624 protein-coding genes, 23 tRNA genes, 3 rRNA genes, 7 pseudogenes and 1 riboswitch are annotated in these 731,456 nt (G+C 62.1%); of the genes and pseudogenes, 374 read left to right on the forward strand and 283 right to left on the reverse strand.

What is annotated here, in order from left to right:
• Nucleotides 1-165 precede the first annotated feature (165 nt).
• Nucleotides 166-1,641 (forward strand): helicase HerA-like domain-containing protein, encoded by a 1,476-nt coding sequence (locus tag JOE27_RS21455; RefSeq protein ID WP_204919850.1) that lies wholly within the window; start codon nucleotides 166-168, stop codon nucleotides 1,639-1,641.
• A gap of 207 nt (nucleotides 1,642-1,848) precedes the next feature.
• On the opposite strand, the gene JOE27_RS21460 is transcribed toward JOE27_RS21455, so the two are convergent.
• Entirely contained in the window at nucleotides 1,849-3,321 is a 1,473-nt protein-coding gene (locus JOE27_RS21460) for an inorganic phosphate transporter (protein WP_046784907.1), read from the reverse strand.
• A gap of 317 nt (nucleotides 3,322-3,638) precedes the next feature.
• Entirely contained in the window at nucleotides 3,639-3,839 is a 201-nt protein-coding gene (locus JOE27_RS21465; RefSeq protein WP_012312935.1) for a hypothetical protein, read from the reverse strand.
• A gap of 467 nt (nucleotides 3,840-4,306) precedes the next feature.
• Between JOE27_RS21465 and pcaR the strand changes: the two genes are divergently transcribed.
• The 7 genes from pcaR (at nucleotide 4,307) to pcaC (ending at nucleotide 12,329) form a co-directional block, all read left to right on the forward strand.
• Nucleotides 4,307-5,182 (forward strand): pca regulon transcriptional regulator PcaR, encoded by an 876-nt coding sequence (gene pcaR, locus JOE27_RS21470; RefSeq protein WP_012312936.1) that lies wholly within the window; start codon nucleotides 4,307-4,309, stop codon nucleotides 5,180-5,182.
• A 325-nt stretch (nucleotides 5,183-5,507) separates the two neighbouring features.
• Nucleotides 5,508-6,851: an MFS transporter gene (locus JOE27_RS21475; RefSeq protein ID WP_204919853.1), complete on the forward strand. Its 1,344-nt coding sequence runs from the start codon at nucleotides 5,508-5,510 to the stop codon at nucleotides 6,849-6,851.
• A gap of 220 nt (nucleotides 6,852-7,071) precedes the next feature.
• Nucleotides 7,072-8,277 carry a 3-oxoadipyl-CoA thiolase gene (pcaF, locus tag JOE27_RS21480; protein ID WP_172655279.1) on the forward strand — a complete coding sequence of 402 codons (1,206 nt, stop codon included), beginning with the start codon at nucleotides 7,072-7,074 and terminating at the stop codon, nucleotides 8,275-8,277.
• A 188-nt stretch (nucleotides 8,278-8,465) separates the two neighbouring features.
• Nucleotides 8,466-9,755 carry an MFS family transporter gene (locus tag JOE27_RS21485; protein ID WP_012312939.1) on the forward strand — a complete coding sequence of 430 codons (1,290 nt, stop codon included), beginning with the start codon at nucleotides 8,466-8,468 and terminating at the stop codon, nucleotides 9,753-9,755.
• A 9-nt stretch (nucleotides 9,756-9,764) separates the two neighbouring features.
• Nucleotides 9,765-11,117, forward strand: a complete 1,353-nt coding sequence (locus tag JOE27_RS21490) for a 3-carboxy-cis,cis-muconate cycloisomerase (protein WP_115273672.1) — start codon at nucleotides 9,765-9,767, stop codon at nucleotides 11,115-11,117.
• 11 nt (nucleotides 11,118-11,128) lie between these two features.
• Complete coding sequence (gene pcaD / locus JOE27_RS21495; RefSeq protein WP_115273673.1) at nucleotides 11,129-11,920, forward strand: 3-oxoadipate enol-lactonase; 792 nt, start codon at nucleotides 11,129-11,131, stop codon at nucleotides 11,918-11,920.
• Nucleotides 11,921-11,930: 10 nt separating this feature from the next.
• Nucleotides 11,931-12,329 (forward strand): 4-carboxymuconolactone decarboxylase, encoded by a 399-nt coding sequence (pcaC, locus tag JOE27_RS21500; RefSeq protein WP_115273674.1) that lies wholly within the window; start codon nucleotides 11,931-11,933, stop codon nucleotides 12,327-12,329.
• Nucleotides 12,330-12,453: 124 nt separating this feature from the next.
• Here pcaC and JOE27_RS21505 read toward each other — a convergent pair whose 3' ends face one another.
• The 5 genes from JOE27_RS21505 to ttgA all read right to left on the reverse strand — a co-directional run bounded on the left by JOE27_RS21505 (nucleotide 12,454) and on the right by ttgA (nucleotide 20,393).
• Nucleotides 12,454-12,966, reverse strand: a complete 513-nt coding sequence (locus tag JOE27_RS21505) for an Mpo1-like protein (RefSeq protein WP_046784915.1) — start codon at nucleotides 12,964-12,966, stop codon at nucleotides 12,454-12,456.
• A gap of 155 nt (nucleotides 12,967-13,121) precedes the next feature.
• Complete coding sequence (locus JOE27_RS21510; RefSeq protein ID WP_115273675.1) at nucleotides 13,122-14,375, reverse strand: OprD family porin; 1,254 nt, start codon at nucleotides 14,373-14,375, stop codon at nucleotides 13,122-13,124.
• 256 nt (nucleotides 14,376-14,631) lie between these two features.
• A complete protein-coding gene (locus tag JOE27_RS21515; protein ID WP_046784917.1) occupies nucleotides 14,632-16,086 on the reverse strand; it encodes an AdeC/AdeK/OprM family multidrug efflux complex outer membrane factor in 1,455 nt (484 codons plus the stop codon).
• Nucleotides 16,083-19,235 (reverse strand): multidrug efflux RND transporter permease subunit TtgB, encoded by a 3,153-nt coding sequence (ttgB, locus tag JOE27_RS21520; protein ID WP_046784918.1) that lies wholly within the window; start codon nucleotides 19,233-19,235, stop codon nucleotides 16,083-16,085. Before ttgB ends, JOE27_RS21515 begins: the two co-directional genes overlap by 4 nt.
• A gap of 3 nt (nucleotides 19,236-19,238) precedes the next feature.
• Nucleotides 19,239-20,393, reverse strand: coding sequence for a toluene efflux RND transporter periplasmic adaptor subunit TtgA (ttgA, locus tag JOE27_RS21525; protein ID WP_012312947.1), 1,155 nt, complete (start codon nucleotides 20,391-20,393; stop codon nucleotides 19,239-19,241).
• A 255-nt stretch (nucleotides 20,394-20,648) separates the two neighbouring features.
• Here ttgA and ttgR point away from each other — a divergent pair, with 255 nt between their 5' ends.
• Nucleotides 20,649-21,281, forward strand: coding sequence for an efflux transport transcriptional regulator TtgR (gene ttgR, locus JOE27_RS21530; RefSeq protein ID WP_046784920.1), 633 nt, complete (start codon nucleotides 20,649-20,651; stop codon nucleotides 21,279-21,281).
• 71 nt (nucleotides 21,282-21,352) lie between these two features.
• Here the strand turns inward: ttgR and JOE27_RS21535 are convergent, their stop codons facing one another.
• Nucleotides 21,353-22,804, reverse strand: a complete 1,452-nt coding sequence (locus tag JOE27_RS21535) for an MDR family MFS transporter (protein ID WP_204919855.1) — start codon at nucleotides 22,802-22,804, stop codon at nucleotides 21,353-21,355.
• A 383-nt stretch (nucleotides 22,805-23,187) separates the two neighbouring features.
• Between JOE27_RS21535 and JOE27_RS21540 the strand changes: the two genes are divergently transcribed.
• Complete coding sequence (locus JOE27_RS21540) at nucleotides 23,188-24,057, forward strand: oxaloacetate decarboxylase (protein WP_046784922.1); 870 nt, start codon at nucleotides 23,188-23,190, stop codon at nucleotides 24,055-24,057.
• Between the two features lie 20 nt (nucleotides 24,058-24,077).
• On the opposite strand, the gene JOE27_RS21545 is transcribed toward JOE27_RS21540, so the two are convergent.
• The gene (locus JOE27_RS21545; protein ID WP_168216568.1) at nucleotides 24,078-24,218 is read right to left on the reverse strand and encodes a hypothetical protein; all 141 of its coding nucleotides are present in this window, start codon (nucleotides 24,216-24,218) and stop codon (nucleotides 24,078-24,080) included.
• Nucleotides 24,219-24,344: 126 nt separating this feature from the next.
• Nucleotides 24,345-25,253, reverse strand: a complete 909-nt coding sequence (locus JOE27_RS21550) for a LysR family transcriptional regulator (protein WP_115273676.1) — start codon at nucleotides 25,251-25,253, stop codon at nucleotides 24,345-24,347.
• A 104-nt stretch (nucleotides 25,254-25,357) separates the two neighbouring features.
• On the opposite strand from JOE27_RS21550, the gene JOE27_RS21555 reads away from it, so the two are divergent.
• Together JOE27_RS21555 and JOE27_RS21560 are read left to right on the forward strand one after the other, a co-directional pair.
• Entirely contained in the window at nucleotides 25,358-26,233 is an 876-nt protein-coding gene (locus JOE27_RS21555; RefSeq protein WP_115273677.1) for an MBL fold metallo-hydrolase, read from the forward strand.
• Nucleotides 26,234-26,260: 27 nt separating this feature from the next.
• Nucleotides 26,261-26,875, forward strand: coding sequence for an NAD(P)-dependent oxidoreductase (locus JOE27_RS21560; protein WP_115273678.1), 615 nt, complete (start codon nucleotides 26,261-26,263; stop codon nucleotides 26,873-26,875).
• On the opposite strand, the gene JOE27_RS21565 is transcribed toward JOE27_RS21560, so the two are convergent.
• Complete coding sequence (locus JOE27_RS21565) at nucleotides 26,869-27,747, reverse strand: LysR substrate-binding domain-containing protein (protein WP_119688340.1); 879 nt, start codon at nucleotides 27,745-27,747, stop codon at nucleotides 26,869-26,871. The two genes, JOE27_RS21560 and JOE27_RS21565, sit on opposite strands and share 7 nt — an antisense overlap.
• Nucleotides 27,748-27,860: 113 nt before the next feature.
• Here JOE27_RS21565 and JOE27_RS21570 point away from each other — a divergent pair, with 113 nt between their 5' ends.
• Nucleotides 27,861-29,498 (forward strand): 5-guanidino-2-oxopentanoate decarboxylase, encoded by a 1,638-nt coding sequence (locus JOE27_RS21570; protein ID WP_125924253.1) that lies wholly within the window; start codon nucleotides 27,861-27,863, stop codon nucleotides 29,496-29,498.
• 12 nt (nucleotides 29,499-29,510) lie between these two features.
• Here JOE27_RS21570 and JOE27_RS21575 read toward each other — a convergent pair whose 3' ends face one another.
• On the reverse strand, nucleotides 29,511-30,431 hold the full coding sequence (locus JOE27_RS21575) for an AraC family transcriptional regulator (protein ID WP_039604874.1): 921 nt from the start codon (nucleotides 30,429-30,431) through the stop codon (nucleotides 29,511-29,513).
• Between the two features lie 202 nt (nucleotides 30,432-30,633).
• Here JOE27_RS21575 and JOE27_RS21580 point away from each other — a divergent pair, with 202 nt between their 5' ends.
• Both JOE27_RS21580 and JOE27_RS21585 read left to right on the forward strand, forming a co-directional pair.
• Entirely contained in the window at nucleotides 30,634-30,927 is a 294-nt protein-coding gene (locus JOE27_RS21580; RefSeq protein WP_012312958.1) for an antibiotic biosynthesis monooxygenase family protein, read from the forward strand.
• A 56-nt stretch (nucleotides 30,928-30,983) separates the two neighbouring features.
• Complete coding sequence (locus tag JOE27_RS21585) at nucleotides 30,984-31,217, forward strand: hypothetical protein (protein ID WP_115275480.1); 234 nt, start codon at nucleotides 30,984-30,986, stop codon at nucleotides 31,215-31,217.
• On the opposite strand, the gene JOE27_RS21590 is transcribed toward JOE27_RS21585, so the two are convergent.
• The 6 genes from JOE27_RS21590 to bglX all read right to left on the reverse strand — a co-directional run bounded on the left by JOE27_RS21590 (nucleotide 31,218) and on the right by bglX (nucleotide 39,672).
• Nucleotides 31,218-31,823 carry a flavin reductase family protein gene (locus JOE27_RS21590; protein WP_125924252.1) on the reverse strand — a complete coding sequence of 202 codons (606 nt, stop codon included), beginning with the start codon at nucleotides 31,821-31,823 and terminating at the stop codon, nucleotides 31,218-31,220.
• Between the two features lie 116 nt (nucleotides 31,824-31,939).
• Complete coding sequence (locus JOE27_RS21595) at nucleotides 31,940-32,227, reverse strand: hypothetical protein (protein WP_115273681.1); 288 nt, start codon at nucleotides 32,225-32,227, stop codon at nucleotides 31,940-31,942.
• Between the two features lie 388 nt (nucleotides 32,228-32,615).
• Nucleotides 32,616-33,935, reverse strand: a complete 1,320-nt coding sequence (locus JOE27_RS21600) for an MFS transporter (RefSeq protein ID WP_046784965.1) — start codon at nucleotides 33,933-33,935, stop codon at nucleotides 32,616-32,618.
• A 277-nt stretch (nucleotides 33,936-34,212) separates the two neighbouring features.
• The gene (locus JOE27_RS21605; protein ID WP_046784929.1) at nucleotides 34,213-35,547 is read right to left on the reverse strand and encodes a sigma-54 dependent transcriptional regulator; all 1,335 of its coding nucleotides are present in this window, start codon (nucleotides 35,545-35,547) and stop codon (nucleotides 34,213-34,215) included.
• Nucleotides 35,541-37,298 carry an ATP-binding protein gene (locus tag JOE27_RS21610; RefSeq protein WP_204919857.1) on the reverse strand — a complete coding sequence of 586 codons (1,758 nt, stop codon included), beginning with the start codon at nucleotides 37,296-37,298 and terminating at the stop codon, nucleotides 35,541-35,543. Before JOE27_RS21610 ends, JOE27_RS21605 begins: the two co-directional genes overlap by 7 nt.
• Nucleotides 37,299-37,380: 82 nt before the next feature.
• Nucleotides 37,381-39,672, reverse strand: coding sequence for a beta-glucosidase BglX (gene bglX / locus JOE27_RS21615; protein WP_125924249.1), 2,292 nt, complete (start codon nucleotides 39,670-39,672; stop codon nucleotides 37,381-37,383).
• 186 nt (nucleotides 39,673-39,858) lie between these two features.
• Between bglX and JOE27_RS21620 the strand changes: the two genes are divergently transcribed.
• Nucleotides 39,859-40,476: a membrane protein gene (locus tag JOE27_RS21620; RefSeq protein ID WP_046784931.1), complete on the forward strand. Its 618-nt coding sequence runs from the start codon at nucleotides 39,859-39,861 to the stop codon at nucleotides 40,474-40,476.
• Between the two features lie 99 nt (nucleotides 40,477-40,575).
• The gene (locus JOE27_RS21625) at nucleotides 40,576-41,805 is read left to right on the forward strand and encodes an SAM-dependent methyltransferase (protein ID WP_119689123.1); all 1,230 of its coding nucleotides are present in this window, start codon (nucleotides 40,576-40,578) and stop codon (nucleotides 41,803-41,805) included.
• A gap of 31 nt (nucleotides 41,806-41,836) precedes the next feature.
• On the opposite strand, the gene JOE27_RS21630 is transcribed toward JOE27_RS21625, so the two are convergent.
• Nucleotides 41,837-42,850, reverse strand: coding sequence for a DUF4917 family protein (locus tag JOE27_RS21630; protein WP_046784932.1), 1,014 nt, complete (start codon nucleotides 42,848-42,850; stop codon nucleotides 41,837-41,839).
• Nucleotides 42,851-42,984: 134 nt separating this feature from the next.
• Between JOE27_RS21630 and JOE27_RS21635 the strand changes: the two genes are divergently transcribed.
• On the forward strand, nucleotides 42,985-44,031 hold the full coding sequence (locus JOE27_RS21635; protein WP_239539558.1) for a glycerophosphodiester phosphodiesterase: 1,047 nt from the start codon (nucleotides 42,985-42,987) through the stop codon (nucleotides 44,029-44,031).
• Nucleotides 44,032-44,123: 92 nt separating this feature from the next.
• Here JOE27_RS21635 and JOE27_RS21640 read toward each other — a convergent pair.
• The 4 genes from JOE27_RS21640 to JOE27_RS21655 form a co-directional block, all read right to left on the reverse strand.
• Nucleotides 44,124-44,197, reverse strand: a tRNA-Gly gene (locus JOE27_RS21640).
• A gap of 119 nt (nucleotides 44,198-44,316) precedes the next feature.
• Nucleotides 44,317-45,207, reverse strand: coding sequence for an alpha/beta hydrolase (locus JOE27_RS21645; protein ID WP_046784933.1), 891 nt, complete (start codon nucleotides 45,205-45,207; stop codon nucleotides 44,317-44,319).
• A 344-nt stretch (nucleotides 45,208-45,551) separates the two neighbouring features.
• Complete coding sequence (locus tag JOE27_RS21650; protein WP_204919861.1) at nucleotides 45,552-46,244, reverse strand: pseudouridine synthase; 693 nt, start codon at nucleotides 46,242-46,244, stop codon at nucleotides 45,552-45,554.
• Nucleotides 46,245-46,278: 34 nt separating this feature from the next.
• Nucleotides 46,279-46,509 carry a cysteine-rich CWC family protein gene (locus JOE27_RS21655; protein ID WP_204919863.1) on the reverse strand — a complete coding sequence of 77 codons (231 nt, stop codon included), beginning with the start codon at nucleotides 46,507-46,509 and terminating at the stop codon, nucleotides 46,279-46,281.
• A 246-nt stretch (nucleotides 46,510-46,755) separates the two neighbouring features.
• Here JOE27_RS21655 and JOE27_RS21660 point away from each other — a divergent pair, with 246 nt between their 5' ends.
• A complete protein-coding gene (locus tag JOE27_RS21660) occupies nucleotides 46,756-47,196 on the forward strand; it encodes a hypothetical protein (protein WP_204919866.1) in 441 nt (146 codons plus the stop codon).
• A 31-nt stretch (nucleotides 47,197-47,227) separates the two neighbouring features.
• Here the strand turns inward: JOE27_RS21660 and JOE27_RS21665 are convergent, their stop codons facing one another.
• Entirely contained in the window at nucleotides 47,228-48,334 is a 1,107-nt protein-coding gene (locus JOE27_RS21665; protein WP_204919867.1) for an enoyl-CoA hydratase/isomerase family protein, read from the reverse strand.
• A 126-nt stretch (nucleotides 48,335-48,460) separates the two neighbouring features.
• Between JOE27_RS21665 and ung the strand changes: the two genes are divergently transcribed.
• Nucleotides 48,461-49,153: a uracil-DNA glycosylase gene (gene ung / locus JOE27_RS21670; protein ID WP_046784937.1), complete on the forward strand. Its 693-nt coding sequence runs from the start codon at nucleotides 48,461-48,463 to the stop codon at nucleotides 49,151-49,153.
• A gap of 52 nt (nucleotides 49,154-49,205) precedes the next feature.
• Here ung and JOE27_RS21675 read toward each other — a convergent pair whose 3' ends face one another.
• From JOE27_RS21675 to JOE27_RS21695, 5 genes are all read right to left on the reverse strand, one after another.
• Nucleotides 49,206-50,237, reverse strand: coding sequence for an AbrB family transcriptional regulator (locus tag JOE27_RS21675; RefSeq protein WP_119688347.1), 1,032 nt, complete (start codon nucleotides 50,235-50,237; stop codon nucleotides 49,206-49,208).
• Nucleotides 50,230-51,744 (reverse strand): tripartite tricarboxylate transporter permease, encoded by a 1,515-nt coding sequence (locus JOE27_RS21680; RefSeq protein WP_012312977.1) that lies wholly within the window; start codon nucleotides 51,742-51,744, stop codon nucleotides 50,230-50,232. Before JOE27_RS21680 ends, JOE27_RS21675 begins: the two co-directional genes overlap by 8 nt.
• A 3-nt stretch (nucleotides 51,745-51,747) precedes the next feature.
• The gene (locus JOE27_RS21685; RefSeq protein ID WP_204919869.1) at nucleotides 51,748-52,206 is read right to left on the reverse strand and encodes a tripartite tricarboxylate transporter TctB family protein; all 459 of its coding nucleotides are present in this window, start codon (nucleotides 52,204-52,206) and stop codon (nucleotides 51,748-51,750) included.
• Between the two features lie 130 nt (nucleotides 52,207-52,336).
• Complete coding sequence (locus JOE27_RS21690) at nucleotides 52,337-53,317, reverse strand: tripartite tricarboxylate transporter substrate binding protein (protein ID WP_012312979.1); 981 nt, start codon at nucleotides 53,315-53,317, stop codon at nucleotides 52,337-52,339.
• A 31-nt stretch (nucleotides 53,318-53,348) separates the two neighbouring features.
• Nucleotides 53,349-54,638 (reverse strand): OprD family porin, encoded by a 1,290-nt coding sequence (locus JOE27_RS21695; RefSeq protein WP_161872334.1) that lies wholly within the window; start codon nucleotides 54,636-54,638, stop codon nucleotides 53,349-53,351.
• A 200-nt stretch (nucleotides 54,639-54,838) separates the two neighbouring features.
• Here JOE27_RS21695 and JOE27_RS21700 point away from each other — a divergent pair, with 200 nt between their 5' ends.
• Nucleotides 54,839-55,510 carry a response regulator gene (locus JOE27_RS21700; RefSeq protein WP_012312981.1) on the forward strand — a complete coding sequence of 224 codons (672 nt, stop codon included), beginning with the start codon at nucleotides 54,839-54,841 and terminating at the stop codon, nucleotides 55,508-55,510.
• A complete protein-coding gene (locus JOE27_RS21705; RefSeq protein ID WP_046784942.1) occupies nucleotides 55,503-56,882 on the forward strand; it encodes a sensor histidine kinase in 1,380 nt (459 codons plus the stop codon). Before JOE27_RS21700 ends, JOE27_RS21705 begins: the two co-directional genes overlap by 8 nt.
• A 40-nt stretch (nucleotides 56,883-56,922) precedes the next feature.
• On the opposite strand, the gene JOE27_RS21710 is transcribed toward JOE27_RS21705, so the two are convergent.
• Together JOE27_RS21710 and JOE27_RS21715 are read right to left on the reverse strand one after the other, a co-directional pair.
• Nucleotides 56,923-57,729: an HDOD domain-containing protein gene (locus JOE27_RS21710; RefSeq protein WP_046784943.1), complete on the reverse strand. Its 807-nt coding sequence runs from the start codon at nucleotides 57,727-57,729 to the stop codon at nucleotides 56,923-56,925.
• A 31-nt stretch (nucleotides 57,730-57,760) separates the two neighbouring features.
• Nucleotides 57,761-58,702 carry a folate-binding protein YgfZ gene (locus JOE27_RS21715; protein WP_204919871.1) on the reverse strand — a complete coding sequence of 314 codons (942 nt, stop codon included), beginning with the start codon at nucleotides 58,700-58,702 and terminating at the stop codon, nucleotides 57,761-57,763.
• A gap of 133 nt (nucleotides 58,703-58,835) precedes the next feature.
• Between JOE27_RS21715 and JOE27_RS21720 the strand changes: the two genes are divergently transcribed.
• Together JOE27_RS21720 and JOE27_RS21725 are read left to right on the forward strand one after the other, a co-directional pair.
• Nucleotides 58,836-59,090 (forward strand): succinate dehydrogenase assembly factor 2, encoded by a 255-nt coding sequence (locus JOE27_RS21720; RefSeq protein WP_008094993.1) that lies wholly within the window; start codon nucleotides 58,836-58,838, stop codon nucleotides 59,088-59,090.
• Nucleotides 59,074-59,532 (forward strand): protein YgfX, encoded by a 459-nt coding sequence (locus JOE27_RS21725; protein ID WP_115273693.1) that lies wholly within the window; start codon nucleotides 59,074-59,076, stop codon nucleotides 59,530-59,532. Before JOE27_RS21720 ends, JOE27_RS21725 begins: the two co-directional genes overlap by 17 nt.
• Nucleotides 59,533-59,583: 51 nt before the next feature.
• Here the strand turns inward: JOE27_RS21725 and nadB are convergent, their stop codons facing one another.
• Nucleotides 59,584-61,188 (reverse strand): L-aspartate oxidase, encoded by a 1,605-nt coding sequence (nadB, locus tag JOE27_RS21730; RefSeq protein WP_115273694.1) that lies wholly within the window; start codon nucleotides 61,186-61,188, stop codon nucleotides 59,584-59,586.
• A gap of 435 nt (nucleotides 61,189-61,623) precedes the next feature.
• Between nadB and rpoE the strand changes: the two genes are divergently transcribed.
• The 10 genes from rpoE to pdxJ all read left to right on the forward strand — a co-directional run bounded on the left by rpoE (nucleotide 61,624) and on the right by pdxJ (nucleotide 71,530).
• Nucleotides 61,624-62,205, forward strand: coding sequence for an RNA polymerase sigma factor RpoE (gene rpoE, locus JOE27_RS21735; protein ID WP_003252049.1), 582 nt, complete (start codon nucleotides 61,624-61,626; stop codon nucleotides 62,203-62,205).
• Between the two features lie 31 nt (nucleotides 62,206-62,236).
• Complete coding sequence (locus JOE27_RS21740; protein ID WP_115273695.1) at nucleotides 62,237-62,827, forward strand: RseA family anti-sigma factor; 591 nt, start codon at nucleotides 62,237-62,239, stop codon at nucleotides 62,825-62,827.
• Nucleotides 62,828-62,839: 12 nt separating this feature from the next.
• On the forward strand, nucleotides 62,840-63,805 hold the full coding sequence (locus tag JOE27_RS21745) for a MucB/RseB C-terminal domain-containing protein (RefSeq protein ID WP_115273696.1): 966 nt from the start codon (nucleotides 62,840-62,842) through the stop codon (nucleotides 63,803-63,805).
• 176 nt (nucleotides 63,806-63,981) lie between these two features.
• On the forward strand, nucleotides 63,982-65,421 hold the full coding sequence (locus JOE27_RS21750; protein ID WP_046787796.1) for a DegQ family serine endoprotease: 1,440 nt from the start codon (nucleotides 63,982-63,984) through the stop codon (nucleotides 65,419-65,421).
• Nucleotides 65,422-65,603: 182 nt separating this feature from the next.
• Nucleotides 65,604-67,403, forward strand: coding sequence for a translation elongation factor 4 (gene lepA / locus JOE27_RS21755; protein WP_046787795.1), 1,800 nt, complete (start codon nucleotides 65,604-65,606; stop codon nucleotides 67,401-67,403).
• A 5-nt stretch (nucleotides 67,404-67,408) separates the two neighbouring features.
• Entirely contained in the window at nucleotides 67,409-68,263 is an 855-nt protein-coding gene (gene lepB / locus JOE27_RS21760) for a signal peptidase I (protein WP_012312991.1), read from the forward strand.
• A 161-nt stretch (nucleotides 68,264-68,424) separates the two neighbouring features.
• A complete protein-coding gene (rnc, locus tag JOE27_RS21765; RefSeq protein ID WP_012312992.1) occupies nucleotides 68,425-69,114 on the forward strand; it encodes a ribonuclease III in 690 nt (229 codons plus the stop codon).
• Nucleotides 69,107-70,009, forward strand: coding sequence for a GTPase Era (gene era, locus JOE27_RS21770; RefSeq protein ID WP_046787792.1), 903 nt, complete (start codon nucleotides 69,107-69,109; stop codon nucleotides 70,007-70,009). The genes rnc and era overlap by 8 nt, the downstream gene beginning before the upstream one ends.
• 53 nt (nucleotides 70,010-70,062) lie before the next feature.
• Nucleotides 70,063-70,746 (forward strand): DNA repair protein RecO, encoded by a 684-nt coding sequence (recO, locus tag JOE27_RS21775; protein ID WP_012312994.1) that lies wholly within the window; start codon nucleotides 70,063-70,065, stop codon nucleotides 70,744-70,746.
• A gap of 43 nt (nucleotides 70,747-70,789) precedes the next feature.
• A complete protein-coding gene (gene pdxJ / locus JOE27_RS21780) occupies nucleotides 70,790-71,530 on the forward strand; it encodes a pyridoxine 5'-phosphate synthase (protein WP_204919873.1) in 741 nt (246 codons plus the stop codon).
• Between the two features lie 147 nt (nucleotides 71,531-71,677).
• Here pdxJ and cmoB read toward each other — a convergent pair whose 3' ends face one another.
• From cmoB to JOE27_RS21815, 7 genes are all read right to left on the reverse strand, one after another.
• A complete protein-coding gene (gene cmoB, locus JOE27_RS21785; protein ID WP_204919875.1) occupies nucleotides 71,678-72,634 on the reverse strand; it encodes a tRNA 5-methoxyuridine(34)/uridine 5-oxyacetic acid(34) synthase CmoB in 957 nt (318 codons plus the stop codon).
• Nucleotides 72,631-73,374, reverse strand: coding sequence for a carboxy-S-adenosyl-L-methionine synthase CmoA (gene cmoA / locus JOE27_RS21790; protein ID WP_046787789.1), 744 nt, complete (start codon nucleotides 73,372-73,374; stop codon nucleotides 72,631-72,633). Before cmoA ends, cmoB begins: the two co-directional genes overlap by 4 nt.
• 89 nt (nucleotides 73,375-73,463) lie before the next feature.
• On the reverse strand, nucleotides 73,464-73,856 hold the full coding sequence (locus tag JOE27_RS21795) for a protease inhibitor I42 family protein (protein ID WP_046787788.1): 393 nt from the start codon (nucleotides 73,854-73,856) through the stop codon (nucleotides 73,464-73,466).
• Between the two features lie 108 nt (nucleotides 73,857-73,964).
• Nucleotides 73,965-76,385 carry an endopeptidase La gene (gene lon, locus JOE27_RS21800; protein ID WP_046787787.1) on the reverse strand — a complete coding sequence of 807 codons (2,421 nt, stop codon included), beginning with the start codon at nucleotides 76,383-76,385 and terminating at the stop codon, nucleotides 73,965-73,967.
• Nucleotides 76,386-76,519: 134 nt separating this feature from the next.
• Complete coding sequence (locus tag JOE27_RS21805) at nucleotides 76,520-78,931, reverse strand: glucose/quinate/shikimate family membrane-bound PQQ-dependent dehydrogenase (protein WP_115273701.1); 2,412 nt, start codon at nucleotides 78,929-78,931, stop codon at nucleotides 76,520-76,522.
• A 28-nt stretch (nucleotides 78,932-78,959) separates the two neighbouring features.
• Complete coding sequence (locus tag JOE27_RS21810; RefSeq protein WP_119688354.1) at nucleotides 78,960-80,306, reverse strand: carbohydrate porin; 1,347 nt, start codon at nucleotides 80,304-80,306, stop codon at nucleotides 78,960-78,962.
• 215 nt (nucleotides 80,307-80,521) lie between these two features.
• Complete coding sequence (locus tag JOE27_RS21815) at nucleotides 80,522-82,567, reverse strand: TonB-dependent receptor (RefSeq protein WP_204919877.1); 2,046 nt, start codon at nucleotides 82,565-82,567, stop codon at nucleotides 80,522-80,524.
• A 169-nt stretch (nucleotides 82,568-82,736) separates the two neighbouring features.
• Here JOE27_RS21815 and JOE27_RS21820 point away from each other — a divergent pair, with 169 nt between their 5' ends.
• Nucleotides 82,737-82,958: a VF530 family protein gene (locus JOE27_RS21820; protein WP_046787783.1), complete on the forward strand. Its 222-nt coding sequence runs from the start codon at nucleotides 82,737-82,739 to the stop codon at nucleotides 82,956-82,958.
• 1 nt (nucleotide 82,959) lies between these two features.
• Entirely contained in the window at nucleotides 82,960-83,640 is a 681-nt protein-coding gene (locus tag JOE27_RS21825) for a Pr6Pr family membrane protein (RefSeq protein ID WP_115273704.1), read from the forward strand.
• A 9-nt stretch (nucleotides 83,641-83,649) separates the two neighbouring features.
• Here the strand turns inward: JOE27_RS21825 and JOE27_RS21830 are convergent, their stop codons facing one another.
• The 3 genes from JOE27_RS21830 to JOE27_RS21840 all read right to left on the reverse strand — a co-directional run bounded on the left by JOE27_RS21830 (nucleotide 83,650) and on the right by JOE27_RS21840 (nucleotide 88,173).
• On the reverse strand, nucleotides 83,650-84,408 hold the full coding sequence (locus JOE27_RS21830) for a siderophore-interacting protein (protein ID WP_204919879.1): 759 nt from the start codon (nucleotides 84,406-84,408) through the stop codon (nucleotides 83,650-83,652).
• Nucleotides 84,401-84,946, reverse strand: a complete 546-nt coding sequence (locus JOE27_RS21835; RefSeq protein WP_039603315.1) for a PadR family transcriptional regulator — start codon at nucleotides 84,944-84,946, stop codon at nucleotides 84,401-84,403. Before JOE27_RS21835 ends, JOE27_RS21830 begins: the two co-directional genes overlap by 8 nt.
• Nucleotides 84,947-85,035: 89 nt before the next feature.
• Nucleotides 85,036-88,173, reverse strand: a complete 3,138-nt coding sequence (locus JOE27_RS21840) for a transglycosylase domain-containing protein (protein WP_204919881.1) — start codon at nucleotides 88,171-88,173, stop codon at nucleotides 85,036-85,038.
• Between the two features lie 393 nt (nucleotides 88,174-88,566).
• Between JOE27_RS21840 and JOE27_RS21845 the strand changes: the two genes are divergently transcribed.
• On the forward strand, nucleotides 88,567-89,985 hold the full coding sequence (locus JOE27_RS21845; protein WP_115273707.1) for an amino acid permease: 1,419 nt from the start codon (nucleotides 88,567-88,569) through the stop codon (nucleotides 89,983-89,985).
• Between the two features lie 99 nt (nucleotides 89,986-90,084).
• Here the strand turns inward: JOE27_RS21845 and JOE27_RS21850 are convergent, their stop codons facing one another.
• Nucleotides 90,085-91,704 (reverse strand): FMN-binding glutamate synthase family protein, encoded by a 1,620-nt coding sequence (locus tag JOE27_RS21850; RefSeq protein ID WP_046787779.1) that lies wholly within the window; start codon nucleotides 91,702-91,704, stop codon nucleotides 90,085-90,087.
• A gap of 101 nt (nucleotides 91,705-91,805) precedes the next feature.
• Nucleotides 91,806-96,080, reverse strand: a complete 4,275-nt coding sequence (locus JOE27_RS21855) for a DEAD/DEAH box helicase (protein WP_204919883.1) — start codon at nucleotides 96,078-96,080, stop codon at nucleotides 91,806-91,808.
• A 115-nt stretch (nucleotides 96,081-96,195) separates the two neighbouring features.
• On the opposite strand from JOE27_RS21855, the gene JOE27_RS21860 reads away from it, so the two are divergent.
• Nucleotides 96,196-96,609: an NUDIX domain-containing protein gene (locus JOE27_RS21860; RefSeq protein ID WP_125924231.1), complete on the forward strand. Its 414-nt coding sequence runs from the start codon at nucleotides 96,196-96,198 to the stop codon at nucleotides 96,607-96,609.
• Here JOE27_RS21860 and metR read toward each other — a convergent pair.
• Nucleotides 96,593-97,510, reverse strand: a complete 918-nt coding sequence (metR, locus tag JOE27_RS21865) for a transcriptional regulator MetR (RefSeq protein ID WP_012313012.1) — start codon at nucleotides 97,508-97,510, stop codon at nucleotides 96,593-96,595. The genes JOE27_RS21860 and metR overlap by 17 nt on opposite strands.
• Before the next feature lie 196 nt (nucleotides 97,511-97,706).
• On the opposite strand from metR, the gene JOE27_RS21870 reads away from it, so the two are divergent.
• The gene (locus JOE27_RS21870) at nucleotides 97,707-98,702 is read left to right on the forward strand and encodes an alpha/beta hydrolase (RefSeq protein WP_119688358.1); all 996 of its coding nucleotides are present in this window, start codon (nucleotides 97,707-97,709) and stop codon (nucleotides 98,700-98,702) included.
• Nucleotides 98,703-98,732: 30 nt separating this feature from the next.
• Here JOE27_RS21870 and JOE27_RS21875 read toward each other — a convergent pair whose 3' ends face one another.
• The 6 genes from JOE27_RS21875 to JOE27_RS21900 all read right to left on the reverse strand — a co-directional run bounded on the left by JOE27_RS21875 (nucleotide 98,733) and on the right by JOE27_RS21900 (nucleotide 105,241).
• Nucleotides 98,733-100,061 (reverse strand): sigma-54 dependent transcriptional regulator, encoded by a 1,329-nt coding sequence (locus JOE27_RS21875; RefSeq protein WP_046787775.1) that lies wholly within the window; start codon nucleotides 100,059-100,061, stop codon nucleotides 98,733-98,735.
• Nucleotides 100,058-101,962 (reverse strand): ATP-binding protein, encoded by a 1,905-nt coding sequence (locus JOE27_RS21880; protein ID WP_174142055.1) that lies wholly within the window; start codon nucleotides 101,960-101,962, stop codon nucleotides 100,058-100,060. The genes JOE27_RS21875 and JOE27_RS21880 overlap by 4 nt, the downstream gene beginning before the upstream one ends.
• A gap of 69 nt (nucleotides 101,963-102,031) precedes the next feature.
• Nucleotides 102,032-102,766, reverse strand: a complete 735-nt coding sequence (locus JOE27_RS21885; protein ID WP_174142054.1) for an amino acid ABC transporter ATP-binding protein — start codon at nucleotides 102,764-102,766, stop codon at nucleotides 102,032-102,034.
• The gene (locus tag JOE27_RS21890; RefSeq protein ID WP_012313017.1) at nucleotides 102,763-103,434 is read right to left on the reverse strand and encodes an ABC transporter permease subunit; all 672 of its coding nucleotides are present in this window, start codon (nucleotides 103,432-103,434) and stop codon (nucleotides 102,763-102,765) included. Before JOE27_RS21890 ends, JOE27_RS21885 begins: the two co-directional genes overlap by 4 nt.
• Entirely contained in the window at nucleotides 103,435-104,181 is a 747-nt protein-coding gene (locus JOE27_RS21895; RefSeq protein WP_046787772.1) for an amino acid ABC transporter permease, read from the reverse strand.
• Nucleotides 104,182-104,323: 142 nt separating this feature from the next.
• Entirely contained in the window at nucleotides 104,324-105,241 is a 918-nt protein-coding gene (locus tag JOE27_RS21900; protein WP_115273713.1) for a glutamate/aspartate ABC transporter substrate-binding protein, read from the reverse strand.
• Between the two features lie 341 nt (nucleotides 105,242-105,582).
• On the opposite strand from JOE27_RS21900, the gene JOE27_RS21905 reads away from it, so the two are divergent.
• Entirely contained in the window at nucleotides 105,583-109,707 is a 4,125-nt protein-coding gene (locus tag JOE27_RS21905; protein ID WP_204919885.1) for an NEL-type E3 ubiquitin ligase domain-containing protein, read from the forward strand.
• Between the two features lie 36 nt (nucleotides 109,708-109,743).
• Here JOE27_RS21905 and glpD read toward each other — a convergent pair whose 3' ends face one another.
• The 4 genes from glpD to JOE27_RS21925 form a co-directional block, all read right to left on the reverse strand.
• On the reverse strand, nucleotides 109,744-111,273 hold the full coding sequence (glpD, locus tag JOE27_RS21910; RefSeq protein WP_204919887.1) for a glycerol-3-phosphate dehydrogenase: 1,530 nt from the start codon (nucleotides 111,271-111,273) through the stop codon (nucleotides 109,744-109,746).
• Between the two features lie 173 nt (nucleotides 111,274-111,446).
• Nucleotides 111,447-112,202, reverse strand: a complete 756-nt coding sequence (glpR, locus tag JOE27_RS21915) for a DNA-binding transcriptional repressor GlpR (RefSeq protein WP_115273715.1) — start codon at nucleotides 112,200-112,202, stop codon at nucleotides 111,447-111,449.
• A gap of 113 nt (nucleotides 112,203-112,315) precedes the next feature.
• Nucleotides 112,316-113,815 carry a glycerol kinase GlpK gene (gene glpK, locus JOE27_RS21920; protein ID WP_046787768.1) on the reverse strand — a complete coding sequence of 500 codons (1,500 nt, stop codon included), beginning with the start codon at nucleotides 113,813-113,815 and terminating at the stop codon, nucleotides 112,316-112,318.
• A gap of 41 nt (nucleotides 113,816-113,856) precedes the next feature.
• Nucleotides 113,857-114,708, reverse strand: a complete 852-nt coding sequence (locus JOE27_RS21925; RefSeq protein ID WP_046787767.1) for an MIP/aquaporin family protein — start codon at nucleotides 114,706-114,708, stop codon at nucleotides 113,857-113,859.
• Nucleotides 114,709-115,008: 300 nt separating this feature from the next.
• Between JOE27_RS21925 and ybaK the strand changes: the two genes are divergently transcribed.
• Nucleotides 115,009-115,479, forward strand: coding sequence for a Cys-tRNA(Pro) deacylase (gene ybaK, locus JOE27_RS21930; protein WP_046787766.1), 471 nt, complete (start codon nucleotides 115,009-115,011; stop codon nucleotides 115,477-115,479).
• A 38-nt stretch (nucleotides 115,480-115,517) separates the two neighbouring features.
• Here the strand turns inward: ybaK and JOE27_RS21935 are convergent, their stop codons facing one another.
• Together JOE27_RS21935 and argF are read right to left on the reverse strand one after the other, a co-directional pair.
• Nucleotides 115,518-116,627, reverse strand: coding sequence for an ABC transporter ATP-binding protein (locus JOE27_RS21935; protein WP_046787765.1), 1,110 nt, complete (start codon nucleotides 116,625-116,627; stop codon nucleotides 115,518-115,520).
• The gene (argF, locus tag JOE27_RS21940; protein ID WP_046787764.1) at nucleotides 116,624-117,544 is read right to left on the reverse strand and encodes an ornithine carbamoyltransferase; all 921 of its coding nucleotides are present in this window, start codon (nucleotides 117,542-117,544) and stop codon (nucleotides 116,624-116,626) included. Before argF ends, JOE27_RS21935 begins: the two co-directional genes overlap by 4 nt.
• Before the next feature lie 362 nt (nucleotides 117,545-117,906).
• Between argF and JOE27_RS21945 the strand changes: the two genes are divergently transcribed.
• A complete protein-coding gene (locus tag JOE27_RS21945; protein WP_204919889.1) occupies nucleotides 117,907-120,015 on the forward strand; it encodes a molybdopterin oxidoreductase family protein in 2,109 nt (702 codons plus the stop codon).
• 91 nt (nucleotides 120,016-120,106) lie between these two features.
• The gene (gene grxD / locus JOE27_RS21950) at nucleotides 120,107-120,442 is read left to right on the forward strand and encodes a Grx4 family monothiol glutaredoxin (protein ID WP_012313029.1); all 336 of its coding nucleotides are present in this window, start codon (nucleotides 120,107-120,109) and stop codon (nucleotides 120,440-120,442) included.
• Nucleotides 120,443-120,499: 57 nt separating this feature from the next.
• On the opposite strand, the gene bfr is transcribed toward grxD, so the two are convergent.
• Both bfr and JOE27_RS21960 read right to left on the reverse strand, forming a co-directional pair.
• A complete protein-coding gene (bfr, locus tag JOE27_RS21955) occupies nucleotides 120,500-120,973 on the reverse strand; it encodes a bacterioferritin (protein WP_046787762.1) in 474 nt (157 codons plus the stop codon).
• 200 nt (nucleotides 120,974-121,173) lie between these two features.
• Nucleotides 121,174-121,395 carry a bacterioferritin-associated ferredoxin gene (locus JOE27_RS21960; protein WP_039601808.1) on the reverse strand — a complete coding sequence of 74 codons (222 nt, stop codon included), beginning with the start codon at nucleotides 121,393-121,395 and terminating at the stop codon, nucleotides 121,174-121,176.
• A gap of 213 nt (nucleotides 121,396-121,608) precedes the next feature.
• Between JOE27_RS21960 and JOE27_RS21965 the strand changes: the two genes are divergently transcribed.
• Nucleotides 121,609-122,211 carry a peroxiredoxin gene (locus JOE27_RS21965; protein WP_012273884.1) on the forward strand — a complete coding sequence of 201 codons (603 nt, stop codon included), beginning with the start codon at nucleotides 121,609-121,611 and terminating at the stop codon, nucleotides 122,209-122,211.
• 123 nt (nucleotides 122,212-122,334) lie between these two features.
• On the opposite strand, the gene rnt is transcribed toward JOE27_RS21965, so the two are convergent.
• Both rnt and pyrC read right to left on the reverse strand, forming a co-directional pair.
• Nucleotides 122,335-123,009, reverse strand: coding sequence for a ribonuclease T (gene rnt / locus JOE27_RS21970; RefSeq protein ID WP_046787761.1), 675 nt, complete (start codon nucleotides 123,007-123,009; stop codon nucleotides 122,335-122,337).
• The gene (pyrC, locus tag JOE27_RS21975) at nucleotides 123,006-124,052 is read right to left on the reverse strand and encodes a dihydroorotase (RefSeq protein WP_204919891.1); all 1,047 of its coding nucleotides are present in this window, start codon (nucleotides 124,050-124,052) and stop codon (nucleotides 123,006-123,008) included. Before pyrC ends, rnt begins: the two co-directional genes overlap by 4 nt.
• 130 nt (nucleotides 124,053-124,182) lie before the next feature.
• On the opposite strand from pyrC, the gene JOE27_RS21980 reads away from it, so the two are divergent.
• Together JOE27_RS21980 and JOE27_RS21985 are read left to right on the forward strand one after the other, a co-directional pair.
• The gene (locus tag JOE27_RS21980; protein WP_046787759.1) at nucleotides 124,183-125,157 is read left to right on the forward strand and encodes an OmpA family protein; all 975 of its coding nucleotides are present in this window, start codon (nucleotides 124,183-124,185) and stop codon (nucleotides 125,155-125,157) included.
• A gap of 127 nt (nucleotides 125,158-125,284) precedes the next feature.
• Nucleotides 125,285-126,502, forward strand: a complete 1,218-nt coding sequence (locus JOE27_RS21985; protein ID WP_046787758.1) for an argininosuccinate synthase — start codon at nucleotides 125,285-125,287, stop codon at nucleotides 126,500-126,502.
• A 295-nt stretch (nucleotides 126,503-126,797) separates the two neighbouring features.
• Here JOE27_RS21985 and JOE27_RS21990 read toward each other — a convergent pair whose 3' ends face one another.
• Nucleotides 126,798-127,256: a hypothetical protein gene (locus tag JOE27_RS21990; protein WP_115273718.1), complete on the reverse strand. Its 459-nt coding sequence runs from the start codon at nucleotides 127,254-127,256 to the stop codon at nucleotides 126,798-126,800.
• Nucleotides 127,257-127,618: 362 nt separating this feature from the next.
• Here JOE27_RS21990 and JOE27_RS21995 point away from each other — a divergent pair, with 362 nt between their 5' ends.
• Nucleotides 127,619-128,245 (forward strand): response regulator transcription factor, encoded by a 627-nt coding sequence (locus JOE27_RS21995; protein WP_046787756.1) that lies wholly within the window; start codon nucleotides 127,619-127,621, stop codon nucleotides 128,243-128,245.
• A gap of 45 nt (nucleotides 128,246-128,290) precedes the next feature.
• Here the strand turns inward: JOE27_RS21995 and JOE27_RS22000 are convergent, their stop codons facing one another.
• From JOE27_RS22000 to metG, 7 genes are all read right to left on the reverse strand, one after another.
• A complete protein-coding gene (locus tag JOE27_RS22000; protein WP_046787755.1) occupies nucleotides 128,291-128,467 on the reverse strand; it encodes a hypothetical protein in 177 nt (58 codons plus the stop codon).
• Nucleotides 128,468-128,571: 104 nt separating this feature from the next.
• On the reverse strand, nucleotides 128,572-129,210 hold the full coding sequence (gene nth / locus JOE27_RS22005; RefSeq protein WP_046787754.1) for an endonuclease III: 639 nt from the start codon (nucleotides 129,208-129,210) through the stop codon (nucleotides 128,572-128,574).
• A gap of 4 nt (nucleotides 129,211-129,214) precedes the next feature.
• Entirely contained in the window at nucleotides 129,215-129,739 is a 525-nt protein-coding gene (locus JOE27_RS22010; protein WP_046787753.1) for an Rnf-Nqr domain containing protein, read from the reverse strand.
• Entirely contained in the window at nucleotides 129,732-130,334 is a 603-nt protein-coding gene (locus tag JOE27_RS22015) for an RnfABCDGE type electron transport complex subunit G (protein WP_046787752.1), read from the reverse strand. Before JOE27_RS22015 ends, JOE27_RS22010 begins: the two co-directional genes overlap by 8 nt.
• Complete coding sequence (locus tag JOE27_RS22020) at nucleotides 130,331-131,302, reverse strand: RnfABCDGE type electron transport complex subunit D (protein ID WP_204919899.1); 972 nt, start codon at nucleotides 131,300-131,302, stop codon at nucleotides 130,331-130,333. Before JOE27_RS22020 ends, JOE27_RS22015 begins: the two co-directional genes overlap by 4 nt.
• An 8-nt stretch (nucleotides 131,303-131,310) precedes the next feature.
• Nucleotides 131,311-131,859 carry an Rnf-Nqr domain containing protein gene (locus tag JOE27_RS22025; protein ID WP_119688365.1) on the reverse strand — a complete coding sequence of 183 codons (549 nt, stop codon included), beginning with the start codon at nucleotides 131,857-131,859 and terminating at the stop codon, nucleotides 131,311-131,313.
• A 93-nt stretch (nucleotides 131,860-131,952) separates the two neighbouring features.
• Nucleotides 131,953-133,998, reverse strand: coding sequence for a methionine--tRNA ligase (metG, locus tag JOE27_RS22030; protein WP_115273722.1), 2,046 nt, complete (start codon nucleotides 133,996-133,998; stop codon nucleotides 131,953-131,955).
• A 156-nt stretch (nucleotides 133,999-134,154) separates the two neighbouring features.
• On the opposite strand from metG, the gene apbC reads away from it, so the two are divergent.
• Nucleotides 134,155-135,249 carry an iron-sulfur cluster carrier protein ApbC gene (apbC, locus tag JOE27_RS22035; protein WP_115273723.1) on the forward strand — a complete coding sequence of 365 codons (1,095 nt, stop codon included), beginning with the start codon at nucleotides 134,155-134,157 and terminating at the stop codon, nucleotides 135,247-135,249.
• Between the two features lie 200 nt (nucleotides 135,250-135,449).
• Here the strand turns inward: apbC and JOE27_RS22040 are convergent, their stop codons facing one another.
• Nucleotides 135,450-135,659: a cold-shock protein gene (locus JOE27_RS22040; RefSeq protein ID WP_012273869.1), complete on the reverse strand. Its 210-nt coding sequence runs from the start codon at nucleotides 135,657-135,659 to the stop codon at nucleotides 135,450-135,452.
• A gap of 330 nt (nucleotides 135,660-135,989) precedes the next feature.
• On the opposite strand from JOE27_RS22040, the gene dcd reads away from it, so the two are divergent.
• Nucleotides 135,990-136,556: a dCTP deaminase gene (gene dcd, locus JOE27_RS22045; RefSeq protein ID WP_012313046.1), complete on the forward strand. Its 567-nt coding sequence runs from the start codon at nucleotides 135,990-135,992 to the stop codon at nucleotides 136,554-136,556.
• 98 nt (nucleotides 136,557-136,654) lie between these two features.
• Nucleotides 136,655-136,882: a hypothetical protein gene (locus tag JOE27_RS22050; RefSeq protein ID WP_046787747.1), complete on the forward strand. Its 228-nt coding sequence runs from the start codon at nucleotides 136,655-136,657 to the stop codon at nucleotides 136,880-136,882.
• A 13-nt stretch (nucleotides 136,883-136,895) separates the two neighbouring features.
• On the opposite strand, the gene pdeM is transcribed toward JOE27_RS22050, so the two are convergent.
• From pdeM to JOE27_RS22105, 11 genes are all read right to left on the reverse strand, one after another.
• Nucleotides 136,896-137,555 carry a ligase-associated DNA damage response endonuclease PdeM gene (gene pdeM, locus JOE27_RS22055; protein WP_204919907.1) on the reverse strand — a complete coding sequence of 220 codons (660 nt, stop codon included), beginning with the start codon at nucleotides 137,553-137,555 and terminating at the stop codon, nucleotides 136,896-136,898.
• Entirely contained in the window at nucleotides 137,552-140,005 is a 2,454-nt protein-coding gene (locus JOE27_RS22060) for a ligase-associated DNA damage response DEXH box helicase (protein ID WP_174142049.1), read from the reverse strand. Before JOE27_RS22060 ends, pdeM begins: the two co-directional genes overlap by 4 nt.
• Before the next feature lie 68 nt (nucleotides 140,006-140,073).
• A complete protein-coding gene (locus JOE27_RS22065) occupies nucleotides 140,074-141,189 on the reverse strand; it encodes a succinylglutamate desuccinylase/aspartoacylase family protein (protein WP_046787744.1) in 1,116 nt (371 codons plus the stop codon).
• Nucleotides 141,190-141,286: 97 nt separating this feature from the next.
• On the reverse strand, nucleotides 141,287-142,948 hold the full coding sequence (locus JOE27_RS22070; protein ID WP_204919909.1) for an ATP-dependent DNA ligase: 1,662 nt from the start codon (nucleotides 142,946-142,948) through the stop codon (nucleotides 141,287-141,289).
• Entirely contained in the window at nucleotides 142,945-143,961 is a 1,017-nt protein-coding gene (locus JOE27_RS22075) for a ligase-associated DNA damage response exonuclease (RefSeq protein WP_115273727.1), read from the reverse strand. Before JOE27_RS22075 ends, JOE27_RS22070 begins: the two co-directional genes overlap by 4 nt.
• Nucleotides 143,962-144,067: 106 nt before the next feature.
• Nucleotides 144,068-144,406 carry a hypothetical protein gene (locus JOE27_RS22080; protein ID WP_115273728.1) on the reverse strand — a complete coding sequence of 113 codons (339 nt, stop codon included), beginning with the start codon at nucleotides 144,404-144,406 and terminating at the stop codon, nucleotides 144,068-144,070.
• 108 nt (nucleotides 144,407-144,514) lie between these two features.
• Nucleotides 144,515-146,956, reverse strand: a complete 2,442-nt coding sequence (locus tag JOE27_RS22085; RefSeq protein WP_115273729.1) for a penicillin acylase family protein — start codon at nucleotides 146,954-146,956, stop codon at nucleotides 144,515-144,517.
• 173 nt (nucleotides 146,957-147,129) lie between these two features.
• Nucleotides 147,130-147,333: an SEC-C metal-binding domain-containing protein gene (locus tag JOE27_RS22090; protein WP_012313055.1), complete on the reverse strand. Its 204-nt coding sequence runs from the start codon at nucleotides 147,331-147,333 to the stop codon at nucleotides 147,130-147,132.
• A 7-nt stretch (nucleotides 147,334-147,340) separates the two neighbouring features.
• Entirely contained in the window at nucleotides 147,341-147,817 is a 477-nt protein-coding gene (locus JOE27_RS22095; RefSeq protein ID WP_119688369.1) for an LEA type 2 family protein, read from the reverse strand.
• A 2-nt stretch (nucleotides 147,818-147,819) separates the two neighbouring features.
• Entirely contained in the window at nucleotides 147,820-148,296 is a 477-nt protein-coding gene (locus JOE27_RS22100) for a YchJ family protein (protein WP_046787738.1), read from the reverse strand.
• Nucleotides 148,297-148,299: 3 nt separating this feature from the next.
• Complete coding sequence (locus JOE27_RS22105) at nucleotides 148,300-148,794, reverse strand: DUF6231 family protein (RefSeq protein ID WP_046787737.1); 495 nt, start codon at nucleotides 148,792-148,794, stop codon at nucleotides 148,300-148,302.
• A 158-nt stretch (nucleotides 148,795-148,952) separates the two neighbouring features.
• Between JOE27_RS22105 and JOE27_RS22110 the strand changes: the two genes are divergently transcribed.
• The 3 genes from JOE27_RS22110 to JOE27_RS22120 all read left to right on the forward strand — a co-directional run bounded on the left by JOE27_RS22110 (nucleotide 148,953) and on the right by JOE27_RS22120 (nucleotide 150,741).
• A complete protein-coding gene (locus JOE27_RS22110; RefSeq protein ID WP_177010162.1) occupies nucleotides 148,953-149,645 on the forward strand; it encodes an OmpA family protein in 693 nt (230 codons plus the stop codon).
• 87 nt (nucleotides 149,646-149,732) lie between these two features.
• Nucleotides 149,733-150,446: an OmpA family protein gene (locus JOE27_RS22115; RefSeq protein ID WP_046787736.1), complete on the forward strand. Its 714-nt coding sequence runs from the start codon at nucleotides 149,733-149,735 to the stop codon at nucleotides 150,444-150,446.
• Between the two features lie 19 nt (nucleotides 150,447-150,465).
• Nucleotides 150,466-150,741, forward strand: a complete 276-nt coding sequence (locus tag JOE27_RS22120; RefSeq protein WP_012313061.1) for a DUF1145 domain-containing protein — start codon at nucleotides 150,466-150,468, stop codon at nucleotides 150,739-150,741.
• A gap of 16 nt (nucleotides 150,742-150,757) precedes the next feature.
• Here the strand turns inward: JOE27_RS22120 and JOE27_RS22125 are convergent, their stop codons facing one another.
• Nucleotides 150,758-151,222, reverse strand: coding sequence for a CopD family protein (locus JOE27_RS22125; RefSeq protein ID WP_046787735.1), 465 nt, complete (start codon nucleotides 151,220-151,222; stop codon nucleotides 150,758-150,760).
• 98 nt (nucleotides 151,223-151,320) lie between these two features.
• Here JOE27_RS22125 and dinG point away from each other — a divergent pair, with 98 nt between their 5' ends.
• The 6 genes from dinG (at nucleotide 151,321) to JOE27_RS22155 (ending at nucleotide 159,482) form a co-directional block, all read left to right on the forward strand.
• Nucleotides 151,321-153,465 (forward strand): ATP-dependent DNA helicase DinG, encoded by a 2,145-nt coding sequence (dinG, locus tag JOE27_RS22130; protein WP_115273732.1) that lies wholly within the window; start codon nucleotides 151,321-151,323, stop codon nucleotides 153,463-153,465.
• An 81-nt stretch (nucleotides 153,466-153,546) separates the two neighbouring features.
• Nucleotides 153,547-155,814 carry a beta-galactosidase gene (locus JOE27_RS22135; RefSeq protein WP_204919911.1) on the forward strand — a complete coding sequence of 756 codons (2,268 nt, stop codon included), beginning with the start codon at nucleotides 153,547-153,549 and terminating at the stop codon, nucleotides 155,812-155,814.
• A gap of 107 nt (nucleotides 155,815-155,921) precedes the next feature.
• A complete protein-coding gene (locus JOE27_RS22140) occupies nucleotides 155,922-157,067 on the forward strand; it encodes a serine hydrolase domain-containing protein (protein WP_046787732.1) in 1,146 nt (381 codons plus the stop codon).
• Nucleotides 157,068-157,166: 99 nt separating this feature from the next.
• A complete protein-coding gene (locus JOE27_RS22145; RefSeq protein ID WP_174142046.1) occupies nucleotides 157,167-158,150 on the forward strand; it encodes an OmpA family protein in 984 nt (327 codons plus the stop codon).
• Between the two features lie 19 nt (nucleotides 158,151-158,169).
• Nucleotides 158,170-158,817 (forward strand): pyridoxamine 5'-phosphate oxidase, encoded by a 648-nt coding sequence (gene pdxH, locus JOE27_RS22150; RefSeq protein ID WP_046787730.1) that lies wholly within the window; start codon nucleotides 158,170-158,172, stop codon nucleotides 158,815-158,817.
• A gap of 200 nt (nucleotides 158,818-159,017) precedes the next feature.
• Complete coding sequence (locus tag JOE27_RS22155; protein WP_012313068.1) at nucleotides 159,018-159,482, forward strand: glycine zipper 2TM domain-containing protein; 465 nt, start codon at nucleotides 159,018-159,020, stop codon at nucleotides 159,480-159,482.
• Between the two features lie 77 nt (nucleotides 159,483-159,559).
• On the opposite strand, the gene JOE27_RS22160 is transcribed toward JOE27_RS22155, so the two are convergent.
• From JOE27_RS22160 to JOE27_RS22190, 7 genes are all read right to left on the reverse strand, one after another.
• The gene (locus JOE27_RS22160) at nucleotides 159,560-161,167 is read right to left on the reverse strand and encodes an NAD(P)/FAD-dependent oxidoreductase (RefSeq protein WP_115273735.1); all 1,608 of its coding nucleotides are present in this window, start codon (nucleotides 161,165-161,167) and stop codon (nucleotides 159,560-159,562) included.
• 103 nt (nucleotides 161,168-161,270) lie between these two features.
• Complete coding sequence (locus JOE27_RS22165; RefSeq protein ID WP_115273736.1) at nucleotides 161,271-161,945, reverse strand: hypothetical protein; 675 nt, start codon at nucleotides 161,943-161,945, stop codon at nucleotides 161,271-161,273.
• Between the two features lie 223 nt (nucleotides 161,946-162,168).
• A complete protein-coding gene (locus JOE27_RS22170; protein ID WP_046787727.1) occupies nucleotides 162,169-162,870 on the reverse strand; it encodes an ATP-binding cassette domain-containing protein in 702 nt (233 codons plus the stop codon).
• On the reverse strand, nucleotides 162,871-163,638 hold the full coding sequence (gene livG / locus JOE27_RS22175; protein WP_039604710.1) for a high-affinity branched-chain amino acid ABC transporter ATP-binding protein LivG: 768 nt from the start codon (nucleotides 163,636-163,638) through the stop codon (nucleotides 162,871-162,873).
• A complete protein-coding gene (locus JOE27_RS22180) occupies nucleotides 163,635-164,891 on the reverse strand; it encodes a high-affinity branched-chain amino acid ABC transporter permease LivM (protein WP_012313073.1) in 1,257 nt (418 codons plus the stop codon). Before JOE27_RS22180 ends, livG begins: the two co-directional genes overlap by 4 nt.
• Nucleotides 164,888-165,811, reverse strand: a complete 924-nt coding sequence (gene livH, locus JOE27_RS22185; protein ID WP_008097482.1) for a high-affinity branched-chain amino acid ABC transporter permease LivH — start codon at nucleotides 165,809-165,811, stop codon at nucleotides 164,888-164,890. Before livH ends, JOE27_RS22180 begins: the two co-directional genes overlap by 4 nt.
• Nucleotides 165,812-165,997: 186 nt before the next feature.
• Nucleotides 165,998-167,113: a branched-chain amino acid ABC transporter substrate-binding protein gene (locus tag JOE27_RS22190; protein ID WP_012313074.1), complete on the reverse strand. Its 1,116-nt coding sequence runs from the start codon at nucleotides 167,111-167,113 to the stop codon at nucleotides 165,998-166,000.
• A 359-nt stretch (nucleotides 167,114-167,472) separates the two neighbouring features.
• Between JOE27_RS22190 and JOE27_RS22195 the strand changes: the two genes are divergently transcribed.
• A complete protein-coding gene (locus tag JOE27_RS22195) occupies nucleotides 167,473-167,787 on the forward strand; it encodes a DUF2288 domain-containing protein (RefSeq protein ID WP_046787726.1) in 315 nt (104 codons plus the stop codon).
• A gap of 160 nt (nucleotides 167,788-167,947) precedes the next feature.
• Nucleotides 167,948-168,835 (forward strand): NAD(P)-dependent oxidoreductase, encoded by an 888-nt coding sequence (locus JOE27_RS22200; protein WP_196997594.1) that lies wholly within the window; start codon nucleotides 167,948-167,950, stop codon nucleotides 168,833-168,835.
• Here JOE27_RS22200 and JOE27_RS22205 read toward each other — a convergent pair.
• Both JOE27_RS22205 and rapA read right to left on the reverse strand, forming a co-directional pair.
• On the reverse strand, nucleotides 168,735-170,999 hold the full coding sequence (locus JOE27_RS22205) for an EAL domain-containing protein (protein WP_174142043.1): 2,265 nt from the start codon (nucleotides 170,997-170,999) through the stop codon (nucleotides 168,735-168,737). The genes JOE27_RS22200 and JOE27_RS22205 overlap by 101 nt on opposite strands.
• A 201-nt stretch (nucleotides 171,000-171,200) precedes the next feature.
• Nucleotides 171,201-174,047: an RNA polymerase-associated protein RapA gene (gene rapA / locus JOE27_RS22210; protein WP_012313078.1), complete on the reverse strand. Its 2,847-nt coding sequence runs from the start codon at nucleotides 174,045-174,047 to the stop codon at nucleotides 171,201-171,203.
• A gap of 130 nt (nucleotides 174,048-174,177) precedes the next feature.
• Here rapA and JOE27_RS22215 point away from each other — a divergent pair, with 130 nt between their 5' ends.
• From JOE27_RS22215 to JOE27_RS22240, 7 genes are all read left to right on the forward strand, one after another.
• The gene (locus tag JOE27_RS22215) at nucleotides 174,178-174,873 is read left to right on the forward strand and encodes a hypothetical protein (protein WP_204920652.1); all 696 of its coding nucleotides are present in this window, start codon (nucleotides 174,178-174,180) and stop codon (nucleotides 174,871-174,873) included.
• Nucleotides 174,874-174,981: 108 nt separating this feature from the next.
• Complete coding sequence (locus tag JOE27_RS22220; protein WP_046787722.1) at nucleotides 174,982-175,311, forward strand: hypothetical protein; 330 nt, start codon at nucleotides 174,982-174,984, stop codon at nucleotides 175,309-175,311.
• Nucleotides 175,312-175,389: 78 nt separating this feature from the next.
• A complete protein-coding gene (locus JOE27_RS22225) occupies nucleotides 175,390-175,551 on the forward strand; it encodes a hypothetical protein (RefSeq protein WP_174142042.1) in 162 nt (53 codons plus the stop codon).
• Nucleotides 175,552-175,686: 135 nt separating this feature from the next.
• The gene (ccoM, locus tag JOE27_RS24950; RefSeq protein WP_008097462.1) at nucleotides 175,687-175,803 is read left to right on the forward strand and encodes a cytochrome c oxidase subunit CcoM; all 117 of its coding nucleotides are present in this window, start codon (nucleotides 175,687-175,689) and stop codon (nucleotides 175,801-175,803) included.
• 180 nt (nucleotides 175,804-175,983) lie between these two features.
• Nucleotides 175,984-177,972 (forward strand): FUSC family protein, encoded by a 1,989-nt coding sequence (locus JOE27_RS22230; protein WP_204919913.1) that lies wholly within the window; start codon nucleotides 175,984-175,986, stop codon nucleotides 177,970-177,972.
• On the forward strand, nucleotides 177,959-178,165 hold the full coding sequence (locus tag JOE27_RS22235) for a DUF1656 domain-containing protein (RefSeq protein ID WP_119688376.1): 207 nt from the start codon (nucleotides 177,959-177,961) through the stop codon (nucleotides 178,163-178,165). The genes JOE27_RS22230 and JOE27_RS22235 overlap by 14 nt, the downstream gene beginning before the upstream one ends.
• 11 nt (nucleotides 178,166-178,176) lie before the next feature.
• Entirely contained in the window at nucleotides 178,177-179,043 is an 867-nt protein-coding gene (locus JOE27_RS22240) for an HlyD family secretion protein (protein ID WP_204919915.1), read from the forward strand.
• A 13-nt stretch (nucleotides 179,044-179,056) separates the two neighbouring features.
• Here the strand turns inward: JOE27_RS22240 and JOE27_RS22245 are convergent, their stop codons facing one another.
• Nucleotides 179,057-180,274, reverse strand: a complete 1,218-nt coding sequence (locus JOE27_RS22245) for a GAF domain-containing sensor histidine kinase (RefSeq protein WP_125924206.1) — start codon at nucleotides 180,272-180,274, stop codon at nucleotides 179,057-179,059.
• 184 nt (nucleotides 180,275-180,458) lie between these two features.
• Between JOE27_RS22245 and JOE27_RS22250 the strand changes: the two genes are divergently transcribed.
• Nucleotides 180,459-180,782, forward strand: coding sequence for a DUF2025 family protein (locus JOE27_RS22250; RefSeq protein WP_196997598.1), 324 nt, complete (start codon nucleotides 180,459-180,461; stop codon nucleotides 180,780-180,782).
• Between the two features lie 14 nt (nucleotides 180,783-180,796).
• Here the strand turns inward: JOE27_RS22250 and JOE27_RS22255 are convergent, their stop codons facing one another.
• Both JOE27_RS22255 and JOE27_RS22260 read right to left on the reverse strand, forming a co-directional pair.
• Nucleotides 180,797-181,882 carry a diguanylate cyclase gene (locus JOE27_RS22255; RefSeq protein WP_204919917.1) on the reverse strand — a complete coding sequence of 362 codons (1,086 nt, stop codon included), beginning with the start codon at nucleotides 181,880-181,882 and terminating at the stop codon, nucleotides 180,797-180,799.
• A gap of 222 nt (nucleotides 181,883-182,104) precedes the next feature.
• Nucleotides 182,105-183,001: a formate/nitrite transporter family protein gene (locus JOE27_RS22260; protein WP_204919920.1), complete on the reverse strand. Its 897-nt coding sequence runs from the start codon at nucleotides 182,999-183,001 to the stop codon at nucleotides 182,105-182,107.
• Nucleotides 183,002-183,457: 456 nt separating this feature from the next.
• Here JOE27_RS22260 and JOE27_RS22265 point away from each other — a divergent pair.
• The 11 genes and pseudogenes from JOE27_RS22265 to JOE27_RS22315 all read left to right on the forward strand — a co-directional run bounded on the left by JOE27_RS22265 (nucleotide 183,458) and on the right by JOE27_RS22315 (nucleotide 198,380).
• Nucleotides 183,458-184,994, forward strand: a 16S ribosomal RNA gene (locus JOE27_RS22265).
• 318 nt (nucleotides 184,995-185,312) lie between these two features.
• Nucleotides 185,313-188,204: ribosomal RNA gene (locus tag JOE27_RS22270) — 23S ribosomal RNA — on the forward strand.
• A 131-nt stretch (nucleotides 188,205-188,335) separates the two neighbouring features.
• Nucleotides 188,336-188,451: ribosomal RNA gene (rrf, locus tag JOE27_RS22275) — 5S ribosomal RNA — on the forward strand.
• The 16S, 23S and 5S rRNA genes sit together here, the layout of an rRNA operon.
• A 282-nt stretch (nucleotides 188,452-188,733) precedes the next feature.
• On the forward strand, nucleotides 188,734-190,377 hold the full coding sequence (locus JOE27_RS22280; RefSeq protein ID WP_039604766.1) for an acetolactate synthase large subunit: 1,644 nt from the start codon (nucleotides 188,734-188,736) through the stop codon (nucleotides 190,375-190,377).
• A 506-nt stretch (nucleotides 190,378-190,883) separates the two neighbouring features.
• Nucleotides 190,884-191,779, forward strand: a pseudogene (locus tag JOE27_RS22285) (nitrilase family protein).
• A 10-nt stretch (nucleotides 191,780-191,789) separates the two neighbouring features.
• Nucleotides 191,790-192,944 (forward strand): hypothetical protein, encoded by a 1,155-nt coding sequence (locus tag JOE27_RS22290; RefSeq protein WP_115273013.1) that lies wholly within the window; start codon nucleotides 191,790-191,792, stop codon nucleotides 192,942-192,944.
• Nucleotides 192,941-193,930 (forward strand): asparaginase, encoded by a 990-nt coding sequence (locus JOE27_RS22295; RefSeq protein WP_204919923.1) that lies wholly within the window; start codon nucleotides 192,941-192,943, stop codon nucleotides 193,928-193,930. Before JOE27_RS22290 ends, JOE27_RS22295 begins: the two co-directional genes overlap by 4 nt.
• 91 nt (nucleotides 193,931-194,021) lie before the next feature.
• Nucleotides 194,022-194,576 (forward strand): UPF0149 family protein, encoded by a 555-nt coding sequence (locus JOE27_RS22300; RefSeq protein WP_119688380.1) that lies wholly within the window; start codon nucleotides 194,022-194,024, stop codon nucleotides 194,574-194,576.
• A 174-nt stretch (nucleotides 194,577-194,750) separates the two neighbouring features.
• Entirely contained in the window at nucleotides 194,751-195,374 is a 624-nt protein-coding gene (locus tag JOE27_RS22305) for a glutathione S-transferase (protein ID WP_161872278.1), read from the forward strand.
• A 27-nt stretch (nucleotides 195,375-195,401) separates the two neighbouring features.
• Nucleotides 195,402-197,432: a pyridoxamine 5'-phosphate oxidase family protein gene (locus JOE27_RS22310; RefSeq protein WP_204919925.1), complete on the forward strand. Its 2,031-nt coding sequence runs from the start codon at nucleotides 195,402-195,404 to the stop codon at nucleotides 197,430-197,432.
• A gap of 51 nt (nucleotides 197,433-197,483) precedes the next feature.
• Nucleotides 197,484-198,380 carry a LysR family transcriptional regulator gene (locus tag JOE27_RS22315; protein WP_204919927.1) on the forward strand — a complete coding sequence of 299 codons (897 nt, stop codon included), beginning with the start codon at nucleotides 197,484-197,486 and terminating at the stop codon, nucleotides 198,378-198,380.
• Nucleotides 198,381-198,382: 2 nt separating this feature from the next.
• On the opposite strand, the gene JOE27_RS22320 is transcribed toward JOE27_RS22315, so the two are convergent.
• From JOE27_RS22320 to JOE27_RS22355, 8 genes are all read right to left on the reverse strand, one after another.
• A complete protein-coding gene (locus JOE27_RS22320; protein WP_204919929.1) occupies nucleotides 198,383-199,300 on the reverse strand; it encodes an aldose 1-epimerase in 918 nt (305 codons plus the stop codon).
• A gap of 24 nt (nucleotides 199,301-199,324) precedes the next feature.
• Nucleotides 199,325-200,245 carry a DMT family transporter gene (locus JOE27_RS22325; RefSeq protein ID WP_115273008.1) on the reverse strand — a complete coding sequence of 307 codons (921 nt, stop codon included), beginning with the start codon at nucleotides 200,243-200,245 and terminating at the stop codon, nucleotides 199,325-199,327.
• 159 nt (nucleotides 200,246-200,404) lie between these two features.
• On the reverse strand, nucleotides 200,405-201,685 hold the full coding sequence (locus tag JOE27_RS22330) for a TRAP transporter large permease (RefSeq protein WP_204919931.1): 1,281 nt from the start codon (nucleotides 201,683-201,685) through the stop codon (nucleotides 200,405-200,407).
• A complete protein-coding gene (locus tag JOE27_RS22335; protein WP_115273007.1) occupies nucleotides 201,686-202,213 on the reverse strand; it encodes a TRAP transporter small permease in 528 nt (175 codons plus the stop codon).
• Between the two features lie 68 nt (nucleotides 202,214-202,281).
• On the reverse strand, nucleotides 202,282-203,253 hold the full coding sequence (locus JOE27_RS22340) for a TRAP transporter substrate-binding protein (RefSeq protein ID WP_012313102.1): 972 nt from the start codon (nucleotides 203,251-203,253) through the stop codon (nucleotides 202,282-202,284).
• A 65-nt stretch (nucleotides 203,254-203,318) separates the two neighbouring features.
• Entirely contained in the window at nucleotides 203,319-204,197 is an 879-nt protein-coding gene (locus tag JOE27_RS22345; protein ID WP_204919933.1) for an SMP-30/gluconolactonase/LRE family protein, read from the reverse strand.
• A gap of 26 nt (nucleotides 204,198-204,223) precedes the next feature.
• Entirely contained in the window at nucleotides 204,224-205,030 is an 807-nt protein-coding gene (locus JOE27_RS22350; RefSeq protein WP_125925141.1) for an NAD(P)-dependent oxidoreductase, read from the reverse strand.
• 282 nt (nucleotides 205,031-205,312) lie between these two features.
• Nucleotides 205,313-206,551 carry an OprD family porin gene (locus JOE27_RS22355; protein ID WP_115273005.1) on the reverse strand — a complete coding sequence of 413 codons (1,239 nt, stop codon included), beginning with the start codon at nucleotides 206,549-206,551 and terminating at the stop codon, nucleotides 205,313-205,315.
• 619 nt (nucleotides 206,552-207,170) lie between these two features.
• Here JOE27_RS22355 and JOE27_RS22360 point away from each other — a divergent pair.
• Nucleotides 207,171-208,019 (forward strand): hypothetical protein, encoded by an 849-nt coding sequence (locus tag JOE27_RS22360; RefSeq protein ID WP_204919935.1) that lies wholly within the window; start codon nucleotides 207,171-207,173, stop codon nucleotides 208,017-208,019.
• A 234-nt stretch (nucleotides 208,020-208,253) separates the two neighbouring features.
• On the opposite strand, the gene JOE27_RS22365 is transcribed toward JOE27_RS22360, so the two are convergent.
• From JOE27_RS22365 to JOE27_RS22375, 3 genes are all read right to left on the reverse strand, one after another.
• Nucleotides 208,254-209,474 (reverse strand): type II toxin-antitoxin system HipA family toxin, encoded by a 1,221-nt coding sequence (locus JOE27_RS22365; RefSeq protein ID WP_119688387.1) that lies wholly within the window; start codon nucleotides 209,472-209,474, stop codon nucleotides 208,254-208,256.
• Entirely contained in the window at nucleotides 209,474-209,776 is a 303-nt protein-coding gene (locus JOE27_RS22370) for a helix-turn-helix domain-containing protein (protein ID WP_119688388.1), read from the reverse strand. The genes JOE27_RS22365 and JOE27_RS22370 overlap by 1 nt, the downstream gene beginning before the upstream one ends.
• Before the next feature lie 288 nt (nucleotides 209,777-210,064).
• Nucleotides 210,065-210,601 (reverse strand): Bro-N domain-containing protein, encoded by a 537-nt coding sequence (locus JOE27_RS22375; RefSeq protein WP_119688389.1) that lies wholly within the window; start codon nucleotides 210,599-210,601, stop codon nucleotides 210,065-210,067.
• 893 nt (nucleotides 210,602-211,494) lie between these two features.
• Between JOE27_RS22375 and JOE27_RS22385 the strand changes: the two genes are divergently transcribed.
• Nucleotides 211,495-212,511 carry an IS30 family transposase gene (locus tag JOE27_RS22385; RefSeq protein ID WP_204919939.1) on the forward strand — a complete coding sequence of 339 codons (1,017 nt, stop codon included), beginning with the start codon at nucleotides 211,495-211,497 and terminating at the stop codon, nucleotides 212,509-212,511.
• Between the two features lie 298 nt (nucleotides 212,512-212,809).
• Here the strand turns inward: JOE27_RS22385 and JOE27_RS22390 are convergent, their stop codons facing one another.
• Both JOE27_RS22390 and JOE27_RS22395 read right to left on the reverse strand, forming a co-directional pair.
• Nucleotides 212,810-214,060 (reverse strand): ribonucleotide-diphosphate reductase subunit beta, encoded by a 1,251-nt coding sequence (locus JOE27_RS22390; RefSeq protein WP_012313106.1) that lies wholly within the window; start codon nucleotides 214,058-214,060, stop codon nucleotides 212,810-212,812.
• A 578-nt stretch (nucleotides 214,061-214,638) separates the two neighbouring features.
• A complete protein-coding gene (locus JOE27_RS22395) occupies nucleotides 214,639-217,518 on the reverse strand; it encodes a ribonucleoside-diphosphate reductase subunit alpha (protein WP_046787472.1) in 2,880 nt (959 codons plus the stop codon).
• Between the two features lie 680 nt (nucleotides 217,519-218,198).
• Between JOE27_RS22395 and JOE27_RS22400 the strand changes: the two genes are divergently transcribed.
• Nucleotides 218,199-218,897 carry a response regulator transcription factor gene (locus JOE27_RS22400; protein WP_039604244.1) on the forward strand — a complete coding sequence of 233 codons (699 nt, stop codon included), beginning with the start codon at nucleotides 218,199-218,201 and terminating at the stop codon, nucleotides 218,895-218,897.
• A complete protein-coding gene (locus JOE27_RS22405) occupies nucleotides 218,894-220,501 on the forward strand; it encodes an ATP-binding protein (protein ID WP_119688393.1) in 1,608 nt (535 codons plus the stop codon). Before JOE27_RS22400 ends, JOE27_RS22405 begins: the two co-directional genes overlap by 4 nt.
• 3 nt (nucleotides 220,502-220,504) lie before the next feature.
• Here the strand turns inward: JOE27_RS22405 and JOE27_RS22410 are convergent, their stop codons facing one another.
• Together JOE27_RS22410 and JOE27_RS22415 are read right to left on the reverse strand one after the other, a co-directional pair.
• Nucleotides 220,505-221,206 carry a 4'-phosphopantetheinyl transferase superfamily protein gene (locus JOE27_RS22410; protein ID WP_115272992.1) on the reverse strand — a complete coding sequence of 234 codons (702 nt, stop codon included), beginning with the start codon at nucleotides 221,204-221,206 and terminating at the stop codon, nucleotides 220,505-220,507.
• Nucleotides 221,207-221,270: 64 nt separating this feature from the next.
• On the reverse strand, nucleotides 221,271-222,062 hold the full coding sequence (locus JOE27_RS22415) for a dienelactone hydrolase family protein (RefSeq protein ID WP_115272991.1): 792 nt from the start codon (nucleotides 222,060-222,062) through the stop codon (nucleotides 221,271-221,273).
• A gap of 129 nt (nucleotides 222,063-222,191) precedes the next feature.
• Between JOE27_RS22415 and JOE27_RS22420 the strand changes: the two genes are divergently transcribed.
• The 4 genes from JOE27_RS22420 to JOE27_RS22435 all read left to right on the forward strand — a co-directional run bounded on the left by JOE27_RS22420 (nucleotide 222,192) and on the right by JOE27_RS22435 (nucleotide 226,613).
• Nucleotides 222,192-222,797: an outer membrane beta-barrel protein gene (locus tag JOE27_RS22420; RefSeq protein ID WP_204919941.1), complete on the forward strand. Its 606-nt coding sequence runs from the start codon at nucleotides 222,192-222,194 to the stop codon at nucleotides 222,795-222,797.
• Between the two features lie 149 nt (nucleotides 222,798-222,946).
• Entirely contained in the window at nucleotides 222,947-223,624 is a 678-nt protein-coding gene (locus JOE27_RS22425; protein WP_046787467.1) for a response regulator, read from the forward strand.
• On the forward strand, nucleotides 223,621-224,967 hold the full coding sequence (locus tag JOE27_RS22430; RefSeq protein WP_115272989.1) for an ATP-binding protein: 1,347 nt from the start codon (nucleotides 223,621-223,623) through the stop codon (nucleotides 224,965-224,967). Before JOE27_RS22425 ends, JOE27_RS22430 begins: the two co-directional genes overlap by 4 nt.
• A gap of 323 nt (nucleotides 224,968-225,290) precedes the next feature.
• Nucleotides 225,291-226,613 carry a dicarboxylate/amino acid:cation symporter gene (locus JOE27_RS22435; protein ID WP_046787465.1) on the forward strand — a complete coding sequence of 441 codons (1,323 nt, stop codon included), beginning with the start codon at nucleotides 225,291-225,293 and terminating at the stop codon, nucleotides 226,611-226,613.
• A gap of 72 nt (nucleotides 226,614-226,685) precedes the next feature.
• Here the strand turns inward: JOE27_RS22435 and JOE27_RS22440 are convergent, their stop codons facing one another.
• Both JOE27_RS22440 and JOE27_RS22445 read right to left on the reverse strand, forming a co-directional pair.
• A complete protein-coding gene (locus JOE27_RS22440) occupies nucleotides 226,686-227,180 on the reverse strand; it encodes a SprT family zinc-dependent metalloprotease (RefSeq protein WP_012313116.1) in 495 nt (164 codons plus the stop codon).
• A 140-nt stretch (nucleotides 227,181-227,320) separates the two neighbouring features.
• Complete coding sequence (locus JOE27_RS22445; protein WP_012313117.1) at nucleotides 227,321-227,920, reverse strand: Yip1 family protein; 600 nt, start codon at nucleotides 227,918-227,920, stop codon at nucleotides 227,321-227,323.
• A 262-nt stretch (nucleotides 227,921-228,182) separates the two neighbouring features.
• Here JOE27_RS22445 and ttcA point away from each other — a divergent pair, with 262 nt between their 5' ends.
• Both ttcA and JOE27_RS22455 read left to right on the forward strand, forming a co-directional pair.
• Entirely contained in the window at nucleotides 228,183-229,007 is an 825-nt protein-coding gene (gene ttcA, locus JOE27_RS22450) for a tRNA 2-thiocytidine(32) synthetase TtcA (RefSeq protein WP_119688396.1), read from the forward strand.
• Between the two features lie 4 nt (nucleotides 229,008-229,011).
• A complete protein-coding gene (locus JOE27_RS22455; protein WP_046787462.1) occupies nucleotides 229,012-229,683 on the forward strand; it encodes a DNA-3-methyladenine glycosylase I in 672 nt (223 codons plus the stop codon).
• Between the two features lie 32 nt (nucleotides 229,684-229,715).
• On the opposite strand, the gene JOE27_RS22460 is transcribed toward JOE27_RS22455, so the two are convergent.
• From JOE27_RS22460 to arsC, 3 genes are read right to left on the reverse strand one after another with little or no spacing between them, the layout of a single operon-like run.
• The gene (locus JOE27_RS22460; protein WP_046787461.1) at nucleotides 229,716-230,129 is read right to left on the reverse strand and encodes a DUF2069 domain-containing protein; all 414 of its coding nucleotides are present in this window, start codon (nucleotides 230,127-230,129) and stop codon (nucleotides 229,716-229,718) included.
• Nucleotides 230,122-230,727 (reverse strand): NAD(P)H:quinone oxidoreductase, encoded by a 606-nt coding sequence (gene wrbA, locus JOE27_RS22465; protein WP_115272987.1) that lies wholly within the window; start codon nucleotides 230,725-230,727, stop codon nucleotides 230,122-230,124. The genes JOE27_RS22460 and wrbA overlap by 8 nt, the downstream gene beginning before the upstream one ends.
• Entirely contained in the window at nucleotides 230,724-231,077 is a 354-nt protein-coding gene (gene arsC, locus JOE27_RS22470) for an arsenate reductase (glutaredoxin) (RefSeq protein WP_161871763.1), read from the reverse strand. Before arsC ends, wrbA begins: the two co-directional genes overlap by 4 nt.
• Nucleotides 231,078-231,162: 85 nt before the next feature.
• Here arsC and JOE27_RS22475 point away from each other — a divergent pair, with 85 nt between their 5' ends.
• Nucleotides 231,163-231,627 (forward strand): TlpA disulfide reductase family protein, encoded by a 465-nt coding sequence (locus JOE27_RS22475; protein WP_046787458.1) that lies wholly within the window; start codon nucleotides 231,163-231,165, stop codon nucleotides 231,625-231,627.
• A 76-nt stretch (nucleotides 231,628-231,703) separates the two neighbouring features.
• Here the strand turns inward: JOE27_RS22475 and JOE27_RS22480 are convergent, their stop codons facing one another.
• From JOE27_RS22480 to JOE27_RS22495, 4 genes are all read right to left on the reverse strand, one after another.
• The gene (locus JOE27_RS22480; protein WP_046787457.1) at nucleotides 231,704-232,108 is read right to left on the reverse strand and encodes an META domain-containing protein; all 405 of its coding nucleotides are present in this window, start codon (nucleotides 232,106-232,108) and stop codon (nucleotides 231,704-231,706) included.
• A complete protein-coding gene (locus tag JOE27_RS22485; protein ID WP_039602107.1) occupies nucleotides 232,105-232,542 on the reverse strand; it encodes a hypothetical protein in 438 nt (145 codons plus the stop codon). Before JOE27_RS22485 ends, JOE27_RS22480 begins: the two co-directional genes overlap by 4 nt.
• Nucleotides 232,543-232,573: 31 nt before the next feature.
• The gene (locus JOE27_RS22490) at nucleotides 232,574-233,563 is read right to left on the reverse strand and encodes a 2-hydroxyacid dehydrogenase (RefSeq protein ID WP_204919968.1); all 990 of its coding nucleotides are present in this window, start codon (nucleotides 233,561-233,563) and stop codon (nucleotides 232,574-232,576) included.
• Between the two features lie 108 nt (nucleotides 233,564-233,671).
• A complete protein-coding gene (locus tag JOE27_RS22495) occupies nucleotides 233,672-236,431 on the reverse strand; it encodes a response regulator (protein WP_115272983.1) in 2,760 nt (919 codons plus the stop codon).
• A 194-nt stretch (nucleotides 236,432-236,625) separates the two neighbouring features.
• Between JOE27_RS22495 and JOE27_RS22500 the strand changes: the two genes are divergently transcribed.
• The 7 genes from JOE27_RS22500 (at nucleotide 236,626) to JOE27_RS22530 (ending at nucleotide 244,910) form a co-directional block, all read left to right on the forward strand.
• Nucleotides 236,626-237,342: a response regulator transcription factor gene (locus tag JOE27_RS22500; protein WP_115275445.1), complete on the forward strand. Its 717-nt coding sequence runs from the start codon at nucleotides 236,626-236,628 to the stop codon at nucleotides 237,340-237,342.
• A 3-nt stretch (nucleotides 237,343-237,345) separates the two neighbouring features.
• Nucleotides 237,346-238,737: a sensor histidine kinase gene (locus JOE27_RS22505; protein ID WP_204919970.1), complete on the forward strand. Its 1,392-nt coding sequence runs from the start codon at nucleotides 237,346-237,348 to the stop codon at nucleotides 238,735-238,737.
• Between the two features lie 117 nt (nucleotides 238,738-238,854).
• Nucleotides 238,855-239,754 (forward strand): cysteine synthase CysM, encoded by a 900-nt coding sequence (gene cysM, locus JOE27_RS22510; protein WP_039602020.1) that lies wholly within the window; start codon nucleotides 238,855-238,857, stop codon nucleotides 239,752-239,754.
• On the forward strand, nucleotides 239,755-241,113 hold the full coding sequence (gene rlmD, locus JOE27_RS22515; RefSeq protein ID WP_046787453.1) for a 23S rRNA (uracil(1939)-C(5))-methyltransferase RlmD: 1,359 nt from the start codon (nucleotides 239,755-239,757) through the stop codon (nucleotides 241,111-241,113).
• Nucleotides 241,114-241,208: 95 nt separating this feature from the next.
• Nucleotides 241,209-243,449: a GTP diphosphokinase gene (gene relA, locus JOE27_RS22520; protein WP_046787452.1), complete on the forward strand. Its 2,241-nt coding sequence runs from the start codon at nucleotides 241,209-241,211 to the stop codon at nucleotides 243,447-243,449.
• Between the two features lie 61 nt (nucleotides 243,450-243,510).
• Nucleotides 243,511-244,344 carry a nucleoside triphosphate pyrophosphohydrolase gene (gene mazG, locus JOE27_RS22525; protein WP_012313133.1) on the forward strand — a complete coding sequence of 278 codons (834 nt, stop codon included), beginning with the start codon at nucleotides 243,511-243,513 and terminating at the stop codon, nucleotides 244,342-244,344.
• A 26-nt stretch (nucleotides 244,345-244,370) separates the two neighbouring features.
• Nucleotides 244,371-244,910, forward strand: coding sequence for a DUF2058 domain-containing protein (locus JOE27_RS22530; RefSeq protein ID WP_012313134.1), 540 nt, complete (start codon nucleotides 244,371-244,373; stop codon nucleotides 244,908-244,910).
• Nucleotides 244,911-245,083: 173 nt separating this feature from the next.
• On the opposite strand, the gene JOE27_RS22535 is transcribed toward JOE27_RS22530, so the two are convergent.
• The 4 genes from JOE27_RS22535 to purM all read right to left on the reverse strand — a co-directional run bounded on the left by JOE27_RS22535 (nucleotide 245,084) and on the right by purM (nucleotide 247,862).
• Complete coding sequence (locus tag JOE27_RS22535) at nucleotides 245,084-245,266, reverse strand: hypothetical protein (RefSeq protein ID WP_119688400.1); 183 nt, start codon at nucleotides 245,264-245,266, stop codon at nucleotides 245,084-245,086.
• 165 nt (nucleotides 245,267-245,431) lie between these two features.
• The gene (locus JOE27_RS22540; RefSeq protein WP_204920003.1) at nucleotides 245,432-246,142 is read right to left on the reverse strand and encodes a DUF3108 domain-containing protein; all 711 of its coding nucleotides are present in this window, start codon (nucleotides 246,140-246,142) and stop codon (nucleotides 245,432-245,434) included.
• 8 nt (nucleotides 246,143-246,150) lie between these two features.
• The gene (gene purN / locus JOE27_RS22545) at nucleotides 246,151-246,804 is read right to left on the reverse strand and encodes a phosphoribosylglycinamide formyltransferase (protein ID WP_046787450.1); all 654 of its coding nucleotides are present in this window, start codon (nucleotides 246,802-246,804) and stop codon (nucleotides 246,151-246,153) included.
• Nucleotides 246,804-247,862 carry a phosphoribosylformylglycinamidine cyclo-ligase gene (purM, locus tag JOE27_RS22550; protein WP_012313138.1) on the reverse strand — a complete coding sequence of 353 codons (1,059 nt, stop codon included), beginning with the start codon at nucleotides 247,860-247,862 and terminating at the stop codon, nucleotides 246,804-246,806. The genes purN and purM overlap by 1 nt, the downstream gene beginning before the upstream one ends.
• Nucleotides 247,863-248,181: 319 nt before the next feature.
• Between purM and JOE27_RS22555 the strand changes: the two genes are divergently transcribed.
• The 19 genes from JOE27_RS22555 (at nucleotide 248,182) to JOE27_RS22640 (ending at nucleotide 264,305) form a co-directional block, all read left to right on the forward strand.
• Nucleotides 248,182-249,255: a DUF2066 domain-containing protein gene (locus tag JOE27_RS22555; protein ID WP_204920008.1), complete on the forward strand. Its 1,074-nt coding sequence runs from the start codon at nucleotides 248,182-248,184 to the stop codon at nucleotides 249,253-249,255.
• A 12-nt stretch (nucleotides 249,256-249,267) separates the two neighbouring features.
• A complete protein-coding gene (locus tag JOE27_RS22560; RefSeq protein WP_119688403.1) occupies nucleotides 249,268-250,341 on the forward strand; it encodes an AI-2E family transporter in 1,074 nt (357 codons plus the stop codon).
• A gap of 132 nt (nucleotides 250,342-250,473) precedes the next feature.
• Nucleotides 250,474-251,181: a DnaA regulatory inactivator Hda gene (hda, locus tag JOE27_RS22565; protein ID WP_039601502.1), complete on the forward strand. Its 708-nt coding sequence runs from the start codon at nucleotides 250,474-250,476 to the stop codon at nucleotides 251,179-251,181.
• A gap of 126 nt (nucleotides 251,182-251,307) precedes the next feature.
• A complete protein-coding gene (locus JOE27_RS22570; protein WP_046787447.1) occupies nucleotides 251,308-251,952 on the forward strand; it encodes a C40 family peptidase in 645 nt (214 codons plus the stop codon).
• A 136-nt stretch (nucleotides 251,953-252,088) separates the two neighbouring features.
• Complete coding sequence (locus JOE27_RS22575) at nucleotides 252,089-252,622, forward strand: C40 family peptidase (RefSeq protein WP_046787446.1); 534 nt, start codon at nucleotides 252,089-252,091, stop codon at nucleotides 252,620-252,622.
• 125 nt (nucleotides 252,623-252,747) lie between these two features.
• Nucleotides 252,748-252,968: riboswitch (cobalamin riboswitch) on the forward strand.
• Nucleotides 252,969-253,086: 118 nt separating this feature from the next.
• A complete protein-coding gene (gene cobO, locus JOE27_RS22580) occupies nucleotides 253,087-253,698 on the forward strand; it encodes a cob(I)yrinic acid a,c-diamide adenosyltransferase (protein WP_012313146.1) in 612 nt (203 codons plus the stop codon).
• A complete protein-coding gene (locus JOE27_RS22585; protein WP_046787445.1) occupies nucleotides 253,695-254,990 on the forward strand; it encodes a cobyrinate a,c-diamide synthase in 1,296 nt (431 codons plus the stop codon). Before cobO ends, JOE27_RS22585 begins: the two co-directional genes overlap by 4 nt.
• The gene (gene bluB, locus JOE27_RS22590; RefSeq protein ID WP_204920021.1) at nucleotides 254,987-255,637 is read left to right on the forward strand and encodes a 5,6-dimethylbenzimidazole synthase; all 651 of its coding nucleotides are present in this window, start codon (nucleotides 254,987-254,989) and stop codon (nucleotides 255,635-255,637) included. The genes JOE27_RS22585 and bluB overlap by 4 nt, the downstream gene beginning before the upstream one ends.
• Nucleotides 255,634-256,542 (forward strand): adenosylcobinamide-phosphate synthase CbiB, encoded by a 909-nt coding sequence (cbiB, locus tag JOE27_RS22595; protein ID WP_115272975.1) that lies wholly within the window; start codon nucleotides 255,634-255,636, stop codon nucleotides 256,540-256,542. The genes bluB and cbiB overlap by 4 nt, the downstream gene beginning before the upstream one ends.
• Nucleotides 256,535-257,527 carry a threonine-phosphate decarboxylase CobD gene (gene cobD / locus JOE27_RS22600; protein ID WP_174142126.1) on the forward strand — a complete coding sequence of 331 codons (993 nt, stop codon included), beginning with the start codon at nucleotides 256,535-256,537 and terminating at the stop codon, nucleotides 257,525-257,527. Before cbiB ends, cobD begins: the two co-directional genes overlap by 8 nt.
• On the forward strand, nucleotides 257,524-258,978 hold the full coding sequence (locus JOE27_RS22605; protein WP_204920037.1) for a cobyric acid synthase: 1,455 nt from the start codon (nucleotides 257,524-257,526) through the stop codon (nucleotides 258,976-258,978). The genes cobD and JOE27_RS22605 overlap by 4 nt, the downstream gene beginning before the upstream one ends.
• A 1-nt stretch (nucleotide 258,979) precedes the next feature.
• Nucleotides 258,980-259,501: a bifunctional adenosylcobinamide kinase/adenosylcobinamide-phosphate guanylyltransferase gene (gene cobU, locus JOE27_RS22610; protein WP_046787440.1), complete on the forward strand. Its 522-nt coding sequence runs from the start codon at nucleotides 258,980-258,982 to the stop codon at nucleotides 259,499-259,501.
• Complete coding sequence (gene cobT / locus JOE27_RS22615) at nucleotides 259,498-260,553, forward strand: nicotinate-nucleotide--dimethylbenzimidazole phosphoribosyltransferase (RefSeq protein ID WP_115272972.1); 1,056 nt, start codon at nucleotides 259,498-259,500, stop codon at nucleotides 260,551-260,553. Before cobU ends, cobT begins: the two co-directional genes overlap by 4 nt.
• Nucleotides 260,550-261,119, forward strand: coding sequence for an alpha-ribazole phosphatase family protein (gene cobC / locus JOE27_RS22620; protein ID WP_046787438.1), 570 nt, complete (start codon nucleotides 260,550-260,552; stop codon nucleotides 261,117-261,119). The genes cobT and cobC overlap by 4 nt, the downstream gene beginning before the upstream one ends.
• Before the next feature lies 1 nt (nucleotide 261,120).
• Nucleotides 261,121-261,855 carry an adenosylcobinamide-GDP ribazoletransferase gene (locus JOE27_RS22625; protein WP_119688407.1) on the forward strand — a complete coding sequence of 245 codons (735 nt, stop codon included), beginning with the start codon at nucleotides 261,121-261,123 and terminating at the stop codon, nucleotides 261,853-261,855.
• Nucleotides 261,856-261,918: 63 nt separating this feature from the next.
• Entirely contained in the window at nucleotides 261,919-262,323 is a 405-nt protein-coding gene (locus JOE27_RS22630) for a MarR family winged helix-turn-helix transcriptional regulator (protein WP_119688408.1), read from the forward strand.
• A 62-nt stretch (nucleotides 262,324-262,385) separates the two neighbouring features.
• Nucleotides 262,386-263,588 carry an MFS transporter gene (locus JOE27_RS22635; protein ID WP_046787435.1) on the forward strand — a complete coding sequence of 401 codons (1,203 nt, stop codon included), beginning with the start codon at nucleotides 262,386-262,388 and terminating at the stop codon, nucleotides 263,586-263,588.
• The gene (locus JOE27_RS24955) at nucleotides 263,585-263,707 is read left to right on the forward strand and encodes a hypothetical protein (protein WP_256658459.1); all 123 of its coding nucleotides are present in this window, start codon (nucleotides 263,585-263,587) and stop codon (nucleotides 263,705-263,707) included. The genes JOE27_RS22635 and JOE27_RS24955 overlap by 4 nt, the downstream gene beginning before the upstream one ends.
• A 46-nt stretch (nucleotides 263,708-263,753) precedes the next feature.
• Nucleotides 263,754-264,305, forward strand: coding sequence for a glutathione peroxidase (locus JOE27_RS22640; RefSeq protein ID WP_046787434.1), 552 nt, complete (start codon nucleotides 263,754-263,756; stop codon nucleotides 264,303-264,305).
• A 197-nt stretch (nucleotides 264,306-264,502) separates the two neighbouring features.
• On the opposite strand, the gene JOE27_RS22645 is transcribed toward JOE27_RS22640, so the two are convergent.
• The 3 genes from JOE27_RS22645 to JOE27_RS22655 all read right to left on the reverse strand — a co-directional run bounded on the left by JOE27_RS22645 (nucleotide 264,503) and on the right by JOE27_RS22655 (nucleotide 266,870).
• Nucleotides 264,503-265,768, reverse strand: a complete 1,266-nt coding sequence (locus tag JOE27_RS22645; RefSeq protein WP_115272967.1) for an outer membrane protein transport protein — start codon at nucleotides 265,766-265,768, stop codon at nucleotides 264,503-264,505.
• A 146-nt stretch (nucleotides 265,769-265,914) separates the two neighbouring features.
• Nucleotides 265,915-266,397: a hypothetical protein gene (locus tag JOE27_RS22650; protein WP_012313161.1), complete on the reverse strand. Its 483-nt coding sequence runs from the start codon at nucleotides 266,395-266,397 to the stop codon at nucleotides 265,915-265,917.
• A gap of 248 nt (nucleotides 266,398-266,645) precedes the next feature.
• On the reverse strand, nucleotides 266,646-266,870 hold the full coding sequence (locus JOE27_RS22655; RefSeq protein ID WP_012313162.1) for a hypothetical protein: 225 nt from the start codon (nucleotides 266,868-266,870) through the stop codon (nucleotides 266,646-266,648).
• A 953-nt stretch (nucleotides 266,871-267,823) separates the two neighbouring features.
• Here JOE27_RS22655 and JOE27_RS22660 point away from each other — a divergent pair.
• Nucleotides 267,824-268,168 (forward strand): annotated as a pseudogene (locus JOE27_RS22660) (sel1 repeat family protein); the annotation flags it as partial.
• A gap of 170 nt (nucleotides 268,169-268,338) precedes the next feature.
• Nucleotides 268,339-269,712: a DNA recombination protein RmuC gene (gene rmuC / locus JOE27_RS22665; protein ID WP_204920653.1), complete on the forward strand. Its 1,374-nt coding sequence runs from the start codon at nucleotides 268,339-268,341 to the stop codon at nucleotides 269,710-269,712.
• On the opposite strand, the gene JOE27_RS22670 is transcribed toward rmuC, so the two are convergent.
• Nucleotides 269,684-273,160 carry a hybrid sensor histidine kinase/response regulator gene (locus tag JOE27_RS22670; protein ID WP_204920069.1) on the reverse strand — a complete coding sequence of 1,159 codons (3,477 nt, stop codon included), beginning with the start codon at nucleotides 273,158-273,160 and terminating at the stop codon, nucleotides 269,684-269,686. The two genes, rmuC and JOE27_RS22670, sit on opposite strands and share 29 nt — an antisense overlap.
• Nucleotides 273,161-273,314: 154 nt before the next feature.
• Nucleotides 273,315-274,052 (reverse strand): GntR family transcriptional regulator, encoded by a 738-nt coding sequence (locus JOE27_RS22675; RefSeq protein WP_204920095.1) that lies wholly within the window; start codon nucleotides 274,050-274,052, stop codon nucleotides 273,315-273,317.
• Between the two features lie 166 nt (nucleotides 274,053-274,218).
• Between JOE27_RS22675 and JOE27_RS22680 the strand changes: the two genes are divergently transcribed.
• Together JOE27_RS22680 and JOE27_RS22685 are read left to right on the forward strand one after the other, a co-directional pair.
• The gene (locus JOE27_RS22680) at nucleotides 274,219-275,052 is read left to right on the forward strand and encodes an amidohydrolase family protein (RefSeq protein ID WP_119688415.1); all 834 of its coding nucleotides are present in this window, start codon (nucleotides 274,219-274,221) and stop codon (nucleotides 275,050-275,052) included.
• A gap of 32 nt (nucleotides 275,053-275,084) precedes the next feature.
• The gene (locus JOE27_RS22685; RefSeq protein ID WP_046787427.1) at nucleotides 275,085-276,386 is read left to right on the forward strand and encodes an SLC13 family permease; all 1,302 of its coding nucleotides are present in this window, start codon (nucleotides 275,085-275,087) and stop codon (nucleotides 276,384-276,386) included.
• A 65-nt stretch (nucleotides 276,387-276,451) separates the two neighbouring features.
• On the opposite strand, the gene JOE27_RS22690 is transcribed toward JOE27_RS22685, so the two are convergent.
• Nucleotides 276,452-278,371, reverse strand: a complete 1,920-nt coding sequence (locus JOE27_RS22690) for a methyl-accepting chemotaxis protein (protein WP_204920103.1) — start codon at nucleotides 278,369-278,371, stop codon at nucleotides 276,452-276,454.
• A gap of 267 nt (nucleotides 278,372-278,638) precedes the next feature.
• Here JOE27_RS22690 and JOE27_RS22695 point away from each other — a divergent pair, with 267 nt between their 5' ends.
• Complete coding sequence (locus tag JOE27_RS22695) at nucleotides 278,639-280,516, forward strand: 1-acyl-sn-glycerol-3-phosphate acyltransferase (RefSeq protein ID WP_046787425.1); 1,878 nt, start codon at nucleotides 278,639-278,641, stop codon at nucleotides 280,514-280,516.
• 10 nt (nucleotides 280,517-280,526) lie between these two features.
• Here the strand turns inward: JOE27_RS22695 and sugE are convergent, their stop codons facing one another.
• Together sugE and rdgC are read right to left on the reverse strand one after the other, a co-directional pair.
• Nucleotides 280,527-280,844 (reverse strand): quaternary ammonium compound efflux SMR transporter SugE, encoded by a 318-nt coding sequence (gene sugE, locus JOE27_RS22700; protein WP_012313171.1) that lies wholly within the window; start codon nucleotides 280,842-280,844, stop codon nucleotides 280,527-280,529.
• 186 nt (nucleotides 280,845-281,030) lie between these two features.
• Complete coding sequence (gene rdgC, locus JOE27_RS22705; RefSeq protein WP_046787424.1) at nucleotides 281,031-281,951, reverse strand: recombination-associated protein RdgC; 921 nt, start codon at nucleotides 281,949-281,951, stop codon at nucleotides 281,031-281,033.
• Nucleotides 281,952-282,166: 215 nt separating this feature from the next.
• Between rdgC and JOE27_RS22710 the strand changes: the two genes are divergently transcribed.
• The 4 genes from JOE27_RS22710 to JOE27_RS22725 all read left to right on the forward strand — a co-directional run bounded on the left by JOE27_RS22710 (nucleotide 282,167) and on the right by JOE27_RS22725 (nucleotide 282,668).
• Nucleotides 282,167-282,242 (forward strand) — tRNA-Val (locus tag JOE27_RS22710).
• A gap of 13 nt (nucleotides 282,243-282,255) precedes the next feature.
• Nucleotides 282,256-282,332, forward strand: a tRNA-Asp gene (locus tag JOE27_RS22715).
• 170 nt (nucleotides 282,333-282,502) lie between these two features.
• Nucleotides 282,503-282,578 (forward strand) — tRNA-Val (locus tag JOE27_RS22720).
• A gap of 13 nt (nucleotides 282,579-282,591) precedes the next feature.
• Nucleotides 282,592-282,668: transfer RNA gene (locus JOE27_RS22725), tRNA-Asp, on the forward strand.
• A 64-nt stretch (nucleotides 282,669-282,732) separates the two neighbouring features.
• On the opposite strand, the gene JOE27_RS22730 is transcribed toward JOE27_RS22725, so the two are convergent.
• Nucleotides 282,733-283,970 (reverse strand): IS3 family transposase gene (locus JOE27_RS22730; protein ID WP_125924402.1). Its coding sequence is split into 2 segments (ribosomal slippage): nucleotides 282,733-283,622 and nucleotides 283,622-283,970, totalling 1,239 coding nucleotides; the frame shifts between segments, so codons are not numbered across the junction.
• Between the two features lie 109 nt (nucleotides 283,971-284,079).
• Nucleotides 284,080-284,856 carry a type I methionyl aminopeptidase gene (gene map, locus JOE27_RS22735; RefSeq protein WP_161871212.1) on the reverse strand — a complete coding sequence of 259 codons (777 nt, stop codon included), beginning with the start codon at nucleotides 284,854-284,856 and terminating at the stop codon, nucleotides 284,080-284,082.
• A 334-nt stretch (nucleotides 284,857-285,190) separates the two neighbouring features.
• Here map and JOE27_RS22740 point away from each other — a divergent pair, with 334 nt between their 5' ends.
• The 4 genes from JOE27_RS22740 (at nucleotide 285,191) to pcaQ (ending at nucleotide 293,658) form a co-directional block, all read left to right on the forward strand.
• Entirely contained in the window at nucleotides 285,191-288,964 is a 3,774-nt protein-coding gene (locus JOE27_RS22740) for a bifunctional nitrate reductase/sulfite reductase flavoprotein subunit alpha (RefSeq protein ID WP_204920129.1), read from the forward strand.
• Nucleotides 288,965-289,266: 302 nt separating this feature from the next.
• Nucleotides 289,267-291,819: a nitrite reductase large subunit NirB gene (nirB, locus tag JOE27_RS22745; RefSeq protein ID WP_115272958.1), complete on the forward strand. Its 2,553-nt coding sequence runs from the start codon at nucleotides 289,267-289,269 to the stop codon at nucleotides 291,817-291,819.
• The gene (gene nirD, locus JOE27_RS22750) at nucleotides 291,819-292,181 is read left to right on the forward strand and encodes a nitrite reductase small subunit NirD (protein WP_046787420.1); all 363 of its coding nucleotides are present in this window, start codon (nucleotides 291,819-291,821) and stop codon (nucleotides 292,179-292,181) included. The genes nirB and nirD overlap by 1 nt, the downstream gene beginning before the upstream one ends.
• Before the next feature lie 544 nt (nucleotides 292,182-292,725).
• Nucleotides 292,726-293,658 carry a pca operon transcription factor PcaQ gene (pcaQ, locus tag JOE27_RS22755; RefSeq protein ID WP_046787419.1) on the forward strand — a complete coding sequence of 311 codons (933 nt, stop codon included), beginning with the start codon at nucleotides 292,726-292,728 and terminating at the stop codon, nucleotides 293,656-293,658.
• Nucleotides 293,659-293,721: 63 nt separating this feature from the next.
• Here pcaQ and JOE27_RS22760 read toward each other — a convergent pair whose 3' ends face one another.
• Complete coding sequence (locus tag JOE27_RS22760; protein WP_204920130.1) at nucleotides 293,722-295,044, reverse strand: hypothetical protein; 1,323 nt, start codon at nucleotides 295,042-295,044, stop codon at nucleotides 293,722-293,724.
• 361 nt (nucleotides 295,045-295,405) lie between these two features.
• On the opposite strand from JOE27_RS22760, the gene JOE27_RS22765 reads away from it, so the two are divergent.
• From JOE27_RS22765 to JOE27_RS22780, 4 genes are all read left to right on the forward strand, one after another.
• Entirely contained in the window at nucleotides 295,406-296,170 is a 765-nt protein-coding gene (locus tag JOE27_RS22765; protein ID WP_012313179.1) for an FKBP-type peptidyl-prolyl cis-trans isomerase, read from the forward strand.
• A 279-nt stretch (nucleotides 296,171-296,449) separates the two neighbouring features.
• Entirely contained in the window at nucleotides 296,450-296,890 is a 441-nt protein-coding gene (locus JOE27_RS22770; RefSeq protein ID WP_012313180.1) for a YkvA family protein, read from the forward strand.
• 100 nt (nucleotides 296,891-296,990) lie between these two features.
• Nucleotides 296,991-297,329: a helix-turn-helix transcriptional regulator gene (locus tag JOE27_RS22775; RefSeq protein WP_204920132.1), complete on the forward strand. Its 339-nt coding sequence runs from the start codon at nucleotides 296,991-296,993 to the stop codon at nucleotides 297,327-297,329.
• Complete coding sequence (locus JOE27_RS22780) at nucleotides 297,326-297,694, forward strand: hypothetical protein (RefSeq protein WP_012313182.1); 369 nt, start codon at nucleotides 297,326-297,328, stop codon at nucleotides 297,692-297,694. Before JOE27_RS22775 ends, JOE27_RS22780 begins: the two co-directional genes overlap by 4 nt.
• 111 nt (nucleotides 297,695-297,805) lie before the next feature.
• Here the strand turns inward: JOE27_RS22780 and JOE27_RS22785 are convergent, their stop codons facing one another.
• A complete protein-coding gene (locus JOE27_RS22785; RefSeq protein ID WP_012313183.1) occupies nucleotides 297,806-299,887 on the reverse strand; it encodes a carboxy terminal-processing peptidase in 2,082 nt (693 codons plus the stop codon).
• Nucleotides 299,888-300,029: 142 nt separating this feature from the next.
• Between JOE27_RS22785 and JOE27_RS22790 the strand changes: the two genes are divergently transcribed.
• A complete protein-coding gene (locus tag JOE27_RS22790; RefSeq protein WP_204920134.1) occupies nucleotides 300,030-300,992 on the forward strand; it encodes an NAD(P)H-quinone oxidoreductase in 963 nt (320 codons plus the stop codon).
• 100 nt (nucleotides 300,993-301,092) lie between these two features.
• On the opposite strand, the gene JOE27_RS22795 is transcribed toward JOE27_RS22790, so the two are convergent.
• From JOE27_RS22795 to JOE27_RS22820, 6 genes are all read right to left on the reverse strand, one after another.
• Complete coding sequence (locus tag JOE27_RS22795; protein WP_204920136.1) at nucleotides 301,093-301,746, reverse strand: HAD family hydrolase; 654 nt, start codon at nucleotides 301,744-301,746, stop codon at nucleotides 301,093-301,095.
• Nucleotides 301,747-301,759: 13 nt separating this feature from the next.
• On the reverse strand, nucleotides 301,760-302,749 hold the full coding sequence (locus JOE27_RS22800; protein WP_046787415.1) for an ABC transporter ATP-binding protein: 990 nt from the start codon (nucleotides 302,747-302,749) through the stop codon (nucleotides 301,760-301,762).
• Between the two features lies 1 nt (nucleotide 302,750).
• Complete coding sequence (locus tag JOE27_RS22805; protein ID WP_046787414.1) at nucleotides 302,751-303,557, reverse strand: ABC transporter permease; 807 nt, start codon at nucleotides 303,555-303,557, stop codon at nucleotides 302,751-302,753.
• Nucleotides 303,547-304,386 carry an ABC transporter permease subunit gene (locus JOE27_RS22810; RefSeq protein ID WP_039602573.1) on the reverse strand — a complete coding sequence of 280 codons (840 nt, stop codon included), beginning with the start codon at nucleotides 304,384-304,386 and terminating at the stop codon, nucleotides 303,547-303,549. The genes JOE27_RS22805 and JOE27_RS22810 overlap by 11 nt, the downstream gene beginning before the upstream one ends.
• Nucleotides 304,383-305,189, reverse strand: coding sequence for an alkaline phosphatase family protein (locus JOE27_RS22815; protein WP_046787413.1), 807 nt, complete (start codon nucleotides 305,187-305,189; stop codon nucleotides 304,383-304,385). Before JOE27_RS22815 ends, JOE27_RS22810 begins: the two co-directional genes overlap by 4 nt.
• A gap of 109 nt (nucleotides 305,190-305,298) precedes the next feature.
• Nucleotides 305,299-306,363 (reverse strand): ABC transporter substrate-binding protein, encoded by a 1,065-nt coding sequence (locus JOE27_RS22820; protein ID WP_046787412.1) that lies wholly within the window; start codon nucleotides 306,361-306,363, stop codon nucleotides 305,299-305,301.
• A 341-nt stretch (nucleotides 306,364-306,704) separates the two neighbouring features.
• Between JOE27_RS22820 and JOE27_RS22825 the strand changes: the two genes are divergently transcribed.
• The gene (locus JOE27_RS22825; RefSeq protein WP_046787411.1) at nucleotides 306,705-307,418 is read left to right on the forward strand and encodes a UTRA domain-containing protein; all 714 of its coding nucleotides are present in this window, start codon (nucleotides 306,705-306,707) and stop codon (nucleotides 307,416-307,418) included.
• 18 nt (nucleotides 307,419-307,436) lie between these two features.
• Here the strand turns inward: JOE27_RS22825 and JOE27_RS22830 are convergent, their stop codons facing one another.
• On the reverse strand, nucleotides 307,437-309,593 hold the full coding sequence (locus tag JOE27_RS22830; RefSeq protein WP_125924314.1) for a mechanosensitive ion channel domain-containing protein: 2,157 nt from the start codon (nucleotides 309,591-309,593) through the stop codon (nucleotides 307,437-307,439).
• 44 nt (nucleotides 309,594-309,637) lie between these two features.
• Nucleotides 309,638-309,805: a hypothetical protein gene (locus tag JOE27_RS22835; RefSeq protein WP_012313193.1), complete on the reverse strand. Its 168-nt coding sequence runs from the start codon at nucleotides 309,803-309,805 to the stop codon at nucleotides 309,638-309,640.
• A 214-nt stretch (nucleotides 309,806-310,019) separates the two neighbouring features.
• Between JOE27_RS22835 and JOE27_RS22840 the strand changes: the two genes are divergently transcribed.
• Entirely contained in the window at nucleotides 310,020-310,451 is a 432-nt protein-coding gene (locus JOE27_RS22840; protein ID WP_148708292.1) for a hypothetical protein, read from the forward strand.
• 52 nt (nucleotides 310,452-310,503) lie between these two features.
• Nucleotides 310,504-311,241, forward strand: coding sequence for a hypothetical protein (locus JOE27_RS22845; protein WP_115272954.1), 738 nt, complete (start codon nucleotides 310,504-310,506; stop codon nucleotides 311,239-311,241).
• A gap of 44 nt (nucleotides 311,242-311,285) precedes the next feature.
• Here JOE27_RS22845 and JOE27_RS22850 read toward each other — a convergent pair whose 3' ends face one another.
• The 5 genes from JOE27_RS22850 to minC form a co-directional block, all read right to left on the reverse strand.
• The gene (locus JOE27_RS22850; protein WP_039603106.1) at nucleotides 311,286-312,575 is read right to left on the reverse strand and encodes a M18 family aminopeptidase; all 1,290 of its coding nucleotides are present in this window, start codon (nucleotides 312,573-312,575) and stop codon (nucleotides 311,286-311,288) included.
• Between the two features lie 123 nt (nucleotides 312,576-312,698).
• A complete protein-coding gene (locus tag JOE27_RS22855; RefSeq protein WP_012313196.1) occupies nucleotides 312,699-313,334 on the reverse strand; it encodes an RluA family pseudouridine synthase in 636 nt (211 codons plus the stop codon).
• A 141-nt stretch (nucleotides 313,335-313,475) separates the two neighbouring features.
• Complete coding sequence (gene minE / locus JOE27_RS22860) at nucleotides 313,476-313,730, reverse strand: cell division topological specificity factor MinE (RefSeq protein ID WP_043206650.1); 255 nt, start codon at nucleotides 313,728-313,730, stop codon at nucleotides 313,476-313,478.
• Between the two features lie 3 nt (nucleotides 313,731-313,733).
• On the reverse strand, nucleotides 313,734-314,546 hold the full coding sequence (gene minD, locus JOE27_RS22865) for a septum site-determining protein MinD (RefSeq protein ID WP_115272953.1): 813 nt from the start codon (nucleotides 314,544-314,546) through the stop codon (nucleotides 313,734-313,736).
• 100 nt (nucleotides 314,547-314,646) lie between these two features.
• On the reverse strand, nucleotides 314,647-315,399 hold the full coding sequence (gene minC / locus JOE27_RS22870; protein ID WP_204920138.1) for a septum site-determining protein MinC: 753 nt from the start codon (nucleotides 315,397-315,399) through the stop codon (nucleotides 314,647-314,649).
• A 111-nt stretch (nucleotides 315,400-315,510) separates the two neighbouring features.
• On the opposite strand from minC, the gene JOE27_RS22875 reads away from it, so the two are divergent.
• Together JOE27_RS22875 and JOE27_RS22880 are read left to right on the forward strand one after the other, a co-directional pair.
• Nucleotides 315,511-316,446, forward strand: coding sequence for a lipid A biosynthesis lauroyl acyltransferase (locus tag JOE27_RS22875; RefSeq protein ID WP_046787407.1), 936 nt, complete (start codon nucleotides 315,511-315,513; stop codon nucleotides 316,444-316,446).
• A 66-nt stretch (nucleotides 316,447-316,512) separates the two neighbouring features.
• Nucleotides 316,513-317,661 carry a patatin-like phospholipase family protein gene (locus JOE27_RS22880; RefSeq protein ID WP_204920141.1) on the forward strand — a complete coding sequence of 383 codons (1,149 nt, stop codon included), beginning with the start codon at nucleotides 316,513-316,515 and terminating at the stop codon, nucleotides 317,659-317,661.
• A gap of 153 nt (nucleotides 317,662-317,814) precedes the next feature.
• Here the strand turns inward: JOE27_RS22880 and JOE27_RS22885 are convergent, their stop codons facing one another.
• Together JOE27_RS22885 and JOE27_RS22890 are read right to left on the reverse strand one after the other, a co-directional pair.
• The gene (locus JOE27_RS22885; protein ID WP_115272951.1) at nucleotides 317,815-318,639 is read right to left on the reverse strand and encodes a VacJ family lipoprotein; all 825 of its coding nucleotides are present in this window, start codon (nucleotides 318,637-318,639) and stop codon (nucleotides 317,815-317,817) included.
• Nucleotides 318,632-319,930 (reverse strand): serine/threonine protein kinase, encoded by a 1,299-nt coding sequence (locus tag JOE27_RS22890; protein ID WP_039603299.1) that lies wholly within the window; start codon nucleotides 319,928-319,930, stop codon nucleotides 318,632-318,634. Before JOE27_RS22890 ends, JOE27_RS22885 begins: the two co-directional genes overlap by 8 nt.
• A 194-nt stretch (nucleotides 319,931-320,124) precedes the next feature.
• On the opposite strand from JOE27_RS22890, the gene JOE27_RS22895 reads away from it, so the two are divergent.
• Nucleotides 320,125-320,493: a hypothetical protein gene (locus JOE27_RS22895; protein ID WP_204920143.1), complete on the forward strand. Its 369-nt coding sequence runs from the start codon at nucleotides 320,125-320,127 to the stop codon at nucleotides 320,491-320,493.
• A gap of 39 nt (nucleotides 320,494-320,532) precedes the next feature.
• Here JOE27_RS22895 and JOE27_RS22900 read toward each other — a convergent pair whose 3' ends face one another.
• Nucleotides 320,533-322,098: a beta (1-6) glucans synthase gene (locus JOE27_RS22900; protein WP_174142143.1), complete on the reverse strand. Its 1,566-nt coding sequence runs from the start codon at nucleotides 322,096-322,098 to the stop codon at nucleotides 320,533-320,535.
• A gap of 197 nt (nucleotides 322,099-322,295) precedes the next feature.
• On the opposite strand from JOE27_RS22900, the gene JOE27_RS22905 reads away from it, so the two are divergent.
• The 9 genes and pseudogenes from JOE27_RS22905 to JOE27_RS24925 all read left to right on the forward strand — a co-directional run.
• Nucleotides 322,296-323,156 (forward strand): glycine betaine ABC transporter substrate-binding protein, encoded by an 861-nt coding sequence (locus JOE27_RS22905; protein WP_046787404.1) that lies wholly within the window; start codon nucleotides 322,296-322,298, stop codon nucleotides 323,154-323,156.
• 244 nt (nucleotides 323,157-323,400) lie between these two features.
• Nucleotides 323,401-323,712 (forward strand): DUF485 domain-containing protein, encoded by a 312-nt coding sequence (locus JOE27_RS22910; protein ID WP_039604303.1) that lies wholly within the window; start codon nucleotides 323,401-323,403, stop codon nucleotides 323,710-323,712.
• A complete protein-coding gene (locus JOE27_RS22915; RefSeq protein WP_046787403.1) occupies nucleotides 323,709-325,373 on the forward strand; it encodes a cation acetate symporter in 1,665 nt (554 codons plus the stop codon). Before JOE27_RS22910 ends, JOE27_RS22915 begins: the two co-directional genes overlap by 4 nt.
• 193 nt (nucleotides 325,374-325,566) lie before the next feature.
• Nucleotides 325,567-326,046 carry a CS1 type fimbrial major subunit gene (locus JOE27_RS22920; RefSeq protein ID WP_046787402.1) on the forward strand — a complete coding sequence of 160 codons (480 nt, stop codon included), beginning with the start codon at nucleotides 325,567-325,569 and terminating at the stop codon, nucleotides 326,044-326,046.
• A 136-nt stretch (nucleotides 326,047-326,182) separates the two neighbouring features.
• The gene (locus JOE27_RS22925; RefSeq protein ID WP_204920654.1) at nucleotides 326,183-328,603 is read left to right on the forward strand and encodes a CS1-pili formation C-terminal domain-containing protein; all 2,421 of its coding nucleotides are present in this window, start codon (nucleotides 326,183-326,185) and stop codon (nucleotides 328,601-328,603) included.
• A gap of 87 nt (nucleotides 328,604-328,690) precedes the next feature.
• The gene (locus JOE27_RS22930) at nucleotides 328,691-329,425 is read left to right on the forward strand and encodes a molecular chaperone (protein WP_115272947.1); all 735 of its coding nucleotides are present in this window, start codon (nucleotides 328,691-328,693) and stop codon (nucleotides 329,423-329,425) included.
• Nucleotides 329,426-329,430: 5 nt separating this feature from the next.
• Complete coding sequence (locus JOE27_RS22935) at nucleotides 329,431-330,612, forward strand: hypothetical protein (protein ID WP_204920152.1); 1,182 nt, start codon at nucleotides 329,431-329,433, stop codon at nucleotides 330,610-330,612.
• Nucleotides 330,613-330,640: 28 nt separating this feature from the next.
• Nucleotides 330,641-331,267, forward strand: a complete 627-nt coding sequence (locus tag JOE27_RS22940; RefSeq protein WP_204920178.1) for a response regulator transcription factor — start codon at nucleotides 330,641-330,643, stop codon at nucleotides 331,265-331,267.
• A 177-nt stretch (nucleotides 331,268-331,444) separates the two neighbouring features.
• Nucleotides 331,445-334,357: pseudogene (locus tag JOE27_RS24925) on the forward strand (transporter substrate-binding domain-containing protein); the annotation flags it as partial.
• Nucleotides 334,358-334,441: 84 nt separating this feature from the next.
• On the opposite strand, the gene JOE27_RS22945 reads toward JOE27_RS24925, so the two are convergent.
• The gene (locus JOE27_RS22945) at nucleotides 334,442-334,594 is read right to left on the reverse strand and encodes a DUF3309 family protein (protein WP_003252624.1); all 153 of its coding nucleotides are present in this window, start codon (nucleotides 334,592-334,594) and stop codon (nucleotides 334,442-334,444) included.
• A gap of 206 nt (nucleotides 334,595-334,800) precedes the next feature.
• On the opposite strand from JOE27_RS22945, the gene JOE27_RS22950 reads away from it, so the two are divergent.
• Together JOE27_RS22950 and csrA are read left to right on the forward strand one after the other, a co-directional pair.
• A complete protein-coding gene (locus JOE27_RS22950) occupies nucleotides 334,801-335,616 on the forward strand; it encodes an SDR family oxidoreductase (RefSeq protein ID WP_119688435.1) in 816 nt (271 codons plus the stop codon).
• 120 nt (nucleotides 335,617-335,736) lie between these two features.
• Nucleotides 335,737-335,925 carry a carbon storage regulator CsrA gene (csrA, locus tag JOE27_RS22955; protein WP_039603188.1) on the forward strand — a complete coding sequence of 63 codons (189 nt, stop codon included), beginning with the start codon at nucleotides 335,737-335,739 and terminating at the stop codon, nucleotides 335,923-335,925.
• Nucleotides 335,926-335,979: 54 nt separating this feature from the next.
• Here the strand turns inward: csrA and JOE27_RS22960 are convergent, their stop codons facing one another.
• From JOE27_RS22960 to mnmC, 5 genes are all read right to left on the reverse strand, one after another.
• Nucleotides 335,980-336,207, reverse strand: a complete 228-nt coding sequence (locus JOE27_RS22960) for a YheU family protein (protein WP_039603187.1) — start codon at nucleotides 336,205-336,207, stop codon at nucleotides 335,980-335,982.
• Between the two features lie 61 nt (nucleotides 336,208-336,268).
• Nucleotides 336,269-337,453: an osmoprotectant NAGGN system M42 family peptidase gene (locus tag JOE27_RS22965; protein ID WP_046787396.1), complete on the reverse strand. Its 1,185-nt coding sequence runs from the start codon at nucleotides 337,451-337,453 to the stop codon at nucleotides 336,269-336,271.
• A gap of 149 nt (nucleotides 337,454-337,602) precedes the next feature.
• Nucleotides 337,603-339,348: an N-acetylglutaminylglutamine synthetase gene (gene ngg / locus JOE27_RS22970; protein WP_046787395.1), complete on the reverse strand. Its 1,746-nt coding sequence runs from the start codon at nucleotides 339,346-339,348 to the stop codon at nucleotides 337,603-337,605.
• A gap of 3 nt (nucleotides 339,349-339,351) precedes the next feature.
• On the reverse strand, nucleotides 339,352-341,139 hold the full coding sequence (locus JOE27_RS22975; RefSeq protein ID WP_046787394.1) for an N-acetylglutaminylglutamine amidotransferase: 1,788 nt from the start codon (nucleotides 341,137-341,139) through the stop codon (nucleotides 339,352-339,354).
• A 216-nt stretch (nucleotides 341,140-341,355) separates the two neighbouring features.
• A complete protein-coding gene (gene mnmC, locus JOE27_RS22980; RefSeq protein ID WP_204920180.1) occupies nucleotides 341,356-343,329 on the reverse strand; it encodes a bifunctional tRNA (5-methylaminomethyl-2-thiouridine)(34)-methyltransferase MnmD/FAD-dependent 5-carboxymethylaminomethyl-2-thiouridine(34) oxidoreductase MnmC in 1,974 nt (657 codons plus the stop codon).
• A gap of 163 nt (nucleotides 343,330-343,492) precedes the next feature.
• Here mnmC and pap point away from each other — a divergent pair, with 163 nt between their 5' ends.
• Both pap and JOE27_RS22990 read left to right on the forward strand, forming a co-directional pair.
• The gene (pap, locus tag JOE27_RS22985; protein ID WP_046787392.1) at nucleotides 343,493-344,986 is read left to right on the forward strand and encodes a polyphosphate:AMP phosphotransferase; all 1,494 of its coding nucleotides are present in this window, start codon (nucleotides 343,493-343,495) and stop codon (nucleotides 344,984-344,986) included.
• A gap of 119 nt (nucleotides 344,987-345,105) precedes the next feature.
• Nucleotides 345,106-346,068 (forward strand): DMT family transporter, encoded by a 963-nt coding sequence (locus JOE27_RS22990; protein WP_161872983.1) that lies wholly within the window; start codon nucleotides 345,106-345,108, stop codon nucleotides 346,066-346,068.
• A 97-nt stretch (nucleotides 346,069-346,165) separates the two neighbouring features.
• Here JOE27_RS22990 and JOE27_RS22995 read toward each other — a convergent pair whose 3' ends face one another.
• On the reverse strand, nucleotides 346,166-347,560 hold the full coding sequence (locus JOE27_RS22995) for a class II fumarate hydratase (RefSeq protein ID WP_119688439.1): 1,395 nt from the start codon (nucleotides 347,558-347,560) through the stop codon (nucleotides 346,166-346,168).
• 155 nt (nucleotides 347,561-347,715) lie between these two features.
• Between JOE27_RS22995 and JOE27_RS23000 the strand changes: the two genes are divergently transcribed.
• The 7 genes from JOE27_RS23000 to JOE27_RS23030 all read left to right on the forward strand — a co-directional run bounded on the left by JOE27_RS23000 (nucleotide 347,716) and on the right by JOE27_RS23030 (nucleotide 355,543).
• Complete coding sequence (locus JOE27_RS23000) at nucleotides 347,716-348,237, forward strand: DUF2059 domain-containing protein (RefSeq protein WP_115272938.1); 522 nt, start codon at nucleotides 347,716-347,718, stop codon at nucleotides 348,235-348,237.
• 10 nt (nucleotides 348,238-348,247) lie between these two features.
• The gene (locus JOE27_RS23005; RefSeq protein WP_012313276.1) at nucleotides 348,248-348,547 is read left to right on the forward strand and encodes a BolA family protein; all 300 of its coding nucleotides are present in this window, start codon (nucleotides 348,248-348,250) and stop codon (nucleotides 348,545-348,547) included.
• A gap of 203 nt (nucleotides 348,548-348,750) precedes the next feature.
• Nucleotides 348,751-349,683 carry a rhodanese-related sulfurtransferase gene (locus tag JOE27_RS23010; RefSeq protein ID WP_046787387.1) on the forward strand — a complete coding sequence of 311 codons (933 nt, stop codon included), beginning with the start codon at nucleotides 348,751-348,753 and terminating at the stop codon, nucleotides 349,681-349,683.
• A gap of 4 nt (nucleotides 349,684-349,687) precedes the next feature.
• Nucleotides 349,688-350,320: a DsbA family protein gene (locus JOE27_RS23015; protein ID WP_204920188.1), complete on the forward strand. Its 633-nt coding sequence runs from the start codon at nucleotides 349,688-349,690 to the stop codon at nucleotides 350,318-350,320.
• On the forward strand, nucleotides 350,313-352,145 hold the full coding sequence (locus JOE27_RS23020; RefSeq protein ID WP_046787386.1) for an ABC transporter ATP-binding protein: 1,833 nt from the start codon (nucleotides 350,313-350,315) through the stop codon (nucleotides 352,143-352,145). The genes JOE27_RS23015 and JOE27_RS23020 overlap by 8 nt, the downstream gene beginning before the upstream one ends.
• 116 nt (nucleotides 352,146-352,261) lie before the next feature.
• On the forward strand, nucleotides 352,262-354,718 hold the full coding sequence (locus JOE27_RS23025) for an EAL domain-containing protein (RefSeq protein WP_204920242.1): 2,457 nt from the start codon (nucleotides 352,262-352,264) through the stop codon (nucleotides 354,716-354,718).
• Between the two features lie 39 nt (nucleotides 354,719-354,757).
• Nucleotides 354,758-355,543, forward strand: coding sequence for an iron-containing redox enzyme family protein (locus JOE27_RS23030; RefSeq protein WP_046787384.1), 786 nt, complete (start codon nucleotides 354,758-354,760; stop codon nucleotides 355,541-355,543).
• Between the two features lie 140 nt (nucleotides 355,544-355,683).
• Here JOE27_RS23030 and JOE27_RS23035 read toward each other — a convergent pair.
• Nucleotides 355,684-355,842 (reverse strand): annotated as a pseudogene (locus JOE27_RS23035) (YciK family oxidoreductase); the annotation flags it as partial.
• A 15-nt stretch (nucleotides 355,843-355,857) separates the two neighbouring features.
• Here JOE27_RS23035 and JOE27_RS23040 point away from each other — a divergent pair.
• Nucleotides 355,858-356,109, forward strand: a pseudogene (locus tag JOE27_RS23040) (TenA family transcriptional regulator); the annotation flags it as partial.
• Between the two features lie 266 nt (nucleotides 356,110-356,375).
• Here the strand turns inward: JOE27_RS23040 and JOE27_RS23045 are convergent.
• From JOE27_RS23045 to ubiG, 3 genes are read right to left on the reverse strand one after another with little or no spacing between them, the layout of a single operon-like run.
• A complete protein-coding gene (locus tag JOE27_RS23045; protein WP_046787383.1) occupies nucleotides 356,376-357,116 on the reverse strand; it encodes a YciK family oxidoreductase in 741 nt (246 codons plus the stop codon).
• Nucleotides 357,117-357,159: 43 nt separating this feature from the next.
• Nucleotides 357,160-357,831 carry an N-acetylmuramic acid 6-phosphate phosphatase MupP gene (gene mupP, locus JOE27_RS23050; RefSeq protein ID WP_012313283.1) on the reverse strand — a complete coding sequence of 224 codons (672 nt, stop codon included), beginning with the start codon at nucleotides 357,829-357,831 and terminating at the stop codon, nucleotides 357,160-357,162.
• Nucleotides 357,832-357,833: 2 nt separating this feature from the next.
• Nucleotides 357,834-358,532 carry a bifunctional 2-polyprenyl-6-hydroxyphenol methylase/3-demethylubiquinol 3-O-methyltransferase UbiG gene (ubiG, locus tag JOE27_RS23055; RefSeq protein WP_046787382.1) on the reverse strand — a complete coding sequence of 233 codons (699 nt, stop codon included), beginning with the start codon at nucleotides 358,530-358,532 and terminating at the stop codon, nucleotides 357,834-357,836.
• A 110-nt stretch (nucleotides 358,533-358,642) separates the two neighbouring features.
• Between ubiG and mtnA the strand changes: the two genes are divergently transcribed.
• The 25 genes from mtnA (at nucleotide 358,643) to JOE27_RS23180 (ending at nucleotide 392,104) form a co-directional block, all read left to right on the forward strand.
• Nucleotides 358,643-359,719, forward strand: a complete 1,077-nt coding sequence (gene mtnA, locus JOE27_RS23060) for an S-methyl-5-thioribose-1-phosphate isomerase (RefSeq protein ID WP_204920243.1) — start codon at nucleotides 358,643-358,645, stop codon at nucleotides 359,717-359,719.
• Between the two features lie 314 nt (nucleotides 359,720-360,033).
• The gene (gyrA, locus tag JOE27_RS23065; protein WP_046787381.1) at nucleotides 360,034-362,805 is read left to right on the forward strand and encodes a DNA gyrase subunit A; all 2,772 of its coding nucleotides are present in this window, start codon (nucleotides 360,034-360,036) and stop codon (nucleotides 362,803-362,805) included.
• A gap of 252 nt (nucleotides 362,806-363,057) precedes the next feature.
• A complete protein-coding gene (serC, locus tag JOE27_RS23070; RefSeq protein WP_039604670.1) occupies nucleotides 363,058-364,143 on the forward strand; it encodes a 3-phosphoserine/phosphohydroxythreonine transaminase in 1,086 nt (361 codons plus the stop codon).
• Nucleotides 364,143-365,237, forward strand: coding sequence for a prephenate dehydratase (gene pheA / locus JOE27_RS23075; protein WP_039604669.1), 1,095 nt, complete (start codon nucleotides 364,143-364,145; stop codon nucleotides 365,235-365,237). The genes serC and pheA overlap by 1 nt, the downstream gene beginning before the upstream one ends.
• Nucleotides 365,238-365,491: 254 nt before the next feature.
• A complete protein-coding gene (locus JOE27_RS23080) occupies nucleotides 365,492-367,732 on the forward strand; it encodes a bifunctional prephenate dehydrogenase/3-phosphoshikimate 1-carboxyvinyltransferase (protein ID WP_174142153.1) in 2,241 nt (746 codons plus the stop codon).
• Nucleotides 367,729-368,415, forward strand: a complete 687-nt coding sequence (cmk, locus tag JOE27_RS23085; protein ID WP_046787379.1) for a (d)CMP kinase — start codon at nucleotides 367,729-367,731, stop codon at nucleotides 368,413-368,415. The genes JOE27_RS23080 and cmk overlap by 4 nt, the downstream gene beginning before the upstream one ends.
• A gap of 123 nt (nucleotides 368,416-368,538) precedes the next feature.
• Entirely contained in the window at nucleotides 368,539-370,215 is a 1,677-nt protein-coding gene (gene rpsA / locus JOE27_RS23090; RefSeq protein ID WP_012313291.1) for a 30S ribosomal protein S1, read from the forward strand.
• A 695-nt stretch (nucleotides 370,216-370,910) separates the two neighbouring features.
• A complete protein-coding gene (gene ihfB, locus JOE27_RS23095; protein ID WP_012313292.1) occupies nucleotides 370,911-371,207 on the forward strand; it encodes an integration host factor subunit beta in 297 nt (98 codons plus the stop codon).
• A 20-nt stretch (nucleotides 371,208-371,227) separates the two neighbouring features.
• A complete protein-coding gene (locus JOE27_RS23100) occupies nucleotides 371,228-371,491 on the forward strand; it encodes a lipopolysaccharide assembly protein LapA domain-containing protein (RefSeq protein WP_039601301.1) in 264 nt (87 codons plus the stop codon).
• 103 nt (nucleotides 371,492-371,594) lie between these two features.
• On the forward strand, nucleotides 371,595-373,022 hold the full coding sequence (locus tag JOE27_RS23105; RefSeq protein ID WP_204920252.1) for an MBL fold metallo-hydrolase: 1,428 nt from the start codon (nucleotides 371,595-371,597) through the stop codon (nucleotides 373,020-373,022).
• A 210-nt stretch (nucleotides 373,023-373,232) separates the two neighbouring features.
• Nucleotides 373,233-374,282 (forward strand): Wzz/FepE/Etk N-terminal domain-containing protein, encoded by a 1,050-nt coding sequence (locus JOE27_RS23110; protein ID WP_125924330.1) that lies wholly within the window; start codon nucleotides 373,233-373,235, stop codon nucleotides 374,280-374,282.
• Between the two features lie 164 nt (nucleotides 374,283-374,446).
• Nucleotides 374,447-375,850, forward strand: a complete 1,404-nt coding sequence (locus JOE27_RS23115; RefSeq protein WP_239539362.1) for a Wzz/FepE/Etk N-terminal domain-containing protein — start codon at nucleotides 374,447-374,449, stop codon at nucleotides 375,848-375,850.
• 239 nt (nucleotides 375,851-376,089) lie between these two features.
• Nucleotides 376,090-377,313, forward strand: a complete 1,224-nt coding sequence (locus tag JOE27_RS23120; protein ID WP_348632632.1) for an oligosaccharide flippase family protein — start codon at nucleotides 376,090-376,092, stop codon at nucleotides 377,311-377,313.
• 5 nt (nucleotides 377,314-377,318) lie between these two features.
• Nucleotides 377,319-379,205 carry an asparagine synthase (glutamine-hydrolyzing) gene (asnB, locus tag JOE27_RS23125; protein ID WP_204920268.1) on the forward strand — a complete coding sequence of 629 codons (1,887 nt, stop codon included), beginning with the start codon at nucleotides 377,319-377,321 and terminating at the stop codon, nucleotides 379,203-379,205.
• A gap of 138 nt (nucleotides 379,206-379,343) precedes the next feature.
• Nucleotides 379,344-380,576 carry a hypothetical protein gene (locus tag JOE27_RS23130; RefSeq protein WP_204920272.1) on the forward strand — a complete coding sequence of 411 codons (1,233 nt, stop codon included), beginning with the start codon at nucleotides 379,344-379,346 and terminating at the stop codon, nucleotides 380,574-380,576.
• A gap of 7 nt (nucleotides 380,577-380,583) precedes the next feature.
• Complete coding sequence (locus JOE27_RS23135; RefSeq protein WP_125924334.1) at nucleotides 380,584-381,687, forward strand: glycosyltransferase family 4 protein; 1,104 nt, start codon at nucleotides 380,584-380,586, stop codon at nucleotides 381,685-381,687.
• Nucleotides 381,688-381,926: 239 nt separating this feature from the next.
• Nucleotides 381,927-383,249 (forward strand): UDP-glucose/GDP-mannose dehydrogenase family protein, encoded by a 1,323-nt coding sequence (locus tag JOE27_RS23140; protein WP_204920276.1) that lies wholly within the window; start codon nucleotides 381,927-381,929, stop codon nucleotides 383,247-383,249.
• 25 nt (nucleotides 383,250-383,274) lie between these two features.
• Nucleotides 383,275-384,330 (forward strand): Gfo/Idh/MocA family oxidoreductase, encoded by a 1,056-nt coding sequence (locus tag JOE27_RS23145; protein ID WP_125924336.1) that lies wholly within the window; start codon nucleotides 383,275-383,277, stop codon nucleotides 384,328-384,330.
• Complete coding sequence (locus tag JOE27_RS23150) at nucleotides 384,331-384,789, forward strand: acyltransferase (protein ID WP_125924337.1); 459 nt, start codon at nucleotides 384,331-384,333, stop codon at nucleotides 384,787-384,789.
• Between the two features lie 5 nt (nucleotides 384,790-384,794).
• Nucleotides 384,795-385,922 (forward strand): DegT/DnrJ/EryC1/StrS family aminotransferase, encoded by a 1,128-nt coding sequence (locus JOE27_RS23155; RefSeq protein ID WP_204920298.1) that lies wholly within the window; start codon nucleotides 384,795-384,797, stop codon nucleotides 385,920-385,922.
• A gap of 270 nt (nucleotides 385,923-386,192) precedes the next feature.
• Nucleotides 386,193-387,473: a glycosyltransferase gene (locus JOE27_RS23160; RefSeq protein ID WP_158621138.1), complete on the forward strand. Its 1,281-nt coding sequence runs from the start codon at nucleotides 386,193-386,195 to the stop codon at nucleotides 387,471-387,473.
• 17 nt (nucleotides 387,474-387,490) lie between these two features.
• On the forward strand, nucleotides 387,491-388,087 hold the full coding sequence (locus JOE27_RS23165; protein ID WP_204920300.1) for a sugar transferase: 597 nt from the start codon (nucleotides 387,491-387,493) through the stop codon (nucleotides 388,085-388,087).
• The gene (locus tag JOE27_RS23170; protein WP_125924341.1) at nucleotides 388,084-388,704 is read left to right on the forward strand and encodes an acetyltransferase; all 621 of its coding nucleotides are present in this window, start codon (nucleotides 388,084-388,086) and stop codon (nucleotides 388,702-388,704) included. Before JOE27_RS23165 ends, JOE27_RS23170 begins: the two co-directional genes overlap by 4 nt.
• An 82-nt stretch (nucleotides 388,705-388,786) precedes the next feature.
• Nucleotides 388,787-389,965, forward strand: a complete 1,179-nt coding sequence (locus JOE27_RS23175; protein ID WP_125924342.1) for a DegT/DnrJ/EryC1/StrS aminotransferase family protein — start codon at nucleotides 388,787-388,789, stop codon at nucleotides 389,963-389,965.
• A gap of 141 nt (nucleotides 389,966-390,106) precedes the next feature.
• The gene (locus JOE27_RS23180) at nucleotides 390,107-392,104 is read left to right on the forward strand and encodes a nucleoside-diphosphate sugar epimerase/dehydratase (protein ID WP_204920302.1); all 1,998 of its coding nucleotides are present in this window, start codon (nucleotides 390,107-390,109) and stop codon (nucleotides 392,102-392,104) included.
• An 82-nt stretch (nucleotides 392,105-392,186) separates the two neighbouring features.
• On the opposite strand, the gene JOE27_RS23185 is transcribed toward JOE27_RS23180, so the two are convergent.
• Nucleotides 392,187-392,768: a hypothetical protein gene (locus JOE27_RS23185; RefSeq protein WP_204920304.1), complete on the reverse strand. Its 582-nt coding sequence runs from the start codon at nucleotides 392,766-392,768 to the stop codon at nucleotides 392,187-392,189.
• A 180-nt stretch (nucleotides 392,769-392,948) separates the two neighbouring features.
• Between JOE27_RS23185 and rfbB the strand changes: the two genes are divergently transcribed.
• The 3 genes from rfbB to JOE27_RS23200 all read left to right on the forward strand — a co-directional run bounded on the left by rfbB (nucleotide 392,949) and on the right by JOE27_RS23200 (nucleotide 395,515).
• The gene (gene rfbB, locus JOE27_RS23190) at nucleotides 392,949-394,019 is read left to right on the forward strand and encodes a dTDP-glucose 4,6-dehydratase (protein ID WP_204920306.1); all 1,071 of its coding nucleotides are present in this window, start codon (nucleotides 392,949-392,951) and stop codon (nucleotides 394,017-394,019) included.
• Between the two features lie 95 nt (nucleotides 394,020-394,114).
• Nucleotides 394,115-394,996 (forward strand): glucose-1-phosphate thymidylyltransferase RfbA, encoded by an 882-nt coding sequence (rfbA, locus tag JOE27_RS23195; protein WP_204920655.1) that lies wholly within the window; start codon nucleotides 394,115-394,117, stop codon nucleotides 394,994-394,996.
• 186 nt (nucleotides 394,997-395,182) lie between these two features.
• Nucleotides 395,183-395,515: a ComEA family DNA-binding protein gene (locus JOE27_RS23200; protein ID WP_204920308.1), complete on the forward strand. Its 333-nt coding sequence runs from the start codon at nucleotides 395,183-395,185 to the stop codon at nucleotides 395,513-395,515.
• Between the two features lie 51 nt (nucleotides 395,516-395,566).
• On the opposite strand, the gene JOE27_RS23205 is transcribed toward JOE27_RS23200, so the two are convergent.
• Nucleotides 395,567-395,734 carry a DUF2897 family protein gene (locus JOE27_RS23205; RefSeq protein WP_012313328.1) on the reverse strand — a complete coding sequence of 56 codons (168 nt, stop codon included), beginning with the start codon at nucleotides 395,732-395,734 and terminating at the stop codon, nucleotides 395,567-395,569.
• 180 nt (nucleotides 395,735-395,914) lie between these two features.
• Here JOE27_RS23205 and pyrF point away from each other — a divergent pair, with 180 nt between their 5' ends.
• Nucleotides 395,915-396,616 carry an orotidine-5'-phosphate decarboxylase gene (gene pyrF / locus JOE27_RS23210; RefSeq protein ID WP_125924348.1) on the forward strand — a complete coding sequence of 234 codons (702 nt, stop codon included), beginning with the start codon at nucleotides 395,915-395,917 and terminating at the stop codon, nucleotides 396,614-396,616.
• A 123-nt stretch (nucleotides 396,617-396,739) separates the two neighbouring features.
• Entirely contained in the window at nucleotides 396,740-397,936 is a 1,197-nt protein-coding gene (locus tag JOE27_RS23215) for an O-antigen ligase family protein (RefSeq protein ID WP_204920337.1), read from the forward strand.
• Here JOE27_RS23215 and JOE27_RS23220 read toward each other — a convergent pair.
• Entirely contained in the window at nucleotides 397,933-398,823 is an 891-nt protein-coding gene (locus JOE27_RS23220; protein ID WP_125924350.1) for a glycosyltransferase, read from the reverse strand. The two genes, JOE27_RS23215 and JOE27_RS23220, sit on opposite strands and share 4 nt — an antisense overlap.
• Nucleotides 398,824-399,306: 483 nt before the next feature.
• On the opposite strand from JOE27_RS23220, the gene JOE27_RS23225 reads away from it, so the two are divergent.
• Together JOE27_RS23225 and JOE27_RS23230 are read left to right on the forward strand one after the other, a co-directional pair.
• Nucleotides 399,307-399,588, forward strand: coding sequence for a hypothetical protein (locus JOE27_RS23225; protein ID WP_012313332.1), 282 nt, complete (start codon nucleotides 399,307-399,309; stop codon nucleotides 399,586-399,588).
• Between the two features lie 13 nt (nucleotides 399,589-399,601).
• Complete coding sequence (locus tag JOE27_RS23230) at nucleotides 399,602-399,865, forward strand: DUF3077 domain-containing protein (protein ID WP_204920339.1); 264 nt, start codon at nucleotides 399,602-399,604, stop codon at nucleotides 399,863-399,865.
• Between the two features lie 131 nt (nucleotides 399,866-399,996).
• On the opposite strand, the gene kdsA is transcribed toward JOE27_RS23230, so the two are convergent.
• From kdsA to JOE27_RS23245, 3 genes are all read right to left on the reverse strand, one after another.
• Nucleotides 399,997-400,839 carry a 3-deoxy-8-phosphooctulonate synthase gene (gene kdsA / locus JOE27_RS23235; protein ID WP_012313334.1) on the reverse strand — a complete coding sequence of 281 codons (843 nt, stop codon included), beginning with the start codon at nucleotides 400,837-400,839 and terminating at the stop codon, nucleotides 399,997-399,999.
• A gap of 36 nt (nucleotides 400,840-400,875) precedes the next feature.
• Nucleotides 400,876-401,715 (reverse strand): lipopolysaccharide kinase InaA family protein, encoded by an 840-nt coding sequence (locus JOE27_RS23240; RefSeq protein WP_204920341.1) that lies wholly within the window; start codon nucleotides 401,713-401,715, stop codon nucleotides 400,876-400,878.
• Nucleotides 401,716-401,851: 136 nt separating this feature from the next.
• A complete protein-coding gene (locus tag JOE27_RS23245) occupies nucleotides 401,852-402,853 on the reverse strand; it encodes an NADP-dependent oxidoreductase (RefSeq protein ID WP_204920343.1) in 1,002 nt (333 codons plus the stop codon).
• 337 nt (nucleotides 402,854-403,190) lie between these two features.
• On the opposite strand from JOE27_RS23245, the gene JOE27_RS23250 reads away from it, so the two are divergent.
• The 3 genes from JOE27_RS23250 (at nucleotide 403,191) to JOE27_RS23260 (ending at nucleotide 406,539) form a co-directional block, all read left to right on the forward strand.
• A complete protein-coding gene (locus JOE27_RS23250; RefSeq protein ID WP_046786626.1) occupies nucleotides 403,191-403,952 on the forward strand; it encodes an SDR family oxidoreductase in 762 nt (253 codons plus the stop codon).
• 122 nt (nucleotides 403,953-404,074) lie between these two features.
• Entirely contained in the window at nucleotides 404,075-404,356 is a 282-nt protein-coding gene (locus JOE27_RS23255; RefSeq protein WP_204920345.1) for a hypothetical protein, read from the forward strand.
• Between the two features lie 242 nt (nucleotides 404,357-404,598).
• Nucleotides 404,599-406,539: a methyl-accepting chemotaxis protein gene (locus tag JOE27_RS23260; RefSeq protein ID WP_204920347.1), complete on the forward strand. Its 1,941-nt coding sequence runs from the start codon at nucleotides 404,599-404,601 to the stop codon at nucleotides 406,537-406,539.
• A 123-nt stretch (nucleotides 406,540-406,662) separates the two neighbouring features.
• Here the strand turns inward: JOE27_RS23260 and JOE27_RS23265 are convergent, their stop codons facing one another.
• The gene (locus JOE27_RS23265; protein WP_046786624.1) at nucleotides 406,663-407,853 is read right to left on the reverse strand and encodes a benzoate/H(+) symporter BenE family transporter; all 1,191 of its coding nucleotides are present in this window, start codon (nucleotides 407,851-407,853) and stop codon (nucleotides 406,663-406,665) included.
• 144 nt (nucleotides 407,854-407,997) lie between these two features.
• Here JOE27_RS23265 and JOE27_RS23270 point away from each other — a divergent pair, with 144 nt between their 5' ends.
• Entirely contained in the window at nucleotides 407,998-408,600 is a 603-nt protein-coding gene (locus tag JOE27_RS23270) for a glutathione S-transferase family protein (protein ID WP_204920349.1), read from the forward strand.
• A 556-nt stretch (nucleotides 408,601-409,156) separates the two neighbouring features.
• On the opposite strand, the gene JOE27_RS23275 is transcribed toward JOE27_RS23270, so the two are convergent.
• The 7 genes from JOE27_RS23275 to JOE27_RS23305 all read right to left on the reverse strand — a co-directional run bounded on the left by JOE27_RS23275 (nucleotide 409,157) and on the right by JOE27_RS23305 (nucleotide 413,002).
• Nucleotides 409,157-409,546, reverse strand: coding sequence for a hypothetical protein (locus JOE27_RS23275; protein WP_204920351.1), 390 nt, complete (start codon nucleotides 409,544-409,546; stop codon nucleotides 409,157-409,159).
• Nucleotides 409,546-410,274: a hypothetical protein gene (locus JOE27_RS23280; protein WP_204920353.1), complete on the reverse strand. Its 729-nt coding sequence runs from the start codon at nucleotides 410,272-410,274 to the stop codon at nucleotides 409,546-409,548. Before JOE27_RS23280 ends, JOE27_RS23275 begins: the two co-directional genes overlap by 1 nt.
• A 25-nt stretch (nucleotides 410,275-410,299) precedes the next feature.
• Nucleotides 410,300-410,671, reverse strand: a complete 372-nt coding sequence (locus JOE27_RS23285; RefSeq protein ID WP_115272898.1) for a glutaredoxin — start codon at nucleotides 410,669-410,671, stop codon at nucleotides 410,300-410,302.
• A 57-nt stretch (nucleotides 410,672-410,728) separates the two neighbouring features.
• Nucleotides 410,729-411,274: a GTP cyclohydrolase I FolE gene (gene folE / locus JOE27_RS23290; protein ID WP_012313343.1), complete on the reverse strand. Its 546-nt coding sequence runs from the start codon at nucleotides 411,272-411,274 to the stop codon at nucleotides 410,729-410,731.
• Between the two features lie 70 nt (nucleotides 411,275-411,344).
• Nucleotides 411,345-411,905 carry a Smr/MutS family protein gene (locus JOE27_RS23295; RefSeq protein WP_046786622.1) on the reverse strand — a complete coding sequence of 187 codons (561 nt, stop codon included), beginning with the start codon at nucleotides 411,903-411,905 and terminating at the stop codon, nucleotides 411,345-411,347.
• Between the two features lie 96 nt (nucleotides 411,906-412,001).
• Entirely contained in the window at nucleotides 412,002-412,322 is a 321-nt protein-coding gene (locus JOE27_RS23300) for a hypothetical protein (protein ID WP_046786621.1), read from the reverse strand.
• Between the two features lie 89 nt (nucleotides 412,323-412,411).
• Nucleotides 412,412-413,002 carry a cysteine hydrolase family protein gene (locus JOE27_RS23305; protein ID WP_012313346.1) on the reverse strand — a complete coding sequence of 197 codons (591 nt, stop codon included), beginning with the start codon at nucleotides 413,000-413,002 and terminating at the stop codon, nucleotides 412,412-412,414.
• Between the two features lie 179 nt (nucleotides 413,003-413,181).
• Between JOE27_RS23305 and prmB the strand changes: the two genes are divergently transcribed.
• On the forward strand, nucleotides 413,182-414,090 hold the full coding sequence (gene prmB, locus JOE27_RS23310; protein WP_046786619.1) for a 50S ribosomal protein L3 N(5)-glutamine methyltransferase: 909 nt from the start codon (nucleotides 413,182-413,184) through the stop codon (nucleotides 414,088-414,090).
• Nucleotides 414,091-414,172: 82 nt separating this feature from the next.
• On the opposite strand, the gene JOE27_RS23315 is transcribed toward prmB, so the two are convergent.
• Entirely contained in the window at nucleotides 414,173-414,961 is a 789-nt protein-coding gene (locus JOE27_RS23315; protein ID WP_174142633.1) for a hypothetical protein, read from the reverse strand.
• A gap of 81 nt (nucleotides 414,962-415,042) precedes the next feature.
• Nucleotides 415,043-416,005, reverse strand: a complete 963-nt coding sequence (locus JOE27_RS23320; RefSeq protein WP_115272895.1) for an alpha/beta fold hydrolase — start codon at nucleotides 416,003-416,005, stop codon at nucleotides 415,043-415,045.
• Nucleotides 416,006-416,146: 141 nt separating this feature from the next.
• Here JOE27_RS23320 and aroC point away from each other — a divergent pair, with 141 nt between their 5' ends.
• From aroC to JOE27_RS23335, 3 genes are all read left to right on the forward strand, one after another.
• Nucleotides 416,147-417,238, forward strand: a complete 1,092-nt coding sequence (gene aroC / locus JOE27_RS23325; RefSeq protein ID WP_046786616.1) for a chorismate synthase — start codon at nucleotides 416,147-416,149, stop codon at nucleotides 417,236-417,238.
• A 146-nt stretch (nucleotides 417,239-417,384) separates the two neighbouring features.
• Nucleotides 417,385-418,542 carry an MFS transporter gene (locus JOE27_RS23330; RefSeq protein WP_204920656.1) on the forward strand — a complete coding sequence of 386 codons (1,158 nt, stop codon included), beginning with the start codon at nucleotides 417,385-417,387 and terminating at the stop codon, nucleotides 418,540-418,542.
• The gene (locus JOE27_RS23335; RefSeq protein WP_174142632.1) at nucleotides 418,542-419,078 is read left to right on the forward strand and encodes an oxidase; all 537 of its coding nucleotides are present in this window, start codon (nucleotides 418,542-418,544) and stop codon (nucleotides 419,076-419,078) included. Before JOE27_RS23330 ends, JOE27_RS23335 begins: the two co-directional genes overlap by 1 nt.
• 117 nt (nucleotides 419,079-419,195) lie before the next feature.
• Here the strand turns inward: JOE27_RS23335 and JOE27_RS23340 are convergent, their stop codons facing one another.
• The gene (locus JOE27_RS23340; protein ID WP_012313353.1) at nucleotides 419,196-419,468 is read right to left on the reverse strand and encodes a DUF3509 domain-containing protein; all 273 of its coding nucleotides are present in this window, start codon (nucleotides 419,466-419,468) and stop codon (nucleotides 419,196-419,198) included.
• 268 nt (nucleotides 419,469-419,736) lie between these two features.
• On the opposite strand from JOE27_RS23340, the gene JOE27_RS23345 reads away from it, so the two are divergent.
• Both JOE27_RS23345 and JOE27_RS23350 read left to right on the forward strand, forming a co-directional pair.
• Nucleotides 419,737-420,261 carry an ankyrin repeat domain-containing protein gene (locus JOE27_RS23345; protein WP_039604157.1) on the forward strand — a complete coding sequence of 175 codons (525 nt, stop codon included), beginning with the start codon at nucleotides 419,737-419,739 and terminating at the stop codon, nucleotides 420,259-420,261.
• Nucleotides 420,262-420,320: 59 nt separating this feature from the next.
• Complete coding sequence (locus JOE27_RS23350; RefSeq protein ID WP_204920355.1) at nucleotides 420,321-420,851, forward strand: hypothetical protein; 531 nt, start codon at nucleotides 420,321-420,323, stop codon at nucleotides 420,849-420,851.
• Nucleotides 420,852-423,131: 2,280 nt separating this feature from the next.
• On the opposite strand, the gene JOE27_RS23355 is transcribed toward JOE27_RS23350, so the two are convergent.
• The gene (locus tag JOE27_RS23355; protein WP_161871668.1) at nucleotides 423,132-424,070 is read right to left on the reverse strand and encodes a ZIP family metal transporter; all 939 of its coding nucleotides are present in this window, start codon (nucleotides 424,068-424,070) and stop codon (nucleotides 423,132-423,134) included.
• Nucleotides 424,071-424,196: 126 nt separating this feature from the next.
• Here JOE27_RS23355 and JOE27_RS23360 point away from each other — a divergent pair, with 126 nt between their 5' ends.
• The 4 genes from JOE27_RS23360 (at nucleotide 424,197) to JOE27_RS23375 (ending at nucleotide 427,524) form a co-directional block, all read left to right on the forward strand.
• A complete protein-coding gene (locus JOE27_RS23360) occupies nucleotides 424,197-424,391 on the forward strand; it encodes a PLD nuclease N-terminal domain-containing protein (protein ID WP_204920357.1) in 195 nt (64 codons plus the stop codon).
• A gap of 148 nt (nucleotides 424,392-424,539) precedes the next feature.
• Complete coding sequence (locus JOE27_RS23365) at nucleotides 424,540-426,612, forward strand: LTA synthase family protein (RefSeq protein WP_115272888.1); 2,073 nt, start codon at nucleotides 424,540-424,542, stop codon at nucleotides 426,610-426,612.
• Nucleotides 426,613-426,779: 167 nt separating this feature from the next.
• Nucleotides 426,780-427,016 carry a hypothetical protein gene (locus tag JOE27_RS23370; RefSeq protein WP_115272887.1) on the forward strand — a complete coding sequence of 79 codons (237 nt, stop codon included), beginning with the start codon at nucleotides 426,780-426,782 and terminating at the stop codon, nucleotides 427,014-427,016.
• Nucleotides 427,017-427,191: 175 nt separating this feature from the next.
• Complete coding sequence (locus tag JOE27_RS23375; RefSeq protein ID WP_115272886.1) at nucleotides 427,192-427,524, forward strand: ribonuclease E inhibitor RraB; 333 nt, start codon at nucleotides 427,192-427,194, stop codon at nucleotides 427,522-427,524.
• A gap of 58 nt (nucleotides 427,525-427,582) precedes the next feature.
• Here JOE27_RS23375 and JOE27_RS23380 read toward each other — a convergent pair whose 3' ends face one another.
• A complete protein-coding gene (locus JOE27_RS23380; protein WP_115275442.1) occupies nucleotides 427,583-428,383 on the reverse strand; it encodes a cytochrome c in 801 nt (266 codons plus the stop codon).
• 526 nt (nucleotides 428,384-428,909) lie between these two features.
• Here JOE27_RS23380 and JOE27_RS23385 point away from each other — a divergent pair.
• The gene (locus tag JOE27_RS23385; RefSeq protein ID WP_012313363.1) at nucleotides 428,910-429,644 is read left to right on the forward strand and encodes an amidotransferase; all 735 of its coding nucleotides are present in this window, start codon (nucleotides 428,910-428,912) and stop codon (nucleotides 429,642-429,644) included.
• Nucleotides 429,645-429,676: 32 nt separating this feature from the next.
• Here the strand turns inward: JOE27_RS23385 and JOE27_RS23390 are convergent, their stop codons facing one another.
• From JOE27_RS23390 to JOE27_RS23400, 3 genes are all read right to left on the reverse strand, one after another.
• A complete protein-coding gene (locus JOE27_RS23390) occupies nucleotides 429,677-430,648 on the reverse strand; it encodes a magnesium and cobalt transport protein CorA (RefSeq protein WP_012313364.1) in 972 nt (323 codons plus the stop codon).
• A gap of 63 nt (nucleotides 430,649-430,711) precedes the next feature.
• Complete coding sequence (locus JOE27_RS23395; RefSeq protein ID WP_046786609.1) at nucleotides 430,712-431,431, reverse strand: lysophospholipid acyltransferase family protein; 720 nt, start codon at nucleotides 431,429-431,431, stop codon at nucleotides 430,712-430,714.
• Nucleotides 431,432-431,548: 117 nt separating this feature from the next.
• Nucleotides 431,549-432,238: a crotonase/enoyl-CoA hydratase family protein gene (locus tag JOE27_RS23400; protein ID WP_046786608.1), complete on the reverse strand. Its 690-nt coding sequence runs from the start codon at nucleotides 432,236-432,238 to the stop codon at nucleotides 431,549-431,551.
• Nucleotides 432,239-432,528: 290 nt separating this feature from the next.
• Between JOE27_RS23400 and JOE27_RS23405 the strand changes: the two genes are divergently transcribed.
• Nucleotides 432,529-432,618, forward strand: a tRNA-Ser gene (locus JOE27_RS23405).
• A 49-nt stretch (nucleotides 432,619-432,667) separates the two neighbouring features.
• Here JOE27_RS23405 and JOE27_RS23410 read toward each other — a convergent pair.
• From JOE27_RS23410 to JOE27_RS23450, 9 genes are all read right to left on the reverse strand, one after another.
• Nucleotides 432,668-433,573, reverse strand: coding sequence for a DUF1932 domain-containing protein (locus tag JOE27_RS23410; RefSeq protein WP_115272884.1), 906 nt, complete (start codon nucleotides 433,571-433,573; stop codon nucleotides 432,668-432,670).
• A 76-nt stretch (nucleotides 433,574-433,649) separates the two neighbouring features.
• Nucleotides 433,650-434,876: an OprD family porin gene (locus tag JOE27_RS23415; RefSeq protein ID WP_204920359.1), complete on the reverse strand. Its 1,227-nt coding sequence runs from the start codon at nucleotides 434,874-434,876 to the stop codon at nucleotides 433,650-433,652.
• Nucleotides 434,877-434,945: 69 nt separating this feature from the next.
• Nucleotides 434,946-436,262 carry a dicarboxylate/amino acid:cation symporter gene (locus tag JOE27_RS23420; RefSeq protein WP_012313369.1) on the reverse strand — a complete coding sequence of 439 codons (1,317 nt, stop codon included), beginning with the start codon at nucleotides 436,260-436,262 and terminating at the stop codon, nucleotides 434,946-434,948.
• Between the two features lie 52 nt (nucleotides 436,263-436,314).
• Nucleotides 436,315-437,178, reverse strand: a complete 864-nt coding sequence (locus JOE27_RS23425; protein WP_119688490.1) for an amidohydrolase family protein — start codon at nucleotides 437,176-437,178, stop codon at nucleotides 436,315-436,317.
• 81 nt (nucleotides 437,179-437,259) lie between these two features.
• Nucleotides 437,260-438,168, reverse strand: coding sequence for a LysR family transcriptional regulator (locus tag JOE27_RS23430; protein WP_204920361.1), 909 nt, complete (start codon nucleotides 438,166-438,168; stop codon nucleotides 437,260-437,262).
• 149 nt (nucleotides 438,169-438,317) lie between these two features.
• Nucleotides 438,318-440,456 carry a TonB-dependent siderophore receptor gene (locus JOE27_RS23435; RefSeq protein ID WP_204920363.1) on the reverse strand — a complete coding sequence of 713 codons (2,139 nt, stop codon included), beginning with the start codon at nucleotides 440,454-440,456 and terminating at the stop codon, nucleotides 438,318-438,320.
• 123 nt (nucleotides 440,457-440,579) lie between these two features.
• Complete coding sequence (locus tag JOE27_RS23440; protein ID WP_046786606.1) at nucleotides 440,580-440,960, reverse strand: hypothetical protein; 381 nt, start codon at nucleotides 440,958-440,960, stop codon at nucleotides 440,580-440,582.
• Nucleotides 440,961-441,055: 95 nt separating this feature from the next.
• A complete protein-coding gene (locus tag JOE27_RS23445) occupies nucleotides 441,056-442,249 on the reverse strand; it encodes an MFS transporter (protein WP_115275580.1) in 1,194 nt (397 codons plus the stop codon).
• 80 nt (nucleotides 442,250-442,329) lie between these two features.
• A complete protein-coding gene (locus JOE27_RS23450) occupies nucleotides 442,330-443,079 on the reverse strand; it encodes a 3-oxoacyl-ACP reductase family protein (RefSeq protein WP_119688492.1) in 750 nt (249 codons plus the stop codon).
• Between the two features lie 117 nt (nucleotides 443,080-443,196).
• Between JOE27_RS23450 and JOE27_RS23455 the strand changes: the two genes are divergently transcribed.
• Nucleotides 443,197-444,132, forward strand: a complete 936-nt coding sequence (locus tag JOE27_RS23455) for a LysR family transcriptional regulator (RefSeq protein ID WP_115275582.1) — start codon at nucleotides 443,197-443,199, stop codon at nucleotides 444,130-444,132.
• A gap of 329 nt (nucleotides 444,133-444,461) precedes the next feature.
• Here the strand turns inward: JOE27_RS23455 and JOE27_RS23460 are convergent, their stop codons facing one another.
• Together JOE27_RS23460 and JOE27_RS23465 are read right to left on the reverse strand one after the other, a co-directional pair.
• On the reverse strand, nucleotides 444,462-444,932 hold the full coding sequence (locus tag JOE27_RS23460; RefSeq protein WP_204920365.1) for a GreA/GreB family elongation factor: 471 nt from the start codon (nucleotides 444,930-444,932) through the stop codon (nucleotides 444,462-444,464).
• A 2-nt stretch (nucleotides 444,933-444,934) separates the two neighbouring features.
• Nucleotides 444,935-445,327 (reverse strand): hypothetical protein, encoded by a 393-nt coding sequence (locus JOE27_RS23465; RefSeq protein ID WP_115275584.1) that lies wholly within the window; start codon nucleotides 445,325-445,327, stop codon nucleotides 444,935-444,937.
• A 130-nt stretch (nucleotides 445,328-445,457) separates the two neighbouring features.
• Between JOE27_RS23465 and earP the strand changes: the two genes are divergently transcribed.
• Together earP and efp are read left to right on the forward strand one after the other, a co-directional pair.
• Nucleotides 445,458-446,591, forward strand: a complete 1,134-nt coding sequence (earP, locus tag JOE27_RS23470; protein WP_204920367.1) for an elongation factor P maturation arginine rhamnosyltransferase EarP — start codon at nucleotides 445,458-445,460, stop codon at nucleotides 446,589-446,591.
• Nucleotides 446,592-446,639: 48 nt separating this feature from the next.
• Nucleotides 446,640-447,209, forward strand: a complete 570-nt coding sequence (gene efp, locus JOE27_RS23475; protein ID WP_012271109.1) for an elongation factor P — start codon at nucleotides 446,640-446,642, stop codon at nucleotides 447,207-447,209.
• A 58-nt stretch (nucleotides 447,210-447,267) separates the two neighbouring features.
• Here the strand turns inward: efp and JOE27_RS23480 are convergent, their stop codons facing one another.
• From JOE27_RS23480 to JOE27_RS23490, 3 genes are all read right to left on the reverse strand, one after another.
• Complete coding sequence (locus JOE27_RS23480; protein WP_039605055.1) at nucleotides 447,268-447,696, reverse strand: organic hydroperoxide resistance protein; 429 nt, start codon at nucleotides 447,694-447,696, stop codon at nucleotides 447,268-447,270.
• Nucleotides 447,697-447,839: 143 nt separating this feature from the next.
• Nucleotides 447,840-448,295 (reverse strand): MarR family transcriptional regulator, encoded by a 456-nt coding sequence (locus JOE27_RS23485; RefSeq protein WP_046786599.1) that lies wholly within the window; start codon nucleotides 448,293-448,295, stop codon nucleotides 447,840-447,842.
• Nucleotides 448,296-448,350: 55 nt separating this feature from the next.
• A complete protein-coding gene (locus JOE27_RS23490) occupies nucleotides 448,351-449,307 on the reverse strand; it encodes a LysR family transcriptional regulator (protein ID WP_046786598.1) in 957 nt (318 codons plus the stop codon).
• A gap of 113 nt (nucleotides 449,308-449,420) precedes the next feature.
• On the opposite strand from JOE27_RS23490, the gene JOE27_RS23495 reads away from it, so the two are divergent.
• Nucleotides 449,421-450,170, forward strand: coding sequence for a sulfite exporter TauE/SafE family protein (locus tag JOE27_RS23495; RefSeq protein WP_204920657.1), 750 nt, complete (start codon nucleotides 449,421-449,423; stop codon nucleotides 450,168-450,170).
• Nucleotides 450,171-450,192: 22 nt separating this feature from the next.
• Here the strand turns inward: JOE27_RS23495 and JOE27_RS23500 are convergent, their stop codons facing one another.
• Nucleotides 450,193-451,044, reverse strand: a complete 852-nt coding sequence (locus tag JOE27_RS23500; RefSeq protein ID WP_046786596.1) for a LysR substrate-binding domain-containing protein — start codon at nucleotides 451,042-451,044, stop codon at nucleotides 450,193-450,195.
• Between the two features lie 96 nt (nucleotides 451,045-451,140).
• On the opposite strand from JOE27_RS23500, the gene JOE27_RS23505 reads away from it, so the two are divergent.
• The gene (locus tag JOE27_RS23505; RefSeq protein WP_115275588.1) at nucleotides 451,141-451,359 is read left to right on the forward strand and encodes a DUF1127 domain-containing protein; all 219 of its coding nucleotides are present in this window, start codon (nucleotides 451,141-451,143) and stop codon (nucleotides 451,357-451,359) included.
• A gap of 74 nt (nucleotides 451,360-451,433) precedes the next feature.
• Here JOE27_RS23505 and JOE27_RS23510 read toward each other — a convergent pair whose 3' ends face one another.
• Nucleotides 451,434-452,780 carry a 3-deoxy-7-phosphoheptulonate synthase class II gene (locus JOE27_RS23510; protein ID WP_039603334.1) on the reverse strand — a complete coding sequence of 449 codons (1,347 nt, stop codon included), beginning with the start codon at nucleotides 452,778-452,780 and terminating at the stop codon, nucleotides 451,434-451,436.
• Nucleotides 452,781-452,898: 118 nt separating this feature from the next.
• On the opposite strand from JOE27_RS23510, the gene JOE27_RS23515 reads away from it, so the two are divergent.
• Nucleotides 452,899-453,654 carry a spermidine synthase gene (locus JOE27_RS23515; RefSeq protein ID WP_161872952.1) on the forward strand — a complete coding sequence of 252 codons (756 nt, stop codon included), beginning with the start codon at nucleotides 452,899-452,901 and terminating at the stop codon, nucleotides 453,652-453,654.
• A gap of 434 nt (nucleotides 453,655-454,088) precedes the next feature.
• Nucleotides 454,089-455,802 (forward strand): annotated as a pseudogene (locus tag JOE27_RS23520) (DEAD/DEAH box helicase).
• Nucleotides 455,803-455,912: 110 nt separating this feature from the next.
• On the opposite strand, the gene JOE27_RS23525 reads toward JOE27_RS23520, so the two are convergent.
• Nucleotides 455,913-456,680 carry a class III extradiol ring-cleavage dioxygenase gene (locus tag JOE27_RS23525; protein ID WP_204920369.1) on the reverse strand — a complete coding sequence of 256 codons (768 nt, stop codon included), beginning with the start codon at nucleotides 456,678-456,680 and terminating at the stop codon, nucleotides 455,913-455,915.
• Between the two features lie 101 nt (nucleotides 456,681-456,781).
• On the opposite strand from JOE27_RS23525, the gene JOE27_RS23530 reads away from it, so the two are divergent.
• The gene (locus JOE27_RS23530) at nucleotides 456,782-457,429 is read left to right on the forward strand and encodes a thiopurine S-methyltransferase (protein ID WP_174141837.1); all 648 of its coding nucleotides are present in this window, start codon (nucleotides 456,782-456,784) and stop codon (nucleotides 457,427-457,429) included.
• A gap of 140 nt (nucleotides 457,430-457,569) precedes the next feature.
• Here the strand turns inward: JOE27_RS23530 and htpX are convergent, their stop codons facing one another.
• Entirely contained in the window at nucleotides 457,570-458,457 is an 888-nt protein-coding gene (gene htpX / locus JOE27_RS23535; protein WP_115275592.1) for a protease HtpX, read from the reverse strand.
• 291 nt (nucleotides 458,458-458,748) lie between these two features.
• Entirely contained in the window at nucleotides 458,749-459,960 is a 1,212-nt protein-coding gene (locus JOE27_RS23540) for a pyridoxal phosphate-dependent aminotransferase (RefSeq protein WP_060508805.1), read from the reverse strand.
• A 168-nt stretch (nucleotides 459,961-460,128) separates the two neighbouring features.
• Here JOE27_RS23540 and msrB point away from each other — a divergent pair, with 168 nt between their 5' ends.
• The gene (msrB, locus tag JOE27_RS23545) at nucleotides 460,129-460,530 is read left to right on the forward strand and encodes a peptide-methionine (R)-S-oxide reductase MsrB (RefSeq protein WP_204920378.1); all 402 of its coding nucleotides are present in this window, start codon (nucleotides 460,129-460,131) and stop codon (nucleotides 460,528-460,530) included.
• Between the two features lie 2 nt (nucleotides 460,531-460,532).
• On the forward strand, nucleotides 460,533-461,021 hold the full coding sequence (locus JOE27_RS23550; protein ID WP_115275593.1) for a glutathione peroxidase: 489 nt from the start codon (nucleotides 460,533-460,535) through the stop codon (nucleotides 461,019-461,021).
• On the opposite strand, the gene JOE27_RS23555 is transcribed toward JOE27_RS23550, so the two are convergent.
• Entirely contained in the window at nucleotides 461,011-463,368 is a 2,358-nt protein-coding gene (locus JOE27_RS23555; RefSeq protein ID WP_204920380.1) for a response regulator, read from the reverse strand. The genes JOE27_RS23550 and JOE27_RS23555 overlap by 11 nt on opposite strands.
• Before the next feature lie 76 nt (nucleotides 463,369-463,444).
• Between JOE27_RS23555 and JOE27_RS23560 the strand changes: the two genes are divergently transcribed.
• Both JOE27_RS23560 and JOE27_RS23565 read left to right on the forward strand, forming a co-directional pair.
• Nucleotides 463,445-464,332, forward strand: a complete 888-nt coding sequence (locus tag JOE27_RS23560) for an ATP-binding protein (RefSeq protein WP_046786587.1) — start codon at nucleotides 463,445-463,447, stop codon at nucleotides 464,330-464,332.
• A complete protein-coding gene (locus JOE27_RS23565) occupies nucleotides 464,333-464,815 on the forward strand; it encodes a GAF domain-containing protein (protein WP_046786586.1) in 483 nt (160 codons plus the stop codon).
• A 132-nt stretch (nucleotides 464,816-464,947) separates the two neighbouring features.
• Here the strand turns inward: JOE27_RS23565 and JOE27_RS23570 are convergent, their stop codons facing one another.
• The gene (locus JOE27_RS23570; RefSeq protein ID WP_046786585.1) at nucleotides 464,948-465,715 is read right to left on the reverse strand and encodes a hypothetical protein; all 768 of its coding nucleotides are present in this window, start codon (nucleotides 465,713-465,715) and stop codon (nucleotides 464,948-464,950) included.
• Between the two features lie 318 nt (nucleotides 465,716-466,033).
• Here JOE27_RS23570 and JOE27_RS23575 point away from each other — a divergent pair.
• From JOE27_RS23575 to JOE27_RS23595, 5 genes are all read left to right on the forward strand, one after another.
• A tRNA-Glu gene (locus JOE27_RS23575) sits at nucleotides 466,034-466,109 on the forward strand.
• A 2-nt stretch (nucleotides 466,110-466,111) separates the two neighbouring features.
• Nucleotides 466,112-466,187: transfer RNA gene (locus tag JOE27_RS23580), tRNA-Gly, on the forward strand.
• Between the two features lie 91 nt (nucleotides 466,188-466,278).
• A tRNA-Glu gene (locus tag JOE27_RS23585) sits at nucleotides 466,279-466,354 on the forward strand.
• A 3-nt stretch (nucleotides 466,355-466,357) separates the two neighbouring features.
• Nucleotides 466,358-466,433, forward strand: a tRNA-Gly gene (locus tag JOE27_RS23590).
• An 85-nt stretch (nucleotides 466,434-466,518) separates the two neighbouring features.
• Nucleotides 466,519-466,594 (forward strand) — tRNA-Gly (locus tag JOE27_RS23595).
• A 107-nt stretch (nucleotides 466,595-466,701) separates the two neighbouring features.
• Here JOE27_RS23595 and JOE27_RS23600 read toward each other — a convergent pair.
• The 4 genes from JOE27_RS23600 to JOE27_RS23615 all read right to left on the reverse strand — a co-directional run bounded on the left by JOE27_RS23600 (nucleotide 466,702) and on the right by JOE27_RS23615 (nucleotide 476,170).
• The gene (locus JOE27_RS23600; protein ID WP_204920382.1) at nucleotides 466,702-467,784 is read right to left on the reverse strand and encodes a fimbrial protein; all 1,083 of its coding nucleotides are present in this window, start codon (nucleotides 467,782-467,784) and stop codon (nucleotides 466,702-466,704) included.
• A complete protein-coding gene (locus JOE27_RS23605) occupies nucleotides 467,781-470,360 on the reverse strand; it encodes a fimbria/pilus outer membrane usher protein (RefSeq protein WP_196997687.1) in 2,580 nt (859 codons plus the stop codon). Before JOE27_RS23605 ends, JOE27_RS23600 begins: the two co-directional genes overlap by 4 nt.
• Nucleotides 470,361-470,617: 257 nt before the next feature.
• Entirely contained in the window at nucleotides 470,618-475,708 is a 5,091-nt protein-coding gene (locus JOE27_RS23610; protein ID WP_115275598.1) for an RHS repeat-associated core domain-containing protein, read from the reverse strand.
• A gap of 27 nt (nucleotides 475,709-475,735) precedes the next feature.
• Nucleotides 475,736-476,170, reverse strand: a complete 435-nt coding sequence (locus tag JOE27_RS23615; RefSeq protein WP_115275599.1) for a hypothetical protein — start codon at nucleotides 476,168-476,170, stop codon at nucleotides 475,736-475,738.
• A gap of 303 nt (nucleotides 476,171-476,473) precedes the next feature.
• On the opposite strand from JOE27_RS23615, the gene JOE27_RS23620 reads away from it, so the two are divergent.
• From JOE27_RS23620 to JOE27_RS23650, 7 genes are all read left to right on the forward strand, one after another.
• Nucleotides 476,474-478,270, forward strand: a complete 1,797-nt coding sequence (locus JOE27_RS23620; protein ID WP_115275600.1) for a hypothetical protein — start codon at nucleotides 476,474-476,476, stop codon at nucleotides 478,268-478,270.
• A gap of 170 nt (nucleotides 478,271-478,440) precedes the next feature.
• Nucleotides 478,441-480,939, forward strand: a complete 2,499-nt coding sequence (locus JOE27_RS23625; RefSeq protein ID WP_204920383.1) for a hypothetical protein — start codon at nucleotides 478,441-478,443, stop codon at nucleotides 480,937-480,939.
• A 2-nt stretch (nucleotides 480,940-480,941) separates the two neighbouring features.
• Nucleotides 480,942-483,758, forward strand: coding sequence for a hypothetical protein (locus tag JOE27_RS23630; RefSeq protein WP_115275602.1), 2,817 nt, complete (start codon nucleotides 480,942-480,944; stop codon nucleotides 483,756-483,758).
• 58 nt (nucleotides 483,759-483,816) lie between these two features.
• Nucleotides 483,817-487,533: an RHS repeat protein gene (locus JOE27_RS23635; protein WP_174141831.1), complete on the forward strand. Its 3,717-nt coding sequence runs from the start codon at nucleotides 483,817-483,819 to the stop codon at nucleotides 487,531-487,533.
• A 273-nt stretch (nucleotides 487,534-487,806) separates the two neighbouring features.
• The gene (locus tag JOE27_RS23640) at nucleotides 487,807-489,807 is read left to right on the forward strand and encodes a hypothetical protein (RefSeq protein ID WP_115275604.1); all 2,001 of its coding nucleotides are present in this window, start codon (nucleotides 487,807-487,809) and stop codon (nucleotides 489,805-489,807) included.
• 170 nt (nucleotides 489,808-489,977) lie between these two features.
• Nucleotides 489,978-492,170 carry an autotransporter outer membrane beta-barrel domain-containing protein gene (locus tag JOE27_RS23645; protein WP_204920417.1) on the forward strand — a complete coding sequence of 731 codons (2,193 nt, stop codon included), beginning with the start codon at nucleotides 489,978-489,980 and terminating at the stop codon, nucleotides 492,168-492,170.
• Nucleotides 492,171-492,236: 66 nt separating this feature from the next.
• Nucleotides 492,237-493,700, forward strand: coding sequence for a hypothetical protein (locus JOE27_RS23650; RefSeq protein ID WP_196997696.1), 1,464 nt, complete (start codon nucleotides 492,237-492,239; stop codon nucleotides 493,698-493,700).
• Nucleotides 493,701-493,714: 14 nt separating this feature from the next.
• Here the strand turns inward: JOE27_RS23650 and JOE27_RS23655 are convergent, their stop codons facing one another.
• The 3 genes from JOE27_RS23655 to JOE27_RS23665 all read right to left on the reverse strand — a co-directional run bounded on the left by JOE27_RS23655 (nucleotide 493,715) and on the right by JOE27_RS23665 (nucleotide 495,678).
• On the reverse strand, nucleotides 493,715-494,497 hold the full coding sequence (locus tag JOE27_RS23655; protein WP_256658452.1) for a molecular chaperone: 783 nt from the start codon (nucleotides 494,495-494,497) through the stop codon (nucleotides 493,715-493,717).
• A gap of 12 nt (nucleotides 494,498-494,509) precedes the next feature.
• Complete coding sequence (locus JOE27_RS23660) at nucleotides 494,510-495,049, reverse strand: fimbrial protein (protein ID WP_115275608.1); 540 nt, start codon at nucleotides 495,047-495,049, stop codon at nucleotides 494,510-494,512.
• A 218-nt stretch (nucleotides 495,050-495,267) separates the two neighbouring features.
• The gene (locus JOE27_RS23665; protein ID WP_204920423.1) at nucleotides 495,268-495,678 is read right to left on the reverse strand and encodes a PA2817 family protein; all 411 of its coding nucleotides are present in this window, start codon (nucleotides 495,676-495,678) and stop codon (nucleotides 495,268-495,270) included.
• Nucleotides 495,679-495,889: 211 nt separating this feature from the next.
• Between JOE27_RS23665 and JOE27_RS23670 the strand changes: the two genes are divergently transcribed.
• A complete protein-coding gene (locus JOE27_RS23670) occupies nucleotides 495,890-497,419 on the forward strand; it encodes a hypothetical protein (RefSeq protein WP_119688511.1) in 1,530 nt (509 codons plus the stop codon).
• Between the two features lie 60 nt (nucleotides 497,420-497,479).
• Here JOE27_RS23670 and JOE27_RS23675 read toward each other — a convergent pair whose 3' ends face one another.
• Complete coding sequence (locus JOE27_RS23675) at nucleotides 497,480-499,927, reverse strand: acyl-CoA dehydrogenase (protein WP_174141827.1); 2,448 nt, start codon at nucleotides 499,925-499,927, stop codon at nucleotides 497,480-497,482.
• 199 nt (nucleotides 499,928-500,126) lie between these two features.
• Here JOE27_RS23675 and JOE27_RS23680 point away from each other — a divergent pair, with 199 nt between their 5' ends.
• From JOE27_RS23680 to JOE27_RS23690, 3 genes are all read left to right on the forward strand, one after another.
• Complete coding sequence (locus tag JOE27_RS23680; RefSeq protein WP_046786572.1) at nucleotides 500,127-500,750, forward strand: glutathione S-transferase; 624 nt, start codon at nucleotides 500,127-500,129, stop codon at nucleotides 500,748-500,750.
• 132 nt (nucleotides 500,751-500,882) lie between these two features.
• Nucleotides 500,883-501,815 carry an ABC transporter ATP-binding protein gene (locus JOE27_RS23685; protein WP_039601023.1) on the forward strand — a complete coding sequence of 311 codons (933 nt, stop codon included), beginning with the start codon at nucleotides 500,883-500,885 and terminating at the stop codon, nucleotides 501,813-501,815.
• Nucleotides 501,812-502,591: an ABC transporter permease gene (locus JOE27_RS23690; protein WP_012313417.1), complete on the forward strand. Its 780-nt coding sequence runs from the start codon at nucleotides 501,812-501,814 to the stop codon at nucleotides 502,589-502,591. Before JOE27_RS23685 ends, JOE27_RS23690 begins: the two co-directional genes overlap by 4 nt.
• On the opposite strand, the gene JOE27_RS23695 is transcribed toward JOE27_RS23690, so the two are convergent.
• On the reverse strand, nucleotides 502,475-503,101 hold the full coding sequence (locus JOE27_RS23695; protein WP_119688512.1) for a DUF2062 domain-containing protein: 627 nt from the start codon (nucleotides 503,099-503,101) through the stop codon (nucleotides 502,475-502,477). The two genes, JOE27_RS23690 and JOE27_RS23695, sit on opposite strands and share 117 nt — an antisense overlap.
• 141 nt (nucleotides 503,102-503,242) lie before the next feature.
• On the opposite strand from JOE27_RS23695, the gene JOE27_RS23700 reads away from it, so the two are divergent.
• From JOE27_RS23700 to murB, 8 genes are all read left to right on the forward strand, one after another.
• Nucleotides 503,243-505,456, forward strand: a complete 2,214-nt coding sequence (locus JOE27_RS23700; RefSeq protein WP_204920451.1) for a DNA internalization-related competence protein ComEC/Rec2 — start codon at nucleotides 503,243-503,245, stop codon at nucleotides 505,454-505,456.
• Nucleotides 505,457-505,567: 111 nt separating this feature from the next.
• Entirely contained in the window at nucleotides 505,568-506,203 is a 636-nt protein-coding gene (locus JOE27_RS23705; RefSeq protein ID WP_039601022.1) for a MotA/TolQ/ExbB proton channel family protein, read from the forward strand.
• Complete coding sequence (locus JOE27_RS23710) at nucleotides 506,200-506,634, forward strand: biopolymer transporter ExbD (protein ID WP_012313421.1); 435 nt, start codon at nucleotides 506,200-506,202, stop codon at nucleotides 506,632-506,634. The genes JOE27_RS23705 and JOE27_RS23710 overlap by 4 nt, the downstream gene beginning before the upstream one ends.
• Complete coding sequence (lpxK, locus tag JOE27_RS23715) at nucleotides 506,634-507,644, forward strand: tetraacyldisaccharide 4'-kinase (RefSeq protein WP_204920455.1); 1,011 nt, start codon at nucleotides 506,634-506,636, stop codon at nucleotides 507,642-507,644. The genes JOE27_RS23710 and lpxK overlap by 1 nt, the downstream gene beginning before the upstream one ends.
• Nucleotides 507,645-507,688: 44 nt before the next feature.
• Complete coding sequence (locus JOE27_RS23720; protein ID WP_003247142.1) at nucleotides 507,689-507,874, forward strand: Trm112 family protein; 186 nt, start codon at nucleotides 507,689-507,691, stop codon at nucleotides 507,872-507,874.
• Nucleotides 507,871-508,635, forward strand: a complete 765-nt coding sequence (gene kdsB, locus JOE27_RS23725) for a 3-deoxy-manno-octulosonate cytidylyltransferase (protein ID WP_046786568.1) — start codon at nucleotides 507,871-507,873, stop codon at nucleotides 508,633-508,635. Before JOE27_RS23720 ends, kdsB begins: the two co-directional genes overlap by 4 nt.
• Entirely contained in the window at nucleotides 508,635-509,099 is a 465-nt protein-coding gene (locus tag JOE27_RS23730) for a low molecular weight protein-tyrosine-phosphatase (protein ID WP_115275614.1), read from the forward strand. The genes kdsB and JOE27_RS23730 overlap by 1 nt, the downstream gene beginning before the upstream one ends.
• The gene (gene murB / locus JOE27_RS23735; protein ID WP_115275615.1) at nucleotides 509,096-510,115 is read left to right on the forward strand and encodes a UDP-N-acetylmuramate dehydrogenase; all 1,020 of its coding nucleotides are present in this window, start codon (nucleotides 509,096-509,098) and stop codon (nucleotides 510,113-510,115) included. The genes JOE27_RS23730 and murB overlap by 4 nt, the downstream gene beginning before the upstream one ends.
• A gap of 81 nt (nucleotides 510,116-510,196) precedes the next feature.
• Here murB and rne read toward each other — a convergent pair whose 3' ends face one another.
• Nucleotides 510,197-513,433, reverse strand: coding sequence for a ribonuclease E (gene rne, locus JOE27_RS23740; protein WP_204920466.1), 3,237 nt, complete (start codon nucleotides 513,431-513,433; stop codon nucleotides 510,197-510,199).
• An 811-nt stretch (nucleotides 513,434-514,244) separates the two neighbouring features.
• On the opposite strand from rne, the gene rluC reads away from it, so the two are divergent.
• From rluC to JOE27_RS23755, 3 genes are read left to right on the forward strand one after another with little or no spacing between them, the layout of a single operon-like run.
• Complete coding sequence (gene rluC, locus JOE27_RS23745) at nucleotides 514,245-515,201, forward strand: 23S rRNA pseudouridine(955/2504/2580) synthase RluC (RefSeq protein WP_115275617.1); 957 nt, start codon at nucleotides 514,245-514,247, stop codon at nucleotides 515,199-515,201.
• A gap of 3 nt (nucleotides 515,202-515,204) precedes the next feature.
• Nucleotides 515,205-515,885 (forward strand): HAD family hydrolase, encoded by a 681-nt coding sequence (locus JOE27_RS23750; RefSeq protein ID WP_046786563.1) that lies wholly within the window; start codon nucleotides 515,205-515,207, stop codon nucleotides 515,883-515,885.
• A 2-nt stretch (nucleotides 515,886-515,887) separates the two neighbouring features.
• Nucleotides 515,888-516,913 (forward strand): S49 family peptidase, encoded by a 1,026-nt coding sequence (locus JOE27_RS23755; RefSeq protein ID WP_046786562.1) that lies wholly within the window; start codon nucleotides 515,888-515,890, stop codon nucleotides 516,911-516,913.
• A 78-nt stretch (nucleotides 516,914-516,991) separates the two neighbouring features.
• Here the strand turns inward: JOE27_RS23755 and JOE27_RS23760 are convergent, their stop codons facing one another.
• Nucleotides 516,992-517,570: a nucleoside triphosphate pyrophosphatase gene (locus tag JOE27_RS23760; protein WP_115275619.1), complete on the reverse strand. Its 579-nt coding sequence runs from the start codon at nucleotides 517,568-517,570 to the stop codon at nucleotides 516,992-516,994.
• A gap of 96 nt (nucleotides 517,571-517,666) precedes the next feature.
• Between JOE27_RS23760 and JOE27_RS23765 the strand changes: the two genes are divergently transcribed.
• From JOE27_RS23765 to JOE27_RS23820, 12 genes are all read left to right on the forward strand, one after another.
• Nucleotides 517,667-518,194 carry a YceD family protein gene (locus tag JOE27_RS23765; RefSeq protein WP_012313431.1) on the forward strand — a complete coding sequence of 176 codons (528 nt, stop codon included), beginning with the start codon at nucleotides 517,667-517,669 and terminating at the stop codon, nucleotides 518,192-518,194.
• Between the two features lie 13 nt (nucleotides 518,195-518,207).
• Nucleotides 518,208-518,390, forward strand: a complete 183-nt coding sequence (gene rpmF, locus JOE27_RS23770; RefSeq protein WP_010223221.1) for a 50S ribosomal protein L32 — start codon at nucleotides 518,208-518,210, stop codon at nucleotides 518,388-518,390.
• A 3-nt stretch (nucleotides 518,391-518,393) separates the two neighbouring features.
• Nucleotides 518,394-519,404 (forward strand): phosphate acyltransferase PlsX, encoded by a 1,011-nt coding sequence (plsX, locus tag JOE27_RS23775; RefSeq protein WP_080952128.1) that lies wholly within the window; start codon nucleotides 518,394-518,396, stop codon nucleotides 519,402-519,404.
• Nucleotides 519,405-519,531: 127 nt separating this feature from the next.
• Nucleotides 519,532-520,470: an ACP S-malonyltransferase gene (gene fabD / locus JOE27_RS23780; RefSeq protein ID WP_046786559.1), complete on the forward strand. Its 939-nt coding sequence runs from the start codon at nucleotides 519,532-519,534 to the stop codon at nucleotides 520,468-520,470.
• Between the two features lie 16 nt (nucleotides 520,471-520,486).
• Nucleotides 520,487-521,227: a 3-oxoacyl-ACP reductase FabG gene (gene fabG, locus JOE27_RS23785; protein WP_008096412.1), complete on the forward strand. Its 741-nt coding sequence runs from the start codon at nucleotides 520,487-520,489 to the stop codon at nucleotides 521,225-521,227.
• Between the two features lie 203 nt (nucleotides 521,228-521,430).
• Nucleotides 521,431-521,667: an acyl carrier protein gene (gene acpP, locus JOE27_RS23790; RefSeq protein WP_039603098.1), complete on the forward strand. Its 237-nt coding sequence runs from the start codon at nucleotides 521,431-521,433 to the stop codon at nucleotides 521,665-521,667.
• A 174-nt stretch (nucleotides 521,668-521,841) separates the two neighbouring features.
• Nucleotides 521,842-523,086, forward strand: a complete 1,245-nt coding sequence (fabF, locus tag JOE27_RS23795; protein ID WP_046786557.1) for a beta-ketoacyl-ACP synthase II — start codon at nucleotides 521,842-521,844, stop codon at nucleotides 523,084-523,086.
• The gene (gene pabC / locus JOE27_RS23800; RefSeq protein WP_204920468.1) at nucleotides 523,086-523,901 is read left to right on the forward strand and encodes an aminodeoxychorismate lyase; all 816 of its coding nucleotides are present in this window, start codon (nucleotides 523,086-523,088) and stop codon (nucleotides 523,899-523,901) included. The genes fabF and pabC overlap by 1 nt, the downstream gene beginning before the upstream one ends.
• Before the next feature lie 4 nt (nucleotides 523,902-523,905).
• Nucleotides 523,906-525,036: an endolytic transglycosylase MltG gene (mltG, locus tag JOE27_RS23805; protein WP_046786555.1), complete on the forward strand. Its 1,131-nt coding sequence runs from the start codon at nucleotides 523,906-523,908 to the stop codon at nucleotides 525,034-525,036.
• Between the two features lie 9 nt (nucleotides 525,037-525,045).
• The gene (gene tmk / locus JOE27_RS23810) at nucleotides 525,046-525,678 is read left to right on the forward strand and encodes a dTMP kinase (RefSeq protein WP_046786554.1); all 633 of its coding nucleotides are present in this window, start codon (nucleotides 525,046-525,048) and stop codon (nucleotides 525,676-525,678) included.
• Entirely contained in the window at nucleotides 525,671-526,657 is a 987-nt protein-coding gene (locus tag JOE27_RS23815) for a DNA polymerase III subunit delta' (protein ID WP_115275623.1), read from the forward strand. The genes tmk and JOE27_RS23815 overlap by 8 nt, the downstream gene beginning before the upstream one ends.
• 29 nt (nucleotides 526,658-526,686) lie before the next feature.
• Nucleotides 526,687-527,469: a TatD family hydrolase gene (locus JOE27_RS23820; RefSeq protein ID WP_204920470.1), complete on the forward strand. Its 783-nt coding sequence runs from the start codon at nucleotides 526,687-526,689 to the stop codon at nucleotides 527,467-527,469.
• A 273-nt stretch (nucleotides 527,470-527,742) separates the two neighbouring features.
• On the opposite strand, the gene JOE27_RS23825 is transcribed toward JOE27_RS23820, so the two are convergent.
• Nucleotides 527,743-528,876 carry an aminotransferase class V-fold PLP-dependent enzyme gene (locus JOE27_RS23825; protein ID WP_204920472.1) on the reverse strand — a complete coding sequence of 378 codons (1,134 nt, stop codon included), beginning with the start codon at nucleotides 528,874-528,876 and terminating at the stop codon, nucleotides 527,743-527,745.
• Between the two features lie 71 nt (nucleotides 528,877-528,947).
• Between JOE27_RS23825 and JOE27_RS23830 the strand changes: the two genes are divergently transcribed.
• From JOE27_RS23830 to JOE27_RS23845, 4 genes are all read left to right on the forward strand, one after another.
• Nucleotides 528,948-529,583: a TetR/AcrR family transcriptional regulator gene (locus JOE27_RS23830; protein ID WP_046786550.1), complete on the forward strand. Its 636-nt coding sequence runs from the start codon at nucleotides 528,948-528,950 to the stop codon at nucleotides 529,581-529,583.
• A gap of 107 nt (nucleotides 529,584-529,690) precedes the next feature.
• Entirely contained in the window at nucleotides 529,691-530,659 is a 969-nt protein-coding gene (locus JOE27_RS23835; RefSeq protein ID WP_204920474.1) for a radical SAM protein, read from the forward strand.
• 65 nt (nucleotides 530,660-530,724) lie between these two features.
• Nucleotides 530,725-531,330 carry a DUF4823 domain-containing protein gene (locus JOE27_RS23840; RefSeq protein WP_012313444.1) on the forward strand — a complete coding sequence of 202 codons (606 nt, stop codon included), beginning with the start codon at nucleotides 530,725-530,727 and terminating at the stop codon, nucleotides 531,328-531,330.
• A 10-nt stretch (nucleotides 531,331-531,340) separates the two neighbouring features.
• Entirely contained in the window at nucleotides 531,341-531,901 is a 561-nt protein-coding gene (locus JOE27_RS23845; protein ID WP_174141820.1) for a DUF1285 domain-containing protein, read from the forward strand.
• 61 nt (nucleotides 531,902-531,962) lie between these two features.
• On the opposite strand, the gene JOE27_RS23850 is transcribed toward JOE27_RS23845, so the two are convergent.
• Nucleotides 531,963-532,038, reverse strand: a tRNA-Asn gene (locus tag JOE27_RS23850).
• A gap of 74 nt (nucleotides 532,039-532,112) precedes the next feature.
• A complete protein-coding gene (locus JOE27_RS23855; RefSeq protein ID WP_204920476.1) occupies nucleotides 532,113-533,309 on the reverse strand; it encodes an amino acid aminotransferase in 1,197 nt (398 codons plus the stop codon).
• Between the two features lie 287 nt (nucleotides 533,310-533,596).
• Here JOE27_RS23855 and uvrB point away from each other — a divergent pair, with 287 nt between their 5' ends.
• The 13 genes from uvrB to JOE27_RS23920 all read left to right on the forward strand — a co-directional run bounded on the left by uvrB (nucleotide 533,597) and on the right by JOE27_RS23920 (nucleotide 541,874).
• Nucleotides 533,597-535,612 (forward strand): excinuclease ABC subunit UvrB, encoded by a 2,016-nt coding sequence (gene uvrB, locus JOE27_RS23860; protein WP_204920478.1) that lies wholly within the window; start codon nucleotides 533,597-533,599, stop codon nucleotides 535,610-535,612.
• 146 nt (nucleotides 535,613-535,758) lie between these two features.
• Nucleotides 535,759-537,240, forward strand: a complete 1,482-nt coding sequence (gene gltX, locus JOE27_RS23865) for a glutamate--tRNA ligase (RefSeq protein WP_119688524.1) — start codon at nucleotides 535,759-535,761, stop codon at nucleotides 537,238-537,240.
• Between the two features lie 246 nt (nucleotides 537,241-537,486).
• Nucleotides 537,487-537,562, forward strand: a tRNA-Ala gene (locus JOE27_RS23870).
• A 72-nt stretch (nucleotides 537,563-537,634) separates the two neighbouring features.
• Nucleotides 537,635-537,710 (forward strand) — tRNA-Glu (locus tag JOE27_RS23875).
• Between the two features lie 52 nt (nucleotides 537,711-537,762).
• Nucleotides 537,763-537,838: transfer RNA gene (locus JOE27_RS23880), tRNA-Ala, on the forward strand.
• Nucleotides 537,839-537,880: 42 nt separating this feature from the next.
• Nucleotides 537,881-537,956 (forward strand) — tRNA-Glu (locus JOE27_RS23885).
• Nucleotides 537,957-538,020: 64 nt separating this feature from the next.
• Nucleotides 538,021-538,096, forward strand: a tRNA-Ala gene (locus JOE27_RS23890).
• A gap of 42 nt (nucleotides 538,097-538,138) precedes the next feature.
• Nucleotides 538,139-538,214, forward strand: a tRNA-Glu gene (locus JOE27_RS23895).
• 169 nt (nucleotides 538,215-538,383) lie between these two features.
• Complete coding sequence (locus JOE27_RS23900) at nucleotides 538,384-538,923, forward strand: TetR/AcrR family transcriptional regulator (RefSeq protein WP_115275628.1); 540 nt, start codon at nucleotides 538,384-538,386, stop codon at nucleotides 538,921-538,923.
• Nucleotides 538,924-538,946: 23 nt separating this feature from the next.
• Nucleotides 538,947-539,780 carry an alpha/beta fold hydrolase gene (locus tag JOE27_RS23905; protein ID WP_119688525.1) on the forward strand — a complete coding sequence of 278 codons (834 nt, stop codon included), beginning with the start codon at nucleotides 538,947-538,949 and terminating at the stop codon, nucleotides 539,778-539,780.
• A gap of 43 nt (nucleotides 539,781-539,823) precedes the next feature.
• Nucleotides 539,824-540,258, forward strand: coding sequence for a thioesterase family protein (locus JOE27_RS23910; protein WP_046786542.1), 435 nt, complete (start codon nucleotides 539,824-539,826; stop codon nucleotides 540,256-540,258).
• Nucleotides 540,259-540,309: 51 nt separating this feature from the next.
• The gene (locus JOE27_RS23915) at nucleotides 540,310-541,281 is read left to right on the forward strand and encodes a tRNA-dihydrouridine synthase (RefSeq protein ID WP_046786541.1); all 972 of its coding nucleotides are present in this window, start codon (nucleotides 540,310-540,312) and stop codon (nucleotides 541,279-541,281) included.
• 149 nt (nucleotides 541,282-541,430) lie between these two features.
• Nucleotides 541,431-541,874: an Hsp20 family protein gene (locus tag JOE27_RS23920; RefSeq protein ID WP_012313453.1), complete on the forward strand. Its 444-nt coding sequence runs from the start codon at nucleotides 541,431-541,433 to the stop codon at nucleotides 541,872-541,874.
• A gap of 119 nt (nucleotides 541,875-541,993) precedes the next feature.
• On the opposite strand, the gene JOE27_RS23925 is transcribed toward JOE27_RS23920, so the two are convergent.
• Both JOE27_RS23925 and JOE27_RS23930 read right to left on the reverse strand, forming a co-directional pair.
• Complete coding sequence (locus JOE27_RS23925) at nucleotides 541,994-545,290, reverse strand: PAS domain S-box protein (protein ID WP_115275631.1); 3,297 nt, start codon at nucleotides 545,288-545,290, stop codon at nucleotides 541,994-541,996.
• Nucleotides 545,291-545,351: 61 nt separating this feature from the next.
• A complete protein-coding gene (locus tag JOE27_RS23930) occupies nucleotides 545,352-546,230 on the reverse strand; it encodes a LysR family transcriptional regulator (RefSeq protein WP_012313455.1) in 879 nt (292 codons plus the stop codon).
• Between the two features lie 130 nt (nucleotides 546,231-546,360).
• Between JOE27_RS23930 and leuC the strand changes: the two genes are divergently transcribed.
• The 21 genes from leuC to JOE27_RS24035 all read left to right on the forward strand — a co-directional run bounded on the left by leuC (nucleotide 546,361) and on the right by JOE27_RS24035 (nucleotide 566,368).
• The gene (gene leuC, locus JOE27_RS23935; RefSeq protein WP_115275632.1) at nucleotides 546,361-547,794 is read left to right on the forward strand and encodes a 3-isopropylmalate dehydratase large subunit; all 1,434 of its coding nucleotides are present in this window, start codon (nucleotides 546,361-546,363) and stop codon (nucleotides 547,792-547,794) included.
• Nucleotides 547,791-548,435, forward strand: coding sequence for a 3-isopropylmalate dehydratase small subunit (leuD, locus tag JOE27_RS23940; RefSeq protein ID WP_046786537.1), 645 nt, complete (start codon nucleotides 547,791-547,793; stop codon nucleotides 548,433-548,435). Before leuC ends, leuD begins: the two co-directional genes overlap by 4 nt.
• Before the next feature lie 138 nt (nucleotides 548,436-548,573).
• On the forward strand, nucleotides 548,574-549,338 hold the full coding sequence (locus tag JOE27_RS23945) for a class I SAM-dependent methyltransferase (protein WP_115275633.1): 765 nt from the start codon (nucleotides 548,574-548,576) through the stop codon (nucleotides 549,336-549,338).
• A 54-nt stretch (nucleotides 549,339-549,392) separates the two neighbouring features.
• Nucleotides 549,393-550,475 carry a 3-isopropylmalate dehydrogenase gene (leuB, locus tag JOE27_RS23950; protein ID WP_204920480.1) on the forward strand — a complete coding sequence of 361 codons (1,083 nt, stop codon included), beginning with the start codon at nucleotides 549,393-549,395 and terminating at the stop codon, nucleotides 550,473-550,475.
• A gap of 63 nt (nucleotides 550,476-550,538) precedes the next feature.
• Entirely contained in the window at nucleotides 550,539-551,651 is a 1,113-nt protein-coding gene (asd, locus tag JOE27_RS23955) for an aspartate-semialdehyde dehydrogenase (protein ID WP_046786534.1), read from the forward strand.
• Nucleotides 551,652-551,793: 142 nt separating this feature from the next.
• Nucleotides 551,794-552,798 carry an aspartate-semialdehyde dehydrogenase gene (locus JOE27_RS23960; RefSeq protein ID WP_115275635.1) on the forward strand — a complete coding sequence of 335 codons (1,005 nt, stop codon included), beginning with the start codon at nucleotides 551,794-551,796 and terminating at the stop codon, nucleotides 552,796-552,798.
• A gap of 70 nt (nucleotides 552,799-552,868) precedes the next feature.
• Complete coding sequence (locus JOE27_RS23965; RefSeq protein ID WP_204920482.1) at nucleotides 552,869-555,547, forward strand: FimV/HubP family polar landmark protein; 2,679 nt, start codon at nucleotides 552,869-552,871, stop codon at nucleotides 555,545-555,547.
• Between the two features lie 98 nt (nucleotides 555,548-555,645).
• Nucleotides 555,646-556,500, forward strand: coding sequence for a tRNA pseudouridine(38-40) synthase TruA (gene truA, locus JOE27_RS23970; RefSeq protein WP_046786531.1), 855 nt, complete (start codon nucleotides 555,646-555,648; stop codon nucleotides 556,498-556,500).
• 60 nt (nucleotides 556,501-556,560) lie between these two features.
• Nucleotides 556,561-557,181: a phosphoribosylanthranilate isomerase gene (locus JOE27_RS23975; RefSeq protein WP_204920484.1), complete on the forward strand. Its 621-nt coding sequence runs from the start codon at nucleotides 556,561-556,563 to the stop codon at nucleotides 557,179-557,181.
• A 223-nt stretch (nucleotides 557,182-557,404) separates the two neighbouring features.
• On the forward strand, nucleotides 557,405-558,298 hold the full coding sequence (gene accD / locus JOE27_RS23980) for an acetyl-CoA carboxylase, carboxyltransferase subunit beta (protein ID WP_012313465.1): 894 nt from the start codon (nucleotides 557,405-557,407) through the stop codon (nucleotides 558,296-558,298).
• The gene (gene folC, locus JOE27_RS23985) at nucleotides 558,298-559,584 is read left to right on the forward strand and encodes a bifunctional tetrahydrofolate synthase/dihydrofolate synthase (protein ID WP_046786530.1); all 1,287 of its coding nucleotides are present in this window, start codon (nucleotides 558,298-558,300) and stop codon (nucleotides 559,582-559,584) included. The genes accD and folC overlap by 1 nt, the downstream gene beginning before the upstream one ends.
• Nucleotides 559,585-559,588: 4 nt before the next feature.
• On the forward strand, nucleotides 559,589-560,248 hold the full coding sequence (locus JOE27_RS23990) for an SPOR domain-containing protein (RefSeq protein WP_115275640.1): 660 nt from the start codon (nucleotides 559,589-559,591) through the stop codon (nucleotides 560,246-560,248).
• 117 nt (nucleotides 560,249-560,365) lie between these two features.
• Nucleotides 560,366-560,923, forward strand: coding sequence for a CvpA family protein (locus tag JOE27_RS23995; RefSeq protein ID WP_012313468.1), 558 nt, complete (start codon nucleotides 560,366-560,368; stop codon nucleotides 560,921-560,923).
• A 42-nt stretch (nucleotides 560,924-560,965) separates the two neighbouring features.
• The gene (gene purF, locus JOE27_RS24000) at nucleotides 560,966-562,471 is read left to right on the forward strand and encodes an amidophosphoribosyltransferase (protein WP_046786528.1); all 1,506 of its coding nucleotides are present in this window, start codon (nucleotides 560,966-560,968) and stop codon (nucleotides 562,469-562,471) included.
• A 16-nt stretch (nucleotides 562,472-562,487) separates the two neighbouring features.
• Nucleotides 562,488-563,699: an O-succinylhomoserine sulfhydrylase gene (locus JOE27_RS24005; protein WP_039603172.1), complete on the forward strand. Its 1,212-nt coding sequence runs from the start codon at nucleotides 562,488-562,490 to the stop codon at nucleotides 563,697-563,699.
• Nucleotides 563,696-564,469: an SDR family oxidoreductase gene (locus tag JOE27_RS24010; protein WP_046786527.1), complete on the forward strand. Its 774-nt coding sequence runs from the start codon at nucleotides 563,696-563,698 to the stop codon at nucleotides 564,467-564,469. The genes JOE27_RS24005 and JOE27_RS24010 overlap by 4 nt, the downstream gene beginning before the upstream one ends.
• A 220-nt stretch (nucleotides 564,470-564,689) precedes the next feature.
• A tRNA-Val gene (locus tag JOE27_RS24015) sits at nucleotides 564,690-564,765 on the forward strand.
• An 80-nt stretch (nucleotides 564,766-564,845) separates the two neighbouring features.
• Nucleotides 564,846-564,922, forward strand: a tRNA-Asp gene (locus tag JOE27_RS24020).
• Between the two features lie 101 nt (nucleotides 564,923-565,023).
• Nucleotides 565,024-565,100, forward strand: a tRNA-Asp gene (locus JOE27_RS24025).
• A gap of 139 nt (nucleotides 565,101-565,239) precedes the next feature.
• Nucleotides 565,240-565,316 (forward strand) — tRNA-Asp (locus tag JOE27_RS24030).
• Nucleotides 565,317-565,504: 188 nt separating this feature from the next.
• Nucleotides 565,505-566,368, forward strand: a complete 864-nt coding sequence (locus tag JOE27_RS24035) for a DUF2242 domain-containing protein (RefSeq protein ID WP_204920486.1) — start codon at nucleotides 565,505-565,507, stop codon at nucleotides 566,366-566,368.
• Nucleotides 566,369-566,588: 220 nt separating this feature from the next.
• Here JOE27_RS24035 and JOE27_RS24040 read toward each other — a convergent pair whose 3' ends face one another.
• The 3 genes from JOE27_RS24040 to JOE27_RS24050 all read right to left on the reverse strand — a co-directional run bounded on the left by JOE27_RS24040 (nucleotide 566,589) and on the right by JOE27_RS24050 (nucleotide 570,217).
• Nucleotides 566,589-567,674 (reverse strand): AraC family transcriptional regulator, encoded by a 1,086-nt coding sequence (locus JOE27_RS24040; RefSeq protein ID WP_204920488.1) that lies wholly within the window; start codon nucleotides 567,672-567,674, stop codon nucleotides 566,589-566,591.
• 4 nt (nucleotides 567,675-567,678) lie between these two features.
• Nucleotides 567,679-568,797 (reverse strand): nitrilase-related carbon-nitrogen hydrolase, encoded by a 1,119-nt coding sequence (locus JOE27_RS24045; protein ID WP_046786699.1) that lies wholly within the window; start codon nucleotides 568,795-568,797, stop codon nucleotides 567,679-567,681.
• Nucleotides 568,798-568,900: 103 nt separating this feature from the next.
• Nucleotides 568,901-570,217: a chloride channel protein gene (locus tag JOE27_RS24050; RefSeq protein WP_231386142.1), complete on the reverse strand. Its 1,317-nt coding sequence runs from the start codon at nucleotides 570,215-570,217 to the stop codon at nucleotides 568,901-568,903.
• 299 nt (nucleotides 570,218-570,516) lie between these two features.
• Here JOE27_RS24050 and betT point away from each other — a divergent pair, with 299 nt between their 5' ends.
• Nucleotides 570,517-572,490 (forward strand): choline BCCT transporter BetT, encoded by a 1,974-nt coding sequence (gene betT, locus JOE27_RS24055; RefSeq protein WP_115275644.1) that lies wholly within the window; start codon nucleotides 570,517-570,519, stop codon nucleotides 572,488-572,490.
• A gap of 29 nt (nucleotides 572,491-572,519) precedes the next feature.
• Here betT and JOE27_RS24060 read toward each other — a convergent pair whose 3' ends face one another.
• From JOE27_RS24060 to JOE27_RS24075, 4 genes are all read right to left on the reverse strand, one after another.
• Nucleotides 572,520-572,936 carry a DUF1850 domain-containing protein gene (locus tag JOE27_RS24060; protein ID WP_046786522.1) on the reverse strand — a complete coding sequence of 139 codons (417 nt, stop codon included), beginning with the start codon at nucleotides 572,934-572,936 and terminating at the stop codon, nucleotides 572,520-572,522.
• Nucleotides 572,933-574,960, reverse strand: a complete 2,028-nt coding sequence (locus JOE27_RS24065) for a TRAP transporter permease (RefSeq protein WP_204920490.1) — start codon at nucleotides 574,958-574,960, stop codon at nucleotides 572,933-572,935. The genes JOE27_RS24060 and JOE27_RS24065 overlap by 4 nt, the downstream gene beginning before the upstream one ends.
• 30 nt (nucleotides 574,961-574,990) lie before the next feature.
• Nucleotides 574,991-575,941, reverse strand: a complete 951-nt coding sequence (locus JOE27_RS24070; protein ID WP_204920492.1) for a TAXI family TRAP transporter solute-binding subunit — start codon at nucleotides 575,939-575,941, stop codon at nucleotides 574,991-574,993.
• Nucleotides 575,942-576,046: 105 nt separating this feature from the next.
• Nucleotides 576,047-577,501, reverse strand: a complete 1,455-nt coding sequence (locus JOE27_RS24075; RefSeq protein WP_115275646.1) for a TrkH family potassium uptake protein — start codon at nucleotides 577,499-577,501, stop codon at nucleotides 576,047-576,049.
• Nucleotides 577,502-577,749: 248 nt separating this feature from the next.
• On the opposite strand from JOE27_RS24075, the gene JOE27_RS24080 reads away from it, so the two are divergent.
• Both JOE27_RS24080 and JOE27_RS24085 read left to right on the forward strand, forming a co-directional pair.
• Nucleotides 577,750-579,786, forward strand: coding sequence for an NADPH-dependent 2,4-dienoyl-CoA reductase (locus JOE27_RS24080; protein ID WP_204920494.1), 2,037 nt, complete (start codon nucleotides 577,750-577,752; stop codon nucleotides 579,784-579,786).
• A gap of 71 nt (nucleotides 579,787-579,857) precedes the next feature.
• Nucleotides 579,858-580,757 carry a pyridoxal-phosphate dependent enzyme gene (locus JOE27_RS24085; RefSeq protein WP_119688544.1) on the forward strand — a complete coding sequence of 300 codons (900 nt, stop codon included), beginning with the start codon at nucleotides 579,858-579,860 and terminating at the stop codon, nucleotides 580,755-580,757.
• Here JOE27_RS24085 and JOE27_RS24090 read toward each other — a convergent pair.
• Together JOE27_RS24090 and JOE27_RS24095 are read right to left on the reverse strand one after the other, a co-directional pair.
• The gene (locus JOE27_RS24090; RefSeq protein WP_119688545.1) at nucleotides 580,748-581,293 is read right to left on the reverse strand and encodes a cytochrome b; all 546 of its coding nucleotides are present in this window, start codon (nucleotides 581,291-581,293) and stop codon (nucleotides 580,748-580,750) included. The genes JOE27_RS24085 and JOE27_RS24090 overlap by 10 nt on opposite strands.
• Before the next feature lie 138 nt (nucleotides 581,294-581,431).
• Nucleotides 581,432-582,460: a DUF1853 family protein gene (locus JOE27_RS24095; RefSeq protein ID WP_237859589.1), complete on the reverse strand. Its 1,029-nt coding sequence runs from the start codon at nucleotides 582,458-582,460 to the stop codon at nucleotides 581,432-581,434.
• On the opposite strand from JOE27_RS24095, the gene JOE27_RS24100 reads away from it, so the two are divergent.
• The 10 genes from JOE27_RS24100 (at nucleotide 582,459) to JOE27_RS24145 (ending at nucleotide 594,153) form a co-directional block, all read left to right on the forward strand.
• Nucleotides 582,459-583,349: an NAD(+) kinase gene (locus JOE27_RS24100; RefSeq protein ID WP_012313480.1), complete on the forward strand. Its 891-nt coding sequence runs from the start codon at nucleotides 582,459-582,461 to the stop codon at nucleotides 583,347-583,349. The genes JOE27_RS24095 and JOE27_RS24100 overlap by 2 nt on opposite strands.
• The gene (locus tag JOE27_RS24105) at nucleotides 583,349-584,320 is read left to right on the forward strand and encodes a metallophosphoesterase (RefSeq protein WP_046786515.1); all 972 of its coding nucleotides are present in this window, start codon (nucleotides 583,349-583,351) and stop codon (nucleotides 584,318-584,320) included. Before JOE27_RS24100 ends, JOE27_RS24105 begins: the two co-directional genes overlap by 1 nt.
• On the forward strand, nucleotides 584,317-585,195 hold the full coding sequence (locus tag JOE27_RS24110) for a rhomboid family intramembrane serine protease (protein ID WP_204920496.1): 879 nt from the start codon (nucleotides 584,317-584,319) through the stop codon (nucleotides 585,193-585,195). The genes JOE27_RS24105 and JOE27_RS24110 overlap by 4 nt, the downstream gene beginning before the upstream one ends.
• A gap of 13 nt (nucleotides 585,196-585,208) precedes the next feature.
• Nucleotides 585,209-585,469, forward strand: coding sequence for a DUF1315 family protein (locus tag JOE27_RS24115; RefSeq protein WP_012313483.1), 261 nt, complete (start codon nucleotides 585,209-585,211; stop codon nucleotides 585,467-585,469).
• Nucleotides 585,466-586,296, forward strand: coding sequence for a DUF2797 domain-containing protein (locus tag JOE27_RS24120; protein ID WP_204920522.1), 831 nt, complete (start codon nucleotides 585,466-585,468; stop codon nucleotides 586,294-586,296). The genes JOE27_RS24115 and JOE27_RS24120 overlap by 4 nt, the downstream gene beginning before the upstream one ends.
• 13 nt (nucleotides 586,297-586,309) lie before the next feature.
• Nucleotides 586,310-588,967, forward strand: coding sequence for an aminopeptidase N (gene pepN, locus JOE27_RS24125; protein WP_115275651.1), 2,658 nt, complete (start codon nucleotides 586,310-586,312; stop codon nucleotides 588,965-588,967).
• Nucleotides 588,968-589,214: 247 nt separating this feature from the next.
• Nucleotides 589,215-590,255, forward strand: coding sequence for a YCF48-related protein (locus tag JOE27_RS24130; protein ID WP_204920524.1), 1,041 nt, complete (start codon nucleotides 589,215-589,217; stop codon nucleotides 590,253-590,255).
• A gap of 17 nt (nucleotides 590,256-590,272) precedes the next feature.
• Complete coding sequence (locus JOE27_RS24135) at nucleotides 590,273-592,648, forward strand: RND family transporter (protein ID WP_119689133.1); 2,376 nt, start codon at nucleotides 590,273-590,275, stop codon at nucleotides 592,646-592,648.
• Nucleotides 592,649-592,766: 118 nt separating this feature from the next.
• Nucleotides 592,767-593,057: a DUF5629 family protein gene (locus tag JOE27_RS24140; protein ID WP_115275578.1), complete on the forward strand. Its 291-nt coding sequence runs from the start codon at nucleotides 592,767-592,769 to the stop codon at nucleotides 593,055-593,057.
• Entirely contained in the window at nucleotides 593,023-594,153 is a 1,131-nt protein-coding gene (locus JOE27_RS24145; RefSeq protein WP_204920526.1) for a lactonase family protein, read from the forward strand. The genes JOE27_RS24140 and JOE27_RS24145 overlap by 35 nt, the downstream gene beginning before the upstream one ends.
• 7 nt (nucleotides 594,154-594,160) lie before the next feature.
• On the opposite strand, the gene JOE27_RS24150 is transcribed toward JOE27_RS24145, so the two are convergent.
• Genes JOE27_RS24150 through JOE27_RS24160 form a run of 3 tightly spaced genes read right to left on the reverse strand, consistent with a single transcriptional unit; the run spans nucleotide 594,161 to nucleotide 599,633 of the window.
• Entirely contained in the window at nucleotides 594,161-594,757 is a 597-nt protein-coding gene (locus tag JOE27_RS24150; protein ID WP_204920658.1) for a glutathione S-transferase, read from the reverse strand.
• Nucleotides 594,754-598,398, reverse strand: a complete 3,645-nt coding sequence (locus tag JOE27_RS24155) for an AAA family ATPase (protein WP_204920528.1) — start codon at nucleotides 598,396-598,398, stop codon at nucleotides 594,754-594,756. Before JOE27_RS24155 ends, JOE27_RS24150 begins: the two co-directional genes overlap by 4 nt.
• Entirely contained in the window at nucleotides 598,395-599,633 is a 1,239-nt protein-coding gene (locus JOE27_RS24160; RefSeq protein WP_115275439.1) for an exonuclease SbcCD subunit D C-terminal domain-containing protein, read from the reverse strand. The genes JOE27_RS24155 and JOE27_RS24160 overlap by 4 nt, the downstream gene beginning before the upstream one ends.
• A gap of 307 nt (nucleotides 599,634-599,940) precedes the next feature.
• On the opposite strand from JOE27_RS24160, the gene JOE27_RS24165 reads away from it, so the two are divergent.
• Nucleotides 599,941-600,372 carry a DUF2628 domain-containing protein gene (locus JOE27_RS24165; RefSeq protein ID WP_046786507.1) on the forward strand — a complete coding sequence of 144 codons (432 nt, stop codon included), beginning with the start codon at nucleotides 599,941-599,943 and terminating at the stop codon, nucleotides 600,370-600,372.
• 85 nt (nucleotides 600,373-600,457) lie between these two features.
• On the opposite strand, the gene JOE27_RS24170 is transcribed toward JOE27_RS24165, so the two are convergent.
• The 6 genes from JOE27_RS24170 to JOE27_RS24195 are packed head-to-tail and all read right to left on the reverse strand — an operon-like array spanning nucleotide 600,458 to nucleotide 607,263.
• Nucleotides 600,458-602,083, reverse strand: a complete 1,626-nt coding sequence (locus JOE27_RS24170) for a BatD family protein (protein ID WP_119688549.1) — start codon at nucleotides 602,081-602,083, stop codon at nucleotides 600,458-600,460.
• Nucleotides 602,080-603,798 (reverse strand): tetratricopeptide repeat protein, encoded by a 1,719-nt coding sequence (locus tag JOE27_RS24175; protein WP_119688550.1) that lies wholly within the window; start codon nucleotides 603,796-603,798, stop codon nucleotides 602,080-602,082. Before JOE27_RS24175 ends, JOE27_RS24170 begins: the two co-directional genes overlap by 4 nt.
• A complete protein-coding gene (locus JOE27_RS24180; RefSeq protein ID WP_115275435.1) occupies nucleotides 603,795-604,871 on the reverse strand; it encodes a VWA domain-containing protein in 1,077 nt (358 codons plus the stop codon). Before JOE27_RS24180 ends, JOE27_RS24175 begins: the two co-directional genes overlap by 4 nt.
• Complete coding sequence (locus tag JOE27_RS24185) at nucleotides 604,864-605,358, reverse strand: DUF4381 domain-containing protein (RefSeq protein ID WP_115275434.1); 495 nt, start codon at nucleotides 605,356-605,358, stop codon at nucleotides 604,864-604,866. Before JOE27_RS24185 ends, JOE27_RS24180 begins: the two co-directional genes overlap by 8 nt.
• Nucleotides 605,355-606,299 carry a DUF58 domain-containing protein gene (locus tag JOE27_RS24190; RefSeq protein WP_046786502.1) on the reverse strand — a complete coding sequence of 315 codons (945 nt, stop codon included), beginning with the start codon at nucleotides 606,297-606,299 and terminating at the stop codon, nucleotides 605,355-605,357. Before JOE27_RS24190 ends, JOE27_RS24185 begins: the two co-directional genes overlap by 4 nt.
• A 4-nt stretch (nucleotides 606,300-606,303) precedes the next feature.
• The gene (locus JOE27_RS24195) at nucleotides 606,304-607,263 is read right to left on the reverse strand and encodes a MoxR family ATPase (protein ID WP_012313500.1); all 960 of its coding nucleotides are present in this window, start codon (nucleotides 607,261-607,263) and stop codon (nucleotides 606,304-606,306) included.
• Nucleotides 607,264-607,482: 219 nt separating this feature from the next.
• On the opposite strand from JOE27_RS24195, the gene JOE27_RS24200 reads away from it, so the two are divergent.
• Nucleotides 607,483-608,790 (forward strand): DUF2235 domain-containing protein, encoded by a 1,308-nt coding sequence (locus JOE27_RS24200; RefSeq protein WP_174141797.1) that lies wholly within the window; start codon nucleotides 607,483-607,485, stop codon nucleotides 608,788-608,790.
• A gap of 48 nt (nucleotides 608,791-608,838) precedes the next feature.
• Here the strand turns inward: JOE27_RS24200 and JOE27_RS24205 are convergent, their stop codons facing one another.
• The 4 genes from JOE27_RS24205 to JOE27_RS24220 all read right to left on the reverse strand — a co-directional run bounded on the left by JOE27_RS24205 (nucleotide 608,839) and on the right by JOE27_RS24220 (nucleotide 612,741).
• Nucleotides 608,839-610,167 carry an MFS transporter gene (locus JOE27_RS24205; protein ID WP_012313502.1) on the reverse strand — a complete coding sequence of 443 codons (1,329 nt, stop codon included), beginning with the start codon at nucleotides 610,165-610,167 and terminating at the stop codon, nucleotides 608,839-608,841.
• A 44-nt stretch (nucleotides 610,168-610,211) separates the two neighbouring features.
• On the reverse strand, nucleotides 610,212-611,405 hold the full coding sequence (gene lhgO, locus JOE27_RS24210; protein ID WP_115275431.1) for an L-2-hydroxyglutarate oxidase: 1,194 nt from the start codon (nucleotides 611,403-611,405) through the stop codon (nucleotides 610,212-610,214).
• Between the two features lie 104 nt (nucleotides 611,406-611,509).
• A complete protein-coding gene (locus JOE27_RS24215) occupies nucleotides 611,510-612,220 on the reverse strand; it encodes a FadR/GntR family transcriptional regulator (RefSeq protein WP_012313504.1) in 711 nt (236 codons plus the stop codon).
• 167 nt (nucleotides 612,221-612,387) lie between these two features.
• On the reverse strand, nucleotides 612,388-612,741 hold the full coding sequence (locus JOE27_RS24220) for a hypothetical protein (RefSeq protein ID WP_012313505.1): 354 nt from the start codon (nucleotides 612,739-612,741) through the stop codon (nucleotides 612,388-612,390).
• 249 nt (nucleotides 612,742-612,990) lie between these two features.
• Between JOE27_RS24220 and JOE27_RS24225 the strand changes: the two genes are divergently transcribed.
• Nucleotides 612,991-617,856, forward strand: coding sequence for an NAD-glutamate dehydrogenase (locus tag JOE27_RS24225; RefSeq protein ID WP_204920565.1), 4,866 nt, complete (start codon nucleotides 612,991-612,993; stop codon nucleotides 617,854-617,856).
• 210 nt (nucleotides 617,857-618,066) lie between these two features.
• On the opposite strand, the gene JOE27_RS24230 is transcribed toward JOE27_RS24225, so the two are convergent.
• Nucleotides 618,067-618,885 carry a pyruvate, water dikinase regulatory protein gene (locus tag JOE27_RS24230; RefSeq protein ID WP_012313507.1) on the reverse strand — a complete coding sequence of 273 codons (819 nt, stop codon included), beginning with the start codon at nucleotides 618,883-618,885 and terminating at the stop codon, nucleotides 618,067-618,069.
• Nucleotides 618,886-619,060: 175 nt separating this feature from the next.
• Between JOE27_RS24230 and ppsA the strand changes: the two genes are divergently transcribed.
• The 8 genes from ppsA to JOE27_RS24270 all read left to right on the forward strand — a co-directional run bounded on the left by ppsA (nucleotide 619,061) and on the right by JOE27_RS24270 (nucleotide 627,215).
• On the forward strand, nucleotides 619,061-621,436 hold the full coding sequence (gene ppsA / locus JOE27_RS24235) for a phosphoenolpyruvate synthase (protein WP_012313508.1): 2,376 nt from the start codon (nucleotides 619,061-619,063) through the stop codon (nucleotides 621,434-621,436).
• A 101-nt stretch (nucleotides 621,437-621,537) separates the two neighbouring features.
• On the forward strand, nucleotides 621,538-622,530 hold the full coding sequence (locus JOE27_RS24240; RefSeq protein WP_223255122.1) for an alpha/beta fold hydrolase: 993 nt from the start codon (nucleotides 621,538-621,540) through the stop codon (nucleotides 622,528-622,530).
• Between the two features lie 139 nt (nucleotides 622,531-622,669).
• Nucleotides 622,670-623,161 carry a ribonuclease E activity regulator RraA gene (gene rraA, locus JOE27_RS24245; RefSeq protein WP_204920567.1) on the forward strand — a complete coding sequence of 164 codons (492 nt, stop codon included), beginning with the start codon at nucleotides 622,670-622,672 and terminating at the stop codon, nucleotides 623,159-623,161.
• Between the two features lie 27 nt (nucleotides 623,162-623,188).
• A complete protein-coding gene (locus JOE27_RS24250; RefSeq protein WP_046786497.1) occupies nucleotides 623,189-624,184 on the forward strand; it encodes a zinc transporter ZntB in 996 nt (331 codons plus the stop codon).
• Between the two features lie 112 nt (nucleotides 624,185-624,296).
• Nucleotides 624,297-624,560 carry a CrfX protein gene (locus JOE27_RS24255; protein ID WP_115275429.1) on the forward strand — a complete coding sequence of 88 codons (264 nt, stop codon included), beginning with the start codon at nucleotides 624,297-624,299 and terminating at the stop codon, nucleotides 624,558-624,560.
• Nucleotides 624,561-624,562: 2 nt separating this feature from the next.
• Complete coding sequence (locus tag JOE27_RS24260) at nucleotides 624,563-625,387, forward strand: mechanosensitive ion channel domain-containing protein (RefSeq protein WP_012313513.1); 825 nt, start codon at nucleotides 624,563-624,565, stop codon at nucleotides 625,385-625,387.
• A gap of 113 nt (nucleotides 625,388-625,500) precedes the next feature.
• Entirely contained in the window at nucleotides 625,501-626,067 is a 567-nt protein-coding gene (gene sigX / locus JOE27_RS24265; protein WP_039603739.1) for an RNA polymerase sigma factor SigX, read from the forward strand.
• Nucleotides 626,068-626,177: 110 nt separating this feature from the next.
• The gene (locus tag JOE27_RS24270; protein WP_039603738.1) at nucleotides 626,178-627,215 is read left to right on the forward strand and encodes an OmpA family protein; all 1,038 of its coding nucleotides are present in this window, start codon (nucleotides 626,178-626,180) and stop codon (nucleotides 627,213-627,215) included.
• A 97-nt stretch (nucleotides 627,216-627,312) separates the two neighbouring features.
• On the opposite strand, the gene cobA is transcribed toward JOE27_RS24270, so the two are convergent.
• The 5 genes from cobA to JOE27_RS24295 form a co-directional block, all read right to left on the reverse strand.
• Nucleotides 627,313-628,053 (reverse strand): uroporphyrinogen-III C-methyltransferase, encoded by a 741-nt coding sequence (cobA, locus tag JOE27_RS24275; RefSeq protein WP_204920569.1) that lies wholly within the window; start codon nucleotides 628,051-628,053, stop codon nucleotides 627,313-627,315.
• Nucleotides 628,054-628,080: 27 nt separating this feature from the next.
• Entirely contained in the window at nucleotides 628,081-629,748 is a 1,668-nt protein-coding gene (locus JOE27_RS24280) for a bifunctional protein-serine/threonine kinase/phosphatase (protein WP_119688552.1), read from the reverse strand.
• A gap of 9 nt (nucleotides 629,749-629,757) precedes the next feature.
• Complete coding sequence (locus tag JOE27_RS24285; RefSeq protein WP_046786493.1) at nucleotides 629,758-630,969, reverse strand: nitrate/nitrite transporter; 1,212 nt, start codon at nucleotides 630,967-630,969, stop codon at nucleotides 629,758-629,760.
• Between the two features lie 165 nt (nucleotides 630,970-631,134).
• Nucleotides 631,135-631,710 (reverse strand): ANTAR domain-containing protein, encoded by a 576-nt coding sequence (locus JOE27_RS24290; protein ID WP_039602393.1) that lies wholly within the window; start codon nucleotides 631,708-631,710, stop codon nucleotides 631,135-631,137.
• A gap of 11 nt (nucleotides 631,711-631,721) precedes the next feature.
• Complete coding sequence (locus JOE27_RS24295) at nucleotides 631,722-632,924, reverse strand: CmpA/NrtA family ABC transporter substrate-binding protein (protein ID WP_115275427.1); 1,203 nt, start codon at nucleotides 632,922-632,924, stop codon at nucleotides 631,722-631,724.
• Nucleotides 632,925-633,052: 128 nt separating this feature from the next.
• Here JOE27_RS24295 and JOE27_RS24300 point away from each other — a divergent pair, with 128 nt between their 5' ends.
• Nucleotides 633,053-634,078 (forward strand): quinone-dependent dihydroorotate dehydrogenase, encoded by a 1,026-nt coding sequence (locus JOE27_RS24300; protein WP_115275426.1) that lies wholly within the window; start codon nucleotides 633,053-633,055, stop codon nucleotides 634,076-634,078.
• 98 nt (nucleotides 634,079-634,176) lie between these two features.
• On the opposite strand, the gene JOE27_RS24305 is transcribed toward JOE27_RS24300, so the two are convergent.
• Complete coding sequence (locus JOE27_RS24305) at nucleotides 634,177-634,392, reverse strand: ribosome modulation factor (protein ID WP_003248687.1); 216 nt, start codon at nucleotides 634,390-634,392, stop codon at nucleotides 634,177-634,179.
• 562 nt (nucleotides 634,393-634,954) lie between these two features.
• On the opposite strand from JOE27_RS24305, the gene rlmKL reads away from it, so the two are divergent.
• Together rlmKL and JOE27_RS24315 are read left to right on the forward strand one after the other, a co-directional pair.
• Nucleotides 634,955-637,147, forward strand: coding sequence for a bifunctional 23S rRNA (guanine(2069)-N(7))-methyltransferase RlmK/23S rRNA (guanine(2445)-N(2))-methyltransferase RlmL (gene rlmKL / locus JOE27_RS24310; RefSeq protein WP_046786490.1), 2,193 nt, complete (start codon nucleotides 634,955-634,957; stop codon nucleotides 637,145-637,147).
• 94 nt (nucleotides 637,148-637,241) lie between these two features.
• Nucleotides 637,242-639,632, forward strand: coding sequence for a diguanylate cyclase (locus tag JOE27_RS24315; RefSeq protein ID WP_161871933.1), 2,391 nt, complete (start codon nucleotides 637,242-637,244; stop codon nucleotides 639,630-639,632).
• 63 nt (nucleotides 639,633-639,695) lie between these two features.
• Here JOE27_RS24315 and dacB read toward each other — a convergent pair whose 3' ends face one another.
• Entirely contained in the window at nucleotides 639,696-641,159 is a 1,464-nt protein-coding gene (gene dacB / locus JOE27_RS24320; protein ID WP_046786488.1) for a D-alanyl-D-alanine carboxypeptidase/D-alanyl-D-alanine-endopeptidase, read from the reverse strand.
• A 187-nt stretch (nucleotides 641,160-641,346) separates the two neighbouring features.
• Here dacB and JOE27_RS24325 point away from each other — a divergent pair, with 187 nt between their 5' ends.
• Nucleotides 641,347-641,691, forward strand: a complete 345-nt coding sequence (locus JOE27_RS24325; RefSeq protein WP_012313525.1) for a YggL family protein — start codon at nucleotides 641,347-641,349, stop codon at nucleotides 641,689-641,691.
• A 39-nt stretch (nucleotides 641,692-641,730) separates the two neighbouring features.
• Here the strand turns inward: JOE27_RS24325 and JOE27_RS24330 are convergent, their stop codons facing one another.
• The 6 genes from JOE27_RS24330 to JOE27_RS24355 all read right to left on the reverse strand — a co-directional run bounded on the left by JOE27_RS24330 (nucleotide 641,731) and on the right by JOE27_RS24355 (nucleotide 648,760).
• A complete protein-coding gene (locus tag JOE27_RS24330) occupies nucleotides 641,731-645,333 on the reverse strand; it encodes a transporter substrate-binding domain-containing protein (RefSeq protein ID WP_115275424.1) in 3,603 nt (1,200 codons plus the stop codon).
• 8 nt (nucleotides 645,334-645,341) lie between these two features.
• Nucleotides 645,342-645,962 (reverse strand): response regulator transcription factor, encoded by a 621-nt coding sequence (locus JOE27_RS24335; protein WP_046786486.1) that lies wholly within the window; start codon nucleotides 645,960-645,962, stop codon nucleotides 645,342-645,344.
• A 279-nt stretch (nucleotides 645,963-646,241) separates the two neighbouring features.
• A complete protein-coding gene (locus JOE27_RS24340; RefSeq protein WP_046786485.1) occupies nucleotides 646,242-647,573 on the reverse strand; it encodes a deoxyguanosinetriphosphate triphosphohydrolase in 1,332 nt (443 codons plus the stop codon).
• Nucleotides 647,574-647,735: 162 nt separating this feature from the next.
• Nucleotides 647,736-648,065: a hypothetical protein gene (locus JOE27_RS24345; protein ID WP_046786484.1), complete on the reverse strand. Its 330-nt coding sequence runs from the start codon at nucleotides 648,063-648,065 to the stop codon at nucleotides 647,736-647,738.
• Nucleotides 648,062-648,436 (reverse strand): phage holin family protein, encoded by a 375-nt coding sequence (locus JOE27_RS24350; RefSeq protein ID WP_115275423.1) that lies wholly within the window; start codon nucleotides 648,434-648,436, stop codon nucleotides 648,062-648,064. The genes JOE27_RS24345 and JOE27_RS24350 overlap by 4 nt, the downstream gene beginning before the upstream one ends.
• Before the next feature lie 9 nt (nucleotides 648,437-648,445).
• Nucleotides 648,446-648,760: a YqjD family protein gene (locus JOE27_RS24355; RefSeq protein WP_012313531.1), complete on the reverse strand. Its 315-nt coding sequence runs from the start codon at nucleotides 648,758-648,760 to the stop codon at nucleotides 648,446-648,448.
• A 313-nt stretch (nucleotides 648,761-649,073) separates the two neighbouring features.
• On the opposite strand from JOE27_RS24355, the gene JOE27_RS24360 reads away from it, so the two are divergent.
• The 5 genes from JOE27_RS24360 (at nucleotide 649,074) to JOE27_RS24380 (ending at nucleotide 652,448) form a co-directional block, all read left to right on the forward strand.
• Entirely contained in the window at nucleotides 649,074-650,282 is a 1,209-nt protein-coding gene (locus JOE27_RS24360; protein WP_174141792.1) for an ammonium transporter, read from the forward strand.
• A gap of 74 nt (nucleotides 650,283-650,356) precedes the next feature.
• Nucleotides 650,357-650,596 carry a glutaredoxin family protein gene (locus JOE27_RS24365; protein ID WP_039603811.1) on the forward strand — a complete coding sequence of 80 codons (240 nt, stop codon included), beginning with the start codon at nucleotides 650,357-650,359 and terminating at the stop codon, nucleotides 650,594-650,596.
• A gap of 104 nt (nucleotides 650,597-650,700) precedes the next feature.
• Nucleotides 650,701-651,132 (forward strand): D-Ala-D-Ala carboxypeptidase family metallohydrolase, encoded by a 432-nt coding sequence (locus tag JOE27_RS24370; RefSeq protein WP_115275421.1) that lies wholly within the window; start codon nucleotides 650,701-650,703, stop codon nucleotides 651,130-651,132.
• Between the two features lie 71 nt (nucleotides 651,133-651,203).
• Nucleotides 651,204-651,512 carry a hypothetical protein gene (locus JOE27_RS24375; protein WP_039603809.1) on the forward strand — a complete coding sequence of 103 codons (309 nt, stop codon included), beginning with the start codon at nucleotides 651,204-651,206 and terminating at the stop codon, nucleotides 651,510-651,512.
• A 51-nt stretch (nucleotides 651,513-651,563) separates the two neighbouring features.
• Nucleotides 651,564-652,448, forward strand: coding sequence for a pseudouridine synthase (locus JOE27_RS24380; protein WP_204920571.1), 885 nt, complete (start codon nucleotides 651,564-651,566; stop codon nucleotides 652,446-652,448).
• Nucleotides 652,449-652,488: 40 nt separating this feature from the next.
• Here JOE27_RS24380 and JOE27_RS24385 read toward each other — a convergent pair whose 3' ends face one another.
• Nucleotides 652,489-654,054, reverse strand: a complete 1,566-nt coding sequence (locus tag JOE27_RS24385) for a PAS domain-containing methyl-accepting chemotaxis protein (RefSeq protein WP_161871930.1) — start codon at nucleotides 654,052-654,054, stop codon at nucleotides 652,489-652,491.
• Between the two features lie 260 nt (nucleotides 654,055-654,314).
• The gene (gene acnA / locus JOE27_RS24390) at nucleotides 654,315-657,056 is read right to left on the reverse strand and encodes an aconitate hydratase AcnA (protein WP_115275419.1); all 2,742 of its coding nucleotides are present in this window, start codon (nucleotides 657,054-657,056) and stop codon (nucleotides 654,315-654,317) included.
• Nucleotides 657,057-657,279: 223 nt separating this feature from the next.
• On the opposite strand from acnA, the gene rlmM reads away from it, so the two are divergent.
• The 3 genes from rlmM to pdxB all read left to right on the forward strand — a co-directional run bounded on the left by rlmM (nucleotide 657,280) and on the right by pdxB (nucleotide 660,741).
• Entirely contained in the window at nucleotides 657,280-658,347 is a 1,068-nt protein-coding gene (gene rlmM / locus JOE27_RS24395; RefSeq protein WP_046786477.1) for a 23S rRNA (cytidine(2498)-2'-O)-methyltransferase RlmM, read from the forward strand.
• A 948-nt stretch (nucleotides 658,348-659,295) separates the two neighbouring features.
• Nucleotides 659,296-659,538: a sulfurtransferase TusA gene (gene tusA / locus JOE27_RS24400; protein ID WP_012313540.1), complete on the forward strand. Its 243-nt coding sequence runs from the start codon at nucleotides 659,296-659,298 to the stop codon at nucleotides 659,536-659,538.
• 60 nt (nucleotides 659,539-659,598) lie between these two features.
• A complete protein-coding gene (pdxB, locus tag JOE27_RS24405; protein WP_046786476.1) occupies nucleotides 659,599-660,741 on the forward strand; it encodes a 4-phosphoerythronate dehydrogenase PdxB in 1,143 nt (380 codons plus the stop codon).
• Nucleotides 660,742-660,809: 68 nt separating this feature from the next.
• Here the strand turns inward: pdxB and JOE27_RS24410 are convergent, their stop codons facing one another.
• The gene (locus JOE27_RS24410; RefSeq protein WP_187306333.1) at nucleotides 660,810-660,983 is read right to left on the reverse strand and encodes a PA1571 family protein; all 174 of its coding nucleotides are present in this window, start codon (nucleotides 660,981-660,983) and stop codon (nucleotides 660,810-660,812) included.
• A gap of 203 nt (nucleotides 660,984-661,186) precedes the next feature.
• Between JOE27_RS24410 and JOE27_RS24415 the strand changes: the two genes are divergently transcribed.
• Both JOE27_RS24415 and JOE27_RS24420 read left to right on the forward strand, forming a co-directional pair.
• Nucleotides 661,187-662,950 (forward strand): ABC transporter transmembrane domain-containing protein, encoded by a 1,764-nt coding sequence (locus JOE27_RS24415; RefSeq protein WP_115275418.1) that lies wholly within the window; start codon nucleotides 661,187-661,189, stop codon nucleotides 662,948-662,950.
• A 190-nt stretch (nucleotides 662,951-663,140) separates the two neighbouring features.
• Nucleotides 663,141-664,757, forward strand: a complete 1,617-nt coding sequence (locus JOE27_RS24420) for a methyl-accepting chemotaxis protein (RefSeq protein WP_174141785.1) — start codon at nucleotides 663,141-663,143, stop codon at nucleotides 664,755-664,757.
• 53 nt (nucleotides 664,758-664,810) lie between these two features.
• Here JOE27_RS24420 and JOE27_RS24425 read toward each other — a convergent pair.
• Both JOE27_RS24425 and JOE27_RS24430 read right to left on the reverse strand, forming a co-directional pair.
• A tRNA-Pro gene (locus JOE27_RS24425) sits at nucleotides 664,811-664,887 on the reverse strand.
• Between the two features lie 82 nt (nucleotides 664,888-664,969).
• Nucleotides 664,970-665,191 carry a YgdI/YgdR family lipoprotein gene (locus tag JOE27_RS24430; protein ID WP_046786473.1) on the reverse strand — a complete coding sequence of 74 codons (222 nt, stop codon included), beginning with the start codon at nucleotides 665,189-665,191 and terminating at the stop codon, nucleotides 664,970-664,972.
• Nucleotides 665,192-665,367: 176 nt separating this feature from the next.
• Here JOE27_RS24430 and moaB point away from each other — a divergent pair, with 176 nt between their 5' ends.
• Nucleotides 665,368-665,907, forward strand: coding sequence for a molybdenum cofactor biosynthesis protein B (moaB, locus tag JOE27_RS24435; RefSeq protein WP_039604205.1), 540 nt, complete (start codon nucleotides 665,368-665,370; stop codon nucleotides 665,905-665,907).
• Nucleotides 665,891-667,117, forward strand: coding sequence for a gephyrin-like molybdotransferase Glp (glp, locus tag JOE27_RS24440; RefSeq protein ID WP_204920583.1), 1,227 nt, complete (start codon nucleotides 665,891-665,893; stop codon nucleotides 667,115-667,117). Before moaB ends, glp begins: the two co-directional genes overlap by 17 nt.
• Here glp and JOE27_RS24445 read toward each other — a convergent pair.
• Nucleotides 667,106-668,353, reverse strand: coding sequence for a glycosyltransferase family 4 protein (locus JOE27_RS24445; RefSeq protein ID WP_204920585.1), 1,248 nt, complete (start codon nucleotides 668,351-668,353; stop codon nucleotides 667,106-667,108). The genes glp and JOE27_RS24445 overlap by 12 nt on opposite strands.
• Before the next feature lie 453 nt (nucleotides 668,354-668,806).
• On the opposite strand from JOE27_RS24445, the gene yegS reads away from it, so the two are divergent.
• Entirely contained in the window at nucleotides 668,807-669,691 is an 885-nt protein-coding gene (yegS, locus tag JOE27_RS24450; RefSeq protein ID WP_046786471.1) for a lipid kinase YegS, read from the forward strand.
• Here yegS and JOE27_RS24455 read toward each other — a convergent pair.
• From JOE27_RS24455 to JOE27_RS24465, 3 genes are all read right to left on the reverse strand, one after another.
• Nucleotides 669,675-670,334: a response regulator transcription factor gene (locus JOE27_RS24455; protein ID WP_046786470.1), complete on the reverse strand. Its 660-nt coding sequence runs from the start codon at nucleotides 670,332-670,334 to the stop codon at nucleotides 669,675-669,677. The two genes, yegS and JOE27_RS24455, sit on opposite strands and share 17 nt — an antisense overlap.
• The gene (locus tag JOE27_RS24460; RefSeq protein ID WP_046786469.1) at nucleotides 670,331-671,221 is read right to left on the reverse strand and encodes a sensor histidine kinase; all 891 of its coding nucleotides are present in this window, start codon (nucleotides 671,219-671,221) and stop codon (nucleotides 670,331-670,333) included. Before JOE27_RS24460 ends, JOE27_RS24455 begins: the two co-directional genes overlap by 4 nt.
• Before the next feature lie 461 nt (nucleotides 671,222-671,682).
• Nucleotides 671,683-672,108: a hypothetical protein gene (locus JOE27_RS24465; RefSeq protein ID WP_046786694.1), complete on the reverse strand. Its 426-nt coding sequence runs from the start codon at nucleotides 672,106-672,108 to the stop codon at nucleotides 671,683-671,685.
• A 354-nt stretch (nucleotides 672,109-672,462) separates the two neighbouring features.
• On the opposite strand from JOE27_RS24465, the gene JOE27_RS24470 reads away from it, so the two are divergent.
• Both JOE27_RS24470 and JOE27_RS24475 read left to right on the forward strand, forming a co-directional pair.
• A complete protein-coding gene (locus tag JOE27_RS24470) occupies nucleotides 672,463-673,398 on the forward strand; it encodes a chemotaxis protein CheV (protein ID WP_204920587.1) in 936 nt (311 codons plus the stop codon).
• 55 nt (nucleotides 673,399-673,453) lie between these two features.
• Nucleotides 673,454-674,257: an MOSC domain-containing protein gene (locus JOE27_RS24475; RefSeq protein WP_115275413.1), complete on the forward strand. Its 804-nt coding sequence runs from the start codon at nucleotides 673,454-673,456 to the stop codon at nucleotides 674,255-674,257.
• Between the two features lie 54 nt (nucleotides 674,258-674,311).
• Here JOE27_RS24475 and JOE27_RS24480 read toward each other — a convergent pair whose 3' ends face one another.
• Complete coding sequence (locus JOE27_RS24480; RefSeq protein WP_046786466.1) at nucleotides 674,312-676,240, reverse strand: transglycosylase SLT domain-containing protein; 1,929 nt, start codon at nucleotides 676,238-676,240, stop codon at nucleotides 674,312-674,314.
• A gap of 221 nt (nucleotides 676,241-676,461) precedes the next feature.
• On the opposite strand from JOE27_RS24480, the gene JOE27_RS24485 reads away from it, so the two are divergent.
• On the forward strand, nucleotides 676,462-678,390 hold the full coding sequence (locus JOE27_RS24485) for an ATP-binding cassette domain-containing protein (protein ID WP_046786465.1): 1,929 nt from the start codon (nucleotides 676,462-676,464) through the stop codon (nucleotides 678,388-678,390).
• Between the two features lie 88 nt (nucleotides 678,391-678,478).
• On the opposite strand, the gene JOE27_RS24490 is transcribed toward JOE27_RS24485, so the two are convergent.
• Nucleotides 678,479-678,919 (reverse strand): universal stress protein, encoded by a 441-nt coding sequence (locus tag JOE27_RS24490; protein ID WP_012313557.1) that lies wholly within the window; start codon nucleotides 678,917-678,919, stop codon nucleotides 678,479-678,481.
• A 108-nt stretch (nucleotides 678,920-679,027) separates the two neighbouring features.
• Here JOE27_RS24490 and JOE27_RS24495 point away from each other — a divergent pair, with 108 nt between their 5' ends.
• From JOE27_RS24495 to JOE27_RS24525, 7 genes are all read left to right on the forward strand, one after another.
• On the forward strand, nucleotides 679,028-679,465 hold the full coding sequence (locus JOE27_RS24495) for a hypothetical protein (protein WP_204920589.1): 438 nt from the start codon (nucleotides 679,028-679,030) through the stop codon (nucleotides 679,463-679,465).
• Nucleotides 679,466-679,951: 486 nt separating this feature from the next.
• Nucleotides 679,952-682,099 carry a fatty acid oxidation complex subunit alpha FadB gene (gene fadB, locus JOE27_RS24500; RefSeq protein WP_204920590.1) on the forward strand — a complete coding sequence of 716 codons (2,148 nt, stop codon included), beginning with the start codon at nucleotides 679,952-679,954 and terminating at the stop codon, nucleotides 682,097-682,099.
• 40 nt (nucleotides 682,100-682,139) lie between these two features.
• A complete protein-coding gene (gene fadA, locus JOE27_RS24505) occupies nucleotides 682,140-683,315 on the forward strand; it encodes an acetyl-CoA C-acyltransferase FadA (RefSeq protein WP_204920591.1) in 1,176 nt (391 codons plus the stop codon).
• A gap of 80 nt (nucleotides 683,316-683,395) precedes the next feature.
• Nucleotides 683,396-683,647: a DUF1653 domain-containing protein gene (locus JOE27_RS24510; RefSeq protein WP_115275412.1), complete on the forward strand. Its 252-nt coding sequence runs from the start codon at nucleotides 683,396-683,398 to the stop codon at nucleotides 683,645-683,647.
• A 100-nt stretch (nucleotides 683,648-683,747) separates the two neighbouring features.
• On the forward strand, nucleotides 683,748-686,357 hold the full coding sequence (topA, locus tag JOE27_RS24515) for a type I DNA topoisomerase (RefSeq protein ID WP_046786461.1): 2,610 nt from the start codon (nucleotides 683,748-683,750) through the stop codon (nucleotides 686,355-686,357).
• 115 nt (nucleotides 686,358-686,472) lie between these two features.
• On the forward strand, nucleotides 686,473-686,988 hold the full coding sequence (locus tag JOE27_RS24520) for a DUF6586 family protein (RefSeq protein WP_115275411.1): 516 nt from the start codon (nucleotides 686,473-686,475) through the stop codon (nucleotides 686,986-686,988).
• A gap of 50 nt (nucleotides 686,989-687,038) precedes the next feature.
• Entirely contained in the window at nucleotides 687,039-687,272 is a 234-nt protein-coding gene (locus JOE27_RS24525; RefSeq protein ID WP_003248777.1) for a hypothetical protein, read from the forward strand.
• A 38-nt stretch (nucleotides 687,273-687,310) separates the two neighbouring features.
• Here the strand turns inward: JOE27_RS24525 and sulA are convergent, their stop codons facing one another.
• Together sulA and lexA are read right to left on the reverse strand one after the other, a co-directional pair.
• Complete coding sequence (gene sulA / locus JOE27_RS24530; RefSeq protein ID WP_012313563.1) at nucleotides 687,311-687,787, reverse strand: SOS-induced cell division inhibitor SulA; 477 nt, start codon at nucleotides 687,785-687,787, stop codon at nucleotides 687,311-687,313.
• Between the two features lie 13 nt (nucleotides 687,788-687,800).
• A complete protein-coding gene (lexA, locus tag JOE27_RS24535; RefSeq protein WP_012313564.1) occupies nucleotides 687,801-688,409 on the reverse strand; it encodes a transcriptional repressor LexA in 609 nt (202 codons plus the stop codon).
• A gap of 220 nt (nucleotides 688,410-688,629) precedes the next feature.
• On the opposite strand from lexA, the gene JOE27_RS24540 reads away from it, so the two are divergent.
• The 3 genes from JOE27_RS24540 to nagZ are packed head-to-tail and all read left to right on the forward strand — an operon-like array spanning nucleotide 688,630 to nucleotide 690,923.
• Complete coding sequence (locus JOE27_RS24540) at nucleotides 688,630-689,337, forward strand: TetR/AcrR family transcriptional regulator (protein ID WP_046786458.1); 708 nt, start codon at nucleotides 688,630-688,632, stop codon at nucleotides 689,335-689,337.
• A gap of 40 nt (nucleotides 689,338-689,377) precedes the next feature.
• The gene (locus JOE27_RS24545) at nucleotides 689,378-689,899 is read left to right on the forward strand and encodes a L,D-transpeptidase (protein ID WP_115275409.1); all 522 of its coding nucleotides are present in this window, start codon (nucleotides 689,378-689,380) and stop codon (nucleotides 689,897-689,899) included.
• 25 nt (nucleotides 689,900-689,924) lie between these two features.
• Complete coding sequence (nagZ, locus tag JOE27_RS24550) at nucleotides 689,925-690,923, forward strand: beta-N-acetylhexosaminidase (protein ID WP_172655271.1); 999 nt, start codon at nucleotides 689,925-689,927, stop codon at nucleotides 690,921-690,923.
• 88 nt (nucleotides 690,924-691,011) lie between these two features.
• Here the strand turns inward: nagZ and JOE27_RS24555 are convergent, their stop codons facing one another.
• Genes JOE27_RS24555 through mfd form a run of 3 tightly spaced genes read right to left on the reverse strand, consistent with a single transcriptional unit; the run spans nucleotide 691,012 to nucleotide 698,371 of the window.
• On the reverse strand, nucleotides 691,012-694,338 hold the full coding sequence (locus JOE27_RS24555; RefSeq protein WP_174141779.1) for a DEAD/DEAH box helicase: 3,327 nt from the start codon (nucleotides 694,336-694,338) through the stop codon (nucleotides 691,012-691,014).
• Between the two features lies 1 nt (nucleotide 694,339).
• Nucleotides 694,340-694,912, reverse strand: coding sequence for a CsiV family protein (locus tag JOE27_RS24560; RefSeq protein WP_046786455.1), 573 nt, complete (start codon nucleotides 694,910-694,912; stop codon nucleotides 694,340-694,342).
• A gap of 9 nt (nucleotides 694,913-694,921) precedes the next feature.
• Nucleotides 694,922-698,371: a transcription-repair coupling factor gene (gene mfd, locus JOE27_RS24565; protein WP_204920592.1), complete on the reverse strand. Its 3,450-nt coding sequence runs from the start codon at nucleotides 698,369-698,371 to the stop codon at nucleotides 694,922-694,924.
• Nucleotides 698,372-698,539: 168 nt separating this feature from the next.
• Here mfd and JOE27_RS24570 point away from each other — a divergent pair, with 168 nt between their 5' ends.
• From JOE27_RS24570 to sthA, 3 genes are all read left to right on the forward strand, one after another.
• Entirely contained in the window at nucleotides 698,540-700,003 is a 1,464-nt protein-coding gene (locus tag JOE27_RS24570) for a glyceraldehyde-3-phosphate dehydrogenase (RefSeq protein WP_012313571.1), read from the forward strand.
• Nucleotides 700,004-700,227: 224 nt separating this feature from the next.
• Nucleotides 700,228-701,226: an FAD:protein FMN transferase gene (locus JOE27_RS24575; protein ID WP_204920593.1), complete on the forward strand. Its 999-nt coding sequence runs from the start codon at nucleotides 700,228-700,230 to the stop codon at nucleotides 701,224-701,226.
• Between the two features lie 204 nt (nucleotides 701,227-701,430).
• Complete coding sequence (sthA, locus tag JOE27_RS24580) at nucleotides 701,431-702,825, forward strand: Si-specific NAD(P)(+) transhydrogenase (RefSeq protein WP_012313573.1); 1,395 nt, start codon at nucleotides 701,431-701,433, stop codon at nucleotides 702,823-702,825.
• A gap of 48 nt (nucleotides 702,826-702,873) precedes the next feature.
• On the opposite strand, the gene JOE27_RS24585 is transcribed toward sthA, so the two are convergent.
• Both JOE27_RS24585 and JOE27_RS24590 read right to left on the reverse strand, forming a co-directional pair.
• Complete coding sequence (locus tag JOE27_RS24585) at nucleotides 702,874-703,590, reverse strand: glycerophosphodiester phosphodiesterase (protein ID WP_046786451.1); 717 nt, start codon at nucleotides 703,588-703,590, stop codon at nucleotides 702,874-702,876.
• Between the two features lie 31 nt (nucleotides 703,591-703,621).
• Nucleotides 703,622-704,206 carry a PilZ domain-containing protein gene (locus tag JOE27_RS24590; protein ID WP_115275403.1) on the reverse strand — a complete coding sequence of 195 codons (585 nt, stop codon included), beginning with the start codon at nucleotides 704,204-704,206 and terminating at the stop codon, nucleotides 703,622-703,624.
• A 93-nt stretch (nucleotides 704,207-704,299) separates the two neighbouring features.
• Between JOE27_RS24590 and JOE27_RS24595 the strand changes: the two genes are divergently transcribed.
• Genes JOE27_RS24595 through JOE27_RS24605 form a run of 3 tightly spaced genes read left to right on the forward strand, consistent with a single transcriptional unit; the run spans nucleotide 704,300 to nucleotide 707,539 of the window.
• Nucleotides 704,300-705,550 carry a lipoprotein-releasing ABC transporter permease subunit gene (locus JOE27_RS24595; protein WP_115275402.1) on the forward strand — a complete coding sequence of 417 codons (1,251 nt, stop codon included), beginning with the start codon at nucleotides 704,300-704,302 and terminating at the stop codon, nucleotides 705,548-705,550.
• Between the two features lie 7 nt (nucleotides 705,551-705,557).
• On the forward strand, nucleotides 705,558-706,241 hold the full coding sequence (gene lolD, locus JOE27_RS24600) for a lipoprotein-releasing ABC transporter ATP-binding protein LolD (protein WP_172655298.1): 684 nt from the start codon (nucleotides 705,558-705,560) through the stop codon (nucleotides 706,239-706,241).
• Between the two features lie 56 nt (nucleotides 706,242-706,297).
• On the forward strand, nucleotides 706,298-707,539 hold the full coding sequence (locus JOE27_RS24605; protein WP_204920594.1) for a lipoprotein-releasing ABC transporter permease subunit: 1,242 nt from the start codon (nucleotides 706,298-706,300) through the stop codon (nucleotides 707,537-707,539).
• Nucleotides 707,540-707,665: 126 nt separating this feature from the next.
• Here the strand turns inward: JOE27_RS24605 and JOE27_RS24610 are convergent, their stop codons facing one another.
• Together JOE27_RS24610 and cinR are read right to left on the reverse strand one after the other, a co-directional pair.
• Complete coding sequence (locus JOE27_RS24610; RefSeq protein ID WP_281069930.1) at nucleotides 707,666-709,003, reverse strand: heavy metal sensor histidine kinase; 1,338 nt, start codon at nucleotides 709,001-709,003, stop codon at nucleotides 707,666-707,668.
• On the reverse strand, nucleotides 709,003-709,683 hold the full coding sequence (gene cinR / locus JOE27_RS24615; RefSeq protein ID WP_115275399.1) for a two-component system response regulator CinR: 681 nt from the start codon (nucleotides 709,681-709,683) through the stop codon (nucleotides 709,003-709,005). Before cinR ends, JOE27_RS24610 begins: the two co-directional genes overlap by 1 nt.
• 153 nt (nucleotides 709,684-709,836) lie before the next feature.
• Here cinR and JOE27_RS24620 point away from each other — a divergent pair, with 153 nt between their 5' ends.
• Both JOE27_RS24620 and queF read left to right on the forward strand, forming a co-directional pair.
• Entirely contained in the window at nucleotides 709,837-710,340 is a 504-nt protein-coding gene (locus JOE27_RS24620; protein WP_204920595.1) for a cupredoxin family protein, read from the forward strand.
• Between the two features lie 68 nt (nucleotides 710,341-710,408).
• Entirely contained in the window at nucleotides 710,409-711,239 is an 831-nt protein-coding gene (gene queF / locus JOE27_RS24625; RefSeq protein WP_119688581.1) for an NADPH-dependent 7-cyano-7-deazaguanine reductase QueF, read from the forward strand.
• Nucleotides 711,240-711,344: 105 nt separating this feature from the next.
• Here queF and JOE27_RS24630 read toward each other — a convergent pair whose 3' ends face one another.
• Entirely contained in the window at nucleotides 711,345-711,608 is a 264-nt protein-coding gene (locus JOE27_RS24630; RefSeq protein WP_012313583.1) for a DUF4404 family protein, read from the reverse strand.
• 123 nt (nucleotides 711,609-711,731) lie between these two features.
• A complete protein-coding gene (locus tag JOE27_RS24635) occupies nucleotides 711,732-712,295 on the reverse strand; it encodes a hypothetical protein (protein ID WP_046786445.1) in 564 nt (187 codons plus the stop codon).
• A 188-nt stretch (nucleotides 712,296-712,483) separates the two neighbouring features.
• Here JOE27_RS24635 and JOE27_RS24640 point away from each other — a divergent pair, with 188 nt between their 5' ends.
• Nucleotides 712,484-713,191: a VacJ family lipoprotein gene (locus JOE27_RS24640; RefSeq protein ID WP_012313585.1), complete on the forward strand. Its 708-nt coding sequence runs from the start codon at nucleotides 712,484-712,486 to the stop codon at nucleotides 713,189-713,191.
• Nucleotides 713,192-713,242: 51 nt separating this feature from the next.
• Here the strand turns inward: JOE27_RS24640 and JOE27_RS24645 are convergent, their stop codons facing one another.
• Complete coding sequence (locus tag JOE27_RS24645; protein WP_046786444.1) at nucleotides 713,243-713,542, reverse strand: PilZ domain-containing protein; 300 nt, start codon at nucleotides 713,540-713,542, stop codon at nucleotides 713,243-713,245.
• A gap of 269 nt (nucleotides 713,543-713,811) precedes the next feature.
• On the opposite strand from JOE27_RS24645, the gene rssB reads away from it, so the two are divergent.
• Complete coding sequence (gene rssB, locus JOE27_RS24650) at nucleotides 713,812-714,996, forward strand: two-component system response regulator RssB (protein WP_204920659.1); 1,185 nt, start codon at nucleotides 713,812-713,814, stop codon at nucleotides 714,994-714,996.
• Entirely contained in the window at nucleotides 714,993-715,475 is a 483-nt protein-coding gene (gene rssC, locus JOE27_RS24655) for an anti-sigma factor antagonist RssC (RefSeq protein ID WP_039602918.1), read from the forward strand. Before rssB ends, rssC begins: the two co-directional genes overlap by 4 nt.
• A 67-nt stretch (nucleotides 715,476-715,542) precedes the next feature.
• Here the strand turns inward: rssC and JOE27_RS24660 are convergent, their stop codons facing one another.
• The 3 genes from JOE27_RS24660 to dusA form a co-directional block, all read right to left on the reverse strand.
• Nucleotides 715,543-717,402, reverse strand: coding sequence for an alkaline phosphatase D family protein (locus JOE27_RS24660; protein ID WP_204920596.1), 1,860 nt, complete (start codon nucleotides 717,400-717,402; stop codon nucleotides 715,543-715,545).
• 143 nt (nucleotides 717,403-717,545) lie between these two features.
• Nucleotides 717,546-718,472: a transaldolase gene (gene tal / locus JOE27_RS24665; RefSeq protein WP_046787893.1), complete on the reverse strand. Its 927-nt coding sequence runs from the start codon at nucleotides 718,470-718,472 to the stop codon at nucleotides 717,546-717,548.
• A 248-nt stretch (nucleotides 718,473-718,720) separates the two neighbouring features.
• Complete coding sequence (dusA, locus tag JOE27_RS24670) at nucleotides 718,721-719,728, reverse strand: tRNA dihydrouridine(20/20a) synthase DusA (protein ID WP_046787894.1); 1,008 nt, start codon at nucleotides 719,726-719,728, stop codon at nucleotides 718,721-718,723.
• Nucleotides 719,729-720,286: 558 nt separating this feature from the next.
• On the opposite strand from dusA, the gene JOE27_RS24675 reads away from it, so the two are divergent.
• The 9 genes from JOE27_RS24675 to JOE27_RS24715 all read left to right on the forward strand — a co-directional run bounded on the left by JOE27_RS24675 (nucleotide 720,287) and on the right by JOE27_RS24715 (nucleotide 730,570).
• The gene (locus tag JOE27_RS24675) at nucleotides 720,287-720,886 is read left to right on the forward strand and encodes a DUF2491 family protein (RefSeq protein WP_115275395.1); all 600 of its coding nucleotides are present in this window, start codon (nucleotides 720,287-720,289) and stop codon (nucleotides 720,884-720,886) included.
• A gap of 12 nt (nucleotides 720,887-720,898) precedes the next feature.
• Entirely contained in the window at nucleotides 720,899-721,324 is a 426-nt protein-coding gene (locus tag JOE27_RS24680) for a DUF350 domain-containing protein (RefSeq protein WP_115275394.1), read from the forward strand.
• 26 nt (nucleotides 721,325-721,350) lie between these two features.
• Nucleotides 721,351-722,052 carry a DUF1190 domain-containing protein gene (locus JOE27_RS24685; protein ID WP_177433142.1) on the forward strand — a complete coding sequence of 234 codons (702 nt, stop codon included), beginning with the start codon at nucleotides 721,351-721,353 and terminating at the stop codon, nucleotides 722,050-722,052.
• Between the two features lie 2 nt (nucleotides 722,053-722,054).
• Entirely contained in the window at nucleotides 722,055-723,212 is a 1,158-nt protein-coding gene (locus tag JOE27_RS24690) for a glutathionylspermidine synthase family protein (RefSeq protein ID WP_204920597.1), read from the forward strand.
• 235 nt (nucleotides 723,213-723,447) lie between these two features.
• Nucleotides 723,448-723,930, forward strand: a complete 483-nt coding sequence (locus tag JOE27_RS24695) for a formate dehydrogenase subunit gamma (RefSeq protein ID WP_046787901.1) — start codon at nucleotides 723,448-723,450, stop codon at nucleotides 723,928-723,930.
• Nucleotides 723,924-725,483: a formate dehydrogenase beta subunit gene (locus JOE27_RS24700; RefSeq protein WP_204920598.1), complete on the forward strand. Its 1,560-nt coding sequence runs from the start codon at nucleotides 723,924-723,926 to the stop codon at nucleotides 725,481-725,483. The genes JOE27_RS24695 and JOE27_RS24700 overlap by 7 nt, the downstream gene beginning before the upstream one ends.
• On the forward strand, nucleotides 725,480-728,359 hold the full coding sequence (gene fdhF / locus JOE27_RS24705; protein WP_115275390.1) for a formate dehydrogenase subunit alpha: 2,880 nt from the start codon (nucleotides 725,480-725,482) through the stop codon (nucleotides 728,357-728,359). Before JOE27_RS24700 ends, fdhF begins: the two co-directional genes overlap by 4 nt.
• Complete coding sequence (locus JOE27_RS24710; RefSeq protein ID WP_046787904.1) at nucleotides 728,356-728,559, forward strand: formate dehydrogenase subunit delta; 204 nt, start codon at nucleotides 728,356-728,358, stop codon at nucleotides 728,557-728,559. Before fdhF ends, JOE27_RS24710 begins: the two co-directional genes overlap by 4 nt.
• A 193-nt stretch (nucleotides 728,560-728,752) precedes the next feature.
• On the forward strand, nucleotides 728,753-730,570 hold the full coding sequence (locus tag JOE27_RS24715; protein ID WP_115275389.1) for an ABC transporter ATP-binding protein/permease: 1,818 nt from the start codon (nucleotides 728,753-728,755) through the stop codon (nucleotides 730,568-730,570).
• A 16-nt stretch (nucleotides 730,571-730,586) separates the two neighbouring features.
• On the opposite strand, the gene JOE27_RS24720 is transcribed toward JOE27_RS24715, so the two are convergent.
• A complete protein-coding gene (locus JOE27_RS24720) occupies nucleotides 730,587-731,276 on the reverse strand; it encodes an SOS response-associated peptidase family protein (protein ID WP_115275388.1) in 690 nt (229 codons plus the stop codon).
• Nucleotides 731,277-731,347: 71 nt separating this feature from the next.
• Between JOE27_RS24720 and JOE27_RS24930 the strand changes: the two are divergent.
• Nucleotides 731,348-731,456: pseudogene (locus JOE27_RS24930) on the forward strand (peptidase S24); the annotation flags it as partial.

Below are 731,456 nucleotides of genomic sequence, written 5' to 3' on the forward strand. Positions count from 1 at the left end.
GGCGTGATCGGTTCCGCTAAGGTTTTTATCGGGCGTTCGCACGAGTACCGCTTAAAACAGTGCAACATCCCGAAAGTCCTTTCAGGGGTGTTCTGTCTTCAAAGGCGAATATCATCCAGAGCTATCGGCTGGTGGGTGGGCAAGCTTGAGCAGAGGATTAAAAAGATGTCGGAAACTTCGACCATAGTTTTAGGTGCCGGCCCGGATGGCCAGCCTGTGCATCAAGCCATGCGCCTGGCTAACCGCCATGGGCTGGTCGCCGGTGCCACCGGTACCGGCAAGACCGTAACCTTGCAGCACCTGGCGGAAATATTCAGTGATGCTGGCGTGGCAGTGTTCGCTGCCGATGTCAAAGGAGACCTGTGCGGTGTCGGTGCGGCTGGAGCGCCCCAGGGCAAGGTGGCCGAGCGCATCGCCGGCATGCCCTGGTTGGGGTACAAGGCGCAGGCCTATCCGCTGAGCCTATGGGATATCGCCGGTCAGTCCGGCCACCCGCTGCGCACCACTCTTAGTGAGATGGGGCCGCTGTTGCTTGGCAATCTGCTAGAGCTGACCGACAGCCAGCAGGCTGCGTTGTATGCCGCATTCAAGGTGGCCGACCGTGACGGGTTGCTGCTGCTCGACCTCAAGGACCTCAAGGCGCTGCTGGCCCACCTTAAAGACAATCCCCAGTTGCTGGGCGAAGACAGTGCGCTGATGACCACGGCCTCGACCCAGGCATTGTTGCGGCGTTTGGCAACGCTGGAGCAACAGGGTGCCGAGGCGCTGTTCGGTGAGCCGGCATTGCAACTTGAGGACCTGTTGCGCACGGACGCTGATGGTCGTGGGCGAATTCATCTGCTCGATGCCAGCCGGTTGGTGCATGAGGCCCCGAAGGTATACGCCACCTTCCTGCTGTGGCTGCTGGCCGAGCTGTTCGAGCAATTGCCGGAGCGAGGCGACGCCGACAAGCCGGTGCTTGCGCTGTTTTTCGATGAAGCGCATCTACTGTTCAATGGCACCCCGAAAGCCCTGCAGGATCGCTTGGAACAGGTGGTTCGGCTGATTCGCTCCAAGGGCGTGGGGGTGTTCTTTGTCACCCAGTCGCCGGGCGATCTGCCCGACAGCGTGCTGGCCCAACTGGGGTTGCGCATCCAGCATGGGCTGCGGGCCTTTACCGCCAAGGAGCAGAAATCGCTGCGGGCCGTGGCAGACGGCTTTCGCCCGAACCCGGCATTCGACACTCTGGCAGTGCTGACCGAGCTGGGGATTGGCGAGGCTCTGGTGGGTACGCTTGAAGAAAGGGGCACTCCGGCGATGGTTCAGCGGGTGCTGATTGCGCCGCCGCAATCGCGAATCGGGCCGTTGGGTGTGGCCGAGCGTAGTGCGCTGATAGCAGGGTCACCGTTGGCGGGGCGCTATGACAAGCCTATTGACCGGGAGTCGGCGTACGAAATGCTGGCCCGGCGCAAAGGCGAGCCGGTAGAGCCCGTGCCGGCGCCCAAGGCGGATGATGACAGCCTGGTCGACAAGGCCGGGGATTTCTTGCAGAGCGCGGCGGGGCAGGCGATCAAGTCGGCGGTGCGTCAGGCGGCCAACCAGTTGGGGCGCCAGCTGGTGCGGGGGTTGATGGGGTCATTGCTCGGGGGCAAGAAGCGTTAGCACTGGCAATGCTGGCCTCTGTGCAATAAAAGTCGCCTTGACGGCTAGTGTCAGTCAGTTGGCGTTATCAGGGCTGCTACGCAGCCCATCGCCGGCAAGCCGGCTCCCACAGGTACAGCGCAGACCTCAAGAGCTGCGAGGTCTCTGTGGGAGCCGGCTTGCCGGCGATGGGCCGCAAAGCGGCCCTTTTCACTGCGCCGCTATGGTTCAGCCCATCACCTTGGACGCCAGCCAGAACAGGCCAGCCGCCAGGCCCATCGTCGCCGGCAGGGTCAATACCCAGGCCAGCAGGATGGTTTTTACTGTGCCGCCTTGCAGGCCGCTCTTGTTGGCAACCATGGTGCCGGCCACGCCGGACGACAGCACGTGGGTAGTCGAAACCGGCAGGGCGAATACGTTGGCCATGCCGATGGCGCATGCTGCGGTGATCTGCGCCGACATGCCCTGGGCATAGGTCATGCCCTGTTTGCCGATCTTCTCGCCTACGGTCAGTACCACGCGTTTCCAGCCGACCATGGTGCCCAGGCCCAGAGCCAGGGCGACGGCGACGATTACCCAGAACGGGGCGTATTCGGTGGTGGCGGTGAGGTCCTTGCGCAACTTGTCGAGGTCGGCCTTTTCACGCGCATCCAGTCCCGGCAGCTTGCCGACCTTCTTCGCCGTGTCATCCAGGCACAGCAGGTAGCGGCGCACTTCCACGCGCTTGTCGGCTTCCAGGGCACGGTAATCGGTCACGCCCTGCAGCGAGGATTGCAATGCTGCGATGGTGGGCTCGGTCTGCTGCGGGTTGCAACTGAACTGCTCCGGGAGGTCGCTGGCCTGTGCCTTGCCCAGTGCCAGGAACTCGCCCAGGGTGGCGGCATTGCGCTGGTAGAACTGGCTCAGGTGCATCGTCGCGTCGCGGGTGCGCTCGATCTGGTAGGTAGTGCTGTTCAGGTCGAGCACGAACTTGGCCGGAACAATGCCGATCAGTACCAGCATGATCAGGCCGATGCCTTTCTGGCCATCGTTGGAGCCGTGTACGAAGCTCACGCCCATTGCCGAAATCACCAACACCAAGCGGTTCCAGAAGGGTGGGTGCTTCTTGTCGTCGAGCTTGCGGCGCTGTTCTGGCGTCTTGTGCATCTTCGACAGCGGGCGCCACCATTTCAGGCCGAGCAGCAACAGCGCAGCTACAGCGAAGCCGGCCATGGGCGAAATGACCAGTGACATGGCGATATCGATCGCCTTCTGCCAGTTGACGCCGTCACCCAAGGGAATGTCGCTGATCAGGGCATTGGCCAAGCCAACGCCAAGGATCGAACCGATCAAGGTGTGCGAGCTCGAGGCCGGGATGCCGAAATACCAGGTACCCAGGTTCCAGGTGATGGCCGCAGCCAGCAACGAGAAGACCATGGCCAGGCCATGCCCGGTGTTCACATTGATCAGCAACTCGACCGGCAGCAGGTGAACGATGGCGTAAGCCACCCCGACACCGCCCAGCAGAACGCCAAGGAAGTTGAACACCCCGGAGAAGAACACGGCCAGGTGTGGTGGCATGGCTTTGGTATAGATGACGGTGGCTACCGCGTTGGCGGTGTCATGAAAGCCATTGATGAACTCGAATGCGAGCACGAAGGTCAGGGCGAGCAGCAGGCTCACCAATACCCAGGCATCCAGTCCGCTGAATAAATCGATCATGAAGGTTGTCTGGCGGTCATTTGGGGGGCGGGATTATGCCAGAAAACCTTGGCAATCGATGCACCCGCAGCTGACCGATGGCAGTCTTTTGATCGACTTCCAAACGTTGTCTTCCACGGAGTAATGCGTAGAAGGTTTCGCTAAAAATCACAAAAAACGCCGAATTTCGCCGTATTCCTGTAAACGGGAATGGCCATTCATGATTAAAACGACTGTATGAAATTTGTGTAATTCCATTTCATACTCGGCCTGTCGGTAACGATCGGTCCCGCGAGCGCCGCCCTCGACCGCCAGTGCAATTGCCCGCGGCAAACGGCTCAGGTGTCTTCGTTGCGCAACTCTTTCTCCATCTTTTCCAGTTCCTGGTTGAAGGCCTGATCCTGGACCGTGGCCCGTTTGCGCCAAGGTTTGCGCTCCGGTTCCGGTTGAGCGGCGTAAGTGGTGACTTCACCACCGTAAACTTCCTTGTAACGTTCAGCCTGGCGCTCCAGTTCCGCGCGCAGTTCATCTTTCGTCACAGTAGTACCTGAATGTAAAAAGTGGCCGGTAGTGCGTGCACGTGCACGTTGCCCATGCACAGGGCGTGCTGGTCGTCGGATAAGGGTCAGGCCGTAAGTGCCTTGCCCGAATGCGGATCCGGGCCAGCCGACTGGATTATAGCAATCGATAAAACGCCAGACAGTGTTATTTACCCAGCCCTTACAACCGTCGTTCAAGTTGCGGGTAATGGCTGCTTGTGCAAAGTTTGAACGGCCGGCGCTTGGAAAGTTCGCTGCTGTTCAGATACCAGGCTGGGAAATAAAAACGGCCTCGCACAAAGGCGAGGCCGTTGCCTGGGGACTTCTACGGTGGGTACCTGACCAGTCTCTCCAAAGAAGCCACAAGTGGCAGAAGAAAGGTATAAGCAAACGTGTCAGCGGTCAATTGCGATTATCGGCCGTTTGTTCGATAATCGCACGAAGCAGCGATTTTTTTGAGGTGAGCGATGAGTGACGAAATCCCGGCCAACGAATCTGCCAGCCCGGAGTCGGTACGCCCGAGCGCTCCTGCCTTGGCACCGCCGATCGTGGCCTCGCCAGCCAAGCGTATTCAGGCATTTACTGGTGACCCGGACTTCATGACCTCGCTGGCGCGGGGCCTTGCCGTAATCCAGGCATTTCAGGAGCGCAAGCGCCATCTGACCATCGCTCAGATCAGCCACCGCACCGAGATCCCACGAGCGGCGGTGCGTCGTTGCCTGCATACGCTGATCAAGCTCGGCTACGCCACGACCGACGGGCGTACCTATTCGCTGCTGCCCAAGGTGCTGACCCTCGGCCATGCCTACCTTTCGTCGACGCCCCTGGCGATGTCGGCCCAGCCCTATCTGGACCGCATCAGCGATCAATTGCACGAGGCTGCCAACATGGCCACCCTCGAAGGCGACGATATTCTTTATATAGCCCGCTCGGCCACTGTGGAGCGGTTGATATCGGTCGATCTGTCAGTCGGTGGGCGGCTGCCGGCCTACTGCACGTCGATGGGGCGCATTCTGTTGGCAGCGATGGACGACACCAGCTTGCGCGAGTACCTCGACCGCGCCGACCTCAAGGCCCGCACCAGCCGTACCTTGCATGATCCGGAGTCGCTGTTCGCTTGTATTCAGCAGGTGCGTGAGCAGGGCTGGTGCGTAGTCGACCAGGAACTGGAGCAGGGGCTGCGCTCGATTGCTGTGCCGATCTATGATGCTTCCGGGCAGGTACTTGCGGCGTTGAATGTCAGTACCCATGTGGGGCGTGTGAGCCGAAGCGAGCTGGAACAGCGGTTCTTACCGATCCTGCTGGCATCCAGTCGCGATCTTTGCCATCAGTTGTTTGGCTGAAACACGTACAGCCCGTCGTGCCGCTGTGCACTGTTATCGAACATGCCAACCGTTTCCTGTTCGATAAACGCACAGTGTCGCTCTGGACGAATTGCGCGCCCTCCATTGGCTGATTAATGTCTCTCGCAGCGGTCGGCTGTGCCGACCGAACAAGAAAAACACAAGAGGCGCACACCATGACCACTGTCACTTTGCTGCTGCGGCCGCACCCGCACGCAGTTCCGTTGTATCCAGGCTGAATCAGGCCGCATTTCATCGACTTTGAACCCTGTACCGGTTGCCCTTGTGCAGTGGCTCGACTGTGCCCAATTTCTGGATAACAACAATGAACAAGCCACAATCTGTCGGGAACTGCCTCGACGTTCAATCATTCATCAATGAACAACCGCTGTCGCGCTATCAATGGCGCGTGGTGATCCTTTGCTTCCTGATTGTCTTCCTCGATGGTCTGGATACTGCGGCCATGGGGTTTATCGCTCCGGCATTGTCCCAGGAATGGGGCATCGACCGCGCCAGCCTTGGCCCGGTGATGAGCGCCGCGTTGATCGGGATGGTGTTCGGTGCCTTGGGTTCAGGGCCGCTGGCCGACCGCTTTGGCCGTAAGGTCGTGCTGGTAGGTGCGGTATTGGTGTTCGGTGGTTTCAGCCTGGCCTCGGCCTACGCCAGCAACGTCGACCAGTTGCTGATGCTGCGCTTTCTGACCGGCCTCGGGCTGGGTGCCGGCATGCCCAATGCCACCACGCTGCTTTCCGAATACACCCCGGAGCGCCTCAAGTCGCTGTTGGTGACCAGCATGTTCTGCGGTTTCAACCTGGGCATGGCTGGTGGTGGGTTCATTTCCGCGAAGATGATCCCGACCTACGGCTGGCATAGCCTGTTGGTAGTGGGCGGCGTGCTGCCGCTGCTGCTGGTTGTGGTGCTGATGGTCTGGCTGCCTGAGTCGGCACGCTTTCTGGTTGTACGCAACCGCGGTACCGACAAGGTGCGCAAGACCCTGGCGCCGATTGCACCGGCCGTCGTTGCGCAGGCAGCCAGCTTCAGTGTGCCGGAACAGAAGGCTGTGGCCGCGCGCAACGTGTTCGCAGTGATCTTCTCCGGCACCTATGGCCTGGGCACGATGCTGCTGTGGCTGACCTACTTCATGGGCCTGGTCATCGTCTACCTGCTGACCAGCTGGCTGCCGACGCTGATGCGTGACAGCGGCGCAAGCATGGAGCAGGCCGCGTTCATCGGTGCGCTGTTCCAGTTCGGTGGCGTACTCAGTGCCGTGGCAGTAGGCTGGGCCATGGACCGTTACAACCCGCACAAGGTCATCGGTATCTTCTACTTGCTGGCGGGCGTGTTCGCTTATGCGGTAGGGCAGAGCCTGGGCAACATTACCTTGCTTGCCACTCTGGTGCTGGTAGCCGGGATGTGTGTGAACGGCGCGCAATCGGCCATGCCTTCGCTGGCGGCGCGGTTCTATCCGACCCAAGCGCGTGCCACCGGTGTTTCCTGGATGCTCGGCATCGGCCGCTTTGGCGCGATCCTCGGCGCCTGGAGTGGTGCGACCCTGCTTGGCCTGGGCTGGAACTTCGAGCAGGTGCTGACGGCATTGCTGGTGCCAGCTGCGCTGGCCACGGTAGGCGTGATCGTCAAAGGCCTGGTTAGCCACGCCGACGCGACCTGAACCTGCGCTGACGGGCCGCGTTGCGGCCCCTTGGGAGAGGGATGGCTGGGCGACAATATGTTCGATAAACGCACGGATAGTCGATTATCGGATTGTCAGCGACCCGCCACTCTCCTTAATCTGAGCCCAGCGTAGCACCCTGAACCGAGGTCGACCTGGGTGCGCTGCGTGACTTTGAAACCCGCACCGCCGAGGCCCATGGCCCACTGGCAGGAGAAGCTTGATGCGCGACGTATTTATCTGTGACGCTATTCGCACCCCCATCGGCCGCTTCGGCGGCGCCTTGGCCGGCGTGCGTGCCGATGATCTGGCCGCTGTACCGCTCAAGGCGCTGATCGAGCGTAACCCGGGTGTGCAGTGGGATCAGGTCGACGAAGTGTTTTTTGGCTGTGCCAACCAGGCCGGTGAAGATAACCGCAACGTGGCACGCATGGCCCTGCTGCTGGCGGGCCTGCCCGAGAGTATCCCGGGTGTGACCCTGAACCGCCTGTGCGCCTCGGGTATGGACGCCATCGGTACTGCATTCCGTGCCATCGCCAGCGGCGAGATGGAGCTGGCCATTGCCGGCGGCGTCGAGTCCATGTCGCGCGCGCCGTTTGTCATGGGCAAAGCCGAAAGCGCTTACTCGCGCAACATGAAGCTTGAAGACACGACCATCGGCTGGCGCTTCATCAACCCGCTGATGAAGAGCCAGTACGGTGTGGACTCCATGCCTGAAACCGCTGATAACGTCGCAGACGATTACCAGGTTTCGCGTGCCGACCAGGATGCCTTCGCCCTTCGCAGCCAGCAGAAGGCCGCCGCAGCCCAGGCTGCCGGCTTCTTCGCCGAAGAAATCGTGCCTGTGCGTATTGCCCACAAGAAGGGCGAAACCATCGTCGAGCGCGATGAGCATCTGCGCCCGGAAACCACCCTTGAGGCACTGACCAAGCTCAAACCGGTCAACGGCCCGGATAAGACGGTCACCGCTGGCAATGCCTCGGGCGTGAACGACGGTGCTGCTGCACTGATCCTGGCCTCGGCTGAAGCGGTGAAGAAGCACGGCCTGACCCCGCGTGCCCGTGTTCTGGGGATGGCCAGCGGCGGTGTCGCACCACGGGTAATGGGCATTGGCCCGGTACCGGCGGTGCGCAAGCTGACCGAGCGCCTGGGTGTGGCCATGAGCGATTTCGATGTGATCGAGCTCAACGAAGCGTTTGCCAGCCAAGGCCTGGCGGTGCTGCGTGAGCTGGGCGTGGCCGATGATGCGCCGCAGGTGAACCCCAACGGCGGTGCAATTGCCCTGGGCCACCCGCTGGGCATGAGTGGTGCGCGCCTGGTGCTGACCGCACTGCACCAACTGGAGAAGAGCGGCGGGCGCAAGGGCTTGGCGACCATGTGTGTCGGTGTTGGCCAAGGTCTGGCGTTGGCCATCGAGCGGGTTTGACCTGTTCCGGCCTTTTCGCGGGACAAGCCCGTTCTCACAGGGGACCACGCCTCTCTTGTGGGCGCGGGCTTGGCCCGCGAAAAGGCCGGACTTATGCGACACAAGGCCAATAGCCAGCCCGGAAGCGGAACGAGTGTGTTACTAAGTGTGTCTAGACCTACTTAGCACACTCCAGGAGTAAAGCCGTCATGACCTCAACCTACTACACCGGTGAAGAGCGCAGTAAGCGCATCTTCGCCATCGTCGGTGCCTCTTCAGGCAACCTGGTGGAATGGTTCGACTTCTATGTCTACGCCTTCTGTGCAATCTATTTTGCGCCGGCCTTCTTCCCCTCTGACGACCCCACTGTTCAGTTGCTCAATACCGCGGGCGTGTTTGCCGCTGGCTTCCTGATGCGGCCAATCGGTGGCTGGATCTTCGGTCGCCTGGCGGACCGCCATGGCCGCAAGAATTCCCTGATGATCTCGGTGCTGATGATGTGCTTCGGCTCCTTGATGATTGCCTGTTTACCCACCTACTCGAGCATTGGCACCTGGGCCCCGGCGCTGCTGTTGCTGGCCCGTTTGATCCAGGGCCTGTCGGTAGGCGGTGAGTACGGCACTACCGCGACCTACATGAGTGAAGTAGCGCTGCGCGGCCAGCGCGGCTTCTTTGCTTCCTTCCAGTACGTGACGCTGATCGGTGGCCAACTGCTTGCCGTGCTGGTGGTGGTGATCCTTCAACAATTGCTGACTGAAGACGAACTGCGCGCCTGGGGCTGGCGCATTCCGTTCGTGGTCGGTTCCATTGCTGCGCTGATCTCGCTGATGCTGCGCCGCTCGCTGCACGAGACCAGCAGCGCCGAAACCCGCAAGGACAAGGACGCTGGCTCCATCAAAGGCCTGTTCCGCAACCACACGGCAGCCTTCATCACCGTGCTCGGCTATACCGCCGGTGGCTCGCTGATCTTCTATACCTTCACTACGTACATGCAGAAGTACCTGGTCAACACTGCGGGCATGACCGCGAAGAACGCCAGCTTCGTGATGACCGGCGCCTTGTTCCTGTACATGGTGATGCAGCCGTTCTTCGGCATGCTCTCCGACCGTATCGGCCGACGTAACTCGATGCTGCTGTTCGGTGCCTTGGGGACGCTGTTCACCGTGCCGTTGCTGATGGCGCTAAAGACCGTCAGTAGCCCGTTCATGGCCTTCGTACTGGTGACCCTGGCACTGTGCATCGTCAGTTTCTACACCTCGATCAGTGGCCTGGTGAAGGCCGAGATGTTCCCGCCGCAGGTGCGTGCGCTTGGTGTAGGCCTGGCTTACGCGGTAGCCAACGCAATGTTCGGCGGCTCGGCCGAGTATGTGGCCCTGGGCTTGAAAAGCCTGGGTATGGAGAACACCTTTTACTGGTACGTGACGGCGATGATGGCAATCGCGTTCCTGTTCAGCCTGCGCCTGCCGAAACAGGCGGCGTACCTGCACCATGATGATTAAGGACGTTGCATGAGCAACCTACTGTTCGACGCCTATTTCACCGCCCCGGCCATGCGCGAGATCTTTTCTGACCGCGGCCGTCTGCAGGGCATGCTCGATTTCGAAGCTGCCCTGGCCCGTGCCGAGGCTGCTGCCGGCCTGGTGCCGCACAGCGCGGTGGCGGCCATCGAGGCGGCCTGCCAGGCCGAGCGCTTTGACGTTCGCGCGCTCGCCGATGCCATTGCCACGGCAGGCAACTCGGCAATCCCGCTGGTCAAGGCGCTGGGCAAGGTGATCGCCAGTGGTGTTCCCGAGGCCGAACGCTATGTGCACTTGGGCGCCACCAGCCAGGATGCGATGGATACCGGGCTGGTGCTGCAGTTGCGTGATGCACTGGCGCTGATCGAGGCTGACCTCGCCACGCTGGCCGAAACCTTGTCGCGCCAGGCCCTGCTGCACGCCGACACACCGCTGGTGGGGCGTACCTGGCTGCAGCACGCCACCCCGGTGACCCTGGGCATGAAGCTGGCCGGCATACTGGGCGCCGTTACGCGCCACCGTCAACGGCTGCAGGAGCTGCGTCCGCGCTTGTTGGTACTGCAGTTCGGTGGCGCCTCCGGCAGCTTGGCGGCCTTGGGCAGCAAAGCACTGCCGGTCGCCGAGGGCCTGGCCGCACAGTTGAAACTGACCTTGCCCGAGCAACCCTGGCACACCCAGCGCGATCGCCTGGTGGAATTCGCCTCGGTGCTGGGCCTTATTGCCGGTAGCCTGGGCAAGCTGGGCCGCGATGTCAGCCTGCTGATGCAGACCGAGGCGGGCGAGGTGTTCGAGCCTTCCGCGCCTGGCAAGGGTGGGTCGTCGACCATGCCGCACAAGCGCAACCCGGTGGGCGCTGCAGTGCTGATCGGTGCCGCCACCCGGGTGCCGGGGCTGCTATCGACGCTTTACGCAGCCATGCCCCAGGAGCACGAGCGCAGCCTCGGCCTGTGGCATGCCGAGTGGGAAACATTGCCGGAGATCTGCTGCCTGGTTTCAGGCGCCTTGCGTCAGGCCCAGGTGATCGTCGAAGGCATGGAGGTGGACGCCGAGCGCATGCGCCGCAACCTCGACCTGACCCAAGGCCTGGTGCTGGCCGAGGCGGTGAGCATCGTCCTGGCCCAACGCCTTGGCCGCGACCGCGCCCATCACTTGCTCGAGCAATGCTGCCAGCGCGCCGTGGCCGAACAGCGCCATTTGCGCGCTGTGTTGGGCGACGAGCCGCAGGTGACCGCCGAACTGACTGAACAAGAGCTAGACCGTCTGCTCGACCCTGCCCATTACCTTGGCCAGGCCCGCGTCTGGGTGGCGCGCGCTGTGGCTGAACATCAACGATTCACTGCCTGAAGGAGACCGCTGTGGCGCATTTGCAACTGGCCGATGGCGTACTGAACTATCGACTCGATGGCCCGGACGATGCCCCGGTGCTGGTGCTGTCCAACTCCCTGGGGACTGACCTGGGCATGTGGGACAGTCAGATTCCGCTGTGGAGTGAGCACTTGCGTGTACTGCGTTACGACACTCGCGGTCACGGCGCTTCGCTGGTCACCGATGGCCCATACAGCATCGAGCAACTGGGCGGCGATGTGCTGGCGCTGCTCGATGCACTGGATATCCGGCATGCCCACTTCGTCGGCTTGTCCATGGGTGGCCTGATCGGCCAGTGGCTGGGTATCAATGCGGGCGAGCGTCTGCACAGCCTGACCCTGTGCAATACCGCGGCCAAGATCGCCAATGACGAAGTGTGGAATACCCGCATCGACATGGTGCTAAAAGGCGGCCAGCAAGCCATGGCCGACCTGCGCGACGCCTCGATCGCTCGCTGGTTCACCCCCGCGTTTGCCCAGGCCCAACCTGAGCAGGCGCAGCGCATCTGCCAGATGCTCGCGCAGACCTCTCCACAGGGCTACGCCGCCAACTGCGCGGCAGTACGCGACGCCGATTACCGTGAGCAACTCGGCCGTATCCAGGTGCCTACGTTGGTCGTTGCCGGTACCGAGGACGTGGTGACCACGCCGGAACATGGCCGCTTCATGCAGGCCGCGATCATCGGTGCCACCTATGCCGAATTCCCGGCAGCGCACCTTTCCAATGTCGAGATCGGCGAGGCGTTCAGCCTTCGCGTGCTTGACTTCCTGCTGGCTCGCTGAGGAATCTGCCATGGATGAGAAACAACGTTACGACGCCGGCATGCAAGTACGCCGCACAGTACTCGGCGATGCCCACGTGGATCGCAGCCTGGAGAAACTCAACGACTTCAATGGCGAGTTCCAGGAAATGATCACTCGCCATGCCTGGGGTGATATCTGGACCCGCCCAGGCCTGCCACGGCACACGCGTAGCCTGATCACCATCGCCATGCTGATCGGCATGAACCGCAACGATGAACTCAAGCTGCACCTGCGCGCGGCGGCCAACAACGGCGTGACCCGTGAAGAGATCAAGGAAGTGCTGATGCAGAGCGCTATCTACTGTGGTATTCCGGCAGCCAATGCCACCTTCCACCTGGCAGAATCGGTGTGGGATGAGTTAGGTGTAGAGTCTCGTCAACAGTCGTGAAGCTCACGCACCTGTAGGAGCGGCCTTGTGTCGCGAAAGGGCTGCGAAGCGGCCCCAGGATGGTTGCAGCGTCGCTGAAATTGATGGGGCCGCTTCGCGGCCCTTTCGCGACACAAGGCCGCTCCTACGCAGAGCGCAGCGCCACCGGCCCGGCATTGGCCTCAACTGCATGCTTGAGCGCCGGGCACATTCCCAGCATGAACGCCGCCTCCGCCACCACGAACAGCGGCCCGATGATCAGCCCGCTGATATCGTCGACGAACGCCGGCTTGCGGCCTTCGTAGTAATGCCCGACGAACTGGATGATCCAGCCCACCACAAATGCCCCTGCCCCAGCACTGAGCCACAGCGCGGTGCTTTGCAGCGCCAGTGCCTGGCCAACCCACAGGCACAGCCCCAGCAGCAAGCCCATCACCAGCCCGAAACGCAGGTCCAGGCGCAGGTAGAACCACACCGACGCTGCCGCTGCCACAAGGGCAGGGGACAGCCAGATCCCGGCGACGTCCCAGCCCGGGCGCGACAGCAGGATGGTCACGGCCAGCACGATCAGCGGAATGCCGACGAAGTGGGTAGCGATATTGCGTGGGTCGCGGTGGTAGCTGGCGTATTGGCTCAGGTGTTCAACGAGGTTTTTCATTGTTGTTCCTCCCTGGGTGGCCTGTTTGCATGGTGTAGCCTGTGCCGCACTGTTGGCGGGCACAGGCCACTCATACTGCTCAGGATAGCCTGTGGCGCACCACTATCATCAGCTTAGCGAATGGTGGCAGTGCGCATGGCTGATGGCCGGTGAGATCACAACAGGTTCAACGGATAACTCACGATCAAGCGGTTCTCATCGAACGCGTTGGTGCTGAAGTCCCTGCGCATGGTCGAGTTGCGCCATTTCACCGAAAGGTCCTTGAATGACCCCGACTGCACCACGTAGGCCAGTTCGGTTTCCCGCGCCCATTCCTTGCCGTCGTCGATGCTGCCAGAGGTGACATTGTCACCCTTGATGTAGCGGTTCATCAGGGTCAGGCCGGGGATACCGACGGTGACGAAGTTGAAGTCATGGCGCACCTGCCAGGAACGTTCCTTGGCATTGTCGAAGCTGGAGTTGTAGCTGTCGTTGGCCAGGGTGCCGCCGCTGGTGCCGTTGACCCGCAACCAGGCATCGTCGCCACTGACTTTCTGCAGGCCGACGTAGAAGGTGTTGCCCTTGTAGCGTGCCGAGAGCATGGCCGAGGCCGTGCGGTTGTCGAGCTGGCCTGCGCGTTCGGCCCCGTCTTCTTTGCCGATGAAATAGCCGAGGTTGGCGCCCAGGGTCCATTCGCTCAGCGGCTGGCTATGCACCAGGTTGATGTATTGCTGACGGTAGATGTCCTTGAGCTGGGCATCCCACAGGCCGATCATCGTGCGCTTGTCGTTGAAGGTATATTCGCCACCGCCGAAGTTGAAACGATCGGAGGTGAACGCCGCCCGCCCATTGAGCGACATGTCTTCCATGCTGGCGTCGTTGCGCGGGCTGTTGGCGCGGAACTGACCCGCGTACAGGGTCAGGCCCTCGATTTCTTTCGAGGTGAGCTGGCCGCCGCGGAAGGTCTGCGGCAGCGAGCGGCCGTCATCCGAGCGCAGAATCGGCAGCACTGGCATCCATTCGCCTACTTTCAGTTCGGTCTGCGACAGCTTGGCTTTCAGTGCAACGCCCAGGCGGCCGAAGTCGTCGGCGGGCCGGCCGTCATCGTGGACCGGTAGCAGGTTGGTATTGGTGGTGCCCTTACCGCCGTCGAGCTTGACCGAATACATGCCCAGTACATCCACGCCGAAACCTACGACGCCCTGGGTGAAGCCGGAGCGGGCATCGAGGATGAAGCTTTGCGTCCATTCCTCTCCCTTGGCTTGGGAGTGAGCCGGGTCGACAAAGTTGCGGTTGATGTAGAAGTTGCGCAGGTTGAGGGTGGCCTTGGCGTCCTCCATGAAACCGCCTTCGGCGGCCAATGCGGGGAGGGCACAGGACATGGCCAACAGGCCGGGCAGCAGCTGGCGTGCGGGGTGCGAAATGCTCATCTGTCGTGGATCTCTTGTTTTTATTGGCGAACCGGTGCGCTGCAGAGTGCAGCCTGCAGGGCGGGTCTTTTTGTCAAATTGGCAACGTGTTGCTGGAGAGGATGGTGCGGGGAGGGCAGCAGTGAGGCAATTCGTCGCAAGCGGAAGCGGGCGATAATCGAACGGAATGTTCCAGTTGGTTAATTATTTGTCAGGCAGCGTTGTGCGCAACAAAAAACCCACCGCGAGGGGTGGGTTTTTGTGTTTACCTGAACAGTCAGCTCTTCGGTGTTGCCGCCGATGCCTGCTGATTGGCCTGCCCGGTCTGCTCGTACCAGCCACCGCCGAGCGCTTTGTACAGGTTGACCTCGCTGGTCAGCTGCGACAGGCGATCGGTGATCAGCGACTGCTGTGCACTGAACAGGTTGCGCTGGGCGTCGAGGAAGGTCAGGTTGCTGTCGATACCGATGCGGTAACGGCGTTCGGCCAGGCGGTAGTAATCCTGGTTCGCCTGCACCAGGTCACGTTGCGCCTGCAACTGCTCTTCGAAGGTCTTGCGTGCCGCCAGGCCATCGGAGACTTCCTGGAAGGCGGTCTGGATGGTCTTTTCATACTTGGCGACGTTGATGTCCTTCTGGATCTTCGAGTAGTCCAGGCTCGCCTTCAGACTGCCGGCGTTGAAGATCGGCAGGTTGATCTGCGGCTGGAACAGCCAGGTCCCCGAACCACCTTTGAACAGCCCGTCCATGTCCGGGCTCAGGGTGCCGGCGTTGGCGGTCAGGCTGATGCTCGGGAAGAACGCTGCTCGCGCTGCGCCAATGTTGGCGTTGGCGGCCTTGAGCAGGTGCTCGGCTTCCTGGATGTCCGGGCGGCGCTGGAGGATGTCCGACGGCAGGCCAGCCGGCACTTCCGCCAGCTGGTCGGCATCGAGCTCCAGCGGCTTGGGCAGGTTGGCCGGGATGCCGGTACCCACCAGCACGGCCAGGCTGTTGAGGTCCTGGGCGACAAGGCGCTGATACTGCGAATACTTGACCCGTGCCCCTTCCACGGCGGTGCGCGCCTGGCTGAGGTCGAGCGCCGAAGCTACACCGACTTCGTTGCTGCGGCGGGTCAGGTTGTAGCTTTCCTCGTAGGTCTTGAGCGTCTCTTCGGTCAGCTTGAACAGTGCCTGGTCGGCCTGCCAGGTGTAGTAGGCGTTGGCCACGCTGGCCACCAGGGCGATCTGCGTGGAGCGACGCGCCTGCTCACTGGACAGGTAGGTTTCCAGGGCCTGCTCGGTCAGGCTGCGTACGCGGCCGAACAGGTCCAGCTCGTAGGCGCTGACGCCCAGCGTGGCCGAGTACTGGCTGGTGATGTTGGCCTCACCGGTTGTCGACAGGTCCGCCGGGACGCGCTGGCGGCTGCCGCTGCCGGTGGCTGAAACCGCCGGGAACAGGTCGGCGCGCTGGATGCGGTACTGCGCGCGGTAGGCGTCGAGGTTCAGTGCCGCCACGCGCAGGTCACGGTTGTTCACCAGCGAAGTCTGGATCAACTGCTGCAGTGCCGGGTCGTGGAAGAACTGGCGCCAGCCCTGTTCGGCGGCGGCCACGTCGGCCGACTCGGTCGGCGAGTACGCAGGGCCTTGCGGCCACTGCGCTGCCACCGGTGCTTCCGGCGTCTGGTAATCAGGGATCAGCGAGCAGCCGCCGAGAATGAAAGCGGTTACCGCCAGGGACAACAAAGACTTGGTCATTGCCCAGCCTCATAACGTGGAGTTTCAGGGGTGGCGTCCTGTTCCGGCTTTTTGCTGCCGAACAGCGACGACACTGCGACGAAGAACAGCGGTACCCAGAAGATGGCCAGCACGGTCGCACTGATCATGCCGCCGATTACCCCGGTACCGATGGCATGCTGGCTGCCCGCGCCAGCGCCGCTGGAAATGGTCAACGGTACCACGCCGAGGATGAATGCCAGCGAGGTCATGATGATCGGGCGCAGACGCATGCGGCATGCCTCGATCGCTGCGTCATACAGGCTCTTGCCTTGTTCGTGCAGTTCCTTGGCGAATTCCACGATCAGGATCGCGTTCTTCGCCGCCAGGCCGATGGTGGTCAACAGGCCTACCAGGAAGTACACGTCATTGGACAGGCCGCGCAGGCTGGTGGCGATCAGCGCACCGATGATGCCCAGTGGAACGACCAGCACGACGGCGATCGGGATCGACCAGCTTTCATACAGTGCTGCCAGGCACAGGAACACGAACAGGACCGAGAGGGCGAACAGTGCCGGCATCTGCGAGCCGGAGAGCTTTTCCTCGTAGGACATGCCGGTCCAGGAGTAGCCGATGCCGTCCGGCAGTTCGCCAGCGATCCGCTCCACCTCAGCCATGGCTTCACCGGTACTGTAGCCTGGTGCCGGTGCACCGAGAATCTCCATTGCCTCAACGCCGTTGTAGCGCGACAGCTTGGGCGAACCGTAGGTCCATTCACCGGTGGCGAAGGAGGAGAACGGTACCATCTCGCCTGCACCGTTGCGCACGTACCACTTCTGCAGGTCTTCCGGGCTCATCCGGGCGTTTGGTTCACCCTGGATGTACACCTTCTTGACCCGGCCGCGGTCGATGAAGTCGTTGACGTAGCTGGCACCCAAGGCAATCGACAGGGTGTTGTTGATGTCGGAGATGGTCACGCCCAGGGCGCTGGCACGTTCGTCATCAATGGTCAGCTGGTACTGCGGCTCGTCGTTCAGGCCGTTCGGACGCACGGCGCTGAGCACCTTGCTCTGGGCAGCCTTGGCCAGGAACTGGTTGCGCGCTTCCATGAGTTTCGCATGGCCGACGCCACCACGATCCTGCAGGAATACGTCGAAGCCGGTGGCGTTACCCAACTCCAGTACCGCAGGCGGAGCAAAGGCGAACACCATCGCATCACGGAAGCTGAAGAAGTGCTGCTGGGCACGCTCGGCCAGGCCGAACACGCTGTTCTCCTTGGAGCGTTCGTCCCACGGCTTGAGCATGATGAACGCCATGCCCGAGCTTTGCCCGCGACCGGCGAAGTTGAAGCCGTTGACGGTGAACACCGACGACACGGTATCGGCTTCGTCCTCGAGCAGGTACTCACGCATCTGGTCAATCACCACCTGGGTGCGCTCGGCACTGGAACCGGCCGGTGTCTGCACCTGGGCGAACAGTACGCCCTGGTCTTCCTCGGGCAGGAACGCGGTAGGGATGCGGGCGAACAGCCAGATCATGCCGACGACGATCAAGGCGTAGCCCAGCAGGAACGGCACCTTGTTGCGCAGGATGGTACCCACGCTGCGCTCGTAGCCGTTCACGCTGCGGTCGAAGTTGCGGTTGAACCAGCCGAAGAAGCCACCTTTGGCCACATGGTGCTCGCCCTTTTTAAGCGGCTTGAGCATGGTGGCGCACAGCGCCGGGGTGAAGATCAGTGCCACCAGCACCGACAGGCCCATGGCCGAGACGATGGTGATGGAGAATTGCCGGTAGATCACACCCGTGGAACCGCCGAAGAAGGCCATCGGCAGCAGCACTGCCGACAGCACCAGGGCGATACCCACCAGCGCGCCCTGGATCTGCTCCATCGACCGCTTGGTCGCCTCTTTGGGCGGCAAGCCTTCCTCGGACATGACCCGTTCGACGTTCTCCACCACGACGATGGCGTCGTCCACCAGCAAGCCGATGGCCAGGACCATGGCGAACATGGTCAGGGTGTTGATGCTGAAGCCCGCGGCGGCAAGGATGCCGAAGGTGCCCAGCAATACCACCGGTACGGTCATGGTGGTAATGATGGTGGCGCGGAAGTTCTGCAGGAACAGGTACATCACCAGGAATACCAGGACCACGGCTTCGATCAGGGTGTGTATGACCCCGCTGATCGATTCGGTGACCACCGGCGTGGTGTCATACGGGAACACCGCCTTGACCCCTGGCGGGAAGAACGGCTCCAGGTCGCTGATGGTCTTGCGCAGGGCCGTGGCGGTATCCAGGGCGTTGGCGCCGGTCGCCAGCTTGACCGCAAGGCCCGAGGCCGGCTTGCCGTTGAACTGGGCGCTGATGGCGTAGTTTTCGCCGCCCAGGCCGACCTGGGCAACATCGCGCAAGCGAACCTGCGAGCCATCGCTGTTGACCTTGAGCAGGATATTTTCGAACTGCTCGGCGGTCTGCAGGCGAGTCTTGCCGATGATGGTGGCGTTCAGCTGGGTGCCGGGTATGGCAGGCAGGCCGCCGAGCTGGCCGGACGACACCTGCACGTTCTGCGCGGCGACCGCGGTCTTGACGTCGACCGGAGTCAGCTGGAACTTGTTCAGCTTGGCCGGATCGAGCCAGATACGCATGGCGTACTGTGCACCGAACACCTGGAAGTCACCGACACCTGCCGTGCGCGAAATCGAGTCCTGCATGTTGGAAACGATGTAGTTGGCAAGGTCATCCTTGGTCATGCTGCCGTCTTCGGACACCAGGCCGATCACCATCAGGAAGTTCTTCACTGCCTTGGTGACGCGGATACCTTGCTGCTGTACTTCCTGCGGCAGCAGTGGGGTGGCCAGGTTCAGCTTGTTCTGTACCTGAACCTGCGCGGTATCAGGGTTGGTGCCCTGCTCGAAGGTGGCGGTGATGGTCATGCTGCCGTCGGAGTTGCTCTCCGAGGACACATAACGCAGGTTGTCGATACCGTTGAGCTGCTGCTCGATCACCTGCACCACGGTGTCCTGCACGGTTTGCGCCGAGGCGCCCGGGTAGGTCACGGAGATGGCGATGGCCGGCGGCGCGATGCTTGGGTACTGGTTGATCGGCAGCTTCAGGATCGACAAAGCGCCGACCAGCATGATCACCAAGGCGATCACCCAGGCGAAGATCGGGCGATCGATAAAGAACTTCGACATGGTTTACTCCGCTTTGGCGTCTGCTTTGGCCGCGCTGGCCTGATCAGGGCTGCCCGGTTTCTTGACGTTGGTGGCATCGCTGACCTTGACCTCGACACCCGGGCGCACGTACTGCAGGCCCTCGGTGATCAGGCGGTCGCCCGGGTTCAGGCCTTCTTCGATCAGCCAGTCGCTACCCAGGGTGCGGCTGGCCTTGAGCTGGCGCAGTTCGACCTTGTTCTCCTGGTTGACTACCAGCGCGGTCGGTGCACCCTTGAGGTCACGGGTCACGCCTTGCTGCGGGGCCAGGATGGCATTGCTGTTGACCCCGGCCTTGAGCCGCGCGTGCACGAACATGCCGGGCAGCAGGGTGTGATCAGGGTTGGGGAAGATGGCGCGCAAGGTCACCGAACCTGTGGTCTCGTCGACCGCCACTTCGGAGAACTCCAGGCGACCTTCCTGCTTGAACAGGCTGCCGTCTTCCAGCACCAGCTGGACGGACGCGGCGTTGTCGCCGGACTTCTGCAGCTGGCCGCTTTCCAGGTCACGGCGCAGCTTGAGCAGCTCGGCGGTGGACTGGGTGACATCGACGTAGATCGGGTCGAGTTGCTGGATGGTGGCCATGGCATTGGTCTGGCCATTGCTCACCAGCGCACCTTCAGTGAACGACGAGCGACCGATACGACCGCTGATCGGCGCCAGTACCTTGGTATAGCGCAGGTCGATCTGGGCACTTTTGAGCGCTGCCTCGGCCTGCAATCGTTTGGCATTGGCGTCGTCGTATTCCTGCTTGGACACCGCCTGTTCGTCTATCAGCTGCTTGTAGCGCTCGGCCAGCGAGCGGGTAGCCTGGAGGTTGGCCTGGGCGTTGGCCAGGGTGGCCTCGTATACGGCAGGGTCGATCTGGTACAGCTGCTGACCGGCCTTGACGTCGCTGCCTTCCTTGAACAGGCGCTTGAGAATGATGCCATTGACCTGAGGGCGCACTTCGGCCACGCGATAGGCGCTGGTGCGCCCCGGCAGCTCGGACGTCAGGGTGAAGGCTTGGGGCTGGATTGTCACGACGCCGACCAGAGGAGCCTGTGCTGCGGGCGCGGCTTCTTCTTTCTTACAGCCACTTAGCAGAGTTGCCAGGGCGACGGCGGAAACCAGAGCGGTAACGGCTGGCTTGAATTGCATGAGGATCCTCGGGTCGCTAGAGCAGGGAGACGCTCAAGAGTAATGGAAGAGTCTTGTCAGAAAAAATGCTATCAGGTGGATAAATAGCTTACTAACGAATATACTTACATTCATGGTTGTTTGTAAATACCGTTGGGTAGTACTTGGCTACTATCCGGCCCCTTGATTAGCCCATCCGGAGGCACCCTTCAGAGGTGACCCCGGCGGATTCCCCGCAAGCAACGTGCCTGCGGGCCCAGATGAGGTTGTACTGCCATGGTCCGTCGAACCAAAGAAGAAGCCCAGGAAACCCGAACCCAGATCATCGAGGCGGCGGAAAAGGCTTTCTACAAGCGTGGGGTTGCGCGAACCACCCTGGCTGACATCGCCGAACTGGCGGGCGTGACCCGCGGTGCTATCTACTGGCATTTCAACAATAAGGCGGAGTTGGTGCAGGCGCTGCTCGACAGCCTGCACGAAACCCATGACCACTTGGCGCGTGCCAGTGAAAGCGAGGACGAACTGGACCCACTCGGCTGCATGCGCAAGCTGCTGCTGCAAGTGTTCAACGGGCTGGTGCTCGACGCCCGGACCCGGCGTATCAATGAGATCTTGCATCACAAGTGCGAGTTCACCGATGACATGTGTGAAATTCGCCAGCAGCGCCAAAGTGCGGTGCTGGATTGCCATGAGGGCATTACCCTGGCGTTGGCCAATGCCGTGCGCCGTGAGCAGTTGCCGGCCGGGCTGGATGTAGAACGGGCAGCCGTGGCCCTGTTTGCCTATGTCGATGGCCTGATCGGGCGCTGGTTGCTACTGCCAGACAGCGTCGATCTGCTGCGCGATGCCGAAAAATGGGTGGACACCGGGCTGGATATGCTGCGCTGGAGCCCTGCCTTGCGCAATTGACACTTTGTTAAGGATTGTGAGGGAGTGTTTTCCCTGAGCATTAAGGGATGATTAAAACCTAAGGTGCTCCCCTAGCGCCCACGCAACTGCCGGTCCGGCAATGCCACTGCCGCCACCAGCCCCAGCAGCGCCACCGTGGCGCTGCCCAGCAACAGGTGCCTGAAGGTTTCCAGCAATCGTGCCTGGGTTGCAGGATCCGCTTCCCCAGCCTGCAGGCTCCCCAGCAACGGATTACCCGCCAATTCGAACCCCCCCTGATGCAGCAGTGCCAGCAGTACGCTGGACATGCAGGCCACGCCCATGGCGCCGCCAAGTGAGCGGAACAGATTGGTCGTGCTGGTGGCCACGCCGATGTCCTTGCTATCCACAGCGCTCTGGGTGCCTACCAGCGATGTCGGGAACTGCAGCCCACAGGCGATGCCTGTGAACAACATGAAAAGCGCACTGAGAACGCCCGACTGCGGTGGGGTGATGGCCATGGCGAAGATCGCCACCGGCATCAGCAACGCACCGGCGAGGATCTGCGGCTTGTAGCGGCCAGTGAAGCTGGTCATGCGCCCGCCGGTGAATGCACCGATGGGCAGGCCGATGGCCAAGGGCAGCAGGTGCAGCGCGGCGCTGTCGGCCCCGGCCCCGGTGATGCCCTGGTAGCGCAGGGGCATCAGCATGGTCAGAGAGATCGATTGGAAACTGGCGAAGAAAATCACCGCCCAGCACAGCACGGCCACCCGGTTGCCGAACAGCCCCAGTGGCAGCAACGGTTCCTGGCAACGACGTTCATGCCAGATGAACAAGGCTGTGCCAAGCCCGGCACAGGCGAACAGGGCCATCACGGCAGGCGCAGTCCAGGCGTGGCCCTGGCCGACCAGGGTAATGCCCAGCAGCAGGCTGCCCAGGCCAATGATCAACAACACCGCCCCCACATAGTCCACCTGGGCCTGACGGCGTTGCACGGGCATGCCCTCCAGGGCGCGGTGGATGGCCCACAGGGCGGCCAGGCCCAAGGGCAGGTTGATCCAGAACACCCAGCGCCACGACAGGTATTCGGTCAGCCAGCCACCCAGTACCGGCCCGGCCACGCTGGCTGCGGCATACATGCTGCTGAAATAGCCCTGGTAGCGGCCACGCTCCCGGGGTGGTACGAAGTCGCCAATGATCGCCTGGCTCACCGAAACCATGCCGCCCGCACCGATACCCTGCAGCACCCGCGCCAGCACCAGCTGCTGCATGTCCTGGGCCAGGGCGCAGGCGATGGAGGCCAGGGTGAACAGGCTGATGCCGGTAAGGATCATGCGGCGGCGCCCATACAGGTCCCCCAGCTTGCCGTAGATCGGCACTGCCACGGTCATCGCCACCATGTAGCCCGATATCACCCAGGCCAGCAGCCCGACGTCATTGAACCGGGCGGAGATGGCAGGCAGTGAAACGGCGACGATGGTCTGGTCGAGGGCGCCAAGGAAGATGGCCAGCATCAACGCGGTGAGGACGCTGCGCAGGGCGGTCGGGGGCAGTGCGGCGGTCACGGAGGGGCACCTTGTTTGAAAGACAGCAGTGGCTTTGCTGGCCCACGAGCGGGCCGGCACCAATACCGCGATTGTAACCTGACTTAGGTAGCTACCTATGTACTATCAGCATCGCCCATGCAAGATCGGCATTGGCGCATTCATCCAGTGCTGCATGGCTGCGTGATATCGTGCATGGACCGCAGAGCCTTGAATCCGCGGGTCGCACCAGCTTGGTGCAGCATGATGTCGCAGGATTCCAGTGCCGCTGTATCCCACACCTTTTATTCCTCTGCCTGCATGTCGAGCATGAGCGCCCCGATGGCGACGGTTGGAACAGGTCAGGTAGACCCGATTCAGGGGTCGGTAGCAACCGTTCAATTTCACGTATAAGCGGAGTGATCATGCCCAAGGCTTCCCATCAAGATCTGCGTTTTGCCTTCCGCGAGCTGCTCGCTTCAGGTTCCTGCTATCACACGGCCTCCGTGTTCGACCCGATGTCGGCGCGTATTGCCGCTGACCTGGGCTTCGAAGTCGGCATTCTCGGCGGGTCGGTCGCCTCGCTGCAGGTGCTGGCCGCACCAGACTTCGCCCTTATCACACTGAGTGAGTTCGTCGAGCAGGCTACCCGCATCGGCCGTGTGGCCCAGCTGCCGGTGCTCGCCGATGCCGACCACGGTTATGGCAATGCGCTGAACGTCATGCGCACGGTCATCGAACTGGAACGCGCCGGTGTGGCTGCGCTCACTATCGAAGACACGCTGCTGCCGGCCCAGTTCGGGCGCAAGTCCACCGACCTGATCCCGGTCGAAGAGGGCGTTGGCAAGATCCGTGCGGCGCTGGAGGCCCGGGTCGACTCGTCGCTCTCGATCATCGCCCGCACTAACGCCGGCGTGCTCAGCACCGAAGAAATCATCGTGCGCACCCAGAGCTACCAGAAGGCCGGTGCCGATGCTATCTGCATGGTGGGTGTCAAAGACTTCGAGCAACTGGAGCAGATCGCCGAGCACCTCAGCGTGCCGCTGATGCTGGTGACCTATGCCAACCCGAACCTGCGCGACGATGAGCGCCTGGCACGCCTTGGCGTACGGATAGTGGTCGATGGCCATGCCGCCTACTTTGCCGCGATCAAGGCCACTTATGACTGCCTGCGCCTGCAGCGCGGCCAGCAGAACAAGTCGGAAAACCTCACGGCCACCGAGCTGTCGCACACCTACACCCAGCCTGAGGACTATATCCGCTGGGCCAAGGAATACATGAGCGTCGACGAGTGATCGGCATTGCGCCGTTCGGCTCAGCGGACGGCGCTCAAGGTGGCGGTGTGCGGCACGCAGTGCGCCTGCTCGCAACTGGCTGCCGCGTTGGGCTGGCTGCGTAGCAGCTCGGCGCGCCAGCAGGCGGAGCCGTAAAGCCCGACGGCTGCAGTCATTGCCATGACAAGGGCGACTCTTCTTGATTTGATGCCCATGGTGCTCACCTCCTGTTGCAAAAACAGGTGATACCTCAAGCATAGGTCAATCACAGGTGGACGCTTGACGCAACAGCCCGGTTGCGCGGCAGTTCACAACAAATCTTTATCCCACTCCGGTTCGTCCCTGAACCGCTGCGCCAGAAAATCCAGCATGCTGCGCAAGGTCGCCGGCATATGCTTGCGTGATGTGTACACCGCATTCAGGTTCAGCTCCTGCGGGCGTGCATCAGGCAGCAGGCGCACCAGTTCGCCTGTACGCAGGGCCGCGGCAGCCTGGTAAGTCGGCAGCATGGCGACCCCCGCACCGGCCAGTGCCGCCTTCTGCAGGGTCATGGCCTCGTTGGCACTGATATTACCTTCGACCGGGACAGTGATCGGCTGGCCGCCCACTTCGAAATGCCAGACGCTGTGGCCGAAGTAGGCATGAGTAAGGCAATTGTGCTGGCTCAGTTCCTCGACCCGTTGCGGGGTGCCATGCTCATGCAAGTAGGCGGGTGCCGCGCAGACGACTGAGCGGCATACAGTGAGGCGCCGGGCGATGAGGTTCGGGTCCAGGTCGTTGCTGGTGCGGATGGCCAGGTCGATGCGCTCGTCCACCAGGTTGACCGTGCGATCAAGCATCTGCAGCTCGACTCTCACCCCAGGGTAGCGGCGCACATACGCGGCTACCGCATCCACCAGTTGTGCCTGGCCGAATGAGGTACTGACGCTGATGCGCAGGGCGCCACGGGGCGCATCCGCCGGTTGCTGCACGGCGGCCTGCAGGTCGCCGGCCAGTTCCAGCAGATGCCGGCAGCGGGGCAGGGTCTCCAGGCCAGCGGCGGTCAGGCTCAATTTGCGCGTGGTGCGCTGCATCAAGCGCGCGCCAACCCAGTCCTCCAGCTCGGCGAGGTAGCGCGAGACCACCGGGCGGGACAGCTGCAGTTGATCGGCCGCCGCCGACTGGCTGCCCAGGTCGACGACGGTGACAAAAACGCGCATCGCGTTCAGACGGTCCATGATTTGCCCGATTTCAGAAACAAACTATGTTCGAGCATCGCATTTTTTGTCATGGATCGGGCAACTAAGCTGTTGATCATTCTTCTCGCGGACGGTCACAGAGCATGTCGATATTCACTCCCTTGCGCAGCCTGGTGCTGGCATGTGTCGCCTTGGCTGGCCAGGCCCAGGCTGCCGAGCCGTTGCAACTGGACATTTACAACCCAGGCCATGAGGCCATCTTCCCGGTCAGCTCGGTAATCGTCAGTGGCGAAAAGGACGCCATCCTGGTCGACGCCCAGTTCGGCAAGGCCCAGGCCGAACAGCTGGCGCAACGCCTGCGTGCTGGCGGCAAACACCTGACGACCATCTACATCAGCCATGGCGACCCGGACTACTACTTCGGCCTCGACACCCTGACCCAGGCCTTCCCTGAGGCCAGCGTGGTTGCTTCGGCCGACACCGTTGCCCATATCCGCCAGACCATGGATGCCAAGCTGGCTTACTGGGGCCCGCAGATGGGCTCCGACAAACCGGCGCGGCTGGTGGTGCCACAGGTGCTCGATGGCAATCGCCTGATGCTGGAGGGGCAGCCGCTCGAAGTCATGGGGCTGGATGGCCCGCAACCTGAGCGCAGTTTTGTCTGGATTCCGTCGATCAAGGCGGTGGTGGGTGGGGTGGTGGTCTCCGAAAACATCCATGTCTGGATGGCCGATACCCAGTCAGCCAAGTCGCATGCGGATTGGCTTGGCACGCTCAAGCACATCGAGCAGCTGGCACCGCGTACTGTCGTGGCCGGCCACTACTTGGGGCAGAGCGATCATTCGCTCGATGCCGTGCATTTCACGGCGAGCTACATCCAGGCGTTCGATGTTGAAGCGGCCAAGGCCAAAGACGCCGATGGGCTGATCGGCGCAATGAAGAAGCGTTACCCGGGCCTGGCCGACGAGAGCTCGCTGGAGCTCGGTGCCAAGGTCGCCAAGGGCGAGATGAAGTGGTAATTCCATTCAACTGAAGGAGTGTTCCTCATGAGCAAGATCGCAATCATCGGTGCTACTGGCCGCGCTGGCAGCCAACTGCTGGAAGAGGCGTTGCGCCGCGGGCACAGTGTGCTCGCCATTGCCCGCGACCCTTCGACACTGCAGGGGCGCGCGGGCGTGACCGTGCAGGCGCTCGACGTCAAGGACAGCGCGGCGCTGCACAAGGCGCTGGCGGGTGTGGATGCGGTGCTGAGCGCTGCGCGTTTTTCGACCATCGAGCCGCATGCGATCATCGAGCCGGTCAAGCGTGCGGGCGTCAAACGCCTGTTGGTGGTCGGGGGCGCCGGCAGCCTGCTGTTGCCTTCCGGGCATCGGGTCATCGACAGCCCGGACTTTCCCGAGGCTTACAAGGCCGAGGCCAGCGCCGGTGTACGCTTTCTTGAGGTGCTGCGCCAGGAACAGAACCTGGACTGGACCTTCCTGTCGCCGTCGGCTGAGTTCGTCGAAGGGGAGCGGACAGGGCATTACACCTTGGGCAAGGACCACCTGCTGATCGGCGCCGATGGCAAGAGCTGGATTACCTTTGCCGACTACGCCATTGCCATGCTCGATGAACTGGAGAAACCGGCGCATTCGCGGCAGCGTTTTACCGTCGGTTACTGAGCCTCGGCACGGCCCTCCAGCCAGTCCATCAGCTCGGCCAACCCTGCTGGCAAGCTTTTGGACTGGCAGGCCAGGTAATAGGCTTTGCCGGTGGTCACCTTCAACCCGAAGGGCATGCACAAACGCCCGCCGCGCAGGTCATCGCCAATCAATGCCCAATCGCCAATGGCAACCCCAGTGCCCTGGGATGCCATGGCCATGGCCATGTCCAGCGTCTCGAAGTGCTGCTTCGGCCCGTGCAGGTCGAGTGACGCACCGGCCGCTTGCAGCCACAGGCGCCAGTCATGCTCATCCCGCGATGGGTGCAGCAGCATATGGCGCGCCAGGTCCTCGACCTGCTTCAGTGGCAAAGGCCCAGCCAGTAACGATGGCGCGCAGACGGGCGTGAGTTGCTCATCGAACAGCTTGCGCACCCGCAGCCCATGATTGGGCAAGCTGCCATAGACCACCGCCGCATCGAACCCTTCGCGCCGAAAATCCACGCCATGTTGCACCGTGGTGGTCAGCTCTACCGGCACATCCGGGCGCAGTGCCTGCCATTCCATCAGGCGCGGCAACAGCCAGCGCATCACGCAGGTCGGCGCCTTGAGCTGCAAGGTCGTGCTGCGCCCGCCCACCTCGCGCACACCCTGTTCGATCAAGGCGAACACCTGTTGCACGCGCGGCAGCCAGTCCTGGCCTTCACGCGTCAGGCTCAGGCCGCGGGCCTGGCGTTGGAACAGGGCATACCCCAGGTGCTCTTCGAGCCCGGCGATCTGCCGGCTGACGGCGCCCTGGGTGATATGCAACTGCTGTGCGGCACGGGTGAAGTTGCAGTGCTGAGCGGTGATCAGGAAGGTGTGCAGAGCGGAAAGCGGTGGAAGGCGTTTCATCGCGCAAGCCATGATTACAGGACATGGCTAGTATGTGTTTTTTTGCCTTGTGGCGATAGCTGTGCGTTGGGTCCAATGAGCGCAGATTCCAACAAGATCCAAGGTGAAACGCGATGGCTACCTGCGGCGAAGTACTGGTCAAACTCCTCGAAGGCTATGGCGTAGACCATGTCTTCGGCATCCCCGGCGTACATACAGTGGAGCTCTACCGAGGGTTGGCGGGCTCGTCCATCCGCCATATCACACCGCGTCATGAGCAAGGCGCCGGGTTCATGGCTGACGGCTATGCGCGTACGCGTGGCAAGCCGGGTGTATGTTTCATCATCACCGGCCCTGGGATGACCAACATCACCACCGCGATGGGCCAGGCCTACGCCGATTCGATCCCGATGCTGGTGATTTCCAGCGTGCAATCGCGCAGCCAGCTGGGTGGTGGCCGTGGCAAGCTGCACGAGCTGCCCAACCAAAGCGCCCTGGTGGCTGGGGTGGCCGCCTTCTCGCAAACCTTGATGAGCGCTGATGACTTGCCACAGGTACTGGCGCGCGCGTTTGCCGTGTTCGATGGCGCCCGGCCGCGTCCGGTGCATATCGAGATTCCGCTGGACGTGCTGGTCGAGCCTGCTGACCATCTGCTACCGGGCCGCCCTGTACGCAGTAGCCGCGCGGGCGCCGCGCCGCAGGCTGTGGCACTGATGGCCGAACGCCTGGCCAAGGCGCGCAAGCCTTTGATCCTGGCAGGCGGCGGTGCTTTGGCTGCTGGCCCTGCGCTTGCGCGCATGGCCGAGTACCTGCAGGCCCCTGTGGCTCTGACCATCAATGCAAAGGGCCTGCTGCCCTCTGACCATCCGTTGCAGATCGGGTCGACCCAGTCGCTGGTCGCCACCCGTGCGCTGGTGGCTGAGGCTGATGTAGTGCTGGCGATTGGCACCGAGCTGGCTGAAACTGACTACGACGTGACGTTCAAGGGCGGCTTTGAAATCCCCGGGGCACTGCTGCGCATCGACATCGACCCGGACCAGACCGTGCGCAATTACCTGCCGGAGCTGGCGCTGGTCGCCGATGCCGAGCTGGCAGCACAGGCATTGCTCGATGCCTTGCACGACCTGCCCCAGCCTGCCCGCGATGGCACGTGGGGGGCGGCACGCGCGCAGCGCCTGCGCACGTCACTGAACGCTACCTGGGACCAGCCAACCCTGAGCCAGACCCGCCTGCTGACCAGCATTCTGGAACGCTTGCCCAACGCCATCCTGGTGGGCGATTCGACTCAACCTGTGTACACCGGCAACCTGACCCTGGATATGGATCAGCCACGCCGCTGGTTCAATGCCTCGACCGGTTACGGCACCTTGGGTTATGCACTGCCGGCGGCGATGGGGGCGTGGCTGGGCAGCGCCGAGCAACCGGCCACGCGTGCCCCGGCAGTGTGCCTGATCGGGGACGGTGGGCTGCAGTTCACCCTGCCGGAGCTGGCCAGTGCGGTGGAGGCGCAGGTGCCGTTGATCGTGCTGCTGTGGAATAACCAGGGCTATGAAGAGATCAAGAAATACATGGTCAATCGTGCCATCGAGCCGGTAGGGGTCGATATCCATACCCCGGATTTCATCGGCGTGGCACGTGCGTTGGGGGCTGAAGCGGAACAGGTTGGCGATGTGCAGCAGTTGCAGGCGGCCCTGGGGCGGGCGGTGGAGCGTAAGGGGCCGACGTTGATCCAGGTCGATCAGAACCAGTGGCAGGCGGTGGTAGAAGGCTGATTGTGCACTCTATTACCCGGCACTGGCCCGCAAGCGCGCCACATCCCGGATCGGCGGCGCGCCATACAGCCGGCTGTACTCGCGGCTGAACTGTGATGGGCTTTCATAACCCACCCGATAACCCGCCACCGCTGCCTCGAGGCCATCGTTGAGCATCAGCCGGCGGGCCTCCTGCAGGCGCAACTGCTTCTGGTACTGCAAGGGGCTCATGGAGGTCACGGCTTTGAACCTGTGGTGCAAGGTTGACGTGCTGAGGTTGACCTCCCGAGCCAGGTCCTCGATGCGCAGCGGTTGCTGGTAATTCTGATTGAGCCAGGTGATGGCTTGGCACACCCGGTGCGTCTGGCTGTTGGCCAGGGCAATTTCATACAGGCGGTAACCCTGAGGGCCGCGCAACAGGCGATAGAGGATTTCCCGCCGGATCAGCGGCGCCAGCATGGCAATGTCCCGCGGGGCGTCCAGCAGGCGAATCAGGCGCAGCAGTGCGTCGAGCAGTTGCGGATCTGTCCTTTCCACATAGAGGCCGCGACCTGAGGGCAGATTGGGCACCAGCATCGGCCCGCTTTCGGCAATCAACTGGCTGATCTCGGCCGGGTCAAGGTCCAGACGCAGGCCCAGGCTGGGATTTTCCGGGCTGGCATCGAGCTTGGCACCGCTGAGCGGCAGGGTCACCGACACCACCATGTAATGCAGCGGGTCGTAGGCATACTGCTCGTCGCCCAGAAACAGGCTTTTGCTGCCTTGGGCGAGGACGCACAGGGCAGGCTGGGCCAGGGTTGGCACCGAGCGCACGTTCTCGGTGTAGCGCACCAGGTACAGATCATCGATGGCCGACGCGGGGCCGTGGGCTTCGCCGGCATGGCGCCCGATCAGCTCGGCCAGTTCCTGGCGCTGCACTTCCAGGGTCGGATCAATGGACGGGGCGGTGGTCATGATGGCTTTCCTCTGCTGACCGACGCAGCATAGGTTTGGGCAATGGCGGGCGCTAGTCCAAAGCTGCACGTCGATTGCCTGATCCTGCCGTGCGGCAGGATCAGGCAATCGACGTGCAGTAATGGCCTAACGCGCCGCGCGAGCGCGCCACTAACCTTGGCAGCCTGGTTTTCCCGTCCGTCTGCTCCAAGGAGATCGTGCAATGGCCCTTCTACAACCGGTCACCCATTTGGCTTTCATCCGTGCCAGCAGCGGTCGTTCGGCGGAGCTCGGCGCGCGCCTGCGGGACCTGCTTGAGCCTTCGCTGAGCGCGCCTGGCTGCCTGAGCTTTACCGTACAGCGTTCGCAGGCCGATGCCGATCTTTGGCTGCTCAGTGGGAGCTGGCGTGACCAACAGGCGATGACAGGTTATTTCGAGTCGCCGACCTTGCAGGTGTTTGGCGAACTGGTGCAGGCCCAGGTGGTCAGCAGCCTGGATCTGCATACCTTCGGTTGAATGCCATGCCGCGCAGGGTAAAATGCCGCCCCTCGATCAACGACGCGGATTGCAACATGGCACGTAAAGAATTCCCGCATTTCGAAGCGGTTTCGGCGATGGTCCCGGTGGAAGGCGGCGGCTACAACGCCGCTATCGCGGTCAAGGCGCTGGGCATGGGCGGTGCGCCGCGCTTTCACAAGGTGCTCGATGGCCAGGTGTTCAAGAGCGCCATGGCGGCCGATGAGGCCGCCTGCGCCGAACTCGAACGCCTCAAGGGCGTTGGTGAAGAAGGCGAGTTGGTCTGGTGATCAGGCCTGCGGCCTTCTCATCTTGAACAGGTTGCCCAGCTCGAAGTAGTCCGCCGGGCCACCGCCTCGCAAGATCGGCTCGGCGGCCGCGGTATCGTAGATACCGTCCTTGAGCAGGTGCTCAGCGATATGCACCGCCACCACCTCGCCGAGGATCAGCCAGCTCGGCACATGTTCCTGGTCGGCCCGCTTGAGCTGGACGATCTGGCTCACCTTGCATTCGAAAGCCACCGGGGTTTCGCCCACGCGGGGCACCTTCACCAGGCTCGACGGGGTTGCCGTCAACCCGCTCAAGTCGAACTCGTTCACCTCTGCCGGTACGGCTGCGCAGCTCTGGTTCATGGCTTCGGCCAGCGGGCGGGTGGCCAGGTTCCAGACGAACTCACCGGTCTGCTCGATATTGTTCAGGCTGTCTTTGCGCCCGACGCTGCAGAAACCGATGATCGGTGGGATGTAGTTGAAGGCGTTGAAGAAACTGTAGGGGGCGAGGTTCAAACGGCCTTCGCGGTCCTGGGATGAGATCCAGCCGATCGGGCGTGGGCCTACGATGGCATTGAACGGGTCGTGGGGCAGGCCGTGGCCTTTGGCGGGTTCGTAGTAGTACATCTGTCGGGCCTGTGGCCCTACCTCCAGAGGGGACGAGGCGCCTAGTGTGCCAAGCTTGTGCCCGCCTGGAAATGATCAAGCCCGACCGAGGCCGGGCTGGTTGCACGCATCAGGGATCAGCTGATGCGGTGGGCGTTGGTGCGGTCGAAGCCGTCTTCGGCGAAGCGTTGTGCGCCAGTGCGGTCGAAACCGTCTTCGGCGAAGCGTTGTGCGCCAGTGCGGTCGAAGCCGTCTTCGGCGAAGCGTTGTGCACCAGTGCGGTCGAAACCGTCTTCAGCGTAAGTGGCCGCTTGGCTCTGGGCCGCTGCGAAGCTGTGGGCGTTGGTGCGCTCGAAGCCATCTTCGGCGAAGGCGCCAGTGGCGAAAACCGAGAGGGCCAGGGTGAGGATCAGTTTGTTTTTCATGGTCGTTGCTCCGTTGGGTTCAAGAGGTTGTTTGTTTCTATGGGTCCAATGCTACGCCGATTAATTTGATTAAAAAGCGCAAAAATTGGCGTTAAATAATCGAATTATCAGATCATTTTGGGCGCACCGATTGTCACTTTGCACTGGGTACGGCCCGGCAACGCCAGGGATGCGTTGCGCAGTGCAATTGGGCTCTCCAGCCTACGCAGGATGCAGCAGCGGTATTAATTCGGGGTTAAGGCGGGGATTTGGTGGGCTGTCGGGTGAGTGTCAAGGGCGCCAGAACCCTCAAACCATGCAACCAGCGACATCACAAAGGCTTTGCGAGCAACCAAAAAAAGGGGCGCCCAGTTACTGGGGCGCCCCTTTTCAAACCGCAGGGTCACTGTCAGTCAGTCGTAATCCGCGAATGCTGCTTGGTGTCCTTCATGGTCGCGTACACCAACAGCGAACAAGCGATGCACGCCGTGACGTACCAGTAGAAACCGCTCTCCATCCCGGCGCTCTTGAACCACAGGGCTACGTATTCTGCGGTGCCGCCGAAGATCGAGACGGTCAGGGCGTAAGGCAGGCCAACACCCAGGGCGCGGATCTCGGTCGGGAACAGTTCGGCTTTGACCACGGCATTGATCGAGGTGTAACCGCTGACGATGATCAACGCAGCCATGATCAGGAAGAACGCGCCCCACCAGGACTCAATGGTGTGCAGAGTGCTGAGGATCGGTACGGTGAACAGGGTGCCCAGTACGCCGAAGGCGATCAGGATCGGGCGACGGCCGATCTTGTCCGAGAGGCCGCCGATGATCGGCTGCAGGCACATGAACAGGAACAGTGTGGCCGCCGAAATGGTGGTCGAGTCACTGATGCTCATGCCAACGGTGTTGACCAGGTATTTCTGCATGTAGGTGGTGTAGGTGTAGAAGGCCAAAGTACCGCCCATGGTCAGGCCGACCACGGTCATCAGTTCCTTGGGGTGGCGCATCAGGGTGCGCATCAGGCTTTCCTTGGCCTTTTCCTTCTTGGTGAATGAGGCGGTTTCTTCCATGCCGCGGCGCAGGTACAGCGCGACCACCGCGCAGAGCGCGCCAATCACGAACGGTACGCGCCAGCCCCAGGCATACAGTTGCTCGGTGGTCAGCGTCTGCTGCAGAACGATCAGCACCGCCAGGGCGATGAGCTGACCGGAGATCAGGGTCACGTACTGGAAGCTGGAGAAGAAACCACGGCGCTCCTTGCTGGCCATTTCGCTGAGGTAGGTGGCCGAGGTGCCGTATTCACCCCCTACCGACAGGCCTTGCAGCAGGCGGGCGATGACCAGCAGGACCGGGGCGGCGACGCCGATGGTTTCGTAACCCGGGGTCAGGGCGATGACCAGAGAGCCGGCGCACATGAGCAGAACCGAGGCCATCAGCGCGGCCTTGCGCCCCTTGCGGTCGGCGTACAGGCCCATCAGCCAGCCACCGATCGGGCGCATGAGGAAGCCCACGGCGAAAATCGCGGCGGTGTTGAGCAGTTGTGCGGTGGAATCGCCGGCCGGGAAGAAGGCCTTGGCGAAATACAGCGAGAATGCGGCGTAGACGTACCAGTCGTACCATTCGACCATGTTGCCGATGGAACCGCTGAAAATCGACTTGAGGCGGCTGGCGGTGGTTCTTTCTGCGGCGGGCGCGACGGCTGCCCCGGTTGGCAGGGAGGTGGCGTTATCCATCAGGGATACCTTCTCGTTGTTTTTGTGGAGCGCGCCGAAGCGCAGCTTGCCAGCGAGATTGCAGAAGGTGTGCCAAACGGGTGCGTGGTGATTCATTTGAGGGCGCGTGGCGCCGTTCACGGAGCTGCAGCTTGCATGGAAGCCGCGCTGCCGCTGGCCGGCCGCGGTTTGCATCGGCCTGCGCCTGCACGTGATGAACTGCAGGGCAGGCTTAGGAAAAAGAGTAAAAGTAAGCGGATTTTTGCTTATTGAGATTAACCAATAGGCGGATTTCCGCTCATTCCCGCACGACGAAATCCTCGCGTACCAGCCCATGGCGCTGCATTTTTTCGTTGAGGGTGCGCCTGGGCAGTTGCAAGTCTTGCATCACGCCCTTGATCTCACCCTTGTGCAAGCGCAACGCCACACGCAGACATTGCGCCTCGAACGCCTCCATCTGCTCTACCAGGGATTGGCCTGCAGGCAAGCTGTCAAGGCTCGGCGAACCCAAGCCCAGCGCGTGGCGTTCGGCGGCATTGGCCAGTTCCCGCACGTTGCCCGGCCAGTCATGTGACAGCAGCTGCGCCAGTTGCGTACCCGACAACGGCGGGGCTGAGCGGCCGAGCTTCTGGGCTGCAGCGTGGGCGAAGTGTTCGAACAGCAGCGGGATGTCCTCGCGCCGCTCGCGCAACGGTGCCAGGCGCAGTTCGGCGACATTCAGGCGATAGGCCAGGTCTTCGCGAAAACGCCCGGCGCGTGCCTCTTCGAGCAGGTCGGGCTTGGTTGCGGCGATAATTCGCAGGTCGACGCTGATGCTCTGATTGGCCCCCAGCCTTTCCAGCTTCTGCTCCTGGATCACCCGCAGCAGCTTGGCCTGCTGGGCCAATGGCATGCTCTCGATTTCATCGAGAAACACCGTGCCGCCGTTGGCATATTCGAGCTTGCCGATGCGCTTGCCTTGGGCGCCGGTAAAGGCACCGCTTTCGTGGCCGAACAGTTCGGCTTCGAACAGCGACTCAGGGATGGCTGCACAGTTGAGCGCCACGAAGGGCTTGCCTGCACGCGGGCCGAAGTCGTGCAGGCAGCGCGCCACGCGCTCCTTGCCACTCCCGGTTTCGCCGCGAATCAGCACATTGACCGGCAGGCTGGCCAGGTCCAGCACCTGCCGACGCAATTGCTGCAGGCCTTGGGACATACCCAGAAGCGTGGATTCCAGGCGCGACTTGAGGTCTGCCTGCTCATGCAGGCGGCGGTTCTCCAGCACCAGCTGGCGCTTCTCCAGCGCGCGGCGCAGGCTCCCGAGCAGGTGCTGTGGCGTGAAGGGTTTTTCCAGGAAATCGTAGGCGCCGTTGCGCATGGCCTCGACCGCCATCGGCACATCGCCATGCCCGGTCAGAAGAATGACCGGCAGGTCCGGATCATCGGCCTGCAGGCGCTCGAGCAGCTGCAAGCCGCCCATGCCCGGCATGCGCACGTCACTGATGACAACCCCTGGAAAATGACAGGGCAACTGAGCCAGGCAGTCCTCGGCGCGGGCGAACAACTGCACGTTGAAACCGGACAGGTTCAACCATTGCTCGACGGCGCTGCGAATACTGGCTTCATCATCGACAACGATCACTGAATTCAACATGCAGGCTCCAGGTCGCGGGGCAGGGTAAGGCTCAGGCGCGCACCGCCTGGCAGGTTTTCGGCCTGTAACTGGCCGCCGGCTTCATGGATGATGCCATAGGAAATCGCCAGGCCCAGGCCGAGCCCTTCACCCACCGGTTTGGTGGTGAAGAAGGGGTCAAAAACCCTGGCCAGGTCGGTCTCGGCAATCCCGCCGCCAGAGTCGAGCACGCTCAGTCGCCATTGATCGTGCTCGGGTTCGATGCGGATTTCCAGGCGTTTGTAACGTTTGTCGGCCATGGCGTCGAGGGCGTTGCGCAGCAGGTTGATCAACACTTGCTCCAGGCGGATCGCATCACCGCGCACCCATGCCGGGCGCGCCAGGTAGAGGGCCACTTCGACCTCGTCGCTGCGGATGCGTGTGTCCAGCAGGTGCAGGGCCTGATCGACAACGGTCGCCAGGTCCAGCCGCTCGCGCAGGCCGACCGGGCTGTTACGGGCGAAGGTTTTCAGGTGGCTGGTGAGCGCGGCCATGCGCGTGAGCATCTGCTCCAGCGGCTCCAGGGCCTGGCGTGCCTCGTCGTAGCGGCCGTGATCGAGCAGCAGGCGCAGGGTTTCCAGTTGCATGCGCTGGGTCGTCAGCGGCTGGTTGATCTCGTGGGCCATGGCGGCTGACATCTGCCCCAGTGCGGCCAGTTTGGCCGACTGCACCAGGCCCTCCTGGGCGGTACGCAGCTCGCGGGTGCGCTCTTCGACCTGGCGCTTGAGCTCTTCACGGCTGCGCCGGCGCAAGCGGGCCAGGCGCAGGCGCTGGCTGACGAACAGTGCAGCGAACACCAGGCTCAGCCACGCGGCAGCTGCGCCCAGGGCTGCATTACGGCCATCAGCGGCCAGTTGTGGTTTGCGCAACAGGTGCAAGGTCCAGTCTTCACTTTCCAGCGGTAGGCTTTCCCACAGGTACTCGGCAGGCCCATCAGGCCCCTGCACGCGGCTGAGGGTGCTGTTGCTGGCGAAACGGGTCAGTACCTGATGCTGCAGCGGTACCAGCGGCTGCTTGTCGTACTGGCGGGTCTGGGCCAGCTCTGCCCGATCGGGCCCGCTGAGCGGTTGCAGCTCGCGATAACGCCAGCCGTCCTGGTTGGCGATGAAGGTGATGCCGCGTGCGTCGCTGACCAGCAGGATGTCGCTGCCCTGGCGCCACTCGCGTTCAAGTTCGGGAAACTCCAGTTTCACCACCATGGCCCCGAGAAAGCGCCCTTGTTCGTCGGTGACTGCACTGGACAGGAAATACCCCGGCACGCCGCTGGTCACGCCCACGGCATAGAAGCGGCCGCTGCCCTGGCTGCGGGTTTGCTTGAAATACGGACGAAAGCCGTAGTTGGAACCTACGTAGGTGGTGGGCAAGCGCCAGTTGCTGGCCGCCACGGCCAGCCCGGTGTGGTCGAGCAGCTCCAGGGTGGAGGAATTGGCTGCACCATTTATTCGTTCGAGCTTGCGGTTGAGTGTGTCCTGTACCTGCTCGCTGATCGGGCCGCGCAGTGCCTGGATCAGTTCCGGGTCCAGCGCCAGGACGGCGGGCAGGGCGCGATAGCGTTCGATCAGGGTATGCAGCGACGTGGCGTACAGCCCCAACTGTTGGCTGGCGCGGCGGGCGTCATCCTCCATGGCTTGACGCTTGGCCTGCTGCATGGCCCAGCCCGCACTGAGCGCGGTGCCGGCCAGGATCAGCAGGGTGATCAGCCCCAAACGCAGGGCGCGAAAGGAAAATGGCATGGGGCGGGTCCGGATGAAGGAGTTGTCAGTACCGTCCTATCGCCGTCAAACCGGCGACAGGACGGTAATGCTTGCAGACCGGTTACAGCAGTTCGAAGCTCTTCTGCTGCACGGCCTCTGAGTCCAGCCCGACCTGGACATTGAAAGCGCCAGGTTCAGCCACCCGCTGCAGCTGCCCATTGAAGAACTTCAGGTCTTCTTCGCTTATGCGGAAGGCCAAGGTCCGCGACTCACCGGCCTTGAGCATCACTTTCTGGAAGTTTTTAAGCTCCTTCACCGGGCGGCTCATGGATGCTGCTACGTCCTGCAGGTACAACTGGACCACGGTCTCGCCATCCACCTTGCCGGTGTTCTTCACCGTCACCTTGGCCTCCAGCGTGTCGCCACGCTTGAGGTCCTTGTGCGACAGGTTCAGCCCCGACAGCTCGAAGGTGCTGTAGCTCAAGCCGTAACCGAACGGGTACAGCGGGCCGTTTGGCTCTTCGAAGTACTGTGAGGTGTAGTTGCCCGGCTTGCCTGGGGTGAACGGGCGGCCAATGCGCGTGTGGTTGTAGTACATCGGGATCTGCCCGACCGAACGCGGGAAGGTGATGGCCAGCTTGCCCGAAGGGTTGTAGTCACCGAACAGCACGTCGGCGATGGCATTGCCGCCCTCGGTGCCAGCGAACCAGGTTTCCAGGATGGCATCGGCCTGTTCGCGTTCCCAGGCGATCGACAGCGGCCGGCCGTTCATCAGCACCAGTACCAGCGGCTTGCCAGTGGCTTTCAGGGCCTTGATCAGCTCGCGCTGGCTGGCCGGGATCTCCAGGGTGGTGCGGCTGGACGACTCGTGGGACATGCCGCGGGACTCGCCCACCACCGCCACCACCACATCGGATTGCTTCGCTGCTTTGACCGCTTCATCGATCAGCACAGCGGCCGGGCGCGGATCGTCGACGATTTCCGGGGCATCGAAGTTGAGGAAGTTCAAGTAATCAACGATCGCCTTGTCGCCGGTAACGTTGGAGCCTTTGGCATAGACCAGCTTGGCCTTGCCCTCGACGGCGCGGCGCAGGCCTTCGCGCACGGTGACCGAGTGCATCGGTTTGCCGTCGGCAGCCCAGCTGCCCATCATGTCGATCGGCGCATCGGCCAGCGGGCCGACCAAGGCAATGGTGCCGGCTTTTTTCAGCGGCAGGGTCTGCTTGCGGTTTTCCAGCAGCACCAGGCTGCGGCGCGCCACGTCGCGCGCGGCGTCACGGTGCAGGCGGTCTTCGCCGTAGTAATCCTTCAGATCGGTTTCGGCCTTGCCGATCCGCACGTACGGGTCCTTGAACAGGCCCATTTCATACTTGGCGCCCAGTACTTCGCGCACGGCCTGGTCCAGTTCGGCCTGGGTCACCTCGCCTGACTTGAGCAGCCCTGGCAGCTCTTCGCCATACAGGGTGTCGTTCATGCTCATGTCGATGCCAGCCTTGATCGCCAGCTTGGCCGCTTCGCGACCATCGTGGGCGACGCCGTGGCGGATCAGTTCCTGGATGGCACCGTGGTCACTGATGGTCACGCCCTTGAAGCCCCACTCCTTGCGCAGCAGGTCGTTCATCAGCCAGGTATTGGAGGTGGCCGGCACGCCGTTGATCGAGTTCAGCGCCACCATCACCCCGCCGGCACCGGCGTCGAGCGCGGCGCGGTAGGGCGGCAGGTAGTCGTTGTACATCTTCGGCAGGCTCATATCGACCGTGTTGTAGTCGCGCCCGCCCTCCACCGCGCCATACAGGGCGAAGTGCTTGACGATGGCCATGATGCTGTCCGGGTTGGCCGGGCTGCTGCCCTGGAACGAGCGGACCATCGCCTGGCCGATCCTCGAGGTCAGGTAGGTGTCCTCACCGAAACCCTCGCTGGTGCGGCCCCAGCGAGGGTCGCGAGCGATGTCGACCATGGGTGCAAAGGTCATGTCCAGGGCGTCGGCGGCGGCTTCGATGGCCGAGGTGCGGCCGACCTTGGCGATGGCGTCCATGTCCCAGGTGGCAGCCAGCCCCAGGCCGATCGGGAAAATGGTGCGCTCGCCGTGGATGGTGTCGTAGGCGAAGAACATCGGAATCTTCAGGCGGCTGCGCATGGCGGCGTCCTGCATGGGCCGGTTCTCGGGGGCAGTGCGCGAGTTGAAGGTACCGCCGATACGGCCTGCGGCAATTTCTTCGCGGATCTTGTCGCGTGGCATCTCCGGGCCGATGCTGATCAGGCGCAGTTGGCCGATCTTTTCAGCCTCGGTCATCTGGCTGATCAGATGCTCGATGAATGCCTGCTTGTCCTGCAGGGGCGGGGCGGTGGGGGCGGCAAGGGCCGCCTGGCTGGCAAGGCCCAAGGCCAGGCCCAGCAAAGACAGTTTCATCATGAATTCCGTTGTCGAGGCCTGTGCCGTATCCACGGTGATACGCGCGCGGCCGAAGTTTTCAGGCGGCTATTGTTGTACGATTCACCGGCATTAATTCCAGCGGCGGATTATGCCTGATTATGGCGCTCGCTGAGGATCACCCGAGTGCCGGGACAACAACTATAAAAACGATCAGAGACCGAAGGCATGACTTCCCTCGACGAATACGAGCAGCGCCAGATCGCTGAGGCCATCGCGCGCGTGGAACGGCGCACCGATGCCGAGCTGGTGACCGTGCTGGCCCGGCGTGCCGATGATTACGCCTACCTTCCACTGTTCTGGGCCGCCGTGCTGGCGCTGGTGGTGCCTGGCCTTTTGCAGCTGCTGCTGGGCTGGCCCGTTGGGCACGGGCTGCTGGTGGCCAACCTGCTGCTGTTCATCGGCCTTTGTGCGCTGCTACGTACCCCACGCCTGAACGCCTGGTTGGTCCCCCCTGCGCTGCGCCGCTGGCAGGCATCGCGCCTGGCCCGGCAACAGTTTCGCGAGCAGAAACTGCATTGCACGGCCAAGGGGGCCGGGGTGCTGATCTTCGTGGCCGAGGCGGAGCTGCATGTGGAGATCCTGGTCGATCAAGGTATCGATTGCCACCTCGATGCACACTCGCGTGCGGTGATCGGTGCCCGCTTCGCCGAACAGGTGCGCCAGGGCCGTACCTTGCAGGGGTTTGTCGAGTGCATCGAGGCCTGCGGGGAACGGCTGTGCGAGCACGTGCCACGCACCCACGCACGCAACGAGCTGCCGAACCGTCTGGTGATTCTAGAGTGAACCACGCCCATCGCGAAAACCTTCGCCTGAGCCAGGCATCAACGTAGAATGCGCGGCATTGCGCAACGCGCTCACCGCTATCCGAGGCACCTGTTTTCCATGTCCGCCAGTACTTCCGCTTCTATCGCGCCGGACGCGCGCGCCCAGTTTCTCGACCTGCTGAGCGCTGCCTTGCACGGCAATACCCTGGTCAAACTGGTGCTGGCGCGCCATGTCGGCGCCGACCAGACCCTACAGCGGATCATCGCCAAGCCGGTGCAGGTAAAAGGGCAGTCCAACCTTTCGTTGGTCTACCGCCACCAGACCCGCGACATCACCCGCAACGTGCCGCTGGACCAGGCCCAGGCACTGATCGCCGACCTGCTGGGGCAGAGCTTTCGCAACGCCCACCTGTTCGACGCCGACGGCGAAGTGCAACTGACCTTCAGCAAAAAGGGCAAGCCGATGCTCCAGCGCCACGGTGCCCAGGCGCCGCGCGAGGCTGCTGCCAGCACGGGCCACGACCGCGAGAAGAAGCGTTACCTGGAACTGTCGCGGCCCTTCCTGCGCGATCTGGGCGTGACCGACGCACAGGGTGCGCTGATCCCGTCCATGTCGCGCAAGTGGAAGCAGATCAACAAGTTCGTTGAAGTGTTCGATCACGCACTGGCCAATGCGCCGGTGCCGGCTGACCAGGTGCTGCGGGTGGCCGACTTTGGCTCAGGCAAGGGCTACCTGACCTTCGCCATGCACGACTACCTGAGCAACAGCCTGGGCCGCGCAGCCCAGGTGACTGGGGTGGAGCTGCGTCAGGACATGGTCGATTTGTGCAATGCAGCGGCTTCGCGTCTGGAGCATCCGGGCCTGGAGTTTCAATGCGGTGACGTGCGCAGCGTAGTACCCGAGGCCATCGAGGTGATGATCGCCCTGCATGCCTGCGACATTGCCACCGATTACGCGATCCACACCGGAATCCGTTGCAACGCCGCGATCATCATGTGCTCGCCGTGCTGTCACAAGCAGATTCGCCCGCAACTGCACAGCCCGGGCTTGCTGCAGCCGATGCTGCAATACGGCCTGCATCTGGGGCAGCAGGCCGAGATGCTCACCGACAGCTTGCGCGCGCTGTATCTGGAAGCCTGTGGTTACGAGACCAAGGTGTTCGAGTTCATCTCGCTTGAGCACACCAACAAGAACAAGATGATTCTTGCGGTGAAGCGCAAGCAGCCCGTAGCGGCGCAAGCGCTGCTGGAAAAGATTGCGCAACTGAAAGCGTTTTATGGGGTGCAGGAGCATTGCCTGGAGACGTTGTTGCGCAACGACGGGTTGATTCCCCCCATCTCAGCGTAAGTCGGCTGTGGCGCTCGTCCCCGAGCGCCTGTCAGTGTTCTGCATGCACTGGCATCTTTATCGCGTACTCCGCCAACCCCAACGGATGCGTACCCGCATCAAAGAAATGCAGCGCTGTCCCCGCCAGATCACCAAAGCGGTCCACAAAGTGCTGCTTCTGATTGACCACCGAAGCCTCGCTCAATGGCCGTATGGCAATCGAAAGATGGCGCGGCCGCGCCTGGCGAATCGCTTCGAGCAAGTGCTGGTCACTGCTGTCCAGGTGCTGCCCGAACAGGCATAGCCCCTGGTTTTCCTGGGCCAACTGGCCCAGGCACCAGGCCAGGTAATCCGAGTTGCGGATGGCGCGCAGTTTTTCGTCACTGCGGTCTTCGTTGACGAACAGCGGTACTTCACCCGGAATGTTCACGGCAAAGCCGTCCAGCAGCTCGGCGCTTTCGGCGCTGCGCTGACGGGTGGTACCGTCGGGCAGCTTGAGCAGGTGCAGGCCGCCGTGCAAATGCAGCACGCGCGTCCCTTCGCTGCGGGTGCGGCGTACGTCGAAGAAGCCTTGCTCATCGAACAGCGTGGCGAAGCCCTGGGGTGCGTGCTGCACTGCCCAAGGCAGGATCAGGTCGTAGTTGCTGGTATAGACACTGCGGTAGCCGCGCAAGGCTTGGTTGATCGATGCCAGGGTTGTCGCTGGCATCTTTGGCCATGGCAGGTGCACGGTACGCACGGCGTGGATCAGCGCTTCCTTGATCGAGTAGTAGCGGTTCAGCGGCGCGGTGGAGTTGATCGCCAGGGCGGCGTTGGCGCGCACAGTCTGGTTCAGCGTGCTCAGCACCGGCTCGAACAATTCAGTGCCCAGGGACTTGAACAAGGCCTGGTCGCTGATTGCCAGGCCTTTCTTGCGGCCGGCGCGCTGGGCCTCCTCGAACAGTGAGAAATAGCCGAATGATTTCCACAGCACGCGGCTGGCGCCGTTGCCCAGTAGCAGGGCATCGCAGGGGTGGCGTTGGGCGAGTTCCTGCCAAGTGGCGAGGTGGGCGTCTAGTGCGGGCATGATGGGTCCATTCGCTGGAGCGGGAAACGGGGGCGACTTTAGCATGTCATGCAATGTGTGCGAGGGTTGCGCTACAGCCACGACAAGGTTCGCAGAATGAAAGAGGACTTCACATGCGCAAGTGTTTGATCGGGATGCTGGCCTTGGCAGCACTGGGGCCGGCCTCAGTGGCCTTGGCAACGGACGGCAAAGCCCTCGCCGCAGCCCACGGCATACCATACCCGGCCGTGATCGCTCACCGCGGCGCCTCTTACGACGCACCGGAATCCACCAGGCCTGCCTACCTGTTGGCCCGCGAGTTGGGCGCCGACTACCTGGAACTGGACCTGCAGCGCACGCGCGACGGCGTGCTGGTCGTGGTCCACGACGATGAGCTGTCACGTACCAGCGATGTAGCCGAGCGTTTCCCCGAGCGCAAACACAGCCCGGTCAGTGCCTTCAGCCTCGCCGAGCTCAGGTCGCTGGACGCCGGCAGCTGGTTCAACATCGCCTACCCGGCACGTGCCAGGGCATCGTTCGCCAAACTGTCGATCCTTACCCTTGACGAAGTCATCGATATTGCCGAAGGCAACCCGCAGCGCCAGCCCGGTCTGTATATCGAGACCAAGGTACCCAGCCAGTTTCCAGGCATTGAACGGCAGCTCGAAGAGCGCTTGGAGGCCCGTGGCTGGCTCGATCGGCCTGGGCGCGTGGTGCTGCAGACATTCGATCGCAACAGCCTGGCGTTGCTGCACGAGGCGATGCCGCAGGTACCGAAGATTCTGCTGCTGTGGGTGGGTACCAAGGCCATAGCACCGGCCTCGGGGCAAGATTTGGCGGATTCAGGCGAAAGCGACAAGGCCGCTTTTTACGCACGCCAGCAACCGAAGAGCCGGGCTGAGTTCCTGCGCTGGCTGGACTTCGCCAAGCAGGGCGGTGCGATCGGTACCGGGCCTTCTGCCAAGCGCAGCAAGCTGGGCGAACAGAGCTATGCCGATCTCATTCAGCCATGGATGAACCAGGCCAGCCATGAGCGCGGGCTGCTGGTGCACGTCTATACGCTCGATGACGCGCAGGACTTCGCCGCAAGCATGAAGGCAGGGGTGGATGGGATCTTTACCAACAGGGCGGGTGCGCTACTGCGCTTTTATGATCGCCCGGCTGAAAGTGAGCCAGGTTTGCTGAAAAGGCTGGGGTACTGAGCTGTTGAAGGCGGCAAGCAGATCGACTTGCGGATGATCTTCGCCTCAGGGGCAGCGATGACGCTGGTTGAACGCCATGCGGTAATGCGGTGTGGAGCGGGTAGAGGGAATCGAACCCTCGTCGGAAGCTTGGGAAGCTACTGTTCTACCATTAAACTATACCCGCGTCTGCGCCCGACTTTTTACCAGAACCTGCCTGGAATTAGAAGCCCTCGTTATAAACCGGTGAAAAAAAGCTGTCGGCGCCCATAGCCTGCAGGCCATGGCTACAGGGCGCCGATGCACTCAGATGGCCCATGCATGCTGCTCTTGGCTGGCATTGTACGGGGTGCGTGCCCGGGCCTGGCGCACGGTCGGCTTGAGGAAGCCGAGCAACGCGCTGCGTGTGGCTTCGCAGGCCGTCTTGTTCTCCATGTCCAGGAAGTGCCCGGCATCACGGATCACCGTGAAGTGGCTCTTGCCGACATGGTTGCCGAACTGGCGAGCGTCTTCTGCGGTGGTGTACTCGTCACGGTCGCCGTTGATGAACAGCACCGGGATGTCGATGTTGCGCGCGCCTCGCAGTGCCCGTTCCAGGTCATGCTGCAGCACCTGGTTGATGTGGAAGTGCATCTGCGCATACTCGTGGCTGTCCAGGCTGCTGACGTGCCGGTAGTTGAAGCGCTTGAACAGCGATGGCAGGTGCTTGCCAATGGTGTCGTTGACCAGGTTGCCGACCTGGTAGCGATCGCAGGCAGCCAGGTACTGGCAACCACGGTTCAGGTAGTCGCGCATCGGTTCGTTGATCACCGGTGAGAACGAGCTGACCACCGCCTTTTTCACCATGCGAGGCTGGTGCGCCAGCGCCAGCAGGGTGCAGGCACCGCCCCAGGAGAACGACATCACGTGGTCGGCCTGGAAGTGCTCGATCAGCTCAAGCAGGATATGCGCCTCGTCTTCCTTGCTGATCAGGCGTTCCTGGCGGTTATGTGCCTTGGACTTGCCGGAGTAGGGCTGGTCGTACAGCACGACGTTGAATTGTGGGTGCAGGTTACGCACCGTCTGGGCGAACGAAGCCGTGGTGGCCAGTGAGCCATTGATCAGGATGATCGTCTTCTCGGCTGCATCCGCGCGATGGAACTCCGTGTAAACCCGATACTGACCTTGGATATCAAGTACAGCGATTTCTGGCCTCATGTCATCGACTCCTGGCGCAAAAAGGGTGTTCGCGTCACCTAGGGTGCACGTTCTTTATGACAGGTAGGCATTTGCCTGAAGGAATTACCGGGGCCCTGTGTCGATCCTTGGCACACGTGTCGACGGTATTGTTTTTGGCGGGCAATTTGCCGTGCTCCAAGGCATCGAGGCCTTGGGTAGCCGGCAAAAAGGTGTCTGGCGCGCGGTGTGACTGGCGAGTCACGCACGGACCGACAAGTTAGGAGTCAAGCAGTGGGTTGAGGATCACGCAAGTGCCGGCTGGGTGAAATTGTGACTTTTGTCGCCGGGCGGTCGTATGACGTCCGGACAGTGCCTGAAGCGGCCTAGACCGAGGCGATTTCCGTAGCCGTGAGCGCCCGGAATTCACCCGGCGCCAACCCTGGATCGAGCTGGATCGCGCCCATGGTTTCCCGGTGCAACCCTACAACCTTGTTGTCAAAGTAGCCGAACATGCGCTTGACCTGGTGATAACGCCCTTCAATGATGGCCAGCCTCGCCGTGCGCGGGCCAAGGATGTCCAGTTGCGCGGGGAGGGTGGTCAGGTCTTCGAAGGCGAAGTAGAAGCCTGTGCGAAACTTGTCGACGTAATGCGCGCCAATTTCATCTTCCGTTTCCACCAGGTAGTGCTTGGGCAGCTTGGTCGCCGGCTGGGTCAGGCGCCGCGACCATTGGCCGTCGTTGGTCAGGATCATCAGCCCGGTGGTGTTGTAGTCGAGCCGCCCGGCAATGTGCAGGTCCTCGCGCAACGGCGCAGGCAGCAAATCGAGTACGGTGCGGTGCTGTGGGTCGTGCGTGGCGCTGACGCAGCCGGCCGGTTTGTGCAGCATCAGGTAGCGCGCCGGGCGCCCCGCCTGGAGTAGTTGATCATCCACCTCGATACGGCTGAATTCGCGGACTTCAGCCCGTGGGTCGGCTACCGTATCGCCATCCACCCGCACGCGGCGCTGTACCAGCAGCAGGCGTACTTGCTGGCGGTTATAGCTGGGCAGGTTGGCGAGGAAGCGGTCAAGGCGCATGGCATCGAGGACGTCGAGGGGAGGGGCGCGCAGTCTAGCGCTTTTCTGCCTCGACCTGGGCGGGCGCGTTCTCGGGCAGACCTGCCCCTGCGGCGCAGCGCGGGCAGAGGCAGGATTTGTCGCGCAGCTCGGTTGGCAGGGCCTTCAGAACTGCGGGGTCGATGTTCACGGCGTAGCACCAGCAGGCTGCTGGCGCAGTGCGCGGGTCGGCCAGGGTGCATTGGTTGAGGGCGCCGCAGGCAGGGCAGCGCTGGCTGTCATTCATACACTAGTCCGGGGTGTTCAATGCAGGCACGGTTGCGGCCGGCCTGCTTGCATCGTCGAGGTGCTCATTCTAGTGATATGGCCGGAAAAAGACTGCAGGTTTATTGGGGTATCCAAGCTATTTCAAATTATTGCGCAAATGGCACTGCACGATGGCGACAATGTCTCAATCATTGTCGATGTTCGCTTTGGCTTCGACGCTCGGCAGCGCCGCTGTACGGGCACCCCAGCGGTCCAGGAGGCCGCCATGTCCTATCGAATTCTGTTGATCGCCCTGTTGGGCCTGATGACAACCGCCTGCGTGCCTTACCACGAGGGAGGCCGTTATTATCGTACGGATTACTACACCGCTGACCGGTATGCCTCGCCGGGTTATTACCGCCATGACCGCTATTACGTAGCCCCCCAACCGCGCTATTACTACCAGCCGGCACCGCGTTACTACCGGCCTGCGCCCGTGCCGCAATACCGTCCGCACCCGCAGCCGGGGATGAAGCAGTGGCATGGCAACCCGCGTCACGACTACGGCAACCGCCAGCGTTATGACTACGGCCGTGATCGTGACCGGCATGATTACCGCAACGATAGCCGGCGGTACCAGAACGACCGTTGGCACTCCAATGGACGGGGTGATGATGACCGCCGTCCCGGTGGTGGCCGCAGTGGTGATCGCAACTGGCGACGGTGAAGGTTGACGGGGGCGCGCGGAGCGGCCCAGGTCAGGCAAGATCGGCCAACGGGTGGCGCCCCTCCCATACCTTCACAAAATGGGCTTCGACCACGGCCGCCGGCACTTGCGCAACATCCGGCCAGTGCCAGCGTGGGTGGTTGTCCTTGTCCAGCAGGCGGGCGCGCACGCCTTCGCTGAATTCGGGGTGACGGCAGCAATTGAGGCTCATGCTGTATTCCATCTGGAATACCTGGGCCAATGACAGGTGTCGGGCCCGACGGATCTGTTCCCAGACCAGGTGCGCCGTGAGCGGGCAGCCCTCCTGCAGGCGTTGGCCTGCATCAGCCAACAATGGGTCGTTATGCTGCTTGAGCCCCTCCAGTGCACGCCACGCGGCCGCCGGGTCGGCAACATCGAGCAGTGCATCGATCACCTGGCGCCGGGGCAGCCATTGCGCCTCCGGCAGTTCGGCATAGGCGCGGTGCTGTTCGGCCTTGAGCAGGCTGTTCAGCTGCAGGTCGGTCTGCTCTTGCCAGTTCAGTTGCAACAATTCTTCGATAAGCCCTTCCTGTTGATGCTCGCCAAAGAATCGGTCCGCCAGGCCCAGGTCGATGGCGTCCCGTGCATTGATGGGGGCGCCGGTCAGCCCCAGAAACAGCCCGAGCTTGCCCGGCAGGCGCGCCAGAAACCAGCTGGCGCCCACGTCGGGGTAGAGGCCAATGCTGATTTCTGGCATTGCCAGGCGGCTGCTAGGCGTGACTATGCGTACCCCGGCCCCCTGCAACAGCCCCATGCCGCCCCCCAGCACATGGCCGTGGCCCCAGCACAGCACCGGCTTGGGGTAGGTGTGCAGGAGATAGTCGAGGCGGTATTCGGCGGCAAAGAACGTGGCAGCCAGCGGTGGCACGCTGCCGGGCTGGTCGCGGCAGGCCTGGGCCAGAGCCCGTACATCGCCGCCGGCGCAGAATGCCTTGGCGCCGTTGCCACGCAGCAATACACAGACAACGCCCGGGTCGCGGGCCCAGTCTTGCAGGTATTCGCCGAGCATTTCGATCATCGGCAGGTTCAGGGCATTGAGCGCCTTGGGCGCATCCAGTGTGGCAATGCCGATGCGGGCGCCATCGGCGCCGGTGAGTACCTCGCAATGAATGGCCATGGACTACCTCGTTCAAGTCATCGCTCAAGTATGGCCTGCCTGGGCGATCATGCAGGCCATAGGTCAGACCGATTGACAAGGGGGGATGGCTTACCTAGTGTCGCGCCATTGTTTACGGATGGCCTCATGACTGACGACGATCGCATCAAACTTGAACCCGGCTGGAAAAACGCCCTGCGTGCCGAGTTCGATCAGCCCTACATGCACCAGCTGCGTGAGTTTCTGCGCCAGGAGTACGCCGCCGGCAAGGAAATCTACCCGCCAGGCCCGATGATCTTCAATGCGCTCAACTCCACCCCGCTTGAGCAGGTGAAAGTCGTCATTCTCGGCCAGGACCCGTATCACGGCCCGGGCCAGGCACACGGCCTGTGCTTCTCGGTGCAGCCGGGTGTGCCGACGCCGCCGTCGCTGGTCAACATCTACAAGGAGCTGCAGCGCGACCTGAACATTCCCATCGCCAGCCATGGTTACCTGCAGAGCTGGGCGGAGCAGGGTGTGCTGCTGCTCAATACCACCATGACCGTCGAACGCGCCAATGCCGCTTCGCATGCCAAGAAAGGCTGGGAATTCTTTACCGACCGGGTCATCCAGGTGGTCAGCGAGCAGTGCCCGAATGTGGTGTTCCTGCTGTGGGGCGCGCATGCCCAGAGCAAGCAGAAACTGATCGATGGCACCAAGCACCTGGTGCTCAAATCGGTGCACCCGTCGCCACTGTCTGCGTACCGCGGGTTCTTGGGTTGTGGGCATTTCAGCCGGACCAACGGCTTCCTCGAACAGCGTGGCCTGGCGCCGATCAACTGGGCGTTACCGCCGCTTTAAGGGGCGAGCCGGTGCTCAGTGGCCGGCTTGCCGGCGATCACCTGCAAAGCTTTCAGTGCTGGCCTTTCACCCAGCATCTGAACAGCGGTTCGGCCAGAAACAGCACGAACAGCAAGCGCATCACCTGCAACGCCGTCACCAACGGCACCGACAGCTGCAATGTCTCTGCGGTCAGGCTCATCTCGGCAATGCCGCCCGGCATCATGCCCAGCGTCAGCGAGCGCAGATCCAGCGCAGTCATCACGCTCAACCCCCAGGCGGCAGTGCCCGCGATCAGCATGCACAGCGCCGTGGCGAGCAACGTGCGCAGCAAGAACGAGGGAGCACGGCGGAAGAATGCGCGATTGAAGTGGCAAGCCAGGCCACTCCCGATCAGCCATTGGCCGATCTGGCTGGCACCGTCGGGCAGGGCGATCTGCAGGTTGCCCGCCAGGCTTAGCGTGGCGGCCACCAGCAGTGGCCCGAACAGCCAGGGGTTAGGCTGGCGCAAGCGCTGCCAGGCGAAACCGACCGCTACACCCAGCGGTGCGATCAGCGCCAGCCAGCCCCAGCTCACGCTGCCGGCATGATTGAGCGGTACACCGTCACCGATCAGGAACTTGAACAGCGCCGGTACGCACAGCACCACCGCCAGCACACGCAGGCTTTGCGCCGCCGCCACCTGGCTGAGCACCGCGCCGTTACGCGCGCCGAGGTTGACCATCTCACCGGAACCACCGGGCATGCTGGCAAAAAATGCCGTGGCACGGTCTTCGCCGGTACGCCGCAGCAGCCACACGCCAACCACGCTGGAAACGGTGGTCAGCAGTGCGGCAAAGAAGATCAGCACGAAATGGCTGGCGACCTGCTCGATCACCGCTGGGGTGAAGTGCAGGCCAATACCCAGGCCGATGATGCATTGGCCGCACTTGCGGCCATTGGGGATTTCCGAAAGCTGCCAGGGCGTCAGGCAGCGCACCAGGATGATCGCCAGCAATGAGCCGACCATCCAGGGCAAGGGCCAGCCGACCTGGCTGGCGAGATACCCGCCCGCCAGGCCGACCAGCCCTGTCGCCCAGTACAGCGGCAACGACCGATCAGGCATCGGCCATCGCCCGACGCTGCAGGCTACGTTTGCGCCAGATACGCAGCAGCGGCAGGCAGAGCATGCACACCACCAGTACCCAGATGCCCATGCTGATCGAGCTCGACCACAGAATGCCCAGCTCGCCATTGGAAATCGACAGCGCACGGCGCAGGTTCTGCTCCATCAGGCCGCCCAGGATGAAGCCGAGCAGGATAGGCGACAGCGGGAAGTCCAGCTTGCGCAGGATGTAGCCCATGATGCCGATGCCGACCATCAGGAACAGGTCGAAGGTGGTGGCGTGCACCGCGTATACACCGATCGCGGTGATGATCGCGATTACCGGCACCAGCGCCCAGTTCGGCACGGCGAGGATGCGGGTGAAGATGCGGATCATCGGGATGTTCAGGATCACCAGCATGATGTTGGCGACGAACAGCGAAGCGATCAGCCCCCAGACAATGTCAGGTTGCTGTTCGAACAGCAGGGGGCCGGGGGTGATGTTGTACAGGGTCAGTGCACCGATCATCACCGCCGTGGTGCCCGACCCGGGAACACCCAAGGTCAGCATCGGTACCAGCGCGCCGCAGCAGGATGCGCCGATGGCTGTTTCCGGGGCAGCCAGGCCACGGGCATCGCCCTTGCCGAACTTGCCGCTTTCCCCAGCGATGCGCTTCTCGCTCATGTAGGCCACGGCGCTGGCCAAGGTCGCTCCCGCACCTGGCAGCACGCCCATGATGAACCCAAGCAGGCCGCAGCGGATGTTGACGACGAACACCGAGGCCGCTTCCTTGAAGTTGAACAGCATGCGCCCTGTGGCCTTGACCGCTTGATGCCCATGATGAGTCTTCTCCAGCAGCAGCAGGATTTCGCTGATCGAGAACAGGCCCAGCACCAGCACAACGAACTGGATACCGTCGGCCAGATGCACGCTATCACCGGTGAAGCGGTATACGCCACTGTTGGCGTCGATACCGACCGCTGACAGGAACAGGCCGATCAGTGCGGCGATGAAAGTCTTCAGCGGTTTGTCCCCGGCCATGCCGCCCAGAGCAACGATGGCGAACACCATCAGCACGAAGTATTCCGCCGGCCCGAAGGCAATCGCCCATTTCGCCAGCAGCGGGGCGAACAGCACCATGCCGCAGGTGGCGATGAGTGCGCCGATGAACGAACTCCACGCCGACAGCGACAGGGCAACGCCAGCCAGGCCGTTGCGGGCCATCGGGTAGCCGTCGAGGGTGGTCATCACGGTCGAGGCCTCGCCCGGGATATTCAGCAGGATCGAGCTGATCCGCCCGCCGTATTCGCAGCCCAGGTACACCGCTGCCAACAGGATCAGTGCCGACTCTGGGGGCAGGCCGAGGGCGAATGCGATCGGGATCAGCAGCGCCACGCCGTTGATCGGGCCCAGGCCCGGCAGCAGGCCGACCACGGTGCCGATGAGGGTGCCCGAAAGGGCGGTAACCAGGTTGTAGGGGGTCAGGGCGACGCCGAAGCCCTGGCCCAGGTAGCTCAAGGTATCCATCTGTCAGTTCTCCAGTACGCTCAGCAGGCCGAGGGGCAGGGGCACATCCATCACGCGGTCGAACAGCCAGTAGAGGAACAGGCTCATGCCCACCACCACCAGGGTGCTGTGCAACCAGCGGCCGCCGTACAAGCGGGCCATAGGGATGCCAACCAAGATGGCGCTGATGATGAAGCCCAAGGCTTCAAAGGTGCTGGCGAAGACCAGCAGCAGGCCGACGCAGGCGGTAATCTTGGTCAGGGTTGCGCGGTCCAGCGCAGGCTCGTCGTCCTTGTGCACGATGGGCGTGGGGCGTATGGCGAGATAGAGCAGGCCCAGGCTCATCAGGCCAAGCATCAACAGCGGGTAGGCGCGTGGGCCGACCGGTTCGTAGGAAAAGGCCGCCTGGTAGGGCCAGGCCATCACGGCCAGGGCGGCGCACACCGCCAGCAGAGCCAGGGCGAAGATGCGTTGCAGGATCATTGGGAATCCTCATTGAGGTTGCAGTGGCCGTGCAGGCCTATTCGCCGGTAAGCCGGCTCCCACGGTGTGAGCAACGCTGTAGCTGTGGGAGCCGGCTTGCCGGCGATGGGGCCAGTATCGGCACCCAGGCTTACTGAACCAGGCCGAATTCCTTGGCCAGTGCCTTGTAGTCCGCCACTTGCTTCTTCACATAACCGTCCAGTTCGTCACCTGTCATGGCGAACGGGAACAGTTCGCGCTGGTCACGCAGCTTGGCGAAGTCTTCAGAAGCAAGCATCTTGTCGAAGGAGTCCTTCCACCAGGCGTACTCTTCATCGCTCACTTTCGGCCCAAGGTAGAAACCGCGCACCACCGGCCAGACGATGTCGTAACCCTGTTCCTTGGCGGTGGGGATGTCTTTCATCTCCGGCTCGTCCAGGCGGTTTTCCGAGAACACGGCGAGGATGCGCATGTTGCCGCTCTGGATGTGTGGCATGGAGTCGGAGATGTCGGTGGAGCCGACCTGGATGTGGCCACCTAGCAGCGCGGTGGCGATTTCACCGCCCCCTTCCAGGGCCACGTAGCGCAGGTCGCGGGGGTTGATGCCGGCGGCCTTGGCGATCAGGGCAGTCTGCATCCAGTCCTGGCTACCGACGGTGCCACCGGAGCCGATCACCACCTTGCTCGGGTCTTTCTTCAGCGCCGCGACCAGGTCATCGAGGGTCTTGTAGGGCGAATCGCTTTTCACGGCAATGGCGCCGTAGCTGGTGCCGACCGCCGCCAGCCATTTCACGGCATTTTCGTCGAAGCGGCCGAACTTGCCCTGGGCCAGGTTGAGCAAGGAGCCGCTGGACCACGCCACCAGCGTGCCGGCATCGCCCGGGCGCTGCGCTACTACGGCGTTGTAGGCCACTGCGCCGACACCGCCTGGCATGTAGGTGACGCGCATAGGTTTGCTGAGGATCTTCTCCTGCACAAGGGCGCTTTGCACCAGCTTGCAGGTCAGGTCGAAGCCGCCACCGGGCGAGGCCGGGGCGATGCATTCGGGGCGTTTGGGTTCGGCGGCGAGGGCATTGCCGGCCAGCAGCAGGCAGCCGGTAGCCAGGGCGAGGCGGCGCAGTGAAAAGGTCATCGTCTATCTCCGTGAGCGTTGTTGTTATGGGTTACCACAGGGCGACGCTGTAGCTCACCAGCAGCCGCACTTCGTCGGCATCGCGGGCGAAATTCGAACGGAAGGTGGCGTTGCGCAGGCGCACGGCGACGTTTTTCAACGGGCCGCTTTGTACCACGTACTTGAACTCGGTATTGCGCTCCCACTCCTTGCCCTCGCTGCCATCGGCACGGCTGACGTTGTCGCCGTTGATGTAGCGGGTCATGAAGGTCAGGCCGGGGACGCCCAACGCTGCGAAGTTGTAGTCGTAGCGCACTTGCCAGGAGCGCTCGTCGGCGCCGGCGAAGTCGTTGATCTGCACGAAGTTGACCAGGTACGGGTTGGCACCATCGACATAAGGGAAGGCGCTGTCACCTGACAGATGCTGGTAGGCGGCGCTCACCTTGTGCCCGCCCAAGGCATAGCTGAACATGCCGTTGACGGTGGTGTTGTCGATGTTGCCGGCCTTGGCCTGGCCCTGATCATCGCTCACTGCCAGGCGCAGGTCTGCACCGAAGGTGCCCGGGCCCCAAGGCTGGGTGGCGACCATGCCGAGGAAGTGCTGGCGGTAGATGTCGTCGAGCTGGCCGAAGTGGTAGCTGCCGGTGATGCGATCGGTGAATTGGTAGTCGACGCCCGCCAGGTCGAGGTTGTCTGCCGCGAACGTGCCGCCGAAGCGACCGTTCTTGTTGTTCAGGGTCAGGTCTTCCCAGTTGGTGTCGTTGCGATCCTTGACCTTTTCCAGGCGCCCGCCGGTGAAGGTGAGGTTCTGGATTTCTTTCGAGGTGACCAGGCCGCCCTCGAAGGTCTGCGGCAGGATGCGCCCGTCGTTGGGCTGCAGGGTCGGCAGTTCGGGGATCAGTGAGCCGATTTTCAGTTCGGTCTCGGACACTTTCACTTTGCCGGTCAGGCCGAGCTTGGAGTACTCATCGGCGGCCTTGCCATCATCGTGGGTCGGCAACAGGCCGGAGCCTGCGCGGTCGGGGCTTGAGTCGAGCTTGATGCCGAGCATGCCCAGGGCGTCCAGTCCAAAGCCCACGGGGCCGTCGGTGTAGCCGGACTCGAAGTTGAGCATCAGGCCCTGGGCCCACTCTTCGCGCTTGGATTGCTGTGCACTGGTGCCGTCGCGGAAGTCGCGGTTGAAGTACATGTTGCGGGTTTCGAAGGTTGCCGTGCTGTCTTCGAAGAAGGCGGCCTGGCTCATCGGGGCGACGCCGGCAAGCGCAAGGGCGCAGGCATAGGCGTATGGGCGTGCGGATGGGGAACGGGTAGGCGCGAACGCCTGCGGCTGCGATGACAGCATCGGGGATGACTCCGTTATTGTTCTTATTCGTTGCACCTTGCTGGTGCTTTATTTCGGCGCGTGGGGCGACCGTGGTGCGATGCTAGGTAACGAACCTTTCGCTAACCTTTCAGCCTGAAAGGTTTGTTACAAGGGGCTTCACAGACCGGGCGACAGCGGTACACTCCGCGCCACCGCCCCACCCGAGCAGGGAGAATCCGATGCGTGTGCTGCTGGTCGAAGACCACGTACAACTGGCCGAAAGCGTGGCCCAGGCCCTGAAGAGCCATGGTTTGACCGTGGATGTGCTGCATGACGGCGTGGCCGCCGATCTGGCTCTGGCCAGCGAGGAGTACGCCGTTGCCGTGCTCGATGTGGGCCTGCCGCGCATGGACGGCTTTGAGGTGCTGGCCCGCCTGCGCGGGCGCGGCAAGACCCTGCCGGTGCTGATGCTGACGGCGCGCAGCGATGTGAAGGACCGGGTGCATGGCCTGAACCTGGGCGCCGACGATTACCTGGCCAAGCCCTTCGAGCTGACCGAACTGGAAGCACGGGTCAAGGCCCTGCTGCGCCGCAGCGTGCTCGGCGGCGAGCGCCAGCAGCGCTGCGGCCCGCTGGTGTATGACCTTGATACCCGGCGGTTCGCCCTGGGCGAGGACAACCTGACCCTGACCTCCCGTGAGCAGAGCGTACTTGAGGCGCTGATCGCACGCCCCGGCCGGGTGATGAGCAAGGAGCAATTGGCCGCCCAGGTCTTCGGCCTGGACGAAGAGGCCAGCCCCGACGCCATCGAAATCTACATCCACCGCCTGCGCAAGAAGCTCGACGGCCAGTCGGTGGCCATTGTCACGTTCCGTGGCCTCGGCTACCTGCTCGAGCACCGCGATGCGTGACAATGGCAGCCTGCGCGGGCGCTTGCTGGGCAACCTGGCGCTGTTGCTGGTAGTGCTGATGCTGGCCAGCGGCCTGAGCGCCTACTGGAATGGCCGCGAGGCGGCCGATACCGCCTACGACCGTACTTTGCTGGCATCAGCGCGGACCATCGCTGCCGGCCTGTCCCAGCGCGACGGCACGCTCAGCGCGGATGTGCCCTACGTGGCGCTGGACACGTTTGCCTACGACAGCGCCGGGCGCATTTACTACCAGGTGCTGGACATCAACCAGAAACTGATCTCGGGCTACGAGAACCTGCCGCCACCCCCGCCGGGCACACCGCGTACCGACGATTACCCGGCGCTGGCGCGCTTCTACAACGCCACCTACCTCGGGCAGGACGTGCGTGTGGTCAGTTTGCTCAAGGCGGTCAGCGAACCGAACATGAACGGCATGGCTGAAATCCGTGTGGCCGAGACGGAGGAGGCGCGGGTGAGGATGGCCCGCGGGCTGATGGCCGATACCCTGCTGCGCCTGGGCATGCTGGCGCTGGGGGCATTGGGGATGGTCTGGTTCGCCGTGAGTGCGGCGCTGCGCCCGCTGGAGCGTCTGCGCAAAGCCGTGGAAGAGCGCCAGCCGGATGACCTGCGCGCGCTGCCGCGGGTGCAGGTGCAGCGTGAGCTTGACCCGCTGGTGCGTGCCTTGAATCACTTCACCGAACGCTTGCGAGGGCAGTTCGAGCGCCAGGCGCAGTTCATTGCCGAGGCCGCCCACGAACTGCGCACGCCATTGGCAGCGCTCAAGGCGCGGGTCGAGTTGGGCTTGCGCTCGAAGCAGCCCGAACAGTGGCACCAGACGCTGGAGTCTGCCGCCCAAGGCACTGACAGGCTGACCCATCTGGCCAACCAGCTTTTATCGTTGGCACGGGTGGAAAATGGCGCTCGGGCAATCGCCGAAGGTGGCGCTCAGCGCCTGGACCTGAGTCAGCTGGCACGCGAGCTGGGCATGGCGATGGCACCGCTGGCGCATAAACGGGGCGTGGCCCTGGCGCTGGAGGCCGCGGCGCCGGTGTGGCTCAAGGGGGAGCCGACGCTGCTCAACGAGTTGCTCAGCAACCTGGTGGACAACGCGCTGGCACATACCCCGGCGGGCGGTAATGTGATCTTGCGGGTTCTGGCGCCAGCGGTACTGGAGGTCGAAGATGATGGTCCCGGTATCCCCGAGGATGAGCGCGAGCGGGTATTCGAGCGCTTCTATCGCCGCAGTGCCCAGGGAACTGGCTTGGGGTTGGCGATTGTGGGTGAGATCTGTCGCGCGCACCTGGCGCAGATCAGTCTGCATGACGGCGAGAATGGCGGGTTGAAAGTGCGAGTGAGTTTTATCGCTGACTGATGGCTTGCCTGTGCAGAACCTTTGGCGGGCAAGACGCTGGCTAGCGCAGCATGCTCCGCGCTTCCAGCAGTTCGCCAATCTCCAGCTCCGTGCCAAACGGCAACCCCAGGTGCCGATAGGCCGGCAACGCCGCCAGCGGCCGGCTGCGTCCGCGCTGGCTGAGGCAGCGGGCAATCTGCACCACGTCGATGTAGTCCACTTTGTCGGTGCGCCGGTCCAGGTCTTGAACCTGGCTTGGCAGGTTGACCAGTTGCTCGGGGAACTCCCATGACGAAAGTATCTTGTCGCCCAGCACAGGCTGGATCTGCTCGATCACGTAGTGCAGGCATACCGGGTCGGAGAGCAGTTCGTTGTGCTCTTCGGCGTAGATCAGCACCGGCAGCGCGCCGATCTGGTTGACCAGGCCGCCGAGGGTGGCCTGGTCAGGCTTGAGGTGGGTAAAGCGGCGGCAGATTTCATAGCTGATGCCCGCGACTTCGAGGCTGTTTGCCCAGATATCCCTCAATTTTTGCTCAACTGCCGATGAGCGTGCATGGAAGATCTGCTCGATCACCAGGCCGATGGCCAGGTTGCAGCTGTAGTTGATACCCAGGCGGGTGATGGCCGTGTGCAGGTCGGTGACCTCGATCGCCGCCCGCAGCAGCGGGCTGTTCACCACCTTGATCAGGCGGGCGGAGAGGGCAGCATCGCGGCCAATCACCTTGCTCAGGGCAGCAACGCTGATTTCCGTGTCCTCGGCAGCCTCGCGGATGCTCAGCGCAACTTCCGGAAGGGTCGGCAGGACCAGGTCATCGTTGGCGATGGCAGCCAGCAACTGTGCTTGAACCATCTCGGCCAGCTTGTTCATGTACTTCTCTACAGCAGGGGTGGCGGGCTGGTCAGCGCTGGATTTCCCGGTCGCGATCCAGTTCGTAAGGCAGGCTCGAGACCTGCAGGCGTGGGCCTTGCAGGCTGCCCAGGTGCAGGTTGTCGTCTTCCACGGCCTCGGCACTGAGTACCGCAAGCAGCTCGCAGCCCTGACCCGTGCTGGCCGCGATGACCACTTCCCCGACCGATGAACCATGGGTCGGCGAGAAGATTTGCGCACCCGGGGCAGGAATATCCTGCTGGTCCAGCAGCAAGCGGTACTGACGTCGCTTGAGCTTGCCCAAGTACTGCATGCGGGCGACGATTTCCTGGCCGGTGTAGCAGCCCTTCTTGAAACTCACGCCATCGACCGCCTGCAAATTGATCATTTGCGGGATGAACAGCTCACGGGTCGGGCCCATGACCTGGCCGATGCCGGCACGGACCTGCCCCAGCAGCCAGTCGTTGAGAGGCCCTTGCGGCAATGCGCTTGCCAGTTGTTCACGCACGCTGGTGGCGGCGTCCGCCGGTACCCAAAGTTCCACGCGACCTTCGGAGACGGCCACGGCGATCAGGCCTTCATGGCGTTCGGTGGCGCCGGCGCTGGTCGGCACCTTCAAACCCAGAGTCCGCAGCGCCGCATCACCGCCCTGCAGGCCGAAACGCGCCCAGGCGGCGCTTTCGTCGCTGAGCGTGGCTTTGGAAAACACGGCGTATTTTTTCAGGTCGGCCAGCTGCGCCTCGAGCAGTTCGCTGGCCATGGCCAGCAGGTAGCCGTTGCCTTCGGGCAGGATGCGGAAGCTCGACTGCATGCGCCCCTTGACCATGCAGCGGGCGCCAAGGCTTGCGTGCTCGGGGCTGAGGTAGTTGATGTTGCAGGTCAACTGGCCCTGCAGGAACTTGCCGGCGTCGGAGCCGCGGACGGCGAGGATGCCCTCGTGGGACAGGGGGCTGTAGAAAGCGGAATCGGCCATGGGGGATCGCGGTGGCTAAAGACTGGCGGCCATCATAGAACGCCAGTAACAAAATAGGTAGGTGACTAGACCAACGCCTCGTGCCGCTTCGTGCGCCTGGCTGTATACTGGCCGCCCATTTGAGGAGGGCCCCATGGTCGAACAAACTGAACTCAACCGGCTTTTCTGGCACAGCCGCCGCGGCATGCTGGAACTCGACGTACTGCTGGTGCCTTTCACCCAGGAGGTCTACCCGACCCTGAGCGAAGCCGATCGCGAACTCTACGTTCGCCTGTTGAGCTGTGAGGATCAGGACATGTTCGGCTGGTTCATGGAGCGCACCGAGTCCGAAGACCCGGAGCTGCAGCGCATGGTCCGCATCATTCTGGACCGTGTCCAGCCCAAGTGAGTGTTTCGAGTGCCGTTGGCAGGGCTCGCGCCTGCTGCTGACGGCCTACCTGATCTGCCAGGTGCTGGCGTTGCTTGCCTTGTGGCTGAGTGCGCTGCCCTGGTGGCTTTCCCTTCCTGCCTCCGTCGCTTGCCTGGCCCATGCCTGCTGGGTGATCCCCCGACGCATACTGCTGATCCATGCTCAAGCCGTCACTGGCCTGCGCCGGGATGCTTGCGGCTGGCAGCTATTCAGCCGTGCCGGGGGCTGGCAGGCGGTGCGTCTGTGTCGCGACAGCGTGGCGCTGCCGGGCCTGGTGGTATTGCGGTTCGCAAGGCCTGGGCGCTGGTTGGGCGAGAGTCAATGTGTTGTCGGCGATGCCCTGGCGGCGGATCAGCATCGGCGCCTGCGGGTACGGCTGAAATTCAGTCGGCGCAGGTGGGCTGAGGTCGCGGCACGCTAGTCAGGTGCCGCGTCGCCCCTTTGCGGTTTTACCCGCGAAGGGCATCGATCTTCAGGCTGGGCTCAGTATGGTGTCCTTGGCCTCAGCCAGCATCCCGGGGTAATCCAGGGTGTAGTGCAACCCGCGGCTTTCCTTGCGCTGCATGGCCGAGCGGATCATCAGCTCCGCCACCTGTGCCAGGTTGCGCAACTCGATCAGGTCGCGGCTGACCTTGTAGTTGCTGTAGAACTCGTCGATCTCGTCCAGCAGCAGGCGCACGCGGTGCTCGGCACGCTGCAGGCGCTTGCTGGTGCGCACGATGCCCACGTAGTCCCACATGAACCGCCGCAGTTCGTCCCAGTTGTGCGCGATGATCACATCCTCATCCGAGTCGGTGACCTGGCTGGCATCCCAGCAGGGCAGGGCTTTGGGCATGGCAATCTGGGCCAGACGGGCCTCGATGTCCGCGGCAGCGGAACGGCCGTAGACGAAACACTCGAGCAGCGAGTTGCTGGCCATGCGGTTGGCGCCGTGCAGGCCGGTGAAGCTGGTCTCGCCGATGGCGTACAGGCCCGGGACGTCGGTATGGCCGCGATCGTCGACCACCACCCCGCCACAGGTGTAGTGGGCGGCGGGCACTACCGGGATCGGCTGCCGGGTGATGTCGATACCGAAGGCCAGGCAACGCTCATAGACCGTCGGGAAATGGCTTTTGATGAAGTCGGCCGGCTTGTGCGTGATGTCCAGGTAGACGCAGTCCACGCCCAGGCGCTTCATCTCATGGTCGATGGCCCGGGCCACGATGTCGCGCGGAGCCAGTTCTTCGCGTGGGTCGAAGCGCGGCATGAAGCGTTCACCATTGGGCAGGCGCAGCAGGGCGCCTTCGCCGCGCAGGGCTTCGGTGACCAGGAAACTCTTGGCCTGCGGATGATAGAGGCAGGTGGGATGGAACTGGTTGAATTCCAGATTGGCAACCCGACAGCCGGCGCGCCAGGCCATGGCGATGCCATCGCCGCAGGCACCATCGGGGTTGCTGGTATACAGGTAGACCTTGGCGGCGCCGCCGGTGGCAAGCACGGTAAAGCGCGCCCCGAAGGTGTCCACCTCACCACTGTTGCGGTTCAGCACGTAGGCGCCCAGGCACCGCGCGCCGGGCAAGCCCAGGCGCCGCTCGGTAATCAGGTCGACCGCCACTCGTTGCTCAAGCAGTTCGATGTTGGGGCGTTTGCGGGCTTGCTCCAGCAACGTGGTGAAAATGGCTGCGCCCGTGGCATCGGCGGCATGGATGATGCGCCGGTGGCTGTGCCCGCCTTCGCGGGTCAGGTGAAATTCGAAGCCGCCATCGTCAACGCTGGAGTGCTCATCGCGGGTAAAGGGCACGCCCTGTTCGATCAGCCACTCAATGGCTTCGCGGCTGTGCTCGACGGTGAATCGCACGGCATCTTCGTGGCACAGCCCGCCGCCGGCATTGAGAGTGTCCTCGACATGGGACTGCACGGTATCGGTGTCGTCCAGTACCGCGGCCACGCCACCTTGGGCCCAGAAAGTCGAGCCATTGGCCAGGTCGCCCTTGCTCAGTACGGCGATGCGCAGGTGGGCGGGAAGGTTGAGTGCCAGGCTGAGACCGGCTGCGCCGCTGCCGATCACCAGGACATCATGTTGGAATTGTTGGCTCATGTCGGGACACTAGTAATCTTCGGAGGGGGCACGGCACAATAGACACGCGTAGATGGCATTGTGAAACTATCGTGAATAGAGGCCGGGTTGCCTTTATAGCAGCCTGCGGTGGCCAATTTCCATGCCACTTGCGACGTTAGGGCAATCTTCGTGGGAACTTTCCTACATGGCTGGAAATCCTATGAAGGCTGCCCGTGCGCCATCATTTCGCGCGGCGACGCGTGGCGGCGGCTCTATCCGGGCTGACACCTGCGTATCCGAAACCTGATTATCGACGCTGCCGGCCGTGCCCGCGCCGCGTCTTCCGTGCGAGCCAGTCAAGGGCCGCAGGAAACTTGCTTGGAGGAGAGAACTTTTGCGAAAAGCCCGAGTCTATGTTTGCAAGCCCGAACGATGGCTGATGCAACGCTCCTTCGAGTTCACTGAGGAGTGTTCATGCTAACCCAGGAAGAGGATCAGCAGCTTGTCGAGCGCGTGCAGCGCGGTGACAGGCGAGCGTTCGATCTGTTGGTGCTGAAGTATCAGCACAAGATTCTCGGGTTGATCGTGCGGTTCGTTCACGATACCCACGAGGCCCAGGATGTAGCGCAGGAAGCCTTTATCAAGGCCTACCGTGCGCTTGGCAATTTCCGCGGTGACAGTGCGTTTTATACCTGGCTGTACCGCATCGCCATCAACACGGCGAAGAACTATCTGGTGTCCCGTGGAAGACGGCCGCCAGACAGCGATGTGAGCTCCGAGGATGCGGAGTTTTACGACGGCGATCATGGCCTCAAGGATCTCGAGTCCCCAGAACGCTCCCTGTTGCGGGATGAAATCGAAGGCACAGTCCATCGCACCATCCAGCAACTGCCTGAAGATTTGCGCACGGCTCTGACCCTGCGTGAGTTCGACGGGTTGAGTTACGAAGACATTGCCAGTGTCATGCAATGTCCGGTGGGTACCGTGCGCTCTCGAATCTTCCGCGCTCGGGAGGCCATAGACAAAGCCCTGCAGCCCTTGTTGCAGGAAACCTGAGACAGCGGCGACAGCCAAGAGAGGAACCGCCATGAGTCGTGAAGCTTTGCAGGAATCGCTGTCCGCGGTAATGGATAACGAAGCGGACGAACTGGAATTGCGACGGGTGCTGAGCGCCGTCGACGATGCCGAAACCCGTGCCACCTGGTCGCGTTACCAGGTAGCCCGCGCAGCGATGCACAAGGAGCTGTTGCTGCCGAAACTGGATATCGCCTCGGCGGTGTCTGCCGCCCTGGCTGACGAAGCCGTGCCGGCCAAAGTCAAGCAAAGCCCATGGCGCAGCATTGGCCGCCTGGCCGTTGCCGCCTCGGTTACCGTTGCTGTGCTGGCTGGCGTACGCATGTACAACCAGGACGAGATCACCGGCGCCGAGCTGGCTTCGCAGCAACCTGCCCAGCAAGGCCTGAGCATGCCACAAACTCAGGGCCCGGCTGTTTTGGCAGGCTATAGTGAAGGCAGTGAGCAACCGACCGGGCCGATGGCCAATGGCGTGCTGCAGAACCAGGCCGGCTGGGATCAGCGTCTGCCGGGGTATCTGCGCCAGCACGCGCAGGAATCCGCGCTCAAGGGTACTGAAACTGCCCTGCCGTATGCCCGCGCCGCCAGCCTGGAAAACCGCTAAGTAAGGAGGATCATGCGCGCGCTACCTCTCCTGTCACTGCTTGTAGGCAGTTGCATGACGGTGCCGGCGTTGGCAGCCAATTCGTCGCCCCAGGCAAGCGAATGGTTGAACAAGCTGGCACAGGCCGAACAAAGGCAGAGTTATCAGGGCTCCTTCGTTTACGAACGAAACGGCAGCTTCTCATCCCACGACATCTGGCATCGGGTTCAGGACGGCAAGGTCAGCGAGCGATTGCTCCAGCTTGACGGTGCCGCCCAGGAAATCGTGCGGGTGGACGGCAAGGTGCAATGCGTCAGTGGTGCATTGGCCAGTGGCGTGAGCAACTTGCCCGATGCCGCGCCGCGCATGCTCGACCCCCTCAAACTGATGAGCTGGTACGATTTGGCTGTAGCGGGCAAGGCACGGGTCGCCGGGCGCGACGCGGTCATTGTCACGCTTACTCCGCGCGACCAGCACCGCTACGCATTTGAAATGCACCTGGACAGCAAAACCGGCCTGCCGCTACGCTCGTTGATGCTCAACGACAAGGGGCAGTTGCTCGAGCGCTTCCAGATGACGCGCCTTGATACCGATGACCTGCCTACCGATGCCGATTTGAAGGCCAGTGCCGCCTGCAAACCGGTAGAGCGTGTGGCCCGCCCCAAGACCGAAGCCGTTGCAGGCTGGCGCTCGGACTGGCTGCCACCGGGTTTCGAGCTGATCAACAGTACCGTACGGCGTGACCCTTCTGGCGATAGCACCATCAGCAGCCTCATGTATGACGATGGCCTGGCACGCTTCTCGGTGTTTCTGGAGCTGGTCACGGAAGATGCCAGCGCTGATGTGCGTACTCAGCTAGGCCCTACTTCGGCCGTTTCACGTCGCCTTAACACGCCCAAGGGTAAGGTGATGGTCACTGTGGTCGGCGAAATTCCATTAGGTACTGCAGAACGCGTCGCATTGTCGATGCGCCCACAGGATGCTCAGGCGCGTCAGTAATGGCGCCCTTTTTCGGCTCATGCCAAGGCGCACGGACATGCGGCTGAAATGAAATTAAAGCATTGTCATTTGCAATCCATCTGTAAATTTTCTATAGGTCAGGCTTCTTGGAGTCTGGCCTTTCCTGCTTTTGCAGGCGGTCTTACGCTAACTACGCTCGTTGTGACGGGAGCCGTATGTCAATACCACGCTTGAAATCCTACCTATCGATGTTCGCCGCCGTGCTGATGCTTGGCCAGGTGCTGACCGCCCAGGCCGAGGAGGCCCTGCCGGACTTCACCACCTTGGTCGAGCAGGCCTCGCCGGCCGTCGTCAACATCAGTACCAAGCAAAAGCTGCCTGACCGCCGTGTCGCTGCCGGTCAGATGCCGGACCTCGAAGGCTTGCCGCCGATGTTCCGCGAGTTCTTCGAGCGCAACATGCCGCAACAGCCGCGTTCGCCCCGCGGTGACCGCCAGCGCGAGGCCCAGTCGCTGGGCTCAGGCTTCATCATTTCCAGTGACGGTTATGTGCTGACCAACAATCACGTGGTTGCCGATGCCGACGAGATCATCGTCCGTCTGTCCGATCGCAGCGAGCTGCAGGCCAAACTGGTCGGCACCGACCCGCGCACCGATGTGGCCCTGCTCAAGGTCGACGGCAAGAACCTGCCCACCGTCAAACTGGGCGACTCCGAGAAGCTCAAGGTAGGTGAGTGGGTGCTGGCCATCGGTTCGCCGTTCGGTTTCGATCATTCGGTGACCAAAGGGATCGTCAGCGCCAAAGGCCGCACCCTGCCCAATGACACCTACGTGCCCTTCATTCAGACCGACGTGGCCATCAACCCAGGCAACTCCGGCGGGCCGCTGTTCAACATGAATGGCGAAGTAGTGGGTATCAACTCGCAGATCTTCACCCGTTCGGGCGGTTTCATGGGCCTGTCGTTCGCCATCCCGATCGATGTCGCGATCGATGTCTCCAACCAGTTGAAGAAGGACGGCAAGGTCAGCCGCGGCTGGCTGGGCGTGGTCATTCAGGAAGTCAACAAGGACCTGGCTGAATCCTTCGGCCTCGACAAGCCGGCCGGTGCCCTGGTGGCGCAGGTGCTTGAAGATGGCCCGGCAGCCAAGAGCGGCCTGCAGGTGGGCGACGTGATCCTGAGCATGAACGGCCAGCCGATCGTCATGTCGGCCGACCTGCCGCATCTGGTAGGCACCCTGAAGGCTGGCGCCAAGGCCAAGCTTGAGATCATCCGTAATGGCAAGCGCCAGAACCTGGATGTGACCATTGGTGCGATGCCTGATGACGATGCCGATATCGGTACTGGTACGGGTGCCGATGGCAGTGCAGAGCGCAGCAGCAACCGCCTGGGTGTTTCCGTCTCTGACCTGACCGCCGAGCAGAAGAAATCGCTGGAGCTCAAGGGTGGCGTCGTCATCAAAGAAGTCCAGGATGGCCCGGCAGCCATGATTGGCCTGCGTCCGGGTGACGTTATCAGCCACTTGAACAACCAGGCGATCGCCTCGGCCAAGCAGTTCACCGAAATTGCCAAGGACCTGCCGAAGAACCGTTCGGTATCCATGCGCGTGCTGCGCCAGGGCCGGGCGAGCTTCATCACCTTCAAGCTTGCCGAATAAGCCGGCTTGCCAGTGGCAAAGGGCAGCTTCGGCTGCCCTTTTTCATGAGAGTTCACAATTCTTGGCGGGAGTCAGCCTGTATCGTGCGTCAGAGGAATCTCCCATATCCCTGCTGGTTGAGGTACAATTCCCGGCTATTTTTCGGCGGGCGTCCGGCTCGCAGCCTTTTCGAGTGTTGACCCGTGAGTGATTTGAGTCATATCCGCAATTTCTCCATCATCGCCCACATCGACCATGGCAAGTCGACGCTGGCCGACCGTTTCATCCAGATGTGCGGTGGCCTGTCGGCACGCGAAATGGAAGCTCAGGTTCTGGATTCCATGGACCTGGAGCGCGAACGCGGGATCACCATCAAGGCCCACAGCGTCACGCTTCACTACAAGGCGCAGGACGGCAAGACCTACCAGCTGAACTTCATCGATACGCCCGGCCACGTCGACTTCACCTATGAAGTCTCGCGTTCGCTGGCGGCCTGTGAAGGTGCGCTGCTGGTGGTGGACGCCGGCCAGGGTGTCGAAGCCCAGTCGGTGGCCAACTGCTATACCGCCATCGAGCAGGGCCTTGAGGTCATGCCGGTCCTGAACAAGATGGACCTGCCTCAGGCCGACCCTGATCGGGTCAAGGACGAGATCGAGAAGATCATCGGCATCGATGCTACCGACGCGGTGGCGTGCAGTGCCAAGAGCGGCATGGGCGTCGACGAGGTGCTCGAGCGCCTGGTCCACACCATTCCCGCGCCTGTGGGCGAGATCGATGCCCCGCTGCAGGCGTTGATCATCGACTCCTGGTTCGACAACTACCTGGGCGTGGTTTCGTTGGTGCGCGTGCGTCAGGGCCGCGTCAAGAAGGGCGACAAGATCCTGGTCAAGTCCACCGGCAAGGTGCACCTGGTCGACAGCGTGGGTGTCTTCACCCCGAAACATACCCAGACCGCTGATCTGAAAGCCGGTGAAGTAGGCTTCATCATTGCCAGCATCAAGGACATCCATGGTGCGCCGGTCGGTGACACCCTGACCTTGTCCTCGACTCCCGAGGTCGAAATGCTGGCCGGTTTCAAGAAGATCCAGCCGCAGGTTTATGCCGGCCTGTTCCCGGTCAGCTCCGACGATTTCGAGGACTTCCGCGACGCCCTGCAGAAGCTGACCCTGAACGACTCGTCGCTGCAATACATGCCCGAAAGCTCCGATGCACTGGGCTTCGGCTTCCGTTGCGGCTTCCTGGGCATGCTGCACATGGAGATCATCCAGGAGCGCCTGGAGCGCGAATACGACCTGGACCTGATCACCACGGCTCCGAGCGTGATCTACGAGCTGGAACTCAAGACCGGCGAAACCATCGTTGTCGACAACCCGTCGAAGCTGCCTGATGTTTCGGCTGTCACGGACTTCCGCGAGCCGATCGTCACCGCGACCATCCTGGTGCCGCAGGAGCATCTGGGCAACGTCATCACCCTGTGCATCGAGAAGCGTGGCGTACAGCGCGACATGCAGTTCCTCGGCAGCCAGGTGCAGGTGCGTTATGACATGCCGATGAACGAAGTGGTGCTGGACTTCTTCGACCGCCTGAAGTCGACCAGCCGCGGCTATGCTTCGCTGGACTATCATTTCGATCGCTACCAGTCGGCCAACCTGGTCAAGCTGGATGTACTGATCAACGGCGACAAGGTCGATGCCCTGGCATTGATCGTGCACCGCGACAACGCGGCCTATAAAGGCCGTGCGTTGACCGAGAAGATGAAGGAACTGATCCCTCGGCAGATGTTCGATGTGGCGATCCAGGCAGCCATTGGCGGCCAGATCATCGCGCGGACAACCGTCAAGGCGCTCAGAAAGAACGTACTGGCCAAGTGCTACGGTGGTGACGTCAGCCGTAAGAAAAAGCTGCTGGAGAAGCAGAAGGCCGGTAAGAAACGCATGAAACAGGTGGGCAACGTGGAGATTCCACAAGAAGCCTTCCTCGCCGTGCTCAGGTTGGATAGCTAGGTCCTATGTCGCTAAATTTCCCGCTGTTGCTAGTCATCGCCGTAGCCGTTTGCGGTCTGTTGGGCTTGATCGACCTGCTGTTCCTGGCCCCGCGCCGGCGGGCGGCAGTCGCCAACTACCAAGGTAGCGTCACCCAGCCAGAAATGGCCGTGGTCGAGCGCCTGAACAAGGAACCGCTGCTGGTCGAGTACGGCAAGTCGTTCTTCCCGGTGCTGTTCATCGTACTGGTGCTGCGCTCGTTCCTGGTAGAGCCGTTCCAGATCCCTTCGGGGTCGATGAAACCGACCCTGGAAGTGGGCGATTTCATCCTGGTGAACAAGTTCTCGTACGGCATTCGCCTGCCGGTGATCGACAAGAAGGTCATCGAGGTGGGTGACCCGCAACGCGGTGATGTGATGGTGTTCCGCTACCCAAGCGACCCGAACGTCAATTACATCAAGCGTGTGGTGGGCCTGCCTGGCGACCAGATCCGCTACACCAGCGACAAGCGGCTGTTCGTCAATGGCCAGCCGGTTGCCGAGCAACTGGTTGGCGCCGAGCCAGGTACCTTGGGCAGCGCCGAACTGTTCAAGGAAAAACTCGGCGAAGCCGAGCACCTGATCCGCAAGGAAATGACCCGTTATCGCATGCCGCCGGACCAGCAGTGGACCGTGCCGGCCGGCCATTACTTCATGATGGGCGACAACCGCGACAACTCCAACGACAGCCGTTACTGGGATGACCCGAACATTCCCAAGGAACTGCACGGCATGGTTCCGGACCGGAACATCGTCGGCAAGGCCTTCGCGGTCTGGATGAGCTGGCCAGAGCCCAAGCTCAGCCACTTGCCCAACCTGTCGCGGGTCGGCCTGATCCATTGATACCCTTCGGCGCTGTCCAGCAGACAGCGCCGAATGCATTTCTGACATAGGCTGTGTTCTCAGGGATCGAGAGATTCGTCGCTCGCCGCGACGGGCCACAGCCAAACAGTCTTTCAGGATGTTGATTTGAACAACGCGTTGAACAACCAACGGGTGGCTGCATGAGTGCTTCCCTTGCCCGTCTCGAGCGCAAGCTCGGTTACACCTTCAAAGACCAGGACCAGATGGTGCTGGCCCTGACCCATCGCAGCTACGCCGGGCGCAACAATGAGCGCCTGGAGTTTCTCGGCGATGCCATTCTGAACTTCGTGGCCGGCGAGGCGCTGTTCGAGCGCTTCCCGCAGGCCCGCGAAGGCCAGCTGTCGCGCTTGCGTGCGCGCTTGGTCAAGGGCGAAACCCTGGCCCGGCTGGCCCGCGGTTTCGACCTGGGTGAGTACCTGCGCCTGGGCTCCGGTGAGCTCAAGAGCGGCGGTTTCCGCCGCGAGTCGATCCTGGCCGATGCCCTCGAAGCCCTGATCGGCGCCATCTACCTTGATGCCGACATGCAGACCGCCCGCGAGCGCGTGCTGGCCTGGCTGACCGACGAGTTCGAAAGCCTGACCCTTGTCGACACCAACAAAGACCCGAAAACACGCCTGCAGGAGTTTCTGCAGTCGCGTAGCTGTGAGCTGCCTCGCTACGAGGTGGTGGACATCCAGGGCGAACCGCACTGCCGTACCTTCTTCGTCGAATGCGAAGTGGTGCTGCTGAACAACAAGAGCCGTGGCCAGGGCGTGAGCCGGCGTATTGCCGAGCAAGTCGCCGCCGCCGCCGCATTGATCGCCCTGGGCGTGGAGAATGGCAATGACTGAGAACAATCCGACCCGCTGCGGTTACGTGGCCATCGTCGGCCGCCCCAACGTGGGCAAGTCGACCTTGCTCAACCATATCCTCGGCCAGAAGCTGGCGATCACCTCGCGCAAGCCACAGACTACCCGCCACAACATGCTGGGCATCAAGACCGAGGGTGATGTGCAGGCCATCTACGTCGACACCCCCGGCATGCACAAGGCCAACGACAAGGCCTTGAACCGCTACATGAACCGCAATGCCTCGGCGGCCCTGAAGGACGTCGATGTGGTGATTTTCGTGGTCGACCGTACGCGCTGGACCGATGAGGACCAACTGGTGCTCGAACGCGTTCAGTACGTGACCGGCCCGCTGATCATTGCAGTCAACAAAACCGACCGCATGGACGAAAAAGCCGAGCTGATCCCGCACCTGCAGTGGCTGCAGGAGCAACTGCCCAATGCCGAGGTCGTACCCATCTCTGCCCAGCAGGGGCACAATCTGGACGCGCTCGAGGCGCTGATTGCCAAGCACCTGCCGGAGAATGATCACTTCTTCCCGGAAGACCAGATCACCGACCGCAGCAGCCGCTTCCTGGCCGCTGAACTGGTGCGCGAGAAAATCATGCGCCAGCTGGGTGCGGAATTGCCGTACCAGATCACCGTGGAGATCGAGGAGTTCAAGCAGCAGGGCCATGTGCTGCACATCCATGCGTTGATCCTGGTGGAGCGTGACGGCCAGAAGAAGATCATCATTGGCGACAAGGGCGAGCGCATCAAGCGCATTGGCTCCGACGCGCGCAAGGACATGGAAACCCTGTTCGACGCCAAGGTCATGCTCAACCTCTGGGTCAAGGTCAAAGGCGGCTGGTCCGATGACGAGCGTGCACTGCGCTCGCTGGGCTACGGCGACCTGTAACCCCTCCAGCGGCCCGGATCTCTCCGGGCCGCTCTGCTTTCAGGCCACACTTCATGGAACAACCTGTCGGCCAGCCGGCCTACGTGCTGCACAGCCGTGCCTACAAGGAAACCAGCGCGCTGGTGGACTTCTTCACGCCGCAGGGGCGCGTGCGCGCGGTGTTGCGCCGTGCAAGGGGCAAGGGTGGCAGCCTGGTGCGGCCGTTCGTGCCGCTGGAAGTGGAACTGCGCGGCCGCAGTGAGCTAAAAAACGTCGGGCGCCTGGACAGCATGGGCATCGCGGCCTGGCTGCACGGCGATGCACTGTTCAGCGGCCTCTACCTCAATGAACTGCTGATGCGCCTGCTACCTGCCGAAGCACCACAACCGGAACTGTTCGAGCACTACGCTCTGACCTTGCAGGCCCTGGCCGCCGGGCGCCCGCTGGAGCCACTGCTGCGTTCCTTCGAATGGCGGCTGCTGGAAGACCTGGGTTACGCCTTTGCGCTTGACCACGACGTCAGCGACGAGCCGATCGAGGCCGACGGGCTGTACCGCTTGCAGGTCGATGCCGGCCTTGAACGCGTTTACCTGGTTCAGCCTGGCTTGTTCAATGGCGCCGAACTGTTGGCCCTCGCCCAGGCCGACTGGGATGCACCTGGTGCGCTGCTCGCGGCCAAGCGCCTGATGCGTCAGGCGTTGGCGGTCCATCTGGGGCCAAAACCGCTGGTCAGCCGGGAACTGTTTCGCAAGCGCTGAGCTCGTCGTATGCTGTGGGGCTAAATCTTCAGGAGAGCCTTTCGTGACTCACAGCAACCGCATGCTTCTCGGCGTCAACATCGACCACGTGGCTACCTTGCGCCAGGCCCGCGGCACACGCTATCCGGACCCGGTCAAGGCTGCGCTGGATGCCGAGGAAGCAGGCGCCGATGGCATCACCGTGCACTTGCGCGAAGACCGCCGGCACATCCAGGAGCGCGATGTGGTGCTGCTCAAGGACGTGCTGCAAACCCGCATGAACTTCGAGATGGGCGTCACTGAAGAGATGATGGTGTTCGCCGAAAACATTCGCCCGGCGCATATCTGTCTGGTACCTGAAACACGCCAGGAACTGACCACCGAGGGCGGCCTCGATGTGGCTGGGCAGGAGGCACGCATCAAGGCTGCGGTAGAGCGCCTGTCGCGCACTGGTGCTGAAGTGTCGCTGTTCATCGACGCCGACGAGCGGCAGATCGAAGCCTCCCGCCGCGTGGGTGCCCCTGCCATCGAGCTGCACACCGGCCGTTATGCTGATGCCCAAACGCCGACTGAAGTTGCCGAGGAGCTCAAGCGGATCGTCGATGGCGTCGCTTTTGGCGTTGCTCAGGGGCTGATTGTCAATGCCGGCCATGGCCTGCATTACCACAACGTCGAGGCGGTGGCGGCAATCAAGGGCATCAATGAATTGAACATTGGCCATGCCTTGGTGGCCCATGCGCTGTTCGTAGGTTTCAAGGCGGCGGTGGCAGAGATGAAAGCGCTGATCGTCGCAGCTTCGCGCTGATCATCTGCGCTGCTGTACGCAGGCGGCCCATGGGTTAATGCCATTCAGTTATGCGATTTGGGGCCGCTTTGCGGCCCATCGCCGGCAAGCCGGCTCCCACAGGTACAGCGCAGGCCTCAAGAGCTGCGCAGTCCCGGTGGGGTCTTTTCATTTGCGTGCTAACAGCGTTGCGCGGCGTGGGGCGGGCAACCCCTCGATGGTCTTGCTATGGTCGTTCGGGTCGAGGAAGTCCCCCAGCGACTGGTAGCGCATCCATTCGGTGCTGCGCTGCTCCTCGACGCTGGTCACACTGACATCCACGCAGCGCACATCGCTGAAACCCGCACGGCGCAACCAGCGCTCCAGCGCCGGGACCGACGGCAGATACCAGACATTGCGCATCTGCGCGTAGCGGTCTTCAGGCACCAGTACCTGCTGCTCGTCGCCCTCGACCACCAGCGTCTCCAGTACCAGCTCCCCCCCTTTGACCAGGCAGTCCTTGAGCGCCAGCAGGTGCTCGATGGGGGAGCGGCGATGGTAGAACACCCCCATGGAAAACACCGTGTCGAAACCTTCCAGGCTGGCTGGCAGTTCCTCCAGCGCAAACGGCAGGTGCCAGGCCGGCAAGTCGGGCAGGTACCGCTGCACGGCCTGGAACTGGCAGAAGAACAGCCAGTTGGGGTCAACCCCGATGACCATGTCGGCGCCTGCACCGAGCATGCGCCATTGGTAATAGCCGTTGCCGCAACCGACATCGAGCACACGCTTGCCCTGCAGGTCCAGGTGCGGTGCCACGCGCGACCACTTCCAGTCCGAGCGCCACTCAGTGTCGACATGCACGCCGAACAGGTCGAACGGCCCTTTGCGCCAGGGCGCCAGGCCCATCAGGGCCTGGCGCATCTGCGCGCGGGTGGCGTCGTCGCAGTCACAGTCCAGACGCAGGCCGTCGGCCAGGTCGATTTCGCTTGGCTGCAGTGCCGGCAAGGCGTCCAGCGCACCGCGCCAGCGCTCGAGATCGCCGTGGCCTTTCTCCAGCTTGGCTTGAAGTTGTGCTTGCAGGCCTTGCGACCATAAAGCCAGTGGGGTGCCCGCCAGGCGGCGGACGAGGGGGGACAGATCGATCATGGCAGGGCTATCAGCGAGGCGAAATTAAGGCATTGGAACCAAGGCACCACCTTGCTGAAACCCGCCGCGCGCAGGCGCTCGGTGTGGGTGTGCAGGGTGTCGGGTTTCATCACGTTCTCGATGGCGCTGCGCTTCTGGGCGATTTCCAGTTCGCTGTAGCCATTGGCACGCTTGAAGTCCAGGTGCAGTTCATTGAGCAGGGTCTGCTCCTGGTCATCGGCGAAATGCAGTTTCTCCGAGAGGATCAGCGCGCCACCGGGCAGCAATGCCTGACGGATGCGGCCGAGCAACGCCAGGCGCTGTTCAGGGGCGATGAACTGCAGGGTGAAGTTCATCGCCACCACCGAGGCAGGCTCGAAGGGCAGGGCCAGGATGTCGGCGTCCAGTACCTGAACCGGCAGCAGTTCCTGGAACATCGAGTCCTGCGCGGTGAGGTACTGGCGGCAACGTTCGACCATGGCCGCGGAGTTGTCCACCGCGATCACCCGGCAGCCCTCGCTGCGCACATGGCGGCGCAGCGACTGGGTAACGGCGCCAAGGGACGCGCCGAGGTCATACAGGGCGGTATCGGGCTGGGCGAAGCGCGCCGCGAGCACACCAAGGTTCTCGACGATGGTCGGGTAACCGGGCACCGAGCGCTTGATCATGTCCGGGAACACGCGCACCACGTCTTCGTTGAACACGAAGTCGGGAACTTGCTCCAGAGGCTGGGCGAAAAGGCGGTCGGGTTGTTTGCTCACGGTGAATCCAGGCGGCTGACAATTGGCAGGGCCGGCATTCTAGCCAAACCGCGCCAAGGATGCATGGTCGGCTGACCAGCGCTGTGCGTTCAGTTGACCTGCACCGCGCAGTCGAAGGTCTGTACAGGCCGAACTTCCGGGGCCCAGGGCTGCTGATAGACCAGCACCAGATGGCCTTCGCCTGCGGCACGGGCTTCGAAGCGCCAGGTGGAAATGCCCGCGCTGCCGACGATGCCGGCTTCCTCGGGGGCGCTGTAGACCTCGGGGCCGAGGCTGCGCAAGATGTTCGAGGCCGGGTTCTGCACCAGCCAGCGGTAGCCGGTGGAGGGGTTGCTGGGCAGGGTCAGGGTGAGCGCCTGGCCGACCTGCATGCGCTTGGGGCATTCGCTTTCAGCGTCCAGTTCGACGGTTTGCCTGGGCTGCTGGGCGCAGGCGGTAAGCAGGACGAGGCTCAGGGGAACGAGCAGACGAGGGACAGTCATGGTAGCTCCAGAGGCTGGCGAAGGCCTGAGGATAACCGATGATAGATGGGTTTTGTGCTATCAGTGCCGGCCTCATCGCCGGCTTGCCGGCGATGAGGGCGTTGCGGGTCAGAACAGCACTTTAGCCACGTCGGCAAAGCGCTTGGCAAAGTGCACGGTCAGCCCTTCACGCAAGTACTCAGGCAATTCTTCGAAGTCCCCGCGGTTGGGCTCGGGCAGGATCAGTTCGAAAATCTTCTGCCGCCGCGCTGCGATGACCTTCTCGCGCACACCACCAATCGGCAGTACCTGGCCGGTGAGGGTCAGCTCGCCGGTCATGGCCACCCCTTTTTTCGGTGCCTGGTCACGGGCCAGCGACAGCAGTGCGCTGGCCATGGTGATACCGGCGCTCGGCCCATCCTTGGGCGTGGCACCTTCTGGCACGTGCAGGTGAATGAAGGCTTCGTTGAAGAAAGCCGGATCACCACCAAATTGCTTGAGGTTGGAGCTGACGTAGCTGTAGGCGATCTCGGCAGATTCCTTCATCACGTCACCCAGCTTGCCGGTGAGCTTGAAGCCGCGATTGAGCGTGTGGATGCGGGTTGCCTCGATCGGTAATGTCGCGCCACCCATGCTGGTCCAGGCAAGGCCGGTAATCACGCCTTTGCCTGCCAGCACCTGTTCACTGCGGAACACGGGTATGCCGAGTGCGGCCTCCAGGTCTTTGGTGCCGATCTTGAGCTTGGCATCCGGGGCTTCCAAGAGCTTGACCACGGCCTTGCGCACCAGTTTGCCCAGCTGTTTTTCCAGCTGGCGTACGCCGGCTTCGCGGGCATAGCCCTCGATCACGGCGCGCAGGGCGCTATCGCTGATGGCCAGGCTGGTCTTGGCCACGCCGGCCTTTGCCAGCTGTTTGGGCCACAGGTGACGCTTGGCGATGGCCAGTTTCTCTTCGGTGATGTAGCCGGACAGGCGGATCACTTCCATACGGTCGAGCAGAGGGCCGGGGATCGAGTCCAGCGTGTTGGCGGTACACACGAACAGCACCTTGGACAGGTCCAGGCGCAGGTCCAGGTAATGGTCGAGGAAGTCGACGTTCTGTTCGGGGTCCAGGGTTTCCAGCAGCGCCGAGGCCGGGTCGCCCTGGTAGCTCTGGCCCATCTTGTCGATTTCGTCGAGCATGATCACCGGGTTCATCACCTCGACATCCTTCAGCGCCTGCACCAGCTTGCCTGGTTGGGCGCCGATGTAGGTGCGCCGGTGCCCCTTGATCTCGGCCTCGTCGCGCATGCCGCCGACGCTGAACCGGTAGAACGGGCGCCCAAGCGATTCGGCGATGGACTTACCGATGCTGGTCTTGCCCACGCCTGGCGGGCCCACCAGCAGCACGATCGAACCACTGATCTCGCCCTTCCAGGCGCCCACGGCGAGGAACTCCAGGATGCGTTCCTTGATGTCATCGAGGCCCGCGTGATGCTGGTCGAGCACCTTGCGCGCATGCTTGAGGTCGAGCTTGTCCTTGCCATACACACCCCAGGGCAGCGCACTGGCCCAATCCAGGTAGTTGCGGGTGACGGCGTATTCGGGGGAGCCGGTTTCAAGAATGGCCAGCTTGGCCATTTCTTCATCGATGCGCTTTTTTGCCTGCTCCGGCAGGGTCTTGCCTTGCAGGCGCTGTTGGAACTGTTCGAGGTCGGCACTGCGGTCGTCCTTGGTCAGGCCAAGCTCCTGCTGGATGACCTTGAGCTGTTCCTTGAGGAAGAATTCGCGCTGGTGCTCGCCGATCTGCCGGTTGACCTCGGCGGATATCTCATTCTGCAGGCGCGCGACTTCGACCTCTTTGCGCAGCATCGGCAGGACCTTTTCCATACGCTTGAGCATGGGCACGCAATCGAGCACTTCCTGCAACTGGTTGCCGGTGGCCGAGGTAAGTGCGGCGGCAAAGTCGGTCAGTGGCGATGGGTCGTTGGGACTGAAGCGGTTGAGGTAGTTCTTCAGCTCCTCGCTGTACAGCGGGTTGAGCGGCAGTAGTTCCTTGATCGCATTGATCAGGGCCATGCCGTAGGCCTTGACCTCGTCGGTCGGCTCGCTTGGCTGGCGTGGGTATTCGACTTCGACCAGATAAGGCGGGCGATGGTGCTTGAGCCAGGTGCGGATGCGTACACGGGTCAGGCCCTGGGCGACGAACTGCAGCTTGCCGTTTTCGCGGCTGGCATGGTGCACCTTGACCAGGGTGCCGTACTCCGGCAAGGCCGCAGTGTCGAAATGGCGGTGGTCTTCGGGAGGGGTGTCCATGAAGAACAGGGCCAGGCAGTGGTCCGGTGTCTTGGCCACCAGGTCGAGGGTTTCGGCCCAAGGCTCTTCGTTGACGATGACCGGCAGTACTTGTGCTGGGAAGAACGGGCGGTTGTGGATCGGAATCACGTAGACCTTGTCCGGCAATTGCTGGCCGGGCAGGGCGAGGGCGTGGCCGGTTTGGGCCTGACCATCAAGGTGTTCGATTTCGCTGTTTTCGTCGGGTTGTTCCGGAAAATCCTGCTGGTCGCTCATGGGGCACCTGCGTGAATGGCTATGGTGCTTAGATGGGGCGCGGGGGAATGGGTTTCAAGCTTCAAGCTGCAAGCTTCAAGCCGCAAGAAAAAAGCGGGACCTCGCAGACCCCGCTTTCGCTTGTAGCTTGCCGCTTAGTCGGCGAGTTTGTAAGCGATGATGTAATCGCCCATTTTGGTGCCCAGCGAACCGTGGCCGCCGGCGACGATCAGCACGTACTGCTTGCCGTCCTTGCCGGTGTAGGTCATCGGCGTGGCTTGGCCGCCCGCTGGCAGGCGGGCTTTCCACAGCTCCTTGCCATTGTTCACGTCATAAGCACGCAGGTACTGGTCCAGAGTGCCGCTGAGGAAGCCGACACCACCGGCAGTGACGATCGAGCCGCCCATGCTCGGCACGCCTACCGGCATGCCGATCGGTATCGGCGTGCTGTCACGGGTGGTGCCGTTCTTGCGCTTCCACACCACTTTGTTGGTGAACAGGTCGATGGCCGCCACGTAACCCCAGGCCGGTGCCTGGCACGGCACGCCCAGCGGCGACATGAACGGGTGCATGATCACGGCGTAAGGCGCGCCGGTGTTGGGCTGCACGCCGCTGGTTTCGCTTTCGCGCTTGCTGCCGGCGGCAACCTGTTCGCGCGGCACCATCTTCGACACGAAGGCCATGTAGTTGGGCGAGGTGAACAGCAGTTGGCGCACCGGGTCGACCGAGACGCCGCCCCAGTTGAACACACCCACGTTGCCTGGGTAGACCAGCGAGCCTTGCTCGGACGGCGGGGTGTACTGGCCCTCATAGCGCAGTTCGCGGAACTGGATGCGGCACAGCATCTGGTCGAACGGTGTGGCACCCCACATGGCCTGTTCGGTCAGGTCCGGGCCGAGCAGATTGAGGTCGGAGCGGGCCTGGGTCGGTGCAGTGTGGTCACCCTTGACCGCACCTTGCGGTACCGGGATCTCGCGGATCGGCACGATGGGGGTACCGTCGCGGCGGTCGAGCACGTACAGGCTGCCCTGCTTGGTCGGTACGATGATCGCAGGCTTGACGCCTTCCTTGGTCTTCAGATGAACCAGGGTGGGCTGGCTGCCAACGTCCATGTCCCACAGGTCGTGGTGGGTGAACTGGTAGTTCCAGCGCGCCTTGCCGGTAGCAAGGTCCAGGGCGACCACGCCTGCGCTGTACTTCTCCGCACCCGGGGTACGGTTGGCGCCATACTGGTCGGGTGTCTGGTTGCCCAGCGGCAGGTAGACCATGCCCAGGTCTTCATCGACGCTGGCCAGCGACCACATGTTGGCCGAGTTGCGGCTGTAGGTCTTGCCAGGGGCCAGTGGCTGGGTATCTTCGGGGTTGTTGCTGTCCCAGTTCCAGACCAGGCGGCCATCGTGCACGTCATAGGCGCGGATCACGCCGGAAGGCTCGTTGGTCGACTCGTTGTCGGTGACATGGCCGCCGATGATCACCAGGCTGCGGGTGACCGCCACCGGCGAGGTGGAGTAATAACCGCCGGCGGTGAACGGGCCGATACCGGTGGTCAGGTCGATCGCGCCCTGGTTGGCGAAGCCTTCGCAGACCTTGCCGTTGTCGGCATTGATGGCGATCAGGCGGGCGTCGGCAGTCGGCAGGTAGAGGCGGCGCGGGCAGGCTTGGGCCACGGCTTGGCCTGCGTCGGAGACTTTCGGTGCCGGGCTGCCGTCGCGGCTGACGTAGTTGTTCTCGTCATAGTACGAAACGCCGCGGCAGGTCATGTGGGCGAAGCCCTTGAACGTACCCACCGGGGTCTTGATCTGCGGGTCGTAGCGCCAGATCTCGGCACCGGTGTCCGGGTCCAGGGCCAGCACCTTGCTGTGGGCGGTGCAGGCATAGAGCATGCCGTTGGCCTTCAGCGGGGTGTTTTCGTTGGTCAACTCGACCGGGTCGTTGTCCGTTGGCAGGTCACCGGTGCGGATGCGCCAGGCTTCTTCCAGGCGGTAGGCATTCTGCGGGGTGATCTGGCGCAGCGGCGAATAACGGTCACCATGCTCGGTGCGGCCATAGGCTTGCCAGTCGCCGTCGGGCATGGCCGGTGCAGCACTGCCCATTTCGCTGTTGTCGCGGCCCAGTTCGCCAAACACTTCGCCCGGGTGGGTGAACTGGCTGCCCAGCGCGCAAGCGCCAGAGGCGATCACGGCAATGCTGAGCAGGGCGGTATTGGCCTTGTTGCCCGGGCCGGTCAGCGGGCGGCGTGCCCAAGGCAGCAGCAGCACAACGCCGATGGCGAACCAGATGGCCAGGCGTGGTACCAGTTGCCACCAGTCCAGGCCCACTTCCAGCAGTGCCCATGCCGTGCTGCCCAGCAGCACCAGGCCGTACAGGCCCAGGGCAAGTCGGCGCTGAGCCAGCAGCAGTGCGCCCGAAACGGCAAAGCCGATACCGGCGATCAGGTAATACAGCGACCCGCCGAGCTGGCTGAGCTTGATGCCGCCCGCCAGCAAGGCCAGGCCCATCAATAGCAGCAGTACGCCCATCAGGCGCGGTAGCCAGCGGCTTCCATTCTTGGCACCGTCAGTGCTCATCGTATGTTCTCCGTTAGGTGAAGGGTTGTCAGAAAGTGCTTTGGATCTTCAGGCCGCCGATCAGGGCGTCGTCCACCTGCGACACCCCGCCCGGATGGCGGATGTACTGCAGGTTCGGGCGCACCGTGAGCCAGTCGGCCAGGTGAATGCCGTAATAGAGTTCAGCGCTGTACTCGGTGTCCTGCACGGGCAGGAAACCCGGATTGTCGTAGTCGTCGAGGCCGGCCGCCTGGTTGGCCAGGCGGGCGTTCTTGCGGTAGGCGGGGTTGACGTGCACGCGGGCGAGGGCGAAACCGATGTCGTCCTTGGCGCGGGCATCGAAGGGGCCCTTGTATACCAGTCCTGCCTGCACATAGTTGTCGATGGCATTGGTCTTCTTGTCGTGCATTGTGGCGTTGGCGAACAGGCTCAGGCCGCGCGACTGGTCAGTGGCCAGCGAGGTAACCTGCTGCTGGGCGCCGATCCACAGGCCGTGCTTGCTCGAACTGCTACGGTAGGTGGCGCCACTGATGGCGGCCGGCTGGCCGTTGCTGTCCTTCAGAACATCCTGTGCCTTGGCATTACTGTAGTAGTACCCGGCGCGATATTCCCCTTTCAGGCCATTGACCCGCGGGCTCCACACCAGTTCGATCGGCATTACCGCACCCTGGGTACCGCTGCCGCTGAGTTTGAAACCGTTGCCGGATTCGAGGTTGGAGGGGTTCTGCTCGAACACCCCGACCTGAGCATAGAGGGCGTCGTTTATGTTGTAGCGCACACGTAGCGCCCACTGGCTGACCGGCCAGTTGTACCAGATGCCCCCGACCCAGTTGCCCACCTGCGAGCCGCAGAAGGCCAGGTTCTGGAAGTCGCAGGGGAAACTGTTGAAGTCCTCGCCTTCACCGAAGCGGCCGAATTTCACGTCCAGGGCGCCATCGAAGTATTTCTGCCTGATCCACATCTGGGTCAGCCGCCAGGTTTCACCTCGGCCCCAGACTTCCTGGGCCGAAGTGAAGCCGCCGACCCGCGGGTCGTTGATGCGGTCGTTGCTGATGTTGTCCCCGTGGCGTTCGGTGATGGTCAGCTGCAGTTCGGTGTCTTGCCAGCCCAGGATCTTTTCCAGGTCCAGGTGGCTGCCAAAGGTGAACTGGTCGCTGTAACGCGCGGTGCGGTCGTGGTCGTAACCGCCGTGTAGGTTGCTGCCCATCTCGCCGGTGTAGCCAAGGGTGAAGTCGTAGCCTTTTTCCAGCAGCTCGCTGCGGGTGCCGCCCCAGTCACCAAGCATCCACGGTGAGTCGCTGGCGAACATTTCACTGGCGCTGGTGGTGGACGAAAAACAGGCGGCCAAGGCAATCAGGGCGGTGCCGGTGTAGCGAATGTTGGGCAGTAAGAACATGAGATAGCGCTATCTTTTGATTGTCGAAAAAACGGCAAACGCACCGATGAGCGAGCTCTTCGATGGAAATGGCGACAGGAAAGGTGAGTGAAGCGATTCAGCTTGCGGCGGGGAGGATATAGGGGAAGTTGTAAGAAAAAAAGACAAATTGTCGCAGTTGATTGTTACGCCCACGGTAACAGTGCGGGAATGGGGCGCACAGCGCCCCTTGAAGATCAGAAGGTCGTGCGCAGGCCTACTTCCACACTACGCCCCGGCGCCGGTGCGATATCGCGCAGAATCGAGCTGGCGTAACGCACGGTCTGATCCGTCAGGTTCTCACCGCGCACGAACGCCAGCCACTGGCTCTGGCCGATATCGAAGCGATAACCCACACTCGCTCCCAGGGTGGTGTAACCATCGGTGCTGGTCTCATTCGCCGGCTTGCGATGCTGCGACGCGGCATGCTGCACATCAACGCGTGCCTGCCAACGGTCCAGCTCCCAGACCAGTCCGCTGTTCAGCCGCAAAGGCGCAATGCGCGGCAGCGGCTCGCCACTGTCGAGGTTCTTGGCCCGGGTGTAGTCGCCCGAAAGCTCGAGGGCGAAACTGCCGTAGCGGTTCTCGACCAACTGCCAGCGATCCTGGGCCTCGATGCCGTAGAAACGCGCCCGCACGCCCTGGTACTGGTACTCAGGGAACCCGCCGTCGTCGTGATCGTGGCCATGATCATCGTCGCCATGGTCGTGGTCATGGCCCTCTCGCATGTTGCCCGTGCCGATCAGGCCGATGTAGTTGCGAAAATGGCTGTAGAACACCCCGACGCTGCCCTTGTGGGTGCCATTGTCGAAGCGCAGGGCCAGGTCGGCGGAGATGGCTTTTTCCTTGTTCAGGCTGGCATCACCGACTTCATAAGCCCCGGTGGCGACGTGGGCGCCGTTGGCGTACAGCTCGTAGAAGGTCGGGGCACGTTCGGTGTAACCGACGTTGGCAGCGAGCGCCCAGACCGGGTCGAGTTGGTACACCGCCCCCGAAGACAGGCTCAAGGCATTGAAGCTGCTGGCGCTGTCGGCATCGACGAAGTTTTCGTTGCCTTTGGCATCCGGGTCGACGCGGGTGTGTTCCAGGCGCGCACCCAGGCTCAGGTCGAGGCGCTCGGTGGCCTGCCATTGCTCAAGCATGAACAACGCCAGGCTATCGGTATCGGTGTGCGGCACGAAGGCTTCTTCACCCAGTGCCGAGAATTCATTGCGGCTGACCTGGGCGCCGATCAAGCCTTCCAGCGGGCCGATCGGTTGGTGCCTGGCCTCGATACGCGCCTCATAGCCCTTGTTCTTGAAGGTGGTGTGCACTTCGCCTTCTTCGATTTCGCTGTGCTGGTAATCGGTGTAACCGGCATCGACCTTGACCGAGCTGAAGGGACCCTCGAGGTCACGCAGTTCGGAGGCGAAGCCGTAGTGATCCTGCTTCATGTCCAGGCGCACGCCGGACTCGGCCACCGAGCCGTAGTTACTGTCGTAGCGGCTGTAGGACAGGCCCGCATAGCCGTGATCCCAGTGGTAGGACCCGCCCACTGCGCCGCCATCCTGGCGTCCGTCGCTGTTTTCCAGGCGGTGCTTGCTGCCGGGCTCATCAGCGTCGCGCACCTTCGAGCTGCGGGCGTAGCCTGGGATGCGCAGGTCGTTGAACTGGCGGCTGTTGGCATCCAGGTGCAGGGCGAAGGTGCCGTCACCGGCTTCCAGCTTGCCGGCACTGCTGCGCGTGGTATCGGCACCGCCGTAACGCAGTTCGCCGGCACCGTGAATGCCCTCGATGGGCGCGTCGGGGATGCGGTTGTCGAAGGTATTGACCACCCCGCCGATGGCGTTGCCGCCGTAGAGCAAGGCGGCGGGGCCACGGACGATTTCGACGCGCTCGACGGTGACCGGGTCCAGTGGCACGGCATGGTCGTACGACAGCGCCGAGGCGTCGAGAGCGCCGACGCCGTTACGCAGGATGCGGATACGGTCACCGTCCAGGCCGCGAATCACCGGGCGGCTGGCGCCGGGGCCAAACCAGGTGGAGGCGACGCCGGGCTGTTTGTTGAGGGTTTCGCCCAGGCTGCCGTGCTGTTGCTGCAGCAGGTCGTCGCCTTCGAGCACGGTGCTGGGGGCAGCCAGCTCGCGGTTGCCCAGTGGGTTGGCGGTGATGACCTGGGGTTCGAGTTCCACGGCCTGGCTGGGTGATGAAGCGAGCCAGAGGGCGACGGCGAGGGGAGAGAGGCGTAGGGGAGAGTACAACATGGAAAGTGACGGTCCTTGGCAGAGTCTTTTATATTGTTACTGTATAACATCACTATTTCAGCACAGAGGTTTCAGCGTTTGCCAGCGGTTTTTGTATTGACGGTGCCGCGCCCCCTTCATCACTACACTCGTGTAATGTGCGCATCTTTTTATCCGCGGGAGTACTGGCATGAGCACGGCCAACCACAACGCGCTGCACGGCAAGACCCTCGAGCAGATCCTCACCGAGCTGGTGGCGCACTACCAATGGCAGGGCCTGGCCGAGCGCGTGGATGTGCGCTGCTTCAAGAGCAACCCGACCATCAAGTCGAGCCTGACCTTCCTGCGCAAGACGCCCTGGGCCCGGGAAAAAGTCGAGCAGCTCTACGTGAAACTGCAGCGCAACGCCTGAGATGCCGCGTCATCCCTGGCTGACCCTGGCTGCAGTGCTTGGCTGGCTGGGCCTGGCTGTGCAGGTGTACCTGGTGCTGCTGGCGCGCTGGCAGGAAGCGGCGAGCCTGATCGGCGGGCTGATCAATGTGTTCGGCTATTTCACGGTGTTGACCAATACCTTGGTGGCGACGGTGCTCAGCTATGCGGCGTTCGGCAGGGAATCAGGCGCCAAGCGCTTCTTCCTGTCGCCCTCGGTAAGTTCCGCCGTGGCCGCCAGCATCGTGCTGGTGGCGCTGGCCTACAGCGTGTTGCTGCGGCATCTGTGGCAACCCGAGGGGTGGCAATGGCTGGCGGACGAACTGCTGCACGACGTGATGCCGGCACTGTACATTGCGTACTGGTGGTTCGCCGTGCCCAAGGGGCATTTGCGGCTCTGGCACCTGGGGCCGTGGGCGCTGTACCCGGCGGTGTATTTCGGCTACGCACTGTGGCGGGGGAGTGAGATCGGGGTCTACCCGTATCCGTTCATCGACGTTGCAAGCCTTGGCTACGGGCAGGTCATGCTCAATGCCTTGGGCGTACTGGCGGGGTTCTGGGCAATTGCGCTGGTACTGCTTGGGCTCGATCGCTGGCGCGGGCGGCGGCTTGCTCGGCCTGTGCAGGCCCCTTCGCGGGTGAAACCGCGAAAGGACCGGGCCTGACGACGCACATCACTCGTCGTCCGCTGTCCCTTCTGCCCGCCAGTAGGCAGCCGCTTTGAGGGCATCTTCCGGCGCACCTTTCTCCAGCAGCAGCGCCTTGGCCTGCCGGGTCAGCGATTTCTCCAGTGCCACCCAGCTGTACAGCTTGCCCTCAGGCAAGTTCAACCCCTGCACCAGCGCCAGTAAATCCTCATCCCGCTTCACCCAGATGACTTCCATTTCAGCCTTGCTCGGCAGAGGTTGGCGCTCCTGCTCATCCTCGATCTGGATGACCGCCAGCACCCGCCGGCCTGCTGGCAGTTCTTCAAGGCGTCGCCCGATGGCCGGAATGGCTGTTTCGTCACCAATGAGCAGGTAGCTGTCGAAGATATCCGGGACCACCATCGAAGCCCGTGGCCCGGCAATGTTCAGCGTCTGCCCCGGTGCAGCCTGTGCAGCCCAGGTTGATGCAGGGCCATCGCCATGCAGGACGAAATCGATGTCCAGTTCATGATTGACCAGGTCGATGCGCCGCGGCGTGTATTCGCGCATGGTAGGCCGCGCGCCGCCGTCGCGGCCCATATTGCGGGCGTCGATGGCCTGTTGTTGTTCGGCTGTTTCGGCGAACAGCAGCTTGATGTGGTCGTCACTGCCCAGGCTGGTGAAGCCTTCCAGCTCGGCGCCTTTGAGGGTGATGCGGCGCATGCGTGGGGTGAGGTCGGTAACCCGCAGTACCTGCAGGCGGCGCTGGCGGATTTCGTGATTGACGCGGTGGATGGTGTCACTCATGGAGGTTCTCCGTGGCAGGGGCGGCCGGCCCGGCGGCGATGGCCTTGGCAGTGTCGTTGAGCAGGGTGCGGACCCGTTCGATTTCTTCCGCTGTCCAGCGGCCGCTGTGCATGTGCAGGGCATGGCGCAGGTTGCCGACCGCTTCGTGAATTTCTGGCGGGCGGTCGTGGCCACGCAGGGCGCGCTTGCTGACTTCAATGCGCATGCGCACGCCGTCCAGGGCCACGGCTTGATCAGCCAGGGCGGTGCGGCCGGCCTGGGTAATGGCGTAGAGGCGTTTGCTGCCTTGCACCTGGCCGCTGATCAGCTCTGCTTCCTCGAGAAAGTTGAGGGTGGGGTAGATAACCCCGGGGCTGGGCGTGTAGCTGCCATCGAACAAGTTCTCGATCTGGCGGATCAGGTCATAGCCGTGGCCAGGTTGCTCGGCCAGCAGCGACAGCATCAACAGCTTGAGGTCGCCGGGGGCGAATACCCTTGGACCGCGTTCACCCCGGCCGGGGCGGCGTTCGAAGGGGTCGTGGGCGGAATGTTCACGCATGGCAGCGAGGCTCCGTGTGTTTAGATATATCGTAAGATATTACTCAAGATATATCTAAACACAAGCGGTCAAATGCCGATGGTTATCATTTAAATTTTAGATGGGTCACTCGCAAGCCTCGCAACCTGCGGCGGTTTGCACGCGTTCGGATTGCCAGGCTCAAGGTACGGCATGAGGATGGGCGCCATCCCCTTGAGCACCTGCACAGGCAGCGCCGAGGTGAACTTGAACGCCTCCGCAGAGCGCCCTGGCACGAAGGCGGTCAGCGTGCCGAAGTGGTTGTCGCCGAGGAAAAACACGAAGGTGGCGGTGCGGTTCAGCGAACGCGAGCCGATCAACCGGCCCCCGGCGCCGAAGCTTTCGATGCGGTTGTCGCCTGTACCGGTCTTGCCGCCCATCACCAGCGGGGTGCCGTCCTGCAGCTTGAAGCTGCCGGAAATACGCCGCGCCGTACCTGCGTCGACCACTTGCGACATGGCGCCTTTGAGTGCCCGGGCCACTTCCACCGGGAGAATTCGCTGGCCACGGTCGGGGTCGCTGTTCAGCCTGGTTTCGTAGGGCGTATCGGCGGCGAAGTGCAGCGTATCGATGCGCAGTGTGGGCAGGCGCACACCGTCGTTCTGAATGATGCCGACCAGCTCGGACAGAGCCGCAGGACGGTCGCCGGAGCTGCCGATGGCGGTGGCCAGTGACGGCACCAGGTGATCGAAGGGGTAACCCACGCTCTTCCAGCGCTGGTGAATATCGAGGAAGGCTTCGATTTCCACCATGGTGCGGATACGGCTGTCCCGGGCACCCTGGTGGCGGCTCTTGAACAGCCAGCCATAGACTTCCTGACGCTCGAAGCGGCTGGCGTTGACCATCTCGGTCAGCGAGGCGCTCGGGTTCCTCAGCAGGTAGCCGAGCAGCCACAGGTCCAGCGGGTGAACCTTGGCGATGTAGCCTTGGTCAGGCAGGTCATATTTGCCGGGGCCGTAGGCCTCGTACATCTCTGCCAGACGGCCATCGGTGAGCCTGTTCAGGGCGACCTTGTTTTCCTTGATATGCGCGCGAACAAATGCATTGAAGGTTTCCTGGCCAGCCGCCGGGAACAGATAGCGGTGTACTGCGGCCAGGCGCTGCGGCGTGACGCGCATGCTGTCGAGGAACGTATCCAGGCGTTGCTGGGAGGTTTTGCGCTGGTACTTCCTCCAGAAGCGCATCAGGTAGCTGGTGCCTTCCTTGTCGGCAAAGCGTGCCAGGTATTCCTGGCGGCGCGGGTCCGAATCGTCCTTGAGCAGCGGCACGCGGTTGAATGGCTGCTGGTAGGTCACGTAGCGCACCAGGTCGCGCATCAGGCGAATGAAGGGCAGGTTGATCGACTCGCGCAGGGCTTCTTTGAGGGTCGGGTTGCGCCTGTTGTCCTCCTTGCGGAAGTTGTTGAACACGTGCATGCCGCCGCCGGTGAAGAACGCTTCGCCGGTGTTGGCCGAGTACTTGCGCTCCAGGGCTGCGTCGAGCATGGCATCCAGGCTCTGGTTCTTGCTGTTCAGCGCCAGCCATTCCAGTGACCATTGGGTGATGCGATCGAGCTCGGCGACCTCGACCTTCTTCAGCTCGGCGGCGGGCATGCCAGCATACTTGTCGTGCAGTTCGGCGATGATCTGCAGATAGGTGGTGAGCACCCGCAGCTTGGCCGTCGAGCCCAGTTCAAGCTTGCTGCCTTCGTTGATGTCGAAGGGCTGGTCGGTGCTGTCAGTCTGTACCCGCACCCGTGAGCCATCGGCGGTGCGTTCGAACAAGGTGAAGCTGTAGCGCACCTGGTCGGTGGTCTTGCTGGTCAGCAGGCGCTCACCGATCAGGCCGATCTGCGCAGCGAATTCAGGGTCGGAGAGGTTCTTCAGGTACTGGCTGACCTGGAGCTGAAGGTCGGCCTGCAAGGTGCTCGTTGCCGAGAGGTCAAGGCGGTCCAGGTCATACAGCGGGCGGTTGAGCATGCCTGACAGGCGGTTGCGAGCCAGGCTGATGCCTTTGTTGGTGATGATCGGAACGATGGTCGGTTGTGCCACCCAGTCGCGGTACAGCGCCTTGCTGGCCAGCGCTGCGTCGGCCAGGGCGCGCTCGATGATGCCGTTGCCAGCGAGCACGCGGATGTGCGAATCAGTGAGTTCGGCCAGTTCGACGCGGCCCTTGGTCAGGTAATGCGAGGGGCGGCGCTGGGCGATCATCAACGACAGCACCTGACGCAATGCCAAGCCACGTGCGGCCATGCTTTCGGGGTCTGTCGCGGTCGAGGTGAGGGCCTGGTTGACCTGGTCGAAATCGGCGCCGTACCACACACGCAGGCCTTCGGCCATGCCATGCACTTCACCATGGCCGGGCACCGCCGACAGCGGCACGCTGTTGAGGTAGTCGCGCACGATGCGCTGGCGTGCCTCGGTGGTATCAGGCCCGCCCTGGTAGGCGCGCACGCTGGCGGAAATCATCTGGCGGATCTTCTCGGCACCGGAGACCGTCAGGCCGTCCGGTGAATGGCGGTATTTTTCCAGCTGCGTGGCCAGCGTGCTGCCACCGGCGGACTGGCCGGGCAAGGCCAGGTATTTGGCCACCTGGCTGTAGGCGGCCTTGGCGAAGCGCGGCCAGTCGACTGCCGGGTTGTTTTTCGGGTCCTTCGGGTCCAGCAGGTCGCGGTTTTCGATGAACAGCAGGCTGTTGACCATCACCGGTGGGATTGCGGCGAAGTTCGGATACAGGTATTGCGGGTAGTTGTACTGGTACAGCGTGTCGCCGCGGCAATCGATGATCGACAATCCGGCCTGGATTTTCTCGATGTAGGGCGCGAACAGGCCGTGGTCCACGTAGTTCATCAAGGCAGGCGAAAACCGTACCTGCTCGCTGATCAGGTAGTCGCGCTTGAGCAGGCGCGGCAGGAACTCGCCCAGCGCGCTATAGCCCAGACGTTTGTCGAACGGCCCCTCGCCGGGGTAGACGATGGCGTCACTGGGCCCCGGCTGCAGTGAATAGGTAAGGGTGCTGGCCAGCTTGCTGAACTCGCGGGACTGCAGGTCGGACGTACGGAACTCGTCATAGGCGGCAAAGCCGATGGCGGTGATCGCCACCAGCAGGATCAGCAGGATCAGCCGCCACCAAAGCCGACGCTGACGTGGGGACTTTGGCTGCGGCGTGTCGGCCAGAGGTGTTTCGGGTGCTTCCGTTCTGGATGGTTCCGATTGCCACAGTGCGCCCATAGTCTTCAATCCGGCCAGGTATTTTCGTCTTGCTTGTCTGAAGCTTAGACGTTGAAGGCAGTAGGTGAAAAATTTGTAGAAAGTGCAGAAACCCCATGTGGGATATGCGCCTTTGGTGTGGGTTTCTTCTTACAACCAAGTTGCTAGGGTAGTGGGGGTGAGCCAGGAGGCAGCGGTAGGTCTGCGGGTTTCTCTCCAAATTTTGAGTTATTTATAGTGAAAAGCCCTACAGCGAGCTTCCTATACTGCTCGGCCCCTTCGCCCTGCCGGGCCGCTCTACACCGGCACACGGGCCGGCCCACAAGGCCAGCCTGGCAAGCCAACGCCACGCCTATCGGCATGGCCGGCGCTGCACGAAGGTCAAATCCAATAACAAAATGAGGTTGTATTGCTATGCCCGTCGGCAACCACCCTGCCCATGGCGAGACCGCACAAGGCGGCCCGCTCAAGCGTGAACTGGGCGAACGGCACATCCGTCTGATGGCGCTAGGCGCCTGTATCGGCGTCGGTCTTTTCCTCGGTTCGGCCAAAGCCATTGAGATGGCCGGCCCCGCGATCATGCTTTCCTACATCATCGGTGGCCTGGCGATCCTGGTGATCATGCGTGCCCTCGGCGAGATGGCCGTGCACAACCCTGTCGCCGGTTCGTTCAGCCGCTATGCCCAGGACTACCTTGGCCCGTTGGCGGGCTTTCTGACCGGTTGGAACTACTGGTTCCTGTGGCTGGTGACCTGCGTCGCGGAAATCACCGCCGTGGCCATCTACATGGGCATCTGGTTCCCGGACGTGCCACGCTGGATCTGGGCCCTGGCGGCGCTGGGCAGCATGGGCGCGGTGAACCTGATCGCGGTCAAGGCTTTCGGCGAGTTCGAATTCTGGTTTGCCTTGATCAAGATCGTCACCATCATCGCCATGGTCCTGGGCGGCATCGGCATCATCGCCTTCGGCCTGGGCAACGACGGTGTGGCAGTCGGTATCTCCAACCTGTGGAGCAATGGCGGGTTCATGCCCAATGGCGTGACCGGTGTGCTGATGTCGCTGCAGATGGTGATGTTCGCCTACCTGGGCGTGGAAATGATCGGCCTGACTGCCGGCGAAGCCCGCAACCCGCAAAAAACCATCCCGCAGGCCATTGGCTCGGTGTTCTGGCGCATTCTGCTGTTCTACGTCGGTGCCTTGTTCGTGATCCTGTCGATCTACCCGTGGAATGAAATCGGCAGCCAGGGCAGCCCGTTCGTCATGACCTTCGAGCGCCTGGGTATCAAGACAGCAGCCGGCATCATCAATTTCGTGGTGATCACTGCCGCGCTGTCGTCCTGCAACGGCGGTATCTTCAGCACCGGGCGCATGCTCTACAGCCTGGCGCAAAATGGCCAGGCGCCAGCCGTCTTTGCCCGTACTTCGAAAAACGGCGTGCCACGTAACGCGCTGCTGCTGTCCATCGGTGCCTTGCTGCTGGGGGTGCTGGCCAACTACCTGGTGCCAGAGAAGGTGTTCGTCTGGGTGACGTCGATCGCCACCTTCGGCGCGATCTGGACCTGGGTGATGATCCTGCTGGCGCAGCTCAAGTTCCGCGCCGGGCTGTCGGCCGCCGAGCGCAAGGGCTTGAAGTACCGCATGTGGCTGTGGCCGCTCAGTTCCTACCTGGCGCTGGGCTTCCTGGTGCTGGTGGTTGGCTTGATGGCGTACTTCGAGGATACCCGTGTGGCGCTGTACATTGGCCCGGCGTTCCTGGTGCTGCTGACGGTGCTGTACTACGCGTTCCGCCTGGCGCCGAAAGAACTACAGGGTGTAGCCGGTAACGCTTCCTGATGTGAGATAGCCGTGGCCGCTTTGCGGCCCTTTCGCGACACATCCCGGTAGATGCCGTCTTGTGTCGCGAAAGGGCTGCGCAGCAGCCCCAGGGGTCTATCAGGCCGCCACCTCACTGTGCGGCTCGAAGCTGTCCGCCCGCGCCAGCTGCCACATCCGCGAATAGAACTGCCCGTCCACCTCGCCAGTCAGCAACTCCCCCGGCTTCAAGAACACATGCATCTGCGAGAACAGCTTGATTTCGGTAGCCGACACGCGCCGCACCAAGTGCTTGGCTTCCAGTTGCGCGGGGTGTTCCAGGCCGGCCGCTGCGAGCATTTCTGCCAGGGCGCGCAAGGTGTTGTGGTGGAAGTTCACGACCCGCTGGGCTTTGTCCGGGACCACCAGCGCACGCTGGCGCAACGGGTCTTGTGTGGCCACGCCCGTGGGGCATTTGTTGGTATGGCAACTCTGCGACTGGATGCAGCCGATGGCGAACATGAAGCCGCGAGCAGAGTTGGCCCAGTCGGCACCGATGGCCAGCACGCTGGCGATGTCGAAGGCGCTGACGATCTTGCCGCTGGCGCCAAGCTTGATCTTGTCGCGCAGGTTCAGGCCGACCAGGGTGTTGTGCACGAACAGCAGCCCTTCGCGCAGCGGCACACCGATATGGTCGGTGAACTCCACCGGTGCGGCACCGGTACCACCTTCCTTGCCATCGACCACGATGAAGTCGGGCAGGATGCCTGTTTCCAGCATGGCCTTGGCGATGCCCATGAATTCCCACGGGTGGCCCAGGCAGAACTTGAAGCCCACCGGCTTGCCGCCGGACAGCTCACGGAGACGGGCGATGAACTGCATCATCTCGATGGGTGTGGAGAACGCGCTGTGGCGGGATGGCGAGATGCAGTCCTCACCCATGAGAATGCCGCGGGTCTCGGCGATTTCCCGGGTGACCTTGTGCTTGGGCAGGATGCCGCCGTGGCCGGGCTTGGCGCCCTGGCTCATCTTGATCTCGATCATCCGCACCTGCGGGCTGCGCGCCTGGGCGGCAAAACGCTCGGGGTCGAAGCGCCCGTCCGCTGTGCGGCAGCCGAAGTAGCCGCTGCCCAGTTCCCACACCAGGTCGCCGCCGTGTTCGCGGTGGTAGGGGCTGATGCTGCCTTCGCCGGTGTCATGGTGGAAGTTGCCCAGCTTGGCCCCTTGGTTGAGCGCGCGGATGGCATTGGCACTCAGCGAGCCAAAGCTCATGGCGGAAATGTTGAAGATCGATGCCGAATAGGGCTGGCTGCACTGCGGTCCGCCAATGATGATCCGGAAGCTTGAGGGGTCGGCCAGCGGGGCCGGGCGCATGGAGTGGCCGATGAACTCGAAGCCAGACTCGTACACGTCGATCAGCGTACCGAAGGGCTTGTCCGACGCTTCGTTCTTGGCCCGCGCGTACACCAGCGAGCGCTGGGCGCGGGAGAAGGGCAGGGCATCGCTGTCGGCTTCCAGCAGGTACTGGCGGATCTCCGGGCGAATGCCCTCGACCAGGTAGCGGATGTTGCCCAGTATCGGGTAGTTGCGGCGTACCGCGTGGCGTTGCTGCAGCAGGTCGAACAAACCGATCAGGCTGAGCACGGCCGTAATCAGGGTGAACGGCCACAGCCATTCATGGTTCAGGAACGGCAGGCTCGCCACGGTGAACAGAACACAGGCGGCAAACACGGCATAGCGACTGAGAAGTGACAGGCTCATACGGGGTCCTTACGATGGCGCGGTCAGGCTCAGGGCCTGGGGCAAACCCCGACCATAGCCCGGTTGCGCAGCGCTGAACATGAAAATCGGGGTATCGAAAATCATTCGCGCAGCAGTTTCTGCCGCCACCGTTGCTGCTCTTCATTCGTCGCTTGCACCAGGTAGGCGTAGCGGTTGGCAACTCGCACTGCCACCGGCACGCCATCGCGGTACAACACACGATTGCCACCGGCCGCCGGCACCTTCGCTCCGGGCAGCAGCGACCCGATCAGGTTCAGTGGGTCACTGGCACTGACCACCACCAGCGCGCCCTCCATCTCGCGCCGGCGTACCTGGCGCAGCAGCCCGACCGCTTCGGGCAGGGCGAACTGCTCCCCGGCCAAGCCGGCGATGAAGCGCCCGCCGCGAATCTCGCCGCGCGCCTCAAGCCGGTGGCAGCAGCGCAGCAGCTCACGCCAGGGTGGCAGCACATCACTCTCGCGCTCCAGCAGCCGCCAGCAGATCACGCCATAGCGTCTTAACAGGGTGCGGGCGAGGTGTTCCAACCGTTGCCCGTTGTCCACTTCGGCATTGCCCCTGCGTAACAGCGCCCAGCGCCCGGCGTGCGCCATGCTGGTGGAAATCGGCGCATGGCCGCGCCGGCTGTTGCGCGATGAGCGTTTCGCCGCCGGGGTGATAAGGCTACGCAGCCCGGTAAAGCTGTCGGCACTTGCAAGGCCAGAACCGACCAATTCCTGTAACGCCGTTTCCAGCTCGCTGGGCAACAAGTGGGCTTGCTGGGTCAGTTCGTCGAAGAACAGAGCGCCATGCGCCTGCAATACCTGATGCACACGTTGCGCACGCGGGCTTAGCTCGTCCAGAGCCGGCGCAGGTACAAGGCTGCGCCACAAGCCCAGGTGTTGACGTGGCAACAGCACCAGCGGCGTACTCGCCAGCGTACTGCTCGACACTTTGCCCGCCAGGCGGCTCCAGGCGAACTGCCCGCTACGGCACGCCTCGTCGAGCCAGTGAATGCTGTAGTCCTTGATCCGTGCCGGCAGCAGCTCTGCCTCCCAGGCGCCGGCCGCGGCTGGGAAACCCTGCAACTGCTCAAGCACCTCGGCCACAGCGTGCGGCCCACGCAATTTTTCGTCGGCCGCAAGGTGCTGCCAGTCAAACACAAAGCGCATGAAGTCCTGCAGGCTTACCGGCTCGATCTCCCGGCGCAGGCGTTTGACTGTGTAGCGATGGATACGCGCCAACAGGTGGCGTTCGCACCATTGCCGTTGCACCTCACCTGGGCTGAACTGGCCGCGCAGTACGTAGCCCTCTGCTTCCAGGCGGGCCAGTGCCTGTTCGATGGCTGCCTGCGGCTTGCCCAGTGGTGCCGCGATCTGCGCCAGGGTCAGCGGGCCGTGGCCGCTCAGGCGGGCGCGCAGCAGCTCGCTCAGTGCACTGTCCGGGTCCAGGGCCTGGTCGAAGCCGGGGAGCACGTGGAGGGCGGGCTCCAGACGTGCATCCGGATACAGCGCTTGGAGCAGGCTCAGGCGCTCGCGGGCCAGCCACAGGTGTTCGTCGGGCAAGCGTAACGCCCGGCCCGCCTTGGCCAGTTGCCTGAGCAGCAAGCCCCAGGTCGGGTTGGCCTGGACTTCGTGCTGGCTGATGGCGCCCAGGGTCATCAAGGCTTCGTGCATTTCGTCGGCGCTGCCGGGTTGCGGCCAGGCCTCTGCCTGGACAGCGCTGATGGCATCGGCGTCCAGCGCGCCCAGGTCGTCGCCACTGTGCACCTCGTTCCAGCGTCGGTTGAGTACCGCCTGGGTTCGGCGCTCCTCCAGCGGTGCATCATCAAGGAACGCATATGGCCTGGCGTTGAGGATGGCCGAGGCCAGCGGCGAGGGGGCCGGCAGGTCGCGGCTCAGCAAGCGCACCTGGCCACTTTCCATGCGCCTCAACAGTGCCATCCAGCCCTCGCTGTCCATGGCTTCGTGCAGGCAGTCGTCGAGGGTCTGCTCGATCAGCGGGTGATCCGGGATTTGCCGTTCACCGACGATGTTTTCCAGGCAGGCGATCTGGTCGGGGAACACGGCGGCAATCAGGTCTTCGCTTTTCATTCGCTGGATCTGCGGCGCCACCTTGCGTCCCCCGACGTAGCGCGGCAAGGCCATTGCCACTGCCGCGTTCCAACGCCAGCGCACCCCGAACAAGGGCGCATCGAGCAGGGCCTGGATGAGAATGTGCTCGGCGTTGCGGCTGGACAGGTAGCGCCAGACTTCGTCCAGCTCGAAACTGTGGCTGGTCGACAGTGACAGCACGATGGCGTCCTCGCTGGCTGCCGCCTGCAATTCGAAATTGAACGTGCGGCAGAAGCGTTTGCGCAGCGCCAGGCCCCAGGCGCGGTTGATGCGGCTGCCGTAGGGCGAATGGATGATCAACTGGGTGCCACCGGATTCGTCGAAGAAGCGCTCCATCACCAGCGTGTGTTGCGAGGGCAGGGCGCCCAGCACTTCACGGGTACGCCCCAGGTAATCGAGCAGTTGGCTGGCGCAGGCCTCGTCCAGTGCATAAGTACTTTGCAGCCATGACAGCACTGGGGCAAAAGCGCCGTTACTCAGCCCCAGTTGCTCATCGAGACGTGCCTGCAGGCGGGCAACGGCGGCGGACAATTCGTCACTGCGTCCCGGCGCCTCTCCTAGCCAGAACGGAATGGTCGGCGGCAGGCCGTGGGCGTCTTCGACCCTTACCCGGCCGGGTTCCACCCGCAGGATCCGATAGGACGCATTGCCCAACTGAAAGATGTCGCCAGCAATGCTCTCCACGGCAAAGTCTTCGTTGACGCTGCCGATGTTCAGCGCCTGCGGCTCCAGCAGCACAGCGTAGTCGGCGGTTTCGGGGATGGTGCCGCCGCTGGTGAGCGCGGTCAGCTGGCTACCGCGGCGCCCGCGCAAGGTGCCGCTCACCGCGTCGCGGTGCAGGTAGGCGCTGCGAATGCCTTGGCGTCCGTTGTAGCCTTCGGCGAGCATGCTTAGCAGCGCTTGGTAGTGCTTGGTGTCCAGCTCGGTGTAGGGCGTTGCCTTGCGCAGGCAGTCGAACAATGCCTGTTCCTGCCACGGCTGGTTGCTGGTTTCGGCGACGATCTGCTGGGCCAGTACGTCCAGTGGCGCATGGGGTATGTGCAACTGCTCGAGCTCGCCCTGTTGCACACAGTCGAGCAGGGCCGTGCACTCGATCAGGTCATCCCGCGAGGTGGCGAACAGGCGCCCTTTGGGGATGCCTTCGACCTGGTGCCCGGAGCGGCCGACCCGCTGCAAGAACGCGGCGATGGAGCCTGGCGAGGCGATCTGGCAAACCAGGTCGACATCACCGATATCGATACCCAGCTCCAGGGAAGCCGTGGCGACCAGCACCTGCAACTGGCCGTTTTTCAGGCGCTGCTCCGCATCCAGGCGCAGCTCCTTGGCCAGGCTGCCGTGGTGTGCGGCCACGGCCTCTTTGCCAAGGCGGTCGCTGAGGTGGCGGGTGAGGCGTTCGGCCAGGCGCCGAGTGTTGACGAATACCAACGTGGTGCGGTGTTCACGGGCCAGAGCTGCCAGGCGATCGTAGACCAGGTTCCACACATCCGTGGCCATGACCGCGCCCAAGGGCACGGGGGGCACTTCAAGGGCAAGGTCGCGCTGGCGGGCGTGGCCGATATCGACGATTGCGCAAGGGCGTTGGTGGCCGGCCAGAAACGCGGCCACGCGCTCCACCGGGCGCTGGGTGGCAGACAACCCTATGCGCCGCAGCCCCCGCCCGGTGAGCGCTTGAAGGCGCTCCAGCGTCAGTGCCAGGTGGGCGCCGCGCTTGTTGCCGGCCAAGGCGTGAATCTCATCGACGATCACCGTGTGCACGCCGCTCAGGCCAGCGCGGCCCGAGGCAGAGCCCATCAGCACGTAGAGCGACTCGGGCGTGGTCACGAGGATTTGCGGGGCCAGTTTGCGCATGGCCGCGCGTTCTTTTTGCGGTGTGTCGCCGGTGCGTACGGCAGTGGTGATGCGCGGCGGCGTCAGCCCCTGGTCTAGCAGTGCCTGGCTGATGCCTTCGAGCGGCGCCTGCAGGTTCAGGCGAATGTCATTGGACAGTGCCTTGAGCGGCGAAACGTACACTACCTGGGTTTGCGCGGGCAGTTCGCCGTTGTGTTCAAGGCCCTCACGGAACAGCTCGTCGAGCACCGCGAGAAAGGCGCTTAAGGTTTTGCCCGAGCCGGTCGGCGCGGCCAGCAGCATCGATTGGCGGGCGTGAATCAACGGCCAGGCGCGGGCCTGGGCGTCGGTGACCGTGGCGAAATGGCGACGGAACCAGGTGCCGATGGCGGGGAGGAACAGCTCAAGCACCGGGTGCTGTTGGGCAGGCAGGTTCATGAGAAGGTTATGGAGGGTCGCTGGCGGATTGGCAAGGGGCCGTTCGTCTGTGAAGCCGGCTTGCCGGCGACAGGGCTCCATGGGATCCTCACGGGCTTTAAGAGTGAGCCTGACCATGCCCAACGTTATCCGCATCGCCGCTGCCCTGTTGATCGACCCACTGGGTCGAACCCTGCTGGTACGCAAACGTGGTACTCAGGCGTTCATGCAGCCTGGGGGCAAGATCGATGCGGGTGAAACGCCGCTGGACGCACTGGTGCGCGAACTGCATGAGGAATTAGGGTTGCGCATTGACCCTGCTTGGGCCATCCCGCTGGGCCGTTTCAGCGCACCGGCCGCCAACGAGCCCGGCTTTGAGGTGCAGGCCGAGCTGTTCCGGGTCGACAGCGCCGAGGCCGTGGTCCCGGCGGCGGAAATCGAGGAAGTGATCTGGCTGGCCGCTGACCAGGCACCGATGCCTGAGTTGGCGCCGCTGACCCGTGATCTGATACTGCCGCTCTACCGCAAGGCCCTCAGCGTACCGCGCTGACCCCATCGAGCGTGGCGAACGAGGTGTCCTTGGCGGTGAGCAGGAAGTCGCGCATGTAGGGAGCGTCGAGCATGTCGGTGCGTACTCCCGCATAGAGTGTGGCGAACAGGCCTTTCTCGCCCAGGCGCTTGCCCTTCACATACCCGCGCGAACTGTACTCATGCAGCGCCCAGTGCGGCATGCCACACACTCCGCGGCCGCTGGCCACCAGTTGCATCATCATCACCGTCAGCTCCGAGGTGCGTACGGCCGCCGGCTCGATGTCGGCCGGCTCCAGGAAGCGGGTGAAGATGTCCAGCCGGTCGCGCTCCACCGGGTAGGTGATCAGCGTCTGGTCGAGCAGGTCCTGGGGCACGATGTAAGGCTTGCTGGCCAGCGGGTGCTGGTTGGCCACGGCGAGCATGGCTTCATAGGTGAACAGCGGCACGTAAGTGATGCCGGCAAGGTCCAGTGGGTCGGAGGTCACTACCAGGTCCAGGTCGCCACGGGCGAGGGCGGGCAGCGGCGCGAATGCGAAGCCCGAAGCCAGGTCCAGCTCCACTTCCGGCCAAGCATCACGGAACTGGTCGATGGTGGGCATCAGCCATTGGAAGCAGCTGTGGCATTCGATGGCCATGTGCAGGCGCCCGGCAGTACCCCCGGCTAGGCGGGCGATGTCACGTTCCGCACCACGCAGCAGCGGCAGGGTGGCATCTGCCAGTTGCAGCAAGCGCAGGCCGGCGCTGGTGAAGCGGATAGGTTTGGTCTTGCGTGCGAACAGCGGCAGGCCCAGGCGTTCTTCAAGCTCCTTGAACTGATGCGACAGCGCCGACTGGGTCAGGTGCAGACGCTCGGCAGCCTCCACCAGGCTATCGGCCTCGCGCAGGGCATGAAGGGTTTTCAGGTGGCGGATCTCCAGCACGGCTGACTCCGAGAGCATAATTTGAGTGAACAGAGAATGAGTTGAGTTTCCCTCATGTTGGTCCCGCTGTCGACTGGACCTTGCGCCGCACCACTGGGCGGGCTTCATCAAACTGTCACGGAACTGTGGCAGCGCGCCCGAACGATTTTCATCAGACTCGCGCTCTACTGGGGATCTGCATTCTGGTGTTTCTTTCATGCGGGCTTTTTTGCTTTTTTTCTTGTTCCTTGTCAGCGTGCCGGCGAGCTTCGCCGATCAGCGTTGTGACACTCAAGTACCGGTCCAACGGGCCGAAGCAGGCGATCTGAGCCTGGTTTACCAAAGTGTCGGCGCGCCACGGGACCCGGCTTTGCTGCTGGTCATGGGCTTGGGTGGGCAACTGATCCACTGGCCGGATGATGTGGTCGAGGCCTTGTGTCGACAAGGCTTTCGGGTCATTCGCTACGACAACCGTGACGTTGGCCTGTCGCGCTGGAACCAACAGCCTCCCTCGGCCAATCTCACGGTCGAGCTGTTGCGCTACAAGTTCGGCCTGCCGGTTGCCGCGCCCTATACGCTGACCGACATGGCGGGTGACGGGCTGCGCCTGATGGACACATTGGGGATTGGTCAATTCCATGTTCTGGGTGTCAGCATGGGTGGGATGATCGCCCAGCACATGGCTGCAATGGCGCCGGAGCGGGTGCGCAGCCTGACACTGGTCATGTCCAGTTCTGGCGCTGCAGGCCTGCCGGCGCCAGCCCCAGCGCTGGTGCAGTTGCTGGCCCGGCGCAGTGCGCCGACTCGGGAAGTGGCCATCGAGCAGCAGGCCGACCTGCTGGCGGCGTTGGGCAGCCCCCAGGTGCATGATGACCGGGCCGCTTTGGTACAGCAGGCCGCGCAGGCCTATGACCGGGCGTTCAACCCTGAAGGTGCCAAGCGTCAGATCATGGCGATCCTGGCCGAGCCAAGCCGGGTAGCGCTGCTCAACCAGCTGCGCGTACCGACATTGGTGGTGCATGGGACGGCTGACCCTTTGTTGCCGGTGATGCATGGGGTGCACCTGGCGGCGCATATCCGCGGTAGCCAGCTGCGGCTGATCCCGGGGTTGGCACATCGGTTCCAGGAGCCCTTCAAGGCACCGTTGCTGGGGGCCGTGCTGCCTTACCTGCAGTCACATCGCGAGGACGTGACACATATTGCCGGGTTATGAAAGTGGCGTAGGCCTTCCTCTCGCAGACGTTCAGCCCAGCCCGTACTTTTTCACTTTGTCGAACAGCGTGGTCTTGGCCATGCCCAGCTCCTGGCTGGCCTGGCTGAGGTTGCCGCCGGTGCGTTGCAGGGCATCGCTGAGCAGATTGCGCTCGAACGCCTCTACCGCTTCGGCAAAGCCCAACCCTTGGCTGGCGCCACCGCTCGGGCCTTTCTTGAACGCTGGCAGGCCCAGGGCATAGCGCTCGGCAACGTTGCGCAGTTCCCGCACATTGCCGGGCCAGTCATGGGCCATCAGGCGCGACAGGGTCTGGCTGTCCAGTGTCGGCATGTCCCGGTCGAAGCGCAGCGCCGACTGCTGCAGGAAGTGTTCGAACAGTTGCAGGATATCTTCACGGCGCTCGCGCAGTGGCGGCAACTCCAGGGTTACCACGTTGAGGCGGTAGTACAGGTCGCTGCGGAACTGCCCACTCTGGCCGAGCTGGTCGAGGTCGGCCTTGGTTGCGGCGATCACCCGGCAGTCCACCGCAATGCTCTGGTTCGAGCCCAGGCGCTCCAGGGTGCGCTCCTGCAGTACCCGCAGCAGTTTGATCTGCAGGTTGATCGGCATGCTCTCGACTTCATCGAGGAACAAGGTACCGCCATTGGCGTGCTCGATCTTGCCGATACGGCGCTTGCCTGCGCCGGTGAAAGCGTTGGCCTCGTGGCCAAAGATTTCGCTCTCGAACAGGTTTTCCGGCAGGCCGCCACAATTGAGCGCCACAAACGGTTGGTTCTGGCGCCGGCTGAAATCGTGCAGGCAACGGGCGACCAGCTCTTTGCCGGTACCGGTCTCGCCTTCGATCAGCACGTTGGCCGAGGTGTCGGCAACGTTAGCGATCAGCTCACGCAATTGCTCCATGGCGGGCGAGCGGCCGATGATGCGGCCTTCCAGGCTGCTCTGTTCGGCCAGTTGGCGGCGCAGGGCCAGCACTTCGCGCGATAGCCCGCGCTGTTCGAGCGCGCGGCGCACCACGTCGACCAGGCGTTCCGGCGAAAAGGGCTTCTCCATGAAGTCGTAGGCACCATTGCGCATGGCGCCGACGGCCATGTCGATATCGCCATGGCCGGTGATCAGTACCACCGGCAGGCTGCGGTCGCGCGCCTTGAGGCGGTTGAGCAGTTCCAGGCCGTCGATGCCCGGCAGGCGGATGTCACTGACGACGATGCCGGCGAAGTCATCACCGATCCGTTCCAGCGCCTGTTCGGCGCTACCGACACCCTCGCAGGCGATGTCTTCCAGGGCCAGCGCCTGCTGGCAGCCGAGCAGCACATGCGGGTCGTCTTCAACGATCAGGACGGTAAGAGGCGCTTGGTTCATGGGAGCTCTGCCGATTCATTAGGGGGGGACACCAGCGGCAGGGCGAGAACGAAGGCCGTTCCGCCACTGACAGGGTGCTCGACGTTGAGGCTGCCCTTGGCGGCGGCGGCAAGGCTCGCCGACAGGGTCAGGCCCAGGCCCAGGCCGTGCTCGCCCGGTTTGGTGGTGAAGAAGGGTTCGAACAGGTGCTTGCGCGCCTCGTCATCAATGCCGTGGCCATTGTCGCGTACCCGCAGGCGGTACTTGTCGCCTTGCAACTCGCCTTCCAGCCAAAGCTCAGGTGCCGGCTGGGCAGCCATGGCGTCCAGGGCATTGCCGATCAGGTTGACCAGAATCTGCTCCAGGCGGGTCTGGTCAATGGCCAGTTGCAGGTCGTCGAACTGGCTGTGCAGCTTCAGGTGGCAGCCACTGATGCGACTGGCCAGCACCTGCAAGGTGGCCTCCACGGCCTTGGCCAGCGATGCCTGGCCGCGGTCGTCACCACGCCGGGCGAACGAACGCAGGCTGGCGGTGATGCGGCCCATGCGGTCGATCAGTTCGTTCATGGTGCGCAGGTTGGTACTGGCGGTGTCCAGCGCGCCGCGTTCGAGAAAGCGCACGGTGTTGCCGGACAGTGTCCGCAGCGCCGCCAGCGGCTGGTTGAGCTCGTGGGCGATGCTGGTGGACATCTGCCCGATGGCTGCCAATTTGCCGGCCTGAACCAGTTCGTCCTGGGCGTGGCGCAGGGTTTGCTCGGCGTGACGGCGTTCACGGATCTGCCCCTTGAGCCTTTCGTTGCTGGCGCGCAGGTCGGCGGTGCGCTCGGCAATGCGCCGCTCCAGCTGGCTGTTGGCTTCTTCGAGCGCTTCGCGTGCAGCCAGGCGGGTGGCGATCACCTTGCGCCGCTCGTTCCAGGCGATACCCAGGATCGCCAGCAGGGCGAACGCCACGCCTACCAGAATGCCTTGCACCATCGATTCGCGGCGCAGGTCCTGCAGGGGAGTGAGCAGGGTGAAATGCCAGGGGGTATCCACCAGGCGCCGGGTTTGCGCCAGGTAGGCCACCTCCTGCGCTTTGCCGTGGGCGGTTTCACTGTTGGCCGGGAAGGTCAGCTTCTCTACGCCATCGGCCAGCGTCTCGCGGGCCAGCGGCTGCAGCTCGTTCAGCGGCCACCAGTAATATTGCAGGCTGCGCGCCAGGCGCTCCTTGATCTGCGGGGTCATGGGGCGCACCGACTTCAGGCGCCGCGCCGGGTCGCTGGAGAGGATGATGATGCCGTTTTCGTCGCTGACGAACGCTTCCAGGCGGGCGCGTTGCCAGCGTTCTTCCAAGGTGTCCAGGCGCACCTTGATCACCGCCACGCCGATGATCTTGCCGTGTTCTTCCAGGCCATGGGCCAGGTAATAGCCGGCCTCGCCGGTGGTGCTGCCAATGCCGTAGAAACGGCCCGGCTCGCCGCGCACGGCGGTCTGGAAATAGGCGCGGAAGGACAGGTCTTCACCGAGGAACGAGTCGGCATCGCGCCAGTTGCTGGTGGCCTGTACCCGGCCATTGGTATCGAGCACGAAGATAGCCCGGCTGCGGCTGCGGCGGTTGAGGCCTTCGAGGTATTCGTTGACGGCCTGGCGTGAGCCGCCGTCTGGGTCGGTGAGCAGGTGCGAGACGCTGTCTTCCAGCTCCAGCAGGCTCGGCAGGTAGGTGTACTTGCTGATTTCACTCTCGACCGTACGCGCGTGCAACTCCAGCTGGCGCTCGCCGTTTTCACTCAGGGCGCGTATGCCATTGCTTTCGCTGATCAGGTAGCCAGACAGGCCCAGCCCGACCATCAGCAGGATGATCAGGGGCGGCAGCAGCAATTGGCGGATCAGGCGGGATTTCACGGCAGGCTTGGCAGGGAGAAGTAGCGAGGGGTCGCATTTCATCACAGTGGCCTTGTCACGACCAGCATCCGCTGCCCGGTGGGGCCCGGGGCAGCAGATACTGTGGCCGGCTTAGTGTTGCAGGATCTTGCTGAGGAAGTGCTGGGTGCGTTGGTCGCGGGTACCCTGGTCACCGAAGAACTCTTCCTTGGTGCAGTCTTCGATGATGCAGCCTTTGTCCATGAAGATGACCCGGTTGGCGACCTTGCGGGCGAAGCCCATCTCGTGGGTCACGCACATCATGGTCATGCCTTCGTTGGCCAGCTGCACCATCACATCCAGCACCTCGCTGACCATTTCCGGGTCCAGCGCAGAGGTCGGCTCGTCGAACAGCATGACGATCGGGTCCATGGCCAGGGCGCGGGCGATCGCCACACGTTGCTGCTGGCCACCAGAGAGCTGGCCGGGGTGCTTCTTGGCATGGGCGCTGAGGCCGACCCGTTCGAGCAGGGCCAGGCCCTTCTTGGTGGCCTCCGCTTCGCTGCGGCCCAGTACCTTGCGCTGGGCGATGGTCAGGTTCTCGGTGATGGTCAGGTGCGGGAACAGCTCGAAGTGCTGGAACACCATGCCGACCCGCGAGCGCAATTTGGGCAGGTTGGTCTTGGGGTCGGCAATCGAGGTGCCATCGACCACGATGTCGCCCTTCTGGAACGGCTCCAGGGCGTTGACGCACTTGATCAGCGTGGATTTACCCGAGCCCGAAGGGCCGCACACCACCACCACTTCACCTTTCTTGACCTCGGTGCTGCAGTCGGTCAGTACCTGGAAGTCGCCGTACCACTTGTTGACGTTCTTGATGGAAATCATACGGTGATCCTTTTTTGCAGGCGCTTGACCAGCCACGAAGCGGAGAAGCTGATGAGGAAGTAGACGACCCCGGCGAAGATCAGGAACTCATGGGAGCGCCCGATGATGTCGCCGTTGGAACGTGCCGAGTTGAGGAAGTCCACCAGGCCCACGGTGTAGACCAGCGAGGTGTCCTGGAACAGGATGATGCTCTGCTGCAGCAGCAGCGGGGTCATCTTGCGGAAGGCCTGGGGCAGGATGATCAGGCGCATGGTCTGGGCGTAGTTCATGCCCAGTGCCTGTGCCGCGCCCATCTGGCCTTTGGAGATCGACTGCACGCCGGCGCGGACGATTTCGCAAAAGTACGCGGCCTCGAACATCATGAAGGCGACCACGCAGGAGGTGAAGGCACCCACCGGGGTGTCCTCGCCGGTGATCCAGCGCAGCACGAACGGCACCGCCAGATAGAACCAGGTGATCACCAGCAGCAGCGGGATCGAGCGGAAGTAGTTGACGTAGGCACCGGCGATGTTCGAAAGCAGCTTGTTCGAAGACAAGCGCATCAATGCCAGGAGGGTGCCCAGCACGATACCGCCGATCACGCCCATGACCATCAGTTTGAGGGTCATGACCATACCTTCCCAGAGGGCAGGCAGGGCCGGGATGATTTCGCTGAAATCCATTTCCATTTACTTGCCCCCCACGGAAATCAGGCCAGGCACGGCGACTTTCTTCTCGACCAGGCGCATCAGCAGCATCAGGCCCATGTTCAGGGTGAAGTAGATCAGCGTAGCCAGGGTGAACGCCTCGAACAGGTTGGCGGAAAACTCTGCGGTCTGCTTGGTCTGTGCCAGCAGCTCCATCAGGCCGATCAGCGAGGCTACCGAAGAGTTCTTGAACACGTTGAGGAACTCGGAGGTGAGCGGCGGAATGATGATCCGGTACGCTTGAGGCAACAGCACGTTGTTATAGATCTGCGGCAGGCTGAAGCCCATGGCGCGGGCGGCAGCTTCCTGACCGCGCGGCAGTGCCTGGATGCCGGTGCGTACCTGTTCGCAGACGCGGGCTGCGGTGAATAGGCCCAGGCAGATGACCACGCTGATCAATGCCGAGGTGGTCGGGTTGAGGTCCTGCTTGAACCATACCTGCAGGCCCTCAGGCAGCAGGTCTGGTACCAGGAAGTACCAGATGAACAGTTGCACCAGCAGCGGCACGTTGCGGAACAGCTCCACGTAGGCGGTTGCGATACCCGATACCAGGCGGTTCGGCACGGTACGCATGACGCCAAGGAGCGAGCCCAGCAGCAGCGCGATGATCCAGGCGGAAATGGCGATGGCGATGGTCCAGCCCAGGCCGGTGATGTACCAGTCCAGATAGGTTTCGCTGCCCACGCCGGTGGACTTGAAGAACACGCCCCAGTCCCAGTTGTAATTCATCGGGATTTCCCCTCAGACGGTTGTTTCACGGGCACCTTCGAGCATCCGGGGGCGCTTGGCGCCCTCGGATGAAAGGTTAGACACTAATGAGTGGCTTGCAGCGTTGATTCGTGCGCTTGCGCACCAGGCCACTAACTGAGGATCAGGATTTCTTCTCGTCTGCGGCCTTGTCGGTCGGCTCGGCGATCAGCTTTTTCAGTTCGTCGCTCATCGGGAACTGAAGGTTCAGGCCTTTTGGCGGAATCGGCTGCTGGAACCACTTGTCGTAGCTCTTGTTGACTTCGCCCGACTTGAAATAGCCCACGATGGCATCGTCGACGGCTTTCTTGAAGGTCTCGTCGCCCTTGCGCATCATGCAGCCATAGATCTCGTAAGACTGTGGCGTTCCGGTGATCACCCAGTCCGCAGGCTTGCGCGCTTTGGCCATTTCACCGGCCAGCAGAGCGTCGTCCATCATGAAGGCCACGGCACGGTTGCTTTCAAGCATGTTGAAGGCTTCACCGTGGTCCTTGGCGGAAATCACGTTCATCTTCATCTGCTTGTCGGCGTTCATCGCCTTGAGGATGCGCTCGGAGGTGGTGCCGGCGGTGGTCACCACGTTCTTGCCGGCCAGATCCGGGAAGTCTTTATAGGACGGCTGACCATCCTTGACCTTGGTCAGCAGGCGCGTGCCGACTTCGAAGATACCCACCGAGAAGGCGACCTGCTGCTGGCGCTCGACGTTGTTGGTGGTGGAGCCGCATTCCAGGTCGACGGTGCCGTTCTGCACCAGCGGGATACGGGTTTGCGAAGTGACCAGGTTGTAACGGACCTTGATGTCAGTACCCAGTTGTTTCTTCAGGGCTTCGACCACTGCCAGCTGGATGTCATGGGAGTAACCCACGGGTTGCGGCTTGCCAGCCAGGTAGGAAAACGGAATGGAGGAGTCACGGTGCCCCAGGGTGATGGTGCCCGACTCCTTGATCTTCTTCAGGGTGCCGGTCAGCTCCTCGGCCATGGCGGGCGAAGCGATGACTGCAGCCGCGATGGCGGCCCCCAGCAATTGACGAACGATACGCATCAAATTTTCCTCGACGTGTTTGTTTTTTTTATGGAGCCGTTGGCGGACTCTTTCGTTCAACGCATGCAGCATGAAGCGTTGTGCATTCGGCTTCCAAGTGTAGAGCATGACTCGTGCCAAGCTCTCACAATGATCATAACCCCGCGAAAAGCCTGGGCATGAACCCTATATGAAGGTTTTTGCGCAAAGCTCCGTGGTCGGAACGCCGAATGAGTGCCTCTATTGCGTTCGGCAATCCGAACGGTGGGCGCCTCGCAGAGTCCGTGGCGTCAGCTTTAAATAACACCCCTGCATGAAAAGCACATGTTGAGCTTGCTGCCTCATTATCAGGAGCTCATTTCGTGTCCGTCATTGCGATCCCTTCCGATTCCGTCGATGCCTTCATTGCCCGACAGCTTGCGCCCTGGCTGAGAACCGCCAATGTCGATCTTCTTCTGACCTTCCACAGGGCCCTGCGCCTTGAGCAGGACGCCGCTGAGCATGTCAAAAACAGGTTGGCGAGCATTCCCAGCCTGGAGGCCTTCGCCTCGCCGTTGCTAGAACGGGCCATGCGGGCCAAAGGCCTGGCCAACGTCGATGTGCGCAGCATGCAGGTCTGCATCGAGGACGATGTGCCCATGCCCAGCGCAGCGCCACGCCTGCATACCCCCTGGAGGACACTGCACAGTGCGCAATCCTTGTTGACCGCGGCGCTGCACAACTTTCATGAAAGCGAGACCACGCCGTCGCTCCATCGCCGAGCCTATCTGCAGGACGGCCATGGGGTACGGCTGCCGCTGGCGTTCGAGGTGTTTGCCCGCTGCTGCAGAGACTTGGATATTGGCGGGCAGTATCAACAACTGCTGCGCTCGCAACTGTTCCCCAAAAGCAGGCCCACCGCGCCGGAGGATTTTGCCCGTTTAGCGGTGGAGCGGATGTTCGAAGAAAGCCTGCGCGCCAAGCTGGACGTTGCCGTGCGTATGGCAAGGATCAAGTGCGAACTCGACGAGGAGGACTACCTGCGCTTGTTGCCCGTCTTCGCAAGCAAGCCGACCGTGCCGGCGGTGCCAGGTGTTGTTACACCTCGCCAGTTGTTTCTGTTGGGCAAGCGTATCCATGGGGCGGTCACCCTGGAGTTGCGCGAGAACGCCGAAGGGCCACTTGTGGGGGTCGTCAGCTGGATACCGCAGGACCCGTATCGGCCGGTGGCCAGGCATGCCTCCTGGGACGCCTTGTACCAATCGTTGGCCAAACGACTGCTTGCGCCGCATTACCGGTCCTTTTTCAGAAGATTCATCAGTGAACGTGACCGACCAGCCTTCACTGCCACCCTGGAGCGCCTGATCAAGGCAAGCAGCGCGCAAGTGCCAGCTGTTCTGGATGGGCGTAACTTTGCGATCGATACGCCTTTGTTCGCCTATTTACGCGGCTTGCAGGTCGACAAGATGCTTGACGATGCAAGAGTCCTGGCGGTACCCACCGGCGACCAAACTGCTATCGAGCGCCATCAGCGGCTGGAGGCTCTCGAAAGTGCGGGGCTCGATGCGCTGAACCTGGCTGCGCTGTTCATTCCGGTGTTAGGGCAGGTGATGTTCGCCGTGGCTGCAGTAGATGTGGTCAGCGAAGTCTACAAAGGTTACACCGATTGGCGGATAGGCGACCGCCAGGGGGCACTGGATCATCTGTTTGGCGTGGCGCAGAACCTTGCTGTCGGTGCCGTGGTGGGCGTCGGGGTGGCAGGTGCGGGCCGGCTGCTTGAACGGGTCCCGTTTGCCGATGCGCTCACGCCCCTGCACGAAGGCGAAGGTCGGTTGAGGTTGGCGCACCGGCCGGTTTCGGCTCACTATCTCGATGGAGGAGGGGAGCTGTTGCGCAGGTTTGGCGGGGACTTTGCGCAAGCATCTGACCAGACCGCCGAGACGGTGCTTCGCCTGACCGGACTTGAGCACAATCAATTGCGCCATCTGCACTTGCAGGAAGCGCCTGCTCCAGCCCGGCTGGTAGAGGCTTATGCACGTCACGAGTGCCTTGAACTGGATCCTGACCTGCGAGGCGCCGCTCTCGAACGGGAACTGGCAGCTCGGCAAGGGCCGCCCTCTGCTGCTGGCGCCATGCTGATCAGGGTCTTCCCAGGTCTGTCGGTGCGTTTCGCTGAAGAAATTCTTGGGCTGGCAAGCGGTGAGCAAATCAAGGCGCTGCTGGCCAGTGGCCGTGTACCGCTGGCAATGGCCGAGCGCGCACGCTGGTACTTGCAGGAAAGTCGGCTTGACCGAGCATTGATGGGGTTCGAGCACCCGGGTGCGGTCACTGCCGATACCCAGCGACTGGCTCTGGAGTTGATCGATGAACTGGCTCCCTGGCCGCAGTCGGTGCGTATCGAGCTGCGCCAGGGAGAATCGGGCGGTCGCCTATTGGCGGCAAAGGGTGGCAGCGATGCGTCGCGAATCAGATGTGTCATCCAGACCGACCAGGGTTATCACTTGAGTGATGCCACCGCGTTAGCCCCTGCCCAGGGTTATATGCCGTGCCTGCTCCTTACCCTCGAGGAAAGCCAGAAAATGGTGCTGGGGGGTGATCGGATGACGGCCCGTGAGCTGGGCGAAAGGCTTTCTCGAAAGGCCAGCGCTGATCGGCAGAAGTCAGCGAAGTTGATGGGCCTTGAACCTATCGCCGAGCGCTATCGACCGCCGCGACGAATTGCCGACGGTCGTATCGGCTATGTGCTCAGTGGCGGTGGCGAGAGCAGCCGCCAAGCGATCCGGCGTGGCATACATGATATTTTCCCTACCTTGACCGATGCGCAACTGGACGCTTACATACGCGACCTGATGCACCGCCAAATCGGGCTCTGGGACCACCTCAGCCGTCTTCAGCAGCAGTTGGAAAGCCTGCGTGGGGCGCTTGATGCCTGGCGGCGACAGCGCGTGGGCTTCATGGATGGGCTTCGACGAGAACGCATAGCCAACCAGATCCGTCGCGCCTGGCGGCGCAAGACGGCAGGCCTTGCCGGTGACGATTACGTCCTGCATCTCGATGGTGAGCAGGTGGGCAGTTTGCCGAGCCTTCCGGCAGACATCGAGTTCAGCCATGTTCGGCGTTTGACGTTGCGCAACATGCGCCTTGAGCAGGTAGATGAAGATTTTCTGCGCAGGTTCACGCATATTCGCGAGCTGGATCTGCGGGACAACGAGCTGACCACCTTGCCGGTTGGCCTTGAACGCTTTACCGAACTGCGGACCCTGCGGCTGTCGGGTAATCGGATTACCGTTGATGATGCGGGCAGTCAAAGGCTGGCAAGCCTGACGCTGCTTCGGCAACTCGATCTGAACTATAACCCGTTGGGCCAGGTGCCTGACCTCTCAGGGTTGCGCAACTTGCGTGAAGTGTCGCTGCGAGCAACCGGGCTGCAAGGCTTGCCAGACGATGGCCTGATGCCCTGGAGAGGGTTGGTGGATGTTCGCGAGAACCAGATACGCCAGGTGAACGGGCACTTGCGCAGCCTTAGCGATCGACTGCAACGAGTCTCAGTGCATGACAACCCTCTGGATGAAGGGAGTCAGGAACTGCTTGCCAGCAGCAGTGTTGCGGCCGCTCAACGTCGTCACTCCTACCAGCACGCCATCGCCGACAACACCCTGCTCGATCGTTGGGTGGGTGACGTAAACGACGATGTGCGCATCCGGCGCGCGCAGGTCTGGACAATGCTGTCCGAGGAACCCCAGTCTGCTGACCTGTTTCGCTTTCTGGCAGATTTCGCAGGCTCGGATGACTTCCTCGATCATCCGCGTTACTACCGCGCAAGGGTATGGCGGATACTCGAGCTTTGCGCGGACAACACCGATGTGCGCGAAGCCGTGTACTGGCAGACGCAAGGGCAAAGGACGTGCGAGGACCGGCTGCTATTGATCCTCAGTCAATTGGAAGTCAATACCCATATTGCCTTGCACACCGCAGGCGAAGAAGGCGCGCGGGCCGAGGCGACCTTGTTGAGGCTGGGGCGCTCGCTTTATCGCCTGGACGCTGTGGACAGTATTGCCGCTCGGCATATCCAGGAAATGCGCCAGGACCCATTTGCCGCTGTGGATGACATCGAGGTTTACCTCGCCTACCGGGTCCACTTGGCTGAAATGCTCGACCTGCCGGCGCAACCCCGGCATATGAATTACTTTGAGCACAGCGGTGTTACGCGCGCACGGATCATGCGGGCGGGCAATACCGTCATCGCCGGTGAAAACATCGACGTGTTAAGCAATGCACTGGCGCAACGAGAGTTTTGGCAAGGGTTTGTGCGCAATCTCAATCCCGAGCGCTTCGAAGCCCTGGCCGCGCCGTATCATGAACAGCTGGAAGCCTATGAGCGTCAGGCTGGCGAGTCGGGTGAGCAGCAGTACCTTGAGCACGCTGCGGCATTGATGGAAGCGCTCAATAGCGAGGAACGGGCCCTTTACCTGGCATTGGCAAAAGAGGCGTATGGGCGGGAAGCCTGAGCGTAGGGCGACCGCCATGCGGTCGCCCTACAAGGTTCAGGCGGCGTTGCTGCGTGCGTTGCCCTGTGCCAGGTAGTCAGCCAGTGCGCGCTGTTCACTCTCGCTGGTGAACAGGCCCAGCTTGGTCCTGCGCCAGAGAATATCCTGACTGCTGACGGCCCATTCGGTTTGGCGCAGGTAATCGACTTCACGGGTGAAGAGGCCACCCCCAATCGCTTGGCCCAGATCCTGCGGGCCGCTCACACCTTCCAGCAATTGCCAGGTGCGGCTGCCGTAGGTTACCGCCCAGCGCTTGGCGATGTCCGGCGCGAGCCATTGATGGCGCGCAAGCAGGTCGTCGACCAGTGCCTGAGGTGTACTCATGTCTTCACCACCTGGCAGTGTGGCGCTGGCTGTCCAGCTTTTGCCCATCTGGGTGAAGAACGGCTTGAGTTCCGCCATGGCCGATTCTGCAAGCTTGCGGTATGTGGTCAGCTTGCCGCCAAACACGGACAGCAACGGCGCCTCGCCTTGGGGCGTGGACAGCGCGAGGGTGTAGTCACGCGTGACTGCGGACGGGTTGTCCGATTCGTCGTTGCACAGCGGCCGCACGCCAGAGTAGGTGTGCAGGATATCGCTGGGGCTCAACTGATGATTGAAGTGTGCGTTGACCACTTTGAGCAGATAGTCGGTTTCCTGCCCGGTGATCGCCACCTTGGCCGGATCGCCGCTGTATTCGCGATCGGTGGTGCCGATCAGGGTGAAGCGGTCCAGGTAGGGGATGCAGAAGACAATGCGTTGGTCCTCGTTCTGCAGGATGTAGGCGTGATCCCCCTCGTACAGGCGCGGCACGATGAGGTGGCTGCCCTGGATCAAGCGTATGCCGTACGGTGCATCGAGTTTGAGGTCATCCTTGATGAACCGGGCGACCCACGGACCGGCGGCGTTGACCAAGGCACGCGCGCGAATCGTCTGCAGGCTGCCGTCGGCATGCTGCAGCTCTACCTGCCACAGGCCATCGACACGTTCTGCGCGCAGGCAGCGGGTGCGGGTATGAATGTGCGCACCTTGCTCGCGTGCAGCCATGGCATTGAGTACTACCAGGCGGGCGTCGTCTACCGCGCAGTCTGCATATTCGAAACCGCGGGTGATGGCCGGCTTGAGCGGGTAGCCCGGGCCAAAGCGCAGGCTGCGCGAGGCGCCCAGGCGCTTGCGCTTGCCCAGGTGATCGTAGAGGAACAGGCCGGCACGGATCATCCAGGCCGGGCGCAGGTGCGGGCGGTGCGGCAGCACGAAGCGCATTGGTTTGACGATGTGCGGTGCCTTGGCCAGTAGCACTTCGCGCTCGGCCAGTGCCTCGCGGACCAGGCGGAATTCATAGTGTTCCAGGTAGCGCAGGCCGCCATGGATCAGCTTGCTGCTGGCCGAGGAGGTGTGCTGGGCCAAGTCGTCCTTTTCGCAGAGGAAGACCTTGAGGCCACGCCCGGCGGCGTCGGCAGCAATGCCCACGCCGTTGATGCCACCGCCGATCACGGCAAGATCATAGCAATCGGCAAGTAGGGGCTGGGACGAAACGGGCTGGGACACGGGCAAGGCCTCCTGGGGCTGTTCACATCGAATATGAACATTAATGTTCGTTTCCGAAAATACTAGCGCAACAGAACGGCCATCGCCAGTCAGTGTTTATAGAAAAAACTGATGAGATGACAATAAAATGAACAATATCGAAAATCGCGGGCCCTTCTGGACCCGCTTGCGGTTTAAACCACCTCGAGCCGGATCTTGTACTGGTTGAGCAACTCACCCAGTGCAGGGGATGGCTGCTGGTCGGTCACCAGGCAATCGACCAGGCTGATCGAGCCCAGGCGTACCATGGCGTTACGCCCGAATTTGCTGGAGTCGGCAGCCAGGATGACCTGACGGGCGTTGGCGATGATTGCTTGGGAAACCCGTACTTCCTGGTAGTCGAAGTCCAGCAGGCTACCGTCTTCATCGATACCGCTGATGCCGACCAAGGCGAAGTCGACCTTGAACTGGCTGATGAAATCGACGCTCGCCTGGCCAACCACGCCCCCGTCACGGCGTACTGTGCCGCCTGCGACCAATACTTCGAAATCATCCTTGGCGGCAAGGATCGCAGCAACGTGCAGGTTGTTGGTGATGACCTTCAGGTGGTTGTGGTTGAGCAGCGCCCGGGCAATCGATTCGGTGGTGGTGCCGATGTTGATGAACAGCGAGGCATGGTCAGGAATTTGCCGGGCCACGGCGTCGGCAATACGCTGTTTTTCGTCGCGCATCTGGTCGGCGCGCATGGCGTAAGCAGTGTTCTCGATACTCGAATCATAGGCGGCGCCACCGTGGTAGCGGCGCAGCAGATTGAGCTCGGCGAGCTGGTTGATGTCGCGACGGATGGTTTGCGGGGTGACGACGAACAGCTGCGCCATTTCTTCGATGCTGACGTAGCCGCGTTCGCGTACCAGCTCGAGGATTTGTTGTTGGCGTGGGGGCAGATTCATGGGCGGTCCTTATGGGCTGCCGGACAAATTCTGCAATGATGCCGTAGGAAAGGGACTACGGCCAGTAGGCCGTGGGGTGACGGGGGCCGCGAAGCAGCCCCTGCCCAGGGCGATCAGGCCTCGTGATCTTCCCAGTCGCGGGTACGCTCGACGGCTTTGCGCCAGCCGGCGTACAGTTTTTCCTTCTTCGCTTCATCGAGTTGCGGGCTGAACTCGCGCTCGATGATCGCCTTGTCACGCAACTCGTCCAGGCCACTCCAGAAACCACAGGCCAGGCCCGCCAGGTAAGCGGCGCCAAGGGCAGTGGTTTCGCGCATTTTCGGGCGTTCCACACAGGTGCCGAGAATGTCGGCCTGGAATTGCATGAGGAAATTGTTGGCCACCGCGCCACCGTCGACACGCAACTCGGACAGGCGTTGGCCGCAGTCCTGCTGCATGGCGTCCAGTACGTCGCGGGTCTGGTAGGCGATCGACTCCAGCGCAGCACGGATGATGTGGTCGACTTTCACCCCGCGCGTCAGGCCGAACAGCGCGCCGCGGGCGTAAGGGTCCCAGTACGGTGCGCCCAGGCCGGTGAAGGCGGGCACAAGGTAAACCCCGTTGCTGTCCTTGACCTTGCTGGCGAAGTACTCGGTGTCCAGGGCATCGTTGACGATCTTGAGTTCGTCGCGCAGCCATTGCACGGTGGAACCACCGTTGAACACTGCGCCTTCCAGGGCATAGGCCACTTCGCCACGTGGCCCGCAGGCAATGGTGGTCAGCAGGCCGTGGGAGGAGGTTACGGCTTTGTCGCCCGTGTTCATCAGCAGGAAACAACCCGTGCCATAGGTGTTCTTGGCCTGACCGGGTTCCACGCACATCTGGCCGAACAGCGCGGACTGCTGGTCACCGGCGATACCGGCAATGGCTATGCCGCTCTTGGTGTGGCCGTAGACTTCGGAAGACGGGCGCACCTGGGGCAGCATCTGGCGCGGGATGCCGAGAATGTCGAGCATCGTTTCATCCCACTGCAGGCTGTGGATGTTGAACATCAACGTGCGCGAGGCATTGGTGTAGTCGGTGACATGCACCTTGCCGCCGGAAAACTTCCAGATAAGCCAGGTATCCACGGTACCGAACAACAGTTCGCCGCGTTCGGCCCGCTCACGTACGCCCTCTACATTGTCGAGGATCCACTTGAGCTTGGTGCCGGAGAAGTACGGATCGGTGACCAGGCCGGTGGTTTCGCGAATGTATTGTTCATGCCCGTCGCGCTTGAGTTGTGCGCAGATCTCTGTACTGCGCCGGCACTGCCAGACGATGGCGTTGTACACCGGGCGGCCGGTTTCCTTGTCCCATACCACTGTGGTTTCACGCTGGTTGGTGATGCCCAGTGCGGCGACCTGCGCATGGCTGATGCCGGCCTGTGCCAAGGCTTCGACCATGGTCGCGCTCTGTGTGGCGAAGATCTCCATCGGGTCGTGTTCGACCCAGCCGGCTTGTGGATAATGCTGGGCGAACTCGCGCTGGGAGGTGCCGACCACATTGGCGTCGCGGTCAAAGATGATGGCCCGCGAGCTGGTGGTGCCCTGGTCCAGGGCGATGATGTAGTTCTTGTCCTGGGTATCTGTCATGGTCATAGGCCTTGCAAAATGAGGAAGTCAGGGCGCCAGCATCAGTTGGCTTGAGTATCGCCCTGGCGATTGCCGTTTGTCTCTGGGTTCGCGCTTGGTGCCGTCGGCAGGTTGCGGGCGATCAAGCCACGATAGGTCGCAGCACCCAGGCAAGCGCCGAAGATCGGCGCGAACACCGGAACCAGGAAATAAGGGATATCCCGACCGCCAGTGAAGGCGATTTCGCCCCAGCCGGCCAGGAAGGTCATCAGTTTGGGCCCGAAATCGCGGGCCGGGTTCATCGCAAAGCCGGTCAGCGGGCCCATGGCGCTACCGATCACGGCGATCAACAGGCCGATCAGCAGCGGTGCCATCGCACCACGGGGCAGGCCGTTGTTGTCGTCGGTCAGGGCCATGATGACCGCCATCAGGATTGCAGTGATCACCACTTCGACCAGGAACGCCTGTGCGGTGGAAAGCGAAGGGTGTGGGTAGGTGGAGAACACCGCCGCCAGTTCCAGGCTTTCGCTACTGCCGCGCAGCATGGCATGGGTTTGTTCGAAATCGAAGAACAGGTTGCTGTACAGGGTGTAGACCAGCGCCGCGCCGCAGAAGGCGCCGCAAACCTGGGCCAGCATGTAGAACGGCAGTTTGCGTTTGTCGAAGCTTGCGAACAGGGTAAGGGCGATGCTGACGGCCGGGTTCAGGTGCGCACCTGATATACCGGCGGTGAAGTAGATCGCCATGCTCACGCCGACGCCCCAGATGATGCTGATTTCCCACAGTCCAAAGCTGGCGCCCGCGACCTTGAGGGCGGCGACGCATCCTGTGCCGAAAAAGATGAGCAGCGCCGTGCCGAGGAATTCGGCCAGGCATTGGCTGGACAGCGTAGGTTCGCGTAGAGCAGTCGTCATGTATGACCTCTTTTTTTTTGTTGTGAGGCGCTAAGCGCTCGACAGCAAAGCCCGGCGTCCATCCCCATTGACCCCGGGCGCATGTAGGAATGCACTTAAAAAGTGCACCATTTATTCAGAAACGAAAAAATATAGACAAGAAACGCTTATGTCAAAGGTCGAAAGTGAACGATCGGTCACGATATGAGCGTTGAATGCGGGCGCGAATCCCACGCTAGAGCGGCGTGTCAGCTGTGAACTGGCTGGAGTGTAGGATTTGTCCTAAAGTAGCCGCCGAATTGTCTCGGAGCGGAGCACTGCATGACCCCGGCCCTCGATCTTTTGAAAAAGGCGCGCGCGCAACACCGCGTGCACAGTTATGAACACGATCCAAAGTCGGCGTCTTATGGGCTGGAGGCGGCTGAAAAACTGGGGCTGGAACCGCAGCAGGTGTTCAAGACCTTGTTGGCCTGCAGTGAGAAGGGCGAGTTGCTGGTGGCCGTGGTGCCTGTTGTGGGCACGCTGGACCTCAAGGCGCTTGCCCATGCCGCAGGCGTGAAGAAATGCGAGATGGCCGACCCCGCGGCAGCTCAGCGTGCCACAGGTTACCTGGTGGGCGGAATCAGTCCGCTGGGGCAGAAAAAGCGTCTGCGCACCTTCATCGACGATTCGGCGCAGAACTTTGCCACCATCCATGTCAGTGCCGGGCGACGGGGGTTGGAAGTGGAACTGGCTGCTGCTGTTCTGGCCGAGCAGACCCAGGGCACCTTCGCCGGTATCGGTCGGGGTTGAGTTGCGCAGGGGCCGCCTGGCAGCCCCACGTTGCTGAATCAGGTCGCCGAGCTGTAGCGACGCACTCCGTTTTCCTGCCGTGGCAACTGCGCCGCGACACTGCCGGGTACCGGGAACAGCACCAGGTGGTCAGCTTTGACGGTAATGCCGACCTGCTCGCCAATTTGGTGATCGATATGGCTCGGGAAGATCGCTTCCAGCTGGCTGCCTGTCGGCAATTGCAGGCGGTACAGTGTCGATGCGCCCAGGAAACTCTTGCCGACGATGCTTGCGCGCAGTGCGCTGTCGGCGTCAGGGACGATATCGTCAGGGCGCAGCAGCACGTCTACCGAGCTGCCGGGGGCCATGATGTAGGCGCGGTTACCCCGCAGCTCTCCGAGCTCGGTGTTGACTGACTCATGGCTGCTCATCTGGCCACGGATGAAATAACCCTGGCCGATGAAACTGGCGACGAATGGCGTCTGCGGCTCATGGTAGAGGTTGTAGGGCGTGTCCCACTGCTCCAGGCGGCCTTCCTTGAACACGCCCACATGGTCGCTGACCGCGAAGGCTTCTTCTTGGTCATGGGTAACCAGAATCGCGCTGGTACCACGGCTTTTGAGGATGTCACGGACTTCGTGGCTCAGGCGTCGGCGCAATTCGACGTCCAGGTTGGAAAACGGCTCGTCCAGCAGCAGCAATTGCGGCTCTGGGGCCAGCGCCCGGGCCAGGGCCACGCGCTGTTGCTGGCCGCCTGAGAGCTCATGCGGGTACCGCCCGCCGAGGCCACCGAGCTTGACCAGCTCGAGCATTTCTTCGACCACCTGCCCCTGGGATGGGTGCTTGGCGATGCCGAAGGCGATGTTTTGCGCCACGGTCAGGTGCGGGAACAGCGCATAGTCCTGGAACACCATGCCTATGCGGCGCTTCTCCGGGGACAGGGTAAAACCGGCGCGGGAAATGACTTCGCCCGCGAGCTGGATCTCACCTTCGTGTACCGGCTCGAAGCCGGCGATGGCGCGCAGGGTGGTGGTCTTGCCGCAACCCGACGAACCCAGCAGGCAACCGATGTCGCCTGCGTTCAGGTGCAGGTTGAGGTTCTGGACGATGCGCTGGTCGCCGTAGCCGCAGGCGAGGTTGCGCAGGTTGAGCAGTAGGGGTTGACTCATGCGTGGTGGTAAGCCGGTTCGACAAGGAATTCGAGAAGGGCCTTCTGTGCATGCAGGCGGTTTTCAGCCTGGTCCCACGCGACCGAACGGGGGTCGTCGAGCAGGTCATGGCTGATTTCCTCGCCGCGGTGGGCGGGCAGGCAGTGCATGAACAGGGCATCGGGTGCCGCCAGGTCAAGCAGTTCGCGGGTGACCTGGTAAGGCGCGAAATGCGCCAGGCGCCGTGCAGTTTCCTCTTCTTGGCCCATGGAAGTCCAGACATCGGTGGTCACCAGATGCGCGCCACGTACGGCTTCACGTGGATCGCGGATGATCTGCACGCGGTCTGCGCCCAGTGCCATGAAGCGTGGGTCAGGGTCATAACCTTCCGGGCAGGCGATGCGCAGCTGGAAATCGAACTGCCGGGCAGCCTCAATGTACGAGTTGCACATATTGAAACCATCGCCGATCCAGGCCACGGTCTTGCCCTGGATAGCGCCACGGTGCTCGTGGAACGTCTGCATGTCGGCCAGCAATTGGCAGGGGTGCGACTCATCGGAAAGGCCATTGATCAGCGGTACGCGTGAATTGGCAGCGAACTCGGTGAGGGTGCTGTGCGCGTGGGTGCGGATCATCACCGCATCGACCATGCTCGACAGCACGATGGCGCTGTCGCTGATCGGTTCGCCCCGGCCCAGCTGTGTGTCACGTGGCGACAGGAAGATAGCCTGGCCACCGAGCTGGATCATGCCGGCTTCGAACGACACCCGGGTCCGGGTGGAGGATTTTTCGAAGATCATGCCCAGGACACGGTTTTTCAGCGGTTCGAACAGCACGCCGCGCTTGCGCAGGTCCTTCAGCTCGATGCCTCGGCGGATCACACCGAGCAATTCGTCGGTGGTGAAATCCAGCAGGGAGAGAAAGTGCCTAGCGCTCATGATTGACTACCTTATCTGCAACGGTATGCAGGTCGACCGTATGGTTTTTTTGACAACGGGAGTGACCTGCGGCGTAAGCCGCACGGGGCGGACGAAATAGGGAAAGGCGCAATACTATAATTAAATGTCGCCTAAAACCAAGAGGGGGAACAGCGGCTCTGTTGCAAAGGGTGTCGTTACCCCTTGAGCCTGCGCTGTTTTTTATTTGCTACAGAGGTTGTACACGGCTTGCTGGCAATTTGGCAAATGGCTGTCGCAAATCGTGCGCCTGATGTCGGGAGATTCACGCTGCGAAGCGCGCTGGCAGGGTGCAAGGGCAGGGGGCATAGTCGGTTTTCAACAATTGCAAGGCAGAGGCAGCCATGACCAAGACCCTGCATCACCGTGCCTGCCACCTGTGTGAGGCGATCTGCGGGCTGAACATCGAAGTCAGCCATGAAAGCGACGGGGAGGCGCGCATCAGTGCAATCAAGGGCGACCCCCAGGACCCGTTCAGCCGTGGCCACATCTGCCCCAAGGCCGTGGCTTTGCAGGATATCCAGGATGACCCGGACCGCCTGCGCCAACCGCACCGACGGGTGGGGGAGCGATGGCAGGCCATCAGTTGGGAGGAGGCCTTTGCCCTGGCCGCCGATAAGCTGTGGTCGATACAGCAGGCACATGGGCGTAACGCGGTGGCGGTTTACCAGGGTAACCCGAGCGTGCACAACTACGGCTTGATGACCCACAGCAATTACTTCCTGGGGCTGCTCAAGACACGTAACCGTTTTTCCGCCACCTCTGTGGACCAGTTGCCTCAGCACCTGACCAGCTACCTGATGTATGGCCACGGCCTGCTGTTGCCGATCCCGGACATCGATCACACCGATTTCATGCTGATCCTCGGGGGCAATCCTTTGGCCTCCAATGGCAGCATCATGACCGTGCCGGATGTGGAAAAGCGCCTCAAGGCCTTGAAAGCGAGAGGCGGGCAACTGGTTGTGGTGGACCCGCGACGCAGTGAAACTGCCGCCATGGCCGACCGGCACCTGTTCGTGCGCCCCGGCGGCGATGCGGCGCTGCTGTGCGGTTTGCTCAATACCCTCTTCGATGAAGGCCTGGCGCGTGGTTCGCATCTGCCGGTCAATGGCCTGGAGCAGGTGCGCACGGCGATCAAGCCGTTCACCGCCGAAGCCATGAGCGCCCAGTGCGGCATCGATGCTGCCAGCATTCGGCAGTTGGCACGGGATTTCGCCGCTGCCGACAAGGCGGTCTGCTATGGCCGCATGGGCGTGTCGACACAGGCTTTCGGCACCTTGTGCCACTGGCTGGTGCAAGTCATCAATCTGGTAACCGGCAACCTGGATCGTCGAGGCGGTGCGCTGTGCACCGAGCCTGCCGTGGATCTGGTGGCGAGCACCTCGGGCGGGCATTTCAATGCCTGGCAGAGCCGCGTGTCGGGGTTGCCCGAATACGCTGGTGAGCTGCCCGTGGCGGCCCTGGCCGAGGAAATGCTCACGCCCGGCGAGGGGCAGGTGCGGGCCCTGGTGACCGTCGCCGGTAACCCGGTGCTGTCCACCCCCAATGGCAGGCAGTTGGATGCGGCGCTGCAGGGGCTGGAGTTCATGCTCAGCATCGACCTTTACATCAACGAGACGACCCGCCACGCCGACCTGATCCTGCCGTCTACTTCGGCACTGGAAAACGACCATTACGACAGCACCTTCAACCTGCTGGCTGTGCGTAATGTCACCCGCTTCAACCGGGCCATACTGGCCAAGCCTGCAGGCGCCTTGCACGACTGGGAAATTTTCGTTGGCCTGGCGCAAGCCTTTGCCAAGCGTGCAGAACTGGAACTGAAACCGACCATGGCACCTGCGCAGATGATCGACCTGGCGTTGCGCAAGGGCCGCTATGGCGACGAAAGTCCCCGCAAGCTTTCGCTTGAAACGCTTGATCAATACCCTCATGGCCTCGATCTGGGCCCCTTGGGCGCTAATCTGCGAGGGCGCCTGGCGACTGCCAGCAACGCCGTGGAGGCGGCGCCCCAGATTGTGCTGGAGGACTTGCGCCGGTTGGCCGAATGCGTACCGGCAGTAGCGGGTGATTTGCTGCTTATCGGGCGTCGCCATGTACGCAGCAACAACTCGTGGATGCACAACTACCATCGCCTGGTCAAAGGCAAGCCACGCCATCAGTTGTTGATGCATCCGCAGGACATGCGCCAGCGGCAGTTGGAGGATGGCCAGCGGGTACGCATCCGTTCGCGCACCGGTGACCTGGAAGTCGAGGTGCAGGCCTGTGAGGACATCATGCCTGGTGTGGTCAGCCTGCCGCATGGTTTCGGTCATGGCCGCCAGGGCGTCAACCTGCAGATCGCCCAGGCGCAACCCGGCATCAGTGCCAATGACCTGACCGATGAGCGTCTGCGTGACGCTGTTTCCGGGAATGCGGCGCTCAATGGCGTACCCGTGCACGTGAGCGCCGCCTGAGCACCGGCAATGCCGAGCATTAGGCTCAGGTTTCCGATACAATGCGTCACCGTGCCGACCATCGAGTCGGAAAGTTCAGACGAGGTGTTCCATGGATATCATCGAAACGATCAAAGAGCAGATTGCCAACAACACCATTCTGCTTTACATGAAGGGCTCGCCGAATGCCCCGCAATGCGGGTTCTCGGCCAAGGCATCGCAAGCTGTGATGGGTTGTGGCGAAAAGTTTGCTTACGTGGATATCCTGCAGAACCCGGAAATCCGCGCCAACCTGCCTAAATACGCCAACTGGCCGACCTTCCCGCAACTGTGGGTAGCTGGCGAGCTGGTCGGCGGTAGCGACATCATGCTGGAGATGTTCGAGAACGGTGAGCTGCAGACACTGATCAAGGACGCCGCTGCCAAGGCCAAGGCTTCCGAAGCCTGATCTTTCGGCAAGCATAAAAAAACCCGCTCATGGCGGGTTTTTTTATGGGGCCGGAATTTACTCTTCGCCCATCTGCGACTGCAGGTAGTTCTCGATGGTGATCTTGTCGATCAGGCTCAATTGAGTTTCCAGCCAGTCAATGTGTTCTTCCTCGGATTCGAGGATGTCTTCAAGCAGTTCACGCGAGCCGAAGTCACCGACGGTTTCGCAGTGGGCGATGGCGGCTTTGAGATCGACCAGGCCTTTCTGCTCGATCTTCAGATCGCATTCGAGCATTTCCTTGGTGTGCTCGCCGATCAGCAGCTTGCCCAGGTCCTGTACGTTCGGGATGCCTTCTAGGAAGAGAATACGCTTGATCAACTTGTCAGCGTGTTTCATCTCATCGATGGATTCCTTGTACTCGTGCTTGCCGAGCTTGTTCAGGCCCCAATCTTCGTACATGCGTGCGTGCAGGAAGTACTGGTTGATCGCGACCAGCTCGTTTCCGAGGATCTTGTTGAGATGCTGGATGACGCTTACGTCGCCTTTCATTGCGGGTTCCTGCCCTGAGAAGTGTGCCGATACAGGGAAGTTTGAGCCTGATACTTAGGGCTGTCAAACCTAAGTTCTTGAATAATAAGTGAAAATTAATAGGAATAAGAATGTTTGTGAACCGCGTTGGGACGCTAACTTATTGAATTGTAGGCATAAAAAAACCGGACACGAGGTCCGGTTCTTCGAATTGGGCGATATCAGGCGGCAGTAAATTCCACCGGATAGGGCAGGGCGGCTTGCTGGCTCACCTGAAGCTCGGTCAGGGTCTCGCGGACTACCTGCTTGGCCAGGCACGCGCATTTGCCACATTGGCTGGCGACATTGGTCGCGGCTCTGACGTCCTTGTAGCTGCAGCATCCTTCATAGATCGCATCGCGGATCTGTCCGTCGGTCACGCCGACACAAAGACACACATACATAAAGTCGGACCATCGCTGGTTGAGTCGATGGGTGGAGAGTAATGGTAATGAGAATGCTTGTCAAAACACTTTCTGTAAGTGCCGTGCTTGAGCGACCGGCGGTTGGATTCGGCCTGTCACCGGAAGCCGTGTATGATGGTCGGCCTTTGTTGGATGTCGGGCAAGCCCGCCTTGGCCTGGCAAACGGTTCTTCACCCTCATCAGGAGATTGCAATGAGCGTACTCGTTGGCAAAAAAGCCCCCGACTTCACCGTCCCGGCTGTACTGGGCAATGGCGAAATCGTCGACAGCTTCAACCTGGCCTCGGCCATCAAGGGCAAGTACGGCCTGGTGTTCTTCTACCCACTGGACTTCACCTTCGTATGCCCGTCCGAGCTGATCGCCCTGGACAACCGCATTCCGGACTTCCAGGCCCGCAACGTTGAAGTGATCGGCGTTTCGATCGACTCGCACTTCACCCACAACGCCTGGCGTAACACCCCGGTCAACAATGGCGGTATCGGCCAGGTCAAATACACCCTGGCAGCCGACATGACCCACGAAATCTGCAAGGCCTACGACGTCGAGTCCGAAGGCGGCGTGGCTTTCCGTGGTGCCTTCCTGATCGACACCAACGGCGTTGTCCGTTCGCAGATCATCAATGACCTGCCGCTGGGTCGTAACATGGACGAGCTGCTGCGCCTGGTCGATGCCCTGCAATTCCACGAAGAGCACGGTGAAGTCTGCCCGGCCAACTGGAAGAAAGGCGACAAGGGCATGAACGCTTCGCCAGAAGGCGTTGCTGCTTACCTGAGCGAGAACGCTGGCAAGCTGTAATTGCCGAGCGCATAAAAAAACCGGCCTTCGTGGCCGGTTTTTTTTTAGCTGCAAGCTTCAAGCGAAAAGCAGAGCGCATGCGGGCTGCTCTTTCTTGCAGCGTGCAGCTTGCCGCTCTGTGCCTCAATCGTTGAAATCGCGCCAGCCGCCCATCTCTTTCCAGCGGTTGACGATGCCGCAGAAGAGTTCGGCTGTCTTCTCGGTGTCGTAACGTGCCGAGTGCGCCTCACGGCCGTCGAAGTCGATGTCCGCGCTCTGGCAGGCCCTTGCGAGCACGGTCTGGCCGTACGCCAGGCCAGCCAGGGTGGCGGTGTCGAAGCTGGAGAACGGGTGGAACGGGTTGCGCTTCAGATCGTTGCGCGTCACCGCCGCATTCAGGAAACCCAGGTCGAAGCTGCTGTTGTGGCCGACCAGGATCGCCCGCTTGCAGCCGTTGGCCTTCAGTGCCTTGCGCACGCCGCGGAAGATGTCGGTCAGCGCGCTTTCCTCGCTCACCGCCATGCGCAGCGGGTGGTCCAGCTTGATGCCGGTGAACTCCAGTGCGGCAGCCTCGATATTGGCCCCCTCGAACGGCTCCACACGGTAGAAGTAGGTGTGCTCCGGGAACAGGAAGCCCTTCTCGTCCATACCGATGGTCACCGCGGCGATTTCCAGCAGGGCATCGGTGGCGCTGTTGAAACCGCCGGTTTCGACATCCACCACTACCGGCAGGTAGCCACGGAAGCGCTCGGCCATCGGGTGGCGTGAACCGCTGCTGGCCTGGCCGTCCTGCTCGTCTTCGTAGAGGTCTTCGCTCACGCGTTGTCCTCCAGCAGGCGCCAACGCAGTTTTTCACCGGCGCGCAGCGGGATCACGGTCTGCTCGCCAAACGGCAGGCTGTCCGGGGCAGTCCATTCTTCACGGACCAGGGTAATCGTGTCGGTATTTGCCGGCAGGCCGTAGAAGGCCGGACCATGCAGGCTGGCGAAACCTTCCAGTTTGTCCAGCGCATTGCGCTGTTCGAAGGCTTCGGCGTACATCTCGATGGCCGCATAGGCGGTGTAGCAACCGGCACAACCGCAGGCAGCTTCCTTGGCGTGGCGGGCGTGGGGTGCCGAGTCGGTGCCGAGGAAGAACTTCGGGTTGCCACTGGTGGCCGCGTCCAGCAGCGCCACCTGGTGGGTGTTGCGCTTGAGAATCGGCAGGCAGTAGAAATGCGGCCGAATGCCGCCGACCAGCATGTGGTTGCGGTTGTACAAAAGATGCTGTGCGGTGATGGTCGCACCGACGTTGGCAGGCGCCTCGGTGACGAATTGCGCTGCATCGGCGGTGGTGATGTGTTCGAACACCACTTTCAGCGTGGGGAAGCGCTCGACCAGGCGACGCATGTGTTCGTCGATGAAGCGTTTTTCGCGGTCGAACACGTCGATCTCGCTGCGGGTCACTTCACCATGCACCAGCAACGGCATGTCGACTTCAGCCAGCGCTTCGATGGCCGGGAAGATATTGTCGATGCTGGTCACCCCGGAATCGGAGTTGGTGGTGGCGCCGGCCGGATACAGCTTGGCGGCGTACACGATGCCGCTGGCCTTGGCCGCGCGGATGTCCTCGGGGCTGGTGCGGTCGGTGAGGTACAGCACCATCAACGGCTCGAAGCGGCTACCGGCCGGACGGGCACTGAGGATGCGCTCACGGTAGGCCCCGGCTTCGTCGGCATTGCGTACCGGAGGAACCAGGTTGGGCATGATGATGGCACGGGCGAAAGTACGCGCCACATCGCCAACGGTATGGGGCAGGACGGCACCATCGCGCAGATGGATGTGCCAGTCGTCGGGACGCAGGAGGGTCAGGCGATCGGACATTGGGGATTCCAGGCGGGTCGAACTCAGGCGCCAATGCTACCGGAAAACCCTCGCCCGAGCACGGCTATCAAGTTTTCCGGCAAGCGTCCGATAGCCTGCCTGTAAGCCGTCAGAATTATTGGAGCCTCCCGTGCGCCAGCGTTACCTAGCCCTGTTGACCCTGTTCGCCAGCCTGCCGGCCGGTGCATTGACCTTCCAGACCCGCATGGAAAACATCGCCTGGAAAGTCGAGGGTGATCAGTTCGAATGCCGCCTGATTCAGCCGATCGATGGTTTCGGCAGTGGTGAGTTCGTGCGCCGGGCGGGGGAGCAGCCGGTGTTCCAGCTGCGTTCTGGCAGTAATGTGCTGGGGGCCGGTTCCGCTACGCTGCTGGCGGCTGCGGCCCCTTGGCAGCCGGGCCGTGGCGATATCAACCTGGGGGCGGTGCGGCTGGCGCGCACTGGGGTGCTGTTCAGTTCATCCCAAGGCCAGGCCAGCCGCTTGATCAATGGCCTGCTCGATGGCCGCAGTACGGTGGTGCGAAGCTATACCGGGGAGGCGGGGCGGCCGATCGAAGTGCGTGTGCTGCCGGTGAGCTTTGCCAAGGCGTGGAGTGATTATCAGGCGTGTGCCGGCAAGATGTTGGCGATGAACTATGACCAGGTGCGCCAGACGCAGGTGGGGTTCCCTGGAGGGGGCATAGACCTGGATGCCGCGGCGCGGGCGCGACTGGATGTGGTCCTGGATTACTTGAAGGCCGATCCGACGGTCAACCATATCGAGCTCAATGGCCACTCCGACAACAGCGGCAATCGCTTGACCAACCGTGATACCTCACGGCGCCGTGCGTTGGCGGTTGCTGATTACTTCAAGGCCCATGGGGTACCGGAGGAGCAGATCACCGTCCGCTTCCATGGCGAACGTTATCCGTTGGTTAAGAACAACAGCGCCGCAAACCGCGCACGCAACCGGCGCGTCAATATCGAACTGGATCGTGTCACGCCGGTCGAGAAACCTGCGGCCCAACCTGTCCAGCATCCGGCCCCAGCGACGGCCCCCGCTACGGCGCCTGCGCCAGGCCCCGCCAGCGCTGCTCCTGTGCCGCCTGCTGCGAAACCTTCCTGACGCTGCAGGGCGTCGCCCCTTTGACAGTTCCTGTCGCTTTGTCGTCAGAAGCTGTCGCCCCACTGTAAATTTATCCGCAACGCCGGTAGAATCGACCCCTTTCCGTACAACCCCGTGGAGTGATGGCATGGCGGACGTAAAAAAGGTCGTACTGGCGTATTCCGGCGGCCTTGATACTTCGGTGATTCTCAAGTGGCTGCAGGATACCTACGACTGCGAAGTGGTGACGTTCACCGCTGACCTGGGTCAGGGCGAAGAAGTCGAGCCGGCTCGCGCCAAAGCCCAGGCAATGGGCGTCAAAGAGATCTATATCGACGACCTGCGCGAAGAGTTCGTGCGTGACTTCGTCTTCCCCATGTTCCGCGCCAACACCGTCTACGAAGGCGAGTACCTGCTGGGTACTTCCATCGCACGTCCGCTGATCGCCAAGCGCCTGATCGAAATCGCCAACGAAACCGGCGCTGACGCCATTTCCCACGGCGCCACCGGCAAAGGCAACGACCAGGTCCGTTTCGAGCTGGGTGCCTATGCACTCAAGCCGGGCGTCAAGGTCATCGCCCCATGGCGCGAGTGGGACCTGCTGTCCCGCGAGAAGCTGATGGACTACGCCGAGAAGCACGGTATCCCGATCGAGCGCCACGGCAAGAAGAAGTCGCCGTACTCGATGGACGCCAACCTGCTGCATATCTCTTACGAAGGCGGTGTTCTGGAAGATACCTGGACCGAGCACGAAGAAGACATGTGGCGCTGGAGCGTCTCGCCGGAGAATGCTCCGGACCAGGCGACCTACCTCGAACTGACCTACCGCAATGGTGACATCGTCGCCATCGATGGCGTCGAGAAGAGCCCGGCCACTGTCCTGGCCGACCTGAACCGCATTGGCGGTGCCAATGGTATCGGCCGTCTGGACATCGTCGAAAACCGTTACGTGGGCATGAAGTCGCGCGGCTGCTACGAGACCCCGGGCGGTACCATCATGCTCAAGGCTCACCGTGCAATCGAGTCGATCACTCTCGACCGCGAAGTCGCTCACCTGAAAGACGAGCTGATGCCCAAGTACGCCAGCCTGATCTACACCGGCTACTGGTGGAGCCCGGAGCGTCTGATGCTTCAGCAGATGATCGATGCTTCGCAGGTCAACGTGAACGGTGTTGTGCGCCTGAAGCTGTACAAGGGCAATGTCACCGTGGTCGGCCGCAAGTCCGACGACTCGCTGTTCGATGCCAACATCGCGACTTTCGAAGAAGATGGCGGCGCCTACAACCAGGCCGATGCTGCGGGCTTCATCAAGCTCAATGCACTGCGCATGCGTATCGCTGCCAACAAAGGCCGCGCGTTGCTCTAAGGCTTCAAGCGTATTGCATGAACCCCGGCTTGGGGCTAATGCCAGTCAGTTAGCGTCATTAGGGCTGCTACGCAGCCCATCGCCGGCAAGCCAGCTCCTACAGGTACAGCGCAGACCTCAAGTACTGCGCGGCCCCTGTGGGAGCTGGCTTGCCGGCGATGGGCCGCAAAGCGGCCCCATATGGCTTAACTGACTGGCATTCGGCCCCGGCCGGGGTTTTTGTATGCACTTCCCAATACCCACCTGCCCGACAATCCGTGAAGAAGTTTTCCTCGGCTGCAAGATCGTGTACCGCTCAATTTCTCAGGTGTGTCGCGTTTTCCGGTAACTCACAGACCGACACGCGAAAACACTGCTGCTTGTCCAGATTGCAGTATATCCAGGTGCCCCCTGTAACTTGAGGTTGTGCAAGCGTCCTCAGTACATGTTGCTCGATCATTCTTTGCGCATCAGGGCCCGAGAGCATGACCGTTACAGGTTCTGCTTCGAAAGTTGTCGGTTGCGGCGTACTGGTTGCACCGTCAACGGAAGTACTTTCGGGCTTGTAAAGTGATTTGTAATTGAAGTTGAGTGTCAGGAAAAATAGCCCCGTCAGAAAAAATGGAAAGCCCACTAAAAACCAGGTATAGAGACTCTGACTTTTTTCGCTGAGAAACGGAAGTGTTGCCAGTGCAGAGGCCTCGATGATGCCTGCAAAGATGGCGATGATCGTCATTGGGGCGGTGGGTTGGGCGGTGGGTTGGTTTGCAGCCATGATGTTGGCCTCCTGCGTTTTTGCAATCAATACCCTACCGAGCCGCTCAACCAAATTATGCACCGTTTCCGGGGGGGGAAATTGATCCCGGCATTTCGGAATGTCTGAAACAGGTTTTTATTTTGATGTTGGATTGATTGTTGAATTATGCAGGTTTTCATCTCTGTTTCGAGGAAGAATGCGCTTCTGCGGCTAAACAGGTATTCCTATTGGATGATTAGTTGTGCTTTGTAGGAAAATTCCTAAACCGACGTAAGGTTCATCTATTCATGTGTTTGCGCGGAGAATTGGCGCGCCATAATGCGTGCTGCTCGGTTATGGTGGCGCGTCGTCAAAGCAAATAATGAATGAATGGATATCGCATGAATAAAGTCCTTATCGTGGATGATCATCCTGTCATACGCTTGGCAGTGCGCATGCTGATGGAGCGGCATGGATACGATGTGGTCGCGGAAACCGACAACGGCGTGGCAGCTTTGCAGCTAACCAGGAAGCACCTGCCCGATATCGTGGTGCTGGATATCGGCATTCCCAAGCTCGACGGGTTGGAGGTCATTGCCCGCATGGCCTCGGCAAGCCCGGGCAGCCGGGTGCTGGTGCTTACCTCGCAGGCGCCCGGGCATTTCTCGATGCGTTGCATGCAGGCGGGGGCTTCAGGGTATGTGTGCAAGCAACAGGAGCTCACCGAACTGCTCAGTGCGATCAAGGCCGTGCTGTCTGGTTACAGCTATTTTCCCAACCAGGCATTGCACAAGTCGCGCGGCCGGGTTGGGGGAGCCAGCGAGACGGAGATGGTCGATCGCCTGTCGGCACGGGAAATGATGGTGCTTCAGCAACTTGCCCGGGGCAGGTCCAACAAGGAGATAGCCGACAGCATGTTCCTCAGCAACAAGACGGTCAGTACCTACAAGACCCGTTTGCTGCTCAAGCTCAATGCTCACTCGCTGGTGGACTTGATCGAATTGGCCCGGCGCCATGGCCTGACGTGACCCTGAATACAGATAGCCTCCTTGAGGGAGGCTTTCTCGGTGTCGTTACAGGTCGTAGTCGAAATCGGCGAGTTGCCGTTGCAGGCGCCGCTCTTCGAGGAGGTTGTCAATGGTGCGACGCTTGCTCAGGTTGGTCTTTGCGGTTTCAACCAGAGGTTCGGCGTCGTCTTCAGCTGTGACAAAGTCTTCTTCGATCGACAGTTCGTCTTTATCGGTACTCATGAGTCGCTCCAAGCCAAGGGGCCATTGGCCGTCCTTATAGCGAGAAAGCGAAGTTTGGTAAAAAAGATTTTTTCAATCGGGACGTGCATGAAGTCGCTATCGAATCAATCGTCCGACGTCTTCTGCTTGAACTCGCACAGGTCTTCGATCCGGCAACTGCCGCAACGTGGCTTGCGTGCCTGGCACACGTAACGCCCGTGCAGGATGAGCCAGTGATGGGCATCGAGCAGATAATCCTTGGGTACGAACTTGAGCAGTTTTTTCTCGACTTCCAGCACGGTCTTGCCCGGCGCGATACCGGTGCGATTGCTGACCCTGAAAATATGCGTGTCGACCGCCATGGTGGGCTGGCGGAAGGCTGTATTGAGTACCACGTTGGCGGTCTTGCGGCCAACACCGGGCAGCGCCTCTAGCGCTTCACGGCTTTGCGGAACTTCGCCTCCATGCCGTTCGATCAGCAAGCGGCAGGCTTCGATCACATTCCTGGCCTTGCTGTTATACAGCCCAATGGTCTTGATGTACTCGCTCAGGCCTTCGACCCCCAGTGCGTAGATGGCGTGGGGGGTGTTGGCGACCGGGAACAGGCGGGCAGTGGCCTTGTTGACGCCGACATCGGTGGACTGTGCAGACAGTGTCACGGCCACGAGTAGTTCGAAAGGGGTGGTGTAAGCCAGCTCTGTCTTGGGGTCGGGATTGTCTTCGTGCAGCCTGCGAAAGATCTCCAGGCGTTTTGCGGCATTCATGGGGTCAACGCTTTCCTTGACGACGTGAGAGGGCGGGGCCCGGGCGTAGACGATTGTACAAGGCCAGCAGCATGCCGAGCAGTATCAGTGCGCCGGGAGCAAGACTGGCCAAGGGTATGCCCAGCCCCTCGGTCAGCCACTGACGGATAACGCCAAGCGACAGGCAGAGGCCCATCAGGCCGGTCATCTGCAGGCAAAGTTGACGCCAGCGGTCCTTGTCTACCAACAGGTGGTCCGTAACCAGGCACTGCAGGCAGATCAGCGCCGGGAAGTAACCCAGCGCCAGGGCAAGCGGCAACGCCCAGGCGCGCAATGCCATCTGCAGGCAACTGACAAGGGCCGCTAGCAGTAGCAGGCTTGCCAGCGTGTACAGCGCACCGCCAAGCCTTGAGCGCACAAGAGTCAGCAGGGCCTGGTGAAGCACCGTCAGCACCAGCATGCTGGTGCCGATGACGGCGGCTTGAGTGAGCGTGCGTGTGGCGCCGAGTACAGGCGCAAGGCCTGCCACCAAAAGCCAGAACCTAGTCATGGGCGAGCGTCCCGAGCAGAAGTGCACGATGCTGGTCGAAGTAGCGCAGGGCATCCTGCTGTGCCTCGATCACCGCACGCGAAGTGACCGTCGCGCCGGCCAGCTGGTCGAAATCACCTTGGTCGCGCTTGAGTGCCCAGCGATCCTCCAGGCGACGGTCGGCAAATTGCGCGAGCCAGTTCACTTGCGGGTCGCTGATGCGTCCTCCGAGCCCCGGGCTTTCCTGATGGTCGATCACTTGTGTGCCGATCAGTCGACCTTGCACGTTTATGGCAATGGTCAAACGGATTGGTGCGGCGTAACCCTGTACCTGGCTAACCAGGACGACGGCTACGGGGGTCGTGCCGCGGTCAGCACGGTAGGCGGCCATTATGCGGCTATGCGGCGGTTGTTCTGCAGGGAGTGGCACCGGGGTGCTCAGTGGCTGATTGTCATAGCTGTGGGGGGGCAGCACCGAGAGAAACCGGCGTGCGTAAAACTGTTGCTCGGCCTCGGCGATGGGGGCGCGGGTCCAGCGCTGCCAGGCCAACGTGCTCGCCAGTGCCAGGCTGCCCACTGCCAGCAGTATCAATGCGCTGCGCACGTGGCGCCTCATGGCCTCACCTGCCGGTACCGCAAGGCAAGGCGGTCCAGCGAGGGTACCGCAAGGTTCATCAGCAGTATGGCGAAAGCGGTACCATCGGGGTAACTGCCCCACGTCCTGATCAGGTAGATCAAAGCCCCTGCGCTCAGCCCGAACAGCAGCCTGGCAACGTCGGTCTTGGGGCCGGAAACAGGTTCCGTGGCAATGAAAAACGCTGCCAGCATGGTCGAGCCGCTGAGCAGGTGTAGCAGTGGTGAGCCGTTGGAGTCCGAGCCGGAGCCATTCCAGGCCAGCAGGCTGAACAGAAACAATCCTGCCAGCAAACCTGCAGGCGCATGCCAACTGAACACCTTGCGCTGCAACAGAAAAAGCCCACCCGACAGGAACGCCAGATTGACCCATTCGATGCCATGGCCGCCAACGTTGCCGAAGCCTGGGTGGCTGGCGAACAGCTCATCGATGGTCAGGCTACGGTTGTGCCTGATGCCGTCGAGTGCGGTGGGTCCAGCCCACGCATCGATCTGCTCGCCATGGGCAAAGACCAACTGCAGACTATCGCTCAAGCCTGGCGCTTGTGCCGGCCAGTGGTTCATCTGCAATGGGAAGCTCAGCAGCACGAAGGCGTACCCAACCATCGCCGGGTTGAACACGTTACGGCCGGCCCCGCCGAAAGCTTGCTTGCCCAGGCCTATGGCAACCCCCGCTGCAATCACCGGCAACCACCACGGCGCCCCGGTGGGCAGGGCGAGGGCCAGGAGCACTGCAGTGACCAAGGCGCTACCATCGCTCAGTGCCGATGTGACCGGTTGGTTGCGCAACGCCAGCGCTGCCGCCTCGCAGCAAACAGCGGTGATCGCGCACAGCCCCAGGCTCCAGAGCAGGCCCCACCCCAGTAGCCAGAACGAAGCCAGCAGGCCAGGCAGGCAGGCCAACAAGACCAGCCCCATGGCTTTGCGCAGGCGTGGGTCAGGTGGTGCCATGGTCGGGCTCATTGCGTGAATATGCCGTTGAGGCCAGAGAACGCCATACCCATCACACTGGCGCCAAGCAGGGCGATGGGTAGGCCGCGCAGTGCGCCTGGCACCTGTGCGTGTTCGCAGCGCTGACGGAGGTCGTCGAACCACGCCAGGGCCAGCCAGAAGCCAAGCGCCGCCAGAGCCCCCCAACTCAGCGTGGCCAGCCATTCGCCCTGTTCACCTATTGCCTGAAGTGTCAGGCCCAGTACCATGACATTCCCCAGTATCGGCCACATGAGGCTCTGCGTGGGCCACTGCGGGCGCAGCCTGGCAAGCGTCTGGGGGATGCCCCACGCGAGTAGCGCCTGCCAGGGCAGCAGCAGGAACATACGCAGGTCCTGCAGTTGCCAAGGCGCCACGATCCAGTGTTCAAGCAGTTGGCCGCCGGTGACTGCCAACATTATCGACAACGCGCAGGCCAGGCCGCACACATGTACGCGCAGCCGGGAGGCAGGCTGTCGGTGCAAAAGCAGGTGGCTGACCAGTGCGGCGCTGATCAGAACCAGGACATAGTCGTTCATGCAAATGACGATAGCCGTGAATCGCCTGCGCTGTCCGGCAATGCGCAAGGAGGATGAAAAAGCCCCGGCGGTGAGGCCGGGGCTGAGGGGGGGTTACTTGATACGCTGGCCTGGCTTTGCGCCACTGTCAGGGCTGAGCAGGTAGATTTCTTCACCGCCAGGGCCTGCTGCCATGACCATGCCTTCGGAGACGCCAAAGCGCATTTTCCGTGGCTTGAGGTTGGCAACCATCATGGTCAGGCGGCCTTCGAGCCTGGATGGATCAGGGTAGGCCGACTTGATACCCGAGAACACATTGCGGCGTTCGTCACCGATGTCCAGGGTCAGTTGCAGCAGCTTGTCGGCACCCGGCACCGCTTCGGCCTTGACGATCAGCGCCACGCGCAGGTCGACGGCAGCGAAGGTGTCGAATTCGATCTCTGCCGACAGCGGGTCCTTGGCCAGTTCGCCATTGCCGGCCGGTGCCTGCGCCTGGCCTTCGGCTGCCAGCAGGTCTTCCTTGCTGGCGGCAATCATGGCTTCGACCTTGGCAGGTTCTATGCGGCTCATCAGGGGCTTGAACGGGTTGAGCTTGTGGCTTTCCAGGCGCGACAGGTGGTCGCTCCAGGCCAGTGGCGCGACATTCAGGAATGCCTCGGCGTCGGCAGCCAGCACCGGTAGTACCGGCTTGAGGAAGATCACCAGTTGGCGGAACAGGTTGATGCCCTGGGCACAGATCGCCTGCACTTCGTCCTGCTTGCCTTCCTGCTTGGCCAGCGACCAGGGGGCTTTGTCGGCGATCCAGGCATTGGCACGGTCAGCCAGGGCCATGATCTCGCGCATGGCGCGGCCAAAGTCGCGGGCCTCGTAGGCTTCGGCGATGCCCGGGGCAGCAGCCAGGAATGCCTCGGTCAGCTCCGGGGCTGCGTCGCCGGCAACCATCACGCCGTCATTGCCTTTGTGGATGAAGCCTGCGCAGCGGCTGGCGATGTTGACCACTTTGCCGACCAGGTCTGAGTTGACCTTTTGCACGAAGTCCTCAAGGTTCAGGTCGAGGTCATCGACGCCGCGCCCCAGCTTGGCTGCGTAGTAGTAACGCAGGTATTCGGGCTGCAGGTGATCCAGGTAGGTGCGGGCCTTGATGAAGGTGCCGCGCGATTTCGACATCTTCGCGCCGTTGACGGTCAGGTAGCCGTGCACGTTGACCGCTGTCGGCTTGCGCAGGCCCGCGCCTTCGAGCATGGCTGGCCAGAACAGGGCATGGAAGTTGACGATGTCCTTGCCGATGAAATGGTACAGCTCGGCCTTGGAGTCTTTGTTCCAGAACGCATCGAAGTCCAACTCTGGGCGGCGCGCGCACAGGTTCTTGAAGCTGGCCATGTAGCCGATCGGCGCATCCAGCCAGACGTAGAAGTACTTGCCAGGCTCGCCCGGGATCTCGAAACCGAAGTACGGCGCATCACGCGAGATGTCCCACTCTTGCAGCCCGGAGTCCAGCCATTCGGCGAGCTTGTTGGCCACCGCATCCTGCAAGGTGCCGCTGCGGGTCCACTGCTGCAGCATGGCCTGGAAGTCCGGCAGCTTGAAGAAGAAATGCTGCGAGTCGCGCAGCACCGGGGTGGCACCGGAGATGGCCGACTTGGGGTTTTTCAGTTCGGTCGGCGCGTAGGTGGCGCCGCATTTTTCACAGTTGTCGCCGTACTGGTCGTCAGCCGCACACTTTGGGCAGGTGCCCTTGATGAAACGGTCGGCCAGGAACATGCCCTTTTCAGGGTCGAAGTACTGGGTGACCGAACGGGTGGCAATGTGACCGGCGTCGCGCAGGCGCGAGTAGATCAGGCTGGACAGCTCGCGGTTTTCTTCACTGTGGGTGGAGTGGAAGTTGTCGAAATCCACCAGGAAGTCGGCAAAATCGCTGCTGTGCTCGGCCTGTACATTGGCAATCAGTTGCTCCGGCGTGATGCCTTCCTTTTCGGCGCGCAGCATGATGGCCGAACCGTGGGCGTCATCGGCGCAGACGTAGATGCACTGGTTGCCGCGCATCTTCTGAAAGCGAACCCACATATCCGTCTGGATGTACTCGAGCATATGGCCAAGGTGGATGGACCCATTGGCATAGGGCAGGGCGCTGGTGACGAGAATCTGACGTGGCTCGGACATGGTGGCTCGGCTACTTATCTGGCTCGGGGTAAATTGAAGGTGATCGGCCACTATAAAGGGCTGGCGAATATATTTCACCCCATGGACGCAACGGCTGACGATTGACGGGTTAGGATAGGCGCCTGTTCGATCAATCGTATGCCAATGGGAGCCTCCATGAGTGCCGTCACCCGTGCCGCCGTCGAAGGCGTGCTTCGTCAGTACACCGACCCTTATCTGAACCAGGACCCGGTCAGCGCCGGCTGTGTGCGTGCCATCGACATCCAGGGCGGGCAGGTCGCTGTGCAGCTGCAACTGGGGTATGCCGCCGGCTTGTTCAAAAATGGCTGGGCGCAGGTGCTGCAGACCGCAATCGAGAACCTAGACGGTGTCAGCTCGGCCCAGGTAACGATCGACTGCGTGGTCGCCGCGCACAAGGCGCAGGCCCAGGTGCCGGCCATGGCCAACGTCAAGAACGTCATTGCCGTGGCTTCGGGCAAAGGGGGCGTCGGCAAATCGACCACAGCCGCCAACCTGGCGCTGGCCCTGGCTCGCGAAGGTGCGAGGGTAGGCATTCTCGATGCGGATATCTATGGCCCCAGCCAAGGGGTGATGTTCGGCATCGCCGAAGGTACCCGCCCGCAGATCCGCGAGCAGAAATGGTTTGTACCGATCAAGGCGCACGGCGTGGAGGTCATGTCGATGGCGTTCCTCACCGATGACAACACGCCGATGGTCTGGCGTGGCCCGATGGTTTCCGGCGCGTTGCTGCAGCTGGTGACCCAGACAGCCTGGGATGGCCTCGATTACCTGGTGATCGACATGCCCCCGGGAACCGGTGATATCCAGCTGACCCTGGCGCAGAAGGTGCCGGTGGCAGGTTCAGTGATCGTCACCACGCCGCAGGACCTGGCGCTGCTGGATGCCAAGAAAGGTGTGGAGATGTTCCGCAAGGTCAACATCCCGGTGCTTGGCGTGGTGGAGAACATGGCTGTGCACATCTGCTCGAACTGCGGCCATGCCGAACACTTGTTCGGTGAAGGTGGCGGCGAGAAGCTGGCCGCGCAGTATGGTGTCGAGCTATTGGCTTCGCTGCCCTTGTCGATGCTGATCCGTGAGCAGGCTGACAGCGGCAAGCCGACGGCGATTGCCGAGCCGGAAAGCCAGATCGCCATGGTCTACCAGGAGCTCGCCCGTCAGGTGGGTGCGCGGATCGTGCTGCAGGAAGCGGCAGCACCGGCGATGCCGAGCATTACCATCAGCGAGGATTGAATAAGCGGGGGAGCCTGCGCAGCCTGCATGTTGGCGATGATGCAGCTCCACGGGCGACATGCCCCGCCGCATGAAATGCCGGGGCCGCTTTGCGGCCCTTTACGACCGGTCCGGCGCCCCGGCAAGGCAGCCCTTGCAAACGGCCATAAAAAAACCCGCCAGAAGGCGGGTTTTTTTGAAAGCGAGGAAGCTAAATCGACTTAGGCGATTTGAACTTCTTCAGCCTGCATGCCTTTCTGGCCGCGGGTAGCGACGAAAGTAACAGCCTGGCCTTCTTTCAGGGTTTTGAAGCCGTCAGCTTGGATGGCTTTGAAGTGTACGAACAGATCGTCACCCGACTGAGGGGTGATGAAGCCGTAGCCTTTCTCGTCGTTGAACCACTTAACAGTACCGTTTTGACGGTTGGACATTTTTCTGTCTCCTTGGACAAAGTTGATAACGGTCAGGAAAAACCCTGCCCGGGACTGAGCGCAAAGAGAGCAGAAAATTCAGCGTTGGGCCGATCAGGATCGTGCATCAAACTAGAGATTCTCGGTGTCACGTGCAGCACAGTGGTGTCACCTTAACCCACTTTCCGCAACCTGCCAATCACCAAGATGGCCTTTGATGAAATTCAGATCGGCGGCGGGCGCCAAGCCCCATCTGACGCGGGATGTGGTATGGAACTTTAACCTGAGCGCCGGGACCGGTAATATGCGCTTCTCGTTTTTTCACCTCGCAACTCTCAGGACACCCCCGCCATGAGCATCAAATCGGACAAGTGGATTCGCCGCATGGCGCAGGAACACGGCATGATCGAACCGTTCGTCGAGCGCCAGGTGCGCGGCGAGCACGACAGCCGGGTGATCTCGTTCGGCGTCTCCAGCTACGGTTACGACGTGCGTTGCGCCGACGAATTCAAGGTGTTCACCAACATCAATTCGGCCACCGTCGACCCGAAAAACTTTGACGCCGGCAGCTTCGTCGACGTCAAGAGCGATGTCTGCATCATCCCGCCGAACTCCTTTGCCCTGGCCCGCACCGTCGAATACTTCCGCATTCCGCGCAACGTCCTGACCATCTGCCTGGGCAAGAGCACCTATGCCCGTTGCGGCATCATCGTCAACGTCACTCCGCTCGAGCCAGAGTGGGAAGGCCACGTGACGCTGGAGTTCTCCAACACCACCACCTTGCCGGCCAAGATCTACGCCAACGAAGGCGTGGCGCAGATGCTTTTCCTCGAATCCGATGAAGAATGCGAAGTGTCGTACAAAGACCGTGGTGGCAAGTATCAGGGCCAGCGCGGCGTCACCCTGCCACGCACCTGAGCCGACGAGCGCGGGGAATTAGTTTTCGCTCGGGTACTCCAAGCTAATGAACAGTGCCGCCATGCATGATGCGTGGCGGCCCTCGTCAGGAGTTGCCCATGAAACTCGATCCCGTAATCAGTGCGAAGCTGGCTGTGCTGCAGCCCAACCAGATCGGCTTGCTGGCATGGTCCCTGCTGGCCCATCCTGCCCCGATGCATCTGGGCGGCGTACCCGGTCAGCCCGACCCGGATACCCCGCAACCGGCCCAACCTGGCGACACGCCGCCCATGGAGCCGGGTGAGCCAACCCTGCCCGACGAACCTCCACCTGCGCCGGTGGCATGAACGCTCGATGAGATCAGACTTGCAGGGCCCAGACTTGATCTGTGCCCGCAAGGTAGATGCGACTCCCTAGGCCGGGCTCGACAGTCCATCCCCCGGTGAATTCACCGAACGCCGGTAGCAGGCTGACCTGCTGGTCCATCAGGAAGCAGGGCAGCCTGAGCCGCTGACGAGCGCGCCCGCGCAAGACGAATACCGGATGCACATGGCCGCACAGCACCGGGTGATCAGGGTGTGCGACCGGTTCGTGCTGGAGCGCGAACGGTGCCAGTAGCCAAGGTTCTTCCTCCACTTCAATGTCCAGCTGGGCTGGTGGATCGCCGGCATGGCGGTCATGGTTGCCGAGTACCAGCACGATGCGCAAACCGCAGTGCTGTTCTCTCCAGGCCTGTAACTGAGCCATCGTTGCAGGCGCGTGCGCCGTTCGGGCGTGCAGGAAGTCGCCAAGAATGATCAATTGTTCGCACTCACAGGCTGCCAGCAGAGCGTCCAGGCGCTTGAGCGTGGTTTGGGTGGTACCGCGCGGCACGGGTTGATGCAGCGCGCGGTAACTGGCGGCTTTGCCGATATGCACGTCAGCGACCAGCAACGCTCGCCGGGCAGGCCAATAGAGCGCGCGGTCCGGCATCAACCACAGTGTTTGCCCGCAATGCTCGATGACCAGGTGCGTACTCATGCCTTCCTGCTCGCTGCTTGTTCAAGGTCCGCGACCATGCGCGCAATGCGATCGGCCAGTTTCTCTGTGGTCAGGGTCTCACGCATGCCTTCGACCAGTAACGTGAAAGCCAGTGGCCCGGGCCGTTGCAATTCACGCACATCCAGGCGCAGCTTGCTCATCCTGGCCAATTGACCTTGCAAGCGTTCGATCTCCAGTTCCTCACGCAGCACCTCATCCCGCGCCTGGCCAAGCAGCAGGTTATCGGCGTCATGCTTGCGAAACACCTCGTAGAACAGCCCGCTGGAAGCCTGGATCTGCCGGGTGCTTTTCTGCGCGCCTGGGTATCCGCCGAACACCAGCCCGGAGATCTGGGCGATTTCGCGAAAACGCCGCAAGGCCATTTCACTGGCGTTCAGGCTAGCCAGTACATCGTCCAGCAAGTGCTCGGTGGACATCGCTGCGGGCAGGTGGCCTGCCCAGTCCACAGGGGCCGGGCTAAGCAGTTCGAAGCCGTAGTCGCTGACGGCAATGGATACCGATAGCGGTTGGTTGCGGCTGACTCGCCAGGCAATCAGGTTGGCCAGACCAAGGTTGGCCATGCGGCCGGCAAACGGGTAGACAAACAGGTGCGAGCCTTGGCGTGTGGCAAGGGTTTCGGCCAGCAGCGTCTGCGTGGTAGGCAAGGCCGACCACTGGCCTTGGAGTGCGAGCAAGGGCCGCACCGTGCGCATTTCTGGATCATCGAAATGGCCGCGGGCTGCGGCGTCGAGTTTCTCCACCAGGGCATCGGCCAGTTCGCTGGACAGCGGCATGCGCCCGCCATTCCAGCGGGCTACGGCGGCTTTACGGGCGGTGCTGCGGCGTACATAAGCGGTCATGTTCTCCACCCTCACAAGCTCGAGTATCCGCCCGGCGAACACCAGGGTATCGCCTGGACGCAGGCGGGCGATGAAGGCTTCCTCGACACTGCCCAGATGCTTTCCGCCGCCGCCTTTGCTCCAATACTTGAGCTGCAGGCTGGCGTCGCTGACGATGGTGCCGATGCCCATGCGGTGGCGCCGCGCCAGGCGCTCGCTGACGACCCGCCATACGCCATCGCTGTGGGCCTCGACGCGCTGGTAATCGGGGTAGGCACTGAGCGAGCTGCCGCCGTGGCAGACGAAGTCCAGTGCCCACTGCCACTGGCTGTCGCGCAGATCGCAAAAAGCCCAGGTGCTACGTACCTCGGCGAGTAGCTCAGCGGGGCGAAAGCCGCAGCCCAACGCCATGCTGACCAGGTGCTGAACCAGTACATCCATGCACAGGCGCGGGGAGCGACGGGCCTCGATATGGCCCGCCGCAAGTGCACTGCGAGCGGCTGCGGCCTCGACCAGCTCCAGGCTGTGAGTCGGCACCAGGGTGACCCGCGACTGGCGCCCCGGGGCGTGCCCGGAGCGCCCGGCCCGTTGCATCAGGCGGGCGACGCCTTTGGCCGAGCCAATTTGCAACACCCGTTCCACGGGCAGAAAGTCCACACCCAGGTCCAGGCTGGAGGTACAGATCACTGCCTTGAGCGTGCCCTGCTTGAGGCTCAGTTCCACCCAGTCGCGGGTAGCGCGGGCCAGCGAGGCGTGGTGCAGGGCAATTTGCCCGGCCCAGTCGGGACGGGCGTCAAGCAGGGCCTGGTACCACAGTTCGGCTTGGGCACGGGTGTTGGTGAAAACCAGGCTGCTGGCGCTGCTGTCGAGCTCCCGGGCAACCTGAGCGAGCATCTTCAGGCCCATGTGCCCGGCCCAGGGAAAGCGTTCGATGGCCTCGGGCAGGAGTGTGTCGACGACCAGGCGCTTGTCCTGGCGGCCCTTTATCAGCTGGCCACCCTTTGGCACCAGTACCTCGAGCGCATGCGGCAGGTTGCCCAGGGTGGCAGACAGCCCCCAGGTCACCAGTTGCGGATGCCAGCGACGCAAGCGTGCCAGGGCCAATTGCAGCTGTACGCCGCGTTTGTTCCCGAGCAGTTCGTGCCATTCATCCACCACCACCATGCGCAGGCTGGCGAAATCATCGCAGGCATTCGCACGCGTCAATAGCAGGGTCAGGCTCTCGGGTGTGGTGATCAATGTACTCGGCAGGCGTCGGGCCTGGCGGGCGCGCTCGGCGCTGCCAGTGTCGCCGCTGCGCACGCCGACACTCCAGTTCAGGCCAAGGTCGTCCAGCGGCGCTTGCAATGCGCGTGCGGTATCGGCCGCCAGCGCGCGCATCGGGGTAATCCACACGACCTGCAATGGCGCCGGCTGACGCCCTGCGCGCGGCTTGGCGAAGGTGCGCAGTGCCGCCAGCCAGAGGGCGTAGGTCTTGCCGGCGCCGGTACTGGCATGCAGCAGCCCCGACTCGCCACGGCCGACTGCGGCCCAGGCTTGGCGCTGGAAGGCGAAGGGCTTCCAGCCGCGCATGCGAAACCAGGCATTGGCAATGTCGGGAGGGCTTGGCATGGGGCCGTCGGGTCCTTCGAAGGTTGTGCTTCTACTGACCACCGGCCCGGCGGTTTGGTTTTACCGGGTCAGTTGGCCAGCAGGTAGCCGCTGCGACACACCTGTTCACCGGCGACATGTGCGATGACCATGCCCGTCGTGGCCATGCGCCGAACGCTGCGGGCATACAGCAGGCCAGGCTGGCGGTTGTGCACGGCAGTCACCCGGTCGCTGAGCGGGTCGATGACTTCAGCGACCAGTTGCCCGGCTTCCAGATACTGACCGGGGCGGGCGTGATACACCAGCAGCCCGCCCAGCGGGGCCGATATCGGCTCGACGGCGGCCAACGGGGTCGCAGCCCGGGGCAGGGGTGGCAAGGGCACTGCAGGGCCTTCGATGACTCCGGCGTGAATCAGGTAATCGAGGATCGCCTGGCAGTCATGGCTGGCCAGGTCATGGCTGACATCGGCCTGGCCGCGCAACTCGACAGTTACCGACACGCTACCCAAAGGGATCGGGAAACGCTTGCCGAAGCGTTGCTGCAACTGCCACCAGACCAGGCTGAAGCATTCGTCGAACGACTGCCCGCCGGAGTCGGTGGCCAGCAAACTGGCCTGCGCACCCAGGTAGCGAGCCAGCGGCTCGACCTGAGGCCAGGCTTCCGGGGTGGTGTAGAGGTGTTCTACCGCCTCGAAGTCGCAGTGCAGGTCCAGGACCAGGTCGGCATCGCAGGCCAGCCGCTGCAGGGTCAGGCGCTGGGACTGCAGGGGGGTGTGTGCCGGGTGTGCATCCAGGCCACGGCGCAGGTACTCACGAATCAAGGCAAGGTTGTGGTCGGCGTCCTGGGTCAGATGGCCCTCCACCTGGTCGCCAATGCTGTCGGAAAGGTCGACGAAGTTGCGGTTGAAGTTCTCGCCGCTCTGTAATTCGAAACGACCCAGTGGTGCGTCCAGCATCACTTGCTCCAGGCCTACCGGGTTGGCCACCGGCACCAGGACGATTTCGCGGCGCAGGCGCCCTTGCTGCTCCAGTTCGGCCAGGCGACGCTTGAGGTGCCAGGCGACCAGCATGCCGGGCAACTCATCGGCATGCAGCGAGGCCTGTATGTACACCTTGGCGCCACCGCGCGGGCCGAAGTGGAAGCTGTGGAGTTGGCGAATGATGCCCGGTACGGGCGAGAGCAGGTCGTGTGTCGAATGGTGCATGGTGGTCCTGGCTGCGTGGCGAAAACGGTCTGCGACACGGGTCGGCACAAAGATAGAAGCATAATTTTAGCCAGTATGCTTCACCGTGCTGCCTTCTTCAGGCCAGCAGTGCCTGCAGGGTTGCCAGGTCATCGGCCTCCTCCACAGGTTTATCCAGGCGCCAGCGCAGCATGCGCGGAAAGCGCACGGCTATACCGCTCTTGTGCCGTTTTGACAGGGCGATGCCCTCGAACCCCAGTTCGAACACCAGGGTTGGCTTGACGCTGCGCACCGGTCCGAAGGTCTCTACCGTGGTCTTGCGAATAATTGCATCGACCTTGCGCATTTCTTCATCGCTCAGGCCCGAGTAGGCCTTGGCAAAAGGTACCAAGGCACGCTCGGGGTCGCCGGGTGGCCCGCTCCAGACCGCGAAGGTGTAGTCACTGTACAGGCTGGCACGCCGGCCGTGGCCGCGCTGGGCATAGATCAGCACGGCATCTACGCTGAACGGGTCGATCTTCCACTTCCACCACACCCCCATGTCCTTGGTCCGGCCCACCCCGTACAACGCATCGCGCTGTTTGAGCATCAGGCCCTCGACGCCCAGGCTGCGCGATCGTTCGCGCTGGATGGCAAGCGCGTGCCAAGTCTGCCCTTCGAGCAGAGGCGAAAGCAGTACCGGGGCCAAGGGATAGCTTTCCACGACACGCTGCAATTGCTGGCGGCGCTCATGTTGGGGGCGGCTACGCCAGTCCTCGCCTTGCCATTCCAGCAAATCGTACGCCTGCAATACCACCGGCGCATCGGCCAGCAGCTTCTTGCCCAGCGTCTTGCGGCCAATGCGCTGCTGCAGTAGTGCGAAAGGTTGCACGGCCAGTGCCTGGTCGTTGCCCGAATCAGGCTTCCAGACCAGGATCTCACCGTCGAGCACGACGCCGTCGGGAAGGCTCTGCGCCAGGCTGTGCAGCTCCGGGAAGCGGTCGGTGACCAGTTCTTCGCCGCGTGACCACACCCACACCTGGCCATCGCGCTTGACCACTTGTGCGCGGATGCCATCCCACTTCCACTCGATCTGCCAGGCGCTGGGCGGGCCGAGCAGGGCGTCGAACTGTTCGATGGGGGCCTGCAGGGCATGCGCCAGGAAGAACGGGTATGGTTGGCCACCACGTTGGCTATGTTCGTCGGCCGATTCAGCGGCGATCAGCTTGTGGTAACTGTTGGCTGTCGGGCGATGGCTGATGTCGGTATAGCCCACCAGGCGCTGAGCTATGCGTTTGGCATCCAGCCCCGCCAGCTGCGCCAGTGCCCGGGTGACCAGCAGCTTGGACACGCCCACGCGAAAGCTGCCAGTGATCAGCTTCAGGCACAGCATCAGGCTGGGGCGATCCAACTGTGCCCACAGTGGCGGCAGGCGCTGCTGGACCTCTTCGGCGGGCAGCCCACGCAGTGGCAGCAGATGGGCTTCGACCCAATGGGCCAGCCCGCTCTCGCTACCTTGCTGGTTTTCAGGCAGCAACAAAGAGATGGTTTCCGCCAGGTCGCCCACGGCCTGATAGCTTTCTTCGAACAACCAGCCCGGCAGCCCGGCCAATGCCGTTGCCAGCTCGCGCAGCACCCGGGTGGGCACCAACTGCCGTGGCCGGCCACCGGACAGAAAATAGACAGCCCAGGCGGCGTCCTCGGCGGGGGCTGCGGCAAAGTAGTCGCGCAACGCTTGCAGTTTGGCATTGCTGGAGGTGGTGGCATCCAGGCACAGGTAGAGCTGGGCAAAGGCCTTCATGCCTCAGCTTCCATTGCTGGAGCGTCGTCCTCGTCACCGTACTCGGTAACGAACGCTCGGGCATCGAGGCCACGTTCGCTGAGGTAGCGTACCAGCACGTTGACCGAGCCGTGGGTGACCATAACCCGCTCGGCGCCGGTCTGTTCGATGGCCCATAGCAGCCCAGGCCAGTCTGCGTGGTCGGAGAGTACGAAACCGCGGTCTACGCCGCGCCGGCGTCGCGTGCCGCGCAGCAGCATCCAGCCACTGGCGAAGGCATCGCTGTAATCACCGAAGCGACGCATCCAACTGCTGCCGGCGGCAGAGGGGGGCGCCAACACGATGGCCTGGCGCATGAGCGGGTCATTACGGGGAATATCACCGGCATACAGGGTTTGTGGCAGGTGTACACCGCCCTCTCGGTATACCTGGTTCAGCGGCTCTACTGCGCCATGTACCAGGATCGGCCCGATGCTCGGATCCAGGCCATGGAGGATTCGTTGAGCCTTGCCGAACGCATAGCAGAACAGCACGCTGGCCTTGCCCTGCTCGCGATTGGCCCGCCACCATTCATTCACCCCCGCTAATACCTGTGCCTGGCTGGGCCAGCGGTAGATGGGCAGGCCGAAGGTCGACTCGGTGATGAATGTGTGACAGCGCACCGGCTCGAACGGAGCACAGGTGCCATCCGGCTCGACTTTGTAGTCCCCGGAGGCAACCCAGACTTCGCCGTCATGTTCCAGGCGCACCTGTGCCGAGCCCAGTACGTGCCCGGCCGGGTGCAGGCTCAGGGTGACGCCGTGGTGGCGGATACGCTCGCCGTAGGGCAGGGCCAGTAGGTCGATATCCTGGCCCAGGCGGCTGCGCAGTATGCCGGCCCCTGGGGCTGCGGTCAGGTAATGAGTGTTGCCACGACGGGCATGATCGCCATGGCCGTGGGTGATGATGGCGCGCTCCACGGGCCGCCAAGGGTCGATGTAAAAATCACCGGGCGGGCAGTAAAGGCCTTCGGGGCGGGCGATGACGAGGTCCATGGCGATGCCTGGCAAGAGGGCTTACAGGCTCAGAGCATCAGCGGGGCGTGGAAGTTCGCGTGGTGTTGGCAGCCAGCCCTGCACGTCAGGGCTGGCTGCGGGCTATTCAGCGCAGGGCCATTTTCCAGGCCGCGCCTTTGGTCTGCGCCACGCTGATTTTTTCGGCGTAGGCGATGTTCTTGATGAAGCCGCCATGCACCAGCCGTGGGGAGGTATGGAAGTAGTCCCAGGTGGTGGTGCCGTCATGGCTCTGCAGGTCTTGACTGTCGTAAGGGATTTCGAGGGTGACTGGCGACGCGGTTGCTGGCGTCGAGAAATCGCCGTCGATCATGCTGTAGCCTGCCTTGTCGTTACCGGCCCACAGCTGAATGTCAATGGTGCTGCCCTCCGGTACGGCCAGCGATGCAGGCCAGGACACTTCGATCGTGAGGGTTTCTTTGCTCATGCTGAACATCCTTTTTTGATGGGTTGACCGCACTCGCTGTCTGAACGAGCGCGGCAAGAAAGGATGCTAAGCACCGAGGCTTGAGGGATACAGATGGAAACGCTGGGCCTATCGGCCTGGCACCAGGGTCAGCCGCTGGTTGCCATAGGCCCGGGCAAAATGCTGCGGCTGTATTGGCAGGCTCATGAACCGGCCCTTGAACCAGGCATCGAGCCCATCGCTGAAATGGGCACTGGCCGGGTTACCGGATTGTCCGGTGCTGGTCAGTACCTGTAGTGGTTCTGCCTGGCCAAAGTCGACGATCATGCGTGCCGAGGCCGGCAGGCGGGTGTCGAAATCGCTGCCCCACGCATAAGGCGTCAGGGCCAGGGTGCTGAAGTCACCGCCAGCCGCCTGTGGCGATCGGCTGAGCGCATCGCCCAGGCCGTGGTAAGCAGGGGCAGGCCAGCGATATTGGTGCAATTTGCCCCATTGCCAGGCGCGGCGGTCGGCACCCAGCTGGGCTGTACCTGCATCCACGGCAGCGGCCAGGCTGCGGGCCAGGATGGCCGGTTTGTCTTCCTTCTGCGCCGTGGTGCGATCATCCCAGAACGGGCTGTCTTCGCGGCCAAGCAGGTGGTCGGCCTGGGCCGAGTAGGACAGGCGCGCATTGCTGACGAACGCCTGCCAGGCAGTGCCGGATTGCGGGCCGAGGTCGTCGAGGAAGGTCTGGAGCGCCACTTCCTGTAGGAACAGCTCATACAGCGCGGCATCCGCTGATACCGGGCTCAGGCGACCATCGAACGCCTTGAGGCGGGCCAGCGCGTCGCGGGCCTTGTCGCGCTGGGCGGCTGGCAGAGCGTCGATCGCTTGCTTGAGCGGTTGGGCCATGCCAGGGGCGTCGAACATCTGCTTGAGCTTGTCGGCCAGCAGCGTCTGCTGGTCGTTTTGCAGGGCCATCAGGCTGCGGCTGTCGTGACGGCCATTGCCGGCCAGCTGGCCCAGGCGCTCGGCGCGTTCGGGGTAATACCAGGTGTTGGACAGCTGCATGCCGTAGCCGCGTGGCAAGCTGCGCTGGTTGGCATGGGCGATCCAGCCGGCCGGCGGGTCCTGGTCGTAGGGGTGCAGCATCGGGTCGGCGTAACCGTCCCAGTCGTAGCGACCCTCCCAGCCCGGAGATGGCAGCAGGCCCTGGCCCTCACGGCGGTTCGGGTAGCGGCCGCTGACTTGCCAGCCAATGTGCTCAGGTTCGGCAAACACGAAGTTGAGTGCGGCAGCCGCCACCTCGCGGGTGCTGTCAAACGCGCGTTCCACGGTTTGCGCTCGGGTCAGGTCGAACAGCGCATCCAGGCTGCGATCACCCTTGGGCTGCGGCAAGTTAAGGGCCAGCCCAAGGCTGGGGCTGCCGGTCTGGGCGAGCAGGGTACCGTGGCGGGTGTCGTACATCACTTCGCGCAGCGGGCGTTGGCCACGGACGAAGAAGGTTTCGCTGCGTGCGCGAGCGGGCAACCACTTGCCGTCGGCCAGGTAGCTGACCTGGCTGCCCTGATGGCGCAGCCGTTCCAGGTACAGGTCCTGGTTGTCGGCCATCACCGCGCTGCTGCTCCAGGCCAGCTTGCCGTTGTAGCCGGCCAGGACGATGGGCAGGCCCGGCAACGACAGGCCTGCAACCTGGTACTTGCCGGTGTGGATCTGCACCGGGCTCAGGGCCCAGGCTGCGCGGCTGTCGCTTGCCAACAGGCTTTTTCCGCTGCGGCTGCGTTGCGGGCCCAGGGCCAGGTTGGCCGAGCCCGGGCTGCCGAGCAGGTTCAGGTCGGCGAGCTTCTGGCTGGCGGCTGCCAGCGCAGCCAGGCCCGGTAGTTGGCTGCTCAGGTTCAGACCCTTCAGCTTGTCTGCCTCAGCTTCAGCCAGGGGTTCGTCTGGCGCGCCAGGCAGCAGCCAAGGCAGCTTATCGCTGCCGACCTTTTGCGCCAGGGTCAGGGCGCTGAGTTCTTCCTGCAGGTTCACCGACTGGCTGAAGGCATACAGGCTGAAGATCAGCGCCGAATCCTCGGGCTTCCAGTATTCCGGGCGGTAGCCGCTGCTGGCGAGGTTGGCCGGCAGTTTGTCGCGGTAGCGGAACAGGTAGGCATTGACCCCGCGGGCGTAGACTTCGAAGAAGCGCTTGAGCCGGGGCGAAGCATCGGCGTACAGCTGGGTGGCGTTGTGCTTGAGGTTGGCAGCGCGCATCAGGCGGTCGATGTCCAGCGCCTCGCTTCCGGCCAGTTCCGCCAGGCGGCCTTGGGCCAGCAGGCGCATGGCGAGCATTTGCCCGATACGGTCGCCGGCGTGGACGTAGCCGAGGCTGAACAGTGCATCATGGAAGCTGCTGCTTTCGATCAGCGGTGCGCCCATGGCGTTGCGGCGCACCGAAACATTCTGCGCCAGGCCTTTGAGCGGCTGCACGCCGGTGGTCGGTGGCACACTGTCCTGATAGCCGCCCATCTGGCAACCGGCAAGCCCGAGCATGCCGAGCAGCGTGGCAGCGGTGGCGAACCGTGGGCGGAAGGGAGGAAGGACGGGGGCGGCCATGACAAGGGCTCCTGCAAGGCGTGGCGGGGTTCGAATGGCGCTAAGGTAGTGAGCGCGCAGGCGCCGTGCAAGGTGCGGTGAAGCTTTATTTACCAGCGGTCGGTAGCTTCAAGCTGCATGAGGTGCGGGCCTGCATTTTCCTGCAACTTGAAGCTTGCCGCTTTAAGGCTTGATCAGGCCCCGTGGCACTTCTTGAATTTCTTTTCGCTGCCGCACGGGCACGGGTCGTTGCGGCCGACGTCCTTCAATGCATTGCGAACCGGCTCCTGATGGCCGTGATTGCAATGCGGGCCGTGCACATGGCCGTGGTCGTGATCGTGGTGATGATCGTGTCCGTGGTTGCAGTCGGGGCCATGAACATGGGGTTGTTGGGTCATTGCAGGGTTACTCCGGTAAGAAATCACCGGGGATTATCTCACCACTGCGCGATAAGTGCAGGTCCCGGTGGATGATCAGCCCGGTCTCGAGTTCGCCTTGCAAGCGGTAGTGCAGCGGCTGCTCGCTCTTGAGCAGTTTGGCCAACGGCTTGAGCTGGCGCCACAGATTGGTCCGCGCAGTGATCTTGAAGGTGCGCCGGGCATGCCCACCGACACTGCGCCAGACACTGGCCTGATCCTCAACCAGCATCAGGTCGTTGAGCCAGACCGAATAAGCCAGGTTACGAATGAACAGGCGGCTGTCATTGGGGTTGTCGACACGCAGGTGCAAGACGAACTCCTGCTCCAGCAAGCGCGCCTTGACTGTCTCGACCCTGACCAGGTGCACCTGCGGGTCGCGCCAGTCATCGTCACCCCATATCGCGCAACCCGCCGGCAACGTCAGCAGAGCGCTGAGCAGGAACAGGCGGGCCAGGGCGATCACGCTCAGTTACCGACGTAGCCGGCGCAGCATTTCTTGAATTTCTGCCCGCTGTTGCAGGGGCAGGGGTCATTGCGGCCAGCCTTGAGCTCAACGGTCGGGTCGATGAAGTACCAGCGCCCGTCATGCTGCACGAAGGCGGAGCGCTCGCGGTGCTGGTGATCACCCTCCAGATCGTGCCAGCGCGCCGTGAACGTGACAAAGGCATGCTCAGGCTGGCCTCCGAGCACCTCGGCGTTCTCCACCTCCAGGCCAAGCCAGGTGCTCTGGGCGCTCCAGGCCGCAATCGCGTTGCGATCCAGACCCGTCTGCTGGGCTGGCAAGGTGGTGCCTACCAGGTAATCGATCAGGCCGAGCACGTAGGCGCTGTAGCGCGAGCGCATCAGTGCCTGGGCATCCGGTGCCGGGGTGCCGGCGTGGTAGTGCCCGCAGCAGGCGTCCAGCAGGTTACCGCTGCCACAGGGGCAAACCGAGACACTCATTGATCACCACCAGTACTTGCCGAAGTTTTCAGGGTTGGCCCAGAACCTGGCGTTGAGCCAGTCGGGGACCTGCTTGTAGTCATGTAGATCATAGGTGAACAGGCTCAAGACCTGCTCGTCGCGTCGGAATTTCTCGCTGGCCGACAGGGCCAGGGCAAAAAAGTCGGTTTCCTGCCAGCCGCAGGCGTGCAGATCGGCCAGCACGGCGACACGGCTGGCGTTGAGGTTGCGGATGCCACCCAGCAGTTCCAGGCCAGCGCGTTTGGGCAAATGTTCCAGGCAGTCCACCAGCAATGCCAGGTCGAAGCGTTGTGCGGCAACATGCGCTGCAAGCGCGCCTGGCTGGCACGTCTCGATCGTCACCTGCGGATGTGCCTGGGCAAACGCCTCCAGGGCAGGAAAACGCGTGCCTACCAGCAGCAGACGTTGCGGGGTGAAGCGCTCCAGCAGGGCCGCCAGGGCCTGCTGGGGTGTGCGTTGGGAAAAACCGTCGGTCATTGCCAATCCTCGTTCAGGTCTTCCAAGACTAACGGGCTGTCGGCCGTGGGCAAAGCACCGTATGACCCTGTCGTGGCTTATTGCTGGCAGGGATGAGATGCGCGGTCTTTACTCCCATGGATCGGCCTTATGCCGATTCCCCTAGGAGAAGCTACGAAATGAGCATAGTACGCACAGCGATACCCCTGGTACTGCTCACCAGTGTGTTGACTGGTTGTGCAGGTTTGCAAAAAACCGACTGGCCGAAGTGTGCTGCCGTCGGGGGTGTGGGCGGCGCTGCCCTGGGCGCCATCGAAAGCTCCAGCTGGGCTGGCTGGGGTGCGTTGCTGGGCGGTGGCCTGGCAGCTGGCTACTGCTGGGCCAACGGCGATGGTGACGAGGATGGCGATGGTGTGCCGGACAGCCGTGACAAGTGCCCAGGTACTCCGCGTGGTGTGCAGGTCGACGCCAATGGCTGCCCGCCAGAGCCGGCGCCTGTGGTCGAGGAAGTCGTGGTACAGAAGGAAGAAGTCATCGTCATCCGTGACGTGCACTTCGAGTTCGACTCTGCGCGCCTGACGGCGGCCGACAAGGAACGCCTGAACACCATTTCCACACGCCTGAAGCAGGAAGCGCCGAGCGCTCGTCTGAGCGTCACCGGCCACACCGACAGCGTGGGCTCCGACAGTTACAACCAGAACCTGTCCGAGCGCCGTGCCCACTCGGTGACCGATTACCTGGTCGAGAGTGGTGTGCCACGCGCCAGCTTCGTGTCGGTGGTCGGTGCCGGCGAAACCCAGCCTGTAGCGGACAACGCCACAGCTGATGGGCGTTCGATGAACCGTCGCACCGAGATCAAGATCGAGCGCTGACGGCGTGCGCCCGCGCCTTGAGAAGTGGCGCGGGCGCGTCTTTACTCCTGTAGGCCGGTTGCGGCCAACGACACAGGAGCATTCATCATGAGTGTCATGTCAAAGGCGGCGCTGCCGTTGCTGGTGGTTTCCAGTCTGCTGGCAGGCTGCGCCACCCACAGTGACGGCAGTGCGCCCCTCAATCAACGGACCTGGCCCATCTGCAGCCTGCTCGGTGGGCTGGCCGGCGGTGGCCTGGGCGCTATCGAAAGCTCGAGCTGGGCTGCAGGCGCTGGCGCCCTGGGTGCGATCGCCGGCGGCCTGATCTGTTACGCCCAGGATGGGGACGAAGATGAGGATGGCGTCTTCGATCGCCGTGACCGTTGCCCTGACACGCCTGCCGGCACGGCGGTCGACCACATGGGCTGCCCGCTGCCGCAGTATCCGCCCAGCCAACCTGCACCTGAGCCCCAGCCAGAGGTGATCTCCCTCGACGATCAGGGCCAGGTGATGTTCGCATTCGACTCTGCCGACTTGACGGTGGGCAGCCAGCAACGGCTGCAAAGCCTGTTGCCCAGGCTCAGCGAGTTGGGTGTATCGCGGATCAAGGTGGTTGGCCATACCGACAATGTCGGGTCTGACAGTTACAACCAGGCACTCTCTGAGCGGCGCGCGGCCAGCGTCGCACAGTATTTGATCAGCCAGGGCCTGGCACCGCAGAAGGTAACGAGCGAAGGGCGCGGGGCTAGCGAGCCGGTGGCAGAAAACGACACCGAACAAGGCCGTGCGCAAAACCGGCGGGTGGACCTGCACCTGAACTGAGCAGCGATGGGAGCGGCAGATGAAATTCATTCTGGGCGTGGGTAAAACCCTGACCATCGCTTTCTGGGGCGTGGTGCTGTTCAACCAGATGCTGCCACAGCCGCTGCCGTTCAATCTGTTGATCAATGCCGCAGGCATCGCCTTGCTGGGGCTGCACGTTCTGGAAGTGCTGTTCTTCAACGGCAGCTTGCGTGGGCGCAGCCACCGCTGGTTCGATCGTTTGCAGATACTGCTGACGGGCATTTTCCACGTGATGTCCATACCGCGGCAGGCAGAGCTGACGCGCCGTGGCTGACCACGGCGCTGCCTCGCTATGTCGGTAGCCGCGAACTGGCCACCGCCACCACCGCCAGCCCCAGCAGGAGGTTGGCCCCGACCATGCGCCGGATCCGGCCCAGTGCCGCAGCACCTGCGGCCCAGTCTTCGGCCTGCACGGCAGCCTTCAGCTCAGGCAGCAACAGCGCCTGGATACGCATGAACAGCGCGAACATGGCGATCCCGCCCCCCATCATCACCTGTACATACCGGGGGGCTGTCTCGAAACCGTTGAAGCGCATGTGCAACATGCCGATACCACTTATCGCCAGAATGGCTACCGCCAGCCAGACCCATCTGAAGAAACGTCGGAAAACTTCCACCCAGAGCCGAAGCCGGGCTGGCCCCTCAAGGGCTGCAACCGTTGCCGGGCGCAGCACCAGCCAGGCGAAGAACATGCCGCCGACCCACACAAGGGCGGCCAGGACATGCAGTGTGTAGGGGAGGGCAAAGGCAAGCATCCGGATCTCCATGCGGCACAATGGGCAATAGCGGGGTATGATAGCCGCCCCATGCGAAACACTGAAAATATATCCAGCCCTTCGGGCGCCTGCAGACCATGATCAGCAACGAACTCAAAGCCACCATCCAGGGCGCCTACTCGCGTTTTCTCGAAGCCAAGAGCCTCAAGCCGCGTTATGGCCAGCGCCTGATGATCGCCGAAGTGGCCAAGGTACTCGGCGACATCGCCTGCGACGACGAAGGCCGCCGCGCGGGCGAGCCTGCCGTGGTCGCGGTCGAGGCGGGTACCGGTACCGGCAAGACGGTCGCCTATAGCCTGGCCGCAATCCCGGCCGCCAAGGCGGCTGGCAAGCGCCTGGTGATCGCCACCGCGACCGTGGCCCTGCAGGAGCAGATCGTCTTCAAGGACCTGCCCGACCTCATGCGCAGCAGCGGCCTGAACTTCAGCTTCGCCCTGGCCAAGGGCCGCGGCCGCTACCTGTGCCTGTCCAAGCTCGACATCCTGCTGCAGGAGGGCCATGCGCAATCGGCCACTGCCCAGTTGTTCGAGGAAGAGGGCTTTCACATCGAGGTCGACGAGCGCAGCCAGAAGCTGTTCAACAGCATGATCGAGAAGCTCGCCGGCAATCGTTGGGACGGCGACCGTGACAGCTGGCCCGAGGCCCTGGAAGACCAGGACTGGGCGCGGCTGACCACCGACCACAGCCAATGTACCGGCCGCCACTGCCCGAACTTCCAGCAGTGCGTGTTCTACAAGGCCCGCGAAGGCATGGGCAAGGTCGATGTGATCGTCACCAACCACGACATGGTCCTGGCCGACCTGGCCCTGGGTGGCGGCGCGGTGCTGCCTGACCCGCGTGACACGATGTACGTGTTCGACGAAGGCCACCACCTGCCCGACAAGGCCATCGGCCACTTCGCTCACTTTTCCCGTTTGCGCTCCACTGCCGACTGGCTGGAGCAGACCGCCAAGAACCTGACCAAGCTGTTGGCCCAGCACCCGTTGCCGGGCGATCTGGGCAAGCTGATCGAGCAGGTGCCGGAGCTGGCGCGGGAAATCCGCACCCAGCAACAGTTCATGTTCACCTTGTGCGAGCAAGTCGCCGACTTCCGTCCCAGCGAGGACGTGGAGGGGCGTGAGCGCCCGCGCTATCGCTTCGAAGGCGGCGTGGTACCCGAGCAGATCCGCGACGTCGGCATCGAGCTGAAAAAGGGCTTCGCCCGCCTCAACGACCTGTTCACTCGCCTGGCCGACCTGCTCAAGGAAGGCATGGACGGCGAGGTCAACATCGGTATCGCCAGCCATCAGGCCGAAGAGTGGTACCCCTTGTTCGGCAGCCTGGTCACCCGCGCCCAAGGCAACTGGGAGCTGTGGACCGCCTTCACTGCCGAGGACCCGCAAGACAGCCCGCCCATGGCCCGCTGGTTGACCCTGGCCGAAAGCGGCGCGCTGTTCGACATCGAGGTCAACGCCAGCCCCATTCTGGCAGCCGAAATGCTGCGGCGCAGCCTGTGGAGCGTGGCCCATGGCGCGCTGGTAACCTCGGCGACGCTGACCGCGCTGGGCAAGTTCGACCGTTTCCGCATGCGCTCGGGCCTGCCGCGCGATGCGATGACCTGCGTGGTGCCCAGCCCGTTCGTGCATGGCGATGCCGGCCTGCTGCGGGTGCCCGACCTCAAGGCCGACCCGCGCGATGCTGCGGCGCATACCGCTGCGATCATCCGCGAGCTGCCGAACATCGTCGAGGACGCCCGCGGTGCGCTGGTACTGTTCTCCTCGCGCAAACAGATGCAGGAAGTCTTCGACGGCCTGGACCGCGACTGGCGCAAGCTGGTGCTGATTCAGGGCAACCTGTCCAAGCAGGAAACCCTGAACAAGCACAAGGCGCGGGTCGATGATGGCCAGCACAGTGTGCTGTTCGGTCTGGCCAGCTTCGCCGAGGGCGTCGACCTGCCCGGTGCCTACTGCGAGCATGTGGTGATCGCCAAGATCCCCTTCGCCGTGCCTGACGATCCGGTCGAGGCGGCACTGGCCGAGTGGATCGAGGCCCGCGGTGGCAACCCCTTCATGGAAATTGCCGTACCCGATGCATCGTTGAAGCTGATTCAGGCCTGCGGTCGCCTGCTGCGTACCGAGCAGGACCGGGGCGTCATTACCTTGCTTGACCGGCGTCTGGTCACCCAACGCTACGGCAAGGCTATTCTCAATGCGCTGCCGCCCTTCCGGCGGGAGATTTCCTGAAGGCCGGAGCATGATGTGCCGGCCCGTTGTCCACCACTCTGTCGCGGGCCCATGAGGGCCTGGAAGGAGAGCCTGAGCCCTATGATCCGCCGCACCTTGCCTGCTGTTCTCACCCTGTTGTTCAGCGCCTCTGCAATGGCCGGGCAGCAGACGCTGTTCAGCTTCGTGCGCCCGGCTTCGGTCGTCAATGTGGCCACTGAGGGGGCCGGGATGCCGCAGTACAACGCAGAACAGACCGCAGAAGGCGAGGTGTTGCGGCGGGTGGTGTTCAACCCGGTCGAACGGCCGACCCTGCGGCTGAGCCCTCACAGTGGCGCATGGGATTGGTCGGCCGGGCAGTTTCTGACCTTGCGCCTGCAAAGTGCCATGGACTGGGCACTGACCGTCGATGTCACGGTGCTGGGCAGCGATGGCCGTACCCTGACCAGTCGTATCGACCTGCCTGCAGGGCCTGCGCAGACGGTCATGGTGCCGCTCAAGGCCAGTTCCCCCCTGAGCCAGGGCATGCGCGCCGGCCCACCGATGCCCTGGACCCATGAAGGGCAACGGTTGCTGCTGACCAGCAGCGCCGGTGAGGTCGATCTCAAGCAGGTGGTATCTGTCAGCTTGAGCATCCCCGGCCCCAAGGTTGCGCAGAACCTGCTGATCGAGAAGGTCGGTATTCAGGACGACGACCTTGCCTACCAGGCGGCCTACCACGCACTGATCGATGCTTATGGCCAGTCCACGCGCGGCCGCTGGCCCGAAAAGGTGGTCAACGATGAACAACTGAAAGCTGCTGACAACCGCGAGCAGCAACAGCTCAAGGCCTGGCTGGCCGAGCATCACAAGCAACAGCTGGACAGCTACGGCGGCCTGTTGGCGGGGCCGGCGTTCGACGCCACGGGTTTCTTCCGTACGGAAAAACGTGACGGCCGCTGGCACCTGGTAACCCCCGAGGGCCATCCGTTCTACTCGTTGGGCGTCAATGCCGTGGCTGCCGATGGCGGGCGTACCTATGTCGCCGGCCGCGAAGGGATGTTCGGCGTGCTGCCGGGCGAAGGTGACGCGCTTGCCGCCTTTTATGGCGAGGGCAACAACGATGATGGCAATGCATCGTCGCAGGGGCGCAACTTCAAGAAGGGGCGTTGGTTCGACTTCTATGCAGCCAACATCCAGCGCGCCCATGGCAAACCTTGCCCGGCAGGGGAGGAGGGGCAACCTGCCGCGCCCTGCCCGCCCCTTGCGCTGTATAGCGCTCGTTGGCAGGCGCATACGCTCGATCGGTTGCAGGCCTGGGGCTTCAACACCCTGGGCAACTGGAGCGACCCCGAACTCGGCCAGGCCAAACGCATGCCCTATACCCTGCCGCTGTCGATCGTCGGTGACTATGCCAGCATCAGCACAGGCATGGACTGGTGGGGGCGCATGCCCGACCCGTTCGATCCGCGTTTCGCCATGGCCACCGAGCGAGCCGTAGCCATCGCCGCCCGTGACCACCGGGATGATCCCTGGCTGATCGGGTACTTTGCCGATAACGAGCTGGCCTGGGCTGCGCCTGGCAATGACCCCAAGGCCCGTTACGGCCTTGCCTATGGCACCCTGCGTCTGACAACCGATGTGCCGGCCAAGCGTGCCTTCCTCAAGCAACTGCGCGACAAGTACCGTAACCAGCAGGGGGTGTCCAAGGCCTGGGGCATCGACCTGCAAGCCTGGGAATTGATGGAAGACCCAGGCTTCGAGGCGCCGCTGCCCAACCCCGAGCACCCTGAGATCGAACGCGATTACCAGCACTTCCAGCAGGTGTTCGCCGAAACCTATTTCAAGACCATCGCCGATTCGCTGAGCTGGCATGCGCCCAACCACCTTCTGCTGGGCGGGCGCTTTGCCGTCAGCACACCCGAAGCGGTCAAGGCCTGCGCCGAGTTCTGCGATGTGCTGAGCTTCAACTTCTATACCCTCAAACCCGATGACGGCTACGACTTCGCCCAGCTGGCGGAGCTGGACAAGCCGGTGCTGGTGTCCGAGTTCCAGTTCGGTTCCCGTGACCGTGGGCCTTTCTGGCCGGGGCCGGTGGAAGTGGCGCGTGAAGAGGATCGGGGCCCGGCCTACGGCAACTTCCTCAAGGCGGCACTGGCGCAGCCGATGATCGTCGGCGCTCACTGGTTCCAGTACCTCGACCAGCCTGCCAGCGGGCGTTTGCTCGATGGTGAAAACGGGCACCTAGGGCTGGTGGCGATCACCGATATGCCATATCCGGGTTTTGTCGAGGCGGTGCGCAAGAGTAACCGGCAGGCCGTTGGTCAGTTGAGCAGCCTGTTGCACGAAGGGAGCTCTACCACGGGCGCGCCAACCGACGAGGCGCCCTGAAAAGGGTGCTTTTCTGCGTGATCATCCAGCCTTGCCCAGTAGGCAAAACCGCCAACTACTGAAACAATGCCTCCCTTTTTCAGCAAGGTCGAACGGAGAACAGGCGGGTGCAGATCCAGGGTCACTATGAGCTGAAGTTCGAGGCAGTGCGCGAAGCGTTTGCGGCATTGTTCGATGATCCCCAGGAGCGCGGCGCGGCGCTGTGCATCCAGGTCGGTGGCGAGACTGTAATCGACCTTTGGGCGGGCAGCGCCGACAAAGATGGCCAGCAGGCCTGGCACAGCGATACCATCGCCAATCTGTTCTCCTGCACCAAGACCTTCACTGCCGTCACCGCACTGCAACTGGTCGGTGAGGGCAAGCTGGCGCTGGATGCTCCGGTGGCGCGCTACTGGCCCGAGTTTGCCCAGGCAGGCAAAGAGAGCGTCACCCTGCGCCAGCTGCTCAGCCACAGGGCGGGTTTGCCCGCCATCCGCGAGCTGCTGCCAGCAGAGGCCCTGTATGACTGGCAAACCATGGTCGATGCGCTGGCCGCCGAAACACCTTGGTGGGCGCCGGGTACCGCGCACGGCTATGCCGCCATCACCTACGGCTGGCTGATCGGCGAGCTGATCCGCCGCGCCGATGGCCGTGGCCCAGGGGAGTCGATCGTGGCGCGTACCGCGCGGCCGCTGGGGCTGGACTTCCATGTAGGCCTGGCGGACGAAGAATTCGATCGCGTGGCCCATATCGCACGCGGCAAGGGCAACGCCGGCGATGCTGCCGCCCAGCGCTTGCTGCAGGTGACCATGCGTGAGCCCGAGGCGTTGTCTACCCGTGCGTTCACCAACCCGCCGGCCATCCTCACCAGCACCAACAAGCCTGAGTGGCGCCGCATGCAGCAACCGGCGGCCAACGGTCACGGCAATGCCCGTAGCCTGGCGGGTTTCTATGCCGGCCTGCTCGACGGCAGCTTGCTCGAGTCCGAATTGCTCGATGAACTGACGCGTGAACACAGCATCGGCGAGGATCGTACCCTGCTGACCCAGACCCGTTTCGGCCTTGGCTGCATGCTGGACCAACCCACAGTGGCCAACGCCACCTTCGGCCTGGGTGCGCGGGCCTTTGGGCATCCCGGCGCAGGTGGTTCGGTCGGTTTTGCCGACCCCGAGCACGACGTTGCCTTCGGTTTCGTGGTCAATACCCTTGGCCCTTACGTGCTCATGGACCCAAGAGCCCAGCAACTGGTGCGTGTCCTTGGCACTTGCCTTTGATCGGGTAACGCGGGTATTGCGCAACCCCTTTGACTATCCTCAATGCCAACGCCTCAAGTGTGTGGGCAAAATTTCTTTCTATTTCATGGTGTATCGCTGATGTCTTCACATAAAACCTTAGCTCTCGCCCTGTGCCTGACCGCTATGACCGGCTGCGCCAGCCATTCTCAGGATGCCTCGAAGGGCGGCCTCAGCAGCTGGTGGCCATTCGGTACGGACGAGGTCGCCGAGCAGGAAGTGAAGCAGGCCGTCACCGAAAAAGTCGCCAAGGCCGATGCCAAGTCCGAGAGCGCCAGCCGCTGGTGGTGGCCCTTTGGCGGTGACGACAAGCAGGCCAAGGGCCCGGTTGTACCAAAAATCGACGAAAAGGCCACCCAGGCCTGGCTCGATCAGTACGAGCCAAAACTGCGTGAAGCGATCAAGGACAGCAAACTGGAGCTGGAGCGCCGTGAGAATGTGTTGGTTGTGACCATCCCGGCTGACAGCTCCTACAACCCGGACCGTCCGAACATGCTGTTGCCTATGAGCCTGGGCCCGATTACCCGTGTGGCCAAAGCCGTCGAAGGCGACCCCAAGACTGCCGTGCTGGTGCTGGGCCACGCCGACACCAGCGGCGCTGCTGCTACCAACCAGAAGCTCAGCCTGGAGCGCGCCGCTTCCGTGTCGGCGATCTTCCGTTTGAGCGGCTTGAAGCGTGACCGTCTTTCGCTCAAGGGCATGGGCTCTGAAATGCCGCGCGCGGCCAACGACAGCGTCGAAGGCCGGTCCCTTAACCGCCGCGTGGAGATGCTGCTGACCCCGCAGAACACCATGCTTGCCCTGATGGCCAAATATCAGCGGCCAGCGCCGGCACCGGCCTCGATGGTCGCTGTCCAGGACACCAAGGCACCCGCTACCAAGGCAGCTGTTACCAAACCAGCCGCCAAGGCAGCGGCCAAACCTGCTGCCAAAAAGCCTGCAGCCAAAGCCAAGGCACCTGCTAAAACCACCGCCAAAAAGAAAGCCGCGCCGGCCAAGCCCGCTGCCAAGAAAGCTACGGCCGAGAAAAAAGTAGCCGCCAACAGCCCTGCGAAGACCAACTGATCGTCAAGGAAACGCAGCCATGACCCAATCCCTGGCCGATATGCGCCGCGACTACACCCGTGATGGCCTGGCAGAAGCCCAGGCGCCGGGCGAGCCGTTCGCTCTGTTCCATCAGTGGTTCGCCGATGCGGTAAAGACCGAGCAGGCACCGGTGGAGGCCAATGCCATGACCCTCGCCACGGTCGACGGTGATGGCCGTCCCCATTGCCGCGTTTTGCTGCTCAAGGGGCTCGACGACCGAGGGTTCACCTTCTTCACCAACTACGACAGCGCCAAGGGCCAGCAACTCCAGGCCAACCCCTACGCTGCCATGACCTTCTTCTGGCCGGCGCTGGAGCGTCAGGTGCGCATTGAGGGGCGTGTGGAAAAGGTTACGCCCCAAGAGTCGGATGACTATTACCAGGTCCGCCCGCTGGGGAGCCGCCTTGGGGCCTGGGCGTCACCGCAAAGCCGGGTGATTGCCAGCCGCGAGGCGCTCGAAGGGCTGGTGAAGGCCACTGAGGCCCGGTTCTCCGACACCCAGCCCCACTGCCCCGAGCATTGGGGAGGCTACCGCCTGCTGCCCGAGCGCATCGAGTTCTGGCAAGGGCGGGCGAGCCGGCTGCACGACCGGCTGAACTATCGGTGGGTCGATGGCCAGTGGCAGCGCGAGCGCCTGGCTCCGTGACGTTCATGGGGCTGCGCGGTAGCCCCATGTATGCTGTCACCACTTCAATGCAGTAAACCCTGACTATCCTCTGTCTAGATCTCCAGGCCCGGCTCGGAGACTGTACCGTAGCTGAACGGAAATAATTTTATGGCTTTGCTACCGTGACAGCCGTCGAGGTGCAGCGTCTAATGGACACCTGACTTATGGAGACTTTACCCATGCGTAAATCCGCTTTGCTGGTGGCGACCTTTACCACCATGTCGTTGTTGTTGGGCGGCTGTGCTTCGAGCCTGACCGGCGACAGCTACTCCCGTGATGAGGCCCGTCGCGTGCAGACCGTGCGCATGGGTACTATCGAGTCCCTGCGTCCGGTCAAGATCGAAGGCACCAAAACCCCTATCGGCGGCGGTGCAGGCGCGATTGTCGGTGGTGTTGCCGGCAGTGCCATTGGTGGTGGCCGTGGCAGTATCGTTGCAGCGGTAATCGGTGCCGTGGCCGGTGGCCTGGCGGGTTCCGCTGCCGAGGAAGGCATCACCCGCACCCAAGGTGTCGAAATCACCGTGCGTGAGGACGATGGCAGCATGCGCGCCTACGTTCAGGCCGTGCAGGAGAACGAAATCTTCCGCGTCGGTGAGCGTGTGCGCATCATGACTGTCGACGGTACCAGCCGCGTTACGCACTGACCGCGCCAAAACAAAACCCCGAACTGGCCAGGCCCGTTCGGGGTTTTTTATTTGCCTGCCCTGGCCCTGTCGCCGGCTTACAGCCCAAGCATATCCCGCGCCACGGCTTCGGCAATGCGAATGCCATCAACACCCGCCGAAAGAATGCCCCCGGCGTACCCGGCACCTTCACCTGCAGGGAACAACCCCTTCACGTTCAGGCTCTGGTAATCCTCGCCGCGGGTGATGCGCAGCGGCGAGGAGGTGCGTGTCTCGATGCCAGTCAGCACTGCGTCATGCAGGTTGTAGCCTTTGATCTGTCGATCGAAGGCTGGCAGCGCCTCGCGGATTGCCTCGATGGCGAAATCCGGCAAACTCGGCGCCAGGTCACCCAAGGTCACGCCCGGCTTGTAAGACGGCTCGACGCTACCCAGCGCGGTGGAGGGTTTGCCGGCAACGAAGTCACCCACCAACTGTGCCGGTGCCTGATAGTTGCTACCGCCCATTACATAAGCGTGCGCCTCCAGGCGCTCCTGCAGCTCGATACCCGCCAGCGGGCCGCCCGGGTAATCGCGCTCAGGGTCGATACCGACCACGATGCCGGAGTTGGCGTTGCGCTCGTTACGCGAATACTGGCTCATGCCATTGGTGACGACGCGGCCTGGTTCGCTGGTGGCAGCGACCACGGTACCGCCGGGGCACATGCAGAAGCTGTATACGGAGCGGCCGTTCTTGGCGTGGTACACCAGCTTGTAGTCAGCGGCACCCAGTTTCGGGTGACCGGCATATTTGCCAAGGCGCGCCTTGTCGATCAGCGTTTGCGGGTGCTCGATACGGAAGCCCACCGAGAAGGGCTTGGCTTCCATGAACACGCCTTTGCCGTGCAGCATGCGGAAAGTGTCACGGGCGCTGTGGCCCAAGGCAAGCACCACGTGGCGCGACTGCAGCTGCTCGCCGCTCTCCAGCACCACGCCGCTCAGTTGGCCATCGTCGATCAGCAGGTCGGTGACTTTTTCCTGGAAGCGCACTTCACCGCCCAGGGCGATGATGTCCTGGCGCATCTGCTCGACCATGCCGGTCAGGCGGAAGGTACCGATGTGCGGCTTGTTGATGTAGAGGATCTCGTCCGGCGCACCGGCCTTGACGAACTCTTCCAGTACCTTGCGGCCATGGTGAAGCGGGTCCTTGATCTGGCTGTACAGCTTGCCGTCGGAGAAGGTCCCGGCACCGCCTTCGCCGAACTGCACGTTGGACTCGGGGTTGAGCACGCTCTTGCGCCACAGGCCCCAGGTGTCCTTGGTGCGCTGGCGCACTTCCTTGCCACGCTCCAGGATGATCGGCTTGAAGCCCATCTGGGCCAGCAGCAGGCCGGCGAAGATACCGCACGGGCCGAAGCCGACCACGACCGGACGCTCCTGCAGGTCGGCAGGGGCGTGGCCAACGTACTTGTAGGTGACATCCGGCGCGACGCTGATATTGCGATCGTCAGCGAACTTGGCTAGTAGCTCCGCTTCGTTGCTGGCTTCAAGGTCGATGGTGTAGATGAACAGCAATTCGCTGTTCTTCTTGCGCGCATCGTAGCTGCGCTTGAACAGGTTGAAGCTGAGCAGTTGCTCATCGCGGATGCCCAGGCGCTGGACAATGGCTTCGCGCAGCGCTTCGTCGGGATGGTCCAGGGGCAGCTTCAGTTCGGTGATTCGTAGCATGGCAGGGTCCAGTATCCCGGCCATGGGCGGCCGGCGGCTTTACACAAACCGCCAAGTATAAGCTGTTCGCCGCCCTGACTGGCAGGATAAAAGTGCCCGGCGATCAGTTGTCGCGTGCACCGCCGTAGTAGCCGCAGCCCTGCAGGGTCTGGCCATCGATGCTCAGCTCGGCGCGCAGGTGGTGCACGGCACCGGTGGCAGTATCGACGCAACGCTGCGGGGCGACCCACAGTTCCACCTGCTGGCCGTTGGCTTCGCTGCTCAGGGTCAGGCCGCCGCCGGGCACTTCCTCTTCCAGGAAGGGCAGCGGCAATGGCTCCTTGCCAATGCGGTTGAGCACCATGCCTTTGCCACTGGCCTTGATGTCCCACTCAGGCTCATGGCCGCTGGCGCGCAGGGTCAGCTGCTTGAAGTTGGGATCTTCGCAGGCGCGGGTGGACGGGTCCAGGCGGTACAGGCGGCGCACCTCGAGCTGGCCGTCGCTGTTGGCCTGCTTGCTGCCGGTGAGGCGCCCGCGCACATCGGCGAACAGTTTGTCACCGGCGTCGTCTGCCAGGTTGGCGGCTTCCTGCAAAATGCCGGTGCCGGCCACATCCTTGATCACGAAGCGACGGGGTTCATTGCAGGGCTTGAACAGCAACTGGCCGCCCCCGGCGCTCAATTCGCCCTGCATGCGCACAGTGCCGATGTTCGGATCGCTTGGTGGGGCGGCCAGCATCTGGCAGCCGGCGAACAGGGGCAGCAGGGCGGTGAGTAGCAGGGAAGGGGTGAGGCGCATGGGACGGGGCTCCGGGATGCTTGCATGAAGTGCAGGCCACGGTACCCATGCCAGGCGCTGATCACAAGAGAAAGCGATTTGGGGCCGCTTTGCGGCCCATCGCCGGCAAGCCGGCTGCTACAGGAACAGCGCTGACCCTGTAGGCGCTGGCTTGCCGGCGATGGGCTGCGTAGCAGCCCTGATAAAGCTAACTGACTGGCCTGAACCCGAAGCCCTTTGCCAGTCAACCGCCCAGGTAGGCGTCACGCACTTTCGGGTCGGTCAGCAGCGCCTCCCCCGTGCCTTGCATTACAACCCGGCCATTCTCCAGCACATAGGCCCGATCGGCGACCTTCAACGCCTGGTTGGCGTTCTGTTCCACCAGGAACACCGTCACGCCATCGCGGCGCAACTGTTCGATGATGTCGAAGATCTGCTGGATGATGATAGGCGCCAGGCCCAACGAGGGCTCGTCGAGCAGCAGCAGCTTGGGCTTGCTCATCAGCGCCCTGCCGATGGCCAGCATCTGCTGCTCGCCGCCGGACATGGTGCCGCCGCGCTGGAGATAACGCTCTTTCAGCCTCGGGAACAGTTGCAGGACTTTGTCCAGTTGCTCCTGATAGTCGCCTTTGTCGGTGAAGAAGCCGCCCATGGCGAGGTTTTCCTCGACGGTCAGGCGGGCGAACACACGGCGGCCCTCCGGGACCACGGCGATGCTCTTGCGCATGATGTGCGAAGAAGGCTGGCCGACCAGCTCTTCACCCAGGTACTTGATGCTGCCGCTGTGCGCCTGCGGCGAGCCGCACAGGGTCATCAGCAAGGTTGACTTGCCCGCACCGTTGGCACCAATCAGGGTGACGATCTCACCCTGATTGATCTCGACGTTGACGCTGTGCAACGCCTGGATCTTGCCGTAGAAGGTGGAGACGTTCTCGAACTTCAGCATTTACGCTTCCCCCAGGTAGGCTTTGATCACGTCAGGGTTGTCGCGAATTTCCTCCGGTGTGCCGTTTGCCAGGGGCGTGCCCTGGTTGATGACGACGATATGGTCGGAAATGCTCATCACCAGCTTCATGTCGTGTTCGATCAGCAGCACGGTGACGTTGTGCGACTCACGCAGATAGGCGATCAACGCCTTGAGGTCCTCGGTTTCCTTGGGGTTCAGGCCCGCTGCCGGCTCGTCCAGCATGATGATCCGCGGCTGGGTCATCATGCAGCGGGCGATTTCCAGGCGGCGTTGCTGGCCGTAGGCCAGGGTGCCGGCGGTACGGTTGGCGAACTCGGTCAGGTTGACCTTCTCCAGCCAGTACTGCGCGCGCTCCAAGGCCTCTTTCTCGCTGCGGCGGAAGCTTGGGGTCTTGAACAGGCCGGCGAAGAAGTTGGTGTTGAGGTGGCGGTGCTGGGCGATCAGCAGGTTTTCCAGCGCGGTCATCTCTTTGAACAGGCGCACGTTCTGGAAGGTCCGCACCACGCCCTTGCGGGCGATCTGGTGGCCGGCCAGGCCTTGGATCGGCTGGCCGTCGAGCAGGATGGTGCCGCCGCTGGGCTTGTAGAAGCCGGTGAGGCAGTTGAACACGGTGGTCTTGCCAGCGCCGTTCGGGCCGATCAGCGCCACTACCTGTTTTTCCTTGACGGTCAGGGCCACGCCGTTGACCGCCAACAAGCCGCCGAAGCGCATGCTCAGGCCGCTGACTTGCAGAATTTCGCGGCTCATCGACGCAGCTCCATGTGTGGACGTTGCATAGGCAGCAAGCCTTGCGGACGCCAGATCATCATCAACACCATCAGCGCACCGAACATCAACATCCGGTATTCGCTGAACTCACGCATCAGCTCAGGTAGCAGGATCATCACGATGGCCGCGAGGATCACGCCCAGTTGTGAGCCCATGCCGCCAAGCACGACGATGGCGAGGATGATCGCCGACTCGATGAAGGTGAACGACTCGGGTGTCACCAACCCTTGACGGGCGGCGAAGAAGCTGCCGGCGAAACCGGCGAAGCAGGCGCCCAGGGTGAATGCCGAGAGCTTGATCACAGTCGGGTTCAGGCCCAGCGCGCGGCAGGCGATCTCATCTTCACGCAGCGCCTCCCAGGCGCGCCCGATGGGCATGCGCAGCAGGCGATTGATGACGAACAGCGCCAGCAGTGCCAGCAACAGTGCCACCAGGTAGAGGAAGATGACCTTGTTGATCGAGTTGTACGGCAACCCGAAGTACTCGTGGAAGGTCTGCATCCCCTCGGCAGCACGCCGCTCGAAGGTGAGGCCGAAGAGCTCCGGTTTGGGGATGTTGCTGATGCCGTTGGGGCCGCCGGTCCAGTCGGTCAGGTTTCGTAGGAACAGGCGGATGATCTCGCCGAAGCCCAGGGTCACGATCGCCAGGTAGTCACCGCGCAGGCGCAGCACCGGGAAGCCGAGCAGGAAGCCGAAGGTCGCGGCCATCAGGCCGGCGATCGGCAAGCATACCCAGAAGCTCCAGCCCAGGTAGTGCGACAGCATCGCATAGCTGTAGGCGCCGACAGCGTAGAAGCCGACGTAACCCAGGTCCAGCAGGCCCGCCAGGCCGACCACGATGTTCAGGCCCAGGCCCAGCAACACGTAGATCAGGATCAGCGTGGCGATGTCGACGGCGCCGCGCGAGCCGAAGAACGGCCAGACCAGCGCCACCACGATCAGCCCGATGATGATCCAGCGTTGTGTCTTGGGCAGGGTCAGGTAATTGCTTACCGCGGGCGAGATCAGCTTGCGATCCGAGCGGCGGCCCATCACCGAGCTCCACTGCCTGTCGAACAGCACGCGCAGGAACATCAGCACCGAGCAGGCGGCGATGATGCCGATGGTGAACGAGCCCTGGCTGTGCACCACCAGGCTGATGCCATCGATGCTCAGTTTCAGGCCCAGCACCGGGAAGGCCACGGCCCACACCAGCAAGGCGCTGAAGAACGCCTGTTTGAGATTTCTGTTCATACTTTTTCAACCTCCGGGCGGCCGAGGATGCCGGTCGGCCGGAACAGCAGGACAAGAACCAACAGGCCGAATGCCACCACGTCCTTGTACTGGTCGCCGAAGATATCAGCGCCAAAGGCTTCGGCCACGCCCAGCACCAGGCCACCGAGCATCGCGCCCGGAATGCTGCCGATGCCACCCAGTACCGCCGCCGTGAAGGCCTTCAGGCCCACCAGGAAACCGGCGTTGGGGTTGATCACGCCGTACTGCATGCTCAGCAGCACAGCCGCCACCGCCGCCAGCGCGGCACCGATGACGAAGGTCAGGGCGATGATGTTGTTGGTGTTGATGCCCAGCAGGTTGGCCATCTTGATGTCCTCGGCGCAGGCGCGGCAGGCGCGCCCCAGGCGAGAGCGGGAGATGAACAGGGTCAGCAGGGTCATGGCCACCAGGGTGACCACGAACACCAGGATCTGCATGTAGCTGATCAGGACTTCTTCAGCACCGCCTGGCCCGAAGGAGAAGCTCCCGGGGATCAGGTTAGGGATGGATTTGTCCTTGGAATCCTGCGACAGCAGCACGGTGTTCTGCAGGAAAATCGACATGCCGATGGCGGAAATCAGCGGGATCAGACGGTTGCTGTTGCGCAGGGGGCGGTAGGCAACCCGTTCGATGCTGTAGCCATAGGCGCTGGTGACGAAGATCGTCGCGACGAAGGCAACGGTCATCAGGATCGGCAGCGAATGGATACCCATCATGGCCAGCCCTGCGAGGGCGATGAAGGCCACATAGGAACCGATCATGTACACCTCGCCATGGGCGAAGTTGATCATGCCAATGATGCCGTACACCATCGTGTAACCGATGGCGATCAAGGCATAGGTGCTGCCGATGGTCAATCCATTAACCAGTTGTTGGAAGAAATGGTAGATCTCAGGCATTACAGCGCTCCTAAAAACCTGATTTGCATTTCGCTGGCGGGGGTAGGCCAGGAAACCGCGAGTGACGGTTTTAAGATTTTCAGGTGAACCGGCCCCCGGATCGCGGGAATCAGGTCCATGAACCTCGTAAAACAAAGCCCACTGCTCGCACAGTGGGCTTTTACGGTCAGCTATTCAGTCACGCAGTTACTGAGGGGAGACTTCGGTCTTCGGCTTGCCGAAGTGCCATTCGTAGACCACGAACTTGAAGTCTTTGAGGTCGCCTTTTTCGTCGTACGACAGCGTGCCGGTCGGGGTCTTGAACGAGCCGGCGTGGATGGCGGCTGCCACCTTGTCGGTGTCTTCGGACTTGGCAGCCTCGATGCCTTTGGCGATCAGCTCCACGGCGGAGTAGGCCGGGAACACGAACGGACCGCTCGGGTCCTTGCCGTCAGCCTTGATGGCATCGACGATGGCCTTGTTCTCAGGGTCGGCGTCGAACGACTTCGGCAGGGTGACCAGCAGGCCTTCGGAGGCGTTCTGGGCGATCTGCGAGATCGAGTCGTTGCCTACGCCTTCTGGCCCCATGAACTTGGCTTTCAGGCCTTTTTCCTGAGCCTGGCGCAGGATCAGACCCAGCTCTGGGTGGTAGCCGCCGTAGTAGACGAAGTCGACGTTGTTCTGCTTGAGCTTCTGGATGATCGAGGAGAAGTCCTTGTCACCGGCGTTCAGGCCTTCGAAGACGGCAACCTTGGTGCCTTTGCCTTCCAGGGTCTGCTTGACGGCGGTGGCGATGCCTTCACCGTACTGCTGCTTGTCGTGCAGCACTGCAACGACCTTCGGCTTGACGTGGTCGGCGATGTAGTTGCCGGCCGCAGGGCCTTGGGCGCTGTCCAGGCCGATGGTGCGGAAGATCAGCTTGTAACCACGGGCGGTGATTTCCGGGCTGGTGGCGGCCGGGGTGATCATGATCACGCCTTCGTCTTCGTAGATGTCGGACGCTGGCTGGGTGGAGCTGGAGCACAGGTGGCCGATGACGAACTTGACGCCGTCGTTGACCACTTTGTTGGCGACTGCCACGGCCTGTTTAGGGTCGCACGCGTCGTCGTATTCCTTGGCTTCAAGCATTTTGCCATCGACGCCGCCCTTGGCGTTGATGTCCTTGATGGCCTGTTTTGCGCCGATGAACTGCATGTCGCCGTACTGGGTCACAGGACCGGTTTTCGGACCGGCGATGCCGATCTTGATGGTATCGGCGGCAAACGAATGGCTGGCTACCCCGGCCAGTACCATTGCGGCGAACAGCTTGGAAATCTTGATCATAGTGCTCCACTCATTCTGTTGTAATTCTTATAGTCCTGGCGGCCAGGGCTACAGACCGGGCGGGATTTGCGGTATGGCCACGCCACACTGCATGCCCACCTTCCCCCGGAACATGTCCCGGAACTGTACCGGTACAGTGTAGAGCGCTGCCCGAGCGCTTGAAAAGCGGGCGAAAAGCGCCTGTTTCGCGGGTTGTCGCATGATCGACACAAAGATACAGAAAGGCGCCATTACATCGCCTGCATCTTCGGCCCTACCCCACAAGTTCTGGGCCAATCGACCAAATTACATATTTGAAACCGGGTTTTTCTGCAAAAATGCCGGCCTTTTTTATTGGCCGATATTTGCGGTAGAAACCCATGACTGATCAAACAAGCACCCTCTATGCCAAATTGCTTGGCGAGACGGCAACTATCGAGTGGAAGGCATTGGAGCGTTTTTGGGCAAAGGGTGACCTGATTTGGGTCGACCCCAGCCTGGACCTGATAGCGGTTGCCGAAGTGATGGCGCAGAATCGCAGCGAGATGTTCGCCAAGTGGCGTGATGATGGCACCGTGGGCCCTGTCACGGCCGAACAGGCGCTCGACCTGCAAACCCGCGATCCAGAGATATGGGCGGTCGTGGTTTCGCCGTTCATCGTGATTCAGGTGAAGAGCGCCAAATCCGCCGGATGATTTTGGTGCGCGAAAATGCGCAGCTGCCCCATTCTGGTGCTCGATGGCGTTCAGGTGGGGTGGAGGTAGGTAACAATTCGGCGTGGCGGTAACAGTTTACGGGATGCGTAATGGGGCCGTGGTACGGCCCGGATAACTATCGGATTTGCCAGGAGTCGTTATGAGCACTGAACTGCCTTCGCTTGGATTCGCCGGGATTGGTCTGATGGGGCTGCCGATGTGTCGGCGCCTGCTGGCCGCAGGTTACCCGCTGACCGTCTGGAACCGCAGCCCGGAAAAGTGTGCCGAGCTGGTCGCGGCTGGCGCGCAGCTGGCTGCCGACCCTGCCGGGTTGTGCCGGGGCAGCGACATGGTGCTGCTGTGCCTGGCCGATACGGAGGTGGTACGCGAGGTGGTTTTCGGCGAGCAGGGTATCGCCCAGGGTGGGCGTAGCGGGCAACTGCTGGTCGACTTGTCCAGCCTTGAGCCGACCGCTACCCGCGAGATGGCTGCCGAACTGGCCGCCCTGTGTGGCATGGCGTGGCTGGATGCGCCCGTCTCCGGTGGCACGCCGGGCGCCGAGGCCGGCAGCCTGGCGATCATGGTCGGCGGCGAGGTTGCCGACCTGGAACGAGCGCGCCCGGTATTGCTTACCCTTGGCCAGCGGGTCACGCACATGGGCGGGGTGGGGGCGGGGCAGGTGACCAAGGCCTGCAACCAGATGATCGTGGCCTGCAATGCCTTGGTGGTTGCTGAAGTCGTGGCGTTGGCCGAGCAGTCAGGTGTGGACGCAACGCTCATCGCCCAAGCCCTGGCCGGTGGTTTTGCCGACTCCAGGCCGCTGCAGATCCTGGCACCGCAGATGGCCGAAAGCCGTTTCGAACCGGTGAAATGGCATGTGCGCACGCTGCTCAAGGACCTCGACGGTGCGGTCAAGTTCTCCCGCGAACAGGGCACGGCGACCCCCCTCAGTGGCCTCGCCGCGCAATTGATGCGCCTGCACGGTAGCCAGGGTTATCTGCAAAAAGATCCGGCGACCCTGGTAGAGCTGTATCGCAACAAGCGCTGAAGGCTTCTTCCTGGCGGTCGAGCCGTTCCAGGATCGGCCGCAGGTCCGCCAGCGGTACCGGCCGGCTGAGCAGGTAGCCCTGCAGGTAGTCGCAGCCGTTGGCGGCCAGAAACTCATGCTGCTCGACAGTTTCTACACCCTCGCTGACCACCTGAAGATGCAGGGTATGGGCCATTGCGATGATCGCCTGGACGATTTCACGGTCCTTCAGGCTGGCAGGCACGTCCTGAAGAAAGCTACGGTCGATCTTGAGGACGTCCAGAGGCAGGCGCTTGAGGTAAGCCAGTGACGAGTACCCTGTGCCGAAGTCATCGATCGAAAGGCTGACACCTTGGCCACGAATTCGCTTGAGCAGGCTGAGCGTGCGCTGGATGTCACCCATCAGGGCATTCTCGGTGACCTCAAGTTCCAGGTGTCGAGGTGCCAGGCCCGCTTGGAACAGTGCCATTTCCACTTCTTTGGGCAACCCGTCATGGCCCAGCGTCACCGCTGAGCAGTTGACCGTGAGCTTGAGGTCGGCGAAGCCGTGGCGATGCAACTGCGCGAGGTCATCACAGGCGTGGCGCAACACCCACAGGTCCAGGTCGACGATCAGGCCGTTGGCTTCGGCAATACCGATGAACCGGTCCGGGCTCAGCAGCCCATGCTGCGGATGCTGCCAGCGTACCAGGGCTTCAAGCTTGGCTACCTGGCCGCTACCCAAGTCATAGATGGGCTGGTAATGCACGCGCAGCCCACGTTCTTCAAGCAAGGCGATGCGCAGCTCTTCTTCCAGTTGCAGTTCAAGGGTGGCGCGGTTTTTCAGGCTGCTGTTGAAAAAATGCAGGCTGTTGCGCCCGCTGCCCTTGGATTGATAAAGGGCAAGGTCGGCGTGCTTGAGCAGCTCTTCAGCGGTGAGGCCGTCGTCGGGGTAAATACTGACGCCGATGCTGGTGGTCATGACCATGCGCCGCCCGCCCAGGTCGATGGGGTCCTTCATGCGCTGCATGATGCGCTGTGCCAGATGGCGAGCTTCGTCAGGCCCATTGAGGCTGGTAACCACGCAGAATTCGTCGCCGCCGAAGCGTGCCACCAGGTCGTGGCTGCGTGTGGCCGCTTTGATATGGCTGGCGATCACCTTGAGCAGTTGGTCACCGGCGTCATGGCCGAGGCTGTCGTTGATCCGTTTGAAATGGTCAATGTCGAGAAACATCACCGCCAGGCGGTGCACTTCGGGGTTCTGTTCGGCCAGGCGTTCGGCGAACACCTGGTTGAAGCCCCGACGGTTGACCAGGCTGGTCAGTGCATCGTAGTGAGCGGCTTGCTGCAAAGAAGCGCGGGCCTGGTCCAGTTGGCTGAGCAGCATGTTCACCCTGCGCAGGTCGTGTTCCTTGCTCTGCAGCTTTTTGTCGGCCAGGGCAGCGCTGATGCTGCTTGCGCTGATCAGCAGGGTAATGAAGGCCACGGTCAGGCCCAGTTGCAGGCTGTTGTCAGCAGAGGGCAAGCGCAGGGCGGTGTCGGCAGGAATGACCAGCGTCATCGCGGCCATTGCGGTGAAATGGGTGGCAACGATGCCGCCGGCCATGAGCAGGCTCGCGCCATATTTCAGGGCTTGATGCACAGTGCCGCTGCCGTTGCGGAAGTAGCGGGCCATCAGCAGTGCGGCCAGGCTGGTCAGCAGGGCGATGGCCGTGCTGGCCAGCAACAGCTCGGTTTGGTAGTACTGCTTGGCACCGGTCTGCAGCGCCGCCATGCCGACAAAATGCATGAGGATGATACCCAGGCCGATCAGCATGGCGCTTTGCAGGTAATGCTGCGGCCCCATGCGCTCGCGATCGAGGCTGGTCATCGCCATCCAGGCCACACCCAGTGCAATCAGCAGCGAAAGCCCGGTCAGCGAGGCGTCGTAGTGCATTTCCAGTGGTGCCCTGAACGCCAGCATGCTGATGAAGTGCATCGCCCAGATACCGCCGGCAAGGCAGCAGGCACCCAGCATGCGCCATTGCCTCTGGGCAGCCGGTTGCTCGCTGTGGGATTGGCGCTCGGCCATGTCCAGGGTGGCAAAGCAGGCCGCGCTGGCCACGGCGAAGGCGATCAGGATCAGTAGTGGTTCATGACGGCAGTCGATGACGATGCTACCGCTAGCCGGCACATCGGAGAACAGTTGCAGTCCCAGCCATTCCATTGCTTGCCCCATGGTCGAGTTCGCACTGGTCTCCAATCAACCCCCAAGGAGACTATCCAGAAAGGAGTATAGGAACGGGTGTTTAAACCTTCCGGGGTAATGGCTCTTTGATTGCAACGATTTGGTTATTGGGGTGATAACGCGCGGGTATAAAGGAGAGGGGAGGTGCATGGGCACCTCCCCAATGGCTGCAATCCAGTCTTAGCCAGCCACCAGCACGCGGATCGCCTCCAGGCGCAGTGCGGCCTTTTCGAGCATTGCCAGGCCATCTTCGCGCTGCTTGCGCAGGGCGTCGATTTCGCTGTCGCGTACGCTCGGGTTGACGGCTTTCAGAGCGGTCAGGCGCGCCAGTTCTTCGTCGGCTTCGGCGGCCAAGCGGCGTTGCGCCTCTGCCACACGCTCGACGTGGGTCGGCATGATCTTGGCTTCACCGCCACTGATGCGCTTGGCCAGCACGTCACGCTGGGCCTGTACGAACTTGTTGGCGCTGGCCCGAGGCACGCTTTCGAGCTGCTCGTTGAGCGTTTCGAAGGCCACGCGCGAGGCCAGGTCGTTGCCGTTGGCATCGAGCAGGCAGCGCAGCGCCGCAGGCGGCAGGTAGCGGCCCAATTGCAGGCTGCGCGGCGCCACCACCTCGCTGACGAACAGCAGTTCAAGCAGCACGGTGCCAGGCTTGAGCGCCTTGTTCTTGATCAGCGCGACGGCGGTGTTGCCCATCGAACCGGACAATACCAGGTCCATGCCGCCCTGCACCATCGGGTGTTCCCAGGTGAGGAACTGCATGTCTTCGCGCGACAGCGCCTGGCCACGGTCGTAGGTGATGGTGACGCCTTCGTCATCGCCCAGCGGGAAGCTGGCGTCGAGCATCTTCTCGCTCGGCTTGAGGATGAGGGCGTTTTCCGAGTGGTCTTCGCTGTCGATGCCAAAGGCGTCGAACAGGGTTTCCATGTAGATCGGCAGAGCGAACTGGTCGTCCTGCTCAAGGATGTCCTCGACCAGCGCCTGGCCTTCGCCGGCACCGCCGGAGTTGAGCTCCAGCAGGCGGTCGCGGCCGCTGTGCAGTTCTGCTTCCAGGCGTTCACGCTCACCTTTGGCTTCGGCTACCAGGGCATCCCAGGCCTTGCTGTCCCCGCCTTCGAGCATCGGCAGCAGGCGCGGGCCGAACTGGTGCTGCAGGGCGTTGCCGGTCGGGCAGGTGTTGAGGAAGGCGTTGAGTGCTTCGTGGTACCACTGGAACAGGCGCTCTTGCGGGCCTTCCTGCAGGTAGGGGATGTGCAACTGAATGACGTGCTTCTGACCGATCCGGTCAAGGCGGCCGATGCGCTGCTCGAGCAGGTCCGGGTGGGCCGGCAGGTCGAACATCACCAGGTGGTGGGCGAACTGGAAGTTGCGCCCTTCGCTGCCGATCTCGGAGCAGATCAGCACCTGGGCGCCGAACTCTTCGTCGGCGAAATAGGCTGCGGCGCGGTCGCGCTCAAGGATGCTCATGCCTTCATGGAACACCGAGGCCGGAATGCCGGAGCGCACGCGCAGCGCGTCTTCCAGGTCCATGGCGGTTTCGGCGTGGGCGCAGATCACCAGAACCTTGGTGCGCTTGAGCATCTTCAGGGTGTCGATCAGCCAGTCGACGCGAGGGTCGAAACGCCACCAGCGCTCGTCGTCGCTGACTTCACCTTGTGCCTGGAACGCGACTTCCGGGTACAGCTCGGCGTGCTCGCCGGCTGGCAGGTCGCGGTACTGTTCCGGCATTGGCAGCGGGTAAGGGTGCAGTTCGCGCTCCGGGAAACCCTGGATGGCCGCACGGGTGTTGCGGAACAGGACGCGGCCAGTGCCATGGCGGTCGAGCAGCTCGCGGATCAGGCGGGCGCTGGCCTGGCTGTCGCCATCGCTGACTGCAGCCAGCAGGGCTTCGCCCTCGGCACCCAGGAAACCCTGGATGGTGGCGTGGGCCTTGGGTGACAGGCGGCCTTCGTCGAGCAGTTCCTGTACGGCTTCAGCCACCGGGCGATAGTGCTCGCTTTCGGCACGGAAGGCTGCCAGGTCATGGAAGCGATTGGGGTCGAGCAGGCGCAGGCGGGCGAAGTGACTGTCCTGACCAAGCTGCTCGGGGGTGGCGGTGAGCAACAGTACGCCCGGGATGACCTGGGCCAGTTGCTCGACCAGGCTGTATTCGGTGCTGGCCTTGTCTTCGTGCCATACCAGGTGGTGGGCTTCATCGACCACCATCAGGTCCCAGCCTGCGGCGAACAGCGCGTCCTGGGCCTTTTCGTCCTCGACCAGCCACTCCAGGGCGACCAGTGCCAACTGGGCGTCCTCGAACGGGTTGCTGGCGTCGCTTTCAATGAAACGTTCGGCGTCGAACAGTGCCACCTGCAGGTTGAAGCGCCGACGCATTTCCACCAGCCATTGGTGCTGGAGGTTTTCCGGTACCAGGATCAGCACGCGGTTGGCACGCCCGGTCAGCAACTGGCGGTGGATCACCAGGCCGGCTTCGATGGTTTTGCCCAGGCCCACTTCGTCGGCCAGCAGTACGCGAGGTGCGCTGCGGTCCGCCACTTCGCGGGCGATGTGCAACTGGTGGGCGATCGGCTGCGCGCGGCAGCCTCCCAGGCCCCACAGCGACGACTGGACCTGCTTGCTGGTGTGCTGCAGCGTGTTGTAGCGCAGGCTGAACCAGGACAGCGGGTCGATCTGACCGGCGAACAGACGGTCGCTGGCCAGGCGGAACTGGATGAAGTTCGACAGCTGGGTTTCCGGCAGGGTGCGCGGCTGGTTCTGGCCGTCGAGGCCGTGGTAGACCATCAGCCCGTCGATGTCCTCGACTTCGCGTACCGTCAGCTTCCAGCCTTCGAAGTGGGTGATCTGGTCACCTGGCGAGAAGCGCACGCGGGTCAGCGGCGCATTGCGCAGGGAATACTGGCGGGTGTCGCCAGTGGCCGGGTAGAGCACGGTCAGCAAGCGGCCATCCTGGGCCAGGATGGTCCCCAGGCCGAGCTCCGCTTCGCTGTCACTGATCCAGCGTTGCCCCGGTTGATACTGCTGCGCCATACTGCCTGAACTCCCGCGATGAAAAGCCGGCTATGTTAACGGATAGGCCCGGCGGACCATAGAGTTGAAGTCCAAGAGTCTAGCTGTTTCATCGCAGAACACCGTCTTGCCGATGAGGGCTACGCACGCCATGCCGCTCAAGCACCGCTGGTTGAACGCCTCTCTGGCCGTGGGCAGCCTCGCGCTGCTGGCCGCTTGCGAGCAGAAAAACTTCGAAAGCCTGCCGGCGATCCCGGTGGAGCAACTCGAGGTGCTGGGTGTGCAGACGCCGATCAAGAGCGTGCATTTCCGTGACCGTGACGGTGAAGGCCTGCTGGTGCTCAGCCGCAGCGATGGCCAGGCGGTCGATGCCGAGTCCGAGCAGGAAGTGGACAAGGTAGAGCTCAAGGCCACGCTGTACGGGCGAGCCACCGAGGGCGACGGGTTCAAGCCGCGCTGGCAGATCGAGCAGGAAACCACCTGCCCTGGCCTGGACCTCGATGTCGACTTCTACAACGATGTCAGCGATGTGGGTGACCTGAACAAGGACGGCATCGCCGAGGTGACGGTGGCCAGCCATTCGTTCTGTGGCGGTGGCATCGACCCGCATGACATTGCCATCGAGATGCGTGAGGGCCAGGCCAGTTACACCATCACTGGGCAGTCGCTGATCACCCCGGCAGGCGAAGAGCCGATCGGCGGTGAGCGCGAGGACAGTGCCTCGCTGAAGAACGCGGCGCCAGTGCTGCGCGAGCACATGAACGCGGTCTGGCAGCAGGTCTTCAAGCGCCCTTGGAGCGAGGCCAGCCCGCCAAGTGATGACGACCCTGACGACGAAGCTTCATAGCCGCTGTCTATACTGGCATGACGTGGCCGGTTTCGGCCGCATTACCCTATTCGCCGGCCCTCAAGGCGGCTGACAACCGGCCGATACACTGGGCACAGGAGAATTCTCATGCTGCCGCCGATCATTCCGCTCAGTGCCGCCCCAGTGACCTCGCAACAGGACCCGGTCAAGCCGACCCCGGACATCAAGCCCGTGGTCCCCACGCAGCCTGCCTCAGGGGAGAGCGCCATTGACCTCAAGCAGCAACGCGACCCGCAGGAGCAGGTCTTGCTGCTGCGTGAGGAGCAGCGCCGGCAGCAGCGGCGTAATAAACAGGGTGGCGACGAGCGCTACAGTGCCTTGCCGGGTGAAGAAGTCAACGGCGACAACACCGTACCGGTGGCCCCGCTCATGGGCGAGCAGCCGCGCCAGGGCCTGCTGGTCGATATCGAAGTCTAGGCGCCCTGTGCCGCAGGGCTGGTCATGGCCAACGCCTGGCGGCATCATGCAAGTCTCTGTTGATCCTCGAGCCCGCCCATGAGCCAAGACAACCTCATCGACTTCGATGCCGAACGTGCCAAGCGCGTGCACGACCTCAAGGAAAAGCGCCTGAACGAAGTGCGTCAGGCGTTCGAGCAAGCCATGCCGCTGGGCAAGGCGAAGAAAAAGAAGCCCAAGAACAAGCCCAAGAAGCGCTGAAACTTGACGCAGGTCAACCCTGCACCCGCCTCGCGTGCCCGGCTCCGGGCACCATTGACCTCGATCAATTTCCCCGTCCCCCGTATTCGTTACCTTGCATCCATCGGACAACGGCAAACGAATCGGGAGGCCAACATGTTCTTCGACAATGTGGTTATCGCTGGTGTGGTAACGGTCGGGTTGATGTTCGCATTCTTTGCCGGTCTTGGCATTTTCATCTGGAAGGACTCGAACAAGCGCAAGCCGCGCTGACCTTCCAGGTTCACGGGCACGCAAGGCATTTAGGGCGACTTCGGTCGCCCATTTTTTTTTGCCTTGATCGGTTGATATGACAGCGCCTAAAGATGATTAGCTAGCTAATTATTTGTTTCAGCATTATCCTTCCCTTCATTGTCTATCGTTTACCAGATCATCCCCCGCAAGGTCCGTTTCGTGCCCATCACCTTCCAGGCCCTGTTCGCACCCAGCAGCCTCGCCATCAAATTCGCCATCAAAACCCTGCTTGGCGGCGGCCTTGCCCTGTGGCTGGCCATGCGCTGGGGGCTGGAGCAGCCGGCCTGGGCGCTGATGACCGCGTTCATCGTGGCCCAACCCCTGTCTGGCATGGTGATACAGAAGGGCCTTGCTCGCTTGGCCGGGACCTTGGTCGGCACCTTCATGTCAGTGCTGTTCATCGGCCTGTTCGCGCAGACGCCATGGCTTTTTCTCATCACGCTGGCGTTGTGGCTGGCCCTGTGTACCGCGGCTTCGACCCAACTGCGAAGCGCCTGGGCTTATGCCTTTGTGCTGGCCGGCTACACCGCAGCGATCATTGCTTTGCCCGCGATCGACAAGCCCCTGCAAGTGTTCGATCAGGCGGTGGCGCGCTGTACCGAGATCTGCCTGGGGATCTTCTGTGCAACGGCCACCAGCGCGTTGCTCTGGCCGATGCGCGTGGAGCAGCAACTTGCCGGGCAGGCGCGCCAGGCCTGGCACAGCGGTTTCCAGACGGCCAGTGCCATGCTTGGCGGTGAAGACCAAGCGCGCCAAGGCCTGCTGGAGATCCTGGGGCGTATCGTTGCCATCGATACCCAGCGCGAACATGCCTGGTTCGAGGGCCCGCGTGGGCGCCAGCGGGCAAGGGCCATTCGTGGCCTGAGCCAGAAACTGATGGTGCTGCTGCGGATCTCACGCTCGGTGCGTCGCCAGTGGCGGCAACTGGATGAACAGCAAACCCTGCGTCTTGGCCCATGGCTGGAAGAAGTGCGCGCCCTGTTGGCCAAGCCCGATCAGCCGAGCCTGTTGTTGTTGCGTCAGCGCATCTGGGACGCCGCGCATGATGAGCAGATCAGCTCTGCCGAGCATTTTTGCCTGGCCCGCATGACCCTGCTACTGGACTACGCCATGGCTGCCACCCAGGCACTCGATGATGTCGAAGTGGGCAGGGCGCCGAAGGATGTTGCGCAGGGGCTGGCTGCCCACCGCGACTGGTCGCTGGCGTTGCTGTTCGGTTCACGCAGTGCGCTGGCATTTTTGGTGATGAGTGGTTTCTGGCTCGCCACTGCCTGGCCCTCTGCGCCCGGTGGCCTGGTGTTGACGTGTGTGGTCTGCAGCCTGTTCGCCAGCCGTGAAAATGGTGCGCAGATCGGGCTCAGCTTCTTGCGTGGCATCCTGCTGGCGATCCCGACGGCATTGCTGGTGGGGCAGATCATCCTGCCGCAGTGGAGCAGTTTTGCAATGCTTTGCCTGGGGATGGGCGTACCTCTGTTCTTTGGGGCTATGGGTATGGCTCACCCGCGCACCGGGGCCACGGCGACTTCTTATTGCCTGCACTTCATCGTACTGGTGTCGCCGCTCAATGCCATGCAGTTCGGTGTGGCGAGCATGTTCAACAGTGCGCTGGCCATGCTGGTGGGTGTAGGTGCGGCGGTCATGGCGTTTCGCCTGCTGGTGTTCCGCCACCCGGCCTGGCTTGGCCGGCGCCTGCGCGCGGCGACCCAAAGCGACCTGGTGCGCCTGGCCCGGCGCGACCTGCGAGGTGCCGACAGCTGGTTTGGCGGGCGCATGGCCGACCGTCTGATGCAATTGGCACGGCACGCCGGCGAGCTGCCCGAGGCCGAACGCAAGCGTTGGGACGATGGCCTGCATGGCCTGGACATCGGCGACGAACTGCTGCATTTGCGCATGTGCCTGGCAGTCGCCCAGGCGCCGCTGGGTGATGCCGAACGTGAATATCTGCAGCAACTGGAGACAGCCCTGGCCAGCGGGCCGGCAGCCGGACGAGGGCAGCGCCTGGATGCCGCCAGCGAGCGATTCATCGCGGCGCTGCAACGCCTGCCGTCGAGTGACCCGTTACGCCTGGCCGAAGGGGCGGTATTGCAGTTGCAGAAAAGCTGGGGCAAGTGGTGCCGCTGGCAGGAGGAAGCCCATGGGGTTGCGTGAGTGGGCGTTGGGCGGCGTGCTGCTCAGCCCTTTTCTGATCTATGTGCTGATGGCCCTGGTGCTTACCGGTTTGTTGCGCCTTGTCGTGCACGCCACGCCGTTGGGGCGCTGGATCTGGCATGAAGCGCTGTTCGACGCAGCGCTGTTCGTTTGTGTGCTGTACCTGGTAGTCCGCCTGCTGGGGCCTTTGTAAGGAGTGATTCGATGCGTGCTGTCGTCCGTACCCTGGTGACCCTCTGCGTGGTCGCCATCGCCGTTCTGGCCGGCTATAAACTCTGGCAGTACTACATGCTCACCCCATGGACACGTGATGCACGGGTGCGGGCCGACGTAGTGGTCATCGCGCCCGACGTGTCCGGCTGGGTGCGTGAGCTCAAGGTGCAGGACAACCAGCGGGTCAAGGCTGGCGACCTGTTGATGAGCATAGATCGTGAGCGCTTCCAGGCCGCGTTCGATCAGGCCAGCGCTGTGGCAGAAACGCGTGCCCAGCAGTTGCACCTGCGCGAGCGCGAAGCTGCGCGGCGCACGGCATTGGGGCCCGGGGCGATCAGTGCCGAGCTGCGCGAAAACGCGCAAATCAATGCCGCCATTGCCCGCGGTGAGTTGCATGAGGCGCAAGCTCAGTTACAGGTGGCGAAAATCAACCTTGCGCGCAGTGAAGTGCGAGCCCCCCGCAGTGGGCACATCACCAACTTGCGCCTGGCTCAGGGCAACTATGTGAATGCCGGCCAGTCGGTAATGGCCCTGGTGGATGACTCGACCTTTTTTATCCAGGCCTACTTCGAGGAAACCAAATTGCCGCGCATACGCGTGGGCGATTCGGTGAAGGTCTGGCTGATGGGGGCAGGAGAGGCCATGCAGGGGCATGTGGAAAGCATCAGCCGGGGTATCACCGACAGTAACAGTAACCCTGACAGCCAGTTGTTGCCGGAGGTTGAGCCAACCTTCAACTGGGTAAGGCTGGCCCAGCGAATACCTGTGCGCATCCGGCTGGACGACATTCCCGAAGGCATGAACCTCAGCGCGGGGATGACGGCCAGCGTGCAGGTGCACGAGGAGTCGCCCGAGTGATCAGGGCGATGCGTTACAGCCCGATGGTCGACGGCCCCGGCACTTGCCTCAGGGGAACGGCCGGCAAGTGAAAGCTGAATAGCGTGCCTCGTTGCTTGTCGGAGATGACCTCCATGCGTCCGCCGTGGGCCAGGGCAATCTGATTGGCTATGTAAAGGCCAAGGCCAAGCCCCTGTCTTGGCGCCGCAGACAGCGGCCTGGTGAATGGCTGGAACAAGTGGTCCAGCGTTTGTGCGGCGATGGGGTGCCCGTAGTTGTGCACGCTGAGCACGAACTCCCCATCGGCGATGGCCGCCCTGACCGTTACCGGCCCGTCAGGTGCACCATGGGCCAGCGCGTTGGCGATAAGGTTGGAGAGTAGCTGGGTCACCCGTTCGCGATCACAGCACAGACCGCTGATGTCACCGATCTCCAGCAGAATCTGCCGCTGCGGATGCACATGCTGAAGCTCCGAGGCCACATGCCAGAGGCCTTCGCTCAGGTCTGGACAGGGCTGCAGGTTCAACGGGATGCCGTTGCCCAGCCGGCCTCTGGCAAAGTCCAGCACGTCGCGCACAAGCTGTGAGGCCCGCTGCCCGCAAGTATGAATGTGGCGGGCGATCGCGCGGTTCTTGTCGTCGTCCAGGCGCTGAGTCAACAGTTCGGCGCCTGCGGTGATGGCAAACAGAGGATTGCGCAGATCATGGCCAAGCACTGCGATGAACTGTTCGCGCACTTCTGCCAATGCGCGTTCCTCACGCAGGGCGCGCTCGGTGTGCTGTGCTTTTTCTTCGCTCTCTATCTGGATGGCCAACAGGCGTGCAAAAGACGCCATCATGGGCACGATGGCGCTGCCCTTGAGCGCTGCCGGGGCCGGGTCAAGCGCACAGATGGTGCCAAAAAAACGGCCATCGCTACGCACGACCGGGACTGAAATGTAGCTTTCGAAGCGATAAAGCTTAGGTGTGTGATGCCTGCAATATTGTTCGTCTTCACTGGCTTTGTCGATCACGATGGTCCGGTGGGTGGTCTTGACCTCGTGACACAGGGTGGTGGCCACATCGAGGTCGTCGCCCACGTTCAGGCCGAAGCCCAAGGTGTCGAGTACGGCGCAGGCTGTCCAGCTGTTGTCGGTGACGCGCGCCACGGCGGCAAACTGCATGCCGGTCGTTTCGCAGATGACCTGAAGGATGGCAGGTACTGCATTGATGCGGCCAATGGTGGCGATATCTGCGTTGATGGCGTCGGGCATGAACGGTCCCAATGTCGGCGACGAAAAGCTGTCAACCATGCAGTCTAGCGGAGCTGCTGGGGGATGACGAAAAACTTGGCGAGAGCGCTGCCACTTGCGTTAGGCTGGCCCAACGCGTTGCCCAAAAGAGGCGACCGGTTTTCGCCTGGCGTGCGTCACTTCCAATCATTTGCGAGGTTTCGACATGGCCATCACATCCCAGGACATCTGCAGTGCTGCCGACCAGCTCAAGGGCTTTGTCGGCTTTCATGGCAAGCGCGGCGTTCATATCGTGCGCTTTTCCGAAGACGCGTTCGGTATGGACGTGGCTGACGAGAGCATCATCCCGTGCAGTGAGTTCGTCTGGCGGCCGGAGCAGGGCGCGCGCATGGCGCTGTGTCGGCAACGCCTGGCGCTGTTGCTGGATCAGCATGTGGACGACCGGCTGAATATTGCCGAACCATTGCGCCAGTATCTGCGGCGCAGTGACCTGCCGGAAATTCTGGCGCAGCGCTCGTTGCGCTGCTGACAGCGTAACGGCGGTCAGCGAGGATATTCTGCCAGGGATGCCGGCTGAAGCGCCGTGGCCTCATCATGGTCGAAATTGACCTGGTCGCGACCGCGTCGCTTGGCGCAGTAGAGTGCCTTGTCTGCCTGTTCCAGCCAGTGTTCGGGGGATTGGAGGTCTGCCCGGTAGGCTGCCATGCCGATACTAAGGCTGACTTTCAAATGCGGCAGTTGCGGGTCACGGTAGCAAACGATGCGCTCGCGCAGACGCTCCATGGCCTGCCTGGCCTCACGCTCACTGGTATCGGGCAGAATCACGCAAAATTCGTCGCCACCATAACGCCCTGCCAGGTCGCCCGCCCGCAGGTTGCGTCTGAGCTCGTCGCTCATCTGTCGCAGCACGCAATCGCCGATCACGTGGCCGAACGTGTCATTGATGGTCTTGAAATGGTCGATATCGATCAGGGCAATCACTGATGGCATTTGCAAGTTCTGGCAAGCCTGGAAGCGCAGCAGGAGCAGGTCCTTCCAGGCGCCGTGATTGAGCAGCCCGGTCAGGCTGTCAGTCAGGCTCAGGTCGCGAAGGCGGCGCTTGTGTTCGGCAAGCTTGATCGCCAGGCGGTAGCACACCCAGCCCAGGGCCAGTGGATAGAGTGTCAGCATTGGCAGGCAGGCAAAGATCTGCAGTGGTGTGGCGTTGAGCTGTAACCCTGTGCCCAGCAGTGCGCTGGCCAGCAGCATGCCGACCAGTTGCGCCACTAGCCCTCGCATGACCAAGCGTTTGCCGCCAGCGGCCACATTGTTCATGGTCATCATCGAGAGCACAGTGACGCAGGGCAGGGGGTTGAAATGCATGGCTGCGGTCCAGAAACCACCCATCAGTGAATCCAGCAGCAGGTTGCGCTGTTCCGCCTGGTACGGTGCAATCGACCGCCGTGCCCACTGGTAGGCCACATGGGGCCAGAGCAAGCCGTTGAAGAGCAGCAGCAACCATGCCCAGGTGGGGGGCGAAAGTGGCGCGACCGCTGCAGCGACGCTGAACAGGCCAATGCCCAGGCCGATCATGCGCGGCAGGTAGATACGCCTGACGAAAGAAAGTCCCTTGCCGCTGCGGTTGTCCATGATGGTGGTCGTTCTTCTGCTGAGTCGCCGTTTATCGCACAACTCACGTCAATAGTGTTCAACAGTCTGCCATTGACGAAAAATGACCTTGCAAGCCAATTCACGGTTGATGCGGCCCCTATGGGTGACCGCATGTTATTTGTGCCTGGTGGCTTGCCACTCATGATGCCCATGGCGGACTCCATTGGCGGGCCCGAGCCTGCTATGGCAGTGCGCTGAAGGTCATTGCTTGTTGTCCTGCTTGCCGAATGAAGACTTTTTTTCATCCTTTAATAGCTGCGAAGGTGGCTTGCCGCTGTCGCTGCGCACCTGCGCGTGGCTGATCAGCGCGAAAATGAAGCTGCCACCAATGATGTTCCCGGCCAGGGTCGGCAGGGCAAACTCAAGCCAGAAGCTGCGCCAGGATTCGTCTCCGGCCCAGACCAGATAGGACACCTCGACCGAGCCTACGACGATGTGAGTGAAGTCGCCCAGGGCCATCAGGTAGGTGATCATCAGGATGATCCAGATCTTGGCGTGCTCCATGGAGGGGATCATCCACACCATGGTCGCTATCATCCAGCCCGATACAATGCCCTTGGCGAACATCTGGCTGATATCGTTCTCCATCACCTTGCGGCCGATATCGAGGAAGGCGACATCCGTCTTGCTGTCGAAAATGGGTAGTTCGAGCATGACCCAGGCGACCAGCAAGGTGCCTGCCAGGTTGCCGACCAGCACTACGCCCCACAGCCGCAAAAGGCGCCCGAGGTTGGCGAAGGTCGGCGTTGTCATGATCGGCAGCACCGCTGTGATGGTGTTTTCAGTAAACAGTTGCTGACGCGCCAGGATCACCGCAAGAAAGCCTGCGCTGTAGCCAATGCTGGCGACAACCTGGGCACTCTCACCCTCCGGCAGGCGAGCGTAGAACAGCCCCATGGCCATGAATGAAAGGCCCATGGTCAGGCCTGCTGCCAGGGCCGACCACCACAGCGCCGCGAGGGTGCGCTCCAGTTCCTGGTCGCCCTGGTAGCGAATGATCTCGTGCAGAACCGCCGCCCTCGGGGGTTGGTTATGGCTGACTTCCTTCTCTTCATCAGCCGACAGGCCAGGGGTCTTCTCGCTCTGCGCATCGCTCATGCCATTGCCCTCCACGGAGTGTTTATCTACAGAGCGATGGTTCATGCATTTAGTTGCCGGGCGGCTGCAAAATGCATCTTGAAGTTTTTTAGATCAAGGTGTTGACTCAAATTTCAAACCGCGTATTATTCGCCTCCTCGCAGCGTTGAACGCTACGAGGCAGGCGGTAAGTTGTTGAAGTTCAAGGCTTTTGAAAGAAAGCAGATTCAAAAAAACTTCAAAACAAACGCTTGACAGCAAATGAGGAAAGCGTAGAATGCGCGCCTCGGTTGAGATGAAAAGCTCTTAACCAAACGCTCTTTAACAAATCGAATCAAGCAATTCGTGTGGGTGCTTGTGAGTACGGACTGATAGTCAGAAAGATTATCAGCATCACAAGTGACCATGCGAGAAATCACATAGTCATTTGAGATTGCTGAGCCAAGTTTAGGGTTTCTTAAAAACCCAAGCAGTATTGAACTGAAGAGTTTGATCATGGCTCAGATTGAACGCTGGCGGCAGGCCTAACACATGCAAGTCGAGCGGATGACGGGAGCTTGCTCCTTGATTCAGCGGCGGACGGGTGAGTAATGCCTAGGAATCTGCCTGGTAGTGGGGGACAACGTTTCGAAAGGAACGCTAATACCGCATACGTCCTACGGGAGAAAGCAGGGGACCTTCGGGCCTTGCGCTATCAGATGAGCCTAGGTCGGATTAGCTAGTTGGTGGGGTAATGGCTCACCAAGGCAACGATCCGTAACTGGTCTGAGAGGATGATCAGTCACACTGGAACTGAGACACGGTCCAGACTCCTACGGGAGGCAGCAGTGGGGAATATTGGACAATGGGCGAAAGCCTGATCCAGCCATGCCGCGTGTGTGAAGAAGGTCTTCGGATTGTAAAGCACTTTAAGTTGGGAGGAAGGGCATTAACCTAATACGTTAGTGTTTTGACGTTACCGACAGAATAAGCACCGGCTAACTCTGTGCCAGCAGCCGCGGTAATACAGAGGGTGCAAGCGTTAATCGGAATTACTGGGCGTAAAGCGCGCGTAGGTGGTTTGTTAAGTTGGATGTGAAAGCCCCGGGCTCAACCTGGGAACTGCATCCAAAACTGGCAAGCTAGAGTACGGTAGAGGGTGGTGGAATTTCCTGTGTAGCGGTGAAATGCGTAGATATAGGAAGGAACACCAGTGGCGAAGGCGACCACCTGGACTGATACTGACACTGAGGTGCGAAAGCGTGGGGAGCAAACAGGATTAGATACCCTGGTAGTCCACGCCGTAAACGATGTCAACTAGCCGTTGGAATCCTTGAGATTTTAGTGGCGCAGCTAACGCATTAAGTTGACCGCCTGGGGAGTACGGCCGCAAGGTTAAAACTCAAATGAATTGACGGGGGCCCGCACAAGCGGTGGAGCATGTGGTTTAATTCGAAGCAACGCGAAGAACCTTACCAGGCCTTGACATGCAGAGAACTTTCCAGAGATGGATTGGTGCCTTCGGGAACTCTGACACAGGTGCTGCATGGCTGTCGTCAGCTCGTGTCGTGAGATGTTGGGTTAAGTCCCGTAACGAGCGCAACCCTTGTCCTTAGTTACCAGCACGTTATGGTGGGCACTCTAAGGAGACTGCCGGTGACAAACCGGAGGAAGGTGGGGATGACGTCAAGTCATCATGGCCCTTACGGCCTGGGCTACACACGTGCTACAATGGTCGGTACAGAGGGTTGCCAAGCCGCGAGGTGGAGCTAATCTCACAAAACCGATCGTAGTCCGGATCGCAGTCTGCAACTCGACTGCGTGAAGTCGGAATCGCTAGTAATCGCGAATCAGAATGTCGCGGTGAATACGTTCCCGGGCCTTGTACACACCGCCCGTCACACCATGGGAGTGGGTTGCACCAGAAGTAGCTAGTCTAACCTTCGGGAGGACGGTTACCACGGTGTGATTCATGACTGGGGTGAAGTCGTAACAAGGTAGCCGTAGGGGAACCTGCGGCTGGATCACCTCCTTAATCGACGACATCAGCCTGCTGATGAGCTCCCACACGAATTGCTTGATTCTTTGTAAAAGGCGATCAGGACCTAAATATAGGTCCAGCGCTGTTCCTGATCAGAACTCAGAAATGAACATTCGGTTTGAATGTTGATTTCTGGCTTTTGTCAGATCGTTCTTTAAAAATTCGGATATGTGATAGAAATAGACTGAACACCAGTTTCACTGCTGGTGGATCAGGCTAAGGTAAAATTTGTGAGTTCTGCTCGAAAGAGCAACATGCGAATTTTCGGCGAATGTCGTCTTCACAGTATAACCAGATTGCTTGGGGTTATATGGTCAAGTGAAGAAGCGCATACGGTGGATGCCTTGGCAGTCAGAGGCGATGAAAGACGTGGTAGCCTGCGATAAGCTTTGGGGAGTCGGCAAACAGACTGTGATCCAGAGATCTCTGAATGGGGGAACCCACTCAGCATAAGCTGAGTATCTTGTACTGAATACATAGGTGCAAGAGGCGAACCAGGGGAACTGAAACATCTAAGTACCCTGAGGAAAAGAAATCAACCGAGATTCCCTTAGTAGTGGCGAGCGAACGGGGACCAGCCCTTAAGTTGATTTGAGATTAGTGGAACGCTCTGGAAAGTGCGGCCATAGTGGGTGATAGCCCCGTACACGAAAATCTCTTATCAATGAAATCGAGTAGGACGGAGCACGAGAAACTTTGTCTGAACATGGGGGGACCATCCTCCAAGGCTAAATACTACTGACTGACCGATAGTGAACCAGTACCGTGAGGGAAAGGCGAAAAGAACCCCGGAGAGGGGAGTGAAATAGATCCTGAAACCGTATGCGTACAAGCAGTGGGAGCCTACTTTGTTAGGTGACTGCGTACCTTTTGTATAATGGGTCAGCGACTTATATTCAGTGGCGAGCTTAACCGAATAGGGGAGGCGTAGCGAAAGCGAGTCTTAATAGGGCGTTTAGTCGCTGGGTATAGACCCGAAACCGGGCGATCTATCCATGGGCAGGTTGAAGGTTAGGTAACACTGACTGGAGGACCGAACCGACTACCGTTGAAAAGTTAGCGGATGACCTGTGGATCGGAGTGAAAGGCTAATCAAGCTCGGAGATAGCTGGTTCTCCTCGAAAGCTATTTAGGTAGCGCCTCATGTATCACTGTAGGGGGTAGAGCACTGTTTCGGCTAGGGGGTCATCCCGACTTACCAAACCGATGCAAACTCCGAATACCTACAAGTGCCGAGCATGGGAGACACACGGCGGGTGCTAACGTCCGTCGTGAAAAGGGAAACAACCCAGACCGTCAGCTAAGGTCCCAAAGTCATGGTTAAGTGGGAAACGATGTGGGAAGGCTTAGACAGCTAGGAGGTTGGCTTAGAAGCAGCCACCCTTTAAAGAAAGCGTAATAGCTCACTAGTCGAGTCGGCCTGCGCGGAAGATGTAACGGGGCTCAAACCATGCACCGAAGCTACGGGTATCACCTTTGGTGATGCGGTAGAGGAGCGTTCTGTAAGCCTGTGAAGGTGAGTTGAGAAGCTTGCTGGAGGTATCAGAAGTGCGAATGCTGACATGAGTAACGACAATGCGAGTGAAAAACTCGCACGCCGAAAGACCAAGGTTTCCTGCGCAACGTTAATCGACGCAGGGTTAGTCGGTCCCTAAGGCGAGGCTGAAAAGCGTAGTCGATGGAAAACAGGTTAATATTCCTGTACTTCCAGTTATTGCGATGGAGGGACGGAGAAGGCTAGGCCAGCTTGGCGTTGGTTGTCCAAGTTTAAGGTGGTAGGCTGAGATCTTAGGCAAATCCGGGATCTCAAAGCCGAGAGCTGATGACGAGTTGCCTTTAGGCGACGAAGTGGTTGATGCCATGCTTCCAAGAAAAGCTCCTAAGCTTCAGATAACTGGGAACCGTACCCCAAACCGACACAGGTGGTTAGGTAGAGAATACCAAGGCGCTTGAGAGAACTCGGGTGAAGGAACTAGGCAAAATGGCACCGTAACTTCGGGAGAAGGTGCGCCGGTGAGGGTGAAGGACTTGCTCCGTAAGCTCATGCCGGTCGAAGATACCAGGCCGCTGCGACTGTTTATTAAAAACACAGCACTCTGCAAACACGAAAGTGGACGTATAGGGTGTGACGCCTGCCCGGTGCCGGAAGGTTAATTGATGGGGTTAGCGCAAGCGAAGCTCTTGATCGAAGCCCCGGTAAACGGCGGCCGTAACTATAACGGTCCTAAGGTAGCGAAATTCCTTGTCGGGTAAGTTCCGACCTGCACGAATGGCGTAACGATGGCGGCGCTGTCTCCACCCGAGACTCAGTGAAATTGAAATCGCTGTGAAGATGCAGTGTATCCGCGGCTAGACGGAAAGACCCCGTGAACCTTTACTATAGCTTTGCACTGGACTTTGAATTTGCTTGTGTAGGATAGGTGGGAGGCTTTGAAGTGGGGACGCCAGTTCTCATGGAGCCATCCTTGAAATACCACCCTGGCAACTTTGAGGTTCTAACTCAGGTCCGTTATCCGGATCGAGGACAGTGTATGGTGGGTAGTTTGACTGGGGCGGTCTCCTCCCAAAGAGTAACGGAGGAGTACGAAGGTGCGCTCAGACCGGTCGGAAATCGGTCGTAGAGTATAAAGGCAAAAGCGCGCTTGACTGCGAGACAAACACGTCGAGCAGGTACGAAAGTAGGTCTTAGTGATCCGGTGGTTCTGTATGGAAGGGCCATCGCTCAACGGATAAAAGGTACTCCGGGGATAACAGGCTGATACCGCCCAAGAGTTCATATCGACGGCGGTGTTTGGCACCTCGATGTCGGCTCATCACATCCTGGGGCTGAAGCCGGTCCCAAGGGTATGGCTGTTCGCCATTTAAAGTGGTACGCGAGCTGGGTTTAGAACGTCGTGAGACAGTTCGGTCCCTATCTGCCGTGGACGTTTGAGATTTGAGAGGGGCTGCTCCTAGTACGAGAGGACCGGAGTGGACGAACCTCTGGTGTTCCGGTTGTCACGCCAGTGGCATTGCCGGGTAGCTATGTTCGGAAGAGATAACCGCTGAAAGCATCTAAGCGGGAAACTTGCCTCAAGATGAGATCTCACTGGGATCTTGAATCCCCTAAAGGGCCGTCGAAGACTACGACGTTGATAGGTTGGGTGTGTAAGCGCTGTGAGGCGTTGAGCTAACCAATACTAATTGCCCGTGAGGCTTGACCATATAACACCCAAGCAATTTGCTTCTGCAGATTGTGGTGGTGAAGACGAAAGAACCGAAAGTTCGCAACATCACAACTATCGCATATCCGAATTCGCTGGGCTGTCCATCTGGACATTCTGGCTACAGAATTTCTTGACGACCATAGAGCATTGGAACCACCTGATCCCATCCCGAACTCAGTAGTGAAACGATGCATCGCCGATGGTAGTGTGGGGTTTCCCCATGTGAGAGTAGGTCATCGTCAAGATTCATTTCGCAAAACCCCTATCTGCGCGAGCAGGTAGGGGTTTTGTCTTTCCGATATTCGCACACCTTTCTCCAGGCAAAGATGTTTTGTCCCTCTCGCACCTGCGCAAACGCGCCGAAGGGTGCGACAATTATTCCTGTTCATTTACGTGACTTTGCCCTGCCCAAGCTGCGTCAAGGCTTAGGTTCGGGGCATCCTCGCGCCCGGACATAGCGATGCCAGCGTGCCGTGCTGCGCATTTCTGGACCTTCACCGTCCTATACAACTGAGGTTACAAGCAAGATGGCCAAGGCCGCCGATGTCGTTGTGCAATGCCTGGAAAACGAAGGTGTCGAGTATGTGTTCGGCATTCCTGGTGAGGAAAACCTCGACCTGCTGGAATCCCTGCGCAAGTCGAAGATCAAGCTGGTACTGACCCGCCACGAGCAGTCTGCGGGCTTCATGGCAGCCACCTATGGCCGCCTGACCGGCAAGACCGGCGTCAGCCTGTCGACCCTGGGCCCTGGCGCGACCAACCTGGTAACCGCCAGTGCGTACGCCTACCTGGGCGGCATGCCGATGATGATGATTACCGGCCAGAAGCCGATCAAGAAGTCCAAGCAGGGCCGCTTCCAGATCATCGATGTGTGCGGCATGATGGACCCCATCACCAAGTACACCCACCAGTTCGCCTCGGCCGACAACATCCCTTCGCGCATGCGTGAAGCGTTCCGCCTGGCCGAAGAAGAAAAACCGGGCGCCGTGCACCTGGAGCTGCCGGAAGACATCGCCGCCGAGCAGACCGATGCCATGCCGATCCCGCGCAGCCTGCACCGCCGTCCGCTGGCCGAGCACGTGGCTATCGAAGCTGCCATCGAGAAACTGCGCACCGCCCGCAGCCCTATCCTGGTGATCGGTGCCGGCGCCAACCGCAAGATGACCGCCAAGGTCCTCAAGCAACTGGTCGATAAGACCGGTATCCCGTTCGTCACCACCCAGCTGGGCAAGGGTGTGGTTGACGAGCGCAGCCCGCGCTTCCTGGGTAACGCTGCGTTGTCGTCCGGTGATTTCGTGCACCGTGCGATCGAAGCGGCTGACCTGATCGTCAACATCGGCCACGATGTGATCGAGAAGCCGCCGTTCTTCATGGTCCGTGGCGGCACCGAAGTCATTCATATCAACTTCCGTTCCGCCGAAGTCGACGCCGTGTACTTCCCGCAGGTAGAAGTGATCGGCGACATCGCCAACGCCGTCTGGCAGATCGCTGAAGGCCTGGGCGACACCTCGCACTGGGACTTCACCCGCCTCATGGCGATTCGTGAAGCCAACGAAGCCCAGATCGCCGAAGGCGGCGACGATGACCGCTTCCCGGTCTACCCTCAGCGCCTGGTTGCCGACATCCGTCGTGTTCTGCCGTCCGAAGGTATCGTCGCCCTGGACAACGGCATCTACAAGATCTGGTTCGCGCGCAACTACAAGGCCCACAAGCCCAACACCGTACTGCTCGATAACGCCCTGGCGACCATGGGCGCCGGCCTGCCGTCGGCCATGGCAGCGCACCTGGTGTACCCGGACCGCCCGGTGATCTCGGTGTGTGGCGATGGTGGTTTCATGATGAACAGCCAGGAGCTGGAAACCGCAGTCCGTCTGGGCATGCACGTTACCGTGGTGATCCTGCGTGACGATGGCTACGGCATGATCCGCTGGAAGCAGGCCAACATGGGCTTCACCGATTTCGGCCTGGACTACGGCAACCCGGACTTCGTCAAGTACGCCGAAGCCTACGGTGCCAATGGCCACCGCGTGGAAAGCGCCGAAGGTTTGCTGCCGCTGCTCGAGCACTGCATCAAGACCCCGGGCGTGCACGTGATCGACTGCCCGGTCGACTACAGCGAGAACGACCGCATCCTCAACAGCGAGCTGCGTGAGCGCGCGCTGGCGGTGTAAGCCTTAAGGCCCGATCGCCGGCAAGCTGTTCCCACGGGAATATCACTGGTCTCTTTGGCCAGTGATTGGCAAGTGGGGCGGTTTGTCGGCGATCAGGCTCTACAGAGCAGGGCCTGCGCTCGTTGGCGCGCATATATTCACCACCGCTCAGATCTCACGATTCACCACTCTGGTTCTCAAGCCCCATGGAGAACACGAGAACATGACGATTGGATCGTCATACAACCACCCCGCCAAACTGGCCATTGAGCCTCCTTCAACCTCGCAACCTTGGGCTGCGCTTCCCGAAACCACCAGACCTTTTGTTTGGATGATCGATTTCACCTTTGATCACTACCCGCATTATCAGATGCTGTAGGTAATGGAATTCGTGGCTATCAGGTAGATAAGTCTTACCGGAGGTCTTCGCTTTTCCCACAGGTCTGTGGGAGTGCGCTGACTGTCGCTCCCCAGCCTGACCCCGTTTTACTGGCGCTCTTCCACAACAACCAAAAAAGGAAGCCGCCATGTCCGAACTATGCCTCCCCATAAGCCCGGTAAAAATCGCCGTCATTCAGTACGACCCTCAGGTTGGGCTAGACAATCGCGATGGCAACCTGAAACACGGGTTGGCCCTGGCCCGGCGAGCTGCTCGCGAAGGTGCCAACCTGATTGTGCTGCCTGAACTGGCAAACACCGGTTATACCTTTCAGTCGCGTGCCGAAGCCTATGCTCATGCCCAGACGCTACAGGAAGGGCCAGCCTGCAGGCGTGGGCGGACTTTGCGCAGGAACAACAGGTTTATCTGGCCGCAGGCTTCGCGGAACGCGATGGTCTGAAACTCTATGACAGTGCAGTGCTGTTCGGGCCTGAGGGGATGCTTGGGCATTACCGCAAGGCCCACCTGTGGAATCAGGAAAAGCTGTGGTTCACCCCCGGCGACCTGGGCTTCCCAGTCTTCGAAACGCCCATCGGGCGTATAGGTTTGTTGATCTGTTGGGATATCTGGTTTCCCGAGGTCCCACGCCTGATGGCGGCGCAAGGTGCCGACATCCTCTGCAGCCTGAACAACTGGGTATGGACGCCACCACCGCTGTTCGATGCTGCCGGACGTTGCATGGCTTCATACCTCACCATGACGGCAGCACACGTCAACAATGTCTATATCGCCGCCGCCAACCGAATCGGTAGCGAGCGGGGAGGCCGTTTTCTGGGTTGTTCGCTGATCGCCGGGACCAACGGATGACCCATCGGTGAAACGGCCAGCGCAGATCACGAAACCATCCTCTATGCCGATGTCGATCTCAGCGCAGCCCGTTCGGCGCCAATCTGGAACAGCCTCAACGACTTGCCGCGAGACCGGCGTACAGATCTTTACGACGCCACGCTCGGCTATCGCATGCATGCACCGATGCCTCGCTGAGGAGACGGAAATGAAGGTTAAACTCATTTCGCCTCAGCAATTGATCCCAGCATTGATGCTGGCCAGCCTGACAGTATTGCTGGCTGCCAGCCTGGTGCTTGGTCAATGGCCGGATTATGCACAGTGGACTGCGAAACTGGATCAGCCACTGAGCCGCCTGCGCTGGATAATCGCAGACATCAGCGAAGTCACTTTTTACAAGCATGAACTACCCGCCCTCGGCTTGCTGCTCGGCGCTTGCCTGGCGCATTGGGCCTATATCCGTGGCTACCGTTGCCAGGGCTTCGCCATCTGTTATGGCAGTGGCTTGTGGCCCTGGGTTTTCATCAGCTCGCTGCTTGGCTTGCTGCTCAGTCATGCCTTGTGGGGCTGGACCTTGGCCAGTGGCGCCTGGCAACCCACATTCGTCGCCTTCGTCTCGCTGCCTGCTGCCATGGTTCTGCTGTTTGGTGGCGGCTGGCAGGTGACGATTACCGGTGCGGTGTTGGGCGCACTGCTGGTAGCACCAGCCAGCCTGTTGCTGGTCAATTACCTGTGCTACCCCCTGCAGTTGCCTGCCGTGATCGGCAATGTCAGCGGGATGGCTGTAGCAAGCGTGATGGCTTTCATGCTGTGCAGGCGCTTTCCATCGCTGGTCGAGCGCGGCCGCAGGCCCGAGACGTTGCAGGCTGTTGCGCCAAACCCGGACTATGGCGTGGTCTGGTCACTCAGGCGAGTTCTGGCCGATTTCAGCGAAGGGCCATTTTTCGGAAATGAACTGGCCAGTCTGGGGCTCTTGCTGGGTGTGCTGGCCGCCTACATGCTAGCGCCCGCTGCACCCGCCTATGGCTCGCAACTGGTTGTTCAGCTGGTGGCCGGGCAGGGGTTGTCTTCACTGGTTGGTGTAGTGATCTGGCGTCGTCAGTGGCAAGCACGTGGCTGGTATCCCACCTACATTCCCATTGTGTCGGTTGTTCCTGCCGCAGTGCTGACCCATGGCGGTAGCTGGCAGGTGGTCATGCTCAGCGCAGTATTGGGCGCGCTGATCGCACCGCCGTTGGCTGTGGCCATCAGCCAGCGGTTACCGAGCCATATGCATGGCTATATCGGTAACGTTCTATCCATGGCCATCAGTACATTAGGTATCGTGCCGCTGGTCGGGCTTGTTACGGGAGTTGGCGTATGACGGAAGTTGAAAATTTGCCTCGCTTGTCGATTGCCAGCCTGGGAGGAACAGCCAGCATGCAGGCTGGTGAACCGGGGCGGGGGGTGACGCCAAGTCTCGACTGTGAGAGGCAATTGGCCTTGTTACCTCACTTGCGCGAAATGGCGCACCTTGAAGTGGCCACGCTGTGTCTGGTCCCTAGTGCCTCACTGAGTTTCGGGATGCTTCTGGATGTGCTGGCCTGGGCTCGCGCTGAAATCGAAGGTGGCTCGCAGGCAGTGATACTCACTCAGGGGACCGATACGCTGGAGGAGACGGCCTACTTTTTCAACCTGCTCTGGCCTTTCGACGCACCGCTGGTGCTTACCGGTGCAATGCGCCCGCCCAGCCAGCCGGGGAGCGATGGGCCGGCCAATCTGCTGGCGGCGACGCAGGTAGCTCTGGCTCACGCTAGCAGGGGAAGAGGTGCGCTGGTAGTGATCAACGACCAGATCCACTGCGCAACACGGGTACGCAAGACTGCCAGCCTGTCGATGGCCGCGTTCGAGTCGCCTGGCAGTGGGCCCGTTGGTGAACTCGTAGAAGGCTTGGCGGTTTATCGTCAACCGCCTTGCCCGCGCAAGGTGCTACCGCTCCCCGAACGCGTCGAGCACCGGGTTGCGCTGCTGGAAGCTTGCCTGGATGCAGACACAACCTTGCTGCAGGCTGTTGCGGCCTTTGGCTTCGAGGGGCTGGTCATATCCGGGTTTGGTGCCGGGCACGTTTCCAGCGCCTGGTCCGATGTGTTGGGTGAGCTGGCGGCGAACCTGCCGGTGATTGTCGCTACCCGCACCGGAAGTGGTACCACCGCTCGGGCCACCTATGGTTTTGCGGGTGCCGAGATCGACTTGCAGTCCAAAGGCGTACACATGGCCGGACAACTCTGCCCGCGCAAGTGTCGAATATTGTTGTGGCTGCTACTCGGCACGGGGCAACAGTCGTCGCTGTGCACCTGGCTACCCCAATAGGGTAAATGCCCGCAGCTCTGTGGCTGTGGGCAGCCCTTGATCCGTCGCTGTGATAGGGTGCACACACTTTTGCTTTTCAGGATGTGCAACCATGCTCCCCCCCCTCAGCGAAAAAGAACTCCACCGCCTGGAAGACCTGCTGATCACCTACGGCAACGACTATTCGGTACTCAACCTTGCCGAGCTCAACGGCTTTTTCACCGGCCTGGCCAGCTCGCCGTCGCGGGTCAACCCTGAGCAGTGGTTGCCTGCGGTCGCCGGTGGCAAGGTGCCGAAGTTCAAGAAGCCTGCCCATGAAGAAGCCTATACGGCACTGATGCTGCGCTATGCCCACCAGGTGGCGGAACAGCTTGCGCAGAACGTCGACGGCTTCGAGCCGGTGTTCGAAGAAAGTGAAAGCGAGGAAGGGCCGGCGATCATCATGGAAGAGTGGTGCTTTGGCTACATGCGCGCTACCCAGATCGCACAATGGGGCGACCTTCCGCCCGAGCAGGATCAATTGCTCAAGGCTATTTCGCTGCACGGGCTGGAGGATAACTTCGAGCTGCTCGATACCATGAGTTTCGATGAGCTGCAGGCCTGCGTGCCACATGTGGTCGCAGCGGCGAAGGGCTTGTATCGGTATCAGAAGCAGCAGCGCCACTGACCCGATGGGGCGGGGCCCTTTTGGGTCTGCCCCGCCCACGGGCCTTGGGTACCCAGTGATTATTTCGCATCGCGAAATTATGATCTTCCCCCAGCACTGATTCTGCAATTCAGCGATTCAGCGCAGCATGTGCTCCACCAGCACCACGCCGGTGCCGACCCTGGAGCACAGACCATGATCAAACTCTACAACTTCCCCAAGTCCGGCCATGCCCATCGCATCGAGCTGATGTTGTCGCTGCTGGACCTGCCCACCGAACTGGTGTTCGTGGACCTGGCCAAGGGCGCGCACAAGCAGCCGGAATTCCTCGCCCTCAACCCCCTCGGCCAGGTGCCGGTGATCGATGACAACGGTACTGTCATTGCCGACTCCAACGCCATCCTCGTCTACCTGGCCAGCACGTACGACAAAGCCGGCCATTGGCTGCCCCATGACCCGGTCACCGCTGCCCGTGTGCAACGCTGGTTGTCCACCGCCGCAGGGCCGCTCGCCTTCGGCCCGGCCGCTGCCCGTCTGGTTACAGTGTTTGGCGCCTCATTCAACACCGACGAAGTCATCGGTCGCGCCCACGCCTTGCTCAAGGTGATGGACCGCGAACTGGCCGAGTCGCCATTCCTGGTGGGCGACCAGCCGACCATCGCTGATGTGGCCAACTACTCCTACATCGCCCATGCCCCCGAGGGCAACGTCTCGCTGGAGCCGTACCCCAACGTACGCGCCTGGCTGGCACGCATCGAAGCGCTGCCAGGCTTCGTCGCCATGCCACGTACCGCCGTGGGCCTGCAAGCCAACGCCTGAGCCGCAATCCAACCGAGGAACGCCGCCATGCAACAAACCCCTGACCCTCGACCCTCGCCCTGGCACGTTGGCGAAAAACGGCTGCAGGAGCAGGCCGGTGTGGCGCAGCGCATGGAGGTGTTCGGGCAGAAGGTCATCCGTGACTACATGCCCGACCAACACCGCGAGTTCTACCGGCAACTGCCGTTCCTGGTCGCAGGCGCCGTGGATGCCCAGGGCAAACCGTGGGCGACGCTGCTTGAAGGCCCCGAAGGCTTCGTCAGCTCGCCCGACCCACGGCAATTGCTGATCGACACCCAACTCGCCAGCGACGACCCGGCAACGCCAGGCCTGGGCGCAGGCGGTGCTGTCGGCCTGCTCGGCATCGAGTTGCACAGCCGCCGGCGCAACCGCATCAACGGGCTTATCCAGCAAGGGAGCGGTGGCCCGCTGGCGGTGATGGTGGAGCATGCCTTCGGCAATTGTCCCCAGTACATTCAGCTGCGCGCTTACACGCGTGTCGATGAGCCGCAGCAGGGCAGGCTGGACTCCAGCGTACTGGATACCCACGCAGTGACGATGATCGAGCAGGCAGACACCTTCTTTGTCGCCAGCTACATTGACCACCAAGACGGCCATCGCGCTGTGGATGTCTCGCACCGCGGCGGCCGGGCCGGGTTCGTCAAGGTCGACGGCAACCGCCTGACCATCCCCGACTATGCCGGCAACTTGCACTTCAATACCCTCGGCAACCTGTTGGAAAATCCGCAGGCAGGGTTGTTGTTCGTCGATTTCAGCAACGGCAACGTGCTGCAAGTGACGGGGCGCACCGATATTTTGCTCGACAGCCCGCTGATCAAAGACTTCGAGGGCGCCGAGCGGCTATGGACGCTTCAGGTCGAACAGGTCGTGCTGCGCCGGGCTGGCGTGTCGTTGCGCTGGGCCTTCCAGGAATACGCACCGACCAGCCTGATGACCGGTACCTGGGCTGAGGCCGAGCAGCGCCAGCAGCAGCGCGAACGGCAGCGCCAATGGCTGACCTGGCGTGTGGAGCGGGTAGAGCAGGAGAGCCGAGACATCCGCTCGTTCTACCTTGCGCCAGACAGGCCGGTAACGTTCGCCCCAGGCCAGCACATTCCTGTGCGTCTCTCGGTGGGAGGCGACACGCCGTTGATTCGCACCTACAGCCTGTCCTGCGCGCCATCGGACGGCCACCTGCGCATCAGCGTCAAGGCCCAGGGTGCGGCTTCGCGGTATTTGCACGAACAGGTCGGCGTGGGCGACCTGCTCGACGTGCGGCTGCCCATGGGCAGTTTTACCCTGGACGGCGACAGTACAAGGCCCATCGTGCTGATTGGTGCAGGCGTAGGTATTACCCCGCTGATCGCCATGTTGCGCGAGCAATTGGCCCGGCAGCAGACGCGGCGAATTCACCTGTTCCACGGCGCCCGCCGCCTCGCTGACTTGCCATTTCAGCAGGAACTGGCCGCGTTGTACGAGCAGGCAGGCGGCCTGTTGAGTGTGCATCGCTCCCTTAGCCAGCCGGAGGACGACGCAGTACCAGGACGCGACTATGAACATGCCGGGCGCCTGGCGATCGAGCAGGTGAAAGCGAAGTTGGCGCTGGATGACTATGACTTCTACCTGTGTGGGCCGGCCAGCTTTACCCAGGACCTGTATGAAGGGTTACGCGCCATACACGTGCCGGACAAGCGCATTCATGCAGAAGCCTTCGGCCCGTCGACGCTCAGGCGTCATACCGATGACAACCAGCCGACGCTGCAGCAGCCACCGGCTGCCAGCGAGCCAGTGCCGGTGTACTTTGCCAGCTCGGCCAAGGAGGCGCGCTGGGCACCGGGCGGTGGTACCTTGCTCGAACTTGCCGAAGCCCGTGGGTTGTCGCCGGACTTCAGCTGCCGGGGCGGTTCGTGCGGCACCTGCAAGACCAAGGTGGTGAGCGGGCAGGTGCATTACCCGAACCCGCCTGCCCAGATGCCGGAAGCGGGGACAGTGCTGATCTGCTGCGCGGTGCCGGGCAAAGCGCAGGAGGGCGGGCAGGCGCTGGTACTGGATATTTGATGCTGCCTGCAGATAGCAGATAATCTCTACCCACGATACCCAGGAGCCGGCATGGACCAGATTCACCTGATGAAGGTGTTCGTCGCGGTAGGCGAGCTGGAAAGCTTCGCTGCTGCCGCCCGCCGTCTGGACATCTCGCCCGCTGCAGTGACCCGCGCTGTCAGCGCGCTTGAGGACATGCTCGGCGTCAAACTGCTGCAACGTACCACGCGCAGCGTGCGCCTGACCCAGGCGGGTAGCCGCTATCTTGAGGACACCCGCCACATCCTCGCCAGCATCTCTGAGGCCAACGAGGCCGCCGCCGGCATCAACGCCACGCCCAAAGGCGAGCTGGCCGTCACCGCGCCCATCCTGTTCGGCAAGAAATTCGTCATGCCGAGCATCGTGCGTTATCTGCAGCGGTACCCCGAGGTGGACGTATCCGCCTACTTCCTCGACCGCATCGTCAACATGGTCGAGGAGGGCATGGACGTTGCGGTGCGTATCGGTCCGCTGCCCGACTCCGGCCTCAAGGCTCTGCGCGTAGGCAGGGTCAGGCGCATGCTCTGCGCCTCGCCTGAATACCTGGCGCGCCATGGTGTGCCGCAGCACCCCTCGGACTTGCCGGCGCATGCGGTGATCGCCACCACCAACCTCTCGCCGCGTGCCGGTTGGCGCTTCGGCGTGACGGACGAACCGACCCTGGTGCGCATCAAGCCCAGGCTCACCGTGACCAGCAACGACGGTGCGATCGCAGCGGCGGTGGGCGGGCTGGGGATTGCCCGGTTGCTGTCCTATCAGGTGGTGGACGAGATCGCCAGCGGGCAGTTACAGGTGCTACTGGCCGACTATGAGGAAGCCCCATGGCCGATCCATGTGCTGCACCGCGAAAGCAAGCACGGTTCAGCCAAGGTGCGCATGTTCGTCGACATGCTGGCGCATGAGCTGCGGGCCCAAGGGCTGGACTGAAGTCATCCTGCCTTCGGTTCGCCCGGTTGCGGTCGCTCGCTGACAACCGTTTGGATCGCCTGGTACTCCAGGCTGAACCCCAGGCTCATTTCTTCACCCTGGCGCAACAAGCGCAAACCCGGTTGCCCCGGCAGGTGGTGGGCATTGATCGGATGGCTGACCGGTTCAAAGCAGAAGAACGGCTTGTCCTGGGGGCAGAACAGCAAGAAATGCTCGGCACCGCTGGCGCTGCATACCAGTCGATAACCGGCCCCGGGTTGCTCGATCACGCAGTCCCCGGCCCACCCGCCGAACGCATGGTCGACCACGGTGCCCGGCAGGCTGGCCGGCGCATCGAAGCGCCAGTCTTGAGGCACCGCTGCCGTGTACGACGGCAACCGCCCCTCTTCGGCCAGCCACACGTGCTGCGCTGCTGCCTGCAGGCGGGTGTCAGGGTAGCGCGGGAAGTAAGGATGCAACCCCAGTCCATACCAGGTAGCGGGCTCATCCAGATGCGTTACCTGCAGGTCAAGCCTCAGGCGGCCTTCATGCAAATGCACATCCAGTACCGCCCGGTAGGCGAACGGCACGCTGCTCTGGAGCGTCAGCCTTGCACTTCGCTCACTGTGATGAGCCACCTGCCAGGCCTGCTGCCAGGCGGTGCCATGGATCGGATACGGGTCGTGTGTGGTGTTGGGCGCCAGGGCCAGCCAACCCTCGGGCCTTGCAAAACCACCCTCGGCAATACGGTTGGACCAGGGCGCCAACGGGTAGCACCCCAGTTGGCGCGGTGTACCGCTGGCCAGCGCTGCCTGATCGGTATGGCGCAACAGCGCCTGCCCGGTCGCCTTCACCTCCCAGTTGATCAGGCTGGCGCCCAGCTCGGGCGCCAGGGTCAGGCGGGTCAGGCGGTCTTGCAGCTGCAGTTCGGTGACAGCCATCAGGGGCTCCTTTCACAAAGCGGGTCAGCTGGCCCGACGATAGGTCAGCAGCACGATGCCGCACACCACCACGGCGGCGCCGACCAATTGCCAGGTGCCCAGGCGCTGATCCAGCAACGCCCAGCCCAGCAGCAACGTGGCGATGGGCTCGATATTCATCACTGGCGCGTTCTGCGCCATGTTCAGCCGTGGCACACAGACGAACAGCAAGGTGAAGGCCACGCCATACAGCACCACCAGGCTGGCCAAGGCCGTCCAGCCGCTGGCGCTGGCCGGCAGCGACAACCCCGAGGGCATCACCCCGCTGGCCCCCGCCACCAGCATGCTGGCGAACACGATCAGCAGGGTCAGCAAGCTGCGCACCGGGCCGCGAACCGCAGCCAGTTTGTGGTCGGTGATCCACAACGCGCAGGCGAACACGCAGGCGGCGCAGAACGAAAGGCCCACGCCCAGTAGCCAGTGCGGGTTGGCCTCACCGTTATCGGCCAGGCGCCCAGGTACATCCAGCGCCAGCACCAGGCCACACAGGATCAGCCCCATGAACAGCACGGTGCGGCCGGTCGGGCGAGCGCCGCCCAGCGCCCAGGTGAGCAGCGCCAGCAGCATCGGAAAGGTGTTGCCTACCAGCAGCGCCAAGGCAACCGGAATGCGCGCCACGGCCGAGTACAGGCACAGGCTCTGGGTAGCGATCAACAGGCCCAACAGCAATTGCCAGTGCCGCGTGCCAGCCGGCAGGCTCAGCGGTTGGCGCTGCCACAGCACCAGGCTCGCCAGCACCAGGAAGGTGATGCCGGAACGACAGAGGATGGCCAACAGCACGCCGGTGTCGTCATCGAAGGCGATGCGCGCGGCAATGTGGTTGCCGGCGAACGAGCAGGCCAGCAGCGCCAGTAGCGCGACCGCCAGCTTGCGCGGGAAAAGGGAGACAGAAGCAGCGACAGCCATGTGCATGATCCATTTGCAGGTGTGTTCAGGAGGCTGTTGCGCAGCCCATCGCTGGCAAGCCAGCTCCCACTGGTTTTGCATTGGCCTTCAGATCGGCGTTGTCCCAGTGGGAGCCGGCTTGCCGGCGATGGGCCGCCCAGCGGCCCCGGATGAGCGCCGTTACAACACGACGCTCGGCAGCCACAGCGAAATGGCCGGGATATAGGTGACCGCGATGAGCACCAGGAACAGCGCAATGTAGAACGGCAGCAGCGCCTTCACCGTCGATTCGATGCTCACCTTGCCGATGGCCGAGCCGACGAACAGCACCGCACCTACCGGTGGCGTGATCAACCCGATGCCCAGGTTCACCAGCATGATCATGCCGAAGTGCACCGGGTCCACACCGATGCCGGTGATCACGGGCAGCAGGATCGGCGTCAGGATCAGGATCAGCGGCGCCATGTCCATCACCGTGCCCAGCAGCAACAGCATGAAGTTGATGCACATCAGGATCACGTAGCGGTTGTCCGACAGGGTCAGGAACACTGTGGTGATCTTCGACGGGATCTGCATCAGCGTCATCACGTAGCCGAAGCTTGCGGCAAAGCCGATCAGGATCATCACGATCGAGATGGTCCGTACCGTACGGTGCATCAGCTTGGGCAAGTCGCGCCACTTGTAGTCGCGGTAGATGAACATGGTCACGAAGAACGACCAGACCACTGCCACGGCCGCTGATTCGGTGGCGGTGAACACGCCCGAGAGAATACCGCCGAGGATGATGACCATCGCCATCAGGCCCCACAGTGCTTCGCCGGCGATTTTCAGAGCATGGCGCAGCGGGATCACTTCACCTTTGGGGTAGTTGCGCTTCTTGGCGAAGATCAGGCACAGGCCCATCATCACCGCGCTCAGCAGCAAGCCGGGCATGATCCCCGCGATGAACAGCGAGCCGATCGACACTGTGCCGCCCGCCGCCAGCGAGTACAGCACCGAGTTGTGGCTGGGCGGGGTGAGCAGTGCCTGCACCGAGCCGCTGACGGTCACTGCCGTGGAGAACTCGCGCGGGTAGCCCTTGCGCTCCATCTCGGGGATCAGTACCGAGCCTACAGACGCGGTGTCAGCCACCGACGAGCCGGAAATGGCGCCGAAGAAGGTCGAGGCCATGATATTGACCAGCGACAAACCGCCCCGTACGAAGCCCACCAGCACTCCGGCGAAGGCCACCAACCGCCGTGACATGCCACCTTCGGCCATGATTGCGCCAGCCAGCACGAAGAACGGAATGGCCAGCAGTGAAAACTTGTTAACCCCACTGGCGATCTGAATCATCATCGCCTGCAGCGGGATGTCGATCCACCAGGCGCCGATCAGCGCCGACAGGCCCAGGGCGAAGGCCACCGGCATGCCGATCAGGATGAGCACGATGAAACTGCCCAACAGAATGAACGCATCCATTTACGCAGCTCCTTCGTTTTCTTCCGCCAGATCGTAACGAACCACCTTGCGGTTGCTCTGATCGCCCAGCAGGAGTTTTTCCAGTACAAAAATCAAGGTCAGCAGACCACCGACCGGGATCGGCGCGTAGGTCATGCCCACCCGTACCCCAGGCAAAGAGGCCAGCGACTGGTTCCACGTGGTGATGCACAGCTTGATGCCGTAGTAGGTCATGAACACGCACACCAGGATCATCAGCACCTGCACCAGCAGTGCAACCAGCTGGCGCTGCAGCGGTGGCAGGCGGTCGGTGATCATCCCTACCGCCATGTGCGCGCCGGCCCGGTAGCTGGCGGCGGCACCGACGAAGGTGAACACCACCATCAGCAGGATCGACACTGGCTCAGGCCAGCTGGAGCCGGTACCCAGCACGTAGCGTGCAAAGATGCCCCAGGGAATGATCAGCGACATGGCCAGGATCGACAGGCCGGCGACCCAGATGCAGCTGCGATAGAGCGTGTCGTTCACGCTCAGGAAAAGCGATTTCATAGGCATCACCAAAGCGGCAGGGCGGCGGGCGCCGCACTGCCGCGGTCAAACTTGGAAGGGGGCCGGTATTACTGGACGGCGTCGATACGCTTCATCAGGTCTGCGTACGGCGCACCGTACTTCTCGCGTACCGAAGCGGTAGCCTCGAAGAACGGTTTCTTGTCGACGCTGATGAACTCCACGCCCGCGGCCTTGAGTTTCTCTTCGCTGGCGGCAGTCTTGGCATCCCACAGCGCGCGCTCTTCCATCTGCGCTTCGCGCGCGACCTTCTTCACCAGCGCCTGCTGCTCAGGCGTGAGCTTGTTCCAGGTGGTCTTGGACATCACCACCGGCTCCGGCAGGATCAGATGGCCAGTGAGGGTGAAGTACTTGGCGCTCTGGTAGTGGTTGTGCTCGAGCAGGGTTGGCGGGTTGTTTTCGGCGCCATCGATCACGCCGGTCTGCAGGGCGCTGAAGATCTCGCCGGTGTCCATGGCGATGCCGTTGCCGCCCATGGCGTTCATCATGTCGATGAACAGCGGGTTGCCCTGCACGCGGATCTTCATGCCCTTGAGGTCTTCCAGGCTGCGCACCGGCTTCTTGGTATAGATGCTGCGCGAGCCGCCGTCCATCCACGCCAGGGCCACCAGGTTGAATTCGGAATTGGTGATCTTGTCGAGGATCTCCTGGCCGATATCGCCGTCGATGATCTTGCGCATGTGGTCATGGTCGCGGAACACGAACGGCATGTTGAACACGTTCACGTCCGGCACCACCGGGCCGACGATCCCCAGGCTGACGCGGGTCATCTGCACGGCACCGATCTGCGCCTGCTCGATGACTTCCTTTTCCGAGCCCAGGACGCCGCCGGGGAACATCTTGAAGGTGATCTCGCCATTGCTGGCGGCTTCGATCTTCTTGCCCATGTTCTGCTCGGCGACCACGGTCGGGTAGCCGGCCGGGTGGATCTCGGCGAACTTGATGTCCAGCGCGTGGGCTGGCAGGGAGAGGCTGAAGGCGAACGGGAGTGCAGCAAGAAGCAGCTTGCGTTTGAAAGTCATGATGAAACTCCGTGGTTTTTATTATCCGGTTTCGGGCGTACGAGTGTGGTTGGCAGTACGGGTGTTCAGCCCCGGCAGGCAGGTTCCTCCACGCCTTTGACGCCGAGTTCGAAGGCAAATACCCCACCAGCCAGGGGCTGGTCGCTGAGGTCGATGCCTGCGGGGCGGATCGAGGTGACGAACAGGGTGTCCAGGTTGGCGCCGCCGAAGGCGCACATCGCCGGCTTTTTCACCGGCACGTTGAGTGAGCGGTCAAGGCGGCCATCCGGCGTGAACCGGTGGATCTGACCGGCATCGTTGCCGCAGATCCAGTAGCAGCCGTCCTGGTCGATGGCAGCGCCGTCCGGGCGACCGGGGAAGGCGCGCATGTCGACGAACAGCCGCTTGTTGTGGGGTATGCCACTGTCGATGTCGTAGTCGAACACCCAGATCTTCTGCACGTCGGGGTGCGAGTCCGACAGGTACATGCGTGTGCCGTCGGGGCTGAAGGCCAGGCCATTGGGCACGATCATGCCGTCCTGCTGCAGGTGTAACTGGCCCTCGCCGTCATGCCGGTACAGCGCGCCGACCGTTGCGCCTTGCTGCATGTCCATCAACATGGTGCCGGCCCAAAAGCGGCCCTGGCGGTCACAGCGCCCATCGTTGAAACGCATGCCGCTCTGGGCATGGTCGACGGCGCTGAGCAAGTGGCTGGCAAGGCTGCCATCGGCCCTGGTTTCAAGCTGGAAGATGCCGCTTTCCATGCCGGCGATCCAGCCCCGCTCAGTGCGCGCGATGCAGGCGAGCATCTCGTCGCCTTGCCAGGTCTGATGGGCACCATCGGGCTGCCAGCGATGCAGCTGGCGTGCGGGAATGTCGACCCAGTACAGGGCGTGTTCGGTGGGGTGCCACACGGGGCTTTCGCCGGTGCCGTTGCGGGCGTCGACGATCAGTTCGCAGTTCATGGCCGGGCCTCCTGGAGCACTGGGTGTCAGTTGAACGGTCCGGCTACGGCGAAGGCGCCGCCCTGATAGACCATGCTCGGGTCATCGGCGGCAGGTGCCGGCTGGGCCTCTACCACTTCGCGAAACACCTCGGAGGTGTCTTTAGGCTCGTAGCCCAGGTGCGCGGCATAGCGGTTGTCCCACCATACGGTGCGGTTGTCGGAGGCACCGTAGACAATGGTGTGGCCCACGTTGGGGGTGTTCAGCCCGCGTTCGATGAGCTGGACCAGGTCGTCGTAGCTCAGCCAGGTGCACAACATGCGTGGGTTCTGTGGCTGGGGGAAGGACGAGCCAATGCGGATGCTGACGGTCTCGATGCCATAGCGGTCGAAGTAAAAGCTGGCCATATCCTCGCCGTAGCATTTGGACAACCCGTAGTAGCTGTCGGGCCGGCGTGGAGCGTGAGCGTCGATGCGCTCGTCCTGGCGGTAGAAACCGATGGTGTGGTTGGAGCTGGCGAAGATGATGCGCTTGACCCCATGCTTGCGCGCCGCCTCGTAAACGTGGAACACACCGCAGATGTTGGGGCCGAGGATGTCCTCGAAGGAGTGCTCGGTGGATACGCCGCCGAAATGGAGGATGGCGTCTACGCCTTCTACCAGTGCGTGGACGGCGGCCTTGTCGGCCAGGTCGCAGGTCACGACCTCTTCATGCGCACCCGCGGCAGGTGCCATCGGGCTGATATCGGAAAGGCGCAGGACCTCGGCGTAGCCTTGCAGGCGTTCGCGAAGGACCTTGCCCAGGCCGCCTGCGGCTCCGGTGAGCAGCAGGCGATTGAGGGGGGTAGTGGTCATGGCCGGCTCTATTTGTTAATTGTTGTAGGTTGTCGTATGACTGTGTTGATTATTGGCAGTGGGGTTGGCAGTTGTCAATGAGGCGTGTGCGGCTTTCGACTGGTTTGGTGGTCAACAGTAGGAGCGGCCTCGTGTCGCGAAAGGGGCGCGCAGCGGCCCCAAGAACTTCGCAGGCGGCCCCATTGCCGGGGCCGCTGCGCAGCCCTTTCGCGACACAAGGCCGCTCCTACGCCAGGCAATTGCCACACAAGGCCGTTGCCACAGGAAACGCGTTAGCCCGGGTTACAACAGCGACAGCGGGTAATTGAAGATCAACCGGTTCTCATCGAATTCGTTGTTGCTGTAGTCGCGCCGAATCGACGAGTTGCGCCATTTGACGCTCAAATCCTTGAACGCCCCGCTCTGGATCACATAGGCCAGCTCTGTTTCCCGCACCCACTCCTTGCCGTCGGTCACCGCCCCGGTATGCACGTCCTGCCCGCTGATGTAGCGGTTCATCAGCGTCAGCCCCGGCACCCCAACGGTGACGAAGTTGAAGTCATGACGCACCTGCCAGGAGCGCTCGTTGGCATTGTCGAAACTGGAGTTGTAGCTGTCGTTGGCCAAGGTGCCGCCGCTCGTGCCGTTGACCCGCATCCAGGTATCGCCATCGACCTTCTGCAGGCCCACCCAGAACGTGTTGCCGCCATACTTGGCCGAGAACATCCCCGAATACGTCTTGTTGTCCAGTTGCCCGGCCTTTTCGGAGCCGTCTTCGCCACCGTGGAAGTAACCGAGGTTGGCGCCGAAGGTCCAGCTGCCGACCGGCTGGCTGTGGCTCAGTTGCAGGTACTGCTGCTCATAGACGTCCTTGAGCACTGCGTTCCACAGCCCGACCAGCGTGCGGTCCTGGTTGAACTTGTATTCGCCACCGACGAAGTTGAAACGGTCCGAAAGGGCGCCGCCGTAGCTCATGTCGTCCATGCTGGCGTCGTTGCGCGGGCTGTTGCCGCGGAACTGCCCGCCGTACAGCGTCAGCCCGGCGATTTCGTTAGAGGTGACCTGCCCACCGCGGAAGGTCTGAGGCAGCGAGCGGCCATCGTCGGAACGCAGGATCGGCAGCACCGGCATCCACTCGCCGACCTTCAGTTCAGTCTTGGAAATCCGCGCCTTGCCCGCCACCGCCAGGCGCCCGAAGTCATCCGCCGGCTGCCCATCGTCATGGCGCGGCAGCAGGGCGGTGCCATAGGTGCCGCCACCGCCATCGAGCTTCACCGACCACATCCCCAGCACATCCACGCCGAAGCCGATCGGCCCTTCGGTGAACCCAGAGCGTGCATCGAGGATGAAGCTTTGCGTCCACTCCTCGGCCTTGCTTTGCGGGTTACTGGGGTTGGTGAAGTTACGGTTGATATAGAAGTTGCGCAGGCCAAGCGTGGCTTTGGAATCTTCGATGAAGCCTGCGGCCACGCTGGTGCCCGGCAAGCTCCCGATCATGCCGGCGCCCAGCAGGGCAAAGGGAAGGGTATGGCAGATTTTCATTATTGTTGTGCTCCACAAAAGGGTGCGGCAGCCCGTCCACCGGGCACGCGCAAGCGGCCTGCGGCAGGGGCGGGTGGGTACGGGCCGGTGAAGGCCGGGTAGGGTGAAACAGGGTTACGGCACTAGGTGGCCGTGCATGCTGGAATGAGGGGCGGCGAGAGGCTGGGGTGTAGCGCGATGGGGGTCGACATGGGAGAGTGTCCACTGATTGTTGTTTTTGTTATGTGTTGTCGTACAACTGTGGCGATTTTTTAGCAAGCGCAGGCGGTAATGTCAACGCCTACTAAGGCGAATAACGCCTGGTTTAGCACCTTTCTGAGAGGCACCTTTCATCAACAGAAGCTCTAGCCCGGGCATCTCCCTGCCTTGAAAGAGATACTACGACTAAAGTCGGTGTGAAGGGCGTTGATTGGCTGGTAACCCTGGAATTTTGTGTATTAGGACCGGATCAGGGGGTTTAAGACGCGTTATGTTGGATTTAAGACCCGGCAAGATTGTTGAGCGCCTCTGCAAGCGTGCGTACCGAGCGGACCCCACTTCCCCGTGAACCATTGCTAACAGGACATGTCTTACTGCCATCATCGACATGATGTCATTTCACACGCAAGGAGGCTCCATCATGCAATCAACCCCACCTATAGCCACCGGTAACCTGCTGGGCACCTATGGCTACGGCAAGGCGCTGATCATCAGCATGCTCATCTTGGGCAGCATCTTCTTCGGCTTGGCCGCTTTCGTCGGCTACCTGAGTGTCGCCAGCGACCTGCAATTCAACGGACCCAAGCAAATCTTCTACTTCACCGTCGCCTTGCTGGCTGTGCTCGGGCTGAGCATGTTTGCCCTGGCCCTGTGGCAGACAAAGCTGCGCAAAGCGCGTTACGAGGTCTACGAAAAAGGCATCTGCCAGATCATCGGCAGCGAACGTGACTACGTGCCTTTCAGCGAGATGAATGACTTGTACCTGTTCGCCTCTGGCCAGACAGCCTTCGCAGGCCTCACCAACAACCTGGCTTATCGGCGCAACGCAAGCGAGCCTTTCCGCCGGGTCAATCCGCACCTCAAGGGCCTGTTCGCCTTTATCGAACAGGTGCGCGACCAGCATCTGAACGAACGGCTGCCAGTGGTATACGCCACGCTTCAAAATGGTGGCGGGGTGCAGTTCAACTATCTCGACACCAAACAGGTATGGGGCAAGCGGATCAGTGGCGACTTCTTTAACGCCACCACCAGGGCCCTTACCGTCACTCGTGACTCGCTCGAGATCGATGGCCGCAAGGTCTCGTTGAACAGCCTGGGCAATGTCGATCTCAATCAGTGGACCGAGTTGGTCGTTATCAAGGACGAGAGCGGTCAAACACTGCTGTCGACCGTCGGTAACGGGATCATGAGCTTTGATCTGTTCCTCAATACCTTGCACAACCTGCTAGACGCACCGCAAGCGCAGGCGGACAACGCCGTCACTGCCTGACGCTAGGTATCGGAGCCGCTTGGCGGCTCCTGATTAAGCTAAGCCTGAATTGAAGCGCTTCGAGAGGGTTTGGCGTCTCCGCCAACCGGCCCTATACTTATCTACGGCCTCGCCCTCGACCACGTGACTGGCTTGTTCCATGTCGGGCACACTTCTGCCCCTTGTCGGCGTGGGCGGGGCCTCTCCCTTATCCAGTTTCCCCCCCGGTCCACAATCGCATACTGTGCCTGCAGGTCATTCAAGCAGGTTGCCTGCACCCATGGCCATTATGGCAAGGTCCCGCTCCGGCACTTCGAGGCTGCTACGATAATGCTCCTCGAGATCCGGTGCCCAGCTTGCCACTTCATCAATTACCTCAATGGCCTGCGCCTGGGAGAGCCCATAGTGTTCAACTTGGCTCAACAGGTTTCGTCGTGAAATTTCATGCCCATAACTCCCGATAGCCATTGCCAGCCGTGAAGGCGGGGCTCCCTCGGTAGTCGGCACTACGTCATACATCGGCGACAGTCGCCAGCAGCCGTTCGTAAACAGCACGGCGACATTCTTTGGATGGTCATCATCGTTACCGACAAGAATGTTGAAACAGATCCGCTTGTACAGCTCCTGGCGGTCCGCTTCCGGCACGCCACGGCGGTTCATTTCGTCTACCAGCACCCCGTAATGCCATTTCTTCCAATCCCCCTGCCCGAGCCAGTTGCTGTCAAGCAAGGTCAAGCCGCTTAGCATCGGAACGCGTGCGTATTGGCCGTTAGCTGCCGGCGCTCTGTCAAAACGGTCGACCAGCAATGTGTTGACCCGCCCTTTGTGCAAGCGAACGTTGGCAACATTCAAGCCTTTGCTGGCGGCGAATACCATGCACGCATACTCAAGCGAAGGGATGTCGTAGTTGTCGTGGCGATCTCGAGGTTTGGCCAGGATAAGTCTGTCTGCCTCGACCAAGGTACATTTGGGGCGCGCACCACCGAGCGAGGAGCGTTGCTGCAACGTAGCCTTGGTCGCTCTATCCGTGCCAGGTGGGAAGCCGCCCTGGACTCCGTCTGCAAACTGGATGAACGCATCCAGTTGAGTGAGTGTGCCCAGACCTGCCTGGCCGATACCTTCAGGTGGCACTTTGCTGCTGCCCACCATCAGGCTGCCGGCGCGATCATGGTTGGGCGACTTCTGCAGGTAACTGATTGCGTCCAGCTCGCCGCCGTGCTCGCGGATGACCAGCCGCTCGCCCCAACCATCCGGTGCTGCATCCCTGATGAAGCCAGGAAGACCGCCGTTCTTGGTGATGTTGGTGTAGGGCTCCGCGCGCAGAGGGTAGTGCAGTGGATCAGGCACCCAGCCCCCTGCCTTGTAATAGAGAGGGCTGTAGACGAATTCACCCACACCCTTCTCCACGGTAAGGCGCCCGAGCGTGGTGACCTCAAGCGATCCGGGTTGCTGGATATAGATGTACAGTAAAGGCATTAGAAATCATCCTCTGAGATACGCTTGAGCCGCACTCGATGCTCGGTGGTGTAGGGCGCGGGGGAGGTCTCTGGGATTTCTTTGAAGACATCCTCAAGCAGGCCGAGATGCCACAGTGCGGTCATATAGCTGCGCATTTCCACGGTAGGCGTACCTGCTTCGATTTTGCTCAGCGTGGTGATGGATAGGCCGGATTGAGCTGCAAGATCCTTCTGACGGACTCGGCGTTCTAGCCGTCTGGTTTTGATCAGAAGCCCGATTTTTGTCAGGCGGTCGGCACACATCAAGGGGAAAACCAGCATTTTAAGATCTTCTATAAGCGTTCTTATCATCGATAAGTGTCACTATAGCACTGCTTATATTTGCTGAAAAAACCGAGTGACTGGATACCTACCCGATGTATGGGCAGACGAATCATGGATGCTACGTCTTGCGCTGGGTTCTGCAGAGCATTCGAGGTAGGCAGCGAGCCCATAAGACTTCAGCATTTAACGTCTCTATAAGCATGCTTAAGTAGCTTAAGCATGCTTATAGAGGCTTTTATGAAGAGCGTTTATCGGCATCCGCTACGTGTTGCTCACAGGAACTCTTTAGACGCCATGCATGCGCAACGCCCGCTGCGCGCACTCGCGCCAGCTCATCTTGCGCTTCGCCATCGGAAGCTGTCCGGTCGCTTCCCCCGCCATCATTACCGGCATATCCCGCATCCGAACCCAGGGCTCACTTTGCCAATACAACAGCGTCACCGTACGCCCGCCTGGCCAACACATCTGTCCAAGTCGCGGCACATCCTCGAACGCTGCCGCCTGTCCATCGCGCAGCACGGCCACCACTTCATGTGTCAGCCACCAGCGCAGATGGCGGTTCTCCGGAATGTGGTGATGCGCCAGTAAGGTATAGGCCCCGGACTCGCTGACCATCATAGTCTCCTGGTATTGCCCATAGCGCAGCAGCTGCACGGTGCGGTACTGGTCCGGGTCGAGCTTGCGGATGCAGTGTTCATCGAAGAAGCGAGCGCTTAGCCGGCCGAGTTCGTGAGCGCAGAGCCAGGCTTGGGATTCGAGCCAGAGGGTGTGGAGGGGGCGATTGTGACGGGTGAAGAGGGTAGGGGTGTGAAGGTCAGTCATGGCCGGCCTCCGTGGTCTCAGGATAACTCGACAGCCGGGACGCATGTGCGAAAGGCCCACGAATGCATACTTTGATAGGCATATCCATAACCTCAGTCTGTTGTCAGCTTTCTTAGGGCTGGGTGTCGGGAGCTAAGAAACCTCACACAGCAGGCCGGACGTATTTCCCTCGCGGGTCTTGTATTAGCCCACTCCCGACGTAACAGAGTGTTTCATGCGCGCAGTATTAGACCACAGGCACAAAATAGCCGCATCTGTCGGGAGCGGGTGGGCCGCTGTGTGATAGCGTTTCTTAGGCGCTCAATGATTATGGGTATGTTCAGGAGAAACTCAATAAAATGTTATGTAGGAATTATCTGAAATTTAGCTGAAGCATGATGACTGTGTAGGTTTGTGAATGTTTTCGGCCTTACTCATTCTGTATTTCTGTGGGCGAGAATGGTGTTATCAGGGTGCAATCAAAAAATTTTTAGATTTCTCGGAAATAAAATTGAAGAGTAGGCCAATCATAAGATGGGCTGGCAGCAAAACTCGGATACTACCTATCTTGGTTGAACATATGCCAGTGGAATACGATAGGTATATAGAACCGTTCTGTGGTTCGATGAGTCTTTTTGTTAAGGTCAGTCCTGAGTGCTCAATAATGGACGATATAAATCAGGACTTGATAAATTTCTATGTTCAACTGAAAGATTATCATGTTGATATCGCGGCGAGAGTGTTCTCTTTGGCTCGCACCAAGGAAGAATATTATCGCGTTCGAGGGCTTGATCCGGAACTAATGACTCCGTTGGAGCGAGCGGTACGATTCTTTTATTTGAATAGGCATTGTTTTAATGGGGGCGGCGGCAAAAACTGAGTGCAACACCCGACCAATCCGGTACGGTGTCCCTATGTCTTACCAAGACCTCAGTATTGAAGAACGCATCACGATCCAGCTCGGCCAGCTTCAGGGCCTGAGCCAAAGAGCGATCGCCCGGATGCTTGATCGCAGCCCCTCGACCGTTTGTCGTGAGCTTCGCCGTAACGCCGCCAGTACCTCGCCCTATTCTGCCAGCCAGGCTCAGCAACAGATGCGCCTGCGCCGCAAGGCGTGCCGACCTGCGCGCAAGCTTGAACCAGGTGGCGAACTGTTCGATCTGGTGGCCTACCTGCTGCGACAGCGCTTTTCTCCTCAGCAAATTGTCGGCAAATTCCGACGCATGGAATTCCCAAAGCTTGAAGACGCCTACGTCTGCCGCGAAACGATCTACAACGCCATCTATGCATTGCCGGTGGGTGAGCTTCGCAAGGAGCTGATCATTTGCTTGCGGCAAGGTAAAACCAGTCGTCGCCCCCGCACTGGCGGGGTGGACCGCCGTGGCCAAATCCCCGATCTCGTCAGCATCTATGTTCGTCCGCCTGAGGCAGAAGATCGTCTGACGCCTGGCCACTGGGAGGGCGATTTGATCAAGGGCAAAGCCAATGCTTCTGCGGTCGGTACGTTGTTAGAGCGCAGCACGGGTTACCTGATGCTGATCAAGATGCATGACGCCACAGCGACTTCGGCGGTCGAAGGTTTCAGTGCCGCCTTGAACCGCATGCCTCTGGCAGCGCGTAAAACGTTGACCTATGACCAGGGCCGGGAAATGGTGCGTCACGCCGAGATCACCCAGCGTACCGGAGTGGCTGTTTACTTCTGCGACCCGCATAGCCCCTGGCAGCGCGGCAGCAACGAAAACATCAACGGCCTGATTAGGCAGTACCTGCCCAAGGGCACCGACTTGTCTGGGCATAGCCAGGAGCAGTTGGATGCCATTGCGTATGAACTGAATATTCGGCCGCGCCAGCGTTTTGATTATCAATGCCCAATCGAGATGATGACGCAGATGATGGCTCGGCATCATGAGAGCCCATCCTTAATTCAATGAAGCCCGGTGTTGCACTAAGCCTTTGAAATCGCCATTGCTTGTTCGGTAGCATCCGTGGAGGATATATAGTCGGAACTTGGTATGATAGACGTGATAAATACTCATACTTCGGTACCTTCCAATTTAAAGTTGTTGACTCTAGTTTTTTGTCTGGGCGTTTTCTCGGGCACTCCAAAAAGTCGAGTGAAGTTCAGCAGGATGTTTGGGAGTGGAAGCGTTAATTTTCTATTGGCAGGAAAGTACTGGCGTAAAGAAAAGGCTGCCAATCGGCAGCCTCCTTGATGATCAGCCCGGACAATCAGTCCCAGCTCAACGCCCCACCCGTCTGATACTCGATCACGCGCGTCTCGAAGAAGTTCTTCTCTTTCTTCAAGTCCATGATCTCGCTCATCCACGGGAACGGGTTGGTCGTCCCTGGGTACTCTTCCTTCAAACCAATCTGGGTCAAACGACGGTTGGCGATGAACTTGAGGTAGTCCTCCATCATCGCCGCGTTCATGCCCAGTACGCCGCGTGGCATGGTGTCACGGGCGTATTCGATCTCCAGCTGGGTCCCTTGCAGGATCATCTGGGTCGCTTCTTCCTTCATCGCCGCATCCCACAGGTGCGGGTTCTCGATCTTGATCTGGTTGATCACGTCGATACCGAAGTTCAGGTGCATCGACTCGTCACGCAGGATGTACTGGAACTGCTCGGCAACGCCGGTCATCTTGTTGCGGCGGCCCATGGACAGGATCTGGGTGAAGCCGCAGTAGAAGAAGATGCCTTCCAGCACGCAGTAGTAGGCGATCAGGTTGCGCAGCAGCTCTTTGTCGGTTTCGACGGTGCCGGTGTTGAACTCCGGGTCGGAGATGGCGCGGGTGTACTTCAGGCCCCAGGCGGCTTTCTTCGCGACCGACGGGATCTCGTGGTACATGTTGAAGATCTCGCCTTCATCCATGCCCAGCGACTCGATGCAGTACTGGTAGGCGTGGGTGTGGATCGCCTCTTCGAAAGCCTGGCGCAGGATGTACTGGCGGCACTCCGGGTTGGTGATCAGACGGTACACGGCCAGGGCCAGGTTGTTGGCAACCAGCGAGTCGGCGGTGGAGAAGAAGCCGAGGTTGCGCATCACGATGCGGCGCTCGTCTTCGGTCAGGCCGTCCTGGCTCTTCCACAGGGCGATGTCGGCGGTCATGTTGACCTCTTGCGGCATCCAGTGGTTGGCACAGCCGTCGAGGTACTTCTGCCAGGCCCAGTCGTACTTGAACGGCACCAGCTGGTTGAGGTCGGCGCGGCAGTTGATCATGCGCTTTTCGTCAACGGCGACGCGGGCCGAGGAGCCTTCCAGCTCGGCCAGGCCTTCGGCGATGTCCAGGGCGTCCAGCGCGGCCTTGGCGCGCTTAACTGCGTCGGAGTCGGCGGCGGTGGCAGCACGGGCTTCCAGGGCGGCAGCACCGCCGGCGCTGTCGAGCTTGTCGAGGGTGGCGGCGGCGTTGGCCTGCGCAGGGGTGTTGCCTTTGGCGGCTACTTCGCCGTCTTCTTTGTCGAATTCGTCCCAGCTCAGCATGGTTTGGCTCCTGCTTGAGGATTGCCCTGAGGCAACCGGTTGGATTTTAAGAATGTGATGCCTGACGCAAGGCCGTTACGGCGAATGGACAGCTCGAGAGGCTGACTCTCGTTACATCTGGATTCGTGCCTGGCCAGGCCTCGGGGAGGGGCCAGGGACTTGAATAGGTGCCCTTTTCAGAGGGGGCGGAGTATACCGGAATTCGCTTTCGATCGGGGTGCGCGTCTTGCGGGCGAGGGTAATTTTTCGACCGGTTTTAAGCGCGTCCGTTCACGGTATCTCGTGTCGTCTTTTACGGGAAGGGAGTTTAGCGGCAAATAGCGCGAGGCACTACATGTTGTGGTTTTTTATTTTATCGATACATCATGTTGGGTTGGCGCGTTTTTTGTAGGAGCGGCCTTGTGTCGCGAAAGGGCCGCAAGGCGGCCCCTGGAATCCACTATTTTCACAAGGATTCCGGGACTGCTTTGCAGCCCCTTCGCGACACAAGGCCGCTCCTGCAAAAGCTGCGCTTGCGCAGATAAGAAAATGCCCGCCAGGAGCACCCGTTGGGGCACCCCTTGCGGCATCAGCAGGCCTTACTGGCAGGCTTCGCAGTCCGGCTCGTCGATCGCGCAAGCCTTCGGCACTGGCGCCGGGCCTGCGGCCTGGGCCGGGGCGCTGTCGCCGCCGCTGGAAACGGCGTTGAGCTTGCCGGTGTTGATGGTCGACTTCTCGGTGCTGGTCGCGGCCAGGGCACGGAGGTAGTAGGTGGTTTTCAGGCCACGGTACCAGGCCATGCGGTAGGTCACGTCCAGCTTCTTGCCCGAAGCGCCGGCGATGTACAGGTTCAGCGACTGCGCCTGGTCGATCCACTTCTGGCGACGGGAGGCGGCATCGACGATCCACTTGGTCTCGACTTCGAACGCGGTGGCGTACAGGTCTTTGAGCTCCTGCGGAATACGCTCGATCTGCTGCACCGAACCGTCGTAGTACTTCAGGTCGTTGATCATGACCGAGTCCCACAGGCCGCGGGCTTTCAGGTCGCGCACCAGGTACGGGTTGATCACGGTGAACTCGCCCGACAGGTTCGATTTCACGTACAGGTTCTGGTAGGTCGGCTCGATGGACTGCGACACGCCGGTAATGTTGGCGATGGTCGCGGTCGGCGCGATGGCCATGATGTTCGAGTTACGGATGCCTTTCTGTACGCGGGCACGTACCGGCGCCCAGTCCAGGGTTTCTTCCAGGTTGACGTCGATGTACTTCTGGCCACGGGCCTCGATCAGGATCTGTTGCGAATCCAGCGGCAGGATGCCTTTGGACCACAGCGAACCCTGGAAGGTCTCGTACGCGCCGCGCTCATCGGCCAGGTCGCAGGACGCCTGGATCGCGAAGTAGCTGACCGCTTCCATCGACTTGTCGGCGAACTCCACAGCAGCGTCGGAGCCGTACGGGATGTGCTGCAGGTACAGCGCGTCCTGGAAGCCCATGATGCCCAGGCCGACCGGGCGGTGCTTGAAGTTCGAGTTACGCGCTTGCGGCACCGAGTAGTAGTTGATGTCGATCACGTTGTCGAGCATGCGCACGGCGGTGTTCACGGTGCGTTGCAGCTTGGCGGTGTCCAGCTTGCCGTCGACAATGTGGTTCGGCAGGTTGATCGAGCCCAGGTTGCAGACCGCGATCTCATCCTTGTTGGTGTTCAGGGTGATCTCGGTGCACAGGTTCGAGCTGTGCACCACGCCCACGTGCTGCTGCGGCGAGCGCAGGTTGCACGGGTCTTTGAAGGTCAGCCATGGGTGGCCGGTCTCGAACAGCATCGACAGCATCTTGCGCCACAGGTCTTTGGCCTGGATGGTCTTGAACACCTTGATCTTGTTGTACTCGGTCAGGGCTTCGTAGTACTCGTAGCGCTCTTCGAAGGCCTTGCCGGTCAGGTCGTGCAGGTCTGGCACTTCCGAGGGCGAGAACAGGGTCCACTTGCCGTCATCGAAGACGCGCTTCATGAACAGGTCAGGGATCCAGTTGGCGGTGTTCATGTCGTGGGTACGACGACGGTCATCACCGGTGTTCTTGCGCAGCTCGATGAATTCTTCGATGTCCAGGTGCCAGGTTTCCAGGTAGGCGCACACAGCGCCTTTGCGCTTGCCACCCTGGTTCACGGCGACGGCGGTGTCGTTGACCACTTTCAGGAAGGGTACGACGCCCTGGGATTTGCCGTTGGTGCCTTTGATGTAGGAGCCCAGTGCACGCACAGGAGTCCAGTCGTTGCCCAGGCCACCGGCGAATTTCGACAGCATGGCGTTGTCGTGGATCGCGTGGTAGATGCCCGACAGGTCGTCCGGCACGGTGGTCAGGTAGCAGCTCGACAGCTGCGGGCGCAGGGTACCGGCGTTGAACAGGGTCGGGGTCGAGGCCATGTAGTCGAAGGACGACAACAGGTTGTAGAACTCGATCGCACGGGCTTCCTTGTCTTTCTCTTCCAGCGCCAGGCCCATGGCCACACGCATGAAGAACACCTGCGGCAGCTCGAAGCGTACGCCATCCTTGTGGATGAAGTAGCGGTCGTACAGGGTCTGCAGGCCCAGGTAGGTGAACTGCTGGTCGCGCTCGTGGTTGATCGCCTTGCCCAGTTTTTCCAGGTCGAAGGCGGCCAGGGCAGGGTTCAGCAGCTCGAACTCGACACCCTTGGCGATGTAGGCCGGCAGTGCCTTGGCGTACAGGTCGGCCATCTCGTGGTGGGTGGCGCTGTCGGCAACGTTCAGGAAGCCCAGGCCTTCGGCACGCAGGGTGTCCATCAGCAGGCGGGCGGTGACGAACGAGTAGTTCGGCTCGCGCTCTACCAGGGTACGTGCGGTCATCACCAGGGCGGTGTTGACGTCCTTGATGGCCACGCCGTCGTACAGGTTCTTCAGGGTTTCGCGCTGGATCAGGTCGCCATCGACTTCGGCCAGGCCTTCGCAGGCTTCGCTGATGATGGTGTTCAGGCGCGCCATGTCCAGCGGCGCCAGGCTGCCGTCGGCCAGGGTGATGCGGATGCTTGGGTGCGGCTCGACTGCGGCGTCGGTGTTGGCGCGGGTAGCGCGCTCTTTGGCACGCTGGTCGCGGTAGATCACGTAGTCACGGGCGACTTTCTGCTCGCCGGCACGCATCAGGGCCAGTTCGACCTGGTCCTGGATTTCTTCGATGTGGATGGTGCCACCCGATGGCATGCGACGCTTGAACGTGGCGGTGACCTGCTCGGTCAGGCGCGCGACGGTGTCGTGGATGCGCGACGAGGCAGCGGCGGTGCCGCCTTCAACTGCGAGGAACGCCTTGGTGATGGCCACGGTGATCTTGTCGTCGGTGTAAGGGACGACAGTGCCGTTGCGCTTGATCACGCGCAGCTGGCCCGGAGCGGTCGCGGCCAGATCCTGGTTGGAATCGGCGGCCTGCGGCGCCAAAGCCTGCGGGTTCTCGCGAGTTGTGTCGGTTTGCATGGGTGGGTGTCTCCACAGTTTCTATATGTTCAGGCGCCTTTTGGGCGCCCACCGTTCTGTCCACTTGTTCGACGGCCCTGGCGGGGATGCGTCATGCGCGCGCATCCGCCCGCTCGGGCGTACCGACTTCGGGACAGACTCAGGAATAAGGGGCAAAGAACATGCCGCTCCCTGGCCGAAGTCAAAGGCTATGGGGCTAGCCCAAAAGCTGTTGCTCTCCATCTCCGCTGGAGCGGTTTGGTTGTTGAAACCACAATAAGTTCAGGCAGAAAAATCGCTTGAATTTGTCTGCTGACTCATGCTTGGCGTTGGTGTGTGAAACCCAACATCTAGTGGTTCGCTGCGCTGGGGATACAAGATAATGCGGTATCGGGGGCTTTGCAAGGCGAGCGCCTGTGGATAAGTTGTGCGTACTTTGTGAGTGAATAGTGGGTATTCGCTGTAGGCCTTGTACCAAGTGGTTTGCAGTATTTTTCTGCGGCTCGTTGCCCCGGTGCAGATTTTTCAGGGCGCGAACCCTAGCACAAAAAACGGTTCAGTCCAGGGGTGTTTCCGCTGAGGTTGGCAGTGCCGGGTGCGGGACGTAGTATCGGCAGGCGATGTTGCCTTTTGGTTAAAGTGGCAATGCCGGCGATGGGGCCGGAACAGGCAACGCAAAAACAACAATCAAGGCAAACGCCATGGACCAACCCGTACCCCGCATCCTGATCGTCGAAGACGACCAGCGCCTCGCCGAGCTCACGGCTGAATACCTGCAGGCCAACGGTTTCGAGGTGGCAGTGGAGGGCGATGGTGCGCGCGCCGCCCGGCGTATCGTCGACAGCCAGCCAGACATGGTCATCCTCGACCTGATGCTGCCCGGTGAAGACGGCCTGAGCATCTGCCGCCGCGTACGTGGCCAGTACGCAGGCCCCATCCTCATGCTCACCGCCCGCAGCGACGAGCTCGACCAGGTCCAGGGCCTGGACCTTGGTGCTGACGATTACGTGTGCAAGCCGGTGCGCCCACGCCTGCTGTTGGCACGCATCCAGGCCCTGCTGCGGCGCAGCGAGCCGGCACAAGGCAAAACCCAGGAGCTGGCCTTTGGTGACCTGCGCATCGACAACCGCCTGCGCGAAGCCCGGCTCGGCGAACAGCTGATCGAACTTACCGGTGCCGAGTTCGACCTGCTCTGGCTGCTGGCCAGCAATGCCGGGCGAGTACTGTCGCGTGAGCAGATCTTCACCGCCTTGCGCGGTGTCGGTTACGACGGCCAGGACCGCTCCATCGACGTGCGCATTTCCAAGATCCGCCCCAAGATCGGCGACGACCCGATCCACCCCCGTCTTATCAAGACCCTGCGCAGCAAGGGCTACCTGTTCGTCGGCGATGCACCATGAACAACTCGATCTTCCTGCGCATTTATGGCGGCATGCTCGCGGTGCTGGTGCTGGTGGCCCTGCTTGGTGTGCTCAGCCTGCACCTGGTCAACGAGGTGCGCGCCGCCCAGCACCGCGAGCGCCTGGCCCAGGGCACGTTCAGCCTGATGGCTGACAACCTGGCCCAGCAGAATGAAACCGAACGCAAACGCTCGTTGTTGATGTGGGAGCGCTTGCTGGGCGTGCCGCTGGACTTGCAACCCCTGTCGGCGCGCACCCTTGATGGCGGCCAGCGCGCGCGGCTCAATCGCGCCCTGGTGGTGGTGCAGAAAACCGGCCCACACGCCGCCCAGGTGCTGCGCAAGGTGGGCCAGGAAGACCTGCTGCTGGTGGCCGAGGTCAAGCAGGTCAGCGAGCAGCTGGCGCGGGCCACGCTCTATCTGCTCGCCGATGAACTGGTGCGCTTCCCGGTCACCGAACAGCAACAGCGCCTGGCGCAGATCAGGCAGAGCAAGGGGTTCGGTTTTGGTATCGCCCTGCAGCGCCTGGAGCGGGTCGGCCTGGACGATGACCAGCGGCGCCGGGTAGAGGAGGGCGACACGGTCATGGCGCTGGGCAAGGATGGCGATTCGATCCGCGTGTTCGCAGGCTTGCCGGGTTCGCCCTGGGTGCTGGAGATTGGCCCGCTGTATCAGCTCAACCCCTATCCGCCGCAATTGCTGGTGTTGATCGCGTTCCTCGGCCTGTGCCTGATTGGCCTGGTGGTCTATCTGCTGGTGCGCCAGCTGGAACGGCGGGTGTCGGGCCTGGAAATGGCCGCCACGCGCATCGCCCAGGGCAGCCTGGAAACCCGTGTGCCCGCCGGCGATGCCGATTCGGTCGGGCGCCTGGCGGCGGCGTTCAACGGCATGGCCGAACACCTGCAGCGTTCGTTGAACATGCAGCGCGAGCTGGTGCGGGCGGTGTCCCATGAGTTGCGCACGCCGGTGGCGCGTTTGCGCTTTGGCCTGGAAATGATTGAAAGCGCACCGACCGAACAGGCCCGGGCCAAGCACCTGGCGGGCATGGACGGCGATATCCAGGACCTGGACAAGCTGGTCGACGAGATGCTGACCTACGCCCGCCTGGAGCAGGGCGCGCCGGCCCTGAAGTTCCAGCGCGTCGACCTGGATGCCTTGCTTGACCGGGTTATCGACGAGCTGGCCCCGCTCAATGCCGGCGTCAGGCTGGTGCGTGGTGCCTGTCAGCTTCAGGATGGCGAAGACGCCTGGGTCGAGGCCGAGCCGCGCTATCTGCATCGCGCGCTGCAGAACCTGGTCAGCAATGCCCTGCGCCATGCCCGGGCTGAAGTACGGCTGAGCTATCAGTTGGGCCAGCAGCGCTGCCGCATCGAAGTGGAAGATGACGGGCCGGGCATCCCCGAAGGTTACTGGGACCGTATCTTCACGCCCTTCACCCGGCTCGACGACAGCCGTACCCGGGCTTCGGGAGGGCATGGCCTGGGCCTGTCGATCGTGCGGCGGATCATCTACTGGCACGCCGGCCGGGCCACGGTAGGGCGCAGTGAAGCGCTGGGCGGTGCCTGCTTCAGCCTCAACTGGCCACGCGAGCAGGCGCCGCTGTAAGGCTTAGACGCTGACCAGGCTGAGCAGATGGCCGTCCTGCAGGCAGAACTGGCCTTCCAGCTCGACGCCATGGCGCCATTCTGGCGACAGGTCGATGAGCAGGCGCAGGCGTGCCAGGCCTTCAGGTGACCACTGCAGCACCTCGGCGTGCTCGAAGTAGAAGCGCTGGCGGGTCAGTGGGTAGAGGGTCTTGAACAGGCTTTCCTTGAGCGAAAAAGTCAGGGTAACCGCCAGCCCCAGCTGGCTGCGGTCCAGGCGCTCGAGCTCTGCCTGGGTGAGGATTTCGCCCATCAGCCGTTCGGCACGCTCGTCGTCCAGCAATGCTTCCTGGTCCAGCCCCAGGCCGCGGCAGCTGTCTTGCGCGGCAACCACGGCCGCAGCCCAGCCTTTGCCGTGGGTGATCGAACCGTGGATGCCAGCGGGCCAGATCGGTGAGCGGTCCTCATGGGTGCCGGGCACATGGTCGCGCCCATCCAGGCGTTGCAGCGCGGCGCGCGCGCACACCCGGCCGGCCAGATACTCGGCCTGGCGCTTGGCCACCGAGCGTTGCAGGCTGGGGCTGGGTTCGATACCGGCACGCTGGAAGTCATCGGCGGCCAGGCGGCCGGGGTCGAAGGCGCAGCTGATCAGCACCGCGCCAGGCAACGGGCGGGGCAGGGGCCAGTGGTGCTGGAGCGGGGCGCAGCAGGAAGGCAATCTGTTCATGGCGGTATTGTGCCAGCCGATGTGGCTGTGTGGGAGATGGGCCGCGAAGCGGCCCCGGCAATCTTCATTCGAACGCTTTCTTGAAGAACGCCTGCATGTCCGCCCACGAACGCTCGTCCGCGGCCTTGTTGTAGCCAATATCCGGCCCGCCATGGGCGCCGTGGCTCAAACGGTCGGCATCCGGGTTGGTGAAGCCATGCTTGGCGCCGGCAATGCTGACGAACTGATAGTTGACCTTGGCCGCATCCATTTCGGCCTTGAACGCTGCGACCTGCTCATCAGTGACCATGCTGTCCGCCGCACCGTGCTCCACCAGGATATCGGCCCTTACCACACCAGGCTTGGCCGGCGTCTGGGTGGCCAGCGCGCCATGGAAGCTCACCACACCGTCCAGCTTCTCGCCGCGCCGTGCCGCGTCCAGTACCACCTTGCCGCCGAAGCAGTAACCTACGGCGCCCAGTTTGTGCTTGTTGACGTTCGGCTGCTTTTTCAGCAGTTCAAGGCCCGCGTCGAAGCGCGCGGCCGCCGCTGCCGGGTCCTTCAGCGCTTGGGCCATGAATGCCTGGGCATCCTGGGGGTGCTCGGTGTGCTTGCCGTCGCCGTACATGTCGATGGCCAGCGCTTTGTAGCCCAGTGCCGCCAGGTCACGGGCACGGCGCTTGGCGTAGTCGTTCAGCCCCCACCATTCATGCACCACGACGATGCCCGGGCGTTTGCCCTCCAGCGCATCGTCATAGGCGTAGTAGCCGACCAGGCGGTTGCCATCGTCGTCCTGGTAGGGGATCTCGCGGGTCACTACTGCCGCCTGGGCAAGAGCGGCGCTGCACATCAGGGTCAAAGCCAGCAGGGCACGCATGTTCACTACTCCTTGTTTTGCAAACGTATCGTTCAGCCCAGGTTCAGCCAGGGTTCAGCCGCGGTTCAGGGCGTTCTGCTTACTCTAGCTTCCACACCGAAACAGCGCATTCAACTGGAGTACAACGCCATGAAAACCTTCAATACCCTGCTGGCCGCCATGGCCGTCTGTGCCGCCGGCATCACCACCGCCCAGGCCGCCGACGACAACTTTGCCAGCCTCACCTATGGCCAGACCAGCGACAAGGTCCGCAAGTCCGGGCTGCTGCAACGCAACACCGACCACCTGAACGCCGACGGCATCATCGGCAAGGATGACACCTGGGGCGTGCGCCTGGGCAAGATCAACGACCAAGGTCGCTACTACATGACCTACGACAATGTCTCGGGCGACCACAGCGGCCTGAAGCTGCGCCAGGAGAACCTGCTGGGCAGCTACGACCTGTTCCTGCCGGTAGGCGATACCACCAAACTGTTCGGTGGTGGCAGCCTGGGCATGACCAAGCTGACCCAGGACTCGCCAGGGGCCAGCCGTGATACCGACTATGGCTACGCGGTCGGCCTGCAGGCCGGCGTCATCCAGGAGATCACCGACCGGGCTTCGGTTGAGCTGGGTTACCGTTATCTGCGCACCAACGCAGCGACCAAGGTGGGAGCGAGCGGCGGGCCGAAAGAGGGTACCCTGCGCCTGACCAGCAGTGCTCAGACTTACCTGTCGGCGAACTACAAGTTCTGATCCGCGAGTCGAGTTATCCTTTACTGGCCTCGTCGCCGGCAAGCCGGCTCCCCCGGGTTCTCCACTGCTTTCAGGCGTGTGGAGCTTCCTGTAGGAGCCGGCTTGCCGGCGATGAGGCCGGCCCAGGCAATAATTGAAAGGAGCGTGACATGAAACTGCTGGTGGTAGAGGACGAAGCCCTGTTAAGGCACCACCTCTATACACGCCTGGGCGAAAGCGGCCATGTGGTCCAGGCTGTGGCTGACGCCGAAGAAGCGTTGTACCAGGCCGAACAATTCCACTTCGACCTGGCCGTGATCGACCTCGGCCTGCCCGGCATGAGCGGCCTGGAGCTGATCGGCCGCCTGCGTACCCAGGCCAAGACCTTTCCCATCCTGATTCTCACCGCCCGCGGCAACTGGCAGGACAAGGTCGAAGGCCTGGCCGCCGGTGCCGACGATTACCTGGTCAAGCCCTTCCAGTTCGAAGAGCTTGAGGCACGCCTCAATGCCCTGCTGCGCCGCTCCAGCGGCTTCACCCAGTCGACCATCGCCGCAGGCCCTTTGGTGCTGGACCTCAACCGCAAGCAGGCGACCCTCGATGAGCAGCCGCTGGCGCTGACCGCCTACGAGTACCGCATCCTTGAGTATCTGATGCGTCATCACCAGCAGGTGGTGGCCAAGGAGCGCCTGATGGAACAGTTGTATCCGGGCGATGAGGAGCGTGACCCCAACGTCATCGAGGTGCTGGTCGGCCGTCTGCGTCGCAAGCTCGAAGGTGAGCGCGGGTTCAAGCCGATCGACACTGTGCGTGGGCTCGGCTACCTGTTCACCGAGCGCTGCCGATGATTCGTTCGCTGCGGGTGCGCTTGATGCTCGCGGCAGCGGTGCTGGCAGTGCTGTTCATGCTGGCGCTGCTGCCCGCCCTGCAGAAGGCCTTCAGCCTGGCCTTGCAGGAATCGATCGAACAGCGCCTGGCTTCGGACGTGACCTCGCTGATTTCTTCGGCGCGCATCGAGCATGGCCAGTTGCAGATGCCCGCACTGCTGCCGGACGAGCGTTACAACCTGCCTTATACCGGTTTGCTCGGTTACATCTTCGACCGCGAAGGTAAGCTGGTCTGGCGCTCCCGCGCCACCGCCGACCAGCACATCAACTACCAGCCGCGCTACGATGGGCGCGGCAATGAATTCGCCCGCATGCACCAGGATGACGGCGAGGAATTCTTCGTCTATGACGTCGAAATCAAGCTGTTGGGTGGCCAGAGCGCCGCCTACAGCATCGTTGCCCTGCAGCCGGTGCGCGAGTACCAGCAAACCCTCGATGGCCTGCGTGAAAAGCTCTACTTAGGTTTTGGTGCGGCCCTGCTGGCGTTGCTGGCATTGCTCTGGGCCGGCCTGACCTGGGGCCTGCGTTCGTTGCGCCGGCTGAGCCGCGAGCTGGACGAGGTGGAGGCCGGTGCGCGCGATGGGCTAAGTGCCGAGCACCCGCGTGAGCTGTTACGCCTGACCGGCTCGCTCAACCGCCTGCTGCGCAGCGAGCGGGAACAGCGCCAGCGTTACCGTGACTCGCTGGGTGACCTGGCACACAGCCTCAAGACGCCGTTGGCGGTGCTGCAAGGCGTGGGGGAGAGCATGCAGCAGCGCGTCACCGAGCGCGAGCAGGCGCGGGTACTGCAGAGCCAGATCGAGCGCATGAGCCAGCAGATCGACTACCAGTTGCAGCGCGCCAGCCTGCGCAAGAGCGGCCTGGTGCGCCACAGCGTACAGTTGCTTGCGGTGCTGGACAGCCTGTGCAGCACCCTGGCCAAGGTGTACCGCGACAAGCGCGTCGAAGTGCTGCTTGAGGTGCCGGCGCAGGCACAAGTGCCGATGGAGCAGAGCGCGCTGCTCGAGTTGCTGGGCAACCTCCTGGAAAACGCCTTCCGGCTTAGCCTGGGGCTGGTGCGGGTGAGCTTGCAGGAAGCTCCCGGGCGGCAGACGTTGTGCATCGAAGATGACGGGCCGGGTGTGCCGGCGGATCAGCGTGAGCGGATTCTCGAACGGGGCGAGCGCCTGGACCGCCAGCATCCGGGGCAGGGGATTGGCCTTGCGGTGGTCAAAGATATCGTCGACAGCTATGACGCTGAACTGAGCCTGGGTGATTCGCCGCTGGGCGGGGCGGCATTCCGGATCACCTTTTATCTTGATTGATGTTCAGGCAGCCCCTGCCTCATCGCTCGCAACAAGCAGGGCGGATTCCCGCCAAGGTGCCTGTACAAATCCCGCCATCGGGCGGAAATCCGCCATCCTTTCTCAGGCAATTCGCCCTGTCGTTGGGCATTTTCCTCCAGCAAATACGGCCTTTGCACCCTTCATGGGCGTTTTGGCATCGCCCTTGCTATCTGACTTGGCAGAGGCCTGCCCAGGCAGCTCGAACACAACGACAAATCCCTCCGGGTGCAGGAGGGTTAGCGATTCAGGTGCCCCGACATCCTGGGAAGGGTGAAGCCGGCACACTTGAGGAAAAATTAGCCATGACGACACGTCAGCCGCTGTACAAGTCCCTGTATGTCCAGGTGATCGTTGCCATCACCATCGGCATCCTGCTCGGCCACTTCTATCCAGAAACCGGCGTCGCCCTCAAACCCTTGGGTGATGGTTTCGTCAAACTGATCAAGATGGTCATCGCGCCCATCATCTTCTGTACCGTGGTCAGCGGCATTGCCGGCATGCAGAGCATGAAGTCGGTCGGCAAGACCGGCGGCTACGCGCTTCTGTACTTCGAAATCGTTTCCACCATCGCCCTGATCATCGGCCTTGTCGTCGTCAACGTGGTCAAGCCGGGCGCTGGCATGCACATCGACGTCAGCACCCTGAACGCCAGCAGCGTGGCCGCCTACGCCGCCGCAGGTGCGCAGCAGACCACCATCGGCTTCCTGCTCAACATCATCCCCAATACCGTGGTAGGTGCCTTCGCTAATGGCGACATCCTGCAGGTACTGATGTTCTCGGTGGTCTTCGGCTTCGCCCTGCATCGCCTGGGCAGCTACGGCAAGCCATTGCTGGACCTGATCGATCGCTTTGCCCATGTCATGTTCAACATCATCAACATGATCATGAAGCTGGCCCCCGTCGGTGCCTTCGGTGCCATGGCCTTCACCATCGGCCAGTACGGCGTTGGCTCGCTGGTACAGCTGGGCTACCTGATGGCCTGCTTCTATATCACCTGCCTGCTGTTCGTGCTGGTGGTGCTGGGCGGTATCTGCCGCGCCCACGGCTTCAGCGTGCTCAAGCTGATCCGCTACATCCGTGAAGAGCTGCTGATCGTACTGGGTACCTCGTCCTCGGAATCTGCGCTGCCACGCATGCTGGCCAAGATGGAGCGCCTGGGTGCCAAGAAGTCGGTGGTTGGCCTGGTGATCCCGACCGGTTACTCGTTCAACCTGGACGGTACCTCGATCTACCTGACCATGGCCGCGGTGTTCATCGCCCAGGCCACCGACACCACCATGGACATCACCCACCAGATCACCCTGCTGCTGGTGCTGCTGGTGGCTTCCAAAGGTGCTGCCGGCGTTACCGGTTCGGGCTTCATCGTCCTCGCCGCCACCCTGTCGGCTGTCGGCCACCTGCCGGTTGCCGGCCTGGCGCTGATCCTGGGTATCGACCGCTTCATGTCCGAAGCCCGCGCCCTGACCAACCTGGTGGGCAACGCCGTTGCTACCGTGGTGGTGGCCAAGTGGGTCAAGGAGATGGACAACGACAAGCTGGCGTCGGAGCTGGCCTCCGGTGGTGCGCCGCTGGCTGACACCCGCCCGACCGACGACCTGGGCGTGGCTGAAGGCGTGGCTCGTTGAGCCTGCTGCAGTAAAGCAAAAGGCGACCTTCGGGTCGCCTTTTTTGTGCCTGGTCTATCAGTGCGCTGGCTGTCATTCGACCCGAGTCTCACCGCTGTACACCAGCGTCTCCCTGCACCGCTTGCACAGATACCGCCGCCCCTGCCTCACCAGCTTGTGCCGCTGCGCGGTAAACGCAAACTCACCCTGTGGGCATGGGCAGCGATAGATGTACCGCGTCGCGACCCGCCGCTGCACTTCATAGTTGTGGCAGCGATTGGGCGGCAGTTCATACACCCCGCGCATGATCAACTGCCACTCTTCGCCATGGGCCTGGATGCGGTCCCCGAACAGTTGGTGAGCCACCAGGTGCGCCACTTCATGGGCCACGGTCTGGCGCAGGAAGTCTTCCTGGTTTTCGCGGTACAGCTGCAGGTTGAAGCGCAGCAGGTTCTCGTGCAGGTGGGCGACGCCCGCCTTCTGCCCGCGCAGCTTGAAGCTGACTTCCGGGCGCGGGAAGGGGCGCTTGAAAAAGGTTTCGGCTTGCTGGTAACAGGTTTCGACGCGTTGTTTGAGCAGCTCGGGCATGGCGGGGTAATTCTCCTGACCGGGCATTATGCCGCAAGCACCGGCAGGCTGCCGAGCCCACCGGTCAGCACACAGCCAAAAGCCGCCTTGCGGCGGCCTCCGGTTTGATGCCCCAGTGTTGGATCTAGGTGTTTTCCAAGCTAGTTGGTATAGACGGGCCCCACGCCCAGTCCCCAGATGATCACGGTCGCAGCCATGATCGCTACCAGTACCACCAGGCCCACTGCCAGCACCGAGCTGGAGAACAGGAAGCCTTCATCGGTCGGTATGTTCATGAATGTCGGCAAACCGACGTACAGCAGGTAAACGGTGTAGCAAATGGCCGCAGTCCCCACCAGCATGCCCAGCCACAGGTGCGGGTAAAGCGCTGCCAGGCCGCCGAGGAACAGCGGGGTGGCGGTGTAGGTGGCAAAGGCGATGCATTGCGCCATGGACGGGTTGGCGTCGTAGGTACGTGCCATCCAGTGAATGAAAGCGCCCATTACCGCGACCCCGGCGAGCATCGCCAGGTAGGACATGATGCTCATCCATAGTGCGCTTTCCATCGTCAACATTACCGCTGGCCGGTCGCCGATCACCCAGCCGACCTGGGTAGTGCCAATGAACGCCGAAACGGCGGGTATCGCCGCCAGGATCAGCGTGTGCGTCAGGTACATGTGGCTGATGCTTTCGTCTTCCCCGCGTATCTCCCGCCATTCCTGGTCAGGGTGGGTAAACAGCCCCACAACGTGATGAATCATGCCGGTCACTCCTCTCGTTGTTGCCAATCGCCCCCCAGATGGAGCGCAAGCGGCCCGAGGCCAGGGCACCGATGCAAGCGGTAATGTGGCCTTATGTCGCAGTATAGGAAGCCGTTACCTGCACAAACTGCGCTTTTTAGAGCAAATTGCGCTGTAAGGCGGGCTGCTGATTCCCTTGAAGTCTTTATCGGAATCCCTACAGGTGCGCGTGGTTTGTGCGTAAAATAGCCGGCTTTTGTCACACCTCGCGGATCCAAGCGCTATGGGCACCCTCTCGGTCAACCAGAACAAACTGCAAAAACGCCTGCGTCGTCTCGCCGGCGAAGCCATCACCGACTACAACATGATCGAGGATGGCGACAAGGTCATGGTCTGCCTGTCCGGCGGCAAGGACAGCTACACCATGCTCGACGTTCTGTTGCACCTGCAGAAGGTGGCACCGATCAAGTTCCAGATCGTCGCGGTGAACATGGACCAGAAGCAGCCGGGCTTCCCCGAGCATGTGCTGCCGGCCTACCTGAAAGAGCTGGGCGTCGAGTACCACATCGTCGAGAAGGACACCTACTCGGTGGTCAAGGAGCTGGTGCCCGAGGGCAAGACCACCTGCTCGCTGTGCTCGCGCCTGCGCCGTGGCACCCTGTACACCTTCGCTGACGAAATCGGCGCGACCAAGATGGCCCTTGGGCACCATCGCGACGATATCGTCGAGACCTTCTTCCTCAACATGTTCTTCAACGGCTCGCTCAAGGGCATGCCGCCCAAGCTGCGCGCCGACGACGGCCGTAACGTGGTGATCCGCCCGCTGGCGTACTGCAACGAGAAGGACATCCAGGCCTACTCGGACATGAAGGAATTCCCGATCATCCCGTGCAACTTGTGCGGTTCGCAGGAGAACCTGCAGCGCCAGGTGGTCAAGGACATGCTGGTGGAGTGGGAGCGCAAGCACCCAGGCCGTACCGAGAGCATCTTCCGCGCCCTGCAGAACGTTGCCCCGTCGCAGTTGGCCGACCGCAACCTGTTCGACTTCACCAGCCTCAAGATCGACGAAAGCGCCACCCCGCGTTTTCTCGATGTACTGAACATCTGAGCCCATGCGCGATTACCAGTGGTTGCATGAGTACTGCCTGAACCGCTTCGGCTCGGCCCAGGCCCTGGAGGCCTTCCTGCCGCAGCCGCGCACGCCGGCGCAGCTGCGCGACATCAGCAACGACCGCTACCTGTCGACCCTGGCCTTGCGCGTGTTCCGCGCCGGGCTCAAGCACAGCCTGGTAGATGCCAAATGGCCGGCGTTCGAGCAGGTGTTCTTCGGCTTCGACCCGGAGAAGGTCGTACTGATGGGCGCAGAGCACCTGGAGCGGTTGATGCAGGACGAGCGCATCATCCGCCACCTGGGCAAGCTCAAGAGCGTGCCGCGCAATGCGCAGATGATCCTGGATGTGGCGAAGGAGAAGGGCAGCTTTGGTGCGTTCATCGCCGATTGGCCGGTGACCGATATCGTCGGGTTGTGGAAATACCTGGCCAAGCATGGCAACCAGCTGGGCGGGCTATCTGCACCACGTTTTTTGCGCATGGTCGGCAAGGACACGTTCATCCCCACCGATGACATGGCCGCTGCACTGATTGCCCAGAAGGTGATCGACAAGCAGCCGACCAGCCAGCGCGACCTGGCGCTGGTACAGCAGGCGTTCAACCAGTGGCATGCCGAGAGCGGGCGGCCGCTGTGCCAGTTGTCGGTGATGCTGGCGCATACCGTCAACCATTGAAAAGCCCGGGGCTGCAACAGCAGCCCCCGGAATCAAAGCCCTTCGCCCGCCATGCGCCGTTCATGCTGGAACTTCCAGCGCACGAACAGCAGCCCGCTGACGAACAGCCCAAGGCTCAGCAGCACCTCAACCCAGCCGAACACTGCCCGCGCCGGGTCGAACGCTGCCAGCACCCCTTTGATGAAATAGATATTCACCACAAAGCAGGTCCAGGCATGCGCCCGGGCGCTGCCCAGCAACATGCCTGGCAGCAGCAACAGCAGTGGCACAAGCTCGATCGCCAGGATCACTTCGACCCGCGCCCCGTGCAGGTTGGCGAACCACAGGTTGTTCACCACCAGCAATGCGATCAGGCCAAAAAAGAACGCCAGGCTCAGGGCGCGTGTGAGGCGCAGGCGCGGTGCCAGCCACTCCAGTTGTGGCAACACCTTCGGCTTCTTAGCCACGCGAGGCCTCCAGGGCCTTGGCCGTGGTTGCCAGGCGTTGGCCCAGGGCGCGGCACAGGGTGATCTCGTGTTGATCCAGCTCGCGCTTGCCGTCTGCGCCGGCATGGTGGCTGGCGCCGTAAGGCGTGCCGCCGCCGCAGGTTTCGAGCAGCGCCGATTCGCTGTAGGGCAGGCCCATCACCAGCATGCCGTGGTGCATCAGTGGCAGCATCATCGACAGCAGGGTGGTTTCCTGGCCGCCATGCAGGCTGGCGGTGGAGGTGAAAACGCCAGCCGGCTTGCCGACCAGTTCACCACCCAGCCACAAACTGCTGGTGCCATCGAGGAAGTACTTGAGCGGTGCGGCCATGTTGCCGAAGCGGGTCGGGCTGCCCAGCACCAGGCCTGCGCAGTGGCGCAAGTCGTCCAGGGTGGCGTACAGCGCGCCGCTGGCCGGAATGTCCGGCGCCACGGCTTCGCACTCGGTGGAAATCGCCGGCACCGTGCGCAGGCGCGCTTCCATGCCGGCCAGCTCGATGCCGCGGGCGATATGCCGGGCCATTTCGCTGGTCGAGCCATGGCGGCTGTAATACAGCACCAGGATATAGGGCGCGCTCACGGCAGGATCTCCAGCACTTTCTCAGGTGGCCGGCCAATCACCGCCTTGTCACCGGCAACCAGGATCGGGCGCTCGATGAGCTTAGGGTGCTGCGCCATGGCGTCGATCAGTTGCGCATCGCTCAAGGCCGGGTTGGCCAGCTCGAGTGCCTTGTACTCGTCTTCACCGGTGCGCAGCAGTTGGCGCGGGCCGATGCCCAGCTTGCCAAGCAGAGCCTTGAGGGTGGCAGCGTCGGGCGGGGTGTCGAGGTAGCGCACGATGGTCGGTGCCAGGCCGCGCTGTTCGAGCAGTTCCAGTGCGCCGCGGGATTTCGAGCAGCGCGGGTTATGATAGAGCGTCAAGTCAGTCATGTCGGGTCGCATCCAGCTGGGTGTGGCGGCTATTCTAACCGCAGGAACTGACCCATTCGCTTGAAACTTCGAGAAGGATTGACCCATGGCAAGGCGTTTGGCAGCAGCATTGGCCATTACCGCAGGCCTTTTGCTAGGTGGCTGCGGTGCCGACTACGGCGTGGACCAGCACGGCAACACGGTGAAGGCCGAGCAGATCGACGGGCACTGGCTGGTGCTCAACTATTGGGCTGAATGGTGCGGCCCTTGCCGTACCGAGGTGCCTGAACTGAACACTGCGGCCAAGCAGTGGGCGGCCGATGGCATCAAGGTGGTGGGGGTGAACTTCGATGGCCTGCAGGGGCAGGAGCTGAAGCAGGCGGCCGATACCTTGGGCATCGGCTTTACCGTGCTGGCGCAAGATCCGGCCGAGCGCTATGACCTGCCACGCAGCGAAGCGTTGCCGGTGACCTACATCATCGATGACAAGGGCAAGGTGCGCGAGCAGCTGCTGGGTGAGCAGACCCTGGAGGGGCTGCAAGCCAAGATCAAGGCGCTCAAGGGGGCTTGAAAGCTGCAAGCTACAAGCTACAAGAAAAAGCTGGCCGTGCACCGATCCGCCTTTTCTTGCAGCTTGCGGCTTGAAGCTAGCCCTCCTCAGGCCAGAACCGCAGCGGCTTGCCCTCGGCCGGCCAGAAGCGCATCTGCTCGATGGGCGATACATCCCAGCGCTGTACCGTCTCCAGCGCCTGCAGGAAGCGCTTTTCCTGTTCCATCAACGCCGGCGCGCACAGCTTGCGGGTCTTGCCGACCTTGCCGAAGCTCAGGTGCTCACCGTCCAGCGTGTACGGTGCAAACCAATGGTTGCAGCCCGCATTGCCATAGGCCCGGCCATCGCTGGCCAGCGTCAGTGTCAGGTGGCTGTAGTCGATCAGCGGCCGCTCGCCGATCCACTCCAGCACATAGCTGCGTTCCAGTTGCAGCTTCGAGGGTTCGGCGGCGCAGCCGAGCAGGCCGGTGGCAATCAGGGCGCCGGTCAGCAGATTCTTCACTCGGCGCTCTCCTGGCAACGCGGGCACACGTGCTTGTCGCCACGGCTGGCCCAGCCCAGCTCGGCGATGCGCGCAGTAGCAGCCGGCTGGCGGGCTTTCTTGCCAAGCTTTGCGTCCACGGCGAACTCGAAGTCCAGCACGGCATCGCAGCTGTCGCATTCAGCCTGCCAGTTAAGGATTTCCAGCTCGTTGAACAGCGGGCCGCTGGCCACGGCCACCCACTGGCCACGCGGGTTGATCAGGTGGCGCACGCTCTCGACGGTCAGGCGCATGGACAAGTCCTTGCTGCCCTTGAGGGTGACCAGCAGGGTGTCGCCCTTGTGCATCGAGCCACCGTTGCCGGTCACCTGGTAGCGGCCCGGTACCAGGGCGCGGCACTCGATCAAGGTGTGTTGCGGGTTGAAAAGGGTGTAGCGGAAATCGTGCTCGACCATGGGTCCTCCAGAAATGCCGCGTATCCTAGCATCAACCTGTGACCAGATTCTGCGCATTACCCGCCGCCCAGCGGTTGATGTTGTCCAGCGTGGTCGCGGCAATGGCGTCCAGCGCTTCGCGGGTCAGGAACGCCTGGTGCGCAGTGACGATCACGTTGGGAAACGTCAGCAGCCGCGCCAGCACATCATCCTGCAACGGCAGGTCGGAACGGTCCTCGAAGAACAGCTGGGCTTCTTCTTCATACACATCCAGCCCCAGGTACCCGAGCTGGCCGCTTTTCAAGGCGTCGATCAGTGCCGGAGTGTCGACCAGCGCACCACGACCGGTGTTGATCAGCATGGCGCCGGGCTGCAACTGGGCCAGGCTTTGCGGGTTGACCAAGTGCCGGGTGTGCTCGGTGAGCGGGCAATGCAGGCTGATGATCCGCGCCTCGCGCAGCAGTTCTGGCAGCTCCACATAACGCGCACCCAGCGCCAGCAGCTCAGGGTTGGGGTAGGGGTCGTAAGCCAGCAACTGGCAACCGAAGCCAGCCATGATCCGGGCGAAGGCGGCGCCGATCTGGCCGGTACCGACCACGCCGACGGTCTTGCCGTGCAGGTCGAAGCCGGTCAGGCCATGCAGGGTGAAGTCACCTTCGCGGGTACGGTTGTAGGCCCGGTGCAGGCGCCGGTTGAGCGCCAGGATCAGCGCCACGGCATGTTCGGCCACGGCATGCGGTGAATACGCGGGCACGCGCACCACTGCCAGGCCCAGGGCTTGGGCGGCGGCCAGGTCCACATGGTTGTAGCCGGCCGAACGCAGGGCGATCAGGCGCGTCCCGCCAGCGGCCAGGCGTTGCAGTACCTGCGCGTCGAGCTCATCGTTGATGAACGCGCAGACCACCTCGAAACCCTGAGCCAGGGCTGCGGTGTCGAGGGTCAGGCGGGCGGGCTGGAAGTGCAGCTCCAGGGCGCTATCGCAAGTGGCCCGCGTGAAGCTTTCCTGGTCATAGTGCTGGCTGCTGAACAACAGGGCGCGCATGGTCGGGCTTCCTTTATCGTGGTTGGGGGATTGTAGCCACCCGGGCGTGCAGGGAAGTTGATCTGCACCGGCCTCATCGAGGGCTTGCCGGCGATGAGGCCCTGAAGGTCAGGCGTTCTGGCGTGCCTGCTCCGCCAGCCGGACAATTGCGCCATCCAGCTCGTCGAGCGCCTGCTGGGCTTGCGGATGCTCCTGTTTAAGCAAGGTCTCGCTGCGCTGGCAGGCTGCACGCAACTGCGGCACGCCGCAATAGCGCGAGGCACCGTTGAGCCGATGCACCTGCTCGATCAGTGCGCCGTGATCGTCGCCCTCCCGTGCAGCACGAATGGCTTCACGGTCCGATGCCAGCGATGCCAGCAGCATGGTCAGCATGTCTGCCGCCAGATCCGGCTTGCCTGCCGCCAGGCGCAAGCCTTCCTCAGGGTCGAGCACCGGTAGATCCTGGCCCTCGGCCTGCTGTTCGTCCAGGCGCTCCAGTGGCCCGACACCCAGGCTCAGGCCGGTCCATTTCATCACCACCTGGGCCAGCTGGCGCTCGCTGATCGGTTTGGTCAGGTAGTCGTCCATGCCGCTGTGCAGCAGTGCACGTTTCTCGTTGGCCATGGCGTGAGCGGTAAGGGCGACGATCGGCAGCGGGCTGCCGCTCTGGGTGTTTTCCCACAAGCGGATCTGCTCGGTGCAGGCACGGCCATCCATGCCTGGCATCTGCACGTCCATCAGCACCAGGTCGAAGTGTTCGCTCTGCACCGCCTGCACCGCAGCATGGCCGTTGTCGAGCGCCAGCACATCGGCGCCGAGATCTTCCAGCAGGGTCTGTACCAGCAGCAGGTTGGCCGCATTGTCGTCGACGCAGAGGATTTTCGGCTGGCGCTGGCCGCGCGTTGGCGGGGCCGGTTCGCCCCGCGTGCGGCGCGGTTGCAGCAGCTCCAGCAGCAGGCGGCGCAGCTTGCGCGTGCAGGTCGGTTTGGACAGCAGTTGGCCGTGGCCGTTAGGCAGGTGAGGGTGGTACAGCGCTTGCTCGGTAGTCGGGCAAAGTACCACGCAATGGCAGTGGTAGCGCTCCAGTTGCTGGTGGTACTGGCCCAGCTGTTCGGGCGTGAGATTGCCCAGGTTGGCACCCAGCACCGCGAAATCGAAGGGCATCCCAGCCTGCAAGCCAGCCTGTACACCCTGCAGCAGTTGCTCATAGGACGCGAACAGGCTGACGCTCAGGCCGCAATCCTGCAACTGGTGCTCCAGGGCCTGGCGTGCCAGGTCATGCCCGTCGACGATCGCCGCGCGCCGCCCCAGCAGCGGCTGCGACGACTGCGCCTCGCTGTCGTCGTGAGCCTTGGGCAGGCTCAGGCTGATCCAGAACTGCGAACCCTCGCCCGGTGTGCTGTCGACCCCGATCTCGCCGCCCATCTGCTCGATCAGGCGCTTGGAGATCACCAGCCCCAGGCCGGTGCCGCCCGGCTGGCGGGCCAGCGAATTGTCGGCCTGGCTGAACGCCTGGAACAACGTGCGCACATCCTGAGGCGACAGGCCAATACCGGTGTCCTGCACGCTGATGCGCAGCTGCGCGCTGTCTTGCTGCTCGTCCTCGAGCATCGCCCGCACGACGATGGTGCCCTCGCGGGTGAACTTGATGGCATTGCTCACCAGGTTGGTGAGGATCTGCTTGAGCCGCAGCGGGTCGCCTACCAGCGATGACGGGGTGTCGCGGTAGATCAGGCTGAGCAGTTCCAGCTGCTTGGCGTGGGCGGCGGGCGCCAGGATGGTGAGGGTGTCCTGGACCAGGTCGCGCAGGTTGAACGGAATGCTGTCGAGCACCAGCTTGCCGGCCTCGATCTTGGAAAAGTCGAGGATCTCGTTGATGATCCCCAACAGGTTGTCGGCCGATTTTTCGATGGTGCCCAGGTAGTCCAGCTGGCGCGGGGTCAGCTCGCTTTTCTGCAGCAGGTGGGTGAAGCCGAGGATACCGTTGAGCGGGGTGCGGATCTCGTGGCTCATGTTGGCCAGGAATTCAGACTTGATGCGGCTCGCCTCCAGGGCCTCCTTGCGCGCCATGTCCAGCTCGATGTTCTGGATCTCGATGGTTTCCAGGTTCTGGCGGACATCCTCGGTGGCCTGATCGATACTGTGCTGCAGCTCTTCATGGGCACTGTGCAGGGTTTCTGCCATGCGGTTGATGCCCCGGGCCAGTTCGTCCAGCTCGTGGCTGCCCATGGCCGGCAGACGTTCTTCGAGGTGGCCGTCCTTGAGCTGGTTGACTGCATGCTTGATGCGCGCGATCGGGTCATTGATGGTGCGGCTCATGCGCATCGCCAACAGGCCGCTGAGCACCAGGCAAGCGAGTATCAGCAGCATGCTGGTGAACAGGTTGCGGTAGCCGCGCAGCAACATGCCGTCGTGCGACAGCTCGATCTCGACCCAACCCAGCAGGCGCTCGGCTTCGGCCGGGACGGCCTCGGTGGCCAGGTCGCGGTGGTGGCCGAACACCGGCATCAGGTAGCGTGTGGCATCGTTGCCGCTGCGCTCCAACAGTTGAGTGCCCGTGCCGCCGCTGGGTGGCCGGTTGATCATGGTGGGGCCGGCGTGGGCCAGGCGGGAGCGGTCCGGGGCGAGGAAGGCCACTGCACGGACGTCGGCTTGCTCAAGGGTTTGCGCGGCAATCCGCTCCAGCTGCGCAGGCGTCTGCCGGGCCATGGCGGGCGCGGCCAGGGGGGCCAGTTGTTCGGCAATCATCTTGCCGCGTTGCAGCAGTTGAGTGCGCAACTGGTCTTGCTGCAGCCACGTGAAATAGCTGCCCAGCACCAGAGCCATCAAGCTGGCAGGCAGCACGGCCAGCAGCAGTACCCGGCTTCTGATTCCCAAACGATCGAGCACACTCGCCTCCTGTGATGTGCCTGGACGCCGCTACCGGGGTAACGGACCAAAGCGGAAAGTTACTCCGCCTGCCTGCCTAATGCACCCTTTATATGGCTGTTTTCACCCAGCCGGCGGGCGTTGATCGCAGGACGGTTGCCTATGGCGTACGCATGCTCAATAATCGCGCAATTGAGAATATGTGGCAGTTGCCAATGAATCCCGTAACTATTAATGCTTCCAGCATCCTCGCCATCGAGGATGATCCGGTGTTGGGTGCCTATCTGCACGAAGAACTGCAGCGAGGCGGCTTTGAGGTGACCTGGTGCCGCAACGGCCTGGAAGGTTTGGAAACCGCTGGTCGCCAAGCCTTCGACGTGGTCCTGATGGATATCCTGCTGCCTGGGCTCAACGGCCTGGACGCCCTGGCCCAGTTGCGTCGACGCAGCGCCACGCCGGTTATCCTGATGTCGGCGTTGGGTGCTGAGGCCGACCGTATCAATGGCTTCCAGCGCGGTGCCGACGACTACCTGCCCAAGCCTTTCAGCATGGTCGAGCTGCAGGTGCGCATCGAGGCCATCCTGCGCCGCGTCGCCCTCGAGCGTCGTCACCAGCCGCCATCGGGTGTTGCCTGTGGCGAGCTGTGGTTCGACGAGACCCTTTGCGATGTCAGCTTCGGCGGCCGCCAGGCAGGCCTTACCCCTAGCGAGTATCGCCTGTTCGAAATCCTCAACCGCAACGTCGACGAGGTGCTGAGCAAGCCTTTTCTCTACCAGCAGGTGCTGCAACGGGGTTATTCGCGGCATGACCGCAGCCTGGACATGCATGTCAGCCAGATCCGCCGCAAGCTCAAGGGCATCGGCTACCAGGACCGGCAGATCCGCACCGTGTGGGGCAAGGGCTACGTGCTCAGTGCCGGCGAAGCGGAGTAGGCCATGCTGGACCGCCACTCGCTGTTCTGGAAGCTGGCCATCCTGCTGGTGGGCTTCTGCCTGCTGATGATCGGCCTGAGTTACACCTGGGGCCGCCATATGGAAACCCAGAATGCCTTTCTCGATGAGCCTGCCCGCCAGGTGCTGCGCAGCTATGCCGGGGAGGCCGAGCAGGCGTGGCGCAGCGGTGGCCGCAGCGGGCTGGACCAATGGGTTGCGGCCATGCACCAGCGTGAACGTGGCTGGATAGGCGTGCTCGACATCAATCTGCAACCGCTCGCCAGCGCCACGCTCGGCCCCGATGTCATGCACCGGCTCACGCGCCTGCGCGGTGTCGACTGGCCCATGAGCCGGCGCAGTACCGACCAGCCCTGGCTGCGCATACCGTTCCCGGGGGCGCCGGAGCATGGCATGCTGGTGATGGAGCTGCCCGAGCGTTTCAACCCTGGCCAGTACCGGGTGCTGTGGCGGGTGTTGACCAACGGTGTCATTCCAGGGTTGTTCACCTTGCTGCTGTGCGTCGGCCTGTACCGCATGCTGATCGTGCCGCTCAACCAGTTGCGCGAGCAGGCCAATGCCTGGCGTGCCGACCAGCTCTCGGCACGGCTGGATTCGCGCACCATCGCCCGGCATGACGAACTGGGCGAGCTGGCCCGTGCCTTCGACCAGATGGCCGAACGGCTGCAGGGCACGGTGGCGATGCAACAGCAGTTGCTGCGTGATCTGTCCCATGAAATGCGCACACCGTTGAGCCGCTTGCGCGTGGCCTGCGACGGTGAAACCGACCTGCAGCGCCTGCGCGAGCGGCTGGGGCGCGAGGTGGATTGCATGCAGCAGTTGGTCGAGGACACCTTGCAGCTTGCCTGGCAGGATGCCGAGCGTGCGCCGATGAACCTTGAGCCGATCCAGGTGCAGGCCCTGTGGGACCTGCTGGCAGAGGATGCCAGTTACGAAAGCGGCTGGTCGCCCGAGCGTTTGCGCTGCGAGCTGCCAGTCGACTGCTGGGTGCAGGGCAATCTGAATTATCTGGCCCAGGCCCTGGAAAACATGCTGCGCAACGCCATCCGCCACTCCCCGGAAAACGGCCTGGTGTACTTGGCCGGGCAGCGTGAAGGTGGCTATTGGCACCTGTGGCTGGAAGATCAAGGCGGTGGCGTGGCTAACGAAGATCTGGAGCGAATCTTTGCCCCCTTCACCCGGCTCGATGGCTCGCGCCCCGGTGACGGCGGTTTCGGCCTGGGCCTGAGCATCGCCCGCAGTGCGATCCAGCGCCAGGGCGGAACCCTGTGGGCAGAGAACAGCAAACGCGGCTTGAAGCTCTGCATGCGCTTGCCGCTACACCTGCCCGCCCCCTCGCGGGAACCCCCGCAGCCACAGGCGCTACCTACAGCTTGAAGCTTGAAGTTTGCCGCTTATAGCTTGTAGCTATACCCACCACAGATTGCGTGATATGGCCGCGAACGGTTTGCCGGTATGATAGGCGCCCCTGCCGTCCGGATTGTGAAATACACCATGACCTTGCAGTACCCAACCATCGCCGATTGCGTCGGCAATACGCCCCTGGTTCGCCTGCAGCGCATCGCTGGAGAAACCAGCAATACCCTCCTGCTCAAGCTCGAAGGTAACAATCCGGCAGGCTCCGTGAAGGACCGCCCGGCCCTGTCGATGATCGCCCGCGCCGAACTGCGCGGCCAGATCAAGCCCGGCGACACCCTGATCGAAGCCACCTCCGGCAATACCGGTATTGCCCTGGCCATGGCGGCAGCGATCAAGGGCTACAAGATGATCCTGATCATGCCCGACAACTCCACCGCAGAGCGCAAGGCAGCGATGACCGCCTACGGTGCCGAGTTGATCCTTGTGACCAAGGAAGAGGGGATGGAAGGCGCCCGCGACCTGGCCGAGAAGCTGCAGGCCGAAGGCCGCGGCCTGGTTCTGGACCAGTTCGCCAACGGCGACAACCCGATTGCCCACTACAACAGCACCGGCCCGGAAATCTGGCAGCAGACCCAGGGCACCATCACCCATTTCGTCAGTTCCATGGGCACCACCGGCACCATCATGGGCTGCTCGCAGTACCTCAAGGAGCAGAACCCGGCGGTGCAGATCGTTGGCCTGCAACCGATGGAAGGCTCGGCCATTCCCGGCATCCGCCGCTGGCCCGAGCAGTACCTGCCGAAGATCTTCGATGCCACCCGCGTTGACCGCGTCATGGACATGTCCCAGCACGAAGCTGAGGACACCATGCGCCGCCTTGCCCGTGAAGAGGGCATTTTCTGCGGCGTGTCTTCCGGTGGTGCAGTGGCAGCCATGCTGCGCCTGTCCCGTGAAGTGGAAAACGCGGTAATGGTCGCGATCATTTGCGACCGTGGCGACCGTTACCTGTCCACCGGCCTGTTCGACCCGAGCTAAATGTCCAGAAAGAAAACCAACAGCGGCCTGCGCTTCCAGCCGGCCGGCGGTAACCGCACGCCCCAGGTCCCCGTGGGCAAAAAGCAGCGCCTGGAGATCGAGCGCCTGGCCGGTGACGGCCGTGGCATCGCTTTTTACGACGGGCGCACCTGGTTCGTCAGCGGCGCCCTGGCCGGTGAAGCGGTCGAGGCACGCGTGCTCAATGCCCGTGGCAAGGTAGTCGAGGCGCGCCTGGAGCGTGTGCTGCAGGCCAGCCCCGAGCGCCGCCAGGCGCCGTGCCGCCATTACGAGCGGTGTGGCGGCTGCAACTTGCAGCACCTGCCGCATGAGGCGCAGCTGGCGCTCAAGCAGCGTACCTTGGCCGAACAGCTGCAACGGGTTGCCGGTGTGCAACCGCAAGAATGGGCGGCGCCATTGAGCGGGCCGGAATTCGGCTATCGGCGGCGGGCGCGTGTGGCGGTGCGCTGGGATGTCAAAGCGCGTCAGCTGGAGGTAGGGTTCCGTGCCGAGGCCAGCCAGGACATCGTCGCCATCGACGACTGCGCTGTGCTGGTACAGCCTTTGCAGTCGATTCTGCGGCATCTGCCGACCGTGCTGCGTTCGTTGGGCAAGCCCCAGGCCATCGGCCACGTCGAGCTGTTCAGCGGCACGGCCGAAGCGCTGCTGGTACGCCACGTGGCGCCGCTGCCGGCCGATGACCTGGCGCGTCTGCAGGCATTCTGCAGCGAGGCCAAGGCGCAGCTGTGGCTGCAGGGTGAAGGTGAACCGGTGCCGGTGGATGCTGGCGCGAAGCTGGGCTTCACCTTGCAACCTTGGCAGTTGGAGCTGGCCTGGCGCCCGGGTGATTTCGTTCAGGTCAACGCGCAGGTCAATACCGCAATGATCGAGCAGGCTCTGGCCTGGCTCGCTCCGCAGGCCGACGAGCGAGTGCTCGACCTGTTCTGTGGCCTGGGCAATTTCGCCCTGCCGCTGGCCCGCCAGGCGCGGGAAGTGGTGGCGGTCGAAGGTGTGCAGGCCATGGTCGATCGGGCTGCGGCCAATGCCCGAGACAACAATGTGCATAACGCACGGTTTTTTCAGGCCGATTTATCCCAGCCTTTGGCAGGCGCCGGATGGGCCGCCGAGGGCTTTTCTGCGGTACTCTTGGATCCACCGCGCGACGGTGCTTTCGAGGTGGTGCAAGGCATCGCACGCCTCAAGGCCAAGCGGCTGGTTTATGTATCATGCAACCCGGCCACGCTGGCGCGAGACGCCCAGGTGCTGGTCGGCCAAGGGTACCGGTTAAAAAGGGCCGGGATTCTCGACATGTTTCCTCAGACGGCGCATGTCGAGGCCATGGCGTTATTCGAAGCGGGCTAGCAGGCTGGCCCCTTGGTGCGGTTCCCATGGACTGGGAGCCGTACGGTGATAGCCAGCGCTCCGAGTGGTGCGCTGTATGGAAAGGTAAAACAAAGATGGTACAGGTGAGAGTGCACCAGCCGGTCAATACGGACGGCAGTATCAATCTCGAAGCATGGCTGGATCATGTGGTGAGCGTCGATTCGGCACTGGATCGCGCGGCACTCGAAGAGGCCTGCGAGTTCACCCAGGAAATCGAGAAAAAGGGCAACCCGGCCAAGCATTCCTGGGCCGATGGTACCTCCAGTTTCCAGGCCGGCCTGGAAATCGCCGAAATCCTCGCCGACCTCAAGCTCGACCAGGATTCGCTGGTGGCGGCGGTGATCTACCGCTCCGTGCGCGAGGGCAAGGTGACCCTGGCCGAGGTCGGGCAGCGTTTTGGCCCGGTAGTGTCCAAGCTGATCGACGGCGTGCTGCGCATGGCTGCCATCAGTGCCAGCCTCAGCCCGCGCCAGTCACTGGTGCTGGGCTCGCAGGCGCAGGTCGAGAACCTGCGCAAGATGCTGGTGGCGATGGTCGACGATGTGCGCGTGGCGCTGATCAAGCTCGCCGAGCGTACCTGCGCGATCCGTGCGGTGAAGTCCGCCGATGACGAGAAGCGTCTGCGTGTGGCGCGTGAGGTGTTCGACATCTATGCGCCGCTGGCCCATCGTCTGGGCATCGGCCACATCAAGTGGGAGCTGGAAGACCTGTCCTTCCGCTACCTGGAACCCGATCAGTACAAGCAGATCGCCAAGCTTTTGCACGAGCGCCGTCTGGACCGTGAGCGCTTCATCAGTGATGTGATGAACCAGTTGCAAAACGAACTGCTGGCCACCGGGGTCAACGCCGACATCAGTGGGCGGGCGAAACACATCTATTCGATCTGGCGCAAGATGCAGCGCAAAGGCCTGGAGTTCAGCCAGATCTACGACGTACGTGCGGTGCGCGTACTGGTACCGGAAGTGCGCGACTGCTATACCGCGCTGGGTATCGTCCACACCTTGTGGCGGCACATTCCCAAAGAGTTTGACGACTACATCGCCAACCCCAAGGAGAACGGCTACCGCTCGCTTCACACCGCGGTGATCGGCCCCGAGGGCAAGGTACTGGAAGTGCAGATCCGTACCCACGGCATGCACGAAGAGGCCGAACTTGGCGTCTGCGCCCACTGGCGCTACAAGGGCACCGACGTCAAGCCCAGCTCCAACCACTACGAAGAAAAGATCTCCTGGCTGCGTCAGGTGCTCGAATGGCATGAGGAACTGGGCGACATCGGTGGCCTGGCCGAGCAGTTGCGGGTCGATATCGAGCCGGACCGGGTCTATGTATTCACCCCCGACGGCCATGCCATCGACCTGCCCAAGGGCGCCACGCCGCTGGACTTCGCCTACCGCGTGCACACCGAGATCGGCCACAACTGCCGTGGCGCCAAGATCAACGGGCGCATCGTGCCGCTCAACTACAGCCTGCAGACCGGCGAGCAGGTGGAGATCATCACCAGCAAGCACGGCAACCCGAGCCGTGACTGGCTGAACTCCAACCTGGGGTACGTCACCACTTCGCGGGCCCGGGCCAAGATCGTCCACTGGTTCAAGCTGCAGGCCCGCGATCAGAACGTCGCCGCCGGCAAGACGTTGCTCGAGCGCGAGCTCAGCCGCCTGGGCCTGCCGCAGGTAGACTTCGAACGCCTGGCCGAGAAGACCAACGTCAAGACCGCCGAGGACATGTTCGCCTCGCTCGGTGCCGGTGACCTGCGCCTGGCGCATTTGGTCAACGCTGCCCAGCAGTTGCTCGAACCCGAGCGTATCGAGCAGATCGAGCTGGTACCGCGCAAGCCTACCGGCCCGCGCACTGGCAAGCGTGGCGACATTCAGATCCAAGGCGTCGGCAACCTGCTCACGCAGATGGCCGGCTGCTGCCAGCCGCTGCCGGGCGATGCCATCGTCGGCTACATCACCCAGGGCCGCGGCGTGAGCATTCACCGCCAGGACTGTGCCTCGGTGCTGCAGTTGGCAGGGCGTGAGCCGGAGCGCATGATCCAGGTCAGTTGGGGGCCGATACCGGTGCAGACCTACCCGGTCGATATCGTTATCCGTGCCTACGACCGCCCAGGTTTGCTGCGTGACGTGTCGCAGGTGCTGCTCAACGAGAAGATCAACGTGCTGGCGGTCAACACCCGCTCGAACAAGGAAGACAACACCGCGCTGATGTCGCTGACCATCGAGATCCCGGGCCTGGATGCGCTGGGGCGTCTGCTGGGCAGGATTTCGCAGTTGCCGAACATCATCGAGACGCGGCGTAATCGTACCCCTTGAAACTGCGGTGGCTTCTCGTGGGCTTGCCCGCGACGAAGTCACCGCCGAAGGACCTGCTTACATGACCTATTCCCTCGAAGACCTGCTGCACCTCATGGCCCGGCTGCGCGACCCGCAGTACGGTTGCCCGTGGGACCTCAAGCAGAACTACGCCAGCATCGTGGCGCACACCATCGAAGAGGCCTATGAGGTTGCCGACACCATCGAGCGCGGGGATTTCGAGCACCTGCAGGGCGAACTCGGTGATCTGCTGTTCCAGGTGGTCTACTACAGCCAGCTGGCCCGGGAGGAGGGGCGTTTCGAGTTCGACGGTGTGGTCGATGCCATTACCCGCAAGCTGATCCGCCGTCACCCCCATGTATTTCCCACCGGTGAGTTGTACGCACCGCTGGACACGCCCAGCCTGAGCGAGGCCCAGGTCAAGTCACGCTGGGAAGAAATCAAGGCCCAGGAGCGCGCCGAGAAAAGCGAGCCCGAACAGCTGTCGCTGCTCGATGATGTGCCGGCTGCACTGCCTGCCCTGTCGCGGGCGGCCAAACTGCAAAAGCGTGCCGCCACCGTCGGTTTCGACTGGCCAGACGCCTTGCCGGTGCTGGACAAGGTCCGCGAGGAGCTCGACGAAGTGCTGCAGGCCATGGCCGACGGTGATGCCGAGGCCCTCGAGGATGAAGTCGGCGACCTGCTGTTCGCCGCCGTCAACCTGGCCCGCCATCTCAAGCAAGACCCGGAAAACGCACTGCGTCGCGCCAACCGCAAGTTCGAACGGCGTTTTCGCTTTATCGAACAGGCATTGCGCGACAGCGGTCGCCCCATCGAATCGTGTAACCTTGACGAACTGGACGCCCTTTGGGGGGAAGCCAAACGTCAGGAAAAGAACCTGCCCAGCTGCGGCTGAGTGGCTGAATAAGTGAGTGAACATCCATGAGTCTTTCCCTTCGCGATCAATTGCTCAAGGCCGGTCTGGTCAACCAGAAGCAGGTCTCTCAGGCCAACAAGGCCCAAAAGAAACAGAAACGCCTGGAGCACAAGGGCCAGGTCGAAGTCGACGATACCCAGCAGCGCCTGGCCAAGGAAGCCATGGCCGAGAAGGCCAAGCGTGACCAGGAACTGAACCGTCAGCAGCAGGAAAAGGCCGAACAGAAGGCCCGTGCCGCGCAGATCAAGCAGTTGATCGAGGCGACTCGCCTGCCCAAGCTCACCACCGAGGACTACTACAACTTCGTCGACGACAAGAAGGTCAAACGCATTGCGGTGAACGCCCTGATGCGCAGCAAGCTGAGCAATGGCGCGCTGGCGATCGTGTCGTTTGGTGGGGGGTACGAAGTCATCCCGCGCGAGGCAGCGGTGAAGATCCAGGAGCGCGACCCCCATCGCATCCTGCTGCTCAACACCCATGTCGAGGAAGCGGATGAGGACGATCCGTACGCTGCGTACAAGATCCCTGATGACTTGATGTGGTAAGCATGAAAACCCCCGCCTAAGCGGTAACGCCTATTGGGGCTGCTTCGCAGCCCCATCGCCGGCAAGCCAGCTCCACAGGAATTTCGCAGTACTTGAGGCCTGCGCGGTACCTGTAGGAGCTGGCTTGCCGGCGATGGGCCGCAAAGCGGCCCCAAATCAAAAGACTGTGTGGGTCATTGCGTAGCGCGCTGGTTTTCCAGCACTTCAAGCTCTGCCCGGTATTGGTGGGCTTCGTGTTCGTTATGGAACATCCCGACCAATTCACCTTGCTGGTGCACATCCCAGATCCGCACGCCTGCGGCCAGGCCTTCGTGGGACATTTTCGATTCGTCGCGTTCGGTTACTTGGACTGTCATCGTTAAACTCCACTGCTCAGTTGGTTGCGACATAATGTCGCGCACTTCTTTTATAGAGTTTGTTAGCAGCCTAAGTAAATAAAATGACCATGAAACAAGTTTCATGTGGCCCAGGCAAAAAGAAGCCCCGCACAGGGCGGGGCTACGGATCTTGCGGGCTGCGGCTTAGTTGCCTTTGACCGACTTGCCGTCGACCGTACCATCCTGCAGCACGATCACATACTCCTTGCCATCGGTCTCGACCTGGCGCAGTTGTACCAGCAGGTAGTCCCAGTCCTTGGCGAACCACAGCTCGGTGATGCGCTTGCTCTGGCTCGGGTCGCGCACGCGCTCGACCTTGACCGCCTCGACCTGGCCAGTCTTGGTGGTGACCTTTTCGGTACCCAGCACGCGGAAATCGTAGGTGTCGATCTCGTCACCATCGACCACCTGGTAGGTCATGCTTTTCTTGCCGGCGGCCACATCATGCTGCAGCGCCAGCTGATAGGAGGACTTGTCCAGCACGCCGCGGTTGAGCGGCAGGCTGACGGCATCGCCCCGATTGCTGCCGGTGACTTTCTTGCCGTTCCAGTCGAAGGTGAGGTCGACTTTCTTGGCTTTGCCCAGGCCGCCACGCTCGAAGTGATACTTCTGCGGCAGCAGGGTGTCGTTGTCCATGCGCAGGGTGCTTTGCTCGGTCAGGCTGGCGATCATCATGGAAGCCTTGAAATTAAGGTCCCAGGTACCGTTGGCATTTTTGACCAGGCTGCGCTCGGCAGTGCCGCTCATGGGGAGTTGCTTCCAGTCGGCGGTGTAGCTGGCCGAGAAGGGTTTCAAGTCGGCTGCCTGGAGGGGCAGGGCGAGCACGGCGAGAGCCAAGAGCAGGGCGCGACGCATAAATTCTCCTAGGGTCGGATCAAATGGCCACTGGCCGGCAGTGGCTGGCCGTCCAGTAATGCACCCTGTTCGCCCAGGCGCAAGCGCCCCTCGGCAAACCAGTGCACTGCCAGCGGGTAGATCTGGTGTTCCTGTTGGTGTACCCGCTGGGCCAGGCTTTCGGCGCTATCGCCTGACACTACCGGTACCACAGCCTGTACGACCAGAGGGCCGCCATCGAGTTCCTCGGTGACGAAGTGTACGCTGCAGCCGTGCTCGGCGTCGCCTGCCTCCAGGGCCCGTCGGTGAGTATGCAGGCCCTTGTATTTGGGCAGCAGCGACGGGTGGATGTTGAGCAGGCGGCCCTGGTAGTGGCGCACGAAGCCGCCACTGAGGATACGCATGAAGCCGGCCAGCACCACCAGGTCGGGCGCGAAGCCGTCGATGCGCGCCATCAGCGCCGCATCGAAGGCTTCACGGCCGTCGAAGCCGGTGTGGTCCAGTACGGCGGTGGCGATACCCGCCGCCGCCGCGCGTTGCAGGCCGTAGGCGTCGGCGCGGTTGGAAATCACCGCAGCGATGCGTACCGGGCTGTGTTCACCACGGCTGCTGTCGATCAAGGCTTGCAGGTTGCTGCCCGAACCCGACAGCAGTACCACAACATTACAGGGCTTGCTCGGCATCAGTGTGCCTTGAGGTTCTGCAGCTCGACCTGGGCAGCGCCTTCAGCGGCTTGTTCGATGCGGCCGATGACCCAAGGCTGCTCGCCTTCTGCGCGCAGAACATTCAGTGCTGCTTCGACCTGGTCCTGCGCCACGCAGATGACCATGCCCACGCCGCAGTTCAGTACGCGGTGCATCTCGTGCTCATCGACGTTGCCTTTTTCCTGCAGGAAGTCGAATACCGCAGGGCGCTGCCAGCTGGCCACGTCAACCACGGCCTGGGCGTTTTTCGGCAGAACGCGCGGGATGTTGTCCAGCAGGCCGCCACCGGTGATGTGGGCCATGGCCTTGACGGCGCCGGTCTGCTTGATCAGTTGCAGCAGTGGCTTGACGTAGATGCGGGTCGGCGCCATCAGCAGGTCGGTCAGCGGCTTGCCGTCGAGCTGGGTGTTCTCGATGTCGGTTGCCGACACTTCGAGGATCTTGCGGATCAGCGAGTAGCCGTTGGAGTGCGGGCCCGAAGACGGCAGGGCGATCAGCGCGTCGCCGGTAGCGACCTTGGAGCCGTCGATGATCTCGGCCTTTTCCACCACGCCGACGCAGAAACCGGCCAGGTCGTAGTCTTCGCCTTCGTACATGCCCGGCATTTCGGCGGTTTCGCCGCCAACCAGGGAGCAGCCGGCCAGTTCACAGCCGGCGCCGATGCCGGTGACCACGGTCGCAGCGACGTCGACGTTGAGCTTGCCGGTGGCGTAATAGTCGAGGAAGAACAGCGGCTCGGCGCCGCAGACCACCAGGTCGTTGACGCACATGGCGACCAGGTCCTGGCCGATGCTGTCGTGCTTGTTCAGGTTCAGCGCCAGGCGCAGCTTGGTGCCGACGCCGTCGGTGCCGGAGACCAGCACCGGCTGCTTGTAGCCGGCCGGGATCTCGCAGAGGGCGCCGAAGCCACCCAGGCCACCCATGACTTCAGGGCGTGCGGTGCGTTTTGCCACGCCCTTGATGCGTTCGACCAGTGCTTCGCCGGCGTCGATGTCTACACCGGCGTCCTTGTAGCTCAGGGAGGGTTGCTTGCTCATTGATCCAGGCCTTTAAGGGGGAGGGATTCGTAAAAACGACCGTGACGGCCAAGGCCGGCTGGGGAGCGGCGGCTGCCTGAAACGTCAGAGGTCTGTGAAGGCGCGCGATTTTATCAGGGTTGCCGTGCAGCGGCCATCCTCAGGCCGACGGGCAGGGCAGTAAATTGCTGAAAAAGGCTCGCGGGTGGTTGATGCAGTTCCTTCTGTATAAGCTGCAAGCAGTGAGCCCCAAGCCGCAAGCGAAAGCGTTGGGGTTCTGACTGCTTTTTCTTACAGCTTGAAGCTTGCAGCTTGAAGCTCGACTGGACAGGAATCCTCAATGCGTCTTCTCAATTATCTGTCAGCCGGCTGCCTTGCCTTGGTCAGTATTGCCGCCCAGGCCGAAAACGTTGCCGGGCTCTATCAGGTGCGCGAACCGCTCGAAGGGCAGGGCGCTGAAGCCCGCGCCGCAGCCACCACCAAGGCACTCGATACATTGGTGCTGCGCCTGACCGGCGACCCCAAGGCGCCGCAAAAACCGGCGCTGGCCGAACTGCGCAAGGACCCGCAACAGATCATCAACCAGGTCGGTACCGAGGCCGGCCCGCCTGAGTCGGTGATGGTCGAGTTCGACCCGGGCAGCACCGAGCGGGCCTTGCGCAAGGCCGGGCTGGCGCTGTGGGGCAGCAACCGGCCGTCGATCCTCGGCTGGTGGCTCAACGACAGTGTCGAGGGCAGCAGCCTGGTTGGCGATGGCCAGACCAGCGCCCAGTCCCTGCGCCGTGCCGCCCAGCACCGCGGCCTGCCATTGCGCCTGCCGCTGGCCGACCTGCAGGAACAACTGGTGGCCAACGCCAAGCAGCTCGAAGGCAACGACCCGGCGCCACTGCGCGAAGCTTCCGAGCGTTATGGCGCCGACGCCCTGTTGGCAGTGCACGCGCTTGAAACCGACGGCAAGTGGCAGGGCAAATGGCAGTTGTGGCTGGGCGACAAGCGCGAGCAAGATAGCGCCGAAGGCGCTGACCAGGCCGCATTGGCCGATGCCGTGATGCTGGCCGTCAGCAACCGCCTGGCGCCACGTTACGTAACCCGGCCAGGTGCCAGCAGCCAGTTGCAAGTGCAGGTGCAAGGCGCGAACCTGCAGCGTTACGCTGAGCTGAACCGCGTTCTCGAACCTTACGGCCCGCGCCTGCAAATGGCCGACGGCAAGACGTTGACCTACGGCGTCACTGCCAACGCTGAGCAGTTGCGCGCGCAGCTGGGCCTGGCCAAGTTGCAGGAAGTCCCGGCTGAGCAGGCGCCTCCCGTCCCGTCCCCGGCAACGCCTGCACCCGCAACCGAGGCTGCGGCAGGGCAACCTGCAACGGCTGCCGTAGCCCCCAAACCGTTCGACGGCCTGCGTTTTCGCTGGTAAGGAAGAGCGACCATGACTGATATGCGCCGTTGGATCTGGCTGGGTGCCGCCCTGCTGATTGCCCTGCTTCTTTATGGCCTGCACAACATCCTCTCACCCTTTTTGGTGGGTATCTTGCTGGCTTATCTGGCCGACCCGCTGGTCGATCGCCTGGAACGCATGGGGCTGTCGCGGACCTGGGGCGTGGTGGTGGTATTCAGCCTGTTTACCTTGATCCTGCTGATTCTGCTGCTCATCCTGATCCCGATGCTGGCCAAACAGCTGGTGCGCCTGTACGAACTGACGCCGCAGATGCTCGACTGGTTGCAACATGTGGCGCTGCCCTGGGTACAGAGCCGCCTGGGCCTGGCCGACGGGTTCTGGAAGTTCGACAAGATCAAGGCCGCCGTCAGTGAACACATGGGCCAGACCACCGACATCGTCGGCATGCTGCTGTCCCAGGCCACTGCGTCGAGCCTGGCGCTGCTGGCCTGGCTGGCCAACTTCGTGCTGATCCCGGTGGTGGGCTTCTATCTGTTGCGCGACTGGGACCTGATGATGGCCAAGTTGCGCAGCCTGCTGCCGCGCCAGCGCGAGGCGCAGGTGGTCGGGCTGGCCGCAGAATGCCATGAGGTGCTGGGGGCGTTCGTGCGTGGCCAGTTGATGGTCATGCTGGCGCTCGGCGTGATCTATTCCGCCGGGCTGATGCTGGTGGGGCTGGAGCTGGGGCTGCTGATCGGCATGCTGGCCGGCCTGGCGGCCATCGTGCCCTACATGGGCTTCATCATTGGCATCGGTGCGGCGCTGGTGGCCGGGCTGTTCCAGTTTGGCGGTGATCTGTACCCGATGCTGGGTATCGTTGCAGTGTTCATGGTCGGCCAGGCGCTGGAAGGCATGGTGCTGACACCGTTGCTGGTGGGTGACCGTATCGGCCTGCATCCGGTGGCGGTGATCTTCGCCATCCTGGCCGGGGGCGAACTGTTCGGCTTTACCGGCGTGCTGCTGGCCTTGCCGGTGGCGGCAGTGGTCATGGTGCTGCTGCGCCATGTGCATGACCTGTACAAGGAATCGGACATGTACGCGGGGGAGGTCGACCCCGATCTATAAGCCAGACTGCCTTGCAACTCTTTGATTTTGCTTGTGCTACGTGCCTTCGCGATTGTGCCCCCCGCATTGCGGGTATAGACTTTGCACACCGATCACCCTAGGCCCCCTGTGGTCCCCCGACCGCCCGCGAGCATGAAACCACCGATCCAGTTGCCCCTGGGTGTGCGCCTGCGCGATGACGCCACCTTCATCAACTACTATCCGGGCGCCAATGCAGCGGCATTGGGCTACGTCGAGCGGCTGTGCGAAGCCGACGCCGGCTGGACCGAGAGCCTCATCTACCTGTGGGGCAAGCAGGGTGTCGGCCGTAGCCATCTGTTGCAGGCTGCCACACACCGCTTCCAGCAGCGTGGCGAAGCCGCTGTGTACCTGCCGCTGGCGCAGTTGCTCGACCGGGGCATCGGGTTGCTCGATTACCTGGCGCAGTACGAGCTGGTGTGCATCGACGACTTGCATGTGATTGCCGGCAAGGCGGAGTGGGAAGAGGCGATGTTCCATCTGTTCAACCGCCTGCGCGACAGCGGCCGGCGCCTGCTGCTGGCGGCCTCGGCCTCGCCGCGCGAACTGCCGATCAAGCTGCCCGACCTCAAGTCCCGCCTGACCCTGGCGCTGGTATTCCAGATGCGCGGCCTGTCTGATGAAGACAAGCTGCGCGCCCTGCAATTGCGCGCCTCGCGCCGTGGCCTGCACCTGACCGACGAAGTCGGCCATTTCATCCTTACCCGTGGTACGCGCAGCATGAGTGCGCTGTTCGACCTGCTCGAGCGGCTCGATCAGGCTTCTTTGCAGGCGCAGCGCAAGCTGACCATCCCGTTCCTGAAAGAAACGCTCGGCTGGTAAGCCCTTAAATACGGGGCTTTGAGCGGCAAAACGAAAAAGTCACATCTTTTTCGATAAAATTTGCAAATGGTCCTGATAGAAGGCATAGTTTCCCCCTTCTAAAGGACTACAGACACGGTCGTGCCCATGCTCAAGCGCTTCGCACCCCTCGTGCCCCTCGCACTCGTGACCCTGCTGATTGGCTGCGCGGCCCAAGGCCCTGTTTCCCAGCCCCAGGATCACACCCCGGTCGCCTCCCAGTCGGCGCCCGAGGCCAAGGCTTCGGTATCGTCCGTATTCGGCGAGCAGCAAGAGCTGGCCACTGAAGATGACCTTCAGGCGTTCTCCAGCAACAGCAAGCCTTATCAGTTGCCAGTATTGGCCGACAGCATCCTGGAGCGCGGCATGTCCCTGATCGGTACCCGTTACCGCTTCGGTGGTACCTCGCAGGCGTCCGGTTTCGATTGCAGCGGTTTCATCGGCTATCTGTTCCGCGAAGAGGCCGGCATGAACCTGCCGCGCTCGACCCGCGAAATGATCAAGGTCGATGCGCCCAAAGTTGCCCGCAACAAGCTCAAGCCAGGTGATCTGCTGTTCTTCAGCACCAATGGCCGTGGCCGTGTCAGCCATGCCGGCATCTACTTGGGCGACAACCAGTTCATCCATTCCAGCAGCCGCCGCAGCGGTGGTGTGCGCATCGACAACCTCGGTGATCGCTACTGGAGCAAGACCTTCATCGAAGCCAAGCGCGCCTTGGCCATGGCGCCAGCGAGCAATATCGCACGCAACTGATATCAAAATGATGTACCCTGCCGCGGCGACGATGCTTGAAAAGCTCGTCGCCGTGCGCATTTACAGAATGCGTCTAATCTAAATTCTCAACACTTTTCGGTTGCAGCCCAGCGATCTCAGACAGGATGTTCTGGCCATGGTGATGATGGCGCGCTTCGCACTCCTTTCCCTGGTGGCATTGCTTGCCGCCTGCTCCGGCCGTGCCCCGGCACCGGCGCCTGTGGTACAGCCACAGGTCCCGTACAGCCAACCCATAGCGTCCCCGGTTGCCAACGACGTGCTGATACGCGCAATCGGCCTGGTGGGTACGCCGTATCGTTGGGGCGGCAACACTCCCGACTCCGGTTTCGATTGCAGTGGCTTGATCAACTACGTCTACCGGGACGCGGCGGGCATCAGCCTGCCTCGCTCCACGCGAGAAATGATCGTCATGCGTGCGCCGACCGTAGACGTTCACTCACTGCAATCGGGCGACCTGGTGTTCTTCGCTACCAGCGGTGGCTCGCAGGTGAGCCACGCCGGTATCTATGTGGGCGAAGGGCGGTTCGTGCATGCTCCGTCCACCGGTGGCACCGTGCGCCTGGACTACCTGTCCAACAGCTACTGGTCCAAAGCCTACCTGCAGGCAAAACGGGTGATTACTCAGGGGCACCTGGCACAGAACCCCTGATGGCGAAGCGGGCCACTCGCAAGGTGGCCGATGCGCGCCGCGCGGGCCGCGATCCCTATCGAGAGCGCCTGAACCCTCAAGCGAAATCCCCGCCCTTCGATTGACGCTCCCGGTGCAACACTCTAACCTTCGCGCGTGTTTCAGGTGCCCTGCCAGCCCGTCTGGGCAGGGTGAAACTGGGAAGCCGGTGTGCGCCTGCAAGGTGCGAGTCCGGCGCTGCCCCCGCAACGGTAGGTGAGTCAAAAGCCGCGCACGGCCACTGGATACCAGTATCCGGGAAGGCGCGCAGGCCCGGGCCAACGCCCGCTCACGAGCCCGGAGACCGGCCTGTCACTGCCAACGGCATCACGGAGGGTGATGCGCGGTGCACCGTGGCATCTGGCCACGGCTCCTGCGCGTTCTCCGTCTGCCCGCCTATCGACCTGTCGCCGTATTTTGCGGGGCGACAGCCTGCGGAGACTCCCATGAGCGAAACCACCGAACGCGACGAACGTCACCTGGCGCGTATGCAGCGCAAGAAGGCGATCATCGACGAGCGCATCGCCAATTCCCCTAATGAGTGCGGCCTGCTGCTGGTGCTGACCGGCAATGGCAAGGGCAAGAGCAGCTCGGCGTTCGGCATGCTCGCACGCGCCCTGGGCCACGGCATGCAGTGTGGTGTGGTGCAGTTCATCAAGGGCCGCAACAGCACCGGCGAGGAGCTGTTCTTCCGGCGCTTCCCCGAGCAGGTGCGCTACCACGTGATGGGCGAAGGCTTTACCTGGGAAACCCAGGACCGCCAGCGCGACATTGCCGCCGCAGAGGCAGCCTGGGCGGTTTCGCGCCAGCTGCTGCAGGACCCGAGCGTCCAGTTCGTGGTGCTCGACGAGCTGAACATTGCCCTGAAGCACGGCTACCTTGACCTCGATCAGGTGCTGGGCGATATCCAGGCGCGCCCCCCCATGCAGCATGTGATCGTCACCGGCCGCGCGGCCAAGCCCGAAATGGTCGAGCTGGCCGACACCGTCACCGAGATGGGTATGCTCAAGCATGCCTTCCAGGCCGGTATCCGCGCGCAGAAGGGCGTCGAACTGTGAGTCAGACGCGCCACTGCCCAGCCGTTCTGATCGCAGCACCGGCATCTGGCCAGGGCAAGACCACCGTGACTGCGGCCCTGGCCCGCCTGCACCGCAACCTGGGGCGCAAGGTCCGTGTGTTCAAATGCGGGCCTGATTTTCTCGACCCGATGATCCTTGAGCGTGCCAGTGGGGCGCCGGTGTACCAGCTCGACCTGTGGATGATCGGTGCGCAGGAAAGCCGGCGCCTGCTGTGGGAAGCGGCGGGTGAGGCCGACCTCATCCTGATTGAGGGCGTCATGGGCCTGTTCGACGGCACCCCATCCAGTGCCGACCTGGCGCGCCACTTCGGCGTGCCGGTGCTGGCAGTGATCGATGGTACGGCCATGGCCCAGACCTTTGGCGCACTGGCCCTGGGGCTGGCGCGCTACCAGGCCGACCTGCCGTTCGCTGGCGTGCTCGCCAACCGTGTCGGCAGCCTGCGCCACGCGCAGTTGCTCGAAGGTAGCCTGACCGAGGGCCTGCGCTGGTACGGCGGGCTGTCGCGCGAGCGCGGTATCGAGCTGCCCAGCCGCCACCTGGGGTTGGTTCAGGCCAGCGAGCTGAATGACCTGGACGCGCGCCTGGACGCTGCCGCCCAAGCACTGGGCAGCAGCTGCGATGCCGCATTGCCGCCGCCGGTAGCATTCGCCGCGCCGGACGTACCGACGTGCAGCGCCTCGCTGGCGGGTGTGCGCATTGGCATTGCCCGGGACGAAGCGTTTGCCTTCACCTACGGCGCCAACCTCGACCTGCTGCGCAACCTGGGCGCACAGCTGGCGTTCTTCTCGCCGCTGCACGACCGCGAGCTGCCCGCCGTGGACAGCCTGTACCTGCCGGGCGGCTACCCTGAGCTGCATCACCATGCGCTGGCCGCCAACGCACCGATGTGCGCCGCGATCCGTGCGCACCACGGCGCAGGCAAGCCGTTGCTGGCCGAGTGCGGTGGCATGCTTTACCTGCTCGATGCCCTGACCGATGTGGCCGGCGAGCGTGCCGCATTGCTTGGCCTGCTGCCCGGCGAGGCGACCATGCAGAAACGCCTGGCGGCGCTGGCCCTGCAGGCTGTGGAACTGCCCGAAGGCACCCTGCGCGGCCACACCTACCACCACTCGCTGACCAGCACCGAACTGCAGCCCATCGCCCGCGGCCAGAGCCCCAACGGCGGGCGCGGCAACGAGGCGGTCTATCGCCTTGGTCGGCTCACGGCATCCTATGTGCATTTCTATTTCCCCTCCAACCCTGAGGCGGCGGCGGCGCTGTTGCGGCCATGAGCGAGCACGCCTTCAGTGATGCCGAACGCGCGGCCGTCTACCGGGCAATCGGCGAGCGCCGCGACATGCGCCACTTCGCCGGCGGCAGCGTTGCGCCTGAAGTGCTCGGCCGCCTGCTCGCTGCCGCGCACCAGGCCCCCAGCGTTGGCCTGATGCAGCCTTGGCGTTTCATTCGCATCAGCCAGAGCGAGCTGCGCGGGCGTATCCAGGCGCTGGTGGAGCAGGAGCGGGTGCGCACGGCCCACGCCTTGGGCGAGCGCACCGACGCATTCATGAAGCTCAAGGTAGAAGGCATCAACGACTGCGCCGAAGTGTGGGTGGCGGCGTTGATGGACAACCGCGAGCCACACATTTTCGGCCGGCGGACTTTGCCGGAAATGGACCTCGCCTCGCTCGCCTGCGCCATTCAGAACCTGTGGCTGGCGGCCCGCGTCGAAGGGCTGGGGCTGGGCTGGGTCTCGCTGTTCGACCCACAGGCACTGGCCGCGCTGCTGGGGATGCCAGCCGGCGCCAAACCGGTGGCGGTGCTGTGCCTGGGGCCTGTCACCGAATTCTATCCGGCACCCATGCTGGTGATGGAAAACTGGGCCGAAGAACGGCCCTTGAGCGACATGTTGTATGAAAACCAATGGGGGGAGCGCCCATGAGCGTCGCCTTGCTGACCGTGGCCGGCGTGGCCCTGGATGCGTTGTTCGGCGAGCCGCAGCGGCGCCATCCGCTGGTGGCCTTCGGTAACCTGGCGTCGAGCCTGGAGCAGCGCCTGAATGCCGGCGGGCGCGGTTGGCGCAGCCACGGCGTGAGTGCCTGGTTCCTGGCAGTGGTGCCCTTGACCCTGGTGGCGCTGATCCTCTCCTGGCTGCCCGGCATTGGCTGGCTGGTTGACGTGCTGGCGCTGTATTGCGCGCTGGGCCTGCGCAGCCTTGGCGAGCATGTGCTGCCGGTGGCCAGTGCCTTGCGCCAGGGTGATCTGGAGGAGGCCAGGCGCCGCGTCGGTTACCTGGTCAGCCGCGAGACCCGCGAACTCGATGAGCCGGCCGTGGCCAGGGCCGCAACCGAATCGGTGCTGGAGAACGGCAGCGATGCAGTGTTCGCCGCGCTGTTCTGGTTCATCGTGGCCGGTGCGCCGGGCGTGGTCCTGTACCGCTTGAGCAATACGCTGGATGCCATGTGGGGCTACCGCAATGAACGTTTTGAACGCTTCGGGTGGTGCGCGGCGCGCATCGACGATGTACTCAACTATATTCCCGCAAGGCTGGTGGCATTGACCTACGCCTTGCTCGGCAAGACCCGCCTGGCCCTGGCCTGCTGGCGCAAGCAGGGCCCGTTGTGGGACAGCCCCAACGCCGGGCCGGTGATGGCGGCCGGTGCCGGTGCGCTGGGTGTCGAACTCGGTGGCCCGGCGGTGTATCACGGCGAGCTGCACGAGCGCCCGCGCCTGGGCGAAGGGCCGATGGCCGATGCCGGTGCCATCGAGCGCGGCTGGGCCCTGGTACAGCGTGGCGTGTGGTTGTGGTTGCTGGTGATCTGCGTGGGAGCCTACTGCAATGCTTGAACATGGCGGCCGACTGCTCAGGGCAGTACGGCAATACGGGATTGCACGGGAGGCCTGGCTCGACCTGTCCAGCGGTATTGCGCCGTGGGCTTATCCTGTGCCGGCGATCCCGGCGCACGCCTGGGCGCGACTGCCCGAGACCGAAGACGGCCTCGAAGAGGCGGCCCGCCAGTATTACGGTGTTGGCCAGTTGCTGCCGGTAGCGGGCTCGCAAGCAGCGATCCAGGCCCTGCCGCATCTGCGCCCGAGCGGTCGCGTGGGGGTGCTGTCGCCGTGTTATGCCGAGCATCCGCAGGCCTGGCAACGGGCCGGGCATCAGCTGATCGAGCTGGATGAAAGCCAGGTCGAGGCGTATCTGGACAGCCTCGATGTGCTGGTGCTGGTCAACCCGAACAACCCGACCGGTCATCGCGTGCCCCCCAACCGCCTGCTTGCATGGCATGCCCGCTTGGCCGAGCGTGGCGGCTGGTTGGTGGTCGATGAAGCCTTCATGGACAACACGCCCGAGCACAGCGTGGTCGGTTGTGCCGACCGCCCCGGGCTGATTGTGCTGCGCTCGTTCGGCAAGTTCTTCGGCCTGGCCGGTGTGCGGCTGGGCTGCGTGGCGGCCGAACTGCCGTTGTTGCAGCGCCTGGCCGAGCTGCTTGGCCCATGGACCGTCAGCGGCCCGACCCGGGTGCTGGCCCAGGCGTGTTTCGCCGACCTGGTAGCCCACCCGCTGCAGATCGAGCGCTGTGCCCACGCCAGCCAACGGCTTGCCACGCTGCTGAAAAGCACCGGCCTTGCGCCCGCGGGTGGTTGCGACCTGTTCCAGTACGTACGCTGCGAGCGCGCAGCGCACCTGCATGACTTTCTCGCCCGCCGCGGCATCCTGGTGCGCCTGTTCGAACAGCCGCCTGCCGTGCGCCTGGGCCTGCCCGCCAGCGCCGCTGAAGAGCAGCGCCTGGCCCAGGCCCTGGCCGATTATCAGAAGGAAACGGCATGACCACCCTCATGGTGCAAGGCACCACCTCCGACGCCGGCAAGAGCACGCTGGTTACCGCCCTGTGCCGTTGGCTGCTGCGCCAGGGGGTGGCCGTGGTGCCGTTCAAACCGCAGAACATGGCCCTCAACAGCGCGGTGACTGCCGATGGCGGTGAGATCGGTCGCGCCCAGGCGGTGCAGGCCCAGGCTTGCCGGCTGGCGCCGCACACCGACATGAACCCGGTGCTGCTCAAGCCCAACAGTGACACCGGCGCCCAGGTCATCATCCATGGCCGCGCGGTCACCAGCATGAACGCGGTGGCCTATCACGACTACAAGGCTATCGCCATGCAGGCGGTGCTGGCCTCCCATCAGCGCCTCAGTGGCGCGTATCCGGTGGTGATGGTCGAAGGTGCGGGCTCGCCTGCCGAGATCAACCTGCGTGCCGGTGACATCGCCAACATGGGTTTTGCCGAAGCGGTCGACTGCCCGGTGATTCTGGTTGCCGACATCAATCGCGGCGGCGTCTTCGCCCACCTGGTCGGTACCCTGGAGCTGCTGTCGCCGACCGAGCAGGCCCGGGTCAAGGGCTTCGTCATCAACCGTTTCCGTGGCGACATCGCCCTGCTGCAGCCAGGCCTGGACTGGCTGGAGCAGCGCACGGGCAAGCCGGTGTTGGGTGTGCTGCCTTATGTCAGCGACCTGCACCTTGAGGCCGAAGACGGCATCGATGTACGCCAGGCGGCCAAGGATGAGCGCGTGCTCAAGGTGATCGTGCCGGTGCTGCCGCGCATCAGCAACCACACCGACTTCGACCCGTTGCGCCTGCACCCCCAGGTGGACCTGCAGTTCATCGGCCCTGGCCAGCCGATTCCGCCTGCCGACCTGATCATCCTGCCTGGCTCCAAAAGCGTGCGTGGCGACCTGGCGCAACTGCGCGAGCGCGGTTGGGACACCGCCATCGCCCGGCACCTGCGCTACGGCGGCAAGCTCATCGGTATCTGTGGCGGCCTGCAGATGCTGGGCCGTGAGGTGCATGATCCGCTCGGCCTCGAGGGGCCTGCCGGGTCCAGCCCGGGGCTGGGCCTGCTCGATTACGCCACGGTGCTTGAGGCCGAGAAGCAGTTGCGCAACGTTGTCGGGGCTTTGAGCCTCGAACAGTCGCCCGTGGCCGGTTACGAGATCCATGCCGGCGTCACCCAAGGGCCTGCGCTGCAGCGCCCCGCTGTGCAACTGGCCGATGGCCGCAGCGACGGTGCCATCAGTGCCGACGGGCAGATCCTCGCCACGTACCTGCATGGGCTGTTCGAAGGCCGCCAGTCGTGCGCAGCGCTGCTGCGCTGGGCGGGCCTGGCGCACGTGCAGCAGATCGATTATGAGGCCCTGCGCGAGCGGGATATCGAGCGCCTGGCCGACCTGGTGGAAAAGCACCTGGACACCGCGCAGCTGCGAAAACTTTGTGGGGTCGCCTGACATGCGCAACCTGATCCTCGGCGGTGCCCGTTCGGGCAAAAGCCGCCTGGCCGAGCAGTTGGCAGCCGACAGCGGCCTGCCGGTGACCTATATCGCCACCAGCGAACCCCTGGATGGCGAAATGAACGAACGGGTACGCCTGCACCGCCAGCGCCGGCCAAGCGATTGGGCGCTGATCGAAGAGCCGCTCGCCCTGGCAGCCGTGCTGCGCGCCGAAGCTGCCGAAGGGCGCTGCCTGCTGGTGGACTGCCTGACCCTGTGGCTGACCAACCTGCTGATGCTCGATGACGATCAGCGCCTGGCTCAAGAGCGCGATGCACTGCTCGACTGCCTGGTGCAATTGCCCGGCGTGATCATTCTGGTCAGCAATGAAACCGGCCTGGGCGTAGTGCCCATGGGCGAGCTGACCCGGCGCTATGTCGATCTGGCCGGTTGGCTGCACCAGGCCGTCGCCGAACGTTGCCAGCGCGTGGTACTCACCGTCGCCGGCCTACCCCTGATGCTCAAAGGACCTGCTCTATGAACCCGACCTGGTGGCGTGACGCCTGCCAACCTCTCGACACCGCCGCCATGGATCAGGCCCGCGCCCGTCAGCAGCAGCTGACCAAACCTGCCGGGTCGCTCGGCCAGCTGGAAGCCCTGGCAGTGCACCTGGCCGGGCTGCAGGGGGTTGAGCGGCCGAACCTGGATCAGGTGGCCATCACTATTTTTGCCGGTGACCATGGCGTGGTCGAGGAGGGCATTTCGGCCTATCCGCAGGCGGTGACCGGGCAGATGTTGCGCAACTTCGTCGGCGGCGGCGCGGCGATCAGCGTGCTGGCGCGCCAACTGCAGGCAAGCCTGGAAGTGGTCGACCTCGGCACCATCGACCCGCATCTGGAATTGCCGGGTGTCCGCCACCTGCGCCTGGGGGGCGGTACCGCCAACTTCGCCCGCCAGCCGGCGATGACCGAGGTGCAGCTGCGCTCAGCCCTGCAAGCCGGCCGTGACAGCGTCCTGCGCGCTGCCCAGAGCGGCGCGCAGTTGTTCATCGGTGGCGAGATGGGCATCGGCAATACCACCGCTGCTGCGGCGCTGGCCAGCACCCTGCTGGGCTGCCCGGCGCGCGAACTGAGTGGCCCGGGCACTGGCCTGGACACCGCAGGCGTACGCCACAAGGCTGAAGTGATCGAGCGGGCCCTGGTGCTGCACGGTCTGCGTGCCGACGACCCGCTGCAGGCGCTGGCCTGTGTGGGTGGTTTTGAGATCGCCGCCCTGGCCGGCGCGTACCTGGCCTGTGCACAGCAGGGCATTGCGGTGCTGGTGGACGGTTTCATCTGCAGCGTCGCCGCGCTGGTAGCCGTGCGCCTCAACCCGCAATGCCGGGCTTGGTTGCTGTTTGCCCACCAAGGTGCCGAACCAGGGCACAAGGCGTTGCTCGATGCCTTGCAGGCCGAGCCGCTGCTGGCCCTGGGCCTGCGCCTGGGCGAGGGCAGCGGTGCGGCGCTGGCGGTGCCACTGTTGCGCCTGGCCTGCGTGCTGCACGGGCAGATGGCGACCTTTGCCGAAGCAGCCGTGGCGGACCGCCCGGCATGATCCTCGACCTGCTGCGCCACGGTGAAACCGAGCAGGGTGGCGGCTTGCGCGGCAGCCTGGACGATGCCCTCACCGAGCTGGGCTGGGCGCAGATGCGCAGTGCCGTGGGTGAGTGCGCCCCTTGGGACGTATTGGTCAGCTCACCCTTGCAGCGCTGTGCGCGGTTTGCCGATGAGCTGGGTGAACGGCTGGGTTTGACGGTGCAGCGCGAGGCCGATCTGCAAGAGTTGCATTTCGGTGAGTGGGAAGGGCGCAGCGCCTTGCAGATCATGCAGACGCAAGCGGATGAGCTCGGGCGTTTCTGGGCCGATCCTTACAGTTACACGCCGCCCGCCGGTGAGGCCGTCAGTGCCTTCGCTGAGCGGGTGCTGGGTGCTGTCGCCCGCCTGCACCAGCAGCATGCCGGCAAGCGGGTGTTACTGGTCACCCACGGTGGCGTCATGCGCCTGCTGCTGGCGCGTGCGCGCGGTTTGCCCAAGGAGCAGTTGCTGCAGGTGGAGGTGGGCCACGGCGCGCTTGTACGTCTGAGCCTGGGCGAAGACGGCCAACTGGCCGAGGTGCACTGAGATGCTGCCTTTATGGATTGCCCTGCAGTTTCTCAGCAGCCTGCCGGTAAGCTTGCCCGGTATGCCCGAACCGCGTGAGGTGGGGCGCTCGCTGCTGTGCTATCCGCTGGTCGGTTTGCTGTTCGGTCTGCTGCTGTGGCTTGCCAGCCATCTGTTGCAAGGCGCGCCGGCGCCTTTGCACGCGGCGTTGCTGTTGACGCTGTGGGTATTGCTCAGCGGTGCGCTGCACCTGGACGGCCTGGCAGACAGTGCTGACGCGTGGCTGGGTGGGTTCGGCGATCGCGAGCGCACGCTCAAGATCATGAAGGATCCGCGCAGCGGGCCGATTGCCGTGGTCACCCTGGTGCTGGTGTTGTTGCTGAAGTTCTGTGCGCTTTGGGTACTTGTCGAGCGCGGCGCCGGTGCGCTGCTGGTGCTGGCACCTGTGATCGGGCGGGCTGCGATGCTGGGGCTGTTCCTGCGCACGCCGTACGTGCGCCCAGGCGGGCTTGGGCAGGCGCTGGCCGAGCACCTGCCGCGCCAGGCTGCTGGCTGGGTGCTGCTGGGCAGTCTGCTGCTGTGCCTGGTGTTGGGCGGCTGGAGCGCGATCTGGCCGATGGCGCTGGCGCTTGGCGTGTTCTGGTGGTTGCGACGATTGATGTGTCAGCGGTTAGGCGGGACAACCGGCGATACTGCCGGGGCGATGCTGGAGTTGCTGGAGCTCACCGTGGTGTTGGGGCTGGCGTTAGCGACTTGAGTGGCTGCTTGGCACAATTGAAACTTCTTGCAACATCCATAGTGCGGGTATATACACGTAATCATGTTGACCAGTGAATGCATCTGCACGCACCTGCGTCGTGCCGCCCGTGGGGTGAGCCGGCATTACGACGAAGCCCTCGTTGGTTTTGGCATTAATGTCGCCCAATTTTCCCTGCTGCGCCATCTGCAGCGCCTCGACCGTCCTAGTATCACTGCCTTGGCCGAAGCCATGGGCCTGGAGCGCAGCACCCTGGGCCGCAACGTGCGAGTGTTGGAGGCCGAAGGCTTGGTGGCCTTGGCCGACGGTGACGACCAGCGCAACCGCGTGGTGTTATTGACTGCGGCGGGTGCTGAGCGCTTGCAAGCGGCATACCCTGCCTGGGAACACGCGCAGCGGCTGCTGGTGGATCAACTGGGCGAAGGGCAGCGTGACGAATTGGTGCGTTTGCTGGGCCAACTGGCCTGATTCATACGATCATAAGCGGGTATATACCCGCATAACCTTGCGATGTGCTGGAGATAACGACAATGACTTCGGTTTGGCGAACCAGCGGGTGGGTACTGGCGGGGGCGGCGTTGATCTTGGCGTTGTCCCTTGGTGTCCGGCACGGCTTCGGCTTGTTCCTGGCGCCGATGAGCGCCGATTTTGGTTGGGGCCGTGAGGTTTTCGCGTTCGCCATCGCCCTGCAGAACCTGATCTGGGGCTTGGCGCAGCCGTTTGCCGGCGCGTTGGCCGACCGCTTGGGCGCGGCGCGGGTGGTCATCATCGGCGGCATTTTGTATGCCGCCGGTTTGCTGCTGATGAGTACGGCCGACTCGGCCTGGTCGCTGTCACTCAGTGCCGGCCTGCTGATTGGTATCGGCCTGTCCGGCACCTCGTTCTCGGTCATTCTGGGCGTGGTTGGCCGGGCGGTACCGGCTGAAAAACGCAGCATGGCCATGGGCATTGCCAGCGCAGCAGGCTCGTTCGGTCAGTTTGCCATGTTGCCCGGCACGCTGGGCCTCATCGAGTGGCTGGGCTGGTCTGCAGCGCTGCTGGTGCTCGGCCTGCTGGTGGCATTGATCGTGCCCTTTGTCGGGCTGCTGCGTGACCGCCCGTTGCCTGCCTACGGTGGCGAACAGACGCTTGGTCAGGCGTTGCATGAAGCCTGCTCGCACTCGGGTTTCTGGCTGCTGGCGCTGGGCTTTTTCGTCTGCGGCTTCCAGGTGGTGTTCATCGGCGTGCACTTGCCGGCCTATCTGGTCGACCAGCACCTGGCGGCAACCACCGGTACTACCGTGCTGGCGCTGGTCGGGCTGTTCAACATCGTAGGCACCTACACGGCGGGCTGGCTGGGTGGGCGCATGTCCAAGCCGCGCCTGCTCACGGCACTGTACCTGTTGCGCGCGGTGGTGATCGTGCTGTTCCTCTGGGCACCGGTGACCCAGTTCAGTGCCTATCTGTTCGGCATTGCCATGGGCCTGCTGTGGCTTTCGACCGTACCGTTGACCAACGGCACCGTGGCTACTGTGTTCGGTGTGCGTAACCTGTCGATGCTGGGTGGCATCGTCTTCCTGTTCCATCAGTTGGGTGCCTTCCTCGGCGGCTGGCTGGGTGGTGTGGTGTATGACCGTACCGGCAACTACGACCTGGTCTGGCAGATCTCGATTCTGCTCAGTCTGCTGGCAGCGGCGCTCAACTGGCCGGTGAGTGAACGCCCGGTCGCCCGTCTGCAGGCTCAGGCGGCATGAACCGCTACCTTGCTTGCGGGTTGCTGGCCCTGGGGGCCGCACTGGTGCTGGTGCTGGCGTGGTGGGGCTGGCATCGGGGCGGCATGGCCCTCATGCAACTGGGCATGGGCGTTTGTTAAGCGCTACTCTGCAAGTTCGAGGATCGTTTTGCAGGGGAGTCTTTTGATGCGTGCATATGGGTTGATGATGCCGTTGCTGGCTATGTTCGCTGCCGGGTCTGCCTGGGCGGCGGATTGCCCGGCATTGCTGCAGGGCAGCCTGCCGGAGTTGCGTGGCAAGGGTCAGGTCGACCTTTGCCAGCGTTTTGGCGGCAAGCCGTTGGTGGTGATCAACACGGCCAGTTATTGCGGGTTTGCGCCGCAGTTCGAGGGGCTCGAGAGTACCTACAAGGAGTACAACGAGCAGGGGTTGGAAATGCTCGGTGTGCCATCCAACGATTTCAAGCAGGAAGACGCCGACAGCGAGAAGACGGCCAAGGTCTGTTATGCCAATTATGGCGTGACGTTCACCATGACCAAGACCCAGTCGGTACGGGGCAAAGATGCGATCCCGCTGTTCGTGGGGCTGGCGGAGCAGAGCAGTGCTCCGAAGTGGAATTTCTACAAGTACGTGGTTGATCGCAAGGGCAAGGTGATTGCCAACTTCTCCAGCCTGACCAAGCCGGATGATCCTGAGTTCAAGGCGGCGATCGAAAAGGCGATTGCATCGCAGCCATAACCCCGCGCTCTTGTATTTGCTTTGCTTGTGATTTGCAGCCATGGCCGGCAAGCCAGCTCCCACAGGTACCGCGCAGGCCTCAAGAGCTGCGCGGCCCCTGTGGGAGCTGGCTTGCCGGCGATGGGCTGCGTAGCAGCCCTGATAAAGCTAACTGACTGGCATCAGCCACAAGGGCGGCGTTCACACAGCCGTACGTATCAGAAGCGGTAGGTGAGGGAGGCACCCACACCGTGAGCGCTGTTCTCGTACTTGGCCTGGTAGCTGCCTTTGCTGGCGCTGACCTGGTTGACCTTGGTGTCTTCCTCCCACAGGTAGGAGTAGGCAACATCGATGGTCATGTCGTCGTTCGGGCTCCAGCCCGCACCCAGGCTGAACACCTTGCGGTCGCCGGTCGGGATGCGCGGTGAACGGTCGTGGTTGTTGGTTGGCGACTGGTCGACGGTAAAGCCGGTGCGCAGCACCCACTCCTTGTTCACCTTGTAGGACGCGCCAATGGCGTGGGCCCAGGTGTCATGCCAGTTCTGCTCTTCGCTGATGGTCTCGAACGCCGAACCTGCCAGCGGTGCCGGAACATCGTTCTGTACGGTGATGTCTTCCAGGCGGCTCCAGCGGGTCCAGGTGCTGCCCGCGTAGAGGGTCCATTGGTCGTCGAGCTCATGGGTGACCGAAAGGTCGACCGATTCCGGTGTCTTGATCTTCAGGCTGGCGTCGAACTTGTCGCCGTTGAAGGGGCCGATCAGTGGTGTGCTGACACGGGTCTTGCCTTCGAGCTTGTAGTCGACCATGGAGTGGTAGGTCAGGCCTACGCGGGTGCGGTCGGTGGCCTGCACCAGGATACCGATGTTGTAACCGATGGCGGTATCGTCGCCCTTGATCTTCACTTCACCGTCGTTGCTGCCCGGGGTGAACGGGTTGATCAAGCTCGAGCCCAGTTCGCCCTTGATGCGGTTGATGGTCGGGCCGAAACCGATCGAGACTTTATCGTTGAAGGCGTAGCTGACGGTGGGCTGGAAGGTGATGACTTCGACGTGGCTCTTTTTACCCCAATAGCGCGCGGCATCGTCGCTACCGTAGTCGGTTACCAGGCCAAAAGGTACATAAACGCCGAAACCGACGCTCCAGTGATCATCGATAGGTTTGACGTAGTAACCCATCGGCACGCCGACCACAGGCACCATGTCACCATCGGTTTCCCCCCCGAGGTTGCTTCCAGGGCCCGAGATATCGGTTTTGGCGATGACGGCTGCGCCGCCCACGGTGAATTGTTCGCGCTTGAGGCGTGACATGCCTGCCGGGTTGCCAAACACGGTACTGGCATCTTCGGCAGAAGAAGAACGTCCCGCGAAACCTGTCCCCATGCTGCTGATGCTCTGTTCGTTGAGGGCGAAGCCGGCAGCGAACAGATGGCTGGAAGCGAAAGCCACGGCCAAGCCGAGGGAGGTTTTGAGCATTACTTTTTTCATTATTAGAAACTCCTTGGGATCTCCGGGGCGAAAAGCTACCAACAATTCACGCGCCGCGCCATAGCCTGTATCGCAGGAGATAGAGCGGTTTTGTAGGACAATCCGACCAAAATTCCATTTTTTCCGGCAATGCTGTAGGACGTTTCTTAAGATGCCTGTGGCAATTTCTGAGCAATACACAGATGCCAGGCCTGGGTGAAGTCGCGCAGACGACCTTGGGGGTGAAAAATCTGGCGCCAGATTCGCGCCTGGCCTAGCAGGTCGTCAACGGCAGGCAGGGGCGTTGCTTGTGCTTCGATGAGCATCCAGGCAATGGCGGTGGAGTAGCGCAGGTTGACTGCCAGTTCCAGGTGCGGGCCGCCCAGGAAGGCATGCTGGCTCGCCAGGCCGCGAACCAGGCTGGCCAGCTCAGGGTCACGGGCGAGAAAATCGTCCCAGACCGCCCGATGGCGATGCTCGCCAATACGGTACAGGCCGTGGCCGCGGCGATCATGCAACGCCGAACCGAGTGCCGACTGGCTGGCCGCGATGCCCAGCAAAAGGGCTTCGGCACTGGCGCAATGACGATTGAGGTAGACCAAGGTTGGTCGAATCACATACTGACACAATTCATTCGCCGCAATACCCATGATGCCCTCGAGCAGTAAGGGGCCGACGGGCGTGGGAGCTTGGCAGCTGGTGAGTGATCAGGCCCGCCGGAAGCGGCAAGGACCGCTCGAGTTGAAGTGTAGTGTGATAATCGTGGTGTAAAGGGCTGTTTTTAAATCGATTGCTGCCTGACGTTCGGCGCTATATGCCCTGCGGCAATTAGGCCAAGAACGATCAGGTAGCTTACCGTTTACTGCATTCAACAGCTGAATGCTACGGTATTCGCCGCTCACGCAGTGAGCGACTGGCGCGTCCGGGCAATGACGGCCTGCAGCGGTTCCGAGCGGCTGTACTGTTCTGGGTACAGGCGTTCGGTGTGGCAGGCAACGCCGTGCTCGTCCACCAGGGTGAAGCTGAAGTTGCCCTTGCGTGGGGCAGTGATAAGGCACTTCAACGGCGAGAAGGCCTGGGAAAGGGTGCCAATGGCAGCCTGAATTTGATGATGAGTTTGCATATTGTTGGATGTTCCTGCTTTAAACACGGGGATTATGATCCGTGCATGATAGAAACGTTCCAGTGACGCCTTTATTAAGGGACGAACGAACCTGACTGGAACAGGGCAGCCAGAGGGGGCGCAATCATAAGGTGGGCGCTTGGGCTGACTGGTAGGTACTTCAGAGGGCAGGCAGCATGCCGGGGCCAAGGTTCTAGGCCATCGGTATGGAATCCTGATCAATCTGTCACGTGATTCGTGCTGAACAGCGCAAGGCTGGTGAGTGAATCATCGAAAGGGCCGGTCCTGGTTTCAGCAGTGTTGCTCTTGGGGGGAGCAGGCCTGCAAGGACGTTTCTGGCCAGAATTGACTTTCAGCTTGGTACTAACGAGGGGCACCTTACCGGAAGCTGAGGTGCTTTGCAAGCTTTGTCACAGGTCTTAAGGTAAGCCGAGCAGTATGGCGTTTCTTTTGCGTTGTGTGAAGAGGGGGCAAATGGCGCACAACCGGCTGGATGTACCAAGTTCGTGCATTCAAATGCAGGTTTTCGGTGCACTTGTTCACATTCGAGGCGTGACTTGTAACAGCTCGACAACACCCCCCGCCAAGCCTGCCAATGCCTTGACTGCTACCTTAAGTCAATGAAAAAAAACACTATTTTTAGCTGGTGAAAAAATCGTCAGTTTGACTGAAAGCCCCGTTTCACGCGGGTTTGCGGGGTGGTTTGGGGGGTTGTCCACCGAGTTATCCACAGGAACTGTGGATTGTCCCGAGCGCTTGCTCTAGGACGGGAGTGCCAGCAAATTACAGAACTGTCCGACAATCATCAGGCAGCTGCAGATCCGCCGGCCATCCACTTGGAAACGTCAAGAAAAGATCATCGAAATTTTTTTCCGGGCGCAGAAAATCCTCAGGTCACGATATGAAAAAAAGGGTAGAGTGGCGCGCCTTTCGAATTGCCTTCTCTGTTTGTCATGAAATTTCGCGGTAAATCCCCCACCGAACCCGCTGTCACTTCATCAGCCCCTTCGTCCAAACGCTTTTCACTGAAAGTGGCCCTATGGCTGCTGGACAACCCGCGCCTGGGCGAAAAGCCGCAGGTCAAGCACTTGGCCGGACGCCTGCTCAAACAGCCGGCTCGCGAGGGCGTGGTAGTGGCCCAGAGCCGGTTGGGGCAGATGCTCTGCCGCGACTGCGGCAATTCCCGTGACAGGCGCATCGGTCATGAACTGCTGCGCCAGGCGGCGCGGGCCGGCGACCGCCTTGCGCAACTGGAGTACGCGCGGCTCTGCCAGGCCAGTGAGCCGGGGCAGGCGCAGGAACATACGGACTGTTAAGCTGCATCTCATTTGCGACAGACTTGTTCGGGGTAAGCATGGCAGTGGATCTGACCAGCATTGTGCTGGGCTTGGTGGCAGGCGCCTTGCCTTGCCTGGTTTGGGTCATGCAGGTGCAGCGCCGTCAGGCTGCCCGCCAAAGCGAGCGGGCCTTGCTCGAAGAACGCCTCAATGGCGCCCTGCTGGCCCAGGCCGGCCTGCAGGCGCAACTGGATGCCAGCCGGGACGAGGTCAGTGACCTCAGCGAAGCCAACACGCTCAAGCAGGCCCAACTGGCCGCCCAGGGCCGCGAACTCGAGCTGCTGCAGATTGACCGCGACAATGCCCGAGACGCTGCCCACGGCTGGCACCTCGAACGCGTCAACCGGGAAGCCGAACAGCGTCGCCTGGAGGCCCAGGCAGCACGCCTGGAAGCTGAGCTGCGTGAGCAGCAGGACAGCCATCAGCAGCGCCTTGAAGACCTGCAGGAAGCCCGCGATACCCTGCGTGCGCAGTTCGCCGACCTGGCCACGAAAATCTTCGACGAACGCGAGCAGCGTTTCGCACAGACCAGCCAGCAGCACTTGGGCCAGTTGCTCGACCCGCTCAAGGAGCGCATCCAGGCCTTCGAAAAGCGTGTCGAGGAGAGCTACCAGCAGGAAGCCCGTGAGCGTTTTTCCCTGGGCAAGGAACTGGAACGCCTGCAGCAACTCAACCTGCGCCTGTCCGACGAAGCCACCAACCTTACCCAGGCGCTCAAGGGCCAGAAAACCCAGGGCAACTGGGGTGAGTTGATTCTCGAGCGTGTGCTCGAGCATGCCGGGCTGGAAAAAGGCCGCGAGTACCAGACCCAGGTCAGCCTCAAGAGCGCCGATGGTGAGCGCTTCCAGCCAGACGTACTGATCATGCTGCCGGGTGACAGGCAGGTGGTGGTCGATGCCAAGGTCAGCCTCACTGCCTACCAGCAGTTTGTCAGCAACAATGATGAAAGCGCGCTCAAACAGCACGTACAGTCGCTGCGCAGCCACGTCAAAGGCCTGTCGAGCAAGGACTACAACCGCCTGGAAGGCTTGCACAGCCTGGATTTCGTGCTGTTGTTCGTGCCCATCGAGGCCGCGTTCTCGGCTGCCCTGCAGGCCGAGCCGAACCTGTTCCAGGAGGCCTTCGACCGGCAGATCGTGATCGTCAGCCCGACCACTTTGCTCGCCACCCTGAGGGTCATCGACAGCCTGTGGAAGCAAGAACGCCAGGGGCAGAACGCGCGCGAGATCGCCGAACGGGCCGGTTGGCTGTATGACAAGTTCGTGCTGTTCATCCAGGACCTGGACGAGCTGGGCAATCGCCTGCAGCAGGTCGACAAGGCCTATGCCGCTGCGCGCAACAAACTCTGTGAAGGGCGTGGCAACCTGGTCAGCCGCAGTGAGCAGCTCAAGCTGCTCGGCGCCCGTGCCAGCAAGAGCCTGCCGGCCGACTTGCTGGAGCGGGCACTGACGGATGAAACGTTGCCGGACGAGGCGGTTACTGAACCAGGCTCAGATGGCGATTGAGCAGCGCGCGCAAGGCCGCCGGCTTGACCGGCTTGGCCAGGTAATCGAGGCCTGCGGCATGCACCGTGGCCAAGGTTTCCTTGCTGCCGTCGGCGCTGATCACCACCCCAGGCACCGGCTCGCCCAGGCGGGCGCGTAGCCAGCCCATCAGCCCGGTTCCGGTTTCGCCGTCATCCAGGTGATAGTCCACCAGCGCCAGGTGCGGGCGCATGCCCTGCGCCAGCAACGCCTCGCAGTCGGCGCGGTTGCGCGCTGTCCACACCTGGCAGCCCCAGCGGCTGAGCAGGCTGTTCATGCCGATCAGGATGCTGTCTTCGTTGTCGATGCACAGCACCTGCAGCCCGGCCAGCGGCTGGCTGGCTTGCTCCACCGGTGCGCTCGGCGCGGCTACGGCCTGGCGGGCGATCGGTACGTTGACGCGGAACACGGTGCCTTTGCCCGGCCATGAGCGCACCTGCAGCGTGTGGCCGAGCACCCGGCACAGGCCATCGGCAATCGCCAGGCCCAGCCCCAGGCCCTTTTCGGCGCGGGTCTGGTGGCTGTCCAGGCGCTTGAATTCCTGGAAGATGACCTGCAGCTTGTCGTCGGCGATGCCCGGGCCGCGGTCCCACACCTCCAGCCACAGCCGTTCGCCCTGGCGCCGGGCGCCCAGCAGGATCGGGCTCTTGCCGTAGCGCAGGGCGTTGGTAAGGAAGTTCTGCAGCACCCGGCGTAGCAGCCTCATGTCACTGTCGATCCGCAGGCGGCTACCGCGCAAGCGGAACTCCAGCCCCTTCTCGGCGGCCAGGACCTTGAACTCCGCACCCAGCGTGTCGAACAGCTCATTCAGGGCAAACGGCTTGATGTCGGGGGTGATCTTGCCGTTTTCCAGGCGCGAGATATCCAGCAGGTCGCTGATCAGCTCTTCGGCCGAACGCAGCGAGCTGTCCATGTGCTGCACCAACTGTTGGGCCTCGTCGTTCATGCCCCCGGCCTGCTGCGACAAGGCGGCGGAGAACAGCCGCGCGGCGTTGAGCGGTTGCATCAGGTCATGGCTGACCGCCGCCAGGAAGCGGGTCTTGGACTTGCTGACCGCTTCGGCCTGGCTTTTGGCCTCCGACAGGGCCTGGTTGAGTTGCGACAGCTCGTGGGTGCGTTCGGCCACCCGCTGTTCAAGGCGCTCGTTGGCATCGCGCAACGCCTGTTCGGCCTCGCGGAACGGGGTGATGTCGGTGAAGCTCATCACAAAGCCGCCCCCGGGCATCGGGTTGCCGATCAGTTCGATCACCCGGCCATTGGGGAACAGCCGCTCGGACGAATGCGCACGGCCTTGGCGCATCCAGTGCAGGCGCCGCGCCACATGCACCTGTGCCTCGCCCGGGCCGCACAGGCCGCGTTCGGCGTTGTAACGGATGATGTCGGCGATCGGCCGGCCGACGCTGATCAAGCCGTCGGGGTAGTTGAACAGCTCCAGGTAGCGGCGGTTCCAGGCCACCAGGTGCAGGTTCTGGTCGACCACACTGATGCCCTGGTTGATGTTCTCGATGGCGCCTTGCAGCAGCGCGCGGTTGAACTGCAGCACTTCGCTGGCTTCGTCGGCGATCCGCACCACGTCTTCAAGCTGCATGTCGCGGCCTTCGATGGCAGCCTTGACCACGGCGCGGGTCGAGGAGCTGCCGAGCACCCCGGCGAGCAGGCGCTCGGTGTGTTCGATCCAGTCGCCGTCAGCGTTCTGGTTGGGGTTGAAGCCTTTGCCCTGGCGATAGGCAAAGCGGATGAAGCTTTGCCGCGCACGTTCCTCACCGACAAAGCGTGAGGCCAGCGTCAGCAGGTCATCGATCTGCACCGCCAGCAGCGGTTTGCCATTGGGGCGGGCACTGGTCTGCTGGCCGATGAAGCGCCCGGCCTGCCAGTGCTCCGAGACGCGCGTGCGTGACAGCATCGAGACCCAGGCGAACAAGGTGAAGTTGCCCGCCAGTGACAGCACCACGCCCTGGGTGAGCGGCGTGATCGGCAGGCCCAGCGGGTTGCCGTGCAGCCACGTCAGGCCCGGGAACAGCTGCAGCGACCAGCCCAGGCTGTGGGCGGCGATCGGCAGCACCAGGGTGTAGAACCACAGGAATATACCCGCAGCGAGGCCGGCGAACACGCCACGGCGGTTGGCTTGCTTCCAGTACAGCGCACCGAGCATGGCCGGGGTGAGTTGGGTCACCGCGGCGAAAGCAATCTGGCCGATGGTTGCAAGGCTTGCGGTAGAGCCAAGCAGGCGATAGCTGACATAGGCCAGCAGCAGGATGACCACGATGGTCACCCGGCGCACCGACAGCATCCAGTGGCGGAACACCTCGAAAGGCCGCTCTGCGTTATTGCGGCGCAACAGCCACGGCAGCAGCATGTCGTTGGAGACCATGGTCGACAACGCCACGGCCTCGACGATGACCATGCCGGTGGCAGCCGAGGCACCGCCGATGAAGGCCAGCAAGGCCAGGCTCGGGTGCGCTTCGGCCAGCGGCAGGCTGATCACGAAGGAATCGGAAATCACCGTGCCTGGCAGCAGCATTTGCCCGGCCAAGGCAATGGGCACCACGAACAGTGCGGCCAGGGCCAGGTACATCGGGAACACCCAGCGCGCCAGGCGCATGTCCTGCGGCTCGATGTTTTCCACCACGGTCACGTGGAACTGCCGGGGCAGGCAGATGATCGCCATCATCGCCACGGCGGTCTGCACGACCATCGATGGCCAGTTGATCGTCTCCTGCCAGTAGCTGTCCAGCAGCACCGACTGGCGTGCCTGGGTGAACAGGTCGTCAAACCCGTCGTACAGGTTGAACACCACGAACACGCCGACGGCGAGAAAGGCCAGCAGCTTGATCAGCGACTCGAACGCGATGGCCAGGACCATGCCGCGGTGGTGTTCGGTCACGTCGAGGCTGCGCGTGCCAAAAACGATGGCGAACAGCGCCAGTACCAGCGACACCACCAGCGCGGTGTCCTGCACACGGGTGCCGGTGGCGTCGGCATTCGCGCCGATCAGCAGGTTGACACCGAGCACGATGCCTTTGAGCTGCAAGGCGATGTAGGGCAGCACCCCGACCAGGCAGATCAGCGCCACCACCACGGCCAGGGTCTGCGACTTGCCGTAGCGCGCAGCGATGAAGTCGGCGATCGAGGTGATGTTCTGCTGCTTGCTGATCAGCACCATCTTCTGCAGCACCCAGGGTGCGAAGATCAGCAGCAGGATCGGGCCCAGGTAGATCGGCAGGAACGCCCAAAGCTGCTCGGCCGCCTGGCCGACCGCACCGAAGAAAGTCCAGCTGGTGCAGTACACCGCCAGGGACAGGCTGTACACCCAGGCGCGCAGCCGCGGCGGCAATGGTGTGCTGCGGCGGTCGCCGTAGAAGGCGATGGCGAACATGACGGCCATGTAGGCCAGGGCGACCAGGGCGATCAGCCCGCTGGACAACGACATGAAGACTCCGGAGCAAAAAAAGTAACGCGGTCCCGATCAGTCAGTCTGGCACGCAGGCACAGGTTCGTCAGCGCCGACGATGGTCGCAGTGGCGTGTCGTCGCAGGGCCGGGCACATCAGCCTGTGCCGGTGCCCGGCAATGCCCGCCATCGCCTCAGGAAATGTCGATCTGGTAGCGGAAGCCTTCTGCTGCTGCCTGGGACACGCGGTACTCCAGCGGGTTGCGGTCGTAACCCAGGGCCGTGCGCTGGATTATCACCACCGGCGCACCTTCCTCGATTGCCAGGTGGCGGGCACTGGCGGCATCGGCCGTACCGACTGTCAGTGTTTCCTTGGCCGAGGCTACGCACTGGCCACAGTGGGACTCGTAGAAAGGGTAGAGCAGGTCGCCGAAGGCGTCTGCATCGATATCCAGCAGGGCCATGAAACGCGCAGCTGGTAGCCAGATCTGCTCATGAAACAGCGGGCGGCCATCTACCAGGCGCAGGCGCTCGAGCCATATGACCTGTTCTGCGTCGTCCAGCCCGAGGGCTGCGCTGACTTCAGCCGGCGGCTCGCGCAACTGCTTGTCCAGTATGCGGCTGATCGGCACCAGGCGTTGGCCGGTCGAATCCACCTGTCGGAAAAACCGAAACAATGAACCCTCGAAGTCAGGGCGCCTCACGAAGGTGCCGCGGCCCTGGCTGCGCAACAACAGACCTTCATTGACCAAGGTGTCGACCGCCTTGCGCACAGTGCCGATGGCGACACCGTAGAGGCGGGTCAGCTCCGTTTCAGTAGGTATCGGTGCACCCGGTAGCCATTGCCCGGCGGCGATCCTGGCGAGGATTTCTTCCCGTACTTGCTGATAAAGCGGTAGGCGGGGGTCTTGTCCGAGAATCCCGTTACTCATTGTGCGAAGGGTCCATGGCTGACGAGTTGGCGCTACTTTACCACCCGGGGCTCGATTGACAGAGTCGGTCGACTGAAGATATGGTCATATATTCATATATATGACTGCATGTTTGTATAAAAACACAGCGCTTCAGCTGCCATAACAATCGACCAGGGTTCGCTTCATGACCAACCCCTATCTGCCCGCCATCACCGGCGTCGATACCCATGCCCATATCTTTCGCCAAGACCTGCCGATGGTGGCCAACCGTCGCTACAGCCCGGACTACGATGCGCTGATCGAGCAGTACCTTGCTCACCTGGATCAGCATGGCCTGTCCCATGGCGTACTGATCCAGCCCAGTTTCCTGGGCACCGACAACAGCTTCATGGTCCAGGCCCTGCGCCGCTTTCCAGAGCGCCTGCGCGCTGTGGCGGTCGTCGATGCGACGGTCAGCGATCAGCAGCTGGATGCGCTGGCTGACGTTGGCGTGGTCGGTATCCGCCTGAACCTGATCGGCAAGCACCTGGCAGACTATGCCGGGCCCGAGTGGACCGCATTGTTCAAACGCCTGGCTGCGCGCGGCTGGCAGGTGGAAATCCAGCGTGGTTTCGATGACCTGGCATTGATCGTGCCGGCGATCCTCGCCTGTGGCGTGGATGTGGTGGTCGATCATTTTGGTCTGCCTGGCGAAGGGATCGACCCGCGAAAGGACAGCCACCGCACTTTCCTTCACCTGCTCAGCGAACCGAAGCTGTGGCTGAAGCTGTCTGCCGGGTATCGCAGCCAGACCGATCTGGCCAAAGCGCAAGTACTTCTGGCGCAGATACGGCAAGCGGCGGGTGGCCTGGAGCGCTTGCTGTGGGGGAGCGACTGGCCCAATACCCAGTTCGAACGCCAGACCAGCTACGCCGATCAGTATGCCTTCTTCGAAGCGCTGCTCCCCGATGCGGGCGAGCGTGCCCAGGTGCTGAGACTCAACCCGGCGAAGCTGTTCGGCTTCGACCGTTCGCGCTGATACTTACACAATAACAACAGGACACTTTCAACATGATGAGCATGCTCGTCGTCGCGGCCATCGTTGTCGCCGTGGCCCTCGGTTACAAGACCAAGATCAACATCGGCCTTTTCGCCATCGCCTTTGCCTATCTGATCGGCTGTTTCGGCATGGGCCTGAGCCCTTCGGAGGTCATCGGCCTGTGGCCGCTCAAGATCTTCTTCGTGATCTTCTCGGTCTGCCTGTTCTACAGCTTCGCCACGGTCAATGGCACCTTGGAGAAGCTGGCCGAGCACCTTATCTACCGCTGCCGGGCAGTGCCGCAGTTGCTGCCGTTCGCCGTGTTCTTCGCCGCCACCGTGATCGCCGCGATGGGGGCGGGGTACTACACCGTGCTGGCGTTCATGGCGCCGATTACCCTGCTGCTGTGCGAGCGTACCCGCATGAGCCTGATCGTCGGCGGCATGGCCGTGAACTATGGCGCGCTCAGCGGGGCCAACTTCATGTCCAGCCAGAGCGGCATCATCTTCCGCGGGCTGATGACCAATGCCGGCGTGAGTGACAACCAGGCTTTCATCAACGCGGCCGGTATCTTCGTCAGCACCTTGGTCATCCCATTGCTGGTGATCGGGGTATTCGTCTTCCTCACCGGCCATGGCCGCGCGTTGAAGGCTTCGGCCGTTGCTGTCGAGGCGCCAGCGGCGCTCAACAGCCAGCAGCGAACCACGTTGTGGTTGACCCTGGCGATGATGCTGATGGTGCTGGCTGCGCCGGTGGCCAGCATCGCCCTGCCGGGCAATGCCACGGTAGCCTTCATCAACGCCAAGGTGGATATCGGCCTGATCGCCAGCCTGTTCTCGGTGATCGCCCTGTTGCTCAAGCTCGGTGACGAACGCAAGGCCATGGCGACCGTGCCCTGGGGCACGCTGATCATGATCTGTGGTGTGGGCATGCTGATTTCCGTGGCGATCAAGGCCGGCACCATCGACATTCTCGCCTCCTGGATCGGCACCAGCATCCCGCCAATCATGGTGCCGGTGGTATTCGGTGCGGTGGCGGCATTCATGTCCATCTTCTCCAGCACCTTGGGCGTCGTGACGCCGGCGCTGTTCCCCATGGTGCTGCCGATTGCACAGAACATGGGTATCGAGCCCATGATCCTGTTCATTGCCATCGTTGCGGGTGCCCAAGCCACCTCGATCTCGCCGTTTTCCTCCGGCGGCAGCCTGATTCTGGGCTCCTGCAGCAACGAGAAGAGCCGCGCTTCGTTGTTCCCGCAGTTGCTGTTCAAGGCGGCGCCCATCGGCTTCGTGGCGGCGCTGGCGTTCAATGTGCTGCTGACCTTCGTGCTCTGACGTTCAAAAGCATGAAAAAAAACCGCAGCCTGGCTGCGGTTTTTTCATGCCTGTCGTTGCAGTGACTAGAACCGGAACCGGCTGATCATCTGCTGCAACTGCCCACCCAGGCGCGCCAGCTCGACACTGGAAGCGGACGTCTGCTGGCTGGCCTGCGCCGTCTGCTCGGAAATATCCCTCACTGTCACCACGCTACGGCTGATCTCTTCGGCCACCGCGCTCTGCTGCTCGGAAGCCGCAGCAATCTGCTGGTTCATCGATTGAATCCCCGAAACGCGTTGGGTTATGCCTTCCAGCGCCACCCCGGCTTCACGCACCAGCGCCACGCTGCTCTGGGTCAGGCTCTGGCTTTCGTCCATCAGTTCGCTCACTGAACGGGTGCCTTCTTCCAGGCTACCGATGGCCGACTCGATTTCCAGGGTCGACGCCTGGGTACGCTGCGCCAGGCTGCGCACTTCATCGGCCACCACGGCAAAGCCACGGCCAGCCTCGCCAGCGCGGGCTGCTTCGATCGCGGCATTGAGCGCCAGCAGGTTGGTCTGCTCCGCCACTGCCTTGATAACGTCCATGACCTTGCCGATACGCTGGCTCTCGTTGCGTAGCGCACCCATGGCTTGGCCAGTGGCGTCCACCTGGTTGGCCAGCCGGCCGATCTGCGCGACGGCGCGGTTGGCCACACTTTCCCCTTCGCGTGCTTCCTCGTCCGTGGCACTGGCGGCCTGCGAGGCCTCACCGGCGTTGCGCGCCACTTCATGCACGGTGGCGGCCATTTCCTGCATGGCCGTGGCAACCTGATCGGTTTCCACTTTCTGGCTGCTGGCGCCGGCGCTGGTCTGTTCGGTGATTGCCGAGAGTTCTTCGGTGGCACTGGCAATCTGCGAAATACCGTCGCGCACCTGCGCGATCAAATCGCGCAGGTTGCCGGTCATGCCCTGCAAGGCATTCTGCAACTGGCCGACTTCGTCGCGGCGGCGGCTGGCCGGTTGCTCGCTGAGGTCTCCGGCGGCTACCTGCTGCATGGCACGCAAGGCCTGCTGCAGCGGCGCGCTGATCTGGCGGGCGATGATGAGCGCGGCAAAGATGCCCATGAGCAGCGCCAGCAGCGTGGTGAAGATCTGCAGGTTCTTGGCGAACTGGCTGTCGCTGACCACCGACACTGCCTGGGCGTCGAGCAGTTCACCGATCAGGCCTGTGAGTGTGTTTATGTCGCTGGCCATGGCGTCGCGGCACTCGACCAGCCTGCTCACTTCACCACGGAAAGCTTCGACCGCTTCGGCATAGGCGCGAACCTGCTGGTTCAAGGCGCTGAACTGTGCGTCGAAGCTGCCATTGAAGCGCGCCACCAGGCCTGGCAACTCGTTCACCGTGGTGGCGATCTGTGCGTTCATCAGTTTTTCGGTGTCGGCGTTGGTGTTACCGGTGTAGCCGCGTACGTGGTAGCGGAGCAGGATCAGGTTCTCGCGGATCTGGTTGATCGCTTCGCTGCGTACAACGCGTTGCTCGGCATCGGGCAGGGCGCGTACCTGGGTGCGAATGGTCTCGATGCTGGCGAACGAACGGGTGGCAAGGGCGCCCATTTCCTTTTGTGCCGCGCGCATTTTCTGGTACGACTGGAAGCTCTGCGCCTGGTTGGCGGCATACCCGCGAAGGGTCTGCTCGGCCTTGTCGATCAGCGCCAGGCTCTGTGGCTTGACCAAGGTCCCGCGCAGCTTCGCCAGCGGCGTCTGGAACGCTTCAAGCGCGCCCTGCAACGCCTTGCCTTCGTTTTCTGCGCCATTGGCGATGGCGTGGCGCAGGCGCGCCTCACGCAGGTCGCCCAAGGCATCGTTGAGGCGCGACACCTCACTGACCACCTCGCTGCGGCGTACCAGGCTGCCCATACCTTCCCAGCTGATCAGCGACTGGAGCAAGGTCAGGCCCAGCACCAGGCCGAAACCGAGGAAGAGTTTGTGGGCGATCCTGAGGTCGCCTATCCAGGTAAGCATGCTGCTGAGCTCCTTTTCTTGTGCGTTGGAGGAGACCGGAGGTCCGTTCCTTCTGGTAGATACAGTCATCTATATGTTTAATCGGCAGATGTAACTAAATCTGAACACTGATATCAAGAAGATTGGCGTCAAAATGCCATCATGCGGCGCTGCGGGCGCTGTGCCCGACGTGCCTGGCTTGCCAGCAGCAGGCGTTCGCGTGCAAATTTGTGGCTTATCGCGGCCTGCGTGCCTCAAATGACAAAAGCCCCTCAGGGAACAAGGACGATGAGTCATTCCTCGCAATTCACCTTGCTCGGCAAGCGGCGCTTCCTGCCGTTTTTCGTCACCCAGTCGCTGGGTGCCTTCAACGACAACCTGTTCAAGCAGTCGCTGATCCTGGCGATCCTGTTCAAGCTCAGCCTTGGCGACGGGGACCGCTCGATCTGGGTCAACCTTTGCGCGCTGCTGTTCATCCTGCCGTTCTTCCTGTTTTCGGCACTGGGCGGGCAGTTTGGCGAGAAGTTCGCCAAGGACGCCTTGATCCGCGCGATCAAGCTGGCCGAAATTGCCATCATGGCCATCGGCGCGCTCGGCTTCGTCAGCGATAACCTGCTGCTGATGCTGGTGGCGCTGTTCTGCATGGGCACCCAGTCGGCGCTGTTCGGCCCGGTGAAGTATTCGATCCTGCCCCAGGCGCTGCGTGAAGAAGAGTTGGTGGGTGGCAACGGCCTGGTGGAGATGGGCACCTTCCTCGCCATTCTCGCCGGCACCATTGGCGCCGGGGTGATGATGGCCAGCGACAGCTACGCCACGGTGGTGGCGGGCGGGGTGGTGGGCACCGCAGTGCTGGGCTACCTGGCCAGCCGCTGGGTCCCGCGTGCGGCGGCCGTATCACCGCAAATGCCACTGGACTGGAACATCTTCAAGCAGTCGTGGGTGATCCTGCGCATGGGGTTGGGGCAACCGCCTGCGGTGTCGCGTTCGATCGTCGGCAACTCGTGGTTCTGGTTCGTCGGCGCCATCTACCTGACCCAGATCCCGGCCTACGCCAAGGACTGGCTGCATGGTGACGGCACGGTGGTGACCTTGGTGCTGACCCTGTTCTCGGTGGGTATCGCCTTGGGCTCGTTATTGTGTGAGCGGCTCAGTGGGCGCAAGGTCGAGATTGGCCTAGTGCCTTTCGGCTCGTTTGGCCTGACGCTGTTCGGGCTGCTCTGGTGGTGGCACTCCGGTGATGTGCCGGCCGGCGCAGCGCCGCACGACTGGCTGGCACTGCTGGGCATGAGCCAGGCCTGGTGGATCCTGGTGTCGATCGTCGGCCTTGGGGTATTCGGCGGCTTCTATATCGTGCCGCTGTACGCGCTGATCCAGGCGCGCACCGCCGAGGGCCAGCGTGCCCGGGTGATCGCGGCCAACAATATTCTCAATGCCTTGTTCATGGTGGTGTCGGCCATCCTCACCATCGTCCTGCTGGGCCTTGCGGACCTGAGCATCCCGCAGCTGTTCCTGGTGGTGTCGCTGCTCAATATCCTGGTCAACGCTTACATCTTCAGGATCGTGCCCGAGTTCACCATGCGCTTTTTGATCTGGCTGTTGAGCCACTCGATGTACCGCGTGGAGCATCGCGACCTCGAGCGCATCCCCGACGAAGGCGCAGCGCTGCTGGTGTGCAACCATGTGTCATTCGTGGACGCGCTGCTGCTCGGCGGGGCGATCCGCCGCCCGATCCGGTTCGTGATGTACTACAAGATCTACAACCTGCCGGTGCTCAATTTCGTGTTCCGCACCGCAGGTGCCATCCCGATTGCCGGGCGCAATGAAGACCAGGCCACTTACGAACGCGCGTTCGCCCGTATCGCCGAGTACCTGGCGGCGGGGGAGGTGGTGTGCATTTTCCCGGAAGGCAAGTTGACCGGCGATGGCGAGATCGATGTGTTCCGCGGTGGTGTCAGCCGCATTCTCGAAGAAACGCCGGTGCCGGTGATTCCACTGGCGCTGCAGGGGCTGTGGGGCAGTTTCTTCAGCCGCGATCCGGGCAAGGGGTTCTTCAAGCGCTTGTGGTCGCGGGTGACCATCGTCGCCGGAGCGTCCATCCCGGTGGAGGTGGCGCAGCCTGAGTTGCTGCGTGAGCAGGTCAGCCGCTTGCGCGGCGACCTGCGTTAGGCATAAGCCGTCAGCTGGCGCTGACTTTCAGGCCGATCAGGCCGGTAACGATCAGCGCCACACTGACTAGCCTCACCAGGGCCATGGATTCACCGAACAGGATGATCCCGGCGATCACTGTGCCGACGGCACCCACGCCGGTCCAGATGGCATAGGCGGTGCCCAGCGGCAGCTCTTTCATGGCCAGGCCCAGCAGGCCCAGGCTGATGACCATGGCGCCGACGGTTAGCACGGTGGGAAGCGGGCGGGTGAAACCGTCGGTGTATTTGAGGCCGACAGCCCAGCCGACTTCGAACAGGCCGGCGAAGAACAGGATGATCCAGGACATGAGTGAGTCTCCATCGTTTGAATGATGGGGCCGTCCCCGTAATGGTCACGCGGTGCGTCGTGAGGTCGTCCTCACCGTGGGCATGATAGTGCAGCTGCAAGCTGCAAGCTGCAAGCAGTACGGCGTCGTATTGGGCGCCGCGGTACCGCTTTTGATTTTTCTTGCAGCTTGCAGCTCCAAGCCGCGTCAGACCCCTTGCGGAATCTCTTCGCCGCCCAGCGCTTCGAACAGCACCGGCAGGAATTCGCTGAAGGTCATCATCATCAGCAGGAAGCTGGCATCGAACTGCTGCGCCGCTTCATCACCGCCATCCTGTTCGGCCTGCTCCTGCAGCAACTCCTCGAACTTCAGGCGCTTGATCACCATCTTGTCGTCGAGCACGAACGACAGCTTGTCCTGCCAGGCCAAGGCCAGCTGGGTAACCACCTTGCCAGTGCTCAGGTGCAGCTGGATTTCCTCGCCGGTCAGGTCCTGGCGCTTGCAGCGCACGATGCCGCCATCTTCGGCGGTGTCGCGCAACTCGCATTCATCCAGCACATAGAAGCCTTCGGCAGCCTGCTGCGACTTGACCCAGTCGGTCATGGTCGCGGCCGGTGCGATCTTGACCGTGGCAGGGCGCACCGGCAGCGAGCCCATCACCTCACGCAGGGTCGACAGCAGGTCTTCGGCGCGCTTGGCGCTGGCCGAGTTGACCAGGATCATGCCCAGGCGCGGGGCGATGGCGGCGAAGATCATCGAGCGGCGGATGAACGCGCGCGGCAGGAAGGCCTGGATGATCTCGTCCTTGATCTGGTCGCGTTCCTTTTTATAGACCTTGCGCATCTGCTCGGTCTCGATCTCTTCGACCTTCTCTTTGACAGCATCGTTTACGACGCTGCTTGGCAGGATGCGTTCTTCCTTGCGCGCGGCAATCAGCAGGAACTCGCCGCTGACGTGCACCAGGGGAGCGTCTTCGCCTTTGCCGAACGGCGCGACGAAACCATAAGTGGTCAGCTCCTGGCTGGCGCAGGGGCGGGCCGGCTTGCTGGCCAGGGCGGCCTCCAGTGCTTCAGCCTCGAACGGGACATCCTGGGTCAGGCGGTAGGTCAGCAGGTTCTTGAACCACATGAGGGTGAGTCTCTCCTTAATGCATAAGGGGGGCATTATTCTCCGTGCAGCCGTTCCAGGCCAGCCCTGTCATCGGGCCAGCAGCCATATAGAGGAAAGAAACCGTAGACGGCGCTAGGTCTTTGAAAGGCCTGAGAATTTTTTTTAGAAAAGTTGAAGAATGTGCTTGCCAGGGTGGCGCTCCCTCCGTAGAATGCGCGCCACACCGAGACGAAGGGTGATTAGCTCAGCCGGGAGAGCATCTGCCTTACAAGCAGAGGGTCGGCGGTTCGATCCCGTCATCACCCACCACTCGATGTATAGCGCAGCGGTAGTTCAGTCGGTTAGAATACCGGCCTGTCACGCCGGGGGTCGCGGGTTCGAGTCCCGTCCGCTGCGCCATATTCCACTTCCAGGGCCCACTGAACACCCGGAAGTAACAAAAGAAGCGACCTTAGGGTCGCTTTTTTTGTTTGTGCTGTTTGAATCTTTTCAATTTTTTTAAAAAAAACAGCCCAACGACTTGCCACGCTTGCGCTTGCTCCGTAGAATGCGCGCCTCACCGAGACGAAGGGTGATTAGCTCAGCCGGGAGAGCATCTGCCTTACAAGCAGAGGGTCGGCGGTTCGATCCCGTCATCACCCACCACTCGATGAATAGCGCAGCGGTAGTTCAGTCGGTTAGAATACCGGCCTGTCACGCCGGGGGTCGCGGGTTCGAGTCCCGTCCGCTGCGCCATATTCCACTTCCAGGGCCCACTGAACACCCGGAATGTCTAGTCCTGAAATAGGTTTACACCAGCTCAGGTAGGCCGACAGGCCTCAAACGCCCGATGCACCGCATCGGGCGTTTTGTTTTTCAGGGCCATATGAGGCCGTTCTGTGTTGTAAATCTGCACTGCCTCGTCAACCATCTGTCTCGCTTGCTCCAGATCTTCAGGGCTGCTCAACAGAAGTTCCATCTTGAGGATTCCATTGACTCGCTCGGCCAGCGCGTTCTGGTAACAGTCATACCCATCAGTCATGGAGCACTGAACGCCGTGCCGTTGATGCAGTGACTGGTATAGCGCTGAGCAATATTGGATTCCTCGATCCGAATGGTGGACCAATGGCTGGCGACGACCTCGCTTTCGTAAAGCCTGCCTGAAGGCTTGCGCTACTGACTCGGCGTGCAGGCTTTCATGGACGTGGTGGCCAACAATTTTCCTGGAGTACGCATCCGTTACCAGGCTCAGGTACAGCGGCCCGTTACGTGCGGGCAGGTAAGTGATGTCGGCAACCCAGACGTGCTCCGGCCTTGTCGGAACGACCTGGCTTGGGCCGGGCTTGAGTAAGTTGGGATGGCGGTAGAAGCGATGAAAGCTCTGTGTTGTCTTGTGGTAGGCCCGCTTAGGCAGCACTAGCAAACGGCGCTCTCCCAAGACCTGGAACAGCCTATCTCGGCCGACCTGGAATCGTCTGTCAGGTTGGCAATGCAGCAGATAGTGCAGCTTGCGTGTGCCTAGACGAGGCTGGCGCATCCGGACTTGCCGTACAAACTCAACCACCTGGTCTGCCTGGCGTTCTTTGTCATCGGCAGCTCGATTACGTTTGTAGTAAGCCTGTCGACTGATACCTAGAAACTGACAAGCCCTGGCAATGCTCAGTCCTGCGACTTGACCTTGCGAGAGGACTTGCCGGATCGCTTTTTTACGATCGAGACACCATAGTCATTTTTCAGAACATCAACGACAGTTTCAAAGAACTGGGCCTTCTGGCTCATCAGCTCAAGCTGCTGCTCAAGCTCTTTGATCCGCTGCTCTGGAGTGAGCGTTTTGGGGTCAGACATCGCGCAGCTCCTCTCGTCGCGGATCGAGGCCCCCTGGCTCCAATCCTGCCGACCGTGCTTACGCAACCATACCAGAACCGTCGACCGCCCCTGGATGCCGTACCGCACCTGGGCCTGCTTGTAGGTCAGTTCGCCTTTTTCAATCTGATCAACCACCGCCAATTTAAAAGACAGCGAGTAATCACGCTGTGTGCGCTTTACACCTTGTTCCATCTGACTCTCCGGAAATTCGGGATGGGAGGTGTAAACCTTATTCAGGACGGGACAGAAGTAACAAAAAAAGCGACCTTAGGGTCGCTTTTTTTGTGTCTGCGCCGTGCGCTCAGCCCACGTGCTCTTCCTTGCGTAGCGTCAGCACCTCGACCCCATCCTCGGTCACCGCGACGGTATGTTCCCACTGCGCCGACAGCGTGTGGTCACGGGTAATCACCGTCCACCCGTCCTTCAAGGTCCGCGTGCCACGCCCGCCCTGGTTGATCATCGGCTCGATGGTAAACACCATGCCCGGCTTGAGCTTCATGCCCATGCCGCGCTGGCCGTAATGCAGCACCTCTGGCCCTTCATGCATTTGCTGGCCAATGCCATGGCCGCAGTACTCGCGCACCACGTTGTAGCCCGCCGCCTCGGCATGGGCCTGGACGGCGTGGCCGATGTCGCCAAGCGTCGCCCCCGGGCGCACCTGCTCAATCCCCTTCCACAAGGCCTCATAGGTGGTGTCGACCAGGCGCCGTGCCTCATCGCTGACCGGGCCCAGGCAATACATTTTCGACGAGTCGGCGATGTAGCCGCCTTGTTCCAGCGTGATGTCGACGTTGATGATCGACCCTTCACTCAACACCTCATCGGCCTTGGGCATGCCGTGGCAGACCACGTGGTCCACCGAGGTATTGAGCGCGTAGGGGAAACCGTACTGGCCCTTGCTCGCCGGGCGCGCCTTGAGGGTGCCGACGATGAAGGCCTCGGCGCGGTCGTTGATCTGCATGGTGGTCACGCCGGGGCGGATGAAGGTATCGAGGTCGGCGAATACCTGGGCCAGTAAACGGCCGGCGTTGCGCATAAGGTCGAGTTGGGCGGGGGTCTTGAGGATCACCTGGGACATGTGGGTGCAAAGTAGCTCTGAGGCGGAAAGCTTTCAGCATAGCGCCATGGGGCGCCCGGCTGCCACCTGATGGTGCGTCGGTCACCGTTTTGGGGCTGCTGTGCAACCGTTAGCGGCACATGGCTAGCGCCTGTAGGGGCGGCCTTGTGTCGCGAAAGGGCCGCAAAGCGGCCCCAGGGCACAGCTGGCCCAACAATTGCTGAAAGACCACCATCAAGGCCGTCAACGTCGACTGCCTTCAACCCTTCACGACAAAGGCGCCGTGTTGCCCTCGCTTGCAAAGCAAGCCGGGGGCAACCGGCGCCTTTTGCGTTTGCACCAGGAGACCCCCCCCATGGCCAGCACCGAAGTACGCAGCGTCTGCCCCTATTGCGGCGTAGGCTGTGGCATCGTCATGAGCGTGGCCGATGGCAAGGTCAGCAAGATCAGCGGTGACAAGCTGCACCCGAGCAACTTCGGCCGCCTCTGCACCAAAGGCCTCACCGCGCACCTGCCCCTGACCGCCGCCGGGCGCATGGAAAGTGCCTTTGTACGCCAGCAACGCGACCATGAACCGGCGCGCAGCAGCATGGACCAGGCCATCGCCCAGGCTGCCGAGCGCCTGCGCGGCATCATCGACCAGCACGGCCCGGACGCCGTAGCGCTTTACGTCTCCGGGCAGATGTCACTGGAGGCCCAGTACCTGGCCAACAAACTGGCCAAGGGCTTTATCCGCACGCGCCATATCGAGTCCAATTCACGCCTGTGCATGGCCAGCGCCGGCAGCGGCTACAAACTTTCGCTGGGGGCCGATGGCCCGCCCGGCAGTTACCAGGACTTCGAGCGTGCCGAGGTGTTCCTGGTGATCGGTGCCAACATGGCCGACTGCCATCCGATCCTCTTCCTGCGCCTGCTCGACCGGGTAAAGGCTGGAGCGAAACTGATCGTTGTCGACCCGCGGCGCACCGCCACCGCCGACAAGGCCGACCTGTTCCTGCAAGTGCGCCCCGGCAGCGACCTGGCCCTGCTCAACGGCCTGCTGCACCTGCTGCACCGCAATGGCCAGACAAACCGCGCCTTCATTGCCCGCCACACCGAGGGCTGGGAGGCACTGCCGGCCTTCCTCGAGGACTACACGCCTGAACGCGTCGCGGCCATCACCGGCCTTGCAGAAGATGACATCCGCCAGGCTGCCGCGTTGATCGGCAGCGCGGGTGAATGGATGAGCTGCTGGACCATGGGCCTGAACCAGAGCGTGCACGGCACCTGGCATACCAATGCGCTGTGCAACCTGCACCTGGCCACCGGCGCCATCTGCCGCCCCGGCAGTGGGCCGTTCTCGCTGACCGGCCAGCCCAATGCCATGGGTGGCCGTGAGATGGGCTACATGGGGCCGGGGCTGCCGGGCCAACGTTCGGCGCTGATCGACGCCGACCGCAGCTTTGTCGAAGCGCAATGGGGCCTGGCACCGGGCAGCCTGCGAGCAGAAAGCGGCGAGGGCACGGTAGCGCTGTTCGAGCAGATGAAAACGGGTGAAGTGAAGGCCTGCTGGATCATCTGCAGCAACCCGGTGGCCAGCGTCGCCAATCGCCAGCAGGTGATCGATGGCCTGCGCCAGGCGCAGCTTGTGATCACCCAGGATGCCTTTCTCGACACCGAAACCAACCCTTACGCCGACATTCTCCTGCCCGCCGCCCTCTGGGCTGAAGGTGAGGGCGTGATGATCAACAGCGAACGCAACCTCACACTGATGCCTCGCGCCGTGGCTGCACCAGGCCAGAGCTTGCCGGACTGGCAGATCATCGCCCGGGTCGCCTGTGCCATGGGTTATGCCGAGGCCTTCGATTACCCCGACGCCGAAGCGGTGTATGACGAAATCCGCCGCTTCCACAACCCGCTCACCGGCTACGACCTGCGTGGGGTCGGCTACCCGCAACTGCGTGACAAGCCGCACCAGTGGCCTTGCGCGCCGGGCCGCGTGGACGACCGCAGCCCCGTGCGTTACATCGAAGAAGGCGCACCCTCGTCCCTGGTGTTCCCTACAGCCAGTGGCAAGGCCCGCTTCTTCGCCCGGCCCTGGCTGCCCGCGTCGGAGTTGCCGGACGCCGATTACCCGCTGGTGCTCAATACCGGCCGCGTGCAACACCAGTGGCACACCCTGACCAAGACCGGCAAGGTACCGGCGCTGAACAGGCTAGAGCCCGGCCCCTTTGTCGAACTCCACCCCGAGGATGCCGCGCGGCTGGGTATCCAGGACAAGGACCAGGTGGCGATCCGCTCGCGCCGTGGCCGGGCCGTGCTGCCGGCGCGTGTCAGCGACCGGGTCATGCCGGGCAATTGCTTCGCGCCGTTCCACTGGAACGATGTGATCGGCGAGCACCTGGCAATCAATGCCGTGACCTGCGATGCGGTCGACCCGCTGTCGCTGCAGCCTGCCCTCAAGCACTGCGCCGTGGCCCTTGAGCGGGTTGCCGGCGAACGCATCGATGCCCTCGACCTTGGCACCACCACCCTTGCCCCGGAGCCTGCCCGCGTGCTGCTGGCCATGCCCCCCGGCCCGCCCCGACATCAGGTGTTGTGGGCCTCGCAGACCGGCAATGGCGAGGCGCTGGCCGAGCGCTGCGCAGAGCGTTTGCACGGCGCAGGGCTGCAGGTACAGCTCAGTTGCATGGAGGCGGTCAGCCCAAGCCAGCTGCAAGGTGCGGCCAGTGTGCTGCTGATTGCCAGCACCTTCGGCGATGGTGATGCGCCCGACAGCGCCACCGCGTTCTGGCGGGCGCTGCAGGGCGAGGAGGGCGCCCACTGCGCCGAGCTGCCTTATGCCGTGCTGGCCCTGGGCGACTCCAGTTACGCCCAGTTCTGCGGGTTTGGTCGCAAGCTCGACCAGCGCCTGGCCGAACTGGGCGGGCGCCGCCTGCTGCCGCGGGTCGATTGTGAACCGGATTTCGATGAGGCCTTTGCCACCTGGCTCGACGCGCTGTTGCCCGAGCTGGGCAGCGCTGGCGTAGCGCTACCGGTCAACGAGCCCGCACTGGCTGCGCCCTGCAGCAAGCAACGGCCGTGGGCGGCTACCCTGCTGGAAAACAACCTGCTCAGTGGCCCCGGCTCGAGCAAGGAAACCCGCCAGTTGGTGTTCGATATTCAAGGCAGCGGCTTCACCTACGCAGCGGGCGATGCGCTCGGCGTGTGGCCCCGCAACTGCCCGGCGCTGGTGGAGGAATTGCTGGCGCTGATGCAGCAGGACGGCAAGACCCAGGTCCAACTCAAGGGCCAGCCGCCCATGCCGTTGGCCCAGGCACTGGAGTCGCACCTGGAAATTGCCAGGGTCACCCCACAGCAACTGCAGGTGTTCAGCCAGCAGGCTGACGACCTGCGGCACCTGTTGCAGCCTGAACGCAAGGCCGCACTGCAGGATTGGCTGTGGGGCCGGCAGTTGGTCGACGTGCTGCGCGCGTTTGCACAGGACCTGCCGCTGGCAACCTGGCTCGACCTGCTCAAACCCCTGCAACCGCGGCTGTACTCGATCAGCTCAAGCCCATTGGCCCACCCCGGCCAGGTGCATCTGACCGTCTCTACCGTACGTTATGGCCAGCGAAAAGGGGTGTGCTCAAGCTTCCTCGCTGACCGGGGGCAGGCTGCGAAGGTGGCGATCTTCCCCCAGGCGTCCAGGCATTTCCGCCTGCCTGATGACGATGATGTACCGCTGATCATGATTGGCCCCGGTACAGGCATCGCACCGTTTCGTGCGTTCCTCGAAGAGCGCGAGGCGCGGGGTGCAAAAGGGGAAAACTGGCTGTTCTTCGGCGAGCAATATGCAGCCACCGACTTTTATTACCACGCGCAGTTGCAGGCCTGGCAGGCGAGCGGACACCTGCGCCTGGATACGGCGTTTTCCCGCGACCAGGCAGAGAAAATCTATGTGCAGCAGCGGATGCGTGAGCAGGGTGCGCAGGTATGGCAGTGGCTGGAGGCGGGGGCGTACTTCTATGTCTGTGGTGATGCTCAGCGCATGGCCAAGGATGTGGATGCGGTGCTGCGCGAGATCATTGCCGAGCATGGGGGCGTGGATGCCGATGCCTATGTGGAAGGTTTGAGCAAGGCCAAGCGGTATCGGCGGGATGTGTACTGAAATGCTCCAGGATGGGGAGCAACGCACCTTGAATGTGCATGGTTTGGGCTGGCGCTATCGCCGGCAAGCCGGCTCCTGCACGGGCTCCGCTGCTCTCAAGCCCTGTGCTGCAGCCGTGGGCGCCGGCTTGCCGGCGATAAGGCCGGGCCAGGCAACATAACTGGCACATTCCGTGCTTTATCTCCAACACAACAAGCCCCACTGATCAACGGCGATCAACCGGGGGCACACCGTGATGAATACAGGCAAAGGCGCCTGGAGCTTCGGCTCCAGGCGCTTTTTTTTTGATCGAGGATCGGCTTATGAAGGCAACAGCGAGCAGCGGGCAACGAGAGCGACTGGTCATCGTCGGCAACGGCATGGTGGGCCACCATTGCGTCGAGCAACTGGTCGAACGCGGCGCGCTGGCGCGCTTCGAGCTGCGTGTGTTCGGTGAGGAGCGCCAGCGCGCCTACGACCGCGTGCACCTGTCTGAATACTTCGGCGGCAGCTGTGCCGAAACCCTGGCGCTGTGCGAGCAGGGCTTCTATGGCGTCAACGGTGTGCACCTGCACCTGGGTGAAGCGGTGCTGCAAATCGACCGCGAGCGCTGTGAAGTGGTTACCGCCGAAGGCCGCTATGGGTATGACCAGCTGATCCTGGCCACCGGTTCCTACCCCTTCGTGCCCCCGATCGAGGGCTCCAGCGGCAACGCGCGCCTGGTCTATCGCACCCTCGACGACCTCGACGCGATACGCGCCGCTGCCGTTGATGCCACCCGTGGCGTGGTGGTTGGCGGCGGCCTGCTGGGCCTCGAGGCAGCTAATGCCCTTAAGTCCCTGGGCCTTCAAGCGCATGTGGTGGAGTTCGCCCCGCGGCTGATGCCGGTGCAACTGGATGCTGAAGGCGGCGCCGCGCTCAAGGCGCAGATCGAAGCCCTGGGCGTCGGCGTGCACCTGTCGCGCGCTACCCAGTCGATCAGCGATGGTGAGGCCTACCGCTACCGGATGAATTTCGACGGTGGCGAACACTTGGAAACCGACCTGGTCGTGTTCTCTGCCGGCATCCGCCCGCAGGACGCCCTGGGCCGTGCCTGCGGCCTGGAGATCGCCGCGCGCGGTGGCGTGGTGATCGACAATCACTGCCGCTCCAGCGACCCACGCATCTTCGCCATCGGTGAATGCGCCTCGTGGAACGGCAGCGTGTTCGGCCTGGTTGCTCCGGGCTACAGCATGGCGCGCAACCTGGCGGCGCTGCTGTTGGGCGAGGCGGCCGGGGAATTCACCGGGGCCGACATGTCGACCAAGCTCAAGCTGCTGGGCGTCGATGTCGGCTCCATCGGCGACGCCCATGGCGCCACGCCCGGCTCGCGCAGCTACCGCTTCATCGACGAGGCCAACGCCGCCTATCGCCGGCTGGTGGTCGATGCCAGTGGCAAGCATGTGCTCGGTGCGGTGCTGGTGGGCGACAACAGCTACTACGACACACTGCTGCAATACGCTCAGAACGGCATCGCCCTGCCTGCCGACCCGGCGGCGCTGATCCTGCCGCAAAGCGGTGGCGCACCGGCCCTGGGCGCCGATGCGCTGCCTGACAGCGCGACCATCTGCTCCTGCCACAACGTCAGCAAGGGCGCAGTGTGCGCAGCGATCGACAGTGGTTGCGCCGACCTTGCCGCGGTCAAAGGCTGCACCAAAGCGGCTACCGGCTGTGGCGGCTGCGCGGCGTTGCTCAAGCAAGTGTTCGAGCATGAACTCACCGCCCGTGGCGTGACCGTGGACAAGAGCCTGTGCGAGCACTTCGCCTACACCCGCCAGGAGCTGTACGGGCTGGTGCGGGTGGGTGGCATACGCACCTTCAACGACTTGCTGGCGCGCCATGGCAAGGGCCATGTCGGCTGCGACATCTGCAAGCCGGCGGTGGGCAACATCCTCGCTTCGTGCTGGAACCAGCCGATCATGGACCCTGCGCTGGTGCCACTGCAGGACACCAACGACACCTTCATGGCCAACATGCAGAAAAACGGTACCTACTCGGTGGTGCCGCGCATTCCCGGCGGCGAAATCACCCCGGACAAACTGATCGTGATCGGTCAGGTGGCCAAGAAGTACGACCTTTACACCAAGATCACCGGCGGCCAGCGCATCGACCTGTTCGGCGCCCAGTTGCACGAGCTGCCGCTGATCTGGGGCGAGCTGATCGAGGCCGGCTTCGAGACTGGCCACGCCTATGGCAAATCGACCCGCACGGTGAAGTCCTGCGTAGGCAGCACCTGGTGCCGCTACGGTGTGCAGGACAGCGTCGCCATGGCGCTGCGCCTGGAGGACCGCTACAAGGGCCTGCGCAGCCCGCACAAGCTCAAGTTCGCGGTCTCTGGCTGCACCCGCGAATGTGCCGAGGCGCAAAGCAAGGACATCGGCGTGATCGCCACCGACAAAGGCTGGAACCTTTACGTCTGTGGCAATGGCGGCATGCGCCCACGGCATGCCGAACTGTTCGCCACCGACCTGGACGACGAGACCCTGGTGCGCCTGATCGACCGCGTGCTGATGTTCTACATCCGCACCGCCGACAAGCTGCAGCGCACGTCGGTATGGCGCGAAAGCCTGGACGGCGGCCTGGACTACCTCAAGCAGGTGATCCTCGACGACAGCCTGGGCCTGGCTGCCGAGCTGGAAGCGCAGATGCAGCATGTGGTCGAGCAGTACGAATGCGAATGGGCCAACGCCCTCAACGACCCGGAAAAGCTCAAGCGCTTCCGCACGTTCGTCAACGATCGACGCGCCGACCCGGACGTGCATTTTGTCCGCGAGCGTGAACAGCGTCGCCCCGCTGCACCCCTGCACCTGATCCCTACCGTCGAGGAGGCTGTGTGATGAACCTGTCCAATGCTGCTGTGGCAAAGCAACCCAACTGGCAAGCGGTGTGCAACACCGATGACCTGGTCGCCGACTCTGGTGTGGTGGTGTGGCTCGATGGCACCCAGGTCGCCTTGTTCTACCTGCCTGGGCAGGCGCAGAGCCTGTACGCGGTGGACAACCGCGACCCACGCTCCGGAGCCAACATCATTGGCCGCGGGCTGGTGGGCAGCCTGCAAGGCGAGCTGGTGGTGGCAGCACCGCTGTACAAACAGCACTTCAGCCTGCACAGCGGTGCGTGCCTGGAAGATCCCGGCCAGCGGTTACGCGTGTGGCCGGTACGAATGAACGGGGAGGCGGTGGAAGTGGCAGTGGCCTGATCCCGGCTCTTGCCTGTCTCTTGCGCTTGCGCTTGCTCTTGCTTTGCTTTGCTTTGCTTTGCTTTGCTTTGCTTTGCTTTGCTTTGCTTTGCTTTGCTTTGCTTTGCTTTGCTTTGCTTTGCTTTGCTTTGCTTTGCTTTTGCTTTTGCTTTTGCTTTTGCTTCTAAGCGCGCGATAGCTCAGGCGCCGCCGATTGCGACTTCAGGAGGCCGAGCGCAGGTCTTGCGAAGGGAGGTGACGGGCATGGATGCCCGTCAAGCGCTGCGGCCCATGGATGGGCCGTCAGCGCGGTCCTCCCGGGAGCAAGGCCGGAGCGAGGGAACCCCGGAGCGCAGCGTAGGGGCCGGATGATGGGAGCCGACGGTTTTGGTTACTTTGGCCACGACCAAAGTAACCCGCCGTAAGGGCGGAAAGGTGAATCAGCGCCTCCATGGCGAATGGATATTCACCCGATCTGAAAGCCGCAAGCCGCAAGCCGCCAGCCGCCAGCCGCCAGCCGCGCGACCCGGATACGCCACAGGTGGCGATGCGGTAAGCTTGGCGCATGAACCTCGACACCCGCATCAAGTACCGCCACCTGCTGTGCTTCCTGGAGATTGCCCGGCAGGGCAGCCTGGCCAGGGCCGCCGACATTCTGGCGATCAGCCAGCCGGCAATTTCCAAGACCCTCAAGGAGCTTGAAGACCTGCTCGAGACGCGCCTGTTCGAGCGCAGCCGCCAGGGCGTCGAGCTGACCCCGGCCGGCACCCGCTTCATGCATTACGCCGGGCCCAGCGTACAGGCCCTGCGCGACGGCGTGAGCAGCTTGCGCGGTGAAGCGCGGGCGCCGTCGCAGGTGCGCATCGGCGTGCTGTCCACGGTCGAAGGCCTGCTGATGCCCGAGGTGCTGTGCCGCCTGCATCAACGCCATGAAGCGTTGCTGATCAGCGTGGTGACCGGCGCCAGTGCACAGTTGCTCGGCCAGTTGCGCCTGGGCGAACTGGAACTGGTGGTCGGGCGCATGACCGACAGCCCACAGATCCAGGGGTTGTCGTTCGAACACCTGTACAGCGAGTCGATGGCCCTGGTCGTGCGCCCCGGGCACCCCTTGCTGGCCAGTATGCAGGTAGACCGATCACGCGTTGGCCGTTATCCACTGGTGCTCCCACCACCGGGCACTACCATTCGCCAGCACGCCGACAGCCTGTTCGTGCAATGCGGCATTCAACTGCCGGCGCAGCGCCTGGAGACCCTTTCGCTGGCCTTGAGCCGCCGCTACCTGCTGGGCAGTGATGCCGTATGGGTGGCGCCGCGTGATGCGGTGCTGCTTGACCTGCGCCGCGGTGAGTTGGCCGAGCTCGATCTGGGGGTGCGGGAGCCAGGCGGGTCGGTGGGCATCTGCCGCAATGCCGCCTTGGCGCTGAGCCTGCCGGGGCAGTGGGTGTGCGATGTATTGCGGGAAGTGGCGGGGCAATATCGCGAGCGGTTGTACCCGTAAGCTTCGTTGTAGCCGAGCGTTCCTGGCCCAGAAACGCTCGTGTGGTGTACGTCCCAACTGTTATCAAGCGGTTCGCAAAGACACCGCGACCACACAAGGAACAGTGGAACCTCGCGCCTCTTCGTCACGGCCATTGATCAACAAGCGCTTGTTGCCTGGATCGAGCGTGACCGTCGATCCCGATGCATAGAAGCCGTCCTCTGGCACTTGAGCGCCGACCTGGCCATAACCGAAGGGAGGGACGAAGCGGGTGTCAAACGTGCCATCCGAGGTCAAGCTAAAGGCAAGCGTATAAGTGTAGAAACTACCGTAGCCGACCAGGCCATCGCCTGTCTCTACTCCCGCATACCAACCGCCCGGTTGGTCAAACACCAGCGCTTCGCCGCCGTTGAACTCTCTGGCCGGCATGCCCGAATAGTCGATTCGGTAAACAGTCGGGTGGCTGATATCTTCATCGAGGTCGTACAGTTCCCCGTAGAAAGTGATTCGTTCCGCGACGGGGTCTACGGAAAAACCGTTATTGATGATCCATGGCGCGGACCAGTGCTGGCCATTGTTGCCAAAGGCATTGTCCACTTTCCCGTCGGTGGTCAAGGCTGTGGTGACGCCATACGCGTCTTCCCCCTGCATCAGATACAAGGCCAATACAAGGTGCTGCGAACCTGAGGGGGGGGTGAAACTGGCAATGCCGTCGATGATGTGTGAGTGGGTATCGGGAATCAGCTTGCTGACATCGAGGATGCCATCAGCGCCAAAATCCAAGCGCAATGCGCCGTCACTGTCCAGCCCGATCACCACCGGTTCGAATTTCTGTGGGCCGCGACGCAAGCCTGTGACGAAAATATGGTCTTTCGCCAAAGCCAGGTGCTCCAGCAGCAGTTCCTCCTTGACCAATGCATGGGTAGCAACGTACCCCTTGCCCTCACCAAACGTCAGATCCGGTTGCCCTTCGGCATTCAGTTTCCAAAGGTGACTGGCTGACTCCCCCTGCACCGGGACAACGATCAGTAAATTACCTGCATCATCTTCTGCGATGCTCTCGGGTGCCTCATAGGCTGCGCTTGCAGTCTTGTTGAAATCGAAAATTCCATCGCCATTGAAGCTGCCATCCAGCTTTCCGTTTTGTTTCAGGCTAGCCACAAAGACCCTGGCGTCCTCAGTGTTCGGGTTGAAGCTTTCACCGATTACATAACTGCGTCCATCGGTGACCATGCTGTTGATGATTGCAGTGCTGTCGGCACGAGACCCGGCGCTTTTTTCAAGGATGTAGGCAATCCCATCGATGCCATAAGCACCATCGATGGGAGCTTGTGGCAACTGCATGGATGCTTGGGCCAAGGTTGGGGGCACGCGGGTTGAGCGGGCAGGCTTTCGTGAAGTGTTCATGACTTTTCCTTGGTGATGAGTGACCGCTGGGCATCAAGGCTTCACGCCGTTATCAGCCATCGCGGCTCACTCAGATGCGGCTGGATGCGTTGCAGGGCCATTGGAGGCCAGGCTCGAATCCGGCGCTACTGGCAGAAATGCCAGGGCGGGGCTGGTCGCTGGAAGAGCCAGTTTTGCAGGGGCGTCCGCTGTGCATATGGTCAATACTGGCCAAACGCCCGTAAGGTTGTGTGCAAGCGCGTTGTCGAGTGAACTTACTCCATGAAACCCGCTCTTATGCCGGTAGCCATTGGTAATGGCCGCCTGATAAGCTCGCGGCTTTACCCTGATTGCCCATATGGCGCATGAACAAGGAAATAGCATGAAACAGCATCGTTTGGCGGCTGCGGTTGCCCTGGTAGGCCTGGTACTGGCTGGCTGTGATCAACAGGCCAGCAGCCCCGAGCTGAAAACTCCGGCACAGAAAGCCTCCTACGGTATCGGCCTGAACATGGGCAAGAGCCTGGCTCAGGAAGGCATGGAAGACCTTGATTCCAAAGCCGTCGCCCTCGGCATCGAAGACGCCGTTGGCAAGAAAGAACAGCGCATCAAGGACGAAGAGCTGGTAGAAGCCTTCACCTCGCTGCAGAAGCGCGCCGAGGAGCGTCTGGCCAAGGCCAGCGAAGAAGCCGCCTCCGCAGGCAAGAAGTTCCTCGAAGAAAATGCCAAGAAGCCAGGTGTGGTCACCACCGCCTCGGGCCTGCAGTACGAAGTGGTCAAGAAGGCCGACGGCCCGCAGCCCAAGCCGACCGATGTGGTCACTGTCCACTACGAAGGCAAGCTGATCGATGGCAAGGTGTTCGACAGCTCGGTAGAGCGTGGCAGCCCGATCGACCTGCCGGTCAGCGGTGTCATCCCAGGCTGGGTCGAAGGCCTGCAACTGATGCACGTTGGCGAGAAGTACAAACTGTTCATCCCGGCTGAGCTGGCCTATGGCGCACAGAGCCCAAGCCCGCTGATCCCGGCCAACTCGGTCCTGGTGTTCGACCTGGAACTGATCGCCATCAAAGACCCGGCCCAGCTGCAGGGCGACGCGCCTGAAGCTCAGGCACCTGCCGAAGCTCCGGCTGAAGCACCTGCCAAGTAATACTGGCTGGTAGTGCACAACGCCCCGCTCGCCGGGGCGTTGTCGTTTGTGCATCAGGCATTGGGCCGAACCTCGTGGCCAGGAGATTGTCCGAGAAAGGGCAGTGTGAAGAAGCAGGAGGCTTCTGACGCAAATCGTTTGCGGTTCTGAAACGACTGTGTAAAAAACGCCCGATCTGACCGGGGCCCTTGCTTTACAGGCACCTGCCGTCAGAAACTTCGCCCTGTTCACAAGGTTATCCACAATAAATGTGGATAACCTCTCCCTGCTGGAGGCTACATGAGCGCACCCTGGAATTTCGCCCGCTTCCTGCCCTTGGCCGAGCGCCTGCTTAGCCGTGGCCGCTTGCCGGCTTTGCTGTTCGCCGTGGCCCGCAAAGGGCCACGCCTGGGCCAGTTGCGTGAAGACATCAAGCTGTTGCAGTCGCTGTGCCTGGCCTGGTGGCGTGGCGAGTACCGGGCGATCAGCCCCAAGGCACTGGTGACCATCGTCGCCGGCCTGCTGTACTTCGTCAGCCCCATCGATGCGATCCCCGACTGGCTGTTGGGCGTAGGCTTTCTCGATGATATTGCCGTGCTCGGCTGGGTGCTGAAGACCGTCTCCGATGAGCTGGCGCGTTTCAAGGCCTGGCGCGACAGCCAGGCACCCGAGCGCCTGCGCGTGGTCGAGCGCTTGCCCGACACCCCTGAAGCTTTGCGCCTGGAGCGTAAAACGCACTGAAATCGAGCAGATCCCCACAGACCCCCGGGCTTGGTAATATAATTGGCATAAGGGTTATGCCTACGGATTACATGCGGTAATCCTACGTAAGGGGGTTGTAATGGGTATTCAGGTCATTAGCCGGGACGGTCAGCCCGAGTACGCAGTCGTTCCCTGGGAGCAGTATCAGGCGCTGCTCAAGGCGGCCGGCCAGGCGCCTGCCGAGGCGGTTGGCGAAACCAGCGATCACAGTGCGGCAAGCGCCAGTTTGCCCGCCTTCAGCGAAGTGGCGCAGCTGCGTCAGGCCAAAGGCATTGCGCCAGAGCAATTGGCGCGAAATGTGGGGGTAAGCCCCGCCTACCTGGCGATGATCGAGTCGGGTGAACGCCAGCCGGATGCGGCGATCCGCCGTGCCCTGGCCTGGCACTTGGGTGTGGCGGGCTGGAGCGAGCCGTCATGAGCCAGGTCAGGATCAGCCGTCAGCATTGGCAAAGCTTGCTGGATGAGCTTGACCTGGCCCGCCGTCAACGGCATTTGCTGACTTACCGCGCGCTGATCGAGCGTTTGCAATTGCCCAGCCCGGCCATGCAGACGCTGACTGCAGCGCTTGAATACCTGGCGGTGCTCGATGCCCGTGCCGAGCAGCCGCTGCGCAGCTCGCTGGTGATCAGCCAGGGCGCCAGCCGCCTGCCGCGTACCGGCTTCTTCGAATGTGTGGAGCGCCTTGGGCGCTTCTCCGGGCCGGTCGACGGCATGGAGGCAGCGTCGTGGCATGCTTCGGAAGTTGTGCGGGTATTCGAGTACGCCTACCCGGAGATTGCCTGACAGGCCGATAGACCTGCCCCGCCAAACTCCCACCAACGCCACACACCGAAAACAGAAGGGGCCGGGCACTTACGTGCCCGGCCCCTTCTGTTTCACATCAGCGCTGACTGATTACTGCTTGGCCACCTTGGTGCTGGCACTCAGGTAGTCGATCAGGATGCGACCGGTCTCGGACAGGTAAGCGTCGTCTTCGGGCTTGGTGTTTTCATCCTCGGTCGGCAGGGCGTCCTCGTCCTCTTTCTTCAGTTCCTTCAGCGGCTCTTCACCCTTGGCCTTGCGGCGGATGTTTTCCAGCGCCAGCTGTTTGGCCTCGATCTCATCGTGGCGGGCACGGCGGTCCTGCTCGTTGAGGCTGACGGTCTTCTCGTTCATCAGCTTCTGGGTCAGTGCCAGGCGGTCACGGATATAGGTGAACTCCGCGTCCTTGTCGCTGCGCGCTTCATGCTGGGCCTTGAGCTGCGCCAGGAAGGGCTTGAACGGGTCGGCCGCCGGCTTGACCACCGGGCGGATGGTGTCCCACGGCATGGCCTCGGGCAGGGCGCTTTCACCGATTTCCTTGGTGTCGATGATCGACGGGTAGTCGATGTCCGGCAGTACGCCCTGATGCTGGGTGCTCTGCCCGGACACCCGGTAGAACTTGGCCAGGGTCAGTTTCAGCTCGCCATGGTTGAGCGGCTGGATGGTTTGCACGGTGCCCTTGCCGAAGGTCTGGCCGCCTATGATCAAGGCGCGGTGGTAATCCTGCATGGCGCCGGCGAAGATTTCCGAGGCCGAGGCCGAGAGGCGGTTGACCAGCAGCACCAAGGGGCCTTTGTAGAAGGCGCCAGGGTTTTCGTCTTCTAGCACGTCAACCCGGCCATCGCTGTTGCGAACCAGCACCGTGGGGCCTTTCTCGATGAACAGGCTGGTCAGCTCGGTGGCTTCTTGCAGGGAACCGCCGCCGTTGTTGCGCAGGTCGATGACCACGCCGTCGACTTTTTCCTTTTGCAGTTCGGTGAGCAGCTTTTTCACGTCGCGCGTGGTGCTCTTGTACTCCGGGTCCCCGGCTCGGTAAGCCTTGAAGTCCAGGTAGAAGGCCGGGATTTCAATGATGCCCAGCTTGTAGTCACGGCCAGCCTGCTTGAGCTTGAGCACCGACTTCTTGGCCGCCTGCTCTTCAAGCTTGACCGCCTCGCGGGTGATCGACACCACTTTGCTGGTCTGGTCGCTCGGGGCATTGCTGGCCGGGATGATCTCCAGGCGCACAACCGAGCCTTTCGGGCCACGGATCAGCTTGACCACTTCGTCCAGGCGCCAGCCGACCACGTCGACCATTTCCTTGTTGCCCTGGGCGACGCCGATGATCTTGTCGGCCGGGGCCACCTGCTTGGTCTTGGCCGCAGGGCCTGCAGGCACCAGGCGCACGATCTTGACCTGGTCGTTGTCGCTCTGCAGCACCGCGCCGATGCCTTCGAGCGACAGGCTCATGTTGATGTCGAAGTTTTCGGCGTTGTCAGGCGACAGGTAGTTGGTGTGCGGGTCGTAGGACTGGGCGAAGGTATTGATGTAGGCCTGGAAGATGTCTTCGGCACGGGTCTGGTCCAGGCGCGACAGCTGGTTCTTGTAACGCTTGGTCAGGGTTTCCTGAATCTGCTTGGGCTCTTTGCCGGCGATCTTCTGGCGCAGCACCTCGTCCTTGACGCGCTTGCGCCACAGGTCGTCCAGCTCGGCCTGGTTCTTCAGCCACGGGGCGTCCTTGCGGTCGATCAGCAAGGTTTCCTTGGCGGTGAAGTCCATCTTGTCGACGCCCTTGTTCAGCTCGGCCAGGGCGAAGTCCAGGCGTTGCTTGACGCGGTCCAGGTAGCGCTTGTAGATGGTGAAGCCCGGGTCGAGGTTGCCGCTTTTGAGGAAGTCGTCGAACTGCCTCTTCCACTTGTCGAACTCGGCGATGTCGGCCGCAGTGAAGTAGCTGCGCGCAGGGTCGAGCAGCTTGATATAGCTGTCGTAGATGATCACCGAGCGGGCGTCATCGAGCGGCGGCTTGCTGTAATGGTGGCGTTTGAGCAACTCAACCACGTTGAGGCTGGCGACGATTTCGTCACGGTCCGGCTGCAGGCTGTCCCATTTGTTGGCGGCCGCCGCATTGCCGCCGAGCGTGAGGCTGCCCAGGCCGATCATCAGGGCCAGGGCGGTGCTTGGGAGGAAATGCTTCATGCTGATTCGACGTGGAGGCAATTGATCACGCATAGTAGGCCGTCTTTTCCGTTGCCGGTTCCATGGAGCCGGACAAATACTGCAAAAAGCCAGGGGCGTGGATACCCCAGGCTCAGTCATGTCAATCAACTATGGAGGCACTGTGAAGGCATTGCAAGGCGAAGACGGACATGTGGAGTGGGTCGAGGCCGAGCGCCCGGCCCTGGATGCCGGCCAGGTACGCATCCGCGTGGCTGCGGCGGGCCTGAACCGGGCCGATCTGTTGCAGATGAAGGGCCTTTATCCGCCACCACCCGGTGCCAGCCCGTACATGGGCCTGGAATGCGCCGGGGTAGTGGAAGAAGTGGGGCCAGGCGCCGACTGGCGGGTAGGCGACCGGGTGTGCGCGCTGCTGGCCAGCGGGGCCATGGCCGAGGAAGTGGTGGTCGATGCCCGCCATGTGCTGCCGGTGCCCGAGGGCCTGAGCCTGCACGAGGCAGCAGCGCTGCCCGAGGTCTACGCCACCGCGTGGCTGAACATTTTCCAGCTCGGTGCGGTGAAGGCCGGCGAGAAGGTGCTGGTACACGCCGGTGCCAGCGGTGTCGGCTCGGCAGCCATTCAGTTGTGCAAGGCGTTCGGCAACCCGGTGTACGTCAGCGTTGGCTCGCAGGACCGCCTGGCGTACTGCCAGGCCCTGGGCGCGACGGGCGGAGTGGTGCGCAACGAAAACCTGGAAGCGCTGGAGGGCATGGGCCCGTTCGACGTGATTCTCGACCCGGTGGGTGCCAGTTACGGGCAGCTCAACCTCAAGTTGCTGGCACGCGATGGGCGCTGGGTGATCATCGGCCTGATGGGCGGGCGCATGGTTGAACTGGACCTGGCGCAGGTGCTGGGCAAGCGCCTGGAAATCACCGGTTCCACCTTGCGCAACCGTGATGACGGGTTCAAGGCCGAGCTGCTGCGTGAGCTGCAGCAGCAGGTGTGGCCGCTGTTCACCGAAAAGCGCTTGTCGCCACAGCTGGTGGACACCTACCCCGTCGAATTCGCCCAGGCAGCGTATGCCGAGCTTGAGAGCAATCAGGTGTCGGGCAAGCTGGTGATGGTGATCGACGCTAGCCTGGCGTGAGATTGCCGGGGCTGCCTTGCAGCCCATCGCAACACAAGGCCGCTCCTACCGTAGGAGCGGCCTTGTGTCGCGAAAGGGGCGCAAAGCGCCCCCATGGCCCTCAAGACCAGCTCAGTATCGGCCAGCCATTCTTTTCGGCATGCTCGCGCAACACCGCATCCGGGTTCACCACATGCGGATGATCCACCTTGAGCAATAACGGCAGGTCGTTGCGCGAATCGGAATAGAAACTCGCCCCCTCCAGGTTTTCCTGCTCCTGGTCCAGCCACTCCAGCAAGCGGGTGATTTTGCCCTCCCGGTAAGTCAGCACCCCATGAGTCCTCCCGGTATACACCCCGTTCACAGCCTCCAGCTCGATCGCCAGGTACTCGTCCACCCCTAACCGCGCCGCAATCGGCCCGACCAGGTGAGTGCCCGAGGCGGAAATGATCAGGATGCGGTCGCCACGCTTGCGATGCTCGGCGATGCAGCGGCAGGCATCACCGAAAATGATCGGCTCGATGACATCCTCCACCCATGGCTCCACCAGGTGCTCGACCTCTTCCAGTGTACGCCCGGCAATCGGCTCCAGGCTGAAGGCCATGTACTCTTCCATCTGCAAGTGGCCTTTGCCGTAGGCCTCCATCAGGGCATGGTCGCGGCGCAGGAACTCCTTGCCGTCGACCCAGCCCAGCCGCGCCATCTGCTCGCTCCATAGCGACGCGCAGTCGCCATGGATCAGGGTTTCATCCAGATCGAAAATTGCCAGTGCCATGCGTTGAATCTCCTTAGGCCACTTCCCGTAGCGCCGTGGGGTCGATCGACAAGGATACCCGCTGGCCGTCCGCGTGCAGGTCGGCCGATGAGCGATTGAGCACATCCACCACCAGCTCCACGTCACGAACCCGTACCCGGTAGCGGATCACATTGCCCAGCAGGCTGTGGCTGCGCACTTCGCCGTCCAGTTCGCCATCGCGGCTCAAGGTGATCGACTCGGGGCGAATCGCCAGGCGGCTGGCTACCGGGCGTTGCAGCAGGCGGCTGGCACTGTCCGGGTCGAGCAGGTTGTAGTTGCCGATGAAGCCGGCGGCAAACAGGTCCACCGGGGCCGTGTACAGGGTTTCGGCGTCGCCGCTCTGCACGATGCGCCCCTGGTTCATCAGGAAGATGCGATCAGACATCGTCAGCGCTTCTTCCTGGTCATGGGTAACGAAGATGGTGGTCAGCCCCAGTTCGCGCTGGATGGCGCGGATCTGCTCGCGCAGGTGCTTGCGAATACGCGCATCCAGCGCCGACAGCGGCTCGTCGAGCAGCAGCAGGCGTGGCCGGGTGACTAGCGAGCGGGCCAGAGCCACCCGCTGGCACTGGCCACCGGACAGCTGGTGCGGGTAACGCCCGGCAAAACTGCCCAGTTCCACCAGTTCCAGCGCCTCGCGCACACGTACCTGAGTGTCACTGGCCTTGACCTTCTGCATGCGCAGGCCAAAGGCGACATTCTGTTCCACGGTCATGTTGGGGAACAGCGCATAGCTCTGGAACACCATGCCGATGCCGCGCTTTTGCGGGCTCAGCGGCACGATGTCCTGGCCGTCGAGCAGGATCTGCCCGCCGTCCACCGGGGTCAGCCCGGCGATGCAGCGCAGCAGGGTGGACTTGCCGCAGCCGGAAGGGCCGAGCAGGGTGACGAACTCGCCGCGTTCGATCTGGCAGTCGATGTTTTCGAACACCGGGGTGCCGCCATAGCGTTTGTGCAGTTTCTGTACGCTGACGAAGCTCATGTCAGGTCTTGTCCTTGTTCAGGCGGTTGGCGACCCAGGTCAGTACCAGCACGAAGGCGAAGTACGAGATCACCAGCGCGCTGTTGAAGTGGCCGCTGCTGTTGCGCATGTTGTTCAGGTACACCTGCAGGGTCTCGTAGCGCGTGCCGACCAGTAGGTTGGCGAACACGAATTCGCCGAACAGGAACGAGAACGACAGCAGCAGCGCCACCATCAGGCCTTTGCGCAGGTTGGGCAGCACCACCAGGAACGCCGCCTGCCAGGTGCTGGCGCCGAGCAGTTGGGCGGCGTCCATCAGGTCGCGCAGGTTGATCGCCTGCAAGTTGTTGGTGATCGCCCGGTACATGAACGGCAGGGCGATGGTGAAGTAGCAGCCGATCAGGATCCACGGCGTGCCGACCATGGCCATCGGCCCGCTGCCGTACAGCTGCAGCAGGCCCACCGAGGACACCACCGGCGGTACCGCGAACGGTAGCAGGATGAGGATGTTCATCAGTGCGTCGAGCCTGGGGAAGTGGTAGTGCACCACGAACAGCAGTGGCAGGATCAGCACCACCGACAGCAGCAGCGCGCCCACGCACACCAGCAGCGACTGGCCGAAGGCCGCCAGAAACCGCGGCTCGCCCCACAGCGCCACGTACCACTTGAAGGTCAGGCCGCTGGGCAGCAGGCTGGCTGACCAGCTGGTGGCCAGCGAGTAGAGCAGGGTGCCGGCCAGTGGTAGCAGCAGAATGAGAAACAGCAGGTACACCACGGCGCGGTGATAGAGGCTGCCGGCGCTCGGCCTGGTTGAGCGGTTAGCGTGCATGGTAGCTCCGTTTCAGCAGCCATTGATGGACGACCGTGACCACCGTCATCAAGCCCACCAGCACCATGGCCAGCGCGCTGGCCAGGTTGGGGTCCAGGCTGATGTCACCGGCCACCAGGCCGGCGATGCGGATTGGCAGCACGTTGAAGTTGCCGGTGGTCAGCGCATACACCGTGGCATACGCGCCCAGGGCATTGGCCAGCAGAATGACGAAGGTACCGAGCAGGGCCGGGGTCAGCACTGGCAGGCCGATGTGCCGCCAGTATTGCCAGTGGCTGGCGCCCAGCAACGCGGCCGATTCGCGCCAGTCCTCGCGCAGGGCATCGAAGGCCGGGTAGAGCAGCAGTACGCCCAGGGGGATCTGGAAGTAGGTGTAGACCAGGATCAGGCCGCTTTTGGAGTAGATGCTGAAGTCTTCCAGCAGGCCAACCTGCTTGAGCAGCAGGGTCAGCGCCCCGTTGAAACCAAGCAGGATGATGAACGCGAAGGCCAGCGGCACGCCGGCGAAATTGCTGGTCATGTTGGCGAAAGCGCTGACGAAGTCGCGCAGGCGCGAATCCACCTGGCGCAGCGAGTAAGCACCGAGGGTGGCGATGATGATGCCGAACAGGCTCGACCAGAAGCTGATTTCCAGGCTGCGTTGCAGCGCCTGCAGGTAGAACTTCGAGGCGAACACCTTGCTGAAGTTGGCCAGCCCCCAGCCTGCTTCCGACTGCACGCTGTTGATGGCCACCCAGGCCAGCGGGGCGATCTGGAAGATGACGAAGAACACAGCGAACGGCAGCAGGCAGAGCAGGGCCAGGTAGCGCCCGCGGGCGCCGGCATTCACTTGAGCAGCTCCCGGCAGACGGTCTTGTCGTGGGCAACGCCCAGCAACTCGCAGATGGTGCCACACAGCTCGGTTTGCAGCGGCTTGGCGGCCGGGTCGAGGCTGAAGGCGTCGCCAAACACGAACAGCGGCACTTCGCGCTCTTCGGCCAGCAGGCCGTTGTGCGAGCGGTCGTTGTTCATGCCGTGGTCGGCGGTGACCAGTACCTGGTAGCCCTCTTCGAGCCAGTGCGGCAGGTAGTCGGCCAAGAGGATGTCGGCGCTGCGCGCAGCGTTGCGGTACTGGCTGCTGTCCAGGCCGTGGCGGTGGCCGGTGTCGTCGATGCTCATCGGGTGCACCAGCAAAAAGTTCGGCGCATGGCGGCGGCGCAGGTACTCGGCGTCGGCCAGCAGGTGCGAGTCGGGGTAGCGGTCGTCCCAATAGAACAGGCCATGCTGGATCGGCAGCTTCGGCGCGTGGGTATGGCGGTCGCGCTGCGGGTCGAAGGGCGAGCGGTTGTACAGCTCGCTCATCCAGTGATAAGCCGCCGCCGCAGTGCCCAGGTTGGCCTCGCGGGCGTAGTGGAACACGCTGCGCTGGTTGGACAGGCGGTTGACGTTGTTGTGCACGATGCCGCTGTCGATCGGCGCCACGCCGGTGAGGATGCACTCGTACAGCGGCCGGGACAGCGACGGCAGCTCGCATTCCACGCGGTACAGCGCGGCACGGTCGGCTTCGACGTAAGCGTGCAGGTGGCCCATGGCGTGATGGGCCACCTGGTGGTTGAGGCCGTCGAGCAGGACCAGGATGACATTGTGTTGCATGGTGGCTCCCAGTGGAGCTGCAAGCTTCAAGCTACAAGCTGCAAGAACGAGCCGGCATGTCGATCACCTGCTTGCACTTGTAGCTTGCAGCTTGCAGCTTGAAGCTTCTTCATTCCATCTCGATGATGACTTGCTCCTGCCACATCTGCGGCAGCTTTTTCGAGGTCGCTTCCCACACTTCGGGTTTCTTGATCGGCTGCGCAGCGCCGTACTGCTCGTTAGGCAGCAGCTTGGCCTGCACGTCCGCGGGCAGTTTCAGGTGCTCGGCGCGGATCGGCCGGGCATGCCCCTTGGCCAGGTTGATCTGCCCGGCATCGCTGAAGATGTACTCACGCGCAAGCTTGGCTGCATTGGGGTTTTTGGCGTATTTGTTGATGATGGTGGTGTAGCCGGAGATGACCGACCCGTCCGAGGGGATCAGCACTTCGAAGCGTTTCGGGTCGATCTGGTCGCGGTAGCTCAGGCCGTTGAAGTCCCACACAACGCCCACTTCGACCTCGCCTTTTTCCAGGGTCTGTATGGTCGGGTTGGCCAGCGACAGGCGCTTCTGTTGGGCCAGCTTGGTGAACAGCTGAAGGCCCGGGGCGACGTTGCTCTCATCGCCCTTGTAGGCGATGGCTGCGGCCAGCACGCCGTTGGCGGCCTGGGCGGCAGTACTGACATCGCCGATGGCGACCTTGTACTTGCCTTTTTCCAGGTCGTGCCAGGTTTTAGGGCGTTCTTCTTCCTTCACCAGGTCCTTGTTGATGATGAAGGCGATGGTGCCGGTATAGGCCAGCGCCCAGTGACCATCCTTGTCCTTGGCCCAGCCCGGTACCTGGTCCCAGGTGCTCGGTTTGTACGGCTGGCTCACGCCCTTGGCCACGGCAATCGGGCCGAAGGCGGCACCGACGTCACCGATATCGGCGCTGGCGTTGTCCTTCTCGGCATCGAACTTGGCGATTTCCTGGGCCGAGCTCATGTCGGTGTCGGTGTGCTTGAGGCCGTACTTGCTGGCCAGGTCTTCCCAGGTACCTTTCCAGTTGGCCCAGGCATCGGGCATGCCCACGCTGTTGATCGTGCCTTCTTTGCGGGCAGCGTCTTCCAGGGCCTTGAGGTCGGTGCCGGCGGCCATGGCCGAGGTACACAGGGCCATGGCCGAGCCGAGCAGTGACGCCATGAACAACTTTTTCATCCGAAGCTCCTTTGGGTGGGTGCCTTGCGCGATCGTTGTTATGAGTGAAGCCTTGCTTGGCTAACCTTTGGTCTAGGTCAGCAAACCTTGCGCCAAGGTAGGCCGGTTGCGTGACAATTTGATGTAAGGGAAGGGTTGAACCAGGTGCTGCCGCCTCCTGCGAATACAGCGTAGACCAGATCGCAAGCCCCGATTCATAAGGCTTGGCCCGAATCTGGCAGTGCTCTGATGAAGCGTGTACAGCTGCTTTGTCACAGCATGTTCATCAGCCCTGCCTAGGCTTGCACTATTCTCCAAGTGCCCTGTTCTGGGGCTGGACTAGTCCAGATAGGTAACCCTTGATGCAGTCGACGCCACCGCGTGCGGTAACAGCCATCTGCCATGCCTTGCAGGAGCAGATCGAGCACGGCCTGCTGGCGCCGGGCGGCAAGCTGCCGGCCGAGCGCAAACTCAGCGAGGTGTTCGATACCACGCGTATCACCCTGCGCGAGGCGCTGGTGCAGCTGGAAGCCCAAGGGCTGATCTACCGCGAAGAGCGGCGCGGCTGGTTCGTTGCCCCCGAGCGGCTGACCTACGACCTGATCGAGCGTAGCCACTTTCACGCGATGGTGCGGGACCAGGGGCGGGTGGCCAGTACCGAACTGCTTTCGGCCCGGTTGCAGCCGGCATCGGCGGCCATTTGCGCGCGTCTGCACCTGCCGGCGCTATCCAGCGTGATACGCATCTGCCGGTTGCGGCGTATCGATGGGCGGGCGGTGCTGTATGCCGAGCATTACCTCAACCCGCGTTACTTCCCCGACATCCTCGAACATGACCTGGCGCAGTCGCTGACCGAGATTTATGGGCGGGTCTACGGCATCCGCTACGGGCAGGTGTGCTTTGAAATCCTGCCCACGGCGTTACCCGTGGCTGCGGCCGCAGCCTTGAAGGTATCCACCGGCAGCCCGGGGCTGCATATCACCCGGGTCAACAGTGACCAGCATGGGCACCTGATCGACTGTGACCTTGAGTATTGGCGCCATGATGCGATCCGCATCCGCGCCCAGGCCGGATAGCGGCTGCTGGCGATGGGCTTAATCGGTGGTCCCGCCGGCCTCTGCCATCGCGCCGCCACCCGCCGTCACCACCTGTACCGACAAGCGTGGCATCGCCAGGTCCAGCCCGGCAGCATCCAGCTGGCGCTTCAAGGCCAGGTTGAACGCCCGCGACACTTCCCATTGCTTGATGGGTGCGGTCTTGAAGCGCGCCCGCAGAATCGCCGAACCAGACTCGAAACTTTCCACCCCTTGCAGCTCAAGGGGTGACCAGATATTGCGGCGCATCAGTGGATCGTTGCGCAGTTTCTGCCCCACTTCGCGGATCAGCGTGATGGCCTGGTCGATGTTCATGCTGTGCGGGATGGCCACACGGAAGATCGCATAGCCGAACTCGCGCGAGTAATTCTTGATGCTCTTGATCTCGCTGAACGGGATGGTGTGCACGATGCCATCGATGTCGCGTAGGCGCACGGTGCGGATGGTCAGGCCTTCGACGGTGCCCAGGTGGCCACCCACATCGACATAGTCGTCGATGGCCAGGGAGTCTTCGATGATGATGAACAGGCCCGTGATCAGGTCGGCCACCAGCGACTGCGCGCCAAAACCGATGGCCAGGCCGATCACCCCGGCACCGGCCAGCAGCGGCGTGACGTTCATGCCCATGTTGGCCAGGGCGACGATCAGCGCAATGATGAAAATCACCACGAACATCACGTTGCGGATCAGCGGCATCATGGTTTGCGCGCGGGCGTTGGCCAGGCCCCGGCGTGAACGCACCAGGGCGTGGTGCACGGCCGTGTCGGCCAGTATCCACACCAGCCAGGCGACAATCAGCGTGCCGGCCAGGCCCAGCAGACGCAGGCTGACTTCATGGCCCTCACCTTCGGCGAAGCTGATCATCGACTGGCCCCAAACGCGCAGCCCCAGCTCGATGAACACCAGCCAGATGAACAGGTGCACCAGCACATAACCGAAGTTGCGCAGCCGCTCTGTGTATACCGCCTGACGCTTGTTGGCGCGCTTGGGGTTGGCGGCGTGGCGGCGCACCAGGCCATTGAGCACCATGCACACCACCACCAGCACCGTGCACATCAGTGACTGGCGCAGCGCGGTGCTGGTGTCGCCGGCCGACACGAAGGTGGCGAACAGCGAGATCGCCACCAGGATCATCGCCGGTATGTACCAGAAGCTGCCAAGGATTTCGATGGTGTCGCTCAGGGTGCGCCGGGTCAGGCGCCGCGACAGTGGCTGGTTGCGGATCAGGTGGGCGATCGGGCGGCGGAAACGCAGGATGAACAGCCCCGTGCACAGCGCGGCGATCACATTGGCCAGGGTGGCCAGGGCGTGCGCCAGGTGTGTACCAAGGGCGACGGTCAGGCGCGGGTCGCTCATCGCTTCGCCAAAGGCGGCGAAGCTGCCGATCAGCCACAGCGGCCGAAATGCCTGGTGGCGCAGGATGTGCAGCGCGCGGTGGCGGTGCGGGCCGTCGAGCAGCGAGAAGGCGATCACGCAGATGGCCGAAAAGCAGGTGCCTACCACCAGCGCATAGGCCAGCACCATGGCCATGGACTTGCCGAGCGAGGAGGGCAGGGCAAAGCTCAGGTACACCGTGAACACCAGCGCCACCAGCCACGGCCCCAGCTTGCGCAGGGCGAAGCGCACCAGGTCCCAGGTGCGCGGGTGCTGTGGCAACTCCTCGGTCAGGCCGAAGCGCACACGCACCCGGTGGCCGATCCAGTTGAATGCATAGGCCAGCAGGCTCCACACGGCGATGATCGCGGCAAAGCCGAACAGGATCGCCGGCCACTGGTGCACGGGCACCACCAGTTCAGCCAGCTCCGCCTGGGCCTGGTCGATTTCCAGCGCCCACCGCTGGAACGGGCTGGCGTCGCCGCTGAACTGCTTCTCGAAATCATGCAGCGCACCGCCGATCAGGCCCAGCACGCCCTGCTCTACGGTGGGTTGCGACTGCTTGGTGGCATCGCGCAGCTTCTTCAGGTCGGCCAGCAGCTTGGCGCGTTGCTGGTCGTTCTCCAGGTTCTTGATCACCTCGTCCAGCGATTTGCCCAAAGGCTCGGTGGCTTCTGGCTGGGCCGGCGCACTGGAGCCAAGCAGGCCAGGCAGGCCGGCGGCCTGTACCGGGGAGATGAACAGAAACAGCAGCAGGGCAAGGCAACGCAGGAGGGCTGGCACCGGGAAATCTACCTCAGGTCAAACGATTGGCCGAGTGTAGAGGTTTATGTGGGGAGTTTCTCCAGGATCTTCCAGCAGGTGAGGCCGAAGATGCCCAAGGTGCCGATCCACATCATCAGCACACCGACGTCGCGCTCACGCAGGCTGAAGCCGATGGTCAGCAGCATCAGGAAACCGAACACGGGGACGAACAGGGACAGGAAAGGGGACATGACGGGCGATCCTTCTGCACGTGCGGGGGGGGATGCTTTAAGCATAGTGGCTAGCTGGCGAAGCGGAATGACTTGTATCACATAATGTTTAATCGGTGGGGTTAAAGGTTCATATTTCCTACGCATCTATCAGACCAGTTTCCTACACAGGAATGCATCCCTTGGCCGATATAAGATTCACCACGGTGTGTGGGGATTTTTAGAAGGTTCGACGATGAGTGCAAAATCAGTACGCAACAGTTTATCGTTGTTGGCGGTGGCAGGGTTGAGCATTACTGCCCATGCCGAGAATAACTTGGCAACGGTGATTGTCGATAATAAAACAAGTGCCGCAGCCAGTTACACCTATGAGCACATGTCAGGTACGTCACAGCCGGTCATGGGTGAAGTGAATGCCCGCCAGAACAGAGTGTTTTTAGTTACAAGCTTTGCTGATTCAATTTCGGGCATGCGCTTTGTGTACGCATCCGGTAGTAAAAAGTGTCGTTTCTCCGTATCGCATACTGCGCCACCACCACGCTATATACCCACCTGGAAAAAGGATGCTGTTTCGATCGGGTCATCGCGCGCAACTTGTACGGTGAAGATGGAAAGGATAGGAACGCAAATGCCTTATCACTACACGGTGAGGTTCACTATTCAATGAACCTCGCGGGGCGCCAGTGAAGGTGCCCCTCGATGAGCACCGAGGAACGCCCATGAAAATTTTCAGCGTTAATGCCACGCCTGTCGTACGCCAGGAAAACGTTCTGCTACCGCCCACAAAGTCGGAGGAGGGTACTGCACAACCAGGGTGCAAGGTGAGTTTGTCTGATGAGGCCCTTAACGACGCCAGAAACAAGGACGAGGTTCGAGCACTTCATGCACGGATCTATGGAACACCGTCGCTCGGGGATCGAATCAGTTATAGCTATCGAACACGGGGAGAAGAAAAATTCAAGAATGAACCGCCTCCAGAAAATTACACGCCTGAACAGGCTGAACGCCACCGGCAAGCCCTGGATTATCTGGTAGGTATCGAAAAACTCTCAGGGGTGGAGACTCAGTTTGAGGAAAACCCGTTTTGGGGGTTGGACCGCGCTCATCTAGTGGCAATCGAGCAGGATGAAAACAGTTATACCGAAGTGGAACGTTATGCGGCAGCTAGAGCAAAAACAGCATTGGACAATATTTTCTTCACACGTCTCAGCGACCATGCCTATAACACAGGCGACCTAAGACCCGTGTTCAAGGGATATCTTGAGTATCTGGATAACTTGACCGACGTCGAACGCCTCAATTTTCCAGCCGATGAACGTGAACGGGTAGCCGGTCTTTTAGCTCGTGCGCAAAGCGAATCTGGCAGCCTCCCCGAAGGCTTCTCCCTCTGGCAATACATGAACTGGGCCCCTGAAGGCCGCCTCGACCTCGAAGCGCTGCTGAACCCCGCGCCTTAGTCGGCAACGCCCGCCCCCACTGAAGGGGCGGGCACTGCCGGCGGTCAGGGCAGTTCGCGGCTGCGGTAGAACGCGGTCAACACCTTCACCAGGTGCGCCAGATCCTGGCTGCCGCACAGTTCACGTATCGAGTGCATGGCAAAGGTCGGCAGGCCGATATCGACCGTGCGCACGCCCAGATGGCTGGCAGTGATCGGGCCGATGGTCGAGCCGCAGCCCATGTCGCTGCGCACCACGAAGCTCTGCACCGGCACTTCTTCGGCCATGCACAGGTGGCGGAAGAAGCCGGCAGTTTCGCTGTTGGTAGCGTAGCGCTGGTTGTTGTTGACCTTTATCACCGGCCCGGCGTTGAGCTTGGGCCCGTGGTTGCCGTCATGCTTGTCGGCGTAGTTGGGGTGCACGCCGTGGGCATTGTCGGCCGAGACCATCAGCGAGCGCTGGATGGTACGCACGTAAGTGTCGCCGTCCGGCAGCAGGCGCTGCAGGGTCTGCTCGAGCATCGGGCCGTCGGCGCCGCAGGCCGAGCAGCTGCCGACTTCTTCGTGGTCGTTGCACACCAGCACGCAGGTTTCGTCACTGTCAGCGGCCAGCAGCGCCTGCAGGCCGGCGTAGCACGACAGCAGGTTGTCCAGGCGCGCCCCGGCGATGAAGTCACCGTTCAGGCCGATCAGTGCAGCGTCCTGGGTATCGTAGAAGCTCAGCTCGTAGTCCAGCACCACGTCGGCGTTGAGCTGGTGTTCACGGGCAAGCTGCTCGGTGAGCAGGGCGCGGAAGTCGATGCGCTCGTCGCCGGCCACCTGGGCCAGGATTGGTGGCAGTTCGTTCTGCGGGTTGATCTGCCAGCCTTCGTTGGCAGTGCGGTTGAGGTGGATCGCCAGGTTGGGAATGATGGCGATCGGCAGCTTGAAGTCGATCAGCTGGCTTTCGACCTTGCCATCACGCCGGAAGGTCACGCGGCCGGCCAGCGACAGGTCACGGTCGAACCACGGCGCCAGCAGGGCGCCGCCGTACACTTCCACACCCAACTGCAGGAACCCTTGGCGCTGCAGCTCAGGCTGCGGCTTGACCCGCAGGCACGGGCTGTCGGTGTGCGCACCGACCATGCGAATGCCACCCAGCAGCGGCGCTTGCTTGCCCAGGTTGATGGCGATGATCGAAGAATCGTTGCGGGTGACGTAGTAGCGGCCGCCAGGCACCGTGGCCCAACTGTCACGCTCGTCCAGGCGCTGGTAGCCGGCCGCCTCGAGGCGCAGGGCCAGGCTGGCGGTGGCGTGGAAGGGCGTAGGGGAGGCCTTGAGAAAATCGATCAGGCCGGTGTTCAGTGCTTCGCGCATAACTCACTCCAATTCGAGCTTCAAGCCGCAAGCTGCAAGCTTCAAGCAAGAGCAGGCCGCGGAGCAAGCTGCAACGCGATCTGTTCTGGCTTTTCTTGCAGCTTGTCGCTTGAAGCTTGCAGCTTAAAAAGGTGCAGGGCACTCGAACTTCAGCCGCTCACCGGAAACCGGGTGGGTGAAGCTCAACATGGCCGCATGCAGGCACAACCGCTCATGTGCCGCCAGCGCCTCGGGGTTGGCATACAAACGGTCACCGAGCAGCGGGTGCCCGATCGACAGCATGTGCACGCGCAACTGGTGCGAACGGCCGGTGATCGGCGTCAGCTCCACCCGGCAGTGGTCGCCGCAACGCTCGAGGATGCGCCAGAAGGTCAGGGCGTGTTTGCCTTGCTCATGGTCCACCACATGGCGGGGCTTGGTGGGCGGGTCGTAGCGCAGGGGCAAATCGATGCTGCCGCTGTCCAGCGCCGGTTGGCCCCAGCACAGTGCGGTGTAGGCCTTCTCGGTCTCGCGGTCGTGGAACTGGCGCGACAGCTCGCGGTGGCTGTCGGCATCGCGGGCCAGCAGGATGATGCCGGAGGTTTCCCAGTCCAGGCGGTGGACGATCAGCGCATCCGGGTAGCCGTTTTCCTGCAGGCGGGTGATCAGGCAGTCCTTGTTGTCATCGGCGCGGCCTGGCACCGACAGCAGCAGGGTCGGCTTGTTGACCACCAGGATGGCGGCGTCTTCATGAAGGATCTGGACGTTCGACAGCGGCATTGCGGGTTCTCGGTCAAATCGGGGAAAACCATTGGGGCCGCGTTGCGGCCCGTTCGCGACACAAGGCCGCTCTTTGTAGGAGCGGCCTTGTGTCGCGAACGGGCTGCAAAGCAGCCCCAATGATCAAGCCCGTTCGCTGTATCAGCGATCGGGCAAGGTGATGTTCAGCTCCAGAATCGAGCAACTGCCCTGGTTTTCCAGTTCGATGTGCACATCATCGCTGCCGATGTTCACATACTTGCGGATCACCTCGAGCAGCTCTTTTTGCAGGGCCGGCAGGTAGTCCGGTTCGCTGCGCTGGCCGCGCTCATGCGCCACGATGATCTGTAGACGCTCTTTCGCCACCGACGCGCTGCTCTGTTTCTGTCTGCCACGAAAGAAGTCAAAAAGGTTCATGGTTTATTTGCTCCCGAAAATGCGCTCGAAGAATCCCTTCTTCTGTACATCGATGAAGCGCATCGGCTTCTCTTTGCCCAGCAGGCGGTCGACCGCGTCGCTGTAGGCCTGGCCAGCATCGCTCTGATCATCGAGAATGACCGGGATACCTTGGTTGGACGCCTTGAGTACCGCCTGCGACTCCGGGATCACACCCTTGAGCTTGATCGACAGGATCTCTTCCACGTCGGCCACGCTCAGCATTTCGCCCTTGACGACACGCTCGGGGTGGTAACGGGTGATCAGCAGGTGCTCCTTGATCGGCTCTTCGCCGTTTTCAGAGCGGCGCGACTTGCTCGACAGGATGCCCAGCATACGGTCGGAGTCACGTACCGAAGACACTTCAGGGTTGGTCACGACGATGGCTTCGTCGGCGAAGTACATGGCCAGGTGCGCGCCTTTCTCGATACCCGCCGGCGAGTCGCAGATGACGTACTCGAACTGTGCTTTGAGGTCCATCAGTACCTTTTCGACGCCTTCCTGGGTCAGTGCGTCCTTGTCGCGGGTCTGGCTGGCGGCAAGTACGTACAGGTTCTCAAGGCGCTTGTCCTTGATCAGGGCCTGCTGCAGGTTGGCTTCGCCGTTGACCACGTTGACGAAGTCGTAAACCACGCGGCGCTCGCAGCCCATGATCAGGTCGAGGTTACGCAGGCCCACGTCGAAGTCGACGATGACCGTCTTGTGGCCGCGCAGTGCGAGGCCGGTGCCGATGGCGGCGCTGGTGGTGGTCTTGCCCACACCCCCCTTGCCGGAAGTAACGACGAGAATCTTGGCCAAGGTGTTTCACCCCTAAATAAGTCGGGACAGGCGTCCCAGCAAAATGCAAAAAAACGGCAACAGGTAAAAAAGTTGCTCTAAAAATGACGGCAAGTATCCGTTAAAGACGGGTGATGTTCAACACGTCACCGGACAGGCTGACTTGCACGCCGCCGCCCCACAGCGGGTCGCGGCGCAGGTCCTCGCAGACCTTGTACTGGCCAGCGATGGAGACCATTTCGGCGGTCATCTGCTGGCAGAAGATACGGGCCTTGGTGTTGCCTTTGATGCCGGCCAGGGCGCGGCCGCGCATGGCGCCGTACACATGGATGTTGCCATCGGCCAGAAGTTCCGCACCCGGGCTCACAGACCCTGTGACCACCAGGTCGCCACCCTGAGCATAGATCTGCTGGCCGCCACGTACAGGCGAAGTGATGATCCGGGTCGGGCGGCTTTCCGGCTCTGCAGCGGGCGCCGGCGCCGGCTCGGGCTTTTTCACTTCCGGCTCCGGCTCCAGCGGCCGCTCACGGGCGCCGGAGGGCGGCAATACCGGCAGGTCGATGGCGATCGCGGCAGCGATGTCCTCGATGCGGTTTGCACGGATCGCCAGGGTTCGCAAGCCGTGGTGACGGCAGATGCGCATCAGCCCGGGCAGGTCGATCGCCCCTTCGTCGGCCGGCAGCTTGTCCAGCGCCAGCACCAACGGTGTGTTGCTGAAAAAATTGGGGGCTTGGGCCACTTTCGCCGCCAGCTGGCGGTCGAGGGCTTCAAGGTCGTTGCGCCCCAGCTCCAGCACAGTGATGGCGAGCATGCTGCCCTTGAGCTGGAACACGGAGGCGGTGTCGGGTGTGTGGTTTGGGCTCATGGTCTGCATAGACGGCTTGTTGCGGAAAAAGTGCCCTGACTTATAACGATAAGACCGGTTGGCCGCAACCGGCGCCGATCCGATGTAGAATGCTCGGCCTTTGACTTACCGGAAGCTTCAATGGAACGCCCGCGTTTTCGTCCCTATTTCCTTCACCCCAGGTTCTGGGGCCTGTGGCTGGGCCTGGGCCTGCTGTGGCTGGTGGTGCAGTTGCCCTACCGCGCCCTGTTGTGGCTTGGCGCTGCCCTGGGCGCGCTGATGTACCGGGTGGCCGGTGAGCGCCGACGCATCGCTGCACGCAACCTGGAACTGTGTTTCCCCCAGATGTCCGTCGACGAACGGCGCCGTTTGTTGAAGGCGAATTTCGCCTCCACCGGCATCGCCTTCTTCGAAATGGCCATGAGCTGGTGGTGGCCCAAGGCCAGGCTGGCGCGCCTGGCGCACATCGAGGGCCTCGAGCACCTGCAAGCCGCGCAGCAGGCCGGGCAGGGCGCGATCCTCATGGCCGTGCATTTCACCACCCTGGAGATCGGCGCCGCGTTGCTGGGCCAGGTGCACACCATCGACGGCATGTACCGCGAGCATGGCAACCCGCTGTTCGACTTCATCCAGCGCAGCGGCCGTGAGCGCCACAACCTCGATTCGCTGGCGGTGGAGCGTGAAGACGTGCGCGGCATGCTCAAGCTGCTGCGTGCCGGCCGCGCCATCTGGTATGCACCCGACCAGGACTACGGCGCCAAGCAGAGCCTGTTCGTGCCGTTGTTCGGCATCCAGGCGGCGACGGTTACCGCCACCACCAAGTTCGCCCGCCTGGGCAAGGCGCAGGTCATTCCCTTCACCCAGAAGCGCCTGGAGGATGGCAGTGGCTATCGCCTGGTGATCCACCCGCCGCTGGAAGGCTTCCCCGGTGAAAGCGAAGAGGCCGATTGCCTGCGCATCAACCAGTGGATCGAAGGCGTGTTGCGCGAGTGCCCGGAGCAATACCTGTGGGCGCACCGGCGCTTCAAGTCGCGGCCTGAAGGTGCGCCGCGGCTGTATGACAAGAAAAAGCGCTGATCATGTGGGCGCCGGCCTGCCGGCGATGAGGCCAGCACTGGCGGTAAGAGATCCAGGGAGCAAGACATGGCCCCACCCCCGACTACCGGCCTGATCCTCTCTGGCGGCGGCGCCCGCGCTGCCTACCAGGTCGGCGTTCTGGCCGGCATCGCCGAGCTGCTGCCTGCCGGCGCAGCCAACCCCTTCCCGGTGATCGTCGGTACCTCGGCCGGCGCCATCAATGCCGTGACCCTGGCCAGTGGCGCAATGCGCTTCAGCGAGGCAGTGCAAAGGCTCACCGCCTTCTGGCAGAACCTGGGCAGCCACCTGGTGTTGCGCAGCGACTGGCCCGGTGTAATCCGCCAGGCCAGCCGCTTTGTCGGCCACAACCTGCTGGGGCTGGGTGGCCAGGCACCGGTTGCCCTGCTCGACAGCAGCCCGCTGCGTGGCCTGTTGCAGTCGCACATCGACCTCGATGGCATTACCCATGCCCTGGCCAGCGAGCAGCTGCGCGCGGTGGCGGTAACCGCATTCGGCTACGAGTCTGGCCAGGCGGTGACCTTCTACCAAGGCCGCGGCACCATCGACGCCTGGCTGCGCCACCGCCGGCTCGGTGTGCCCACGCCCTTGACCGTTGACCACCTGCTGGCCAGCTCGGCCATCCCGCTGCTGTTCGCCCCGGTGCGGCTCGGCGATGAGTACTACGGCGACGGCGCGGTTCGCCAGTCGGCGCCGATCAGCCCGGCCCTGCACCTGGGTGCCAGCCGCGTGCTGGTGGTCGGCGTCAGCGGCAACCCGCAGCGGCCAGCGCCGCCGCTGCCGACCCAGCGCGTGTTCAGTGGCCATCAGCCAAGCCTGGCGCAGATCGCTGGGCACATGCTCAACAGCACGTTCATCGACAGCCTGGAAGGCGATATCGAGCTGTTACAGCGTTTGAACCACCTCAGCCGCCTGCTGCCCGCCCACCTGGATGCGCCACGCCTGGGCCTGGCGCCGATCGAGGTGCTGGTGGTGGCGCCCAGCCAGCCGCTGGACGAAATTGCCGCACGGCATCGGCGCGAGCTGCCGGCAGCGCTGCGCTTGTTCCTGCGCGGGCCGGGGGCGACGCGGACCAGCGGGGCGGGGGTGTTGAGCTACTTGCTGTTCGAAGCCAGCTATTGCAGCGAGCTGATCGAGCTGGGGCGGCGGGATGCGCTGGCCAAGCGGCGGGAGCTGGAGCAGTTTCTGGGGGTGTAATCGAACCTACGCGGCGCGTAGGAGCGGCCTTGTGTCGCGAAAGGGCCGCAAAGCGGCCCCATCGATAGTTGCAGCGCCGCTGAAAACCTGGGGCCGCTGTGCGGCCCTTTCGCGACACGAGGCCGCTCCTACAGCGGTTGTGCAGGCAGTAAATTATTCGGCAATCTGCAGCTTGCGCGACTGGGTGTACACATACCGAACCTTCTCGTACTCGAACGGCGAGTTGAGCTGGCCGTAGCGGAATTTGGTGGTGTAGCGCTTGTCCACCGCGCGCAGCAGGAAGATTTCCGGATGATCGGTGCTGACCTCGGCCATGTTCAGGTAATTGATCGCCTGTTCGCCAGCGTAATCCACCACCACCCCGGTGGTATCGCGCAGGTTGGACGGCCCAAGCACCGGCAGCATGATGTATGGCCCATCTGGTACGCCATAGAACCCCAGCGTCTGGCCAAAATCCTCGCTCTGGCGCGGCAGGCCCATCTTGGTCGCCGGGTCCCATAGCCCACCCACACCGATGATGGTATTGAACATCAGCCGTGCGGTGATCTCTGCCGAACGCTTGGCCTTGAGCTGCAGCACACTGTTGAACAGGTTCGGCACATCGCCCAGGTTATTGAAGAAATTGCTCACCCCGGTACGCACGAACCTGGGCGTCACGTACTGGTAGCCATCCACCAGCGGCAGCAGCACCCACTGGTCCAGGCGGTAGTTGAAGTGGTAGATGCGCCGGTTCAGCGACTCCAGCGGGTCGTATATGTTGAGCGCCGCCAGGGTGGAGCGCTCGAATTCGCGCTGGTCCAGGCCTGGGTTGAATTTCAGCTCGCGCAGCGGGTCGGTGAAGCCGTCGGCTTCGGGGGCCAAGGGTTCGGCGGTTACTTGAGGATCGGACTCGATCACGCTGGTGCGCGGCGCGGTTTCCGCGGCCAGGGCATTGCCGGCAACCAGCAGGGCGGTGGCGAAGAGGAATTTGTTAACCACGGAAGAACTCCAGCATGGCGTCGCTGTTGACGCGGTAGTTGAGGTTGCCGCAATGGCCGCCATGGGGGTACAGGGTCAGGCGCTCGCCGAACACCTTGCGCAGGAAGCCGATATCGCCCGGGCCGAGGATGACATCATCGGCATTGTGCATCACGGCGATTTTCGGGCTGTCGCGCAGGTAGTCCTCCAGCGCGTACAGGCTCACCTGGTTGACCAGTTGCAGGATGCTGTTGCCGTCGGTGCGGGCGCGCCACATCGGGATCACCTGCTCGGTCATGTAACAGTCGAAGTCGCACTGCAGGGCACGCTTGAAGAACGGCGTAAGGCTGCTGCCCTCGGTGATCGGGTACTTCGGCGGGATGATCAGGCCACGGCGGTTGATCAGGTCCGACGTGAAGGCGATGTCGGCCGCCGAGAAGCGGAACGAGGTGCCGATCAGCATCGCCATCTGTTCGTTGGACAGGTGCTGGCGCGACTGCTGGAAGTCATACAGCAGCGCCTCGTTGAGGTCGATGTAGCCCTTGTCCTGGAAATAGCGGGTGAGCTTTTCCAGCATCAGCTCATAGAACGTGGTGCTGCGGTCGATGCCTTTGACCTGGGTCTGCACCAGTTTGTCGAGGTTGTTGATCGAGGTGTACAGGTTGACCGGCGGGTTGAGCAGCAGCACACGCTTGAAGTTGAAGCTGCGGCGGGTTTCATCCAGGTGGCTGACGAACGCCGCGTCCAGCGCGCCCAGGCTGTAGCCGGTGAGGTAGTACTCGCTGATCGGCAGGCGCGGGTGCTGGGCACGTACGGCTTGCATCACCCGGTACATGTCTTCGGCGTCTTCCCGGCTGATGCCCGGGGTGGCGAAGCGCGAGGCGGCGCTCATGAAGTCGTAGCTGGTCGGCGACGACAGCTGAACCACATGGTAACCGGCCTGGTAGAACAGTTTTTTCAGGTATTCGTTGATGGTGCTCGAATACGGCGCGCCTGTGCCGGCGATGATGAAGATCAGCGGCGCTTCATGGTCCTGGCGAGCCAGGCGGTACTTGAGCTTTTTCACTGCCCAGAAATTGTCGGGCAGGGTGAATTCACGCTCCGGGCGCAAATTGAGGCTGTAGTCGCTCTGGTCGATCTCGTCGTCGCTGGGCAGCGTTGGGCGCTGGTCGGGCGGCGTCGTGGCGATCGTCGCCTCGAACGGGTTGGTCAAGGGGAAGCCGTAGGTTGCGGCGTCGATGTCGCGCGCAGAAGCGGCCACAGCCATGAGCAGGCCGCCAAGAAGGGCGGCTAGGCGCCAATATCGAAGCATGTAATCCCCCAGAAAGAACGCGAGCAAGGTACTGCGCTACGCAGGCTAGGACCACAAGTGCCTTGGCAAAGTTGCCAAGTGCGGTGGCCTTTGGTGTGCTTGTTATCTGCAACATAGCTGCAGATTGTGATTTTGCCTTACAACCGGCCTTGGGCGATCATGGCTTGTTTCGATTACTGCTATTGGAGAACGGGATGTCTCGTACCTTGCCGGCTGCGCTGCTGTTGCTGTTTCTCGCCTTGTGGCTGGCTGCCAGTTACGGCGTGCGCTACGGGTTGATGGAAGATGCGCAGTGGGTCGGCCTGTGCGCCGTGCCGGGTGAGCACTGGCAGTGCCAGGTGCGCGCGGTGCTGGGGCTGGGCATTCACTTTCAGGTGATGGCCTGGGCCGGGCTTGCGCTGGCGTTGCTGGCGCAGGTGCTTGGCGGGCGCAGCGGTTGGTGGCTGGCGGTGTTGGCGCTGGTGTTCGGCATCCCGGCGCTGGTGCTGTATACCGCCAGCATTGCTGTATTTGCGGTGGTGCTGGCGGGGTTACGGCTGGTACGGCAAGCGCGTCGCAGCTGACAGGGGCTGCCGTGCAGCCCATTCGCCGGCACCTGGGTATCAAGCCTTGCGCACCCGCAAACTCCGCCACAACGCCGCAGCCATCAGCACACTGACCACCGCCCACCCCCAGGCCTGCTGATTCTCCAGCCCTTCCCGGTACAGCTGCGGCATCACGCCAGCCCCGACGATAAACGCCAGCAACGCCACCTCCGCCCGTGCTGCTACCACCGGGCGCAGCAAGTAAACCAGCGCCGGCAACGCCAGCGCCGCGGTAGGGAAACTGCGATAACGCGGGTCGAACACCATCGCAAGCATACTCACTGCCGCGGCAAAGCCTGCCGCCAGCAATAGCCACCCAGCGCGCGTCTCGAGCCAGGCAAACACACGCTCCCGCCAGCCAGCCCGGCGCGCCAACGCAAGTACCGCATGGGCCAGTACCATCAGGTTCAACCCCGCCAGCAACGCCGCCCACAGCCATTCCCCGGCAAACCTTGCGTGGGTCCGCATCAATTCGCCCCACAGCCCCAGGCAGCCAGCGCCAAACGCCGCCAGCAACGGCAACAGCAACGCCCCGGTCGCGGTGCCAGGGCGCCCTGCGAACACCAGCATCACAGCCATCAACACCGCGCTTGCCAGCAACCACTGGGGCCAGTAGTGCAGGTTGCTCACAGGGCCCTCGAGTACGCCTTTGTCCTGCCGGTCGGCATCGTACAGGCCCCAGTAGCCGCCCACCGCGCCTTCGCTGACGCGCTTCCACGGCTGGTCGAAGGCTTCGATCAGGTTGTAGTGCCAGCCATTGGCCTCGGCCATGGCGACGAAACCGCGGATGAAGCGTGCCTCGTTGGCCCGGCTGGGCACAGCCGTCTCGCGCTGGCGGCCTTCGCTGGGCCAGCCGGTCTCGCCGATGAAGATATCCTTGGGCGCAAAGCGCGTACCGAACACCCGGCGCACATCAGCGACATGCGCCAGGGCATCGTCGATACCGCGTGGGTCGTCCTCCCAGTAGGGCAACAGGTGAATGGTCAGGAAGTCCACCGCTGGCGCCACCTGCGGGTGCTGTAGCCAGAACTCCCAGACATCGGCATAGGTCACCGGCACCTTGACCTGGCTTTTCACTTTGCCGATCAGCGCGGCCAGGCGCTCGCCGGTCACTTCCTTGCGCAACAGCGCTTCGTTGCCCACGATCACCGCACTGACCACGTCCGGGTTGGCGTTGGCGGCGGCGATCAGCAAATCCACTTCCTTGTCGGTATCGACCGGGTTGGCATTGACCCAAGCCCCGAGCATCACCTTCAGGCCATGCTTGCGCGCCAGTGCCGGGATCGCTTCAAGCCCGGCCATGGAATAGGTGCGGATGCACTGAAATCGTTCGGCCAACAGCGCCAGGTCGGCGTCCATGCGCGCCGGGCGCAAGCGAAAAGGCTGGTCGAAAGGCGACTGGTCCTTGTCGAACGGGGTATAGGAGGCGCACTGCAATTTGTGCGTGGGGCTGGCGGCGTCCGGCAGCAGGATCGGCTTGCCGAGCGTGTACCAGAGCGCCCCAAGCCCTGAGAGGGCAAGCAGGCAGGTGAACAGGTACAGCGGCAGCAACAGGCGGGCAGGGCTGGGCATCAGGCGGTCCATCGTCAGGCGCAAAACGTTAGATAGTAGCCCGGCGCCAATCCTTTGGCATGCAAGGATCGCGCAGAATGGTGCAGGCAGACGCCGCTAATGGCACAGTGCTGTCGCAAAGGCATCGGGTACAGGTCGCAGTGGGAGCAGGTCACGCTTTGTTGCAGGAACATCATGCAATCTCCGAGACCTGACGAGGGGATGCTTTGATGGCAACTTTGAAAAAAATGCGACGACTCTTGGGGGCGGGCACCGCCCTGGTACTGGCCATGAGCGCTGCGCAGGCGATGGCCAAAGAAGTGAGCATCGGTTACGTGGATGGCTGGGCCGACAGCGTGGCGACCACCAACGTGGCCGCCGAAGTGATCAAGCAGAAGCTCGGCTACGACGTCAAACTGCAGGCCGTGGCCACCGGCATCATGTGGCAGGGTGTGGCCACCGGCAAACTCGACGCCATGCTCTCGGCCTGGCTGCCGGTGACCCACGGTGAGTACTGGACCAAGAACAAGGACAACGTGGTCGATTACGGCGCCAACTTCAAGGATGCCAAGATCGGCCTGATCGTGCCGGAGTACGTCAAGGCCAACAGCATTACCGACCTCAAGACCGACGAAAGCTTCAAGCAGAAGATCGTCGGCATCGACGCAGGCTCCGGGGTGATGCTCAAGACCGACCAGGCCATCAAGGACTACGGCCTTACCGGCTACAAGCTGCAGGCAAGCTCCGGCGCAGCGATGACCGCCGAACTGGGCCGCGCCTACGGCAAGCAGCAGTCCATTGCAGTGACCGGCTGGGTGCCGCACTGGATGTTCGCCAAGTGGAAGCTGAAGTTCCTCGAAGACCCCAAAGGCGTTTATGGTGCCGCCGAGACGGTCAACAGCATCGGCAGCAAGGAACTGGCGACCAAAGCGCCGGAAGTGGCCGAGTTCCTGAAGAAGTTCAGCTGGCAGTCCAAGGACGAGATCGGCGAGGTGATGCTGGCGATTCAGGAAGGCGCCAAGCCTGAGGCAGCGGCGAAGGACTGGGTGGCCAAGCATCCGGACCGAGTCAAGGAATGGACTGGCAAGTAACGAATCAAACTTTTTGAAGCGGGGCTGCTGTGCAGCCCTTCGCGGCACAAGGCCGCTCCTACAGGCGTTATGCGCTGTAGGAGCGGCCTTGTGTCGCGAAAGGGCCGCACAGCGGCCCCGCTTTGTTACTTATTCTGCAAAACACCGTTGCATCTAAGACTAAGGTCGTCTGGTTGGCGTTCAAAGGCAGCATAAAGTGACGGTGTGGGTTCCATCCCCTATCTGTGCTGCTAGGACAAAAACAATGAACGACAGCATTTACCTCTCGATACAAAACAGCCCCCGCTTCAAGGAGCTGGTGACCAAACGCGAACGGTTCGCCTGGATTCTCTCGGCGATCATGCTCGGCCTGTACTGCGCCTTCATCCTCCTGATCGCCTACGGTCCTCATCTGCTGGGCGCCAAGCTCAGCCCTGAGTCGTCGATTACCTGGGGCATCCCCCTGGGCGTCGGCCTGATCATTTCGGCATTCGTCCTGACCGCCATCTACGTGCGCCGCGCCAACGGCGAGTTCGATGAGCTGAACAAGGCCATCCTCAAGGAGGCGCAACAATGATTCGTCACACCAAAGCCTTGGCCGTACTGGCCTGCGGCGTTTTCGCACCCGCCGTGTGGGCAGCCGATGCCCTGACCGGTGAGGTGCAGAAACAGCCGCTGAACGTTGCAGCGATCGCCATGTTCGTGGCCTTCGTCGCCTTCACCTTGGGCATCACCTACTGGGCCTCCAAACGCAATAAGTCGGCAGCCGACTACTACGCGGCCGGCGGCAAGATCACCGGTTTTCAGAACGGCCTGGCGATTGCCGGCGACTACATGTCGGCAGCGTCGTTCCTGGGTATTTCCGCGCTGGTGTTCACCTCTGGCTACGACGGCCTGATCTACTCGATCGGCTTTCTGGTCGGCTGGCCGATCATTCTGTTCCTGATCGCCGAACGCCTGCGCAACCTGGGCAAATACACCTTTGCCGACGTGGCCTCCTACCGCCTGGGGCAAAAGGAAATCCGTACCCTGTCGGCCTCCGGTTCGCTGGTGGTGGTGGCGTTCTACCTGATCGCGCAGATGGTCGGCGCCGGCAAGCTGATCGAGCTGCTGTTCGGCCTGGACTACCATGTGGCGGTGATCCTGGTAGGTATCCTGATGTGCCTGTACGTGCTGTTCGGCGGCATGCTGGCCACCACCTGGGTACAGATCATCAAGGCCGTACTGCTGCTGTCCGGCGCCAGCTTCATGGCACTGATGGTCATGAAGCACGTGGGCTTCGACTTCAACACCCTGTTCTCCGAAGCGATCAAGGTGCACAGCAAGGGTGAGGCGATCATGAGCCCGGGCGGCCTGGTCAAGGACCCGATCTCGGCCTTCTCGCTGGGCCTGGCGCTGATGTTCGGTACCGCCGGCCTGCCGCATATCCTGATGCGCTTCTTCACCGTCAGCGACGCCAAGGAAGCGCGCAAGAGCGTGCTCTACGCCACCGGCTTCATCGGCTACTTCTACATCCTGACCTTCATCATCGGCTTCGGCGCGATCCTGCTGGTCAGCACCAACCCGGACTTCAAGGACGCCGCCGGCGCCCTGCTGGGCGGCAACAACATGGCTGCGGTGCATTTGGCCGATGCCGTGGGTGGCAGCATCTTCCTCGGCTTCATCTCGGCGGTGGCGTTCGCCACCATCCTGGCGGTGGTTGCCGGCCTGACCCTGGCCGGTGCCTCGGCGGTGTCCCACGACCTGTACGCCAGCGTATGGCGCAAGGGCAAGGCCAACGACAAGGACGAGATCCGCGTCTCGAAGATCACCACCATCGCCCTTGGCGTGCTGGCGATCGGCCTGGGTATTCTGTTCGAGAAGCAGAACATCGCCTTCATGGTCGGCCTGGCGTTCTCCATTGCCGCCAGCTGCAACTTCCCGGTACTGCTGCTTTCGATGTACTGGAAGAAGCTGACCACCCGCGGCGCCATGATCGGCGGCTGGCTGGGCCTGGTGAGTGCAGTGACACTGATGATCCTTGGCCCGACCATCTGGGTGCAGATCCTCGGCCACGAGAAGCCGATCTACCCGTACGAGTACCCGGCGCTGTTCTCGATGCTGATTGCCTTCGTCGGTATCTGGTTCTTCTCGGTCACCGACAAGTCCAAGGCGGCTGAAAACGAACGCGCACTGTTCTTCCCGCAGTTCGTCCGCTCGCAAACTGGCCTGGGGGCCAGCGGGGCGGTTTCGCACTGACATAGAGCGCAAAAAACACAACGCCCCGCCAGTCGGGGCGTTGTGCATTGTGCAGTGTCATTTTGCCTTCGCTCGGAAATTTCCGAAGCTCCCTCGGAAGCTTCCTGATTATCCAGCCCCATGCTTCCCGAATACTTCTCCTCACCCGCCGGGCCAACCCGGCAGGCCTGTTACCTTCAAGGAGAAACCATTCGTGAAACGCACGTTACTCGCCCTTCCCCTGGCCCTGATGTTCGCAGGCGCCGCCCATGCCGTCGACCCGATCGAGAAGCAGGTGCAAATCGTCGCCCAGGTGCCCACCGACGCGTTCTACGTCGAGCCCGTGGGTGGCAACTGGATGAACGACCCGCAGGAAATGGCCTGGAATTCCTTTCAAGGCAAGCTCGACCCGATCCGCAAGCAACTGCAGGTCAAGAGCACCATCGGCCCGATCAGCGCCTACCTGGTATCGCCTGCAGTGATCGCCAACGGCAGCAACAACATTGGCCTGGACGTCACGGTCGGTGACACCGTGTTGCAAACCACCCCGGCCGAAGTGGTCAGTGCCACCCAGGCGGCACCGGGCGCGGTCATCGGTTTCCAGGTCGAGGCCCAGCCGGCGCCAGGCACCGGTTATGAGCCAGGCAGCTACCAGGGCCTGGTCAGCATGATCTTCGAAACCGCCGCCCCTTAAGGCTCCGTTCACCTCCAGTGCCTGCCCGGGCCCTCGCCAACGGCGAGGGGCGGGCAGGTCATGCCTGTAAGCGATACCCATGTCCCGACATTCCTCCTCCGCCGTCTTGCGCTGCTGGCTGCCACTGGCTGCCAGCATGGCCTTGTGGGCCGGCATGAGTCATGGCGCGGCCAGTGCCCTGGGGCCGGTCGCAGGCCTGCCGCGCGAGTTCGAGGCGCATTTCTTCGATGTGCCGTTGGCCGTACGGGTCGACCTGGACGGCCGTTACCTCGGTGATGCCATGGTGGTGCTCAGCCGCGACCAGCAGGTGCAGTTGCTGGAATTCACCGAAACCTTCGACAGCCGCGAGCCCGAGAGCCTGCGACGACGCTGGCGCGAGCGCCTGGCCGATGGCAGGCCCCTGGGCGACTGCCAGGCAGACTGCCCGGAAGGCTTGCGTGCGATTCATTACAGCCTGGCCAACTCGCAGCTGTCGCTGCTGACCGACCGTGCCGAAGTAGCCGCCACTGCCGAACGTTTTCATCGCCTGCCGGAGCAGGGCAGCCACGGCCTGTTGCTGCGCAACCAGCTCAACCTGGTCAATGATGGCGTCGCCACCAGTGGCCGCTACGCCTTGCAGGGCCAGGCCAGTGTCGGCCAGTGGACAGCCTTGGCCGACGGCCAGCTCGACCGCGGCAGCGACAGCCGCGAGGGCACCCGCTACCGGGTCGACCAGCTGTATGGCGAGCGCCTGGTCGAGGACCATTTCTACCGCCTGGGGTACTTCACCCCCAGCGCCCAGGGCCTGACCCGCCAACCCAGGCTGATGGGCGCCAGCCCTGACACGACCCTGGGCCTGATGTTCGGGAGCAGCGACAGCCTGCTCATCGACAGCGCCGCGCCCAGTGCCACGCCCATCCATGTCACACCCAGCCGCCCGGCCGTGGCGCAGATCTACCGCAACGGTGTGCTGATCAACAGCCAGCCGGTGCAGCCAGGGTTGCAGACCCTCGATACCAAGGTGCTGCCCGGCGGCATCTACGAGGTCGAAGTACGTCTGGTCGAGGACGGCCAGGTCAGTTCGCGCAGCCAGGCATTCGTCTACAAGCCCGGCAACTGGCGCAGTACCGACGCACCTTGGCGTTACAACCTGTATGTCGGGCGCCAGAGCAGTGAGCTCAGCAATTGGCAGGCCGTGCATGACGACACCCTGGCGGCGGGCGTGCTGGCCAACTACCTGCTGCACCCAAGGGCAATCGTCGGTGTGTCCGCTCAGCGGCTCGACGATGCCATGCAATACGGCACCTCACTGGACTGGGATGTGCGCGACCGGCTCAAACTCTATGGCAACCTGTTCCAGGCCCAGGGCCATGGCAACGGCTTCGACCTGCAACTGATCCATGCCTACGCGAGCGGCTCGCTGGTCGCAAGCCACAGCCGCACCTGGCTGGCGCAGCCCGGCAGGGACTACCTTGGCAATGCACCTGCACGGCCATTCACCCGGCGCCAGACGCAATCATCGCTGTCCTTGAACCATCGCCTGGACCCTCGCAACACCGCCAGTGTGCGTGTGTCGCACAGCAGTGGCAGTGATGCCGGCATCGGCATCGATCTGGGGTGGGCCTATTACGGGCGTTTGTTTGGCTCTGACGCCAACTGGCGCTTGTCGCTGTTCGATCGCCCGGGCAACAGCGGTACCGGTGATGCGCGCAACCGTGGCATCAACCTGAGCCTGAGCATGAGCCTGGGCGACGGCGGCCGACGTTTGTCCGCCAGCATCGGCAGCCGCACCTCGCGTGACGGCGGGCGTGACCTCAATACCTCGCTGGGCTATCGGCAGGATGTAGAGATCGGCCCATTGCGCAGCATTGGCGCCACCCTCAGCGCCGACCGCTACGGCACGGGGCTGGGGGCCGATACCCAGTTCGAGAACCCGTTCATGCAAGGTGACGCTTACCTGCAGCGCTCCTCCTACAACGGCGAATTCACCGGTGGCCTGAACCTGCAAAGCCTGCTGGCCGTGGGTGCCGGCAAGGCGGCAGTGAGCGGCCAGCCCCTGGGGCACCAGGCCGCGTTGATCGTCGATGTGGACACCGACATCGACGGCCTCAGGTTGCGTGCCGACGATGCCATGGGCGTCAACCTGCATGCCGGGCGCAACATCATCCCGGTCACCGCCTACAAGCCCGGGCATGTGCAGTTCGATTTCGACGGGAGCGAGGCGACCGCCGCCGTGATACAGCCATCGAGCGTTGACTACCACCTCAACCGCGGGGGCATCGACTACCGCCAGGTTCGTGTACTGCGCACCGTCACCGTGCTGGGGCGCTTGCTCGATGGCCAGGGCCTGCCGTTGCGTGGCGCCCAGGTGATCAACCATGCCAGCCGCAGTGTCAGCGAGGCCGATGGCTTTTTCGCGGTGGAAATGAGCGAAGCGGCACCGACCCTGGAAATTCGCCAGCGCGGGCAACCGCTCTGTCTCGTACGCCTGGACCTGGAAGGCCTGACGCGTGAAGGCGACGTGCTGCTGGCCGGCGACCAACAGTGCCAGCCCGAGATTGCATCGCGATCTTCGTGAGTTTCGGAATTTTCCTACTGCTTTAGCCGTGGCCGACGGGTTGCGCACGGCAATACCCTTAATCAAATCACCAGGGAGCTTCGCCACATGAAAATGCTTTCTCTATCGGCCTTCGTCCTGCTGGCCATGCCACTGGCTGCCGTGGCCACCCCCGAACTGAACGTTGGCGGATTGTACGATTACCTCGACGGTGACAGGAGCACCCTGCTCAAGCGTGTGCGCAACAGCGGCGACAGCACGGCGTTCGTCAAGGTCAGCGTCGCCGAGCTGGTCTATGACGATGCCGGGGTGGCCCACGAAATCGACACCGACGGCCTGGCCCTGGAGCAGCGCGGTCTGGTCGCCAGCCCGGCGCGGCTGATCGTACCGGCGCACGGCATGCAGGCCGTGCGCCTGTTGTACCGTGGCCCGCGGGACCAGGAGCGTTACTTCCGTCTGCGCTTCATGCCAGTGCTGCCGGAATTGGGTGACGGTTTTGCCGTGGACGAACAGGAGGCGGCGCAGTACCGCGACGGCCTCAGGGCGGGGGTAAACCTGCTGGCCGGCTATGGCTCGCTGCTGTTCGTACGGCCGGCGCAGGCACGCTTCAACACGCCGGTGCGGCGTGAAAACGGGCAACTGACTGTGGTCAATGAAGGTAACTCCACCGTGGTTCTGGACCACTTCCGTCAATGCCTGATGGCAGGGGAACAGTGTGAGCCCGCGACCAAGCATCACCTGCTGCCAGGCCGTAGCCGGCAGTTCGAGGGGCACTCGCAAAAGGTGCACCAGTTCGAGCTTCACGAAGGACGTGATCATAAAATCATGGTGGTGAAGGGGTAAACGTGATGGTTCATCTGATGCGATTTTGCCTGGCATGGGTGGTAACGGCGTGGTTCATGCTGCTGGCCCCAAGCGCCCAGGCACTTGATGTCACGGTGTCGGCGCAGTATCTGGGCAAAGGGTCGGGACAATTCGAAAACACGACGCCTCCTGCATTGTTCTGCCGCAGGTTTGCCTATCGCTGTACCAACAATGACGTGGTCGATCTGCCCCTGACCTACACAAAAGAGGTGACTACCGTCTCACCACGGGCAAAGTTTTTCATCCAGATGCCGGGCCGGCGCCAGGTCGATGTCTTCCACGAAGTTACCGGTGAGCCGCACACAGTGTCGTTCGAGTTCACAGGGGTCAGCCAGAAAACGGGGGGCGTGCCCTGGTATGAGAGTCCTACGTACAACGCTGTCGTGCAGGGTGGTTGCACCCGTGTAGCGTCCATCGGCAATCCACCCTGGGTATTCTTCCTCTGGGACATTACCAACCCGACAGCGCCTGCCGGCTGTCACTCATTGAATTCCCGGAATGGGCCTGATTATCACGGGTTCATCGACGTGACTGACATGGGCGTGTCTTACAACCTCCGGATGCCTGCCCCATTTCGCATGAAAACCGGGCTCTATCGAGGAAGCATCACATACAGCGTTGGCCCTGGCGGCGACTTCGACTTTGGTGATGGCGTTACTGCACTCAATACCAACAGCGTCACAATCAACCTCGTGCTCGACGTCCAGCATGCCTTCTTTTTCGAGTTTCCGCCGGGTACTGACCGCGCCGTGCTGGAGCCTCGCGATGGCTGGCAGCACTGGCTTGCGGGGGGCAGTGTGCCGCAGCGTCTGTATAGAGACTTGCCATTCAGGCTGTCATCCTCTGGCCCGTTCAAGGTTTACAAGCTGTGCCAGTACGATATCGACGCCCAGTGCGCAATCACCAACGACAAGGGCGATCAAGTACCTGTCCTGCTGTCCCTGAGCTTGCCCGCCGGCATCCAGCACCGAGGTCAGATGGTCGAAAGGCTTGCGCTACCGACGGGGCGTGCTCAAGCGCTGCAGTTCGAAGCCGTGCAGCCCACCCTCAACCGGCCTGGCCAGATGCACTTTGAAATAGCCAAGGAGGATGTGCGCCGTATGTTACCCAACAACGGCAGTATCTATACCGGGCTGGCCACAGTCGTGTTCGATGCCGAGTTGTAATCGGCAACCACAAAAACGAGGAGCGGGCATGCACACAGCACTGGTGGTCGACGACCACCCATTTATCCGTGCCACGGTCTGCCAGTTGCTGCGCCAGCAGCAGGTCGAAGTGGTTGGCCAGGCCGACAACGGCATCGATGCGGTGCGCCTGGTGCGCGAGCTGGCGCCGGATCTGGTGATCCTCGACATCGCCATGCCTGGCCTGGACGGGCTGGAGGTCATCAGCCGCATCCAGGCCTGCAGCCGTCCGAGCAAGGTCGTGGTGCTGACTTCACAGTTGGCCGTGGCCTACTCGTTGCGCTGCCTGCAGGCGGGGGCAGCCGGCTACGTGGCCAAGACCGATGACCTGGATGAACTGGGCAAGGCGGTACGTGCTGCGCTGTCGGGTTTTACCTACTTCCCCGCAGTGGCCTTGAGCTCGGTGCACAAACAGGACCTGCAGGCCACCGAGCCGCAGTGTATCGCCAGCCTGTCCGACCGTGAGCTGATGGTGTTGCAGTACCTGGCCCGCGGCCTGAGCAACAAAGCCATCGGCGAGGCCATGCTGCTGAGCAACAAGACCATCAGCACCTACAAGACGCGCCTGCTGGAAAAGCTCAGGCTCAACTCGCTGATTGACCTGGCGGATTTCGCTCGCCGCAATCAGCTGATCTGAATTTCGCCCCGCGTGCCCTTACGTGCCTTGCTCCTGGCGTTGCTCTGTTTCGTGCTGACACTGCCAGCGCTGGCCAGGCCGCAGTTGCACGCGCGGGCCACCCTGGACGGGCCCCGCCACGAGCCCGATGAAGCGGGCATACGCTGGTTGTGGGCGCGCCGCTCGCTGCGTTTGGGCGTGCTGGCCCAGGACAACCCGCCCCTCGACATCCTCGGCACCGGCAGCGCCTATGAAGGCATTACCGCTGATTACGCCGGGCTGCTGGGCGAACAGTTGAACCTGCAGGTGCAGGTGCAGGTTTTCGAAGCGTTCGCCGAGGCGCATGCGGCATTGCGTGCAGGCGAGGTCGACCTGCTCGGCTCGGTCACCAGCCGCCAGGCGCTGGACGCGGGGTTGCGGCTGTCACGGCCTTACGCCGAGGATTGCCCCTTGCTGCTGGCGCGTGAGGCGCGTGGCCGTGAACGGGTCGATGACACGCACGGCCTCGACCTGGTGATGGTCCAGGGCTACCGCAGCCTGGAGCAGGTCCGCGACCGCTACCCTCAGGCACGTGTGCAAACCCACCTTTCTCCGTTCGATGCCCTGGCGACGTTGGCACTCGGGCATGCCGACCTGTACTTGGGCAATGCCTTGGCGGCCCGCTACGCGTTGGGCCGCGGCCAACTTGCCGGTGTCGAGGAAGTCGGCCACGCCGGGCTGCCCCGGCAGGGCATCGGTTTTGCCATGCTCAATGGCGATACGCCCTTGCCGGGGCTGGTCGATGCCGCCCTTGGCAACCTCACCGAGCGCCAGCACCAGCGCATTCGCGAACGGTGGAGCCCACTGGGCGCCGCCGCGCAGCGGCCAGTGCCGCTGCAGTTGAGCGAGGCCGAGCAGCGCTGGTTGCTCGACAATCCACGCGTGCAAGTGGCGATGGACGAGCAGCTGTTGCCGCTGAGCTTTCGCGATGGCAAGGGCCAATGGCGGGGCCTGAGCCTGGATGTGCTGCAACTGATCAGCCGGCGCACCGGGCTGCGTTTCGAGGTGCAGGCTGGCGGCACGCTGCAAGGCATGCTCGAACAACTGCGCGAGGGCGAGGTGCAACTGATTGCCGGCCTGCCGCGCAGCCCAGCCCTGGAGCGCCAGGTGTCCTTCAGCCGTGCTTACCTCAGTGCCTCGCGGGTACTGGTGACGCGCGATGCACCGCAGGCTCCTGGCAACCTCGAGCAACTGGCCGGGCGACCGCTGGCCCTGGTGTGGGGCAGTGCCCTGCATGAAATGCTTGGCCAGCATTATCCGCAGGTTGTGCCAATGGCCGTGGCCAGCCCCGTTGAAGCCTTGCGCGCCGTGGCTCGCGGCAAGGCGGCCGCCGCCGTGCTGACCCTCGATGACGCGCGAGCACTGATCGCGCGTGGCTACCCGGGCCAGCTCAAGATCAGCGCCAGCCTGCCGCTGCCGCCCGCGCATTTCGCCCTGGCCAGCGCCCGCGGGGCGGTTGAACTGCAGGGCATACTCGACAAAGCCCTGCTCAGCCTGTCACCGCACGAGATTGACGGCCTGGTGCGTCGCTGGCGCAACCCGATGATCGTCGCTGACGGTGTGTGGCAACGTTACCGCGGCCGTATCCTGCTGGGTTTTACCACGGCCCTGCTGTTGCTCGGCCTGGCCTTGCTGTGGATCCGCTACCTGCGGCGCCTGCAGGTGCAATTGCGCCGTGCCAAGCGTGAGGCCGATGCCGCAAACCAGGCCAAGACCCAGTTCCTGACCACCATGAGCCACGAGCTTCGCACGCCCTTGCATGCCGTGCAGGGCATGCTTGAACTGGCACGGCGCAAGGCCGAGCGAGGCGAGTTCGACCACCTGGCACTGGAGGTGGCCGACGAAGCGGCGCGTGGCCTGCTGGAACTGATCGGAGACATCCTGGACATCACCCGTATCGAGTCCGGGCACTTGCAGTTTGCTGCCCAGCGGGTGTGCCTGCGCGAGCACGTGGGGCGGGTGCTGCAGTTGTTCGAGCAGCAGGCGCGCAGCAAAGGCCTGGCGTTGCGCCTGGTTACCCAAGGCCAGGTGGATGCCCAGGTCATGCTCGACCCGCTGCGCTTCAAGCAGGTGCTGGCCAACCTGCTGAGCAATGCCATCAAGTTCACCGAACACGGCGAGGTGACGGTAAACCTGTCGGCAACAGCGGTGGACGGCTACCTGGCGGTGGAGCTGACGGTGCGCGATACCGGTGTCGGCATTGCCGCAAGCGAGCTTGCGCACCTGGGGCAACCGTTCCGTCAGGCCAGCAACCAATGCCAGTCACCGCGCTGCAGCGCCGGCCTGGGCCTTGGCATCAGCCGCAGCCTGTGCGAGATGATGGGCGGCAGCCTGCACCTGCACAGCGTGCTGGGGCAGGGCACCGAAGTGAACGTGCGCCTGAGCCTGCCGCAGTTGAGTGCTGCCCAGCAACGGCCGGCGGCCGCTACCGGTGACACTCGTCACCCGCCCCAGCCGCTGCGCCTGCTGGTGGTCGACGACTATCCGGCCAATCGCCTGTTGCTGGTGCAACAGCTCGAATACCTCGGGCATCAGGCGTGCGTTGCCCAGGACGGTACCCAGGCCTTGCGCTTGTGGTTGGGCGAGCACTTCGACGGGGTGATCAGTGACTGCAACATGCCTCGGCTCAACGGCTACGCGCTGGCCCGCGCCATTCGCGAGCACGAGCGGCGCAGCGGCAGGCCCAGGTGCCAGGTGATCGGTTTGACTGCCAGTGCCACACAGGTTGAACGCCGGCGCTGCCGTGCAGCAGGCATGGACGCTTGCCTGTTCAAGCCTCTGGGGCTGGACGGCCTGGTTCGGGCCTTGGCCCGTGCCAGTCCTGCACTGCTGGACCTCGAACACATCAGGCGGCTGGTGGCCGGCGACGAGGCTGCACTGCGAGCGTTGTTGGCCGACCTTCGTGCCAGCAACCTGCAGGACCTGCAGCTACTTGCGCAGGTGCCGGCCAATGCTGAGGCGCTGGCCATGCTGGCCCATCGGATAAAGGGAGGCGCCCGGATCGCTCGGGCAAGAGTGATAGTCGACCTGTGCGAGCGGTTGGAGCGCAGATGCCAAGCCAAACCGCCCGCACCGGGCGATATCGAGCAGGATGTGGGGGCGCTGCGCGAGGCCATGCTGCAGCTTGAACAGCAACTGGCCTTGCACGCCCCCGGTTCAAATCATGCCGAGCAACAACAACACCAGCAGAATCACCAGCACCACGCCAATGATGCCGGATGGGCCATAGCCCCAGCTGCGCGAGTGTGGGAAGACCGGTAAGCCACCAATCAACAGCAGGATCAGGATGATGATGAGGATCGTGGTCATGACGGAGTCCTTGCGTGGTTAGGGGTCAAGAGCCTCGTACAGCTGGCCTCTTGTTAATTCGGACCGGCGCCGCTTGGCAAAGATTCCATTTGCCTGGTACTGACCGTTTGGTCATGCCCGCCCATTCACTACCCTGATGAACCCTCTCTGGCGCCAACGCCTTGATTAGACTGGGCTGACCACCCATCAGTACAAGGCCTGCCACCATGCACAAACGCATCATGATCACTGGCGCCGGTTCCGGCCTCGGCCGCGAGATTGCCCTGCGCTGGGCGCGCGAGGGTTGGCGCCTGGCGTTGGCCGACGTCAACGAGCCAGGCCTGCGCGAAACCCTGGAGCTTGTGCGCGGTGCCGGCGGCGAGGGCTTCGTCCAGCGCTGCGACGTGCGCGACTACAGCCAGCTGACCGCCCTGGCCCAGGCCTGCGAAGAGAAGTTCGGCGGTATCGATGTGATCGTCAACAACGCCGGTGTCGCCTCGGGCGGCTTCTTCGCCGAGCTGTCGCTGGAAGACTGGGACTGGCAGATCGCGGTCAACCTGATGGGTGTGGTCAAGGGCTGCAAGGCCTTCCTGCCGCTGCTCGAACGCAGCAAGGGGCGCATCATCAATGTGGCGTCGATGGCGGCCCTGATGCAGGGGCCGGGCATGAGCAACTACAACGTTGCCAAGGCCGGTGTGCTGGCGCTGTCCGAGAGCCTGCTGGTAGAGCTGCGCCAGCTGGAAGTGGCTGTGCACGTGGTGTGCCCGTCGTTCTTCCAGACCAACCTGCTCGACTCTTTCCGCGGCCCGAACCCGGCCATGAAGGCCCAGGTGGGCAAACTGCTGGAGGGCTCGCCGATCAGTGCGGCGGACATTGCCGACTACATCCACCAGCAGGTGGAGGCCGGTGAATTCCTGATCCTGCCCCACGAGGCCGGGCGCCAGGCCTGGCAGCTCAAGCAACAGGCGCCACAGCGGCTGTATGACGAGATGGCAGAGATGGCGGTGAAAATGCGTGGCAAGGCCCAGGCGCGCGGATTGTAGTTCCGTCTGTAGGGCGAATTACCTGCCGATGTAGGCTTGTTCTGAATTGCTGCGAAGGCGTTGAGTCACCGAATATCCCCATGCACTCTCCGGTTTTCCCTGTTGCCGGAGGACCGGAACATGTTGGTCATTGGACGCGTAGTCGGCGAAGTCATCAACATTGGTGACGATATTCAGATCAAGGTGGTGGAAACACGCAATGGCATGGTGCGTTTTGGCGTGAGTGCGCCGCGTGAAGTGTCGGTGCACCGGGCGGAGGTGTACAAGCGGATCAAGGCGGGGGAGAAGCGCAAGGGCAATTCGGCTTGAGGTTGACCTCACCGGCCGCTTCTCGGGTTTGTTCCGCGAAGCGGCCGGTACCGGTCAGTCGAGCAGTTCGCGCGGCACATCATGCTTGGCCAGCAGTTGGCACTGTTGGCTTTCCGGGTCGAACAGGATGAACGCCTGGCCCTTGGCCAGCGCCTGGCGCACCCGCAGCACACGGGTTTCCAGCGGCGTGTCATCACCATTGTCGGTGCCGTCGCGGGTGACGAAATCCTCGATCAGGCGCGTCAGGGTTTCGGCTTGCAAGTGTTCGTAGGGGATCAGCATGGGCGGCATTCAGCTTGGTAAAAGAATGCGCCCATGCTACGCCAAACCGGGCCGCTACGGCTCACTCCTTGTTCCCCACCAGGCTGTCGACGGCAGGCACCCGGGTATCGCTCTCCATCTGCGCATCGTGCTCCAACTGGTGGCTGAAGCGCTCCAGCGAGGCATTGGCCGGGTTGGAATCGCTTGCGAACACTGGCGGGCTGAGCAGGTAGCCCGACAACAGGCGGCTGAGCGCGGCCAGGCTGTCGATGTGGGTGCGCTCGTAACCATGGGTGGCATCGCAACCGAACGCCACCAGTGCCGTGCGGATATCGTGCCCGGCGGTGACCGCCGAATGGGCATCGCTGAAGTAATAGCGGAACACGTCACGGCGCACCGGCAGCTCCTGGTCGCCGGCCAGTTTCAGCAAGTGGCGTGACAGGTGGTAGTCATAGGGCCCCGACGAGTCCTGCATGGCCACGCTGACGGCGTGTTCGCTCGACGCCTGGCCGGGTGCCACCGGGGCAATGTCGATGCCGACGAACTCGCTGACGTCCCAGGGCAGGGCAGCGGCAGAGCCTGAGCCGGTTTCTTCGGTGATGGTGAACAGCGGGTGGCAGTCGATCATCGGCTGGCGGCCGCTTTCCACGACTGCCTTGAGGGCAGCCAGCAGCGCGGCCACGCCGGCTTTGTCGTCCAGATGGCGGGCGCTGATATGGCCGCTGTCGGTGAACTCCGGCAGCGGGTCGAACGCCACGAAGTCGCCAATGGCAATCCCCAACGACTCGCAGTCGGCGCGGGTGGTGCAGTAGGCGTCCAGGCGCACTTCTACGTGCTCCCAGCTGACGGGCATCTGGTCGATGGCGGTATTAAAAGCATGCCCGCTGGCCATCAGCGGCAGCACGCTGCCGCGGAACACGCCGGTGTCGGTGAATACACTGACCCGGCTGCCCTCGGCGAAACGGCTCGACCAGCAGCCCACCGGGGCCAGGGCCAGGCGGCCGTTGTCCTGCAATTGGCGCACGCTGGCGCCGATGGTGTCCAGGTGGGCCGAGACGGCGCGGTCTGGGGAGCTTTGCCGGCCCTTGAGGGTGGCGCGGATGGTGCCGCGGCGGGTCAGCTCGAAGGGAATGCCCAGTTCGTCCAGGCGTTCGGCGACATAGCGCACGATGGTGTCGGTGAAGCCGGTCGGGCTGGGAATGGCGAGCATCTCCAGCAAGACGCGCTTGAGGTAGTCAAGGTCCGGCTCGGGGTATCGTTCAGACATGGGTACTCCTCGGGTAAAGCGGTGCTCTGGCGGGCCCTATCGCCGGCAAGCCGGCTCCCACATGGTTCATCATGGTTCATGTAGAAGCCGGCAAGGCTCATCACGGTCCATGTGGGAGCCGGCTTGCCGGCGATAGGGCCGTCATGGATTCACGCCAACGCCCGGCTATGCGGGAACAGCAGGTCGACAAAGCGCTCTGCCGTTGGCTGCGGTTCATGGTTGGCCAAGCCGGCGCGTTCATTGGCCTCGATGATCACGTAGTCCGGCTGTTCGGCATCACGCACCATCAGGTCCAGGCCCACCACTGGAATTTCCAGCGCCCGCGCCGCGCGCACGGCCGCGTCGGCCAACACAGGGTGCAGGCGCTCGGTAACGTCCTCCAGCGTGCCGCCGGTGTGCAGGTTGGCGGTGCGGCGCACGGCCAGGCGCTGGCCTGCAGGCAATACGCTGGTGTAGTCGAAGCCGGCATCACGCAGGGTGCGCTCGGTTTCGTCGTCCAGCGGAATGCGGCTTTCGCCACCGGTAGCAGCCTGACGGCGGCGGCTTTGGGCCTCGATCAGCTCAAGGATGCTGTGTTTACCGTCGCCGACCACCTGGGCCGGGTGCCGAATCGCCGCCGCAACCACCTCGAAACCGATCACCACGATGCGCAGGTCATGGCCCGGGTGGAAGCTCTCCAGCAGCACACGGCTGTCGAAACGGCGGGCGTGTTCTATGGCTTGGCTGACTTCCTCGTAAGTGGTCAGGTTCACCGCCACCCCTTGGCCCTGCTCGCCATCCACCGGCTTGACCACCACCGCGCCGTGCTCGTCGAGAAACGCCAGGTTGTCGTCGGCATTGCCGGCCAGTTGCTGCACCGGCACCAGCAGGCCGGCGTTGTGCAAGGTTTGCTGGGTCAGGCGCTTGTCCTGGCAGAGGGTCATGCTGACCGCACTGGTCAGGTCGCTCAGCGACTCGCGGCAACGCACCCGACGCCCGCCCAGGCTGAGGGTGAACAGCCCGCCTGCGGCGTCGTCCACCTGCACCTCGATGCCACGGCGGTAGGCCTCATCGACGATGATCCGTGCATACGGGTTCAGCCCCGCTTCAGGGCCGGGGCCCAGAAACAATTGCTGGTTGATGCCGTTCTTGCGTTTGACCGCAAAGGTCGGCAGGTTGCGGAAACCGAGCTTCTCGTACAGCCGCTTGGCCTGGCGGTTGTCGTGCAGCACCGACAGGTCCAGGTAGGCCAGACCGCGGCTCATGAAGTGCTCGACCAGGTGGCGCACCAGCACCTCACCCACGCCAGGGCGGGTGCAATGCGGGTCCACGGCCAGGCACCACAGGCTGCTGCCGTGCTCGGGGTCATCGAACGCCTTGCTGTGGTTCAGGCCCATGACGCTGCCGATCACCGCGCCGCTGTCTTCGTCCTCGGCCAGCCAGTACACCGGCCCGCCCTGGTGGCGCGGCGTCAGCAGCTCGGGCTGCACCGGGAGCATGCCGCGTGCCTGGTACAGGGTGTTGATGGCCTGCCAGTCGCTGGCGCTTTGTGCGCGGCGGATACGGAAACCGCGAAACACCCGTTGCGCCTGGCGGTAGTCGGTGAACCACAGCCGCAGCGTGTCGGACGGGTCGAGGAACAGCTGCTGCGGTGCCTGCGCCAGCAGCTGTTGAGGGGCCGCCACATACAGCGCGATGTCGCGCTCGCCGGGACGTTCCTGCTGCAGCGCCTCGGCCAGGCTGGCCGGGTCCGGGTAGGTGTGGCCTATCAGCAGCCGGCCCCAGCCGCAGTGCAGCGCACGCGGCTGGCTGTGGGGCTCGCTGCCATCGCCGGCCAGGCGCGCCTGCAGGCGCTCGTAGGACGGCGCCTGGCCACGCAGCAGGCGCTGACCGTAGGCGGTTTCATGGGCTTTCATCGGTCAGATTCCTTGTTCGCTGAGCCACAGGTTCAGCGCCGCCAGCTGCCACAGCTTGGAGCCGCGCAGCGGGGTAAGCTGGCCATGCGGGTTGCTCAGCAGGCGGTCTACCATGGCCGGGTTGAACAGCCCGCGGTCCTGGCTGGGGTCGGTGAGCAGTTCGCGTACCCAGTCCAGGGTGGCGCCTTGCAGGTGCTTGAGGCCGGGTACCGGGAAGTAGCCTTTCTTGCGGTCGATCACCTCATGGGGGATCACCCGGCGTGCGGCTTGCTTGAGCACTTGCTTGCCGCCATCGGGCAATTTGAAGCGCGCCGGGATGCGTGCCGACAGCTCGACCAGGCGGTAGTCCAGGAACGGTGTACGGGCTTCCAGGCCCCAGGCCATGGTCATGTTGTCGACCCGTTTGACCGGGTCGTCGACCAGCATCACCGTGCTGTCCAGGCGCAGCGCCTTGTCTACTGCCTCGGCCGCGCCCGGGCGGGCGAAGTGTTCGCGCACGAAGTCGCCGGCCACGTCGGTTTCCAACAGCCACGGCGCTTGCACGGTGTCGCGGTACTCGGCATGGCTGCGGTCGAAGAATGCATCGCGGTAGGCGCCAAAGGCATCCTTGGCGCCGTCCACCTGCGGGTACCAGTGGTAGCCGGCGAACAGCTCGTCGGCACCCTGGCCGCTCTGCACGCCCTTGCAGTGCTTGGCCACTTCGCGTGACAGCAGGTAGAAGGCGATGCAGTCGTGGCTGACCATCGGTTCGCTCATGGCGCGGAACGCGGCCGGCAATTGCTCGATGATTTCGCTTTCGGCGATGCGCAGCTTGTGGTGGCGGGTGCCGTAGTGCTTGGCGATCAGGTCGGAGTACTGGAACTCGTCACCGCGCTCGCCGCCGGCATCCTCGAAGCCGATGGAGAAGGTCGACAGGTCATCCACGCCCACTTCGCGCAGCAGGCCGACCAACAGGCTGGAGTCGACGCCGCCGGACAGCAGTACGCCTACGTCCACGGCGGCGCGCTGGCGGATGCCGACGGCATCACGGGTGGCATCGAGCACACGGGTGGTCCAGCCTTCCAGGTCCAGGTCGCGCTCGTCCGGGTTGGGGCCGTAATGCAGCTGCCACCAGGTTTGGCGTTCGACTTCACCGTGGCGGTCGACGCGCATCCAGGTGCCGGGTTCGAGCTTTTGCACATTGGCCAGCAAGGTGCGTGGCGCCGGCACCACGGCGTGGAAGTTGAGGTAGTGGTTGAGCGCTACCGGGTCGATCATCGGGTCGATGTCGCCACCTTTGAGCAGCGCTGGCAGGGTGGAGGCAAAGCGCAGGCGCTCGCCGTTGCGCGACAGGTACAAAGGCTTGACGCCCAGGCGGTCGCGGGCCAGGAACAGGCGCTGGTTGTCGCGCTCCCAGATGGCCAGGGCAAACATGCCGTTGAGCTTGGGCAGCAAGGCCGCGCCCCAGGCGTGGTAGCCCTTGAGCAGCACCTCGGTGTCGCCGTCGGACCAGAAGGTGTAGCCCAGGTCCTGCAGCTCCTGGCGCAGTTCGGGGAAGTTGTAGATGGCACCGTTGAAGGCCAAAGACAGGCCCAGGGTGTTGTCGACCATGGGCTGAGCCGAGCCGTCGGACAGGTCCATGATTTTCAGCCGGCGATGGCCCAGGGCAATCGGGCCCAGGCTATGGAAGCCCCAGGCGTCGGGGCCACGGGGCGCCAGGTGATGGGTCATGCGCTCTACCGCGGCGAGGTCCGCCGGGCGAGGGGCTTGGTCGATGGGGGTGAAACGCAACTCTCCTGCTAATCCGCACATAGGTCCTTACCGGTTTTTCCGTTGGGGAATCAGCGCCCCGGATTAGGGCGCCTGTAAGGAACTGACCTGGGGGATTTGCGAGAGTTTTAGACCAATCCGTTATAAGCAGCACTTTGTATTACGGCCAACCGCCGGCAAGCCGGCTGCCACAGGGCTCAGCAGCGCTGCGGATCGTGGCAGCCGGCTTGCCGGCGATTGGGCTGCACAGCAGCCCCTTCATTTACCCCGAATCAACTTGCGCAAGCCAAACCGGTTCGGATGGCATGCTTCAGCCACCGCCCGCGGCAGCGGCAATGGCTCGCCACTGACCCAGGCCGCAATCAGCTCGCCCGAAAGCGGCGCCGTGATCAGCCCCCGCGACCCATGCCCGCTGTTCACATACAGCCCCTCCAGCCAGGGGCAGGGCACCTCGGGCACCTGCCGCGCGTCCTTGCCCAGGACTGCAAAGGCTTCGGCGAAGGCTGCAGGGTCGGCAACCGGCCCCACGATCGGCAAGTAATCCGGGCTGGTGCAGCGGAATGCTGCGCGCCCCTGCAACTGCTCAGGGGCAAGCGCTGGGATACCCAGGCGCCGGGCCAGGTCGCTGGAGATTTCATCCAGCATGGCCAGGTTGCCCTGGTGCTCGGCCACGGTCGGCGCCAGGTCATCGCTATGGAAGTCGAAGCTGGCCCCCAGCGTGTGCTCCTCACCCCTGGGCGGTGCCACATAGCCCTCGGCGCAGACCACGGTAGCCAGCGCCCGGCTGGCGTCGGTCACCGGCAGGCGGGTGATCTGCCCGCGGATGCGCTTGAGCGGCAACTGCGCACAGGGCTCGAAACGCTTCACGTCAGCCGCCCCGGCCAGCACCACCACTGGCGCGCTGGCCAGCAGCCGGTCGCCGGCCCAGGCTTGCCACAGGCCATCGGCCTTGCGCAGTGCGAGCACATCGTGATGGGCCAGCAGGCGAATGTTACGGTGCTGCAGTTGAGCGTTGCACAGTGCCGGTGGGTGCACCCAGCCGCCTTCGGGATAGAACAACCCGCCGGCAGGCAGTGCGACCCCGGCAATCGCTTCGGCTTCACTGCGCTGCACGGCGCGCAGCAAGCTGCCCTCGAAGGCATCGGCGAGCTTGCCCTGGCGTTCGGCTTCCTTGCTGTCGAAGGCCAGTTGCAAAACCCCGCACGCATCCCAGTCCTGGCCGCGCTGCAGTAGTTCAAGCTGGCGCCGTGTATAGCCGAAGCCGGCCAGGATCATCTGCGACAAAGCCGTGCCGTGCGCGGACAGCTTGAGGTACAGCACGCCCTGGGGGTTGCCTGAGGCTTCGCGGGCCGCTGCGTCGTGACGCTCCAGTACCGCTACCTGCCAGCCGCGTGCGGCCAGGCTGGCAGCGCTGGCGCTGCCAGCGAGCCCTGCGCCGATCACCAGGGCCTCGCGCGGGCCTTCAGGCGCAGTTGGCCGCGCGTACCAGGGCGCCGACGTGGGCGCGTTTGGCTGGCCGGTGTACTCACCGCTCATTACCTCCCACTTCTTGCCGATGCCAGGCACCTTCTTCATGGTGAAGCCGGCTTCGATCAAGCTGCGGCGAACCCAGCCGGTGGTGGTGAAGGTGCCCAGTGCGGTGCCGGCATGGGACAACCTGGCCAGTTGCGTGAACAGCTCGGGTGTCCACATGTCGGGGTTCTTCGCCGGGGCGAACCCGTCGAGGAACCACACGTCGATACGCGCGTCCAGCTGCGGCAGCTGCTCCAGCACATCGCCGATCAGCAGGGTGAGGGTGATTCGGCCCTGGTCGAAGGTGAACTGCTGGAAGCCCTGGTGCACCGCGACGTACTGGCGCAAAAAGGGTTCGGTGAACGCCGCCAGCTCCGGCCACAGGCGCATCGCCCGGGCCATGTCGGCATGGCCCAGGGGGTACTTCTCGACGCTGACGAAATGCAGGCGGGCGTCGGCGTGGGCTGTTTCGGCGAACAGCTGCCAGGCGCAGAAAAAATTCATGCCGGTGCCAAAGCCGGTTTCGCCGATCACCAGGCAGGCGTGGGGCGCCAGGTTGGCGAAGCGCTGGCGCAGGCGGGTTTGTTCGAGGAACACATGCTGGGTTTCGGCAATGCCCTCGTTGATGGCGAAGTACACATCGCCGTATTGCCGCGAATGGGGGCGGCCCTGGTCGTCCCAGTCGATCTGGGCATGCTGAAGGAGGGTGGATGCGGGCATGGCTGGTTTCGCTGGAGGTGGGGAGCTGCAAGCGGCAAGCTGCAAGCTGCAAGAAAAAGCAGATGGTGGCACGGCCTGCGTTTTCTTGCAGCTTGAAGCGTGCCGCTTGCCGCTTGCCGCTAAGATTCCGCTAGTCTTGCTTATCCATTGAAGGAGCCAGTGCATGTTCGAATCCGCCGAAATTGGCCACAGCATCGACGACGATACCTTTGAGGCAGAAGTGCCCGCGCTGCGCGAGGCTTTGCTCGAAGCCCAGTACGAACTCAAGCAGCAGGCGCGCTTCCCGGTGATCGTGCTGATCAATGGCATCGAAGGCGCCGGCAAGGGCGAGACGGTCAAGCTGCTCAACGAGTGGATGGACCCGCGCATGATCGACGTGCTCACCTTCGACCAGCAGACCGACGAAGAGCTGGCCCGGCCCCCCGCCTGGCGCTACTGGCGGGCGCTGCCGCCAAAGGGGCGCATGGGCGTGTTTTTCGGCAACTGGTACAGCCAGATGCTGCAGGGCAGGGTGCATGGGCAGTTCAAGGATGCGGTGCTCGACCAGGCCATCACCGGTGCCGAGCGCCTGGAGCAGATGCTTTGCGACGAAGGTGCGCTGATCATCAAGTTCTGGTTCCACCTGTCCAAGAAACAGATGAAAGCGCGGCTCAAGTCGCTCAAGGACGACCCCTTGCACAGCTGGCGCATCAGCCCGCTGGACTGGCAACAGTCGCAGACCTACGACCGTTTCGTGCGTTTTGGCGAGCGGGTGTTGCGCCGTACCAGCCGTGACTATGCACCGTGGCATGTAGTTGAAGGGGTCGACCCCAACTACCGCAGCCTGGCCGTTGGGCGCATCTTGCTGGAAAGCCTGCAGGCCGCACTGGCCGTCAACCCCAAAGGCAAGCACCAGGGCAACATTGCGCCGCTGGGGCGCAGCATCGATCAGCGCAGCCTGGTCGGCGCCCTGGACATGACCCTGCACCTGGACAAGCAGGACTACCAGGAGCAACTGGTGACCGAGCAGGCTCGCCTGGCCGGCCTGTTGCGCCACAAGCACATGCGCCGGCACTCGCTGGTGGCCGTGTTCGAGGGTAATGATGCAGCAGGCAAGGGCGGGGCGATTCGCCGTGTGGCGGCAGCGCTGGACCCGCGCCAGTACCGTATCGTGCCGATCGCCGCCCCTAGCGAAGATGAGCGTGCGCAGCCGTACCTGTGGCGGTTTTGGCGGCACATTCCGGCACGCGGCAAGTTCACCATCTTCGACCGCTCCTGGTACGGCCGGGTGCTGGTGGAACGCATCGAAGGCTTCTGCACCCCGGCCGACTGGATGCGTGCCTACGGTGAGATCAATGATTTCGAGGAGCAGTTGGTGAACGCCGGCGCGGTAGTGGTCAAGTTCTGGCTGGCGATCGACCAGCAAACCCAGCTGGAGCGTTTTGAAGAGCGCGAGCAGATCCCGTTCAAGCGCTACAAGATCACCGAGGACGACTGGCGCAACCGCGACAAGTGGGACCTGTATGTGGATGCAGTGGGGGACATGGTCGACCGCACCAGCACCGAGATCGCGCCATGGACCTTGGTCGAGGCCAATGACAAGCGTTGGGCGCGGGTGAAGGTGTTGCGCACCATCAATGAAGCCTTGGAAGCGGCGTTTGCCAAACACAAGAAATAGTCAGCCGCCATGCCGCAGGGGAATGACCTGATGAATTCTTTTCCCGCCTTTTTTCCCCGTTGGCAGGTAGCAAGCCTTTAGAATCGAGGCACCCTACAACGGGCTCGACCGAGGACTTTATGCACATCACATCCGGACGCCGGAGCTATGGACTGGCCCTGGCGCTTCTGACCGCACTGCTGTGGGGCATCCTGCCAATCAAACTCAAGCAAGTGCTGCAGGTGGTCGACCCGGTGACCGTCACCTGGTTCCGCCTGCTGGTGTCCGGCGGCCTGCTGTTCGCCTGGCTGGCAGCCAAGCGCCGTTTGCCTTCGTTCGGCAAGCTCGGCACCAAAGGCAAAGGCCTGGTGGCTGTGGCCGTGTGCGGCCTGATGGGCAATTACGTGCTGTACCTGATCGGCCTCAACCTGCTGAGCCCCGGTACTGCGCAATTGGTGGTGCAGATCGGCCCGGTGCTGCTGCTGGTGGCCAGCGTGTTCGTGTTCAAGGAGCGCTTCAGCCTGGGCCAAGGCCTGGGGTTGCTGGTGCTGCTTGCCGGCTTCGGCCTGTTCTTCAACCAGCGCCTTGAAGAGCTGCTGACCTCGCTGGGCACCTACACCACGGGCGTGCTGACCATCCTGCTGGCCACCAGTATCTGGGTGTTCTATGCCCTGAGCCAGAAGCAGCTACTGACGGTGTGGCATTCGCAGCAGGTGATGATGGTGATCTACCTGAGCTGCGCCGCGCTGCTGACACCCTGGGTGCACCCGCTGGAGGCGTTGCAGTTGACGCCCCTGCAAGGCTGGCTGCTGCTGGCCTGCTGCCTGAACACGCTGGTGGCCTATGGTGCTTTTGCCGAGGCACTGGCGCACTGGGAGGCATCGCGGGTGAGTGCCACGCTGGCGCTGACGCCACTGGTGACCTTTGTGGCGGTGGCATTGGCGGCCTGGATGTGGCCGGCGTATGTGCAGGCTGAAGACATCAATGCCCTGGGCTATGTAGGCGCGGTGACGGTGGTACTGGGGTCGACCCTGGTGGCCTTGGGGCCATCGCTGGTGGCTGGGTGGCGGGCGAGAAGGGCGCGCCTGGCTCAGGTTGGTTGAGAGCCTGTTCCGGCCCTATCGCCGGCAAGCCGGCTCCCACAAAACCCTTGTAGGAGCCGGCTTGCCGGCGATAGGGCCATAAGTACCAGCCAATCAATCAGCCCTTGCCGCCCGGTGCCAGCATGTTCTCCGGCCGCACCCACTCATCGAACTGCTCATTGGTCAGGTACTTCAATTCCAGCGCCGCCTCGCGCAGGGTCTTGCCCTCGCTGTAGGCCTTCTTGGCAATCTCTGCCGCTTTGTCATAGCCGATATGCGGGTTGAGCGCGGTCACCAGCATCAGCCCGCGCTCCAGGTGCGCCGCCATCTGGTCGGTATCCGGCTCTATCCCGGCCACGCAGTGCTGCTGGAAGTTGCGGCAGCCATCAGCCAGCAGCGTGATCGACTGCAGCAGGTTATGAATGATCACCGGCTTGAACACGTTCAACTGCAGGTGCCCCTGGCTGGCGGCAAAACCGATGGCCGCGTCATTGCCCAGCACCTGGCAGGCCAGCATCGACAGCGCTTCGCACTGGGTCGGGTTGACCTTGCCTGGCATGATCGAGCTGCCCGGCTCGTTGGCCGGCAGGCGCACCTCGGCCAACCCGGCGCGGGGCCCGGAGCCGAGCAGGCGCAAGTCATTGGCGATTTTCATCAAGGCCACCGCCAAGGTCTTCAGCGCCCCCGCCAGGCTGGTCAGCGGCTCGTGGCCGGCCAGGGCGGCAAACTTGTTCGGCGCGGTGACGAACGGCAGGCCGGAGAGGGCGGCCAGTTCCGCAGCAATGGCTTCGGCGAAACCCTGCGGGGCATTGAGCCCGGTGCCCACGGCAGTGCCGCCTTGGGCCAGTTCGCACACCGCCGGCAAGGTGGCGCGGATGGCGCGCTGGGCATAGTCGAGCTGGGCCACGAAGGCCGACACCTCCTGGCCGAAGGTGATGGGCGTGGCGTCCATCATGTGCGTGCGGCCAGTCTTGACCAGTTTGTGGTGGCGCGCCGACAGCTCGGCCAGCCCCGAAGACAGTTCGGCGATCGCCGGTAGCAGCTGCTCGTGCACCGCCTGTGCTGCGGCAATGTGCATGGCGGTGGGGAAGCAGTCGTTGGAGCTTTGCGAGCGGTTGACATGGTCGTTGGGGTGCACCGGCGCCTTGCCGCCGCGGCCTTTGCCGGCCAGCTCGTTGGCCCGCCCGGCAATCACCTCGTTGACGTTCATGTTGCTCTGCGTGCCGCTGCCGGTCTGCCACACCACCAGCGGGAACTGGTCGTCGTGCTCGCCGTCGAGCACTTCGTCGGCAGCCTGCTCGATCAAGCGGGCGATGTCGGCTGGCAGGTCGCCATTGCGGTCGTTGACCCGTGCTGCGGCTTTTTTGATCAGCGCCAGGGCGTGCAGCACCGGGAGCGGCATGCGTTCCTTACCAATGGCAAAGTTGATGAGCGAGCGTTGGGTCTGCGCGCCCCAGTAGGCGTGCTCCGGAACTTCGACCGGGCCCAGGCTGTCTGTTTCGATACGGCTCATGCTGCGTTCACTCCCTTGTCAGTCAGAATCAGCAGTTTAGGCCCCCATGCGATCGAGCGGTTCAATCGCTCGTCGTGCCACTTGAGCGCTGCACCCTGGCGGGAGCAGAATGCTCATCTCTGAGGTACCGCCTCCCCCTCCTTGAAGGATATGCAATGACCCGTCTCCGTGCCCTCTGTGCTGCCGTCGCCCTGGCCTGTGCCAGCGGCCAGGTACTCGCTGCCACCGCCAGCCACAACGCTGCCGCCGAGAAATTCCTGACCTTGGCCAACGCTGACAAGCTGGGCACCCCGGTGTACATGCAGGTCCAGCAGATGTTCGCCCAGCGCTTCGCCCAGACCAAAGCCCCGGCCACCAAGCAGTCGGTGCTGGAAAGCTACCAGGCCAAGGCCAACGCCGCGCTGGACAGCGCCATCGGCTGGAACAAGCTCAAGCCGAAGATGGTCGACCTGTACACCCAGACCTTCACCGAGCAGGAGCTCAAGGACCTGGTGAAGTTCTACCAGTCGCCGCTGGGCAAGAAAGTCCTCAGCCAGATGCCCAAGGTCACCCAGCAGTCGGCCCAGCTGACCCAGCAAAGCCTGGAGCCGGCAGTGCCGGTGGTCAACAAGCTGCTCGAAGACATGACCAAAGAGCTTGACCCCAATGCCGGCAAGGCCGCCCCGGCCAAGAAGTGAGTAATACCCGATGACCATGCAGCAACGCATCGAGCAGCAGCTGGCCGCCCTGGCGCCGCAGCACCTTGAAGTGCTCAACGAAAGCCACATGCACAGCCGTGGCCAGGAAACCCACTACAAGGCGGTGATCGTCAGCGAGCAGTTTGCCGGGCTCAACAGCGTCAAGCGCCACCAGAAGGTGTACGCCACCATGGGTGAACTGATGGGCCAGATCCATGCGCTGGCCATCCACACCTATACCAACGAGGAGTGGGCGAAGGTGGGTGTTGCACCCGCGTCGCCGGTGTGTGCAGGTGGCGGCAAGCACTGAATCCTTTTTGGCGTTCTGGTACAATTTGCGACATCCGGGGGGCCGCTTTGCGGCCCTTTCGCGACACAAGGCCGCTCCTACAGGGGTTATGTATTCACCTGTAGGAGCGGCCTTGTGTCGCGAAAGGGGCGCAGAGCGCCCCCCAGCTTTTTGTCAAACCCGGTCCGCCCCTTACGAGGGCAACCACCTGGAGATTCAACGCAATGACCCAACCGATCGTCGTGGCGGCGCTGTACAAGTTCGTCACCCTTGAAGACTACGTAGAGCTGCGCGAGCCCCTGCTCAAGGCCATGCTCGACAATGGCGTCAAAGGCACCCTGCTGCTGGCCAACGAGGGCATCAACGGCACCGTTTCGGCCACCCGCGAAGGCATCGATGGCCTGCTCGCCTGGCTGCGCAGCGACCCGCGCCTGGTCGATGTCGACCACAAGGAATCCTACTGCGACGAGCAGCCGTTCTACCGCACCAAGGTCAAGCTCAAGAAAGAGATCGTCACCCTCGGCGTGCCGGGCGTGGACCCGAACAATGCCGTTGGTACCTACGTCGATCCCAAAGACTGGAATGCCCTGATCAGCGACCCGGAAGTACTGCTGATCGACACCCGCAACGACTACGAAGTGGCCATCGGCACCTTCAAGGGCGCAATCGACCCCAAGACCGAGACCTTCCGCGAGTTCCCCGAGTACATCAAGGCCAACTTCGACCCCAGCAAGCACAAGAAGGTCGCCATGTTCTGCACCGGCGGCATCCGCTGTGAAAAAGCCTCCAGCTACATGCTCGGTGAAGGCTTCGAGGCGGTCTATCATCTTAAGGGCGGCATCCTGAAATACTTCGAGGAAGTACCCCAGGAAGAAAGCCTGTGGGACGGCGACTGCTTTGTCTTCGACAACCGCGTCACGGTGCGCCATGACCTGACCGAAGGCGAGTATGACCAGTGCCATGCCTGCCGCCACCCGGTCAACGCCCAGGACCGCGCGTCCGAGCACTATTCGCCAGGCGTGAGCTGCCCGCACTGCTGGGACAGCCTGAGCGAAAAGACCCGGCGCAGCGCCATCGACCGGCAGAAGCAGATTGAGCTGGCCAAGGCCCGCAACCTGCCGCACCCGATCGGTTACAACTACAAAGCCGAGGCCTGATTGCATGACTGCCCGCCTGCTCTATGTGATGGACCCGATGTGCTCCTGGTGCTGGGGTTTTGCACCGGTGGCCCAGGCCCTTATCGCCCAGGCGCGTGAAGCGGGCGTGGCCACCCGGGTGGTGCCGGGTGGGTTGCGCCGCGGTGCCAGCCCGCTGGACGCCTCGACCCGCAAGTACATCCTCGAGCATTGGCAGGCGGTGGCCGAGGCCACCGGGCAGCCGTTCGCGTTCGAAGGTGCCATGCCCGATGGCTTCGTCTACGACACCGAGCCTGCCTGCCGCGCCCTGGTGGCCGCCCGTGAACTGGACGCCGAGCGCGTCTGGCCGCTGCTGGCACTGATCCAGCGTGGGTTCTACCAGCAGGGCCTGGACGTCACCACCGCGCCGCAGCTGGTCGAGCTGGCCGAGCAGGCCGGGTTCGATCGCACAACCTTCGCCGATGCCCTGCTGCGTGCCGACGTGCGCGCTGCCACTGCAGCCGATTTCAGCTGGGTACAGGACCTGGGGATTGCCGGTTTTCCAACGCTGCTGGCTGAGCGCAACGGCCAGCTCGCCCTGTTGACCAACGGCTATCAGCCGCTGCAAAGCCTGCAGCCCTTGCTTGGCCGCTGGCTACAGCAGGCCGCCTGTGCTTGACCTGCCAGGGTCGCCCGACCCGGTGCCAGGGAAGCCCGCTGCTGTGCCTGACCGGCTGAGCTGGGCGCAAATCCGCCGCTTGGCACTGCACCACAAGAAACACCTCTGGGCCGCCAACCTGGTGGCCGTGCTGGCGGCCTGCTGCAGCGTGCCGATACCATTGCTGCTGCCCCTGCTGGTCGACGAAGTACTGCTGGGCCACGGCGATGGCGCGCTGAAGTTCATGAACCACCTGCTGCCCAGCGGTTGGCAGGTGGCGGCCGGTTATATCGGCCTGATGCTGGTCGTTACCCTGTGCCTGCGCGTGGCCGCGCTGGGCTTCAACGTGGTGCAGGCCAAGCTGTTCGCCGGCCTTGCCAAAGACATCGTCTATCGCCTGCGCATCCGCCTGATCGAGCGGCTCAAGCGTATCTCGCTCAAGGAGTACGAAAGCCTGGGCAGCGGCACCGTGACCACGCACCTGGTCACCGACTTGGAGACCCTCGACAAGTTTGTCGGCGAAACCCTGAGCCGCTTCCTGGTGGCCATGCTGACCCTGACCGGCACGGCGGCGATCCTGATCTGGATGCACTGGCAGCTGGCTTTGCTGATCCTGTTGTTCAACCCGTTGGTGATCTACTTCACCGTGCAGTTGGGCAAGCGCGTCAAACACCTTAAAAAGCTCGAAAACGACAGCACCTCGCGGTTCACCCAGGCGCTGGCCGAAACCCTGGACGCCATCCAGGAAATCCGCGCCAGCAATCGCCAGGGCTACTTCCTCGGCCGCCTGGGCCTGCGTGCCCGCGAAGTGCGCGATTACGCCGTGGATTCGCAATGGAAAAGCGATGCCAGTGGCCGTGCCAGTGGCCTGCTGTTCCAGTTCGGTATCGATATTTTCCGTGCTGCGGCCATGCTCACGGTGCTGTTCTCCGACCTGTCGATCGGGCAGATGCTGGCCGTGTTCAGCTACCTGTGGTTCATGATCGGCCCGGTCGAGCAGTTGCTCAACCTGCAATATGCCTACTATGCCGCAGGCGGCGCCCTGAGCCGGCTCAACGAGTTGCTGGCGCGTGATGACGAGCCGCAATACCCGGCTGCCCGCGACCCGTTCGCCGGCCGTGAAACGGTTGGCATCGAAGTGCGCGACCTGCGCTTCGCCTATGCCGACGAGCCGGTGCTCGAGCACCTGGACCTGTCCATCGCCCCGGGCGAAAAGGTCGCCATCGTCGGCGCCAGTGGTGGCGGCAAAAGTACCCTGGTTCAATTGCTGCTGGGCCTGTACAGCGCCCAGGCCGGGACCATCCGTTTTGGCGGTGCCAGCCTGCAGGAAATCGGCCTGGAGACCTTGCGTGAAAATGTGGCAGTGGTGCTGCAGCACCCGTCACTGTTCAACGACACGGTACGCGCCAACCTGACCATGGGCCGCGACTGCACGGACGAGGCCTGCTGGCAGGCGCTGCGCATCGCCCAGCTGGACGCCACCATTGGCGCCTTGCCGCAAGGGCTGGACAGCGTGGTCGGCCGCTCTGGTGTGCGCCTGTCCGGCGGCCAGCGCCAGCGCCTGGCGATTGCCCGCATGGTCCTGGCCGAGCCGAAGGTGGTAATCCTCGACGAGGCCACCTCGGCGCTGGACGCCGCCACCGAGTACAACCTGCACCAGGCCCTGGCGCGCTTTCTCAGTGGCCGTACCACGCTGATCATTGCCCACCGCCTTTCCGCGGTGAAGCAAGCCGACCGTGTGCTGGTGTTCGACGGCGGGCACGTGGCCGAGGATGGCGGCCACCAGCAGTTGATCGCCGAGGGCGGCTTGTATGCCAAGCTGTACGGGCATCTGCAGCAGACCTGACCCAAGCGGCAAGCTTGCAGCTTGCCACTCAAAATTCCCTCCACACAGATGGCAAATGGCCTACGCTGAGCTTGTCTGGTTGGTTCGAGCCTTATCTGCTCTGTGACAGGGACTTCATGAAGGGACATCGCACACTAGAGGCGCCAAGGCTGCTGGGTATCATCTGGCCCTTCATCGCCGTTGTAGTCTTCCAGGTCCTGTTGGGCAGCTTCAGCCTGTACGCGCTGTCGGCTGTGCGTGCCTATGTCGCCGGCGAAAGCCTGTGGTCCAAGGCACAGAAAGACGCCATCTATTACCTGAACCTGTATGCCGATACTGGCGATGAACGCACCTACCAGCGCTATCGTCAGGTCATCACTGTGCCCCACGGTGATCGGCAGATGCGTGAGGTGCTCGACCTGCCTGATCCAGACCTTGATGTCGCGCGCCAGGCCGTTTTGCAAGGCGGCAATCACCCCGACGACGTCGACCGTATCATCTGGTTCTACCGCAATTTCAGCCAGATCAGCTATGTGCAGGCGGCGATCGCCTACTGGAATGTCGGTGACGATTACCTCAAGCAACTGGATGTGCTGGCCAACGAGATGCGCGAGGGTTTTGCCAGCGACCATGCCGGCCCGCGCCAGGTCAGCCAATGGCGCGCCCGCATCGTCGCCATCAACGAAGGCGTGACCCCGGCAGCCAAAGCCTTCAGCGATGCCCTGGGCGAGGGCTCGCGCATGCTGTTGCGCGTGCTGTTGGTCACCAACCTGCTCACCGCGCTGTTCCTCATCACCTTTGCCTGGCGCCGTTCGAGCAAGCTGCTGGCCCAGCGCCAGGCCTTCGCCAGCGCCCTGCAGGAAGAAAAGGAACGCGCGCAGATTACCCTGCAGGCGATCGGCGATGCTGTGATCACCACCGATGTCGATGGCAGCATCGGCTACATGAACCCGGCGGCCGAGCAACTCACCCATTGGCAGGCAGGCCAGGCCGTGGGGCTGCCGTTGACAGCACTGTTCAGCCTGGTGGACGAGCAGGCCCAGAACGACAGCAGCACCTTGCTCGAACAGGTGCTCAGCGGCAGCCTCAAAGGGGGTGCCGAACATGCACGGTTGATCCAGCGCCTGGATGGCAGCACGGTTTCGATCAACCTGGTGGGTTCGCCCATCATCAACAACGGGCAGGTGGCGGGCATTGTCCTGGTGCTGCATGACATGACCCAGGAGCGCCAATACATCGCCAACCTGTCCTGGCAGGCTACCCATGACGCCCTGACCGGCCTGGCCAACCGCCGTGAATTCGAGTACCGCCTGGAGCAGGCACTGAACGACCTGGTGCGCCAGGGTGGGCGGCATTCGCTGATGTTCCTTGACCTCGACCAGTTCAAGCTGGTCAACGATACCTGTGGGCATGCCGCCGGTGATGAATTGCTGCGGCACATCTGCGCCGTGCTGCAATCGGTGCTGCGCGAAGGCGACACCCTGGCCCGGCTGGGGGGCGATGAGTTTGGCGTGCTGCTGGAAAACTGCCCGGGCGAACAGGCCGAGCGCATTGCCGAAAGCCTGCGCCAGGCGGTGCAAAGCCTGCACTTCGTATGGAAAGGCAGGCCGTTCGTCACCACCGTGAGTATCGGCCTGGTGCACATGGCGCAAGCCCCGGCCACGCTGGAAGCCTCCCTGCGGGCAGCCGACATGGCGTGCTACATGGCCAAGGAGAAGGGCCGTAACCGCATCCAGGTCTACCATGCCGATGACAGTGAACTGTCGATGCGGTTTGGTGAAATGGCCTGGATACAGCGCCTGCACGTCGCTCTGGAGGAGAACCGCTTCTGCCTGTACGCCCAGGAAATCGCCGCACTCACCGCCCTTGAAGGGCAGGGGCATGTCGAGATTCTGTTGCGCCTGCAAGACGAAAGCGGCCGCACCATCCTGCCTGACAGCTTCATCCCGGCGGCCGAGCGCTATGGCCTGATGACCGCGATCGACCGCTGGGTGGTGCGCAATGTGTTCCAGGTCATTCGCCAGTGCCTGGATGAGGGGCGCGAGGGCCCGCTGTCGATGTGTGCCATCAACCTGTCGGGGTCGAGTATCGGTGACGACAAGTTCCTGGAGTACCTGCGGCGCCTGTTCGTCGAATATTCGATTCCGCCACGGCTGATCTGCTTCGAGATCACCGAGACCAGTGCCATTGCCAACCTCGGCAGTGCCATCCGGTTCATCAATGAATTGAAAGGGCTGGGTTGCAAGTTCTCGCTGGATGACTTTTGTGCCGGAATGTCGTCATTCGCTTATTTGAAACATTTACCCGTCGACTTCTTGAAGATCGACGGAAGTTTTGTCAAAGATATGCTGGATGATCCGGTCAACCGGGCCATGGTCGAAGTCATCAATCACATCGGCCACGTCATGGGTAAACGGACCATTGCCGAGTTCGTTGAAACTCCGTTGATCGAGCAGGCCTTGCAAGAGATCGGCGTGGACTACGCCCAGGGCTATCTGATCGAACGACCGCAGGTGTTCACTTGCGACAGTCTGCAGCGCCAACGGATTGCTGCACGGCCCCTGCTGCATCGGGCGCCTGGAACCTTTCGCTGAAGTAGCGTTGGTAAATCACAGGGATCAAGGAGCTGAAAAGTGATTGATGCATTCGTCCGTATCGGGCCTTTGATGGACCCGGCCAGTTACCCCCAATGGGCCCAGCAACTGATCGAAGATTGCCGGCCGGGCAAGCGTCGGGTGGTGGAGCATGAGTTCTACCAGCGCCTGCGCGATGGCCAGTTGCGCCAAGCCACCATACGCCAGTACCTGATCGGTGGCTGGCCGGTGGTCGAGCAGTTTTCGTTGTACATGGCCCACAACCTGACCAAGACCCGCTATGCCCGCCACCCGGGCGAAGACATGGCGCGGCGCTGGCTGATGCGCAATATCCGCGTGGAGCTCCACCATGCCGATTACTGGGTGCACTGGTGCCATGCCCATGGCATTCACCTGCACGAGCTGCAGTCCCAGGAAGTGCCCGCCGAGCTCAATGGCCTCAATGACTGGTGCTGGCGAGTGTGTACCACCGAGTCGCTGGCCATTGCCATGGCGGCTACCAACTATGCCATTGAAGGGGCGACGGGTGAGTGGTCGGCGGTGGTCTGTGCTGAAGACACCTACGCCATGGGCTTCCCGGAGGACCAGCGCAAGCGCGCCATGAAGTGGTTGAAGATGCATGCGCAGTATGACGATGCGCACCCGTGGGAGGCGTTGGAGATCATCTGTACCCTGGCTGGCGAAAACCCGACCTTGGGGTTGCGCAACGAACTGCGCAAGGCGATCTGCAAAAGTTATGACTGCATGTACCTGTTCCTGGAACGGTGCATGCAGCTGGAGGGCCGCCAGCAAGGGCGCATGCGCCCGACCTTGGCTGCTGGCTGAATGTCTGGGGCTGCTTTGCAGCCCTTTCGCGACACAAGGCCGCTCCTACAGATTTGATGCCGGATTCAACGGTACCGCTATCCTGTAGGAGCGGCCTTGTGTCGCGAAGGGCCGCAAAGCGGCCCCATCGGTTTCAAGCCTTACTGAGCGTTAAAGGCCTGCCCATTCACCCCGGTACTGTCCGGCCCCATCAGGTACAGATACACCGGCATGATCTCTTCAGGCAGCGGATTGTTCTGCGGGTTCTCGCTCGGGTAGGCCTGGGCCCGCATCGCCGTACGGGTAGCCCCCGGGTTGATACCTACGCCATGGGCTTCCCGGAGGACCAGCGCAAGCGCGCCATGAAGTGGTTGAAGATGCATGCGCAGTATGACGATGCGCACCCGTGGGAGGCGCTGGAGATCATCTGTACGCTGGCTGGCGAAAACCCGACCTTGGGCTTGCGCAATGAGCTGCGCAAGGCGATCTGCAAAAGTTATGACTGCATGTACCTGTTCCTGGAACGGTGCATGCAGCTGGAGGGCCGCCAGCAAGGGCGCATGCGCCCGACCTTGGCTGCTGGCTGAATGTCTGGGGCTGCTTTGCAGCCCTTTCGCGACACAAGGCCGCTCCTACAGATTTGATGCCGGATTCAACGGCACCGCTATCCTGTAATCGATGGACTCGCCCTCGCTGCCGTTGGCTTCTTAGAACGCCACCGTGGCACTGTGATGCCTCGGCGGGGGCGAGTCCATCGATTACAGATTTGATGCCGGATTCAACGGTACCGCTATCCTGTAGGAGCGGCCTTGTGTCGCGAAGGGCCGCAAAGCGGCCCCATCGGTTTCAAGCCCTACTGAGCGTTAAAGGCCTGCCCATTCACGCCGGTACTGTCCGGCCCCATCAGGTACAGGTACACCGGCATGATCTCTTCAGGCAGCGGGTTGTTCTGCGGGTTCTCGCTCGGGTAGGCCTGGGCCCGCATCGCCGTGCGGGTAGCCCCCGGGTTGATGCTGTTGGAACGCACCGGTGCCACACCTTCCAGTTCGTCTGCCAAAGTCTGCATCAGGCCTTCGGTAGCGAATTTGGACACGCCATAAGCGCCCCAGTAAGCCCGGCCCTTGCGCCCGACGCTGCTGGAGGTGAACACCACCGAGGCGTCCTCCGACAGCTTGAGCAGCGGCAGCAGGGTGCTGGTGAGCATGAACGTGGCATCGACGTTGATGTGCATCACCCGCATGAAGTTGTCGCCCGAGAGCTGCTCCAGCGGCGTGCGCGGGCCGATGATCGAGGCATTGTTGAGCAGCCCGTCCAGGCGGCCGAACTGTTCCTCGACCATCACCGCCAGTTCGTCGTACTGGTGGGGCAGGGCGGTTTCCAGGTTGAACGGGATCACCACCGGCTGCGGGTGGCCGGCGGCCTCGATTTCATCGTAGACCTCGTTCAGGTTGGCTTCGGTCTTGCCCAGCAGCAGCACAGTGGCGCCCAAGGCGGCATAAGCCTTGGCGGCCGCTGCACCGATGCCACGGCCAGCGCCGGTGACCATGATGACGCGGCCCTTGAGCAGGTCGGGGCGGGCGGTATAGTCGAACATGCGTTTGTCCTTGAGTTGAAGCTTGCAGCTTGCCGCTAAAAGATCAGCACCCGCACAGGGCGCTGTCGAGCACCTTGCGCAGTTCCAGCGGGTGGTCCACCACCACGTCGGCGCCCCAGTTGTTCGGGTTGTCTTCTGGGTGAATATAGCCGTAGCGCACGGCCGCCGTGCGGGTGCCGGCATCGCGGCCAGACTCGATGTCGCGCAGGTCGTCGCCGACGAACAGCACGCTGGCCGGGTCCAGGTTCAGGGTCTTGCAGGCCAGGATCAACGGCTCCGGGTCGGGCTTGCTGTTTTTCACGTGATCCGGGCAGATCAGCAGGGCCGAACGCTCGGCCAGGCCCAGGCGCTGCATGATCGGCTCGGCGAAGCGGACCGGCTTGTTGGTCACCACGCCCCACAACAGGTTGCCCCGCTCGATATCGGCCAGCAGTTCGCCCATGCCGTCGAACAGCTTGCTGTGCACCGCGCAGTCACGCTGGTAGCGCTCGAGGAACTCCAGGCGCAGGGCCTCGAAACCCTCGTCCTGCGGGCTCATGGCGAAGGTCGCGGCGACCATCGCCCGCGCACCGCCGGAAATCACGTCGCGGATCAGCTTGTCGTCGATGGCCGGCAGGCCGCGCTCGGCGAGCATGGCCTGGCAAATGGCGATGAAGTCCGGCGCCGTGTCGAGCAGGGTGCCGTCCATGTCAAAAAGTACCGCTCGCAAACGCATGCTCATTCCTCGCGCAGGGTCTGGATCATGTAGTTGACGTCCACATCGCTGCTGAGCTTGTAGTGCTTGGTCAACGGGTTGTAGGTCAGGCCGATGATGTCCTTGACCTCAAGGCCGGCCACGCGGCTCCAGGCACCCAGCTCGGAAGGGCGGATGAACTTCTTGAAGTCGTGGGTACCGCGCGGCAGCATCTTGAGGATGTATTCGGCGCCGATGATGGCCAGCAGGTAGGCCTTGGGGTTGCGGTTGATGGTCGAGAAGAACACCTGGCCACCCGGCTTGACCATGCGGTAGCAGGCGCGGATGACCGAGGACGGGTCGGGCACGTGCTCGAGCATTTCCAGGCAGGTGACCACATCGAACTGCTCGGGCATCTCTTCAGCCAGGGCCTCGGCGGTGATCTGCCGGTACTCCACCTCCACGCCGGACTCCAGCTGGTGCAGCTGGGCCACGGCCAGGGGCGCTTCGCCCATGTCGATGCCGGTGACGGTGGCGCCGCGCAGGGCCATGGCTTCGCTGAGGATGCCGCCGCCGCAGCCGACGTCCAGCACCTTCTTGCCAGCCAGGCTGACGCGCTCGTCGATCCAGTTGACGCGCAGCGGATTGATGTCGTGCAGCGGCTTGAACTCGCTCTCGCGGTCCCACCAGCGGTGCGCCAAGGCTTCAAACTTGGCGATTTCGGCGTGGTCGACGTTGCTCATTGAACAGTCCTCTGAAACTTCTACGAATTGCGCCGGAGTATACCCGAGCGCCCAAGGCTGTTGGTCGCTATAATCGTCCGCTTTTGATATGCGAAAGTCAGGGAGAGGTGATGCGCGAGCGACTTATGGCGGCGGAGAAGGTGACCGGTATCCGGTGGCACCACGGCGCCTTGCACCTGCTCGACCAGCGCCTGCTGCCTTCGCAAGAACGCTGGCTGGCCTGCGACAATGTTGCGCAGGTGGCGGCGGCGATCCGCGACATGGCTGTGCGGGGTGCGGCGGCCATTGGCATCGCTGCCGCCTATGGCCTGGTGCTGGCCCTGGAAGAGCGCCTGGCCGAGGGCGGCGACTGGGAAATGGACCTGGAAGAGGATTTTCTCAGCCTGGCCGAGGCGCGGCCTACGGCCGCCAACCTGTTCTGGGCGCTCAACCGCATGCGTGATCGCCTGCAGCGCCTGCGCCCCGGCGAGGATGTGCTGGCAGCGCTGGAGGCCGAGGCTGTGGCCATTCATGAAAGCGACCGTGAGGCCAACCTGACCATGGCCCAGCAAGGCATCGAGCTGATCCGCCGCCACCAGGGCAGCGAGCAGGCCCTGCTGACCTACGGCAACGCCGGTGCCCTGGCCAGTGGCGGTTTCGGTACGGCGTTGGGGGTGATCCGCGCAGGCTTTCTCGAAGGCATGGTCGAGCGCGTCTATGCCGGCGAAACCCGGCCCTGGCTGCAGGGTTCGCGCCTGACCGCCTGGGAGCTGGCCAATGAAGGCATTCCGGTGACCCTTTGCGCCGATTCGGCGCTGGCCCACCTGATGAAAAGCAAGGGCATCACCTGGGTGGTGGTCGGCGCTGATTGCATTGCCGCCAACGGCGACGTGGCGAGCAAGATCGGCACCTACCAGCTGGCGGTGAGCGCCATGCACCATGGTGTGCGGTTCATGGTGGTGGCGCCCAGCACCAGCATCGACCTCAACCTGGCCACAGGTGAAGACATCCCGCTGGAAGAACGTGATGCCGACGAGTTGCTGGATTACGCCGGCACCCGCGTGGCACCGCAGGTGGAGGTATTCAATCCGGTGTTCGACGTGACCCCGGCTGACCTGATCGATGTGATCGTGACTGAGAAGGGCGTCGTTGAACGGCCGGATACCGCCAAATTGGCACAATTGATGTGCCGCAAACGCCTGCATTGACCGTTTGGGGTGGGGTGGGAGGGGGAGTGTGTGAGGCCGAGCGCCGGCAATCCGGCATCAGCGCCAATCACGTCAACAATTCCCACAAAACCCCCTTCCACCCCCTGCGCCATATCTCCCCACCGCTACTGCCTTTGTGATAACATCCGGCAGTTTCCAAGACCGCCCATGACGGCGGCCTTCATTGCGCAGATCCATGGCACAACTCATTGATTTGTCGTAAGTCGTCGCACCCTTATGCGCTGCGGCGGCGAGCTTCGTTCGGCCCTTGATGGAGCTGCGAAGTTTCACCAGAAAAAGGAATCAGGCTTCTCATGGGCGAACTGGCCAAAGAAATCCTCCCGGTCAATATCGAAGACGAACTGAGACAGTCTTACCTCGACTACGCGATGAGCGTGATTGTCGGGCGAGCGCTGCCCGATGCACGTGACGGCTTGAAGCCCGTGCATCGTCGCGTTCTCTTTGCGATGAGCGAACTGGGCAACGACTGGAACAAGCCGTACAAGAAATCCGCCCGTGTGGTCGGTGACGTGATCGGTAAGTACCACCCGCACGGCGACACTGCGGTCTACGACACCATCGTGCGTATGGCCCAGCCATTCTCGCTGCGCTACCTGCTGGTCGACGGCCAGGGCAACTTCGGTTCGGTCGACGGCGACAACGCCGCGGCGATGCGATACACCGAAGTGCGCATGGCCAAGCTGGCCCACGAGCTGCTGGCCGACCTGCACAAGGAAACCGTCGACTGGGTGCCCAACTACGACGGCACCGAGCAGATCCCGGCGGTCATGCCCACCCGCATCCCCAACCTGCTGGTCAACGGTTCCAGCGGTATCGCCGTGGGCATGGCGACCAACATTCCGCCGCACAACCTCGGTGAAGTCATCGACGGCTGCCTGGCGCTGATCGACAACCCGGAAGTCACCGTCGACGAACTGATGCAGTTCATCCCCGGCCCCGACTTCCCGACTGCCGGCATCATCAACGGCCGCCAGGGCATCATCGAGGCGTACCGTACCGGCCGTGGCCGCATCTACATGCGTGCGCGCTCCGAGATCGAAGACATCGACAAGGTCGGTGGCCGCCAGCAGATCGTCGTCACCGAGCTGCCGTACCAGCTGAACAAGGCGCGCCTGATCGAGAAGATCGCCGAGCTGGTCAAAGACAAGAAGATCGAAGGCATCACCGAGCTGCGCGACGAGTCCGACAAGGACGGCATGCGCATCGTCATCGAGCTGCGCCGCGGCGAGGTGCCGGAGGTGGTGCTCAACAACCTCTACCAGCAAACCCAGCTGCAGAGCGTGTTCGGCATCAACGTGGTGGCACTGATCGACGGCCGCCCGCGCGTGCTCAACCTCAAGGATCTGCTCGAAGCGTTCGTCCGCCACCGCCGTGAAGTGGTCACGCGCCGTACCGTGTTCGAGCTGCGCAAGGCCCGTGAGCGTGGCCACATCCTTGAAGGCCAGGCGGTCGCGCTGTCCAACATCGACCCGGTCATCGCACTGATCAAGGCCTCGCCGACGCCGTCCGAAGCCCGGGAAGCGCTGATTGCCACTGCCTGGGAATCCAGTGCCGTGCAGGTCATGGTCGAGCGCGCCGGCGCCGATTCCTGCCGCCCTGAAGACCTGCCCGAGCAATACGGCCTGCGCGATGGCAAGTACTACCTGTCGCCGGAACAGGCCCAGGCGATCCTCGACCTGCGCCTGCACCGCCTGACCGGCCTGGAGCACGAGAAGCTGCTGGCCGAGTACCAGGAAATCCTCGAGCAGATCGGCGAACTGATCCGCATCCTCAGCAGCGCCGAGCGCCTGATGGAAGTGATCCGCGAAGAACTCGAAGCGATCCGCGCCGAATACGGCGATGCGCGCCGCACCGAGATTCTCAACGCCAGCCACGACCTCAACTACGGCGACATGATCCCGGAAGAAGAGCGCGTGGTGACCATCTCCCACGGTGGCTATGCCAAGACCCAGCCGTTGTCCGCTTACCAGGCCCAGCGCCGTGGCGGCAAAGGCAAGTCGGCGACCGGCGTGAAGGACGAGGACTACATCGAGCACCTGCTGGTCGCCAACAGCCACGCCACCCTGCTGCTGTTCTCCAGCAAGGGCAAGGTGTACTGGAAGAAGACCTACGAGATCCCTGAGGCATCCCGCGCCGCGCGTGGCCGCCCGCTGGTCAACCTGCTGCCGCTGGAGGAGGGTGAGCGCATCACCGCCATGCTGCAGATCGACCTCGAGGCCCTGCAGCAGAGCGCCGACCCGGATGAAGAGCTGGAAGACGGCGACGAGGGCGTGATCGAAGGCGAAGTGGTCGAAGTAGAAGAAATCGACGAAGAAGACGGCGACACCCCTGAGTGGGTGGCTGAGCCGACCGGCGCGTACATCTTCATGGCCACCGCTTCCGGTACCGTCAAGAAAACCCCGCTGGTGCAGTTCGCCCGTCCGCGCTCCAATGGCCTGATCGCCCTGAAGCTGAAGGAAGGCGACACCCTGATTGCTGCGGCAATCACCGACGGCGCCAAGGAAGTCATGATGTTCTCCGACGCCGGCAAGGTGATCCGCTTCGCCGAGAGCGTGGTGCGCGAAATGGGCCGTACCGCCCGTGGTGTGCGCGGCATGAAGCTGGGCAAGGGGCAGCAGATCATCTCGATGCTGATCCCGGAGTCTGGTGCGCAGATCCTTACCGCGTCCGAGCGTGGCTTCGGCAAGCGTACCCCGCTGTCCAAGTTCCCGCGCCGCGGCCGTGGTGGCCAGGGCGTGATCGCCATGGGCACCAAGGGGCGCAATGGCCTGCTGATCGGTGCTATCCAGGTGCAGGAAGGTGAAGAGATCATGCTGATCTCCGACCAGGGCACGCTGGTGCGCACACGGGTTGGCGAAGTTTCCAGCTTGAGCCGTAACACTCAGGGCGTGACCCTGATCAAGCTGGCCGCAGACGAAACGCTGGTAGGCCTGGAGCGTATCCAGGAGCCTTCCGAGGAAGAACTCGACGAACTGGTCGGGGCGGACGAGGAGGGCGTGGAGCTCGATACGCCGGAAGCGGCGGACGATGACAATGCGGGCGCCGAAGAGGCACCGCAAGAGTAAGCAAGCGCAACAACCCGAACGGGGCGACCAAGGTCGCCCCGTTTGACTGATTACAGCAGGCAACAGCAGGACCTGCCTTTTTTTGGGGCGGCCTTGTGTGGTGAAAGGGTCGCCTGGCGGTCCCAGGGTTAAGCAGCGCAACAACTATCGCGGGGGCTGCTGCGCAGCCCTTTCGCGACACGAGGCCGCTCCTACAGGGGTGCGCGGCCTGCAACAAACGATTTTGTTCTATTTGGCAGAGCGAGAGTGGATGTGAGCAAACGAGCCTTTAACTTCTGCGCAGGCCCTGCCGCGCTTCCTGAAGCTGTCCTGCAGCGCGCCCAGGCCGAAATGCTGGACTGGCATGGCAAGGGCTTGTCGGTGATGGAAATGAGCCATCGCAGCGACGATTACGTGGCCATTGCCGAAAAGGCCGAGCAGGACCTGCGTGACCTGCTGTCCGTCCCCTCCAACTACAAAGTCCTGTTCCTGCAGGGCGGTGCCAGCCAGCAGTTCGCCGAAATCCCGCTGAACCTGCTGCCGGAGAACGGCACTGCCGACTACGTCGAAACCGGTATCTGGTCGAAAAAGGCCATCGAAGAAGCGCGCCGTTTCGGCAACGTCAACGTCGCCGCCAGCGCCAAGCCATACGACTACCTGGCCATCCCTGGCCAGAACGAGTGGCAGCTGACCAAGAACGCAGCGTACGTCCACTATGCCTCCAACGAGACCATCGGCGGCCTGCAGTTCGACTGGGTGCCGCAAACCGGTGACGTTCCGCTGGTGGTCGACATGTCCTCCGACATCCTCTCGCGCCCGATCGACGTGTCGCAGTACGGCCTGATCTACGCCGGCGCGCAGAAGAACATCGGCCCGAGCGGCCTGGTGGTGGTCATCGTCCGTGAAGACCTGCTGGGCCACGCCCGCAGCAGCTGCCCGACCATGCTCGACTACAAGGTCTCGGCCGACAACGGTTCGATGTACAACACCCCGGCCACCTATTCCTGGTACCTCTCGGGCCTGGTCTTCGAGTGGCTCAAGGAGCAGGGTGGCGTCGACGCCATGGAACAGCGCAACCGCGCCAAGAAGGACCGCCTGTACGGGTTCATCGACGCCAGCGAGTTCTACACCAACCCGATCAGCCACAACGCCCGTTCGTGGATGAACGTGCCGTTCCGCCTGGCCGATGAGCGCCTGGACAAGGCCTTCCTGGCCGGCGCCGATGCCCGTGGCCTGCTCAACCTCAAGGGCCACCGCTCGGTGGGCGGCATGCGCGCTTCCATCTACAACGCCCTGGGCCTGGACGCTGTCGAGGCGCTGGTGGCCTACATGGCCGAATTCGAGAAGGAGCACGGCTGATGTCCGAACATGAGCTCAAGGCGCTGCGCGTACGCATCGATAGCCTCGACGAGAAAATCCTCGAGCTGATCAGCGACCGCGCCCGCTGCGCCCAGGAAGTGGCCAAGGTCAAGACCGCCTCGCTGGCCGAAGGCGAGCAGCCGGTGTTCTACCGCCCTGAGCGTGAAGCTGCCGTGCTCAAGCGCGTGATGGAGCGCAACAAGGGGCCGCTGGGCAACGAAGAGATGGCGCGGCTGTTCCGCGAAATCATGTCGTCGTGCCTGGCCCTGGAAGAGCCGCTGAAAATCGCCTACCTGGGGCCTGAAGGCACCTTCACCCAGGCCGCGGCCATGAAGCACTTCGGCCACGCCGTGATCAGCCGCCCGATGGCTGCCATCGACGAAGTGTTCCGCGAAGTGGCGGCCGGCGCCGTCAATTTCGGCGTGGTGCCGGTGGAAAACTCCACCGAGGGTGCGGTCAGCCACACCCTGGACAGCTTCCTCGAGCACGACATGGTGATCTGCGGCGAAGTCGAGCTGCGCATTCACCATCACCTGCTGGTGGGCGAAAGCACCAAGACTGACAGCATCACCCGCATCTACTCGCATGCCCAATCGCTGGCCCAGTGCCGCAAGTGGCTGGACGCGCACTACCCGAACGTGGAGCGCGTGGCGGTGTCGAGCAATGCCGAGGCCGCCAAGCGGGTCAAGGGCGAGTGGAATTCGGCGGCGATCGCCGGCGACATGGCCGCCAACCTGTACGGGTTGACCCGCCTGGCCGAGAAGATCGAAGACCGCCCGGACAACTCCACGCGCTTCTTGATGATCGGCAACCAGGAAGTGCCGCCGACCGGCGACGACAAGACCTCGATCATCGTTTCGATGAGCAACAAGCCAGGTGCCCTGCACGAACTGCTGGTGCCGTTCCACGACAACGGCATCGACCTGACCCGCATCGAGACCCGCCCGTCGCGCAGTGGCAAGTGGACCTACGTGTTCTTCATCGACTTCGTAGGCCACCACCGCGACCCGCTGATCAAGGCCGTGCTGGAGAAGATCAGCCAAGAGGCTGTGGCGCTGAAGGTGCTGGGCTCGTATCCAAAGGCGGTGCTTTGATTTGAGCTTGCCGGGGCCGCTATGCGGCCCATCGCCGGCAAGCCGGCTCCCACCGGTACAGCACAGGCCGCGAAATCCGCGCCGTACCTGTAGGAACCGGCTTGCCAGCGATGGCCAGCAAAGCAGCCTACAGGCACAGCCCAAACCGTAATAATTGCGCCGTACCTGTGGGAGCTGGCTTGCCGGCGATGGGCTGCAAAGCAGCCCCCTGCGGTCCCAAAGACTGTCCTGATTTCTGAACAGGGTTCGTACCAGTGGTAAATGCAGCAAAAAACAAACCCGCACCGCTCATCGGCCGCCTCGTCGTCGTAGGCCTGGGCCTGATCGGCGGCTCCTTCGCCAAAGGCCTGCGTGAAAGCGGCCTGTGCCGCGAAGTGGTCGGCGTCGACCTGGATGCCCCTTCACGCAAGCAAGCTGTGGCCCTGGGTGTGGTCGACCGCTGCGAAGAAGACCTCGCCGCCGCCTGTGTCGGCGCCGACGTCATCCAGCTGGCGGTACCGATCCTGGCCATGGAAAAGCTCCTGGCGCGCCTGGCACAACTGGACCTGGGCAGCGCCGTCATCACCGACGTCGGCAGCGCCAAAGGCAATGTGGTGCGTGCTGCGCGTGAGGTGTTCGGCGACCGCCTGCGCCACTTCGTGCCCGGCCACCCCATCGCCGGCTCCGAGCAGAGCGGGGTAGAGGCCTCCAACGCCACCCTGTTCCGCCGCCACAAGGTCATCCTCACGCCGCTGCCCGAAACCGACCCCGCCGCCCTGGCCCTGGTCGACCGCCTGTGGCGTGCGCTGGAGGCCGACGTGGAGCACATGCCAGTCGAGCGCCACGACGAAGTGCTGGCCGCCACCAGCCACCTGCCGCACTTGCTGGCCTTCGGCCTGGTCGATTCATTGGCCAAGCGCAATGAAAACCTTGAGATCTTCCGGTACGCTGCCGGTGGTTTCCGCGATTTCACCAGAATCGCCGGCAGCGATCCGACCATGTGGCATGACATCTTCCTCGCCAACCGCGAGGCTGTCCTGCGCACCCTGGACACTTTTCGCAGCGACCTCGACGCCTTGCGCGACGCGGTCGATGCAGGGGACGGGCACCAGTTGCTGGGTGTATTCACCCGCGCTCGGGTTGCCCGCGAGCATTTCAGTAAAATCTTGGCCCGCCGGGCCTATGTGGACGCTATGAACGCCAACGATCTGATTTTCCTGGCCCAACCGGGTGGCCGCCTGACCGGGCGAATCCGCGTACCGGGCGACAAGTCGATTTCCCACCGTTCGATCATGCTCGGCTCCCTGGCCGAAGGCACGACCGAAGTCGAAGGCTTCCTCGAAGGTGAGGACGCCCTGGCGACCCTTCAGGCTTTCCGTGACATGGGGGTGGTCATCGAAGGCCCGAACCACGGCCGCGTGACCATCCACGGTGTCGGCCTGCACGGCCTCAAGCCACCGCCCGGGCCGATCTACGTGGGCAACTCCGGCACCTCCATGCGCCTGCTCTCGGGCCTGCTGGCCGGCCAGTCGTTCGACGTGACCATGACCGGCGATGCCTCGCTGTCCAAGCGCCCGATGAACCGCGTGGCCAACCCGCTGCGCGAAATGGGCGCGGTGGTCGAAACCGGCCCGGACGGCCGCCCACCACTGACCATTCGCGGTGGCCACACGCTCAAGGCGCTGACCTACACGCTGCCGATGGCCAGTGCCCAGGTCAAATCCTGCCTGCTGCTGGCCGGCCTGTACGCCGAAGGCAAAACCACCGTTACCGAGCCTGCGCCCACCCGTGACCACACCGAGCGCATGCTGCGCGGCTTCGGCTATGCGGTGGAGTCCAACGGCCCGGTGGCTTCGCTGCAGTCCGGCGGCAAGCTCACTGCCACCCGCATCGAAGTGCCCGCAGACATCTCCTCGGCTGCGTTCTTCCTGGTGGCAGCATCCATTGCCCAGGGCTCGGAGCTGGTGCTCGAACATGTCGGCATCAACCCGACCCGCACCGGTGTCATCGACATCCTGCGCCTGATGGGCGGCGACATCACCCTGGAAAACCAGCGTGAAGTCGGCGGCGAACCAGTGGCCGACCTGCGTGTGCGCGGTGCCAAGCTCAAGGGTATCGATATCCCCGAGCACCTGGTGCCGCTGGCCATCGACGAATTCCCGGTGCTGTTCGTGGCCGCCGCCTGCGCCGAAGGGCGTACCGTGCTGCGTGGCGCGGAAGAGCTGCGGGTGAAAGAGTCCGACCGTATCCAGGTAATGGCCGACGGCCTGATCGCCCTGGGCGTGAAGTGCGAGCCAACCCCCGACGGCATCATCATCGACGGCGGCCAGATTGGCGGTGGCGAAGTGCATGGCCACGGCGACCACCGTATCGCCATGGCCTTCAGCGTTGCCTCGCTGCGCGCCAGCGCGCCAATCCGCATCCATGATTGCGCCAACGTCGCCACCTCGTTCCCCAACTTCCTCGCGCTGTGCGCCGAGGTGGGTATCCGCGTGGCAGAAGAGGGCAAGTCGTGAATCTGCAAGCGCCGGTCATCACCATCGATGGCCCGAGCGGCTCGGGCAAGGGCACCGTCGCAGGCCTGTTGGCGCGCGAACTGGGCTGGCGGCTGCTGGATTCCGGCGCGCTTTACCGCCTGCTGGCGTTCAACGCCAGCAACCACGGTGTCGACCTGACCAACGAAGAGCTGCTCAAGGCCCTGGCCGCCCATCTGGATGTGCAGTTCATCGCCGCCGAGCCGGGTAAGCTGCAACAGATCATTCTCGAAGGTGAGGACGTCAGCAATGTCATCCGCACCGAGACGGTCGGTGCCGGGGCGTCGATGGTGGCGTCCCTGCCGGCAGTGCGCGAAGCCCTGCTGCAGCGCCAGCGCGCGTTCCGCGAAGCGCCGGGCCTGATCGCCGATGGCCGCGACATGGGCACCGTGGTGTTCCCGGACGCGCCGCTGAAGGTGTTTTTGACCGCCAGTGCCGAGGAGCGTGCCCGTCGCCGCTACCTGCAGTTGAAGGGCAAAGGCGAAGATGTTAGTCTGTCGAGTCTGCTAGATGAGATTCGTGCGCGCGATGAGCGCGACACCCAGCGCGCAGTGGCCCCGCTCAAGCCGGCGGCCGATGCCATTCAGCTGGACTCCACGGAGCTGTCCATCGAGCAGGTGCTGCACCGTATCAGGAGCGAGCTCGCCCAGCGCGACTTGGTCTGATCGTCAGGAAAGCAGGCAGGGGCACCAGTCAACGTCCTGCCCGCTTTCCTTTACTTAACGAAACCCACATTGTCTGGAGTGTGGCGATGGGCGTCTGTTTCGCCCGAATCTACAGGAATTAAAATGAGCGAAAGCTTTGCAGAACTCTTTGAAGAAAGCCTGAAAACCCTCAATCTTCAGCCGGGTGCGATCATCTCCGGTATCGTTGTCGACATCGACGGCGACTGGGTTACCGTACACGCTGGCCTGAAGTCCGAGGGCGTCATCCCGCTCGAGCAGTTCTACAACGAAGCTGGCGAGCTGACCATCAAGGTCGGTGACGAAGTTCACGTTGCGCTGGACGCGGTCGAAGACGGCTTTGGCGAAACCAAACTGTCCCGTGAAAAAGCCAAGCGCGCCGAGTGCTGGATTGTTCTGGAAGCAGCTTTCGCCGCCGAAGAAGTGGTCAAGGGCGTTATCAACGGTAAGGTTAAGGGCGGCTTCACTGTCGACGTTAACGGCATCCGTGCGTTCCTGCCGGGCTCCCTGGTTGATGTCCGCCCTGTGCGCGACACCACCCACCTGGAAGGCAAAGAGCTGGAATTCAAGGTCATCAAGCTGGACCAGAAGCGCAACAACGTTGTCGTTTCCCGTCGCAGCGTGCTGGAAGCCGAGAACTCCGCCGAGCGCGAAGCCCTGCTGGAAACCCTGCAGGAAGGCCAGCAAGTCAAAGGTATCGTCAAGAACCTCACCGACTACGGCGCATTCGTGGACCTGGGCGGCATCGACGGCCTGCTGCACATCACCGACATGGCCTGGAAGCGCATCAAGCATCCTTCCGAAATCGTTAACGTTGGCGACGAAGTCGACGTACGCGTTCTGAAGTTCGACCGTGAGCGCAACCGCGTTTCGCTGGGTCTGAAGCAGATGGGCGAAGATCCGTGGGTTGCTATCACTGCGCGTTACCCAGAAGGTACCCGCGTACAGGCTCGCGTTACCAACCTGACCGACTACGGCTGCTTCGCTGAGCTGGAAGAAGGCGTTGAAGGTCTGGTACACGTTTCCGAAATGGACTGGACCAACAAGAACATCCACCCGTCGAAAGTCGTTCAGGTTGGCGACGAAGTGGAAGTCATGGTTCTGGACATCGACGAAGAGCGTCGTCGTATCTCCCTGGGCATCAAGCAGTGCAAGTCCAACCCATGGGAAGACTTCTCCGGCCAGTTCAACAAGGGTGACAAGATCACCGGTACCATCAAGTCGATCACCGACTTCGGTATCTTCATCGGCCTGGACGGCGGCATCGACGGCCTGGTTCACCTGTCCGACATCTCCTGGAACGAAACCGGCGAAGAAGCCGTACGTCGTTTCAAGAAGGGCGACGAGCTGGAAACCGTCATCCTGTCGGTTGACCCAGAGCGCGAGCGCATCTCCCTGGGCATCAAGCAGCTGGAAGACGATCCGTTCTCCAACTTCGTTGCTGTCAACGACAAGGGCGCTATCGTCAAGGGCATCGTGAAAGAAGTTGACGCCAAAGGCGCCATCGTCACCCTGGCCGACGACATCGAAGCCACTCTGAAAGCTTCCGAAATCAGCCGTGACCGCGTTGAAGACGCGCGTAACGTTCTGAAGGAAGGCGAAGAGATCGAAGCCAAGATCATCAGCGTTGACCGCAAGTCGCGCGTGATCAGCCTGTCGATCAAGTCGAAAGACGACGCTGAAGAGCGTGAAGCCATCCAGAGCCTGAAAAACGCTCCGGAAGCGGCTGCCGATACCACCATGGCTGCGCTGCTGCGCGAAGCAATGGCCAAGCAGAACTAAGTTCTGTTTGATCGGTGTAAAAAAAGGGTGGCCTTCGGGCCACCCTTTTTTTATGCCCAAAATCTCCCCAAGCCTGACGCTATCCCCTGTAGGAGCCGGCTTGCCGGCGATGGCCTGCAGCGCAGGCCCAACCGCGTCTAAACCGCCGCGCAAAGCATCGCCAATGCATAACCAAGCTCTTTACGGCCAGCATAAAAAAGCCTGCCCTCCAGGCCACCCTTTCTCCCTCCAAAAAATTACCCCAGCCAAACGCGATCCCCGGCGGATCAACTGTCTCACCAATTTCTAAAAGTTAACGCAGCTCCTTGTCAGAGCCACTGTCTTGCTCAACTTCTAAAAGCTGGCACGATCCCTGTGGGAGCCGGCTTGCCGGCGATGGCCTGCAAAGCAGGCCCAACCGAGTCTGCACCTGCGCGCAAAGCATTGGCCAATCCATAGCCAAGCTCTGTATGCCCAGCATAAAAGCCTACCCTCCAGCCCACCCTTTCCAACCCCAAAAATCCCCCCAGCCTAACGCCATCCCCTGTAGAACCCGGCTCGCCCACGATCCCCCACAAAGCTCCCCCAGCCTTATTTCCCAACACTCCAATCTTGAATTTTTTTATTAAGTCAAGAACCACCCTGTTCAAATCCCTCCGAGCGTGCTACAAACTGATTAAGCAATGATCTAGCTGCTTGATAACGAAGGGAAAAATATGACGAAGTCGGAGCTGATCGAACGTATTGTCACCCATCAAGGGCTGCTCTCGTCCAAGGATGTGGAGCTGGCCATCAAGACCATGCTTGAACAGATGTCCCAATGCCTGGCCACCGGAGATCGCATCGAGATCCGCGGCTTTGGCAGCTTCTCCTTGCACTATCGCGCTCCACGCGTAGGTCGCAACCCCAAGACCGGCCAGTCGGTGGAGCTTGAAGGCAAGTTCGTTCCGCACTTCAAGCCCGGCAAAGAGCTGCGTGATCGCGTCAATGAAGAAGAGCACGAGCACCCCTGACCGATGAAGGAGCCAGTCTGATGCGTAACCTCAAGCGCGCCCTGGCGGCGTTGTTCGTGCTGCTGCTGGCGGCGGTGGTGCTGTTCTTCGTGCTGGAGAACCAGCAGGCCGTGGCACTCGTGCTGTTTGGCTGGTCGGCGCCCGAGTTGCCGGTTGCGGTACCGGTGCTGGCGGCCCTGGTAGTAGGCCTGGCGATTGGCCCGCTGTTGGGCGCCTATGGTGTACAGCGCAGCAAGCGCAAGATTCGCGCCTCGGCCAGGCAGGCAGCGCTGGAAGGTAAGTAAGGAAAATTCCCGCCTTTTTTAGGAAAGGCTCGCCTGTGCACGCGACGGTGTAAGTGAAGTAATACCCGCTTCATTATTCCGGCCCAAACGAGCGTGCAGCAGTATGGAATTTCCCACCCTTTCCCATCACGGTGGCACCCGCGGTGTAACCGGTTCTTGTCACCAGCTTCACATCGATTCAGCCACCAGTCTGCTCGTGGATTGCGGCCTGGAGCAGGGCGCCGACGCCGCCCCGGGTTCAGCCAGCGCATCACTCGGTTTTGATATCCAGGGTATACAAGCCCTGGTGATCACCCACGTACACCTCGACCATGTCGGCCGCATCCCCGCGCTGCTGGCGGCCGGCTTTCGCGGTCCGATCCTCTGCAGCGAACCCTCGGCAAAGCTGTTGCCACTGGTACTGGAAGATGCCTACAGGCTGACCATCAGCAGCGAGCCCGCACAAGTGGCGCGTTACCTCGAGCTAATCGGTGGCCTGGTCGTGTCGATGCCCTTCGGCCAGTGGCACTCCGTGGTAAACAAGCCCGGCCTCAGGTGCCAGCTGCGCCTGCAACGCGCCGGGCACCTGCTTGGCTCCGCCTATGTAGAGTGCGATGTAGACGTGGCCGAGCAAAACCACCGCATCGTTTTCTCCGGCGACCTCGGCCCCGAAGGCAACCCGCTGCTACGCCCGCTGCAGCCACCCGAGCGTGCAGACTTGCTGGTGCTGGAAAGTACCTACGGCGACCGCCTGCACCCCGACCGCAGCATGCGCGAGCAGCAGCTGGAGCAGGTTATTGACCGCGCACTGCAGGACTGCGGCACCATCCTGATTCCCGCATTCAGCCTGGGCCGTACGCAAGAGTTGTTGTGCGAGCTCGAGGCCATTCTCCACCGCAAGGCACTGCTCGGTGACCCGGCCGTGGTGCCTGGCGATGGCACGTTCGCCTGGTCGCAGCTACCGATCATTCTCGACTCACCCTTGGCTCAGCGCATTACCACCGTCTACCGCCAGCTGCATGACTACTGGAATGACGAAGCCAAGGCGCGGATGAGCGAGGGGCGTGACCCGCTTGGGTTCAACCAGCTGGTGTGCGTCGACACCCATGCCCGCCACCCGCAGGTGGTCAATTACCTGAAAAGTACCGGGCGCCCGGCGATTGTGATTGCCGGTAATGGCATGTGCTCGGGTGGGCGGATCGTCAACTACCTCAAGGCGATGCTTGGTGATCCACGGCATGAGGTGATGTTTGTCGGGTATCAGGCCAGGGGAACACCAGGCGCTGCCATTCAGCGCAAAGCGGGTGCGGAAGGGGCTGCGCAGGTTGAGTTGGATGGGGCTGTATATGAGGTGCGGGCTAAGGTGGCGACGTTGGGCGGGTATTCAGGGCATGCGGACCAGGCCGGGTTGGTGAGGTTTGCTATGGCGTGCGCGGCGCGGCGGGTGGTGCTGGTGCATGGGGAGAGGCGGGCGAAGCAGGTGCTGGCTCAGGCCATGCGGGAAAGGTTTGCTGAGGCTGGAAATGAGGTGAGCGTCACAGTTGCGGGGTAACCATTGGGCGGTGCGCGTGGTGTCTGTCGAAAAGTGAGGAACTTCTGTGGGAAGGTTCCCTCTATTACTGATTAATGCTAAGTAGGTGAGCGTGGCGGGCATGTGGGCAAAATGCCGCTACGCTTGACGCGAGGGGAGCGCCGCTTTCGCGAGCAGGGAGCGCCCCAAAGAGATGAAGCAATCAGACGGACCCAAGGAAAAAAAGACTAAATGCGCAATGAACGCGAGCGCCTGAGCGGTAGTGATGAGATTGACCTGATTGAGCTTGTGCAGGGGGTTTGGCGGCAAAAGCTTTGGGTGGGGCTGGTCGCGGTACCGATTATTGCCATAGGTTTCGCCTACATAAAGCTGGTTTCGCCAGTATACGAGGCGAAGCTCTACATTCAGCCACCCTCTCAGAATGAGATTGCTCAGCTCAACTACGGTCGTGGTGAGGGCACAGGCCTTGCTCCGCTCAGCGCCAAAGATGTGTACAGCATCTACCTCAAGGCGCTGCAGTCAGAAGCGGTACGAGATAAGTTCTTTCGCAGTGCATTTCTCCCTACGCTGACAGAGGAGGAGCGGGGCGGGTCGCGAGACGCCCTTTACGCTCAGTTCAATGGCATGCTCAAGGTGTCGCAGGCCGGCAAGGACATGCCAGATCGTTATGTGCTCACTGCTAACCTCGAGGACCCACGGCTTGCTGCGACTTGGGTGTCGAACTACGCCGAAATGGCGGCAGAGCGAGCAAAGAACGAACTGTTGAGCGGTACTCGTAGTGACATTTCTATCATGGCTGACAACCTCGAGCAGCAGATCCGTGCTTCCCGTGCCAGTGCCGGGAATCAGCGTACTGACCAGATTGCCCAGCTCAAGGAGGCTCTGCGGGTTGCACGCTCCATTGGCCTAGAAAAGCCGCCGATCATTTCCGACACGTTATCCAGTGAAGTGTCTGCCGCAATGAACGGGTCTCTCACCTACATGCGCGGAGCCAAGGCATTGGAGGCTGAAATTGCCAATCTGGAGTCGCGCTCCTCGGATGACCCATTCATACCGAGCCTGCGCGTGAAGCAAGAGAAACTCAATTTCCTTCGTAACCTGAAAATCGACCCTTCGCTGGTTGCGATGTATCAGCAGGACGGCGCGGTTGCGCAGCCCGATAAGCCGATCAAGCCGCGAAAGGCAATCATCATGCTGCTTTCGGTGGTTGCGGGCGTCGGCTTGGGCGTGCTCGTCGCTATCGGTCGTGACCTTTGGGTGAGGCGGCGTGAGGTGGCGTAAGGAACTTATCACCCCTGGGGGTGTCCGCAAGCGTTGTTGTCCGATGCTGAAGGTGCAACAATGCACCTTCGTCGCCTATGACATGGATAGCTGGAAGAGCGAGCATTAAGCGCTGATCTACCTTGCCTGTCTTGGTTAACTCCCGTTGGCAATGCAGGCAAGTAATGAACAATGTGGCACGCGTACCTTCCATGGCCGCTTCTGGCGAGATCGATATTTTCAGAGTTTTCCGTACCATTTGGCGCCGGCGCTTCTTTATTATCTCCGTTGGTGGCGCCTGTGCGTTCTTCGGTGCCGCTATTGCGTACTCAATTACACCAGTCTACGAGACGTCCACAACTTTAAAGCCTGTAGCTCTGAACCAGTTGGATGAGTTGAATCGTTCAAAGATCTACTCATTACCGCCAAGAGAAGCACTCAAGCGCGTAGGTGCGACGCTAGACTCTTATAATGCACGACTAGACTTTTTCCGTTCAAGGCCAGACCTAGTTGATGCTTTTCAGGTTGAAGGCCAAAGTGTTGAGCAGGCATTTGAAGACTTTAACAGTAGCGCACTTAGCGTAGTTCAGGCTGACCCGAAGAGAACCGATTTGCTGAGCGACTTTATTGGTTTGAAAATGCGCTATGACAAGGGCATTGACGGTGCGGGGATTCTTAACGACTTCGTTGATTTTGCGGTCGAGCGGGAGCGTGCTCAGCTGTCCAGGGATATGCAGATCATTGTGGCTAATCGGCTGAATGAAGTGAATGCTGAATTGAGCTCTGCGATGATGGAGTATCAAGCTGGAAACGAAGGTCGCATCGCACGGCTTGAAGAAGCTGATGCTATCAAGCGTGCGCAGTTGAATGATGAATTGAAGGCACTACGTGTCCAGCTTAAGCTAAGACGCGAGGCACGAGTTGCAGAGCTTGACGAGGCAATCGGTGTCGCTCGAAGCCTGGGTTTGAAGAAGCCCTCTACCCCCTCGTTGATGGCTGATGAAGCTATGGCAGGGGGCAATGTCATTCGAACTGAGGTTAACGGCAGGCCGGTGCCACTTTACTTTATGGGTACCGAGGTGCTCGAGGCGGAACGCCTTGCCTTGAGCAAGCGTACCTCCGACGACTTCGTCGAGCCGAGAATCGGGCAAATCCGCAAAGAACTGATCCTACTCACGACCAACCGCAATGTTCAGGCGATTAGGAGCCGGGATAACGAACAGGCCTTTCTGGAAGGCATTGAAGCCCTGCGTGTGGAACGTGCGCGCTTGCAGTCCGTTGATACCGAGTTGCAAGGCTTGCGCTTAGTCAGTATTGATCAGCGTGCAGTAGCATCAGGTCAGCCAGTCAAGCCTCGTAGATCTATAATTATTCTGTTAGCACTAATCGGTGGCACACTGATTGGTGCAGTTATTGCCCTGTTGCGTAGTGCTTTCAAAGATCACTTACGACAACTACGAGTGCTTGAAGGTTCTGTCCAGCGGGTTTCCGAAACTCGGTTATCCTCAATGAGTACGCTTGAAGATAAAGGTTTAAAGCAGATTTGTGATAGTTGCCAAGCTTGTTTGTCTGGTGTTGCGCAGAGTTAATGGATGGTGCTAGGTGTTATATGTGGTAAATACATAATGTCAGCAGCTGCAGATTATAAAATGACAGTGATAAAATTCGAAGGAGAGCTTGCCTTGAGTATGCCTGAGTTGTCTGGAGGTTCTATATCGATATTGTTTCGTGAGGCTGCCATTAATTTCGATAGTCAAGATATTGTGAGTGGCGCGTGTTAAGGTTTTTTGCGAGGGTCAAAGGGAAGCAGGGGCAGTTTGCCCGAAATGTGTTGACTTTGATGACCGGCACAACAATTGCGCAGGCCATACCTCTTGCGGCTATGCCGATCTTAACGCGCCTATATGAGCCGGAAGATTTCGGGGTTTTGGCCCTTTATATGTCGGTAGCAGCTATGATATCTGTTGTGGCAACAGCACGCTACGAATTAGCAGTGATGCTTCCAGAGAAGAATGATGATGCTGCCAGTCTTGTTGTATTGGCGATTAGTATCGCAGCAGTGATAAGTTTTGTATTGTTTATATTGGTTTTGGCCTTTAACGAGCCTATTCAAGGTTTTTTTGGGGTCCCAGCGATTGGCCCCTGGTTGTACTTATTGCCGGTTAGTGTATTTGTCGCAGGTCTATGGCAATCGTTGAATTACTGGAATAATCGCGCCGCTAATTTTAGACGGTTGGCGGTTAGTCGGATGGTGCAAGGGGGGGGGATGACGTCTGCTCAACTTGGATTGAGCAGTATGGCTGGCGGAGGGTTAATCCTAGGTTATATTGTCGGGCAGGCGGTAGCTGCGTCTGTATTTCTTAGCAAAATATGGCGAGAAGATCGATCCATCTTGCATGCTGTAACTTTAGATAAAATCAGAAAAAATGCTAAAGAATATATAAAATTTCCAAAGTATTCATGCGCTGGGGCGTTGCTCGATAATGCGGCGATTCAGATGCCTGTTCTGATCTTGAGTAAATTTAATACGGCTCACGTTGTAGGTGTTTTTAGTCTGATGTTTAGAGCGCTAAATTTACCTATGAGTTTGATTTCGGCTGCCTTGTCACAGGTTTTGTTTCAGAAGTTGGTCGGCCTGCATCGCGAAGCGCCCGAGCGACTATTTGGTTTCGTATTAAAGGTATTCATAGTACTGCTGATGCTCATGGTGCCTCTGGTGCTGGTTGTCTGGTTCTTAGGGCCGGAACTCTTCAGTTTCGTCTTTGGCGAGGCATGGCGCGATGCCGGCGGTTATGCCGCAATATTAATTTTTGCAGTAGCGATACGTTTTGCGGTAAGTCCACTAAGCATGGTGCTCGCAATGGAGCACAATGTAAGAATGGGTACCCTGTGGCAATGTATCTATTTTGTGACAATTATTTCGACTTTGTATATTTTTAAAGGGGCAGAGCTTGGTACATTTATCCTTGCGTTCACTGTTCATGAAATAAGCTTATATTTTCTGTATTTTTGTTTTATTCTTTTGGGTACAAAACAACATAGTTTTAGGTAGGGTTTATGTGCGGAATTCTAGGTGGGGTTTGGAAGCAAGTAGACTCATCGCTTGAGTCACGGGTTAAATCGGCGCTAGCTACAATTCGGCACCGCGGGCCAAATGACTCAGGGTACGAAGTTGAAACTATAAATGATAGTTGCGTTGTGCTTGGTCATACGCGTCTATCTGTTATAGATCTCTCAGAGGCAGGGCATCAGCCCATGTACTCACAAGATCGTCGTTACTCCATGGTTTTCAATGGGGAAATTTATAATTACAAAGAGTTGCGTAGCGAATTGGAGTCCTTCGGGTACTTGTTTGTTTCCGACTCTGATACTGAGGTTCTTCTAGTTGCGTGGCAACACTGGCAGGAGGCGAGTTTAAAGAGATTTGTCGGGATGTTTGCGTTTGCAATATATGACCATTGGAACTCGACTATACACTGTGCGCGAGATGCATTTGGTATAAAGCCATTCTTTTATTCAATTGAAAAAAGTGGTTTGTGTTTTGCATCCGAGTTATCTGCTGTTAAAGAGCTGAAAGGTGGTCGTGCCGAGTTAAATTGGCAGCGCGCTTATGATTATCTGACTCATGGCGATTACGATACTAATGATCAGACTTTCTTCAAGGATGTTTTTCATCTTCCCCCAGGGCATATCGCATCCTTTGATATTAATAACTCTAAACTATTGCAGCTTAGGCGCTGGTACACCCCCACCTTGCAAGAGCGCAATGACTTAAGCTTTGCAGCTGCGGCAGACGAATTGCGTGAGCGCTTTTTGGACAGTATTCGGCTACACCTTCGCAGCGATGTACCGTTAGGTGCTGCCTTGTCGGGGGGGCTTGATTCCTCCGCTGTTGTTTGCGCAATGCGTTATATCGACCCTAAAATGCCTATCCATACCTTTAGCTATATCGCTCAGGGTAGTACTGTTTCTGAAGAGTATTGGGCAGACCAGATAAATGAGTATGTTGGGGCTCATGCAAACAAAGTAATTGTTTCTCCGACAGACTTGATTCGAGACTTAGATGATCTGATAAAGGTTCAAGGTGAGCCTTTTGGTAGTACTAGTATTTATGCGCAATACCGAGTCTACCAGTTAGCGAGGGACTGTGGCGTCACCGTCACTCTAGATGGCCAAGGCGCGGATGAGATGCTAGCCGGCTATACAGGTTACCCAGGTCAGCGAATTCGGAGCATGGTGGAACGAGGGGAATACGCGCGTGCAGTAAACTTCCTTAACAAATGGACCAAATGGCCGGGGCGTAGTCTTACATGGGCCGTTGGTTCGGCACTAGGGCAGTTTACCTCGGGACGAGTTAACGACTTTTTGAGGGCGCTTGATGGTAGACAAAATGTCCCGTCCTGGATTGATGGAGGAGTTTTAGCGGATGGCGGTGTTCGCTGCGAGAATACACGCCGGCACTGTGATATTCAGTTGCAGGGGCGCCGATTGACCTCTGAGTTGGCGACTTCTCTTCATTATCGAGGATTGCAGCATCTACTTAGGCATGGTGATCGAAACTCAATGCGTTTCTCTATTGAAAGCCGAGTCCCTTTCCTTACCACTGGATTAACAGAGTTTCTTTTATCGCTGCCTGAACATTATCTAATTTCTGATAGTGGTGAAACCAAACACATATTCCGTGCCGCAATGCGCGGTATTGTACCCGACCAATCGCTTGATCGGCGTGACAAAATCGGTTTTCAAACTCCTGAAAAAGATCTGTTGCTCAGTAACGCTCCAGTAATTCGTAAGTGGCTGGAGGTGGATCTAGAACTACCATTTATTAGAGGTGATCAAATCCTGAGTAGTTTTGACAGAGCTATTAATGGTAAGGCAAAATTTAGTGCGGAAGTCTGGAGATGGATTAACTTTTATCGATGGTATCAAGCTGTTCTAGCGTAGGTTTTGGGATGGTCTGCCATTGGGCTTATGCAGTGGCTCGGTTTTGGTTGGTGGCATATGCGATCGGTGGGTTTAAAGTTGAGCGCGAATAGAACTATATTTTATACGGCGCTTATTGCATTTAGGGCGGTGCTTGACTTGTCCTATGCTAATATCATATCTGAGTTTTTTGTTTCTGAGGGGTTTAGTTCAAGCATAGATTTCTCTCAATATGTTATTTCATGGGTTGTATATTTAATTAGTTTTGCTTGTGCGGTAGATCGCGTAAGGAAAGTCAGCCATTATTTTTTTGCTATGGCGATTTTATCTATTGTTGCGCCATTGACATCTCTTTACGGATTGGATTCTAGCAAGCCATTGTTTCCGGTATTAGTAACTATCGCAGCATTGTATGTAATCTATTTTATGTCCCGGGTCAATGTGTTGAGTGTTAAGAACTTGCCAGTATTAACTGGTGGTAGGGCATTGGCAATTGTAGTTTCGCTCGCTTTTGTTCTGTTCTTAATTGTTTGGTTTGCGATGTCGGGCGCTCGGCCGAATTTGGATTTGGCGGAGGTGTATCAATACCGAGAAGCGAATAGTGAATTAACTGGGGGTGGGATTTTAGCATACACCAATAACTGGACCTATCAAGTTTTTTCTATTTACCTCATAAGTTTCGCTTTGCTGTATAAGCGTTATTTCCTTGTGGTACTGTTATTGCTCGCGCAGGTTTATTTTTTTTCAATCGCTTCTCATAAGTCAATACTGTTTATCCCGCTATTGGTGTTTGGCTCGTGGATGTATTTCCGATATTCCAATTCGTTGATATTGCTGCCAGTAGCTTATATAGTCGTGATAGGTTGTACACTCCTTAGTTTTTATCTCTTCGGGGATATAGTTTTGAGTTCAATGTTTTCGCGACGAGTTTTTTTTGTGCCTGCAAATTTGTGCTTTGTTTACTTCGATTTTTTTAGTAGTCATCCACAGGTTTACTGGTCGAATTCTGTGCTTTCAAGTTTATCGGCTTATCCCTATGGGGAGCTTGGTGTTCCATACGTGGTAGGGGAGTATTTAAATCGCCCTGGCCTGGGTGCTAATAATGGATTCGTTTCTAGCGGGTTTGCCCATGCCGGCTTACTTGGTGTGTTTTTTTATGCAGTGATTATTGGGTTTATTTTGAGACTAATCAACGATATGGCAAGTGAAAGTATGCCGATTTGGATTGCGGTAGCCATATCCGTAGTTCCGTTACGGAGTGTTTTGGTCTCGTCAGATTTATTTACTGTCATGCTGACTCATGGTTTTGGTATGGCAATAATTCTTATCTATCTCTCTCGTGTGTCCCGTTCCAAAACAATCCAGATTAGCGTTGCACATGATAAGCAATGAGGAAGTCATGAAGATTGCACATTTGACATCTGTCCATCCTAGGTATGATGTTCGTATATTTTACAAAGAATGTCGTTCGTTGGTCCGTGTCGGTCATGAAGTTCATCTAGTTGTTGCTGACGGGAAGGGAAGTGAAATTAAAGAAGGTGTGTGCTTTCATGACGTAGGTTGCAGCCGAGGGCGTTTGGCTCGGATGTTAAGGACGCCTAGTAAGATTTACAAGGAAGCAGTAAAAGTTAATGCTGATATTTATCACATTCATGACCCTGAGCTTCTTCCCGTAGGATACAAGCTAAAAAGGAATGGTAAAAAGGTGGTCTTCGATTCGCACGAGGACGTACCAATGCAAATTCTGGGTAAACCCTATTTAAATAAACCTAGTAAGTGGTTAATTTCAAAGTTGTTTTCTGCGTACGAGTCCTGGGTTTGCTCTCGGTTGGATGCGGTTGTTGCTGCTACCCCGCACATACGTGATAAATTTATCTCGATTAATCCAGCAAGTGTTGCAGTTAACAATTTTCCTATGCTGGACGAACTGGCGATTATCGACGCTTCGTGGCCTGAAAAAAAAGACCAGGTTTGCTACATCGGCAGCGTTGATAAAATTCGCGGTGTCGTGGAGGTTGTCGAAGCGATCCAGTACGTCAGTGGTACAACAACATTGGCATTTGCGGGGGCATTAAAAAATGATGCTTTGGCACAAACACTAGAGAATTCTAAGGGGTGGGTGCGTACTAAGCCTTTAGGGTATTTGGATCGTGATGGGGTTAAAGCGACGCTTAAAGAGTCTAGGGGTGGGTTGGTCACTTTGCATCCTGCTCCTAACTACCTTGAGGCTCTACCAGTAAAGATGTTTGAATATATGGCTGCAGGGTTGCCGGTTGTAGCCTCAGACTTTCCACTCTGGCGAAACATCGTAGAGGAAAGTAAGTGTGGGATTTGTGTGAATCCGCTTAATCCCGAAGATATCGCACGGGCTATAGATTATCTAATCCAAAACCCTTCTGTGGCCGAAGAAATGGGGCGTAATGGTCGTCAAGCTGTAGAGGAGAAATATAACTGGCTGAATGAAGAGCGTACGCTAGTTGAGCTATACCAAAAGATGGTTTAAAAATCTCTTAAGGCGTATATAGTATGCTTAATCTGTTTCGAGTTGTCTGTAATGCTTGCTCGTCGTTTGCGCTTGTCTAAAAAACAGAGTTCGGCTAGTATTAAGCAGAGGACCTGCTTTGGTGGTTTATGATTAAGCAGGCACGAATGTAACAAGATGTGTTGCTGGCCAATTTTATATGATAAGCATTTATATTATTGGCTGTTGGCTATGGTAGCGGCGGTGGTGAGCGGGGTGTTATGAAAGTTACAGTATTTGGTACTGGTTATGTAGGGTTGGTTCAGGGGGCGGTTTTGGCCGATGTTGGCCATGAAGTTGTGTGTCTTGATATTGATAAAGCTAAGGTAGAAATGCTTTCTCAAGGCCGGATACCTATTTATGAGCCTGGGTTGGAGACTATAGTTAAAACTAATCTGGAAAGCGGTAACCTCCAGTTCACTACTGATTATAAAACAGCAATTAGTCACGGTGATGTCTTGTTCATTGCCGTAGGTACACCTCCGGATGAAAATGGCTCCGCAGATCTGAAATATGTTTTAGATGTTGCGACTTCCATTGCTCAGCAGATCGAAAGCTATAAAGTCGTAATTAATAAATCAACGGTACCTGTTGGTACTGCAGATAAAGTTAAAGCAAGAATTGATGAGGTTTTGGCCCAGCGGTCAAAATCCGTTCCGTATGATGTCGTATCGAATCCGGAATTTTTAAAGGAAGGTTCTGCTGTCAATGACTGTTTGAGGCCTGACCGAATTATCGTTGGCACAGACAGTGAGCGAGCCGAACATATAATGCGGGAGCTTTACGCACCGTTTAACAGAAATCATGAAAAAATTATTGTAATGGATGCGCGCAGTGCAGAGCTTACTAAGTACGCTGCTAACTGTATACTCGCGACGAAAATCAGCTTTATCAATGAAATTGCTAGCCTGGCAGACAAGCTTGGTGCTGATGTGGAAAAGGTTCGTAATGGTATAGGTAGCGATCCGCGCATCGGCTATGAGTTCATCTATCCAGGCGTGGGCTATGGCGGATCCTGTTTCCCTAAAGATGTGCAAGCGTTGATCAAAACGGCTGACGACATTGGGTTCGATGCGATTGTGTTGAAGGCTGTTGAAGCGCGTAATCAGATCCAAAAAACAGTTATTTTTGATAAAATCTCAGACTATTTTTCCGGGGATTTGAAGGGGCGGGTCTTTGCGCTTTGGGGACTGAGCTTTAAGCCAAACACCGATGACATGCGTGAAGCTCCGAGTCGTGTTCTTATGGAGGCTTTGTGGGAGGCAGGCGCTATTGTTCAGGCCTATGATCCCGCGGCAATGGATGAGACTCGTCGAATTTACCCAGATGCGGATTCGCTAAAACTCTGCACAACAAAGGAATTAGCGCTCGAAGGTGCCGAGGCCCTCGTTGTTATCACTGAGTGGAAAAGTTTCCGCGCACCGAATTTTGATCTAATTAAGGCTAGTCTTCGGAATCCGTTAATTTTTGATGGTCGTAATATTTATGATCCAGCTTCCGTTGTTAGGGAAGGGTTTGAATATTTCTCCATTGGGCGCCCATAAGTATTTCGATTTAAGGTGAAACAACATGGTTAAGTTTGCATTAGTTGGATGTGGTCGTATCGCGAAGCGTCATGCTGAACTGCTTGGTGGGGGAGTCATTGGGCAGGGGGAGTTAGTAGCTGTTTGTGATAGTGATCTGCAGAAAGCGAAAGTATATGGGGAAAAATACGAGGTTCCCTATTTCGCAGATATGCATGAGATGATGAGGTCGGTTGAGATTGATGTTGTTTCTGTCTTGACGGAAAGTGGAAATCACGCAAAAAACGTTATTGCTCTCAGTGAGTATGGTAAGCATATAGTAGTGGAAAAGCCAATGGCTTTGACGCTTGCAGATGCAGATGCAATGATTTCTGCCTGTGAAGAGGCGGGTGTAAAGCTGTTTGTCGTAAAACAAAATCGCTTCAACGTTCCAGTTGTAAAACTCCGTGAAGCACTAGAGCAAGGACGTTTTGGTAAGTTAGTACTAGGAACTGTGCGTGTGCGTTGGTGCCGACCTCAAGCTTACTATAACCAGGATAGTTGGCGTGGAACTTGGGCAATGGATGGTGGAGTTCTTACTAACCAAGCTAGCCATCATGTCGACTTACTTGAGTGGATGATGGGTGAAGTCGAATCTGTCTATGCGATGGCGAATACAGCATTAGTCGATATTGAGGCAGAGGATACGGCTGTTGTAACACTGCGCTTTAAGAGTGGCGCACTTGGCGTTATTGAGGCTACTACCGCTACTCGTCCCAGGGATCTTGAGGGGTCGCTGTCTATTGTGGGTGAGCACGGTGCAGTTGAGGTAGGCGGGATTGCTGTTAATGAGATGAAAGCATGGCGCTTCGCTGAAGAAACAGAAGATGATCAGCAAGTCATGGACCGTTATTCTGTAAACCCGCCCAATGTTTACGGGTTTGGTCATCAGGCATACTATGAGCATGTTGTCGATGTTATTAAAAACGACAAGCCTCAGTTGGTAGACGGTAACGGAGCACGCAAGAGTCTTGCGCTCATCGTTGCGATTTACGAGTCAATCGAAACTGGCAAAGAAGTATTCCTGAGCAAGTCGACAGGCAAGTGTCGGTTGGGTGCATAAATGAACAATCCGATAGAGAAGTTTTCTGCCGTTCGTGACGTAGAATTCGGTCATGATGTTACTGTAGTACAGCCTGTGAATATCTATGGCTGCAGCATTGGTAGCAACACTTTTGTAGGGCCTTTTGTTGAAATCCAGAAAAGTGTCGTGATAGGCCAGCGCTGCAAAATTCAGTCACATAGCTTTATCTGCGAGTTGGTCAGTATCGGCGATGATTGTTTTATCGGCCATGGAGTAATGTTTGTTAACGATCTATTTTCCGCGGGCGGTCCGGCTCGAGGGGATAAAACGCTCTGGAAAGAAACGCTGATCGGTGACAATGTATCTATAGGAAGTAATGCAACTATATTGCCAGTCAGTATCTGTTCCAATGTCGTGATCGGCGCGGGTGCAGTAGTAACAAAAAATATCGAAAAGCCAGGTGTCTATGCTGGCAACCCTGCTAAGAAAATTAGGTGAGATCAATGGTAAAGTTTTTGGATCTGCACTCGCAATACCTTTCTATTCGCGAAGATATTGATGCTGCAATCGCTGGAGTACTTGCTAACTCAAGTTTCATTGGCGGGCAAGGAGTGGCCGCTTTCGAGCAGGAGTTTGCGAGCTATTGTGATGCAAAGTTCTGCCTCGGTGTAGGTAACGGGACCGATGCACTTGAAATTGCTTTAGAGGCTCTTGCATTACCTGCTGGTAGCGAAGTGCTCGTGCCTGGTAATAGCTTCATCGCGAGTTCTGAAGCCGTGACTCGTTGTGGACATAAAGTAGTGTTTGTAGATAATCACGAAGCGAGCTATGTTCTTGATATTGAGGACGTCCTTCGGAAAATTACGCCGAACACAAAGGCTATCATTGCTGTACACCTCTACGGTCACCCTTGTGACATGAAACGTCTTAAGGAAATAGCGGCGGAAAAGGGCATCTTCATCATAGAGGATTGTGCTCAGGCACATGGCGCTGAATTTGAAGGTAAGCGAGTCGGTGGACTTGGTGATATTGCCGCTTTCAGTTTTTATCCAGGTAAAAACCTCGGAGCCTACGGTGATGGCGGTGCTATTGTAACTAACAATGAAGCGCTAGCCATTAAGTGTCGTCAGATTGCAAATCATGGCCGTATTGCTAAGTACGATCACGCTTTCGAAGGGCGTAACTCACGCTTAGACGGACTTCAAGCCGCAATTTTGAGTGTTAAGCTTAAGCATCTCAATGCTTGGACCTCTAAGCGTATAGATATCGCTGATCGTTATATGCAAGCGCTTTCGGGTATAGCAGGATTAACGCTTCCTGTCCGTCAAGACTGGGCTAAGCAGGTATATCATCTCTTTGTAGTCCGCACGCAGCAGCGTGACGAACTGAAGGCGTTCTTGGAAAGGGCTGGGATTGAAACAGGTGTTCATTACCCTAAAGCTTTGCCCAAACTTCAGGCGTATAGTTATTTGGAACAGGTAGATAGCACAGCAAACTATTATGCTCAAGATAGCACCCTGCTGAGTCTTCCGATTGGCGAGCATCTATCTTTCGAGCAGGTAGATGTGGTCATCAGAGCGGTTAGAAGTTTCTTTGATGGCGGAGATGCAGGGAGCGGCATCAACGGTTGAACACTTTTTTTATTGAGTGTTCATGCTGCTCAGTAGTTTTATGACCGACGCTTATGGGGGGAGCCCCATAGGCGTTGTTTGCTTCGTAATGGTTCTTTTTTTATTCTTCTTTGCGTTAAATAATGTCGTTTCTTTTCGAAGTCGGGTTTTACAGAGGTTTTTGAGTTTATTCGTCTTTACTGTCGACGAGTAATTTGATGAAATTGCAATATGTGCGTGACTTTATTGATGCGTTGATTGAGATTATAAAGATAATTCCAGGGTGGCATGATGAATATTTGGTTGATCAAGCTCGAGGAGCCGGTACCGCAAGACGCTGATTACAGGCCTTACCGCATGGGTATGCTCGAGCGCGAATTGGTGGCCAATGGGCATAGCGTTGTAAGATGGTGCTCAGATCTAAATCACTTGACTGGTCTCCATCGTTATGGGGTTACCTGCTCCGTAAAATATTCCGATAGGCAACAGTACGAATTCATAAATAGCGGAGTTAAGTATAAGTCTGCTATTTCAGTAGGTCGTATAATCGACAATTTTTTAATCAAGCTCAAAATTCGAAAGCGAGCGAAAGAGCTTAGGGCTCCCGACCTAATTGTTTGTAGTATGCCGACTCCCGCGCTTTGCAAGTTGGCTGCGGTATTGGCGCGTGAGTATGGCATTCCTCTCGTTTTGGATTGTCGTGATTATTGGCCTGAAGTAATATTGGCTGAAGCAAAAGGTTGGAAAGCCCTCGCCGCTAGGTTGCTGGCTTTCAAAATGCGTCGCGATCTTATATTTGCTTGCAAGCAGTCGCATTCCTTTATTGGAATTACTGATTTTTTTACTCGTCATTTATTAAAACATGCCGGTCGTCATCCTACACGCTTTGATGTGGTGTTTCCTTTGGGTTTCGATTCTACGGCGATAATTTGTTCGGAACAAAATCGTCAAGCAGCATTCGGTTTTTGGGCTGCCCATGGGATTGCTTTGGGTAAGGGGCAAAGGGTCGTCTACTTTGCCGGGCGGTTGAATCGTACAGTCTATGACGCCATTGAACCTGTTGTTCAGGCAGCGCAGCAGCTTGCAGAAGTTAATCCAGATATTGTTTTTGTTTTATGCGGGTCTGGAAGCTACCAAGAAGCTATTAAGGAAAGGTTTTCGTGCTTGTCTAATGTTATTCTTCCAGGTGAGGTAGATGCGACGTTTCTCAAGGTGTTGAGGGACTATTCGGTCGCTGCACTGCAGCCAATAGATCGGCGGATTGATTATCAGAATTCTTATTCAAATAAATTTTTCGAATACCTGAGCTCCGGGTTGCCAATCTTTTCCTGGCTGGACGGGATTTCAGGTCAAAAGTTGGTGGCTGAAAAGTGTGGCTATATCTATAACAGCTCTGCTGAGTTGATTGAGAAGATGTCTATGTTTTTTGATGATGATGATCTTCAAGTCGAAATGTCTAGTCGCGCTAAGAAGTTGTTTGCTCGAGAGTTTGAAGCCAAGACTGTGTACAGTGGTTATGCCCGCCATTTGGACGCGGTGGTTGAAGAAAGTTTATCCAGAACTTCTAATTGATGTTGTTAGGGTGCATAATGATTAAGCGTATTTTTGATATATTGGCTTCTTTTTTTGGTATCTTATTTTTATTGCCAGTATTACTGGTCGTGGCTTGGGCGGTAAAAAGAAAGTTAGGATCTCCAATCTTATTTCGTCAAGTGCGCCCAGGTGCGCGTGGTGTACCTTTCGAAATGATAAAATTCAGAACTATGCTGGACGCTCACGATTCAAAAGGTGAGCCACTTGCAGACGCAGATAGAATGACTGTCTTTGGCAAGTTTCTTCGTTCTACCAGTTTAGATGAACTACCCGAGCTATGGAACGTATTAAAGGGCGAAATGAGTATTGTTGGGCCGCGTCCTTTGTTGATGGAATATCTTCCTCTTTACAATGAGAGGCAAAATTTACGGCATAAAGTTCGTCCAGGGATAACTGGATGGGCGCAAATTAACGGTCGTAACGCTCTGAGTTGGCAAGAAAAATTTGAACTCGATGCTTGGTATGTTGAAAATCGTACTTTTTTGTTGGACCTTAAAATAATTGCACTGACGATAGTTAAGGTATTTAAAAGAGATGGTGTTTCCGCGAATGGAGAGGTTACCATGCCTAAATTTCAAGGTAACAAAAAATGAGTCGGCTGGCTATACTAGGTGCCAGTGGGCATGGGAAAGTAGTCGCTGATACCGCTGAGCTTTGTGGGTGGTCCGATATTTCATTCTTCGATGACATTTGGCCTAAACGGTTGTCGACCGGTAGTTGGGAAGTTGTCGGTACCGGAGACGATCTTCTCAAGCGATTGAGTGAGTTTGATGGTGTGGTCGTTGCTATCGGGAATAACAAAATACGCGAGCGCAAGATATCTGAACTTTTTAGTCACAATGCCGCATTGGCCACTCTTATCCATCCATCTGCTAGTGTTAGTCGCTACGCCGATGTTGGAGTGGGTACTGTCATATTTGCTGGTGCGGTATTGCATGCGGGCGCTACAGTGGGGGTCGGCTGTATACTAAATACGGGCTGCAGTGTTGATCACGACTGCTGTCTTGCTAACGCAGTTCATATCAGCCCTGGTGCTCGACTTGCTGGCGATGTGAGAGTTGGAGCTCGCTCATGGGTGGGCATAGGTTCTAGCGTCAGGCAAATGATTACTTTGGGCGAGGACGTCGTTGTCGGCGTCGGTGCGGCCGTTGTCGCTGATGTTATGGCGGGGATTACAGTCATCGGCGTACCCGCTCGTCCACTAAATTAGTCCCACAAATCTCTGCGTGTGGTTGTAGACTGTGTCATAACCCCTTCGCGCTCTTGCGAATTTGATGAATCAGGACCTGTTCATGCTGAATACCCCTTTCTCTCCTTGGCCATCTTTTTCTGAAGAAGAGGCGGACCGCGTACGGGATATTATCTTGTCTAACAAGGTGAATTACTGGACTGGGCAGGAATGCCGTCAGTTTGAGCATGAATTTGCAGACTGGGCTGGAGCGAAGCATGCCGTGGCCGTCGCAAATGGTACGGTAGCGCTCGATCTGGCGTTGCATGCGTTGGGCGTTGGTAAGGGTGACGAAGTGATCGTCACCTCTCGTACATTTCTCGCTTCGGTATCAAGTATCGTCAACGCTGGCGCTTGTCCAGTGTTCGCGGATGTGAATGTCGATTCCCAGAATATCGACGCTTACACCATCAAGGCGGTGATTACTCCTCGCACAAAAGCCATTGTATGTGTTCACCTCGCAGGATGGCCTTGTGATATGGATCCGATCATGGCGTTGGCGCAAGAGCACGGTATACGTGTTATCGAAGATTGTGCACAAGCGCACGGTGCCCGCTACAAAGGTAGGCCTGTCGGTTCTATTGGCGATATCGGGGCTTGGTCGTTCTGTCAGGATAAGATTATGACCACCGGCGGCGAGGGTGGCATGGTCACCACCAATGATAAAGAATTATGGTCAACAATGTGGTCGTTCAAAGATCATGGTAAGAGCTGGGAAGCGGTTTACGAACGTCAGCATGCCCCCGGATTCCGCTGGCTGCATGAAAGTTTTGGTACCAATTGGAGGATGCTTGAGGTCCAAGGTGGGATCGGTCGGATTCAATTGAAGCGAATGCCAGAGTGGCATCAGTCGCGATTAGAAAATGCTCAGCGCATCTGGGAGTGCGCCAAAGGCCTACCCGGACTTCGGGTTCCTGTTATCCCGGAAGATAATGTACATGCGGCTTATAAATGCTACGTGTTTGTTGAGCCAGGACAACTTGCTTCAGGTTGGGATAGAGATCGACTACTAAATGAAATAAATTCCCTTGGCGTGCCTTGTTTCTCGGGTTCCTGTTCAGAGGTATATCTTGAGAAAGCATTCGATGGCACAGGCTTTAGGCCAGAGAAAAGTCTGCCTGTTGCAAGTCAACTGGGAGAAACTAGCCTCATGTTCTTGGTCCATCCAACGCTGACAGATGCTGAAATCGCGAAGACGTGTGAGGTGTTGACAAGAGTCATGCGCCAAGCAGCAGGCAAATGAAATGCATTACGACTCGTACGCTGGCGCGCGAGTCGTACTCTTTTATGCCTGGTGTTGGTGTGTCAAGTTGCCTTAAGCGGGCACGTATGAAAATGAAACAGGAAGGGATCTGGTTTGGTTCGGAATCAGGAGTGTAAACGGATGACGGATAAGCTGCGCGCGGGAATGCTACTTTTGCCGCGACGCTACAAACGCGCGCTCCAAGTCGTAACCGACGTGTTGTTGGTATGGTTCGCTCTTTGGTTGGCGTTTTTGGTACGTCTTGGCATTGATGAGATTTATCAGCCACTGCGCACACACTATTGGCTTTTTTTAGCCGCGCCAGTCGTCGCCATACCTATCTTTATCCGTTTTGGCATGTATCGTGCTGTCATGCGGTATTTCGGTAATGACGCATTAATTGCTATTGTTAAAGCTGTTTCTTTATCTTCACTGATACTTTCGCTAATCGTTTATTGGCATAGCAATCATACTGCAGTAGTTCCGCGTTCTATCGTTTTCAATTACTGGTGGCTAAGCCTGGTGCTGATCGGTGGTCTTAGATTGATCATGCGGCAGTATTTTTTGGGTGATTGGTTTGCAGCCCGGCAGCATGTACCTTTCACCAATCGCGATAATGGTTTACCGAAAGTTGCGATCTATGGCGCTGGTGCTGCAGGAAATCAGTTAATCGCTGCATTGAGAATTGGTCGCGTTATGCGACCGGTTGCTTTCATTGATGATGATGAAAGTGTTGCGGATCGCGTCATTTCTGGGCTTCAAGTATTTCGTGGAAAAGATATTCAGCGAATGATTGATGTTACCGGTGCTGAAGAGATCTTGCTGGCTATTCCTTCTGCCAGTCGTGCGCGTCGAAGAGAAATACTTGGGCTATTAGAGCACTTCCCACTCCACGTCCGTAGTATCCCTGGGTTCATGGATTTGGCCAGTGGCCGGGTAAAAGTCGATGATATTCAAGAGGTTGATATTGCCGACCTATTGGGCCGTGATGCCGTACCCGCGCAGACTGACTTGCTTGCTCGTTGCGTATCTGGCCAAGTCGTAATGGTAACAGGCGCCGGTGGCTCCATTGGTTCGGAACTATGCCGGCAGATACTCATGCTCGAGCCTAAAACCCTCCTTTTATTCGAGCATAGTGAATTTAATCTTTATAGCATTCATGGGGAACTAGAGCAGCGTATTCGGCGCGAGTCCTTGCCAGTCACGCTGGTCCCATTCCTAGGCTCCATTCGTAATCAGAAGCATTTGGCAGACACCATGAAGATGTGGGGGGTAGACACCGTTTACCACGCTGCCGCCTACAAACATGTCCCAATGGTTGAGCACAACATTGCCGAAGGTGTCCTGAATAACGTGATTGGTACGCTGAATACAGCGCAGGCAGCTCTGCAATCCAATGTGGCCAATTTCGTACTTATTTCGACCGACAAAGCTGTGCGACCAACCAATGTCATGGGTAGCACAAAAAGGTTGGCTGAACTAGTTCTTCAGGCGTTGAGTAGAGAAGCTGCGCCTGTTTTGTTTGGGGACAGTAGCAAAGTTGCGAGAGTTAATAAAACTCGCTTTACGATGGTACGCTTTGGCAATGTTCTTGGATCTTCAGGGTCGGTGATCCCATTATTTCACAAGCAGATCAAGATGGGCGGGCCATTGACGGTAACTCACCCCAAGATTACCAGATACTTCATGACCATTCCTGAGGCTGCTCAGCTTGTTATTCAGGCCGGCTCAATGGGGCAGGGCGGAGACGTATTCGTATTGGACATGGGCGAGCCTGTAAAAATTGCTTCATTGGCTGAGAAGATGATTCACCTTTCGGGGTTGAGCGTAAGATCTGAAAAAAATCCTCATGGTGACATTGCAATTGAATTTACAGGTCTACGACCTGGCGAAAAGCTTTACGAAGAACTTTTGATTGGCGATAACGTTCTGCCAACCCAGCACCCGATGATCATGACAGCCAGCGAGGATTTCTTAGCGTGGGATGCGCTTAGAGATAGCTTGTCTTTGTTGGTTAAAGCAGTTGAAACTGAGGACTTTTCGCGCGTCCGCCAGCTACTTAGAGAGTTGGTCAGTGGTTACACACCCGAAGGGGAGATTGTGGACTGGGTGTATCAGCAGCGGATGAAAGAAATTTAGTTTTTTTCACAGTTCGTCGGCAGTTTTCGAACTGCCGACTGCTTGCCGGTGGAGTAGTATTTTCAATTCGATAGGCTAAAAGTTATAGGCTAGAGCTTTTAGTTGCTGGGGATGTTTGATTTTGGCCCACTTCGGTTCCAATGCTCGAACTTGAGAAAGTTACTGAATAACGGCCTAGATCTCCGGGGTCTCGTGCGAAATTAACAGCGCCGGCCTCTGTATTCCACTTGTAGGCGTCAGCCTCATACGAAGCACCTGACTGTAGTTTTACCCATTGGGTTGCACTAGTGGCAGGATTGCCGAGCTTGTCCGTGAGCATCTCTTTAACTAGATACAAGTTACTAGCATTACCGGTCAACACTAGCTGAATGACAGTGCCATCATTCACCGTAGCGAACAATTTATAGCCCGGTGAAATTGGCAAATATGGCAGCCCTCGCACCTCAAACTCACCCGCTTTGTTGGTAGCGACACGGCAAGGCTCGTCGGGGCGTTCATCTTCCGCTGAACATTCTGGCACCTCAGCCATGAAATTGCCCTGCAGGTCAACACCCAGGAACGCGCTCGGCGCGATCACTCGGTCAGCAACCTGCGTGGATTGCGCCCAGACAGGCGCGGCAGCAAACGCGGCCGCAAGAACGACCGAATGAGGAATATAAGGCATGGACGATCCCTGTGAGCCAAGATGGCTTTTCCTGAGAGGAGTTCGTATTTTGCCCCGCCGGCGATGACAGAACAACTGCCAAAATCGTGAACGGCGTCTTACCGGCACACTCCTGCATCATTCCCGTCTAGAATTGCGCCATCAATCGTCAACCATCAGCCACGAGAAGCGTTCAACCCTATGACAATCCTGGTAACCGGCGGCGCCGGCTTCATTGGTGCGAATTTCGTGCTGGATTGGGTAAGCCAGTCCGGCGAAACGATCGTCAACCTGGACAAGCTGACCTACGCCGGCAACCTGCAGAGCCTGGCCAGCCTGGAGGGCAACCCACAGCATGTTTTCGTGCATGGTGATATCGGTGACGGCCCGCTTGTGCAGCGCCTGCTGGCAGAGCACCGCCCGCGTGCAGTGCTTAACTTCGCCGCCGAGTCGCACGTCGACCGCTCCATTCATGGCCCGCAGGCGTTCGTTGAAACCAACGTTGTAGGCACGTTCCAGCTGCTTGAGGCGGTGCGTGCTTACTGGCAGGGCATGGACGAGGAAGCACGTGCGGCCTTCCGCTTCCTTCATGTTTCAACCGATGAGGTCTATGGCTCGCTGAAAGCCGGTGAGCCTGCCTTTACCGAAACCCATCAGTACCAGCCAAACAGCCCGTACTCCGCAAGCAAGGCCGCCAGCGACCACCTGGTCCGTTCCTATCACCACACCTACGGGCTGCCGGTGCTGACCACCAATTGTTCGAACAATTACGGCCCACTGCATTTCCCCGAGAAGCTGATCCCGCTGATCATCGTCAACGCCCTGGCCGGGAAGGCGCTGCCCGTATACGGCGATGGTCAGCAGATTCGCGACTGGCTTTACGTCAAGGACCACTGCAGCGCTATCCGCCGTGTGCTGGCAGCAGGGCAGGTGGGTGAGGTGTACAACGTCGGTGGCTGGAACGAGATGCCCAACCTGGACATCGTCCATCGCGTTTGTGCGCTACTCGATGAGCTCCGCCCGCGTACCGATGGGCAGCCGTATGCCAGCCAGATCAGCTTTGTCACCGACCGCCCTGGCCACGACCGCCGGTACGCTATCGATGCGCGCAAGCTGGAGCGTGAGCTGGGTTGGAAGCCGGCCGAAACCTTCGAAACGGGCATTCGTAAAACCGTGCAGTGGTACCTGGATAACCAGGCCTGGGTCGAAGGTGTGCAATCGGGCAGCTATCGCGAATGGGTCGAGAAGAATTACACCGGGCGTTCGGTGTAAAGGCGCTGAAAACTGGGTGGCTACCCTATAATGGCAAAAAGATGGCTGGCAACTAGCCATGGACGCCTGACAGAGATTTACAACCTATGAGCACTATCAACCGCAAAGGCATCATTCTGGCTGGGGGCTCGGGCACGCGCCTGCACCCTGCAACGCTGGCGATTTCCAAGCAGTTGCTGCCGGTTTACGACAAGCCGATGATCTATTACCCGCTGACCACGCTGATGCTGGCGGGCATTCGCGACATCCTGATCATCTCTACCCCGCAAGACACGCCGCGGTTCGAGCAGTTGCTGGGGGATGGTCACCAGTGGGGCATCAACATTACCTATGCGGTGCAGCCTTCGCCGGACGGGCTGGCACAGGCCTTCATCATTGGCGAAGGCTTCATTGGCAACGACCTTTCGGCGCTGGTACTGGGAGATAACATCTTCTACGGCCACGACTTCCAGGCCTTGTTGCTCGAAGCCATGGGCCGCCGCGAAGGTGCCAGCGTATTCGCTTACCACGTGACCGACCCTGAACGGTATGGCGTGGTGGAGTTCGACAGCCAGGGCAAGGCCCTGAGCCTGGAAGAGAAGCCGACCCAGCCGAAGTCCAATTACGCCGTGACGGGCCTGTACTTCTACGATCAGGATGTGATCCAGATGGCCAAAGGGCTCAAGCCCTCACCGCGAGGCGAGCTGGAGATTACCGACCTCAACCGCTTGTACCTTGAGCGTGAGCAGTTGTCGGTGGAAGTGATGGGGCGTGGGTATGCATGGCTCGATACCGGCACCCATGATTCCCTGCTTGAAGCCAGCGGTTACATTGCCACCATCGAGCGCCGCCAGGGCTTGAAGGTCGCCTGCCCAGAAGAAGTGGCTTACCGCCAGCGCTGGATTGATGCAGAGCAGTTGGCCAGGCTGGCCGCGCCGCTTACCAAGAACGGTTACGGGCAGTACTTGCAACGGGTGCTGCGCGACACGATCTTCTGACAGTGAAAGTTCTGTGCACGCCTGCTGTGGGAGCTTTTACCCGGCAGGTGTGCAACATGCTGTGACGTCTAATCTGGTAACCATTCCCTGGCGGCAACCGCTGGGCGAATGGCCTGCGAGCCGCTAGTTTGAGGGGGCAGCCAAGGAGCTTGCTGCATTCAAACTCAACTCACAGGAGTGACCTTCATGCGCAATACCGTTCTCACTTATCTGCTGCTGCCGCTGTTTGCCGGCCTGTCGTTTTCGATCAGCGCGGCGCCTGCTACGGCCCCTGTACCGAAGGAACCGGTACCGATGGTTAGCCAGTTACCGGCCACCTCAGCCAAGCTCAACCTCAATACCGCCGATGCGCTGACCTTGCAGAAGGAGCTGAATGGGATAGGCAAGGCCAAGGCCGAGGCCATTGTGGCTTACCGGGAGGCCCACGGTGCGTTCGCTTCAGTGGATGAACTGCTGGAGATCAAAGGGATTGGCAATGCGTTGATGGAGCGCAATCGGGACAAGTTGGCGGTCGAGTAGGGGAGTAGGCCGGGGCGGCTTGTTGCCTGCCCCGGCGTCATCGCCTGCAGCCTACCTGTCCTGCGCATCCTTGGCATCCGCCTCGGCATTGCGCTCATGTACCTTCTTCAGTTGCTCATCGGTCAAGGGCAGTTTCTTCGCCGTATCGCGCAACATCATCAACCCGCCCACGATCGAGCCAAGGGCTAGGATGAGTATCAGCCAGGCATACCAAGGCATTTTCGTTCTCCTATGAGCTGTGAGGCTTCGCTTGTACCCGTTTTGAGCGACCGCGTTGCCCGTTGGTTCAATTATAGGAGGGGTGCCCCGCCGGGCCAATTCTAATGGCCTCTGGCCCCCAAGGCGTGGCGACTTCGTTTACAATGCGCGCCGTTTACGAATTACCAAGAGACCCCGACCATGTCCGCCTGCCAGACGCCCCTGATCGTCGCCCTGGATTTCCCCACCCGTGACGCCGCCCTGAAGCTGGCTGACCAGCTCGACCCCGCACTGTGCCGGGTGAAGGTTGGCAAGGAGCTGTTCACCAGCAGCGCTTCGGGCATTGTCGAAACCCTGTGCGCGAAAGGTTTCGAGGTGTTCCTCGACCTTAAATTCCATGACATCCCCAACACCACCGCCATGGCCGTGAAGGCTGCGGCCGAAATGGGCGTTTGGATGGTCAACGTGCACTGCTCCGGTGGCCTGCGCATGATGTCGGCCTGCCGCGAAGTGCTGGCCAAGCGCAGCGGCCCCCAGCCATTGCTGATTGGCGTGACCGTGCTGACCAGCATGGAACGTGAAGACCTGGCCGGTATCGGCCTGGATGTAGACCCGCAAGAGCAGGTGCTGCGCCTGGCTGCGTTGGCCGAGAAGGCTGGCATGGACGGTTTGGTGTGCTCGGCCTTGGAAGCACCGGCGTTGAAAACCGCGCACCCATCGCTGCAACTGGTTACACCAGGCATTCGCCCAGCAGGCAGTGCTCAGGATGACCAGCGTCGCATTCTTACCCCGCGCCAGGCACTGGATGCAGGTTCGGACTACCTCGTGATCGGGCGGCCCATCAGCCAGGCGGCAGACCCGGCAGCAGCATTGGCGGCGGTCGTCGCCGAAATTCGCGGCTGAGATATGAACGAGGGCAGCAATGCTGCTCTCGCTCAAATAACGGCGATTTGTCACGGTTGCAGTCATGACGCAACTGAAATCGCGTAGGACATAGGGAATGAGCCCTCCGCATGAGTATGTTAGATGTCAGTTGATGTTTCGGATCAGAGCCCGGTTCAGCGCTTTGGAAGCCTGATTGGTACTTACCTGCTGCCAGTAGGCTGGTTCATCATTCTTACGGGAATGTTCTGGGCCTGGGACCGCTCTGCTTATCACAAGCTCTTTTATATTTTTCTTGCGGCGCCCACGCTTGTGATGCTGATCAAGCACCGGCATCTGCTGAAACCTCTGGTTTGCAATCCGCTGTTCTTGGCGTTCCTGGTTTTCAGTGGCTACACCCTTCTGAGCATCGCGTGGTCCGACACTGAAAACTCCACCAGCAGCTTGCTGAAGCGCCCGCTGTATATTGCGATGTTGCTACTGGCCGCAGGTATCATCAGCCTGCGCACACCCGGGCAACTGGATCAATGGACGCGCCTGGCCGCTATAGTGATCGCGGTGGCGGCTGGTTTGTCATTGGCGGTTTTTCTCTACCAGAACCCCGTATTGGCAGGCAGGCGCCTGAATGGTTACGGTGCGTTGTATAACCCGTTGCTGACTGCGCATGTATTTGGCGCCTTCGCTGCATTCTGGCTCGCATCCTGGTTCCAGGCTCGTAGTGCGCTCAGCCCATTGCCTTTGGTTTGCCTCGCTGTTCTGGGAATGGCAATCCTGGCGACAGGTTCCCGCACGCCGTTGATCGGCCTGTCAGCTGCTTTGGGTTGGTTGCTGATCGTCGGTGATCGCCGACGCACCGGGCTGGCATTGACTGTGATCGGTATTGCAGCCGTCAGTGTGGTGTTGCTCTACCCTGAAGCCATTACCCAGCGTGGCGTCTCGCACCGCCCGGCCATCTGGCTGGACTCCCTGCGCCAGATCAGCGAACACCCATGGCTGGGCCGCGGCTTCGATTCGCCGATGACAATCATCATCCCAGGCTTGGGCAAGACGCTTGCCGACCCTCATAACATTGAGCTTGGAGTGCTTTATGCGGGTGGGGTCGTCGGCTTGGTGCTGTGGATGGCGCTTTACGGCTTGGCCATGTACTTCTGCTGGGTGTACCGCAAACACCCAGGCGTGATGATAGCGGCAACCTGGCTGATCTTCGGCTTCGCTTCGGGCCTGACCGAAGGCAGTGCCTTCATGTCGCGCCCGAAGGAGCATTGGTTCCTGATCTGGATCCCGATGGCTTTGGTCTACGGGCAATCACTGATCCACTGGAAGCGCAGCCGGTCTGCTTAAGAGCAGACCATCCGCCATATACCGCGCAAGGTCTTGCGGTTCCAGTACTTGAGCGGGATTTGCGAAAGTATTTCCCGGCTCAATGCCTTGTCGCGGTTAGCGTACTTCAGCACCATGGAGTTACGGAACCGCATGCACACCTGCTCATATTGCGGGTGGTCGCTGAACACCGCAAAGGTGCGCAGCACGTTGTCCACCATGAAGCGGCCGTTCTTGAAGGTGTTGGTCGGGTGGTCACGGTACTGCGCCAGTACCTCGCCCAGTACGTCGATGAAATAACCGGCGCGTGCGATCGACAGTTCGATATACACGTCTTCCAGGCGGATATCGGCATTGAACCCCCCCACTTTTTCCAGCGCCTCACGGCGCAGCATCAGTGTGGCTGCCATTGGCCCTGGCTTGCGGTCGAGGAACAGGTCGTCGAAGTCCAGGCGGCGGAAGGGCAGGTTGCGGTTGCGTTGCTCGCGTGCGCCCATCACGTTGCCATCCTGGTCGATGGTTTCGATGTTGGCCGAGCAGATGCCCACTTCAGGCTTGCCGTTCATGTACTCCACTTGGGTGGCAATACGGTGGGGCATCATGATGTCGTCAGAGCCGAAGGGCACGATCAGGTCGCCCCTGGCGCGTGCTATCGCGTCGTTGAGGGTGCGTGCCAGGCCTTGGTTGGCCTGGAAGCGCAGATCGAAGCCATGCTGTTCCTGAAGCCGCTTGAGCACTGCTGGGCTTTCGTCCTTGGAGCCGTCGTCCACCACCAGAAGCTCGATGTTCTTGTAGGTCTGGTTGATGACGCTGTTGATGCTTGCTTCGATGTAGCGCGCGTGGTTGTAGGACGCGATGATCACTGTCACCAACGGTGTGTCAGCAACGCCGTGATTCTCAGAACACATGTGAAACCCCTAGCTTTGATCCGTTCTTTTGACGCCTCTATGCAGGCTACCTGCTGGTTTTTCTAAAGTGATGGCAATTCAGCATCTTATGCAGGTATTGGCCATTCTAATGGAAGGGGCACTTGAGGGATACGATAGCGTGTTGCAGGCTTATACGTAGGGAGGATCCTGCGATTTGTTCAGATATTTCCTACGACTCAGGACTGGTGATGCCTCGCCTGAGGAAATACCCTACATGTTCTGTCGACACGCGTCTGATTGTTCCTGGAAACACTGCCCTTTAGGCTTTCTGGGTCGCTGATGTTCAGCGATGCGGGTGTGGAAACCCGGCAATCTTCAAGTGTCTGTCGTAATGGCAGCTGTATGCGGGAGGCCGTCAGGCCTACCGGGGTTCCTTGAAGACCGGATTTCCACCCCGTGTACAGTTGCCGCCTTTCGTGTGGAAACGGCGGTGGCAGCTCCTGAAATCTTCAAGGAATTGCTATGAAAAAAATCGTCCCCGATCCACCCCATAATTTCGACCTTCCCTCCGACAAGACCCTCTCCAGCGCCATCAGCGAGCGCATCGTGCCGATCGATCACGTGGTCATGAACGTCACCCATTACCTGATGCTGGCCTACAACCACTGCCACATGGCCCTCTACGCAATCGAGGATGAGGCCACCCGTGAGTTGATGGTAAACGGGCTGCGGGCCATGCAGATTGCCTGGGGTCAGTCGGATGCGCTGTCGCTGGCCTTGGAACGTACTAACGGCCTGCATTGAGGGGAATACGGCAATGACTACAGACGTTACCTATGTCACAGCAGGTGTGACCACGTTTTTTCAGGGTGAGCACCAGAGCCATCCCTTGTTCCGCATCGAGCCGGGTATACCTTGCCAGGATGCCCGTGAGCAGGCTTCGGAGTTGATGGGGTATGTGCGCGAGCTGACCATCGTTGGGCTGATGGATGAGAAGCCGATGATGATCTGGGCTTCGCATTACCTGAGCGCGATGGCCAAGGCGCTGATGGATGATGCGGAGTTGGGGATGAGGGGCTGAGGCTGCCTGTCACAGAATCTTCGGGCACTCGGTTTCCGTTACGCCGCAATACCCAAGCCAAACCCTGAATGCCAACAAAAAGGGCCGGTACACTCGCGCGTACCGGCCCATTCAAATCACGCAAAAGCGACTCAACCAATAACCAGCGGCGGGAACGACTTCACCAGGTCATCCAGCGCCTTGATCTGCGCCAAGAACGGCTCCAGCTTGTCCAGCGGCAGGGCGCTTGGGCCGTCGCACTTGGCCTGGTCCGGGTTCGGGTGGGCTTCCAGGAACAGGCCAGCCAGGCCAACGCCCATGCCGGCACGTGCCAGGTCAACCACCTGCTCACGGCGGCCACCAGAAGCAGCACCCGAAGGGTCACGGTTCTGCAGGGCGTGGGTCACGTCGAAAATGATCGGCAGGTCATCGCAGGTGCGCTTCATCACACCAAAGCCCAGCATGTCCACAACCAGGTTGTCGTAGCCCATGCAGGTGCCGCGGTCGCACAGGATCAACTGGTCGTTACCCGCTTCCTTGAACTTCTGCACGATGTTCTGCATCTGCGAAGGGCTCAGGAACTGCGGCTTCTTGATGTTCACCGGTTTGCCAGTCTTGGCCAGCGCCACCACCAGGTCGGTCTGGCGGGCCAGGAAGGCAGGCAGTTGCAGCACGTCGACCACTTCGGCCACTGGCGCGCACTGGTAGATCTCGTGCACGTCGGTGATGATCGGTACGCCGAACTCGGCCTTGACCTTCTCGAAGATGCGCAGGCCTTCTTCCATGCCCGGGCCACGGTAGGAGTGGATCGAGGAACGGTTGGCTTTGTCGAAGCTGGCCTTGAACACGTAAGGAATGCCCAGCTTCTCGGTTACCCGCACGTATTCGGCGCAGGCGGTAAGGGCCAGGTCCTCGGACTCAAGGACGTTGATGCCGCCGAACAGCACGAACGGGGCGGCATTGGAACATTCGATGTTCTGGGTGATCTTGATCATTTTCTACTCTATGAAGTCTGGGGTAGCCATGGCGCTCTACCAACGACTTTCGAGTACACCGCTGGTGAAGATTTCGCGGCGCTCCAGGCGCCCGATTTCCTCATGCTTGGCAAGCGCGTACACCCGGTTGAAGGCTGCGCGTTGCACGTCAGGGAAGTACTCGGCCAGTGCGTATTCTACCGCAGCATCATAGTCCGCTTCGGTTATATAGCGGTAAATTTCTCGGTAGTAGAAAAAGCCGAACTGAAAGCCCAAGGTTTCGCTCATGTAGGCCGTGGGCCCGGAGAAGCTGTTCTCCAGGTCGATGGCCTGCGCTTGTCCTTCTTCCGGGAGCATGACGTTGGCCGCCCACAGGTCCATGTGCGTGACGCCTTGGCAGTGCAGGGCATGCAGCAGTTCGAACGCTGCCGCGATCACCCCGTGCACGGCCTCTGGCTTTTTGCGCACCTTTGCCAGCCCGTCCTCGTGCCCGCTCAGCAATTCTGTGATGAGGAAAAAGTCCTGCATCAGGCCCAACCGGGAGCGGCTGTAGCCGTAGCCGACCAGCTTGGGCACCCGCGCACCCCGCCGGGCTGCTTCGCGGGTGTTGATCAGTTCTTCGAGGGACCAGTCGTACATGCCGTTGCGCTTGGGCCGGCCACGCTGCATGCGCAGCTTCTTTTTCAGCGAATCGAGCTTTTCACGTTTGGTGAACAGCAGGCTTCGGGAGCATTCAAGAGGGGCGCTAACCCGTTTGGCACTGGCGCTCTGCTCGATCAGTCGTTCGAAGGCTTGCCGGGTATGCGGGGCAATAGGGGCTTGAAGGTGCAAGGTGGTGTCGCGATGGCGCAGAGTGTGGGGGTATTCGTTTTGCCAGATCTGTGAATCGCCAACCACACCTTCATTCCTTGTAGTATCAAATAGCCATAAATAATGGATCCAATACTACAGTTTTTTCACATTTTTCGTACAGGTTCTTAACGATACTTAACATTGAAATGTGCTAAGGGGCCGCGTGAGCGGCCCCAGTATTTCAAACCTTCAACACCAGCTTGCCGAAGTTTTCCCCGCTGAACAGCTTGAGCAGGGTTTCTGGGAACGTCTCCAGCCCCTCCACCACATCCTCTTTGCTCTTGACCTTGCCACTGGCCAGCCAGCCGGCGATTTCCTGCGCGGCCTTGCCGTACTCCTTGGCGTGGTCCATCACCACGAACCCTTCCATGCGTGCACGGTTCACCAGCAGCGCCAGGTAGTTGGCCGGGCCTTTGACTGCTTCCTTGTTGTTGTACTGGCTGATCGCCCCGCAGATCACGATGCGGGCCTTGAAGTTGATGCGGGTGAGCACGGCGTCGAGGATTTCGCCGCCGACGTTGTCGAAGTACACGTCAACGCCCTTGGGGCATTCGCGCTTCAGGCCGGCAAGTACGTCCTCGGCTTTGTAGTCGATGACGCCATCGAACCCCAGTTCATCCTTGAGGTACTGGCATTTCTGCGCGCCGCCGGCAATGCCGACGACGCGGCAGCCTTTGATCTTGGCAATCTGGCCGACGATGCTGCCCACGGCGCCGGCAGCACCGGAGATGACCACGGTGTCACCCTCTTTTGGCTGGCCGACATCGAGCAGGGCGAAGTAGGCGGTCATGCCGGTCATGCCCAGGGCTGAGAGGTAGCGGGGCAGGGGGGCAAGGTTGGGGTCGATCTTGTGCAGGCCCTGGGGTTCGCCGGTGAAGTAGTCCTGCACGCCGAGGGCGCCGCTGACATGGTCGCCGGGTTTGAAGTCGGGGTGGTTGGAGGCCACCACTTCGCCTACGCCCAGCGCGCGCATTACCTGGCCGAGTGCCACGGGCGGGATGTACGACTTGCCTTCATTCATCCAGCCGCGCATGGCCGGGTCCAGCGACAGGTACAGGTTGCGTACCTGGATCTGGCCTTCGGCGGGGGCATCGGCGGGCACTGTATCGAAGGTGAAGTCGTCGCGGCGTACGGCGCCGGTCGGGCGTTTGGCCAGCAGGAAGCGGCGGTTGGTCTGGGTCATGGCGGGGTCCTTGTGGGCAGGAGCAGAAGGGTCAATTTAACGTGGTGATGACAACAGGTCTGCAAAATCACTGGTAGGCATGATAGCCCAACCGCTGGCTTGATGATGCTGCACAGTGGGTTGGCAGGCTGACTAGACTCTGAGCGCAGAAGCCAAAGGCTGCTGCAACCATTTGTGGGAGCCGGGCTTGCCGGCGATGGGCTGTGAGCGGCCCCTTTGTTTCGGGTGTTGAGAAAGGCCTGCAGGCCGGGGCGAGCGCTGCGCGCTCGATCGCCGGCAAGCGCGGCTCCCACATTAAAAAAATTGCGCTTTGCTGCACCCATGATTGGAGCATTCGATGAGCATGACCTTTTCCGGCCAGGTAGCACTGGTCACTGGCGGTGCGGCGGGTATCGGCCGGGCGACGGCACTGGCGTTTGCCCGTGAGGGGCTCAAGGTGGTGGTGGCCGACCTCGATCCGGTCGGCGGTGAGGGCACCGTGGCGTTGATCAACGAGGCCGGTGGCCAGGCGCTGTTCGTGGCCTGTGACGTGACCCGTGACGCTGATGTGCGCCGGCTGCATGAGCAGGTCATTCAGGCCTACGGTCGCCTGGACTATGCCTACAACAATGCCGGTATCGAAATCGAGCAGGGCCGCCTGGCCGAGGGCAGCGAGGCAGAGTTCGACGCCATCATGGGCGTCAACGTCAAAGGGGTGTGGCTGTGCATGAAGTACCAGCTGCCGCTGTTGCTGGCCCAGGGCGGCGGGGCGATCGTCAATACTGCCTCGGTGGCAGGCTTGGGCGCGGCGCCGAAGATGAGCATCTACAGCGCGTCCAAGCACGCGGTAATCGGCCTGACCAAATCGGCGGCCATCGAATATGCCAAGAAGCGCATCCGCGTGAATGCGGTGTGCCCGGCGGTGATCGATACCGACATGTTCCGCCGCGCCTACGAGGCCGACCCGCGCAAGGCCGAGTTCGCCGCCGCAATGCACCCGGTCGGGCGCATCGGCAAGGTCGAGGAAATCGCCAGTGCGGTGCTGTACCTGTGCAGTGATGGGGCAGCGTTCACTACCGGGCACAGCCTTACGGTGGACGGTGGGGCCACGGCTATTTGAAAAGGGGCCCTGTGCCGACGGGACGATGGTACGGAGTTTGATTTCTCTGTGATAGGGTTGGGGCAAGAACTGGATCGTTGGTGACCGGTCTTACGATGAAGTCACTTCATCTAAGGACAGCAATGAAGCATTTAGTTTTGTTCTTGGCCATCGTGGCGATTGCAGGGTGCGCGGCAACTGCCAAGACCGAGATGAGAAAAGGCCGCAAGGGCTTGCATATCAATTGCTCGGGCCTCTCGTCATCGTGGGACAAGTGCTATAGCAAGGCGGCGCAGTCCTGTGGGGCCCGTGGTTACAAAGTTGTCGCCCGCTCGACCAGTGACGATGAGGAGGAAGGGGACTTCCTGTTCGGCATAAACCCTGCGGGTTATACCAGCCGTACCATGATCGTCATCTGCAAATGATGCTTGGGCGGGTCATTTTCCGGTGACGTGCTCACCGGCCCCGGCCAGTTTGCGCATCAATGTCGCTCATGGGCAGGGTTCCCGTGCTCTGGCCTTTCTTTCACATGCAGGGCGACCTTCAGCAAGCTGATTACGACACGCTCATAGCTATTTGACACTATTGCGCCCTCAAGCCCTTGTGGGTTCAACGCAATCGTTGCCACGCTTGGCCTTTGCAAACTCTGAGAGCAAGGGGGCGGCGTATGGAGGCGAGCAGGCAGGGTTTTCTGGCCAACCTGGGCATGGCCCGCAAGCTGGGCCTGGGCTTTGCCCTGGTATTGCTGCTGACCCTGGCGGTGGCAGCCATCGGCATTGCCGCGCTGTACAGCGTCGGCCAGCATTTCGGTGGCCTGCGCCAGCTGGGCCAGTTCAACACCGACCTGCTCAAACTGCGCCAGCACGAACAGGCCTTTGCCCTGCGCTCCGATATCAAGGAGGCCGAGGCCCTGCGCAGCGGCCTGCACAACCTCAGCGAGCGCGCCCGGAGCCTGCCGGCACTGGCGGCGGCCGAAGCGGACCTGGCGGCGTATGGCCAGGCCTTCGAAGCCTTTGTCGAAGCGGTGCAGGCCAAGGAGCTGGCGCTGGACATGGCCAGTTGGTCGGTCTCCAGCGTGGCCAACAACCTCGATGTACTGCAGGCCGGCCTGGCCGATGACGGCACCTACACGCTCAAGCAGTCACAAGGCCAGCAAGGCGGGGAGTTTTTGGAGCAGGCTGCGCAGGTGAGCCAGGTATCCCGCTTGATGCTGCAGGCCATGGACGAGGCACGCGTGCGCCTGGACCAGAGCCGCAAAGGCGAGGAGGGCGCAGCCGCAGGGCGCATCGCCCAGACAGTTGAGGCGGCAGGGCTGGTCGAGCAGCTCAAGGCGGCGGTCGGCGATGCGGGCTACCAGAGCGTGCTGGGCGAGGTGCAGGGGCATATCGCCAGCTTCTCCGACAAACTCAACGAATACACCGACCTGCTCGGCAAAGAGCACGGTATCAAGGCGCAACTGCAGGCGCGTGCCGAGCAGGCTACGCAGCGGGTCGATCAGGCCTATGCGGCGGACGAGCAGGCGATGCAGGCTGAGCTGACGCGCAATGCCGTGGCCATCGCCCTGGCAACCGGCCTGGCGCTGCTGGTGGGGGTACTGGCGGGGTGGTTGATCACGCGGGCGGTGGTCGGCCCGCTCAAACGGGTGATTGGCCGTGCCCAGCGCATCGCTGCCGGGGAGTTGAGCCTGGACGCGGAAGCTGCGCGCAACGATGAGGTGGGCCAGTTGATGCAGGCCATGCAGCAGATGGCTGCCGGGCTGTCGGGCATCGTCAGCGGCCTGCAGCAGGGTATCGAGCAACTGGCTGGCAGTGCCCAGGCGCTGTCAGCGGTAACCGAGCAGACCAACCGCGAAGTCGGCAGCCAGAAGGAGGAGACCGAGCAGGTGGTGACCGCCATGCAGCAGATGACCGCCACCGTGCACGATGTGGCGCGCAATGCCGAAGAGGCGGCACTGGCGGCCCAGGCCGCTGACGAGAAGGTCGATTCGGGCCAGGTGGTGGTGCGCCAGAGCATGCAGCGTATCGAGCAACTGGCGGCGGCGGCGGATGCTGCCAGCGCCGGTATCGACAGCCTGAGCGCCGAGATCCACACCATTGGCGATGTGCTGGAAGTGATCAAGAGCGTTGCCGAGCAGACCAACCTGCTGGCGCTCAATGCCGCCATCGAAGCGGCGCGGGCGGGCGAGCAGGGGCGTGGTTTTGCCGTGGTGGCCGATGAGGTGCGGGCGCTGGCCCGGCGTACCCGCCAGTCTACCGAGGAGATCGAGCGGTTGGTTGCCAGCCTGCGCGGCAATGCCCAGCAGTCGGTGGCGCAGATCCGTGGCAGTACCGACCTGGTGCGCCTGGCAGTGGCCGATGCGCTGCAAACCGAAAGCGCCCTGGGCAGTATTGCGGCAGCGGTGTCGTTGATTCAGCAGATGAACCAGCAGATTGCCGCGGCGGCAGAGCAGCAGAGTTCGGTGGCTGAAGAGATTAGCCGCAGTGTCACGCAGATTCGGGGCAGTGCCGATCAGGCGGCATTGGCAATGCAGGGTAATGCGCAGTCAAGTATCGAGCTGGCGCAGTTGGGCAGTGACCTTAAGGGGATGGTGGGGCATTTTCGTTTGTGATCGTTTGTACCGGCCCCATCGCCGGCAAGCCGGCTCCCACAGGAACCCCACTGATTTCAAGGCATGTGGTGTAACTGTAGGAGCCGGCTTGCCGGCGATGGGGCCGGTACGGCACCCCTTCGGTCAGGCCCTGCGCGGGTTGAGAATCAGCAGGGTCACCACCCCCGCCACAATCCCCCAGAATGCCGACCCGATCGAAAACAGGGTCAAGCCCGACGCCGTCACCATGAAGGTAATCAGCGCTGCCTCCCGCTCGCGCGCCTCACTCATGGCCACCGTCAGGCCGTTCATGATCGAGCCGAACAGCGCCAATGCCGCGATAGACAACACCAGCTCCTTGGGCAGCGCAGCGAACAACGCCGCCAGCGTGGCGCCGAACACCCCGGCAATGCCGTAGAAAATCCCGCACCACACCGCCGCTGTATAGCGCTTGCTTGGGTCTTCATGGGCATGCGGCCCGGTGCAGATCGCTGCGCTGATGGCCGCCAGGTTGACGCCGTGCGAGCCGAACGGGGCCAGCAGCAGTGAGGCAAAGCCGGTGGTTGAGATCAATGGCGAAGCCGGGACCTGATAACCATCGGCGCGCAGTACGGCAACACCGGGCATGTTTTGCGAGGTCATGGCCACCACGAACAGTGGAATGCCGATGCTGATGGTCGCGGCCAGCGAGAAGCTGGGCGTGGTCCACACCGGTGTGGCCACTTCCAGCCTGAAGCTGCTGAAGTCCAGCAAACCCAGTGCGCCGGACAGCGCCGTGCCCACCAGTAACGCTGCCAGCACGCAGTAGCGCGGCGACAGGCGTTTGACCAGCAGGTAACTGAAGAACATGCCCAGCACCAGCAGCGTGCGGTGCTGCGCTGCGACGAAGATTTCGCTGCCGATCTTGAACAGGATGCCGGCCAGCAATGCCGAGGCCAGTGATGCCGGGATGCGTTTGACCAGGCGTTCGAAGCTGCCGGTCAGGCCGCAGATGAGTACCAGCACGGCACAGGTGATGTAGGCACCGATCGCTTCGCCGTAGCTGACCCCGCCCAGGCTGGTGATCAACAGCGCAGCCCCGGGCGTCGACCAGGCCACGGTGATCGGCGTGCGGTAGCGCAGCGACAGGCCGATGCTGCAGACCGCCATGCCGATGGACAGGGCCCAGATCCACGACGAGATCTGCGCCGTGGAAAGGCCGGCGGCCTGGCCAGCCTGGAACATCAGCACCAGCGAGCTGGTGTAGCCGGTGAGCATGGCGATGAAACCGGCGACGACGGCCGACGTTGAGCTGTCTGCCAGGGGCCGCAGGCGTGCGGAGGTGGCATCGGTCATGGGGTAAGTCCTTGTCCATGTGTAAGCAGTTTTTTCAGACTAACGCGCGTCGGGTTGATCCTTGCCATACAGCGGGCATTGCTTTTAGCCGTACAGTCGCCAACTATTGGGCACGAATGCGCAACTGCATGGGAGGGAGGGGCGATGTACAAAGTCTATGGCGACTACCAGTCGGGCAACTGTTACAAGGTCAAGCTGATGCTCAGCCTGCTGGACCGCCCTTATGAATGGCATCCGGTGGATATCCTCAAGGGCGGGACCGAAACGCCGGAATTTCTGGCGATGAACCCCAATGGCAAGGTGCCGGTGCTAAAGCTTGAGGACGGCACTTGCCTGTGGGAGTCCAACGCCATTCTCAATTTCCTGGCCGATGGCAGCGAATACCTGCCCAGCGAGCCGCGTTTGCGTACCCAGGTGCTGCAGTGGCAGTTCTTCGAGCAGTACAGCCATGAGCCGTACATCGCCGTGGCGCGGTTCATCCAGTTTTACCTGGGTTTGCCTGACGAGCGCGTGGACGAATACCGCAAGCTGCACAAGGGCGGTTACAAGGCATTGAGGGTGATGGAGCGGCAGTTGCAGATGACGCCGTACCTGGTGGGCGAGCAATATTCGATTGCCGATGTGGCGTTGTTTGCCTACACCCATGTGGCGCATCAGGGTGGGTTCGACCTGGCCGAGTACCCGGGTGTGCGAGCCTGGCTGGCCCGGGTGGCCGCGCATCCTCGGCATGTGCCGATGGTGGGCTGAGCAGGCCTCACAGGTTCCGTAGGAGCGGCCTCGTGTCGCGAAAGGGCTGCGAAGCGGCCCCAGGATATCGGTGGCGCCGCTGATATCCTGGGGCCGCTTCGCAGCCCTTCGCGACACAAGGCCGCTCCTACAGGCGTGAACAGCGACCTTGAGCGCTTCCAGTGTCATCACCACCTGGCTTTGTTCAGCGCGGCCACTTGCACCTTGCTGCGGGTAGGAGCGGCCTTGTGTCGCGAAAGGGCTGCGCAGCAGCCCCAGGATATCGGTGGCGCCGCTGATATCCTGGGGCCGCTTTGCGGCCCTTCGCGACACAAGGCCGCTCCTACAGGCGTGAACAGCGACCTTGAGCGCTTCCAGTGCCATCACCCCCCGCTTTGTTCAGCGCGGCCACTTGCACCTTGCTGCGGGTAGGAGCGGCCTTGTGTCGCGAAAGGGCTGCGCAGCAGCCCCAGGATATCGGTGGCGCCGCTGATATCCTGGGGCCGCTTTGCGGCCCTTCGCGACACAAGGCCGCTCCTACAGGCGTGAACAGCGACCTTGAGGGCTTCCAGTGCCATCACCCCCCGCTTTGTTCAGCGCGGCCATTTGCACCTTGCTGCGGGTAGGAGCGGCCTTGTGTCGCGAAAGGGCTGCGCAGCAGCCCCAGGATATCGGTGGCGCCGCTGATATCCTGGGGCCGCTTCGCAGCCCTTCGCGACACAAGGCCGCTCCTACAGGCGTGAACAGCGACCTTGAGCGCTTCCAGTGTCATCACCACCTGGCTTTGTTCAGCGCGGCCACTTGCACCTTGCTGCGGGTAGGAGCGGCCTCGTGTCGCGAAAGGGCTGCGCAGCAGCCCCAGGATATCTGTGGCGCCGCTGATATCCTGGGGCCGCTTTGCGGCCCTTCGCGACACAAGGCCGCTCCTACAGGCGTGAACAGCGACCTTGAGCGCTTCGAGTGCCATCACCCCCCGCTTTGTTCAGCGCGGCCACTTGCACCTTGCTGCGGGTAGGAGCGGCCTCGTGTCGCGAAAGGGCTGCGCAGCAGCCCAAGGATATCTGTGGCGCCGCTGATATCCTGGGGCCGCTTTGCGGCCCTTCGCGACACAAGGCCGCTCCTACAGGCGTGAACAGCGACCTTGAGCGCTTCCAGTGTCATCACCACCTGGCTTTGTTCAGCGCGGCCACTTGCACCTTGCTGCGGGTAGGAGCGGCCTTGTGTCGCGAAAGGGCTGCGCAGCAGCCCCAGGATATCGGTGGCGCCGCTGATATCCTGGGGCCGCTTTGCGGCCCTTCGCGACACAAGGCCGCTCCTACAGGCGTGAATAGCGACCTTGAGCGCTTCCAGTGTCATCACCACCTGGCTTTGTTCAGCGCGGCCACTTGCACCTTGCTGGGGGTAGGAGCGGCCTTGTGTCGCGAAAGGGCTGCGCAGCAGCCCCAGGATATCGGTTGCGCCGCTGATCTCCTGGGGCCGCTTTGCGGCCCTTCGCGACACAAGGCCGCTCCTACAGGCGTGAATAGCGACCTTGAGCGCTTCCAGTGTCATCACCACCTGGCTTTGTTCAGCGCGGCCACTTGCACCTTGCTGGGGGTAGGAGCGGCCTTGTGTCGCGAAAGGGCTGCGCAGCAGCCCCAGGATATCGGTTGCGCCGCTGATCTCCTGGGGCCGCTTTGCGGCCCTTCGCGACACAAGGCCGCTCCTACAAAGAACCGCCTCAGATACTCGCGAAGCGTTTGTCCAGGTAGGCAATGATTGCCTTGGACTCATACATCCAGGTCACGTTGCCTTGCTCTTCGATGCGCAAGCACGGCACTTTCACCCGGCCGCCACCTTCGAGCAGCGCCTGGCGGTGCTCTGGGTCGTTCTTGGCGTCGCGCAATGCCACTGGCACGTTGAGGCGGTGCAGGGTGCGGCGGGTTTTCACGCAGAACGGGCACGCATGGAACTGGTACAGCGCAAGGCCCTTGGCCTGCTGCTCGACATGCGCCTGGGCCGCGGCATCGCGCTTGCGCTTGGCCGGGCGGCTGATCAGGTCGCCGATCACGATGAGCTGGCCGAGGCCGACCCGCAAGGCTTTGACGATCATCTGCAACTCCTGAAAATAAAAAGCCGACCCACAGGGCCGGCTCGGGTCACGCGCCGATCATTTGATCAGGCCGAGGAACTCCATGCGCGTGGCCGGGTTGTCGCGGAATTCACCGAGCATCACCGAGGTGAGCATGGTCGAGTTCTGCTTCTCCACACCGCGCATCATCATGCACATGTGCTTGGCTTCGATAACCACCGCCACACCCGCAGCGCCGGTCACCTGCTGCACGGCCTCGGCGATCTGGCGGCTGAGGTTTTCCTGGATCTGCAGGCGGCGGGCGAACATGTCGACGATCCGCGCGACCTTGGACAGGCCCAGTACCTTGCCCTTGGGCAGGTAGGCCACGTGCGCCTTGCCGATGAACGGCAGCATGTGGTGTTCGCACATCGAATACAGCTCGATGTCCCGGACCAGCACCATTTCGCTGTTGTCGGAGGTGAACAGCGCGCCGTTGGTCACTTCTTCCAGCGTCTGCTCGTAACCGCGGCAAAGGTATTTCATGGCCTTTGCAGCCCGCTTGGGCGTGTCGAGCAGGCCCTCACGGGAGACGTCCTCGCCGATCTGGCTGAGGATCTCGGTGTAGTTCTGTTCCAGGGACATGTATCTACCTGTGGGAAAAAATCGCAAAAACGAAGGTTACGGCGGCAAAGCCTGCGCTGCAAGCGCGGCGTTACTCGTCGCGGCCTTCCATCATGGTTCGTTTGAGCATTACGTACACGGCACCGGTACCGCCGTGGCGGGCCTGGCAGGAGGCGAAACCGAGCACCTGCGGGTGCTGGCGCAGCCAGGTGTTGACGTGGCTCTTGATCATTGGCCGCTTGCCATCCAGGCGTGCGGCCTTGCCGTGGGTCACGCGTACGCAGCGTACTTCCAGCTTGGTGGCCTCGGCAATGAAGGCCCACAGGGTTTCGCGGGCCTTCTCGACAGTCATGCCGTGCAGGTCGAGGCTGCCCTCGAAGGCGATCTGGCCGAGCTTGAGCTTGCGCAGCTGGGTTTCCTGCACGCCGTCGCGGCGCCACATCAACTCGTCTTCGGCACCCACGTCGATGACGAACTGGTCGGACAGGCCGTCGATCACCAAGGTCTGGTCACTGCGCACGGTCGCCGCCTGGCGCAGGCCGGCCAGCTGCTTGCGGTCAGCCTTGGGTTTGCCGACCTCGGCACGGTCGTGCTTGATCGGCTTGACGCCGCGCACCTCGGCGCTGAACAGGGAAAAATCGTCGTCTTGCATGGTGCCTCCACGTGGGCGGCGTAGTTTACGCGATCAACCCTGTGGCGTCAGCAATGGCCCTGCCGCCGGCAGGGCCAGGGGGCTTCAGCACAGCCTTCAGTCGTGCTTTTTCATCAGGTGCGGCGACATGTTCAGCTCCCGACCGCGGCGCAGGCGAATGCGGCTGCGCCGCCAGAAGCGCACGCCCAGGTACAGGAGCACCAGCCCGACCACGCTAAGGGTAATCGAAAGCGGGCGGTTGGCATTGAGCTCGGCAAAGGCCGGGTAATTACCGAGCAGCCCGGCGACGCCGGCCATGGCCAGCAGCACACCGAACGTGGCCAGCAGCGCCGACAGGCCGGCGGCCAGGCGGGCGCCCCAGTTGCGTGGCTCGCGCTGGCGCAGGCGTTTGGCGTCGAAACTGCCTTTGAGCTTCATTCCGATTTCCTCTGTGGGCATCAGAAATTCGACCGGCAACCGGCCCCCGGGTTCCGCCCGGCTGCCGGGCGGTGGTCAGCTCGCCAGGCTCAGATCAGGCTGGCGGTGGGGGCGACGCAGGCGAAGTTGTCGGCCATCACGGCCATTTCGCACTCGTGAATCTGCGCAGCGGGAATCACGCGGTCTTTCAGGGCCAGGTCGCGGGTCGCCGAAGCGTCTTGCACCAGGGTGCAACGATAACCATAGTCCTTGGCCCGGCGCACGGTGGTGCTGACGCTGGAATGGCTCATGAAACCGCAGACGATCAGGTCCAGGTGCCCCAGCTCCTGCAGGGTTTCGTGCAGCTTGGTGTTCTTGAACGCGTTGGGCATGCGCTTTTCGATGATTATTTCACCGTCGCGTGGCTCCAGCCCCGGGATGAATTCACCGGCAGGGCCTTGTGGGTCGAAGCGACCGCCGACGGTACCGAGGTGGCGGACGTGGATGATCGGACGGCCGGCCTTGCGGGCGGCGTCGAGCAACCTGGCGATGTTGGCCACGGCCTCGTCCATGCCCGACAGCGCGAGCGGACCACTGAGGTACTCTTTTTGCGCATCGATGACGATCAGGCTGGCTTGGCTCAGCTTGGCCGGCGGGTAATCGCGGCCAGTGAGGCGGAACATCGTGGTTGGAACGGACATCAAGGGCTCCTTGGAAGGGCTTTTGTATACCTATTCTCCCTTGCCTTGGCGCCAATGGGAATGGTTGACATCGAAACCGGCGCAGTTACTGGCCTGTGGCTACCCGCTGGGCGATCCGCAGGAACATTTGTGCGGTGCGGGCTGTTAGACTTTTGTCCAGATCTGAATAGGAGTACCCCGTGATCACATCTCGTCTGCGCACCTTGCGCGACCATATCCGCTGGGCGGTCAGCCGCTTCCACGAGCACGAGCTGTTTTTCGGCCACGGTGCCGACAACGCCTGGGATGAAGCCCGCCTGCTGGTGCTGGGCGCCGTGCACCTGCCGTGGGAAATCGCCGACAGCTACCTGGATTGCCAGCTCGAGGACGACGAGCGTGTACGCCTGCAGCACCTGCTCAAGCGCCGTATCGAAGACCGTGTACCCACTGCCTACCTGCTGGGTGAGGCGTGGTTCTGCGGCATGTCGTTCATCGTTGACGAGCGTGTGCTGGTACCGCGTTCGCCGATCGGCGAGCTGATCGAAAAACGCTTCGAGCCATGGCTGGCCAATGAGCCTGCGCGCATTCTCGACCTGTGCACGGGCTCCGGTTGCATCGGTATCGTGGCGGCCGAGGTGTTCCCCGAGGCCGAGGTGGTATTGGCCGACCTGTCCTTCGAAGCGCTTGAAGTGGCCAACCAGAACATCGAACGCCATGGCCTGGACGAGCGGGTATTCACGGTACAGGGTGACGGCTTCGCGGGCCTGCCGGGGCAGCGCTTCGACCTGATCCTGTCCAACCCGCCGTATGTCGATGCCGAGGACTTCGGCGACATGCCGGCCGAGTATCACCATGAGCCGGAGATGGGCCTGGCCTGCGGCAACGATGGCCTGGACCTGGTGCGTCGCATGCTGGCCGAGGCGGCCGAGCACCTGACCGAGAAGGGCCTGCTGATTGTCGAGGTGGGCAATAGCCAGGTGCATGTCGAGGCGCTGTACCCGGAGGTCGACTTCGCCTGGCTGGACTTCGAGCGCGGTGGGCATGGGGTGTTCATGCTGACGGCGGAGCAGTGCCGGCAACATCAGGAGCTGTTCAAGGCCCGCGTTTGATCGGGGCTTGATGGGGTGGGGCATGCCTTGCGTTGCACGGTCTCAAAGCCGCTGTAGCACCCATGGCATGCGCCCACTTGCTCTAGCGGGTGGCAATCCAGATCAACAACCCAGCCTGGAACACCGCAAACGCCACCAGGCAGGTAATGGTAAAGCGCAGCCCGCTGTCCTCGCGCTGGTACTTGGCCACCCGTTCATCGCGCTCGCGCAGTTGCGCCTCCTTCTCCAGAAGGTTCTGCTCGGCCTGCTGCAGCATCCCGGCCGCCTCGAGCATGGCCACCCGCTGCACCTTCTCACTGTTCCAGCCGCCCTTGAGCTGGCCCACCGTGGCTTCGACCGTGCGGCCTTTGAGGTGCTGCCCGTCGGCGTACTCCACCTCGATGCCGGTCGCGCTCAGGAAGCGGTCACGGCGCAGGCGCGTGTCTTCGTTCAGGGCATCCTTGTTCGGCAGCGCCATGCCTTCGATGTGGTAGTGCGACCATTTGCGCTGCAGCCACTGCACGGCCTGGGCCAGCATGAAACGCCCCAGGCCGCGGTTCAGTGGCTCCAGCTGCAGGCCGCTGTCGCTGCCGATGCTCACCCGCCGCTCAAGGTGGTCAACCCGCACATCCAACTGGTTCTGCTCTTTGCGCACCTTCTGCCCGGGCAGGCGGATTTCCATGCGCAGCAGGCTGTGCGCCTTGTCGTGGCGCTCGGCATGGCCGAACTCGACGAAACGCAGCGGCCGCGCGCCGCTGTTGCGGTCGGTGGGCAGCGGCGCCAGGCGCAGCAACTCAAAGTGTTCTACTGCCAGGTCAGCCCAGGGCAGCGCTGGGCTGTCCGGGGCTTGCGGCTCTTCGGCCGGCTCTACGGCGGCGGGGGCGTCGGTCATCAGGGCGTTCTCACATACAAGCCAATACCGAGCTTATCGGCCGTATCGCCCAGGACCTGAGGCCATTGTGCGGCGATCTCCTCAGGCTGAGGGCAACTGATGAATGAACGTCACCACCCGCTCACCCAGCTCACGGGCCAGCGGCAGTTCAGGGTTCAGGTAGCTGTCGCGCTGCTCGCTCATGGCCTTGGGGCTGATGCGCAGCATGTGGTTCATGCCGTCGATCAGTACCAGTTGGGCATCGGGTTTGGCCGCCTTCAGGCGCTGGGCATCGGCCACATCCACCTGCACGTCGTTGCGGCCCTGGATGATCAGCGCAGGCATCGGCAGGCGGGCGAAGGCCTTGGCCGGGTCCTGCCGGAACAGTGAGATCAGGTAGGGCTGCACGCTGGGGCGGAATACCTGGCGCAGGGGGGCGGGGACATCCAGGCTGGTCTGCCCGGCCTGCAGGCGGTCGAGCAGGGCGCTGCTGCGGGCCAGTTGCGCGGGCGGCATGCGTTGCGCCAGTTGTTCGCGCAGCACATCGGCGATGGGCCGGCCGCTGCCGGCCAGGGTGATGACGGCGCTGGCGCCGGCCTGTTCGGCGGCCAGGCTGGCAATCAGTGCCCCTTCGCTGTGGCCGACCAGTATCAGCGGGCCGAAGCGCGGGTCGGCCTTGAGCTTGCGGCTCCAGGCCACCACGTCGGCGACGTAGCGCTCGACACTGAGGTCGCGCTCATCGGGCGTGGCCGGCAGGCTGGCGGCCACGCCGCGCTTGTCGTAGCGCACACTGGCAATGCGCTCATTGGCCAGCAGCAGCGCCAGGCGTTTGAGGTTGTCGATACGCCCCGAGGCCGGGTTGTTGCCATCGCGGTCGGTAGGGCCGGAGCCGGCGATGATCAACACCACAGGGGGCGGGGTGGCCTGTTGCGGCAACAGCAGGCTGCCATGCAGCACACCCTGGCCGGTGTCCAGGTCGATAGGGCGTTGCAGGACGGTGGGTGAGGCTGCCTGGGCAAGGCCGGTGCACAGCAGGAGGAAGAAAGCGACGAAGCGCGGCATCAGGCGGTACTACATGGGGAGATGAGCGTTTGACCCAATGTTCATGGGAAGGTTCTGCAGCCCCCCGGAGCGGGCAAGCATTCCTTGTGAAATTTTCCGTATACTGCTCCCCTCGTTCACTTCAGGCAGACTCGCGGAGCGTCCATGTCCGGCAATACCTACGGCAAGCTGTTCACTGTCACCACCGCTGGCGAAAGCCATGGCCCGGCGTTGGTCGCCATTGTCGATGGCTGCCCTCCGGGCCTGGAAATCTCCCTCGCCGACCTGCAACACGACCTCGACCGGCGCAAGCCCGGCACCAGCCGGCACACCACCCAGCGCCAGGAACCGGACGAGGTGGAAATCCTCTCCGGTGTGTTCGAAGGCCGTACCACCGGCTGCTCGATCGGCCTGCTGATCCGCAACACCGACCAGAAGTCCAAGGACTACTCGGCGATCAAGGACCTGTTCCGCCCGGCCCACGCCGACTACACCTACCACCACAAGTACGGCATCCGCGACTACCGCGGCGGTGGCCGCAGCTCGGCCCGCGAAACCGCCATGCGCGTGGCGGCCGGCGCCATCGCCAAGAAGTACCTGGCCACCCAGGGCATCCAGGTGCGCGGCTACATGAGCCAGCTGGGGCCGATCGAAATCCCCTTCAAGACCTGGGATTCGGTGCAGGACAACGCCTTCTTCAGCCCCGACCCGGCCAAGGTGCCGGAGCTGGAGGCCTACATGGACCAGCTGCGCCGCGACCAGGACTCGGTCGGGGCGAAGATCACCGTGGTGGCCGAGGGCGTGATGCCAGGGTTGGGTGAGCCGATCTTCGACCGCCTGGACGCGGAGCTGGCCCATGCGCTGATGAGCATCAACGCGGTCAAGGGTGTTGAAATCGGTGCCGGCTTCGCCAGCATCGCCCAGCGCGGTACCGAGCACCGCGACGAGCTGACCCCTGAAGGCTTCCTCAGCAATAACGCGGGCGGGATCCTGGGCGGTATCAGCTCTGGCCAGCCGATCGTCGCCCACCTGGCGCTCAAACCGACCTCGAGCATTACCGTGCCGGGCCGCTCCATCGACGTGGACGGCAATCCGGTCGATGTCATCACCAAGGGCCGTCATGACCCGTGCGTTGGCATTCGCGCCACGCCGATCGCCGAAGCGATGATGGCTATCGTGCTGATGGATCACCTGTTGCGTCACCGGGCGCAGAATGCCGAGGTGAAGGTCGCAACGCCGGTTCTGGGCCAGCTCTGATTCGTCAGTACCGGCCCTATCGCCGGCAAGCCGGCTCCCACACGGGCAGCATGGGCGCCGGCTTGAACCGGCTCCACAGGTGCAGTGTAGGAGCCGGCTTGCCGGCGATAGGGCCGGTACAGGCAATACCCCATTCTGGCTGAGCTCTGATGAACCCAATCCCCTACTGGCGCCTGTCCAGCTTCTACCTTTTCTACTTCGCTCTGCTGGGTTCGACGGCCCCGTTCCTGGCCCTTTACTTCGACCACCTCGGCTTCCCCCCGGCGCGTATTGGCGAGCTGGTAGCCATCCCCATGCTGATGCGCTGCATCGCCCCCAACCTGTGGGGCTGGCTGGGTGACCGCAGCGGCCAGCGGCTGCTGATCGTGCGCCTAGGCGCGCTGTGTACCCTGGCCACCTTTTCGCTGATCTTCTTCGGCAAGAGCTACGCCTGGCTGGCGCTGGTAATGGCCCTGCACGCGTTCTTCTGGCACGCGGTACTGCCGCAGTTCGAGGTCATCACCCTGGCCCACCTGCATGGGCAGACGGCGCGCTACAGCCAGGTGCGCCTGTGGGGTTCGATCGGTTTCATCCTGACCGTGGTCGGCCTTGGGCGGTTGTTCGAATGGCTGAGCCTGGATATCTACCCGGTCGCCCTGGTGACCATCATGGCGGGCATCGTCGCGGCCAGCCTGTGGGTGCCCAATGCCCAGCCGGTGGAGCAGGGCGAGCGGCGCGACGCGGGCGGCTTTCTGCGCCAGTTGCGGGCGCCTGGGGTGGTTGGCTTCTACCTGTGCGTGGCCTTGATGCAGCTCAGCCACGGGCCTTACTACACCTTCCTCACGTTGCACCTGGAGCACCTGGGCTACAGCCGCGGCGCCATCGGCCTGCTGTGGGCGCTGGGGGTGGTGGCCGAAGTGCTGATCTTCATGGCCATGAGCCGCATCTTCACGCGCTTCAGCGTGCAGCAGGTGCTGCTGGCCAGCTTCCTGCTGGCCGCCCTGCGCTGGCTGCTGCTGGGCAACCTGGCGGGCGAGCCGGGCGTGCTGATCTTCGCCCAGGTGCTGCATGCCGCCACGTTCGGCTGCTTTCATGCTGCCTCCATCGCGTTCGTCCAGGCCAGTTTCGGCGCCCGTCAGCAAGGCCAGGGCCAGGCATTGTATGCGGCGCTGTCGGGCACCGGCGGTGCGCTGGGGGCGTTGTATTCGGGCTACAGCTGGAAGCTGCTGGGCCCCACCTTCACCTTTGGTATGGCCAGCGCCGCAGCGCTCGCGGCAGCCGTTATCATTGCCACTCGTTTGAAATCGACCAGGACCTGCCGCTGATGAGCATCCTCTGTGTATTCCACCCGTCCAGCCCGGCCTTGCCGAACAAGGTACTGACCCACCACGACGACATCACCGCAACGCTGGCAGAGCAGGGCGTGCGTTTTCACCACGCTGCGCTGGCGCTGCGCATACGGCCAGGCAGCAGCCAGGATGAGGTCATGAGCGCCTGCCGCGAACACCTTGACCGGTTGATGACTGCCCAAGGCTGCGCAGCATTCAGTGTGCTCAACCGCGACGGTGCCGACCCGGCACAGGTCGACCTGCGTGATGAGCATGTGCATGACGTTGATGAAGTGTTTGCTGTGGTCACAGGTCGCGCCCAGGTCGGGCTTCGCCTGGGTGACTATGTGTATGCGCTGGTGTGTGAGAAAGGCGACCAGCTGGTGATTCCGGCAGGGTGCCGGCGCTGGGTGGAGCTGGGGGACAACCCGTTCTGCCTGGCGCTGCGACTCTATGCCAATGAGCAGGGTATGCAGCCGCGCTTTACCGGGGACGATACGGCGCGTGCGTACGCTGGGATCGACGAGTTCTAGTGTCCGCTCCGGCCCCTCGCGGGCAAGCCTGAGCCTACAGGTACCCCGCCATCCCTAAGGGCAATGCAGTACCTGTGGGCGCAGGTTTACCCGCGAAGCGGCCGGTGCAGACAAAACTCAACGGTAGGTCGGCAGCGCGAAGCGTTGCTGGCTCTGCAGCATCGAGATCACCGGCAGTTCACTGGCTTGCTCGGCCAGGTCGCGGCGAATCGCGCTGATCGCCCAGGACAGCTGTTCGGCGCTGTGCAGTTGCCCGTAGGTCAGCACACGGCGGGTAACCCTGCCATCGGTGGCACGCAGCGTCAGCAGGATGCCGCCATCGGGGCGAGGCTGGGTGGTGACCTGGTAGGCCGAGAACACCGAGACGAACTTTTCCTGAATGAGGTCCATATCAACTCCTGACTGATGTGTGGGCAGACGTGAGTTGATAGTTGCAGTGAGCGTGCCAGAACTCGATTCTGTTAAAAAGCCTTTATTTTCAATGGCTTAATGTTGCTTGCGGAAGGGTGGTGCCGTGCAGGCTGCATGGTCGTGCATTTTGCACAGTGCATTTTGCACGAGCCGGCCGGTGGCTATCGGCGCTATAGATTCTGAACCTTTGACGTGCTGGGCTTGCCTGACAAACACTTGGGCAATCTTTTCTGCCAGGAGGTTCCAGATGTCTGAACAACAAGCCCCCGCCGCCATGACCGATGACGAGACCGCGGCATTTGCCGAGCAGGTCTTTGAGTGTGCCCGCCAGGGGGATGCCGAGATGCTCGAGCGCCTTCTGGTCAGCGGCTTGCCAGCCAATCTGCGCAACCACAAAGGTGACACGCTGCTGATGCTGGCCAGCTACCATGGCCACCATGATGCGGTCCGCGTATTGCTGAGCCAGGGTGCCGACCCGCTTGTTGCCAACGACAACGGCCAGCTTCCGATCGCGGGTGCGGCGTTCAAGGGTGACCTGGCGATGATCCGGCTGTTGCTGGAAAACGGCGTGCCGGTCGACGCCGCTGCGCAGGACGGGCGTACTGCACTGATGCTGGCGGCGATGTTTAACCGCGTAGAGATTCTCGACTACCTGCTGGCCCAAGGCGCCGACCCGGCGCGCCAGGATGCGCGTGGCGCCACCGCGCTGATGGCGGCGCACACCATGGGCGCAGCCGATACCGCAGCGCGCCTGCAGGCGCTGGCCGGCTAACTGCCTGGGGGCATTTGCGGCTATCCTTGGCGACTTTTCACCCGTCGCAGGCCCCCTTCATGAAAAACCAGTTGCTCGAATTCATCAGCCTCATCGGCGCCGGCTGCATGTGCGATGAAGACATCGAGCGCATCGCCGACGAGGCCGCACAGGCCTACGCCGACCCCGCCGCCTTCCTCGCCGCCAACCCGGACATCAACTACGACGACAGCTTCCCGATCCCGCTGGGCGAGTGGGTGGTGCTTGGCAGCCTGCCGGACACCGTGGTGTTCCAGGCCGACAGCTATCAGGAGCTGTTCCAGCACATCAGCGATTCGTTCGACAAGAGCGTGCCGTTCACCCTCAAGCCCAAGCAGCTGGCGCGTACCGAGCCATTGACGGCGCTCAACCGCATCCAGGTGCAGATGGCCGCGCTGAACAAAGAGGCCGGTGGTTATGTGCTGCTCAACTTCAGCCAGTTGCTCGATGATGAGTTGCAGGTGGTGATGGTTGGCAAAAACGACCTGGCGCGTGTGCTGGAGCTGGGTGCTGAACTGCGTATCAAGGTAGAGCCGGCCTTAGAGGCGCTCAAGGTGGCCGTTCACAGCTGAATCGGCTGTAGGAGCGGCCTTGTGTCGCGAAAGGGCCGCAAAGCGGCCCCAAGATTCAGCAGCGCAACACAAATTGCTGGGTCTGCTGCGCAGCCCTTTCGCGACACGAGGCCGCTCCTACCTGCAGCAAGGTGCAGATGGCCGCGCTGAACAAAGCCAGGTGGTAATGGCACTGAAAGCGCTCAAGGCAGCTCACACGCCTGTAGGAGCGGCCTTGTGTCGCGAAGGGCCGCAAAGCGGCCCCAAGATTCAGCAGCGCAACACAAATTGCTGGGTCTGCTGCGCAGCCCCTTCGCGACACGAGGCCGCTCCTACCTGCAGCAAGGTGCAGATGGCCGCATTGAACAAAGCCAGGTGGTAATGGCACTGAAAGCGCTCAAGGCAGCTCACACGCCTGTAGGAGCGGCCTTGTGTCGCGAATGGGCCGCAAAGCGGCCCCAAGATTCAGCAGCGCAACACAAATTGCTGGGTCTGCTGCGCAGCCCTTTCGCGACACGAGGCCGCTCCTACCTGCAGCAAGGTGCAGATGGCCGCGCTGAACAAAGCCAGGTGATAATGGCACTGAAAGCGCTCAAGGCAGCTCACACGCCCGTAGGAGCGGCCTTGTGTCGCGAAGGGCCGCAAAGCGGCCCCAAGATTCAGCAGCGCAATACAAATTGCTGGCTCTGCTGCGCAGCCCTTTCGCGACACGAGGCCGCTCCTACCTGCAGCAAGGTGCAGATGGCCGCATTGAACAAAGCCAGGTGGTAATGGCACTGAAAGCGCTCAAGGCAGCTCACACGCCCGTAGGAGCGGCCTTGTGTCGCGAAGGGCCGCAAAGCGGCCCCAAGATTCAGCAGCGCAACACAAATTGCTGGGTCTGCTGCGCAGCCCTTTCGCGACACGAGGCCGCTCCTACCTGCAGCAAGGTGCAGATGGCCGCGCTGAACAAAGCCAGGTGGTAATGGCACTGAAAGCGCTCAAGGCAGCTCACACGCCTGTAGGAGCGGCCTTGTGTCGCGAAGGGCTGCAAAGCGGCCCCAAGATTCAGCAGCGCAACACAAATTGCTGGGTCTGCTGCGCAGCCCTTTCGCGACACGAGGCCGCTCCTACCTGCAGCAAGGTGCAGATGGCCGCGCTGAACAAAGCCAGGTGATAATGGCACTGAAAGCGCTCAAGGCAGCTCACACGCCTGTAGGAGCGGCCTTGTGTCGCGAAGGGCCGCAAAGCGGCCCCAAGATTCAGCAGCGCAACACAAATTGCTGGGTCTGCTGCGCAGCCCTTTCGCGACACGAGGCCGCTCCTACCTGCAGCAAGGTGCAGCTGGCCGCGCTGAACAAAGCCAGGTGATAATGGTACTGAAAGCGCTCAAGGCAGCTCACACGCCTGTAGGAGCGGCCTTGTGTCGCGAAGGGCCGCAAAGCGGCCCCAAGATTCAGCAGCGCAACACAAATTGCTGGGTCTGCTGCGCAGCCCTTTCGCGACACGAGGCCGCTCCTACCTGCAGCAAGGTGCAGATGGCCGCATTGAACAAAGCCAGGTGGTAATGGCACTGAAAGCGCTCAAGGCAGCTCACACGCCTGTAGGATCACCTTGTGTCGCGAAAGGGCCGCAAAGCGGCCCCAAGATTCAGCAGCGCAACACAAATTGCTGGGTCTGCTGCGCAGCCCTTTCGCGACACGAGGCCGCTCCTACCTGCAGCAAGGTGCAGATGGCCGCGCTGAACAAAGCCAGGTGGTAATGGCACTGAAAGCGCTCAAGGCAGCTCACACGCCTGTAGGAGCGGCCTTGTGTCGCGAATGGGCCGCAAAGCGGCCCCAAGATTCAGCAGCGCAACACAAATTGCTGGGTCTGCTGCGCAGCCCTTTCGCGACACGAGGCCGCTCCTACCTGCAGCAAGGTGCAGCTGGCCGCATTGAACAAAGCCAGGTGATAATGGCACTGAAAGCGCTCAAGGCAGCTCACACGCCCGTAGGAGCGGCCTTGTGTCGCGAAGGGCCGCAAAGCGGCCCCAAGATTCAGCAGCGCAACACAAATTGCTGGGTCTGCTGCGCAGCCCTTTCGCGACACGAGGCCGCTCCTACCTGCAGCAAGGTGCAGATGGCCGCGCTGAACAAAGCCAGGTGATAATGGCACTGAAAGCGCTCAAGGCAGCTCACACGCCCGTAGGAGCGGCCTTGTGTCGCGAAGGGCCGCAAAGCGGCCCCAAGATTCAGCAGCGCAACACAAATTGCTGGGTCTGCTGCGCAGCCCCTTCGCGACACGAGGCCGCTCCTACAACAGCGGCGTCGGTAAGTCGTTTCAACCCAGCGCAGTATCCAGAAACATCATCACCGCAAACCCGCCCATCACCCCCAGCGTCGCTGCCGTCTGGTGCCCATTGCGGTGGGTTTCGGGTATCACCTCGTGGGACACCACGAACAGCATCGCCCCCGCCGCCAGCCCCATGCTGATGGGGTAGGCGAGGGCAAAGCCGGTGGAAATCCCCAACCCGATCACCGCGCCCAACGGCTCCATCAGGCCCGAGCCAATCGCTACCAGCGCGGCCTTGAAGTTGGACAACCCGGTTGCGCGCAAGGCCAGCGCTACGGCCAGGCCTTCGGGTATGTCCTGAATGGCGATGGCGCTGGTCAGCGGCAGGCCGACATTCATGTCGCCATTGGCAAAGCTCACGCCAATGGCCATGCCCTCGGGCAGGTTGTGCAGGGTGATCGCCAGCACGAACAGCCACACCCGGCTGATGCGCTCGGCATCGGGGCCGCAGGGGCCTGTGCTTTCGTGTTCGTGCGGGGTGAAGCGGTCGAGCCCGAGCATCAGCAGCACACCCAGGCCCATGCCCAGCACCACGGTAAAGGCGGCGGCCGGGCCGTTGCCGGTAATTTCGCGGGCAGCTTCAAGGCCCGGCAATATCAACGAAAACGAGCTGGCAGCCAGCATCATGCCGGCCGCAAAACCGAGCATCACGTCCTGGCTGCGTGCGCTGACATCGCGCAGCACCACGGCCAGTACCGCGCCCAAGGCCGTGGCGCCGAAGCCGGACAGGCCACCGAGCAGCGCCAGGTGCAGGCTGTCGGCATGCTCGCCGTTGACGGCGTTCCAGAAACTCGCCGCCAGTAGCACGATGACCGCCAGCAGGCTCACGCCCAGCCCCGCGCTGAGCCACGGGGTATTGGCTGCCTGCTGGCGCCAGGCACTCAACAACGAGGGCGAGGCGGGGGTTTGAGTCTGGGCTGGGGGCATGCGAACCTCGGATCTGTGAATGCTTGCAGTCTACCCAGTGACCAGCAGGGCAGGCCAAGGATTCCCTTCTATCGACCTGATAGCTGATTATGCTCAGCCACACTGACTGTCAACGGGGGTTTTGCCATGGGTTCGACGTTCAACGGGCTGGTTGGCCTGATCATTCTGGCGCTGGATATCTGGGCAATCCTCAATGTGATCAAGAGCGGCCGGGAGGTGGGGGTCAAGGTGCTGTGGATACTGCTGATCGCCCTGCTGCCGGTGATCGGCCTGGTGATCTGGGTCATTGCCGGTCCCAGGGGCAATGTGCGGCTTGGATAGGGGCATTTTGCTGGCGCAGACAAAACCAGCAACAGCCCCGTGACAAAATTTTCACATTGGTTTAAACAGAATCCGCACCCGCACAATGCTGCGTTGGTCTAGCGCCGGCGCCATCCCGCAAACACGCAATCCTAGGACCTTCCCATTCATGGCTAACACGGATGCCTTGAAGCAACAGGGCGCGCGAGCCTTCTCGCCGACCTTGAAATCGCACTTGGCCTATACGCTGCTCAGTGCCCTGGTGATCATGCTGATGCTCAGCCTGGTGCGCCTCGCGCTGCTGGTCTACAACAGTGACATGATCGGCGACACCCCTTATTCCACCGTTGCCGAAGGCTTGTTCAACGGTTTGCGCTTCGACCTGCGCGTGGTGGTGTACCTGAGCATCCCGTTGCTGCTGGCAACGCTGAGCCCATGGGCCATGGCCCGGCGCGGCCTGTTCCGCTTCTGGCTGACCATCACCGCGAGCGTGGTGATGTTCCTCGGCCTGATGGAGCTGGACTTCTACCGCGAGTTCCACCAGCGCCTCAACGGCCTGGTCTTCCAGTACATCAAGGAAGACCCGAAGACCGTGATGAGCATGCTCTGGTACGGCTTCCCGGTGGTCCGCTACCTGCTGGCCTGGCTGTTCGGCACCTGGCTGCTGAGCCTGCTGTTCAAGGGCATCGACCGCCTGACCCGTGGTGTAGGTGGCAATGGCGTTACCGTGCAGCGCAGTGTTGCGCCGTGGTACCACCGCCTGGCCGTGTTCATGGTGATCCTGCTGGTGGCTGTGGTTGCCGCCCGTGGCACCCTGCGCCAGGGCCCGCCCATGCGCTGGGGCGATGCCTTCACCACTGATTCCAACTTCGTCAACCAGCTGGGCCTCAACGGTACCCTGACGCTGATCGACGCTGCCAAGAGCCGTTTCGGCGAGGACCGCGCCAACATCTGGAAGCCGGTGCTGGAGCAGAACCTGGCCACGCAGACCGTGCGTGAACATCTCCTGACCCCTTACGACACGCTGGTCGATGCCGATGAGGCCGCCGTGCGCCGTGACTTCGTGCCGCCGGCCGAAGGTACCTTGCCGGTCAAGAACGTCGTGGTGATCCTCATGGAGAGCTTCGCGGGCCATTCGGTAGGCGCCCTGGGCAGCCCGAACAACATCACCCCGTACTTCGACAAGCTGGCCAAGGAGGGGCTGTTGTTCGACCGCTTCTTCTCCAACGGTACCCATACCCACCAGGGCATGTTCGCCACCATGGCCTGCTTCCCGAACCTGCCGGGCTTCGAATACCTGATGCAGACCCCGGAAGGCGGCCACAAGCTGTCGGGCTTGCCGGCGCTGTTGAGCGCCCGTGACTACGACGACGTGTACGTCTACAACGGTGATTTCGCCTGGGACAACCAGTCCGGTTTCTTCGGCAACCAGGGCATGACCACCTTCATCGGCCGCAACGACTTCGTCGACCCGGTGTTCTCCGACCCAACCTGGGGCGTTTCCGACCAGGACATGTTCGACCGTGGCAACGAGGAGCTGGCCAAGCACGATGGCAAGAAGCCGATCTACGCGCTGCTGCAGACGCTGTCCAACCACACCCCGTATGCCTTGCCCAAGGACCTGCCGGTCGAGAAGGTCACAGGCCAGGGCCGCCTGGACGAGCACCTGACCGCCATGCGCTACTCCGACTGGGCGCTGGGCCAGTTCTTCGAGAAGGCGCGCAAGGAGCCGTACTTCAAGGACACCCTGTTCGTCATCGTTGGCGACCATGGTTTTGGCAACCACCAGCAGGTCACCGAACTGGACCTGGGCCGCTTCAACGTGCCGCTGCTGCTGATCGCGCCGGGCATCCAGGAGAAGTTCGGTGCGCTCAACCACACCGTGGGCACCCAGGTCGACATCGTGCCGACCATCATGGGCCGCCTGGGTGGCCAGGCACGGCACCAGTGCTGGGGCCGCGACCTGCTCAACCTGCCTGAGGGCGACCAGGGCATCGGTATGATCAAGCCGTCGGGCAGCGAGCAGATCGTTGGCCTGGTGCAGGGTGACCGCATCCTCATCGAGTCCAAGGACATGACCCCGCGCCTGTACCGCTACCAGCTGGGCAGCGAGTTCAAGGCCGAGCTGATCGAAAGCCCCGACCAGCCGCAAATGCTCAAGCAGCTCGAAGCGTATATCCAGACCGCGACCAAGAGCCTGCTCGACAACACGGCCGGTGTGGTGCACGGTACACCGAAGTAACTGGCAAGCAGGGCCGCTTTGCGGCCCATCGCCGGCAAGCCGGCTCCCACAAGATGGCGCCGGCCTGCGGTCACCAGTGGCTGCAACTGACTGAACAAATCGCCCGGCCCACGGTCAAGCATTAACAGGCATCACCCCCGGTGTTCTCTGCTTGAGAGGGCTATTCAATGAAAGAGTGGGAAGTCATCTTTGCCGACCAGAAAGGCGAGCCAACCACGCTGCTGATGCACGGTGAACTGTGCCCCAGCGAGGAAGAGGCGGCCAAGGCCATTCGTTCGCATCTTTTCCCGGTCATGGATGAGCTGGACCTCAACGACTTCCAGGACCGTGCCCTATCCCCCACGGCACGTTGGCTCAAGGAGCAGAACGGCGTAGTCATCACCCGTATCCAGGAATCTTCCTGACCCGCACGGTTGGCGTGGTGCCGCGCAAGGCACTACGCTAGTGGGAGGTGTTGGCCTGTTCTGCGGGGCTGCACCTGTCAATTCGCGTCTTGCATCAGCTCGAACTGCACGGCAATGCCGGCAGGTGCGTAGTGCACGGAAAGTCTATCCATTGCTTTATTCAGGAGGACGATTCATGAGCAGCCAGAACGACGATATCAGCAGCAATGTCCTGCGTCAGATGAAAGCTGGCGGTTTCGACTTCACCCGTATCCACCCCATCGAGTTCTACGCGGTATTTCCAGATGAAGCCGGCGCGCGACGCGCGGCCGGGCAGTTTCGCGGTGAGTCTCTCAATGCTCAGGTGCGAGAACGGGATGATGGTGTGTGGCACCTGGAACTGAGCAAGATCATGTATGCCACCTATGGTGGTATCGGGGACTTCGAAGAGGCCTTCGAGCAGGTCGTGTCACCCTATGGCGGCGAGGTAGAGGGGTGGGGCGTCAAGCAGGAACGGCCGACAGCCTGAAACCCGCTGGGGCTGCCTTGCGGCCCGATCCAATCGCCGGCCAGCCGGCGATTGGCCTTCAAGGCCTACGCTTGGCCATATGCCCCAGGTAAGCCAGCAAGGCATCCAGTTCTTCTTCACTCAAAACACTTTCGGCAAACCCCGGCATCCGCGCCTGTGGCCACTGCCTCAGGCTTTGCGGGTCACGAATGTACTGGCGCAGGAACCCCGGCTGGAAATACTCGGTCGGGTTGTGCGGCATGTTCAGGTCCGGGCCGAACTGGGCATCCCCCGCACCGTTGAGCCGGTGACAGGCCAGGCAGTTCTGCTGGAACAGGGCAAAGCCCTGGCGCACCGGGCCTTCGGCCGGCAGCTTCGGGTCAGGTAGCAGCGCCGGGAAGCGTTGTTCCACCGCCGCCAGGCGGCGGATGGTGGCAATCTGGAACGGCCATTGCTCGGGGCGGATGCCGCTTGCCTGCGGGGCGGTCCACACCAGGTAGAACGGCCCGGCGCTCGGCTTGCCGTTACCCAATGCCGGCCACGGCGCGGCGGGGTCCTCGATGGCCAGCCAGGCGCGCGCCGGGCCCTCCTGCAGCAAAGGCGCAGCCGGCATTTCGGCAGCGAAACCGTCCAGCGCCACGGCCTGCAGGTGGTCATCTGCCTTTATGCCTTGCAACAGCGTGGCCAGCGGCACCGCGCGGTAACGCATGGGCCGTTTATAGGACACGTCCTGTTCGATGTTTATTTCGCGTGCTTGCGGCATGCGCAGCAAATCGGCGCTGTCCAGAGTGCGCGACGAGCCGTCGAGTTCCAGGTGCAGTTGGGCCGCCGAAAGGGGCAGGCTCAGAAGAAGGGCTAGCAGGGCAAAACCTAGGCGCATGAGCATTCTCCGACCGTCATGGCCGGCAGGTTACCTGTGCGTTGCCCCTTGAGGCCACTGCCATCGTCATCCGAACAAACGTGTCAGGTTCGGCAAGATCAACAGCAACGTCGTGGCGAATAAAATGAGCCCAGCTTGGCGAAGTTTCGATTGTCTGAACATGGCGGACCGCCTTCTTGTTGTTATTCCTGAATACCCGTTGGCTTCCCTGTCGCACTTCGGGTCGATCACCGCAGCGTGCCTGCACGCCTTACCACTTACCTCTTTGTATCGATATACAACCAACAGTAGGGTGAACGTCATCCATGTTTAAGAACCCTTTGTTCTATTAAAGCTGATAATCGGTGGCTTGATGATATGAGGCAAAAAGCCAGCCATCTGGCACGCTCTAGCTAGACAGTGGCGCAACACCCAGCGCCTACCCGACAAAATGTGACCGTTCGTCAGTGCAGCCTACTTGCTTGTACGTGCCTTTCACGGCAGTCTCTACAGCTGATTCCCACCCATGTCGTTCAGGACTATCCCTATGTCGTTACGCATCTGCATCCTTGAGACCGATGTCCTGCGACCGGAGTTGACCGCGCAGTATCAGGGCTACGGCAGGATGTTCGAGCAGCTCTTCTCGCGGCAGCCGATCGCAGCCGAGTTTCGTGTGTACAACGTGATGAACGGCGATTACCCCGCCGACGATGAACGTTTCGATGCCTACCTTGTGACAGGCAGCAAGGCGGACTCGTTCGGTACCGATCCATGGATCCAGACCCTCAAGGCGTATTTGCTCAAGCTTTACCAGCGCGGCGAAAAGCTGCTGGGTGTGTGCTTCGGCCATCAGTTGCTGGCGTTAACCCTGGGTGGCAAGGCCGAGCGGGCCGACAAGGGGTGGGGCGTTGGCATCCATCGCTACTCGCTGGCGGCGCATGCGCCATGGATGGACCCTGAGGTTTCCGAGCTGACCCTGCTGATCAGCCACCAGGACCAGGTGACCGAGCTGCCTGAAGGTGCCACGGTGATAGCGTCGAGCGATTTCTGCCCGAATGCGGCGTATCACATTCGCGATCAGGTGCTGTGCTTCCAGGGGCATCCGGAGTTTGTCCACGACTATTCGCGGGCCTTGTTGGATGCGCGTCAGGAATACCTGGGGGATGAGGTTTACCACAAGGCAGTGGCTAGCCTGGCCACTGAACACCAGGGCGACCTGGTCGGTGAGTGGATGATGCGCTTCATCCAGCAGCCAGCCAAGGCCAGCGACAGCGCTGCCTGAGCCACAGGGGCTGCAACAGCAGCCCCGACACGCTAAAGCCAGCCGGAGCGCTTGAAACTGGCGAACAGCCCGGTGCATCCCAGCCCGATCACCGCCAGTACCCCGAAATACCCGTAATGCCAGCCAAGCTCCGGCATGTTCTGGAAGTTCATCCCGTAGATCCCGGCAATCGCCGTGGGGAAAGCCAGAATCGCCGCCCACGCTGCGAACTTGCGCTGCACGATGCTTTGCCGCCGTGACTCCAGCAGCATGCCGATCTCGATGGTCTGGCTGGCGATGTCGCGGATCCCGACCAAGTCTTCCATCTGCCGCGTCACGTGGATCTGCACGTCGCGAAAGTAGGGGCGCATGTTCTTGTCGATGAACGGGAAACTCAGGCGCTGCAGTTCCTCGCTTATCTCCACCATCGGTGCCACATAGCGGCGCAGGCGCAGTATGTCGCGGCGCAGGCTGTGCAGGCGGCGAATGTCGTCTTCGAGCAACGAGCCGGTAAGCACGCTTTGCTCCAGCTCCTCGATCTCGCCATGGATGGCTTCGCTGACCGGTTGGTAGTTTTCGGTGACGAAGTCCAGCAGTGCGTAAAGCACGAAATCTTCGCCGTGCTCCAACAGCAAGGGGCGCGCCTCGCAGCGTTGGCGCACCAGGGCATAGGATTTGGAGTGGCCATTGCGGCAGGTAATGATGTAGCCGTTGCCGGCGAAGATGTGGGTTTCGATGAACTCCAGCTTGCCCTCATGGCGCACGGGCGAATAGGTGACGATGAACAGCGCGTCGCCGAAGGTCTCGAGCTTGGGCCGGCTGTGTTTCTCCAGTGCGTCTTCAATGGCCAGCTCGTGCAGGTTGAACTGGCACTGCAGGTTGGCCAGTTCTTCGGCATTGGGCTCTTCCAGGCCGATCCAGACGAAATGCCCAGGCTTGCGCGCCCACTCGCTGCCCTCGTCGATGCTGATGTTGGTGACTTTTCTGCCGGCGCTGTATACCGCCGATGCCACGACTCGACCCATGGTTATCCACTTGTCCGGTTGCACACGGGTTACAGCTTGGGCCGTATGGGCCTTGAGGGCAACCTAGCGTTTGGCCAGCTCGCCTTCCATGTGGTCGATGCACTGCTGCATCTGCCCGCGGCACTGCTCGATCAAGGCCGGGATGTCCTGCTGGGTCAGCCCTTCAGTAGCGATCGGCGGCAGTGAGCGCACGATCACTGTGCGGCGTCGCCAGCTGTTCAGGCCCAGGCGCCGCGCATAACGGCTGACGCACACCGGCACTATCGGTACGCCCGCCTCGAGGGCCATGTGGAAGGCGCCTTTCTTGAACGCCAGCAATTGGTCTGCGGGGTTGCGCGTGCCTTCCGGGAAAATCCAGATAGAAGTGTCGTCACGCAGGATGCGCGTGGTCACCTGCATGGCCTTGCGCGCCTGGTAAGCGTTCTTGCGGTCCACCAGTACATTGCCGCCCAGCCAGAACAACTGCCCGAACAGCGGTATCCAGCCGAGGCTTTTCTTGCCGATGGCGACCGTGCGCCGGGGCACCACGTGGCCGAGGATGAACAGGTCGAAGTTGGACTGGTGGTTGGCAATGATCACGCAGCCGGGTGGCTGGTCCCACAGCGGGCCGACTTCGGCCTTGACCTTGATGCGCAGCAGCCAGGTGGCCGGCAGGCTGTATAAGCGGGCGAAGATGCGGCTGTTGTCGCGGTTGAAGGGGCGCAGCAGGCCGATCAGCAGGCCTAAAACCCCGACCAGCAGGAAGTGCAGCGCCAGCAGGAGCATGCGAAGGCAGTAAAGCATGGTACGACTCACACCAGACAGTCGCGGTGCAGTGTACGGCTGTGCACTGGGTTGGGCAAACCTTGGGTTCGCCGTAATGGCCCTCCGGGCGGCGTACCGGCCAGAGGGCCTGCAGGGTCAACCGATCGGGTTCTGGTCCAGCGCGATTGCCTCATCCAGGGCATCGAGCAGGCCCTTGCGCACCTTCAGCTTGGTGTTCTTGTGCGCCAGCATGTTCAGCTTCTTCAATTCACGCGCAGCGGCCAGCGCGGTGTCGAGCAACTGCTCGGCCGGCACCACCTTGTCGAGGAAGCCCGCTTGCATCGCGCCATGTGGGTCGAAGATTTCGGCATTGTTCACCGAGCGCTGGAATGCTGCGCGGCTCAGGCGGTCGCGGGCCAGCTCGATGCCGGCGTGGTGCATGGTCATGCCGATCTGCACTTCGTTCAGGCAGATCTTGTAAGGCCCCTCGACACCGATGCGGTAGTCGGCGGACAACAACAGGAAGGCGCCCTTGGCCACGGCGTTGCCGGGGCAGGCGACAATCACCGGGAACGGGTGAGAGAGCAGGCGCCGGGCCAGGGTGGAGCCGGCGGTGACCAGGCTGATGGCTTCCTTGGGGCCTGCGGTCATCACTTTAAGGTCATAGCCGCCGGACAGGATGCCCGGCTGGCCGGTGATGATCACCACGGCGCGGTCTTCCTTGGCGCGGTCCAGGGCGGCGTTGAAGGCAGTGATGACATCCGGCGAGATGGCGTTGACCTTGCCGTTGTTCAGGGTCAGGGTGGCGATGCCGTCTTCGGCGTGGTAGGTAATCAGCTCGCTCATGACAGAGTCCTTTAGGTGGCGTGGCGATGACGTTACCCAGCGCCGCGGGCCAGGTAAAGCAGCAAGGCTGACCAGCCAGTCAGCGACTGGCCCTCATGCCTTGCGCAATCAGGGCAGGGCGGCCGGGTGCGGTAAAAGCGCTGGCGAGATTGGCGGCTTTGCCTTGGCAGCCTCGGCTTTTCGGTGGCCTGGCTTAAATGCATGAAAAAACTGAAAAAAATGCTTGCCAAAGAAAAGGTCTTCTACTAAATTAGCGCGCCTCGACAGGCTGAATGGCTTGAAGAGAAAACGGTGAAGTGTCCGAGTGGTCGAAGGAGCACGCCTGGAAAGTGTGTATACGAGAAATCGTATCAAGGGTTCAAATCCCTTCTTCACCGCCACATTCTACGAAGAGCCCCCAAGCTGAAAGGTTTGGGGGCTTTTTGTTTTTTACGGGCGCTTGGTGGGCGTGGCCTGTAATTGATCGACTACCTGAGCCCAGTCAAAAGGCAGAAGGTCGGCATATACAAGCCCTGCGTTACGGATTGCTTGTGCAAACGCGCGCTGTGTTGCGGCAGTCGCCAAGCTCATATGCGCATCCACGCCAACGTCAGATACCGTTCGCGCTACTTCCTCCATCTCTTCTGCGCGTCTGAAGCCATGTTCGGCGACCCGGCTGATGAGATAGTGCGCAAGTGTTCCGTCCCAGCCTGAGCCAGGAAAGCTTTCATGCAGTGAAGCGAGTACGAAATCCTCGGCGCCATATTGCCGCGCAGTGGCCATGCATTCTGTTGTCAACGCTTCAAGCCCTTTGATCATTATGCTGCGGCACATCTTGATGGAAGACGCCACACCAATGGTGTTTGCTACGGTTTGAACCTTCAAGCCGAGCCCCTTTAGCGCAGTTTCGAGTTCAAGTGCCCGAGGGCCGCCCAATAGCATGGGGGTTTTCAAGCGCTGTGGCGGCAGCGGTGCCATGACTGCCGCATCGACATAGTCCACACCATGGTGCGTTGCGGCTTGGTGCGCTGCTTTTTTTGTTGCTGGCGCCACAGAATTCAGATCCATGAAAACTTGCCCGGACCTGAGCTGTGGCATGAGGTGCAGGGCGACCTCAAGGGCGGCACCGGCGGTCACTGCAGACATGACCAGGTCGGCGCCGTCACTGGCATCGATAGCCGAAGCACAAAGCCTGACTCCACATGCCTGTGCCTTTGTCAACAGGGCGCCGCGACAAGCTTCATCTTGCTGAAGCTTGTCGTATACCTGCACATGGACACCCTGGCGGGCGATATCTTGGGCGAGTATCGCACCGGCCTCGCCAAAACCAATCAACCCTAGCGTTTTGATGTACATCACGGGCTCCTCGTAATCGGTTGCCTGAAAAACGGCAACGTTCTGTTCGCAACGTTTCAGGAGAGAAAGAGGCTGTTTACTTGAATGCAAGCGAGTAGTTGAGGATCAAGCGGTTCTCGTCGATGCCACGGTTGATATCGCTTCGGTAAAGGGCGTTACGCCAGCGAATCGAAAGGCCTTTGAAGTGTGGAATCTCGTAGGTCACATCCACGTCGCGCTCCCACTCGCCGCCGCCGCCTCGCTTGTCCAGATGTGCCCCCTGGATGTAGCTGGTATAAAAGCTCAGCCCGTGCACACCCAGGTGACTGAAGTCATAGCCGTAGCGCAACTGCCAACTGCGCTCACCTGCTTCTGCGAAGTCGTGGTATTGAACGTAGTTGGGCAAATACGGGTTATTGATGTAGGGGAAGCCAGTGTCACCTTCCATATGCTGATAGGTGGCAAGCATGCTGAGGCCATTGTCGAGTGTGTAACTGACCAGGGCGGTGTAAGCCTCGTTGTCAACACGACCGGCCTTGGCATTGCCTGCTTCATGGCTGAAGAAAGCCCGCAGGTCCAACTCGAGCCACCCACGGCCAAGCTTTCGGCGCTGGGTCGCGCCGAGAAAGTGCTGCGCGTAAACGTCCTCGAGGCCACCGTGGTAGTAACTGAACGTCAGTGTTGGGTCGGGTTTGTAGCTCGCGCCAGCGTACCGGAAGTGATCACCCACGCCGGCGGTTGAGTAACGGCCGTTTTTTGCCGCCAGCATGATGTGTTGTTGGTCGGTGGAGTCGGGGCTGGTTGTGCGGTTGAATTGGGCCAGGTTGACGGTCAGCCCGTCAATTTCGCTGGAACTGATCTGCGTCCCTTGGAAGGACTGCGGGAAAAGCCGGCTACCATTGAATTGCAAAACCGGTACCTTGGGGAGCGCGATGCCGTAGCGCAGTTCAGTCCTCGATACTTTGACTTTCGCTGCTAAACCGCCCTTGGAGTACTCTTCAACCGCCTCTCCCGATGCAGTAGTTGGCAGAAGCCCGCTTCCCGTCCGATCTGCACTGGAGTCGAGACGGACGCCGAGATAGCCCAATGCATCCAGGCCAACGCCGATATCTCCTTGGGTAAATCCAGATTCATAGTTGAGCAGAAATCCCTGTGCCCATTCTTCCCGCTTTGATACACCCGTACCGTCGCGAAAGTCTGCGTTGTAATAGAAATTGCGGATATCCAGGCGTACCTTGCTGTCTTCGATAAAGCTGGCGGCCAGCAGGGGTGTGACACACGTCATCCCCGCCAGCGTTACGGCGTAGCGCAGTTTGGAATTCATTATTGTTTTCTCCAGGGCGCAGCAATCCTCGGCCCTGTCGGCAGGGCCGTGGAGGTCAAGCAGTGGGGATCAGTGTTTGGTGGGGTGCAGTTGCTGGTTCAGCTTGCCGCGATCCAGTTCTTTTTCCCAGGCGGATACCACCAGTGCTGCGACACCATTCCCGACGAGGTTGGTCATCGCCAAGCCAGTGCCCATAAAGCGGTGGATGCCCAGGATCAGCACCATTCCCGCAACGGGCACAACGGGCACGACGAGCAAGGTACTGGTCAACATCACGAACGCAGCCCCCGAAACCCCGCTGGCACCTTTTGAACTCAGCATGGCAACAATGATCAAGGTCAGTTGCTGCCCCCACGTAAGTTCAATGTCGAGCGCTTGAGCAATGAACAGAACAGCCATGGTCAAATAGATGTTGGTGCCGTCCAGGTTGAAGGAATAGCCGGTGGGTATCACCAGGCCGACGACCGATTTCGAACAACCGAGTCGTTCCATCTTCTCCATGATTTGGGGGAGCACAACTTCAGATGAGCTGGTGCCCAGTACAATCAGTAGTTCATCCTTGATATACGAGACGAACCGCAGGATGCTGAACCCGCAAAGCCTTGCAACGAAGCCCAACACCAGCACGATGAAGAATATGCAAAGCACGTAGAAGCTTGCGATCAATTTGAGCAGCGGCAGCAGCGATGCGGCGCCATATGTGCCAACGGTAAACGCGATTGCACCAAAGGCGCCGACTGCTGAAAACTTGGCGATGATATGGACAATACCGAAGAACACGCCCGAAACGCCTTCGATCATGGTGTACACCGGCTTACCTTTATCCCCCATCGCGGACAAGGCACAGCCAAAAAGTACTGAAATCAGCAGAATGCACAGGATGTTGCCATCTGCCAGCGCTGAGACGAACGTATTCGGGATGATACTCATCAGGAATTCGACGATACCCAGGTGCTGCGCTTTCTCAGCAAAACCTGTCACTGCAGAGGCATCCAGTGAATCAGGGTTTACGTGAAACCCGGCGCCTGGGTTGAACAGGTGGCCGCCGAGTAACCCTATGACCAGCGAGACGGTGGAAATTATCTCGAAGTAAAGCAGTGCCTTGCCTCCCACACGACCGACCTTTTTCAGGTCTTGCATGCCCGCGATGCCGGTCACTACGGTACAGAACACCACAGGGCCGATGATCATCTTGATAAGCTTGATGAACGCATCACCCAATGGTTTTAGTGAGGCGGCGAAATCTGGCCAGAAATGTCCGACGAGCCCACCCAAGACAATCCCCAGCAAAACCTGGAAATACATCGCTTTATAGAAGGGCTGTCGTGTGCGGGCCGCGGGCTTCAGTTGCGCGGCAGGGTGCGTCGCTTCGGTCGAAGTGTTCATATCGATTCCACTACCTGATTGTTTTTGGAGTTGGTGTGGTCGAGCGCTGAAATCAGCGTCCGTAAAGCTTCAGGGGGTTGTCGATCAGTAGCTTCTGACGTGTCGCTGGGTCCGGGCAGAAGCGGTACATCAGATCGACAAGCCCCCCGTCATTGGGCATGTCCTTGCTGATGTTTGGATGAGGCCAGTCAGTACCCCAGAGCACACGCTCCGGCGCCGTCTCGATAAGCGACATGGCGAAGGGGATAGCATCATCAAAGGGTTTGCGCCCCGCTGAGACCCTTTCGGCGCCACAGACCTTCACCCATGCCAGCGGATTGTCCATCAGCTCAAGCAACGTCCGAAACGGCGCTTGATCGAGGCCGTCCTGAGCCTTGATGCGGCCCATGTGGTCTATTACGAACGGCACCTGGATACGTGCCAAGCGATCGGCATAGGTGACGATGTCCTGAGCATCCAGGTGAAGTACCACATGCCAGCCCAAGGGTTGGATACGTTCCAGTGCCTGGTCGAAAATGGCAAGGTCGGGCGCACCGCCCAGGTGAGCGACGAAATTGAACCGTACTCCCCGAACCCCGCAGGCGTCCATCCGCGCCAACGCCTCGTCAGTCTCGCTGCCGTCGATGATTGCTACGCCTCGATAGCGCCCGGCACTGCGGCCAATTGCATCTAGCATCGCGCGGTTGTCTGAGCCGTGGCAGCTGGCCTGAACAATAACGCCGCGTTCGAAGCCAAGGTGGTCATGAAGTTCGACAAGCTGCGCGAATGCGGCGTCTGGTGGGGTGTAGCTGCGGTCTTCGGCGTAGGGGAATTGCGCCGCTGGCCCAAATACATGGCAGTGAGCATCCCACGAACCAACAGGCAGGGCCTCAACAGGCTTGGTGGGAAATAGGTCGGGTGGCAGGCAGCTTTTCATGGCACGTCTCTATTGGCTGTCGTGGGTAAGTTCTCAGCCATCTTGACGCTCAAGGAGCCATGCAACAATCGACAAGCCCCACTAGCAGTTATGTGGTTTTTGCATGGCTTGATCGCGCATTTGATGGGTGACCACGGCCAAGGTCATCGAAGCCAGGCGTGTCAATGGTCTCTGATTGGTTGTGGCGACGAACAGGTGGGTATTGATAGTGGGCTCGACGATTGGGGCCGCTTGCAAGCCTGGGGGCACATAGGAGCCACTGAGTGCCATTCGTGACAGAACGGCAAAGCCGGCGCCCGCGGCGACCAGGTCTATCAAAGAGGGAATGCCGTCTATTTCCATGTGTACGTTGAGTTCTACATGATGCCGTGCAGCTTCCGATTCGATCAGCCGCCTGAGGGAGTGCGGCTGGCTGGGTATGATCAGTGGGTAGTCACCGAGGGTGGCTAGCGGCACCTCTGGCGCGAGGCTTGCCCCGGCAGCACCAATCAACCAAAGGGGTTCGGATTGAAGGGGCTCAAAATGCAGTTGCGCGTTTTGCGCGGGGTTGTACAGCAGCGCAAAATCCAGGCGGCCCAACAGCAGCCACTCCCTCATGGAGTGGGACAAGCCTTCCTTGATGCCCAGCGAGCACCCGGGAAACGCCTTTTGAAACGCTGTGACAATACCAACGGTATGGCGCCGCGCAATACTAGGGGGGAGGCCTATCACCACCTTGCCAGTCAATGAGTCACGCTGTTCTTGCAAATCCTCGCGGGCGACTTGTACTTGACGCAAGATGCCCTGGCCATGCTCGAAAAGCCGGGTGCCAGCAGGGGTAAGGGTGACGCCTCTACCGTTGCGCAGTAACAGGTGTTGCCCAAGCTCCAGCTCCAACTGGCGCACTTGACGGCTTACGACCGACTGGGACAGGTTCAGTGTCGCCGCCGCCCTGGTGAAGCCACCAAATTCAGCGACGCGTACAAAGCACTCCAGTTGCTTGAGATCCACCCGATACGCCCCCGCATCCAAAACATTATTCTGTTGGATTCATCTTGATTTGCGAAGGGCGAATCTGTTGATCACAGCCATGGGCGGGTGAGTAATGCGTGCTCACCAAGCGGAAGATCCCGCTTTCTGACATACGCCGCCAACGGTGTCTAGAAACTCACCGAAGCCGACACCCGTGCCATCCGCGGCGCGCCCTGGAACAGGTAGTTGTCCCCCAGGTAATCCCCCACATCCCGCCAGTAGCGTTTGTCGAACACGTTATCCACGGTCAGGCGCAGCACCGTGTCATAGCCGCCGATACGCGTGCGATAGCGGCTACCCACGTCAAACACGGTATAGCCGCCCACCTGCACATTCCCCGCCTGGCTCGCATACTTGCTGGCGCTGTAACGTGCCCCGCCCAGCAGGGCCAGGCCCGGCACCGGCAGGCTGTAGTCGGCTTGCAGGGCTGCGCGCAGGCGCGGCACGTTGATCGCCTGATGGTCTTCGTAGGCATCGGTACCGCTGTTCTTCACGCGCGCGCGAATCGCTGCGGCGCTGGCCTGGATTTGCAGGTTCGAGGTCACCCAGCCGCTGGCGCCCAGTTCCAGGCCGATGTTCTTCTGCTGGCCCTGCTGCACGTAGGTGAAGGTGGCGTCGCCTTCAGGGCGGGCGTATTGATAGGCCTGGCGGATCTGGAACAGCGCGGCGCTGAAACTCATGCCCTGCCAGTCGCGTTTGATGCCCAGCTCAAGCTGATGCGACAGGGTAGGGGCGAGGATTTCTGCCGCGTTGCTGGCGTACCAGGGCGCGGTACCCCCTGCGGACAGGCCCTTGGAGTAGCTGGCATACACGGTGGTGTCCTGGCGCGGCTTGTAGATCAGCGCGGCATTGGGCAGCAACTGGTATTGCCGGGTATGGCGCCCGGCCAGGCCGGTTTCGTCCCAGGTCTTTTCGTCCAGGCGTACTTCGCGGGCGCCGAGCACGGCCTGCCACTGCTCGCTGAAGGTGATGCGGTCGTTGACGAACAGGCCGTACTGGCGGCTGTCCAGGCGCCGCTCGCTGGCACCGACCGGCAGGTCGGAGGGCGCTACGGCGGGGGCGCCGGTGTAGATGTTGCCGCTACCGACCAGTTGGTTGTAGTAGGGGCGCTGATCCAGCGTGCGGCGTTGTGCGCTGGCACCCACCGTCAGCTCATGGCTCACGCCGAGCGCGTCGAAGTGGCCGTCGAGCATCGCTTGCGCTTCATCGGTGCGGCGGGTGTCGTCAGGGCTGCGGAAGTCGTAGATGTCGTAGTCGCCTTCCGGGCTGAAGTGCGACTGCCAGCCGTCTTCGCTGCCCCAGGCGAACGAGCTGTAGTCATCGATCACCACTTTGCTGCGCGAGGCGCTGAGGGTGCCGCTCCAGGTATCGTTGAAGCGGTACTGGAAACGCCCGCCCAGGTTCAGTGAATCGGTCTGTACCGGCTTGGCCCAGTGCTGGTAGGCCAGGCGGTCATCCGGGTCGATGCCGTGCGGTACTTCGCTGCCGCCAAGCAGTTGATAGCCCGGTACCGAGCGCTGTTCGCGGTGCTGGTACTCGGCATCGAGCTGCAAGGTGGCATCGGGGTTTATCTGCCAGTCGAACGCCAGCGAGGCAAAGTCGCGCTTGCCATCGGCATGGTCGACATATGAGCGGATATCTTCGTGGGCGAGGTTGGCGCGCAGGCCGAACTGCCGCTCACTGCCAAACCAGCCGCCCAGGTCGGTGGCCAGGTAGCGCTCGCCTTGTTCGTTGGTCGATACCGTTACGCTGCGCACATCCTCGGCGCGCTTGGTCACGTAATTGATCAGCCCGCCAGGCGCCGACACGCCACTGTGCAGGCCCGAAAGGCCCTTGAGCAGTTCGACTTGCTGCTTGTTCTCCAGCGCCACGTTCTGCTCGCCGGCGATGGTCTGGCCATTGATGCGGTAGCTGCTGGCGGCATTGAGTTCGAAGCCGCGCACGTTGAAGTTTTCGTAATAGCCGATCGGGGCGTAGCTTTCGCCGACCGACGCATCGCTTTGCAGCACTTCGCTGAGTTTGCGTACCTGGCGGTCCTCGATCAGTTGCTGGTTGAAAACACTGACTGATGCCGGGGTATCCAGCAGGGGGGCTGCCTGAAACCCGCCTGCCGCGGCTTCAGTTACCTGATAGTTGTCGTTGCCGTAGGTGTCGGAAACCTCTACCGGGGCGAGGGTGACACTGTCTTGAGCCAAACCGTGGGGGCTGTGCAGGGCCAGGCCCAGGCTGAGCAGGCTCAGGGGCAGGCGGGGGTGTGGCAGGGGCATGCTGGGGTCCTTGAGCGGTGAGCACGCACGGGCCCATTCGCGGGTAAGCCCGCGAATGGGCCCGTGCAGTCAAAAAAACGCTCATGTTATCAGGCGCGTATCACACCGTACGCCTGAAGTTGTTCAATCCCCTGCAGGCGGGTGCCGATGCTGGCGCCAGCTGTCGTCGATCTTGGACCAGGTCTTGCCATCGGTACTGGCCATCAGCTTGCGGCCGTCCTTGAACGTCGCAAGGAAGGTGGCTTCTTCCTCCTTGCCGCCGAGCCATAGCCCGGCCAGCAAGCCCACCGGGCCGGCCACCAGGGCGCCGGCCATGCCCCAGCCCAGCGCGGTACCCAGGCTGCGATTGGATTCCAGGCTGGCCAGGCGCAGGTCGCTGATGCGGGCAAGGGAAATCCGCTCGCCAGGCGAGGGGCTGCGCGGGGTCTTGAGTGTGAGCGATCCATTGCGATACTCGCCTTCACCTTGCAAGAAATCGCCGGATTGCACCGTGAGCCTTGTCATTGAGTCGTCCTGTCAGTAAAGGGGCTTTGATCAATCCCTACTGAAGCGCTGGCGCGACGGGCAAGTCAACGAGCAGGCGACGGAGGGTTGCGGTGTCATGCCGCACAGGCCTTCACGGCGCGCTTGCGCTTATGCTCGGCCCAACCCCACACCAGCAGCGCCAGCGCCCCGATCAACAGGCCGGCCGTCACGATGCCCATCCAGCCCTGGTACTGGAACAACTGTGTGCCCAGCAAGGAGCCTAGTGCCCCTCCGATGAAATAACAGGTGATGTAACCGGCATTGAGGCGGGTACGGGCTTCGGGCCGCAAGGCGATGACCGCGTTCTGGTTGCTCACGTGCACCAGTTGCACGGCCAGGTCCAGCACCAGTACGCCGAGCAGCAAGGCCAGTAGCGAGCTTTCGGCGAAACCCAGCGGTACCCACGACAGCAACAGCGCAACAAGGCCCACTGTGGTGCCCAGCGAGCCTCTGCCGCGGTCAGCCAGGCGGCCGGCCCAGTTGGCCGAAAGTGCACCTGCCGCGCCGGCAAGGCCGAACAGGCCGATAACCGCGTCGGAATAGTGGTAGGGCTCACGCGCCAGCAGAAACGCCAGCGGTGTCCAGAACAGCCCGAACAGGCTGAACGCCAGCAACCCCAGCAGCGAGCGCAGGCGCAGCACGGGCTCCTCGATGAACAGGCGGAATACAGAGCCGATCAGTGCCGGGTATTTCAGCCCGGCATGGCTGTGGTGTTGTGGCAGGCTGCGGTACAGGGCAAAGGCGGTGACAGCCATCAGCACCGCGGCCAGCACATAGATGCTGCGCCAGCCACCCAGCTCGGCCATGAAGCCGGCAGCGGTGCGCGCCAGCAGTATGCCCAGCAGCAAGCCGCTCATCAGCGTACCCACCGCGCGCCCGCGCTGATGCGGCTCGCTCAGGGTGGCGGCCATGGGCACGAGGATCTGCGCCACCACCGAGAACAGCCCGGTGAGCGCGGTCCCCAGGATCAGCCAAGGCAAGCTGGGGGCGCAGGCGCTGATCACCAGGCCCAAGGTGGAAATGACCGACATGATCACGATCAGGCGGCGCTGCTCGAACAGGTCGCCCAAAGGCGCCAGCAGCAGAAGGCCCGCGCCGTAGCTGAGTTGCGCGGCGATGACGATGCTGCCGGCGCTGGCGGTGCTCAGGCCGAACTGTTCGGCGATGCTGTGCAGCAGTGGCTGCGCGTAGTAGTTGCTGGCCACGGCCAGGCCGGTGGCGGTGGCCATCAGCAGGATCAGGGCGCGGCTCAAGGTTGGGGTGTTCATCAATATCTCGGTGCGGGCAAGGTCAGTGGCGTTCAGTATCTGGGCGGCTCAGGCTGGACGCCAGCGTGCAAACATTTCGATCAGGCTGCAAAGCCGCCGTCGGCGGTAAGGCTCGCTCCGGTGATGTAACCCGCCTCCGGCCCCGCCAGGTACGCCACGAAGCTGGCAATTTCATCTACCTGCCCATAGCGCCCGATTGCCATCAAGGGGATCAGGCTTTCGGCAAACTCACCGCTGGCCGGGTTCATGTCGGTATCCACCGGCCCTGGCTGCACGTTGTTCACGGTGATGCCCTGTGGCCCCAAGTCGCGTGCCATGCCTTTGGTAAGGCCGACCAATGCCGACTTGCTCATGGCATACGGTGCGCCGCCAGCAAACGGCATGCGCTCGGCATTGGTGCTGCCGATGTTGATGATGCGCCCGCCCTGGCCCATGTAGCGGGCGGCGGCCTGGCTGGCGACGAACACGCTGCGCACGTTGATGGCCAAGGTGCGGTCGAAGTCTGCCAGGTCGAATTCGGTCAGCGGCGCTACCGCCAGTACGCCTGCATTGTTGACCAGGATATCGAGGCGGCCGAAGGCTTTTACGGTGTCGTCCACTGCCAGTTGCACCGCGGCGGCGTCGGCGCTGTCTGCGCGCAGGGCCAATGCCTGGCCGCCGGCGGCTATGACCTGTGCCACCAGGTCGTTGGCCGGGCCTTCGGAGTTTGCGTAGGTGAAGGCAACCTGGGCGCCATCACGGGCCAGGCGGCGGACGATGGCGGCACCGATGCCGCGTGAACCGCCCTGGACCAGGGCCACTTTGCCTTCGAGGGTAAGTTGCTGGGACATGCTGATCTCCTGCTGCAAGCAAGGCCGAATGCCTTGGATGGGCGTAGTATCGACCGATGATTATCTGCTGATAAGATGGCAATCACTATTGGCAGAGTAAACCTTTGGTTGGTAATCATGGCCATGGAGTCGTTCAACGCCCTTGAATGTTTTATCCGCAGCGCCGAAGTGGGCAGCTTCGCCGAAGCGGCCCGCCGTTTGAGCATTACCCCTGCGGCGGTGGGCAAGCATGTCGCCCAGCTTGAAGCGCGCCTGGGTGTGCGGCTGTTCCAGCGTAGTACCCGCAAGCTGACCTTGACCGAAGCCGGGCAGCGTTTTTTAGGCGAAGTCAGTGACAGCTTTCGTACCATCCAGTACGCCGTGGCCAACCTGGCCAGCGCCGAAGGCCAGCCGGCCGGGCTGTTGCGGGTGAGCATGGGGACGGTATTCGGCAGGCTGTACGTATTGCCGCTGCTGGGTGAATTCTTGCGGCGCTACCCGGCGATCACCCCGGACTGGCATTTCGACAACCGTCAGGTAGACCTGATCGGCCAAGGTTTCGATGCGGCGATTGGCGGCGGGTTCGAGCTACCGCTGGGGGTGGTGGCGCGCCGGCTGACCCCTGCGCATCGGGTGTTGGTGGCAGCCCCTGGGTACTTGAGCCAGCACCCGGTCATTGAAGACCCGCAGGTGCTGGGCCACCATGCCGGCATCTTGATTCGCTCACCGCAGACCGGCCGTGTGCGGTCGTGGCCGTTGACCAGCCGTTGGCAGGCGCAGCAGCCACTGCTATTGCGCCAGGCGATGACCATGAGCGACTCTGATGCAGCGTGCGCCGTAGCCCAGCAGGGGTTGGGCATTGCATTGGTCAGCCTGCCGTTTGCCGTGCCTTACCTGCAGGCGGGCCAACTGCAAAGGGTGTTGCCGGACTGGTATGTGGATGATGGGCATATCAGCCTGTATTACGCCGAGCACAAGCTTCTGCCGGGCAAGACCCGGGCGTTCATCGAGTTCGTGCAGGAGCAGTTCGCTCATGGCGGGTTGGCGCGCAAATTCGATGCGCTTGCCGGTTAGTCGGTCGCTGGCAGGGCCGGCCTCATCGCCGGCAAGCCGGCTCCCACTGGTTTGCGCTGAGCTTGAGAGCAGCGGGGTACCTGTGGGAGATTCTATGGTTATCAGCAAGCCATTTTCGCGCCTTTGGTGACCTATTCGTCCTGATTTTTCATCAGGGCGAATGCCGCTCGTGCGAACTTTCTAGCCAGGATTACCTTTGCGGGGCTTTCCTTTGAGTCTTGCATCGGATTTACCGGCCCTATCGCCGGCAAGCCGGCTCCCACAGGGAACGCGCAGTTCTTGAGGTCTGCACTGTACTTGTGAGCCGGCTTGCCGGCGATGGGGCCGGTTCAGGCAACCTCGATAATGAAGAACAGCTGGGCCCCAAGGCTAACCTCATCATCGACCTTTTTACCGATCAGTTGCTGGCCTAGCGGTGAGCGCGGGGTAATGACCGTCACCAGTGCGTTTCCCTCGCCAATCTTCAACCCGGCCGCTTCCGGCCCCAGGAACACCTGCCGCTGAGCCCCCGCTTCATCTTCCAGAATCACCAGGCTGCCGATCTGTATCCCCCGCACGGGGTCATAGTGGCGCAGCACCAGTTGCTGGTAGATCAGCAGTGCCTGGCGAATCTCGGCCGTGCGCCGTGCCTGGCCGGTGGCCAGGTACGAGGCCTCCAGGCCAAGGGTGTCGTACTTGTTTTCGGCGATGTTTTCTTCGGCGGTGGCGGTTTCGTAGGCGGTTTGCGCGGCGCGGCGCAATACTTCCATGTCGGTTTCCAGGGCTTCAACGATACGCGTGAGCAGGGCGGCCTTGTTCATGATCAGTAACAGAACTCCAGCACGTTGGCCTGGCTCTTTTCGGTCGGCGCAGTGCGGTTCTGCGACAGCCAGAACTGGCACTTGGGGCTGTTGAGGTTGCGTGGGTTGCCTTGCGCGGCCTCGGCCGCCTGCTGCAGCTCCTGCTTGTGCAGGATGGCCTTGTAGCGCTCGAACATCTCGTTTTGCGCATCAACCGGTTGCGCCGGCGGGGCCGCGGGCCGGGCAAGGGCGGGGGCGACGGCCTGGGCCACCGGCTGTACCTGCTCGGGCCACAGGTGTACGGCCAGCCACAGGCTCAGCGCGATGGCCACGGCACCGAGCCACAGGCCCAATGCCACACACAGGGTCAGTTGCACTGGCTTGAGGGTTATTTGCAGTTCACGGTGGCGGGGCATGGTGGCCTCCTGGCAGGCGTTATGTCGGCCATTGTCGCATGGCATCGGGCGGTTTTTCAGCGTTGGTGCTTTTGTCGGCGACAATTTAACCGCAGAATTCGTGATTTTGCGCAGGGCGAGGGCAGGGCACATGAACGTCACCTGGGACATTTTCTGCAGTGTCGTCGACAACTACGGTGATATCGGCGTGACCTGGCGCCTGGCCCGGCAGCTGGTGGCCGAGCACGGGCTGGCGGTGCGCCTGTGGGTGGACGACCTGGAGGCTTTCGTGCCCCTGTGCCCAGGCGCCGACGCCGGCGCCGCGCGGCAATGGCAGCAGGGCGTGGAGGTGCGCGCCTGGCCTGGCCAGTGGCAGCCGGTCGAGCCCGCCGATGTTGTGATTGGTGCCTTTGCCTGCCAGTTGCCCGCACAGTACGTCGAAGCGATGCGTGCCCGTTCCACGCCGATCCTTTGGCTCAACCTCGACTACCTCAGTGCTGAAAACTGGGTGGAGGGCTGCCACGGCTTGCCGTCGCCGCAGCCCAATGGCCTGCGCAAGGTGTTTTTCTTCCCGGGCTTTACCGAGAAGACTGGCGGGTTGCTGCGCGAGGCTTCGTTGCTGGCGCAGCGGCAGGCTTTCGAGCAATCTGCACAGGCGCGAGCCGCCTTCCTGCAAGGGCTGGGTGTAGACGTGCAGGCCGATGCGCAACTGGTCTCGCTGTTCGCCTATGAAAACCCGCAACTGGGCAGCTGGCTCGACGCATTGGCCACCGACACCTGCGCCACTCATTTGCTAGTGCCGCAAGGCCGTATTCTCCCGGACCTGGCCAATTGGCTGGGCGAGCCGGGGCTCAAGGTCGGCGACGTGTTCCAGCGGGGGGCGCTGAGGGTGCAGATCTTGCCGTTCGTCAGCCAGGACGACTATGACCGCCTGCTGTGGAGCTGCGATTTCAATGCCGTACGCGGCGAAGACTCGTTCGTGCGTGCGCAGTGGGCCGGCCGGCCGATGCTCTGGCACATCTACGTGCAAGAGGAAAACGCCCACTGGGAAAAGCTCGACGCGTTCCTGCACCTTTATCGACAGGGCCTGTCGGACGCTGCCGGCGAGGCAATGGTGGCATTGTGGCGCGCCTGGAACATGAACCACGATATGCACCAGGCCTGGCGAGGGGCCCGTAAACACTGGCCGGAACTGCAGCAGCATGCCCGTGAGTGGGCGGCGCGCCAAGCCGCTCGGCCGGACCTCGCCAAGGCGCTGGTACAGTTTTACCGAAATTGGCTATGATATGCGGCCTCGATTTTTATAAATCCATCCAGATTCGGATACTTCGTAATGAAAACTGGTAAAGAACTGAAACCCGGTACCGTACTGCGGATCGACAACGACCCGTGGCTGGTTCAGAAAGCCGAGTTCACCAAATCGGGTCGCAACAGCGCGATCATGAAGACCAAGCTGAAAAACCTGCTGACCGGCTACAAGACCGAAACCGTTTACGGTGCGGACGACAAGCTGGACGACGTGATCCTGGATCGCAAAGAAGCGACCCTGTCGTTCATCAGCGGTGACTCGTACACCTTCATGGACACCACCGACTACACCATGTACGAACTGAACGCCGAAGACATCGACGCCGTTCTGCCGTACATCGAAGAAGGCATGGAAGACATCTGCGAAGCCGTCTTCTTCGAAGGCCGTCTGGTATCGGTCGAGCTGCCGACCACCATCAGCCGTCAGGTTGTCTACACCGAGAACGCTGCGCGTGGCGACACCTCGGGCAAGGTCATGAAGCCTGCCAAGCTGAAGAACGGTACCGAGATCCAGGTTGCCGACTTCATCCAGATCGACGAGTGGATCGACATCGACACTCGCGACAACAGCTTCAAGGGCCGTTCCAAGAAGTAATTCTTCTTGTGATGTGCACAAAAAACCCGGCCTCGGCCGGGTTTTTTTGTGCCTGTGTTCAGACCGTTACATGCAGCCTTACATCCACATTGCCGCGGGTAGCGTTGGAATAAGGGCACACCTGGTGCGCCTTCTCCACCAGCCCTTCGGCTTCGGCCTGGGCAAGGCCCGGCAGGTTGATGTGCAGGTCGATATCCAGGCCGAAGCCACCGGGGATCTGGCCAATGCCCACCTTGGCGGTGATCGAAGCGTCGCCAGGCAGTTGCTTTTTCTCCTGGCCGGCGACGAATTTCAGTGCGCCGATGAAGCAGGCCGAATAGCCAGCCGCGAACATTTGCTCAGGGTTGGTGCCGTCACCGCCCGCGCCGCCCAGTTCCTTGGGGGTGCTCAGCTTGACTTCCAGCTTGCCGTCGCTGGAGCGGGATTTGCCGTCGCGACCGCCAGTGGAGGTGGCTTCTGCGATGTACAGCGGAGTGACCTTGTGCATATTGAGCCTCGCTAGTGTGCTGTGCGCCCCGTGTGTATGCCGGGTGCATCGGGTGGGTACGGGATTTAAATTAGCGCGCAATTAGTTAGCGCGCAAGATAAATCTTCACCGCTCGTCCGAACGGGCATTGCACAGCATAGCCGTCAGAGGTTCTTTTGCAGGCTGTCGCGCAACTCCAGCAGGTCTGCCTGTAGTTGTTGCAGGCGCTCCAGGCTGCGGCCGCTGGCCTTGAGAATGCACGGCGGCACCTCTTTGGCCTGCTGCTGAAGGGCGCGCCCCTTGTCGGTCAGTTGCACCAGCACCACCCGTTCATCCTCGCGGCTACGGGTTCGCTTGAGCAGGCCTTCGCTTTCCAGGCGCTTGAGCAATGGCGTGAGTGAGCCGGGGTCGGTGAGCAGGTGCTGGCTGATCTCGCCCACGGTCAGGCCGTCCTGTTCCCACAGCACGAGCATGGCCAGGTACTGCGGGTAAGTCAGGCCCAGCGCCTGCAGCAGTGGCTTGTAGACTTTGGTCATCAGCAACGAGGTGGAGTGCAGGGCGAAGCAGACCTGGTTGTCCAGCAGCAGCTCGTCGCAAGAAGCTTGGGTGTCGGCGTTCATGCAGGTCCTTGAATGTGATCAATGGGGAAATCTAGCACGCTGAAGGTTTGCGCGCTCATTGCCATCGCAGCTCACTTCGCAGTGCCAGGTCCCACGGGGGGATCGGGCTGAAGCGGCTCTTGAGGAATTCGAGCAGCAAGCGGCTGCGAGAGTTCGTTTCATGTGCCAGGCGCAGCGCATAAATACCGCTGGTCTCTGCCGCGGGCAGGCCGTTGTCGCAAAAAAGCGGCACCAGTTCGCCACGCAGCAGGTACTCGCTGACCAGCCAGGTCGGCAGGTGGGCAATGCCCAGGCCGGCAAGCGCGCCGAACAGCAGCGTTTCAGCATTGTTGGCGGCCATGCGCATCCGCGAGGGGCGGTACAGCCGTGATTGCCCATCGACGTTGAAGCGCCAGGCGAACGGCGGTGCCAGGCCGTCCCAGTCCAGCCCATCGTGGTCGGGCAATTCGCTGGGGCAGGCGGGTATGCCGCGGCTGGCCAGGTAGGCGGGGCTGGCGCAGGCGACGCGGACCATGTAGGCCAGCGGTGTGGCGACCAGGCGGGTATCGGCCAGAGGGCCTGCACGCAGCACCAGGTCGACTTCGCCCAGGTGGCTGCCGTGCAGGTCGACGAAGCTGTCGATCAGGCGCAGGTGCACATCAAGGCCTGGGTAGGCCACCAGGAAGTCGGCAATGGCCGGGGCCAGGTGGCGGCGGCCGAAGGCGGCAGGGGCGTCGATACGGATCAAGCCCTCCGGAGCACTGCTCAGTGATACGGCCTCGGCGCGGGCCAGGCGCAGTTCCTCGATGATGCGCCGGGCGCGCTCGGCGAAAGCGTTGCCTGCAGGCGTGGCGCGCACCGCATGGGTGCTGCGGGTGAACAGGCGGCTGCCCACGGCGCTCTCGAGGTTGTCGATGCGCCGGGCGACGGCGGAGGGGGTGAGTGGATGGCGCCGGGCGGCAGCGGAAAAACTGCCAGTCTCCAGCACATCGAGGAACAGGCTCAGTTGGTCGGTAAGGGTGTCAGGGCTCATGGCTGCCTTGCTTTTGCATTAAACGCACAGCCATTGTGCGTTGCTGTGCGTTTCCCCGCCAGAGCGTAATCGTTAGCATGCTCGCATTGTTGATACAGGCGGATGAGGCACTGATGATCGAGTGGTTGTTGTATATCGTGCTGGGCGCAGCCTTGGGCACCATGGGTGGGTTGTTCGGCATTGGCGGCGGCCTGATCGCCATTCCGGCACTTGGTGTGCTGTTCGGGCTTGATCAGCAGTTGGCCCAAGGCACGGCCTTGGTGATGGTGGTGCCGAACGTGTTGCTGGCCCTGTGGCGTTATCACCAGCGCAACCGCATCGAGTTGCGCCATGCCTTGCCGTTGTCGGTGTGCAGCTTGGTGTTCGCCTGGTTGGGCTCGATCTGGGCAGTGGGTGTCGATGCGCAGGCCATGCGCCTGGGCTTCGTCGGCTTTCTGGTGGCGCTGGCCCTGTGGAACGTGGCGCGTCTGTTTATCAAGGCTGCTCCGGCAAGCTCCGAGCTGCGCCATCCCTGGCCTTGGCTGGGAGTGCTGGGTTGCTTCAGTGGAACCATGGGCGGTTTGTTCGGGGTGGGCGGCGCGGTGGTGGCCACGCCGATCCTGACCAGCGTGTTCGGCGCCACGCAGGTGGTGGCGCAAGGGCTGTCGCTGGCGCTGGCGGCGCCGAGCACCATGGTGACCTTGCTGACCTATGGCGTGCACCACAGTGTCGACTGGGGTGTGGGGATACCGTTGGCGGTAGGCGGCCTGCTGAGTATCAGCTGGGGAGTGCGGCTGGCCCATGCGCTGCCGGAAAAGGTGCTGCGGGCGATGTTTTGTGTGTTTTTGGTGGTGTGCGCGGTGATGCTGGGCTTTGAGCTTTAGGGGGTGGCGTATGGCACAGCCATTACTGGAAGCCTTCGAGGATGTAGTCGGCCATGCAATCGGTGATCGGTGACTGGCTTTGTGCATTGCGCAGCAGCATCACATTGGCCACCGGCAGCTCTGGCAAGCCGTCCTGCTCGCCCAGGATGCGGATATTGCCGCCAATCAGGCTCTGCAACTGCGCCGTCACTGCCAGCCCTGCCGTGACGATGGCGAAGATCGCCGCCAGGCTCGGGCTGGTGTAGGCGATGCGGTAGTCGATGCCTTGGGCCTCCAGGGCATTGCAGGTCCAGGCGCGGCAGAAGCAGTCGGTGTTGAACAGTGCGAGGGGCATGGGCCGTTGCTCCTGTGGGCAGAAGCTTTCGGCGGCGGCCCATACCAGGCGTTCCTGGCGCAGCAACTGGCCAACCTCGTTGCCGGGTTCGCGGGTGACGATGGTCAGGTCCAGGTCTTGGCGCAGCATCAGGTGTTTAGACGAATCACAATGCACCTCCACCTGCACCAGCGGGTAGGCCTGGGCGAAACTCGACAGGATGGTCGGCAAGAACCGCATGGCGTAGTCGTCCGGTGTGCCGATGCGCACCAGGCCGACCATGTGCGGCATGCGCAAGGTGTTGAACACTTCGCCATGCAGCTTGAGGATGCGCCGTGCGTAGCCCAGCAGTACCTGGCCCTCGGCGGTCAGGCGCACCTGGCGGCCGTCGCGCTCGAACAGTTGGCGCTGCAGGACGTCTTCCTCCAGGCGTTTCATCTGCATGCTGACGGCCGACTGGGTGCGGTTGACCACTTCGCCGGCGCGGGTGAAGCCACCTTGCTCGGCAATGGCGACAAAGGTGCGCAGCACGTCGGCATCGAGGCTTTGGTAGTGGGACATTGCATCAATCTCCTAGATGCATGGCATAAGAAACATTCGTTGGATTGATCTTAAGGCCGGCGCGAGACTGAAGCCATCAACACGGAGGGCTTCACGATGAAAGGTCATGTCAGCAGCATTCAGCACCCAGCCTTTTCCCTTAGCCACCTGTGGCATGCGGCCTTGCAGCGCCCGGCTCGCTGGTTGGAGCTGTACCGCCAGCGTCGGGAGCTGGCCAGTCTCAGCGATGCGACGTTGCAGGATCTGGGGTTGAGCCGGGCAGATATCCAGCAGGAGGCAGAGCGGCCATTCTGGGATGATCCGCTGCGTAAATGAGGGTGGGGCCGTGATGCGCCGCGGGGGCGGCGCTCGGTCTTGAGAACGCTGAAGGGCTGCGGCAGGCAGTTACCTCAACGCCGCACCTGCTTGAGCGTTTCGGCAATCAAAAACGCCAGCTCCAGCGACTGGTCGGCGTTCATGCGGGGGTCGCAGTGAGTATGGTAGCGATCCGACAGCCCATCTTCGGTGATCGGCCGTGCGCCACCGATGCACTCGGTAACGTTCTGCCCGGTCATCTCGATGTGAATGCCGCCCGCATGGCTGCCTTCGGCCTGGTGCACCTGGAAGAACTGCTTCACCTCATCGAGAATCTGCGCGAAGTCACGGGTCTTGTAGCCGCTGCTGGCCTTGATGGTATTGCCGTGCATCGGGTCCGAGCTCCACAGCACCTTGCGCCCCTCGCGCTCGACGGTGCGGATCAGCCCTGGCAGGTGCTCACCGACCTTGCCGGCGCCCATGCGCACGATGAGGTTGAGGCGCCCGGGGTCGTTGGCCGGGTTGAGCGTATCGATCAGGCGGATCAGCTCTTCAGGGTTCATGCTCGGGCCGACCTTGACCCCGATCGGGTTGTGCACCCCGCGCAGGAACTCCACATGTGCGCCATCGAGCTGGCGGGTGCGGTCGCCGATCCACAGCATGTGTGCCGAGCAGTCGTAGTAGTCGCCGGTCAGGCTGTCCTGGCGCACGAAGGCTTCTTCGTAGTTCAGCAGCAGTGCCTCGTGGGCGGTGAAAAAGCTGGTTTCGCGCAATTGCGGGGCGCTGTCCAGGCCGCAGGCGCGCATGAAGGCCAGGGTCTCGTCGATGCGGTTGGCCAACTGGTGGTATTTGTCGGCCAGCGCCGAATTGGCGATGAAGTCCAGGTTCCACTTGTGCACCTGGTGCAGGTCGGCGAAACCGCCCTGGGCGAAGGCGCGCAGCAGGTTGAGGCTGGCGGTGGCCTGGTGGTAGGCCTGCAGCAGGCGGTCGGGGTCCGGTACGCGGCTTTTTTCGTCGAAGCCGATACCGTTGACGATGTCGCCGCGGTAGGCCGGCAACGTGACGTTGCCGATGGTTTCGTCACCCGATGAGCGTGGCTTGGCGAACTGGCCGGCCATGCGCCCGACCTTGACCACCGGGCAGCCGGCGGCGAAGGTCATGACGATGGCCATCTGCAGCAATACCTTGAAGGTGTCGCGGATCTTCGCCGCCGAGAACTCGGCGAAGCTTTCGGCGCAGTCGCCGCCCTGCAGCAGGAAGGCGCGGCCTTCGGTGACCTCGGCGAACTGCCGGCGCAGCTCGCGCGCTTCCCCGGCGAACACCAGCGGCGGGTAGCTGGCCAAGGTCTGCTCGACCTTGAGCAGATGCGCGGCATCGGGGTAGGTCGGTTGCTGCTGGATCGGCAGGGCACGCCAGCTGTCAGGGCTCCACGGTTGGTTCATCACAGGCTCGGTCTTGTCGGTTATAGGCTGTCTGCCATGGTAACAGTTGGCGCTGAGCTTGTTGCATCGGGGGCGTTGGCGGACAATGCGCGTTTTTGCGCGGGCGGGTGGCAGGTTCATGGCGACGGAGCGGGAAGAACGGCTGTTGGCTCGGGTCGAGGATGCCTTTGGGGTCATCAGCGTGTATGAAGTGGATGATTACCGCTTCCTCGAATTTGGCGATGCCATCGAGCAAAGCTGCGTGTTCACGGCCGACCCCAGCTGGCTGGAGTACGACTATACCCGCGCCATGCTGGTCGGTGCGCTGTGCCACGAACAGCCTGAAAGCGCCCTGTTTCTTGGCTTGGGCGCCGGCACCCTGACCCAGGCCTGCATGAAGTTCCTGCCGCTGGAAGACATCGAGGCCATCGAGCTGCGCCCGGATGTACCGCGCCTGGCCATGGAGTATCTGGGCCTGGACGACGACCCGCGGCTGTATGTGCGGGTTGGCGATGCCCTTGAGCTGCTGCCCACGGCGGAGAAAACCGACCTGTTGTTCGTCGACCTGTATACCGACCACGGCCCGGGTGTCGGGCATCTGGCCTGGACCTTTCTGGAAAATTGCCAGAAGCAGCTCAACCCCGGTGGCTGGCTGGTGATCAACCAGTGGGCCGGTGATGACGGCAGGCCGCTGGGCGCGGCGCTGTTGCGCGGGTTGTACCACCGGCATTACTGGGAGCTGCCGGTGAAGGAGGGCAATGTGATCCTGCTGGTGCCGGCGGACCTGGAGCAAACGCTGGACCTGGGTGGGCTCAAGGGCAGGGCTGAAGCCTTGGCGCCACAGCTGGGGTACAGCCTGGAGGGGTTGATCAAGGAAATCCGCCCCGCAACGTGAAGGCCTGGCGCGGTCCCCCGGTAGGAGCGGCCTTGTGTCGCGAAAGGGTGCGAAGCGCCCTCGGGATTTTAGCGTCGCCGCATACATTGCCGGGTCCGCTTTGCGGCCCTTTCGCGACACAAGGCCGCTCCTACCGGGGCCGTGCCAGGCTTTGAGAGATAATCGTTTCAGCTATCGGCCATTGATGGCCTCGTACTGGCCCCAGGCCCGTGAAAATTTTCCACACTTCCCGCTATTAATTCGGGTATAGTACGCGCCGGTCTTTTAGCGGACCTCAAAATCAGGTGGTGCAAATCCTCCGAGTCCAGCTTCGGCTGCACGTCCGCTAGGCGGACCTTCCCAAGTTTTTCTTTTTCAATCGTTTTCGCAAATCCCCGCCGCCAGAGCTGCCTGGGTGACCATTTGGTCTTTCAAGGCATGTGCAGCTTTGGAGCATGGGTCTTTGCGGATGCACATAGAGGCAGACCCATGACCCAGGAAACCGGCGGATTCGCCGCTCTCGATCTCAATCCGAATATCGTTGCTGCTGTTCTGGCCACCGGCTACGAAGAGCCTTCGGCTATTCAGCATCAATCGATCCCGATCATCCTCGCCGGTCACGACATGATCGGCCAGGCGCAGACTGGCACCGGCAAGACCGCTGCCTTCGCCCTGCCGATCCTCAACAAGATCGACGTGAGCAAGCGCGAACCGCAAGCCCTGATCCTGGCGCCAACCCGTGAGTTGGCGCTGCAAGTAGCCACCGCTTTCGAAACCTACGCCAAGCAGATGCCGGGCGTTAACGTGGTGGCTGTATACGGTGGTGCCCCGATGGGCCCACAGCTGCGTGCCATTCGCAACGGCGCGCAAATCGTCGTGGCCACCCCTGGCCGTCTGTGCGACCACCTGCGTCGCGACGAGAAAGTCCTGTCCACCGTGCAGTACCTGGTACTGGACGAAGCCGACGAAATGCTGAAGCTGGGCTTCATGGATGACCTCGAAGTGATCTTCGATGCAATCCCGGCCAGCCGTCAGACTGTACTGTTCTCCGCTACCCTGCCGTCGTCGATCCGCTCGATTGCCGAACGTCACCTGCGTGAGCCCAAGCACGTCAAGATCCAGAGCAAGACCCAGACCGTCACCGCGATCGACCAGGCTCACCTGATGGTGCATGCCGACCAGAAGATCCCGGCTGTTCTGCGTTTGCTGGAAGTGGAAGAGTTCGACGCGCTGATCGCCTTCGTGCGTACCAAGCAAGCCACCCTGGACCTGGCCGCCGCCCTGGAAGCCAAAGGCTACAAGGCTGCTGCGCTGAACGGCGACATCGCCCAGAACCAGCGTGAGCGCGTCATCGACTCGCTCAAGGACGGCCGCCTGGACATCGTCGTCGCCACTGACGTCGCTGCCCGTGGTCTGGACGTACCGCGCATCACCCACGTGTTCAACGTGGACATGCCGTACGACCCGGAGTCCTACGTGCACCGTATCGGCCGTACCGGCCGTGCCGGTCGCGAAGGCCGTGCACTGCTGCTGGTCACCCCGCGTGAGCGCCGCATGCTGCAGGTCATCGAGCGCGTTACCGGGCAGAAGGTTGCCGAAGCGCGCCTGCCGAACGCTCAGGCCGTGCTGGATGCGCGCATCAAGAAGCTGACCTCGAGCCTGGCGCCGCTGGTGGCCGAAGCAGAAGCCACCCACGGCGAACTGTTCGACCGCCTGACCGACGCCCTGGGTTGCAGCCCGCGTGCCCTGTCTGCAGCACTGCTGCGCAAGGCCACCAATGGCCAGGCGCTGGACCTGGCAGCGGTAGAGCGCGAGCAGCCGCTGGTACCAAGCTTCGCACCGCGCGGTGAGCGCCCAGAGCGTGGTGACCGTGCCGAGCGTAGCGACCGTGGTGAGCGCGAGCGTCGTGCGCCACTGCCGCTGGCCGAAGGCCGCGTGCGTTGCCGTACCGCGCTGGGTGCCCGTGATGGTATCGCCGCCAAGAACCTGCTGGGTGCGATCCTCAACGAAGGTGGCCTGGCCCGTGATGCGATCGGTCGCATCCAGGTGCGTGACAGCTTCAGCCTGGTCGAGCTGCCGGAAGACGGCCTCGAGCGCCTGCTGACCAAGCTCAAGGACACCCGCGTGGCTGGCAAGCAGCTGAAGCTGCGTCGCTACCGCGAAGATTGATCCTGGTGTAATGAAAAAATCCCCGGCTTAGGTCGGGGATTTTTTTTGCCTGCAGTTTTTTGGGGCTGCCATGCAGCCCTTCGCGATGCAAGGCCGCTACGGGCGATTCTTCAGTCGAAGCGATAGATGTCCATACCCAGCGCCCCTAGGGTAAACCCTTGGTGCACGATGCCAAATCTGCCCCCGGCCCCAAGGGCAAATAACAACGGCAAGAAATGCTCATCACTGGGATGGTTACGCAACGCAAACGGCGCTTGTTGCTTGAAGTCCAGCAGCGCGGCCTGGTCGTCCTCGCTCAGCTTCTCCACCACCCAGTCACGAAACGCCAGTGCCCAGGGCTCGATCACGTCCGGCCCGGCATGCCAGTCCAGCTCGCCCAGGTTATGGGTGATGCTCCCGGACCCTACCAGCAACACACCCTCGCTGCGCAGCCCGGCCAATGCCTGGCCGACCTTGATTTGCAGCGCCGGCCCCATGTGGCTCGGTAGCGACACCTGAATCAGCGCAATGTTTGCGTCGGGATACATCAACGACATCGGCACCCAGGCCCCATGGTCGAATGGCCGCTGGGCATCCAGGCGAGCCGGCAGGCCGGCGGCGTTCAGCCGCTCGCTGACGTTCGCGGCCAGTTGCGCATGGCCAGGCGCAGGGTATTGGACGGCATACAGCGCTGCAGGAAAGCCGTAGAAGTCATGCCAGGTTTCTGGGTGCGGGTTGCCGGTAACCCGCAGCTCTTGGCTTTCCCAGTGCGCCGAAACCACCACGACCGCCTTCGGGCGTGGCAGGGCATTGGCCAGCCGGGCCAGCGCCGGCCCGCTGGCGCCGGGCTGCAGGGCGAGCATGGGGGAGCCGTGGGAAATGAACAGGCTGGGCAGCATGGTAGGGTCCTGAGGGGTAAGATGCAGTCATCTTCGATCAGTCACCGATCGATATCCAATATAAGATTTTTGCGCAACCGATCTAAAAACCAGGAGGAACTATGGAGCCGGCGTTCTGGCACCGAAAGTGGGCCGATAACCAGATCGGTTTTCACCAGGCTCAAGCCAACCCCTATCTGCAACGCTATTGGCCGGGGCTCGGCCTGGCTGCCGGTAGCCGGGTGTTGGTGCCGCTGTGTGGCAAGAGCCTGGACCTGGCCTGGCTGGCGGGGCAGGGCTATCGCGTGCGGGGTATCGAACTGTCGCGCCGGGCGGTGGAGGACTTTTTCCAGGAGCAGGGGCTGCAGGCGCAGGTCCGGCAACAGGGGGCGTTCGAGGTCTGGTGCAGTGGTGAGGTGGAGCTGTGGTGTGGCGATTTCTTCGCCTTGCGCGCCGAGGATGTGGCCGATTGCGTGGGGCTGTATGACCGGGCTGCCTTGATTGCCCTGCCACCGCAAATGCGTGAGCGTTACATGGGCTTGCTTTCGCGAATGCTGCCTGGGGGTAGTGGGCTTCTGGTGACACTGGACTACGAGCAGAAACTGTTGGAGGGGCCGCCGTTTTCGGTCGCCGACGAGGAAGTGCGGCGTGGGTTTGCCGGGTGGCAGGTGGAGGAGGTGGAGGCGCGAGACGTGATAGGGGAAAGCCCTAAGTTCTTGCAGGCGGGGGTCAAGCGCCTGGTGGAGCGGGTGTATCGCATACGGTTCTGATGTGGGTTTGCCTGTGCCGGCCCTATCGCCGGCAAGCCGGCCACAGATACCCCCGCAGTTCTGAGGATTTGTGGCTTACATGTGCGGGCCGGCTGCATGAGAAAGGGCGACCGAAGTCGCCCTTGCTTGTTGGCAGTGAATCAGCCGCGGCGGCGCAATGCCTCGATGCGCTCTTCCAGCGGCGGGTGGCTCATCAGCAGGCCAGCCAGGCCGTGCTTGAGGCCGCCATTGATGCCGAAGGCCTTCATGGTGTCGGGCATGTGCACCGGCAGGCCCTGCTCGACGCGCAGGCGCTGCAGGGCGCCGATCATCGCGGCGGTGCCGGCCAGTTGCGCTCCGGCTTCGTCGGCGCGGTATTCGCGGCGGCGCGAGAACCACATGACGATCATGCTGGCGAGGATGCCCAGGACCAGCTCGGCGACGATGGTCGCCACGTAGTAGGCAATACCCTGGCCTTCTTCGTTCTTGAAGATCACCTTGTCGACGAAGTTGCCGATGATGCGGGCGAAGAACATCACGAAGGTGTTCACCACGCCCTGCACCAGCGCCAGGGTGACCATGTCACCGTTGGCCACGTGGCCGATCTCGTGGGCCAGCACGGCGCGCACTTCATCAGGCGAGAAGCGCTCCAGCAGGCCCTGGGACACAGCTACCAAAGCGTCGTTGCGGTTCCAGCCGGTGGCGAAGGCGTTGGCCTCGTAGGCCGGGAAGATACCCACTTCGGGCATCTTGATGCCGGCTTCGCGGGACAGCTCTTCGACCGTCTGCAGCAGCCACTGCTCGTGGCGGGTACGCGGCTGGGAGATGATCTGGGTGCCGGTGCTCATCTTCGCCATCCACTTGGAGATGAACAGCGAAACGAGGGAGCCGGCGAAGCCGAACACGGCGCAGAAGACCAGCAGGCTGCTGAGGTTGAGGTCAACCCCGTTGGCGGCCATGAACCCGTCGAAGCCGAACAGGCTCAGGGTAATGCTTGCAACCAGCACCACCGCAAGGTTGGTGGCTACAAACAACAGAATGCGCATCATGGTTGTTACGTTCTCCTGACGGATGAGTGTGTTGCGTATGCGGGGTATATAAGGGGCCGGACGCGCTGATTCAATCGGGGGACTATTTCAAACTGTGTACGGCGGAGTATGGCAGAGGATCTGGCGGGGGCTGTGAGCTAGAGCGTTGCAGGATGTAAGAAAGGTTATGTGGGGTTGCAGGGGGCTGCTTTGCAGCCCAATCGCCGGCAAGCCGGCTCCCACAGGTACACCACAGTTCTGAGGACTTGTGCTGTTCTGTGGTAGCCGGCTTGCCGGCGATGAGGCCGGTACTTACTGCGAATACGTGCGCAGGAAGTTGCCAATCCGGCCAATCGCCGCTTCCAGGTCATCCACCCGCGGCAAGGTCACCACGCGGAAGTGGTCCGGCCACGGCCAGTTGAACGCCGTGCCCTGGACGATCAGCAGTTTTTCCGACAGCAGCAGGTCCAGCGCGAACTTCTCGTCGTTGAGGATCGGGCAGACTTTAGGGTCGATCCGCGGGAAGGCATACAGCGCACCCATCGGCTTGACGCAGCTCACCCCTGGGATGTCATTGAGCAGCTCATAGGTGCGGTTGCGCTGCTCCAGCAGCCGGCCTGGGGGCAGCACCAGGTCATTGATGCTCTGATAGCCGCCCAGCGCAGTCTGGATGGCGTGCTGGGCCGGCACGTTGGCGCACAGGCGCATGTTGGCCAGCATGTCGATGCCTTCGATGTAGCTCTGGGCGTGGTGCTTGGGCCCGGAGATGATCAGCCAGCCGGAGCGGAAGCCCGCCACCCGGTACGACTTGGACAGGCCGTTGAAGGTCAGGCACAGCAGGTCCGGGGCCAGCGACGCGGTGCTGATGTGCACGGCCTCGTCATAGAGGATCTTGTCGTAGATCTCGTCGGAGAACACCACCAGGTTGTGCTGGCGTGCCAGCTCCAGCATGCCCAGCAGCAACGCTTTGGAGTAGACGGCGCCGGTCGGGTTGTTCGGGTTGATGATGACCAGGGCCTTGGTGTTCGGGGTGATCTTGGCCTTGATGTCTTCAAGGTCAGGGAACCAGTCGGCCTGCTCGTCGCACAGGTAATGCACCGGCTTGCCGCCAGCCAGGCTCACCGCGGCGGTCCACAGCGGGTAGTCGGGGGCCGGGATCAGCACTTCGTCGCCGTTGTTGAGCAGTGCCTGCATCGACATGACGATCAGCTCGGACACACCATTGCCCAGGTAGATGTCCTCAATGGTGACGCCTTCGATTTCCTTCTGCTGGCAGTACTGCATCACCGCCTTGCGCGCGCTGAACAGGCCTTTGGAGTCGCTGTAGCCTTGGGCGGTGGGCAGGTTGCGGATCACATCCTGGAGGATTTCGTCCGGCGCTTCGAAGCCAAACGGCGCCGGGTTGCCGATGTTCAGCTTGAGGATGCGGTGGCCTTCCTCTTCCAGGCGTTTGGCGTGCTTGAGCACCGGGCCGCGAATGTCGTAGCAGACATTGGCGAGCTTGTTCGATTTGCTGAACTGCATGATGTGATCCCGATTGAGAATACGCGGTGCGCCGCCGTCGAAAGGTTTGAAAGGGCGGGGCGCGGGTGCCAGACTTGAGGCCTTGCACACGAAGCCAACTAATATACGTGCCACCCGCGCTACGGAAAAGACGGCGCGAGGTGAAATTCAGCCTGCCGAGGTCCCTACATGCAAAAGATCGACAAAACCCTTGAACAATGGCGTGCGATGCTCGACCCGGAGCAGTACCAGGTGTGCCGCCTCAAAGGTACCGAGCGGCCGTTTACCGGCAAGTACAACAGCGAAAAACGTGCGGGTACCTACCATTGCATCTGCTGCGACCTGCCGCTGTTCGATTCGACAACGAAATTCGACTCTGGCTGTGGCTGGCCGAGTTTTTACGCGCCGATCGAAGACAGCGCGATGATCGAGACGCGCGACACCTCCCACGGCATGATCCGCACCGAGGTGACCTGCGCGCAATGTGACGCCCACCTGGGCCATGTGTTCCCCGACGGCCCGCCACCGACCGGCCTGCGTTACTGCATCAACTCGGTGTGCCTGGACTTCAAACCGCGTGACGGAGCCTGACCATGGCTGAATCGATGCTGGACATCCCCTGCGTGACCTTGGCCGGTGAGCGCAAGGTGCTGGGCGACTTTGCAGGCAAGGCGCTGCTGGTGGTCAATACCGCCAGCCAGTGCGGCTTCACCCCGCAGTACAAGGGGCTGGAGCACCTGTGGCAGCTTTACCGCGAGCGTGGCCTGGTGGTGCTGGGTTTCCCGTGCAACCAGTTCGGCAAGCAGGAGCCGGGGGAGGCGCGGGAGATCGCGCAGTTCTGCGAGCGCAATTTCGGCGTCAGTTTCCCGCTGTTTCGCAAGGTGGAGGTCAACGGCCCGGGGGCCCACCCGCTGTTCGTCGAGCTCAAGCAGCGTGCGCCAGGCCTGCTCGGGTCGCAGAAGATCAAGTGGAATTTCACCAAGTTTCTGTTCGAACCGGCCAGCGGCAAGGTCACGCGCTATGCGCCAACCACCAAGCCGCAGGCACTCGAGGCCGATATCGAGCGCATGCTCAGCCGCTGAGCGGCACCCAGTGGTCGATCAGCGCCAGTAGTTCTTCACGCCGGAACGGCTTGGCCAGGTAGTCGTTCATGCCCGCCGCCCGGCAGCGCTCGCGCTCTTCGGGCATGGCGTTGGCGGTCAGGGCAACGATCGGCAGTGCTGGCCAGCGGCCGCTCTGGCGGATGCGTCGGCTGGCCTCGTAGCCGTCCATCACCGGCATGTTGCAGTCCATCAACACCAGGTCGAAGTCTTCCTGCTCGAGCCATTCCAGCGCCTCGACGCCCTGGGTGGCCACTTGCACCAGGCAGCCGAGCTTGGCCAGCATGCCCTTGGCCACCAGTTGGTTCACCGGGTTGTCCTCCACCAGCAGAATGCGCGCCCGGCCGTCGGTGGCGGTGAGTGCGGGGATGGCCAGCGGGTGTTCGGGTGCATGGCCCTGCAGGGTGCGGCGCAGTGTCTGATACAAGGCATTGCGTGCCAATGGGCGGGCCAGCTGATGCAACGGGGCCAGTTGCGCTGCCTGTTCTGGCGACAGGAAATTGCCGTAGGCCGTCACCAGCAGGATCGGTGCTGTCAGCGCAGGGCGCAGCTGGAACAAGTGGTCCAGGTCGTCGGTGATCAACAGGTCGATGGTACCGCCCGCCAGTGCCTGGGCACTGTCATGCCTTGAGTAGCTCAGGCCCCAGCGCGGCAGCACGTCCTGCAGCAGTTCGCCAAGGCCGCTGGCGGCGTTGCTCAGCGCCACCACGCGGCCCTCCAGCGGCGCAGGTGCAATGGCCTCGGTGTGGGTGGTCAGCGGTAATTCGGCGCTGAAGCAGCTGCCCAAACCTGGTTCGGAGCGGATGTGCAGGTGGCCCTGCATGGCTTTGCACAGGTTGCGGGTCAGTGCCAGGCCCAGGCCCGTGCCGCCATATTGGCGGGTAATGCCGGCGCCGGCCTGTGTGAACGGCTGGAAGATGCGTGCCTGTGCATCTTCGGCAATGCCGATGCCGGTGTCGCGCACTGCCAGGCGCACGCCGCCGACGATGGTGGTCAGGCACACGTCGACGCGGCCGAACCGGGTGAACTTGAGGGCATTGGACAGCAAATTGCTCACTACCTGGCGTACCCGGGTCGGGTCGCCCAGTACCGAACTTGGAAAGTCACTGGCGATCAGGCAAGTCAGCTCGACGCTTTGCGCGGCGTTCTGCGATAACAGGTTGGCGGTGTCCTCCACCATCGCGCCCAGGTCGAAGGGGATGCGTTCGAGTTCAAGCTGCCCGGCATCGAACTTGGACAGGTCGAGAATATCGTTGAGCAGTTCCACCAGCACCTTGCCCGAGTCGTGGGCAATCGACAGCTGCTGGCGCTGCTCACTCTCCAGCGGGCTGTCCAGGGCCAGGGCGATCATGCCGAGCATGCCGTTGAGCGGGGTGCGAATTTCATGGCTCATGTTGGCCAGGAACGCCGCTCGGGCCTGGGCCATGTCCAGGGCGCGCTGACGGGCTTGCTCCAGCTCCTGGTTGGACTGGCTGAGGCGGCTGTTGCTGGCCTTGAGCTCTTCGGTGCGGGCCGAAACGATGTCTTCCAGCTCGTTGAGGTACTGGGTCAGGCGGTTTTCGGCGGTGCGCCGTTGCTGGATTTCTGTAGCCATGCTGACCAGTTGCTGGTTGGCGACCTTTACCAGCACGCCGATTTCATCGAGTTCGTGGCCGGGAGGGCAATCAAGGCGGGTTTGCCCGGGGTGGCGGGGGTCGCGGCCGCTGAGTGCGCCGATCACTTTCACCAAGGGTTTGGTCAGCATCATGTAGAACAGTGCCAGGAGGATGCCGGTGAGCACCAGGCTGCGGGCAAAGCCGTTGAGCAGCGTGACCCCGGCGCGGTCCAGGAAGCGGCTGCCGAAGGCGAAGGTGTCGACGTCCAGGTACAGCGTGCCGAGGTACTCTTCGGGCATATGGGTAAGGAACAGGCGCTCCTGGAACTGGCGCTGTTCGCCGAACAGAAAATCGCTCAAGGGCCGGTAGCTGTCCTGCAGCCGGACGCGTTGTACATCGGCCAGTACGGTTTCGTTGTTGTCGATCAAGCGCGCGCGGAACACGGCCGGTGACTGCAGCAGGCCCCGGGTCAGCTCCAGGGCCAGTTCCGAGTCGATGTTATAGGCGATGCGCGAGGCCGGGTTGTGGCTGATTTGCAGTAATGCTTGCACTTCACGGTTGATGGATGCGTCTTCGCTGGCATAATCGATGCCGATCTGGATGAGACTGAGCAATGTTCCCAGGATGAAGCCGACCAGGACTGTCAACCGGGCTTGCTTGTATGACAGGCGATTGGTGAACTTGATATCCATGAGCCCCGAGCCGGTTTCACGTCCCTTGCGCTGCGCAAGCATAGCCGATCAGCCACGGCTGCTGGTGGGCCTGTCGCACATTCAGCTTCAAATCTCACCTGTCTTGCTAGGAGTCGTCATGGACGCCCGCTTGAATGCTTTTCTGGAACGCGCAGAGTCCGTGCTGGCGCGCCTTGAGCCGCTGTTGCCGGCACCGCGTGCGGACATCGACTGGAACACTACGCTGGCCGCCCGCTGGCAGCGCGATGGCCGTACCGGCTATTTGATGCCGCTGCAAGTGAGCCTGGACATCCGGCTGACCGACCTGATCGGCGTCGACAAGCAACGTGACCAGCTGGGCCGCAATACCCATCAGTTCATCAATGGCCTGCCGGCCAACCATGCGCTGCTGTGGGGCTCGCGTGGCACCGGCAAATCGTCGCTGGTGCGCGCGCTGCTGGCCGAGCACGCCGCAGCCGGCCTGCGCCTGATCGAGATCGAGCGTGACCATCTGGCTGATTTGCCGCGTGTGGTCGAGCAACTGCAGAAGTTGCCGCAACGTTTTGTCCTGTTCTGCGACGACCTGTCGTTCGAAGCCGGGGAGGGCGACTACCGGGTGCTCAAGAGCGTGCTCGACGGCTCGCTGGAGCAGGCGCCGGACAACGTGCTGTTGTACGCCACCTCCAACCGCCGCCACCTGGTGCCGGAAAAAGAGAGTGACAACGAAAACTGGAAGCGCGTCGACGGCGAACTGCACCCCAGCGAGGCGGTGGAAGACAAGATCGCCTTGTCCGACCGTTTTGGCCTGTGGCTGTCGTTTTACCCCTTCACCCAGGAGCATTTCCTCGATGTGGTCGAGCACTGGATAGGCCAGCTGGCGCGCTCTGCCGGCCTGGCCTGGCAGCGTGACGAAGCACTCGACATCCTCGCCGTGCGCTGGGCCACCGGCCGCGGCAACCGTAATGGCCGTTGTGCCTACCAGTTCGCCCGTTATTGGGTGGGGCTGCAATTGTTGGAGCAGAAATAAATGATCGACCTCAATGCCAGTGGCGCCGGCCTCGACGGCTATGACCTGCTGGCTGCGCAAGTGCAGGCGCTGTTCGCCGACGAGCGTGACTTCATCGCCAATGCCGCGCAGTTTTCGGCGTTTTTGTACAACCAGGTGGACGACCTGAACTGGGCCGGGTTCTACCTCAACCGTAATGAAGAGCTGGTGCTGGGCCCGTTCCAGGGCCAGGTGGCTTGTGTGCGCATTCCGTTCAGCCGCGGCGTGTGCGGTGCGGCGGCGGCCACTCGGCAGACCCAGCGGGTGGAAGACGTGCACGCCTTCCCGGGGCATATTGCCTGTGACAGCGCATCCAATAGTGAATTGGTGATTCCGCTGGTGAAGGAGGGCAGGCTGATTGGTGTGCTCGATTTGGACAGCCCGAAGCTGGCGCGCTTCAGTGAAGCGGACCAGCGGGGGTTGGAGCGGCTGGCGGCGGTCTTCCTGGAGTTGACCGACTGCTAGCCTGCGTTATCAGGGCTGCTGCGCAGCCCCTCGCCGGCAAGCCGGCTCCTACAGGGGCTGCGCAGCCCCTCGCCGGCAAGCCGGCTCCTACAGGGGCTGCGCTGTATCTGTGGCTTGCCGGCGTTGTTCACATCAATCGTAGATGACCCGCTTTTTCCAGGTTTCTTCCTGGTCTGTCTTGAGCCCTTGGGTCAGTGCGTTTTCGTCATTCTCGGCCGGCTCCATCTGGTCCAACACCTGGGCATTGGCCCGGGCCAGCAGTTTCTCCAGGTAGGTCAGCTGCTCTTCATACACCTTGGGTTCAGGCTGTTTGCGCAAATACTGCACACCGCGCTCGAACGCCAGGCGCGCCTGGCCTGGCTGCTCTTGCTGCAATGCCTGCTGGCCCAGGTTGTTGAAGAACTCGATGTGCAGCAGCACCAGCAGGTGGCGAATCTCCTTTACCCAATGCTTGCCCTCGGTCGTTTGCAGGACGTTCTCCTGGGTGGCCTTGACGATCTGCGTGTGTAAAGCCTCCAGCAAGAAGCGCACATCCTTGGCTTTGGCCTCGGTCAGGATCGGGGTGGGCGGGTTGTTCACCGGGATTCGCTCGCCTTGGGCAACCAGGCCTTCCAGTTCGGCGATGCGTGCTTTGAGTTCGGCATTGTTCTTGTCCAGCGCCAGTTGCCGCTGATCGAGGTTGAGCTCCAGGCGCGTGAGCAACAGCTTGAGCGCCGGGGTCATGAACTGGCCGGGGAAGGTCTCGGTGATTTCGCCACAGCGGCGCACGCGGTCGGCGAGTTCGATCTTCAGCCGCGCGCGTTCCAGTTTGCTGTTCTCGACCACGTTGTTGAGGTAGCCGATCACGATCAGCAACGCGATACCCGCAACGATGAGCAGTGTGATCAGAAGTGGTGTCACCGTTAACGCCTCATCAGGAAGTTTTACATTGAGAGTGTAGCGAACAGGCCAGCCAGGGCGCCACGTGACTCTGTGTCGGCTCGTCGCCGGATTTCTCCAGTGATGGCACTTTGCGTTCAGCCCGCCAGAAAATCAACGCCAATCCTTGGGCACGCCTTTCGAGCACCCTATATAGAGAGCGAAGTCATTGATTTAAATAAATTTCTAGAAAAGGGTTGACGACCTTTCAAGGCATCCATAGAATGCGCGCCACTTGCAGCGTAAAGCACACAGCGGAACGCGGCAGGGAGTGAAAGCAGGCAGTAATGCTTGTAGCGTGTCCCCTTCGTCTAGTGGCCTAGGACACCGCCCTTTCACGGCGGTAACAGGGGTTCGAGTCCCCTAGGGGACGCCATTGCGGGAATAGCTCAGTTGGTAGAGCACGACCTTGCCAAGGTCGGGGTCGCGAGTTCGAGTCTCGTTTCCCGCTCCAGTTTCTCCTGCAGCGCCTCACGGCGGGGCAGGAAAAGAAAACCCAGGGTGAATCGTGAGGTTCAAATCTGGTGCACTGTAAAGTGTTGTGTGTCCCCTTCGTCTAGTGGCCTAGGACACCGCCCTTTCACGGCGGTAACAGGGGTTCGAGTCCCCTAGGGGACGCCATTTGCGGGAATAGCTCAGTTGGTAGAGCACGACCTTGCCAAGGTCGGGGTCGCGAGTTCGAGTCTCGTTTCCCGCTCCAGTTTAAATACTGTGGCGTCTATGCGGTGCAGTGGTGGTGAAGGTCGTCAAGACGCTTCACGCCGAAAGCGGTAAAGCTTCACAATGCGGGAATAGCTCAGTTGGTAGAGCACGACCTTGCCAAGGTCGGGGTCGCGAGTTCGAGTCTCGTTTCCCGCTCCAAATGTAAGACGAAAAAAGGGACCTCTGGTCCCTTTTTTTGCGTCTGGATTTTTTGCCATGGACGGCGTGAGTACGCCGATGCCCCTGGAGCAGGGGCGATGCCGTGCTCAGCGGTAAGTGATGGTGAAATTCAAGGCGCCTTCGGCCACACCAGGTTTAACCGTTGGGGCGGTCTGAACGTAGCGTGCCTGAAAGTCCAGGCGGGTCAGGCCGACGTCAAGCTCTTTGACCAATTGGTCGGCCTCCAAGGGCATCGGTGAGCCGTCGCCGCGTAGAATCTGGATACCGATGCCTGCAGCATCCGAGGTGGTGGTCAGGCTGAACAGACCTTGGTCGGGGTCAATGGCGCTGGATCCTCGGACACCGTCGAGTTGCAGGTAGATATCTGCGCGTTTGGCGCCCGGCGTACTGTTGTCCTGGCAATCGTTGAGGGTGATATGGAAGGGGGTGGCCGGCGTGTGCGTGCCGACGCCCTTGAAGTCATCTACCTTGTGATCGCCCAGCAGGACAGGGTCGGCACTGACCGCATCGGCTTTGAGAGTGCACTGTGCGCGATTGACCGTCGCTGTTAGCCGATAATCCAGCACCTTGCCCAGGTCGTGGACAAAGCCATGGAACATCTCTCCACTGACCCGCTGCGGGCCTGGGTCAATATCTCCGGTCTTGATGAACAGCGCTTGGCCGTTGACCGCGCTCAGTTGCGCTGCGAACACAGTATCTTGGGTCATGGCCCCGGAGTAGGGAATGGCAGTGCCGTCGTCCGGTGTGAAGCTGTTGCTACTAGCGCCATTGTACGGGATGCCCATATCGATGTAGACACCCACGCCCGGGATGTTGGTTTGCAGCACATGGCCATCGACGTTTTTGCCGTCGACCGGTGGCAGGCTGCCGCTGAACAACGGTGCAGTGTTGAGAAGCCTGGCGGTCACCGGGGTGACGGGATTATAGAAGCATTGCAGCGTAGTGCCCTGTTCATTGCGGGCGAACAGGTTGGCTTTGCCGATGAGTGCTCCGACCGGGGCGTCGCGCGGGACCCAGAACGTGCCCAGGTCTTTTTGAAAGGTCAGGTAGGTGGGGCCGCCAGCGGCAAATGCGCAGCTGCCGTGGGCGCTGGTGGACGCCAGGCCGAGCGCCAGGTTGCACAGGATCAAGGCGAGTGGGTGCAGGTGGCTGCGGCAAGATGAGGTCATGAGGTGTGTCCCTGTGGGGCGTTGGCGGAAGCCGGGTCGGTGTCGTCAGCTGAGTGCGGTAGGCAATCGATCGTTTGCATGCGATAGCCGTCGCTGACCGGCATCGCGCGTGCATCCAGCGTCACATGGCATTTCTGGATTTCGATGTCGCCCCAGTGCACCTGCAATTGCTGCTGGCCGGGTTCGGTGGTGGCCAGCAGTGTTTGTCCGGCTTGGCCGACCACACCCAGTGCCTGGCCCTGGGTATCGCTGACCTGAGCGCCGAACGGCAGCGGCCGGCCGTCGGGCTGCTGCAGGGTAAGGACCATGCGCACCACTTTGCGTGCATCGAAACGGGCTTTGATCACTGCGCCCCGGCGAGGCACCACTTGTTGGCTGGCATTGTCGATGACCACTTCGGGTGATAGCTGGTCGGTGTCCAGCACCAGTGAATTGATCCGGTAGGGGTTCAGGTGTGAGACCAGCAGATAGCCCTGCTCATCGGTGCGTGCCGAGGACGCATTCTGCACACCGACGTTGGCGACGTTGGGAACATGGACCAGGGCAGGGTTCTCGCCCAGGTAGCTGCCCAAGGCGATGCCGTCGGCATGTACCAGCAGCGCACCGCTGGCGTTCAGCGACAGGCTGCGTTGGTCGTTTGCTTCGCTGTAACCCACGCCAAAGCTGCCTTGGCTGCCTTGATACGCGAGCGCCACAGCGCCGCTCTGGCGGTTGTTCTGGTCGCTGGCGAGCGAAGCATGGTAGCTGAGACGATCATCCAGCAGGCCGCCCTGCAGGCTCGCCCGCTCGCTGTGCTTGCCGTCGGAATGTTGCAGGCTGAACGAGGCGGTGTGCGGGCGGCGGCCGAAATCAAGCGGCAGGCTCAGGCTTACCCCGAACAAGCGGCTGTTGGTATTGCGCGCGCTAAGCGATTGAGAGGCGAACAGGTTGATCGCCAGTTTGTCCACGCGTGTGTTGTACTGCAGCTGGTACTGGCGGCGCTGATAGTCGCTGCGCCAGTAGTCTTCCTGGGACAGCGTCAGGCTCAGTGAGCTGCTGCGCCCAAGGTTCTGGTACATCGAGGCTTCGACCCGGCTGCGCCGGCTGCCTGCAAACCGAGCATCGGCATAGCGCTGCTGAACGGACTCGTCAAAGTCGCGATAGCCCTCGGTGGAATAGCGGTAGCCTGCAAAGCGCAAGCTGGTGCGGGTCTGGAAGCTCTTGCCATAGCGCAGGCTATAACTTTGCCCCTGGACGCGGCCAAGCGTGCTTCCCAAGTCTGTATTGGCTTGGGTGGCATCCAGTGACAGCGCGCCCAGCTCGCCAAAGTCACGGGCCATGCCCAGTGCTGTGGCGCGGTAATGGTCGCTGGCGAGCACGCCGCCGTAGAGGGTGGTGTTCCAGGCGCCGCCGCGGGCCAGCGTGCCCTGCCAGAAGCGCGGGTTGTCGAGGTGCTTCGCGCCATTGTAGTTGCCGGCTGTGGCGGTGTAGTGCCAGACGCCTTCACGCAACAGGCTGCCCAGCGATGAATAGGGCTGGATGAAACGGCTGACCTGGCCATCGCTTTCCGTGACCACGACTTCCAGCTCACCGTTGCCGGAGCCGACACTCAGGTCATCGATTTCATAGGGCCCGGGCGCGACGTAGGTCGAGTAGATTGCAAACCCGCTGCGCAGCACTTCGACCTTGGCCCGGCTCTGTGCGACACCGCGGATTACCGGAGCGTATTGGCGCATGGTGTCGGACAGCATGCCCTGGTCCGAGGCCAGGCGTGCACCGGAGAAGGCAAAGGTGCGAAATACCTCGCCGCTGGTAAAAGTCTCACCCAGCGTGAGGTTGGCATACAGGCCGGGCAGGTCGCGCTGTGCGTAGGTGTCGGTGCGTGTCCAGCGGCGCAGGCCTTCTTCATTCTCGCGCAAGGCCTGCTGGCTGCGTAGGCGCCAGGGCCCCAGGTTGAGCCCGCTGCTCAGGTAAAGGTCCTGGCTGCTGGAGTTGCGCCCGTCGCGTCTGGTGCTGTGCTGGGCAGACGCCTGGTAGTTGACGAAGGCAGCATTGATCCCAGTATCCCAACGCTCCTGCGGCACGTTGCCCGAGCGGTCCTGGCGCAGGGCGATCTGTGGAATGGACAGCGACAAGCGCAGTTGCGACGGGTCGAAATCGACGCTCGCTTGCGGGATCAGCGCTGGCAGGTCGACACAGCGATCGTCGTCGGGCAGGGGCGTTTCCAGTGCCTGTTCACGCAGGTTCAGAGTGCGCAACAGTTCGCTGGTCAGGCAGGCTTGCAGGCCTGTACCTTGGGTGGCCTCATGGAATTCGATCTCGCGTTCTTCGACGGGCGTGAGGTTGACCAGCAGTGCCACGCGATAGCGCCCGGCTGTCAGCGGCGTCTGGGCCGCCAGTGTCTGCAGCGCGAGCGCACCGGCTTCTGCCGCCTGGCCAGGGGGTTGGCGCATGAAGCCTGCCTGGAACTGTGCAGGAAGGTCGGCGGCAAGAGAGGGGGCGCTCAGCACCAGGGTCAGGCAACCGCCCATCAATGGCGGTTGCAGGGCGAAGCGCAGGCGCGACGGCAGAGGCCTGCGCCGGTCAAATTGGAGCATGGGAGGGTCCTGAACTGCGCTACCGATCAATGCCTGGGCGCGGTCGGTGAGCGATGTGTGGTGCGTGGGTTGAGCAGCGGCGTACCGGCCGCATCAGGGCCTGGGTACAGCGTGTTCGAGGGCGCTAGGTTAGGCTGGCGCGGGGAGGTGGGATGTAGGAAAGGTCTTTGCTTTGCGGTGGAGTCGTCCACGTAATGCAATGAACTCCCGCCGCAATGCGCAGCGGGAGTTCATATCAGTTAACGCTTTTGTTAACTCTATTCGATCCTCCACTCCGTGCCGTTATTTCTCCAGGCTATTTTTTGACCTAGACCTACTAAGGTAAGGTCAGCCGGAATCGGTCTCCATGGACTGGGCGGCACTGATTCGAGAACGGTATTGGAACCGCCACCCTTTTGAGAGTTGTTCGACTGCGGATTCCTGCGAGAGCTTGGAGGGGTATGTGGGGGCGACTGATGGTTTTCATTGGTCTGCGGACCCGGCCCTTCAAAGTTGTCTGACGAACTTGACGAACTTGACGAATTGCGGTGCTGGGGCCCCTGGCTGGACTGCTGGGGCCCCTGGCGGGACATGGGCGGTGGATTTCGCGGCGACTGCTGCGAATTTGTGTTCTTGGGGGGTTGGAAGTCGTCGACATTCTTGAAGAAGGCCTTTTTCGCCGCCTGATAACCGGCCATCGCCTTCGCGGATTGGGCGGCCCTGGCTGTGCGCAGTGCAGCGCGGACGCTATTGATCCCCACACCCCCGACGAAGCCGCCCAGAAAGCTGAGCCCATAGGCAATGTAGCCCAAGTTGGCATTATCGTCGTTGGTCGCCGTCAAGTAGGCTTGAATGCCTAGCGCCGCTGCGTTGGCAGCTACTCCGCCTATTCCTGCAATATAACCGAGGGTGATACCGATGCTCGCCGGTGCCGTCCAAGGCATCGTGATTACTGATACGCCCAGCATCAAAGCGGCGATGCCCACCCCCAACCATGCGCTCCACGGCGTCTTCGGCTTCTCGGGCGGGTCGACATACGAGGGGGGATCGCGATGCGGCGAAACGCCCTCAGAGCGGTGCCCGGTTGGGTCGCGCCAGTTGACTGGGTTGCCCAGGGCATACAGGTAGGGGTTGACTCCCGACTCTTCGGGGCTAAACGAGTCCGGGCTGTGGAAACGCATCAGCGCGGGGTTGTAGGCGCGATAGCCGCTGCCTAACAGGTACCAGCCAAGTACCTCCTCGCGGGCTTCGCCATTGAATGCCAGGAGGCTGCGCATGCCGTTGTCTTCAGGCCGTTCGCCGTAGGCGCTATAGTCTGCATGGCGGGTGCCGTCAGCATCGCATTCGCCGATGACGCTGCCGGGCAGGTCGCTTAGCAGCAGTTGCGTGGCGGCGGGATCTGTAGGGTAGCGCTGTACCCCCAAGGGTTGGTTTGCGCCATACAGGTACTGTGTGAGCACACCGTCTTGCGAGGTGCACTGCAGTTGTTGGCCCAGGAAGCGGCGGGCGTCCTGCCGGGTGCCACGGTGCAGCGAGCCCACCAGCACATTATGGCCATCGTACTGGTATTCGACCAGAGGCGTCAGCCCGTCGGCATCCAGCACTCGTTGCAGGCGGCCGAGGGCGTCGTACTCCAGCTTGCGTCCTTGCTCGTCATTGAGCATGTTGCCGAGTTCGTCGTAGTCGAAGGCTTGCTCTTCGGGGTAATCCTCAAGCAGCCGATGCTTGACTCCTGACAGTTTGAAACTGCCATCGGAGGCATAAGTAAAGTCAGCCCTGTCGGTGTTGCCATCGGCAAATACGGTTTGGCAGCGGGTGAGGTTGTCCAGCTCATCGAAGCGGAACAGCTGGCTGCTGATCGGCCGCCCCTTGGCATTGCACGGCAGTGCCTCCCCTTCACAGTAGTGCGCGACCAGGCGGTCGAGCTCATCGTATTCGAAGGTTTCCTTACGTACCTCTTTACCACCGCGTTCCAGGGTGCGGTTTTGCAGCATGTCGTTGTCCAGCCAGGTCAGGGTGATGACCTGTATTTCACTGCCGGTTGCGCTCAGGGTTCGTTTTACCTCGCGTCCCAGCGAGTCATAGTCCTGCGTGCACTGCACATGGCGCTCGGCATTGGCGCTGTCGCGGGTGGTGGTACAGGCGAGCAAACCTTGGCTATTGTATTCGAACGCCGCTTGCAGGGTGCCCTGCTCGATGCTGGTGACCCGGCCCAATGCGTCATGGCCATAGATGCTGTCGTGGACATCGGAGTGCTCGAGGGCCCTGATTTGGCCTTGCAGCGAGTAGCGGTAGTCGCTGTGATGCTTGAGCTGGCCGGCGACCTTCCAGGATTCTGCTGCCAGGTAGCCCTGATCGGAATACTGGTATTCGCGGCTCCCATTGCTGTTGCCAGCAGTGGAAATGTCTGCGCTCAGCGGTTCGTATGCAAAATTGGCTTGCAGAGTGCTGTTGGTCAGTACCTGCTCATCCATTTCGATACTGGCGTTCACGTGAGTGGGTTGCGCGGTCAACTGCGGTAAGTACTGATAGCCGATCACCCGCTTGCGCATGCCCTTGGCGGTGCTCTGGAGGGTGTAGGCGGTGCGTTTTTCCACCAGCTGGGTTGTGCCGTGGTAGGTGTATTCTTCTACCCGCGGGCCTACTTTGAGTTTGGCCAAGCGATCCAGGCCGTCGAACGCTCGCTCGCAAACCGTCTGGCTGTCGCTGGCGCCCGCCTTGCGCACCTGCAGCGAGGTGGTCAGCTCGCCGGTGCTCTGCGGGGCAAAATGACGGATCAGTGCGGTGCCGTCCGGGCGCACGGTCTCGGCCATACGCCCCCAAACGTCGTAGACGTATTCGGTGACGCGTCGTGCTGCCTGGGTGCTGCTCTCAGTGAAACTGAACGTGTCTTTGATACAGCGGCCAAGCCCGTCATACACGAAGTCCGTGCGGCCCGCCTGAATGGCTGGCTGGTCGCCCCGCTCGAGCTGGCGATACTCGAAGACCGGTTTATTGAAGGCATTGAGTTGGCTGACTTGTAGCTGTTGCTTGACCCCCGGTGCATCCGGGCTCTCGCGCCAGCGAGTGACAAGATCGCCACCGTCACCGAAAGGAGTTGCGTGCGTCACCTCCTTGATGCCATCTGGGCGAAGCACCTCGCTGCGCGCGCCCCAGCCGTCGTAACCATAGCTGTAGTTGCGGGTCACATCTGGCGCTAGCGCCTGAGTACCGACGATGTCAGGCGGGTAGTCGTAGAAGGTTTCGCCGATCAGGCGGCCCACCGAGTCATAGCGCTGTTGTGACACAGTGTACTGGAGGCGCTGTTGCGGGTTGCCCGGGGCACTGACCTCACGCTCTTCCCTGATCTGCCGGTTCTGGCCGTCGTAGACGATGCGCGTGAGCACTCCTTTGGCATCGATGACTTCTTCGCAGGTGCGTGTGCGGCCGTCTTCGCTCAGACGCGGATAGGCAAAGCGGCGGGTCGCCTTGTATGCCGGTTCGTCTGGCGCTGTGGTGTGCTCCACGACGCGATTGAGCACATCGTATTGATAGCGGTTGACCACGCCCAGGGTGTCTTGCTCTTCGACCAGTTGGCCACTGAGGATCGACTGTGCCGAACGAGTGGTGGCCTCCAGGGTGCCGCACGGCGCACTGTAGGTCTCCCGGGTCTGCATCCAGGTAGGTTGCCCTGCAGGGTCATTGATCAACTCATAGCGCCAGCGGCGGCCCGCCGAAACACCATTCATGCTGAACTGATGCTGATCGATTCGGCCGTGCAGAAGTGGCTTTTCAGGCATGTTCAAGTAAGTACGATGATTGCTGTGCAACAGCGTCTCATGTTCCTCGCCCTGCTCGGGGGTGACCGCGAAGGTGTCTTCCTGCTCGAGCGCGAGCCAGCCATCAGGCAGCGCGTTGTAAGTGCTCTGGCGCAGGCCGGGCAGCTGCACATAGCGGTAACGATTACGTTTGATCGGGGCTGCTGGCAGCGTGTCATCATCAACCGGGGCCGGGTAGACAGTCTCGCACTTGAGGTTACGCACGAAACCTTCCGGGTCTGCCGGGCAGCCGTCGCTTTGCTCCTTGGGATAGTACTCGCGCACGGTGCGCATGCCATTGGCCTGAATTTCTTCAACCAGATTGCCGCTGGCGTCATAGCGGGTTAGCTGGGTTTCATCGCGACGGTCTTGCGAGTTGCCTTCCAGGGTGAAGGTCTTGGTGACCTTGTGCGGCAACTGGAAATAATTCGGCTGGTCTGCGAATTGCCGATTGGCCAGTTCGTGATAGGTGGTGCTGACGGTTTCGATGCAGCCTTGCTGGGTGGTGACCTGTTCGGTCATCAGATGGAAACGGTTGAAACTGCGCTTGACGGTGCGCAGTACCTGGCCATCAAGGTAGTGGCTTGCCGTGGATTCGTAGCTGAAGCCGGCCTGTGTCGATTTGTAGAGGTTGTCTTCGCCGCCTTCGGTCCAAGTGACGCCCGCGCCGTTGCCCAGAAAGTTGTTGCTGCTGAAGGTGTAGGTGTTTTTCATGTGGGTTGTTTCATCCAGCGGATCGGGCTGGAGAACATGTTCGGCGGCATAGGGCAGTGTTTGTGCAACCCCGGGAAGCGCGTGGCCGTCTTCCTTGTAAGTCACTGTCTCGACACCACCTACCGGGTTGCTCAAGCGGGTCAGGTAGTACGACCCGCCGATGGCTCGATAGCTGAACTCCCATCTGGCCTGGTCGGCACCGGGCAAAGTCATACTGATCAGTTGGTCGCCTTGCAGGCCCAGGCTGAACCGGGCTCGGGCGTCAGTCTCTGGTTGCAGGTCCAGCAATACCTGGTCGTTGCGGCCGTAGTCGATGTTCAGCAGGGTGCGCTGGCTGTCGTCTCGAATCGTCGCCAGGCAAGGCTGGCCATTGACCGGGGTGTAAAGCAGGTCGATACCATGCCCCGAAGGCGCCAGCACTCGAACCGGCAGGGCCACTTCAAAGTTGGGGGCCTGTGGCTCAAGGATCTCGGTGAGCCCAGACTTGTGCGCGATGCGAAAGCGTTTTTTTTCCCCCTCGCTGATATTGCGGAACTGGAAGCTTTCCAGCTTGCGCTCCGTGATAACGGCGGTTTCTCCCGGGCCATTGTCGGCGACATGGAAGCTCTCGCCGGTGTGCAAGTCAAGCATGCCGTTGGGCACGCTGAACCTGGTCAGTTTCAAGCTCCAGCCGATGCCAAAGCCGGTGTTGCGTTCGTTCAGGGGGTTGAAACCCAGTTGCAGGGGCAGGTTGGGGCCGCACAGCGCGTTGGCGTTGAGCTCCGGCAAATCGATACCGAGCGTATATTGGCCGGTGCGTGGATCGACGCTGCCTTGAACGAAACTCATGAAGTTGAACGCATTGGAATGCAAAGACATACCGTGTTCCTCGTGAAACCACTCAGCTCAGCGGGTGGGGGGGGTAGGTGAAGTTACAACGACCACTTTGCCGAGGGTGTCGCGCTTGACTGTACCCGTGCTTTTGCCCTCTACGACGATACCCAAACCCTCTTTGATAAAGTCGTTGGCAATATAGGTGTTGAAGAAATAATCAACATCCTGATTGTTCAAGCGTGCCGTATGGTGCGTGGTTTTCAAGCGCAAACTCCATTCGGGTTCACCCGCCTTCATATTTCTGGAATACAAGGTGATCAGTGATGCAGACGGTATGTCGTCCATTTGAATTTTGCGCGGTGTGCCAAGTCGAGTGTCGCCGCTTGTCAGGTCAAGTGTGAAGGTGCCGCCCTTGGTAATTACAGGGATGTTGAGTGCCCGGGAATCCTGGTCGGGATCGGTAACGATAATGACCCCTGATTGAAGCGGAGTATTTTCATGTGTCATGACAGAAACCTCATTGGTTAAGCGCTTCACTCATCTGGGTGTGAGTCGCCAATGTCAGCGCAGGTTCGCGCGCAGGGCCTGTAAAGCCTGATCAAAGGCTAGGAGAGTTGGCCTTAAGGCGCACCTAGTAGTTTTGCCAGTTGTCCGGCTTATTCAGGGCGGTTTATAACTGAGTTCAGATCAGTCGCAGGCGGTACACGGTGGGCAGGGGGTAACGCCTTCATTATTTATCAACCGTCAACGGCGTTATTCAGCCATTACCACGGTTGGGTATCCACCGTCTTTAATCCGAGGTCGTTAAACATGAGTGCGCAGCACAGAGCATTGCTCGAGGAACCAGAAGTTCCTGATTTGAATGAATATGATGAAGTTGATCTGACGGCATTGGGTGGCCGGAACCTGATGACCTACATTAAATATACCGGTATGCAAGATGGAGACTTTGTTCGGCCCCGTTGGGTGGGTGCCAGCCCGTCCGGCGAGGCGTTTGATGATGTTACAGCGCAGCTTCAAGTTGGCCCGGAGGATGTGGCCAATGGGCTTGAGGTCACTATCCGCAACGACAGGCTCCGTGCCGCCGAAGGGGGTTGGGCGTTCTACTCTTATCAGGTCAACGATGGGCAGGAGTCCCTGCGTAAGTTCTGTTACGTAGGGCTGCGCGCACGGACCGAACCGGAAACCCTTTCGGTGCTGCATGCCTTGCCGTCACATGGCTTGACACTTCAGCCAGGTGCCTTGCCCGCCGGTGGGGCAATTACGATGCTAGTTGCACCGTATCAGGCCATGCAGGTAGATGACACGATCACGCTGCAACTGGTGGGGTATGACGAGGACGGAGTGGAGGATAGCGTTTGGTCGCGTACGCTGACCGTGACAAAAGACCATTTCGACAAGATTCCATTGTCTGCCGATGTGCCCAAAAACTGGTTCGGTTTCTTGGAAAAAGGCTACATGGAAGGCTTCTACCGCATTGACCTGGTGGACGGTGGTAGTGTCGATTCGCCTCTGCAGCGCTGGGAAATCGACTCGAAGGCAACGTTGCCCGACCTGCTCGCTGCCCCGCGCATCGAGGGCCACAGCGAAGGTGACCCTCTGGACCCGACACAGTTTCGCAATGGTTTGGCCATTGCGGTGCCGGCGTATCCAGGTATGCAGGTGTCTGACCATGTTGTCCTGCATTGGCGCAGCCCGGCGGGTGATTTGGTCCAGGCGGCGCGGGTCGATCCCAGCAGCCTGGCTGCCGGCTCGCTTTTTTTTCGAGTGCCCGTCGAGAATGTGATGCAAAACGCCGGTAGCAGTGTGCGATTGAGTTACCTGTATGGACGTAAGGGAGGCAACTTGAGCTCGAGTGAGCTTCAGGTGACTGTGGCATTGATACGGTCGCTGCCTGCCGCCGATGTAAGGGGTGCCATTCCAGAAGGCCCGGCTGATGCTGGCCGCATCCCCGGCCTTGAAGCCAAGGACGGGGTTTACGTCGTAGTGCCTGCAGACACGCTGGCCCCAGGGGAGCTTGCCGAGGTGCACTGGATGGGCCAGTCAGCGCTAGGCCAGTACATAGCCAAGGAGCCGGTCAGCCCGGCCAACCCGCTTCGCTTCTTCATTCCCAAAGACTATGTGCCAGCCAATTTTGGGCGCGGCGAAAAGGACGAGTCCAGGCGCTTTCAGGTGTTTTACCGGCTGATCGGTGCTACCGGCCAAGTCGACTCGGCGCCCTACAACCTTCGGATTACGCCGGTGCCCAGCACCAGCTACCCACAGATTACCTGCACGCAGGCCGATGCAGGTGGGCTCTCTCTGGCGAAGGTACCGGCAGCGGGGGCCGACCTGGCGTTGGGCACTTGGCTGTTCGGTAAGCAGGGCCAATTGCTGACAGTTGCGGTCAGTGGCGTGACCGCGACGGGCGAGGTCGAAGAGGTGATTCTGGACAGCGCTCCTGTCACTGCCGAGCAAGCCGAGAACGGCGTAAGGGCGAAGTTGCCCAAGGCATTTCTGGAAGGGTTGACAATGGGCGAAAGTTTTACCATTTCGCCACGGCTCAGTTTTGACGGCGGCGTTTATTTCACGCCGTTTAGAAGTATCACACTGACGTTGAACCGCTAGAACCAACTGACCGACCGCCCTGTGGCCAACGCATTGCTACTGCGCCATTAAGGGCGTCTGCGGATACCAAACAACGTGCGTCGTACCTGTTTTCTTTAGGCATTTACATGGCCTGAGGACAGGTGTCGCTCGCCTGTTAATGAAGACTCGATTGTCTGGAGATACATTAAATGGCCAAGCCCACACTCGAAGAATATTTGTCTTACCTGAGCGTCGAACCCCGCACGAAAGGCTGGGGCGCCTTGCTGGTTTATGACCGGTTTAAAACCAACATGCTGTTGGCGCAAGAACATATCGAACGGTTTGATGGCAGTCACTGGTTGAAACCGATCAGCCTGCGGGTGGAAACGGAGGGCGGCAGCTGGACGGATATTTCTGAGTTGACGCTGGACAAGCCCAGCCTGTCGTTCGTCAATTCCAGCATCAGTAGTTCGGCTGCCCGTTTAAGCATGCACGTGTCGGGGGGCAAGTTCAAACAACTGCGCAGAACGCCCGGCAGTGGTCAAACAGAACTGGTAGGGCTTTCGCGGCTCGATCCGTTGAGCGCCCCGGCTGTACGCATGAACATCAACCTCAATCAAAGTAATAACGGTACGATCACGGATGAAGGGCGAGTGACCTTGGACCTCTCCCAAGGGTCGGCTTATACCTTCGAAGTGTCGAGTTGGAAAGACTTGAACGAAAAGGTCGGCAGCGCCATTCAGCGCACCTTCGCAGCGCTACCGGCCGAGGAGCGGGTGTGGGAGCTGAATATTCTCAAGCCTGTCGAGGGCGAACTCAAACCCACGTCTTTTGCGGTGCGTACCCATTCGTTGGCCAAGGCTGGGCAATCGATCGTCAGCAGTGATCCGGCTGAGCTGGACGAGGGCGCAGTGGTGGTCGGCGTCGCGTTCAATGGTGCACGGGGGGGCGACTTCCCAACCCGGGACGAGGACATGCCGTACTTGTTGCCGGAGTCGGGTTCCTCGGATCCGTTCACGATGAACCTGCTGGTGGGCAACGATGTCTGGAGCAAACAGGTGCTTGCCCAGATGTTCAAGAAAGTCCCGGGTTATGAAAACGAGCAACCGGAGTATGAGTCGCAGGCGGGTTTCATTACCCAGCTGACTTGGCCGGGGCTCACCCTTACAAGCCCCGAGCAGACACACCGTTTTTCAACGCCTCCTTTGTATGAAGGGTTGGACGGTGCAATTACCGCCAGGCGCATCGATGGCTTCAAAGCATGGCGGTTTGATTTGCTGAGGACCTCGGTGAACATGACGCTTGCTTCAAAGGGCGGCGTTGTTGTGCTGGAGTGGAAAGGTCAATGGCCGCCGTCTGAAGAGGATCACCCGGTTCTGGAGTCTGACGAGTTTATCTGGAGAGCCGATGGGGGTAATGGCAGTCTGGCAATCAAATATCCGGTGGCGATTGACTATACGTGTCGGCAAAACTTTGCACTTGAACTCGAGACCGCTGGCGAGCACAAAGGCCGTGTCAAAGTGGTGAAAAAAGAACAACAGATCGATGTTGCTCTGGCTCAATACGACGGTCGGCAATTCGTGTGGTTGGAAGAAGTATTCAAAACAGCCCAAGACCTTTTCAAAACTTCTTTCAAAAACGCGTTCGATCAGGTGGTTACGGCGGTTGCGTCGGCAGGCGCGTCTATCGATGTGCTGCGGTTGAACGGTTTGCTGTTCCGTAGCGAGCAAATCGCTGAGCCTCGGAACCTGCAGGTACCTGGCGACCTGTCATTGCTGGGTACTTTGGCACCGAAGCTCACCGCATTCGCCGTCGAACCGCTGGAAGCCACGCTTTCTGCGGGCACCACACAGACCTTTAGGCTGGCGCCACTTCCTGGTGCAGCTGTGGCCTGGAGCCTCGATCACCTGCCAGGTGAGTCAGGGGACAAGGGCACCATTGCCAACGGTGTTTACACCGCGCCGGCAAGCGACGCGATCACGGGGACGTCCAAGCGGGTCATCGTTACCGCAACGGCCGGTGATCAGGTCAGCCGGGCGTTGGTGACCGTCGTGCCGCAGGGCGTTTCGGTTTTCCCCTTCATGCTCAGCGGCCAATTCTCTGACCAGTCGCCTGCCAAACCATCCCGTTACGTTGTGGTCGGCGGCAGCCTGGGCGCTCCGTTGAGCTGGGCGATGAAGCCGGGCTCCAAAGGCACCCTGCGGTTACCGGGCGCTGAAGATTCGGACCTGGACATTCCGGTGGACAAGGAAACGCGTATCTACGTCGCCCCAACCAGACAGCCGGGGGCTTCCGGTACAGTCGATTTTCTGATGCAGCTGGACACGGTCACCGTGAGCTCGGGGGCACACACAGAGGCCATGGATGTGGTTATTCCGTGGACAACCACCACTGCCGAGATAAGGGTCACTGCGCAAACGGACAATACCCTCAAACTGGCCTTGTGGGTACAAAGTTGGGACGAGGGCGATGTGGAGATACCGCCTGCGGACACGCAGTGGTTTCTGGTCAAGGGCGAGGGCGATCTGTCAACGACAGGGATCTACACGCCGGGTGCGGAAGGTGACTACATCATCGTTGCCGCGTTTGACAAGACTTCCACGCGGCTCCCTCTATGGGACTACGCAGTGCTGCCCATGCCCTACGAGCAGACCCACATCGAACTGGTCGAACATGTCCAGGTGCACAGCACTCAAAGGAGGAGCTGATCATGGCTGCCAACTCCAAACAAAACCTGCTCGATGAACTGGAAAAAGGGAGTGTGTTGCATGGCTGGGGCGCAATCCTGGCCATCGGGCGTGAGCGCTTCAATCAGTTGCTCCAGACACAATTTGTCGATGCCTTCGCGACGCAGGATTTTACCTTGCCGATCAGCGGCGAGTACTTCATGGAGAATCGTACCGAGAAGGTCGTGTTCGACAACCTCATGCTCGGCCCCCCGCAACTGTCGTTCAAGCATGCCAGCGGTAGAACGGCGCACGTCACCGTCAGCATGGAGTTGATCGCCGGTACCTGCCATGCGATCGCTCAGCATTCCGGGGTGCCAGCCTGGCTGCGTCGAAGTCATGTATTGATGCAGGGCATGGGTTACCAGTTGCAGATGCAGGCGGTGTTGAGGGTGATTCCCATACCCTTTTCCAGCCAGAGCCAGTTGATCCTGGACCTGAGCACTGTCACCGAGCCTACCTGTAATCTGGCCTCGTCCGAGATCGCCAGCCGTGCGATGGGAGACTTCATCAAGCAGCAACTTGATCAGCAACGCACTGAGTGGGTACTGCCTGTGCTGACACTCGACTTGCTGGGTTATGACGCGACGGCGATAGAGAGCTTCGATGTCGTGACCCAGAAAGCACCTGAGGGCGGCGGCAGTGGCGCCTCACCCGAAGACGATGGTGCAGTGCTGCTGTTGATGCAACTGCGCGGCAGTGCTGCCCGGGGGGACGTTCCTTCTGCGCTGCCCTACCTGTTGCCCGCGCTGGATGACGGGGGCGGCAACTACAACGCTGCCTTGCTGGTAGACCGCATGCGGGCGTCACTGTTGAGCCGGCGTGCCGAAAACACGCTGGCGCGGATAATGCTGGTGCAGGCTTATCAGGTGAGCATGGCCGAAGAGCATGTTGCGCATGATGCAATTCTGTTCGGTGACATCGGGGCCACTGCGCAAAGCGCAGACCTGCAACCTGCCCTGAGCAGTGTCGCGGCCTCGCGCCAGGTCAATTACCAACTCAAGGGAACACCCGCCGGTGCATGGTCGGCGCGCAACCTGCTTCATCCGCGAGCCTGCGGTGAGGTCGTCGAAGGCCGCTATACCGCCTCAGCGCTGAACGAGTTCGTCAGCCATCAACAAGTAGTGGTGGTCACTGCACACGTTGCCGGCGAAACGGGCAACAAGACCAGTACGGCCTTGGTGGTCGAGTCCAGCGACCCCTTGGCCATATCACCCAGGGTGGTGCTTTGGGGCGAGGGAGACGCTGCGATCAAGCTGAATGCGTCCCAGAGTGAAGGGGTGCAATGGTCGCTCGAGGGGGGGGAGCATGGCATCTTGCAGCCCGACCCTGCCGACCCGCGCATCGCCCACTTTGTGCCCAAGGACCAGGCGGGGGCGGCCCAGGTCGTGCTGCAGCGTATCAAGGTCAGCTGCGGCGCCGAGAGTGGTTATGCCACTGTGGTGATACTCAACCGTGCCCCAGTGCTGAAGGTTGAACCGTTTCATGTGAGCACGATGCCACCGAGCGGGATGCAGACGTTCACTTTGGCCGACTACCCCGCTGACCGGTGGGTACTGTTCGGTGCCGGCGAGATCGACTCGGCCACCGGCGCGTACACGGCGCCTGAAAGCGACGCGGGCGAAGTCAGCGTGGTCGCCGGTATCGCTGGCATACATTCCGGTTTTGCCGTTATCGAGCACCAGCCTAACAGGCCACAACAAGTGGCCAGCCTGCGGGCGCGCTGGAAGACGCTCAACAGGTTCGAAATTTCGCTCAACAACGCCAACCGCAACCGGGTGCTGGCCAATGGGCTGCAGCAGGTCGGTATCGACATTCTGATCGAAACCAACTCGTTCGAGGGCGATGAGGGTGTGGTCTGGGACCCAGTGAGTGATCTGGAACTCTCGACGCTGGTGATCCTGCATGAGGATGGCACTGAAGTCGATTATCTGAGTCCCGGGTGCGAAGGGCTTGACCCGGACGAAACCGGTTCCCCGAGGAAATGGGCGGTCAGCAAGGTTCGCAATCGCTTCGACTACTTGCCCACCGGCAGCACCCCGGCTGCGCAGGTGCCATTGCGCACGCCCGCTGATGCCAGGCGCACGGTGACTGTCTATGTACATTGCCTGGAGGCGGAAGTCAGTAAGTTCAAGGCCAAGTTCCAGGACCATTCCAATGGCTGGCACTACTCGCAGGAAAAGGACGAAACCAAGGGGGTCGTGCAACTTGAAGGGGTGCGTGTACCGGCACCGAGCATCAGCAACTACTCGATGGTGGCAAAACGTGTGGCCAGCCGAATGGGTTCGGATCACGGCCAGCCGCTGGATACCTTCAACTATTGGCACTACACCACCGATTACTGGGTGATCAGCGCCAGGGACGTGCAGTTTGCCAGCGCTCGTTTCGATCACGCCTCGATGATCAGGTGGGAAAGCGAACTGCTCAAGGAGTCGTATTGCACGTACACCGGCTTCGCCTTCAAGCCACGCCGTTACCCGGGTGCGGTACCTGCGTCTACGGGCATCGAGTATCAGGCTGAGTTGCAGTTGTTGGCGAAAGAGTCCTTGGTGAATTTCAAGGAACTGGATTACGGCTTCAAGGGGCAGGAAGACGTCGCCGAAGGCAGCCTGCTGTTAAGCCTGGATCGGGCGCCCAACCTGAACTACTGGTACGACACAGGCGGCAAGAAATACCGTGAAGTGCTGGACAAGCCATTGTTGTTCACCCTGATCGACAACTTTGGCATTGCGCACCGGCTCAAGGCCACTTTTGGCGGCGGAGCCGATGGCCGAAACACACTGACGCTTGAACTTCAGTAAGTGTTTGTCGCCCCTTGGCGGGGCGACTTTTTTCCGCTATCAGAACGAGTGTGTTCCTATGACGACGCAATCCCTTATTCATTCCAACGCTTTCAATTTTCTCAGCTTCGTGCAGGGGAGTGTCGACCCGCGAACCGGGTTGTATTCACTACTGATAGAGCTGCCCGAGTTGCCTGCCAACCACCTCAGCGGCCCCACGCTGCCACTGCGCCTGGGCTACAACCCGCTGAACAGCCAGGACACCGGATTCGGTGTCGGCTGGAGCCTTAACCTCAGCCAGTTTGTCGTCAGTAGCGGCATGCTCAGCTTGCATACGGGTGAGAGTTTCAAGGTGGCAGACAATGGCCCTGGCGAAAAGGCCGTGATACCTGAACGCAAGATCGACAGTTTTCATTTCGACAACGTCAGCGAGGGAGGGAACAAGTGTTTTCGGATCGCCCACAAGTCCGGCTTGATCGAGCTGCTTGAGCCGCAGGCACCCACATTTGCGGTGGCTTTGCCTGTACGCGTGCTGGCAGCGAGCGGGCACGGCATCAATCTGACCTACCAGGTGGTAAACGGCGAGCCGTGCCTGGCATCCATTACCGATGACACCCAGGTCAACGGTCGCCCGCGCACCTTGCTCAAGATCGATTACAGTAGCCATTCACGGGTGCTGATCGACCTGAACCCTGATTCCGAAGCGTTCGCACGCTACACCCTGGAGCGCACGGGTGATGAGCTGGTCAAGATTGTTTTGCCAACTGCGGACCAGGCACGCTGGGCATTCACTTATCGCCGGGTGGGCGAGTTGCGCTGCCTGACTGATCTGCACACTCCCGTCGGTGCACGCGAAGTCATTGAGTACAAGGATGACGGCCATGCCTTGCCCGGCGGCCAAGGGCGAACGGTGCCGTACGTGCAGCGGCATGTCCTGAGCCCGGGCGGGGGGCAGCCGGATATCGAAACGCGGTATGCCTTCAGTAGCAACAACTTCCTTGGTAATGGCACGGGGGTGGCCTGGGAGGACAACGGGCTGGACAACCTGTACAAGTTCACCGGTTCCAGCTTTGTCTACAGTTCGACTGCGAGTCAGTATCAGGACGGCACCGCGCTGCGTATGACTGAGCGCACATTCAATCGCTTTCACTTGCTGACCTCGCAGGTCACCACCCAGCAAGGCTGCATCGAAACCGTCACAACGACCTATCACGAACGAAGTGACACTGGGTTCGCAGACCAGCCGAACAACTTCCAGTTGCCAAACACGGTGACCTCTGCCTGGTCGTTACAAGGCAACTCCAGGGATCGCCGTACTGAAGTGTCCGCCACGCAATACGACAGTCACGGCAACCTCACCCTGGAGGTGCAGGCCAATGGTGTACAGACACGCTATAGCTATTACCCGGCCGAGGCCAGCGAGGGTTGTCCGAGCGACCCGGAAGGTTTCGTGCGCACCCTTAAATCACAGGTGCTGGTGCCCGCAGCCGACGGTGAGGGGAGGGCAGAGGCGCTGAGCCGAAATTTCACCTATATCGCCTTGGGCGCACTCGATGCTCAGGCCAAGGGCCAGCTTTTGCCAGACAGCGAAGCCCAGGTGCGTGTGATTGACGGCACCATCCTCTGCCATACCGGGATTGAGTACGCCGAGGCGCTGGCCGATCCGCTGCTGCATGGCCGGCGCCTGAGCGAGGTGCGGAGCATGGGCGGCAAGCCTACCCGTACCGACTACCGCTATGCCCTACGGGTGGTGAATCAGCACCCGGTAGTGGAGACACAAGCTACGGTGACCGGCTTCGACGGGGCGCAAAAGGTCAATACGCTGCAGTACTCGGAGCTGATCGGCGAGCCCCTGCTCAACTATGATGAAAACCAGGTGCAGATTGCCTACGAGTACGACCAGCTCAGGCGTGTAGTGCTGGAAACGGTGGCTCCGAACATGGAGGAGTTCAAAGCCGCGCGCGCATACAGCTACCAGTTGTCCTCCACGGGAAATCAGGCTGTGCAGGTCATGAAAGATGTCAAAGGGGTTACCACCTGGAGCTACGTAGACGGCCTCAATCGTGTGGTTCGCCAGTTGCGCCAGGACCCTGACTTCGCGCAGACAATGGCCGCCCAGGAGGCGCCACGGTTGAGCTACAGCGCTGCCTACGATGCCTTGGGCAATCTGCTTGAAGAAACCGAATATGAATGGCTGGCGCTGGACGATCTGCCGCTGCGCACCCGCTTCGAATACGACGCCTGGGGGCAGCGCAGCTGTGAAATCGGCCCCGACGGCGTGCGCACCCATGAGCAGATCGACCCGATCGGTACGCCAGAATCGAAAGGGCCGATCCTCACCCAGTGGCGCGAGTCGGCGGACGGCCTGTTGCGCACTGGCAAGACCGTCACCTGGCAGAATCTTTTCGAAAAGCCGGTACGGGTCGAACGTTTGCGCCTGGATGGTACGCGCGAGAGCTTGCACCAGTACTTTTATGACGGCCTTGGGCGCACCGCGCGAGAAATCGACGGCCGCGCCGCCCAGACTGCTTTCGCCTTTGATGAGTTCGACCGCTTGCACACGCATACCCTGGCCGATGGCTCGCAGGTGGTGCGTGAGTATGCTGGTCACAGCGATGAAGACTTGCCGGTGCTGATCAAGGTGCTGCACCCCGATGGCGCTACCCAGAGCGTGCTGGGTGAGCAGGTGTTCGACGGCCTGGGTCGCATGGTCGAATCAATTACCGGCGGTCGCCGGCGCGTGCTGCAGTATGCCGATGGCATGCGTCAGCCTGAATCGGTCATCACACCCAGTGGCCAGAAAATCCGTTACCAATATCTGCCTCAGTTGGGTGAAGAGCCTTTGCAACGGACGGTGATTGACTCGGGGGTCGAGGCTCAATACCAGTATGACAAGCAGAATGCGCGGTTGCTGTACTGCAAGGAGCAGGGCGAGGAGCTTTCGCGTACTTATTTCAGTACCGGCCAGGTACGGTCGGAGACGCGAGTTCAGCAGGGGGCTCGCTACGAGATGGCCTATGTACACAGCCTGGGCGGACGCCTGTTGAGTTACACCGATGTACTCGGGCAGGTTCAGTCTTATACCTACAATTCGCTGGGCCAACTCGAACAAACCAGCCTGGGTACGCTGACCAGTACGTTCACCTATGACTCGCTGGGGCGTAACAGGTCGATCATGACCCAGGCGCGTGATGCCGATGGCAGCGTTCGCAGTTTGCAGACCACCCTTGAGTACGATGAGTTTGAGCGTGAAACGTCGCGCCGCTTTGATTTTGACGATGCGCAACAAGTGCTGGCGCAGGCTTATGATGCGCTCGATGCGATCGTGAGCAAGACGCTCACCGAGGACGGGCGAGTGCTGCGAGAGGAGGCTTACACCTACGACGAGCGTGGCAGATTGACCGATTACATGTGTGAGGGCGAAGACGCATACCTGCCGGTCGACCCCTACGGCAAGAAAATCCAGGCCCAGCGCTTCGATTTCGATGCCTTGGACAATATCTCCCGAGTGCGCACGCGTTTTGACGGTGGCACCCTCGATGCCCGCTATCAGTTCGACAATGAACTGGATCCTGCACAGCTGACTGGTTTCGAAATTCGCGGGCTTGAGGATTCGCCGCTTATTGTCGCGCTCGAGTATGACCTGGACGGCAACCTGGTGCTTGACGAGCAAGGGCGCACGCTTGCGTACGATGCGCTGGGGCGTTTGCAAAGCGTCAACGGGGCGGCCGGTACAGCCAGCGCGAACTATGCGTATGACCCGCTGGATCGCCTGGCGATGCAGGAAACCCTTTGAGCGGTGCGCACGGTGTAACCGGTGTTTCTGGGCTTTGGCGATGCGGTTAGGCGCATATCCGGAGTGATCTGGTGCCCTTGAGATCGAGCGCCGCCCGCGCGGCGCTCGATCTTGTTGATAACTCGATAATTACTCGGCGGTTTAAAAGGCTGATGCAAGAAGTCAACTGTCAGTTCTGCCAGTTGTTCGTGTTGAACAGGGGCCTTTAAATAACGGTATGCAACTCGCTTAGTTTCGGCGTCCTTAACCCTCCAGCGCGACAGGATAAACGTAATGAGCACGTATGAAAAAAGGACCATGACGGCCGAGCAAACCCGCCAGGCCGTGCGTCAGCAGCGGGCGCAGGCTTCTGTGTCCACTGCATTGGAAGCCCCGTTGATCGACCCGAGCCTATTGGCCGATCCCGCTGATAACACGCTGAAAAGCCAAGTGTTGCTCAGCGCTGATGGGGAACTGACAGTCAGCATCCCGGCATGGGACACGTTTGCGCCGCCCGGCTTCGGCGTTTACGACACTTTATATATTTATCATTTAAGTGAGAACGGGGGGCGGGAAGAACTAATCAATAGGGAACTTGACGAAAGTAATAGAGACGAGTTCCCCCTGCCGTATACCGTGCCCAGGGAAAGAGTTGAGGCGTGGGGTGAAGGTACACAGACATTCACTTATGAGGTTTTACCTTACAGTGGGGGCACGAGGCTTCAGGGCGGAAGGCTCGCGCTGATCTTTGACCGCATTGCGCCCAACCGAGGTAACGTCCCGCCCGCTTTTGCGCCGATTGCAGATGTCACCGACGCCAACGTGGCAGATGTTGAGCTGACGTTGGGTTCGTACCCTGATCATGCCGCCGGCGACAAGGTTGCCGTCTACTGGTTGAAGGATGTACCCGAGGACCTCACCGCGGTATTACCTGCCGTGACTGTAGATGTCGGAACGTTACCACAGCAATTGAAGGTGCCCCGAACTGCCATCGAAGCCGCAGGCGATGGTGGCCTTTACGCCCTCTATCTGCTGGTTGACAAGGCCGGCAACATCAGCCGAATCGCCCCTCCTACCGCGGTGGGTGTTGCGCTTGGGCCATTGCCTTCGGGTTTGAAGGCTCCTGAAGTGCCGCTGGCTGGCGATGGAGTGATCGACCAGGAGGATGTGTTCACGGGTGTGTCGGTGCATATCCCGGCATTCGAGCACTTCAAGCCCACAGATGAGTTACAGGTGACCTGGGGCTCCCTCGAACTGGGTTGGCAGCCGATTGGCAACGCGCCATCTTTCCCACTGGCAATCAACCTGTTGCCGCTGCAAGTGTGGGGCGAGTATGCGGCCGCAGGCAGCGGGGCGATGTCGACACCTGTCAGCTATGCACTGCGACGGGGGGCGGTGCCAGCGGGCACCGAGCGGACGGCTGTGGACGTTAACCTTGAACGTATCGGGCCGGTCGATCCAGGCCCAGACCCAACCTGGCCAGACCCGGTCAACCCGAAGTTGGACAACGTCACGGTCAAAGGTGAGGTTTCGGGCAAAAACAATGAACTGACGCCCGACGATCAGTTCAAGCCTGCGACCCTGACGTTCGTGCTCGATAGCACCTTTATCGAGGGCGATAAAATTACCTTCCATTGGGGTGGAACCCATATCACTGAAGCGGATCATGAGGTGCTGGACACCGATCCCGGTGAGCAAGTCACGGCAACGATCCCTTGGGCTTACATCGAAGCCCACAAAAACGGCGTAGTGCCGGTGCATTACAGGATCACTCGGGACGGTGTTCCCAATGCCTCAGTGTCGCCATCGACCGATGTAACCGTAACGGCCATTGTCTTGGTCCCGGACGCCCCTGAGTTTCTTGGTGGCAATACCGAGGCTCCCGTGGGCTGGCTGACCTGCCGATCATTGTATGACCCGGATGACGATAGCGGTGCCGCAGCGGCCATTCGTGTTCAGGTGCCGGACCTGGCGGCATACGGTTTAGTGACGGGTGCCAAAGTTACGATGCATTGGACGGCAGTGCATGGCTTTACCGGTGAAACGCCAATACCGGACATTGACAAGGTCGAGGAAATTACCCTGACAGCGGAAAGTTTGAATGGGTTTGTATGGCGTGTGGAGCCCTATGACACACACATACTGCCCATACCTAACTTCAATGCTGCCCTTAAAGACGGGCGCGCCCGTGTTTGGTACACCTTCGAACTGGACGGTACGACGTACACGTCCGGTACTGAGGAACGCATCATTTCAATGCATCAACTGGGAGCAGCTTGCCCACTCAAACCGTAAGCAGGCAACGCATGAAGATGGCGTCAGCCATCTTCATCTCCCGTCAGATGTCTTTTGCTCAATTGACGAATATTCCTACAGAGGTTTCGGGTAGTGCCACGTAACTTGTACGAAATTTACCCCCTAATCCGTGGGTGATTTCAGTTAATACGACGGAGACCTTTGATTCAATGGCGACTGTGCTTAAAGAACGCTCGTACCCTTCAATGCAGGCGGTGCTCATGTTACCTGTACTCTTGCTGGCTAGCCCGGTTACCGAGGCGTTGACCGTCGTGGAGGGCAAGCGAGCGATCGACGCCACCACGCCGGTCGACAGCTATCAGCTCAACCCTGGCGCCTGGCTTGAGGCGGTCGATGCATCGACCCTGCAGTTGGATATCGGTAGCGGTGCGCAGTTGCAGATGCAACGCAGTAACGTGGATGCGCAAGGCGCTGATGGCATCGCCCTGCGTGGTGGGGCGAGGGTGACCATAGCGGACAACTCGCGTGTGGTCAGTGACCGCTATGGCCTGCGTTTGGAGTCTGACGGCACTGCGGGGGCTTCGGCCACGATCAGCGACAGTCATGTTGAAGGTGCCCGCGGCGGCGCATTGGTGTCATCAGCTGCCACCTTGAGCCTGCAACGCAGCGAGTTGATCGGTACCGGGACCGCTGCGGCAGCGAACATGTTTGGCGGTGCGACACTGACGGCTCAAGACAGCCGCTTGGTAGGTGCGCAAGCTGGGGTGCGTATCTTCTCCGATGCTGCTTTGCCGGGTACAGCCACGCTGAACCTGGTGGGCTCTGATGTGCAAGGGCTGGACGGCTCGGCCATCATTGTCGGCAATCCGTTGCTCGGCCCTGCCAATGGGGTAATAAACGTGGCAGGCGGCTCCACGTTGCGCGGTAGCAACGGTACCCTGCTGGAAGTGGTGGGCCGGTCGACGGCGAGCATGACTGTCGACAACAGCCAACTTGTGGGAGATGTACGCGTCGAAGCCGGCTCCAGTGCCTCGTTGACGCTGGACAACCAGGCCAGCCTGACAGGCCGCCTGGAGAATGTGTCCGGCCTGTCCATTAACGACCAAGCGCGTTGGAACATGGTCGAAGATAGCCAGGTCGGCAGCCTGGCTCTCAATGGCGGCAGTATCAGGTTCGGTGAACCCGACCAGTATCAACGTTTGGCCTTGGGGACTCTGGCAGGCAGCGGAACGTTCATCATGGACAGTGACTTCAGTACTGGCCAGACCGACTTCCTTGATATCACCGGAACTGCCACCGGTAGCCATAGCTTGCTGGTGGGCAGCAGCGGCGCTGATCCCTCGGTTGAAAACCAGCTGCATCTGGTGCACGCCGCGGCGGGTGATGCGCAGTTTTCATTACTCAACGGGCCAGTCGACCTGGGGGCTTTTTCCTATGACCTGGTGCAGCGAGGCAACGACTGGTTCCTCGATGGCTCGCGCAAGGTCATCAGCCCTGGCACTGCTTCTGTGCTGGCTCTGTTCAACACGGCGCCGACTGTGTGGTACGGCGAGCTGACGACGTTGCGTAGCCGCATGGGCGAGTTACGCCTGGATGAGGCAAGTGCCGGTGGCTGGGTTAGAGCCTATGGCAACAAATTCAACGTGTCCGATGCATCGGGTAGCCCTTACCGGCAAGTTCAGCAGGGTTTCTCGTTGGGTGCCGATGCGCCGCTTCCGGTAGGCGATGGCCAATGGTTGATCGGGGTGATGGCGGGCCACAGCGGTTCTGATCTGGACTTGGTCCGGGGCGCCTCGGCAGAGGTCAAGAGCTACTACCTGGGGCTTTATGCAACCTGGCTCGATGCCCAGAGTGGGTACTACCTGGACGGTGTGGTGAAGCTCAACCGTTTTGACAACTCATCAAAAATCGCCTTGAGCGATGGCACGCGGACCAAGGGCGACTACGACAACCTTGGCGTGGGGGCATCCGTGGAGTTTGGTCGGCACCTGGACCTGGGGGCTGGTTACTTCATCGAGCCCTACACGCAATGGTCGGTGGTCAATATCCAGGGCAAGGACTACCAGCTGGACAATGGCTTGCAAGCCCAAGGTGATGATACCCGTTCGCTGCTCGGCAAGGCCGGTGCCACCGTTGGGCGGACCTTCGAACTGGGCGAGGGGCGATTGCTGCAGCCGTATCTGCGCGCAGCCTATGCGCATGAGTTCGTTCAGAACAATCAGGTGAAGGTCAACAATAATCGATTCGACAACGATCTGTCGGGTTCGCGAGGCGAGCTTGGGCTAGGGGTTGCCGCGACCCTTAATGATCGCTTGCAGCTGCATGCAGACTTTGATTATGCCAATGGTGAAAAGATTGAGCAGCCTTGGGGGGCTAACGTCGGGCTGCGTTACAGCTGGTAGGTCGGTCGCAACAGGGAAGGTTCAGCCTTCCCGTTTTTGTGCACGGTAACAAACGTAAGGGGAAGCATGATGCAACGATCAGCGAGAGGCCTGCCCACCGATACGCTCCTCGAACCGCCTGTTTCGCCAGATGTTCTGCCCAATATCCCAGGAGGGCAGGACAACTTGCTGCCCGTATCGGCGCTTGCACGTCCATTGCGGATTGAAGTGCCTATGTGGGACTACTCGAACCCTTCACCCGACTACCCGGAAAAGCTTTTCCTGTATTGGGGCGCGCAGTTGGTCGAGGAGAAAACCTGGTTCGACACCATACCGCCGCAAGACCTGTACGCCGATGTCCCGGTAGCGCTATTGGCTCACGGCCAGGTGCTTGTGACCTACCGCGTCCATGGTTACAACGGAAGTCAGGTGGTGTCTGAGCCGCTGACACTGACGATCGACAAGATCGCGCCGTTGCTGGGGGGCGAGGACGGTGCCTTGATTGTTGAGGAGCAGGTCCTGGACGAGGGCGTTACGGTGAGCTACCTGGAGTCTCATGGTGATCGTTTGTTGGCCACTGTGCCGGGGTACGACAGCCCGGCAGTGGGCGATATGCTGACGTATTACTGGGACCGAGCGCCCTTTGCCAACGAGCAGGTTGCCGAGCTTGAGGTGACAGATCAGAACGTCGGGCAGCCGTTGGTACTCGAATTTCCCGGAGACATGATTCGCGAGCGTGAGGATGGTGCGCGTTATATCCATTATCGGGTACGTGATCGCGCGGGTAATGTCAGTGCACGATCGCAGCCCGTCACACTGGCGGTAACGGCCACGCCGGTGCCCAGGAGCTTGAGCCCGGTGCTGATCGCCCAGGCTGAGGGTTCAGGGCCACAACTGACGCTTGCGCTTGACGACTTTGACGCTCCCTTGTTGATCGAGGTTCCGGCCGAGGTGATGGTGTATCCCGGTGAAACGATCACTGTCGTGTGGGGGGAGCCGGGAAGCGTGGGGCACTATTCAACCCGGACCCCGTACGAGGGGCGCGACCGGCACTTTGAAATTCCGGTGCAGAAGGTTTTGGCGCAAAGCAAGCGGACCCTGCCGGTCATCTACCAAGTCGATGGTGGTGACAGTGCTCTGGACTCTGATCCGGTCAGGTTGGAGGTGAGGGCGATGACGCAAAGGCTGCCTCAGGTAAACCTGGTGGGTGCCGACAGTACAGGCTTTCACTTGGCTTCTGCGCCTGCCCATGTACCGATCAAGCTGGACACGTGGCGGATGATCGCCGAAGGGCAGCGGGTCAGCATCCAGGTGACGGGCGTATTGCAAAGTGGCAATGAGGCGCCCGCCCATGATGCACTTGTCGCACATCCGGTATCGGCTACGCAAGCCAGGCAGGGGATTGGCATGGATAACGCTGTGACGGTGCCAAAAACCTATCTGGCAAGCCTCAGGCTCAATGAACGGTTTACTGTCAGCGTTCAGGTGAGTTTCGATGAGGGCGGCAACTGGGTCCGTTTCCCCTCCATCAACCTTACGTTGCGCGCCTGAGGGTATAGGTTGGCTCACTCTGGTTTCACCGGGCTGGAGCGTTCGGCTGTAATGCCGCTGTAGTCATTGATCGTGGTGAAGTTGACCTGAAGGCCCTGGGTTGTCGGTAACCGCTTCAGCGCATACGTCTGACGGCTCAATGGCAGGGCCATGTCGTGGGCCGTAATGGTTTCACTAAACCCAGCGCCGCTGATGACCAGTCGGTTGAAAGTGAAGTGGTAGGGCGAAGGGTTGTCGACAACCAGGTGCGGTTTGCCGTCTATCAGTTGTACCGACCATGCCAGGTCCTTGAGCCGGTCTTGCGGGCGGTCTTTCAGATGGCTGGGGCGATAGAACAGCTTGATGCGCGTACGCAGGGCAATGTTCAGAATATTTTGCCGGGTATCGGCCGTCGCCTGCGGAATTTCCTGCAAGTTGAAATAGAACAGCGACTCACGGTCTTGCGGCAGGTCATTGGGTAGTGCGTTGATCTGCACTGTCTGCTCATTGCCGGGGTCCAGACGGAACAGCCCAGGCGAGGTTATGAGGGGGACAGCAGTGGTTGCATCGTCGGCTTCGGTATTGACCCAAGCCTGAGCGGCGAACGACGTTTTCGAAGGGTTTGCGACAATCACTGAGGCGCTGCGTTTGGCGCTCTCATGGACGATACGGGTATGGCTGATGGTAAGTGCCGCATAGGCAATTGGCGTGTTGACGCCGAGCAGCAGCAGGCAACTGCACACAACAGCCAGGGGGTGACGGAAAAACAGCATGGCGTTGGACCGGGTGTAGTTGGAATCGACTCCAGGTGCAGGCACCTGGAGTGCGTGTCAAGGCAGGTTCACCACGAAAGAAACTTCCGCCTCGGCCAAGCCTTCGCTAACGGTGGCGGCAAAGGATTCATACGCCGCGTAGAACATCAAGTCTGTCGGGCGGGTTTCATACAGGTCGTATTCTTTGGATTCGGCATTGGGGTTGATCTTGGTGCGAGCCTGGTCCTTGATCACAAGACCCAGGCCCGTGGCGCCGCCGCCGCGAATACCGTAGAGGTTTGTGCCCACTACACCGTGCAATGGAGTAAAGGTGATCTTGGTTTTTGCGCCGGGTGCGATGGTGCAAGTAGCGCTAGGCGTTACGCGCAACGCAAATGCCACGTCTGGGGTAACGGTGCCGCTGGCGCTGAAGTACTTGGTGGTGAAGTTGCCGAGCGATACACGAGGGATAACGCTTCCGCCGGGGTTGACCACTTCGATCGGGCAGGTGCCGCCGCCATAGACCGTACCGTAGAAGTTGATCTGGCCGGTTTCGGGGGCTGCGAATACGTTGCTGCTGGCCATTCCCAAGGCAAGCATGAGTAAAGTCTTTTTCATTGGCAGTTCCTTGAATCCTGTTCGTATGTGGGGCAGTCCCGGAATGCTCCCAGACGGCTAAGCGCCTGTTGGGGGGAGCGGCGAACAGGTTAAAGGGGGGGGGATAAGCGGGATGTAGGAATAATTAGCAAGCCTGCATGGATTGCGGGATGGCAGCCGCCGCAAGGCGCGGCGCGTCGGCCTGTCGCGCCCCCCCCTGATGCGGCAGGGCGTATCGCTTAGTGCGCTGATCGTCGATTCGACAGGCTGAGCATTTCTTTGTGTTGATGCCAATCGAATGTTTCGCCCTTTTGTTCGGCTTCGTAGCGCATTTCTTCCAGCTGTTGATACAACTCGAGTTCTTCATCCGGCATGAAGTGCAGGCAATCGCCGCCAAAGAACCAGAGCAGGTCACGGGGTACCAGGTGGGCAATCTGCGGATAGCGCTGGATGACCTGGCAGATCAGATCCTGGCCCAGGTACTGGCTTTGCAGCGGATCGGTTGGCAGATGGGTAAGCAGCTCGTCGAAGCGTTCCAGGAACAGCACGTGGCTTTCTTCGGGAACCTGCTCGCTTTCTCCGAGCGCCACCAGAATGGTACGCAGGTGGTGCAGCAATTGCAGGTGGTGTGCCAGGTAGGATTGGGCCATGAACGTAACTCGATTGCATAGACAGTGCTGAATCATACGCTCCCGGCCACTTCGTGTCGCGACCGAGCGCACACAGGCTATCTCCTGGCTGGAGGCTGGTTCGGCTCAAACCAGCTTCTGCAAGCGAGTGCACTGTCAACTGCAATTACTGCCAGTTGCCGCTGTACGTTCGGGATGTTCACATGAACCCATTGAAACAGGAGATATTGCAATGGCTGATGGTATACCCGACAGCGCGCAACCCCCGACCCGCGGCGATACGCTGAATACTGTTTTGGTCGACCCGCTCACACTGGTGGTCGGTGTCTTGAGTCGCCAGATCGTCAATGCGTCATGGGTTGACTACGCCCGGCGTAATTCGCGCCGCGTGAGTGAGCAGGTGCAGTACGACCGGATGGTCGAGGGCGCTATATGGCGCGTGGGCACCCTGAGCTTGGGTGCACCATGCGTTACCTACAACGAACAGCACATCACGATAACGAACACCATCGTAAAAGATTCACAGTTTGCTTTGCGCGCGGTGTTGGGGCGTGTTGGGCGACGAGTTCATGAAATGCTGGAAACATTACCGGCTTCGAGAACGGCATTCACAGTCAAGGTGCCACTTGCCAACGGCTACCTGCGTTACAAGTTGCTAGAGGGGTCGTTCCTTCGGCTGCAGTGGTCCGGTGAGGCACTGTTCGAACATACGGACGGTGACTTTAGTTGGGCAGCGCTTACCGAGCACTATAAAGAAACGGCGCGTGTCAACCTGTATGGAGTGTTGCCGCCTATCAGCCCGTTACTGCACGATGTGAAAGGCTCTTTCAAGCTTCGAGAAGCGTCATTGGACCTGACGTTGTCCAGTGGGTCGAGTGAACTTGCGCTGGGGGGGACCAACTCGCTGAGTGCCCCGGAAACGGCGGGGGATGCGGGCGTATTGTCTTTTTTGAGCGTTCTCTTTCCCGAGGTTTTACTGGGGTTGCCTCCGGTTGACAACGCTTGGCTCGCCGGTTTTTGCACACCGCCAGGATCGCTGCGTTTTACCGCCGGGCAATTGATTCCGGAGTTGCTACTGTATTGGGCAATGTACGACGCTAACAGCGTGGCTGACCAATACCGCCATCAGGCACACGTCGAACAACCGCTCGCCATTACCCCACGGCTTCGATTGGTTGGAGTCAGTGATGAGAAACAGGCATTGACGTTGGCGCCAGCCGCGGCAAATGTGCAATGGGCGTTCGAGGGTGCAGCATCAGGGCGCCTGATGAGCGAGAGGGATGAGATGTTTTATTATCCAGCCAGTGCACCTACGCCAGCATTCGCGCTTGACTCCAACAACAAGACCAAACGTGAGGTGGCACTACAATCTGGCCCGCGTACGCTTATCAGTGCAGATGTGATCAAGGCCACGGCAGGTAGTGAAACAGCCATATCCACCTTCGTTACGTTGCACACCATAGAATCCCACTACCTGAAAGCAGAACTGGTAAACAACAAAGTCAGGCTGCTGCTTTTTTATGACAGTTGGGAAGGTGAGGTGGAGGTGCGAGCCGCTGACACTCGATGGACTGTCATTAGTGGCAACGGCACAGTGTCCGCAACGGGTGTTTTTACGCCACATCCGACGGCGCCTTCACCGTTCACGGTGCTATTGGCTGAAGATACTCAAGACCAAGCCCGGTTTCATTATTGGGCCTCGATTGTAATACCCGTGCCAACACTGACTGCCGCCCGCTTCGTTGAGCTGACCAACGGTTGAATGTGGAGTATCGAAGAGCAACCCGAGGCCGGCGGCAGGCCCCGGGCGCTGACATTGACGTTAGCGAATATGCCCTTCAGCGCGCGCAAGCTGCGCTTTTTCAAAGGCATCCACATCGATGACCTGGCGGCGAGCGTGCTGCGCATCGAGCAAACGCTGGCCTTCATGCGGCTGCAGTACGCCAGCATCCACAGCCGCATCGATGGGCGACTCCCCGGGTGCTGGTCGTACGGTACCGTCCTTCACTGACTGGTGCAGCGTTCGTTGCAGTGGCGCGACCTCATCGAGCAGGTCGCTGGCGCGTTGCAACGCAGCCACAGGGTCGCCTTCGGCCTGGGGCCGGAAGCACCCCGCCAGCAATTCTTCCAGCGCTGGGTCGCCTTTGCTTCTGCCAATCAGTTCGGCCACCTGCGCATCCAGTTCGTCACTCGGCCCGGTATGCCTGCGACCGAACGGGAATACCAGCACCCGTAGGGCGCAGCCGACGAAGCGGTTGGGGAAGTTGTCCAACAGCCGATCCAGGGCGTTTTCAGCCTGGCCAAGGCTTTCTTCCATGGCCCAGCGCAGCAGGGGGCGCATGTGCTCGGGCGAGCCAAGGTCATGGTAGCGCTTGAGTGCAGCCGAAGACAGGTACAGGTAGCTGAGCACATCGCCGAGCCTTGCACTGAGGCGTTCGCGGCGCTTGAGTGCGCCACCGAGCAGCATCATCGACAGGTCAGCCAGCAAGGCAAAGGCCGCAGCCTGGCGGTTCAGGCTGCGAAAATATCCCTGGCTCAGGGCGTCGCCTGGCACCTTCTCCAGATGACCCAGCCCCAACCCGTGCACCAGTGTGCTCGCCGCGTTACCTGCGGCGAACATGATGTGCTTCATCAGCAGTTCGTCGAACTCCTTCAGGGCCTGGCCGTGGTCCTCGCGGCCTGCCAGGGCCATTTCCTCGAGCACGAACGGGTGACAGCGGATGGCACCCTGCCCAAAGATCATCAGGTTGCGCGAGAGAATGTTCGCGCCTTCGACCGTGATGAAAATCGGCGCCCCTTGCCAGTTGCGCCCCAGGTAGTTGTTCGGGCCCATGATGATGCCCTTGCCGCCATGCACGTCCATGGCGTGCTGAATGCATTCGCGGCCCCGTTCGGTCAGGTGGTACTTGAGGATCGCCGACAGCACCGAAGGCTTTTCGCCCAGGTCCACGGCCTTGGCGGTCAGCAGGCGGGCGCTGTCCATCAGCCAGGCGTTGCCGCCGATGCGCGCCAATGATTCCTGGATGCCTTCGAAAGCCGCCAGTGGCACGTTGAACTGCTCGCGGATGTTGGCGTACTGGCCGGTGACCAGGCTGGTGTATTTGGCAGCACCTGTGCCCACAGCAGGGAGGGAGATGGAGCGGCCCACCGACAGGCAGTTCATCAGCATCATCCAGCCCTTGCCAAGCATGGCCTGGCCGCCGATGAGAAATTCAAGCGGGATGAACACGTCCTTGCCGCTGTTGGGGCCGTTCATGAAGGCCGCGCCCAGTGGCAGGTGGCGTTTGCCGATTTCCACACCGGGGGTGTCGGTGGGTATCAGCGCCAGGCTGATGCCCAGCTCTTCTTCTTCGCCCAGCAGGTGATCCGGGTCGTAGGCCTTGAAGGCCAGGCCGAGCAGGGTGGCGACCGGGCCGAGGGTGATGTAGCGCTTTTCCCAGTTCAGGCGCAGGCCGATGACCTCCTCACCTTGCCATTGGCCTTTGCAGATGACACCGGTATCCGGCATTGCGCCTGCATCGGAGCCGGCCAGGGGGCCAGTGAGCGCGAAGCACGGAATGTCGTCGCCCCGGGCCAGGCGTGGCAGATAGTGGTTGCGTTGCTCGTCGGTGCCGTAGTGCAGCAACAGCTCAGCCGGGCCGAGGGAATTGGGTACCATCACCGTGGAGGCTAGGTCACCACTGCGCGTGGCGAGCTTCATGGCGACCTGAGAATGAGCGTAAGCGGAGAAACCTTTGCCGCCGTATTCCTTGGGAATGATCAGGGCAAAGAAACCCTGCGATTTGATATGGGCCCAAGCCTCGGGCGGCAGGTCGAGATCCTGACCGATTTGCCAGTCGCTGACCATCGCGCACAGCGCCTCGGTCGGGCCATCGATGAAGGCCTGTTCTTCTTCGGTAAGTGTTGGCGCAGGGTAGTCGAGCAGCGTGCGCCAGTCGGGGCGGCCGCTGAACAACTCGCCGTCCCACCATACGGTGCCGGCGTCGATGGCTTCGCGTTCGGTCTGCGACATGGGCGGCAGGGTGCGCTGGAACCACTTGAACACAGGGCCGGTGAATACCTTGCGCCTCCACTCGGGTAGTAACAGCAGGGCAGCCTTGGCGGCCAGAACCAGCCAGATCAACGCCAGCAGCCAGCCGGGCGCCGAGCTGAAGATGCCCATCAGCAAGGTATAGCCGGCAACGATGGCGAGTATCTGCAGCGGTGGCAGACGCCGGTGGGTGAGGTACGCCGTGCCGATCACCAGGACCAGCAACCACAACAGCAACATAATCCTTCCTCCTTGGAACCAGGGGCTTGGGCCGTCTCACAGAGCTTAGACGCAACACAGTGAACGGCAGTATCAGAACAGTGACAGGGTGTGGCTGTGGGAGTTTCAGCTCATTGTTCGTCTATATCGACCCACTCGCCGATGCAGGCGACAGAGGCCTGGAGTAGACTCACCCCTTCGCATTCATAAGGACGTCGTCATGCTGAAGATCTGGGGTCGCAAGAATTCGAGCAATGTGCGCAAGGCGCTGTGGATCGCCCACGAGCTGGGCCTGGATTTCGAATCCATCGACGCCGGCGGCGCCTTCGGTGTCGTCAACGAGCCGCACTACCGCACCCGCAACCCCAATGGCCTGGTGCCCATGCTCGAAGACGGCGACCTTACCCTGTGGGAGTCCAACACCATCGTGCGCTACCTGTGCGCCGAGTACGGCGCAGAGCAGGGCTGGTACCTGAAAGACCCGCGCCAGCGCGCCTTGGCGGACAAGTGGATGGACTGGACCACCTCGTCCTTTGCAGGGGCGTTCCGCCCGTTGTTCTGGGGCCTGCTGCGCACCCCCGAAGACCAGCGCGACTGGGTCGCGATCAATGCCGCGCACAAACAGTGCGCGCAGTTGCTGTCGATCGCCGATGAAACCCTGGCGCACCAACCGTACCTTTCCGGTGACCAGATCGGCATGGGCGACATCCCACTGGGGAGCTTCGTGTACGCCTGGTTCGAAATGCCCATCGAGCGCCCGGCCATGCCCCACCTGCAAGCCTGGTACGAGCGGCTGAAGCAACGCCCGGCCTACCAGGCGGCGGTGATGACGGCACTGACCTGAACCTGCTTCGATAGTCACTATCAATACACATGACTGTACTTGTGCGGCCAGGCCTTGCACCATGGCCGCACTCACTGCGCCAGTGACTTGCCCTGGCGTGTCCTGACCTTTTCACTCGGTACGTGACCCGCTATGAGTTCTGCCCTGTCCATCCGACAGCTGACCAAAACCTACGGCAACGGCTTCCAGGCCCTCAAAGGCATCGATCTGGACGTCGCCGAAGGTGACTTCTTCGCCCTGCTGGGCCCCAATGGCGCCGGCAAATCCACCACCATCGGCATCCTCTCGACCCTGGTCAACAAGACCAGCGGCACGGTGAACGTGTTTGGCCATGACCTGGATCGCGAACCCTCGGCGCTCAAGCGCTGCCTGGGCGTGGTGCCCCAGGAGTTCAACTTCAACCAGTTCGAGAAAACCTTCGACATCGTCGTGACCCAGGCCGGCTATTACGGCATCCCGCCGAAACTGGCCAAGGAGCGCGCCGAGCAATACCTGACCCAGCTGGGGCTGTGGGACAAGCGTGACGTGCAGTCGCGTTCGTTGTCCGGTGGCATGAAGCGCCGCTTGATGATCGCCCGGGCGTTGATCCACGAACCGCGCCTGCTGATCCTCGATGAGCCGACAGCGGGGGTGGACATCGAGCTGCGCCGTTCGATGTGGAGCTTTCTCACCGAGCTCAACCAGAAGGGCATCACCATCATCCTGACCACGCATTACCTGGAGGAGGCCGAGCAGTTGTGCCGCAACATCGGCATCATCGACCACGGCACGATTGTCGAGAACACCAGCATGCGCAAGCTGCTGGGCAAGCTGCATGTCGAGACCTTCGTCCTCGACCTCAGGCAGGACCTGGCCCAGGCGCCCACGCTGCAGGGCTACCCATGCCGCCTGCTGACACCCCACACCCTTGAGGTGCAAGTGGACAAGGACATCGGCATTACCGCGCTGTTCGGCCAGTTGGCCCTGCAGAACATCGAAGTGCAGAGCCTGCGCAACAAGACCAACCGTCTCGAGGAGCTGTTCGTGTCCCTGGTTGAAAAGAACCTGTCGAAGGTGGCCGTATGAGTGTGGAACTGCGCACCAACTGGGTCGCCCTGAACACCATCGTTTACCGCGAAGTGCGGCGCTTCCTGCGTATCTGGCCGCAGACCTTGCTGCCGCCGGCCATCACCATGGTCTTGTACTTCGTCATCTTCGGTAACCTGATCGGCCGGCAGATCGGCGACATGGGCGGCTTCACCTACATGGAGTACATCGTTCCCGGGCTGATCATGATGTCGGTGATCACCAACTCCTACGGCAACGTGGTGTCGAGCTTTTTCGGCAGCAAGTTCCAGCGCTCGATCGAAGAGTTGATGGTGTCGCCGGTATCGCCGCACATCATTCTGGTCGGCTACGTGCTGGGCGGGGTGCTGCGAGGCCTGGCGGTGGGGGTGATCGTGACCATCCTGTCGCTGTTCTTCACCCACCTGCAGGTCCATCACCTGGGCGTGACGGTGGTCGTGGTGTTGCTGACGGCGACCATTTTTTCGCTGCTTGGCTTCGTCAACGCCGTGTTTGCACGCAACTTTGACGATATCTCGATCATCCCGACGTTCGTGCTGACGCCGCTGACCTACCTGGGTGGGGTGTTCTATTCGATCAACCTGCTGCCGCCGTTCTGGCAGACCGTGTCGCTGGCCAACCCGGTGCTGCACATGGTCAACTCGTTCCGCTACGGCATCCTAGGGGTGTCGGATATCAGCATTGGTACGGCGATCACCTTCATGCTGGTCGCCACCGCAGTGCTCTACGCGCTGTGCGTCCGCCTGCTGGTCAGTGGCCGCGGCATGCGCGCCTGAGACCCTGTGCTTGCGCCGGCGCCATTGCCGGCCAATCCACCAGCGCCAGTACAGAAGGGTGGTGAACCAGGCGATGATGCCCAGCACCACACCACACACTACCGAGCCCAGCAGGAACGGCTGCCAGAGCGTTGCCAGCTGGCCGGTGATCCATTCGAAGGTAAGGTCTTCGGGCAGGCTGCGCGGCGGCGTGCCCAGCAACCAGGCGCCGGTCATGTAGGTGACGAAGAACACGGGCGGCATGGTCAGCGGGTTGGTCAGCCACACCAGGCTGACGGCGATCGGCAGGTTGCCACGCACCGGTATCGCCAGCGCTGCCGCCAGCAGCATCTGCATGGGGACGGGAATCAACGCCGCGAACAGGCCCACACCCATGGCCCGGGCCACCGAGTGGCGGTTCAGGTGCCAGAGATTCGGGTCGTGCAGCAACTTGCCGAAAAAGCGTAAGGACTTGTGTTCCCGAATGCTGGTCGGGTCCGGCATGTAGCGTTTGAAAAGGCGGCGCGGCATGTAGGCTCCCCGAGCGGTCATCGGGGAAGTATGCCTTGATTCCATCTCAGCCTCGTTCAGAGTTTGTGACAATTGTTGAGCGAGCCTTGGCGTCATTTCGTCTATGCCTGAGGGGTAACTGCGTTTCTGGAGCTCTAACTCATGCGCACAGGGATGTTTGCGCTGGCGCTCGGGCTGTTGTGCCTGGGCGTTCTCCCCGAGTTGCCATCGGTCGGGTGGCTGTGGCTGCTGTTCGGCGGCGGCCTGGTTTGCCTGGGCACACGGCTGTGGCCGCTGGGCTGCTGCGTGCTGGGTATGTGCTGGGCTTGCTGGTCGGCGCAGCAGGCACTGGATGATCGCCTGGCCCCAGGCCTGGATGGCCGAACGCTGTGGCTGGAGGGCAGGGTGGTCGGCTTGCCGGCCCATACGCTGAGTGGTGTGCGCTTTGAGTTGGAGCAACCTCGCTCGCGCCGCGCTGCGTTGCCCCAGCGCCTGCAATTGCACTGGTTCGATGGCCCGCCGGTGCGGGCTGGCGAGCGCTGGCGCCTGGCCGCTACCTTGCAGCGCCCGGCCGGGCTGCTCAACCCGCATGGTCCGGACCGGGAGGCGCAGTTGTTGGCCAGGCGTATCGGCGCCACTGGTACGGTCAAGGCGGGCCATGTGCTGGACGCCGCGCAGCCGGGTTGGCGTGACGCACTGCGCCAGCGCTTGTTGAGCGTCGCCGCGCATGGCCGGGAAGCGGCCCTTGTCGCATTGGTGCTCGGCGATGGCGCCGGCCTGGCCCGTGAGGACTGGCAAGCGCTGCAGGCCACGGGCACGGTACACCTGTTGGTGATCTCGGGGCAGCACATCGGCCTGGTCGCCGGCCTGCTTTACGCCTTGGTCGCCGGCCTGGCGCGCTGGGGCCTGTGGCCACGGGCGCTACCCTGGTTGCCGTGTGCGTGCGGCCTGGCACTGGGCGCGGCGCTGGCCTATGGCTGGCTGGCCGGTGCGGGGGTGCCGGTGCAGCGCGCCTGCCTGATGCTGGCGGTGGTTCTGCTCTGGCGCCTGCGCTTTCGCCATCTTGGGGCGCTGTTCCCTTTGCTGCTGGCCCTCATCGGGGTGCTGGTCGCCGAGCCGCTGGCGCCGCTGCTGCCAGGGTTCTGGCTGTCGTTTGCGGCGGTGGCGACCCTGGTCTACTGCTTCAGCTCACGTCTGGGCCGCTGGCGGCCCTGGCAAGGATGGACCCGCGCCCAGTGGGTGATCGCCATCGGCTTGCTGCCGGTACTGATCGCCACCGGTTTGCCAGTCAGCCTGAGTGCGCCACTGGCCAACTTGCTGGCAGTGCCCTGGGTCAGCCTTGCGGTATTGCCCTTGGCGCTGCTTGGAACGTTGCTGCTGCCCTTGGCAGGGGTTGGTGAAGGCCTGTTGTGGTTGGCGGGTGGGCTGCTGGATGTCTTGTTCCGGTTGCTGGCTTGGGTGGCGGACTGGCGCCCGGCGTGGATACCGCCTGCTTTGCCGGTCTGGGCCTGGCTGATGGTCTGTTTGGGGGCGTTGCTGGTGCTGCTGCCGTCCGGTGTGCCCCTGCGCAGCCTGGGCGGGGCGATGCTGCTGGCGTTGTGGGTGCCCAGGGAGGCTGTGCCGCAGGGGCAGGTGGAGGTCTGGCAGCTGGATGTCGGGCAGGGCTTGGCGGTACTGCTGCGCACGCAAAACCATAGCCTGCTTTACGACGCCGGCCCGGCGCGGGGCGAGAGCGATCTGGGTGAGCGGGTGGTGTTGCCGACCCTGCACAAGTTGGGCGTAAAGCGCCTGGACATCATGCTGATCAGCCATGCCCATGCCGACCATGCAGGTGGCGCGCCGGCTGTCTACCGTGGGTTGCCGGTGTTGCGTGTGCTGGGCGGCGAAGTGTTGGAGGACCTTGCACTGCAGCCTTGTGCCAGTGATGAGCAGTGGGAATGGGATGGCGTGCGCTTTTCGCTGTGGCATTGGGCCCAAGGGCAGAGCAGCAACGACCGCTCTTGCGTGTTGCTGGTCGAGGCGCAGGGGGAGCGGCTGCTGTTGGCAGGCGATATGGAGGCGGGCGCCGAGCGCGCGTGGTTGGCGGCCCACGCGACGCCACGTATCGATTGGTTGCAATCACCGCACCATGGCAGCCGCAGTTCCTCGACAGAGGCATTCATCCGCGCTACGGCGCCGCGCGGCGTGCTGATTTCACGGGGGCGCAACAACGGTTTTGGGCATCCGCATGTGCAGGTGGTCGAGCGCTATCGGCGGCATGGGATGGCCATTCACGATACGGCGGTGGAGGGGGCGTTGCGGTTGCTGCTGGGCAACCATGGCGAAGTGGAAGGGGTGCGGGCGCAAAAGCGCTTTTGGCGGGGCAGCGCGCCGTGATGGTTGATGAGCCTGCCCTGGGTATAGCCACACAATTCCCTTACCTTCGGCAGATGAGCCCCCCGCGCGCCTATGTTAGAGTGGCGGCCTTTTTCCGAGGGGGCGTTTACTGTGTGGGAATTGGTCAAGTCCGGTGGTTGGATGATGCTGCCGATCATTCTGAGCTCCATCGCTGCCATGGCTATCGTCGTCGAGCGCCTGTGGACCCTGCGCGCCAGCCGCGTTACCCCGCCGCACCTGCTGGGCCAGGTGTGGATGTGGATCAAGGACAAGCAGCTCACCAGTGACAAGCTCAAGGCCCTGCGCGCCGATTCGCCGCTGGGTGAAATCCTCGCTGCGGGCCTGGCCAACTCGCGCCATGGCCGTGAAATCATGAAAGAGTGCATCGAGGAGTCTGCCTCGCGGGTCATTCATGAACTGGAGCGCTACATCAGCACCCTCGGTACCATCGCCGCGATGGCCCCGCTGCTCGGCCTGCTGGGTACCGTGCTGGGCATGATCGATATCTTCAGCGCCTTCATGGGGTCGCAGATGACCGCCAATGCGGCGGTGCTGGCCAGTGGTATCTCCAAGGCCCTTGTCACTACGGCAGCCGGCCTGATGGTCGGCATCCCGGCAGTGTTCTTCCACCGCTTCCTGTTGCGCCGCATCGACGAACTGGTGGTGGGCATGGAGCAGGAGGCGATCAAGCTGGTGGAGGTCATCCAGGGCGACCGCGAAGTCGAAGTGGCCGGAGGCAAGGCGTGAAGTTCCGGCGCAATCGCCAGCGGGAGAACGTCGACATCAACCTGGCGTCGTTGATCGACGTGGTGTTTGTCCTGCTGCTGTTCTTCGTGGTCACCACCACCTTTACCCGTGAGACCCAGCTGCGTGTGGAGCTGCCCGAGGCCGTCAGCGCCGAACAGCCCGTCGCAGACCCGGAAAAGCTGGTGGAGGTCACCATCAGTGCAGACGGCGTGTATTCGGTGAACAATCACCTGTTGCCCAAGAGCGACCTGGCGACCCTGACCGAGGCGATCCAGCGCGAATCGGGCGGTGACAACACGCTGCCGCTGGCCATCAGTGCCGACGGCAAGACCCCGCACCAGGCCGTGATCACTGCGATGGATGCCGCCGGCAAGCTCGGTTTCAGCCAGCTGCGCATGACCACCGTCGAGGCCGCCCAGGGGACACCTTGATGGCGCTCGCTGACCGTCTGCTAGCCGCCTGGTACGCCGGGCACCCGGCCCTTGCCCTGCTGCGCCCGCTCGAGGCGCTTTACCGGCGGGTAGTGACGCGCAAGCGCGCACGGTTTCTCAGTGGCGAAAGCGCCAGCTACCGCGCCCCGGTACCGGTCATCGTGGTGGGCAACATCACCATTGGTGGCACCGGCAAGACGCCGATGATCCTCTGGTTGATCGAGCATTGCCGGCGCCAGGGGCTGAAGGTGGGGGTGGTCAGCCGCGGCTACGGTGCAGAACCGCCTCGCCTGCCCTGGCGTGTCGAAGCCTCGCAGAGTGCCGAGCAGGCCGGCGATGAACCGTTGCTGATCGTTCAGCGCACGGGTGTGCCGCTGATGATCGACCCCGACCGCTCCCGCGCCGTGCAGGCATTGCTGGCCAGCGAGCCGTTGGACCTGATCCTGTGTGACGACGGTATGCAGCACTACCGCCTGGCACGCGACCTGGAACTGGTGCTCATCGACGCTGCGCGTGGCCTGGGCAATGGCCGCTGCTTACCGGCCGGGCCCCTGCGCGAGCCTGCCGAGCGCCTGCAAGAGGCTGATGCGGTGCTGTTCAACGGCGCCAGCGCCGACCGCCCAGAGGGCTTCGCCTTTCGTCTGCAACCCAGTGCGCTGGTCAACCTGCGCAGTGGCGAGCGCCGCGCGCTCGACTTCTTCCCGGCGGGCCAGCGCCTGCATGCGGTAGCCGGTATCGGCAACCCGCAACGTTTCTTCAATACCCTGCTGGGGCTAAACTGGCAGCCGGTGCCGCATCCGTTCGCCGACCACGCCCAGTTCAGCGCTCAGAGCCTGGCTTTCAGCCCGCAGCTGCCGTTGGTGATGACCGAGAAGGATGCGGTGAAGTGCCGCGCCTTCGCTGCCGATGACTGGTGGTACCTGGCCGTGGAGGCCCTGCCTACGCCGGCCTTCTGCGACTGGTTCGACAGCCAGCTGCAACGCTTGCTGCCTGGGCATCGAACGCCCTGAGCCCGTTTTTCAATTTCCGGCCATCTGGCCTCAAGGACGCTTCCATGGACACCAAACTGCTCGACATCCTGGCCTGCCCGATCACCAAGGGCCCGCTCAAGCTCAGCGCTGACAAGACCGAGCTGATCAGCAAGGGCGCAGGCCTGGCCTATCCGATTCGCGATGGCATCCCGGTGATGCTGGAAAGCGAGGCGCGTACCCTGACCGACGACGAGCGTCTGGACAAATGAGCTTGAACTTCACCGTGGTCATTCCCGCCCGTCTGCGCTCGACGCGCCTGCCGGGCAAGCCGTTGCTGCTGATCGCCGGCAAGCCGATGGTTCAGCATGTCTGGGAGCAGGCGCGCAAGAGCGGTGCCGGCCGTGTGGTCATCGCCACCGACGACGCCGGTATCGTCGAGGCTTGTCAGGCCTTTGGCGCTGAAGTGCTGATGACCCGCGCCGACCATGAGTCGGGTACCGACCGCCTGGCTGAAGTGGCCGCGCAGCTTGGCCTGCCTGCCGACGCCATCGTGGTCAACGTCCAGGGTGACGAGCCGCTTATTCCGCCGGTGATCATCGATCAGGTCGCTGCCAACCTGGCGGCGCATCCGGAGGCAGGTATTGCGACCCTGGCCGAGCCGATCCATGACCCTGAAACCGTGTTCAACCCCAATGCGGTCAAGGTGGTCAGCGACAAGAACGGCCTGGCCTTGAGCTTCAGCCGTGCGCCGCTGCCGTGGGCGCGTGACGCTTTCGCCAAGGACCGCGATCAACTGCCGCAGGGCGTGCCCTACCGTCGCCATATCGGCATGTACGCCTACCGCGTCGGTTTCCTTCAGGACTTCGTCAGCTGGGGCCCGTGCTGGCTCGAGCAGACCGAGGCGCTTGAGCAGCTGCGTGCGCTGTGGCATGGCGTGCGTATTCACGTGGCGGACGCCATCGAGGCGCCAGCAGTGGGTGTCGATACTGCACAAGACCTCGAGCGCGTTCGGCGCTTGCTGGAGGCCTGATGCGCGTCCTGTTCGTTTGCCTGGGCAATATCTGCCGGTCGCCCACCGCCGAAGGTGTGCTGCGTCATCAGTTGCAGGCCGCAGGCCTGGCTGGGCAGGTTCACGTGGCCTCTGCCGGTACCGGTGACTGGCACGTGGGCAAGGGGCCTGACAGCCGCACCTGCAAGGCCGCCCTGGCGCGGGGCTATGACCTGTCGCGACAGCGTGCCCAGCAAGTCAAGGCTGAGCACTTTGCCGAGTACGACCTGATTCTGGCCATGGATGAAAGCAACCTGGGCCACCTGCGCGCCATGCGTCCGTACAATGCGACTGGCGAGCTGGACCTGTTCCTGCGCCGCTATGAGGCGGCTGTGGATGAAGTGCCGGACCCTTACTACGGCGGTGCAGAGGGCTTCGAGCAGGTGCTGGACCTGATCGAGGCGGCCTGCCGTGAGCTGGTTGTCGAAATCAAGGGGCGGTTATGACGGCGCACTGGCAGGAGCAGGTTTCGCTCAAGCCTTACAACACCTTCGGCATCGATGTTAAAGCCCGCTACTTCGCCCAGGTACATACCGACGATGAGGTGCGCGAGGCCCTGGCGCAAGCGCGCCAGCGAGGGCTTGCGGTGATGGTGATCGGCGGCGGCAGCAACGTGCTGCTGACCCGTGATGTCGACGCGCTGGTGCTGCACATGGCCAGCCGTGGCCGCCACGTCCTTGGCGATGACGCGGGGTGTGTGCTGGTGGAGGCCGAGGCGGGTGAGCCCTGGCATCCCTTCGTGCAATGGTCGTTGCAGCAAGGCCTTTGTGGCCTTGAAAACCTCAGCCTTATCCCGGGCACGGTGGGCGCGGCGCCAATGCAGAATGTGGGTGCCTATGGGGTAGAGATCAAGGATGTGTTCGCCGGTTTGACGGCACTGGACCGGCAGACGGGCGAGCTGCGTGACTTCGGGCTTGAGGAATGCGCCTTCGGTTACCGCGACAGCCTGTTCAAGCGTAACCCTGGGCGTTGGTTGATCCTGCGGGTGCGTTTTGCCCTGAGCCACCGGCTGCAGGCCCATCTGGATTACGGCCCGGTGCGTCAGCGTCTGGCCGAGCAGGGCGTGCAGGAGCCGACGGCGCAGGCGATCAGCGACGCTATTTGCAGCATTCGCCGCGAGAAGCTGCCCGACCCGGCAGAGTTGGGCAATGCCGGCAGCTTTTTCAAGAACCCGGTCGTTGCCGTCGAACAGGTGGCGCGCATCCGCGCTGAGTTTCCAGGTGTGGTGGCTTATCCCCAGGCTGACGGGCAGGTGAAGCTGGCCGCAGGCTGGTTGATCGAGCAGGCCGGCTGGAAGGGTTATCGGGATGGCGATGCCGGCGTACACCGCTTGCAGTCGCTGGTGCTGGTCAATTATGGCCAGGCGAGCGGGGCGCAGTTGCATGGCCTGGCGCAGCGCATCCAGGCGGATATCCTGGCGCGGTTCGGGGTTGAGCTGGAGATGGAGCCCAACCTGTACTGAGGCCGGTGCAGGCACGACAAACGGCCAAGAAAAAGCCCCGCCAGTTCACACTGGCGGGGCTTTTTCATTCAGCCGTGGCTATCAACCGTGATGAGGCTTGTGCTCATCGGCGGTCTCCAGCGCTGGCGTGCCAGCAGCGGCCGCTTCCTGCGCAGCCTTGGCTGCCGCTTCGGCCTCACGCTTGCGACGACGCACTTCGCGTGGGTCGTTAGGGGCGCGGCCGTTAGGCAGCATGACGGTGGCCGCTTCGACCGCTGCCGGTGCTTCTACCGGGGCAGGCTCGGCGACTACAGGTGCTGCTTCAACTACGGTTGCTACAGGCTCGGCAGCCACTTCTGGCTGGGTTTCGACGACAGCAGAAGGCAGCTCGGCAGCCGGCGCTTGTTCAGCGGCGACCTGGGCTTTCTCTGCTTCACCTGCTTCGATGGCCGGTGCTTCGACAGGTGCCTCTACAGGCGCCTCGGCAACCACTACCGGCTCGACCGCAGGGGCCTGTTCGACTACCGGCTCAGGCGCAACTTCAACCACAGGCTCGGCACTGGCTTGGACCACGGCGACCGGCTCGCTGAGCGGCTGCTCGACCACCGGTGCAATGGCGACTTCCTCGGCCTTGGCGACGGCTTCGACCTGCTCGGCCGGCTGAGCGACTTCGCTGTTGTCGGTGGTCGCGGCTTCGGCACTGGCGCGTTCAGCCTGCTGGTTGGCTTGCGCTTCGGCGTCGGCACTGATGTTGCTGCTGGCGACAGCGGCGGTGACGGCCAGACCGGCAGCCAGTTCGGCACCCAGCTCGGTGGCCTGGTGCTGTTGCGGTTGCTCGTCGCTGCCTTCTTCCTCGCTGCCTTCGATCAGCTCGCCATTGGCGTTGCGCTGGCGCTCACGACGGTTGCTGCGGCGACGCTGGCCGCGGGAGCGGCGGCGCGGACGCTCGTCATCGGAACCTTCCTGCTCGTCCTGTTGCAGCTCCTCGTTCGGCAGTTGCTCATCGGCGAGCTCCGCAGCCTGCTCAGTTTCACGTGGCTGGCGCTCTTCGCGTGGCGGGCGTGGCTGACGTTCTTCACGCGGTGCGCGTTCTTCGCGAGGTGCACGCTCTTCACGTGGAGCGCGTTCTTCACGTGGAGCGCGTTCTTCACGAGGCGCACGCTCTTCACGAGGCGCACGTTCTTCGCGAGGTGCGCGCTCTTCACGTGGAGCGCGTTCTTCGCGTGGAGCACGCTCCTCACGTGGCTGGCGCTCTTCACGAGCGGCCGGTGCTGCATCCAGAGGCTCACGCAGTTCGCGGACGCGCTCTTCGCGGTTGCCGCGGCGGTCTTCGCGTGGCTGGCGAGGTGCGCGTTCTTCACGAGGGGCACGTTCTTCACGAGGTGCGCGCTCTTCACGAGGGGCACGTTCTTCACGAGGTGCGCGCTCTTCACGCGGCTGGCGCTCTTCACGCGGCGCACGCTCGGCGCGTTCTTCACGAGGTTTGCGCTCTTCGTCACGGCGGCCGTTGCGGTTGCGGCTCTGCTGGCGGCCGTTGCGACGCTCCTCGTTACGCTGAGTGCGCTCGGTGGCAGGCTTCTCGGCGGCGACCACCGGGGCGGCGGCAGGCTCTTCCTTGCCGGCGAACAGGCTGACCAGCGACTTCACCAGGCCTTTGAACAGGCTTGGCTCCGGTACGCTGGGTGCCGGGGCTGCCGGTGCGGCAGGCTGCTGTTCTTCGACAGCGCTCGGTACCGGAGCGTTGGCGCGGGCCGGTGCAGTCTTGACCGCTGCTTCCTGGCGCACCAGGGTGCGCGTGGCGGTCGGCTGCGGCGCTTCTTCGGTTTCGGTGGCGGCGATTTCGTAGCTGGACTGGTTGTTCAGCACTTCCGGGTTGTCGTCGCGCAGGCGCTGGACTTCGAAGTGCGGGGTTTCCAGGTGGTCGTTCGGCAGAATGATGATGCGGGCACGGGTGCGCAGTTCGATCTTGGTGATCGAGTTGCGCTTCTCGTTGAGCAGGAAGGCGGCCACCGGAATCGGTACCTGGGCGCGTACTTCGGCAGTACGGTCCTTCAGGGCTTCTTCTTCGATCAGGCGCAGGATGGCCAGGGACAGCGACTCGACATCACGGATGATGCCGGTGCCGGAGCAGCGCGGGCAGACGATGCCGCTGCTTTCGCCCAGCGACGGGCGCAGGCGCTGACGGGACATTTCCAGCAGGCCGAAGCGCGAGATGCGGCCGACCTGCACGCGGGCGCGGTCTGCCTCGAGGGCTTCGCGTACACGCTCTTCGACGGCGCGCTGGTTTTTCGCCGGCGTCATGTCGATGAAGTCGATGACGATCAGGCCGCCGATGTCACGCAGGCGCAGCTGGCGGGCGATTTCCTCGGCCGCTTCCAGGTTGGTCTGCAGGGCGGTTTCCTCGATGTCGCTGCCCTTGGTGGCGCGCGCCGAGTTGATGTCGATGGAAACCAGGGCCTCGGTCGGGTCGATCACGATCGAGCCGCCCGATGGCAGGTCGACGACGCGCTGGAAGGCGGTTTCGATCTGGCTTTCGATCTGGAAGCGGTTGAACAGCGGCACGCTGTCTTCGTACAGCTTGACCTTGCTGGCGTACTGCGGCATCACCTGGCGGATGAAGGTCAGGGCTTCTTCCTGGGCATCGATGCTGTCGATCAGCACTTCGCCGATGTCCTGGCGCAGGTAGTCGCGGATGGCGCGGATGATGACGTTGCTTTCCTGGTAGATCAGGAAGGGCGCAGCGCGATCCAGGGATGCTTCCTTGATGGCGGTCCACAGCTGCAGCAGGTAATCGAGGTCCCACTGCATTTCTTCGCTGCTGCGGCCAAGGCCAGCGGTGCGCACGATCAGGCCCATGTCGCCTGGCACGGTCAGGCCGTTGAGGGCTTCACGCAGTTCGTTGCGCTCTTCGCCTTCGATGCGGCGGGAGATGCCGCCAGCGCGTGGGTTGTTGGGCATCAGCACCAGGTAGCGACCTGCCAGGCTGATGAAGGTGGTCAGGGCGGCGCCTTTGTTGCCGCGCTCTTCCTTCTCGACCTGGACGATGACTTCCTGGCCTTCGCTCAGGACATCCTTGATGTTGACGCGGCCTTCAGGGGCTTTCTTGAAGTACTCGCGGGAGATTTCCTTCAGCGGCAGGAAGCCGTGACGTTCGGAGCCGAAGTCGACGAAGGCGGCTTCGAGGCTGGGCTCGATCCGGGTGATCTTGCCTTTGTAGATGTTGGCCTTTTTCTGCTCACGCGCGCCGGACTCGATGTCCAGGTCGTAGAGACGTTGGCCGTCCACCAGGGCTACACGCAACTCTTCGGGTTGAGTTGCGTTAATCAGCATTCTTTTCATGTTGTACCGTCGGTTTCCGGGCTGCCGGAAACGGCGTTCGGCACACACGACTTCTCATGGTCGGTGCCAAGGTGCGCAAAGGGTGGCCGGGCCACCCCCGTGTCGAGCAACGTTCGGCACCAGCCGGTTTCCCAGCCTGCCGTTGTCGCGACGACGCGTCCTGTTTGCTGCGGTGCCAAGAGGCCCCTGCGGTATCTGCAGAGATATCCGAATCGATATCCGAATCAACCCAGCAGGCCTCGTGCACTCAGTCAGGAGGAGGAATCAACCGTCAGCCGTGGACGCCCATGGGGCATCTGTTCAGGACCTTATCCGCTCGCCGGCCATTCACTGGGCCGGTGGCCGGACGCGGTGCTACACGGTCCGAGGGCTGTGCATCTCCACCCTGCACGTATCCCTGATAATTCGGGTGCTGCCGCGCGCTGAATCCGCAACGGGTTGCATTTTTCGCCAGCGCAGTTTCCGCGCTGACGCCATTCATGTCCAAGGCAGGTATTTCCGAAGCATTCGCCGTGCGTTGCGTGCAAGCGTCGGGGCGGGCAGAGGTGCAGCGAAAAGAAGCGGGTAAGCAGGTGAAACACCGCACTTGTCGTTTTTTTTCGGTCTTCTCTACACAGCGCTGGTGGCGATTCCAGGCAATTCGGTAAACTGGCGAAAACCCCGTAGGACGGCCTCGCGTCCTGCAGAATTGCGTTGGTCAGGGACCGGCCAAGGGCCTGGTTCCGCTGGCCTGCCGCTTTTGGCGGCGTTCGCGACTATAGCAGTAATGATTAAGTGCTTCAATTCCATAAAAAATTGTTATGATCCCTTGATGACGACCAATACCCCTCCGACTTCCGGCGTTCAGCTGATCGAAGTCGCGCCGGAGCTTGCCGGCCAACGCATCGACAATTTCCTCATCACGGCGCTCAAGGGTGTACCCAGAACGCTGGTCTACCGCATCCTGCGCAAAGGCGAGGTTCGGGTCAACAAGGGCCGTGTCAAGCCTGAGTACAAGATCCAGGCGGGTGACATCGTCCGTGTGCCCCCTGTGCGCCTCCCCGAGCGTGACGAGCCGGCCCCGGTTGCCCAGGGGCTGCTGCAGCGCCTGGAAGCTGCCATCGTCTACGAGGACAAGGCGCTGATCGTGATGAACAAGCCGGCCGGTATCGCCGTGCATGGCGGCAGTGGCCTGAGCTTCGGTGTGATCGAGGCGCTGCGCCAGTTGCGCCCCGATGCCAAGGAGCTGGAGCTGGTGCACCGCCTGGACCGCGACACCTCGGGCCTGCTGATGATTGCCAAGAAGCGCAGCATGCTGCGCCACCTGCATGCCGCGCTGCGTGGCGATGGGGTCGACAAGCGCTACATGGCGCTGGTGCGTGGCCACTGGCCTACCTCGAAGAAGCAGGTCAATGCTCCGTTGCTCAAGAGCAACCTGCGTTCGGGCGAGCGTATGGTCGAGGTGAACGAGGAGGGCAAGGAGGCGCTCACCCTGTTCCGTGTGCTTCGCCGTTTCGGCGAGTTCGCCACCATTGTCGAGGCGCGCCCCATCACGGGGCGTACCCATCAGATTCGCGTACATACTCTGCACGCTGGCCACATGATCGCTGGTGACAGCAAGTACGGCGACGAGGATTTCAGTCGCGAAATTCGTGACTTGGGAGGCAAGCGCCTGTTCCTGCACGCCTATGCGCTCACGGTGCCGCTGCCTGATGGTGGTGAGCTCAAGCTCGAAGCGCCTGTGGACGAAGTCTGGGCGAAAACCGTGGAGCGTCTGGGGGCGTCCTGATTCATGAAAAAGTCTTACGAGTTGCTGATCTTCGACTGGGACGGCACCTTGGCCGACTCGATCGGGCGGATCGTCGAGGCGATGAATGCCGCCGCCGAGCGCGCCGGTGAGGCGCCAAGCCCGGAGGAGGCGGTCAAGGGCATCATCGGCCTGGCGCTTGGTGAAGCCATTTCAACCCTCTATCCGCACCTCGATCCTGTGCAGGTCGAAACCTTCCGTCAGCACTATGCCGACATCTATACGGCGCTTGATCAGCAGCCTTCTCCGTTGTTCGAGGGGGTGGTCGAGTCGCTGGATGCCTTCCGGGTCGAGGGTTATCGCCTGGCTGTGGCGACCGGCAAGGCGCGTCGTGGTCTGGACCGGGTGCTCAAGGCCAATGGCTGGGAGCGGTTTTTCGACATCACCCGCGCCGCTGATGAGACCCGTGGCAAGCCGCACCCGCTGATGCTCGAGGAAATTCTAGGGCATTGCGGTGTCGAACCTGGGCGGGCGCTGATGGTCGGAGATTCGGCATTCGATCTGCTGATGGCCAATAACGCCGGTATGCATTCTGTGGCCGTGGGCTATGGTGCCATGTCGCTGCAGGCGTTGGCCGAGTTCGGTCCGCAAGTGTGCATCGATCACTTTTCCCAGCTGCGCGAGTGGCTGGCAGGTTCTGCGCAAATCCAATTCCAAGGTAGGTGAGCATGGTTGACGAGTGGAAAGCACCCGGTTCCGAGACTGAAGAAGAGCGCCTGGCGCGCGAAGACCGTCAAGAGGATGAGCGTGTAGAGCGCAAAAGCTGGAAGCTGCTGGAGAAGACCCTGCTGGCCGGTGTCCAGGAGCAGCGCAGGGCGCGTCGCTGGGGGATCTTCTTCAAGCTGCTGACCTTCGTCTACCTCTTCGGCGTATTGGCCCTGTTCCTGCCTTGGACGGATATGGACAAGGCCGCTTCGCGCAGCACCAGCCATACCGCATTGGTGGAAGTGCGCGGGGTGATCGCCGATCAGGAAGCTGCCAGTGCCGACAATCTGGTCAAGAGCCTGCGCGAGGCGTTCAAGGATCCAAAGACCAAGGCCGTGGTCATGCGTATCAATAGCCCCGGAGGCAGCCCGGTCCAGGCAGGTTATGTCTATGACGAGATTCGCCGGCTGCGCGGTGAGTATCCGGACATCAAGCTGTACGCGGTAATCGCTGACCTGGGTGCGTCGGGTGCCTATTACATTGCCAGTGCGGCGGACGAGATCTATGCCGACAAGGCTAGCCTGGTGGGGTCCATTGGTGTGACGGCGGCCGGGTATGGCTTTGTGGGGTCGATGGAGAAGCTTGGTGTGGAACGGCGCACGTATACCGCCGGTGAGCACAAGGCCTTCCTGGATCCGTTCTCGCCGGAGAAGCCTGAAGAGCGGGCGTTCTGGCAGGGCGTGCTGAATACCACCCATCAGCAGTTCATTGCCATGGTCAAGCAGGGCAGGGGTGATCGCCTGAAAGACAAGGAGCACCCTGAGCTGTTCAGTGGCCTGGTGTGGTCGGGTGAGCAGGCCAAGGCGCTGGGGCTTGTCGATGGCCTGGGCAGTGCGAGCTATGTGGCGCGTGAGATCGTGGGGGAGAAGGAGCTGGTCGACTTCACGGTCGAGGAGTCACCGTTCGATCGCTTCTCCAAGCGCATTGGTGCCAGCGTGGCGGAGAAGTTGGCCATGTACATGGGCTTCCAGGGGCCTGCCTTGCGCTGAGTGCCTGCCTGGCCCCATCGCCGGCAATTGCTGCATAAGGCTTGCGGGTGATGGGGCGCAAGACCGCCTCTGGTGGTCTCAGGGCACTGTCACGCCTTCCGTGCTCAGCATATCCACCAGCCGGATCAACGGCAGCCCGATCAGGCTGGTGGCATCGCACCCGTGGGTGCTCTTGAACAAGCTCACACCCAGCCCCTCGGCCTTGAAGCTGCCTGCGCAATCGAGCGGCTGCTCGGCCGTCACGTAGCGCTCCACGCGCTCCCGGTCCAGTTCCCGCATCGTTACGGTAAACGGCACGCAATCGACCTGGCATTGCCCTGTGGCGGTGTTCAGCAGTGCCACCCCGGTCAGGAAGGTGACGTGCTGTCCGCTGGCCTCCAGCAATTGCTCGCAGGCGCGCTCGAAACTGTGCGGCTTGCCCAGGATCTGCTCGCCCAGTACCGCGACCTGGTCGGAGCCGATGATCAGGTGCTGCGGGTGGCTGCCGGCCAGTGCCTCGGCCTTCTGCCTGGCCAGGCGTCGCACCAGCTCTGTGGCGGGCTCGTCAGCGAGCCGCCGCTCGTCAAGGTCGGGGCTTGCCCAGGTGAAGGGCAGGCGCAGGCGCGCGAGCAGTTCGCGCCGGTAAGGGGAGCTGGAAGCCAGCAACAAAGGCAGCATGGTAGACTCCTGATCAGTTGATCCCGATTCTAACATGCAACATACCGCCGAATTTCCTTTGACAGGTGCAGGGGGCATCCCTAGAATGCTGCGCCTATGTTGAATGACCCGATTCCACCTCACGTTGACCCGCGCAAATTAGCCGATCGTGGCGTAACCCTTAACGGTTCGCTGCAACTCGCTGATTTGGAAAGACTCTGCGACCCGCTTTCCGACAATGTCGGTACGGTGCAGGCGAAGTTCGATTTTGAACGAGATGAACAGCACGTGGTGGTTATCCACAGCGAGCTGGATGTCGAAGTCAAAATGGTTTGCCAGCGTTGTCTTGAGCTGGTCACCCTGCCGATTCACAGCGAATGCACTTACGCTGTGGTGAAGGAGGGTGCGAATACCCAGTCGTTGCCGAAAGGCTATGACGTGCTGGAACTGGGCGAAGATCCTTTGGATCTGCAGGCCTTGATCGAGGAGGAGCTTCTGCTCGCCTTGCCCATCGTGCCTGCTCATCATCCGGAAGAATGCCAGCAGCCGGCGGGCGCAGACGAGCCCGAATCGAGCAAGGACGAGGTATCGCGGTCCAACCCGTTCAGTGTTTTGGCGCAGTTAAAGCGTGACCCAAACGTTTAGGAGTTAATCAATTATGGCTGTTCAGCAGAACAAAAAATCCCGCTCTGCCCGTGACATGCGCCGTTCGCACGACGCTCTGTCGGAAAACGCGCTGTCGGTAGAAAAGACCACCGGTGAAGTACACCTGCGTCACCACGTATCGCCAGAAGGCGTATACCGTGGTCGTAAAGTGATCGACAAGGGCGCTGACGAGTAATCCTTGTCTGCTCAGATCATCGCGATCGACGCAATGGGCGGGGACTTCGGTCCCCGCAGCATTGTCCAGGCTAGCATAGCCTGCCTTTCGGCTACCCCCTCGCTGCACCTGACCCTCGTCGGTCAACCATCCCTCCTAGAAGATCTTGTCAGTGGCCTTGCGGCTGCGGATCGTGCGCGCCTGCAGATTGTCGCTGCCAGTGAGGTGATCGGTATGGACGAGCGGCCATCCCAGGCGCTGCGCGGCAAGCCGGACTCGTCGATGCGCATCGCCCTTGAACTGGTGCGTGATGGCAAGGCCCAGGCCTGCGTCAGTGCCGGCAATACCGGCGCGCTGATGGCGTTGTCGCGCTTGGTGCTCAAGACGCTGCCGGGTATCGATCGGCCTGCCATGGTCGCGGCTATCCCGACTCAGGCGGGGTACTGCCAGTTGCTCGACCTGGGTGCCAATGTCGACTGCAGTGCCGAAAACCTCTACCAGTTCGCTGTAATGGGCTCGGTGGCCGCACAGGCCTTGGGTGTCCAGCGCCCGCGGGTGGCACTGTTGAATATCGGCACCGAGGACATCAAGGGCAATCAGCAGGTCAAGCTGGCTGCCACGCTGTTGCAGAACGCTCGCGGCCTCAATTATGTCGGCTTCGTCGAGGGTGATGGCCTTTATCGGGGGGAGGCGGACGTGGTGGTGTGCGACGGCTTTGTCGGCAATATCCTGCTCAAGTCCAGCGAGGGCCTGGCGACGATGATCGCTGCGCGCATCGAAAAACTGTTCAAGGGTGGCCCGTTGTCACGTGTTGCCGGGGCCGTCGCGATGCCGCTGCTCAAGCGTCTGCAGGCCGACCTGGCGCCGGCGCGGCATAATGGGGCAAGTTTTCTGGGGCTGCAGGGTATCGTCATCAAGAGCCATGGCTCGGCCGGCGTGCAGGGCTTTCAAAGCGCCATCCAGCGTGCGCTGATCGAGATCCAGGAAAACCTCCCGCAGCGCTTGCACGGGCGCCTTGAAGACCTGTTGCCTTAGGCATTTCGCCGATGAAGTGCTTAAATGTGACCGCTTGGTCCGCGTTTCCATCCAAGTTTTCAGTTTCCGCGTCTAGTCTTTGGCTCGGCGCACCCTATCCGACGACAAGATCATAAGGGCTTGTTCAATGTCTGCATCCCTCGCATTCGTCTTCCCCGGTCAAGGTTCCCAGTCGCTGGGCATGCTCAAAGAACTGGGCGCTGAAAAGCCGGTGATCGTTGAGACCTTCAAGGAAGCCTCCGAGGCTCTGGGTTACGACCTGTGGGAGCTGGTCCAGGAAGGCCCGGAAGAGCAACTCAATCAAACCGACAAGACCCAACCGGCCATCCTCACTGCCTCCATCGCTCTGTGGCGCCTGTGGCTGGAGGAGGGTGGCGCGCAGCCGGCCTTCGTGTCGGGCCACAGCCTGGGCGAGTACAGCGCTCTGGTCGCTGCTGGCAGCCTGTCGCTCAAAGACGCGGTCAAGCTGGTCAAGCGCCGTGGCGAACTGATGCAGGAAGCCGTGCCGGCCGGTCATGGCGCCATGGCCGCCATCCTCGGCCTGGGCGACGATGATGTGAAGGCCATTTGCGCCGAAGCGGCCGAAGATGAAGTGGTCAGCGCAGTCAACTTCAACTCGCCGGGCCAGGTGGTCATCGCCGGCAACGTCGCGGCGGTCAATCGTGCCATCGAGCTGTGCAAGGCCAAGGGCGCCAAGCGCGCCTTGCCGCTGCCGGTCAGCGTGCCGTCGCACTGCGCCCTGATGAAGCCGGCTGCCGATCGTTTCGCCGAGCACGTCAATGCTGTCGAATGGAAGGCGCCGCAGATTCCGGTAGTGCAGAACGTTACTGCCGCCGTCGCCGCCGACCTCGACACCCTCAAGCAGGATCTGCTGGCGCAGCTGTATCAGCCGGTTCGCTGGGTTGAATGCGTGCAGACCCTCGCTGCGAACGGCGCGGTCAACCTGGTCGAATGTGGCCCGGGCAAGGTGCTGGCTGGCCTGAACAAGCGTTGCGCCGACGGTGTGACCACCTACAACCTCAATACCCCCGACGCCGTCGCCGCCACCCGTGCGGCGCTGGCCTGAATTTGGAGAAGCTTGCATGAGCCTGCAAGGTAAAGTTGCATTGGTTACCGGCGCCAGCCGGGGTATCGGCCAGGCCATCGCCCTCGAGCTGGGCCGCCAGGGCGCTACCGTGATCGGTACCGCCACCTCGGCTTCCGGTGCCGAGCGCATCGCTGCCACCCTGAAAGAGCACGGTATCACCGGTACCGGCATGGAGCTGAACGTCACCAGCGCCGAGTCGGTGGAGGCGGTACTGGGTGCCATCGGCGAGCAGTTCGGTGCCCCGGCCATTCTTGTCAACAACGCTGGTATCACCCGCGACAACCTCATGCTGCGCATGAAGGACGACGAGTGGTTCGACGTGATCGACACCAACCTGAACAGCCTCTACCGTTTGTCCAAGGGCGTGCTGCGTGGCATGACCAAGGCGCGTTGGGGTCGTATCATCAGCATCGGCTCGGTCGTCGGTGCCATGGGTAACGCTGGCCAGGCCAACTATGCGGCCGCCAAGGCCGGCCTGGAAGGCTTCAGCCGCGCCCTGGCGCGTGAAGTCGGCTCGCGCGGCATCACCGTCAATTCGGTGACCCCGGGCTTCATCGATACCGACATGACCCGCGAATTGCCAGAAGCGCAGCGCGAAGCCCTGCAGACCCAGATTCCGCTGGGCCGCCTGGGTCAGGCCGAAGAAATCGCCAAGGTGGTTTCCTTCCTGGCATCCGACGGCGCAGCCTATGTCACCGGCGCTACCGTGCCGGTGAACGGCGGGATGTACATGTAACACTGCAACTCAATGTGACGGATTGCTTAAAAAAAGAGTCATACTCCCAGCCTAAAATCCGTTATAAAGCTGCAACCAGATTCCAGGCAGAGGGCAGGGTGACTGAAGCGAAGGTGCGTTCCGCTTGAAAAGCGAACGTCTTTCTATAAAATTGGTCACCGGCCAGCTGCCTGACATATATCCATTAGGAGTGAAAACTAGGTATGAGCACCATCGAAGAACGCGTCAAGAAAATCGTCGCCGAGCAACTGGGCGTCAAGGAAGAGGAAATCAAGAACGAATCTTCTTTCGTTGATGATCTGGGTGCCGACTCGCTTGACACCGTTGAGCTGGTGATGGCTCTGGAAGAGGAATTCGAGACCGAAATCCCTGACGAAGAAGCCGAGAAGATCACTACCGTTCAAGCTGCCATCGACTACGTCAACGCCCACCAGGCTTAAGACGCTGTAGTCGACGCTTCTTGTCGAGAAGAACCGCACTGCCTTTGCCGGCGTGCGGTTTTTTCTTTGCGAAGGTCCTGCAATGATCCGCGGGCTTCGAGAGCCTGTTGCCATTTCATTCCATTGCCTTGAATGCAATGGCAAGAGACTCTGTTATTAGAAAAGGAGAGTACTGTGTCGCGTAGACGCGTCGTGGTCACTGGTATGGGTATGCTGTCGCCACTGGGTACGGATGTACCGAGCACCTGGCAGGGCATTCTGGCTGGCCGCAGTGGCATCGGTCCGATCGAGCATACGGACCTTTCTGCCTACTCCACCCGTTTTGGCGGCTCGGTGAAGGGCTTTGAGGTCGAGCAGTACCTGTCGGCCAAGGAAGCTCGCAAGCTTGACTTGTTCATCCAGTACGGCCTGGCGGCCGGTTTCCAGGCGGTACGCAATGCCGGCCTGGAAGTCACCGACGCCAACCGCGAGCGCATTGGCGTGGCCATGGGCTCTGGGATCGGCGGCCTGACCAATATCGAAGAAACCAGCCGCACCTTGCACGATCAAGGCCCGCGCCGCATTTCGCCGTTCTTCGTGCCAGGCTCGATCATCAACATGATCTCCGGCTTCCTGTCGATCCATCTGGGGTTGCAGGGCCCCAATTATGCCATTGCCACTGCCTGCACCACTGGCACCCACTGCATCGGCATGGCTGCTCGCAACATCGCCTACGGTGAAGCCGACGTGATGATCGCCGGTGGCGCCGAAATGGCCGCTTGCGGCTTGGGCATGGGTGGCTTCGGTGCTTCTCGCGCACTGTCGACCCGCAACGATGAGCCGGCCCGTGCCAGCCGCCCGTGGGACAAGGGGCGTGACGGTTTTGTACTCTCCGACGGCGCCGGTGCGCTGGTGCTCGAAGAGCTGGAGCATGCCCAGGCCCGTGGTGCGACCATCTATGCCGAGCTGGTTGGTTTCGGCATGAGCGGCGACGCTTACCACATGACTTCGCCACCCGACAGTGGCGAAGGCGCTGCGCGCTGCATGGCCAACGCCTTGCGTGATGCTGGCATCCAGCCGGCTGAGGTCAGCTACATCAACGCCCACGGTACCTCGACTCCGGCTGGCGATATCGCTGAAGTCGCGGCGATCAAGCGCGTGTTTGGCGAGCACGCCTACAAGCTGGCTGTCAGCTCGACCAAGTCGATGACCGGTCACCTGCTGGGGGCTGCGGGCGCTGTAGAGGCCATCTTCAGCGTGCTGGCGATCAACAGCCAGATGGCACCGCCAACCATCAACCTCGATGAGCCGGACGAAGGCTGCGACCTCGACTTCGTGCCCCATCAGGCGCGCAGCATGCCGATCGACGTAGTGCTGTCCAACTCGTTCGGCTTTGGTGGCACCAACGGCTCGCTGGTGTTCCGCCGGTTCGCCGGCTGATGCACAGCTGGATCGACGGCCAGCCCGCGACTGCGGTCAACCTGCAGAACCGTGGCCTGGCCTACGGCGATGGTCTGTTCGAGACCATCGCTGTAGGCAGTGGCCGGCCCAGCATGCTGGACGGTCACCTGGCACGTCTGGCCCTGGGTTGCCAGCGCCTGGCAATCGATGCCGACCTGGCGTTGGTGCGCGATGAAATCCTGCGTTATGCCAGCCAGCTGGGTGACGGTGTCGCCAAGCTGATCCTCACCCGGGGCGACAGCCAGCGTGGCTATGCGCCGTTGGCAGGTGCCGCGCCGCGGCGCATCCTGCTGGGCAGCCCGCTGCCCGGCTACCCTGCCGAACATGCCGAACACGGTGTGCGTCTTTTCCCTTGCCAGACCCGGCTTGGGGAACAACCGTTGCTGGCAGGCCTCAAACACCTCAACCGCCTGGAGCAGGTGCTGGCCCGTGCCGAATGGCAGGACAGCGAACATGCCGAAGGCTTGATGTGTGATGGGCAAGGCAGGCTGGTCGAAGGTGTTTACAGCAATCTTTTCCTGGTGCGCGGCGGCGTGTTGCTTACTGCCGAGCTCAGCCGTTGCGGCGTGGCAGGGGTGATGCGCGGTGCGTTGCTGGAACAGGCGCAGGCACTGGCCATTCCGGTGCAGGTGCGTGACCTGCCGTTCGACGAGCTTGCGCTGGCCGATGAGGTATTCATCTGCAACAGCGTTTATGGGGTCTGGCCGGTGCGGGCTTTTGCTGCGCTGAACTGGTCGCCGGGCCCGCTCACCCGTAAACTGCAGGCCTTTGCCCGTACGTTACTGGATACCTGAATTCGTGAGACGCAAAATCCTGCTGCTGCTGGAAATGGGCTTGATCCTGGCCGGCCTGGCATTGGGCTGGTCTGCCTGGAAGGTCAACTCGGTGCTGGAGCAGCCCTTGCGCGTGACGCAGGAGCAACTGCTCGACGTGCCCAGTGGCACCAACCCCAATCGCATGTTCTACCGCATGGAGGGCGAGGGGTTGCTCGATGACGCCTTCTGGTTGCGCCTGTACTGGCGCTTCAACATGGCCGGCACACCCCTGAAAACCGGCGAATATCGCATCACGCCGGGCATGACCGTCGAAGCGTTGTTCGACGCCTGGCGCCGTGCCGATGTGGTGCAGTACAACCTGACCCTGGTGGAGGGTTGGACGTTCCGCCAGGTGCGTTCGGCGATCGCCAGGCACGAGAAGATCAAGCACACCCTCGATGGCCTTACCGACTCCGAAGTCATGGACAAGCTTGGCCACACCGGCGTGTTTCCGGAGGGCCGCTTCTTCCCTGATACCTACCGTTTCGTGCGGGGCATGAGTGACGTCGAGCTGCTGCAGCAGGCCTATATGCGGCTGGACGAAGTGCTGGCCAAAGAGTGGGCCGAGCGCGCCACCGACTTGCCTTATCGTGACCCGTACCAGGCGTTGATCATGGCCTCGTTGGTGGAGAAGGAAACCGGCATCCCCCAGGAGCGCGGGCAAATTGCCGGGGTGTTCGTTCGTCGCCTGCGGCTGGGGATGATGCTGCAGACAGACCCTACGGTCATCTACGGCATGGGCGAACGCTACAACGGCAGAATCACCCGCGCCGACCTGCGTGAGCCAACGCCTTACAACACCTATACCATCTCTGGCCTGCCGCCCACGCCGATCGCCATGGTCGGGCGAGAGGCGATCCACGCTGCGCTCCATCCAGCCGATGGCACCAGCCTGTACTTCGTCGCCCGGGGTGATGGCAGCCATGTGTTCTCCGATGACTTGGACGATCACAATTCTGCAGTGCGCGAGTATCAGCTCAAGCGCCGTGCGGATTACCGGTCAAGCCCCGCTCCCCAAGCGTCGCCAGAGTCTGGCGAACCCTCTGCCCAGGACCCGGCACCGGCCAGCGACCCCGCGCCGGCCGACGCGCCTGCGGCTGACGAACAACATTAAGGACTGCCTGTGAGCGGCTTGTTTATTACCCTGGAAGGCCCCGAAGGCGCGGGCAAAAGTACCAACCGTGATTACCTGGCAGCACGCCTGCGAGAGCAGGGGCTGGATGTGGTGCTTACCCGCGAGCCTGGCGGTACTCCGCTGGCTGAAAAGGTCCGCGAACTGCTGTTGGCACCGAGTGATGAAGTGATGGCTGCCGACACCGAGCTGTTGTTGGTGTTCGCCGCGCGCGCTCAGCATCTGGCGCAGGTGATCCGCCCGGCGCTGGAGCGTGGGGCCGTGGTGCTATGTGATCGTTTCACGGACGCTACCTACGCCTACCAAGGCGGTGGCCGCGGCCTTTCGGTAGAGCGGATCGCCGTGCTCGAGCAGTTCGTTCAAGGCGAGCTGCGCCCCGACCTGACGCTGGTTTTCGACCTGCCGGTGGAAGTAGGGTTGGCCCGTGCTGCCGCCCGTGGGCGGCTGGATCGTTTCGAGCAGGAGGGCCAGGCCTTCTTCGAGGCCGTGCGCCAGGCTTACCTGCAGCGCGCCCGGCGCGAGCCGCAGCGCTACGACCTGCTGGACGCGGCGCAGCCGCTGGAAGCCGTGCAGCGCGCCATTGACGCGCTGTTGCCGGGCATCCTGGAGCGTTGCCGTGGCTGAAGCCTACCCTTGGCAGCAGGCGCTGTGGCAGCAGTTGGCGGGGCGTGCGCAGCATGCCCACGCCTACCTGCTGCACGGGCCGCAGGGTATCGGCAAGCGCGCCTTGGCCGAGCGCCTGATGGCCCGCTTGTTGTGCCAGCAGCCACAGGGGCTTGATGCCTGCGGGCAGTGCAAGTCCTGCTTGCTGCTCAAAGCGGGCAGCCATCCGGACAACTTTGTGCTGGAGCCTGAAGAGGCTGACAAGCCGATCAAGGTCGATCAGGTGCGCGAACTGGTGTCGTTCGTCGTGCAGACGGCGCAGTTGGGCGGGCGCAAGGTCATCCTGATCGAGCCGGTCGAGGCGATGAACGTCAATGCGTCCAACGCCCTGCTCAAAAGCCTGGAAGAGCCTTCCGGCGACACCGTGCTGCTGCTGGTCAGCCACCAGCCCAGCCGCCTGTTGCCGACCATCAAGAGCCGCTGCCAGCAGGTCAGCTGCCCGCAGCCTAGCCTTGCCCAGAGCCAGGCCTGGCTGGCCACCGCGCTGGCCGGCAGTGACGAGGCCGAGCGTGACGAGCTGCTGACCCTTGCTGCCGGCTCGCCGTTGATGGCGGTGAACCTGCAGGCCCAAGGTGTGCGCGAGCAACGTACGCTGGTGACCGATGGGGTGAAAAAGCTGCTCAAGCAGCAGCAATCACCCAGTCAGCTGGCCGAGGCGTGGAGTGGTGTGCCCTTGTTGCTGCTGTTCGACTGGTTCTTCGACTGGTCGCACCTGATCCTGCGTTATCAATTGACCCAGGACGAGGAGGGGCTAGGCTTGGCCGATATGCGCAAGGTGGTGCAATACCTTGCGCAGAAGAGCCGGCAGGCCAAGGTGCTCGAGGTGCAGGCGTGGATCCTCGAGCAGCGCCAGAAGGTGCTGGGCAAGGCCAACCTCAACCGCGTGCTGCTGCTGGAAGCCTTGTTGGCCCATTGGGTGCAGTTGCCCGGCTCCCGCTGATTTTTCATTTTTCATGTGTGACGTCTCCCATGCTCGTAGATTCTCATTGCCACCTCGACCGTCTTGACCTCAGTGCCCATCAGGGCTCCCTCGATGCCGCCCTGCAGGCGGCCCGCGAGCGCGGGGTCGGGCATTTTCTGTGTATCGGTGTCAGCGCCGAAAATGCCGGGGCAGTGAAGGCGCTGAGCGAGCAGTACGCCGATGTCGATTGCTCGGTGGGCGTGCACCCGCTTGACCTGGCCCCCGGCGAGACCCCAGCGCTGGAATGGCTCCTGCGCGAACTGGCGCACCCGCATGTCGTCGCGATCGGTGAAACCGGGTTGGACTACCACTACGAGCCGGAGGCGGCCGAGCTGCAGCAGGCGTCGTTCCGCCTGCACCTGGAGGCGTCGCGCCAGACCGGCAAGCCGGTGATCGTGCATACGCGAGCAGCCAAAGCCGACACCTTGGCGCTGCTGCGTGAGGCCAGCCTGCCGCAGGCTGGCGTGCTGCATTGCTTCACCGAGGACTGGGAGATGGCCAAGGCGGCCCTGGACCTGGGTTACTACATTTCGCTGTCCGGTATTGTCACCTTCCGCAATGCCGATGCCTTGCGCGAGGTGGCGCGACTGGTGCCGGTCGATCGCTTGCTGGTGGAGACCGACTCGCCGTACCTGGCTCCGATTCCTTACCGTGGCAAGCCGAACCTGCCGCAGTATGTGCGTGAGGTGGCCGAGTACGTGGCTTCCTTGCGCGGCGTCAGCTATGAGCAGTTGGCCGGGCAGACCACCGACAACTTCAAGCGGTTGTTCCCTTTGGCCCGGGTGGTCTGAGCCGGGCGCTGACTCTCAAGGGCGCTGCAAATCTGCCCGTGGCCCCAGCTGCGCCATTGAGGCAAAAAAAACCCGGGTTCTGGGGGAGGAATCCGGGTTAAGACCATTAGGAGTAAAACAAAGGTACGCGGTCCGTGAGCACCTTTATCGACGCGCCACTGGGGGGGATGCGCCGCGCCAACACTTCAAGTATTGGTCAGGTTTGGCGCAGTGCCAGTGCCAATTGTTCGTTTTTTAAACAGATTTGGAATACGCCCGGGCCCGCTTCCTTCCTCAGCGCATGGCCAGGCGCCGTACTTGCTGCACAGCTTCGTCGATAAGCCGCTCACTGGTATAGAAGTGCGGCGAAAAGCGCACACCTGGGCCTCGTAGGGCACAGATCGTCCGCTCTGCGGTCAGGCTGCGGTGAATGTCTGCGCTGTTCTGGCCGCAAATACTGAATGTGACGATTCCACCCCGTCGCGCCGGGCTATCCGGGCTGTGTAACTGGACCCCGGAAATACCCGCCAGCCCTTGGTGCAACTGCTCGACACGTTGCTGCAATTGCCGGGCAACTTCGTCCATGCCGACCTCCTCGAGCAGCGACAGGCTGGCCTCCAGCGCGCACGCGCCGAGCATGTTCGGGCTGCCGCATTCGAACCGCCGTGCGCTGCGGGCGGGCTGCCACTGGCGGCGTTCGAAGTCACCCATATTATCCAGCATGTGCCAGCCATAGGCGTTGAGCCTTAGCTGCGGACGCAGCGCGGCCCTGCAGTAAAATACCCCCAGGCCTTCAGGGCCCAGCATCCATTTGTGCCCGTCAGCCATGGCGAAATCACACTCATAGCGCTGCACGTCGAAAGGCAGGGCGCCAATTTGCTGAATGGCATCGACGCAGAACAGTACCTTGCGTGCCCGGCACCCCTGGCCCAGGCGCGTCAGGTCCAGGCGCAGGCCGCTGCCGAACTGCACGGCGCTGACCGCCAGCAGGCGTGTGCGCCGGTTGCAGGCCGCCAGTAGCGAAGCCTCCGGATCGGCCCCGGCGAGGCTTGCCTGAACCACCTCGACGCCGCGATCGGTCAGCGCCTCCCAGACAACCCGGTTGGAGGGGAACTCCTCGTCGCTGATCACCACCTGGTCGCCGGGCTGCCAGTCCAGGCCGAAAGCTACCAGTGACAGCGCCTCGGAAGTGTTCTTGACCAGCGCGATATCGCCGCGTGAGGGTGCGTTGAGCAGGCGCGCGAGCCGCTCACGCAGGCGTCGCTCGGTGGCCAACCATGCCGGGTAGTCACTGGCGCCCAGGTTCACGTTTTCCCGCGCAAAGCGCGCCACGGCTTCGCTGGCCCTGCGTGGCCAGGGGGCGATGGCCGCGTGGTTCAGGTAGCGCAGCCCCGGAGCCTGGTCAAACTCATCGTGAAACATAGACATGGTTGGATGATCCGTGCAATTTGCTGCAAGTTAGGCATAATAAACCGCTTCAATGTCATCCAGTCCTTCCCATGCAGAAAGAACCTCGTAAGGTCCGTGAGTTTCGCCGTCGCGAACAGGAAATCCTCGATACTGCGCTCAAGCTGTTTCTCGAACAGGGTGAAGACAGTGTCACCGTCGAGATGATCGCTGACGCTGTAGGTATCGGCAAAGGTACGATCTACAAGCACTTCAAGTCCAAGGCGGAGATCTACCTGCGCCTGATGCTCGACTACGAGCGTGACCTGAATGCGCTGTTGCATTCGGCCGATGTCGATCGCGACAAGGAGGCGCTGTCGCGCGCCTATTTCGAGTTCCGCATGCGCGACCCGCAGCGTTACCGGTTGTTCGATCGCCTGGAAGAAAAGGTGGTCAAGGGCAACCAGGTGCCGGAGATGGTCGAGGAGCTGCACAGCATCCGTGCCTCCAACTTCGACCGGCTGACCCAGCTGATCAAGGGCCGCATCAGCGAAGGCAAGCTCGAAGACGTGCCGCCATACTTCCATTACTGCGCCGCCTGGGCCTTGGTGCACGGTGCCGTGGCGCTCTACCACTCGCCATTCTGGAGCAATGTGCTCGAGGACCAGGAAGGTTTCTTCCAGTTCCTCATGGACATCGGCGTGCGCATGGGCAACAAGCGCAAGCGTGACCCGGAACCCGCGAACTGAAGCGCTCCGTCCCGCTCGGTTGAATCCGGTGTGGAACGGGGGCTTGCAAAAACCTGAATTTTGAGTCAGGTTTTGCCGGCCCCGTTTCATCCATGCCGGAGTCATTCATGATTGTCGATCGTCAAGGCAGGCGTTTTCGCAACCTGCGCGTCAGCCTGACGGCTGCCTGCAACTATGCCTGCAGCTACTGCGTGCCCAACGGCAAACGCCTGGTTGCGGCGCAGGATGAGCTGTCCGCCGAGGCGCTGGCCCGCGGGGTGGCCTATCTGATCGAGGCAGCCGGTATAGAGCGCCTGCGTATTACCGGCGGTGAGCCACTGGTCAGCCCCAGGCTGGATGCTTTTTTGGCTGCAGTGGCCAAGCTCGAGCTCCAGGACATCACCCTGACTACCAATGGTCAGTTGCTCGGGCGCAAGTTGCCGCAGTTGCAGGCGGCCGGCATCCGTCGTCTAAATGTGTCCCTCGATACGCTCGACCCCCAGGCATTTCGGCGCATCGCCCGTGGTGGCGACCTGGCCAGCGTTCTCGCGGGCATGCAGCAGGCCAGTGCCAGGGGCATGCAGATCAAGGTCAACATGGTACCCATGCGTGGGCAGAACCTGGACCAGGTTGTACCCCTGCTCGACTACTGCCTGGCCCGAGGTTTCGAACTGCGTTTCATCGAACTGATGCGCATGGGCCATCTGGCCCGTGATCACAACGCATTCCTGCAGCAGTTCGTGGGGCTCGACCAACTGCTGGATCTGATTGGCCACGCGCATGCTTTTGAGAGGGCCGATGCGCCGCTGGATGCCACTGCGCTGCGTTACCAGGTGCCGGGCAGGGGCCATTTCGGCGTGATCGCCAACGAGAGCGTACCGTTCTGCCGGAGCTGCTCGCGCCTGCGCCTGTCATCTACCGGCTGGCTGCACGGGTGCCTGTCGTCGAGCAACCGTCACTTTGTCGGCGATCTGCTGGAGCAGCCCCGTCATCAGGCGCTCCCAGCCCTGCAGCGGTTGCTGGTCAAGGCGTTGGCCGACAAACAGGCGCTGGCGTTTTCCGGTGACGTGATGGTGATGAAGGTGATTGGCGGCTGATCTGGCGCAAAAGCTGCATCCGCCGGCTATTCGCCGGTTTTTCGTCGCCGGTCACTGGAGGAAAGATGCGTAGCCTGGTCTTGCTGCTGGCGCTTATGGCGCTGGGCGGCTGCATGAATGTCAGCGATATGGGCGAGGGCGTCCGTTACCACATGAGCGATGCCGGCCTGCTGGATCACAGCGACACACGCCGCACGCTGTCGATTCGCCTGCAGCCCGATTCGTTCATCTTCATCGGCCAGGGCGCCTTCATGCCGCCAAGCAAAGGGCCAGTACCGAAGCAGAACGTGGTTGCCGAGGAGGCCTTCAAGAGCTTCGTCGAGTATTTCCCGCTGGTACGGCGCGCCCAGGGCCCGCTGGGCCTCGAAGAGGCCATCGCCGAGGCCCGCTCGGTCGGCGCCGACTATGTGCTGTATACCCGTTTTGCCCGCACCGACGACCGTATCGGCAATGGCGATGAGTGGTATGACGAGCAGGCTGTCGACCGCCTGGGCTGGGACACCGGTGTGGTGCAGATGATGCTGATCGAAACCAGTACCCGCTACCTCATCGACACTGCGCGAATCAAAAGCCGTGGCGGTTTGTTGACGTTCCACGACAATGCTCCGCAGGATTTGCTCGCAGCGCCGATGCGCGAGTACGCTCGTAGCCTTCTGGGCATGAGTGAGTGAGGGCAGGGTGATGACAGATTCCGGCAAGGCCAATGATCTTCTGGCGCAGTTACCCAAGCACAAGGGCCTGCCGCCGGTGCATCTGTGGAATCCGGACTTCTGTGGCGATATCGATATGCGTATTGCCCGTGACGGTACCTGGTACTACCTGGGCACGCCGATCGGGCGCAAGCCGATGGTGCGCTTGTTTTCCACCATCATCCGCCGTGATGGCGACGACTACTTCCTGGTCACGCCGGTAGAGAAAGTGGGTATTCGGGTCGACGATGCGCCGTTCGTTGCCGTGACGCTGGATGTGCGGGGCACGGGCGAGCAGCAGGTGCTGAGTTTTACCAGCAACGTCGAGGATCAGGTAGAGGCCGGGCCGCGCAATCCGCTGCGGGTAGAGGTTGACCCTGTCACTCAGGAGCCTTCGCCTTATGTGCTGATGCGCAACAATCTAGAGGCGTTGATCCACCGCAATGTGTTCTACCAGTTGGTCGAGCTGGCGGTGCCTCGTGAGATCGATGGCGAGCAATGGCTGGGCGTCTGGAGCCATGGGCAGTTCTATCCCATCGGGCGCAACTGCTGAATACCTCGGCGTAGCAATAAAAAAACCTCCAGTGCTTGCGCATCTGGAGGTTTTTGGTATTTGGCTCCGCGACCTGGACTCGAACCAGGGACCCAATGATTAACAGTCATTTGCTCTACCGACTGAGCTATCGCGGAATCTGCGCATATCTTACCGATTGCCAGGGGCAAGTCAACCCGCCCCCAGCGAATCAGCCAGCCAAATCAAGCAGTTACAGCACTTCCACGATGGCCTTGGTGACCACGTGGATGTTGCTCTGGTTCAGTGCAGCCACGGCGATGCGGCCGGTATCCAGTGCATAGATGCCGAACTCGTTCTTAAGGCGTGCCACTTGCTCTACGGTCAGGCCCGAATAGGAGAACATGCCCGCTTGGCGGCCAACGAAGCTGAAGTCGCGCTTGGCGCCGTATTCGGCCAGCAGTTCGACCATCTGCTTGCGCATGCCGTGGATGCGCTGGCGCATTTCACCCAGCTCGGCTTCCCACATCTGGCGCAGTTCGGCGCTGTTGAGTACGGTGGCAACGATGGTTGCGCCGTGGGTCGGCGGGTTGGAGTAGGTGGTGCGGATCACGCGCTTGACCTGCGACAGCACGCGGGTGCTTTCGTCTTTGTTGCCGGTCACGATCGACAGTGCGCCAACGCGCTCGCCGTACAGCGAGAACGACTTGGAGAACGAACTGGAAACGAAGAAGTCCAGGCCCGACTCGGCGAACAGGCGCACGGCGAAGGCGTCTTCGCCGATGCCCTCGCCAAAGCCCTGGTAGGCCATGTCGAGGAACGGTACGTGGCCCTTGGCCTTGACCACTTCCAGAACGTTTTTCCAGTCGTCCAGGCCCAGGTCGACGCCTGTCGGGTTGTGGCAGCAGGCGTGCAGGACAATGATCGAGCCAGGCGGCAGGTTGTTCAGGTCTTCGAGCATGCCGGCGCGGTTGACGTCGTTGCTCGGGGCGTCGTAGTAGCGGTAGTTCTGTACCGGGAAGCCGGCCGTTTCAAACAGGGCGCGGTGGTTTTCCCAGCTCGGGTCGCTGATGGCGACCACGGCATTGGGCGACAGGCGCTTGAGGAAGTCGGCGCCGATCTTCAGTGCACCGGTACCGCCAACGGCCTGCACGGTAACCACGCGGCCAGCGGCCAGCAGTGGCGACTCGGCGCCGAAGATCAGTTTCTGCACGGCCTGGTCGTAGGTGGCGATGCCGTCGATCGGCAGGTAGCCGCGCGAAGCGTGCTGGGCGGCACGCTGGGTTTCGGCTTCGATCACGGCGCGCAGCAGCGGAATGCGGCCTTCCTCATTGCAGTACACGCCCACACCCAGGTTGACCTTGTCGGTACGGGGATCGGCGTTGAATGCTTCGTTGAGGCCCAGAATGGGGTCGCGGGGTGCCAGCTCGACAGCGGAAAACAGGCTCATTGTTACCTTGGCTCTGAATGGAGAGTGATAGGGCGTACACGCTCCAGCCGAATGCACTGAAGCGGTGCACAAACGGGGAGTCAGTATAGTGATACCGACCGGTCACTGCGACAGTGTGGCGCAGCTTTTCCGGCTATTTGCGCAAATTTTTTTCAACCATTGGTCGAATTGCCCGGTCCACCGCAGTGAGCGTTCACACCGCCGCCTTGAATGCGGCCCCAGGCGGGCGCATTTGGGTATAGACTACTGGCTAAATTTACAGTTGCTGCGTTACCGCGAGGTCCGACATGTCCGAGTTCCAGCTCGTCACCCGTTTTCAGCCGGCCGGCGACCAGCCCGAGGCTATCCGCCAGATGGTAGAGGGCATCGAGGCAGGCCTGTCGCACCAGACCCTGCTCGGTGTGACCGGCTCGGGCAAGACCTTCAGCGTTGCCAACGTCATTGCGCAGGTGCAGCGCCCGACCTTGGTGCTGGCGCCCAACAAGACGCTCGCCGCGCAGTTGTATGGCGAGTTCAAGGCGTTCTTCCCGAACAACGCCGTCGAGTATTTCGTTTCCTATTACGACTATTACCAGCCCGAAGCCTACGTGCCTTCCTCGGACACCTTCATCGAGAAGGACGCTTCGATCAACGATCATATCGAGCAGATGCGGCTGTCTGCGACCAAGGCGCTGCTGGAGCGTCGCGATGCGATCATCGTCACCACGGTTTCGTGCATCTACGGCCTGGGCAGCCCCGAGACCTACCTGAAGATGGTCCTGCACGTCGACCGCGGCGACAAGCTTGACCAGCGTGCACTGTTGCGCCGCCTGGCCGATCTGCAGTACACGCGCAACGAGATGGACTTTGCCCGTGCCACCTTCCGGGTACGCGGCGACGTCATCGATATCTTCCCGGCCGAATCGGACCTCGAAGCCATCCGCATCGAGCTGTTCGACGACGAGGTGGAGAACATCGCTGCGTTCGACCCGCTCACCGGGGAAGTCTTCCGCAAGTTGCCGCGTTTCACCTTCTACCCCAAGAGCCATTACGTTACCCCGCGGGAAATCCTGCTGGAGGCAGTGGAAGGGATCAAGGACGAGCTCAAGGGCCGCCTCGAGTACCTGCACAAGGCCAACAAGCTGGTCGAAGCCCAGCGCCTGGAGCAGCGTACCCGGTTCGACCTGGAGATGATTCTCGAACTGGGTTACTGCAACGGCATCGAGAACTACTCGCGCTACCTGTCCGGGCGCCCGGCCGGTGCACCGCCGCCCACCCTCTACGACTACCTGCCGGACGATGCGCTGCTGGTGATCGACGAATCCCACGTCAGCGTTCCGCAGGTCGGGGCGATGTACAAGGGCGACCGCTCGCGCAAGGAAACGCTGGTCGAGTACGGCTTTCGCCTGCCATCGGCGCTGGACAACCGGCCGATGCGCTTCGATGAGTGGGAGTCGGTCAGCCCGCAGACCATCTTTGTCTCGGCAACGCCCGGGCCTTACGAAGCCGAGCACGCCGGGCGGGTGGTCGAGCAGGTGGTGCGCCCGACCGGGTTGGTCGACCCGCAGGTCGAGGTGCGTCCGGCGCTGACCCAGGTCGACGACCTGCTGTCGGAAATCCACAAGCGCGTGGCGCTGGGCGAGCGGGTGCTGGCCACCACGTTGACCAAGCGCATGGCTGAGGATCTCTCCGACTACCTGGCCGATCACGATGTGCGGGTGCGCTACCTGCACTCGGACATCGATACCGTGGAACGGGTCGAAATCATCCGTGACCTGCGCCTGGGCACTTTTGATGTACTGGTTGGCATCAACCTGCTGCGCGAGGGCCTGGACATGCCCGAGGTGTCACTGGTGGCGATCCTGGACGCCGACAAGGAAGGGTTCCTGCGCTCCGAGCGCTCGCTCATCCAGACCATCGGGCGTGCCGCGCGCAACCTCAATGGCCGCGCGATTCTCTATGCCGATCAGATAACCGGCTCCATGCAGCGTGCCATCGATGAAACCGAGCGCCGCCGCGAGAAGCAGATCGCTTTCAACCAGGCCAATGGCATCGTGCCCAAGGGCGTGGTCAAGGACATCACCGATATCATGGAAGGCGCCACCGTGCCGGGGTCGCGTAGCAAGAAGCGCAAGGGCATGGCCAAGGCCGCCGAGGAGAGCGCCCGTTACGAGGCCGAACTGCGCACGCCGGGCGAGATCACCAAGCGCATCAAGCAACTGGAAGAGAAAATGATGCAGTTTGCCCGCGACCTGGAATTCGAGGCGGCGGCGCAGTTGCGCGACGAGATTACCAAGCTGCGCGAGCGGTTGATTACCAGTTGAAGCCTGGTTCGGTCCTTGGGGAGCGGCATGATGTTTGGCGGTCTCCAGGCGTCCGATAGCCCAATAACCCACCTCCCGCGCTGGAGCGCGGTGCCCGCACCCTGCTAACATCGTGCCTTTGTTTCATCTTTCGTTCGAGACCCTCCATGACCACCGTACGCACGCGTATCGCGCCATCGCCCACGGGCGACCCCCATGTCGGCACCGCCTACATCGCCCTGTTCAACTACTGCTTCGCCAAGCAGCATGGCGGTGAGTTCATCCTGCGCATCGAGGACACCGACCAGTTGCGCTCGACCCGCGAGTCGGAGCAGCAGATCTTCGACGCCCTGCGCTGGCTTGGCATCGAATGGAACGAAGGCCCGGATGTGGGCGGCCCGCACGGCCCGTACCGGCAGAGCGAGCGCGGCGAGATCTACGCCCAGTACGCCAAGCAACTGGTCGATGCCGGCCATGCGTTCTACTGCTTCTGCACCGCCGAAGAGCTGGAGCAGATGCGCGCCGAGCAGATGGCCCGTGGCGAAACCCCGCGCTACGATGGCCGCGCGTTGCTGCTGAGCGACGAGCAAGTGCAGCGCCGCCTGGCCGCTGGCGAGCCCCATGTGATCCGCATGAAGGTACCGAGCGAAGGTATCTGCGTGGTTCCGGACATGCTCCGTGGCGATGTCGAGATCCCATGGGACCGCATGGACATGCAGGTGCTGATGAAGAACGACGGCCTGCCGACCTACTTCCTGGCCAACGTGGTCGACGACCACCTGATGGGCATCACCCACGTACTGCGCGGTGAAGAGTGGCTGCCATCGGCACCCAAGCTGATCAAGCTGTACGAATACTTCGGTTGGGAGCAGCCCAAGCTGTGCTACATGCCGCTGCTGCGCAACCCGGACAAGAGCAAGCTCTCCAAGCGCAAGAACCCGACCTCGGTGACCTTCTACGAGCGCATGGGCTTCATGCCTGAGGCCATGCTCAACTACCTCGGCCGCATGGGCTGGTCGATGCCGGACGAGCGCGAGAAGTTCTCCCTGGCCGAAATGGTCGAGCACTTCGACCTGTCGCGTATCTCTCTGGGCGGCCCGATCTTCGACATCGAGAAGCTGTCGTGGCTCAACGGCCAGTGGCTGCGCGAACTGCCGGTGGAAGAATTCGCCGCACGCGTGCAGAAGTGGGCGTTCAACAGCGACTACATGATGAAAATCGCCCCGCACGTGCAGGGGCGGGTCGAAACCTTCAGCCAGGTTGCTCCGCTGGGTGGTTTCTTCTTCGAGGGCGCGCTCAAGCTCGACGCCAAACTGTTCGAAAGCAAGAAACTCTCCGCCGACCAGGTGCGCCAGGTGATGCAGTTGATCCTGTGGAAACTGGAAAGCCTTCGCCAGTGGGAAAAAGAGCGTATCACCGGCTGCATCCAGGCAGTGGTCGAAGCGCTGGAGCTGAAGCTGCGTGACGCCATGCCGCTGATGTTCGCCGCCATCACCGGCCAGGCCAGCTCGGTGTCGGTGCTCGATGCCATGGAGATCCTCGGCCCTGACCTTACCCGCTATCGCCTGCGCCAAGCCCTGGACCTGCTCGGTGGTGTGTCGAAGAAAGAAAACAAAGAGTGGGAAAAGCTGCTGGCCAACATCGCCTGATGCGGCTTTGACGCGGGGCCATTGCCAGCGGGCTATGCCGCTGGCAATGGTTCAAGTGCTCAAAAGCAGAGTGCGCAAATCAGGGCAGGGTGGTAAGTGGTTGTTATCTGTGAAAAAACTTTTGAATAATTTCAAAATTTCGTTTGACAGCCCTGCAATCCGAACTTAATATGCGCCCCGTCCACAGCGATGAACGAAACGAAGCGCCAGGCACCCAGCCGGTGATTCAGTTCAGAGCGACATTGTGGGGCTATAGCTCAGCTGGGAGAGCGCCTGCATGGCATGCAGGAGGTCAGCGGTTCGATCCCGCTTAGCTCCACCAAATTCCGCTTAACAGCTTCGGCTGATAAGCAAGACCGGGTCCAGCAACCGGGTCTTGAAGGTAAGAAGGTTCGTCCCCTTCGTCTAGTGGCCTAGGACACCGCCCTTTCACGGCGGTAACAGGGGTTCGAGTCCCCTAGGGGACGCCAGTTTTGCACAAGCGATGTTCAATGCGTCGCTGGGCCGAGAGGCTAGAAATCCGGGGCTATAGCTCAGCTGGGAGAGCGCCTGCATGGCATGCAGGAGGTCAGCGGTTCGATCCCGCTTAGCTCCACCAATTTAGCCAGGGTTCGCAGCAGCGAATCTTCGCGAAGGTTACGTCCCCTTCGTCTAGTGGCCTAGGACACCGCCCTTTCACGGCGGTAACAGGGGTTCGAGTCCCCTAGGGGACGCCACTTTACCCGCGTTTTGCGGGACTTAAAGAGGCTCATTCGCATATTGGATGAGCCTTTTGTTTTCGGGGCTATAGCTCAGCTGGGAGAGCGCCTGCATGGCATGCAGGAGGTCAGCGGTTCGATCCCGCTTAGCTCCACCAATTTAGCCAGGGTTCGCAGCAGCGGATCTTCGCGAAGGTTATGTCCCCTTCGTCTAGTGGCCTAGGACACCGCCCTTTCACGGCGGTAACAGGGGTTCGAGTCCCCTAGGGGACGCCATTTTTACCCGCGTTTTGCGGGACTTTAAAGGCTCATTCGATTATTGAATGGGCCTTTTGTTTTTTCCCTCCCTGAAAAATGTGCACCGACAGGCGGTGGTCGATTCTGCTTGCCAAAAAATATTATGAGAATAATATTTCGATCATCATATTCTGATCGTGAGCCGGCCATGAGCGACAAGAAGACCAAGACCCGCGAGCGGATCCTTGAGGCTGCGCGAAGCGCGTTGATCCAGCACGGCCCCGCCGAGCCAAGCGTCAGCCAGGTCATGGGTGCTGCAGGGCTTACTGTGGGAGGCTTCTATGCGCACTTCGACAGCAAGGACCAGCTCATGCTCGAGGCATTTCGCCAATTGCTCAGCGAGCGCAGGGCCCTGCTGGCTCACGTTGACCCGAGCCTGGACGGGGAAGGGCGGCGGGCGCTGGTGAGCGCGTTCTACCTGTCGCGCAAGCACCGCGATGCGCAGGTGCATGCCTGCCCGCTGCCCAATTCGATCGGCGAGATGCAGCGCCTGCCAGACGTGTTTCGCGAGGTACTGGCCGAGCACATCGAATTGATGACGGCGGCGATGGTTGACCGCCCTGAAGATGCCGACAAGGCCCTGGCTGATCTGGCCCTGATGATAGGCGGCCTGGCCCTGGCGCGTGCCTTGGGCACGGGCGAGCTTTCTGACCGCATCCTGCGTGCCGCCAAATCGGCGGTTATCTAAGCTTCTGACCCTGGAGCAAGGCGATGACTACCCTGAGCTGGATTCGCGGCGTGAATGGCACCCTGGGGCGTCTGGCCCCCGAGCATGTGGCCGGCAAGATGCGCCGGGCCTTCATGACCCCGCGCAACCTGCCGCCAAGGCAGTGGGAGTTGCCATTGCTGGCGAGCGCCGAGCGCATCACCCTGCGCTTCGGGCTGTCGGCATTGCGTTGGGGGCAAGGCCCGACCGTGTTGCTGATGCACGGCTGGGAAGGGCGTGCGACCCAGTTTGCCGCGTTGATCGAAACCCTGGTAAAGGCCGGGCATACCGTGGTCTCTCTGGAGGGGCCGGCCCATGGCTGTTCGCCTGGGCAGCAAGCGCACGTGGTGCTGTTTGCCCGTGCGCTGCTGGAGGCTGCCGCCGAACTGCCGCCGTTGCGTGCCGTGATAGGCCATTCCATGGGCGGTGCCAGTGTCTTGCTGGCACTGCAGATGGGGCTTCGGGCCGAGGCTGCGGTGAGTATTGCAGCGCCGGCCCAGCTGCTTGGTGTGCTGCGCGGCTTCGCCCGCCACCTTGGCCTGCCGGCGCGAGCCAGGGCCGCGTTCATCCGCAAGGTCGAACAGGACGTCGGCATGCAGATCAACCGCCTGGATGTCAGTGGTTACCAGTTGGAGCTGCCAGGGCTGGTCGTGCATGCCGCCGATGATGCCTTGGTGCCCGCCGGTGAGGCCGAGATCATCCACAAGGCCTGGTTCGACAGCCGCCTGCTGCGGCTGGAGGAGGGTGGCCACCAGCGCGTGCTCGCCGACCCGCGCGTGAGCGAGGCGGTGCTCGAATTACTGGCGCGTGTCAGTGCGCCCGCCCGGCAAAGCGCTTGAACATCCGATACACTCTGCCCGTTCACTGACATTGGGAGCGGGCATGAGTTGGGACCTGGCAACGCCATTCATCATCGACCTGCGCGTCGGCAGCGAGGACATCGACGGCCTCGGGCACGCCAATAACGCGGTCTACGTCACGTGGCTGGAGCGTTGCGCCTGGCGCCACTCCCAGCGCCTGGGGCTGGACCTGGCCGAATACCGGCGCCTGGACCGGGCCATGGCGGTGGTGCGCCATGAAATCGACTACCTCGCTGCAGCCTACGAAGATGACGAGTTGCAACTGGCAACCTGGATCATCGATTGGGATCAGCGCCTGCGCATGTCCCGGCGCTTCCAGCTCAAGCGCCCGCGTGACGGTGTGACGCTGCTGCGCGCGCAGACCACCTTTGCCTGCATCGAGTTGTCCAGTGGCAAACCCAGGCGCATGCCGGCGGAGTTCATCGACGGGTACGGTCCTGCGCTGATCGGCGCCTGAATACCCGGCATTTTTTGGTAGACTGCCGGCTTTTCCCGCCGAGACCTCGAAATGCAAATTGCCCTGGCCCCTATGGAGGGGCTGGTCGACAACATCCTGCGCGACGTTCTGACCCGAGTGGGCGGCATCGATTGGTGCGTCACCGAGTTCATCCGCGTGTGCGACCGCCTGTTGCCTGCTTCTTCCTTCGACAAGCTCGCACCTGAACTGCGTCAGGGCGCGCGCACGGCTGCCGGTGTACCCATGCGTGTGCAGTTGCTGGGCTCGGACCCCGTCTGCCTGGCCGAAAACGCTGCGCTGGCCTGTGAGCTGGGGGCGCCGGTGATTGACCTTAATTTCGGTTGCCCGGCCAAGACCGTGAACAAGTCACGCGGCGGCGCAGTGCTGCTCAAGGAGCCCGAACTGCTGCACGCCATCGTGCGTGAAGTGCGGCGCGCAGTGCCGGCGCACATCCCGGTCACCTCCAAGATGCGCCTTGGCTTCGATACCCCGGACGGTGCGCTCGATTGTGCGACCGCGCTGGCTGAGGGCGGCTCGGCGCACCTGGTGGTACATGCACGCACCAAAGTCGAGGGCTATAAGCCGCCAGCGCACTGGGAGTGGGTGGCGCGGGTGCAGGATGTGGTGAAGGTGCCGGTGTTCGCCAACGGTGAGATCTGGACCGTGGACGACTGGCGGCGTTGCCGCGAGGTGAGCGGCGCCGAGGACATCATGCTCGGGCGGGGGCTGGTGTCGCGGCCGGACCTGGCCTTGCAGATTGCGGCTGCGCGGGACGGGCGTGAGTACCAGCCGATGAGTTGGGAGGCGTTGTTGCCTTTGCTGCGCGAGTTCTGGCGCCAGGCCCAGGCCAAGCTGTCGCCGCGCTACGCACCGGGGCGGATGAAGCAGTGGTTGGCGATGCTGACGCGTAGCTACCCCGAGGCGGTGCTGCTGTTTGCCGAGCTGCGCAGGGAAGATGATTGCCAGCGGATCAGCCGGTTACTGGGCGTTGAAGTGCAGGCATTCGAGGAATGTGTCGCGTGATCAGTTCTGCCTGGGGCCGGTAAAGCCACCGCAAAATTTTTTGTTTTTGCCCCTTGAAAGCCATCTCCTGAGCCCTATTTATTCAGTACGCGATGCCGAAGCCGGGTCGCGTAGTGACTTTACTTGCTGAATCTCAGGAGTTTATGACCATGACTACCGCTTTCTCTCTTGCACCTCTGTTCCGCCATTCCGTTGGCTTCGACCGTTTCAACGACCTGTTCGAGTCTGCGGCACGTAACGAGGCGGGTAGCAGCTACCCTCCCTACAACGTTGAAAAGCATGGCGATGACCACTATCGCATCGTCGTTGCCGCAGCCGGTTTCCAGGAGCAGGACCTCGACCTTCAGGTCGAGAAAGGCGTCCTGACCGTGATCGGCGGCAAACGCGAAAACGGCGCCGCAGAAGTGACCTACCTGCACCAGGGTATCGCCCAGCGCGCGTTCAAGCTGTCGTTCCGCCTGGCGGACCATATCGAGGTCAAATCGGCAGGCCTCGCCAATGGGCTGCTCAGCATTGACTTGCTGCGCATTGTGCCGGAAGAAGCCAAGGCCAAGCGCATCCCGATCAATGGTGACAAACCAGCACTCAACTGAGGCTGGCGGCGTTATCAGGGCTGCTACGCAGCCCATCGCCGGCAAGCCGGCTCCTACCCTGTGGGAGCCGGCTTTCCTGCATTGGGCCGCCTGGCGGCCCCAAATCCTTTTTTCCTTGCTCAGAAATCGGCGGGGGCCTCCAGCAGCATCTGCCGGAACTCCGGTAGCGGCAGCGGCCGGCTGTGCAGGTAACCCTGGTACAGGTGGCACCCCAGCCGCTCCAGAAATTCCAGTTGCTCTGTCAGCTCCACGCCTTCGGCGATCACCGCCAGGTCAAGGCTGCGCGCCATGGCGACGATGGCGCGGACAATCTCGGCGTCGTTGGAGTCCTGCGGGGCGTCGCGCACGAAGGTCTGGTCGATCTTCAGCGCGTCCACCGGCAAGCGCTTGAGGTAGGTCAGCGAGGAATAGCCCGTACCGAAATCATCCATGGCGAAGCTCACCCCATAGCGTTTGAGCTCGCGCATCTTGCTGATGGTGTCTTCCAGGTTCTGGATCACGATGCCCTCGGTGATTTCCAGCTTGAGCATGTGCCGTGGCAAGCGATAGTCGTCCAGGCTGCGCAGCACCCGTTGGACGAAGTCGTTCTGGCGGAACTGCCGGGGGCTGATGTTCACGCACAGGCTGAAATCATCGGCATCGATCAACCCGTCTGCGAGCATGCGCGAACAAGCGTCGCAGGCTTCGTCGAGTATCCAGCTGCCAACTTCCAGGATCAGGCCGCTTTCCTCCAGCACCTGGATGAACTGAGCCGGCGGTTGCTGGCCCAATTGCGGGTGATGCCAGCGCAACAGTACCTCGGCCCCGACAATGCGGTTGTCGCGGGCATCCACCTGGGGCTGAAAGTGCAAGGCCAGCTCGCCCCGTGCCAGGGCCAGGCGCAGGTCGCTTTCCATGCGCAAGCGCTCGCTGGCGGCCTTCTGCATGGTGGTATGGAACAGCTGGGTGGTGTTGCGCCCTGAGTCCTTGGCGCGGTACAGGGCGATGTCGGCGCGTTTGAGCAGGTCGGCGGGGGTGGTGCCGTGGTCGGGGATCAGTGCCACGCCAATGCTTGGGGTTACCTGCAGACGCTGGCCGTCCAGCGACATGGGTTCGGCCAGCAGTTCGCGCAGGGTATCGGCCAGCTCCCGAACCTTGTTCTCCACCGCTTCGCGGCTGCCTTCCAGGCCACTGAGCAGTACCACGAATTCATCACCACCCAGGCGTGCCACCGTGTCTTCCAGGCGCACACTGGCTTCCAGGCGGGCGGTGATGATCTTCAGCACCGTGTCGCCCACCGGGTGGCCGAGGGAGTCGTTGATGTGCTTGAAATGGTCGAGGTCGAGGAACAGCAGGGCGCCGCGCAGGTTGTGCCGGCGCAGCAGGGCGATCTGTTGGCTCAGGCGGTCCATCAGCAAGGCGCGGTTGGGCAGGTTGGTCAGCGGGTCGTGGTAGGCCAGGTGGCGGATCTGTGCCTGGGCATTCTTCAACTGGCTGACATCGCGCGCGGTGAGTAACAGGCAATCGGCCTCGTTGAGGCTGATCGGCTCAACCGATACTTCCACAGTGAGAATGTCGCCACGCTTGTTGCGCCCGAGCATCTCCCGGTGGTGTACCCGGCCACGCTCCTTCAGCTCCACCAGCAACGCGTTGCGCTGCTTGTCGTCGGCCCAGATACCCAGCTCGTAGACGCTGCGGCCGATCACTTCGGCGGTGCTGTAGCCGGTCAGCCGGCAGAAGCCATCGTTGACTTCCACATAGCGACCGCTGTGGCGCTCGGTGATGGTGATGGCGTCCGGGCTGGAGTGAAATGCCTTGGCGAACTTCTCTTCACTGGACTTGAGCGCCGCTTCGGCCCGTTGCTGCTGGGTTATATCGCGCAGGGTCGTGACGCTGCAGGGCTGGTTGTCGACGCTGACCAGCCGGCTGGAAATCACACAGGTCAGTGGTGAGCCGTTGCGGTGGTTGACCACCACGGCGACATTGCTCAGGGCCTGTTCGCGGATAACCCGTTCGATGCGGTGGGCGCGTTCGATCGACTCGGCCCACAGGCCGATCTGTTCGGCGGTGCGGCCGATCACCTGTTCGGCGCTCCAGCCGAAGGTTTGGGTGAAGGCCGGGTTGATCTCGATGAACTGGCCAGTGTCCTGGCGGGTTACGCAGATCGGGTCGGGGCTGACCTGGAAAAGGCTGGCGAACTTCTCTTCCGAGGCGCTAAGGCGCAGTTCGCGCTCGACCTGCTCGGTGATGTCCAGAAGGGTGCCAGCCATGCGCAACGGGTTGCCGTGCTCGTCGCGGTACAGGCGAGCGCGGCTTTCGATGTAGCGTGAAGCGCCGTTTTCCAGTTGCACCCGGTAGGTTATCTGGTAGTTGCCTTCTGGGCCTTCGCGCAGGCTGCGGTAAGCCTGGCGCATGCCATCGCGTTCGTCCTGGGGCACGCCTTCGAAAAATGCGTCGAACGATTCGTGAAAGGGTATCGGGTCCAGCCCGTGCAATTGTGCGGCACGGGCCGAGCCATAGAGCATGCCGCTGGGTATGTGCCAGTCCCAGGTGCCCAGTTGCGCCGAGTCCAGGGCCAGGTCAAGGCGTTCCTGGCTATCCTTGAGCGCTTGCTCGGCGCGTTTGCGCTCGGACGTGTCGACGAAGGTGCTGAGCAGGAATGTCACCCCTTCCAGTTCGATGCCCTGGGCGCACAGGATGCCGTCGTGGATCTTGCCGCTGCTGGCGCGCAACTGCACTTCCAAGATGGCCGGGCCGCCGCTGGCACGGGTCGCATCCAGTACCAGGTGACGCTGCTCCGGGGTTGCCCAGAGGCCCAGCTCCAGGGTGGTCTTGCCGATCACTTGGTCACCGGGCCAGCCGAACATGTCTTCGAAATGCTGGTTGACTTCGAAAATCATGCCGTCGTGGTGGCGGGTGAGCAGAATTGCGTTGGGGCTCAGGTGGAACAGGGTGGCAAAGCGTTTCTCCGAGTTGATCAGGGCGGTTTCCCGCTCGCGCTGGCGGGTTATCTCGCGGATTACCCCGATCATCTGAGGCCGGCCCTGGCGGTCATGGGTCAGGCTGCCGTTGATTTCCAGCCAGTGCAGGCTGCCATCCGGCCAGCGGATGCGGTGGCGCATGGCTTTCTCGGCCGGTTCACCGTTGACCACTGCCTGGAACAGTTGGCGTGTGCGGGCGCGATCTTCTTCCGGCAACAGGTCCAGGTAGTCGATGTCGTTGGGCAAGGGGCGCTGCGGATCGAAACCGAACAGTGCCTGGGTGCCGCGCGACCAGCTGACCCGCCCACTGTCGATGTCCCACAGCCAGGCGCCCAGGCGGGCACCATTGAGCGCAGCCAGCAATTGCGGAGCGTTCTGCCAGGCCAGTTCCGACTCCTGGGGGTCGGCCGCAGGGATGCGCGGCAGGCGCGGAAAGCGGTTTGCTGATTTGGGCATGGATACCAGACCTTTGGCGTTTGACGCGTCCCTGGGTTGGAAGTGCAGGCCTGACGACCGGTCAGGCGGCCCCTGCGTGACTGTCGAGCAGGGCCATGAAGGCCCTGGCGGCGTTCGATAGCGTTCGCTCGGTATGCAATATGTAGCCTAGCTGGCGTGACAGCTGTATGCCGGGTAAAGCGATGGGTGCAACCTGATCGTCGAGCATGGTGCGCGGGAGCACGCTCCAGGCCAGGCCGATCGAGACCATCATCTTGATGGTTTCCAGGTAGTTGGTGCTCATGGCGATGTTCGGGGCCAGGCCCTGGCTTTCGAACAGGCGCTGGACGATGTGGTGGGTGAAAGTATTGCCACCTGGAAATACCGCCGGATGGCGGGCAACGTCAGCCAGGCTGACCTGGGTATTGCTGGCCAGCGGGTGCTCGGGGGCGGCGACGAAGTCCAGTGCGTCGTCCCAGACGGGGATGGCCTTGATCAGGTGATGGGGCTCTGGCGCCAGGGTGATGACCGCTATCTCGGCGCGCCCGTGCAGAACCTCGTCATAGGCCGCTTCTGAATCGAGGAACTGGATATCCAGCGCAACGGCCGGGTGCTGGCGGGTGAATGCCCGCAGCAGCGGGGGCAGGCGGTGCAGGCCAATGTGATGGCTGGTGGCGAGGGTCAGGCGACCACTCACCTGCCCGGTCAGGTTGGTCAGCGCACGTCGGGTATCATCGAGGACGTTGAGGATCTGATAGGCGCGTGGCAGCAGGGCGCGGCCGGCTTCGGTCAAGGTCACCTCGCGGCCCAGGCGATCGAACAGGCGTACGTCCAGCTGTTGCTCCAGCCCGGCAATGCGCTTGCTGATGGCCGGTTGAGTCAGGTGCAGGCGTTCGCCGGCCCCGGAGAAGCTGCCGGTCTCGGCAATGGCAATGAAGGCGCTGAGGTTGGCCAGGTCCATTGTTCGAATTCCTGATGGTTATGCAAAGCATGAAAATTATGAATTTGAGTTATTCAATCTATCGCCATAGCATCGTCCGTACAAGCCAAGGGGTCTTTGGCATAGAAAGACGCTGATGAGGAACAGTCTGATGGCTGGCAAAACGCTCTACGACAAACTCTGGGAAGCCCATGAGGTCAAGCGCCGTGATGACGGCTCGTCCTTGATCTACATCGACCGCCATATCATTCACGAAGTGACCTCGCCCCAGGCCTTTGAAGGCCTGCGCCTGGCCAACCGCAAGCCGTGGCGCATCGATGCCAACATCGCCACCCCGGACCACAACGTGCCGACCACCCCGGAACGCAAGGGCGGGATCGAGGCCATCGTCGACCAGGTGTCGCGCCTGCAGGTGCAGACCCTCGATGAGAACTGTGACGAATACGGCATCGTCGAATTCAAGATGAATGACGTGCGCCAGGGCATCGTCCATGTCATCAGCCCCGAGCAGGGCGCCACCTTGCCCGGCATGACCGTGGTCTGTGGGGACTCGCACACTTCCACCCACGGCGCTTTCGGGGCCTTGGCCCATGGTATCGGCACCTCCGAGGTCGAGCATGTGCTCGCCACCCAGTGCCTGGTCGCCAAAAAGATGAAGAACATGCTGGTGCGCGTCGAGGGCACATTGCCTGCCGGCGTGACGGCCAAGGACATCGTGCTTGCCGTGATCGGCAAGATCGGTACCGCCGGTGGCAACGGCCACGCCATGGAATTTGCTGGCAGCGCCATCCGCGCCCTGTCCATGGAAGGCCGCATGACCATTTGCAACATGTCGATCGAGGCCGGTGCACGGGTTGGCCTGGTTGCGACCGATGCCACCACCATTGCCTACGTCGAAGGCCGCCCTTATGCGCCCAAAGGCGAGCAGTGGGAGCGTGCGGTCGAGGCGTGGAAAGACCTGGTAACCGATGACGATGCGGTATTCGACACCGTGGTCGAGCTCGATGCAGCGCAAATCAAGCCGCAGGTCAGCTGGGGCACGTCGCCCGAGATGGTCCTGGCCGTCGACCAGCGTGTGCCGGACCCTGCCGCCGAAGCCGATCTGGTCAAGCGTGGCTCGATCGAGCGCGCCCTCAAGTACATGGGCCTGAGCGCCAACCAGGCGATCACCGATATCCAACTGGACCGCGTGTTCATTGGCTCCTGCACCAACTCGCGGATCGAAGACCTGCGCGCCGCAGCCGAAATCGCCAAAGGCCGCAAGGTCGCTGCCACCGTCAAGCAGGCCATCGTCGTGCCGGGTTCGGGCCTGGTCAAGGCCCAGGCCGAGCGTGAAGGCCTGGACAAGATCTTCCTCGAGGCTGGTTTCGAATGGCGTGAGCCAGGCTGCTCGATGTGCCTGGCGATGAACCCGGACCGCCTGGAAAGCGGCGAGCATTGCGCGTCCACGTCCAACCGCAACTTCGAAGGCCGTCAGGGCGCCGGTGGCCGTACCCATCTGGTCAGCCCGGCCATGGCTGCCGCTGCGGCGGTGACTGGTCACTTCATCGATGTTCGCGAGTTGATCCAAGGGAGCGCAGCATGAAAGCCTTTACCCAGCACACCGGCCTCGTCGCGCCGTTGGACCGTGCCAACGTCGACACCGATCAGATCATTCCCAAGCAGTTCCTCAAGTCGATCAAGCGTACCGGCTTCGGCCCCAACCTGTTCGACGAGTGGCGTTACCTGGACGTCGGCCAGCCTTACCAGGACAACAGCAAGCGCCCGCTGAACAAAGAGTTCGTGCTCAACCACGAGCGCTACCAGGGTGCCAGTGTGTTGCTGGCGCGCGAGAACTTCGGCTGTGGTTCGAGCCGTGAGCACGCCCCTTGGGCGCTGGACGAATACGGCTTCCGCAGCGTGATCGCGCCGAGCTTCGCCGACATCTTCTTCAACAACAGCTTCAAGAACGGCTTGTTGCCGATCATTCTGAGCGATGAGGAAGTCGACGAGCTGTTCAAGCAGGTCGAAGCCAACCCTGGCTACCAGTTGACCATCGACTTGCAGGCACAGGCGGTGACCCGTCCGGACGGCAAGGTGCTGCACTTTGAGATCGACGCGTTCCGCAAGCACTGCCTGCTCAATGGCCTGGACGATATCGGCCTGACCTTGCAGGACGGCGAGGCGATCAAGGCGTTTGAAGGCAAACACCGCACCGCACAGCCTTGGCTGTTCCGTGATGCCTGAATGATGTAATCGGGTTTGCTGGCCTCATCGCCGGCAAGCCGGCTCCCACATCGACCCCGCACTGTGCAGTCGCTGTGGGAGCCGGCTTGCCGGCGATAGCGGCCGTAGAGACAACCCAAAATCAAAAGGAATGCGCCCATGACCAGCACCACCCACACCGATGTGGTCCAACGCCAGTTCGGCGAACAGGCCAGTGCCTACCTCAGCAGCGCCGTGCACGCCCAGGGCAGTGAGTTCGCCCTGCTGCAAGCCGAGCTGGCGGGGCAGGGTGCGGCTCGCGTGCTGGACCTGGGCTGTGGTGCCGGTCATGTCAGCTTCCACGTAGCGCCTCTGGTGGCAGAGGTGGTCGCCTACGACCTGTCGCAGTCGATGCTTGACGTGGTTGCCAGCGCCGCCGCCGAGCGCGGCCTGGGCAATATCACCACCGAGCGTGGTGCCGCTGAACGCCTGCCGTTCGCCGATGCCTCGTTCGATTACGTCTTCAGCCGCTATTCAGCGCACCACTGGAGCGACCTGGGCGTGGCGTTGCGCGAAGTGCGGCGGGTGTTGAAGCCGGGCGGGGTGGCAGCCTTCATTGACGTGATGTCGCCGGGCAGCCCGTTGCTCGATACCTATCTGCAAACGGTTGAAGTGCTGCGCGACACCAGCCACGTACGCGATTATTCTGCCGCCCAGTGGCAGCGCCAGGTCAGCGAAGCTGGCCTGCATGCCCGCAGCCACACCCGCCAGCGCCTGCGCCTGGAGTGGGCCTCGTGGGTCGAGCGCATGCGCACGCCCGAGCCGCTGCGCGTGGCCATACGCCAGTTGCAGCAAGCCATGGGCGAGGAAGTGCGGCAGTATTACCAGATTGAGGCAGACGGCTCGTTCAGCACCGACGTGATCGTGTTGTGGGCAGAGCGCTGAGTTTTTTACGGTGCGGCCGGGCTGGCCGCACCGCTTGAATGGATAGAGGAAAGCATGAGCAAGCAGATTCTGATTCTCCCAGGTGATGGCATTGGTCCGGAAATCATGGCCGAGGCGGTCAAGGTGCTGGAGCTGGCCAACGACAAGTTCCAGCTCGGTTTCAGCCTCGAGCACGACGTGATCGGCGGTGCTGCCATCGACAAGCACGGCGTGCCGCTGGCCGACGAGACCCTGGAACGTGCGCGCCAGGCCGATGCCGTTCTGTTGGGCGCTGTGGGCGGGCCGAAGTGGGACAAGATCGAGCGGGACATCCGCCCTGAGCGCGGCCTGCTGAAAATCCGCTCGCAGCTGGGCCTGTTCGCCAACCTGCGCCCGGCCATCCTCTACCCGCAACTGGCCGATGCCTCGTCGCTCAAGCCGGAAATCGTCTCGGGCCTGGACATCCTTATCGTCCGTGAGCTGACCGGCGGCATCTACTTCGGTGCCCCGCGTGGCCAGCGTGAACTCGAAGGCGGCGAGCGTCAGGCCTACGACACCCTCCCGTACAGCGAGAGCGAAGTGCGCCGTATCGCCCGCGTCGGCTTCGACATGGCCCGCGTGCGTGGCAAGAAGCTGTGCTCGGTGGACAAGGCCAACGTCCTGGCCTCCAGCCAACTGTGGCGTGAAGTGGTCGAGGACGTGGCCAAGGACTACCCGGACGTAGAACTGAGCCACATGTATGTCGACAACGCCGCCATGCAACTGGTGCGCGCGCCCAAGCAGTTCGACGTGATGGTGACCGACAACATGTTCGGTGACATCCTGTCGGATGAAGCTTCCATGCTGACCGGTTCGATCGGCATGCTGCCTTCGGCGTCGCTCGATGCCAACAACAAGGGCATGTACGAGCCTTGCCACGGCTCGGCGCCGGACATCGCCGGCCAAGGCATTGCCAACCCGCTGGCGACCATTCTGTCGGTGTCGATGATGTTGCGTTACAGCTTCAACCAGCAGGCCGCAGCCGAGGCCATCGAGCAGGCGGTAAGCCAGGTCCTGGACCAGGGCCTGCGTACCGGTGACATCTGGTCGGCCGGTTGCAGCAAGGTAGGTACGCAGGAAATGGGCGACGCAGTAGTCGCAGCGCTGCGGAATCTGTAATCTCTCTGGCCCGCCACCGTTTTTGGTCGGTGGCGGCCCACTTTTAGCAAAGGTGTAGTTGCGATGAAACGTGTAGGTCTGATCGGTTGGCGCGGCATGGTCGGTTCCGTGCTCATGCAGCGGATGCTGGAGGAGCAGGATTTCGACCTTATCGAGCCGGTGTTCTTCACTACCTCCAATGTCGGTGGCCAGGGCCCGAACGTGGGCAAGGATATTGCTCCGCTCAAGGACGCTTATTCGATTGAAGAACTCAAGACCCTCGACGTGATCCTGACCTGTCAGGGCGGCGACTACACCAACGAGGTCTTCCCCAAGCTGCGTGAAGCCGGCTGGCAGGGGTACTGGATCGATGCTGCCTCGTCGCTGCGCATGCAGGACGATGCGGTGATCGTGCTCGACCCGGTCAACCGCAAGGTGATCGACCAGCAGCTCGATGCCGGCACCAAGAACTACATCGGCGGCAACTGCACCGTCAGCCTGATGCTGATGGGCCTTGGCGGCCTGTTCGAAGCGGGCCTGGTCGAGTGGATGAGCGCCATGACCTACCAGGCGGCGTCCGGTGCCGGTGCGCAGAACATGCGTGAGCTGATCAAGCAGATGGGTGCTACCCACGCGGCAGTTGCCGATGACCTGGCCAACCCGGCCAGCGCCATCCTCGACATCGACCGCAAGGTGGCCGAGGCCATGCGCAGCGAGGCCTACCCGGCCGAGAACTTCGGCGTGCCCCTGGCGGGCAGCCTGATCCCATGGATCGACAAGGAGCTGCCGAACGGCCAGAGCCGTGAAGAGTGGAAGGCCCAGGCCGAAACCAACAAGATCCTCGGCCGCTTCAAGAGCCCGATCCCGGTCGATGGCATCTGCGTGCGCATCGGCGCCATGCGCTGCCACAGCCAGGCACTGACCATCAAGCTGAACAAGGACGTGCCGCTGGCCGATATCGAAGGCATGATCAGCCAGCACAACCCGTGGGTGAAGCTGGTGCCGAACCAGCGCGAGATCAGCATGCAGGAACTGACCCCGACCAACGTCACCGGTACCCTGAACATTCCGGTGGGCCGTTTGCGCAAGCTGAACATGGGCTCGCAGTATCTGGGCGCGTTCACCGTCGGCGATCAGCTGCTGTGGGGTGCTGCCGAGCCGCTGCGCCGCATGCTGCGGATTCTGCTCGAGCGTTGATCGTTCTGCGTTGAACAGAAAACCCGCGCTGGTGACAGCGCGGGTTTTTTTATGGTGCGCGCCCCACAGGGCCAGCACAGACAAAACGGTACAATCCGAGTAAAGTGCCGCCCCCCGCCGTTACAGCAAAAGGATCCTCTCCATGACCCAACCCCTGGACATCGCCGTCGTCGGCGCCACCGGTAGCGTCGGTGAAACCTTGGTACAGATTCTCGAAGAATTGCACTTCCCGGTCGGCACGCTGCACCTGCTGGCCAGCATGGAGTCGGCGGGCAGCAGCGTGATGTTCGCCGGCAAGAAGGTCAAAGTGCGTGAGGTCGACAGTTTCGATTTCACCCAGGTCAAACTGGCCTTCTTCGCCGCCAGCCCGGCCGTCAGCCGTAGCTTTGCCAGCAAGGCCCGTGAGGCCGGCTGCACGGTCATTGACCTGTCTGGCGGCCTGGATGACGCCCTGGCGGTCGTGCCTGAGGCCAACGCCGAGCGCATCGCCGGCCTGGCGTTGCCGGCGTGCATCGCCAGCCCCAGTGCTGCAGCCGTGGCCTTGGCCGTCGCGCTGGCGCCACTGAAGGGGCTGTTGGAGATCGAGCGTGTGCAGGTCATGGCCGCGCTCGCGGTGTCTGCCCAGGGCCGGGAGGCTGTCAACGAACTGGCCCGGCAGACCGCCGAGTTGCTCAACGCCCGCCCGCTGGAGCCGCGTTTCTTCGATCGCCAGGTGGCGTTCAACCTGCTGGCCCAGGTCGGTGCGGCAGACGAACAGGGCCACACCGCGCTCGAACGCCGCCTGGTTGATGAGCTGCCGGTGCTGTTGGGGCAGCCGGAACTGAAGATTTCCGTGACCTGCGTTCAAGTCCCGGTGTTTTTTGGCGATAGCTTCAGTGTGGCGGTACAGAGCCGTAATCCGGTGGATCTTGTTGCGGTCAATGCCGCGCTGGAGGGTGCCGACAGTGTCGAGCTGGTCGAGCGGGATGATTATCCGACCCCGGTAGGGGACGCAGTAGGGCAAGACGTGGTCTATGTTGGTCGTGTACGCCATGGTGTTGACGAAGACCAGCAGCTCAACCTGTGGCTGACCACCGACAACCTGCGCAAGGGCGCTGCGCTCAACGCCGTGCAGGTGGCGCAATTGTTGATTAAACACATAGCGTAAAAGATACTGGCGAGCACTTTTGTCCCGCACCGCATGCGGTTTCGGGACGATTCATACAAGGGATGAGGTCATGCTTCGAATTCGCAAACTGGTTCTGGCCATGGCGGCAGCGTCGGCGCTGTCATCTGGCATGGCGAATGCCCTGGGGTTGGGTGAGCTGACGCTCAAGTCGGCGCAGAACCAGCCGCTGGACGCCGAGATCGAATTGCTCGATGTGCGCGACCTCACCGCTGCCGAAGTGGCACCAAGCCTGGCGCCGCCGGAAGAGTTCAGCAAGGCCGGGGTGGAGTATCCGGGCTACCTTGAGGACCTGAGCTTTACCCCGGTGATCAACCCCAATGGCAAGAGCGTGCTGCGGGTAACCTCCAGCCAGCCGCTGCCGGGCTCGGTGGTCAAGTTTCTGGTCCAGGTGATGTGGCCCCAGGGCCGCCTGCTGCGTGACTACAGTGTGCTGCTCGACCAGGCCAAGGCCCAGGGCGAGCAGCCTGCCGCGGCCAATGTCACCCCGGCAACCAGCAGCGCCGGCAGCTACACCACCAAACGCCGCGATACCCTCTGGCAGATTGCTGCGCGCAATACCCAAAGCGGTGGCTCGGTGCAGCAGACCATGATCGCCATTCAGGCGCTGAACCCGGATGCCTTTATCGGCAACAATATCAACCAGTTGAAGGTTGGCCAGGTGTTGCGCCTGCCCGATCGTCAGCAGGTCCAGAGCATCCCCCAGGCCGAGGCCAATCGCGAAGTGGCCGAACAGTACGCCGCCTGGCGTGAGGGCCGGCGCCTCGGCCCCCGCGCCAGGCAGTTGGACGCCACCCGTCGCGGCGCTGCCGATGCGGCGCCGGAACGTATCGCCCAGGGCGACAACCTGCGCCTGGTCAGCCCAGGCAACCAGCCTGGCGCTGGCGATGCCAAGGCGCTCAACGACAAGCTGGCCGTGGCCCAGGAGAGCCTGGACACCAGCCGTCGTGACAATGAAGAACTCAAGAGCCGGATGAGCGACCTGCAAAGCCAGCTGGACAAGCTGCAGCGCCTGATTCAGCTCAAGAACGACCAGCTGGCACGCCTGGAGGCACAGGGTGCTGCCGGGGAGCCGGCATCGGCCGCCGCCTTGCCTGGTGAATCGGCCCCGGCGCAGCCTGCAGGCAACGCCCAGGTACCGCCCGCCGAGCCCGTCGTGGCACCGGCGCCGGCTGCCGTCGACACCGCGCCTGGCTCTGCCCCGGCTGGCGAGGATGCCCCAGCCGCCCAGCAGCCGGGCGCGCTGGATGAGATGCTGGGGAATCCGTTGGTGCTGGGCCTGATCGCAGGTTCCGCATTCCTCGTGCTGCTGTTGCTGCTGTTGCTGCTGGCGCGCCGACGCAAAGCCCAGCAGGAGGCCGAAAAGCACCTGCGTATGGCGCGGGCACTGGCCGAGGAGGGCGAGCGTAACCCCGACCTCGACCTGCCTTCGAGCAGCTTCGATGAGCTGGAAGTGTCGGCGCCTGGCGTAACCCTGTCGCCGGCGGTGGTAGCGGCTTCGGCTGCTGCAGCCGTTGCGGCGGAAAAACCCGTAGCCCCAGCCCCCGTTGCCGCGCCATCACCGGCACAGGACCCGAATGCCGAGCTGTTGGCTGAGGTCGAGCAGAGCCTGGCCAGCGGCCGTCTGAACCATGCGGCCGACCTGTTGGAGACGGCCGTCGCTGCGCAACCGGAGCATGATGGCCTGCGGTTGAAGCTGATGGAGGTTTATGCGCGCCAGGGTGACCACAGCGCATTCGTGGAGCAGGAGCGCAAGCTGCCGGGCAGCGAAGAAAATATCGCGCAGGTCAGTCAGCTCAAGGAGCATTACCCGGCCATGCTCGGCATCGCCGCAGCGGGGCTGGGGGCTGCGGCGCTGGCTGCCGAGCTGGATGAGCAGTATGTGCAGGATCTGTTGCAGGATGAGCCGCAGCCGCCTGCAGAGGTCGATGCCGAGCCTGAGCCTGACGCTGTTGCTGAGCCTGAGCCTGAACCTGAACCGCAAGCCGAGGCCGATGCTCAAGCGCCTGCTCTTGATGACAATGGTCTGGACAGTGCCTTCGACCTTGACCTGGGTGACGATCTGCCCCTGAACGACCTTGAACCGCCGATGCTCGATGAAGCGGCCTTGACGGATCTGCAGGTAAATGACGAGCCGCTCGCCGCCGCTGATCCTGCCGTGCAGGAAGCAGATGCCGATGCCGACTTCGAAGCCTTGCTGGCGCAGGCTCAGGCCGAACCGCAGAGCGTCGATGATCTGGCGGACTTCGACCTGGACATGGGTGAGCCGAGCGTTACCGAACCGGTCGAGGAAGAGCCGGTCGACGTTGCTGCCGAACTGGCGGCTTTCGATTCCATCCCTGAGTTCGACCCGATTTCCGAGCTGGAGCTGCCGGAAGACTTCGACCTGTCGCTGTCGCTGGATGACCAGTCACCGGCTGCCAAGAGCTTTGCTTCGGAGCTGAGCGACGTCAACGCCGAACTGGACAAGCTCTCGCAGAATCTCGAGTCGCCGTCGCTGGCGCCGCACTTCACCGCTGCAGATGCTGCCCAGGAGCCGGAACCTTTGGACGACCTGGACTTCGATTTCTTCTCCGGCAGCGACGAAGTGGCCACCAAGCTCGATCTGGCACGTGCCTATATCGACATGGGCGACCATCAGGGTGCGCGCGACATCCTCGATGAAGTGGTCAAGGATGGCGACGACACCCAACGTCAGGAAGCCGAAGACATGCTGTCCCGGCTGGTCTGAAGGCCTCACCTGCAGCGTAAAACCAACGGCAGCCCAACAAGGCTGCCGTTGTCGTTATAATCCCCGGCACTTCGTATTGCCCCACAGGTTTCACGCTCTTGGACATCATCGACACCGCTGCCACCGAATCGGCCGCCGAAGGCTTCACCCGCATTGCCCTGGGCGTGGAATACAAGGGTTCGCGCTACCGCGGCTGGCAACGCCAGGCCAGCGGTGTGCCCAGTGTCCAGCAGGCACTGGAGCAAGCCCTGTCGAAAGTGGCCAACGAGCCCATCACGGTGGTCTGCGCCGGGCGTACCGACGCCGGTGTGCATGGGTGTGGGCAGATCGTGCATTTCGATACCCGCGCCAATCGCGACGAACGCGCCTGGACCCTGGGCAGCAACTTCAACCTGCCCCATGACATCAGTGTGGTCTGGTCGCGGCCGATGCCTGCGGATTTCCATGCGCGCTTCAAGGCCACCGCCCGGCGCTACCGTTATGTCATCTACAACGACCCGATCCGCCCGGCACACTTGGCCGAGGAAGTGACCTGGAATCACCGGCCGCTTGATGTAGAACGCATGGCCGATGCTGCGCAGTTCCTGCTGGGTACCCACGACTTCAGTGCCTTTCGCGCCAGCCAGTGCCAGGCCAAGTCGCCGATCAAGCATATCCATCACCTGCGGGTCACCCGTCACGGGCAGATGATCGTGCTGGATGTGCGGGCCACCGCTTTCCTGCACCATATGGTGCGCAACATTGCCGGCGTGCTGATGACCATTGGTGCAGGTGAGCGCCCTGCGGGCTGGGCCCGTGAAGTGCTGGAAGGGCGCAACCGGCGCGAAGGCGGTGTGACGGCCCATCCGTACGGCCTGTACCTGGTGCAGGTAGAGTACCCGGAGGAATTCCAGCTGCCACAGCGTTACATTGGCCCACACTTTCTGACCGGCTACGAGGCGTTGGCCGACTGACGGGCGAAAACGCTTTTGCTACCATCGGGCCTTTCAGTGTTTTCTCAGGGTTTGCAGTCCATGAGCAATGTTCGCAGCAAGATCTGCGGGATTACCCGCATAGAAGACGCGCTGGCCGCCGCCGAGGCGGGGGCCGATGCCATCGGCTTCGTTTTCTATGCCAAAAGCCCGCGCGCCGTCGACGTGCGCCAGGCGCGGGCGATCATGGCCGAGTTGCCACCCTTCGTGACTACGGTCGGCCTGTTCGTCAACGCCTCGCGCTGCGAACTCAACGAGATCCTCGAGGCTGTGCCGCTGGACCTGCTACAGTTCCACGGCGACGAAACCCCGGCTGACTGCGAAGGCTACCACCGCTCCTGGATCAAGGCGCTGCGAGTGCGCCCGGGTGATGACCTGGAGGCTGCCTGCCGGCACTATGCCGGTGCGCGTGGCATCCTGCTCGACACCTATGTTGCCGGCGTACCCGGTGGTACTGGCGAGGCGTTCGACTGGTCGCTGGTGCCTTCACGGCTGAGCAAGCCGATCATTCTTGCCGGAGGCTTGTCGGCCGGCAATGTCGGCCAGGCCATCGCCCAGGTGCGGCCGTATGCGGTGGATGTCAGTGGTGGTGTGGAGCAGGCCAAGGGCATAAAGGACGCGGCGAAGATCGAAGCGTTCATGCGCGCGGTGAAACAGGCGTGATGCCAGATGTGACGGCTGGCTGCGCGCCATCGTCCATAGCTATCGCAGCCCTGCGGGGCGGCTGCCGGCATGCCGGTTGGCCAAAGAATACGTTGAAGACGGTGCGGTACGCAGGCAGCCCCTGTGGCCGGCTCGTCATCGTTTGACAGAAGAATTTGAGCTCAAAGGGCAGGGCATGGCCGGCCAGACTGGTCCCCGCCCGCCAATACTGGAGAAATAAAGCATGAGCAACTGGTTAGTCGACAAACTGATCCCTTCGATCATGCGTTCCGAGGTGAAGAAGAGCTCGGTGCCAGAAGGCCTGTGGCACAAGTGCCCAGCCTGTGAGGCCGTGCTGTATCGTCCGGAGCTGGAAAAGACCCTGGATGTCTGCCCCAAGTGCAACCACCACATGCGTATTGGCGCACGCCAGCGCATCGACATCTTCCTCGATGCTGAAGGCCGTGCCGAGCTGGGTGCCGAGCTGGAGCCGGTCGACCGCCTGAAATTCCGCGATGGCAAAAAGTACAAGGACCGCCTGGTCGGTGCCCAGAAGCAGACCGGCGAGAAGGACGCCCTGATCTCCATGAGCGGTACCCTGATGGGCATGCCGATCGTGGTCAGTGCCTTCGAATTTTCCTTCATGGGTGGTTCCATGGGCGCCGTCGTCGGTGAGCGTTTTGTCCGCGCCGCCAACCATGCCCTGGAAAACCGCTGCCCGATGATCTGCTTCTCGGCCTCCGGTGGTGCGCGCATGCAGGAAGCGCTGATCTCGCTGATGCAGATGGCCAAGACCTCGGCCGTGCTGGCCCGCCTGCGCGAAGAGGGCATTCCGTTCATCTCCGTATTGACCGATCCGGTCTACGGCGGTGTTTCCGCCAGTCTGGCGATGCTCGGCGATGTCATTGTCGGTGAGCCGAAGGCGCTGATCGGCTTTGCCGGCCCGCGCGTGATCGAGCAGACCGTGCGCGAAAAGCTGCCTGAGGGCTTCCAGCGCAGCGAGTTCCTGCTGGAGCACGGCGCCATCGACCTGATCATCTCGCGTGGCGAGCTGCGTCCACGCCTGGCGCGTCTGCTGGCGCAGATGACCGGCCAGGAAACTCCCGAGCAGGCACGCGAGGCCGCTGCGGTCGCCTGATGAAAGACAGAACCCTGGGCGAATGGCTCGCCTACCTCGAGCAGTTGCACCCCTCGGCCATCGACATGGGGCTGGAGCGTTCGCAAAAGGTGCTTGCACGATTGGCCCTGGGCAAGCTGGCGCCCCGTGTGGTGACCGTCACTGGCACCAACGGCAAAGGCTCGACCTGTGCCTTCGTGGCGTCGATGCTGCGTGCCCAGGGGCTCAAGGTTGGCGTGTACAGCTCGCCACACCTGTTGCGTTACAACGAACGGGTGCTGATCGATGGTCAGGAGGCCAGTGATGAGCGCCTGTGCGAAGCCTTTGCTGCCGTCGAGGCGGCGCGAGGCGAGATTTCCCTTACCTATTTCGAGATGGGCACCCTGGCGGCATTCTGGCTGTTCTACCAGTCCGGGCTGGATGCCGTGGTGCTTGAAGTAGGCCTGGGTGGTCGTCTGGATACCGTGAACGTCGTCGATGCCGACCTGGCCCTGGTGACCAGTATCGGCGTCGACCATGTCGATTACCTGGGCGATACCCGCGAGTTGGTAGCCTTCGAGAAGGCTGGCATCTTCCGCCCGGGCAAGCCGGCATTGTGCGGTGACCTGGATCCCCCTCGGCCATTGTTGGACAAGGCGCGTGAACTGGCGGCGCCGTTGTTCCTGCGGGGGCGTGACTTCGATCTGACCAGTGCCGATAGTACCTGGCACTGGCGCGGGACAGCAGCAGATGGCGCGGTGGTGGAGCTGTCAGGCCTGCCGCTGCTCGACCTGCCGATGGAGAACGCCACCCTGGCCCTGCAGGCTTATTTGCTGATGGGGCTGCCTTGGGATGCCGGGCAAATTCGTCAGGCGCTGCTCGATACCCGTATCACCGGGCGGCTGGACCGTCGCACGTTCAGTTGGCAAGGCAAGCGCGTGGAGCTGTTGCTGGATGTGGGGCATAACCCCCATGCAGCAGAATACCTGGCGCGTCGCCTGTCAGCGCGACCGCTCAAGGGCCGGCGCCTGGCAGTCTTCGGCCTGCTGGCGGACAAGGACCTGGCAGGCGTCCTGGCGCCGTTGCAGGGCCTGGTCGACGACTGGGCGGTGGCGCCTTTGCAGTCACCGCGCAGCCGTCCGGCCGCCGAACTCGTCGGCGCCTTGACGAACCTCGGCGCGTCGGTGAAGTCTTATGCCAGCGTCGGCGCCGCTCTTGATGGGCAATGCGCTCAGGCGACGGCGGATGACCAGATCCTGCTGTTCGGTTCGTTTTTCTGTGTTGCCGAGGCCCTGGAATGGCTGGGGCAGCAGGCCCTGGAGGGGTGAGTAGATGGCAGTGCTGGATAAAGGGATGAAACAGCGCATGGTGGGTGCGTTGGTGCTGGTGGCGCTGGCGGTGATTTTCTTGCCGATGCTGTTCACCCGCGAGGACGAAATGCGCCAGGTGCGCGTCGAGGCCCCGCAGGCTCCAGCGATGCCGAGCTTGCCTGAAGTCAAGGTAGAGCCGGTTGCAGTGCCCGAGCCGCAACCGCTGCCGCAAGAGCCGCAGCAGGCACCTGTGGTGGTCAATGAGTCCTCGGCCCCGGTGGCCACGCCGAGCCAGCCGATCACGCCTTCGCCGCAAACCCAGGCTCAAGTTCAGCCCAAGCCGCAGGCGCCTGCTCCGGCATCCAAGGCCCAGGTGCAGCCGGCCGCTACGCCTGCGCCAGCAGCAAGCGCTACCGCACCGTCGAAAATCGACGTCAACGGCTTGCCGGTGAGCTGGTCGATCCAGCTGGCCAGCCTGTCCAATCGCGCCGGAGCCGAGAACCTGCAGAAAACCCTGCGCAGCCAGGGTTACAATGCCTACATTCGTTCGGCCGGTGGCATGAATCGGGTGTATGTGGGGCCGCTGATCGAGCGTGCCGAGGCTGAGCGCCTGCGTGATGCAATCAATCGGCAGCAGAAGCTGAAGGGCTTTGTGATCCGTTTCCAGCCAGAACGCGGTTGATTCCAGGGGGCTGCCCTGCAGCCCATCTGCGGGCTGGCCAATCGGCCTGACATTCCGCTTACTCCCGGCCCTTTGCTCTGGTAAAATGCGCCGCCTCAAACGTCTGCAGGCAGCACCGTGGCATTTACCTGGGTTGATTGGGCGATCATCGCGATCATCGCCGTTTCCACACTGATCAGTCTCAAGCGCGGCTTCGTCAAGGAAGCCTTGTCCCTGCTCATCTGGATCATTGCCGGTGCAGTCGCCTGGATGTTCGGTGGGTCGCTCTCGGTGTATCTTGAAAGCTACATCCAGACCCCATCGATGCGCATCATCGCTGGCTGCGCCATTCTTTTCGTCGCCACCCTGCTGGTGGGCGCGATGGTCAATTTCCTGGTCGGTGAGCTGATCCGCGTGACCGGGCTGTCCGGTACCGATCGTTTTCTCGGCATGGCCTTCGGCGCGGCGCGCGGAGCCTTGCTGGTGGTGGTCGCCATCGGCCTGCTCAGCCTGGGGCCGGTGCAGCAGGATACCTGGTGGCAGGAATCTCGCCTGATACCACAGTTTCTATTGGTCGCTGACTGGTCGAAGAACCTGATCCTGGGTTTCACCAGCCAGTGGATGTCCAGTGGGGTGATCAGCACTCCGGCTGATCTCCCGTTCAAGGAACAGTTGCTCGGGCCTGCAAAGCCTTGAGCGCTATTCACTCAAGTTTCATCAAAGTAGGGGTTGCGTCGCATGTGTGGCATCGTCGGTATCGTCGGTAAGTCGAACGTCAATCAGGCGCTGTATGACGCGCTTACGGTCCTCCAGCACCGCGGCCAGGACGCTGCAGGTATCGTGACCAGCCACGACGGCCGGTTGTTCCTGCGCAAGGATAATGGCCTGGTGCGCGATGTCTTCCAGCAGCGCCACATGCAGCGCCTGGTAGGCCATATGGGTATCGGCCACGTCCGTTACCCGACTGCGGGCAGTTCGACCTCGGCCGAAGCCCAGCCGTTCTATGTCAACTCGCCGTACGGCATCACCCTGGCGCACAACGGCAACCTGACCAACGTCGAGCAGTTGGCCAAGGAGATCTACGAGTCCGACCTGCGCCACGTCAACACCAACTCCGACTCGGAAGTGCTGCTGAACGTGTTCGCCCATGAGCTGGCGGTGCGTGGCAAGCTGCAGCCCACCGAAGAAGACGTGTTCGCCGCCGTTTCCCACGTGCACAGCCGCTGCGTCGGCGGTTACGCCGTGGTGGCGATGGTCACCGGCTATGGCATTGTCGGCTTCCGTGACCCCAACGGCATTCGCCCGGTGGTGTTCGGCCAGCGTCATACCGACGAAGGCGTTGAATACATGATCGCCTCGGAAAGCGTTGCCCTGGACGTGCTCGGCTTCACCCTGATCCGCGACCTGGCGCCCGGCGAAGCGGTGTACATCACCGAAGAAGGCCAGCTGTACACCAAGCAGTGCGCTCAAAGCCCGAAACTGCAACCGTGCATCTTCGAGCACGTCTACCTGGCCCGTCCGGACTCGATCATGGATGGCGTTTCGGTATACAAGGCGCGCTTGCGCATGGGCGAGAAGCTGGCCGAGAAGATCCAGCGCGAGCGCCCGGACCACGATATCGATGTGGTCATCCCGATCCCTGACACCAGCCGCACCGCCGCCCTGGAGCTGGCCAACCACCTGGGCGTCAAGTTCCGCGAAGGCTTCGTGAAAAACCGCTACATTGGCCGTACCTTCATCATGCCCGGCCAGGCTGCACGCAAGAAATCGGTGCGCCAGAAGCTCAACGCCATCGAGCTGGAATTCCGCGGCAAGAACGTGATGCTGGTCGACGACTCGATCGTACGCGGCACCACCTGCAAGCAGATCATCCAGATGGCCCGCGAAGCCGGCGCGAAAAACGTCTACTTCTGTTCCGCGGCCCCTGCAGTGCGTTACCCCAACGTCTACGGCATCGACATGCCGAGCGCTCACGAACTGATCGCCCACAACCGCACCACCGATCAGGTGGCCGAGTTGATCGGCGCCGACTGGCTGGTCTACCAGGACCTGCCGGACCTGATCGAATCGGTCGGTGGCGGCAAGATCAAGATCGAGCACTTCGATTGCGCGGTGTTCAACGGTGAATACGTCACTGGCGACATCGACGAGGCCTACCTCGACCGCATCGAGCAGGCTCGCAATGACCTGGCCAAGGTGAAGAACCAGGCGGTCAGCGCGATCATCGACCTCTACAACAACTGATTTGGAGAGCGACGGCATGACGGATCAATGGGATGCCGGGCGACTGGACAGTGACCTCGAGGGTGTCGGCTTCGACACCCTGGCGGTGCGTGCCGGTCAGAACCGTACACCGGAGGCGGAGCACAGCGAAGCGCTGTTCCTGACCTCCAGCTATGTCTTCCGCACGGCCGCCGATGCGGCCGCGCGCTTTGCCGGTGAAACCCCGGGCAACGTCTACTCGCGCTACACCAACCCGACCGTGCGTGCCTTCGAGGAGCGCCTGGCGGCAATGGAAGGTGCCGAGCAGGCCGTGGCCACCTCTACCGGCATGGCGGCGATCCTCGCCGTGGTGATGTCGTTGTGCAGCGCCGGCGACCATGTGCTGGTGTCGCAGAGCGTGTTCGGCTCGACGATCAGCCTGTTCGAGAAGTACTTCAAGCGTTTCGGCGTACAAGTGGACTACGTGCCGCTGGTCGATCTGGCGGGTTGGGACAAGGCCATCAAGGCCAATACCAAGCTGCTGATCCTCGAGTCGCCTTCCAACCCGCTGGCCGAACTGGTGGACATTGCCGCGCTGGCCGAAATTGCCCATGCCCGTGGTGCCATGCTGGTGGTGGACAACTGCTTCAGCACCCCGGCACTGCAGCAGCCGCTCAAGCTTGGCGCTGACATCGTGTTCCATTCCGCTACCAAGTTCATCGACGGCCAGGGCCGTTGCATGGGCGGCGTTGTGGCAGGGCGCAGCGAGCAGATGAAAGAAGTGGTGGGCTTTTTGCGCACCGCCGGCCCGACCCTCAGCCCGTTCAACGCCTGGATCTTCACCAAAGGCCTGGAAACCCTCAAGCTGCGCATGCGTGCGCACTGCCAGAGCGCTCAGCAACTGGCCGAGTGGCTGGAGCAGCAGGAGGGTATCGAGAAGGTGCATTACGCCGGCTTGCCAAGCCATCCGCAGCACGAACTGGCCAAGCGCCAGATGAGCGGCTTTGGTGCGGTGGTGAGTTTCGAGGTCAAGGGTGGCAAGGAAGGCGCCTGGCGTTTCATCGATGCCACGCGGGTGATCTCGATCACCACCAACCTGGGTGACAGCAAGACCACTATCGCGCACCCGGCCACCACCTCCCACGGCCGCCTGACGCCGCAGGAGCGTGAGGCTGCGGGTATTCGCGACAGCCTGATCCGCGTCGCCGTCGGCCTGGAAGACGTGGCTGACCTGCAAGCCGACCTTGCGCGTGGGCTGGCAGCGCTGTGATCGACTGGAAGGGCGGCGGGCCGGGCCATAACGGCCGGGTAGCCCTGGTAACCGGTGCCGCACGCGGCATCGGCCTGGGCATTGCTGCCTGGTTGATCTGCGAGGGCTGGCAGGTGGTGCTGAGCGACCTGGACCGCCCTCGCGGCGCCAAGGTCGCCAAGGCCCTGGGTGAAAACGCCTGGTTCATCACCATGGACGTAGCCGACGAAGCCCAGGTCAGTGCCGGGGTTTCCGAGGTGTTGGGGCAGTTCGGGCGGCTGGACGCGCTGGTGTGCAACGCGGCCATCGCCAACCCGCATAACCAGACCCTGGAGAGCCTGAGCCTGGCGCAATGGAACCGTGTGCTGGCGGTCAACCTCAGCGGTCCGATGCTGCTGGCCAAGCACTGCGCGCCTTACTTGCGAGCGCACAATGGTGCGATCGTCAATCTGGCCTCGACCCGTGCCCGGCAGTCCGAGCCGGATACCGAGGCCTATGCAGCAAGCAAGGGCGGCCTGGTGGCGTTGACCCATGCCCTGGCAATGAGCCTTGGCCCGGAGATCCGCGTCAATGCCGTGAGCCCGGGCTGGATCGATACGCGTGACCCTGCGCAACGCCGTGCCGAACCGTTGAGCGATGCCGACCATGCCCAGCATCCGACGGGCAGGGTAGGGACGGTGGAAGACGTGGCGGCCATGGTTGCTTGGCTGTTGTCGCGCCAGGCAGCTTTCGTCACTGGCCAGGAGTTCGTGGTCGATGGCGGCATGACGCGCAAGATGATCTATAGCTGAGCTGCAAGCTGCAAGAGGGGGCCGTGAGGTCCCTTCGTCATTTGCCGGGCTTGGAAATCGGGCCAGCGCCACCTGGCTTTTTCTTGCGGCTTGCAGCTTGAAGCTTGCAACTGCTCTCCCACCCTTTTCAAAAAAAATTCAACGGGGCTATTGACTTAGCATCGGCACCTGCGTAAATTTCGCGGCCTCAGCGAAGCAAACGCAACAAGCAACATCGCGAGGGTGATTAGCTCAGCCGGGAGAGCATCTGCCTTACAAGCAGAGGGTCGGCGGTTCGATCCCGTCATCACCCACCACTTCCTGAGCGTTCCTGGTGCACGATGCTTCGAAAGAGGCAGATGGCCAGAGAGGAACAAGGCCTGATAAGCCACTATGCGCAGCGGTAGTTCAGTCGGTTAGAATACCGGCCTGTCACGCCGGGGGTCGCGGGTTCGAGTCCCGTCCGCTGCGCCATTCTTCAGTAACAGATGGGTGCTTTGCACCGGTCTGAAGCCAAAAGGCAACATTGCCTCAGGCTGATCCCAGTTTCAATCAGGCGCAAGCCTGAACGATACGCAGCGGTAGTTCAGTCGGTTAGAATACCGGCCTGTCACGCCGGGGGTCGCGGGTTCGAGTCCCGTCCGCTGCGCCATCTTCGTTTCGAAGCCCCTTGAACGCTTCGAAGCAGCAAAAAGAGCGATCTTCGTGTCGCTTTTTTTGTGTCTGCCCTGAGGCTTTGTTCGCCGCAAGGGTAGATCACAGTTTCAACCGGGCGAAAGCCCGAGCGATACGCAGCGGTAGTTCAGTCGGTTAGAATACCGGCCTGTCACGCCGGGGGTCGCGGGTTCGAGTCCCGTCCGCTGCGCCATCTTCGCCTCGAAGCCCTTGAACGCTTCGAAGCAAAACGAGAAAGCGACCTTAGGGTCGCTTTTTTCGTTTACGCGCCTGCAAAGTCAACATTTACACGATGCTGACAGACTCTTCACCGTCGAACGGTTTCAGTGCAAGGGTGCTGTGATGCACAATAGGCACCTCTCGACTTACCCGGAATTCGCAATGACCAGATCATCCGTCTTTGGTGCGCTCGGGCTGGCCCTGGTGCTGGCGGGCGTGACCGGTTGCTCCTCGAAAAAAACCGCTATCTATGAGCATGAGAACTTCGATGACTCGGGCACCTTCTCGCGCAGTTTCCCGGTCAGTGAAGCCGGCTCGTGCGAGGCTGCCCGGCGTGCGCTGCTGAGCCAGGGTTACATCATCACCAGCAGCGGCGCCAACCAGATTGCCGGTAACAAAAGCTTCCAGCAGAACAGCGAGAACCACCTGCAGATCAGCTTCAGCGTGACCTGTGCGCCCGACAGCAGTGACGAGCAGCGCTCGACCATGTTCGCCAACGCGTTGCAGGACCGCTACGCCCTCAAGAAGTCCAATACGTCCGCCAGCCTCGGCGTGGGTGTACTGGGTTCTGTTTCGATGCCGATCGGCTCCAGTGACGATTCGATGGTCAAGGTCGCCAGCGAGACCGTGACCGCGCCGCAGTTCTACGAGCGTTACTTTGCTCTTGTCGAAAGCTACTTGCCCAAGCCCAAGCCGAAGAAGGTCAGCAAGGCCAAGGTTGAAGCGCCTGTGCCCAAGGCCGTGAACACAGCGCCTGCCCTGGGGTTGCCTGAGCAAGTTTCGCCAGCACCTGTGAGCGCTCCTTTGGCAGAGGCAGCACCTGCTCCTGCGCCTGCGCCAGCAACACCGGCGCCAGCAGAACCAGCACCTGCAGCTGAGGCGGTGGCCCCGGCGAGCGAGGCCCCAGCAGCGCCGGTGGTTGATGACAGCCAGGGTTCGCAACCGGTCGCACCGCCGGCGGCGCCTGCGCCGATTCAGGTGCAGCAGGATGCACAGCCTGCCGCGGCTGAAGCACCCTCACTCTGAATGATCTTCCCTGAACAGGCGTCGACACGGCCAATCATTCGCTGTTACAGATCACCAGACGATAACTTTCTGAACACCTGCTACGTTTACCACTCATAGGCTTGTCATCATTTCTTCATCCAGCCTGCTTAGGTTGGAAGGCATGACCAACGAAGATAAAAGAGTGAAGAGGGCGCAGGGTAATGGATGAATATCAGGAAGAGCTGCTCGAGTACCAAGCCTACGAGCTGGACACCCCGGAACCGGCCGACGACGCCACCGAGCTTTGACCGACCTGCCGCTGACTGCGGCGGAACCCCCCCGGTGTGAGGCCCGTCCAGCGCTTGAATGCGCGCTGGAAGGCCTCAGCCGATGCAAAACCCAACAGATAGGCAATCTCGCCGAAGCTCAATTCCGTATCGCGGATATAGGCCTCGGCAAGGTCGCGTCGGGTATCGTTGAGCAAGTCGCGAAAGCGCGTGCCTTCCTCTGCCAGTTTGCGCCGCAAGGTCCAGGCGGGTAGTTGCAGGCGCAGTGCCACTTCTTCCAGGCCGGGCTCACGGCCACCGTTGAGCAGGGGGCCGAGCAGGTGGGTGATGCGCTCGCCCAGGCTGCGTACGCGGGTGCGCTGCAGCATGTGCGTTTCACACAGTTGCAGCAGGTGCTGCCAGGTGCTCGGACAATGCTGGGGGTTGGCCAGCTCCAGCGTGGCCCGGCCCAGGCGCAGTCGGTTGCCACTGGCGCCAAACTGCACGGCGGTGCTGCACAACGGCTGGTACTGGGCGGCGTAGCCGGGTGCTTCGAATTCGATCTCCAGGCGCTCGGCCTGTATGGGCGTGTCGGTCAGGGCCGCAAGCTGGGCCAGCCAGCCAGTCAGCAGCGAGTCAACCACGAAACGGTTATAGGCGTTGTAGGGGCTGATTGAATAAAAGCGCAGCCATGCCCCTTGGGCGTCTTCCTGAAAACTCGAATGCCCACGGTAGTTGGCGGCATACAGCGGCTCGAAACGCAGCAGTGTACGGGCGGCTTCGCCCAACGTAGGCGCCTGCGCGGCTGTGACGCCCGCCAGGCCGGCCTGGGCCAGCCGGCTCAGGCGTCCCATGTGCAGACCCAGGGCAGGCTCCCCGCACAGCGCGATTGCAGCATGCCCCAGGTGCATGTAACGGGGGATAGACAGCCGTGCGCCGGCTTCGGCCAAGCGTGTTTCATCCAGCCCGTAACGGCGCAGCAGCGGCTGAGGATCGTGACCGAGGCCCTGGATGGCCTCAGCAAGTGGCTGGACGAAACCTACCGAGAGGTCGCCCAGGCGAACGCGGGGGCGGGACATACCCCTACAGCCACACGTTCAGCAGGCGTGCGCCCTGGCTGGGAGGGCCTGTAAGCAATTCGCCGCTCTGATGGGCGAAGCCTTGACCGTCGCTGCCCTGGTCCCAGAACTGCCCCCGCATGAATACACTCATGCTGCTGACCCCTTGGCCGGCAGCCTCGGTCAGGCGTTGCCAGGCGGTCTTCTCGCTCACTTCACCGCGCTGCAGGGCAAGCTCGGCCGCCGCATCCTGGTGCCGGTTGCCACGCCATGGCGCTTGCCAGCTGTCTTTGCCGCTCAGGAAAACCGGGTTGGCGATCAGTTGTACCTGTTGGTTCTCCAACTGCTGGTGGTTTTCCGGGTACCAGCTATCGCTGCCGATCAGCACGCCAAGACGCCCGGCCGGGGTTTGCACCACTTGTAGGGGTTGCTTGCGGCCATCATGGATGTAACGCCGTACCTGGCTGTCCGGGAATTGCTGGCGTTGTGGCTGGCCCAGCGGTGAACCATCGCTGGCGAACACCAGGCTGCTGTTGAACAACGGGCCGCCGCCGGTATGCAGCACGCCTTTTTCCACATAGGGGTCAGGCAGCACGATCGAGCCGGCCACCAAGGTCACGCCAAACTCCTTGGCCAGGCTGCCGAACAGCTGCTGGTAGTCGCGGGCCATCTGCTGAGCCTTCATGCGCAAGTGCGCGTCGGCCCGGCGGTCATCGCCGCTGGCCCGCACTATCGCCAGGCCATAGCGCAGCGGGTTGCTCAACTCCAGCCATTGCTCTGCCTCGCGGCTGCGGGTGACCTGGTACAGCTCGTTCTTTTCGCCGCGGGCCCACAGCCAGGTGCCAATGTGCTCCGGCAGCACCACCACCGTGCGCGGGCTGATCAGGCCCTGGGCACGGGCTTGTTGCAGGTAGGCCGAGAGCTTGCGGTGCAGGCGTTGCAGGTTTTGATAGTCGCTTGGGTAAAGCAGGGGCTCGACGCCCAGCAGGTTGCCCTGCTCGCCGGGCACGCCGTGGTTCAACGCCAGTTCGATGCGCAGGTCGGAGAGGTAGTGGCCTTCCGGGCGCTGTTGGGTCCAGAAGCCATAGCCGCACAGGGCGGCGATCATTACCAGCGCCAAGGCGCTTGCTAATAGTTTTCGCATGCCTTTGATTTCGTTGATACTCGCAATGACGAGGCGGTGAACCAAGAAGTCGCTGAGCATTGTGTCACAGTCGTCTTGAGCGTGCCTCGCGCAGCCGTTGATTTCAACTGGATCTGGCAGGTGCAACTTTGTCGATGATCTGCTTTGCCAGGGCGTGGTAGAGGGAAACCGGCGAAATGCAACCGGAGATGCCGGCAGCCATCAATGTCACTGCCAGCATCGGGATGGCCAGGTCCGGACTATGCGTGAGTTCCAGAACGATGACCGATGCAGTCAACGGTGAACGCGTTACGCCTGCCAGGTAGGCGCCCATTCCCAGCAATGCACACGCCTGTGGGTCAACATTGGGGATCAGGCTCAACAGCGGCTGGAATGCCGCGCCGATGCTCAGCGAAGGCGAAAACAGGCCGCCCGGTATGCCGGAGAGGTAAGAGACGACATTGGCCAGAAACTTCCAGAGAAGGAAGCTGGCATCGGTGATCGGTCGGCCTTCGAGCAAGGCACGGGTCTCTTCGTAGCCGGTGCCGAACACATGGTTGCCAGAAACCAGCCCGAGCACTGCCAGCACCAGCCCGCAGATCGCCGCGAACCGCACCGGGTAGCGCCCGCGTAGTGTACACAGGCGGCCAAGTACGCCCTTATCGGTAGGCAGCACCAGCCTGGCGTAACACCCACCCAGCACTCCCCCCAACAGCGCGCATGCAGGCACCACACTCCAGCCCCAGCCTACGGGCATCCGCCCGCTTATTTCGCCAAAGTAGGCGTTGTGCCCCATCAGCCCCAGCGTGACCACGCCGCCAATCAGCACCGCCGTCAGCACCAGGCCGCTGAAGCGTTGCTCAAACGTGCGGCTCAGCTCTTCAATGGCAAAGACGACACCGGCCAGCGGGGTATTGAACGCGGCGGCTATGCCGGCTGCGCCGCCTGCGAGGATCAGGCCGGCAATCGCGCGGCGCCCGTGCAGGCCCAATCGCTGGCCGAAGGTGTAGAGCACGGCAGCGCCGATGTGAACCGTCGGCCCCTCTCGCCCGACCGAACCTCCTACCAGCAGGGCGCCCAAGGTCAGGCTCATGCGCGCGGCGGCAACGGGAATCGAAAGCAATCGGGCACGCAGGCGCCGGGATGGCATTTCCAGGGCAGCGATGACTTGAGGTATGCCGCTGCCCTTGGCGTTTTCAAACCAGCGCTGTGTCAAATACGCCAGAAGCGCGAACCCTAGGGGAGTGATGAGAAGGGGTGCCCAGGGCATCCATTCCAGCAGGCGTTCGAACGAAGCGAATGCAGCTTCGGCCAGCCAGGCGAACGCCAGTGCGACAAGCCCCACCAGCAGCGCCCCGATCCAGAACGCCAGGCGCTGGCGCCATTCTCGCCAGCGTGAACGGCCGAGAGGGAGGGAGGGGAGGCGGGTACGGTCGGGCATCGTCTACGCAGTGTTGGAGTGTAAAGCCACGAGTATGACGTGTATGACCGGGGTGGCAAACCCGACAGAGGTGGTATTCATGCAGGGCGGGCGGACGCCCGGCGCCTTCGCCCGGTACCGTCCCGCCAGGCGGGCTCGACATGCGCAGCGATTTGAGATTTTTTTTCTCGGGCGTTACGGTTCATGGCTGTTCAAGTGCACAGGCTCGGCAAACGGAGATCTTCCTGGCTGCTAATCTGGGCAGATGTCGTGGTGCCGGGGCACCCTGTGCTCATCGTTTTACAAGGAGAACTGCCGTAATGACAGCAGCCGACAAACCCAGGAGCACGCTCAACCCACCCGTCTTTTACACCAGCGCGATACTCATCTTTCTGCTGGTCTTATATGCCACGGCTTTTCAGGAGCACGCCCAGGCGCTGTTCGAACAAGTTCAGCAATGGATCATCACCAACGCCAGCTGGTTCTACATCCTTACCGTTGCGCTGGTGTTGATCAGCGTGGTGTTTCTGGCCGTCAGCCGCTATGGCGACATCAAGCTGGGGCCTGATCACAGCGAGCCTGACTACCGAAAGAGCAGCTGGTTTGCCATGCTGTTTTCGGCAGGCATGGGGATCGGCCTGATGTTCTTTGGCGTGGCCGAGCCGGTGATGCATTTCACCACACCGCCTGTGGGCGACCCTGGCACAGTCGCAGCGGCTCGCGAAGCCATGAAGATCACATTCTTCCATTGGGGCCTGCATGCCTGGGCGATCTATGCCATCGTCGCGCTCATTCTGGCCTATTTCAGTTTCCGCAATGGCTTGCCACTGACTTTGCGCTCGGCGCTCTATCCGCTGATCGGTGAACGGATATACGGGCCCATCGGGCACGCCGTGGATGTCTTCGCCATCCTCGGCACGGTGTTCGGTGTGGCGACCTCGCTGGGTTATGGGGTACTGCAGATCAACAGCGGTTTCCACCATGTGTTCGGTCTGCCGGTAAACGCCACGGTCCAGGTCATTCTCATCACCGCCACCTGCGCGTTGGCGACGCTGTCGGTGGCCAGCGGGCTGGACAAGGGTATTCGCATCCTTTCCGAGCTCAACCTGAGCCTGGCTGTAATCCTGATGCTGTTCGTGCTGTTGCTGGGGCCCACCGTGTTTCTGCTGCAGGCCTACGTGCAGAATACCGGTGCCTACCTTTCCGACATCGTCAACAAGACCTTCAACCTCTACGCCTATGAACCCACTGACTGGATCGGTGGCTGGACCCTGCTGTACTGGGGCTGGTGGCTGTCCTGGTCGCCCTTTGTAGGCCTGTTCATCGCACGCATTTCCCGAGGGCGGACCATTCGTGAGTTCGTCTGCGGTGTACTGTTCGTACCCGCAGGCTTCACCTTGCTCTGGATGACGGTGTTCGGTGACTCAGCGATACACATGATCCTCAACGAGGGTGTCAAGGACCTGGCCGCTGTGGTCGATCAGGACAGTTCCCTGGCCCTGTTCGCCTTTCTCGAGCACTTCCCGTTCTCCAGTGTCATTTCGTTGATAGCGGTGCTCATGGTGGTGGTGTTCTTCGTCACCTCGGCGGACTCCGGCGCGCTTGTGGTCGATATGCTGGCCTCGTCGGGGCAAGGCCATTCGCCTTTGTGGCAACGCATCTTCTGGTCGGTCAGCATAGGCGCGGTCGCCATTGCGCTGCTGCTGGCCAACGGCCTCAAGGCGCTGCAGACCGCGACCATTGCCAGTGCCTTGCCCTTCGCCGCCATTTTGCTGATCGCGATCTGGGGCCTGTTCAGGGCACTCAGCCTCGATGCCACCCGCCGCGGGCTGCGCAACCAGGCATTGCCCGGCCCCCGGCATACGCGCCAGCCCCACGGCGGGTGGCAGCGGCGACTGCGCAATATCGCCATGATGCCGCGGCGGGCCCATGTGTCCCGCTTCATAGCCGAAGTGGTGAAGCCTGCCTGTGAAGAAGTCGCCCTGGAATTGCGCAAGCAGGGCTATGAAGTTGCGGTGAACGAGCGCGAAGATGGGCGCGTGATGCTTGAGCTCTCCCATGCTGGAGAAGGGCGCTTCCTGTATGAGGTACGCCCGCGCGCATTCAACACGCCCAGTTTCGTCATGCAGGATACCGACGAGGGTTCCGATACCCGCAAATACTTCCGTGCTGAAGTCCATCTGCGCGAAGGGGGCCAGGATTACGACATCATGGGATGGAGCCGGGACGATGTGATCGGCGACATTCTCGATCAGTACGAGCGCCACCTGCACTACCTGCACGTCGTCAGCTGATCAGCAATTGCACTGCCCTGTCAGCGCGTTCAGGGCAGTGCTTTGCGCTGATCTGCGGCATCACCCGGTTCGCATGCCCAGAAATCCACGGCAGCAATGGTGTGGGTCGGTGGTCCCAGCCAGTGGGAAAGGGGCTGGCAACGGCCCTTGACGCACAATTGATAGTCGCCGGCCTCCGGCGTGCGTCCGGCATGCAGAGGTTGCAGCGGGGGCAGATGACGATGGTAGTGCCATGCCCCATCACGCAGGCGAGCGTCGTCCGGGATCTCCATGCCGGCACCGCTGCCCCGCACCCGAGCCTCCTGCAGCACGAGGCCTGCGGGTGTCACCTGATAATCCTCCTCCCAGCGGACCTTCTCCACACTGTGCTGCCAGGCCAGGGTAACCTCCTGCAACGGCAGGCTTGCCCAAACCACACCGGCAAGCCCGATGCACAGGCTGGTCATGCAGGTTGCCGCGGCAATGGCCGGCTCCGCCAGTAGTGCCAGCCCATGACGGCAATGCCCAGGGCGAAGCCGACCTCGTCGCTGATGGGCAAGGCAAGAATCAGTGCTACGCCAGCCATGAATGCCAACAGCCGTTCCCACCATGGCATGGGCATGCGCCAGTGGCCGGTGGCTGCGCACCCCCAGAGTGCCACTGCAAACATGGCCTTGATCAGCATGTACAGCGTTGCGCCGAGGCTGTCGCCTTGCATCATCAACGCCGGGTCATACACCGCCATGAACGGTACGACGAAACCGGCCAATGCAATGCGCACAGCCCAGAAGCTGATCAACAGTCCTTTCTCCTTGGCGATGGGGGCGGCGGCAAAGCAGGCTAATGCCACCGGCGGCGTCAGGTCGGCAAGGATGCCGAAATAAAACACGAACATGTGCGAAACGATCAGCGGCACGCCAAGCTCCAGCAGGGCCGGAGCAGCGATGGAACTGGTGATGATGTAATTGGGAATGGTCGGGATACCCATGCCCAGTACCAGGCAGGTCAACATGGTCAGAAGCAGGGACAGGAACAGGTTTTCGCGGCCCAGGTCGAGAATGTAGCCGGCGAAGGTCGTGGCCAGGCCGGTGAGCGAGGTGACACCGATGATCACCCCGACCAAGGCGCATGCAATACCGACCGGTACCGCGTGGCGCGCACCTTCGGCCAGGGCCATGACGCAGGCACGAAGTGTGGCACGGCCACCCTGTATGAACGCGCAGGCGATGGCGAGCGAGGCAATCACCAGCAGGATGACACCGATGCCCATACGGAAGAATCCTGAACAGATGACCCCCAGCGCAACCCAAAAGGCCGCCCGCAGCCATGTCTGTTGTGCCCGCAGGATGATTGCCGAACCAAGAATGACGATGGCAGTCAGTGCCAGGCCGACCATTCCCGAATACAGCGGAGTGCGGCCGGAGAACAACAGGCCGACCAGCACTATCAGAGGGATCAGCAGGAACCAGCGTTGGCGCACTGCATCCCAGGCACTCGGGCATTGCTCGCGGGGTAGGCCATGCAGTTGGCTACGCCGGGCTTCCAGGTGCACCATCCAGTAGACCGAGCCGAAATACAGCAAGGCCGGAATGAGCGCGGCCTTCGCCACTTCGGCATAGGGTACGTTGATGGTCTCGGCCATGATGAACGCCACCGCGCCCATGACCGGTGGCATCAACTGGCTGCCCATGCTTGCGGTCGCCTCCACGCCACCGGCAAATGCCGGCTTGTAGCCGAAGCGCTTCATCAGCGGGATGGTGAATTGCCCGGTGGTGACCACGTTCGCCACCCCTGAGCCGGTGATGGTCCCCATCAGCGCCGAGGAGAATACCGAGACTTTGGCCGGCCCCCCGCTGCGATGGCCGAACAGGCCCATGGCAAAGTCAGTGAACAGCCGGATCATGCCGGCCTGTTCAAGGAACGCGCCGAACAGGATGAACAGGTAGATATAGGTCGCCGAGACATAGGTGGGCGTGCCATAGAGCCCCTCGGTTCCAAAGGCCAGTTGGTTGACGATCTGATCGAGGCCGTAGCCGCGATGCGCAAGGTCACCGGGCAGGTGCTCGCCGAGCAGCCCGTAGGCCAGAAAAAGAGCGCAAATGATGGGCAGTGCGATACCCATCACCCGACGCGCTGCCTCGAAAACCAGGCCGATCAGGAGCAGGCCGAACACCAGGTCACTTGTGGTCAGTTCCCCGGAGCGTTGAATCAACTCCCCTTCGAAGTGCCACTGGTAGGCAGCGGTGGCCATGCCCGCCAGGCCCAGCAGCCAGCCAAGCGGTTGCCACGGCCTGCGATGACCAGTGAACGCGTAGCTCAGGTACACGACCAGCAGCAAGAACCCCACGTGTACTGCCCGCAGTACCTGACTGGAAATCAGCGGAAAAGCCGCCGTTGCGATCTGAAAGGTCGAAAATGCCAGGGCCACGGCAAAAAGCGTGGCAGGCCAACGGTCAGTACTGGCTTGCAGACCTTGCCCGGTATCACTCATGTGCCGCTCCCCCATGGGTCGAGTCAATAGTCAGGGGAGCAGGTTTTTCTCTTTGAAGTACCGTTCTGCGCCTGGATGCAGTGGAATGGGCAGGTTTCTCGCAGCATTCTGTGCCTGGATATCGTTTGCTGCCGAGTGGGCGGTGACCAGGCGCGGCAGGTTTTCGAAGATCAGCCGGGTCATGTCGTAGGCCATGTCATCGCTGATATCGGCGCGTGTGACCAGGATGTTGGTGATGGCTGCGGTTGGCACGTCAGCATCCTGGCCATCGTATGTCTTGGCGGGAATGGTCGCGGGTTGATAGGCACTGTTGCCGATTTTGCTCACGATGGCGGCTGGCACGGGTACGAACACTACCGGCAGGGTAGCGGCCAGGTCACGGATTGCCGCCTGACCGAGCCCGGAAGATTGCAGTGTGGCGTCCAGCTGACGGTTCTTGATCAGCTCTACGGATTCGGCATACGGCAGGTATTCGACCTTGCCCATGTCCTGGTAGCTGAGCCCTGCTGCCTTGAAGATGGCGCGGGCGTTGAGCTCGGTGCCGGACTTCGGCGCACCGACCGAGATACGTTTGCCTTTGAGGTCTTCCAGCGAGGTGATGCCTGACTCCTTGCTGGCGACGATCTGGATGTAGTTGGGGTAGGTGCCGGCGATGGCACGCAGTTTCTTCAAAGGTGCCTTGAAGCCGGCTTCGGCATCTCCGTTCCAGGCATCCGCCACCGAATCTCCCAGCGCGAACGCCAGTTCGCCACGGCCGGCTTGCAGCAGGTTGAGGTTTTCCACCGATGCCTTGGTGGCTTGCACTGAGGTCTTGCTGCCCTCGATGCCATGGCTGTAGATCTGTGATATCCCCACGCCGATGGGATAGTAGACGCCGCTGGTGCCACCTGTGAGGATGTTGATGAAGGTTGGTGCGGCCTGGGCTGTTGCGCAAGCTGCCAGTACGGTGCTGGCCAATGCCAGGCGAAGGGCTCGGTTCATGGGGATATTCTCCGCTTATTGTTCTAGTTCCCTGCGTCAGTAAACCTAGAACGAATAAACGGATCCTGCCCGCATTTATTGCTGCCCCCACTTGCTGCCCTGCAATCAGAACCTCCAGAAGGCAGGCGCGACCAGCACCAGCACGGTGAGAATCTCGAGCCGGCCTAGCAGCATGCCGATGGTCAGTAGCCACTTCGCAGCGTCCGGTAGTGAGCTGAAGTTGCCGGCAGGACCGATCACGCTGCCCAGCCCTGGCCCAACGTTGCATACAGCTGTCGCCGCGCCACTGAGGGCAGTGGTCCAGTCGAGCCCTATCAGGGTCAGCGCCAATGCGATCACTGCAATGGTGACGGAGAAGAAGAAGGAGAACGTCAGCAATGAGCGCACGATTTCTTCATCTATGGGATGGCCATTATACTTTTTCGAGATCATCGCCCGCGGATGAATCAATTGTTTCAAGCTGCTGACCAGCAGCGACGCGGCGACTTGAAAACGGAAAATTTTAAGGCCGCCGGCCGTGGACCCTGAGCATCCACCGACAAAGGTCAGGTAGAAGAACAACAGAACAGCGAAGCTGCCCCACAGTGTGTAATCCCCTACCGCAATGCCCGTGGTGGTGACCACTGAGGTGACATTGACCGCCACGATACGAAAGGCATCCCACCAAGCCAGGTCACTATGCCAGCACAACCAGCTGCCTACTGTGACCCAGACGAAGACCAGAAAGCCGAGAAAGCCACGCACCTGGTGGTCCTTGAACAGGATGCGCCGGTGGCCACGCAAGGTCGCTACATACAGGGCGAAGGGCAGGCTTCCGAGGATCATGATCACTACCGCCACCCAATGCACAGCGGGCTGAGTCCAGTGGCCAAGCGATGCATCGGACGTCGAAAAGCCACCCGTGGAGATCAGCGACATCGAATGATTGATGGCGTCGAAAGGGGTCATGCCGGCGGCCCACAGGGCCAATGTACCGAGTGCTGTCAGCCCCAGGTAGATCACCAGGATCATTTTTGCCGCGACGTGTGAACGGGGCGTCACTTTGTCCGACCAGTCCGAGGACTCGGTCTGGAACAGGCGCATGCCGCCCACGCGCAGCAACGGCAAGATCGCGACGGCCATGCCGATGAAGCCTATGCCTCCCAGCCAGTGCAGCAGCGATCGCCAGATCAGCAGGCCGGGCGATGCGCTGTCCAGGCCGGTAAGTACCGTCGAGCCCGTGGTGGTGATGCCCGACATGGTCTCAAAGAATGCATCTGTGTAGCTGATATGCCGGATGAACACCATGGGCAGGGCTGCGAACGCGCAGACGATGACCCAGCTGGCTGTGGTCAGGAAGTACATGTCTCGGGCCCTTAGCTGCGGCGCATCGGGTATGCCACGAGCCACCAGCACAAGGCCTGCGCACAGGGCTATGAGGCTGGACCAGAGGAAGGCACCGAGGTCGTCGCTAAGGCCATACAGCAGCAGCGTGGCCATGGGGATGACCATGCTGACCGCCAGGGTAATCAGGAATACGCCGATGATGAAGGCGATGAAGCGCAAAGCAGGCAGAGGCATCGAGCAGGCTCACAGGGGCAATGACCGGCAGTATCGACTGCCATTGCATAATGTCGAGTAAAAAAGGCGTAAAAGTGCGGGTGTATCTCACCGCCGGTACTGCAGTTCGCCTGTGCAGGATGATCAGTAAGTTGTCAGTTTCGATCATTGAGCGCATTCAAACGGCTGTTTAATGTCGTTGGCAGATAAACGACGGGGCCCGCCGAGGCACCCGCATTCCGTGATCACGCCACATGGGGAACCGTTCCATGGCTGCCGACCGCTATCCGCACTTGCTGGCCCCGCTCGACCTGGGCTTCACCACCTTGGCCAACCGCACCCTGATGGGCTCGATGCACACCGGCCTTGAGGAGCGTCCCGGCGGCTTCGAACGCATGGCTGCGTATTTTGCAGAGCGTGCCCGTGGCGGCGTTGGGCTGATGGTCACTGGCGGTATCGCGCCCAACGATGAAGGTGGCGTGTATTCCGGCGCAGCCAAGTTGAGCACCGAGGAGGAGGCTGACAAGCACCGCATCGTCACCGAGGCCGTGCATGCCGCTGGCGGCAAGATCTGCCTGCAGATCCTGCATGCCGGGCGCTATGCCTACAGCCCCCGGCAGGTGGCGCCCAGTGCGATCCAGGCGCCGATCAACCCGTTCAAGCCTAAAGAGCTGGACGAGGCCGGGATCGAGAAGCAGATCGCCGATTTCGTCAATTGTGCCGTGCTGGCACAGCGCGCCGGTTACGACGGCGTCGAAATCATGGGGTCGGAAGGCTACTTCATCAACCAGTTCCTTGCCGCCCACACCAACCACCGTACTGACCGCTGGGGCGGCAGCTATGAAAACCGCATGCGCCTGGCGGTCGAGATCGTCAGCCGGGTGCGCGAGGCCGTGGGGCCGAATTTCATCATCATCTTCCGCCTGTCGATGCTCGACCTGGTCGAGGGCGGCAGCACCTGGGACGAGATCGAGTTGCTGGCCAAAGCCGTCGAACGGGCTGGCGCGACCCTCATCAACACGGGGATCGGCTGGCACGAGGCGCGCATCCCGACCATCGCCACCAAGGTGCCGCGTGCCGCGTTCAGCAAAGTTACCGCCAAGCTGCGCGGGGCGGTGACCATTCCGTTGATCACCACCAACCGCATCAATACCCCCGAAGTGGCTGAAGCCGTACTGGCCGAGGGCGATGCCGACATGGTCTCTATGGCCAGGCCGTTCCTGGCCGACCCGGAGTTCGTCAACAAGGCGGCGCAGGGGCGCGGCGATGAAATCAATACCTGCATCGGCTGTAACCAGGCGTGCCTGGATCATACGTTCGGCGGCAAGCTGACCAGTTGCCTGGTCAACCCGCGGGCCTGCCACGAAACCGAACTCAATTACCTGCCGGTGCCCACGGTCAAGCGCATTGCCGTGGTGGGTGCCGGCCCGGCCGGCCTGGCGGCTGCCACCGTGGCCGCAGAGCGCGGCCACGAGGTGACGCTGTTCGATGCAGCCAGCGAAATTGGCGGGCAGTTCAACGTGGCCAAGCGGGTGCCGGGCAAGGAGGAGTTCTTCGAGACCCTGCGCTATTTCGGCAACAAGCTGAAAAGCACGGGTGTCGACCTGCGGTTGAACACCCGGGTCGATGTGCCGGCCCTGCTGGAAGGCGCTTTCGACGAGATCATCCTGGCCACCGGCATCGCGCCGCGTACGCCGGCCATTCCAGGCGTCGAGCATGCCAAAGTGCTCAGCTACCTGGACGTACTGCTCCAGCGCAAGCCAGTGGGTGAGTCGGTTGCGGTGATCGGTGCTGGCGGCATCGGTTTTGACGTCAGCGAATACCTGGTGCATCAGGGCGTGGCCAGCAGCCAGGACCGGGAGGCGTTCTGGAAGGAGTGGGGCATCGACCGCGAGCTGCAGGCGCGAGGCGGCGTGGCGGGCATCAAGCCCGAGCCGCATGCACCGGCACGGCAGGTGTACCTGCTGCAGCGCAAGAAGGCCAAGGTGGGCGATGGCCTGGGCAAGACCACCGGCTGGATCCACCGCACGGGCCTGAAAAACAAGCAGGTACAGATGCTCAACGGCGTCGAGTACCTTAGGATCGACGATGCGGGCCTGCACATCCGCGTAGCTGAAGGTGAGCCGCAGGTACTGGCGGTGGACAACGTGGTCATCTGCGCCGGGCAGGAGCCGCTGCGGGAGCTGCACGAAGGGCTGCTGGCTGCGGGGCAGTCGGTGCACTTGATCGGCGGCGCGGATGTGGCGGCCGAGCTGGATGCCAAACGGGCGATCAACCAGGGCTCGCGTCTGGCTGCAGAGCTTTGAGATGGCCGGGGCCGCAAAGCGGCCCCAGGTTTTCACTGGTAGACTGACGGCCTCGCATCAGGCGCTGAAACATGTTTACCCGCTTTCATGACCTTCCCCAGGCACCTTTACAGCCCCTCGAGCTTGCTTGGCTGAAAAGTGCCAACGTTGAAGCCGCCATCCTGCGCCTGGACCTGATCGACCCCCTGATCAGCGGCAACAAATGGTTCAAGCTGCGCCACCACCTGCTGCACGCCCACGCCTCGGGCGCCGCCGGGTTGATCAGCCTCGGCGGCAATCACTCCAACCATCTCCATGCCCTGGCCGCCGCCGGCAAGCGCTTCGGCTTCGCCACCGTTGGTCTGTTGCGCGGCCATGCCCAGGACACCCCCACGGTGCGTGATCTGCAGGCGCTGGGGATGCAATTGCACTGGCTTGGTTACGCAGGCTACCGTGCCCGTCATGACCCCGGCTTCTGGGCACCTTGGCAAGCGCTGTATCCCGGCTGGCACTGCATCCCCGAAGGCGGTGGCGGGCAGGCTGGTGCCCAGGGGTGTGCATTGATCGTCGAGCAGGCCAAGGCCCAGTTGGGCACATTGGGTTGGCCGGACTATGACGCCTGGTGGCTGGCCGCTGGCACCGGGACCACGCTGGCTGGCCTGGTGCTGGCCGAGGCCGGCGCGCACAGGGTGCATGGCGCCCTGGCAGTGCCGCTGGACCATGGTGTACCCGAGACCATAAAGGCGCTGGCCGGTACGGCCGGGTACCAGTTGCACGAGGCCTGCCGAGAGGGTTTTGCCAGGCTCGATGATGAGCTGCAGGCTTTCATCGAACAGGCTGAGGCCAGCACGGGTGTCCCTTTAGAGGCGCTTTACACCGGCAAGGCACTGATGGCCCTGCGTGGGCAGGTCGAGGCCGGGCTGTTCAAGCCCAGCACTCGCCTGATCTTTTTGCACACCGGTGGCCTGCAGGGCCGACGCGGCTACTTGTAAGGCAGCATGCGCAGCAGCGTGTTGTCGCGCACTACATAGTGGTGATAAAGCCCGGCCAGCGCGTGCAGGCCGATCAGCCAGTACCCCCAACTGCCCACGCGTTCATGCCAGCCTTTGATGAACTTGGCCAGGTCCGGATCCGCAGCGATAAGGTGCGGCAACTCCAGGCCATAGAAGGGCACCGGTTTGTCGGCGGCACTGAGGATCAGCCAGCCGGCCAGCGGCAAGCCGATCATCAACAGGTACAGCGCCAGGTGCATCACGTGGGCAAGCCCGGTCTGCCAGGCGGGAGGCTTGGGCACAATGGGCGGCGCAGGGCGGAGCAGGCGCACGGCCAGGCGCAGCCAAACCAGCACGAACACCGTCAGGCCGAGCATGAAGTGCAGGTCCTTCATCAGGTTGCGCTCGGCGCTGTCCTTGGGGAACAGGCCACGCAACTCGATGCAGGCGTAGACAGCGGCCAGCAGCACCAGCATCAGCCAATGCAGGGCGATGGACAGGCGTGCGTAGTGGGGCGCGGGGCTGGATGAAACCATGGGTGGTCCTCGTCATCAGGTCGAAAGTGGCGCTCTTGGCGGCGCTCAGAGGTAACTGTAATCGCTGCTGGGATTAAATCATTGCGCTGGGTCGGTGAAAGGGTGTTTGCGGCCTGCTGCTCTCAATGCCGGGGTGGTTTACCCGCTAAGGTGCAAGTGCGGCCAGCTGTCAGCCACCAGAAACACGCGGTCCACCTCATGCCATTCGCCTTCCGGGCCTGGTTCAAGCCGGACCAGCATCTGCGCCGGTGCTTGCGGGTCAAGCCCCTCAAGCCATTGAGCGAACTGCCGCGCGGTCCACCCTTGATCGGCCTCGAACCTTGCCGGTGCCAGCCAGGCATGGCGGGGCAGGGGCTGCCAGCGTCCCACCTTGGCCAGTGCCCAATCCCGCCGCCGCAACCACCGCCCGCGCAGGTGCAGCGGGTTGGCCCCTGCAGGCGATTCGGCGTGCCCAAACCACGGATAGAACAGATACCCCGCCAGCCACAGGTGTGCCTGTACCTGGCCAATACCAAGCCCGGCCAGCGCCTCACGGCTTTGTGCGTCTGCCGACATGGGCAATTGGTGCCCGGCCAGGTGCGCCAGTTTGGTGCCCAGCCGGTCATGGCAACCCGGCCCGAGCCACTGCGCGGGGTCATGGCCTTGGCCGTCCGTTGGCCCCAGGTAGAGCTTTATGGCCAGCTCCAGATGGTGGGTGCCGTCGGCATCGCGCAGCACAATATCCAACTCGCCCAGCGTGCGCCCACCGGTACGGATCGCCAGGTTGGCCGCCAGCAGCTCGACACCGGGCGCCTGGCCCAGGGCGAACTGCCACAGGCCTTCGTAGTACAGGCCCAGGCGCCGGCTGGTGCTGTTTGCCAGCCACTCACGCAGGGGCTGATCGTCGGCATCCAGCGCCTGTAACCAGTCTTTCAGGCGCTGGGGGTCTACCGCCCAGGTGCTGCCGGCCAGCGGATGGCGCTGGGGGCAGGGCGGTGTGCTCAGCAGCGGTGGCGACAGCAGCGTCCAGGCCAAGTCGCGCACGGCGGCTCGGCGCAATTGGCGAGGCAGGTCGTGGAGTTCGGCGAAAGGCATCATGCTGCGAGCATAGCCGGTTTGCCGCTGCCCGGTCGTTTCGCCCATAATCGCGGCATAGTCACCCGCCGCAGAGCCTTGCAGGAGCCCCATGGAGCAATTTCGCAATATCGGTATCATCGGCCGCCTTGGCAGCTCGCAGGTGCTCGACACCATTCGCCGACTGAAAAAATTCCTCCTCGAGCGCCACCTGCACGTGATCCTCGAGGACACCATTGCCGAAGTGCTGCCTGGCCACGGCCTGCAGACCTCCACGCGCAAGTTGCTGGGCGAAGTATGCGACCTGGTCATCGTCGTCGGCGGTGACGGCAGCCTGCTCGGCGCCGCGCGTGCTCTGGCACGGCACAACATCCCTGTCCTGGGGATCAACCGCGGCAACCTGGGCTTCCTCACCGATATTCGCCCGGACGAGCTAGAAGAAAAGGTCGCCGCAGTGCTTGACGGCCACTACCTGGTGGAAAACCGCTTCCTGCTGCAGGCCGAGGTGCGCCGCCACCACGAGGCCATCGGCCAGGGTGATGCGCTCAACGATGTGGTCCTGCACCCGGGCAAGTCGACGCGGATGATCGAGTTCGAGATCTACATCGACGGCCAGTTCGTCTGCAGCCAGAAGGCCGACGGCCTGATCGTCGCCACCCCCACAGGCTCGACCGCCTACGCGCTGTCGGCCGGCGGCCCGATCATGCACCCCAAGCTCGACGCCATTGTCATTGTGCCCATGTACCCGCACACCCTGTCGGGCCGCCCGATCGTGGTCGACGGCAACAGCGAGCTGAAGATCGTGGTGTCCAAGGACCTGCAGATCTACCCGCAGGTATCCTGTGACGGTCAGAACCACTTCACCTGCGCCCCCGGCGATACCATCACCGTGAGCAAGAAGCCGCAGAAACTGCGCCTGATCCACCCGCTGGGCCACAATTACTACGAGGTTTGCCGCACCAAGCTCGGTTGGGGCAGCCGCCTGGGGGGCAGGGACGACTGATGTTCGATCCGGCGCGAAGTTTCGACATCATCGGTGACGTGCATGGCTGTGCGCTGACCCTCGAACGCCTGCTCGACACCCTCGGCTACAAGCGTGTCGGTGGTGTCTGGTGCCACCCGCGGCGTCAGGCGCTGTTCCTCGGCGACATCGTCGACCGCGGCCCGCGTATCCGCGAGGCGCTGCACATCGTCCACGACATGGTCGAGGCCGGCCAGGCCTTCTGTATCATGGGCAACCACGAATACAACGCCCTGGGCTGGGTAACCCCGGCGCTGCCCGGCAGCGGCAAGGCCTACGTGCGCGAGCACACGCCGCGCCATGCCCGTCTGATCGACGAGACCCTGACCCAGTTCGCCCACCACCCCGGTGACTGGCACGATTTTCTGCAGTGGTTCTACGACATGCCGCTGTTCGTCGACGCCGGGCGGTTCCGCCTGGTGCATGCCTGCTGGGACCCGCGGCTGATCGACCCGCTGCGCCAGCAATACCCCGACGGGCGCATCGACGAACACTTCATCCAGGCCTCGGCCGTGCCCGGCAGCTTCGCCTCCACGGTCTGCAACCGCCTGTTGCGCGGCACCGACATGCGCCTGCCGGACGGCCTGACGTTGACCGGCGGCGATGGCCTGACCCGCGCCTTCTTCCGTACCAAGTTCTGGGAAGAAGACCCGAAGACCTATGGCGACATCGTCTTCCAGCCTGACGCGCTGCCCGATGAGGTGGCCCGCACGCCGCTCAGCCACACCGAGAAAAATGCCTTGCTACGCTATGCCGAAGAGGAGCCGCTGCTGTTCGTCGGCCATTACTGGCGCAGCGGCCGCCCGGCGCCGATCCGCCCCAACCTGGCCTGCCTGGACTACAGTGCGGTGCTGTACGGCAAGCTGGCGGCCTATCGGCTGGATGATGAAACCCGGATCGACCCGCACAAGTTCGTCTGGGTCGACGTCGATCGACCGCAGGCCAATCAATGAATATCGTCGAAGTGATGCGCCTGCCGCTGTCGGTCGACCTCAGCGGCTTCGTGCACCTGCTGCAACGCCTGCAGGTGCCGCACCGGGTCAGCGAAGAGGGCGAAGCCCAGGTGCTCTGGGCGCCGGAAACCATGGCCGCCGATGTTCTTCAACTCTACCAGCGCTACCCAGACGGCAACGCTGAGGTCGAGCTTGCGCAGGCCCCTGCGCAAGGCGACTTGCCGGCGAAAGGGCCGACACTGGCCGAGCAGGCGAAAGCCTGCAAGGTCACCGCTGCCGTCCTCTTCCTGTGCCTGATCGTCGCCGGCCTTACCCGCCTGGGCGACAACCTCACCACCATCAGCTGGTTCACCTTCCTCGACTACCGCGTCCAGGGTGAATACCTGCACTTCACGCCGCTGGCCCAGGGCCTTGCCGAAGGCCAATGGTGGCGCCTGGTGTCGCCGATGCTGCTGCACTTCGGCGTACTGCACCTGGCCATGAACGGCATGTGGTACTGGGAACTGGGCAAGCGCATCGAACTGCGCCAGGGCCCTTGGTTGCTGGCTGGCCTGACCTTGCTGTTCAGCCTGGTGTCCAACCTGGCCCAGCACTACACCAGTGGCCCGAGCCTGTTCGGCGGCCTGTCCGGGGTGCTGTACGGCTTGCTCGGCCATGTCTGGCTGTACCAGTGGCTGGCGCCCAACCCACACTTCAGCCTGCCCAAGGGCGTGCTGGTGATGATGCTCATCTGGCTGGTCATCTGCCTGACCGGTGTGGTCGGCCAACTCGGTTTTGGCCAGATCGCTAACGCCGCGCACGTCGGCGGGCTGCTCATCGGATGCCTGACGGGCCTCTTGGGTGGTGCGCTGGCGCGGCGTAAACTGTCCGCTTGATTTAGGAGACGCTATGTCCACGTTCGCGCAAATGATCGAAAACATCACGCCGCAGATCTACGAAAGCCTGAAAACGGCCGTGGAAATCGGCAAATGGTCCGATGGCCGCAAGCTCACCCCCGAGCAGAAGGAGCTGTCGCTGCAGGCGGTGATCGCCTGGGAGATGAAGAACCTGCCAGAAGACCAGCGTACCGGCTACATGGGGCCCCAGGAGTGCGCATCGAAGTCTGCGCCGATCCCTAACATTCTGTTCAAGTCGGACTCGGTACATTGATCGAACTCGCTCGTGGCTCTTTGAGCAAGATGGCGGTAAGCCTGGAAGCACCCGTGGTGCAGTACAGCTTTCGCCTGGATGACACGCAGGTGCCGGTCAACCCGCTGATCGGCCAGACCCTGCGCCTGCAATACCTCGGCGCCATTCACTGCAGCCATTGCGGCAAACGCACCAAGACCAGTTTCAGCCAGGGTTACTGCTACCCGTGCATGACCAAGCTGGCCCAGTGCGACGTGTGCATCATGGCGCCGGAACGCTGCCACTACGCCGCCGGCACCTGCCGCGAGCCGTCCTGGGGCGAGCAGTTCTGCATGACCGACCACGTGGTCTACCTGGCCAACTCGTCCGGGGTCAAGGTTGGCATCACCCGCGCTACGCAGTTGCCCACCCGCTGGCTTGACCAGGGTGCGAGCCAGGCGTTGCCGATCATGCGCGTGGCGACCCGCCAGCAATCGGGCCTGGTCGAAGACGTATTGCGCAGCCAGGTGCCGGACCGCACCAATTGGCGCGCGCTGCTCAAGGGCGACGCCGAGGTGCTCGACCTGGTGGCCATTCGCGAGCAGATCTTCGATGCCTGCGCCGATGGCCTGCGCGATCTGCAGGCGCGCTTCGGCCTGCAGGCGATCCAGCCGCTGCCCGATGCCGAAGTGGTGCAGATGAAATACCCGGTCCAGGCCTACCCGAAGAAGATCGTCAGCTTCAACCTCGACAAGGACCCGGTGGTGGAAGGCACGCTGCTGGGTATCAAGGGCCAGTACCTGATCTTCGACACCGGCGTGATCAATATTCGCAAGTACACGGCCTACCAGTTGGCCGTGCTCCAGTAAAAAGGACCTGCACATGCGTACCGAACAACCGCAAGTGATCTACCTCAAGGACTACCAGGCGCCCGAGTACCTGATCGACGAGACGCACCTGACCTTCGAGCTGTTCGAGGACCACACGCTGGTCCATGCGCAACTGGTCATGCGCCGCAATCCGGCACGCGGTGCCGGCCTGCCGCCACTGGTGCTCGACGGCCAGCAGCTCGAGCTGCTGCGCGCCTCGCTGGACGATCAGCAACTGCAGGCGAGCGACTACCAGCTCGAAGCCGACAGCCTCACGCTGCACCCCAAAGCCGAGCGTTTCACCCTCGACACCAGCGTGAAGATCCACCCCGAGAGCAACACTGCGCTGGAAGGCCTGTACAAGTCCGGCAAGATGTTCTGCACCCAGTGCGAGGCCGAGGGTTTCCGCAAGATCACTTACTACCTCGACCGCCCGGACGTGATGAGCACCTTCACCACCACGGTGATCGCCGAGCAGCATCGCTACCCGGTGCTGCTGTCCAACGGCAACCCGATCGGCAGCGGGCCGGCTGAAGATGGCCGTCATTGGGCGACCTGGGAAGACCCGTTCATGAAACCGGCCTACCTGTTCGCGCTGGTGGCCGGTGACCTGTGGTGCGTCGAGGACACGTTCGTGCGCCAGTCCGGCCGCGACGTGACCCTGCGCATCTATGTCGAACCCGAGAACATCGACAAGTGCGACCACGCCATGGTCAGCCTGAAGAAGTCCATGCGCTGGGACGAGGAAGTCTATGGTCGTGAGTACGACCTGGACATCTTCATGATCGTCGCGGTCAATGACTTCAACATGGGCGCCATGGAAAACAAGGGCCTGAACATCTTCAACTCCAGCTGCGTGCTGGCCCGCGCCGAAACCGCCACCGATGCTGCCCACCAGCGTGTCGAAGGCGTGGTCGCCCACGAGTATTTCCACAACTGGTCGGGCAACCGCGTGACCTGCCGCGACTGGTTCCAGTTGTCGCTCAAGGAAGGTTTCACGGTGTTCCGCGACGCCGAATTCAGCGCCGACATGAACTCGCGCACGGTCAAGCGCATCGAGGACGTCGCCTACCTGCGAACCCACCAGTTTGCCGAAGATGCAGGGCCCATGGCCCACCCGGTGCGCCCGGACAGTTTCATCGAGATTTCCAACTTCTACACCCTGACCGTGTACGAGAAGGGCGCCGAAGTGGTGCGCATGGTCCGTACCCTGCTGGGCGCCGAGGGTTTCCGCAAGGGCAGCGACCTGTACTTCGAACGCCATGATGGCCAGGCGGTGACCACCGATGACTTCATCAAAGCCATGGAAGACGCCAACGGCGTCGACCTCACCCAGTTCAAGCGCTGGTACAGCCAGGCCGGCACGCCGCGCCTGGATGTCAGCGAGGTCTACGACGCCACAGCACAAACCTACAGCCTGACCTTCCGCCAGAGCTGCCCGCAGACGCCGGACAAGGCCGAGAAACTGCCGTTCGTGATCCCGGTGGAGCTGGGCCTGCTGGATGCCGAGGGCAACGACCTGCCACTGCGCCTGGCCGGTGAGGCCGCCGCTGTTGGTACTGGCCGCGTACTGTCGGTGACCGAGGCCGAGCAGACGTTCACTTTCGAAGGTATCCAGGCCAAGCCGCTGCCATCGCTGCTGCGCGGCTTCAGTGCGCCGGTGAAGCTGAGCTTCCCGTACGACCGTGACCAGCTGATGTTCCTGATGCAGCACGACAGCGATGGCTTCAACCGCTGGGAAGCGGGTCAGCAACTGTCGGTACAGGTACTGCAGGAGTTGATCGGCCAGCATCAGCGTGGTGAAGCACTGAAACTCGATCAGCGCTTGATCACTGCCCTGGGCACTGTTCTGGCCAACGAGTCGCTGGACGCCGCGATGGTTGCCGAGATGCTGTCGCTGCCGGGCGAAGCCTACCTGACCGAGATCAGCCAGGTGGCTGATGTCGACGCCATCCACACGGCACGCGAATTCGCCCGCCGGCAGATCGCCGAGCAGTTGTTCGATGGCCTGTGGGCGCGCTATCAGGCGCACCGCGAGGTTTCGCGCAACACCGCCTACGTCGCCGCAGCCGAGCACTTCGCCCGTCGCAGCCTGCAGAACATTGCTCTGTCGTACCTGATGCTCAGCGGTAAACCGCAGGTGCTGGCAGCGACCCTTGAGCAATTCGACAACTGCGACAACATGACTGAACGGCTGACGGCGCTGGCCGTGCTGGTCAATTCGCCGTTCGAGGCCGAGCGTGCCAAGGCCCTGGAAACGTTCGCCGAGCACTTCAAGGACAACCCGCTGGTCATGGATCAGTGGTTCAGTGTGCAGGCAGCCAGTGCCTTGCCGGGCGGGCTGGCGCGGGTCAAGGCGCTGATGCAGCACCCGGCGTTCACCCTGAAAAACCCGAACAAGGTGCGCGCGCTGGTCGGTGCGTTTGCCGGACAGAACCTGGTCAACTTCCATGCGGCCGATGGCTCGGGTTATCGCTTCCTGGCGGACCTTGTGATCGAGCTGAATGCGCTGAACCCGCAGATCGCTTCGCGTCAACTGGCACCGCTGACCCGCTGGCGCAAGTATGACGACGCGCGCCAGGCGCTGATGAAGGGCGAGCTGGAGCGGATTCTCGCTTCCGGGGCGCTGTCCAGCGATGTGTATGAAGTGGTGAGCAAAAGCCTGGCATAAATGCCTGGGATCTCCCACAGGTACTGCACATGGCTTCAGGGCGGTGCAGTACCTGTGGCCGGCTTGCCGGCGATTGGGCTGTGCAACAGCCCCTCGTTTCTGGTTAACAAAACATAACGTCCCGCTCGTTGTATTCCCGCAAACATCCCCGCTACGATGGCCCGAAGCTATTGCAGGCCTCTACCACAAGGTTTTCGCAGTACCTGCAAGGCACAGACCCACCAAGAACAACAAACAGGGGACGGTCATGAGGGAGCGGGTAATGACGCAGGCCAGGCGCGGTGCCTGGCCGTTGGCGGCCGGCGCAATGCTGGCGCTGGCACTGGGGATGTGGGCGGGCAGCACGCAAGCCGCCGCTGCCCAGGAGTATTCCACCGAATCGGCAAAGGCCAGCCAGAGCCTGCTGATCGATGCCGCTCATGCTGGCAAGCGCCTGGTGGTAGTGGGCGATCGCGGCCACATTCTGTTCTCCGATGACCAGGGCAAGACCTGGACCCAGGCCCGGGTGCCTACCCGGCAATTGCTCACCGCAGTGTTCTTCGTCGACGACAAGCGTGGCTGGGCAGTCGGGCACGATGCGCAGATCCTCGCCAGCAACGATGGCGGTGCAACCTGGAGCAAGCAGTTCGAAGACCTTGCCCGTGAAGCCCCGTTGCTCGATGTCACTTTCCTCGATGCCCAGCACGGTTTTGCCGTGGGCGCTTACGGCGCACTGCTGGAAACCCGCGACGGCGGCCAGCACTGGCAGGAAGTCGCCGAGCGCCTGGACAACCCCGACCAGATGCACCTCAACGGTATTGCCCAGATCAGGGATGCCGGCCTGTTCATCGTCGGCGAGCAGGGCAGCATGTTTCGCTCCAGCGACAGCGGCCAGAGCTGGAGCAAGGTCGATGGCCCCTACGAGGGCTCGCTGTTCGGCGTGATCGGCACCGCCCAGCCGCAGACACTGCTGGCCTACGGCCTGCGCGGCAACCTGTTCCGCTCTACGGACTTTGGTGATAGCTGGCAGCCGATCGAACTCAAGGCCGCGCGCGGCAACCTCGAATTCGGCCTGGCAAGCGCTACGCTTCTGGATGATGGCAGTCTGATACTGGTCGGCAATGGCGGCAGCGTGCTGCGCAGCATTGATGACGGGCAGAGCTTCACTGTCTACAACCGCGCCGACCGCATTGCCCTGGCCGGTGTCAGTGGCCTGGCCAATGGCGGCTTGCTGCTGGTAGGGCAGGGCGGTTTACATCTGGCCACCGGCGAAGGTGCCGACCAGGCAGCCGAGGAGCCTCGCCCATGACCAGCCGAGAGAGCATCATGCAGCCCCACCACCAAGACAAACCCACGCTGCTGGAACGGCTGATCTTCAACAACCGCCCGGTGGTCATCGCCCTGTGCGTGCTGGTGAGCATCTTCCTGTTCTGGCAGGCCGCGCAGATTCGCCCCTCGACCAGTTTCGAGAAGATGATTCCGCTCGAGCATCCGTTCATCGAGCAGATGATGGAGCACCGCAACGACCTGGCCAACCTCGGCAACACCGTGCGCATTTCGGTCGAGGCGGTCAACGGCGACATTTTCGACAAGAATTACATGGAGACCCTGCGCCAGATCCATGATGAGGTGTTCTACATCCCCGGCGTCGACCGCGCGGGCCTCAAGTCGTTGTGGAGCCCCAGCGTGCGCTGGAGTGAAGTCACCGAGGAGGGGTTCTCCGGCGGCGAGGTAATCCCCAATACCTACAACGGTTCGCAAGACAGCCTCGACTCACTGCGCGACAACGTGCTCAAGTCCGGCCAGGTCGGGCGCCTGGTGGGCAACAACTTCAAGTCCAGCATCGTCGATGTACCCTTGCTGGAAAGCTACCCCGATCCGCAGGACCCCGGGAAGCAGGTCAAGCTGGACTACCAGCAGTTCTCGCACCTGCTCGAGGAGAAAATTCGCGACAAGTTCCAGGCGCAGAACCCCAATGTGAAGGTGCACATCGTCGGCTTCGCCAAAAAGGTCGGTGATCTGATCGACGGCCTGGTGATGGTAGCGATGTTCTTTGGGGTGGCGCTGGTCATCACCTGGGTCCTGCTCTACTGGTTCACCTGGTGCATCCGCAGCACCATCGCCGTGCTGATCACCACCCTGGTGGCAGTGGTCTGGCAATTGGGCCTGATGCATGTGGTGGGCTTTGGCCTGGACCCTTACTCGATGCTGGTGCCGTTCCTGATCTTTGCCATCGGCATTTCCCATGGGGTGCAGAAGATCAACGGCATCGCCCTGCAGTCCAGTGATGCCGAGAATGCCCTGACCGCTGCCCGGCGCACCTTCCGTCAGCTGTTCCTGCCGGGGATGATCGCGATTCTCGCCGATGCGGTGGGCTTCATTACCCTGCTGATCATCGACATCGGCGTGATCCGCGAGCTGGCCATCGGTGCGTCGATCGGCGTGGCGGTGATCGTCTTCACCAACCTGATCCTGCTGCCGGTAGCCATCTCCTACATCGGCATCAGCAAAAAGGCCATCGAGCGCAGCAAGAAGGACGCCACCCGGGAGCATCCGTTCTGGCGCCTGCTGTCGAATTTCGCCAGCGCCAAGGTGGCGCCGGTGTCCATTGCACTGGCCCTGGTCGCCTTCGCTGGTGGCCTGTGGTACAGCCAGAACCTGAAAATCGGCGACCTCGACCAGGGCGCGCCGGAGCTGCGCCCGGACTCGCGCTACAACCAGGACAACAACTTCATCATCAGCAACTACTCGACCAGCTCCGATGTGCTGGTGGTGATGGTCAAGACGCCGGCGGAGAGCTGCTCGATCCACTCGACCATGGCACCGATCGACGAGCTGATGTGGACCATGGAGAACACCCCCGGCGTGCAGTCGGCGATCTCCCTGGTGACGGTATCCAAGCAGGTGATCAAGGGCATGAACGAGGGCAGCCTGAAATGGGAAACCCTGTCGCGCAACCCGGACATCCTCAACAACTCCATCGCCCGCGCCGACGGCCTGTACAACGCCGACTGCTCGCTGGCACCGGTGCTGGTGTTCCTCAACGACCACAAGGCCGAAACCCTGGAACGTGTCACCAGCGCTGCCAAGGCGTTTGCCGAAAGCCATGACAAGGACGGCTTGCAGTTCCTGCTGGCGGCGGGCAACGCCGGGATCGAGGCTGCGACCAACGAGGTGATCAAGTCGGCCGAGCTGACCATCCTGATCCTGGTGTACATCTGCGTGGCGGTGATGTGCCTGATCACCTTCCGCTCCTTTGCTGCCACCCTGTGCATCGTGCTGCCGCTGGTGCTGACCTCGGTACTGGGCAATGCGCTGATGGCCTTCATGGGGATCGGGGTGAAGGTCGCCACCTTGCCGGTGGTGGCGTTGGGCGTGGGTATCGGTGTCGATTATGGCATCTACATCTACAGCCGCCTGGAAAGCTTCCTGCGTGCCGGCCTACCGCTGCAGGAAGCCTATTACCAGACCCTGCGTTCGACCGGCAAGGCGGTACTGTTCACCGGCCTGTGCCTGGCCATCGGCGTGTGCACCTGGATCTTCTCGGCCATCAAGTTCCAGGCCGACATGGGCCTGATGCTGACCTTCATGCTGCTGTGGAACATGTTCGGTGCGCTGTGGCTGCTGCCGGCACTGGCGCGGTTCCTGATCAAGCCCGAGAAGATGGCAGGCAAGCAGGGCGGTTCGATCTTCGCCCATTGAATGGTGGAGGGCCGCTTTGCGGCCCAATCGCCGGTTTGTCGTGGCGACGAACTGCGGCGACTGGGCTGCAAAGCGTCGCGAAGGCTATACTGTCGCCTCTTTTTCAGCTGGTACCTTCATGTCTCCCCTCGCCACCGCCCTCGCATCCTGCGACATGCTACTGATCGATGGCCTGCACGCCTTCGACTTCAACCTCGATGAAACAGGCCTGACGGTCGAATGCATGGACGGCCGCCAACACCGACGTTGGGCCTTCACTGCCGAACAGGTCGCCGCTGCCATCGGCGCCGGTGACGAGTGGCAACTGCACGATGCCCAGGGCGAGCATCGTCTAGTCTGTATGAGTGCCTTTCGCGCCCCGGATGAAGACGACGATGAACCCGACCTGGACGAGCCTGCTGGCCGCTAGCCTCATGAGCCTGACTTTGAATGCCCAGGCCGTCACGCTGCTGGTGGGCAGTTATACCGATGGTGCGAGCCAAGGTATCTACCGTTACCAGTTCGACAGCAAGACTGGCCTCATCGGCCCTACGCCGCAGCAGGTGGTCAAGAGCGTCAGCCCTTCCTGGCTGGTGCTTTCGGCGGATCAGCGGCAACTGTTCGCGGTTAATGAGGCGCCAAAGGGACACGCCAGCAGTTTCAGCGTGAGTAGCAAGGGTGAGATCAAGCCGCTGAACCAGGTTGCCACCCGCGGCAATGAACCTACGCATGCCAGCCTCAGCCGCGACCAGCGTTACCTGTTCGTTGCCAACTACGCCGTTGCTCCAGACCCGGGCGGCAGCCTGGTGGTGATACCGGTGGCCAAAGACGGCAAACTCAAGGATGTGGTGCAGCAGGCCGGACACGAGCCCAGTGGGGTGAACCCCGAGCGCCAGGCCGGTGCCCATGTGCATTCAGTGGTGCTGTCGCCGGACGGTAGTCACCTGTATGCCAGTGACCTGGGGGCCGACAGGGTATTCATCTACCGCTACGACGGCGCCAGCACCGACCGCCCGCTAAGCCCGGCCATCCCCGCATCGGTCGAACTGCCAGCTGGCAGTGGCCCGCGTCACCTGTTGTTCGATGCCAAGGGGCGGCATGCCTATCTGACGCTGGAAATGAGCGCCGAAGTGGTCATGTTCGATGTCGAGGATGCTGCCCTGCGCGAACGCCAGCGCCTGCCGCTGACCGAGCAGCAGGACGCGGCGGCCAAGGCGGCAGGCGGCCTGCACCTCTCGGCGGACGGGCGCTTTCTGTATGTGAGCAACCGCGGCACGGCCAATGAGATCGTTGCATTCAGTGTGGGCGAGGATGATGGGCAGCTGGCCTTCCTGCAGCGTCGATCGGTGCAAGGCGACCACCCGCGGGAGTTTGCCCTGGACCCGAGTGACAACTTCCTGTTGGTGGCCAACCAGAAGAGCAACCAGATCGTGGTCATGCGCCGCGATCCGCGTACGGGCAAGCTGGGTGAGACTGTGCAGACCCTGGCGCAGGACGCACCTTCGGATTTGAAGTTCATCGAGTGACTATCGATCAGGGGCGCGCCATCACTGCGTTGAACAGGTCAGACGCCAACCATCCCTCCAGCCAGCTGCGCACACGCGGATAGTCCGCCTCGGCGAACCACTGCGGTTCGACCCCGGCAAACTGGCGCATCAGGGGCAGCAGTGCGGCGTCGACCAGGCTTGGATGGTGGGCCAGCAGGTAGGGCCGGCCCTCTAGCAGGTGTTCAAGCGCCGCCAGCCAGGCCTCGGCCTGCTGACGGTAATGTTCGCGTGTGTGCTCGGGGTATCGCTCGGCATATTTGTACAGGTTGACCTGCGCCTTGAATTCGCTGTCGTTGCGGGCAATAAGTCGGTCAGCCTGTTGTGCGGCTGCAGGGTCAGCCTGCAGCCGCCAGTCCTGCGGGTCATTGCGCTCGAGCGCCCAGCGCATGATGTCCAGGCTTTCCTCTAGCAGGCATTCGCCGGTGTCGAGCACCGGCACCGTCCCCTTGGGTGACAAAGCCAGCAACTCGGCCGGCTTGTTCTTCATTGCCACTTCGCGGATGTGTACCTCGCACCCGGCATAGCGCAGTGCCAGGCGCGCACGCATGGCCCATGGGCAACGGCGAAACGAGTAAAGGATCACCCGCATACCTCGACATCACTCAGGCCGTTACCCTGGCGCCGCACCTGGATCTGCACCGGAATGCGTTCGTGCATCTCTTGCACATGGGAGATCACCGCCACCTTGCGGCCCTGTGCCTGAAGGCCGTCGAGGGCGTCCATGGCCAATTGCAGCGACTCGGGGTCGAGGCTGCCGAACCCCTCGTCGATGAACAGCGACTCGATACGCAGGGTGCTCGACGCCATTGACGCCAGGCCCAGGGCCAGGGCCAGCGAGACCAGGAAGGTTTCACCGCCAGACAAGGAGTGCACCGAGCGCAGTTCGTCGCCCATCTCGGTGTCCAGCACCAGCAGCCCCAGGGCGCTGCCGCCACGTTTGAGGCGATAGCGCCGCGCCAGTTGGCGCAATTGGGCGTTGGCATGGTGCAGCAGCAGGTCAAGGTTGTAGCCCTGGGCGATCTTGCGGAACACATCGCCGGAGGCCGAGCCGATCAGCGCGTTCAGGCGTGCCCAGCGCTGCCACTGCTCGCGGGCCTGTTCGATTTCGGCGGCCAGGGCCTGGTGCGCCTGCTGGCGGCGTTGGTCATCGGCCTGTTGCGCGCGCAGTTCGGCGCACTGTTGTTCCTGAACGTTGAGGTGCTGCTGGAGCTCGGCCAGGGTCTGCTCCAGGTCGTCAGCGGGCAGCTCGCCCTGTGTCTGGGCGTTATGCTGCTCAAGCCGCTGCTCACGCTCCTGCAGCAGCACGCGAGCTTGTTCGATGGCTTTCTCTGCGTGCTGCAGCTGCTGGCGCAGGGCCCCAAGTTGCGCATCGTCGATGGCCAGCAGGCGATCGAGGCCACTGTCATCCAGCTCGGGGTGCTCGCTGCGCCACTGGGCGATCGCGCCCTGCAACTGCTGACACTCCTGCTCCAGTGCCTGCTGCCGCTGGGCGTTGGCATCAAGCTCGGCAGCCAGTTTCACGCCCTGGGTCCGCAGGTCCTGCAGGCGCTGCGCGGTGTCGGCATCGGCCGCACGGGCCTGCTCCAGTTGTGCCTCCAGGTGCTGTTGCCAGGCTTCTGCACTGGCATGTTGGCCTAGCAGTTCGGCGAGGTTGGCCTGCGCCTGCTGGCGCTGCTCGACAAGGCTGGCCAGTGTCTGCTGCAACTGCTGCTGCGCCTGCAGGCGTGTCTGCTGCTGGTCGCGTAGCTTGTCCAGCTGTACCTGGCGAGCTTGCTGTTCTTCCTGCTCGTCTTTGCGCTGCTCCAGCTGTTGCAAACGCTGGGCGATCTGCTGATCGAGGCCGAGGAAGGCATTGGCTGGGTCGTCGCTTAGGGCCTTCAGGACATCATCCGGCAGCACACTGGCCAGGTCATCCAGGCCTTGCTGCAACTGCTGTTCGTCGCTGGCCAGAGCCTGGTGTTGGTGGTCCAGGTGGCGCTGGGCCTGCTGTTGCGCTTCATGCGCCGCCTGCAATTGCTGGTTGAGGCGGGCAGCCTCTTTTTGCAAGGCGAGCAGGGCGCTCTGGCGTTTCTCGTCCTTGGCAATTTCATCGTCCAGGCGCTGCAGCTGGTTGGCCAGCCAGGCCGTGCGGGCTTTGTCGTCCTGGGGGGCGAGGGCGGGCCACAGGCTGTGAGCCTGCACCTGCGCAACCAATGGCTGCAATTGCTCGCTCAGTTGTACCTGTTGCTGCTGGTAGTCCTTGAGCTGGGCGTTGACCACGCCAAGCTGGGTGCGCAGTTCCACCAGCTTGCCATTGAGGGATTCGACCTGCTTCTGCGCCGCGTCCTCTTCGGCCTGGTCATGCCGGCCCAGGCTTTGCAGCAGCGCTTCAGGCTGGTGGAATGGGTGTTCGGCGCTGCCACACACCGGGCAGGGCTCGCCGTCGCGCAACTGGCCACGCAGCTCTTCGACGCTGGTGTTACGCGCCAGGCGCTGGCGCTCCAGCAGTTGGCGGGTGAGGGTGAGCGCCTGCTCGGCGGCCTCAAGCTCGGCCTTGGCTGCAGTCCCTTCGCCGATCAGTTGCTGGCGTTGTTGCATGGCCTGCTGCTGGCGCTCACGTATGGCCTCAAGTTGCTGGCGCAACTCCAGCTCGCGGCCATGCAGGCGCGACAGTGTTTCGACGGCACGCTGCTGTTTGCGATTGTCCTGGAGCATGCCGCCGAGCAGGTCGATCTGCTCGGCCAGCGCCTGTGGTTCGGCCTTGGCTTCGCGGAACAGCAGTTCGTAATGGTCGCGCTGCGCCTGCAACTGCACGTTGGCCTGGCTGGCCTGAGCCTGCAGGCCCGGCAGCTCTTCGCGGCCCTTGCTCAGTCGCCCGCCGATCAGCATCACTTGCTTGAGTTGGGGCAGGTAGGCCTGCCAGGCGTTTGCCAACCCGGCGAGGTGTTGGCTACCGGCCAGTGCCTCATCGATCTGTGCCAGTTGTCGCAGGCTGCGCTGCTGGTTTTCTTCCAGCTGCTGCAGTTGCTGCTGCCCTTCGGCGACGTGCTGGTCGGCCTGCTGGCTGGCCGTGCGTTGCGTTGTCAGCTCATTGTCCAGCCGTGCCAGGCTGTCCTGGCCGGCGAACGCCTGGCGCAGGCGCGGGGTGTTTTCGCTGTGCTGGGCCTGGCTGTCGGCGAGTGCCTGGCGGGCCGCCAGCAGCGCCTGTTGCAGTTCGCCGGTGCGTGTCTGCAGCTCGCCTTGCTGCTGGTGTTGCGCTGCGATCTGCGCAGCCAAGGGCGCCAGTTGCGCGGTCAGTACTTGCTGGCGGTGGAACTGGTGGCGCTGCGGTGCCAGGCGCTCCAGGCGTTGCAGGTCGAGGCGTTGCTCGGCCAGGGCTTGCCAGCCTTGCTCGGCAGCCTGCAAGGCCGCGCTGGCTTCGCTGTGCTGGGCTTGCAGTTGGCGCTGTTCGTTGAGCCAGTTGCGCTGTTGCTCCAATTGGCGCTGCCGCGCCTGGTGGTTCTTGAATTGTTGCTGCGCCTGCTCCAGGCGCTCGTCGAGTTCGGCGCGGGCCTCTGCGACCATCGGTAGCAGGTGGCTGGCACGGTCTTTCAGTGCGTTGTGCGCTTCGCCGGTTTCCCGCGCCTTGGTGAAGGCGCGCTGGCCGAGGCGGGTGTAGATGGCGGTGTTGGTAAGCTTTTCCAGCAGCTCGCTGCGTTCTCTGTCGTCGGCCTTGAGGAAGGCACTGAACTCGCTTTGGGCCAGCATCACCGCGCGGGTGAACTGCTCGAAGTTCAGGCCCAGGCGGGCTTCGATCAGCTGCTTGTATTCGTTCTTGCCGCTGCCCAGCACCTGCTCGCTGTCAAGGTCGTAGAGGCTCTGGCGGCTGAGCTGCAGCTTGCCGTTGGCTTTGTCGCGGGCGCGGTTGGCCTCCCAGCGTGCGCGGTAGCGGTGGCCGTCGATGCCGATGAAATCGACCTCGGCAAAGCCGCTGCCGGTACCGCGGCGCAGCAGGTTGCGCGGGTCGGATGTGGGGATGTCGCCATCGGCGTCCGGCACCTTGGCTTCGCGGCCGATGGCGTTGAGCCGCGGCACGGTGCCGAACAGGGCCAGGCACAGGGCGTCGAGCAGGGTGCTCTTGCCGGCACCGGTCGGCCCGGTGATGGCGAACAGCCCGGCACTGGCCAGGGGTTCGGCGGTGAAGTCGATGTCGACCGGGCCGGCCAGGGATGCCAGGTTCTTCAGGCGGATGGCGAGAATCTTCATGGCTGTTCCTCTTCCAGCTGAACGTCCTGCAGCAACAGGGCGAAGTCGGCCAGGGCCTGCTCGTCGACGGGGTTGCCGTAGGCCTGTTCCCAGGCGCGGCTGAACAGGTCCTGCGGGGTCATCTGCGACAGTTCGACGAACTCAAGATCGCTTTCTTCGTCGTTACCACGGCCAGCATATTCGGCGCCGATGCGGATCAGTCGCACCGCTTTGCCTTCCAATGCGCTTTCGATTTGCTGGCGCAGGTCGGGCTGCGGCTCGTCCAAGAGCACACGCACTTCGAGCCAGGGCTGGCGGTTGGGGTCTTCGAGCAGGTCGATCACCGGCAGCTCGGCAAGTTGCTCCAGCAGTTCGCCCAACGGCGCAGGGCCGATGCGCTGCAGGGCCACGGCGCGCGGCACCGGGCGCGCTTCGACGCTGACCAGTTCAGTGCCCTCGAGCTCGACTTCCAGCACCTGGTGCGGGTAATTGATTTCAGCGAACGACAATGGGATCGGCGAGCCGCTGTAGCGGATGCGGGTTTCGCGGTTGACCTTCTGCGGCTTGTGCAGGTGGCCCAGGGCAACGTAGCTGATGGCCTTGTCGAACAGTTTGGCCGGAAGGGCCTCGGCGTTACCGATGATCAGGCTGCGCTCGGAGTCTTCGGACACAGCACCGCCGGCCATGTGCGCGTGGCTGATGGCGACCAGCGCCTGGTCCTTCTTGCGTTTTTTCTGCGCGGCCGCGATCAGTTGCTGGTGCACCTGGTTGATGCCCTGCAGGTAGTCGTCGCCCAACTGCGGGCCGGTGACCTCGGCCGGGCGCAGGAAGGGCAGGGCCAGGCACCAGGCGGCCACCTTGCCGCGGCCGTTGGTCAGTGGGATCAGCAGGCGTTCGGCATCCAGCTGGCCTTCGTCGAGCCAGTGCACACGGCCCAGCGCGTGGGTGCGCAGGCGGCGCATGAGCGCGGCGGGCAGCTCGATGCGCGAGCCGGAGTCATGGTTGCCGGCGATCATCACGATATCCAGCTTCGGCTGTTGCTCGTGGGCCTGGACGATGAAGTCGTAAAGCCGCTCCTGGGCTTTGACCGGTGGGTTGACCGTGTCGAAGATATCACCGGCGATCAGCAGCGCGTCGGGCTGGCGCAAGCGCAGCTGGCCGAGTAGCCAGTCGAGGAAGCAGGCGTGTTCGAAGTCGCGTTCCTGGCCGTGCAGGCTTTGGCCCAGGTGCCAGTCGGAGGTGTGAAACAGACGCATGGATGACCTGTTGGATTGGGACATGAAGGCTTCGGCATCTGGCGTCATGACAGCGCCAAGGTAGCCCTCGAAGGAGGGCGGTATGGTAACTCAAGTGGCTTGGCGATTGTCTGAGCCTGGCAGTGTTCGATGCGTTGAAAGGGAGGGCAGTGCGCTACAGGGACATTCCATTATGCGAACGGGTCGACATAGTGGCCATTTGCTCGCTTGTTGCCGGCCATCGCCGATGATCTAATCTTCGCCCCGGCCGCGGCGCTTGCGATGCTGCTGGTGTGGGCTACCGGAACCAATTTGAAAAGGAATTTTTATGCAAAGCACGCCACAAATCCAGGCCGATTACGCCAACCTCAAGCCTAAATGGCAGGAGCGTTTCGCTTTCTTCGATCAGCATGGAGGGCCACGTGAAACGAGTTACAAAGCTGCTTTTCGCGCCTTGCCGTTTCGCAAGAAACTGTTGATCAACAACAATTTCCTCGGATTCTTCTTTGGCCCGATCTACTGGTTCGTCCTGGGCATGTGGAAGAAGAACCTGGTCATGCTGGCCATCATTATGGGCATCGGGCTGCTTGAAGGCGTTTACGAGGCTGCCACGGGTAATGCGGTGCCTCGGGCGCTGGACCAGGGCATCAGTGTGGCCTTTGCCGTGCTGTATGGCATGTTGACCAATTATGCCTATTACCTGAAACAGACCAAAGGGGAGCAGGGCTGGAACCCGTTTCAGGGGCATCGGTTCATCTGATCGCTGCCGGTGATCAGCGGGGGAAGGGTCAGGATTGCATCCGGGCTGAGAGGGGCCTGTCTTTAGTGCTGCGCCCCTCTACCAATCACTTCGGATAAAGCGGCGGCAAGCTCCCCGGCTCACCCGAAGGCAACAACACCTGTTCCGCCGGTGGAATCGTGCCAATCGCCCGCCACAAATCCTCCCCCTGCCAATACTGCCCACTCTCGCTGTAAAGCGCCCCGTTCAACCCATCCAGCGCATCCGACAGCGGCACGAACCGCGCCGCCATCTCCGCCAAGGTCTCCGGCTGCTGCCGCGCCCAGGCGTCGAGTGCCTGGCGGGTGGCCTGTGGGTCGTTGGCCTGGCAGGCGCGCTTGAGGTCGTCCAGCAGGGTGCGTGGGCTTGGGCCGGTCTGCGCGGCGCGCAGTACCGCTGGTTGCGAGCGGGCGCGCCACCACAGGGTAAAACCGAGCGCCGTGGTGAGGGCGAAAATCACGGTGCAGAGTTGCCAAGGCCAGAGCAGATGGCTGGCGCTGCCGGCATCGCCTACCGGGGTGTCGGCGCTCAGGGCAGGGTTGTCCTGCACGTTCAGGTTACGCGCCGGCAGGCTGCTGTGCTCCAGATGGTCCTCGCGGGTATTCCACCAGGTGACTTCCAGCGCCGGCAGGGCAAGTTCGCCGCTGTGGGTGGGCACCAGTGCCTCGCGCTCCTCGCGGTTGGCGGTCATGCCGCGCTCGCTGATTTCGTTGCGCAGCAGCGGTTGGTCCGGGTAGCGGCGCAGCCCGGCGATTTCCGTGGCGGGCAATTGCGGCAACTGGGTGCTGGACAGCCCTTCGGCGCGCAGCGTGATGCTGCGGGTCAGCGAATCGCCTATCTGGGTTTGCTGCCTGCCTGGGTCGGGGTTCCAGTGCTCCTCCAGGGTCAGGCTGCGGGCTGGCAACCACGGTTCGGCCGCGGGCCAGGCGGCGGGGATCGGGCGTACGGTCAGGCGCAGCGGCAGCGACCTGACCTGTACCTGGCGAGCGGTGCGTGCAGTGCCCTCAGGCTGCTGAGCGTTATCGGCGGCGGTGGCGGTGAACGTGAGCGGCGCGATTTCCAGGGTGCCGCTGTGCTGCGGATAGAGTGCGTAGCGTGTCTCGATCACCCCGTGGCGTACGCCGTTGATGTCCTTCTCATAGGTGCGTGAGTCACCCAGCGGCTCGACCTTGGCGTTTTCCAGCTGCAGCGGGCTCAGGCTGCTGTCATCGTACAGCGACACCGAATGGTAGATGCGCAGGGTCAGCACGGCCTGGGCCTGGACATAGACCTCGTTGCTGTCCAGCGTGGCTTCGACGAATATCTGGGACGCAGTATCCGGGCGGCTGGCGTCGGCCTGCAGCACCTGCAGATCGATGGCCTGGCTGTGTGACTGGCCCAGTTGCAGCTCAGGAATACGCAGGCTGCCGCTACGCCTTGGCAGCAGGGTAATGATCCAGCGGGTGCTGGCGCGGGTCTCGCCGTCGAGGGTATGCAGGCTGTTCAACTGGCGCGTGCCGCGCACTTCGAAGTCGCCGTCCAGGGCGCGCAGGTCGGGCTTGCCGAACTGGGTCACATCCTGGCTTTCGAGGGTCAGTTCCAAAGTTTCGCCGGCGCCCAGGCGAGTGCGATCGACGCTGGCCTGCAGGGTCGGCTCGGCCTGGGCCAGAAGGGCCCAGAAGAGGCTGAAGAGAAAGACGCCGAGGCGACTCATCGTGGGGTTTCCTGATGCAATTGCTGTTCATACCAGAATTTGCGGCGTAGCAGCTGCGCCGGGTTGTCGGGGATTTCCCGCAGCCATTGTTCCAGGGCCTGGCGTTGCTCGGCGTCCAGGCTGGTGGAAACCGGCCGCTTGGGCGGCTGGGTGATGCTGTCATCGTCGCCACCCTGGTTTCCGGGAGTGGCCTGGCTGTTGTTGCTGTCTTGGCCGGGCTGTTCGGCGTTGGCCGGTTCATTGTTGCCGGGCGTGCCCTGCGCCGGGCTGCTGGCCGAGCTGCTGTTGCCCTCGGTCTCGCTGCCGGGCGTGCCTTGGGCATCGTCTTTGGCCGGTTGTTCCTCGGCCTGTGCTTCGCGTTGCTGCAACAGCTGCTGGATCAGTGCCTGGTTATCCAGCGCCGGCTTGAAATCGGGCTGGCGTTCGAGGGCTTGCTCATAGGCATCCAGGGCGGCTTCCAACTCGCCGCTGCGGGCCAGGGCATTGCCTCGATTGTAGTGGGCCGCTGTCGTATTGCCTTGGGCAAAGGCCTTGGCGGCCGCGGCGTAGTCGCCGGCCTGGTACAGCGCCATGCCGCGCCATTGCGGGTCCTGGAAGTGCCGGGCGGCGTCCGCCGGGCGGTTCTGTTCAAGCAGGCGCTGGCCCTGCTGGTCGGGGCGCAACCACAGGTCATTGAACTCCAAGGCCTGGCTTGGCTGCGGCAGGGCCAGCAGCAGCGGCAGGCAGAACAGCCAGCCGCGCCGACCCGCGCAGGCGGCCAGCAGTAACAGGGGGATCAACAGCCAGTAGCCTTGGTCGGCCCAGCTGTCGAGTTGCACGTTCTGGCCGTCATTGCGCAGGATGCGCGGGTTGTCGTACAGGCCCAGGCCACGCAGGTCGAGGTCGTCGATGCGGGCATGACGGTAGCGTCCGCCGGTGCTGTTGATAAACGCCCTGAGGCCGCCGCTGTCCAGGCGCGGTACCAGAATGGCACCTTGCTCGTCCTTGAGGAACTCGCCGTTGGCCTGGCGCACCGGAGCCCCGTCGCTGGTGCCGACTCCGAGCATCAACAGGCTCGGGCCCTGGCGGCCCAGGGCCTGGACGATGCCTTGGCGTTCCGGGCCGCTCAATGCCGAACCGATCAGCAACAGGCGGCCTTGGCCCAGGCCGCTCTGCGCCAGCAGGGCCAGGCCTTTTTGCACGGCCAGGTCGGCGCGTTGGCCGGGCTGCGGCATGATCGAAGGGTCGATGGCCTCGAGCAGGTTGCGCGTGGTGCTCAGGTCGTCGGACAGCGGCACCAAGGTGTGTGCGCTGCCTGCGTAGACGATCAGGGCGGTCTGGCTGTCGCGGCGGTGTTCGAGCAGGTCCAGGACCTTGCGCCGAGCCTGCTGCAGCCGGTTGGGCGGGGTGTCCTCGGCAAGCATCTGCGGCGTCAGTTCGAGCAGGATCACTAGCGGGTCGGCCGGGCGTTGGCGGGATTCCTCCACGCGCTGCCAGCTCGGCCCGAGCAGCGCCAGAACGACCAGCAACCAGGCAAGGCCGAGGGCCACCCAGGGCAGTTTGCTGTTGCTGCCACTGCCGCCACCGAGCAGCACCGGGTGGAATGCCTTGGGCAGGATCATCTGCCAGCGCCCGGCGCGCTTGCGCCGGTGCCACAGCTTGAACAGCAGCCAGGCGAGCAGCGGCACTACCAGCAGCCACAGGGGGCGCAACCATTGCGGCCACAGATCGATCATCGCCGCTTCCTCAAGCGCAGCCGTTTAAGGCGCTCACGCCATTGCGGGTGGGGCTGCAGGAAGCGCGGTTTGCGCAGGCCCCGTTGCAGCAGGTTGTTTGGCCATTGCACCGCCACCACCAGCAGCACGCTGAGCAGTAAGGCCAGGGCCAATGGCCAGGCATACAGGGCCTTGGCCGTGCGCGCCTGGGTCGGCTGCTGGGCGACGGGTTCTAGCTGATCCAGGGTATCGCCGATGGCGTCCAGTTCGGCACCGTCGTGGGCGCGGAAGTACGCGCCGCGGGTCAGCTCGGCGATTTCCTTGAGCGAGGCTTCGTCCAGGTCCAGGCTTGGGTTGAGCCCGAGCAGGCCAGGTGTACCGCTGGCCTCGGGGTTGGCGCCGATGCCGATGGTGTAGATGCGCACGCCTTCCTGGGCGGCCAGGCGGGCGGCGGTCAATGGGTGGATCTGCCCGCCATTGTTGGCGCCGTCGGTAATCAGCACCAGCACGCGGCTTTGCGCAGGGCGCTGGCGCAGGCGTTTGACCGCAAGGCCAATGGCGTCACCGATGGCGGTGTTTTTGCCAGCTATGCCGATTTGCGCTTCGTCGAGGAAGGTACGCACAGTGCGCCGGTCAAAGGTCAGCGGTGCCTGCAGGTAGGCCTGGCTGCCAAACAGAATCAGGCCGACGCGGTCGCCTTCGCGGTCCTGCAGGAAGTCGCCCATCAATGCCTTGACCAGGTCGAGGCGGCTGACTTCGTCGTCCTTCCACTGCATGTCGGGGAAGTCCATGGAGCCGGACACATCCACTGCAACCATCAGGTCACGGCCACTGGCGGCCACCGGTAACGGGTCGCCCAGCCATTGCGGGCGGGCAGCGGCGAGCAACAGCAGCAGCCAGATCACCACGAACGGCGCCTGCTGGCGCCAGGTTGGCAGGTTCAGGCGCGCACGCCGGCCGGCCAGGCCTTCCAGCTCGTGGAGAAAGCCCACCTTGAGCACCGGTTCGCCGCTGTCAGCGGCGGGCAGCACCAGGCGCGCCAGCCACGGCAGCGGCAACAGCACGAAGATCCACGGCCAGGCCAGTTCAAACATATTTGCGAATCCAGGTTTCGACGGCCTGGCTGAGCCCGACGATGGCCTTGTCGTCGAGCTTGCACTCGGGCTTGTACGCGCCCTCGACCAATACCATCCAGCGGGTCAAGCCGGCGGCCGGGCAGCGGTTGTCGAGGAACGCCAGCCACTGGCGGCCGTTGAGCGTATGGCTGTTGGCCCCGGGGTAATGGTTGCGGCACAGGCGTTTGAGCAAGGCGTTGATCTGCTGCAACCAGGCCCCGGCCGGCGCGCCGTCGTAGGGGCGGGGTAGGCGGGCAAGTTCGGCCAGCGCCTCTAGGCGCACCGGGTCGAGCGGCTGTTCGGCACGCACCACCCGGCGCTTGCCCGGGCGCCAGCGCCGCAGCCGCCAAAGGCCCCAGGCCAGCAGTGGCAGCAAGGCGAGCAGCAGCCACCAGCCTGGTGCCGGTGGCCACAGGCCAATCGCCGAGGGTGCGATCAGCGGCTGCAGCTGATCCAGCGGATTCATTTACTGCTCCCTGGGCGCTGGGCATTGAGGTATTCGCGCAACTGTTCGATCATTTCGCTTTGGGTGCTCAGTGGCATCAGCACCACGCGCAGCTTTTGCGCCATCAAGTCCCAGCGTTCGATACGCGCTTCGGCCTGCTGACGGTAGGCCTGGCGCAGGTTGGTGTCCAGCGTGTCTAGCTCCAGCTGCGCACCGCGCTGGGAAAAACGCAGCAGGCCAGCAGCAGGCAAGGCATGGTCGAGCGGGTCGGAGACCGGCATCAGCAGCAGGTCGCAATGGCGCGAGAGCATCGCCAGGTGCTGTTCAGCCTGGGCGCTGAGCGAGCGCTCGTCGCAAATGACGATGGCCAGGCTGCCTGGGCGCAGTACTTCACGGGCGCGGCGCAAAGCCAGGCCCAGGCTGTCAGCGTGGGGCGCGGCTTCGGTGTGCAGCGCCTGGTTGACCTTCGCCATACGGTTGAGCAACTGCAGCAGGCTTTGCTTGCTGCGCCGCGGCTTGATTTCGTGGTGCTCATCATCGCCGAACACCAACCCGCCGATACGGTCGTTGTGGCCCAGCGCAGCCCAACCGAACAGCGCCGCAGCCTGGGCCGCGAGCACTGACTTGAACATCAGCCCCGAGCCGAAGAACAGTCGCTGGCTTTGCTCGACGAGGATGAAGATCGGCCGCTCGCGTTCTTCATGGAACAGCTTGGTATGCGGCTCTTGGGTGCGTGCGGTGACCCGCCAGTCGATGTTGCGTACGTCGTCACCGGCCTGGTAGACGCGCACTTGGTCGAAGTCCACGCCGCGCCCGCGCAGCTTTGAGTGGTGCAGACCGACCAGCGGGCTGCGCTGGCCAGGCCGGGAGAACAACTGGATCTCGCGCACCCGGTGGCGCATGTCGATCAGCTCGGCGAGGCCGATGCGGATGCCGGGTTCGGCCTGCTGAGCGGTGGGCATCGGCTCAGGCAACGGCGACGACGTCAAGGATGCGCTGGACCACGCGGTCCTGGTCGATCCCTGCCGCTTCGGCTTCGAAGGAGAGGATGATGCGGTGGCGCAGCACGTCGAACAGCACGGCCTGGATGTCCTCGGGGCTGACGAAGTCGCGCCCGGCCAGCCAGGCATGCGCCCGCGCACAACGATCCAGGGCGATGGAGCCGCGTGGGCTGGCGCCATAGGCGATCCAGTCGGCCAGCTCGGTATCGAACTTGGCCGGTGTGCGCGTGGCCATGACCAGTTGCACCAGGTATTCCTCCACCGCGTCGGCCATGTACAGGCCAAGGATTTCCTTGCGTGCGGCAAAGATGGCCTGCTGGCTGACACGCCGTTCAGGTTTGACTTCGCCACCCAGCGCTTCACCGCGGGCCTGGGCCAGAATGCGTCGCTCCACCGCCGCATCGGGGAAGCCGATCTTCACGTGCATCAGGAAACGGTCGAGCTGGGCCTCCGGCAGCGGGTAGGTGCCTTCCTGCTCGATCGGGTTTTGCGTGGCCATGACCAGAAACAGCGGCGACAGGTCATAGGTACTGCGCCCGACACTGACCTGGCGTTCGGCCATCGCCTCGAGCAACGCCGACTGCACCTTGGCCGGTGCCCGGTTGATTTCGTCAGCCAGCACCAGGTTGTGGAAGATCGGCCCCTGCTGGAACACGAAGCTGCCGGTTTCCGGGCGGTAGATTTCTGTGCCGGTAATGTCGGCCGGGAGCAGATCAGGGGTGAACTGGATGCGATGGAACTGCGCTTCGACACCTTCGGCCAGCTCTTTGATGGCCTTGGTCTTGGCCAGGCCCGGGGCGCCCTCGACCAGCATGTGGCCGTCGGCCAGCAGCACGATCAACAGCCGCTCGACCAGTTTTTCCTGGCCTAGGATCTGGGAGGAAAGAAAGGTGCGTAGCGCGATCAGCGCTTCACGGTGTTCCATCGGCGGCGGTTCCTGGGATTGGGCCAGGGCGGGCGCGGAGCGCGACGGACCTGGCAGGGGTGGATACTTTAATCTATCCGGGGGGTGGCGACCAATTACGCCCCGGTTTTTTATGCGCATTGAAGCGGTGGAATATCCGCGTGCGTTTCAGGTGTTCTCCGATTCCCGGTGGCGGTGATCTGTCGCTTGCTTGTGCTCTTCGAATCATGAAGGAGCATGATGATGAGCAAGCAGTACGGTATACCTGCCCCGGTCACCCTGCGGGTGGGCGTTTTTTTCGATGGCACCGGCAACAATCAGGGCAACGCTGCACCCTTGGCTTCCACCGGCCGCGCTTGCGCAGGGGGTAGTTACGCCAATGCCCGCAGTAACATTGCCCTGCTGCACGCGCTTTATCCCTCCGGGCCTGTGCAAGGTCAGGTTCATTTCAGCGTTTATGTGGAAGGTATCGGTACAACACACGGTGCGCCTGACTCGTCCTTCGCCCAGGCGACGGGGCGTGGAAGCGCGGGGGTGGCGGCCCGGGTAGATCAGGCGCTGGTGGAGGTTGGCAGGCAGCTGCGCGATTATCGGGCTGAGCATCCGCAGGTTGTACCCAAGTGCATCGAATTCGACCTGTTCGGTTTCAGTCGAGGTGCTGCGGCGGCCAGGCATCTGGCCAATCGGCTGGGCAAGGAGGAGGCGGGCTTGCCGGCTGAGCTGCACGGGCCCCGGGCGATCAATTTCATTGGTCTGTTCGATACGGTGGCGGCAATCGTTGCACCTTTGCAAGGCAGCTTCGACCCTGCCAGCGATCAATACGGCGGTTTGCGTCTCGGGCTGGACACACTTGTCGCCCGGCAGGTGGTGCAACTGGTGGCCGGCGATGAGCAGCGCCACAACTTCCCGCTGGTGCGCAGCGACAACGACATAGTCGTGCCGGGTGTGCACTCGAATATCGGTGGCGGTTATCGTGAGCACATGCGTGAGCAGGTTCTTTTGTGCAAACCGCAGTCGAGCCGGGTCGCGCGGACGACGCCGGCCGAATGCACAAGCGCCCATGCGGCGGTCAATGGGCTGCTGACCTCGACTTTTGCCGGCCTGGTCGATCCGCGGCCAACGCTGCTCAGCTGGGAGGTGCCGATCGAAGGCAGCCGAGCCAGGCGTGATGACCCGGAAAAGCAGGTGTATGCCGCTGTGTACCGAGAACGTGAAGTCAGTGGCCACCTGTCACGTGTCTACCTCAGCATCATGCGTGAACTGGCCGTGCGCGGTGGCGTACCGTTCGCTCCCTTGGGCAGTGACGATGCGCATCACCTGCCGGCAGAGTTGCTGCCTGTCAGCCGCAAACTGCATGAGTTTGCCCTCGGGCAATGTGCGCAACTGCGCCTGACGCCCCAGGAACGAGCGTTGCTGCAGGCAAAGTATGTGCACACATCGGCGCACTGGAACGCAGTGAAAGGGCTGGATAACAGTGCGCTGGACGCGTTTTACATCGACCGGCCGGGCAAGGCGGGCAGGGTGCTGCACAAGAACCCGGTTGGCTGATGCGGGTGCCGGCCTGCCCACCATTATCGATGTGCAGGCCGGCCCGGGTCAGTTTTTCGAACTGGAGTGCTTGCGGCCTTGGTCACACAAGGCAAACACCACCACCAGCACACCGGAAACCGCCAGGATCAAAGCCACGCCGTCGGTGGAGTGGGTCGCCGAGTTCGCCACCAAGGCAAGGCCGCCCAGGGGCGCCAGGCCGCCGGCCACTGCAGTGCCAATCTCGCGCCCGGTGCCGAAACCGGAAGAGCGCGTCTGGGTCGGGAACTGCCGGCTAAGGAACGAGCCCTGGGGGGCGAACATCATTGGCGCGAGGAGGCCGGTGCCGATGGCAATGGCCACATAGATCAGTGTTGGCTCACCGCTGCTCAGCAACTGCAAGAATGGATAAGCAAACAGCGCCGACAGCACGCCGCCGAGCATCAACACGGTCTTGCTGCTCCAGCGGTCGCACAGCCAGCCGAAGAACGGTACGGCAAAGATCGCCACCAGGCTGGCGATGGTCACCGACAGGGAGGTGACATGTGCCTCGACACCTTTGAACTGAGTCAGGTATGCCAGCGAGAACGTCTTGAATATGTAGCTCAGAGCGTTGTAGCCGATGGCCACGAAAAACACCACGGCCAAGCCTTTGAGATCGTTCCTGAACAGCAGTTTCAGCGGTGACTCCTGCGGTTTGGCATCGGCCTTGTCGAGTTCTTTGAAGTCCGGTGTCTCAGGAATGCTCTTACGCACCCAAAGGCCGATCGCCACCAGGGCGATGCTGGCGATGAACGGAATGCGCCAGCCACCGGCGAGGAGAAACTCGTTGCCGTTCATGGTCAGCAGGTAAACGGTCAGCGACGACAGCAGCAAGCCCAGGTTGAGCCCCAGTGCTGGCCAAGCGCCCTGGCTGCCGCGCTTGCCTTCGCTGGCATGTTCGTAGGAGGTGACGGCCGCCCCGGACAGCTCTGCACCGGCGCCCAGGCCCTGGATGATGCGGATCACTACCAGCAGAATCGGTGCCCAGATACCGATCGAGGCGTAGCTGGGGATCAGACCGATCAGCGCGGTGCACACACCCATCATGCAGAACGTGATAACCAGTACATGCTTGCGGCCGAAGCGGTCGCCCAGGTAGCCAAACAGAACCCCGCCGAATGGGCGCGCGACAAAACCGATGGCAAACGTGGAGAACGCCAGCAGTGAAGCCACTGCCGGGTTGCTGGCATCGAAGAAAATCTTCGAGAACACGATCGCCGCCATGGTCGCGTAGAGGTAGAAGTCATACCACTCCAGCATCGAACCGAAGATGGTTGCCGCCGCCACCTTGCGCAGGCGCTTGCGTTTCTGTGCTGGTGTCTCGCTCGCGGCCGGGGCCGCCTCGTGTACCGACATCTGATGTTCCTTATTGTCTTTGTAGTTGGGGTGTGCAGCAGGGTTCAGCTGGCCTTGAGGATCTTTTCAGCGATCATCTGGCCGATGGGGATCGCCGAGGTGGCAGCCGGTGACGGTGCATTGCAGACATGCACCATGCGCGGGGTCTCGGCGAACAGAAAATCGTGGACCAAGGTGCCGTCGCGCATCACGGCCTGGGCACGGATGCCTGCCTCGAAGGGCAGCAGGTCGCCGGCCTGCAGCGACGGGCAGTACTTGCGGCACTGCTCCAGGTAGCCGTGCTTGAACAGCGAGTTCTTCATCTCGGTGGTGCCGGAGCCGAGGTTGTTCCAGATCGTTTTCCAGAACCCAGGGAAGCGCACGTACTCGGCCACATCGCGCCAGTTCACCGCGAACTTGCGGTAGTTTTCCCGGCCAAAACCCAGCACGGCGTTGGGGCCGACGGTGACACTGCCGTCGATCATGCGCGTCAGGTGTACACCGAGGAACGGTAGCTGTGGGTCAGGAATCGGGTAGATAAGGTGGTTGACGATCTGGTTCTTGCTGGCTGGCAGGCGATAGTACTCACCGCGGAATGGGATTATCTGGTGGTCGATCTTTACCCCGGCCAGGCGCGCCAGGCGGTCGGATTGCAGGCCGGCGCAGGCGACCAGCTGGCGGGCATGCCAGGTCTGGCTGTGATCGCACACTTCGACATGATCGCCAAACTCGCGGATGGCCTGCACGGTGGTGGCCAGGCGCACTTCGCCGCCGGCCTGCTCGATGACCTTGGCCATGGCATCGCACACCTGCTTGTAGTCGACGATGCCGGTGGCATCGACGAACAGCGCACCAAGGCCTGCGATATTGGGTTCGCGGCGCCTGAGTTCACTGGCGTCCAACCGCTCGACCTTCAGCCCGTTGAGCTGTGAACGCTCGTACAGCGCCTGCATGCGCTGCATTTCCAGCGGGTTGGACGCCACCAGCAGTTTGCCGCAGACATCGAAGGCAATGCCGTGCTCGCGGCAAAAATCCTTGGTCGCCAGGGCTCCACGCTTGCACAACTCGGCCTTGAGGCTACCCGGGGCATAGTAAATGCCCGCATGGATCACCCCACTGTTGTGGCCCGTCTGGTGGCGGCCGAGGCTGGACTCCTTTTCCAGTATCAGCAATGACGCCCCGGGGCGTTGTTGGAGCAGGGCCATCGCGGTGGCCAGGCCGACGATGCCGCCGCCGATGATGCAGTAGTCGTATGTCATGCAGGGGTACCTTGGGATTCTTGTCGGTGGATCTGCTTATCAGGTTGTCAGACTAATGGATGCGTAAAAAAAAGAGCTTGCCGGGTCGCAGCAAGCTCTGGGTATCAGTCGAGTGCAGGTAGTTCTATTTTCAGGCGTTTGGCAGAGGCGCGCAGATGCGCTTCGGCACACGCCGCAGCCCTTTGGCGGTCACCGTCGGCGATGGCCTGATAAAGCGCTTGGTGTTCGCGATTGGCTTCGGCCGAGCCGCCCACCGAATGGGCTGCGGAGTTTTCCCAGGCGGTGCGCCGTGCATTGGCCAACTGGCCGCCGAGAAAGTCATGGAAGGCCACGAAGTAATCGTTCTTGCTGGCTTCGGCGATGGCCCTGTGGAAGGCCACATCAGCTGCCGAGGCAGTGGCGAAGTCGCTGCGTTTGTCGAGCATCTCCTGCAGGGCCTGGGCCATGTTCGCCAGATCGTGTTCGTCACGTCGGCGCGCGGCGATGGCCGCTGCCTGGGTTTCGATCCACAGGCGCATTTCGAACATCTGCACCAGGTCGGGTTTGCGACCGGTACTGCCGGGGAAGCGGAACACCGTGCCCCCGGGGGTTTTCGAGATATAGGAGCCAAGCCCGCGGCGGGCGATCAGCACGCCATCGGCCTTGAGCTGCGCTACCGCTTCGCGCACTACCGAGCGGCTGACGTTCAGTTGTTCAGCCAGTTGCTGTTCAGTGGGCAGGCGCGCTTCGGCGGCCAGGCGACCGGAATCGATTTCTGCACGGATGGCGCTGACAACCCGTTCGACCAGAGTGTCGGGGCGCTGGAGTTCTAGCATGGAAGCGATTGCCTAGTGGTCAGGTTGTCAGACAATGCCTGTAGCGGGTATGGGATGTCAATCGTTTCGATCAGGTGTGCGTTGCCAGGCATGGCCCTCGCACCGGTGAGCCGTCTCGCGCAGAGAAGCCACCGCTCCGCGGTTGGACGGCCGCGTCAGGCAGGCTTTCAGAGCTCGCTGACGAAGGTCCCTGTCCCCTCCAGAATGTTGCGCAAGGTCAGTTCGACCTCTTCCAGGTCAGTCCCTGCCGATGTCAGCACGATCTCCAGCGTTTCGTCACCCTTCAACGCATCTCGATCCCCGGCCGCCACTTCGATCAGCAGGCGCTTTGCGCTCAGGGTCACCTTCAGGCCATCGAGCGTCGACGGTTCATCGTCCAGGGTCAGGTCCACGGTGTCCTCATCCGGGTAGCGGGTGAGCAGGAACATCTGCCCCTTGTCGCTGTGGCAGCACAAGGTCGCCATGTTGTCTTCCTCGTCATCGCAAGGGGTGGCGAACAGCAGGGCGGTGTTGATTTGCATGAAGGCGGCTCGGGTCAATGGAAACGAAAGTGAATTCTGACAGCCTTGGGGGCATCGATAAACGTAAAGTTTCCCCCCCTTGACCGAAATTGTCGCAGCGCTGCAAGCGGTAATGACCGATCAGTCGTTAAGCTTCCGCGAGCCCTGAACATTACCGTCCGGCTTGCCACGGGTTGGCTATCGTTGATCCGTGATCGTCGGATGTACGCGACGCTTCAATTATTACAAAGCCCAAGCGGAGTACCACAGATGGCGTTCTTCACCGCAGCCAGCAAAGCCGACTTCCAGCATCAACTGCAAGCGGCCCTGGCGCAGCACATCAGCGAGCAGTCACTGCCACAAGTGGCGCTGTTCGCCGAACAGTTCTTCGGCATCATTTCCATGGACGAGCTCACCCAGCGCAGGCTGTCGGACCTGGCCGGCTGTACCCTTTCCGCCTGGCGCATCATCGAGCGCTTCGACCCCGCGCATCCGCAGGTGCGGGTGTACAACCCCGATTACGAGCGCAATGGCTGGCAGTCGACCCACACCGTGGTCGAGGTGCTGCACGATGACCTGCCGTTCTTGGTGGATTCGGTACGTACCGAGCTCAACCGCCGCGGCTATAGCATTCACACGCTGCAGACCACGGTGCTGAGCGTGCGTCGTGACGCCAAGGGCAATCTGCTCGAACTGTTGCCCAAGGGTACCCAGGGCGAGGGTGTGTGCCATGAATCGCTGATGTACCTGGAGATCGACCGCTGCGCCAACGCTGCCGAATTGACGGTGCTCACCCGCGAAATCGAGCAGGTGCTGGCCGAGGTGCGGGTGGCGGTGGCCGATTTCGAGCCGATGAAAGCCAAGCTGCAGGAAGTCATGGCGCAGGTGGAGCAAACCGCGTTTGCGCCAGCGCACCACGAAAAGGGTGAGGTCAAGGCGTTCCTCGAGTGGCTGCTGGACAACCACTTCACCTTCCTCGGTTATGAAGAATTCACCGTGCAGGCCGACAGCGCCGGCGGCCAGATGGTCTACGACGAGCAGTCGTTCCTGGGCTTGCCGCGCCGCTTGCGTGTGGGCCTGACGCCTGAAGAGCTGCGTATCGAAGACTACGCGGTGGCTTACCTTGCAGAGCCGCTGCTGTTGTCGTTCGCCAAGGCTGCACTGCCCAGCCGGGTCCACCGCCCGGCCTACCCGGATTACGTCTCGATCCGCCAGCTGGACGCCGATGGCAAGGTGCTCAAGGAACACCGCTTCATGGGCCTTTACACCTCGTCGGTGTACGGCGAGAGCGTGCACGCCATTCCATACATCCGGGTCAAGGTCGCCGAGGTCGAGCGCCGCTCCGGCTTCGACGCCAAGGCACACCTGGGCAAGGAACTGGCCCAGGTACTCGAAGTGCTGCCACGCGACGATCTGTTCCAGACCCCGGTCGACGAGCTGTTCAGCACGGTGATGTCGATCGTGCAGATCCAGGAGCGCAACAAGATCCGTGTGTTCCTGCGCAAGGACCCGTACGGGCGCTTCTGCTACTGCCTGGCCTACGTGCCACGGGAAATCTACTCCACCGAAGTGCGGCAGAAGATCCAGCAGGTGCTGATGGAGCGCCTGAAGGCCAGCGACTGCGAGTTCTGGACGTTCTTCTCCGAATCGGTGCTGGCACGCGTGCAGCTGATTTTGCGCGTCGATCCGAAGAACCGTATCGCCATCGACCCGCAGCAACTGGAAAACGAAGTGATCCAGGCCTGCCGCTCGTGGCATGACGACTACGCCGCGCTGGTGGTGGAGAACTTCGGTGAAGCCCAGGGCACCAATATTCTCGCCGATTTCCCCAAAGGTTTCCCGGCCGGCTACCGTGAGCGCTTTGCCGCCCATTCTGCGGTGGTCGACCTGCAACATGTGCTGGCCCTGTCCGAAAGCAAGCCGCTGGCGATGAGCTTCTACCAGCCGCTGACGCGTCTGGGCGAACGCTTGCTGCACTGCAAGCTGTACCACGCGGACACGCCATTGGCGTTGTCGGACGTGCTGCCGATCCTGGAAAACCTTGGCCTGCGTGTGCTGGGCGAGTTCCCCTATCGCTTGCGCCACGCCAGTGGTCGTGAATACTGGATCCACGATTTCGCCTTCACTTACAGCGAAGGCTTGAGCCTGGACATCCAGCAACTCAACGACGTGCTCCAGGACGCGTTCATCCATATCGTCCAGGGCGATGCCGAGAATGACGCGTTCAACCGCCTGGTGCTCACCGCCGGCCTGCCATGGCGCGACGTGGCGCTGCTGCGCGCCTATGCCCGCTACCTCAAGCAGATCCGCCTGGGCTTCGACCTTGGCTACATCGCCAGCACGCTGAACAACCACACCGACATCGCCCGTGAGCTGACCCGGTTGTTCAAGACCCGCTTCTACCTGGCGCGCAAGCTCACTGCCGATGACCTGGACGACAAGCAGCAACGCCTGGAACAAGCCATCCTCAGCGCCCTGGACGATGTCCAGGTGCTCAACGAGGACCGCATCCTGCGCCGCTACCTGGACCTGATCAAGGCCACCCTGCGCACCAACTTCTACCAGCCTGATGCCAACGGCCAGAGCAAGTCGTACTTCAGCTTCAAGTTCAACCCCAAGCTGATCCCCGAGCTGCCCAAACCGGTACCCAAGTTCGAGATCTTCGTTTATTCGCCACGGGTCGAGGGTGTGCACCTGCGCTTCGGCAATGTGGCACGCGGTGGCCTGCGCTGGTCGGACCGTGAAGAGGACTTCCGTACCGAGGTGCTTGGGCTGGTCAAAGCCCAGCAGGTGAAGAACTCGGTGATCGTGCCCGTCGGTGCCAAGGGCGGCTTCCTGCCACGGCGTTTGCCGCTGGGCGGCACGCGTGACGAAATCGCCGCCGAAGGCGTGGCCTGCTACCGCATATTCATCTCGGGCCTGCTCGACATTACCGACAACCTCAAGGACGGCGGCGTGGTGCCACCGGCCAACGTGGTGCGTCACGATGACGATGACCCGTACCTGGTGGTGGCGGCCGACAAGGGCACCGCGACCTTCTCCGACATCGCCAACGGCATCGCCATCGATTACGGCTTCTGGCTGGGCGATGCCTTCGCCTCGGGTGGCTCTGCCGGCTACGACCACAAGAAGATGGGCATTACCGCCCGTGGTGCCTGGGTGGGCGTGCAGCGCCACTTCCGCGAGCGCGGCATCAATGTGCAGCAGGACCCGATCACCGTCATCGGCGTCGGTGACATGGCCGGTGACGTGTTCGGCAACGGCCTGCTGATGTCCGACAAGCTGCAACTGGTAGCGGCGTTCAACCACCTGCACATCTTCATCGACCCGAACCCGGACCCGGCCAGCAGCTTCGCCGAGCGCCAGCGGCTGTTCGACTTGCCGCGTTCGGCCTGGAGCGATTACGACACCAGCATCATGTCCGAAGGCGGCGGGATCTTCCCGCGCAGTGCCAAGAGCATCGCCATCACGCCGCAAATGAAGGAACGCTTCGCCATCGAGGCCGACCGGCTGACACCGACCGAGCTGCTGCATGCATTGCTCAAGGCACCGGTAGACCTGCTGTGGAACGGGGGCATCGGTACCTACGTCAAGGCCAGCAGCGAAAGCCACGCCGATGTCGGCGACAAGGCCAATGACGCGTTGCGGGTCAACGGCAACGAACTGCGCTGCAAGGTGGTGGGCGAGGGCGGCAACCTCGGCATGACCCAGCTCGGCCGTGTCGAGTTCGGCCTCAACGGCGGTGCCACCAATACCGACTTCATCGACAACGCCGGTGGGGTGGACTGCTCCGACCACGAGGTCAACATCAAGATCCTGCTCAACGAAGTGGTGCAGGGTGGCGACATGACCGAGAAGCAGCGCAACCAGCTGCTTGGCAGCATGACCGATGAAGTGGGCGGGCTGGTGCTTGGCAACAACTACAAGCAGACCCAGGCGCTTTCGTTGGCGGCGCGTCGCGCCCGCGAGCGGATCGCCGAGTACAAGCGCCTGATGGCCGACCTCGAGAGCCGTGGCAAGCTGGACCGTGCCATCGAGTTCCTGCCGACCGAGGAGCAGTTGGCCGATCGCCTGGCGGCCGGCCAGGGCCTGACCCGTGCCGAGCTGTCAGTGCTGATTTCCTACAGCAAGATCGACCTCAAGGAGCAGTTGCTCAAGTCGCTGGTGCCGGACGATGACTACCTGACCCGCGACATGGAAACCGCCTTCCCGCCGTCGCTGGTCAGCAAGTTCGGCGAAGCCATGCGCCGCCACCGCCTCAAGCGCGAGATCGTCAGTACCCAGATCGCCAACGACCTGGTCAACAACATGGGCATCACCTTCGTCCAGCGGCTGAAAGAGTCGACCGGCATGAGCCCGGCCAATGTTGCCGGGGCCTATGTGATCGTGCGTGACATCTTCCATCTGCCGCACTGGTTCCGCCAGATAGAGGCGTTGGACTACCAGGTGCCGGCGGAAATCCAGCTGACCCTGATGGACGAGCTGATGCGTCTGGGGCGCCGCGCGACCCGCTGGTTCCTGCGCAGCCGGCGCAACGAGCAGGATGCCGGGCGCGACACCGCGCACTTCGGGCCGAAAATCGCCCAGTTGGGGCTCAAGCTCGACGAACTGCTGGAGGGCCCGACCCGCGAACGCTGGATGGTCCGCTATCAGAGCTTCGTCGATGCCGGCGTGCCGGAGTTGCTCGCACGCATGGTGGCAGGCACCAGCCACCTGTACACGTTGCTGCCGATCATCGAGGCGGCAGACGTGACCGGGCATGAGCCGGCCCAGGTGGCCAAGGCGTTCTTCGCCGTGGGCAGTGCGCTGGACTTGACCTGGTACTTGCAGGAAATCAGCAACCTGCCGGTGGAGAACAACTGGCAGGCCCTGGCCCGCGAGGCGTTCCGCGACGATATCGACCTGCAGCAACGGGCCATCACCATCTCGGTGCTGCAGATGGTCGATGCCCCGCAAGACATGGATGCCCGCGTGGCGCTGTGGGCCGAGCAACATCGGGTAATGGTCGAGCGCTGGCGTGCCATGCTCGACGACCTGCGCAATGCGACGGGTACCGACTATGCGATGTACGCGGTGGCTAACCGCGAGCTGGTCGACCTGGCGATGAGCGGGCAGGTGGTGGCGGTGCCGTCCTGATCGGACAGCTGAAATGAAAAAGCCCCGGCAGTGATGCCGGGGCTTTTTCATGCTGGCGCCCGCCTTACGGATGATCGGCCCCCAGGTAGGAGCGGCCTTGTGTCGCGAAAGGGTCGCGTAGCGGCCCCGGCAATATCAGCCTGATGCATGAATTGCGGGGGCGCTGCGCACCCCTTTCGCGACACAAGGCCGCTCCTACGGGGCCGTGTGTTATTTGAACCGCCGCTCCACGCCTTTTTCCACCAGGATTTTTGCCGATATCTCCTCCACCGAAAAATGCGTGGAGTTGATGTTGGGGATGTTCTCCCGCCGGAACAGGCTCTCGACCTCGCGTACCTCGAACTCGCACTGGGCAAAGCTCGAATAACGGCTGTTGGGCTTGCGCTCGTGGCGGATGGCGGTCAGGCGGTCGGGGTCGATGGTCAGGCCGAACAGCTTGTTGTGATGCTTCTTGAGCACCGCCGGCAGCTGCAGGCGCTCCATGTCGTCTTCGGTGAGCGGGTAGTTGGCCGCGCGAATGCCGAACTGCATCGCCATGTACAGGCAGGTCGGGGTCTTGCCGCAACGCGATACGCCGACCAGGATCAGGTCGGCCTTGTCGTAATAATGGGTGCGCGCGCCGTCGTCGTTGTCGAGCGCGAAATTCACCGCCTCGATGCGCTCCATGTAGTTGGAATTACCGCCAATGGAGTGGGACTTGCCGACGGAATACGACGAATGGGCAGTCAATTCCTGCTCGAGCGGGGATAAAAACGTCGAAAAGATGTCGATCATGAAGCCGTTCGACGTCGCCAGGATCTCGCGGATGTCCTGATTGACGATGGTGTCGAAGATGATCGGGCGCATGCCGTCGCGCTCGGCGGCGGCATTGATTTGCTGCACCATCGTGCGCGCCTTGTCCGGCGTGTCGATGTACGGACGGGTGAATTTGTTGAATGGAATGCTATCGAATTGCGCGAGCAGGCTTTGGCCCAGGGTTTCGGCAGTGATGCCGGTGCCATCGGAGATGAAGAACGCGGTTCGTTTCATTTGCGATCTGGGCCTTAAGCTGATGACGTTTCTTGGATATGATAAGTTCGGTTTGCCGAATGCGGCTGTCGGCATTCTCACTTATTTTCCAGGTACAGGCCACAAGCGTCCGGCCCAGTCAAAAGGCAGGCGGGCGCCCTTGAGCTTTTCCAATACAGTTAGTGGAGAGATCACCTTGGTAGAGTACGTAGTTTCCCTCGATAAGCTCGGCGTCCATGATGTGGAGCATGTGGGGGGCAAGAACGCATCCCTGGGCGAGATGATCAGTAACCTCGCCGGTGCCGGCGTGTCGGTGCCGGGCGGCTTTGCCACTACGGCTCAGGCGTACCGTGATTTTCTCGAGCAAAGCGGGCTGAACGACCGCATTCACGCCGCGCTCGACGCGCTGGATGTCGATGACATCAATGCCCTGACCAAGACCGGCGCGCAGATTCGCCAGTGGGTCATGGAGGCCGAGTTCCCGGCTCGACTGGATTCGGAAATCCGTACGGCCTTTGCCGAGATGGCCGCTGGCAACGACAACATGGCCGTCGCCGTGCGTTCCTCGGCCACCGCTGAAGACCTGCCGGATGCCTCTTTTGCCGGCCAGCAGGAAACCTTCCTCAACATCCGTGGCGTCGATAACGTGATCCGCGCGGCCAAGGAAGTGTTCGCCTCGCTGTTCAACGACCGCGCCATCGCCTACCGCGTGCACCAGGGCTTCGACCACAAGCTGGTGGCCCTGTCGGCCGGCGTGCAGCGCATGGTCCGCTCTGAAACCGGCACCGCCGGTGTCATGTTCACCCTCGACACCGAGTCGGGTTTCCGCGATGTGGTATTCATTACCGGCGCCTACGGCCTGGGCGAAACCGTGGTGCAGGGTGCGGTCAACCCTGACGAGTTCTACGTACACAAAAACACCCTGCAGGCCGGCCGCCCGGCCATCCTGCGCCGCAACCTGGGCAGCAAGGCGATCAAGATGATCTACGGCGACGAGGCCAAGGCCGGTCGCTCGGTCAAGACCGTCGAAGTCGACCGTGCCGAACGTGCGCGCTTCTGCCTGACCGACGCCGAGGTCAGCGAGCTGGCCAAGCAGGCCATGATCATCGAGCAGCACTACCAGCGCCCGATGGACATCGAATGGGCCAAGGACGGTGACGACGGCAAGCTCTACATCGTGCAGGCCCGCCCTGAAACCGTGAAAAGCCGCGCCAGCGCCAATGTCATGGAGCGTTACCTGCTCAAGGAGAAGGGCACCGTACTGGTTGAAGGCCGTGCGATCGGCCAGCGCATCGGCGCGGGCAAGGTCCGCGTGATCAAGGACGTGTCCGAGATGGACAAGGTGCAGCCGGGCGACGTGCTGGTCTCCGACATGACCGACCCGGACTGGGAGCCGGTGATGAAGCGCGCCAGCGCCATCGTCACCAACCGCGGCGGGCGTACCTGCCACGCGGCGATCATCGCCCGCGAGCTGGGTATTCCGGCAGTGGTAGGTTGTGGCAACGCCACCCAGCTGCTCAAGGATGGCCAGGGCGTGACCGTGTCCTGCGCCGAAGGCGATACCGGCTTCATTTTTGAAGGTGAACTGGGCTTTGACGTCAAGCAGAACTCGGTCGATGCCATGCCCGACCTGCCGTTCAAGATCATGATGAACGTCGGCAACCCGGACCGCGCCTTCGATTTCGCCCAGTTGCCCAACGCCGGTGTCGGCCTGGCGCGCCTTGAGTTCATCATCAACCGCATGATCGGCGTGCACCCCAAGGCGCTGCTGAACTACGCCGGCCTGCCGCCGGAGCTCAAAGAAAGCGTCGACAAGCGCATCGCCGGTTACAACGACCCGGTCGGCTTCTATGTCGAGAAGCTGGTCGAGGGCATCAGCACCCTGGCGGCGGCCTTCTACCCGAAAAAGGTCATCGTGCGCCTGTCGGACTTCAAGTCCAACGAGTACGCCAACCTGATCGGCGGCAAACTGTACGAGCCGGAAGAAGAAAACCCGATGCTGGGCTTCCGCGGTGCTTCGCGCTATATCAGCGAGTCGTTCCGTGACTGCTTCGAGCTCGAATGCCGTGCACTGAAGCGCGTGCGTAACGAGATGGGCCTGACCAACGTCGAGATCATGGTGCCGTTCGTGCGCACCTTGGGCGAAGCCAGCCAAGTGGTCGACCTGCTGGCTGAAAACGGCCTGGCCCGTGGCGACAATGGCCTGCGCGTGATCATGATGTGCGAGCTGCCGTCCAACGCCATCCTGGCTGAAGAATTCCTCGAGTACTTCGACGGCTTCTCCATCGGTTCCAACGACCTTACCCAGCTGACCCTGGGCCTGGACCGCGACTCGGGTATCATCGCCCACCTGTTCGACGAGCGTAACCCGGCGGTGAAGAAGCTGTTGGCCAATGCCATCCAGGCGTGCAACAAGGCTGGCAAGTACATCGGTATTTGCGGTCAGGGCCCGTCGGACCACCCGGACCTCGCCAAGTGGCTGATGGAGCAAGGCATCGAAAGCGTGTCGCTGAACCCCGACTCGGTACTCGAGACCTGGTTCTTCCTGGCCGAGGGCCAGGGCGCGGTCTGATAGATGAAATGCGGGGGCGCGTCTGGCGTGCCCCCGCCTGGTTTTTTCCAGGGCGAGTTCCAGTGATGGATCCCGCCCTTTTTTGTGCATCAAGCAACCTTATGCAAAGCAGCAGTGTTCTATTCCCCGTGGCCTTGCTCAGTGCCGAGCGCCGCGGTGATCTCAGTGAAGACGTCTACCGGATCAAGGCCGGCAACAGCCCTGACCCCAGCGTCGAACTGGCCGTGACCCGCCTGGGGCTGGCCGACCAGGGTGGCGCCCAAGGCGTGCCGGTTATTCTCCTGCATGGCAGTTTCTCCAATCGGCGTTTCTGGTATTCGCCCAAGGGCATTGGCCTGGGGGCTTACCTTGCACGTGCGGGCTTCGATGTCTGGATCCCGGAAATGCGTGGCCACGGGTTGTCGCCGCGCAACCACAAGTGGCGGCACAACCGGGTCGCTGACTATGCCCGCTATGACTTGCCGCTGATCGCGGCCTTCGTTGAAGAACAGTCCGGTTCAGCCCCCCACTGGATAGGCCATTCGCTTGGCGGTACCACCTTGGCGGCAGCGCTTGGCGGTGGTTTTCTGCAGTCCGGGCAGGTCGCCAGTGCCGCGTTTTTCGGTACCCAGATCAGCCGGGTGTACTGGCCGTTGAAGGTGCCACCCCTGACCTGGGGCGCAAAGCTGCTGCTCAGGCGTTGGGGGCAGATTTCCGGCCCGCGCTTCAAGCGCGGGCCTGAGGATGAGCCGATAGGCCTGGCGCTGGAAAGCATGCGTTGGCACGGCCTGTTTGGCCGTTTTGGTGACGAGGACAGTGACTGGTGGGCGGGGCTTGCCGAGGTGGATGTGCCGGTGCTGGCAGTGGCTGGCGCGGGAGACTTCCAGGACCCGGTGTGGGCTTGTCGCAAGCTGTTCGATCAGTTGGGTGGCGAGCGCAAGCAGTTCCTCAGGCTGGGGCGCGAGGAAGGCTTCGAGGCGTTCGGGCATGTCGACATGCTGGTGAGCAAGGCGGCGCAGGCGCAGGTGTGGCCATTGGTGCAACGCTGGTTGCGCCAGCCGTTGCTGCCGGTGCATGGGGCGACCGTGGTTACGGAGCCAGTCACGGTCAGCTGATTTTCTGCTGGGTGTCGTGGCCCGCTTGGGCTACGACAGGCGAAATACAGATGACCGAGCAGTCCCGGATGACTGCGACTGCCTCCCCGGTGTAGCCTTGGCAGACACCCGCTTTCGTTGTGACTGACAGGAGCTTCCCATGCAGCATTACGTAACGCCCGACCTGTGCGACGCCTACCCGGACCTGGTCCAGGTGCTGGAGCCGATGTTCAGCAACTTCGGTGGCCGCGATTCATTTGGTGGCCAGATCGTTACCATCAAGTGCATCGAGGACAATTCGCGGGTCAAAGAGCAGGTTGAGCTCGACGGCAAGGGCAAGGTTCTGGTGGTTGATGGCGGTGGTTCGCTGCGCTGTGCATTGCTCGGTGACATGCTTGCCGAAAAGGCTGCCAAGAACGGCTGGGAAGGCCTGGTGATCTATGGCTGCGTGCGTGACGTCGATGTGCTGATCCAGACCAGCGTCGGTGTGCAGGCGCTGGCCAGCCATCCGATGAAGACCGACAAGCGCGGTATCGGCGACCTCAATGTGGCTGTGACCTTCGCCGGCGTGACGTTCCGCCCTGGCGAGTATGTGTATGCCGACAACAATGGTGTGATCGTCTCGCCAAGCCCGCTGGAAATGCCGCAGTGATGCGCCGCACGCGCTGATGGAGCTTTGATGTTCGAGGAAGACAACGCGCAGTGGGGGCTGGTGCACGCCCTGGTGCTCGATGGTAAAGGCGGCGCGCGCTCGATCCCCCGGACCGAGCTGGACGATCTGCAGTTGCAGCCACAGCAAAGCCTGTGGCTGCACTGGGATCGCAGTCATCCCCAGACCCGTACCTGGCTGCAGCAAGAGAGCGGCCTGAGTGAGTTCGCCTGCGACCTGCTGCTGGAGGAAAACACCCGTCCGCGCCTGTTGCCGCTGGCCGATGAACAGCTGCTGTTGTTCTTGCGTGGGGTGAACCTCAACCCGGGCGCCGAGCCTGAAGACATGGTATCGGTACGTATTTTCGCCCAGGCGCGGCGGGTCATTTCGCTGCGCTTGCGGCCTTTGCGCGCCAGTGACGAAATTCTCCGTCTGCTGGACGAGGGCAGGGGGCCCAGATCGGCGTCCGAGTTGCTGCTGCTGATGGGCGAATTGCTCACCGAGAAAGTGCAGGGTTTGGTCAACGATCTGTCGGAGCTGGTCGATCTGGAGGAAGAAAAGGTTGAATCCGACGAACGGTACAGCCCTGAGCACGGCAGCTTGCAGCAGATTCGTCGCCGAGCCGCCGGCCTGCGGCGTTTTCTCGCCCCGCAGCGGGAGATCTATGCCCAGCTGTCGCGCAGCCGCTGGAGCTGGTTCGCCGATGCGGACGCAGACTACTGGAACGAGCTGAACAACAGCCTGATCCGCTACCTGGAAGAACTGGAGCTGGCCCGTGAGCGGGCCGCGCTGGTGCTGGAAAGCGAGGACCGGCGGCGCAGCGAGCGGATGAACCGGACCATGTACCGCTTCGGCATCATCACCTGCATTTTCCTGCCCATGAGCTTCGTCACCGGGTTGCTGGGGATCAATGTCGGCGGCATTCCGGGGGCGGAAAACCCCTATGGTTTCCTGTTTGCCTGTATCGTCGTGCTCGGGCTTGCGGTGGGGCAGTGGTGGCTGTTCCGAAGGCTGCGGTGGGTTTGAATGCTTATTGGAATGTACCGGCCCTGTCGCTGGCAAGCCGGCCGCCACATGAGCCGAAGTGTGACCCGGCGTCTGTCGCTCTCGTCTCTGACTGACATTGCGCGAGGTGCACATGCACGATCCGTTTGAACAATCCCTGCGTGACCTGCTCAACGCGTCGCCGTCCGGTGAGGACCGTGACGACGCTGCGTGCCTGGGTCGCGTGCTGAAAACCGCCAACCGCCAGGTTGGCGCCGGTGACCTGTTCAGCCTGCTTGGCCGCTGGAGCCAGGCGCTGCTGATCGCCGTGAACAATGGCTCGGCGCATGTCGCGCCGGTGCGCCGCACTTCTGCCCGTAACGCTGCCGACGGCAGCAAAGCTGATAAGGCCGATTGAATATGGAACTCGATCTCTGGACCCAGAGCCTGGTCACTGCCATGACCGCCCTATGGACCAAGGTGGCGAACTTCATCCCCAACCTGTTCGGCGCGCTGGTCGTGGTGCTGCTCGGTTTCGTGGTGGCCAAGCTGCTCGATACGCTGTTGTCCAAGCTGCTGGCCAAGTTTGGTCTGGATCGCCTGATGGCCGGTACCGGCTTGACCAAAATGCTCAGCCGTGGCGGCATTCAGGTGCCGATCTCGACCTTGATCGGCAAGATCGTCTACTGGTTCGTACTGCTGATTTTCCTGGTCTCTGCTGCCGAATCGCTAGGCCTCGAGCGCGTCTCCGCAACCCTCGACATGCTTGCCCTCTACCTGCCAAAGGTATTTGGTGCGGCCTTGGTGTTGCTGGTTGGCGTGCTGCTGGCGCAAGTGGCCAACGGCCTGGTGCGTGGCGCTGCCGAAGGTATCGGCCTTGAGTATTCCGCAGGCCTTGGGCGCATTACCCAAGGCCTGGTGATCATCATCAGTATTTCGGTGGCGATCAGCCAGCTCGAGGTCAAGACCGACCTGCTCAACCACGTGATCGTGATCGGGCTGATTACCGTTGGTCTGGCCGTTGCGCTTGCGATGGGGCTCGGCAGTCGCGAAATCGCTGGGCAGATTCTGGCCGGTATCTATGTGCGTGAGCTTTACCAGGTCGGCCAGCAGGTGCGGATTGGAGAGGTCGAGGGGCAGATCGAGGAGATCGGCACGGTAAAGACGACGTTGCTGACCGATGATGGCGAACTGGTGTCGTTGTCTAATCGTGTGCTGCTCGAGCAACGCGTCAATAGCCGCTAATTGTCCAAAAGCTGTTAATGTATGCCGCCGCAGAAATCCGCCCACGTGGCCGAGCGGCGACATTGACCTGACTGTCGGCCAGATCCGTTTTGAATAAAGTTCATTCGCCGCCCATGCGTTACGACCCGCGCGAGCTCACCGACGAGGAGTTGGTGGCGCGTTCGCATGAGGAGCTGTATCACGTTACCCGCGCCTATGAAGAGCTCATGCGGCGCTACCAGCGGACCCTGTTCAACGTGTGCGCGCGTTATTTGGGGAACGACCGGGATGCTGACGATGTCTGTCAGGAGGTGATGCTCAAGGTGCTTTACGGTCTGAAGAACTTCGAGGGTAAATCCAAGTTCAAGACCTGGCTCTACAGCATTACCTATAACGAGTGCATTACCCAGTACCGCAAGGAGCGCCGCAAACGTCGGTTGATGGATGCCTTGAGTCTTGACCCTGTTGAAGAGGCGTCTGAAGACAAGGCACCCAAACCCGAAGAAAAGGGTGGCCTGGACAAATGGCTTGTGTACGTGAACCCGATCGACCGGGAAATTCTGGTGCTGCGATTTGTTGCGGAACTGGAATTTCAGGAGATCGCGGATATCATGCACATGGGTCTGAGCGCAACGAAAATGCGCTACAAGCGCGCGCTGGACAAGCTTAGAGAGAAATTTGCAGGTATGGATGAAACTTAGCCCCTTGCGAATATCTCTAACGAATCGGCAAGTTCTGCTAGACTTGCCGTCGAGTTGTCCGCCGGATTTTGGTGGGACTGCTTAACTATCACCAGATGGGGATTTAACGGATGAAATTGAAAAACACCTTGGGCTTGGCCATTGGCTCGCTCGTTGCTGCTACTTCGTTCGGCGTTCTGGCACAAGGCCAAGGCGCTGTCGAAATCGAAGGCAACGTGACCAAGCAGTACTACGACAGCGAGCGTAACTTCCAGAACGACGGCACCAACCCTGGTGTTCGCCTCGGTTACTTCCTGACCGACGACGTCTCCCTGGACCTGGGCTACAACGAGACCCACAACGCTCGTGGCGAAGTCTTCAACAAAGACATCAAAGGTTCCAAAGCCAAGCTCGACGCTACCTACCACTTCGGTACCGTAGGCGACGCGCTGCGTCCGTACGTTTCCGCTGGTTTCGCTCACGAGAGCCTGGGCCAGGCCACTCGTAGCGGCCGTGACCACTCCACCTTCGCCAACGTTGGCGCTGGCGCCAAGTGGTACATCACCGACATGTTCTTCGCCCGTGCCGGCGTAGAAGCCATGTACAACATCGACAACGGCAACACCGAGTGGGGCCCGACCGTTGGTGTGGGTCTGAACTTCGGTGGCAGCGGTGGCAAAGTTGCCCCGGCTCCTGCTCCAGTTGCTGAAGTCTGCTCCGACAGCGACAACGATGGCGTTTGCGACAACGTCGACAAGTGCCCAGACACCCCAGCCAACGTTACCGTTGACGCTGATGGCTGCCCGGCTGTTGCCGAAGTCGTTCGCGTTGAGCTGGACGTCAAGTTCGACTTCGACAAGTCGGTCGTCAAGCCTAACAGCTACGGCGACATCAAGAACCTGGCTGACTTCATGAAGCAGTACCCACAGACCACCACCGTGGTTGAAGGTCACACTGACTCCGTGGGCCCAGACGCTTACAACCAGAAGCTGTCCGAGCGTCGTGCCAACGCCGTCAAAGACGTGCTGACCCAGCAGTACGGTGTTGAGTCGACTCGTGTTGACTCGGTTGGCTACGGCGAAACCCGTCCGGTTGCCGACAACGCCACCGAAGAAGGCCGTGCTGTCAACCGTCGCGTTGAAGCTCAGGTAGAAGCCCAAGCCAAGTAATTGGTTGAAGCTTCACTGAAAAACCCGGCCTCGGCCGGGTTTTTCGTGTCTGGAGCATGTAGTTTCCAGGCAAGGCATTAAGCCGATGAACACCGCGTCATCCGGCTGCCGCCATCCGCTGATGGACCTCCAGGTTCCCTGCCACCTCGCCAATCACCAGGATTGCCGGGCTGCGCAAGCCGAACGCCCGCGCATCCTCCAGCATCCCCCGCAAGTCGCTGCGGCACTCGCGTTGCCCGGGCAGTGACGCATTCTCGATCATCGCCACCGGCATCCCCGGCGCCATGCCGCCGTCCAGCAAGCCCTGGCGAATCTGCTCCAGCCTCGCTACCCCCATGTACACCACCAGGGTCGTGCCACCCTGTGCCAGCGCCGTCCAGTTCAGCTCGCTGTCATCCTGGGTGTGCGCGGTCACCAGTGTCACGCCACGGCTGATCCCGCGTGAGGTAAGCGAAATGCCACACTGGGTCGCGCCTGCCAGGCCTGCAGTAATACCGTTTACCACCTCCACCTCGATGCCATGCCCTTGCAGCCACAAGGCCTCCTCACCGCCACGGCCAAAAATGCACGGGTCGCCGCCTTTGAGCCGCACAACGCAGCGGCCCTGCCGTGCGTGGCGCAGCATCAGGCGCTGAATGAACGCCTGGGGCGTGGAGCGGCAGCCACCCCGTTTGCCCACGGCGATCACCCGTGCCTGCGGGCAGTGTTCCAGCACGGCCGGGTTGACCAGGTCGTCGATCATCACTACATGGGCCTGTTGCAGCGCACGCACGGCTTTCAGGGTGAGCAGTTCGGGGTCACCAGGGCCGGCACCGACCAGCCAGACTTTCGCATTCATCAGGGTTTCCTCATCGGCAAGGCGTGCTCAGCCCTTGAACAGGCTGAACAGCAGTATCAGGTTGAGCAGCAGGGACAGCAGGGCCAGGGTGCGCCAGACCTTCAGTGGCTCCCGTTCAAGCAGTGGGCGTGGATGGCTGTTGAGCGCCTGGCGGTCACCCCGTTCGAGCAGCAGCAACCACTGTTCAGCGGTTTCGAAGCGCTGCGCCGGGTCCGTGGCCACGGCTTGCTGCAGGTTGTGCTGCAGCCATTCCGGCAAGTCGGGGCGATAGCGCGCGGCATTGACCGATTGGCCAAAGCGCGGGCGCTGGAAAGCTTCGACCTCGCCATAGGGGTAATGCCCGGTCAACAGGTGGTAGAGCGTCACACCCACTGCGTAGAGGTCTTGGCGCGGGCTCGGCGGCTGGCCGTCGAAGGCTTCCGGGGCGATGTACGAAGGCGTGCCGGGGAGTTCGTGGCGCGGGTCCTCGGACAGCCCTGGGCAGTACGCCAGGCCGAAGTCCAGCAGGCGCAGTTGGCCGTCTTCGCCCAGGTGCAGGTTGTCGGGCTTGATGTCACGGTGCAGCAGGTTGCGTCGGTGCAGCACACCAACGGCCTGCAGTAACTGGCGGGCCACTTCCAGCCACTGTGCCAGTGGCAACGGGCCCTGCTCGGCCAGCTGGGCGGCTAGGGTTCGGCCGCTGTGCTCGCGCATCACGTAATACAGGTGCTGGCGCTGGCTGGCGGCGTGCAGTTCGGGGAAATGGCGGCCGGCTACGCGGCGCAGGAACCATTCCTCAAGCAACAGCGCCTGGGCAGCGCCCGGCTCTTGTTCGCGTTCCGCGGGCAAGGTTTTCAGTAGCCACGGCTGGCCCTGGCTGTCGCGCACGCGGTACAACAGCGATTGGCGGCTTTGTGCCAGGCGCGCCTCGATCTGCCAGCCATCGATTGCCTGGCCTTCGCGCAGTTCGCGGGGTAAGGGCCATTGCTGCAGTTGAACCAGGGTATCGCCAAGGTTGGCCGTGCCCACGCGCTCGACCCGTACCAGCAGGGCGCTGGCATTGTCCTGGCTGCCATTGTGGTGGGCGCTGGCGACCAGTGTATCGGCGGCCAGTTGCAGGTCGGGCTGCTCGCGCAGTACGGCCTGGATGTGCTGGTCACCCAGGCTGGCCCAGACGCCGTCACTGAGCAACAGGTAGCACTCGCCGGGCTGCAGCTCACCGTCCAGGTAGTCCACCAGCAGGTGCTGGTCCAGGCCCAGTGCGCGTTTGAGCACATGCTGCATGCCGGGTTGGTCCCACACATGGTCTTCACTCAGGCACTGCAGGCGGCCGTCGTGCCAGCGATAGGCGCGGCAGTCGCCGACGTGTGCCAGGGTGAAGCGGCGTCCGCGCAGCACCAGCGCGCTGAGCGTGGTCAGGAGCGGCTGGCTGCCCTGAGCGCGCAGCCAGCGGTTCTGTGCCGACAGCAGGCGGTCCAGTGCCTGCGCCACGCCCCAGGTGGCGGGGGTGGCGTAGTAATCCATGGCCAGGGCCTGCAAGCTGGCACGTGCTGCAAGGCCGCCGTCAGCACATTGGCTGACGCCGTCGGCAAGGGCGAACAGGTAACCCTTGCTGGCGGCAAGCTCCGGCGCCGGGGTGACCAGGCGCAAGGCGTCCTGGTTCTCCTCGCGCGGCCCCGTGGCGCTGGCCTGGGCGAAACTCAGTTGCAGGCTCATCGGTTCGCCTCAGACCCGCGCCGCGGTGACCGCTGCAGAACCCCAGGTGGTGCGCCAGCGCTGCTTGACCCCGTGCAGTCCGAACCAGGCCAGCAGGCCCAGGCTGGCAAACAGCCACAGGCCCATCTGGTAGTCACCGGTGTGCTGCTTGATGGTGCCGAGCCCGGCTGCCAGCAGGAAGCCGCCGATGCCGCCGGCCATGCCGATCAGCCCGGTCATCACGCCGATCTCCTGGCGGAAGCGTTGGGGGACCAGCTGGAACACCGCACCGTTGCCCGCGCCCAGGCCGAGCATGGCGCTGACGAACAACGCCAGGGCCGCTGTGGCGCTGGGCAGGTTGAAGCCGACGGCAGCGATGCAGATGGCGGCCACGCTGTACATGCCAAGCAGGGTGCGGATACCGCCGAAACGGTCGGCCAGGGCGCCGCCCAGCGGGCGCATCAGGCTGCCGGCGAACACGCAGGCGGCGGTGTAGTAGCCTGCCGTGATCGGGCTGAGGCCGTACTGGTCGCTGAAATAGCCGGGCAGGGCGCTGGCCAGGCCGATGAAGCCGCCGAAGGTGACGCTGTAGAAGAACATGAACCACCAGCTGTCACGATCACCCAGCGCCTTGAGGTAGTCGGCCATGGCCTTTGGCTTGGGCCGTTGTGGTGCATTGCGCGCGAGCAGGGCGAACACCACGACCGTCACCAGCAGCGGGATCACGGCGAAACCGAACACGTTGTTCCAGCCAAAGCCTGCGGCCAGCACCGGGGCCAGCAACGCGGCGAAGACGGTGCCGGAGTTGCCCGCGCCAGCGATGCCCATCGCCTTGCCCTGGTGTTGCGGCGGATACCATTGCGAGGCCAGCGGCAGCGACACGGCGAACGAGGCGCCGGCAACACCGAGAAACACACCGAGCAGCAGGGCTTGCTCGTAGGTGTGCACGCCCAGGTACCAGGCACAGGCCAGGGCGACAATCACGATGACCTGGCCGATCAGCCCGGCGGTTTTCGGTGAGAGGCGGTCGACCAGCAGGCCCATGACAAAACGCAGCACGGCACCGGCGAGGATGGGTGTTGCGACCATCAGGCCCCGTTGCTGTGCACTCAGTTGCAGGTCGGTGGCGATCTGTACGGCCAGCGGGCCGAGCAGGTACCACACCATGAAGCTCAGGTCGAAATACAGGAACGCAGCGAACAGCGTGGGCACATGCCCGGATTTCCAGAAGCTGGTACTCATCGAACACCTCACTCGGCAATGCAACGGAAACGAAAAGACGCCGCTACCCGGTCCACTGGCATGGAGGGGTGAGCGACGTCTTTGTCGGGGTTTGTGGGCAACCGCCGTTGGCTACCGGTGCGATATCTTCAGCAAGAGCTGGGCCAACATTGTACGGTCGCCTGCTTACCCCAGCATCTCGTGCATGGCGATGATCTGCTCAGCCACCTGGATCAGCTTCTGCTGGCGGCTCATGGCCTGCCGGCGCATCAGGGTGTACGCCTGTTCTTCGTTGCAGTCTTTCATTTTCATCAGCAGGCCTTTGGCCTGCTCGATGCGCTTGCGCTCGGCCAGTTGCTGGTCGCGGGCCTGCAGCTGGGCCTTGAGCGCCTGGTCGCTCTCGAAGCGGGCCATGGCCACGTCCAGGATTGGCTGCAAGCGGGCGGCGTGGATGCCCTCGACGATGTACGCGCTGACCCCGGCCTGGATCGCCTGGCGCATCACCCCGGGGTCATGCTCGTCGGTGAACAGCACGATCGGCCGCGGCTGGTCGCGGCTCACCATCACCACCTGTTCCATCACGTCACGGTCGGGTGAGTCGGTATCGATCAACACCACGTCCGGGTGCACCATCTCGACGCAGGCGGGCAGGTCGATGGTCAGGTCTGGCGCCTCGATCACCTCGAAGCCGGCTTCGCGCAGTGCAGCCTTGAGGCGGCCGAGCTTGTTCTGGGTATCGTCGATCAGCAGGATGCGCAGCATGTTGGTGACCCTCACAGACCGATACGGGCATCGGGCGTATCGCCCAAGGCGTGCAGGCTGAAGCTGCGGGCGTAGCCGTATGGGTCGCTGCCATCCCAGCGGATACCGTCGATCAGCAGGCTGCTGCGCATGGGCGTGCCAGGGCAAGCCACGCCCAGCGCCTCGGCGGCTTCTTGGTAAAGCGCCAGCTGCTGGACCTGGCGCGCCACGCCGAGGTAGTCGGGATCATCGCGCAGCAGCCCCCAGCGACGGAACTGGGTCATGAACCACATGCCGTCGGACAGGTAAGGCACATTGGCCCGCCCCTGATCGAACAGGCGCAGGGCATGATGGTCCTGCCAGTGGTTGCCAAGGCCGTCCTGATACACCCCGAGCAGCCGCGGTTCGATGTTTTCAATGGGCGTATCCAGGTAGGCGCTGCCGCTGAGCAGTTGCGCGGTGCCGTGGCGATTTTCCTGGCTTTGTTCGATGAAGCGGCTGGCGGCGAGGATCGCTTTGACCAGCGCCCGGGCGCTGTTTGGGTACTGCTCGGCAAAGGTGCGGGCGCAGGCCAGGACCTTTTCCGGGTGGTCGGGCCAGATCGACTGGCTGGTAGCCAAGGTAAAGCCCTGGCCCTGCGCTACGGCGGCGCCTGCCCAGGGTTCGCCGACGCAGAAGCCATCGATCCGGCCAGCCTGGATGTGCGCCATCATTTGCGCCGGTGGCACCACCACGCTATTGACGTCGTGCAGGGGGTGAATGCCTTGGCTCGCCAGCCAGTAATACAGCCACATGGCATGGGTGCCAGTGGGGAATGTCTGGGCGAAGGTCAGTTTTGCACCCTGCTGGTGCACGTGACGTGCCAGTGCTTCAGGTGTGGTCACAGCCTTGCGCTGAAGGGCGGGGGAGAGGTTGATGGCCTGGGCATTCTGGTTCAGCCCCATGAGCACCGCCATGTCGCTGGCCGGCACCCCGCCGATGCCCAGGTGCACGGCATAGACCAGGCCATAGAGGCAATGAGCGGCATCCAGTTCACCGCTGGCCAGTTTGTCGCGCAGGCCGGCCCATGAGCCCTGGCGTTTGAGGTTGAGTGTCAGGCCGTGTTGCTGGGCGAAGCCCTGGGTGGCCGCTACCACAACCGAAGCACAATCGGTCAGGGCCATGAAACCGATATCGAGGCTGGGTTTTTCTGGCGCATCGCTGCCGTTGACCCATGCCAGGGGTGATGTATTCACGTAGATCCTCGCCTGTACTGAATAGGCTGTGTGCAGGCGATGAAGCAACGCATGTGCCAAGGCGCTGTCATGCCGGCCGCACGCTGGCTATAATCGCAACCTCACTCACCCCTGAGCCTTGCCCGCCCATGTATACCCTGGCCCGCCAGCTGCTGTTCAAGCTTTCCCCGGAAACCTCCCATGACCTGTCCCTGGACCTGATCGGCGCCGGTGGCCGCCTCGGGCTCAACGGCGCGCTGTGCAAGCAGCCGGCGGCATTGCCGGTGTCGGTGATGGGCTTGAACTTCGCCAATCCGGTCGGCCTGGCGGCAGGCCTGGACAAGAATGGCGCGGCCATCGATGGCTTTGCCCAGCTGGGCTTCGGTTTTGTCGAGATCGGCACCGTGACCCCGCGAGCGCAGCCGGGCAACCCGAAGCCGCGCTTGTTCCGCCTGCCAGAGGCCACGGCAATCATCAACCGCATGGGCTTCAACAACCTGGGCGTCGATCACTTGCTCGAGCGGGTGCGCGCCGCGCGTTATGACGGTGTGCTGGGCATCAACATCGGCAAGAACTTCGACACCCCGGTAGAGCGCGCGGTCGACGATTACCTGATCTGCCTGAACAAGGTCTATGGCCACGCCAGCTACATCACCGTGAACATCAGCTCGCCCAATACCCCAGGCCTTCGCAGCCTGCAGTTCGGCGATTCGCTCAAGCAGCTGCTCGATGCCCTGGCCGAGCGCCGCGAACAACTGGCCGGCGAGCATGGCAAGCGTGTGCCGCTGGCGATCAAGATCGCGCCGGACATGAGTGATGAAGAAACTGCGCTGGTGGCGGCAACGCTGATGGAATCGGGCATGGATGCGGTGATCGCTACCAACACCACCATGGGCCGTGAAGGTGTGGAAAACCTGCCGTATGGCGGGGAGGCGGGCGGCCTTTCCGGTGCACCGGTACTTGCAAAGAGCACCCATATCGTCAAGGTGCTGTCGGCCGAGCTGGGCGGCAAGATGCCGATTATTGCTGCTGGGGGTATCACCGAAGGCCGGCATGCCGCAGAGAAGATTGCCGCTGGCGCGAGCCTGGTGCAGATCTACTCAGGCTTCATCTATAAAGGGCCGGCGCTGATCCGTGAGGCAGTGGACGCGATCGCCGCAATGCCGCGGGCATGATCACGCAGGCATAAAAAAGGGCCCCGTCAAGGGGCCCCTGGGCCTTAGCCCGCCGCCCGGATGGGGCGTGCATGGTGACTCGAATTCAGTGTCCTCGTTCAGCCAACGGCGTGATTTTCGTTGAGTCTATGGATGCCAGCGGTGCCAGTCATTCCGTCCCAGTTATCACCGCGACCTTCACGCCAGCCGTTGATCCAGGCTTGGCGAACAGAAGGAAGATTGAAGGGGCAAAGTTCGCGGGATTTGCCGGTGACCCCATATTGGTAGCCACGTGAATATGCTCTTTCCAACGGATCACGCTTAAGTCTTCTCATAGGGTGTTGCCCTCACTTGTTGACTGTAATGTCCCGTCGGCCTCTCCGAGGCCGGGCAGAGTCTTTCTGCCGGTTTGCGCCCGCTGCCGGCGTGGCGGGCTGAAAGTGCCACTTCGTTGCGAAGCGGCCTGAGACCAGTTCTAACGAATGCGAGTCACCGAGGGAATGATCGATTTGTCATAAGCACGTAACGTTTCCAAGGGTGAAGGGATAAGTAAATAAATGCGACTCAACCTTGTTTGGCGTTGAGCCCGCTATGGCCGGGGTTTGCTGAACCTTGACGTCATTTCGCCAGCGTTGCGCTGCGATGAAAGAAATATTTGGTAATGCGACGAAGGGTCACATCGACCCTGAAGTCGACAGAAATTTTTTGTACTGCCTGATGATCTAAGCTGTCTCTGCCACTGGCGAGAGCAGATCGATCAGGCGGCCCGGCCCATCAGCTGCTGCATACTGCGCAGATCAAGGCCACTCGGACGCTTGCTGGAAGGGCGTTCGGGCAAACATCGGCGGGGCGATGCGTCGCTTCGTCACTCAAATAGCCCAAGGCTCTGGAATACACATGTCGGACCGTTTCGAACTTTATCTCACCTGCCCCAAAGGCCTGGAAGGCCTGCTTGCCGAAGAGGCCAAGGGCCTGGGCCTTGACGATGTGCGCGAGCACACCTCGGCCATCCGCGGCGCGGCCGACATGGAAACCGCCTACCGCCTGTGCCTCTGGTCGCGTCTGGCCAACCGCGTGCTGCTGGTGCTCAAGCGCTTCAACATGAAAAATGCCGACGACCTTTACGATGGCGTGAACGCTGTCGACTGGGCCGATCACCTGGCGGCCGACGGTACCCTGGCGGTCGAGTTCAGCGGCCATGGCTCGGGCATCGACAACACCCACTTTGGCGCGCTGAAGGTCAAGGATGCCATCGTCGACAAACTGCGCAATCGTGAAGGTCTGCGTCCATCGGTAGAAAAAGTCGACCCGGACGTGCGTGTTCACCTGCGTCTGGACCGGGGCGAGGCGATTCTTTCGCTCGACCTCTCCGGCCACAGCCTGCACCAGCGCGGCTATCGCCTGCAGCAAGGTGCTGCGCCGCTCAAGGAAAACCTGGCCGCGGCGGTGCTGATCCGTGCCGGCTGGCCACGCATCGCCGCCGAGGGTGGCGCCCTGGCCGACCCGATGTGCGGTGTAGGCACCTTCCTGGTCGAAGCGGCGATGATCGCCGCCGATATGGCACCTAACCTCAAGCGCGAGCGCTGGGGCTTCAGCGCCTGGCTTGGCCATGTGCCGGCCACCTGGCGCAAGGTTCACGAAGAGGCTCAGGCCCGTGCACAGGCCGGCCTGGCCAAACCGCCGCTGTGGATTCGCGGCTACGAGGCAGACCCGCGGCTGATCCAGCCGGGGCGCAACAACGTCGAACGCGCAGGCCTGAGTGAGTGGGTCAAGATCTATCAGGGAGAAGTCGCCAGCTTCGAGCCGCGCCCGGATCAGAACCAGAAGGGCCTGGTCATCAGCAACCCGCCCTACGGCGAACGCCTGGGTGACGAAGCCAGCTTGCTGTACCTCTACCAGAACCTCGGCGAGCGCCTGCGCCAGGCGTGCATGGGCTGGGAAGCTGCAGTGTTCACCGGTGCGCCGGAGCTGGGCAAGCGCATGGGCATCCGTAGCCACAAGCAATATGCGTTCTGGAACGGCGCGCTGCCGTGCAAGCTGCTGCTGTTCAAGGTGCAGCCTGACCAGTTCGTTACCGGTGAACGTCGCGAGGCCCAGGCCGATAGCGGTGATACCCGCCGACCGCTGCCGGTAGCCAGCGAGCCTGCACGCCTGTCCGAAGGCGCTCAGATGTTCGCCAACCGCCTGCACAAGAACCTCAAGCAACTGGGCAAGTGGGCCCGCAAGGAACAGATCGGCTGCTACCGCGTATACGATGCCGATATGCCTGAATATGCCTTGGCGGTCGACCTCTATCAGGATTGGGTACACGTACAGGAATACGCTGCGCCGCGCTCGATCGACCCGGAAAAGGCCCAGGCGCGCCTGCTCGATGCCTTGTCGGCGATCCCCCAGGCGCTGGGCGTCGACCCGCAGCGCGTGGTGCTCAAGCGCCGTGAGCGGCAGAGCGGCACCCGCCAGTATGAGCGCCAGGCCACCGAAGGGCGCTTCCATGAGGTCAGTGAAGGCGGCGTCAAGCTGCTGGTCAACCTCACCGACTACCTCGACACTGGCCTGTTCCTCGACCACCGCCCAATGCGCATGCGCATTCAGCGCGAGGCCGCCGACAAGCGCTTCCTCAACCTGTTCTGTTACACCGCTACGGCCAGCGTGCATGCCGCCAAGGGCGGTGCGCGCAGTACCACCAGCGTCGACCTGTCCAAGACCTACCTGGACTGGGCGCGGCGTAACCTGTCGCTGAACGGCTTCTCCGAGCGCAACCGCCTGGAGCAGGGTGATGTCATGGCCTGGCTGGAAGCCAATCGCGACACTTACGACCTGATCTTCATCGACCCGCCGACCTTCTCCAACTCCAAACGTATGGAAGGCGTGTTCGACGTGCAGCGTGACCACGTGCAACTGCTCGACCTGGCCATGGCGCGCCTGGCGCCCGGTGGTGTGTTGTACTTCTCCAACAACTTCCGCAAGTTCCAGCTCGACGAGCATCTGGCTGCGCGCTACGTGGTAGAGGAAATCACTGCGCAGACACTGGACCCGGACTTCGCCCGCAACAACCGTATCCACCGCGCCTGGCGCCTGCAATTGCGCTAAAGCGACAGGCAACATTGCGTCGCTAATGGCCAATAGCTATAACTCAGCACAGGGCCATGATTTTCGCAGGACGCTGACGTGACGAGATCGATCTATGTCGAAGTATGGCGTGCGTGCGAAGGTGCTGGGCCTGTGCAGCGAGGCGATGGCTGCCTGGGCAGTGGCATTGGTGGCGTTGGTGGCCGGCAGCTTGCTGTCGATTGCCCTGGCGCTGGCCACGCATGCGTTTTACAAGCAGCAGCTGCGCCAGCGCTTCGAGCTGCTGGCCAGCGAGCGCTATAGCCGTATCGCCGAGCGCTTCGACGACCAGGAACAGCGCCTGGACAGCTTGCGGCGCTTTTTCAGCTTCTCCAACGACATCACTCCACGTGAATTCGACGGCTTCGCCCGCCCCCTGCTGCGGCGCACCCAGGCTTACTCCTGGGCGCCGCGGGTCGAGGGCGCGCAGCGGCGCGACTTCGAGCGCAAGGCCAGTGCCGCCTTGGGGCAGGCCTACCTGATCCGTGACCTGGACGAGCGCGGTAATTGGCACCCGGCGCCGCCGCGCGATCACTACTTCCCGGTGCTTTACACCCAGGCAACCCAGATGCAGGGGCAACCCTACGGGCTGGACCTGCGCGGCCAGGCGGTACGTGACCAGGCCCTGATGCGTGCCTTGGAACCCGGCAGCATGGCAGTGTCCGCGCCGCTGGACATGATAAGTGTGGCACCGGGCTACGCCCGCGGGCTGTTGATGGTGGCGCCGGTATTCTACAGCGCGCAGGCCGGCAACCCCGCAGGGTATGTCATGGCGCTGCTGAACGTGCGGCAACTGATCACGGACGGCTTGCCGGCCATTGCCCAGGACAATCTGGTGGTGCGGATCGTCGATCCAAGTGGGCGCAATGGCCATGAGCTGTTGTTCGACTCGCAGAACCCGGCCGCGCCGTTGGCGTTGGTCAGCACGCAGCTGTTGCACCTGGCCGACCATCATTTCCAGCTTGATATCCGCCCAAGCCAGGTGTTCATGCAGGCCAACCGCTCCTCTGCGGCGCTGGCGGTGGGCTTGCTCGGTGGCCTGCTAAGCCTGTTGCTCAGTGCCTTGCTGTACAACCTGTTCAGCCAGCGGCAACGTGCGCTCAAGCTGGTGGAGCAGCGCACCGCTGAGTTGCGCGTCAGTGAGCAGTCGTTGCGCGAGACGCATAATCAGCTGCGCAGTGTGCTCGATGCCGCTACCCAGGTCGCTATCATCGCGACCAGCCTGAAGGGTGTGGTCAGTACTTTCAATGCCGGTGCCGAGCGCATGCTTGGCTACGCGGCCAGCGAAGCGGTCGGGAAACTGCAACTGGAAGACTTGCTTCTGCCAGAGGAGCTCAGCCTTCGCGCCCATGCCTTGGGCCTGCGCTACGGGCGCCACATCGATGGTGGCCAGGCGATGTTCGCCGAGACCATACAAGAGGGTGGCGCGCAGCCAGGCGAGTGGACTTTGGTGCGCAAGGATGGCAGCCAGTTGTTGGCCAACATGCTGGTGACCGCGGTGCTTGACGAGCAGGGGCTATGGGTAGGTTACCTGGCGATTTGCATCGATGTCACCGAGCGCCGTCGGGTGCACGAGGCGTTGGCAATGCGTGATCGGCTGCTGGAGAAGCTCAGTGCCGAGGTGCCGGGCGGCATTTATCAGTATCGCCTCGACGCTAATGGCCACTCGTGTTTCCCCTATGCCAGTCAGGGCCTGTTCGATATCTACGAGGTCGACCTGCAGTTGCTGCGCGAGGACGCCACAGTGGTGTTCGAGCGCATCCATGCCGATGACCTGGAGCGCGTTCAACGCTCCGTGCGCTACTCGGCCGAACACCTGTCCCCTTGGCGTGAAGAGTACCGTGTGTGCCTGCCCAGGGCCGGGTTGCGCTGGGTGCGCGGGGAGGCGACGCCGGAAGTCGGTGAAGACGGTTGCACGCTTTGGCATGGCTACCTGACCGATATTTCCGACCTCAAGGGCGTGGAGGAGGACTTGCGGACCTTATCGGTGACCGATGCTCTGACCGGTATCCACAACCGCCGCTACTTCCAGGAGCGGCTGAAGGCCGAACTGGACCGCGCCCAGCGTGATGATCAGGAACTGGCAGTGATCATGCTCGACATCGACCATTTCAAGAGGATCAACGACCAGTACGGTCATGCCGTGGGGGATCATGTGTTGCGCAGCCTCTGCCAGCGTATCGGCCAGCGTCTGCGGCGTACGGACGTATTCTGCCGGCTTGGCGGTGAAGAGTTCATGGTGCTTTGCCCTGGTAGCAATGCTGAACAGGCGCGGCTCCTGGCGATGGAGCTGTGGCAAGGGGTGCGCAATTTGCCTGTCGACGGGGTTGGCAAAGTGACTGCAAGCTTTGGCGTGGCCGGATGGCGCCCGGGGGAGGGGGCCGATGCCTTGTTGCTGCGGGCTGATGCCGGCGTCTATGCGGCCAAGCAGGCAGGCAGGGACCGTGTCGAGGCAGAGTTGAGCTGAGCGGGCAGTACGGGCCTCATCGCCGGCTTGCCGGCGATGAAGTTGGTATTTGCCCAAGTCAGATCATGGGTTGACGCCTACCGTCCGGTTAGCGGCTTTGGGCTGGCGATACAGGTCCAGCAGTACCTGGTCGAGTACCTGCGATGCCCCCCAAGGTTTCGGGTCGTTGAGAATCGCCGCCACTGCCCAGGTATTGCCGTTGCTGTCACGGCTGAAGCCGGCAATGGCGCGTACGGTATTCAGGGTACCGGTCTTGATGTGGCCTTCACCGGCCAAGGCGGTACGCTTGAGGCGCTTGCGCATGGTGCCGTCCATGCCCACCAACGGCATTGAACTGATGAATTCGGCGGAGTAGGGGCTATTCCACGCCGCCTGCAGCAGTGCGGCCATTTCGCGCGTGCTTACCCGTTCAGCGCGCGACAGGCCAGAGCCGTTTTCCATCACCAGGTGGGGCGCGGTGATACCTTTCTTGGCCATCCACTGGCGAACCACGCGCTGGGCTGCGCGGGCATCGTCGCCATCGGCATCGGTACGGAACTGTGCGCCGAGGCTCAGGAACAGCTGCTGGGCCATCGTGTTGTTGCTGTATTTGTTGATGTCACGGATCACCTCCACCAGGTCGGGCGAGAAGGCCCGTGCCAGCAGGCGAGCGCCCTTGGGTACGTTTTCGATGCGGTCACGGCCCTGAATGCTGCCCCCCAGTTCGTTCCAGATCGCGCGCACGGCACCGGCGGCGTAGGTGGGGTGATCGAGCAGCGCGAGGTACGTCTGCGAGTTGCAGCCATCGCCCAGCTGGCCGCTGACCACGACATTCATGCCATCGGCTTGAGGCACCGGGTTGTAGCGTACATCGCCAGTGCATTTTCTGGAGGCAACTGCCTTGACCTGATTGTCGATGCGAATGCTCGCAATGGGTGGCTCGACGGCGACGGTCACCTTGCCGCCATCGTTGCGGGCGACGAAGCGCAGGGCCTTGAGGTTGACCAGCAAGGAGTCGGGCTTGACCAGGAAGGGCTTGTTCACGTCACCGCCGTCATCATTGAAGTGCGGCAGGTTGGGCTGTACGAAGTGGCTGCGGTCCAGCACCAGGTCACCGGTAATGGTGCGAACGCCGTTGGCGCGCAGGTCACGCATCAGCAGCCATAGCTTCTCCATGTTCAGCTTCGGGTCACCGCCGCCCTTGAGGTACAGGTTGCCGTTGAGCACGCCGTTGCTCAGGGTGCCATCGGTGTAGAACTCGGTCTTCCACTGGAAAGTCGGGCCGAGCAGTTCGAGGGCTGCATAGGTGGTGACCAGCTTCATGGTCGAGGCCGGGTTGACCGAGACATCAGCGTTGAACACGGTCGGCGTGCCGGGGCCATTGAGCGGCAGCATCACCAGCGACAGTGCTGTGTCCTGCAGTTTGCTGGCTTTGAGCGCCTGCTGAACCTTGGGGGGCAGCGTGGTGTTGACGGCTGCGGCCTGGCTGGGCAGGGCGAACGGCAGGAGCATGCCGGCGAGAACGAGGGGGCGGAGCGATTTGATCATATGAGATTCATACCCTGCGGACGAGGGAAAAAGACATAGGGGCTGTATGAGATGATCGCCCCTCTACGAAATATAGTGCGCATTATGCCCCAAGCGCCGCGCTCATGCGCCACGTTCGACGGAAAAGCGCCGTTGTACTGCGGAAACTGTTAAAGTGCCGCGCGTTATTACTCAAGAGGATTGTTTCATGGCTACCAACCGTTCCCGTCGTCTGCGCAAGAAGCTGTGCGTTGATGAATTCCAGGAGCTGGGTTTTGAATTGAACCTGGGTTTCAAGGAAGACCTGTCCGACGAAGCCATCGATGCCTTCCTCGACGCCTTCCTGGCAGAAGCCATGGACGCCAACGGCCTGGACTATGTCGGTGGTGATGATTTCGGCCTGGTCTGCCTGGCAGAGCGTGGCTCGGTCAGCGAAGAGCAACGCGCCACTGTCGAAGCCTGGCTCAAAGGCCGTAGCGAACTGACCTCCATCGAAGTCAGCCCGCTCTTGGACGCCTGGTATCCGGAAAAGCCGATCAACCCGGCTTCCTGATGCATGGCTGAAGCGGCGCCCGCTCGGGCGGCCGCTTCATCAAGGCTTGGTCAGTTCTCTGGCCAAGGCTTTCTCTACGCGGCGCATGTGCCGTGCCAAAGCCTGTCGCCGCAGTTTCAGCTGTGATGCGGGCAACCCGCTTTGTTCAAGGGCCTCACAGGCCGCCATCAAGTGCTGCGCTTCCAGCATCCGCGCCGCGCTGAGGATCTTGTGTGCCTGCTCGCCGAAGGCCTCAGCCTCGAGGTCAGGGTCCAGGGCCATGAGTTTTGTCAGGTCCTGCTGCAGGCTCATCAGCAAGGCCTTGAGAAACAGTTCACGGTCGTTGGGGTTGTCGCCAACGATACTGTTCAGACCTTTGATATTGAACGGTACCTTCGTTGCGGCCTGCTCCCGTTTGGGAGCGATATTCGCCAGGCGTTGGCTGAGTGTGCGCAGGCTGATGGGTTTGAGCAGGCAGTCGTCCATGCCGACACTGAGGCATTTTTGCCTGACTTCGGGCTGGGCGTTGGCGGTATAGCCCAGGATCACGCAGTGAGGGCGCCCGTTTTGGCGTTCTTCTGCGCGCACGGCGGCCGCGAGCTGATAGCCGTTCATGTGCGGCATGTTGCAATCGAGGACGATCACGTCGAATTGCCCTTCACGCCATTTTTCCAGGCCTTCGCGGCCATCGCTGGCAGTGGCCTGGCTCAGGCCCAGGTACCCCAGCTGTTGCGCCATCAGCATCAGGTTGGCCGGGTGGTCGTCGATCACCAGCACCTTCAACCGGGCATCGGGTACATCCATGTCATCGGCTTCCAGCACCTGCGGCGGCAGTGCGTCGACACGTTGCAGCGGTACGCTGAAGCGAACCTGCGTGCCGAAATCCGGCACGCTCTTGATACTCAGGCTTGCGCCCATCATTTCGCACAGGCTACGGCAGATGGCCAAGCCCAGGCCCGTGCCTGCGCGAGCCCCCTGGCTATGCGGGTTGGCCTGAACGAAGGGGTTGAACAGGCGTTGCAGGTCATCGTCGTGAATGCCAATGCCGGTGTCACGCACTTCCAGGTCAAGGCTTGGGGGCGCTGACGGGGCTTCTTCGCGCAGGCTGAGGCTGATGCGCACCTGGCCCTGCCCGGTGAACTTGATGGCATTGCTGATCAGGTTGGACAGGATCTGCTTGAAACGCAGTGGGTCGAGCAGGACGTGGCAGCGTGCGCTGGAGTCGATGACGACGTCGAAGGCCAGGCCTTTTTGCCGTGCCTGGCCATCGAACACGCGGCTCACCGATTCGACCAGCGCCGCAAGGTCGACAGGCTCGGGCGCAAGGGACAGGTGGCCGGACTCGATACGCACGATATCCAGGATGTCACCGATCAGGCCCAGCAGGTCCTTTGCCGAATGGTGGGCGACTTCCAGCGAGGTGCGATCGATCTGCCCTTGATGGGCACGCTTGACCGCCAGTTCGAGCATGCCGATGACCGCGTTCATCGGGGTGCGAATCTCATGGCTGATGGTCGCCAGGAAGGTACTCTTGGCGCGGTTGGCATCATCAGCCAGTTGCTTGGCCTCGCGCAGCTCCTGCACCAGCTTGCGCCGCTCGCTGATGTCGATCCAGCCACCGATGATGCCCTGGACTTCACCGAGTGAATCACGGTACGGCAGTATCCAGTGGTAGATCGTGATTTCGCGATCCTTGAGCCGCAAGGGGCGGTCGATGATCAGCGGAACCCCGGCCGCCATCACCTGCAGATAATCGGCATGGATCTGCCGGGTACTTTCCGAACCCGCGAACAGACTGTCTTCCAGGCGCCTGCCTATGACCTCGTCGTGGGTCGCCTGCACCGCTTCCAGATAACTGGCATTGCAGCTTTGCAGGCAGCCCGCCCTGTCCCGCACGTACATGGGGTGCGGCGTGCCATTGAGCAGTGCGCCCATGAACTCCAGCTGATCGTTCAGGGCGCGCTCGGCGTGCTGGCGCTGTTTGATCTGGCGGCGCAACCGGGCGTTCCACAGCAGCGCCGCCAGCAGGAGCAAAGCGGTCCCCAGCAACACTTTCAAGGCAAGGCGCCTGAAGCCTAGCCAATTGCTGTCATCATGCTGGCTGTAACCACTCCAGCGGTTGTTGATCACCCCCAGTTCTTCCGGCGAAATGCTCAGCAGGGCCTTGTCCAGAATCGATGCCAACTCTGTTGCCTGTGCCGAGGTGGCCATGGCGAAGCTCGCAGGATCGGTACCTACCGTGCTGCGGATGACCAGTTTGGCGTTACCTGCTATGGCGTGGTTGGCATCGATCAAGGTCGTGATGACGGCATCGACTGCGCCACTGCTCAACAGTGCCATGGAATAGTAGGGGCTTTCGGTCTCGATCCAGCCGGTTTGCGGATACCGGGTCGCCAGCAGTTCGGACATCTCGCTGTAGCGGGTAATGGCGATGCGGCGGCCCTGCAGTTGTTCCAGTGAAGTGTACTGGGGCGTTTCGGTGCGCGTGACCAGCACATAGGTGCTTTCCAGGTAAGGTCGGCTGAGTTGCAAGTGCTCCTCGCTCATGTCATCCACGGCAAGCGCTGCGATCATGTTCACGCGCCCGTCCTCAAGCCGGGCGATCATCTCGGCAATGCCGTTGGCACGCTGAACGTCGAAGCGCAGCCCTGTGCGCAGGCGGATCAGATCCAGCAGGTCGGCGGTAATCCCGCGAAAATGGCCATTGCCGTCGAAATAGGACAGCGGTGCGGCCGTCTCGTCGATAGCCACCTGCATCACAGGATGGCGGCGCAACCACTGCTCCTCTTCGGCCGTGAGCTGCAGCTTCCGGTCGCTCAACAGTAGGTCGCTGCCGGCGCTCCAGCGTTTGAAGATGCTGGCGCGCACGGCGGCTGGCTGGCGCTCCAGGGCCAGGTTCACCAGGTCCTTGAGATGGGTATCCTGGGCGCGCATTGCAAAACTGAAACCGACGCTCTCATGTTTGCCGAAGCTTGCCATGCGCAGGCGCGGCAGGTGACCGCGGTTGAGCTGATAGTGAGTGGATATGGTATCGCCGATGAATACGTCAGCCTGCCCGAACGCGACGGCATTGAGGGCTTGGGAAGACGAACCGAAGGCCAGCAGTTCGGCTTGGGGATATAAAGTGCTGACTTCTTCTCGGGGCAGGTAGTGATACAACATGCCCAGACGCATGCCGTCCATGCCGCGATTGAGCGTACGGCGTTCGTCTTCGCGGGTCACCAGCACCGGCTGGTCGACGGCATAAGGGTGCGAAAGCGCCAGGCCTTCGCTCGCTGCTTCATAGCCATTGGCGCTGCCGAGCAAGTCGATATCCCCCTTCTTGAGCGCCTCTACTGCAGCTTGCCGGTTGGGATAGCGCAACACTCGAATCGGCACCTGCAGTACCTTGCCGATCAGGCTGGCATATTCGGCGGTGAGTCCTTGATAGTCGCGCCCGCCACTGGTTATGTCGAAGGGCGGATAATCCGGTGCTGACGTGCCCAGCTTCAGGTATTGCCGGCCCATCAGCCATTCCCTCTGTGGCGCGGTCAGTGGCGGCGTTACCGGTGAGGCAGAGGAGCGGGCAAGAAGGGAATACGGTACCGCCTCAAGCTGAGAAGCCTGCGCTGCGCAGCAGGCCAATGACAGTGCAAGGGCCAGCCAGGCAAGGAGTTGCGCCATTTGACACCTCAGACCAGCGCGTTGCGTTTGGCCATCTCGATAAGGTCGACCAAGGTGTCGACCTGGAGTTTCTGCATCAGGCGCTTCTTGTAAGTGCTGACGGTTTTGTTGCTGAGAAACATGCCTTTGGCAATTTCCTTGTTGCTGCGCCCTTGGGCGAAAAGTTGCAGCACCATGAGTTCGCGATCGTTGACCTGCCGGAAAAGCCTGAGATCGGTGTCTGCTGTTTCGTGGCCCGTGTGGATGGCCTGGCTGGGAAAGTAGTTGTATCCGGCCAGTACCGCCTTGATAGCGCTGAGCAGTTCGCTCAGGTCTTCCTGTTTGCATACATAGCCTGCCGCACCTGAGTGCATGCAGCGCACGGCGAACAGCGCAGGCGATTGCGCGGTCAGGATCAGCACCTTCAGCGGCAAGGCCATGGTTTGAAAGCGCGAGAGGACCTCGAGGCCATCAAGCTTGGGGATGCTGATATCCAGAATCACCAGGTCGGGCATTGTTTCGCGGATCATCTGCATGGCGTCCACGCCATTGTCCGATTCGCCTACGACTTTGTAGTTCTGGTTTTCAAGCAGCATACGGACAGCCAGGCGGATGACCGGGTGGTCATCGACAATAAATACGGAGTGCATGTTCAACTTCCCTGCGGCGGATGACGAGGCAGGGGGCACATTAACCCAGTTGCATCTGACATGGGGTGTGAAGTGTGGCGATTAAACGTATATGGGAAATGGCTTACAGCAGAAAGCAATTAGAGCTACGAAGTGTAATGATTTGAATCAGTGTCAAAGGACTCTTGGTAACTTTTTGTTTTGTAAATATTCGTTCTGTTTAACAAGTGGCGGCAGTTGTAGGAAATATCCCTCACTATAATGGGCCGCATGCGCAAAGGCATGCGGCAGTACCCAGGTTCAGGTCGGGCTGGACCGCCCGGTCATCTCGCGGGCCATTTCGCTGGCATAGCTGTCGGTCATGCCGGCGATGAAATCGATCATGCGCAGGTAGGCTTTGTGCAAAGAATCATGCGGGTGTGGGGCGTTGTTACCAATCAGATCGAGTACGCGGCGGCTCTTGAAGGAGGGGGTGCGCCCGCCATGCTGCTCAAGGGCCGCAGCACAGAACGTGTTGAGGAGGATTTCCAGGGTGGTGTAGGCACCGATTTCGTGCAGCGTCTTGCGCTTGTCCTGGAATATCTTGTTGCGTGCCATGTCCTTGGCCTGAAGCACGCAGCGCTTGGCCGGGCCGTGCATGTGCTCGACCAGGTCGCCACTCAACTGCCCGGCAAGCAATGCCTGCTGTTGCTCGACGAAGGCGCTCGCGGCGGCGTTGGTCAGGTGCTCGATGGCTTTGCCACGCAAGATGGCCAGCTTGCGTCGCCGCGAATCTGCAGGGCCAAGCTGGCGATACGTTTCTGGCAAGTCATCGCCCACCAGGTCGAGCAGCAGCGCCTCCACTTCGGCGTACTGCAGCAACTCCATCTCCAGGCCGTCTTCCAGGTCGATCAGGCCGTAGCAGATGTCATCGGCTGCCTCCATCAGGTAGACCAGTGGATGGCGCGCCCAGCGCTGCTCCTCAAGTAACGGCAGGCCGAGCTTGTGCGCGATCTGTTCGAGCAGCGGCAACTCGCTCTGGTAGCAGCCGAACTTATGCTTCTTGTACCCCAGGGCATCAGCGTGCCGGGCGGTCCAAGGGTATTTGAGATAAGTACCGAGGGTCGCGTAGGTCAGCCGGGTACCGCCGTCGAACTGGTGATACTCAAGCTGGGTGAGCACGCGAAACCCTTGGGCGTTGCCTTCGAAGTTGAGGAAGTCGCCGCGCTCGTCATCCGTCATGTCATCCAGCCAGCCGCGCCCTGCAGCCTGCTGGAACCAGTGGCGGATGGCATCTTCGCCTGAGTGGCCGAACGGCGGGTTGCCGATGTCGTGGGCCAGGCAGGCGGACTGCACGATCATGCCCAGATCACTGGGTTCACACCAGTCTGGCAGGCTGTCGCGCAGCGTTTCGCCGACGCGCATGCCCAATGAGCGCCCTACGCAACTTACCTCGAGGGAATGGGTCAGGCGCGTGTGAATATGATCGTTGCTGGAGACGGGGTGGACCTGGGTCTTGCGCCCCAGGCGGCGGAACGCGCCTGAGAAGATGATCCGGTCGTGGTCTTTGTGGAAGGGGCTGCGCCCCAGTTCATCGGGGCTGTACAGGGCTTTGCCCAGGCGCTCGCGGGTGAGCAGGGTGTGCCAGTCCAAGGCTCGCTCTCCTGTAGGTCGAATGGCGTAGCTTCCGGTGTCGCGCAGGGCTATGCAAGCGGAAAATCGATACCGGCCTGATCGTCGGCAAGCCGTCTCTCACAGGTGCTTGCCACGCTTGAAACGCGTGGGTCACCTGCGAGTGAAGACTCTGGAGGTGGCTCAGGAGCGCCGCGAGCCTTGCAGATACACCTTCAACAGCGGCAGCAGCGTAGTGCCCAGGCGCACCAGGCGTGACAGGTTGCCGCTGCGCACCCCCTTGCCGGTCAGAAAGCCCAGCGCAACCACCGCACCAATGCCCCATAGGGGAGCGTGTTTGATGCCCAGGCCATCTTGCAATGAGCCGCCCATGCCACGCAGGCGGTGCAGTGGCTGCAGCATTTGCCCGGACTCCTGGCGGATCTGCTGGCGATGCATTTCCATGCGCAGGCGCAGCAGGGCTTTGCGCAGCTCCCGAGGGTTACGCGTATTGGGTAGTTCAGGCAGGCTCATGGCAGCAGGCGCTCCCGGTCCTTGGCAAGTTCTTCGAGGGTGGCGCCAAACGGCGAGGACTCGTCGAATACCGCCGCCCTCAGCCGTAGGCCGCAATACAGCGCAGCCACACCATAAAACACACACAGGCCGATGATCCCTGCCAGGCGGTAGCTGTCCCACAGCAACACCAGCAGCAGGCCCGACAAGGCTGTCAGCAGCAGCAGTGCGAACACCAGCGCCAGGCCAGCGAACAGCAAAAGGCTCAGGGTGCGTCCTTTCTGCTCCTGCAGTTCGATACCGAACAGTTCGATATGGCTGTGCAGCAGCCCCAGTATCGCGGCGCCCAGGCGCCTGCCCGAGGCACCGGTGCCAATGGCGTCATTCTCCATGGAGGCTCCTTAGCGCCGATTGGCCAACAGGCCGATCAGCAGGCCGACACCTGCGGCTATGCCGATGGCCTGCCAAGGGTTTTCCTGAACGTAGTGCTCGGCACTACCCAAGGCCGCCTGGCCACGCTCACGCACCGATTCCTGAGTCAGTTGCAAGGTTTCGCGGGCCTGCGTGAGGCGCTCGTGGATCTGCTCACGCAGCTCATCGGCCTGGTCGCCCGCCAGATTGGCGGTGTCGGCCAGAAGCTTCTCGGTGTCACGGACCAAAGCCTGGAAGTCCGCCATCAATATCTCTTGTGCAGTCTTTGCCGATTTGCTGGCCATGGTGCTCTCCCTGTGTAGGTGTGTAGGTAATTCGAGTTTCGCTGTGCGCTGAAGGTTCACTTCGTCGCTGGTATGGGCCTTGCTAATGAAGATTGCCACAACGCGGGGCGTAGACCGGAGCGATGCGCCGATACAGGGCGTCGACCCCGGCAGATACCGATAAACCTTAACCCAATCCACGACAAACCCAAGAAAAAACCACGCAGGCTTCGCTCGGTCCACCGTACCCGGGCAATGGGCTGGCACCGATCCGGTGCATGGATGCAGGTTCTTGAACTGTCCTGGTGCCTTTTTTCAGTAGGTCTGCCTTTTCATGGACAACATGCACAGCGCCATGGACTCCCTGGTCCACGGTTCCAACACGCTCTTCATCCTCATGGGCGCCATTCTGGTGCTTGCCATGCACGCGGGCTTCGCATTTCTCGAAGTGGGCACCGTGCGCCACAAGAACCAGGTCAATGCCTTGTCGAAGATACTCAGCGATTTCGCCATCTCGGCGCTGGTGTACTTCTTCATCGGTTACTGGGTTGCCTATGGTGTGAGTTTTCTGCACCCGGCATCCCAGCTGGCCGCCGACCACGGCTATGCCCTGGTCAAATGCTTTTTCCTGTTGACGTTCGCGGCAGCGATACCGGCAATCATCTCCGGGGGTATCGCCGAGCGTGCGCGGTTCGTGCCTCAGCTGTGCGCCACAGCGTTGATCGTAGCCTTCATTTATCCGTTCTTCGAGGGCGTCGTATGGAATGGCAACTTCGGCGCACAGGCATGGCTGCAGGCGCGTTTTGGTGCGCCTTTCCATGACTTTGCAGGGTCTGTGGTGGTGCATGCGATGGGCGGCTGGCTGGCACTGGTGGCAGTGCTGCTGCTGGGTGCACGGCGGGGGCGGTACCGTGATGGTCGGCTGGTGGCCTTCGCTCCGTCGAGCATTCCGTTCCTGGCACTGGGCTCGTGGATCCTGATCATCGGCTGGTTCGGCTTCAATGTCATGAGCGCGCAGACCTTGCAAGGCGTCAGTGGCCTGGTGGCGATCAATTCGCTGCTGGCCATGGTAGGCGGCACCCTGGCAGCGTTGTTGGCCGGGCGTAACGACCCTGGATTTTTGCACAACGGGCCGCTGGCGGGGCTGGTGGCGATCTGTGCAGGTTCGGACCTGATGCATCCGATCGGTGCACTGGCTACTGGCCTGGTGGCCGGTGTTCTGTTCGTGTGGAGCTTCACCGCCGCGCAAAACCGCTGGAAGATCGACGATGTGCTGGGCGTGTGGCCATTGCATGGGCTATGCGGCGTATGGGGCGGGATAGCCTGTGGCATCTTCGGCCAGGCAAGCCTTGGCGGTATGGGAGGCGTCAGCCTGACCAGCCAGTTGATCGGGAGCCTGGCAGGGGTGCTGATCGCGCTGCTTGGGGGCTTTGTCGTGTACGGGCTGATCCGCGCGGTACTCGGCCTGCGCCTGAGCCATGAACAGGAGTTTCAGGGCGCCGACTTGTCGCTGCACCGCATCGGTGCCACCAGCCAGGATTGAACGAGGTCAGGTGCACATGGGGCGGTGGCGACCTAGAATAGGCTTCTCATCCATGCCAAACCGGGTCCCGCCCCATGCTGCCTGAATGCCAACTCTTCGGCACCGTCGGGTGCCACTTGTGTGAAGTGGCCGAAGCCGTTCTCATGCCTTTCGTCGATCATGGCCTGCTGGTCGAACTGGTCGATATCGCCGAGAGCGAGGCGCTGTTCGAGCGTTACGGGCTTATCATTCCCGTGCTGCGTCGTTGCGATACCTCGGCCGAACTGCACTGGCCGTTCGATCCTGAACAGGTTGTAGCCTTTCTCGCGCAATGACAACGGCAGGGGAAGCATCGCCTGCCTGCATGAGCTGAGCTGTTACCCGAAGATGCCGTGCCGGCGACACACGCCGGAACCTCATCATCGTCGAGAATGCAGTCATGTTCATCACACCAAATTTTACCCTGGAAGAGATGATTGTCTCGCAGGTCGCCGCTCGGGAAGGGCTGGACAATACGCCCTCGCAGCAAGTCATCAGCAACCTGCACCTGCTGTGTGAAGCCCTTGAGCGGGTGCGGGCCCTGTTTGGCCTGCCGGTAATCATCAGCAGTGGCTACCGGTCCCCCGCGTTGAACAAGCGTATAGGCGGCTCCCCGCGCAGCCAGCACCTGCACGGCTTGGCCGCGGACTTCGAGATATTCGGCATCAGTAATCGGGAAGTGGTCCGCCGGGTGAGCGCAAGCGCAGTGAATTTCGACCAGATGATTCTGGAGTTCGACAGTTGGGTCCACCTGTCGGTAACGCCGAGCGTCCCGCGCCGTCAAGTGCTGACCATCCGCAGGGGTACAGGCTACCTGCCAGGTTTGCAGTGAGCAGGGGATGAATTGACGGCGGGGTGTGCAAGTTCGTATGCTGTATATAAATACAGTATCGAGGTAAGCCCATGCTCAATGTCGAGCAACTCAAGTACAGCGTCAACCGCATGCCGGTGGAGCGGGTATGTGACGCCGTGCTGGAACTGCGCCTCGAAGGCTTGGTCACCGATGACCGTACGCCGTTCGGCAAGGTTCATTTCAATACCTGCTTCGCCGAGATCGAGGCGCTGTTCCAGCGGGCCGGCTACCATCGAGGGTTGGATGTGGTGGGTTACCAGGGCTTGCTGTATGCGCTCTATGATCCCGGCCGCTGGGAGCCCGTGCAGGTTCTGCGCTGGCTGAAGGCGCGCAGCGAGGCCATGGTCCAGGCTGGTTGAGCTGGCGGGGTTGGGGGATAATGCCCGGCCCTGCCTGCCCCGAGTCTCGCCATGACCACGCCTTTCGACCCCGCCCGCCAGCAAGCCAGCACGGTCTGCCTGCCACCTGGCAACTGGGCGACGGTACTTGATTGCCTGTGCGACCATTTCAAGGCAATCGAGCGTGCGCAGTGGCTTGACCGCTTTGCTCGTGGCCGGGTGCTCAACGCCGAAGGCCAGGCGATCGCTTCCGACCTGCCTTACCGTCGCGGCATGCGCCTGCACTATTTTCGTGAGGTGCCCAACGAGCGGCCGATCCCGGTAGAGGAAGCCATCCTGCATGTGGATGAGCATCTGGTGGTGGCCGACAAACCGCATTTTCTGCCGGTTACGCCAACCGGCGAGTATGTCGAACAGACGTTGCTGCGCCGTTTGATCCGGCGCCTGGATAACCCGCACCTGGTGCCGTTGCACCGCATCGACCGGCATACCGCAGGGCTGGTGTTGTTCTCGGCCAACCCGCAAACCCGCAGCGCGTACCAAAGGCTGTTCCCCGAGCGCCGCATCGACAAACGCTACCACGCCATCGCCCCGGCCTTGCCCCAGCGTGATTTTCCGCTGGTGCATAAAAGCCGTCTGGTGCATGGCGAGCCGTTTTTCCGCATGCATGAGGTACCGGGGGACGATAACAGCGAAACCCTGGCCGAGGTGCTGGAGAAGCAGGGTGAGCTATGGCGCTACGGCCTTTCGCCGGTGACCGGCAAGACGCATCAACTGCGGGTGCACATGGCGGCACTGGGGGCAGGGATCTGTAACGACCCGTTCTATCCTGAGTTGCTCAAGGTAGAAGATGATTACCAGCGGCCATTGAAGCTGCTGGCACACAGCTTGCGCTTTGCCGACCCGTTGACGGGGGAGGAGCGCTATTTCGAGAGTCGTCTGACCCTCGGTTGGTAGTGCCCCTTCGCGGGCAAGGTCGCGAAGGGGCGCTGGGTTGTCAGCGGTTGAACCGCTCCACCAGTGAGTACTGGCCACCGGCGGTGGTGGTCAATGCTTCGCTGAGCAGCGCCGAATGCTGCGCCTGCTCGGCTGTCTGGTCGGCCAGTTCGGCGATCGTGCTGATGTTGCGGCTGATCTCGTCAGCCACGGCAGTCTGCTCTTCAGTGGCGGCAGCGATCTGGGTCGCCATGTCGGTAATGTTGGCCACCGCCTCGCTGATCCCCATCAATGCCTGGTCAGCCTGCATCACTCGTTCTACACCTTCCTGAGCCTGGCGATGGCCAGATTCCATGGTGAGCACGGCGTTGTTGGCTGTCTGTTGCAGTTTGGCAATCAGGCCATGGATCTGCCCTGTGGACTCAGCGGTACGCTGGGCCAGCTGGCGCACTTCGTCGGCCACCACGGCAAAGCCACGGCCCATTTCGCCAGCGCGGGCTGCTTCAATGGCGGCGTTCAGGGCCAGCAGGTTGGTCTGGTCTGCAATGCCCTTGATCACATCGACCACGCCACCGATTTCGTCGCTGTCCTTGGCCAGTTGCGTCACGGTCTCGCCGGTTTCACCCACGGCCGCCGACAGGCGCTCGATGGCGTCGCGGGTTTCACCGGCGATCTGCCGGCCCTGGCTGGTCAGGCGATTGGCTTCCTGTGTGGCATCGGCGGTGCGCTGTACATGGTTGGCCACTTCCTGGGTCGTGGCGGCCATCTGGTTGACGGCGGCGGCAACCTGCTCGGTCTCGACCCGTTGGCGCTCCAGCCCCGAAGAGCTCTGGTGGGCCAGGACGTCGGACTGGCGTGCCTGGTCGCTGAGGTGTTCGGCGCTGTCCTGCAGGCGGGTCAGGCAGGTTTTCATGCGCGCATCCTGGCTGAGCAGGGCCATTTCCAGGCGTGCCTGCACGCCTCGGCTGTCGGTGTACATCTGCGCGATCAGTGGGTCGGAAGTGGTCTGTTCGGCCAGGCGCAGCAGGCGCTTGAGGCCGCGTTGTTGCCAGCTAAGGCCGAGCAGGCCGAGCGGCACCGACAGGCCGGCGGCCAGGGCGAAGCCCCAGGAATGCCCGAGCCAGTTGCCGATCAGGAAACCGATCTGGCTGACCAGGATGAAGGGCAGCCAGTCCTGCAGCACTGGCAGCCACTTGTCACGGCGCGGAACGGCGGGCTTGCCCTGATTCAGGCGCTGGTACAGGGCTTCGGCGCGGCGGATCTGCTCGGCGGTGGGCTTGACCCGCACCGACTCGAAACCTGTCACCTGGTTGTTGTCGAAGATCGGCGTGACGTAGGCGTTGACCCAGTAATGGTCACCCGACTTGCAGCGGTTCTTGACGATGCCCATCCAGGGCTGGCCTTGCTTGAGGGTCTGCCACATGTGAGCGAACACCGCAGGCGGCACATCAGGGTGGCGTACCAGGTTGTGCGGTGCGCCGATCAGCTCCTCGCGCGTGAAGCCGCTGATCTCGACGAACGCATCGTTGCAATAGGTGATCACACCCTTGGCATTGGTGGTCGAGATCAAGCGTTGTTGGGCAGGGAAAGTCCTTTCCCGTTGGGTAATCGGCTGGTTGTTCCGCATGGGCTGAGTAATCCGCAAGGCTTTCGACAGATATCGGCAAGCCAGTACTTTTATTGAATGGATATTTAACTTCGTTGATCTGGCGCAGGAACGGACTGCGGGGATTACGCTAGCAGGCCCGCACGTTCGCGAAAGATGGCGTCACTATTACAGGTTTATTGCAGGGAGTGACGTGCAGGTCAAATCATGACTCATTGGCTGGCCAAGAGCCAGCCTCCGGCACAAAAAAGGGGCGCATTTGCGCCCCGGTCAGCTGGCTTTCAGCTGGCGATCAATTGCCTCAACACATAGTGCAAAATCCCGCCGGCTTTGAAGTATTCCACTTCATTGACCGTATCGATCCGGCACAGTACCTCAATGTCTTGCTGCTGCCCGTCCTCACGGGTGATGCGCAGTTGCAGGCTCATGCCTGGCTTCAACTGAACCCCGGCCAACCCCAGTACGTCGATTCGCTCTTTGCCGGTGAGCCCCAGTTGCTTGCGATCGTGCCCGGCTTTGAACTGCAACGGCAGTACGCCCATGCCGACCAGGTTGGAGCGGTGGATGCGCTCGAAACTCTCCGCCAGTACCGCCTTGACCCCCAGCAGGTTTGTGCCTTTGGCTGCCCAGTCGCGGCTGGAGCCGGTGCCATATTCCTGGCCGGCGATCACCACCAGCGGCGTGCCTTCAGCCTGGTAGCGCATGGCCGCGTCGTAGATCGAGAGCTTTTCCCCAGTGGGCACGTACAACGTGTTGCCGCCTTCTTCACCGGCGAGCATCTCGTTGCGGATGCGGATGTTGGCGAAGGTGCCACGCATCATCACCTCATGGTTGCCCCGCCGTGAACCGTATGAGTTGAAGTCGTGAGGTTCGACGCCTTTTTCGCGCAGGTAGCGCCCGGCCGGGCTGTCGGCCTTGATGTTGCCGGCCGGGGAAATGTGGTCGGTAGTCACCGAATCGCCAAGCAGGGCGAGAATGCGCGCACCCTGGATGTTCTCGATCACCGGCAATGGGCCGCCAATGCCGTCGAAGAAGGGAGGGTGCTGGATGTAGGTGGAGTCGTCCTGCCACACGTAAGTGGCCGCCTGCGGCACTTCGATGGCTTGCCACTGGGCGTCACCGGCGAATACCTCGGCGTACTCCTTGTGGAACATCGCCGTGTCGACCTTGGCCACGGCGTCGGCGATTTCCTGCTGGCTGGGCCAGATGTCACGCAGGTACACCGGCTGCCCGTCCTTGCCGGTGCCCAGCGGGTCACGGGTAAGGTCCAGGCGAACGCTGCCGGCCAGGGCGTAGGCCACCACCAGTGGCGGCGAGGCCAGCCAGTTGGTCTTGACCAGCGGGTGCACCCGGCCTTCGAAGTTGCGGTTGCCTGACAGTACCGAGGCGACGGTCAGGTCGGCGCTGCCGATGGCGGTCTCGATGGCTTCGTCCAGTGGACCGGAGTTGCCGATGCAGGTGGTACAGCCGTAGCCGACCAGGTCGAAACCCAGTTGGTCGAGGTAAGGAGTGAGCCCGGCGGCATTGTAATAATCGGTGACCACTTTGGAGCCGGGCGCCAGCGAGCTTTTTACCCATGGCTTGCGCTGCAGCCCTTTCTCCAGGGCCTTTTTCGCCACCAGGCCGGCCGCCATCATCACACTGGGGTTGGAGGTGTTGGTGCAGGAGGTAATTGCGGCGATTACCACGGCACCATCGCGCAGGGTATAGGTCTGGCCTTGGTGGCTGTAGTCGATCTCGCCGGCCTGGTCGGCATTGCCCACTGCCACACCACCACCGCCTTCGCTTTCCAGGCGGCCGACCTCTTTGGCCAGGGGTTTGGGCTGCAGTTCGATGAAGTGGTCGAACGCCTGGCTGACCTGGCCGAGCGCAACGCGGTCCTGGGGGCGTTTTGGCCCGGCCAGGCTAGCTTCGACTTCGCCCATGTCCAAGGCCAGGGTATCGCTGAACAGCGGTTCCTGCCCCGGCAGGCGCCACAGGCCCTGTGCCTTGCAGTACTGTTCGACCAGTTGCACCGTCTGCTGCGGTCTGCCCGAAAGGCGCAAGTAGTCCAAGGTGACCTCATCGACCGGGAAGAAGCCACAGGTCGCGCCGTATTCCGGTGCCATGTTGGCAATGGTGGCACGGTCGGCCAAGGGCAGGTCGGCCAGGCCGTCACCATAGAACTCGACGAACTTGCCGACCACGCCTTTCTTGCGCAGCATCTGTGTCACGGTCAGCACCAGGTCGGTGGCGGTGATGCCTTCGCGCAGCTTGCCGGTAAGCTTGAAGCCGATCACTTCCGGGATCAGCATCGACACCGGCTGGCCGAGCATGGCAGCTTCCGCTTCGATCCCGCCAACGCCCCAGCCGAGCACGCCCAGGCCGTTGATCATGGTGGTGTGCGAATCGGTGCCGACCAAGGTGTCGGGGAACGCATAGGTGCGCCCATCGGCCTCACGGGTCCATACCGTGCGGCCCAGGTACTCCAGGTTGACCTGGTGGCAGATGCCGGTGCCCGGCGGCACTACGCGGAAGTTGTCGAACGCGCTCTGGCCCCAGCGCAGGAAGGCATATCGTTCGCCATTACGCTGCATTTCGATGTCGACGTTTTCACCGAACGCCTGGGGGGTGGCGTAGCGGTCGACCATCACCGAGTGGTCGATCACCAGGTCCACGGGCGACAGCGGGTTGATCCGCTGCGGGTCGCCCCCGGCCTTGGCCATGGCAGCGCGCATGGCCGCCAGGTCGACTACCGCCGGTACGCCGGTGAAATCCTGCATCAATACCCGCGCTGGGCGGTATTGGATCTCGCGATCGGAACGACGGTCTTGCAGCCAGTCGGCGAGGGCGCGCAGGTCGTCGCTGCTGACCGTCTCGCCATCTTCCCAGCGCAGCAGGTTTTCCAGCAGTACCTTGAGCGACATGGGCAGGCGCTGCAGGTCGCCTAGTTGTCGTGCAGCCTCGGTAAGGCTGAAGTAATGGTAGGTCTGGTCGGCCACCTTGAGGGTCTTGAGGGTTTTCAGGCTATCGAGCGAGGGCATTGCCAACTCCTTATGCACCGGTGCCCGGCATTGGCTGGATGATGCCGGTGTCACCGCTCTGTTTCGGCCCGCACGGTACGGACCTGGCTGAAGAGTCAGGTTAGACCGGTTTGTCTGCCCTGACCCTATTCTGGACCGGCGGGGCATGTCGCAGGTTCCGATCTTCCTTTATCATCGACGCCCTGCCGGCGCCTGTGGTGCGCCAGCCGTAGTGGAGTGAGAGATGAATACCCTGTTCATGCATTGCCGGCCCGGGTTCGAGGGCGAGGTCTGCGCCGAGATCAGCGAACACGCTGCCCGCCTGGGGGTTGCCGGTTATGCCAAAGGCAAGCCGCAGAGCGCCTGCGCCGAGTTTGTCTGCGCCGAAGCCGAAGGTGCCGAACGGTTGATGGCGCAGCTGCGCTTTGCCCAACTGATCTTCCCGCGCCAGTGGGCGCGTGGCGGCTACATCGAACTGCCTGAGACCGATCGGATCAGCGTGTTGCTCGAGCATCTGGCAACACTGCCGGTGTTTGGCAGCCTGTGGCTGGAGGTGCTGGACAGCAACGACGGTAAGGAGCTGTCGACGTTCTGTCGCAAGTTCGAGGTGCCGCTGCGCAAGGCTTTGGAAAAAGCCGGCCGCTTGGTCGATAACGCCAGCCTGCCTCGCCTGTTGCTGACCTTCATCAGTGGTCGTCGGGTATTCGTTGGCGTTGCCGAGGCGAACAACAGTGCGCTGTGGCCGATGGGAATTCCGCGCTTGAAATTCCCGCGTGAAGCGCCGAGCCGCTCGACCTTGAAGCTTGAAGAGGCCTGGCACCAGTTCATTCCACGGGAGCAGTGGGAGCAGCGGCTGGGCGATGACATGACCGGGGTGGACCTTGGGGCATCGCCGGGTGGCTGGACTTACCAACTGGTGCGCCGTGGCATGCTGGTCACTGCTATCGACAATGGGCCGATGGCAGAGAGTTTGATGGACACCGGGCTGGTTCAGCACCTGATGGCCGACGGCTTCACTTGGCAGCCCAAGCAACCGGTGGACTGGATGGTCTGCGATATCGTCGAGAAGCCGGCGCGCACCACTTCGTTGATCGAGACTTGGTTGGGGGAGGGCTTGTGCCGGGAGGCGGTGGTCAACCTTAAGTTGCCGATGAAGCAGCGATATGCCGAGGTGCGTCGCTTACTGGACCGCATGGAGGCGACCTTCAAGGCGCGCAAGGTCAAGGTGTCGATTGCCTGCAAGCAGCTGTATCACGACCGCGAGGAAGTGACGTGCCATCTGCGCAGGCTGGACCTGAAACCACGAAAGTAAGCCGTTGCCGTTGCCGTTGCCGTTGCCGTTGCCGTTGCCGTTGCCGTTGCCGTTGCCGTTGCCGTTGCCTTGCTTTTGCTTTTAAGCGCGCGATAGTTCAGACGCCGCAGATTGCGACTTCAGGAGGCCGAGCGCAGGTCTTGCGAAGGGAGGTGACGGGCATGGATGCCCGTCAAGCGCTGCGGCCCATGGATGGGCCGTCAGCGCGGTCCTCCCGGGAGCAAGGCCGGAGCGAGGGAACCCCGGAGCGTAGCGTAGGGGCCGGATGATGGGAGCGGGCGGTTTTTGGTTCCTTTTTGCCAAGACAAAAAGGGACCCGCCGTAAGGGCGGAAAGGTGAGTGAGCGCCGCCACGGCAAATGGATATTCACGCTAGCTGAAAGCCAGAAGCCAGAAGCCAGAAGCCAGAAGCCAGAAGCCAGAAGCCAGAAGCCAAAGCTCATGCGGGGGGGTTCATTCATCCGGGCATATCCATTTGCTGTAGCGACGCTCACCCACCTTTCCGCCCTTACGGCGGGTCACTTTTTGGCAAACGCCCCAAAAAGTAACCAAAAAAGGCTGGCTCCTATCATCCGGCCCCTACGCTACGCTTCGGGGTTCCCTCGCTCCGGCCTTGCTCCCGGGAGGACCGCGCTGACGGCCCATCCATGGGCCGCAGCGCTTGACGGGCATCCATGCCCGTCACCTCCCTCCGCAAGACCTGCGCTCGGCCTCCTGAAGTCGCAATCTGTAGTGACTGAGCTACCGCGCGCTTAAAAGCAAAAGCAAAAGCAAAAGCAAAAGCAAAGGCAAAGGCAAAGGCAAAGGGAGAGGGAGAGGGAGAGGGAGAGGGAGAGGGAGAGGGAGAGGGAGAGGGAGAGCAAGCTGTGCTTGCGGCGCCGGGCGTGCAGGTGACTATTGGTCCGCGCCACGCTATGCGCCACAATAGCGATCATTTGCGGAGCACCCCATGACTGACTTCACCCCCGACGCCATCCTTGATGCCACCGGCCTGAACTGCCCAGAACCGGTGATGATGCTGCACACCCACGTGCGCAATCTGGCCGCCGGCGGCCTGCTCAAGGTCATCGCTACGGATCCCTCGACCCGGCGCGACATTCCCAAGTTCTGCAACTTCCTCGGCCACGAACTGCTGCAGCAGCAGGAAGAGGCCGGTACCTACCTGTACTGGATTCGCAAGAAAGCCGACTGATCCACGCTGGATCGTGCCGGGCATAGCACCTACACTGCGTTCCCCAGACAGGAGAGCGCCATGCTGATAGTTGCCGACGAGAATATCCCGCTGCTCGATGCCTTCTTCGAAGGTTTCGGCGAGATCCGCCGTTACCCTGGCAGGAGCATGGACGCCGCCAGCGTCAAAGAGGCTGATGTGCTGCTGGTGCGCTCGGTGACCAAGGTCGACCGGCAATTGCTCGAAGGCAGCAAGGTGCGCTTTGTCGGCACCTGCACCATCGGCACCGATCACCTGGACCTGGATTACTTTGCCGAAGCCGGCATCCACTGGAGCAGCGCGCCGGGCTGCAACGCCCGCGGTGTGGTCGACTACGTGCTGGGCAGCCTGCTGACCCTCGCCGACCTGGACGGTGCAGCGCTGCCCCAGCGCACCTACGGCGTGGTGGGTGCAGGGGAGGTCGGTGGCCGGCTGGTGCGCGTGTTGCACGGCATGGGCTGGAAGGTGCTGGTCTGCGACCCGTTGCGCCAGGCGGCTGAGGGGGGCGATTTCGTCAGCCTGCAAACTGTGCTCGAACAATGCGATGTGATCAGCCTGCATACCCCATTGCAGCGTGGCGGCGAGCACCCGACCTGGCACCTGCTGGGCCAAGCGCAGCTCGCACAGCTGCGCCCTGGCGCATGGCTGATCAACGCCAGCCGTGGGCCGGTGGTGGATAACGTCGCCCTCCGTGAGTTGCTGTTGGACCGTGAAGACGTGCACGCTGTGCTCGATGTATGGGAGGGCGAGCCGCAGGTCGACCTGCAACTGGCCGACCTCTGCACCCTGGCTACGCCGCACATCGCCGGCTACAGCCTGGATGGCCGCCAGCGCGGCACGGCGCAGATCTACCAGGCGTTGTGCCGCTTCCTGGGTGAGGCCGAGCGCGTGCAGTTGCAGGATCTGCTGCCCAAACCGCCACTGGCGCAGATCGAGTTCGATGGCGAAGCTGACCTTGGCTGGGCCTTGGCGACGTTGTGCCGGGCGGTGTACGACCCGCGCCGCGACGATGCCGATTTCCGTCGCAGCCTGAGCGACGATGCGGCCGAGCAGCGCGCGGCGTTCGACCTGTTGCGCAAACAGTATCCGCCACGCCGTGAAATCGAAGGGTTAGCGGTGCGGTTGCGGGGCGAGGCTCCGCAGTTGGTGCAGATGGTCAATGCCTTGGGTGCAGTGGTCGTTTGACGAGCAGGCAGAACATTCCGGGCAAATAAAAACCCGGCGCCAGCGCCGGGTTTCAAGCAATTCTTCATTCAGCCCTTGCGCACCTTCTTCACCCGGCTTTCCTCGAGGTCCTTGCAGGCCTGCTGGATCATTTGCTCGGTGATCGGTACTTCACGGCCCTGGGCATCGATGATCGATCCGCAGACCTTCGGTTGTGGGGTGTTCTGGGGCTTCTGGGTGTCGCTGCCATGCTGCAAGCTCATCTACAGTCTCCTCATCAGGTCCAATATCAAGGTAAACCTGTGCCGTGACTGGCCTGTGACAGCGGCTCTTGGAGGTCACGACAGCTACAGTCCACCAGAAAGTGCGGCAAACCTCCAGAGGCGTTTTAGAACGATGGGCTATAGCCACTGCCAGGCGGGATGAATGGTAGGCTGCTGTTTCACTGTCATTGTGGTCCATCGCCATGCCCGAACCGGTTTCTTCACGTCAGCGTCGCGCCTTGTTTCTCTGCTGGCAATTCATGCGCCCATACCGTCGCCAAGCGCTGTTGGCGTTGCTGGCTCTGGTAGTGACCGCCGGCATTACACTGTCCATGGGGCAAGGCATTCGCCTGTTGGTGGACCAGGGGTTCATGACCCGTTCGGCGCACCAGCTCAATCAGACCATCGGCCTGTTCCTGCTGTTGGTGCTGGCGTTGGCGGTAGGCACATTCAGCCGCTTCTATCTGGTTTCCTGGATCGGTGAGCGGTGCGTGGCCGATATTCGCCGCGCTGTGTTCGATCACCTGATAGGGCTGCACCCTGGCTTTTTCGAAGACAACCGCAGCTCGGAAATCCAGTCCCGGCTGACCGCGGATACCACATTGCTGCAGGCGGTCATCGGCTCATCACTGTCGATGTTCCTGCGCAACGCCCTGATGGTGATCGGCGGTGTCGTGCTGCTTTTCATCACCAACCCCAAACTCACCAGTATCGTCGTGGTGGCCCTGCCTTTGGTACTGGCGCCGATCCTGCTGTTTGGCCGGCGCGTGCGCAGCCTGTCGCGCCAGAGCCAGGATCGGGTGGCGGATGTGGGCAGCTATGTGGCCGAGACGCTGGGGCAGATCAAGACCGTGCAGGCCTACAACCACCAGGCATTAGACCGCCAGCTGTTCGCTGGAACGGTAGAGGCGGCCTTCGCCGTGGCGCGCCAGCGTATCGCGCAGCGGGCCTGGTTGATCACCCTGGTCATCGTGCTGGTGCTGGGCGCGGTGGGGGTGATGTTGTGGGTCGGCGGCATGGATGTGATCGCCGGGCGCATCTCCGCAGGCGAACTGGCAGCCTTCGTGTTCTACAGCCTGATCGTCGGTAGTGCCTTCGGTACTTTGAGCGAAGTCATCGGCGAACTACAGCGCGCCGCCGGCGCGGCCGAGCGTATCGCCGAACTGCTGGCGGCGCGTAGCAGCATTCTAGAGGCCGAGCAGCCGTTTGCGCTGCATCGCCAGCGCGCTGGTGGGCGTATCGAGCTCAAGAACCTGGTATTTGCTTACCCTTCCAGGCCATCGGTTGCCGCCATCGACAACCTGAGCCTGGTCATCGAGCCAGGCCAGACCGTGGCGCTGGTGGGGCCATCCGGCGCGGGCAAATCGACATTGTTCGACTTGCTGCTGCGCTTCTACGACCCCCAGCAGGGGGGCATCCTTCTGGATAACCAGCCAATCACCAGCCTGGCGTTGGGCGAACTACGCCGCCAGTTCGCCCTGGTAGCGCAGAACCCCTCACTGTTCCGCGGTACGGTCGAGGCCAATATCCGCTATGGGCGCCCGCAGGCGAGCCTGGCCGAGGTCGAAGCGGCGGCGCGTGGCGCACATGCCGATGAGTTCATCCGGCAACTGCCGCAGGGTTACCAGACACCGCTGGGCGAGGGTGGTATTGGCCTGTCGGGCGGGCAGCGGCAACGTCTGGCGATTGCGCGGGCGTTGCTGGTGGATGCGCCGATCCTGCTGCTCGACGAAGCCACCAGCGCCCTCGATGCGCAGAGCGAGCACTTGATCCAGCAGGCGCTGCCGAGCCTGATGGCGGGCCGCACTACGCTGGTCATCGCCCATCGCCTGGCCACGGTGCAGCATGCCGACCGCATCGCGGTCATCGACAAGGGGCGCCTGGTGGCGGTGGGCACCCACCGTGAACTGATCGAAAAGAGCCCGCTGTACGCCAGGCTGGCCTCGCTGCAGTTCAACGCAGGTTGACGCATCGAAGGCTTGTAACATTTTTGTAGCAATTGCTTGAGACTATCCCTTCAACTGTTGCGTAAGTGCTCGACCTGGCTGCTATCGATTGATGGCAGCTTTTTTTTGGCCTGCGAACGAGGACATGGATGTCTGTGGCGGCGCTGCCAGCGGCGCGTTGTTTCCTCATTCCTTGTTCCCGAGATCTGCGATGTTGCGTAAATCCCTCAGAGTACAAATTCTTACCCTGCTCGGCGGCAGCCTGGCGGCGATGCTGCTGATTGCCTTGGTGTGCTTCCAGTTTCTGTCCTCCAGCGTGCGCAGTTATGCCACGCTGGTCGATGGACCACTGCAGGCCTCGCAATCGATCGACGAAGCCAACCTGCAGTTCAAGATCCAGGTGCAGGAGTGGAAGAACGTGCTGCTGCGCGGCCGCCAGCCGGCTGATCTGGAGAAGTACTGGCAGCAGTTCCAGGCCCGTGAACAGCAGGTTCAGCAGTTGCTTGGGCAACTGATCGACAGCAGTGATCAGAAGCTCAAGGAGCCTTTGCAGCAACTGCGTGACAGCCATCGGCAATTGGGTGTGGCCTACGCGCAGGGGCGCCAGGCGTTTCTGGCCGCAGGTGGTGACCCCGTCGCCGGCGATCTGGCGGTCAAAGGTGTCGACCGTGCTGCCAGCGAGCAGATGAGCGCGTTGGTCGAGCAGTTGCGCGCCGACGCCCGTGAGCGCGCCGCCAGCATCAATGCCAGGGCCGAGCGCACGGTATGGCTGGGTATGCTGGTGATGCTCGGGTCGGCACTGCTGGTCGGTTTGCTCAGCCTGTGGCGGGTTAACCGTAGCCTGATCGAGCCGATCAGCCAGTTGATCGAGTACGTAGCGCAATTGAGCCAGGGCCGCTTTGGCGCTCGGGTCGACAGCCGTCGCGAGGATGAACTGGGGCGCCTTGCGCGGGCGGCCAATACCTTGCGTGATTTCCTTGCCGAAACCGTTGGCCGGCTCAAGGACAATGCCCAAGAGCTGGAGGGCGCCAGTGGCCAGCTGCGCAGCATCGCCGGTGACATGGCGCGCGGTACCCATGACCAGTTCCAGCGTACCGATCAGGTGGCCACGGCGATGCACGAGATGTCCGCCACTGCTCAAGAGGTTGCCCGTCACGCCGCCGAAGCCGCGCGCGCGGCCGATGAAGCCGACCACAGTGCCCAGGCTGGCGAGCGGGTAATGCAGCAGACCATCGACATCATTGGCGTGGTCAACCGGGAGATCGCAGGTACTGCGGCGGTAATCCGCGATCTTGAAACTGACAGTTCGCGCATCGGCAAGGTGCTGGAAGTGATCCGTGGTATCGCCGAGCAGACCAACCTGCTGGCGCTCAATGCGGCCATCGAAGCGGCCCGTGCGGGTGAGGCCGGGCGCGGCTTTGCGGTGGTCGCCGACGAGGTGCGCAGCCTGGCTCAGCGCACGGCGGCGTCGATCGCCGAAATCCATCAGATCATCGAGGCGGTACAGTCTGGTGCCGTGGACGCGGTCAAGGCCATCGAAAGCGGGCAGCAGCGCAGCGAGGAGGGGGCCGAGCAGGTGCAGCAGGCTGGGCAGATGCTGCAGCGCATCACCACGGCGGTTGAGGCCATCCGTGACATGAACCGGCAGATCGCCACGGCCGCTGAAGAGCAGACCAGCGTGGCCGAGGACATCTCGCGCAACCTGGTCGAGATTACCCGCATCGCCACAGCCAACCAGGAGGCAGTGCAGCACACCGAGCAGGCAGGCCAGCGCCTGCATGGGCTGTCGGGGCAGTTGGGTGAGGTCACTTCGCGGCTTACCGCGTAGTGCTTATCGCGCATGACAAAAAGCCCGCACAATGGCGGGCTTTTTGAAGGATTTGGTCGGAGAGACAGGATTCGAACCTGCGGCCTTCTCGTCCCGAACGAGACGCGCTACCTGGCTGCGCTACACTCCGATGAACGAAATCCTACTGCATGGTTTTTTCGAACGCAAGCCCTTGTTGTTAAAAGGGCTTAGGCTCAAAACAGGGCGCTCGATCAGAGCTCCTTGACGGTACGAACCTGGTCTTTGTTCAGGCGCGTACGCTTGCCATCAAGTTGCTCGAACTCGTAGAAGCCAGAGTCCTCGTCAAAGGACGGAGTGTCCACAGCCTGGATCTCACGACCGTCGTTCAGGGTGATCACGGTTGGCGAGGCGCAGCCAGCGAGGGCGCCCAGGCCCAGGGCGAGCAGAAAGGCGGGAAGGGTCCGTTTAATCATCGTGTTTCTCCAGTGCGATGGTGCTAGATGACGTTAAGACGCAAGGCGTCTGCGCAAGTTCCTTCTACAGTGCAGCATAGCGCCAATCGCTGAGTATTGACCTGGGTCTGTCAAGGTTGCCGCAGGGCAGCCTGTGATATAAATGCGGCCATCCCTTTCCCCTGCGATGAACACTCATGAAAGCCAAGGCAGATACCCCCTTCGTGGCCCTGAATATTGCCGTGCTGACGGTCAGCGACACCCGTACCTTTGAAACCGACACCTCCGGGCAGATGTTCGTCGACCGCCTGACTGCGGCGGGCCACCAGCTGGCTGAGCGTAAGCTGCTCAAGGACGACCTCTACAAGATCCGCGCCCAGGTTGCCACCTGGATCGCCGATGACCGCGTGCAGGTCGTGTTGATTACCGGTGGCACCGGCTTCACGGGGCGCGACAGTACGCCTGAGGCCGTGGCCTGCCTGCTGGACAAGCAAGTGGAAGGCTTCGGCGAGCTGTTCCGGCAGATCTCCGTTGCCGACATCGGCACGTCGACCGTTCAGTCGCGCGCCTTGGCCGGCCTGGCCAACGGCACGCTGGTGTGCTGCCTGCCGGGCTCGACCAATGCTGTGCGCACTGGCTGGGACGGTATCCTTGCCGAGCAGCTCGATGCCCGCCATCGCCCGTGCAATTTCGTTGCGCACCTGAAGCAGGCAGCGGCTTGTGAAAGCCGTGGCTGAGGCGCCGCAGGCCCGGCCATTGATGCCGGTGGAAGAAGCGCTGGAGCGCCTGCTGGCCTTGGCCGAGGCCGCGCCGATCAAGGACACCGAAACCGTCCCGCTGGCCGAGGCCGAAGGCCGGGTGCTGGCGACCGACCTGGTTGCCTCGCTCGACCTGCCGCCCTGGCCCAACAGTGCCATGGATGGCTACGCACTGCGCCTGGCCGATTGCCAAGGCCAGCCGTTGCCCGTCAGCCAGCGCATTTTTGCCGGGCACGCGCCCGAGCCGTTGCAGCCCGGCACGTGCGCGCGGATCTTCACCGGCGCCCCGCTGCCGGCCGGTGCCGACTGCGTCGAGATGCAGGAAAACACCGAGGTGCTGGAGGATGGCCGGGTGCGTTTCCTCGAACCGATCAAGCCTGAGCAGAATGTCCGTCCCCAAGGCCAGGAAACACGCCAGGGCGAACAGGTGATGGTCGCAGGAACGCGCCTGGGCCCGATCGAACTGGGGTTGGCCGCAACCTTGGGGCATGCTCAACTGCAGGTGGTGCGTCGGGTACGGGTGGCAGTGTTGTCCACCGGCGACGAGCTGGTCGAGCCAGGTTTGCCACTGGGCCCAGGGCAGATCTACAACAGCAACCGCCGCCTGCTGGTCAGTTGGTTGCAACGCCTGGGCTGTGAAGTGCGCGACATGGGCATCCTGCCTGATGACCTGGTGCGGACTCGCCAGTGCCTGGCCAGCCTGGGTGATGTCGACCTGATCCTGTCCACCGGGGGAGTTTCCGTGGGCGAGGCCGATTACCTGGGCGCGGCGCTGCGTGAGGCGGGCGAGCTGGCCTTGTGGAAGCTGGCGATCAAGCCAGGCAAGCCGCTGACATTCGGGCATTATCAAGGTGTGCCGGTGATCGGCCTGCCAGGCAACCCTGCGTCGACGCTGGTGACCTTCGGCCTGCTCACGCGCCCTTACTTGCTGCGCCGCCAAGGGGTTACCGAAGTCACTCCGCTACGTTTCGACGTGCCTGCGGGTTTCGATTGGCCCAAGGCCGGAACCCGTCGCGAATACCTGCGGGCGCGGATCGACAACGGCCGGGTGCGCATCTACAAGAACCAGAGCTCAGGCGTGTTGCGCAGCGCCGCCTGGGCTGAGGGCTTGGTGGAGGTGCGCGAAGGCAGCACGCCGCAGCAGGGTGACAGCGTACCGTTCATACCGTTGAGCGAACTACTTGGTTGATCGCCCTAGCCACGGGTCTATAGGTTGCGGGGCGGTGGCAGGCGCTGACTGGGTCAGGCGCATGTGCACGTTCTCCAGTTGCTGCGCCGCCACGCTCCAGTCATGACGATGCCGGGCAAACTGGCGGCCGGCCTCGCTCAGTTGGCACATGCGCCAGGGTTGGTTGAGCAGTTGGGTAATCAGCAGTGCCAACTGGTCACCGTCATCGCTGCCCAGGTAATGCTCGCCGTTGTTCACGGCAAGGCCTGAAACGCCCTTGCTGGTGGTGATCACCGGCAGCCCGGCAGCCATGGCTTCGAGAATCTTGACTTTGGAGCCGCCGGCGTATCGCAGAGGGGCGAAGAACAGCGCCGAGCGCCGCTGCAGTTCGCGAAGGTCAGGGCGATAACCCAGCCATTCGATGCGGGGATCGTTCCAGTGCAGCTTCCATGAGGCCGGCATGGCATGCCCGGCTATGGCCAGGCGCACCGCAGGGTTGCTCATCCACACCTGCGGCAGGATTTCTTCCAGCGCCCATTCGATGGCCTCAAGGTTCGCACCGTATTCGAAGTTGCCGACGAACAGCAGTCGCTGACTGTGCAGTGCGGGACATACCTGTTGGTAATACTCGCAATCCACACCGTTGACCACTACGTTCACTGGGCGCCCGCTGATCTGGCTTATCAGTTCGGCGTCATGGGTGCTCACCGCAACCACTTCGGTGGGCTGGCAGAGTACGCGTTGCTCCCAGCGACGATAGCGCCAACGGTCGAACGCATTGAGCGGGCGCAGCCAAAGTGGCAGGCGATCATGGCAGGCGGCGCCCATCACCGATTCGAGTGTGTGTTCGCTGAGCATGTAGGGCAGGCCGCGGGCCTGCAGGGCTTTTTCGAAGGGTTGGAAGCCGTAGCTGTGCTCGATCTGGATGACATCCCAGGGCTCGTCCAGCAACTGCTCGAAGCGGTGGCGCAGGCAGGGCGCCAAGCCATTGATGATTGCCCGCATGGGGTAGTCGATGATCGGTGAGGCCAGCAGGTTAAGCGGGCTGTGCAGCGCCCGGCGGGGTAGCACGATCAGCCGCTCGACCAGTGGCTCCAGCGCTTCGCGGGTGGCATCGTTCAGCGGGACTTTCGACTGCACCAGCAAGGTGATCCGGTGCCCGTGCTGCGCAAGGGCGCGCAGCAGGTGGTATTGCCGGGTCTTGCTGCCGCTGGTGGTTGGCCAGGGTAGGTAGGGCAGCGTCCAGAGTATGCGCATGAACCACAATCCTCGCTAAAGGCTGCAGACAAAAAACGCGCCCGTGGGCAGTCAGCCGATGGCTGCAACCGGGACGCGTCCATACATTTGAGTAAAGCCCACGCTATCGTCTTCGCCCAGGTACTCGCTTGTGTCGATCATGCAGGGGATGAGAACGCTCATTTCACAGTCTCGACTCGGGCGCTGCACGTAGCGCTAATGGGCAGCTTGCGAACTGCCAAGGCTCTGGCGGCAAAAAGTCAAAAAACCGACTTTTTATTGTGCCTTATCGGTTTTGGCCAAATATTTGTCGATCATGCGCCTGATGGCTGAAGCTTTCAATGCTGTTGATGTGGGCCTGACCGGTTTTTGTTCACATGGGTGTCTGGCGTTGGCGCATGATCAGCCGGTGCATGCAGCAATCTGCCTGCGCCTGTGGTCGAGATCTGCAATGAGCGGTCCCTTGGGAGAAGCGTGATGGGTAAGGCAATGGTGATCCTGCACGGCAAGCAGGCGATGAACGAAGATGTGCGCAAGGCCGTCCTCGCCCAGCGTGAGCGGGGCTGGACGCTGGATGTGCGGGTGACCTGGGAAGCAGGTGATGCCCAGCGGCTGGTTGCCGAGGCGCTGGCGGCTGGCTACACCCATGTGGTCGCAGGAGGCGGCGACGGTACTTTGCGCGATGTGGCCGAAGCCATGGGGCAGGCAAATACTCAGGCCAGCCTGGCATTGCTGCCTTTGGGTACCGCCAATGATTTCGCCAAAGCCGCTGGTGTGTCATTGCAGCCGGCTGAGGCGCTGGCGCTGCTGGATATGCCGGCACGGCCAATCGACTTGGGCAAGGTTGGCGACCAGATGTTTCTGAACATGGCCACGGGCGGGTTTGGCAGTCAGGTCACGGCAAACACCTCCGAGGACCTCAAAAAAGTGTTGGGCGCAGCGGCCTACCTGTTCACCGGGCTGTCGCGCTTCAGTGAGTTGCAGGCCGCGTCGGTGGAGCTGAAAGGCCCGGACTTCCACTGGCAGGGTGACTTGCTGGCGCTGGGCATCGGCAATGGCCGCCAGGCAGGTGGCGGTCAGGTATTGTGCGCCGATGCCCTGGTGGATGACGGCCTGCTCGACATCGCTATCCTGCCGGCACCGCAAGAAGTGGTGGGGGCGCTGCGTGAGCTGCTGGCCGGCGAAGGGCTGTTCGTTCGTGCGCGCTTGCCCTGGGTAGAGATCAAGAGCTCCCAAGGCCTGGACATCAACCTCGATGGTGAGCCGTTACAGGCTGACAGCCTGCGCTTCGAGGCCCTGCCTGCGGCGCTGCGCCTGCATCTGCCGCCAAACTCGCCGCTGCTCAGTCATCCAGGCTGATGATTTTCTCGCGCACGGCAAACAGTACCAGCCCGGCGACATCGTAGATCTGCAGGCGTTTCATGATCTGCGAGCGATGGGTTTCCACCGTTTTGATCGAAAGGGCAAGCCCGGCAGCGATTTCGCGAGTGGATTTGCCCCGTACGATCAGGCGCAGGATTTCCAGTTGCCGTGCAGTGAGGTTATGGCGGTCGATGTTTGGCTGCTTGCCCTGCTGCGCACGCATCAGCGCCTGGTTGATCACCGTGTGGGCGATGGCCGGGCTGAGGTAGCGCTCGCCACTGCGTAGTGCGGCCAGTGCCTGCTCCAGCTCCTTTGCGGTGGCGTCTTTGAGCAGGTAGCCGTGGGCGCCGCTTTCCAGGGCGCGCATGATCAGGTCCGGGTCGGTGTGCATGGACAGGATCAGTACTTTGCAGGTGCTGCCAGAGGCGCGCAGCAGGGTGAGGGCATCGAGGCCGCTGGTCGAGCGCATGGAAATGTCGAGCAGCACGATGTCGGGCGCCAGTTGCTGGGCTTGCTCGAGCAGTTGGCCGCCATCGTCGGCTTCGCCGACCACGGTGTAGCCGGGTATGTCAGACACCAGGGCACGGACCCCGGCTCGAATCAGCGAATGGTCATCGACCAGCAGCAGTCTACAGGTCATCGGATAGCAGGTGTCCTGGCGCGTTCATGGGTGCGTGGTGGCCATGGGAACAAGACCTCGATCCGGGTGCCGAGGCCAAGCTGGCTGGTAATTTTCAGTGTGCCCTGGAGCGCTGTGGCACGCTCCTGCATGCCAGCCATGCCGCGCTGGCCTGCCTCAGCCGGATTGGCGGCGGGGATGAAGCCTTGGCCATCGTCCTCTATCGACAAGCTCAGGCCGGTGGGGCTGCGCTGCAGGCGGATGGTCAGGTTGCGCGCCTTGGCATGGCGCAATATGTTGGTGACCGCCTCTTGCGCGATGCGAAAAGCAGCCATGGTCACCTCCTCGCAAATGCCACCCAGCCTTTGATGGCATTCCAGGCTCCAATGCATGTCGGTGCTGCCTAGCGTGCGCACCAGATGGGCACGCAGGCTGGCTTCCAGGCCAAGGCTGACCAACTGCCGGGGATTGAGGATGGCAGAGACGTCACGCACCTTGCTCAGGGTGTCATCGAGTGTGCTGTGCAGGGCGCCGCATTGCGTCTGCAAATCGCTTGGCAGCCGCCGCTGCAACCACTCCAGCTGCAATTTGGCAGCGGTCAGCAGTTGGCCGATGTCGTCATGCAGTTCGCGGCTAAGGTGCTGGCGTTCGCTTTCCTGGACTTTGAGCATGCGATCGGCCAGTTCTGCCGGGCGCAAGCTGATAGACCTGGCACCCTGGCTCAGGTGCCAGCCGACCCCGAACATTGCTATCAGCTGCAACAGCATCAGGCTGGCCGGTATGGCATGGCCGCCGGTGAACAGCAGCAGGTTGGCAAACAGCGACGCCACGCACAGCAATGCAGTCGCCCAGCGCAGCACAGTGGCGAGGGAGCGGCAACGCAGAGCATTCTTCAAGCGTGGGAGCATAGAGGGGAAGCCACTGTAACCTTGCTGATGGAGGCCTTGCGCATGTCTTGCCGCAGGCTTTGGCGTGGTGCTTTCAATATTTGCCAAGTGCGCGTTGAGGCGATCCATATACGGGTGACCGGTATTTGTTAGTGCGCATGGTATCACTTCAGGCCGGTTTGGTCGCGAGCGGGGAATGCTTTGAAACCTCAAGGTTTGCGGGGCGATCAGGGGGGAGCGATGCCTGATTTGAGCAGCAAATAGCCACCATCGATTGGCCTGCTCGGTTCAACTTGCGCGAATCCCGGTAGAACAGGGTGTGGCAACTTTCAGCCCTTCACAAGTTGGATCCTGATTCGGTAAAGCACCGTCGCCTTAGTTGCAAACCGTCAATGACTGCTAGTGCGTTTACCTGCGCAAGTTGGGCGACTGGCCATGGGGCCGGCCTGGTGCGTGTCAGCACATTCGCTACGGGTTTCCTGTCAAGGCGCACACGTTTGCGGCAATGGCTGGCCCAGTGCGTTTGCCAGTTCGGCAAGCAAGTTGGTTTGTTCACTGGCATCAAGGGCGAGCCGCCCGGTGTGCGCATCGACAAGCTCCAGTTGCCAGGCCAGCAGGGTCAGGCAGGCCGCCAATGCAGGCAAAGCATGATTGTGCAGGTGCAACTGCCTGCAGGCTGGAGCGAGCAGTTGCTGCAAGGCAGAGGCGTATTGGGCGACTTCAAGCAGCCCCAGGCCGCTGGCGCGCCGGGCAAGAGTATCGAGGGTGTTGATGAGGCAATGGCAGGCGTCGGGGTCATTGGCGATCAGTTCCAGGTGCTGAAGGCACTCCTGGGACTGGGTCAGCAACACTTGCGCATCCAGCAGAAAGTCCTGCAGGGCGCTGCTGTCGAAAGCTGAACTGTCCATCATGAGGCCCCGGGCCGCAGCGCGGGAGCGGGTGATGGCCAAGCCGTGTCGTTCGCTAGCAAAAGCCTGACTCCATTCATGCAGTGAGAATGGCGTCACATTAATGGCTAAAGGATAGCGCGAACATCAGGTTGCACCCGGTTGACGCTAAGGGTTTCCCTGATATTGCTCTAGGGGGGCGACAGCTGCTCCAGGCAATGGGCCCAAGGCTGACTGGCTGCAGTAAAGCATGATGTTAATGTGATATCAATTGGCCCGCGAAGCATTTTCGCTCAAGGGTCAAGCTGCGTACGCAACCGCCGATATAGGGTGGATGAACTCACATTATTCCGACTTGAGCCTGGGGGTTTTCCAATGGCTGGCATTCTCGACACGGTAGACCAACGAACGCAACTGGTGGGTGAGAACCGCCTGGAAATCCTGATGTTCCGCCTGGCCGGGCGCCAGTTGTTCGCCATCAACGTGTTCAAGGTGCAGGAAGTGCTGCAATTGCCCAAGTTGACCTTGATGCCGCAGCGCCACGCGTTTGTCTGTGGCGTGGTCAACCTGCGTGGGCAGACCTTGCCGGTCATCGACCTGTCCCAGGCAATCGGCATGCGCCCGCTGCAGCCGGGGCCAGACAGCACCATCATCGTCACCGAGTACAACCGCTCGGTCCAGGCGTTCCTGGTGGGTGGGGTCGATCGCATCGTCAATATGAACTGGGAGGCCATCATGCCACCGCCTTCCAGTGCCGGCCGTCAGCATTACCTGACGGCAATCACCAAGGTGGACGAACAGCTGGTGGAGGTCATTGACGTCGAGAAGGTGCTGGCCGAGATCGTGCCTTACAACGCGAAGGTCTCCAACGACAAGCTCGCTGACCCGATATTGGCTCGCGCCCGTGGCCGCGAAGTGCTACTGGTGGATGATTCCAGCGTGGCGCTGGCGCAGCTGCGTGACACCCTTTCGCAACTGGGGATGAAACTGCATGTTGCCAGCGACGGCCTGAAGGCCTTGCGCATGCTCAAGGGCTGGGCCGATGCAGGCGAAGATGTGTGCGAAAAACTGCTGATGGTGTTCACTGACGCGGAAATGCCTGAAATGGACGGTTATCGGCTGACCACCGAAATCCGCAGTGATGCGCGCCTACGCAAGCTGTACGTGGTGTTGCACACCTCGCTGTCAGGCAGCTTCAACGAATCCATGGTCAAGAAAGTCGGCTGCGACAATTTCCTTTCCAAGTTCCAGCCTGATCGTTTGGTCGAAGTGGTCAAGCAGCGTTTGCTACTGGATTCGACCACTGCGTGATCCTTGCGGCTGCCGGGTATAATCTGGCATTTGGCATGGCACGAGGCAGGCAGGGATGTTTCTGAGCGAGCTGTATCGGTATCCGGTGAAGTCCGGGCAGGCGCAATGTCTGCAGTCTTCACTGGTCGATAATCTGGGTTTGTCGGGTGACCGGCGCTGGCTGGTGGTCGAGCAAGACAACGGACGCTTTCTCACCCAGCGCGCCTGGCCGCAGCTCGGCCAGCTCAAGGCTGGCGAAGGGGCGGCAGGTACGCTGCTGCTGGAGGCCCCGGGCCTGCCAGCTCTGCAGGTGGCGGTGCCGCCTGCAGATGACGGCCTGCGCGGTGTGACCATCTGGCGTGACACGTTGCGTGTGCCGGATGCCGGCGATGAGGCCGCAGCCTGGCTATCGCAATTGCTCGGCAAGCCAGTGCGACTGGTCCACTGCCCCGAGCATCGGGCGCGCTACCTGCCCAGCGGTTATGGCTTGAACAGCGACAGGGCGGCTTTCCCCGATGGTTTCCCGTTATTGCTGATTGGCCAGGGGTCGCTGCAGGAGTTGAACCGGCGCATTGGCCGGCCCATGGAGATGCTGCGTTTTCGACCGAACCTGGTGGTGCAGGGTGCAGAGCCGTTTGCCGAAGATGGCTGGAAGCGCATTCGTATTGGCGGGCTTGAGTTTCGCGTGCTCAAGCCGAGCGTGCGGTGCATCTTCACCACGCTGGACCCTGAAACCGGAGAGCGCAGCCCGGACCGGGAGCCGTTGGCCACGCTCAAGACCTTTCGCGAGCGCGAAGGTGACATCCTGTTCGGGCAGAACCTGGCGGTGGATGGCCGTGGTCGGCTTGAGGTGGGGATGGAAGTCGAAGTGCTGGAGTAGTGGTAGCAAGTACCTGCCTCTTCGCGAGCTGGCCCGCGAAGAGGCGGCATTGCTTCACATGTCGTCGAAATACCGCTCGTGCCAATCTACCAACGGCTGGGGTGCATTGAGCTTCTGCCCGTAGATCACCGAGTAAGACAGCACGTTCTGTACATACTGACGCGTCTCGTCGAACGGAATCGACTCCACCCACACGTCAAAGCTCAGGTGCTTGGCACCTTTGAGCCATTGGCGCACGCGCCCGGGGCCGGCGTTGTACGCCGCCGACGCCAGCACCCGATTGCCGTTGAACTGGCCGTGTACCTGACTCAGATAGGCTGCGCCCAGCCGAATGTTCGTGTCCGGGTTGAGCACCTGGCGCGGTGACGCCAGCGGAATGCTGAACTTGCGCGCGGTTTCCTTGGCTGTGGCCGGCATCAACTGCATGAGGCCGCTGGCACCTACACTGGAGCGCGCATCCTCCATGAAGGCACTTTCCTGGCGTGTGATTGCGAACACCCAGCTTGAGTGCAACCCGCGCACCTTGGCTTCACGCACCAGCGTGTCGCGGTGGGCCATCGGGAAGCGGATATCGAGGTCGTCCCAGTACTTGGCCAGGCTGATGGTGCGAATGGCCGGGAAATACCAGCGCAGGTCATAGGCCAGGCGCGCCTGGGCAACCATTTCGTCGCGGCTGAAGTGTCGGCTGACGTGATACCACTCGCGGCGACCGTCGACGATCTGGCCGCGGGCATGGAATTCCAGGGCACGCTGGATTCCCGGAGTGTTACGCACCTTGCTGACCAGTTGCGGGCTCAGCACCAGTGGCCGGTTGTTGAGCTGGTAGGGCGTTTGCGCCCGGTCGGCGGCGAGAAAGCCATAGAAGTCCCGTTCGCGTGCCACGTTCCTGTACAGCAGAAGGCTTTGCGGGTTGTTTGGCTGGGCCAGTTCCAGGCTGCGTGCTTGCCAGTATTGCCAGCGGCTGGTACTGGCCAGGTCCTGCGGCAGGCGCTTGGTCAGTTCGTAGGCATCTTCCCAGCGGCCCAGGCGCAGCAGCAGGCGCAGACGCCATTCGCTGACCGTATTGTCCCGCAACTGCGGGTCGTAGCGCGTCATCAGGTCAAGGGCACGCGGGTCGTAGCGGCGTGCCAGTGTCAAACCGATTTCGCGAGCGATCGCGACTTTTTCGTCCGAGGAAAAGTGCATGCGCTGTGCATAGTCGTCGAGCAGCGCCATGGCACGCTGCGGGTCCTGGCGAGCCAGGCGGCGCAGGCCCAGGCTGACGACATCGGACATGGCCTCGTTGACCGGTGTGAAGCGCGATGGCTGGTTGAGCAGTTCGGGCTTTTGCGCCACATCGATTAACAGGCGGCCTTGCGGGCCAAGCGTGGTCAGCGATTTGACCAGGCTGTTGGCCAGGGAGTAGTTACGCGCCTGGGCTGCCAGTTTGGCGCGGTTCCAGCGCTTGGCCTCGGTCAGCTGACCTTCGGCGGCCCACATGCCGAACAGGGTGTCGCAGGCGGCCGGTTGCGACTTGCCCACGTTCCACAGCTTTTCGGCGCTGGCATAACCTTCGGCGCGCAGGCCATGGCTCAGCTGGTACTGGCCGTTGAGGCAGTCCAGTTCGGTGAAGTTGAGCTTGGGGTCATAGTATTTGACGAAGGTGTTCCACTCGCCGCGTTCGGCCAGCCAGCGCAACCAGCGCAGTTTCATCCAGTTGGCCTGGGGAAGGTCGCCATGTTTGGCCAGGAACGCTTCTATTTCCTGGTTGCTGGCGCTTTTCAGCCGAGCGGTCAGTTCGTCGTAGGCCAGGTAGGGCGTCAGCGGGTAGTCGCGCAGGGCCTGGGCATAGCGCAGGTACGGGCCCTTGTCGCCCTTGGCCAATGCACGCTTGGCCTCGTCGTAGTACTGACGTTGCTGGGAGAGGTCGATGGCCTGTGCCGCGCTGGCGGTGGCGGCGGTAAGCAGCAGGCAGGAAGCAATCTGTAACAGGCGGCTGCGCATGATACGTCCGGGCAGTTGAACCATGGGAAAGTGACGGCGGAGCCAGCACTGTTGGAAGCTATTGTTCTAGCTTAGCTGTTTGCCGGCAGCGGGTGAAAGCGCTGTGCTTGTATCAAGGCATTAAGTTCGACCGGATGTCGCAATGCCCTGGCAGCGCGGTCAACTTAATGCCGGAACGGGCCAACTCAGGTAGAATGCGCGCCCGCTTTCTGGAGACGAACATGACCCTGCTCAAATTCAGCGATGTGTCCCTCGCATTCGGCGCGATGCCGCTGCTGGACAAAGTGTCCTGGCAGATCGCCCGTGGCGAGCGGGTGTGCATCATCGGCCGTAACGGCACCGGCAAGTCGAGCATGCTGCGCCTGGTCAAGGGCGAGCAGAAGGGCGACGACGGAGAGATCTGGCGCGCACCTGGCCTGAAGATCGGCGAACTGCCGCAAGAACTGCCAGTGGCTGACGAGCGGACAGTGTTCGACGTGGTGGCCGCAGGCCTGGATGGCGTTGGCGAACTGCTTGCCCAATTCCACCACCTGAGCCAGAACATCCAGGGCGACGATGACCTGGAAAAACTCATGCATGTTCAGCACGAGCTCGAAGCCCGTGACGGCTGGCGCCTGCAGCAGGTGGTGGAGAGCACCTTGAGCCGCCTGCAACTGCCTGCCGACAAAACCCTGGCCGAGCTGTCCGGTGGCTGGCGCCGCCGCGTGCTGCTGGCGCAGGCGCTGGTGTCAGAACCCGATCTGCTGCTGCTCGACGAGCCGACCAACCACCTGGACATCGGTGCCATCGCCTGGCTCGAAGAGGCCCTGCGCGGTTTCAACGGGGCGGTGCTGTTCATTACCCACGACCGTTCCTTCCTGCAGAACCTGGCAACCCGCATCCTTGAACTGGATCGCGGCGGGCTGATCGACTGGAACGGTGACTACGCCAGTTTCCTGGTGCACAAGGAAGCGGCGCTGGCCGCCGAAGAGACGGCCAACGCGCTGTTTGACAAGCGTCTTGCCCAGGAAGAAGTGTGGATTCGCCAGGGCATCAAGGCCCGCCGTACCCGTAACGAAGGCCGCGTGCGCGCACTCAAGGCCTTGCGTGTCGAGCGCAGCGAGCGGCGGGATCGCCAGGGCAAGGCGAACATCCAGATCGAGGCCGCCGAGAAATCCGGCAAGCAGGTGATGGTGCTGGAGAATGTCAGCTTCCACCACGCTGGAGGGCCGATGCTGGTCAAGGACTTCTCCATGGTCCTGCAGCGCCAGGACCGCATCGGCCTGCTGGGCGCCAACGGTACCGGCAAGACCACGCTGCTCAAGCTGATGCTCGGTGACCTGGAGCCTACCTCGGGCAAGGTCGAGCGCGGCACCAAACTGGAAGTCGCCTATTTCGATCAGATGCGCCACCAGCTCGATCTGGAAAAAACCGTGATCGACAACCTGGCCGAGGGCCGCGATTTCATTGAAATCGACGGCCAGAACCGTCACGTGCTCAGCTACCTGGGCGATTTCCTGTTCAGCCCCCAGCGTGCGCGCACGCCGGTCAAGGCGTTGTCGGGCGGTGAGCGGGCGCGCCTGCTGCTGGCCAAGCTGTTCAGCAAACCGGCCAACCTGCTGGTGCTGGACGAACCGACCAACGACCTGGACGTCGAAACCCTCGAGCTGCTTGAAGAGGTGCTGTGCAATTACAAGGGCACCGTGCTGATGGTCAGCCACGACCGGGCCTTCCTCGACAACGTTGTCACCAGCACGCTGGTGTTCGAGGGCGAGGGCAAGGTGCGTGAATATGTTGGCGGCTACGAGGACTGGATCCGCCAGGGCGGTTCGCCGAAGCTGTTGGGCGTGACCGAGAGCAAGGGTGGCAAATCCGAGCTCAACAGTGCGGTGGTGGAGAAGCAGGACGAGCAGGTGGCGCCGGCGCCAGCCGCAGCCGCAGCGGATGCCTCGAAGAAGAAGCTCAGCTACAAACTGCAGCGCGAGCTGGAGATGCTGCCTGGGCAGATCGATGCGGTCGAGCAGCGTATGGCGGCGGCCCAGGAAGAGGTCAACGCGCCGGGCTTCTATCAGCGGCCGATCGAAGAGACCTCGGCGGTGCTGGCCAAGCTGGAGCAGATGCAGGGCGAGCTGGATGCCTTGGTAGAGCGCTGGGCCGAGCTGGAAGGCTAAGTCAGTCCTGGCCTCATCGCCGGCAAGCCGGCTCCCCCAGGATCTCTGTGGGAGCCGACTTGCCGGCGACGAGGCCGGGCAGCCTGGATCATTCCTTCTTCTGCAACCGCACCGCCAGTACATCGCACGGCGCGCCATGCAACACGTCATTGGCCGTTGAACCCAGCAGCAACGCCAGGCCATGGCGGCCATGGCTGCCAACCACGATCAGGTCGCAGTTCTGCTCCTTGGCCAGCTGATGAATTTCTTGGCGCGGTTGGCCATAGGTCAGGTGAGAATCACCGCGGTTGATCTCGGGGTATTTGTTGAACAGGCGTTCCATGCGCTCCTTGGCCTGGTCGAACTGTTGCTGTTGCAGCTGCGACAGGTCCATTGGCACGTCACCGCCAAAGGCCATGGCCATGGGTTCGACGATATGCACCAGCGAGACCTTGGCGCCTGTGGGCTCGGCGAGCTTCATGGCTCGCTTGATCACCGGGTCGCACTCTTCGGTGAGGTCGACGGCGACCAGAAGATGTTCGTAAGGCATGAGCTGTACTCCTGACAATCGCGATAGTAGAAGTATGGTCGCTTCGGGCGGGTCTTGCGTGAAACCGAGTAACCCGCTCATTTGCAACGCTTTATGGGATCTACAGATATGACGGTATTGCTGGTGGTGTCAATCCTTGCGCTGATTCTCAGCCCGTTTGCCTGGCTGCGCCAGTCGCGCAAGCAAGGCGAGCAGATGAACCTGCGCCTGGAGGCGCGGCGCATGGGGCTGGCCATGCAACTGGCACCGCAGCAGTGGCCGCACTGGCTGGAAAAAGAGCCGCCCAGCCCCTGCCCGCAGTATCACCGGGCGCGCCGGCGTGGGCGTGAAGACAGCTGGTGCTACTGGCAGGTCAGCCCTGGTGTGTGGTGGAACCAATGGCGTGAAGTGTGTGAGGAACCGCGCCTGAATGATGTTTTCTCACGGCTGCCGGGGACTGTTTACAAGGTCGAAGCCGACAAGCGCATGCTCGCGCTGTACTGGAGCGAGCGGGGTGACAAATCTGTGTTGCAGGATATTGCCTACGCCTTCGAAACCCTCGCCTGACATCGTTTCAACGACAAAGCGGCAACCTGGCAGGACCCCATCAGGGGCAGATGCCAAGTTGCCGCTTTGTCGTTTCTGCAGAGCAGAAAAGGCCAGGCAGGCCGGGAAATTCTTGAAGCCAGTCGCAGTGTAGCCAACCTGCAGCGGTGTGCATCGGAAAATGCTGCGGTGTACTTCTTGTGGTCAATCGCTGACATGAATGATCAGCAATCACTGTCATCATGATTTATACCCAGACGCTAGAAAATGACCGGAAAGTCGCGTTTCCACCATGCCTGTGAGCATTTGACAACGCCGACCTTTTCGGAGAATGTGTGCATACCCAAATCAAACGGGCGTATGAATTGAGCGTTTGTATGTCACAGCGCTCATCCAGAATCCCGACTAGCGCGCTGACGGGTGTGCCTGGGCAAGAGCAGCGAAGCGCTGCTTTTCCACCAGCGATCGGCGTGTACAGTTCAGCTTCCATATCGTGGAGATCAGTTGATGATTTACGAAGGTAAAGCCATCACGGTTAAGGCTCTTGAAAGCGGCATCGTCGAACTGAAGTTCGACCTCAAGGGTGAGTCCGTCAACAAGTTCAATCGCCTGACCCTGGACGAGCTGCGCCAGGCCGTCGATGCCATAAAGGCCGACGCCTCGGTGAAGGGCGTGATCGTCAGCAGTGGCAAGGACGTGTTCATCGTCGGCGCCGACATCACCGAGTTCGTCGACAACTTCAAGCTGCCCGAGGCCGAACTGGTTGCCGGCAATCTGGAAGCCAACCGCATCTTCAACGCGTTCGAAGACCTTGACGTGCCGACCGTTGCCGCGATCAACGGCATCGCCCTGGGCGGCGGCCTGGAAATGTGCCTGGCGGCCGACTATCGGGTCATGTCCACCTCTGCCAAGATCGGCCTGCCGGAAGTCAAGCTGGGTATCTACCCAGGCTTCGGCGGTACCGTGCGCCTGCCGCGTCTGATCGGCTCGGACAACGCCATCGAGTGGATTGCCGCCGGCAAGGAAAACCGCGCTGAAGACGCCCTGAAAGTCGGTGCGGTCGACGCCGTCGTCGTCCCTGAACTGCTGCAGGCCGGTGCCCTCGACCTGGTCAAGCGCGCCATCAGCGGTGAGCTGGACTACAAGGCCAAGCGCCAGCCCAAGCTGGAAAAGCTCAAGCTCAATGCCATCGAGCAGATGATGGCCTTCGAGACTGCCAAGGGCTTCGTCGCTGGTCAGGCCGGCCCGAACTATCCGGCGCCGGTCGAAGCCATCAAGTCGATCCAGAAGGCCGCCAATTTCGGTCGCGACAAGGCGCTGGAAGTCGAGGCAGCAGGCTTTGCCAAGCTGGCCAAGACTTCGGTTGCCCAAAGCCTGATCGGCCTGTTCCTGAATGATCAGGAGCTCAAGCGCAAAGCCAAGGCCCATGACGAAATCGCTCACGATGTGAAGCAGGCTGCCGTGCTCGGCGCCGGCATCATGGGTGGCGGCATCGCTTACCAGTCGGCGGTCAAGGGCACCCCGATCCTGATGAAGGACATCCGCGAGGAAGCCATCCAGCTGGGCCTGAACGAGGCGTCCAAGCTGCTCGGCAACCGCGTCGAAAAAGGCCGCCTGACTCCGGCGAAGATGGCCGAGGCACTCAATGCCATTCGCCCGACACTGTCCTACGGTGATTTCGCCAACGTCGACATCGTCGTCGAAGCCGTGGTCGAGAGCCCGAAGGTCAAGCAGGCAGTGCTGGCTGAAGTGGAAGGCCAGGTGAAAGAGGATGCGATCCTTGCGTCCAACACCTCGACCATCTCCATCAACCTGCTGGCCAAGGCGCTCAAGCGCCCCGAGAACTTCGTCGGCATGCACTTCTTCAACCCGGTGCACATGATGCCGCTGGTCGAAGTCATCCGTGGCGAGAAGTCCAGTGAAGTGGCGGTCGCCACCACCGTGGCCTACGCCAAGAAGATGGGCAAGAACCCGATCGTGGTCAACGATTGCCCGGGCTTCTTGGTCAACCGCGTGCTGTTCCCGTACTTCGGCGGCTTCGCCAAGCTGGTCAGCGCTGGTGTCGACTTCGTGCGCATCGACAAGGTCATGGAGAAGTTCGGCTGGCCGATGGGCCCGGCCTACCTGATGGACGTGGTCGGCATCGACACCGGCCACCACGGCCGCGATGTGATGGCCGAAGGCTTCCCGGACCGCATGAAGGACGAGCGCCGCTCGGCCGTCGACGCCCTGTATGAGGCCAATCGCCTGGGCCAGAAGAACGGCAAGGGTTTCTATGCTTACGAAACCGACAAGCGTGGCAAGCCGAAGAAGGTCTTCGACGCCACCGTGCTCGATGTGCTCAAGCCGATCGTCTTCGAGCAGCGTGAAGTCACCGACGAAGACATCATCAACTGGATGATGGTCCCGCTGTGCCTGGAGACCGTGCGCTGCCTGGAAGACGGCATCGTCGAAACCGCTGCCGAAGCGGACATGGGCCTGGTATACGGCATTGGTTTCCCTCCGTTCCGTGGTGGTGCGCTGCGTTACATCGATTCGATCGGTGTGGCCGAATTCGTTGCCCTGGCTGATCAGTACGCCGATCTGGGGCCGCTGTACCACCCGACCGCGAAGCTGCGCGAAATGGCCAAGAACGGCCAGCGCTTCTTCAGCTGAGCAGCCAACGCCTTTGAGAGAGTAGAGCGAGATTATTGATATGAGCCTCAATCCAAGAGACGTGGTGATTGTCGACTTCGGTCGCACCCCGATGGGCCGCTCCAAGGGTGGCATGCACCGCAACACCCGTGCTGAAGACATGTCTGCGCACCTGATCAGCAAGCTGCTGGAGCGCAACGGCAAGGTCGACCCCAAAGAAGTCGAGGACGTGGTCTGGGGCTGCGTCAACCAGACCCTGGAGCAGGGCTGGAACATCGCCCGCATGGCGTCGCTGATGACCCAGATCCCGCACACCTCGGCCGCCCAGACCGTCAGCCGCCTGTGCGGCTCGTCGATGAGCGCGCTGCACACCGCCGCCCAGGCGATCATGACCGGCAACGGCGACGTGTTCGTGGTCGGTGGTGTCGAGCACATGGGGCACGTCAGCATGATGCATGGCGTGGACCCCAACCCGCACCTGTCCTTGCACGCTGCCAAGGCTTCCGGGATGATGGGCCTGACTGCCGAGATGCTCGGCAAGATGCACGGCATCACCCGTGAGCAACAGGACCTGTTCGGCCTGCGTTCGCACCAGCTCGCACACAAGGCGACGGTCGAAGGCAAGTTCAAGGACGAGATCATCCCGATGCAGGGCTATGACGAGAACGGTTTCCTGAAGGTCTTCGACTTCGACGAGACCATTCGCCCGGAAACCACCCTTGAAGGCCTGGCATCGCTCAAGCCTGCGTTCAACCCCAAAGGTGGTACGGTCACAGCCGGTACTTCGTCGCAGATTACCGATGGCGCTTCGTGCATGATCGTCATGTCTGGCCAGCGTGCGATGGACCTCGGTATCCAGCCGTTGGCGGTGATCCGCTCCATGGCAGTGGCTGGCGTGGACCCGGCAATCATGGGCTACGGCCCTGTGCCGTCGACCCAGAAAGCCCTGAAGCGTGCCGGGCTGACCATGGCCGATATCGACTTCATCGAGCTCAATGAAGCCTTTGCTGCACAGGCCCTGCCAGTGCTCAAAGATTTGAAAGTGCTCGACAAGATGGATGAGAAGGTTAACCTGCACGGCGGCGCCATTGCCTTGGGCCACCCGTTCGGTTGCTCCGGGGCACGCATTTCCGGCACCCTGCTCAACGTCATGAAGCAAAATGGCGGTACGTTGGGCGTGGCCACCATGTGCGTCGGCCTCGGTCAGGGCATCACCACTGTCTTCGAACGCGTCTGATCGCGTAGCGGGACAGCAGCCGGGGCCTTGTGCCCCGGCTTTTGTTTTTTTACAGAATTTGTTTCAAGAGGGAAGGCGACATGCAGATACAACCAGGCGTATACCGGCATTACAAAGGGCCTGAGTACCGTGTCTTCAGTGTCGCACGGCACTCCGAAAGCGAAGAGTGGATGGTTTTCTACCAATGCCTGTATGGTGACCACAGCTTCTGGGTACGACCACTTTCGATGTTCCAGGAGTCGGTCGAGGTTGACGGCGAGCAGGTGCCACGCTTTGCTTTGGTCAAGGCCGAAGAAGGGTTGCCTGAACGGCTTGGCAAGGCGCACGAGTGAACGACCGCGCTTGACCTCACTCTATTGCCACTATATATAGCGGTGCCGCGTCCGGCACCTGACGCGTTTTTCATCTTCAGATTCAGGAATACTCCGATCCATGGGCAAATCGCTGGTCATTGTGGAATCCCCGGCCAAGGCCAAGACCATCAACAAGTACCTGGGCAACCAGTACGTGGTGAAGTCGAGTATCGGCCACATCCGTGACCTCCCCACCAGCGGTTCGGCCAGCGCCAGCAAAGAGCCGGCCGCCAAGCGTGGCAAGGCTGCGGGTGAGGCGCCGGCCCTGTCGCCGAAAGAGAAGGCCCGTCGCCAGCTGGTGGCGCGCATGGGCGTCGACCCCGAGCACGGCTGGAAGGCCAAGTACGAGATCCTGCCTGGCAAGGAAAAGGTGATCGAAGAGTTGCGCCGCCTGGCCAAGGATGCTGACACCATCTATCTCGCGACCGACTTGGACCGCGAAGGGGAAGCCATCGCCTGGCACCTGCGCGAGGCCATCGGTGGCGACGACACCCGCTACAAGCGTGTGGTGTTCAACGAAATCACCAAAAAAGCCATCCAGGATGCGTTCTCGAAGCCCGGCGAGCTGGATATCGATCGTGTCAATGCCCAGCAGGCGCGCCGTTTCCTTGATCGCGTGGTGGGCTACATGGTCTCGCCACTGCTGTGGGCCAAGATCGCCCGTGGCCTGTCGGCCGGGCGTGTTCAGTCGGTGGCCGTGAAACTGGTGGTCGAGCGTGAGCGCGAGATCCGTGCCTTCATCCCCGAAGAGTACTGGGAGGTGCACGCCGACCTTGGCACTGCCAAGGACGCCAAGGTGCGTTTCGAGGTGACCCGCGAGAAAGGCGAGGCCTTCAAGCCGCTGAACGAAGCGCAGGCCATGGCTGCACTGAGCAAGCTCAAGGCGTCCAGCTACAGCGTGCTCAAGCGTGAAGACCGCCCGACCAGCAGCAAGCCGTCGGCACCGTTCATCACCTCCACCCTGCAACAGGCTGCAAGCAACCGCCTGGGCTTCGGCGTGAAGAAGACCATGATGATGGCTCAGCGGCTATACGAAGCGGGCTACATCACCTACATGCGTACCGACTCGACCAACCTGTCGGTCGACGCGCTGGACATGGCGCGCAGCTACATCGAGCGTGAGTTCGGCAAGCAGTACCTGCCCGAAGCACCGCTGGTGTACGGCAGCAAAGAAGGCGCTCAGGAGGCCCACGAAGCGATTCGTCCTTCCGACGTCAACACGCACCCAACCAAGCTCAGCGGCATGGAGCGTGACGCCGAGCGCCTGTACGAGCTGATCTGGCGCCAGTTCCTCGCCTGCCAGATGCCGCCTGCGCAGTACCTGTCCACCAGTGTGACCGTGGCTGCCGGTGATTTCGAGCTGCGTGCCAAAGGTCGCATCCTCAAGTTCGACGGTTATACCCGTGTGCTGCCTCAGCAGAGCAAGCCGGGCGAAGATGATGTGTTGCCCGAGATGGTCCAGGGTGAAGCGCTCAAGCTGATCCAGATCGACCCCAGTCAGCACTTCACCAAGCCACCTGCGCGCTTTACCGAAGCCAGCCTGGTCAAGGAAATGGAAAAGCGCGGTATTGGCCGCCCGTCGACCTACGCAGCCATCATTTCCACCATCCAGGATCGCGGTTACGTAACACTGCACAATCGCCGCTTCTACTCCGAGAAGATGGGCGACATCGTTACCGAGCGCTTGTCGGAAAGCTTCGCCAACCTGATGGACTACGGTTTCACCGCCGTCATGGAGGAGAGCCTGGATGACGTGGCGCAGGGCGAGCGTGACTGGAAGAACGTTCTGGACGAGTTCTACGGCGACTTCAGCAAGAAACTGCTGACGGCAGAATCAGCCGAAGGCGGCATGCGTGCCAACCAGCCGACCATGACCAACATTCCGTGCAAGGAATGTGGGCGGCCGATGATGATCCGGACGGCCTCCACTGGCGTGTTCCTGGGTTGCTCGGGTTACAGCCTGCCGCCCAAAGAGCGCTGCAAGGCCACGGTCAACCTGGTGCCGGGCGATGAAATCGCTGCGGACGACGAAGGTGAATCGGAGTCGCGCGTGCTGTTGGGCAAGCACCGCTGCCCGATCTGCGCAACGGCCATGGATGCCTACCTGCTCGACGAGAAGCACAAGCTGCATATCTGCGGTAACAACCCTGATTGCGTCGGCTACGAGATCGAAGAGGGCAGTTACCGCATCAAGGGTTACGAAGGGCCGAGCCTGGAGTGTGACAAGTGCGGCAGCGAGATGCAGCTCAAGACCGGCCGGTTCGGCAAGTTCTTCGGTTGCACCAACCCTGCGTGCAAGAACACCCGCAAGCTGCTCAAGAGTGGCGAGGCGGCACCACCGAAGATGGACAAGGTGGACATGCCAGAGCTCAAGTGCGAGAAGGTCGACGACACCTACGTGCTGCGTGACGGTGCTTCTGGGTTGTTCCTGGCAGCCAGCCAGTTCCCCAAGAATCGCGAGACCCGTGCGCCGCTGGTGCTGGAGATCGTGCCGCACAAGCATGAGATCGACCCCAAGTACCACTTCCTGTGCGATGCGCCGCAGAAAGACCCCGAGGGTCGCCCGGCAGTGATCCGCTACAGCCGCAAGACCAAAGAGCAATACGTGCAGTCCGAGGTCGATGGCAAGCCTACCGGGTGGAAGGCGTTCTACGACGGTAATGCCTGGAAGGTTGAAGACAAGCGCTGATCGTTTCAGTGATGTAATTGGGGCCGCTTAGCGGCCCCAATTCATTGGTGACAAGTACACGCCGATCCCTGAAACTGCAGGTATTCGCCTTGCAGCCTTAGGGAGGTCACTCAAGATGGCCCAGGAACTCTACACCCGCACCAACCAGAAGCTCTTCTTCGCCGGCCTTGCCCTTGAGTCCATGGCCAAGGCTGTCGACAGCCAGGCCATGAATGCACAAGGCCTGGCGCAGGCCGAGCGCGAATCTGCGCTGTTCCACCTGTATGGCGCGCTACTGGGCTTGTGTCACGAGATTGGCGGCTTCTACCGCCTGCCGGCCGCGCCCAGTGTCGAGCAATTGCTCGCCGATGACGCCCTGAATGACATCGCCATCCCCGAGGTGGCTGAGTTGCTGGAACTGGCCAGGCAGCGGGAAACCTGGCTGGCACAATTGCTCACCGCTTATGCCGATTTGTTCCGACCACCGGTCGCGAAAAAAACCGCGAAAACCGATGTCACTCAGCCACTCATCCAGGCCGTCAATCTCGACGAGCCCGAGCAGGCTGCACTGTCGCGTGAAGAGCTGGAAAGCTGGCGCAACAACCTCAAAGGCCTGGTGAGACGATTCCGTGACGCGTTGAGTGAGTGCTGATATTCGCCTTGGCTGGTACAATACTGGCCTTTCGCGGAGAACAGCCCTTTATGTCTACGTCTTTTCTAGAAATTGTCGAGTTGCCTGATGGCCGAATCGAACTGCGTCGTGCCGAGGACGAAGGCTCCCTGGTAACCCTGGATTTCTCGGAAGACGCCAAGGTATTCCTGCAGGGGCAACACGTTGAGGTTGCCAAGGCCATGCTGAGCGTGGGCGTGCAGATGGCGGGGCGCCTCATGGATGGCGAACTCGAGCGCGACGAAGGGCCGCGCGTACTTCACTGACACCCAGGTTGTTTCGGGTTACAGGCAAAGCCTGAACATCAGCCGAGGCGGATGTTCAGGCTTTGTGCGTTTCCGGCACTGGCTGCACGCAACAGTTGCTGTCGCGCGGTGGCATTTACGCTGCCAAGCCAGCTGACAACCGTGTGGCTACGGCCAAGGCGCAGGGCGTCACAGGCCAGTTGCAGTGCGCTCTGATTGCCGCGCGGCTGCAGCAGCAGAATGCGCTCGCGGTTGAGGCCGGCATCGCGCAACCAGGCCTGGGTCAGGCTGCCCGGCGGTGCGATAAGCGTCAGCCAGCGGGCCTCTTGCTCTTCGCTCAGTTCGCGTAGCACCGGTGCCAGCAAGGTCTGGCAATGTTCGGGTGCGCCACGCAGGGACAGTTCACTGAACAGGTCCGGTTCGCTGTTCTTGCGCGCCTGCTCGCTGGCCTTCAGGCCTGGCAGTACCGGTTGGGCGAGGAAGGCTTCGAACAAAGGAAGCTGTACCTGCTGTTGTGCTTGGACGAACTGTTGCATGACGCCTCCTGGTTCAGCGGCGAATTACGCCGACACTCAAACCTTCGATCACCATTTCCTGCTCTTTCAGGTCGACTTCGATGGGGGCGAAATCGGGGTTTTCGGCGATCAGCCAGACCTTGCTGCCTTCGCGTTTGAAACGTTTGACGGTCACTTCGTCGCCGATACGGGCGACGACGATCTGCCCGTTACGGGCCTCGCGGCAGGTGTGCACGGCCAGCAGGTCGCCGTCGAAGATGCCGACGTCCTTCATGCTCATGCCGTGTACGCGCAGCAGGTAGTCGGCGCGGGGGTGGAAGAAGGATGGATTGATGTTGCAAGATTGTTCGATGTGCTGCTCGGCAAGGATCGGTGCACCGGCTGCTACCCGGCCGATGATCGGCAGGCCGTTTTCTTCGGCCTTGGCTTCAAAACCGGGGATGCGGATGCCGCGGGATGCGCCTGGGGTCATCTCGATCGCGCCTTTGCGCGCGAGGGCCTTGAGGTGCTCCTCGGCGGCGTTGGGCGACTTGAAGCCCAGCTCCTGAGCGATCTCTGCGCGCGTCGGCGGGAAGCCGTTGTCTTCAAGGCAACGTTTGATGAATGCCAGGATTTCGGCTTGGCGGGGCGTCAGTTTCAACATGGCGGGCGCTCTGTCTTTTTATACAGTGACTGGGATTATATACAGTACTGGATGAGCTGCAAGCTCCACGCGACAAGAAAAAGCGGCGCGCACCCCTCTTGCGGCTTGCAGCTTGCAGCTCGGGGCTTTCTAATGGCGACCGCACAGTCACCGAGCCTTGACATCCGCAGGCCTGAAACGTATGTTTCAAACACCTGTTTGTCTGTCTGGCGGAGTAGTCATGGCCCAATCGGAAACCGTTGAACGCATTCTCGATGCTGCCGAGCAATTGTTCGCGGAAAGGGGGTTCGCGGAAACCTCGTTGCGGCTGATTACCAGCAAGGCCGGGGTCAACCTGGCGGCGGTCAATTATCATTTCGGCTCCAAGAAGGCGCTGATCCAGGCGGTCTTTTCCCGTTTCCTCGGGCCGTTCTGCGCCAGCCTCGAACGTGAGCTGGAGCGTCGCCAGGCCAAGCCGGAACAAAAGCCCAGCCTCGAAGAGCTGCTGGAAATGCTCGTGGAGCAGGCACTGGTGGTGCAGCCACGCAGCAACAACGACCTGTCGATCTTCATGCGCCTGCTGGGCCTGGCCTTCAGCCAGAGCCAAGGGCACCTGCGGCGCTACCTGGAAGACATGTATGGCAAGGTGTTCCGCCGCTACATGTTGCTGGTCAATGAAGCCGCGCCACGCATCCCTCCCCTCGAACTGTTCTGGCGCGTGCACTTCATGCTCGGTGCCGCGGCGTTCAGCATGTCCGGCATCAAGGCATTGCGCGCCATTGCCGAAACCGACTTTGGTATCAACACCTCCATAGAGCAGGTCATGCGCCTGATGGTGCCGTTCCTGGCCGCTGGCATGCGCGCCGACAGCGGTGTCACCGACGAGGCGATGGCCACCGCACAGTTGCGCCCGCGCAGTAAAACCGCCAGCACCACCGCTAAGGCCTGAAGGCTGGGCGGGGCAGGGCGCTTGGGCTAAGCTAGCGCCCATGCCCGACCTCGATCTCCTGCACATTTCCCTCGCTGACCAGCGCCTCTATGGCTTTGCCAATGGGCAGTTGTGCGTGCGCCTGGCGGTGTCGACCGCACGCAATGGCGCCGGTGAGCGCAATGGCTCCGGCTGCACGCCACGCGGCCTGCACCAGGTGCGAGCGAGGATCGGGGCGGGCTTGCCGCTCAATGCCGTGCTGCGTGGGCGGCGCTGGACCGGTGAGGTCTGGTCGCCGGCGTTGCACGCACAGCATCCCGGGCGTGACTGGGTGCTTACCCGCATCCTCTGGCTCAGCGGTTGCGAGGCCGGGGTCAACCGTCTGGGCGCCGTGGACACGTTCCGCCGCTATATCTATCTGCATGGCACGCCCGACACGGAACCCTTGGGCATACCGCTGTCCCATGGCTGTATTCGCCTGCGCAACACCGATCTGCTTGGCCTGTTCGAGCGCGTACCGGCGCATTGCCCGGTGCGTATCGAGGAGGCCGCATGCCCCCAGTGGGCTTCTTTAAGTCTGTAATGAAGGATTGCCTATGACCGTCAGCCTGCAAGGCTCCCTGATGGTGGATATCGCCGGTAAATGGCTGACCGCCGAAGACCGCCAGCTCCTGCGCCAGCCGGAAGTGGCTGGCCTGATCATCTTTGCCCGCAACATCGACAGCCCGCGCCAGGTGCGTGAACTGTGCGCGTCCATTCGCGCCATTCGTCCCGATCTGATTCTGGCCGTCGACCAGGAAGGTGGGCGTGTGCAGCGTTTGCGTCAGGGCTTCGTGCGCCTGCCAGCCATGCGCGCGATCGCCGATAACGCCAATGCCGAGTACCTCGCCGAGCAGTGCGGTTGGTTGATGGCCACTGAGGTGCTGGCGGTTGGCCTGGACCTGAGCTTCGCCCCTGTGCTCGACCTGGATCACCAGCGTAGCGCTGTGGTCGGCAGCCGCGCGTTCGAAGGCGACCCGCAACGTGCCACGCAGCTGGCCGGCGCCTTCATCCGCGGGATGAATGCAGCGGGCATGGCTGCCTGTGGCAAGCATTTCCCCGGGCATGGCTGGGCGGAGGCGGACTCCCACGTGGCCATTCCGACGGACGAGCGCAGCCTCGAGCAACTGCGCCAGGCAGATCTGGTGCCGTTCTCCCGCCTCAGCGGGCAGCTGGCGGCAGTGATGCCGGCGCATGTCATCTATCCGCAGGTAGACAACCAGCCGGCCGGGTTCTCGCGCCGTTGGTTGCAGGACATCCTGCGTGGCGAACTGGGCTTTGACGGGGTGATCTTCAGTGACGACCTGTCGATGGCCGGTGCGCATGTGGTCGGCGATGCGGCCAATCGGATCGAGGCGGCGCTGAGTGCGGGTTGTGACATGGGCCTGGTGTGCAATGACCGGGCGGCAGCAGAGCTGGCTTTGAGCGCGGCGCAGCGGCTGAAGGTAAAGCCATCGCCGCGGATTGCACGCATGCGCGGGCAGGGTTTTGCGCGGACCGATTATCGCCAGCAGCCGCGTTGGCTGGAGGCGCTAGGGGCGTTGCGCGAGGCGCAATTGGTCGATTGACTGTGCCGGCCCCCACAGGTATCTCGCTGCTGTCCAAGGCAGTGAAAGTCCTGTGGGGGCTTGCCAGCGAAGTAGCCGGGACTGACTGCTAGCGCGCCCGCTTTCCGGGTAGCGGAGCAAACAACGCTTCGATTTCCTCATCCCCCAGACGCCACTGCCCAGCCTCTGCCCCGTCGAGCAAGCTTGCTGCCAGCGCTGCTTTTTCCTGCTGCAGCTGCTGAATCTTCTCTTCAACGGTACCGCGCGTGATCAGCTTGAACACGAACACCGGCTTGTCCTGGCCGATGCGGTACGCGCGGTCGGTGGCCTGGTTCTCGCTGGCCGGGTTCCACCACGGGTCGAAGTGAATCACGGTGTCGGCAGCCGTCAGGTTCAGCCCCACGCCGCCGGCCTTGAGGCTGATCAGAAACACTTCGCTCTCGCCCTGCTGGAACTGCTGCACCGGTGTGCGCCGGTCACGGGTGTCGCCGGTGAGCAGGCTGTAGCGGATCTTGCGCTTTTCCAGCTCTTGTTCGATCAGTGCCAGCATCGAGGTGAACTGCGAGAACAACAGCACCCGGCGCCCTTCGCTGAGCAGTTCTTCGAGCATGTCCAGCAGCGCGCCGAGCTTGCCCTTGTCAGCCTGATTGCCCTTGGTCTCGACCCCTTTGACCAGGCGTAAATCGCAACATACCTGGCGCAGCTTGAGCAGGGCATCGAGGATCACGATCTGGCTGCGTGCCGCGCCATTGCGCGCGATTTCGTCGCGCACTTTCTTGTCCATCGCCACGCGTACGGCCTCGTAGGTATCACGCTGGGCGTCGCTGAGCTCGACCCAATGGACCATTTCGGTCTTGGGAGGCAATTCGGTCGCTACCTGCTCCTTGGTGCGGCGCAGCAGGAACGGGCGGATGCGGGTGACCAGGTGCGCCAGACGTTCCGCGTCGCCATGGCGTTCGATAGGCGTACGGTAATCCTGATTGAAGCGTTTGAGCTCGCCCAGCCAGCCGGGCATGAGAAAGTGGAAGATCGACCACAGCTCGCCCAGGTTGTTCTCCATTGGCGTGCCGGTCAGGCACAGACGCTGGTTGGCCTGCAGCTCGCAGACAGCCTGGGCGGCCTTGCTGGTGCTGCTCTTGATGTTCTGCGCCTCGTCCAGCACCAGTACGCTCCACTGCTGCGCGCGCAGGTGCTCGAGGTCGCGCGGCACCAGGGCGTAGGTGGTCAGTACCAGGTCGTATTCGTGCAGCTTGGCGAAATGCTTGCTGCGGCCGGGGCCGTGCAGGGCCAGGACGCGTAGGTCGGGGGCGAAGCGTTGGGCTTCGTCGAGCCAGTTTGGCACCAGGCTGGTCGGCATCACTGCCAGGGCAGGGTGGGCGAGGCGCCCGTTCTGCTTTTCCAGCAGCAGGTGGGCCAGGGCCTGCAAGGTCTTGCCCAGGCCCATGTCGTCGCCAAGGATGCCGCCGGTGCCCATTTCGCGCAGGGCCTGCAACCAGTTCAGGCCCTGCTGCTGATAGGGGCGCAGGGTGGCGTTGAGCGCTGCGGGCGGCGCGACCTGCAGGTCGCGTGCATCGCGCAGGCGCCGGCCCAGGTCGCGCACATGGGCGCCACCTTCCCAGTGCAGGGGCAAATGTTCGATGTCGTTCAGGCGTGCCGCGTCGGCGCGGTCCATGCGCAGGGTGGGGCCGACGTTGTCCTCGTGCAGGTACAGTTCACCCAGGGTGCCCATGACCGACTTGATTCGCCCGTAGGGCAGGGCGACGCGCAGCGCGGGGGCGTCCAGCCGGCCGCGGTTGAGGTCGATCAGCAGGTGTTCGTCGTCGCTGCGCCGGGCCAGCTCGCTGGGCCGCAGCAACTCGGGGTTGCTGCGCAGCAGCTGCAGCACGATGGGCAGCAGGCTGTGGCGCTGGCCTTCGACGACGATGCCCAGCTCCAGGTCGAACCATTCATGGCCTGGTGCTTCCTCGATGCTGGCGTACCAGTCGTCCACCTCATGCAGGTTGAAGGCGAAGTCGCGGTGGATGTCGACTTCCCAGCCTGCCTCGCGCAGGCGCGGCAGGCCGTCGCGGGCGAAGCGTAGCCAGGCTTCGTCGTCGGGCAGCTGAAGCATCTCGCCCGCGCTGTCTGGCAGCGCCTTGCTTTGCCGGGTGGCGGGCTTGAAACCCAGCTCGCGCAGTGCCTTGCGCAGTGCCTGTTCGGCCGGGGGCTGGCGGCGGATGCGCTGGCTGGTGGTATCCACCAGTCGGGTCAATGGCTTGTCGTCGCTGCCACTGGCGCGCAGCCCATCGTAGTCGAAGGAAAGGGCGGCGCGGTGTTGCATCTGGCGCTGCATACGCCCGGTCTTGGGCATGTAGGCGCTGAATTCGAGACTGCCAAGGGTCAGCCGGCCCTTGGGCTGGACGTTTTCGATCTGCTCGGTGACCACGGCGGTGGGGGTCGGGACTTGCCGGTTCAAGGCGTTCAGTCGATGACTCAAAGGTACTACCAGGTGTTCAGGTACGGTTGGCGCGCGTGCCAGCTGGCTGGCGATGAAGGGGTCGAGATCATGCTGCAGCTCGCCGGTCTGATGCGAATGCCGGTCGATGTAGTGCAAAGGCTCGATGGGCAGTACCTGCAGCTGCAGGTGCTGGTCATGGTGCCAGGCGCCCCTGTAGCTGCCGTTGTCCAGCCTGACCCAGCGGAACTCGGCATGCAGTTGCGGCCCGGCATGCAAAGGCGTGGGGTCGTCTTCATACAGCAGGCGCCCGGTCGCCAAGGCGTAGCTCAAAAGCTCCGCCCCTTGCTTGCCTTCCAGTTGCGCCACGGGCGTCAGCGTTTTGCTGCGGGCATCGATCAGGCGCAACAGCCGAGCGTCATCTTCCGTAACGTAACGGGGTGTGTAGTAGATCATCTCCGGCATTGAGGTGATGCGGCCGATTTTCAGCGTACCGTCGGTTTGTAGCGTGCCCTTGATCGGCTCGAGCTGAAAGTGTTCGCTATCGCTGTGAATGCGGTAGTAGATGGCCGGACCTTTGCGTGCCGGTTCGCTACTGGCTGCAGCCTTGGAGGGCGATTCGAGCCCCTGCACCCACAGGTTCAGGTCGGGCGGCAGCGACAGCGCGGCTTGCTCCTGAGTTGCGGCTGCCTCAAGGTTTCCACCTTCGAGCTCCAGTTGCAGCAACGCAGCGACGCAGTGCTTGCAATTCAATCCTACCGGGCAGGAGCAGCTCCCAAAGACGCGCAGGTCGCCGTAATTCAACACCAGCTTGATATCCTGATGGTAAATCTGGCCCGCCGAGCCCTCGCACCTCGCCTCGATGGAATGGCCCTGCAGCGAAAGGATTCGCGTTCGTTCCTGCGCTGCATATTTACGGCCTCGGGCCAGTGCGCCCGCGTCGATAAAATCGACCCAGTCCGGATGGGCTCTGAGCAGTTGCCGTGCGTCGCCCTCAGTCACATCACTGCTCCATCATCTCCGGGTCCATCACCGGCATCTTCCGTGTACCTGGCGGGGTGACCTTCAGCAGCACCGCCAGATGGCCGCCATCGAGGAAGGTCAGTTGGCCGCCCTTGATGGTGCTGTTGCTCTGTTTGAACTGCTCGCTCTTGAGCACATTGCCGTTGCTGTCGAGCTGGTTGACCCAGAAATTGGCCTCCACGGCAATGAAGCGCCCTTCGGTGATGCTCAGGTTGCCTTCGATCGGGAAGTGGCCGAACTGCTCCTGGCCATCACCCAGGGCGATGCGGCTTGGCGTGCTGCCGACCTGCTGCTGCCAGGCCTTGTGCAGCAGCACGGTGTAGTCGGCCGTGGCTTGCAGGCGGGTGGCTTCATCTTCCAGCGCCAGTGGGCGTTCGGCGCTCTTTTCCAGGCGCAGGGCGCCGGCGCTCCAGTCTTCAGGGGCGTACGGGCTGGTGAAGGCCGGCACGCTGTTCTGCCGCACAAGGATCATTTCCACCTGATAAAGACCTTCAGCGAAGGCGGCCGGCGCGAACAGCGCAAGCAACAAGGTCAGGCAACGGATGGCACGCATGGATCTTCCTTAGGCTGTCTGTGGGGTCAGGCGCTCGAACAGCGCCTCCAGAGTGTTGAAGCGTTCGTCGGGCCGTTCCATCGGTACCAGGAAGCGGAACTGGGTTGCGCCTTCGAACTTGTAGCGTTTGGGTTGGCCCTGGATCAGCTTGATCAGGGTCAGCGGGTCGACTGGGGTTTCGGCCTCGAACTCGAGCTTGCCGCCGTTCGGGCCGGCATCGACTTTCTTGATGCCGAGCTTTTCCGCCTGCAGCTTGAGCTGGGTCAGGCGCATCAGGTTCTTGGTCGGCTCGGGCAGCAGGCCGAAGCGGTCGATCATCTCCACCTGCAGGTCCTTGAGGCCCTCTTCGTCAGCCGCCGAGGCGATGCGCTTGTAGAGGATAAGCCGCGCATGCACGTCGGGCAGGTAGTTCTCGGGGATCAGTGCCGGCAGGCGCAGGTTGACTTCCGGGCCGCCGCCCAGCGGCTGTTCCAGGTTCGGCTGGGTGCCCTTGCGAATGGCCTTGACCGCCCGTTCGAGCATTTCCATGTAAAGGGTAAAGCCCACGGCCTGGATCTGCCCGCTCTGGCCTTCGCCCAGCAGCTCGCCGGCGCCGCGGATTTCCAGGTCGTTGGTGGCCAGCACGAAGCCGGCGCCCAGGTCCTGGGTGTTGGCAATGGCTTCCAGGCGTTTCTCGGCGTCGGCGCTCACTTTTTGCCGCGCCGGTGTCAGCAGGTAGGCGTAGGCCTGGTGGTGGCTGCGGCCGACCCGGCCACGCAACTGGTGCAACTGGGCCAGGCCGAACTTGTCGGCGCGCTCGATGACGATGGTGTTGGCGCTGGGCACGTCGATGCCGGTCTCGATGATGGTCGAGGCGATCAGCACGTTGAAGCGCTTGTGGTAGAAGTCGCTCATCACCTGTTCCAGCTCGCGCTCGCGCATCTGCCCATGGCCGATGCCGATACGCGCTTCGGGGACCAGTTCGGCAAGGTCGGCGGCGCATTTTTCGATGGTTTTCACATCGTTGTGCAGGTAGTACACCTGGCCGCCGCGCAGCAGTTCACGCAGCAGCGCTTCTTTCACCGTGCTGTTGTTGTGCTCCATGACGAAGGTGCGCACCGACAGGCGCCGGGCCGGCGGCGTGGCGATGATGGACAGGTCGCGCATGCCGGCCACGGCCATGTTCAGCGTTCGCGGAATCGGTGTCGCGGTCAGGGTGAGGATGTCCACCTCGCTGCGCAGGGCCTTGAGCTGTTCCTTCTGGCGTACGCCAAAGCGGTGCTCTTCGTCGATCACTACCAGGCCCAGGTCCTTGAAGCGCACATCGTCCTGCAGCAGCTTGTGCGTGCCGATCAGAATGTCGATCTTGCCTTCGGCCAGGTCCGCTGCAGCGCTGGCCACTTCCTTGGCCGATTTGAAACGGCTCATCACCTCGACCGTCACCGGCCAGTCTGCGAAGCGGTCGCGGAAGCTGTTGTAGTGCTGCTGTGCAAGCAGGGTGGTAGGCACCAACACCGCTACCTGGCGGCCGCTGTGCACGGCGATGAAGGCTGCGCGCATGGCGACCTCGGTCTTGCCGAAGCCGACGTCGCCGCACACCAGGCGGTCCATCGGCTTGGCGGCGAGCATGTCGGCGCGTACCGCTTCGATGGCATTCTGCTGGTCGGGGGTTTCCTCGAAGGGGAAGCCTGCGCTGAAGGTGGCATAGTCGGCGGCCGGGTCGGCGAAGGCGTACCCTTTGCGGGCGGCGCGGCGGGCGTAGATGTCGAGCAGCTCGGCGGCCACGTCGCGGACCTGTTCGGCGGCTTTGCGCTTGGCCTTCTGCCAGGCTTCCGAGCCGAGCCGGTGCAGCGGCGCCAGGGCGTCATCGCTGCCGGTGTAGCGGGCAATCAGGTGCAGGTTGGCCACTGGGACGTAGAGCTTGGCGCCCTCGGCGTACTCCAGGGTCAGGAACTCGGCGGCCTGGCCGTCGATCTCCAGCGTGGCCAGGCCCAGGTAGCGGCCCACGCCATGGTCGATGTGCACCACCGGGGCACCTTCGCGCAGCTCGGTAAGGTTCTTGATCACTGCATCATTGGCGGCCTCGCCGCGCTTGTCGCGGCGCCGGCGCTGCATCACGCGCTGGCCGAACAGCGGGCTTTCGGCAACCAGGGCGATGGCAGGGTCTTCGAGCAGCAGGCCTTCGTCCAGCGGGGCGATGGTGATCGCAAGGCGCTGGCTGCCAGTGATGAAGTCAGCCCAGCCCTCGACTGTCTGCGGCCTCAGCTTGAGGCGCTCGAGCAACTCCAGCAGCACCTCGCGACGGCCCGCCGATTCGGCGGTGAACAACACCCGGCCGCTGAACTGGTCGAGGAAGTCGGACAATGCCGCCAGCGGCTGGTTGGCCTTGGCTTCGATGGCCAGGTTGGGCAGGGTGCGGGCGGGGAAGCGCTCACGGCCGGTACCAGGCTCGACATCATCGGCACTGACCACCACGCGCGGCCACTGCTTGAGCTGGGCGAAGCAGTCTTCCACCGGCAGGAACAGTTCAGAAGGCGGCAGCAATGGGCGGCTCAAGTCGCCGCGGCGGTCTTCGTAGCGCCCGCGCACGTCGTTCCAGAAGTGCTCGGCAGCCTGCTCGACGCCCGGCAGCGAGAACACCTGGGTGTCGCTTGGCAGGTAGTCGAACAGGGTCGAGGTTTCTTCGAAGAACAGCGGCAGGTAGTACTCGATGCCGGCGGGGATGATGCCGCTGGCCAGGTCCTGGAAGATCGCGCTGCGGCGGAAGTCGACATCGAAACGCTCACGGAAGCGTGCCTTGAAGCGCGTCACTTCCTCTTTCTGCATGGGGAATTCGCGTGCCGGCAGCAGGCGGATCGAGTCGACCTTGTCGATCGAGCGCTGGGTCTCCGGGTCGAAGGTGCGCAGGGTCTCGATCTCGTCGTCGAACAGGTCGATGCGGTAGGGCAGCTTGCTGCCCATCGGGAACAGGTCGATCAGCGCGCCGCGTACGGCGAACTCGCCATGTTCGTAGACCGTGTCGACGCAGCGGTAGCCAGTGGCCTCCAGGCGTGAGCGCATCTGCTCTACATCGATGGTCTGGCCGACGTCCAGCACCAGGCTGCTGCCGAGCAGGAAGCGCGTGGGGGCCAGGCGGTGCAGGGCCGTGGTGATCGGCACCACGAGGATGCCATGGCTCAACTCCGGCAGCCGGTAGAGGCTGGCGATGCGCTGGGAAATGATGTCCTGGTGTGGCGAGAACAGGTCGTAGGGCAGGGTTTCCCAGTCTGGGAACGGCAGCACCGGAAGGCCGGGGGCGAAGAAGCGCAGCTCCTGCTCCAGACGGTCGGCAGCCTGGCTGTCGGCGGTCAGCAGCAGGGTGAAGCGGCCAGCACTGCTGGCGGCCTCGGCGATGGCAAGGCTGAGGGCGGCACCGGGCAGGTTGCCCCAGGTTTGTTTGCCGGCCGTGGCCGACATTTGCGGTAGGCGCAGAACTGACACGGGAGATTGCACTCCAAGCGTTGCGGCAAAGAGACCGATTGTACCGGTGCCGGTGCGTGCTGTCAGGCTCGGAAAGGGCATGAGCACGGGCTTTGGCTCCCACGACAGGCGCTCATTGCCGGTTACGCGTTGGGGCGTCATAATGTAGCCCCTTTTTTCTCCCCCTACATGTGGAAGGTTCCCGTGACTCAGAAGCCCGACCAGTGTCTTGGTGAGTGGATCGATCGTGAAGCTCTGGCTGAAGCGATGATCCCGCTTATCGGTCAGCTCTACCGCAACAACAACGTGGTGAGCTCGATCTATGGCCGCAGCCTGATCAACCGTTCGGTTATCTCGATCCTCAAGGCCCACCGCTTTGCGCGTCACCGTCAGACCGACGAAACCGAACTGTCCGTCCACGAGACATTCCCCCTGCTCAAAGCCATGAGCGAGCTGAAACTGGGCGCCGCTTCGGTCGACCTGGGCAAGCTGGCCAACAAGTTCAAGCAGGAAGGCAACGGCAAGACCGCCGAGCAGTTCGTGCGTGAAGAACTGGCCGACGTGGTTGGCCAACAGAACGCTTCGGCGCGCAAGGGCACCGACGTTGTCCTGTACGGTTTCGGCCGCATCGGCCGCCTGCTGGCGCGCATCCTGATCGAGAAGACCGGTGGTGGCGACGGCCTGCGCCTGCGTGCAATCGTTGTGCGCAAGGGTGCCGAAAACGACCTGGTCAAGCGCGCCAGCCTGCTGCGCCGTGACTCGGTGCACGGCCCGTTCGATGGCACCATCACCATCGACGAAGCCAACAACACCATCACTGCCAACGGCAACCTGATCCAGATCATCTACGCCAAGAGCCCGAGCGAAGTCGACTACACCCAGTACGGCATCGACAACGCCCTGATCGTCGACAACACCGGCGTATGGCGTGATGCCGACGGCCTGGGCCAGCACCTGGCCTGCCCGGGCGCTGCCCGCGTGATCCTCACCGCACCTGGCAAGGGCGCGCTGAAGAACATCGTGCACGGCATCAACCACGGTGACATCACCGCCGAGGACAAGATCATCTCGGCAGCTTCGTGCACCACCAACGCCATCGTGCCGGTGCTCAAGGCCATCAACGACCAGTACGGCATCGTCAATGGTCACGTCGAAACCGTTCACTCGTTCACCAACGACCAGAACCTGATCGACAACTTCCACAAGGGCAGCCGTCGTGGTCGCGCCGCGCCGCTGAACATGGTCATCACCGAAACCGGTGCTGCCACTGCTGCCGCCAAGGCGCTGCCGGTGCTCAAGGGCAAGCTGACCGGCAACGCCATTCGCGTACCGACGCCGAACGTGTCGATGGCCATCCTGAACCTGAACCTGGAAAAGGCCACCAACCGCGAAGAAATCAACGAGTACCTGCGCCAGACCGCCATGCACTCGGAGCTGCACAAGCAGATCGATTACGTCAGCTCGCAGGAAGTGGTTTCCACCGACTTCGTAGGCTCGCGCCACGCGGGTGTGGTTGACGCCGAAGCGACCATCGCCAACGATAACCGCGTTGTCCTGTACGTCTGGTACGACAACGAATTCGGTTACAGCTGCCAGGTGGTTCGCGTGATGGAAGACATGGCTGGTGTGAACCCGCCAGCGTTTCCACGCTAATTCGCTTGTAAGGCAATGAAAAAACGGGAACCTTCGGGTTCCCGTTTTTTATGGCTGCACCGGCCAGCAATTTGTAGGAGCGGCCTTGTGTCGCGAAAGGACCGCAAAGCGGCCCCAGGTCTCAGCTGAGCAACACAAATTGCTGGGGCTGCTGCGCAGCCCTTTCGCGACACAAGGCCGCTCCTACAAGGTCGCGCCGATGCTGGCAACCGAGAACTATACATTTGCGCACAGCCTTCCTGTTCATCCTCATGCTGCTGACCGGCTGCAACCAAGGCCCCACCCTGGAGCGCCTCGGCGGCCCTGCCATGGGCAGCAGCTACAGCGTCCAGTACGTCCGCGAGCCAGGCGGGCCGGCGCCTGTCCAGGTACAGGCGGCAGTGGAAACGATCCTGCAGGGCATAGATCAGCACTACTCGACCTACCGCGGCGACTCTGCGGTGAGCCAGTTCAATCAGCTCCCCGGCAACCAGTGCCTGGCCTTGCCGTCAGACATGCTCGAACTGGTCACCTTCGGCCAGCACTTGGCCGAACAGAGCGATGGTGCCTTTGACCTCACTGTCGAGCCGCTGCTCGACCTCTGGGGTTTCGGCCCCCAGGCCCGCCATGAGCAGGTGCCAGAACCGCAGGCGCTGGCCAATGCCCGCCTGCGTGTGGGCTACCAGCACTTGCGCATCGAGGGCCAGGCATTGTGCAAGGACGCCCCGGTGCAACTGGACTTCAACAGCATCGCCGCTGGCCACGCCGTGGACCTGATTGCTGCACGCCTGCGTGCCATGGGTATCGCCAGCTTCATTGCCGAAGTTACCGGCGAGCTCAAGGCGGTGGGCGGCAAACCCGATGGCAGCCCATGGCGCATCGCCCTGGAATTGCCCCGCGAAGACCGTCAGATCGCCCGCCAGGTAATACCGGTCAACGGCCTGGGTGTATCGACCTCGGGTGACTATCGGCACTATTTCGAGCAGAATGGCCGGCGCTATTCGCACACCTTCGATGCCCGTCTCGGGCGCCCGGTCGATCATGACCTGGCTGCCGTCACCGTGCTCGATGCCTCGGCGCTGCAGGCCGACGGCTACTCGACCCTGTTGCTGATCCTCGGGCCCGAGCGCGGCTGGGATTTTGCCATCGCTCATGACCTGGCGGCGGTATTGGTGACTCGGGCAGAGGGTGGCTTCGTCTCCCGAGCTACGCCTGCTTTCGAGCGGGCGCTCAAAGGCAGGTGAAAGCGCAAGCAGGGACGGTAGCTGCCAGGGAATCGGTGGATGCACATGTAGTGCAGGCAAAATTGGCCTACGACGCGACCAAGGGTTAATGTGCGCGGCGTTCACGCTTGATTAGACTGCACCCGAATTTTCTCATGGCGCCCCGGCGGCATGATCGAGTCCCGCGGCGACCGTGGCCAGCGGGCCAGTTCTGAAGGAGTACGCATGGCTGTCTACAACTACGACGTAGTGGTGTTGGGTTCCGGCCCGGCCGGAGAAGGTGCGGCAATGAACGCCGCCAAAGCAGGGCGCAAGGTGGCGATGGTCGACAGCCGTCGCCAGGTCGGTGGCAACTGCACCCACCTGGGCACCATCCCGTCCAAGGCACTGCGTCACTCGGTGCGGCAGATCATGCAGTTCAACACCAACCCGATGTTCCGAGCCATCGGTGAGCCGCGCTGGTTCTCCTTCCCGGACGTGCTCAAGAGCGCCGAGAAGGTGATTTCCAAGCAGGTCGCTTCGCGTACCGGCTACTACGCCCGCAACCGCGTCGACCTGTTCTTCGGTACCGGCAGCTTCGCCGATGAGCAGACCGTCGAAGTGGTCTGCCCCAATGGCGTGGTGGAAAAGCTCAACGCCAAGCACATCATCATCGCCACCGGCTCGCGTCCGTATCGCCCGGCCGACATCGACTTCCATCACCCGCGTGTCTATGACAGTGACACCATCCTGAGCCTCAGCCACACCCCGCGCAAACTCATCGTTTACGGCGCCGGCGTAATTGGCTGCGAATACGCCTCGATCTTCAGTGGCCTGGGCGTGCTGGTCGAACTGGTCGACAACCGCGGCCAGTTGCTGAGCTTCCTGGATTCGGAAATTTCCCAGGCGCTGAGCTACCACTTCAGCAACAACAACATCACCGTGCGCCACAACGAAGACTACGAGCGGGTCGAGGGCCTGGACAATGGTGTGATCCTGCACCTGAAGTCTGGCAAGAAGATCAAGGCCGACGCCTTGCTGTGGTGCAACGGCCGCACCGGCAATACCGACAAGCTGGGCCTTGAGAACATCGGCATCAAGGTCAACAGCCGTGGCCAGATCGAAGTCGACGAGGCTTACCGCACCAGCGTGCCGAACATCTACGGTGCCGGTGACGTGATCGGCTGGCCGAGCCTGGCCAGTGCCGCCCATGACCAGGGCCGCTCGGCGGCAGGCAGTATCGTCGACAACGGCAGCTGGCGTTTCGTCAACGACGTGCCGACCGGCATCTACACCATTCCGGAGATCAGCTCGATCGGCAAGAACGAGCAGGAGCTGACCCAGGCCAAGGTGCCGTACGAAGTGGGCAAGGCATTCTTCAAGAGCATGGCGCGTGCACAGATCGCCGGCGAGCCGCAAGGCATGCTGAAGATCCTGTTCCACCGCGAGACCCTGGAAATCCTCGGCGTGCATTGCTTCGGCTACCAGGCTTCGGAAATCGTCCACATCGGCCAGGCGGTGATGAACCAGCCGGGCGAACTGAATAACCTGAAGTACTTCGTCAACACCACGTTCAACTACCCGACCATGGCCGAAGCCTATCGGGTAGCTGCCTATGACGGCCTGAACCGGCTTTTTTGAGCGGCTCCGGCCGGTGGCCTGAGCCGGTCGGGGAGACCGATTTCAGCCCTACCCGAGGGTGGTCTTGGCCAAACCGGGAAAGTCTGTAATCAGGCTGTCCACGCCAAAATCAGCGAGCCGGCGCATCAGTGCCGGCTCGTTGACCGTCCACACCGACACATGCAAACCCTGGCCCTGTGCTTTGAGCAGGCGCTCGGGAGTGCACAATGTCCAGTTCAAGGCCAGCAGATCGCAGCCATAGTTCTGCGCGACCTTCAGCGGGTCGAGCCAGGCGTACTCGGCGACCAGGCCGCGCTTCACGTCAGGCACCAGTTCCAGCGCAGCACCCAGTACTTCCCGCGAGCTTGAGGTGATGGTCACCTTGTCCAGCAGGCCGTACTGCTGTGCCAGTTCCCGAATCGCCAGCACCGTGGTGGCGGCACGGGTCCGCGAGGCGCTCTTGACCTCCAGTTGCCAGTGCTCGAAGGGGCATTTTTCGAACAGTTCTTCCAGCCGTGGGATAGGGCAGGGCTGCACATGGCCCGGGCCGCCCTTGCGTGCGTCGTAGGTGACCAGGTCGGCTGCCGGGTGTTCGACCACCTTGCCGCGCCGGCCGGTGGTGCGCTTGAGGGTAGGGTCGTGGATGACCATCAGCTCATTGTCGGCCGACAGGTGCAGGTCCAGTTCGCAGCGGGTCACGCCGTGGGACAGGCACTGACGGAAGCTGTGCAGAGTGTTCTCGGGCGCTTCGCCCTTGGCGCCGCGGTGGCCATAGATGAGGGTCACGTTCGTTCCTTCAGGTCAAAAATGAAAAGGCTCAGGAGGCAGGGTCGCCCTGTTCCAGCTGCTGGCGCCGTTGCTGCTGTTGGCGCTGCAGGATGTAGCGGGCCAGCAACTGGCGCTGGGCATCGGTCATGTCGGTGAATTCGGTGCCGAGTTCGAAGCTGCCATCGGCGCGCGGGTCGCAGTGGGTAACCTTGCCGCGCAGCAGCAGGCCGTGGGCGCGGGGCATCAACACCATCTTCACTTTGACCCGGGTGCCCGGGGCGATTTGCTGGGCTTGTGCGAATTCGATGCCGCCTTCGGAGATGATCACCCGCTGGGGCTGGCCGATCTCGCCGATCAGGGTTTGCGCGACCACCGCGCTGAGCAGGTCCAGGCGCTTGTTCTGCGCCCGCAGGAACGCCGCCAGGGTGCGGTCCTTTTCGCTTAGCTGACGCAACAGGTGCTGGGACTCGAAGTCGGACAGGTGCAGCTCGCTGAGCAGGTTGAACAGTGGTGAATCATCCTGCAACAGTTCTGGCTCAAGGGCTTCGGCCGCGCTCAGGGGGCTGATTTCCAGTGCGATCCGATCTTCGATGCGGTAGTATTCGCGGCGATCTTCTTCGTCTAATGTCGTCATGGCGAACCCATGGTAGCGGCGGTGGTCCGAGTGTAAAGCCGCCGCAGGCGCCTCGCCACAAGGACGTTCCCTTTCATCCGAACAAGCCCCGACATGTTCAGACCTCTTTTCGCATTCATTGGTACGCGCTACACCCGTGCCAAGCGCCGTAATCACTTCGTCTCGTTCATTTCCCTGACCTCGATGATCGGCCTCGCCCTGGGCGTGGTAGTGATGATCGTGGTGCTCTCGGTAATGAACGGTTTCGACCACGAGATGCGTACCCGCGTGCTGGGCATGGTCCCTCACGCCACGCTCGAGAGCGGCCAGCCGATCAACGACTGGCCTGCCCTTGCCCAACAAGTAAAGCAGAATCCGCAGGTGCTGGCCGTTGCGCCCTATACCCAGATGCAGGGCCTGCTGACCCATGATGGCAAGGTGCAGAAGGTGTTGCTCAACGGTATCGACCCAGGCCGCGAGCGTGAGGTGTCGATCATCGACAACTTCATTCAGCAAGGGCGCCTCGACCAGCTGGCGCCGGGCGAGTGGGGCATCATGATCGGTGACAAGGCGGCCGCCAAGCTAGGGGTGGCCATCGGCGACAAGCTGACCTTCGTCGCCCCTGAGGTCAGCGTGACGCCGGCCGGCATGTTCCCGCGCATGAAGCGCTTCACCGTGGTCGGCACCTTCCACGTCGGTGCCGGCGAGATCGACGGTTACCTGGGCCTGACCAACATCGCTGACCTGTCACGCCTGCACCGCTGGAAGCCGGACCAGGTGCAGGGCCTGCGCCTGAAGTTCGACGACCTGTTCCAGGCACCACGCGTGGCCTGGAGCATCGCCCAGCATTTGGGTGAACAGGAGTACTACAGCCGCGACTGGACCCGTACCCACGGCAACCTGTACCAGGCGATCCGCATGGAAAAAGCCATGATCGGCCTGCTGCTGTTGCTGATCGTTGCGGTGGCGGCGTTCAACATCATTTCCACCCTGGTGATGGTGGTCAACGACAAGCGCGGTGACATCGCCATCCTCCGTACCCTGGGCGCCACGCCCGGGCAGATCATGGCCATCTTCATGGTTCAGGGTACGGTGATCGGGGTGATTGGCACCCTGATCGGTGCAGTGGTCGGTATCCTCGCTGCGCTCAACGTCAGCGCGGCGATCGCCGGCATCGAGAAACTGATCGGGCACAAGTTCCTCAACGCTGACGTGTATTTCATCGATTACCTGCCCTCGCAGATCCAGGCCCAGGACGTGTACATGGTCTGCGGTGCGGCGCTGGTCCTGAGTTTCTTCGCCACCCTGTACCCGGCCTGGCGTGCGGCCCGCACCCAGCCTGCAGAGGCGCTACGTTATGAGTGAGTCGCGCATGAGTGATAAAGCCGTTCTGAGTTGCCGCAACCTGGGCAAGTCCTACGACGAGGGCCCGGAGTCGGTACAAGTGTTGGCCGGGCTCAACCTCGAACTGCACGCCGGGGAGCGGGTGGCCATTGTCGGCAGTTCGGGTTCGGGCAAGAGCACCTTGCTCAACCTGCTGGGCGGCCTCGATCGGCCGACCCAGGGCAGCGTCTGGCTGGCCGGCGAAGAGCTGTCGGCGCTTGGCGAGCGCGCCCGCGGCCTGCTGCGCAATCGCGAGCTGGGCTTTGTCTATCAGTTCCACCACCTGCTGCCCGAGTTCACCGCCATGGAGAACGTGTGCATGCCGCTGCTGATCGGCCGCACCGCGATCCCCGAGGCGCGTGAGCGCGCCGAGGCACTGCTCAAGCGTGTCGGCCTGGGCCACCGCCTGCACCACAAGCCGGCCGAGCTGTCCGGTGGTGAGCGTCAGCGGGTGGCCATTGCCCGGGCGCTGGTAAACCGGCCGGGCCTGGTGATGCTCGATGAGCCGACCGGCAACCTCGACCACCACACCGCCCAAGGCATCCAGGAATTGATGCAGGAACTGTCCAGCGCATCGCGCACGGCATTCCTGGTGGTGACCCACGACCTCAACCTGGCGCGCCAGATGGACCGCGTGCTGAAACTCGACGACGGTCATCTGGTGGCGATCTGAGCCGCTTGCACGGGGTGGCCTGAGCCACCCCGCAACTTTTTCAGTGGGTGTTTTACATGTTCAGACCCTTGCCCTTGTTCATCGGTGCGCGCTACACCCGTGCCAAGCGCCGCAACCATTTCATCTCGTTCATCTCGATGACTTCGATGATCGGCCTGTCCCTGGGTGTGCTGGCGATGATCGTGGTGCTGTCGGTGATGAATGGCTTCCAGCGCGAAATGAGCTCGCGCATCCTCGGCCTGGTGCCACACGCCAGCATCCTCGGCGTGCAGCCGCTGGACGACTGGCGCAAGGCTGCCGACGCGGCACTGCAGAACCCGGCAGTGATGGCCGCTGCGCCGATCACCGAGATGGAGGGCATGCTCTCCTACAAAGGTGCGATGCAGCCCATCCAGGTCAGCGGTATCGACCCGGCCGAAGAGGGCAAGGTCTCGATCGTCGGCCAGCACATCGTGCAGGGGCGCCTGCAGGCCCTGCAGCCGGGTGAGTACGGCGTGGTGATCGGCGAGCTGACTGCGCGCCGGTTCCGCCTCAATACCGGCGACAAACTGACCCTGATCGTGCCGGAAATCAGCAAGGAGCCGGGCGGCATCACCCCGCGCATGCAGCGCCTGACGGTGGTCGGCATCTTCAAAGTGGGTGCCGAGCTGGACGGTTCGCAGGCTTACATGCACGTGGCCGATGCCGGCGAGATGCAGCGCTGGGCGCCAGGCCAGGTGCAGGGCGTGCGCCTGAAACTGCACGACCTGTATGCCGCACCGCAGGTGTCCAAGGCCATTGCTGCCAGCCTGGGCGATGCCTACCGCGCCGATGACTGGTCGCACACCCAGGGCAGCCTGTTCAGTGCCATGAAGATGGAAAAGACCATGATCGGCCTGCTGCTGATGATGATCATCGCCGTGGCGGCGTTCAACATCATCGCCACCCTGGTGATGGTGGTGAACGACAAGGGGCCGGACATCGCCATCCTGCGTACCCTGGGCGCCACCCCGGCACAGATCATGGGCACCTTCATGGTCCAGGGCAGCCTGATCGGTATCGTCGGCACATTGATCGGTGGCGTGCTCGGGGTGATTGCTGCGTTCAATGTCAGTCAGATCGTCGGCTGGCTGGAGCGGGCGAGCGGGCAGCACATCTTTACCTCGGATGTGTACTTCATCAGCAGTTTGCCGTCCGAGCTGCAGTGGGGCGATGTGGCGATCATCTGCACCGCCGGGCTGGTGATGAGCTTCCTGGCGACCATCTACCCGGCATACCGCGCTTCGCAGGTGCAGCCGGCGATCGGGCTGGCTGGTTGATTGGTCATTGAGATCATTGGGGGCGCTTTGCGCCCCTTTCGCGACACAAGGCCGCTCCTACAGCGATCACGTCAGCTTTGTGAGCGGCCTTGTGTCGCGAAGGGGCTGCAAATCAGCCCACGCGATCTAAAGCGGCTCGCTGAACTCGATTACAAACCGCGTCCAGCCGTCCTTGCACTGTGCCCGGATGCTCCCGCCATGGGCCTGGATGATCGACCGGGTGATTGCCAGGCCCAGCCCCGCATGTTCGCTACTGCCCTCGCGCCGCGCCGGGTCCACCCGATAAAACCGGTCAAACAGCCTAGGCAATGAAGCAGCTTCGATCGGCATGCCGGTATTGGCCACGCAAACTTTCCCCCCAGGCTCCAGCGTCACGCGTATTTGCCCGCCTGCCGGCGTAAACCGCAGTGCATTGTCGAGCAGGTTGGACAGTGCCCGGCGCAGCATATGCCGGTCGCCCTTCAATGTCGCCTCACCCTCACGCAGCAGCTGCACTTCGTTGTCCTCGGCGAGGGGGGCGTAATACTCCAGCAGCGCGTCCACCTCTTCATGCAACGCCAGCATTGCCTGCCCTGGTGCCAGCAGCCCATGGTCGGCCTTGGCCAGGAAAAGCATGTCGTTGATCATCTGTGCCATCCACTGCAGCTCCTCAAGGTTGCCGTGCAGTGCTTCGCGGTATTCCTCGAGGCTACGGGGGCGGGTGAGGGTGACCTGGGTGTGGGTCAGCAGGTTTGACAGCGGCGTGCGCAGCTCGTGGGCGATATCGGCCGAGAACGCCGACAGGCGCTGGAAGGCGTCGTCCAGGCGCTGCAGCATGGCGTTCACGGTGCTGCCCAGTTCCGCCAGTTCTTCCGGCAGCTGCGCCACCGGCAGGCGGGTGGTCAGCGAGCGCGCCGATACCCCGGCGGCCACCTGGCCCATCTGCCGTAACGGCTTTAGCCCGCGGCGCGCGGCCCAGGCGCCGAGCAGTGCCGTGGCCAGCGCGGACAGGCCGACGGTGAGCCAGATGAGGCGTTGCATGCCCTGCAGAAAGTGCTGGTGATGGGTGATGTCGAGAAACAGCGTCAGTCGGGCGCTGTCGTTCAGTTGCACGGCCAGGCTGCGGTAATCGACACCGTCGGCATGCACCGTTGCCAGTCCTGGGCCGGCCGGCGCGTCTGGCAGCGCGGAGCGGCTGGCGTACCAAGGGCTGCCATCGCTGCCATTGATGCGCAAGGCCAGGTCGGCCTGGTGGCTGAGCTCGTTGCGCAGGGCTGCCAGCTGTGCTTGCAGGTCGGCAGGGCGTTGCAGGCCGGAAAGCCGGGTGCGTAAAAGCGACACGCGTGATTCGAGCAGTTGCTGGTCCAGCTCGACGAAATGTTGCTCGCTGGCGCGGTTGAACAGCAGGCCCGCCCCCAGCGAAACGGCAGCGGTACAGGCGGCGAACAACAGGGCCAGACGGCTGCCAAGGGAAAGCCTGCGCATCAGTCGTGGCGCTCCTCGAGCACATAGCCCATGCCGCGCACGGTGTGAATCAGCTTGTTGCGGTGCGGGTCATCGATTTTCAGGCGCAGGCGGCGGATGGCGACCTCGATGACGTTGGTGTCGCTGTCGAAATTCATGTCCCAAACCTGCGAGGCGATCAACGATTTGGGCAATACTTCGCCTTGGCGGCGCAGCAGCAATTCAAGCAGGGCGAACTCCTTGGCGGTCAGGTCGATGCGTTGGCCTGCACGCTCTGCCCGGCGGCGGAACAAGTCCAGGCGCAGGTCGGCCAAGGTCAGCTGCGTCTCCTGGCTGGGGCTGGCACCGCGGCGTAGCAGGCTGCGCACCCGGGCCAGCAGTTCGGAAAAGGCGAAAGGCTTGACCAGGTAATCGTCGGCACCTAATTCCAGGCCGCGCACGCGGTCCTCCACTGCATCGCGAGCAGTGAGGAACAGCACCGGCGTGTCCAGGCCGGCCTGGCGCACCGCCTGGAGGATCTGCCAGCCGTCGCGGCCTGGGAGCATCACATCAAGGATCAGCAGGTCGTGATCGCCGCTCAGGGCCAGGTGCTGGCCGGTTTCGCCATCAGCGACCAGCTCAGTGGCGAAGCCGGCCTCGCTGAGGCCCTGGCTCAGGTACTGGCCGGTGCGGGCCTGGTCTTCGACGATCAGCAGTTTCATGCGGTGTCCAGAATGGGCGCTGTAATGGCTGAAATGATACGTGACTATCCCGGCCTCCACCCAAGCTGACAAAGTTGTAATCTTGCCGTCAGGTAGCTGCCAGTCAGCCCTTTCTAAAGTGGCCTCATATCCGTTGCAAGTACTGGAGTCATCATGAAACACCTGTTCGTCGCCGCTACGCTTGCCCTGTTGAGCCTGCCCACCCTCGCGGGCACCGGCAAAAGCTTCGCTTTCGGCGAGCCGGCCCCGGCGGCCAAGGCCACGCGCACTGTCGAGGTCGTGCTCAAGGACATCGCCTTCGAGCCCGGGAACCTGCAGGTCAAGGCGGGCGAGACCGTACGGTTTGTCCTGATCAACGAAGGCAAGCTGCCCCATGAGTTCAACCTGGGTGACAAGGCCATGCACGCCCAGCACCAGAAAGAAATGATCGCCATGCAAGGCAAGCTGTTCACCGCCGGCATGAGCCACGAGGGTATGGGCCATGGCCAGATGGACCACGGTGCCCATGGCCATGATGCTGGCAATACGATGCTGTTGCAGCCCGGCCAGCGCGCCGAGCTGACCTGGACCTTCCGCCAGTCGGCGCCCATCGAATTCGCCTGCAACGTACCTGGGCACTACCAGGCTGGCATGGTCGGGGCATTGACCATCGAGTGACTGGCGCTCCAAGGCGGGATGTAAAACCGGTAGACTAAGGGTATTTCCGAACCTTCAGGTCAGTTTCCATGCATCCCGCCGCCGAACATTCCCCGCTGGGCAAATCCAGCGAATACATTGCCACCTACACGCCTTCGTTGCTATTCCCCATCCCGCGCACGGCCAAGTGGGCCGAACTGGGTGTGACCGCCCAGACCCTGCCTTGGTACGGCGTGGATTACTGGAACTGCTTCGAGCTGTCCTGGCTGTTGCCGTCCGGCAAACCTGTGGTGGCGATAGGGGAGTTCGCCATCCCTGCCGATTCGCCGAACATCATCGAGTCGAAGTCGTTCAAGCTCTACCTGAACTCACTGAACCAGACGGTGTTCGCCACCATCTGCGAGTTGCAGGCATGCCTTGAGAAAGACCTGTCGGCTGCCGCTGGCAAGCCTGTGAGCGTGCAGGTGCGCACGTTGGCAGAAGTGGAGGCGCAAGGTGTGGTTGCGCTGCCGGGGCAGTGCATTGATGCATTGGATGTGACCATCAGCAACTACGAGCAGCCGCAGCCAGAGTTGCTGCGCTGCAACCCCGAGCGGGTGGTGGAGGAAACCCTGCACAGTCACCTGCTCAAGTCGAACTGCCCGGTGACCGGCCAGCCGGACTGGGGCAGTGTTGTGGTTGAGTACAAGGGTAGGGCGTTGGACCATGCCAGCCTGCTGACCTACCTGATCAGCTTCCGCCAGCATGCGGACTTTCATGAGCAGTGCGTGGAGCGGATCTACCTGGATTTGAAGAGCCTGCTGCAGCCGGAGCATCTGACCGTGTACGCGCGTTATGTGCGCCGGGGTGGGCTGGATATCAATCCGTACCGTAGTACTGGGGCGATCAGCCCTGAAAACGTGCGGCTGGTGCGTCAGTAAGGTTCGAGTGATTGGGGCCGCTTCGCGCCCCTTTCGCGACACAAGGCCGCTTCTGTAGGAGCGGCCTTGTGTCGCGAAAGGGGCGCGAAGCGGCCCCAGCTATTACTAAATACCCATACTGTGCAGCGAGTTGGCAATGCTGCGCAGGGTGGCGGTGAGGTCGGGATGGTCGGCCTCGAAACGCTCTATGGCCAGGTTCACACCATCGACCAGGTTGTTGTCTGGCGTAGCTTCCTCAAGCTTCAGTTGCGCCTCGATCTGTCTGGCTTCCTCATGCAGCGCGGCCAGCTCCTCATCCGTAAGCGGTATGTTTCGATCCAGTTGCTCGCGCAAGCTGTTCAGGCGCTCTTGCAATTCGCGGGCAGGCATTGGCTGTTCTCCATCAATGGCTTGGCAAGGCATGGACCTCAGCGAAGCGGCAAAGGTTCGCACCTGTCTTCTAGCGTAATCCACTCGCCGTTGCTTTGCATGATCCGTATCAACGCTGCTGTGTCAGGGTTTTTCGCCTTTGCGCCGGCGCAGGGCGATGTCGGTCAGGCAGGTGTCCAGCGCTTCGAGGTGGTCGATCACCGAGTGCACGCCCAGGCGAAACAGGTCCAGCGTGGCCTTGCCCCGTGCCAGCTCCTGCTCCTGCGGGGTCATGGCTTGCCATTGCTGTGAGCCGAGGTCGCAGGACGGGCTGCAGGCGGCCAGGCCGATGGTCCATAGCCCGGCGTTGAGGCCTGATTGCAACAGCCGCGGCTCGCCGCTGACCAGCACGCAGCCGTCCAGGCGTTGGCTGTCCAGCGCCATCAGTGCCTGCCAGCAGGCGTTGGGCGCGGGCAATCGCACGCCATTGGCGGTGTGCCCCGGCAACCACTCCGGCAGCACGCTGGCCAGGCGTTTGCCCTGGGGGCTGCTAAGGTCATCGAGCCAGATACATGGCACCTGTCGGCGGCGCAGGCCGGCCAGGGTTTCGAGGGCGCCGGGGGCGGGCAAGGGGCTGCCGTTGGCAGCCTGGACCAGGCAACCGCGCAGGCCGAACAGCACAGCGGTGAAGGCAGGTGCATCATGCATGGCAGCGTCCCTAAATACACCGCAGGCTATTGGGCGATTGTTACGTCTCTGTGACTTGTAATAGCTGCTCACAAATATTTAGGAAAAATGTGTAAAGGTGTTTATCAGCTCGCAAGCCTCTATACTGCCGCCTTACCTGCGGCGCATGCGTTGCGCCAGCGGCCGAGAAATTCGATGGAGAAACATCTATGCGTAGGATCGGTGCCGGTGTGATCGAGCGAGTCACCCAGGCCTGTGTCTGTGCCAGCTTGCTGCTGGCACCTGTGGCGGCTACCCAGGCTGCCACCGAGGATGATCCCTGGGAGGCGGTCAACCGGCCGATCTTCCGCTTCAACGATGTCCTCGACACCTATGCCCTCAAGCCTTTGGCCCAGGGCTATCAGGCTGTCACGCCCCAGTTCCTCGAAGACGGTATTCACAATATCTTCCGTAACCTGGGCGATGTCACCAACCTGGCCAACAATGTGCTGCAGCTCAAGCCGCATGCGGCGGGTGTTGATACGGCGCGGCTGATCGTCAATACCACCTTCGGCCTGGGCGGCTTCTTCGATGTGGGCACCAAGATGGGCCTGCAGCGCAGCGACGAAGACTTCGGCCAGACGCTCGGTTACTGGGGCTTGCCCAGCGGCCCGTACGTAGTCATTCCGCTGCTGGGCCCGAGCACCGTGCGCGACGGCCTGGCGAAGTACCCGGACGGCTACACCAAGCCGTACCGCTACATCGACCATGTGCCGACCCGCAACTCTATCTTCGCCCTGGATGTGGTCGATACCCGTGCCAGCCTGTTGTCGGCAGAAAAGCTGATTCAGGGTGACAAGTACATCTTCATTCGCAACGCCTACCTGCAGAACCGCGAGTTCAAGGTCAAGGATGGCGAGGTCGAAGACGACTTCTGATTCATGCGTGCACGAAAAAGGCGACCTTCGGGTCGCCTTTTTCGTAACAGATCAATGCATGGCCAGGATGCGCAGGCCAAATTTCTGCTGCCCACCGGGTTGGTCGGCGATCCAGACCACTTCGGTGCTGGCATGCAGGCCTTTGAGGGCAGGGTGGTCGGAGTCGATCCGTACCTCCAAGGTGTCGCCTACCTGAAAGCGCTGCGGCGCCTGCACCTGCATGCCGCTACTGGACAGGTCCAGGCATACCGCTGCGATCACCTGGCCGGCATGCAGCAGGCTGGCGTCGGTGTCGATGCGCATGCGAATGAAGTCGCGTTTCTCACTGTGGTTGGAGGGCGTGTTTGGCATGCTGCATCCTTCTCATCGGGTTGCACAGGTCGCATTCTTATAACTCTCGGTGATTTAGCCTGTAAAGAGCACCAGACTCGACCCATGCATGCTTGAAACGCCTGGCGGATGGGAGTACCGTCTGCGCCTTACACAGTACCTCTGCCGGTTGCCTGGGCCGTGTTCTTGGCCTACAACTCAAGTAGAGTGTTACCACAGAGTATTCCAGCAGTTGGATGTCAGCCTTGCAGACGCCCCTGCACCAACCCAAATCGGCGCCGTTCGCCCACATGCAGAAAATCAGTGCAACGCTGCTGATCATCGATGATGACGACGTGGTCCGTGCGAGCCTCGCCGCCTATCTGGAAGACAGTGGCTTCAGCGTCCTCCAGGCCGGTAATGGCCAGCAGGGGCTCCAGGTCTTTGAAGAACAACAGCCCGACCTCGTGATCTGCGATCTGCGCATGCCGCAGATGGGCGGCCTGGAATTGATCCGCCAGGTCAGTGAGCGCGCGCCGCAGTTGCCGGTGATCGTGGTATCGGGTGCCGGCGTGATGAGCGATGCAGTCGAGGCCTTGCGCCTGGGCGCCGCCGACTACCTGATCAAGCCGCTGGAAGACCTTGCCGTGCTCGAACATTCGGTGCGCCGTGCGCTTGACCGTTCGCGCCTGGTGGTGGAAAACCAGCGTTACCGCGACAAGCTCGAGGCAGCCAACCGGGAACTGGAGGCCAGCCTGCACCTGTTGCAGGAGGACCAGACTGCCGGTCGCCAGGTGCAGATGAACATGCTGCCAGAGAGCCCCTGGGTTGCCGGGGAGTTTGCCTTCGAGCACCAGATCATCCCGTCGCTGTACCTGTCGGGCGACTTCGCCGACTATTTCCGCGTGGATGAGCGGCGCATTGCCTTCTACCTTGCCGACGTCTCCGGGCATGGCGCGTCGTCGGCTTTCGTCACCGTGCTGCTGAAGTTCATGACCACCCGGCTGATGTTCGAATTCAAGCGCAGCAGCAAGCTGCGCGAATTCAAGCCTTCGGAAGTGCTCAGCCACATCAACCGTGGCCTGATCAACTGCAAGCTGGGTAAACACGTGACCATGGTCGGTGGTGTGATCGATGAAGAAACCGGCCTGCTGACTTATGCCGTGGGCGGCCACTTGCCACTGCCGGTGCTGTATACCCCAGGCCAGGCCCGCTACCTGGAAGGCCGCGGCCTTCCGGTGGGCCTGTTCGATGAGGCAACCTACCAGGACCTGGTGATGGAACTGCCACCGCAGTTCAGCCTGACCCTGATGTCAGACGGTATCCTGGATCTTTTGCCAGGGGACACGCTCAAAGATAAAGAGGCCGCCTTGCCGGACATCGTCAAGGCAGCGGGTGGTAGCCTGGATGGGCTGCGCCAACGATTTGGATTGGCTACGCTTGGGGAGATGCCGGATGATATCGCCCTATTGGTGTTAAGCAGGAACCTTCAATGAGTACCGGTAGAATCCAGTTCGCCGAGCAAAGTGGTACCTTCGTGCTGAAATTCGTCGGTGAAGTGCGCCTGACCTTGTGTTCGGCGCTGGATGCGACGATCGAGAAAATCTTCACTGCGCTGAATTTCTCGGCCATCGTCATCGACCTCACCGAAACCGAGAGCATCGATAGCACCACCCTGGGCCTGCTGGCCAAGCTGTCGATCCTGTCGCGGCAAAAGGTCGGCCTGCTGCCGACCGTGGTCACCACCAACCCGGATATTTCGCGCCTGCTGCAATCGATGGGCTTCGATCAGGTGTTCAACATCGTCGATCGCCCGGTGCCGTGCCCGGAATGCCTGACCGACCTGCCATCCCAGGACCAGAACGAAGAGGTGGTGCGCTCCAAGGTGCTGGAGGCGCACAAGATCCTCATGGGCCTGAATGACTCCAACCGTGAAGCGTTCCATGACCTGGTGAACGCGCTGGAGCGGTCCTGATCTACCGCCTCCCTGGGCCTCTTGGCGGTTAAACCCGCGAAGCGGCCCGCAACGGCAACCCTATCGATTAATCCGGCCGCGCAAACTCCGTAGCTTCACCCCCCCGGGCATCCAACTGAAGCACTCGTGCCGGCCGCCCCTGCTCATCGAAAAACACTTGCCCCAGCCCCGCCCCATTCCACAGACGTTCCCCGGCCTTGCTGTGGCTGGGCGTACGCGGCACCACTTCCATCTCCCGCCGCCGGGTAAACCAGTTCAGCGGCGAGCGCGGTGAGTAAAGCCAACGGTTGAGCCGGTCCAGCACGTCCAGCAAGCGGCGGGGAAACTCGTTCTTGATCCCGCTGCTGGTTATCTGCCACAGGTGCGGGCTGCGCTGGCGATGGCGGATCAGCACCTCGTACACGAACGAATAATGCACGTCCCCTGACAGGATCACGTAATGCCCCGGCGTGCGCGAGTGGCGGAAGATATTCAGGATCACCCGGGCGGCACCGCGGTGTGCCATCCAGTTCTCGGCATCCACCAGCAGCGGGTGGCCCAGCCAGCTGAACACTTTCTGCACCGTCTCGATCAGCTTTACCCCGAAGATCGGTGCCGGTGACACGATGATCGCCGAAGGGTGGTCCAGCAACGTTTGCTGCAGTTCGCACAACGCCTCCCAGTCGAGCAGGCCGGAAGGCTTGGCCAGGTCGCTTTCGCTGCGCCAGCGGCGTGTGCGGGTGTCCAGCACCAGCAGGGGCGGGTTGCTGGGCAGGCTGAACTGCCAGCCCTGAAAGCGCAGCAGTTCACCGATCAGATGGTCCTGTTGCTCGCTGTCCAGTTGTGGGCTGGCCAGCGCCTGGCACTGCCCGACCATAGCCTTGCAGCCTTGCGGGTCGTTGCCCCAGGCCTGGCACAGCAGGTAGCCAAGCAGGGCATTGCCGATGATTCGTCGCGAGAATGGGTGGCCGTAGGCTGTTTCTTCCCACTGCGCCGAGAGGTTCCAGTCATCGGTGATGTCGTGGTCGTCGAAGATCATAAGGCAAGGCAAATGCGCCATTACCCGCGCCACCTGGCCCAAGTCGTCGGCGAACGCTTGAATCAGCGGCAGTTCCTTGCGGTAGCGCGCCTGGTGCGGGTCGGCAAGGCCCGCAGGCATGTCGAGTGCGACCAGTTGCCAAGGTGTTGGTGACCAGACCAGCAGGTACATGGCCATGACCTCGGCGAAGGTCACCAGATGGTTGTCGGCATTGCTTGAGGAGAAGATCGGTTTGCGCTTGCCGCCGAAGAATCGCTCACGCAGGGTTTCATTACGTTCCTGGGCAGGCAGCAAGTCGGCGCGGTGGTAATAGCTGGCCGGGTGGTCATAGAGCGACCTGCTGTCGGCCACGACCGCGCCGTCCAAGTGTTCATCGAACAGGCCAAGGCGCTCGATCAGCGAATGAATCGCCCGCAACATCGGCCCTGCGACATCATCGGCATAGACTTGGTCGCCGGTCATCAACAGCACGGCCGGGCGCTCTTCGGGGCGCGTACAGGCCTGCAGCAGCCGGTCGGCGCAAAGCAGGCCATCGGCAGCGGGGTGGTGCGGCTTGCGGCAAGAGCCGTGCAGTAGCTGGTCCAGGCGGTCGCGCAGCACCAGGCTCGGGCGCCGGCGGCCTGGGTAGAGCAGGTGCGGCGCCCAGCCAGCGATACCTTGGCCATTGATCAGCAGGTCGTATTCGAGTTCAACGTTGCTGGGTAGCGGCTGGGCAAAGTGAATGTCCAGCAGGTGGATGAAGGCGTGCTGGCCGATCGGTACGACCTGGCAATCCACCTTGGCCGCGCCGTCCAAGGTGAACTCGGGCTGCAAGGGTTGGCTGCCGACCAGCCAGATGGCCAGGCGCTGAGGCTCCAGGCGGCGCAGTACAGGGCCGGCGAGAACAAGGGGCAAAGGGGAGGAAGTCATGGACAGCTCTGGTGGCTAATCGGCCCATTCGCGTCGAACCGTCGCGAACAGGCCCTTGAATTCAAGACGCTTTTTGAACGGCTAAAGCAAAGCGGGCGGAAAATGCTGAACATTCACCGCCCGCCTGGCAAACCGGATATGTATCAGGCTTTGTCAGCCATCAGCTTTTCCAGCTTCTCCTGGTCACGGGCGAACTGGCGAATGCCCTCGGCCAGCTTCTCGGTACCCATGGCGTCTTCGTTCATGGCCCAGCGGAACTGGCTTTCGCTGAGCACCTGCTTGGCCTCGCCGGCATTGCCCGGCTTGAGCACCTGGGGCAGCTCGCCCTGGTCATCGCTCAGTTGCTGCAGCAGCTCCGGGCTTATGGTCAGGCGATCGCAGCCTGCCAGTTGTTCGATCTGGCCGATATTACGGAAGCTGGCGCCCATGACCACGGTGTTGTAGCCGTTGGCCTTGTAGTAGTTGTAGATGCGCGTGACCGACTGTACGCCCGGGTCTTCGGCACCCACGTACTCCTGACCGGTGCTTTTCTTGTACCAGTCGTAGATACGGCCCACGAACGGCGAAATCAGGAATACACCGGCATCGGCGCAGGCCTGGGCCTGGGCGAAGGAGAACAGCAGGGTCAGGTTGGTCTGGATGCCTTCCTTCTCCAACTGCTCGGCGGCGCGGATGCCTTCCCAGGTGGAGGCCAGCTTGATCAGCACGCGGTCTTTGGAAATGCCGGCGGCCTGGTAAAGCTCGATCAGCTGGCGGGCCTTGCTCAGCAGTGCCGGTTCGTCGAACGACAGGCGCGCATCCACTTCGGTGGAGATGCGCCCAGGGATCACTTTCAGAATGCCAGCGCCCACCGCCACGGCGAACTTGTCGCACGCCAGGTCGACATTGCCCTTGGCATCGCTTTTTACCTGCTTGAGCAGGTCGGCATAACCCGGGATGGCGGCAGCTTTTAGCAGCAACGAGGGGTTGGTGGTGGCATCGACCGGCTTGAGGCGGGTGATGGCGTCCAGGTCCCCGGTGTCGGCGACCACGGTGGTGAACTGCTTGAGTTGTTCCAGCTTGGAAGTCATGGCGTGCTCTGTCCTGTGCGATGTTTCGACATTACCCGAGCCCCGACGGCCGCTCAAGGGGCCAGTGGGGCGGTGGCGAATTGTCTGGGGTGATGATTCGAGTCACCAGCCTGCACGAGGTTCCCCGCCGCCCTTGAAAGCTTCCCCCACCCTCTGTGGGAGCGGGTTCACCCGCGAAGCAGACGCCACAAGAGCAGTGCGGCCCCTGTGGCAGCCGGCTTGCCGGCGATAGGGCCCGCCAGACCACCTTACCGCCCCTGCAACAACTCCGCCGCTTGGTCAAACACCACCAGCGGCTCCGGCGCCTTGTGAATATCCGCCGACAGCAACTGCCGGAACCGCCGCGCCCCTTTGAAGCCCTGGCCCAACCCCAGAATATGCCGGGTGACGTGATGCATCGCACCGCCACTTTCCATATGCGCCACGATATAGGGCCGCAACTGCGCCATCGCCTCGCTACGGCTGACCACCGGCGCATCACTGCCAAACAGCAGCTGATCCACCTCAGCCAGCACATACGAGTTGTGGTACGCCTCGCGCCCCATCATCACCCCATCGAACGTCTCCAAGTGCATCTGGCACTCGGCCACGGTCTTGATGCCACCGTTGAGCACAATCTCAAGGTCCGGGAAGTCCGCTTTCAACTGCGCGGCCACGTCGTAACGCAGCGGCGGAATCTCACGGTTCTCCTTCGGCGACAACCCCTCCAGAATCGCGATGCGCGCATGCACGGTGAAACTGCGGCACCCGGCGTCACGTACCTGCCCGACGAAGTCGCACAGCTCGGCATAGCTGTCACGGCCATTGATACCAATGCGGTGCTTGACCGTCACCGGCGTCGACACCGCATCACGCATGGCCTTGACGCAATCGGCCACCAGCGCCGGGTGGGCCATCAGGCAAGCGCCGATCATGTTGTTCTGCACCCGGTCGCTCGGGCAGCCGACGTTGAGGTTGACCTCGTCATAGCCCGCTTGTTCGGCCAGGCGCGCACAGGCTGCCAGGTCGGCCGGCACACTACCGCCCAGCTGCAGGGCAAGCGGATGCTCGGACACATCGTGGCGCAGGAAACGGTGCGCGTCGTTGTGCAGCAGGGCGCCAGTGGTGACCATTTCGGTGTAGAGCAGGGTGTGCCTGGAGAGCAGGCGCAGGAAGAACCGGCAGTGGCGGTCGGTCCAATCCATCATCGGCGCAACGCTGAAGCGGCGGGAGGGCTCAGGGCGCGTGGTTTGTGGGGTTGCGGTATCTAGGGGCATTCAGGTCTACGCACTTTTGTACCAATTTATTCGGGGTTTTGCTGTGAACCAGCCTCATTCACGTGAGTAACGCCGAAAAAAATGGCAAGGAATACAAGCAAGGAACAAGGCCGATGTGGCGGTGAGCTACCCCGTCGATACCAGCCTCATAAAAAGGATGTCCTAGTTTACCAAGAGCGCTGGATGTTCGCCTGTTCATAGGCAAGTGAGGGGCGCGGAAAGCGTGAGTGAACGAGGTGAAAATTCTTTGTCCGTCTTTTCGGGGCGATGGTTTTAACGGTTTCCTACAGATGTGGGATCAGATTTTCCCTCTAGCCTGTAGTCCATTTCTGAATCACCCTTTCCGCGCCCTTGAGCCATTGCGATGGAAAACTGAGCTCCCTAGTCTCGCTGGGCCGCTGCAAAAAACAGCGGCCGGGTCTGCAAGCCCGAACTTGGTTTTGGCCTCAACTATCACCTGCGAAAACCCTCCACGGAGGATCAGCATTGGCCCTAGCAATGAAACCCGCTAATGTGTCGCCCCCCAGCAAGGAAAGCCGCGACCCCAGGGAGTATTCGATGTCGCTTTTACACCAGGCCAGCCTGCCATTTGGCCTGCGCAGTGGCAGCAACTTCACGCCTGCCCATTCACTGAAACCGTTGCTGCACGGCATCTCGGAGCTTCAGGTGCCTGGCCCGGAAGCGGTCTGGGCCATTGGCGAGGTCGACCTCGGCCAATCGGTGCGCCTGTTGCGTTTCTACCTGGACAACGAAGACTACTGGTTGCAGGTGCTGATGAACGGCGCCGTACCGGGCGATATCGTGCTGTTCGGCTACCACAGCGCAGTACCCGTCCATGACCAGGCGCACCTGCAACGCCTGACCGGCAGCGTGCCCAAGGCCGGAATGCCGATCTTCGAGCACGAAGGCAGTTTGTACTCCCGGCAATGGGGCCGCGAAGCGGGGCTCGCCGAATGGGTTGCGCTATGCGAAGCGGTTACCAGCCCCGAGGCACGCTACCGCATCCAGCACCGGTCCATGCTGTATGCCCGTGACACCGGTTTGCCAGGCCGGCGCGAATTTCTGCTGCTCTCGGTCGAAGAAGATGAGCACGGAGCGCTTACCTACACCACCTCGCTGGGTATCACCCTGTTCCCCACGGACTTTCACGTAACCTGACAAGGATCTCCCATGCTCGACGCTTTGCGCCTGTCCCTCAACGCCTCGGCGGTGACGGGCTTCATCCTCTATATCAGTGTGGCCCTGCTGATGTTCTGGCTGTTCCAGTTCATCTATACCCGCCTCACGCCGCACCGCGAGTTCGCCCTGATCCGCGAAAACAACCCGGCGGCCGCTATTGCGCTGGGTGGTTCGCTGATCGGGTTTTCGCTGCCGGCCAGCAACATCATCGCCTACAGCGTCAGCATTCTCGATTTTGTCGCCTGGGTGGTGATCGCAGCTGTGGTGCAGTTGATTGCCTTCGGCCTCACCAGCCTAGTGCTGCGTGGCCTGTCACGGCGCATCGCCCAGGGCGAGATGGCAGCTGCCATCTACGCCGCCAGCGTGGCGATCAGCGTGGGCTTTCTGAACTCGGCCTGCATGACGCCTTCGGCCTGAGCGGGAGGATGCCAATGAAATCGCCGATGAAACGTAGCTCCTTCAAGCTGGTACTGGCCGGTTCGTTACCACTGGCGCTGACGGCCTGTGGTCCGCAGGAACAACTGTATACGGTCAGCCAAAAGGTCAATTACGACACCGTCGCTGCCTGTGTAGATGACAGAGTGCCGAACGCTATCTGCACCGATGCCTACCAGCAGGCGCAGAGCGACTATCAACGCCAGGCGCCAACGTTCGCGTTCCAGAGCGAGTGTGAGGCGCAGTTCGGTGCAGACAATTGCCAGGCCACCGTCGGTGGGCGATACATGCCGCTCATGAATGGGTTCGAGTTGGAAAGTGCCGCTGAGGTGACCCAGTCACAACTTGACGCTGGCTACGCTCAGGGCGGGGGCTATGGGCATGTGGCCAGCGCAGCGGTGGCCGGTATCCTGCTCGGGCAGGTGGTCAGCAACAGCGACCGTCGTTTTCGCGCACAGCCTTTGTATGCCAACCGCAGTGGAACGCGCCTTGGGCCGCACAATGGGGCCTTGGGTGGAATCCAGCGAGCCAGGGAGGATGAACAAAACAGCAGTGGAGGTTCGTCCGGGGGTGGCGGCGGTGGCGGCAGATGGAGCCGCAAGGAATCTCATCCAGCCTCGTCGGCATCGATCACCCGTGGTGGTTTTGGCAGCCAGGCCACAGCCCGTAGCGGCTGGGGTGGCAAGTCCGGCAGCTTTTTCGGGGGGTGAGCATGCGCAAGGTCGAGCTGGCAGAGCGCCCCGACTGGCGCGCGACTGCCGAGCGTGAGGGGTTCGCCTTCCACACCATCGATGGCGAGCGTTACTGGGACGAGCGCGGCTACTACCAATTCAGCGAAGCCCAGGTGGTGCGCGACCTGCAAGCACCGACCGAAGCGCTGCACGCCATGTGCCTGGAGGCGGTCGGGCGCATTGTCGACAGCGAAGCGCTGATGGCCCGCCTGGCCATCCCGCCGGCCTTCTTCGACCTGGTGCGCAGGTCTTGGAAGCAGGCACAGCCCCACCTGTACGGGCGCTTCGACTTCAGTTACGACGGCAATGGCCCGGCGAAACTCATCGAAGCCAATTACGATACGCCAACCTCACTTTACGAGGCGGCCGCTTTCCAGCTGATCTGGCTGGAGGAGCAGATAGCGCGTGGGCTGCTGCCTGCACACGCCAGCCAGTTCAATACCCTGGCTGAAGACCTGGTGCAGGCGTTTGCCGCTATGCCGGGGCAGGGCGCGTTCTATTTTTCGACCATCTCAGGCTCGCTGGAAGACCGTGGCACCACGGATTTCCTGCGCAGGATGGCCGAGCATGCGGGTGTTCGCACACGGCATATCGACCTGGAAGACATCGGCCTGCACGACAACGGCCGGTTCGTCGACCTGCAGGGCCAGCCCATCCAGCGCCTGTTCAAGCTGCATGCCTGGGAGCATATCTTTCATGAGGACTTCGGCCAGGCGATCACCGGCTGCGACACGCAGTTCGTCGAGCCGCCGTGGAAGGCACTGATCTCCAACAAAGGCATCCTGCCGTTGTTGTGGGAGTGGTTCGAGGGGCATCCGAACCTGCTGCCGGCCTTCGTCGACGACAAGCCGCAGGCCCCGGTGCCCAAAGGCTGGGTGCGCAAGCCGTACTTCTCCCGTGAGGGCGCCAACGTGGATATCCGCACCGAGGATGGCCGGCGGGTTTTTGAAGACGGGCCTTATGACGATGCGCCCTATATTCTGCAGGCTTTTGCACCTTTGCCGAAGTTCGCTGACAGTTACACGCTGATTGGTTCGTGGGTGATTGGCGACAAGGCCTCGGGGCTTGGCATTCGTGAAGATGATTCGCTGATCACCAAGGACAGCTCGCGCTTCTTGCCGCATGTGGTATTGGGCTGACCGGCCCTCTGGTCGGTTTCAGGATGCGCCTGGTCGTTCGCGTGCATCCCTTCGGCGCCACAAGTGCCATGCTTGTGGAATGCCCCTGAGCCCAGTGCGCGCAGACGCACGGCCACCGGCAAGGAGGCCACCGACAACCACGCGACCGTGACGTGGGCGGTGCGCCGCAGCAGAACACGCCGGTCACCTGCCCACTACAACAACAGGCGGGGGCCGTGATGCCGAGGTCCGCTGTATGCCTGATCAATTGCCCCACCTGCCCGTGATCCACAGTATCCTGAGTCGCCACCAGGACACCCCCGGCGCGCTCTTGCCGATCCTGCATGCCGTGCAGGAAAGCATTGGTTTCATCCCCGATGCCGCCGTCGCTGACATTGCCCATGCCCTCAACCTCAGCCTGGCCGAGGTGCGCGGGGTAATCAGCTTCTACCACGATTTCCGCACCGCGCCGCCGGCCCGCCATACCCTGCGCCTGTGCCGCGCCGAGTCGTGCCAGAGCCGTGGCAGTGAAGCCCTGGCCGCGCAGCTGCGCGAACAGTTGGCGCTGGACGACCATGGCACCAGCGCCGATGGCGCCATCAGCCTGCGCCCGGTGTACTGCCTGGGCGCGTGCGCCTGCTCGCCGGCACTTGAGCTCGATGGCCAGGTGCATGCGCGCCTGACCCCTGAGCGCCTGCGCTCGCTGGTCAACGGTTGCCTGGAGGACACAGCATGCTGAAGCTGTTCATCCCCTGCGACTCGGTGGCCCGCGCCGTGGGCGCAGATCAGGTTGTCGAGGCGTTGCAGCGCGAGGCCGAGCAGCGCCAGTTGGCGCTGGACATCCAGCGCACCAGTTCGCGTGGCCTGTATTGGCTCGAACCGCTGGTGGAGTGCGAGCGCGCTGGAGGGCGGCAAGGCTTCGGCCCGGTCACCCCTGAGGATGTGCCTGCGCTGCTCGATGCATTGGCGGCAGAACCCGGCAGCCATCCATTGGCGCTCGGGCCGGTGGAAGCGCTCCCTTACCTCAAGACCCAGCAACGTCTGCTGTTCGCCCGCGCCGGTATCACCCGGCCATTGTCGCTGGAGGACTACCGCGCCCACGGCGGCTTTGCCGGCCTTGCGCAAGCCGTTGCGCTGGGCGGCGCCGAAGTGGTCGCCGCCGTGCTCGATTCCGGCCTGCGCGGCCGCGGCGGCGCAGCGTTCCCGGCAGGTATCAAATGGCGCACCGTGCGTGACGCCGGGGCAGGGCAGAAGTATGTGGTGTGCAACGCCGACGAAGGCGATTCGGGTACCTTCGCCGACCGCATGCTGATGGAAGGCGACCCCTTCCTGCTGATCGAAGGCATGATCATCGCCGGCCTCGCGGTGGGTGCCGACAAGGGCTATATCTACGTGCGCTCGGAGTACCCCGACGCCATCCGCGTGCTCGATGAGGCCATCGCCATCGCCCGCGACGCCGGTTATCTGGGGGTCGACGTGGCCGGTAGCGGTCAGGCCTTCGACCTGGAAGTACGCGTGGGTGCGGGTGCCTATATCTGCGGTGAGGAAACCGCGCTGCTCGAATCCATCGAGGGCAAGCGCGGCATCGTCCGTGCCAAGCCGCCGCTACCGGCCCTGCAGGGCCTGTTCGGCCTGCCGACCCTGGTGCACAACGTGCTCACCCTGGCCTCGGTGCCCACCATCCTGGCCAAGGGCGCAGCGTTCTACCGCGACTTCGGTATGGGCCGTTCGCTGGGCACCATGCCGTTCCAGCTGGCCGGCAACATCCGCCATGGCGGCCTGGTAGAACGTGCCTTCGGCCTGACCCTGCGCGAGCTGGTGGAAGGCTACGGGGGCGGCACCGCCAGCGGCCGGCCGCTCAAGGCTGCCCAGGTCGGTGGCCCGCTGGGTGCCTGGGTGCCGCCCAGTCACTTCGACACCCCCCTGGACTACGAGGCCTTCGCTGCCATGGGCGCGATGCTCGGCCACGGCGGTGTGGTGGTGGCTGACGACACCCTGAACATGGCGAGCATGGCGCGTTTTGCCCTGCAGTTCTGCGCCGAAGAGTCCTGCGGCAAGTGCACGCCCTGCCGCATCGGTTCTATCCGCGGCATGGAGGTGGTCGACCGCCTGATCGCCAGCAGCGACCTCACCGACCGCCATGACCAGGCCCTGCTGCTGCGCGACCTGTGCGACACGATGCAATACGGCTCGCTATGCGCCATGGGCGGCATGACCGCCTATCCGGTGGCCAGCGCCCTGAAGTACTTCCCGGCCGATTTCGGGCTGACCACCACGGAGGCCGCGCAGTGATCAATTACTTCGACCCCGAGACCGATCTGGGCACCCCTGAACGCTACGGCGATGTGCAGATCAGCCTGAACATCGACGGGCGCAGCGTGAGCGTGCCGGCGGGCACCTCAGTGATGCGCGCCGCCGCCCTGCTGGGTACCAGCATCCCCAAGCTGTGCGCCACCGACAGCCTGGAGGCCTTTGGCTCCTGCCGCATGTGCATGGTCGAAATCGACGGCATGCGCGGATACCCGGCGTCCTGCACCACGCCTGTCAGCGAAGGCATGGTGGTGCGCACGCAGACACCACGCCTGGCCGACCTGCGTCGCAATGTCATGGAGCTGTACATTTCCGACCACCCGCTCGACTGCCTGACCTGCTCGGCCAACGGCAACTGCGAACTGCAGACGGTCGCCGGCCAGGTCGGCCTGCGCGAGGTGCGCTACGGCTACGACGGCGCCAATCACCTGGCTGAGCAGAAGGACGTGTCCAACCCGTACTTCGATTACGAGCCCAGCAAGTGCATCGTCTGCAGCCGCTGCGTGCGTGCCTGTGAGGACATCCAGGGCACCTTCGCCCTGACCATCACCGGGCGCGGCTTCGAGTCGCGGGTGGCGGCAGCCGGTGGTGACAACTTCCTCACCTCCGAATGCGTGTCGTGCGGCGCCTGCGTGCAGGCTTGCCCGACGGCTACCCTGACCGAAAAAAGCCTGGTGCAGAGCGGCCAGCCGGAACGAGCGGTGATCACCACCTGCGCCTACTGCGGCGTGGGCTGCTCGTTCCGTGCGGAAATGAAGGGTGACCAGTTGGTACGCATGGTCCCGGACAAGAACGGCGGCGCCAACCACGGCCATGCCTGCGTCAAGGGCCGCTTCGCCTGGGGCTATGCCACCCACCCTGATCGCATCACCAGACCGATGATCCGCAAGCATGTGGATGACCCGTGGCAGGAAGTCAGCTGGGACGAGGCCGTCACCTACGCGGCCAGCGAGTTCCGGCGCATCCAGCTCAAGTACGGGCGCGACTCCATCGGTGGCATCACCTCCAGCCGTTGCACCAACGAAGAAGCCTACCTGGTGCAAAAGTTGGTGCGCACGGCGTTTGGCAACAATAACGTCGACACCTGCGCGCGGGTTTGCCATTCGCCCACCGGCTATGGCCTCAAGCAGACCCTCGGCGAGTCGGCGGGTACCCAGAGTTTCGATTCGGTGATGCAGGCCGACGTGATCCTGGTGATCGGTGCCAACCCTACCGATGCCCACCCGGTGTTCGGCTCGCAGCTCAAACGCCGCCTGCGCCAAGGGGCGCGGCTGATCGTCATCGACCCGCGGCGCATCGACCTGGTGGATTCGCCCCACGCCCGTGCCGAGCTGCACTTGCAACTGCGCCCTGGCACCAACGTGGCCATGCTCAACGCCTTGGCCCATGTGATCGTTAGCGAGGGGCTGCTGGCCCAGCGCTTCATCGACGAGCGCTGCGAGAGCGAGGCCTTCGCCCGCTGGCGCGACTTCGTCAGCCTCGCGCAAAACGCCCCTGAAGTGCAGGGCCCCGTGTGCGGCGTGCCCGCCGAGCAGATCCGCGCCGCCGCCCGGCTGTATGCCACAGGCGGCAACGCGGCGATCTACTACGGTTTGGGCGTGACTGAACACAGCCAGGGCAGCACGGCGGTGATGGGCATCGCCAACCTGGCCATGGCCACCGGCAATATTGGCCGCGAAGGGGTAGGGGTAAACCCCCTGCGTGGGCAGAACAATGTGCAGGGCTCGTGCGACATGGGGTCGTTCCCGCATGAGTTGCCAGGCTACCGGCATATCTCCAACGAGGCCGTGCGTGCCGAGTTCGAGCAGGCCTGGGGTGTGACTCTGCAGCCCGACCCGGGCCTGCGCATCCCCAACATGTTCGAAGCGGCGCTGGACGGCAGCTTCAAGGCGCTGTACTGCCAGGGTGAGGACATCGCCCAGAGCGACCCCAACACCCAGCACGTCACTGCCGCGCTGCGGGCCATGGAATGCGTGGTGGTGCAGGACATCTTCCTCAACGAGACGGCCAAGTTCGCCCATGTGTTCTTGCCGGGTAGCTCGTTCCTGGAAAAGGACGGCACCTTCACCAACGCCGAGCGCCGTATTTCGCGGGTACGCAAGGTGATGCAGCCGCTGGCCGGCAAGGCTGACTGGGAGGCCACCGTGGCCTTGGCCAATGCCCTGGGCTACCCGATGAGCTACCGCCACCCGTCCGAGATCATGGACGAAATCGCCCGCCTGACACCAACCTTTCACCGCGTCAGCTACGCCGAACTCGACCGCCATGGCAGCCTGCAGTGGCCGTGCAACGACGCCGCGCCCGACGGCACGCCGACCATGCACATCGATCAGTTCGTGCGGGGCAAAGGGCGCTTCATGCTGACCGGCTATGTGCCCACCGACGAGAAGGTCAACAGCCGCTACCCACTGCTGCTGACCACCGGGCGCATTCTCAGCCAGTACAACGTCGGTGCCCAGACCCGGCGCACCGCGAACGTCGCCTGGCATGCTGCCGACTGCCTGGAGCTGCACCCCACCGACGCCGAAAGCCGCGGCATCCATGACGGCGACTGGGTCGGCATCGGCAGCCGCGCCGGGCAGACGGTCCTGCGTGCCAAGGTGAGTGAGCGCGTGGCGCCGGGGGTGGTGTACACCACCTTCCACTTCCCTGAGTCTGGCGCCAACGTGATCACTACCGACAATTCCGACTGGGCCACCAACTGTCCGGAGTACAAGGTCACGGCGGTGGAGGTGGTCAAGGTGTTCCACCCGTCGCAGTGGCAAAAGCGCTACCAGGACTTCAGCGATGAACAGCGGCGCCTGCTCAAGGAGCGCCGCACGGCCGACAAGCCCGAGCAGGCCGAGGTACGCCGATGAGCATCGAAAACCTGGTCAAGATGGCCAACCAGATTGCCCATTACTTCGACAGCGAGCCTGATCATGCGTTGGCGGTGAAAGGGGTGCAGCAGCATTTGCAGAACTTCTGGACCCCGGCGATGCGCAGGCAGTTGGGGGAATGGGCCCAGGCCCATGCAGGGGAGGGTTTGGACCCCAAGGTGGTGGAGGCCTTGGCTTAGCGTTTGTCTGCGCTGCCCCCGTCGCCAGCAAGCGGTGGGACTCCTGGACTGCCCTCGAATCGAGTGCAATTCCTGTGGGGCCGGCTTGCCGGCGATAGGGGCGGTGCCGACAAAATGAAATGTCCGTCATGAATGCCTGACCAAAGCCGGCGCAATGCTACGCTCGCGTAAACACTCGTCACGGATACCCACCATGGACATGAACTGGCACCAGGCCCTGCAAGAGAGCCTGAGCTGGCTTGCAATCGCTTCGTTCATCACCCTGATCGGCTTCACTGCCGCCGCTGCGCTGGCTGTGCGCTACACTCGCTGGGGTAGCCAGTTCTGGCAGCTTGCCGGGCCCTATTTCTCCTTCAGGCGCAGCTGGCGACCGCTGCTGGTGTTTGCCGCACTGCTGGTGCTGACCCTGTTTTCGGTACGCATGAACGTGCTGTTCTCGTTCTGGTACAACGGCTTCTACAGCGCCCTGCAGGCCCTCGACCAAACCGCCTTCTGGTACTTGCTGGGCGTGTTCGCGGTATTGGCCACCCTTCATGTGCTGCGTTCGCTGTTCACCTTCTACGTGACCGAGGCCTTCAGCATCCGCTGGCGGGTCTGGCTGACCGAGCGCCTGACCAACGACTGGCTCCACGGTGACGCCTATTACCGCGGCCAGTTCCTCGCCGAGCCTGTAGACAACCCCGACCAGCGAATCGAACTGGACGTCAACGCCTTCGTCACCAATTCGGTAACCCTGGCGCTGGGCGCGGTCAGCGCGCTGGTGTCGCTGGTGGCGTTCACCGCCATCCTCTGGGGGCTGTCGGCGCCGCTGGCGGTAGCAGGTGTGGAAATCCCCCGGGCCATGGTGTTTGCCGTGTATGTGTATGTGCTGATCGCCACCTGGATCGCCTTCCGGCTCGGGCAGCCGTTGATCCGCCTGAACTTCCTCAACGAAAAACTCACCGCCAACTTCCGTTATGCGCTGATGCGCCTGCGTGAGAACGCTGAGAACATCGCGTTCTACCAGGGCGCGCAAGTGGAGCGGGGGACCTTGCTGGGCCGCTTCGGTGCATTGATCGTCAATGTCTGGGCACTGGTGTTCCGCAACCTGAAGTTCAGCGGTTTCAACCTGGGCGTCAGCCAGGTGGCAGTGGTGTTCCCGTTCATCCTCCAGGCGCCGCGCTTCTTCAGTGGCGCGATCAAGCTGGGCGATGTCATGCAGACCTCCCAAGCGTTTGGCCAGGTGCAGGATGCGTTGTCGTTCTTCCGCGAGTCCTACGACACCTTTGCCCAGTACCGCGCCACGCTCGACCGTCTGACCGGGTTTCTCGATGCCAACCAGCAGGCCAGCACCTTGCCGCGGGTCAGCACCCAGGAACAGGCGCAGGCCCTGGATATCTCGGGTTTGCAGGTGATGCGCCCCGACGGCCACGCGTTGATCGCCGACCTCGACTTGCGCTTGCAGGCCGGCCAGGCGCTGCTGATCAAGGGCCCGTCGGGCAGTGGCAAGACCACCTTGTTGCGCGCCCTGGCGGGGCTGTGGCCTTACGCCGAGGGTGAGGTCAGGCGGCCCACCGGCACCGAGGCGCTGTTCCTCTCGCAGCGCCCGTACCTGCCCCTGGGGGACCTGCGAACCGCCATCGCCTACCCGGCTGACAGCAAGCCAGAGGACGAGGCGCGCATGCAGCAGGCGCTGCGCCAGGTCAACCTGGCCCACCTGGCTGAGCGGCTGGCGGTCAGTTGCGACTGGTCGCATATCCTCTCGGTCGGTGAGCAGCAGCGGCTGGCGTTTGCCCGGGTGCTGTTCAACCGGCCGCAGGTGGTGTTCCTCGACGAGTCCACCTCGGCGATGGATGAAGGCCTGGAGCATGCGTTGTATTCGCTGCTGCGCAATGAAATGCCGCAAACCTTGCTGGTGAGTGTCGGCCATCGCAGTACGTTGGCCGGGTTCCATACCCACCGGCTGGAAGTGGACGGGCAGGGTGGTTGGTCGCTGCTGGAGCAAAAGCCGGAGGTAGCGTTGCAGGTCTAGGAGGCCTGTACCCTGTTCAGGGCTGCATCACGATCAACTGCGCGCCTTCATTACGGACATTCCCTACGGCCTCGCCCACCGCAAACCATTCAAAGGCTTCTACCGGAAGGCACCGCTCGCGTGCCAACCGCTCGGCCTCCTCGGCAGGCACTTCCAGGTCGATCCACGCCCGCGCATCCGCCGGCCCCAGTACCAGTGGCCGGCGGTCATGGATATCGACCATTCCTGCATCACTCGCTGCGGTAATGATCACGAACCCATCCCCTTCGTTCGGCTCCAGCCCTGAACGTACCTGAGCCAGCGCGGCCATGAACATCGGTGCCTGGCTTTTCAGGCGGATGAAGTAGGGCTGCTTGCGCCTGGGGTCGTGCGGGTCGCTCACCCATTCGTACCAGCCGTCGGCCATGACCAGGGCCCGGCCTTGAGGCCAGAGTGCCTTGAAGAAATTGCCGGCGGTCACGGTTTCCACCCGTGCGTTGATCGGCGCAGGCCTCGGGCCCTTGGCCCAGAACGGTGCCCAACCCCAATGGCAGGGGTCGATGCGCAGGCCATCGGCGGTGTTGTGCAAAACCTGTACGCCGCTGCCAGGGGCCACGTTGTAACGGCCAATGGGCACGTTGTCGTAACCGCTGATCACGTCCTGCCCGGCGTCCAGTTCACGCAGGTAATCGGCCTGGCCCTGATACTGGGCGAAGCGTCCGCACATGGCATGTCCCCCCATTCGTCAAATGTCGCGCGTCCGATTGACCCGCTGCCGGTTTGCTTGTACGGCTTACATCGTCGGCCGCCGATCTCGCAGAGCTCCCCATCTCGCGGGACGAGTTGTTCGAACTGCGTGCGCCGCACATGTATCTGGTCAGGATAGACGGCGACGGCATGCCTGGGA

The sequence above is a fragment of the Pseudomonas sp. M5 genome (assembly GCF_016907075.1).
Classification (GTDB): domain Bacteria; phylum Pseudomonadota; class Gammaproteobacteria; order Pseudomonadales; family Pseudomonadaceae; genus Aquipseudomonas; species Aquipseudomonas putida_E.

Coding starts and splice junctions, on each gene's coding strand:
- JOE27_RS21455 (WP_204919850.1), top strand. CDS start 166: ATGTCGGAAACTTCGACCATAGTTTTAGGTGCCGGCCCGGATGGCCAG.
- JOE27_RS21460 (WP_046784907.1), bottom strand. CDS start 3,321: ATGATCGATTTATTCAGCGGACTGGATGCCTGGGTATTGGTGAGCCTG.
- pcaR (WP_012312936.1), top strand. CDS start 4,307: ATGAGTGACGAAATCCCGGCCAACGAATCTGCCAGCCCGGAGTCGGTA.
- JOE27_RS21475 (WP_204919853.1), top strand. CDS start 5,508: ATGAACAAGCCACAATCTGTCGGGAACTGCCTCGACGTTCAATCATTC.
- JOE27_RS21485 (WP_012312939.1), top strand. CDS start 8,466: ATGACCTCAACCTACTACACCGGTGAAGAGCGCAGTAAGCGCATCTTC.
- JOE27_RS21490 (WP_115273672.1), top strand. CDS start 9,765: ATGAGCAACCTACTGTTCGACGCCTATTTCACCGCCCCGGCCATGCGC.
- pcaC (WP_115273674.1), top strand. CDS start 11,931: ATGGATGAGAAACAACGTTACGACGCCGGCATGCAAGTACGCCGCACA.
- JOE27_RS21505 (WP_046784915.1), bottom strand. CDS start 12,966: ATGAAAAACCTCGTTGAACACCTGAGCCAATACGCCAGCTACCACCGC.
- JOE27_RS21510 (WP_115273675.1), bottom strand. CDS start 14,375: ATGAGCATTTCGCACCCCGCACGCCAGCTGCTGCCCGGCCTGTTGGCC.
- JOE27_RS21515 (WP_046784917.1), bottom strand. CDS start 16,086: ATGACCAAGTCTTTGTTGTCCCTGGCGGTAACCGCTTTCATTCTCGGC.
- ttgB (WP_046784918.1), bottom strand. CDS start 19,235: ATGTCGAAGTTCTTTATCGATCGCCCGATCTTCGCCTGGGTGATCGCC.
- ttgA (WP_012312947.1), bottom strand. CDS start 20,393: ATGCAATTCAAGCCAGCCGTTACCGCTCTGGTTTCCGCCGTCGCCCTG.
- ttgR (WP_046784920.1), top strand. CDS start 20,649: ATGGTCCGTCGAACCAAAGAAGAAGCCCAGGAAACCCGAACCCAGATC.
- JOE27_RS21540 (WP_046784922.1), top strand. CDS start 23,188: ATGCCCAAGGCTTCCCATCAAGATCTGCGTTTTGCCTTCCGCGAGCTG.
- JOE27_RS21545 (WP_168216568.1), bottom strand. CDS start 24,218: ATGGCAATGACTGCAGCCGTCGGGCTTTACGGCTCCGCCTGCTGGCGC.
- JOE27_RS21550 (WP_115273676.1), bottom strand. CDS start 25,253: ATGGACCGTCTGAACGCGATGCGCGTTTTTGTCACCGTCGTCGACCTG.
- JOE27_RS21555 (WP_115273677.1), top strand. CDS start 25,358: ATGTCGATATTCACTCCCTTGCGCAGCCTGGTGCTGGCATGTGTCGCC.
- JOE27_RS21560 (WP_115273678.1), top strand. CDS start 26,261: ATGAGCAAGATCGCAATCATCGGTGCTACTGGCCGCGCTGGCAGCCAA.
- JOE27_RS21565 (WP_119688340.1), bottom strand. CDS start 27,747: ATGAAACGCCTTCCACCGCTTTCCGCTCTGCACACCTTCCTGATCACC.
- JOE27_RS21570 (WP_125924253.1), top strand. CDS start 27,861: ATGGCTACCTGCGGCGAAGTACTGGTCAAACTCCTCGAAGGCTATGGC.
- JOE27_RS21575 (WP_039604874.1), bottom strand. CDS start 30,431: ATGACCACCGCCCCGTCCATTGATCCGACCCTGGAAGTGCAGCGCCAG.
- JOE27_RS21580 (WP_012312958.1), top strand. CDS start 30,634: ATGGCCCTTCTACAACCGGTCACCCATTTGGCTTTCATCCGTGCCAGC.
- JOE27_RS21585 (WP_115275480.1), top strand. CDS start 30,984: ATGGCACGTAAAGAATTCCCGCATTTCGAAGCGGTTTCGGCGATGGTC.
- JOE27_RS21590 (WP_125924252.1), bottom strand. CDS start 31,823: ATGTACTACTACGAACCCGCCAAAGGCCACGGCCTGCCCCACGACCCG.
- JOE27_RS21595 (WP_115273681.1), bottom strand. CDS start 32,227: ATGAAAAACAAACTGATCCTCACCCTGGCCCTCTCGGTTTTCGCCACT.
- JOE27_RS21600 (WP_046784965.1), bottom strand. CDS start 33,935: ATGGATAACGCCACCTCCCTGCCAACCGGGGCAGCCGTCGCGCCCGCC.
- JOE27_RS21605 (WP_046784929.1), bottom strand. CDS start 35,547: ATGTTGAATTCAGTGATCGTTGTCGATGATGAAGCCAGTATTCGCAGC.
- JOE27_RS21610 (WP_204919857.1), bottom strand. CDS start 37,298: ATGCCATTTTCCTTTCGCGCCCTGCGTTTGGGGCTGATCACCCTGCTG.
- bglX (WP_125924249.1), bottom strand. CDS start 39,672: ATGATGAAACTGTCTTTGCTGGGCCTGGCCTTGGGCCTTGCCAGCCAG.
- JOE27_RS21620 (WP_046784931.1), top strand. CDS start 39,859: ATGACTTCCCTCGACGAATACGAGCAGCGCCAGATCGCTGAGGCCATC.
- JOE27_RS21625 (WP_119689123.1), top strand. CDS start 40,576: ATGTCCGCCAGTACTTCCGCTTCTATCGCGCCGGACGCGCGCGCCCAG.
- JOE27_RS21630 (WP_046784932.1), bottom strand. CDS start 42,850: ATGCCCGCACTAGACGCCCACCTCGCCACTTGGCAGGAACTCGCCCAA.
- JOE27_RS21635 (WP_239539558.1), top strand. CDS start 42,985: ATGCTGGCCTTGGCAGCACTGGGGCCGGCCTCAGTGGCCTTGGCAACG.
- JOE27_RS21645 (WP_046784933.1), bottom strand. CDS start 45,207: ATGAGGCCAGAAATCGCTGTACTTGATATCCAAGGTCAGTATCGGGTT.
- JOE27_RS21650 (WP_204919861.1), bottom strand. CDS start 46,244: ATGCGCCTTGACCGCTTCCTCGCCAACCTGCCCAGCTATAACCGCCAG.
- JOE27_RS21655 (WP_204919863.1), bottom strand. CDS start 46,509: ATGAATGACAGCCAGCGCTGCCCTGCCTGCGGCGCCCTCAACCAATGC.
- JOE27_RS21660 (WP_204919866.1), top strand. CDS start 46,756: ATGTCCTATCGAATTCTGTTGATCGCCCTGTTGGGCCTGATGACAACC.
- JOE27_RS21665 (WP_204919867.1), bottom strand. CDS start 48,334: ATGGCCATTCATTGCGAGGTACTCACCGGCGCCGATGGCGCCCGCATC.
- ung (WP_046784937.1), top strand. CDS start 48,461: ATGACTGACGACGATCGCATCAAACTTGAACCCGGCTGGAAAAACGCC.
- JOE27_RS21675 (WP_119688347.1), bottom strand. CDS start 50,237: ATGCCTGATCGGTCGTTGCCGCTGTACTGGGCGACAGGGCTGGTCGGC.
- JOE27_RS21680 (WP_012312977.1), bottom strand. CDS start 51,744: ATGGATACCTTGAGCTACCTGGGCCAGGGCTTCGGCGTCGCCCTGACC.
- JOE27_RS21685 (WP_204919869.1), bottom strand. CDS start 52,206: ATGATCCTGCAACGCATCTTCGCCCTGGCTCTGCTGGCGGTGTGCGCC.
- JOE27_RS21690 (WP_012312979.1), bottom strand. CDS start 53,317: ATGACCTTTTCACTGCGCCGCCTCGCCCTGGCTACCGGCTGCCTGCTG.
- JOE27_RS21695 (WP_161872334.1), bottom strand. CDS start 54,638: ATGCTGTCATCGCAGCCGCAGGCGTTCGCGCCTACCCGTTCCCCATCC.
- JOE27_RS21700 (WP_012312981.1), top strand. CDS start 54,839: ATGCGTGTGCTGCTGGTCGAAGACCACGTACAACTGGCCGAAAGCGTG.
- JOE27_RS21705 (WP_046784942.1), top strand. CDS start 55,503: ATGCGTGACAATGGCAGCCTGCGCGGGCGCTTGCTGGGCAACCTGGCG.
- JOE27_RS21710 (WP_046784943.1), bottom strand. CDS start 57,729: ATGAACAAGCTGGCCGAGATGGTTCAAGCACAGTTGCTGGCTGCCATC.
- JOE27_RS21715 (WP_204919871.1), bottom strand. CDS start 58,702: ATGGCCGATTCCGCTTTCTACAGCCCCCTGTCCCACGAGGGCATCCTC.
- JOE27_RS21720 (WP_008094993.1), top strand. CDS start 58,836: ATGGTCGAACAAACTGAACTCAACCGGCTTTTCTGGCACAGCCGCCGC.
- nadB (WP_115273694.1), bottom strand. CDS start 61,188: ATGAGCCAACAATTCCAACATGATGTCCTGGTGATCGGCAGCGGCGCA.
- rpoE (WP_003252049.1), top strand. CDS start 61,624: ATGCTAACCCAGGAAGAGGATCAGCAGCTTGTCGAGCGCGTGCAGCGC.
- JOE27_RS21740 (WP_115273695.1), top strand. CDS start 62,237: ATGAGTCGTGAAGCTTTGCAGGAATCGCTGTCCGCGGTAATGGATAAC.
- JOE27_RS21745 (WP_115273696.1), top strand. CDS start 62,840: ATGCGCGCGCTACCTCTCCTGTCACTGCTTGTAGGCAGTTGCATGACG.
- JOE27_RS21750 (WP_046787796.1), top strand. CDS start 63,982: ATGTCAATACCACGCTTGAAATCCTACCTATCGATGTTCGCCGCCGTG.
- lepB (WP_012312991.1), top strand. CDS start 67,409: ATGTCGCTAAATTTCCCGCTGTTGCTAGTCATCGCCGTAGCCGTTTGC.
- rnc (WP_012312992.1), top strand. CDS start 68,425: ATGAGTGCTTCCCTTGCCCGTCTCGAGCGCAAGCTCGGTTACACCTTC.
- era (WP_046787792.1), top strand. CDS start 69,107: ATGACTGAGAACAATCCGACCCGCTGCGGTTACGTGGCCATCGTCGGC.
- recO (WP_012312994.1), top strand. CDS start 70,063: ATGGAACAACCTGTCGGCCAGCCGGCCTACGTGCTGCACAGCCGTGCC.
- cmoB (WP_204919875.1), bottom strand. CDS start 72,634: ATGATCGATCTGTCCCCCCTCGTCCGCCGCCTGGCGGGCACCCCACTG.
- JOE27_RS21795 (WP_046787788.1), bottom strand. CDS start 73,856: ATGACTGTCCCTCGTCTGCTCGTTCCCCTGAGCCTCGTCCTGCTTACC.
- lon (WP_046787787.1), bottom strand. CDS start 76,385: ATGAGCGACCAGCAGGATTTTCCGGAACAACCCGACGAAAACAGCGAA.
- JOE27_RS21805 (WP_115273701.1), bottom strand. CDS start 78,931: ATGAGCACTGACGGTGCCAAGAATGGAAGCCGCTGGCTACCGCGCCTG.
- JOE27_RS21810 (WP_119688354.1), bottom strand. CDS start 80,306: ATGTTCTTACTGCCCAACATTCGCTACACCGGCACCGCCCTGATTGCC.
- JOE27_RS21815 (WP_204919877.1), bottom strand. CDS start 82,567: ATGTTGTACTCTCCCCTACGCCTCTCTCCCCTCGCCGTCGCCCTCTGG.
- JOE27_RS21820 (WP_046787783.1), top strand. CDS start 82,737: ATGAGCACGGCCAACCACAACGCGCTGCACGGCAAGACCCTCGAGCAG.
- JOE27_RS21825 (WP_115273704.1), top strand. CDS start 82,960: ATGCCGCGTCATCCCTGGCTGACCCTGGCTGCAGTGCTTGGCTGGCTG.
- JOE27_RS21830 (WP_204919879.1), bottom strand. CDS start 84,408: ATGAGTGACACCATCCACCGCGTCAATCACGAAATCCGCCAGCGCCGC.
- JOE27_RS21835 (WP_039603315.1), bottom strand. CDS start 84,946: ATGCGTGAACATTCCGCCCACGACCCCTTCGAACGCCGCCCCGGCCGG.
- JOE27_RS21840 (WP_204919881.1), bottom strand. CDS start 88,173: ATGGGCGCACTGTGGCAATCGGAACCATCCAGAACGGAAGCACCCGAA.
- JOE27_RS21845 (WP_115273707.1), top strand. CDS start 88,567: ATGCCCGTCGGCAACCACCCTGCCCATGGCGAGACCGCACAAGGCGGC.
- JOE27_RS21850 (WP_046787779.1), bottom strand. CDS start 91,704: ATGAGCCTGTCACTTCTCAGTCGCTATGCCGTGTTTGCCGCCTGTGTT.
- JOE27_RS21855 (WP_204919883.1), bottom strand. CDS start 96,080: ATGAACCTGCCTGCCCAACAGCACCCGGTGCTTGAGCTGTTCCTCCCC.
- JOE27_RS21860 (WP_125924231.1), top strand. CDS start 96,196: ATGCCCAACGTTATCCGCATCGCCGCTGCCCTGTTGATCGACCCACTG.
- JOE27_RS21870 (WP_119688358.1), top strand. CDS start 97,707: ATGCGGGCTTTTTTGCTTTTTTTCTTGTTCCTTGTCAGCGTGCCGGCG.
- JOE27_RS21875 (WP_046787775.1), bottom strand. CDS start 100,061: ATGAACCAAGCGCCTCTTACCGTCCTGATCGTTGAAGACGACCCGCAT.
- JOE27_RS21880 (WP_174142055.1), bottom strand. CDS start 101,962: ATGAAATGCGACCCCTCGCTACTTCTCCCTGCCAAGCCTGCCGTGAAA.
- JOE27_RS21885 (WP_174142054.1), bottom strand. CDS start 102,766: ATGATTTCCATCAAGAACGTCAACAAGTGGTACGGCGACTTCCAGGTA.
- JOE27_RS21890 (WP_012313017.1), bottom strand. CDS start 103,434: ATGGAAATGGATTTCAGCGAAATCATCCCGGCCCTGCCTGCCCTCTGG.
- JOE27_RS21895 (WP_046787772.1), bottom strand. CDS start 104,181: ATGAATTACAACTGGGACTGGGGCGTGTTCTTCAAGTCCACCGGCGTG.
- JOE27_RS21900 (WP_115273713.1), bottom strand. CDS start 105,241: ATGCGTATCGTTCGTCAATTGCTGGGGGCCGCCATCGCGGCTGCAGTC.
- glpR (WP_115273715.1), bottom strand. CDS start 112,202: ATGAATCTGCCCCCACGCCAACAACAAATCCTCGAGCTGGTACGCGAA.
- glpK (WP_046787768.1), bottom strand. CDS start 113,815: ATGACAGATACCCAGGACAAGAACTACATCATCGCCCTGGACCAGGGC.
- JOE27_RS21925 (WP_046787767.1), bottom strand. CDS start 114,708: ATGACGACTGCTCTACGCGAACCTACGCTGTCCAGCCAATGCCTGGCC.
- ybaK (WP_046787766.1), top strand. CDS start 115,009: ATGACCCCGGCCCTCGATCTTTTGAAAAAGGCGCGCGCGCAACACCGC.
- JOE27_RS21935 (WP_046787765.1), bottom strand. CDS start 116,627: ATGAGTCAACCCCTACTGCTCAACCTGCGCAACCTCGCCTGCGGCTAC.
- argF (WP_046787764.1), bottom strand. CDS start 117,544: ATGAGCGCTAGGCACTTTCTCTCCCTGCTGGATTTCACCACCGACGAA.
- JOE27_RS21945 (WP_204919889.1), top strand. CDS start 117,907: ATGACCAAGACCCTGCATCACCGTGCCTGCCACCTGTGTGAGGCGATC.
- grxD (WP_012313029.1), top strand. CDS start 120,107: ATGGATATCATCGAAACGATCAAAGAGCAGATTGCCAACAACACCATT.
- bfr (WP_046787762.1), bottom strand. CDS start 120,973: ATGAAAGGCGACGTAAGCGTCATCCAGCATCTCAACAAGATCCTCGGA.
- JOE27_RS21960 (WP_039601808.1), bottom strand. CDS start 121,395: ATGTATGTGTGTCTTTGTGTCGGCGTGACCGACGGACAGATCCGCGAT.
- JOE27_RS21965 (WP_012273884.1), top strand. CDS start 121,609: ATGAGCGTACTCGTTGGCAAAAAAGCCCCCGACTTCACCGTCCCGGCT.
- pyrC (WP_204919891.1), bottom strand. CDS start 124,052: ATGTCCGATCGCCTGACCCTCCTGCGTCCCGACGACTGGCACATCCAT.
- JOE27_RS21985 (WP_046787758.1), top strand. CDS start 125,285: ATGGCGGACGTAAAAAAGGTCGTACTGGCGTATTCCGGCGGCCTTGAT.
- JOE27_RS21990 (WP_115273718.1), bottom strand. CDS start 127,256: ATGGCTGCAAACCAACCCACCGCCCAACCCACCGCCCCAATGACGATC.
- JOE27_RS21995 (WP_046787756.1), top strand. CDS start 127,619: ATGAATAAAGTCCTTATCGTGGATGATCATCCTGTCATACGCTTGGCA.
- JOE27_RS22000 (WP_046787755.1), bottom strand. CDS start 128,467: ATGAGTACCGATAAAGACGAACTGTCGATCGAAGAAGACTTTGTCACA.
- nth (WP_046787754.1), bottom strand. CDS start 129,210: ATGAATGCCGCAAAACGCCTGGAGATCTTTCGCAGGCTGCACGAAGAC.
- JOE27_RS22010 (WP_046787753.1), bottom strand. CDS start 129,739: ATGACTAGGTTCTGGCTTTTGGTGGCAGGCCTTGCGCCTGTACTCGGC.
- JOE27_RS22015 (WP_046787752.1), bottom strand. CDS start 130,334: ATGAGGCGCCACGTGCGCAGCGCATTGATACTGCTGGCAGTGGGCAGC.
- JOE27_RS22020 (WP_204919899.1), bottom strand. CDS start 131,302: ATGGCACCACCTGACCCACGCCTGCGCAAAGCCATGGGGCTGGTCTTG.
- JOE27_RS22025 (WP_119688365.1), bottom strand. CDS start 131,859: ATGAACGACTATGTCCTGGTTCTGATCAGCGCCGCACTGGTCAGCCAC.
- metG (WP_115273722.1), bottom strand. CDS start 133,998: ATGTCCGAGCCACGTCAGATTCTCGTCACCAGCGCCCTGCCCTATGCC.
- apbC (WP_115273723.1), top strand. CDS start 134,155: ATGAGTGCCGTCACCCGTGCCGCCGTCGAAGGCGTGCTTCGTCAGTAC.
- JOE27_RS22040 (WP_012273869.1), bottom strand. CDS start 135,659: ATGTCCAACCGTCAAAACGGTACTGTTAAGTGGTTCAACGACGAGAAA.
- dcd (WP_012313046.1), top strand. CDS start 135,990: ATGAGCATCAAATCGGACAAGTGGATTCGCCGCATGGCGCAGGAACAC.
- JOE27_RS22050 (WP_046787747.1), top strand. CDS start 136,655: ATGAAACTCGATCCCGTAATCAGTGCGAAGCTGGCTGTGCTGCAGCCC.
- pdeM (WP_204919907.1), bottom strand. CDS start 137,555: ATGAGTACGCACCTGGTCATCGAGCATTGCGGGCAAACACTGTGGTTG.
- JOE27_RS22060 (WP_174142049.1), bottom strand. CDS start 140,005: ATGCCAAGCCCTCCCGACATTGCCAATGCCTGGTTTCGCATGCGCGGC.
- JOE27_RS22065 (WP_046787744.1), bottom strand. CDS start 141,189: ATGCACCATTCGACACACGACCTGCTCTCGCCCGTACCGGGCATCATT.
- JOE27_RS22070 (WP_204919909.1), bottom strand. CDS start 142,948: ATGAAGGCCTTTGCCCAGCTCTACCTGTGCCTGGATGCCACCACCTCC.
- JOE27_RS22075 (WP_115273727.1), bottom strand. CDS start 143,961: ATGGACCTCGTCATCGCCCGCCCCGAAGGCCTTTACTGCCCGCCCGGT.
- JOE27_RS22080 (WP_115273728.1), bottom strand. CDS start 144,406: ATGAGCAAAGAAACCCTCACGATCGAAGTGTCCTGGCCTGCATCGCTG.
- JOE27_RS22085 (WP_115273729.1), bottom strand. CDS start 146,956: ATGGCCGCCCCCGTCCTTCCTCCCTTCCGCCCACGGTTCGCCACCGCT.
- JOE27_RS22090 (WP_012313055.1), bottom strand. CDS start 147,333: ATGACCCAACAACCCCATGTTCATGGCCCCGACTGCAACCACGGACAC.
- JOE27_RS22100 (WP_046787738.1), bottom strand. CDS start 148,296: ATGAGTGTCTCGGTTTGCCCCTGTGGCAGCGGTAACCTGCTGGACGCC.
- JOE27_RS22105 (WP_046787737.1), bottom strand. CDS start 148,794: ATGACCGACGGTTTTTCCCAACGCACACCCCAGCAGGCCCTGGCGGCC.
- JOE27_RS22110 (WP_177010162.1), top strand. CDS start 148,953: ATGAGCATAGTACGCACAGCGATACCCCTGGTACTGCTCACCAGTGTG.
- JOE27_RS22115 (WP_046787736.1), top strand. CDS start 149,733: ATGAGTGTCATGTCAAAGGCGGCGCTGCCGTTGCTGGTGGTTTCCAGT.
- JOE27_RS22120 (WP_012313061.1), top strand. CDS start 150,466: ATGAAATTCATTCTGGGCGTGGGTAAAACCCTGACCATCGCTTTCTGG.
- JOE27_RS22125 (WP_046787735.1), bottom strand. CDS start 151,222: ATGCTTGCCTTTGCCCTCCCCTACACACTGCATGTCCTGGCCGCCCTT.
- dinG (WP_115273732.1), top strand. CDS start 151,321: ATGATCAGCAACGAACTCAAAGCCACCATCCAGGGCGCCTACTCGCGT.
- JOE27_RS22135 (WP_204919911.1), top strand. CDS start 153,547: ATGATCCGCCGCACCTTGCCTGCTGTTCTCACCCTGTTGTTCAGCGCC.
- JOE27_RS22145 (WP_174142046.1), top strand. CDS start 157,167: ATGTCTTCACATAAAACCTTAGCTCTCGCCCTGTGCCTGACCGCTATG.
- pdxH (WP_046787730.1), top strand. CDS start 158,170: ATGACCCAATCCCTGGCCGATATGCGCCGCGACTACACCCGTGATGGC.
- JOE27_RS22155 (WP_012313068.1), top strand. CDS start 159,018: ATGCGTAAATCCGCTTTGCTGGTGGCGACCTTTACCACCATGTCGTTG.
- JOE27_RS22160 (WP_115273735.1), bottom strand. CDS start 161,167: ATGCTACGAATCACCGAACTGAAGCTGCCCCTGGACCATCCCGACGAA.
- JOE27_RS22165 (WP_115273736.1), bottom strand. CDS start 161,945: ATGCGCCTCACCCCTTCCCTGCTACTCACCGCCCTGCTGCCCCTGTTC.
- JOE27_RS22170 (WP_046787727.1), bottom strand. CDS start 162,870: ATGCTGAAGTTCGAGAACGTCTCCACCTTCTACGGCAAGATCCAGGCG.
- livG (WP_039604710.1), bottom strand. CDS start 163,638: ATGAGCCGCGAAATTCTGCAAGTCAGCGGCCTGAGCATGCGCTTCGGC.
- JOE27_RS22180 (WP_012313073.1), bottom strand. CDS start 164,891: ATGAACAGAAATCTCAAACAGGCGTTCTTCAGCGCCTTGCTGGTGTGG.
- livH (WP_008097482.1), bottom strand. CDS start 165,811: ATGCCTGAGATCTACCATTTCTTCCAACAACTGGTTAATGGATTGACC.
- JOE27_RS22190 (WP_012313074.1), bottom strand. CDS start 167,113: ATGATCAAGATTTCCAAGCTGTTCGCCGCAATGGTACTGGCCGGGGTA.
- JOE27_RS22195 (WP_046787726.1), top strand. CDS start 167,473: ATGACTGATCAAACAAGCACCCTCTATGCCAAATTGCTTGGCGAGACG.
- JOE27_RS22200 (WP_196997594.1), top strand. CDS start 167,948: ATGAGCACTGAACTGCCTTCGCTTGGATTCGCCGGGATTGGTCTGATG.
- JOE27_RS22205 (WP_174142043.1), bottom strand. CDS start 170,999: ATGGAATGGCTGGGACTGCAACTGTTCTCCGATGTGCCGGCTAGCGGT.
- rapA (WP_012313078.1), bottom strand. CDS start 174,047: ATGGCGCAGCAGTATCAACCGGGGCAACGCTGGATCAGTGACAGCGAA.
- JOE27_RS22215 (WP_204920652.1), top strand. CDS start 174,178: ATGCCGCTCAAGCACCGCTGGTTGAACGCCTCTCTGGCCGTGGGCAGC.
- JOE27_RS22220 (WP_046787722.1), top strand. CDS start 174,982: ATGCTGCCGCCGATCATTCCGCTCAGTGCCGCCCCAGTGACCTCGCAA.
- JOE27_RS22225 (WP_174142042.1), top strand. CDS start 175,390: ATGAGCCAAGACAACCTCATCGACTTCGATGCCGAACGTGCCAAGCGC.
- ccoM (WP_008097462.1), top strand. CDS start 175,687: ATGTTCTTCGACAATGTGGTTATCGCTGGTGTGGTAACGGTCGGGTTG.
- JOE27_RS22235 (WP_119688376.1), top strand. CDS start 177,959: ATGGGGTTGCGTGAGTGGGCGTTGGGCGGCGTGCTGCTCAGCCCTTTT.
- JOE27_RS22240 (WP_204919915.1), top strand. CDS start 178,177: ATGCGTGCTGTCGTCCGTACCCTGGTGACCCTCTGCGTGGTCGCCATC.
- JOE27_RS22245 (WP_125924206.1), bottom strand. CDS start 180,274: ATGCCCGACGCCATCAACGCAGATATCGCCACCATTGGCCGCATCAAT.
- JOE27_RS22250 (WP_196997598.1), top strand. CDS start 180,459: ATGGCCATCACATCCCAGGACATCTGCAGTGCTGCCGACCAGCTCAAG.
- JOE27_RS22255 (WP_204919917.1), bottom strand. CDS start 181,882: ATGGACAACCGCAGCGGCAAGGGACTTTCTTTCGTCAGGCGTATCTAC.
- JOE27_RS22260 (WP_204919920.1), bottom strand. CDS start 183,001: ATGAGCGATGCGCAGAGCGAGAAGACCCCTGGCCTGTCGGCTGATGAA.
- JOE27_RS22280 (WP_039604766.1), top strand. CDS start 188,734: ATGGCCAAGGCCGCCGATGTCGTTGTGCAATGCCTGGAAAACGAAGGT.
- JOE27_RS22290 (WP_115273013.1), top strand. CDS start 191,790: ATGAAGGTTAAACTCATTTCGCCTCAGCAATTGATCCCAGCATTGATG.
- JOE27_RS22295 (WP_204919923.1), top strand. CDS start 192,941: ATGACGGAAGTTGAAAATTTGCCTCGCTTGTCGATTGCCAGCCTGGGA.
- JOE27_RS22300 (WP_119688380.1), top strand. CDS start 194,022: ATGCTCCCCCCCCTCAGCGAAAAAGAACTCCACCGCCTGGAAGACCTG.
- JOE27_RS22305 (WP_161872278.1), top strand. CDS start 194,751: ATGATCAAACTCTACAACTTCCCCAAGTCCGGCCATGCCCATCGCATC.
- JOE27_RS22310 (WP_204919925.1), top strand. CDS start 195,402: ATGCAACAAACCCCTGACCCTCGACCCTCGCCCTGGCACGTTGGCGAA.
- JOE27_RS22315 (WP_204919927.1), top strand. CDS start 197,484: ATGGACCAGATTCACCTGATGAAGGTGTTCGTCGCGGTAGGCGAGCTG.
- JOE27_RS22320 (WP_204919929.1), bottom strand. CDS start 199,300: ATGGCTGTCACCGAACTGCAGCTGCAAGACCGCCTGACCCGCCTGACC.
- JOE27_RS22325 (WP_115273008.1), bottom strand. CDS start 200,245: ATGGCTGTCGCTGCTTCTGTCTCCCTTTTCCCGCGCAAGCTGGCGGTC.
- JOE27_RS22330 (WP_204919931.1), bottom strand. CDS start 201,685: ATGGATGCGTTCATTCTGTTGGGCAGTTTCATCGTGCTCATCCTGATC.
- JOE27_RS22335 (WP_115273007.1), bottom strand. CDS start 202,213: ATGAAATCGCTTTTCCTGAGCGTGAACGACACGCTCTATCGCAGCTGC.
- JOE27_RS22340 (WP_012313102.1), bottom strand. CDS start 203,253: ATGACTTTCAAACGCAAGCTGCTTCTTGCTGCACTCCCGTTCGCCTTC.
- JOE27_RS22345 (WP_204919933.1), bottom strand. CDS start 204,197: ATGAACTGCGAACTGATCGTCGACGCCCGCAACGGCACCGGCGAAAGC.
- JOE27_RS22350 (WP_125925141.1), bottom strand. CDS start 205,030: ATGACCACTACCCCCCTCAATCGCCTGCTGCTCACCGGAGCCGCAGGC.
- JOE27_RS22355 (WP_115273005.1), bottom strand. CDS start 206,551: ATGAAAATCTGCCATACCCTTCCCTTTGCCCTGCTGGGCGCCGGCATG.
- JOE27_RS22360 (WP_204919935.1), top strand. CDS start 207,171: ATGCAATCAACCCCACCTATAGCCACCGGTAACCTGCTGGGCACCTAT.
- JOE27_RS22365 (WP_119688387.1), bottom strand. CDS start 209,474: ATGCCTTTACTGTACATCTATATCCAGCAACCCGGATCGCTTGAGGTC.
- JOE27_RS22370 (WP_119688388.1), bottom strand. CDS start 209,776: ATGCTGGTTTTCCCCTTGATGTGTGCCGACCGCCTGACAAAAATCGGG.
- JOE27_RS22375 (WP_119688389.1), bottom strand. CDS start 210,601: ATGACTGACCTTCACACCCCTACCCTCTTCACCCGTCACAATCGCCCC.
- JOE27_RS22385 (WP_204919939.1), top strand. CDS start 211,495: ATGTCTTACCAAGACCTCAGTATTGAAGAACGCATCACGATCCAGCTC.
- JOE27_RS22390 (WP_012313106.1), bottom strand. CDS start 214,060: ATGCTGAGCTGGGACGAATTCGACAAAGAAGACGGCGAAGTAGCCGCC.
- JOE27_RS22395 (WP_046787472.1), bottom strand. CDS start 217,518: ATGCAAACCGACACAACTCGCGAGAACCCGCAGGCTTTGGCGCCGCAG.
- JOE27_RS22400 (WP_039604244.1), top strand. CDS start 218,199: ATGGACCAACCCGTACCCCGCATCCTGATCGTCGAAGACGACCAGCGC.
- JOE27_RS22405 (WP_119688393.1), top strand. CDS start 218,894: ATGAACAACTCGATCTTCCTGCGCATTTATGGCGGCATGCTCGCGGTG.
- JOE27_RS22410 (WP_115272992.1), bottom strand. CDS start 221,206: ATGAACAGATTGCCTTCCTGCTGCGCCCCGCTCCAGCACCACTGGCCC.
- JOE27_RS22415 (WP_115272991.1), bottom strand. CDS start 222,062: ATGCGTGCCCTGCTGGCTTTGACCCTGATGTGCAGCGCCGCTCTTGCC.
- JOE27_RS22420 (WP_204919941.1), top strand. CDS start 222,192: ATGAAAACCTTCAATACCCTGCTGGCCGCCATGGCCGTCTGTGCCGCC.
- JOE27_RS22425 (WP_046787467.1), top strand. CDS start 222,947: ATGAAACTGCTGGTGGTAGAGGACGAAGCCCTGTTAAGGCACCACCTC.
- JOE27_RS22430 (WP_115272989.1), top strand. CDS start 223,621: ATGATTCGTTCGCTGCGGGTGCGCTTGATGCTCGCGGCAGCGGTGCTG.
- JOE27_RS22435 (WP_046787465.1), top strand. CDS start 225,291: ATGACGACACGTCAGCCGCTGTACAAGTCCCTGTATGTCCAGGTGATC.
- JOE27_RS22440 (WP_012313116.1), bottom strand. CDS start 227,180: ATGCCCGAGCTGCTCAAACAACGCGTCGAAACCTGTTACCAGCAAGCC.
- JOE27_RS22445 (WP_012313117.1), bottom strand. CDS start 227,920: ATGATTCATCACGTTGTGGGGCTGTTTACCCACCCTGACCAGGAATGG.
- ttcA (WP_119688396.1), top strand. CDS start 228,183: ATGGGCACCCTCTCGGTCAACCAGAACAAACTGCAAAAACGCCTGCGT.
- JOE27_RS22455 (WP_046787462.1), top strand. CDS start 229,012: ATGCGCGATTACCAGTGGTTGCATGAGTACTGCCTGAACCGCTTCGGC.
- arsC (WP_161871763.1), bottom strand. CDS start 231,077: ATGACTGACTTGACGCTCTATCATAACCCGCGCTGCTCGAAATCCCGC.
- JOE27_RS22475 (WP_046787458.1), top strand. CDS start 231,163: ATGGCAAGGCGTTTGGCAGCAGCATTGGCCATTACCGCAGGCCTTTTG.
- JOE27_RS22485 (WP_039602107.1), bottom strand. CDS start 232,542: ATGGTCGAGCACGATTTCCGCTACACCCTTTTCAACCCGCAACACACC.
- JOE27_RS22490 (WP_204919968.1), bottom strand. CDS start 233,563: ATGCGCGCCCTGTTGTTCAGCAGCCAGCACTATGACCAGGAAAGCTTC.
- JOE27_RS22500 (WP_115275445.1), top strand. CDS start 236,626: ATGAATCCCGTAACTATTAATGCTTCCAGCATCCTCGCCATCGAGGAT.
- JOE27_RS22505 (WP_204919970.1), top strand. CDS start 237,346: ATGCTGGACCGCCACTCGCTGTTCTGGAAGCTGGCCATCCTGCTGGTG.
- cysM (WP_039602020.1), top strand. CDS start 238,855: ATGACCTTGCAGTACCCAACCATCGCCGATTGCGTCGGCAATACGCCC.
- rlmD (WP_046787453.1), top strand. CDS start 239,755: ATGTCCAGAAAGAAAACCAACAGCGGCCTGCGCTTCCAGCCGGCCGGC.
- relA (WP_046787452.1), top strand. CDS start 241,209: ATGGTACAGGTGAGAGTGCACCAGCCGGTCAATACGGACGGCAGTATC.
- mazG (WP_012313133.1), top strand. CDS start 243,511: ATGACCTATTCCCTCGAAGACCTGCTGCACCTCATGGCCCGGCTGCGC.
- JOE27_RS22530 (WP_012313134.1), top strand. CDS start 244,371: ATGAGTCTTTCCCTTCGCGATCAATTGCTCAAGGCCGGTCTGGTCAAC.
- JOE27_RS22535 (WP_119688400.1), bottom strand. CDS start 245,266: ATGACAGTCCAAGTAACCGAACGCGACGAATCGAAAATGTCCCACGAA.
- JOE27_RS22540 (WP_204920003.1), bottom strand. CDS start 246,142: ATGCGTCGCGCCCTGCTCTTGGCTCTCGCCGTGCTCGCCCTGCCCCTC.
- purN (WP_046787450.1), bottom strand. CDS start 246,804: ATGCCGAGCAAGCCCTGTAATGTTGTGGTACTGCTGTCGGGTTCGGGC.
- purM (WP_012313138.1), bottom strand. CDS start 247,862: ATGAGCAAGCAACCCTCCCTGAGCTACAAGGACGCCGGTGTAGACATC.
- JOE27_RS22555 (WP_204920008.1), top strand. CDS start 248,182: ATGCGTCTTCTCAATTATCTGTCAGCCGGCTGCCTTGCCTTGGTCAGT.
- JOE27_RS22560 (WP_119688403.1), top strand. CDS start 249,268: ATGACTGATATGCGCCGTTGGATCTGGCTGGGTGCCGCCCTGCTGATT.
- hda (WP_039601502.1), top strand. CDS start 250,474: ATGAAACCACCGATCCAGTTGCCCCTGGGTGTGCGCCTGCGCGATGAC.
- JOE27_RS22570 (WP_046787447.1), top strand. CDS start 251,308: ATGCTCAAGCGCTTCGCACCCCTCGTGCCCCTCGCACTCGTGACCCTG.
- JOE27_RS22575 (WP_046787446.1), top strand. CDS start 252,089: ATGGTGATGATGGCGCGCTTCGCACTCCTTTCCCTGGTGGCATTGCTT.
- cobO (WP_012313146.1), top strand. CDS start 253,087: ATGAGCGAAACCACCGAACGCGACGAACGTCACCTGGCGCGTATGCAG.
- bluB (WP_204920021.1), top strand. CDS start 254,987: ATGAGCGAGCACGCCTTCAGTGATGCCGAACGCGCGGCCGTCTACCGG.
- cbiB (WP_115272975.1), top strand. CDS start 255,634: ATGAGCGTCGCCTTGCTGACCGTGGCCGGCGTGGCCCTGGATGCGTTG.
- cobD (WP_174142126.1), top strand. CDS start 256,535: ATGCTTGAACATGGCGGCCGACTGCTCAGGGCAGTACGGCAATACGGG.
- JOE27_RS22605 (WP_204920037.1), top strand. CDS start 257,524: ATGACCACCCTCATGGTGCAAGGCACCACCTCCGACGCCGGCAAGAGC.
- cobU (WP_046787440.1), top strand. CDS start 258,980: ATGCGCAACCTGATCCTCGGCGGTGCCCGTTCGGGCAAAAGCCGCCTG.
- cobT (WP_115272972.1), top strand. CDS start 259,498: ATGAACCCGACCTGGTGGCGTGACGCCTGCCAACCTCTCGACACCGCC.
- cobC (WP_046787438.1), top strand. CDS start 260,550: ATGATCCTCGACCTGCTGCGCCACGGTGAAACCGAGCAGGGTGGCGGC.
- JOE27_RS22625 (WP_119688407.1), top strand. CDS start 261,121: ATGCTGCCTTTATGGATTGCCCTGCAGTTTCTCAGCAGCCTGCCGGTA.
- JOE27_RS22630 (WP_119688408.1), top strand. CDS start 261,919: ATGTTGACCAGTGAATGCATCTGCACGCACCTGCGTCGTGCCGCCCGT.
- JOE27_RS22635 (WP_046787435.1), top strand. CDS start 262,386: ATGACTTCGGTTTGGCGAACCAGCGGGTGGGTACTGGCGGGGGCGGCG.
- JOE27_RS24955 (WP_256658459.1), top strand. CDS start 263,585: ATGAACCGCTACCTTGCTTGCGGGTTGCTGGCCCTGGGGGCCGCACTG.
- JOE27_RS22640 (WP_046787434.1), top strand. CDS start 263,754: ATGCGTGCATATGGGTTGATGATGCCGTTGCTGGCTATGTTCGCTGCC.
- JOE27_RS22645 (WP_115272967.1), bottom strand. CDS start 265,768: ATGAAAAAAGTAATGCTCAAAACCTCCCTCGGCTTGGCCGTGGCTTTC.
- JOE27_RS22650 (WP_012313161.1), bottom strand. CDS start 266,397: ATGGGTATTGCGGCGAATGAATTGTGTCAGTATGTGATTCGACCAACC.
- JOE27_RS22655 (WP_012313162.1), bottom strand. CDS start 266,870: ATGCAAACTCATCATCAAATTCAGGCTGCCATTGGCACCCTTTCCCAG.
- JOE27_RS22670 (WP_204920069.1), bottom strand. CDS start 273,160: ATGTCGTTGTCCAGCGGGCTGATCGCCCTGGTCGCCCTGGCCTACATG.
- JOE27_RS22675 (WP_204920095.1), bottom strand. CDS start 274,052: ATGAGTAACGGGATTCTCGGACAAGACCCCCGCCTACCGCTTTATCAG.
- JOE27_RS22680 (WP_119688415.1), top strand. CDS start 274,219: ATGACCAACCCCTATCTGCCCGCCATCACCGGCGTCGATACCCATGCC.
- JOE27_RS22685 (WP_046787427.1), top strand. CDS start 275,085: ATGATGAGCATGCTCGTCGTCGCGGCCATCGTTGTCGCCGTGGCCCTC.
- JOE27_RS22690 (WP_204920103.1), bottom strand. CDS start 278,371: ATGCTTACCTGGATAGGCGACCTCAGGATCGCCCACAAACTCTTCCTC.
- JOE27_RS22695 (WP_046787425.1), top strand. CDS start 278,639: ATGAGTCATTCCTCGCAATTCACCTTGCTCGGCAAGCGGCGCTTCCTG.
- sugE (WP_012313171.1), bottom strand. CDS start 280,844: ATGTCCTGGATCATCCTGTTCTTCGCCGGCCTGTTCGAAGTCGGCTGG.
- rdgC (WP_046787424.1), bottom strand. CDS start 281,951: ATGTGGTTCAAGAACCTGCTGACCTACCGCCTGACCCAGGATGTCCCG.
- map (WP_161871212.1), bottom strand. CDS start 284,856: ATGTCCCAGGTGATCCTCAAGACCCCCGCCCAACTCGACCTTATGCGC.
- JOE27_RS22740 (WP_204920129.1), top strand. CDS start 285,191: ATGGCCAGCACCGAAGTACGCAGCGTCTGCCCCTATTGCGGCGTAGGC.
- nirB (WP_115272958.1), top strand. CDS start 289,267: ATGAAGGCAACAGCGAGCAGCGGGCAACGAGAGCGACTGGTCATCGTC.
- nirD (WP_046787420.1), top strand. CDS start 291,819: ATGAACCTGTCCAATGCTGCTGTGGCAAAGCAACCCAACTGGCAAGCG.
- pcaQ (WP_046787419.1), top strand. CDS start 292,726: ATGAACCTCGACACCCGCATCAAGTACCGCCACCTGCTGTGCTTCCTG.
- JOE27_RS22760 (WP_204920130.1), bottom strand. CDS start 295,044: ATGAACACTTCACGAAAGCCTGCCCGCTCAACCCGCGTGCCCCCAACC.
- JOE27_RS22765 (WP_012313179.1), top strand. CDS start 295,406: ATGAAACAGCATCGTTTGGCGGCTGCGGTTGCCCTGGTAGGCCTGGTA.
- JOE27_RS22770 (WP_012313180.1), top strand. CDS start 296,450: ATGAGCGCACCCTGGAATTTCGCCCGCTTCCTGCCCTTGGCCGAGCGC.
- JOE27_RS22775 (WP_204920132.1), top strand. CDS start 296,991: ATGGGTATTCAGGTCATTAGCCGGGACGGTCAGCCCGAGTACGCAGTC.
- JOE27_RS22780 (WP_012313182.1), top strand. CDS start 297,326: ATGAGCCAGGTCAGGATCAGCCGTCAGCATTGGCAAAGCTTGCTGGAT.
- JOE27_RS22785 (WP_012313183.1), bottom strand. CDS start 299,887: ATGAAGCATTTCCTCCCAAGCACCGCCCTGGCCCTGATGATCGGCCTG.
- JOE27_RS22795 (WP_204920136.1), bottom strand. CDS start 301,746: ATGGCACTGGCAATTTTCGATCTGGATGAAACCCTGATCCATGGCGAC.
- JOE27_RS22800 (WP_046787415.1), bottom strand. CDS start 302,749: ATGAGCTTCGTCAGCGTACAGAAACTGCACAAACGCTATGGCGGCACC.
- JOE27_RS22805 (WP_046787414.1), bottom strand. CDS start 303,557: ATGCACGCTAACCGCTCAACCAGGCCGAGCGCCGGCAGCCTCTATCAC.
- JOE27_RS22815 (WP_046787413.1), bottom strand. CDS start 305,189: ATGCAACACAATGTCATCCTGGTCCTGCTCGACGGCCTCAACCACCAG.
- JOE27_RS22820 (WP_046787412.1), bottom strand. CDS start 306,363: ATGAAAAAGTTGTTCATGGCGTCACTGCTCGGCTCGGCCATGGCCCTG.
- JOE27_RS22825 (WP_046787411.1), top strand. CDS start 306,705: ATGCAGTCGACGCCACCGCGTGCGGTAACAGCCATCTGCCATGCCTTG.
- JOE27_RS22835 (WP_012313193.1), bottom strand. CDS start 309,805: ATGTCCCCTTTCCTGTCCCTGTTCGTCCCCGTGTTCGGTTTCCTGATG.
- JOE27_RS22840 (WP_148708292.1), top strand. CDS start 310,020: ATGAGTGCAAAATCAGTACGCAACAGTTTATCGTTGTTGGCGGTGGCA.
- JOE27_RS22845 (WP_115272954.1), top strand. CDS start 310,504: ATGAAAATTTTCAGCGTTAATGCCACGCCTGTCGTACGCCAGGAAAAC.
- JOE27_RS22850 (WP_039603106.1), bottom strand. CDS start 312,575: ATGCGCGAAGCACTGAACACCGGCCTGATCGATTTTCTCAAGGCCTCC.
- JOE27_RS22855 (WP_012313196.1), bottom strand. CDS start 313,334: ATGCCGCTGTCGAACGTCCAGATCCTTCATGAAGACGCCGCCATCCTG.
- minE (WP_043206650.1), bottom strand. CDS start 313,730: ATGAACCTTTTTGACTTCTTTCGTGGCAGACAGAAACAGAGCAGCGCG.
- minC (WP_204920138.1), bottom strand. CDS start 315,399: ATGCAGACCATGAGCCCAAACCACACACCCGACACCGCCTCCGTGTTC.
- JOE27_RS22875 (WP_046787407.1), top strand. CDS start 315,511: ATGGAACGCCCGCGTTTTCGTCCCTATTTCCTTCACCCCAGGTTCTGG.
- JOE27_RS22880 (WP_204920141.1), top strand. CDS start 316,513: ATGGCCCCACCCCCGACTACCGGCCTGATCCTCTCTGGCGGCGGCGCC.
- JOE27_RS22890 (WP_039603299.1), bottom strand. CDS start 319,930: ATGCTTCGATATTGGCGCCTAGCCGCCCTTCTTGGCGGCCTGCTCATG.
- JOE27_RS22895 (WP_204920143.1), top strand. CDS start 320,125: ATGTCTCGTACCTTGCCGGCTGCGCTGCTGTTGCTGTTTCTCGCCTTG.
- JOE27_RS22900 (WP_174142143.1), bottom strand. CDS start 322,098: ATGGACCGCCTGATGCCCAGCCCTGCCCGCCTGTTGCTGCCGCTGTAC.
- JOE27_RS22905 (WP_046787404.1), top strand. CDS start 322,296: ATGGCAACTTTGAAAAAAATGCGACGACTCTTGGGGGCGGGCACCGCC.
- JOE27_RS22910 (WP_039604303.1), top strand. CDS start 323,401: ATGAACGACAGCATTTACCTCTCGATACAAAACAGCCCCCGCTTCAAG.
- JOE27_RS22915 (WP_046787403.1), top strand. CDS start 323,709: ATGATTCGTCACACCAAAGCCTTGGCCGTACTGGCCTGCGGCGTTTTC.
- JOE27_RS22925 (WP_204920654.1), top strand. CDS start 326,183: ATGGCCTTGTGGGCCGGCATGAGTCATGGCGCGGCCAGTGCCCTGGGG.
- JOE27_RS22930 (WP_115272947.1), top strand. CDS start 328,691: ATGAAAATGCTTTCTCTATCGGCCTTCGTCCTGCTGGCCATGCCACTG.
- JOE27_RS22935 (WP_204920152.1), top strand. CDS start 329,431: ATGGTTCATCTGATGCGATTTTGCCTGGCATGGGTGGTAACGGCGTGG.
- JOE27_RS22940 (WP_204920178.1), top strand. CDS start 330,641: ATGCACACAGCACTGGTGGTCGACGACCACCCATTTATCCGTGCCACG.
- JOE27_RS22945 (WP_003252624.1), bottom strand. CDS start 334,594: ATGACCACGATCCTCATCATCATCCTGATCCTGCTGTTGATTGGTGGC.
- JOE27_RS22950 (WP_119688435.1), top strand. CDS start 334,801: ATGCACAAACGCATCATGATCACTGGCGCCGGTTCCGGCCTCGGCCGC.
- csrA (WP_039603188.1), top strand. CDS start 335,737: ATGTTGGTCATTGGACGCGTAGTCGGCGAAGTCATCAACATTGGTGAC.
- JOE27_RS22960 (WP_039603187.1), bottom strand. CDS start 336,207: ATGCTGATCCCCTACGAACACTTGCAAGCCGAAACCCTGACGCGCCTG.
- JOE27_RS22965 (WP_046787396.1), bottom strand. CDS start 337,453: ATGTCTGAACGATACCCCGAGCCGGACCTTGACTACCTCAAGCGCGTC.
- ngg (WP_046787395.1), bottom strand. CDS start 339,348: ATGAAAGCCCATGAAACCGCCTACGGTCAGCGCCTGCTGCGTGGCCAG.
- JOE27_RS22975 (WP_046787394.1), bottom strand. CDS start 341,139: ATGTGCGGATTAGCAGGAGAGTTGCGTTTCACCCCCATCGACCAAGCC.
- mnmC (WP_204920180.1), bottom strand. CDS start 343,329: ATGCCCGCATCCACCCTCCTTCAGCATGCCCAGATCGACTGGGACGAC.
- pap (WP_046787392.1), top strand. CDS start 343,493: ATGTTCGAATCCGCCGAAATTGGCCACAGCATCGACGACGATACCTTT.
- JOE27_RS22990 (WP_161872983.1), top strand. CDS start 345,106: ATGCACATCACATCCGGACGCCGGAGCTATGGACTGGCCCTGGCGCTT.
- JOE27_RS22995 (WP_119688439.1), bottom strand. CDS start 347,560: ATGAGCCGTATCGAAACAGACAGCCTGGGCCCGGTCGAAGTTCCGGAG.
- JOE27_RS23000 (WP_115272938.1), top strand. CDS start 347,716: ATGACCCGTCTCCGTGCCCTCTGTGCTGCCGTCGCCCTGGCCTGTGCC.
- JOE27_RS23005 (WP_012313276.1), top strand. CDS start 348,248: ATGACCATGCAGCAACGCATCGAGCAGCAGCTGGCCGCCCTGGCGCCG.
- JOE27_RS23010 (WP_046787387.1), top strand. CDS start 348,751: ATGACCCAACCGATCGTCGTGGCGGCGCTGTACAAGTTCGTCACCCTT.
- JOE27_RS23015 (WP_204920188.1), top strand. CDS start 349,688: ATGACTGCCCGCCTGCTCTATGTGATGGACCCGATGTGCTCCTGGTGC.
- JOE27_RS23025 (WP_204920242.1), top strand. CDS start 352,262: ATGAAGGGACATCGCACACTAGAGGCGCCAAGGCTGCTGGGTATCATC.
- JOE27_RS23045 (WP_046787383.1), bottom strand. CDS start 357,116: ATGTTCGACTATACCGCCCGCCCCGACCTGCTCAAGGGCCGCGTCATC.
- mupP (WP_012313283.1), bottom strand. CDS start 357,831: ATGCGTTTGCGAGCGGTACTTTTTGACATGGACGGCACCCTGCTCGAC.
- ubiG (WP_046787382.1), bottom strand. CDS start 358,532: ATGAGCAACGTCGACCACGCCGAAATCGCCAAGTTTGAAGCCTTGGCG.
- mtnA (WP_204920243.1), top strand. CDS start 358,643: ATGCGCGAGCGACTTATGGCGGCGGAGAAGGTGACCGGTATCCGGTGG.
- gyrA (WP_046787381.1), top strand. CDS start 360,034: ATGGGCGAACTGGCCAAAGAAATCCTCCCGGTCAATATCGAAGACGAA.
- pheA (WP_039604669.1), top strand. CDS start 364,143: ATGTCCGAACATGAGCTCAAGGCGCTGCGCGTACGCATCGATAGCCTC.
- rpsA (WP_012313291.1), top strand. CDS start 368,539: ATGAGCGAAAGCTTTGCAGAACTCTTTGAAGAAAGCCTGAAAACCCTC.
- ihfB (WP_012313292.1), top strand. CDS start 370,911: ATGACGAAGTCGGAGCTGATCGAACGTATTGTCACCCATCAAGGGCTG.
- JOE27_RS23100 (WP_039601301.1), top strand. CDS start 371,228: ATGCGTAACCTCAAGCGCGCCCTGGCGGCGTTGTTCGTGCTGCTGCTG.
- JOE27_RS23105 (WP_204920252.1), top strand. CDS start 371,595: ATGGAATTTCCCACCCTTTCCCATCACGGTGGCACCCGCGGTGTAACC.
- JOE27_RS23110 (WP_125924330.1), top strand. CDS start 373,233: ATGCGCAATGAACGCGAGCGCCTGAGCGGTAGTGATGAGATTGACCTG.
- JOE27_RS23115 (WP_239539362.1), top strand. CDS start 374,447: ATGAACAATGTGGCACGCGTACCTTCCATGGCCGCTTCTGGCGAGATC.
- asnB (WP_204920268.1), top strand. CDS start 377,319: ATGTGCGGAATTCTAGGTGGGGTTTGGAAGCAAGTAGACTCATCGCTT.
- JOE27_RS23135 (WP_125924334.1), top strand. CDS start 380,584: ATGAAGATTGCACATTTGACATCTGTCCATCCTAGGTATGATGTTCGT.
- JOE27_RS23140 (WP_204920276.1), top strand. CDS start 381,927: ATGAAAGTTACAGTATTTGGTACTGGTTATGTAGGGTTGGTTCAGGGG.
- JOE27_RS23145 (WP_125924336.1), top strand. CDS start 383,275: ATGGTTAAGTTTGCATTAGTTGGATGTGGTCGTATCGCGAAGCGTCAT.
- JOE27_RS23150 (WP_125924337.1), top strand. CDS start 384,331: ATGAACAATCCGATAGAGAAGTTTTCTGCCGTTCGTGACGTAGAATTC.
- JOE27_RS23155 (WP_204920298.1), top strand. CDS start 384,795: ATGGTAAAGTTTTTGGATCTGCACTCGCAATACCTTTCTATTCGCGAA.
- JOE27_RS23160 (WP_158621138.1), top strand. CDS start 386,193: ATGAATATTTGGTTGATCAAGCTCGAGGAGCCGGTACCGCAAGACGCT.
- JOE27_RS23165 (WP_204920300.1), top strand. CDS start 387,491: ATGATTAAGCGTATTTTTGATATATTGGCTTCTTTTTTTGGTATCTTA.
- JOE27_RS23170 (WP_125924341.1), top strand. CDS start 388,084: ATGAGTCGGCTGGCTATACTAGGTGCCAGTGGGCATGGGAAAGTAGTC.
- JOE27_RS23175 (WP_125924342.1), top strand. CDS start 388,787: ATGCTGAATACCCCTTTCTCTCCTTGGCCATCTTTTTCTGAAGAAGAG.
- JOE27_RS23180 (WP_204920302.1), top strand. CDS start 390,107: ATGACGGATAAGCTGCGCGCGGGAATGCTACTTTTGCCGCGACGCTAC.
- JOE27_RS23185 (WP_204920304.1), bottom strand. CDS start 392,768: ATGCCTTATATTCCTCATTCGGTCGTTCTTGCGGCCGCGTTTGCTGCC.
- rfbB (WP_204920306.1), top strand. CDS start 392,949: ATGACAATCCTGGTAACCGGCGGCGCCGGCTTCATTGGTGCGAATTTC.
- JOE27_RS23200 (WP_204920308.1), top strand. CDS start 395,183: ATGCGCAATACCGTTCTCACTTATCTGCTGCTGCCGCTGTTTGCCGGC.
- JOE27_RS23205 (WP_012313328.1), bottom strand. CDS start 395,734: ATGCCTTGGTATGCCTGGCTGATACTCATCCTAGCCCTTGGCTCGATC.
- pyrF (WP_125924348.1), top strand. CDS start 395,915: ATGTCCGCCTGCCAGACGCCCCTGATCGTCGCCCTGGATTTCCCCACC.
- JOE27_RS23215 (WP_204920337.1), top strand. CDS start 396,740: ATGTCAGTTGATGTTTCGGATCAGAGCCCGGTTCAGCGCTTTGGAAGC.
- JOE27_RS23220 (WP_125924350.1), bottom strand. CDS start 398,823: ATGTGTTCTGAGAATCACGGCGTTGCTGACACACCGTTGGTGACAGTG.
- JOE27_RS23225 (WP_012313332.1), top strand. CDS start 399,307: ATGAAAAAAATCGTCCCCGATCCACCCCATAATTTCGACCTTCCCTCC.
- JOE27_RS23230 (WP_204920339.1), top strand. CDS start 399,602: ATGACTACAGACGTTACCTATGTCACAGCAGGTGTGACCACGTTTTTT.
- kdsA (WP_012313334.1), bottom strand. CDS start 400,839: ATGATCAAGATCACCCAGAACATCGAATGTTCCAATGCCGCCCCGTTC.
- JOE27_RS23245 (WP_204920343.1), bottom strand. CDS start 402,853: ATGACCCAGACCAACCGCCGCTTCCTGCTGGCCAAACGCCCGACCGGC.
- JOE27_RS23250 (WP_046786626.1), top strand. CDS start 403,191: ATGAGCATGACCTTTTCCGGCCAGGTAGCACTGGTCACTGGCGGTGCG.
- JOE27_RS23255 (WP_204920345.1), top strand. CDS start 404,075: ATGAAGCATTTAGTTTTGTTCTTGGCCATCGTGGCGATTGCAGGGTGC.
- JOE27_RS23260 (WP_204920347.1), top strand. CDS start 404,599: ATGGAGGCGAGCAGGCAGGGTTTTCTGGCCAACCTGGGCATGGCCCGC.
- JOE27_RS23265 (WP_046786624.1), bottom strand. CDS start 407,853: ATGACCGATGCCACCTCCGCACGCCTGCGGCCCCTGGCAGACAGCTCA.
- JOE27_RS23270 (WP_204920349.1), top strand. CDS start 407,998: ATGTACAAAGTCTATGGCGACTACCAGTCGGGCAACTGTTACAAGGTC.
- JOE27_RS23275 (WP_204920351.1), bottom strand. CDS start 409,546: ATGGCACTCGAAGCGCTCAAGGTCGCTGTTCACGCCTGTAGGAGCGGC.
- JOE27_RS23285 (WP_115272898.1), bottom strand. CDS start 410,671: ATGATCGTCAAAGCCTTGCGGGTCGGCCTCGGCCAGCTCATCGTGATC.
- folE (WP_012313343.1), bottom strand. CDS start 411,274: ATGTCCCTGGAACAGAACTACACCGAGATCCTCAGCCAGATCGGCGAG.
- JOE27_RS23295 (WP_046786622.1), bottom strand. CDS start 411,905: ATGCAAGACGACGATTTTTCCCTGTTCAGCGCCGAGGTGCGCGGCGTC.
- JOE27_RS23300 (WP_046786621.1), bottom strand. CDS start 412,322: ATGAAGCTCAAAGGCAGTTTCGACGCCAAACGCCTGCGCCAGCGCGAG.
- JOE27_RS23305 (WP_012313346.1), bottom strand. CDS start 413,002: ATGTCCGTTCCAACCACGATGTTCCGCCTCACTGGCCGCGATTACCCG.
- JOE27_RS23315 (WP_174142633.1), bottom strand. CDS start 414,961: ATGACCGACGCCCCCGCCGCCGTAGAGCCGGCCGAAGAGCCGCAAGCC.
- aroC (WP_046786616.1), top strand. CDS start 416,147: ATGTCCGGCAATACCTACGGCAAGCTGTTCACTGTCACCACCGCTGGC.
- JOE27_RS23335 (WP_174142632.1), top strand. CDS start 418,542: ATGAGCATCCTCTGTGTATTCCACCCGTCCAGCCCGGCCTTGCCGAAC.
- JOE27_RS23340 (WP_012313353.1), bottom strand. CDS start 419,468: ATGGACCTCATTCAGGAAAAGTTCGTCTCGGTGTTCTCGGCCTACCAG.
- JOE27_RS23345 (WP_039604157.1), top strand. CDS start 419,737: ATGTCTGAACAACAAGCCCCCGCCGCCATGACCGATGACGAGACCGCG.
- JOE27_RS23350 (WP_204920355.1), top strand. CDS start 420,321: ATGAAAAACCAGTTGCTCGAATTCATCAGCCTCATCGGCGCCGGCTGC.
- JOE27_RS23355 (WP_161871668.1), bottom strand. CDS start 424,070: ATGCCCCCAGCCCAGACTCAAACCCCCGCCTCGCCCTCGTTGTTGAGT.
- JOE27_RS23360 (WP_204920357.1), top strand. CDS start 424,197: ATGGGTTCGACGTTCAACGGGCTGGTTGGCCTGATCATTCTGGCGCTG.
- JOE27_RS23365 (WP_115272888.1), top strand. CDS start 424,540: ATGGCTAACACGGATGCCTTGAAGCAACAGGGCGCGCGAGCCTTCTCG.
- JOE27_RS23370 (WP_115272887.1), top strand. CDS start 426,780: ATGAAAGAGTGGGAAGTCATCTTTGCCGACCAGAAAGGCGAGCCAACC.
- JOE27_RS23375 (WP_115272886.1), top strand. CDS start 427,192: ATGAGCAGCCAGAACGACGATATCAGCAGCAATGTCCTGCGTCAGATG.
- JOE27_RS23380 (WP_115275442.1), bottom strand. CDS start 428,383: ATGCGCCTAGGTTTTGCCCTGCTAGCCCTTCTTCTGAGCCTGCCCCTT.
- JOE27_RS23385 (WP_012313363.1), top strand. CDS start 428,910: ATGTCGTTACGCATCTGCATCCTTGAGACCGATGTCCTGCGACCGGAG.
- JOE27_RS23390 (WP_012313364.1), bottom strand. CDS start 430,648: ATGGGTCGAGTCGTGGCATCGGCGGTATACAGCGCCGGCAGAAAAGTC.
- JOE27_RS23395 (WP_046786609.1), bottom strand. CDS start 431,431: ATGCTTTACTGCCTTCGCATGCTCCTGCTGGCGCTGCACTTCCTGCTG.
- JOE27_RS23400 (WP_046786608.1), bottom strand. CDS start 432,238: ATGAGCGAGCTGATTACCTACCACGCCGAAGACGGCATCGCCACCCTG.
- JOE27_RS23410 (WP_115272884.1), bottom strand. CDS start 433,573: ATGTACATCAAAACGCTAGGGTTGATTGGTTTTGGCGAGGCCGGTGCG.
- JOE27_RS23415 (WP_204920359.1), bottom strand. CDS start 434,876: ATGAATTCCAAACTGCGCTACGCCGTAACGCTGGCGGGGATGACGTGT.
- JOE27_RS23420 (WP_012313369.1), bottom strand. CDS start 436,262: ATGAACACTTCGACCGAAGCGACGCACCCTGCCGCGCAACTGAAGCCC.
- JOE27_RS23425 (WP_119688490.1), bottom strand. CDS start 437,178: ATGAAAAGCTGCCTGCCACCCGACCTATTTCCCACCAAGCCTGTTGAG.
- JOE27_RS23435 (WP_204920363.1), bottom strand. CDS start 440,456: ATGCCCCTGCCACACCCCCGCCTGCCCCTGAGCCTGCTCAGCCTGGGC.
- JOE27_RS23440 (WP_046786606.1), bottom strand. CDS start 440,960: ATGACAAGGCTCACGGTGCAATCCGGCGATTTCTTGCAAGGTGAAGGC.
- JOE27_RS23445 (WP_115275580.1), bottom strand. CDS start 442,249: ATGAACACCCCAACCTTGAGCCGCGCCCTGATCCTGCTGATGGCCACC.
- JOE27_RS23450 (WP_119688492.1), bottom strand. CDS start 443,079: ATGTCCCAGCAACTTACCCTCGAAGGCAAAGTGGCCCTGGTCCAGGGC.
- JOE27_RS23455 (WP_115275582.1), top strand. CDS start 443,197: ATGGCCATGGAGTCGTTCAACGCCCTTGAATGTTTTATCCGCAGCGCC.
- JOE27_RS23460 (WP_204920365.1), bottom strand. CDS start 444,932: ATGAACAAGGCCGCCCTGCTCACGCGTATCGTTGAAGCCCTGGAAACC.
- JOE27_RS23465 (WP_115275584.1), bottom strand. CDS start 445,327: ATGCCCCGCCACCGTGAACTGCAAATAACCCTCAAGCCAGTGCAACTG.
- earP (WP_204920367.1), top strand. CDS start 445,458: ATGAACGTCACCTGGGACATTTTCTGCAGTGTCGTCGACAACTACGGT.
- efp (WP_012271109.1), top strand. CDS start 446,640: ATGAAAACTGGTAAAGAACTGAAACCCGGTACCGTACTGCGGATCGAC.
- JOE27_RS23480 (WP_039605055.1), bottom strand. CDS start 447,696: ATGCACAAGGTCACTCCGCTGTACATCGCAGAAGCCACCTCCACTGGC.
- JOE27_RS23485 (WP_046786599.1), bottom strand. CDS start 448,295: ATGAACGCCGACACCCAAGCTTCTTGCGACGAGCTGCTGCTGGACAAC.
- JOE27_RS23490 (WP_046786598.1), bottom strand. CDS start 449,307: ATGAGCCCTGACACCCTTACCGACCAACTGAGCCTGTTCCTCGATGTG.
- JOE27_RS23495 (WP_204920657.1), top strand. CDS start 449,421: ATGATCGAGTGGTTGTTGTATATCGTGCTGGGCGCAGCCTTGGGCACC.
- JOE27_RS23500 (WP_046786596.1), bottom strand. CDS start 451,044: ATGTCCCACTACCAAAGCCTCGATGCCGACGTGCTGCGCACCTTTGTC.
- JOE27_RS23505 (WP_115275588.1), top strand. CDS start 451,141: ATGAAAGGTCATGTCAGCAGCATTCAGCACCCAGCCTTTTCCCTTAGC.
- JOE27_RS23510 (WP_039603334.1), bottom strand. CDS start 452,780: ATGAACCAACCGTGGAGCCCTGACAGCTGGCGTGCCCTGCCGATCCAG.
- JOE27_RS23515 (WP_161872952.1), top strand. CDS start 452,899: ATGGCGACGGAGCGGGAAGAACGGCTGTTGGCTCGGGTCGAGGATGCC.
- JOE27_RS23525 (WP_204920369.1), bottom strand. CDS start 456,680: ATGCTGCCCAGCCTGTTCATTTCCCACGGCTCCCCCATGCTCGCCCTG.
- JOE27_RS23530 (WP_174141837.1), top strand. CDS start 456,782: ATGGAGCCGGCGTTCTGGCACCGAAAGTGGGCCGATAACCAGATCGGT.
- htpX (WP_115275592.1), bottom strand. CDS start 458,457: ATGATGCGCATTCTGTTGTTTGTAGCCACCAACCTTGCGGTGGTGCTG.
- JOE27_RS23540 (WP_060508805.1), bottom strand. CDS start 459,960: ATGCAGTTCAGCAAATCGAACAAGCTCGCCAATGTCTGCTACGACATT.
- msrB (WP_204920378.1), top strand. CDS start 460,129: ATGCAAAAGATCGACAAAACCCTTGAACAATGGCGTGCGATGCTCGAC.
- JOE27_RS23550 (WP_115275593.1), top strand. CDS start 460,533: ATGGCTGAATCGATGCTGGACATCCCCTGCGTGACCTTGGCCGGTGAG.
- JOE27_RS23555 (WP_204920380.1), bottom strand. CDS start 463,368: ATGCTTGCGCAGCGCAAGGGACGTGAAACCGGCTCGGGGCTCATGGAT.
- JOE27_RS23560 (WP_046786587.1), top strand. CDS start 463,445: ATGGACGCCCGCTTGAATGCTTTTCTGGAACGCGCAGAGTCCGTGCTG.
- JOE27_RS23565 (WP_046786586.1), top strand. CDS start 464,333: ATGATCGACCTCAATGCCAGTGGCGCCGGCCTCGACGGCTATGACCTG.
- JOE27_RS23600 (WP_204920382.1), bottom strand. CDS start 467,784: ATGACCTCATCTTGCCGCAGCCACCTGCACCCACTCGCCTTGATCCTG.
- JOE27_RS23605 (WP_196997687.1), bottom strand. CDS start 470,360: ATGCTCCAATTTGACCGGCGCAGGCCTCTGCCGTCGCGCCTGCGCTTC.
- JOE27_RS23610 (WP_115275598.1), bottom strand. CDS start 475,708: ATGTCTTTGCATTCCAATGCGTTCAACTTCATGAGTTTCGTTCAAGGC.
- JOE27_RS23615 (WP_115275599.1), bottom strand. CDS start 476,170: ATGACACATGAAAATACTCCGCTTCAATCAGGGGTCATTATCGTTACC.
- JOE27_RS23620 (WP_115275600.1), top strand. CDS start 476,474: ATGAGTGCGCAGCACAGAGCATTGCTCGAGGAACCAGAAGTTCCTGAT.
- JOE27_RS23625 (WP_204920383.1), top strand. CDS start 478,441: ATGGCCAAGCCCACACTCGAAGAATATTTGTCTTACCTGAGCGTCGAA.
- JOE27_RS23630 (WP_115275602.1), top strand. CDS start 480,942: ATGGCTGCCAACTCCAAACAAAACCTGCTCGATGAACTGGAAAAAGGG.
- JOE27_RS23635 (WP_174141831.1), top strand. CDS start 483,817: ATGACGACGCAATCCCTTATTCATTCCAACGCTTTCAATTTTCTCAGC.
- JOE27_RS23640 (WP_115275604.1), top strand. CDS start 487,807: ATGAGCACGTATGAAAAAAGGACCATGACGGCCGAGCAAACCCGCCAG.
- JOE27_RS23645 (WP_204920417.1), top strand. CDS start 489,978: ATGGCGACTGTGCTTAAAGAACGCTCGTACCCTTCAATGCAGGCGGTG.
- JOE27_RS23650 (WP_196997696.1), top strand. CDS start 492,237: ATGATGCAACGATCAGCGAGAGGCCTGCCCACCGATACGCTCCTCGAA.
- JOE27_RS23660 (WP_115275608.1), bottom strand. CDS start 495,049: ATGAAAAAGACTTTACTCATGCTTGCCTTGGGAATGGCCAGCAGCAAC.
- JOE27_RS23665 (WP_204920423.1), bottom strand. CDS start 495,678: ATGGCCCAATCCTACCTGGCACACCACCTGCAATTGCTGCACCACCTG.
- JOE27_RS23670 (WP_119688511.1), top strand. CDS start 495,890: ATGGCTGATGGTATACCCGACAGCGCGCAACCCCCGACCCGCGGCGAT.
- JOE27_RS23675 (WP_174141827.1), bottom strand. CDS start 499,927: ATGTTGCTGTTGTGGTTGCTGGTCCTGGTGATCGGCACGGCGTACCTC.
- JOE27_RS23680 (WP_046786572.1), top strand. CDS start 500,127: ATGCTGAAGATCTGGGGTCGCAAGAATTCGAGCAATGTGCGCAAGGCG.
- JOE27_RS23685 (WP_039601023.1), top strand. CDS start 500,883: ATGAGTTCTGCCCTGTCCATCCGACAGCTGACCAAAACCTACGGCAAC.
- JOE27_RS23690 (WP_012313417.1), top strand. CDS start 501,812: ATGAGTGTGGAACTGCGCACCAACTGGGTCGCCCTGAACACCATCGTT.
- JOE27_RS23695 (WP_119688512.1), bottom strand. CDS start 503,101: ATGCCGCGCCGCCTTTTCAAACGCTACATGCCGGACCCGACCAGCATT.
- JOE27_RS23700 (WP_204920451.1), top strand. CDS start 503,243: ATGCGCACAGGGATGTTTGCGCTGGCGCTCGGGCTGTTGTGCCTGGGC.
- lpxK (WP_204920455.1), top strand. CDS start 506,634: ATGGCGCTCGCTGACCGTCTGCTAGCCGCCTGGTACGCCGGGCACCCG.
- JOE27_RS23720 (WP_003247142.1), top strand. CDS start 507,689: ATGGACACCAAACTGCTCGACATCCTGGCCTGCCCGATCACCAAGGGC.
- kdsB (WP_046786568.1), top strand. CDS start 507,871: ATGAGCTTGAACTTCACCGTGGTCATTCCCGCCCGTCTGCGCTCGACG.
- JOE27_RS23730 (WP_115275614.1), top strand. CDS start 508,635: ATGCGCGTCCTGTTCGTTTGCCTGGGCAATATCTGCCGGTCGCCCACC.
- murB (WP_115275615.1), top strand. CDS start 509,096: ATGACGGCGCACTGGCAGGAGCAGGTTTCGCTCAAGCCTTACAACACC.
- rne (WP_204920466.1), bottom strand. CDS start 513,433: ATGAAAAGAATGCTGATTAACGCAACTCAACCCGAAGAGTTGCGTGTA.
- rluC (WP_115275617.1), top strand. CDS start 514,245: ATGACGACCAATACCCCTCCGACTTCCGGCGTTCAGCTGATCGAAGTC.
- JOE27_RS23750 (WP_046786563.1), top strand. CDS start 515,205: ATGAAAAAGTCTTACGAGTTGCTGATCTTCGACTGGGACGGCACCTTG.
- JOE27_RS23755 (WP_046786562.1), top strand. CDS start 515,888: ATGGTTGACGAGTGGAAAGCACCCGGTTCCGAGACTGAAGAAGAGCGC.
- JOE27_RS23760 (WP_115275619.1), bottom strand. CDS start 517,570: ATGCTGCCTTTGTTGCTGGCTTCCAGCTCCCCTTACCGGCGCGAACTG.
- JOE27_RS23765 (WP_012313431.1), top strand. CDS start 517,667: ATGTTGAATGACCCGATTCCACCTCACGTTGACCCGCGCAAATTAGCC.
- rpmF (WP_010223221.1), top strand. CDS start 518,208: ATGGCTGTTCAGCAGAACAAAAAATCCCGCTCTGCCCGTGACATGCGC.
- fabD (WP_046786559.1), top strand. CDS start 519,532: ATGTCTGCATCCCTCGCATTCGTCTTCCCCGGTCAAGGTTCCCAGTCG.
- fabG (WP_008096412.1), top strand. CDS start 520,487: ATGAGCCTGCAAGGTAAAGTTGCATTGGTTACCGGCGCCAGCCGGGGT.
- acpP (WP_039603098.1), top strand. CDS start 521,431: ATGAGCACCATCGAAGAACGCGTCAAGAAAATCGTCGCCGAGCAACTG.
- pabC (WP_204920468.1), top strand. CDS start 523,086: ATGCACAGCTGGATCGACGGCCAGCCCGCGACTGCGGTCAACCTGCAG.
- JOE27_RS23820 (WP_204920470.1), top strand. CDS start 526,687: ATGCTCGTAGATTCTCATTGCCACCTCGACCGTCTTGACCTCAGTGCC.
- JOE27_RS23825 (WP_204920472.1), bottom strand. CDS start 528,876: ATGTCTATGTTTCACGATGAGTTTGACCAGGCTCCGGGGCTGCGCTAC.
- JOE27_RS23830 (WP_046786550.1), top strand. CDS start 528,948: ATGCAGAAAGAACCTCGTAAGGTCCGTGAGTTTCGCCGTCGCGAACAG.
- JOE27_RS23835 (WP_204920474.1), top strand. CDS start 529,691: ATGATTGTCGATCGTCAAGGCAGGCGTTTTCGCAACCTGCGCGTCAGC.
- JOE27_RS23840 (WP_012313444.1), top strand. CDS start 530,725: ATGCGTAGCCTGGTCTTGCTGCTGGCGCTTATGGCGCTGGGCGGCTGC.
- JOE27_RS23845 (WP_174141820.1), top strand. CDS start 531,341: ATGACAGATTCCGGCAAGGCCAATGATCTTCTGGCGCAGTTACCCAAG.
- JOE27_RS23855 (WP_204920476.1), bottom strand. CDS start 533,309: ATGAGCCTGTTTTCCGCTGTCGAGCTGGCACCCCGCGACCCCATTCTG.
- uvrB (WP_204920478.1), top strand. CDS start 533,597: ATGTCCGAGTTCCAGCTCGTCACCCGTTTTCAGCCGGCCGGCGACCAG.
- gltX (WP_119688524.1), top strand. CDS start 535,759: ATGACCACCGTACGCACGCGTATCGCGCCATCGCCCACGGGCGACCCC.
- JOE27_RS23900 (WP_115275628.1), top strand. CDS start 538,384: ATGAGCGACAAGAAGACCAAGACCCGCGAGCGGATCCTTGAGGCTGCG.
- JOE27_RS23905 (WP_119688525.1), top strand. CDS start 538,947: ATGACTACCCTGAGCTGGATTCGCGGCGTGAATGGCACCCTGGGGCGT.
- JOE27_RS23910 (WP_046786542.1), top strand. CDS start 539,824: ATGAGTTGGGACCTGGCAACGCCATTCATCATCGACCTGCGCGTCGGC.
- JOE27_RS23915 (WP_046786541.1), top strand. CDS start 540,310: ATGCAAATTGCCCTGGCCCCTATGGAGGGGCTGGTCGACAACATCCTG.
- JOE27_RS23920 (WP_012313453.1), top strand. CDS start 541,431: ATGACTACCGCTTTCTCTCTTGCACCTCTGTTCCGCCATTCCGTTGGC.
- JOE27_RS23925 (WP_115275631.1), bottom strand. CDS start 545,290: ATGCCCAAATCAGCAAACCGCTTTCCGCGCCTGCCGCGCATCCCTGCG.
- JOE27_RS23930 (WP_012313455.1), bottom strand. CDS start 546,230: ATGGACCTGGCCAACCTCAGCGCCTTCATTGCCATTGCCGAGACCGGC.
- leuC (WP_115275632.1), top strand. CDS start 546,361: ATGGCTGGCAAAACGCTCTACGACAAACTCTGGGAAGCCCATGAGGTC.
- leuD (WP_046786537.1), top strand. CDS start 547,791: ATGAAAGCCTTTACCCAGCACACCGGCCTCGTCGCGCCGTTGGACCGT.
- JOE27_RS23945 (WP_115275633.1), top strand. CDS start 548,574: ATGACCAGCACCACCCACACCGATGTGGTCCAACGCCAGTTCGGCGAA.
- leuB (WP_204920480.1), top strand. CDS start 549,393: ATGAGCAAGCAGATTCTGATTCTCCCAGGTGATGGCATTGGTCCGGAA.
- asd (WP_046786534.1), top strand. CDS start 550,539: ATGAAACGTGTAGGTCTGATCGGTTGGCGCGGCATGGTCGGTTCCGTG.
- JOE27_RS23960 (WP_115275635.1), top strand. CDS start 551,794: ATGACCCAACCCCTGGACATCGCCGTCGTCGGCGCCACCGGTAGCGTC.
- JOE27_RS23965 (WP_204920482.1), top strand. CDS start 552,869: ATGCTTCGAATTCGCAAACTGGTTCTGGCCATGGCGGCAGCGTCGGCG.
- JOE27_RS23975 (WP_204920484.1), top strand. CDS start 556,561: ATGAGCAATGTTCGCAGCAAGATCTGCGGGATTACCCGCATAGAAGAC.
- accD (WP_012313465.1), top strand. CDS start 557,405: ATGAGCAACTGGTTAGTCGACAAACTGATCCCTTCGATCATGCGTTCC.
- folC (WP_046786530.1), top strand. CDS start 558,298: ATGAAAGACAGAACCCTGGGCGAATGGCTCGCCTACCTCGAGCAGTTG.
- JOE27_RS23990 (WP_115275640.1), top strand. CDS start 559,589: ATGGCAGTGCTGGATAAAGGGATGAAACAGCGCATGGTGGGTGCGTTG.
- purF (WP_046786528.1), top strand. CDS start 560,966: ATGTGTGGCATCGTCGGTATCGTCGGTAAGTCGAACGTCAATCAGGCG.
- JOE27_RS24005 (WP_039603172.1), top strand. CDS start 562,488: ATGACGGATCAATGGGATGCCGGGCGACTGGACAGTGACCTCGAGGGT.
- JOE27_RS24035 (WP_204920486.1), top strand. CDS start 565,505: ATGACCAGATCATCCGTCTTTGGTGCGCTCGGGCTGGCCCTGGTGCTG.
- JOE27_RS24040 (WP_204920488.1), bottom strand. CDS start 567,674: ATGTCCCGCCCCCGCGTTCGCCTGGGCGACCTCTCGGTAGGTTTCGTC.
- JOE27_RS24045 (WP_046786699.1), bottom strand. CDS start 568,797: ATGCGAAAACTATTAGCAAGCGCCTTGGCGCTGGTAATGATCGCCGCC.
- JOE27_RS24050 (WP_231386142.1), bottom strand. CDS start 570,217: ATGCCCGACCGTACCCGCCTCCCCTCCCTCCCTCTCGGCCGTTCACGC.
- betT (WP_115275644.1), top strand. CDS start 570,517: ATGACAGCAGCCGACAAACCCAGGAGCACGCTCAACCCACCCGTCTTT.
- JOE27_RS24060 (WP_046786522.1), bottom strand. CDS start 572,936: ATGACCAGCCTGTGCATCGGGCTTGCCGGTGTGGTTTGGGCAAGCCTG.
- JOE27_RS24065 (WP_204920490.1), bottom strand. CDS start 574,960: ATGAGTGATACCGGGCAAGGTCTGCAAGCCAGTACTGACCGTTGGCCT.
- JOE27_RS24070 (WP_204920492.1), bottom strand. CDS start 575,941: ATGAACCGAGCCCTTCGCCTGGCATTGGCCAGCACCGTACTGGCAGCT.
- JOE27_RS24075 (WP_115275646.1), bottom strand. CDS start 577,501: ATGCCTCTGCCTGCTTTGCGCTTCATCGCCTTCATCATCGGCGTATTC.
- JOE27_RS24080 (WP_204920494.1), top strand. CDS start 577,750: ATGGCTGCCGACCGCTATCCGCACTTGCTGGCCCCGCTCGACCTGGGC.
- JOE27_RS24085 (WP_119688544.1), top strand. CDS start 579,858: ATGTTTACCCGCTTTCATGACCTTCCCCAGGCACCTTTACAGCCCCTC.
- JOE27_RS24090 (WP_119688545.1), bottom strand. CDS start 581,293: ATGGTTTCATCCAGCCCCGCGCCCCACTACGCACGCCTGTCCATCGCC.
- JOE27_RS24100 (WP_012313480.1), top strand. CDS start 582,459: ATGGAGCAATTTCGCAATATCGGTATCATCGGCCGCCTTGGCAGCTCG.
- JOE27_RS24095 (WP_237859589.1), bottom strand. CDS start 582,460: ATGGGGCTCCTGCAAGGCTCTGCGGCGGGTGACTATGCCGCGATTATG.
- JOE27_RS24105 (WP_046786515.1), top strand. CDS start 583,349: ATGTTCGATCCGGCGCGAAGTTTCGACATCATCGGTGACGTGCATGGC.
- JOE27_RS24110 (WP_204920496.1), top strand. CDS start 584,317: ATGAATATCGTCGAAGTGATGCGCCTGCCGCTGTCGGTCGACCTCAGC.
- JOE27_RS24115 (WP_012313483.1), top strand. CDS start 585,209: ATGTCCACGTTCGCGCAAATGATCGAAAACATCACGCCGCAGATCTAC.
- pepN (WP_115275651.1), top strand. CDS start 586,310: ATGCGTACCGAACAACCGCAAGTGATCTACCTCAAGGACTACCAGGCG.
- JOE27_RS24130 (WP_204920524.1), top strand. CDS start 589,215: ATGAGGGAGCGGGTAATGACGCAGGCCAGGCGCGGTGCCTGGCCGTTG.
- JOE27_RS24135 (WP_119689133.1), top strand. CDS start 590,273: ATGCAGCCCCACCACCAAGACAAACCCACGCTGCTGGAACGGCTGATC.
- JOE27_RS24140 (WP_115275578.1), top strand. CDS start 592,767: ATGTCTCCCCTCGCCACCGCCCTCGCATCCTGCGACATGCTACTGATC.
- JOE27_RS24145 (WP_204920526.1), top strand. CDS start 593,023: ATGAACCCGACCTGGACGAGCCTGCTGGCCGCTAGCCTCATGAGCCTG.
- JOE27_RS24155 (WP_204920528.1), bottom strand. CDS start 598,398: ATGAAGATTCTCGCCATCCGCCTGAAGAACCTGGCATCCCTGGCCGGC.
- JOE27_RS24160 (WP_115275439.1), bottom strand. CDS start 599,633: ATGCGTCTGTTTCACACCTCCGACTGGCACCTGGGCCAAAGCCTGCAC.
- JOE27_RS24165 (WP_046786507.1), top strand. CDS start 599,941: ATGCAAAGCACGCCACAAATCCAGGCCGATTACGCCAACCTCAAGCCT.
- JOE27_RS24170 (WP_119688549.1), bottom strand. CDS start 602,083: ATGAGTCGCCTCGGCGTCTTTCTCTTCAGCCTCTTCTGGGCCCTTCTG.
- JOE27_RS24175 (WP_119688550.1), bottom strand. CDS start 603,798: ATGATCGATCTGTGGCCGCAATGGTTGCGCCCCCTGTGGCTGCTGGTA.
- JOE27_RS24180 (WP_115275435.1), bottom strand. CDS start 604,871: ATGTTTGAACTGGCCTGGCCGTGGATCTTCGTGCTGTTGCCGCTGCCG.
- JOE27_RS24185 (WP_115275434.1), bottom strand. CDS start 605,358: ATGAATCCGCTGGATCAGCTGCAGCCGCTGATCGCACCCTCGGCGATT.
- JOE27_RS24190 (WP_046786502.1), bottom strand. CDS start 606,299: ATGCCCACCGCTCAGCAGGCCGAACCCGGCATCCGCATCGGCCTCGCC.
- JOE27_RS24195 (WP_012313500.1), bottom strand. CDS start 607,263: ATGGAACACCGTGAAGCGCTGATCGCGCTACGCACCTTTCTTTCCTCC.
- JOE27_RS24200 (WP_174141797.1), top strand. CDS start 607,483: ATGATGAGCAAGCAGTACGGTATACCTGCCCCGGTCACCCTGCGGGTG.
- JOE27_RS24205 (WP_012313502.1), bottom strand. CDS start 610,167: ATGTCGGTACACGAGGCGGCCCCGGCCGCGAGCGAGACACCAGCACAG.
- lhgO (WP_115275431.1), bottom strand. CDS start 611,405: ATGACATACGACTACTGCATCATCGGCGGCGGCATCGTCGGCCTGGCC.
- JOE27_RS24215 (WP_012313504.1), bottom strand. CDS start 612,220: ATGCTAGAACTCCAGCGCCCCGACACTCTGGTCGAACGGGTTGTCAGC.
- JOE27_RS24220 (WP_012313505.1), bottom strand. CDS start 612,741: ATGCAAATCAACACCGCCCTGCTGTTCGCCACCCCTTGCGATGACGAG.
- JOE27_RS24225 (WP_204920565.1), top strand. CDS start 612,991: ATGGCGTTCTTCACCGCAGCCAGCAAAGCCGACTTCCAGCATCAACTG.
- JOE27_RS24230 (WP_012313507.1), bottom strand. CDS start 618,885: ATGAAACGAACCGCGTTCTTCATCTCCGATGGCACCGGCATCACTGCC.
- JOE27_RS24240 (WP_223255122.1), top strand. CDS start 621,538: ATGCAAAGCAGCAGTGTTCTATTCCCCGTGGCCTTGCTCAGTGCCGAG.
- rraA (WP_204920567.1), top strand. CDS start 622,670: ATGCAGCATTACGTAACGCCCGACCTGTGCGACGCCTACCCGGACCTG.
- JOE27_RS24250 (WP_046786497.1), top strand. CDS start 623,189: ATGTTCGAGGAAGACAACGCGCAGTGGGGGCTGGTGCACGCCCTGGTG.
- JOE27_RS24255 (WP_115275429.1), top strand. CDS start 624,297: ATGCACGATCCGTTTGAACAATCCCTGCGTGACCTGCTCAACGCGTCG.
- JOE27_RS24260 (WP_012313513.1), top strand. CDS start 624,563: ATGGAACTCGATCTCTGGACCCAGAGCCTGGTCACTGCCATGACCGCC.
- sigX (WP_039603739.1), top strand. CDS start 625,501: ATGCGTTACGACCCGCGCGAGCTCACCGACGAGGAGTTGGTGGCGCGT.
- JOE27_RS24270 (WP_039603738.1), top strand. CDS start 626,178: ATGAAATTGAAAAACACCTTGGGCTTGGCCATTGGCTCGCTCGTTGCT.
- cobA (WP_204920569.1), bottom strand. CDS start 628,053: ATGAATGCGAAAGTCTGGCTGGTCGGTGCCGGCCCTGGTGACCCCGAA.
- JOE27_RS24280 (WP_119688552.1), bottom strand. CDS start 629,748: ATGAGCCTGCAACTGAGTTTCGCCCAGGCCAGCGCCACGGGGCCGCGC.
- JOE27_RS24285 (WP_046786493.1), bottom strand. CDS start 630,969: ATGAGTACCAGCTTCTGGAAATCCGGGCATGTGCCCACGCTGTTCGCT.
- JOE27_RS24290 (WP_039602393.1), bottom strand. CDS start 631,710: ATGCTGCGCATCCTGCTGATCGACGATACCCAGAACAAGCTCGGCCGC.
- JOE27_RS24300 (WP_115275426.1), top strand. CDS start 633,053: ATGTATACCCTGGCCCGCCAGCTGCTGTTCAAGCTTTCCCCGGAAACC.
- JOE27_RS24305 (WP_003248687.1), bottom strand. CDS start 634,392: ATGAGAAGACTTAAGCGTGATCCGTTGGAAAGAGCATATTCACGTGGC.
- rlmKL (WP_046786490.1), top strand. CDS start 634,955: ATGTCGGACCGTTTCGAACTTTATCTCACCTGCCCCAAAGGCCTGGAA.
- JOE27_RS24315 (WP_161871933.1), top strand. CDS start 637,242: ATGTCGAAGTATGGCGTGCGTGCGAAGGTGCTGGGCCTGTGCAGCGAG.
- dacB (WP_046786488.1), bottom strand. CDS start 641,159: ATGATCAAATCGCTCCGCCCCCTCGTTCTCGCCGGCATGCTCCTGCCG.
- JOE27_RS24325 (WP_012313525.1), top strand. CDS start 641,347: ATGGCTACCAACCGTTCCCGTCGTCTGCGCAAGAAGCTGTGCGTTGAT.
- JOE27_RS24330 (WP_115275424.1), bottom strand. CDS start 645,333: ATGGCGCAACTCCTTGCCTGGCTGGCCCTTGCACTGTCATTGGCCTGC.
- JOE27_RS24335 (WP_046786486.1), bottom strand. CDS start 645,962: ATGCACTCCGTATTTATTGTCGATGACCACCCGGTCATCCGCCTGGCT.
- JOE27_RS24345 (WP_046786484.1), bottom strand. CDS start 648,065: ATGAGCCTGCCTGAACTACCCAATACGCGTAACCCTCGGGAGCTGCGC.
- JOE27_RS24350 (WP_115275423.1), bottom strand. CDS start 648,436: ATGGAGAATGACGCCATTGGCACCGGTGCCTCGGGCAGGCGCCTGGGC.
- JOE27_RS24355 (WP_012313531.1), bottom strand. CDS start 648,760: ATGGCCAGCAAATCGGCAAAGACTGCACAAGAGATATTGATGGCGGAC.
- JOE27_RS24360 (WP_174141792.1), top strand. CDS start 649,074: ATGGACAACATGCACAGCGCCATGGACTCCCTGGTCCACGGTTCCAAC.
- JOE27_RS24365 (WP_039603811.1), top strand. CDS start 650,357: ATGCTGCCTGAATGCCAACTCTTCGGCACCGTCGGGTGCCACTTGTGT.
- JOE27_RS24370 (WP_115275421.1), top strand. CDS start 650,701: ATGTTCATCACACCAAATTTTACCCTGGAAGAGATGATTGTCTCGCAG.
- JOE27_RS24375 (WP_039603809.1), top strand. CDS start 651,204: ATGCTCAATGTCGAGCAACTCAAGTACAGCGTCAACCGCATGCCGGTG.
- JOE27_RS24380 (WP_204920571.1), top strand. CDS start 651,564: ATGACCACGCCTTTCGACCCCGCCCGCCAGCAAGCCAGCACGGTCTGC.
- JOE27_RS24385 (WP_161871930.1), bottom strand. CDS start 654,054: ATGCGGAACAACCAGCCGATTACCCAACGGGAAAGGACTTTCCCTGCC.
- acnA (WP_115275419.1), bottom strand. CDS start 657,056: ATGCCCTCGCTCGATAGCCTGAAAACCCTCAAGACCCTCAAGGTGGCC.
- rlmM (WP_046786477.1), top strand. CDS start 657,280: ATGAATACCCTGTTCATGCATTGCCGGCCCGGGTTCGAGGGCGAGGTC.
- tusA (WP_012313540.1), top strand. CDS start 659,296: ATGACTGACTTCACCCCCGACGCCATCCTTGATGCCACCGGCCTGAAC.
- pdxB (WP_046786476.1), top strand. CDS start 659,599: ATGCTGATAGTTGCCGACGAGAATATCCCGCTGCTCGATGCCTTCTTC.
- JOE27_RS24410 (WP_187306333.1), bottom strand. CDS start 660,983: ATGAGCTTGCAGCATGGCAGCGACACCCAGAAGCCCCAGAACACCCCA.
- JOE27_RS24415 (WP_115275418.1), top strand. CDS start 661,187: ATGCCCGAACCGGTTTCTTCACGTCAGCGTCGCGCCTTGTTTCTCTGC.
- JOE27_RS24420 (WP_174141785.1), top strand. CDS start 663,141: ATGTTGCGTAAATCCCTCAGAGTACAAATTCTTACCCTGCTCGGCGGC.
- JOE27_RS24430 (WP_046786473.1), bottom strand. CDS start 665,191: ATGATTAAACGGACCCTTCCCGCCTTTCTGCTCGCCCTGGGCCTGGGC.
- moaB (WP_039604205.1), top strand. CDS start 665,368: ATGAAAGCCAAGGCAGATACCCCCTTCGTGGCCCTGAATATTGCCGTG.
- JOE27_RS24445 (WP_204920585.1), bottom strand. CDS start 668,353: ATGCGCATACTCTGGACGCTGCCCTACCTACCCTGGCCAACCACCAGC.
- JOE27_RS24455 (WP_046786470.1), bottom strand. CDS start 670,334: ATGACCTGTAGACTGCTGCTGGTCGATGACCATTCGCTGATTCGAGCC.
- JOE27_RS24460 (WP_046786469.1), bottom strand. CDS start 671,221: ATGCTCCCACGCTTGAAGAATGCTCTGCGTTGCCGCTCCCTCGCCACT.
- JOE27_RS24465 (WP_046786694.1), bottom strand. CDS start 672,108: ATGGACAGTTCAGCTTTCGACAGCAGCGCCCTGCAGGACTTTCTGCTG.
- JOE27_RS24470 (WP_204920587.1), top strand. CDS start 672,463: ATGGCTGGCATTCTCGACACGGTAGACCAACGAACGCAACTGGTGGGT.
- JOE27_RS24475 (WP_115275413.1), top strand. CDS start 673,454: ATGTTTCTGAGCGAGCTGTATCGGTATCCGGTGAAGTCCGGGCAGGCG.
- JOE27_RS24480 (WP_046786466.1), bottom strand. CDS start 676,240: ATGCGCAGCCGCCTGTTACAGATTGCTTCCTGCCTGCTGCTTACCGCC.
- JOE27_RS24485 (WP_046786465.1), top strand. CDS start 676,462: ATGACCCTGCTCAAATTCAGCGATGTGTCCCTCGCATTCGGCGCGATG.
- JOE27_RS24490 (WP_012313557.1), bottom strand. CDS start 678,919: ATGCCTTACGAACATCTTCTGGTCGCCGTCGACCTCACCGAAGAGTGC.
- JOE27_RS24495 (WP_204920589.1), top strand. CDS start 679,028: ATGACGGTATTGCTGGTGGTGTCAATCCTTGCGCTGATTCTCAGCCCG.
- fadB (WP_204920590.1), top strand. CDS start 679,952: ATGATTTACGAAGGTAAAGCCATCACGGTTAAGGCTCTTGAAAGCGGC.
- fadA (WP_204920591.1), top strand. CDS start 682,140: ATGAGCCTCAATCCAAGAGACGTGGTGATTGTCGACTTCGGTCGCACC.
- JOE27_RS24510 (WP_115275412.1), top strand. CDS start 683,396: ATGCAGATACAACCAGGCGTATACCGGCATTACAAAGGGCCTGAGTAC.
- topA (WP_046786461.1), top strand. CDS start 683,748: ATGGGCAAATCGCTGGTCATTGTGGAATCCCCGGCCAAGGCCAAGACC.
- JOE27_RS24520 (WP_115275411.1), top strand. CDS start 686,473: ATGGCCCAGGAACTCTACACCCGCACCAACCAGAAGCTCTTCTTCGCC.
- JOE27_RS24525 (WP_003248777.1), top strand. CDS start 687,039: ATGTCTACGTCTTTTCTAGAAATTGTCGAGTTGCCTGATGGCCGAATC.
- sulA (WP_012313563.1), bottom strand. CDS start 687,787: ATGCAACAGTTCGTCCAAGCACAACAGCAGGTACAGCTTCCTTTGTTC.
- lexA (WP_012313564.1), bottom strand. CDS start 688,409: ATGTTGAAACTGACGCCCCGCCAAGCCGAAATCCTGGCATTCATCAAA.
- JOE27_RS24540 (WP_046786458.1), top strand. CDS start 688,630: ATGGCCCAATCGGAAACCGTTGAACGCATTCTCGATGCTGCCGAGCAA.
- JOE27_RS24545 (WP_115275409.1), top strand. CDS start 689,378: ATGCCCGACCTCGATCTCCTGCACATTTCCCTCGCTGACCAGCGCCTC.
- JOE27_RS24560 (WP_046786455.1), bottom strand. CDS start 694,912: ATGCGTGCCATCCGTTGCCTGACCTTGTTGCTTGCGCTGTTCGCGCCG.
- JOE27_RS24570 (WP_012313571.1), top strand. CDS start 698,540: ATGTGGAAGGTTCCCGTGACTCAGAAGCCCGACCAGTGTCTTGGTGAG.
- sthA (WP_012313573.1), top strand. CDS start 701,431: ATGGCTGTCTACAACTACGACGTAGTGGTGTTGGGTTCCGGCCCGGCC.
- JOE27_RS24590 (WP_115275403.1), bottom strand. CDS start 704,206: ATGACGACATTAGACGAAGAAGATCGCCGCGAATACTACCGCATCGAA.
- JOE27_RS24595 (WP_115275402.1), top strand. CDS start 704,300: ATGTTCAGACCTCTTTTCGCATTCATTGGTACGCGCTACACCCGTGCC.
- lolD (WP_172655298.1), top strand. CDS start 705,558: ATGAGTGATAAAGCCGTTCTGAGTTGCCGCAACCTGGGCAAGTCCTAC.
- JOE27_RS24605 (WP_204920594.1), top strand. CDS start 706,298: ATGTTCAGACCCTTGCCCTTGTTCATCGGTGCGCGCTACACCCGTGCC.
- JOE27_RS24610 (WP_281069930.1), bottom strand. CDS start 709,003: ATGCGCAGGCTTTCCCTTGGCAGCCGTCTGGCCCTGTTGTTCGCCGCC.
- cinR (WP_115275399.1), bottom strand. CDS start 709,683: ATGAAACTGCTGATCGTCGAAGACCAGGCCCGCACCGGCCAGTACCTG.
- JOE27_RS24620 (WP_204920595.1), top strand. CDS start 709,837: ATGAAACACCTGTTCGTCGCCGCTACGCTTGCCCTGTTGAGCCTGCCC.
- queF (WP_119688581.1), top strand. CDS start 710,409: ATGCATCCCGCCGCCGAACATTCCCCGCTGGGCAAATCCAGCGAATAC.
- JOE27_RS24630 (WP_012313583.1), bottom strand. CDS start 711,608: ATGCCTGCCCGCGAATTGCAAGAGCGCCTGAACAGCTTGCGCGAGCAA.
- JOE27_RS24635 (WP_046786445.1), bottom strand. CDS start 712,295: ATGCATGATGCACCTGCCTTCACCGCTGTGCTGTTCGGCCTGCGCGGT.
- JOE27_RS24640 (WP_012313585.1), top strand. CDS start 712,484: ATGCGTAGGATCGGTGCCGGTGTGATCGAGCGAGTCACCCAGGCCTGT.
- JOE27_RS24645 (WP_046786444.1), bottom strand. CDS start 713,542: ATGCCAAACACGCCCTCCAACCACAGTGAGAAACGCGACTTCATTCGC.
- rssB (WP_204920659.1), top strand. CDS start 713,812: ATGCAGAAAATCAGTGCAACGCTGCTGATCATCGATGATGACGACGTG.
- rssC (WP_039602918.1), top strand. CDS start 714,993: ATGAGTACCGGTAGAATCCAGTTCGCCGAGCAAAGTGGTACCTTCGTG.
- JOE27_RS24660 (WP_204920596.1), bottom strand. CDS start 717,402: ATGACTTCCTCCCCTTTGCCCCTTGTTCTCGCCGGCCCTGTACTGCGC.
- tal (WP_046787893.1), bottom strand. CDS start 718,472: ATGACTTCCAAGCTGGAACAACTCAAGCAGTTCACCACCGTGGTCGCC.
- dusA (WP_046787894.1), bottom strand. CDS start 719,728: ATGCCCCTAGATACCGCAACCCCACAAACCACGCGCCCTGAGCCCTCC.
- JOE27_RS24675 (WP_115275395.1), top strand. CDS start 720,287: ATGTCGCTTTTACACCAGGCCAGCCTGCCATTTGGCCTGCGCAGTGGC.
- JOE27_RS24680 (WP_115275394.1), top strand. CDS start 720,899: ATGCTCGACGCTTTGCGCCTGTCCCTCAACGCCTCGGCGGTGACGGGC.
- JOE27_RS24685 (WP_177433142.1), top strand. CDS start 721,351: ATGAAACGTAGCTCCTTCAAGCTGGTACTGGCCGGTTCGTTACCACTG.
- JOE27_RS24690 (WP_204920597.1), top strand. CDS start 722,055: ATGCGCAAGGTCGAGCTGGCAGAGCGCCCCGACTGGCGCGCGACTGCC.
- JOE27_RS24695 (WP_046787901.1), top strand. CDS start 723,448: ATGCCTGATCAATTGCCCCACCTGCCCGTGATCCACAGTATCCTGAGT.
- JOE27_RS24700 (WP_204920598.1), top strand. CDS start 723,924: ATGCTGAAGCTGTTCATCCCCTGCGACTCGGTGGCCCGCGCCGTGGGC.
- JOE27_RS24710 (WP_046787904.1), top strand. CDS start 728,356: ATGAGCATCGAAAACCTGGTCAAGATGGCCAACCAGATTGCCCATTAC.
- JOE27_RS24715 (WP_115275389.1), top strand. CDS start 728,753: ATGGACATGAACTGGCACCAGGCCCTGCAAGAGAGCCTGAGCTGGCTT.
- JOE27_RS24720 (WP_115275388.1), bottom strand. CDS start 731,276: ATGTGCGGACGCTTCGCCCAGTATCAGGGCCAGGCCGATTACCTGCGT.